An 842,273-nucleotide genomic window follows, 5' to 3' on the forward strand; every position below is an offset into this window, starting at 1 on the left:
GACTTCATTATAGGTCGTCAGCATGGCGGCGGTGTTCTGGGCATCCTTCAGACGCTTGGCAATCGTCTGGCGCAGACGGGTCATCTTCACGCGTTCTTCGCGAGAAGCGTCGTCAGCCGACGATGCCGGACGGGCAGCAGCCGGTGCGGCAGGAGCCGGAGTAGCAGAAACACCCTTGGCGATAGCGTCGAGCACGTCACCCTTCAGCACCTGACCACGCTTGCCGGAACCATCCACCTGGTCGGCGGAAAGGTTGCTTTCAGCCAGCAGCTTGGAGGCTGCAGGAGCAGGCTGCATAGCCGGGCCCGACGAAGCCGAGGCGACAGGTGCTGCAGCCGGTGCAGCGGCAGCAGGCTTGGCTTCTTCCTTCTTCGCAGCAGGGGCCGCAGCGACGGCGGCGCCATCGGTGGAAATCTGGCCGAGAAGTGCATTGACCTCGACCGTGTCGCCTTCCTTGGCCGTGATTTCAGCCAGAACGCCAGCAGCAGCAGCCGGAACTTCCACTGTCACCTTATCGGTTTCCAGCTCCACCAGCGGTTCGTCGACAGCGATGGCGTCGCCGACCTTCTTGAACCATTTTCCGATGGTTGCCTCAGTAACGGACTCCCCAAGCGTGGGAACGCGAATTTCGGTGGCCATGGTTTCTTCTTCCGTTGATCTTCAAACTTTAGATTCTGTGTTCAATTCAGGTTGGAGCAGTTCCGAAAAACTGCTCCAAAACTCTAACCCGGATCAGTTACCGAGCGCATCCTCAAGGAAAGCGGCGAGCTGCGCAAGATGCTTCGACATCAGACCCGTCGCAGGCGATGCTGCGGCCGGACGGCCCGCATAGCGCACGCGCTGATGCTTGGCGTCGATATGAGCCAGCACCCATTCCAGATACGGATCGATGAACGACCATGCACCCATGTTCTTCGGCTCTTCCTGGCACCAGACCATTTCCGCATGGCGGAAGCGTGACAGCTCATTGATGAGTGCCTTGGCCGGGAACGGGTAGAGCTGTTCGACACGCAGCAGGTAGACGTCATCGATGCCACGCTTTTCACGCTCTTCGTAGAGGTCGTAATAGACCTTGCCCGAGCAGAGAACGACGCGACGGATCTTTGCATCTTTCTGGAGCTTGATGCCTTCGTCCTTGTTGTACTGCGCATCGTCCCACAGCAGACGGTGGAACGAGGATTCGCCGGACATTTCGTTGAGGGTCGAAATGGCACGCTTGTGACGCAGCAGCGATTTCGGCGTCATCATGATGAGCGGCTTGCGGAAGTCGCGCTTCATCTGGCGGCGCAGAATATGGAAATAGTTAGCCGGCGTCGTGACGTTTGCCACCTGCATGTTGTCTTCGGCGCAAAGCTGGAGATAACGTTCCAGACGAGCCGACGAATGTTCCGGACCCTGACCTTCATAGCCGTGCGGCAGAAGGCAGACGAGACCGGACATGCGCAGCCACTTGCGTTCGCCCGAAGAGATGAACTGGTCAAACACAACCTGCGCACCGTTGGCGAAATCGCCGAACTGAGCTTCCCACAGAACCAGAGCGCGCGGGTCGGACAGCGAATAGCCATACTCGTAGCCGAGAACAGCTTCTTCCGAGAGCATCGAGTTGATGACCTCGTAAATCGCCTGGCCCTTCTGGATATTGTTGAGCGGGATGTAGCGGTTCTGGGTTTCCTGATCGTAGAGAACCGTATGACGCTGCGAGAACGTACCGCGTTCAACATCCTGACCCGAGAAACGGATCGGGTTGCCTTCGGCGACCAGCGAACCAAAAGCAAGTGCCTCTGCCGTCGCCCAGTCGATACCCTCGCCGGTTTCGATCATCTTGGCACGGTTGTCGAGGAAACGCTGGATCGTGCGATGGACCTGGAAGTCCTTCGGCACTTCAACCAGCTTCTTGCCGATTTCCTTGAGCGTCTTCATCGGCACGGCGGTCTTGCCGCGACGCTGTTCGTCGGCATTGTCGGCAGTGCGCAGACCAGCCCACGCGCCATCCAGCCAGTCGGCCTTGTTCGGCTTGTAGCTCTGTCCGGCGTCGAATTCGGTTTCCAGATTATCGCGCCACTGCGCTTTCATCTGGTCGATTTCTTCCTGCTTCATCAGACCTTCAGCAATCAGCTTGTCGCTGTAAAGCTGAACCGTGGTCTTGTGCGCACGGATCGCCTTGTACATCAGCGGCTGGGTGAAGGACGGCTCGTCGCCTTCATTGTGACCGAAGCGGCGATAGCAGAACATGTCGATGACCACCGGCTTGTGGAAGGTCATGCGGAATTCGGTTGCTACCTTGGCGGCAAACACCACGGCTTCCGGATCGTCGCCATTGACGTGGAAGATCGGCGCTTCGATCATCTTCGCCACATCCGACGGATAAGGCGACGAACGCGAGAAGGCCGGATTGGTGGTGAAACCGATCTGGTTGTTGATGATGAAGTGAACGGTACCGGCAACGCGGTGCCCCTTCAGGCCGGAGAGACCGAGGCACTCGGCCACAACACCCTGACCGGCAAAGGCAGCATCACCATGCAGGAGCAGCGGCAAAACCTTGGCGCGCGTTGCGAGCGGAACCATGTCGTCACGGGTGCGACCGGCCAGCAGATCCTGCTTGGCGCGGGCCTTGCCCATCACGACCGGGTTGACGATTTCAAGATGCGACGGGTTGGCGGTCAGCGACAGGTGGACCTTGTTGCCGTCGAATTCACGATCCGACGAAGCGCCCAGATGGTACTTCACGTCGCCCGAACCTTCCACGTCGTCCGGCGCATAGGAGCCGCCCTTGAACTCGTGGAAGATAGCGCGGTGCGGCTTGCCCATGACCTGGCTAAGCACGTTCAGACGGCCACGGTGGGCCATGCCGAAGATGATTTCCTTGACGCCCATGGCGCCGCCGCGCTTGACGATCTGCTCAAGGGCCGGAATCAGCGATTCACCACCATCGAGGCCGAAACGCTTGGTGCCCTTGTACTTGACGTCGATGAACTGCTCGAAGCCTTCCGCTTCGATCAGCTTCGACAGGATGGCCTTCTTGCCTTCCGGCGTGAAAGCAACCTTTTTGTCCGGACCTTCGATGCGTTCCTGAATCCAGGCCTTTTCAGCCGGATCGGAGATATGCATGAATTCGACGCCGATCGTGCCGCAATAGGTACGCTTCAGAATGTCGAGCATTTCCGGCACGGTCGCATATTCGAGGCCGAGCACGTTGTCGATGAAGATCTTGCGGTTGTAATCGGCAGGCGTGAAACCGTAATTTTCCGGCTCCAGCTCGTTATAGTCGTTCGGCTTTTCGGAGAGGCCGAGCGGATCGAGATTGGCGTGCAGATGGCCGCGCATGCGATAGGCGCGGATCATCATGATGGCGCGAACGCTGTCGCGTGCAGCCTGCGTGATCTCTTCGCTGGTAAGGGCTGCGCCGGTCGCACCCTTCGCTTCGCCCTTTGCAGCCTTGCCTTTCAGCTTGTCGGTGACATGCTTTTCGACTTCAGCCCAGTTGCCGTCGAGCGCGGAAATCAGTTCGCCATTGGCTGCAATCGGCCAGTTCTTCCTGGTCCAGGACGCGCCTTCAGCGTTCTTCTTCACATCGTCGGCATTATCGCCCAGCTTCGCGAAGAAATCGCGCCACTGCGGATCGACCGAATTCGGATCGTCCTCATATTTGGCGTACAGCTCCTCGATATAGTCGGCATTGCCGCCATAGAGGAATGAGGTAAGGGCGAAAACGTCGTTGGCTTGTTCTTGCCTTGCCATAGCCTATCCGGAGCAGTGCTCCGTCTCCTTGTCAGTGGCTCATCTTGCGCGGGCCGGAAGTTTGAAACTTCATCCCTCACGCCGCCGGGGAGGAACCGCTACAGACCCCGGCATGACTAAACTCTACGCGTCGGAACGGATATCCGTCCCTCTAAGCCGGATCACATGACCCGCTGTTATGCTAAACCCGGCAGCGGCTTTCGCCGCCGCCGGGATATTCAGACCGATACGCGATCTCAGCCCTTGAGGACTTCAACCAGCGTCTTGCCGAGCTGCGCCGGCGACGGCGACACGCGAATGCCAGCCGATTCCATGGCGGCAATCTTGTCTTCCGCGCCGCCCTTGCCGCCGGAGATCACAGCGCCAGCATGGCCCATGGTGCGTCCGGCAGGAGCCGTACGGCCAGCGATGAAGCCGACCATCGGCTTCTTGCGACCGCGCTTGGCTTCGTCCTTGAGGAACTGGGCCGCATCTTCTTCAGCTGAACCGCCGATTTCACCGATCATGACGATCGACTTGGTTTCGTCGTCGGCCAGGAACATTTCCAGCACGTCGATGAACTCGGTGCCCTTGACCGGATCGCCGCCGATACCGACAGCGGTGGTCTGGCCGAGGCCTTCGTTCGAGGTCTGGAACACTGCTTCATAGGTAAGCGTGCCGGAGCGGGAAACAACACCCACCGAACCCTTCTTGAAGATATTGCCCGGCATGATGCCGATCTTGCATTCTTCAGGGGTCAGGATACCAGGGCAGTTCGGTCCGAGCAGGCGCGACTTCGAGCGTTCCAGACGCTCCTTGACGCGAACCATGTCCATGACCGGAATGCCTTCGGTGATGCAGACGATGAACGGGATTTCAGCTTCAATCGCTTCGATGATCGCATCGGCGGCGCCTGCTGGCGGAACGTAGATCACGGATGCATCAGCACCGGTGCGTTCCTTGGCTTCGGCAACGGTTGCGAAGATCGGAAGCTTTTCGCCCTTGGAGCCTTCCCAGGTTTCGCCACCCTTCTTCGGATGGATACCGCCGACCATCTGCGTGCCGTAGTAAGCAAGCGCCTGTTCGGTGTGGAAGGTACCGGTCTTGCCGGTGAGGCCCTGTACGAGAACCTTGGTGTCCTTGTTGACGAGAATGGACATGCCTTAATTCCCCTTCACTGCAGCGACGATCTTCTGCGCCGCATCGTCGAGATCGTCGGCCGAAATGACGTTCAGGCCGCTCTCGTTGATGATCTTCTTGCCGAGTTCGACATTGGTGCCTTCGAGACGGACAACCAGAGGAACCTTGAGGCCGACTTCCTTGACTGCAGCGATCACGCCTTCAGCAATGACGTCGCACTTCATGATGCCGCCGAAGATGTTGACCAGAATGCCCTGGACAGCCGGGTCAGCGGTGATGATCTTGAACGCAGCCGTCACCTTCTCCTTGGAAGCGCCGCCACCAACGTCGAGGAAGTTGGCAGGTTCTGCGCCGTAGAGCTTGATGATGTCCATCGTTGCCATGGCAAGGCCTGCGCCGTTGACCATGCAGCCGATATTGCCATCGAGAGCGACGTAAGCGAGGTCGTACTTGGAAGCTTCGATCTCTTTTTCGTCTTCTTCCGACAGATCGCGCAGTTCCTGAATGTCAGGATGACGGAACAGCGCATTGCCGTCGAACGATACCTTGGCGTCAAGAACGCGCACGCGACCGTCGGTCATGACGATCAGCGGGTTGATCTCGAGAAGGCTCATGTCCTTTTCGGTGAACGCCTTGTAGAGGATCGGGAACAGCTTGACGCCGTCTTCACGAGCCTGACCTTCAAGCTTCAGCGCATCGGCGAGCTTGCTGGCGTCTTCGTCCGTCACGCCTTTAGCCGGATCGATGGCAACGGTGACGATCTTTTCAGGGGTTTCTTCGGCAACGGCTTCGATGTCCATGCCGCCTTCGGTCGAAACGACGAAAGCCGGACGACCAACGGTGCGGTCGATCAGGATCGAGAGATAGAGCTCGCGATCAATGTCGGCGCCGTCTTCGATGTAGAGACGGTTGACCTGCTTGCCTGCAGGACCGGTCTGCTTGGTGACGAGCGTGTTGCCGAGCATTTCCTTCGCATTGGCAACCACTTCCTCGACAGACTTGGCGAGGCGCACGCCGCCCTTTGCATCGGCTGGCAGTTCCTTGAACTTGCCCTTGCCGCGTCCGCCAGCATGGATCTGGCTCTTGACGACATAAAGCGGTCCGGGAAGCGTCTTTGCCCATTCTTCCGCCTGTTCGACGGAATAGACAGCCACACCATTGGCGATCGGCGCGCCGTAGGTGTGAAGCAGGCGCTTGGCCTGGTATTCGTGAATATTCATCTGGTTGTCCTCTGCGGATTCCCGGTCCGTTGCATATTGGGATTGAACGGAACCGGTACGGATTGACAGCCGGAAAAGGCCGGCGCCGCCCGCAGGCGACAATCCGGCCTTGTCTGGAATTTTACTTCAGCGACGGAGCGATGCCGATGCAGGCTTCGCAAAGACCGGCGACAGATGCCACCGACTTGTCGAACTCGGCCTTTTCGTTCTTGTCGAGATCAATTTCAATGATGCGCTCGACGCCATTGGCGCCGATGACGGTCGGCACGCCGACATACATGTCCTTGACGCCGTACTGGCCAGAAAGCTGGGCAGCAACCGGCAGGACGCGCTTCTTGTCCTTGAGGTAGGATTCAGCCATCTGGATGGCCGATGCAGCCGGAGCGTAGAAAGCCGAACCGGTCTTGAGCAGACCGACGATTTCCGCGCCGCCGTCACGGGTGCGCTGGATGATCTTGTCGAGCTTGTCCTGGCTGGTCCAGCCCATCTTGACGAGGTCAGGGAGCGGGATGCCTGCAACGGTCGAGTAACGGGCCAGCGGAACCATGCTGTCGCCGTGGCCGCCCAGCACGAATGCCGTGACGTCTTCAACCGAAACGTTGAATTCTTCCGAGAGGAAATAACGGAAGCGGGCGCTGTCGAGAACGCCAGCCATGCCGACAACCTTGTGCGCCGGAAGACCGGAGAACTTCTGCAGCGCCCAGACCATGGCGTCCAGCGGGTTGGTGATGCAGATGACGAAAGCTTCAGGAGCATATTTCTTGATGCCAGCGCCAACCTGTTCCATCACCTTGAGGTTGATGCCCAGAAGGTCGTCGCGGCTCATGCCCGGCTTGCGCGGCACGCCTGCGGTCACGATGACAACGTCTGCGCCTTCGATTGCTGCGTAGTCGTTGGCGCCGGTATATTTCGCATCAAAACCATCAACCGGAGAAGATTCGGCGATATCCAGTCCCTTACCCTGCGGGGTGCCTTCCGCAATGTCGAAAAGGACGACGTCGCCGAGTTCCTTCAGACCAGCCAGATGGGCGAGCGTGCCGCCGATCATGCCGGAGCCGATGAGGGCAATCTTGTTGCGTGCCATGATTGTTTCTTTCCTCACTTTTGATCCAGAAACGCATCAAGCCATCCGGAATCCTCGCCGGAAACGCTCAAGCGTTGGAACTGCGAGATAGGACTCTTTGGCGATAAACTCAACTCATTATTTTGCGACTAATGTTTTCAATCGGTTAGAATTAATGGTTCTTACGTAAACGTAAGATAATTTGTCAATATCAAGGCAAAACCACCCTCTCCTACCGCCGCAAACCATCCCCGGCGAAGCGGTAACGGAGCGACTGGCAAGCTGCCAATTCCAACAACGTTGTGCACCTGTTCAAAACCGGCTCCGATTTAAAACTGATGCCGTATCGAAAGTTCGGCACGAAAGTGCCGCACCTTCCGCATGAATTGCGTGAGCAACATAGCCCACCGGGCTTATAAGTCCAGTCTGTGGCAGTCTGATGATAGGGCAGTGATGTGAAGACGGGTTATCCGGCCTTGCCGGGCGGCTCGGCCAGATAGTCTGCACTCTGCATCTCGAAGAGACGGGAAGCAGTGCGGTCAAACTCGAAGGCCTCCGTGCCCTTGCTGGCAAGATAGAGCTTTTCCGGCTGGGCTTCTGCAGAAATGAACACCCGCGCGTGGTGATCGTAGAGCACGTCGATCAGCAGAATGAAGCGTTTGGCCTCATTGCGACGCGAATAGTCCAGCACCGGAACATCATCGATGAACAAGGTCGGATAATGCTTCACGATGGCAATATAGTCCGAGGCGCCAAGCGGCTTCGAACAGAGCGCATCGAAAGTGAAGCGCGCCGCACCATGCACGGCACGGGCGACCTCAATGTCGCGTCCCTTGATGCGGATGACGTCGGGCTTTTCATGCGCGCCGTCCTTTTGCGCCGTCCAGGCCGCATCCATGCGCTTGGCCGTCTCGGAACCAAGCGGCGACAGATAGACCGGCTGGCGATCGAGTTTCTCGAGACGATAATCGGTGCGCGAATCGAGGTTGATCACATCGACATGCTGCTTGAGAATATCGATGAAGGGCAGGAAAAGCTGCCGGTTCAGCCCATCGCGATAAAGATTGTCCGGCGCGACGTTGGACGTCGCCACCAGCACCACGCCACGGGTGAACAAGGCGCTGAACAGGCGCGACAGGATCATCGCATCGGCAATATCCGTCACGGTGAATTCGTCGAAACACAGCACCCAGGCCTGCTGGCTCAAGGCATCTGCGACCGGCGGGATCGGGTCGTCCTGCTTGGTCTCGCCACGTTTATGCGCCTGACGATGCGCATAGATACGCTCGTGCACATCGGCCATGAAATCGTTGAAATGCGCGCGGCGCTTGCGTTCCACCGGCAGAAGCGAAAAGAACATGTCCATCAGCATGGTCTTGCCGCGCCCGACCTCGCCGTGCACGTAAAGCCCTTTGATGATGCTCGTTGCTTCCTTGCGCTTGCCGAACAGCCAGCCGAGCGCGCTCGACTTGCGTGACAGGCGTTTGGTGCAGATTTCCTCGATCAGCCGGTCATAACGGACGGTGAGTTCGAGTTGAGCGGGATCAGCTTCCACATCACCCGCCGCGACCATCGCATCGTAATGTTCGCGGACGGAGGGGAAGGCTTTCAGATTACCGTCGAAAGACATGATTGCTTCCGTTCAACCTTACAATTGCAAAAACGGCGGACCATCTCGCGATGATCCGCCTGTCTTTAAGCGAAAGAATGTCTTAGCGCGAAAGCGACACAGCCTGCCCGCCTGAAGTCTGTCCGTCGAAGCGGCTCTGTCCCGAAGAATAGAGCGAAGCGACGGTGCCGCCATTCGCATCATAGAGAACGAGCTGCTTGCCGTTGACGGCCCAGGAAGCGAGATTGCCGAGTTCGCCCGGGCAACGCAGCGGACCAGCGCGATAGCCCTGACCATACTTGGTCTGCGGCGTCGCGATCTTGCAGCTCTGGCCGCCAAGCGATGCGTTCCAGACACCGGCGACGGAGCCTGGTGTCAGATCGGGCGCGGATGCCGGCGGCAGGCTTGCAACCTGTGTGCCTGGCTGTGCATTCGGGTCCGTGGTCGGAGCCGTCGGAAACTGCGAAGCATTGGGAGAATTAAGGTTGCCCTTCTGCACCGAGCCTGCCGGAGCCGCATTCACGGGTGGCGGTGGCGGTGGTGGCGAAACCGTATCGAGATTGCCAAACCGGGAGCTCTGGCACCCGGCCAGAACAATGCCAGCCGCCGCGAGGCTGAGCAGACTTGCTTTCGAAATTCCCATCTGGTTCTCCATTTCCGCATTTCTCATCTGGGGTGGGGATGCCCCGGACTTCCTACCGAAGCCCTGCAATGTGACAATATTGGACCGATAAAATGGCTATATGGTTAAAAAAGCAACACCAGCACCTGTCATTTTTGCCCCTCAAACTCTTCAAGAATGCTTGAAACCGCTTAATAATCTTGAAACTGGGACAGGAAGGCCACAGTTTCTCCGACATTGGCGCCTGTTCTGCGGGAAAGCCTGCGCCGCAACTTTTCGCAATCTGACGCGGGTACTGGCAATTTGCGGGCTTTTCCGCCATATAGACGCTAATTGTCCCATAGGCTTTATCGACCAAAGCCACAGGAAAACGGAACCACGATAGTTATGGCCACCAAGGCAGCCTTCGCCAAGATGAACGGGCTCGGCAATCAGATCATCGTTGCCGACATGCGCGGTCGCGCGGACCGGATTACGCCTGAAGCCGCGATCCGTCTTGCAGGCGACAGCGAAACCGCCTTCGATCAGATCATGGCGATTCACGATCCACGTACGGCGGGAACCGACAACTATATCGCGATCATCAATTGCGACGGCACGGAAGCACAGGCTTGCGGCAACGGCACACGCTGCGTCGTGCAGGCGCTCGCCGCCGAGACCGGCCGACAGGCTTTCACGTTTGAGACCCGCGCCGGAATCCTGACTGCGACCGAACACGAAGACGGCCTGATTTCAGTCGATATGGGCAAGCCGCGCCTCGACTGGCAGGATATTCCGCTTGCCGAAGAGTTTCGCGATACGCGCATGATCGAACTGCAGGTCGGTCCCATCGACGCGCCGGTGCTGCATTCGCCCTCGGTTGCATCCATGGGCAACCCGCATGCAATCTTCTGGGTCGACCGCGATGTCTGGTCCTATGAGCTGGAAAAATTTGGACCGCTTCTGGAACATCATCCAATCTTTCCGGAGCGCGCCAATATCTCCATAGCCCGTGTCACCTCGCCCGAGACAATCGACCTGCGTACATGGGAGCGCGGTGCGGGTCTGACCCGCGCCTGTGGTTCCGCCGCCTGCGCCGCAGCCGTATCGGCAGTGCGCACGCGCCGCACCGGGCGCACCGTCACTGTCAATGTTCCCGGCGGCCCGCTCAGGATCGAATGGCGTGACGACGATCATGTCATGATGACCGGCCCCGCCGAATGGGAATTTTCAGGCACTTTCGATCCTGCAACCGGCGAATGGAGCCGCGACGCCCAGAATGACAAGCCAACTGACAGGGGTGCAGCCTGATGTCGGTGGAAGTCGTAACATTCGGATGCCGTCTCAACACCTATGAATCAGAGGTGATGAAACGCGAAGCCGATGCCGCCGGACTTGGCGAATTGAAGGATGGCGCGATCATCTTCAACACGTGCGCCGTGACGGCGGAAGCCGTGCGACAGGCGCGTCAGGCGATCCGCAAGGCACGCCGTGAAAATCCTGAAGCGCGCATCATCGTCACCGGCTGCGCAGCACAGACGGAAGCCGACAATTTTGCCGCCATGGACGAAGTCGACCTCATTCTTGGCAATGAGGAAAAACTGAAATCCAATTCCTACCGGATGCTGCCGGATTTCGGCGTCAACCAGTTCGAGAAGGTCCGCGTCAACGACATTATGGAAGTGCGCGAAACCGCAAGCCATATGGTCGATGCCATTGAAGGCCGGGCACGCGCTTTCGTGCAGGTGCAGAATGGCTGCGATCATCGCTGCACCTTCTGCATCATTCCCTATGGTCGCGGTAACTCCCGCTCCGTTCCGATGGGCGCGGTGGTGGATCAGGTCAAACGCCTTGTCGGCAACGGTTATGCCGAAGTGGTGCTGACCGGCGTGGACATGACCTCCTATGGTCCCGATCTTCCGGGAAGCCTGCGTCTCGGCAAGCTGGTGAAAACCGTTCTGGCGCAAGTGCCTGATCTTCAGCGCCTGCGTCTTTCCTCCATCGATTCCATCGAGGCCGATGACGATCTGATGGATGCGATTGCCAATGAAAAGCGCCTGATGCCGCATCTGCATCTGTCGCTACAGGCGGGCGACGACATGATCCTGAAGCGCATGAAGCGCCGCCACTTACGCGACGATTCGATCCGCTTCTGCGAAACGGTGCGTTCTCTGCGTCCCGACATCGTCTTCGGCGCGGACATCATCGCCGGTTTCCCGACCGAAACCGAAGATATGTTCCAGAATTCGCTGAAAATCGTCGAGGAATGCGGACTGTCCCACCTGCACGTCTTCCCCTACAGTGCGCGCGAAGGCACTCCTGCCGCCCGCATGCCGCAGGTGCGGCGCGAAATCGTCAAGGAACGCGCGGCACGCCTGCGCGCGGAAGGCGATCGTGCCTATGAAAAACACCTCGGCGCGCTGGATGGCACCTTGCAGCGCCTTCTCGTCGAGAAGGAAGGTATTGCGCGCACCGAAGGCTTTACACTGGCATCGGTGGACGGTGGCGCACCGGGCGAAATCATCGAACGTATCGTGACAGGCCATGACGGTGAAAAACTCCTCACCCGTCAGGCAGAGCCGCAAGCGGCTTAAAGCTTAAGGGCACCAGATTTCATGGCAATGGGTTTCATCAAGAAAATGTTCTCCTTCGGCAAGAAGGAGGTCGAAGAAAAGCCGGTCGAACAACCGGCACCCGAGGCCGTGGAAACGGCTTTGGAAACACAGCTTCCTGAAGCCGTCGAAGCGCCCAAAGAAATCGAAACAGCCGTCGTTGAAGTGGTTATTTCCGAACCGGAAGCGCCCGTGATCGCCAGCGAGCCTGAGCCGATTGAAGCGCCTGCGTCTGAAACGGTTGAGGAAGAAAAGGCTGAACCGGAGCATCCGGTTGCAGAGATTGAAATCCCGATTGAACAGCCTCCGGTGATGGAACCAATCGCGGTCGAAGCACCTGCGCCAGAGCCTGCTATTGAACCCGTTGTCGAGCCTGTCGTTGAGCCCGGGCCGGAGCCCGCTGTCGAACTCGAACAGCCCGAAGTCGCAAAAGCTCCTGATGCACCTGTGGTAGAGGAAGCGGTCGAACCAGCGCCTCAGCCAGAGCCAGTGAAGCCCAAGAAAGTCAAAGTCGCCAAGGCTGTCGAGGAACATAAGGAAGAAGCGCCGGTTGAGGCAGCGCCTCAGCCAAAACTGTCCTGGTTCGAGCGGCTGCGTCGCGGCCTGCTCCGTTCATCGAATTCATTGAGCGAATCCATTGGCGGCATTTTCACCAAGCGCAAGCTCGATGACGACACGCTGCAGGATCTCGAAGACGTACTGATCCAGGCAGATCTCGGGCTTGAGACCGCCATGCGCGTGACCGATGCGCTTGCGTCAGGTCGCTACGGCAAGGACGTGACGGGCGAGGAAGTGCGCACCATCATGGGCGCGGAGATCGAAAAGGTTCTAGGCCCGGTGGCAAAGCCGCTGGAGCTTGACCTGTCGCACAAGCCGCATGTGATCCTCGTGGTCGGCGTCAACGGCACCGGCAAGACCACCACCATCGGCAAGCTTGCCGCAAAGCTTACCGCGGGCGGCCTCAAGGTCATGCTGGCGGCAGGCGATACATTCCGCGCCGCAGCCATCGAGCAGTTGCATATCTGGGGCGAACGCACCGGTTCGCCGGTCGTCTCCTCCAAGCTTGGCGCCGATGCGGCCGGGCTTGCCTATGACGCATGGGAAAAGGCCAAGGAAGCGGGCAGCGACGTCCTCATCATCGATACGGCAGGACGGTTGCAGAACAAGGCCGAACTGATGGACGAGCTTGCAAAGATCGTGCGTGTGCTGGGCAAGCATGATCCGGAAGCACCGCATACCGTCTTGCAGACACTCGATGCCACCACCGGCCAGAATGCCCTTAATCAGGTCGAAATCTTCAAGAATATTGCCGGTGTCAACGGTCTGGTCATGACCAAGCTTGACGGCACGGCACGGGGCGGCATTCTTGTCGCCATCTCGGCCAAGCATAAATTGCCGATCTATTTCATCGGCGTCGGCGAAGGTGTCGACGATCTGGAACCCTTTGCGGCCAAGGATTTTGCCCGCGCCATCGCAGGAGTTGCCTGATGGAGCATCCCGTTTTCGAACGCGATCCGTCACAAAAAAGCGAAGCCGAACGCCGGGAAGTCCCGCCGCTGCTCAAGCTGGCGCTGGAGCTGGGACCGCTTCTTGTCTTCTTCTTTGCCAATGCGCGCGGCGAAATGCTGATCGAGCGTTTTCCGGTGCTGGCTTCCATCGGCGCACCGATCTTTCTGGCAACGGCGCTATTCATGGGCGCAACCGTAATCGCGCTCGCCATTTCATGGACAATGACGCGCACCCTGCCCATCATGCCGCTTGTCTCCGGCATCGTCGTATTGGTGTTCGGGGCGCTGACGCTCTGGCTGCATAACGACACCTTCATCAAGATGAAGCCCACCATCGTCAACACGCTGTTCGGCGCAATCCTGCTCGGCGGCCTCTTCTTCGGCAAGTCCCTGCTCGGCTATGTGTTTGATTCAGCCTTCCGTCTCGACGCCGAAGGCTGGCGAAAGCTGACGCTGCGCTGGGGTCTGTTCTTCATTTTCCTCGCCGTGGTCAACGAAGTTGTCTGGCGGAATTTCTCAACCGATGCCTGGGTATCGTTCAAGGTGTGGGGCATTATGCCCATCACCATTGTCTTCACGCTTTTACAAATGCCGCTTATCCAGAAGCATTCACTGACGGAAGACAACAAGACCGCATCCTAATAAAAGGAAGGACGCCATGAACAGCATCGCACCACGGCTTGAAATCGAACAGTTCATCTGCCGCAGCGACAATTATGGCGTCCTTATCCACGATCCCCAAAGTGCACTGACAGCATCCATCGATGCACCCGATGCAGCGGCAATAGAAGCGGCGCTGAAGCGACGCGGCTGGACGCTCGATTTCATCTTCACCACGCACCACCATCTCGACCACGTCGAGGGCAACGAAGCGTTGAAAGCGAAATACGGGGTCAGCATCATCGGCCCCAAGGCCGAAGAAACAAAGATTCCCGGTATCGACCGGACCGTTAAGGACGGAGACGAATTCACCTTCGGGCTCTTCCGCGTCAAGACCATAGCAACGCCGGGTCATACGGCGGGCGAAGTGTCCTATTATCTTCCCGATGCGAAAGCCGTCTTCACGGGCGATACGCTGTTCGCACTGGGCTGCGGACGGCTTTTCGAGGGAACGCCGCTCACCATGTTCCAGTCATTGCAGAAGCTGGTTGCGCTTCCCGGCGACACGGCGGTTTATTGCGGCCATGAATATACCGAAAGCAATGCCCGCTTTGCGCTGACCATCGACCCAGCCAATTCCGCACTCAAGGAACGCGCCACCGAGATTGCGCGGCTTCGCGCCGCCGATCGCATGACATTGCCGTCAAGCATCGCGCTTGAAATGGCGACAAATCCCTTCCTGCGCTGGCATGATGCCGGCATTCGCAGCCGCCTCGGCCTGCAGGATGCACCCGACGAAGCCGTGTTTGCCGAAATCCGCAAGCGCAAGGATATGTTCTGACATATGCTATTGCTATTTGAGAGCGCGAATCGTTCCACAGTTCGAGGATAGAAGAATGACGGTGTTTTCCCGTTTCAAGATTGCAGGCTGCGCCGTTTTCCTCGGCCTTTCCCTTATCGCCCTGCCCGTTTCCACCGGCGTCGTGTTTGCCGACGACCTGCTTGATGTCGCGCCGAAGCAGACGCCCGCCGAAATCAACAATTTCAAGCTGAGCGAAGATTTCCTGTCGCGCATGGAAAAAGTGCAGAAACAGCTGGGCGGTATGGAACTTTCGGCGACCGAAGAGGAAGGACAGGATGCCACGCCTTCCTTCGACAAGATGGTGAAGAGCATCGAATCCCGCCCGCAGGTGGTGGAAGTCCTCAAGGCCCAGAACATTACGCCGTCCGACTATATTTACGGCTATTTCGCCCTGATGAGCAGCCTTGCCGCCGCAGACGCCGAAAGCGAGCCCCAACTTGTGGACGAGTTGAAGGACATCAACCCTGAACACCTCGCCTTCGGCAAGCAATATAGCGAGCGCATCCGCGTTCTGATCGGCGAGTAAGTTTTCCGCGATTGCCAATCTCCTCATCTTGAGGAGGTATCCTGAGCTTGCGAAGGATACCGTCTCGAAAGATCGGAGATGGAGAAAATAGTGGAGCCATCCCTCGCCCTTCGAGACATGGTCCTCGATTTCTCGGGCCGCTCCTCAGGATGAGGGACCCAACGCTGGCAACTGGAGCGAATCCAGTTGAAACAGAGCAGTGGGAACCGCTCTAAGTATTTTCTTCATCGCATTATCCCACGCATCGAAGCGGGAATAGAAATCAGTCCAGTGGACTGATTTCCCCGCGTAGACGCTTCGCACCTTTGCTGGAAATGCTCTAATTTATCGCGCCGGTTGCCTCAAAAGCCGCAAGGCATTGAGCGTCACGAGAACAGTTGCGCCTGTATCGGCCAGAATTGCGGGCCAGAGACCGGTAATGCCCAGCACAGTGGTCACCAGAAAGACAGCTTTCAAACCGAGCGCTATGGCAATGTTCTGATGGATATTGCGCATGGTTCGCTTGGAAAGGTCTACCATTTCCGCAACATCGCCAACCCTGCCATGCAGAACCGCAGCATCCGCCGTTTCCAGCGCCACGTCCGTGCCACCACCCATGGCGATGCCGACATCGGCGGCAGCAAGTGCTGGTGCATCGTTGATGCCATCGCCAACCTTGGCGACGATCAGACCCTCTTTACGCAACTCGCCAACAATGCGCTGCTTGTCTTCCGGCAGAAGCTCGGCCCGCACTTCGATCCCGAGATCGCGCCCGATGGCTTCCGCCGTGCGACGATTATCACCCGTCAGCATGACGGTGCGAATATTGGCGGATTTCAGTTCCTGCAAACCGGCAATGGCATCGGCACGCGGTTCATCACGCATGGCGATTGCACCGGCAATCTTGCCATCAGCGACAAGGACAGAGACAGTCTTGCCTTCGTCGTTGCAGGCGGCAATACGGCTCGCCAGTGTATCCGGAATGGCCGCAATATCATTGGCTGCGCGGCGCGACCCCAGAAACAGGTCCATTTCACCGACCGCACCTGACACGCCTTTGCCGCCATGGGCCTTGCCCTGCGTGATGACCGACAGTTTCAGGTTACGCTGTTCTGCGGCACCGACAATCGCCAGCGCCAGCGGATGGCTTGAGCCCGCATCCAGAGACGCGGCAAGACGCAGCACGTCATCTTCAGGCAGATCGCCTGCAAGAACATCTGTCACCTTCGGCTTGCCTTCGGTCAGCGTGCCGGTCTTGTCGAAGCAGGCGGCCGTGATCTTGCCGATGGTTTCCAGCACTGCGCCGCCCTTCAGGAGAAGGCCGCGTCGTGCGCCCGACGACAGAGCCGCTGCAATTGCAGCAGGCGTGGATATGACCAGCGCACAGGGGCAGCCGATCAGAAGGATCGCAAGACCCTTGTAGACCCATTCATTCCAGTCCCCCCCCGCAACAAGCGGTGGCAGAATGGCGACGAGCGCGGCCACAACCACAACGCCCGGCGTGTAATACGTCGAAAAACGATTGATGAAACGTTCCGTCGGTGCCTTGGCTTCCTGCGCTTCCTCAACCAGCCGCACAACGCGGGCGATGGTGTTGTCCTGCGCCGCAGCCGTAACCCGGACCCGCAACACGCCGTCGCCGTTGATCGTGCCCGCAAAAACCGTATCGCCTTCAGCCTTCCCGACCGGCGTGCTTTCACCGGTGACCGGCGCTTCATCGACAGCGCTTTCGCCCGTCAGGATTTCGCCGTCCGCAGGCATACGGTCGCCCGGACGCACGGAAATCACATCGCCAACCACCAGACTATCGACGGCAACTTCAGTGGTCGCTCCGTTTTTTTCAAGAAAGGCTGTCTTCGGCACCAGCATGGTCAGGGATTGAATGCTGGCGCGCGCCTTTCCGGCGGCAACGCCCTCCAGGAGCTCACCGACCAGAAAGAGAAACACGACGGCTGCCGCTTCCTCCGTCGCGCCGATGAACATTGCGCCCACAGCAGCAATCGTCATCAGCATCTCGATGGAAAATGGCGTACCATTGATCGCCGCCATATAGGCACGCCTGGCAATCGGCACGAGACCGATCAGCATCGCAGCCGTGAAGGCCCACAGCGCGATGGACGGGTAAAGATGTCCAATAATATAGGCCGCAACCAGCCCGCCGCCGCAGGCCAGCATCATCTGGCCCTTTTTCGAACGCCACCAGGGCAACGGCTTGGTGGGCGCGGTCGCCTTTGGTGCAAAACCGGCACCAGGGGCAACGGTTTCGGCAAGCGCGGTCTTGTAGCCCAGCGCCGTCACTTTGCCGACAATTTCGTCGCTCTTCGCCGTTCCATCATGATTGACGGTCATCGCGCCATTGGTCACAGAAACGGACACATCCGTCACGCCCGACAGGCGCCGCACGGCAGTATCGATCTTGGCCGCGCAGGACGCACAATCCATGCCATCGACCTGAAAGCGGAAACTGTTGGCCGTTACAGCAATAACCTTGTCATGGGCTTCGTGATCATGATCGTGGTGGTCATGATGACCACCGCACGCCCCGTGATGATGGTCGTGGTCGTGGTCGTGGTCGTGGTCGTGGTCGTGGTGAGAATGATCGTGCGAATGCTCATGCTTCGCGACTGTTTTTTCCGCGATGAGCGGCTCAACGCCATAGCCAAGGCTGCGCACCTTGCTTGCGACCTTGTCGAGATCGCCCGTCCCATCATGGCTGACAGTCATCGTGCCTGCCGTGACCGAGACGGACACATCCTCAATACCGCGCACCCGCCGCACGGCAGTATCGATCTTGGCTGCGCAGGATGCGCAATCCATACCGTCGATGCGAAAGCGAATCTGGTTCAATGTTTCACTCATGATCTGCTCTTTTCAGGATCGCTCTTGAATTGTCTTGAGCAAGGTCTACATCCTCTAGTGACTAGAGGAGCAAGCGGAAAATGATCATGAATGTATCGATCGGCGAAGCATCGAAAGCGAGCGGCGTCAAAGTGCCGACGATTCGCTATTACGAGCAGATCGGCCTCCTGCCCTCACCACCGCGCAGCGACGGCAATCGCCGCCTCTATGACGGGCAGGATGTCCAGCGGCTGCTTTTCATCCGCCATGCACGCGATCTGGGTTTCGAGGTGGATGCCATCCGCACTCTGCTCGATCTTCAGGATAATCCCGACCAGTCCTGTGCGGCAGCCGACGCCATTGCACGCGCACGCTTGAGCGATGTCGAACACCGCATCGCAAAACTGCTGTCACTGAAAACGGAATTGCAGCGCATGCTGGAATGCACCGCCCATGGCCGCATCGACCAGTGCCGCGTGATCGAAATCCTCGGCAACCATGAGGAATGCGTGCATCCAAAGCATTAATCCGGATTGGCCGGATCAATTCACCTTGGAAAAACGGGTGGCTTCGATCTTGAGTGTGCCGATCTGCGTCCCGATTCGGGCAACGACGGGCGCATAGATGCCCGAATTGCCAAGCGATGCGAAGGAAATCGTCATCCGGCTGCGATTGCTCAGATAATCGATAGCCTTCTTGCCCTTCTGATATCCCGAAATCGGAACGAACTTTGCAGAGCAGATGACCGATTCGCCGGTGAAGCCATCGGTCGTAAACGATTCGGTGCCGTTGAAGGAAAGCTTGATCTCCGCGCGGGTCTGCCCGTCAAACACGCTCAGCGAACGGTCGCAGACTGCCCGACCGTTCTTGGCGGGAATCATCAACGCGCTCAGCGGGTCGCTGACATTGAGCAGGTCCTGCGGCGATGTCTCCACCCATGGATCGCGCTTCTTCACCGGAGGCTGGTTTTCTGCCGAGACGACATTGCCATTGGCGAAGCGGATCGTGGTGCTCTTGTTCTTGCGGCCATGCTTGTAAGCAAGATCGAAGCTCTTCGGCACGACCTTGCCGCTGACGGCGCTGCCGGTCACGTGCACGGTGCCGTCCGTATCATCGAATACCCGCGCCAAGCCGGAAGTCAGAAAACGGCCATTGAGGTTGTAATTGGCACCATTGACCGTCGTTTCTATGGCCGACCGCGCAATCGAAAGCCCGAAAATGGAAATATCGTATTCAGTTCGATAAAGATCATTGGCCCTGGCCGGTCCGCTTGCAATCATTGATCCCGCAAAGATCAGGCCCGCAAAGGCCAACACACCACCATGCGCCAACCGGTGCCAGACGGGCTTCAACTTATGCGACGGTTCGATCATGCGCGCATTCCTTCCGCTAGAACACATCTCGGAAAACTGGAACGGGTTTTCCGATAAAGACATGCGTAAAGACAAAAACTCAAAACAAATCCGCTTTATCTTGCCGTGCGGCCTGTTCCTCGTCGGGTGCCCCGTGATGGTTTCGAACCGAAGGTTTTCAACCACATTGGAACGCCACAAAGTTGCGTGGGATTCTTCGATACAGTATCTGTGCATCAGGCAAAACCGGCGAAGTTATGATCGCAAGCTTTCGTGAAGACCATGCGAAAGCCGGAAAACCGCGTCTTTGCGCGATGGATACGGAATCTCACTTGACTGCAACGGCTGCTGTCACTATAGAAACGCGACTTTCCCAATAGGCCGCCTGTCCGAGATCGCGCGCCAGCAGCATCAAACTGCGTTGATTGCTTGAATTCGGACATTCGGGTCGGGGCCTGAAGAACGTAATTGAAGGTGAGACCAAAATGTCCCGCGCTTGTGAATTGACCGGCAAGTCGGTCCAGTACGGCAACAATGTCAGCCACGCGAACAACAAGACGCGTCGCCGCTTTCTGCCGAACCTCTGCAATGTTACGCTGATGTCCGAAACGCTCGGCCAGAGCTATCGCCTGCGCGTTTCCGCCAACGCTCTGCGTTCGGTTGAACATCGCGGCGGTCTTGATGCATTCCTCGTCAAGTCTGACGACAAGGAACTGTCGCAGCGCGCTCGCCTGCTGAAGCGTCAGATCGCAAAGAAGCAGGCTGAAGCAGCAGTCGCTGCCTAAGCTTCCGGCCAAAATTTTTGACAAAAAAGGCCGGCTTCTGTCGGCCTTTTTTGCTGGTTCCATCACCCAGGATAAAAAAATGTCAATCGAGACACCTCCTTATTCCCGGCTTGCGCCTGCGATACTGGCCATGTGCGTGGCAGTTGCCGCGTCGAACATCCTTGTCCAGTATCCCTTCCAGCATTTCGGCCTCGGTGAAGTGCTGACCTATGGCGCCTTTACCTACCCCATCGCCTTTCTGGTCAATGACCTGACGAATCGCCGCTTCGGCCCCGCTGCCGCGCGCAAGGTCGTCTATGCCGGTTTCGTGCTTGGCGTCATCATGTCAATCTGGCTAGCGACCCCGCGTATCGCCATTGCCTCCGGTTCCGCCTTCCTTCTCGCACAGTTGATGGACATCACCGTTTTCGACCGCCTGCGTCGCAAGACCTGGTGGAAGGCTCCCTTTGCGGCTGCCATGTTCGGCTCTGTGCTCGATACGATCCTGTTCTTCTCGATTGCCTTCGCAGCCAGTTTCGCCTGGATCGACAAGCTGACCGGCATGCCCGATTCGTCGCTTGCCGAACCAGCATCCTTCCTCGGCCTCGGCGTTCCGCTCTGGGCGTCGCTGGCTTTCGGCGACTTCTTCGTGAAAGTCATCATGGGAACGCTGATGCTGATCCCCTATGGCGCAATCCTCGCTGTCTTCGCTCCGACGCTTTACGCGCCAAACCGGACAAACGCTGGCTGATATTCTCGAGGATTTACGATCCGTTGAACGCAACGAAAACCGGTTTTCCTCAATAAATATCCCCTGTATGAATCACTCTCCGACAGACCGCAGGTTTTTCCTGCGGTCTTTCTTTATCGGAACGGATTTCTATATTACGTATAGAAAGCAAAAGACGCTTGAAATTATTCAAGCGTCGGCTTTCCTCTTTCGATTTGACTATATTTATATTTAGGTAAGGATTTATTAGATGTCCTTGAATAAGGAAAAACTTCCACTTGTCATCGTCACCGGCGCTAGTTCGGGCATTGGCCTTGCCACTGCAAAAATGCTTGCACAACGTGGTCACCCGCTGCTGCTTCTGGCGCGCCGACTGGACGCGATGGAAAAGCTCAACCTGCCGAACACGCTCTGCAAATCGGTTGACGTTACCGACCGCAAGGCACTTTTGGCCGCCGTTCAGGAAGCGGAAGCAAAGTTTGGTCCCACCGACGCTGTCGTCAACAATGCCGGCGTGATGTTGCTGGGCGAAGTAACCCGACAGAACCCGGATGAGTGGGACCGGATGCTGGATGTAAACGTCAAAGGATTGCTCAACGGCATTCACGCCGTGGCTGGCGGGATGGTCGCGCGCAAGCACGGAACCATCATCAACATCAGCTCGGTGGCTGGCCGCAAGACCTTCGCCAATCATGTTGCCTATGTCGGCACCAAGTTCGCCGTGCATGGTATGTCGGAAAATCTGCGCGAGGAACTTTCGCCGCACAATGTCCGCGTCGTGACGATTGCGCCCGGTGCCGTGGAAACCGAACTTCTGAGCCATACCAGCGACGCCGGTATCAAGGCCGGTTACGAAGAATGGAAAAAGGAAATGGGCGCGCCTGTGCTTTCGGCCGACGATGTGGCTCGCGCCATTCTCTATGCCTATGAGCAGCCACAGGGCGTCTGCATACGCGAAATCGTTCTGGCTGCAACCAAACAGCAGGCATGAAAAAAGGGCGCTTCAGGCGCCCTTTTCTTTGACCGATATTCTATCGCCGACCGGCGCGCCGTCTGCCCTTGCCCGATGCTGCAGCACCCTGCTCCTCGAACAGCGATGCAAGCTGCTCCGTCATGGCGCCAGCCAGCTCTTCCGCGTCGACGATGGTGACGGCACGCTGATAATAGCGCGTGACATCATGGCCGATGCCGATTGCAATCAGTTCCACCGGAGAGCGCGTTTCGATTTCCTCGATCACGGCGCGCAGGTGACGCTCGAGATAGTTGCCGGGATTGACGGAAAGCGTCGAGTCGTCGACGGGCGCGCCATCCGAAATCATCATCAGGATCTTGCGCTGTTCAGGACGCGCCAGCAGCCGCTGATGCGCCCAGATCAGTGCTTCACCGTCGATGTTTTCCTTGAGCAGGCCTTCACGCATCATCAGGCCAAGATTGCGTCGTGAACGACGCCATGGCGCATCGGCGCTCTTGTAGACGATGTGGCGCAGATCATTGAGGCGACCCGGATTGGCAGGCTTGCCGCGCCCAAGCCACGCTTCGCGTGACTGGCCGCCCTTCCACGCCTTGGTGGTGAAGCCCAGAATTTCCACCTTCACGCCGCAACGCTCCAGCGTGCGGGCGAGAATATCCGCGCAGGTCGCAGCAACCGTGATCGGGCGACCGCGCATTGAGCCGGAATTGTCCAGCACCAGCGTCACGACCGTATCGCGGAAATCCGTATCGCGCTCCTGCTTGTAGGAAAGCGGCTGCGTCGGATCGATGACGATGCGCACCAGACGAGCCGAATCGAGATAGCCCTCTTCCAGATCGAAATCCCAGGAGCGATTCTGCTGCGCCATCAGGCGGCGCTGCAGGCGGTTGGCCAGACGACCCACCACGCCCTGCAGATTGGCAAGCTGCTTGTCGAGGAAGCCGCGCAGACGATCGAGTTCCGCCTCGTCGCAAAGATCGGTCGCCTCGACCTCCTCGTCGAACTCGCGCGTGAAGACCTTGTAGTCGACATGTTCGGCAAAATTGGCGAAAGGCTGGTTCGGACGGCGCGTATCTCCCGGCGTTTCCGCGTCGATATCATCGCTGTCGTCCATGTCGTCGGCAGAAGCATCGGCGGCATCCATTTCGCCCTGCTCGCCTTCATCGCTCGAACTGTCGGATTCCTCGCTTTCAGCGGAATCAGAACCTTCCTGGCTTTCGTCGCCGCCTTCCTCGTTCTCGTCGGAATCAGGCGTCTGCTCGTCGTTCTGCTCTTCCTCGTCGCTCGGTTCTTCCTGCGACAGCTCTTCCGCCATATCCATGGAGGCGAGCATGTCACGCACCGTGCGCGCAAAAGCCTGCTGGTCTTCAAGATCGTCGCTAAGCCGCGCAATATCGGCGGCAGCCTTCTGCTCGATCCAGTCGCGCCACAGTTCCAGCACCTGTCCGGCTTCCGCAGGCGCGGCCCGTCCGGTCAGCTTTTCACGCAGCAGAAGCGACACGGCTTCCTCAAGCGGCGCGTCTTCCTTGGCGGTGACGGCAGAGAAATTGGCTTTCGAATATTTATCCGCAAGCATGGTGGAAAGATTATCAGCCATGCCGGCCATGGCGCGGGCGCCGATGGCTTCCACGCGCGCCTGTTCTACAGCGTCGTAAATAGCACGCGCCTGCTTTCCTTCCGGGGCAAGTGCCGCGTGAATGCGCGGATTGTGACGCGCCTGACGGAGCGCCATGGAATCACCGAGGCCGCGCGTGACGGCGATATCGTGTGCAGTCGGGCGCTTTGGCAGATCGGGAAGACGGGCGCGATTGGTGCTCAAGGCCGGGCGGTCATTGGTGAACGCCACTTCCAGCTCGTGCTCGCCGGAAATGGCGCGGACACAAGCCGTTAGAGCGCGCTTGAACGGTTCGGAATCCACCGGTCCCGGTTTACGCTCGCGCGAATTATCGCCTATTCCTGACTTCTGGCCCGACATATGCCTATCCTGACTTCGCTTTCAAGCAAGGGCGAAGCTCATCGCCCCCGCATCAGACAGTGCGCTGCCGCCGGATATGATCAGGCGGCAGGCTTCTTCCGCATCAAGCGAGAACGATATTGGCTGCCGATTCCGGCAGTTCAACGCCGAAAGCGCGCTGGTAGAACTCGGCCACGATCGGGCGCTCCAGTTCGTCGCACTTGTTGAGGAAGGTCAGGCGGAAGGCAAAGCCGACATCGTTGAAGATCGCGGCATTTTCGGACCATGTGATGACCGTACGCGGGCTCATGACAGTCGAAAGATCGCCATTGATGAACGCCTGACGGGTCATGTCGGCAACGCGCACCATCTTGTTCACGATCTCGCGGCCTTCGGCATTCTGATAATGCTTGGCCTTGGCGAGAACGATGTTCACTTCATTGTCGTGCGGCAGATAATTCAGCGTCGTCACGATGGACCAGCGGTCCATCTGCGCCTGGTTGATCTGCTGAGTGCCGTGATAGAGGCCGGTCGTATCGCCGAGGCCAACGGTGTTGGCGGTCGCGAACAGACGGAAAGCCGGATGCGGACGGATGACGCGGCTCTGGTCGAGCAGGGTCAGGCGACCGGACGATTCCAGAACGCGCTGGATGACGAACATCACGTCCGGACGACCGGCATCATATTCGTCGAACACCAGCGCCACATTATGTTGATAGGCCCAGGGCAGGATGCCGTCCTTGAACTCGGTAACCTGCACGCCTTCCTTGACGACGATCGCGTCCTTGCCGACGAGATCGATACGGCTGACGTGGCTGTCGAGGTTGACACGCACGCAAGGCCAGTTGAGGCGGGCTGCGACCTGCTCGATATGGGTCGACTTGCCGGTGCCGTGATAACCGGAAACCATCACGCGACGGTTATAGGCAAAGCCTGCAAGGATCGCGAGCGTCGTCTGACGGTCGAAAAGATAATCCGGATCAAGCTCCGGCACATAGGAATCGCCTGCCGCATAGGCTGGCACCGTCATGTCGGAATCGATTCCGAACACTTCGCGCACCGAAACCGTCGTATCCGGCAAATTGGCTATATCCCGCTCAACCTTGTTCATCATGCCTCCAGAGCGGCAGGCAGCGACCGGCCGCGAATTAATACCGGCAAGCTACCGACCGGCAACTTTCACCCGTGGGCATGTTTTTCCGGCGAGCCGGACGGTATGCCCCTTCCGTAATTCGTTGCGGGCATCCGTGCTTGCGCCCGCGCAATTGCGCGGCAGAAGAATGTCCGTCGGAGTTGTCGGCGACAACTCCCATAGTCAGCCTGTCAGGCCCAAACAGGCTTTAGCAAAAACCTGCCTGCTTGAGCAATTGATAAGCCTGAATAACATCGCGAAATCTTTCTTCCGATCCGCGATCACCACCATTTGCATCCGGATGGTGCTGCTTTACCAGCTCTTTATAACGCGCCTTGATCTTATCGCCAGTCGAATTTGGTTCAAGACCGAGCGTCGCCAGCGCCTTTATTTCCAGCGTACGCGGCTTGCGCTGCGCTTTCTGGCCCGGCGCATGTCCCTTGGCTTCCTTGAAAAGGTTGAAGGGATCGCGGATGCGATTGTGATAGGAGGCCGAGCCGGAACGCATCTTTGCCACATCCGGCGACGTGCGCGGCTTGGCAGTAGAGTTCGCCGTCGTCGACCAGGTCGGGCGATGACCCGTGATCGCATCCTTCTGGAATTTCGCGATGTCGCCATCGGAAAGGCCAGAGAAGTAATTGAAATTCTTGTTATATTCCCGCACGTGATCAACACAGAAGCGGAAATATTCGCCTTCGCGCATGCGTCCGACAGGCGCGCGGTGCGTGCCTGGCTTGTCACATCCGTCCCATTGGCAACAAGGCCCCGAAGCCTTCGCTTCCGCGGTCTTCTTGGGCTTGATGCGGATACTGTCGAAAAATTTTGAGTTCGTTGTCATCGAATCGAATTATGCGGATTATGAGTTGCTGAACAAGAATTGACATTTCGTCCGGTCTGGCTTTTGGCCATTTTAACTGGGCGAAATTTTGAAGCAGGTTGCTTTCCTGTGCGGATTTGCCCCACCTTTTGCTGCCGAAGCAACGTTATATGAGGCACAGCGTCTATATGGGGAGAAGTGGTCCAAATGTCCATTCATAATAGCAAACAAAGCGCGATGGAAGCGAAACTGACCACGGCTTTCGCTCCCGAACGGCTTGAAATCATCAATGAAAGCCACCTCCACGCCGGACATCACCACGAGGAACGCGGCCACCATGAAGTTTATGACGGCACCGGCGAAACCCATTTCCGCATCCGCATCGTCGCCGACGCCTTTGCCAAGATGAGTCGCATTGAGCGCCACCGCGCCATTAACGAACTTTTGAAGGAAGAGCTGGATAGCGGCGTGCACGCACTGGCGCTTGAGCCTTCCGCTCCCGGTGAGGCGACGCGGCGCTGAAACAGATCGAAGACATAATCCGCAAACAAGCAAGGCGCCCTTTCGGGCGCCTTTGCCATATGGAGCAGACAGATCGAACTTTGCGGAGAAAGGGAAAATCCGGGATAGAATCTAGTGCAAGTACGAATAGACCAAGATCGTATATCTCTTATTATAAAGCACTCGGAACGCGAAATTCTCCGTAGTTTTCGTATCGGAACATAAAACATCTACAACAGGCAATATACGCCCATACATAGACTTGGCGATGCAATACATGCTCATGAAACCCCATATTTTGAATAATTTCAACTTAAATATTTAATATAACCATTGGTTGCAACCTATTTATATTAGATGTATTTGATATTTATATCTTCAAATTTATTACGAATACTTAATATTAAATATTAGAATACATGCATCAAATCAGAAATCACAAAGCCACTCGCGCGGCAGTTTTCGTAAGAAAAACGCCTGTCACTCCAAGATAAAATATTCAAAAACAGAATGTTAGGTGGAAACATGCACCCGCTGCCCCTGTCAGCGCGGTAGCGCCGCAACGATGGGTGTCGGCTTTCCATCGGCATCAAGCGGCACGATGCGCAACCGTGTCAGGCGGTTCTTTTCCTTTTTCAGGACGGAAAAGCGTTTCCCGTAAAAGGTGAAAGCCTGCTTCACTTCCGGAATTGTCTGTGTCTCATGGATGACGAGGCCTGCAATCGTTGTCGCTTCCTCATCGGGCAAGGACCAGTCGAGCGCGCGGTTGATGTCGCGAATCGGCAGCGAGCCGTCGACGATCACCGAACCGTCCGGCTGCAGGCGAACGCCCTGCATGTCGATATCGTGCTCGTCGGCAATATCGCCGACGATTTCTTCCAGAATATCCTCGAGCGTCACCAGTCCCTGCACATCGCCATATTCGTCGACGACGATGGCGATATGCGCCTTGCGGCGGAGAAAGGCGTCAAGCTGGTCCTGCAATGTCGTCGTGTCGGGCACGAACCACGGCTTGCGCGCAACCTTCATGATGTCGATGCGCTTGAAATCATTGTCGACGTCGTAAAGCGCGCGCAACAGGTCCTTGGTGTGAATGATGCCGACAATATTGTCGATATCGTCGCGCCAGAGTGGCATGCGTGTGTGCGGGCTGCCCAGAATATCGCGCACGATCTCATCCGCCGGAGCATCGGCATTGACGGTGCCCATCGATGTCCGGTGCACCATCACGTCACTGACTTCCAGTTCCTTGAGGTCGAGCAGTCCGCCCAACTGGTCGCGATCTTCCTTGATGAGCGACTTGTCGCGATGCAAAACCTCGACCGCGCCGCGCAACTCTTCCTGCGGGCTCAGCATGGAGCGACCGGCTGCAAGATTGATGCCGCAGACCTTGAGGATTACACGCACGATCCAGTTCACGGCAGCGGAAACCGGCCCAAGGATCAACACCACCAGCGACACGCTGCGCGCAACGGCCAGCGAAAACCGGTCCGGTCCCGAAATCGCCCATGACTTCGGCAGCACCTCCGCGAAAATGACGAGAATGACCGTCATCGCCAGTGTCGCATAGGCGACACCTGCATCGCCGAACAGGTTGAGGAAAATGCTGGTGGCAATCGAGGACGCCAGAATATTGGCGAGGTTGTTGCCGATCAGAAGCACGCCGATTAGCCGGTCGCGCCTTCCAATCAGACGCTGGACGACGCCTGCACGCTCCTCGCCATTGTGCTCGAGCGTGAGCATACGGGCACGCGACGCTGCCGTCAGCGCCGTTTCAGAACCCGAAAAGAAACCAGAAAGAATGACACAGAGCAGGATGATGCCGCACATAACCCAAAGCTCGAAAGTCATTCGCCCGATCCTCTTTTAGCGGGGCGCCAGGATGCTGACGCATCATGCCCTGAAGTTGCTCAATCGCCGCGCGGGCTTAACCAAGTCTCGATGAGTCAAACTTACCGAAACTTGGTATTATTTCGTTTCCAGACGGTCTTTCAAAAATTCCAGCACGGCTGCCGGCGGCACATCCTTGGCAATAAAGGACTGCCCGATGCCCCGCGTCAGGATGAAGGTGAGCGCACCGCGCGCCACTTTCTTGTCCTGCGCAATATAATCCATCAACTTTTCCGCCGATGGCAAGCCGCCCGGCACATCCGACAGCCGGTATGGCAGGCCGACCGCCTTCAGATGCGCCTCGACGCGTTCTGCATCCTCGATGCCGCACAGGTTCATCTTGACCGAAAAGCGATGGGCCAGCGCCATGCCGATGGCGACACCTTCGCCGTGCACGAGACGGCTCGAATCGTAGCCAGTTGCGGTTTCCAGCGCATGACCAAACGTATGGCCGAGATTGAGCAGCGCACGGTCGCCGGTTTCGCGCTCGTCGCGCGCAACGACAGCCGCCTTGCAACGGCAGGATTCAGCGATGGCTTCCGTCCGCGCCGCGCCGCCGGAGAAAACCTCCTGCCAGTTCTGCTCCAGCCATTCGAAGAAGTCCGGGCGGTCGATCAGGCCATATTTTGCAACTTCGGCATAACCGGCCCGGAACTCACGCGGGCTCAGCGTGTCTAGAACTTCCGTATCGGCCAGAACCAGCTGCGGCTGATAGAACACGCCGACAAGGTTCTTGCCATGTGCCGTGTTGATCCCGGTCTTGCCACCGACCGAGGAATCCACCTGCGACAGGAGCGAGGTCGGCATCTGCACGAAATTCATGCCGCGCCGCACGATACCGGCGACGAAGCCCGAAAGATCGCCAACCACGCCGCCACCGAATGCCACGACTGCATCGCCACGCTCCAGGCGCGCCGCCAGCACGGCATTGGTAACGGTTTCAAGCGTGGCAAAGGATTTGGACTTCTCACCCGGTGCAACAATCACCGGCGTAACATCGATACCGGCCTTGGCGAAGCTTTCAGTCAGGCGCTCAAGATGCGCCTTGGCGACATTTTCGTCTGTCACCACCGCCACGCGCACGCCTTTCAGACGCTTCGCCAGCTCCTCGCCTGCACGATCCACCAGCCCCTTGCCGATCAGAATATCGTAGGAGCGGTCGCCAAGCGACACGGGAACAGTCGTAACATCCTGGGCGATGGAAGGCGCGTTCATGCGTAGTCTCCAATATCATGCAACGAGGACATCGGCGGTTCTTTCTACCGAACAGCCATCAAGCCTCTAAACCTTCGAGATGACCGGCCAGAACATCGAGCAGTTCGGCAGCGATCACTTCCTTCTTGTCGTCACGGGTCATGAGCTGGAGATCGGCCAGCGCATAAACGGGATAACGCTCGTTCATCAGCCGCAGCATGACGCCGCGCGGATCGCTGTTTTTCAGCAGCGGACGGTTCTGGCGGCGCGATACGCGCTCCATCAGAATATCGATTTCCGCATTGAGCCAGATGGAAACGCCAGCTCGACCGATTGCCGCGCGTGTTTCGGCGTTCATATAGGCTCCGCCGCCGGTTGCCAGAACCATCGGCCCATCTTCGAGCAGGCGCATGATGACACGACGTTCGAGATCACGGAACTCGACCTCGCCATAAGCTTCGAACAATTCAGGAATGCTCATCCGGGAAACCGCTTCGATCTCCGTATCGGCATCGCGAAACGGCAAGCCGAGCAAGGCCGCGGCTTTACGTCCGACGGTCGATTTTCCAGCTCCCATCAGCCCAACAAGCACCACGACTTTCGAACCGAGAAGTTCGCGGATCAGTTCCGCTTTCTCATGTAGATTGTTTTGTTTTGTCGTACTGCTCATTGTCCTCGTCCATTTGCTCCGGTTCCACATGAAAAACAGGGCGACGTCAATTGCTTTGATTGGTTTTCAAGGCGCGCACGACCGCAAGCATGGCTTTTTTGCAGGATTGCGCCCTCGTCTCCTCTTTCATTCCCTTTCCTTGCTTTCGTCCCCCCTCCTTGCTTTCGTCCCAATGCCAAAGCATAAAAGATGAATGCCTACGCTGACGCGCCTCGTCCTCTTTCTCGCTCTTGTTGCCGCCATCGTTTACGGCGCGATGTATGCGCTTGCCAATTTCGTTGAACCAGACACACGCGAGATCACCGTCGACATACCGGCTTCGAAGCTGAAACCGGTGACGATTGCGCCGCCGCCGGCCCCCGCAGCCGGGCCTGCCCCGGCGGAAACCGCCGATACGGCGCCCCAACTACCGCAGACCCCACAGGAGTGACGATGCGCGCATCGCTGGCGATCGAGAACTTTCTGGAAATGATGAGCGCCGAACGGGGTGCTGCGGAAAACACGCTCGAATCCTACCGGCGCGATCTGGAAGCTGTGGCAGAGGCCCTGGCGGCCCGAGGCATCAATCTTGCCGAAGCCGGACCCGACCATATCCGCAGCGCCATTGATGCCATGGCAACGGAAGGTTTTGCCGCGACATCTCAGGCCCGGCGTTTGTCGGCGCTGCGCCAGTTCTTCCGCTTTCTCTATTCGGAAGGCTATCGGCAGGACGACCCGACCGGCACAGTCGATGCCCCCAAGAAGCAAAAGCCGCTGCCCAAGATCATGAGCGTCGAACACGTCACGCGGCTTCTCGACCGCGCAGTGCTCGAAACCAATGAAACAGCCGAAGCGGATGAGCGCACTTCCGACCGGCTCCGGGCCTTGCGCCTTCATGCGCTTCTCGAAACGCTTTATGCGACAGGGCTTCGCGTCTCGGAACTTGTCGGCCTGCCCGTCACCGTCGCGCGCACCGATCACCGCTTTCTGCTGGTCCGCGGCAAGGGCTCCAAGGAACGCATGGTTCCGCTTTCACCCAAGGCCCGCGAAGCTTTGCAGCGCTTTCTCGCCTTGCGGGATTCCCTGCCCGGCAGTGATGACAATCCCTGGCTGTTTCCGGCTTTTTCGGAAAGCGGCCATCTGGCGCGCCAGGTTTTTGCCCGCGAACTGAAGGGACTTGCCGCAAGGGCAGGATTATCGGCCGCCGCCATTTCACCGCATGTGCTGCGCCATGCCTTTGCCAGCCACCTGTTGCAGAACGGCGCAGATCTGCGCACCGTGCAGCAATTGCTCGGCCATGCCGATATTTCCACGACGCAAATCTATACGCATGTTCTGGAGGAAAGACTGCATAAGCTCGTCAGCGAGCATCATCCGCTTGCCGATTAGCCTCTGTCCGGTTATGAGAAAATCGAAAATTTGCAAGATGAGCCAGTAGTGAATATGTAAAGCGCCGTAAAACAGCCTTTTTCAGGCTCGCAATAGCGCTAATCCCTTTGGAAAAAGCACGAACAGTCAGGCCCGATGTACAACTATCTCGATTTTGAAAAACCCGTCGCCGACCTCGAAGGCCAGATTCTGGAGCTGAAGAAGCTCGCGCAGGAACAAGGCAGCGTCGAGATGAGCGACGAGATTCGTCGCCTCGAGAAGCGTTCGGCTGATGCGCTGAAGGACATCTATCGCAAGCTGACGCCGTGGCAGAAGGCGCAGATCGCCCGCCACCCGGACCGTCCGCACTGCCTGGATTATATCGACCGGCTGTTTACCGAGTTCACCCCGCTTGCTGGCGACCGCAAATTCGCCAATGACGAAGCCATCCAGGCCGGTTTCGGTCGCTTCAACGGTCAGGCCGTCGCGATCATCGGGCAGGAAAAAGGCTCCGACACCAAGACGCGCCTGAAGCATAATTTCGGCTCGGCCCGTCCGGAAGGCTATCGCAAGGCCGTCCGCATCATGGAAATGGCCGACCGCTTCCAGCTACCGCTCATCACCCTCGTCGACACTGCAGGCGCCTATCCGGGTGTCAGCGCCGAGGAGCGCGGTCAGGCCGAAGCGATTGCCCGTTCGACGGCGGAGTGCCTGCGGCTGCGCGTTCCTGTCATCTCGATCATCATCGGTGAAGGCGGCTCCGGCGGCGCCATCGCCATCGCCGTTGCAAACCGCGTCTATATGCTCGAGCATTCGATCTATTCGGTGATCTCGCCCGAAGGCGCTGCGTCGATCCTCTGGCATGATTCGACCCGCGCCAAGGATGCCGCTTCCAACATGCGCATCACCGCGCAGGACCTGTTCGATCTCAAGATCATCGACGGCATCATTCCTGAGCCTCTGGGCGGCGCCCACCGCGGCAAGGAAGCCGTCATCGATGCGGCGGGCGACATCATCACCGCGTCGCTGCGCTCGATGAAGGATATCGATGGCGAAACGCTGAAGCAGGAACGCCGCCAGAAATTCCTCGAAATCGGCCGCAACATCTGATTTTCACCACGAATAAGAGTGCATCCCGAAAAGTGTAATGCGGTTTTCGGGGGTAAGATGCGCGGTACAAAACAAAGAGATAATTGATCCGGGAGGCCTCGCGCCTCCCGGATTTGCATCATGCTGTAAATTCAGCCATATTGCCGACGCGCTGGATTTTAGCTATTTGAGCAAGGATTTATAAACGATACCGTAAGGTTTCAGTTTTAAGATTCCACGTTCAGGAAATTGGCTTTTGCTCATAAAGTCTCTGGCGTAGCTCTAACAGACTCGATGCGACATGAAGATCAGAACCGCAATTCTAGGCTCCGTAATGGCAACCGCGCTCCTCGCGGGCTGTCAGGGTTCGTCTGTATCCGATTTGAGCCTCCGGGCTGAGAAACCGCTTCCCGAGAAAGTCGTTGCCAAGATGAAGGCGAAGGGCATGACCCGTACCTCGCCGATCATGGTGCGCATTTTCAAGGAGGAAGGCACTCTCGAGGTCTGGAAGCAGAAGAACAACGGCAAGTACGACCAGATTGCGTCCTACGAAATCTGCAAGTGGTCGGGCAAGCTCGGGCCGAAATATATCGAGGGTGACCGTCAGGCGCCGGAAGGTTTTTACAACGTCCGTCCCGCCCAGATGAACCCGAATTCGAGCTATTATCTCTCGTTTAACATCGGCTTCCCCAACGCTTATGACCGCGCCAATGGACGCACAGGCCAGCACCTGATGGTGCATGGCGCATGTTCGTCGTCGGGCTGCTATTCGATGACCGACGAACAGGTCGCCGAGATTTATGCCTTCGGTCGCGACGCCTTCAAGGGCGGCCAGCGCGACTTCCAGATTCAGGCATTTCCGTTCCGTATGACCGCTGCCAACATGGCGCGCTACAAGAGCGACCCGAATTATTCCTTCTGGAAGATGCTGAAGCAGGGTTACGACTCTTTCGAGGTCACCAAGGTGCCGCCGAAGGTCGATGTCTGCGAAAAGCGCTATGTGTTCAACGTTGCGACACCGGACGGCCAGCCTCTGTCCGCAACGGACGCCTGCCCGCCATCGGCTGGCGGCGAGGCCATGTCCTATGCGTCTTACGAGAAGACCTACCAGTCGGCATTCAGCGCCAGCCAGAAGGCACCGGCACCGTCCATTCAGGGCATTGCCGAAGCCAAGCTGGTCTCCGCCTGGAGCGCTGCGCGTGCACGCGGTGAAAAGGTAACGCGGGAACCGCCGTCACTCACCGCTTCTTCCGCTGAAAAGGCGGGCGCACCGGACATCCGCCCGGCAACGCCAACCGTACAGCCCACAGCCATTGCTGCAACGCCGCAACCGGCTCCTGTTCCGGCTCAGCCCGCGACACAGACCGCAGCCGTGCCAGCACCGCAGCCAAACCCGGTTCCGGCCCAGGCTGCGGCCCCCCAGGTTTCACCGCAAGTCTCACCCCAGATCTCGTCAATGACGACGGCCAGTACGGTGGCGCAGAATGTCGAGCAACCGGCACCTGTCGCAGCCCCCGAACCGAAAAAGCCATGGTGGAAGATCATCGGGAACTGATGACTTTGCAGGATGACATTCCTGTCTACGACCTGAGGGGGCTTAAATGCCCCCTTCCGGTTTTGAAAACCCGCAATCGTCTGGAAAAAATGCCGAGCGAAGCGCTCCTCTGGGTGGAAACGACCGATCCGCTGTCAGGCATCGACGTCCCGCATTTCTGCACGCAGGAAGGCCACGCCCTCATCACGCAGGAACGTCAAGGGACGTTGCATCGCTTCCTTATTCGCAGGAAGTGAGTATCAGTTCCGAGGCGAAAAACCCGGAATAGCCAGCGGATTTTCCATCAGCGCGGCACGGTCTGGCCTGTCCAGCGCAGGACGCCCCAAAAACGCATCGAACAGCTCACGAACATAGGTTTCCGGCAGATCCTTCACGATCATCACCAGAAGCGTTTCGCGTTTATCTTGCGGCCATTGCGGCAGGCGTGCAGGCGGATGGAAAATCTTCTGCACGCCATGAATGACAACCGGACGATCCGGGTCTTCGGCAATCTGCACGATACCCTTCACACGCAGCAGCTTTTCGCCATGCGTTGAACGCAGAAGATCAAGGAACATGTCGAAAGTCGATAGCGGGATCGGCGCATCGTGACGAAGCGAAAATGACCGGATCGCATCGTCATGGTGATGATGATGCGCATGGCCATGATCGTGATGGTGTTCGTGGTGATGATGATGGTCGTGATCGCAATCCGGCCCGCAAACATGATCATGCCCATGGGAGTGCCCGTGATGGGAGTCGTCATGATGCTCGTCCTCATAGGCTTCCGCCTTGAGCCAGCGCTGCACATCTGCCGATTTCGTTTCCGGATTATAAAGGCCGCATTCGAAAAGCGCCGCATAGGCGGTGCGTTCTTCACCAGCTTCCAGAATATCAGCACCGGGATTGAGCGCATGGAGCCGCGCCTTCAGTGCCGCCAGTCCGGCCTGCGCTTCCGGCAGATCGGTCTTGGTGAGCACGATGCGATCAGCCATCGCCGCCTGCTTGACGGCTTCCTCGTGATTGTCGAGCGTCGCCATGCCGTTGACGGCATCCACGGTCGCCAGAACCCCATCGAGCCTGAAAGCCTGCATGAGAACCGGATGCCCCATGATCGAATGCAGCACCGGCGCCGGATCGGCAAGCCCGGTGGTTTCGATGATGACGCGCTTCAGCGCCTTGATGCGCCCGGTCTGGAGCCGGTCGATCAGATCGGCCAGCGTATCCACCAGTTCGCCGCGCACCGTGCAGCACAGGCAGCCATCGGAAAGCTCGATCACGCCTTCGCTCGCCTGCTCGACCAGCAGGTGATCGATGCCGACTTCCCCGAACTCATTGATGATGACCGCCGTATCGCTCAGAGCCGGATCTTTCAGAAGCCGATTGAGAAGCGTCGTCTTGCCTGAACCGAGAAAGCCGGTCAGCACGGAAACGGGAATGGGATTCGGCATATCAGTTGATCGCGGTGGTGTTGGCACCAGCGGAACGCTGCGGACGCGGCATTGGCACCGGAATCTGCGAAATGTCGAGCTGGCTCGGGCGGGTCGTCGGACCCGGTTCGGAAACCAGACCGACCTTCACCGCCACCGGATCATGATCCATGGCATGGATATAGGGCGAATTGATTTTCAGCTTGCCCTCGACATCGCGTCCGTCCCAGCGGTCGGCCATGGCCTGCTGGCTGCATATAGCCTTGCGCATGTCGACGGCCTGATTGAGATTACCGCCCGCTGTCGGACGCAAGGTCGCGAGCGTCGCACCACCACTTGAACTTGCGCGAAAAGCATCGGTCATGAGCTGCGCAGCCTGAACCGCACGCGCTTCCTGCCGGTCTGCACCGAGAATGATTGCCAGCACGGTCCGGCCATTGCGCGTGGCAGAACTTGCAAGATTGAAGCCGGAGGCGCAGACAAAACCAGTCTTCATGCCGTCCGCGCCGTCATAGCGGCCAAGCAGGATGTTGTAATTGGCCTGAACCTTCTTGCCTGCACCCGGATCGATCGCCTCGGTCGCGAAATAATGCGCATATTGCGGAAATTCGCGGCGAAGCTGCACGGCCAGAACCGCGAGGTCGCGTGCCGTCGTATAATTGTTGGGATTATGTAGGCCGTTCGGATTGGCGAAATGCGAGCCGACCATACCGATACGCTGCGCTTCCGCATTCATGCGCTGCACGAAACCGGATTCCGTTCCACCCACGGCTTCGGCAACGGCAACGGCAACGTCATTGGCCGACTTCACCAGCATGATCTTCAACGCCGTATCGAGCGTCATGACCGATCCCGGCTTGTAGCCCATCTTGCTCGGCGGCTCCTTGGCGGCGTTGACCGTCATGCGTACCGGAGAATCCAGCGTCATCTGACCCGACTGAAGCGCACGGAATGCCACATAGGCCGTCATCATCTTGGTCAGGGAAGCAGGATACCAGCGCTGAAAAGCTTCCTGCTGCTGGTAGACCTTGCCGGTTGCGACATCCACTGCAATCGAGGGATTAGCCGCAGCGGACGCCAGTGCGGTAACGGACAGGCCAGCAGCCGCGAACCAGATTTTCAATGATTTCGACATCATTCCGTAGTTCCAATCGAAATAGCCTGCAACTTCTGCGGGTTCGAATTGTGCTCTAGAGCATTTCCAGCAAAAGTGCGAAGCGGTTTTGCGTCGGATAATGCGTAAAACAAAGAGATAGAGCTGTTCCAATGACTCCGTATCAACTGGAACCGCTCTAATGGGAGATTAACGCTTTCTTTATCTATGCCATGTGGCGATGAAAAGGCAAACAGGGATTGCCCGCTTTCACCGAAACGTCATATCCTGTTTCCTTCAAATCATGCCCAATCCGGGGAGCTCTCAGAAAATGCCAGTGTTGAATCGTGCCGTTGAAACGCAAGCGGAAATTGCCGCATGGCGGCGAAAACTGCACCAGAATCCTGAACTTCTCTATGACGTGCACGAAACTGCAAAATTTGTCGAAGACAAGCTGAAATCCTTCGGTTGCGATCTCGTGGAAACAGGCGTCGGACGCACAGGCGTGGTCGGCATCATCAAGGGACGCCATGGCGACGGCCCGGCCATCGGCCTGCGCGCCGACATGGACGCCCTGCCGATCACCGAAACGAGCGGCGTCGAATGGGCCTCGCAAAATCCCGGCAAGGCGCATTCCTGCGGCCATGACGGACACACATCCATGCTGCTTGGCGCAGCACAATATCTCGCAGAGACCCGCAATTTCCGCGGTTCGGTCGCGCTTCTGTTCCAGCCTGCCGAAGAAGGCGGCGCCGGTGGCCTCGCCATGGTCGAGGACGGCGTGATGGACCGTTTCAACATTTCGGAAGTCTACGGCATCCACAATATGCCGGGCCTGCCCGTCGGGCAGTTCGCGATGCGAAAAGGCCCGATCATGGCGGCGACCGATGAATTCGACCTTTTCATTACCGGGCGCGGCGGCCACGCAGCGCAACCGCATCGCACAATCGATCCGATCCTGGCCGGTTCCCAGCTGATGATCGCCCTTCAGGGCATCGTGTCGCGCAATAGCGATCCGCTCGATTCACTTGTGATCTCGGTGACGAAGTTCATTGCGGGCGAGGCTTATAATGTGATCCCGGAAAAGGCGACGCTGTCGGGCACTGTCCGCACGCTCAAGAAGGAAACCCGCGCCTTTGCCGAACGCCGTATCCGTGAAGCGGCGAGCGGTATCGCAGCCGCCACCGGCGCGGAAATCACCGTGCGCTACAAGAACAATTATCCGGTCACCTACAACCACGATGCACAGACGGAGTTTGCCGCCCGTGTCGCCAGCGCCGTGGCGGGCGAAGGCAGGGTGGACGAGAGCGTCGAGCCGATGATGGCAGCGGAAGATTTTTCCTACATGCTGGAAGAGCGCCCCGGCGCCTATATCTTCCTCGGCAATGGCGACACGCCCGGCCTTCACCACCCGGCCTATGACTTCAACGACGATGCCATTCCCTATGGGGTCAGCTACTTTGTGGCGGTAGCGGAAACGGCGCTCGCCGCCTGATACTGAATAAATCCGCCTGCCCCGCTTTTTGCGGGGTTGGCGACAGCTATGAAAAACAGTATGTGTCTGAAAGCATTCGCAGTGCCGGAATCACCGGCGAATGCTCATCGGTCGGTCCCGTAGCTCAGTAGGATAGAGCGACAGATTCCTAATCTGTAGGTCACAGGTTCGATTCCTGTCGGGATCACCATTCAATTTCCTTGTTCGTTGAAAAGCTTTAGTGGTAGAGATCAGATACAAGTCCGTGATTTTGGTGTCTTCCGGCTTACCCTAATCCGTCGCGTTTCCTACGCTTTCTGGTTTCGCTACAGCGTATTCTACATCGTCGTCAGGCCAGCCTGCTTAATCCACAACTCTCGATAAAGCTCACAGGATTGAATAAGATCTTCGTGTGGTCCCATTGCCACGACAGCACCATTGTCTAGAACGATGATTTTATCAAAGTCTCTGACGGTAGAAAGGCGATGCGCAACTGCGATAACAGTTGTATCTGCGTCAAGCGACGCAATTGCATTCTTAATCAAGCTTTCACTATTGGTATCGAGAGCGGAGGTGGCTTCGTCAAGAATAAGAACGGGCCGATTTTGTAGGAAGGCGCGTGCGAGTAAAATGCGTTGTTGTTGACCACCCGAAAGCCTCGCTCCCCTCTCTCCAACGACTACGTCAAAGCCCTTCCCGTCCGGGGCTAGCTCTTCAATAAACGAAGATGCATCTGCTAACTCGGCTGCACGCTTTATCGCTGCATTGTTGGAGATTTCCGCGCCAAACGCGATGTTTTCTTTTATCGACCGATGAAACAGCGCGTCGCTTTGCGCAACGACTGAAAAGACGCCTCGTAGCTCGGAAATCTTCACAGAGCGAATATCCTGCCCATCAAGCGCAATCTGTCCTGCATCAACATCGTATAGTCTCAGCATTAGATCGATAAGCGTAGATTTACCTGCTCCAGAGGGCCCAACGATACCAACCTTCTGCCCAGCCTCTATCTCAAACGAGATATTCCTCAAAGTTTGTTTTATTCCATAAGAGAAACTGACGTTATGCAATGAAATGTGTGGTGGATTGGACACCAGTAGGCGCTTGCTGCCGTCTTTAACGATTGGTTTTGCCGTAACAGTCGAACGCGCATCTCTGATAGTGCCAAATGTCTGAGTTAGTCCTTCCCACACCCCTACAAACCAACCAGCATCCGCAGCCATGCCCCCGGCTAAGGTAATTCCTGCAACAAACTCACCAGGCGATATCAATCCCTGTGCTAATCCGTATAAGCCCAATGCGAGAATACTGGAAACCAGACCTGTGTTCAGCACACGAATGAACAACCCGGCAATCGTTGTTAAACGGTTAATATCGAGGTTTGTTTTGTGTTGCTTATCAATTCTTGAAAGAACAAAACTGTTCTCTGTATCATAAGCAAATAAGGTCTTTATCGCACGAATATTTGAAAAATATTCTGTAATAGCGCCGTTTACGATGCTGGACGTCTCGGAAATTTTTTCAGCTTGAGCATTGAACTTTGGCACAAGATAGATCGCTAACAATCCATTTAGTAAAATCCAAATCAACACTGGAACGACAAATAGAGGAGCAAGATAGGAAATAAGAACGGCAGAACCTGCGAAACGCACAAAGCCGAGTGGGAAACGACCAGCTAGAATTTCTATACCCGATTGCGCTGCATTCGAGAGTTGCCCTATACGCCCGGAAATCTGGCCGGCGTGGTGCGAATGGAAATATTCCATACTATGTTGAGAGGCAGCCTTGTGCGACTGCCAAAGGGCAGATGATTTTGTCTGTGATCGAAGCGCCTGCATTCGAAGCATGTAATTGACGAGCCAGAGCGCAGGATCAGCTACCGCATAAGCGACAATCAACGAGCCAAAAAAGGTGATCGTTGCAGAAGTTAAATTGAGATCGGGCGAATGCGCGACCATATCAACGATATACGCCACAGCCCACATTCTAAGCAGGTCAATCGCCGTAAGGGCAGCACCAGACAGCGCAGATGCCACAATCAGCCACCGAAACGGTTTTATGAGAGCAAAGAAAAGTGCGAGCGCAGTACGCGACTGATGCGCCCGCAGACCGTGATGGTGAAAATCAACTAACTGTTCAAAATACTTAAAAACTCTTTGAAGCAAAATCAGTCCTCAACTATCTGACCAACAACTTTACCAGCAATGGAAGCGCTTCGCAGATATGTTCGGGTAACAGGATATTCTTCCATAGGGTTTTCAAAAATATCGCGAGCATGAAACCCGTTCGCATTATTGAGAAGGATAAGCCTCCGGCTTTCCTGCGGAATTGAATAACGGATCGGATTGGTCGAAATAGCTGTCTTGATTTCAGCGGTGACGTCTTCTGCTTGATCGACGCTAGTACCAGCCCGACCTTCAAAAGTACCATTCATAAAAGTTGTAATTGAACCGTCTAAAGCGCGGGTAAAAATTGCCGCCCTTGCGCGCCTATCTACAACCTTAACATCAGATTGGCCGTTATCATAAACAGCGGGAGTGAGACTGAAACAGTATTCCTGCGACAATCCTACCTTTTCGACGATATGAGAAAAACTCGAAATTGTGCTCGTCGGAACCCAATAAAAGTTGCCTCTATCGTGGTAATTGATAAACACGTTAAAAATGGAAATGTAGTCTGGAACTGACAGTTTGCCATCGACAATCGACCCATCAGAATGAAAATCCAGAACATCAGTAGGAGAGAGGCCACGTATACCTATGCGATCTAGCTTCTTACTATTATCTTTTGACGCGGTAAAAATTGAAAACGGCGTTTTGTTCTCACGATCAGGTAAGCTCGGCATAATTGCTTGTGTAAGTGAGACTGCAATCAAGGAACCTACGATTGCATCAACGGTGGCATCTTCAGACACTTGCGGTACGTCAATAGCAACGATCCCGACCAATGGATGATCAAGCTGATACCGGATTTCGGGAATTAGATCGGCAAACAAGAGGGAAGCTTGTTCGGTCAACCTGCCCATTACCAATTTGTCTCGCGTATGGGCTAGCGAGAGGGGAGCGTCATCGATCCGTAAATTTTTGCAGGCAAAATCGCGGGCATACTCGACACTGATCGAAAAAATTGGGGCCTGAGATTGAACGGCATTCATCAACATATCCTCTCCCATTTAAAACGAAAGGGGCGATAATAATCGCCCCTGTAAATAAATTTTTATACAGGCTTGTTGCCCGAACCATTTTTATCATTATACCCTAGAGTGGAGTGGCTATCCGTGCACTCTGGTCGCGTTAGCGTGATAGAAAGCCCCTTCGTCAGAGCTTCTATTGATACTTTATCTTTAAGGTCAATGTGCATTGTATTACTCCCATATTGTTTACCTTCCAATGAAGGCCAGTAAACCGTAACCAATACAAAGGATATAAAAGCGCAATTCATTGGTAGTATTAATTGAGTGTTAAGTAATTGTGCGAGCTAAAATGCTAGCATTTCTGCCCATCAAGAAAGCAGATGGTAGATATGATTGAGGAACGTCCAACTTGTGCGAAAATTACAGAATACTGGCAATCCGTTACCCTTCATAAGGCCAGTTGGCCTGTGAAAACAGGCCACCATCGACCCAGATCGTCTGGCCGGTAACAAAACGCGCCGCATCGGAAGCAAAGAACAGGACCGGGCCGGAAATATCCTCTGCTGTTCCCACCCTGCGCAGCGGCGTGATGCGTGCCCAGGTGCCCGCATAGTCGGGCTGTTCTTCTGCCGTGCGTTCATTGAGAATCGCGCCGGGGGCCACGCAATTCACCCGGATGCCGTGCGGCCCGAGCTCCACCGCCGAAGCCTTGGTGAACTGCTCTATGCCGCCCTTCGATGCCGTGTAGGAAACCAGTTTCGGAAAGGCGAGCTTGTTGCAGCCTGATCCGATATTGACAATGGCGCCGCCCTTGTCTGCCTCCACCATGCGCTTTGCGGCAGCCTGCGTATTGAGGAAGCAGCCTTTCAGATTGGTGCGGATGACATCGTCCCAACCATCCTCGGAAAGTTCCAGCAAGGGTGCCCAGGTCTGGATGCCTGCATTGTTGACCAGCACGTCGGGCGCATCACCGAACCAGTCGCAGACCTCATCGAAGAAAGCTTCGACTTCGACACGCCGCCCCACATCACAGCCAAGCCCCAGCGCCTGACCGCCCGCCTCCTCAATGGCTTCCACGAGCGATTGCGCAGCTTCGTCATCATGCTTGTAGCTGAAGGCCACCGTGTAGCCCGCATCGGCAAAAGCGGAAACAAGATGCCTTCCGATACCTGTGCTTCCACCCGTGACGACTGCAAATTCACCCATACCAAATCCCTCCCGGAACTATTTTCGGCCACGAATTTAATCGGTTTTCAGCGATGGTAAACCGGCAAAAAACAAAATAGCTTCCGTATAAATACAAGGAGACAAAATGAATCCCGACATCAAGGAAGCCAATGGCGCGTGTCACTGCGGGACCGTGCGTTTTCGCGTCAAACTATCCAATGGTCTGCACACAGCACGGCGCTGCACCTGCTCCTATTGCCGGATGCGCGGGGCCGTCGCTGTGTCCGCAGAACTGGACGGGCTGGAAGTGCTTGAAGGTGAAGATGCGCTGACGCTCTATCAGTTCAATACCGGCGTCGCGAAACATTATTTCTGCTCGAAATGCGGGATTTACACCTTCCACCAGCGCCGTTCCAATCCACGCCAATTCGGCGTGAATGCGGCTTGTCTGGAGGGCGTATCACCATTCGATTTTGCAGTCATCGAGGTGAATGACGGCGTGAACCACCCGTCCGATAATCCGAACTACAAAGGTTCCGGCATTGCGGGCTATCTGCGTTTTGAACCAGTAGTTGATGGGGACTAAATCCGCGCGCGCCGCTTGTGCTCGTTCTTCTCCCATGAAAACAGAACTGGCGGCAGCGGATCCAAGCCACGAACAATATCCGCACCCTTTTCGCCGATCATGATGGTTGGCGCATTGGTGTTGCAGGATGGAACGCGCGGCATGATCGAGCTGTCGCAAACCCGCAGACCTTCCAGACCGCGCACTTTGAGCTCCAGATCGACAACGGCCATCGCGTCGGTCCCCATCTTGCAGGTGCCAACCGGATGATGATCGGTCTTGGCGTTGGCGCAGGCATAATCGAACAAATCATCGTCACTGACGACCTTCGGTCCCGGAAGACGCTCGGCCATGACATAGGGCTTCAACGCATCCTGTTGCATGATTTCACGCGCGATCTTCAAACCTTCAAGCGACATCTTGCGATCATGCGGATCGCTCCAGTAATTGGGGTCGATCAGCGGTGCCGCAGCCGGATCGCTGGACGCCAGCCGCACTGTTCCGCGCGAACGGGGATGCAGATAGGCGGAATTAAGCGTCACGCCCGCATTTTTTAGCTTCTCGACACCTGCCTCGATGCCTGAACCCAACCCCAGATGGAACTGGATATCCGGCGAGCGGGCATCCGGATCGGCATACCAGAAACCGCCTGTTTCAAAGAGGCTCGACGCCACCGGACCGGAACGCAGCAGAATATATTGCAAGCCCGCGCCCAGTGTCCGGTGCAGCTTTGCCACGCCATCATAGGTGTGATCGCCGGTGCATTCGGCGATGACAAACAGATCGAGATGATCCTGCATGTTCTCGCCCACACCCGGCAGGTCGTGTTTCACATTCACGCCTGCCTCTTTCAGATGATCGGCGGGGCCAATGCCCGATTGCAGCAGAAGCTTCGGCGAACCGATGGCGCCAGACGAGACAATCACCTCGCGGTTTGCGCGCAAAACCTCGCCGTTCATCAGTGTTACGCCGGTGACTAGGGTCTTTTCCAGATCGATACTGCGCACCGGCGCATTCATGCGCACGGTGAGGTTCTTGCGGTCCCTGATCGTCGCGAGATAGGCAAGGGATGCTGACGAGCGGCGGCGATTGCGCTGGGTGAGCTGATAAAAGCCGACACCTGCCTGCTCACGACCATTGAAATCCGGGTTATACGGAATGCCGAGTTCTTGACCCGCGCGGATATAGGCGTCGCAAATCGGCAATGGTGCAGACGGCATCGAAACGCCAAGCGGCCCGCCATAGGAATGAAAATCATCGTTGAAGCGCTGATTGTCTTCGGCGCGTTTGAAATAGGGCAGCACGTGGCGATAGTCCCAGCCGGTGCAACCGTCTTCGCCAGCCCAGAGATCATAATCGGCTGCATTGCCGCGCGTATAAATCTGCGCATTGATCGAGGAGCCGCCGCCGATGACTTTCGCCTGCGTATAGCGAAGCACACGGTTTTTGAGGTGCTTCTGGGGAACAGTTTCCCAACCCCAGCTCGCTACGCCCTTGGTCATCTTGGCAAAACCGGCAGGCATGTGAAACAGCGGATTCCAGTCGCTGCCGCCTGCCTCCAGCAAAAGCACTTTCACCGATCCATCTTCGCTCAGACGATTGGCGAGAACACAACCGGCAGGCCCACCACCCACGATGATATAATCGTAATCCATCACGCCGTTCCTAAAGCTTTGCAATCGACAGGCCGCCATCGGCATTGATTGCCGAGCCCGTCGCAAAAATGAAATCGCCACCGGCAAGTCCGGCCACAATGGCGCCGACATCGCCCGCCTCGCCCCAGCGCTTCATCGGTACCAGACCGGCTTCGATCAGCCCGTCATAACGCTCGGCAACTTTGGCTGTCATATCGGTGCGGATAATGCCGGGACGCACCTCGAACACGCCGATGCGCGCTTCGGCCAGACGCAGCGCCAGCCCCTGCACGAAGGCAGTCAGCCCGGCTTTGCTGATGCAGTAATCAAGCCGCTCCGGCGAAGTCATCACCGACGAAACCGAGCTGATTGTCACGATGCTGCGTGGAAAACGCACTTCGGTTGCAGCCAGCATGGCCTTCACCACGGCCTGCGTGAAAAACACCGTGCCGCGCAGGTTCACATCCATGATCGTGTCGAAGTTTTCGGGTTTCAGCCCAAGGAAATCTCCGCGCTCGACCGAACCCATGCCGGCATTGTTGACCAGGCAATCGATGCCGCCAAACTCGTTCAGCACTGCGGCGACCGTTGCCGCATGCATTCCAACGGCAGCCAGGTCGCTTTCAAAGAAAGCCATTCGTCCGCCAAGCTCGCGCAATTCATGGATGACCGCATCGTCACGTTCGCGGTCGGTAATCGCCAGATCGAACCCCTTGGCGGCCAGCGTGCGGGCAATGCCAAGCCCGATCCCTCGCCGCCCGCCGGTTACCACTGCCACAGGTCTTTGACGGTTCATGCCAGCACCTCCCGGTTAAGACTGTCCGCCACGCGCAACGCCTGCGCGGCGATGGTCAGCGCCGGATTGACCGCCGCCGATGTCGGCAAAAACGACGCATCGACCACATATAGATTGGGATGGTCATGAGCGCGGCAATATGGATCAAGCGGCGCGGTCGCCGGGTCGTTACCGATGCGCACCGTGCCGCATTGATGCGATGGCGTGCGCCGGTCGAAGGCGCGCGAAAGCACCACCGGGAAACCTGCCTGCCTGAGTGCGGATTTGAGCTTGTCGACCAGCATCAGATGCGCCTTCCAGTTGGAACGCACCCAATGCAGAATGATACGGTCGCCATCCACGCTCACACGGCTTTCCGAGGACGGCAGATCTTCGCTCATCGCATAAAAGTCGATTGTATGGCGCGCAACGCGGTTCAGCAGCCATTCCGGCACTTGGCGCATATTCGCTTTCAGGATCGCGCCCGACACCCGTCCCAGCAATTGCACATTGCCCAGCGGCGGCCCGCCAGCCCCGTCCGACAAATAGTAATCATTGAAACCAAAGGTCTTCTGGTAAACGCTGTCGTTGCGATAGCGCGGATCGAAGGCAATCACCGCACTGGCATTGTGGTTCATGAAATTGCGACCGACCTGATCGGAACGGTTTGCCAATCCTGAGCGTAACAACAGTGCTGCCGACTGCACAGCACCGGCTGACAGAATAACGAGTTTTGGACGCAGGACCTGCGCCTCGCCGTTCTTCACATAATGCACCGCCGTAATGGTTTTGCCATCCGGACCGGCTTCCAGTCGCATCACCCGCGCCGAGGTTTCCAGCCGGACATTCTGATATTCAAGCGCCGCCGCAAGCGGACAGGTTTCCGCATCCATCTTGCCGTCATTGCTGTTGGGATGCGCGTCCCATGGCGTCTTTGCCTTGGCCAGCCAACGGTCGATATCGACCCCAAGTGGCAGCGAGGCCGGATGCAGCCCTGCTGTCTTCAACCGTGCACGCACATCGGCAATCGGACGTTCATCACGGATTGCGGGATGGGAATAAGGCTTTGAATGATGCGGCTCTGTCGGATCGTCACCCAATTCACCGCGCACCTGAAAAAGCTGTTCGGCGCGGCTATACCACGGTTCCAGCTCGTCATAGGCAAAAGGCCATGCGGGCGATACGCCTTCCAGATGCGCAAGCTCCTCAAAATCTTCGCGCCGATAGCGCACCAGCACTGCGCCATAGAATTTGGAATTGCCGCCGACATTATAATAATTTCCGGGATTAAACGGCGTGCCATCGGTCTCATACCAGAACTCTTTCGGTCGAAAGAAACCCTGTTGGAAAATAGCGCGCGGGTCGCGGTTTTCCGGCCTGTCCGATAAATGCTCCCCGGCCTCAAGAATGACAATGTCGGCGCCTGACGCGGCAAGACCGGCGGCCATTGTCGCGCCGCCGATACCCGATCCGATGATGACGATATCCGGCTGTCCTCCCAAAGCCGTTACTCCTATTTCCCTTGCGGCATCCACCAGCCGGTGCGCGCACCGATATGCATGTTGAGCGTCTTGGTTTCGGTATAATCCTCCACCGCATGACGGCCAAGCTCCCGGCCCAGACCCGACTGGCGGTAACCGCCAAAAGGCAGTTCCGGCGTGCCGTCCATGAAGGTGTTCATCCAGACCGTACCGGCTCGCACCTTGCGGCCAATGTTCATGCAGGTGTCGAAATCGCGGCTCCACACGCCAGCCGACAAGCCATAATCAACCGCATTGGCAATGGAGATCGCCTCATCCACCGTATCAAAAGACAGCACCGACAGAACCGGCCCGAACACTTCTTCACGCGCCACGGCCATGTCGGCCTTCACGCCCGCAATAATGGTCGGTCCCATATATTGGCCAAGACCGAGATCCAGCACATCGCCGCCATGGGCAATTGCAGCACCCGCCTTTTTGGCCTGATCGACATAGGCGCCGACCTTTGTCAGATGCTGTGGCGTGATGATCGCGCCCACCTGCGTGCTGACATCGAGCGGATCACCAACGATCACTTTCTTCGACAGATCAGCAACGCGCCCAACAATCTCATCGACAATCGAGCGATGCACGATCAGTCGCGAACCGGCATTGCAGCACTCGCCCGCATTGAACCATGCGCCGAACACGGCCGCGTCGATAAAGGCATCCATATCCGCATCCGGGAACAGGATTTGCGGGTTCTTGCCGCCAAGCTCCAGCGATACTTTTTTCAGCGTTTGCGCCGCATTGGCCATGGTCAGCTTGCCCACACCTGTGGAACCGGTAAACGACACCATGTCCACATCCGGATGCGTGCTCATATGCTGGCCGACATCAGCGCCCGTTCCGGTGATGATGTTGACGACACCGTCAGGGACGCCTGCTTCGGCAAGAATTTCGCCGAGTAACAATGTCGATCCGGAAGTCAGCTCCGAAGGCTTTACGACTGCCGTGCAGCCCGCGGCCAAAGCAAATGGCAGCTTCTGGCCCACGATCAGGAACGGGAAATTCCACGGCGTAATGATGGAGACAACACCGATCGCCTCGCGCAGCACAACGCCCAAAGTCCCATCGCCCAGTGTGTTGTAGCTTTCGCCATGCAGGTCACGGGCAAGCGCTGCCGCATAGCGCCAGATATCGACGGAACCGGCAATCTCACCGCGCACCTGCGAAATTGGTTTGCCGGCTTCAATTGCGTCAAGATAGGCGAGTTCTTCCGCCCGCGCTTCAATCAGATCGGCAGCTTTCAGCAAAGCCAGCGAACGCTGCGATGCCGTTTTCGACGACCAGCGCCCGTCATCAAAAGCCTTGCGCGCGCTCGCTACGGCGCGTTCCACATCGGCCTTGTTGCCCGCCGGATAGCGGCTCACCGTCACTCCATGGCCGGGCGCCACACGTTCAATCGTTTGGCCACTTTCACTACCCACCCATTTTCCATCGATCAGCATGGAGAATTCGCGGACTTCCAGCCCGGTCAACGGCTGCGGTTTTACGACTACGCTCATCACCATTTTCCTTCAAAATTTGCTTCGCGCTTTTCGGTAAACGAGAGCACGCCTTCTTTCAGATCGCCGGTCTTGGCGACAAGGATGGACCCCAGCGCTTCGACTGCCGTGCCATTATCCTCGCCATTGGCGACGGAAAGCATCAGTTTGGAAATTTCCAGCGCAGCCGGTCCGCGCTTGGCCACCCGCGCCGCATAGTCCTGCGCGGCTTTCAAAGCCTCGCCTGTCTCGACAACGGCATCGACAATCCCATGCGACAGCGCTTCTTCTGCGGTAAACATTTCGCCGCCCAGCACCATGCGGCGCACGATCTGCGCACCGAAACGGCGCACAAGGCGCTGCGTGCCCGACCAGCCGGGGATCATGCCGAGCGAAGTTTCCGGCAGGCCGATCTTGGCCTGTCGTTCGACAATGCGGATATCGGCGGCACCTGCCAGTTCCAGACCACCACCCAAAGCATGTCCATTCATCGCTGCGATCAGCGGCACACGCAAAGTTGCCAAACGCTCGAACACACGATGACCATAGCGCACCCATGCATGACCGAACTCTGCCGGTTCCATGCCGCCCCATGCCTTGATGTCGCCGCCTGCGGAAAAGGCTTTGCCCTCACCGGTCAGGATCGCTACCCGCACGCTGCTGTCCGCTTCCACCTGGTCACAGGCGGCAGACAGTTCTTGCAACAGTTCAATATCAAACGCATTGAGCTTTTCGGGCCGCTTGATGGTCATGACGGCGATGTAGTTCTCAATCGAGATGTCTATCCGTTGAGCCATTTATGCCTCCAGCTTTCGCGCAGGCTTTTGCGGCAGTGTCAGACCAATCGGCTCGTCACGGAACAGTGCCTCATCCATGGGTTTAAGCCGATCCGAAACAATCAGCGGAAACTCGGCCTGATCGAGAATATGCTTCTGCAAATCGACACCCGGCGCAATCTCGGTGAGCACAATGCCCTCTGGCGTGAGCTTCAGAACCGCGCGTTCGGTGACATAGGTAATGTCCTGCCCCTGCTCGACACTGCGCGGGCCAGAGAAGGTGACATGCTCGACCTCATTGACGAGCTTCTTAAGCTTGCCTTCCTTCTCGATCACCAACCTGCCATCCGTGACCGACAATTTCGCCCCTGCGTTGAACATGCCGGAGAAGACGATCTTCTTGGCCCTTGCGGTAATATCGACAAAACCGCCAGCGCCAGCAGTCACATGCGGACGGAACGACAGTTTCGACACATTGACCGAGCCATCGCGTCCGATCTCAAGGAAGGACAGAAGCGAAGCGTCGAAGCCTGCGCCCTGAAAATAGGTGAACTGATAGGGCGACGGCATATAGGCGTCTGCATTGGACGCACAGCCAAAGGCAAAGTCGAGAAGCGGCACGCCGCCAACCGCACCCTGCTCAATCACCCATGTCACGGCACCGTGCAGGCCCTCTTCGAGCAAAATGCGCGGCACATTGGCGGAAATGCCGAAGCCAAGATTGACCGCACTTCCTGCTTGCAACTCCTGTGCGACACGCCGCGCAATCGCCTTTTGAATATTGAATTCGGCCAAGCGGAACGTATCGAGTGGACGAAAAATCTCGCCAGAAATTGCCGGATCATAAAGCGTCTGCGTTGTCTGTTTCTGGTCGGGATCAACGACGATATAGTCAACCAGAACGCCCGGCACGCGCACATCATGCGGTTTCAGCGTGCCTTCCTTGGCGATGCGCTTCACCTGCGCAATGACGATGCCGCCATTGTTGCGCGCAGCCAGCGCCTGATCCAGCCCACCGAGATAAGCACCCTCATGTTCATAGGTGAGATTGCCGCGTTCATCCGCAGTCGTTGCCCGGATGATCGTCACATGCGGCACGATATTGGGGAAATAGAGCCAGTCTTCGCCCTCAAAACTGACCTGCTTGACGACCGGTTCCTCGCGCGCCTTGTCGTTCATTGCCGATCCCTGACGTTTGGGATCAACGAAGGTATCAAGCCCCACCTTGGTCAGCACGCCGGGGCGCTTGGCAGCAGCCTCGCGATGCATATCGAACAGAATGCCCGACGGGATATTATAGGCCGGGATTTCGTTATTGGTAATCATCTGCCAGATCAGCGGCGGCTCGGCGCTTGATGGCCCTGACGGATAAGAACCGCCGATGATCTTCTTGAGAAGCCCCTTTTTGGCGATGTAATCGACCCCCTTGATGCCACTCATATCTCCCGCAGCGATGGGGTGTAGCGTGGTTATATTCTGGGGATGACCGGTTTCATCGAACCGCTCGCCAATGGCTTTCAGCATCATATCCGGACAGCCGAGGCCACTGGATGAAGAGACCGAAACGACAGCGTTGTCGGGAATAAGTGATGCTGCTTCCGCGAAGGAAATATATTTGCTCATAACTCTCAAAGTCCTGAATGAACAGCAGTTGCCTTGCCGGTCTTGGCGGCCTCAGCGACGGCAAGCCCGGTCGCCAGCGACCAGATGCCATCCTCCAGAGTTGCGGAAGGCTGGCCTTTACCTGCGATGGCATTATGGAAAGCCTGCAAGGCGGTTTCGTAGAGATTCGTCTGATCAAGCAGCAATTCATGTTCGCCGTCCTTGTCACGCAACAGCACCGAACCGACCGGCTTTTGCGTCATGACGTTGCGCGCAATGAGCGAGCCTTCGCTGCCATGCACCTCGAAGCCGGTTTCCGCATATTTGGTGGTGAAAGCATCGTGGAACTGGGCAATCGCGCCAGATGGAAAACGCAGAACGCCCATCACACCGTCTTCCAGACCTTCGCCGCTCAGGCCACCTTGCTGGCTGAAAGCGACCGCCTCAACCGGATCCTCACCAAGCACAAAACGCAGCGTGTCGGCATCGTGCACGGTAATATCGAGGATCACACCGCCGCCTGCATCGGGGCGTTCAATACGCCAGCCTTGCAAATGCGGCGGCAGATAAACCGCATGAAAAACCCGCGCGCCAAGCACCTTGCCGATCTTGCCGCCGGCAATTGCATCGCGCATGACACGGTGGCTTGCAGCATTGCGCAAGTGATGGTTGGTGCCTGCCACGACGCCCGCTTCACGCACGGCTTTCAGCATCTGATGCGCGTCGCCAATCGTCAGCGCCAATGGCTTTTCACAGAGGATATGCTTGCCCGCCTTGGCGGCTGCAATCGCCTGATCGCGGTGCAGTTCATTTGTAGTGGAGATATAGACGGCGTCGATTTCCGGATCGGACAACAGCGCATCAAGACTTGTCACAGAGCGGACAATCCCGTTCTCACGGGCATAGGTTTCGCCGCGCTCAGCATTGGTGCTGTAAACGGAAACGACTTCGCCGCCGGTGGCGCGAATGGCACCGATCATCCATTCTTTTGCAATGGTGCTTGCGCCTATAAGGCCCCACTTTGCCATTCGAGTTTCTCCTCCTGTTTTCTGAACGGCGCACCACAACTTGCACGCACCGCAAGACGCACCGACAAGCGCTGCGCCTCCGCCTCCACCCGTTCCGAATTGATCTGCTTCAGCAAAAGCTGCGCCGCACGTTCTCCCAAACCTTGCGGATCAACAGCCACAGTCGTCAGTGCCGGAACAGCGGTCTTGGCTTCGATCACATCGTCAAAACCGACCACGCCGAAGTCCCGGCCCGGATCAAGATTTGCAGCGCGCAAACCATCGCAGACGCCGAAAGCCACAGCATCATTGAAGCACACCGCTGCCGTCGGCTTCATGCCATGCCGAAGCATTTGCTCAACCGCTTCCACACCACCAGCGCGCGATGGCGGAGCGGCAAAAACCAGCGCATCATCAAACAGGATGCCTGCCTGCTCAAGTCCCGCACGATAGCCCGCAACTCTTTCAGCAAAGACAGCGGTATCAGCATAGCCGCCCATGAAAGCGATTACGCTGTGCCCCAGAGACACCAGATGCTCGACCGCCTTTGCCACGCCGCCGCGATTGTCTGAAACAATGGACGACACACCCGACCCCGGAACATCGCGCACCATCTGCACAACCGGCAGGCCGCTTTTCGCCAATGGTTTCAGGTCACTAGCCTCAGTGCCGCGTGCAGGCGAAACAATCAGCCCGGCAATGCCATGTTCACGCATGGAGGCAATCACTTCGCGCTGGCGATCAATGCTTTCCGCCGTGTTGGCGAGAAACTGCACATAGCCCGCCGACTGCATGACGCGATCAACACCCACCGCAAGCTCGGCAAAGAAACTATTGGTCAGATCATTGACCACAAGGCCGATGATTTTCGACTTCGCCTGACGGAGATTGGCAGCCGAACGGTTATAGACATAACCGAGTTTCTCGATTGCCTCCTGCACCTTGACGCGGGTCTCGGCATGAACCAGCGGACTGTCACGCAGCACCAGCGAGACAGTCGATTTCGACACGCCAGCCTCGCGCGCAATGTCGATAACGGTGACGCTGTTCTTGCTCATGACCTGCTCCGGTTTCGATTGTTGATTTAATTGGAACGTTCCAATACTGTCAAGACCCAACTGAAAAGCCGTAGAATGCCTTGAGTTTGCCACAATTCAAGCCCGTTTTCGGTGCATCTTTTCTTCAAAACTCGTATTTCTTGCTAAAACTACCTCAAATCACACTTTTGCCACAATCTTTGACCGGATTCCCATTTGGAACGTTCTAAATTAAAAATCGTATATTCAAGCGGAGGAGCGATACGGGCATGAGCAACCATCAAGTGACATTGCCGGATGGCAACGGAAGCCTGAGTTCCTATACGCTGATCGGGACGCCCACCTCGCGTCCGGCAAACCCACCGCAGTTCAATCGCATCGCCTATGCGGCAGCGCATGTGGTTTCCGATCCGCTGAAAGATGCCCGCCCATGGAACGACCCGGCCATAGACTGGGAAGCGACAATGGCTTTCCGGCATCATCTGTGGAACCTCGGCTTCAAGATCGCCGAAGCGATGGATACGTCACAGCGCGGCATGGGACTGAACTGGGCCGGTGCGCAGGAACTGATCCGCCGTTCACTGTCAGAAAGCAGGACCGTAGCAGGCGCTGATCTGGCCTCTGGCGCCGGTACAGATCATCTCGATCCGGCAGAGGCAAAAAGCCTGGATGACGTTATCAAGGCTTATGAGACACAGGCCGGGTTCATCGAGAAACATGGCGGACGCTTCATCCTGATGGCAAGCCGCGCACTGGCGCGCATTGCAAGATCGCCGGACGATTATGCCAAGGTTTATGGCCGGATTCTCGGCCAGGCCCGCGAAAAGGTCGTGCTGCACTGGCTGGGCGATATGTTCGATCCGCAGCTTAAAGGCTATTGGGGTTCGGAAAATTTCGACAATGCGCTTGATACGGTGATCGGCATCATTGAAGCCAATCGCGACAAGGTGGAAGGCATCAAGATTTCGCTACTGGAAGAGCGCTACGAGATCGCACTGCGCGACCGCCTGCCGGAAGGCGTGCTCTGTTTCACGGGCGATGATTTCAACTATGCGCCGCTGATCGAAGGCGACGGAAACAAGCATAGCCATGCCCTGCTCGGCATTTTCGATGCGGTCGCACCGCAGGCGTCCAGCGCGCTTGCGGCACTGGCAGCAGGCGATAATGCCCGCTTCCGCGCGATCATCGAGCCGACCGTGCCGCTATCGCGAAAAATCTTTGAAGCACCGACGCAATATTACAAGGCGGGCGTTGTGTTTCTGGCCTGGCTGAACGGTCACCAGAACCATTTCACCATGCCCGCCGGAATGCAATCGGCGCGCGGTATTTTGCATTACGCCGACATTTTCCGCCTTGCCGATCGGGCCAATGTGCTCGACCGGCCGGACCTCGCCATAAGCCGCATGAGAAAGCTTCTGGCTATCCATGGCATATCCTGAAGACAGGCGGTGGTCAGTTTCTGCGCATGCCTTTATGAATAATCATCGCCAGCCAAGAGCCGGTGCAACGTGCCTGAGGATCGACTCGATCACATGCGCATTGTACTCCACCCCGAGCTGGTTTGGCACGGTGAGAAGCAGCGTATCGGCTTCGGCAATCGCCTCATCCCTGGCCAGCTCCTCGATGAGCCTGTCAGGTTCGGCAGCATAAGACCGCCCGAAGACGGCCCGCAGATCTTCCTCGATATAGCCGATGGAATCTTGCTCCTTGCCACCATTGCCGAAATAGGCCCGGTCGCGATCATCGACCAGCGCGAAGATGCTGCGGCTCACCGAAACACGCGGTGTGCGCGTATGTCCGGCTTCCTTCCAGGCTTCACGATAGGCACGGATCTGCTTGGCCTGCTGGATATGCAACGGCTCGCCTGACTCGTCCTTCTTCAGGGTCGAGCTTTGCAAATTCATGCCGAGCTTTGCCGCCCAGATGGCTGTCGCATCCGAAGCCGCGCCCCACCAGATACGATCCCGAAGACCTTCCGAATGCGGCTCGATGCGCAGCAGACCGGGAGGGTTCGGAAACATCGGACGCGGATTTGGCTGGGCAAAGCCTTGCCCCTTCAGCGCTTCAAAGAACACCTCGCCATGCTGGCGCCCCATATCGGCATCGGTCTTGCCCTCTTCCGGCGCATAACCAAAATAACGCCAGCCATCGATCACCTGTTCCGGCGAGCCGCGGCTGATACCAAGTTGCAGGCGCCCCTTGGAAATCAAATCCGCAGCGCTGGCGTCCTCGACCATATAGAACGGATTTTCATACCGCATGTCGATGACGGCGGTGCCGATCTCGATCTTGCTCGTCTTGGCGCCAATGGCTGCGAGCAGCGGAAACGGCGAGGCAAGCTGGCGTGCAAAATGGTGCACGCGAAAATAGGCGCCATCCGCGCCCAGCTCCTCGGCGGCAACAGCAAGGTCTATCGATTGCAGAAGCGCGTCGCTGGCGGAACGGGTTCCCGATTGCGGCGATGGCGACCAATGGCCAAAGGAAAGAAAGCCGATTTTCTTCATGATGAGGTTCCCTAATTGCGGGCAAAAGACAAATATTATCGCCAAATATGGCAGTGCGCAGCCGAATTGAAAGGGCGCTGAACACTGTGTTCAGCGTTTGCGTTCCAGTCGCTTTTTGTTGCAGGCATATCGTGCTCAAACCGAAAAGGTTGCCCGATAGGTTTGCCGACACTTTGCCCCGCACGTTGACAGTCTATCCGGACCCGATTAAGCCTCAAATCTGGCGGATAAACCTTCAATCTGAGGTTATTGGAGAAAAGGTGTTTGCCGACAAGCAACGCACCAAAACAGGGGAGATTTTCATGCGTTCTATGCTTCTGGCCTTGCTGGCCGCAACGGCCATTGCCACCTCGGCACAGGCAAAAGACGTCACCGTCGCCGTAACCGCCATTGTTGAACATCCGGCCCTCGACGCCGCACGCGACGGCGTGAAGGATGCACTGGCCGAAGCCGGCTACAAGGAAGGCGAAAACCTCAAATTCGTCTATCAGTCCGCACAGGGCAACCCGGCAACCGCCGCACAGATCGCCCGCCAGTTCGTCGGCGAAGCTCCAGATGTGATCGTTCCGATCTCCACGCCGTCGGCACAGGCTGTCGTTTCGGCCACCCGCGATATTCCGGTCGTCTTCACCGCCGTTTCCGATCCGGTCGGCGCACAGCTCGTCAAGGACATGACGAAGCCCGGCGGCAACGTGACCGGCCTTTCCGATATGTCGCCAGTGGTAGAGCATATCAAGCTCATCAAGGAAGTGATGCCGAACATCAAGAAGCTCGGCTATCTCTACAATTCCGGCGAAACCAATTCCGTGTCGCTTCTGGCCGCACTGAAGGAAGCCGCTTCCGCCGAAGGCATCGAAATCGTTGAATCGGCAGCCACCAAGTCGGCTGAAGTTCAGGGGGCAGCGCGCGCGCTCGTCGGCCGTGCGGATGCCATGTATGTTCCGACCGACAACACCATCGTTTCGGCTCTGGAAAGCGCCGTCGGCGTTGCTGAGGAAAGCAAGCTGCCGCTCTTCACCGCTGATACGGACTCCGTCAAGCGTGGTGCACTGGCTGCACTCGGCTTCAACTATTACGATGTCGGCAAGCAGACCGGCGCCGTCGTGGTGAAGATTCTCAAGGGCGAAAAGCCGGGCGATATTCCGGTCGACATTGCCAAGGGCACCGATCTCGTCATCAATCTCGGCGCTGCCAAGAAGATGGGCGTCGAATTCCCGCAGGCTGTTATCGACCGCGCGACCAGCAAGATCGACTAAAACTTTCGACATGAATGAAAAAGGCGGGGTCGGACCCCGCCTTTTTCTCTAGAGCGCGTTTCGATCTGATTGGATCAGACCGGCGCTCTAAGCTATTATATTTCAAGCATAGTCTTATCGATCCTCGTTTCACTCCGGTCGGATTATGCTTTAATCGAAACAGGGCGGGATGAACTCCCGCCCTTTTCTTTGAATTTCAAATTCCCAGAGTTGATGAAATGCCTGCTATTCGCATCCTTCCCGCTGACGACAACACCAATGGCTGGAGCAAGATATTGCCGGTTCGCGCGCCAAACGCGGCGCTCCAGGGCGATATCAAGGCCGACTGGATCGTGCTCGGTGCGGGCTATGCGGGCGTCGCAGCCGCACGACGTCTGGCCGAGAACCGTCCCAGCGACCGGATTGTACTGATCGATGCGCAGGAAGTCGGAAAAGGGACTTCGGGCCGGGCTGCAGGTTTTGCCATTGATCTGCCGCACAATGTCAGCTCTTCGATGGAGGAACTGGCCAAGTCACACAGCTACCGCGCATTGGCGCGTGCCGCCATCGATCATCTGAAACAGCAGATCGACCAGCATGGTATCGACTGCGACTGGCGGCAGGATGGAAAGTTTCACGCTGCGGTTTCCGATCAGGGTGTGCGCGAAGTTCTTGAACCCACCGTCAAGGAGCTGGAACGCCTCAAGGAGCCCTTCGACTGGCTTGAAGGTGATACTCTGGCCAAACGGCTCGGGACAAGCCATTTCAAGGCAGCCATCTTCACCTATGGCACTTCGCTTCTGAACCCGGCAGCCCTGGTGCGCGGCCTCGCCGACAGCCTGCCGGATAACGTCACGCTTTATGAAAACTCCGCTGTCACCAAAATCGATTACGGCGAGCGCATCCACATCACGACGGCAAAGGGCAGTATTGAGGCTCCTGCCATGATCCTGACGGTCAATGGATTTGGCGAGCAATTCGGCTTTTTCAGACGAAAGCTCCTGAACTTTGCTGCCCATGCCAGCCTGAGCCGTCGGCTTACCGACGAGGAATACAGGGCCATCGGCGAAATCGCCCCATGGGGCCTGACACCCGCCAACTCCTTTTCCGGCATCACCATGCGCCTGACCTCTGACCGGCGCATCCTGGTGCGGCAGAACGTGCATTTCTGCCCCTCGCTCCGCCAGTCGGATACGCGCCGTGAAACGGTCAAGCGCGAGCACAAGCGGCTGTTCGATGAACGTTTCCCGATGCTGCCCGATGTGGATATGGAGCACACCTGGACGGGTTTCATTTGCCTGTCGCGCAATGGCGCTCCGGGGTTCGGACAGATTGCGAAGAATGTTTTCACGTCACTCTGCCAGAACGGTGTCGGCATCACAAAAGGAACCATTGGCGGCATACTTGCCGCCGACATGGCCTGCGATATCGACAATCCGCTGATCGACGATATGCTGAAGCTCGGTAGCCCGACAGAACTGCCTCCACGGCCTTTTCTCGACATTGGCGTGCGTGCGCGATTTGCCTGGGAGTTGTGGCGTGCACGCGGTGAAGTGTGACCGAAATCAACTTAGCCAAATGTTGTAGAAGGCCCACAGAATGGTGCTTTTTGGCGCATTTATAGCGATAATGCTTGCGTGCAGCCGCTTTTTGCGTTGTATCCCGAAAACGATATGACAAGAACAACCGTAATCAGTACGGCAAATATAATTTGGAGTGATTTTTGCGACCGGCTGGAGCAAATTCACTTCGGGCATAAAACCGGGGAAATGTTTCAGGTGACAGGCTCACCGGAAGCGAACTCAGAACAAAACCGGTCGTGACTGAAGCTGGCCGCGTGGAATGACCGGGATTTCCGGTTTCCACAACGCCGATGATCGATGCCGCGCTGAAGCGGCGATCTTTCATTTTGGTCGCGGCGAGAAACAAGGAATGACATTGTGAGTCAGATCGCCTTCTGGGGTGCGGTCGAATTGGGCCTCGTCTTCGCATTTGTAGCCATCGGCGTCTATCTGGCGTTCCGCGTCCTCGATTTCCCCGATCTGACGGTTGACGGTTCGTTCCCGCTGGGCGCTGCCGTAACCGGCGTGCTGATCCTTGCAGGCATGAATGCCTGGCTGGCTGCTGCCATCGCCATGGTTGCCGGTGCGGCCGCCGGGCTTGTGACCGCGACGCTGAATGTGCGTTTCAAGATCCTCAATCTTCTCGCATCCATCCTGACCATGATCGCGCTGTTCTCCGTCAATCTGCGCGTGATGGGGCGCCCCAATATCGCGCTCATCAATCAGGACACCATGCTGACGCCGTTCTTCGGTCACGGCATTCCCGAATATTATGTACGTCCGCTGTTCCTCTTCGTTCTGGTCGCCATCGCGGTGTTTGTCGTCTGGCGCTTTCTGGAAAGCGATATGGGTCTTGCCATGCGCGCGACCGGCGCCAATCCGAGAATGGCGCGTGCGCAGGGCGTTCGCACCGACCGGCAGATCTATCTCGGCATGGCGCTTTCAAACGCGCTGGTGGCTCTCGGCGGCTCGCTCTTCGCACAGACAAACGGCTTTGCCGATGTGACTTCCGGCGTGGGCACCATCGTGGTTGGCCTTGCAGCGGTTATCATCGGTGAAACCCTGCTGCGCAGCCGCTTCATTCTGGTGATCCTGATTGGCTGTGTGCTTGGCTCTATCATCTATCGTATCGCCATCCAGCTAGCGCTTTCGAACGGCGACATTATTGGCCTGCAGGCGTCCGATCTCAACATCGCGACCGCCCTTCTCGTCACCTTCGCCCTGATATTGCCGCGCCTGCGTCGCGGAGGAGCATCCGCATGATCGAACTTTCCAATCTCGATGTTGTGTTCGGTCGTGGCACTCCGCTCGAAAAGCAGGTCCTGAACAAGATCAACCTGACCATGGACAAGGGTTCCTTCGTCACGGTGATCGGGTCGAACGGTGCTGGCAAATCGACAATGCTGGGCGTTCTTGCAGGCGATGTGATCCCGACCGCTGGCAAGGTCGTCATCAGCGGCAAGGATGTGACGCGCAAGCCGACCGCCGAGCGGGCTGGTCTCGTCGCCCGCGTGTTTCAGGACCCCCTGGCAGGCAGTTGCGGTACGCTGTCGATTGAGGAAAACCTTGCGCTCGCCGCTTCACGCGGCAAGACGCGCGGGCTCACCCACGCGCTCAACGCCAACCGCCGTGCGTGGTTTCGCGAGCGCGTTGCAAGCCTCAATCTGGGGCTGGAAAACCGCATGCAGGACCGCATGGAGCTTCTCTCCGGTGGTCAGCGTCAGGCCCTGTCGCTTATCATGGCAACGCTTTCCGGCTCGGAAGTCCTGCTGCTCGACGAACATACCGCAGCGCTTGACCCCGGCATGGCTGAGTTCGTGATGGAACTGACACGGACGCTGATTGCCGAGAACAAGCTGACCGCCCTGATGGTCACCCATTCCATGCGGCAGGCGCTCGATTATGGCGACCGCACGATCATGCTGCATGGCGGCAAAATCCTGCTCGACGTGACCGGCGACAAGCGCAAGACGCTGGGTGTCGAAGACCTTATCGAAATGTTCCGCAAGGTACGCGGCCAGACGCTCGACGACGACGCGCTGCTGATCGAATAGGTTTTGCAAACAGCTTTGTTTCACAGCCGTCGTTCAGTTTGAGCGGCGGCTGTTTTGTTTGAAGGCGAATTGCGTTAGTGAAATTCTATGGCGCAGAAGAAAGCACACGAAGTCGATAGTTTTCTGGCAAGACCGACGAGCTCGTTCCCGGTCGTGCTTCTCTATGGCCCCGACAAGGGACTGGTGAGCGAACGTGCGCGCCATTTTGCCGAAGCAAGCAAGTTGCCGCTGGATGACCCCTTTGCCGTCATTCGCATGGAAGCGGACGAGATCGAGGCCGACCCGGCGAAACTTGCCGACGAAGCCCGCACGATCTCCATGTTCGGTGGCCAGCGCCTGATCTGGATCAAGAATGCCGCTGGCCAGAAGAAGCTGGCCGAAGCGGTCAAGCTGCTCGCAACCGAGCCGCCGCATGAAACATTCGTGCTGGTCGAAGCTGGCGATCTGAAGAAGGGAGCTGCCTTGCGCAGCGCCGTCGAGAACGCTTCTGCCGGTATGGCCCTGCCCTGTTACTCGGATGATAGCCGTGGCATCGATAGCGTCATCGATGACGTTCTGGCCGAATGGAAGATGCAGATCACGCTCGACGGTCGCCAGCTTCTGCGCGCAAGTCTCGGTGGTGATCGCCTCGCCACACGCGGGGAGCTGGAGAAGCTCTGCCTCTATGCGCGCGGCAAGGAGCGGATCGATATCGATGATGTGCGCGAGGCGGTCGGTGATGTTGCCGGTCTTTCCACCGACGAGGTGATCGATGCGGTTCTGGCTGGTGATCTTCCGCGTTTCGAAGTCTCCTTCGACCGCGTCGTGAAATCCGGCACCGCACCGTTTCTGCTGCTCAATACGGCGATGCGTCAGTTCCAGCAGGTTCAAACTTTGCGTCACATCGCCGACACGGAGCGTAAAAGTGCATCCGTTGTCGTGGCAGCGGCACGGCCACCGATTTTCTTCAATCGTAAGAAGCTCATTGAAAATGCCGTCGGCCGATGGACCGGCGAAAGCCTCGCACGCGTCATGGAGCGCTTGCAGCGCGCTGTCCTCGAAAGCCGCCAGAATGCGGCCCTGAGCGTCCCCATCATTCGCCAATGCCTGCTGGCAATCAGTGTCGAGTCACTGCGGAACGCGCGGCGATAACAAGGCATTTCCAGCAAAGTGCGAAACGGTTTTGCGTGAGGCGAATGCGAAAAACAAAATAGATCTATTTCCATATGAGATACAGGAAATGATCTATCAGTCACTTCAAGTAACAGCTTGCTCGAAATGAAAAACTCGCCGCAATAGGATGCGGCGAGTTTTTATAAGTTGCGTATTGTTTCGAAGATCAGCTTTGGAGACGACGGCAAATCTCATCGAGTTGCTCGAGAGAACTATATCGTATCTTGACCTCACCGCCACGATCACGGTGATTGATTTCAACTTTCATGCCAGTAACATCGGAAAGCAGCTTTTCGAGCGCTTTGGTGTCAGCATCTTTCTCGACAGGTGCCGCCTTACCGGGCTTGGCTTCGACACCGCCACGGGCCTCTGCCTGCGCGAGCGCTTCCACCTGTCGTACCGACAAACCGTCCTTGACGATCCGTTCCGCGAGCGCAGTCGGGTTTTCCATCGTGATGAGGCTTCGTGCATGACCTGCCGAAAGCGCACCGTCGACGATGAAATCCTGCACGGGTTGCGGCAGTTTCAACAGGCGCAGCGTATTGGCAACATGGCTGCGGCTTTTGCCGATGACCTGTGCCAGATCATTCTGCGTATAGTCGTGATTATCGATAAGCTGTTGATATCCCAACGCTTCTTCAACCGCATTGAGGTCGGCGCGCTGCACGTTTTCGATGATTGCGATCTCAAGCGCGACGCGATCATCCACGTCACGAACAATAACCGGGATCGTGTCGACGCCAGCCCGCTGCGAAGCACGCCAGCGACGTTCACCGGCAATCAGTTCAAAGTGGTCCGGTTGTCCCGGAGCCGGACGCACGACGATCGGCTGCACGACACCGTGTTCCTTGATCGACTGCGCCAGATCTTCCAACTCGCCTTCCGAGAACATGCGACGCGGATTGCGCGGATTGCGCGTCACGAATTCAATCGGAACGTTCCGCTCGATCGGAACAGGTGCCTTACGCTCCTCAACAGGGCGGTCGATTTCACCGATCAGCGCCGCTAATCCGCGGCCAAGGCGCTTTTTTGAAGGATCGTCATTCATCGTTCGGCTTATTCCTGAATTGTTTCGTCGTCGAATCGATTGGTTAGGCGGCCTGTAATTGCCGCTCGCGCTGGATAACTTCCGATGCAAGCTGCAAATAGGCCTGGCTACCGGCGCATTTCAGATCGTAGAGAATTGCCGGTTTTCCATGAGATGGTGCTTCAGATACGCGCACATTACGCGGAATGACGGTACGATAGACTTTCTCGCCCATGAAAGCGCGAACATCATCCACCACTTGCGCAGCGAGATTGTTTCGGCTGTCGAACATGGTCAGCACGATGCCCTGGATCGATAACTCGGGATTGATCGATGACCGCACCTGATCAACTGTCTGCAAAAGCTGGCTCAAGCCTTCCAGAGCAAAGAACTCGCACTGCAATGGCACCAGAACCGAATCGGCTGCGGCCATTGCGTTCAACGTCAGAAGATTAAGCGATGGCGGGCAATCGACAAGCACATAGGAAAAGCGCTCGGACACACCGGAATCAAAACGCAGAGCATCACGCAGGCGGCGCGTACGATCGGCGGACTGCGCTATTTCCATTTCAATACCAAGAAGATCCAATGTCGATGGCACGATATGGAGATTTGGAACGTCAGTCGGCATGGCAGCGTCGGGAACCGACGATTCCTGTGTGAGCACATCATAGGAGGACAGTGGCCGATTGCGACGATCAATACCCAAACCAGTACTGGCATTGCCCTGCGGATCGAGATCGACAATCAATACCGTCTCACCGATTGCGGCCAATGCAGTAGCCAGATTGATGGCGGTGGTCGTTTTGCCCACGCCGCCCTTCTGGTTTGCAATGGTTATGATCCTGGACATTTTGTTCATCACCGTCGCCTTGCTGCTGCCCGCCCCCTCGAAATTTTCAACCATCAGGCAGCTTTACGCCGAAGATTGGTGATTTCGAGTATGACCGAAGCCTGATCGATAGCACTTTGATGTTGTACCAGATCGAAGCTCCAACCAACATGGCTTTCATCGATCTCGCGCTGGTAATCCCGACCTTTTTGGAAGAGAGCCTTGGCACCTTTGGTCAGCCACGGCTCCGTCAGATCGAAAAGATCGTTCAGCGACGCCAATGCGCGCGCCGTAACTACTTGAGGTGTTTCAATTTTCTGCCACATCGATTCAATGCGGGCCGAATGAACGCGCGCCGGTACATGCAAATGTCCGGCTGCGGTGCGCAAGAATGCCGCCTTTTTTCCCGCACTTTCAATAAGATCAACGACACCATCGGACTGGTCGGCCAGAAAACAGGCCGTCACAATGCCCGGAAATCCACCGCCCGAGCCAATATCCAGCCAGTGCTTGGCGTCGCTTGCCAGAGGAAAAAGCTGGGCGCTGTCCAGAATATGGCGGGTCCACAACGCGTTCAAGGTTGAGGGCGAGGCAAGATTGATCGCCTTGGACCATTTACGAAACAGCTCTTCAAAGGCAACCAAGCGGTCCGCTGTTTCACGTGAAACAGAGGGCACGATTGCCTTCAGACTTTCAAAACGGGTATCGGCGCTCATGCGGCGCCCTGCCCTTCGGACAGTTCCGACGCAACCCGATGCCGATATCCGAACTTCTTGATCTGCGCGATGAGGAGCGCCAGAGCTGCTGGTGTCATCCCGTCAACGCGCTGCGCTTCGGCTATCGTTTCCGGCTTACGCTGCTTGAGCTTGTGCTTCAACTCATTGGAAAGACCGGATATTCCGTCAATATCCAAACCAGCTGGAATGAGCAGTTGCTCCTCACGCTCCATCACCGCGATATCGCTCTTCTGCCGGTCCATATAGACGGCATATTGAGCCTCGATCTCCAGAGCTTCCCGCGTTGCCGGAGCGATAGTTTGAAGCTCAGGCCATATCGGCTTCAACCGATCCAGATCGATTTCCGGATAGGAAAGAAGATCATAGGCTGAACGGCGCACACCATCCTGATTGAGACGCAGATCATAGCGACCGGCCAGATTGGGCGTGATCGTCAGTGACTGCGCCAGTGACCGCGCCTCATTCAAGGCAGCCTCACGTGCTTCAAAGCGTTCCTTGCGTGCCTGCCCCAATATGCCAAGCTTGTCTGCCAAAGGCGTCAGGCGTTGATCGGCATTATCTGCGCGAAGCGACAGACGGAATTCCGCACGCGAGGTAAACATGCGATAGGGTTCACTGACCCCGCGTGACGTCAGATCATCGACCATAACACCTATATAGGCTTCCGTACGCTGGATAATGACAGGCTCGCCGCCAGAAGCTCGGCGCGCCGCATTGATACCAGCAAGCAAGCCCTGCGCACCGGCCTCTTCATAACCGGTCGTGCCATTGATCTGTCCGGCCAGAAAAAGACCGGTAACTTTCCGGGTTTCAAGGCTGCGCTTCAACTCGCGCGGATCAATGAAATCATACTCGATCGCATATCCGGGCTGCAGCATGACCGCCTTTTCAAGCCCCGGTATAGTCTTCAATATGTCGAGCTGTACTTCTTCGGGAAGCGATGTCGAAATGCCGTTTGGGTAAACGGTATCGTCATCCAACCCCTCCGGTTCCAGGAATATCTGGTGGCCGTCGCGATCGCCGAACTTGACGATCTTGTCTTCAACTGACGGACAATATCGCGGACCTATGCCTTCAATAGAGCCCGAATACATGGCAGAGCGATGCAGATCGGCTCGAATGACAGCGTGGGTTTCTGGCGTCGTACGCGTAATACCACAATCAATCTGCGGCGTGGTGATGCGATCCGTCATAAGAGAGAATGGCACAGGCTCTTCATCGGCAGACTGCATGTCGAGGCTCTGCCAATCGATCGTGCGTCCGTCCAGCCGCGGTGGCGTGCCCGTCTTGAGACGACCAAGCGCAAAGCCAAACGACGTCAATCGTTCGGAAAGACCAAGCGCCGGCTTTTCACCCATGCGCCCAGCCGGAATCTTCTTTTCCCCAATATGGATCAGACCATTCAGGAACGTGCCGGTCGTCAGAACGACGGCGCCGCATGTCAAGGTCCGCCCGTCGGACAGAACAACCCCAGTGATGCACCCGTCTTCTTCCCGAAGATCGTGTGCGCCGCCTTCGACAACAAACAGGTTATCCTGGGCCGCAATCATTTTCTGCATAGCAAGCCGATAAAGCTTGCGGTCGGCCTGGGTTCGAGGGCCGCGAACAGCTGGCCCTTTTCGACGGTTGAGCAGACGAAACTGAATACCCGCTTCATCGGCGACACGTCCCATCAAGCCATCAAGTGCATCGATCTCGCGCACAAGATGCCCTTTTCCCAGTCCACCAATGGCCGGGTTGCAAGACATAATGCCAATAGTATCAAAGCGATGTGTTACAAGCGCGGTCTTGGCACCTGCGCGCGCAGCTGCAGAAGCAGCCTCGCATCCCGCGTGGCCGCCGCCGATCACAATGACATCAAAGACTGTGGCTTCGGTCGAACTCATTGGGTTCATCCTGACGCAACTCGAATCCGTTTCTGAAAGATGTCTCTTTGCCACGAATGGGCTTGAAACGGAAGATCAAATTGGCGGGTCGCGCGATCAAATCTCGGCGAAGGAGCGACTCATGAATGAAAGAGGGAGTCAATCACCCCAGTCAGTCACCTCGGCGAGATTCCACAGATGTTTCACGTGAAACAATTTTCAAGGCAAATCATCACGTGTTTCACGTGAATCATTTTCCAATACAGAACTGCGAGAAAATAACGTCCAGAATCTCTTCGACATCAACATCGCCGGTAATACGTCCAAGATACTGAGACGCGAGGCGCATGTTCTCAGCGCGAAGTTCAAGCGGAAGATTTGTCCCGTTTATGGCCCTGTCGATTTCAGCAACAGTAGATCGCAGAAGGTTGATATGCCTCTGTCGTGTGGGTACAGCATCCTCAATCTGGCCGATCTGCGCTTCAGCAAAGCTCTGGAGTGCATCCAATAATCCATCCAGTCCCTCACCGGTTTTTGTCGAAATGCGATAAGACCAGTTACCGGAGGAAGGCTCCCCCTTCAGATCAGCCTTCGTCCCGATTCTCCATAAAATTGCTGATGTTTCATCGGGCGTGACCTCTATGGGATCACTCATATCCTCCAGCAAAAAAACCAGATCAGCATCTGCCATACGCGCGCGGGCGCGTTCAATTCCGATTTTCTCGACCGAACTATCGGTCTCCCGCAAACCTGCTGTATCCGTCGCGTAAACCGGGATGCCCCCCAGATCGAGTTTGACTTCCAAGAGATCGCGAGTCGTTCCCGCTTCTTCCGATATGATCGCCACTTCGCGCCCGGCCAGAAAGTTCAACAGGCTGGATTTACCGGCATTCGGTGCGCCAATAATCACAACATGCAGCCCGTCGCGCAACATGGAAGCGCGCTTACCGCTTGCTACATGGTTCTCGATTTCTCTCTTCAGCAGTGCCAGCGATTGCCAGACCTGCTCTGATACGGAACCCGGAACATCGCTTTCATCGGCGAAGTCCAGCTCGGCCTCGATGAAAGCGCGCGCGCGCAACAAACGCTGACGCCATTCCGTATAGAGTTCGCGCTGCGTGCCCGACGCGACCTGTAAAGCAAGCCGCCTCTGTCCCTCGGTTTCAGCAGCGATCAAATCTGCGAGACCTTCGGCAATGGTCAGATCCATCTTGCCATTGGAAAAAGCGCGTCGCGTAAACTCTCCGGCTTCCGCTATACGACAACCGGGAAGTTCTCCCATTTCAGACAGGAGCTTCTCGACAACGGCTTTACCGCCATGCAAATGAAATTCAGCGCAATCCTCGCCGGTGAAGCTGTTCGGCCCAGGAAAAAACAGGACAAGTCCGCGATCGATTGAATCACCATTTCGGTCACGGAACAGCTTATAGGCTGCATATCGCGGTGCCGGTATCGACCCAATTATCGTTTCGAGTACGAATCGAACCTTTGGGCCAGAAATGCGTACCACGGCAACGCCGGACGGTAGGCGGCCGCTCGACAAAGCAAAAATCGTATCTTGAAAGGAAGCGATCTCGCTCATTTCATTTCCTGACCTATAATCAATAAGGACGAAAGCAACCAAACGGGTGCTGAAGGAATGGCATATTCATTCGTGCAGTGAAAGAAAAGCCTTATGACTGAGTTAGACCGCACTCGCCTTGCTGGAAGCAACCGCCTTTCCGGTGAACCAAGCGCCTATCTGCGCCAGCACGCCGACAATCCTGTTCACTGGCAGCCCTGGGGCAGACAGGCACTGGATGCTGCAAAGGAGCTCGACCGGCCGATTCTGCTTTCAGTTGGTTATGCTGCCTGCCACTGGTGTCATGTCATGGCGCATGAGTCCTTTGAAAATCCTGATGTAGCGGAAGTGATGAATGCCTTGTTCGTCAATGTGAAGGTGGACCGCGAGGAACGGCCCGACATAGACCAGATATATATGGCAGCGCTTGGAGCGATGGGACAACAGGGTGGCTGGCCGCTTACCATGTTTCTGAGGCCAGACGGAAAACCCTTCTGGGGCGGCACCTATTTTCCCCCGCAAAAGCGCCACAACATGCCCGGCTTTGTCGATGTGCTGCATGCGGTCAACAATCTCTGGCACAAGGATAAAGAGAAAATTAACCATAATGCACAGGCCGTCTTCGATCATCTGGAAGGCCGTCTGGCAGCGCAGATTGCCCCAATAACAAACGAAGTGGAACGATTTGACGAGATCGCAACGCGCATCAACAGCCTGATTGATCCGGTCCGGGGTGGAATAGAAGGAGCGCCCAAGTTCCCGAACGTGCCTTTCATGGACAATCTATGGCTCTCCTGGCTCTATGGGCGCAACGAAACACATCGGGACAATTTCCTCCTGTCGCTCAAAATTATGCTCCAGGGCGGGATTTACGACCATCTGGGTGGCGGGCTTTGCCGGTATTCCACCGATGCCAACTGGCTGGTGCCGCATTTCGAGAAAATGCTCTACGACAATGCCCAATTCATTCGCCATGCGACTTACGCTTTCGCCGAGACCGGAAATGATTTGTTTCGCTTACGAATCGAGGAGACCGTCGATTGGTTGATCCGTGAAATGCGTTTGCCCGACGGAAGTTTTGCATCCAGCCTCGATGCCGATAGCGAAGGTGAGGAAGGACGGTTTTACGTCTGGAGCGAGCAGGAAATCGATAAGGCGCTTGGCAACGATAGCCAAGCCTTCAAGGACTATTACGGTGTCACAGCAGGCGGAAACTGGGAAGGCCAGAATATTCTGAACCGTCTTCACGCAGTCGATAACGACACGTCCCTGCCCCCAATGATAGAAGCATCGCGGCAGAAGCTGCTTGCGCGTCGTGAATTGCGGGTCCGTCCTGGACGGGATGAAAAGGCGCTGACCGACTGGAATGGGCTTGCCATTCGTGCATTAGCCGAAGCAGGTCGGAGTTTTGGACGGCAGGACTGGATCAATCTAGCGGTCGATGCCTATCGCTCCATAGTGAGCAGCTTTCGCGACGGCCGGATCGCACATTGCCGCATGGAAAATTCGCTCCTCTACCCTGCCCTTTCAACTGATTATGCATCGATGATCAATGCAGCCATTGCTCTTCATGAAGCAACGAGCGAACAGGCGTTCATCGATGATGCATTGAAATTCAAGAAGTCGCTCGATCACGATCACCGCGATGATACCGGTAATTATCGCCTGTCCGCACTGGATGCTGATGACGTCATCCTGCACACCTATGGCGACTATGATGAAGCGATACCGAGCGCGACCAGCCAGATCATTGAAGCACTGACAAGACTGTTTCTGGCGACGGGTAATATCGATCTCTATCAGAGCAATGAGAAGCTGATAGAACAGGCGCTCGGGCGAGCCTTCGCGCAGCAATATGGACAGATTGGAATATTGAATGCGGCTCGCTTTGCAGCCGAACCGCTTTCCCTTGTCGTGGCAACCGAGGACAATGCCGGAGAACTTGTTTCGACGGCGAATCGAAATCCCGACCCGCGACGTGTGGACAAGTTTGTGCGATTTGAGGCCGGCAGGACAATAGAACTCCCGACCGGGGGAACTGCGGAGCCCGAGCATCCGTCGGCCTGGTTCTGCAAGGGGCATGTCTGTCTGCCCCCTATTGAAAGCGCCGATGCTTTGCGACTGCTCCTCGGCAAAGCATCCTGAAACAAGAAGCGCCGCAACGGTTTCCCGTGCGGCGCTTCTCAAACGGTTTGAACCGAACAATGTTTAGGTATTCATCGAGTCGAAGAATTCCGAATTGCTCTTGGTCTGCTTGAGCTTGTCGATAAGGAATTCGATCGCATCGGTGGTGCCCATCGGCGCGAGGATACGGCGCAGAACGAAAATCTTCTGCAGATCGGCGCGCGGAACCAGCAGGTCTTCCTTGCGGGTGCCGGACTTGAGAATGTCCATGGCCGGGAAGATGCGCTTGTCTGCAACCTTGCGGTCGAGCACGATTTCCGAGTTGCCGGTGCCCTTGAATTCTTCAAAGATCACTTCGTCCATACGGCTGCCCGTATCGATCAGCGCGGTTGCGATGATAGTCAGCGAACCACCTTCTTCGATATTACGCGCTGCACCGAAGAAACGCTTCGGGCGCTGCAATGCGTTGGCGTCCACACCACCGGTCAGAACCTTACCGGAAGACGGCACGACAGTATTGTAGGCGCGGCCGAGTCGAGTGATCGAGTCGAGCAGGATCACAACATCGCGACCATGTTCGACAAGGCGCTTGGCCTTTTCGATGACCATTTCGGCCACCTGAACGTGACGTGCTGCCGGTTCATCAAAGGTCGAGGAAATCACTTCACCCTTCACCGAGCGCTGCATGTCAGTCACTTCTTCCGGACGTTCATCGATCAGGAGAACGATCAGATAACATTCCGGATGATTTGCGGTGATCGAATGGGCGATGTTCTGAAGAAGAACAGTTTTACCGGTACGTGGCGGAGCGACGATCAGGCCGCGCTGGCCCTTGCCGAGCGGTGCCACCAGGTCGATGACGCGCGGCGAAAGATCCTTGGAGGTTGGAACTTCGAGTTCCATCTTGAAGCGCTCATTGGGATAGAGCGGCGTCAGATTGTCGAAGTGAACCTTGTGCCGGATTTTTTCCGGATCTTCGAAATTGATCGTATTGACCTTGAGCAGCGCGAAATAACGCTCGCCTTCCTTGGGGCCGCGGATCGGGCCTTCGACCGTATCACCGGTTTTGAGAGAAAAACGACGCAGCTGCGAGGGAGAAATATAAATATCGTCTGGACCAGGCAGGTAGTTGGCATCAGCAGAGCGCAGGAAGCCAAATCCGTCCTGCAGCACTTCAACGACGCCCTCGCCGATAATTTCGACGTCCTGGGCCGCCAGCTTCTTGAGGATCGCGAACATCAGTTCCTGCTTGCGCATGGCGCTCGCGTTTTCGACCTCAAGCGTTTCGGCAAAAGCCAGCAGCTCCACCGGTGTCTTGTTCTTTAGTTCTTGTAGTTTCATTTCCTGCATGGATGAGGAACTCTTTTTAAAATGTAAGGAGAAAATGCAGTTGTTCGGAAAGGTGGCCACCTGAACGTCGTGACCGGCATCGAAGGCCTGCTGTCTTGAAGGGAAGAGGCTTTCTACATACTGATTTGCAGCATGCAGAGCAAGTCTCATGTAGGGATAGCGCAAAATTTCTGCAACAGAAAAATGGCAGAAAACCGGCAAGCGGGATTGATTGTTCACGGTGCCGGAGAAATACCGGTTAGAGCCGGATAGCTCTAACTACCTGTTTCCAAACAGTTCCGCAAAGCCGTTTCCCACTCTGCCGGAACTGTTGTTGTTGAATCAGAACGGCTTAACGATCACCAGTATGACGATCAAGATCATCAGAACTGTCGGCACTTCATTGATGATTCGCCAATGTTTGGCCGAGCGCATGTTGCGGTCTTCAGCAAAAAGCCGCGTGGATTTTGCCAGATATCCGTGCAGGCCGGACATCAGAACAACCAGCAGTAGCTTTGCATGCAGCCAGCCGCCCTGGAAACCGAAGATTTCCCAGGCCATCCACAGACCGGCAATCCAGGTTACGATCATGGCCGGATTGATGATGAAGCGCAGCAACCGCTTTTCCATCACCTTGAAGGTTTCCGATGTTTCGGAACCGGGCTTTGCGGCACAATGATAGACGAACAGGCGCGGCAGATAGAGCATTCCCGCCATCCAGGCGATGACGGCAATCACATGCAGTGACTTGATCCAAAGATAGGCATCGGCTGGATTCACGTGAAACAATGCCCAGACGCCGAGCGCCACCACAACCAGCGAAACGACAGTGCGGATGACAACTGCCGAGCCGCGATTTTCCGGAGCTGTCTGGCTCATGATTTTCCTCCGCGAATACGGTCGATCATACGATGCACATTCTCGATCGGTGCCTGTGGCGTGATTCCGTGCCCCAGATTGAAGATCAGCGGGCCCTGGCCGAGACGTTCGAGAATTGTGTCCACGCCTTCATCCAGTGCATTGCCGCCTGCCACCACGCGCAGCGGATCGAGATTGCCCTGTATCGCGCCTTCTTCCTGAAGGGCGGCAGCGAAGGAAAAGGGAACTGACCAGTCAAGACCAAGGGCGTCCACACCGGTCTTTTCGCGATAGCCTGCATAAAGCATCCCTGCCCCTTTCGGGAAACCGATGATGCGCGCCTCCGGATAGACCGCCCTCACCTTCTGGACGATCCGGGCAACGGGCTGGATGCAGAAACGCTCAAAGCAGTTCTCGTCCAGAACGCCAGACCATGAATCGAAAATCTGCACCGCATCGGCACCAGCATCCAGTTGTTCGATGAGATATTCGGCGGAAACATCGGCAAGATCGTTCAGGAGCTTTTCAAAAGCTTCCGGGAAGCGGTAGGCGAAAAGACGAGCAGGCGCTTGATCCGGTGTGCCATGACCGGCGATCATATAGGTCGCAACGGTCCAGGGGGCGCCACAGAAGCCCAGCAGCGTCGTTTCGTCGGGCAACTGCTCCCGCAGCAGCCGAACCGTCTCGTAGACCGGCTCCAGCCTTTTGGCGACGCCTTCCGTCTCAAGCCAGAAAATTTCGTCGGCATCGATCGGTGTCATCAAAGGTCCCTTGCCTTCTTCAAAGCGAAGGTCTCGTCCAAGGGCGTGAGGAATGACAAGAATATCTGAAAAGAGAATGGCTGCATCAAAGCCAAACCGGCGGATCGGCTGAAGCGTCACTTCGACAGCAAGATCGGGCGAATAGCAGAGATCGAGAAAGCTCCCGGCTTTTTTCCGCGTTTCGCGATATTCGGGGAGATAGCGTCCGGCCTGGCGCATCATCCAGATGGGAGGTGGAAAGACCGTTTCACCGTCGATCACTCTCAAGACTTTGCGCTTCATCTGATTTTTATCCGCCCTGTTGGTTACCTGATCCGGTTTTGGTCTGAAGTTATCCAGTCCGGTTCTCATAAAGAAAGGATGATTCAGGAATCTTTTGATTCTTAGAGTCTGTTGGAATCGGGGATTAAGGTCTGTCCCTGTTTTCCCCACAGTTCCGAATTTGCCATCTCATCCTGTGCAATCATTCACCGATAGTCTGACCAAATACAATGAAAACTCAATTCCCTCTTTTAATATAAAGGGTTACCAATTGACGCAGTTCATGAGGATTTGTGGAAAAGCTGGGAATTACGAGGGGATTTCGCGTTTTCATGAGTCTTGTCCACACATGTTGATGACCACTCGCCACATGTTCGCCCGCTGTGGATGACTTGCCAAGTTTCCCACGGCCTGCCATGGCTTGTGGAAGACGTTCGGCCTTTACGCACAGCCGTCAACAGGAGGGCAACAAAACTGTGACCAGACCGCTTTCCTACTTTCATCTTCATCTGATTTCTGATGCGACGGGAGAGACTCTCCTGGCCGCGGGGCGTGCGGCGGCAGCGCAATATGCCAATGCGCGCGCCATCGAGCACATCTATCCGCTGATCCGCACTGAAAAGCAGTTGCGCAAGGTTCTTGAGGGCATCGATGCGGAACCCGGCATCGTTCTCTATACGATTGTCGACCAGAAACTGGCGGCTATCATCGATGAATCCTGTGCCGAGATGGGCGTGCCGAGCGTTTCCGTACTGGAGCCGGTGCTGAACACGTTTCAATCCTATCTCGGTGCGCCGGCTCATCGCCGCGCGAGCGCGCAGCATGTTCTCAATGCCGATTATTTCCGGCGGATCGACGCGCTCAATTTCACGATGGAACATGATGACGGGCAATTGCCTTATGACATCGAGGAAGCCGACGTTATTCTTGTCGGCATCTCACGCACATCCAAGACGCCGACGAGCATCTATCTCGCCAATCGCGGCATCAAGGCCACTAATGTTCCGATTGTGCTGGGGATTCCCCTGCCCGAGGTGCTTTTCACGGCGAAACGACCATTGATCGTGGGGCTGGTCGCGACGGCCGAACGGATTTCGCAAATCCGCCAGAACCGGCCGCTCGGCAACGTGCCGTCGCTGGATACCGGCCTCTATACGGATCGCGTTTCCATCTCGGAAGAACTGGCTTATGCGCGTAATATATGCAACCGCCACGGCTGGCCGATTATCGATGTGTCGCGCCGGTCGATCGAGGAAACCGCAGCCGCCATTCTGGCGCTGCTCCGCGCGCATAGCGAAAAGGCATAAACAAGGATTGCAGCCATGACGGACAAACTCGTTCTCGCCTCCAAAAGCCCCTTCCGTTCGGCTTTGTTGAAAAATGCCGGCATAGAGTTTTCAACAGCAAGCGCGGATATCGACGAGCGCGCGGTGGAAGCCCCGCTTTATGAAACGGGCGCCACGCCGGAAGAAGTCGCACAGGTTCTGGCCGAGGCGAAGGCGCTCGACGTGAGCGAGAAGAACCCCGGCGCGGTGGTAATCGGCTGCGACCAGACATTGTCGCTCGGCGACGAGATTTTCCACAAGCCTGCAGATATGGAGGCAGCGCGCCGCCAGCTTCTGAAATTTTCCGGCAAGACCCACCAGTTGAACAGTGCTGTCGTGCTGGTGAAGGATGGCAAAACCCTGTGGCGTCACGTTTCGATTGCCCGCATGACCATGCGCGATCTCGATCCGGGCTTTGTCGGGCGCTATCTCGGTCGGGTGGGCGATGTCGCGCTTTCGAGCGTCGGCGCCTATCAGGTCGAAGGACCGGGCATTCAGCTTTTCGAGAAGATCGAAGGCGATTATTTCACGATTGTCGGTCTGCCGCTGCTGCCGCTGCTGGCTGAACTGCGGAAGGAAAAACTGATCGATGGCTAAGAAGGCGTTTGTCACCGGCTTTCCGATAAAACATTCGCGGTCGCCGCTGATCCATGGTTTCTGGCTCAGGGAACTTGGGCTCGACGGTTCTTATGAGGCGATAGAAGTGAAGCCGGAGGATTTCGGCTCCTTTGCTTCGTCGCTTGCCGAAAACGGTTTTGCCGGTGGCAATGTCACCATTCCGCACAAGGAAGCAGCCTATGCTGCCGTGGAAAGTCTGGATGAGGCCGCCAAAGCCATCGGCGCGGTCAATACGCTCTGGCTGGAAAATGGCAGGCTCCATGGCGGCAATACCGATGCCTATGGCTTTGCGGCCAATCTCGATGCATCGGCTCCCGGTTGGGACAATGCCGACAATGCGCTTGTCCTGGGGGCCGGTGGCGCAAGCCGGGCAATCGTTCACGCGCTGTTGTCGCGCGGCTTTAAGAAAGTCGCCATCGTCAATCGTACGGTGAGCCGGGCGCAAGATCTTGCAGCCCATTTCGGGCCGCTAGTCTCGGCGCATGGCTGGGACGAGGCGCAAAGTCTGGTCTTTGACGCCGGATTGATCGTCAACACGACATCGCTCGGCATGAGCGGCCATGACGAGCAGAAAATATTTCCGCTTGATCTTGGCAAGGCATCGCGAAAGGCAGTCGCTACCGACATTGTTTATGTGCCGCTCAAGACGCTGTTTCTGAAAAAGGCCGAAGAAGCAGGTCTGGTGACAGTGGACGGGCTCGGCATGCTGCTGCATCAGGCAGTTCCGGGTTTCGAGCGCTGGTTCGGCAAAAGGCCGCAAGTGACGAAAGCACTGCGTGAGCATATTCTGGCAGACATGGCAAAGGCTGGCGCCCTATGATCGTGCTTGGACTAACCGGCTCCATCGGGATGGGAAAAACAACGGCGGCGAACATGTTCGCCGAAGCCGGTGTGCCGATCTATAGCGCCGACGATACTGTACATCGGCTCTATTCCGGCCGTGCGGCACCGCTGATCGAGGCTGCGTTTCCGGGCACAGTGGAAAACGGTGCGGTTAATCGGGAAAAACTTTCCGCTGCCGTCATCGGAAAGCCCGAAGCCCTGAAAAAACTGGAAGCCATCGTTCATCCGCTTGTGCGTGAGGAAGAGGAAGGCTTTCGCCGCAGCGCGGAAGAAACCGGCGCCGCTCTGGCGCTGATCGATATTCCGCTGCTTTTCGAAACCGGCGGCGACAAGCGTGTGGATAAGATCGTGGTTGTCTCAGCCCCTGCCGAGATACAGCGCATTCGTGTGCTTGCGCGACCGGGCATGACGGAAGAAAAGCTTGATGCCATTCTCGCGCGCCAGACGCCGGATGCGGAAAAACGCGCAAGAGCCGATTTCATCATCGATACAAGCGGGAGTTTCGACAATCTGCGCCGCCAGATTAATGAAATCGTCGCGGAATTGAGTGGAAAGCCGGCGGTCGCTACCGAATAATCGGCGGCAGCGTGCTATAGGTAGCAAAGTTATTTTCCGAGAGGTTCTTCAATGCGTGAAATCGTTTTCGATACGGAAACCACCGGCCTGGAAAGGCTTGAGGACCGTGTGATCGAAATCGGCGGCGTGGAACTGATCAACAAGTTTCCCACAGGCCGCACTTTCCATAAATACATCAACCCGCAGGGCCGCCAGGTTCATCCTGAAGCGCTTGCGGTGCATGGTATCAGCAACGAACAATTGCTGGACAAGCCGACATTCGCGGAAATTCTGGATGAGTTTCTCGAGTTTTTCGATGGCGCGAAGCTGGTGGCGCATAATGCCATGTTCGACCTTGGCTTCATCAATGCTGAATTGGCGAGGCTCAAACAGGCTGAAATCCAGTCAGAGCGTATCATCGATACATTGGCGCTTGCCCGCCGCAAGCATCCGATGGGACCGAATTCGCTCGATGCGCTCTGCAAGCGCTACGGCATTGAGAACGGACACCGTACCCTGCACGGCGCATTGCTCGATTCCGAGATTCTGGCTGAAGTCTATATCGAACTGATCGGCGGCAAGCAGACAGCGCTTGGGCTCAGCATGGGCGGTGCCGCAAGCGGCAACAATGCCGGAGAAAGCGGTGCTGCCATCGTTCTTGCCGCGCGCCCGAGGCCGCTTGCCCCACGCATTTCCGATGCGGAGCGTGCTGCCCACGCCGCACTTGTGGGCAAGCTGGGCGAAAAAGCCATCTGGAAAAAGTACTGAGTAAGTCTCAGAAGCGGATATGAAAAAGCCCGGTCGAAACCGGGCTTTTCCGTCATCTTTTAAAACGATCAGCTCTTTACAGCGGACTTGGCCTGTTCTTCGGCCATGCGGCTCTGGAACATCTGCGCGAAATCGATCGGGTCGATCATCAGCGGCGGATAGCCACCGTTGCGCGTTGCGTCGGCAATGATCTGGCGCGCGAACGGGAACAGAAGACGCGGGCATTCGATGAACAGAAGCGGAAGCATATGCTCCTGCGGGATGCCCTGAATGCGGAACACGCCACCATAGACGAGCTCGGTGTTGAAGAGAACGTCCTTGCCGTCAACGGCCTTGGCTTCCAGCGTCAGTACAACGTCGAAATCCGTTTCGGAAAGCGGATTGGCGTTTACGTTCACGTTGATGTTGATGGACGGTGCCTTCTCGCGCGGACGCAGCGACAGCGGCGCGCCCGGGCTTTCAAAGGACAGGTCCTTCACATATTGCGCCAGAATGTTGAGGGACGGCTCGGCCGTCGCGCCATTGCCGTTCTTTACTTCGCCCGCGGCCTTATCGCTCATTATCGGTATGCCTTCTATCGGTGATTAAAATTTTGGCCCCTCAAGCACAAACTGCGCACAGCTGCCCCGAAAGGTCGGAATGTTTGGCTAGCATGTGCGCGGGCATGAGGCAAGAAAGGCTTTTTAGGTTAGTATTTGCGCATTCAGTGATCTTTGCGGTCGTCTTTCCAAGGTGAGTTTTCGTTCGGCCTGGTGGTGTAATCCTCGGGATCGAGATCGATGACATGGTCCTGACGCGGATTTGGACCGGGGCGCTGCTGCCCGTAGCCGTCCGAATAGCGCGCCGACGTAGCAACAACCATGCGGCCGCGCATGAATTTTTCCCACATGAAATCGCGAATGAACGGAATGAACAGCAGAATGCCGATGGTGCTGCTTACAAAACCGGGCACGATCAGCAGGATTGCCGCCAGAACCAGCATGGCGCCATGCACCATTTCGCGATCCGGCACGCGTCCGGCAGCCATTTCGGTACGGATACGCTGTAAAAGCCCGATGCCCTGCACGCGCAGCAGAAAGAAACCCAGCATTGCGCTCAGAATAACGAGGCCCAAGGTCGCGAAAACGCCGATCTTGCTGCCGACAATGACGAAACCGGCAATTTCGATGAAAGGCATCGCCAGCATGACGAGAGGGGCGAGAGAGGAAGACACGTAAGTTACGACCTTTGTTGTTTGGTTTCAGCGCTTCAGTTTAACCCGAATTGTAACTTTTTCAGGTTCGGAACGAAATTGAAACTGTCTGTCATGCAATATCAAATAGGTACGCATGATCGGGATTTGAATGATGACGTAAGCCGATCTATATGTATGAGATACAAACCAGGGATAGGGAAAGGCGAAATGCCTGATCCTTCAATCAGCGGCAGGCGGCATGGAATTTTTTGATTTTGGCACGATATTCTTCTTCATCGCAGCGGTGATAATCTTTCTCCAGCTGAGGAATGTTCTTGGCCGTCGTACCGGAAGTGAAAAACCGCCCTTCGATCCTTATAGCTCTGCCCGCAATGCTGATGCTGCACCGGCAAGCGGTGAGACGGATAATGTCGTCTCCCTGCCGCGCCGTCCGGGCGAAAAAGATTTCACAGCCATCGACAAGGCAGCGCCGGTCGGCACGCCGGTCAATGACGGTCTGCGCGCGATTTACGCTGCCGATCCTTCGTTTGATCCGGCCAGCTTCGTGGATGGCGTGAAGATCGCCTATGAAATGATCGTGATGTCCTTTGCCGATGGTGATCGCAAGGTTCTGAAAAATCTGCTTTCCAAGGATGTCTTTGAAGGGTTCGTTTCGGCAATCGACGAACGCGAAACCCGTGGCGAAAGCGTGCGTTCGTCCTTTGTCGGCATTGATAAGGCGGAAATCGCCGGTGCCGAGATGAAGGGGTCGGAAGCGCATGTGACGGTCAATATCGTCAGCCAGATGATTTCCTCCACCTTTGACAAGGACGGCAAGCTGATCGACGGAGATCCGGAAAACGTGCTCGAGATCAAGGATCTGTGGACCTTTGCCCGCGATACACGATCGCGTGATCCAAATTGGAAGCTTGTCGCAACCGAAGCGGAAGACTAAGAGAAAACGTGTGAATCTGGCTGCTATAGCGCATCCCGAAAAGTGTGAAACGCCTATGCGGGGAAATCAGTCCAATGGACTGATTTCTGATCATGCTTCGATCGGAAAAGATGCGCGGTCCAAAAAATCGGCGGCCTTTTTGTTTGTGCATAGTTAGACGGATGCGGCGATGAACGACTTGGCGAGGATTTTGCGCCCGGTGGCTTTTTCCGATTGTCCGGGCTGGTACCTGGACGATCAGTCCGCAGCGTTTGCTGCGTTTCGCCGTTCCGCCGATTATGCAGCACACCAGACATACAAAAGCGGCAGTCTCGGCATCCGTTTCGAAGCGCTGGAGCCGATCTTTGTCGCTGCGCGCAGCCTCGACAATCCGGGCGCGGAAGAAGCGCGTGCTTTCTTCGAACGGAATTTCATCCCTTGCCGGATCGTTCCCGATCAGGGAACAGGCTTTGTGACTGCGTTCTATGAACCGGAGATCGAAGCCTCCCTTGAGGCCGACACCCGGTTCAAGGTGCCCTTCCTGCGCCAGCCCGATGACCTCGTGAAAGTGACAGATGAAAGCCGTCCAATCGGCCTTGATCCATCCTTTGCCTTTGCGCGCCGGACGGAGAACGGCCTTGCCGAATATGACGACCGCCAGACAATCGAACAGGGAAGTCTTTCCGGGCGTGGGCTGGAAATCGCTTTCGTTGCCGACCGGGTCGATGCCTTTTTCGCGCATGTGCAAGGTGCCGCGCGCCTGAAACTGCGCGAGGGCGGGTTGCTGCGCATTACATATGCAGCCAAATCCGGCCATCCGTTTACGGGTATCGGTCGCATTCTGGTTGCCAATGGCGAAATTCCGGCTTCAGAAATTTCCATGCAGTCGATCCGACGCTGGCTGGCCGGGCATCCGGACAAGGCCGATGATCTCATCTGGCAAAACCGATCCTACATTTTCTTCCGGGAAGCTTCTGTGGACGACCCGGATGCCGGTCCGATTGCGGCCGCAAAAGTCCCGCTGACTGCCGGGCGTTCGCTGGCTGTCGACAAGTTGCTCCACACATTCGGAACGCCGATCCATGTCAGCGCACCTGATGTTACGGTCTTTGACGGGGAACCTTTTGCGCGCCTGATGATCGCGCAGGATACGGGAACGGCCATTGTCGGCCCTGCCCGCGGCGATCTGTTTGCAGGCTCTGGCGACACGGCAGGCGAAATCGCGGGCGGCGTGAAGGACGATGCAGACTTTTATGCGCTGGTGCCGCGCAGGCTTCTGGAGGCTTGAACGGAATGGCGCGCGACCCCGACAAGCCGGAAAAAGACTATCTGCGGCCAGAAGACCGCATCCTGTGGGAGACGGTCGCGAAAACCGCAAAGCCGCTGATAAAGCCAAAGGCAAGTGAGGGCGAGCTTCCCGATTTCAAATCCCTCATGGCGGAAGAAGAAAAGCGTGCTGTGAAGCCGAAGGTTCAGCCTGCGGTGGAAGCGAGCAAACCGAAAAGGGGCCTGTCGGCGCTCACCGAAATGCAGATTCAGTCACTCGACAAGCCGACGCATCGAAAGATCGCCAAAGGCCGTGTCGATATTGAAGCCCGCATCGATCTGCACGGTCTCACGCAGGGAGAGGCGCACGGCCTGCTCTATGGGTTTCTGGTCAGCGCACATGCACGCGGCCTGCGTCATGTCATGGTCATTACCGGAAAAGGCCGTTCATTCGGCAGCGAAGGGATTTTGCGACAGGCGGTACCGCACTGGTTCTCCACACCGCTGTTCCGGCTTCTGGTGAGTGCCTATGAGGATGCGGCGCGTCATCATGGCGGGCATGGCGCCCTTTATGTAAGGCTTCGCCGCCAGACCCAAAACATGGCACAGCAGACCCTATTGCCTGGGGGGAGCAGACCGCGATGACGCCATTTGGAATACGCTTGCGCGAGTTGCGGGAAGAACGCGGCGTGACGCAGAAGGATATGGCGGCAGCGCTTCGCGTTTCACCCGCCTATCTGTCTGCGCTGGAGCATGGCCGGCGCGGCCAGCCGACCTGGGACCTGCTTCAGCGCATCATCACCTATTTCAATATCATCTGGGACGAGGCGGAAGAGTTGCAGAACCTTGCCGCCGTGTCGCATCCGCGTGTTGTAATCGATACGTCGGGCCTGTCGCCACAGGCAACGGAACTCGCCAATCTTCTGGCGCGCAATATCCGCATCATCGACCGCGAGACGATCAGGCATCTGAGCGAGGAAATAGAGGCGGCGCGCAAGCGCCGCCGCGGTATCAAGCCTGTTCAAGTTGATTAGAGCGCATCCCGAAAAGTGTGAAACGGTTTTCGGAAAAGATGCGCGTAAAAACAAATGATCAGAGCGCCGATCTGATCCAATCAGATCGAAACGCGCTCTAGAAAAGCGCTTTCAACTCATCGAGCTTCGAATTGACCAGCCAGCCATAGTAGTTTTCCTGCGGTAGCACAGGTTCCTGACCGTCCGCCTTTCGCTTGGCGTTTTCATTGGCCAGCGCTCGTGCGCGTGCTTCCGCACCGCCTGTATTGTAAAGCGTGGCAGTGAGGCCGGGATTCTTCGAAATATCGAAATCAGCGATCTGGCGGTAGGAGTTGATCGACTGTTTCAGCGTCGCCGCGATATAGGGTAGCGTCAGATCGGGATCCATGATCGTCTTGTAGACCACATTGCCGTCTTCTGCGTTCAGCTTGGGCAGACCGGAAACGCGGTTCACCATGTCGGACATCTGCAAGGCCGTCAGCGGATTGATCTGGCCAAGACCGAATGTCTGTCCGGCATAGAAAGGCTGGAAGAAGACCGCGCTGAAACGGTTGTTCGGATAGGCATTGCCGCCGACCGATTTGCCACGGAAGGTTTTGTTCCAGACATTTTCGCGGCAGGACCACAGCGAATAGCTGTCCTTGTGCTTCAGGCAGTCGGCAAATTCCGGCCGCTTGATGAACTGGCCGATGCTTTCGCCGTTGTAGCCGAAACTCACGCCCTGGTTCACATAGGACATGGCCTTGACGTAATAGGTCTGGAGCCGGTCATAAACGTCGACATTATAGGTATGCTCGCCGACGATCGCGCCGACAATATGAATAGGATCGATGCCATAGGCTGCTGCCGTCGAGCGGATCTTGGAGCGCAGCGAGGCATCCTTCTTCAGGAGAGTGTAAATCTTCTGATATTTCTTCTCGTAAGTCGTGCTCAGTTCACGCGTGCGCTTGGCGGATGCGCCTGGAATCGGCGGCTGTTCCGCATTGCGATTGCCCGGAGGCACGACCGTTGCCGCATAGGCGCTCTGGCAGGCAAGGCTGATAGCCAGGGCAAGTCCAACAAAAATGCGTCGCGGCTTTGCGCCCATTATTCTGATCATTGTAGGGGAACGGTCCTGCTATGGTGAATATTCGGTAAAAGTTGCGGGGAAAATAAAAAACCCCCCGATGCAAGTCGAGGGGTTTTTGCAGTATTTGCGAAAGTGAATTCGCGCCGTGGCTTTATGGCCACTTTTAGAGAATGAAGCGCGACAGATCGGTGTTCTTGGCAAGGCTGCCGATCTTGTCTTTTACATAGGCCGCGTCGATGACGAAAGTTGCACCGGTCTTGTCGGGCGCGGTGTATGAAATTTCATCGAGAACGCGTTCCATTACCGTCTGCAACCGACGCGCACCGATGTTTTCGACCGACGCATTCAGATCAACAGCGATATCTGCCAGAGCGTCGATGGCATCATCGGTGATTTCGAGCTTCACCTCTTCCGTTTCCATCAGGGCGATATACTGCTTGATCAGGCTTGCCTCGGTCTCCGTCAGGATGCGGCGGAAGTCTTCACGCGTCAGCGCACTGAGCTCCACACGGATCGGCAGACGGCCCTGCAGTTCCGGCAGAAGATCGGACGGCTTGGATACGTGGAACGCACCCGATGCGATGAACAGCACGTGATCGGTCTTCACCGGACCGTATTTGGTCGCAACCGTGGTGCCTTCGACCAGCGGCAGCAGATCGCGTTGCACGCCTTCGCGCGACACGCCGGCACCCATGCCACCTTCCCGCGATGCGATCTTGTCGATCTCGTCGATGAACACGATGCCTTCGTCTTCGGTGACACGAAGCGCTTCCTGAACGATCTGGTCCTGATCCAGAAGCTTGTCGGATTCATCGTTGACCAGGATCGGGTAGGAATCCTTGACCGTGGTCTTGCGCGTCTTGGTACGCCCGCCCATGGCCTTGCCCAGCATGTCGGACAGGTTCATGACACCGATATTGGCTCCCGGCATGCCCGGAATTTCAAAGCTTGGGCCGGAACCGGTGTCGGCGACCTCGATTTCTATTTCCTTGTCGTCCATTTCGCCATTGCGCAGCTTCTTGCGGAAGCTGTCGCGCGTAGCGGGGCTCGCGGTCTTGCCGACCAGCGCGTCCAGCACGCGTTCCTCGGCATTGAGATGCGCCTTGGCCTTCACATCATCGCGACGCTTTTCACGGACGAGCGTGATGGCAACTTCGACGAGATCGCGGACGATCTGCTCGACGTCACGGCCGACATAGCCGACCTCGGTGAACTTGGTTGCTTCCACCTTGACGAAAGGTGCACCGGCCAGCTTTGCGAGGCGGCGGGAAATTTCCGTCTTGCCGACGCCGGTCGGTCCGATCATCAGGATGTTTTTCGGCATCACCTCTTCGCGCATCTGGCCTTCGAGCTGCTGGCGGCGCCAGCGATTGCGAAGGGCGATAGCGACCGCGCGCTTGGCGTCGTTCTGGCCGATGATGAAGCGGTCGAGTTCGGAGACGATTTCACGGGGAGAGAAATTACTCATAATTATAACCCACTTTGCCACTGCTTGATGAACTCGAACGGATGCAGCAGCATGATCACGTTGAGCGTAAGATTGTCGCGAATGACGATCAGCGCCAGAACTTCAAAGAACAGCGCGATGGCGACAGTTATTTTTGTCGGCAGTTTGGCTGCGATCAGAAAGCCGATCATGGCGGCAACCGTGTCGGAGACCGAATTCACGATGCTGTCGCCGAAATAGTCCACCGAGGACGTATTGGCGCGATAGCGTTCGATGATGAAATTCGAATTCTCGACCAGTTCCCACGCGGCTTCGATGCCGACCGCAGCAGCAAGTCTCAAGCCGAGCGGGGCTTTGGGTGCGATGACCGTGAACAGCCAGTAGAACAGAAAGCCATGGATGATATGCGACAGCGTATACCAGTCAGATATATGCTGCGAGTTTTCAGTCATCAGCGAACCGGACCATAATTTTATGGTTCCGCATTCGCACATGGCGATCCGCCCGTCGAAGTAAAGCCAGGAGGCTTGCACTGCGAGTATGGCAAGAACGATCAGGGCGCCCAGGCCCCAGCGTTGCGCACTCGGTTTTGAGGCCTGCGCGAGCGAGCTCATTCTGCGTCCAGGCTTTCCACGATGATATTGTGGTTGGTGTAGATGCAGATATCGGCGGCGATATCCATCGCCTTGCGGGCGATTTCCTCGGCTGACTTGTCCGTATCGACCAGCGCGCGGGCAGCGGCCAGCGCATAATTGCCGCCCGAACCGATGGCCATCACGCCATGCTCGGGTTCAAGCACATCGCCGGTGCCGGTCAGCGCCAGCGTCACCTTGCTGTCGGCAACCAGCATCATGGCTTCCAGCTTGCGCAAGTAGCGATCGGTGCGCCAGTCCTTGGCAAGTTCGACCGAAGCACGCATGAGCTGGTCGGGATATTGTTCCAGCTTCGCTTCGAGGCGTTCCAGAAGGGTGAAGGCGTCGGCGGTGGCTCCGGCGAAACCGGCAATCACATTGCCCTTGCCGATGCGGCGAACCTTTCGCGCATTGCCCTTCATGACGGTATTGCCGAGCGAAACCTGTCCGTCGCCGGCAATGACGACCTTGCCGTCCTTGCGCACGGTAACGATGGTCGTTCCGTAAATTGTCGTGGGATGATGTTCGATCATGGATGCTCCTTTGGCGGCACATGCAATCCCGGAAGGCAATTGCAGGTGTCCCTTCATCTATTGGAGAAACAGGTTCCGTCAGCCATTGGCGGATGAATCGTGCTTCGCTGAGAATATTTAAGAACGTACGGACGAATTGCAAATACCGAATTGCAGCTTGCCAAACCGGCAAAAGGAATTGGCAAAGGGAGCAAGCTGTTCTAGAACGCCTCCAAGCTATTGAATGAGGAAAGCTTATGACTGCAGAAAGCACCCGCAAGGCAAGCATCGAGCGCTCGACCAAGGAAACGAGCATTGCCGTTTCCGTCGATCTGGACGGCGTTGGCAAGTTCGACATCACCACCGGTGTCGGCTTCTTCGATCACATGCTGGAGCAGCTTTCCCGACATTCGCTCATCGATATGCGGGTCATGGCCAAGGGCGACCTGCATATCGACGATCACCACACGGTCGAGGATACGGGCATTGCGCTCGGTCAGGCCATTGCCAAGGCGCTTGGCGAGCGCCGCGGTATCGTGCGCTATGCCTCGATGGACCTTGCCATGGACGACACGCTGACTGGCGCTGCCGTCGATGTATCGGGACGCGCTTTTCTGGTCTGGAACGTCAATTTCACAACGTCCAAGATCGGCACATTTGATACCGAGCTGGTGCGTGAGTTCTTCCAGGCTTTCGCCATGAACGCAGGCATAACGCTCCATATCAACAATCATTATGGTGCGAACAACCACCATATTGCGGAGTCGATCTTCAAGGCGGTTGCCAGGGTTCTGCGCACGGCGCTTGAAACCGATGAACGTCAGAAGGATGCAATCCCCTCCACCAAGGGTTCGTTGAAGGGATAGGTCCCGAACGAAAGGACAGGTCATGGCGCAATATGTCGTGCTGGAACCGAGGGATAGTAAAGCAATTTCAGGAAAAGTGGACACCGGTTTTCCGTCCGAAATTGCGACTGAAAAAAGCGCTGAAAAGGCAATTTTCGTGCGCGACGGATTCCATGTTCTGGCGCTGGTCCTTCCCTTCGTCTGGCTTCTGACCCAGCGTCTCTGGTTCGAAGCTTTTGCCGTTCTGGGCATTTCGATCCTGCTGGGACTTGCCGGAGCCTATTTCGGCATCGTCGATGCGGTTCCGCTTCTGACCTTGCTGGTATCGCTGTTCGTGGCGCTGGAAGGCGTCAACTGGAAGATAGCCAAGCTCAGGCGCCAGGGTTTTGTCGAAACAGCGGTCATCGATGCATCCGATCTGGAAGAAGCCGAGATCCGCTATTTCTACAGCCTCGAAGATGCGGCCCGGCCAACGGCCCCTCTTGCGGACAAGCCTGCGCCGGAATGGGCACAGCAGCCCCCTCGTCCCACCTATTCCTCATTTGGCTCGACAATCGGGTTTGTCGGCCATCGCGGAGAAAACTGAAAATGCGTGTTGCAATCATCGATTACGGCTCCGGCAATCTGCGCTCGGCCACCAAGGCTTTTGAGCGTGCTGCGCATGAGAGCGGCATCGCGGCAGAAATAGAACTGACGGCGGATGCCGACCGCGTGGCGACGGCTGACCGCATCGTGCTTCCGGGCGTTGGCGCCTATGCGGATTGCCGTCGCGGCCTCCATGCCGTTCCGGGCATGGTGGAAGCACTGGAAGATGTGGTTCTGAAAAAGGCACATCCCTTCCTTGGCATCTGCGTCGGCATGCAGCTCATGTCTGAGCGCGGACTTGAAAAGGAAGTGACCGAGGGTCTTGGCTGGATCGCGGGCGATGTGCGTGGAATGACGCCGTCCGATCCTTCGCTGAAAATTCCGCAGATCGGCTGGAACAGGATTCACGTGAAACATTCTCACCCGATCTTTGACGGTATCGAGACCGGCGAGAACGGATTGCATGCCTATTTCGTGCATTCCTATATGTTCGATGCGAAGAACAAGGCTGACGTGCTGGCTGTGACCGATTACGGCGGCGACGTCACCGCAACGGTCGGTCGCGACAATATGGTGGGCACGCAGTTCCATCCTGAAAAGAGCCAGCTTCTCGGCCTTTCGCTCATTGCCAATTTCCTGAAATGGAAGCCCTGACATTATGATCCTTTTTCCCGCCATCGATTTGAAAGACGGTCAATGCGTGCGCCTGAAGCTTGGCGACATGGATCAGGCCACCGTTTACAACGAAGACCCGGCAGCACAGGCCAAGGCCTTCGAGGATCAGGGCTTTGAATGGCTGCATGTGGTCGATCTCAACGGAGCCTTTGCTGGCGAAAGCGTCAACGGCAAGGCTGTGGAAGCGATACTCAAAGCCACCAAAAATCCGGTGCAGCTCGGCGGCGGCATCCGCACGCTCCAGCATATCGAGAACTGGCTTTCCAAGGGATTGCGTCGCGTTATCCTTGGTACGGTCGCCGTGCGCGATCCGGCGCTGGTGATCGAAGCCTGCAAGGCGTTTCCGGGTCAGGTTGCTGTCGGCATCGATGCCAAGGGCGGCTATGTTGCCGTTGAAGGCTGGGCCGAAGCCTCTGAGCTCGGCGTGGTGGAACTGGCGAAAAAGTTTGAAGGTGCCGGTGTTGCCGCCATCATCTACACCGACATTGACCGCGACGGCGTACTGGCTGGCATCAACTGGGATTCGACGCTCGGCCTGGCAGATAGCGTTTCCATCCCGGTGATCGCATCGGGCGGCCTCGCCTCGATGGATGACATCAAACGTCTTGCCGCTCCTGATGCCCGCAAGCTGGAAGGCGCGATTTCCGGCCGCGCACTTTACGATGGCCGCATCGATCCGGCGGAAGCCTTGTCCGTACTGAGGGCCACAGCATGACCTTGAAAGCACGCGTAATTCCTTGCCTGGACGTTAAAGACGGCCGCTCCCGCCTGCCCGCAGCGAACAGTCCGGCAAAGGCCGGACCGCGAGGACAGGCAAAACTGAAAAGAGACGCGGCAGATCGAGGACAACCATGCTGAAAGCAAGAGTGATACCGTGCCTCGATGTGAAAGACGGACGCGTCGTCAAGGGTGTGAACTTCGTCGATCTGATCGATGCGGGTGATCCGGTGGAAGCTGCCCGCGCCTATGATGCGGCGGGCGCAGACGAACTGTGCTTCCTCGACATCACGGCGTCTTCGGACAATCGCGAGACAATTTTCGATGTGGTGGCCCGGACGGCAGAACAGTGCTTCATGCCGCTGACGGTTGGCGGCGGCGTGCGACAGGTTGCCGATATTCGCAAGCTGCTTCTGGCTGGTGCTGACAAGGTTTCGATCAATACGGCCGCGGTGAAGAACCCGGAATTTGTCGCCGAAGCTGCTGACAAATTCGGTGACCAGTGCATCGTGGTTGCCATCGACGCCAAGAAGGTTTCAGGCGAAGGCGAAGCCGACCGTTGGGAAATCTTCACCCATGGCGGTCGCCAGACCACAGGCATCGATGCGGTGGAATTTGCGCAGAAGGTGGTGAGCCTTGGTGCCGGTGAAATTTTGCTGACCTCGATGGATCGTGATGGCACCAAGGCCGGTTATGACGTGGCACTGACGCGGGCTGTTGCTGACAGCGTGCGCGTTCCGGTGATCGCATCGGGCGGTGTCGGCAATCTGGATCACATGGTTGCGGGCATTCGCGACGGCCACGCAACGGCGGTTCTCGCCGCTTCGATTTTCCACTTCGGCACCTATACGATTGGCGAGGCCAAGCGCTATATGGCCGAGGCTGGCATCCCGATGCGGCTCGATCCGGTCCGGTAAAGAGCAAAATTTAAGGAAATCCGATGACTGAGTTCACACTTTCCGACCTTGAACGCATCGTCGCGGAGCGTGCCAGCGTGACGGACGGTTCGTCCTATACGGCAAGTCTGGTGGCAAAAGGCCAGACACGGGCCGCCAAAAAGCTTGGTGAAGAAGCCGTGGAAACGGTCATTGCCGCAGTGGAAGGCAACCGTGCGGAAGTGGTCACCGAAAGCGCTGATTTGCTTTATCACCTGCTGGTGGTTCTCAAGGTTGCGGACGTGCCACTCAATGAGGTTCTTGCAGAGTTGCAACGCCGCACGGCGCAGACCGGCCTTGAAGAAAAAGCCGGTCGTCCGAAAGCCTAAATGCAAATAGGATCGGAAGCTGCTAGTGCAGACTTGGCGTTGAGGGAGAGCAGCGACAATATGTGGGAAAAAGTGGATCAGCTAACGCCGTCGCGTTACTCGCCTTACCGTTTCTTTTCGGCTGAGGAATGGGCGGGATTTCGCGCCGACACGCCGCTCACTTTGACGTATGATGAGGTCAAGCGACTGCGCTCGCTGGGCGACCCCATCGATCTTGACGAGGTACGGCGCATCTATCTGTCGCTGTCGCGATTGCTGTCGGCGCATGTGGAGGCAAGCCAGCTTCTGTTCGAGCAGCGCAAGCAGTTCCTCAACATGGAAGAGTCGTTCAAGACGCCGTTCATCATCGGCATTGCCGGTTCGGTTGCGGTTGGGAAATCCACGACTGCGCGTATCCTGAAAGAGCTTCTGGCACGCTGGCCATCGAGCCCGAAGGTCGATCTCGTGACGACCGACGGTTTTCTCTACCCCAATGCGGTCCTGCGCGAGCAGAACATGATGGAGCGCAAGGGCTTTCCCGAAAGCTACGATGTCGGTGCGGTCTTGCGCTTTCTGTCAGCGATCAAGGCAGGCATGAGCCAGGTGCGAGCGCCGCTCTATTCGCATCTGAGCTACGACGTCTTGCCGGGCGAATATCAGATCGTCGACAAGCCGGATATTCTGATCTTCGAAGGCATCAATGTTCTGCAGGTGCGCGATCTGCCGGAAGACGGCAAGATGGTGCCATTCGTTTCCGATTTCTTTGATTTCTCCATCTATATCGATGCTGAATCGCAGCTAATCCACAAATGGTATATCGACCGCTTCATGCGCTTGCGGGAGACGGCTTTCGTCAATCCGGAATCCTTCTTCCATCGCTATTCACAGCTTTCGGAAGATGCGGCGCGTTCGATTGGCGAAGGACTGTGGAACAATATCAACCTGAAAAATCTCAAGGATAATATCCTGCCGACGCGCCCGCGCGCCGATCTGATCCTGCGCAAGGGCAGCGATCATCTGATCGAGGAAGTGGCCCTGAGAAAAATCTAGAGCATTTCCAGCAAAAGTGCGAAGCGTCTACGCGGGGAAATCAGTTCACTGGACTGATTTCTATCCCGCTTCGATGCGCAGGATAATGCGACGAAACAAGTACTTAGATATGAAGAAGGGCCGGTTATCCGGCCCTTTCGTCTTTTGGCGATTGCAGCGGGTCAGGCCGTGCAGTCGCGCATGAAACGCTCCAGATAATCATCGAAGATAGCTGGTGTCTCGCGGAAAGGCGCATGCCCTGCCCCGTCGATGACATGGGTTCTGCCTTCCCAGAGATTGCCAAAACGGACTTTCGAGACGAAATCCAGTTCAACAAACGGCTCGTCACGACCATTGACGACTGCAATCGGGAGTCTTGCTTCGGCAACGATATCGCGCTGGTTGCCACCGGTTCCGGCTGCAAATTTTTCGAACATGATGCGCCGCGCGCGCCCATCCGTGCGGGCGACAATCTCAAGCAACTGGTCTTCGAACGGTTCGCCGCAGGTACTGCGCGCATAGGATTCGACATCGCGGTCGGAAAATGCCTCCTGCCCGGCAAGTGCCATATCCGGGCCGCTCTTGAACCCCTGCCCCACTTCCTCACGCGCCACAGGCGGCGTGCCGGTAATCATCAGGCCGCGTATGCCGGGAAAGCGTGAAATCATCTCGATGCCGATGTGGCCACCGAGCGACCAGCCGAAAACGACCGCATCCGAAATGCCGAGCTTCGCCAGCACTTCCGTCATCACGTCGGCATAGCCTTCCATGGAATAGCTGCGATCCGGGTCAAGGGCGTTGCCGGACTGGCCATGGCCTGGCAAATCCGGCGCGATCACCCGCCAGTTTCTACCGATTTCGCCTTCAAGCTGGGGCGCGAAGATGGCGCCTGCGCTGGAGTTGCCATGGATCATCAGCAAGGGCGTTCCGTTGCCCCTGCTTTCACGGATGGCAATGCGACCGTGGCTGGTCTCGATTTCATGGGATTTCATGGTCTCGGGTTTCCCTGTGTAGCGTCTTTTGGGATCAGTCGTAAGAAACCTTGCCGCGGCCCTTCTTGATGTCGGATCGTCCGGACTTGGCCTTGAGGCGGCGTTCGACGGAGCCTTTTGTGGGCTTGGTTTTCTTGCGCGGTGGTGGCGGTGGTTCGGCAGCCTTGGCAATAAGCGCGATCAGCCGCTCGCGCGCGTCCTCGCGGTTGCGCTCCTGGGTGCGGAACCGATTGGCCTCAATCAGAATATCGCCGTCCTTGGTGCCTTTCTGTCCGGCAAGCTTGAAGAGCCGTGACAGGATATCTTCGGGCAGGCCTGCTCTCACGGCATGAAAGCGCAACTGCACGGCAGTCGAAACCTTGTTGACGTTCTGACCGCCCGGCCCGGAGGCACGGATGAAGCTCTCCTCCAGATCGTCTTCACGGATCGTCAGGCGATTGGTGATGCGGATGATGTTCCGGTTCTCTTCCATGACGAGGAGATATACCGCTTTGTATCCCTTATACAAAAGAAAAACCCGGCCTTTCAGCCGGGCTCTCCCTCCTCCTCAGGATGGTAAAAGCATGTCTCCCAAAAGTGGGAACCGGTTTTTGGATAAAGACATGCGCAGAAAAAGCTATTCCGCAGCGATACGGATCGCCGGGGCCGCGTCCTTTACCTCGTGATCGACATGGCTTTCGAACTTCTCGAAATTCGTGACGAACATGTCGACAAGCTTCCTGGCCTGCGCGTCATAGGCAGCCTTGTCGGCCCAGGTCGAGCGCGGATCGAGAATGGACGTGTCGACACCCGGTACTTCGACCGGTACAGCAAAGCCGAAATTCGGATCGATGCGGAATTCGGCATCGTTCAGCGAACCGTCGAGCGCGGCTGCGAGCAGAGCGCGGGTTGCCTTGATCGGCATACGCTTGCCAACGCCGTAAGCGCCGCCGGTCCAGCCGGTATTGACCAGCCAGCAATCGACCTTGTGCTCGGCGATCAGCTTGCGCAGCAGGTTACCGTATTCCGACGGATGGCGCGGCATGAACGGTGCGCCGAAGCAGGTCGAGAAGGTTGCTTCCGGTTCGGTCACACCCTTTTCGGTACCGGCGACCTTGGCCGTGTAGCCGGACAGGAAGTGGTACATGGCCTGTGCCGGCGTCAGCTTGGCAATCGGAGGCATTACACCGAAGGCATCGGCGGTGAGCATGATGATGTTCTTCGGCTGGCCGCCTTTGCCCGTCTTCGATGCATTCGGGATGAAATCGAGCGGATAGGCGCAACGGGTGTTTTCCGTCAGCGAGCCGTCGTCGAAATCCGGCTGGCGGTGTTCGTCGAGAACGACATTTTCCAGCACCGTGCCGAAGCGCTGCGTGGTCGCGTAGATTTCCGGCTCCGCTTCGGCGGACAGACGAATGGTCTTTGCATAGCAGCCGCCTTCGAAGTTGAAGATGCCGTGCTCGCCCCAGCCATGCTCGTCATCGCCGATCAGTGTACGGGTCGGGTCGGCTGACAGCGTCGTCTTGCCGGTGCCGGACAAGCCGAAGAAGACGGCAGTGTCACCATTCGGGCCTTCATTGGCCGAGCAGTGCATCGGCATCACGCCCTTGGCAGGCAGGATGTAGTTGAGAGCGGTGAAGACCGACTTCTTCATTTCACCGGCATAGGAGGTGCCTCCGATCAACACGATCTTGCGGGTCAGGTCGACCGCAATCACCGTTTCGGTGCGCACGCCATAGCGTTCGGGATCGGCCTTGAAGGACGGCAGATCGATGATCGTCATTTCCGGGACATAGGACGCAAGCGCTTCCTGTTCCGGACGGATCAGAAGATTGCGGATGAACAGCGAATGCCAGGCATATTCGGTGATGACGCGGGCATTGATCTTGTTGTCGGCATCGGCGCCGCCGATCAGATCCTGCACAAAAAGCTCCTTGCCCTTCGCGTGGTCGATGAAATCGGCATAGAGCAGCTCGAAAGCCTCGCGGCTCATCGGCTTGTTGTTGTCCCACCAGACATGATCTTCCGTGTCGGCATCGCGCACTACGAACTTGTCTTTCGGCGAACGGCCCGTGTGCTGGCCGGTGCGTGCGACAAGCGCACCCTGCGCCGACAGTTCGGCTTCGCCCCGGCGGACGGTTTCTTCATAGAGCCGGGCGGCCCCGAGATTGTAAAAGACTGCGGAGAGTTCCTTCAGTCCTGAAGTGGCAATGGAAGCGGCCGTGTTGTGAATGCCGGTCTCTCTCATGATGTCTCCGCCATATGGTTTGACAATTGATCGGTCTCTTTTCGCGCCTACCAGATTGATCGCGAAATAGAGGATGGCAGTCAGAAACAGATTAATCGTGGCAATTCAAATATTTAATCGATTTAAAATTTTTGAAATTTTTTTAAATCGTTTAATCTATGCGTTATGAGCTGTGAGTTCCGGGGATTGGCGGTGGCACTGGCTTGAGCCCAGGTATTAACCAAAGCGCGATTCGGCTCGCGGTGTTTGATGGCTTCTGCTGGCGCCGCCACATTTTGTACCTAATTTGTACTGCACAAGCAGGCACATTATAATAGTATCGATGCGTAATAAGGCGCTCGATCTATACCCCGCCAGTCTCTGGCGGCTGAAAGACGTCACCAGCCGGGCCTTCCGGTTGGCTTAGTTGAAGGAGAAAGGTTCGCATGAAGGAAGCCTCGGCAACGCAGACGATTGCGCTGGTCGACGACGACCGCAACATCCTGACCTCCGTGTCCATCGCGCTGGAATCGGAAGGCTATCGGGTCGAAACCTACACCGATGGCGCGTCCGCGCTGGATGGTCTGATGGCGCGTCCGCCCAATCTTGCGATCTTCGATATCAAGATGCCGCGCATGGACGGTATGGAGCTTCTGCGCCGTCTGCGCCAGAAATCCGACCTCCCCGTCATCTTCCTCACCTCCAAGGACGACGAGATCGACGAGCTTTTCGGCCTCAAGATGGGCGCGGATGATTTCATCACCAAGCCGTTCTCGCAACGTCTTCTGGTCGAACGCGTCAAGGCGGTGCTTCGCCGGGTTGCTGCACGCGACGGCACGGCCAAGCCGACCGGACAGCAGGCAAAATCGCTCGAGCGCGGCCAGTTGGTCATGGATCAGGAGCGCCACACCTGCACCTGGAAGGGGGAACCTGTCACGCTGACGGTCACCGAATTCCTCATCCTTCATTCGCTGGCGCAGCGTCCAGGTGTCGTGAAAAGCCGTGACGCCCTCATGGATGCGGCTTATGATGAGCAGGTCTATGTGGATGACCGCACCATCGACAGCCATATCAAGCGCCTGCGCAAGAAGTTCAAGGCGGTTGACGACGATTTCGAAATGATCGAAACGCTCTATGGCGTCGGCTACCGCTTCCGCGAGGCCTGATAGATAATTACATATCGCCAGTCCGTGAGGTCTGGCGGTAGTTTAGTGAGAGCAGACAGAGCGACATGGTCGCAGAAACCGGGAACGACGGCCTTGTCGGCCAGAAATCGGATTTGCGCGAACGCAGGGCCCGGCGGCAGCGCTCGGTGTTCTGGCGTCGCTTTTTTGCGCCCCTGCGCAAATTTCTCGGCCAATATCTGTTTTCGAGCCTGACGCGCCGTATCCTGTTTCTCAATCTGGCGGCGCTGGCGGTTCTTGTTTCCGGCATTCTCTACATGAACCAGTTCCGCGAGGGGCTGATTGACGCGAAGATCGAAAGCTTGCTCACCCAGGGCAAGATCATCGCCGGCGCCATCTCGGCCTCGGCGACCATCGACACCAATTCTCTGATGATCGATCCGGAAAAGCTCCTGGAGCTTCAGGCCGGGCAAAGCCTGACACCATCGCCGGATTCACCTGACAACTGGGAGTTTCCAATCAATCCGGAAAAGGTTTCCCCCCTGTTGCGCCGGTTGATTTCGCCGACGAGCACGCGGGCGCGCATCTATGATCGCTATGCCAATATGCTGCTCGATTCGCGCGCGCTTTATTCGCCGAGCTTTCCTTCCGCTGGCCCTGTGCTTCGCTATGACCTGCCGCCGATCGAGGAAGAGACACCAACCATCTGGGAACGGGCCGGAACGTGGATTTCGCACCTGTTCTACGGCGGAGGCCTGCCGGTCTATCAGGAACAGCCGGGCGGCAATGGCCTCGCTTTTCCGGAAATCGTAAAGGCTCTGGCCGGTTCGCCGCAAACGGCGCAGCGGCGCAATGAAAAGGGCGAGCTGGTCGTCTCGGTTGCCGTGCCGATCCAGCGTTCGCGCGCAATATTGGGAGTGCTCCTGCTCTCTACCGAAGGCGACGATATCGACAAGATCGTGCAAGCCGAACGCATGGCGGTTTTCCGCGTGTTCGGCGTCGTTTCGCTGGTCATGGTCATCCTGTCGCTTTTCCTTGCATCGACGATTGCAAGCCCGCTGCGCAAGCTTTCCGCTGCTGCCGACCGCGTTCGTCATGGTGTGAAAAGCCGTGTCGAAATTCCGGATTTCTCCGAACGTCAGGATGAGGTCGGCCATCTTTCCACGTCTATCCGCGAGATGACTGATTCGCTCTATACCCGTATCGAGGCTATCGAAAGCTTTGCCGCCGATGTCAGCCACGAGTTGAAGAACCCCCTCACCTCGCTGCGCAGTGCTGTCGAAACTCTGCCGCTTGCCAAGACCGAGGAATCGCGCAAGCGTCTTCTCGACATCATCCAGCACGACGTTCGCCGCCTTGACCGCCTGATTACCGATATTTCCGATGCTTCTCGTCTCGATGCGGAACTCGCGCGCGAACATATTGACCGCGTCGATATGAAGACGCTTCTGACCAATCTCGTAACGGCAGCGCGCGAAGTGCGCCGCAACAAGGTCGGGACGGAAATCATCTTCAATACCGGCAAGCTGCCTGCCGGAAAGAAGGGCTTCTATGTTGCCGGTCACGATCTGCGCCTCGGTCAGGTGGTCAGCAACCTGATTGAAAATGCCCGTTCTTTCGTGCCCGACGATACCGGACGTATCGTGGTATCGCTGAGTGGTGAAGGCAGCCGCTTGCGGGTGCTTGTCGAGGATAATGGCCCTGGCATTCCGATCGAGAATATCGAACGCATCTTCGAACGTTTTTATACGGATCGTCCGGCATCGGAGGCTTTCGGCCAGAATTCAGGCCTTGGGCTTTCGATCAGCCGCCAGATCATCGAGGCCCATGGCGGCACGCTGACGGCGGAAAATATTGTCGACCCCGCGAAGCCCGATCAGTTCAAGGGCGCGCGTTTCATCGTCGACCTGCCTGCAAGCGCATGACACCTGAAGAGGAAAAAAGCGGGCTTCACGCCACCACGCTTCAGATCAGCGGTCGCGGCGTCATGATTATGGGGCGGTCCGGCGCCGGCAAGACTGAACTTGCGCTGACACTTGTGGAAAGAGCGCTCCTTCGCGGAGAGGCTGCCTCGCTGGTAGCCGACGACCGCACATTGCTTCATGTGGAAAGCGGCAGGCTGATAGCCAGCGTTCCAGCAGCCCTTGCAGGCGGTGTGGAGATTCGCGGCGCGGGGCTTTTCAAGGTCGCTTTCGTAGAGGCCAGCCCGCTCTATCTTATTGTCCGGCTTGTGGATCGTGATGAGGCCGAACGCTATCCGGGTGGTGAAACGTGGGAATTCGAGGGCATTTCACTGCCTCGACTTCTTTTGCCGGCTTTGTCGTCGAATGGCGATTCCAACGCGCTTTCGCGGGCGATCGAGGCTACCTTGTTTTACGAAAAATGGCCTTCGAACGAGGGCTGAATCCGGCTTTGTTACGAATCGATTAATTTTCCACGACGCTGCGGCATTTTGCTTTTTTCATGGCAGCGTGGAAATTTTTCACTTGCTATCAAGATTTGCGCTGCCAAGATGCACAACTCGCCGGCGCTTTTCCGGCGTGGTTTCAGTGCCATCTGACACTCTGGCGGGGTGATGCGGCGGGCACGCGACGGGAGCTTTTATAGTATGATCGGACTCGTGCTTGTCACGCACGGAAGGTTGGCCGAAGAGTTTTTGCATGCTGTCGAGCATGTAGTCGGGCCGCAAGACAATTTCGAGACCGTTTGCATCGGTGCCGAAGACGATATGGAACAGCGTCGGCGGGATATCGTTGATGCGGTGGAGCGCGCCGATAATGGCAGCGGGGTCATCATCCTGACCGACATGTTTGGCGGTACGCCGTCCAATCTCGCCATTTCCGTCATGAAGGAAGGCAAGGTCGAAGTCATCGCAGGTGTCAATCTGCCGATGCTTATCAAGTTGTCGAGCGTCCGCATCGGGGGCGACATCAAGACAGCTCTGCGCGAGGCGCAGGATGCGGGGCGCAAATATATCAATGTTGCGAGCCAGGTCCTGACAGGAAAGTAATTCATGCACTCAAGCGTGCCCGTTACCGGTGAATACGAACCCGAAACAGCAGTTTCCCGATCCTTCGAGATCGTCAACAAGCGCGGCCTTCACGCCCGCGCTTCGGCCAAGTTCGTGCAACTGGTCGATGGTTACAATGCGCATGTCCGCGTGAGCAAGGACGGCATGACTGTTGGCGGCACCTCGATCATGGGTCTTATGATGCTTGCCGCCTCTCCTGGCTGCTGCATCGACGTCAGTGCCTCCGGTGAACAGGCCGATGCCGTGTTGGAAGCCTTGCAGACACTCATCGCCGACAAGTTCGGCGAAGAATGCTGAAGAACAAGACTGTGGCCGCTGTGGGTGATCTCAACGATCCGGTGGCCGTTTTCGATGCGGGTATCGGCAGTTATGCCCTGGTTGAGCTGATCAGGCACAACCAGCCACAGCGCGACATCATCTATTTTGCCGATCGGGCCAGTTTTCCTTATGGCGCGAAGAGCCGCGATCAGCTGCTTTCCATCATGCGCCGTACGATTCATTACCTGACGGGCCTTGGCGCCCAAACAATCGTCCTCGCTTCCAATGCACCCTCAGTCATGGTCCTCGACGCACTGAAAAGCGAGTTTGCCGTACCGGTCTATGGCGTGGCGCCGCCGGTTCGTGCCGCCCTTGCGGCAAGCCGTAGCGGCAAGGTTGCCGTTATGGGTGTGCGTTCGATGATTGAGAGCGAAGAGCTTGCAGGTTTTGTCCGGACACAGACCGATAAGCCGGACGATGTTGCTTTAATCAATGCGTCTGCGATGGTGGAGCTGGTGGAAAACGGCGCTTTTCTTCGCCAGCCGGATGAGACCGCGCAAAAGGTGGCCGCATTCTGCGATGACATTGCTGCCAGCTATTCTCTCATCGACACGCTGACGCTTTCCAGTACCCATCTGCCATGGCTCAGATCGTTTTTCGAAACGGCCCGTCCCGGCTGGCAGTTTCTTGACCCGGCAGACGACGTGATCGCTGCACTCCCGCAGCCCGGAGGCGGTTCCGGTCGCACGGTTGCCCTCGTCACGGAAAGCGAAATCTATCCTGTTGCCGAGTTTCGCCGCATGCTCGAAATATTGCAGGTCGATCTTCCTTTGACGGTTATCAGCCCTGCATTCGACAAACCTGATTGATATGCACGTATAAAGATTTCTTTATATTGCGTTGTGCTTCCGGCTGCGATCTGCTAGTCAAGGCGGCAGCCGGAGCGCTTTCCCGCATGGAAAGCTGCCCCACATTGGAATGCAATTCCGGCCGCTGATTACATCTTTATCGAGCTGGAACTGCCTTTTATTGGAGCACGCGATGACCGCAAGCCAAGATTTTGTCGTCAAGGATCTTAGCCTGGCCGATTGGGGCCGCAAGGAACTCGATATCGCAGAAACCGAAATGCCGGGCCTGATGGCTGCCCGTGAGGAATTCGGCAAGTCGCAACCGCTGAAGGGCGCGCGCATTTCCGGATCGCTGCATATGACGATCCAGACTGCCGTTCTGATCGAAACGCTGCAGGTACTGGGCGCACAGGTCCGCTGGGCGTCCTGCAACATTTTCTCGACGCAGGATCACGCCGCCGCCGCGATTGCCGCAACCGGCACGCCGGTTTTCGCCATCAAGGGCGAAACGCTTGAAGAATACTGGACCTATACCGACCAGATATTCCAGTGGCCGGATGGCGAGCCATCCAACATGATTCTCGACGATGGTGGCGACGCCACCATGTACATTCTCATCGGCGCGCGCGCCGAAGCAGGCGAGGATGTTCTGTCGAACCCCGGTTCGGAAGAAGAGGAAGTGCTTTTCGCGCAGATCAAGAAGCGTATGGCTGCAACGCCGGGCTTCTTCACGCGCCAGCGCGACGCCATCAAGGGGGTGACGGAAGAAACCACCACCGGCGTCAACCGTCTCTACCAGTTGCAGAAGAAGGGCCTCCTGCCCTTCCCGGCGATCAACGTCAATGACAGCGTCACCAAGTCGAAGTTCGACAACAAATATGGCTGTAAGGAATCGCTCGTTGACGGCATTCGTCGCGGCACCGACGTCATGATGGCAGGCAAGGTTGCTGTCGTGTGCGGTTATGGCGATGTCGGCAAGGGTTCCGCCCAGTCGCTCGCCGGTGCAGGCGCCCGCGTGAAGGTGACCGAAGTCGATCCGATCTGCGCGCTCCAGGCTGCAATGGACGGTTTTGAAGTCGTGACCCTCGACGATGCTGCTTCGACCGCCGATATCATCGTGACCACGACCGGCAACAAGGACGTGATCACCATCGACCATATGCGCAAGTTCAAGGATATGGCGATCGTCGGCAATATCGGTCACTTCGACAATGAAATTCAGGTGGCAGCACTTCGCAACCTGAAATGGACCAATGTGAAGCCGCAAGTCGATCTGATCGAATTCCCGGATGGCAAGCGCATTATCCTGCTTTCCGAAGGCCGCCTGCTCAATCTGGGCAACGCAACCGGCCATCCGAGCTTCGTCATGTCGGCTTCGTTCACCAATCAGGTTCTGGGTCAGATCGAGCTGTTTACCCGTACCGACGCCTACAAGAATGAAGTCTATGTGCTGCCGAAACATCTCGACGAGAAGGTTGCGCGCCTGCATCTCGATAAGCTCGGTGCCAAGCTGACTGTGCTTTCTGAGGAACAGGCTGCCTATATCGGTGTCACTCCACAGGGCCCGTTCAAGTCGGAACACTACAGGTATTAACCATACGTTAAGTATTGCACTACATGTTGAGGCCGGGCGGTTGACAAACCGCCCGGTCTTTCTTTTTGCGTGCAAGATGCTTCACGTGGATTCGCCGGAAGGGTATTGTGTAGGCGAATCAAGGTGTTTGAGCGGGTGTTTGCGTTGCGCGTTTTTTGCCGGTTGTGGCGGGAAGCGAGAGGACGATTCATCCCCAGAATACCTCAAAACGCGATGACCATCGTGCACTGTGGCGGCGTGCGTATGGTCGGGCTTTGATGTGTATTGAAGTGTTTTAATACGGCCAGTCTGCCTTCGTGGCAGTTTTCATGGCCGGGTGGCGGAGAAAAGGACAACATGCCAGAGTTCGGCGCAACGGGGATTTTGCGGAATGTTTCCGCAATCGTTACTGGCAGGCAATGGCGTCCTGCCGCCCCTGTTGCAAAGCCGTTCGCATGGCTTGCCCCGAAAAAAGCCCTGATGAAGGCCTCCGTTTCTCTCGCGACGCTTTTCGCAGCCGTGCCCGCTTTCGCGCAAGGTACGGAATCGGCGCGCATCGCCCTGCCCTTCGGCGGTGGCAGTATCGGCGCTTTCGAAGTCATCCAGTTTTCCATGTTCCTCGGCGTAATGGGCGCAGCCCTGCTTTCTGCCGGCTGGCTGATCCGTGAACGGTCACGCGTTGCCGCGGAAAACAAGGAACTGCGTTCCAAATTCGCCGACCTCAATCTTGTCGCCCAGCGCAATGAAGCCCTGCTCAACCTCAAGGATCAGCGCATCGTGGTCTGGGATGGCCACAACACGCGCGCTGAAGTCGTCGGGCTGCTGCCGGACGAAAGCGCTGCCCCGCAGGATCGTTCGACCTTTCTGGCTTTTGGCCGCTGGCTTCGTCCCCAATCGGTCGTGGCGCTTGAGCGCGCCATCGGATTGCTGCGTGAGCAGGCGCGGTCTTTCGACCTCACAGTTGAAACCGTCAACGGCACCCTCCTCGACGTGCGCGGACGCACATCGGGCGGCTTTGCCGTGGCACGCTTCCTCAGCCTACAGGGCGTACAGGCTGAACGCGCGGCGCTGCAGGCGCAAAACCGCGAATTTTCCGAGCGTATCGAATTATTCCGGCGTCTTCTTGACCGGATCGACCAGCCGGTCTGGACCCGCGACGCCGGTGGCCGCGTCGAATGGGTCAATGCCGCCTATGCGCAGGCTGTCGATATGGCCGATGCAAGCCAGGTCATTTCCGAAGGGCGCGAGCTTTTCGGCGCACAGGCGCGTCAGCGTCTGGAGCGTGACCGCTTTGCCGAGCCTGTCCTGCAGGACCAGCTGACGGCTGTGGTGCACGGTGATCGACGACTTTTCAACGTGACGGATGTAAGCGCGGAAACGGGTTCCATCGGTCTCGGTTTCGACCAGACCGAAGTGCAGGCGGTGCGCGAAGAACTGAACCGCACGATGAAGAGCCATGCCGAAACGCTCGATCAGCTTTCGACCGCTGTGGCGATCTTCGATCCCGAGATGAAGCTGCAATTTTTCAATCAGGCTTTTGCCAAGCTGTGGTCGCTCGATACGGCATGGCTGGAATCGCAGCCGAGTAACACGCTGATCCTTGATCGCCTGCGTTCGGAAGGCAAACTTCCAGAGCAGCCGGAATGGCGCAAATGGAAGGATTCGGTGCTTTCCGCCTATCGCGCTGTCGAGCCGCAGGAACATATGTGGCATCTGCCGGATACACGGACGATGCGCGTCGTCGCCAACCCGCATCCGCAAGGCGGCGTGACCTGGTTCTTTGAGAACATGACCGAAAAGTTCGAACTCGAAGGCCGTTACAACACGCTCATCAAGGTACAGGGCGAAACGCTCGACCATCTGGCGGAAGCCGTGGCGGTGTTCGGTTCCGATGGCCGTATCCGGCTTTCCAATCCGTCCTTTGCCGACCTTTGGGCGCTGCCGATGCCGCTCATTGTCGAAGGCACGCATATTTCGTCGATTGCCAAGATTTGCGGGGAGCGCGGCGGCAACGGCTTGTGGGACGATTTCGTCTCCACCGTCACCGGCTTCCTCGACAAACGCGATGGGCGCATGGGGCAGGTGGAGCTGGATGACGGCACCATCCTTTCCTTCGCCGTGGTGCCGCTACCGAAAGGCCAGACCATGCTGACCTTTATCGACGTCACCGATACGGTGCGCGTCGAACGGGCGCTCAAGGAAAAGAACGAGGCGCTGGAACTGGCCGACCAGATCAAGAACGATTTCGTCCAGCACGTTTCCTATGAGCTGCGTTCACCGCTGACCAACATCATCGGCTTTACCGAACTGTTGCAGACACCGGCTTTCGGGTCGCTCAACGAGCGCCAGATCGAGTATCTCGACCATATCAGCACGTCGTCATCGGTATTGCTGACCATCGTCAATGATATTCTCGATCTTGCCACCGTCGATGCAGGCATCATGGAACTGGAGGTCGGGGAAGTTTCCGTCGTGGAAGCGATTTCCGCAGCGGCCTCCCGCGTCGGTGAGCGCATGCGCGATCACGATATCGGGCTCGACATCGACATTGCCGACGACGTGGACGTATTCAGGGCCGATGCGAACCGCGTCCGTCAGGTGCTTTTCAACCTTTTGTCGAATGCGACCAACTATGCGCCGGAAGGTTCCAGCATCCAGTTGCAGGTAGCGCGCGAGGGGTTGGAAGTGGTCTTTGCCGTCCACGATGACGGTCCCGGCATGCCCGGAGAAGTGCTCGACACGGTTTTCAAACGCTTCCAGTCCTATCCGAATGGCGGCCGCCGCCGTGGTGCCGGGCTCGGACTTGCCATCGTCAAGAGCTTTGTTGAGCTGCATGGCGGATCGGTCGATATCGATACGGGTTCCGGTCGTGGAACAACGGTGATTTGCCGTTTTCCGTCGGAAACACGCAGCTTCCGCGTCGCCGCCGAATAAGGTAAAGGGTGCCCATGAGCGCCTCACAATCCAGCATCAGCTATTTCTTGCCCGACGAAGCTGCAACGCAGCGTTTCGGCGAGGATTTCGCCCTCGCCCTGCAAAAGGGCGATCTCGTCACGCTTTCCGGCGATTTGGGGGCGGGAAAATCCTCGCTTGCCCGCGCGATTATTCGGGCAATCGCCGATGATGAGGGGTTGGACGTCCCAAGTCCGACTTTCACGCTGGTACAAAGCTACGAGACTTTGCGCATTCCTGTTGCCCATGCCGATCTCTACCGTATTTCACACGGCGAAGAACTGGATGAGCTGGGACTGCCGGAGTTTCTGGAAGATGGCGTGGTTCTGGCCGAATGGCCGGAGCAGGCCGAGGGCTTCCTGCCTGAACCGTCATTTGCTGTCACGCTGAGCCACGACGGGGCAGGGCGGCGTATTACCGTGTCGGGACCAGCGGCTGCGATCCAGCGGCTGGAACGCAGTCATGCGATACGCACATTTCTGGACCTCCATAACCGTGCCGATGCAACGCGTTGCTATTTGCAGGGCGATGCGTCACCACGCAAATACGAGACGATCCGCACGGCTGCCCACGGCGTCGAGATTTTGATGAATGCGCCGCAGATGCCCTATGATCCGCCGCTGCGCGACGGAAAAACCTATCGGCAGATTGCGCATCTTGCGGAAAACATCCTTGCCTTTGTCGCTGTCGATGCGCTTCTCGACAGCCATGGTTTTCGCGCGCCGCAAATGCGTGCCGCCGATCTCGATGCCGGTTTTCTCATCCTTGAGAATCTCGGAACAGAGGGCGTGCGGGCAGCGTCCGGTGAACCTGTCGCCGAACGCTATGAGGCCGCCGGACGCTTTCTGGCGCATCTGCATGGCGTTGCCTGGCCTGACCATGCACCTGTGGCAGGGCATCCCGACCACATCATCGCCGGTTTCGACCGTGATGCGATGATGATCGAGGTCAGCCTGATCGGCCAGTGGTATGCGCCGCGCATGATGGGCAGGCAACTTACAGACGCAGAAAAGCAAGCTTACGAAGCCGCATGGGACCACGTGATCGCCGACATTGCCGATGTTGAGAAGAGCCTGCTCTTGCGCGACTATCATTCGCCGAACCTGTTCTGGTTTCCAGAAGCGGAAGGCAAGGACAAGATCGGTGTCATCGATTTTCAGGATGCGATGATTGGACCGGCAGCCTATGACGTGGCTTCGCTGACCCTCGATGCGCGTGTGACGATTTCGCCGGAGCTGGAACAGGCTGTGGTCGCTGCCTATTGCGATGAGCGTCGCGCGCTCGGACATGCGTTCGACGAGGCTTTGTTCCGCAAGGCCTATGCGGCAATGGGCGCACAGCGTAACGCCAAGCTGCTCGGCCTTTTCGTCCGGCTCGATGAGCGCGATGGTAAGCCGGATTACCTAAAACACCTGCCACGCATTCATGACTATCTCGGTCGTGTGCTGAAGCATCCCGTCATGGCGCCAGTGGCGGTGTGGTTTGAGGAATTGGGATTGATGCAGCAGGAAGAGGCCGCGCAATGAAAATGCCTGAAATGGGCCCGAAGACGGCTATGGTTCTTGCCGCCGGACTTGGCAAGCGCATGCGTCCCATCACCGAAACCATTCCGAAGCCGCTGGTCAAGGTAGCCGGCAAGGCCTTGATCGACTGGGGGCTTGATGCAGCGGCACAGGCGGGCATTCGCACGGCAATCGTCAATGTGCACTATTTAGCCGACCAACTGGAAGAGCACCTGCGTCATCGCAAAGATCTCAATGTTGTGATTTCGGATGAACGTGAAATGCTGCTCGATTCCGCTGGTGGTATTGTGAAGGCACTGCCGCTGCTCGGAGCAGAGCCGTTTTTTATTCTGAATGCCGACACATTCTGGGTCGGCGACGAGAAGGTTCCCAATCTGTCGGCGCTTGCTGAGGCCTGGGACGCGGACCGGATGGATATTCTTCTGATGACGGCGCGTCTCGATCAGGAAACGGGCTATGAGGGCAAGGGTGATTTCGTTGCCAACGAAAACGGGCATCTGCGCCGCGCACGGGATGTCTCGGGCGAGCCGGTGATCTATGCGGGAGCAGGGATCATCCATCCCCGCATCTTCGCTGACGCCGAGCCGGGTGTGTCCTCGCTCAACCGCTATTTCGACGAAGCGATTGCAGCCGGTCGCCTTTATGGTATGCCAATGACCGGACATTGGCTGACTGTCGGAACGCCGGACGCAATCGGCGAGGCGGAGGCAGCGCTTACCGCATTTGCATGAGGAGGTAGAACGCATGAGCGCACGCAGGCCCAGAGATGGGAAACAGCGCCTGTTTTCAATTCCTCCCGGCACGCCATTTCTGCCCGCTTTTGCAAAAGCGCTTCTGGAGGGGCGGCTGGTCGAAGGTTTTCCCGGCAGTCCATCCGATCCGCTGGCATTGGCCAATGCAACCATCTATGTGCCGACGCGCCGTGCGGCGCGTGCTTTGCGGTCCATTTTGGTTGATATGAATCCGGCTAAAGTACTTCCCGCAAAAGTGGAGGCCGGTTTTGCGTCGGAAAAAAAGAGCGCCATTTTGCCGACGATAAAACCGCTTGGCGATGTGGATGAAGATGCCGCTTTCTTCAATGCCGGCTCGTCGAGCGTCTTCGACATTAATCCACCGATTGGTACAGCAGAGCGGCTTCTGCTTCTGGCACGATTGATCCGCCCATGGCGGGAATCGCTGCCTTCGCATGTGCGCGCCCTTTTCGGTGTTGACGATGTTTCGGTTCCGGCAACGACTGCCGATGCAATCTGGCTTGCCCGCGATCTGGCGGGGCTGATGGATCAGGTTGAAACCGATGGGGCTAAATGGAGCGAGCTTGCGGGAATTGCTCCGGAAGACCTCGCCGACTGGTGGCAGGTCACGCTCGGCTTTCTCAACATCGTCACCAATCTGTGGCCGGATATTCTGGCAGAACGCCGGCTTTCAAATCCCGCCGCGCATCGCAACGATCTCATCTGGAGCGAAGTGAAGCGCCTGCGGGATCATCCGCCCGCCGGGCCGGTTATCGTTGCAGGTTCCACCGGTTCCATACCGGCGACTGCCGAGCTTATTTCCGCCATTGCAGACTTGCCGAATGGCGCGGTGGTGCTGCCAGGGCTGGACCGCGATCTGGATGATGCAGCCTGGCAAATGCTGGCATCGGCAACCGATAATCCCTCGACCTTTGGTCATCCCCAGTTCGGTTTACGCAAGCTTCTCGATGCAATGCAGACATTGCGTGCGGATGTGGAACATCTGGACGCTATGCCTGCCTCCAAGCGCCTGCGCGAGCGGGTGGTCAGCGAAGCGCTTCGTCCGGCGGAGACGACCGATGCATGGGGGCAGCTTGCGCGCGATCCCGATATGCAGCCGACCGCCTTGCAGGCGGCGGCGCAGACGATTGACCTGATTGAAACCGCGAATGAGCGGGAAGAGGCGCTTACTGTGGCGCTTGTCCTGCGCGATGCGATCAATGATGAAGGCAGAACAGCCGCGCTTGTTACAGCAGACCGCAATCTGGCGCGGCGCGTGGTGGGCGAGCTTGCCCGTTTCGGCATTGATGCCGATGATTCTGGTGGTCGGCATCTGCGTGATGTCGAGACCACGACATTGTTGCGGCTGCTGGTCGAGACGGTTTTCAGCCCGGGCGACCCGGTTGCTCTGCTGGCGCTGGTCAAGCATCCGCTGCTGCGGCTGGAAGCTCCCCGCATCGAGCGACGCCTTGCCGCCGAAACCCTGGAACTCATTGCCTTTCGCGGCGGCACGGGCCGCGCCTCCGTACTTGATCTTCCCGCATTTTTCGACCGGCGGCTGGAGGAAAGCGCCAGCCAGCCGTGGCAACCGGCATGGCACGATACGGTCACGCCAGACATGATCGCCGCCGCCCGCAATCTTTGCGAAAGCCTGTCTAAGGCGGTGGCGCCATTGGCGCCTTTCGTCATCGCCGGACGCCGGACCGAGATCGGCGAAATCGCGCGTGCAACGGTCGAAGCATTGGAAAATCTTGCGCGCAATGAAAAGGCCAGCATCGCGCCTTTCTATTCCGGCGAACGCGGAGAACAGCTCGCTGCCTTTTTGCGTGGTCTGGTTTCAAGCGAAGCCGGGCTCGACTTTGAAGCTTCGGAATGGCCGGCTGTGCTCGATGCACTGATGGCGGGCGAGACGGTTAAGCCGCATCCGGGTGGTCATCCGCGCCTCTTCATCTGGGGTGCGCTTGAAGCACGCCTGCAAACCATGGATACGGTGGTGATCGGCGGCCTCAACGAGGGAAGCTGGCCTGCACGCACCCGCAATGATCCGTTCATGTCACGCCCCATGAAGTCGATGATCGCGCTCGATCCGCCCGAACGCCGCACCGGCCTTGCCGCTCATGACTTCCAGATGGCGCTGGGCCAGGATCATGTCGTGCTGACGCGCTCACAGCGTTCCGATAATGCGCCGACGGTGCCATCGCGCTGGCTGCAGCGGCTTGAAACTGTGCTGGGCGCGGATGTGACCGCCGAAATGCGCAAGCGTGGGGCGCGTTTCATCCAGTGGTCACGCGAAATCGATCAGGCGCCCGACGTGCCTTTCGTCAAGCGCCCGGAGCCTGCACCGCCGGTCCTTGCACGTCCGAAGCATTTTTCGGTAACGGAAATCGAAACGCTGCGCCGCGATCCCTATGCGATCTTCGCAAAGAAAATTCTGAAGCTACGACCGCTGGAGCCTTTGATCCGTGACCCGGCGGCTGCCGAACGCGGCACTTTGTTCCACGATATTCTGGGGCATTTCACGCAGGAGGCAATCGATCCGCTGGCACCCGATGCCGCAGAGCGGCTGGCGGAGCTGGGGCGTATCCTTTTTGCAGACATGGATTTGCCGACGGAAATCGAGGCTGTGTGGTGGCCGCGCTTCACCGCGCTCATTCCGCAGTTTCTGGCTTGGGAACGCGAGCGCGCCTACAATGTCCAGACCCGCTTTGCCGAGATTTCATCCGATAAACGTGAGGTCGAAGGGCTTGGTATCACGCTTTCCGGCCGCGCTGACCGCATCGATCTGATGCGTGACGGGACCGCGGAGATCATTGATTACAAGACCGGCTCGACACCATCACCCAAACAGGCGCACGTGTTGCTGTCGCCGCAGCTGGCGCTGGAAGCAGCGCTTCTGGTGCGCGGTGCGTTTCGGGAACTGGGCTCGGTCCGCGCTTCCGATCTGACCTATGTGCGCCTCAAGGCGGGCGGCGAGGTGAAGCCGGAATCGATCCTCAAGATCGGACGACCGCCATCGGAAAAAACCGCACCGGCGCTCGGCGAGGAATCCTGGCAGCGGCTGGCGCAATTGCTGGCGGAGTACCAGAAGCCGGATAAGGGCTACCTGTCGCGCGCATTGCCGTTTCGCGAGACGGACCTGACAGGCGATTACGACCATCTGGCGCGGGTGCTGGAGTGGTCTGCCGGGGGCGATGCTGGCGGGGAGGGCGGCGAGTGAAAAAAGCACCTATTATCCCGGAAGAAACGCTGCGGGCGCAAAGCAGCGCAGCAAATCCGGCAGCTTCCGTCTGGGTGTCGGCCAATGCGGGTTCCGGCAAGACGCATGTTCTGACCGAACGTGTTATCCGCCTGTTGCTGGAAGGCACGGACCCGTCCAAGATTCTCTGCCTCACCTATACGAAGGCAGCAGCGGCGGTGATGCAGAACCGTGTGTTCATGCGGCTTTCGGAATGGGCTGTCCTGCCCGATATCGAACTTGCCGAACGTCTGAAGTCGCTTGAGGGCCGCAGACCGGGTGATGCCCGTCTTGCAGCAGCGCGACGGCTGTTCGCGCGCGCGCTGGAAACGCCGGGCGGACTTAAAATCCAGACCATCCATGCTTTCTGCGAAGCGATCCTGCACCAGTTCCCGCTTGAGGCGAACATTGCCGGTCATTTCGAGATGATGGACGATTTGATGCAGGCAGTCCTTGTCGGTGAAGCACGGCGTCAGTTGCTCGAAACCGCGCATGGCGGTGGCGATATTGAGCTCGCAGCGGCCTTTGCCGATGTTCTGCAGGCATCGGGCGAGATGGGGCTTCAATCGCTTCTGGATGAGGCGGTGAGCAGGCGCAACGGCCTGCAGACCTATATAGCCGAACTGGGCGTGGCGGCGCATCGCAGCGAAGCCCTGCACCGGGCTTTCCGCTTCGATCCGCAAACCAGCGAAGATGATCTCGTCGCCGATCTCTGGCCGATACCGGAATTTTCCGACGAAGCGCTCGACCTCATCATGTCGATCCAGAAGGGTGCGTCGCGCGCACAGGATTTTGCGCTGCAACTCCGGCGTTTCGAAAAGGTGACAAACCAGCGTGACCGCGAGGCTGTGTTGCGTGCGGCCTTCCTGAAAAGCACGGGCGAACCGAAATCCGGCTCTTATGTCGGCTCGGCAGCGGTCAAGAAACTTCTGCCGGATTTCGAAGAGGATTTCGACGCGGCAGCGGCGCGTGTCGAACAGGGACTCGACCGGCTGAAGGAATTGCGCCTTGTGCGGCTCAATCTGGCCGCGCTGACGCTGATCGACAATCTGCTGCAACGCTATCACGACCTGAAACGTCAGCGCGGCCTGCTCGATTTCGAGGATCTCATTACCCGGACCGTGGCGCTACTCGCCCGTAATGGAGCAGGGCAGTGGGTGCAGTACAAGCTCGATCGCGGCATCGACCATATTCTGGTCGACGAGGCGCAGGATACCAGTCCCGACCAGTGGCAGGTGATTCGCATGCTGTCGGAAGAGTTTTTTTCCGGCCTCGGCCAGCGCAATATCAGTCGCACGCTCTTTGCAGTCGGTGACGAGAAACAGTCGATCTATTCGTTCCAGGGCGCGGTGCCGGAGGATTTCGCGGCACAGGGACGGTCCGTCAGTCTTCGCGCGGAAGATGCCGAGCTGAAGTTTGAGCGCGTCAGCCTCAATTTCTCGTTCCGATCCGCACCCGATGTCTTGCAGGCGGTGGACGAGGTTTTTGCGAGACCCGAGGCCAATCGAGGCCTTGCAGGCGCAACGGTCCATGAAGCCATTCGTTCCGATGCGCCGGGCGAGGTGGAAATCTGGGATATGCTGACGCCGGAAGTGGTGGAAGAGCCCGACGACTGGCGCGAGCCGGTCGATCATCTGGCAGCACCCGCTGTCCGGCTGGCGGATCAGATCGCGGCCACCATTCGCCACTGGCTGGATCGTGGCGAACCCATTCCGGGCCAGAACCGGCGGATCATGCCGCGTGACATTATGGTTCTGGTACGAAAGCGCGACCAGTTCATGCCTGCTCTGTCGCGGGCGCTGAAAAACCTGTCCGTTCCGGTGGCCGGTGCAGACCGCCTGCGGCTCACCAGCCATATCGCCATTCAGGACCTGATGGCTCTCGGTCGTTTCGTGCTCCAGCCTTCGGACGATCTTTCGCTGGCATCGGTATTGAAGAGCCCACTATTCGGTTGGGATGACGACCAGCTCTTCGAGCTTGCCCATCCGCGCGGTTCAGGTCTCACATTGTTCGAGCGGCTTTATCAGGTTTCGCGTAGTGATGCCGCGCTGGCCGAATTGCACAAGACGCTGAGCCGCTGGCGCAATATGGCCGATACGATGCCGGTGTTCGAATTCTATGCACGCATATTGAGTGCGGATGGTGCGCGGCGAAAACTTCTGGCGAGGTTGGGGCCGGAGGCGGGCGACATCATCGATGAATTCCAGAATTATGCGCTTTCCGCCGAGCGTGCCGGTCTGCCCGGCCTGCAAGCCTTCCTTGAAACGCTGGAAGCGGCATCGCCTGAAATCAAGCGCGAACTGGATCAGGGGCGCAATGAAGTGCGCATCATGACCGTCCATGCTGCCAAGGGGCTGGAAGGGGCGGTGGTGTTTCTGGTTGATCCGGGAAGCGCGGTCTGGACTGGCAGTCGTGCGCCAAAACTCATTCCTTTTGACTTTTCGAACGATAATCCTTCGGTAAAAGGCTACCTCTGGCAACCGAACACTGGATACCAGACCGGTTTCACGACGGCCCAGATCGAGAAGCTGAAGACGCGGGCGGAGGAAGAATATCGCCGCCTGCTCTATGTCGGCATGACGCGGGCCGAAGACCGGCTCATCATCTGCGGCTATCGCGGCGCGCGCGAAAGCGGCGAAACATGGCACCGTCTTGTCGAGGATGCGCTGGCCACCAAGGCCGAGACATTCGTGCATCCCGTGCTGAAAGTCGCCGCAAGGCGCTATCGCAATACACCGCGCGGAATGGTCGAGATTGCCGATCAGGATAGAATCGAGGACCACGCGCTGCCGTCACTGCCGCTCGATTATCTGCGGCCGATAAAGCCGGAAATCGGGCTGCCGCGACCGCTGGCGCCGTCTGGAGCGTCGGCATTGATCGAAGCGGATGAGGAACCGCCGCTCGATACGTTTTCGCCGGTTCTGGGGCCGGGCAATGGGACGCCAGCCTTCGCGTTGCGACGCGGCACGGCGATCCATATGCTGCTGCAATATCTGCCAGATGTCCCACAGGATGGGCGTGAAACGCTGGCACGTGACTATCTCGATCGGATCGCTGCCGACTGGCCGGAAACGGAGCGCCAGATTGCCTGGCAAAGCGTCAGGACCATTCTGGACGACCCCACCTATGCACCGGTCTTTGCGGAAGGTTCGCGCGGGGAAGTCGCCATCATGGGCACAATCGAGCTTGGCGGGCGCGATCACGCAGTGTCCGGTCAGATCGACCGCATCAGCGTCGGCGAGGATCGCGTACTCATCGTCGATTACAAGACCAATCGACCGCCACCGAAAACCGTCGAGGCAGTTCCATTCGCCTATCGAGCACAGCTTGCGCTTTATCGCGAGTTGCTGGCTCCGCTCTATCCAGGACGGATTGTCGAAACGGCGCTTTTGTTCACCGAAGGTCCATTTTTGATGCCGTTGCCTGATGTGGTTCTGGACGAAGCGCTGCAGTCTCTGAAAGACTCTCAAGGAAAGGTGAGTAACCAGAACTTGACGGATGGCAGCAGACACGCCACATGATATAGCGAATGAAGAGCGGATCGCGTTGTGAGTCTGAAAAGATGTCTGCCGTTCTTGGTGAGAAAAGAGGATAGCCCTATGGCAACCGTTAAGGTCGATAACAGCAATTTTCAGTCGGACGTTCTTCAGTCGAGCGAGCCTGTTGTGGTGGATTTCTGGGCAGAATGGTGCGGTCCTTGCAAGATGATCGCTCCGGCTCTGGACGAAATCGCGACCGAAATGGCCGGTCAGGTCAAGATCGCCAAGGTCAATATCGACGAAAACCCTGAGCTGGCTGCCCAGTTCGGCGTACGTTCGATTCCGACGCTACTGATGTTCAAGGACGGTGAGCTCGCCGCCAATATGGTTGGCGCCGCTCCCAAGAGCCGCCTTGCCGACTGGATCAAGGCTTCGGCTGCATAAGAACAGCATCATAAAAAAAAGCAAAACCCGGCCTTTGAGCCGGGTTTTTTGTTATTCGCAGAAAGGGTGGACTTATTTCGACGTTCTTTGAGCGTTGGCCCGGTCTTCATCACTCGGATTGCATTCCTGCTGCGTTCCGGAAAGGTAGAATTTTCCGTCAGCAGCGGGTTGGGTTCCGCCATCACAACCCGGCATTCCACTCACCGCATTGCCCCCATTGCCACCATTGACGCCAAACTGGGCGAAAGATGGTGTCGTCATTACGCCAAAAACAACGAAAAGAAATAAAATAACAGACGTCCTCATCCCGATTTCTCCTATGAAGCGAGACAGATTGATCGTTATTTATTCTATTATCGGAAAGCTAATACCGCATCTCCCACTTGTTGCCAGCAAATTGGCCAGTCAAGCGGGCGGTGTTTCATTGTCTCTCAAGACTTCACCCGCAAGGTAAAGCGAGCCGCCGATCAGGATGCGGGGCGGCGCTTCATCCGAGGGCCATGTGTCGCGCAGAAGTTTCAGCGCATTGGCAACCGAATGTACGGGTTCTGCGGACAGATTGGCTTTCTGGGCTGCAACCGCCAGCTCGTCATTGGGAATGCCCGCATCGCTGGATGGAATGGGCACGGTGAAAACATGCCGCGCCATACCGGCAAAAGCCTCGAAATAGCCGACCGGGTCCTTGGTGTTGATCATACCGGTGATGAGGAATAGCGGGCGTTCATTGCGCTCTTCCAGATCGCCAAGCGCCTCGGCGATGACTGCGCCCGCACCGGGATTATGGCCGCCATCAAGCCAGATTTCGGAGGCTGCCGGGGCCAAATCCACGAGCGCACCATGGGTCAGCCGCTGCATACGTGCTGGCCAGTCCACCACCATCAACGCCTTTTCGACGGCCTTGTCGGTCAGGCTGAAACCAGCCATCTGCACAGCCTCGATTGCCGCTGCGGCATTGGAAATCTGATGGCGTCCGGGCAGGCGCGGCAATGGCAGGTCGATCAGGCCGTCCTCGTTCTGGAACACCATGCGACCATGTTCCTCGAAAGCGAGGAAATCCTGCCCGTAGACCGAAACCGGACAGCCGAGCCGGTCTGCAGTCGAAACGAGAACTTCCCGCGCTGCATCGAAGGGCTGGAATCCGACGACGACCGGGCAATCCTTCTTGATGATACCGGCCTTTTCAGCGGCAATCAGCTCCACGCGGTCACCAAGATAGGCCTGATGATCGATGGAAACCGGCATGATGAGCGAGACGGCAGGCTCGGCAATGACATTGGTGGCGTCGAAGCGCCCGCCGAGACCGACTTCCATGACGACGACATCCGCCGGATGCTCGGAAAAGAGTACGAAAGCCACAGCGGTCAGAATTTCAAAAACGGTGATGTGCTGGCCGTTATTGGCAGCCGCAACGCGCTCTATCGCGTTGGCCAGAACATCGTCGCTGACCAGTTTTCCGCCACCGGGCGCTGCCAGGCGGTAGCGCTCGTGCCAGTTGACGAGGTGCGGTGAGGTATGGACGTGAACATCAAAGCCGCCCGCTTCCAGAAGCGCGCGGCAGAAAGCTGTCGCCGATCCCTTGCCGTTGGTTCCGGCAATATGAATGACCGGCGGTAACTTCAGATGCGGATTGCCAAGCTTTTCCAGAAGACCGCGAATGCGGTCCAAGGAAAGATCGAAGCCCTTTGGGTGCAACTGCATAAGCCGCTCGATTGCGGCGGCGGCTTTTTCTGTCACGATCAGGCTGCCTTGTCGGTTGCTTCCGTCTTTTTGTGTTCCGGAGCGTCGCTATTGCCGGGCTGCTTGGTCATGATTTTGAGAAGGCGCGCAATCGTGTCCTTTAGTTCCAGACGCGAGACGACCATGTCGACCATACCGTGTTCCATGAGATAGTCGGCACTCTGGAAGCCTTCCGGCAGCTTTTCACGGATCGTCTGCTCGATGACGCGGGGGCCAGCAAAGCCGATCAATGCGCCGGGTTCGGCAATATGGATATCGCCCAGCATGGCATAGGAAGCGGTTACGCCGCCCGTAGTCGGATTGGTAAGCACGACGATATAGGGCAGGCCTGCTTCTTTCAGCATTTCCACTGCAACTGTCGTGCGCGGGAGCTGCATGAGCGACAGGATGCCTTCCTGCATGCGTGCGCCACCAGAGGCGGCAAACAGGACCAGCGGACGCTTCAGTTCGATGGCCTTTTCAAAGCCCTGGATGATCGCTTCGCCGGCACCCATGCCAAGCGAACCGCCCATGAAGCCGAAATCCTGGACGGTGGCGACAATCGGCAGGCCGTCAATGGTGCCGAGGCCGTTGACGATAGCGTCATCCATGCCCGTGCGGGTGCGGTAATCCTTGAGACGGTCGATATATTTCTTCTCGTCGCGGAATTTCAGCGGATCGACAGGCACTTTCGGTGCTTCAAGCGTGGTGTATTCACCATTGTCGAAGAAGAAACGCAGACGATCTTTCGCCTTGATGCGCATGTGATGACCCGAGGACGGGATCACAAACTGGTTGCTCTCAAGGTCCTTGTGAAACACCATTTCACCGGTCGACGGATCCTTGATCCAGAGGTTTTCCGGCATTTCACGACGGCCGAGCATCGAATTGATCTTCGGACGGACGTAGTTGGTGATCCAGTTCATGACGTTTGGTTCCGTTTCTTGTTCTTCGGCAAAGAGCTTCAGCCGCCTAGCACTTTTAGGATGCGCTCTAAATGGACGATTTATTGGGCGGCTTCAAGGCGTGTGGCACGCACACTCTCCGCAAGGGCGTGGACAAGTCTGGTTGCAGCGGCGACAGGATCACCCTTTGCCTTGCCGTTTTCGTCCAGTTCTCCGGCAATCGCGTTGACAATCGCCGTACCGACGACGACGCCATCGGCGTGGGTGGCGATGGCTGCTGCCTGCTCCGGCGTCTTGACGCCGAAACCGACACAGATCGGCAGATCAGTGCTCTTCTTGATGTGACGCACAGCTTCGCCGACCTTTGCCGTATCGGCAATGGCCGAACCGGTGATGCCGTTCATCGACACGTAATAGACGAAGCCCGACGAATTATGCAGTACCTTCGGCAAGCGCTTGTCGTCCGTGGTCGGCGTGGTGAGGCGGATAAAATTGATGCCCGCCTTCATGGCCGGAATGCACAACTCGGCATCCATTTCGGAGGGAAGATCGACGACGATCAGCCCGTCCACGCCGGAAGCCTTGGCATCGGTCAGAAAATGTTCCACGCCATAGATGTAGATCGGGTTGTAATAGCCCATCATGACGATCGGGGTCGTGTCGTCTTCCTTGCGGAATTCTGCTGCCATGTGCAGCGTCTTGGCAAGCGTCTGACCGGCGTTGAGGGCGCGCAGGCCAGCGGCCTGAATGGCGGGTCCGTCTGCCATGGGATCGGAGAAGGGCATGCCCAGTTCGATCACGTCGGCACCGGCCTTTGGCAGAGCCTGCATCACTTTGAGCGAGGTTTCCAGATCGGGATCGCCACCCATGAAATAGGTAACGAGCGCCGGACGGCCCTCGGCCTTCAGTTCAGCGAATTTGGTGTCGATGCGAGTAGTCATACCGTGCCCCGTGGCAAAGTGCGCGCCAGATAGTCGGCAACGGGCTTGCCCGCCATCGCCGTTTCCATCCATGCACGCCGTTCAAAGTCTATAATTCCCAGTTCCCACACGCAGGCCATCAGCAGCGGCTGTGCGGGCATGAATTCCACCTCGTCGCCGAGTTCCGACTGCCAGAGGATTTCCGTGGCGATGCCGCCTTCCAGCCACCAGTGCAGGAGGAGCCAGAGGCCCTCCTCGCCCTGATGAAGAACGGCGAAACCAACCCCCATATGTGGCAATGCGGTGAGCTTTTCAGCGGCGGTTTCGATCTGTCTGCGGGCGAGGCCGACAGCAGCCTCCGCGACAGGATTAGCCGGATCGGCTTCGATGATGTTGAGCTTGATCGTTGCCGGACCGCACGTCGTCAGGCCGTCGAACCATGCGGCGCGCGGCTTGTAGACGGAGATTTCGGCGACGTCATTACCCATATCAGATGTCCATGCCGAGAAGCTTGCCGACCGTGTGGACATCCTTGTCGCCACGACCGGACAGATTGACGATCATGACCTGATCCTTGCCCATGGTCGGTGCCATTTTCACGGCCTGCGCGATGGCATGGGCGGATTCGAGGGCAGGGATGATGCCTTCGGTGCGGGTGCAGAGCTGGAACGCATCCAGCGCCTCATCATCGAGGATCGGTACGTAGTCGACGCGCCCGCTATCTTTCAGCCATGAATGTTCCGGACCTACGCCCGGATAGTCGAGACCAGCAGAAACGGAATGACCTTCGAGAATCTGACCGTCATCGTTCTGGAGGAGATAGGTGCGGTTGCCATGCAGCACGCCGGGACGACCTGCGCTCATCGAAGCGCAATGTTCTTCACCGTCGAGACCGCGTCCGCCCGCTTCGACACCGACGATCTTCACCGAGGCATCGTCAAGGAACGGATGGAACAGGCCGATGGCGTTGGAGCCGCCGCCAACCGCTGCCACGATCACATCCGGCAGGCGTCCTTCCTGCTCCAGAATTTGCTGGCGTGCTTCATTGCCGATCACCGACTGGAAGTCGCGCACCAGTTCCGGATAGGGATGCGGACCGGCAGCCGTGCCGATCAGGTAATAGGTGTCTTCGACATTCGTCACCCAGTCACGCAGGGCTTCGTTCATCGCATCCTTGAGCGTGCCGTTGCCTGCCGAAACCGGAATCACTTCGGCACCAAGCAGCTTCATGCGGAACACATTCGGCTTCTGGCGCTCGACGTCGGTTGCGCCCATATAGACCACGCAGGGCAGGCCGAAACGCGCGGCAACGGTGGCCGAAGCCACGCCATGCTGTCCGGCGCCGGTTTCGGCGATAATGCGGGTCTTGCCCATGCGCTTGGCAAGCAGAATCTGGCCGAGGCAGTTGTTGATCTTGTGGCTGCCGGTGTGATTGAGGTCTTCGCGCTTGAAGTAGATTTTCGCGCCGCCCAAATGCTGGGTCAGGCCTTCGGCATAATAGAGCTTGGAAGGACGACCGGCATAATAGGTTGACAGATTGGAAAGCTCAGCCTTGAACGCAGGATCGTTCTTCGCCGTTTCATAGGCTTCCTGCAATTCGAGGATCAGCGGCATCAGCGTTTCGGCAACGAAGCGTCCGCCGAAAATACCGAACATGCCCTCTTCATCGGGGCCTGTCTTATAGGAATTGGGTGCAACCGGCTTGTTCAACGCTTCCGCTCCGTCAGTTCAGGCTGTCTACAGGGCATCGGCGCGCATCGGCGACAGCCCGGAAAAAATTCTCGATGAGACGCACATCCTTCTCGCCGGGCGCGCGCTCGACGCCGGACGATATATCAATGCCCGGCGCCTGGGTCTTGTGCAGCGCTTCGGCGATATTATCCGCATTCAATCCACCGGAAAGCATGTAATCGATATCCGCGTCAAGCGCAGCCAGAAGTTCCCAGTCGAAAGACACACCGTTGCCGCCGGGAAGGTCCGATCCCTTCGGCGGCTTGGCATCGAACAGGAAACGGTCGGCTATGCCTTTATAGGCCGCAATCGCAGCAAGATCGCTGGCTTCGCGCACCGAAAAAGCCTTCATGACCGGCAGGCCATGACGCGCCTTGATGAAGGCCACGCGTTCCGGCGTTTCGTGGCCATGAAGCTGCAGAATATCGGGCTTCACGGTTTTCACGATATCATCCAGTGTTTCATCGTCCGCATCGACTGTAACGGCAACGACAAGCGCACGTCCGTTGACTGCATCACGCAGATCCGCCGCTGTCTGCGGGGTTATATGACGCGGGCTTTTGGGAAAGAAGATGAAACCGATATGCGTCGCACCGCCGTCGAGGGCGGCGGCAACGGCGTCAGGGGTTTTAAGCCCGCATATCTTGATATCGAGAACCATGGTTTTCCGTCGCATAAATCCGGGGGCTACTCAAGTTATTCCGTCTGTTCCGGAACTATTCGGAGACCGGATGGCCATCAAAACCCTGTGCGATCAGAAAATCATACGCCTCCATGACCTCGAGGGGAACAGCCTGTGCGATCTGATAGCCCTTGGCAGGATATTCCAGAATGCGTTGAAGATCGCCGGTCATCTCATTGATAAGCATTTCGACCGGATGATCTGCCGTCGGCTGGTCCTCGAAGGAAACGAGCGGAGCGGTGATGCTTGCGCGTGCTTCCGGCCATTGCCGGGCCACAGTCGCCAGAACGCGGCGCTGCGTCTGCGGCTTGGTCACAAGGATGGCGCTGATTGCGCCGGGCGCAAGCCGTTCACGACTGAACCTTATGTTTTCGCCGATATTGGTTGCATTGGGTTCGACGGTAATCGCTTCTGCGGGTACGCCACGCCTGATTGCGATTTCAGCAAAGGCTTCCGCTTCGCTTGTCTTGTAGAGCTTGTCCGTCCAGTGACCGCTTTTGCCGGTGAACACCAGCCATGTCGCCATGCTGGCCAGAAACAGATCGGCTGCCCTCTCGGCGACGCGCGGATCGTAGCTGCCAAGCCCGATAATGACATCGGCGGTTTCCAGCGGATCATAGATGCAGTGATAATCCCACAGCACCTTGGCGGCGGTCAGTATGGATGCGGTCATGTGAAGTCGATAGCCTGTAATGCGCTGCCATTGCGCTTCAGCCAAGCCTTGCAGCGCTCCGTATCAGGGCAAAGCTCATGGCAGAGTTTCCAGAATTTCGGCCCATGGTTCATTTCGATGAGATGGGCCACTTCATGGGCGACAAGATAGTTGATAATCGGGGCAGGAGCCATGCCGATGCGCCAGGAGAAGGAAAGCACACCGTCGGAGGTGCAGGAACCCCAGCGGCTCTTCGTATCCTTGAAACGCACTGCCTTGGCCTTGCGACCGACAGTGGCGGTGTGTCGGATGACAAGCGCCTCGATCTCGCGCTTCACTTCGCGCTTGATGTGATCGGCGACGCGGCGCGGCAGATGTGCCGGGTCGCCATGGACCAGCAGAATATTGCCTTCAAGAAGCTGTGTTGTGCCGCGCCCGGGCTGATGCACGATCTTGTGTGGCACGCCGCGCAGGGGAATTTTGATACCGGCACGCACGCCCGGCTGGTCGGGCAGTTTTGCGATGCGGCTTTCGATCCAGCCTTCGTGACGGCTGAGAAAGCTCATCACTTCGCGCTCGGGAAGGCCGGGCGGGACCGTAATGCGCAATCCTTTGCCACCTGCTTCGATACGCAAGGTCAGCCGCTTGGCACGCGGATTTTCGAAAACACGCAAGGGAAGTTCGCGTCCGGCGACCGCATGGATACGTTCGCTGCGAACGGTCGTCGTCCCAGCGGATGCCCCTTTACCGCTGATTTGCCGAAGAAAGGATAAGCCCATCGCTTAAGAATAAGCGATTCGCTTAAAAAGCCAGAAAAAATTGCTATTTTGACCGAAACGGCGCAACCAAACCGCGCCGTTTCGAGAGATTTCAGGGTGTTATACCTTATCAAAGATCAGTGATGTCGTCCTTGCCGCCTTTCGCGCGCGGGGCAGGCGTCTTCTTCGCGCTCGCACGGCGCTCAGCCATGAAACGGTCGAATTCTTCCTTGTCGCGAGCGCGGCGAAGTTCTGCGGCATAGGCCTCGAACTCGGCACGTGCTTCTTCAAGCTTGCGGCGTTCTTCGGCCAGGCGCTCCAGTTCGGCGCGGCGCCAGTCGTCAAAAGCCTCGTTGCCGGTGGTGCTACCGAAGTTGAAGCTTTCGCCCTTGCGGCAGTTGCGGAACGAGCCGAACATGGAATCGGTCTTCTCGTTCACGCCGCGCTTGAACCCTTCGAGGCGATCACCCCAGAGGATATAGGCGAGCATGGCAAGGCCAAGTGGCCAGAACAGGAAAAAGCCGAGCACCATCAGCGCAATCGTGGCTGGCGTCCATGCCGGGCGGATCAATGCAGTATTGGTCATGGTCTGCTCCGTCGAAAAGCGCATGCCATTCAACCGTTCGACATCGTCCGGCAACATGCGCAAAACCAAGGCCTGCCAGCCCGCCCTGTGCGGGCATTTTGTTCTGGCGGCTTGACTTCGACGTGGTGAAAAGATTGCGACTTTTCAAGAATGCAACCTGCGGATTCAGACCGTGTTTCCGCTAACCAATGCGATTATCTCGAAATTTTTTTACGAAAATGTTCGAGAAAAGTGACGGCAAGCCCGGCGATCAGCGCCCAGAAGGCGGAGCCGACCCCGAAAAATGCCATGCCGGAGGCCGTCACGGCAAAGGTAATGGTCGCAGCAAGGCGCTCATGTTCGTCCTTCAGCGCCAATGACATGGCGTTGATGAACGGGCCGGTCAGGGCAAGCCCGGCAACAAGGGCGATGAGCGTTACCGGCAATACGGCAAAGATCGCGACCAATGACGCCCCGAAGAGGGCGAACACCACATAGATCGCGGCATAGACCGGGCCGGTAAGCCAGCGTTTGGTGTGGTCTGGATGTGCGTCGGGATTGGTGCAGAGTGCTGCCGAGATAGCGGCCAGATTGGTGGTGGAAGCGCCAAAAGGAGCCGTCAGCAGTGAAAAGAGGCCGGTCACGCGCAAGCAGGCGCTGGTCGGCGGCTCGTAGCCTGAAGCACGCAGCACGGCAAAGCCCGGCAGGTTCTGCGAGGCCATGGTTACCAGATAGAGCGGGATCGCGATGCCGATCATCGCGCCCATGTGAAACTCTGGCCAGATGAGGGTGAGCGTGGAGATTTCAGGCGCGGGCAGGGCTGGTGAGCGCCCTGTGAGCAGCGCAAAGATCATTCCGATCACCAGAACGGCAATGACGGCGAGCGACGGGTTGAACAGGCGGATGATGAAGAACAGTGCCACCAGCGGCAGGACGAAAACCGGGTCGCCGGGCACCGTCTTGGCAGCCGCAATGACAAAACTCAGCAGCACACCTGCCAGCATGCCCGAGGCGACGGAGGCTGGAATACGGGAAACGAGTACCGACAATTGACGGATCAGCCCGGTGGCGACCAGTGCGAGTGCTGTTACGATGAATGCGCCCACCGCTTCCGGCATGGTGAAACCGGCACTGGCGCCGATCAGCGCCAGCCCCGGTGTGGACCAGGCCGCGATGATCGGCATCTTGTAGCGGATGCTGAGCCAGGCGGATGAGGCGGCAATCGCAAGGCAGATCGCTGTCACCCAGCTTGCGGTTTCGGCCTGTGAGGCGCCCAGCACCTGCGCTGCGGCGATGATGAGTGCCAGCGTGCCGCCGAAACCGACAATGGCCGCAACCGCCGAGGAAGCGAAAACCGAAAACCGCATGACTGTGCTCCGTTACGATTTTTCGCCGATGCGTTCCGCCAGACCGGATACGGTATGGGTCAGAAGATCGAGATCTTGCGGTCGTGACAGGCGATGATCGCCGTCACGCACCAGCGTCAGGGTTACGTCATCGACGGGCAGGTGTTCCACTAGCGTCAGCGCATGCCTGTAAGGAACATCGGGGTCCTGCATGCCCTGCAGGATATGAATCGGACAGCCGGTCTCGATGATGCCCTTGAGAACCAGATTCTTCCGTCCGTCCTCAATCAGCGCGCGGGTATAGACATAAGGATTGGGCGAATATTCGGAGGGTTCTTCGAAATAACCCTTTTCCTGAAGGTCGTTTTTCTGCGCATCGGAGAGCGAGGGCTCCACAAGTACAGCCGTAAAATCCGGAGCAGGCGCGATCAGCACGATCCCGGCAGGCGGATTCCCTTCCTTCTTTAACTCCTGCGCCATACGCAGCGCAATCCAGCCGCCCATGGAGGAACCGACCAGAATCTGCGGTCCTTTGGCATATTTGCGATAAACGGCGAGGCTTTCGTTCAGCCAGCGCGAGATGGTGCCTTGATTGAAATCGCCACCGGATTCGCCGTGGCCCGAATAATCGAGCCTGAGTGCGCTGTGTCCGGTCTCAGCCGCCCATTCGTCGAGAACCACGGCCTTGGTGCCCATCATGTCGGAACGATAGCCGCCGAGCCAGACCACACCCGGGGATTTGCTTCCGGCTCTGTAACGCAGGGCGATTTTCGCTCCGTCCACGTCGATGAATTCCGGCCCCGCAACACTCATGTCAAATCTCCTCAATTTTCGGGATTGTTTTGGCATGTTCGGAAAAGAGAGAAAACCCGCCATGTGGGGCGAGGCCCTTGAAATGACGGCAAATGTGACCGATATGCCGCTTGTCCGCCGTGAAATGACGACAAAAAGAACGTTTATCACGCGGGGGTGATTTTTCCTGTCAAAGATGCTATTGACTTCGCCGCCTGCTTGACGACATTTCCGCAATCAACTGTGGTTTGATCGGGGACATGCCGTCTGGCAGCAAGTATCCGACCGCATGAGACGTAACAATTCAGGAGATAACGACCATTCGCCGACCCTTCAGAGCGACGCCGGTTCAGAAAGACGGACCGCGCTCCAACCGTGATATCCGGGTTCCCCGGGTTCAGCTTATCGATGCCGAAGGCCAGAACCACGGCGATGTTTCCATTCAGGAAGCTATCGCCATGGCTGAAGAAGCAGGTCTCGATCTCGTCGAGATCGTGCCGAACGCAGAACCTCCGGTTTGCAAGATCGTCGACCTCGGCAAGCTGAAGTATCAGAATCAGAAAAAGGCCGCCGAAGCGCGCAAGAAGCAGAAAACGGTTGAAATCAAGGAAATCAAGATGCGACCGAACATCGACACCCATGATTATGAGGTGAAGATGAAGGCTGCTCTGCGTTTCTTTGAGGAAGGCGACAAGGTCAAGGTTACCTTGCGTTTCCGTGGACGCGAAATGGCGCACCAGGAACTTGGCATGAAGCTTTTGCAGCGCGTCAAGGAAGACACTGTCGAAATCGCCAAGGTCGAGTCCGAGCCGAAGCTTGAAGGCCGTCAGATGATGATGGTTCTCGCTCCGCGCTGAACATTTCGAAATGCCTTGGAAAAGCCGCCTTCGGGCGGCTTTTCATTTGCCTGGATCAAGACAGGATCGTGGAATGACAATGAAAACTTTGGGCGAATTGGGGAAATATCAGCAGCGTCGGCGCCTTGCAATCGGCGCCGTCGTGGTACTTCTGGTCGTGGCGCTGCTTTTTGTCAGCTCGCAATCGACTGACCATTTCCATGAATATATCGAAGCGTTCGGTCTGAGCCTGATCGTTGCGGCCATCATAGGACGCATGTGGTGCACGCTCTATATCGGCGGGCGCAAGAGCGCGGAAATCGTGCAGAGCGGCCCCTATTCGGTTACGCGCAATCCGCTTTACGTCTTCAGCAGCATCGGTGCGATGGGCATCGGCGCGCAGACCGGCAGTGTTATCATTGCGGTCGCCTTCGGCGTGCTTTGCTATCTTGCTTTCTCGGTTGTCATCCGGACGGAAGAGAAATTTCTCAAGCAGAATTTTGGCAAGCCTTATGAAGCTTATTGCGCCAGCGTTCCGCGTTTCTTCCCGAAGCTTTCGCTGTTCCGCGACGACAAGGAACTGATCGTTCGTCCTGATCGGCTTTATCGTACCTTCACGGACGGTCTGGTGTTTTTCGTCGCCTATCCGTTTTTCGAGTTCGTTGAATATTTGCAGGACATTCACGTCCTGCCGGTGCTTCTGCGGCTTTATTGACGTTTCGGCTGCGATTCAAGCCGATTTGGGCCAATTCGGGCATTGCGTTTTGCAGTCTTTGAGCCTATAAGGCCGCGTTCGAACCGCCCGGCAGGGCATGCCGTGGCGGTTTCGTATGCTTTTCGGGCTTGGTCAGTCCGGAAGTAAAACTAGGTTCCCATCCGCATCAGGCATGACCGGACGCCACGACAAGAGGCGTCGAGTGCCGGAGGTACGAGGGGGATCGCAAAGAAGGAGTAGCAAAATGCCCAAGATGAAGACCAAATCGGCCGCCAAGAAGCGGTTCAAGATCACCGGCACCGGCAAAATCAAGGCCGCAGCTGCTGGTAAGCGTCATGGCATGATCAAGCGTTCGAACAAGTTCATTCGCGATGCACGCGGCACCATGGTTCTCGCCGATGCCGATGCAAAGATCGTGAAGCAGTTCCTGCCGAACGGCCTCTAAGATTAGTCTGAGAAGGAGATCATAACATGGCACGCGTAAAACGCGGCGTTACCGCCCACGCAAAGCACAAGAAGGTTCTGGATCAGGCTGCTGGTTTCCGTGGCCGTCGCAAGAACACCATCCGCACCGCCAAGGCTGCAGTTGACCGTTCGAAGCAGTATGCTTACCGCGACCGCAAGAACCGCAAGCGCTCGTTCCGCGCTCTCTGGATTCAGCGTATCAACGCTGCTGTCCGCGAGCAGGGCCTGACCTATGGCCGTTTCATCGACGGTCTTGCCAAGGCTGGCATCGAGATCGACCGCAAGGTTCTGTCCGACATCGCAATCCATGAACCGGATGCATTCGGTGCGCTGGTTGCGTCGGCAAAGAAGGCTCTCGAGTACCTCAAGAACACCGAGACGCCGAACGCTTTTGAAGGCGCTGTCCGCTAAGCCAGCCGCCTTTCCCAAGCAGTATCGATAATTTGGGGACCCGCGCTGGCTCGGCTGGCGCGGGTTTTCTTGTTTTAAGGATTCAAAGCGGGCATGAAGGATGAACCGGGCAAGTTGAGACTGGATCTGGATGCGGATGATCTCCGCAGCCTGCTGGTTCTGCTTGCCCAGAGCCAGGGCAAGCGCATTTCCAGCGCTGTCATTGGTGGTCATCGCGTCTGGATCAAGCGCTACGATGCCGAAAGGCGCCCACTTCCGAAGCGACTGCACAGCCTGATTTCTCCGCTTCTTCCCTATCCGTTCCTGCGTAGCCCGAAGGATGTCGGAGAAGCAGGCATGGCCGACCGCGAAGAGCGCAAGATGAGCGCTTTTCTGCAAGCGGGTTTTCAGGTGCCCAGAATTGTCTACCGCCAAGGGGCGGTAATGGTTCTGAGCGATGTCGCGCCCATCATCCAGGATCGACTTGACCAGTTACGTCGCAATGATCCGAAGGGCCATGACGCGCTTCTCGTCCATTGTGCCCGTGCTTTGGGCGAGGCTCATGCGGCAGGACTCTGCCACGGGCGCCCGCATCCGCGCGATTTTTTCGAGAAAAACGGTGTTGCCGGCTTTCTCGATTTCGAGGAGGAGCCGGAAACGGTGATGCCGCTTGCTGCCGCGCAGGCGCGCGATGTCTGGCTTTTGTTTTTCCAGATCACGGCGCAGGCACGTCTTGCCGGGACACCGCAGCAGGCATTCGCAGCCTATCGTGCGGTTGCGCCCGCTGACGTGATTCCGGAGCTGAAGAAGATTGTCGGCTTCTTCCGATTTACCATCGCGCCGCTCAGGCTGTTTCGTCGCATCTTTCTCGGCGGCGATGGAAGACGGCTTTTGCAGGCGATGGAATTTTTTGACGCCAATCTTGATGCGTCTCACCAATCAGGCCAAAGAGAGTAACGACAACGCTTCTTTGGCTGCAAAGCGAAATACATGGAGCGCTGCAAGCGCGACAGGGAACTCGAAACAAGAGGCGTGGAGCGCTGCAAGCGCGACAGGGAGCTCAAAACAAGAGGCGTGGAGTGCCGCAGGCACGACAGGGATTTAAACAATGAGTGATCTAGAACAACTTGAACGGCAGATTCTTGAAGACATCGCGGCGGCGGCTGACGAGCCTGCCATTGAAGCCGTGCGTGTCGCCGCTCTTGGCAAGAAGGGCTCGGTTTCGGAAAAGCTGAAGACACTGGGCAGCATGACGCCGGAAGAGCGCCAGGCGCAGGGACCGGCGATCAACGGCTTGAAGAACCGGGTTACCGAAGCGCTGACCGAGCGCAAGACGGAACTGCGCAAGCAAGCGATTGCCGCTCGCCTTGAGCGCGAAAAGGTCGATGTGACGCTGCCGGTGCGTGAAAGCGCTGCATCGCGCGGTCGCATCCATCCGATTTCACAGGTCATCGATGAGATCACCGCAATCTTCGCCGATATGGGTTTCTCGATTGCCGAAGGTCCGGATATCGAAACCGACTATTACAATTTCACGGCTCTGAACTTCCCCGAAGGCCATCCGGCGCGTGAAATGCATGACACCTTCTTCTTCAATGCGGATGAGACGGGCGAGCGCAAGCTTCTGCGCACGCACACCTCGCCGGTGCAGGTGCACACGATGGAGAAGTTTGCCGCCATCCGTGACAAGGAAGGCCGCGACGAGCCGATCCGCATTGTCATTCCGGGCAAGACATACCGCATGGATTCCGATGCCACCCATTCGCCTATGTTCCATCAGGTCGAAGGTCTGGTCGTGGACAAGTCGGCCAATGTCGCCAACATGAAATGGGTTCTGGAGGAGTTCTGCAAGGCCTTCTTCGAAGTGCCTTCGGTCAAGATGCGCATGCGCCCGAGCTTCTTCCCGTTCACCGAGCCATCGGTTGAAGTGGATATTCAGTGCGACCGTTCCGGCCCGCATGTGAAGTTCGGTGAAGGCAATGACTGGCTCGAAATTCTGGGCTGCGGCATGGTGCATCCGAATGTGTTGCGCGCTTCCGGCTACGATCCGGACGTTTATCAGGGCTTCGCCTGGGGCATGGGCATCGATCGCATTGCCATGCTGAAATATGGCATGCCTGATCTGCGCGCCTTCTTCGACGCCGATGTGCGCTGGATCGAACATTACGGTTTCCGTCCGCTCGACATTCCGACGCTTTTCGGCGGACTGAGCGCGTAAGGACAGGAAGGGACAACACAAATGAAATTCACGCTTTCCTGGCTCAAGGATCACCTTGAAACCGATGCGACGCTGGAACAGATCGTCGAAAAACTGACCGATATCGGTCTGGAAGTGGAATCGGTCGACGACCGCGCTGCTTTCAAAGCCTTCAAGATCGCGAAGGTCTTGACAGCCGTTCAGCATCCGGATGCCGACAAGCTGCGCGTACTCTCCGTCGATACGGGCGACGGCAAGCCGGTTCAGGTCGTTTGCGGCGCACCGAATGCACGTGCCGGTCTGGTTGGCGTTCTCGGCCGTCCGGGCGACTATGTTCCGGGCCTCGATGTCACGCTTTCCGTCGGCAAGATTCGCGGTGTCGAAAGTTTCGGCATGATGTGTTCCGAGCGCGAGCTGGAGCTTTCCGACGAGCACAATGGCATCATCGATCTGCCGGAAGATGCTCCGGTCGGCACCAGCTTTGCGACCTATGCCGGACTGGACGATGCGGTGATCGAAATCGGCCTGACGCCGAACCGCGCCGATTGCACCGGCATTCACGGTATTGCACGCGATCTTGCAGCTAGCGGTCTCGGCACGCTCAAGAACACGCTGCCGGACGCCGTCAAGGGCGAAGGTGAAACGCCGGTCAAGGTCATTCTGGATCAGGATGCCGAAAACCCGTTCTGCACCGGCTTCGCGCTGCGCATGGTCAAGGGTGTGAAGAATGGCCCAAGCCCGAAATGGATGCAGCAACGTCTCAAGGCTATCGGCCTGCGTCCGATCAATGCGCTGGTGGACATCACCAATTATGTGACCTTCGATCAGGGTCGTCCGCTGCACGTCTTCGACGCTGCCAAGGTCAAGGGCAATCTGACGGTGCGTCTGGCAAAGGATGGCGAAACCATTCTCGGCCTCGATCAGCGGGAATATAAGTTCAAGCCGGGCATGTATGTGATTGCCGATGAGAACGGTCCCGAATCGATTGCCGGTATCATGGGCGGCGAGCATTCCGGTTGTGATGAAAACACCACCGATGTGCTGATCGAATCGGCTCTCTGGGAGCCGCGCATGATTGCACGCACGGGCCGCGAGTTGGGCATCGTTACCGATGCGCGTTATCGTTTTGAGCGTGGTGTCGATCCGGAAATGATGGTTCCGGGTGCAGAAATCGCGACCAAGCTGGTGCAGGAACTTTGCGGCGGTCAGCCAACAGTTCTCGACGTGGTTGGATATAGCAAGCCTACACCGCGCGTGATCGATTTCCCGGTATCGGAAGTCAAGCGCCTGACGGGCATCGAGGTGTCCTACGAAGCGTCGCTCGATATTCTGAAGCGTCTCGGCTTCGGCGTCGAAGGTGACGGCAAGGTCATCAGAGCAATCGTTCCGTCATGGCGTGGCGATGTGGAAGGCAAGGCTGACCTTGTTGAAGAAGTCATGCGCATTCATGGCATCAACCAGATCGATCCGCAGCCGCTGCCGAACCATGGTGCCGTCAATGGCCGTATTCTGACGACCTTGCAGATCAGAACCCGTCATGCCCGCCGCATGCTCGCCTCGCGCGGCATGATGGAAGCCGTGACCTATTCCTTCATTTCTGAAGGACAGGCCAAGGCGTTCGGCGGCGGCAAGCCGGAACTGAAGCTTGCCAACCCGATTGCCGCCGATATGTCAGACATGCGCCCGTCGCTTCTGCCGGGTCTGCTGGTCGCTGCACAGCGCAATGCGGATCGCGGTTTCGGCGACACGGCACTGTTTGAGGTCTCGGGCATCTATGAAGGCGATACGCCGGACAAGCAGCGTCGCGTTGCTGGCGGTGTACGCCGCGGTACAGCCAAGGTTGATGGCTCGGGCCGTTTCTGGGCTGGCAATGCGGCTCCCGTCGGCGTCTTCGATGCCAAGGCTGATGCACTGGCAGCACTTGAAGCTGCTGGCGCTCCGGTTGACCGCATCCAGATTGAAGCTGGCGGTCCTGAATGGTTCCATCCGGGTCGTTCCGGCACGTTGAAGCTCGGACCGAAGGTCGTCTTGGGCTATTTCGGCGAGTTCCATCCGGATACGCTGGAAGCACTCGATGTTTCGGGCGCACTTTGCGGCTTTGAAGTCTATATCGATGCGATCCCTGAGCCGAAGGCAAAGTCCACGCGCACCAAGCCGGCTTTGAACCTTTCGCAGTTCCAGAGCCTCAAGCGCGATTTCGCGTTTGTGGTGGATGCAGATGTGGAAGCTGGAAATGTCGTGAAGGCGGTTTCGTCTGCTGACAAGAAGCTGATTGTCGGCGTTCAGGTCTTCGACATTTTCACTGGTGCTTCGCTGGGTGAAGGCAAGAAGTCGATCGCGGTTGAGGTGCTGTTGCAGCCACAGGACCGTACATTGACGGATGAAGATCTGGAAGCGCTATCGAAGCAGGTCGTGGCCAGTGTGGCCAAGCAGACCGGCGGCGTGCTGCGCGGCTAAAAATGAAATAAAAAGCCCGCCATCTGGCGGGCTTTTTTAGAGCATAATCTGACCGGAGTAGAACGAGGACCAAAACGATTATGCTTGAAATAGAAGGAGTTAGAGCGCCGATCGGATTCAGTCAGATCGAAATGCGCTCTAATGCAGCTATTCAGCGGCCTGCCGCGTCCTTGCGGGCAGAGCCATCATCGCCATATCGATGATTTTTTGCACCGCGGCGCGCGAATTGCCGTCACGGGCTTCAAAAGAAATGCTCTGCTGGATCATGTGATAAAATTCGGTCATCTGCGCAATATCGGCATCGGCGGGCAGGTCGCCTGCCACTACCGCTTGCTGGAGGCGCTTGGAAAGCCGGTCATGATTTGCGTGGCGGATAGCCTGGAGAAATTCCTTCACAGGCACATTTTCCGGTTTGCACTGGATCGAGCTCACACTGATCATGCAACCGCCCGCCGGGCAGGCGAAAGCACTGTCCGCGCCCAGTTCCAGCCAGCGGCGCATGCCCTCCTGAATGGTGGTCGCGTTTTCCAGTGCGTCGAAAGGAGCGGCGCCGATGGTACGACGGTAATAGTCGACGGCTTCACGAAACGCCTGCTCCTTATTGCCGAAGGCGGCATAGAAGCTTGGCGGCGTAATGCCGATGGCGGTCGTGAAGTCGTTGATCTGGGCGCACTCATAGCCTTTGGCCCAGAAAACCCTCATCACCTTGTCCAGCGCTGCGTCGCGGTCGAAGCTGCGCGGGCGTCCGCGTGGAACCATTTTTCTCCCTTTCTGTAATCATCCTTATATAATTCTCTTGACCCTTTCGGGCAAGACGATATTAATTATGTAGTCTACACTATATAATTAGGATTCGTCCCATGAACGATACGTGCGAATCCGCCCTTGCGGCGGAAGAGGTTTCTGCGTCTTCGCAAAAGGCGCGAGCGATCCCGCTGGTTGTCTATTGCCTCAGCTTGGGCGTGTTCGCGCTCACGACTTCCGAACTCATGATCTCGGGCATGCTGCCGTCGCTTCAGGTGGCATTCGACCGTTCCATTGCTGATATAGGGAATCTGATTTCGCTCTATGCGCTTGGCATGATGATCGGAGGACCGCTGGTCACGATCCTGTTTCTGGCGTTGAAGATCGAGAACAAGCGGGGGCTTCTGATTCTGCTTGTATTTTATGCGGCGGCGCAAAGCGTGGCCGCGTCCACAAGCAGTTTCCAAATTCTGTTGATCGCCCGTGTTCTGACCGGTATGGCGGCGGCAACGAGCTTCGGGCTGATGCTTGCCATCACGGCACAGCTCGTCGGACCGGAACTGCGCGGGCGGGCTTCATCGCTGGTATTTGCCGGTCTCATGCTCTGCACCGTCTTCGGCGTACCCATTGCGACAGCAATCACCAACGCATTTGGTTGGCGAGCGAGCTTCTGGGCCATTGTGGTTCTCGTCCTCGTCTGCGCCCTTGTCATCGCGATCAAGATCGAATCGTCGCCCGATACACCACAGGCCGATCTGCGTTCGGAGCTGAAGGAGATGCGTAAACCGAAACTCTGGGCCGCCTATGCCACCAGCGCGCTCGTCATCGGTTCGTCCTTCGCCGTCTATAGCTATTTGTCGCCGATCACGGTGGAGCTTGCAGGTTTCTCCGCGATGCAGGTGCCATTGCTGCTTGCCGTCTATGGCGGTGCCAATATCGTCGGCAACTATGTCACCGGTCGCTTTGCCGATCGTCACACGATTCCAACCATCGCCATCGGTCTTGTGTTGATGCTGTCGGCCATGCTGATTTTCGCGCTTTTCGCCGAGCTGAAACTGGCTACGATCCTTGCCATCGTGATGATCGGCCTGACGGGCATAGCACTTAATCCTGCCTTTATCACGAGGGTGATGCGGATCGCGCATCCGGGCGCGCTGGTGAACGCCATGCATGCATCGGTCATCAATATCGGTCTCGGACTTGGGCCGTGGGTTGGTGGACAGGCAATGGAGGCAGGCTATGGCCTGCATGCACCACTATGGGTCGGCTTTGCCATGACACTGGCCGGGCTTCTGACGCTTGCACCGCCAGCTCTGCGCAGGATGTAAAAAAGGGAGCCCGACGGGCTCCCCTTTTATTTGGAGCATTTATCAAAGACCGGTCAAAGCAAGCTGCTGTTCGTTGTAACGCTTACCTGCGATCAGGTCGGGTGCGGATACCTCATCCAGACGCTGCAAATCCTGTGGTGTCAGTGTGATGTCCACGGCTTTCACATTGTCTTCCAGATGATGGATCTTGCGGACACCGGGGATCGGCACGATGAAATCGCCCCGGCTCAGCACCCATGCCAGCGCCAATTGCGCGGGCGTGACCTGCTTTTCCTGTGCGATCTCGACGATACGATCCACCTGCCGGTTGTTGGCTTCCAGATTGCCCGGCTGGAAACGCGGCAGCGTCTTGCGGAAATCGTCTTCGGCAAGGTCTGACTGTGAGCGCAATGTGCCGGTCAGCATACCGCGCCCAAGCGGGCTATAGGGTACGAAACCGATACCAAGTTCACGGCAGACTGGCAGCACATTGTCTTCCGGATCGCGTGCCCATAGCGAATATTCGCTTTGCAACGCGGCGATGGGATGGACCGCATGCGCGCGGCGCAAGGTGGTGCCACCTGCTTCCGAAAGACCGATGGCGCGTATCTTTCCCTCATCGATCAGGTCCTTCAAAGTGCCGACCACATCTTCGATCGGTACGGACGGGTCAACGCGGTGCTGGTAGAACAGATCGATCACATCAATGCCGAGCCGTTTCAGGGAGGCCTCGGCTACGTCGCGAATATGTTCAGGCCGGCTATCGACACCCTTCATCTGGCCGTCTTCGATCTTGAAGCCGAACTTCGTTGCAATCGTCACCCGGTCACGGAAAGGCTTGAGCGCCTTGCCGACGAGTTTCTCGTTCTCGAACGGACCATAGACCTCTGCCGTATCGAAAAATGTCACGCCAAGATCGACGGCGCGATGCAGCGTGCGGATCGCATCCTGTTCATCCTGTCCACCATAAGCATAGGTCATTCCCATGCAGCCGAAACCAAGGGCAGAAACGTTCAATTGCTGGCCGAGTTTGCGCTGTTGCATTGTAGTTCCTTTCGAATGATTGATTGAAAGTACTGAAAATTGTGCGGGAAAATCGGGAGGAGATTCCGGCTGGATGCGCCTTGGCAGTGGCTGCGTTCCGACCGAGGACCATGTCGCAAACAATAAAACGGGGCGGTAAGTTCGATAATACCGATTTATTTTCACGGCTTGTTCTGTAATTTGTAACAATGAATCGAAGCCAACTGTCACAGCTTGCCGTTCTCGCCGCCGTTGCAGCGCATGGAAGTTTCCGTGGCGCTGCGCGGGAACTGGCGATTGCGCCCTCGGCCGTCAGCCACGCAGTGGCAACACTGGAGGACAGTCTGGGCGTGCGTCTTCTTGCACGCACAACACGCAGCGTCGCCCCGACGGAGGCCGGGCGGCAATTGCTGGAGAGGCTGGCACCGGCGCTTGAGGAGATCAATGCGGCTTTGGGTGCCGCCGTCGATTCGCGGGATCGACCGTCCGGGGTGCTGCGCATCACAGCGCCCTATGTGGCGGCGCAGCTTGTCATCGCTCCGCGTCTGGGCGAATTCGCCAGAGCTTATCCCGACATTACACTCGATCTGCGGGTGGAAAATGGCTTCACCGATATCGTAGCGGCTGGCTTCGACGCAGGCGTGCGTCTCGGTGAGAGCCTCGAAGCGGATATGATTGCAACGCGGTTGACCGGCAATGTGCGTGCGGCAATCGTTGCGGCACCTGTTTATTTTGAGAACCGTTCGGTCCCCCTCGAACCGCGCGATCTTTTGCAGCACGCATGTATTCGCCATCGCTTTCCGAGCGGACAAACCTATCGCTGGGAATTCGAAAAGGCAGGCGAGGTGCAGGAAATTGCAATAGAAGGGCCTTTGATCGTCAATGATGACAGAGTTATTCTGGAAGCAGCTCTGAACGGCACCGGACTTGCTTATCTGTTCGAGGCCTATGTTCACGACGCTTTGGCGGAAAGGCATCTTGTTCGGGTTCTGGACGACTGGTGCCAGCCTTTCGCGGGGCTTTATCTCTATTATCCAAGCCGTCGCCAGATGCGCCCGGCGTTGCGGGCATTCATCGACTTTTATCGCCACGGAAGCAGTCAATGAAATCAGTGTCGAACCATTTGCGTCATGCCGGTCTGCCGCTCGCACAGCAGCGGGATATCTTTTCACAGATGATTCTGGAAAGCCCGCTGCTGATGGATGCGCTGCATCGGTTGCATGAACTGGCCGGGGAAGCGTCCGATTTCTGGCTCGTTTCAGGCGCGCTCTATAACACCATCTGGAACCGGCTGACCGGGAGGCCGGTCCTGCACGGGATCAAGGATCTCGATATTATCTATTTCGACGGCAGCGATCTTTCCTGGGAGGCAGAGGACGCGGTTATCACCCGTGGGGCTGGCGTCTTCCGCGACTTTCCGCTTCCGGTGCAGGTTCGCAATCAGGCGCGGGTGCATCTGTGGTTCGAAAAACGCTTCGGACAGCCCTATGCGCCGCTTCGCTCTGCAACCGAATCGATAGAACGTTATTCGACGATCGCCCATTGCGTGGGCGCGCGGCTGGCAAAAGACGGCGAAGCGACGGAGGATGAACTACTCATCCACGCCCCTTTCGGCTTCGATGATATTTTTTCATTTCGCATTCGTCCCAATCGTGCCATCGATAATCGCGAAACGCACGAGATCAAGGCAGCCCGTGCGCTCAAATTCTGGCCGGAACTGCGAGTTCAGGACTGGGACACGCCGCAATGAGTCTGGATTTTTGCTTTGAATAAAAGAGGGAACAGCATGTTTCGTTGGGGTATCCTTTCAACTGCCAAGATCGGCGTCACGCAGGTGATTCCAGCGCTTTGCGCATCCGAAAATGGCGTTGTTCATGCCATTGCAAGCCGCGACCTGTCGCGTGCGCGCTCCGTCGCCGACCGTTTCGGCGCGCCGCTGGCATTCGGTTCCTATGAAGAGCTTCTGGCAAGCGATGCCATTGATGGCGTCTATATACCGCTGCCAACCTCACAGCACATAGAATGGAGCCTTAAGGCGGCTGAAGCGGGCAAGCATGTCCTGTGCGAAAAGCCGATTGCACTCAAGGCCGACGATATCGATCAGCTCATCGCCGCACGTGACAAGCACAAGGTCACTATCGCTGAAGCCTTCATGGTCTATTACCATCCGCAGTGGATCAAGTTGCAGGAACTTCTGGCCGAAGGCGCTATCGGTAGGCTCCGCCATGTGCAGGGTGCTTTTTCCTATTTCAATGTCGATCCGGGCAATATGCGCAACCAGCCGGAACTGGGCGGTGGCGCCCTGCCGGATATTGGCGTCTACCCGACCGTGGTGACACGCATGGTCACCGGTCTGGAGCCGGTATCGGTTCAGGCATCGGTGGAATACGATCCCGCTTTCGGTACCGACCGTTATGCTAATGTTTCGGCCCGATTCGACGGGTTTGACCTGACCTTTTATATCGCGACTCAGCTTGGTGCTCGGCAGATGATGGTTTTCCATGGCGACAAGGGCTTCATTGAAGTCTACGCGCCATTCAATACCGGCAAATATGGTCATGGCAGCATCGCACTTTTCGACGCCGGCCACACCAAGGCAACGGAATGGTCGTTCGGTGAGGCCAATCATTATCAGCTTCAGGCGGAAAGCTTTGTGCGTGCCACGCAGGGTGACAGGGATGCACGGCTTTTCTCGCTTGAAAACTCGAAGGCGAACCAGAAATTCATCGATGCGATCTACCGTGCGGCAAAAGACGGCGGATCGGCTATGGTATGATGGCCCACGCGCACTATCTTGTGCAGCTGCTGCCCCTATTTCGTACGTTGATAGGTCCCTGTCAGTGTTTCCGGGTGCTGAATCTGCCCCAGCTTGGCTGTTGTGACTTGCAGTAAAAAACCGCGTTTCTTATATACGCCTCGCACAGGGCATTGATGTGCGTCTGGAAACCGGTCTGGTTTTCGGACAAGCATCGTGAAAAGCGCATTGTGAAACCGATAGGAACCGCCCATGGAACGCTCGGTAGAGGTCTCGGCGGTTTGCTGAATGGAGAGAAATATGGCTAAAGTTATTGGTATCGATCTGGGAACGACCAACTCCTGCGTATCCGTCATGGACGGCAAAAGCGCGAAGGTCATCGAAAATGCCGAGGGTGCGCGTACGACCCCTTCGATCGTTGCATTCACCGACAGTGACGAACGTCTCATCGGCCAGCCTGCAAAGCGTCAGGCCGTCACCAATCCGGAAGGTACCATTTTTGCGGTCAAGCGCCTGATCGGCCGCCGCTTTGACGACCCGATGGTAACCAAGGACAAGGACCTGGTTCCGTACCAGATCGTCAAGGGCGACAATGGCGACGCCTGGGTTGAAGTCCACGGCAAGAAATATTCCCCGTCGCAGGTTTCTGCGATGATCCTTCAGAAGATGAAGGAAACCGCCGAGTCTTATCTCGGCGAAACGGTCACGCAGGCGGTTATCACCGTTCCGGCCTACTTCAACGACGCTCAGCGCCAGGCAACCAAGGATGCCGGCAAGATCGCCGGTCTCGAAGTGCTGCGTATCATCAACGAGCCGACTGCTGCTGCGCTCGCTTACGGTCTGGACAAGAACGATGGCAAGACCATCGCTGTTTATGACCTTGGCGGCGGCACTTTCGACGTCTCGGTTCTCGAAATCGGTGACGGCGTCTTTGAAGTGAAGTCGACCAACGGCGACACCTTCCTCGGCGGTGAAGACTTTGACATGCGTCTGGTCGAATACCTCGTCTCCGAGTTCAAGAAGGAAAGTGGCATCGACCTCAAGAACGACAAGCTCGCTCTGCAGCGCCTCAAGGAAGCTGCCGAAAAGGCAAAGATCGAACTGTCGTCCTCGCAGCAGACTGAAGTCAACCTGCCGTTCATCACGGCTGACCAGACCGGTCCGAAGCACCTTGCCATCAAGCTGTCGCGCGCCAAGTTCGAAAGCCTGGTCGACGATCTCGTCCAGCGCACCATCGAACCTTGCAAGGCAGCACTGAAGGATGCTGGTCTCAAGGCTGGCGAAATCGACGAAGTTATTCTGGTCGGCGGCATGACCCGCATGCCGAAGATTCAGGAAGTCGTGAAGGCCTTCTTCGGCAAGGAGCCGCACAAGGGCGTCAATCCGGATGAAGTCGTCGCCATGGGCGCGGCAATTCAGGCAGGCGTTCTGCAGGGCGACGTCAAGGACGTTCTGCTGCTCGACGTAACCCCGCTTTCGCTGGGTATCGAAACGCTGGGCGGCGTGTTCACGCGACTGATCGAACGCAACACCACGATCCCGACCAAGAAGTCGCAGACCTTCTCCACCGCCGAAGACAATCAGTCGGCCGTGACGATCCGCGTCTTCCAGGGCGAGCGTGAAATGGCTGCCGACAACAAGATGCTTGGCCAGTTCGACCTCGTCGGCATTCCGCCCGCACCGCGTGGCGTGCCGCAGATCGAAGTGACTTTCGACATCGACGCCAACGGTATCGTCAACGTGACGGCCAAGGACAAGGGCACCGGCAAGGAACACCAGATCCGCATTCAGGCATCTGGTGGTCTGAGCGATGCCGACATCGAAAAGATGGTCAAGGACGCCGAGGCGAATGCCGAAGCTGACAAGAAGCGTCGTGATGCCGTTGAAGCCAAGAACCAGGGCGAAAGCCTCGTTCATTCGACCGAAAAGTCGCTGAGCGAATATGGCGACAAGGTTTCGGCTGACGACAAGAAGGCCATTGAGGATGCTCTCGCAAGCCTCAAGACCTCGCTTGAAGGCGAGGATGCCGAGGACATCAAGGCCAAGACGCAGACGCTCGCCGAAGCTTCCATGAAGCTTGGTCAGGCCATGTATGAGGCCGCTCAGGCCGCTGAAACCGGTTCTGCCGGTGGTAGCGAAGAAGCTGCTTCGAACGACGATGTTGTCGACGCCGATTACGAAGAAATCGACGACGACAAGAAGAAGTCGTAATTTTAGGCTCAATACGCTCAAGCCCGGGGTTCTGCCCCGGGCTTTTGCCAATTTTTGAGATGTTCATATTCGCAGGTTTTGTATAAGCCTGCATATTGGCCGGTGTCGGTGAAAAAGCCGATGGAAGTATCGGGCATATCCGCCTCCATTTGAAAAATCGCTCTGGCCTGCATACATCTTGAAAAGCATGAGACGGTTTCGGGCAAAGTGGGTATTGATGCTGAAACCCGGAGTGCCGCTCTGACGCATGGGTCGGAAGGCGCTTCGATAGATGAACAATTGGAAACGCTGGCCCCTGACAAGTTTGAACGCTTTGGGGCGTGTCGCACGAATCTGGGGACCGGTTTCGGGATACGATGTCCGTGAAAGCAAAAGGCGCGTTCCTGTCGCCGGGATAACGAACTGATGAAGATCGACTACTACGAAGCTCTGGGTGTTGAAAGAACAGCAGACGACAAGACGCTGAAAACAGCCTTTCGCAAACTCGCCATGGAATATCATCCGGATCGCAATCCGGATAATCCGGAAGCTGAGCGCAAGTTCAAGGAAATTGGCGAGGCTTACGAAACGCTGAAGGACCCGCAGAAGCGTGCCGCCTATGACCGGTTCGGCCACGCAGCCTTTGAAAATGGCGGCATGGGTGGTGGTTTCGGTAACGGCTTTGGCGGTGCCGGTGGTTTTGCCGATATCTTCGAAGACATTTTTGGCGAGATGATGGGCGGCGGTCGCCGTCGCTCCAGTGGCGGACGCGAACGCGGCGCAGATCTTCGCTACAATATGGAAGTGACGCTGGAAGAAGCCTATGCGGGCAAGACCGCGCAGATCCGCGTTCCAACCTCCATCACTTGCGACGAATGTTCTGGCTCCGGCGCAAAGGCCGGCTCCCAGCCGACCACCTGTACCATGTGTTCCGGTTCGGGCCGGGTTCGCGCTGCACAGGGCTTCTTCTCGGTGGAGCGCACCTGCCCGACCTGTAACGGTCGCGGACAGATAATCAAGGATCCTTGCGGCAAGTGCCATGGCCAGGGCCGCGTCACGCAGGAACGGTCGCTGTCGGTCAATATTCCGGCAGGTATTGAGGATGGCACCCGTATTCGTCTTGCCGGTGAAGGCGAGGCAGGTATGCGCGGCGGCCCGGCAGGCGACCTCTACATTTTCCTTTCGGTCAAGCCGCACGAGTTCTTCCAACGCGACGGCTCCGACCTTTATTGCAAGGTGCCGATCTCGATGACGACGGCAGCCCTTGGTGGCCAGTTCGAAGTCTCGACGCTCGATGGCACGCAGACACGGGTAAAGGTTCCGGACGGCACGCAGAATGGCAAGCAGTTCCGCCTCAAGGGCAAGGGCATGCCGGTTCTGCGTCAGGCCGCTGTAGGCGATCTTTATATACAGATCGATATTGAGACGCCGCAAAACTTGTCCAAACGCCAGCGTGAACTGCTGGAAGAGTTCGAAAAACTTTCCTCGCAGGAGAATAGCCCGAAATCAGCGGGGTTCTTCTCAAGGATGAAAGAATTCTTCGAAGGTATCGGAGAATAAAAAGGGAGCCGCAAGGCTCCCTTTTTTGTTCTTTTCCTTATTCCCGCCTTGCTTAGGGAATTCAAAGCGGCATAAACTTGTCCAATAACGACAATGGGAGCAGCGAGAATGGCAGGACAGCTCGGCAGGAAACTGGCCGCTAAGTTCGATGAGGAGATCCGTTTTTTCAAGGGATGGATAGACGGGCCAAAAGCGGTCGGCGCTATTTTGCCGACGAGTTCCATTACAGCGCGCCGTATGGCCAGCGTCATCGATACCGGCTCCGGCCTTCCGGTTCTGGAACTTGGACCGGGCACGGGCGTCATCACCAAGGCGATCCTGAAACTGGGCGTAAAACCTGCCGACCTCTATTCCATCGAATATTCGCAGGATTTCGTGGATCACCTGAACACGATCTTTCCAGAGGTCAATATCATTCAGGGCGATGCATTCGACCTCGACAGTGCTTTGGGTGAGAAGAAGGACCAGAAATTCGATTGCATCATCTCCGCTGTGCCGATGCTCAATTTCCCCATGGACGGGCGCATCCAGCTCGTGGAAAGCCTGCTTTCACGCATTCCACGCGGGCGGCCTTTGATGCAGATCACCTATGGTCCCTTGCCGCCGGTTCCCGCCGGTCGCGGCAATTATACCGTCCAGCACTATGATTTCGTGGTGCGCAATGTGCCTCCGGCGCAGCTTTGGGTTTATCGCAGCCCTTTGGTCTAGAGCATGTCTCCTGAAAGTGGGAACCGGTTTCGGGATAAAGACATGCGTAAAAACAAACAGATAGAGCATTTCTAATGATTCAATCAAAACAGGAAATGCTCTAGTTTCGCACGAGGCTTTTCATGACTGCACGTATTCTCGTCTTCGCAGGTTCGGTTCGTATCGGTGCTTTTTCCGGCCATATGGCGGATGCCGCCGAAAAGGAATTGCGGACGCAGGGTGCTGAGGTCACGCGCATCACGCTTGCCGACTATCCTCTGCCGATCATGGACCAGAATCTGGAGAACGAGCATGGTGTTCCGGAGAACGCCATGAAGCTCGGTCGCCTGTTCGCCGAACAGGATGGCCTGATGATCTGCTCGCCGGAATATAATGCATCGATCCCGCCGCTTCTGAAAAACACCATTGATTGGGTCAGCCGCATTTCAAGGGATGGAGACAAGCCGTTCAGACCCTATGCTGGCCTGACCGTCGGCCTGTGTTCCAGCTCCGACGGCATGTTCGCCGGTATGCGCGGACTTTATCATTTGCGTGCTGTTCTGATGAATGTCGGCGTGCAGATCGTCACCGAGCAATGTTCGGTCGGTCACGCATCGGTAGCGTTCAATGACGATGGAACGCTGAAAGAAGAACGCAGCGCCAGAATGCTTTCTGCTGTCTGCCGCAGCCTCATCGCACGGGTGGAAGAAGCAAAAAGCTGATTCCGTCTCTTTCGTAACGGGTCCTGTTGTGCGAAGAGAGTAAAAATCACCACGGAGACTCTCATGACGACGACAGATTTGCGCGATCAAGCGCCCGGGGATGCATCTGGGCGCTTGATCGTGGGCCTCGACGTGCCGACCATTGCCGAAGCGGAAAAGGTGGTCGAAGAGCTGGGCGATGCCGTTTCCTTCTACAAGATCGGCTATCAGCTGGTTTTTGCAGGTGGACTCGACTTCGCAAAAAGCCTCGTGGCGGCGAAGAAGAAAGTCTTCCTCGACATGAAGTTGCTCGATATCGACAACACCATTGCCAAGGGTGTCGAGAATGTCGCGAAGATGGGCGTGTCCATGCTCACGCTTCATGCTTATCCGAAAGCGATGCGGGCAGCGGTGGAAGCCGCCAGAGGATCGGACCTCTGCCTCCTGGGCGTGACGGTTCTGACCTCGATGGATAATGACGATCTGCGGGAAGCCGGATATTCCGACAATGCGGAAACGCTGGTGCTGAAACGAGCCCGTCAGGCACGGGAGGCGGGTATGGGGGGCATCGTTGCTTCCGCCATTGAAGCGGCCGCTATCCGTCAGGCGGTTGGCCCGGACATGGCCATCGTCACGCCGGGCATTCGCCCCGCCGGTTCGGAAAAGGGCGACCAGAAGCGGGTCATGACCCCTGCGGATGCCTTGAAAGCCGGAGCCAGCCATCTGGTCGTCGCTCGCCCGATTGTCGGCGCAGTTGATCGTAAGGCAGCAGCCCTTGCCATTCTCGATGAAATGCGTTCCGTTCTATCAAATAGCTAGTGGAGGAAACAGCATGACCAAAGCCTACTGGATTGCCCGCGTGGATGTTCGTGATCCCGAGCGATACAAGGATTACGTTTCGACCGCAAAACCTGCGTTCGAGCGTTATGGTGCAAATTTCATTGCGCGTGGCGGCAAGACAGACGCAGTCGAGGGACGGGGTCGTGCCCGCAATGTGATCATCGAATTCGAGACCATGCAGCACGCGCTCGATTGCTACAATTCGCCCGAATATCAGGCGGCGAAGGCGATCCGCCAGACGGTTGCGGATGGTGAAATCGTCATCGTTGAAGGTATCTAAAATCAAAGGGCCCGCAGGGGCCCTTTTTCATTTGCTGTTTAGAGCCGGACCGGCGGATCATGCCGTCCGGCAAGCGTCAGATCGAGCAGCAGCACTTTTCCGGCATGGGGATCGGCAAGACGGGCCTCCTCGTCGAGACCTTCATTGGCGCTGGTCACGATCATCACCGTGGCATCCGGTCCGACGAAAGCGGGGCATGATGGCTGGCGGACCGGCAGCGAAATTGAGCGGATCAGGCGGCCTTGCGGTGAATAGGCATTGATCGAACTGCCCCCCCAGCAGGCATTCCACAGCGTACCTTCCGCATCAACAACCGAGCCATCGACACCGCCGTCTTCGACGCGGTGATGGAAGACGCTTTTGTCGGATATCGGCAATCCGGTTTCGGGGTCCGTGTCGACACGCCAGATGATATTGCGATCAGTATCGGCGAAATAAGCGACCTTGCCATCAGGAGAAAAGCAGATCGAATTGGTGATCGTGATGCCGGAAAACAGCTTTTTCACCTGGCCTTCGCGATACCACCAGATCGACCCGGCATCGGTTTCGGCTTTTTTACCCATCGTGCCGATCCAGAACGATCCCGATGGATGCACGCGCGCATCATTGGAGCGGGTGACTTCATTCTCGGCTTCAAGTGGATGATGAAGGGTCAATCGCCCATTGGCGCGCTCGCGAATGAACAGCCCGTGTTCGCTGACGATCAACTGCCGGTCGCGATCGATGACGGCAAGGGCGCTGGCCTTCATGCCCAGCGCATGGACGTTGATTTTACCGCTTTCCCAGTTCTTCTCGATCAGTTTCTGGCCGAGTATATCGAACCACCAGACATTTCCGCTCAAGGGGTCATAGCCGGGGCCTTCGCCCAGTTCTGCTACATGGTCGGCAAACAGGGTAGTTTTAACGACGGTCACTTTTTCCTCCCGAGACGCCCGAAGCGATTGCATCCAGCATAATCAACGGATGAAAGCTGATCCAGTTCAACTTCAAGCATTGTAAGTACACAACCAACGCCCGAGGACGGATTGAGAGAAAGGACTATGTTGCCTGGTCATTCCGTTTTAGATTTCCCGCAACTTCGAATCGCGAGGAAATCATGGCTCTCAAAGTCGCGGTCCAGATGGACCATATCAGCACGGTGAACATTGCAGGCGACACCACATTCGCCCTATCGCTGGAGGCGCAGAAGCGCGGTCATGAGCTTTACCATTATACGCCGGACCGGCTTTCGATGCGTGACGGCGTCGTTTCCGCCCGCCTGGAAAAGATGGAAGTGCGCGACGTCAAGGGCGATCACTATACGCTGGGCGAACCGATCCGCCGTGACCTGTCGGAAATGGATGTGGTTCTTCTGCGTCAGGACCCGCCCTTCGACATGAACTACATTACCACAACCCATCTTCTGGAGCGGATTCACCCGAAGACGCTGGTGGTCAATGATCCGGCCTGGGTGCGCAACAGTCCCGAAAAAATCTTCGTGACAGAGTTTCCTGACCTGATGCCGGAAACACTCATCACCAAGGACCCGCAGGAAGTCATGGATTTCCGTCGCGAGTTCGGCGACATCATTTTGAAGCCGCTTTACGGTAATGGCGGCGCGGGCGTTTTCCATCTGGCCGATGGTGACCGTAACCTGACCTCGCTTCTGGAAATGTTCGGCCAGCTCTTCAAGGAGCCGTTCATCGTGCAGCGCTATCTGAAAGACGTGCGCGCTGGTGACAAGCGCATCATTCTGATCGATGGCGAACCCGTCGGCGCGATTAATCGTGTGCCGTCGGAAACCGATGCCCGTTCCAACATGCATGTTGGCGGGCGTGCCGAACAGAGCAAGCTTACGCCGCGGGAACGCGAGATTTGCGAACGTATTGGCCCATCGTTGAAGGAGCGTGGCTTCATCCTGGTTGGCATCGATGTGATTGGCGATTACATGACCGAAATCAACGTTACCTCTCCGACTGGTATCCGCGAAATCCAGCGTTTCGACGGGACCAACATTGCGGCCCTGTTCTGGGATGCGGTCGAAGCCAAGCGGTAGGAGCAGACCCAAATTTGTTCTCTTAACGTTCTTGAACTTGCCGCTCGTCCGTGCTTAACTCTCTAAGTTGTATTTGAGTTTTTACTCACTTAAGAGATGTATTGCGTGGCGAGCGGGGGCATATGGTCGCGCGGGTTGGAACGGTTGCTTTTCAAGGCATAGAAGCTGTGCCAGTTGATGTGCAGGTGATGGTTGCGCCGGGCAAGATGGGCATGTCCATCGTCGGCCTGCCAGACAAGGCCGTGGCGGAAAGCCGTGAGCGGGTGCAGGCGGCATTGCACGCCTCGGGCCTTTCCATGCCGACCAAGCGGGTAACGGTCAATCTGGCGCCTGCCGACCTGCCGAAAGAAGGATCGCATTACGATTTGCCCATTGCTGTTGGGCTTATGGCGGCAATCGGCGCCATTCCGGCGGATGCGATCCAGTCCTATCTCGTTCTGGGTGAACTATCGCTCGATGGTTCGATAACGCCGGTGGCAGGCGTCCTGCCTGCTGCAATCGGTGCGAACCGGGACGAGAAGGGGCTCATCTGCCCTTATGCGTGTGGGCCAGAGGCAGCCTGGGCGGGTGCGGACATTGATATCTTGGCTCCGCGCAGCCTGATCGCCCTTGCCAACCATTTTCGCGGCACGCAGGTTTTGACCCGGCCGGAACCATCCATGCGGATTTCCGGTGAAGCGGAACTCGACCTTGCCGATATCAAGGGGCAGGAGACCGCCAAGCGAGCGCTCGAAATCACCGCTGCAGGCAATCACAATCTGCTGCTCGTCGGACCGCCGGGATCAGGCAAGTCCATGCTTGCTCAGCGATTGCCATCCATTCTGCCTCGCCTTTCTCCGCGCGAATTGCTGGACGTATCGATGATCGCCTCGATTGCGGGTGAGCTTTCGGGTGGAAAACTGTCAGATCGACGTCCGTTCCGGGCGCCGCATCATTCGGCCTCGATGGCGGCAATGGTCGGCGGTGGACTGCGTGCGCGTCCGGGCGAGGTATCGCTTGCGCATAACGGTGTGTTGTTTCTGGACGAGTTTCCGGAATTCTCGCCACAGGTGCTGGATTCCTTGCGTCAGCCACTTGAAACCGGCGAATGTCTCATTGCACGCGTCAATCATCGCACCAGCTATCCGGCGCGCTTTCAACTGATCGCCGCCATGAATCCCTGCCGTTGTGGTATGGCGGGCGAACCCGGTCATGTCTGCGCGCGGGGGCCCCGTTGTCAGGCCGATTATCAGGCGCGTATTTCAGGCCCGCTTCTCGACCGTATAGACTTGCGAGTGGATATGCCCGCCGTCTCTGCTTTCGATCTCATCAAGTCATCCCGGTCTGAAACGAGCGAAACGGTTGCGCAACGCGTCGCACGTGCCCGCTCGATCCAGACCCAGCGTTATTCAGCCCTCGGTCTGGAACCGTCCATGACCAATGCCTATTGTTCGGCGAAACTTATAGAGGAAGTCGCTGAGCCGGATGCGGCAGGCCTCAAGCTTTTGCGCGACGCGAGCGAACAGATGCGGTTTTCCGCTCGCGCTTATCATCGCATTCTGAAAGTTGCCCGCACGCTGGCCGATCTGGACGCCAGCGACAAGGTCGGTCGCATCCACCTGGCCAGTGCCATATCCTATCGCATAGGCGCGGAAAGGCTGGTCTCCGCAGTATAAGCTATCATTGGAAGCTGGTCAGCGTGGCGCTATCGGCTTCCAGTGATGAAGGACAGCATTGTCCTCGCTTGAATAACACCAGTAATGCCCCTGAAAAGGCTGGTCATGCTGACGGCTGATCGGAAGTCCGGCAAGAAAGCAGAGAAGCAACGTACCGGCGCCGCCATGGCCGACGATAGCGATATCGCCAGAGGTGCCAGGCCGCCTCACGGCTCCGAAGCCTTCCACAATGCGTTGCTGGACGTCAACGGCCCGCTCCCACCCGCAAATGCTTGTTTCGGGGGCTGAAAAGAACCTGTCGGCGATAATCTCGTGTTGTTCGGCGGGCAGGAAGCCGGTGGCGCTTCGATCGATTTCGTTGAAGCGATTGTCGGTCAACGGATTGACTCTTAAAGCACCCGCCAGAATTTCAGCCGCTTCAATTGCCTTTGTTTCCGTGCTGGACCAGATCAATGTGATCGATTGCAGTTCCGGTTGGCTGGCAAAGGAACGCATCCGTTCAATGCCATGCTCAGAGAGGTTCCACGATGGAATGGGCTTTGCGGGATCGATCACGACTTCCGGATGTGAAATGAAATAGATTTTTGTCATGCGCTGCCGCCAATAGTCGTGTGTTTATAAACAACAGGGCGCGTTTAGCGCCCTGTTACCAGCCCATCAGTTTATATTCCGAATGTTACAAAGCCATTCTCATCGATGGCCCAGGCCGGGTTCCAGGCAATTTCCCAGGCGTGATCGTCAGGATCGGCGACATAGCCGCGAAAACCACCATGGTTCGGAGCGTCAGCCGAACGCACCAGCTTGCCACCAGCTCCAACCAACCGGTCCATCAGTGGCACGACATCCGATTTCAGTTTCACGTTATGTGCAAGGGAAAATGCGCCGGGCTGCTGGAGGCCTTTGCGGTTCATATCGGTTTCGAGCGAAGCTTTCAGGAAGGTTCCGAGGACGAAACCGTTCATCTGATAGAAGATGATTTCTTCATTCTCGAAAACCGGGACCCAGCCGAAGCCCTCGGCGTAAAAACGACGTGAGCGCTCAAGATCGGCGATACCAAGCGTAATGACGGAGATTTGCTGTTTCATAACCAAGACCTTTTGTTCTCAAATGCACCATTGCATCAGAGTGAAAGGTCAAGGGACTCGACGCATCTGCCGAAATGAAAGCAATCGCGAAGGCCAGGACCCGCTTTGTAACGGGGATCGGGCTAACCGCACCGACCTCTCCTTTTTAGACCCGGAATGAATAGCACATTCCGGGACATTTTCAAAAACAAACGGGGAGGTCTCGATGTCAGCGTACGGAGCCTACGAGGAGATTATCCGGGCCTTCGATGGTGACCCAGCGACCGGTATCGTTCGCTGCCTGACGCTTCAGATAGGTATAGTCGGTCTCGTTCCAGCGCATGACTTCATCGGTCAGGTTGTCGAGCACGAAGTCGCCGCGATCCGTGCGAACCGTGAGGACCGCGTGCCCTTCGCCGTCCGGCTTGCGAACGACGGTGATCAGAAGATCGGTGATCGGAATGCCAGCCTTCTGCAATTCGCGCTGTTTCAGCAGAACGTAGTCTTCGCAGTCGCCAACGGTCGTCGGGTAAGCCCAGTATTCCTCGACGCCGTAGATTTCCATGTCGGTCATCGGTTTGATGCGCTCATTGACCGAAAGATTGATTTCGATGATGCGCTGCCAGTTTGAATGGTTGAGTTGCAGTGCGCGGGTGTCACGGCTCGTGATGCCGCATTCCTTTGCTTCGCGCTTGCAGAATTCATAATGTCCGATCGGCTGCGAGGTCAGCTTGCCGGTCTGCATGAAGTCACCGGAGGCGGCTTGCGCACCAAAGCTTGCCATCAGCAGCGAAGCTGCGAAACCGGCGGCTGCCATAATCTTTGTGGTCGAGCGAACAACGCAAAACATACTCAACGCCCTTTGGCTCTCGCCAGTTACTCATTTATTAACGAAACGTTAATGTCTGAAATACTCTGGAGTCAATTCGGTTCGCCTTGGGATTGTCTGACTTCTTAATTAATGGTTAATGCGGGTAATTCCAGAGAATACAATTATTGATTGAATTTTGCGGCTGTGCGGAACCAATCGGGCGGTGAAAATCACTCATAATTTTGCCACGGTCCGGGCGCTTGTCTTTTGCCTCGAATAAGCCAATGTTGGTGTCGACCGGATCGTAACGATCCCTTTGCAAAGGCCAAAAGATGACAGGCGCAACGACGCGCAAGGCCACGGCAGGCGACATAGATGCGCTCCTGCGCATCGAAGAGCGCTGTTTCGAGACAGACCGGATTTCCCGCCGTTCATTTCGCGCCCTTATTGCGCGACCGACCGCAGAAACCATTGTCGCAACGATGGGCGGAACAGTCATCGGCTATGCGATGATCCTGTTTCGTCATGGCACCGCGCTTGCTAGGCTTTATTCGATAGCCGTCGACCCGGAGGCCAAGGTCAAAGGCATTGGCTCTCTCCTGTTGCAGGCGGCGGAAACGGCAGCCTACGACCACGACCGCCCGTTACTGCGGCTGGAGGTACGCGAGGACAACGAACGCGCCATCGCGCTCTACAAGCGGCACGGTTACCGCCCCATCGGACGCTATCTCGACTATTATGCTGACCATTCGGATGCGCTGCGTTTTGAGAAGACGGTTCGCGGTGACATTTCGCCCGTCACAGCTTTTCCATATTACGAGCAGACGACCGATTTTACCTGCGGTGCAGCCTGCCTGATGATGGTGCTTGCCCGGCACAATCAAGAGACGCGGCTTGATCCCGTGTTGGAAGTTCGCCTTTGGCGCGATGCGACCACGATCTATATGATGTCGGGGCCAGGCGGATGTGAGCCGTTCGGGCTTGCAGTTGCTGCACACGAACGCGGTCTCAAAGCTTCGATCATCGTGTCCATCGAGGACATGCTTTTCCTGCAATCGGTGCGTTCGGAAGAAAAACGCAAGGTCATGCAACTGGCGCAGACCGATTTTCGCCAGCGCACGGAAGCCTATGCTATTCCGGTGGACTATCGTGGTTTCACCTTGCACGATATTCTGGCTGCCTTGCGCCGTGGGGCGGCAGTGATCGTGCTGGTCAGCGGTTATCATATGTTCGGCAAGAAAGTGCCGCACTGGGTCCTCGCCCATGGTGAAGACGGGCGGCATATTCTCATTCACGACCCCTGGGTGGAGGAAGAGCTCGGCGAAACCATTGCCGATGCTGCAAATGTCCCTGTTCCCTTTCACATTTTCGACCGCATCGCACGGTTCGGCAGTGATGGACTCAGGGCAGCCGTTATTCTGGAAAAAAGGACGGACTGATGACGATCTGCGTCATTCTGGTAGGGCGCCTCTCGGATATCGACAATGGGGCCACGCCACACAAGGTCATGACCACGCGCGACTATCTCGCGCATCCCGCGCTCTTCAACGGACAGCTGCGCCCACGCATCATCAACCTGTCGCGCTCCTACGCCTATCAAAGCCGTGGCTATTACGCTTCGCTTCTGGCTGAAGCGCGAGGGCATCGCATCATCCCTTCCGTGGAAACGATGATCGATCTGTCGGAACGGCGGCTTTATGAAAACGCTATTCCGGAACTGGAAGACATGCTGAACAAGGCGCTCGGCAAGCATCCGGAAAAAGCACCGGAAACGATCCATGTGCATTTTGGCCTTGCCGATAATCCCGAGTTTGAACGGTTTGGACGGCTGCTGTTCGACTGGTTTCGTGCGCCGTCGCTGGAAGTCACGGTCAAACCCGGTGAATGGGCGCGCATCCAGAAGATCGGCTTTGCGAATATCACCAAGTTTACCAAAATGCAGAAGGAACGCTTCGAGGACGCGCTTGATCGCTATACCCAGCGTGAGTGGCGCGCCGCACGCCCAAAGGTTCCGGCTCGCTATTCCTTCGCAACTCTGTGCGATCCGAAGGAGGCCATGCCGCCGTCTACCGTCTCGACGCTGAAGCATTGGGCAAGAATCGCAGCCCGGCTCGGAGTGGAAGTAGAGCCAATCGGCAAGCGTGATCTGCCGCGGCTTGCCAATTTTGACGCACTATTCATTCGCGAGACGACATCGATCTCCAATCACACCTACCGTTTCGCCCGGCGGGCGCAGCAGGAAAACATGCCGGTGATTGATGATCCGATTTCCATGATCCGTTGCACCAACAAGGTTTATCTGCACGAATTGATGCAGGCGAACGACGTGGCGGTTCCGCCGACGGTGATGATTGCAGGTGAGGAGGACCTGGAGCGCGCTGCCGATGTGCTCAGCTTTCCGATGGTGATCAAGATACCGGATTCGTCATTTTCGCGCGGTGTGAAGAAGGTGAAGGATTTTGCCGAACTGAAAGCGCTTGCCACTTTATGGCTGGAGGATAGCGATCTCCTGCTGGCGCAGAAATACATGCCGACGAAGTTCGACTGGCGGGTCGGCGTTCTTGATGGCAAGCCGCTTTTCATCTGTCAGTACATGATGGCCAAGAACCATTGGCAGATCGTCAAGCACGATACGGGCGGCAAGCCCCTGGAAGGCGGGTTTCGTTCCTATGCGCTGGGCGACGCGCCGCCGTCGGTTCTGGAAACCGGGCTGCGCGCGGCACGCTGCATTGGCGACGGACTTTATGGCGTCGATCTCAAGGAAACGGACGACGGCGTGGTGGTGATCGAGGTCAACGATAATCCCAATCTTGAACACGGGATCGAGGATGCCGCCGAAAAGGACGAGGTCTGGATCAAGCTGACCCGCTGGTTCACCGACCGGCTGGACCGGAAATAGGCATGTCGCCCAAAAGTGGGAGCCGGTCTTGGGGCAAGGACATGCCGCAAACAATTCGATGGAGCATTTCCAACGATCGAACTTGGACCGGAAATGCTCCATATCCCGCAGTCGGGCGAAGCTTCGTCGAAATCAAAGCGGCGTAAAGCAGACCTTGGTGTGTCCTGCGCCGATGAAGCCAAGCCGGCCTGCGGCACCTTTCGACAGGTCCAGAACGCGTCCCTTGATGAACGGGCCGCGATCATTGATGCGCACGACGAGCGACTTGCCGTTTCTTTGATTGGTAACCTTGACCTTGCTGCCAAGCGGCAGGGTGCGGTGCGCTGCGGTCAGGCCGGATGGGTTCATACGTTCACCCGAAGCCGTACGGGAAGTGAGGGCGTACCAGGAGGCACCGCCGCATTGCTGTGCTGAAGCCTCGATTGCGGTGGCCGCGAGAAGACCGGTTGCCGCAACGGCAAGCATAGCCATACGGGTCTTGAAAGTCATGCCAGATCCACTAGTTGTTAACGGGGTGTCCCACAGTTGTCGCTGAGAAAGACAATTGCGAACTGGAATCTAAATGTGGCGCTGACGTGGTTCGAATGAGAACATTATGCGATAATTGAATCTATATCGTACCGGGAAAATCATCCTATACTGAACGTTGTTTACTTAAAGATATAAACATAACCAAGGAATATTAGGAAAGAGTTGGCTGCGTTGCTGTAAAGCTGTTTACGATTCGTTAGGAATCTGCGGCAAGCCTTTGCCGTGCCTTGTTTTCGCGTACCGATTGCAAGAAAAGCTGCTTGCCTGGTTCCAGATTGAAAGAACCCGGTTTGCAATTTTTATTTGTAGGGCAAGTTTTCAGCTTCATCAGCAAAGTTGACGAAATAAGGCATTTCGGGGGCAAAATTGCAATTTATGACTGTGTTTCACAATTCCTTACCAATCTCAAAAAGTTATCCACAGGGGTGGAAAGGCCGTGGGATGACGTTTCTTTGACCGCCGAGAGCCTGCACGAAGCCGCTAGAATCCTGCTATAAACATCCAGATCAGACGATGGAAAACCATGCAGGACCACCCCGAAAAAGACAGAACCGAAGCCGTGTCGCCAACAATTTCAGCGAGCAAGCGGATACTCTATCTTTGCCTCGGCTTTCTCATGCTTTGGCTTGGCATTATTGGCGCGTTCCTGCCGGTCATGCCAACTACGATCTTCATCATTTTTGCCGCGTGGTTCTTTGCACGATCATCCCCAAAGCTTGAAGCGCGCTTGCTTGCCGATCAGCGTTTCGGTCCACTCGTCATCAAATGGCGTGATCGCGGAGCCATTCCGCCGCGCGCGAAGCTTTATGCCTGTATCGGCATGACGGTTGGCTATGGCTTGTTCTGGTGGGGGGCGAAGCCTGGCTGGCTGCTGGCAACAGCAGTAACGATCTTCATGCTCGGGTCCGCAGCTTACGTGCTTTCGCGTCCAAGCGAATAACAGCTTCAATCACGCCAGCGATCACGGTAAGAGTGGCTGATTAGAGCATTTCCAGCAAAAGTGCGAAGCGGTTTTGCGTAGGATAATGCGTAAAAACAAAGAGATAGGTCGGTTCCACGATTCCGTTTTAACTGGAACCGCTCTGAAATGGGGAGCCGCCAATGTCCATGCCTGCCATCAATCCGCTGATTAATCGCCTTTCCGCACCGCCCATCCCGGCGGTCCAGGCCTGGGCGCGGGACTATGACGGGTCGCATGGCGCGCTTATTGATCTGTCTCAGGCCGTTCCCGGTTACCCTCCGCATCCCGATATGCTGCGTTTTCTGGGTGAGGCGGCGGGATCGGTAGCTTCCGCCGGTTACGGTCCGATCGAGGGTGAAAAGGTTTTGCGCGGGGCTTATGCGGCGCATGTCGGTCAGCTTTATCGCGCGCAGATCGATGCCGCCAACGTTCATATCACATCCGGTTGTAATCAGGCCTTTATCGCCGCCATCATGTGTGTGGCGCAAAGCGGTGATACGGTGCTGACCACCGATCCGTTCTATTTTAATCATCGTTCATCGCTGGACATGCTCGGTATCGCTTCTGGCTCAGTGCCTTGCCATGCCCGGAATGGTTTCATCCCTAGCGTGGAGGACGTTCGCGCTGCGCTTCGTCCGGGTATCACGGCGCTGGCACTTGTTTCCCCGAACAACCCAACCGGGGCGATTTATCCGGCGGGGCTGTTGTCGGAAATCTATGCGTTGTGCCGCGACAATGGGACATGGCTTATTCTGGACGAGACCTATCGCGATTTTCTGGCTGATGCCAACGAACCGCCGCACCGGTTGTTTGACGAGACGGATTGGCCGTCGCATCTGATCCAGCTTTACAGCTTTTCAAAATCGTTCTGCATACCGGGACACCGGCTTGGTGCAATTGTTGCGGGCCAGGCGATGGTCGAGAACGTCGCAAAAGTTATGGACAATCTGCAGATATGCGCAAGCCGTGCGCCGCAGATTGCTGTCGCGCGCGCTATCGAACCTTTGACCGGCTGGCGTGATGATAATCGCGGCGAGATTGCAAGGCGCGCCTCTGCATTGCAGTCAGTCATGGCCAATATCAAAGGCTGGCATGTGGAGGCGGTCGGAGCCTATTTCGCTTTTGTGCGTCATCCTTACCCGGATGTCTCATCGGTTGAGGTTGCCGAGCGCCTTGCGAAGTCGCTCGGCATCATCACTTTGCCGGGCCGGTTCTTCGGTGAAGGACAGGAAGCCTTCCTGCGCTTTGCCTTCGCCAATGTCGATGTTTCCGGCATCGAGGCTCTCGGTGCGCGTTTGCCGCATTTTTAAAGCCTGAAATATTTGCCGGTTCAAGGCGCGGCAAAACCCCACAAAATCAATGGCAAGCGGTTCTGATACAAACCTGTAACAATAGTGTCATATGAATGTAATATAGAGCGCGTAGAGGGCTAACGACGCCACATCGTCATATGTCTTTTACAACAGGAGCCGCAGCTCATGAACAAGATGATTTCCTCAACCGCAGCGCTTGCCATCGCTGCCGTTATGTCGGTTTCCGCCGCTCAGGCGCGCGATCAGATTCAGGTTGCCGGTTCCTCGACCGTTCTGCCTTATGCGAAGATCGTCGCCGAGACCTTCGGTGAAACCTTCCCGAACTTCAAGACGCCGGTTGTTGAATCGGGCGGCTCGGGCGCAGGCATCAAGGAATTCTGCAAGGGCGTCGGCGAAAACACCATCGACATCGCCAATGCATCGCGCGCCATGAAGGACTCGGAACTGAAGTCGTGCATCGACGCTGGCGTCAAGGACGTTCAGGAAGTTCGTTTCGGCTATGACGGCATCGTTTTCGCAACCGACGCAAAGGGTCCGGATTGGAAGCTGAAGCCGGAAGATGTCTACAAGGCTCTGGCCGCCAAGCTGGTCGTAGACGGCAAACTGGTCGACAATCCAAACACCAAGTGGAACCAGGTCAATCCGAACCTTCCGGATTGGGACATCGCCGCCTACATTCCGGGCGAAAAGCACGGTACCCGTGAAGTTTTCGAAGAAAAGGTTCTTGCTGACGGCTGCAAGCACTCCGGCGCTCTGGACGAAATCAAGAAGGCCGGTCTCGACGACAAGGCTGCCGCTTCGGCCTGTATCGCAGTTCGCAAGGACGGCAAGGCTGTCGATATCGACGGTGACTATGCTGAAACTCTCGCTCGTATCGACTCGAACAAGACCGGCGTTGGCGTTTTCGGCCTCTATTTCTACGAAAACAACGCAGACAAGCTAAAAGTTGCGACCGTCAACGACATCACCCCTTCGGCTGCTACCGTCGCTTCGGGCGAATATCCAGTGTCGCGCCCGCTGTTCTTCTACGTGAAGAAGGCTCACCTCGGCGTCATCCCGGGCCTGAAGGAATATGTTGAGTTCTTCCTGAACGACCAGATGATCGGTCCTGACGGCCCGCTCGCCGAATACGGCCTCGTTCCTGCTCCAGATGCAGAACGTGAAGCACAGCGTGCTGCCTTCTCCGAAGGCAAGACGATGGCTGCGAAGTAAGTTTTGATCTGTGGAACGCGGGGATGACAAATCTCCGCGTTCTTCTCCTTTCGCGCCTTTGCATTAAGACAGGCGCATCCGCGTGGAACGGCCTGGGTGGAAGCTGCACCTCAAAACCGTCCGCATTCATCAGGGCAACCGGGGAAATTGAATGTCCTTCTTTCTGGTTCTCGTCAGTATCGTTGCAATCGGGCTGATCGGATTCTTCATAGGCCGCCAGCGTGCCGTTGCACTGGACAAGGCGCAGTCTGCTTCTGCAAAAGCCTCGCCGACCGAGAAAATGCATTCCCGCCCGCATTATCATGGCTGGTGGGTTTTCCTCGTTTCCGCATTGCCTGCGGTTCTGTTTCTCGCTGTATGGGCTGTTGGAACGTCGGTCTATCTCGATCACAGTGCTACGGCCCGTTTGCCGGACGCCATTGAGGGCGGTTCTTTCACCAATCGCAGCTTGCAGCTTGGTATGGTGCGCGGTCTGGCCAACGGGCTTGAACGGCTGACGCCTGCTGAACTGGAAAGCTTCCCGGCAAATTATCAGGATGCTCGCGCCGTTCTTGCATCCAAGGGTGTGGCACTCGCGACCGAAGGCCAGGATTACATGGTGCCGATCGCGCTCTACCTGAAAAAGACTACCGCGCTGACGCACACCATTGGTTCCGCTGTTTCTCTGGTGATCGCCATCGCAGGTCTGATCTTTGGCCTTTCCACGATCAGCCGCCGTATGCGCGCGCGCAACAATGTCGAGCGTATCGTTCTCTGGGGGCTGATCGCCGCATCCGGTATCGCCATTCTGACGACGGTCGGCATCATCTGTTCGATGCTGTTCCAGACCATCAGCTTCTTCCAATCCGTTTCGCCGTGGGATTTCTTCTTCGGCACTGTCTGGGACCCGCGCTTTGCCGCAGCCGGCTCGGGTGGTGAAACAGGCCAGTTCGGTCTCATCCCGCTTCTGGCGGGTACGCTCTATATCGCGCTTGTGGCCATGCTGTTCGCCGTTCCGGTGGGGCTTTTCTCGGCAATCTATATGGCGGAATATGCTTCGCCCCGAGTGCGCACAGTTGTAAAGCCAGTCCTCGAGCTTCTGGCCGGCATCCCCAGCATCGTCTACGGTTTCTTCGCCCTTGTGACTGTCGGACCATTCCTGCGCGATCTTTCGATTGCCATTGCAGGCGGGCAGGGTTTCATCATGGCGCAGAGCGTTCTGACCGCCGGTCTTGTCATGGGCGTGATGCTGATCCCCTTTGTGTCCTCGCTTTCGGACGACATCATCACTGCCGTGCCACGGACCTTACGCGACGGTTCGCTCGGTCTTGGAGCAACCCGTTCTGAAACCATCAAGCGCGTGGTCCTTCCGGCTGCTTTGCCGGGTATTGTCGGCGCGCTTCTGATGACCGCATCCCGCGCTATCGGCGAGACCATGATCGTGGTTCTGGCCGCAGGTGTTGCGGCGCGCATCAATATCAATCCATTCGAGGCGATGACCACCATCACGGTGAAGATCGTCAACCAGCTTACCGGCGACCTTGAGTTCAACTCGCCGCAAACGCTGGTGGCCTTTGCACTCGGCATCACGCTTTTCGTCCTGACGCTGATCATGAACATCTTTGCGTTGCACATCGTGCGCAAGTACCGGGAGCAGTACGAATAATGACCGATACGACCTTCAACGCCCAGGGCGCCACGGTACAGCCGACACGTCGCGATATCGGACTGAAACGCCGCTACGCTGCCGAACGCCGCTTCCGCTATTACGGTATTGCTGCGATTGCCATCGGCGTGTTCTTCCTGTGCGCACTCCTCTTCTCGGTCTTCTCCAAGGGCTATACAGCCTTCTGGCAGACGACGCTTTATCTGCCGGTCAAGCTTGAAGAGAGCGTGATCGATCCGGGCAACAAGCGCGCGACCGATCCGAATGTGCTGATCACGGCCAACTATCCGTTGCTGGTGCGCAATGCGCTGGCTGAAAAGCTGGGTGTTGCCACGACAGACCGTCCGGCGATGCGCGATCTTGGCCGCTTCTATTCGGACGGCGTGCGTATTCAGTTGCGTAAGCTTGTGATGGACAATCCATCGCTCATCGGCACGACGCAGACCGTTCCGGTTCTGGCAGGCGCCGACATCGATTCCGCTTTCAAGGGGCAGATCGACCTTTCCGTGCCAGAGACGAACCGCAAGGTTTCGGACCGTCAGATTGGCTGGATGAAGACGCTTTCGGAAGAGGGCGTCATGAAGGAGGCCTTTAATACCGGTCTCTTCACCTTCGGCGCTTCCAGCCGCCCGGAAACATCCGGTCTTGGCGTTGCGCTGGTCGGCTCTCTCTACATGATGCTGATCGTTCTAGGCTTGTCGCTGCCGATCGGTGTCGCCGCTTCGATCTATCTGGAAGAATTCGCCAAGAAGAACCGGTTCACCGACATGATTGAGGTGAACATCAATAATCTGGCGGCCGTGCCATCCATCGTGTTCGGCCTGCTCGGGCTTGCAGTCTTCATCAATTTCTTCGGCCTGCCACGTTCTGCGTCTCTGGTCGGTGGTCTGGTGCTGACACTGATGACGCTTCCCACCATCATCATTGCAACGCGCGCCGCCCTTCGCGCTGTACCGCCTTCCATTCGCGCCGCAGCTCTTGGTCTTGGTGCGTCGAAAACGCAGATGGTGTTCCACCATGTCCTGCCGCTCGCCGCACCCGGCATCCTGACCGGCACGATCATCGGTCTTGCCCACGCGCTTGGTGAAACCGCACCGCTTCTTCTCATCGGCATGGTGGCCTTTGTCGCTGACGTACCGTCGACACCGATGGACCCGTCGACTGCTCTTCCGGTGCAGATCTATATGTGGGCAAATGAAGCAGAACGCGCCTTTGTGGAACGCACGTCAGGCGCTATCATTGTCCTGCTTCTGTTCCTTGCCGTGATGAATATTGCAGCAATCATTCTGCGCCGCCGCTTCGAGCGCCGCTGGTAAAACGGGAGTCGAAAGCTATGAATCTGATGACTGAACGATCTCTCGAGAAAGCCGTAGGAGAAAAAATGAACGCCAACGCCAATTCCATAAAGATGCGCGGCGACAAGGTCTGCGTATTTTATGGCGAGAAGCAGGCGCTGTTCGACGTCGATCTGGATATCCAGGAAAAGATGGTCACGGCGCTGATCGGCCCTTCCGGTTGCGGCAAGTCCACTTTCCTGCGTTCGCTCAATCGCATGAACGACACGATCGAGGGCTGCAAGGTTGGCGGCAAGATCACGCTCGACAATGAAGACATCTACGATCCGAAGATCGATGTCGTCGAACTGCGCGCCCGCGTTGGCATGGTGTTCCAGAAACCGAACCCATTTCCGAAATCGATCTATGAAAATGTCGCCTACGGTCCGCGCATTCATGGTCTCGCCCGTACCAAGACCGATCTTGAAGAAATCGTCGTGACGAGCTTGCAGAAGGCGAGCTTGTTCGAGGAAGTGAAGGACCGTCTGCACGATGCGGGCACCGGCCTTTCCGGCGGCCAGCAGCAGCGCCTTTGCATCGCACGCGCGATTGCGGTGAGCCCGGAAGTCATCCTCATGGACGAACCGTGTTCAGCACTTGACCCGATTGCCACCGCGAAGGTTGAAGAGCTGATCGACGAACTGCGCCAGAACTATACGATCGTGATCGTCACGCACTCCATGCAGCAGGCCGCGCGCGTTTCGCAACGCACTGCCATGTTCCACCTCGGCAATCTGGTCGAAGTGGGGGACACGGAAACCATGTTCACCGCGCCTACCGAAAAGCGCACGCAGGACTACATCACCGGACGCTTCGGCTGATCCGGAACTGCGCTTCAACAGATAGACAGTGCGGCTTCCCCGCAATTTATATTACGAGGTCTACTATGCCGTCTCAGCATACCGTTCGCTCCTACGATGAGGAATTGAAGTTTCTCTCCCATAAGATCGCCGAAATGGGCGGACATGCGGAACGTATGGTCGAGCAGTCGGTCGCCGCTATCGTCAATGCGGACAATGCGCTCGCACAGCGCGTCATCTCCGACGATCTTATCCTCGATGCCAGTGAGCGCGAGATTGACGACAAGGCTGTGATGATTATCGCCAAGCGTCAGCCTATGGCTGTGGACCTGCGTGAGATCATCGGCTCGATCCGCATTTCTGCCGATCTGGAACGCGTGGGCGATCTGGGTAAGAACATCGCCAAGCGTGTTGCCGCCGTTTCGGAATCGCGTCAGCCGGTAAAGCTTTATCGCGGGCTCGAAACACTGGCGGAACTGGCACTGACCCAGCTCAAGGACGTCCTCGACGCCTATGCATCGCGCTCGGTACAGCAGATCAACGTCGTTCGCGACCGCGACGACGAGATCGACGCCATGTACACGTCTCTGTTCCGCGAACTCTTGACTTACATGATGGAAGACCCGCGCAATATCTCCGCCTGCACGCATCTTCTGTTCTGCGCGAAGAACATCGAGCGCATCGGGGATCATGCGACTAATATTGCGGAGACCGTCTATTACATTGTGACCGGCCTGCAAATGCCGGCCGAACGACCGAAGGAAGACCTGAGCCACGGTATTGTCGTGGATGAGGCACGTAAACCCTGAACTACAGCCAGCCGGACTTTGGTCCGGCGGGTGAGAATGAGTGAATAGCGCGGCGGCACGCGGTCGATTGGGGGGATTTTATCCACCGCCCGCCGAATTTGGATAGGGAAATACTGGATGTCACAGGCACCCAAAATCGCTGTGGTCGAAGACGAAGAGGCGCTGAGCGTGCTGCTTCGCTACAATCTTGAGGCAGAGGGTTATCAGGTCGATACGATGCTGCGCGGCGACGAGGCCGAAATCGCCTTGCGCGAGAACGTGCCGGATCTGCTCATTCTGGACTGGATGCTGCCGGGCGTATCTGGCATCGAGCTTTGCCGCCGCCTGCGTCAATGGTCGGAAACGGAACGCCTACCCATCATCATGCTGACGGCACGTGGCGAGGAGAGCGAACGGGTACGCGGCCTCAGCGTTGGTGCGGACGATTATGTCGTGAAGCCATTTTCGACGCCGGAACTGCTGGCGCGCGTCAAAGCCATGCTGCGCCGGTCCAATCCGAGCATTCTTTCGCATGTGCTGAAAGTGGGCGATCTGGTTCTCGATCGCCAGCAGCATCGCGTTTATCGTAAGGAAAAGGAAGTTCGTCTTGGACCGACGGAATTCCGCCTGCTCGAATATTTCATGATGTCGCCTGGTCGTGTTTTCTCGCGCAGCCAGCTTCTGGATGGCGTTTGGGGACCGGACATTTATGTCGATGATCGCACGGTGGACGTCCATGTAGGACGGTTACGCAAAGCGATCAATGTCGGTCGGGCCCTCGATCCCATTCGCACCGTTCGGGGTGCCGGTTATTCTTTCGGGTGACGGACGCCATTATCTGAGACTTCAAGAACTGGACTTGTCCGACCCGCCGAAGTTTCCTTGGCGGGTCGTTTTTGTTTCCGGCCAAGCTTTGCGTGATGCAGATCGCACTCGCCCGATTCGCATTGCAACGACCCGAAACAGGCGTCAGAAGTCTCATCTCACGCGATGTTACAAACATGTTGCGAAAGTTGACGAAGAGCAACGGAACCCGCCTCGAAACAGAAACTCCGCAGATCATTTGAAACACCACAAATGTGTATGCAAAAAATGTACAAGCAAAAGCGAATTAAGGCAGGGATATGGCGTGTATTACGAGACTTTGAATCTCATTAAATCAATATCTTATCTGAATTGGCCATTCTTGTTAAGAAATTGTTAATATATTTAAAGGGCTTGTAGGCATATTCGCACTCTCGATTCGGAGTTGCTTTTGGACATTTTAGTCGCCTCCAGCATTGTTGGGATTTGACCCGTCGCCTTTTTTTGGCCTAAAAATTCCAAAACCTTGAATTCGATTAAGCGACAGTAGGGCGTGTGACTTTGATCTTCGTCCTCTTTGACTTGCACCGCAGTCAGACGTTCGCGCGCATCGTTCCAGATGTGTTCGCCTGAATGGATGACTGGATCAGTTAAGGGTCCTAACATGAGACTGAGCCATTGACGCGCGCCGCGAAGTGGAAATTACCCGTTCTTATCGGGCTGGTGGTTGCGCCTTTCGTGGTGACCGGTTGCACGACGACCGGAACCTCGGGAAAAGCCAATTCGGAAAAGACGGCGGCAAGCCACGTCAAGTCCGTCAATGGCGTAAAGACCTACACCTACACCACACGGGACAAGAATTGTCTTGAACGTGCGATGTTCTTCGAATCCAACCGTTCAAGTTCCGATGGTCTTCTGGCGGTCGGCACCGTCGTTATGAACCGCCTCGCGTCGGGACGTTATCCGGATACGATTTGCGGCGTTGTCGGTCAGAAGAACCAGTTTGCACCCGGTGTTCTCACCCGCCAGATGAATTCCAAGGCGCTGCCCGACGTTCAGGCTGCCGCCGATGCAGTCTTGAAAGGCGAGCGCCATCCAAAACTCAAGAACGCCATGTTCTTTCACACGGCGGGTCTGAAATTCCCTTACAACAACATGCATTACGTGCTCGTGGCCGGTGGAAATTCCTTCTACGAGAAGCGCAATCGTGACGGCTCGCTGCAAAATCCAGTTCCGCAGGAGCCCTACAATCTGGCTATGGCCTATTCGCCGCAATCACCGTCTCTTCCGCAGGATCCGTCTTATGACGTTACACTGCCGCAGACCGGTCCGGTTCCGGGAACGGAGCCAACCGTTCAGGTGGCGCTCGCGGAAGCTGTAAAGGCTCAAAGCGTGGAGCAGAGTGTCGGTGCCGGTCCGCAGGCTCGTAGCGACCGCTTGGCGCGTCACCGCGGAGCAGTATCTCAGCAGGAACCACATATGCAGGTGGCCTCCTACCAGCCGCAATTCGATACGACGGCTCCGCAACCGACATCGCTCGGCTATGCTCCGGCAAGCCAGAAGCAGGCTGATGCCATTGGTGCGCTTCTTCTGTCGCAGGATCGTCCCGAAGCGCCGCTGTAAGAAGCGCTTTTATAATCTGATAATCTGCAACGCCGGTCTGGTTCACCCCGACCGGCGTTTTGATTTCCTAGCTGGTTGTTGTCGCTTTCCAGCGAAAGTCTCAGCGGTAGATCGGGCGATAGATCACCATCTGGGTGTCGTAGAAATCGACCTGATTCTGCCAGGCACGCCTGTCAGCTCTGCGATCGAGGTCCAGTCGCATCAGGCAGTTGGCAAAAGCGTCGGTATTGGCCTTGAAGCCATAGCTGCGGCAGGTCTGTACGTCGGCGGCACGCCGTTGTTCCGGCGTCATGGTCACGCACCCTGCCAGAAGACCGGTAACGCCCAGCAAGATAAGCACATTCTTATTCATTACTGTCTGCTTTCTTCTGCACTGACCGCAGATTTACTATAACGCAAAGGCAGGAAAAAAGGTGGTGAAATTATGCCGTCTGATAAACTGTCGGTGATTCCACATCCTAAGAGGTCTTCCACCCATGGCTCATGAACAGCTGAACCCAGTCATCGATCCGATGAAACTCGAACGTCTTGCGGAAGTCGCCGTTCGCGTTGGTCTGCAATTGCGCGAGGGGCAGGATCTTGTCATTACCGCGCCGGTCGTGGCCTTGCCGCTGGTTCGCCTTATCGCCAAGCACGCCTACAAGGCCGGGGCCGGATTGGTAACGCCGTTCTTCGCGGATGACGAAATGGCGCTTGCCCGTTACGAGAACGCATCCGATGCGAGTTTCGATCGCGCGGCAAGCTGGCTTTATGAAGGGATGGCAAAAGCCTATTCGGATGGCGCTGCCCGGCTGGCCATCGCTGCCGACAATCCGATGCTTCTCTCCAACCAGGACCCGGCCAAGGTTTCGCGCGCCAACCGGGCCAATTCGAAAGCCTATCAGCCGGCACTCGAAAAGATTGCTGGTTTCGACATCAACTGGAACATCGTCTCCTATCCCAATCCGGCATGGGCAAAGCTCATGTTTCCAAATGAGCCGGCGGACATCGCCAGTCGCAAGCTGGCCGATGCGATCTTCTCGGCTTCGCGTGTCGATGTCGACGATCCGGTCGGTGCCTGGGCGGCGCACAACGCAGCGCTTCGCACCCGCACCCGTTTCCTGAATGGCAAGGCGTATAGTGCCCTGCATTTCAAAGGCCCGAACACCGATCTGACGGTCGGGCTTGCCGACGGTCATGAATGGCACGGCGGCGCGTCTACGGCGAAGAATGGGATCACCTGCAATCCGAACATTCCGACGGAAGAAGTGTTCACTGCACCGCATGCATTGCGTGTCGAAGGTTATGTGACGAGTACCAAGCCTCTGTCGCATCAGGGCACATTGATCGAGAATATTGCGGTTCGCTTTAAAGGCGGACGAATTATCGAGGCGAAGGCAAGCCGCGGTGAAGAAGTGCTCAACAAGGTGCTGGATACGGATGAAGGTGCCCGTCATCTGGGTGAAGTGGCGCTGGTTCCGCATTCATCGCCGATATCGCAGAGTGGGCTTTTGTTCTACAACACCCTGTTTGACGAGAATGCCGCAAGCCACATCGCACTCGGCCAGTGCTATTCCAAGTGCTTTATCGACGGCGCAAAACTGACGCCGGAACAGATCAAGGCGCAGGGTGGTAATTCGAGCCTTATCCATATCGACTGGATGATCGGCTCCGGCCAGATCGACGTCGATGGCATCAACGCGGACGGAACCCGCGAGCCGGTGATGCGCAGTGGCGAATGGGCCAACTGATTGTCGCGAAATAGAAAAGGCCGGGAATTTCCCGGCCTTTTCATTGCATCTGCGAGGTCAGTTCTTTTCCTGAACATGGGCCTCAAGGAACCACAATGCCTTGTCGAGACTGCGGGACGCGGCGGTAAAAATATCCGCCGTATCGTCATCACCTGCATCATCTGCATCCTTGATCGACTTGCGCACAAGATTGGCGACGTCGCCATAACGCTCGATCAGTGCAAGCAGATGATCGTGAACGGCATATATGTCGGTGGGATAAGGCTTGAGCTTGCTTTCCTTGGCCACGACCTGCGTGGTGCCATAGGCCGTCCCGCCGATCTGTACGGCGCGCTCGGCAATCGTGTCGACATGTTCGTCAAGATCGTCGCGGAAGCCATCCAGCATTTCATGAACGGCGATGAACTGCGGTCCCTTAAGGTTCCAGTGTGCCTGCTTGGTGATGAGGGCAAGATCGATTGTCGCGGCGAGGTTTTCATTCAGCAGCGCGATCATTGTCGTCTTCGTATTGGAAGGAAGATCGTTGCGGGTTGCATGCATCGACTTCTTGGACATTTTATCCTCATATCCTTTTGTTCGATCCGGCATGGAGCGGCTGGGAGATGTCGCTCATAATCACGGGCAGCTATTCCAAAAGCGAACGAACCCGCCAGATCCTTATGAGGTTCGATTGCCGGGTGGGCCTTGTCGCCGTCAGGACAACATAAAAATATTCCCGCACCCGATGACGAAATGCATATCGCCGGTTTTTGTTCCAAGGGAATGCTTAAAAACGGACTTGATCCAGCCTTTGGACAAGACTTGGCTTGTCGTGACGCGAAATCTGATTTACCCGATTGCGCATGAAGATACTTGCGCTTGATACTGCCGCTTCGTGGTGTTCCGTTGCTGTCTACAATTCCGACGGCGATATCGTGCTTGCCGATGTAAGCGAAAACATCGGCAAGGGACATGCGGAAGTATTGATGGACTATGTCGAACGTGCTGTGAGAGAGGCGAAACTATCGCTCCGCGATATGGATCGGGTAGCGGTCAATATCGGGCCAGGGTCGTTTACCGGCGTCCGTATCGGTGTCTCGGCGGCACGCGGTTTTGCACTGGCGCTCGACGTTCCTGCCATCGGTGTCACGGCCTTCGAAGCGCTGGCCGCAGAAACACAGTCTCTGTCGCCGGAAAAGCCAGTTCTGGTTCTTCTCGATGCGCATCGCGGCGAGATTTATGCGCAATCATTCGATGCGAAAGGCTTGCCGAGTGCGAAGCCACTGGTTCTGTCGCGAGAGGAAGCGGAGGCTCTTGCCGTTTCGCAGGCAGCAAATACGGTTCTTGCAGGCTCCGCGGCCCCTGCGATCAATGAAGTGATCGGCTGTCGCTTCACACTTGGCCCGGTTGAGCCGACAGCGAAAATCGGCATCTATGCGCGTCAGGCAAGCTCGCGCCAGCCTGGCGATGCGCCAAAGCCGCTTTATATGCGTGGGCCGGATGCGAAGCCGCAGATCGGTTTTGCGCTGCCGCGCAAGGCCACCGGAGAATAGCCGATGATGGGCTTACCGTTTGGGCGTTTCGGTCGCAGACAAATCTCGGTGGAGTCGCTTGGCGCACAGGACAGTCATGCGATCCAGCGTATTCATGCAGTCGCTTTCCATCACGGCTGGAGTTCCGACGATTTCAGATCGCTGATCGCACAGGATACGGTTTTCGGTTTTGTTGCCCGTGCGGAAGGCAAACCGAACGATGCCTGTGGTTTCGTGCTGGCTCGTCTGGTGGCAGGTGAGGCGGAAATCCTGACCATTGCCGTCGCGCGTGATGTGCAGCGCCAGGGCGTCGGGCGCGCGCTGATGGATGCCGTGTTGCGTCATCTCTATCAGGAGCGTGCTGAAACGCTTTTTCTGGAAGTGGATGAGGCCAATGTTGCCGCACAGGCACTTTATCGTCGTCTCGGTTTCCAGAAGGTCGGTGACCGTCCCGCTTACTATGAAACAGCGAATGGGCGTTCGGCTGCGCTGATATTGCGTCGCGACCTGAGCCTTGCTCCGGCGGGGCCACGATGATCGGAGCAATCCGCATCTTTCTCGTCGTCGCGGCGATGGTCGCATTGAGTCTGTCGCTTATTCCAGTTCAGTATCTGTTGCTTAAGCTGAAGAACAACTGGAAGCGGCGTCTGCCGACCTTTTTCCATCGTATTGCTGCACGCCTGTTCGGCTTTCGCATCAAGACCGTCGGCCAGATGCACGAGGGTCGGCCTCTGCTACTTGTCGCCAACCATATCTCGTGGAGCGATATCATCGTTCTGTCGACGGTCGGTCAGGTTTCCTTCATCGCCAAGTCGGAAGTCAGGAAGTGGCCTGTCTTCGGCATGTTTGCTGTTTTGCAGCGCACTGTTTTCGTTGAGCGTGAGCGCCGGGGCAAGACGGGTGAACAGACATCCGAAATCGCAAGGCGTCTGGCAACGGACGATGCTATGGTGCTGTTCGCTGAAGGCACGACCTCGGATGGCAATCGCGTTCTGCCGTTCAAGACGGCGCTTTTCGGTGCTGCGCACGCTGCGATCAAGGAAGCCAATGTACCCGAAGTCGTGGTTCAACCGGTTGCCATCGCCTATACAGGGGTTCATGGCATGGCCATGGGCCGTTATTTCCGCCCGATTGCCTCCTGGCCGGGCGACGTCGAGCTGATGCCGCACCTGAAAGGTATCTTGCGCGAAGGCGCCATCGACGTTGAAGTGCGTTTCGGTGAGCCGGTCGTCGTAACGTCCAAGACAGATCGCAAGGCGCTGGCGCGTACGATGGAAAACAGGGTGCGTGCGCTTTTGCAAAGTGCGTTGCTGGGGCGCGAGATTCCCGAAGAGTGACAACTGCTCGATCGGGCGTTTAGCCAAGTGTTCAGCCAGTTGTTCAGAATGTCACCTTTCAAATTGGTGACAAAAGCTGTAGATAGCCGCGCATGAGCGACAATATCACCGATCTCGAGCCCACGGCAGAACGCCCAAATGTGCGCAAGGTTTTCGTAAAAACCTATGGCTGCCAGATGAACGTCTACGATAGCCAGCGCATGGCCGACAGCCTTGCAGCGGAAGGCTATGTTGCGACCGATACGCCAGACGATGCCGATCTGGTTCTGCTCAATACCTGCCATATTCGCGAAAAAGCGTCGGAAAAGCTCTATTCCGCGCTCGGTCGTCTGCGCAAGATGAAGGACGCGCGCGAAGCAAATGGCAAGGAATTGACCATTGGCGTCGCAGGTTGCGTGGCGCAGGCAGAGGGACAGGAAATCCTGCGCCGTGCGCCGAATGTCGATCTCGTCATCGGCCCGCAGACCTATCATCGCCTGCCCAATGCTCTTGCGCGCGTTCGCGGCGGCGAAAAGGTAGTCGAGACGGAATACGCTCTCGAAGACAAATTCGAACATCTGCCGTCGCCCAAGCGCGAGGAAACCCGCAAACGCGGTGTTTCTGCTTTCCTCACTGTGCAGGAAGGCTGCGACAAGTTCTGCACCTTCTGCGTGGTTCCCTATACGCGCGGCTCGGAAGTTTCGCGTAGCGTGAAGCAGATCGTGGCCGAGGCCGAGCGCCTTGCCGATAGCGGCGTGCGCGAACTGACCTTGCTCGGCCAGAACGTCAATGCCTGGCACGGCGCTGGTGACGATGGTCGCGAATGGGGCTTGGGCGAACTTCTGTTTCGCCTAGCACGCATTCCGGGCATTGCCCGTCTTCGTTATACGACCAGCCATCCGCGCGACATGGACGACAGCCTGATTGCCGCCCACCGTGACCTGCGTCAGTTGATGCCTTATCTGCATCTGCCGGTACAATCCGGCTCGGACCGTATTCTCAAGGCGATGAACCGTCGTCACAAGGCGGATGAATATGTGCGTCTGATCGAGCGTATTCGCGAAGTGAGGCCAGATCTGGCGCTGTCGGGTGATTTCATTGTCGGCTTTCCCGGTGAGACCGATCAGGACTTCGAAGACACGATGCAACTGGTACGCACGGTCAATTACGCGCAGGCCTATTCGTTCAAATATTCGCCACGTCCCGGTACACCAGGCGCCGATCTGCCCGATCACGTGGAAGAAGCGGTGAAGGATGAGCGTCTCCAGCGTCTCCAGGCGCTTCTGTCAGAACAGCAATATGCGTTTCAGGATTCCATGATTGGTCGCGAGATGGATGTGCTGCTCGAAAAGCCGGGCCGTATTGCTGGCCAGATGGTTGGCCGCTCGCCTTGGCTCCTGCCTGTCATCATCGATGACAACAATGACCAGGTCGGCGACATCATTCATGTGAAAATCACGTCCACAGGGACCAATAGCCTTATTGCGCAAAAACTGGCCTGAAGGCATGATGATGTCGAGGCAGAAAATTTCGGCACTTTGAGTCGCTTGCCGGTAATCCTGTCGAGACTGTGATTGCAATGCGTGAACGGTTTGCGCTCACGCATAATCTGGTCTGAAAAGCCTGCAACTTTTCAGGATTGTGCTTTAAGGAGATACGGTTGAGCGCTACGGAAAAGCTGAAGTCTGCCAAGCCAACCAATCAAACGCAAAAAAGCCCGACGACCGGGGCCTCGGATATGGCCCACATCGTGCTCACCTTCGACAATAACCGTCTTGCCATCGCGCTTTACGGTCAGTTCGATGAAAATCTGGCCCGTATCGAACAGAAGCTTGGCGTGGATGTCCGCTCCAAGGGGAACCAGCTTTCGATCCGGGGCGAACCGACCGCGACCGAGCAGGCGCGGCGTGCACTGGATCATCTTTATGAAACCTTGCAGAAGGGTCATGAGCTGACGGCGTCGGATGTCGACGGCGCCTTGCGAATGGCAATCGCTGCCGATGACCAGCTGACGCTACCGACCATGGAAAACAAGGGCAAGCTTTCCGCAGCCCAGATTTCCACGCGCAAGAAGACCATCTTTGCCCGCACGCCGACGCAGGATGCCTATATGCGCGCGCTCGACCGGTCGGAGCTGGTGTTCGGCGTCGGCCCCGCCGGAACCGGCAAGACCTATCTTGCCGTCGCCCATGCGGCGATGCTGCTGGAACGCGGTCTGGTGGAGCGCATCATTCTGTCGCGTCCGGCTGTCGAGGCGGGCGAACGACTGGGCTTCCTGCCAGGCGATATGAAGGAAAAGGTCGATCCTTATCTGCGCCCGCTTTACGATGCGCTTTACGACATGATGCCTGCCGAAAAGGTTGAGCGTGCGATTACGGCAGGTGTGATCGAAATCGCGCCGCTTGCCTTCATGCGTGGGCGTACCCTCGCGCATTCTGCGGTCATTCTCGATGAGGCGCAGAACACGACATCCATGCAGATGAAGATGTTCCTGACCCGTCTCGGCGAGGGATCACGTATGATGGTCAATGGCGACCCGAGCCAGATCGATCTTCCGCCGGGCCAGAAGTCAGGCCTCGTGGAAGCGCTTCGCGTGCTGGACGAGGTCGAGGGCGTTATCAAGGTGCGCTTTACAGAGAAAGACGTTGTACGTCATCCACTGGTGGCGGCAATCGTCGGCGCTTACGACCGCGACGGCAAGCAGCACGCGCGTTCGGAATAATCTTGCAATTGCCTATTGGAATCACGATCTAAAAGATGCTGTCTGTCTTTTCGAGCTGTCTCCCGAAAATGGGAACCGCTCTTGGCAGACAGCTTTCTTGTAACTGAAAGGATGATGCGGCTAGCCAGCACGGAGAGCCGCCGCAGAACGTGTCAAATAACGCGATCCATATCGATATCATGGTTGAAGCTGGCAACTGGCCGGATGAGACCGCCCTTGAAGGGCTCGTCAGAAAATCGGTCGAGGCCGCCTGGGCTAATCTTGGGCTGAAAAGCGCGGCAAGCGAGCTCAGTGTCGTCTTCACCGACGATGCCTCGATCCAGACCCTGAATGCGGAATGGCGCGGCAAGGACAAGCCGACGAATGTGCTGTCATTTCCGGCTTTTCCGGTCAAGGCAGGGGCGCAGCCGGGGCCGATGCTGGGCGACATCATCATCGCGCGGGAGACTGTCGAGCGCGAGGCCCGTGAAGAGGGCAAGCCGCTCGAAAACCATCTCGCTCACCTCGTCGTGCATGGTTTTTTGCACCTTTTGGGTTACGATCACGAAACCGATGCGGAAGCGGATGTGATGGAGGGGCGCGAGCGTGAAATCCTTCATGCTCTTGCCATCCCGGACCCTTATGCTGTATCCGAATAAGACCCTAACAACGATTGACCATGGCTGATCAAACATCGCACCCCCCGTCCGCTGGCGAGAATCGCAGCGAGACTCAAGACGCCGAAGGGCAAAGTACGCAACGGCCTGTAGTGGCCGAGAAGCGTTCCCTTTTGTCTAATATTTTCCCGTTCATGCGCTCGCGCCAATCATCTTCGCTGCGCGAAGATCTGGCCGATGCCCTTTCCAGCACGGCAAGCGAGCAGGATTCCGCATTCTCGCCTGAAGAAAAGGCGATGCTGCACAACATCCTTCGCCTGCGCGAAATCCGCGTCGAAGATGTGATGATCCCGCGCGCCGATGTCGAGGCAGTGGAAATTTCCACGCCTCTCTGGGAGGTGCTGGAGCTTTTCGAAAAGTCCGGCCATTCGCGTATGCCGGTCTATGCCGAAACGCTGGATGATCCGCGTGGCATGATCCATATCCGTGATGTTCTCAATTACATCACCAAGCAGGCTCGTCAGAAAACCACGCGCCGTAGCAGTGCGCGCAGCAAGGCGACGGCCGAAGACAAAGCCGCCAAATTCGACATGGGCCGTATCGATCTTACCAAGACGATCGGTGAACTCAATCTCATGCGCAAGGTCCTGTTCGTGCCACCATCCATGATGGCAAGCGGCTTGATGGCACGCATGCAGGCGACTCATATCCAGATGGCGCTGGTCATCGATGAATATGGCGGTACCGACGGTCTGGTTTCGCTGGAAGACATCGTCGAAATGGTTGTCGGCGATATCGAAGATGAGCATGACGACGAAGAAATCATGATCGCTGAAGAAGCCGACGGCGTTTTCGTTGTCGATGCGCGCGCCGATCTTGAAGAGCTGGCCGCAAAAATTGGCCCGTCTTTTGAAGTCGGCGAGCATGGCGAGGACGTCGACACGGTTGGCGGTCTCATCTTTTCGGTTCTCGGGCGAATTCCAGTTCGCGGCGAAGTCGTGCAGGCAATTCCGGGCTATGAATTCCATGTGCTGGAAGTTGATCCGCGCCGGGTGAAGAAAGTGCGCATCGTGCCGCTTTCAGCGGCTGACCGCCGCCGCCAGCAACGCGCGGTCGTATCTCCTAAGCCGGGAGAACAGCCCGCAGAAGTCGAAGCCGCAACTGACGACCCCAAAGAGGCCTGATGATCGAAAGGCTGGCGGGGAAAATCATTCTTTCGAGCGGCTGGCGTCGTGCGCTGGCCGCTTTTCTGAGTGGTGCCTTCGCCACGCTGACCCAGTCGCCATTTGATGTTTTCGTCGCGGGTTTCGTTTCCTTCCCCATTTTGGTCTGGCTGATTGACGGAGCCATTGCGAAAGCGAACGCCGGGCCGGTGCGCCGTCTCCTCCCAGCCGCCATGGTTGGCTGGTGGTTCGGTTTCGGTTATTTCGTTTCCGGACTGTGGTGGATCGGCACGGCGCTGCTGGTTGATGCAGACCAGTTTGCATGGGCCCTGCCTCTTGCAGTTCTGGGCCTGCCTGCGTTCTTGGCGTTGTTTTATGCATTTGCAACCATGGTTGCACGCATCTTCTGGTCGGATGGTTTGGGGCGCATCTTCGCGCTGGCTTTCGGTTTTGCACTGGCAGAATGGCTGCGCCTTTTCCTGTTCACCGGTTTTCCGTGGAACGCCATCGGCTATGCCATCATGCCGACCCCGCTGCTGATGCAGTCGGTTGCAGTGCTCGGCCTGATCGGAATGAGCACATTGGCCGTCTTTGTCTTTGCCGCGCCGGCTCTGCTGATTGGCGGACGGTTTGCAAGGACGGGTATTGTCTTTGCCTTGATGCTTATCGCCGGTCACGTTGGTTTCGGTGCCTGGACGCTTTCAAAGGCACCAGCAATCGGTGAGGAAAAAGGCTCGCCTGCGGTTCGAATCGTACAGCCTTCTATTGCCCAGACCATGAAATGGGATAATGCCGAACGTCGGTCGATATTCGACAAGCTGGTGTCGTTGACCGGCGAAGCACCTGCCGAAGGCAAGCCGAAACCCGATGTAGTCATCTGGCCGGAAACAGCAGTTCCTTATATTCTCACATCAACGCCCGAGGCTCTGTCACGTATCGGCGAGGTTTTGCAGGACGGGCAGATGTTGCTCACCGGTGCCGTTCGAGAAGAAAAGGCAGCTGGTGGCGGTGAACCGCGCTACTATAATTCCATTTACACAATTGATGATCGCGGCGTCATAGTTGACGCCGCCGACAAGGTGCACCTTGTTCCCTTCGGCGAATATCTTCCCTATGAGAATTTCCTGCGCAGGCTCGGACTTCAGGAAGTGGTGGAAATGCCGGGCGGGTTTACCGCCGGTACGACGCGCCGAGCGTTGAACGTGAAAGACGGCAAGACCTTCCTGCCGCTGATCTGCTACGAAGCCATTTTTCCGGATGAGCTTGGATATTCGGGCCAAAGAGCCAGCGCTATCATCAATGTGACAAATGACGCGTGGTATGGTGATACACCCGGCCCGTATCAGCATTTCCGACAGGCTCAGGTGCGCGCCGTGGAACAGGGGCTCCCCCTCATTCGTGCAGCTAATAATGGTCTTTCAGCTGTCGTTGATGCTTATGGTCGAATCACTGACGGCCTTGCGCATGACGCTGTAGGGGTAATTGACGCTTACCTACCGTCATCTCGTGCACCATTTTGGGGCACGCCACCCGGCTCACGACAATCTCTGGTAGCGCTGTTAACCTTACTCGTGTTGAGCGTGGCTTTCCGACTGCCAATCGGCAGGCGTTTTCATTGACAGACTAATATTGATACGTTGTTATGGCGCAGCGGCGACGGTTTTTGCGGAAAAATCGTCAGACTACCTCCCAAAACTTATTGTTATCGCTGTTCAGATGAACAGAGCATGAATGAAAGCTCGCAGCTGCGAGGAGTGACAGTTGTATGATTGAGAATAAAAAGAAGCCCAATCCAATTGACGTGCATGTCGGCAGCCGCATCCGTCTCCGCCGTAACATGCTGGGCCTCAGTCAGGAAAAGCTTGGCGAAAGCCTCGGAATTACGTTTCAGCAAATCCAGAAATACGAGAAAGGCACCAACCGCGTCGGTGCAAGCCGCCTTCAGGCGATCTCGGCTATTCTGAATGTCCCGGTTTCCTTCTTTTTCGAAGATGCACCGGGTTCCTCGAACCAGGCCGGTTTTGCAGAAGACAATGAAGCGACCTATGTGGTCGATTTCCTGAATTCCAATGAAGGTGTTCAGTTGACCCGCGCCTTCACGAAAATTTCAGATCCGAAAGTGCGTCGCAAGATCATCGATCTCGTGAAGTCGCTCGCTGCGGACGCTGACTGAATTTCATATCCCGGAAAAGCGGCAAGTGCGGGACATAGCCGTGTCCCGCCGGATTTTGCGAATTTCAGCGCCTAAGTTGGTAGGAACTGCCGCCTGGAACGAAATTTCCCGTCGAGGCGCGGTCGCAACAAGAATATGCATTGACGGTTTAATCCTAACTTCGCTAACACATTACCGTGCCCGGAACGCTGGAACCTGTTCCGGGCGCTACTGTGTTTCCAAGGCGGAGGTATTCTCCGTTGGATTTTCAAGAGGGGTTACCCGTGTCGCGCAGTTCTTATCTCTTCACCAGCGAATCTGTGTCCGAAGGACATCCGGACAAGGTTTGCGACCGCATCTCCGATGAAATCGTGGACATGATCTACAAGGAAGCGCGCCGCACTGGCGTCGATCCGTGGTCTGTCCGTGTTGCCTGCGAAACGCTTGCCACCACCAATCGCGTGGTCATTGCCGGCGAAGTGCGTGTGCCGGATACGTTCCTGAAGAAGAATAAGGATGGCACTGTCGCACACGATGCTGCCGGGCATCCGCTGATCAATCCTTCCCGTTTCCGTTCGGCGGCCCGCAAGGCGATCCGGGAGATCGGTTACGAACAGAACGGCTTCAACTGGAAGACCGTAAAGATCGACGTGCTTCTGCATCCGCAGTCTGCTGATATCGCGCAAGGTGTGGATAACGCCGCTGACCGTCAGGGCGAAGAGGGTGCAGGCGATCAGGGCATCATGTTCGGTTATGCCTGCCGCGAAACCCCGGACCTCATGCCGGCGCCGATCTATTATTCGCACAAGATTCTCGAAAAGCTCTCCGAAGCCCGCCACAAGGGTGAGGGTGACGCAGGCAAGCTCGGGCCTGACGCCAAGAGCCAGGTCACTGTGCGCTACGAGAATGGCAAGGCCGCTGAGGTGACGCAGATCGTACTTTCCACGCAGCATCTGGATGCAAGCTGGGATTCTAAGAAGGTGCGTTCGGTTGTCGAGCCCTATATCCGGGAAGCGCTCGGCGAATTGCCGATTGCAGCTACCTGTAACTGGTACATCAACCCGACCGGCAAGTTCGTCATCGGCGGTCCGGACGGTGATGCCGGTCTGACTGGCCGCAAGATCATCGTGGACACCTATGGCGGTGCCGCTCCGCACGGTGGTGGTGCATTCTCGGGCAAGGACACGACCAAGGTTGACCGCTCCGCCGCTTATGCAGCGCGCTATCTCGCCAAGAATGTCGTTGCTGCTGGTCTTGCCGACCGCTGCACGATCCAGCTTTCTTATGCCATCGGCGTGGCCCAGCCGCTATCGGTTTATGTCGATCTGCATGGCACAGGCAAGGTGGCCGAATCTGCGGTCGAAGAAGCACTCCGAGAGGTCATGGACCTCTCGCCGACCGGCATTCGCAAGCATCTTGACCTCAACAAGCCGATCTATGCCAAGACTTCGTCTTATGGTCATTTCGGTCGCAAGCCGGGCCGTGACGGTTCCTTCTCCTGGGAGAAGACGGACCTCACCAAGGCGCTGAAAGCAGCAGTGGCGTAACTTTTCCGGCGAAAAGTTGCATCGCGAGCCGCTTGACGCTATGTGTCCCGACGATTTTCGAGGAGCGCGGTCTTGGATCGCGCTCTTTTATTATTTGAACCTGATATGATGCCGATGGATAAAATATGACCGAAGAATCTCATCCTCTGCGCGGTGCCGGAAATTTCTTCGGCCGTCGCCACGGCAAGCCCTTGCGCAACCATCAGAAGAACCTGTTCGAGGATCTTCTGCCGCGCCTGAAGATTGATGTCGAAAAGTCCGCGCCGCAGGATTTGTGCACGCTCTTTGAAGCAAAGGTCGATGCTGTGCGTCTGGAAATCGGTTTTGGCGGCGGCGAGCATCTGCACCATGAGACAGGCCGTTATCCGCAGACAGGTTTCATTGGCGTTGAGCCTTTCGTCAACGGCATGGCCAAAATGCTGGCGGCATTGGATGGCGAACCGCGATCAAATTTGCGTCTCTACGACGAAGATGCGACGGCGGTTTTGGACTGGCTGCCGGACGCCTCCTTGTCGGGTATCGATCTCTTCTATCCCGATCCATGGCACAAGCGTCGCCACTGGAAACGCCGTTTCGTCAGCGATGCCAATCTCGACCGCTTCGCTCGAGTTCTGAAACCCGGTGCGAAATTCCGATTTGCATCGGACATTGAACATTATGTCAACTGGACGCTCCAGCATTGTCGCCGCCATCCGGCATTCGACTGGCAGGCGGAAGGCTCTTCCGACTGGAACGACGCTTATGAAGGCTGGCCTGGCACGCGCTATGAGGCAAAGGCTTTTCGTGAAGGACGACGTGCCGCCTATCTGACCTTCATTCGCCGTTGAAGCTACCAGCAGCGAAGGGAATGAATCGAACGTCAGAAGCGGTCTTGAAAAAATCCGCTTCCGCTGGTATATAAATCTCAAATTCTTGGTCGTTTGAACAAGAGTGGGTCCACCCGGTCCCGCTCTTTTTTGTTACTTACGGCTAACTTGAAGAGGCTTTCCAGCCTTTTGAAAGGTTTTTAGGTTGACGGAACAGGTTCAGGCAAACGAAGCAGAAGTGCTCGCAACAGGCGCGGATGAGCGCATCATTCGCGAGACGGGTATCGATGCGAAAGTGGCTTCCATTATCGAGCCCGTCATCAATACGCTGGGCTTCCGGCTGGTGCGCGTACGTCTCTCGGGATTGAACGGCCAGACCCTGCAGATCATGGCCGAACGTCCTGATGGCACGATGACCGTCGATGATTGTGAACTGGTCAGCCGCACAGTCGCGCCGGTGCTCGATGTGGAAGATCCCATTAGTGGAAAATATCATCTGGAGATTTCGTCTCCGGGTATCGATCGTCCGCTGGTCCGTAAGTCGGATTTTGCCGATTGGGCCGGTCATATTGCAAAGGTGGAAACCTCCATCGTGCACGAAGGCCGCAAGAAATTCCGCGGTCGCATCGTTCTGGGCGATACGGAATCAGTCGTGATTGAAAGCGACCAGATTTCCTACGGCAGCGAACCTGTCGTGCGCATTCCATTCGATCTGATTTCTGATGCACGCCTCGTGCTGACTGATGACCTGATCCGCGATGCGCTGCGTAAGGACAAGGCCCTGCGCGAAGGCCGCATTCCCGGTGACGACCTCGGTAGCGAAGAAGCGGGCGAGCCGTCCGGTGAAGTCGCATCGGGCGAAGCTGAAGATAAAGAATAAGAAATAAGTTTCTGGCGTCCGGCATCTAGAGGAGCCGGGTGCGACACCAAGGAGAGTCCAATGGCAGTCAGTGCTAACAGGCTGGAACTTCTGCAGATCGCCGATGCGGTCGCACGCGAGAAGTCGATCGACCGCGAGATCGTTCTTGCGGCCATGGCCGATGCGATCCAGAAGGCGGCGCGTTCGCGTTACGGCCAGGAAAGCAACATCCGCGCGGACATCAATGCGAAGTCCGGCGAGATCAAGCTGCAGCGCCTGCTCGAAGTCGTCGAACATGTCGAGGATTACGCGACGCAGATTTCGCTCTTCACCGCGCGCGATCGCAATCCGGATGCACAGGTTGGCGATTTCATCGCCGATCAGCTGCCGCCGATGGATTTCGGCCGTATTGCTGCCCAGTCTGCAAAGCAGGTCATCGTGCAGAAAGTGCGCGAAGCCGAGCGTGACCGCCAGTATGACGAATACAAGGATCGCGTTGGTGAAATCGTCAACGGCACCGTCAAGCGCGTCGAATACGGCAATGTGATCGTCGATCTCGGCCGTGGCGAAGCTATCGTGCGTCGCGATGAACTGATCCCGCGTGAAGCATTCCGTTATGGCGACCGCATCCGCGCCTATGTCTATGACGTGCGTCGCGAACAGCGCGGCCCGCAGATTTTCCTGTCGCGTACCCATCCGTCCTTCATGGCGAAGCTCTTCACCATGGAAGTGCCGGAAATCTACGACGGCATCATCGAAATCAAGTCGGTTGCCCGTGATCCGGGTTCCCGCGCCAAGATTGCGGTCGTGTCTCGGGATGCCTCCATCGATCCGGTCGGCGCCTGTGTGGGTATGCGCGGCTCCCGTGTTCAGGCCGTTGTGGGCGAACTGCAGGGTGAAAAGATCGACATCATTCCGTGGTCGCCGGACGCTGCTTCCTTCATCGTCAACGCGCTTCAGCCTGCTGAAGTTGCCAAGGTTGTTCTCGATGAAGATGCCGAACGTATTGAAGTTGTCGTCCCGAATGACCAACTATCACTTGCAATCGGTCGTCGCGGTCAGAACGTGCGCCTTGCTTCACAGCTCACCGGCTGGGACATCGACATCCTGACGGAAGACGAAGAATCCGAACGTCGCCAGAAGGAGTTCACCGAGCGTTCGACGCTCTTCATGGATGCCCTCAATGTGGACGAGATGGTTGGTCAGGTTCTGGCCTCCGAAGGTTTCGCATCCGTTGAAGAACTGGCCTATGTCGAACCAGGCGAAATTGCGTCCATCGATGGCTTCGATGAGGATACGGCTGGCGAAATCCAGGAACGTGCTCGCGAATATCTGGATCGTATCGAGAGCGAACAGGATGATCGCCGCAAGGAACTGGGCGTCGAAGACGAGCTGCGTGAGCTGCCGGGCATCACCACGGCAATGCTGGTGGCGGTCGGTGAAGACGGTGTGAAGACGATTGAAGACTTTGCCGGATATGCCGTTGACGATCTGGTCGGCTGGCGTGAACGCAAGGACGGCGAAACCGTCGCTCATAGCGGCATCTTCTCTTCCTTCGACGTTTCGCGCGTCGATGCGGAACAGATGGTCCTGACCGCACGTTTGAAGGCAGGATGGATCACGGAAGAAGAACTGGCGTCGGCTCAGGAAGAAGAAGCCGAAGTTGGTGAAGAGGAAGCCGCTTCCTAAGAAGCGGTCGGAATAAAAAGAGCCGCATGGCTTCTTACGTCTGGTGCAATTCGGGCGTAAGCTGTGCGGCTCTTGCAATTCATCCCTGAAAAATGGTCGTCATTCATTCGAATTGATTGGCCAGTTCAGGTTTCGGACATGTTCCGGGTTGTGGTGGGGCTTATGCTCTGGTACAGCGCCCGCGTTACGTCCGATGTGCGGGCAGACCGCAATTTGGCAAGACTGGAGTTCGCGTGGAGCAGGATATGAATGACAGAACCTGTATCGTCACGCGCGAAAGCGGTTCTGCCGATGATCTGATCCGTTTCGTGGCCGGTCCCGACGGTTCCGTGGTGCCGGACTTGAAAAGGAATCTGCCAGGCAGGGGATGTTGGGTTAAAGCCGAGCGTCGTCTGGTGGATGAAGCGGTCAAGCGCAAGCTTTTTGCGCGGGCGCTGAAGGACGGTGTGACGCCGCAGGCGGATCTTGGCGCACTGGTGGACCAGTTGCTGACGAAATCTGCTCTCGGTAGCCTCGCTCTGGCTCGCAAGGCCGGGGCTGTGGTGTCGGGCTCGACCAAGGTGGATCAGGCGATCCGCACCGGGACAGCCGCCATGGTGTTGCACGCAAAGGAAGCCGCCGCCGACGGCGTACGCAAGCTCGATCAGGCTCGCCGCGCCGTAGTGCATCTGGATGGTCCGGAAATCCCTTCTTTCACTCTTTTTACGGGGGAAGAAATGGATTTGGCATTTGGGGGCGGAAATGTGATACATGCAGCCGTACTTGAAGGAAAGGCGGCAGCCGGGTTCGTAAAGCGGGCGCTTATGTTGCATCGCTATCGCGGTGAAAGCGCATCGAACCCGGATTAGAGCGCAACTCTGGAGGGGCTTGGCAGGTCCTGGATCGGATTGCGCGTTGAGGCGGATGACTGGAGCTTTATCCAACATGACCCGGTCGCGTTGGATAATGCTCGAGTAGAGCGGCCGGAGCCGCGAAGGAAACGGAAACGTAATGAGCGATAAAACGAACGACGACAAGACGCTGAGCGTTAATACGAAGAAGACGCTGACCATGAAGCGGCCAAGCGTCGAGCAGAGCACCGTGCGCCAGAATTTCAGCCACGGCCGCACGAAGGCTGTCGTCGTTGAAACGAAAAAACGCAAATTCTCGCGGCCTGATGAGAAGCCGGAAGTCGAGGCAGCTGCCCCAAGGCCAGCCGCTCCGGCACCCGCTGCGCCAGCGCCCGCGGCATCTACCCCTGCACCGGCTCAGACCGCGCAGCCTGCACAAGCCGCACCGGCTCAGGCTGCACCTGCACAGGCGGCGCCAGCAGTGCGTGCGCCAACTCCTGCAGTTCCGGCACCGAAGCCAGCAGCACCCGCTGCTCCGGTCACGAAACCGCATGTTGCACAGCAGCGCCCGACGCAACAGCGTCCCGGTGGCCAGCAGGCACAGCGTCCGCGCCCGTCCGACCGCTCCGGCATGGTGCTGAACACGCTGTCGCGTTCCGAAATGGATGCACGTCGCCGCGCGCTCGAAGAAGCACAGGTTCGTGAAGTTGAAGAACGCGCTCGCGCTGTCGAGGAAGCCAAGCGTCGCGCTGAGGAAGATGCTCGCCGCGCCAAGGAACGTGAAGAATCTGCCCGTCGTCAGGCGGAAGAGGAAGCTCGTCTCAAGGCCGAGGCCGATGCTCGCCGCAAGGCTGAGGAAGAAGCTGCCAAGCGTATGCCGCAGCCTGAAGCCCGTACCGAGCGTCGCGATGATGCACGCCCGGCTCCGCAGGGCAATCGCCCGCAGCAGGCCGGTCGTCCTCAGGGCAATCGTCCGCCGCAAGGTGGCCGTCCGCAGCAGGGCGGTCCTCGCCCGGCTGCACCAAGCCTGGCCGATGCTGCCCCGATCCCGGGCAAGCCGCTTCCGCAGAGCCAGCTCCGCAAGACTGTGGCATCCGACGATGATGACCGTCGTGGCGGCGGTCAAACCGCTGCCCGCCGTGGTGCGCCAGCCAAGCCGGAAGTTCGTGCGCCGAAGGTGGTCAAGACGGAAGATGATCGCCGTCGCGGCAAGCTGACGATCTCCAGCAATCTGGAAGACGAAGGTCGTTCGCGTTCGCTGTCGGCAATGCGCCGCCGTCAGGAAAAGTTCAAGCGTTCGCAGATGCAGGAAACCCGCGAAAAGATTTCGCGTGAGGTGACCATTCCTGAGACCATCACGCTTCAGGAACTTGCGCAGCGTATGACCGAACGTTCGGTTGATATCATCAAGTACCTGATGAAGCAGGGCCAGATGATGAAGCCAGGCGACGTGATTGATGCCGATATGGCGCAGTTGATCGCTGAAGAGTTCGGCCACACCGTCAAGCGCGTTGCAGAATCGGACGTTGAAGAAGGTATCTTCGGTGTAGCCGATAACGAAGCCGCGCTGGTTTCCCGTCCTCCGGTCGTGACCATCATGGGTCACGTTGATCACGGCAAGACCTCGCTGCTCGATGCAATCCGTCATGCGAATGTCGTGTCGGGCGAAGCCGGTGGCATCACCCAGCATATCGGTGCCTATCAGGTCGAACAGAACGGCCAGAAGATCACCTTCATCGATACGCCGGGCCACGCTGCCTTTACCGCAATGCGTGCCCGTGGTGCGCAGGCAACCGATATTGCCATTCTCGTAGTGGCTGCCGACGACAGCGTGATGCCGCAGACGATTGAATCGATCAACCATGCCAAGGCGGCAGGCGTTCCGATCATCGTGGCGATCAACAAGATCGACAAGCCGGCTGCAGATCCGCAAAAGGTTCGTACTGCCCTGTTGCAGCACGATGTTTTTGTGGAATCGATGGGCGGTGAAGTTCTCGACGTCGAAGTGTCGGCCAAGAACAAGCTCAACCTCGACAAATTGCTTGAAGCAATTCTGTTGCAGGCTGAAATTCTTGATCTCAAGTCAGATCCGACGCGTACGGCTGAAGGCGTTGTCGTCGAAGCCCAGCTTGATCGTGGCCGTGGTTCGGTTGCAACCGTTCTGGTTCAGACCGGTACGCTGCATCCGGGTGACATCCTCGTTGCCGGTAGCGAATGGGGCCGTGTGCGCGCGCTGGTCAATGACCGTGGCGAGCATGTCAAGGAAGCCGGCCCGGCAATGCCGGTCGAAATCCTCGGCCTCCAGGGAACACCGCAGGCGGGTGACCGTTTTGCAGTGGTTGCCAACGAAGCCAAGGCACGCGAAATCGCCGAATACCGCCAACGTCTGGCACGCGATAAGGCTGTCGCTCGCCAGTCGGGTGCACGCGGTTCGCTCGAGCAGATGATGAACCAGCTTCAGGTGTCGGGCACGAAAGAATTCCCGCTCGTCATCAAGGGCGACGTGCAGGGCTCTATCGAAGCTATCACCAATGCACTGGACAAGCTTGGCACCGACGAAGTTCGTGCCCGCATCGTCCATTCGGGTGCCGGTGGTATCACGGAAAGCGACGTTTCGCTGGCCGAGGCTTCCAACGCGGCCATCATCGGCTTCAACGTCCGCGCCAACAAGCAGGCACGCGACGCAGCCGATCAGCAGGGCATCGAAATTCGCTACTACAACATCATCTATGATCTGATCGATGACGTTAAGGCAGCGATGTCGGGCCTCCTGTCGCCGGAACGCCGCGAAACCTTCCTCGGCAATGCGGAGATTCTCGAAGTCTTCAACATCACCAAGGTCGGCAAGGTTGCCGGTTGCCGTGTCACCGAAGGCAAGGTCGAGCGCGGTGCAGGCGTTCGCCTCATCCGCGACAACGTGGTTATCCACGAAGGCAAGCTCAAGACGCTCAAGCGCTTCAAGGACGAAGTGTCGGAAGTTCCGGCCGGCCAGGAATGCGGTATGGCGTTCGAGAACTACGACGATATTCGCGCAGGCGACGTCATCGAAGCCTTCCGCGTCGAACACGTTTCGCGCACGCTCTAATAGCCTTGAGCCGGACCGTCCCGAATTGGGCGGTCCGGCTTTTTATTGCCCGGTTCCGAGGGTCTGACTCCCATCTGAATTGTGGTAAGTTACGCCCATAATTTTCAAGTCATGCGGTCGGACAGCCGAAAGAGCTGGTCGCCGGTTTATGGCTGTTTATCGAGGATTTAACTATGGCACGTTCTCCCGACCCCAAGGGCTCAGGTGGTCTCTCCCAGCGCCAGCTTCGCGTCGGCGAGCAGGTGCGTCACGCATTGGCGCAGGTGCTTCAGCGCGGCGAAATCCGCGACGACCTTATCGCCCGCACCGTGATTTCCGTTTCGGAAGTGCGCATGTCGCCCGACCTCAAGATTGCGACCTGTTTTATCACCCCGCTCGGTGATGCCGATACGCAGGCGGTTATCAAGGCGCTCGCTGCAAATGCGAAGTTCATTCGCGGTCGCATGGCGCCGAGCCTCAGCCAGATGAAATACATGCCGGAATTCCGCTTCCGGGCCGATACGAGCTTTGACAATTTTTCCAAGATCGATGCGCTTCTCCGCTCGCCGGAAGTCGCCCGCGATCTTGGGCATGACGATGAAGAAGACGGGGAGGCAGACAAGGCCTCCCGCAATGGAGACGAATAAAGCATGGCAAGACGAGGCAAGAAAAAAGGTCGTCCGATATCCGGCTGGGTTATTTTCGATAAGCCGAAAGGGATGGGGTCGACCGAGGCGGTCTCGAAGATCAAGTGGCTGTTCAATGCCGAAAAAGCCGGTCATGCCGGTACACTTGATCCGCTTGCTTCCGGCATGTTGCCCATAGCGCTGGGTGAAGCCACAAAGACCGTGCCTTATGTCATGGATGGAACCAAGATCTACCGCTTCACGGTAAGCTGGGGCGAGGAACGCTCCACGGACGATCTGGAAGGCCAGCCGACCAAGACCTCGGAGAAGCGGCCGTCGCGCTCTGATGTCGAGGCATTGTTGCCGAATTATACCGGTGTCATTTCCCAGGTCCCGCCGCAGTTCTCTGCCATCAAGATTGATGGCGAACGCGCTTACGATCTCGCGCGCGAAGGCGAGACGGTTGAGATTCCATCCCGCGAAGTCGAGATTGACCGCCTGGAAATCGTTGGCACTCCCGATGCCGACCGCACCGAATTCGAGGTCGAATGCTCCAAGGGTACCTATGTGCGCTCGCTCGCGCGCGATATGGGCCGGGACCTCGGCTGCTACGGCCATATTTCGGAACTGCGCCGCATTGAAGTTGCACCGTTTACGGAAGAAGACGCCGTAACGTTGGCTGAACTCGAACAGGCTTGGCCACCACTTCCTCCCAAGGATGAAGACGGCAATATTGTCGAGCCCGCTCCGCGTCGCGACTTTTCGGCGATTGACGCATTGGTCATAGATACGGGGGCGGCACTTGACTGCCTGCCGCAGGTACCGCTTACGGACGATCAGGCGCAGCGCGTGCGTCTTGGCAATCCGGTGATCTTGCGCGGACGTGATGCTCCTCTGGAAGCGGATGAAGCCTGTGTTACGGCACGCGGAAAACTGCTTGCCATCGGCTATATCGAGCACGGACAATTCAAACCGAAGCGCGTTTTCACAACGGGCTGACATTTCGTCAGAAGATCGCGATAAGGCGGCAAATTGAATTGAGACTGGCGTTCCCGCCAATTTTGCACTATATGCCCCTCATCGATCATGCGTAAAAGCATGTCAGATCGTGTAAATGGCCCGCGCTGGACGACATCCCGGCCCGGGCGTCTGGTTTTCCTCTCATCTAGAAAGGTGTTACGATGTCGATTACTGCTGAGCGCAAGCAAGCACTTATCAAGGAATACGCCACCAAGGAAGGCGACACCGGTTCTCCTGAAGTACAGGTTGCCGTTCTTTCCGAGCGTATCGCCAACCTCACCGAACACTTCAAGGGCCACAAGAATGACAATCATTCGCGTCGCGGCCTTCTGAAGCTGGTTTCGCAGCGTCGTCGCCTTCTTGACTACGTCAAGGGCATCGATCAGGCACGTTACCAGGCGCTGATCAGCCGTCTCGGCCTGCGCCGCTAACGGTAAAATCGGGCGACGTCTCAAAACGTCGCCCGTTTGATTTATTCGGCATTTTGTCGTGCGGATAGCCGCTGACAGATCAAAATGCGACACTTGAGCATGTCTCCCAAAAGTGGGAATCGGTTTTGGGGCGAAGACATGCAAAAACAACAGATAGAACGGAAGCGCGAACGTATGTGAGTGCATCCCGCCTATCGGGCGAATGCCCACTGGCATGAAACGGCGCACCGGGTGCATTCCGTCATGCCGATGACGAGCCAAAAGGCTCATGACCTGGACCAGTCATGGGGCAGGATTGCAGGCAGTTCGTGTCAGAGGATGTTCGGGAATGAATGTTCTGACACTAACGAACTTCCCGTTGTCTTGCCCGTGGCCCGTCCGCCAACCGAGGCGATGCCTTCAGGCGCTTTTGCGCGGCATCACCACATGAGGACAAGATATGTTCAATACCCATAAAGTAGAAATCGAATGGGGCGGTCGTCCGCTTACGCTCGAAACCGGCAAGATTGCCCGTCAGGCCGACGGTGCAGTTCTCGCAACCTATGGCGAAACCGTCGTTCTGGCGACTGTCGTTTCTGCCAAGGAGCCGAAGCCGGGTCAGGATTTCTTTCCGCTGACCGTCAACTATCAGGAAAAGACCTATGCCGCTGGCAAGATCCCTGGTGGCTACTTCAAGCGTGAAGGCCGTCCGAGCGAAAACGAAACGCTCGTCTCGCGCCTGATCGACCGTCCGATCCGCCCGCTCTTCGTCGATGGCTACAAGAACGATACGCAGGTTGTCATCACCGTCGTCCAGCACGATCTGGAAAATGATCCTGACGTCTTGTCGATGGTTGCCGCTTCTGCAGCACTCACCATTTCGGGTGTGCCTTTCATGGGCCCGATCGGCGGCGCGCGCGTCGGCTACATCAACGGCGAATATGTCCTGAACCCGAATATCGATGAAATGCCGGAATCGAAGCTCGATCTGGTTGTTGCCGGTACGTCGGAAGCCGTGCTGATGGTTGAATCCGAAGCGCAGGAACTCTCTGAAGAAGTCATGCTCGGCGCCGTTGTTTTCGGCCAGAAGGGCTTCCAGCCGGTCATCGATGCGATCATCAAGCTCGCTGAAGTTGCTGCCAAGGAACCGCGCGACTTCCAGCCGGAAGACCTGTCGGATCTCGAAGCAAAGATGCTTGCCGTTGTCGAAAGCGACCTGCGCGACGCCTACAAGATCACCGAAAAGCAGGCCCGTTACGCTGCCGTCGATGCCGCCAAGGCAAAGGCGAAGGCTCACTTCTTCCCGGAAGGTGTTGAAGAGCCGGAATTCTCCGCTGAAAAGTTTGCAACCGTCTTCAAGCATCTGCAGGCCAAGATTGTTCGCTGGAACATTCTCGACACCGGCAGCCGCATCGACGGCCGTGACCTTTCGACCGTTCGTTCGATCGTCTCGGAAGTCGGCCTTCTGCCGCGTACCCACGGTTCGGCTCTGTTCACCCGCGGTGAAACGCAGGCGATCGTTGTTGCCACGCTCGGCACCGGCGAAGACGAACAGATGATCGACGCCCTGACCGGCACCTACAAGCAGCCTTTCATGCTGCACTACAACTTCCCGCCATACTCCGTTGGTGAAACCGGCCGTATGGGTTCGCCAGGCCGTCGTGAAATCGGCCACGGCAAGCTTGCATGGCGCGCTATCCATCCGATGCTGCCTGCCGCCGAGCAGTTCCCGTACACGATCCGCGCAGTCTCCGAGATCACGGAATCCAACGGTTCGTCCTCGATGGCTACCGTTTGCGGTACCTCGCTCGCTCTCATGGATGCAGGCGTTCCGCTCGCACGTCCCGTCGCCGGTATCGCCATGGGCCTGATCAAGGAAGGCGAGCGCTTCGCCGTTCTGTCCGACATCCTCGGTGACGAAGATCACCTCGGCGACATGGACTTCAAGGTTGCCGGTACGGAAAACGGCATCACCTCGCTGCAGATGGACATCAAGATCGACGGTATCACCGAAGAGATCATGAAGGTCGCTCTGGAGCAGGCCAAGGGCGGTCGCGTTCACATCCTCGGCGAAATGGCGAAGGCTCTTTCGACCTCGCGTGAAGAACTCGGCGAATTCGCTCCGCGCATCGAAGTGATGAACATCCCGACCGACAAGATCCGTGATGTTATCGGTTCTGGCGGCAAGGTTATCCGCGAAATCGTGGAAAAGACCGGCGCCAAGATCAACATCGAAGACGACGGTACGGTCAAGATCGCTTCGTCGAACGGTAAGGAAATCGAAGCCGCCAAGAAGTGGATTCACTCGATTGTTGCCGAGCCGGAAGTTGGCGAAATCTACGAAGGTACGGTCGTCAAGACCGCTGACTTCGGCGCTTTCGTGAACTTCTTCGGCCCGCGCGATGGTCTGGTTCACATTTCGCAGCTCGCCGCCGACCGCGTTGCCAAGACCACCGATGTGGTCAAGGAAGGCCAGAAGGTCTGGGTTAAGCTCATGGGCTTTGACGAACGTGGCAAGGTTCGCCTGTCGATGAAAGTTGTGGATCAGGAAACCGGCAAGGAAGTTGTTGCTGAAAAGAAGGCAGAAGCCGACGCTGAATAAGCGTTTCAGCTACTGTAAATCAATCGAAAGCGCGCTCTTGTGGCGCGCTTTTTTGTTGCATGGGAATCAATTCAAGACCATGGATGGGCCATGATTACACCGGCACAACAGACACTCTTTCTCCCCTTCTATCAGGACATTCTGGATATGCCCGAAGAGGGGCAATCCTTTCTAGCCTGCGGTCTTTCTGCGGACCGGCATCTTGAAGACGAGTGGAAGCAGGCGCTGACCTTCCTGCAACCCTGGCGCCCCGACTGGCTGGCGCTGGAAAAGGAAGGCTTCAAGGCAGTTCCGAGATTAGCGTCTGACGTGGGCGAGGAGCAGCGTTTTTCCGGCGGGCTACTTCTGCTCGGAAAACATCGTGGACGCAACGAGGCGTGGTTTGCGGAGCTTTTGGCACGCGTTGAACCAGGTGGATGGATTGCGGTCTCCGGCGACAAAAAGCTCGGCATCGACAGTTTTCGGAAATGGGTCGGCAATCTTGCCGAGATCAGCGACCGCATGTCGAAGAACCATGCCGTAGTGTTCTGGCTGAGAAGGCCCGCCGATCTTACCGATGACTTCATTGCGGCGCTGAAACCGCTTGCAACCGATATTGACGACGTATTCCGGACCGAACCCGGCATGTTCTCGCACGGTGTCATCGACAAGGGCTCGGCATTGCTCGTGCCGCATATGGAAAAGATCGTCTTCGGCAATGTCGCGGATCTTGGTGCTGGTTGGGGTTATCTCGCTGCGCAATGCCTGAAATTTGCGGATCGCATCAAATCAATCGATCTCTATGAAGCCGATTATGAGGCAATTGAAGCCGCGCGAGGCAATCTTGAGCGGCTGGCCGCGTCGGTGCCGATCAGCTTCAACTGGTTCGATGTGACGAGTGAAAAGATGGCGGGCATCTACGACACGGTGATTATGAACCCACCGTTCCACGAAGGGCGGGTGACGGATGTTTCGCTCGGTCAGGCGTTCATTGCCGCTGCCGCGTCGCGTCTTAAACCGGGCGGACGTCTGCTGATGGTCGCAAACCGTCAGTTGCCTTATGAGATGACGCTCAAAGGGCTGTTCAAGAATGTGACGCTTCTGGAAGAGGCAAATGGCTTCAAGATATTTGATGCAAAGAAGTAAATAAAAAGGCCGCCTGGAAGGCGGCCTTTTTCTAAGATGGTTTGGCTTACTCGCCGCGTTCCGCGTCCGAGCTTTTCAGCTCTTCAAGCGTCGGCATCGAAACGATGTTGTAGCCGGAATCCACATAATGGACTTCACCGGTAACACCGCTCGAAAGATCGGACAGCAAATAGACTGCCGATTTGCCGACATCATCAATGTCGACGGTGCGACGCAGCGGCGAATTACGGCGCTGATAGCTGAAGATTGCGCGTGCATCGCCGATACCGGCACCGGCCAGCGTGCGCACCGGTCCTGCCGAAATGGCGTTGACGCGGATGCCCTGCGGGCCATAGTCGGCGGCAAGATAACGCACCATGGCTTCAAGCGCGGCCTTGGCAACGCCCATGACGTTGTAGTTCGGGATGGTGCGCGTCGAACCGCCATAGGTCAGCGTCAGGATTGAGCCGCCGTCCTTCATGAGCTTTTCAGCGCGCTGTGCCATTTCCGTGAAGGAGTAGGCGGAAATCACCATGGTGCGGCTGAAATTTTCGCGCGTGGTGACGTCTGCGTAGCGACCCTTCAGTTCGGTCTTGTCGGAGAAGCCGATGGCGTGAACGATGAAATCGAGCTTGCCCCACTTCTTTTCGACTTCGGCAAAGACCGCATCGACCGACTCGATATCTTCCACATCGCAAGGCAGTACGAAATCAGAGCCGACCTGTTCGGCGAGCGGCTTTACGCGCTTGCCGAGTGCATCACCTTGATAGGTAAAGGCCAGTTCGGCGCCCTGTGCTGCGAGTTGCTTTGAAATTCCCCAAGCGAGTGAGTGATTATTCGCGACCCCCATGATGAGGCCGCGTTTGCCTTTCATCAAACCTTCCATATTTTCCCTCTCCCTCAGCCCTGGTAGCGCTGGAAAACCAGCGTCGCATTGGTGCCGCCAAATCCGAAGGAGTTGGAGAGCACGGTGTTGAGCTGAGCGTTGTCAATGCGCTTGCGAACGATAGGCATATCCGCGAAGGCAGGGTCCAGTTCTTCGATATGTGCGCTTTCGCAAATGAAATTGTTGTGCATCATCAGAAGCGAATAGATCGCTTCCTGCACGCCGGTTGCACCGAGCGAATGGCCGGTCAGCGATTTGGTCGCAGCGATCGGCGGGCAGGCGTCACCCGAGCCGAAGACCTGACGGATAGCTTCGATTTCAGGCGCATCGCCAGCAGGCGTCGAGGTTGCGTGCGGATTGATGTAGTCGATCTTGCCCTTGACGGTCGACAGCGCCATCTTCATGCAGCGGATCGCGCCTTCGCCTGACGGCGCGACCATGTCGTAGCCGTCGGAGGTTGCGCCATAGCCAACGATTTCGCCGTAAATCTTGGCGCCGCGGGCCAGCGCGGTTTCGAGGTCTTCCAGCACCAGAACACCGGCGCCGCCTGCGATCACGAAGCCGTCGCGGTTCTTGTCATAGGCGCGGGATGCCGTGGATGGCGTATCGTTATATTTCGACGACATGGCACCCATGGCGTCGAACAGGACCGAAAGCGTCCAATCTAGATCTTCGCAGCCGCCCGCAAACATGCGGTCCTGCTTGCCATACTGAATCATTTCGAACGCATTGCCGATGCAATGGTTGGACGTCGCACAGGCCGAGGAGATCGAATAGTTGATGCCCTTGATCTTGAAGAAGGTTGCCAGCGTCGCGGAAGCCGTTGAACTCATGGCTTTTGGCACGGCAAATGGGCCGACGCGCTTCGGGCCTTTTTCGCGGGTGATGTCGGCAGAATCGACAATGGTGCGGGTCGAAGGACCACCGGAGCCCATAATGATGCCGGTGCGGTCGTTGGAGACCTCCTCGTCGGAAAGTCCCGCATCCGCAATGGCCTGATCCATCGCAATATGGTTCCAGGCCGTGCCACGGCCATGGAAGCGCATCGCGCGACGATCAACCAGTGCTTCGACGTCGATATTCGGAGCGCCGTGCACCTGACAACGGAAGCCAAGCTCGGCATATTCCTCAGCGCGGGAGATGCCGGACTTTGCTTCACGCAGCGAAGCCGTGACCTCTTCGGTGTTGTTACCAATCGAGGATACGATCCCCATACCCGTTACGACCACACGCCGCATCGCGTTCTCCTTTACACCTGATCCGTGAGCGACGTGTCCGTCATGCGGACTGCCGCCTGTTCGCGGTTACATAGGTGCGATCTTCGCATGTTTTGAGCGCGGCCGCATGAAAACTGTTCACTTTTTTGCAGTCGCGCTCGTGGATGATGATGATTGAGGTGCCTTACTGGCCCTCGCTGTCCTTCGACAGGCCGACGCGCAGGTCAGACGCCCGGTAGATGGTTTCGCCATCGGCTTTCAGCCAGCCATCAGCCGTGCCCAGCACGAGGCGGCCGCGCATGACGCGCTTGAAATCGATGCCGTATTCGAGAAGCTTGGTATGCGGACGCACCATGCCCTTGAACTTCACTTCACCGGTGGAAAGAGCCATGCCGCGGCCCGGCTCTCCGAGCCAGCCGAGGAAGAAACCGGTCAGCTGCCACATGCCGTCGAGGCCGAGGCAGCCCGGCATGATCGGATTGCCCATGAAATGGCACGGGAAATACCAGTCGTCGGGGCGCACATCATACTCGGCGCGAATATAGCCCTTGTCGAACTCACCGCCGGTTTCGGAAATATCTGTGATGCGATGGACCATCAGCATCGGAGGCAGGGGAAGCTGAGCATTGCCGGGGCCGAACATCTCGCCGCGTGCGCAGGCCAGGAGCTCTTCATACCCATAGCTTGATTTCTGTTCTGCCATTACGCCTCCCTTGAGGTTCATTCTGTATCGACCGGCAATCCGGCCCGGTTGTGGGTTTCACCGGAACATCCCTACCACAGACTGTTTCCGGCAGTAAAATCATGCATTGGGTTTATCTGGGGTTTTATCCGAAAAACCGGCCAATTCCCAAGGCTATTGATACTTATTTCGCAACGGCATATATCAATGTCAGTATGCAATGGGCAACAGCCCGTTTGACGATTGATGATTTTGCAACAAGCTTGTGACGGAACCAACGGTGAATATGCAGTCTTCACATACCCACTCGACGGTCTCGATGGAAGAGCAGCTCCGCCGCGCGGGCCTGCGTCCGACGCGGCAGCGCGTTGCGCTTGCGAGCCTGATCTTCGCCCAGGGCGATCGCCATCTGTCTGCGGAAGACCTGCACGAAGAGGCCGTCATGGCCGATGTGCCGGTGTCTCTCGCGACGGTTTACAATACGCTCCACCAGTTCACGGAAGCCGGTATGCTGCGTATTATCGCGGTTGAGGGCTCTAAGACCTATTTCGATACGAATATCTCGGACCACCAGCATTTCTTCCTCGAAGGGGAAAATGTTGTGTTCGATATTCCACATGGCGAAAGGGGCCAGCCCACGGTTGCCAACATGCCGGACGCTCCGCATGGCATGGAAATCGTCAATGTGGATATCATCGTCCGCCTGCGCCGCAAGGGCCAATAAACGGGACCAGTAGCGAGCCTCCCCTTTCAGTTGGGAATAAAAGAAAGCGGCCATGGCCGCTTTTTTGTTGCCTATTGGACCATAAGGGGCTGAAAAGGGACGAAGTTCTGCAATCCTGGCTGGCTAGCCTCCCAAGCCCAGCCGGGCTTATTTCAAGGAGATATCATGCGTAAGCTATTTGTCGCCGCGACCATTCTTGCCCTGTTTACCGCTGGCAGCGCCTTTGCAAAGACCGTCCGGATCGGAGTGACGCCGGGGCCGCACGCCCAGATCATGGAAAAGGTGAAGGAAGTTGCCGAGAAGAACGGTCTTGAAATCGATATTCAGGAATTCTCGGATTATGTCATTCCGAACATGGCGCTTGCGGATGGCGCACTGGAAGCCAACTCCTTCCAGCACAAGCCCTATCTCGACAATCAGGTCGCTGATCGTGGCTTCGATATTGTGAGCGTTGCGGAGACTGTCAACTTTCCGATGGGGCTGTATTCGAAGAAGCTGAAGAACATTTCGGAGCTGGCCGACGGCGCGACGATTGCAATCCCCAATGATCCGACCAATGGCGGTCGCGCTTTGCTGGTGCTTGCCGAAAGCGGGATTATCAAAATCGACCCGACCAAGGGATTGAAGGTCAGCGCCATCGATATCGTCGAAAATCCAAAGAACCTGAAATTCGTTGAACTCGATGCGGCACAGCTTCCGCGCTCGATGGAAGACGTCGATGCTGCTGTCATCAACACCAACTATGCGATGGAAGCTGGCCTGAACCCGGCAACCGATCCGCTGGTGCGGGAAGGCGAGAAAGCGCCTTACGTTAATATTCTCGTCGTTCGCACCGCCGACAAGGATGCCGATTGGGTGAAAACTCTGATTTCATCCTACCACAGCGATGAAGTGAAGGAGTTCATCGCCACGACGTTCAAGGGATCGGTAGCGCCTGCCTGGTGATATTCCGAAGTGAAAGCGGGGCGATTTTCGCTCCGCTTGGGCGAAGTCAGTCGAAGGCTTCGCCTGGATATACGCCCCACAGGTCCGATTGCTTGATCCAGCCGCGGACGCCGCCCATATCCACCCGGCACCATTGACCGGTACATTCGCGCACCGTTCCAACCACGCCGGGCTCGATTTCGGCAGCAAGTCCCGACGTGTCGCTCGCATCGCGGCGCATATTGATCATCGAACCCTGATTGTTCTTGAGCCAGGGGGCTGTGATGGCAGTTCGCTTTCCCGAAAGCAGCGACTGGTAGACCCAGCCTTCCGTGCCGTCCGCATCGCGGATACGACGCCAGTTGTCATATTCCTGGATGATCTCGACGGGCAGTCCCGCCTTCATGAAAAGCCATGAAACCGCATAGTCGCGCCCCGGTCCGATGCGCAGATTGACGCGTGCGGGTTTAAGGCTGACGAAACGTGGCACGGGAAGTCCGCTTGCGCCGACAGTCGTGCCCGCGGGCTCTGCGGCCCGTGCGGCATGCCTGTGTGAAGCGCCTAGCGGCGCCAGAATGAGAAAAAATGCCAGAAAGCCAAGCATGGCTATCCAAAAGCGTTGCGAAAGTACTCTGTACAAACTGCGACCTCTCGCCGTCCTGTCACGACAGCACGGTAGTAGCTTCAGCAGTTTAAGGGGGCTGCGAGGCGACGTTGCCGTCCTGTTTTCAGATCGCACATCCGTCTGTGTGGAACAGATCGAAAGCGATCTAATTGTTTGATTTTAAATGTATCTTTTCAGAAAATCGATGTGGACTTTCCAAGAGACACCTGAAGTTTCCGGTTTTTCTTTGTCTTTGCCGCTTCGCCTTGATAGAGATGTTCAGCCGAAGCAATATCCCATATTGCACCGCCTTGGTTAAGGAGGTCTCAACATGAAGCTTCGGTTAACGCATTTTCGGGAAAAGTGGGAGTCGGTTTTCCGCTGGAAATGTGCAGGAAATTTCTTGGAGCGTGCCCTGCCAGTTGGTTACAATACGGGCTGTTCCGGGGGCTTTGCTCAACGATGGGGTGGAGATGTCGAACAAGAAGAAACCGCTGGTCGTTCTTACGCGAAAATTGCCGGACCCAGTGGAAACCCGAATGCGGGAACTGTTTGATGCGCGTCTGAATATAGACGACCACCGCATGAATCAGCCGGAAATCATCGCTGCGATGAAGGAAGCGGACGTTCTGGTGCCTTGCATCACAGATGTCATCGATGCAGCTGCGATCGAACAGGCGGGCCCCAATCTAAAGCTGATCGCAAATTTCGGCAATGGCGTGGATAATATCGACGTCGCGGCCGCCGCAAAGCGTGGAATCACCGTCACCAATACGCCGAATGTCCTGACCGAAGACACTGCGGATATGACCCTGGCGCTGCTGCTGTCAGTGCCGAGACGTCTGGTGGAAGGCGCAAATGTGCTGGGCGAGCGCCATGGACAATGGCCAGGCTGGTCGCCGACATGGATGCTCGGACGGCGTATCTGGGGCAAGCGCCTCGGGATCGTCGGCATGGGGCGTATCGGTACGGCTGTCGCCCGCCGCGCCAAGGCTTTCGGACTTTCCATTCACTATCACAACCGCAAGCGCGTCAATCCGCAGGTCGAGGAAGAGCTGGAAGCGACCTATTGGGATAGTCTCGACCAGATGCTGGCCCGGATGGATATCATCTCGGTCAACTGCCCATCGACGCCTGCCACATTCCATCTGCTGTCCGCACGCCGCATCGCGCTGATGCAGCCGACCGCCTATATGGTCAATACGGCACGTGGTCAGATCATCGATGAGAATGCGCTGATCGAACTGATCGAGCAGGGCAAGCTCGCCGGCGCGGGGCTGGACGTGTTCGAGAACGAACCGGCGGTTAATCCCCGCCTGCTGGCGCTCGCCGAAAAAGGCAAGGTTGTCCTGCTGCCGCATATGGGGTCGGCGACCATGGAAGGCCGCATCGATATGGGCGACAAGGTCATCATCAATATCAAGGCTTTTGTCGACGGACACCGCCCGCCTGATCGCGTATTACCGAACCGGGTTTAACTTTTCCGGCTCGCGGTTTTCATTCCTTCGGCGTTTTTACCGTCAATGAAACGCAGCACCGTATGCGCATAAAGACGCGGATTCTCGACCGGGACGCCATGCCCGGCATCGGGCAGAATGATCAATTCAGCACCCGGTATCTGGCTGGCGATGAATTCCGTATGTTCGCGCGTGATGGCCGTATCGCGGTCGCCGATCACAATCGCCGTGCGCACCCGGATATCGGACAAGTCCTCATCCGTATAGTTCGGTTCATTAGCCCAGAGCGCATGAATTTCCTTGTCGATGCTCTCATAGTGGCGCAGTTCCGGTATCGGCTTTCCTTCGGCGCGGGCCTCAGCATAACCGGTATTGCCGTCGGGCGTGACATTTGCCGCCTGCGCAAACAGGCTTTTCAGCCGTTCGGGGTAGCGCATGGCGATGTCGAGGCCGATAATGCCGCCATCGCTCCAGCCGACGAGATCGACCTTGCCGATGTGCAGAAAGTCGAGCAGCGCCACATAATCATCGGCCATCAATCCATAGGTGATGGGATCATCGGTGCGGGTGGAGCGCCCCTGTCCGCGGCTATCGGCAACGATTACGGTGTGGTGGTGCGCAAGTATCGGAAGCTGCGCATCCCACACATGCTGGTCGGACAGGCCCCCGGGAATGAGCAGGATCGGCGGTCCCTTGCCGACGATCCGGTAGTACATCTCAATGCCGTTGACTTCGGCAAAGGCGGCAGGGGACGCGGGAATGGTCATGCGCGCAATTCTCTCAGTCGAAACGGGGGAAGGAAAAGACGAAGCAAAGCCGATCAGCAAAGCGGCTATCGTCAGTGTCGTCTTTCCCTTCATGGATTCCCGATCTCATTTTCAGGGTCTGCGGATAAGCGTCGGCAGATCGTATAGATAGGCAATTCGCTTGATGGCATCCTGTAGCGGCTCCAGCGTAACCGTCATCGTATGACCGCTCGCATGGATCAGCATGTTGGGGGAAGCGCAGATCGCGACATGGCCTTTCCAGAAGACGAGATCGCCGCGCTTCAGATTGGAATAGGTCGCATCGGGTTCGATGATTTCGCCGAGCGTATTCTGTTGCATGTCGGAATCGCGTAGAACAGTGCGGCCTGCTACCCACATGCACAATTGCACAAGACCGGAGCAGTCGATACCGAAGCCCGATGTGCCGCCCCACAGATAAGGCGTATGAAGCAGGGTTTCGGCGACCCCCACATAGTCCGCCGCATGAGCGCCAATCGGCGCAAGGTGGCTTGCGATCAGCGCCTCACCGCTTTCCAGAAGCGCATATTTCGTTCCGCGCGTTTCTGCTGCGCCGACGATGCGCACGCGTGAGCCGAGCGACAACGCCTTTGTGTGCGGAAAGCGGAGATCAGAGCCGGGATAAACGAAGGTGCGTGGCACGATGACCAGATGTGTTTCGGTTCCAGCGGGGTGCTCCAGCGCGGCAGAGGAGACGTAACCCGTATAGCCGTCGCGTTCTGCCTGCACCCACGACCAACCGTCCATTTCCTCAAAGACACGGACGTGATCGCCGAAAATCATCTGTGTCTGCGGACCGCTATCCATACGTGGTTCGGCGCGCAGATCGACAACGGATGCGGAAACCTGCATCGGCGTTCCGGCGGTAAAACGCGCCGCTTCCACCCGACCGGTCAGCCGTTCATCGGCGAGGTCGGGGCGATAAGCGTTGAGGCGGCGGTCGAGCATGGTCAAAGTGGTAACTCCCTGGCTTTGGCGATCACCAGATCGCCCAGTCTTTCAACATATAACGCACCGGCGACCGTCCTCTTTATTAGCACGTTTCGCCGGTCTTTTTCATCACGATGCCGGGAGACGAGTTCAAGCGCGCCCATCGTGTCGAGCGCGCGGGTAATCACCGGCTTGGTAACGTTCAGTTTTGCTGCGAGTCCCCGCACGGTATGCGGCGGGGGCTCCAGATAGATGGTCAGGAGAATGGCTGCCTGTCGCGTGGTGAGATCGGGCATCTCATCACGCACCTGTTCCAGCGACAGGGTTCTCAGCAATGTCAGCGCCTGCAACGGCTTCAGCTCAATTGGCATCCGGCTCCACCAAAAAGGGGATTGTTTCGGAACCGTTTTATTCAATCTGCTTTCGGTGCTTCAGGCAAGTGGATTCAGCGCGCCGGGTAACGCTCCTTCAAAAACTGGTAAAGAGCGCGAATGGCTTGCGCTTCGCCGCCGACCGGGGAGGCGGGCTTTTCGACCGGAACCCAGCCAAAAATGTCGAAATGCGCCCAGCTTCGATCTTTTTCGACAAATTTGCTGAGGAAGAGCGCAGCCGTCACCGAGCCAGCAAAGCCGTCGGTGGTGACATTGTTGATATCGGCGATCCGTGAGGACAGTTTTTGCGCATAAGGCTTCCAAAGCGGCATGCGCCATAACGGGTCTGCGGTGGCATCCGCGCTTTGCGCAATCGAAGCGGCAAGTTCGTCATCATTCGTGTAGAATGGTGGCAGGTCGGGGCCGAGTGCGACACGAGCAGCCCCCGTCAGCGTCGCCATGTCGATCAGAAGTGCAGGTTCTTCTTCATCGGCAAGCGCAAGTGCGTCGGCAAGAACCAACCGGCCTTCCGCATCGGTATTGCCGATTTCGACGGTTAGGCCCTTTCGGCTTTGCAAGACGTCGCCTGGACGGAAGGCATTACCGGCAATCGAATTTTCCACCGCTGGTATCAGCACGCGCAGTCGCACTGGCAATTGCGCATCCATAATCATGGAGGCGAGGCCCAGCACATTGGCGGCTCCACCCATATCCTTCTTCATCAGGAGCATGCCGCTTGCCGGTTTGATGTCGAGACCGCCGGTGTCGAAGCAGACGCCTTTGCCCACCAGCGTGATTTTCGGGTCGCTTGCCTTGCCCCAGCTAAGATCGATCAGGCGTGGCGCAATAGCACCAGCGCGACCGACCGCATGGATCATCGGAAAATTCTTCTCCAGAAGCGCATCGCCTTCGGTAACGGCAATTTCGGCCTTGTATCTCTTCGCCAGTTCACGAGCGGCATTTTCGAGTGCATCCGGCCCCATATCGTTGGTCGGTGTGTTGATGAGATCGCGCACCAGTGTGACCGCATCGGCGATGCGGCGGATTTCCGCTTCGTCCACACCATCGGGCAGGGCGATACGGATCGCCTTGCCGTTTGCCTTGCGATAACGCGTAAAACTATAGCCGCCTATCAGGAAGCCAAGAACGGCAAGCGCAGCCTCGTCTATCGCGCCGTCAATATGCCAGTCTCCTTCGGGGAGATTGCGCGCAAGCTTTCCGGCCAGAAGTTGCGACTGGCTGCCCTTTTCCTGGTCCCCGGTTCCAAAAAATGCACCCGATATCGATCCGCCTGCACCGGGAAGGATGAGGACACGTCCGGCTTCACCGTCAAAGCTATTGGCCTTCGCCCATGCAATCGCATCGGCGGGAAGGCCGGAGATTTCCAGCCCGCCTTTCGGAGTAAACCAGATCGGGCGGCTTTGTTCGGATTTTCGGGAAAGAAGTTCGACAGACATGATGCTCTTTCTGACCAGTAAGCGATGTCCGGCAAAAGCGCTGGGATTTTGTCGGAAGTTCATAAAAACAAATAGATAGCGTATCCCGAAAAGTGTGAAACGGTTTTCGGATGAGATGCGCGCCAAACAAACAGATAGCGCGATTATTGCCGTGCGAAAACAGAAACCGCAATCGCCTTATTAACCAATCATTAGGGTTAACAGATTATTGATTTAGAAGGAGTCGGGCTTGAGGGTGACTAAAGCATGCTGGATGCGCGACACGCTTTAGCAGGAGAGGCGGGATGCTGAACATTGTTCGAAAAGACGCAATCGCAATACGTCTTGGCTTCGCCTGCATTCTTTCGGCACTCGTACTTTCCGGCTGTACATCGGTCGACCGGACCACGACAGGTTCGGTACGCCGCGCGGCAACGGTCGCCACTTTCGATCACATGAACGACGCGCAGCTTGCAGCCATGGCCGGACGGCTTGGCGCACAATACGAACGCAATCCGAAGGATCGCCAGACAGCGCTCAACTATGCCAATGTGCTGGTGCGCCTTGGCCGCAACGATCAGGCGCTGGCCGTTATGCGGGCGTTGGCGATTGTGTATCCGAAGGATCAGGCCGTTCTTGCCGCTTATGGCAAGGCGCTCGCCGGCGCCGGCCAGTTCGACGGTGCGCTTGATGCCATTCGCCGTGCACAGAACCCCGCTTATCCCGATTGGAAACTGGTTTCCGCAGAAGGTGCCATTCTCGACCAGATGGGCCGGAAGGAAGAAGCGCGCGCGACCTATCAGAAGGCGTTGCAGCTTCAGCCGAATGAACCCTCAATCATTTCCAATATGGGGATGTCCTATCTTCTGGCCGGTGATGCACGGACAGCAGAGACCTATTTCAAACAGGCTGCCGCCGCGCCTGGTGCAGACAGCCGGGTGCGCCAGAATCTTGCCCTGTCGGTCGGCCTGCAGGGGCGCTTTCAGGAAGCTGAGGCGATTGCCGCACGCGAGATTTCTCCGCAACAGGCCAAGGCCAATACGGATTATCTTCGTTCCATGCTGGCCCAGCAGAACTCCTGGAACATGCTTAAGGACAAGCCGAAGGGCTGAGGTCTCTCTTAATTTTCGTCATGTCTGAATGAACGGCGTCAGTTACCGCCGAATAATCCGCCCTGCGCCGAAATCTGGATGAAGGCCGGGCCAAGAATGACGATGAAGAGTACCGGCAGGAAGAAAACGATCATCGGCACAGTGAGTTTCGGCGGCAAGGCCGCAGCCTTCTTTTCGGCTTCCAGCAAGCGCAGGTCGCGGCTTTCCTGAGAAAGCGTGCGCAGCGCCTGTGCCACGGGAGTACCGTAACGCTCCGCTTGAATAAGCGCCTGCGTTACGGATTTCACCGGCTCCAGACCCGTGCGATTGGCGAGATTGTCATAGGCCTGACGGCGTTCTGGCAGGAATGAAAGCTCGGCATTGGTCAGCATCAATTCTTCGGCAAGCTCCACGGACTGAATGCCGATTTCATCGGCCACCCGGCGAAAGGCAGCTTCGGTGGACATGCCCGATTCAACACAGATCAGCATCAGGTCGAGGGCATCCGGCCATGCGCGGCGAATGGATTGCTTGCGCTTGGTCGCCTTGTTCGAAACATAGAGATTGGGCGCATAGAAGCCAGCATAGCCAGCGAAAATGCAGACAAGCAAGCGAACGAAGAATGACTGATCGGCAAGCACGCCGAGCACAAAAATATAGACGGCGGCGATCAACATGGCGCCGAAGGGCAGCACAAAGCGCAGAAACAGAAAGATATTGAGCGGGTTTTGCCCTCGGAAACCTGCCTGTCTGAGCGAAGCAATCGTCTTTTCGTCGGCAAGTGCTCGCTTGAGATCAAGCTTTTCGACGAATTCGCGAATGCCCTGCTTTTGCTGATGGCGCAGGCTGTTGCGGCGGTCGCTTTCCGCTGCAAGACGGGCGCGCTCGCGCGAGCGAATGGCTTCGCGCTCGGTTGCGACGGATTTCATGCGCGATTTGAGCGCGCTGCCGCTCAGAACCGGCATGAGGATCGTTACTACGGTTGCAAAAACCGCAACCGTAATCAAAGCGCCGATCAGAAACTGCGGATCGGTCAGTTTTTGTGTGAGGAGAGAAAACATATCCGGTGCCTCACATATCGAAGTTGATCATGTTCTTCATGATGAAGATGCCGGTCAGCATCAAAACAGCCGCAATGCCCAGAAGCATATGGCCGGTCGAAGACGTGAAAAGCAGCGTCATATATTGCGGGCTCGTCAGATAGACGAGGATCGTAACGATGAAGGGCAGGGCACCGATAATTGCAGCCGAAGCCTTGGCTTCCATGGAAAGAGCGTTGACCTTGGCTTTCATCTTCTTCCGATCGCGAAGAACTTTTGAAAGATTGTTGAGCGCTTCCGAGAGATTGCCGCCAGCCTGTGCCTGTATCTGGATGACGATAGCGAAGAAGTTGGTTTCTGCGCAGGGCATGGAATCGGGCATCTTGCCAACCGCTTCGGGGATTGAAAGCCCGATCTGCTGCGCCTCGACAACCTTCTTGAACTCACTTTTGACCGGTTCCACCGCCTCGCTCGCAATGAGCCTCAGGCCGTCATTGAGTGGCAGACCCGCCCGGGTTGCACGTACGATGACATCGAGGGCGTTGGGAAATTCTTCGAGAAATTTTTTCAGTCTTCGCTTGCGCTTTTGCAGTACGAACCAGCGCGGCAGGCCGAAGAAACCGGCAATGGCGATACCCGGCAGGAAAAGCAGCGGCGCGCCGAAGATCAGCGCGATGAATGTGACAAGGAATGCGGCCACACCGGAATAGATGTAGAATTTCTGCAAGGTGAGATTTAATCCCGCCTGTGCGAGAAGAATGCGCAGCGGTGGATATTTCTGGTTTTTTTCGCGTTGCTTCTGCCGCGCTTCCAGATCCTTGATGTTATCCTGCAGCTGTTTGCGGCGCTTCAGGATATCAGCGTTTTTGTCGCGCTCGCTGCGTGTTATCGCTCGTTCCGAGCCGCTATTGCGTACGGTTTCAAAGCGCCGCGCCGCATGATCCTTCTTGCTGAGCTTTTCGTAAAAAAGCGCATAGAACAAAGCCGCGCAGGCGACGACGGCAAGCACGATGAACATCACAATGCTGGCGCCGGATCCCATCATGCGTCTGCCCTTTCCATGCTGTCGAGCACGGATGCAAGGCGGTTATCCTCGTTGTAGTAGCGCGCGCGCTCCCAAAAGGCGGGGCGACCGATGCCGGTCGAGCCATGGCTACCAAGAATACGACCGGAAGCGTCTTCGCCCTTGATATCGTAGAGAACGAGATCCTGCGTGGTAATGACATCGCCTTCCAGTCCCACGACTTCGGTGATGTGGGTGATGCGGCGTGTGCCGTCGCGCAGACGGGCGGCCTGAATGATGATGTCAACCGACCCGACGATGATCTCGCGCACGGTTTTTTGCGGAAGCACATAGCCGCCCATGGCAATCATGGCTTCCATACGGTTGAGGCATTCGCGCGGGCTGTTGGAATGGATCGTGCCCATCGACCCATCGTGACCGGTGTTCATGGCCTGCAGGAGATCGAACACTTCGGGACCACGCACTTCGCCGACGATGATGCGTTCAGGCCGCATGCGCAGGCAGTTCTTCACCAGATCGCGCATGGTGACCTCGCCTTCGCCTTCCAGATTGGGCGGGCGGGTTTCCAGGCGCACTACATGCGGCTGCTGCAATTGCAGTTCGGCCGAGTCTTCGCAGGTGATGATGCGCTCGTGAGTGTCGATATAGCGTGTCAGACAGTTCAACAGCGTGGTCTTGCCCGAACCGGTGCCGCCTGAAATGATGACATTGCAGCGCACGCGGCTGATGATCTGCAGCAGTTCCGCGCCGGCATTCGATATGGCGCCGAATCGCACGAGCTGGTCGAGCGTCAGCTTGTCCTTGCGAAATTTGCGGATGGTCAGAGTCGGGCCGTCGAGCGACAGCGGCGGCGCGATGACGTTGACGCGCGAACCATCTGGCAAACGGGCGTCACAGATCGGACTCGATTCATCGACGCGGCGCCCGACCTGACTCACGATACGCTGGCAGATGTTCAGAAGCTGCTGGTTATCGCGGAAACGAATGCCGGTTTCCTGCAGCAGGCCGTCCACTTCGATATAGGTCCGGCGCGAACCATTGACCATGATGTCGGCAATGTCGTCGCGGGAAAGAAGCGGCTCCAGCGGGCCGTAACCCAGAACGTCGTTGCAGATATCGTCGAGCAGTTCTTCCTGCTCGGCAATCGACATGACCAAGTTCTTGATGGCGATAATGTCGTTGACGATGTCGCGGATTTCCTCACGCGCAGCGTCTGGCGCCATGCGCGAAAGCTGTGACAGGTCGATCGTGTCGATGAGTGCCGAGAAGACCTGCGATTTGGTGTCGTAATAGCTCTCGGTTTTCTCGCGCCCCTGCGTACCGGTCTGGGCGGTGGATTTTGCCGCAGTGCTCGTTATAGCAGCCTGCATGCGGGGCGGTTGCACTGACGGTTGGGTCGATGCGGACATTGCGGCAGGCATGGCAGGTTTCGGCGCAGCCGGTCGCATTCCGCTTTCCGGCTTGTTTCCCGTATCATTGCCTCTTCTGCCGAACATGATTTCCTGCCGTTACTTTGTCTTGCGTGCAAACTTGCCGAGAAGGCTCGAAATGCCGGTTTTCTTGCGCGGCTGCACATCGGCCCTGCCGGTCACAACATGCGCAATATGGCTGATGGCTTCGGCAATCGGGCTTTCGGGATTGGTTTCTGCGATCATCCGGCCATTATTGGCTGCATTGCCGAAAAGCTGCGGATCGAAGTCGATGGTTGCTATGGGGTCGATGCCGAGCGGTTCGGAAAAATCGGCGAGCGCGATTTCCGGTCGTTTGGGAATGCCCATCTGGTTCAGGACAAGATGCGGCTTCACATCGTTCGGGCGCAGTTGCGCCAGCGTGTCGAGGAGGTTTTTCGTGTTGCGCAGATTGGCGAGATCGGGTGTCGCAACGATCACCACCTCATCGGCGCGCATCAATGTGGTCCGCGTCCATCCGCTCCAGCCATGTGCCACATCCAGCACGATCAGCGGAGAATTGCGCTGGGCAACATCAATCAGTTCGGCAAATGCGTCCTCGCCGAAATCGAATGTCCGCTCCAGGCTCGAAGGCGCAGCAAGGATCGAAAGATGGTCGCCATATTGAACCAGCAATCGATCGAGATAAACCTCATCAATGCGCTCTGGTGAGAAGACGGCATCGGCAATGCCAAGCGTCGGGTCCTGATCGAAGTTGATATTCGCTGTGCCGAAGGGCAGGTCCATGTCCGCCAGCACGACGTCGTGCCGGAACAGGTCGGAGATCGACCAGGCGACATTGTGTGCGATTGTTGAAGCGCCGACACCGCCTTTTGCGCCGATGAAGGCTATGGAACGGCCCAGCGGTTCCGCACCGGGATCAAGAAAGATCGAGGACACGATGGCCAGAATGTCGGCCAGCGAAACAGGCGCGACGATATATTCCGAAACGCCGCGCCGCAGCAATTCGCGATAAAGCCAGACCTCGTTGGAATGACCGATGACCATAACTTTTGAACCGGGATCGCAGACCTCGGACAATTGCTGCAGTTCTTCAAGCAGCACATTGGGTTCGGAAGCCGATTCGACAATGATCAGATTGGGCGTGGAGGCGGTCTGATAGAACTCGATTGCCGCCGCAACGCCACCCATCATGACTTTCAGATGGGTTTTGGCCATGCGCCGGTCGCCGCCTGCGCGCTCAATCGGAATGGCGACGCTTTCGTTCACACAAAAGGCCTGGATTGAAATGCGTGGAATGGGGCGCACATTTTCAAGCATGATCGGCGCGCGGCCCGTCTCGAGGCCCTGTTCTTCTTCCGCCGGTTCGAACGCGAAGTTGCTCATGGCGCCCTCTTAATACTCAGCCTGCTGGCTGCGGGTTTCCTGCCAGTTGTCCGTTTGTGCGGGCGACATTTTCACATAGCCCTGATCGCCGTTGAGGCGCTCCGTCGCGCGGTCCGAATCGATTGGCGACATGACGCGCGGTCCCAGAAGGTCGGCCGGATTGGCGACCTGAGCGGCAAGATTGTTCTGCGACGCGCAGCCAAAATTGGCGTAGTGCTTGTTTTCAGGCGTGCTGGCGAGATCGTCCGGCCAGCGACCGCACGGTGTCGTGCCAGCAGTCATCGCATAATAGCTGATACGGATGGGGGCCGCTGCTTCCGGGTTGTCTACGGGATAGTTTTCGATGGCGATATTGTTCGCCTTGATGCCGCTGCGCCGCAGTGTTGCTGACACCTCTGTGCTCAGTCGATAGGCTGCGGCCTGATTGGATGCACCCGACGGCACCAGGACATAGAGCATGCCGGAACCGCTGCGCCGATAATTGGCGATGGCACCCTGAACGATGCCGCGTTGCATCGGGCTCAGCTTCTGGTCGGCCTGTGCGACCGGAATATCGGTGACCTGCTCCCGCTCGGCAATCGTGATCGGATGGTTTGTGCGGTAATCGTCCGGCAGCGCACCAACAGTAACGCGCTGGCGATTCGCGCAACCCGCGAGAAGGGCCAGCGACAGGGCGATAAGCGCTGGTCGGGCGGAAATCCTGCAAAAGCCTCTGACTGAATATGTCATGATCTGTCCCCGCTCACTTGTAGATATAACCGACGACGCCGTTGTAGCGACCGGGCGGCAGTTTGGTTTCCATCGTACCGTAAACGCGATTGACCTTGCCAAGGATGTATCCCGCGCCATCGCTGGCCGGGTTGAGATTGTCGTCAGGCCGCGCAAGCTGCTGGCGGGCAACAGGGCGCGCCAGATAAGGCGTCACGATCACCACCAGTTCGGATTCATTGCGGATGAAATCCTTGCTGCGGAACAGCGCGCCGAGGACTGGAATCTTGGTGAGGCCCGGAAAGCCTGAAACCGACTGACGCACTTCATCGCGGATCAGCCCGCCGATCATCATGGAACCGCCGGATGGAAGCTCAACCGTCGTATCGGCGACGCGCTTGCGCAACGACAGAACGCTCGCGCCCACGCCCTCCATCTTGTTGGTGGTGCCTGCACCTTCGGTCGTCGGTTCCGAGACGGAGGTTCTGATTTTCAGGCTGATGCGTCCCGGCCCCAGCACGGTCGGCATGAATTCGAGACCGATACCGTAATTGATTTTGGCCAATTGATTGGTGCGTTTTCCGTCATCGTCATAGGTGACGCTGTTGATGACATTATATTCGCCGCCGACATTGAAAGCTGCTTTTTCGCCGGAGATTGCCGTCAGCGTCGGCTCGGCGAGTGTCTTCATCACGCCTGCCGATTCCATCGCCCGCAGATAGGCGGAAAAATTGCTCGTCGCGAGGCCGAATCCGGTATCGGACAGGTTGTTGCCGATAGCTCCGGCAATACTCTCGGAAATTCCACCATAGGAAATGCCGTTCGAAACACCGCCGCCGCTCATATTAACGCCAAGCTGCTTCATGACGGAGCGGCTGACTTCGGCGACGGTGACTTTCAGCGTCACCTGATCCTCGCCGACGATAGTCAGCATATTGACAATGGCGCTTTTTCGGCGGTTTTCGTCCGGATTGTTGATGGCGACGCCGCCGCCGTCGGTGGGGGCCGAGGCCGTGGTTGAATATTGACCAGTTGTTGCTTCGCCACCGGAAACGAAAAGACCGGCAAGTTTTGCAGCCTGCGCCGAATCCTGCGGGGTCTGCACCGTTCCGGTCAGCACCACATTGTCGTTGATGAGTTCGACGCGAATATCGGAACCGGGGATGAGGCGCTTCAGCTGGGACGAAATCCCGCTCACGTCGCGCTCGATTTCGACATCGATGGATGCTACCTGTTCGCCATTTGGACCGAAAACGAAAATATTGGTCTGTCCGACCTGCTTGCCGAAAAGATAGATGCGCCGCGACGTGCGGGTCACCGCATCGGCGATTGTCGGGTTGGAGACGAGAACGTCATAGGCATCCTGCGGAAGATCGAGAACGACAGACTTGTTGAGGCCAAGTTTGATCGTCTGCGAACGCTGCTGGCTGCCGACCTTGACAACGCCGGCTGCCGCCATGGCGGACATATCGGTGAATGGCAGTGAAAAGGCGGCAAGCGCGCTGGCAAAAAGCGCGATTTTTGCGGAATGCGGGCGCACGCGTTTTATCTTTTTCATGAGCGCGGTCCTATTTCTGTGACGCTGCCGGACTTGATGATCTTGACCGTACCGCTGCGGGTCGGCGAGGAAACCAGATAGTCGGCCTGCTTGATATCCTTGTCCTCGACATCCTGTGTCGAGCGAAGCGCCAGCGTCAGGCGATCAGCCATCTGCTGAGCGACGGTGATGATTTCGGCCTGTTCCGGCGTGACTTCGAGCGTGGCGGTCTGGCCGACCATGACCTTGCGGCCCTGTTCGTCTTCCTGAATGGCTTGATCAATGGCCAGAACACGTACGTTCTGCAGCACGGTTTCCGTGGTGAAAGGTGTCAGCGATTTATCGCCATTGTCCGGCTTGCGGCGGGTCATGATGACATCGACGAAATCATTGGGAAGAATGAAACCGCCTGCCGAACTTTCGGCATTGATCTGCGTCGCGACGGCGCGCATGCCGGGCGGCAGGATCGACGACATGAAGCTCTGCCCCGGACCGATGAGCTTGGTCTTGCGGATCGGTTCACCTGTGAAAAACTGCAACCGCACGGTAGCGCCGCTCAATTGATTGATGGCATCGGGTTCGCTCGCGCGGGTGATATAACCTTCGCTAAGTGCTTCCGCAGGCCAGGGCTGCCAGCGCATCTGCGATGTCAGTTCAGCGCCGACGCCAAGATTCTCCGTGGCAACCAGCACGTCTTCCAGTTTCATCTGCGGTGTTTCGGGTGCGACGACAACGGGGGCAGGCGGTGGCGCGGAGAGGTTCATGGCAATATAGCCAGCTCCACCAGCCGCAAGAACGGCCACTCCTAAAATGAGCAGTCGAGCTGATTTCATGATGTGCCCCGCGCAAATCCCCACGTCTCGATGACGTGTTCCAAAATTGCACTGGGAATCGTGTAATTATGGTTAATATAATCTTATTCGAATGAAGAAAGATTGGGAGTACACGCGAGCGTTGCGCATAAAAGCGCTTAAAGTACCCCTGGCAAATAGGCTTTCATCGTTTCTCCGACCGGCGACAGCGGAAATGTCCAGAGACCGGCAGCGCCGAGGGCGATACCATAGGGAATGCCGACATCCTTACGGGCGAGCGTTCCCATGAAGGCATAGCGATCTGCCAGAAGCGGGCGGGGGATTATCCTGTAGAGGATGATCGAGAGTGTCAGTACGCCGCCCAGGATCGAAACCATCACAAGATAATCCATCAGGCTGACATTGGGACCGAACCACAGGGCCGTCGCCGCAATGAGCTTGGCGTCACCGCCACCCATGGCGCGAAGGCAGAAGAGCGAAAAAGTGACAATGAGCGCGATGCCACCGACCGCCAGATGCCAGCCATAATCGGAAAGGGAGATGCCGCAAAGCGGTGCGAGCAGGATGAAACCGAGTGTCAGGCCGATGGAAACGCGGTTACGGATGGTCATCGACATCAGGTCGGTGATCATGGCCGTCACCATTGCCAGAGCGAAGATTACCGTCATGGCTACTGCTGTCATTGCCGATACCCCCGCGTCGCCCGTCATCCTATCATTTGGCCACCGTTTGCACGGAACGGCATTCTGTCGATTAGCGGTTGGTCGCCTGTTCGAACTGTGTGGTTGTGTCGTTGAACTTTTCGCCGACATTTCCGGCCACAAGCGCGACGCCGCTGATAATCATTATCGAAACAAGCGTGCCGATCAGCGCATATTCGATTGCTGTCGAACCGGCCCTGTTCTTCATGAAACGCGTCATCAATGTCGGCATCGCATGCTCCTCGCTGTTCCGGTCGCGCTGGTTTTTGAAATGCGCTTTAAATTCGGATGTGCTCAAGCATAGGAGAGAGGAATTGTGGCCCTCTTAACAATCAGGGTTAATGAAGTGTTTCAGTGCTTTCCGGGGTGCGGCAACCGCGCGATTGGTTAATCTTTGGCGAATTGCGGGCGTGCCATGCAAGGAAGGGTAGAGACTTAATTCTTCCTTCACCAATCCTGTTCATTCTTTACTCATTATATTGATGGGGCTTCATGAGCTTGGCCCATTATATCAGCGGGGGAATGTCGCGTGGCGCGTCGTTTGTTTTCTTTGGGTGGCTTCGGCATGATGCCTGCCATGGGCATTGCGTTCACGGCAGTTTTTGCTGCTGCACCTGCGTTTGCGGAAGAATATATTGCCCTTGAAACAAGCCAGGCGCGCATTTTGCGGCTGGCGCGTCCTGCTGACAGCGTGGTGATCGGGAACCCGTCGATTGCCGATGCGGTTGTTCAGGATGCACAGACCATCGTTCTGACCGGCAAGGATTTCGGCGTCACCAATATTGTCGTCATGGATAAACAGGGCGAACCGATCCTCGACCGTGAACTGGTTGTTTCCCGCAATGCACGCGGAACGACGCGGATTTATCGTCAGGCTGACGTGCAAACGCTTTCCTGCACGCCCTATTGTGAAAAAGCCTCGACCAAGAACGGTTTTGACGACAAATAGCGATAATCGCGCATGAGCCATTGCTTCCGTTAATACTCTTTCAGGTTGTCCTGTTGTAACGATACGCCCCATCGAATTCAGAAAGAATTGGGTGGGGTATGACATTGGGGCTTTTGGCGCGTCACCTTGCGCAGGTAGGCGTAAGCCTGCGCCGTTTCGTCCGTGCACAAAATGGCGTGGCGGCGGTGGAATTTGCGTTGCTCATCTTTCCATTCCTGCTCATCGTCTTTGCGACGATTGAGGTCGGCATGAGTTTTACTGCGCGTCAGGTCATATCCAACGCGACGGAGACGGTGGCGCGCAGATTGCAGACGGGCCAGATCAGGGGGACTGCGATAAGCGAAGAAGCCCTGCGCAAGGAACTCTGCCAGCAGATGCAGTTCATGGTCGCGTCCGGCTGTCCCAATCTTTCGTTCAACCTTGGAACCTATGAAGGGTTCGGCAGGGTTCCAGCGGACAAGATTCTCGATGACGAGGGCAGGCTCACGTGGACAGGCATTACCGGGACGAGCGGGACATCAACGATCAACCAGCTCAATGTGGTGTATGCGTGGCCCGTGTTGACGAACATCCTTTATCTGATCGAAAGTCCACGTGCTGCAGGCGGCACCATGCCGCTTTTTGCGACGCTTACCTGGCAGAATGAACCCTTCCCGAACTAGAACAACCGACGTGCACCCGAAAAGCGTCTCTAACTTTTCGAGATGCACTCCAGAGCGATCAATTGTCATGCGTAACTATCTTCGGAAATTTCTGAGTGACCGGCGCGGCCTGGGAGCGGTTGAGTTCGCACTTATCGCGCCCCTTCTGCTTCTGATTTATCTTGGCTCCGCCGATCTTGCCGACGGGTTCGATACGAACAAGAAAGTGTCGCGCTCGGCGAGCAGTCTCGCCGATCTGGTTGCTCGCCAATTGTCGGTCACGAAGAATGATCTGGACGACATGTTCAATATCGGTCGCGCTTCGCTTCTGCCCTATGGCCGAAGCGACCCGAAGATAAGGATCACCGCACTCAGGATCGACGGCACGGAGAAGGCAGGCAACCTGACGCCGAAGGTCGATTGGTCCTATGCCAATATCGCGGATTTTGCGGCGAAGAAGGATGCTGTCGGCAATCTTCCGGCAAGTCTCGTGGGTGAAGGCTCCTATTTCATCAGGGTCGATGTCGAACTTGACTACAAGCCGCTCAATGCATGGATTTCCACCAGCATTCCGATGAGCGAAACCTATTATCTGGCGCCGCGCTATACGAACACGATCCCCTGCACCAATTGCTGAGCATCTTGGCATTGCCGACAAAACTGAACATATAAGGGCAAAGCCAATGCATGGCTCTTGTTCAGGATCAGTTTTCAATGCCCGAATTACCAGAGGTCGAAACGGTTCGCCGTGGTCTGCAGCCCGTCATGGAGGGCGCGACCGTCAGCCAAGTCGAACAGCGACGCCCGGACCTGCGCTTTCCCTTTCCCGACCGTTTTGTCGAACGGCTTTCCGGCCGGCGCATTTCGGCGCTTGGACGCCGCGCGAAATATCTCACGATCCATCTCGATGACGGCCTTTCCGTCATCAGCCATCTTGGCATGTCAGGTTCGTTTCGCATTGAAACTGATGACGGCGGCGACACGCCGGGCGAATTCCATCATGAGCGCTCCAAGCTGAGCGCACATGACCATGTCGTGTTTCACCTCCTGCGCGTCGACGGCGCTCCTGCCCGCATCGTCTACAACGATCCGCGTCGCTTCGGCTTCATGCTCTTTGCGGAAGAAGGCACGCTCGACAGTCATCCGCTGCTGGCAAGCCTCGGTATAGAACCGACAGGCAATCTGCTCTCGGGCGCTATTCTGGCAGAGCTCTTCAAGGGACGTCGGACGCCGCTCAAGGCGGCACTGCTCGATCAGCGGCTGATCGCTGGTCTCGGCAATATCTATGTTTGTGAGGCGCTCTGGCGCAGCCACCTGTCGCCCATGCGTGCCGCCGGGTCCGTTGCACAGGATACCGCAATCATGGAGCAACTGGCTTCCGATATCCGTACCGTGATCGCAGAAGCCATTGCCGCAGGCGGTTCAACCCTCAAGGACTATATTCAGGCAGACGGCGCGCTTGGTTATTTCCAGCACTCCTTCTCCGTCTATGGGCGCGAGGGCGAGCCTTGCAGAAATCCCGCCTGCAACGGCATTGTGGAACGGGCGGTACAGTCGGGACGTTCGACTTTTTTCTGTGCCTCCTGCCAGCATTGAGGCCTTGAAAAAGAAGTGATGTCGGTCCACTTTGCCCGCCAATCGGTGAAAGCGCATCCCGAAAAGTGTGAAACGGTTTTCGGCCAGGATGCGCGGTTCAAACCAAAAAAGACAGAGCATTTCCCGTGGTTCAGGAAAAACAGGAAATGCTTGATCTGCCTGAAGGAGGAGTTCAAATCCATGGCCTATGAAACGATCATCGTCGAGACACGCGGCGGCGTCGGCCTCATCCGCCTCAACCGCCCGCAGGCGCTGAATGCGCTGAACCGCAAGGTTCTCGATGAGTTGACCGAAGCTCTCGGCGCTTTCGATACGGACGGTAAGATCGGCGCTATCGTCCTGACCGGTTCCGAAAAGGCTTTCGCTGCCGGTGCCGACATCAAGGAAATGCAGCCGATCGATTTCGTGGACGCCTATCTTCAGGACATGTTCGCTGACTGGCAGAAAGTGGACCGTGTCCGCAAGCCGATCATCGCGGCGGTATCAGGCTATGCGCTCGGCGGCGGTTGCGAACTTGCCATGATGTGCGATTTCATCATTGCAGGCAGCAACGCGAAATTCGGCCAGCCGGAAATCACGCTCGGCGTCATGCCCGGCATGGGCGGCTCGCAGCGTCTCACGCGCTATGTCGGCAAGTCCAAGGCGATGGATATGTGCCTGACCGGACGCATGATGGATGCGGCGGAAGCTGAACGTAGCGGTCTCGTCTCGCGCGTTGTCGCGCCGGAAGAGCTTCTGGACGAAGCGCTGAAGGCCGCCGAACGCATCGCATCCTTCTCCCGCCCGTCCGTGCTGATGGTCAAGGAATCGGTCAACCGCACCTATGAAATGACGCTGAGCGAAGGGCTTCGCTTCGAGCGGCGTCAGTTCCATTCCCTGTTCGCGACGGAAGACCAGAAGGAAGGCATGGCAGCCTTCATCGACAAGCGTACACCGTCGTTCAAGAATCGCTGATTGATCGGCTGGCGGTCCAATGACCGCCCCGACAAGAGCTTGCCGGAAGCCTTCAAGTCGCTTTTGACGGGCTTTCGGGCCGGGTTTGCGGCTTTTTGATCGAGCTTTGGGGCAGAATCCACGTTGACGCCGCGCCAAAGCTGATCTATAAGCCCGCCCACGGATCGGTGGCCCCAGGGAACCTCAAGGGATTTTCTCGGCTGCCCTAGAGGTTTTGTGCCCGGCGGTTTTTGCCCCTGGCTAGCTGACAGAAAAAAGAGAGGCATTTATGGCCAATACTCCTTCGGCCAAGAAGGCAGTGCGCAAGATCGCTGCCCGCACCGAAATCAACAAGTCCCGCCGTTCGCGCGTTCGTACCTTTGTGCGCAAGCTGGAAGACGCTCTGCTGAGCGGCGACAAGCAGGCTGCAGAAGTCGCATTCAAGGCTGCTGAGCCTGAACTGATGCGCGCTGCTTCCAAGGGCGTGATGCACAAGAATACCGCTTCGCGTAAGGTGTCTCGCCTTGCCCAGCGCGTTAAGGCTCTGAACGCCTAAGCATTCATCCATTCTTAATGGATCGTTTTCGAAACCCGGCTCATTGTTAGCCGGGTTTTCTTTTTTGAACGTTTTTCGGAAAACCCACGTTCTTTCACTCCACCCTGAATTGTAGAGTTATTTCAATGCCTAGCTGGAATATTTCAGAGGGCGGTCAATCTTGCGCGAGGTGATTTAATCAGTGTTTTCAATCAGTTGTGAATCGTTGTCCACTGTTATCCACAGGCTGGTTTAGGGACTCGGAAGGGTGTTTGAGTCAAGGAATATTTTTAAATTTATTTTCTGACAGAACATATCAGGATCACTTAAAAATTGCCCCATGAAAACGCATTGAATCCAAAGGTGTTATTTCGCTGGCGTCCGATTCCCTACTCTTGTCGAGTCTGCCTGCAAGAGCTTTCAGCAAAAAAATGTGGTTTTCTTAGGCTTGCCCTTTGCTGCGAGGCTTCGCTAAAGTCAGGGCATAAGAGGGGTGGGCCACCGGCCCGGAGTTAGCATTAAATAGCGAGTTTGTTGGCGTGGGCGTCATAGCCCGCGGATGTTATATTCTGGTCGTAAGGTCCTGTTCCTCATGGTTGTTTGCTTACCGTTCATTAACCGGAATGCCGTTTTAGGCATGTCCCCGACAATTGAATGGTTGTGGCGGATTTCTTTCCGGGCAATCAGCCTCCGGTAAAAGTGTTGTGAGTCGTAAAAAGGTCGCCGGGAAGGAGTATCCGGGTGTGGGTCCTGATGGGACCGTTTGAGTTTGTGTTTGGCCCAGAGCTGTAGAGCCGGGCTTTGTGAGTGAGTACCTGCCGCACCAGACGGATGATAAATCTGCGGTTCGGACAGGAAAAAATGACAAGCGCCAAAAAACGGCGCGTACGAATGTGAAGGCAGGCGAGACGATGGCAATGATGACCGGCAAATCGACGGCAACGATGGGTGATGATGCACATGCGAACCGTATCCATGGATCTTCTGCTACCGGAAATGACAAGAGCCTGGTCGAGTTGAGCGGCAATGCAGGTGATGAGGTTTTCGAGCGCCTTACGGCAAAGCTGAAAGCCCGCGTCGGTACCGAGATTTATTCCAGCTGGTTCGGTCGTCTGAAGCTCGATGACATCTCCAAGAGCATTGTCCGCTTGTCGGTTCCGACTGCGTTTCTGCGCTCCTGGATCAACAATCACTATTCCGAACTGCTGACCGAGTTGTGGCAGGAAGAAAACCCGCAGATTCTGAAAGTTGAAGTCGTGGTTCGTGGCGTAAGCCGTGTGGTACGCAGCGCCGCTCCCGCTGAAACCTGCGAAGCCGCTGAAGCCAAGCCTGCCGTCGCTCCGCGCGAAAAGATGGTGTTCCCGCTCGGACAGTCCTTCGGCGGTCAGTCGCTGGGTGATAAGCGCGGTTCTGCCGTGGTCGCGGAATCAGCAGCGGCTTCGGGTTCGGTTCTGGGTTCTCCGCTCGACCCGCGCTATACGTTCGACAGCTTCGTTGATGGCGCATCGAATCGCGTGGCGCTTGCTGCGGCCCGCACCATTGCAGAGGCCGGTTCCAGCGCAGTCCGTTTCAATCCGCTGTTCATCCATGCTTCCGTCGGTCTCGGCAAGACGCACCTTCTGCAGGCAATTGCCGCCGCCGCGCTCCAGCGTCAGGAAAAGGCCCGTGTTGTCTATCTGACGGCTGAATATTTCATGTGGCGCTTCGCCACTGCCATCCGCGACAACAATGCGCTGTCCTTCAAGGAGCAGCTGCGCGATATCGACCTTCTCGTCATCGATGACATGCAGTTCCTGCAGGGCAAGTCGATCCAGCACGAGTTCTGCCATCTGCTGAACACGCTGCTCGATAGCGCCAAGCAGGTCGTGGTTGCTGCCGACCGTGCGCCTTCCGAACTGGAATCGCTCGATGTGCGCGTTCGTTCGCGTCTTCAGGGTGGCGTTGCGCTGGAAGTAGCGGCTCCTGACTACGACATGCGGGTCGAGATGCTGCGCCGTCGCCTGGCCGCCGCACAGGCAGAAGATTCGAGCCTCAACATTGGCGAAGAGATTCTCTCTCACGTTGCCCGCACCGTCACCGGATCGGGCCGCGAACTGGAAGGTGCTTTCAACCAGCTTCTGTTCCGCCAGTCTTTCGAGCCGAACATCTCCATCGACCGCGTCGATGAGCTGCTTGGTCATCTGACCCGCGTTGGCGAACCGAAGCGTATCCGCATCGAGGAAATCCAGCGCATCGTGGCGCGTCATTACAATGTCTCGAAGCAGGACCTGCTGTCGAACCGCCGCACGCGCACCATCGTCAAGCCGCGTCAGGTGGCAATGTATCTCGCCAAGATGATGACGCCGCGTTCCTTGCCGGAAATCGGTCGCCGCTTCGGCGGACGCGATCACACCACGGTTCTTCATGCCGTGCGCAAGATCGAGGATCTGGTTGGCGCCGACACCAAGCTGGCCCAGGAACTTGAGCTTCTGAAGCGCCTTATCAACGATCAGGCTGCTTGATCAGTCCTAGTGGATTGAATTTGACGTTTGATACCTGCCCGAGATAAATCTCGTTTCAAACGTCAAATTCGAAAAATCCACTAGATTCATAGAGTTACTAGCGGTCTGTTTGATTCCGACATTTGCTCAGCGCTTATATCCAAGGGATGCAAATGTCGGAATCAGACCACTAGCATCAGCCTGAAAATCGCAATCGATTTTCGCAAAGCACGATGCGGCGATCCAAGCTTCTCCGTTATCAACGGCGGTTATCAACAAAAAGCCCGGGCCCTGTCGCTTTCCGACATGGCGCGGGCTTGCTTTTCTCCTTAAAAATCTGCCACTTTAACGGACCTTCTGGCGCCCCGGCGCCTTATCGACAGGGGCCGCCTGCCTGCCCGTCAGATGCAGTTGCCCTGTCCCAGCGAGCGAGTGCGTTTGAACATGCGTGTTACCCTAGAGCGATCGAACCTTCTCAAATCTCTCAACCACGTCCATCGCGTCGTGGAGCGCCGCAACACGATACCGATTCTGTCGAACGTGCTTTTGCAGGCTGAGGGCGCAAGCCTCGCGCTCAAGGCGACCGACCTTGATCTCGAGGTCAACGAAGCGACAGCCGCCATGGTGGAACAGGCAGGTGCCACGACGGTTCCCGCACATCTTCTCTATGATATTGTCCGCAAGCTGCCGGATGGCGCTGAAGTCATGCTGTCCACCAATCCGGATGGCGGTTCCATGTCGGTCATTTCCGGCAAGTCGTCTTTCCGTCTGCAGTGCCTGCCGCAGTCCGATTTCCCGGAACTGACCGCTGGTGCCTTCACCCATTCCTTCCGGATCGAGGCGCAGGCGCTGAAACGTCTCATCGACCGCACGCAATTTGCGATTTCGACGGAAGAAACCCGTTATTACCTCAACGGTATTTTCTTCCACGCCATTGAAAGCGATGGCGCCCTGAAGCTGCGCGCTGTCGCGACCGACGGTCACCGTCTGGCGCGCGCCGAGCTGGAAGCGCCGTCCGGCACGGAAGGCATGCCGGGCATCATCATCCCGCGCAAGACGGTTGCCGAACTGCAGAAGCTGGTCGATGTGCCTGATGTGGTCGTTACGGTTGAACTGTCGGACGCCAAGATTCGATTCACCGTTGGATCGGTCGTCCTCACCTCGAAGCTGATTGACGGCACCTTCCCGGATTACCAACGCGTGATTCCGTCCGGCAATGACAAGAAGCTCACCATCGGACGCCAGGAATTTGCGGCCTCCGTGGATCGCGTCTCGACCATTTCGAGCGAACGTGGCCGCGCGGTAAAACTTTCGATTGCCGATGGCCAGCTGACGCTCACCGTCAACAATCCTGATTCCGGCAGCGCAACCGATGAGCTTGCGGCGGATTACGATGCCGATCCGCTCGATATCGGGTTCAACTCGAAATATCTGCTCGATATTACGAGCCAGCTTTCGGGTTCGGATGCGGTCTTCATGCTCGCCGACGCCGGTTCGCCGACGCTGGTGCGTGACACCGGCGATGAAGATGTGTTGTACGTCCTGATGCCGATGCGTGTTTAAAGAACAGAAAAGTGAATACGCCTGAGCCTAATCAAAGCCGCCCGGAACGTGTTTCGATCCGGCGGCTCAAGCTTGTGAATTTCCGCAATTATGCGGAACTGTCACTGCCGCTTGGCCCCGGCCATGTCGTGCTGACTGGCGAAAATGGTTCCGGCAAGACCAATCTGATCGAAGCGATTTCCTTTCTGTCACCGGGGCGCGGCCTGCGCCGTGCTGCCTATGACGATGTTGCCCGCACCAACTCGCTCGACGGCTTTGCCATTCATGCGGCGCTCGACTGTATGATTTATGGTGAGGCTGAAGTCGGCACTGGAACCGCTGGTGGTGGCGAGGGTGGCCGCAAGGTACGTATCAACGGGATTGCCGCTTCCGGCGACGACATGCTCGACTATGCGCGTATCCTCTGGGTGGTGCCGTCTATGGATGGGCTTTTCACCGGAGGCGCTTCTGATCGCCGGCGTTTTCTCGACCGTATGGTGCTTGCCATCGATACTGCCCACGGCAAGCGCGTGCTCGATTATGAAAAGGCGATGCGCAGTCGCAACCGCTTGCTGAACGATGGCAACAATGACGATCAATGGCTGGATGCGATTGAAAGCCAGATGGCGGAACTGGGCACTGCCATTGCCGCTGCGCGCGCCGAAGCCATGCGCCTGATCGCGGCGATGATCGAACGGCTGCCTGCCGAGGGACCGTTTCCCAAGGCTGATTGTTTTCTGGAGGGGGCGCTGGAGCAGAGAATCAATGTCGAGGCAGCGCTCGATCTGGAAGAAGATTTCCGCCGTACCCTGCGCGACGGCCGCGCGCGGGACCGGGCGGCAGGCCGGACGCTCGACGGCCCGCATCGCACCGATCTGATCGTCCAGCACAGACCCAAATCCATGCCAGCCGCGCTCTGTTCCACGGGCGAGCAAAAGGCGCTTTTGATCGGTCTCGTGCTTGCCCATGCCCGACTGACGGCAGAGCTTTCCGGTATGGCTCCTATTCTCCTGCTCGATGAAATCGCCGCACATCTCGATACGGGGCGCCGCGCCGCGCTGTTCGGCATCCTTGATGAGCTTGGCGGACAGGCCTTCATGACGGGCACGGATCGCGCGCTTTTTGAGGCGCTCGAAGGGGAAGCGCAATTCTTCAACGTCTCTGCCGGTCATCTCACCAGACTGTCTGACGCCTGATCCGAGAATCGGTTCCAATTTGGCATCGTGCCGTGAGGCAAAATATCCGCTGACAGCGCCTTGGGAGAGGCATATGTTTGGGGGTATGAATGCACCATCCAGACCATTTTCGTCCGAAGAACTTGAACGCTATGCGCGCCATATCGTGCTGCCGGAAATCGGTGGTCCGGGCCAGCAGAAGCTGAAGGCCGCGCGTGTGCTGATCGTCGGCGCAGGCGGGCTTGGAGCGCCTGTGCTGCAATATCTGGCAGCTGCCGGTGTCGGCACGCTCGGCATAGTCGATGACGACACTGTTTCGCTATCGAACCTGCAACGGCAGGTCATTCACGATACGGAAAGTGTGGGCCAGCCAAAGGTGGAAAGCGCGCTTGCCACCATTGCCCGCATCAATCCGCATGTGATGGTCGAAGGACACCAGCTGCGCCTCGATGCCGGTAATGTAGAAGCGTTGATCGGCAATTATGACGTTCTGGTGGATGGCTCGGACAATTTCACTACGCGCTATATTCTGGCCGATGCTGCTGCCAGGGTGGGAAGGCCGCTCGTGACGGGTGCCATGGGCCGCTTCGATGGCACGGTCACCGTGCTGATGCCCTATACGACCGGGCCGGATGGCACGCAGAACCCATCTTATCGCGATCTCTTTCCAGAAGCGCCGCCACCTGGAACAGTGCCGACCTGCGCCGAAGCCGGTGTGCTGGGCGTCCTGCCGGGCGTGATCGGCAGCCTGCAGGCGATGGAAGTTATTAAGCTCATCACCGGTATCGGCGAGCCACTGGTTGGTCGTCTGCTGCTCTACAATGCTTTGAATGTCCGCTTCGAAACCATTCGTTACAAGGCACGCAAACCGAAATGACGGCTCTGCGTGTCGAGGCTATTGGCGAGAATTTCGGGGAGTGGGAAGAACTGCTCGGCATGATCCGCGACAGCTTCGCCTGTATGGACGGCGTGATCGATCCGCCCTCATCAGCAGGTTTGCTGACGGCGGACAATCTGCGGCAGAAGGCACAGGAAGAAATCGGTTTTGCAGCCTTTCTTGATGACAGACTTGTCGGCTGTGTCTTCATACGGGAAAAGGCCGACGACTTTTATCTCGGCAAGCTTGCCGTCGCACCCGCCTTGGAGGGAAGAGGCATTGGGCGATTGCTGATGCAAAAGGCGGAAGATGTTGCTGTTGCAAAAGGCAAGCCATCAATTGAGTTGCAGGTGCGTATCGAGCTTACGCGCAATCGGGCGGTGTTTGAAAAGCTCGGATATCGCAAGATCGCGGAGACCGCGCATCCGGGCTATAGCCGCCCCACATCCATAACCATGCGCAAGGAGATCACGCGTGGCACTGACATTAACGCATGAAGAACGGTCGATAGCCGCAGGCGATCTGGGGGAGGGCGCCGCGATGGCAATGCGCATCGTGGCTGATACCGCGAGGCTGATGGGTGCGTCGCGTCTGATCCCTGTTGCATCCGCTCATATTGACGGCGCGCTTTATCACGGCGACAGCGGAACGCTTTTTGCGGAAAGACTGGTTGAGGGCGGCGCAAAGGTCAAAGTCCGCTCGACGCTCAATGTCGGCTCTATCGATCTGACGGGCTGTTCGCGTAATCTTTTGCCGGCTCAAGAGGCTGATATGGCCAGACGCATGATGCGGGCCTATATCAAACTCGGCTGCGAACCGACCTGGACCTGCGCGCCTTATCAGGCCGGACACAGGCCGGCAAAGGGCACTGATGTCGCCTGGGGCGAATCCAATGCGGTCGTTTTCTGTAATTCGGTTCTCGGCGCGCGTACCAATCGCTATGGCGACTTTCTCGATATTGCCTGTGCGATTGCTGGCCGTGCGCCGGATTATGGTCTGCATCGCAGCGAAAACCGACGCGCCACGGTGGTGATCGATATTTCGGCGCTCGACCCGGCGTTTCTGTCTTCGGAAGTCGCGTGGCCTATTCTCGGCAATCTGTTCGGTCGCAGCGTTGGCACGAATATCGGTGTCGTTGCGGGCAGTCCGATCCATCCCGATGAAGACGATCTCAAGGCTTTCGGCGCGGCATCGGCATCGGTCGGCGCAGTCGGTCTGTTCCATATTGCAGGTGTGACGCCCGAAGCACCCGATCTTGAAACGGTTTTGCAGCACCAGAAGCCGGAAGGCGTCATCCGCGTCACGCGAGAAATGATCGAGGCGACGCGCAAGCGGCTTTCGACAGTTGAGCAGGTCGATCATATCGATGCGGTTGCCATTGGCAGTCCGCATCTTTCGATAACCGAATTCGACCGTCTGGAGCGCGCGATAGCGGAACGCAAGCTCGCGGTGCCACTTTATGCCTGTACGGGCCGCCACGCACTGGTTGAGCTGGAGAAAGACGGACGCAGGCAGGTGCTGGAAAAAGCAGGCGTCGTGATTGTAGCTGACACATGCGTGGTCGTTACACCAATTTTGCCAGCTAAGGATGATGCCGTTCTGATGACAAACTCCGGCAAGTTTGCGCATTATGCACCCGGTAATACCGGTTATGGCGTGCTCTATGGCTCGCTGGAAGAATGCGTGGAAAGCGCTGTCGCAGGCAGGCCGGTTTTCGGGAGACAGGCGGCATGAGCATCGGGAAAAGTTCCATACTCGTTGCAGGCAAAGGGGCGGATGCCGAGGCGCTGGTTCTTTCTGCGCCGATCAGCTTCTGGGGTGGCGTCGATCCGAAGAGCGGGCGGATTGCTGACGTGCGCCATCCCGAACATGGGCAGAGCATTGCCGGGCGCGTTCTATGCCTGCCTGGGACCATCGGGTCATCATCGGCTGCAGCCGTTCTTCTGGAACTGGTCCATAGCGGTCATGCGCCTGCGGCCATTGTCCTGCACGAACCGGATGCGATCCTGCTCCTTGGTCTCATTGTGGCCCGTGAAATGGGGCATGACGTGCCTATCGCCATTGAACTTGACCGCGAGGCGCAAAAGCAGCTCGCCGGCCATCGGGTGACGGTCGGCGAGGACGGAGCAATTGGGATGCGCGTAAAAACAAATGATTAGAGCGCCGATCTGATCCAATCAGATCGAAACGCGCTCTAGTATTGGGTTGAACGATCTACAATATGTTCCAGCGTCCCGTCCCGCTCAAAGGCTTCGATCTGCCGGATGATCTGCGGCACAAGGGCGGTTGCAGATGAGCTTGCTGCCGCGTGCGGAGTGATCGTCACGCGCGGGTGATCCCAGAGAGGGCTGCTGGTTGGCAACGGTTCCTGCGTGAACACGTCGAGCGAAGCTGCCGAAAGAAGCCCGCGATCGAGCGCGGCCAGAATATCGGCCTCGTTCTGCAGACCGCCGCGTCCGGCATTGATCAGAACCGGCGCGCCGAGCGGCCCGTCGCTCTTCAGTTGCGCGAACATCGACATGGAGAGGATGCCCTTTGTGTCGGGCGTCAGCGGCAGCAGACAGACGAAGATGTCGGCAGTCTTGAGGAATTTCCCAAAGCCGTCCTTGCCGTGATAGGTCTGCACGCCATCGATCTCTTGCGGACGACGGCTCCAGCCGGTGACATTGAAGCCGAGCAACTTCAGCTTTTCAGCAGCATCGCGACCGAGCACACCGAGGCCCATGATGCCGACAGTGACTTCATGAGCCGCAGGCTGGCGGCGATCCTCATGCCAGACATGATTCTGCTGCTGCTTGCGATAGCGCTGTCCGAGACGGTGATGGTCCAGCACCTGCCAGACGACATATTCCGTCATGCGCATGGTAAGATCGTCGGAGATGATGCGCACCAGCGGCACATCTGGTATCCGGTCATCGCGGAAGACGTGATCGACGCCTGCGCCCAGCGAGAAGATAACCTTCAGATTGGGCAGGTTCTCAAGCGAGCCGGGCTTCTGCTTCCAGACGAGCGCATATTTGATGGAAGGATCGTTTTCCGTGCGATCCGTCACCACCGGGCGGTCCGGCGCATGATCCCGAAACGTCTTCAGCCAGATTTCCGGGTCCCAGTCGGTGATCGCCAGAAGGATATTGCCCTTATCATTGTTTGTCATTGCTTCGTTCCTCCCTCTGTTGCTTCCATGCGGAAGGCTGCCGCCATCAACGCCTTGGTATAGTCGGTCTGCGGGTGGGCGAAGACATCCTTCGCCGCGCCATATTCGACGGCCTTGCCGTTACGCATCACCAGCACGTCATTTGCCAGCGCCCGCACCACTTTCAGGTCGTGGCTTATGAAAAGATAGGCGAGATCATGCTTCTTCTGCAATGCGCGTAACAGATCGACCACCTGTGCCTGCACGCTCATATCGAGCGCGGAGGTCGGTTCGTCCAGCATGACGAATTTCGGGTTCAGCACCATGGCACGTGCAATGGCGACGCGCTGGCGCTGGCCGCCGGAAAATTCGTGCGGATAGCGGAAGCGGGTTTCCGGATCGAGATTGACTTCGTTGAGCGCGGCAACGACACGCGCATCGCGTTCGTCTGCCGACAGTTTCGGCTCATGCACCAGAAGCCCTTCAGCAATGATGTCCGCGATGGTCATGCGCGGGGAAAGCGAGCCGAACGGATCCTGAAACACGATCTGCATCTCGCGGCGCAGCGGGCGCATATCCTTGAAGCTGAACTTGGCAATATCGCGCCCGTCGAACCTGATCTCGCCCCTGGATGAAATCATGCGCGACAATGCGAGGCCAAGCGTCGTCTTGCCCGAACCTGATTCGCCGACGACGCCGAGCGTCTGTCCGGCACGCAGGTTCACGTCGATGCCATCCACTGCTTTCACGTGATCGACGGTCTTGCGCATGAACCCCTTCTTGATCGGGAACCAGACGCGGATATCCTTGCCTTCCATCACCGTTTTTGCTGCCGGATCGGCGGCAGGCGGCTCGCCCTTCGGTTCAGCCGCAAGCAGGTGCCTGGTATAGGGATGCTGCGGGTTTTCGAAAATCTCCCTGGTCGGCCCGGCCTCGACGATCTTGCCCTTGCTCATCACGCAGACCTTGTCGGCGATCTTGCGCACAATGCCGAGGTCGTGGGTGATGAAGAGCATCGACATACCCTGCGCGGCTTTCAACTCGGCAAGCAGCTTCAAGATCTGCGCCTGCACGGTGACATCGAGCGCCGTGGTTGGCTCGTCTGCAATCAGCAGCTTCGGCTTGTTGGCAAGCGCCATGGCGATCATGACGCGCTGGCGCTGTCCGCCGGAAAGCTGGTGCGGGAAGGCCGACAGGCGCTTTTCCGGTTCGCGAATGCCAACTTCGTTCAGAAGTTCCAGCGTTCGCGCCCGTGCAGCCTGCTCACCCATGCCCTGATGCATTTTCAGGATTTCACCGATCTGTCGCTCCACACTGTGCAGCGGATTGAGCGAGGTCATCGGCTCCTGAAAGATCATCGTGATGTCATTGCCGCGCACACGGCGCAGTTCCGGCTCCGAGGCCTTCATCAAATCCTTGCCGTTGAAAAGAATTTCTCCGGAAGGATGGCTGGCGGATGGATAGGGCAGCAGCTTCAGGACGGACAAGGCAGAGACGGATTTGCCTGATCCCGATTCGCCGACAAGGGCTACCGTTTCGCCTTCGGCAATGTCGAAGGATACACGGTCTACGGAAATGCGTTCCTCGCCATTCTGGCGGAATGCGACCGACAGATCGCGGACGGACAGCAGGATTTTGTTCCCTGATTCGATCATAGACCCGCTCATTGACCCACTCATTGAAATGCCTTTCGCGGATCGAAGGCGTCGCGTGTTGCCTCACCGATGAAGATCAGAAGCGACAGCATCAGCGAGATGACCACGAAGCCGGTAATGCCGAGCCAGGGTGCCTGCAGGTTGTTCTTGCCCTGTGCGAGAAGTTCGCCCAGCGAAGCCGAGCCGGGCGGCAGGCCGAAACCGAGGAAGTCGAGCGAGGTCAGCGTGGTGATAGAACCATTCAGGATGAAAGGCAGGAAGGTCAAGGTCGCGACCATGGCATTGGGCAGGAGATGCCGCCACATGATGGTGCCGTTCTTCACGCCGAGCGCTCGCGCCGCGTTCACATATTCGAAGTTTCGGGCCCGCAGAAATTCCGCGCGCACGACGCCGACGAAAGCCACCCATGAGAACAGAAGCATGATGCCCAGAAGCACCCAGAAGCCGGGCGGCAATATCGCCGCGATAATCAGCAACAGATAGAGAACCGGGATCGAGGACCAGATTTCGATGAAGCGCTGGAACAGAAGATCGACCCAGCCGCCGAAATAACCCTGAACTGCACCAGCCGTCACGCCGATAATGGCTGAGAAGAAGGTAAGAATCAGGCCGAACAGCACCGAAATGCGAAAGCCGTAAAGTGCGCGTGCGAAGACATCGCGTGCCTGATCGTCGGTGCCGAGCAGATTGAAATTGCCAAAGCGGCAATTGGGATCGCTCACGCCCTGCGGGTAGCGCTGGCAGCGTTCTTCCGCCGAATAGAGCCAGAACGGCTTCGACGGCGCTGCTTCCGGTATCTCGTTGTTTACGGTGTTGTAGGAATAGCGGATCGGCGGCCAGATGGCCCAGCCATTATTGTTGATCTCGTCCTGTATCACCGGGTCGCGATAATCGGTAACGGCATAAAAGCCGCCGAATTTCTCTTCCGGATAATCGACGAAAACCGGCATCAAAAGCTCGCCCTTGTAGGAAACGAGGATGGGCCGGTCATTTGCGATGAACTCGGAACAAAGCGCTGCGATGAGCAGGAACAGGAAAATCCACAGCGACCAGTAACCGCGCTTGTTGGCCTTGAAGTTCTGCCAGCGGCGCTTGTTGAGTGGCGACAGAAACGGACGTTTTACCGGCTTTGCAGTTGGGGTGAGGGTGGTGTCGGTCATCACACGTCCCTCCGGTCAAAATCGATGCGCGGATCGATCCACGTATAGGTGAGATCGGACAAAAGGCCGACCAGAAGGCCGATCAGCGAGAAGATGAAGAGATTGGCGAAGACCACGGGATAATCACGGTTGATAACCGACTGGTAGCCCAGCAGTCCAAGTCCGTCGAGCGAGAAGATGGTTTCGATCAGAAGCGAGCCGGTGAAGAATGCGGAGATGAAAGCGCCCGGAAAACCGGCGATCACGATCAGCATCGCATTGCGGAAGACGTGACGATAGAGAACCTGATTCTCGGTCAGTCCCTTGGCGCGCGCCGTGGTTACATATTGCTTGCGGATTTCTTCCAGAAACGAATTCTTGGTCAGCAAGGTCGTGGTGGCGAAGGCGGAAAGCACGAGTGCAGTCACCGGCAGCACCATATGCCACAGATAGTCGCCGATCTTGCCCCAGAACGACATTTGCGCGAAATCGGGCGAGGTGAGGCCGCGCAGCGGGAACCAGTCGAAGAACGAGCCGCCCGCAAACAGTACGATCAGCAGAATTGCAAACAGGAAGCTTGGAATGGCGTAGCCGACGATGATGACGGCGCTGGTCCAGGTGTCGAAGCGTGAACCGTCCTTGATTGCCTTGCGAATGCCGAGTGGAATCGAAATCATGTAGGACAGAAAAGTCAGCCACAGGCCGAGCGAGATCGAAACCGGCATCTTTTCCTTGATGAGGTCGATCACGCTGATATCGCGGAAATAGCTGCGTCCGAAATCGAAGCGCATATAGTTCCACAACATCTGGCCGAATCGTTCCAGTGGCGGCTTGTCGAAACCGAACTGCTTTTCCAGATCGGCGATGAATTGCGGGTCCAGCCCCTGCGCGCCGCGATATTTGGAATTGACCGAGCCGCTGTCGACAGCGCTTTGGCCGAAATCGCCGCCACCGCCCGAAAGGCGGTCGAGAGCGTCGCCACCCTGGCCGGAAAGCTGCGCGATCACGCGCTCGACCGGACCACCGGGGGCGAACTGAACCACAGCGAAGGAAATAGCCATGATGCCGAGTATCGTCGGGATCATCAGAAGCAGACGGCGGAGAATATAAGCGCCCATCAGCCCGGCTTTCTTTTCGTGTCTGATCCAAAAGCCATCATGCTGGACTGCAAATGGCAATTCCTGCGCTTCTGGTGCTCGCGTACCTTTAAGTACGCTGCGCTCCGGTTCCCGAAATTACCATTTTCGCCGCAGCCTGCCGTTTTTTGATTCAGACACTTGGGACTTAGCAACAGCTTTTGCCTCTTTCATTCACGATAACGATTTGATCCACCACAGCGTCTCGACGGGAAAGCCGTAATCTGGCTTCGGCTCCTTGAAACCGAACCGGTCCCAATAGGCCGCGAGATGATTCGCTGTCGTCCAATTTGGAATCCAGTCGCGCCGGATACGCAAGTACCGATCAAGCACCCGCATCGTGGCGACGAGTTCTTCGCGCGTCGAAACCTTGCCGATATCCGCAATCAGCGCATCAATCAACGGATCTTCCGTGCCGGGAAGATTATAGCTGCCCGGCACCTTGGCCGATTCGGAGCCGAACATGCCGGCAAGTGATTCCTGTGTCGGTGTCGGGCTGAACTGTAGCGCCATACCCACCATGTCGAACTGGAAATCCTGCATCCGCGACTGATACTGGCTTGCATCGACAAGCCGCAGGCTGGCGTCGATACCGATGGCGCGCAGCTTCTGAATATAAGGATTGTAGACCCGCGTGAAGGCTTCGGAATTGGAGAGTATCTCCAGCGCGAACTTTGATCCGTCCTTGTCGTGGAACTGGCCGTTCTTGCGCTCGAAGCCGACCGCCTCCAACAGCTTGATGGCCTGCGCGAACTGCGCACGGTCGCGGCCTGTCCCGTCCGATACGGGCATGAGTATAGCCTCGCCGAAGACAGCGTCCGGAAGCTTGCCGCGATAGCGTTCAAGAACTTTCAGCTCATCAGGTGTCGGCAGGCCACTTGCCTGAAAATCCGACCCGTTGAAGCAGGATTGCGAGCGGGCATAAACTTTGTAGAAGAGATGCTCATTGGTCCATTCGAAGTCGAAGCAGAGCGCGATTGCTTCACGCACGCGCGGATCGCGGAACCGCTCGCGGCGCTGGTTCAGCGCCCATGCCTGCATCAGCGGGCGCTTTTCTCGCGAAAAGGTGCGCTTGATGACCTTTCCCTGCTGGATGGCCGGGAAATCATAGGCCGTTGCCCAGTTCTTGGAGACGCTCTCCTCGCGGTAATCGATACTGCCTTTCTTGAAGGCTTCGAATTGCGGCTGGCGGTCACGGAAAAACTCGATGCGAATGCGGTCGAAATGGTTGAACCCCTTCTGCACCGGGAGGTCTTTCGCCCAATAATCCTCGACGCGGTCATATTCGATGAACTGACCGGCAGCGAAGTTGCCGACCTTGTAGGCGCCGGAGCCCAGCACAGGCTCCATGGTCGTGGCTTCGAAATCGCGATCCTTGAACCAGCTTTCCGACAGGATCGGCACCGTCACGGCATCGAGGATGGCGTTCGGTCCGCGCCCTTCGACGAAGCGCATACGCACTTCTCGGCTGCCGGTTGCCTCCACCTTTTCCACTCCAGCCAGAGACTGGCGCAACGTTGGATGACCCTTCTGCTTGATGGTCGTATAGGTGAACAACACGTCTTTCGCCTCGATCGGCGAGCCGTCGTGAAAACGCGCTTCCTTGCGAAGCCTGAAAGTGCAACTGCGGCGGTCTTTCGAAAGCGTCGCACTTTCTGCGATGAGGCCATAGACAGAATCCGGCTCATCCAGCGCCGAAGCCATCAGCGTATCGAAGGTCAGTTCCATGCGCGGCGGCGCATCACCCTTGAAGGTGAAGGTATTGAGCGTGTTGAACGTGTCGGTGTTCTGGTTCCAGACCCAGCTCGACGGCGCGAAATTGAACGTGCCGCCCTTCGGTGCTTCGGGGCTGGCATAGTCGAAATGCGGAAAATCGGGACCGTATTTCAGGTCACCGAAAGCCGAAAGCCCATGCAGCGCCTTGCCCGTCGGTATGTCGGCGAAGGCACTTGGCGGCAGGAAGGTCGCGACGGCGGCACTTCCCGAAAGCCCCAGAAAATGGCGGCGGTTCATGCGAAGGATTGTCATTCTCGCTCGGCCCTCATTCACTGCCGGTCTTGAGCTTGGCTTCCTTCGCAGGGTCTATCCACCAGGAGAACGGGTCAATCCCCATATAATCAGGCTGTTTTTCAGGCATTCCGAACTTGTTCCAGTAGGCCACGTTGATCTTGTCCGAATACCATTGCGGAATGACGTAATAGTTCCACAGTAAAGCCCGGTCGAGCGCATGGGCGGAAGCGACCAGTTCATCGCGATCCTTGGCATAGATGACGCGGTCGATCAGCTTGTCGATCGCCGGGTTCTTGATGCCGGCATAGTTGCGGCTGCCTTTGAAATCGGCTGCCTTCGAGCCCCACATGTCGCGCTGCTCATTGCCGGGTGAGGCGGTTTGCGCGATGATTGAGGTGATGACATCATAGTCGAAATCGTTGACACGGGCCTGATATTGCGCCGCGTCAACGATACGCACAGTCGCATTGATGCCGATCTTGCGCAGGCTTGCGGCAAATGGATTGTAAATGCGCTCGTCCGTCGGGTCCTTGCCGAGAAATTCGATGGTGAACGGATTGCCCTTGGCATCGACGAGCTTGTTGCCCTGCAAAGTCCAGCCTGCTTCCGAAAAGAGTTTCAGTGCGGTACGCAGGTTTTCGCGGGTGGCCTGCGGCGTGTCATAGACCGGCAGCTTGAATTCCTTGGTCAGTGCATCGGCTGGGAGCGCGTCCTTCACCGTTTCCAGAATGGCCTGTTCCTTGGGCGTCGGCGGGCCGCTCAGTTCCAGTTCATTGCCTGCGAAATAGCTGTTAATGCGGTTGTACTGGTTGAAGAACAGGAGCCGGTTCATCGATTCGAAGTCGAAGGCGTAGGTCAGCGCCTGACGCACTTTCGGGTCTTTGAACTTGTCGCGGCGCGTGTTCAGGAAATAGCCCTGCATACGTCCGACGGCGTGATAGGGGAACGAAGCCTTTACGACATCGCCGCGCTGCACGGCTGGGAAATTATATTGTTCAGCCCAGCGCTGGGCGCGATTCTCATTCCGGTAATCGTACTGTCCGCCTTTCTTGAAGGCTTCCCAGGTCGCATCCTCGTTGAAATAATATTCGTAGCGCAGGCGGTCGAAGTTGTTGCGCCCGACATTGACGCTCAAATCCTTGCCCCAATAGTCGTCGACGCGCGCCCAGGTGATGGAGCGTCCTGGCGTCATGCTGTCGATCTTGTAGGCTGCAGAGCCGAGCGGGATTTCAAGCGTCGGACGGGTAATATCGCGCTGCTTGCCCTGCGCATCCTTGCCTTCCCACCAATGCTTGGGCAGAACGGCAAGCTGCCCCAGAATCTGCGGCAGTTCGCGGTTGCCCTTCTGGCTGAAGGTGAACTTCACCTCATGTTCGCCGGTCTTTTCCGCCTTCTCCACGTCGCCATAATATTTGTTGTACATCGGCGACTGCTTCTTCAGCACATCGAACGACCAGATCACGTCATCGACGGTGATCGGCTGCCCGTCATGCCATTTCGCTTTGGGATTGAGCTTGAATTTCACCCAGGAGAAATCGTCGGGATATTGCAGGGCTTCGGCGATGAGCGGGTATTGAGTCGATCCCTGATCGACCGAATCCGTCATCAGCGTGTCGTAGAGCATCCCGCCGCCGAAGTCGGACAGGCCAGCGGCAGCAACACCCTGCACCACGAACGGATTGAGGCTGTCGAAGGTACCGACGGCGACCATGTTCAGCGTGCCGCCTTTCGGCGCATCGGGGTTCACATAGTCATAATGTTTGAAATCGGCTGGATATTTGGGCTCGCCGAGCAGGCTGGAGGAATATCGCCATTGGGGTTCCGCGTCATTTGCGCGCCCCATTGAAACCGTGCTCGCAAGCATGGCCACTGCGAACGCACCCGCCCAAAAAGCTCTCATCCAGCCTCTCCGTTCCTGTTTCGGATATATTAGGATGAAGTCTTATGGGTTTTTGCGGAGGAAGAAAGGCATGCGGGCAAGAAATTTGATGCAGGCAAGAAAAAAGCCCGGCGAACCGGGCTTTAATCATCATTCTCTCTTGTCGGCTTAATTCGCCGGTGCCGGTTCTGCTGGCTTCTGTTCGCCGCCAGCCGGTGCGCCAGCTGGTGCGCTTGACGGTGCGCCTTCCGCAGGCTTTTCGCCTTCGGCTGGCTTCGCATCGCCGCCAGCAGCAGGTGCCGCATCAGCGGTTGGCAGCGGAGCCGGATTGTCGGACAGCGTGCGCAGATAAGCGATCAGATCGGCGCGCTCATTGTCCTTCTTGTCGCCGGCAAAGCCCATGGCCGTGCCCTTGATGAAGCCCTTCGGCGAGGTCAGGAACTTGTTGAGATGTTCAAAATCCCACTTGTTGCCGCCAGCGCCGAATTCCTTCATGGCAGCCGAATAGCCGAAACCTTCAACGGAGGCAGCCGGACGGTTCACGACATCCCACAGATGCGGACCGACCTTGTTGGCGCCACCCTTTTCACCGGTATGGCATGCAGCGCAACGCTTGAAGACGGTTTCACCGCGTGCCGGATCGGCAGACTGCAGCAACGTCGCAATGGAAACTTCTTCCTTGGCCGGTGCAGCGCCCCCTTCACCGGTCGAGGCTTCCGCCGCTTCGATGATAAAGCCCGGCTTTTCAGGCGCAGGCGAGTGAAACAGCGAATCGGACAGGATGCCCGTCGTCATGACAACGAAAACCGTTGCCAGAAAAGCCATGATAAACTTGTTAGTCCGGGTTGAATTCATCGCCGGTCAGCGCTCCCTCTACCAAAACGCTCTCCCCGAGAACGCTCTCCTAGCCGGCATGCAAGCCTTTAATAAAGGTCGCAATTCTCTCCCCGGCATCGGGCGGAAACTAGGTCTTTTACCAGGGCGATGCAACACCTATAAGGGTGACTGGACCCGTGACTTTTTGACACTTTTGATGCATTTCCAGCACTGGCAAAGCGCGTTACAAGACGTCCGCGACCTATCGATCTAAAGAGGCGATGATGCTTCAGACATTAAAGACACTCACTCTTATCCCTGCGCGCATGGCATCCACGCGGCTGCCCAACAAGCCGCTCGCCGATATTTGCGGCAAGCCGATGATCGTCCATGTGGCCGATCGTGCAGCGGCTGCAAAGCTGGGCCGGACCGTGGTTGCAACCGACAGCGACGAGATTTTTGCAATCGTCACCGCGCATGGCCATGAAGCCATCATGACGCGCGAGGATCATGAATCCGGCTCCGACCGCATCTATGAAGCGCTGATGAAGGTCGACCCGGCGGGCGAGTTCGATGCCGTGGTGAATGTTCAGGGCGATCTGCCGACCATTGATCCCGATATCATCCGCCGCGCACTCCTCCCGCTCGAAGACGGACCTGCCGACATTGCGACGCTTGGCGTCGAAATCGAGGAAGAATCGGAAAAGACCAATCCAAGTGTGGTGAAGATCGTCGGTTCCCCCCTTGCCGGTAACAGCCGCCTGCGTGCGCTTTATTTCACCCGCGCAACCGCGCCTTATGGCGAAGGCCCGCTCTATCACCATATCGGCCTTTACGCCTATCGCCGCTCCGCGCTGGAACGCTTTGTGAAGCTTGGGCCATCTCCTTTGGAGAAGCGTGAAAAGCTCGAACAATTGCGGGCTCTCGAAGCCGGAATGCGCATCGATGTGGAGCTTGTGAAGACGGTGCCTCTCGGCGTCGACACGCAAGCCGATCTTGACCGGGCCCGTCTTCTTGTAGCACAGGGTATCTAACGGCCATCGATGAGTGGCATTTAAGAAGGCATGGTATGATGAAAACCAACAGGATTTCCTTTCAGGGTGAAGCGGGCGCAAATTCCGATACGGCGTGCCGCAACATGTTTCCCGATATGGAGCCTTTGCCGTGCCCGACTTTTGAGGATGCCTTCAACGCGGTTGAAACCGGCGCTGCCGATCTCGCCATGATCCCCATCGAGAACACGCTGGCCGGTCGCGTCGCCGATATTCACTATCTGCTGCCGCTCGCCGACATGCACATCATTGGCGAATATTTCCTGCCGATCCATTTCCAGCTGATGGTGCTTCCGGGCGTCAAGCGCGAGGAAATCAAGACGGTGCACAGCCATGTCCATGCGCTCGGCCAGTGCCGCAATGTCATTCGCCAGAACGGCTGGAAGGGCGTCATCGCGGGCGATACGGCGGGAGCCGCCCGTCTCGTCGCCGATATGAAGGATCGCTCCATGGCGGCATTGGCGCCAAGCCTTGCTGCCGAGCTCTACGGTCTCGATATTCTGGAAGAAAATGTCGAGGATGCGGAAGACAATGTGACCCGCTTCGTGGTTCTGTCCAAGAGCAAGCAGTGGGCGCCGCGTCCCGAAAATGGCGAGCGCATCGTGACGACTTTTGTCTTTCGCGTGCGCAACGTCCCGGCTGCGCTCTACAAGGCGCTGGGCGGTTTTGCCACCAATGGCATCAACATGACGAAGCTCGAAAGCTATCAGATCGGCGGGCGTTTCATCGCCACGCAGTTCTATGCCGATGTCGAAGGACATCCGGAGGACCACAATCTCCAGCTCGCGCTGGAAGAACTGCGCTTCTTCACCAAGGAAGTGCGCATTCTCGGCGTCTATCAGGGCAGCGATATTCGCGGCACGCAGTTGCTCGCTGCGGAGTAATTTAGAGAATATCGGGCGGAATCAGTTTTCCGCCCAGGCCTTTATCAAATGGGTTGCAATGGCGCCGGATGGCGGCGCCCGCAACCCATTTTCATGTGTGCCTTCCAGCATTGTCCGCACCTCGGCCTTCGAGAACCAGCGACCGTCTTCCAGCTCCGAGCGGTCGATAGTGAACTCGTCGCTCAAAACCTCGGCATGACATCCGATCATCAGCGAGTAAGGAAACGGCCAGGGCTGGCTCGCATGATAGGCAACGCGACCGATGGAGAGCCCCATTTCCTCCACACTTTCACGGCGCACGGCGGCCTCGATTGTTTCGCCGTGCTCGATAAATCCTGCAAGGCAGGAATAGGAGCCGGGCGCGAAATGGGGCCCGCGTGCCAGAATGCATTTTTCGCCGCGTACCGGCAGCATGATCGCCACCGGATCGGTTCGCGGGAAATGTTCTGCACCGCAGTTGGGGCATTGCCGCTTGGCACCGCCGGCGCGCATGTCGGTTTTTGCACCGCAGCGTCCGCAGAAACGGTAATTGGCATGCCATGCGGTCAGCGCTGCGGCCTGCGCCAGCGCGCCGAGTATGTTGGCGGATACCAGCCCTTCCGTATAGATGCTGCGATAATCCTGTAGGCGGAAAGGTGCTGCCATCGTCTCGGGGTCGAGCGGTGTTGTCAAAGCGACAAGCGGCACGCCATCCTGAAGACCGAGAAAAATCGGTTCGTGAAGATCGGGCGCAAAGTCCTTCGCCTCGCCAAGTCCGAACAAGACCCGCGGGGCTTTTTCATCGGCATAGTCGAGAAGCAGCTTGTTGCTGCCAAGCAGCATGATTCGCGTTTCGGGTAGTTCCAGCGCCGTGAAGGCAGAATCATCCCGTCGCTTTTCGGATTGGCGGTCTATCCTGTTACCGGAAAATCCGACAGATCGGCTCGGTTCGATTTCCGGCAGGTCATAGAGACGGAAAGGCATATCTATCTCGAAATTGTTGGGGGGGGCTAAAGCGCATCCCGAAAAGTGTGAAACGGTTTTCGGAAAAGATGCGCGTGAAAGCAAATTAAAGCGCCGCGCGAATATCGGCAATCAACTGCTGTGCGTCTTTTTCGTCATAGGTTTCGCGGGTTCCGAAACCCCAGACGGGGCCGGGCCAGCCCGCGTCGCCTTCGTTGCGGGCGATAACATGCAGATGTAGCTGCCGAACAATATTGCCGAGCGCACCCGTATTGATCTTCTCACAGCCCGATACGGTCTTGAGCGCCTGCGCAACGATGCCGGTCTCAAAGGTCAGCATGGTCTGGTCGAGCGGCGTCATGTCATGGATTTCAGCTAGGCCAGGACGGCGCGGTACCAGGATCAGCCATGGCCAACGCCGGTCATTCATCAACCGAAGCTCGCACAGGCCGAGCTTGGCGACAGAAAAAGTATCGGCATGAAGCCGTTTATCGAGTTCGAATTGTTCCATAGGCCGACATTTACCAGTTTTTTTCGTCCAGCGCTTGCTTTTTGCTTCACAATTGACGATATGCAAGCCGGGAGGTTGGTGGTGGACGAGCCACTCGCCAACCGGGTCAGGTCCGGAAGGAAGCAGCCCTAACGAGCCACGGCACGGGTCATCGTGCCAGCCTCCCACCCTTTCTCACGACGCCGACGACTGTTGATGGGTTGCCTCTTTGGTTGACGCCGCTCATGCGTCCGGTCCAAACTGGCGACTGAGAAAAAAGCGGAACAGGAAGAACGGAAGGGTCGCTATGGACACAAAATCCGCCGATGGCGCCTATCGCGTTCTCGCCCGCAAATATCGCCCCCAGAATTTCAACGATCTTATCGGCCAGGAGCCGATGGTTCGCACGCTCAAGAACGCGTTCGAGACGGGCCGCATTGCGCAGGCCTGGATGCTCACCGGCGTTCGCGGGGTCGGCAAGACGACCACGGCGCGCATTCTGGCGCGTGCGCTCAATTACAAGACAGATACGATCGACCAGCCGACTATCGATCTTTCCGTGCAGGGCGAAAACTGTCAGGCGATCATGGAAGGCCGTCATGTCGATGTGATCGAGATGGACGCCGCCTCGCATACGGGCATCGATGACATCCGCGAGATCATCGAGCAGGTGCGCTACCGCCCGGTTTCGGCGCGTTATAAAGTCTATATCATCGACGAAGTGCACATGCTCTCCAATCAGGCTTTCAACGGCCTGTTGAAGACGCTGGAAGAGCCGCCGCCGCACGTCAAATTCATCTTTGCCACCACCGAAATCCGAAAGGTTCCGATCACGGTTCTGTCGCGCTGCCAGCGCTTCGATCTGCGCCGCATCGAATCGGGCACGCTGGCGCAGCATCTGCGCCGCATCGCGGAAGCGGAACAGATCGTGGTGGATGATACGTCGCTCGCCATGATCGCACGCGCAGGCGAAGGCTCGGCACGCGATTCGCTGTCGATCTTCGATCAGGCCATCGCGCATGGCGCAGGCACCGTTACGGCGGAAGCGGTGCGCTCCATGCTGGGCCTTGCCGACCGTGCCCGTATCATCGACCTCTTCGAGATGCTGATGCGCGGCGATGTGGCCGGCGCACTGACGGAATTTCGCGCGCAATATGATGTCGGCGCCGACCCGTCGGTTGTGCTGACCGACCTTGCCGATTTCAACCATCTGGTGACACGCCTGCGTTTCACGCCGGATGTGGCAGAAGACGTGTCCCTGTCGGAAGACGAGCGCGTGCGCGGTCGGGAATTCGCGCAGAAACTTTCCGTCCGTGTGCTGTCACGCACCTGGCAAATGTTGCTCAAGGGCATTGCGGAAGTTGATACGGCAACGAGGCCGGTTCAGGCCGCAGAAATGCTTTTGATCCGGCTTGCCCATGCAGCCGATCTGCCGACGCTGGATGAAGCGATCCGTGGTCTCGACAATGGCTCCGTTTCGGTGCCGCGTCCGCAGCCGGGCAATCCGCGACCGAATGGCGGCGGCAGTCAGCCTGAAGCGCGTTTTGCCACCGATACGGTTGGATCGTCTTCGATGGCCCCCGTCTCCGGTGGACCGGCAACGGCCATGCGTATCGTGGAAACGCCGCCGCAGCCGTCTGCCGCGCCGCAGCCTTCGGTGCCGGTCAACAGCCTGCACGATGTCGTCGCACTCGCCGACAAGCACCGCGACATGCAGTTCAAGATTCTGGTCAAGAGCTGTGTGCGCCTTGCATCCATTGCGCCGGGGCGGCTCGAAATCGGCCTGACCGACGACGCGCCAAAATCTTTGCCGAGCGACATTTCGCAACGCCTCCTGAACTGGACCGGCATTCGCTGGGTGGTGACCGTCGCGCGTGATGTGGCGGGGCAGACCATTTCGGAGGCGGAAACGGAACGTCGCGACAATCTGGTGACCGACGCCCGTGCTGATCCCGATGTCGCCGCTATTCTCGCGGCCTTTCCTGGCGCAAAAATCACCGACGTGCGCATTGCCGTGCCGGAACAGAATGACGACGAGGACATTGACCTCGATGCCGTGGCGGAAATCCCCGGCGCACCGTCTGAAGACGACTGATTTACGGAATGATGGAGTGAACCCATGCGTGACATGATGGGCATGATGAAGCAGGCGAAGGAATTGCAGGCCAAGATGAAGGCCATGCAGGACGAGATCGCCACGATGGAAGCCTCGGCCTCATCGGGCGGCGGGCTGGTGACGATCACACTTTCCGGCAAGGGCACCCTGTCGGCGCTGAAGATCGACCCGTCGCTGATGAAGGAAGAAGAGGTTGAAATCCTCGAAGACCTGATTATCGCGGCGCATAACGACGCCAAGGCCAAGCTCGAAGCGGCCATGGCCGAGAAGACGCAGTCGCTCACCGCCGGTCTGCCGATCCCTCCGGGGTTCAAACTGCCGTTCTAAGTGAATAGGGCAGTAAGGCATTAGGGCAGTATGTTTTATCTGCCCGAAACGCTGCTGCCTCTACTTTCCCTATTGCCTTACCGCCCTACTGCCTTATTGCCTTAAAAGATGTCCAAACGAATAGCCGGTCCTGAAATCGAACGTCTCATCCAGCTCCTGGCCCGCGTGCCGGGGCTTGGACCGCGTTCGGCCCGTCGTGCGGCTCTGCACCTCATCAAGAAGAAGGAGGCGCTTCTGGTGCCGCTTGGCGGCGCCATGCAGGAAGCTGCCGAAAAGGTGCGAATCTGTTCGTGCTGCGGCAATGTCGATACGTCCGATCCGTGCACGATCTGCACCGATGGGCGGCGCGATCCCGCTACCCTCATCGTGGTGGAGGATGTTTCCGATCTCTGGGCACTGGAACGGGCAGGCACGATGAATGTGCGCTATCATGTCCTCGGCGGTCGCCTGTCGCCGCTCGATGGCATCGGCCCGGACGATCTCAACATCAAGGGTCTGGTGGAACGGGTTGCCACCGGGGAAATCAAGGAAGTGATTCTCGCGGTCAATGCCACCGTCGAAGGCCAGACCACCGCGCATTACATCACCGACCAGCTATCGAGCTTCGACGTGCGCGTCACGCGGCTTGCGCACGGCGTTCCGGTCGGCGGCGAACTCGATTATCTGGATGAAGGCACGCTGGCTGCCGCCTTGCGGGCACGAACCACGCTTTAGATTTGATGGAGAAACACATGGCTGCAAGCCGTTGGAAGCATGCTTTGAAAACTGCTCTGGGTCTTGCCGTCATTGTTGCTGTTTCTCCCGCCATCGCCGCGCCGTCCAGGGCCCAGATTGAAAGCCAGTATCGCAACTGGCTGGAAAGAGACCTTTGGCCGGAAGCGAAGGCGGCAGGCGTATCCCGCGCCGTGTTCGATCAGGCTTTTGCTGGCGTCTCGATCAACTGGAAGCTGCCGGACCTTGTCATTCCCGGCGAAAAGCCCTCGACACCGAAAGAACAGAAACAGGCGGAATTCGGTGCACCCGGCAAATATTTCAATGCAAAGACTATTGCGTCAGTCACAAGCGGCGGCAAGGCGCGCTATGGCCAATATGCCAATCTCCTGAAACGCATCGAACAGAAATACGGTGTTCCGGGGCCGATCCTGCTTGCTGTATGGGGCCGCGAATCCGGCTTCGGTACGGTGAAGATTCCCTACAATGCCTTTGACGTTCTTGGCACCAAGGCTTTTATGGCCACCCGCAAGGACATGTTCCGCAAGGAACTGATTGCTGCGCTCGAAATCGCTTCCAAGGGCTATATCGACGAAACTGCTATGAAAAGCTCATGGGCGGGCGCGCTCGGCCAGCCGCAATTCATGCCGACTTCCTATCTGAAGCACGCCGTCGATTTCGACGGTGACGGCAAGCGCGACATCTGGAATTCTGTGCCGGATACGCTTGCCTCCATCGCCAATTATCTGAAACTTCATGGCTGGCAGAAGGGGCGCGACTGGGGCTTTGAAGTAAACGTTCCGCAGAACGTCTCCTGTTCGCTGGAAGGGCCGGATCAGGGCAAGACGATTGCCGAATGGGCGAAGCTCGGCATTACGCGGGCGAATGGCAAGCCATTTCCGGCCAATGAAATGAAGGGCGAGGGCTTCCTGCTCATGCCTGCCGGCCGCTATGGTCCGGCCTTCGTCGTGAGCCCAAATTTCTATGTGCTCAAGGACTATAATATGAGCGATCTCTATGCGCTCTTCATAGGCCATGTCGGCGACCGTATCGCCTATGGTGCAGGCGATTTCAGTCGCGCATGGGGCGATGTCGGCTCCATGTATCGTTCCGATATCGGTGCAATGCAGAAACGCATGCAGGCGCTGGGTTATGACGTAGGCAAGCCGGATGGCCTGCCCGGTTTCAAGACTCGTCGCTCCATCGGCCTGTGGCAGGCGAAGAATGGCATGGCGTCAACCTGTTTTCCGCAGCCGGAATTGTTGCGTCAGATTCGCTGATCCGCGCCGCTCAGCAAGCCAGCGAAAGCCTGTAGCGCTTTTGTCCTGTAGCGGTCATTGTGCTGCAGCATGAGAAACTGGCGTTGCGGGAGTGCAAAGTCCGCCTTCATGAGCGTTCCGGCGGCCAGATGCGGGGCGGCGACAAGTTCCGATATGGCCGTCACATAGTCACCAGAGCGCACCGCCGAACAGATAGCCTCGTTCGAGGGGAGTTCAAGCGCCACATGCAGCCGCGCCGGATTATAGCCGGAAGCGCGCATGGCATCCTCGAAAACACTGCGCGTTCCCGATCCCTGCTCGCGCAAGATCCATTTTCCCTCGAAAAGCCGGTCCCAGGTGAGCTTGCCTCCCGTGCCCCAGTCATGATCGGGTCGCGCCACCAGAATAAGCTGGTCGCTTGCAACCTTGCTGATCAATAGGGACGGCGCTTGTACAGCGCCTTCCACCAGACCGATATCGGCAACACCTTCCTCTGTCGCCTCGGTAACGCTTTCGGTGTTTCCAAGCGTCAGCCGCATATCGATCAGCGGATAAGCGGCGTGAAACCGTGCCAGAAAAGACGGCAGCCAATAGCTGGCGATGGTCTGGCTGGCATGAATGGCGAGAATGCCGCGCTTTCCGCCACCAAGCTCCGACAGCATCCGCTCGGCAGAACGGGCGCGAGCGAGCGTGGCGCGCGCCTCGTCCAGAAACATGCGCCCGTCACCGGTCAGCTCGATCCGCCGCCCGATGCGGTTGAAGAGCGTCGCTCCATAGCGATCTTCCATCGTGCGGATAGCCGAACTGACCGCCGAAGGCGTCAGATGCAGGGCTTCCGAGGCTCGCGTAAGGTGCTCACGTTCGGCGACTTCAATGAAAATTCGTAGCTGTTCCAGTGTCATAGCATCTATCGTTCGATTTTTCCGAATGAAATATGACATATAATGAAATGGATTGAACAGGCAAAATCGGGCATCTCATCAGAAAATAATTCTCATACGAGCATTTCCAGCAAAAGTGCGAAGCGGTTTTGCGCGGGACAATGCGAAAAAGCTAACAATCAGATTTGAAATGCCGAAAATGACCTACTCCAAAATCCAGAACATCCTCCCAGGACTTGGCTTGAGCGTTGCCGTCGCAATTGCGGCGATTGGACTTGAAAGAGTCGAAGAACATTATGCAGGGCGCGCCTGGCTCGAAGCGCTGGTGATTGCCATTCTCCTTGGCACGGTCGTGCGGACGTTTTTGCGTCCCGGCAAGCAGTTCAACAAGGGCATCGGCTTTTCCGCCAAGCTTCTTCTGGAAATTGCAGTGGTGTTGCTCGGTGCATCGATCAGCGCCAGTGCGGTGGTGGCTGCAGGTTCGGGGCTCATCTTCGGCATTGCGGGTGTGGTGGTGATTGCTATCACGCTCAGCTATGGGATCGGACGCCTGCTGAAGCTTCCGCATCGCATGGCCGTGCTGGTGGCCTGCGGCAATTCCATTTGCGGCAATTCCGCCATCGCTGCCACCGCGCCGGTTATCGGTGCGGGAAGCGAGGACGTGGCGGCTTCCATTGCCTTCACTGCTATTCTTGGCGTGGTCGTCGTGCTGCTTCTGCCGTTGCTGGTGCCGCTTCTGGGGCTTTCGCACACGCAGTATGGCGTGCTGGCGGGCCTGACCGTCTATGCGGTGCCACAGGTTCTGGCAGCCACTGCTCCCGTCGCGACGATCAGTGTCCAGCTTGGCACGCTGGTAAAGCTCGTGCGCGTGCTGATGCTCGGACCGGTCATTCTCGCGCTGGCGCTTCTTGCCGGAAACAAGGACGCAAACGCCAAGCCTGGCTTCTTCCAACTCGTGCCATGGTTCATCCTCGGCTTCCTTGGCATGATGGCGCTGCATTCGCTGCACCTGATACCGGAATCGATCCTGCCCGGCATTCAATATGCCTCGACCATTCTTACCATCATTTCGATGGCAGCTCTTGGCCTTGGCGTCGATATCCGCTCTGTGGCGTCGGCAGGCGGTCGCGTCACGCTGACTGCGATACTTTCGCTCGTGGCTCTGGGCACCATCAGCCTTGGCCTGATCCATATGCTCAGCGTCGCATAGCTCGATCGGACAATCAAAAGGCTTTCGCGAAATGTGCGAAAGGCCGGGATGGTGACATCCCGGCCTTTCTTCTGCGAGCATTGCGCTTCGATTTGCGTTGGCACCGTTCTCTATGACGTGGTGCTGCAAGATCGTTTACTCGCCAATGTGCGTGTCCCCATTCAATAAAGAAAAAGCCCGCCGAGAGGCGGGCTTTTCCATGTTCAGTCGAAGAGGGAAAGATTAGTTCTTTTCCTGCTTCTTCAGAGCGGCACCGAGGATGTCGCCGAGCGAAGCGCCGGAGTCGGACGAACCGTACTGAGCGACAGCTTCCTTTTCTTCGGCGATTTCGAGCGCCTTGATCGAGACCTGCAGCTTGCGGGTCTTCTTGTCGAAAGCGATGACGCGAGCGTCAACCTTCTGACCGACCGTGAAGCGTTCCGGACGCTGTTCGTCGCGGTCACGCGACAGATCCGAGCGCTTGATGAAGCTGTCGAGGTCGTGATCGACCAGACGAACTTCAAGGCCGCCATCGGTTACTGCGGTGACTTCAACCGTTACAACGGCGTTCTTGCGCAGGTCGCCGGAAGCTGCTGCTTCACCGACCTTGTCGCCGGAAAGCTGCTTGATGCCGAGCGAGATGCGTTCCTTCTCGATGTCAACGTCGAGAACGACAGCCTTAACGACTTCACCCTTGTTGTACTCTTCGATGACCTGTTCGCCCGGACGGTTCCAGTCGAGGTCGGAGAGGTGAACCATGCCGTCAACGTCGCCGTCGAGGCCAATGAACAGGCCGAATTCGGTCTTGTTCTTGACTTCGCCTTCAACAACGGTACCGACAGGGTACTTCTGGGCAAAGGTCGTCCACGGATTGTCGAGGGTCTGCTTGAGGCCGAGCGAGATACGGCGCTTGACCGGATCAACTTCGAGCACAACGACTTCGACTTCCTGCGTGGTGGACAGAATCTTGCCTGGATGGACATTCTTCTTGGTCCACGACATTTCGGAAACGTGGATGAGGCCTTCGATGCCCGGCTCGATTTCGACAAACGCACCGTAGTCGGTGATGTTCGTGACGGTGCCGGTGATCTTTTTGCCGATCGGGTACTTCGCGCCGATGCCATCCCAAGGATCGCTCTCGAGCTGCTTCATGCCGAGCGAGATACGATGGGTTTCCTGGTTGATGCGGATGATCTGCACCTTGACCGTCTGGCCGATGGTGAGGATTTCCGACGGATGGTTGACGCGGCGCCATGCCATGTCGGTCACGTGCAGGAGACCGTCGATGCCGCCGAGGTCAACGAACGCACCGTAATCGGTGATGTTCTTGACGACGCCTTCAACGACCTGACCTTCTTCGAGGTTCTGGACGATTTCCGAACGCTGTTCCGCACGGCTCTCTTCAAGAACGGTACGACGCGAGACAACGATGTTGCCGCGACGCTTGTCCATCTTGAGGATTTCGAACGGTTGCGGGACGTGCATGAGCGGGGTGACGTCGCGGATCGGACGGATGTCGACCTGCGAACGCGGCAGGAAGGCAACTGCGCCGTCGAGGTCGACGGTGAAACCACCCTTGACCTGATTGAAGATGACGCCATCGACGCGCTCGCCATTGGCGAACTTCTGCTCGAGCTTGACCCAGCTTTCTTCACGGCGTGCTTTTTCGCGCGACAGGACAGCTTCGCCCAGAGCGTTTTCGATGCGCTCGACGTAAACTTCCACTTCGTCGCCCGGCTTCAGCGTGCCGTCTTTGCCCTTTGCGCCGAATTCCTTCAGCGGCACGCGGCCTTCGACCTTCAGACCGGCGTCGATGATCGCCATGTCCTTTTCAATGGCTACGATGCGGCCCTTGACGACATAACCTTCAGCGAGGTCGTTCGTTGCAAAGGATTCCGCCAGCAGCGACTCGAAGTCTGCGAGGGATGGATTGAATTCTGACATGAATACTCCTGGTGCATCCGGAAAATTCATCGGATGCGGCGCCGGGGGTTAGTGTTGCGTTATGCCCGACCTCGGCCCCGTCTTTGCAGACAACCGGCGCGTGGAACGCGAAGTCAGGCTTTTCAGTATGAGTGCAGCCTATATAGGTCCGAACTCAGGATAATCCAGCTTTTCGAGGCACAATGAGATCCAAAAAGTCTAAAAACTTGTCGGTTTCATCCCCGATGCTGCGCCAAAGCATGATCGATCAGCTTTTTTGCGGCTAGAAATGCCGCTTCTATACTCATTTCGCTCGTATCTAGCAAGTGCGCGTCTTCAGCGGGCCTCAGCGGAGAATCGATACGGTTCGTGTCGCGTTCGTCGCGCTTCTTGAGGTCGGCCAGGATTTCCGCGAAATCTGCCTTCTCGCCGCGTGCCACGATTTCTTCAAAGCGACGCTCGGCGCGCACTTCCGGCGACGCCGTGACGAACAGCTTTATGGCTGCATCGGGACAGACGACGGTGCCGATATCGCGCCCGTCAAGCACGCTTGAGGGCAGGGCATTGGCGAAACTGCGCTGCGCTTCGACGAGCGCTCGCCGGACCTTCGGCATGACCGCAACCTTCGACGCAGCCTCACCGATTGCATGAGCGGAAAGCACCGCCTTGTCCATCTCGCGCAGATCGAGGTTCAGCGCGACGTCAGCCGCCACCGCTTCATCGTCGAGCGGCAGCCCCTTGTCGATCAGCGCCTTGGCGACGGCGCGATAGGTCAGCCCCGTATCCAGATGCGGCATGCCGTAGTGAATGGCGATGCGCCGGGCAAGGGTTCCCTTGCCCGAGGCGGCTGGTCCGTCGATGGCGACGATGAAGGGGGCGACGACAAACGGCGTCATCGCGCGTCGCTCAGCTCGATCTTTGCGCCCAGTCCCGGCATCATATCCATGAATTCGGGGAAGGACGTGGCGATCATGGTGCTGTCGTCAACCGTCACCGGCTTTTCCGATGCAAGGCCCATGACGAGGAAGCTCATCGCGATACGGTGATCGAGATGGGTTGCGACCGTACCGCCACCCAGTCCCTTGCCGTCGGGGCGACCGCGGACCGTCAGCGACATCTCGCCTTCGGTGCAATCGACGCCATTGGCTTCAAGGCCGCGCGCAACGGCTGCCAGACGGTCCGATTCCTTGACGCGCAGCTCGTCCAGACCGTCCATCACGGTTTCGCCTTCCGCGAAGGCGGCGGCAATCGCCAGAACCGGATATTCGTCGATCATCGACGGGGCGCGTTCCGGCGGAACGACGACGCCCTTGAGCTTCGATGCCTTCACGCGAAGATCGGCGACATCCTCGCCGCCAGCAAGACGGGCATTGAGCACTTCGATATCGGCGCCCATTTCCTGCAGCGTCAGGATCAGGCCGGTACGGGTCGGGTTCATCAGCACGTTGTGGATGGTAACATCCGAACCTTCGACCAGAAGGGCGGCAACAAGCGGGAAGGCCGTCGAGGACGGATCACCCGGCACGTCGATGGTCTGGCCGATAAGCTTGCCCTGGCCGGTGATGCGAATGTGGCGCACGCCATCCTTGTCGGTTTCAACCGAAAGATCGGCGCCAAAGCCCTGCAGCATCTTTTCCGTATGGTCGCGGGTCATGACCGGCTCGATGACGGTGGTGACGCCCGGCGTATTGAGACCGGCGAGCAGCACGGCGGACTTTACCTGCGCGGATGCCATCGGTACGCGGTAGGTGATCGGATTGGCTGTCCTGGGGCCGATCAGCGTCAGCGGCATGCGGTCGCCGTCGGCAGCTTCCACCTGAACGCCCATTTCGCGCAAAGGGTTTAGCACGCGGCCCATCGGGCGCTTGGAAAGCGAGGCGTCGCCGATAAAGGAGGTTTTCATGTCATAGGTGCCGACAAGGCCCATGGTGAGGCGCGCACCGGTTCCGGCATTGCCGAAATCAAGAGCTGCTTCGGGCTGCAACAGGCAACCGTTGCCGACGCCATTGATGATCCAGACATCGCCATCCTTGCGGATTTTCGCGCCCATGGCCTGCATGGCGCGACCGGTATTGATGACGTCTTCGCCTTCCAGAAGGCCGGTGATGCGGGTTTCACCCGATGCAAGACCGCCAAACATGAAGGAACGATGCGAGATGGATTTGTCACCCGGAATGCGGATTTCGCCCGTGAGTGCCTCCGAGCGGCGGGCGGTTGCTGGTTTCGGGGATGCAGAATGGGACATGGATTTTTCACAGTCACATTTTTGGCGCGGACACGCGCCGGGATTGAGAGATAAGCGGGGCTTCCCTAGCATAGTAATATTGTGCGGTCATCCGTGAATACGCGGCGCGGACGACACGGAGAGCCAAGAGTCTGCGCATCCCTTTGCGTTTGGCTTTGACAAACGCGCCAAATTGCGTTTATGCACCGGACAACAATATAAACGTGCTCAAGACTTGCCCCTTGCTATATGGCCCCATGAACAGCATGGTGAAGGGCTATATGCTTCAAGGCAGGCATTCCGGCGCGATTTTATGAATTTGTGTCCCCGTGTGAATTAACGAGGCTAGACGTGGCAAAAGCTGAACTTGGTACCAAGCGTATCGACCCGGAAACGGGCAAGAAATTTTACGATCTCAATCGCGATCCGATCGTTTCGCCTTACACTGGCATTTCCTATCCGCGCTCCTATTTCGACTCCACGCTTGAAAGCCGTGTTGTCGAAGAGGAAACCGAAGAGGAAGAACTGGATACCGCGCTCGAAAAGCCGGAATTCGTCTCGCTCGAGGATGCCGACGACGAAACCAAGGGCAGCGGCGACGATCTGCCGGATATGGACGACGACGATGTCGACCTCGGCGACGACGATGACGACACCTTCCTCGAAGAAGAGGAAGACGAGGACGACGACATGTCGGGCATTCTCGGCGGTGGCGTCGGCGGCGAAGACGAAGAAGGCTGATCTGTTACACAGATCAAGACCTGATGCTTTTGCGAGGCGACCTTCGGGTCGCCTCGTTGCGTTTTAAGCGCCTCCCGGATGGGGGCTTCGGCGTGATCTGTGAATTATTTTTGGCAGATGTGAAAAGAGTTGCGATTTAGCTCTTGATCTTCTGGCGAACGCCATTTAATAAGCCGCCACACCGGGCAGCAAGTCCTGCCTGATGTGCCTCGAAAGAGGTCTGATGGGGCCATAGCTCAGCTGGGAGAGCGCCTGCATGGCATGCAGGAGGTCAGCGGTTCGATCCCGCTTGGCTCCACCAAATTCCCTTCCCATAAAGCCTGAACATACAGCATATCGGTCGGCGCAATAGCTGTCGTTGGACAATGACTGTTCGTGCGCTATGTCGTTTCCCATGACAGAAATGATCTTGGCGACATTCGACTGGGTTCCCAAAATGCCACGCGGCTTCGTCCGCGATCTTCGCGTGCGCTGGGCGCTGGAAGAAGCCGGGCTGCCCTATCGTGTCGAAGGCGTTCCGTTCAAGAATCGCGGGCCAGAACATTTCACCCATCAGCCTTTCGGGCAGGTGCCATGGCTGATCGATGGCGATATGTCGGTCTTTGAAAGCGGCGCCATCCTGCTTCATATTGCGGAGAAGAGCGACACGCTGTTGCCGCCTGATCCGAGGGCGCGAAACGAAGTCATACAATGGCTCTTTGCAGCACTGAATTCGGTAGAAATGGCTGCCTTGCCGCTCGCCCTTTATAAATTCACCGGTGATGAAGAGCCGACACCGGGGCGTCAGCTCATGGACAGTTTTCTGGCCGGTCGGCTTGGCCATATGGAACAGGCGCTATCAGGCCGCGAATGGCTGACGGAGCAATTTTCGGTTGCCGATATTCTGATGGCCGACGTGTTGCGTCTGGTCGATCATTTTGACGGTCTGGCGCAGCATCCGACCTGCCGGGCCTATGTCGAACGTGCCATGGCGCGGCCTGCATTCCAGAAAGCCTATGCCGACCAGATGGAACATTTCGCTGCGGCGGACTGATATCCCGGCGAAATTCTCACGTCATGGTGAATTTCACGCCCAAGTTGCGCTCGACAACTCCCCAGAAATTGGTAAACAGGATCTCGGCGAAGTAATTTATCAGTGCTATTTTGAATGAACAGGCTGCCAGATTTCGATGGATTACGATTTTTATTATGTATGGGAATCACCGTTTTCCATTTTTCTTTCCGCATTTCGGTGCAGAATGAGACATTGAATGATTTTATATTAACTTTTGCTTATTTTACTGATGTCTTCTTTATTGTCTCTGGGCTGTTTCTGGCAAGACGACGAAATTATCTCTGGAGCGGGCCCCGTTACGTGGCTTTTGTCGGAAGGCGGCTGGCGCGGATTTATCCGCTGCACGTGGTGGCTTTCTCGTGCTTTGTGCTTCTCTCCGTCCTGACGACAGCGGGAATCCTGCATCCTTCGGGTAACCCCAGCACAAGCTGGCGCGATGGGCTCACTCAGTTGCTGCTGATCCACAATTGGGGTCTGGGACACACGTCGTCCTACAATTATGTCAGTTGGTCGCTGAGTGCCCTTTTCGCGATGTATCTGGCTTTTCCGCTGTTCGATATGTTGTGCCGTCGTTTCGGGAGCTGGGTTCTTGTCGGCGTAATCGTGGCCATTATCGGCGGTGAATATCTGGCGCAAAAGCTCGGCGTGTTGTCACTGACCCGCATTCAATTGTCTGCTGTGGGTGTGTTCCGGACCTTGCCGTCCTTTCTCTTCGGCATGTGGCTTGCAAGGCGAACGCATCCTGCAATGCCAGCAGCGGCAATCAAGATATTGCTGGCCGTTTGCCTGATCGTCTTTGTGTCCTATCATCCGGGAAACGGGCCGGGTGAACCCAATACGCTCGAAGGTCCCTGGCGGCTGGGATTTCTCTATGCGGGTATCTATGTGCTCTATCTTGCGTCCAGTCAGGGCATTTATACGCCGCTACAGTGGCATGGACTGACAAAACTCTCCCGTTACAGTTTCGGTATTTTCATTCTTCATCCGCTGGTGGGAATGATGTTTTTCAGAATGACCCCGGAGCGATGGGAGGAGACGACAGCAGGCGCAGTCATGCTGCTTACCGGAGCTGTTCTTGCAAGCCTGATGACCGCTATCGCCGCATATCACCTGTTCGAAAATCCCGTTCAACGCTGGCTGGTGCAGAGAATCGACGCCTGGGCCGGCAGGTTCGAAGGCCCAGGTGAATTTTCTGAGGCTGCGAGAGACAGACTGCCCGTCTCCCGATAGGCAGGTATCCTCACCGGCTCGATCAGGCGGTGCGCGTCGTGCCGCTATCCTGACGCATCAGATAGAGCGATGCACCCACGATCAGGACAGCTCCCGGCCAGAAATTGATGCTTGGCGTGGCAGCAAACACGATCCAGCCGAAAATCACGTTGATCGGCAGCCTCAGATCGTCGAACGGCTGCAGGTAGACAGCGTCCGCCACCGCATAGGCTGCCGTCTGGAAATATTGTGCCAGAGCCGTGAAAGCGCCGATGATGACCAATATGGACCAGATTTCGATGGTCGGTGCGGTGATTGCGGACATGCCCAAGCCGGATGCCAGCCAAAGGGCGGCGTTGATGGGCGTGAGAAGCACCAGCATATAGGCCGAAATGCTGGCAGGCTTTTCGAAACGGGTCAGATATTTGGTCATCACCGAATATCCCGCCCAAAGTGCCGCGGCGAGGACGGGCAGCAGTGAATAGACCGTATAGGAATCCGACCAGGGTGCGATGATGATCAAGGCTCCGACAAATCCGGTGAATGTGGTCATCAGGCGTGTTGGCGTGACCTTTTCCCGCAGAAACAGCCGTGCGCACAGGATGACGAAGAAGGGTGAGGTAATGGACAGGGCGACCACCTGCCAGATTGGCACATGGGTCAGAGCGTAAATCCAGACCTGTACGCCAGCGGCAGCCAGCGCGACGCGAATGACGTGAAGACCGAAATGGCTGGTGCGCAAGGCTCTCGCGCCATCGCGAACGAGCAGGGGCAAGGTCAGCACCAGCGCGATCACATATTGCCAGAAGGCGATGATGACGGATGGAATGCCGGTGCGTGTTCCGGCCCATTGGGTGGCGACATTGACGGCGGCATAGGCCGAACAGGCCGCAACCATCAGTGCTGCTCCGCGCACGGTGGGTTTCAAAGTTGGGGTAGAGGCAAGTTGGCTCAACGGTTTCGTCCCTTTTTTAAGCCTGTTACCTCAGGGTACGGGAAGAAAAACTGCAGGACGAAGACGGCAAGCCGTCCAGCCGAGCATGATTCCAACCTCGTTCTCTCTCATCCGGACTATGACCGTCGGCTTCGGATTTGCACCGAATCTGCTGACCCTGTCACGTTTGCCGTGTCAGGCGCTCGCGGGCTTCGGGTGTTTCACCCGTTACCGCCGGTGGGGAGTTTCGCCCCGCCCTGAGAACTGGATATTTCTTTTGCGTCGAAAGGCATCAGGATGCTTCCGGCGCGGGCTGTAGTTAGGTTACGCTTTCCCATAAAGCAAGATGCACAGTAGGTTCGGCCTGTTTGTCCGGCAATCACAATTGGAGCATTTCCAGCAAAAGTGCGAAGCGGTTTTGCGTGGGATAATGCGACGAAGCAAATATTCGAGCGGTTCCAGTGTCTCCGTTTGGGCCGAACCGCTCGAGGTGCGGGCAATACGGTTCCTTTGATGGGCCATCCATGGGAAAAGCATGGACGTATCGGAAACTCTCTTTTAGAAACTCGTGACGGAGTTGATCGGGAGAGGGTCTGGCTCCGCATGGTTCTGGGAGGAATGATGAGCACCAACGCAGTCCCCACGCAGTTTTCGCATGACCATCCGCTGTGGCAACCGGACGCTGGGCGCATTGCCGCCAGCAATCTGGAACAATTCCGCATTCGCGCAGAACAGCGCACGGATCTGAGCCTGCCGGACTACACTGCGCTGCATCGCTGGTCTGTCGAGGATCGCGGCGGGTTCTGGCAGCTTGTGTGGGATTTCTGCGAGGTTATCGGCGAGCGTGGCAGCACGGCCCTTGTCGATAAAGGCCATATGCGTGACGCAAAATTCTTCCCCGAGGCACGGCTCAATTTCGCCGAGAACCTGCTGCGCCATGAGGGGGACGAGGAAGCCATCGTCTTTCGCGGTGAGGACAAGGTCGAGCGCCGCCTGACATGGGACGATCTTCACGCGCTGGTCTCGAAACTGCAGCAGTTCATGCTGGCGGAGGGAGTTCAGCCGGGCGACCGCGTGGCGGGGATGATGCCCAATATGCCGGAGGCTGTGGCCCTGATGCTGGCTGCTTCGTCCATCGGCGCGGTCTGGTCTTCCTGCTCGCCGGATTTCGGCGTGCAGGGCGTGCTGGATCGTTTCGGCCAGATCGAACCGAAGCTTTTCTTCGCCTGCGATGGCTATTGGTATAATGGCAAGCGCATCGACGTTGCCGACAAGGTTGCTGAAGTGACGGCAAAACTGCCGGGGCTGAAGCGCTCCGTCATCGTGACTTATCTCGGCGAAGCGGAAACCGTCGCCGCGAAGGCGGAAAAGGGCATGTCGCTCGACGCGGCTCTGGAGCCATTCAAGGCCAGGGACGTGGAATTCACGCGGCTCCCCTTCGATCATCCGCTTTATATCCTGTTTTCCTCCGGCACGACGGGCATACCGAAATGTATCGTGCACCGGGCTGGCGGCGTGCTGCTGCAGCACCTGAAGGAACACCGCCTTCATGCGGATATTCGCGACGGCGACCGTTTCTTCTATTTCACCACCTGCGGCTGGATGATGTGGAACTGGCTGGCTTCGGGCATCGCCTCCGGCGCCACGCTTCTGCTCTATGACGGTTCGCCTTTCTATCCCGATGGCAATGTATTGTTCGATTATGCCGCCGCCGAGGGCATGACCTATTTCGGTACTTCGGCGAAATTCATCGACGCCGTTTTGAAAGCCGGCCTGAAGCCCGGCGAAACGCATGATCTGTCGGCGCTGCGCACCGTCTCCTCGACCGGCTCGCCGCTATCGCCGGAAGGCTTTGCCTTCGTCTATGAAGCGATCAAGCCGGACGTGCATCTCGCGTCCATTTCCGGCGGTACGGATATCGTGTCCTGCTTTGTGCTGGGCGTTCCGACCGAACCGGTCTGGCTGGGCGAAATTCAGGGGGCTGGCCTTGGCATGGCCGTCGATGTCTGGAACGACGATGGCAAGCCGGTGCGCCGCGAAAAAGGCGAACTGGTCTGCACCAGGGCATTCCCCTGCATGCCGCTGCAATTCTGGAACGATCCGGATGGGGTGAAATATCAGGCTGCCTATTTCGAGCGTTTCGACAATATCTGGTGCCATGGCGATTTTGCCGAATGGACCGAGCATGACGGCATCGTCATCCATGGTCGTTCGGATGCGACGCTCAATCCCGGCGGCGTGCGTATCGGTACGGCGGAGATTTACAATCAGGTCGAGCAGATGCCGGAGATCGCCGAGGCGCTCTGCATCGGGCAGGACTGGGACAAGGATGTGCGGGTGGTGCTGTTCGTGCGGCTCGCCGAAGGTGTGACGCTGGACGACGACCTCAAGGCGCGCATCAAGACCAAGATTCGGACTGGTGCCACGCCACGTCACGTTCCGGCAAAGATCGTTGCGGTTGCTGATATTCCGCGCACCAAGTCGGGAAAGATCGTGGAACTTGCAGTGCGCGATATCGTGCACGGGCGCGACGTGAAGAACCGCGAAGCGCTTGCCAACCCGGAAGCGCTGGAGCTTTATCGGGATATTGTAGAGCTTCAAGGGGATTGATTTTGTTGCCGGATAACGAGCGCAACAAAATTTCGTTATCCGGTAATAAATAGCCACAGAACGCCACGTAAAGCCATTGCCTATTTGAAATTCACGGGACACTCTGGCCTGAACATAGCCCATCGCGAAAGCGGTGGTTGCCGGGCAGAACTTGTGGAGGACGAGTATGTTTGCATCGGGCCAAAATTGGGGGGGCATGAATTTCGGTCTTGGCGAGGAGATCGAAGCCCTTCGCGATACGGTGCGCCGTTTTGCGGAAAGCCGCATTGCGCCGCTGGCCGCTGAAACCGACCGCAACAATGCATTTCCCATGCATCTTTGGCGTGAATTGGGTGAGCTTGGCGTACTCGGCATTACGGCGCCCGAAGAATACGGCGGCGCGGGCATGGGCTATCTCGCCCATTGCATTGCGATGGAAGAAATCAGCCGCGCTTCCGCTTCCATCGGCCTCAGCTATGGCGCGCATTCCAATCTCTGCGTCAACCAGATCAAGCGAAACGGTTCTCCCGAGCAGCGCGCGAAATATCTGCCAAAACTTATTTCCGGCGAGCATGTCGGCGCGCTCGCCATGTCCGAGCCGGGTGCCGGTTCCGATGTCGTTTCGATGAAACTTGCCGCCGAGAAACGCGGCGACCGTTACGTTCTCAACGGCAACAAGATGTGGATCACCAACGGCCCGGATGCAGATGTGCTGGTGGTTTATGCCAAGACTGATCCGTCGGCAGGTCCGCGCGGCATCAGCGCCTTCATCGTTGAAAAAACTTTCAAGGGATTTTCGACCGCGCAGAAGCTCGACAAGCTCGGCATGCGCGGTTCCAATACCTGTGAACTGGTGTTCGAGGATTGCGAAGTGCCTGCCGAAAACCTGCTCGGGGCAGAAGGCAAGGGCGTCAATGTGCTGATGTCCGGCCTCGATTATGAGCGTGTGGTGCTGGCGGGTGGCCCGCTCGGCATCATGGCGGCCTGTCTCGATGTCGTGGTGCCTTATGTGCATGAGCGCAAGCAGTTCGATCAGCCGATTGGCGAGTTCCAGTTGATGCAGGGCAAGCTTGCCGACATGTATGTGATCTTCAACGCCTCGCGCGCCTACACTTATGCGGTGGCGGCGGCCTGCGACCGGGGCGAGACGTCGCGCAAGGATGCGGCGGGTTGCATTCTCTACACGGCGGAAAATGCGACGCAGATGGCCTTGCAGGCGATCCAGTCCCTCGGCGGCAACGGCTACATCAATGACTATCCCACGGGCCGCCTTTTGCGCGATGCGAAGCTCTATGAGATCGGTGCGGGCACGTCAGAAATCCGGCGCATGCTGATCGGACGGGAACTCTTTCAGGAGACCCGTTGATGGCGGTTCTGAAATCGGAAATCTCCACGCGCAGCGCCAGCTTCGAGGCCAACCGCAAGGCCATGCTGGCGGCGATCGACGTGGTGGGTGAAGCTTCCCAGATTGCACTCGATGGCGGTGGCGAGAAAGCACGCGAGCGCCATATTGCACGCGGCAAACTGCTACCGCGCGAGCGCGTGGCGCAATTGCTCGATCCGGGTTCGCCTTTTCTCGAAGTGGGGCTGACGGCAGCGCATGGCATGTATGGCAATGCTGCCCCTTCGGGTGGCATCATCACCGGCATCGGGCGGGTATCGGGCCGTGATTGCATGATCGTCTGCAATGATGCGACGGTGAAGGGCGGCACCTATTATCCGGTCACGGTGAAGAAGCACCTGCGCGCGCAGGAAATCGCGGGCGAAAATCGCCTGCCCTGCATTTATCTGGTCGATTCCGGCGGCGCGAACCTGCCCAATCAGGACGAGGTTTTTCCGGATCGCGACCATTTCGGACGCATCTTTTATAATCAGGCGCAGATGTCGGCGGCAGGCATTCCGCAGGTCGCCGTGGTCATGGGTTCGTGTACGGCGGGTGGTGCCTACGTGCCTGCCATGAGCGACGAAACGGTGATCGTGCGGGGTCAGGGCACGATCTTTCTGGCTGGCCCTCCGCTGGTGAAAGCTGCAACCGGCGAAGTGGTGACGGCGGAAGACCTTGGCGGCGGCGATGTGCACACGCGGCTTTCCGGCGTGGCCGACCATCTGGCCAATGACGACGCCCATGCATTGCAGATCGCGCGCGCCATTGCCGCCAATCTCAACAGCGAGAAGCGTGAGTTTATCCCAAGAGGTGATGGCGGTGCGCCGCTTTACGACCCGGAGGAAATTCTGGGCGTTGTTTCCGCCGATACGCGCATTCCCTATGATGTGCGCGAAGTGATCGCGCGGCTGGTCGACGGGTCGGATTTCGATGAGTTCAAGGCGCGCTACGGCACCACTTTGGTCTGCGGTTTTGCCAGCGTCTACGGTATGCCGGTCGGGATTATTGCCAATAACGGCGTGCTGTTTTCCGAAGCGGCGCTCAAAGGCGCGCATTTCATCGAGCTTTGCTGCCAGCGCAATATTCCGCTGGTGTTTTTGCAGAACATCACCGGCTTCATGGTCGGGCGCAAATATGAAGCCGAGGGCATCGCGAAACACGGCGCCAAGCTGGTAACGGCGGTGGCGACGGCCAATGTGCCGAAGATCACCATGCTGATCGGCGCATCCTATGGCGCGGGCAATTACGGCATGGCGGGGCGGGCCTATTCGCCGCGTTTCCTGTGGACCTGGCCGAACAACCGCATCGCGGTGATGGGCGGCGAGCAGGCGGCTGGCGTGTTGGCAACCGTCAAGCGCGACGGGATCGAGCGCACCGGCGGCACATGGTCGGCGGATGAGGAGGCGGAGTTCAAGCGCCCGACGCTGGAGATGTTCGAGCGCCAGAGCCACCCGCTTTATGCCTCGGCGCGGCTTTGGGATGACGGCATCGTCGATCCGCGCAAGAGCCGCGAAGTGCTCGGTCTGTCGCTTTCCGCCACGCTGAACGCGCCGGTCGAGCCGACGCGTTTTGGCATCTTCAGAATGTAGGAAGACAATCAGATGTTTCAAAAGATACTGATTGCCAATCGCGGAGAAATTGCCTGCCGGGTCATTCGCACGGCGCGCAAGCTTGGCATTGCCACCGTCGCAATTTATTCCGATGCCGACGCCCACGCGCTGCATGTGGAGATGGCCGACGAGGCGGTGCGGGTCGGCCCTGCCATTTCTGCGCAAAGTTATCTGAATGTCAGTGCGATCATAGAGGCGGCGAAGGAAGCCGGCGCAGAGGCTATCCATCCGGGCTATGGGTTTCTCTCCGAAAATGCCGGTTTCGTGGATGCTGTCGAAGCGGCCGGGCTTGTCTTCATCGGCCCATCGGCCAAAGCCATTCGCGCCATGGGGCTGAAGGATGCCGCCAAGGCGCTGATAGAAAAGGCAGGCGTGCCTGTCGTTCCGGGCTATCACGGCGATAATCAGGATGGAGCTTTCCTGAAAAGCGAGGCCGACCGGATCACCTATCCTGTGCTCATCAAGGCGCGTGCGGGCGGTGGCGGCAAGGGCATGCGCCGTGTCGATCAGGCAGCTGATTTTGCGGCGGCACTGGACAGCGCGCGCCGCGAGGCGGAAGCCTCTTTCGGCGATAGCGCGGTGCTGGTCGAAAAATACATGACGAAGCCGCGCCATATCGAGGTGCAGGTCTTTGGCGACAGTCACGGCAATGCGGTGCATCTGTTCGAGCGCGATTGTTCGCTGCAACGCCGCCACCAGAAAGTCATCGAGGAAGCGCCTGCGCCTGGCATGACGCCGGAAATGCGCGCCGCCATGGGCGAGGCTGCGGTCAAGGCCGCGCTCGCCATTGGCTATTGTGGCGCGGGTACGGTGGAGTTCATCGCCGATGTTTCGGAGGGGCTGCGGCCGGACCGTTTCTTCTTCATGGAAATGAACACCCGTCTGCAGGTGGAGCATCCAGTGACGGAAGCGATCACTGGCCTCGACCTTGTCGAATGGCAATTGCGCGTGGCGTCCGGCGATACGCTTCCGAAACGACAGGACGAGCTTTCCATAAACGGCTGGGCTTTCGAGGCGCGGCTTTATGCGGAAGACCCGGCACGGGATTTTCTGCCTGCAACCGGCAAGCTTGCTCTGTTCGCGCCGCCTGAAAATGCCCGTGTCGATTCTGGTGTGCGAACCGGTGACACGATCACGCCGTTCTATGATCCGATGATCGCAAAGATCATCGCCCATGGCGCAACGCGCGATGAGGCACTAAACCGGCTTGATGCGGCACTAAACAAGACCCGGATTGCGGGCCTCGTCACCAATCGCCAATTTTTGTCGGCGCTTTGCAACCTCGAAGCTTTCCGTACCGGTGATGTCGATACCGGCCTGATCGCACGCGAGACGGCGACACTGTTCGCCGATAAGCAGCTTTCGGATATTGCCTTTGCGCTGGCAGCCCTTGGTGCGCTCGATCTTCTCGATACGCCGCAGACAAATGATCCATGGATGAGGCTGCGCGGGTTCCGGCTTTGGGGCGAGGCATCGCGCTCGGTTCTGATCGATCATCACGGCGAACGCCGCACGGTCAGCTTCACGACCAGGGGCGACGGACATTTCGGTTTTGCTCTCGGCACCATCGAAATTCGTGAGCATAAGAACGGGCTGCTTCGCTTTGCTGTCGATGGCCGCGTATCGGAGGCGTCCGTTATGCGCATCGGACATGATGTAATGGTGCAGCTCGAAGGTCGTGACACCATATTTCATCATGTGCAGGCGATAGGTGCGGAAGAGGATGCTTCGAGCGAAAGCCGCATCCTCTCGCCGATGCCGGGGCGGGTAGCGCTTGTTTCCGTCATGGAGGGTGCAAGCGTCGCCAAGGGCGATCCGCTGGTGACGATGGAAGCGATGAAGATGGAGCTGTCACTGACTGCGCCGCGCGACGGCAAGGTTGCGTCGGTAACCGTTGTAGCGGGCGATCAGGTCAATGAAGGCGCATTGCTGATTGAACTGGAGGAAGAACATGGCTGAACACGTAGAAATCGTTGAAATGGCAGCACGTGATGGCCTGCAGAATGAAAAGCGGTTTGTGCCGACAGCCGACAAGATCGCGCTGATCGACCGCCTGTCGGGCTGCGGCTATGCCCGCATCGAGGCGACGAGTTTCGTCAGCCCCAAATGGGTGCCGCAATTGGCAGATGCGGCGGAAGTCATGGCCGGGATTCGCCGCGCCAACGGCGTGCGTTATTCGGTGCTTGTGCCCAATATGAAGGGCTATGAGCTTGCCGCCGCCGCCAATGTCGATGAGATCGCGGTATTCATTTCCGCCTCGGAAGGCTTTTCGAAAGCCAATATCAATTGCACGATCTCTGAGAGCATCGAGCGGCTGTCGCCAGTGATTGGTGCCGCGATCAATGACGGTCTGGCCATTCGCGGCTATGTGAGCTGCGTGGTCGAATGCCCCTATGACGGGCCAGTGGCCCCGCAAGCGGTTGCCGATGTGACCGAGCAGCTCTTCTCGCTCGGCTGTCACGAAGTAAGCCTCGGCGACACGATCGGGCGCGGTATGCCGGACAAGGTCGCGGCGATGCTTGACGCGGTGCTGGCCATTGCGCCTGCACATAGCCTTGCTGGTCATTACCACGACACGGGAGGGCGTGCGCTCGACAATATCCGCGTCAGTCTCGAAAAAGGCCTGCGGGTGTTCGATGCTTCGGTCGGTGGCCTCGGCGGCTGTCCTTTCGCGCCGGGCGCCAAGGGCAATGTCGATACGGTTTCCGTTGTCGAAATGCTGCATGGATTGGGTTTTGAAACCGGCCTCGATCTGGACAAGCTAAAGTCGGCGGCTTTGTTCGCTGAGGCGCTGCGTCAGGATAAAGCCGCATGACGACGTTCGAGACGATCCAGATTGCCGTCGATCAGCGCGGTGTGGCCGCGCTGACGCTCAACCGCCCCGAACAGCACAATGCGCTCTCCGGTCGGATGATTGACGAGCTTCTGACGGCGACGCTGCATCTGGCGGACAATGACGCCGTGCGCCTCGTGGTCCTGACCGGCAATGGTACCAGTTTTTGTGCAGGCGGTGATCTGGGATGGATGCAGGAACAGGTGAAAGCCACGCGCGCCCAGCGGATTGAGGAAGCGCGCAAGCTCGCCCTCATGCTGAAAGCATTGCGCGATCTGCCCAAGCCGCTGATCGGGCGCATCAACGGGCAGGCCTATGGCGGCGGCGTCGGTCTCATCAGCGTCTGCGATGCGGCGATCAGCGTTTCCGGCGCGCGCTTCGGGCTGACGGAAACAAAGCTCGGCCTGATACCGGCCACCATCAGCCCCTATGTGGTGGCGCGCATCGGGCAGGCGAATGCGCTGCGCACATTCACCTCGGCGCGGCTTTTTGATGCCGAGGAAGCACGGCGGATCGGGCTCGTCCATGACGTGGTCGAGGCCGAACGTCTCGATGCGGTAGTGGAGGCGGAGATCAAACCCTATTTTGCCACAGCGCCCGCAGCCGTTGCGGCATCCAAGCGGCTGGTTCATGCGCTGGGCGCGCCGATAGACGAGGCCGTCATAGAAATGACACTGACCCGTCTTGCAGATACATGGGAAACGCCAGAGGCCGCAGAGGGAATCGCGGCCTTTTTTGCGAAGGAATCGCCATCATGGAAGGGAGGGAACTAAGACTTTGGGAGGAGCCGATTTTCGTTGTAGTTGCGGGCACTTGGCCCCTTGCAATCGGAAGCCGGAAATGCATTCTTATTACATCATGAAAGCTCGCTCCCGTTCCGGAGCATGATTCCGAAAGGGCAGATGCAATTTCGGATAATATTATGGCTCGGACCTCTTCAATGAGTGGGGGGCGCGCTTTTGAAGCGCATCCCGAAAAGTGTGAAACGGTTTTCGGATAAGATGCGCGTTGATGCATATGATTTAGAGCGTCTGGCGCTCTAAATCGCCCTTTGAGATCATGCGATGAACAAAAGGGAGGGCCCGGCAATCGGCAGCGCGGATGCGCTGAGATTTGACCGGCAAGGGTTGTATCGGGGCCGTCGGAGGACGCTGCCCCACCAAAGGAGAAAAAGAATGAACCTGAAACTTCTGTCCAGCGTGGCTTTCGCAGCTACACTCGGCTTTGCCAGCGCCGCCTATGCTGACATCACCATCGGCGTCGTTGCACCGCTGACGGGTCCTGTCGCTGCTTTCGGTGACCAGGTGAAGAAGGGCGCGGAAACCGCCGTTGAAGTCATCAACAAGGCTGGCGGCATCAAGGGCGAAAAAGTCGTTCTGAAGTTTGCCGACGATGCCGGCGAACCGAAGCAGGGCGTTTCCGCCGCCAACCAGATCGTCGGCGACGGCATCAAGTTCGTCGTCGGCCCGGTCACGACCGGCGTTGCCATCCCTGTTTCCGATGTCTTCTCGGAAAACGGCGTTCTGATGGTCACCCCGACCGCCACCGGCCCGGATCTGACCGCCCGCAATCTGGAAAACGTGTTCCGCACCTGCGGCCGCGATGACCAGCAGGCTGAAGTCATGGCCGATTATGTCCTGAAGAACTTCAAGGACAAGAAGGTCGCCGTGATCCATGATAAGGGTGCCTATGGCAAGGGTCTGGCCGACGCTTTCAAGGCGGCGATCAACAAGGGCGGCATCACCGAAGTCCATTATGATTCGGTCACGCCGGGCGACAAGGATTTCAGCGCGCTCGTCACCAAGCTCAAGTCGGCTGGCACTGACGTCGTCTATTTCGGCGGCTACCATGCCGAAGGCGGCCTCCTCTCGCGTCAGCTTCATGATGCTGGCATGCAGGCACTGGTGCTCGGCGGCGAAGGCCTGTCCAACACCGAATATTGGGCAATCGGCGGCACCAATGCACAGGGCACGCTCTTCACCAATGCCAAGGACGCCACCAAGAACCCGGCTTCCAAGGATGCTATCGAAGCGCTGAAGGCCAAGGGCATCCCGGCTGAAGCCTTCACCATGAACGCTTATGCTGCTGTGGAAGTCATCAAGGCTGGTATCGAGAGCGCCGGTTCGGCTGACGATTCCGCTGCGGTTGCCAAGGCGTTGCATGAAGGCAAGCCGATCGAAACCGCTATCGGCACGCTGACCTATGGCGCAAACGGCGACCTCAGCTCGCCGAGCTTCGACATCTTCAAGTGGGATGACGGCAAGATCGTCGGCCTCGAATAAGATCGTTGTGGTTTTAGAATAGAAAAACGCCGGGGTTTTCCCCGGCGTTTTGCATTTGTGAAGCTGAAAACTGTCAGGAACCGGTATAGCCGAGCTCCGCCTCAATGGCCTCGAATGTCTTTTCCATCGCGTAGGTGGGGCTCAAGGGAAAGCCGAAATGTCCGTAGGCAATGGACATCTGCCGTTCGGCCTTGCTTTCGCTGCCCTTCGCGACTGCCGCCACGTAGAGCGCCGCAGCCAGACCGGTACGGTCGGCACCGGATTTGCAATGGATGAGCACCGGCTTCTCCGCATTCTGCATCAGGGCGATGAGCTGTCTGGTTTGCGCGCGGTTCAGTTCCCGCCTCGACGACATTTCGAAGTCAGCGTGGTTGATGCCGAGCGTCTTTGCAGCCGCGATCTCATCATCATACCATTTCGAGCCCGGTTCAGGGCCGCGCAGATTGATGATGGTCTTGATGCCGTAAAGCTTTTGCAGGGAGGCAATGCGTGCAGCATCGGGCTGGTTGGAGCGATAGGCCTGCCCGTCGATGATGGTGTGCACGTTGCCCTTATATTGCAGCGTATAAAGATAGCCGCCCATGACGCTCAAGCCGACAAGTAGCCCAAGCCCGGTCAGCCGGGCGTAAGTGAAGGACCAATCGACATATTTCCGAAAAAACGACATAGGGGCCTCATTCGAATGAAAGTAAATCATAAAATATATCTGCTTGAAAATTTCTTCTTGGATTTCGCGGCAAATATACTAAGATTTAGACTTAATCTTGTCCAAATGAACAAGAGTTTCATTTTTTCTGTTTGAGTTATTTTTAAAATGCAACCCCGCGAATGTGTGGGAAATGTGTTGGAGCAAGCGTTTGCGTCAGTTTGTGGTGTCGGTAAATCGCGTTGGTTTTTCGTGGCTTAAGCTTCGGTTAACCATGACTGTTTAATCTACGATCATGTGCTGGGGCAGATAGCGGAGCAGGTTTATGCAGCGCTACAGATTTGACGATAAACGAATTCTGATCGAGGCGATTGTTGAGTTACTCAACCGGGGCGTAGAGCCCGACGAACTTGATCTTGTGCTGAGCCGGATCGGTCCGGTCGATCTTGATTTGATGCGGCAATGCCTGATCGAGGTGTGGAACTACAACCATCCCGATGTGGCGGAAACGCCGATGGCGGCCTGACGACAGGTTCTGCGGCCCCTTTGGGCGCAAAGCTTCAGGCGTCGGAAACGAATATCATGAGCGGCGATCTGCGGAAGCGGGTTGAACGCGGACGACATGGCGCGCGATCAGGCGCTCACGGAAGAATACGGCAGTTTCAGGCAACGGTTTGTGGGCCGAAACTGTCGGGGCAGGGCCGGGTTGAACCGGTTTTGGAGCAATCTGGCTGCTGCCCGCAATGTCATATTCCTGAAATGCAGACGGGTTATATCCATATGCGTATCGGGAATTCACTTGGGATCGTGACCACGGATGTACTGGCGCAAACTCAGGTGAAAGCGGAAGGTCGGGTTCAACCCGGCCTTTTTCGCTTTTGGGATGTCTCTGAGAGCCTGAATCAAAAAGCGGCAGGCCGTGGCGAAAATGGTGATTTTCGAGTATCGGAGCGCAATGTACTTAACGTACATGAGCACCGGAACGCAGGAAATTGCCATTTGCAGACCGGCATGGCGACTTTTGGAACAGGCTCTGAAGGGCGCAAAGCAACTGCGCAGGGGACCGGTTCGGTCCGAGCAGATAAGCCCATATCAAAAAAGAGTTCGAATACTGACGGCAGGCGAGTTCCAGCAGGGTTTGATTCGAGAAATGGCTTCCGATGCTGATCCTGATGTTGTTCCGTTCCACCGGATGTAGCGGAAGCATTTTCTCTGTTTGATAAATACCGTATGAGAGAAGTTGCACGACGCCATTTCCAGAGGCGGCGCGCTCTTATTTTCAATCACGGAAACCGTTCATGATACGTCATATCGTTCTCATCAAATTCAGGCCCGAAGTCGGAGCAGCGCAGATCGAAGAGGAGCTGCATGCCGTCGTAGCCCTCAAGGACAAGATTGGCGGCATCCTGTCCATCACGGCAGGCGAAAACAACAGCCCGGAAAATCTCGAAAAGGGATACCGGCACGGCTTTGTGGTCGATTTCACGGATAGCGCGGCGCGGGACGCCTATCTTCCGCATCCCGAACACGCGAAGGTCGGCAAAAGCCTCGTTGAAGCATCAGAAGGCGGTATCGAAGGCATATTGGTTTTCGACTACGCGCTCTAATTATTTGTTTTGAACCGCGCATCCCGAAAACCGTTTCACACTTTTCGGGATGCGCTCTAAAGCACCAGCCCACCCACTCCCATGAGGGAAAGATCGTCGGCGGAAAGCGCAATACCAGCCATCAGGCGATCCAGTACCCAGTCGAGACTGTTTTCGCGAGCGCTGCGGGCCGATCCGGGAGCGGCGACAACATATTTGCCGTCGTGCTGGCCCAGAACCAGCAGATTACCGGGATCGACCGGCATGCCGATGCGCAGGATTTCGCCGCCTGAGATGCGGATCGACTGCGGTACGATATCCGCCTCGTCAGCAACCGCCGAGGCGCTGAAAATCACGATGATGTCGCAGGCCGGGCTGACTTCCATGATCGCTGCTGCCAGTGCCGACTGAACGTGCGCGACGCGCTTTTCGCAAACAAGCGTTCCGCCATTTCGGGCGGCTCGCTTTTCCATCAGCTCGCGGGTCTTCTCAAGAACCGTCTCGCGGATCGAGGGGAGGCGCGACTGGATCAGCCCGATCCGCGCGCCATTGAAGGGATAGATGTGCAGGGCAGGCCGCGCATCGGGGCCGATTTCCCGCAACAGGATTTCCGGCACGGCAAAAGGAATGATCTTGACGGTGGCGATCATCTGTCCGGCTTCCACCCGAACATGATTGCGCAGTGTTGCGATGGAAATGCGCGCATCATGTGCATTGATCGCATCGATACGGTCGGCATCTGCCGAAAATACGCCGTTCTTCCGGGCATGCAGGTTGACACGCCCGGTCGTAGCGCCACCGATCTCCACTTCGTCAGAAGCAAGCATGCTCCCAACGGCAAGTGCGGCCTGATCCTCGCCGATATCGCCCTTTTCCAGGCGTGCAGCCAGAACCGAGCCTATGCCTGCCTCCCGCAACAGAGCGAGATTGAGGCTATCGAGAACCGTGCCTTTGCGTAAAGTGAGCGCACCTGCCGTCATCGCATAGCCGAGAATTGCACCTTCGGCTTCATCGAGCAGCATTTCGGCAAATATCATTTCTACCCCCAATTCCCTCGCGCATTTTCAATAAGCATACATGGCGGGGAAGATAAACCGTCTCTGCGCTCCGGTTCTTTGTCGAAGGTCATCCCGCTCCATAAACGTCGGGCGTGGGTAGGGATGAAAGCCGCTTCACAGTTTTCGGGATGTGCATAATTCGCGGTAAATTCCTATCACGATCCCGTTTATTCACGGGATAAGCGGCGGTTTTCATCTTGCAAAGCCCAGGCTTTGGGCCTATTCGCTCCGCCGCACCTGACAATTGGCGACCCATTTAGGCAGCCGTCGGATGTTGATCCCTTTACGAGGATCAATGGTTTAGAGCATGTCTCCCAAAAGCGCGAACCGGTTTTGGGATAAAGACATGCGTGAAAACAAAGAGACAGAGCCGTTCCTGCGATTCCGTTCTAACCGGAACCGCTCTCGGACCAGATATATGCTATAAAAAATGGTTAGAGCGCATTGCTTAATATGACGGCCCGCATCAGCGATAGGGCCGGATTGTTCGAACGAAATGCCCAATTTTGGGCGCGACATTACGATCCAGCACAATTTTCGTCAGGCACGTGACAAACGGGATTATTCGTTATAACGGTACTTTTGGAAATTTCAGAATTTACCGAAAACTAGGAAATGACGCATGCGCCGGAGATGAAACTCTGCGCGCAGGATGGAAAGACAAATGAAACACGGCACCCCCCGGACGATCGTTTCGTTCGCCGTCTTGGCCCTCACGGCGTTTCTCGCCGGCTGCGAGAACCAGGTCCTGCTTTCCCCGAAAGGGGAAGTCGGCATGGCAGAACGCGATCTCATCCTTTTTGCGACCGGCATCATGCTGCTTGTCGTGCTTCCCGTCATCTTCATGACGCTATACTTCGCATGGAAGTACCGCGCCTCGAATGAGAAGGCGGATTACCAGCCCGACTGGCACCACTCGACCAAGATCGAGCTGGCCGTCTGGCTCATCCCGTTGGCGATCATTGTCGTTCTCGGCTCGGTCACCTGGATCAGCACCCACAAGCTTGATCCGTATCGCCCGCTGGAATCGAACGCGAAGCCGATCAATGTCGAAGTCGTCGCGCTCGACTGGAAATGGCTTTTCATCTATCCGGATCAGGGCATCGCCACCGTCAACGAGATGGCAATGCCGGTCGATGTGCCGGTCAACTTCAAGCTGACCGCCAGCAACATCATGAATTCCTTCTTCATCCCGCAGCTCGGCAGTCAGGTCTACACCATGCCAAGCATGCAGACGAAGCTGCATCTGGTTGCCAATCATGCAGGCGAATTCGACGGTATCTCCGCCAACTACAGCGGTCAGGGCTTTGCCCAGATGCGCTTCAAGGCACATGCCTACAATCAGGCCGACTTCGACAAGTGGGTGGCCGATGTGAAGGCAAAGGCGAATGGCGAAGAGCTGAGCCGCGACCGTTACGCCTCGCTGGTCCAGCCGAGCGAAAAGGTTCCGCCGCAGTTCTTCACCTATAGTGACCAGGCGCTGTTCCACAACATCGTGAACCGCTGCTGGGACGGCAAGTCCGTCTGCCTCGACGATGAAATGCATCGTCAACAGATGATCCGCGAAGCCCGCTCAAATCTGCGCAAGTCTTCGCCTGTCGATTTCAGCCAGTGGGCGAGCGACATCATCTGCGCAGTCCAGCCGCAGCGCCTTTCGCAGCTCGAAAACTGATGTGCCGATAGGTCCGTGATCTCGCAAGAGGTCACGGCCATCCGCATTCAATCCTTTGTTTCACGCGGTTTCGGAAAGATGGCCGTCTTGTGCCGTCCCGGAATTGCTCCAATCGAAGCGTGATAAAAATGTTCGGAAAACTTACGCTCGAAGCGATACCCTATCACGAGCCAATCATCATGGTCACTTTGGCCGCGGTGGCTGGCGGGGCACTCGCTATTCTGGCAGCCATTACCTACTATCGCAAATGGGCTCCGCTCTGGAACGACTGGCTGACGTCGGTCGACCACAAGCGCATTGGCGTCATGTACATCATTCTGGCACTCGTGATGCTGTTCCGCGGCTTCTCGGATGCCGTCATGATGCGCGCCCAGCAGGCTCTTGCCTCGGGTGCGAATGAAGGCTTCCTGCCGCCGCACCATTACGATCAGGTCTTCACCGCTCATGGCGTGATCATGATCTTCTTCGTGGCGATGCCTTTCATCGTCGGCCTGATGAACTTTGCAGTGCCGCTTCAGATCGGCGCGCGCGACGTGGCTTTCCCCTACCTCAACTCGCTCAGCTTCTGGCTGACGGTTGCCGGTGCGATCCTCGTCAACATCTCGCTCGGTGTCGGCGAATTCGCCAAGACCGGCTGGCTGGCCTATCCGCCGCTCTCCGGCAAGGAATTCAGCCCGGATGTCGGTGTGGATTATTATATCTGGGCCTTGCAGATTTCCGGCATGGGTACGCTGCTTTCAGGCGTGAACCTCATCACCACCATCATCAAGATGCGCGCCCCCGGCATGAGCATGATGCAGGTTCCGGTCTTTACCTGGACCGCTCTCTGCTCGAACGTGCTGATCGTTGCTGCCTTCCCGATCCTCACCGTCACGCTGGCCCTGCTTTCGCTGGACCGCTATCTGGATTTCCACTTCTTCACCAATGATGCCGGTGGCAATCCGATGATGTATGTGAACCTGATCTGGATCTGGGGGCACCCGGAAGTCTATATTCTGGTTCTGCCATGCTTCGGCATCTTCTCGGAAATCGTGGCAACCTTCTCCGGCAAGCGCCTGTTCGGCTACAAGTCGATGGTTTACGCCACCGTTGCGATCACCATCCTGTCGTTCCTGGTCTGGGTCCATCACTTCTTCACCATGGGTGGCGGTGCCAACGTCAACGCCTTCTTCGGCGTGGCGACGATGATTATCTCGATCCCGACAGGGGCGAAGGTCTTCAACTGGCTCTTCACCATGTACAAGGGCCGCGTTCGCATGGAAACGCCGGTCATGTGGACCATCGGCTTCATGTGCACCTTCGTCGTCGGCGGCATGACGGGCGTTCTGCTTGCAGTTCCGCCGGCAGACTTCGTGCTACACAACTCGGTGTTTCTGATTGCCCACTTCCACAATGTGATTATCTCGGGCGTTCTGTTCGGCTGCTTTGCCGGTCTCGTCTACTGGTGGCCGAAGGCTTTCGGCTTCAAGCTGAATGAACGTCTGGGCAAGAATGCATTCTGGTGCTGGCTCGTCGGCTTCATCCTGGCCTTCATGCCGCTCTACGTGCTCGGCCTGATGGGCATGACCCGTCGTCTGAACCACACCGAAAATCCGGCATGGCACATCTACCTCATCGTTGCTGCCGTCGGCGTTGCGATCATCCTTTGCGGCATCGTGTTCCAGGTTCTGCAGATCGCGGTTTCGATCCGCGACCGCGAAAAGCTGCGCGACAACAACGGCGACAGCTGGGGTACGGGCCGTACGCTGGAATGGTCGCTGGCTTCGCCGCCTGCCTTCTACAACTTCGCTGAAGTTCCGCATGTGCGTGATCATGATGGCTGGTGGGATATGAAGCAGAACGGCTATGTACGCCGTACCGAAAAGTTCGCGCGTATTCATATGCCGAAGAACACCGGCACCGGTTTCATCATCGGCATTCTGAACATTCCGCTCGGCTTTGCTCTGGTGTGGCACATCTGGTGGCTGGCGATCGCCTCTGCCCTCGCTGTGCTGGCCGTTGCCATCGCTCACTCCTTCAATAATGACAGAGACTTTTACGTCTCGGCCGAAGAGGTGCAGGAAGTCGAAGACCTCCGTACCCGGCAACTGACTGCTCAGGAGGCCTGATTCCGATGAGCGCAAGCATTTCAACCGCCGCGCCGTTTACGGGCGGAAACGAGCACCCCGCTCACGAGGACCATCACGATGCAGGGTCGACCACACTGGTCGGCTTCTGGATCTACCTGATGAGCGACTGCGTCCTCTTCTCGGGGCTCTTTGCAACCTATGCCGTTCTGGCGCATCAGTTCGCGGGCGGTCCGACCGGTCGTGAACTGTTCGATCTGAACTTTGTTCTGATCGAAACCATGCTCCTGCTGGTGTCGTCGCTGACCTATGGTCTGGCAACGCTTTCGATGTTCAAGAAGAACCGCGCAGGCGTTCTGTTCTGGCTGGGCGTCACCTTCCTGCTGGGTGCAGCCTTCCTCGTGATGGAAATCTATGAATTCAATCACCTGATCCATGAAGGCGCGGGTCCGGGCCGCAGCGCGTTCCTCTCGGCCTTCTTTGCGCTGGTGGGAACCCATGGTCTTCACATCACGTCCGGCCTGATCTGGATTCTGGTGCTTTCCGCCCAGCTTCTGCGTGACGGTCTGACGGAAAAGAACCAGACGCGCGTGATGTGCCTCAGCCTCTTCTGGCACTTCCTGGATATTATCTGGATCGGCGTCTTTACCCTTGTCTATCTGTTGGGTGTACTGTGATGAGCTCTGCACACGAAACACATGACCACGGCGCGAGCCACGGCAGCCTGAAGACCTATCTGATCGGCTTCGTGCTGGCGGTCGTTCTCACCGTCGTTCCATTCATGCTGGCCATGAACGGCTACTTCACGCCGGGAACCACCGCCGCCATCGTGCTCGGTATCGCTGTCGTCCAGATCCTGGTGCATCTGGTTTACTTCCTGCACCTCGATCCGAAGTCGGAAGGCGGCTGGAACATTCTGGCGCTCATCTTCACGGTCATCATTCTGGCTATCGTGCTTGCCGGCTCCATCTGGGTCATGCATCACCTCGATACCAATATGATGCCGATGTACATGTCGCCGGAAGACGTGCGCAATCTGCCTTAGAGCGCATCCCGAAAAGTGTGAAACGGTTTTCGGATATGATGCGCGTTAAAACAAACAGTTAGAGCGCCGATCTGATTCAATCAGATCGAAACGCGCTCTGACGGGGCCTGCCGGATGTTTCCCTGCAGCAATGCTGCGGGGATGCATCCGTGAGCCTCAAAAAGCTGGCCTGACGGCCCGTGATCGCGGCTTTATCCTCCCTCTCTCCCCCCAAAGCCGCGTGGCGTCCCGGTTCCCTCCGGGGCGCCTTTCTTTTTGTCGGTTGCTCAACGCTGTCTTTAAAATTTTAATCAATTTGCTGTAATTCAGGCGTCATTTATTGTAAAATAAAGATGATCGTATTTAATATAGAAGAGTAGAAAATAATAATATATGCCGTAAATTTACCATTATTGCGCATGTTGTTTGCATCGTGTACAATATCAACATAGATTAGCTCGTGTTTGATACTTATTGCGTCTCTGTTCGATCGCTAATCTGGAGAAGATGCGATGTCTTTATTTAAGGGAATGCTTACTAATAATCGTATTCTAGGTGCGGCTGTTATTGCTGCGGCTCTGTTCACGCCCGCCATCGCCTCGGCTGCAACGGCCTATGTCTCGGCCTCGGTCAATGTCCGCTCAGGCCCCGGTTCCAATTACGGGCGGCTTGCGGCTCTTCCTGCCGGTGCGACGGTCAATGCCGGTTCCTGCCGCAACGGCTGGTGCCAGATCTACAACGGTAGCAGCGTTGGCTGGGTTTCGGCGCGCTATGTCCGCTTCGGTTCCTATAGCGGTCCCGCCTATGCAGCACCGTCCAGCACCACGGTGATCGTCAATAATGACGGCTACGGTGACGGCTTTGGCCTCGGACTTGGGCTTGGCTGGGCGACCGGCGGCTATTGGGGTCCTGGCTGGGGCGGCGGCTGGGGTCCCGGCTGGCGCGGCGGACCGAACTACGTCAACGGCTGTATCGGGCGTAATTGCCAGTCCAATCGTGGCGGCTGGAATAACCATTGGGGCCGCGGCCCGCAGTGGAATGGCCGTGGTGGATGGGGCGGACACGGATGGCCCAATGGCCAGATACGTCGCAACTGGGGTCCCGGTCCGGTGATCCGTCAGGGTGGTTTCGGCGGCTTCAACCGTCCGACATTTGCCAATAACGGCTTCGGCGGTTTCAGAGGCGGAATGGGCGGTGGCGGCATGCACTTCGGCAATATGCGCCCGATGCATGCCGGGCGCTGACCGGCATCGTTCAAAACTGCAAGACATAGCCTATCTTGATCAGGTCGTTTCTCCCTCCTCCCAATGACCTGATGGACGGCTCGCCAGCAGCACCCCCGCCGGCGAGCCGTTCCGCTTAGAGCGCATCCCGAAAAGTGTGCAACGGTTTTCGGATAAGATGTGCGTCAGACAAACAGTTGGAGCGCATCCCGAAAAGTGTGCAACGGTTTTTGGACAAGATGCGCGTAAAAAACGTTAGAATGCCGATCTGATTCAATCAGGTCGAAACGCGCTTGGCGGGCCTGTTTCCGCAATCAAGGCGGAAGGTGTGCTTGACTGCTTCAATCCTGACGGGAATTTGCAATGGTGTGGTAACGTTAATACTCCATTGACTGAAATGGTCCATATCTAGCGTTGTTGCTTGGACTTCCGTTCTCCCTATGGTAATCCCTGAATCGTCCTGGGCTGGGGGTGATGAACGGGACGCCGCCAGGCGACCGCATAGACAGGAACCGGACAGTAGCGCGTATGACTTGGAGTAACAGGACGATACAGGGAAGGAGCATCGCCGTGCTTTTGCTGGCGGCGCATTTTTCCTCCTTCGCGATGTCGCCTGCATTGGCGTTCGAGATCTTCGGTGTTCGTCTGTGGGGCGAGGACAAGAAGGAAGATCCCGATATCATCGACCCCAAGACCTACACTGTCGAGGTCACGACCACCGGCGACCGCAAGAATGCGGACGGCACGGAAGCCGATCTGAAATCCACGATTGAAGGCGCTTCAGGCCTCGTATCCGATGCAGAAAGACCTGCTTCTGGCTCAGCCGGCCTGCTGGCCAAGGCGCGCGGCGATTATCGCCGCATTCTGGCCGCGCTCTATGGCGAGGGCCGCTATGGCGGCACGATTTCTATTCTGGTCGACGGCCGTGAGGCAAACGACATTCCGCCCGACGCGGAAATCCCCAATGATGCCAAGGTTGCGATCACCGTCGATCCCGGCCCGCAATTCCTGTTTTCGCGCACGGCGATTTCCAATATTGCGCCGCCGCCGGTCGACAAGCGCGATCATGTGCAGTCGCCGGAAGATGCCGGCTTTGCGCCCGGACAGGTGGCGCGATCCGGCACGGTCATCAAGGCCGAACGCCTTGCCGTCGAGGCTTGGCGCCAGCAGGGCTATGCCAAGGCGCGGGTTACCGGCGAAGACATCGTTGCCGACCATGCCGACAACCGGGTGGCCGCGGATGTTTCGCTCGACCCCGGCCAGAAGGCGCATTACGGCCCGGTCAGCGTCGTTGGAACGGCGCGCATGGACCCGCAATTCGTGGCCTGGATGACCGGGCTGAAAGAGGGCCAGGAATTCGATCCGGACGATATCGAGAAAGCCAAGAAGCGTCTCGGTCGCATGGAAGTATTCCGCGCCATGAGTTTCGAGGAAGCCGAAAAGATCGAGCCGGACGGCAGCCTGCCGATGACGCTCAACGTGCAGGAGCGCAAGCCGCGCCGCTTTGGCTTCGGTGCTGAATATTCGACCATCGACGGCTTCGGTCTGACCGGCTACTGGATGCATCGCAACCTGTTCGGGCGCGGCGAGCGCCTGCGTTTCGACGCCAAGATCAGCGGCATTGGCGGCACGCAGGACAATTCCTTCGACCCGAAGAACTTTACCTATCTTCTGGGTACAACCTTTACTAAGCCGGGCGTCTATACGCCGGATACGGATTTTGTCGCATCGCTCGACGCCAAGCGCGAAGTGCTGGATGCCTATACCGAAACTTCGATCAATGCGAAGACCGGCTTCACGCAGATATTCAGTGATGAATTGTCAGGTGCGCTTTATGCCAAGGCGAGCCAGGGTCACTTCGATGACGACGTCTTCGGTTCGCGCGATTTCACCACGGCAGGACTGGAGGGCAATCTCCTCTATGACAGCCGCAACAACAAGCCGGATCCGAGCTCGGGCTTCTATCTGGAAGGCAATATCCAGCCCTTCTACGAATTCCAGTACGGCAATTTCGCCACCCGTTTCACCGCCGAAGGCCGTACCTATTACGGCTTTGGCGAAAAGGACCGTGTGATCCTTGCGGGCCGTCTCAAGGTCGGTTCTATTGTCGGCGCCTCCATCGAGGACCTGCCGCCGAGCCAGCTGTTCCTGGCAGGTGGCGGCGGCTCGGTTCGCGGCTACGGCTATCGCAATATCGGCGTCAGCGCAGGCAATGGCGAGATCATCGGCGGGCGCTCGCTTGTCGAGGCCAATGGCGAAGTGCGCACCCGCATCACCGATTCCATCGGCGCAGTGGCATTTGTCGATGCCGGTTATGTCGGCGAAAAGTCGTTTCCCGATTTCTCGGAACAGATGCGTGTCGGCGTCGGTGGCGGTCTGCGCTATCTGACCGGTCTCGGACCGATCCGCCTCGATGTCGCCGTTCCGCTCAACCGCCGCTCGGGTGATCCGAGCTATGGCTTGTACGTAGGTATAGGACAGGCGTTTTGACCAGATTTCTCGCAATCATCGCCTTCGTCGCTTTCGCCGTCACGGCAGTCATCTTCGGCTGGCCGGAGCGGGAAACTCCGGTGCTGGCCCACGCTCAGGAAAATGCTCAGGTAAATACTGGAGCGCAACAGCCGGGCAGTTCGGAAGCTCAGCCCGAAGAAGAGAAATCCTATTTCCTGTCTTTCGTGGAAAGCCAGCTTTCCGCGCCGAACCGCCGTATTTCCATTTCCGGCATCAGTGGTGTTCTGTCTTCGGAAGCAACCGTCGGCTCGATCACCATTGCCGATCGCGAGGGCGTCTGGCTGCGTATCGAGAATGCCAAGCTGAACTGGAGCCGCACCGCGCTTCTCGTTGGCCGTCTCAGCATCCAGTCCCTTGCCGCCGAGCGCATCGACATCATTCGCAAGCCCTTGCCTGACAACAGCCTGCCGTCGCCGGAATCGTCGACATTCAGCCTGCCGGACCTACCGATTTCGATCAATCTCGATCAGCTTGCCATTGCGCGCCTGCATTTCGGGCCGGAGATTTTCGGCCTCGAATCGGAAGTGTCGGCCAATGGCAGCCTGTCGCTCGCCGATGGTTCGCTGGATTCCAATTTCGACATCAAGCGCCTTGACGGTCCTGGCGGAAATTTCGCGCTTCGTGCAGCCTATGCCAATGCCGACCAGAAGGTCGATCTCGACCTGAAAGTTTCGGAACCGGCCAATGGCATCGTCGCCAACCTGCTGAATATCGATGGCCATCCTCCGGTCGATCTCACTTTGAAAGGTGCCGGTCCGCTTGACGAGTTGAAGGTTGACCTGGCGCTCGATACCAATGGCAGCCGCACGCTGACAGGCGAATTCGCGCTCAACCGGCAAGGTCAGGCGCCCGATGGCGGACGTGTTTTCTCCGCCCGTTTCAATGGTCCGATTGCGGTTCTGGTGCCGCCGGTATTCCGCGATTTCTTCGGTTCCGATACGGTTCTTTCCGCTGATGGCTTCCTCAAGGATGCAGGCGGTTTCCGTCTTGACGATCTGGCATTGAACAGCGCTGCCTTGAAGCTGAAAGCTTCTGCCGAAACCGGCAATGACCGCTTCCTGAACAAGCTGCGTATCGATGCTTCGATTGCCGATGAAAGCAAGGGGCGCGTGCTCCTGCCGGTCAAGGGCGCCGAAACCTATATCGACAATGCAAAATTCCAGGTCGCTTATGGTGATCGCCCGACCAATGACTGGACGGGAACGCTTGCCATTGCCGGTCTCAAGAACGCAACGATTTCTGCCCAGAGCATTGCACTCGATATGGGCGGCGTTGCTGAAAACCTGGATGATGCCGCCAATCGCCATATCACCTTCAAGGTCAATGGCGGGATGGACGGCATTTCGGCAGAACGTGCGGAAATCGCCGAGGCGCTTGGAAGCAAGATTGCGCTTGCCATCGATGGCGCGTGGCGCGCCGGTTCGCCGGTTGAACTGGCGCAAGCCAATATTGCCGGCAACGGTCTAAGCCTCGATCTCAAGGGCAATATCGACGACTTTGCCTTCAATGGCGATATCGCCGCCAAGATTGCAAGCCTTGCGCCGTTCGGCGCTCTGGCAGAGCGCGACCTTGCAGGCAGTATCGATGTCAACGCCAAGGGCATTGTTCGCCCGGTCAGCGGTGCATTCCAGCTCGACCTCAACGGTACGGCGCAGAACATGCGCACCGGCACGGAAGCGGTTGACCGCATTCTCGATGGCGCTGTCAATTTGAGCGGTGCGCTTGGCCGCAGCGCGGAAGGTTTTTCAGCGCGTGATTTCCGCATCGGCAATGAACTGAGCGAGATCACCGCCAATGGTTCCTTTGCATCCGACAAGGCAAGTTTCGATTTTGGCGTGATGCTGTCCGATCTCAAGCTTCTTTCGGATCAGGCATCGGGTCGGATGACAGTCAAGGGCAGCGCGCGCGGCGACGACAAGCTGATCGCGCTGGCATTGCGCGCCGATGCGCCGGAGGGCACTCTGGCGGGTCGCAAGCTTTCCGAAGGCGGTCTCGATTTCAATGCCATGCTCGATGGCAATGCAAAAACAGGTGCTGCCCTTTCCGGCAAGCTTGCTGGCAGTGCATTCCTCAATGGCCAGCGTGTTGATCTTGGAACGCTGATCGACATCGTCAATGACGAAAAGCGCCTGACCGACCTCGTCTTCAATGCAGGCGGTGCGCATCTTTCGGGCAATGTCACCCAGACCGCGAAAGGTCTCCTGACGGGCGCGCTGAAGCTCGATGCGCCGGATATTTCCACCGCCGCAGCCCTGGCGCTGGCAGAGGCGACCGGCGCGGCCAATGCCGACATCACGCTTGACGCCAATGACGGCCGCCAGAATGCATCGATCACAGCCAATGCCAAGGACATCAAGGTCAATGGCAATCATATCACCTCGGCTGATATTGCCCTGACGGCAAAGGACCTGTTCGGGGTGCCGGTGGTTGACGGCAATGCCGCGGCGCGCGACATCATGGTCGGCACGTTCGGCATCGACAGCTTCGATGCCAAGGCCAACGCAACCGGGTCGAAGACCGATTTTACTGCCAACACCAAGCTGAAGATCGGTACGGTCGCCAGTGCTGCCGGTTCGCTGGAACCGAAGGATGGCGGTTTTGAGCTGGGTCTCGCCTCGGCCAATGTCAAGCAGGGCACGCTCAGCGCCAATCTGGCCGCTCCAGCCACCATTTCCATGAAGGGTGAGGAAATCTCATTCGGGGATATCGTCATCAATACGGGCGCAGATGCCAGCGCGGGGCAGGTCAAGGTGAATGGCGTGGTCGATGGTCGTCTCGATCTTTCGGTCGCCCTTTCCAATCTGCCGCTGGCTCTCGCCAATACGTTCAAGCCGGAACTGGGGCTTGGCGGCACGGTCAACGGCACGGCTCGCATCACTGGCACGAAAGAGGCGCCCAATGTCGCTTTCGATATGGCGGCGCGCGGTGTGACAGCCGCCGAGCTTAAAAAGCAGGGCATTGCGGCTCTCAATGCGGATGCCAAGGGTACTTCGGCCAATAATCGGCTCAATGTCGATGCGCATGTAACCGGAGGCGGCGGCATTGATGTGCGCGCCAATGGCGGCGTGCCACTCGGCAAGGGAGACCTCGCCATCGACGTCAATCTCGCCAATCTTCCGCTGACGGCGCTGAACGGTGCGGTCAAGGGACAGGATCTTGCCGGTAATGTTACCGGGACAGCGCGTGTCACCGGGCCGCTCACCAATCCTGCGGCGACGTTCAATCTGCGCGGCACCGGTCTTGCGGCCAAGCCGCTGCGTGATAACGGGCTTGCACCTCTGACCCTGCAGGCGGCAGGCAGCTACGCCGCCATGGCCATCGACTTTTCGTCGCTGACCGTCGATGGTCCACGCGGCCTCAATGTCACCGCCAATGGCAAGGTGCCGTTCTCGGGACAGGGGCTTGGCGTCAATGTCAATGGCAGCATTCCGCTGGCGCTCGCCAACCGCTTCCTGGCGGATCGCGGTGCGCAGGCAAACGGTACGCTGACGCTGACGGCCAGCGTTTCGGGCGGTTTCAACCGTCCGCAATTGCGCGGCATGTTCTCCACCAATGGCGCAACCTTTGTCGATCCGGACACCAATGTCCGCCTCAACAATATCAATGTCATGGGCAGTCTGGATGGCGAAACCGTCACGCTGCGCCAGGTCAATGCCGCGCTCAGCAGTGGCGGATCGGTTTCCGCCAGCGGTACGATCTCGACCAATGCCGAAGCGAATTTCCCGGCCAATATAGAGATCAAGCTCAATCGCGCCCGCTATGCCGACGGCAAGCTGGTCGTGGCAACCGTCGACGGCGGGATCACCATCAATGGACCGCTGATGCGCGATCCGCTGATTTCAGGCCGCATTGATGTCGATAGGGCAGAAATCTCGGTGCCTGAAAATCTCGGCGGCGGCGCGGCCTATGTTCCGGTTCGCCACAAGAACACGCCGAAGAATGTTCAGGTGACGCTTGATCGCGCCAAGGTCGAAACGCGCCGCAGCCGGGTGCCGACGCCGACAGCGCGTCCGACCGTGCCGCGCCTCGACGTTCTCATCAATGCGCCCAACCAGATTTTCGTGCGCGGTCGTGGCCTCGATACGGAACTGGGCGGACGTCTTCGCCTGACAGGACCTGTGACCGACATCAAGCCGGTTGGCTCCTTCGACATGATCCGCGGTCGCATCGGCATCCTCGGGCAGCGCATTACCTTCGACGAAGGCCATGTCACGCTGGTGGGCGATCTCAACCCGCAACTCAACTTCGTTGCCCGTTCGGAAGGCAATGAAATCACCGCAATCGTGACGGTGACGGGCACGGTCGATAATCTCGACATCAAGTTCTCGTCGACACCGGAATTGCCGCAGGATGAAGTGCTGGCGCAATTGATCTTCAAGCGCTCCATCGGCGAATTGTCGGCGTTCCAGATCGCGCAGCTTGCTGCTGCTGCGGCAGAGCTTGCGGGCGGTTCCAACAACTCGCTGATGAACAAGCTGCGCGCCGGGACAGGTCTCGACGATCTTGATGTCGTGACGGATGACAAGGGCCAGACGGCAGTTCGCGCCGGTCGCTATATCCGCGACAATATCTATCTGGGCGTGGAAGCCGGTTCAGGTGGCTCGACCAAGGGCACTGTCAATCTCGACATCACCCGCAACCTGAAAGCCAAGGGTGCGCTGGGAGCGGAGGGCGATTCCAGCGGCGGTATCTTCTACGAAAAAGATTATTGATCGCTGCCAATTATTGAAGGCAATCCGGGCCGGGTTTCATGACCCGGCCTTTTGCTATCTGAACACAATCCAGAATAGCAGTTTGTAGGCAAAAACTACATTTTCGCCATTAAATAGCCATGACATACATATGTTCGCCGCATTTGCCTTGGATTTTAAATCGATTAAATTTTCACAATCACTGCAATTTACGCTTTCAAACGGAATTTTCTGAGACGTTTGCGCGAGTTGTTTAACCGTTCTTCAACCATAAGAACGCAAATTGCTGTTGAGTATGGCGGTCGCTTGACGGCTGTGTTTCAACCCTTGTGTCCGGGTAATTTGCATGACCAAGTTCATTGACGATCTGAGCCGCCGCCGCTTCCTTTTCGGCACCGGAGCCGTCCTCCTCACCGGTGCTGCCGGTTGTAACCAAACGATGGATATGTCGGCCTTCCAGATGAATGTCGATCCGATGTCGACGGGCGGGATTACGCCGATGCGTCCGCAGATCAGCGTCGACCGCGATATCACGACGCCGGATGTCATGTATGCCGCCGTGCAGGAAGGGCCGTATTCACTGCCGGCAATTCCATATCAGAAAGTGCCGAAGCAGTTCCGCCGCCAGATCGTGCCGGACCCGACAGGACAGGCGCCGGGAACGATTGTCGTCAGCCTCAAGGATCATCTTCTCTACTATGTTCTGCCGGGCGGAGAAGCGCTGCGTTACGGTATCGGTATCGGCAAGGCGGGGTTCGAATGGTCGGGCACGGCCAATGTCCAGTACAAGAAACAATGGCCGGTCTGGACGCCTCCACCGGAAATGATCCAGCGCAAGCCGGAACTGGCGAAATATCGCAACGGTCAGGAGCCCGGCCCGCAAAACCCGCTGGGTGCGCGTGCGCTCTATATTTTCCAAAACGGGCGGGATACCGGCTATCGCATCCACGGCTCGCCGGAATGGTGGTCGATCGGCCAGTCCATGTCATCCGGCTGTATCCGCCTGATGAACCAGGACATCATCGATCTTTATAACCGCGTACAGGGGAAGGCCCCGATCATCGTCGGTTAAGCAATTGATTTCTCACAAAAAAGGCCGCACCAGATCTGGCGCGGCCTTTTCTATTTCAGTCTCAGCACGACTATTCGTAGCGCATCGACTTCGGCATAGCTTCGCCGAGCCTGATGAAATGGCGCAGCTCGGCGCGCAGATTTTCTGCCGAAGCCATATGGATCTGGCTCTGCGGCGCAACATCGTTGCGCACGATCTGGGTGGATACGCCCGGCATGACAAACGCTCCTGCGGTCAGGACGAGGGCGGCGGCAATGCCGAGGCGTCGTTCGGTTCTGGCCTGCATTTCTATCTCCTTGCGCCGGGTAAAGGCGACTTAAAATCTGGAACCACGTTCATTCGCAAAACGCTGGGACTTTTTCCGATCAAGGATCGATCTGGGCCCGATCTTGGACCAATCAGTGAAAAGTCGCGCGCGGCGTAAAATTCAAAGCGCTGTCGATGGCATGGATCGGTATTGGCAACAAAGTCTGGCCGAAATCAGCCAGCGTGTCGGCAAAATTGCGTGCAGCCCCTGCCACATCGTCGCAGCGGCGATGACAGGCAATCGCTTCAAGACAGGTATTGAGCAGCAGCGCGTCCTGATTCTGGATGCCGGAAATCAGTCCCAGCGTCAGGCATTCCTCACGGCAGACATGGTGCGAGTCGAACGGGAAAGCGCGCAACTGGCAACTGGCGCAATGGCGCAGCACGCGGATGAAATGCGACAGCTCGCTCACCGCGCGTTTTGCTTCCGAAGGCCCAAGCACTTCCGAATAGAGGCCCCAGGTCATTTCCCACGGGATGATCGAACCTGTCTCGAAACCCGCAGTCCAGCGGCGATAACCTTCCAGCACCAGCTTTTCCGGCAGGCGATCGAAATAGCCCGCAGTGTTGGCGCCGTTCAGTTGGGATATGCGCATATTCATGTCCGCCTCCCGTAGAAGCTACGGAATGAAGACATGCATGCGGGGTGTGAACCCTGCATTTTTGCCGAGGGACGTTCGGTTTCCCCCCGCACATTGCAATATCCGGTCGGCAAGAGACTGAGCTGCCAGGGCAGTCCGTCGACATTTGCGGACCGGCATTCGCCGAGACCAATCATAGGGTCCTCCAATCGAAAGGGTTCAAGGCCCAGACATCAAAGGTTGGAAATTTGCACCATGCATAAAAGCCTGAAAATCCATCTGGAGTCAATCACTCAAGTTTAAAATCTTGTTAGATTTCAATTGTTTGGAATTATTCTAGACTTTAATACTCATGTTTACAGCATTCAAAGAAGAACGCAACCGCTGTGGGGGAGCAGCGGTTGCGGCAAACGGGCGCATAATGCGCGAAGGAGAGAGGACGCGGATCATTCGCCCCTTTGCTAACACCACAGTCGCATTCTTCGTGATGCCGGGCTGCAAAGAGCAATTTGTCGGCGGTCCGGTGCTTACGTAGCTTATTCTGGCGCATAGCCTTATCCGAAAAGTCTGCAACTTTTCGGGACTATGCCTGGAAGCGCGCTCCGCTCCGGCACACAAAAATCACTCTTGTCGCCACGGCCTGACGAATTGCAACTGTACTGCTGGAGCGCATCCCGCAAAGTATGAAACCGTTTCAGGATGCGCCTTTGGAACAAAAAACCGAAGCGGGCTCTAATGACCCGAATGGTCCCCATCTTTCTGGCCGCTTTGCGCGGTGACGGGGAAATCGATTGTGACCTTGCCAGCCTTTTCGAATTCCAGCGTGACAGGAACGGTCTCGCCTTCCTTGTATGGCTTTTCCGGCTGGATGAACATGAGGTGATAACCGCCGGATTTCAGCTCGACCTTCTCGCCTGCCGGAATATCCAGACCGCCTTCAAGCTGACGCATCTTCATCACGTCGTTCTGCATCGACATCTCGTGGATTTCGACGCGCTTGACGCCGCCGGTGGTGACGGAAACCAGCTTGTCGGCATCCTTGCCGTCATTGGCGATGGTCAGGAAACCGCCTGCAACCTTGGCACCGGGGACCATGGCGCGCACCGAAGGCGCCGTGATTTCCAGTTCGCCAAGCTTCGTCGGCATTGCTGCCTGCGCGGAGCCATGGTCCATCTGGCCCATCTTGTCGTGTCCACCGTGCCCGCCGTGACCATCGTCGGCACCAGCAGCCTTCACCAGCAGTTGCGGCGCAGGATGTGCAAGATCGTGCGGGTTCTGGCCATCCTTGGGCACTTCCGTCCAGGCAACCGAAGCGTCACTTCCGCAGACCTGCGTCACGGGGAAGGAGAGGGTGGTATCCTTGTCGAACTTGGCGAGCTGGCCGACGACGGTGAACTCGTCATAGAAATCACCGGGCAGGTTGCCGTCAGTGAAGCGGACTTCGCGGACGCCGGAAGTCACATCCTTGCCGTGCACCTTGTAGCTCTGGGCATAGTCGCCCTTGACGGTCTCGATCTTCCAGCCCGCCTTGACCTGCGGCTGAGCCGAAATGAAACCTTCGGGAAGCTCGATCTTCACTTCAGTCGTGGCTTTGCCGTCGCAGCCATGGGGTACGCGGAAGGTTGCCTTGTAGAAGCTGCCTGCCTTGGCTTCGCTCTGGTCGAGGGAGGAGTGGGCTTGGGCCAGGCCAGCAGAGGCGCACAGTGCTGCAATCGAGATGGCGGAGGCGAAAAGACGATAGTTCTTCATTGTGTCAAACCTGAATAATCATTGGAAGGCACGCTGACGCCAAGTTCGGGGGAACAGGGTTCAGGCGCGTTTCATTCCCGAATGCGATCCGGGGAGCGCATTCGCTCAAACGATATTATTCAGGCGAGAGGTGGCGCTTGCGGCGGTGCCGATGGCGGGTAGGTGCTGTGCTGCAGGATCGGTTGCGGCGGCACGATGCCGTCTGCCATGGCGATATGCGGGGCAGCGCCGGTTGAACCCGCAGGCGCAGGGCACAGGAAGGCTGATGAAATCCGGCAGGCTTCGCAACTATTGTTGCTCAGATGCTTGTCGTGACCCTGATGGTTGGGATCGGAACCATGATCGCCGATGCAGAGCACCGGATAGGTGCCGTCGGGCAACTGGTATTGGGCAAGCAGGTAGCTGTCGGGCGCATTGAGGTCGATGGGCTTGTGCGCAAAGGCGACGAACATCAGGGCAAATACGCTAAGGACGCGTATCGCCAGAGATATCCGAAATTGGCCGATGCTTGTCTTCAACTCAAAGCTTCTCCGTTCAAGCCGAATTTACCTAGCCCATGCGCGCCGTCTTTGCCACAGGACAAATAGTCCACCGGGTAAGGCAGTAGGGCAGTAAGGCATTATGTTAAGGGAATAGGGGAATATGTTTTGATTGCGGGTGACCGCACCGAGCATATCCTTCACTGCCCTACTGCCCTACTGCCCTACTGCCCTACTGCCCTACTGCCCTACTGCCCTACTGCCCTACACATACCGTCCACCACGCTGCAAAACCTCGATCTTGTAGCCGTCCGGGTCTTCCACAAAGAAGAAGCGGGCAAGCTGCACGCCGTTATTCTTGAAATCAACCAGCTTTCCAACCTTGAAGCCAAGTTCCGTGAAGCAGGCATGTTCGGCATCGACGTCATCGACCGCCACGGCGAGGTGGCCATAACCATCGCCCAGATTGTAAGGCTCCGTGCGGCCTTTGTTGACGGTCAGCTCGACTTCAAAATCGGCTTCCGCATTGCGCAGATAGATCAGCGTGAAGGTTTCAAAGTCGATGCGCTCGGCAATATCGAGGCCGAAAGCCCGATTGTAGAAGGAAACGGATTTTTCCTCGTCAAGAACGCGGATCATCGAATGAATGGCTTTGGCCATGACTTGCTCCAATGTCTGGAATAAATAGCTGGGCGCTATTGGCGTTTGGTTGGAAAGCTGATTATGTCAGGATTGGATATGAGGCAACAATGAAGGAGTAGAGCGGTAAGGCGAGAGAGCGATAAGGCCGTTGGGTAGTATGTTTTGCTCAATATGGATTTCCTTGTTTCGCCGCTTCCTTACCCTCTTGGTGCTGTGAAATGGCAAGCGTAACACGCGAACAGGTTCAGGAGCGGCTGAAGGCCGTGACGGGACCGGATTTCGAAAGCGATGTTGTGTCGCTCGGACTGGTGTCGGATATCTTTATTGCCGACGGCAAGGTCTTCTTCTCCATCACGGTTCCGGCAGAACGCGCCGATGCGCTGGAGCCGATGCGGCTTGCCGCGGAAAAGGCCGTGAAGGAAATTCCGGGTGTCACCGGCGCGCTGGTCACGCTTACCGCCGAAAAGAAGGGCGGACGCACCAGCGACGATGCCCCGCCACCGCCAAAACCCCAAGCTAGACCTGCAGCCGCCCCGGCGCAGCACCGCCATCCCGCGCCGCCGCAGCGCGCGGCGACGAAGCCCGGCATACCGGGCGTGGGCGCGATCATTGCCGTCGCATCGGGCAAGGGTGGTGTCGGAAAGTCCACCACGGCGGTCAATCTGGCGCTGGGTCTTGCCGCCAACGGGCTGAAGGTTGGCATTCTCGATGCCGATATTTACGGACCATCCATGCCGCGCCTGCTCGGCCTTTCCGGTCGTCCGGAAACGGTCGAGGGCCGCATCCTGAAGCCGATGGAAAATTACGGCATCAAGGTCATGTCCATGGGCTTCATGGTCGATGAGGAAACCCCGATGATCTGGCGCGGGCCGATGGTCATGTCGGCGCTGACGCAGATGCTGCGCGAAGTGGCCTGGGGCGAGCTCGACGTTCTGGTGGTCGACATGCCGCCCGGCACCGGCGACGCACAGCTCACCATGGCTCAGCAGGTGCCGCTGGCGGGTGCCGTGGTCGTTTCGACACCACAGGATCTGGCGCTGATCGACGCACGCAAGGGCTTGAACATGTTCCGCAAGGTGGATGTCCCGCTTCTGGGCATTGTCGAAAACATGAGCTACTTCATCGCGCCCGACACCGGCGCGCGCTACGATATTTTCGGCAATGGCGGCGCGCGCAGGGAAGCGGAACGTCTCGATGTGCCGTTCCTGGGCGAAGTGCCGCTGCATATGGATGTGCGCGCCTATTCGGATGCGGGCACGCCGATCACCGTCCATGAACCGGACAGCGAACACGCGAAAATCTATCGCGAGATCGCCCGCAAGGTCTGGGACAACATGAAGGGCGGCAAGGGGGCCGGCAGGCCAGCGCCGGCGATTGTCTTTGATTAAAGGGTAAGGGGTTACGGCAGTAGGGCAGTAAGGCATTATGTTAAGGGAATAGGGGAGTAGGGGAATATGTTTTGATTGCGGATGACCGCGCCGACCATATCCTTCACTGCCCTACTGCCCTACTGCCCTACTGCCCTACTGCCCTACTGCCCTACTGCCCTAATCAAGTAACCACCGACGGCTCCGTCCGCCCGCTGCGCTTCTTCACTTGCGTGATCTGTTCTGCCGCTTCGATGAATGGGGCCAGCGTTTCCTGCGTGTCGAGATTGTGCCGGGCTATATCTGCCTCATAGCGCTCGACATAGATGCGGATCGTTGCGCCGGATGTGCCCGTACCGGACAGGCGCAGCACCACACGACCGCCATCCGGGAAATAGATGCGGATGCCCTGATGTTCGCTGATCGAGCCGTCGACCGGATCGTGATAGGCGAAGTCGTCAGCCTTCTCGATTGTGAGACCATTGACGGTCGTGCCGGGCAGGCTTGCAAGCTTGTTGCGCAGATCGGCCACCAGTTGTTTGGCGATATCGGAATCGACGGCTTCATAGTCGTGGCGGGTATAATAGTTGCGCCCGAAACGCGCCCAATGTTCCTCGACGATGTCTTTCACGCTCTGCTTGCGCACCGCCAGAATATTGAGCCAGAGCAGCACGGCCCACAGGCCGTCCTTCTCGCGCACATGGTCGGACCCGGTGCCGGAGCTTTCCTCGCCGCAAATCGTGACCTTGCCGTTGTCGAGCAGATTGCCGAAGAACTTCCAGCCCGTCGGTGTTTCAAACATGCCGATGCCGAGCTTGTCAGCCACGCGGTCGGCGGCAGCACTTGTCGGCATGGAACGGGCGATGCCCTTGATGCTGTCCTTGTAGCCCGGCGCCAGATGCGCATTGGCGGCCAGCATGGCGAGCGAATCGGACGGCGTGACGAAGAGGCCGCGCCCGATGATGAGATTGCGATCACCGTCGCCATCGGAAGCCGCGCCGAAATCCGGCGCATGGTCGGACATCAGCAGATCATAGAGATCCTTGGCGTAGACCAGGTTCGGGTCCGGATGATGGCCGCCGAAGTCCGGCAGGGGCACGAAATTGACGACACTGCCCTCCGGCGCGCCGAGACGACGCTCGAAGATTTCCTTGGCGTAAGGCCCGGTCACCGCATGCATGGCATCGAATTTGAGACCGAAGCCGTCCTTGATCATGGCGCGGATGGCGTCGAAGTCGAACAGGCTTTCCATCAGTTCGGCATAATCGGTAACGGGATCGAAGATGACGACTTCGGTATCGCCGATCCGGCTCGTGCCGATCTTATCGATATCGACATCTGTGACATCGGCAATTTTGTAATGGTCGATCACTTTGGAGCGGGCGAAGATCGCCTCGGTGATCTTTTCCGGTGCCGGTCCGCCATTGCCGATATTGTACTTGATGCCGAAATCTTCATTCGGGCCACCGGGATTGTGGCTTGCCGAAAGTATCATGCCGCCGAAAGCCTTGTATTTGCGGATCATGTTGGAGGCGGCAGGCGTCGAAAGAATGCCGCCCTGACCCACCATGATGCGCCCGAAGCTATTGGCGGCGGCGATCTTGATGAGCTTCTGGATCACTTCGCGGTTATAATAGCGTCCGTCGCCGCCGACCACGAGCGTCTTGCCGGCAAAACCTTCCAGCACGTCAAAAACCGACTGGATGAAGTTTTCAGCGTAATTGGGCTGCTGGAAAACCGGAACCTTCTTGCGCAGGCCCGAAGTGCCCGGCTGCTGGTCCTGGTATGGCGTGGTGGCGATTGTCTTGACGGTCATATCTTTCCCGTTCGATTAAATGAATTAAGCAGTCAATGTGTTGGCATTTGCGGTCATTGCAAGACAACATAGATCAAACTTATTGATTGAAAATAACAAACTGTGTGGTTGTCGCTGGCCATGCTACAAATTCTGCCATGACCGACAATGCTCGCCCCATCAATGGCCCGCGCGATGTGATGCGGCTGAAACGCGACGATACCACCGGCCTGGAAGCCGTGGCGGCCCGTTTTCACAGCCATGCCTATGACATGCATTTTCATGACGAATGGCTCGTCGGCGTGACCCATGCGGGCGTGCAGGATTTTTTCTGCCGGGGCAGGCGGCGGCAGAGCACACCGGGGCGGGTCATTCTCATCGAGCCGGGCGAACGCCATGACGGGCAGGCGGTCGCGGCGGACGGTTTTGCCTATAACATGCTTTATATGCCGCAATCACTGGTCAGAAGCGCAATGGGCGGCAATGATGCGCATATCGGCTTTCGCGAAACGCTGGCCGATGACGGACAGTTGTTTCATGCGGTCGCCCGCGCCTGCGAGGCAATCTTCCTCGAAGCGCCGCGCCTGATGATTGAAGACTGCCGCGATCAGGTGACGAACCATCTTGGCCGACATCTGGCCCGGCATCTTGGACAGGACGTGACAGAAAAAGGGTCGGCTCCGCATCCGGTCGCAGCACGCGCGATGGACTATCTGCGGGCGCGCTTCGACGAGGAGTTCGGCCTCGATGAACTGGCGGAAGCGGTTGGGGCCGCCGACCGCTTCCAGCTTTCACGCGGGTTCCGGCGTGAATACGGCACCTCGCCACATGCCTGTCTGGTGCAGTTGCGCCTTGCCGAAGCACGGCGCCTGTTGCGCGAAAAAGTGGCGCCAGCGGAAGCAGCCGCGCTCAGCGGTTTCGCCGACCAGAGCCATATGGGGCGCTGGTTCCGCCGCGCCTATGGCATGACGCCTGCCGCTTATCGCAAGGGACGCACAAACGTTCCAGAAATCGCGATGAAAAGCCGTTAGGCCTGTCCTCGAAAAGAGGAAAAGCTCATGATCTTCGATACAAAAGTAGCCATTCTTGTCCTGCACGATCTGCCTGTCTGGCAGAAGCTGAACGTGACCGCTTTCATCGCAACCGGCATATCCGGCGCTGTGCCGCACGCCATGGGCGATCCTTATGAGGATGCGGCAGGCCGCAAGCATACGCGTCTGCTCGGCCAGCCGATGCTGATCTTCTCAGCAACACCGGACGTCCTGCAACGGGCATGGCAGCAATCGATCCAGCGCGATCTTATCCGTGCGCCCTATGTGCGCGCCATGTTTGAGACCGGGCATGACGTTGCCAACCGCGCTGTATTCAAGGCTGAAAATGCCGACGCACCGGATCTGGTCGGCCTTGCGCTTTATGGCCCCAAGAAGGATATCGACAAGGCCATCAAGGGTTCTAGCCTGCATCCTTGAACAGGACGCTCTGGTCGAACAGATAGCGGTTGGAAAGCGGCAGGCTTGCCGCGCCCATCGCCTTGGCATGGACACCAACCTTGCCCTCGATGATCTTCGGCGCGCGCAGGCCCTGCAAGTCGAGGCATGAAAGCTCCACGCGGGTCGCTTCCACGATGCGGTGGCGCACATTGCCCGGAAGCCAACCATCGATGACGGCGGCGGGAAAGTCGATGACGGAGGCGGCTGCCACCGTTGCATGGGCCAGCCCGCGTGCGGCAAGCGCCACCCATTCGTCGAGCGGAGTGCCAAAGTTGCGCCAGTTTTCCGGTGAAAGCCACAGATCGTCGGAGGGCAGATGCCGCTCCTGCAGCATACGCTCGAGGACGAACAACGACGCCGTATCGATGAGCTGCAAGGTTTCGCCGCGCTCCCACGTGCCGCGCATCCGCATCGGCATGGAGCCGAGCGCGCCCGCATTGCCAGTGCGGCCCGGATAGAGCGTGTTGTTCAGCACCACACCGCCGCCGATGAACGAGCCGATGAAGAAATAGACGAAGTCGGTGAATTCAGGCCCGCGGCCGAAGGTCAGTTCCGCGCCGCAAGCTGCCGTTCCGTCATTCTGCACGAAGACCGGAAACGAAAACGCCTTGGCGAAATCGCTGACCAGATCGGCGCCAAGCCATGCATCGAGATCTTCGGCAGGTGCACCCACTTCCTCGACCCAGTTCCACAATTCGAAGGGCAATGCGATGCCGAGCCCCGCAATGCGGTCGCGCTTGGCCGGTTCGAGCGCTGCCGTGAAAGCAGCGACGCTATCGAGGGCGAAGCGGCGGATTTCACCCGGCACAGGCCAGCGATAGGTAATGTGCCGCCGTTCGCGGATCGCACCCAGAAAATCCATCAGGATGATTTCCGCGCTGCGCCGCCCGATCTTGAGACCGAAGGAGAAAACCCCGTCGGCGGCAAGGCGCATCGGCATGGAAGGCTGGCCGACACGACCGCGCACCCGTTCGCCCTGCGTAATGAGGCCGTCCTTTTCCAGCGCACGAATGATGACGGAAACCGTCTGCGCCGAAAGCCCGGTCAGGCGGGCAATGTCGGCGCGGGCGAGCGCGCCATGTCGGCGCACAAGCGCCAGAACCAGCCGCTCATTATAGGCACGCACGCCGATCTGGTTTGAACCGCGATTGACGCTCGCGCCCGGCCCGGCAAATTGCAGCATGGCAGGCCCCGGAGTGCCAGAAAGTGTGCCGGAAAGAGTGCCAGACAGCGTGTCGGCAGACCCGCTGTCTGGTTCGCCTTCAACTTTATGCCTGACCATAGCCTCTCCCAGATTCCGTGCCATGGAATGCAATCTTGAAATGCAGCCATGGAATGCCGGAATTCCTAAACCAACCATCGAAGGAGAAAAAGCCCTCCTTGCAAGGGATATGAAATAAAAACAATCGCTTAAGAGCCTGCTCCAAAAGTCACCATGCCGGTCTGCAAATGGCGCCTTTCTACGTTCCGGTGCTCACGTAGCTTTAAGTGCGCTCCGCTCCGGTACTCGAAAATCACCATTTTCGCCTCGGCCTGCCGCTTTTTGATTCAGTCTCTAAGACCGATCATGCGGCGCGGCAGCGGGCTCGGTGCCTGCCTCTTTCGATCCTCTCTCCTCCGTCTTCCAGAGTGACACAGCATATTAATAAATCAAGTGGATTTATTAATTGACTCTGTTTTGAAGCCGTGTTTTGCTTCTCTTCCGCCGGGGGAAGAGGACCGGTTTCAATCTGGGAGGAGTCCATGAAGAAGACAGTTCTGTCGGCAGCCTTTGCTGCCTTCGCGCTTGGCGCTGCCGCCATTCCATTGAGTTCGGCCAATGCCGCCGATGTCGGCGCGTGCCTCATCACAAAAACCGATACCAACCCGTTCTTCGTCAAGATGAAGGAAGGCGCCATCGCCAAGGCCAAGGAGCTTGGGGTCAATCTCAAGACCTATGCAGGCAAGATCGACGGCGATTCCGAAAGCCAGGTAGCTGCCATCGAAACCTGCATCGCCGATGGCGCCAAGGGCATTCTCATCACCGCATCCGACACCAAGGGCATCGTGCCGTCGCTCCAGAAAGCGCGCGACGCGGGCATGCTCATCATCGCGCTCGATACGCCGCTTGAGCCTGCCGATGCGGCTGATGCAACCTTCGCCACCGACAATTTCCTTGCTGGTGAGCTGGTCGGCAAATGGGCGGCGGCAACGCTTGGCGACAAGGCCAAGGATGCGCATGTGGCCTTCCTCAACCTCACAGCATCGCAGCCGAGCGTCGATGTTCTGCGCGATCAGGGTTTTGCCACCGGCTTCGGCATCGATCCGAAGGACAAGACCAAGCTTGGTGACGAGGATGATCCGCGCATTGCCGGTCGCGACCTGACCGACGGCAATGAAGAAGGCGGACGTCGCGCGATGGAAAACCTTCTCCAGAAGGACCCGAACATCAATGTCGTCCACACCATCAACGAACCTGCCGCTGCCGGTGCCTATGAGGCGTTGAAGGCCGTCGGTCGCGAAAAGGATGTGCTGATCGTCTCCATCGATGGTGGCTGCCCCGGCGTCAAGAACGTGCAGGAAGGCATTATCGGCGCGACCTCGCAGCAATATCCGCTGCAGATGGCAGCACTCGGTATCGAGGCGATCAAGAAGTTCGCCGACACGGGTGAAAAGCCGAAGCCGACCGAAGGCAAGGACTTCGTCGATACGGGCGTGTCGCTTGTCACCGACAAGCCGGTCGAAGGCGTTCCGTCCATCGACACGAAGACCGCACTCGACAAGTGCTGGGGCTGAGCCTTTTCTGAAACTCAGGTTCGGCAGATCGGAAGGTCTGCCGGATCTTTCTGCAGGTGAAGGCAGGAGACAGACATGAGTGAGCCACAGGCGGCTTCCGCTGCACAAAAACCGTCTATGCAGGACTATGAAAAGACGCTGGCGCAGAGTGCGGCTGATGTCGCTTCCTTCGATGCGGGTGACCAGTCGGTGCTTTACCGGATGCGGAATTTCCTGCACCACAATCCCGCTGCCGTGCCGCTAATCGTGCTCGTCCTGTCGCTGCTGGTATTCGGCATCACGCTTGGCGGCAAGTTCTTCTCCGCCTTTGCGCTGACGCTCATTCTGCAACAGGTCGCCATCACCGGCATTATCGCCGTGGCGCAGACGCTTGTGATCCTGACGGCAGGTATCGATCTTTCGGTCGGCGCCATCATGGTCCTGTCATCGGTGGTGATGGGCCAGTTCACCTTCCGCTATGGGCTTCCCGCCGAACTTTCCGTTCTGTGCGGCTTTGCCACCGGCGCGCTGTGCGGCTTCATCAATGGCTTTCTCGTGGCCTATGTCCGCCTGCCGCCCTTCATCGTGACGCTCGGCATGTGGCAGGTTATCCTCGCCACCAACTTCCTCTATTCCGCCAATGAGACGATCCGCGCGCAGGAAATCACGGCTGAGGCACCGATCCTGCAATTCTTTGGCGAGAGCATTCGCATTGGCGGCGCGGTCTTCACCTATGGCGTCATTGCCATGGTGCTTCTGGTCCTGCTGTTCTGGTATGTGCTGAACCACACCGCCTGGGGACGGCACGTCTATGCCATTGGCGACGATCCCGAAGCGGCACAGCTTTCCGGCGTCTCGGTCAAGCCTATCCTCATGTCGGTCTATGTGCTGGCCGGTATCATCTGCGCGCTCGCAGGCTGGGCGATGATCGGCCGTCTGGGTTCGGTATCGCCGACCGCAGGCCAGTTCGCCAATATCGAATCCATCACCGCCGTGGTGATCGGCGGCATTTCGCTCTTCGGCGGGCGCGGTTCCATTCTCGGCACCATGTTCGGCGCGCTGATCGTGGGCGTGTTTTCGCTGGGGCTGCGCCTGTGGGGCACCGATCCGCAATGGACCTATCTCCTGATCGGCGTTCTTATCATTGCCGCCGTCGCCATCGACCAGTGGATCAGAAAGGCTGCCGCATGAAAACGAACACCACGCCTGTTCTGTCTGGCAAAGGTCTGGTCAAGCGCTATGGTCGCGTCACGGCTCTCGACCATGCTGATTTCGACCTCTATCCGGGCGAAATCCTCGCGGTCATCGGCGACAATGGCGCAGGCAAGTCCTCGCTCATCAAGGCGCTGTCCGGCGCGATCAAGCCAGACGAGGGGGAAATCCTGCTCGACGGCAAGCCGGTCAGCTTTCATTCGCCGATGGAAGCACGGCAGGCAGGCATCGAGACGGTCTACCAGAACCTTGCTTTGTCGCCTGCGCTTTCCATCGCCGACAATCTGTTTCTGGGTCGTGAAATCCGCCGCAAGGGGCCGCTTGGCTCGCTGTTCCGCATGCTGGATCGCGGTGCGATGGAAAAGATCGCGCGCGAAAAACTGTCCGAACTGGGCCTGATGACGATCCAGAACATCGGGCAGGCGGTGGAAACCCTTTCGGGCGGCCAGCGTCAGGGCGTTGCGGTGGCGCGTGCCGCCGCCTTCGGCTCCAAGGTGGTCATCATGGACGAGCCGACCGCTGCGCTTGGCGTCAAGGAATCGCGCCGCGTGCTGGAACTCATTCAGGACGTGAAGCGGCGCGGCATGCCCATCGTGCTCATCTCGCACAACATGCCGCATGTGTTCGAGGTTGCGGACCGCATCCACATTCACCGGCTTGGACGCCGCCTGACGGTCATCGACCCGAAGGAATATTCCATGTCGGATGCCGTGGCGCTGATGACCGGCGCGATGAGGCCGAAGGAAGCGGCTTAAGCTTCTGATAAGGTGGCGGGACGAATCACGGAAACCGGACATGACGCCTATTGAGCGCGAAGCCTTGCCATCGGAAATTCTTGCGCGGCTGGCGGAAGCCGACGGGCGCCTGATCGTGGCCATTGCTGGCCCGCCGGGAGCCGGGAAATCCACCATTTCCGATTATCTGTTCCATGCCATCAACAAGGGCGGCGAAACGCCGTCCATCGTCGTGCCCATGGACGGATTTCATCTTGATGACGGGATTCTCGATCAGCGCGGATTGCTGAGCCGCAAGGGTTCGCCGCCCACTTTCGACTGCGCCGGGTTTGCAGTGTTGCTGCAGCGCCTGAAACAGGCAGAGGGCGAAATCTTCATTCCGGTCTTTGATCGCTCTCTGGAGCTTTCGCGCGCTGCCGCATCCGTGGTTGGCCCCGAGCATCGCGTGCTTCTCGTCGAAGGCAATTATCTGCTGCTTGATCGGCAGCCATGGGCGCAGCTTGCGCCCTTTTTCGACATGACGATCTATCTGGATGTGCCCTTTGCAGAGTTGGAGCGTCGCCTGATAGAACGCTGGCTCGGCTTCGGCTTCGATGTCGAAACCGCCCGAAACCGCGCCCTTTCCAACGACATTCCCAATGCCGAACTCGTGGTGGCGCAGTCGCGCAAGGCGGATTTTGTCGTGGTCTCGGACGGGCGATAACAGGGAATTGCGCCTTTCAAGGGTTGCGGCGATGCGCTTGCGTCTGCATGATGGCAAAAATCGCTTCATCAGTTTCCGACCGGAATAGTTCCCCATGACGACTTATGTTTTTGCGCCGCCCCCGCAGCCTTTTTTGCCTGTGAAGGGAACGGACGCGCGCTTTCCCGTGCATCGCATCTATTGCGTCGGCCAGAACTATGCCGATCACGCCATCGAAATGGGTGGCGATCCGACCCGCAATCCACCTTTCTTCTTCCAGAAGAATCCGGACAGCCTCGTGATCGAAGGCGGTGATTTCCCTTATCCGCCGAAGACCGAAGACGTACATCACGAGATCGAACTGGTGGTGGCGCTGAAGGCCGGCGGCACCGACATTGCTGTCGAAAAGGCGCTGGACCATGTTTATGGCTACGCCGTTGGCATCGACATGACGCGCCGCGACCTGCAGGCCGTGGCCAAGAAGGCCGGGCGCCCGTGGGAAGTCGCAAAAGCTTTCGAGCACTCCGCACCCTGTTCGGCCATCGTGCCGGTGTCGGAAATCGGCCACCCGGAAAAGGCTGCGATTTCGCTCGGCATCAATGGCGAAACCCGCCAGTCGGGCGACCTCAACCAGATGATCTGGAAGGTGGCGGAAACCATTTCCTACCTGTCTTCGCTCTTTGAGCTGCAGCCCGGCGATCTTATCTTTACAGGTACGCCTGCGGGCGTTGGACCGGTGAAGCGCGGCGACCGTCTGGAAGGCAAGGTCGACGGCGTGGCAACCCTCACCGTTACCGTGATCTGATTCTCTTCACGTGGAGGAGCATGAATGAGCATCTATCTTCCCGATGACGTGCATGACGCTTTGGAGCGCTTCATCGCCGAAAAGCATCCCGGTCTCAACCAGACCGAGGCGACGACGCTGATCCTGCGCAAATGGCTGGTGCGCGAGGGCTATCTGTCGGCAGAGCCCGAACACGGCACACCGCCGGATGAACTGAACGCGACCAATGACGATTGAACAAGGCAGCAATTGACTATGGCCAAACAGCCGCCGGAAGGAGCGGGTCGCAAGACCGCGCTCGGGCGACGCCTTTTGATTCTGATGATTCTGGCAATTCTGCTCGTGATCGCGCTCGTCTGGATGAGCATTTATCTCTTCGATCCAAATGGCGGTCTGGACTTCGATGATCTTGGGATTTTCGCTTTGGATTTCAATGCGGTAGATATGATGCTGCCAGGCATTGTGTGAGTGCGTTAATCTTTTTGTTACCATTTGAAATATTCATTTTGGCCACGCCCCGACGTTTAGCGCTTCCGTTTGCCGTCTTTTGCATGGTACATGATCCTCATCGACCGAAAGAATATTGACTGAAACGGGCGCTTTCCGATGCCCGTAAAGCCAAGAGGATCTGGATGGCATTCGAGGACATCAAGGCGGAAATTGCGCTGCTTTTCGAGCAAATGGTGAATCAGCCGCAAGACGCTCATGAAATCCGTGAAACGGTTCGCGAGAAGCTCAATGCGCTGCGGGCCAGTGGTTTGCCTCTGCCTGAAGATCTGGTCGAGCTTGAAAAACGCATCGAAAAAGATTTCGATTCCTGAGAACGGGTCCGGTCATGCGTTACGCGCTTTCCTCTTCTTCATCCGCTGATCTGGTCCGCAAGGGCCTCATGCTTCTTGGTTGTGCCGTGGCGCTCAGCGCCTGCAATACAACCAATGACGGCAAGCCCGTGAAAACGGCTTTGATCACGCAGACCGATGCATCCAGCCAGACTGCTTCCGCAGCAGGCAGTGCTGCCAGTGCCACGGCCAATGCTGCAGGCACGGCGACTGCCGATGCAGACGCGGTTGCCGGAACGCAAACCGTCGCAGCCGTGACCGATCCTTCCGATCCGGTTCTGCCTGCCGTTGTTCCCATTCCCGGCATTCGTGGCCAGTCCGAACCGATGATGGCCTATGCGGGTGCGCAGGCTGCCGCTTCGCCGGCATCCGTTGCCGCCAATATGGCGTTTGAGACACCGGATCATGCACCGGAAGAACTCGATGCGCTGATTACCAAATATTCCGTCGCCTATGACGTACCGGAACGCCTTGTGCGCCGGGTCGTGCATCGCGAAAGCCGGTTCAATCCGGGTGCCCGCAACGGACCCTATTGGGGCCTGATGCAGATCAGCCATCCGACCGCACGCGGCATGGGTTATACGGGCGCGGCCAAGGGCCTGCTCGATGCGGAAACCAATCTGAAATATGCGGTTCGCTATCTGTCCGGTGCCTATAAGGTTGCAGGCGGTGATGAAAGTCAGGCAGTCCGCTATTATGCGCGCGGCTATTATTACGATGCCAAGCGCAAGGGACTGTTGCAGGAAACCGGCCTCGACGGACGCTGGAAGCGCAGCGGACCGACCCGTGACGCAGCCGCTTCCATCCAGCCGGCATCCTTGCCGGAAGGCGGGGCAGCACCGCTCCCCGGCGTCGCTCCTATTCAGGCTTCCTACGCACCGGCGGGGCAATAAACTAACTGTCATCTTGACGCTGCAAAGTGATGGCAGTTTCCTGTTGAGAGCGCATCCCGAAAAGTGTGAAACGGTTTTCGGAAAAGATGCGCGTTAAAACAAAGGACTAGAGCGCCGATCTGACCCAATCAGATCGAAACGCGCTCTGGAACCGACGACAGGGAAATTTCATGAATGTAAGACTGCCTCATCCAGTCAAATGGAAATATGACCGGGCCGAATTGTGGGCCGATGGCGTCATCCATGTTCTGGGTGTCGGGCTGGCGCTTGCAGGTGCCATTGCCATGCTGATCTATTTCCTGCCGAACATGCCTGCGGCGACCTCGATTTCGTCGGGAGTCTATCTCGCGAGCCTTCTGGCAGCACTTGGAATTTCGGCTGTCTACAATATCTGGCCGGTTTCGCCGACCAAATGGTTCCTGCGCCGTTTTGACCACTCGGCGATCTATCTTCTGATCGCCGGAACATACACGCCTTTTGCCATGCATATGGGCGACCGCGCTCTGCCGCTGCTTCTCTTCGTCTGGAGCGTGGCTTTTGTCGGCATCATGCTGAAACTGTTCATGCCGGGGCGTTTCGACCGGCTGTCGATTCTGCTTTATCTGGCGCTCGGCTGGAGCGGCGTCATGGTCTATGACACCATGGTGCAATCGCTGCCGCCAGCCGTTTTCTGGCTGATTGCAGCCGGTGGGATGGTCTATTCGCTGGGTGTGATTTTCCATGTCTGGGAGCGCCTGCGATTTCAGAATGCCATCTGGCACGGCTTTGTCGTGGTGGGCGCGGCACTGCATTATTGTGCTGTGTTTTTCGTTGGCGCATGGAACTGAAGCCCGCTCTATTTCGGCTCTGACGGTCTGCAAATGGCCAAAATAGCGAACGGGCTTCGGAGCGCGTGATTGTTCAATGAAAGTCTCGCGAGTTCGGCATGATCCTCACATTCCGCGGATGATGCGCCATCTGGGATGGAGCGACGAGGCGCTGCGCTTCGCGTCCGCTCATCTCGATCAGTGCTGCCGAACGATCCTGCAACTTTGACGCCACCAGATGCACGACCCCTTCGGGGCTGCGCTGGAGGCGACCTTCGATATGGATCAGCCGCGCACCCATCACTTCGCGGCGAAACGCCTTCATGATCTTCGACCAGACGACAATATTGGCGATGCCGGTTTCATCCTCGATGGTGAGAAACACCACGCCCTTGGCGCTGCCGGGGCGCTGGCGCACGGTGACGACGCCCGCCACTTTCATGCGGCGTCCGTCGGCGCCTTCCTGCACCGCACGACAGGTTGAAACGCCTTCCGCCGCCAGACCCTCGCGCAGATATTGCAGCGGATGCCCTTTCAGCGAGAGCCGCGTCGTCTCGTAATCGGCAATCACATGTTCCGACGCGGCCATTTCAGGAAGTTTTGTGCGCGGTTCCTCCGCCAGTTCGCTGGCTGCGGCGGCGCGGAACAGCGGCAGCGTTTCGTCATTGGGCAGACGGCGCACGGCCCACAGTGCTGCGCGGCGGTCGATATCGAGTGAGCCGAAGGCATCGGCGTCTGCCAAAAGCGTGAAGGCGCGCCGGTCGAGCCGGAGCCGTCGATGCATGTCCTCGATGGTACGGTAAGGCTCCTGCCGGCCGGCAATCAGGAGTTCGGTGTCCCGTTTGGAAAACCCGTCGATCTGGCGGAAGCCGAGCCGGAGCGCCGGTCGAATATCGAGCGTATCCTCCAGAATATTATCCCATTGGCTGAAGTTCACATCGACGGGCAGCACCGTCACACCATGTTCGCGGGCATCGCGCACAATCTGGGCGGGCGCATAAAAACCCATGGGCTGGGAATTCAGAAGTGCGGCGGCGAACACTTCCGGATGGTGGCACTTGATCCACGCAGAAATATAGACCAGATGCGCAAAGCTTGCCGCATGACTTTCGGGAAAGCCATATTCGCCGAAACCCTTGATCTGGTTGAAGCAGTTTTCGGCAAAGGTCCGGTCGTAACCACGATTGACCATGCCTTCGATCATCTTTGTCTCCATCGTATGGATGGTGCCCATCTTGCGGAAAGTGGCCATGGCGCGGCGCAACTGGTTGGCCTCATCCGGTGTGAATTTTGCAGCCTCCATGGCAATACGCATCGCCTGTTCCTGAAACAGCGGCACGCCCTTGGTCTTGCCGAGAATTTGTAGCAACTCGTCGGGCGGCCCATATTCCGGCGCTGGCGATGGCAAGGTGCAGGGTTCCTCATTGTTTCGCCGCCGCAGATAGGGATGGACCATGTCACCCTGAATGGGACCGGGCCGCACGATGGCGACCTCGATGACGAGATCATAGAACTCACGCGGGCGCAGGCGCGGCAGCATGTTCATCTGGGCGCGGCTTTCCACCTGAAACACGCCGAGCGAATCCCCCTTGCACAGCATGTCGTACACGGCTTCGTCTTTTTGCTCCACGGTCGCTAGCGTCAGCTTCTTGCCATCATATTTTTCCGGCTTGTGCTGGTGAATGAGATCAAAGGCCTTGCGGATGCAGGTGAGCATGCCGAGCGACAGCACATCGACCTTCATCAGCCCCACCTCGTCGATATCGTCCTTGTCCCATTCGATGAAGGAGCGGTCTTCCATCGCTGCCGGGCCGATGGGCACGGTCTCGTCCAGTCGATCACGGGTCAGAACGAAACCACCGACATGCTGCGACAGGTGGCGCGGAAAGCCGATCAGCGTGATGGCCAGTTCCACCGCGCGTCGGATGATGGGATTGTCGGGGTCAAGCCCCGCCTGTCTGATATGCTGCTTGTCGATGCCGCCGCCCGATATGCCCCAGACCGTATTGGCGAGCGCTGCCGTCACATCCTCAGTCAGCCCCAGCGCCTTGCCGACATCGCGAATGGCGCTGCGGGACCGATAGCTGATGACGGTTGCGACAATGGCCGCACGATCTCTGGAATAGCGCTTATAGACATATTGCATCACCTCTTCGCGCCGTTCATGCTCGAAATCGACGTCGATATCCGGTGGCTCCTTTCGCTCCACCGAAAGAAAGCGCTCGAACAGGAGGTCAACCTGTGTCGGGTCCACACCGGTGACGCCAAGGCAGAAGCAGACGACGGAATTGGCGGCCGAACCACGCCCCTGACACAGAATTTTCTTGGAAATTGCAAACTGCACAATGTCATAGACGGTGAGGAAATAGGCCGCATATTGCAGCTTTTCGATCAGCGCCAGTTCCTTGTGGATCAGCGCCTGTACCTTCGGCGGTATGCTGTTAGCGCCGTAATGACGGGCGGCACCTTCCCAGGTGAGATCATGCAGATGCTGTTGCGGCGTCTTGCCGGGGGGCACCGGCTCGTCGGGATAATCATAGCTCAGTTCGTCGAGCTGGAAGGTGATGGGCGCGACGAAATCGGCGGTCGCTTCGACGGCCTCAGTGTAGTCGCGGAACAGCCGCATCATTTCCTTGGGCGGTTTCAGGTGGCGTTCGGCGTTCTTTTCGAGAAGCTGCCCGGCTGCGAAAACAGTCGTGTGGTGGCGGGTTGCCGTCAGTACGTCCTGAAGCGCGCGGCGGTCGGGATGATGATAAAGCACGTCATTGGTGGCGAGCAGCGGTACATTGGCCTCGGCTGCAAAACGGGCGATACGTTCGGCCCGGCGTGCGTCATGGCCCTGATGCGGCATGGCAAGCGCCAGCCAGACCGAGCCGGGGGCAGCTTGTGCAATCTCCGTCAGGCGTGCGGCAAAATCCGGTCTGTCTTCGTCAGGCGGAAAGACAGCGATCTGGAACTGTCGGGCGCGAAACAGCAGGTCGCTCCATTCGAGATGGCATTCGCCCTTGATGGCGGCGCGTACCTTGCCCTCCGTCAGCAGGCGGCACAATTGCCCATAGGCAGCGCGATCACGCGGATAGACGACCATATTCGGCGTGCCGTCGGTGAAGGACAGGCGACAGCCGATGAAAAGCCGGAAATCGTTCTTGTCGCGAAAATCCTTCCATGCCGCATGTGCCCGCACCACACCGGCCAGCGTGTTGCGGTCGGCAATGCCGATGCCGGACAGGCCAAGCTCATGCGCACGCGCTACCAGTTCCTGCGGATGCGACGCACCGCACAGGAAGGAGAAATTGCTGGCAGCAGCCATTTCAAAATAAGGAGCCATCACGCGAACAGTCCATGCAGAAACCAGCGCGGATGATTGGCGCCGTCATGAAGGCCTTCGCGGAAAATCCAGAAGCGCTGGCCGTTCTCGTCTTCCACCCGGTAATAATCGCGCAGTTCCGGAACCGTGTGACCGATTGCGAGCCACCATTCCGGTTCGATCCTTTCCGGTCCTTCGGCAAGGCGCACATGATGGCGCACCCGCCGCCACAGGAAGAACGAAGGCGGACTGTCAGGCACTTCCGCCACGCTTTCGATCAACTGTGGCGGGCGAAACAGTTTTATGGGGCGCGCAGGTGGGTCGTTGGGAAGCGTCCTGCTGCTTTCATAATAGGCTTCGCCCTTGCCATCCGTGTGAAGGGCAGGGCGCAGGCCGAAGGCCCGTTCAGGAATATGCGTGTTGCGCGAAAAGGAAACGAGAACGCGGTTCTGTCCAAGCCGCGCCGAAAGCCGGTCGACAAGCTGGCTAAACCCCGCTTCATCTTCCTCATGCTGGTCGAGTCCCGTCTGGCGCTGGGCGATTGCCGCGCTGCGCAGCGCTGCCAGCCGGATCATGTCGAAGCCGAAACCGGCATCGAGCGGGTCGATCAAGGCGTTGAGCCTTTCACGCGCAAGGCGCAGGAAAACCTTGTCGTTGCGCAAGGGCTGGCCGGTTTCGATGTGGATATGACGCACTTCGCCATCGACGCGGAAGAAGGAGGCTTCAATCAGAAGCGCGCCTTTGTCCTCCGGTTCAAGCTGCGCAAAAAGCTCCTGCGCCAGCTCCTGCAAGATGCGTTCGACCAGTTCCATTGCGGTAACCGGCTCTGACAGGCGGCGCTCGACGGTACTGAGCGGCATGATGCGCATGGGGGAAATCGGCGCGCGCTCCTGCCGCGCCAGCCGGTCGAGCCTGGTGGCAAGATCGGTGCCGAAGCGGGCGGTGAGGGCAGCGCGCGGAAGCCCCATCACATCGCCGATGCGTTTCAATCCGGCGCGCTTGAGGCCGGTTTCCGCAGCTTGCGTCAGTTCAAGCGCGGAGAGCGGCAGGCGGGGAAGCAAGCGGTCGGCCTCTGTCCTGCTGAAGACGCCGCCCTTCGTTCCCCGTGCCAGAAGCCGCGCGGCAAAACTGTTATCGGCAATCGCCGCCTGTACGCCAAGCCTGGCCCGTTCCAGACGCCGGATTGCATCGGCACGCATGGCGTCGAGCCCGCCAAAAAGATGCGCGCAGCCGGTTATGTCGAGCATCAGCCCATGCGGCTCATCGAAGGCGACAAGCGGCGTGTAGCGTTCGCACCAATGGGCAAGACGCTTGAGCAATGCCGCATCATGTCCCGGTGCTGCCGCTGCCACTTCAAGCCTTTCCACGCGGGCGCGCGCATCCGTTAGCGCCATGCCGGGAAAAAGGCCGAGCTTTGCCGCTCCGGCATCCACTGCTGTCAGGCGCAGCGCATTGGCCGTGCGTTCGGTCACAACCAAAGGCAGGTGCGGTTTACCATCAGGCGGAGTGCTGCTGCGAAGCCGGTCGGTCGGCAGAAACGGAAACCAGAGGGCGAGAAACAGACGTTCTGCCATCCCGTTTTCTTGTACCAAATTCCTGGGTTTCATTGTTCCATTCCATGATCCATTGCCCGCATGTGCCGTGGCGATTGCGTTCCAGAACCGCCGAAAAGACAGGCTTGCCGGGTGCGTTCGCTCCGCTTGAACGGGACGGCGCGGGCGCCACCCGCCAGCGGCTGACGGCCGCGCTCTGCACGCCTGTCCGGTGGCTCCGGAGCAGGATGACGGGCAGTTGCGCGGTTTCTGTTGCCAGAAGCAGACGACGCGAGGCGGTCAGGTCGAGGCATTTCGGCTGGCCTGTCACCGAGGCGACGACACCGGAAACAAGATGCGAAGCCTTGCCGCCGCTTCCGGCTTCCAGCGCATCGTTTGCTGCTTTCAGCACATCCTGTGCCGTGGGGCAGTGCACGATCAGAAGTCGCGACGGATCGATCCCGAAGGCATGAAGTCCCGGCGGATAAAGCCCGCCATATTCACTTGCAGCGCTTTCTTCCTCGATCCAGATAATCGGGCGACGAGGCTCTGCGGCGCGTTCTGCCGCACGGGCGGCAAAGGCGAGCGCAAAGCCGGTCGCGGCCATATGCGCGCCGGGGTTTTCGGCAAAAACCTCATGCAGCGCGTCGCCTGCAAGGCCATGCGGAAAGGCGGCATCCGCCCCGGCAAGGCCGAGCGTGAAACTGCGCGCCCGCCCGAAGCCCGTTTGTCCCTGATTTGCAAAACTGTCTTGCGGATCGTTGCCTTCAATGGTCGTAACCATGCGCCGCAGCGCCGCGATGTCGATGCCGCTCACGTCTAGATTCCATCTTTTGTTCTCTATATGTTCTAGTATTGAATCGAGCGAGGCAAGAGTCAAGCGGGATCAGAAATCAGTCCAGTGGACTGATTTCCTTGCGTAGGCGTTTCACACTTTTCGGGATGCGCTCTATCATCGCGATAGTGGTTTTGGATTAGGCGGCGTCCCTGAAAGGCACGCCTGCCAGTTGCGCCAGATGGCCGGGAAGGTCGGTGCCTGCACCAGCCGCATTGATCGTGTCGAAATAATCATGCCAGCCGGTGGCGGTGATTCCGGCAATCAGCATGTCGAGAGCTGCTTCATCCGGGAAACGCCAGATGGCGAAGAAACTCTGGTTGGGCGCAAAAGACTTTGTCGCGTCGACGGGACCCAATGCCAAAGCCTCGATACCGAGCGCGCCAAGCCCGCCCATACCCGCGCCGACTTTCTCAAAGAAGGACTGCCTGCCTTCAGCATCAAGCGCGTGCCAGCTCGATTTCGGGGAATAAAGCTCGGCGAGGTAATAGGTCATGTCATATCCCTTAGGGTTTCATTGATCTTGAAAGAGCGACCGGCATCGGTGCGGCTCCAGATGCGGCGCAACAAGGTGCTGAGAAGCTGCTGTTCGCCTGACGAGAGATCGCTCATCAGGCTTGCAATCCATGCGGTATGTTGTTCGAAAAGCTGTTGCGCCAGCAGCACCCCTTCGGATGTCAGCCGGACAGTCAGTTTGCGGCGGTCCTCGCTATCCGCGTGACGCTTGAGGAAACCATCGCGCTCCAGCCCGTCCAGCAGGCCGGTGATGGTGGCGCGCGTGACACCTGCGCGTTCTGAAAGCTCGTGCGGCGAGAGGCCGTCGGGCGCATTGTGCAGCAGAAACAGCAGGACGAACTTGCCCTCCGAAAGCTTGTGCGGTGCAAGCCGGTTGGCGCAATCCCGGTCAATGGCCGCAGCAAGCGACAAGACTTCAAAGCAGGTTTTCAGCGCGTCGGTGGACGGGTTGTGCCGGCGTTCCATTTCGCCCAGAAGGGCGTGGTGCTTTTGCTCGATTATTTCCATACGGTGACTTATAGTATGGTGCCATACTAAATGCAAGTGACTTTGATTGCTTGAGCAGGAACAGTGGAGAGCTTGATCGATAGATATATACGGTTTATATATGATCCGTATATGAATTATATAGTCTGGACAATGCTATGGGTATCGTGAAAATTGGCGATGAACTGCATGAGGAACTGCGCAAGGCGAGTGACGTCATGTGCCGTTCGATCAATGCGCAGGCTGAATACTGGATGAAGATCGGCATGCTGGCACAAGCCCATCCCGACCTGTCGTTCAACGAGATCGTGCAGATGCAGTTGCGCACAGCACGGGTCGAGCTGCCGGTTCTGCCCGTTCTTACTGTGCAGTCGTCATGACCAAAACCCCTGCCGAAGTGGAGAAAATGGCGACATCCGGCGCGCTGCTTGCCTCGGTTTTTGCGCTTCTCGACCGCACGCCGCTGGCGGGCATGACCACGATGCAGGTCAATGATCTGGTCGAGGATTATATTACCCGCGAATTGCAGGCGCGGCCTGCCAGCAAGGGGCAATATGACTATCCCTATGTGCTGAACAGCTCGAAGAACGAAGTCGTCTGCCACGGCATGCCGTCGGATGACGAGATCATTAAAAACGGCGAGATCATCAACTTCGATATCACGCTGGAAAAGGACGGCTATATCGCTGATTCCAGCAAGACCTATATGGTCGGTGACGTTGCTCCCTTTGCCTCGCGGCTGGTCCGTGTGACCTATGAGGCCTTGTGGAAGGGGATTGCTGCCGTGCGACCCGGCGCGACGCTGGGCGATATCGGCCATGCCATCGAGCGCCACGCCAAGCGGCATGATTACAGCATCGTGCGGGAATATTGCGGCCACGGTATCGGTCGCGAGATGCATGAGGAACCGCAGATTCTGCATTTCGGCAAGCCGGGCACCGGCGTTCGTCTCCGCGAAGGCATGGTGTTCACCATCGAGCCGATGCTCAATCAGGGAACGGCCAAGGTGAAGACCGAAAAAGACGGCTGGACGGTGGTAACGCGCGACGGAAAACTGTCAGCGCAGTTCGAGCATACGGTCGCAGTCACCGCGAATGGCGTGCGGGTGCTGACCTTGCGTCCCGGCGAGGAAAAGATGCTGGCGGGTATAAAACACGCCGCTTGATCTCATGCGATCCTGCCTGCCATCCAGAGCACAAAGACAATTGTTCCGTTCTAAAGACAAAAGCCCGCCGGAAGGCGGGCTTTTGTCTGGATTGGATATGCTTATTTGCGATCGCGCGCAGCAAGCGTGCGCAGGCGCAGTGCATTGAGCTTGATGAAGCCTGCGGCGTCCTTCTGGTCGTAAGCACCTTGATCGTCTTCGAAGGTGACGAGCTTGTCGGAATAGAGCGACTTCTCCGATTCGCGGCCGATCACCATCACATTGCCCTTGTAGAGCTTGAGCGTGACTTCGCCTTCGACATGGCGCTGGCTGTGATCGATTGCCGCCTGCAGCATTTCGCGTTCCGGCGAGAACCAGAAGCCGTAATAGATCAGTTCCGCATAGCGCGGCATCAGCTCATCTTTCAGGTGCGCCGCACCGCGGTCGAGCGTGATCGATTCGATGGCGCGGTGTGCTGCCAGCAGGATCGTGCCGCCCGGCGTTTCGTAGACGCCGCGCGACTTCATGCCGACGAAGCGGTTTTCCACGAGGTCGAGACGACCGATGCCATTGTCGCGGCCATAGTCGTTGAGCTTGGCAAGAAGCGTCGCAGGCGACAGACGTTCGCCATTGATCGAAACGGCATCACCTTTTTCAAAGCCGATCTTGATGATCGTTGCCTTGTCGGGCGCGGTTTCCGGTGAAATGGTGCGCATATGCACATATTCCGGTGCCTCGACAGCCGGGTCTTCCAGAACCTTGCCCTCGGACGAGGAGTGCAGCAGGTTGGCGTCGACGGAGAATGGCGCTTCGCCCTTCTTGTCTTTCGCAACCGGGATCTGGTGCTGTTCGGCGAATTCGAGCAGATGCGTGCGGCTCTTGAACGACCAGTCGCGCCATGGGGCGATGATCTTGATGTCCGGGTTCAGCGCATAGGCCGAAAGCTCGAAACGAACCTGGTCGTTGCCCTTGCCGGTCGCGCCGTGCGCGATGGCGTCGGCGCCGGTCTTCCTGGCGATTTCGATCAGGTGCTTGGAGATCAGCGGGCGGGCAATCGAGGTGCCGAGCAGATAGACGCCTTCATAGACGGCATTGGCGCGGAACATCGGGAAAACGAAATCGCGCACGAATTCTTCGCGCACGTCCTCGATGAAGATTTCCTTGATGCCCAGCATTTCCGCTTTCTTGCGGGCTGGCTCAAGTTCTTCGCCCTGACCGAGATCGGCAGTGAAGGTCACAACTTCCGCGCCGAGTTCTGTCTGAAGCCACTTCAGGATGATCGAGGTGTCGAGGCCGCCCGAATAGGCGAGAACGACTTTCTTAACGTCTTTCCACTTGCTCATAATAAACTTCCGTCTCATCAGGCGCTCCAGAGCGGCGCCCAAAATTTGTCCGTAGTTCTTTTATCAGTTGCCAAGCCGCGTGCAAGCCGGAGGGCTGCGACTTATCGTGAAAACTGATGCGGATTATACTAGGGCGCTGAGATGCTAACGCATCACGCCCTGAAAATGCTCAGTCGCCGCACGGGCTTAACCAAAACTCGATGAGTCAAGCTCATCGAGTTTTGGTATTACGTGATCTGTGGTTCACCAACTTCATAAACAACGAGATTGCGGTCGCCGATACCAAGTTCAGGCCAGGCCGCACGCCATTCGGCAATATGGGCGGAGGCGAAATGCCGGTCGAGCGAAGCACGGTCGCGCCACATCTCCTTCACATGGATGAGCCCCGGTTCGAGAATATCTGCAGCATAGCCATAGTCCACACAGCCATCCTCCGCCCGGCTGGCCAAGATCATGCGCTGCATGGCCTCGCGCGCCCGGTCAAGATTTTCCGGCGGCAGGCGGACAGTCCCTACGATCAGCAGCATTTCGGCCTCCATTCCACTGTTCCATTTGCATGGAAATTATTCTAGCGTGCGCCATCTCTTGGAGCACATTTCGATGTCTTTTCTGACAAACCTGACCTTCATTCCCGAATGGACGATTTTTGTCCAGTTCGCGATAGCAACCGCGATCCTTTCCATTACCCCCGGTCCTGACATGACGCTTTTCGTCGGGCGCGCCCTGTCCGAAGGCAAGGCCGCAGGCTTTGCCTGCATGGCTGGCGCCAGCACCGGCATCGTCATTCACACAACCATGGTGGCGCTCGGCCTTTCGGCGCTCATTCTGGCGTCTCCTGCAGCCTTTACGGCGCTGAAAGTGGTGGGAGCCGGCTATCTGGTCTGGCTGGCCGTGCAGGCGATCCGCAAGGGATCGGCCTTCTCGCCGGAAAAGAATGGCGGCAAGAAGCATACGCTGTTCCAGAACTGGCTGACCGGTCTTGGCATCAACCTTCTGAACCCGAAGATCATCCTGTTCAACATGACCTTCCTGCCGCAGTTCGTCTCCGCGCATGACCCGCATGCCATGGGCAAATTGTTCTTCCTCGGCCTGTCGTTCATTCCGATGGCGCTGCCCTTTACCATTCCGATGGTGGTGGCGGCAGATCGTTTCGCCGGGCTCCTGAAAAAGAACCCGACCGTGACGCGCATCGTGGACTGGATGTTTGCGGGTGTATTCTCGGCCTTCGCGCTGAAGATCATCACCGCACAGGCGAAATAGAGCATTTCCAGCAAAAGTGCGAAGCGGTTTTGCGTAGGACAATGCGAATGAAAAAGTCATTTCCAGTAAAAGTGCGAAGCGTCTCCGCGGGGAAATCAGTCCACTGGACTGATTTCTGATCCCGCTTCGATGCGTAGGACAATGCGAAAAAGAAGATGGATTTTATTCAGCCGGGCGGGATAAAAGCCGTCCGGCATTGCGCCCTGCCAGCAGCCAGTAGACGAAGCTGCCGACGACGCCGGCGCCTGCAATGGCTGCAATCCAGAGCGAGCTTTCCGGCACGCTCCGGCCATCGCTGAACGGAAGCGATGCGCCTGCGGCGGCAAGCCCGATCAGGGCGCCCGCAACGCAATAGAACAGCGACGATTTGTAACCGCGCGCTTCAGCCAGAATGATAAGGATGAGGGCGGGCACAAAGCTGAATCCGCCAGCCATGACTGCTATGGCAAAACCGCCGACGAAGACGGCGCTCCAGAAGCTGGTGGCTGCAAAGAACGAACCGGCATCCGGGTCGCTTGCCATCATGACGAAATCGTTCATAAAGGAATCGATCCCGAGAGTGCGGAAAAGGATGGCGGCCAGAAACCAGCCTGCCGTCAACACACCGCAGCAATAGCCGAATACCACGATGACGAAGCGCGTTATGTAGTCGAAAGTATCGTTCAAGCGCGCTCACCCATCGGTTTATTCGCCCCGTTATTCGCCATGCCCGGCAATCATCATGGCTTCGAGCGCAAGGCGTTCGCTCTTGCGCATGCGCTCCGATTCCGACTTGAGCTGGCCGCAGGCAGCAAGGATATCGCGACCGCGCGGGGTGCGGATCGGCGATGCGTAACCAGCCGCGTTTACGTAATCGGCAAATTTCTCGATCTGCTCCCATTCCGAGCACTGGTAATTGGTGCCAGGCCACGGGTTGAACGGGATCAGATTGATCTTGGCCGGAATGCCCTGCAAAAGCTTTACCAGCAGCTTGGCATCCTCAAGGCTGTCATTGATGTCTTTCAGCATCACATATTCGAAGGTGATGCGCTTGGCATTGGACAAGCCCGGATATTCGCGGCAGGCCTTGATGAGCTGTTCCAGCGGATACTTCTTGTTGATCGGCACCAGAATGTCGCGCAATTCATCGCGCACGGCGTGCAGCGAAATGGCGAGCATGACGCCGATCTCGTCTCCGGTGCGATAGATTTCCGGCACGACGCCGGAGGTCGAAAGCGTGATGCGGCGCTTGGAAAGGGACAGGCCGTCGCCGTCGGAGGCGATCAGCAGGGCCTTCTTCACTTCCTCGAAATTATAGAGCGGCTCGCCCATGCCCATCATCACGATATTGGTGATCTTGCGGCCCTCGGCGGGCACCATGGCGCCGTCGGGCGTATCCTTGTCCGGGAAATCGCCGAGCCGGTCGCGGGCAGTCAAAAGCTGCGCCAGAATTTCTTCCGACGTCAGATTGCGCACCAGCTTCTGCGTGCCGGTATGGCAAAACGAGCAGGTCAGCGTGCAGCCGACCTGTGAGGAAACGCAAAGCGTGCCGCGGCCTTCTTCGGGAATATAGACGCTTTCGATTTCGACCGGACGGCCGGCACCCCGCGGCGGAAAACGGAACAGCCATTTGCGGGTGCCGTCCTGCGAGATCTGTTCTTCGACCACTTCAGGCCGCGCAATGGTGAAATGCTGCGCCAGCATAGCGCGCAAATCCTTGGAAATATTGCGCATGTCGGCAAAATCGGAAACGCCGCGCACATAGAGCCAATGCCAGAGCTGGCTGATGCGCATCTTCACCTGACGCTCGGGCACGCCGGCCTTGATCAGCGCGTCGGCCATTTCTTCACGCGACATGCCGATGAGCGACGGCTTTGCCTCCAGACTGGCGCGCGCATGGCGGGCAAGCTGGTCGCGCGTATCATCAATGGTAAGGTCGAACGAAATGGACATCTGTTTTCAACTGTTGGAGACGACGGCTGAAGCGCGTCGATAAGCTTCGCCAGATAATCTGGCCCGAATTCATGGATAAATAGGGTCCAGCACTTGGCTTTGCTACCCTGTTGCGCGCGCTCTTAGCACACAATATCGCATTCGTCATCCCACATGAAATCCGGTCTGCTATGCGTATGTGCAGCACAAAAGAAAAAAGCCGGGTTGTGTACCCGGCTTTAAACGACTTCCAATCGCGTGGATTATTTGCACTTCTGGATGGCTTTCAGCGCATCCGAAATACCCTTCAGCGAATAGGTATAGTTGGTCTTGGTGCCGCGCTTCGACTGTGCCTGCACCTTCATTTCCGAACCGCCGCGCATGGCTGCGATGAGCTGCGGCTCTTCCGCCGCATTTTCCATCCAGCCGGACTTGCCGTTGACGAACATGTTGAAGTTGCGGTTGCCGATGGAGACGACGACCTTGGCATTGGTATTGAGGTCGTAACCGGCCATGAATTGCGGTTCGAACGAGATGTTCTGGCCGGGCTTCTGGCTCACGAGGAAGAAGTTGTCACCGTGATCGACAGAGGCCGGAGCCTTCTGGGTCGGTACGGAGAGGACATAGCAGACCTTGCCGTTACCCGACTGATAGCTATAGGCGCCCCAGGCATTGAACTGGCTGATCTGGCTCGGGGTCTGGGCGAGTGCCGAACCCGCCATCCCAATCATGAACACAGAAGCCGCGACGATCGATTTTCCAAGCATTGGTTTTTACCGGTTCTCTTTCGTTTGCTTCAAACTTGAATATCGGGATGCCGCCGTTCATCACGCCGTCCCGCTCAGTTGCCGATTAAATTGCCTTAATCTGGGTTACCAAACGGTGAAGTTTCGAAAGAAAACTTGAATGAGCAGCTAAGTCGCCCCGCCATCCCTTGGTTCCAGTTGAATGAAAAGAAAGCGGCGAGAGTTTGTCTTTGGCGAAGGGAGTAGGGGAATAGGGCAGTATGTTAAAAGGGGAATAAGGGAATAGGGGAGTACGGGAATAGGAAAATAAGGGGAAAAGCGGGCGTAAATGATGCAGGCTTGTCGGAATCACATAGCTGTGATCAGACTCCCTTACTCCCTTACTCCCTTACTCCCTTACTCCCTTACTCCCTTACTCCCTTACTCCCTTACTCCCTTACTCCCTTACTCCCTTACTCCCTTACTCCCTTACTCCCTCATCCTCGAGCGCCTGCCGTGCGGCGAGCCGGTGCGCAGGCGTGATGTGGGCACGAACGGCTGTCAGCGCTGCCATCAGCACGGCAACGTCATCGGTGAAGCCGATACCGGCCAGAATGTCTGGAATGGCGTCGAAGGGCAGGACGAAATAGGCGAGCGCCGCCATCAGCGTCATGCGCACGCGGGTCGGCGTCTTCTGGTCGAGGGCACAATAATAGGCTGCCACCACCTCATCCATGAACGGCACCATGCGACCGGCACGGCGCGCAGCCTTCCAGAATCCGCTCTTCACCCGTTCGCTGCGCTTCTTGAATTCGCTCTCGTTTCCGGGTTCGAGGATTTCACCGATTCTGACGTCATCCATTCTCGTTCAACTCCTGTCGTCCCGCTTCCAATCGTTGAATACGGGTTGTGACCGATAGAAAATGGGGAGTTTGTGCTGTCCTTGCAAGACCATGATGATTCCATCACCCAGGTCACCTGCAAGAAGCATCAGCTACAACGCCCGCATCAAATCCCCAAAATACAGGTTCGACCGGATTGCTCACCAAACGGCTTGGACCGTGCTGGAGCGATGCCGAACGAATGGAGGTTTTGATGCATTTGACCGGCTATGGGGAAAACTTCATCCGCAGCGACCGTTCAACACGGCTGTTTCGTGGCAATCAGGCTGCCGGAAGCGAAGACAATTACATCACCGTCGATCTGTCGGAGGCGGGATGCTACGATGCCGCCGTCTATCTGCGGTTTCTCTTCGGAGCCGGAATTTCGCTCAACACACTACGCGGTACGTCCAGCCAGAACTGGATACCCATCCTGAATTTCAGGGCGGGCGAACAATGGAACGGTTATTCAGCGCTGCCTTTCGGTCAGGCAATCGGCTTTTATGACGTTCAGGCCGGGCATATTTTCCATGCTGCCATTTCGCTTGGCGATGTCCATATCCGCGGCGTCCATGGCGGAAAACTCGGGCAGAGCTGGCAGGATCGCGTTAATCTTACCCGCGTTCTTCCCTATTCCAGCCGTAACCCCGACGGCAGCTTCAACTATGACCGCCGGAAGATTTATGTCTATATTTCAAAGCTCTAAATTCAGGCTATGGCGTTCATCTTGTGCGCAAGCTTGATGTCGAGTTCCGTAATACCGTTCTCGCTATGGGTGGCGAGCGTAACATCGACGCGGTTGTAGACATTGAACCATTCAGGGTGATGATCGAGCTTTTCCGCATGGAGTGCTGCGCGCGCCATGAAACCGAAGGCGGCATTGAAATCCTTGAACTTGAAGCTTTTGGCAATCGCCTCGCGTCCCTCGACCTTCTGCCAGCCATCCAGTTCGGTGAGCGCTTCGTTCAGTTCATTTTCCGTCAGCTGGTTGCGTGCCATCGTCTTTCGCCTATGTTGCGGTTCCTGAACTAACTTATCATGAGCGCGAGAGTTCCGTGATCGTATCTGTAGCCGCACAAGTCCCAGCCAGCATTTTATTTGTTTGCGCAGGCAATATCTGCCGTTCTCCGCTTGCCGAAGGTGTGATGGGCCATGTGCTGGAAAAACGCGGCATTCGCCACGTGCGGGTCGATTCTGCCGGAACCAATGGCTACCATACCGGCGAGGAACCGGATGAACGCTCCATCAGCGTTGCAGCGCGTCATGGTCTTGATATTTCCGCACAGCGCTGCCGCCAGCTCATCGCCGGTGATTTCAGTCGCTTTGACCTGATCCTTGGGATGGACCGTTACAATATGCGGATGATCGCTGAGCGCAGGCCCGCAAATGCAAGCGCGCATATCGGGCTTTTCACCGAGATCGCAGAAGGACGGGCGGTTGAAGTCCCCGATCCCTATTATGGCGGGACCGGGGATTTTGAAAAGGTTTACCGAATGGTTCTGGCAGCTTCCATCGCGCTTGCCGACCAGTTCTGGCCGGAACGGGCAACCAAAGGCCAGGCTTCCTCCACGATGTAAGGTCCGCCACCCACGGAATCACGTGACGACATCAGCACGAACCGTCCCACCTTGAAGGGCAGCGTCGCGAAGTTGCCGCGTGAGGAGAGATAATGCACCACATCCTCGATGCGGGGATTTCTCAACCGCGCCAGTGTCACATGGGGCGTGAACTTGCGCGGATCGGCGGGAATGTGAAGCCGCTGGCAGATACGTTCGATTTCCGCCTGCAAAGCGTTGAGGTCAGGCGAGGGGGATACACCCGCATAGATGCTGTGCGGTTTTTTGGAGCCGAAAGCATTGACACCCGACAGGTTGAGCATGAATTCAGGCCGCCGCACGCGATCAAGCGCATTGGCAACCTCGTCGGCCACGTGGCCTTCCACATCTCCGATAAAACGCAGCGTTATGTGGTAGTTTTCGACATCAATCCAGCGTGCGCCGGGGAGACCGCCTCGCAACAACGAGAGCGAAAGCGCGGCGTCGCGCGGGATTTCGAGGGCAGTGAAAAGACGCGGCATAAGGCATCCTCCTCGAAGCGTTCCATGCCAGAGCGCCGGGCATCCAAAGGATGCGTAAAGGACACTCTAACCTAGAGAGTCAAAGCATCGACCTGTCCGAATTGATTCGGTTAAGTTGATGCAAACTCAGCGAATCAAAGTTTGAGTCCGGGAGCAAGCTGTTTATGCTCCCGACCGGCGTCAGCCTCCCGATGTCCCCTTGTTTTGCATGTTCGTCAGGCTCTTTTCGATAGTAGGCATAAAGTTAGACACCATCGTTTCGACGCCCTTTTCGTTGGGGTGCATTCCGTCCTCGAGCAGAAAATCCTTCTTGGTTGCTACACCGTCGAGGAAAAACGGGTAGAGCGGCACGCCATATTTCTGTGCCAGCGTGGGATAGATCGGGTTGAACCTGGCGGCATAGTCCTTGCCCATGTTGGGAGGAGCCATCATGCCGGCAAGAATGACCGAAATGCCGCGCTGCTTCAGGCGCGCCAGCATCTCGTCGAGATTCTTTTCAGTAATGTCGGGTTCGATGCCGCGCAGCGCGTCATTCGCCCCCAGTTCAAGGATCACGAGATCGGTGCCATCGGGAACGGACCAGTCGATGCGCGAAAGCCCGCCCGTGGTCGTGTCGCCCGATACGCCCGCATTCTCGATCGAAACCTCGATACCCTTGTCGTTGAGTGCCTTTTCAAGCTGCTGCGGAAAGGCGGCATTGGACGGCAGCAGATAGCCCGCCATCAGGCTGTCGCCGAAGCCGACGATCTTGACCTGTGAAAGCTGCTCGGTCGGCAGTGCGTCTTCGAGGCCGGTCGGATCTTCCTGCGCGCTTGCCGCAATGATGGGGCTTGCCGCCATAAAAGACGCAATCGCCGCAAAAATCGGAAGCCATGCCGGAATTGAGAGTTTGAAACGCATCGTCGAAAACCCATATTTGAGGGGCTGTGGGCAAATGGCCCGCCGGACTTCTCTTCAATAATTGGCGCAACATAAGTTCAAATTTGTGGCGCGCTGTTTGGTTCTAAAGATTCATATAGGATAAAAACCGCGTGACGGAACAGGTTGTTGGCCCGATTATCGAACTTGAGAACGTTCATCTAACCCTTGGTCACGCCGCCTCATCGGTGCATGTGCTGAAGGGCGTTTCCCTTCATATATCGCAGGGACAGTCGGTTGGCATCGTTGGTCCGTCCGGTTCCGGCAAGTCGACGCTGCTGATGGTTCTGGCTGGTCTCGAGCATGTCGATAACGGAACTGTGAAGATTGCCGGAGAGACGATCAGCCAGATGAGCGAAGATCAGGCTGCCGCTTTCCGTGGTGCCAATATCGGCATCGTGTTCCAGTCCTTTCACCTCATTCCCAACATGACTGCGCTCGAAAATGTCGCCGTGCCGCTGGAGCTGGCCGGGCGCAGAGATGCTTTTGATGTGGCCGAACGCGAATTGCGCGCCGTTGGCCTTGGCGAGCGGCTCACCCATTATCCATCGGAACTTTCCGGTGGCGAACAGCAGCGCGTTGCGATTGCGCGCGCACTCGCGCCAAGCCCGAAAATCCTGATCGCGGATGAGCCGACCGGCAATCTCGACACCACGACGGGGCGCCAGATTGCCGATCTTCTGTTCGCCAAGCAGCGCGAAAACGGCTTGACCATGGTGCTTGTCACCCATGACCCGGCGCTTGCGGCGCGCTGCGACATCGAAATCCCGGTGCGCTCTGGCCGGATCGAAGAGCCTGCACCGGGCGCCTCCGTTCTCGAACCGCTGGCGGCTGGCGCATGAGTGCGGCAAAGTCGTTCTCGCTTGCTCTCCGCTTTGCGCTGCGTGAAATGCGCGGCGGCCTGTCCGGTTTCTATATTTTCCTCGCCTGTATCGCGCTTGGCGTTGCCGCAATCGGCGGCGTCAATTCGGTGGCGCGGTCGGTTAGCACCGGCATCGCTTCGGAAGGTCAGAGCATTCTCGGCGGCGATGTCAGCTTTGCGCTCAATCAGAGGGAAGTGACGGCGGAAGAGCGCGCCTTCATCGAAAAGCAGGGCAGAATGGCGGAAAGCGCAACCATGCGCTCCATGGCGCGCATGCCCGATGGCTCCGACCAGTCGCTGGTCGAGGTGAAGGCTGTCGACGCTGCCTATCCGCTTTACGGCGAACTGAAGGCCCAGCCGCAGCAATCGCTCGCTGACATGACCCGTGAGAAAGGCGGCATTTATGGTGCTGCCGTCAGTCAGGATTTCCTCAATCGCATGGACCTGTCGCTGGGTGCAAAAGTTCTGCTCGGTTCGCAGACGTTTGAGCTGCGCGGCCTGATCGAGAGCGAGCCGGACCTGCTTTCCTCGGGTTTCAATTTTGCGCCGCGCTTTCTGGTTTCGCTGGATGGCCTGCGCGCTTCCGGTCTCATTCAACCGGGTAGCCTTGTCGATCATATCTACAAGGTTGCGCTTCCTGACGGCGCGCCGGATGCAGCAATTGCCGAAGTCAGGCGGCAGGCTGCTGCCGATTTCCCCGATGCAGGCTGGAACATTCGCTCCCGCGCCAATGCCGCTCCGGCGCTGAGCGCCAATATCGAGCGCTTCTCGCAATTCCTGACACTGGTGGGGCTGACAGCACTGATCGTCGGCGGTGTCGGCGTCGCCAATGCGGTGCGCGCCTATCTTGACGGCAAGCGCGGCGTGATCGCCACCTTCAAGTCGCTCGGCGCGCCTGCGCGCTTCGCCGTGCTGGTCTATCTCGTGCAGATCATGGTGATCGGCCTGATCGGCATTGTTCTCGGGCTGATACTGGCGGCGATTATCCCCTATGCCGCTGCCATGGCGCTTGCCAATTATCTGCCGGTCGCCGGTGGCGGCGGTTTCTTCCCCGGTGCGCTGGCACTTGCCGCCGTCTTCGGGCTCATTACCACGCTTGCTTTTGCCATCATTCCGCTTGGCAGGGCGCGGGATATTCCGGCGACGGCGCTTTTCCGCGAGCAGGGTTTTGAGCAGCGTGGCCTGCCACCGCTGCTTTACCTTGGATTGGCGGTTCTGCTGATTGCAGCTCTCGCCGGGCTGGCGCTTTACGTCGCCTATGATCGACGCATCGCCGCCATCTTCATCGTCTCGGCCATCGCGGCTTTCGGCGTGCTGCGGCTTGTCGCCGACGGTATCCGCTGGCTTGCCCGCCGGGTTCCGCGCGTGCGTTCGACAGCACTTCGGCTCGCAGTCGGCAACATCCATCGTCCCGGCGCGCTCACGCCCTCCGTGGTGCTTTCGCTTGGCCTTGGCCTGACGCTGATGGTGGCAATCGCGCTGATCGACGGCAACTTGCGCCGCCAGGTGACGGAAAACATCCCGGCGCAGGCGCCCGATTTCTTCTTCGTCGATATTCAGAACCGCGACATCGGTGATTTCACCAAGCTGGTCAGCGGCATCGTGCCTGATGGCAAGCTCACTTCCGGTCCGATGCTGCGCGGACGCATCGTTGCCTTCAATGGCACCAATGTGCGCGATATGACCATCCCGCCGGAAGCAGCCTGGGTGCTGCGCGGCGACCGCGGCATAACCTTTTCCGATACGGTTCCCGAAAACTCGACGCTGACGGAAGGCGAATGGTGGCCAGCCGATTATAGCGGCGAACCGCTGGTGTCCTTCGCGGAGCGTGAAGGCAAGGAACTGGGCCTGAAGCTGGGCGACACGGTGACGGTCAATGTGCTTGGCCGCAACATCAATGCGAAGATCGCAAGCTTCCGGCAGGTTCAATGGGAAACGCTTGCGATGAACTTCGTCATGGTGTTTTCGCCCAATACCTTTGCCGGTGCGCCAGCGACGTGGCTGGCGACGCTCACCATTCCAGACAGCCAGAAGAACCTTGCGCCTGATGTGCTGCGGCAGGTCACAAAGACATGGCCCGCTGTCACGACTGTCAGTGTGACCGATGCGCTCAATGTCGCGAATGATCTCATCAGCCAGCTTGCAACCGCCATCCGTGCCGCTGCCTCCATCGCGCTCGCCGCTTCGGTTCTGGTACTGGGTGGAGCGCTCGCAGCCGGTAACCGTGCCCGCGTTCACGACGCAGTGGTGCTGAAGACGCTGGGCGCCACGCGCGGCACGCTGATTACGGCCTATGTGCTTGAATATATGCTGCTCGGGCTTGCAACGGCGCTCTTCGCACTCGTCGCCGGCAGCGCGGCTGGCTGGTATGTCGTGGTCGAAATCATGAAGCTGAAAGCAAGCTTCCTGCCCGATGTCGCGCTGATGACCGTTGCCATAGCGCTGGTGCTGACTGTCGGTTTCGGCCTGGCGGGGACATGGCGCGTTCTCGGCCAGAAGCCCGCACAGGTGCTCAGAACCATATGAACGATTTGCAATACGGAAGGGTGAGAAAACGTAAGCCGTTGGATATTATGGATAATGCGTTTGCGCGTCCGCACGGCTGCATCACGTTTTTTTACAGGTGGTACTTGTACGCGAAGGCCGAAATCCCCATAATGTCAGGCAGGCATGCTGGGGTCCCGCCAGCGGCGCCTGGCGGCGGCTCGGTCTTTTGAGCGCCCCGACACCGGACGGGACATGGCAAGAGGATTTAAGTCATGGCTGACTTTCGCAATATTCAGGCACAGCAGAGGCCGGTAGGCGGCGCTCGTGCTGATGCGGGCATCGATCAGGGCCTGCGCAGCTATATGCTTGGCGTTTATAACATGATGGCTATCGGCTTGGCCGTTACCGGCCTTGCCGCATTTGCCGTTGCAGCACTCGCAACGACCACGGACCCGTCCGCAGCCGTCGCGCAGCTTGCTAACGGCAAGATGCTCACCGGTCTCGGTGTGGCGCTCTACACGTCCCCGCTTCGCTGGGTTGTGATGCTTGCGCCGCTCGCGGCAGTGTTCTTCCTGAGCTTCCGCATCGAGCGCCTTTCGGTCTCGACCGCTAACGCCGTCTTCTGGGGCTATGCAGCTCTCGTCGGCCTGTCGCTGTCGTCGATCTTCCTGGTCTTCACCGGCCAGAGCATCGTCCGCACCTTCTTCGTGACGGCTGCCTCCTTCGGCGCGCTGTCGCTCTACGGTTACACGACCAAGCGCGACCTGTCCGCCATGGGCTCGTTCCTGATCATGGGCCTGTTCGGCCTCATTATCGCATCGGTCGTCAACATCTTCCTCGGCTCCACCGCGCTGCAGTTCGCGATCTCGGTGATCGGCGTTCTGATCTTCGCAGGCCTCACCGCCTACGACACGCAGTCGATCAAGGAAATGTACTACGAAGGCGATTCTTCGGATGCGCATGGCCGCAAGGTCGTCATGGGCGCGCTGCGTCTCTATCTCGACTTCATCAACATGTTCACCTTCCTGCTGCAGTTCATGGGCAACCGCGACTAATTGGCAGAAGAGCGACTGAATAAAAGGGCAGCGGAAACGCTGCCCTTTTTGCTTTTGTCCATATGATTACTGATGCATGGTGGAAGCCTTATCAAAACACTTTACTCCGGTTCCTCCCATGCCCGTCATTCGTGATTTTCAGCCTGCCGATATCGAAACGATCACCGCAATCTATACGGAAGCCGTTCTGACCGGCGCCGGCTCCTATGAGATCGAGCCACCGACAATGGACGAAATGGTGAAGCGTTTTGAAGCATTCGTGGAACAGGGCTTTCCGATCCTCGTCGCGGAGGAGGACGGCAGGGTTCTGGGCTATGCCTATGCGAGTTATTTCCGCGTCAGGCCTGCCTATCGCTGGCTTGCGGAGGATTCGATCTATATCGCTCCGGATGCGAAGGGAAAGGGCATCGGCAAGCTCCTCCTGCGCGAACTTATCGAGCGTATTTCCGCATTGGGGTTCCGGCAATTGCTTGCGGTGATCGGCGATGGCGAACACAATATCGGTTCGGTCAAGCTGCATGAGAGCCTTGGTTTCACCCATTGCGGACGTATCGAGGGCTCCGGCTTCAAGCACGGGCGCTGGCTGGACACGGTGCTGATGCAGCTGCCGCTCAATGGCGGGCGTTCAATCGAGCCGGGTACGCCGCCGCTTTCATAAATCATCTTTCTGCTGATTGCCCGTGCGCCTGATTCCTCGACCCTTCGAGACGCCGTTTTCAACGACTTCTCAGGATGAGGGGAGTCTAATCTGCAAGGTTTAATTCCGCCACAACGCCCTCACCCTGCGCTTGTCGAAGGGTCGGTTTGGAAAATTGGGTTGTCAAATATCCCTATATGAAGGATCAGCTTTTCACGAGCTTGAGGCTCTTGTCGAACACGCGCAACACCCGTTCCAGCTCGTGGCCGCGCTTCATGATAAGCCCGCTTGCAGCAATGACCGAATAGGCACCCTGCTTGTGCGCCAGCTTCGGATTTTTCTCGATACGAAAAAGCGGTATCTCGCTTGCCCGACGAAAGATGGAGAACACGGCGCGGTCGGCCAGATGATCGATGGCATAATCGCGCCACGTGCCGGAGGCGACCATGCGGCCGTAAATGTTCAGGATTTTTCCGAGTTCATGCCGGTTGAAACTGACGGGAGCAGATCGCGCACGGTCGAGAGGAACGACCTTTGGCGAAGCAGACGAGGGAGAAGGGGATGACAAATCCTCATTCGCTGCGCTTGACGTATCCATTTCCTTCCTTTCAGCCTTTTGCAGAGCACGGACCGAAAATCGGGCAGGCTCATAAACAAACTGCGCGCAGCCGGTTTGGATATTCGGCAATGGCGAAGAAGCGAACCGAACCGGCGCATGACAACAGGGTGATGCTTTTGTGAAGCAATTTCAAGGGGAGGCTTTTGCGGGCTCGCTTTCGCCACCAATTATTCACCGGGAAAAGACCCAATAAATAGGGGTTAAAGGCTCTATATTAGTTATTCACGAAAAGAGAATGCCTGTTTGCAATGGTGATTGTCGGCCACATTTTCGCCTTGTCAGCTTCGCATTCCAGCCTGATTATGGCTTCAGCATCTACACGTTGCCTGAGACGGTTCGGTTCGGGTATGTCCGACCCCAAGCCCCCCGCCCAAAGGACTGCCCGAGCCGAACCAACCTTCTCCAGCCTCCGCTGAACCAAGTTGCAACACGCGCCCAGGTGCCCGACGCTACATCAGCCCAAAATGAAAAATCTGTTCGATCTGATCGAAGCGCATTTCTCGCTGTAAATCACGCGGGAGCTGTGAGGATCGCAGAAAGCTCAGAGGCCGATCGGCTTCTTCTGCTTGAACATGGCAGCGCCATGGATGGGCCCGAGCGAATTGTCGTCGCGCGTTTCCTGCAGCACCACGGCACAGCCCGAAACATCCTTGCGTTTCAGTTCAGAAGCCGGGATTTCGATCTTCAGCGGCTTGCCATCCCACATGCCAATCGTATTCGTATCGCGAACCGTATTGCGATAGGTGACAGCCTGACCGGCATTTTCACCCTCGGTGATCGGAATGGTCACGGAATCGCGGAAATAGAACAGGACCACATGCACGGGCGCTTCCGGCTTCTTGCCTGCGCCAATTTCGATGGACAGGCGCCCGTCATCAAGCTGTGTGATCGAAACCGGCACGTCCAGCTTGTTGGCTGCAATCTGTGCCTTAACGGCTTCCCTGTCGCGACCGTTGACTTCCACCGTGCCATTGATGATGGCTTGCGGCGTATAGATCATGCGCGCATTGAAAGAATTGCGATAGGCGTTCTGCCGGTCGGTGTTCTCCTGGGTGGCAAGCGTGTCGCGCCATCCCATATAATCCCAGTAATTGACGTGGAACGACAGCGCCAGAACATTGGGATCGTCGGCATATTTCGCGAAATTCTGGTCAGCCTGAGGGCAGGACTTGCAGCCCTGGCTGGTGTAGAGCTCCAGAACGGCGGTCTTCTTGTTGCTGTCCTGTGCCTTGGCCTGTCCCTGCATGGAGATGCAGCCGGTGAATGCCAGCCCCAGAACGGCACAGATGCTACGCCAGCCGGGCAAATGCTCACCGGTAAGCCATGAACCTGTCCCATAGAAGGGGGCGTGGAGTATCACTTCGTTTCATCCTGCAATAATTGTCGCTGACATCTATTATGTAAGAAGTCCTGTAATCAATAGGAATTCACGTTGCGGTGAGATTCGCAGAGGTTGCGAATCTCCTATCAAAATCAGCCACAAGAGATTGTGCGGAAGCGAGACTGGTTGAACATGAGATCGAGCTTGAGAGAAAAAGCCATCGCAATTTGCGATGAGAAGATAGCGAAAAAGGGCGAGCAGGTCGGTATTTCGTTCTATGCCTTCTTTGCCAACAAGAACACGGACCCGGAACTGCTCATGGAGGCTGCCGAGTGGTGGATCAAGACCCATACCCTCGATCACTTTGAAAAAGCGGTGAAAGTCAGGGAAATGATCCGATCAGGTCGATAGACTCCATGTCTGCTCCAAAATAAAAAAAGCCGCCGGATTTCTCCGGCGGCTTCTGATTTTTATGCTTTGCTGATTAAGCAGCCAGATCGCGCAGAACGGTCTGCAGGATGCCGCCATTCTTCATGTAGTCGAGCTCGTCCAGCGTATCGATGCGGCAGATGAGCGGAACCTTCTTCACCGTGCCGTCGGCAAAAGTGATGGAAGCTTCGACCTTCTGGCGCGGACGTACATCTGCAAGACCTTCGATGGAGACCATCTCGTCGCCCTTGAGGCCGAGCGTCTGCCAGCTTGTGCCTTCCTCGAAGACGAAAGGCACAATGCCCATGCCGACGAGGTTGGAGCGGTGGATACGCTCGAAGGACTGCGCGATCACGGCCTTGACGCCGAGCAGGTTGGTGCCCTTGGCAGCCCAGTCACGCGAAGAACCGTTACCGTATTCGACGCCAGCGAAGACGACGAGCGGCACGCCCTCGGCCTTGTACTGCATGGCAGCATCATAGATCGAGGTTTCTTCCTTCGACGGATAGTGGATGGTGTAGCCGCCTTCACGTCCGTTTTCGCCCAGCATGTGGTTGCGAATGCGGATGTTTGCGAAGGTGCCGCGCATCATCACTTCATGGTTGCCGCGGCGCGTGCCGTACTGGTTGAAGTCGGCAATGCCGACGCCATGGTCGATGAGATACTTGCCAGCAGGCGACTGCGCCTTGATGGAACCGGCAGGCGAAATGTGGTCGGTCGTGATCTTGTCGCCGAAGAGACCCAGAATGCGGGCACCCTTGACGTCGCCGATCGTGCCAGCCGACTTGCCCATGCCGACGAAGTAAGGCGGGTTCTGCACATAGGTCGAGTTGTCGTCCCATGCATAGGTCTGGCCCGCAGGAACCTGAACGGCCTGCCAGTTTTCGTCGCCCTTGAACACGTCCGCATATTTTTCGGAGAAAATCTTGCGGGTGACGTTCTTGGCGATGAATTCCTGGATTTCCTGAGAGGAAGGCCAGATGTCGCGGAGGAACACCGGATTTCCGTTCTGATCTTCGCCGAGCGGCTCCTTGGTCAGGTCCTTGGTGACCGTACCGGCAAGAGCGTGGGCGACGACGAGCGGCGGCGAAGCAAGGTAGTTTGCCTGCACGTCCGGCGAAACGCGACCTTCGAAGTTACGGTTGCCGGAAAGAACGGCAGCCGCGATCAGGCCCTTTTCGTTGATCGTCTTGGAGATCGGAGCAGGCAGCGGACCGGAATTGCCGATGCAGGTCGTGCAGCCGAAGCCGACGAGGTTGAAGCCGAGCGCGTCGAGATCCTTCTGGAGGCCAGCGGATTCGAGATAGGCAGCAACGACCTGGGAACCGGGAGCAAGCGAGGTCTTGACCCAAGGCTTGGTCTTGAGGCCCTTGGCAACCGCGTTGCGGGCCAGAAGACCGGCAGCGATCAGCACGCTCGGGTTCGAGGTGTTGGTGCAGGACGTGATGGCGGCAATCGCCACATCGCCATGGCCGAGATCATAGTCTTCGCCCTCAACGGCATAGCGCGTGGTCTGGCCGGTGGTCTTCTTGTACTCGCTTTCGAGCGAGGTGGCGAAACCGGAAGCGATGTTTTCCAGCGCGATGCGGCCTTCCGGACGCTTCGGACCGGCCATCGACGGAACGACGTCGCCCATGTCGAGTTCGAGAATGTCGGTGAAGACCGGATCGGCAGCGCCCTTGTCGCGCCACATGCCCTGTGCACGGCAATAAGCTTCGACGAGTTCGATGCGATGCTCGTCGCGGCCGGTGGTGTTCATGTAGTTGAGCGTTTCGCGGTCAACCGGGAAGAAGCCGCAAGTTGCGCCATATTCCGGACCCATATTTGCAATGGTCGCACGGTCGGCCAGCGTCATGTTTTCGAGACCTTCGCCGAAGAACTCGACGAACTTGCCGACGACGCCCTTCTTGCGCAGCATCTGCGTGACGGTGAGAACGAGGTCGGTCGCGGTCACGCCTTCCTTGATCTTGCCGGTCAGGCGGAAGCCGACGACTTCCGGCAGAAGCATGGAAACCGGCTGGCCGAGCATGGCTGCTTCAGCTTCGATGCCGCCAACACCCCAGCCCAGAACACCAAGGCCGTTAACCATGGTGGTGTGGCTGTCGGTGCCGACGCAGGTGTCAGGATAGGCAACGGTTTCGCCGTCTTCTTCCTTGGTCCAGACAGCCTGGGCCAGATATTCGAGGTTCACCTGATGGCAGATGCCGGTGCCAGGCGGTACGACGCGGAAGTTCTTGAATGCCTGCTGGCCCCACTTGAGGAAGCGGTAGCGTTCGCCATTGCGCTGATATTCGAGGTCCACATTGGCCTTGAATGCGCTTGGATTGCCGAATTCGTCGACGATGACCGAGTGGTCGATGACGAGATCGACGGGAACGAGCGGGTTGATCTTTTCCGGATCGCCGCCGAGCGCCTTGAGGCCGTCGCGCATGGCTGCAAGGTCAACGACGGCAGGAACGCCGGTGAAGTCCTGCATCAGCACGCGGGCCGGGCGGTAGGCGATTTCCGCGCCTGCGGAACCGCGGTCGTTCAGCCACTTGGCAACAGCTTCGATGTCCGACTTCTTGACGGAGCGGTCGTCCTCGAAGCGGAGCAGGTTCTCGAGCAGAACCTTCATGGAGAAGGGAAGCTTGGAAACGCCTTCGAGGCCGTTCTTTTCGGCTTCGGTCAGGCTGTAATAAACATAATCCTTACCGCCTACGGTAAGGGTTTTGCGGCATTTAAAGCTGTCGATGTGCGACACTGCGTTCGTCCTTCATGCTACTGGCCGGAAAACCAGGACGAACGCCTCTGCTGCGTTTCAAGGACGCGCCAAGGTGCGGGTGCAGTCATTTCCGCTGTCCGTCCCGATGCCTGCGTCCTTAAGGGCAACAGGTTGAGATCGGCCAAAAATGGTTTCCACGCCGACCGCTGGCGTGGTAGCCCTCATATAGAGAGTTTTCTAAAACGATTCCAGACAGAATATCGTGAATTCGGCCCCTTGCGGCGAAATGTTGCGATGCCTTTCCGTAGACCTTCCGGGGTTCCGGTTCTATTGGTCTGGCAATTATCCATCGGGGCTTAGAGGGTATAAAATGCGGCTGGAAGCCGAAAATCTGGCGGGCGAGAGAGGCGGCGAAACGATTTTCGCTGGCCTGTCTTTTGCTCTCAGTGAAGGCGAGGCGCTGGTGGTGACCGGACCGAATGGCTCGGGCAAGTCCACGCTGCTGCGAATCATCTGCGGCCTGCTTCAGCCCGAAGCGGGCAAGGTTGAGCTTCGCGAGGATGGCACAGTTTTGCCGGTGCGCGCCGCCTGCCATTACCTCGGACACCAGAATGCGATGAAACCGGCGCTCAGCGTGCGTGAGAACCTGTCCTTCTGGCAGAAGTTCAACGGTGCCGCGCAACCGGAGATCAATGCGGCGCTGGAAGCCGTCGATCTGCCCGGTGTGGAGCATCTGCCGTTCGGTTATCTGTCGACGGGGCAGAAGCGCCGTGTTTCCATCGCCAAGCTTCTGGTCAGCCATCGTCCGCTCTGGATCGTCGATGAACCGACCGCCGGTCTCGACAAGGCGTCCGAAGCCCGCTTTGCAGAAATCATGCGCGGACATATGCGGGAAGGCGGCATGATCGTCGCCGCAACGCATATTCCTCTTGGCCTTGAAGGCGTCAGCGCGCTCGACATGGCCGCCTGTTCAGTCGAGGCTGCCTGATGCTGGCGCTTTTCCTGAGAGACATGCGCCTCAGTTTCCGCGCCGGTGGCGGCGCGCTGATCGGCATATTGTTCTTCCTCGCGGTCATTGCCGTCATGCCCTTCGGCGTCGGGCCTGATCTCAATCTTCTGGCGCGCATAGGCCCCGCTATGCTGTGGATCGGCGCATTGCTGGCAACGCTTCTGGGGCTCGACCGGCTGTTTCAGGCCGACCGCGAGGATGGTTCGCTCGACCTGCTGCTGATCGGCGCGGACAGTCACATGCTGGCCTTCACGGTTTTTGTGAAATGCGTGGCCCATTGGGTGGCAAGCGTGCTGCCTCTGGTGATCGCATCGCCGATGCTCGGCCTGTTCATGAACATGGATGCATCGGCAATCGGCGCAACATCGCTGACGCTTCTTGTGGGAACCCCCGCCATCGCCTTCATCGGCGCAGTGGGTGCAGCCCTTGCCGTGGCGCTGCCGCGTGGCGGATTGCTGGTGTCGGTGATCGTTCTGCCGCTCACCATTCCGGTGCTCATTTTCGGTGTATCAGCTTCGCACGGAGCGACAGTAGACAATGCGCCCTTTCTGGCGCCATTCCTCATTCTTGCAGCACTCACCCTGTTCTTTGCCGTTCTCGGGCCTCTGGCCGCGAGCGCAGCGCTGAAAAGTTCGGCGGATTGAGCATGATCCCGAAAAGTGGGAACCGGTTTTCGGAAACGATCAAGTTCGGCGGATTGACGCAGTTGATTACGGTCAATTGAACGGCATGGGGGCGGAAGGTAAGTATAGGCCATGGAAAAAGACATGACCAGAGACACCGTTAAAACCACGAGCTGGCTCGATCTGGCCAATCCCACGCGCTTCCTTGCCTTTGCAGGCAGGCTATTGCCATGGCTGGCCGTGCTTTCGGTGCTGTTTCTGGCGGCTGGCCTCTATATGGTCTTCGTCCAGTCGCCGGAGGATTACCAGCAGGGCATGACGGTCCGCATCATGTATATCCATGTGCCTTTCGCATGGCTTTCCATGATGTGCTACTCGATCATGGCTGTGTCGGCGCTGGGCACGCTGGTCTGGCGGCATCCGCTGGCCGATGTGTCGATCCGCGCCGCCGCTCCGCTCGGTGCCGTATTCACCGCGCTTGCGCTTGCCACAGGTTCGCTCTGGGGCAAGCCTATGTGGGGCACATGGTGGGTGTGGGATGCGCGGCTGACTTCGGTTTTCGTGCTGTTCCTGATGTATCTTGGCATTATCGCGCTGTCGCGCGCCATGGACGATCCGGCGAAAAGCGCCAAACCTGTGGCCGTGCTCACGCTGGTCGGCTTCATCAATATCCCGATCATCAAATTCTCGGTCGACTGGTGGAACACGCTGCACCAGCCAGCTTCGGTGTTCCGCATGGACGGCCCCACCATCGATGCATCCATGCTGCGCCCGCTTTTCGTGATGGCTATCGGCTTTTCGCTTCTGTTTTTCACTCTGCACATGATGGCCATGCGCAATGAAATCTGGCGCCGTCGCGTCGCGTCGATGAAAAAGCTTGCCGCACGGAATGCCGACCGCAATCGCAAAGCACAGGAGGGCGCGCTATGAATCACCTCGGCTTTGTTCTCGCCTCGTATGGCATCACGGTCGCGGCACTCGTCGTCACCATTGGCTGGATATTGATCGATCAGCGTATCCAGAAAAACGAACTGAAGCGGCTTGAGGCGCAGGGCGTGCGCCGCCGCTCTGCAAAAGCCCCTGGTAAAGCACAATGACAGAAACGACCGAGAAGCCAGCCGCGCCGAAAAAGCGCTCCACATGGGTTGCCCTGCTGCCGCTGGCGATTTTCGTCGGACTGGCGGCGGTGTTTGCGGTCCAGCTTCTGTCGGGCAAGGACAATACGACGATCCCTTCCGCGCTGATCGGCAAGGATGCGCCGCAGACGAACCTGCCGCCTGTCGAAGGTCTGGTGCGCGATGGCGCGCCTGTTCCCGGCCTCAACAGCGAAGATTTTAAAGGCAAGCTGACACTGGTGAATGTCTGGGGATCGTGGTGCGTTCCCTGCCGTCAGGAGCATCCGCTCTTGATGGAAATCGCCAAGGATGAGCGCGTCCGCGTGGTTGGCCTCAATTACAAGGACCAGTCGGAAAATGCGCGCCGTTTCCTCGGCGATCTCGGTAATCCCTTTGCCGCAGTCGGTGCCGACCGCGCCGGGCGCTCAGCCATCGAATGGGGCGTTTACGGGGTGCCAGAAACCTTCCTCGTCGATCAGAACGGCAAGATCGTCTACAAGCATGTCGGGCCGTTTACGCCGGAGTCAGTGAAGAACGATCTGATGCCTGCTGTGGAGAAAGCGCAGCAATAATAAAAGTTTATAAAATGGAAAAAGCCCCGCATGTGCGGGGCTTTTGCTTTTTTAGTTCAATCAATCCGGCAATTTCCGCACCGCGCCCTTGGCAGCGCTGGTTGCCATGGAGGCATAGGCCTTCAGCGCGGTCGAAATCTTGCGCTTGCGTTCCTCTGCTGGCTTCCAGCCGATTGCATCCTGCTCGGCGCGGCGTTCAGCCAGCGTCGCATCATCAACGGCGAGGTGGATCTTGCGGTTCGGAATGTCGATATCGATGATATCGCCTTCGCGCACCAGACCGATCGTGCCACCTTCGGCCGCTTCCGGCGAGACGTGGCCGATCGAAAGGCCCGAAGAGCCACCCGAGAAGCGTCCGTCGGTGATGAGCGCGCAAGCCTTACCCAGACCCTTCGACTTCAGATAGCTGGTCGGGTAGAGCATTTCCTGCATGCCGGGGCCACCGCGCGGGCCTTCATAGCGGATCAGCACAATGTCGCCCGGCTTGATCTTGCCGTTCAAAATGCCGAGCACAGCCGAATCCTGGCTTTCAAAGATGCGGGCAGGGCCGGAAAATTTCAGGATGGAATCGTCCACGCCTGCCGTCTTCACGATGCAGCCGTCTTCGGCCAGATTGCCGTAAAGCACGGCCAGACCGCCATCCTGACTGAATGCATGTTCCTTGGAGCGGATGACGCCTTTTTCACGGTCTGTATCGACATGATCGAAACGGCGCTCCTGAGAGAAGGCAACCTGCGTCGGCACGCCACCGGGGGCGGCCGAATAGAACTTGTGCACCATTTCGCTGTTGGTGCGGGTCACGTCCCAATGATCGAGCGCCTTGGCAACCGTTTCGCTGTGCACGGTCGGCAGATCGGTATTGATCAGGCCTGCCTTGTCGAGCTGGCCGAGAATGCCCATGATGCCGCCTGCGCGGTGCACATCTTCCATGTGAACCGTGTTATTGGCAGGCGCGACCTTGCAGAGCACCGGCACGCGACGCGACAGGCGGTCGATGTCGGCCATGGTGAAGTCGATTTCGGCTTCCTGAGCGGCTGCAAGCAGATGCAGAACCGTATTGGTCGAACCGCCCATGGCGATGTCGAGCGTCATGGCGTTTTCAAAGGCCGGGAAGCTCGCAATCGAGCGCGGCAGCACGCTCTCGTCGTTCTGCTCGTAATAACGGCGGGCGAGATCGACAACCAGATGACCGGCTTCCACGAAGAGGCGCTTGCGGTCGGCATGGGTTGCCAGCGTCGAGCCGTTGCCCGGCAGCGACAGGCCGAGCGCTTCGGTGAGGCAGTTCATCGAGTTTGCGGTAAACATGCCCGAGCACGAACCGCAGGTCGGGCAAGCCGAGCGCTCGATGGCCTTGACCTGATCGTCGGTGTAATGATCGTCGGCAGCGGCAACCATCGCATCGACAAGGTCGAGCTTCTTGACCTGATCGTCCCAGATGACCTTGCCTGCTTCCATCGGACCGCCGGAAACGAACACGACCGGGATATTGAGGCGCAGAGCGGCCATCAGCATGCCGGGGGTGATCTTGTCGCAATTGGAAATGCAGACCATCGCATCGGCGCAGTGCGCATTGACCATATATTCGACCGAGTCGGCGATGAGCTCACGTGACGGCAGCGAATAGAGCATTCCGTCATGGCCCATGGCGATGCCGTCATCGACCGCAATGGTGTTGAATTCCTTGGCGACACCGCCAGCGCTTTCGATTTCGCGCGCGACGAGCTGGCCGAGGTCCTTCAGGTGCACGTGGCCGGGCACGAACTGGGTGAACGAGTTCACCACGGCAATAATCGGCTTGCCGAAATCCTCATCCTTCATGCCGGTGGCGCGCCATAGGCCGCGCGCGCCGGCCATGTTGCGACCGTGGGTTGTTGTACGCGAACGATAAGGAGGCATTTTCAAACCTTTTAGGAACTATTCTAATTTGTAACGTCGATATGACAGAACCGTTCCTGTAGAGCAAAGCGCAAATTGCCCCATATCGCCCAATTTTGCCCCGAGTACGGGGAGAGCTGCGGGACCGTTTGCAGGCTTGCAGACAACGGAAAGGGTTCCGGCGTGCGACAGCTTTCGCAGGCACAGACGAGCTAATCTAGCACGATATTGTTATAAGGCAAAAGATTTTGCGCTGAAAACGTAAGGAAGTTGCTTGGCGTTAAACTGGTGCGCTGGCCATAGCGGTGTCGAGCAGGGCATTTGCCGTTTTCATCCGCTGTTCTGCGGCGGGGCGAAACTCTTCCGGCAGACGGTCTGGATGATTGCTGGCGGCAAAGCTGCGGCGGCGCCGCTGCAGTTCGGATCGTGTCAGGCCGGGGCGAAGCTCCAGCTCCTGGCGGATCGCATCCGGTGACTGCTTCAGCATGCGCTCTTCTATCGCCTGCCTTTCCTGTTCCGGTCCGGTTTCCGGCTCTGGCAGGTTTTCGATGTCGAAAAGGTTTTCCAGATCGTCTGGCTTGTGCTGTGCCGATACCGTATTGCCGAGGCCGGCGGAGAAGACGGCAGAAGCAAAACCGAATTGCGGTCCGCGAATATCGCCCGCCTGGCCTGTGTCAGCCTCGACTTCCTTCAGCACGGTTGCGAAATCGGGAAATGTCGACCGCATCCTGCCTCGTCAGGCCATGTGCGAAGCAAGCGCGGAGGCCAGCGTGCGTGTCAGCACGGATGGCGGGACCGGCTTCTGGAAGACGGGCACTTCCGGATAACGCGCTGCAAGGCGGGCAGGCAGTCCGCCGCCGGTGTGAATGACCACGAAGACGTGGCGGCTCATCAACCGGTCCAGCACGGCTTCCACATCGCCATCGGCGAGGTTTACATCGAGAATAGCGGCGTCGACTTCATTGCGATTGATGATATCTATTGCTTGCCGGATGGTGCCGACCGGACCGAGAACGGTTCCGTTCGCGTCCTCGACAGTCGCGGCGACGTCGAGGGCAACGAAAATCTCGTCTTCCACCACCAATACCCGCCGCTGTCCAAGATCGTTCATCACTTGTCTCGCTGCCTCCCTTTTTGAGGTAAGCCCTTCACGCAAGAAATGCGCGAGCGCAAGCAGAGGTTCCCTTCGCCGGCATGATAATTCGTTAATGGTGAATCAAACCTTTACCGGTTGTGGAAGGCGATATCAGAAGGCGGTGAAAGTCAGTGTCGTCAGCGAGCGGATGATGTTCGGGATGTCGAGAACATTCTCATTGATGAACTTGCCGATATCCTGATCCTCGGCAATGTAGATCTTGGCCAGAAGGTCGAACTCGCCGCTGGTGGAATAAAGTTCGGAGACGATTTCGCGCTGAAAGAGCGTATCGGCAACTTCATAGGTCTTGCCGGGGGAGCACTGCAGTTGCAGGAAAACGGGCTTCATGTCTCTTCCTTTCGCGACGGGACTGCGTGGCGCATATGATAGCGCAATATCACGGCAATGTTCGCAGGTTACAAACACGGACGGCCCGATGAAATCAAGAGCGAAAGCGCGGCGGGTTGCAGCGCTCCGACTTGCAGCCCTGCCGGGCACGCATGGCAGGTTCATGAAAGCTTTTCAATTTACTCAATTGTAATTTTCCTGAGAGGACGCAATAAGACTTCTCCCAGAAATTGTATTTTAGTGTTTGACTATATGAAGTTCGTACTCCCCGCCGTTCTGCTGCTGTTCTCGCTCGCCTTTTTCTCGGCGTGGTTTTCCGATCGCGGCCGCAAGTTTCTGGCGTCCTGCGGCACGTGTTTCCTGCTGATCGGCCTTGCAATGCTGGTCCAGCTCGGCAATTTTCCTGCGAACGACAATCTGAACACGGTGCTTTCCGCCGCATTTTATGTCGGGGGCACGCTGGTCGGCGGTTATGGTATCCTGCAGAGGAGCGGCTTGCGGCTTACATCTGCATTCTACATATTGAGCTTCGCGCTCATCGTCGGCGGTGTCTGGTATTACTGCTATATCGAACCTAATCTTCTGTCGCGGGTCTATGTGCTCAATCTGGGCATGGCGACGCTGATCCTTTCTTTTGCATGGCAGGCACGACGGCTGTTCAAGGGGCCGCTGGTCGACAAGCTTTTGCTGGTCATGCTCGTTCTGGTGGCATTGCAATTTGTGCCGCGCACGCTTCTGACTGCCCGTTCCCTGCTTGGCGATGTCGATGGCGACGATTTCGCGATGACCGTCTTCTGGCAGTGGACGGTGTTTTCCACTGCCATTGCAGCGGTCATCACCGGCTTCGTCCTGCTGGCGGCTGCCGGTTACGATCGTATCGGTGAGCTATCGCATGAACGTGACAGCGATCCCTTGACGGGACTTCTCAACCGGCGCGGACTGGAAATGCGCTACAATGCGCTTTCACAAGCGAAGAAGAGCGTTCCGGGCTGGGTTGCCGTTTGCGATATCGATTACTTCAAGGCGCTGAATGATGCCTATGGTCACGCAGCAGGCGATGCGGTTCTGAAAGAATTCGCCGGAATCCTGCGCAAGCTCATCGGCGAACGGCCACTGATTGCGCGTACAGGCGGCGAGGAATTCGTGATCTGTGTCGATGACATGCATGCCGATAATCTCTTCCAGCTCATGGAGGGCGTGCGGCAGAATATCGAGAGGCACCGGTTCCAGCGCCTCGCAAAGGAAACCAGCGTCACTTGCAGCATCGGCTGTGTCCGTCTGCCGGAGCAGGGTGATTTCTGGCAAGCCGTCGATAAGGCCGACAAAGTCCTCTACGCTGCCAAGAAGGAAGGACGCAACCGCACCTATGTGGAAGGGTTGAGCCCGAACGGCGACGATTAGTCTATGAGCAGGGACGAATTTTGGGGATGGCGGTTTTTACGGTTGGTCTTCGATAACTTTCCGGTGATGATCCGTACATTGCCGCAAATCATGCTTATTATCGCCGCCGATAATGTGAGTACCGAGGAGTTCCCGAAAGTCCGATGAAATTCATGTCCGTTCTGTTGCCTGCGTCCGCTATTGCCAGCCTTTTCCTCGTCTGTGCGGCGGCTTCCCCGTCTTTTGCGATGAATGCCTCTGAAAAGGCCCAGCTTGAGAAGCTCGACCCGGCAACCCGTCTCGAGCAGCGTTGCGACGTGGAAGCAATGGAACGCATCACGCAGGAACAGAAATTTTCGGTCGACAAGGTTCTGGCCTATGCTTTTTCCGATCCGGTGACCAAAAAGAATTCCATCAAGGCCGATGGCGCTGCCTTCCGCAGCCGCGAGCACTGGTACAAGTTGTCCTTCGTCTGCAAGACGGACGAGGATCACATCAATATCGTTTCGTTCCGTTACGATATCGGTGATGAAGTGCCACAGAACCAGTGGGACAAGCATTACCTCGTCCCATGACAGGATTTCTATTCTTCCGAGTCGTCCGAACGGCAGGCTGACAGCAGCGTCACTTCCTTGGCGGTGTGATCGGCTTCGAGATGGCTCAGCACAGCCTGACCGTCCTTGTCGTTCCAGCGGTAGCTGTCCTGTTCATCGATGGCGACATATTTCTTGAGACTGTCGTGCCATTGCAGCGCAATCATTTTGCCTTCGGCATCGAGGACAGCAAATCCAGGCGCGCTGCCATTGCGGATATAGGTGACAGGCACGACGACCCCGCGTTCGCAGATATAATCGACCCGCTCGATGGGGTTCACATCCTGAGCCTGCGCTGAAACGGACGGTGCAAACAGCACCGCCGGGCCTGCTGCAATCAAGAAAAGGGTACCGAGGTAACGCTTGCCATATGCCATGTGAAAAATCCTCTGGTCAGCCAATCGATACAGGAAAATACCCCTTCGGTGGTATCGTTCAAGAGCGATCATGGAACATGAGTTGGTTGCAATACGGCTGTGAAAAATAATCACCAGGCTGCCGATATTTCCTGCAACCGAAACAGGTTTCGCCCGTTGTTAGCCTGCCGGTCGTCAGACTGGCCGAGGCCCGGATGAATACTTGCCCCCCGCAACCCCAGTCCGGGCCTCACCTCCATGGGTAATTGGTCCTGTTGGGCTGCACCAGGGTACGTTTAGAACGCATCCCGAAAAGTGCGAAACGGTTTTCGGATGTGATGCGCGTTAAAACAAACAGTTAGAGCGCCGATCTGGTTCAATCAGATCGAAACGCGCTCCAGAACTTTGCGTCCAAGGGCGGTTTATGAGGCCTGGCGGAAAAAATATTTCGTAATGGTCGACAGGGGAGAGTAGATTTTTCGAAGTCGTTTCAAATAACGACCGGCTTGTGGCATCCTGTCTTCAAAGAGCTCTGATACTGTCTTGACCAATGAACCATGGAGGCGGTCATGAAGATATCGAGATTTTCACTCACTTTGGCAGCATTGGTGGCTGCGGCTTCGCTGACTGGAACGGTTCAGGCAAGCCTTGCCGATCAGACGCTTCTGAACGTGTCCTACGATCCGACGCGTGAACTCTACAAGGATTACAACGCCGCTTTTGCCGCCCACTGGAAGGCGGAAACCGGCGAAACTGTCACCATTCGCGCATCCCATGGCGGGTCGGGCAAGCAGGCGCGCTCGGTGATCGACGGCATCAAGGCCGATGTGGTTACGCTGGCGCTTGAAAGCGATATCGATGCCATTGCCGAGCTTTCGGGCAAGATCGACAAGGACTGGCGCAAGCGTCTGCCCAACAATTCGGCTCCCTATACGTCAACCATCGTCTTCCTTGTGCGCAAGGGCAATCCCAAGGGTATCAAGGACTGGGGCGATCTGGTGAAGGACGGCGTTGAGGTCATTACGCCGAACCCGAAGACTTCTGGCGGTGCTCGCTGGAACTATCTCGCCGCGTGGGCTTGGGCTTACAAGCAATACGGTGGTGACGAGCAGAAGATCAAGGATTACATCGGCGAACTGTTCCGCCATGTCCCGGTGCTCGACACCGGCGCGCGCGGCTCGACGACCACTTTCGTGCAACGCCAGTTGGGCGATGTGCTACTCGCCTGGGAAAACGAAGCCTATCTCTCGGTCGCGGAATTTGGCGAGGATGCATTCGACATCGTCGTTCCGCCGCAGTCCATTCTGGCCGAACCGCCGGTCGCGGTGGTGGACAAGAATGCCGAGGAAAACGGCACCACCAAGCTGGCACAGGCCTACCTTGAATATCTGTATTCGCCGGAAGGGCAGGCGCTTGCCGCCAAGCATTTCTACCGTCCGTCGAAGCCTGACATCATCCCTGCCGACAAGCAGCGCAAGTTTCCGGACTTGACGCTGATTACGATCGATGATCCGATTTTCGGCGGATGGGCCAAGGCACAGCCCTATCATTTTGGCGATGGAGGAACGTTCGACCAGCTCTACAAGCCGGGAAAATAATCCGGAGTTCGAGCGCAATCAGTAACAGTAAGTACTGAAGAGGGAACAAACCAACGCATGTCTTCGCTCCCTGCACGGGCCAGAGCAGGGTCGCACTTCAGAAAGCCGAGCGTCATTCCCGGTTTCGGGCTGACGTTCGGCTTCAGTGTTGCCTATCTGACCCTTCTCATTCTCATTCCGCTTGCGGCATTGGTGCTGCGTTCCACCGAAGTCGGGTTTTCCGGTTTCTGGCGCCTCGTCACCGACGAGCGCACATTGAAAGCGCTAGAAACGAGCTTCGGCACCGCCTTCATCGCGGCGCTGGTCAATGTGGTCTTCGGCGTCATCCTCGCCTGGGTTCTGGTGCGCTATCGCTTTCCGGGACGCCGCTTCGTCGATGCAATCGTCGATATTCCCTTCGCTCTGCCGACGGCAGTGGCCGGTATCGCGCTTGCCGCGATCTATGCGCCGAATGGCTGGATTGGCAGCCTGCTGGCTCCGTTCGGGATTCGCATCGCCTTTTCGCGGGCGGGCATCATCATTGCGCTGATCTTCATCGGTCTGCCGTTCGTGGTGCGCACGGTCCAGCCGATCATGGAGGAGATCAGCCGCGAGGTCGAAGAGGCGGCGGCAACGCTTGGCGCATCCCGGTTCCAGACCATCTGGCGGGTGCTGCTGCCGAGCCTGCAACCCGCCATCCTGACCGGCTTCGCGCTCGCCTTTGCACGCGGCGTCGGTGAATATGGCTCGGTCATCTTCATTGCGGGCAATACGCCTTATGTCTCGGAAATCGCGCCGCTTCTGATCGTCATCAAGCTGGAGGAATATGATTATGCCGGGGCGACCGCGCTTGCCACGGTGATGCTGGCGCTTTCCTTTGCAATGCTGCTTTTCATCAATCTCATCCAGTCGTGGACACGGAGGAAATATGGTCATGGCGAATGAACCTGTCTCTGCCGCTCCCCGCAACAGCCGAAGCGCTGTCACCGAAAGCCTGCCGACGCGCATCACTTTGATCGCTCTGGCGCTGGCTTTTCTGGCTCTCTTCCTCATTCTGCCGGTTATTGCGGTCTTCGTTGAAGCCTTCCGCAAGGGAGCAGGCGAATATCTGGCAGCGCTGGTCGAGCCGGATGCCTGGGCTGCGATAAGGCTCACGCTCATGGTGGCGGCCATTGCCGTGCCGCTCAATCTGGTCTTCGGCATTGCGGCAGCCTGGGCAATCGCGAAGTTCGAGTTCAAGGGCAAGGCACTGCTGACGACGCTGATCGATCTGCCCTTTTCCGTGTCGCCGGTCATTTCCGGTCTTGTTTTCGTGCTGCTTTTCTCAAGTCACAGCCTGCTCGGCCCCTGGCTGTCACGGCACGGCATCGAGATATTGTTCGCCGTTCCCGGCATCGTGCTGGCGACGGTGTTCGTCACCTTTCCGTTCGTCGCACGCGAACTGATCCCGCTGATGCAGGAACAGGGAACCGGCGATGAAGAGGCAGCCATTTCGCTCGGCGCCAATGGCTGGCAGACGTTCCGCTATGTGACGCTGCCCAATATCAAATGGGGGCTGCTTTACGGCGTGCTGCTCTGCAATGCCCGTGCAATGGGCGAGTTCGGCGCTGTTTCCGTTGTCTCTGGACATATTCGCGGTCTCACCAATACGATGCCGCTGCATGTGGAAATTCTCTACAACGAATATAACTTTGTCGGTGCATTTGCGGTGGCGTCGCTACTGGCTTTTCTGGCGCTGCTGACACTCGCCATCAAGACGGCGCTGGAACTGCGCTATGGCGATGAACTGGCCGGCAGCGGAAACGGGCACTGACATCTAAACGAGCAATTGGCCGCGCGGCGGCAGAAATAAAGCATAGTCCTGCTATGGCAGACGGAAGGATTGGGAATGGAAGTTCGTGTTGCCGGTGTGCGTAAGGAGTTCGCTCGCTTCCCGGCGTTGCATAATGTCTCGCTGGATATTCGTTCCGGCGAGCTGATCGCTTTGCTGGGGCCTTCCGGTTCGGGCAAGACCACGCTTTTGCGCCTGATTGCCGGGCTGGAAACACCGACCGAAGGCACCATCTTCTTCGGCGACGAAGACGCTTCGCAGAAGAGCGTGCAGGAGCGCAATGTCGGCTTCGTCTTCCAGCATTATGCGTTGTTCCGCCATATGACGGTGGCAGACAATATCGGTTTTGGTCTGAAGGTGCGCCCAAGCGCGACGCGTCCGTCGAGTGACGATATTCGCAGCCGCGCGCTGGAATTGCTCGATCTCGTCCAGTTGCAGGGACTGGATAAGCGCTACCCGGCGCAGCTTTCCGGCGGCCAGCGCCAGCGCGTGGCGCTTGCCCGCGCCATGGCAATTGAACCGAAGGTCCTGCTTCTCGATGAGCCGTTTGGCGCCCTTGATGCGCTGGTGCGCAAGGAACTGCGCCGCTGGCTGCGCGAGATTCACGACAAGACCGGCCATACGACTGTTTTCGTGACCCATGATCAGGATGAGGCGCTGGAGCTCGCCGACCGCGTGGTGGTGATGAGCCAGGGGCGTATCGAGCAGGTCGGCACGCCCGACGAAGTCTATGACAATCCGAATTCCCCCGGCGTCTATGGCTTCATAGGCGAGTCCAGCACGCTTCCGGTGCGGGTCGAAAAAGGCGAAATCTGGCTGGTGGATCGCAATATCGGCCTGACGGTCCAGGATGTGGCGGATGGTGATGCGCAGCTCTTCTTCCGCCCGCACGATGTCGAATTGCTGGATGGTTGCGGTGGCTGTATCGCAGGTACGGTGGTGGCCAGCCGCCGTTCCGGCGGCAAGCGGCGCGTCGAACTGGAAGTAGGCGGCGCACGCGAGCGGGTGGAGATCGAAATTCCAGCCGAACATCCTGCCGCGGAAAAGAGTCGCATCGCATTCCGACCGCGTTACTGGAAACTTTTTCCGGCCAGCGAAGCCGGTTCCGGAACAGTCTCCTGATCGTCACTTTCCGGTGAATTGAAAGACGAAGCCCGGCAGATGCGCGGTGATTCCCGCGGGCTTGCCGGGCTTTTCTCCAGAGAGGGGCGCAACCCTGCTGCGCTGAAATTTTCCAGCACGTTACCTGCGGTAGTATTATTTTTATTTTCAATATGTTAGGGTTGCAGGAAACGGGGTGTTCCATAACGCAACATTAATGGGCGGAAAGAATTGTGCGTTGCGATTCAAACGGTTTGAAGATCAGCACATTGCGCTGTCGCATTTTGGCCAAATGCGGTCGACATTCAGGGAACCGATCACGGATACTGCCGTTTCCTTGAAATGAAAATTCAGAATAATGTCAGTATCCACCCGCCGCAGATAACTCATTTCCTTCGGAAAGGCTGTTAAGGCAGATGCCGGAATTGTCTTCTTCGCTCTCCAAATCAACCTCTACCGAGAATAAATCGCCGATGCCGCAATCTTCGATGGAACCTAAATCCAGCGAGCCCGATGCATCGGGCCGGATTCCGCCTGAACAACCATCCCCCATCCGGGCCTTGTACAAAACCGAGGAAGAGCTTGGCGCGCTTGCCGCTGCCGTGGCGCGCGGCGAAGACATTCCGCTGCCGGGTTATATTGCTTTTCCGTTCGATCAGCGCCTGTCCGAAAACGGCAAGCTGATTCTGCACGCCTATCGCGCCTCCGATGCCGCATCGCGCGCGGGCGAGACAATAACACCAGCCGCGCAATGGCTGCTCGACAATCACTACCAGATCGACAAGAACGTGCAGCAGGCCCGCCGCGACCTGCCGCGCCGCTTCATCCGCCAGTTGCCGCTCTACAAGGCGCCGGTTGAAAAATATGAGGGCATGCCGCGCATTTTCGCGCTGGCCTGGCTTTATGTCGCCCATACGGACAGCAATTTCTCGCTGAAGACACTGACGGCCATCGTCAAGGGTTTCCAGACTGTGGAGCCGCTGAAGATCGGCGAATTGTGGGCGCTGCCATCTGCGGTGCGCTATTTCCTGATCGAGAATGCACGCCGTCTGGCGCTGCGCGTCGACCGCGCGCGCATCATGCGCAATCTGGCCAATACGGCTGCCGACCGCATCGTGGTCGCTGCTGACGGCGCTGAACTGGATTCGGTTCTGGCGCAATATGCCGATGCCGCCCGCGACAGCACTTTCGCGACCCACCTTCTTTATCGCCTGCGTTCCTCTTCGACCGATACCACTGCTGCTGCAAGCTGGCTGGAACGGATTCTGGAGCAGGAAGGCAGCAATCCGGAAGACGCCATCGTCGAGGAACATGCCCGCCAGTCCACTGGCGGCGTCACGATGGGCAACGTCATCCGCAGCCTGAAATCCATCGATGACGTTGACTGGGAAACCTGGTTTGAAACCGTCAACGAGGTTGATGCGATCCTGCGCGACCACAGCGATTTCGAACTTCTGGATTTCCGTTCCCGCAATGCCTATCGCGTGACCATTGAAAAGCTCGCCCGCTATTCGGACATGAGCGAAATCGACATCACCTGGGCTGCTCTCAAGCTGGCCGAAGATGGTCATCGCGCGGAAAAGGCGGGTCATCCGGAAGCCGAGGGCAAGGGCGCAATCGCCTATTACCTGTCGGGTGAGGGCCGCAAGGAACTTGAAAAAGTCTGCGGCTATCACGCGCCGTTGGGTGTCAAGGCGCTGCGCTTCTATCGCGGTCTTGGTCTCTGGGGCCTGTTCATCCCGACAGCGATCTTCACGATCCTGCTTCTGCTGCTCGTCAATTACTGCATGATCCGCGCCGGTCTTTCGACCGATCTGCGCACGCTGTTCACGCTTCTGGCGATCTTCCCGGCAATGGACGCGTCCTATTCGCTGTTCAATGCGCTGGTGCCGTGGTTCGTCCAGCCGACACGGCTCATCGGTTTCGAATATAAGGAAGGCTTGCCGGAGGAGGCGCGCACGCTGGTCGCAGTGCCGACCTTCATCACCTCGCGTGATTCCATCGATGAGCAGATCCGCAATCTCGAAGTTCATTATCTCACCAATCCGCGTGGCGAAATCTACTTCGCGCTGGTCAGCGACTGGACCGATGCGAAGCAGGAAATCACGCCTGCGGACATGGAAATCTATGAATATGCCCGCGAGGAAATCGCCAAGCTCAACGAGCACTATACCGGCGACGACCAGCCACGCTTTTTCCTCATGCATCGCCGCCGCCTCTTCAACGAGAAGCAGAATTGCTGGATGGGCTGGGAACGCAAGCGCGGCAAGCTGCACGAGCTGAACCTGCTTCTGCGCGGCGATCAGGATACGAGTTTCTTCCCGCCGGACGAACGCCTGCCGAAGGAAATCAAATATGTGATGACGCTGGACGCCGACACGCGTCTGACGCCGGAATCCGTCACGCATCTGGCCGGCAAGCTCAGCCATCCGCTGAACCGTCCTGTCATCGACGACAAGACAGGCAAGGTCGTGCGTGGCTACGGCATTCTTCAGCCGCGCGTCACGCCTTCGCTCACCACCGGTGACGAAGCATCGTTCCTGCAGCGTGTCTTCTCGGTCAATCGCGGTATAGACCCTTATGTCTTCGCCGTCTCCGACACCTATCAGGACCTGCTTGGCGAAGGCACCTTCACCGGCAAGGGACTTTACGACATCGATGCTTTCGAGGCAGCGCTGAAAGGTCGCGTGCCGGAAAACACGCTGCTCAGCCATGACCTTCTCGAAGGCGGCTATGCCCGCGCGGCTCTGGTCAGCGACGTCGAAGTGGTCGAGGATTATCCGACCGGCTATAATGTTGACGTATCGCGTCACCATCGCTGGGCGCGGGGCGACTGGCAGCTTCTGCCCTGGCTGTTTTCGGCGAGCCGTGGCGTCAGCCATATCACGCGCTGGAAGATGGTCGACAATCTGCGCCGTTCGCTCAATCCGATCCTGTGGCTGATCGCAGCCGTCGTCGGCTGGAGCGTGTTGCCAATCGGGCCTGCTGCCGTCTGGCAGGGCTTCCTCATTCTCTCCATGTTCGTCGCGCCGACATTTGGCATTGTCACCAATCTTATTCCATCGAACATGGACTATTCGCTGAAAGGCCATGCGCAGTCGGTGCTGACCGACATCGCGCTCGGCACGGCTGATGTGGCGCTGCGCACCACCTTCATCGCGCATTCGGCGTTCCTGATGGCGGATGCCATTGCGCGCACCGTCTATCGCCTGTTCGTTTCGCATCGCAATCTTCTGGAATGGCGCACGGCAGCGCAGGCGAGAACCTCGCCCGATACACTGCTTTACTATTTCCAGCTCATGTGGCCCGCCATAGCAATTGCGGGTCTGGCGATCTTCTTCCCGCTTGCTGCCCAAAGTCATGCGGCAATGATCGCAGCGCCGTTTGCCGTCATCTGGTTTGCCTCGCCGCTGATTGCTTGGCTGGTCAGCCGTTCGGCAAAGCCGCAGGACACGCTGGAAGTGCTTTCTTCCGACAAGTCGGACCTGCGCCGCTATGCACGCCGGACCTGGCGTTACTTCGCCGAGTTCGCAAACGACGAAAACCATCATCTGCCGCCAGATAACTTCCAGGAAGACCCGGCGCCGATTGTCGCGCAGCGCACGTCGCCGACCAATATCGGTGTCTATCTCCTGTCCGTCGTCGCCGCGCGCGATTTCGGCTGGATCGGCTTCGGTGAAACGCTGGATCGCGTTCAGGCCACTGTCGATACGCTTGAGAAGATGGAGAAGTATCAGGGCCATCTCTACAACTGGTACGAGACCAATACGCTGACGCCGATGCGCCCGCTTTATGTCTCGGCAGTCGATAGCGGCAATCTTGCCGGGCATCTGGTCACGCTGTCGTCTGCGCTGGAAGAATGGGCGGAAGCACCGTCCGTCTACATGCAGGGCGATCTTGATGGCATTCTTGATGTCAACGACATCCTTGAAGAGACCATCGCCAAAATCCCGGACGATCGCCGGATTCTGCGTCCGCTGCGCCGCCGTCTGGAAGAGCGGATTGCCAATTTCCGCCGTGCCGTACTGTCCATCAAGGACGAGCCGGAAACGGCATCCTTCCGCACCATCAACCTGTCGCTGTTCGCAACCGACATCGTTCGCCTGATGGACGAACTCGATGGTGAAATCGAAACACCGGCGAGCGCTGAAGCCGTGGAATGGGCGCGCATTCTCGTAGATACCTGCAAGGCGCATACCGAGGATTCCATCGGCGAGCATGATACGGATGCGCTGCGTGAGCGTCTGCGCGATCTCGCAACCCGCTCGCGCCAGCTCGCATTCGACATGCAGTTCGGCTTCCTTGAACGGAAAGAACGCCGCCTTCTCTCCATCGGTTTCCGCGTGCAGGAAAACGAACTGGACGAAAGCTGCTACGATCTTCTGGCGTCCGAAGCGCGTCTGGCAAGCTTGTTCGCCATCGCCAAGGGCGACGTACCGGTCGAACATTGGTTCAAGCTTGGCCGTCTTCTGGTGCCGGTAGGCTGGAAGGGTGCTCTGCTCTCCTGGTCCGGCTCGATGTTCGAATATCTGATGCCGCCGCTGGTCATGTCCGAGCCGCTCGGTTCGCTTCTCGACCAGACCAACAAGCTCGTGGTGCAGCGCCAGATCGACTATGCGACCTCGCGCGGCCTGCCATGGGGTATTTCGGAAGCGGCCTTCAATGCGCGCGACGCGCATATGAACTACCAGTATTCCAACTTCGGCGTACCCAATCTGGGCCTCCAGCGCGGCCTGTCGCGCAATGCGGTTATCGCACCCTATGCGAGCCTGCTTGCCGCGCAGTATCAGCCTGCCGCCGCTGTCGCAAACCTGAAGCGCCTCGCCAAGCTTGGTGCTCTTGGGCGCTATGGCTTCCACGATTCGGTGGACTTCACGCCGTCGCGTGTTCGCGAAGGCGAACTCTGCGCTGTGGTGAAGAACTACTACGCTCACCACCACGGCATGGCGATCATCGCGGTCAACAACGTGATCTTTGAAGGCCGGATGCGGGAGCGCTTCCACTCCGATCCGGTGATCGAGGCTGCCGAACTGCTCCTGCAGGAAAAGGCGCCACGCGAAATCCCGATGATCTACGCCAAGACGGAAAATCCGATGCGCGTGGATTCCGGCGGCTTCGACGATGCGCCGATGCGGATTGTCGACAAGCCGTTCAAGGCGCCGCGTACCACGCATATGATGTCGAACGGGCAATATGCGCTGATGGTGACGGCAAACGGCTCGGGCTACAGTCGTTGGCACAATTGGGACATTACCCGCTTCCACGCCGATGCGTCGGAAGACCTTCAGGGTACGTTCCTGTTCCTGCGCGACATGGAAAGCGGATACTGGTGGTCGGCGACCGGCGAGCCGGTCCGCAACCCCGAAGAGGAAACCAAGACGGTCTTCACCGAAGACAAGGCGGAATTCTACAAGACCGCCGGTGATATCAAAACCGTCATGGAAGTGATCGTGTCGTCGGAATCGGACGGCGAAGGCCGCAGGCTCGACATCATCAACACGTCTGCCCGTGATCGCATGATCGAGGTCACCTCCTATGCGGAACTGGTGCTGACCGATAGCGACAGCGATGCCGCCCATCCGGCCTTTGCCAAGATGTTCGTGGAAACCGAAATCTCCGATAACGGTTCGACCATCTATGCCAAGCGCCGCAAGCGCGCGCCATCCGATCCGGATATCCACGTCGCGCATTTCGTGATGGACCTTTCCGGCTCGATCCGCGAAACGGAAGTCGAAACTGATCGCCGTGCCTTTGTCGGGCGTGGTCGCAGCCTGCGCGATGCGGCTGCCTTCGATCAGGGTGCAAAGTTTACCGGCAGCCAGGGTTGCGTACTCGACCCGATCGCTTCGGTGCGCACACGGGTCCGCGTTCCGGCGCATAAAAAGGTGAGCCTCGTTTTCTGGACTTTCGCAGGCGGTAGCCGTGATGCGGTGGAACATGCCGTGGCGCTTCATCGCCATCCGGAAACCTTCGCCCGCGAATATTCCCTGTCATGGACCAGTTCGCAGGTGCAGCTCTACCATATCGGCATCAAACCTGCCGAAGCTGCCGATTACCAGAAGGTGGCCGCCTATCTGCTCTATCCGGAGCGGACATTGCGCCAGCCACCAGAGACTATCGCCAGCGGCCTCGGCAAGCAGTCCGACCTGTGGCCGATGTCGATTTCCGGCGATTATCCGATCTTCGCGCTGCGCATCGACAATGAAGCCGATCTCGACGTGTTGCGTGGTGTGCTGCGCGCGCAGGAATACTGGCGCTCGAAGGGGCTCACTGTCGATGTCGTTGCGGTTAACGAGCGCGCCTTCTCCTATGCGCAGGATACACAGCGCGCCATCGACTGGATTGTGGAAGGTTTCCGTGCCCGTGGCGGCGGTCAGCCGCACATCTTTGCGGTGCGCCGCGACCAGATGAGCGACGAAAGCTACAACACGCTGCTCGCCTCGGCGCGCATCGTCATGCATGCGCAGAATGGCTCGCTGGCCGAGCAGCTGCGTCGCAGCGAGGAAATCACCGTCGATCTGGCCGCGCGCGACGCCAAGACCGCCATTGGCGGTCAGGCCTCGGCTCAGATGTCCGCTCAGGGCCTCGGCGCTGCGGGTCTTGCACCTGTCGCCATCGAACGCGGGACGGAAGAACGCCGTCCTGTGGTCAAGCCTGTGGTAAACCGTCCTGCTCCGTCCGGTGACGATCTTCGTTTCTGGAACGGCTATGGCGGCTTTGCCGAGGATGGCTCCTATGTGGTGCGCATCAACAATCGCACCAACACGCCGCATCCCTGGATCAATGTGATCGCCAATCCGAATTTCGGGTTCCATGTCTCGGCGGAAGGTTCGGCCTTCACCTGGGCAGGCAACAGCCGCGATTATCAGCTCACCCCATGGGCGAACGATCCGGTCACGAACCGTCCGGGCGAGGCGATCTATATCCTCGACCGTGAAACGGGCCGCACCTTTGCGCCAACGGCAAGCGTGCTGCGCGATGAGGCCGTGACCTATGAAGCGCGTCATGGCCACGGCTATTCGAGCTTCGGGGCACAGCATGGCGAACTGGCACTGGAACTCACCCACATCGTGGATGCGGACAAGCCGGTGCGTCTGTCTCGTCTGACGATCACCAATAACGGGCGTTCCAAGCGCAAGCTGCGCGTCTATGGCTATGTGGAATGGGTGCTGGGCAATGCCCGCTCCAAGAACGTGCCTTTCATTGTACCTTCGCAGGACGAGGAATTGGGCGCACTCTTTGCAGGCAATCCGTATCATCCGGACAAGTCCGGGCAGATTGCTTTCTTTGCAGCAACCGAAAAGCCGCAATCCGTCACTGCCGACCGCAGCGAGTTCATCGGCACCACCGGTTCGGTGGATAAGCCGGAAGTCGTGCTGGCTGGCAAGGCGCTTTCGGGTACGGTTGAGGCAGGCCGCGACCCCTGTGCGGCGCTCGCTCTTGATATCGAAGTGGGGCCGGGTGAAGCACGCGAGATCGTCTTCCTGCTCGGCAATGCGGCCGATCAGAGACAGGCGAAGGCGCTGATCGCCGAAACCCGCAAGGTGTCGTTCGGTGACAAGCTTGCTGCTGCCAGACAGCAGTGGGAAGGCCTGTTCGACCGCGTTCAGGTGAAAACGCCAGACCCTGCTTTCGACCTTCTGGTCAATGGCTGGCTGCCCTATCAGGCGATTGCCTGCCGTATATGGGCCCGCGCTGCCTTCTATCAGGCAAGTGGTGCGTTCGGCTTCCGTGATCAGTTGCAGGACACGCTGTCGCTGCTTCTGATTGATCCGACGCTTGCCCGCGCGCAGATACTCAATGCGGCATCACGCCAGTTCCCGGAAGGCGATGTCCAGCATTGGTGGCTGCCAGCGACCGGGGCGGGCGTCCGCACGCTGATCTCGGACGATGTTGTTTGGCTCGGCTATGGCGCTTCGCTTTATGTCGAGACGACGGGCGACCGCTCGATCCTCGATGAAAAGCTGCCGTTCCTCGAAGGGCGCAAGCTGGAGGAGGGCGAACACGATGCCTTCTATCAGCCGGAAATCTCTGAGCAGACGGCAAGCCTCTATGAGCATTGCGCCTTGGCGCTCGATCTTGCTGTCGAGCGAACCGGCAAGCACGGCCTGCCGCTGATCCTCGGCGGCGACTGGAACGACGGCATGAATCTCGTCGGCGTGAAGGGGGAGGGCGAGAGCGTTTGGCTTGGCTGGTTCCTCGCCTATACGCTCGGCAAGTTCATCCCGATTGCCGAAGCACGCAAGGACAAGAAGCGCGTCGATATCTGGAAAGCGCATCTGGAAAGTCTGACCGAAGCCCTCGACCGCGATGGTTGGGATGGCCAGTGGTATCGCCGTGGTTTCTACGACAACGGTGCGCCGCTTGGCTCGAAGGACAGCGATGAATGCCAGATCGATGCCATCGCGCAATCGTGGAGCGTGCTGTCCGGCGTTGCCGATCCGAAGCGCGCCGAGCAGGCGATGGCTTCGCTCGAAAAATACCTGCTGGATGACGAAGGCGAATTGCTGCGTCTCTTCACGCCGCCTTTCGACAGGACCATTCAGGAGCCGGGCTATATCAAGGGCTATCCGCCGGGCGTTCGTGAAAATGGCGGCCAATACACGCACGGCGCGACCTGGGCCATCATGGCGCTCGCCCGCATGGGCAAGACGGCTGAAGCATGGCGTCTGTTCTCGCTCATCAGCCCGGTCAGCCATGGCCGCAACCCGGATATCTACCGCGTCGAGCCTTATGTGATCGCAGCCGACATTTATTCCGTCGAGCCGCGTCGCGGACAGGGCGGCTGGACCTGGTACACCGGCTCCGCTGGCTGGTTCTACCGCGTTGCGACGGAGGGCATCCTCGGCGTTACAAAACGCGGCGACCGCCTGCATCTCGATCCGGCCTTGCCACCGGAATGGGAAGGCTATGAAGCGGAACTTCGCTTCGGCGAAGCGCTCTACCGTGTGAAGGTCGTGGCCGGTGCTAAAGACAAGGTGGTCAAGCTCAACGGTCGCAAGGTTGGCAAGCCGGAAGAAGGCGTGCCGATCAAGCCGGACGGCGAACATGAAATCGTCGTAGAGCTTCCCAAACAGAAGTGAACCGATTAAAAAGGCGGGTGAAAACCCGCCTTTTGCACGACTCGGCGAAGTAAAGCCGGATGTTTGTGCTATCGGAAACATGCTTTTTCTGGAGGCCGTCATGGCCAAGACTGATATTGCGCGCCGCGTCTACAATCACGCATGGAAGCTCGATCCCATCGTCCGCAGCCTTCTGGACACGGACTTCTACAAGCTTCTGATGCTGCAGATGATATGGGGTCTTTACCCCAAGGTGGATGCAACCTTCTCGCTCATCAATCGCACGACCTCCGTGCGCCTTGCCGATGAAATCGACGAGGGCGAATTGCGTGCGCAACTCGACCATGCCCGCACGCTGCGTTTCTCCAAAAAGGAAATGATCTGGCTGGCGGGTAACAGTTTCTATGGCCGCAAGCAGATTTTCCAGCCCGAGTTCCTGAACTGGCTGCACGATTTCCAGCTTCCGGAATATGATCTGCGCCGCAAGGACGGCCAGTATGAGCTGCATTTCCATGGACCGTGGTCGCACACGACTATGTGGGAAATTCCCGCACTTGCCATTATCAACGAGCTGCGTTCGCGTGCGGCAATGAAAAACCTCGGCCCCTTTTCGCTCGACGTGCTTTATGCCCGCGCCAAAGCGAAGATGTGGAGCAAGGTCGAACGCCTGCGCCAGCTTCCCGGCCTGAAGATTTCCGACTTCGGCACGCGTCGACGCCATTCCTTCCTGTGGCAGCGCTGGTGCGTCGAAGCGCTGAAGGAAGGCATCGGCGATGCCTTTACCGGCACCAGCAATGTGCTTCTGGCCATGGATACCGATCTTGAAGCGCTTGGCACCAATGCGCATGAATTGCCGATGGTGCTGGCAGCACTCGCCAAGAATGACGAGGAACTGCGCTCAGCCCCTTATCGCGTGCTGCAGGACTGGAACCGTTACTATGGCGGCAATCTTCTGATCGTTCTGCCCGATGCTTTCGGCACGGCTGCCTTCCTGCGCAATGCGCCGGACTGGGTTGCCGACTGGACCGGCTTCCGCCCCGACAGCGCCCCGCCCATCGAAGGCGGCGAGCGCATCATCGAATGGTGGAAGTCACGCGGCAAGGACCCGCGTGAAAAGCTGCTGATCTTTTCCGACGCGCTTGATGTGGACACGATCGAGGAGACTTACCGTCATTTCGAAGGGCGTGTGCGCATGAGCTTCGGCTGGGGCACCAATCTCACCAATGATTTTGCAGGTTGCGCCCCGAAGGAAATCGAAGGGCTGAATGCGATTTCGCTCGTCTGCAAGGTGACCGATGCCAACGGCCATCCGGCGGTCAAGCTTTCCGACAATCCGCAAAAGGCGACCGGCGACCCCAAGGAAGTGGCGCGTTATCTCAAGTTCTTCGGAAATGAGGAGCGGGTAGAGCAGCTCGTCCGCGTGTGACGAGCTGCAACGAGCGATTAAAGCTCGTTTCGATCTGACTGGATCAGATCGGCGCCCTAATCTTTTGTTTTGACGCACATCTTATCCGAAAAACCGTTTCACACTTTTCGGGATGCGCTCTATTCCATCAACCGTGCGGTGCCGGAAACGCGGATAGAGCCGCCGCGCTCATTGCCGATCTGGGCGCGCAGATGTGACGGACTGCCCATATCCTCGCCCTGAAAGACTTCGATCTCGCCGCCATGCGGCCAGCCGCTATCACGCAGATAGGCGGCAAAGGCCGCTGTGGCCGCACCAGTCGCCGGGTCTTCATAAACCCCGCCGGATGCAAACGGGTTGCGGCTGTGGAAGCGCTTCGGCGTTTCCGAATAGATGAGCAGGATCGTCGTCCAGCCCTGACGCTTCATCAGGATGCGCCCACGCGCCATGTCATAATGCATTGAAGCCAGCTTTTCGCGTGAACGAAGCGGAAGCACGATATGGTCCGCTCCGGCATGGATCAGGGCGGGTGCCAGACCGGGTGCCAGATCGTCCTTTTCGAAACTGAACAGTGCCAGAGCCTGTTCCACTTCGGCATCGTTGGCTGCGCGCTGGCGCGTCGGCGGCGATTGCAGGCTGGCTGCAAACAGCTCGCCTTCCTTGCGACCCTCGACGCTGATGTCACTATTATTAAGCTTGAGTGCGAAACTCCCATCGCCCATGCGCATAGCCAACGCGGCGCCAAGAGCAATAGTGGCATGGCCGCAGAACGGCACTTCCATTTCCGGCGCAAAATAGCGAACGCGCCAGCTATCGTCCTCCGGTGCAGCAAAGGCTGTTTCGGAAAAGCCGACATCCTTTGCGATTTTCTGCATATCCTGCGGGGAGGGCAGACGATCAGCGATCAACACTCCAGCGGGATTGCCACCCTGATTGCCTTGCGAAAAGGCAGCAATGCGCAACACGTCCATGGTTTCTCCTCGCCAGTCTGATTCGTGTCCCGCCCACCCCTATAAAAGGCGCGAAATGTGGCTGGTCAAGCAGTCTGTCGGCTAGCGGAAACTATCAACAGCATAGGTCGTTCCATCTCCTCCGACAGTGCTGGCCATGCCGCGATCTGCTCTGGCGACGGATGCCATTCCTCCAGCCGGTTGATGGCAAATCCGGTTTCGATCAGCGCGTTGACGGTGGTGCTGAGGCGGCGATGATACTTGATGACGCCCTCTGCCAGCCAGTCAGTTCGCCGCTCACCTTCCGCAGCATAATGATCGACCGGCCAGCGCTTCTGGCCATCGCCTTCCTCAATCCAGCCCGGCGTAAGCGGCGCCATGAAGATCGGATGCTCGATCGTGAAAACAAAGCGACCTTCTGGCCGCAAAGCTGTATGGATCGCTTTCAAAAGGCGCGGCAAATCGCGAATATAGTGAAAAGCCAGGGAGCTGTAGATGAGATCGAAGCTTGCTTCCGGCAGTTCCAGCCCTTCCATATCCGCCTGAATATAGCGAACGGCATCGTCCGGCGTGTCGCGGCGCGCGCGTTCGAGCATGTTTTCCGAAAGGTCGTATCCGGAGACGGAATCTGCACCCTGTTCGCGGGCATAGCGGCAAAACCAGCCGAAGCCGCAGCCGAGATCGGCAACGTCACGGCCGGTCAGATCGGGCAGGAGCGAGCGTACAAAGGGCCATTCAGGCGCGCCTTCCAGCCCATGCACCGAGCGTGGCAACTGGCTGTAGGCGGCGAAGAAGTCGTCGCGATCATAAATATTCTGGGCCATGGTCTATCGTTCGGTCAGTGCAAGTTTTGCCCCGAGCGCGACGAAGGCGGCGGCAAAGCTGCGGCGCATCCATGCAAGCACGGCAGGGCGTGAGATGATCTGGTTACGGACGGCAGCCGCGAACACACCGTAGAACGCAAACACCACGAATGTCATGGCCATGAAAACGAGAGACAGTTCCACCATGCGGGCAACCGTCCCGCCCTGTTGCGTATTTACGAATTGCGGCAGGAAGGCAAAGAAGAATATCGACAGTTTGGGGTTCAGCAGATTGACCAGAATTGCCGACCAGATGACCTCACGGTCCGAACGCGGTGCGTCATCGGTTTCGATCTTCAATGTGCCATGCTCCCTGAGCGTCATCCACGCCATATAGAGCAGATAAGCGACGCCTGCATATTTGATGATCTCGAAGGCGAGTGCGCTGGTATGGAGCAAGGCCGCCAGCCCTGTCACGGCAGCCAGCATATGCGGCACGATGCCGAGTGTGCAGCCGAGCGCGGCGATGATCGAGGCCCGTGCACCACGAGACAGCCCTGCCGCAAGCGTTACCAGCACGCCAGTGCCGGGGGAGGCGACAATGATGAAGGATGTCAGCAGAAATTCGATGCTCATGATGTTCTGGACTCCTGTTCGGACCTTGTCGGAAAAGGCCGACGCAGGCCGGACGCATCATGTCACGGCTTTGCCGTGCGTCAATCCTTCATCTCATGCGCCCATGGCGGGTTTGCACCTGCGCGCGAGACGGTCACCGCAGCAGCCCGGACCCCGAGCGCAACAGCGGAATGAATCTGGTCATCGGTCAGTTCGGCAAGTGCGTCCTTGTCGAGAAGGCCCTGATTGTGAAGGCTGGCAAGAATGCCCGCATTGACCGTGTCGCCCGCGCCAACGGTGTCAATCACGTCCACTTTTACACCCGGCACGCGCACGGTTGCCTTGGTCGTATAAGCGTCAGCGCCATGCGCGCCCTTGGTGATGACCACGAGTTTCGGTCCAAGCTTCAGCCATTCGGCGGCGATTTCGTCGTGGCTGCCCTTTTCGCCAAACCAGGCGAGGTCTTCGTCTGAAAGTTTCACGATATCGGCGAGCGCGATCATGCGCTTCATACGCGCCAGATGTTTTTCGCGGTCGGTGATGAAGCTTGCACGGATATTCGGGTCGAGGAACATGACCCGCCTTGGTGCCTCGCGCGTCATCAACGCTTCATAGACGCTGCCGCACGGTTCGGAAATCAGGCTGATGCAGCCGAACAGCATGGCGTCGATGGCATCATCGACATAGGGCATGTCGCTCTCGGCCAGCATGCGGCCTGCGGTGTTTTCATCGTAGAAGGCGTAACGTGCTTGTCCGTCGACCAGACGCACGAAAGCTAGGGTCGTTGGCCGATCCGAAATTGCGGCAAAGGAATAATCGACATTGGATCGCGCCAGATTATCGCGCAGTACCTCGCCGAAAAAATCCGACGAAATGCCAGAGAAGAAACCGGTTGGAACATCAAGACGTCCAAGCGCGATGGCCGTGTTGAAGACGGAGCCACCTGCGAAAGGCTGGAACGCGGTTTCCCCCGCTGCGGTTTCGCGTGGCAGCATGTCGATCAGGGATTCACCGCAGCAAAGGATCATGAAGGCACAACTCAGTTGTTAAATCGATTGAAGCAGACATAAGCACAAAAGCGCGGAGAATTTCAATCTCCGCGCTTTGTATGAATGTCAGACATGCTGGCCGCCATTGATGTGAATTTCCGATCCCGTCACATAGGACGAAGCCTCGGAGCATAGGAAGTAGATCGTTTCCGCCACTTCCGATGTCTTGCCGAGGCGACGCATCGGAAGCTGTTCCACCAGCTTGTCGGTTCCCGGCGAAAGGATCGCCGTATCGATTTCGCCGGGCGCAATGGCATTGACGCGGATGCCATAAGGCCCAAAGTCGGACGCCATTTCGCGGGTCAGGGCAGCAAGTGCGGCCTTTGAGGTTGCATAGGCTGTTCCGGCAAACGGATGCACGCGGCTACCCGCAATAGAGGTCACGTTGACGACCGAGCCGTGTGCAGCTTCCAGTTCCTTGAACAGGCCGCGTGCCAGCATGATCGAGGCCAGGAAATTGACCTGAAACACATCACGCCAGACTGCCATGGGCGTTTCGATGGAATTCATGCGGCGCCCGCCCTCCGCCTTCGGCGAAATGCCTGCATTGTTGACCAATGCATGAAGCTTGCTGCCATCGGCTTCGAGACGGCGGCGGATTTCGGCGATTGCCTTGCCGACATCTTCCTGATCGGCCAGATCGACCTTGATGTGATCTTCCGGACCTGCGGGCCACGGGCAATTGTCGGAAAAATCCTGTCGCGAGCAGGTGATGACGCGCCATCCGGCACGCGAAAAACGCTTCACCGTCGCATGGCCGATGCCACGGCTGGCACCGGTCAGGACCAGAGTTTTACGTTCGGTATCCGCCTTGGGAGTGTCGGAACCGGCAACGTCTGTTTTGGTGACTTGGGACATGAAAACCTCGCTCTCCAATCTTGAATAGACCAAGCCGCTCAAGATTTCGAGGGGAATTAAAGCGCATTCCGAAAAGTGTGAAACGGTTTTCGGAAACGATGCGCGTTAAAGCATGTCGCAGCTAAATGGATTCATTTAGCGTTCGCGAACATGCGGCAAATAAAAGAATCTAGAGCGAGCGCTATGAATTCCATTAAACGCGACGCGCGCTAGTGAAACGCGCTTGCGCGAGCTTGCTTTGAAGCTGGTGGTTCACAGGATCGCGCGTAAAGGCCGCCACCGGTGGCCCTTGCTGGCTGGTTCTATTGCGAATTACCCATGATGATATCGAGCAATGTCGTGGACTTTCCTGACTGCGGCTGCTGCCCGCCGCCTACATCACCGGGCGGCATCGGGCGGTAATTGTCATTGGCATTAGCCGGGTATGTCGCAGCGCCGGGCTGTTCGGCGAGCGGGCGTCCCGTTTCACTCGACTGCTGGATGCCGTTGCGAGCCGTGGAATCCGGCGCAGGCGGCCAGTAACCGTCATCACCGTTCCCCGCCATTGGCTGATTGCCATAGGGGTCCTGCGGCATCATGCCGGGATCGTAAGGCGCATTCGGATCGATGCCGTCGCTGCCGCCGGGGACAACGTTCTGAATGTCGTAATGGCCGGGCAGTTCGGCGACGGGCACGCCCTTGTGCGCTTCTTTCATGAAGCTTTTCCAGGCAGCAACCGGCAAGGTCGCGCCGAACACGCGCTTCATACCCTTGCCATCGTCATTTCCGAACCACACGCCGGTCGTGAGATTGGCTGTATAGCCGACAAACCATGCATCGCGGAAATTCTGGCTGGTGCCGGTCTTGCCTGCGGCTGGCCAGCCGAAGGCAGCGCGCTTCGCCGTCCCGTCTTCCACCGTGCGCCGCAGCATGGCGTTCATCATGCCGACATTGCGCTCATCGATGACGCGTGGACCGACGCCGTCTTCCTTCTGGTAAAGTACCTTGCCGTCCGAATCCGTCACCTTGGTGATGAAATAGACGGGCGCGCGATAGCCCCCATTGGCAAACGGCACATAGGCGTCCGTCAGTTCAAGCAACGTCACTTCCGATGTGCCCAGCGCCAGCGAGGCATTGGCTTCAAGTTTCGACTGCACGCCGAGCCGATGCGCGGTGTCGATCACGGTTTGCGGACCGACTTCCATCACGAGCTGCGCGGCAACGGAGTTCAGCGAGTGAGAAAGGGCGGTGGCGAGTGTCACCTGTCCCATATATTTGCCGTTGTCGTTGCTCGGCGTCCACTTGCCGATGCGGACGGGAGCATCATTGCGCACCGAATCCGGTGTGCGGCCCTGTTCAAGCGCCGTCAGATAAACGAAGGGCTTGAAGGAGGATGCGGGCTGGCGATGGGCATCGGTGACACGGTCGAACTGGCTTGTGGCATAATCCACGCCACCGACCATGGCGCGAACCGCGCCCGTGCTGTCGATGGAAACGAGCGCGCCCTGGCTGGCGTTCATCTTTTTGCCATTCTCAGAAATCTGGTCCTTGATCGCCTCTTCGCCGGCGCGCTGTAGGTTGAGGTCGATGGTGGTCTGGACGGTAATGTCTTCCTTCGCCTCACCAATCAATTCGGGGAGTTCCGCCACTACCTTGTCAGCGACATAGTTTTCCGAACCCTGCCAATAGGATGGCGCGCGTGTCATTGGTTCGCTTTCGGCGATAGCCATCTGGCTGTCGTCGATCATGCCTTCCTGACGCATGGCGCCCAGCACCAGCTTGGCACGCGCGGCGGCGGCTTCCGGATCGCGGGCAGGCGACAGACGCGACGGTGCCTTCAGAAGACCGGCAAGGGTTGCCGCCTCCATCAGGTTCACATCCTTGGCCGATTTGTTGAAATAGCGTCGCGAGGCAGCATCGACACCGAAGGCGCCGGATCCGAGATAGACCCGGTTCAGATACATCTCCAGAATCTGATCCTTGGTATATTTGTGCTCGAGCCACAGCGCGAGCATGACTTCCTGCACCTTGCGCTCCAGTGTGCGGTCGGGAGAAAGAAACAGGTTCTTGGCAAGCTGCTGGGTGAGTGTGGAGCCGCCCTGAACCGCGCGTCCCGAAACCAGATTGGTTACAACTGCGCGGGCAAGGCCGATGGGATCGATGCCGAAATGTGAATAGAAGCGGCGGTCCTCGATGGCGATGACGGCCTTCGGGATAAAGGGCGACATTTCATGTAAGCCCACGGCCTCGCCGCCGGTCGTCCCGCGATTGGCGATCAGGTTTCCGTTGACATCGACGATGCGTACATTTGGCGGACGATCCGGAATGGTCCAGTCGGTCGTCGGCGGCATCTTGGCTGCGAAATAGACCAGCATGCCTGCAAAGGCGATGCTGCCCCAGAGACCAAGCACGAGGCACCAGTAGATCGAGCGACGCAAAAAGCCGAAAAAGCCGCGCGGCTTCTTCTTGCCGCGTCGCGAGGAGCGCGGTTCCGGTTCGTCGGATTGCTTGCGTCGGCGCTGCTGTGCGCGAGCCATGCGGTCCTCCTCGTCGACGCGAAAAACCTCGTCATCTTTTTTCTCTTCACCACCGAAGGAAGGTTCGATGCGCCGGTTTTTATCGTCACGCGATGCCATGTCAGCCTGGATCCGCCCACCCGTTTGCCGGTCCTGTCGTGATGCAGACCGGTCATTTTGAATAATGTTTGGTGCTTTACGGGATTCTGTGCCGCAAAAGCAAATAAGGGCCTAATCCGGTGCAGGGTAAATGCGGCAGTTTAAAGGGACGTAAATCATTCATGCACAAAAAAGGCTCCGCAGGAGCGGAGCCTTTCTCGTCGTTTTAAGCCTGACTGTGCTTAGAACTTGTAAGCGACGCCGAGGCGGATATCGTTGGTCTTGAACGAACCGCGGGTGTTGACGTTGCCGAGACCGAAATCCTTGTTGCCGAAATCGGTATAACGATATTCGAGGCGAAGCAGAACATTGTCGGTTGCAGCGTAATCAACGCCGGTGCCGATAGTCCAACCGGTCAGGGTCTTGTTGCTGTCATAGCTGCTGCCGCCGATGTTGAGCGAGTTCTTCACGCCCCCGAAGGCAACACCACCGGCAATGTAGGGCATGAAACGATCAACGGCATAGCCGGCGCGTGCGCGAACGGCACCCGACCACCGCAGTTTCGTTTCAGCCGAGGTCTGAACAGCGCTGCCATTCGAGATATAGTCATGCGACTTCTTCAGGTCGTTATAGTCGAAGTTGCCGTCGACGCCGAGAATGACGTTGTTGCCCATGTCGAAGTTATAACCGGCATAGACGCCGCCGATAAAGCCATTTGGCTTGAATTCGCTGGACTGGCCGTTGTTCTTGTCGTCCAGCTTGGCGCGGCCCCAGCCCCAACCAACTTCACCACCGATGTAGGCACCGCCCCATGAGAAGGCTGGAGCTGCCATCGGAGCAGGTTCCTGCGCAACGATTGCGTCTGCTGCATAAGCACCGGTGCTTGCGACGACTGCGAGCAGGGATGCGCCTAGTAAAATTCTGAACTTCATCGAAAACTCCTATAAAATATGTTCGATATGGATCGGTATATAGTATTGCGACCCGGCAATGTATGTAACATTATGGCAACATAAGTGTAGTTTAGGATTCAATTAACTTACTAACTAATCTTGAGAGTCATCAATAAAGACAAAGAAGAATATGTTCTTTCTATATGCTTTAGTGAATAATAAAAATTACCGCAATAAATTTAGGTTCTGATCGACAAAAAAAGGCCCCGCAAAGCGGGGCCTTTTTTCTAGATGTGTGCAACCAGAATTAGAACTTGTATGCGACGCCGAGGCGAACTTCGTTCGTCTTGAAATCATCGTTGACGTTAAAGCCACCGAGATTGAAATCCTTGTCGCCATAGTCGGTGTAGCGATATTCGAGGCGAACGATCACGTTATCGGTCGCGGCGTAGTCGACGCCAGCGCCTGCGGTCCAGCCGGTAAGCGTCTTGCTTTCAGAGAATTCTGCTAAGCCGACATTACCGCTATTCTTGACCTGACCGAAAGCTACACCGCCTGCGATATAAGGCAGAAAGCGATCAAATGCGTAGCCAACACGGGCGCGAACAGCACCGGACCAGCGAAGCTTGCTTTCAAGTGAGCCACCAGCACCGGTGAAATCATCTTTCAGATTGTTGTACGTAACGTCGCCATCAACACCGAGAACGACATTGTTGCCGAGGTCGAAATTGTAGCCGGCATAGAGGCCACCGAGGAAGCCGTCTGGCTTAAGTTCGAGAGTATCGAAACCGTCGTCAAGCTTGGACTTGCCCCAGCCGTAGCCGATCTGGCCACCGATGTAGGCACCGTTCCAGGTAAAGGACGGAGCGACCACAACCGGAGCTGGTTCCTGTTCGATGACGGCGTCGGCAGCCTTCGCGCCTGTAGCGGCCACAAGGGCGACAGTCGATGCAAGAAGAAGGGCCTTGAGCTTCATGATAAACCTCCTGAAGGAAAGTCTCAGAACCAATATTTGTCCCTAATATAAGCGATTGCTGTCAAAAGTCTGTAGCAAACGGGACACATCAAGGGGAATGTCGCCTAGGTGATACACGTTCCCGTGAGTGCCTTGTGAGGTGTCTCGATAGCAGTCCGCGCGATATGGCGCAGGTTCCATAGTATGTAATTCCGCCGCCATTCGCGTTATAGAAAACAGCAGAAGTGGTGGGGAAACGGAAATGCATGACACAAAGAGCGTAACCGGGCGGGTCGACTGGGTCGATATTGCCAAGGGTATCTGCATCATCTTCGTTGTCATGATGCACTCGACGCTCGGCGTGGAGAAGGCAGCCGGGGCGCAAGGCTGGATGCACTATGTAGTCGCCTTCGCCAAGCCTTTCCGCATGCCGGATTTCTTCATGATATCAGGCCTGTTCCTCAGTCTTGTTATTGACCGGCCATGGCGGCGTTACCTCGACCGCAAGGTTGTGCACTTTCTCTATTTCTACATTCTCTGGCTGACGATCCAGTTCGCATTCAAGGCGCCGGGCATTGTCAGCGAAGCCGGAATTTCCGGTGTGCTGAGTGCCTATCTGATGGCTTTCATTGAGCCGTTCGGAACGCTCTGGTTCATCTATCTCCTGCCTGTCTTCTTTATTGCGACGCGGCTTTTGAAGCGCGTGCCGGTCGGCGTGACCTTTGCAGCACTGGCGGTGCTTGAAATCCTGCCCGTGCACACTGGCTGGGTAATGATTGACGAATTCTGCTCGCGCTTCGTCTATTTCTATGCCGGATATGCTTTTGCTCCCGCCATCTTCCGAGCTGCGGACTGGCTTCGCCAGCGCCCGCTCCTGGGTATTGTCGGGCTGCTTGTCTGGGGCTTGATCGAATACACGCTCGTCTTCATGCCGGTGCCGGAGAGCCTTGCCGCGCTGATACCGCCAGCAAGCGACCTCCTGGATGGGCGCGGGGCAATCAGCGATCTGCCGGTTGTGTCGCTTTTGTTGGGGCTGGTGGGGGCGCTGGCGATTATTTCCGTCTCGTCGCTTCTCAGCCTGCTGTCAGCCGGAAACTGGCTGCACCGGGGCTTGAGCTGGCTCGGTGCGCATTCGATTGTCGTCTATCTGGCCTTCTTCCTGCCGATGGCCATTGCCCGCACGGTGTTGCTGAAACTCGGCATCGGCGATATCGGCACAGTCTCGCTTCTGACGACAGCAAGCGGCGTGATCGGCCCGGTCATTCTTTATGGCCTTGTCCAGTGGAGCGGCTATGGGCAGTTTTTGTTCCGCCGTCCCGGCTGGGCCTATATCGATCATGCGCCGCAAAAGAAAACGGCGGCTGTCGCCGCCGTTTGATTTCATCACGAATGTGCAAAAATATCGTCTTCCGGCCAGCCCATCAGATCAAGTTCCGAGCGCGTCGGCAGGAATTTGAAGCAGGCTTCGGCCTGTTTCGCGCGGCCATCGCGTTCCAGCCGCTGTTCCAGAACAGCCTTCAGGCGATGCAGATAGAGCACGTCTGAAGCTGCATATTCGAGCTGCGCCTGCGAGAGAATATCCGCTGCCCAGTCCGATGATTGCTGCTGTTTGGAAATCGATACGTCGAGAAGCTCGTTGCAAAGCTCTTTCAGGCCGTGGCGGTCCGTATAGGTGCGGGTCAGCTTCGATGCGATCTTGGTGCAGAACACAGGCTGCGGCATGGTGCCGAAAGCGTGCGCCAGCACCGCCAAGTCGAAACGGCCGAAATGAAAGATCTTGGTGATCGAGCGATCCTTCAGAAGCTTGACCAGATTGGGCGCCTTCTTCTGACCGGCTTCGATCTGGATCACGTCCGCAGTGCCGTCGCCGGGCGAAATCTGCACCACGCAAAGCCGGTCACGATGCGGGTTCAGGCCCAGCGTTTCGGTATCGATGGCGACCGCATCGACCTGATAATGGTCGAGGTTCGGCAAATCGTTCTTATGAAAACGGATAGTCATTTATTGTTCCTTATTTGGCAGCGATAGCGGCCATAATGCGAGCCCTACTTGGCGGCAATAGCCGCCATAATACGTGCCCAAGAGCGTTGTCCCTTGTGGAAGGAATTCAGCTCATATTTTTCATTGGGCGAATGGATGCGATCATCTTCGAGGCCAAAGCCCACGAGCAGCGATTCCATGCCGAGGAACTTGTCGAAGTCGCCGACAATCGGGATAGAGCCGCCCATGGCGATCAGCACGGCTGGCTTCGGCCATTCGTCGGAAAGTGCATCCTTGGCCTTGGAAACAAGCGGGGAATCGTAGGGTAGCTGGATGGCTGGCGAGCCACCATGCGGATGGAATTCGACCGAGCAATCTGCTGGCAGACGTTCCTTGACAAAAGCGCGGAAGGCTTCGCGGATTTTGACCGGATCCTGCTTGTGGACGAGACGGAACGAAACCTTTGCCGAAGCTTCCGCCGCGATCACGGTCTTGAAGCCTTCGCCGGTATAACCGCCGGTGATCCCGTTGACTTCCGCAGTTGGGCGCGCCCATGTCAGTTCCAGAACGCTGCGGCCTTTTTCGCCGGATGGAATGGAAAGACCGATCGGTCCGAGGAAGTTTTCCGCCGTACGACCGAGGCTTTCCCAGGATTGCAAGATTTGCGACGGGGTTTCTTCGACGCCTTCATAGAAGCCCGGTACAGTGATGCGTCCGGTTTCGTCGTGCAGGTCGGCCAGAATCTTGCTCAGAATGTGTATCGGATTGGCCGCAGCGCCACCGAAAAAGCCCGAATGCAGATCGCGGTCGGCAGCCTTGATGACGATCTCCTCACCGACGAGGCCACGCAGCCCGACGCTGATGGCAGGCGTTTCCGCGTCCCACATGGCCGTGTCGCAGACGAGCGCCACATCGGCCTTCAGCTCTTGCTTGTTGGCGTCGAGGAACGGTTTCAGCGATGGCGACCCGGATTCCTCCTCGCCTTCGAACAGGAGCGTCACCTTGACAGGCAGATTGCCGTTGATCACCTTATAGGCGCGGCAGGCTTCCACAAAGGTCATGAGCTGGCCCTTGTCGTCGGACGTGCCGCGACCGGTCAGGATCTTGCGATCGTTACCCACATCCTTGATCGCAGGATCGAAAGGATCGTTTTCCCAAAGGTTCAGCGGATCGACAGGCTGTACGTCATAATGACCGTAGAACAACACATGCGGCGCATCGGGCGTAGCACCTTCATGATGGGCAACCACCATCGGGTGGCCAGGTGTGTCGCGCACGCTGGCATCAAAGCCAATCGATTTGAGATCGGCGACAAGCCATTCCGCAGCCTTGCGGCAATCGGCCTTGTAGGCTGGGTCGGTCGAAATTGACTTGATCCGCAGCAGTTCGAACAGACGATCCAGGCTTTGGTCGAGATTGGCATCGAGATGGGTGAGGACTTTGTCGAGCGATGGCGCAGACGATTGCTGGGACATGAAAACTTCCTGACGAGTCGTAACGTAAACTGGCGGCACACTACAACCAGCGTTTCCTGCTGGAAACCCAATTTGCAAGCAGTTTCGGGAAATTGAAGTCATTTGTCAGGGGGAAAGGCTTTCGCGACGGCTGACGTTCAGGAGGAAGATCAGCAATGCAAAAATTGCCGGCTCGCGCCAGACAATCGGCGCGAAAGCTGTCCAGAAGGTTTCCGCAAATGCCAGCAAGGCTGCACCGCCCGCTGAAGCAAGTGGAGAGAAATAGCCGCCCACCGCGCCGATCATCAGTATTTTGAGGCCAAGTAGCAATCCATCGCCGGAACTCATCGTGCCGTAATAAGCCGTCATCAGAATGCCCGACAGGGCGGCGACCAGCACGGCGCCCATATAGGCGGCAAGAAAGACACGTCCCGCATTAACCCCGCACAGTTGCGCGGCCAGCACATCATCGCGAACCGCCCGCCAGTTGCGGCCGAAGCGGGTGCGTTGCAAGGCAAAGCTGCCGATCAGCACGATGGAAACCATCACAAGCGTATTGATGATTTGCATCATGGTCAGCACGACGGCTTTGTCGCCATCGCCCCAGAAGGTGATCTTGTCCTGCAACAAGGGTGGCAGCCAGAGGCTCCGTGATCCGGCGGCAAGACGAACGCTTTCCATCAGCACTACGGCCACACCCAATGCCGCTACCATTGCCATATTGGGCGATGCCCGGCTGAGTGGCCGCATGACGAAGCCCGCAACTACTGCTCCTGCCGCAAGTGTGTAAAAAAGTGCCCCGACAACACCCGCGCCAATCGCGGCGGGTAAAACCAGCCAGAGCCTGCTCCAGCCAAACGCCGTGAAAATGAGAAGAAGCTGGCCGGAAAAGGCTACCAGCGCGCCATAGCTGATATCTGCTCGTTTGATGACTGCGAAGCTCAGCGCATAACCGAAAGCCAGCATGGCATAGGTTGCAGCCAGCGGCACTGCATTGGCGAATTGCTGCAAGAGGTAGGCCATGCATATGCCCTCCATCCTCGTTCAGATTATAACTGTCAAAATAAGTTTTACCAGTTATAATACGGCATGAATTTTTCCTGGACCTCTCATCGCTTTTCCAGCGGCGCACTGGCACTGGATATTGCCAACAGTGTCATCCTGCGCCACGACGCGACGCGCAGCGTGGATCGTTTTGCCGAGCCGGATAATCTGAAAAGCTTTGCCTCCGCAGCGGAAAGGTTTTGCGCGGAGAAAGGCATGCCTGTGTCGCTTGCTTCGGTCGAGCCTGAAAATCTGCGCCGGTTTCTTTCGCTGCGTGAAGCCATTGATGGTTATTTTCGTGCCTTTGTTCGCGGCAAGGACGATGACCGGCTGCTGGCCGATCTTCTCGAATGCGTAGCCGATGTCCTGCGCCACACCACATCGCCCATGGCGCTGGAGACGGCTGCCGCGCATTCGGCGCTCAGGCTTATGGCAACATGCCAGTCGGGAACGAATGCGGACCGTCTGAAAATCTGCGCCAATTGCGGCTGGCTTTTCCTCGATCAGAGTCGCAATCGCAGCCGGGTCTGGTGCGACATGACAGTCTGTGGAAACCGGGCCAAGGCCAGTCGTCACTATTATCGCAATCGGGAGGTGGAAATGTGAAGGCACTCGTCGCAATCGCGCTCGCCCTTCCGCTTCTGGCGGGATGCCAGCGTGAAAAGACTGCCGGCCCTTACGAAATTTCGGGGCGGCTCGTTGTTTTCAATTATCGTATTGCCCGCGCAAGCTTTCTGGTTACGCTCCGCAAGATCGGCCCGGTGGAAGATGGCGCGACCGTCACTGCTGCATTCGACAATCCGGCCCGGGGTGCTCCGGCCATGGTCGACCGGAAAACCTTTCCAAATCAGGACCAGCTCTCGCTTGAGACCGGGCCTTTGCACTGCATCGTCAAGGACAAGCCCTATAACGTCGCCATTCGCGTGACCGCAAAGAATGGAGACCTGTTGCAGACACTCGCAACCACCGTCGTTTCCAGTCAGGATCAAACCGTGTTGCCAGCGGAGCCGCTCGTTATAGGTCCGCTCTATGATCCGAACCCGAAAGTTTTCAAGCCGGATGGCAGCAGGGATTTCTCGCCTGAGAAAAGCTGCCCGGAAACGTAGTTGCAAACATAAGGGAAAAGGCGGCTCGAAAATGAATTGGCCGTTACGGTGAGGGGGTTACCGTAACGGCCATATCACTACACTCAAAGCGGCAGCCCGGAGAGGGGAATGAGGCTGCCGCTAACATCCGGTATCCAACGGGGGACTGGTCAGAAAACCGGCGACCGACGAACTGTCGATGACCAGAATTTGGCCTTTCAACTGTGGCTATTCAAGGGCACGGAAGATTACAAATCTGTAACAAACGTGTTATCGCGGCGTGATCGATTTTCTTTCGTGGACGGATGTTTCTCCTGACATAGGAGCGGTTTCCTTTATGGCTGCTTTCCTCTAATTCTATCTTATGAAAAAAGGCGATCATCTCTTTCTCGTTGACGGCTCGGGCTATATTTTCCGCGCCTATCATGCCCTGCCACCGCTGACCCGCAAGACGGATGGTCTGCCGGTTGGTGCCGTCTCGGGCTTCTGCAACATGCTGTGGAAGCTCCTGAAGGATGCGCGCAACACCGATGTCGGCGTGGTGCCGACCCATTTCGCTGTTATTTTCGACTATTCGTCGAAGACGTTCCGCAACGAAATCTATCCCGAATACAAGGCCAATCGCACCGCGCCGCCGGAAGATCTCATTCCGCAGTTCGGCCTCATCCGTCAGGCAACGCGTGCGTTCAATCTGCCCTGCATCGAGAAGGAAGGTTTCGAGGCTGACGATCTGATCGCGACCTATGCCCGTGTCGCCGAACAGGCTGGCGGTGACGTTACCATCGTTTCGTCCGATAAGGATCTCATGCAGCTCGTGACGCCAAGCGTGTCAATGTATGACAGCATGAAGGACAAGCAGATTTCGATCCCGGAAGTGATCGAGAAATGGGGCGTTCCGCCGGAAAAAATGATCGACCTGCAATCGCTGACCGGCGACAGTACCGACAATGTTCCGGGTATTCCCGGCATCGGGCCGAAGACAGCGGCGCAATTGCTGGAGGAATTCGGCGACCTCGATACGCTTCTGGCCTGTGCTTCCGAGATCAAGCAGAACAAGCGTCGTGAGAACATTCTGGCCTTTGCTGACCAGACGAAGATTTCGCGCGAACTGGTTACGCTCAAGACCGATGTTCCTCTGGATGTCGATCTCGGCGGACTGGTGCTGGAGCCGCAAAACGGCCCGAAGCTGATCGGCTTCCTGAAGGCAATGGAATTTACTTCGCTCACCCGCCGCGTGGCCGAGGCAACCGACACCGACGCTTCCGCCGTCGAACCATGCCATGTGGAGACCGACTGGGGCGCGGATGCGCACGGCCCGGATGTCGATGTTCCCGCCAAAACTGACGATGCGGCGACGCAACCAGTCTCGACCTCCACTATCATTGCCTCGGACCAGGGCTATACGCCGAGGGCGCTTGCAGAAAAGCGGGCGGCTGAAGCAACCGCGCAGACAATTGATACGAGCGCGTATACCTGCATTCGCGACATAGCCACACTGAAACTGTGGCTCGCAGAGGCGGTTGAAATCGGGGTTCTGGCCTTCGATACGGAAACGACGTCGCTCGATCCGATGCAGGCGGAACTTGTTGGTTTTTCGCTGGCGCTGGCGCCGGGCAGAGCTGCTTATATCCCGCTCCAGCACAAATCCGGTGCAGGTGATCTTCTCGGCGGCGGCATGGTCGAGGGACAAATTCCGCTGGGTGAAGCGTTGGCCGATTTGAAGCTCGTGCTTGAGGATGCTTCCGTTCTCAAGATCGCGCAGAACATGAAATATGACTGGCTGGTCATGCGCCGCCATGGGATCAATGCGGTGTCGTTCGACGATACGATGCTGATTTCCTATGTGCTGGACGCGGGCACGGGCAGCCATGGCATGGACCCGTTGTCCGAGCGCTGGCTCGGCCATACGCCAATTCCCTACAAGGATGTGGCGGGGAGCGGCAAAAGCGCCGTCAGCTTCGACATGGTCGATCTCGACCGCGCCACGGCTTATGCAGCAGAAGATGCTGACGTGACGTTGCGCCTTTGGCAGGTGTTGAAGCCGCGGCTTGCCGCCGAAGGGCTGATGTCGGTCTATGAACGTCTTGAACGTCCGCTGGTCGATGTTCTGGCGCGCATGGAAGAACGCGGCATTGCCGTTGACCGGCAGGTATTGTCGCGCCTTTCCGGCGATCTGGCGCAGGCTGCTGCTGCCTATGAAGACGAGATTTACGAACTGGCGGGCGAGAGGTTCAATATTGGCTCACCCAAGCAGCTCGGTGACATTCTCTTTGGCAAGATGAGCCTTTCGGGGGCGTCGAAAACCAAGACCGGCCAGTGGTCCACGTCTGCACAGGTGCTGGAAGATCTTGCTGCTGAAGGCCATCCGCTGCCGCGCAAGATCGTTGACTGGCGCCAGCTTACCAAGCTCAAATCCACCTATACGGATGCTCTGCCGGGGTTCATCAACCCGGAGACCAAGCGCGTTCATACGTCCTATGCCATGGCGTCCACCTCGACCGGACGTCTCTCCTCATCCGATCCAAACCTGCAAAATATTCCGGTTCGCACTGCAGAAGGCCGCAAGATCAGGACGGCCTTCATTGCCGAACCCGGCAACAAGCTGGTTTCTGCCGATTACAGCCAGATCGAGCTGCGCGTGCTGGCCCACGTGGCCGATATCGCGCAATTGAAACAGGCCTTTGCCGACGGCATAGATATTCACGCCATGACGGCATCCGAAATGTTCGGCGTGCCGGTTGAAGGCATGCCGTCGGAAGTGCGCCGGCGCGCCAAGGCAATCAATTTTGGCATCATCTACGGTATTTCGGCATTCGGTCTGGCAAACCAGTTGTCGATTCCGCGCGAAGAGGCAGGGCAATATATTCGGACCTATTTCGAGCGCTTCCCCGGCATCAAGGACTACATGGAGGCGACCAAGGCTTTCGCGCGCGAGCATGGTTATGTAGAAACGATTTTCGGCCGCCGTGCGCATTATCCCGATATCAGAGCATCCAACCCGCAGGTCCGCGCTTTCAACGAGCGCGCTGCCATCAATGCGCCGATACAGGGTTCTGCGGCCGACATTATCCGTCGCGCCATGATCCGCATGGAAGATGCACTGGCTGGGCAAAACCTTGCCGCGCGCATGTTGTTGCAAGTGCACGACGAACTGATCTTCGAAGTGCCTGATAATGAAGTCGAAAAGACTATTCCGGTCGTTCGTCACATTATGGAAAATGCGGCAATGCCTGCCGTATCGCTTGCTGTGCCACTGCATGTCGACGCGCGCGCAGCGCATAACTGGGATGAGGCACATTAGAGCGCATTCCGAAAAGTGTGAAACGGTTTTCGGGCCAAATGCGCGTCAAAAAGGACCAGAGCGGCGGTACGATTCAATCGGATCGCATTGCGCTCTGAGGTTTGGCCGGTTGACCTGAGCGGTCCAACCCTATAGGGAAGCATCAATTCTGTTGCTTCGGTGGTCGTCAGGGGAGTCGTGGACAAGTGGGTTCACGGCCAATGGGTATACGGCTTGAGAAGCTTTTTTCGTGAAAGTGGTTCATGTCTTTGCCCGAAACCATCGCTCCGGCTCTGTCCGGAGCATTAGCCGCTCGCGGTTATAATACACTCACCGCCGTTCAAAATGCCGTTCTGGCACCCGAAACGCTCGATGCCGATCTTCTCGTTTCCGCACAAACCGGATCGGGCAAGACGGTTGCGTTCGGCCTTGCCATGGCCAACACCATCCTCGAAGACGAACTGCGTTTCGGTGATGCGGGTGCGCCGCTTGCCATGATTATCGCGCCGACGCGCGAACTGGCGCTTCAGGTTCGTCGTGAACTGGAATGGCTCTATGCCGATACCGGTGCGCGCATTGCATCCTGTGTTGGCGGTATGGATATCCGCACCGAGCGTCGTGCGCTGGAACGTGGCACCCACATCGTTGTCGGTACGCCGGGACGTCTGCGCGACCATATCACCCGCGATGCTCTCGACATGTCGGAACTGCGTGCCGTTGTTCTCGATGAAGCTGACGAAATGCTCGACATGGGCTTCCGCGAGGACCTCGAATTCATCCTCGGCGAAGCGCCGGAAGACCGCCGCACGCTGATGTTCTCGGCAACCGTGCCGAAGCCGATTGCCCAGCTTGCCAAGCGCTTCCAGAACGACGCGCTTCGTCTCACCGTTCAGAGCGAAACCAGCCAGCACGCCGACATCGACTATGTCGCCATGCCGGTGCCGCCGCATGAGCGCGACCACGCGATCATCAATACGCTGCTCTATTACGATTCCCAGAACTCGATCATTTTCTGCTCGACCCGCGAAGCGGTGAAGCACATGGCAAGCCGGCTTTCCAATCGCGGTTTCGCTGTGGTTGCACTGTCAGGCGAATTGAGCCAGGCGGAACGTAATAACGCGCTTCAGGCAATGCGCGATGGGCGCGCCCGCGTCTGCGTGGCAACCGACGTCGCCGCACGTGGTATCGATCTGCCTAATCTCGATCTCGTTATTCACGCCGATCTTCCGAACAATCCTGAAACGATGCTGCACCGTTCGGGTCGTACGGGTCGCGCAGGTCGCAAGGGCACCTGTGTGCTGGTTGTACCGTTCTCGCGTCGCCGCACTGCAGAGCGCCTTCTGCACATGGCAAAGCTCGATGCACAGACGGTTCCGGCACCAAGCATTGCTGCTGTTCAGGCAAAGACCAATGAGCGCATTTTGAATGCGGAAGTCTTCAATCAGCCGGTTGAAGAAGAATATCAGGATCTCCTGAAGGCGCTGACCGAGCGTTATACGCCGGAACAGATTGCAAGCGCCTTCCTCAACCGCGAAGTGGCTTCTTACCCGGCAGCGGAAGAAGTCTCGGATGCTCCGGTGCATCCGGTTGGTGGCAAGAAGCCCCGGGATCGTTTTGAAAAAGGTGAGCGCTCTGATCGCGGCGACCGCTTCGAACGCGGCGAGCGTCGTGAGCGTGGCGAGCCGGGCGAACGTTTTGACCGTAATGCACATTTCGACGGCGTGTGGTTCTCGGTTTCTGCCGGTCGCAAGCATCGCGCCGATCCGAAGTGGCTGCTGCCGCTCATCTGCAAGGCGGGCGATGTTTCCAAGCGCGACGTCGGTTCGATCAAGATTTTCGACAATGAAACCCGCTTTGAAATCACTGCGTCCAAAGCTGATGAGTTCCGCCGTTCGGTCGAAGAACGCGGCACCGGTGAAAAGGGTCTTGTTATCCGCACTGCCGTTGCAGGTGCAGGTGGCGACGCTGCCCCGCGCGAAGGCAAGGGTGGCTTCAAACCACGTGGTGACAAGTTCAAGGAAGGTGGCTTCCGCGACGGCTACAAGAGCGATGGCTATAAAGGCGACCGCTCGAAGGGCGACAAGTGGGACAAGCCGCGTGATTCATCCCGCGGAGACGACTTCAAGAAGGACGGTTTCAAGAAGGGCGGTAAAAAGCCCGAAGGCGGCGGTTACAGCAAGAAGCGTCGTGGCGAGTAATAATCAGAAATGAAAAAGCCCCGGATTTCCGGGGCTTTTTATTGGCAAAACCCCGAGAGGCTATCCGGCCTTTCGGGGTTTTTCTTTATCAAACGTCCAGATTGGCAACGCTCAGCGCGTTTTCCTGGATGAATTCGCGGCGCGGTTCCACTTCGTCGCCCATGAGGCGCGTGAAGAGTGAATCGGCGTCGGTCGCATCCGTCACCTTGACCTGCAGCAGCGAACGCACATTCGGATCGAGCGTGGTTTCCCAAAGCTGCTCGGCGTTCATTTCGCCCAAGCCTTTATAACGCTGCAGGGTCAGGCCCTTGCGGCCTGTCGCAAAGATCGCATCGAGCAGGCCCATCGGACCGGAAAGTGTCTCCACCTTGTCCTTGCGGCGCAGCACCGGTGGCTCGGCAAAGACTTCCGACAGGCGCGCAGCCACGCGGTCGATCTGGCGGGCATCGGCAGAACCGAGCAGCGCCATGTCGAGAATGGCAACATCCTTCACGCCGCGCACCATGCGCTCGAAGCGATAGCCACCATCTTCGGTCACATATGCTTCCCAGCCACGCTCGGTTTCTTCCGAGATCATATCGAGACGCTTTGCAACAATATCGGCAGAACGCTGTGCGGTTGCATTGTCTTTCGAGGCATCCGGGTTCAGCAGCCCTGCGATGGCAGCCTGTTCCACCACGCGACGATCATAGCGCGTGTGAAGACCGGCCAGAAGCTGACGCATGGTGCGTGCATCTTCCACCACTGAACGCAGGTCCGGCCCGGCGCGAACTTCGCCGCTTGCCATTTCCAGCGCGGCTTCCTCAAGACCCGTTTCGATGAGGAAGTCTTCGAAGGCGGCCTCGTTCTTGATGTATTGCGAGGATTTGCCGCGCGACACCTTATAGAGCGGCGGCTGCGCGATATAGATATGGCCGCGCTCGATCAGTTCCGGCATCTGGCGGAAGAAGAAGGTCAGCAGCAATGTACGGATATGCGCGCCATCGACGTCAGCATCGGTCATGATGATGATCTTGTGATAGCGCAGCTTGTCCGGGTTGAAGCCGTGCGTTTCATCCTTGCCGATCGATGTCCCGAGCGCAGTAATGAGCGTGCCGACCTGGTCGGACGAGATCATGCGATCGAAGCGGACGCGTTCAACATTCAGTATCTTGCCGCGCAGCGGCAGGATGGCCTGGTTCTGGCGCGAACGACCGCTCTTGGCGGAACCACCTGCCGAGTCACCCTCGACGATGAAGATTTCAGACTTGGCTGGATCGCGCTCCTGACAGTCGGCAAGCTTGCCGGGTAGGGATGTCACGCTCAGATTGCTCTTTCGGGTGATATCGCGGGCCTTGCGGGCAGCTTCACGGGCAGCGGCGGCCTGAATGACCTTTTCGACCACGACCTTGCCGCCAGCCGGATGTTCTTCAAGCCACGTCGAAAGCGCTTCGTTGACGAGGCTTTCCACAACCGGGCGAACTTCCGAGGAAACCAGCTTGTCCTTGGTCTGCGACGAGAACTTCGGATCGGGAACCTTGACCGAAAGAACGGCGGTCAGGCCTTCGCGGCAGTCATCGCCGGTAAGCGTCACCTTTTCCTTCTTGGTCATGCCCGATGCATCGGCATAGCCCGTCACCTGACGGGTCAGCGCGCCGCGGAAACCGGCCAGATGCGTGCCGCCGTCGCGCTGCGGGATGTTGTTGGTGAAGCACAGCACCTTCTCGTGGTAGGAATCGTTCCACCACATGGCGACTTCAACCGTCATGCCGTCTTTTTCACTGCGGATATAGATCGGCTCTTCCAAAAGCGATTTCTTGCTCTGGTCGATATATTTCACGAACTCCACAAGCCCGCCATCATAGTGCAGCTCATGCTCAACCACATCCGCATGGCGGCGGTCGGTGAGCTTGATGCGCACACCGGAATTGAGGAAGGCGAGTTCGCGCAGGCGGCGCTCCAGCGTGTCGAAATCGAATTCGACCATGCTGAAGGTATCAGGCGAGGGCAGGAAGCTCACTTCCGTACCCGTCTCTGCACCGGCATCACCGGTTACCACGAGCGGGGCATCGGCCACGCCATGGGTAAAGCTCATCTCATGGATCTTGCCGGCGCGGCGGATCTTCAGTTTCAGCCAGATCGACAGCGCGTTCACCACCGATACGCCGACGCCATGCAGGCCACCGGAAACCTTGTAGGAGTTCTGGTCGAACTTGCCGCCAGCGTGGAGCTGGGTCATGATGACCTCGGCCGCCGAAACGCCTTCTTCCTTATGGATGTCGGTCGGGATGCCGCGACCGTTATCGGTCACGGTACAGGAACCGTCCGGGTTAAGGGCGACGGTGACAAGCGTGGCATGTCCTGCCAGCGCTTCGTCGATTGCATTGTCCACGACCTCGTAGACCATATGATGCAGGCCGGAGCCGTCATCCGTGTCACCGATATACATGCCGGGACGCTTGCGAACAGCATCCAGACCTTTCAGGACACGAATGGAATCCGCGCCATATTCGGCGGGGGCTTCGGAATTCATCTCGGGCATCTCGCTCATGAAAATCTTTCGAAAAACGCGCTGCGAATGCAGCTTCAAAGATATGTCGAATCACGCGACAAACATGGCTTTAATATAGGTGCTAAAGGCTTTTTTTCCAAATTCTGGCGGTAAATTTGCCGGGGATTCCGGCAGTCTGTTCGTATGAGGGCGATATGGGCGCCGCATGGCTTCTGGAGCCGCCATAATTGACGCTTATATCCAGTTTGACGGGCGCGCTCCCGACCTGTTCTATGACGAAAGGAACGCTTGATGGAAATTACGAATGCCATGAGCGAAAGACCGGGTCCATTCGTGCCGCCTGCACCGCGTCCGCGCGAAAAGCCGGTGGGACGTTTCGAGATGATGCGGGTCGTCTATAAGAACCCGCTCGAGCTTTGGGGCGAGCCTTCCTACAATGAGCGGTGGATTTCCGTCAGCTGGTTCGGCATGAAAACCATCATCGCCAACGATCCGGGGCTGATCCGCCATGTGCTGGTCGACAATGCCGCCAATTATCCCATGTCCGCCATTCGCCAGCGCGTGCTGCGCCCCCTGTTGCGTGATGGTCTGCTGACGGCGGAAGGCCAGGTGTGGAAACGGTCGCGAAAGGCCATGGCGCCGGTTTTTACCCCGCGCCATATCGGCGGTTTTGCTGAAACCATGCGTGACCGCTCGCTCCAGTTCGTCGAGCGATACAAGACCCCCGGTACGATTACCGATGTCGCCCATGACATGACGCTCCTGACCTATGATATTCTGGCCGAGACGCTGTTCTCGGGAGAGATCGCGGGCGATCCGAATGATTTCGCACACCAGATCGACAAGCTATTCGAGACCATGGGACGGGTCGATCCGTTCGACCTTCTGGGACTGCCCGACTGGCTGCCGCGCCTCACGCGGTTGCGTGGACAGCAATCGCTGGGTTTCTTCCGCGAGCTGGTCTCAAACACCATCGCGCTGCGTAAAACGCGCATGGACAGGCAGGAAGATGTGCCGAGCGACTTCCTCACCCTGCTGTTGCGGGCCGAAGGACCGGACGGCCTGAGCCGCTCCGAAATCGAAGACAACATCATCACCTTCATTGGTGCCGGTCATGAGACGACCGCCCGCGCGCTTGGCTGGACGCTCTATCTGCTCGCGAAAGCGCCGCAAGAGCGCGATCGTATTGAACTGGAAATCGACGGCTTTTTTGCAAAAGGCGGACGGGATCTGCCGCCGCAGGAATGGCTGGCCTCGCTGCCCTTCACGCGCGCGGCTTTTGAAGAGGCGATGCGGCTTTATCCGCCTGCGCCATCGATCAATCGCGAGGCGGCGACCGCTGATAAGTATGACGATCTGACAATCCCGAAGGGCGCGACCGTGCTTGTCATGCCATGGGTCATTCATCGCCATAGGCTTTACTGGGACCAGCCGGACGCTTTCATGCCCGAACGTTTCTGGCCCGAAAACCGCGACAAGCTCGACCGCTTTCAATATCTGCCCTTCGGCGCAGGCCCGCGCGTCTGCATCGGCGCGAGTTTTGCCTTGCAGGAGGCCGTGATTGCGCTTGCCATCCTGCTCGACGGACGTCGTTTCGAGGTGCTGGAGACAACAAAGCCGTGGCCGGTGCAAAAGCTCACCACCCAGCCGCAAGGCGGTCTGCCGATGAAGTTTTTGAAGCGCTGATTAGCGCTTCAACCGGGCTGCATGCCATTTCAAGTGGTCGTCCATGAAGCTCGATATGAAGAAATATGAATGGTCATAGCCTTCGCGCATATTGAGCGTGAGGGGTATGCCAGCTTTCCTGCAGGCTTCTTCCAGAAGCCACGGACGCAAGCCGTCATCGAGAAAGCCGTCTGCGGTGCCTTGGTCGACCAGAAATTCCGGGAACCGGGAACCGTCCTCGATCAAAAGCGTGGTGTCATAGGCGCGCCATGCCCGTTCTTCTGGTCCGAGATATTTTTCCAGCGCCGGTCTGGACCAGCCTGCTGTCGAAGGCTGGACGATGGGTGCAAAGGCGGATGCTGATTTGAAACGGTCCCGGTTCTTGAGTGCAATTGTCAGCGCGCCATGTCCGCCCATGGAATGACCGGTGATCGCCTGTCGCGACATATCGAGTGGAAATTCGCGTCCCACCAGATCGGTCAGTTCTTGCGTGATGTAGCTGTACATCTGGTAGTTTTTGGCGAAAGGCTCCTGCGTCGCATCAACATAAAAGCCAGCGCCCTTGCCGAACTGCCAGTTGTCCGGCTCGTCCGGAACGTCATCACCGCGCGGGCTCGTATCGGGGCAAATAACGGCAATTCCCAGTTCTGCGGCCAATTGCCGATATTCGCCTTTGTCCATCACGTTTTGGTGCGTGCAGGTCAGTCCGGACAGATACCAGAGCACCGGCACCGGTCCGTTTGCAGCTTGTGGCGGCAGGAAGACGGCAAAGGTCATGTCGCACTGGGTGGTTTCGCTTTTGTGCCGATAGACGCCTTGCGTTCCGCCAAAGCACTTCGCAGTCGAAATCGTTTCCATAAAGAATTTCCAGTTTTGTTCAGCTTCCGAGCGCCACCGCAACATTGACAGAAGCAGCGACCAACACGGTATTGAAGAAGAAGGAGACGATGCTGTGCAGCAGCGTTACCTTGCGCATGGCAGGCGTCGTCACGCTCGTATCGGAGGTTTGTGCCGTCATGCCGATGACATAGGCGAAATAGGCAAAATCCCAGCCGGATGGCTCTTGTGTACCGGGGAATTCAAAGCCGCCACGATAATGGCTGGCATGGCTGGTATCGCCGCCCGCGGGCTCACCTGGCTGCCAGTATACATGCGCGTAATGGATCGCCGTCATCATATGAATGGTGAACCAGCCCAGAGGCACGGAAGCGAGTGTCATCACAAGTGAGAATGTATCGGCCTTTTTCTCGCCATTGATGAGAATGAACAGCGAGACGATCGCGACGAGAACGGTCGCGAAAGTCACCAGAAAGATGATCCAGACAGGTTCGTCAGCACTTGCAGCATGCTTTTTCAAAAAGCTGGCCGTGAGCTTTGGCAGGGCAGACGCCGCCAGCCCCAGATAGAGCACGAAGAAGCAGTTTGCACCGATGACCGGGGCAAGAGGGCTTTTGAAAAGCCAGGCAAGGATGAATGTTGCTACGCCACCAAGAGCGCCAAGATAGAACGACATATGGCGGCGCAGCAGAAACATCAGGCAAGCGTTTCCCTTGGTTCCAATCGCATATCGACATGCAGAATGCCGTCTTCGAGATACTCGTCAGAAATCGCCACGAAGCCGAACGAGCCATAGAATTTCTGCAAATGGCTCTGCCCGCCGAGCTCGATAGCGATGCCCGGAAAACGGTCATGAGCGAATTCGATGGCCTCTTTCATCAGGCGCTGGCCGAGCTTGTAACCGCGATAATCCGGCGCCACGACAACGCGCCCGATTTTCACCGGCTTGCCTGCCTGTTCCGGTGGCAGAACTCGCAGCGACCCTGCAAGTTCCTCGCCATCGAGAATGCGTAAGTGAAACGCCTCGAAGTCCTTGCCGTCGATTTCCGGATAGGGACATTTCTGCTCGACCACGAAGACATCCACGCGCAGCTTCAGCATCGCATAAAGTGCGCGCGGGGCCAGATTGTCGAGTTGATCCCAATGGGAAACGAAAAGCTTTTCACGCATCAGTAGACAATCACCGAACGGATGGACTTGCCTTCATGCATGAGATCGAAGGCAGTGTTGATTTCATCGAGCGGCATGGTGTGGGTGATAAGATCGTCGATATTGATCTTGCCTTCCATGTACCAGTCAACAATCTTCGGCACGTCGGTGCGACCGCGCGCGCCGCCGAAGGCAGTGCCTTTCCAGACTCGTCCCGTGACGAGCTGGAACGGACGCGTGGCGATTTCCCTGCCCGCTTCCGCAACGCCGATGATGATCGATTCACCCCAGCCGCGATGGCAGCATTCCAGCGCCTGACGCATGACATCGGTATTGCCGGTGGCGTCGAAGGAATAGTCTGCGCCGCCGTCGGTCAGGTCCTGAATGGCCTGCACCACCTTGTCATTGCCGATCTCGCGCGGGTTGATGAAATCGGTCATGCCGAATTTCTTGGCCATCTCGACCTTGGCCGGATTGATGTCCACGCCGATGATCTTGTCTGCACCGACCATGCGGGCACCTTGAATGACATTGAGGCCGATGCCGCCAAGGCCGAACACCACGACATTCGAACCCGGACGAACCTTCGCCGTGTAGATCACGGCGCCAATGCCGGTTGTCACGCCGCAGCCGATATAGCAGATCTTGTCGAAAGGCGCGTCTTCGCGCACCTTGGCAACCGCAATCTCCGGCAGAACGGTGAAGTTCGAGAAGGTCGAGCAGCCCATATAATGAAACACTTCGCCGCCATCGCAGGAAAAGCGTGTGGTCTTGTCCGGCATCAGGCCTTGACCCTGGGTCGCGCGGATCGAGGTGCAGAGGTTCGAGCGCTGCGACAGGCAGGTTTTGCACTGGCGGCATTCCGGCGTGTAGAGCGGGATCACATGGTCGCCCGGCTTGACGGAGGTCACGCCCGCGCCGACTTCGCGCACGATGCCTGCACCTTCATGGCCGAGAATGGCCGGGAATTTGCCTTCGGAATCGAGACCCGAAAGGGTGTAGGCATCTGTATGGCAAACGCCCGTCGCCATGATTTCGACCAGCACTTCGCCAGCCCGTGGACCGCCAATCTCGACTGTTTCGATGGTGAGCGGCTTTTTCGCCTCCCACGCAACGGCTGCGCGTGATTTCATGACGATGTTTCTCCCTTTCAGTCTATCTTAGAGCAACGCACTCATTTGAGGTAGGTGCGTAGAATCCGCATGATTTCGTCGATTTGTGTATCGGGATCAGCTTTGGTTTCCTGTCCAAATGTCTCACGGAAGTGACTTTCCAGCACTTCCGCCATCAACCCGTTGGCCGCACCGCGCAGTGCTGCAATCTGCTGCAACAATGCCGCGCATTCCGTGCCAGCCTCCACCGCGCGCTCCAGTGCTTCGGCCTGTCCGCGAATACGGCGCAGGCGCGTCAAGGCGCGCTTTTTGTCTTCCGGTGAATGCGGCATGGAATCTCCCGATCTCAGCGAAATCTATATACTCTAGGGGAGTATGTCAATTGTCGGTCGCCAGCCGCAAGTGCAGGAGTGGATAGGGGCGCCCCTGGTCGTCTGTCTCTGAGCGTCCGGTTTCGACAAATCCCATATGTCGGTAAAAGCCGACACCCTGTAGGTTCTGCTCGTTCACATCGACTGTCAGCGGACTGCCTATCATTTTTGCATGCGTTATCATCCGTTTGCCGATGCCTTTGCCGCGCTGGTCGGGTGGGATGAACAGGCTGTCGATATGACGCTCGCTCATACCCATGAAGCCGACAGGCTTGCCAGCGTCTTCAATCAGCCAGACTTTGACCTTCGGCAGATATTGCTCGGCCACCAGCTTTTCGATTTCCTGAAAATCATCGCGGCTCAGGAAATCATGCGTGGCGAGAACGCTGGCGCGCCAGATTTCTGTCAAAGCGGGCGCATCGGCCTTGTTAGATTTTCGAATATGGATCATGTGCGTTCCCTGTGTGATAAGCACGAAAGCGGAAGCCTTATCTGACGGAAATTATTTTGACGAGCCTGCCCGATCTTCCCGTGACACGAATTCTGCCTCAGCTGGATGAGGCATTGGCGCATCATGCGAGCGCAGTCCTTGTCGCGCCGCCCGGTGCGGGCAAGACGACACTGGCGCCTATTCATATGCTGAACGCGGATTGGCGCAAGGATGGCATGATTGTGCTGCTTGAACCGCGTCGTCTGGCGGCACGCGCAGCCGCTCGCCGCATGGCGCAGCTCCTGGGCGAGGAGCCGGGTGAAACGGTCGGCTATCGGATGCGCCTTGAAAGCAAGGTATCGGGGAAAACGAAAATCCTTGTCGTCACCGAGGGCGTTTTTGCGCGTATGATTCTGGACGATCCGGACCTGAAGGGCGTTGCCGCAGTTCTGTTTGATGAATTCCATGAACGCAGCCTCGATGCCGATTTTGGGCTGGCGCTGGCGCTCGACGTACAGGCTGCATTACGCGACGATCTCAAGATACTCGTGATGTCCGCGACGCTCGATGGCGCCCGTGTTGCTTCGCTTCTCGGTGATGCGCCGGTGATCGAAAGTGAAGGCCGCGCTTATCCCGTCGATATCCGCTATCGCGACCGTAAAACAGATGAACGGATCGAAGACGTGATGGTGCGTGCGATCCGGGATGCATTGGCCGACGAGACCGGCAGCATTCTGGCTTTTCTGCCGGGGCAGGGCGAGATTGAGCGCACCGCAGGCATTCTGGAAAAGTTCCTCCCTGCCAATATCATTCTGGCCCCGCTTTACGGGGCGATGGAAGGCCGTGATCAGGATGCGGCAATCAAGCCTGCACCGGCAGGCTATCGCAAGGTGGTGCTGGCGACCTCGATTGCCGAAACCTCCATCACGATTGATGGCGTGCGTGTGGTGATCGATAGCGGGCTTGCACGTCAGCCGAAATATGAACCGGCCACGGGGCTGACCCGGCTTGAAACTGTGAGGACCTCTCGCGCAAGTGCCGATCAGCGGGCTGGCCGCGCCGGGCGAACCGAGCCCGGTATCGCGATCCGTCTCTGGCATCAGGGACAGACGGCGTCGCTTCTGGCGTTCTCGCCGCCGGAAATTCTGGAGGCCGACCTGTCCGGGCTTGTGCTTGATGCGGCTGCATGGGGTGTGACCGATCCGGCAATGCTCAGCTTTCTCGATGTTCCGCCCAAGCCTGCGCTGAAGGAGGCAAAAGCCCTTCTGCTGCGGCTTGGCGCACTGGATGAAGCGGGACGATTGACGCCCGACGGCGAAGCCATGCGCTCTTTGGCCCTGCCTGCACGTCTGGCGCATATGGTTGCAGAAGCTGGCAAGCGCGGCGAGGCGCAAAAGGCAGCTGAGCTCGCTGTTTTGTTGACCGAACGCGGCCTTGGCGGCAATGAAACCGACCTTGATACCCGCATGTCGCGGTTCCGCAATGACCGATCAGATCGTGCACAGCATGCAAAAGGGCTGGCACGGCGGCTTGCAGCAAATGTCCTGAACAAGGGCGAAGCGGCTGGCTCAAGCGTAGGTCGTATGCTCATTGATGCTTATCCTGATCGCATAGCTAGGGCTCGCGGGCAGACAGGACAATTTCTGCTCGCCAATGGGCGGGGCGGCGAAGTCGATCCCGCCATCAGCCTTAGCCGGGCGGCATGGCTGGTGGTTGCCGATATGTCGGGCAGGGCAGGCCGGGCGCGTGTTCTTTCTGCTGCGGAAGTTTCAGAAACTGAAATCCGCGCCGCCCTTGGCAATAGGATCGAAAGCGGCAGACAGGTTGTCTATGATCCGGAAAAGAACGCTTTGCGGGCTCGTGAAGCTGTGCGCATTGGCGCGATAGCCCTTTCGGAAAAGCCGCTATCCGCACCATCGGGAAGTGTAGCCGATGAGGGCGTGATTGCCGCCGTGCGTGAATATGGCCTCGATATTCTGCCATGGGGCAAGGAAGCCGATATTCTGCGCCGCCGCCTTGGCTGGCTGCATCGCGGCCTCGGCGATCCGTGGCCTGCAATGGACGATGACCATCTTGTCGAAAGACTGGACGATTGGCTGCTGCCTTTCCTGACGGGTGAAGCCCAACTCGGCCGCATTCCGGGACACGTATTGAAAAACGGCCTGATGAGCCTCGTCCCCTTCGATCTCCAGCGTAGTGTCGATCAGCTTGCACCGACGCATTTTGAAGTGCCGACCGGATCGAATATTCCGATCCGCTATGATGCCGAAGAGCCGGTGATTGCAGTCCGCGTGCAGGAACTGTTCGGCCTTGGTGTGCATCCGGCCATCGCCAACGGCAAGGTGCCGCTGCTTCTGGAGCTTCTTTCTCCCGCCCATCGTCCGATCCAGATCACACGCGATCTTCCCGGTTTCTGGAAGGGATCATGGGCCGATGTGCGTTCCGACATGCGTGGACGCTACCCGAAGCATGTTTGGCCGGAAGACCCGGCAAATGCCGAAGCGACTCGTCGCGCCAAGCCGCGCGGAACCTGAGATATTGGGTTCCGACGGCCTGCAAATGATGCCCTTCTGCGCTTCCGGTGCTCATGTACCCAAAAGTGAATTCCGCTCCGGTTCTCGAAGCGCACCATTTTCGGCATGTCATAATCAAAATCGCAACAGGTCCCACCACTGCGCCTGCGACCGGATAACGCAGTTTCGCTTGCTTTGTGGTCCGGGCTTGCCTCATAAGAGGCCCAGACGAGGGACCTTATGCACGCAGAATTCGAGAATCGCGCTTCCAATCTTTCGCGCCGCCCGCGCCTGACAACATTGATACGTGTGCGCTGGCTAGCCATTGCCGGGCAGACAGCCGCCGTCATGTTGGTGGCGCTCTATTTACAGTTTCCTTTTGCCGTTGGCATCTGCTTTGCGCTGATCGCCTGTTCGGCCTGGCTGAACCTTTATCTGGCCTTCCGTTTTCCGACCAACCATCGGCTCAATCCGGCGGCGGCAAGCCTGGTTCTGGCGTTCGACGTTCTGCAATTGGCGGGGCTTCTCTATCTCACCGGCGGCCTGCAGAACCCTTTCATCATTTTGATGATCGTGCCCGTCATCATCTCGGCGACGTCACTGTCGGCCCGCCATACGCTGGTGCTCGCCCTGCTGGTCGTGGCCTGTACTTCGGTGCTCACTATCAGGCATGAGCCGTTGCCCTGGTATCCGGGCGAAACGCTGGACTTGCCGTTTCTATTCGTAATCGGCATCTGGTGCGCCATTATTTCGGCACTCGGATTCACCGGCGTTTATGCCTATCGCATCGCCGAAGAAGCGCGGCAGCTCGGCGATGCATTGAGCGCTGCCGAACTTATTCTCCAGCGCGAACAACATCTGTCGGCGCTGGATGGGCTGGCTGCAGCAGCGGCCCACGAGCTGGGCACGCCGCTAGCAACGATTGCACTGGTGGTGAAGGAAATGCAGCGCGCCCACACCACCGATCCAGCCCTTGCCGAAGATATAGCCTTGCTTCATTCCCAGACCCAGCGCTGTCGGGAAATTCTCCAGCGACTGACCAGCCTTTCGTCGGAAGGCGAGGAGCACATGTCGCGCCTGCCGCTCTCCTCGCTTATCGAGGAGGTCATAGCGCCGCACCGCAACTTCGGCATCGCTATAGACGTGCAAAAGACGGAAGGTCCAAAGCCTGAACCTGTCACCCGACGCAATCCTGGCCTGCTGTATGGCCTTGGCAATCTCGTGGAAAATGCCGTCGATTTTGCGCGAGGTACAGTCAACGTTACCTGGGGCTGGACGGACGGCAATGTGAGTGTGACCATTCAGGATGACGGTGAAGGATTTAAACCGGAAATCCTCGACCGTATCGGTGAGCCTTATATGACCAGCCGCGACAATACGCGGAACGGCGGTGGCCTTGGCCTCGGCCTGTTCATCGCAAAAACTCTGCTGGAACGCTCGGGCGCGCATATCACCTTCCGCAATCGCAACAATCCGGGACAGGGCGCAGAGGTAAAAGTGGTCTGGCCGCGTTCTGCATTTATATCCAGATGAAGAAGGACGCCATATGACGATTCCGCTTGAAATCCAGAGGGCGACGGAGGAGTTCGACAAGTTTCTCCATACGGCTCGGGATGAGGCAGGGCTCGCTACACGCAATCAGGCCTATACGATGGTGGAAGCTGTGCTGCTCACCTTCCGCCACCGGTTAGAGGTCGATCAAGCGATTCGCTTTGCCACGATATTGCCACCCGTTCTTCGTGCTGTTTTTGTAGCAAACTGGGATATTGGTGAAGCGAAACAGCCATTTCTGAGCCGACAGGCATTGACCCGTGAAGTGCAATCTCTGCGCAAAGATCATAATTTTGCACCGGATTCAGCTATTTACGATGTTGCCAAAGCGCTGCGTGCGCATATCGATCAAGTGGAGCTCGACAGCTTTCTGGCCGGGCTATCCGCCGAGGCCCGGCAATATTGGGCCATCTGAGCAAAAGACTGCGGCTTACGCACGATTTTGCTATCAATTCCTTGTGTCCATTTTTAAAAATATTATGAAAATACAATGGCTTGCATTGTTCCTGCGTATGGGCGAATGCTGAAATTGCTTCAACAATTCAATGGCTATTTGACTTTTTGACGCAGGGGTATCAATAAGGAAAGAAAAATACAGGCAGGAAGCACCCGATGGACGACTTGAAGCAGGAAGACACCGAAGCCATAGGCAACGATCCGACCCTCCTTCTGGTTGATGACGACAAGCCCTTCTTGCAGCGCCTTGCCCGCGCCATGGAGAGCCGGGGTTTTCAGGTGACGACTGCGGAATCGGTTGAGGAAGGCATCGCCGCCGCCAAGGCCGCTGCCCCGGCCTATGCGGTCGTGGATATGCGGCTCGGTGACGGCAACGGTCTCGATATCATCGAGGCTATTCGTTCGCGCCGTGCCGATACGCGCGCAATCGTCCTCACCGGATACGGCAATATCGCAACGGCTGTGAATGCTGTTAAGCTTGGCGCTATCGACTATCTGTCGAAGCCTGCGGATGCGGATGAGGTCTTCGCTGCATTGACGCGTCGTCCCGGCGAAAAGGTTGCACCGCCGGAAAATCCGATGTCTGCCGACCGGGTTCGCTGGGAACACATCCAGCGCGTCTATGAAATGTGCGAACGCAATGTCTCCGAGACCGCACGTCGTCTCAACATGCATCGCCGTACATTGCAGCGCATTCTGGCAAAGCGCGCTCCGCGTTAAGTCAGGCTGCTAAGTCAATCTATCTCGGTCTCGGGCACATCGAGACCGGCAAGTTCGGCGATTGTCAGGCGGGCGGCACCCGCTCGCGCAAAGCGTAACATCAATGCCTTTCGCGTTGCGCCCGTTAATTTATGTTCCGGCGCATCACGCATAATCTCCGCTCCATATCCATCAGAGAGAATGAAGCCGCATTCCTGCGGAAATATCTCGCGTGGCACCGCCGGATGCGTAGCGAAGAACAGCCGGTCGCAATAAGAGCGGTATTCTGGCCATTTGTGGTCCGCCTTCCAGTCCTCGATCGATGATTTGATCTCCACGATCCAGATTTCACCCTTGCGGCTGACCGCGATCAGGTCCGCTCGCCTGCCGGATGCCAGTGGCAGTTCAGGTAATGTGGCAAGCCCCATTTCCAGAAAAAGGCGCTGCACGCCACGCCGTACAAGCATGGCGTTTTCCGACTGTCGACCGTCGGAAAGTGGGTGGGTCTGGTTGGGAATCACGATTGGCATGGCGTAGTTTGTGCGTGGATTCAGATCAAAACAATCGGAAAACTGGGATGAGTCGTACGAAAACTGCGGCAAGTTGGCAAAACGTGGCCAAAAAATGTCTTATTCAAGGAATTTTCAATTTACGGTTAACGCCTGGTTAACAATACTACCGCATCTTCGACAAGAATGAGCGATTCGCTTCTATCTCCGGCCCATCGTGGTCCCATTGACGGAATGAACCAATCTGGGGGAATGCATGAATTCTCGCGTCCTAAAATTGACGACGGCTCTTTTTCTGGCAGGTGCATTGGCAGGCTGCTCAACCGCAGGCGGCACTTTCTACACCGCTTCCTATTCTTCGGTCAGTGACGCTGGCTATGTCGTCCCGGCCATCCCGAGCGAAAAGATCCAGGCGCAATATCGCCGTCAGATCGTCAAATATCCGACCGACGAAGCCCCTGGTACGATCATCGTCGATACGCGCGAGAAGTTCCTCTATCTCATCATGCCGGAAGGCAAGGCCATGCGTTACGGCATCGGTGTCGGCCGTGAAGGATTTGAATGGTCCGGTACGGCGCGCGTCGCCATGAAGCGGGAATGGCCGACCTGGACGCCGCCTTCCGCTATGATCAAGCGCCAGCCGGAACTGGCAAAGTATCGCAACGGCATGGACCCCGGCCTGCGCAATCCGCTCGGCGCGCGCGCCTTGTATCTCTATAACAAGGGTGGTGACACGGGCTATCGTCTGCACGGAACGCCGGAATGGTGGTCCATCGGCAAGGCCATGTCTTCCGGCTGCATCCGCCTCATGAATCAGGACATCATGGATCTTTACGACCGCACTGAACAAGGTGCAAAGGTCGTTGTGAAGCAGTAAGTCCGATGATGACAGATATGAAAAAGGCCGCTTCAAGCGGCCTTTTTCTTTATAAATCTGAGTAAGATCAGATCTGTTCGACCTGCTGCACTTCCGGCACGAAATGGCGCAGAAGGTTCTGGATGCCGTGCTTCAAAGTTGCCGTCGATGAGGGGCAACCGGAGCAGGCGCCCTTCATGTTCAGGAATACGGTGCCGTTCTCGAAGCCGCGGAAGGTGATGTCGCCACCATCCTGCGCAACTGCCGGACGAACGCGCGTTTCGATCAGTTCCTTGATGATTTCAACGGTTTCGGCATCGGCCTCATCGAAGAATTCTTCGTCGCCATGTGCAGCAGCAGCGTCAGTATTGCTGTTGCCAGCCATTGCTGGGGCGCCCGACATGAAATGCTCCATGATCGTGCCGAGAATGGCGGGCTTCAGGTGCTGCCACTCGCCGTCGTCCTTGGTGACGGTAATAAAATCGTAGCCGAAGAAAACACCGGTCACGCCTGGAACCGAAAAAAGCTTGGCTGCAAGCGGCGATGTGTTGCCAGCGGTGGACGGATCGCGGAAATCGGCGGTACCTTCCGGCATCACGACCTTGCCGGGAAGAAACTTCAGGGTCGCCGGGTTGGGCGTGGTTTCAGTCTGGATGAACATGCCAGTTGTCCCGCTTTCAGATTTTGGAACGATTCTCGTAAGCGCAGATCCACATGGACGCAAGTGCTGTCCCGATGCTGCGCGTATCAGTTATCATCAATATAGGGTGATTAGGTCACCGCATCAATGTCATCGTCGCTCATACCTGCGGGAATGACTGTAACCGGGATCGGGAACTGGGAGCGACTGGCAAGCGATTGCACGAGAGGACCGGGGCCTTCCTTGCCGGAACCAGCAGCCAGAACCAGAATGGCGATGTCCTGATCTTCTTCAATGAGGCTTGTCAGTTCGGCGGCGGTTTCGCCTTCACGGATGCTGATTTCCGGTTCTATTCCCTGGTCGGCACGCACGGTTGCTGCAAATTTTTCCAGCGCTGCGCGAGCACGATCCTGCGCTTCGGAACGCATGATTTCGCCGACGCCCAGAATTTGCTGGAAATCGGAGTCATCAATCACGAAAAGCAGGATGAGGGAGCCGCCCGTATTTTTTGCACGGCGCGCGGCATAGGCAACAGCGCGCCCGCATTCGGGCGTCTCATCAATGACAGCAAGAAACTTGCGGCGGTGACCGGCTTCCCGGCTAAGTCGTTTTGATACCATGGCCGCAATTTGCCATCGGGATTAACCGTCTGCAAGCTGACATTTAGAGTGCATCCCGAAAAGTGTGAAACGGTTTTCGGACAAGATGCACGTCAAAAAAATATGGCGCGCCGATCTGATTCAATCAGAACGAAACGCGCTCTCCTAGGTGGTTGAAGATCGGATGATGATTTTCAAAAGAAGGGAGGCGGCAGCAAAAGTGCTGCTGCCTCTCCGATAATTGAGAAATCTAGTTCTGCAGCCAGCCCACGATGTCGCGAACATGACGCATAGTTTGTTCTGCAATCACGCCCGCACGCTCGCCACCGTCGCGCAGAACGCTGTCGATATGGGCAGGATCGGCAACCAGCCGGCGCATCTCATGAGTGATCGGCGAAAGCTTGGCTACGGCCAGATCGGCGAGCGATGCCTTGAATTCGGAGAACTGGCGACCGCCGAATTCGTTGAGCACATCTTCCTTCGACTGGGAGGAAAGTGCTGCATAGATGCCAACCAGATTATCCGCTTCCGGACGACCGGTGAGACCATCGAGCTCGGTAGGCAGACCATCCGAGTCGGTCTTTGCCTTACGGATTTTCTTGGTGATGGTCTCTTCGTCGTCGATCAGATTGATGCGTGACAGATCAGACGGATCGGACTTCGACATTTTCTTGGTGCCGTCGCGCAGCGACATGATGCGCATGGCTGGACCGGAAATCATCGGTTCCGTCATCGGGAAGAAGCCGGAAACCTGCTCGTCACCAACCTGCATATCCACACCCACGCCGAGCGAAGCAATGCGATCCGAATAGTCATTATTGAATTTCTGAGCGATATCGCGGGTCAATTCCAGATGCTGCTTCTGGTCCTCACCCACTGGCACTGCGGTTGCGCGGTAAAGCAGGATATCGGCGGCCATCAGGCTCGGATAAGCGAAAAGACCGAGCGAAGCATTTTCACGGTCCTTGCCTGCCTTGTCCTTGAACTGGGTCATGCGGCTCATCCAACCAATGCGCGCAATGCAGTTGAACACCCATGCCAGTTCCGCATGCTGCATGACACGGCTCTGGTTGAAGACGATGCTTCTCTTCGGGTCGATGCCAGCAGCAAGGAAAGCTGCGGTGACTTCACGGGTCGATTGCATAAGTTCAGCCGGATCGGGCGAAATGGTTAGCGCGTGCATGTCCACGACGCAATAGATGCATTCCTGCGTCTCCTGAACCTCGACCCACCGCTTGATCGCCCCCAGATAGTTGCCGAGGTGAAGATTTCCGGTCGGTTGGACGCCGGAGAAAACAAGCGGTTTGAACGTGCTCATGGCTTTATCCTGAATGAGCATTTCCAGCGAAAGTGGATACCGGTTTCGCGTTCGGAAATGCGTGACGAAAATTGCCCCGCCGGTGGAGAGCGGGGATTTTGAATGCTGGTCTTTTCGCAGAGACGCAGCCGCCTTTCAAGCGTGAATTATTGCTCCCTTTCAGGGACTTTCTTTGCTGCACCGCGCTTGATGTTGCGGCGGATCATTCCTGTATTGGCGCCGCCAAGACCGAAGGCCAAGCCGAAATAGACCACCATTGCCGCAACGACGATCGCGGTAACGGTTCCCGCCCGCACGACAAGCGGCGCTGCCGAGGAAAGCTCGTGGGCAAAATAGCCGATGGCATAGTGGATGCCGACAGCCATGATCCCGGCAGCGACGAGGAGGCGCGGAATCCGTGTGAGCAGTGGAATATCCTGTCCCCAATGGCCACGCTTCACGAGCATGGCGAACAGCAGGACAGCGTTGACCCATCCGGCAATGATTTCAGCCGTGGCGATACCGGTCGGACCAAAATGCGGGAAAAGCGTGATGGCAAGCGAGACGTTCACCGCCACCGAAATGGCAGCGAAGATCATCGGTGTGCGTGTATCCTCGCGGGCGAAGAAGCCGGGAATGAACGCCTTGATCAGCACGAAAGCGGGCAGCCCGAGGCCGTAGATAGCCAGAATGTTGGAAACGACGAGCGTGGAATCCGGGCTGAACTTGCCGCGTTCAAACAGAAGCCGGACGATGGGTTCAGACATGACCAGAAGAGCGGCAGCGGCTGGCAACGTCAGAAACAGGGTGAACTCGACCGAGCGGTTTTGAAGGTTTGACGCTTCCTTCATATGACCACCACGCAGCGCGCGTGACAGTTCCGGCAGAAGCACGGTCGCGACCGCGATGCCGACGACGCCGAGCGGAAGCTGATAGATGCGGTCCGCATAGACGAGCGATGACACCGCACCTTCCATGCCCGATGCGATATTGGTGTTGATGAGAAGGTTGATCTGCGTGATGCCGCCGGTGATGGCGGCAGGAAGCGCCAGCACCAGAAGCCGTTTGACATTCGATGTCAGGCGCGGACGGCGGAAGCCGATCTTGATGCCTGCGTTGCGCACGGCAACCCAAACGATAGCAAGTTGCACAAGACCTGCGGCCATGACGCCCCAGGAAAGGCCGTAGCCGACCGAAAGCGCGTCATAGCCACGCCACCACGCGAAAGCCAGAACCCCGATCAGGATGATGTTGAGGAATACCGGCGCAATGGCCGCTGCAAAATAGCGATGCAGCGAATTGAGCATCCCCCCCATCATCGCCGCCAGCGACATACAGGCGAGATAGGGGAACATGATGGTTGCCAGCCGCACCGTATTGTCGAACTTCACCGGATCGTCGGTGAAACCCGGTGCAATTATTGTCCGTACGATGAAGGGCATCGAAAGTTCCATCACGATGGTCAGGAACAGAAGCACCGTGAAGAGAACGCCGAACACTTCTTCGGAAAAACGGCGCGCGCCGTCCATGCCGTTCTTTTCGATTTCCTTGGCAAAAAGCGGCACGAAAGCTGAATTGAACGCGCCTTCAGCAAACAACCGTCGGAAGGTATTTGGAAAACGGAAGGCGGCGTTGAAGGCGTCCGCTACCGGGCCGGTGCCGAGTGCTGCGGCCATGAACATCTCGCGCGTGAAGCCGAAAATGCGGCTCATCAGCGTTCCGGACGCGACCGTGGCGAACTTTTTGACCAAACTCATTTACTGAAAAACCTATGCTGCGGCCTGCGACGAGCGGCCGTTTGTCTTATTGCCAGTATCTCCGCTCAGAACACCAAGCAGCTTGCGCCTGATATTGCCCTGACGGGTGGCGTTTGAAATTTTGTGGCCCACAAGGTCAGTCACATAAAAACTGTCGATCACTTTCTCGCCGAAGGTGGTGATATGAGCCGATGCAATATCCAGTGAAAGGTCGGAAATAAGGCCGGTCAGTTCTGAAAGCAAACCGGGCCGGTCCAGACCTTCCACCTCGATGACGGTAAACTTGTTGGAGAGCGTGTTGTTGATTTCGACACGCGGCTCCACCTTGAAAGCCTTGGCAGCTTTCTTCGGTTTGGTACGCCTGGCGAGCACGTCGGGCAGATGGGCCTTGCCGGACAATACATCCTCGATGACCTTGCCAACACGTTCAGCACGGCGACGTTCGTCATCGTCAGTGTCGAACTCGCGGCTTATGAGGATGGTATCAAGTGCGCGCCCGTCACCAGTGGTGAAAATCTGCGCGTCGACGATATTAGCGCCAGCCGCTGCACACGCACCGGTGATGATCGACAACAGGCGTGGATGGTCGGGCGCCAGCACCGTAATTTCCGTAACCGCTTCGAAAGTATGCGGCTTGGCCATGGTGGCCAGCGCCCGTTCTTCGCGATCAGCTTCGCGAATGAAATGGGCGTGCCGGACCTGATCCTCGAGACTGACAGTCAGAAAATAGTTGGTGTAGTGAAGTGCCAGATAGGCATCGCGCTTGTCCTCCTGCCAGTCGGAAAGCCGTTCGGCAAGCGCTTCTCGCGCCTGATGGTCGCGGTCGGCACGCGACAATTCCGAAAAGCCTCCGGTCAGGACCAGTTCGGTTTCGTAGAAGAGTGTGCGCAGAAGCTGGCCCTTCCAGCCATTCCATACGCCGGGACCAACCGCCTTGATGTCGCAGACGGTCAGGATCAGGAGAAGCTTCAACCGCTCCATGGTCTGCACTGTGTCTGCGAAGTCGATGATGGTCTTGCGATCATTGAGATCACGCGACTGTGCCACCATGCTCATGGTCAGATGTTCGCGCACAAGCCATTCGACGGTTTCCGTTTCGGTAGGGGTAAGACCCAGCCGTGGTCCCAGCCTGCGGGCGATGCGCGCGCCAGCGACGGAATGATCTTCCGGGCGGCCCTTGGCGATGTCGTGCAAGAGCAGCGCCACATAAAGCAGGTTACGGTCGCGCTTGATCGTGGTGATGAGATGGTTTGAAAGCGGGTGCTCGTTCTCAAGCTCGCCATGCTCGATTTCCGAAAGAACGGCGATGCAGCGCAACAAATGCTCGTCTACCGTATAGTGGTGATACATGTTGAACTGCATCATGGCGACGATCTTGCCGAAGTCCGGAATGAATTTTCCGAGCACACCGGATTCGTTCATGCGGCGCAGAATGAGTTCGGGGTTGCGCGGCGAAGTCAGGATTTCGAGGAAAAGCTTGTTGGCTTCGGGATTTTCACGCAGATCGGAATTGATGAGTTTCAGCGAGCGGGTGAGGCTCTGCATCGCTTCGGGGTGAAATTCCAGCCCGTGCTTGTCGGCCAGATGGAAGAGACGGAGGATATTGACCGGATCTTCCTTGAAAACCTCCGGACGTGCGATGTTGATGCGGTGATTTTCCGAAACGAAATCGCCATCGGCGGAAAGCTTGCGCTTGCGTCGCGAGAACGTAAGGAAGATACGATTGAAGCCGGGAACGTGCTTGGCCTGCTGTTCTTCCAGTGCAGCACAGATGATGCGGGTGAGATCGCCCACATCCTTTGCCACGAGGAAATAATGCTTCATGAAGCGTTCGACATAGTTCTGGCCGGGATGCGCCGTATAGCCAAGGCGCTGGGCTATTTCCGGCTGGATATCGAAGGAAAGGCGCTCTTCTGCCTTCAGCGTCGCGAAGTGCATGTGGCACCGCACCGCCCAGAGAAAATCTTCCGCCTTGTTGAACAGCTTCAGCTCGGCTCGTGACAGAACACCGAGCTTGACCAGCTCTTCCTTGGTTTTGACGCGGTAAAAGTATTTGGTGATCCAGAACAGCGTATGCAGGTCGCGCTGGCCGCCCTTGCCTTCCTTGACGTTAGGCTCAACCAGATAGCGGGTTTCGCCTGCCTTGCGGTGGCGCTGGTCGCGCTCGGCAAGCTTGGCCTGGATGAATTCCGGGCCGGTATCCTTGACGATTTCCTCGTCGAAGCGGGTAACAAGCGTTCTGAAGAGCTCGCGATTGCCGGTTAGAAACCGCGCATCGAGAATTGCCGTGCGTATCGTCATGTCTTCGCGCGAAAGCCGGATGCACTCATCGATGTTGCGCGTGGAATGACCGACTTTCAGCCCCATGTCCCACAGCATATAAAGCGTATATTCGACAACCTGCTCGCCCCAGGGGGTCTGCTTGTAGGGCAGCAGAAACAGAAGATCGATATCCGACCCCGGCGCCAGTCCGCCGCGCCCGTAACCGCCGACAGCGACGATAGCCATGTTCTCGGCCTTCGACGGGTTGACCATCGGATAGGCTTTGGTGGTGGCGAATTCGAACAGCGCCTCGATCAGCGTATCCATGAGAAAGGACAGACGTTTGGCGCAGAGCGTGCCGCCGCCATCCTTCATCAGCATGCCTTCCGCATTGGCGCGACCGCGCACCAGCGCGTCTTTCAGAGCCTGAAGAACCACTTTTCGTACGGTAGGACTGGTGTAGTTTTCGTCCGTGGAATCCGCCAGTTCATTGAGCTTGCGGCGTAGTGTCTCGGGATTGACGATCTCTTCCAGCTTAAGGTCGTGTGCGCTCATGCGGCATGTAGATCCGGTTTGCGGAGAAAAGGATAGTGGACGATGGCTATCCTATAGCCGCTTTTATGGATGATGAATATCCAAAAGCAAAGGCCGGGAAACCCGGCCTTTGTATTACTCTTCGCGTTTTTTTCAGTTCGTCGCGTTATAGGCGGTAATTGCCGCCATATTGACGATGTCGGAATCTTTCGCGCCGATGGTGACGATCTGTGCTGGCTTGTCGAGACCGACGAGCAACGGACCTATGACGGTGGCGCCACCCAGTTCCTGCAACATGTCGGCGGCAATCGAGGCCGAATGATTGTCCGGCGTGACGATGACATTGGCCGGGCCCGACAGGCGGATGAACGGATATTGTTCCATCAACTTCGGGTTCAGCGCCACATCGGCACTCATTTCGCCGTCGAATTCGAAATCGACATGACGCGTTGCCAGAATGCGGACGGCTTCCTGAATGCGCGCGGAACGCTCACCGCCCATATGACCGAAAGTCGAGAAGGCAGTCAGCGCGACACGCGGTACATAGCCCATGCGGCGCGCCATGCCAGCAGCTTCGACCGCAATATCGGCAAGCTCTGCTGCGGTAGGCATTTCATGAACGGCGGTATCGGCGATGAACACCGTGCGCCCGCGGCAAAGTGCGATGGAAACACCGACCATGCGATGGCCGGGCTTGGAATCGATCACACGACGCACGTCGTCCAGTCCCGTCGCATAATTACGGGTCACGCCCGTCACCATGCCGTCGGCATCGCCAAGCGCCACCATGCAGGCCGCAAAATGATTGCGGTCATTATTGATGAGACGGTGGCAATCGCGCGTCAGATAGCCCTTGCGCTGCAGTTTCTCGTAGAGATAGTCGGCATAGGCGGCATTGCGGCTCGACAGGCGTGCATTGATGATTTCGATGCCCGGACGGTCGAGATCGAGACCGGCAGCCTTCGCCGTATCCTTTACCCGTTCCTCGCGGCCCACCAGAATAGCGGTGCCGAGACCCTGATTGACGTAGGAAACAGCGGCACGCATCACCTGCTCTTCTTCACCTTCGGCAAAGACGATGCGCTTCGGCTGACGGCGGACACGTTCATAGATGCCGCGCAGCGTGGAAGCGATCGGATCGCGACGCGCCGACAATTCGCGCTTGTAGCCTTCTATGTCGGCAATGGCGCGCCCGGCAACGCCGGTTTCCATCGCCGCCTTGGCGACAGCAGCCGAGACGGACGCAAGCAGGCGCGGATCGAACGGCACCGGAATGATGTAGCTCGAGCCGAAACGCGGACGACTGCCCTGATAGGCGGCAACCACATCGTCCGGCACATCCTCACGCGCAAGTTCAGCCAGCGCGTTGACGGCAGCGATCTTCATCGCGTCGTTGATGGTGGTTGCACGAACGTCGAGTGCGCCACGGAAGATGTAGGGGAAGCCAAGGACATTGTTGACCTGGTTCGGGTAATCCGAACGACCGGTGGCGACGATGGCATCGTCACGGATGCGTGCCACTTCTTCGGGCGTGACCTCCGGGTCGGGATTGGCCATGGCGAAGATGATCGGGTTCGGTGCCATGGAACGGACCATGTCTTCGGTGAACGCGCCTTTGGCCGAAAGGCCGAACACGACATCCGCACCGTTCATGGCATCTGCGAGCGACCGCTTGTCGGTCTTCACCGCATGGGCGGATTTCCACTGGTTCATGCCCTCTTCGCGACCCTGATAGACGACACCCTTGGTGTCGCACAGGATGACGTTTTCCGACGCAAAACCCATCGCCTTGATGAGTTCGATACAGGCAATACCCGCCGAACCTGCGCCATTGCAGACGAGCTTCGTCGTCTTCATGTCGCGGCCGGTCAGATGCAGCGCATTGATCAGGCCGGCAGCGGCGATGATAGCCGTTCCGTGCTGGTCGTCGTGGAAAACCGGAATGTCCATCAATTCGCGCAGGCGCTGCTCGATGATGAAACAGTCGGGTGCCTTGATATCTTCCAGATTGATGCCGCCGAAAGACGGTCCAAGATAGCGTACCGCATTGATGAAGGCATCGATGTCGGTCGTATCGACCTCAAGATCGATGGAATCGACATCGGCAAAGCGCTTGAACAACACAGCCTTGCCTTCCATCACCGGCTTGGATGCGAGCGCACCCAGATTGCCGAGGCCGAGAATGGCGGTGCCATTCGAGATGACGGCGACCAGATTGCCCTTGGCCGTATAGTCATAGGCGCGGGCGGCGTCTTCGGCGATTGCCTTCACCGGCACGGCAACACCCGGAGAATAGGCAAGCGACAGATCGCGCTGCGTGGTCATGGGCTTGGTGGGGTTGATCTCCAGCTTGCCCGGGCGGCCCTGCGCGTGAAAGTCTAGCGCTTCCTTCTCACTGGCTGTGGGTGCGCGTTCTGATGTGTTGCCCTTCGGCGTCGAGGCTGGCATGTTCCCTCCGGTTTCATCTGCGGGAGAACCTCGATAGCGCCAGTCACGCATCGTGTAAACAGTGCTTCGAGGAATAGATATTCATCCAAAAGCGATGGAATACGAAATTTTATAACTTTAGCCTTGTCAGCTAAGCAATAAATGAAGGTTTGTAGATGGAAACGACGGCTAACGAACATAGCTCGGAAGCGGAAGAAAACACCGCCGAGGCAGCGCCCGTTCGCCTGACGCCCATGATGGAACAATATATTGAGATCAAGGCGGCGAATGTCGATTCGCTGCTCTTCTATCGCATGGGCGATTTTTACGAACTGTTCTTCGATGATGCAGTGGAAGCCTCTGCGGCTTTGGGTATCACGCTCACCAAGCGCGGCAAGCATCTGGGAGAGGATATTCCCATGTGCGGTGTGCCTGTCCATGCTGCCGACGATTATCTGCAGAAGCTGATCACCAAGGGCTATCGCGTCGCGGTCTGCGAACAGGTGGAAGACCCGGCAGAGGCGAAGAAGCGCGGCTCCAAATCGGTGGTGAAGCGTGATGTGATCCGTCTCGTCACACCGGGCACGCTGACCGAAGAAAAATTGCTGGACCCATCCGAAGCCAATTTCCTGATGGCGATGGGGCGTACGCGCGGCGACGGTGCGCTGGCGCTGGCCTGGATCGATATTTCAACCGGAACTTTCCGTGTGGCGGAAACCACGCCGGACCGGCTTTTCGCTGATGTAATGCGGGTAGACCCGCGTGAACTGGTTGTGGCTGACAGCGCCTTCCATGATGAGGAACTGCGTCCGGTCTTCGATCTGGTCGGCAAGGCGGTAACGCCGCAACCGGCGACCCTCTTTGACAGCGCGGCTGCGGAAGCGCGAATCCAGCGCTATTTCAACGTCGCGACATTGGATGGCTTCGGCCAGTTCAGCCGTCCCGAACTCTCGGCCATTTCCGGGGCAATCGCCTATATCGAAAAGACGCAGATTTCAGAGCGCCCGCCCCTGATGCGGCCTGAGCGGGAACATGAGGGTGGCACACTTTTCATCGACCCGGCCACACGCGCCAGTCTTGAACTTGCCCGCACCATGTCTGGCAATCGCGACGGCAGTTTGCTGAAGGCTGTTGATCGCACGGTGACGGGCGGCGGTGCACGGCTCCTTGCCGAACGCCTGACGGCACCGCTCACCAATCCGAAGGAAATCGCGCTGCGGCTCGATTCCGTTTCCTGGTTCCTGAGCGAGCAGTCGCTCTGTGAAGCCATTCGCGCGGAACTGAAGGGCGTGCCGGATATGCCGCGCGGTCTCTCGCGCCTTGCCGTCGGGCGCGGTGGTCCGCGTGATCTGGGCAGCCTTGCCCGAGGCTTCGAGGCTGCGCATGTCATTGCGAGCCTGCTGGAAAGCGCTTTGCTGCCCGACGAACTGGCACATGCCCGCGATGCCGTCAGTGCCATGCCCGCCATCTTTACCGCCCATCTCGACCGGGCCTTGGCCGACGAATTACCGCTTTTGAAGCGTGACGGCGGTTTTGTGCGCGCGGGCTATAATTCCGAACTCGACGAGATGCGGGCATTGCGCGACCAGTCGCGGCGGGTGATCGCCGGCCTGCAGGCCAATTATATTGAAGAGACCGGTATCAAATCGCTGAAGATCAAGCATAACAATGTGCTTGGTTATTTCATCGAGGTGACGGCCAACAATGCCGGGGCGATGACGGATACGGATGAAGCCAAGGGCCGCTTCATCCATCGCCAGACCATGGCCAATGCCATGCGCTTCACCACGACCGAATTGGCGGAACTCGAAAGCAAGATCGCCAATGCCGCCGACCGCGCATTGTCCATCGAGCTTGCCGTGTTCGAGGAACTGACGGCGGAAGCTGTTTCCCATGCCGACAGTATTCGTGCCGCTGCATCGGCGCTTGCGGTTTTCGACATCTCGGCAGCGCTTGCCGTACTGGCGGAGGAGCAGGGCTATTGTCGCCCGCAAGTCGATGACAGCCTGTCCTTCAACATTGTTGCAGGTCGTCATCCGGTCGTCGAGCAGGCCCTGCGGCGTCAGGCAGCCAATCCGTTTGTTGCCAACGATTGCGATCTCTCGCCGCAAACAGACGGCGGAAATGGTGCCATCTGGCTTCTGACCGGCCCGAACATGGGCGGTAAGTCGACCTTCCTGCGCCAGAATGCTTTGATTGCGATCATGGCGCAGATGGGTTCCTTCGTGCCTGCTGGTTCCGCACAGATCGGTGTCGTGGACCGGCTGTTCAGCCGCGTCGGTGCTTCCGACGATCTGGCGCGTGGACGCTCGACCTTCATGGTCGAAATGGTGGAAACGGCTGCAATCCTTAATCAGGCAGGCGAGCGCTCTCTGGTGATCCTCGATGAGATCGGGCGCGGTACAGCCACTTTCGACGGACTATCCATCGCCTGGGCAGCGGTCGAATATTTGCATGAGAAGAACCGTTGCCGGGCTTTGTTTGCCACGCATTTTCATGAAATGACCGCACTTTCAGAAAAGCTTGAGCGGCTTTCCAACGTCACCATGCGGGTCAAGGAATGGGACAATGATGTCGTCTTCCTGCACGAGGTGGCAAAAGGGGCAGCTGATCGTTCCTATGGCGTGCAGGTGGCGCGTTTGGCCGGTCTGCCGGAAGCAGTCGTCAATCGTGCGCGCGATGTGTTGCACCAGCTTGAAGCGGGCGAAACCTCCGGCAAGGCGGACAAGCTCATCGATGATCTGCCACTGTTCTCCGTCGTCTTGCAGCAGGAAAAGCCGAAGCCACAAGTTCAGGCGAAAGATAGTGAACTGGCCAAGGCTGTCTCTGCAATCAGTCCCGATGAGCTGACCCCACGGGAAGCGCTGGATCTGATCTACAAGTTGAAGGAACTGGCAGGCAGGGCGTGACGGGTTCTGGCTAGGTAGGGTGCCCCAGTCTGTTTGAGATTCTGGTTATGACGAGCCGAAAATGGTGATGTTTGGGACCCAGAGCGGAGTGTACTTTTGGGTACATGAGCACCGGAAGCGCAAAACAGCGCCATTTGCAAGCCGTCAGAACCGGAATATCTACAGACTACACAAAACGGTTCGCTTCTGCGCCGTAGTAAGTGATGTAGCGGCTGGAAATCCGCTCGATGGGCAGAATGATGAAAACATCGGTCGTGCCGAATGCCTCGTCGATTACTGCACCGTCACCGATCATTGCGCCAAGACGCAGATAGCCTTTCACCAAAGGCGGCATCGAGAACAATGCAACCTTGTTGTTGATGGCTTCCTTCGGCATCAGGTCCATGGCCTGATAACGATTGGGCAAGGCGCGCACGTCCCAGTCGTCCGTGGCACGGCAGTTATGATGCAGGAACGACAGGCCGAGCGCATGCGCTGCAGGCACAGCGCCGTGGAATGAAGCGCAACCGAACATCACATCGATGGAATGGCGGCGGCAATAGGCCCAGGCACCTTGCCACAGAAGCTCCACAGTGCGCTTGGAGCGGTATTCCGCCTTCACGCAGGAGCGTCCCAGTTCAAGCAGACGGAGGTTCGGGCGCGAAAGAGCCAGACGCTGCACATCATATTCGTCGGCAGAATAGAAGCCGAGCGCCTTTTCCGCCTGATCGCTGCGCATCAGACGATAGGTGCCGACAATCTGCTGGTGCTCCGGCACGGGCAGGGCGGTATCGTAAACGAGCAAATGATCGCAAATGGCGTCGAAGCGGTCGGCGTCACGAAGCTCGACTGCTTCGATGCTCTCCCGGCGCGCGCCCATTTCGTCGAAGAAGACGCGGAAACGCAATTCCTGCGCGGCCTCGATAGCCTCGCGTGAGTTTGCAAGCCGTACTTCCAGCGATCCGATGCGTCCCAGAATGATGGGATCGCCGTTGGACGCGAACAGCGCCTGTTGTGCTTCTAAGCCTGACATGACCGTATCATCAATGATTTGCTGGTCCATTCCAAGCAGTACTGTCATGATGATGGCTCCTGATTTGTCTATTCACGTATTCCTGAACGGCTTTCCCACTGATATTTCAGCGAGAGCTAACCAATTCCAATCCGCGTTCAGTCGATTGCATGGACAAGGTGTCCAATTCGACCGAAGCAGTACAGATTCAGTGCTACGCGACGATGACAGAAGCATGTCACCAATGTGTCAATTCGGATGACTGGACCTTATCCTCTTCAAAAAGCTTTTAATTTTAAGAGATCAAATTATGCGAAAGGCAGAAACTGTTCAACCCGTTGGGTTAGCGGGCAGCCCGTTCGCGCCGCCAACCAAGGAATTCCTCCAGAATTATGAGGCCCGCGCCGATGGTAATGAAAGTGTCGGCGAGGTTGAAAACCGCAAATGACCAGGTCGGCAGGTGGAACAGAATATAATCCACCACATAGCCGTGCATCACGCGGTCGATAAGATTGCCGATGGCACCGCCGACGACAAGTGCAAAACCGTAGCGGGCGAAGATGCGGTCCGGCGCGTTGGTCCACCACAGATAAAGCACGAACAAAATAACTGCGGCGGTAATTGCGACCAGTCCCCAATCATGCAGCCAGGCCAGCATGGAAAAGGCGATGCCCTCATTATGCGTGCGAAACAAGGCAAGGAACGGCAGCAGGTCGATCTGCTGGCCGTAGCCCATCCGCGTTTCCACCAGATGCTTGACACCCTGATCGATCAACACCGTGAGAACTACGACGAAAAGTGAGGACCAAACCGCGTGCCACTTCATCCGGAAGCCCTTTCATCGAGCGTGAGTGCGTCGCGACGAATTTCGTAGAGCATGACCCCGGTGGCAATCGCAAGATTGAGGGAATCTGCACGACCGGCCTGTGGAATGCGTGCGAGCTTGTCGCAAGTATCGGCAAGGCTGTCCGGCAGGCCCTGCTGTTCGTTGCCCATCATCAGCACGACCGGCTTGTTGGCATAGGGAATGGTGCGATAGTCGACGGCACCTTTCAGATGGGTGCCGACAACAAGGCCGGAAAAGCCTTTGCGCCAGTTGAGGAAGTCGGCTTCCGTTATTTTGTAGAGCGGCATAGAAAAGACAGAACCCATCGTGGCGCGCACGGTTTCCAGCGAATAGGGGTCGGTGGTGTCGCCGATCAGAATAACGCCCTTGGCGCCGACCGCATCGGCGGTTCGGATGACAGTGCCCAGATTGCCGGGGTCGCGCACGCGGTCCAGCGCAATATAGACGTCATTGTTCTTCGGCTTGAGGCTTGCAAGCGGGCGATATTGCTGCTCGAAAACACCGACAACCATTTGCGGATTGTCGCGACGGGTGATGGCAGCCATGATCTTTTCGGTCACTTCCAGCACAAGTCCGCCCTTGGCGAAGGTACGGGCGGCAACCTGCTCAACCATTTTGTTGCCCTTGCCGGATTTGGCGAAGACAAGCGTCTTGATGCGCCAGTCCTGTTCCAGCGCGTCGATGACAAGCTTCAGTCCTTCGGCCAGAAACACGCCCTGCTGGTCGCGGAATTTTTTCAGCGCCAGCGAGCGGAGATCTTTCACGATTGGGTTGGTGAGGCTGGTGACTTCCTTCACCTGCCCCACTTTGGAATATTCGGCACGAGAGCCGCCTTTGGAAAAATCGTCGTCACGGCTCATTTTGCTACCCAGCGGCTGAACATGGATGTGGAAAGCGCGCGCCCGCCCGTTTGATCGTTGGAACGTTCGCGCAGAATAAGTTCGCCCGATTCGACCGTGCCGCCAAGACCGGTGAAACGGTCGCGCATCAGTTCGTGAATAGCGAAGAAAGAGGCGCGGATCGAATAGGCAGTCAGGATGACGGCCAGCGGCTTTGGCGTCAGGATGGACCGACATGTATCGACCATTGCGGGCAGATGCTCGAACAACTGCCAGACTTCACCGCTCGGGCCACGCCCATAGGCAGGCGGATCGAGCAGGATAATGTCATAGAAGCTGCCGCGGCGCTCCTCGCGCTGCACGAATTTCATAGCGTCTTCGCAGATCCAGCGGATCGGCTTATCGGAAAGCCCGGCCATTTCCTGATTTTCACGCGCCCAGAGAATAGCTTTCTTGGATGCGTCCACATGGGTCACTTCCGCGCCTGCCCGTGCCGCCACCAATGAGGCGAGGCCCGTATAGCCGAACAGATTGAGCACCTTCACGCTGCGTCCGGACTTTACACCTTCCCGGACAAGCCCATCCATATAAGACCAATGTGCGGCCTGCTCGGGAAACACGCCGACATGGCGAAATGACGTGAACCGGCCATGAAAGGAAATGCCATCATGCTGCATCGGCCAGGTTTCGCCGAGCGGCTCTTTTGGAAACGCCCAGCGCCCCATGCCTTCCTCGTCGGTGTTGCCGGTGAAGACGGCATCGGCCTGATCCCACTCTTTCTGCGGCAGGCTTGGCAACCAGATTGCCTGACCTTCCGGGCGGACAATCCGATAGGGGCCATATTGCTCGAGCTTCAACCCGTTGCCGCTATCGAGAAGCGCATAATCGGGCGAGGGCTCCGTTTCGAGAATGAGCGGCAGTCTTTCTCCCGGGCGTGCACCGGCATAAGGCTTGATTTCGCGAAGCGGAGCGGCAGGCTTGTCGTCTACGGGCTTGGGTGCGGTCTTGGCGAATTGGGGGCGCGGTTTTTTGAAAGACGAGCCCTTATTGTCAGACTTGCCATCAAATTTGCTTTCTGAACGCGGCGCATCATGTCTTGCGCGCTCGAAACCACGGTCCTGTTTGCCGCCCGACGGCTTTTTGCCTTTTCCCTTTGGCGCTTTCACCCGAAACTCCAATCATCATGATTGGGGTCTAGGTAGGATAAACAGGGCCGGTGCGAAAGGGGAAAACGACGTTCAAACGCTCTGCGGCCATGAAAACCCGGAAGTTTTGCCTCCGGGTTTGAGAATAGCGGGCGTTTCAGGAGTTCACGACCGATATATTGCGCTTTTCGGCGGCGGTGCTGCGTTCAAGCAGACGTGCAGCTTCCTGTTTGTACATACGCTCCTTGCGGCGATGCTTGCCCTGCGTGAGCCACGTCACCAGAGAACCGATGACAACACCGAGAAGAAGTGCACCAAACAGCCACAAGAAAAGTGGCGCATTATAGGACAGGGCGGGATTGCCCGGATTGAACGGATCGATCGTGAACTGCACCGATGCGCGATTGGCAACCGATAATGCAATCAGAACCACTGCAAGCGGCACGAGAACGATGATGGCAATGATGCGTTTTGCCGCCATGATGTCTATCAGACTGCGCCGTTCAGACGGTCGCGCAGTTCCTTGCCGGTCTTGAAGAAGGGAACCCACTTTTCTTCCACGTCCACCGTTTCGCCGGTGCGAGGGTTGCGGCCGCTGCGGGCAGGGCGGTTCTTCACCGAAAAGGCGCCGAAGCCGCGCAGCTCAACGCGATTGCCATCTGCAAGGGCGTTTGTGATCTCGTCGAATACCGCGCCCACGATGTTTTCGACATCGCGCTGAAAGAGATGCGGATTACGGCTGGCGATAATCTGAACGAGTTCCGATTTGATCACGGCTTTAAACCCCTGTTCTTCTGTTTGTTTGATCCGGTATCTACCGGATATTGTGTAAGTTTGCCCGGCTGGCGTCAATTCGTTTCAGGCGTACCGTCAACGTGCCAAACCGAGAGAAGTCCGTCAAGAAAGATGCGTTCCTTGGCAATCTCCTTCAATATGCCATCGGCTTCCTGCGGCACGCCGAGAAGGCGCGCACCGGCATGAATGATAAGATCGCGCAACGAGAAGCCCGTTTCACTGCTGACTGGCTTCCATTCCAGACGCGGCAAATCCTTGGAAACCCCCTTGCTCGCAAGCCAGGCCACGGCTTCCTCTTCGCCGCCCAATGCGTCGATCAATTTTTTATCCAGCGCCTGCCGCCCGGTAAAAACGGCACCATTGGCAAGCGCAAGCGCCTGTTCATGCGTAAACGAACGGCGCTTTTCGACAATGTCCACGAACCATGCGTAGGAATCCATAATCATGTTGCGGATCATGCCCTTGGCTTCTTCGCTGGCCGGGCTGAAATAATTGGGTTCTGCCTTGAGTGGCGACGATTTGATGGTTTCGACCTTCACGCCGATCGTATCGAGAAGCTTCGAGACATCAGGATATTGGAACAGAACTCCGATTGAACCAACGATGGATGTCTGCCGCGCGACGATATGGTCGGATGCGCTGGCAATCATGTAACCGGCGGAGGCGGCAAGTGTTCCTACCTGCGTGACGACCGGCTTTTTCGCGGCAATCTTGCGCACGGCTTCAAAAATCGCTTCGCCACCCACCGTCGTTCCACCGGGCGAATCGAGAACCAGAATCACACCCTTGACGGCATCGTCCTTGGCTATCTTGTCGAGGCGCTTCAGCAATTCCTCGTTCTCGAAGATGGTGCCTTCAATGCGAACCTTGGCGATATGCGGCTGGTTGAAATTGGTGCCGCGCATGGACCATGAAGCAAATACGGCGATCAAGGCTGCTATCAGAAGCAGGAAGGCTCCACGCCAGATCGTCAGTTTTCTGCGTAATTTCCGGCGTTCGATAATTGCTTCGGCGTCCTGAACCATTCCCGTCCATCCGTTCGTTCAAATAGCGTGGCTTGCAACCGACAAGTCACCTTTTGCCTTGAATGAAAGCATGCGGCAAGTCTCTTCGAAAAATCGTTCTGGATAGAGATAGTGCCTGAAATACATATTGTAATGACGTCAAGCGCGATTCTTGCGCTTGGCGCAAGCTCAGCTTTCCTGACAGCATTACGCATAGCTGTAATTTGGCACGATTTTGTGGTATCAAAGAGTTGATTAGCATTCTACCTAATTCGGTAGAGTGAAAATTGGGCTGAATTATCAAAGGCATAAGCTGTTCCTGCTGCCTGTTTGGGAGGCGGGTGCGGTGTTTTGTGCGGTATAAAGCTATTGAGCAACCGGCTATTTCACCCCAAATAAACCTTATTGAAATGAAAGAGCGCGACATAGGCGCGCCGATTATTGAATTTTACGGAAGCCGTTGAGGAATAGAACGCAACATGACTGCCGACACCACACATAGCCACGCGCCGCAGGACGCGACTGCTCCGGTTCGCGGCACAGGTGGCGTGCGTTTTGGTGCGTCGGAGAAAGCCGAGACGCTTTTTCATGCTGCACAGCGCCATTCGGTTCGTGTTCGCGTTTTGAAGACCGCGCTGCCTGTGGCTGCTATCATCGTAGCTGCCGTCTTCTCATGGTACACATTTCTTGCGACGCCAAACACGCCCATAAAGGTGGAAGTGAACAATGGCGGCGAAAGCGGCAAGCTTGTCATGACAAGCCCGCATTTGAACGGGTACACCAAGGACAATCGCCCCTATTCGATGACCGCTTCCAAGGCGACGCAGGATGCAAAGAACAGCGGCGCGATTTCGCTTGAAGGCATCTCCGCCGAGTTGCCGGTTGGTGAAAAGGGCACGGCCAAGGTCGAGGCAACGTCCGGCGTTTACGATAATGCCAATGGACGTTTGCAACTTGATAAGGACTTTACTGTTACGACAGACGAGGGTTTACGTGCGGTGCTGCGTTCTGCGGACGTAAATCTCAAGAGCGGGCAGATCACGACCGACAAGCCTGTCGATATCCGCAGCGGCAGCACGCATATTCTGGCCGACAGCATGCAGGTCAAGGACAACGGCAAGGTTCTGATTTTCGAGAACAAGGTTCGAATGACTGTTGACGGCAGCGTTGTTTCGCCCAACAAGGCTCCCTGAAAAGGGTGCCTGATTTGAGATAGGGGAAGCGTTCGGACCGATTTATATCTGTGCGGGCGCTTGAGTGCATTTTTCAGATCGAAATGTGCTCGAAAACAAATTGTTAGAGCGTGATTCTGATGCAGTCAGGATGCTACAGGCTCTAAACTGTTTTTTTGATCGCATTTTGCGACGCCGAATGTTCCCATTTGGCCGCAAAGTGCTTAATGTTGCGTCTGACCGCATGTCGGCCCAAGGATGGTCGAGTGCTTCGGGGAGCTGAAGATATATGGAACGCGAGACGGGCAAGATGAACAAGGGTACGATGGCCCGCACTTTGCGGATGGAATTTGCAGTTCTGGCGCTCGGCCTGGCGCTCGGCATTGTCGCAGCTCCGACGGCCTCTTTGGCACAGGAAGGCGCAGCCGTGAACGGTTTGAAGCTTTCCAACAGCAAGGCGCCTGTCAAGATCGACGCTGACAAGCTGGAAATGCGCGACAAGGAAGGCATAGCCATCTTCACTGGTAATGTTGCCGTTTCGCAGGGCGATGCCTTGCTGAAAGCGGGCCAGATGACCGTTTATTACAATAAAGCCAAGAAAGACGGCGAGGCACAAGCTCCGGAACCGGCAAGTGCTGGCGTTGGCGGCATCGATTCGTCGAGCATCGATCACATCGACATCTCCGGAAAAGTTTACCTCAAGTCTGGTACGCAGGTCGCAACCGGCGATACCGGTCGTTATGATGCGAAAAACCAGGTGATGGTTCTTCAGGGGCAGAAAGTGGTCCTGACCGATGGCGACAATGTCGTGACCGGTTGCAAGCTGACGGCGCATCTCGATACAGGTCGCGCCAATGTCGAAAGCTGCAAGGGCCAGACCAAGGGTCGCGTATCGATCATCATGGCCCCGAAAGATCAACAGCAGGGCGGTGCTGCGCCCAAGCAGAACTGACCGGAGCAGGCGTGGGATTGTTCTGGAACAAGAAGGCCGACGGGCCGCAAGACGCATCGCAAAATGTCAACGCACCATCCGATGTCGCGGGCGCGATGCCCGGCCAGCCGGGTAAGTCGGCGCGTCTCAAGGGGACGCTGGTGGCACGCGGTCTCTGCAAGAGCTATCGCGGCCGGCAGGTTGTCAATGGCGTGTCGTTCGGTGTGCGTGCGGGCGAGGCCGTCGGTATTCTAGGGCCGAATGGCGCAGGCAAGACCACTTGTTTCTATATGGTGACGGGTCTCGTCCCGGCTGATGCCGGTTCCATCGAGATCGACGGGTTCGATGTCACGTCGATGCCGATGTATCGTCGTTCCCGCCTGGGCATCGGTTATCTGCCGCAGGAAGCCTCTATTTTCCGTGGCCTTTCGGTGGAAAACAACATCAAGGCCGTGCTGGAAGTGGTGGAGAAAGATCGCTCCAAGCGCGCTTCCGAGCTGGATGCATTGTTGGAAGAATTTCACATTGCTCATCTGCGCAAGGCGCCTGCCATTTCTCTTTCAGGCGGCGAGCGCCGTCGTCTCGAAATTGCGCGTGCGCTGGCATCGCGCCCAAACTTCATGCTGCTCGATGAGCCATTTGCCGGCGTTGATCCGATCGCCGTTTCGGATATCCAGCAGCTCGTTCGCCATCTGACAAGTCGCGGAATCGGCGTTTTGATTACCGACCATAATGTGCGTGAAACGCTTGGTCTTATCGACCGCGCCTACATCATTCACGCCGGTCAGGTGCTGACACACGGTCGTCCTGCCGAAATCGTCGCCAATCCAGACGTGCGCAGGCTCTATCTCGGCGACCAGTTTACGCTCTGATCTTCAGGGTATTTCCGGATCGTTTCACGTTCCTCTTGAAATGCCCTCATTCTGGCCGGTCGTCGGCTTGAGCCTGTTATGTTCTGTCCAACGTTGCAGAAAGTGCGGCTGAACCGCGACTATTTCCCCTTTTGTCCCAAAACTGCACATTCTGAATTGACAAGCAAGGTTCATACCAGTTTTCATTCAAGTGCGCTTTCAGCCTAAAGTGGCTGCGAGCGGACGGCTTATTCCCTCTGTTTGGGCTCAGGTCCCATGTCGATGGAGCGCCGTGTGAAAGCAAGTTTGCTGTCAAGGGTAGCGTGCATGTTGACCATGTGCTTCGCAGTTATTGACAGGGTTCAACTGGGGGAGAATTACGCGTCGCATGGCTCTGTCGCCCAAGCTCGATTTCCGTCAATCTCAATCGCTGGTGATGACACCGCAATTGATGCAGTCGATCAAACTGCTGCAGATGACGCATATGGAGCTGGAGCAATTTCTCGACGTTGAAATTGAAAAAAATCCGCTGCTGGATCGAATTGAGGCAGCGAATGATGATTTTGCGGGCTCCGAGACCGTACGGGACGATATCGAAAACGATAGAGAGGATGCGGCGGCGGACGGCTTGTCGGATGGCGACTGGTTCAAAACAGACGCTTCGGATGATGCCGAAAATCTCTCATCCACCTTCGACAGCTCGCTTGAGAATATCTTTCCGGATGATCCGGGTCGCTTCGATGAAATCAGTCCCGATCTTGCCGCACAATGGAAATCCTCTGTCGGCGATGGATATGTTTCAGGCAGCGGTTATGACATTGATCAGGTTACAGCCAGCCGGATGTCGCTGGGCGAGCACGTGGCGGAACAGATCGCGCTGACGTTTTCCAGAGCGGCGGACCGGTTCATTGCGACAGCGCTTGCCGACGCGCTGGACGAGAGCGGTTATCTGCGTATCGATATGATTGGGCTTGCCCAGAATCTGGGTGTGGAAACGATCGAGATCGAACGCATCCTTGGATTGGTGCAAAGCTTTGATCCGCCTGGCCTTTTTGCCCGTGATCTGCGGGAGTGCCTGGCGATACAGTTGCGCCTCAAGGATCGGTTCGATCCGGCGATGGAGGCGTTGATAGACAATCTCGATCTCCTGGCGCGGCGCGACTTCGCGACGCTCAAGAAGCTGTGTGGTGTCGATCAGGCCGATATTCTCGATATGCTGACCGAAATCCGCATGCTTGATCCAAAGCCCGGTTCACTATTCGAGATTTCCGTGGCGGATGCCATTGTGCCGGATGCGCTGGTGACGCCGTCGCGTGACGGTGGCTGGGCTATCGAGCTGAATGCGGCGGCGATGCCGCGTCTTATCGTCAACAACGAATATTATGCCGAGGTGAGTACGGCCGTGAAGCCTGAGGAAAAGGCTTTTCTCTCGGATTGCATGCAGACCGCGAACTGGCTCGTACGCAGCCTCGACCAGCGTGCGCGTACGATCCTCAAGGTCACGCAGGAGATAGTTCGGCAGCAGGACGGATTTTTGCGCCAAGGGGTGACCCACTTGAAACCGCTCAATCTGCGTATTGTCGCCGATGCGGTCGGTATGCATGAATCGACCATCAGTCGCGTGACCGCGAACAAATTTATGGCCACGCCGCGCGGCGTGTTTGAACTGCGTTATTTCTTTACGGCTTCCATTGCCTCGTCGGAGGGCGGCGATGCTCATTCGTCGGAGAGCGTACGTCATCGCATCCGCCAGATGATCGATGCTGAAAAGCCTGACGACGTGCTGTCCGATGATGCCATCGTGGATGCGCTGAAGAAGGACGGTGTGGATATAGCGCGAAGAACTGTCGCAAAATATCGGGAATCGATGAATATTGCCTCATCGGTTCAGCGCAGGCGTGAAAAAAAGGCAAGATTGTCGGCGTCCTGATTGCGCAGAGCATTTTGAAGCCGGGTGGAATCACCTGACGTCGCATAGATGCGTTAAAACAAACAGATAGAGCGGAAGTGCGAACGAATGTGAACGCATTTCGCTCTAGCCAGAACGGTTCCACAGATTGCGCTGGAAAGGGACCGCCTTAAATCGCCGATTGTACCTCTAGGGCTTAATTCTCGTATTTGAGTATGGAGGAATGCTCTAAAATTTTGGATCTACAGCGCTGCTCTTTCAGAAAAATTCGATCTCGATTTGCGGAAAGAACGGCATTGCAAGATGACCAACTGGCAGGAGGACCAATTGACAAGCGCCAATTCACCCAATAGAAGCCCCGCTCGCGCTGTGGCACCTATCTGGATCCCCTTATTTCAGGGGCTTCCTGATAAGTCATCAGCGTGAATTGGCGAGATGTCAGCAGAAGCGCATGTGTTTCTGTGACCGAGAATACGCCAAAGCAGAATTGAAGCATGTCTCCTCGAAGTAGAACCGGTTTTGGGATGAAGACATGGGTTGGACGTTTCCGGCGAATGCGTTTTGCGGGCAAGGTCTGATAATATCGCTGTAATTTCTGGAAGAAATTGCGGTTGTTCATATGTTTGAAGGAAGGGCAATGTGACATTCCGGGAAAACCGGCTGGAAAAATCCGGGCAACGGACCAGCTACCGGGGCGTTACATAAAAGAGCGATGTGCGGCAACCATCCCGTAAAGGGGCTATTGATTGGAGCAGTCACGACTTCGAAGGCTTTTCGGAAGGTGTTTCAACACCTCGCCGGAAAGTGTGCTTGAAAAGCGTGCATGCACAATGAATTTAGTTGGAAAACGCACAGGACGAAAAGCATCTTTGATGCTGGTTCGCTTTGCGCTTCGCTCGCCTTGTGATTAGACTGAGTCCTGTGGTGTAACGCAAATGAGGTGTGCCAAATGACTCTGCGTGTATCTGGAAAGCATATGGACGTCGGTGAAGCTTTCACAACCCGGATCATTGATCGGGTGAACGAAGCTGTCGGCAAATATTTCGATCATGGCTTTTCCGGACAGGTTACGGTCACCAAGTCCGGTTCGCGTTACAGTGCGGATTGCACCTTGCACCTCGATAGTGGTGCAACTCTGCAAAGCACTGGCGACGCACAGGATCCGCAACTGGCTTTTGAAGCGGCGGCGGACAAGATCGAAACCCGCCTTCGCCGCTACAAGCGTCGTCTGAAGTCGCGCCCGGCTATGCAGCCAGAAGCGATCTATGATGACGTCGCATATCGTGTTATGGCACCGCTGTCGGAGGAAGAGGAGGATCTTCCGGCGGATTACGCGCCGACAATTGTTGCGGAATCGTCCGTTGCCCTGCGCACCATGTCGGTGGCATCGGCGGTCGTGGAGCTGGACCTGATTGAAAACCCGGTTCTGGTGTTCCGCAATGCCGGCAATGATGAAGTTAACATCGTCTACCGTCGCGCGGACGGCAATATCGGCTGGGTCGACCCATCGATGGTCACCCGCCAGGCCGCGCCTCGCGCCTGACGGCAAACCTGAAGCGCACGCAGCGGATCGCGATTAGGCGGCCGCGTGCGCTTCCCCAAACCGGGCCGCAAAGGCCTGATTGAAGAAGGAACGGAGAGAATGGATCTTAGTGATCTGATTCAGCCTGGGGCGATTATCCCGGCGCTGAAAGCCAGCTCCAAAAAACAGCTTTTGCAGATTTTGTCTGAGAAGGCTGCGGAACTGACCGGTCTCCCTGAGCGTGAAGTTTTCGAAACAATTCTCCAGCGTGAGCGCCTCGGTTCCACCGGGGTGGGGAATGGCGTTGCCATTCCGCACGGCAAGCTGGCGAATATCAACAAAATAGCCGGAATCTTCGCTCGTCTGGAAACCCCGGTCGATTTCGAGGCGCTGGACGATCAACCCGTCGATCTTGTTTTTCTGCTTCTCGCGCCGGAAAATGCCGGTGCGGATCATCTGAAGGCACTTTCGCGCATCGCCCGTATGCTGCGCGACGCCGATACTGTTGCCAAATTGCGCGGCACACATGACGCGCAGGCGCTTTATTCATTCCTGACCGCTCAGCCAGCTTCCAACGCTGCCTGAGTTCAAATAGTTTCTCGTAAACAAAACCGCCGTTCGGTTCGAACGGCGGTTTTGTTTTTTGCGAATAGTTTCCATGAAGTACCTGCAAAATATTGCAAGCAAAGTTGGCCACAAAATCACTACCACTGTTTTTCGATTTCGAGGTCTTGCAGAAATCTCTACATTGCCCACGCGACGATGGATAATTTAGAGGTACTCAATGAAATTGAAAGCTGCGCTGTTGTTACTCCCGCTGACATTTGCTTTTGCTGGAGGTGCAGCACTGGCCAATCCTCTGATATCGCCCATCAGTTCATCGGGGCAATCAGAGCAATGTCAGAAACTGGCAGAAACGATTTGCAAGGAGTGGAAACATTACAAGCAGAAATACGAATACTGCCTGAAAACGACTTACGGCAATTGCATGCACCAGATTCCTCCGCATTAATATCATGCGGAAATGCGATACCGGTGATGGCCGGTATCGCATCAAACCTTAGTGCAGCATCACCGTGCGCAGTTCGTGGTCTTGTGCACCCTGTAGCGCGGTGGCGCGAACGTCGGAGAGCACAATTGGCTCACCGCTGGCGCCAAAGAGCGCCCAGAGTTCCAGGCCCGGCTCGATCGGTGGGAGGGCAGGGAAGCTGCGGGCAAGGTCATCTGAACGGATCTTGCGCACATAGGCAACTTCACCTTCGCCGAGATGGGCGAATTCGTTTTCGGTGAATATATGTCTGTCCATGGTCTTAGCCTCCATTTCGTCGGCATGTCATTTGCGACCATGCCGCATCAGAGCTTCACATTTTCAATATAGCGGTATTGTGCTGAACAAAAACTGAACAAGTTCAGTCTTTCACCGCTATGTTGATTCGTTTAACCAGCCGTTCGGGTTCAGGGCGGTCGAGATCGATGGCCAAAAGACCGTTTTTCAGGTCACAACCGAGAACCCGCATGCCGTCTGCCAGAACGAAAACACGCTGGAACTGTCGGGCAGCTATGCCTCGATGCAGAAACTCGCGTTCAGTATCGTCGGTCTGGCGTCCGCGGATGACGAGCTGATTGTCTTCCGTCATGACTTCGAGGTCTTCGCTGGCAAAGCCGGCTACCGCCAAGGTAATGCGCAGGCGTTCGGAACCCGTCTCGCCGCGCAGGCGTTCAATATTGTAGGGCGGATAACCGTCGCCGGATTTTGCGATCCGTTCCAGCGTCTTTTCCATCGTGTCGAATCCGAGCAGCAGAGGGCTCGAAAACGGAGTCATTCTTGTCATTGCATCAGTCCTTGATGAGAAGCGACCGTTATGAAGAGAACCCTTACGGCGTATCTCTTCGCTAACTGATATGGCTTGTGAAAAGCCTGACTTCAAGGGCCAATCCGGATTCCTTCGCTTCAACGTAAAGCGAAGCAGAGGTTCAGGATACTCGGCAATATTGGAGTGTTGCTATCGGCGCGCTTCTGAAAGCGCTGCACCGAAAGCGGTTGCGAAACTTTCGCGATCATCCGGGGAGAGGAAGTTTCCGATCACGACACTCGCTTCACGGCTTTCGACGCACATGCCGGTAATTCCGATATCCGGCTTTCGTGCAACCTTGAACCGTGTCCAGAATGGATTGAAACGATGTGCAGTCATTTTGCCGGACGCCGCATATTTGTGAATATGCAGGGCAGAGCGGGACACGGAGATTTCCTCGCGTGCGCGAGCAGCCCGATAATTCCAGCGAAAAGCCAGATAGATCAGCAGAACATCGAGGCCGAAAAATCCGAAGATCGGCCAGGCACCGATGGACCAGAAAAGAAGGCTCACGAACATCCAGCAGCCGATCAACGCACTCATCAAGATAGTAAAACCCGTGCGCCCCAGCGAACGATAGGGGGTCAGCAGGGCTTCGAAAATGGGTTTGTCGAACCGGTCAGGTTCCGCGCCGTCTGGATGATGCATAGTTTTCAGGTCATCTGGCTGCTGTCGGCGGCCCTTAAGGGCCTGCGTCAAGCTGCTGATTGTTTTGTCGATAGGGAAACCATTATAGAGGCGGAATGGAAAAGGCCAAAATCAAATCGCCTGTGAACGCTGCTCCCGCCGCCCGCTCTCAACGTCGGGTGCGTGGTACGCTTTATACGGCGGATGAAATTCATGAGATATTTCGCCGTTTCTCGATCCAGAGGCCGGAGCCGAAGGGTGAGCTTGAGCATGTGAATGCATTTACGCTTCTTGTTGCTGTGGTTCTGTCGGCACAGGCCACCGATGCCGGGGTCAACAAGGCGACGCGCGGGCTCTTCGCACTTGCTGATACGCCCCAGAAAATGCTGGCGCTCGGCGAAGAGAAAGTCGGCGACCACATTCGCACCATCGGGCTTTGGCGGAACAAGGCAAAGAATGTCATTCTTCTGTCCGAAGCCTTGATCCGCGATCACGGTGGGGAAGTGCCGGGGGACCGGGATGAACTGGTGAAGCTGCCGGGGGTTGGCCGCAAGACGGCCAATGTGGTGCTGAACATGGCCTTCGGCCAGCCGACTATGGCGGTGGATACACATATTCTGCGCATAGGCAATCGGATCGGCCTTGCGCCCGGCAAAACGCCAGAGGCTGTGGAAGCCATCCTCGTCCGGGTTATTCCGGTGGAATACATGCTTCACGCGCATCACTGGCTGATCCTGCATGGGCGTTATGTGTGCAAGGCGCGCAAGCCGGAATGCGAGAAATGCGTGATTGCCGACATCTGCAAATATCCGGCGAAAACCTGCGACATTCCTGCGCCGCTTATCCCCTTGCCGCCGCAGGCGTGAGCCGGGCCTCGCGCTGTGAGACTGCCTTGTGCAAATGGACCATCATCGTTGCCGCAAAAAGCGGGGTCAGAAGATTGACGATGGGGATCGCCATGAAGCCCGCAATCAGCAATCCAGCCAGAAAGACCGTCACGCCATAATGTGATCTCAGCGCTTTCGCCTCGGCCTCAGATCGGTAGCGCATGGCAGCAAACTCGAAGAATTCCCGCCCGAGCAGATAGGCATTGATGACGAAGAAGGCGATCAGATTGACGCCCGGTATGAACAGCATAAGCAAGGCGACGATATTGCCGAGGATGACGATGCCGAGAAATTTCAGCGAAACGACAACGGAGCGGGCAATCGGCAAGGACATGCCTGAAGGGTCGCCCGGATAGTCCTCGCGCTCGACCACTTCAGCCACGTCATCGAGAAACAGGCCAACCACAAGTGCGGTGACAGGTGCAATCATCAATGCGAGCACAAGTGCCAGACCAAGACCTGCGACAATAGCGGCGACGATACCAAACCAGCCCGCCCATTCCGGCATGCCGGGCAGTATCTGCTCCATCCACGGCCAGGCAAAAGTAAAAAAGATTTGACGGACTGCGGCCCAAAGACCGATCAGCAGCAACAGCGTCAAACCGAGGGTCTTCCAGAAAACTGCACGCAATTCCGGCGTGGTCAGGCGCTTCAGAGCTTTCAGGGCAGCTTCTAAGATCATTTTCGACCCAATTCCAACTGTGGACGAAGATGGAAATAGGTATGCCTCCACCCTCGCGCAAGCCGCACTACCCACAATGCGGGAGGCTTGCAGGGTAGCCAAAGGGGTTTCAAACCGCTAAACCGGCACCCACATGACTGCCGCATATCCGGCCAACGCATGTCGCGGAAAAGTGCATAGCGACTTTTCTGATGACGATCTGCTTTTGCCGGATAGGAGACTAATCAAAAGGGGAGCTTCTCGCGCTCATGGCCACATTCGACGTTCTTTGCATCGGCAACGCCATTGTCGATATTCTTTCGCGCACCGATGACGCTTTTCTGGAAACGAATGGCATCGTCAAAGGCGCGATGAACCTGATCGATGCAGAGCGTGCGGAATTGCTCTATAGCCGGATTGCAGGTCCGGCGACGGAAATGTCGGGTGGCAGTGCCGGAAATACCGCAGCAGGTGTGGCAAGCCTTGGCGGACGCTCAGCCTATTTCGGCAAGGTGGCGACCGACCATCTGGGACGCGTTTTCGCCCACGATATCCGCGCACAGGGCGTTGCATTCGACACTCGCCCGCTGGAAAAGGGATCGCCAACCGCCCGCTCCATGATTTTCGTAACGCCGGACGGCGAGCGCTCGATGAATACCTATCTCGGCGCCTGCGTGGAACTCGGACCTGAAGATGTCGAGACCTCCAAGGTGTCCGATGCGAAGGTGACCTATTTCGAAGGCTATCTGTGGGATCCGCCGCGTGCGAAGGAAGCCATCGTCATGGCATCGAAGATCGCGCACGAGAAGAAGCGCCAGATGGCGATGACGCTTTCCGACCCGTTCTGTGTCGACCGGTATCGCGAAGAGTTTCTGGAACTCATGCGCTCGCGCACTGTCGATATCGTTTTCGCCAATGAGGATGAGGCGAAGTCACTCTATAAGACGAAGTCGCTTGAAACGGCGATTGCCTCCATGCGCATGGACTGCGCGCTTTCGATCATCACCCGTTCGGAAAAAGGTGCGGTCGTCGTCACACCTGACCAGACCTTGACCGTCCCAGCCATTGAAATCGACGCGCTGGTCGATACGACCGGCGCAGGCGATCTCTACGCAGCCGGTTTCCTTTACGGTTATACGAACGAGCGTTCACTGGAAGATTGCGCCCGTCTTGGTTCATTGGCGGCGGGGCTTATTATCCAGCAGATGGGGCCGCGTCCGCAGCTCAGCCTGCAGGCTGCCGCAGGCCAGGCTGGCCTTGTTTAAGATTTATTCCGGCCTGATGATCCGGTCGCGCTGAAGTTCTTCTTCCGTGCGTCCGGGACGGCTTTTATAGACGGGCAATGTCCAGCCGAAATAAAGCGCGCCGCCTCGAATGACAAACGCGGTTAAAGCCGCTGCAATTGCACATATAGCTGGCTCGATCCGCAGCCAGGCAAGCAAAACATACAGGCACGCACCGGCAAGCGAAGCCGTGACATAGATTTCACGGCGCATCAGTACAGAAGGCTCGCCTGCCACCATATCACGCAATATGCCGCCCAGAGTGGCTGTGGAAATGCCGGTCACAATGGCGACGGATGGTCCGAAACCGAGCGCCAGCCCCTTGGCTGCACCCAACACTGTATAGGCGGCCATACCAATGGCATCGAGCCAGAGCAGGGCGCGGTAGCGCGATTCGACCATATGGGCAGTGAAATAAACAAAGATGGCGGCCAATGTGCCCGCCAGCAGATAAGTTGGCTCGACAACCCAGAAAACGGGCGCACCGAGGACGAGATCGCGGAACGTTCCGCCGCCAATACCAGTGATATTGGCAAGGAACAGAAAACCAATAATGTCGAGCTGGCGGCGCGAAGCTGCAAGAGCGCCGGTCGCAGCGAAAACGAAAACGCCTGCGAAATTCAGAAACTCAGGAATCGTCACGCTGCAGTCTCCTCCATATATCCAGTGACAACTTTTCACCGGTTCGCGCCAATAGCAATACGCACAATAGAGCATAATCCGACCGGAGTGTAACGATGGTCGATAAAATTATGCTTCAAATAGAATAGGTTAGGGCGAATAGCCGATCGAATTAGATCGAAATGCACTCTATTGCAAACCGGACTGCAGATATGAAAAGAGCGGCAGACAAAGCCGCCGCTCCAATTTTCACCGGTTATTGCTGAAATCAGGCGTTGCCGTCGGAAGCCGCACCGCCATTGTCGGCGGTTACCTTCGGGCCACCCTTGGACACACCGACCATCGCCGGGCGCAGAACGCGGTCGCCGATGGCATAACCATCCTGCACGACCTGCACGACGGTGTTGTGCGGCAAATCCGGATTCGGCACTTCAAACATGGCCTGATGGAAATTCGGATCGAACTTCTGGCCTTCCGGTTCCAGCTTCTTGACGCCGTGACGTTCCAAAGCCTGCAGCATGGCGCGTTCGGTCATTTCGACACCGTCTGCGAGTGACTTCAGGCTGGCATCCGTCGCCAGGGCATCGGCAGGAATAGCTTCAAGTGCACGGCGCAGATTGTCGGAAACCGACAGCATGTCGCGCGCGAAGTTGGTCACGGCATAGGTGCGTGCATCCTGCACATCGCGCTGGGTGCGCTTGCGCAGGTTTTCCATCTCGGCAGCAGCGCGCAGGAGCTGGTCCTTCAGCTCACCATTGTCTGCCTCGAGCATCGCGATCCGGTTTGCGGTTTCATCTACGGCTGCCTCAGCTTCATCTTCGGCAGCTTCCGCACGAGCTTCAGCCTTACGCGCTTTCAGAAAATCGTCGGCAGCTCGGTTCAGCGCCTCACGATCCCGGGGATTGTTGATGTCGCGCTGCTCAAGATCGGGGTTCTGGGATTTGTTTTTTTCGTCAGCCATAATGCTACTTCCGTCTTGAATATCTTCTGGGGCGGATATCGAGTTTCATGCCAGTAAAATCAAGGTCTATTTTCAGGGACTTGGTTTGTCCCGGCAAATCTCACAGTTACCGCAGGAGGCGGGAAACGATCTGGGCGGTGTAGTCCACCATGGGAACGATCCGCGCATAGTTGAGCCGGGTGGGCCCAATGACTCCCAGAGCACCAATAACCCTTTGCTCGCTGTCGCGATAGGGGGCGACCACCAGCGATGAGCCGGAAAGGGAGAAAAGCTTGTTCTCCGAACCAATGAAGATGCGGACACCTGATCCGGCCTCGGCGAGATCGAGAAGCTGGACCATGCCGTCCTTGGTCTCAAGATCATCGAAGAGATGGCGCAGACGCTCGATATCTTCCTGCGCATGGATATTTTCCAGAAGATTGGCGCGTCCGCGAACGATCAGCCGTGCCGGTTGATCCGTTCCGGCACCGCTCCAGACCGCCAGTCCTTGGGCGACAAGTTCCTGCGACAGCTGATCGAGCTCCTGCCGCGTTTCTTCCGTCAGCTTCTCCAATTCAGCCTTGGCTTCGGAAAGCGTATGGCCGTGAATATGCGCGTTGAGAAAATTCGATGCTTCGACCAGTTGCGAATTACTGATACCGACGGGCAGATTGACGACGCGGTTTTCGACGTCGCCATTTTGCATGACCAGAACGGCGAGAGCGCGGGTCGGTTCGAGACGAACGAATTCGATGTGTTTCAGCGCGCCTTCTGCCTTTGTTGCAAGCACGAGGCCCGCGCCACGCGACAACCCTGAAAGAACCTGACTTGCCTCGGTCAGAACGCTTTCAACCGAATTGTTCATTCCGGCGGAACGAACCTGCGCCTCAATGGAGGAGCGTTCCTCCGGCGGCAGGTCACCCACTTCCAGAAACGCATCGACAAAGAAGCGTAGCCCGATCTGCGTCGGCAGGCGTCCGGCTGAAATATGCGGCGCATAGATGAGACCCAGATGCTCGAGGTCGCTCATGACATTGCGGATCGTGGCAGGTGAAAGCGTATGCGGCAGCAGTCGAGACAGGTTGCGCGAGCCGAGCGGGTCACCATCGTTCAGATAGGTTTCCACAATCAGCCGGAAAATATCACGCGAACGCTGGTCGAGCGAACTCAAAAGCTGGTGTTCCGGCGTTTTCATCATAATATGGTCGCGAACCCTAGTGTGGCTTTGAATCCGAAATTCGTTCACAGCGCTGTTCCCAGGTGATGCGAATTTCGGATTCGCCACACTAGAAATAGCATACGCCAAATATAAGGTCGCAAGTCAAAGCGTCAAAGCCTTTAGGCTATAGTGACAGGCCTCTCAACATCTCTGACGGTTTTTCGGGCAGAATGGCTTTCTATTTGCGACCGGGAAGCCTAAAAAGCCGCACTGGAAAAATGAATCGAGGAATTTTCTATGCGTCCATCCAAGCGTGCGGCTGACGAAATGCGTGCCGTTTCTTTCGAACGCGGCATCTCCAAACATGCCGAAGGCTCCTGCCTCGTCAAGTTTGGCGATACGCATGTGTTGTGCACCGCAAGCCTTGAGGAAAAGGTGCCGGGCTGGATGCGCAATACGGGTAAGGGCTGGGTCACGGCGGAATATGGCATGCTGCCGCGTTCGACCGGTGATCGCATGCGCCGCGAAGCCGCTGCCGGAAAGCAGGGCGGACGCACGCAGGAAATCCAGCGTTTGATCGGGCGCTCCTTGCGCGCCGTCGTGGACATGCAGGCGCTTGGCGAAGTACAGATCACGGTGGATTGCGATGTCATTCAGGCCGATGGCGGCACGCGCACAGCAGCCATCACCGGCGGCTGGGTAGCGCTTCATGAATGCCTGCGCTGGATGGAAGCGCGCCAGATGGTGCGCGTCGAGAAGGTTTTGAAAGATCATATTGCGGCGATTTCCTGCGGTATCTACGAGGGCGAGCCGGTGCTTGATCTCGATTATGCCGAAGACTCTGTCGCCGAAACCGACAGCAATTTCGTGATGACAGGCAAAGGCGGAATTGTCGAAATTCAGGGAACGGCGGAAGGTGCACCTTTCTCGGAAGAAGAGTTTGCCAATCTGATGAAGCTCGCTCGCGGCGGCATTGATCGCCTTGTGTCCTTGCAGAAGATGGCCGTCGCCTGATAGGAACGAGGTCTGCTCGATATATTGAGGAGGCCTCTTCCATGCGCGCAGCACGCATCCTTGAAACGGCGCTCTATGTCCGCGATGTCCCGGAGGCTATAGAGTTCTATCACGGTACGCTGGGTCTGGAGCCGATCGGGAAAGTTAGCGAGCGTAACGCATTTTTCCGGTGCGGCGACGGCATATTGCTTCTCTTCAAGGCCGAGGAGACGTTGAAGCCGCCATTGCCGGGGCACTTGCCCGTGCCGTCACATGGCACAAGCGGTCCCGGCCATGTATGTTTTGCTGCAAGCCGCGAGGAGATGGAAAGCTGGCGCAACCATCTGGCAAAACATGGCATAGCAATCGAGGCCGAGTTCGACTGGCCGAACGGTGCGCATTCGATCTATTTCCGTGATCCGTCCGGCAATTCGCTGGAGATTGCCGAACCCAAACTGTGGAACTGAAAATGAGAAAACTGGAACAGGGCAAGCTGATCGTCGCTTCGCACAATGCGGGCAAGCTGAAGGAGTTCGACGGTCTGATCGGTCCGTTCGGCTTCGAGGTCAGTTCGGTTGCCGCTCTTGGCCTGCCTGAGCCGGACGAGACCGGCACCACGTTTGAGGAAAACGCCTATATCAAGGCTCTTGCTGCGGCTGAGGCCACCGGATTGCCCGCATTATCCGACGATTCCGGCATGATGGTCGATGCGCTTGATGGTGATCCGGGGGTCTACACGGCAAACTGGGCCGAGACGGAAGACGGCACACGCGATTTTGACATGGCGATGCAGAAGGTCGAGAACCTGCTGCAAGAAAAGGCTGCCGTTGCGCCGCAGCAGCGCAAGGCGCGTTTCGTATCGGTCATCTGCCTTGCCTGGCCCGATGGGGAGGCTGAATATTTCCGTGGCGAAGTCGAGGGCGCGATTGTCTGGCCGCCGCGTGGCACTACGGGTTTCGGTTTCGACCCGATTTTCCTGCCCGATGGCTATGAAAAGACTTTCGGCGAAATGACTGCCGATGAGAAGCACGGCTGGAAGCCTGGTGATGCTTCGGCCCTGTCGCATCGTGCCCGTGCTTTCAAGCTTTTCGCCGAAAAAGTGCTTAATGTGGAGCCAGCATCCGCAAAATGAACAAGCTGTTTCCCCCTTTGCAGGCACTAGATGCGGCTCGCGCAAATGCCGCCGGGTCGATCCCGATCGCGCGTGCAAATGGGGAAAATGCTTTTGGCGTTTACCTGCATTGGCCATTCTGTCTGGCCAAATGCCCTTATTGCGACTTCAATAGCCATGTTCGTCACAAGCCGGTCGATCAGGCGCGTTTTTCGGAAGCGTTTCTTCGCGAGATGGAAACGCTGCGTGAGCGCACCGGCCCGCGCACGATCACCAGCATATTCCTGGGCGGCGGCACGCCGTCGCTGATGCAGCCGGAAACCGTGGGCGCGCTTCTCGATGGAATTGCGTCCCATTGGTCGGTGGCACCGGACATTGAGGTAACGCTGGAGGCGAACCCGACGAGTGTGGAGGCTGATCGCTTTCGCGGCTATCGCGCAGCAGGCGTCAATCGTGTGTCGCTTGGCATTCAGGCGCTCAATGATCCTGATCTGCGTCGTCTTGGCCGCATGCATTCGGTCGAGGAAGCCAAGGCGGCCATTCGGCTGGCGCGCGAGATTTTCCCGCGCCTGTCCTTTGATCTGATCTATGCGCGCCCGAACCAGACAATCGAAGCCTGGCGGGAGGAACTGAAAGAGGCCATCGGGCTCGCTGCCGATCATCTGTCGCTCTACCAACTGACGATCGAGGAAGGTACGCAGTTCTATAATCTCTGGAAGGCTGGCAAACTCACGACGCCCGAGCCGGATCATGCTGCAGCGCTTTATGAGGAAACGCAAAGGGTGACGGCAGAGCACGGTCTTCCCGCCTATGAAATTTCCAACCACGCGGTGCCGGGGCGCGAGTCACAGCACAATCTCGTCTATTGGCGTTACGGGCAATATGTCGGCATCGGTCCCGGCGCGCATGGGCGTTTCGTGGAAAATGATATTCGTACCGTCACCATGACCGAAAAACATCCGGAAACCTGGCTGGATAAGGTCGAACGCAACGGCCATGGCATTATCGAGGAAGAATATCTCGATGGCGAGCAGGAAGGCGACGAGTTCCTGATGATGGGCCTGCGTTTACGCGAAGGCATAGATCTTGCCCGTTATGAGCGGCTTTCTGGCCATGCGGTTGATGAAAAGCGGCTTGCGAAACTGATCGCGGAAGGCATGATTGAGCCGATGAACGGCAGCATCATTCGCGCAACGCCGGATGGCGCGCTGGTGCTGGATGCGCTGGTTGCCGATCTGGCCGCATGAGTGTCTGATCCAAAAGACGCCATGCCGGGCTGCAAATGGCAATTTCTGCGCTTCCGGTGCTCACGTACCTTAATGTACGCTGCGCTCCGGTTCTTGAAATCACCATTTTCGCCACAGCCTGCCGCTTTTTGATTCAGACACTGAAGGACGTAGAATGACGGAAGAAACAGGCGCCCAGAATATTGACGATGGGCGACGCGAATATGTGGTTGGCGGAACGACAATGCGCGCCCGACCACTGGAGCCCGCTCTTTATATCGTCTCGACTCCCATCGGAAATCTCGGCGATATGACGCTGCGCGGTATCGAAACACTGGCGTCCGTCGATATTCTGGCCTGTGAAGATACACGCGTGACCCGCGTTTTGCTCGACCGTTATGGCATAGCGCGTCGCCCCATCAGCTATCACGAGCACAATGCCGCCGAAGCCGGTGAAAAGCTGATAGCGGCGCTCTCAGCGGGCAAAAGCGTTGCGCTGGTGTCTGATGCGGGCACGCCACTTGTCTCCGATCCCGGTTTCCGTCTGGTGGGCGAAGCGCGCGAGGCCGGTATTCGTGTCGTGCCTATTCCGGGTGCTTCCGCCGTTCTGGCCGCACTCGCTGCATCGGGCCTGCCGACCGACGCCTTCATGTTCTGCGGCTTCCTGCCCTCCAAGCATGGGCAAAAACAGTCGAAGCTTGAAAGCCTCAAGGGTATCGACGCAACGCTGGTGTTCTATGAATCGCCAAACCGGACAGCGGCAACGCTGGCAGAAATGGCTGAAGTGTTCGGGCCGGATCGTCTGGGCGCGCTCTGCCGCGAACTGACCAAGGCCTATGAGACCATTCGCACTGCACCGCTGGGCGAGCTTGCAGCGGAGTTTGACGGCGAAGATCGCATTCGTGGTGAAGTGGTTCTGCTGGTCGGTCCACCGACAGGCAACACCATTCCGCAAAGCGAGGAGGACATCGACAAGCTGCTTCTGTCACTTGCCGACGAACTGCCGCCATCCAAGGCCGCAGGCGAGGCAGCACGCATGACCGGCGGACAGAAATCAGTTCTGTATCAGCGCCTCATGCAACTGAAATCGGATCAGCGATGACAGACCTCCGCGAGAAAAAGCGAACCGCTTTCTTTCGCGGACACAGCGCCGAACGCTTTGCGGCTTTGGTGCTTCTTCTGAAAGGCTTTCGGATTGTCGCGCGGCGCTATCGAACACGGCTTGGCGAAATCGATCTGATCGCGCGCCGAGGCAATCTGGTGCTCATCGTCGAAGTCAAGGCACGGAGCAGCCTGGAAGCCGCGCATCTAGCCGTCACGCCGCAGGCCACGCGCCGTATCGAAGCGGCAGCCGATCTCTGGCTGCAACGCCAGCCTGACCATACCCGCCTGTCGTTGCGTTTCGATCTGATTGCAGTGCTGCCGCGACGGTGGCCCAAACATGTTCCGGCATTCTTCACGACCGGAAATTACCTATAAGCCTATGTAAATCCTATAAAAATTGTGGGGTATATTTGGATCATTCCGGGGAATGAAAATCCTGCAATCGGCTGTTTTGAGAAAAAGTGATGCTCGCCGTGATTTTCACGCGCAAGCCCGTTTCTTATAAATCTTCCGCTCTCCATGGATAATGGCGCATCTTTTTCCCAGACGCATTTCCGCACGCAAAACCGGTATCGGCTTTCGCTGGAAATGCTCCCAAGGATCGCGCCGTGTCTCTACCGCAAAAGCGTTTACTGGCTGATTTTCCTGCCTTCTTCCGGGTTTCGGAAGAGGTGGTTGTCGTCGTTGGCGGCGGCGAGGAAGCGTTGAACAAGGCGCGCCTCGTAGCGCAAACATCCGCGCGCCTTCGCATCGTTGCGGAAGAAACGGAACACCATCTGGCCGATTTTATTGCAAGCCATGGTGCAGAGCATATCGCTGCACCTTTTGCGCCCGAACATGTCGAGGGCGCAAAGCTTGTTTTCGTGGCGACTGGCGATGAGGCGCAGGATCGCGCCATTGCTGCCGTGGTCAAGACGCAGAAGGTTCCGGTCAATGTCGTTGATCGTCCCGCACTGTGCGATTTCCTGACGCCTGCCATCGTCAACCGCGCGCCGCTGACGATTGCGATTGGTTCGGAAGGAAGTGCCCCGGTTCTGGCGCAGATGGTTCGGGCGCGTATTGATGCCGCCTTTTCGCCGCGCCTTGGCGAGCTTGCGCATTTTGCCGAAAGCTGGCGACCTCTGGTCGAACGCGCATTGCCGAAGGGTCTGGCGCGCCGCAGTTTCTGGCGCGGGTTCTTTTCGGGTCGGGTTGCCAGCGCCATTGAAAATGGCGATCGCGTGGAAGCCTATAAGGCTGCGAGCGACCTGATCGAGCAAAGAGACAATGCTGCCGGTTATGTCTGGCTGGTCGGCGCTGGTCCGGGTGCCGAAGACCTGCTGACCCTGCGCGCCCATCGCGCTTTGATGGAAGCCGATGTCATCGTGCATGATGCGCTGGTGCCGGAAGGCGTCATTGCCATGGGCCGTCGTGACGCAGAGCGCCTTGCCGTTGGCAAGCGCAAGGGCTGCCATTCCAAAAGTCAGGAAGAGATCAACCGCCTGCTGGTTTCGCTGGGGCGCGAAGGCAAGCGCGTTGTGCGGCTGAAATCCGGTGATCCGCTGGTGTTCGGGCGCGCGGGCGAGGAAATGGCCGCATTGCGCGCCGCCGGTATCGGCTTCGAAATCGTGCCCGGCATCACCTCGGCCTTTGCCGCCGCTGCCGATATGGAGTTGCCGCTGACGCTGCGCGGTGTCGCTTCGTCGCTGGTGTTCACCACCGGTCATGACATGACGGGTGATGTGCTGCCGGGCTGGGCGAAGCTCGCCGTCTCCGGTGCAACCATTGCTGTCTATATGGGATCCACGGTCGCGGCATCGGTTGCTGCGCGCCTGATTGGTGCGGGCCTGCACGAAGATACCGCCGTGGCAGTGGTGGAAAATGCGAGCCGGCAGGACAAGCGCCTGTTCCACGGCACGCTGAAGGATTTGCCGGATCTGGAAAACCGCAAGGAACTTTCCGGCCCGGTCATGGTGATCATTGGCGATGCCGTCGCCGGTGCCGCAATCGACAAAGCCGAAGCGCTGGCCCTCAAGCCGGTTTCCGTCGCAGCCTAAGAGCGCATCCCGAAAAGTGTGCAGCGGTTTTCGGACAAGATGCGCTCAAAAACAAAAAGTTAGAGCGCAGGATGCGCGGTTAACAAAAGTTTGGAGTTTGGAAATGGTCGTAAAAGTTCTTACTGCAAACCGGCTGATCGACGGGCAAGCTGTGTGGCTCGGTGCCGACGGCTCCTGGCAGGAGACCATCGACGGCGCGCTGATCGCCCGCCATGCGGAAGCCGTTGCCGCGCTCGAAGATTCGGGCAAGGTTGCAGCGAAAGCCAATCTTGTCGTCGATGTGAATGTGATCGATGTCGAAGAACGTGCAGAGGGGCTTTACCCGATCCGCCTGCGCGAACGCATCCGCCTTTCCGGCCCGACCATCGTGACCTTCGGCGATTTGCCCCTCGAAAAGCCTGAATTGAAGCGCGCCTCGTGAATTTGGATTAAACTATGTACCGTTATGATGAATTCGACCGCGATTTTGTTGCGGCCCGTGTTGCCCAGTTCAAGGATCAGGTCGAGCGCCGCCTGACTGGCGAGCTGACCGAAGACCAGTTCAAGCCGCTGCGTCTGATGAACGGCCTTTATTTGCAATTGCACGCCTATATGCTGCGCGTGGCAATTCCCTATGGCACGCTGTCGAGCCGCCAGCTTCGCAAGCTTGGCCACATTGCCCGCGTCTATGATCGCGGCTTCGGCCATTTCACCACGCGCCAGAATATCCAGTATAACTGGCCAGCATTGAAGGACGTTCCGCGCATTCTGGAAGAGCTGGCAGAAGTCGAGATGCACGCCATCCAGACCTCCGGCAATTGCATTCGCAATGTGACGGCCGATCATTTCGCAGGCGCTGCCGCCGACGAAGTGGCCGATCCGCGTCCGTTCGCCGAAATCCTGCGCCAGTGGTCGTCGCTGCATCCGGAGTTTTCCTATCTGCCGCGCAAGTTCAAGATTGCTATCGTCGGCTCCGAGCACGACCGTGCCGCTATTCAGGTGCATGACATCGGCTTGCAGCTGAAGAAGAACGATGCTGGTGATCTGGGACTGGCCGTTTATATTGGCGGCGGCCAGGGCCGCACGCCGATGGTGGCAAAGAAAATCCGCGACTTCCTGTCCATCGAGGACATGCTGACCTATGTGACGGCCATTGTGCGTGTCTATAATCTGCATGGCCGTCGCGACAACAAGTACAAGGCTCGCATCAAGATTCTCGTGCATGAAACCGGCGTCGAAGAACTGACCCGCGAGATTGACGCCGAATGGGAAGATATTCGTTACGGCGAGCTGAAGCTGCCGCAGCGCGATATCGATACCATCGAAAGTTATTTCCGCATGCCGAACCTGCCGCAACGACCGGAAGGATGGGAAATTCTGGCCGTTACCCAGAAGGCCGATGCCGAATTTGCAAGCTGGGTGGCGCGCAATGTCACGCCGCACAAGAACCCGGATTATGCGGTCGTCACCATTTCGCTGAAGCCCATCGGCGGTATTCCCGGCGATGCAAGCGCCGAGCAGATGGAGCTGGTGGCGGATATTGCCGAAACCTATTCCTTCGATGAAATCCGCGTCAGCCATGAGCAGAATCTGGTTCTGCCGCATGTGGCCAAAGCCGATCTCGCAGCCGTCTACGATCTGCTGCAATCGGATGGACTGGTGACGGCAAATGCCGGTCTCATTACCGACATCATCGCCTGCCCCGGTCTCGATTATTGCGCCCTTGCCAATGCGCGCTCCATTCCGGTGGCGCAGCGTATTTCCGAGCGCTTCGGCGATCAGCAGCGCCAGCTCGAAATCGGCGATCTCAAGATCAAGATTTCCGGCTGCATCAATGCCTGCGGTCATCACCATGTCGGCCATATCGGCATTCTGGGCGTCGAGAAGAAGGGCGAAGAGCTTTATCAGATCACGCTTGGCGGTTCGGCGGACGAGCATTCGACTATCGGTGACATCACTGGTCGTGGCTTCTCGTCGGAAGAGGTGGTTGATGCCATCGAAACAGTTGTGGACACCTATCTGTCCTTGCGGGAAAGCCCGGAAGAAACCTTCCTTGCCGCCTATCGCCGCGTCGGCATGGAGCCGTTCAAACAAGCGCTTTATGGAGAAATAAGCCGTGCAGCTTGATGCGGAAGAAAGTGCTGCCGCCGAAGCCCGCCTTTTGGAGGCAAGCCACGGTGCGTCTTCCCCGCAGGATGTGATCGCGCTCGTCACGCGTGAACTCTATGAGGGGCAGATCGCGGTCGTGTCTTCCTTCGGGGCGGAATCGGCAGTGCTTCTGCACATGATCTCGGAAATCGACCCGGCGACACCGGTTCTGTTTCTCGATACGGGCAAGCACTTTCGGGCAACGCTCGATTATCGTCATGATCTGGTGGACCGGCTGGGATTGACGGATGTGCAGGACATCCTGCCGCTGGACGACAGCCTCAAGGCGGACGATCCGTTCGGCGCGCTGTCGATGACCGACAAGGATCGCTGCTGCTTTATTCGCAAGGTTGAGCCGATGGCGCGCGCCGTGGCCCCTTATCGGGCCTGGATGACTGGCCGCAAGCAGTTTCAGGCTTCGACGCGCGAAAGCCTGGCAACGTTTGAATCGGTCGGCCCGCGCATCCGTATCAATCCGCTGGCGCGTTTGCAGGCAGCCGATCTCAAGGCCTATGCCGAAAAGCATGATCTGCCGCCGCATCCCCTGACCGCGCAGGGCTATCGTTCCATCGGCTGCATGCCTTGCACGCGGCCCGTGAACGACGGTGAAGATCAGCGTGCCGGGCGCTGGGCGGGGTCGGAAAAGACAGAATGCGGCATCCACCTGTCGGGCCTGTCCGACAGCTTGAAGAATTTGGGAGCAGGTGACCGGAAATGAGCAATATCAACGAAACCAAACTCTGGTCTGCCGATGGCTTTCGCGAAGACGATTATGTCTTTGCCGACGATCTTGAGGCGGCAGGCGATACGCCCGCGATCATCATTCCGCTGGCCGTCTGGCTTGGGCTGGATGGGGAGCGCCGCCGCGCCTCCAATCGCCGGATCGGCGTTTCGGTGGCGCCGGGCGAAGCCATTGATCTGCTTCTGGGTGATCTGGGCAGCGTGCCGCTGATCGCCTTGCAGTTTCCGGCCTTTAATGACGGGCGTTCCTATTCCAAGGCGGAGATTTTGCGCCGCGAAGGCTTTGCGGGTGAATTGCGCGCTGTCGGCGATGTGCTGATCGATCAGGCTGCCCTGATGCTGCGGACCGGCTTCGACAGCCTGCAGGTGACGAACAAGGTTGCCCAGAGCCGTCTTGGCGAAAATCGTCTGGTCGATACGCCCGGCTATTATCAGCCGGGACGTGGATCAGTACCGGAGGAGGCCGGGTTTGCCTGGCGTCGTGTCAAGGCAAGTTAGGCACATCGCTCAAATTTGCCATTTTTCTGCACGCCTTGATGCGCTAGACACGCCTCACCAAATTCAGGGAGTCGCGGCGTGATCCGGCATATTGTTTTCTTCAGCGTCAAAGAAGGTCAGGATATAGAGACTGTCATAAAGGGATTGGAGCAACTTGGCACCATTCCCCATGCTGACCTTTTTGAAGTTCTGCCAAATTCCAGAGTCGATCCGATGTGCGACCGCATTGATCTCGTGGTCTATGCCGAGTTCAAAGATGAGGAAGCGCTTTTCGCTTTCAAGAAGCATCCGACCTATGACGCGACGACGCAACTGGTGCGTCCGATGCGCGAATTGCGCTTTTCAGCCGATGTTGTGACAGACAAGCGCTAAAGCATTTCCAGCAAAAGCGCGAAGCGGTCTTGCGTTCGGAAACGCGTAAAATAACTACCAGTCGGCCTGTGGTCTTTCCTGTAGCGGCAGGCCGCCGAAAAGATCAGGCTCGCTGGACGTTTTTGCTCGCTCGATATTGAGAAGCTTCAGTTTCGTCGCCGTGCCACCTGCCGCCGAAAAGCCGCCGACCTTGCCATTGGCGCCGAGCACCCGGTGACAGGGCACAATGATCGGAAACGGGTTCTTGCCCAGTGCATAGCCGACAGCCTGTGAGAGACTCACATCGCCGATCCTTCGGGCAATCGCACCATAGGTCGTTGTCTCGCCCGGTTTCAGCTCAAGAATGATTTCATAGACCTGCCGGTTGAGATCGGGTTGGGTATCGAGCGCCAGGGGTGTAGTTGAAAAATCAACATCGGCACCTGCCAGAAGCGCGCGCACACCTTGGATTGCATCGCTGACGAAGGAGGGCATATCGATATCTTCAGCACCGGGGAACCGCTCACTGAGCCGATAGCGGGTTTCCTTTTCGTCAGCATCTCCGATCTCAACGCCCACAATCTTCTGGCCGCGCCAGGCAATGCCGCACGGTCCGATCTCTGTTTCGAAAATGGTGACGCCTGACGATTCCATGGAAGTCATATTAACATGGTTTTGAGCGGGACAAATGCCGGTTATCGGGTAACGATAGGAACGTTCACGTGAAAAGTCGTAACAATTGCGGAAAATGGCGCAGTGAAATGGTTGAAGAACGACACGAATAATGATTGTGTGATGGCGACCGGCCAATGCCCTTAAATGGCCAAATGGATTGACGAGAGTTTCCGGCACCTGTCGCGGCGGGAGCGGAACCGAGGAATTTAAATGGACGATTACGAGCGATATGCCACAGGGTTGATGATCGTTTTTGGCGCGCTGATTATCGGCGGCCTCATGGCGGCTAACCTGTACCACGGCGACAAGCCGGGCTTTTTATTCGCGCTAGGCGCTGCGGTTGTAAGCTGGTTTGCGGCTTTTGCCGTCCTGTTTGACAAGCCACGCGTTTATGGCGTGATGATTGCGGTTGCGATCGGTCTGGTCGCGGCTTCAATCGGTGCTTATGTAACCTGATTTTGAGCCAGTTTATTTAGAAAAGGCCCCGGTTTTCCGGGGCTTTTTCGTTTCAGAGATATGGCGAGTAGCACTGGCGCCGTGGCCCATAATTAGGCTGGAACGTGTTATCGTAGGCTCGATAGGAACGATAGCGGTTGTAGCACCACCGCACATGCGGGTTGCCGCCACGATAGATCGGTGCTGGACGGTAGCGATAAACAGGTGGTGGTCCCCAATAACGGCGATCGTAGCGATAGTATGGACGGTAACGCGGACGGTCATGCCGCCAGTGACGGCGATGCTCCCGCCAATAGCGGCGATCACCACGATAATCGTAATACTGAACGTTTTGTACATTCGGTGCTAGAGCCTGGGCGGACGGTGTCGCCATCAAAGACGTCTGTGCCGCATTCGCGGTCCCGGCAGCAGCGGATAGTCCCATGCCAAGTGACAAACATGCGGCAAACAGGGAATAAGCAAACCTTTTCATCGGTCTCTCCTCACAGCGCATACCGAAAAATGTGAAACGGCTTTCGGATAAGATGCGCGTAAAATGAACAACACAAATCGTCCCTAAGGTCATTTTACGTCGAACATTGTGGCAGAGCGGTGGCCCTTCGCAGTCACAATTTCTTGGGTCCGGCAACAGATCGGTGATGTGCGGATAACAGGATAGGAAACACTCGGCCTGAATTGACATAAAGATATGTTTATGTCATTAAGCGACTTCCGTGATATGCGTATGAAGGGCAATTCGGGTTTGTGTGTCCGAGCAAATCCTGTTGCCTGATAACAGATTGAATACAGGCGGTGTTTTATGGCCTCTTCCCTCGAAGGTCTTTTTGGTGCAACGGCTGCGCAGCCGGATGGCTCAGAAGTGCTTGCAGCTCTCACCAAGGCAGCGCGGGAGCGCATCCTGATCCTCGACGGTGCGATGGGAACCCAGATTCAGGGGCTTGGTTTTCATGAAGAACATTTCCGGGGTGAGCGCTTCGGCGCCTGCGACTGTCAGCTTCAGGGCAATAATGACCTTCTGACCCTGACGCAGCCCAAGGCTATCGAGGAAATCCATTATGCCTACGCCATTGCGGGCGCGGATATTCTGGAAACCAATACGTTTTCGTCCACGACAATTGCCCAGGCCGATTACGGCATGGAAGAGCAGGTCTACGAATTGAACCGTGACGGCGCGCGCCTTGCCCGCCGCGCAGCCCTGCGCGCCGAGCAGAAGGACGGTCGCCGCCGTTTCGTCGCGGGCGCTCTCGGGCCGACAAACCGCACCGCTTCCCTTTCGCCGGATGTCAACAATCCCGGCTACCGCGCTGTTACCTTCGACGATCTGCGCATCGCCTATGCCGAGCAGATCCGGGGGCTGATCGACGGCGGTTCCGACATCATCCTGATCGAAACCATCTTCGACACGCTGAATGCGAAGGCTGCCGTCTTCGCGTCGGAACAAGTGTTCGAGGAAAAGGGCATCTTCCTGCCGGTAATGATTTCCGGCACGATCACCGATCTTTCCGGCCGCACCCTGTCCGGCCAGACGCCAACGGCATTCTGGCATTCGCTGCGTCACGCCAAGCCGTTCACTATCGGTCTCAACTGTGCGTTGGGCGCCAACGCCATGCGTGCGCATCTCGACGAATTGTCGACCATTGCCGATACGTTCATCTGCGCCTATCCGAATGCCGGTCTGCCGAACGAGTTTGGCCAGTATGACGAAACGCCGGAAGCAATGGCTGCCCAGATCGAAGGTTTCGCGCGCGATGGTTTGGTCAATGTGGTTGGCGGCTGCTGTGGCTCGACGCCGGAACATATCCGCGCCATTGCCGAGGCTGTCGCGAAACATCCGCCGCGCAAGCCTGCCAAGGTTGCGCCGCTGATGCGTTTGTCGGGCCTCGAACCCTTCACGCTCACAGAGGATATTCCCTTCGTCAATGTTGGCGAACGCACCAACGTGACCGGCTCTGCACGCTTCCGCAAGCTGATCAAGGCTGGCGATTTTGCTGCTGCGCTCGACGTCGCGCGCGATCAGGTGGTCAACGGCGCCCAGATCATCGACATCAACATGGATGAAGGCCTGATCGATTCCGAAAAGGCCATGGTCGAATTCCTCAATCTGATTGCTGCCGAGCCGGATATTGCCCGCGTGCCGATCATGATTGACAGCTCCAAATGGGAAGTGATCGAGGCTGGCCTGAAATGCGTTCAGGGCAAGGCGGTGGTCAATTCCATCTCGATGAAGGAAGGCGAGGAAGCCTTTATCCATCACGCCAAGCTCGTCCGTGCTTATGGTGCGGCGGTTGTCGTTATGGCTTTCGATGAAACCGGGCAGGCCGATACCGAGGCGCGCAAGATCGAAATTTGTACCCGGGCCTACAAGATCCTGACCGAACAGGTCGGTTTCGCACCGGAAGACATCATCTTCGACCCGAACATCTTTGCAGTGGCGACCGGTATCGAAGAACACAATAATTACGGTGTCGACTTCATTGAGGCGACACGCAAGATCATGGCGACCTTGCCGCATGTCCATGTCTCGGGTGGCGTGTCGAACTTGTCATTCTCGTTCCGCGGCAATGAGCCTGTGCGCGAGGCGATGCATGCCGTGTTCCTCTACCACGCCATTCAGGCAGGTATGGATATGGGCATCGTCAATGCCGGTCAGCTGGCGGTTTACGATGCCATCGATCCGGAACTGCGCGAAGCCTGCGAAGATGTGGTGTTGAACCGCCGCTCCGATGCGACCGAGCGCTTGCTGGAAATTGCCGAACGTTTCCGCGACTCCGGCTCCAAGGAAGCCAAGGTGCAGGATCTGACCTGGCGCGAATGGCCGGTGGCAAAGCGCCTCGAACATGCGCTGGTCAACGGCATTACCGAATATATCGAAGCCGATACGGAAGAGGCGCGCCAGTCTGCCGAACGTCCGCTGCATGTCATCGAAGGGCCGCTGATGGCTGGTATGAATGTGGTTGGCGACCTGTTCGGCGCCGGCAAGATGTTCCTGCCACAGGTGGTCAAATCCGCCCGCGTGATGAAGCAGGCCGTGGCCGTCCTCCTGCCATATATGGAAGAAGAAAAGCGCCTCAATGCTGAAAAAGGCATTGGCGGCGGTGAACGTCAGAGCGCTGGCAAGGTGCTGATGGCGACCGTGAAGGGCGACGTGCATGATATCGGCAAGAATATCGTCGGCGTCGTGCTGGCCTGCAACAATTACGAGATCATCGATCTTGGCGTGATGGTGCCATCGCAGAAAATCCTGCAGGTGGCGCGTGACAAAAAGGTGGATATCATCGGCCTTTCCGGCCTCATCACGCCGTCGCTGGATGAGATGGCGCATGTGGCAGCAGAAATGGAACGCGAAGGTTTCGATATTCCGCTTCTGATTGGCGGTGCGACGACCAGCCGTGTCCATACTGCGGTGAAGATTCATCCGCGCTATGAACGCGGACAGGCGGTCTACGTCATCGATGCCAGCCGTGCCGTCGGTGTGGTTTCGAGCCTGCTGTCGCCGGAAGGCAAGCAGGCCTATGTTGACGGTCTGCGCGGGGAGTATGCCAAAGTGGCCGCGGCTCACGCGCGCAATGAAGCCGAAAAGCAGCGCCTGCCGATCGCTCGTGCCCGCGCCAATGCGCATAAGCTCGACTGGGATAGTTTTGTTCCGGCAAAGCCGACATTCACCGGCACGAAGACTTTCGACGATTACGATCTGGCCGAAATCGCCCTCTATATCGACTGGACGCCGTTCTTCCAGACCTGGGAGCTGAAGGGCCGCTATCCGGCAATTCTTGAAGATGAGAAGCAGGGCGAAGCCGCCCGGCAGCTCTGGGACGACGCGCAGGCGATGCTGAAGAAAATCATCGACGAAAATTGGTTCACGCCGAAAGCTGTCGTCGGATTCTGGCCTGCCAATGCGGTGGGCGACGATATCCGTCTTTTCACCGATGAAAGCCGCAGGCAGGAACTTGCTACTTTCTTCACACTGCGCCAGCAGTTGAGCAAGCGTGATGGTCGTCCGAATGTCGCGATGTCCGACTTCGTGGCTCCCGTCGAGAGCGGAAAGCAGGATTATGTCGGTGGCTTTGTCGTGACGGCGGGTATTGGCGAAGTGGCCATAGCCGAGCGTTTCGAGCGCGCCAATGACGACTATTCGGCCATTTTGGTGAAAGCGCTCGCCGACCGTTTTGCAGAAGCTTTCGCAGAATTGATGCATGAGCGTGTCCGCAAGGAATTCTGGGCGTATGCTTCGGACGAAACTTACACGCCGGAAGAACTGATCGGAGAGCCATATAAGGGCATTCGTCCCGCTCCGGGCTACCCGGCCCAGCCAGATCATACAGAAAAGACGACCCTTTTCCGTCTTCTGGATGCAACCGCGAACACTGGCGTGGAATTGACGGAAAGCTACGCGATGTGGCCAGGCTCTTCTGTGTCGGGTCTTTATATCGGCCATCCGGAAAGCTACTATTTCGGCGTGGCCAAGGTCGAACGCGATCAGGTCGAGGATTACGCAAACCGCAAGGGAATGTCCGTCGAGGAGGTCGAGCGCTGGCTCGCGCCGATCCTCAATTACACCCCGGGGGCGACTTCGGAAGAGGCTGCGGCGTGACAAATGCCGCAGTTAAATTAACCTAATCTCACATACTCGTAGTTTTGACAGATGCGCTGTGCGCGTTTGGCTGGTTTGTATTTATGCATCGGCTACAAACCAGCCGACGCGGCTGCATCGGCTTGGCGTTTCATATTCATGAGCAATTGGCTTAGAGCATGTCTCCCGAAAGTGGGAACCGGTTTCGGGGTAAAGACATGCTTGAAAACAAACGGATAGAGCATAATCCGACCCGAGTGAACCGAGGATCGATAAGCTTATGCGTGGATTAAAAGAAGTTAGAGCGCTGATCTGATCCAGTCAGATCGAAAAGCGCCATAATAAACTAAAATTTAAATTAGTATAGTTTAATATTTTGTCGACGCAGTATTATATACTTATTATTATTTGGTGAAAATTGCAGGGACGTGTTAGTGATTTGTTGGCATTTTATTCAAATGCTTCGAATTTCAATAATCATCGATAGTTATATTTTTCTTTGGGAAGTCTGCAATGAAATGGGAACAAATTTATGAATCCATGCAATCTGCTGACGATGCCGGACAGCTCCTTGAATACATAAATACTTATGCCAAGCAGTGCGGATTTGCACATACGGCTTATGTCATGCGCGTTCCGTTGCTGAACGGCGTGGTCAAATGGCTCAGCTTTGGATCGTTGCCCCAGGAATGGACCGATCATTATACGGCCAGAAAATATGCCGATATCGATCCCCTGGTTCGCAAGGCATTGAACAGCATCGAGCCTTTGGTCTGGTCGCCGAAGCTGTTTGCAGAAGCACCGCAAATCTGGACGGATGCACAGCGCTTCGGTCTCAAGGTTGGGATTTCCCAGCCGTGCTGGGCAGCTCAAGGCGTTTTCGGAATGTTGTCTTTCCTGAGAAATGGTCCGGCATTGTCTTCGGGCGAGATTTCGATGTTGCGGCGCCAGATGCAGATTGCGGCCAATCTCTTACATCTGTCCATGTATGAACATCTTGATGTTCCGGCGATGAATTGCGTTTCTGAAGTGAACCTGACGATGCGGGAAAGGGAAATCCTGCGCTGGACGAGCGAAGGAAAGACTGCCGAGATCATCGGTACGATCCTCAATATTTCCACACGCACGGTGAATTTCCATATCAGCAACGTGCTGACGAAGCTGGTTGCGGTCAACAAGGTTCAGGCGGTCGCCAAGGCCCGCACGTTCGGACTTCTCTAGATATTTTCCAAGTCCCTCGGCGGTTTGTTCCGAAGGGCATTTTTCAGCGGCTTTCCGGTTTGCGCTTTTTCTGAAACGGGCTACAAATTCATTATCTTTCCCGGAGGATTAATGAATGACTGCTCAGCCAAACTCTCTCGAAGCCCGCGATATCCGTTATCATCTCCATTCTTACACCGATGCTGTCCGCCTCGAAGCGGAAGGCCCGCTTGTCATTGAGCGGGGCGATGGCATTTACGTCGAAGATGTATCGGGCAAGCGTTACATTGAAGCAATGTCGGGACTTTGGAGTGTCGGCGTGGGCTTTTCGGAGCCGCGTCTGGCCGAAGCAGCTGCACGACAGATGAAGAAGCTGCCCTTCTACCATACATTCTCCTACCGTTCGCATGGTCCTGTCATCGATCTGGCGGAAAAGCTTGTTTCGATGGCTCCTGTGCCGATGAGCAAGGCTTATTTCACCAATTCAGGTTCCGAGGCCAACGATACGGTCATCAAGCTGATCTGGTATCGCTCCAATGCGCTTGGCGAACCGGAGCGCAAGAAAATTATCTCGCGCAAGCGCGGCTATCATGGTGTGACGATTGCCTCCGCCAGCCTGACTGGCCTGCCCAACAATCACCGTTCCTTCGATCTGCCGATCGACCGTATCCTGCATACGGGCTGCCCGCATCACTATCGTGAAGGGCTGGCAGGCGAGACTGAAGAGCAGTTCGCAACGCGACTGGCGGATGAGCTGGAACAGTTGATCCTTGCTGAAGGCCCGCACACCATTGCAGCTTTCATTGGCGAGCCGGTGATGGGTGCCGGCGGCGTGGTCGTGCCGCCCAAAACCTATTGGGAAAAGGTGCAGGCCGTTCTCAAGCGCTACGATATTCTGCTGGTCGCCGACGAAGTCATTTGCGGCTTCGGACGGACGGGCAACCTGTTCGGCAGCCAGACTTTCGATATGAAGCCGGATATTCTGGTCATGTCGAAGCAGCTTTCGTCGTCCTATCTGCCGATCTCGGCCTTCCTTATCAATGAGCGTGTTTACGCACCGATTGCCGAGGAAAGCCACAAGATCGGCACGCTTGGCACGGGCTTTACGGCATCCGGCCATCCGGTGGCGGCAGCGGTAGCGCTGGAAAACCTCGCGATTATCGAGGAGCGTGATCTGGTCGCCAATGCGCGCGATCGCGGCACCTATATGCAGAAGCGCCTGCGCGAGTTGCAGGATCACCCGCTGGTCGGTGAAGTGCGCGGCGTCGGCCTCATTGCCGGTGTCGAGCTTGTCACTGACAAGCAGGCCAAGACAGGTCTTGAACAGGCTGGTGCGTTGGGTGCTCAGGCAAATGCGGCTCTTCAGGAGCGGGGCGTCATCTCCCGTGCAATGGGCGACACGCTTGCCTTCTGTCCGCCACTCATCATCAATGACCAGCAGATCGATACGATGGTGTCGGCACTCGAAGCGACGCTCAACGATGTCCAGGCGAGCCTCGCCAAGTAATAATTTGCTCTGGAGCTGTCCGAATAGTGGGCAGCTCCAGAGCGAAAAGCCGTTAAATATCACAAAAATTGTATGATTTTCCGTGACTTGGCCGAAAATCAGCTTTTTCCAGCGCGCGCAAGTTTGTTCCGGCCCTGCTTGCAAATACGGTAAGTTTTTCGCGCAAGCCAGTTGCAATACGCGATAGGTTTCTTTCACTTTCCCGCATCATTTCACGACAATGCGCGCACCGTGGCTTTTGCCGCATCTGTGCCGGATGAAGGCATTCGCCATCCCTCCCGCCAGTATCGAGACCCCATCCGGTTGCCGGGAGTAATTAGTCGTGCATCATGCATCCCTGACCAAGAACCTGACGCATCTTCAGCGCCTTGAGGCGGAAGCTATCCATATTTTTCGCGAGGTCGCGGCAAGTTTTTCCAACCCGGTAATGCTTTATTCTGTCGGCAAGGATTCGTCGGTGATGCTGCATCTGGCGATGAAGGCATTCTATCCCGCTCCACCGCCTTTTCCCTTTCTGCATGTTGATACGACATGGAAGTTTCGGGAGATGATTGAGTTTCGCGATGCGCAGGCGCGTGAAAAGGGTTTCGAGCTGCTCGTGCATATCAATGAAGACGGCGTACGCGAGGGTATTGGTCCCTTTAGCCATGGATCGAATGTCCACACTCATGTGATGAAGACGGTCGCCTTGCGGCAGGCGCTCGACAAATACAAGTTCGATGCCGCTTTTGGTGGCGCTCGTCGCGACGAGGAGAAATCGCGCGCCAAGGAGCGTATTTTTTCCTTCCGCAACGCACAGCATGGATGGGACCCCAAGAACCAGCGTCCGGAAATGTGGAAAATCTATAATACGCGGGTTTCCGCAGGGGAATCGATCCGCGTCTTTCCGTTGTCGAACTGGACTGAGCTCGATATCTGGCAATATATCCTGCAGGAGAATATCCCCATCGTGCCGCTTTATTTTGCGGCGCATCGTCCTGTGGTCGAGCGTGACGGCATGCTGATTATGGTCGACGATGACCGCATGAAATTGCGCCCGGACGAACGGGTGGAAAACCGGCTGGTGCGATTCCGCACGCTTGGCTGCTATCCGCTGACCGGCGCAATTGAATCAAGTGCTGCGGACCTTTCCGATATTGTCGAAGAAATGCTGATTGCCCGTACATCCGAGCGGCAGGGCCGGGCCATTGATCGCGACGAAGCCGGATCGATGGAAAAAAAGAAGCGCGAGGGCTATTTCTGATGAATGCGATAATCAAGCCCGTTGCGACCAATGCCGCAGTCAGCGACTTTCTGGCCGATCAGGAGCGCAAGACGCTGTTGCGCTTCCTCACTTGCGGGTCGGTGGACGACGGCAAGTCGACGCTCATCGGGCGTCTGCTCTATGACACGAAACTGATCTTCGAGGACCAGCTCGCATCGTTGAAGAACGATAGCCGCAAGTTCGGCACCACGGATGACGATTTCGATTTCGCGTTGCTGGTTGATGGTCTGGAGGCAGAGCGGGAGCAGGGCATTACTATCGATGTCGCCTATCGGTTCTTTTCGACACCACGTCGCAAATTCATTGTCGCGGATACGCCGGGTCACGCGCAATATACGCGCAACATGGCAACCGGCGCGTCGACGGCCGATCTTGCTATCGTGCTTGTCGATGCCCGTCAGGGTGTGTTGACCCAGACACGGCGCCATTCCTTCATTGCCGCTGCACTTGGTATTCGTCATATCGTTCTGGCTGTGAACAAGATCGACCTGGTGGATTTTTCGCAGGAAGCCTTCGAGCGCATTGTTGCCGACTATATGAGCTTCGCCAAAGAACTTGGCTTTGTCAGCATCCAGCCGATCCCGCTTTCGGCGCGTTTCGGCGACAATGTCACCCTGCCATCGCCGCGCATGGACTGGTATGAAGGGCCGCATTTGCTCGAACATCTGGAGACCGTGCGCATCGACACGGAGGCAGCGGCCAAGCCCTTTCGTTTTCCGGTGCAATATGTGAACCGTCCCAATCTCGATTTTCGCGGCTTCTCCGGCACCGTGGCATCCGGGTCGATCACTGCCGGCGATACGGTGGTTGTCGCCAAATCAGGCAAGACCTCCCGCGTAAAACGCATCGCCACCTATGACGGTGACCTGCCACGCGCTTCCGAGGGGCAAGCCGTCACACTGGTGCTGGAGGACGAGATCGAGGTTTCGCGCGGCAATATGCTGGTAGGGACCGATGCCCGGCCTGAAGTTGCTGATCGGTTCTCGGCCAATATAGTCTGGCTTGGCGAGGAGGCGTTGCATCCCGGCCGATCCTATATCCTGCGGACCGAGACTGATCAGACGCCCGTAACGATCAACGAGATCGTATACAGAACCGATGTCGATAGCTTCACCCGTCAGGAAGCGCTTCGCCTTGACCTCAACGAAATCGGACTTTGCCGTCTCCAGACGGTGGGTCAGATTGCGTTCGATCCTTACGCGGATAATCGTGTAACCGGCGCGTTCGTCTTGATCGACCGGCTTACCAACGCGACTGTGGGTGCTGGGATGATCGATAGTGCGCTTCGTCAGGCGACGAATGTGCATCTGCAATGCTTCGACCTCGACAAGCAGACACGCGCAGCTCAGAAATTCCAGAAACCGGCTGTACTGTGGTTCACGGGTCTGTCCGGCTCCGGCAAATCCACCATCGCAAACCGGCTCGAACAGCGGCTCCATGCGCTCGGCAAGCATACCTACCTGCTGGACGGTGATAATGTCCGTCATGGCCTCAACAGCGATCTGGGTTTCTCCGATGAGGATAGGGCAGAGAATATCCGCCGTGTCGGCGAAGTCGCCCGGTTGATGACCGATGCGGGGCTGGTGGTGCTGGTTTCCTTCATTTCGCCATTTCGGAGTGAACGGGATCGCATTCGCTCCCGGCTGCCCGAAGGCGAGTTTGTCGAGATATTCGTGGATACACCGATAGAGGAATGCATCGCTCGTGACCCGAAGGGGCTCTATGCGCAGGCCTTACGCGGTGAGATCAAGGCTTTTACCGGGATCGATTCTCCGTATGAGGCACCGGTATCACCGGAATTACGCCTGAGCACGACGGGTCGTGACGTTGACGAACTCGTCGCAGAAGTAGAAAAGTATCTCGCCGAACGTGGTATCATAGGCAGTTATGGCAGCGATTCCTGGTCAATCTGAGCAATGAAGATTTCAGCCTCCCCGAAAGCCGATCCGAACGACGATGCAATACTGACCGCCCTGCAGGAAGCTGCACTTGAGGCGGGGCGCGTTATCATGAAGCACTATGCCAATGGTTGCGCGGTTCAGAGCAAGAAAGATTCCTCCCCGGTCACGGAAGCAGATCGTGAGGCGGAAGCCATCATTCTCGCGGCACTCGCTTCCGTTGTTCCGGACATTCCGGTTGTCGCCGAGGAGGAAGTGGCGGCAGGACGGTTGCCTTCAAAGTTGGGCCGGCAATTTCTACTAGTTGATCCTCTGGACGGCACCCGTGAGTTTCTGCTGCGAAACGGCGACTTCACGGTGAATATCGGCCTGATCGAGGACGGCGCTCCGGTTCTCGGCATCGTTTATGCACCCGTTCGCAATCGCTTGTTTCTGGGAACCAGCAACGGTGCTGAAGAAATAACGACGACCAAAGATCATGCAATCGGAACACGGCGCGGGATAGCGGTGCGCGTTCACGGGTCCGAGCAGGTGGCGGTTTGCAGCCGGTCACATAAAAACCCGGAAACGGAGAAGTTCCTGAACGACAACAGGATCAGCAGTTGCGTTTCCATCGGGTCATCGTTGAAGTTTTGCCTGATTGCCAGTGGGGCGGCCGATATCTATCCGCGTTTCGGCCCGACGATGGAATGGGATACTGCGGCGGGCGATGCCGTGTTGCGCGCCGCTGGCGGTCTCACCACGACTTTCGAGGGGACGCCGCTCTCTTATGGCCAGCGCGCCAATGAAGGTGTTGCGGGTTTTGCCAATCCCAATTTCGTGGCTTTTGGCGGTGGCTCGAAGCCCGTTTTTGCTCTGGTCTGATAGTTTTTGGAAGCAAACGGACGCAACACCTTTCCCTTATACGCAGCTTCCTTGAAAGCTGTGTCCAACTTTTCAAGTCAGGCATTTAAAAAAACCACAAGATGCTCTTGCAGCTTGAAATAGGGGACGTTATAAGCCGCCTCAATGGTCAAGACCACGTGGTCACGGAGTGTAGCGCAGCCTGGTAGCGCACCTCGTTCGGGACGAGGGGGTCGGAGGTTCGAATCCTCTCACTCCGACCATTTTCCAAGTGCCGAAGCACTTTTTATCCCGATATTTCTCTTCACATCAGTATTCGCTAGTGGTCTGATTCCGACATTTGCATCCCTTGGATATAAGCGCCGAGCAAATGTCGGAATCAAAAGGACCGCTAGTAACTCTATGAATCTAGTGGATTTTTCGAATTTGACGTTTGAAACGAGATTTATATCGGGCGGGTATCAAACGTCAAATTCAATCCACTAGCCGGCGATAAGCCGTTGCATTTGCACCACTCGGACTATTTCTTGCCTTCAAGGCACCAGCATTGGCTACAATCCAGGTTGATGCCGTGTTAAATGCTCTTCCGAAGAGCATTGGCGCATCGAGGTAGACTTTGCCTAATTAATTCCGGTCTCAATCCAGTTTCACCCATGCAACCTGATAGCAGCGAGCTGTCGGGCATGTGAACTTGTTCATCGGGTGGCGGTTAGAGACCGGTTTGGCATTGTCAAATGTGCCGGAACAGCTTGCCTGTCTCTGCTCTTCAATCAGTTGAAAAATCGCCATGCCGCGCCCGGAATGGGCACCTCATTCGCCATCTTGGTGAGCTTCCAGAATGGAAGACCGAGATATTATGAGCGATATTCTTCGGGTGCGGTGGACGATCACACCGAAAATTGCCCCTCAGCCTTGGATTGCGTGCAGCGGATGCGGCAAGCTGAACGCTTTTCGATCGAGCGATAAGGTCAGACTGAATGCCAATGGCCGTAAGCTTGATGCGTGGCTGATTTATAAATGCCTGACATGTGACAAGACATGGAACCGGTCGATTTTCGAACGGCAGAATGTCCGCGAGATCGATCCCAGGATACTGGAGGCGCTTCATTCCAACGATCCGCAATGGATTTGGGCTGAGGCGTTCAATATGCAAGCACTGAGACGGAAATCACAGCGCGTCGATGAGTTCCCGGAGTACGATGTCGCCAAAACTGTTGTGCACGAAGCAGCCTTTTTCAAGACGATCGAGATCGAGTTGCAAGTTGCCCTTCCGGTCAACATGCGCCTGGATCGTCTGTTGGCGACCGAGCTTAAAATCTCCCGTACGCGCCTTCAGGTGCTCAGTGACGGAGGCACAATTCGGATGACATCGGATGAAAACGACGTCGTCATGCGGCGACGGATCAAAACCGGGGTCGTGATTTCGATTAAACTGGAACCTTCTGACCAAGAGATCGATTGGCAATCGCTGGTCGCAGGAAATGCATGCTGAAAAATAATGAAGGCCCGGTTTCGGGCCTTCATCTTTGCGGTTTGCGCCAGAGAATAGAATTCGCATCGGGTGTCATTCTGCTTTCCCGAAAACCGACATGCGCATGAACTCTCCATCATATTGGGCAAGGGCTACAATGCGTTTACGGTCCAGTATCTCCACACGGTTCGAGCGGAACAGGATCAGACCCTCTTCGCGGAGATCACGCAGCATTCGATTGAGGTGTATCGGCGTTAAGCCCAGGGCATCGGCGAGTTGATATTGCGTCAGCGGGCAATAAAAGGAATTTGGATCGCCCATCCCGCACGATTGCACCCGATCAGAAAGCTCCAGAAACAGATGTGCCGTTCGGACGAATGCTGCGCGGCATCCAATATTGGTAAGATGCTCGATCAGCATCGAGCGCTGGCGTGCAAGAAGCTCGATAAGGATCAGGCTGAGACGTGGCGCTCGCTCGATAGAGGCTTCAAGCGAGACAAGCGGAATCTCGAAAACCGACATCGGCGTGATCGCCGCGATTGTGTTGTAGCTGTAGCCATCGGCAGTCCTGAGCCCAAGAAAATCGCTCCGCATGGGAAAGTCGATGATCTGCCGTTCGCCGCTGGACAGGTCGCGATATACGCAGCCCCAACCGGAGCGCACGAGATGGATGCTTCTGACGCGGGCACCCTGCTCAATGATGGTGGCATCGGCAGAAAAATCGCTCTCGATTATCGTGAGAGACGAAAGCGCGTCTGTTTCCCGCGCTTCCAGCTTGGCAAGAATTGGAGGTGCCTCCAATAAACCAATAAGCGCTTCGATTGATGGGTCTGTGGTCTGCTTGCCACTATGCATTTCTAACCCACTAGAGCGTATCCCGAAATTTGTGCGACAGCCTTTCGGAAAAGTTGCATCCTGAAATCACAGTTAGGGCGCTTGCTCGATTCAATCAAATCGATACGCGCCTTAAAGTATGCCCACCCAATCACATGGTGGTCTTCCAGTCGGGTAATCGTGTAAATTGCCTGTCGGCATTTCCATCAAAAGTCTATGTGCTTATGAATTTCGAAATGCGCAACTGCCCCCTCAGCGTCGATAAATTCAGCAAACTCGAAAACCATATAAACGAAAGATATAGAGTCTATATCCTACCGCTCTCCAAGTCGTTCTTATGGACGGTCATAATTTTTATGCGTTGCTAACATAAGTTAATGACACGATTATTTCCCGATAGCAATATTTACCCTAGCCAAGGCTACACGTCTATCCAGGCAAGCGCAGGAAATTGTTCGTCTCTGACGAAAGTAATAGTTGGATGCATAAACATAGAGCAACTTGAGTAGCGCCGGGAGTATCACATGTTGGAGACAAGAGGGGATAGCCTTTGGGCTGCTTCGGAGAGTATGGGCGACAGGGGCAACGCCGCCGGCATTGAAGCAGCGCGTGGACGGCGCATGTTGCTCGTGTGCAAGAGCAATCTTGAACGGCAGTGCCTTTATAACGGGCTCGTGCTGAACGGTCTCAAGCTTCCCGTCGAGACACAAGCGGCGATCGAGTTAGCAGATCCGACCGATGATATTGCTGTTGTTCTGATCAACATAGGTTCGAAGCGCCTGGCCGATCCGTTTTTCTCGGAAAAGTTGCAGGCCGTGATAGAACTCTGGCGTCCGGTCCCTGTTGTTTTTCTTGCTGAGCGCGAGGAATGGGCTCAGGTTGTTCGCGCCATGGAAATTGGCGCCCGCGGCTATATTCCAACGTCAGTTGACATCAAGGTTTGCGTCGAAGCCATTCATCTTGCCACGGCTGGCGGCATGTATGTGCCTGCTTCCATGGTTTTCCAGACGGCACCGACAGATATTGATGATGATGTTCTGGGCGAGTTGCTCACAGCGCGCGAGATCGAAGTCGTCCACGCCATCCGAATTGGCAAATCGAACAAGATCATCGCCTTTGAACTCGGTATGAGCGAAGGCACGGTCAAGGCTCACGTCCATAATATCATGAAGAAGATTGGTGCTGCGAACCGCACGGAAGTCGCGTGCAAGCTGCATCGAATGTACGGTGAGAAGTTCGATCTTGATTGAACCCTCTCGGTTTCGTTTCAGAACGCATTCCGAAAAATATGAAACGCTTTTCGGAAAAGATGCGTGTAAACCAATGGTTCGATCAAAGCGGGAAATGCTCTAGTTGAATGCCGTTTGTACGAAAAAGGGCGAACAGGTGGTTCGCCCTCTCGAATGAGATTGAGTATTCTTTTTATTGGACTGGCATTCAGTCATACCGGCGAGTTTCGTCGCCGTCTGGACCCCAATTTCACACTTGCCCTGCTACGCAATAACGCTACTCGTTTCCCCGCATTCCGAGGCCCGTAACAAACAGCCCGATTATCTTATTCTATGTTTGCATCGAGCTGGGATGAACGCGCCAAACTCACTTTTCATGCCTCATATCTCTCGTTTTACTTCAGTATTTTTTGTTCAAGAGATGATTTCAAGAATACGCCAGTTTGGAATCTTATGAATATAGATATTCGATCCACATTTAACGAATAGGTTTATGACAGCCGGAGCAGCATGCCCAAAGTGATGGCTGAGGTTTAGGCATCAGTCGGCGAAAGAGGTCTTCCGATCGAAAATTAAACGAAGGTTTTATTTGAATTTATGATTTCTTCGCAGGATTGCCGGGTGACGACGATAAATGTCCAAAATTGCTGAAAAGCGAATGCTATTCGAAGCCATTCGAACTGAAATGGTTGCTTTCTATTGAAAAACCGCGAAATTACCCGAACGCAATCAGAATAATGCCAGCTCTGGGATAAAAATGCAGCTCACCCCCCGTCACAATGCAATTCTTGAGCTCGCTCGCAAGCAGGGGCAGGTTCTGGTGGATGATCTTGCTGCGGCTTTTGAAGTGACGCCGCAGACTGTACGCAAGGATTTGAATGATCTTTGCCGCGCCCGGATGCTGCGTCGTATCCATGGAGGCGCGCTCTATCCGTCCGGTGTCGAGAACATGGAATATGAAGCGCGTCGCCGCATCGCCGCGCACGAAAAGGAATCGATCGGGCGCGCTGCTGCAGAAATCATTCCGGATGGCGCCTCCCTGTTCATCAATATCGGCACCACGACTGAAGCCGTCAGCCAGGCACTGGTTGATCATAACAATCTGATGGTTATCACCAATAACATCAATGTTGCCAATACGTTGCGCGTTCATCCCTCGATAGAGGTGGTTGTTGCAGGCGGTGTAGTGCGTCCGTCCGACGGGGGGATCGTCGGTGAAGCAGCCGTTGATTTCATCCGGCAGTTCAAGGTCGACTATGCGATTATCGGCGCTTCTGCCATGGATGAAGACGGGGCCCTTCTGGATTTCGACTTCCGTGAAGTGAAAGTGGCGCAAGCCATCATCGCCAATGCGCGGCATGTAATTCTCGTGACTGACTCCACTAAACTGGAACGGACCGCGCCGGTGCGTATCGGTCACATATCGCAGATCGATACTTTCATCACGGATCACTGCCCGTCGAACCAGTTGCGGGAATTGTGCCGCGAAAGCGAGGTCGAACTGATCGAAACCCTCGGAGAGAGTCAGACGGAAGAAAAACGAACATAGGTTCGTTTCATTTTCGGTTTGCTTTCGTATTAAATGAATTATATTCGCTTTGGTTTTCGGAGACTGGTCTTCGGGGTTCGCCATGGCGCAAGAGAAACTATTCGATATTTTTGTAATCGGCGGCGGCATTAACGGCTGCGGTATAGCGCGTGATGCGGTTGGCCGGGGATTTTCAGTTGGCCTTGCCGAAATGAACGATCTGGCAAGCGGCACCTCGTCGCGAGCAACCAAACTTATTCATGGTGGCTTGCGCTATCTGGAGCACTACGAATTTCGTCTGGTGCGAGAGGCGCTGATGGAGCGTGAGGTGCTGTGGGCCAATGCACCCCACATCATTCATCCGATGCGCTTTGTACTGCCTTATCATAAGGGCGGAATGCGTCCTGCATGGTTGTTGAGGCTGGGGCTGTTTCTCTATGACCATTTGGGCGGGCGTAAGAAGCTTCCTGCGACGCGTACACTCGATATGCGTTCCGATCCGGCAGCGCAGCCCCTGAAACCGCTTTTTACAAAGGCATTCGAATATTCGGACTGCTGGGTGGATGACGCACGTTTCGTTGCCTTGACCGCCCGTGATGCAGCAGATCGCGGCGCGATGATCCGAACCCGCACAAAAGTCGTGGCGGCGCGCCGTGACAGCGAATACTGGACCATTACACTGGAAGATACCGGTACACATGAGCGCGAGGAAGTTAGGGCTCGTCTGCTGGTCAATGCTGCTGGTCCCTGGGCCGACAAGGTTCTGCAAGGTGTCGAAGGAGATCGACAGCTCCACAATGTCCGCCTTGTGCAGGGCAGCCATATTGTGGTGCGCAAGAAGTTCTCCGATCCCCGTTCCTATTTCTTCCAGAACAATGACGGGCGCATCATCTTTGCCATTCCCTATGAGGACGACTTTACGCTGATCGGCACGACCGATCAGGATTATCAGGGTGACCCGGCCAAGGTTGCGATCACCGATGGCGAGACCGACTATCTTTGCGCGGCAGCCAGCGAATATTTCAAGGAGCCGGTCAGACGCGCGGATATCGTCTGGACCTATTCCGGTGTTCGCCCGCTTTATGATGACGGTGCGAGCAAGGCACAGGAAGCAACGCGTGATTATGTGCTGAAAGAAGATGCACCCGATGGGCTTGCACCTCTGATTAACGTCTTTGGCGGCAAGCTGACCACGGCGCGGCGACTTGCTGAACATATGCTGGAGAAGATCGAGCATAGGCTGGGACAAAAAGGTGCACCGTGGACCCATGCTGCTCCGTTGCCCGGCGGTGATTTCGTGGATGTCGAGTTCGAACGTGAGCTGCAAAAGGTGACTGCCGCCTATTCTTTCCTGCCACCTGCTCATGCGCGGCGTCTGTTCCGGCAATATGGAACGCGTATTCATGTTCTGCTTGGGGAAGCCACTTCACTTGCAGACCTTGGACAGCATTTCGGTGCCGATCTTTATGAAGCCGAAGTGCGGTATCTGCTTGAGAATGAATGGGCAGTCAGCGCCGAGGATATTTTGTGGCGGCGTACGAAACTTGGTCTTCGCCTGAATGCGGCGGATGTTTCCTCGCTTGAGGAATATCTGAAGCCTGCACGCGTCGCCTAAGCCCTCTCAATCTGTAGCCGCACTTGCCAGTTGTATTTTAAGCAGTCATTATTCTCCCAGACAGCGGGTTCCAGCCTTCCTGGGAGGAAAAGATGGGCACACCGCAAGACCGAACACATGCCGATCTGATTCAATCCGCGATCATGACAGCGGGAGGGGCAGCGCGATCTGCTCTGGTCGCTTCATGGCGGCGCTCGGCGGAACTGCATGGGCTTGATCCTGCCGAACTGGGGTCGGTGCGCACCCTTTCCGACGGTGAGTTCAGAACTGCTCATCAGCGTATCGAACGCCTTGTCAGCATAGCGCAAGCCAGTATGGACCGCCTTTATCTGGCCGTTGGCGGGGTCGGTTGTTGTGTGCTTCTGGCCGATAGCGAGGGCGTGCCGGTCGAACGTCGTGGCGCACCGGGCGATGACGATACCTTCTATCGCTGGGGGCTTTGGACCGGTGCGGTCTGGAGCGAACAGAGCGAAGGCACGAACGGGATCGGCACCTGCATTGTCGAACAGCGTCCGCTGACAATTCATCGCGACCAGCATTTTCATACCCGTAATATCGGGCTTTCCTGCACGGTCGCTCCGATCCACGATCATCAGGGGCGCCTGATGGCAGCACTTGATGTTTCGTCATGCCGCGCCGATCTGACAGAGGCTTTTGCGCAACTCATATCCGTCGCCGTTATCGATGCTGCACGGCGCATCGAGGCTGAAAATTTCCGTCAGGCTTTCCCCGAGGCTCGTATCATGCTGGCGCCAAGCCCCGACAGAACCGGCGGCGCACTGATCGCTGTCGACAAGGATGATCTGGTTATCGGCGCCACACGTGCGGCGCGTCTGGCCATGGGGCTTGACGATGCCGCTCTTGCGGTTCCGTTGCCCGCAGCCGATCTTCTCGGCTGGCATGCCGATCCACGTGAAGATATGGCAGAGTCGGAGCGGAGCGTAATTCTGCGCGCCCTTGCGCGTGCAGAAGGGAATATCTCGGCGGCTGCCGGGCTTCTGGGCATCAGTCGCGCCACGCTTCATCGCAAGCTCAACCGGCTGAAGATCATTCGTCCGCACTAATCAGAAATAAGCGGACACAACTGTCTCAATATTGCGACACATAACCTTGCGAGCTTGAATGCGCGGGATGACTCTTTCGCACTGCCGCGCGATCCTCACCCATGAAACGCTGTAGGAGCAGCGTGGTTTTGGGAGGAATGTCATGAACAAGGTTGAATTCAGCCGGACCGTGAAGCCGGCTTTCGCAAAACGCTACGGAAATTTCATCGGGGGCAAATGGGTCGAACCCAAATCCGGCCGCTATTTCGAGAACACTTCACCGGTCAATGGTCAGGTGCTTTGTGAAGTAGCCCGTTCGGACGCCGCCGATGTCGAGGCGGCTCTCGATGCAGCGCATGCCGCCAAGGATGCCTGGGGCAAGACGAGCGCGGCGGAACGCGCGCTCATCCTCAATCGCATTGCCGACCGGATTGAGGAAAATCTGCCTGCGCTGGCTGCTGCCGAAACCTGGGACAACGGCAAGCCAATCCGCGAAACCACCGCTGCCGATCTTCCTCTGGCCATCGACCATTTCCGCTATTTTGCAGGCGTCATCCGTGCCCAGGAAGGCGGCATTTCCGAAATCGATCACGACACGGTCGCGTATCACTTCCATGAACCACTTGGCGTTGTCGGTCAGATCATCCCGTGGAACTTCCCTCTTCTCATGGCGACGTGGAAGCTTGCTCCGGCCCTTGCGGCGGGCAATTGCGTCGTCCTGAAACCGGCTGAACAGACACCGGCATCGATCCTCGTGCTTATGGAATTGATCGGTGATCTTCTCCCGCCAGGGGTTATCAATGTCGTCAACGGGTTTGGCCTTGAGGCAGGCAAACCGCTTGCATCGAGCCCGCGCATCGCCAAGATCGCCTTCACCGGCGAAACGACGACCGGTCGATTGATCATGCAATATGCCAGCCAGAATCTCATCCCGGTTACGCTGGAACTTGGCGGCAAGTCGCCGAACATCTTCTTCAAGGATGTCGCAGCGGAAGACGACGATTTCCTCGACAAGGCCATCGAAGGCTTTGTGATGTTCGCACTCAATCAGGGCGAAGTCTGCACGTGCCCAAGTCGCGCGCTCATCCATGAATCGATTTACGACAAGTTCATGGAAAAGGCGCTCAAGCGCGTGAATGCAATCGTGCAGGGCGATCCCCTCGATCCTGCCACGATGATCGGTGCACAGGCTTCCAGTGAGCAGCTGGAAAAAATCCTGAGCTATCTCGATATCGGCCGCCAAGAAGGTGCTGAAGTGCTGGCAGGTGGCGAGCGCAATATTCTGCCGGGCGATCTGGCTGGCGGTTATTACGTCAAGCCGACCGTATTCAAGGGCAACAACAAGATGCGTGTTTTCCAGGAGGAAATCTTCGGACCGGTTGTGTCTGTTGCTACCTTCAAGGACGATGCGGAAGCGCTATCGATTGCCAACGATACGCTTTACGGTCTGGGTGCCGGTATATGGACGCGTGATGGCACGCGTGCCTATCGCTTCGGACGTGCCATTCAGGCCGGTCGTGTGTGGACCAATTGCTACCATGCCTATCCGGCACATGCGGCATTTGGCGGTTACAAGCAATCGGGTATCGGTCGCGAAAACCACCTCAAGATGCTGGATCACTATCAGAACACCAAGAATATGCTGGTGAGCTACAGCCCGAAGAAACTGGGTTTCTTCTAGCCGAAGCTGACCCCGGAACTGCAATACGGAGAAAACATCTTCGTATTGCGCTCAATCAAGGGATGGAACCGTTCCTCATGCCAGTATTGCGTCGAGCATAACGGTTTCCAATACCCCTCCCAAGGGGGCCTGGGCGGAAACGCCCGGGCGACCTTCTTCTAGTGCCTCCGGAAAGCATTCAGTTTTCGACATTCATTTCTTCCCTCCCCCAGGAAGCCAGCTCAGTTCGACAACGAAGGAGAAACTTCATGGCAAAGACAATGAAAGCCGCCGTGGTGCGGGCATTCGGAAAGCCACTGACAATCGACGAAGTGCCGATACCCGAGCCCGGACCAGGGCAGATACAGGTTGCCATTCACGCGTCCGGCGTTTGCCATACCGATCTGCATGCAGCCGAAGGCGACTGGCCGGTAAAGCCCAACCCGCCATTCATTCCGGGGCATGAAGGCGTCGGTTATGTTTCGGCTGTGGGTAGCGGTGTCAAACACGTTAAGGAAGGCGACCGCGTCGGCGTTCCATGGCTTTATACCGCATGTGGCCACTGTCGTCATTGCCTGGGCGGCTGGGAAACACTCTGCGAAGAGCAGCTTAATACAGGCTATTCGGTCAATGGTGGCTTTGCCGAATATGTCGTTGCCGATCCGAATTTTGTTGGTCACTTGCCGAAGAACATTGATTTCAACGAAATCGCGCCGGTTCTCTGTGCTGGCGTGACGGTCTACAAGGGTCTGAAGGTAACGGATACCAAACCCGGTGACTGGGTTGTGATCTCCGGTGTCGGTGGTCTCGGCCATATGGCGGTGCAATATGCCAAGGCAATGGGGCTTAACGTTGCCGCTGTCGACATCGACGACAGAAAGCTTGATCTCGCGCGGAAGCTTGGCGCGACGGTTACCGTCAATGCAAAAACGCATAATGATCCGGCGGCCTATATCAAAAAAGAAACCGATGGCGGTGCGCAAGGCGTGCTGGTTACGGCTGTTTCGCCGATCGCATTCGAACAGGCGCTGGGCATGGTATCGCGAGGCGGCACTGTATCGCTGAACGGATTGCCACCGGGTGACTTTCCGCTCTCTATCTTCAACATGGTGCTGAACGGCGTCACCGTGCGCGGCTCAATCGTCGGTACGCGGCTTGATCTGCAGGAGTCGCTGGATTTTGCTGGCGACGGCAAGGTGCGCGCCACTATCCGAACCGAAAAGCTCGAAGATATCAATTCCATCTTCGATGATATGCGCCAAGGCAATATTGAAGGTCGCGTAGTCGTGGACCTGACTCAGTAATGTCCAGACCCTAGAGTAGCGCATCCCGAAAAGTGTGAAACGGCTTTCGGACAAGATGTGTGATACAACATATAATCAAAGCGGGCATCCTATGAGCGCCCGCTCATTTTCTTGGGAGGAGAATGTGGCGGAGAAAACCCCGCATGAGGGCAGAGGTCAGGTCAGCGCCACACCGGCAGCACTCGATCTCATCCGTGAACTGCAAGCCGAATATGGACCGATCATGTTCCACCAGTCGGGCGGTTGTTGTGACGGGTCATCACCGATGTGCTATCCGCAAGGTGAGTTCATTGTCGGTGATACGGATGTAAAACTGGGCGAAATCGGTGGTGCTCCGGTCTATATCAGCGGCCCGCAATATGAAGTCTGGAAGCATACCGAACTCATCATCGATGTCGTTCCGGGGCGTGGAGGCATGTTCTCCCTCGACAATGGGCGCGAAGTTCGGTTTCTGACGCGTTCGCGGGTCTGTTCGGTTCCCTGATTTCTCTTTTCGTTTTGCGGCGAACCGGTTAGTTAGATCGGAGAGGGAGGGAGACGATCCGATATGGCCGCAGCAGGAAAACGAGCAACCATTCATGATGTGGCACGCCTTGCCGGTGTGTCGATCAAGACAGTTTCACGCGTCTACAATGACGAACCGAATGTGCGCGAAGCCATTCGCGAAAAAGTCAGGCAGGCGGGGAGTGAGCTCCGTTACCGTCCCAATGCTGCTGCCCGAAACCTTGTTGAACGGCGTTCTCACCTGATTGGTCTTTTCTTCGAGAACCCGAGCGCTAGCTATGTCACCGAACTGCAGATGGGCGCGCTGGAGCGGCTGCGTGACACGCGGTACCGGTTGCTGATTTTCCCTGTCGAAAATCGTGAAGATATCCGTGGTGCGCTGATCGAAACAGCGCACGCTTCCGGTCTCGATGGCATCATCGTGACGCCCCCCATGTCGGACGATCCTGAAATTCTGGCCGAACTGACGGCTTCTGCAATGCCATTTGCCCGTGTCGCAGGCGACGTGAATGTGCACCCGACCGACAGTGTCACAATCGATGACGAAGCGGCTGGCGTCGATCTGATGGAGTATCTTCTGAAACTCGGTCATCGCCGGATTGCAATCGTCATTGGCGATCCAACCCATCGTTCGGCGGAACTGCGCCTCGCAGGCTATCGCCGCGCATTGGAAGAAGCGGGGATCAAGCGCAATCCTGATTATGAGGTGCAGGGTGGCTTCAGTTTTGCGAGCGGTCTCGCCGCCGGAAAGAAGCTGCTTTCGCTTGAGGAGCCGCCAACGGCTGTGTTTGCGTCAAACGACGATATGGCCGCCGCCGTCATGCAGGTCGCCTATGATCGCAACATTGCGATACCTGACCAGCTAACGGTGGTTGGCTTTGATGACAGCGCGATTGCCAGCATGGTGTCGCCGCAGATCACCACCGTCCGCCAGCCGATTTTCGAGATGACACGCGATGCGGCGGACATGCTTCTCAATCAGATCGAAACCGGTCATTTGTCGGCCTCCCGGCGGATTGAGTATAAACTCATCATCCGCCAGTCATCCGGAAAAGCACCGGTATAGACCTGTCTAACTCTGTGTGGGATGCGCGGGGAAGAACCGCTCGCGGGCAAAATTGCTGCCGAAGATCATGTCATATTGCAGCATCTGATAGTCGCGCAGGAGTGGCGGGAATGGCGGCCTCTGTTGCCAGCCTTCCTCGGCTTTCTCCGAGCGGTCGAAAACCGCATGATTGTCAACGACCTGGTAGCGCTCGTGCAACTGACGCAGGAAGCCTGTGTAATAGGGATGCTGCATACCCGCCATATCCAGAATGTGCAGCGGCAGGAAGGCAGGGCTGATCGTGCCGGTTCCCCTTTCGGCGCCACGTTTACTCGACCAGAGAACAAGCGGCGTTTCATGCTGCAGCATCATATCCGCAGCAGGTGCCGTACGGCTTGCGACCCGGTTGTCCATGAACCCGGTTTCGACATAGACGGGGCCAAGTGGCGGCAGATGGTCGCCAAAGAAGACGAGAATGGTTTCCCGGTCACGCTTCGATGCCCATTCCATCAACCGTGCAAGGCTCGCATCGGCATCCAAGGCACCTTGCGAATAGGACCGGATCGACTGGCGCGTATGCTCGCTGGCGTCAGTCTGCACCTCAAGTTTGGAATCCGGGTAACGATTGGCTTCGTACGGGCCATGTCCTTGCAGCGAGACGGCAAAGAAGAAGAATGGCGCATCCATGGAATCCGCTTCGCGGATGATTTCATCGGTCAAGGCAGCGTCGGAAGCCAGTGCGCCGCGCTTTTCCAGCGGCGGCATGTTTTCTTCTGACATGAACCTGTCGAAGCCCATGCTTTCATAGACGGGACCGCGATTCCAGAACCATTGGCGATAGGGGTGGATGGCGCGCGTCGCATAACCCTGATCCTTGAAAAAGCTTGCAAGCGAGGGAAGCGGGCGACGGATATATTGCTGATAAGGGATACTGCCGGAGGGCAGGAAGGCTTTGGAAAAACCGGTCAGAGCCTCGAACTCGACATTGGCAGTCATGCCACCGAATTCTGGCGAGAAGACATGGCCGGATTGTTCCGCCCGGACTGTCGGAATCGGGTCGGCGCTGAAAGCCACGCCCGGAAGGCGGGTCGGATCCCAGAAGGATTCGCTCATCACCATAATGACGTCAGGCTTGCTGGTATCGAATGCAGCAGGGATCAACTGCGCCGGCGGTTCGATGGCGGCAATTGCTTCCGAAGAATAGCCTTCTGGAGCGAAGACTGTGGCCATCGGCACATTCAGGATGAAGGCCATGGTAAAGCCGTTATGGGCGTAGTTTTCCTTCTGGTCCCACATGATCGGCAGAATGCGCAGACGGTCGCGCGCCAGCGAAAAACTGGCATAGTCGGAAATTACCGCGAACCAGGCGAGCAAGGGCAGCGCGAAGGCAAGACGCAGCATCCGCCCCTTCCATGGGATCGGATCAAAGCGCCGCCACCAGAACAGCGTCACGGTGATCATCACCGCTGCCGAAGCGATGAGAAGCAGGGCTATGCCGACCGCGCTCCACGGGCGGTCACGCACCAGAAGCGGCAGAAGATCGACGATCTGACGGGCATAGAGAAAGTCGCTCGGATAAAGCGGGTCACCGAGATAAAGGCTCTTTTCGCGTGCTGTCGTTGCCGCAATCAGTGCCAGCGGGCCGATCACGAAGAAGCCATAGTGAATGCGTCCGAAAATGGCGTCGCTTGCTGTCAGCACCACGACGAAGAGCGCAACTGTTGTCCATGCAGGCTTATGCGGCGTGCGGAAGAACTGCATCGTGTCGGTGAACGAGCCGCGCACGATCCATTCGACAGCGAAAACCAGCAGCGTTGAAAGTACAATGGAAGCGAGCGCAATTGCGGCGAGGCGCAGTGGCCAGGCAATACGGGCAGGCCCGAAAATCGCGGCATCGCTCCAGCGACGCGCTGCGGTATTTTCCATCACACCCGGCATGTTCTACTCACCAACTCCCGAACTTCCACAAAAATCCTGTCACATTTCTGTCATGGAAATGTCAAGGCACGCTTGGGCCGCGAGTGATACGCACCGTGATCTGAATGGATGATGAATGGAGCATACAGAGCATGTCTCCCGAAGGTCGGAACGGGTTTCGGGAGACATGCGTAAAAAGCGAACAAGGCCGGAATTAATCCGGCCCTGTCCATGGCATTATAGCGGATTGGATTACGAAAAGACGTCTTCCAGTCCCTTGGTCAGTTCCAGCGCCTGCCGCTCGAACAGGCGGCGATAGATGCCGCCCGGCTTGCGGATAAGCGCATCATGATCGCCTTCTTCAAGGATCTTGCCCTTGTCGAAGACCAGCAACCGGTCAAGCGCACGAACCGTCGATAGCCGGTGCGCAATGACAAGCGTTGTACGACCAACCATCAGCCGTTCCATTGCCTGCTGGATCAGCACTTCCGATTCTGAATCGAGGCTCGATGTGGCTTCATCCAGAATGAGGATCGGTGCATCTGCCAGAAACGCACGGGCAATAGCGACACGCTGACGCTCGCCGCCCGAAAGCTTTACACCACGTTCGCCGACAAGCGTTGCATAGCCCTTTGGCAGACGCGTGATGAAGTCATGCGCGCTTGCAAGCTTTGCGGCTTCCTCGATCTCCGCCTGTGTCGCGCCGGGGCGGGCATAGGCGATGTTCTCGGCCAGCGTCCGGTGAAACAGGATCGGCTCCTGCTGCACGATGGCGATCTGCGATCTGAGCGATGCCTGTGTGACTTCGGCAATGTTCTGTCCGTCAATCTTGATGGCGCCGCCACTGACATCGTAGAGACGCTGGATCAGCTTGACGAATGTCGTCTTGCCAGAACCAGAATGGCCAACCAGACCAACCCGCTCGCCAGCCTCAATCTTGACCGAGAAGTCGCGATAAAGAGCTGTGTCGTGACTGCCATAATGGAAGGTGACGTTATCAAACGTGATCTCGCCATTTCCGATCTTGATCGCCGGTGCACCTGGCTTGTCGGCAATGCCGTAAGGCTGTGCCTCGATGTCGACCAGCTCCTCCATGTCGTTGACCGAGCGCTGCAGGTTGCGGATATGCATTCCTACATCGCGCAGATAACCTTGCAGCATGAAGAAGGCTGTCAGAACGAAGGTGATATCGCCCGCCGTTGCCTTGCCTTGGCTCCACAGATAGAGCGCAAAGGCAATAACCACGCCGCGCATCACCAGCAGGTTCGCGCCCTGAATGAAGCCATTCAGCGTACCGATCAGCCATGTGCGGCGTGTGCGACCGCGCCACTTGGAAACGACCTTTGCAAGACGCGCATCTTCACGGCGTTCCGCGCCAAATGCCTTGACAACCGCATTGCACGAAATGGCATCGGCCAAAGCGCCGCCCATTCGCGTGTCCCAGCTATTGGCAAGCGTTGCCGCAGGGGCAACAAAGCCAAGCGAAATCACAATCGTGCAGACGATGAACAGCACCGAACCGATTGCAACCAGCAGCCCCATCAGCGGCCAGTACCATGATAAAAGCACGACCGAACCAACCAGCATCAGGATCGACGGCAACAGCGCCACGATCAGCGTATCGTTGAGCAGGTCGAGCGCCCACATGGCGCGCGATACCTTACGCACCGTCGATCCGGCAAAGGCATTGGCGTGCCAGTCCGTCGAAAACCGCTGCAGCTTACGGAACGAGCTTGCTGCCATGTCGCTCATGATCTTCAAAGTGAAGTCCGTGATGACATAGAAGGTCAACTGACGCGTGATCAGCGCCAGCGCACCCAGCGCAAGCAGGACGATGAGGGCGTGGATGGCAGCATCCCAAGCGCCATCGTTACCCAACGAAAGCGCGTCCACCAACCGACCGGAATAGAGCGGTGTCAGAACATCTGCGGCTGTTGCAAGCAGCATGCCGATTATCATCAGCGTCAGCCGCAAGGGCTGACTTCGCCAATGGCCGAAAGTGTAGCCGAGGACATTGCGGAAGGCAGGTCCCCGGAAATCGATGCGAAACCGAGTCATATCTATAATACCAGGCCGTGTTTAAACGGACTCTGGTTCCTGTAAAAATATTTCCAGCAAAGGTGCGAAGCGGTTTTGCGTCGGACAATGCGTGAAAACAAAGACAAAACAAACAGCCGGTGACGGCTGCGGCAAATTTGGAAGTTGTCAGGAATATGCCCTCTTAGGGAGGGCGTTCAGGCCTCAGCCTGCAATGCGGGCCAAAGACTTAAAGCTTGGACGCGCCCGCATTAACACTGGGCACCATGGGGAATGGGTAATAGACACGCATCTCATACCTCTTGCCAGTGTTGCAGATGGATGCACAATAAATGAGCAAAAATTTTTGCCAAGACGCAAAATGACGAATTTTCTATCCAATCATTTGACTGTGACAAATTTGCAAGCCTTGTTTTAAGGAGCGCTGATCCAGCTTTCAGCCCTTTGCTGAACGGATATTTTCACTTTTTCCGTTACAGGGCAGCTCCGGCCTTGCAATTCTGCCGCTCATGGGTGAAGGGTCGTCCTGAGATATATCAGAGCCGTGCGGCGCACAGGGAGAGTTCATGACAGTTCATCAAAATCTGATCGCGGGCGAATGGGTCGGCGGCGACGGGATCGCCAACATCAATCCTTCGGACACCAATGATGTTGTTGGAACCTACGCCCGGGCAACCGCCGAAGACACCAAGGCAGCCATTGCTGCGGCGAAAGCCGCTTTCCCGGCCTGGTCGCGTTCCGGCATTCTGGAACGCCACGCCATCCTGCGCAAAACTGCCGATGAAATCCTGGCACGCAAGGACGAGCTTGGCCGTCTCCTGTCTCGCGAGGAAGGCAAGACACTGGCTGAAGGTATCGGCGAAACCATCCGCGCCAGCCAGATTTTCGATTTCTTCGCAGGCGAAGCCCTGCGTTTGGCTGGCGAAGTTCTGCCTTCTGCACGTCCGGGTATCGGTGTGGAAATCACCCGTGAGCCCGTGGGCGTCGTGGGCATCATTACGCCATGGAATTTCCCGATCGCTATTCCGGCCTGGAAGATCGCTCCGGCGCTTTGCTACGGCAACACGATTGTGTTCAAACCGGCCGATCTCGTGCCGGGCTGCTCCTGGGCGATTGTCGATATCCTGCACCGCGCGGGTCTTCCGAAGGGCGTTCTCAATCTCGTCATGGGCAGGGGTTCGGTTGTCGGCCAGACCATTCTGGACAGTGCGGACGTTCAGGCCGTCACCTTCACCGGCTCGACCGGTACCGGCAAGCGCGTTGCGGCGGCATCCATTGAGCACAACCGTCGCTTCCAGCTCGAAATGGGCGGCAAGAACCCGGTTGTTGTCCTTGATGACGCCGATCTCGATGTCGCTGTCGAGTCCGTGGTCAACTCGTCCTTCTTCTCGACCGGTCAGCGCTGCACGGCGTCGTCGCGTATCATCGTGACGGAAGGCATCCATGACAAGTTTGTCGCTGCTGCAATCGAAAAGCTGAAAAGCGTTGTGGTCGATAATGCGCTGAAGCAGGGTACGCATATCGGCCCGGTTGTTGATGAAAGCCAGCTTCAGCAGGACATGGATTATATCGAGCTTGGGCGCAAGGAAGGCGCAAAGCTTGCTTTTGGCGGCGAACGTCTGAACCGCGAAACGCCGGGCTTCTACCTCCAGCCTGCGCTTTTCACCGAAGCCACCAACCAGATGCGTATCAGCCGCGAGGAAATCTTTGGCCCGGTCGCTTCGGTCATCCGCGTCAAGAATTACGAAGAAGCGCTTGCTACCGCCAATGATACAAGCTTCGGCCTGTCGTCGGGCATCTGCACGACGAGCCTGAAATACGCCACGCATTTCAAGCGCAATTCGGAAGCGGGCATGGTGATGGTCAATCTGCCGACCGCCGGTGTCGATTTCCACGTGCCATTTGGCGGGCGCAAGGGTTCGAGCTACGGTCCGCGCGAGCAAGGCCGCTATGCCGCCGAGTTCTACACGACGGTCAAGACAGCCTATACGCTGGCCTGATAGCAATGTGAGTGGATGCAAAAAACCGGCGGGAAACCGCCGGTTTTTTTATGCGGCTTTTTTAGGCCAGGCAGCAAGCTTGCGGGCGAAATGCGACACGGTGCCGTGCAGCAGCATGGTGAAGGCCGCCAGCACGAACAGGCAGGCGAACATCAGATCCACCTTGGCACGCCCATTGGCGAGCAGCATCAGATAGCCGAGACCTTTCGATGCGCCCACCCATTCGCCCACCACGGCACCGATGGGCGCATAGACGGCGGCAAGGCTCAGGCCCGATGCGAGTGAAGGGAAGGCGGATGGGATGCGGATGCGAAACAGGATCGCCATGCGTCCGGCACCGAGAATTTCCGCTGCGTCGATAAGGCTGCTGTCGGTACGTCGCATGCCGTCGAAGAAGGTCGAAACGACGGGAAAGAAGATCATCAGCACTGTGACTGCGATCTTCGATGCGGGTCCATAGCCAAGCCACAAAGTCAAAATGGGAGCGAGCGCGAAGATCGGGATTGCCTGACTGAACACCATGGCGGGCATGACGAGCCGCTGGGCCAGCGGCGACATCATCAGCCCGATGGCGGTGGCGATGCCAACCGCCGAGCCGAGCGCCAGACCGCCCAGAACTTCACCGATGGTGGCGGCAGCATTTTCTGCGATCAGCGCGGCGTTGCCGATCAGTGATTGGACCACATCCAGCGGGCCGGGCAGGATGAAGCGCGGCATCTGGCCGATGCTCACCACCGCCTGCCAAATGGCCAGTGCCACTGCCGCCGACAGCAAGCCGTCGGCAGCACGCTTTTTCCGGCTTCGGTTCGGGAGTGCTTCGTTCACTATCCGGCCTTCAAACCCATGGACCAGAAATCGGCTTCGAGCCTGCTTGCGGTGGCAAAAATCTGGCAGAGCCTTGGCCAGCGCGGGCTTTTCTCAAAGTCGTTGCCGATGCGGTCCTTTGCGGCCTGATCGAACAGTTTGCCAACCGTGTGGCACATGTCCTGATAGTCAGGCCCCGCATAGGTGTCGATCCACTCCTGATAAGGCGTACCGGGCAGGGCGGTCGCGGCAAGGTTGAGGCCGATCTCGCCGTAGCCATGCGCGCAGGGCACGAGCGCGGTCAGCAAGTCGAGGAAATCGCCCGCCTGTCCGCAGTCGAGCACATAGCGCGTATAAGCGAGGTTTTCCGGCTCCTCCCGCGTGGCGTAAAGCTCGTCCTCGCTGATCCCTTCGCGGGCGCAGATGCCGACATGAAGCGGTAGTTCCGTCACAGCCAGACCATGCATGATCTGGGCGCAGAGCCGTGTTTCCTGCAATGTATTCGCCTTGACGACGCCAAGCGCAAAGGCGCGGGCATAGTGGTGCAGATAGACATAGTCCTGACGGAGATAGTGCAGGAAGGCCGCCTTGGGTAACGTGCCGTCACCCAATCCGCGCACGAATGCATGATCGATATAGGGCTTCCAGTCGCCAAGGGTCGCGGCGCGCAGGCGCGTGAACAGTTCGGATGAATAATGCGGTTGCGGCTGGCTCATGACTTGCTCCCTTCCGCGTTGACGTCGATGGCGAATTTCTCGACAGGCAGGACCGAAGGCACGAGACCGTTTTCCTTGAGATAGGCTTCATAACGCCGCCAGCGACCGTAATCGAGGCTTGCAGGCGAGCGGGAGAAACGGGCAACCGTGTCCTTCCAGGCGCGCTGGTTCAGCTCGTCCTTGAGTTCGGTGCTGTAGGAGGAGAACAGCTCGTAGCTCTTGTCCGGGTGATTGACGATATATTGCGCGGCCTTTTCGGTGGCCGACAGGAAGCGCGAAATCTTGTCCTTTTCCGTCGCGTCGAGTTTGTCGGAGGCTGCGACATAGACCAGCTCGTCATAAACCGGCACGCCTTCTTCCTCGACGAAGAAGCATTTGCCGGGCACGCCTTCAACTGCCATCTGGTTCAGTTCGACATTGCGATAGGCACCCATCACCGCATCGACCTGCTTCGACATCAGCGACGGCGCGAGTGAGAAATTCACGTTGATCAGCTCGACATCCGAGAGTTTGACGCCGTGCTGGCCGAGAATGGTGCCGAGCAATGTTTCCTCGGTTCCGGCGACCGAATAGCCGATCTTCTTGCCCTTGAGATCGGCGATGGAATTCACCGATCCGTCGTCGCGGGTCATCAGGCAGTTGAGCGGCGAGTCGATCAGCGTGCCGACGCGGATAAGCGGTAGGCCTTCATGCACCTGAAGATGCACCTGCTGCTGATAGGAAATGGCGAGGTCGGCCTGTCCTGCTGCCACCATCTTGGTGGGCGTCGATGCATCGGCAGGCGCGACAATATCCACGTCCAGCCCTGCATCCTTGAAGTAGCCGAGCTTGTCGGCGACGATGATGGGGCCGTGATCCGGGTTCACATACCAGTCGAGAATGAGCTTGAGCTTGTCGTCAGCGTGAGCCGAAGTGGCAACAGTGAAAGCGAGGCCGAACAGGGCGACGAAGGCGGTCTTTTTCATGTGGTCTGCTCCAGAGCATGGCCTGCATAAGCGCGGGTGGTTTCGATCCATTGGCGCAGGCGGCTTTCGGGGTCGGCATTGAGGGTGATGTCGGTGACGACGGAAACGATGTCGGCGCCTGCTTCGAAAACGCCCGGTGCGCGCTCGACGCTCATGCCGCCGATGCCCACCAGCGGAATATCGCCAAGCCGCGCCTTCCATTGTCCAAGGCGGGGCAGGCCCTGTTCGTGCCATTTCATCTTTTTCAAAATGGTCGGGTAGATGGGGCCGAGCGCGATATAGTCTGGCTTTACCGACAGGGCGCGGTCCAGCTCCGCCTCGTCATGGCTCGAAACACCCAGTTTCAAACCACCGGCGCGAATGGCGCCAAGATCGGCATCGTCGAGGTCTTCCTGCCCGAGATGGATGAAGTCGCAACCTTCCTCCAGCGCCAGCTTCCAATAGTCGTTGACAATCAACTGGCAGTCATGGGCAAGGCAGATTTCCCGTGCGGCGCGGATTTCGCTGCGCAGTTCCAGCTCGGTCTTGTCCTTGACGCGAAGCTGCACCAATTTGACGCCGAGCGGCACCATGCGTTCAAGCCATTTGGCGCTGTCGAAGATCGGGTAGAACGGATCGAGGGCCATTACAAAAATGCCTTTCCGAGAAGAGGGGTGGATGGCGCGGCCATGTCGCGCGCCTCGATGGCGTCCGCTTCTAAAGCGAGCCGCCCGGCTTCGACCGCAAGCGCGAAGCCGCGTGCCATGGCGACGGGATCGCCAGCCTTGGCGACGGCGGTGTTGATGAGCACAGCGTCATAGCCCAACTCCATCGCCGCCGCAGCATGGGACGGCACGCCGATGCCTGCATCGACGACCAATGGAATATCGGGGAAATGTGCCCGCATGGTCTTCAGCGCATAAGGATTGTTGAGGCCACGGCCCGAGCCGATGGGCGCGCCCCAGGGCATCAGCACCTTGCAACCGGCTTCGATGAGCTTTTCCGCGACGATCAGATCGTCATTCATATAGGGAAAGACCTCGAAACCGTCGTCGCACAGTATGCGTGCTGCTTCGACCAGACCGAACGGGTCGGGCTGCAACGTGTCGTGATCGCCGATCACCTCCAGCTTGATCCAGTTGGTGCTGAAGATTTCACGCGCCATCCGGGCGGTCGTCACTGCTTCGCGCGGCGTGTGGCAGCCTGCCGTGTTGGGCAGAACGGCTACGCCCAGCTCCCGGATCAGCGCCCAGAAGTCCTGTCCGGCGCGGGCCTCGCCGCTTTCGCGACGCAGCGACACGGTGACGATATCACTTTGCGAAGCGCGCACCGCATCCGCCAATATGGCAGGCGATGGATATTGCGCCGTGCCGAGCAGCAGGCGGCTTTCAAATTTCTGGCCATAGAATTCCAGCATCTCAGCCTCCCTGCATCGGGGCCAGAACTTCGATGCGATCGCCAGCCGACAAAGTTGCGGCTGTGCGCTCGTCGCTGGCCACGAATTCGCCGTTCAGCGCGGTTGCAACAACCGCTTCATCCAGCTCGATCTCGGTCAGCAGCGCTGCCAGATTGGCCGCTGTCGTGGTGATGACCTCACCGTTCAGCACGATTGTCATGCGTAGTCCTCCACAAATTCTGGCATAGGTTCCGGCGCATCTTCCGGCATGGTCGCGGCTGCAACCGCCATGCGCGCCACAGCGGGCGAGAGCAGGAAGCCGTGGCGGTAAAGCCCGTTGACATAGACGGTTTTGCCGCGCCGTCGGACGCGGGGCAGATTATCGGGAAAGGCCGGACGCGCATCGACGCCGGTTTCGAGGATTTCCGCCTCGCCGAAGGCCGGATGCAAGGCGTAAGCGGCGCTCAAGAGTTCCAGCGTCGAGCGCACGCTGATGCCCGACCGCTCATCGCTTTCGATCATCGTCGCGCCGATCATGTGTACGCCGTCGCCGCGCGGTACGATGTAAAGCGGAATACGCGGATGCAGGAGGCGCACGGGCCGCTTGAGATTGATGTCGCGCGAGCGGACAACCAGCATCTCACCCTTGACACCGCGCAGGTCCTGCAACTGATCACGCGCTGCAAGACCGCGCGCATCGACGGTAATGTCGGACTCGACTTTGACGTCTTTCGCATCCTGCCCCAGATGAAAGACAACGCCTTTGTTCTGCAGGTTTTCGGCGAGCTCAATCAGTGTTTTGCGCGGGTTGAGATGGCCTTCTCCTGCAAAGAAAAGCCCTTGCCGAAATCGGCCTGCAAGGTCCGGTTCGAGCGCATCGATCTGCACTTGATCAATGGTGTCAAATGCCTCTGTCCTGCGGGCAAAGCGACGAAGTTCGGTCGCATCGCGTGTGTGCGAGAGCACAAGCGTACCCTTGCGATGGACTGTCGAAACGTGCCGTTCCCACCAGCCGATTGCTTCCTGTCCCAAGCGAACGACCGGCTCTTCCGCGCTCTCGCCCTCGCACCAAGGTGCCAGCATTCCACCCGCAAACCATGAGCAGCTGTCGGAACCGATTTCCACGCTTTTGGCGATGACGGTAACGGCATGGCCCTGATCGGTGAACTCGGCGGCGGCGGCAAGACCGGCGACACCCGCTCCGATGATGGTGACGCGCATCACGCAATCTCCTCTGTTCGAGCTTTCCAGAGGTCATGGAAATGGTGTACCGGCCCATGGCCGTGGCCGATCTTCAACGTATCGGCAGCGCGGATTGCCCCTTGCAGATAGGCATGCGCTGCAAGCACTGCTTTTTCGAGCGGGAGGTTCTTTGCAAGCTCCGCAGCAATTGCCGAGGAGAGTGTGCAGCCCGTGCCATGGGTATTGGCGGTCAGGATACGCGGTGCTTCGACACGGAGTGTCGGCTGATCGCGGCGAACCAGCAGGTCGACACAGATTTCGCCTTCCGCATGACCGCCCTTCATCAAAACGGCTTTTGCGCCGAGTTCGAGTAATGCGCGGCCTTGTTGTTCGGCGTCCCCGTCGTCGAGCGCCAGACTGCTGCCGAGCAGGCAGGCCGCTTCCGGTCGGTTGGGCGTCAACAGTGTGGCCATTGGCACCAGTTTCCGGCGCAAAAGCGCAATGGCGTTTTCGCTCAAAAGCCGGTCGCCGGATTTTGCAACCATCACCGGGTCGAGAACGACGGGGCCAGAAAAATGGGCAAGCCCCCGCGCAATGGCTTCGATGGTTTCGGGCACGGAAACCATGCCGATCTTCACTGCGGCCACGTCGAGATCGCTGAAAACGGCATCGATTTGTCCCGCGACAATGGCGGGGGGGATGTCGTGCACTGCGCTCACCGTGCAGGTGTTCTGCACTGTCACGGCAGCAATAACGCTCGCGCCATACACGCCGAGCGCTGAGAATGTCTTGAGGTCGGCCTGAATGCCAGCACCGCCGCCACTGTCGGAACCGGCAATGGTGACGCATATAGGCACGGAACGCGCCTGGCCGCTTGTTGATATAGTTCGGGAGAAACTCTGTCTTTGGTCCATCATGTCGTCTCTCATTCCGAACGGAAAGATGAGACGTCATGAACCTTTATGGAGCATAAGCTCCGAGTGGGATGAACCCCGTCCGCGACGCGTCAAACTCCGTTCCCTACGCAGGTATTACCCGGATCAGGTTCAATGGGTTAACGCGAGAACGCGCCTCTCAGCCTTTTGTGTCGCAATATCGGACGGAAAACCGCTTGGCACTTTTCCTAATATTGCTTCGAAGGCACCCCAACGAATTTTGCGTCTTTAGGCATAGGCCGGAAGTTTTGAGCGGTCAAGCTGTCTTGGGCCGTCTTCGGCAATCTCAGGCAATGTGTGGCTCTATTGAAAAATACGAACGTCAGAAAAAAACCTATATGAGCAGCCGCTTCATATATGGTTTGTTAAAACCATTGGTCGTATTCTCCCCGCGGGGAAGTGTGTCCTGGTGACGGTCCTCGCCTGTTGGCTCGTGAGCCTGTCCGGTTCATGAACCCATGCGGAATATGATGTTCCATTGAGAGGTTTTGTTGGCTAATTCAAACTGACGACGTGTGTCGGCTTGGGGCAAGGGGTGTATAATGGTGAAGCGGAAAGCCGGTCCGACAGAGGCGGGAGGCTCCATTGCGAGCACGTCTCAGCAGGATTTCCGTATTCTTTTCACCACCCATCCGACCCCCATGTGGGTCTATGATCCCCAGACTCTCGGCTTCATCATCATGAACGACGCGGCCTATGCGCTCTACGGCTATACGCCTGATGAACTGCCGGGCATGACTGTTCTCGATATTCGTCCGCAGGCCGAGCGCGAGCGCATGCTTGCCGCCATTCGCGACCGTAGCGACCTCGAACGCCCGGAGCGCTGGCAACATCTGCGCGCCAATGGCGAAACCATCGATGTTCTGACTTATGGACGCGAGGTGTTGTTCGACGGCAAGGAAGCGATTCTGGCCATCGTTCAGGACCGGACGGAATTGGCAGAGGCCAATCGTCAGGCAAGTCATGCGCAGACTTTGCTGGACAGTCTCGTCAATAATCTGCCGCTTGGTGTCTTCGTCAAGGATATGCACGATGAAGGTCGTTATGTGCTTTACAATCAGGCAGCATCTGCGGCGAGCGGACAGCCGATAGACAAAGCAATCGGGTCAACCGACCTGGACCTTTTCCCCAAGCATGAAGCGGTTGTCATCGGTCAGCAGGACCACATGGCGATGCAGCGCCGGGAAGTGCTGAGCGTCGAACGCAAGATCGAGCGCAACGATGGAACGTCGCGCACGATGCGGATCATAAAATGCTCGATCCCGCCCGTCGAAGGTGATGAACCTCGTTATCTGATTGGTCTTGTTGAGGATATAACGGAACGGCGTGAGATCGAGGAACGCATGGCACATATTGCCATGCACGACAGTCTGACCGGTTTGCCCAACCGTGCCTATTTTGCGCACCATGTCGAAAGCCTGTTGAAGAAGGGCGGTGATTCCGAACCTTTCGCCTTGTTCTATCTCGACATCGATCATTTCAAGAACATCAATGACAGCATCGGCCATCAGGCCGGTGACCAGCTTTTGCAGGAAGCCGCGCGCCGTCTGAAACAAATCACGACTTCGGATGAATTCATTGCCCGGCTTGGTGGCGATGAGTTTGCCATTGTCTATCGCAGCGGAACGCTGGGGCAGATCGCCATGTTCGCTGATCGCATCCTTTCGGCCTTTCAGGATGCATTCGAGCTGGTGGGTAATTCCGAATTCGTCACCTGCAGCATGGGTATTGCCCAGGCGCCATTGCATGGTGACAACCCCGATGTGCTGATGCGCAATGCCGATCTCGCGCTTTATGCTTCAAAATCAGGCGGACGCCGTACATTCCGTTTTTATCAGCACTCCCTGCGTCTGGCGGCGGAGAAGCGTTATGTTATGACCGGCGAACTTCGCCAGGCTCTGCTGGATGAGCAGTTTGAACTGCACTATCAGCCGATCTTCAATCTTGAGAGCGGCAAGATTTCCGGTTTTGAAGCGCTGATCCGCTGGCGTCATCCTGAGCGTGGCATGGTTTCGCCTGCTGAGTTTATTCCGCTGGCAGAAGAAACCGGGCTCATCGGACCGATCGGTGACTGGGTTCTAAGGACTGCATGTCGGGAAGCTGTCCTCTGGCCGGAGGACATCAAGGTTTCAGTCAACCTTTCGCCGGTCCAGTTCAGCCAGACGACACTTCTGCACTCCGTCATGGACGCGCTTGAAGCGGCGCGTCTTTCACCCGACAGGCTTGAGCTTGAAATCACGGAGTCGGTCTTCCTGTCGAACAGCAAGAACAATATCGAGCTGCTGTTCGAACTGCGCCGACTGGGTGTTCGTATCGCGATGGACGATTTCGGGACGGGCTATTCTTCGCTCAGTTATCTGCGATCATTTCCATTCGATAAAATCAAGATTGATCGCAGTTTCGTTTCGGGAATCGAGGTCGATACGCGCGATCTGGCCATCATTCAGGCCGTGGCGACGCTTGGCGCGGGCTTCAACATTGTCACGACGGCTGAGGGCGTGGAAACCGCACAACAGCTTGAGCGTTTGAAGACCGAGCGTTTTGGTGAGGTACAAGGGTTCCTGACCGGGCGGCCGATGCCTGCTGGCGACGTGCATTCGTTTATTCAAAATCGCAGCAATGTCGGTCTGGAGATGCCTGCGGCACATAACAGATTGCCGATTTAGGATATCGCTCATTGGTTGTTGAGCCGCGTTCGAAGAGCCGTCGCGCCAGACAAAAAATCCAAATCTCATCTTGTTTCAAAAAGGACTTGACCTTCCAACGGTGGGAAGGACTATCTAGAGAGCAACTCTCGAATTGTGCCCTTTCCGGGCGATGAAAGGGATTGCCATGAACAAGCCTGTAAATCACGAAACCATCAGTTTTCCGGTGCCCGTCGAAGGGATGAGCTGCGCGTCGTGCGTGTCGTCCGTGGAAAAAGCCGTGTCCAAAGTTCCGGGCGTGGACAAGGTTTCCGTCAATCTCGCAACGGAACGCGCCGATGTGACTTTCAAAGGCGCGCCAGATCTGCCCTCGGTGATCGATGCCATTCGCAAGGCGGGTTATGAAGTCCCTGCTGCCAGCATAGATCTGGCGATTGAGGGCATGAGTTGCGCTTCCTGTGTCAGCAAGGTGGAAAAGGCATTGAACGGCGTGCCAGGCGTCACCCGTGCCAGCGTCAACCTCGCAACGGAGCGGGCGCATGTCGATCTGGCGGGGCAGGTATCGGTCAACGAGCTTATCAAGGCAGTTGAAGCTGCTGGCTACGAGGCGCGGTCACTTGATGACAGGCAGGACAGCGACAAACAGGAGACCCAGTCCGAAAAGCGGGATGCGGAAGCAGCAGAACTGAAGAAAAGCGTCATCCTTGCCGCCCTTCTGACATTGCCTGTTTTTGTGCTGGAGATGGGATCACATCTCATCCCGGCGGTTCATATGTTCGTCATGGACCGCATTGGCATGCAGAACAGCTGGTATTTGCAGCTCGTGCTCACAACACTGGTCCTGTTCGGCCCGGGCTTGCGCTTTTTCAAGAAAGGCATACCGGCATTACTGCGCGGTACGCCCGACATGAATTCGCTCGTCGTGGTCGGCACGCTCGCGGCCTGGGGCTTCTCCGTCGTTGCAACCTTTTTCCCGGGAGTGCTGCCCGAAGGTACGGTGAATGTCTATTTCGAAGCCGCCGCCGTTATCGTTACGCTGATCCTGATCGGGCGTTTTCTGGAAGCGCGTGCCAAGGGACGCACCAGTGCGGCTATCAGCCGGCTGGTCGGTTTGCAGGCAAAGTCGGCACGGGTTCTGCGTGATGGCGAAGCTATTGACGTACCACTTGAAGATGTTCGGGCAGGCGATGTCGTACAAGTTCGTCCCGGCGAGAAAGTGCCGGTCGATGGCGAAGTGATCGACGGTTCGTCTTATGTCGATGAATCGATGATTACCGGCGAGCCTGTGCCTGTTGCCAAGGAAAAGGGCGCGGAAGTGGTCGGCGGCACGATCAACAAGACCGGTGCCTTCACCTTCCGCGCGACCAAGGTTGGCCGCGACATGGTGATTTCGCAGATCATCCGCATGGTCGAGGATGCGCAGGCCGACAAGCTGCCTATTCAGGCCATGGTCGACAAGGTGACCGGCTGGTTTGTCCCCGCTGTGATGGCGGCTGCCGCTTTGACGTTTGTCTTGTGGCTGGCGATCGGCGGCACGGGCATGCTGGGTTATGCACTGGTGAACGCCATTGCGGTTCTCATCATCGCCTGCCCCTGTGCCATGGGCTTGGCCACGCCGACCTCCATTATGGTTGGCACTGGCCGCGCAGCCGAGTTCGGGGTCCTGTTTCGTCGCGGTGATGCCTTGCAGACCTTGCGCGATGCTTCCGTTATTGCCGTTGACAAGACCGGTACGCTGACACAGGGAAAGCCCGCACTCGCGCATTTTGCGACCGTCGAAGGCTTTGATAAGGACGAACTTCTGGCGCTTGTTGCAGCCGTTGAAGCCCGCTCCGAACATCCGATTGCCGATGCGATTGTGGAAGCAGCGAAGGCGAAGGGACTGAAGCTCGCGGATGTGTCTGCTTTCGAAGCGGTACCCGGTTTCGGCTTGAAGGCTCATGTGTCCGGTCATGAGGTTGCCATCGGCGCTGATCGTTACATGACGAAGCTTGGGTCTGATGTGGGGATCTTTGCCAGTGATGCGAAGCGTCTCGGCGATGAAGGACAGTCCCCGCTCTACGCCGCCATTGACGGCAAGCTCGCGGCAATCCTGACCGTTGCCGACCCGATGAAGGAAACCACGCCAGCGGCCATTGCTGCCCTGCACGAGCAGGGGTTGAAGGTCGCCATGATCACGGGCGATAACCGTCGCACTGCCGAGGCCATCGCAAAGCGTCTGGGCATTGATGAAGTGGTTGCGGAAGTGCTGCCGGACGGCAAGGTCGAGGCACTGAAGCGGCTTTCGGCAGGCGGCAAGCGGATTGCTTTTGTCGGTGACGGCATCAACGATGCGCCCGCGCTCGCCGCCGCTGATGTCGGTATTGCGATTGGCACCGGCACGGATATTGCGATTGAAAGCGCGGATGTGGTGCTGATGTCGGGTGATTTGCGCGGTGTGGTCAATGCCATCGCGATATCGAAGGCGACGATCCGCAACATCGGCGAGAACCTGTTCTGGGCCTTTGTCTACAACGTCGCGCTGATCCCTGTGGCGGCGGGTGTTCTTTACCCTGTCACCGGAACGCTGTTGTCGCCGGTTCTGGCGGCAGGCGCCATGGCTTTCTCGAGCATTTTTGTTCTGAGCAATGCCTTGCGGCTCAAGGCTTTTAAGAGCCCGATAGAGGTCTGAGCAAAAGAAAGGCGCGGTGTTGACCGCGCCTTTCGATTTCAGTGGGTTCCGACAGCCTTGCCGTATGTCCGCACAACATTGCGGACGGCCTCCACCATCAAGGCGTGGGGCGTCGGTTCAATCTCACCCGATGCGACTGCCGGATAAAGCGTGCCGAGATACTGGCTGATCAGCGTTTCCGGTATCTTGCGCCCTTCCAGACGGTTCAAAAGCGCATCCACGGCAGCGGTTGCGACCGGATGCGGCCAGTAATAGCGGATGCGGTCGCTATAGGAGAAATGGCGTTGCAGGCGCAGTTCTTCTGCATCGCCGTGGTAATATTTTTCCCAGTTCTTCGGCTCGGCCAGAAGTAGCGCTTCCATCTTGCCGCGCAGGGTTTCTTCTTCCGGCAGCTTGTCGAGGAAAGCCGCAATCTGGTCGAGGCCATAGAGCGCCTCGCGCAGCGCAAAAGTCAGGCCGGGGCCGACTTTCAAAATGGCGAAACCATCTTGCACCAGATCGGAAAGCGCTTCCACCGGCTGATAGTCGGTCGAATGGGCTTCAAAGACGAATTGCGGCATTTCGCCGAGAACACCGCTCAGCGCCGTCGCCTTCTCGCTGTTATAGAACACGACATTTTCGTTGCCGAATTCGACGCCCGGCTGCACCACGACGCCGATGGCGCGGGCAAAGGCGTCTTCCAGTCCGAGTGCTGCGAAAGCCTTGCGGTGAATAGCGACAGTTTCGACCGCCGCGCCCGGCTTGGTTAGTTCCAGCTCTTCGATTTCTTCCATCGCCCCGCCGGGGATAGGTACTTCCGTTCCGATGATATAGACAGGCAGGTCGTATCCGGCTTCACGGGCCGCTGCTTCCGAAACCTTGGCCAGACGCGCTGCGCGCTCGGCGGTCACGGCATCGGGCAGCGCGACCGGCTCGCCAGCACAACCCATCGACGTATCGAGGTGGATTTTGGTGAAGCCTGCGCGCACGAAGGCGTCGATCATCACATCCGACTTCGCAAGGGCTTCTTCGGCGGGCAGATGCTTCCACGGGTTGGGGCCGAGATGGTCGCCGCCCAGAATAAGCCGTTTGGTGTCGAAGCCGACACGGGCGGCGATATCTTCCACAAAGCGGCGGAAGTCGGCGGGCGTCATGCCTGTATAGCCGCCGTCCTGATTGACCTGATTGCAGGTGGCCTCGATCAGCACGTCGGTCTCGGTCGCAATGCCTTCAAGAAGGGCTGCTTCAATCACCAGCGGATGCGCAGAGCAGATCGACGTAATGCCGCCGCGAACGCCGCTGGCGTAACGGGCGGGAAGTGCGCTCAGAACATTCGTGCTGCTCATGCTGGAACTCCGTTTTTCTGAAGGAAGGCTTCAATTTCGGCCATGGTCGAGGTGCCTTCCATCGGTCCCTTGACGCCGACCGCGCGTGCGCCGGTGGCATTGGCGATGACGAGGGCTTCTTTCGGTGCCATGTCGCGCAGCCAGCAGGTAACGAATGCTGCGCCAAAACTGTCGCCTGCTCCGGTCGGGTCGATTTCATCGACCTTGAAAGCAGGTGCGAAAACTTCACCGGACTGGTCGAAATAGCTTGCGCCTTCCGCGCCGCGCTTGACCACAACAGCCTTGATGCCGCGTGCCAGCAGTTCTTCCACGGCGGCCTTTTCCTCGGTCGCCTTGGTGAATAGGAAGATTTCAGGGCCGCTTGGCATGAACAGGTCGGTGTTTTCCAGCGCATGGGCCAGTGCCTGGCGCATGCCCGGCAATTCCAGCATTTCCTTGCGGATATTCGGGTCGAAGGAGACAGTGCCGCCCTTCGCCTTGATGCGGATTGTCGCCTCGTGGATCGCCGAAACAATGCCTTCGGAGAACAGGGCAGAGCCCATGATGTGCAGGTGATCGGCGGTCTCGATCAGCTTTTCGGCTTCCGGCGTCAGACCGATGGCGCTGCATGCGCTGTGCTTGATGTTGAAGATGAAATCGCGATTGCCATCCGGGCGATAGCGCACGAAGGCGCTGCCGGTGGCGGCTGTCGGATGCACACCGATGGCCGATACATCCACGCCGTCCTTCTGCAGGCGCTCGACATTGAGCGCGCCGAAGTCGTCATTGCCGACCGCGCTGACCATGCCGCAAGGCTGGCCCATCTTTGCGGCCTGATCGATGAAGATTGCGGGCGCGCCGGAGGCGAACGGACCGATCAATGGGATAGCGGTCTTGAAACCGTTGCCGGTTTCCACAGCCATGATTTCGACGACGATCTCGCCGATGGTGATGATCTTCTTCATATGTTGCACCGCGATTACGTACGCATGGATTTCGAGCGCACGTCCAGCCAGACGGCAACCAGAATGACCACGCCCTTGACGATGAGCTGATAGAAATAAGGCACCGACAGCATGTTCATGCCGTTATTGATGACACCGATGATGAGCGCGCCGAGAATGGTGCCAACCATGGTGCCGACGCCGCCAGCAAGCGAGGTGCCGCCAAGCACGACCGCAGCAATGGCGTCGAGTTCGTAGCCCATGCCTGCATTGGTCTGCGCCGAGGAGAGGCGCGATGAAAGCAGAATGCCGCTGATCGCTGCCATGACGCCCGAAAGCATGAAAACGATGATCTTGATGCGGTCGACGCGGATGCCCGAATAGATCGCTGCTTCCTTGTTGCCGCCCGACAGATAGATGCGGCGGCCGAAAACGGTCTTCGACAGCAGGATATAATTGAAGATGAACAGAACACCGACGATCCAGATGATGATCGGCAGACCGAGCCAGTTTTCCGAGCCGATGGCAAGCCAGGTATCGTTTTCGATGATTTCAGGCGCGCCATTGGTCGGCAGGCTGACCATGCCGCGATAGATACCCATTGTCGCAACGGTCACGATGAAGGATGGCAGCATCAGCTTTGCCGAAAGCACACCGTTCAGCCCGCCCATGATGGCGCCCGCCGCAAGGGTGAAAATAACCGTCGGCACGAAGCCGAAACCCATGGCGAAAGCCTGCGCCGCCACCATGCCGGAAACTGCGATGATCGAACCGATGGACAGGTCGATTTCACCGAGCAGGATCACATAGGTCATGCCATAGGCAGCAACGGCAATCACCGCCACCTGCTGCATGATGTTCATGAAGTTGTTGAAGGCGAGAAAGCGCGGGTTCAGCACCGCGAAGACCACGCAGAGCACGGCCAGTGAGATGATGATGCCGCCATACTGGCGAACCAGCGGGGAGCTGAAAAGCGAACGGCGGACTTCTGCGTCCACGGCTTTCTTCTGAATATTTTGTGCGTTGCTCATATGTGCATTCCTGCTGCGTAGCTCATGACGGTTTCGGGCGTGAGGCCATCGGCATCGACAATGGCGGCGACATGCTTGTTATGCATGACGGCCACGCGGTCGCTCAGGCCCAGCACTTCCGGCAGTTCGGAGGAAACCATCAGGATTGCCGCGCCATTGGCGGCAAGTTCACGGATGATGCGGTAAATCTCGAATTTCGCGCCGACATCGACGCCGCGTGTTGGCTCATCGAGAATGAGGATGCGCGGCTTTGTCTGCAGCCACTTTGCCAGCACGATCTTCTGCTGGTTGCCGCCGCTCAGCGATCCGGCAACCGTGTCGATGGATGCGGTCTTGATGGCAAGACGCAGCACTTCCGTTTTGGCTGCGGAGCGCTCTGCTCTGGAACGCATCAGGCCGAAAGGCCCTGCAAGCTGTCCGAGCCCAACCATGTTGATGTTACGCTCAACGCTATGCGGAAGAACGAGACCTTCTTCCTTGCGGTTCTCGGTCACGAAAGCAATGCCGTTGCGAATGGCATCGGTCGGTGAGGAGAGGGTGATGGCTTTGCCGTCGAGCCTGATTTCGCCCGTGGGCCGCAGCATACCGAACAATGCCTTCATCACGTCCGAACGGCCAGAACCGACCAGCCCGAAAAGCCCCAGAACTTCGCCGGGTTTCACGTCGATGGAAACATCGTTGAATTTGCCTGCAACCGAGAGGTTCTTCGTTTCAAGTATGGGCGGCACGCTTGCTGATGGTCTCGGCGCTTCGCGCGGCGGATAGATGTCGTTCATCTCACGGCCGACCATCAGGGCAATCAGCCGCTCGATCGTGGTCTCGCTCTTTTCCGTGGTCGTTACATATTCGCCATCGCGAACGACCGTAATGTCGTCGGAAAGCCGCATGATTTCTTCCATGCGATGCGAAATATAGATGACGGCTGTGCCCCGGGCTTTCAGGCGCTCAATGATCGAAAACAGGATTTCCGCTTCACTGTCGGAAAGCGATGAGGTCGGCTCATCCAGAATGACGACGTCAGCAGGCTGGCTCAGGCCCTTGGCGATTTCGACGAGCTGGCGCTGGGCAATCGACAGGTCGCCAACCTTTGCGCGTGCATCGACGGGCAGACCAAGCTCATCGATGAGCTTGTCGGCAGCGGCGTTCAGTTCGCGCTCCCGCACAAAGCCGAAGCGGCTTGGCTCATGATTGGCGAAGATATTTTCGGCCACGCTGAGATTGCGCGACAGGCTCAGTTCCTGAAAGACAATGGCGATGCCATTTGCGCGGGCATCGCGCGGGTCTTTCGGCGCATAGGCCGCGCCCTTCAGCAAAATGGTGCCGGATGTTGGCTTGAAAACGCCAGCCAGAATCTTCATCAGCGTGGATTTGCCGGCGCCGTTTTCGCCAAGAAGCGTATGCACGCGGCCGCGACGCACGGTCAGGTTCATGCGCTTGAGCGCGATAACCGGGCCGAAGGATTTCGCCACATCGCGAATTTCAAGAACCGTATCCGGCAGGGCGTTTCGTTCGGATTTGGTGGCTGTCTCGGTATCTGTCACTTTGGGGGCCTCCACTCTCCGTTATTCAGTTCCGCAATGGGTTTTAAGATCGATCCCGAGCGAAGTCTGCAATTCAAAAGGGTTGCGGCGGCGGCAAGGCGTGTGGTGTTCGCCGGGCCGCCGCACGCAGATAGGAAACAGCGACTGGGAGGAGTGTCGCTGTTTCACGCGGTGTTACTTGGTTTCGCCGTCCTTGGTGACGACGCCTGGAACGATCGGCTGCTTGGCAGGCACTTCCTCGCCCTTGATAACCTTGGCAGCGGTTTCAACTGCAACCTTGCCCATCTGGTCCGGATACTGGGCGATAACGCCGACCATGACCGGGTCGTTTTTCACGGCGTTGCGGGCTTCTTCCATGCCGTCAAAACCGATCACTTTGACCTGGTTTTCAAGCTTGGCCGACTTTACTGCCGAGGCAGCGGCCAATGCGGCATCGTCACCGAAACCGAAGATGCCGACGATATCCGGATTGGCCTGAAGGATGTTCTGGGCAGCCGAAAGAGCTTCCGGACGGGTGATGCCCGGCTGGATCGCCACGATCTTGATGTCCGGATATTTGGCAATGCCCTTCTTGAAGCCTTCAATACGATCAACGACCGACTGAACCGTCGGGTAATCGATCACGGCGACGTTGCCCTTCTCGCCGATGGACTTTGCCATCAGTTCGGCAGCCTTTTCGCCGCCTGCGAAGTTGTCCGTGCCCACAAAGGAGGTCACATCGACATTGTTGGCCGGTACGTCGACGGTGATGACCTTGATGCCGGCCTTTTCAGCCTTGTTGATGGCCGAGCGAACGCCCTTGCTGTCAACCGGCGAGATGATGATGACGTCAACGCCCTTGGTGATGAAATCTTCCACATCGGCAAGCTGCTTGCTCAGGTCCTGATTGGCGATGGAGACTTCCAGCGGTACATTTTCTGCCTGTGCTTCCTTTTTCATCGCGTCTGCGAGCGAGATGTAGAACGGATGCTGCTGGGTCAGAAGCGATGCGCCGATGCCTTCGGCAGATGCAGCACCTGCCATCATGGCCAGAGCTACGCCGGAAAAGAGAATACGGCTGAGCGATTTGCGAAACATGATTTCCTCCGAATGACCGGCGCTCGCCGGGACGTCCTTCTATGGGACATGAACAACGGTTTTCCTGCTGGTTCGTCTGTTGTCGCCAACTGCAAACCTCCCGAAGGGCAGGGCCTTCAGCCCATGATTGAGCTTCCCTAGACATGCTAGAGCTTGTTCAGTGTGTCAATATAAAATTTTTCACGTGTAAAAATTATAACGATTGAATTTGGACGCGCGACACGGGCGTGAGCTATAGAAAAGAGGTGAAGGCGTGGGCTGTTGATCACTGATGTGCTGAAATTTGTTGCTTCTGGCCGGAAATAAATTTACGCATGAAAAGAAAAGTGGGTGGCACCGAAAAATCGTTTCGATACCCCAGTGGGAAAAGCAGGGCATGACCGAACAGAAGATCAGGACGATGGAAGAGTTCGCGGCGGCAAGCGGATTGTCTCGTCCTACGGTCTCGAAATATTTCGACAATCCTGAAAGCGTAAAGCCTTCCACGCGGGCTCGTATCGAAAAGGCGCTGAAAGACTATAATTATCAGCCCAACATTTTTGCAGTCAGCCTCAATCGCAAGAAGCCGAAGAACATCGGCGTTATCGTTCCGCATATATCCGATCCATTCTACGCGGAGATCATTCGCCAGATCGAGATGCGCTGTCTGGCGGAGGGCTACTGGACCATTGTGCTGTCATCTCATGGTGACAGAAAACTCGAAGCGCGGGCGATGCGCACGTTGATGTCTCTCAAGATTGCGGGTGTTCTGATGGCTCCGCTCGGTTTCGATACCGATGAGAAGCTTCTTTCCAGTCTGTCGAACTCGACACCTGCGGTCTTCCTGGACAGTCGCATCAGCGATGAACAGCCGTTCGTCGGCACGGATAATCGCCAGAGCATAGGGAATATCACCGAATATCTTTATCGAACGGGGGAACACCCCTGCTTCCTCGAAATGCCGGCGGTAAACCAGAATGCGCTCGAACGGCGTTCGGCTTATATCGAAACCATGGAAAGGCTTGGCGTTGAACCGATCGTCCTTCCCATAGAAGCAAAGAACTGGAATTTCGAGGAACTGGGCTATCAGGAGGCGGGCCGGATTTTTGATCGCGGCGGTTTTCCGACGCGCACGGTTCTATGTGCCAATGATCGTCTGGCCTTCGGCGTGATTTCCGCGGCATTCGAGCGTCGGCGCCATGTCGGACGTGAAGAGGGTTGCGATCTTCGCGTCGCCGGTCATGACGACCATCCTCTCAGTCGCTTCACCTGTCCGCCGCTGACAACGGTTGCGCAGGACTATCGGCAAATCGCGCATTTGGGTCTCGATATGCTTTTCTCGCGGATCAATGCGCAGGAAAGCGGGGCGGCAGTCGAGAAGGAAATACGCCGTCTCGATAGCCATCTCATCATGCGCGGCTCTGCATGATGCCGCCAAAAAGCCTCCTGAAAGCCGGAATGCACACAGTTTTGCCATGTGCTCGCCGCAATTGACGGGCGAATATATGCATATTCCGGCACCGTTTTACGTCTTTTGACTGCCCAAAGCCGCTTTCCTGCACTCTGCCTTAATTAAGGATGGCGCTCGAATGGAGGTCCGTCCCTTTCGATCTTTCCCGCGAAAGAATTACTCTGCCGCTCCCTAGATTTTTTCCATGCTCGCCTATGTGGATATGTAGGCAGCATGGAGTCTTGCGGCACACGGATTGCCGCAAGACTTGCAACCTATATCTGGCCATATCTGGCCATATCTGGAATGCCTCGAAATTGGTGAGCGGCTAATCCGCACGGTTTCCCTGCACATATGACGGGATGCCGTTTATGCTGGAAGGGGTAATGTCTTGCTTATCTGGTTAACTTCTATTGTTCTTTTCCTGATTGGGCTTGCGCTCGGCGCAGGAGGTATCTGGCTCGCCGCACTTGGCGGTAGCTGGTATTACATACTCGCGGCGATCGGCTTTCTGCTGACCGCCGTTTTGCTTTCCCGGCGCAGCGCCTCGGCATTATGGGTCTATGCGCTTGTTATCCTCGGATCGCTCGGCTGGGCCATTTATGAAGTCGGCTTCGATTGGTGGCAGCTTGGCGCACGCGGCGGCATCATCGTACTGCTCGGCTTCTGGATGCTGACACCCTGGATCAGGAAACCTCTAAATAACGGGGCAGGCGATAGCGGTCTGCCGCTGGCTGCAGCCTCGGTGATCGCAGTCGTGGTCGCAGGCTATGCGATAACCCAGGATAGCTACAACATTGCCGGAGACCTGCCGACGGAGAAGGTGGCTGCAACACCGGATCTTGGCGGTAGCGTGCCCGATGGCGAATGGCATCAGTATGGTCGAACGCCTTACGGTCAGCGCTATTCGCCGCTGGCACAGATAACGCCGGAGAATGTCTCCAAGCTTCAGGTTGCCTGGCAGTATCAGACCGGCGATGTGAAGCAGCCGCAGGATGTGGGCGAAACGACGTATCAGGTTACGCCGCTCAAGATTGGTGATTCCCTCTATCTCTGCACGCCGCATAACTGGGCAATCGCGCTGGATGCGGCAACCGGCAAGGAAAAGTGGAAATTCGATCCGAAGGTTGGCTTCAATACGGATCGCCAGCACCAGACCTGCCGTGGTGTGAGCTACTGGAAGGATGCGACCGCAACGGCTGGAGCAAAATGCGCCGAGCGTGTCTACCTGCCGACATCCGACGCACGATTGATTGCACTGGATACGGCCACCGGAGAAATCTGCACGGATTTCGCCAATGGCGGTACGCTCGATCTCAGCCATGGCATGAAATACAATCCGGCAGGGTATTATTACTCCACGTCACCGCCTGTCGTCGTCGGCGACAAGATCATCGTTGGCGGTGCCGTCAATGACAATTACTCGACGGAAGAACAGTCCGGCGTTATCCGCGCATTCGATATCCGTACCGGCCAACTGCTGTGGAACTGGGATTCGGGCAATCCGGATGTAACCACGCCGCTGCCGGAGGGTGAGCACTACACGACCAACTCACCCAATAGCTGGTCCGTTTCAAGCGTGGATGAGAAGCTTGGGCTGATCTTTGTTCCGCTCGGCAACAAGGTGCCCGACCAGCTTGGTATGGACCGCAGCGAGAATGTGGAGAAGTTTTCCTCGTCCATCGTCGCTCTTGATGTGAACACCGGACAGCTACGCTGGGTGCGCCAGACAGTTCACCATGATCTATGGGATATGGATGTTCCAGCCCAGCCGGTCCTGCTGGAAATCAACGGGGTTCCCGCGCTGGTCGGTCCGACCAAACAGGGCGACCTCTATGTTCTGGATCGACGTACCGGCGAGCCGATCATTCCGGTCAAGGAAATTCCAGCTCCGACAGGCGCGATACCCGAAGACCATACTGCGCCGACACAGCCGATCTCCGACCTTACTTTCAGTCCGCCGCCCTTGCGCGAAAGCGACATGTGGGGCGTGACGATGTTCGATCAGCTCGCTTGTCGTATCAAGTTCCACGAGCTGTTCTATGAGGGCCGGTATACCCCGCCTTCGCTGCGCGGAACGATTGTCTATCCGGGCAATTTCGGTGTGTTCAACTGGGGCAGCGTGGCCGTCGATCCGGTGCGGCAAGTCATGTTCGGTATGCCGACCTATCTTGCCTTCACCTCGCGCCTTGTTCCACGTGCGGACATCCCGCCAAGAGGGCAGGATGAAAAGGGAAGCGAGCAGGGCCTGAACCGCAACGACGGCGCGCCTTATGGCGTCTTCATGGGGCCATTCCTGGGCCCGCTCGGTATTCCCTGCCAGACGCCGCCATGGGGTTATGTCGCTGGTGTTGACTTGCGAACCGGCAAGATTGCCTACAAGCATCGGAATGGGACTATCCGCGATATGTCGCCGGTTCCACTTCCGCTGAAGGTCGGCGTTCCGGGGATTGGCGGGCCGATGATTACGGCAGGCGGCGTTGCCTTCCTTGGTGCAGCCGTGGATGACTATCTGCGCGCCTATGACCTGACTTCGGGCAAGCAGCTCTGGGAAGCACGGCTTCCTGCCGGCGGTCAGTCGACGCCAATGAGCTATACGGTCGGCGACCAGCAATTCGTTTTGATGGTTGCCGGTGGGCATGGTTCTGTCGGCACCAAGCCCGGCGATTATGTGATTGCCTATACTCTGCCGAAAGGCTGAGCCGGTGATATGAAAGAAAAACGCCGGGAGTGATCCCGGCGTTTTCATTTGCAGACCTTAAATTTTACCGTGCAGCAATTCACCTTTGCGTGGAGCCGGGCGCTTGCGGCTTTCCACGCTGTTTTCTGCAAGCTGGTGAATGATCGGGCAATCGGGGCGGTTGTCCCCGTGGCAGTTTTTCGCGAGGTAGCGCAGCGTATCAGCCATTTCCTGCAACTGACGCATCTTGGCTTCCAGCTCCTCGACATGGCCAAGCGCTACCTTCTTGACGTCAGCCGATGCGCGGTTGCGGTCGCGCCAGAGCGTCAGGAGTTCCTTGATCTGTTCAACCTGAAAACCGAGATCGCGGCTGCGGCGGATGAAGCGCAGGGTTTCGACATCTTTCTGCGTATAGACACGATAGCCCGAACCGGTTCTCTCGGCAGCTTCAATCAGTCCGATTGTTTCATAATGGCGGATCATCTTCGCCGATATGCCAGATGCTGCAGCTGCCTGCCCGATATTCATCCCGTTCCTCGCTGGCTGGTTATTTGCAAGGATATAGGAATGCCGTGGCGTCTTTCAAAGGCCCCGCCCGGAACGTTTCAGGAGATAGCGCTCAATTGCCTGAAACCCATCGAAGATGAGTATGGCAAGTGCGGCCACGACGAGCCCTCCCTGCAAAACGAAGGCAAGATTGTTGGAAATGAGCCCGGCGATGATGACTTCTCCAAGCGTTCTGGCAGCGACAGTCGAGCCGATGGTGGCCGTTGCAAGGCCGATCACGGCGGAAAGTCTGATACCCGCCAGAATAACCGGCATGGCAAGCGGGACCTCGACTTTCACAAGCCGTTGCGCGCTGGTCATCCCCATGCCGCGTGCAGCTTCGACGACCGGAGGCGGCAAAGTCGTTAGTCCCGTCAGCGTATTTTCAAAGATCGGAAGCAGACCATAGAGGAAGAGTGCAATCAGGGTCGGCTTGTCTCCGAAACCGAAGACCGGCACTGCAAGTGCCAGCACTGCAACGGGAGGAAAGGTCTGGCCGATATTCACAAGGCTGCGTGAGAGCGGCAGAAACTCCGCACCCTGCTTTCTGGTAACAAAGATTGCCATCGAGACAGCCACAATCGTGGATGCCAGTGCGGCCAGAGCGACCAGGCCGAGATGCTGCAAAGTCAGCGTTACGAAATTTGCACGATCATAAATGACCGGGACGCCCTCATCGACGAGCGGTCGAAACAATGGCTCGAAAAGATGGGGCCGCCACAGAAACAGCAGCAGAACGCCCAGAAGCAGCGCACGAGGAACAAGGGACAGGAACAATTTCATGCCGGACGCTCTGCCTGATGCAGAAGCCTGTCGAGCGTGACTTGTCCAAGTGGCCTTCCATCATGGTCAAGAACGGGAAGGGCTTTGCGCCCTGACCACAGAAGCTCGGCAAGGGCATCGCGTTGCGACGCCGTTACCGGCATTGTTGCACCGCTCGCATCACCGGGCTGGAGCACGGTTTTCAGGTCCATCAGAGAGAGGAGACGGAAGGGCCGTTCGCCCGTGCCGACAAGGCGCTCAACGAAATCGGTTGCCGGGCGGGCAAGAATTTCTGCCGGCGGACCATATTGCAGCAATTTCCCGTCATCCATGACGGCGATACGATCACCCAGCGATATGGCTTCCTCCATGTCGTGCGTGACAAGGATTATGGTCGTGCCGAGCCGCTTCTGGATCGCCTTCAGATCTTCCTGCGCCTTGGCTCGGATTACCGGATCGAGTGCCCCAAATGGCTCGTCCATGAGAAGGATGTTCGGCCCGGCAGCGAGTGCGCGTGCCACACCGACGCGTTGCTGTTGCCCGCCGGAAAGTTCATGCGGGTAGCGGTCGCGATAGTCTGCCGGTTCAAGCTGGAAGAGGTCAAGCAGTTCATCCACGCGAGTATCGATGCGCTGTTTCTGCCATCCAAGCAGAAGGGGAACCGTCGCAATATTCTCCGCGACGGTGCGATGCGGAAAAAGTCCGTTTTGCTGGATGACGTAGCCGATCTGCCGGCGCAGAACATGACCGGGTTCGTCCATGACACTGCGGCCATCGATGCGGATTTCCCCGTCGGTCGGCTCGACCAGACGATTGACCATCCGCAGGAGGGTCGTCTTGCCGGAGCCTGACGTCCCGACAATGGCAGCAATGCTGTGGGGTTCGATGGTAAGGCTCACCGCGTCCACCGCTGCGCGCCCGTTATAGCGCTTCGTGATATGGTCGAACTCGATCATTGGGAGCTGCCTCTTTCGGTGATTTCTATCGCGGCATCGAGAATGACGGCGGCTGCAAAGGCAAGGAGAACGGTAGGCAAGGCACCCAGCAGAACAAGATCCATCGCCGTTTGCCCAATGCCCTGAAAGACGAATGTTCCGAAGCCGCCGCCGCCAATCAATGCCGCGATGGTCGTGAGGCCGATATTCTGCACCATGACGATGCGTATGCCGGTGAGAATAACGGGAAAAGCGAGCGGAAATTCAGTCTTGAAGAGGCGTTGCAGGCGCGTCATGCCCATGCCGCGGGCTGCGTCCGTTACCGGTTCCGGCACCTGTGCCAGTCCTGCGACGGTATTTGCCACGATAGGCAGCAGCGAATAGAGGAAAAGTGCGACGAATGCCGGTGCGGCGCCAATTCCACGGATGCCGATAGCGCCCGCCCATGGAAACTGCGTGGCGACCCAACTGAGCGGCGCAATCAAAATGCCGAACAGGGCCATTGACGGAATGGTCTGCACGATATTGAGGCTGTTCAGGACGAAAGCGCGCAACCCGGCCAAGCGATGGCAGACAAGCCCCAGCGGAATGCCCACTGCGGTCGCCGCTGCAAGCGACCCCAAAGCCAGGGCTATATGCCGTTCGGCTTCATTCCAGAAGCTGTCCGCGCGGCTTTGATATTCCTTCATGAATGAGATGCTGTCCCAGAGTCCCGAGGAAAGCAGCGCGGCCAGAAGCAATCCCGCAATGGCCAGCAGCCCGACCCGTAAAAACGGGCCGGCACGCAACCGGACCAGCCCATCCGCGACATAAAGTGCGCTCGCAAAAAACAGCAGCCAAAAGCCGGAAGCTGGAGAAACGCGCGCATATCTGTTTCCTTCGGGCGACAGATATGACGCGGCGAGGCCGATTGCCACCATGACCGATGCGAGGCAGAACAGAGCCGTGAATAGCCGCAACAAATTGTTGCTGCGGACAAAGCCGATCAGCAATCCTGCCGCTACGACAGTGGCGAACAGCAGCGCCAATGAGGTCGGCAGGGCATCCAAAAGATAACGCGGCTCGCCTTGAACGATGCGGTTTGCCCGAAAATTTGCGAATGGCAGAAGCAATCCCGATAAGCCGATTGCCGCAATGACCAGTCCGAGCTTGTCGATATATGCAAACAGGCCCTTTGTGCCATTTGCCTGGATCGTCTGGTGTGTTGCACTCATGCCCGGCAATTATCCGTTATCGCGCTCTCTACTTGAGAAATCCGTTGGCTTTAAGAAAATCCTCGGCAACCGCCTTTGCCGGTTCGCCACCCAGTTGCACGCGACCGTTGAGTTCCTGAAGGGTGGTCAGGTCGAGTTTCTCGAAGACGGGTTTCAGAAGTTCCTCGATCTTCGGATTCTTCTTCAAGACTTCCTCACGGATGATCGGGGCGGGCTGGTAAACCGGCTGCACATGCTTGTCGTCTTCGAGAACGACAAGTCCGGAAGGCGCGATGCCGCCATCGGTGCCGTAGACCATGGCCGCGTTGGCGCCGTTGGTCTGGTTGGCAGCGGCAGCAATGGTTGCAGCCGTATCCCCGCCTGAAAGTGTGATGAGCTGGTCTGGTTTCAGGGTGAAGCTATAGGCGGTCTGGAACGCAGGCAGGGCTGCTGCCGAGTTCACGAATTCCGAGGATGCGGCCAGAATGACCTTTCCGCCGCCTGAAATGTACTTTCCGAATTCGCTCAGGTTCGTAAGCTTGTTTTCGTCGGCGACATCCTTGCGCACCGCAATGCCCCAGGTGTTGTTTGCCGGTGATGGCGCCAGCCAGACGATCTTGTTGGCATCGTAATCGAGCTGCTTTGCAGTCTCATAAGCTTTGGCGGGGTCTTTCCAGAGCGGATCGTCCGCCTTGTTGAAGAAGAAGGCGGCATTGCCCGTATATTCGGGATAGATGTCGATTTCGCCGGCGGTGATCGCCTTGCGAACGACCGGCGTAGCGCCGAGCTGGATGCGATCTGTGGTCTTGATATCATTCGCATTGAGAATGGCCAGAATGATGTTGCCGAGGACACCGCCTTCGGTGTCGATCTTGGACGACACGACCACCTGTGCCTGCGCGAGGCTGGAAAATTGAATTGCGCCCGCAAAGAGGGCAAGTGCGACAGCACTTCCCTTGAATAGGTTTCTGTACAACATGCTCATCATCCCATCGCGCTGGTTTTCCCTTGTGAAGGTAAACTATAGCGCGAGCGGGAAAAGGAAACCGCCGTTCGACACCCCTCCTGACAGCAGGCTGGCAGGAGGGGTGATCTCAAAAGGCAGGATCAGGCAGTAAAATCGCTTTGCGTGCCGTGTGCCTCGATGGCCTGTGCAAGACGCTGCAGCGCATGGACATAAGCTGCCGAGCGAACTGTTACATTGTGCTGCTTGGCATGATTCCAGATGGCGCGACCTTCACGTTCCATGATGGTTTTCAGGCGCTCATGGATTTCTTCAAGCGTCCAGTAATAGCCCTGACGGTTCTGCACCCATTCGAAATAGGAAACCGTAACGCCGCCTGCATTGGCCAGAATGTCCGGCAGAACGATGACGCCGTTATTCGCAAGGATTTCGTCTGCTTCCGGTGTCACTGGACCATTTGCAAGTTCGACAATCAGCTTGGCCTTGATGGATGCCGCATTGTCTGCATGGATCATGTTTTCCATGGCGCTTGGCACCAGAACATCGCATTCGGCAGCAACCAGTTCGTCAGGCGTGATTGCTTCATGGCCGTTCTTGCCAGCGGTAGAAACAACAGACTTGTTCTGTGCTTTCGCTTCCAGAAGCGCATCGAGATCAAGGCCGTTGGCGCAATAAACAGCACCGGACGAATCCGATACGGCGACGATCTTGTGACCATCGCTTGCCATCAGCTTGGCGATGAACTGACCGGCATTGCCGAAACCCTGAACCGTGACGCGAAGCTGTGCAGCAAGGCCCAGATCATGCGACAGATGGCGCACGAGATAGAAGCCGCCGCGCGCCGTCGCATCATTGCGTCCGAGCGAACCGCCAAGCGCCAGCGGCTTGCCGGTGATGACGGCAGGCGAGGACTGTCCGACGATCTGGGAATATTCGTCTGCCATCCAGCCCATGATCATGGAATTGGTGTAGACGTCGGGCGCCGGAATGTCGCGATCCGGCCCGATAATGCCGGAGAAAGCCTGGATGTAGGCGCGCGACAGACGTTCCAGTTCAGCCTTTGAAAGTTGACGTGGATCGACCTGAATTGCACCCTTGCCGCCGCCATAAGGCAGGTTCATGACCGCGCATTTGAACGTCATCCAGAAGGCCAGCGTCTCGACTTCTTCAGCGGTCGCTTCCGGGTGATAGCGGATGCCGCCCTTCGTCGGGCCGCGTGTATCGTCATAGCGGCAGCGCCATGCAAGAAAGGATTTGCGCGAACCGTCATCCATGCGAATCATCAGACGCACTTTCATGGTCTCACGCGCATATTTCAGCTTCTCGATGACATCCGCATCGATGTTGATGTGGCTTGCCGCTTCGTCCAGACGAACGAGTGCGCTCTCGAGTAGATTCTCCTTAGTCACGGAATCACCTTTCTTGCGTTTCTTTTATTTTGGACGCGATTTTACGAAAGAATGCGTAGACCTTTGCGCAATAAAAGAAAAGGGAAAAGGACAATAATGTTGTCCTATTTTACAGGGGCCATTTTTGAAACTGCTTTGCCGTCAGGTTACAGACGCGGACCCAACTGTATGGGGCGGACGAGATGTCGCGAAATGGTGGGCATGTCGTATTTGTGGCGTCTTTTGACGCAAGCCTGCTGTCGGGTTTGAAACGGAAACAATAGAAATATCATCAAAGGCTTCGCTTGCGCCGACACGGCGCTTGCGGTCGCGAAACTGGTGGTTGTCCATGTCCCGTTTTTCTGCAGCTTCTATTATTAAAAATGCGCTTTCCGGCAACAAGAACTGGAAGCCGCAATGGCCGAATGCCGAACCCAAGGCCGAATATGACGTCATCATCGTCGGCGCTGGCGGGCATGGTCTGGGTGCCGCCTATTATCTGGCCAAGGAACATGGCATCACCAATGTCGCGGTCATCGAAAAAGGCTGGCTTGGCGGCGGCAATACCGGGCGCAATACCACCATTATCCGTTCCAACTATCTCTATGATGAGAGCGCGCATCTTTACGAACATGCGATGAAGCTGTGGGAAGGTCTCAGCCAGGACCTCAACTACAATGTCATGTTCTCGCAGCGCGGCGTGATGATGCTGGCGCATACGGTGCATGATGTGCAGAGCTTCAAGCGTCACATCCATGCCAATCGTCTCAATGGTATCGACAATGAATGGCTGACCAGGGAGCAGGCGAAGGAATATTGCCCGCCGCTCGATATTTCAGCCAATGCGCGTTATCCGGTTGTCGGCGCGACCTTGCAGCGGCGCGGCGGCGTGGCCCGTCATGATGCGGTTGCCTGGGGCTATGCACGCGGTGCGACGGAGCGCGGTGTCGATATCATTCAGAATTGCCCGGTTACGGCCATTCGCCGCGATGCTTCGGGTCGCGTGACCGGCGTGGATACGCCACGCGGTTTTATCAAGGCGAAGAAAGTGGCCGTTTCTGCTGCTGGCAGCACATCCATTGTCATGGACACGGCAGGCGTTCGCATGCCGCTTGAAAGCTTCCCGCTACAGGCGCTGGTGTCCGAGCCGGTCAAGCCGATCTTCCCATGCGTGGTCATGTCCAACACGGTTCACGCCTATATCAGCCAGTCCGACAAGGGCGAATTGGTGATCGGTTCCGGCACTGACCAGTATGTGTCTTACAGCCAGCGCGGCGGTCTGCCGCTGATCGAGCATACGCTCGCGGCCATCTGCGAAGTCTTCCCGATCTTCACCCGTATGCGGATGTTGCGCAAATGGGGCGGTATTGTTGACGTCACGCCGGATCGCTCGCCGATTATCGGCAAGACGCTGGTGCCGGGCCTGTTTGTCAATTGCGGCTGGGGTACGGGCGGCTTCAAGGCGACGCCGGGTTCGGCGCATGTCTTCGCTCACACCATCGCGCGCGACGAGCCACACTGGATCAACGCACCATTCACGCTTGAACGCTTCACCACCGGTCGCCTGATCGACGAAGCGGCTGCCGCCGCCGTCGCGCACTAAGGGAGATAAAACATGCTTCTTATCCGTTGCCCTTATTGCGAGATGGAACGTCCCGAGCTTGAATTCGCCTATGCAGGCGAAGCGCATATTGCGCGCCCAGCCGACCCATCGACACTGACCGACGATGAATGGCGCGACTTCCTGTTCACGCGCTCCAATCCGCGCGGCACCCATTATGAACGCTGGCGGCATATCAATGGCTGCGGCCGCTTTTTCAATGCGGTGCGCGACACGGTGAGCGACAAGTTTGCAGTGACCTACAAGGCCGGTGAACCCCGTCCTGCTTTGGCAGAAACTCCGGCTGCGGAGACGAAATAATGACCGATATGCGCATTCATAACAAAGGCCGTGTCAACAAGGCCAAGTCCGTGCGGTTCAGCTTCAATGGCAAGACCTATTCCGGCTTTGAAGGCGACACGCTGGCATCCGCCATGCTTGCCAATGGCGAGCATCTGGCCGGTCGTTCATTCAAATACCACCGCCCGCGCGGCATTCTTTCTGCCGGTTCCGAGGAGCCGAATGCGCTGATGGGCGTCTCGCGTGGACCAGGTCGGTTTGAGCCGAACACCCGCGCCACGGTGCTGGAACTCTATGATGGTCTCAAGGCCGAAACCCAGAACCATTGGCCGTCGCTGAAGCACGACGTCGGCGCGATCAATGATGCGTTCTATATGTTCTTCTCGGCAGGCTTTTACTACAAGACCTTCATGTGGCCGAAGAGCTTCTGGAACAAGGTTTATGAGCCTTTCATTCGCGGCGCTGCGGGCCTTGGCAAATCGCCATCCGAGCCCGATCCGGACACTTATGCCAGCCGCTATGCCTTCTGCGATGTGCTGGTTGCCGGTGGCGGACCTGCCGGTCTGGCTGCTGCGCTCGAAGCCGCAAAAAGCGGCGCAAAGGTTATCCTCGTTGACGAGCAGGCGGAATTTGGCGGCTCGCTTCTGTCGGAACCGGAGCCGGTCATCAATGGCCGCGCAAGCTGGGACTGGCTCAATGAAACCATAGAAGCGCTCAAGGCCAATCCGAATGTCACGCTTTTGCCGCGCACGACGGCCATTGGCTATTACCATCAAAACATGGTCGGCCTTTGCGAACGCCTGACCGATCATCAGGCAAAGCCTGCCGCCAATGCACCGCGTGAACGCATGTGGCGCGTGCGCGCAAAGCAGGTGGTGCTGGCGCAGGGCGCGATTGAAAAGCCGCTGGTCTTTGCTGGCAATGACCGTCCCGGCGTGATGCTGGCGTCGAGCGCACGCACTTATCTCAATCGCTATGGCGTCAAGGTCGGTAATCAGGCTGTCGTCGTCACCTCGCATGACAGCGCATGGCTTGCGGCTTTCGATCTCGCGGTCGCAGGCGTCAAGGTTCCGGCCATCATCGATGTGCGTTCAAGCGTTGCCGACAGCCTCGTCAACCGCGCAAAAATGCTTGGCATTGAAACACTCACGGGCTGGACTGTGACGGATACCGGCGGACGCCATCGCGTGTCGTCGGTTCGCGCTAATCCGGTTTCCAATGGCTCGGTCGGTGCTGCGCGCACGATTGCCTGCGATGTGCTGCTGATGTCTGGCGGCTGGAATCCGAGCGTGCATCTGTTCTCGCACACAAAGGGCTCGCTCGTCTGGGATGAGGCACGTCAGATTTATCTGCCGGGCGAACGCACCGAGGAAAGCCGCTGTGCCGGTGCGGGCAATGGCAATTTCGATCTGCAAGCCGCCTTGCGCGAGGGTGCGGAAGCGGGTGCCGCTGCGGCCTCGGATGCCGGACACAAAGCCAAGGCATCGGAATATGCGGTCGCCGGTGATTTCGTTTGCGATGGCGTAAGCTGTCGCGAACTGCCAACCGATCGCGATCCGGGCAAGGCCAAGGCTTTCATCGATTTCCAGAACGATGTGACCGCCAAGGATATTCGTCTGGCTGTGCGCGAGGGGTTTCATTCCATTGAGCACGTCAAGCGCTATACCACCAACGGCATGGCGACCGACCAGGGCAAGACCTCCAACATCAACGGTCTGGCCGTTGCAGCCGATGCGCTCAAGCGCCCGACGCCGCAGGTGGGTCTCACCACTTTCCGCCCGCCTTATACGCCGACAACCTTTGGTGCTTTCTGCGGTTATAATCGCGGCAAGCTGTTCGATGTCACGCGCAAGACGCCAATTGATAGCTGGGCCGAACAGCATGGCGCAGCCTTCGAGCCGGTCTCGCTGTGGCGCCGCGCATGGTATTTCCCGAAAGCGGGCGAAGACATGCATCAGGCCGTGGCGCGTGAATGCAAGGCAACCCGCCAGTCGCTCGGCATGTTTGACGCCTCCACCCTTGGCAAGATCGAAGTGGTCGGCCCGGATGCCGCGGAATTCATGAACCGCATGTACACCAATCCATGGACGAAACTTGGCGTCGGGCGCTGCCGTTATGGCCTGTTGCTTGGCGAAGATGGCTTCATCCGCGATGACGGTGTTGTCGGTCGTCTGACGCAGGATCGCTTCCATGTGACGACCACAACCGGCGGCGCCGCGCGTGTTCTCAACATGATGGAAGACTATCTGCAGACCGAATGGCCGGAGCTGAAAGTCTCATTGACCTCGACCACCGAACAGTGGGCCGTGGTGGCAATCAATGGCCCGAATGCGCGCAAGCTCATCGAACCGATGGTTGAAGGTTTGGATATTTCGGACGAAGCCTTCCCGCATATGTCGGTTGCGGAATGTAAATTCCTTGGTGTGCCAGCGCGTCTCTTCCGCATGAGCTTCACCGGCGAGCTGGGCTATGAAATCAATGTGCCTGCGCGGTATGGCCTTTCACTCTGGAAGGCGCTTTATGAGGCCGGCCAGCAATATGACATCACGCCTTACGGCACCGAAACCATGCACGTTCTGCGCGCTGAAAAGGGCTATATCATCGTCGGTCAGGACACTGACGGCACGGTAACGCCGGATGATGCCAGCCTTGGCTGGGCGATTGGCAAGCAGAAGCCGGATTTCGTCGGCAAGCGTTCGCTGGCGCGTCCGGATATGCTGAAATCAGATCGCAAGCATCTCGTGGGCCTGCTCACCAACGATCCGAAGCTGGTGCTGGAAGAAGGTGCGCAGATTGTCGCCGATCCAAAACAGGCGCTGCCAATGACCATGCTTGGCCATGTCACCTCGTCCTATTGGAGCGAGGCGCTTGGCCGGTCTATCGCCATGGCCGTGGTCTCTGGCGGCAAGGATCGGATGGGTGAAACGCTTTATATGCCGATGCCGGATGGCAGCGTGCACGAGGCCACTGTTTCGGGCATGGTCTTCTATGACCCCGAAGGAAAGAAACTGAACGGATAAGGATTGAACCATGCTTGTTGAGACAAAACCTTATTCGAACCGCAAGGTCGTCATTCCCGGTCGTCTGGAAATCCATGCAGCCGATGACGCCGCCCGCTTCATCCTGCGCATTGTTCCGGCAAAACTGGCCCTGGCTGAGAAGGCACTCGGTGCAAAAATCCCGGCCAGGATCGGTGGTCTTACGCGCACCGGCGATATTGCTGTCGCCTGTATCGGACCGGATGAATGGTATATCTGGGCAGATGAAAGCAAGGCGGACGCCATTACACAGGCTTTTGCCAAGCTTTATGAAACTGAACCGCACAGCCTGACGGAAGTCAGTCATCGCGAAACCGGCATCGACATTTCCGGGCCCCAAGCCGAATGGCTATTGAATGCCGCTTCCCCGCTTGATCTTTCGCAGATGAGCTTTCCGGGTGCTGCCCGCACAATCTTCGATCATGCCCAGATCATTCTGTTGAAGTGGGATGCCGATCACTACCGGATCGAAGTGTGGAACTCATTCGCGGATCACGTCTGGACCCTGCTGGAACTGGCCAGCAACGAAGTTTAACACACCATTCCATTCATCAAATCGAGACTGAAAACGCCGCCCAACCGGGCGGCGTTTTTGTGTTCTGAGAGCTTGATGTGACTTCTCCTTCCCTCATCCTGAGGAGCCGTTGAAAACGGCGTCTCGAAGGGCGAGGGAAAATGCACCGAGCATCCGCCCTTGTCCTTCGACACGGTGAGGGGAGGCGTTCGAAACGTGTTCTGACCCCAATTTCAGTCTTGCCTTCCATAAATCCATATGTGAAGACTATATTTACATAAGAAATTCATGAGGAGGGAATTTCCCGATGTCGGAAAGCGAACTGCCGCTGAGCGGGCTTGTCGTTGTCGATATGAGCCAGTTTCTGTCGGGGCCTTATTGCTCGTTGCGCCTGATGGATCTGGGCGCGCGCATTATCAAGATTGAACGGCCCGATGGCGGCGATCTCTCGCGCAGGCTTTATCTGAGCGACACGGAGATCGGCGGCGATTCCACGATTTTTCATGCGATCAATCGCGGCAAGGACAGCCTTGCGATCGACCTCAAAAATCCTGACGATCTGGCTGCGTTGAAAAAGCTTCTCACGCAGGCCGATGTGCTGATCCAGAACTTCCGCCCCGGTGTCATCAAGCGTCTTGGTCTCGATTATGAGGCAGCCAAAGAAATCAATCCGCGTCTCGTCTATGCATCGATCAGCGGCTATGGTGAAGAAGGGCCGTGGGTCGGGCGTCCGGGGCAGGATCTGCTGGCGCAAGCGCGCTCGGGCCTCATGTGGCTGAATGGCGATGAAGGGCAGGGGCCCGTGCCCTTCGGTCTTGCTGTTGCCGATATGCTGGCAGGGGCTGCGGCCGCACAGGGAATTCTCGCAGCGCTGGTTCGCCGCGGCATCACCAATAAAGGCTCGCATGTCGAAACCAGCCTTCTCGAAGCGCTGGTTGATTTCCAGTTTGAAGTGCTGACTACCCACCTTAATGATGGTCGTCGCCTGCCAAAACGTTCCGATTTCCGCAGCGCCCATGCCTATCTTGCCGCGCCCTATGGCGTCTATCCGGCTGCGGACGGCTATCTTGCCATCGCCATGATGCCGATTGCGAAACTGGCGCCACTGTTGGAAGCGGATACGCTCATCCCGTTTGCCAATGATCCCAAAAGCGCTTTTGCCAAACGCGATGACATCAAGCGCCTGATCGCCGATCGCATTGCCGAGAAAACCGTCGATGAATGGCTCGCCATTCTGGAGCCGGCTGATATCTGGTGCGCCCGCGTTCTCAACTGGGAAGAACTGCTATCAAGTGAAGGCTTTTCGGTCCTCGACATGCTCCAGACAGTGACGCGTGAAGATGATGTTTCCATTACCACCACACGTTCGCCGCTGCGCATCAACGGGCAGCGCCCGAAGGTGGTACGCGCCGCACCGCGCATTGGCGAAAATAGCGAGCAAATACGCGAGGAGTTCGGACTATGAGCACGATCAAGCTTAAAGGCATGACCTGGAGCCATCCGCGCGGCTACGATCCGATGGTGGCAGGGGCTGAACAATGGCTCGCGGACAAGGGCGTTGAAATCGTGTGGGAAAAGCGGTCGCTACAGGATTTCGAGACCTTTCCGGTTGAGGAACTGGCACGCAATTTCGATATGATCGTGATCGACCATCCGCATGTGGGCCAGATCACCAAGGAAGGCTGTCTGCTGCCGCTTGATGTGCCGGGTCGCGAAGCCGAACTGAAAGCACTTGCCGATGGCTCCGTGGGCCAGTCCTTCCCAAGCTATAACTGGCAGGGGCGGCAATGGGCATTTCCGCTGGATGCTGCAACGCAGGTCCAGGCATGGCGTCCGGACCTGATGGACAAACCAGCCGCCTCATGGGGCGAGGTGCTGCGTCTTGCCCGCGCCGGGAAAGTTCTGCTACCGCTGCGCTCGCCGCATTCGCTGATGTGCTTTTATACACTCGTTGCCAATGCCGGAACGCCTTGCGCGGTCGAAGGCGAGCTGGTGTCTGTCGAGGACGGCTCACAAGCTTTCGAGCAACTGCGCGAGATTGCTTCGCTCGTAAAGCCGGAATGTTTCGGCACGGACCCGATTGCCGTGTTCGAGGAAATGGCAAAGCCTGAATCCGAAATCGCGTGCTCACCGCTGATCTACGGCTATGTGAATTACGCCATGCCGGGTTTTCGCGACTGCCTGATCCGCTTTGCCGATATTCCAGCGGGCGCGGCGGGTGTTGCAGGGGCGGCTCTGGGCGGGACTGGTATTGCAGTTTCAGCCTTCAGCAAACATCCTGAAGCCGCTATCGATTTTGCCTATTGGGTGGCGAGTGGCGACGTGCAGAAGGGGCTTTATGCGGCTTCCAACGGTCAGCCGGGACATGCGACAGCCTGGGAAGATGACACTGTGAATGCGGCGACGTCCGGCTTCTATCGCGACACGCGTGCAACGCTGGAAGGCGCATGGGTGCGTCCGCGTCACGATGGCTATATGCCGTTTCAGGAAGCGGCTTCCGAGCGCATCAACAAGGGCTTGCTGAACAATGAGAAGGCGGAAGATGTCGTTGCCGATCTCAACCGACTTTTTAGCGAAAGCTTCTGACGGCCGGCAAATCGTACGCTGAACTCCCTCGACCCTTCGAGACGCCTCCTTCGCAAGCTCAGGCGTCTCCTCAGTGTGAGGGGAGGCGCTGCTGGCTTAAAGTTTCCAGAGACGCATTGCATTTTCGGAGAGAAGCAGCGCTTTTTCGTCTTCGCTGCACCCTTCAAGAAGCGCATGGGTTGTTGCTACCCATGTTGAAAGACCTGCATCGATATTGCTCGCCCCCGGAACTGCTAAGGTGCAGACCGGCCAGTCGCTTCCCCACACAATGCGCTCCCAGCCGAAGGATTGAATGACATGCTCGACATAGGGGCGCACGGTGTCGACGGTCCAGCTTTCAGCATCGGCATAGGCAACCACACCGGAAACCTTTGCCGTCACATTGTCATGCTGCGCAATCTCGGTAATGCCCTTCTGCCAGACTTCCAGCGCACCTGACTTGATGTCCGGAACGCCGCAGTGATCGAGCACGAATTGCACGTTCGGCGCTAGATCGGCCAGTGCCGTCACCTTGTCGATCTGATGTGGGAGCGTGCAGAGATCGAAGGTCAGGCCGGTGCCTTCCAGCCGCTTGATATTCTCGCGGAAAAGAGCACCCTCGGAAACGTCATCAGGCACGACATGCAGCACGCGGCGAAAGCCTTTGACGAAAGAATTGCTGCGTTGTCGTTCCAGATATTCCGCGAATCCCGGCTCTTCCGGGCGGCACGAGGCGATTGCTCCCTTGATGAAACCGCCCGATCTTCTGGAAATCTCCTGAATGTGGTCCGTTTCAGCCTGAATGGCATCGGCTGCCACATCCACTTCCATATGCAGCGCCGCCTTGATGCCGCAGCGCTCAGCCTGCTTCCGATAGGTCTCAAACAGAAAGTCGCGGTCGAGCGCCGGTACATCCCCCAGCCATGGGTAAGCCAACGCGCTTTTGTCTATCAGATGCAGATGGGTATCGATAATCATGAAAACTCTCCTCCGATGCCATACTTTCAAAAAAGAAGAGAGTTTTCAAATAAGAATTATCGGCATTGCTTAGTCGGTTGCCCCGATGTCGGAGCCAACCAGTTTCGACAGGTCTTTGACGGTCTTTTGAAGCAGGCTGATGGTCTGCGTAATGTCGGGTGCTGAAGCTGAATTGACGAGTGTTACGTAAGGACAGGTAAGTGAGGCAATGCATGTGCCATCCGGACCGAGAATCGGTGCCGAGAGATTGTAGACGCCTGCCACCTGGGCGCTGGGCATCATTTCATAGCCGCGCTCGCGAATCTGGTCGAGGCGCTCGTAGAAACTCTCATCGAGCTTCACGGCTTCACCGTCTTTCGCATATTCGGCAATCATCATCTTGCGTTCTTCCGGGGATCGGAAGGCGAGAAGCACATGGCCGGAACCGGTGTCGAACAGGCTGATATGCGAACCGACGCGGATCGAAATGCCCCAGTAATCCGGAGCTTCCTGCTGTGCAATGACGACAACCGATCCCCGGTCAAACACGGCAAGCTGGTTGGCCTGCTTTGAACGGTCGGCAAGTTCACGCATGAAAGGCGTGGCAAAGGATGCAAGTCTGCGCACCGGTGCATGAAGATGTGCAAGACCGAACAGCTTGAGCGTCAGTGAATAGCGGTCGCCCTCAAGTTTGGTCACGTAACCGCGCTTCACCAGACGGTCGAGCATCCGGTAAAACTCGTTGGGGCTGCGGTCGAGGTGCTTGGCAATTTCTGCCTGTGTCAGCCCGCCATCCACGCTCGCAAGCAGTTCCAGAATATCCAGTCCCTTGTCCAGCGCCGGGGCGCGATAGCGATCGTCCGTTTCCAAGTTGGCTCCCCTCATGAATATTCCCCTTCATATACGAACAGCCGTGAATGCGAAAGTCGCAAATGTGCGGAAACTCGCCTTGACCGGTTTTGAATAATATGTTTGCATATAAATACCAAATTCACAATTGGGGACGGACCGGGGAAATGTCCGTCGTGAGGAGGAGAAGCATGATGAGTTTCAAAACGTCCTGCCTGGCAGGAACGGCTCTATTGGCATTGGCAATGGGTTCCGCTGTCGCGGCCGATTTGCCGGGTAAGTTTGAAGGCGTAACCGTAAACGCCAAGCTGATCGGCGGTCAGCAATATGAAGCGCTTTACTCGCGCATTGCTGAATGGGAAAAGGCGACCGGTGCCAAGGTCAACATCCTGTCCAAGAAGAACCATTTCGAACTGGACAAGGAAATCAAGTCGGACATCGCGTCGGGCTCGATCAACTGGTGCGTCGGCTCCAACCACTCGTCTTTTGCGCCGCAATATCCTGATCTCTATGCCGACCTCAATGGTTTGCTTCCGAAGGAAGAAATCGAAGGCTTCGTGCCATCGGTGATCCAGGCTTCGACGCTTAACGACAAGCTGGTCATGCTTCCGCGCGCGCAGTTCGACGTCTCGGCGCTCTACTACCAGAAGAGCCTTTACGAAGACGACGCCAAGAAGACCGCGTTCAAGGAAAAATACGGCTACGATCTGGCGCCGCCTAAGACATGGAAAGAAGTTTCCGATCAGGCTGTGTTCTTTGCCGATCCGCCGAATTTCTACGGCACGCAGTTTGCGGGCAAGGAAGAAGCCATCAATGGCCGCTTCTATGAAATGCTGGTCGCAGAAGGCGGCGAATATCTCAAGGACGGCAAGCCAGCTTTCAATTCCGAAGCCGGTGTCCGTGCGCTCGACTGGTTCGTCAATCTCTACAAGGCCAAGGCCGTTCCTGCAGGCACCACCAACTATCTCTGGGATGAACTCGGCGCTGGCTTTGCATCCGGCACCATCGCAATCAATCTGGATTGGCCGGGCTGGGCGACCTATTTCAACGATCCAAAGTCGTCGAAGGTCGCAGGCAATGTCGGTATCGTTCCGCCTCCGACAGGTTCTTCCGGCAAGCGCACCGGCTGGTCGGGCCATCACGGCTTCTCGGTCACCGAATCCTGCGCCACCAAGGAAGCTGCTGCTTCGCTCGTCTGGTTCCTGACCAACGAAGATTCGCAGAAGCAGGAATCGGCTGCCGGCACGCTGCCAACCCGCACCGCTGTCTGGGATTACGTCATCGAACAGGCTGCTTCCGATCCATACAAGAAGGAAGTGCTCTCCGTGTTCCAGGAAACGGCAAAGACCGCTTTCCCGGTTCCGCAGACATCTTCCTGGATCGAGATTTCCAACGCCGTCTATCCTGAACTTCAGGCAGCAATTCTTGGCGACAAGACCTCGCAGCAGGCGCTTGACGATGCAGCCAAGAAGGCAACGCAGATACTTGAGGATGCAGGCGAACTCTAACACTACATTTGCATTCCTCGTGATGCCGGGCTGCAAAGAGCAATTTGTCTGCGCTCCGGTGCTCACGTACCTTTAAGTACGCTCCGCTCCGGTGCTCGAAAATCACTCTTTTCGCCACGGCCTGACGAGTTTGCAATTGTAGTGTCGGGCCTCTTCGCCTGATTTACACTGTGACTTCATGGCCCGTTCAGAACGGGCGGGCCATTCAAGCGTATCCCGAAAAGTGCGTGGCGGTTTTTGGACGAGATGCGCGCCTTGATGCTGGTTTCACCGCTTCGGAAGAACAATGTTTAAACGAATCTCCCCGCCGGTCCTGCTTCTGCTTCCGGCCATTATCATCCTCGCAGCGGTGGTTCTGTTTCCTCTCGCGCTTTCGCTTTATTCAAGCTTCACGCCATTCCGGCTGACGCGCCCTGACAGCCTGTTCAAATTCATCGGCCTGCGCAATTATCAGCGCATCATGAGCGATTGGGTGTTCTGGGCTGCATTCATCCGCACGGTGATCTTCCTCACCATCGCGCTCAATCTGGAAATGCTGCTCGGCCTTGGACTGGCGCTGCTCATCAACAAGGCGACCCATGGCCAGCGCGTTTTGCGCACGCTGATGATGTTCCCGATGATGTTTTCGCCGGTTCTTGTCGGCTTCCAGTTCAAGTTCATGTTCAACGACAATATCGGTCTCGTGAACAATGCGCTGCAATCGCTTGGTATTACCGATACCGCTATTCCGTGGCTGATCGACGGCAATCTGGCGCTGTTTGCGATTTTGCTCGCAGAAGTATGGATGTCGACCTCGGTATTCGCGATCCTCATTCTGGGCGGTCTTCTGTCCATGCCGCAGGACCCGGTGGAAGCCGCGCGCGTTGATGGCTGCACGCCGTGGCAGACGTTCCGCTATGTTATCTGGCCCTATCTGATGCCATTTGCTTTTATCGCGATGACCATTCGTTCGCTCGACGTGGCGCGCGCTTATGACATCGTGAAGATCATGACCGATGGTGGCCCGGCACGCCGAACCGAGCTGATCTGGACGCTGGTTGGGCGCACCGCCTATTCGGATGCGCAGATGGGCCTCGCCAATGCCATGGCCTATGTCGCGATCCTGCTCTCGATCCTCTTCACCGTAATGTTCTTCCGCAAGCTTGCAGCCGCACGCGCGCAAATTGGAGCGGAGTGGTAATCATGGCATCAACAACGCTCTCTAATGATCAGCATCGCCTGCTGCGCCGCGTCAAGAAAGTCGCCTACCTGATCGGCCTGTTTCTGGCGATGGCGATCATTTGCCTGCCCGGCCTGTGGATCGTGCTGTCCTCGCTGCGTCCGCCGGTCGAAATCATGGCAAAGCCGCCGGTCTGGATTCCGCAGGAAATCACCTTCGAGGCTTATCGCGCCATGTTCTCGGGCGCAGGCGGCGGCGGTATTCCGGTCTGGGATTATTTCCGCAACTCGCTGATTATCTCGGTCACATCCACCATCATTGCGCTGATCGTTGGCGTTTCGGGCGGCTATGCCTTTGCGCGCTTTCGCTTCTGGGGCAAGTCGACCACCTTTCTGGGCCTCATGCTGACGCGCTCGGTGCCAGGCATTGCGCTTTCGCTGCCGCTCTTCATGGTCTTTTCCCGTATCGGCATCATCGACACGCATTTCGGCCTCATCCTGACCTATGTGGCGCTCAATGTGCCATTCACGATCTGGCTGATCGACGGCTTCTTCCGTCAGGTGCCAAAGGATCTGGCAGAGGCCGCACAGATTGACGGTTGCACGCGCTGGCAGGCCTTCTGGCAGGTGGAGTTTCCGCTGGCTGGTCCCGGCATTGCGACCGCAGGCATCTTCGCCTTTCTCACCTCATGGAACGAATATGCGCTGGCTTCCCAGCTCACCCGTTCCGTCAATTCCAAGACCCTTCCTGTCGGTCTTCTCGATTACACCGCTGAATTCACCATCGACTGGCGCGGCATGTGTGCGCTGGCGGTCGTGATGATTATTCCGGCGCTGACCCTCACATTCATCGTCCAGAAGCATCTTGTTGCTGGTCTGACGTTCGGCGCGGTTAAAGGTTGATAGAACAATGGCTCAGCTTTCCATTAAAAATCTCGTCAAGCGTTACGGCAATGTCGGCGTGGTGCATGGCATCAATCTCGAAATTGCCGACAAGGAATTTGTAGCGCTGGTCGGTCCGTCCGGCTGCGGCAAGTCTACGACGCTGCGCATGATCGCAGGTCTTGAAAGCATTTCCGACGGCGCGCTCGAAATCGGCGGCAAGGTAGTCAACGATCTGCCGCCGCGTGATCGCAACATCTCCATGGTGTTCCAGTCCTATGCGCTTTATCCGCATATGTCGGTGCGCGAGAACATGGGCTTCTCGCTCAAGATCGCCAAGCAGCCGCAGGCGGAAATCGACCGTCGCGTCAATGAAGCGTCAAGTATTCTTGGCCTTGAAGCGCTGATGGAACGCCGTCCGGCACAGCTTTCGGGCGGTCAGCGTCAGCGCGTTGCCATGGGCCGCGCTATCGTGCGCAATCCGGAAGTGTTTCTGTTCGACGAGCCGCTGTCGAACCTCGACGCGAAGCTACGCACGCAGATGCGCACCGAGATCAAGAAGCTTCATGCCAAGGTGCAGTCCACCGTCGTTTACGTGACGCACGATCAGGTCGAAGCCATGACACTGGCCGACCGCATCGTCATCATGCGCGATGGCCATATTGAACAGGTCGGAACACCGGATGAAGTGTTCAAGCGCCCGGCAACGCAGTTTGTTGCGGGCTTCATCGGCTCGCCGCCGATGAATATGGCTGAGGCAACCGTGCAGGGTTCGGAACTGGTCTTTGCCAGTGGCGATCGCCTGCCAGTGCCAGCACAATTCAAGGCCAAGGTCACGGATGGCGCCAAGGTCACGTTCGGCCTGCGCCCGGATGATCTGTTTCCGAAAGGCCATGGGCTTTCATCGGGAGACGCCGTTCATGAGGGCGAATTGCGCGTTTCGATCACCGAGCCGCTTGGCAATGAAACACTGGTTTTTGTCGAGTTCGCGGCTAAGGAATGGGTGGCGCGTATGCTCAACCCGCGTCACCTCAATTCCGGTGAAGCGATCTCCATGCATTTTGATCTGTCGCAGGCGCATCTGTTTGATGCGGCAAGCGGCAAGAGTCTGGCGGTATAGTCATGGCGCGTATTGAAAAAGTCGAACTGCGCATGGTCGACCTTCCGCCGAAGGTCAAGCGCACGGATGCGATCCAGAGCTTTGTGAGCCAGGAAACGCCAATCGTCACCATCACCGATAGCGATGGGGCGGTGGGTACCGGCTATAGCTACACCATCGGCACGGGCGGCTCGTCTGTCATGCGCCTGTTGAGCGATCATCTGGTGCCGCTGATTATCAATGAGGATGCGGATTGCATTGAAGCGATCTGGCGCAAGCTCGAATTTGCGACCCACGCCACAACCATCGGCGCGATTACAGCCTTGGCTCTCGCGGCTATTGATACGGCACTCTGGGATTTGCGCGCGAAAAAACAGAACCTGCCGCTGTGGAAGCTTGCAGGCGGTGCCAAGGATCGTTGTCCGCTTTACACGACCGAAGGCGGCTGGCTGCATATCGAGAAAGAGGCGCTGGTCGAGGATGCTCTAGCCGCCAAAGCCAAGGGCTTTTCCGGTTCCAAGGTGAAAATCGGCAAGCCGCATGGCTCAGAGGACTATGCGCGTCTTTCGGCTGTTCGCGCAGCCGTGGGTGACGGCTTTGAGATCATGACCGATTGCAATCAGGGTTTTACGGTGGACGAAGCCATTCGTCGCGCCGAGCGCCTGAAGGAGCTTGATCTGGCATGGATCGAGGAGCCGCTTCCGGCTGACGATCTCGATGGCCATATCCGCCTGACCCGTTCCACCCCGACACCGATTGCAGTGGGTGAATCGATCTATTCGATCCGCCATTTCCGCGAATACATGCAGAAGGGCGCTTGCTCTATCGTGCAGGTGGATGTGGCGCGTATCGGCGGCATCACGCCATGGCTGAAAGTGGCACACGCCGCAGAAACTTTCGACATTCCCGTCTGCCCGCACTTCCTGATGGAACTGCATGTCAGCCTCACCTGTGCGGTGCAGAACGGGCGCTATGTCGAATATATCCCGCAGCTTGATGACCTGACCACCAAGGGCATGGAAATTCGTGATGGCCACGCTATTGCACCATCAGAACCCGGCATTGGTATTTCGTGGGATTGGGATGCCGTGCGTGCGCGCTCCGTTTCCGAGTTCACCCGCGAGATCGTGAGGTCGTAATGGCGCAACGCCAGAAACAAAGAATGGGCATGGTGATCGGGCTTCAGCCTGAGAAGATCGCAGAATACAAAGAGCTGCACGCGAGCGTGTGGCCGGAAATTCTCGCGCTCATTTCCGAGTGCAACATCACCAATTACACGATCTTTCTCAAAGAGCCGGAAAACCTGCTGTTTGGCACATGGGAATATGTTGGCACCGACTTTGAAGCCGACATGAAGAAGATGGCCGATAACCCGAAAAATCAGGAATGGTGGTCTGTCTGCATGCCATGCCAGAAGCCGCTTGAAACCCGCAAAGAGGGTGAGTGGTGGGCAATGATGGAGGAGGTTTTCCATCATGACTGAGGCTTTTGACCCGAAAACCCTGCGCCAGTGGTGGGCGAAGCCCGCGCAGCCGAAGCCGATTGTTATTTTCGGCGCGGGCAGCATTGTCGGCGACGCGCATCTGCCTGCCTATAAGAAGGGCGGCTTTCCTGTTGCAGGCATTTTCGATCCCAATCTGGACAAGGCATCAGCGCTTGCCGACCAATGGGGCGTGAAGGCTTTTGCAAGTCTGGAAGAAGCGATTGCCATTGAAGGCGCAATCTTCGATCTGGCAACGCCGCCCTCAGCCCATGCCTCGATCCTCGCGCAATTGCCCGAAGGTGCGGCGGTTCTGATCCAGAAACCTATGGGCAGCGATCTGGCCGCGGCAACGGAAATCCTGAAAGTCTGCCGTGCGCGCAATCTCAAAGCTGCGGTAAATTTTCAGCTGCGTTTCGCGCCGATGATGCTCGCACTTTACGACGCGGTCGATAAGGGCTTGCTTGGCGAGATAGTGGATTTCGACGCCTGGCTGGCGCTTGCGACCCCATGGGGTCTGTGGCCGTTCCTCAAAGGTCTGCCGCGTATCGAGATCGCCATGCACTCGATCCACTATCTGGATTTCGTGCGCGGTCTGCTCGGCACTCCGCAAGGCGTTCACGCCAAGACCATCGGCCATCCGAACCACGAAGTCGCTCAGACCCGCACGGCTGCAATCCTCGATTATGGCGATCGTGTGCGTTGTGCGCTGTCGGTCAATCATGACCATGATTTCGGCCGCAAGTTTCAGGCCTGCGAGTTCCGCATTTGTGGCACGCAAGGTGCGGCTTATGTGAAACTCGGCGTCAATCTCGATTATCCGCGCGGCGAGCCGGACGAGCTCTGGATCAAGCCAAAGGGCGGGGACGACTGGGTGCAGGTCGCACTTGAAGGCACATGGTTCCCTGATGCTTTCTTAAACCGCATGGCGCAGTTGCAGCGCTTTGCCACTGGCGAAGATGCCGAGCTGGTGGGGTCCGTAGAAGATGCCTGGCACACCATGGCGCTGGTCGAGGCCGCCTATCAGTCGAGCGCTGCGCCTGCCATGCCACTTGCCGCGAAACCGGAGGTCTGATTATGGCCGAACAGAAAATCTACTACGAAGACTACGAAATGAACCATGTGCGCCTCACGACGGGCCGCACGATCACCGAAACGGATTTTGTGGTTCATGCCGGGCATACGGGTGATTTTTTCCCACACCATATGGATGCGGAATTCGCCAAGACCTTGCCGGGCGGTCAGCGCATTGCCCATGGCACGATGATCTTTGCAATCGGTGTCGGATTGACCGCAACGCTGATCAATCCGGTTGCATTTTCCTACGGTTATGATCGTCTGCGGTTTATTCGCCCGGTACATATCGGAGATACGATCCGCACGCGCGTGACGATCAGCGCTAAGGAAGACGACCCGAAACGGGCAAATATGGGCCGCGTTACCGAGCGGTGCGAAGTGCTTAATCAGCGGGATGAAGTGGTGCTGGCTTGCGACCACATCCTGCTTGTCGAACGGAAGGCTTGAAAATGACGATACGATTTGATGGAAAAACCGCACTGGTGACGGCTGCCGCTCAGGGCATTGGCCGTGCAAGTGCACTGGCTTTTGCGGAAGCGGGTGCCAAGGTCTATGCGACCGACATCAACGAGGCAGCTCTCAAGGAAATCGACGGTGTCAACGGTATCGTCACCCGCAAGCTCAACGTGCTGGATGAAGCGGAAGTGAAGGCGCTGGTCGTCGAAATCGGTCAGGTGGACATCCTGTTCAATTGCGCAGGCGTCGTCCATGGCGGTTCGATTTTGGAAATGAAGGACGAAGACCTCGACTTCGCCGTCAATCTCAATATCCGCTCGATGATCCGCACCATTCGCGCCGTGCTGCCGGGAATGCTGGAACGCAAGGACGGTTCTATCGTCAACATGGCGTCGGTCGCTTCGAGCGTGAAGGGCGTGCCGAACCGCTTTGCCTATGGCGTCACCAAGGCGGCTGTCATCGGCCTCACCAAGGCTGTTGCTGCCGACTATGTTGCCAAGGGCATCCGCTGCAACGCCATCTGCCCCGGTACTGTTGAAAGCCCATCGCTGCAGGACCGCCTGCGTGCGCAGGGCGATTATGAAGAGCAGCGCGCAGCCTTCATCGCGCGCCAGCCAATTGGCCGTATTGGCCAGCCGGAAGAAATCGCCGATCTCGCGGTCTATCTCGCGGGTGCCACCTACACGACCGGCCAAGCTTACAATATCGACGGCGGCTGGACGATTTAGGGCAGTCGATATTCAGGCTCTGGCGGCCTGCAAATGGCATAGCCAGAATCTCAACCACCCTTAGCCCCATCTTTTTCATCCCCCCAAAGGAGTAAACTCATGAAATTTCTTCGTTACGGTGAAGTCGGTCAGGAAAAGCCGGGCATTCTCGATGCCGATGGTTCGATCCGCGATCTGTCCGCCCATGTAGGCGATCTTTCCGGTGCGGCTCTCGCCCCGGATGCACTGGCCAAGCTCGGCGCGATCGATATCAATTCGCTGCCGAAGGTTGATGGCAATCCCCGCCTTGGTCCTTGTGTTGCAGGCACCGGCAAGTTCATTTGCATCGGTCTCAATTATTCTGACCATGCCGCTGAAACCGGCGCAGCGGTTCCATCTGAACCGATCATTTTCATGAAGGCAACGTCTGCCATCGTTGGTCCGAACGACGATCTGGTCATTCCGCGCGGTTCCGAAAAGACCGATTGGGAAGTCGAACTCGGAATTGTCGTCGGCAAGACCGCGAAATATGTCTCGGAAGAAGATGCACTCGACTACGTGGCTGGCTATTGCACCATCCATGATGTGTCTGAGCGCGCTTTCCAGATCGAGCGTCAGGGCCAGTGGACGAAGGGCAAGTCCTGCGACACGTTCGGTCCGACCGGACCATGGCTCGTCACCAAGGACGAAATTGCCGACCCGGAAAATCTGGGCATGTGGCTGAAGGTCAATGGCGAAACCATGCAGAATGGCTCGTCGAAGACGATGATCTACGGCATTCGCCACCTCGTTTCCTATCTCTCGCAGTTCATGTCGCTTCAGCCGGGCGATATCATCTCCACCGGCACGCCTCCCGGCGTCGGCATGGGCATGAAGCCGCCTCGCTACCTCAAGGCTGGCGACGTTGTCGAACTGGGCATTGAAGGCCTTGGTTCGCAGAAGCAGAACGTACGCGCTGACATCTAGGTGTTTGTTTATGCATGATCCCAAGACCGTTTCCATGTTTTGGGATCATGCCCTGATCACGGATATATCATGACGAAAATCACTGACCTGCGCGTCTTCGATCTGCGTTTCCCGACTTCGCAAAGTCTGGACGGCTCGGATGCCATGAACCCGGACCCGGATTATTCGGCGGCTTACGTCATCCTTGATACGGATGATGCGTCGCTGAAGGGCCACGGCCTTACCTTCACCATCGGACGCGGCAACGATATTTGCTGTCAGGCCATTCTCGCCATGCGTCATCTGGTCGTGGGTTCCTCGATGGATGATTTCCTCGCGGCCCCCGGAAAGTTCTGGCGCTACCTGACCGGCGACAGCCAGCTGCGCTGGATCGGCCCGGACAAGGGCGCCATGCACCTCGCCACCGGTGCTGTCGTCAACGCCTTCTGGGACCTCGCTGCAAAGCAGGCTGGCAAGCCGGTATGGCGGCTTGTTGCCGACATGTCGCCGGAAGAAATCGCCGATATCGTCGATTATCGCTACCTCACCGATGCGCTGACGCGTGACGAAGCTGTCGAAATTCTGCGCAAGGCGGAAGCCGGCAAGGCCGAGCGGATCGCCAGGCTCGAAGCGGAAGGTTACGCCTGCTACACGACCTCGGCTGGCTGGCTCGGCTATGACGACGACAAGCTGCGTCGTCTGTGTCAGGAAGCGATCGACGACGGCTTCAACCATGTGAAGATGAAGGTTGGCCGTGATCTCGAAGACGATATCCGTCGTCTGACCATCGCGCGCGAAGTGATCGGCCCTGATCGCTATCTGATGATTGATGCCAATCAGGTCTGGGAAGTCGATCAGGCAATCGAGTGGGTCAACAAGCTTGCCTTCTCCAAGCCGTTCTTCATCGAAGAACCAACCAGCCCGGACGATGTTGCAGGCCATCGCAAGATTCGCAAAGCCATTGGCGACGTAAAGGTTGCGACTGGCGAAATGTGCCAGAACCGCATCATGTTCAAGCAATTCATCGCGGAAGGCGCTATCGACATCGTTCAGATCGACTCGTGCCGCATGGGTGGTCTGAATGAAGTTCTGGCTGTGCTGCTGATTGCTGCCAAGTTTGGCAAGCCGGTCTGGCCGCATGCGGGCGGCGTTGGCCTGTGCGAATATGTACAGCATTTGTCGATGATCGACTATGTGGCCGTTTCAGGCACCAAGGAAGGCCGTGTGATCGAATATGTCGATCATCTGCACGAACACTTCATCGATCCATGCGTGATCAAGGATGCGGCCTATATGCCGCCGTCGCTGCCGGGGTTCTCGATTGAAATGAAGCCGCAGTCGATTGCGGAATATACATTCAAGGGTTGAGAGCCAGTTTCTCGACGGTAAAAAGCGAAAGCCGCGCTGGAAAGCGCGGCTTTTGTGTTTCGAGCGCATCCCGAAAAGTGTGAAACGGTTTTCGGATATGATGCGCGTTAAAACGCGCTCTAAAGAAAGCGGATCATCAAGGCGCCGGAAAGCAACAGAACCGCACCGGCAATGCGTCCCGCAGTGATTTCACGCACCGCAACGCCCATGAAGCCGATGCGGTCAGCAGCCAGCCCGGCCATCAATTGCCCAGCAACAGCAAGCCCCATCACGGCGGCAGCCCCGATGCGTGGCGTCAGCAACACGGATGCGGTCACATAGATACAGCCAAGCGCACCGCCAGCCACGAACAGCCAGCCCGCAGGCACGTTGAACGCTGGCATTGCACCCGTCGCGCGTGCGGTAATTCCGGCGATGACAGCAAGGATGACAGCGCCAGAAAGGAACGAAATCGCAGCAGCCGTTACAGGCGATCCCAATCCACGGGCCAGGGCCGCATTGATGGGCGCCTGAATAGCAATACAGGCACCGGAAAGGATGCCGAACAACGTCCAGAGCATGGAGATTTCCTCGCGTGGTGAAAATTTGGAAGGAACTGGTGGAACGATTAGTCCTCGCAGAGGAAAATCGTCAGGTCAATATTTCGATCAAAATCAGGCCACTAGCCTAACAAGCACAGGGGCCCGAAAAGACAAAGACTATCGCTATTGTTACTGAAGAGATAGATGGTGCCCGGAGGCGGATTCGAACCACCGACACGCGGATTTTCAATCCGCTGCTCTACCAACTGAGCTATCCGGGCATCCGTAACAAGCAGTTAGCTCGTTAGAGGCGGTGTTGGTTCCCGCCGGAAGTGGATGGGTTATAGCATTAAATTTCGCGCTGTCCAGCACCGTATCGCAATTTTTATCAGCTTTTCTCACATCTTTGATAAATAACTGATTTTATTGGAGGAAGCCGCTTTGGGAGAGGTCTAGTTTCCTTCTTCTTCCTCTTCATCGATCGGCTTTCCCGGCAATACATAGCTGCCCGACAGCCAGCGATTGAGGTCGATGCTTTTACAGCGTGGCGAACAGAACGGATAGGATTCGCGTGATGAAGGCTTTCCGCATTCCGGGCAGGGGCGCGTCGGACGCAATGGCGTCACTCGTGCACCTGCGGCTGCCGATATGTCCTTCTTGTCACTCATGCCTGTTCTCAGACTTTCCCGCTATTCCAGTTAGCGTAAACCGGGTAGTCGACATCGCTCAGCAGGCTTATGGTTTCCTGCAGCGGCAATCCCACGACGTTTGTATAGGACCCGACCAGCTTCACGACGAAACTGCCCGCCAGTCCCTGGATTGCATAGCCGCCCGCTTTACCGCGCCATTCTCCAGACGAGAGATAGGCGTCAATCTGCTGGCGGGATAACCGTTCGAAACGCAGGCGTGTTTCAACCAGTGTCTGGCGCAAATTCCCGTTCGGCAAGACAAGGCTCACACCTGTGAAGACCTTGTGCGAACGCCCGGAAAGCAGCCTTAGACATTCTCGGGCTTCGTCGGCACTCTCCGTTTTGGGGAGAATGCGCCGACCGACGGCCACGACAGTATCGGCTGCAAGCATGAAGGCGCCAGCGAAATTCGCATCGTCCTTCAACTGTTCCTGTGCCTTGCGTGCCTTTTCCCGCGACAGACGTCGCGCCAGCGAGCGCGGGTGTTCCGCGCGCTGCGGCGTTTCATCTATATCAGCCGGATGAATGTGGTCCGGTTCGATGCCTGCCTGCCCCAGAAGCTCGATCCTGCGTGGAGAACCGGAGGCAAGAACCAGCTTGTGTTGCGCGCTCATCGAATAGACATTTCCTGGAACGGGAACGGATTGCTTACTTGAAGCGGTAGGTGATGCGGCCCTTGGTCAGATCGTAAGGGGTCATCTCAACCAGAACCTTGTCGCCAGCCAGAACGCGGATGCGATTCTTGCGCATACGGCCTGCCGTATGGGCGATGATTTCATGTTCGTTCTCGAGCTTCACGCGGAACATAGCATTCGGCAGCAGTTCCGTAACAACACCCGGAAATTCTAGGACTTCTTCTTTCGCCATGCGATACCTGTTTCTTTCTTTGATAAAATGCCGCTCTCGAGCGGTCTTTAGGTCGGAATTTGCGCGGAACCTATATGATTAGGCGGCATTTGTGAACAACGGAATTCCGTGAACTCAATGCTCATTAAAACGCTGCATGATTTGCCGCTTCAGACGGTCCCGCACATCGCGATACGCCGCCATGATCTGGCTTCGGCTGCCGGTTACCAAGGTCGGGTCCGGCGTCGGCCAATATTCGACATCAACCGAGAAACCCCGCATTCGCTCCAGCACAGTATGGTGGGCAAGTGGTGTCAGCGTTACAATCAGGTCGAAATAGCCATCAGCAAGTTCTTCGAGGCCACGCGGTTGCCGGTTATCAAGCGACAAGCCTTCTTCCTGAAGGACAGCATCGACAAACGGATCACGTTCGCCCCGTTTCACACCTGCAGAAGCTACATAAATATTGGGTGGCAGGGCCTGTCTTGCAAGTAACTCCGCCATGGGGGAACGAATTGCATTCTTGCCGCAGACAAAAAGCAGGGACTTGGGCAGGCTCGGTTTGTGATCTTCGTCGCCGTCGGCGCCAAAATTTACGGGAGGGGCATCGGTGATGACCATCAATGATCAGCCTCTCCAGTGCAGGACGCAGACAAGTGTGAAAAGCCGCCGTGCCGTGTTGAAATCAACCTCGATCTTGCCCTGCAACCTGTTCTGGAGCGTTTGCGATCCTTCATTGTGCAGGCCGCGCCGTCCCATGTCGATTGCTTCGATCTTGCTTGGCGTGGCCGACCGGATCGCCTGATAATAGCTTTCACAAATCATGAAATAATCCCGCACGACGCGCCGTAAGGGCGTGAGCGAGAGAATATGGGTCGCGACGTCTTCACCGGCTTCCCGGGTAATGGCGAAGATCAGCCGTGATTCCATCAATGAAAGTTTCAGACGATAAGGTCCTCCCGTCTCGTCTCCGATCGGGTGGAAGGAATTTTCTTCGATAAGGTCAAAAATGGCCACCGCACGTTCATGCTCGACGTCAGGCGTCGAGCGCCCGATGGATTCATCGAGCTCGACGTCAACAAGGCGCGCATTTGGGACAGCGGCAGTCATGTCACCTCATAGATTCAGCCGGATAGCGACAGACTGCGCGTGTGCGTCAAGGCCTTCGGCGCGGGCAATCTCGATTGCCGCAGGTCCGAGCACGCGCAGTTGATCCGGGCCGAGTTTGAGAAGCGAGGTTCGTTTCATGTAATCGAGAACCGACAAGCCGGATGAAAAACGCGCCGAGCGTGCCGTCGGCAGAACGTGGTTACAGCCGCCGACATAATCGCCGATCACTTCCGGCGTATAACCGCCGATGAAGATCGATCCCGCATTGCGGATTTTTGGCAGCAGGGCTTCCGGATCGGCTGTGGCGATTTCCAGATGCTCGGCTGCAATGCGATTGGCAAGCGGGATGGCTGCCTCGAAATCCTCGACCAGAATAACCGCGCCGAAATCACGCCAGCTCGCGGCGGCAGTTTGCGCGCGCGGAAGGTTGCGGAGCTGTCGTTCGACAGCTTCTTCGACAGCCTGTGCGAGCGCTTCATCATTGGTCATAAGGATTGATTGCGCCGCTGTATCGTGCTCCGCCTGGGCAAGGAGGTCGGCGGCGATCCAGTCGGGATTGTTGTCCTTGTCGGCAATGACCAGCACTTCTGACGGGCCAGCGATCATGTCGATGCCGACCGTGCCGAAGACGATACGTTTGGCCGCCGCAACATAGGCGTTGCCGGGGCCGACGATCTTGGCAACCGGACTAATTGTTTCGGTGCCATAGGCGAGGGCAGCGATAGCCTGTGCGCCGCCGACACGATAAATCTCGGAAACGCCAGCCAGACGTGCTGCGACCAGAACCAATGGATTGAGAATGCCATCGGGCGACGGGACCACCATGACAATGCGTTCTACGCCGGCCACCTTGGCAGGGACGGCGTTCATCAATACGGAACTTGGGTAGCTTGCCGTGCCGCCCGGAACATAGAGCCCCACAGCTTCGATAGCTGTCCAGCGCGAGCCGAGTTCGACGCCGAGCGCATCCGTATAACGATCATCCTTGGGAAGCTGCCGCGCATGGTGCTTCTCGATGCGCTCGTGAGCAAGCTTCAGCGCTTCGATCGTCGACGCCGGGGCTGTGTCGAATGCGGCATCGATTTCAGCTTCAGTGACCGCGATTCCGGTTTTATCGAGATCGATCCGGTCAAAGCGACGGGAGTAGTCGATGAGCGCGCTGTCGCCTTCGCGCCGCACCCGCTCAACGATCTCGCGGGCCGCACGATCGACATCCTCGGACGCCTCGCGTTTACTGGCCAGAAATGTCGCGAAATTACTCTCGAAATCGGGATCGGTTTGTCTGAGCGTCTTGACCACGCTTCTGTTCCTTCAAATATGCTTTGCCAGATTGGCGTCTGGCTGACGAAAGACGGTTTTGTATAACCCTCTCTTATGCCAGGGCGCTAAGATGCTGACGCTATCCAAGCCCTGAAAATGCTCAATCGCCACACGGGCTTTCCAAATCTCGATGATTCAGCTCATCAAGGTTTGGTATCAGACGTTATGGCGAGGAAGTGATTCTGTTTCCCATGCCGCGCCAAGGTCCGTCATTTGCGCTTCGATACATTCCACTTCAAGACGGATAGCCGCATTTGCCGAGAAAGTCAGTTCTATTGTTCCGGCAGGTGTTTCACCGGCCGTGAACTGAATGGCCATCAGGGAAAGCACTTCATCCGGTTTCTGGCGGTCAATGCCGACTGCCTTGGCTGCGATCACACGGTTGAAGTGCAGAGCGGTACGCCTGCGTTGATATTGCGGCTTGCGCAGGAATTTTGGCTTGCTTTCTTCCCAGACAAAGCGGTTTGCCGTGAGAACGAAGCGCTTCTCGTTCCCGAGATACTGAAGGTCGGATACTTTCAAAACTGCGTCCTGAAGATGAGCGGACAGGACCTGCAAATCCTCCTCATCCAGCGCCACAAGCTTCAACATCTCCATACTCCAGCACCACTTTCCGTTGTCGGTTAATAACTGCTCCCAACAGGCAGAAAATCAATCACCCGCTCGGCCAATTATCAACTTGGCATGTCAAAACAAAAAAATCGACAGGCTTTTCAAGCCTGTCGCCCTTCGATTGGAATCTTTAGCGTAGCGCAAGAAAAAGCCGGAGCACTGAATGTCACTCCGGCTAGGTCCGATCAGCCACTGATACGTTCTACTGTCGCGCCGCAGCGGGACAGTTTTTCTTCCAGACGCTCAAAGCCGCGATCCAGATGATACACGCGGTTGACCAGGGTCTCGCCCTCAGCGGCAAGGCCAGCGATCACAAGCGAAACCGAGGCCCGAAGATCGGTTGCCATCACCTGTGCGCCTTTCAGGCGTTCCACGCCTTCGACGGTTGCAGTCTGGCCGGACAGGGAGATTTTTGCACCAAGACGTGCCAGTTCCTGCACATGCATGAAGCGATTTTCAAAAATGGTTTCGGTGATGCGCGACGTTCCCTTTGCCTTGGTCATCAGGCCCATGAACTGTGCCTGCAAATCGGTCGGGAAACCGGGGAAAGGGTCTGTAGTAACGTCAACAGGGTGAATACCGTGGCCGTTACGGACAACGCGAAGACCGCTATTTGTCTCGGTGATTTCAGCGCCAGCCTGTCGCAGCGTTTCGAGCGCAGCGGAAAGCTGGCTTTCCTGTGCGCCTTCCAGAAGCACATCACCGCCGGTCATGGCGACGGCCATGGCATAGGTTCCAGCTTCGATACGGTCTGGAATAACGCGGACGCGCGCGCCCGACAGGTTGGTGACCCCATCAATATGGATGGTGCTGGTTCCGGCGCCGGTGATCTTGGCGCCCATTGCATTGAGGCAGTCGGCGAGATTGACGACTTCCGGTTCGCGAGCGGCATTCTCGATGACGGTTTCGCCCTTGGCGAGGGCTGCTGCCATCAGCATGACATGGGTTGCGCCGACGGAGACCTTCGGGAACTTGTAGCGCGCGCCGACGAGACCGTTCCTGGCCTTTGCCTTGGCATAGCCGTTTTCGATTTCGATGTCGGCTCCAAGAGCTAATAGAGCTTCGAGGAGAAGATCGACCGGACGCGTTCCGATGGCGCAGCCGCCCGGCAGGGAAACATTTGCTTCGCCCATGCGCGCGAGAAGAGGCGCAATCACCCAGAAGCTCGCACGCATCTTGGAAACGAGTTCATAAGGTGCCGTCGTGGTGACGATATTGCGGGCAGTGAAATGGATCGTGCGCGAATAGGCTCCATCCTGATGCTCACGACGGCCATTGACCGAATAATCAACGCCATGATTGCTGAGGATGCGGATCAACTGTTCGACATCGGCCAGATGCGGCACATTTTCCAGCGTCAGCGTATCGTCGGTCAGAAGCGAGGCGATCATCAACGGCAGAGCGGCGTTTTTTGCGCCGGAAATTGGAATGATGCCGTTGAGCTTGTTGCCGCCAACGATTTTGATGCGATCCATGCTGTGTCACCTTCTGGGCCGATACCTTGCCCGATAAATTTCACCAAATCCGGCGGCCAATACGGCGCGGTGGTGTTGCGTCATGAAATTACGAGTCTTGCGGCCAAATTACGTCAAATACGAATCACAATAGGACGACATCGCTGCGAAGAACAGAAATGAGCTTTTACCGCAGAGCCCCCCTATCTTCAAGGAAGGCTTTGATGGTGCGATTCTCAGTCTGTCTCGTCGCTGGCAGCGGTGATGCCGTCGTTTCGTTCATCCGCTTCGCCCGCGCGACGCGATCTGGATTGGGCTTTGCGGCGCATCAGATTCGCGCGCAACTCCTCGGCCCGGCGCTTTTTGCGCTGGTCCGATTGGGTTTGTTTCTCTTTGTTGGTCGTATTTTCGCTCATGGCGGTCTTCTACTACGGGAAAAAGGGCCGGAAAAGCTGCTTTCAAATGCGTGTCCGGCAGATTTCCACATTATGTGAAAAGAAATGCAATTGCTTGCTTGCGATTTGCGTAATGATGTGGCAGAAGTCCGCCGCACTCAAGAGATTGCTGCGGTAGCTCAGTGGTAGAGCACTCCCTTGGTAAGGGAGAGGTCGAGAGTTCAATCCTCTCTCGCAGCACCATTATTCCCCGATAAAATTCAGAAACTGGCCTTGCCATGCTTTCGTGAGAGAGCGTGTGGGTGCTGATTTGAGATCAGTTCACGCGGGATTCAATCTCATTGAGCCGATTTCTTTCGCCGCCAGTCTTTTCGATGTATACTATTTGCCAGACTGTCAGGCTTTTTAGCCCGACGAATTGGAGTCACGAAAACCGGCTTTATCCGGTGAACGTGCGAAAGCCAGAAATTGCGTGCAGGCCATGTCCTGACCGCCGTCCCTGCTGTCAGGACTGCCTCACCCGCAGGAGGAGCGTCATGGCACAGTTTCATGTTGTTGCAGGTCGAGACCAATCAGCCTTTTATCCTGAAGTTAAGCGCATCCGCATGGCGGATGTATTTGATGCCTTGCGTCTGGGCTTCGACGACTTCTGGGCGAAGCCATCGCATTACGTTTTCCTTTGTCTCATATATCCGCTGGCGGGGCTGCTCATCACTTACTGGAGCACAAACGCCAATGCGTTGCCGCTCCTGTTTCCTCTGATGTCCGGCTTTGCCCTGATCGGGCCAATTGCTGCGCTGCCGCTTTATGAGATGAGCCGACGCCGTGAAGAAGGGCTGGACACATCCTGGAAACGTGCGCTCGATGTGAGCCATTCTCCGGCATTGCCGTCTATTGTGGCTGTCGGTGCTTTTCTGTTCGCAATATTTATTGCATGGCTGCTGGTGGCTCAAAATCTCTATGTTCACTATTTCGGACCGATGCCGCCCGAAAGCTTTTCAATGTTGATGAATCAGGTGTCGTCAACGGAAGAGGGACGGAGCCTGATTTTTGCCGGTTGTGGCATTGGTTTGCTTTTTGCAATCGTTGTCCTGTGCTCGACGATTGTGACTTTCCCGATGCTGCTTGATCAGGATTGCGGCGCTGCGGCGGCGGTTGCGACATCGTTGCGTGTCGTCATGCGCAACCCCATGGAATCGCTGCTCTGGGCTGCAATCGTAACCGCGTTGCTAATTGTCGGTTTTGCCACGATGTTTGCCGGGTTGGCGGTAGTGATACCCATCCTTGGTCATGCGACCTGGCATCTCTATCGAAAGACGGTCACGCACCCGGCGGCAATGCGTATTTGACCGGAAAAAACTGACCGATCAATCCCATCCGAAACATTGCTTCGGGTGGGATTGCCGTGGCTTTTGATGAAACATTTTCAAGCTTTCCAATATATGGCGGCGTCCTGCCGCACCCCCACCCCCCTTTATTCTGCGCTCGGTTCTGCTTTAGAAGAGCAATACGAGATTCGCGCAGATGATAATAAATAACAATAAGTTAGCGGAGCTCTCCTCGCAGCGCGTCAACGGGCTGGGTGGGCTTTCGATACATTTCAAGGACGGGCGTTCGCGCATTTCCAGGCTTTACCAGGAAGGCGCAGCCAAGATCCGCATGCCGCAGGTCGGAGGCGATCCGCTGGAAGCAATCCTGATCAACACATCAGGAGGGCTGACGGGCGGTGACCGACTGCGATGGGATGTGGAGCTTGGCGAAAACGCTTCGGCTGTCATTACCACGCAGGCCTGTGAGCGCATCTATCGCTCAGGGGGCGGCGAGGCACGCATTGCCACGCGCTTGAAGGCTGCAAAAGGCACGCGTCTTGCTTGGCTTCCGCAGGAAACCATTCTGTTCAATCAATCCGTGTTGTCACGAACGCTGGATGTCGAATTGGAGGAAGGGGCGGAAATCCTGGTGGTGGAGGCGACCATATTCGGGCGCCTTGCCATGGGTGAGCGGGTTGATGAAGCGATGTTCAGTGACCGTTGGCGTGTGCGGTTGGGTGGGCGGCCCGATGGGAGGCTTGTGCATGCCGAAGAGTTTCGGCTGGGACCAGATGTTGGGGCCGAATTGCAAGCGCGTCCAGCGACGGATGGGGCGTTTGCCGTCGCCACCGTGCTTCTGATTTCAGGGGAAGCCGGGAGACATCTGGAAGCCGCCCGGCAGATCATTGGAGAGGAAGGCGGTGCCAGTCTCTGGCAGGTTGGCCCTGCAACGAAACTGATGATGCGGCTTTACGCGCCGGATAGTTACACCTTGCGCAAACGTCTGGGGCCATTGCTTGCCCTGCTTAACGGCAAGGCAGGACTGCCCAAAGTTTGGACATTTTGAGTTCGCGGCAATCCCGCCGCTTTTAACGCCAGCGGAATGCATACCGCTTTGAAAGTATGAAGTTGGAATGAAGTCATGAATTTGACGCCCAGGGAAAAAGACAAGCTTTTGATCGCCATGGCCGCCATGGTTGCCCGCCGCCGTCTGGAGCGCGGGGTAAAACTCAATCATCCGGAAACGATCGCACTGATAAGCGATTTTGTCGTTGAAGGTGCCCGCGATGGGCGCTCAGTCGCCGACCTTATGGAAGCAGGCGCGCACGTTATCACCCGTGAACAGGTGATGGATGGTGTGCCCGAAATGATCCACGACATTCAGGTCGAAGCCACATTTCCCGATGGCACAAAGCTCGTGACGGTTCACGAGCCAATTCGCTGATTTTCAGGTTTCGCCGAAGCGAACCTGTTTTTTGAAAGGTACGATAATGAAGAAGACTACGGTTCTCGCCGCGGTAGCGATGGCGCTCACCGCAAGCCCTGCCTTTGCCCATCTCAATCCGGCCGAACATGGCTCGTTTGCGGCGGGCTTCACGCATCCGCTCTCCGGCGCAGACCATATCCTGGCGATGGTTGCGGTCGGGCTTTGGGCCGCCATGCTCGGTGGACGGGCACTCTTCGTCGTGCCAGCGGCATTTGTCGGCGTGATGCTGCTTGGCTTTGTGGCGGCACTTCTGGGCATGCCACTGCCCTTCGTGGAGCCGGTCATCCTGGCTTCGGTCGTCGTGCTGGGTCTTATGGTGGCGCTTGCCCTCCCGGTCTCTCCGGTTGTCGGTGCGCTTATTGCCGGTTTCTTTGCCTTCTTTCACGGACATGCGCATGGCGGAGAAATCGGAGGGGCGACATTCCTCTCCTATGCGGCTGGATTTGCGCTTGCGACCGCACTGCTACACGCCGCCGGCATGGGTATCGGCCTTGCCGCAGGACGGCTTCTGGCGGGCAAGAATGGCAGAATTGCTTTGCGTCTGGCCGGTGGCGCTACCGCACTTGGCGGCCTGATGCTGATGGCCGGGTGAGGTGTGACATGATCCCCGGCGAAATTATTACGCAGGACGGCGATATTGAACTCAATCAGGGCCAACCCACCATCACGATCAAGGTCGCCAATACCGGCGACCGCCCCATCCAGGTCGGCAGCCATTTTCATTTTTACGAAGTGAATGCGGCCCTTTCTTTCGAACGCGACAAGGCGCTCGGACAGCGGCTGGATATTGCAGCCGGAACTGCCGTGCGCTTCGAGCCCGGTCAGGAACGCGACGTGACATTGGTTCCCGTGAGCGGCAAGCGCGAGATCTACGGATTTCGCCAGATGGTCATGGGAAAGCTTTAGAACAGGTGACGGAGACATTTCATGCCAGCCAGAATTAGTCGCGCCACCTATGCGCAAATGTTCGGCCCTACTGTTGGCGATAAGGTGCGTCTCGCCGATACGGAACTGTTTATCGAAGTCGAACGGGACCTCACCACCTATGGCGAAGAGGTGAAGTTTGGCGGAGGGAAGGTTATCCGCGACGGTATGGGACAAAGCCAGATGTCGCGCGCCGACGGTGCGATGGATACAGTCATTACCAATGCTCTGATCCTCGATCATACCGGCATCTACAAGGCCGATGTGGGGCTTCGCGACGGGCGTATCGCGGTGATCGGAAAGGCCGGAAATCCGGATACGCAGCCCGGCGTTTCGATCATCATCGGCCCCGGTACGGAGATTATCGCGGGTGAAGGCAAGATCCTCACGGCGGGCGGTATCGACACGCATATCCATTTCATCTCACCGCAACAAGTGGATGAAGCACTTAATGCAGGCATCACCTGCATGGTGGGTGGCGGTACCGGACCGGCTCACGGCACGCTTGCAACCACATGCACGCCGGGGCCGTGGCATATAGCCCGGCTGATCCAATCGTTCGACGGCCTGCCGATGAATATCGGTGTGTTCGGCAAAGGAAACGCTTCACTGCCCGGTGCATTGGAAGAAATGATCCGCGCCGGCGCTTGCGGTTTGAAGCTGCATGAGGACTGGGGCTCGACACCGGCTGCGATCGATAATTGCCTTTCGGTCGCAGACCGGTTCGATATTCAGGTTGCGATCCATACCGATACGCTGAACGAAGGCGGCTTCGTCGAAGATACGCTCAACGCCTTCAAGGGGCGCACGATCCATTCCTTCCATACGGAGGGCGCGGGTGGCGGACACGCTCCGGATATTATTCGCGTGTGTCAGTATCCGAACGTGTTGCCGGCTTCGACAAACCCGACCCGGCCTTACACGGTCAATACGATTGCAGAGCACCTCGACATGCTGATGGTGTGCCATCATCTGTCCCCGGCAATCCCGGAAGATATTGCCTTTGCAGAAAGCCGTATCCGCAAGGAAACCATTGCGGCAGAAGACATCCTGCACGATATGGGAGCGTTCTCCATCATTTCCTCCGACAGTCAGGCTATGGGCCGTGTCGGCGAAATGATTATTCGCTGCTGGCAAACCGCGGACAAGATGAAGAAGCAGCGCGGTAGTCTTCCCGACGACAAGCCGGGCAATGACAATTACCGGGCGCGCCGCTACATTGCGAAATACACCATCAACCCCGCTATCGCCCATGGCATGGCGCATGAAATCGGTTCGGTGGAAGTCGGCAAGCGCGCCGATCTCGTTTTGTGGAACCCTGCTTTCTTCGGCATCAAGCCGGAAATGGTATTGCTTGGCGGCTGGATCGCAACCGCGCCGATGGGTGATCCGAACGGCTCGATTCCAACGCCGCAGCCGATGCATTACCGCCCGATGTTTGGCTCATTCGGGAAAGCCCGCACCAATACGTCCATTACCTTCGTTTCGCAGGCCGCAATGGATGAAGGGCTTCGAGAGAAGATTGGGGTGGACAAGCAGATGATTGCCGTGGCCAATACCAGAGGCGGTATCGGCAAACATTCCATGATCCTCAACAATGCGATGCCGCAAATGGAAGTTGACCCGGAAACCTATGAGGTGCGCGCGGATGGCGAACTTCTGACCTGCGAGCCCGTCGACGTCGTGCCAATGGCGCAACGTTACTTCATGTTTTGATCTTGAAAGGCAAACAAATGTTTCGTGCCACTGCCATTATTCGTGCAGATAAGGTGATCGATGCCGTGCCTGCGGGCCACGCCGTTCTCGAACGCGATGAACGTCATTTGCGGCGCAAGGCCATCGTTCTGGAAGGCGGCGAGAAGGTGCTCGTCGATTTTGCAGAGCCAATTGTGCTTGAGCACGGCGACCGGCTCGTCCTCGATGACGGGCGCGAGATCGAAATCCGCGCCGCAAGCGAGGAACTTTACGAAATCCTTGGGCGTGATCCGCTGCATATTGCCGAACTCGCCTGGCATATCGGCAACCGCCACCTCGCGGCCCAGATCGAGAGTGATCGCATTTTCATTCTTCGCGACCATGTCATAAAGGCGATGCTTGAGGGGCTTGGTGCGACAGTTACTGATGTAACGGCTATATTCAGTCCGCTACGCGGTGCTTATTCCGGCGGCCATTCGCATCATGACCATGGGCATGACCACGATCATCATCATGGTCATCACGAACACGATCATGAACATCATCACCACCACCACGACTAATACCACCACCGCTCTGCTGCGGCTGATGGCCTGGCTGTCGCCCGTCTTTCCGGTCGGGTCGTTCAGCTATAGCCATGGGCTGGAGCGGGCCGTCCATGATGGCTATGTCGCAGACACAGCCACGATGGGCGATTGGCTGCGCTGGCTTGTAACACGTGGCTCCGGCTGGAACGATGCCGTGCTTTGCGCGGAAAGCTGGCGGCGTGCGGTTGTCGAAGGCGATCTTGTCGAGGTTGCAGAATTGGCCGAAGCACTGGCCGGTTCGCGCGAACGCCATATGGAAACGATGCTGCAAGGCGAAGCGTTTCTGGCCGCAGCCCGAAGCTGGCCCAACTCCATCTTCGACCGCCTGCCAGCTGATTGTCCCTATCCGGTGGCAGTCGGTGCCGTAGCGGGCGGCAACGGAATATCGCTTGGATTGACACTCGCCGCCTTTCTGCAAGCCTTCTGTATCAATCTTTTGCAGGCATCGATCCGTCTTTCGGTCATGGGGCAAAGCGGCGTGACTGCGACAATGTCGGATTTGGAACCGGTTCTCGCCGAAACAGCGGCGCGAATAGAAAAAACTTCATTGAGTGACCTTGGTTCCGCGACTTACATTAGCGACATCATGGCCATGAAACACGAAACCCAACATTCGAGGCTTTTTCGCACATGACACAGAAAAACGGACCCTTGCGTATAGGCATCGGTGGACCGGTGGGATCGGGAAAGACGACGCTGACCGAAAAGCTTTGCAAAGCGCTGCGTGATAAATACTCGGTCGCCGTGATTACCAATGATATCTACACGCAGGAAGACGCCCTCATTCTGGCGCGTTCTCAAGCTTTGTCCGAAGATCGGATCATGGGCGTCGAAACGGGGGGATGCCCGCATACGGCAATCCGCGAGGATGCCTCCATCAATCTGCAGGCAATTGCCGAAATGAACCGGCGGTTTCCCGATCTGGAGATCGTCTTCATCGAATCCGGGGGTGACAATCTCGCAGCCACCTTCTCACCTGATCTGGCGGACCTGACGCTTTATGTCATCTCTGTTTGTCAGGGCGAGGAAATTCCGCGCAAAGGCGGTCCGGGTATCACGCGGTCAGATTTTCTTGTGATCAACAAGAGCGATCTTGCTCCTCATGTTCATGTCGATCTCGATATTATGCAAGGCGATGCGGCACGCATGCGCGGCAAGCGTCCATTCGGTTTCACCGACCTCCATCGCGGCAAGGGCGTTCCGGAAATCATCGACTTTATCGTTGAGAATGGCGGACTGGAACCGCGCTGATTACGGCTGGCTGTTGAGCCGTTTGCGGGCCTCGCGTTGTGAGGCCTGCAAATCAATGATTGGTTTGGGATAGGTACTGCCCAACGCAATTCCAGCACTGGCCAGCACATCGCTGGGTGCCTCAAATGGCTTGTGCAGCCATTTGTTCGACAGGCCGGATAGCTCTGGCACCCAATGCCGGACATATCGTCCCTCGGCATCGAATTTTTCACCCTGCAGAATTGGGTTGAAGACCCGGAAATAGGGCGCAGCGTCCATGCCGCAGCCCGCCACCCATTGCCAGCTACCCGGATTGCTGGCGACATCACCATCCACGAGCGTATCCCATAACCAATCTTCGCCTTTCCGCCAGTCGATGAGCAGATTCTTGGTGAGAAAAGATGCCACGAGCATTCGCACGCGATTGTGCATCCATCCGGTGGCCCAAAGCTGACGCATACCGGCATCGATGATGGGAAAGCCTGTCTGTCCGCGTCGCCACGCTTCGAATGCAGCCGGATCATCACGCCATGCGACGCCGGAGAGGGCGTCACGCATATCGTATCGGCTGATGTCTCTGCGGTGATAGAGTTGGTGATAGTTAAAATCGCGCCAGATCAGCTCGGACAGAAACTTTTCGCCGCCAGCGCGTGCCGAGTGGTGCTCGTCCATAAACGCCAGCGTGGCATACCACGCCTGATGCGCGCTGATTTCACCGAACCGCAAATGAGGTGAAAGTCTTGAAGTTCCGTCGATGCCGGGAACATCACGATCCTCGGTATAGGTCGACAGCGTGTTCTCCAGGAAACGTGTCAGGCAGTCGCGCGCCGCGTCTTCTCCAACATTCCAAAGCCCATCGAACTTTTTCGCCCAGGAAGGAACGTTGGGCGAATAGCAGATTTCCTGTGTTGGTTTCATATCCCATTGCCTGCGCGAAAGCGGGCGGGGAATGTGATGGTGACGCAACGCTTTGGCGAAAGGGGTGAAGACCTGATAGGGCGTATCGCTGGCCGTCTTGAGCTCCCAGGGCTCAAGAAGAAGGTTACCGGGAAATGAGGTCACACCGGTTCCGCTCTCCTTGAGTTGTGCCTTCAGTTCTGCATCGAATTCACGCTCTGCCGGTGCGTAGCGACGGTTCCAGAACAGTTCGGTTATGGCCAATTTTGCAATCAGGTGAGGAAGAATATTCCTCGGATCACCGGTCTCGATGAGAAGTGCAATACCACGATCAGCGAGCTGCTTTCCTATCGCTTTCAGGCTCTGATCGAGCCACCACCGCGCGGCACCGCCTGGCGCGCGAATCTCGGCTAGAGTCTCATGAACATAAACCGCTGTGATATGCTCGCCTGTTTCGGCGGCTGCATCCAGTGCGGGATTGTCGTTGATTCGAAGATCGTTACGCAGCCAGACAAGCGCGTGATGCTTCATGAGAAAAATTCCACTGCAGAAATGTGATGCCGATATGTCGAGCCACATATAGCGGAGAGAGCAAAAACGTCACGAGGTCGCGATCAGTCAGTTCGGAAAATATGCAAAGCAATGTGTAAGCATGTCCGGCTTGCGCCGAAGCAAATCACTGAATTGTCTTGAGAAAAATGGCGCACCCGAAAGGATTCGAACCTCTGACCCCCAGATTCGTAGTCTGGTGCTCTATCCAGCTGAGCTACGGGTGCTTGCCTTGTGTGCCGCTCGCTGCGGCGATGGGCGGTTGATAATCGGACAAATCGCTAAATGCAAGCGTCTTCTTAGAAAAAAATGTGGTTCTGTGAAGATTTCTTGTCAGGTCCCGCATTTCCGGGCTTTTCGGTCGCAAGCTGGTGCAACGGCAGATTGCCTAGGCGTTTTCTTCGGTGCGCTGGTTGTTGCGGTCCTCGCGTTGCATCGGCAAATCAGGGATGCGAATCTCGAAATGCGCTCCAACGGGACGGTCTTCACGAAGCTCGATTGTTCCACCATGCGCGCGGATCAGTTCTTGCGCGATGGCCAGTCCGAGGCCAGTACCGTCACTGCGCGTCGATCCCTTGAAAGCCGTGAAAAGATTGTCACGTGCCTTTTGCGGCAGACCGGGACCGGTATCCTCGACGCCGATGATCGCAGTTGTCCCGATTCTTCCGGCAGAAATTGTCAATCGCTTCACTGTCGCGACATCATTGGTCTGGTCACGCTCCATCGCCTGAACGGAATTGCGGCACAGATTGCTCAGGACGCGGAATAGCTGTTCCGAATCGACATTCAGCTCGAAGTCCTCCGGTACGAGATTCTCGAACTCGATGCTGTTCTCTGAATTGGGGCTCAAGGTTTCCCGTACGTCCGAGATAATCGTGTGCAGGAGGACCCGGCGCGGGCGCGGTGGCGCTTCTTGCGAGCGGCCATAGGCCATGACGCTTTCGGAATAGCTGATCGCGCGGCTGAGAGTACGAATGAGCTTGGGCGCAAACCGCTGCACCATCGGGTCTTCGGTATCCGCAAGCCTGTCCGACATCAATTGCGCGGAAGCCAGAATATTGCGCATGTCATGGTTGATTTTGGAAACGGCCAGACCGAGATCGGCCAGATGTTTCTGTTCCTTGAGCGTTCGCTGAAGGTCGCTTTGAATATGGGATATCTGGCGCTGGGCAACGCCGAACTCATCCTTGCGGTTTTCGGGCACGAGGATAAGCGCGGGATTGTCCGGGGATGAGGCGAAATCGATCATGTTGCGATGCATGATACGCACTGGCCGCAGAAGCATTTCGTGAATGATCAGATAGATCAGGCTTGCCGCGATCACGGAAATGATGAGCGAAATAAAAGTCACGTTGCGCGCATAGATGAGCATGGCATGGCGAAGCGGCGCGTCCGAAGTCACGATTTCAATGATACGATCCGGAGAGCCGTTCGGTGAAACGGAACCGTAGATTCGCAGTGTTCTGTCTCCACCGTTGAACAGTGTTCCGAATGCGTCCCATATCGCAGCCGCTTCGCTGATATTGTTAAGATCGATAACCTGATCGATCTTGCCGGGAACTTCCGACATGGCAAGCAGACGCGAGGCACCGGCTTCACGCATGGCGATAGCCTTGGTACCGGTCGCCAGAAGGACCTTGTCCTGAACGTCGCGCGGCACGTCCATGTTGCCGCCAGCGGCAAGAACCTCGCTGACAGCGCCCACGGTATCGAGTCGCGAGCTCATCCAGCGCACGCGCATATTGGCTACGGACGGTACAAAGATCAGAACTTCGGTAATCAGCACGGCAAGGGCGGTCAGCAGCAGCAGCTTGCTTGAAAGCCGGTTACGCCAGGGTAGCCGTGTAAATTGCGTTGGAGAGAGCCGTTCAACGGTCGCAGTCTGAGAGGCCGCTTCGGGGGAAGGGGCGCCCGTATCTGTGGTTTTTTCAACAACCGCCATAGCCTGCTTCCAATTCGAGGCGAACCGGCCCAATTGCCGCGGTGCCTCAACCGGTGTGCCGTCGAAACGCAATTCATAAAGGTAGCCTCCTATATATGGAGCCGGCCGATAAATCCAACAGCCTTTGTTCAATCGGTTAAGAACGCATTCGTTTATGCGAACTTGCAGCGTAGCATTACCGAAATTTAACTCGACGCCTTAAGATCGTGTGTGCAAAGTCTTGGGCGGAAAAATCCATGCATCCTCATGGGATGCGTGATTTGCGCAATGTGAAGGCAATCATCATTCTGATACTATTTGCTGGCATTTTCCGCGTCCGACATAATGGTTTCGAATACGAGGTCCGTCAGGGTGACGGTAAACCTTGCCGGAGAGCTGAATGAAATCCTGGAAGCAGATTGCCTTGTGCCTGCTCATAGCTGCAGTCGCCGTTGGCAGCTGGTATGCATATAAGAACAAGACCGATGTGGTGAAAGCCGCAGCAACAGGCGAAGAAGCGCCCAAAAGCGGCGGCGGACGATCTGCGCCGCTCGTTGTTGTCGAGGCTGCTGGCGAAGAGACCATCAACAACCGTTTGACGGCTATCGGTTCGGCACGGGCTCTCAGCACCGTGTCGATAACGCCATATTCCAGTGGTTATATGACGAAGCTCTACGTCAAGGCTGGCGATGGCGTGAAGGAGGGTGATCCGGTTGCGGAGCTCGATGCCGAGACGGAGAAGATCGCTGTCGCGAAAGCCCAGACCGCGCTGAAGGATGCGCAGACGACCCGCCAGCGCATCGCAAAATTGCGAGCGACGAATACGGCGACGGAAGTTCAGGTGGTCGAGACTGAACTGGCCGTCGCCAATGCGCAACTCGCTTTGCAGGACGCCCAGCTTGCATTGAGCCGCCGCACGGTTCGCGCGCCAATCACCGGTATTGTCGGTATCCTTCCTGTCAATGTGGGTAACTACGTTACCGCGCAAACCTCCATCGGACGCATCGACGACCGGTCGAAAGTGCTGATCGATATTTGGGTGCCGGAGCGTTTTGCGCCGCAAATCAAGGTTGGCCAGCCGTTGACTGCGGAATCGACAGCTTTCCCCGGAGAGACCTATAGCGGCGAGATCAACGCGGTTGACAACATGCTGGATGAGGCCAGCCGCACGCTGCATGTTCGTGCGGAAGTGCCGAATACGCAGGATCGTCTGCGCGCAGGCATGTCGTTCTCCGTCACAGTTCTGTTTCCGGGGGATCGCTATCCTTCGGTCGATCCGCTTGCCATTCAGTGGGGAGCGGACGGTTCCTATGTCTGGCGCGTTGAAAACGGTGTTGCCAAGAAAATTGACGCTCGTATCGTTCAGCGCAATTCAACCAACATTCTGATCGATGGCGCGGTGAAGCAGGGCGACATGATCGTTACGCAGGGCGTTCAAACCGTGCGGGACGATGCGCCCGTACGCGTAAAGGACGAGCAGGGCACAGCACTCGCCGATCCTGCCTCGGTAAAACCTGCTGCAGGATGAGGGTAAACGCGTGACAAGTCACAATTCCCCATCCGGTAACGGCGGATCGACGGCACTTTTCGTCCGCCGCCCGGTGTTTGCTTTCGTTATCAATGTCCTGATTGTCGTCGCGGGTCTTGCAGCCTTCACGGGCGTCGATATTCGCGAACTGCCGGACGTTGACCGTCCTGTCGTAACAATCAGCACGGATTTCAGTGGTGCATCCGCTGAAACCATTGACCGTCAGTTAACCCAGGTTCTCGAAAACGCTGTCGCGCGTGTTTCGGGCGTGAAGTCTATTTCTTCGACATCGTCGTTTGAACGCAGCCGTGTCACGGTGGAGTTTAACGACGGTGTGGACCTCAACGTTGCAGCCGCCGATATGCGCGACGCGATTTCCCGTGTCGCCAATGACGTGCCGGAAGAGGCAGATCCGTCACGTATCATCAAGGCGGATTCCAATGCCGATCCGGTGATGCGCCTGGCGGTTACGTCCGACACCATGTCGGTCGATGACATGACGGTGCTGGTCGAAGACCAGATACAGGATATCCTGTCCGCGGTTCCGGGTGTTGCTGACGTCCAGATCAACGGTGACCGCGACAAGATTTTCCGTATCGATATCAATCAGGCGCGCCTTGCAAGCTACGGTCTGACCATCGCCGATATAAGCTCGGCGTTGTCCTCCATGGGGCTGGATGCTCCGGCTGGCTCCTTGCGCAGCGCCGATCAGTCCATCGTTGTCCGTGCTACGGCCAATCTGGAAAAGCCCGAGGATTTCGAGAACGTCTACATCAAGGGACGCACGCAAATCCGCGATGTCGCAACCGTTACGCTTGGGCCGGATGTCGAGAGCTCGGCAGTTCGTTCCAATGGCAAGACGGCAATCGGTCTCGGCATCGTGCGTCAGGCACAGTCGAATACGCTCGACATCTCGGAGGGTATTCGCGCAGCGGTTGCCAATCTGCAGAAGACTTTGCCCGAGGGCGTCAATATTGCCGTTACCAGCGATGACGCGAATTTCATCAATGGTGCAATCCACGAGGTGGAAATCGCGCTGATCGCATCGGTGATTATCGTCGTTGCGATCATCTTCATGTTCCTGTGGGATATACGCGCTACGCTCATCCCGGCCTTGTCGATGCCCGTCGCGCTCATTGGTACAATCGCAGCCATCTATCTGGCGGGCTTCTCGGTCAATATTCTCACCCTTCTGGCGTTGGTGCTCGCCACAGGTCTCGTGGTGGATGATGCAATCGTGGTGCTGGAAAACGTTGTCCGGCGACGCAATCAGGGCATGGGTCCGCGCGCTGCGGCAGTGCTTGGCACACAGGAAGTCTTCTTTGCTGTTATCGCTACCACGCTGACTTTGGCGGCAGTCTTTGTTCCCATTTCGTTTTTGCCGGGGCAGGCGGGTGGCCTGTTCCGTGAATTCGGTTTCGTGCTGGCGATTGCAGTTCTTCTGTCGTCAGTTGTAGCGCTGACGCTTTGTCCGATGCTTGCTTCTCGTTTCCTCAAGGAAGGAAGTGGGGAAGATGGCGGCCACGGTCCGCTTTTCCTGCGTCGTATCGGCGGCGGGCTCGCGAGCTTTTATAAAAAGACGCTGCACATCTGTCTGTCGGCGCCGTTCGTTGTTGTGCTCGTGGCCGCGCTTTTCGCAGGCGCGTCCTTTATAGGCTACGGCCTGATCCGTCAGGAACTGACGCCCTCGGAAGATCGCGCCGTTGCACTGCTGCGTATCAATGGGCCGCAGGGCATCAGTGTGGAGTTCCTCCAGTCACAGCTCGACAAGATCGAAGAGGCAGTCCAGCCTCTGCGCGATAGCGGAGAAATCACCACTACCTATGCCATCGCAGGCTCCGGCGGATCGTCCAATAACGGTTTTGTCGTCCTGACATTGGCACCGTGGAAGGAACGCGCACGCAGCCAGCAGGAAATCATGGCTGACATTACCGAGCGCATCAAAGGCATAACGGCAGTGCGTATCTTTACCACCCAGCCGAACAGCCTTGGTATTCGCGGTGCGGGTAATGGCTTGCAGTTTGCCATAGTCGGCAGCGACTATGCCAAGCTACAGCCTGCTGCCCAGGCGGTCGTTGCCGCGCTGGAAAAGGATCCGCGCTTTGTCCAGCCGCGACTTTCTGTGGAACCGACCCAGCCGCAGCTTTCCGTCGAGATTAATCGCGAACGGGCCTCCGATCTCGGTATCGACATCACGGGGCTTGCCAATGCCGTGCAGTCGGTACTCGATGGTCGCAAGATCGGATCGGTCTATGTAGGGGATCGCAGTTTCGATGTGAAACTCGTTGCCACTACAAATCCGATCAACGATCCGACCGATCTTGAGAATGTATTCATGAAGACGACAGACGGTCGCTACGTACCGATGTCGTCCATCGCGACAGTTGTTGAGAAAGCCGTCCCGCCACAGCTCAATCGCGAGACGCGCCAGCGTTCGGTCTCGATAACGACAAATCTGCGTGACGACTTTGCCTTGGGCGACGCCTATAAGGCCGCGCAGGAAATCGCAGCACCTTTGTTGCCGCCGGGAAGTCATATCATTCCGCTGGCGGAAGCCTCGACGCTCAGCGAAACTTCAAGCGGTCTGGCAATGGTATTCGGTTTTGCCATCATCATCATTCTTTTGGTGCTGGCAGCGCAGTTTGAAAGCTTTGTCAGTGCGCTGATCGTGATGGCGACGGTTCCTCTTGGGCTTGGTTGTGCCGTTTTCGCCATGCTGCTCACCGGTACGAGCCTGAACGTCTATAGCCAGATCGGCCTCGTGCTTCTGGTCGGCATCATGGCCAAGAACGGTATCCTGATTGTCGAATTCGCGGATCAATTGCGTGATAAGGGCTTGAGCGTTCGTGAAGCAATCGAGGAAGCGTCCAACATTCGTCTTCGCCCTGTCTGCATGACGATGATCTGTGCCGTGCTTGGCGGTGTGCCGCTGGTTTTGGCAAGCGGCGCCGGTGCTGAAGCCCGTGTGGCTCTGGGTTGGGTTATTGTTGGTGGCCTCGGCCTTGCAACGATAGCTACGCTTTATGTAACGCCGGTCGCCTATCTTCTGCTCGGGCGCTTTACGCAGCCCAAAGCCGAGGAAGAAGCGCGGCTTGAGCGGGAACTCAACCATGCGCTCAAGGGAAAGTCGCAAAGAGGCGGCACCGCTGAACCGGCGGAATAAACAAAAAAGAAACCGGCCTTTTGGGGCCGGTTTCTTTTTTCATTTAAAACTCGATCACTTCTTCATAGCGTCGGTTATTTTGGCGGTCCATGCGCCTTCCGGTTTCTTGGTAATGACCGGATCGGAACCGCCGCCAAGCAACGTCTCCACCGTGCGATCGGCAGCCGCTACATCAAGGGTGCCATCGGAGCCATCGACCAGCTTGCCGATTTCCTTGACCATACGCTCCTGAACTTGCTTGGTCTGTGCGCCGGAAGCATCATTTTCGAGTACGATATCGGCGGCTTCCCCCGGATTTTCGGAGGCATATTTCCAGCCCTTCATTGATGCGCGGACAAAGCGAGCCAGCTTGTCGACCATCGCCGGATCGTCGAGGCTCTTTTCCAGCACATAGAGCCCGTCTTCCAGCGTGGCGACGCCCTGTTCTTCATATGGGAAGACGACGAGCTGATCGGCTGGAATGCCTGCATCGATCACCTGCCAATATTCATTATAGGTCATGGTGGAAATGCAGTCGGCCTGCTTCTGGATCAGCGGATCGACGTTGAAGCCCTGTTTCAGAACCGTCACGCCATCCTTGCCGCCTTCGGTCGGAATTTTCAGGTGGCTCATCCATGAGAGGAACGGATATTCATTGCCACCGAACCAGACACCGAGCGTGCGCCCCCTGAAATCTTCCGGCTTGGTGATGTTGGTGTCCTTGCGGCAGGTCAGCATCATGCCGGACTTCTTGAAGGGCTGCGCGATGTTGACGAGCGGGACGCCTTTTTCACGGGTCGCAAGCGCCGACGGCATCCAGTCAACCACAACATCTGCACCGCCACCGGCAATCACCTGCGGTGGAGCGACGTCCGGTCCGCCCGGCTTGATATCGACATCGAGATTTTCTTCCTCATAAAAGCCCTTGTCCTTGGCTACATAGTAGCCGGCGAATTGTCCCTGCGTCACCCATTTGAGCTGCAAGGTCAGCTTGTCGGCTGCCATTGCGGAACTGCTCATGAGCGCGAGCGCCAGTCCGGCTGTTCCAAGGCATAAAGAAATTGCCTTTTTCATTTCAGTTCTCCTCTGGTTCTTTTTTATTGCGCGCATTTTGCCCGAAAACCGGTTCCCACTTTTCGGAATGCGCTTTGGTCTACCTTATTCTTGCAGATGCCAAATATTCAGGCTTATGCCCTCCTGTATGAAGGATGCCAGAATGTCATTCTGCGCTCGATCAGCGCAATCAGCCCGTATGAGAGCGACCCCGCAAGAGCGGCTACGAAGATTTCAGCCCAGACCATGTCCACATTCATGCGCCCGATTTCCGCAGAGATGCGGAAGCCCATGCCGACAATCGGCGTGCCGAAAAATTCCGCCACGATCGCTCCGATAAGCGCGAGGGTGGAATTGATCTTGAGCGCGTTGAAGATGAATGGCATGGCCGCTGGGAGACGCAGCTTGAACAATGTCTGCCAGTAGCTTGAGCCGTAGGTCTCCATCATGTCCCGTTCCATTGCCCCGGTACTGGCAAGGCCCGCAACCGTGTTCACCAGCATGGGAAAGAAGGTCATGATGATGACCACCGCAGCTTTCGATTGCCAGTCGAAGCCAAACCACATCACCATGATTGGCGCGACGCCCACGATGGGAAGTGCTGCAGCCAGATTGCCGAGCGGCAACAGCCCCTTTCTCAGGAATGGAATCCGGTCTGCAATGATGGCGGTTACAAAACCGAGACCGCATCCGGCAACATAGCCGATAATGACGGCCTTCAAAAAGGTCTGCCTGAAATCCGCCCAGAGAATTGGTACGGATGCCGCTATGCGTGCCCAGATTGCCGATGGTGCAGGAAGGAGAACCTGAGGAATAGCGAAAAGCCGGACGGTTACCTCCCAGAGCATCAGCATTGCGATGCCGAACAGCGCGGGCACTGCGATATCCAGAAGCTTTTGGCCCAAAGGGTTGCGGGTCTTCAGACTTGCGACCCAGCCCACAAGCAGCCATGAAACTGCTATTAACGCTGCGACGGATAGGATGCCTGTCATCATGTGGCTGCCCTTTCCGGCTTTACGCCCATGCGCCGGTTCACAAGCTGTGCCGCAACGCCTATCAGCGCAACCAGCACCGCAGCCATCAGAGCGGCTGCAACGAGTGCTGCCCATATCTGTACGGTCTGGCCGTAATAGGAACCTGCAAGCAACCGGGCACCGAGGCCGGCGACCGCGCCGGTTGGCAATTCACCGACAATCGCGCCAACGAGGCTGATCGCGACAGCGATCTGCATCGATGTGAAGAGGAACGGCATGGCCGCAGGCCAGCGCAGTTTCCAGAACACCTGCGATCTCGATGCATTGTAGGTACGCATGAGATCGAGATGCATCACATCAGGCGACCTCAGCCCCTTCACCATTCCCACCGCCACGGGAAAGAAGGAGAGATAGGTCGAGATGATGGCTTTGGGCAGCAAGCCCGATATGCCAATGGCATTCAGCACCACGATAATCATCGGCGCGATGGCAAGGATCGGGATCGTCTGCGAGGTGATGATCCATGGCATCAGGCTTTTGTCGAGTGTGCGGGAATGAACAATTCCCACGGCGAGAAGAACCCCCAATGCCGATCCCAGCACAAAACCGAGCAGGGTGGACGATAATGTGACCCATCCGTGATAGATCAGGCTGCGTTTGGAACTCGGTTTGACTCCAAAGACGGTTTTCCAGATTTCTTCAGCTACCTGATGCGGTGCAGGCAGGACCGGACGGTCCTGATGCATCGTATTGGCGACAAGCGTCGAGAAGGGGATTTCTGTCCCTGCGCGTGTCGCCTGATCCCGCTCGAACGGCGCGTTGAGCACCACCGCCAGGCCGTACCAAAGCGCAATAATGACGGCGAGTATGGTTGCCACCGGAATGAATCTATCGTGCAGAAAGCCTTTCATGGGCGATCTCCAGCACGCTGCGGTTTCTGAGTATCCTCAATCATGGATATGCCCCAGACGTAACCCCTCACGAACCCGATGCGCAATTTTCAGGAATGCTTCAGATTCGCGAATCTCAAGCGGTCTGTCAGGACCAAGATCGCAATCGATGACTTCATGAATGCGGCCCGGTCGTGGGCTCATGACAACGATCTTGGTCGAGAGAAACACCGCTTCCGGGATCGAATGTGTGACGAAAATCACGGTTTTGCGGGTCGCGGCCCAAAGCTTGAGAAGCTGTTCATTGAGATGGTCACGCACGATTTCGTCCAGAGCGCCGAAGGGCTCGTCCATCAGCAGCATGTCCGGATCGAATGATAAAGCACGAGCTATCGATGCACGCTGTTGCATGCCGCCGGAAAGTTGCCAGGGATATTTTTTGCCAAAGCCTGACAGGTTGACAAGCGCGAGGTTCTTTTCGATCCGCTCGCGCCTTTCTGCCTTGGAGAACCCCATAATCTCCAGCGGCAGGCTGATATTGTCTTCGATGGTGCGCCAGGGAAACAGAGCGGCCGCCTGAAAGACATAGCCGTAGGAGCGATCAAGGCGGGCTTGTTCAGGCGTCTTTCCGTTCACCGTTACGGAGCCTGATGTTGGTTGCTCCAGGTCGGCCACGACGCGCATCAACGTGGTCTTGCCGCATCCCGAAGGTCCGATGAAAGAAACGAACTCGCCGCGCTTGACGGCAAGATCAATGTTGGACAGCGCATGGACAGGTCCGTCATTCGTCTCGAAGACGAGCGACAAGTCTTTGATGTCGATCACTGTCTGCGCATTTGCCTCGCCCCGTTCCGGGGCCATGCTGTCATTCAAACTCATGCGCGGTTCCCGAAGCTGGACGATGGCCATGTCTCAGACCCCTATTGGCATATGTTCGGCGCTGCGCTCCACTTTGCGGGGCGCAACGATTTCCTTCCATTGTGACAGCGCCCGATTGACGGCACCGTTCGGCTCGCGCTCGATGAAGCGTCCGTCACCGGGCTCTGCCGTGACGTGGCCCTTGTCGAATGCGATACGCCCGCGTGAAAGCGTCGTTCTCGGCAGGCCCTTGAGTTCAAAGCCTTCGAACACGTTGTAATCAATGGAGGAATGCTGTGTTTTTGCAGAAACCTTCTTGGTGGCCTCCGGATCCCATATGACAAGATCGGCATCCGCGCCCGGCAGCACAGCGCCTTTCTGCGGATAGATGTTCAAAATCTTGGCAATGTTGGTCGAGGTGACAGCCACGAACTCGTTTGGCGTCAGGCGGCCAGTGCGCACGCCGCGCGACCACAACACCGGCATGCGTTCTTCGAGGCCGCCCGTTCCATTTGGAATCTTGGTGAAATTGCCGATGCCGTAACGCTTCTGCTCGGTGGTGAACGCGCAATGGTCGGTTGCAACGCATTGCAGGCTTCCGGCCGCAAGACCGGCCCACAGGCTGTCCTGATTGACCTTGTCACGGAATGGCGGAGACATCACACGGCGTGCCGCATAGTCCCAGTCCTTGTTATGATATTCGCTTTCGTCAAGCGTCAGATGCTGGATCAAAGGCTCGCCGAACACGCGCATACCCTTTTGCCGGGCACGGCGGATCGCTTCATGGCTCTGCTCGCAGGAAACATGCACGACATAAAGCGGAACGCCTGCCTGATCGGCAATCATGATGGCGCGATTGGTTGCTTCGCCTTCCACTTCCGGCGGACGCGAATAGGCATGGGCTTCCGGCCCATCGTTGCCTTCGGCCATCAGCCTGGCCTGCAACTGCGCAACAATGTCGCCGTTTTCAGCATGAACGAGCGGCATGGCACCCAGCTCCGCGCAACGCTGGAACGAGGCGAACATCTCGTCATCATTCACCATCAAAGCGCCCTTATAGGCCATGAAGTGCTTGAAGGTATTGATGCCGCGCTTCACCACCTCGGCCATTTCATTGAAAGTGCGCTCGTTCCAGCCGGTGATCGCCATGTGGAACGAATAATCAGTGCGCGCCTTGCCTGCTTTCTGGAACCATTCCTGAAGTGCGTCGAGCAGGTTGCCTTCGGAATCCGGCAGCACGAAATCGACTACCATCGTCGTGCCGCCGGAAAGGGCAGCCGCTGTTCCAGTATCGAAATCGTCGGAAGAGTAGGTCCCCATGAAGGGCATTTGCAGATGGGTGTGCGGGTCGATGCCACCCGGCATAATATAGCAGCCGGATGCATCTATGACTTCATCGCCGGAGAGATTGTCGCCGACAGCGACAATCTTTTCGCCTTCGATGAGAACATCGGCTTTAAAGGTGCGGTCAGCCGTGATGACGGTTCCGCCTTTGATGACCTTTGCCATTGTTCGTCGTTCCCCTTTTTGGTTTTGTTGCGAACAGTAGCAGTAGTGGATGGTTGTGAAATCAGCTTACAATTTCAGCAGTCTCCAATACCGCATGCAGAAGCACGTCGGTTCCCGCCGACGCCCATTCCTTCGAAATATCCTCGTCTTCATTATGGCTGAGCCCGTCCACACAAGGGCACATCACCATGGCCGTTGGTGCGAACCGATTGACCCAGCAGGCATCATGGCCTGCACCGGAAACGATGTTGCGATGGCTGTAGCCCAGCCGTTCCGCCGCATTGCGGATCGCCACCACACAACCATCATCAAAAGTCACCGGGTCGAAATGTCCTACGACCTCGATCTCGATACCGATGCCCAGTTCCGCGGCGATCTTCGGCGCTTCCTTTTCAAACCGCGTTTTCATGTCGTCCAGCACATCCTCGTTGGGTGAGCGGAAATCCACGGTGAAAACGATCTGGCCCGGAAGCACATTGCGTGAATTGGGTGAGACGTCGATATGGCCGACACCGCCCACTGCATCCGGCTGGTGAGACATGGCGATTTCGTTGACGAGCTGCAGCATCTTGCCGAGGCCAAGGCTTGCATTCTTGCGCATCTTCATAGGCGTAGAGCCGGTATGCGCTTCCTTGCCGGTCAAGGTTGCCTGCAGCCACCACAGGCCCTGACCGTGCGTGACAACACCGATATCCTTGTGCTCGACCTCAAGGATTGGTCCCTGTTCAATATGAAGTTCGAACATCGCATGGATTTTGCGCTGCCCAACCGGTTCATCGCCTTTCCAGCCAATGCGCTCCAGTTCGTCTCCGAATTTCTTACCTTTGGCATCCGTGCGCTGATAGGCCCAGTCCTGCTCGTGGACACCGGCAAAAACACCGGATGAGAGCATCGCCGGGGCAAATCGCGTGCCTTCCTCATTGGTCCAGTTGACGACGACGATTGGTCGCTTTGTCTTGATATTCATATCGTTGAGCGTGCGCATGACTTCGAGGCCGCCGAGCACGCCCAGCACGCCATCGAATTTGCCGCCAGTCGGCTGCGTGTCGAGATGGCTGCCCATATAGACCGGATCGGCTTCGGCATCTTCGCCGGGGCGCGTGAAGAACATGTTCCCCATCGTGTCCACGCCCATGGAAAGCCCGGATTTTTCGCACCAGCTCTGGAACAGTTTGCGGCCTTCGCCGTCTTCATCAGTCAAGGTCTGGCGGTTGTTACCACCGCGCACACCGGGGCCGATCTGGGCCATGTCCATCAGACTGTCCCAAAGACGATCGCCGTTGACTCTAAGATTGCTGGTGAGCACCATGCGCTCTGCCTCCGCATTATGTATGTGCGTTCAAATTCGAGCCATTATACTGCTAGCCCGCATCCACCCGCCAATATATGTTCCCACGACCCGGCTCTTTGGCCACAATATTCTTGCCTTGCGGGCAAAAACTTGACTAGTTGGTCAAATTGCAGGCTAGAAGAGCGTTTGAATATGGTCAAGCGCTTTTGAAAAATTCTACACTGCTGAAAGGTGTCAAATGGCCACAGCTCCTTCAGACTCACGGACCGACATGGTCGAGAACGAGAAAATGTCGAACGACAAGTCGGAAGGTGGGACGCGCATTCAGGGTATAAATCGCAGGCTTATCCTCGATGCCGCTCTGGAGGTTTTTTCGGCTTATGGCTTTCGCGGTTCGACGGTCGATCAGATTGCCGAGAAGGCAGGCATGTCGAAGCCGAACCTGCTTTATTATTTCCCGCGCAAGCAGAACATCTACGTGACCGTGCTGGAAGATACGCTCGCCACCTGGCTGGAGCCTTTCGAGCACATTAATCCGGACGGTGACCCGCTGGAAGAATTGCGGCGCTATATCGCCGTGAAGCTTGAAATGTCGGCGAAGAAACCGGAGGCTTCGCGCCTTTTCGCCAATGAAATTCTGCATGGCGCTCCAGCGATTTCTGACTTTCTCAAAGGGCACCTGAAGCAACTGGTCGATGAAAAAGCGGCTGTCATTCATCGATGGATTGCTGAAAAGCGCTTAGCTCCGGTCGATCCTTATCATCTGATTTTCACCATATGGGCGGTGACGCAGCATTATTCGGATTTTTCCGTGCAGGTCGGCGCCGTTCTCGGGCAGCGTTCCGAGGAGGCCGGGTTTTATGATGAAACAGCCAGAGCGGTAAGCGCCATCATTCTTGACGGCATTCGCCCACGCAACGAGAATTCGTCATCATGAAAACGATTCTTATTGCAGCAGCCATTGTCCGCGATGAAGCGGGCCGTTTCCTCCTTGTACGCAAGCGGGGCAGCGAGATTTTCTTCCAGCCCGGCGGCAAGATCGATGCGGGCGAGCAGCCTCAAATCGCACTCATCCGTGAGATCGAGGAGGAGCTCGGCATTCTCATTGATGAGAGCCAGTTGCGCTATGCAGCAAAAATGGCAGCCCCTGCGGCCAACGAAGTCGATGCAACGGTTGAGGCGGAGTTGTTTCACCTCAAGCTGAAAGATGGTCAGGTTCCAATTGCATCCAGCGAAATCGAGGAGCTTTTATGGAACCCGCCGGGTGACATAACGCGTCCGGTTGCGCTTCTGTCACAGAGCATTCAAGCGCGCTTTGCCGCGGATTACTGAGCCACTTGCAGTTCTACCCGGTTTCCTTCGTCATCGAAGAGATGAAGGTGCTGTGCCGGGAAGCTCACCTGAATGGAGCCCTGCGCATGAAGCGCATCGCGATCCAGTGTAAAAATCTTGAACGGCAATCCATGCAGGCTGAGATGTAGGATAATGCCGAAGCCAGTCGGTTCCACCAGATCGACATCAGCCGCCAGTCCTGCTGAATTCTCGATATGCACATGCTCAGGCCGGATGCCAAGCGTAGCGTTCGTGCCATCCTTGAGCTTCAAGGGCTGCGGCAATGTGATGAGCGTGCCGTCCTTGAGTTTCAGACGCGGACCACCATCCTGTTCAAGATAGGTCACATCGAGGAAATTCATGGCGGGTGAGCCGATGAAACCCGCCACGAAGAGATTGGCCGGGCGGTCATAAAGCTCCAGTGGAGAGCCGACCTGTTGCACCACACCGCCATGCATGGCGACGATACGGTCGGCCAGAGTCATGGCCTCGATCTGGTCATGCGTCACATAGATCGACGTGGCTTTCAGTTCACCATGCAGCTTCTTGATTTCAGCACGCATCTGCTCGCGCAGCCGTGCGTCGAGGTTGGAAAGCGGTTCGTCAAAGAGGAAGGCCTTGGGCTGACGCACAATGGCGCGGCCCATGGCAACACGCTGACGCTGGCCGCCGGAAAGCGCTTTCGGACGACGCTCCAGCAAAGGATCAAGACCGAGCTTGGCGGCGGTCGATTTGATGGCGCTTGCGATCTTTTCTTTCGGCGTTTTACGCAGCCGCATACTGTAGCTCATATTGTCGGCAACACTCATATGCGGGTAGAGCGCATAGGACTGAAACACCATCGCAATATCGCGGTCTTTGGGCGCCAGTTCATTGACGCGCTTGCCGCTGATCTGCACCTGACCGGCAGTGATGTCCTCAAGGCCAGCAATCATGCGCAGCAAGGTGGATTTGCCACAGCCTGACGGGCCGACCAGCACGATGAATTCGCCATCTTTGATCTCAAGATCAACGCCGTGCAGAACAGCATGTTCGCCATAGCTTTTGCGGACTGACTGAATATCGATGGAAGCCATAGGGAAAAATCCTTTCAGCCTTTGACCGCGCCAGCCGTGAGGCCCTGCACGAGATATCGTTGAATGAGGAAGAAGAAGAGACAGGCCGGGATCAGCGCGAGTACGCCTGCTGCCATCATCTGTCCGAAATCGACCGAGAATTTTGAGACGAAGCTCAAAAGGCCGACCGGGAACGTGGCTGAATCATTGCCGGAAATCAGCATCAGCGCGAACAGAAGCTCGCTCCACGCTGCGGTGAAAACAAAGCCGAGCGTTGCAGCAATACCGGGCAGGGTCAGCGGCAGAATGATTTGGCGGAAAGCCATGAACTGCGTTGCGCCGTCGATCTTGGCGGCTTCTTCGAGATCCTTCGGAATGCCGTCGAAGAACGACTGCATCAGGAAGGTGGCAAAAGGCACATTGAATGCCGAATAGACGATGATGAGGCCGATCAGGCTGTTGGTCAGACCGAGCGGTGCCATGATTTTGTAGATCGGCGCGATCAGCATCACGAGCGGAAACATCTGTGTCAGCAGCATCAGCGCCACAATCCAGTATTTGGCGCGGAAGTTGAAGCGTGACAGCGCATAGCCGGAGAGCGATGCCAGCAGCGTAACGATAATGGCGGTTGAGCCGGACACGATCAGGCTGTTGCGGAAGAACAGCGGAAACGAGCTGTTGTTCAACACATGGCTGAAGTGATCGAACGTCATGCGCGATGGCCAGAGCCGTACGCCTTCGCTGTAAAGCAGATCATTGGGCGTGACGGAAACCTTCACCAGCCAGAAGATCGGAAACAGTGCAAACAGGACGAATAGCAGAATGGCAATGCGATGCGCGCCAACAAGGAGGAGCTTACGGTTGGTCATGGCCTCAATCCTTGTTCAGAAGCGTCTGGCGCAACAGCACGATGAGCATCGAATAGACCATCAGCAAGACGAGCAGGACCATCGCAATCGCCGAGGCATAGCCGAAATCGAGCCGTTTGAAGGCTTGCGTGAAGATATAGCTGGCGACGATCTGGGTCCGGTCGGCAGGGCCACCGCCGGTCATCACGACGATCAGATCGGCACTGTTGGCAATCCAGACGGTGCGCAGCAAAATGGTGATGGCCATGGTTGGCGCAAGATAGGGAAGCGTGATCGAGAGAAAACGCTGGACGGGGCCAGCGCCATCAATCGCTGCTGCTTCATAAAGGTCGCGCGGGATAGCCTGCAAAGCGGCCAGCATGGTGATAGCAAAGAACGGAATACCCCACCACACACCCGCGGTAATGATGCCCCACATCGCAAGATTGGGGTCGGAAAGGATATTGTCTGGCGCGCTTAGAAGGCCGATTGCGTGCAGCCAGTGCGGCAGTGGGCCGATCACCGGATTAAAAAGCCACGCAAAGTTAAGACCTGTGAGGAAAGTCGGCACAGCCCATGGCAGGAAGATCAGCGCCTGTGCCAGCCCACGTCCAGCGAATGGCTTGTCGAGCAGCAGGGCAAGAATGAGCCCGAACACGAATTGCAGCAGCACCGAGCAACCGGTCCACCAGAGCGTATTCTTCAAGGAACGATAGAAAGCCTGATCGGTGGCAAGCTCGCGGAAGTGATCAAGCCCGACAAAGCCTCCGGAAAACGGATTGAGCAACTGGATATCGCGAAAGGCATAGGAGACGCCGAGGATCAGCGGAACCAGCATGATCGCGCTGATGAGGATCAGTGCGGGGGCACTGTAAAGATAAGGTTCGGAGGCGTGCGCAAGTCGCTGCAAGAAGCTGCGGCGGTCCTGCTTTTCACTCGGCACGTCGTTGGGCACCGGGGCCTTTATGGAAGCGGTGTCATTCATCATTTTTCCCTTCGCGGGGCTGCATCATTCGCTTTGCAGGCGCGGTTGTTCCACGCCTGCAAGCTGTTCATGGTGCTATTGCTTTGAAAGGTGCTTCTGCTGCGCCTTGGTCAGATATTCTGCCCACTGGTCGGCGAGCTGATCCGGCGTAATGTCGCCGAGAAGCGCTTCCTGCGAGGTCTTGATGACGAGCGAATCCTTGAAGAAGGCAAATTCTTCCAGATAGGTCGGCATGACGGTTGGAACGACGTTCTTGTCAGCCAGTTCATCGAACCAGCCCTTGAACTGCTCGCCGCTATAGAACGGATCGTTCTGAGCGGATTTGAGAACCGGCAAGGCGCCGGTGCGCTTGTTCCATTCGATGTTGCCTTCCGGGCCTTCCAGCATCGAGATCAGCTTCCAGGAGAGGTCCTTGTTCTGGCTGCCGCTCATCATCGACCATCCGGCAAAACCGATGGTCGGGAAGGTCTTGCCATCCGGGCCCTTCGGCATGATGGTAACGCCGAAATCTTCCGGCTTCATGCGCTCGGCAATGGCGATCAGTGCATCCGGGTCCTGGTTGAGGAAGGCGCAGGTGCCGCTATAGAAACCAGCGACGGTTTCGTTGAAGCCCCAGTTGACGCTGTCCTTCGGTGCAAGGCCGTTCTTGTAAAGATCGACCATCCAGGTGATGCCCTTCTTCCAGCCTTCGCTGTTCATGGTCGAGGTGCCGTCTTCATTGAAGAACTTGTTGTTGCCCGCCATGGATGCAGCAAAAATCACCCAGCCATTGAGGCCGCCGGGACCGCCACGCATACAGAAACCGGATTTGCCGGGAAGGGCTGCGATCTTCTTGGAAGCTTCGACAAATTCGTCCATCGTCTTCGGCGGCTCGGAGACGCCGGCTTCGCTAAGCAGTTTCTTGTTGTAGAACATGGCGTTCAGATAGAAGCCGTAAGGCAGCGTATATGCTGTGTTGTTGACGCTTCGGCCAAGCTCAAGCGCACGTTCGGTCAGGTCTGGAGTGGTTTCCCACTTTTCGAGATAAGGCTCGAGGTTCTCCAACATGCCGTTGTTGCCATAGAGCGAAACCCAGGTATCCGGCATTTCCATGACGTCGGGAATTTCGCCAGCCGAAACCATGGTGGCGAATTTCTGGAAGGATTCGCCCCATGGCAGCGAAATGATTTCGACCTTGGTGCCCGGATTGGCTGCCTCAAACTTGGCAACGATGGATTCGAGCGTCTTTGTGCGCTCCGGGCTGGTGATGACTTCAACAAGCTTCAGCGTGGTATCGGCAAGCGCCGTACCGCTCAAAAGCATGGTTGCGAATGCGGCTGCTATTAGTTTTTTCATTGCAGTTCCCCTTGTTGCTCCTCACTGGATTTTCGTTATTCGGTCGATGCTGCGAGCGCTCCTTCAATATCCCGCCACAGCGCTTCCGTTCCTTCCAGTCCGACATGCAGGCGCACGGAGCGCGGGTCGATGCCGAACGTATGTGCCGAATTTGGCTGTGCCTTCTGCTGCAGCACGACTTCGCCCGGCACGATCAGGCTTTCATGTCCACCCCAGCTCACGCCGAGCTTGAACAGATCAAGATGATTGCAGAATTCGCGAATGTTCACGCCTTCCCGGAAGATGACCGAGAACAGACCGGATGTGCCCTTGAGACCCGCAGGCAGACGATTGGCAAGTGCCGGGTGACAGACGGTTTCAATCACATCCAGCGCCTGAAGACGCTTTGCGATTTCCAGCGCTGAAGCCTCATGCGCCTTCATGCGTGTTGGCAAAGTGCGCATGCCGCGCACCAGAAGCCACGCATCAAACGGTGAAAGCTTGCCACCGAGATATGGATAGGTTTCTGCGCGGATTGCGTTGATCAACTCTTTCGAACCGGTCACGACACCGGCCACGACATCGCTATGGCCGCCAAGATATTTCGATGCTGAATGCACGACGAGATCAACGCCAAGCGACAGAGGGCGCTGGAAGATCGGGCTGGCCCAGCTGTTGTCGATGATGCTCAACACGCCATGCTGCTTGGCAATCGTTGCCAAGGCGCCGACATCATGGGCTTCCATGACCCAGCTTGTCGGGCTTTCCATGTAGAACAGCTTTGCACCGGGCAGGGCTTTTGCGACCGCTTCCTCGTCGCGGCCGTCGACGTAGTCAACCTGTACCTGCATACGCTTCAAGATAGTGCCGAAAAGGCGGAATGCATCCGGATAGACATGGCGCACCGCAACGATGCGATCACCCGGATTGACGAAGGCCAGCACGCTTGAAGAGATCGCCGCCATACCGCTGGCAAAGCCCAGCGCATCTTCGCCGCCTTCAAGTTTTGCCAGCATTTCTTCAAATGCCCGCACGGTCGGGTTCAGGCCGCGTGTGTAGATCGGGCGAACCTTTTCGCCGCGATAGGAGGCGACCATGTCGTCATAGCTTGGGAAGGTGAAAAGTGATGTCTGCACGATGGGTGGAACCACGGCGTCGAAAGCATTGCCTTCATCGTGGGCAACCGTAAGCGCTGCGAAATCCAGCGGATCCATCCCGTCAGTCATTTGGACATTTCCTTGATGTCTTCCTCGACAATGTCGAGGATCTTGAGTGTTTCCTGCCGAGCGGCTTCAGGGTCCTGAGCCACAATGGCGTTGAAGAGCGTGCGGTGAAACGGAAAGGTCCGCCGCGCGAAGTCGATCCGCTCGAACGGATGATCCCAGAAGTGCAAAAAGGCTTCGCGCATCTGTTCGAGCAATTGTCTGAAAAGCGGATTGTGGGTCGCGTCATAAATGGCGAGGTGAAACGCCAGATCTTCCGGGCCTGACGTGCCTTCCGCGATATGAACGCGCTCCATTTCATTGAGATTGCGTTCGATGATAACGAGGTCTTCTGCTGTGCGTTTGCGGGCGGCGACCATGCTGGCCTCGGCTTCGATACCACGGCGCACTTCAAGCGATTGCAGCAATGCATCGCGCAATTGCGCGGGGTCGAATGAAAGCGGCATGTGGATGGTTGCCGCCGAAATCGGCTTTAGCAGATACGTGCCGCTGCCTTTGCGGGCTTCGATGACACCCAGAGCCTGAAAGTGTCGGATTGCTTCGCGAATGGTGGAACGACCAACTGCGAGTGCTGTCATCAATTCGCGTTCTGCGGGGAGGCGGTCTCCGGCCTGAAGATGCGCTGTCGCGATATAATTGGCGAGCGCGTCCGTTACCTGCCGGGCGCGATCCATCGGCGGTAATGGCGCAATCTGCAGCAGCCTGCGATCTTTCATCCTGCCTCCATTTCACAGACTGGCCTAGAAACTTGAAGCGCAATCAGATCAGACCTGGTTCCCTTATTGGTTTTAAAATTGGTCTGACATCATAGTAATATCGGCAGGAATTCACGGCTGTCAAGAACGGTTTATTTGCGAGTGAATGAACTGTTCGCATGCGCATGCTTTTCCGATTGCGCTTCGGCAAGCTTGCTCCTATCAATCGCTGGAAGAGGCAGCGCATCCCGAAAAGTGCGAAGCGGTTTTCGGAATAAGGTGCGCTGAAAACGGAGTGCGGCATGCTGCATGCCGCGAAGGAGGAGATACCCATGCAATTGAAGGCATCCGAGAAGCGGGCGCTTGGCCGCACCGGCCTGACCGTAACCGCGCTTGGTCTGGGTACTGCACCTTTGGGTGGGCTTTATGCGCCTGTTTCGCGTGCTGATGCAGGCGCTTTGCTGGAAGCCGGTTGGGACAGCGGTATCCGCTATTTCGACAGCGCGCCGATGTATGGCTATGGCCGATGCGAACACCTTCTTGGCGACATGCTGCGCGAAAAGAGCGAGCGTGCTGTTGTCTCAACGAAGGTCGGGCGCTTGATGGCCAATGAGCGCGCTGGTCGTACCTTACCTCCGCCGCTGCCGAAAAATCCGTTCGATTCGGGCTGGCACAATGGCCTCAATTTTCGTGAGGTTTTTGATTACAGCTATGATGGCATCATGCGCAGTTTCGATGACAGCCAGCAGCGTCTTGGCTTTCCGGAAATCGATCTTCTCTATGTTCATGATATCGGTCGCGTGACCCATGGCGACAGACACGAACTTCACTGGAATGCGCTGACCAAGGGCGGCGGTTTCCGTGCGCTGACCGAGTTGCGCGCGGCAGGCAATATCAAGGGTTTTGGTCTTGGTGTGAATGAATGGCAGGTCATTCGCGATGCGCTCGACGAGGCTGATCTCGATTGTTCGCTTCTGGCTGGCCGCTATTCGCTACTCGATCAGGTGTCCGAAAAGGAATTTCTGCCGCTGGCACAAAAGCGGGGCATGGCGCTGGTGATTGCCGGTGTGTTCAACTCCGGTATTCTGGCTGCACCGCGCGGCGGCGAACAGAAGTTCGATTATGCCGACGCGCCTGCTGAAATCATTGCTCGCACCAATCGCCTGCATGATATTTGCGATGAGTATCATGTGCCGCTCGTCGCTGCCGCCATGCAGTTTCCGTTGAGGCATGAGGCCGTCAGCTCCATTCTGATCGGTGTCCGTTCGCCGGAACAGATCAGGCAGAATGTCGCCTGGTTCGAGCAGCTGATCCCGGACGAATTCTGGATGACGCTTCGCTCGGAAGGTCTCATTTCCTAATCATGACTTCCAAAATTCTCTGCGTTGGTGCCCTCACCATGGACACCATTCTCCGCCTCGATGAACTCCCACACGCGGCAGGTAAATATCTGCCGCGCGAAGCCGTGGAAATCGCAGCTGGCATGGCTTCAAGTGCAGCGGCTGCCATTGGCCGGCTTGGCGGTGATGTGGCGCTTTGGGCTTCTGCCGGGGCTGATCCGGTTGGTGATCGCGCCGTTGCAGAGCTTGAAGCCGAAGGCATTGATTGTACCTATATCCGGCGGCTGGAAGGCGCGCGCACGGCATTTTCTTCGATCCTTGTCGATGCGAATGGCGAACGCATTATCGTGCCGTTTTATGATCGCAGGCTTGCAAGTCCATCTGATCCGGTGCCGCCGATTACGGCAGGAGCCTATGCTGCCGTCATGACTGATGTGCGCTGGCCATGGGCTGCTGAAACGGCACTACGTGCGGCACGCGATGCAGGTATTTCGGCGATACTTGATGCTGATACGGCACCCGTCGAACTGCTGGAAACGCTGCTGCCGCTTGCAACCCATATCGTTGCATCGGAGCCTGCTGCAATCAGCGTTGCAGGCACCCCTGATTTGCGTGAATGTGTACGCATTCTCAGCAATCGCTATGATGTTTTCACGTCTGTTACTGGTGGCGCGGATGGCTGCTATTGGGCGGAAGGTGCTGGCAAGCCTGTTTCCCGTGTCGCGGGCTTTAAGGTCGATGCGGTGGATACGCTGGCTGCGGGCGATGTCTTCCATGGTGCTTTCGCGCATGGTCTGGTTGAGGGCAAGGAGATTGCCGACATCATCCGTTTTGCCAATGCCGCTGCCGCCATCAAATGCGCGCGCTTCGGCGGACGCGCTGGTTCACCAAGTCAGGCCGAAGTTGTTTCCTTCATTGAAACCGGCATTGTTCCAGTCCGATAATCTCTAAATCCTTCCCTCAAAATGGCGCGATTACATACTGAACTCGAATTGACTCTTTACTAACATGTTAGTATGTGCAAACTTAAAGTTCAAATTTGGGAGGAGCCAGTTTTGGCACATAATCATTCCGGGCAGGAGCGCTTCGGGCTTTCTGCAGCGCTCACGACGCCATTCGATGCAGATGGAAAAATCGATGTCAGCCGTGCGCTGAAGCACGCACGCGCACGCCTTGATAATGGCTGCTCAAGCGTAACCCTGTTCGGCACCACCGGCGAAGGTTCGTCGATTGCCGATGCCGAGCGTGCCGCCCTTCTTGATGCGTTTATCGCGCAGGGCTTTCCTGCCGCCAATATCGTTGTTGGCGTTATGGAGAACTCGGTTGCCGATGCGGTTCTTCAGGCAGGCGATGCGTTGCGTCGCGGCTGCAAGGCCATCCTTCTGGCGCCGCCTTCCTATTTCAAGAACCTCTCCGATGAGGGTCTGTTCGACTGGTTCTCGGCAGTCTTCAAAGGTTTGGGCGAAGATGCGCGCAGCATCATTCTCTACAATATTCCGTCGGTGACTGCAGTTGAACTGTCGGTCGATCTCATTGGTCGTCTGCGTGCGACTTTCGGTGACATTATTACGGGCGTGAAGGATTCGTCTGGTAATTGGGCCTATACGGAAAAGCTGCTTGCAGCCCACAAGGACATTGCGATCCTGATCGGCGATGAGCGCGATCTTGCCGCCGGTGTACGTCTTGGTGGGCAAGGCGCAATTTCCGGCATGGCAAATTTGTTCCCGCACCGCCTGCTGCGCATGATCAATGACGGTCAGGATGATGCCGAACTGGTCGATGCCGTGCAGCAGTTGCTGAACTATCCCGTAACGCCTGCGGTCAAGGCCATGGTGGCGCGTCATACGGGTGACAAGGAATGGCGTCGCGTACGTGCGCCGCTGATTTCGCTGAATGATGCGGAATTCGATGCAATTGGCAGTGTATTCGACCGACTGCATATGGCAAAAGCAGCTTGAGGGCGGCATAAGCCTTGGAGGATAGAGGGGAACGGCTTTGGCGGAAGATCATAACGAACCGGTGAAACTGCGGGATAAGGCTTATCAGAGCTTCACCCAGCATTTGCTGGCGCGCGATTTCCATCCGGGCCAGTTCGTTTCACAGCGCCAGCTCGTCACCATGACGGGTTTGCCGCTGGGAGCTATCCGCGAACTGATCCCGCGTCTTGAAGCGGAAGGTCTTATCAAGACCGTGCCACAGCGCGGGCTCCAGATCGCCCATATTGACCTCAATCTGATCCGTGAAGCGTTTCAGTTCCGCCTTTTTATCGAGAAAGAGTCGGTTGCGATTTTTTGTCAGTCGGCTTCCGACGAGTTGCTGCGCTCATTGCGTGCGGAGCATGAGGAAACGCTGGAGCGTGCAAAGGCAGAAGGCGAAACGCCGGAGCTTGAAGAACGGGCGCAGAATATCGACTGGAGCCTGCACGATACGATTGTCGGCTCGCTCGACAATGAAATCATCTGGCGTGCCTATCAGACGAACACCATCAAGATGCGTCTGATCAATCAGGAGCGATTCCGCATCACCGGACGTGTTATCCCGGTCATGCAGGAGCATCTGGCTGTGCTTGCTGCTATTGAAACACGTGATCCGCAGACAGCCATGGATGCCATCGCCGTTCACATCAACAATGCGCGGAAGCTGGCTTTGCAGATTTAACAACCAGGGCCGGGCAAGAGGAGTTGCCAGGCCGGAAGAAGGATAGGGGAGGAGCATGTAATGAATCTATTACGTCCAACACGTCGCCAGTTTCTGGCGGGGTCAGCAGCAATCGCTGCATCTGGTATGACGGGTATCAGCCCATCTTTCGCCCAGTCGAAAGTCGACTGGAAGAAATTTGCCGGGACCACGCTTGAAGTAAACCTCATCAAGAGCCCGCGTGGAGAAATTCTTCAGAAATACCAGAAGGAATTTGAAGAGCTCACTGGCATCAAGGTGCATTCCGAGCAGATGCCGGAACAGCAGCAGCGCCAGAAAGCGGTGATCGAGCTGACGTCTGGCCGTCCGAGCTTCGACGTCATCCATATCAGCTATCACGTTCAGAAGCGCCAGTTCGAAAAGGGTGGCTGGCTTGCCGATCTCAATCCGTTCCTGAAGGACCCAACGCTGACCGAGGCGTCGCTGACGGAAGATGATTTCGCAAGCGCTGGTCTGACCTTCGCCAAGGATGCCAATGGCCGTTTTGGCGCACTGCCATTCTCGGTCGATTACTGGATCATCTACTGGAACAAGGAGCTCTTTGCCGCAAAGGGCATCGAATTCCCGAAGACCTTCGAAGAGCTGGTCGCAGCCGCTGAAGCGCTCACCGATCCATCGACCAACACCTATGGTTTCGTCGCGCGCGGCATGAAGAATGCCAATGCGCCGGTCTATACCAGCCTTCTGCTCGGCTATGGCAAGCAGTCGGTTGATGCGGATGGCAATCTACAGACTGACTCGGCTGAAGGCATTGAAGCCGCCAAGCTCTATCAGCGCCTGATGACCAAATCGGCACCTCCCGGTGTTGCAGGCTTCAACTGGGCTGAATGCCAGTCGAACTTCCTGCAGGGTCGTGTCGGCATGTGGCTTGACGGCATCGGTTTTGCGCCACCGCTCGAAGACCCGAACAAGTCGCGCGTTGTCGGCAAGGTTGGCTATGGTGTCATGCCAGCAGGCCCGAATGCCCAGGCAGCACCAACGACAGGCGATGGCATCGGCGTGACCGAAGCCTCCAAGAACAAGGAAGCCGCATATCTTTACTGCCAGTGGGCCATTTCCAAGGAAATGGGTGCGCGCCTGTTGCAGTCGGGATCGGGCGTTCCGTTCCGCAAGTCGGTCATCGACGATGAGGCCGTGCGCAAGGGCGTCACCATGCCGGAAGGCTGGGTGGAAGCTCTCTCGAAGTCTGCCCCGATCAGCCAGCTCTGCCTGCCGGTCATCGTGCCGGTCACGGAATTCCGCGACATCATCGGTGTCGGCCTTACCAATCTTCTGAACGGTGCGGACGCAGAAGCTGAAATGAAACGCGCGACGGAGGAATTCCGTCCGGTCCTCGCACGGAGCGAAGGAAAATGACATCTGCCGCCCCGACAGGAGCAAAAACGGGAGCTGCTGCCAATGCAGCTTCCTCCACCAAGACTGGCAAGAGCCGCTTGCGGCCGAGCTACTGGCCGTTTGTTCTTCCAGCCTTGATCACCGTCGGGGCGGTGATCGTCTTCCCATGGGTGTTTACACTCTGGATGAGTACCAACCAGTGGCAGCTTGGTGGAGAGCAGAGCTTTGTCGGCTTCGACAATTATCTGCGTCTTGCAGCCGACATGCGCTTCTGGGAATCTATGTGGCATACGGTTGTCTATACGGTTCTGTCGGTCGTGGCTCCGATGGTTTTAGGCACGATCGCAGCGCTGGTCTTTGACAGCAAGCTGCCAATGCGCGGGCTCTTGCGCGGCATCTTTGTCATGCCGATGATGGCAACGCCGGTTGCCGTCGCCCTTGTCTGGACGATGATGTATCACCCGCAGCTCGGCGTTCTGAACTATCTTCTGTCGCTGATCGGCATTCCACCGCAGGAATGGATATTCAATCAGAACACGGTTATCCCGTCACTGGTGGCTGTTGAAACCTGGCAGTGGACGCCGCTCGTCATGCTGATCGTGCTGGGTGGCCTTGCCTCCATGCCGCGCGATCCGTTTGAGAGCGCGGAAATCGATGGTGCCAATGGCTGGCAGAAATTCCGCTACATCACCCTTCCGATGATCCTGCCCTTCATCATGGTGGCTGTCATCATCCGCTCGATTGATGCGCTGAAAAGCTTCGACATCATTTATGCGATGACGCAGGGCGGTCCCGGAACAGCGTCGGAAACGATCAATATCTATCTCTATAACGTGGCGTTTTCCTATTACGACATTGGCTACGCATCGGCGATTGCCGTGGTGTTCTTCATTGTCATTATCGCCATGTCACTGGTTCTTCTGGCGCTGCGCCAGCGGACCAAGTGGAACGCTTGAGGACCGGTCATGGCACGCAAGTCAATTCTTTCGAAGCTTGGCACTGCACTTCTTGTGTTCATCATCGTGTCGCCGGCAATCTTCTTCTTCGTCTGGATGCTGTCGCTTTCTCTGAAATACGAAATCGACAACGGTGCTTACCCGCCGATCCTGATACCGGAACGCTTTGCCTGGTCGAACTACACCGATATCTTTGCGGCCAACGACTTCCTGCTCTACTTTTGGAACAGCCTTCTCGTGACCGGTATGGCGACATTGCTTGCGCTGCTGGTTGGTGTTCCGGCAGGCTATGGCATTGCACGGCTCAAGGCGCATAAATCGGCAATCGTCATCATGATTGCACGTATGACGCCGGGTCTTTCTTACCTGATTCCGCTGTTCCTGCTGTTCCAGACGCTGGGTCTGCTCGGTACACTCTGGCCCCAGATCATCATCCATCTGGTTGTCACCGTTCCAATCGTGATCTGGATCATGATCGGTTATTTCGAGACAACACCGATGGAGCTTGAAGAAGCAGCCATTATCGATGGCGCTTCCTCGTGGCAGGTGTTCATGAAAGTTGCACTCCCGATTGCCAAGCCCGGCGTTGTGGTTTCGCTGATCCTTGCGGTGATCTTCTCGTGGAACAATTTCGTTTTCGGCATCGTGCTCGCAAGCCGCGAGACACGCACCCTGCCGGTCGCAGTTTACAACATGCTGTCCTTTGAGCAGGTCAGTTGGGGGCCACTTGCCGCCGCGGCGCTTGTGGTGACATTGCCGGTCCTGTTGCTAACCGTTTTCGCACAGCGCCAGATCGTTGCTGGTCTGACTGCAGGCGCCGTCAAATAAGAGTTGAGGTTCAAGATGGCATCTGTATCCATCCGAAATGCAATCAAGAAATATGGCAATGTCGGCGTGTTGCACGGCGTGTCCGTGGATATTCAGGACGGCGAATTTGTCGTCCTGGTCGGCCCGTCGGGCTGTGGAAAATCCACGCTTCTGCGCATGATCGCAGGGCTTGAGGAAATCAGCGACGGTGAAATCGCCATTGGTCCGCGCGTGGTCAATGACCTGCGCGCCAAGGAACGCGATATCGCCATGGTGTTCCAGAATTATGCGCTCTATCCGCATATGACGGTAGCCGACAATATGGGCTTCGCGCTCATGCTGAAAAACGCGCCGAAGGAAGAACGCGACAGCCGTGTCAATCGTGCAGCAGAAATCCTCGGCCTCAACAAGCTGCTCGACCGCTTCCCCCGCCAGCTTTCCGGCGGTCAGCGCCAGCGTGTGGCCATGGGCCGTGCGATTGTTCGCGATCCGCAGGTCTTCCTGTTCGACGAGCCGCTCTCCAACCTTGACGCCAAGCTGCGCGTGCAGATGCGCGGTGAGATCAAGGGCCTGCATCAGCGTCTCAAGACCACCACGATTTACGTGACCCACGATCAGATCGAAGCCATGACCATGGCCGACAAGATCGTTGTCATGCGCGATGGTCTGGTGGAGCAGATTGGGGCGCCGCTCGATCTTTATGATCGTCCGGCCAATATGTTTGTCGCGGGCTTCATCGGTTCTCCATCGATGAACTTCGTCAACGGCAAGATCGAAGAAGGTTCGTTTGTGGCTGATGGCGGCTTCCGTCTGCCGCTGCCTGAAGGCGATTATTCAAGTCTTTCGGGCAAGGCCGTTTACGGTATGCGCCCTGAGCACATGAAGATTGCCGATAACGGCGTGCCGGTCACGGTCGAAATCGTTGAGCCGACCGGTTCGGAAATCATGGTTATGGGCAAGCTCGGCGATCAGCCGGTTACCTGTCTGTTCCGCGAGCGCCTGACGGTGCGTCCCGGCGATGTGCTGACCATTGCGGTTGATCCGGTAACAAGCCATGTGTTTGAGCCGGAAAAAGGTATGCGCGTCAGCCGCTAAATAATCTATCTAAAATGAAAACGCCGGGCTTTTGCCCGGCGTTTTGTTTTATTCCGCAGCCTCTTTCACGGCCATCGGATTGTTCGGATGAGTCGTCCAGTTGGCATATTGCGCCGGGATCGGCGCCTTGGTGCGTGGATCGAAATCACCGATCTGCTCCATGGTGATGCAATCCTCGACCGGGCAGACATTGACGCAAAGATTGCAGCCAACGCATTCCTCATCGATGACCTCAAAGTGGCGCGCACCATTCACCAGATTGGTGATTGCCTGATGCGAGGTGTCCTCGCAGGCAATATGGCAACGACCGCATTTGATGCAGAGATCCTGATCGATCCGCGCCTTGGTGACATAATTGAGGTTGAGATACTGCCAGTCGCTGACATGCCCCACAGCCATGCCACGGAAATCATCGAGCGTCTGATAACCCTTGCTATCCATCCAGTCCGACAGGCCATCGATCATTTCCTGAACGACCTTGAAGCCATAGGTCATGGCAGCCGTACAGACCTGAACCGTGCCGCAGCCGAGCGCAATAAACTCAGCCGCATCACGCCATGTGGTAATGCCGCCAATGCCTGAAATCGGCAAGCCATGCGTTTCAGGATCGCGCGCAATTTCGGCCACCATGTTAAGCGCAATCGGCTTCACTGCTGGACCGCAATAGCCGCCATGGCTCCCGCGACCATCAATGGATGGGACCGGCGACATGCTGTCGAGATCGACCGACACGATGGAATTGATGGTGTTGATCAACGACACGGCATCCGTACCCGCAGCATGGGCACCGCGTGCTGGCTTGCGAATATCAGTGATATTCGGCGTCAGTTTGGTGATCACTGGCATCCGGCTATATTGCTTGCACCACTTGACGACCATGGCGACATATTCCGGCACCTGGCCAACAGCCGCGCCCATGCCGCGTTCGCTCATGCCGTGCGGACAGCCGAAGTTCAACTCGATGCCATCTGCGCCGGTTTCTTCCACCAGCGGCAGAATGGCTTTCCATGCTTCTTCTTCGCATGGCACCATGATCGAAGCGATCAGTGCGCGGTCGGGCCAGCGCATCTTCACTTCTTTCATTTCGCGCAGGTTCACTTCGAGAGGCCGGTCGGTTATCAGCTCGATATTGTTAAGACCAAGCAGACGCCGGTCAGCACCATGGATAGCGCCATAGCGTGGACCATTAACATTGACCACCGGCGGGCCTTCGGAGCCCAGCGTTTTCCAGACCACGCCACCCCAGCCAGCCTTGAAAGCACGCTCGACATTGTAAGCTTTGTCAGTCGGCGGGGCTGAAGCCAGCCAGAATGGGTTTGGGGACTTGATGCCGAGGAAGTTCGTTGAAAGATCAGCCATGTTTACTCTCCTCAGCCCTGTTCCTGGCCCAAATGGACACTGCGGTCACGGGAAGCAGATGTTGAAGGTGCATGAAGAGCGCCGCCCGACAACACCGCATCGGCAAAGCCTTCAATTGCTTCGGGACGCTTGGTCAAAGTTGCATGGATGGATTCAGCGGCAACCTTGCCGTCTTCCACCGATGCGACAGTCAGATCCTGACCACCTGCAACACAGTCGCCCCCGGCCCATATGCCCTCAACGGATGTGCGACGATCTTCATCGACACTGATGCGTCCTTTGGAAAGCCCGATGCCTGAACCCGCTAGCGGCTCCGGTTCGAACTTCTGGCCGATTGCCTTGAAAACCTGATCGGCTTCAAGAATGAGATATTCGCCGGTGCCGGAAAGCTTGCCGCTATCGGCATTGGTATATTCAAAGACCACGGCATTGACCGTGCCGTCTTCGCTCCGTTCCAGTGCATGCGGCTGCAACCAGTGACGGATCACCACGCCATGAATCTGTGCCAGTTCCTGCTCATAGGCGCTGGCATTCATGCTCTCCTGACCGCGACGATAAACGATGGTCACGTTTTCAGCGCCGAGCTTCTTGGTCTGGATGGCGACGTCTACAGCGGTCATGCCGCCACCGATAACCACGACATTGCGGCCAACGGGCAGGGACGAGAGGTCTTTTGCCTGTCGCAGATTGGCGATGTAATCGACGGCATCGATCACATTGGGTGCATCTTCGCCCGCCAGTCCGAGATCATTCACGCCAGGCATGCCCATGCCGAGGAAAACCGCATCATAGCCCGCCTTCAGCGCTTCAATGGTGATGTCCTGACCAAGCGTCTGGTTATATTCGATGTTGATCGCGCCGATTTTGAGCACGAATTCGAGTTCGCGCTGGGCGAAATTATTGACCGTCTTATAGGCAGCGATACCATATTCATTGAGGCCGCCGCCCTTGGCGCGGGCTTCGAAAACAGTCACCTTATGGCCATGCATGGCAAGGCGATGAGCCGCAGAGATGCCCGCCGGACCTGCACCAACAACGGCGATGTGTTTGCCGGTTTCAGGCGCGCGCTTGAATGGATGATTGCCGGTTTCCATCAGAACATCGGTGGCATAGCGCTGCAATTCACCAATCTTGACCGGCTTGCCTTCCGAAGTTTCGCGAACGCACACTTCTTCGCAGAGCGTTTCTGTCGGGCAAACGCGGGCGCACATACCGCCAAGAATGTTTTCCGAAAGAATGGTCTTTGCGGCGCCCACCGGATTGCCAGCGTTGATCTGCCGAATGAACAACGGAATGTCGATGCTGGTCGGGCAGGCATTCATGCACGGTGCGTCGTAGCAAAAATAGCAGCGATCCGATTCCACAATGGCTTCATGCTTGGTAAGCGGCGGATGCAGATCGTCGAAAACATGCGCGTAGTCGGCCTTTTCAAGCCGCGCCCCACGGATGTCAGGCCCGTTTGCGTGTCCCGGATTATCGACTGCATCAATAGGCGAATTCTCTGCTGATCGCATGGATCGCATCTCCCATTTTTGCTTGCGTTTTGGCGCGGGTTCCCTTTGCGCACCTCAACTATTCCGGGCTGCGATCTTTGTCGTCATATGATGCCCGTTAATGACAGGATGACAGATTTTCACGGAAGGTCAAATTTTTTATCATCTGGTCAATTTATGAGGATTCCGCACTACAAATGCAGAAAAGGCCCGGCTGTAGGAGCGCGGGCCTTTGACATTCGGCAAAATGCGAAATCAAAGCGGATCGGATTTGAGACCGTCCGGGGTCGCTTCGGAGACCGGTAAAGTGCGGGGTTCTTTGGGTAGTGCCGGGCGAGAACTCAGCACCAGAGCGCAACCTGCAATGATGATAGCAGCGCCGACAAACTGAATCACGGAAAGCTGCTCCTTCAGGAACACCGCACCGACCAGAACTGCAATGACTGTCACCACAAATTCAACGCTGATGGCTTTTGTCGGTCCGACATTTCCGACCAGTTTGAAATAAAGCACATAGGTAAGCGCGCTCATCACACATGCCGAAATCAGCAGGTAAGCAAAGTCAACCGGCCCCGGCATGGCTGGCACGGGGACGGCAACGATCAATGGCAAGCTCAGAATGCCGCCAAAGACGAATGCGCCGATGGTGGTTTCCCATGAGCCGGTGCCGGAAAGACGGCGGCTGGCATAGTTGCTGCCGAAAGCCGCTGAAAAACAGGAGAAAAGCACAGCAACACAGCCCATGATGAAGGCAGGCGTGACAGCAACGGCCGGGAAGCCAACCAGAAGCACGATGCCGGTCACGCCAAGCAGCAGGCCGATAAGGCCACGCGAGGTGATGCGTTCAAGACCCCAGAGCTGGCTGATGACCATCGAGAAAAGCGGAATGGATGCAACGCAGATAGCGGCCATCGCCGTGCCGATCAGCGGCGTGCCATAGGAAAGGCCGATCAGTTGTCCCGCAACCGTGGTTGCGCCGACGACTGCGAAAGGTTTCCACCCGGCATGAAAATCAAGTCTGCGTCCGGAAAGTTTCGCGATTGCAAAAAGCGTTCCGGCGGCAATGAAGGAGCGGAAAGTGACCGCGCCAACCCAGCCGAAGGCTTCGACCACGCGCAGCACGACGAGGAACGATAGTCCCCATGCCACGGCAAGAAAAATATAGGTCGCGATATCTCTGGGTTTCATGCCAGCAGGCTTTCAAGAAGTATTGCGAATTAACGAAGACCGGATTGTTAGGGAACGCCGTTGCAGCTTTATAAGAGTGACGCCGGATCAGGTCGTTTTTGCGGCGGCGTTCGATGCCGCTTCTGCGATATTGGCAAAGAAGCGGTCCGCGATCTTTCGTGCCACCGAACCAAGCAATTTCGTGCCGATCTGTGCCACCTTGCCACCAGCATCACCACGTATGGCATAGGATAAAATCGTGTCGTCGCCATCTTCGTCCAGACGCACATCGGTCGCACCGTGCGCAAAGCCGGCTATGGAGCCTTCACCATGGCCGGAGATCGTATAGGAGACCGGTGGTTTCATATTCGACAATTCCAGAATGCCGTGAAAGCGAACCTTCAGAATCCCGAAACTCACTTTGAGGGCAGCGCGTATCTCTGTTTCCGAAATACGCTCGATATCTTCGCAACCGGGAATGCAGGATTTCAGCGTTTCGATGTCGTTCAACGCATCCCAAACTGCTTGTCGTGGCGCCGCAATCCGCTCTTCTCCGGTCAGGTCCATGCTTCACTCCGAGGTGGATCACCCTAAATTGATCAATATGGTGTATATGACACTCTGTCCAAATTGGAAGTTCGGTAATTTATTTGCCGCAAATCTTCTCTAAAGCGCTTAATGTCCGCAATTAAATCGATTTGATTCGGGAGTAGCATCATGGCAAGAGACGCGACGAAGCTTGAAGCAACGGTCGCAAAGCTTAAAAAGCACTGGGCAGATTCGGCCCCGCACGATATGCGCGCGGCGTTCAAATCAGACCCGGGCCGGTTCGAGCGGTATTCGCTATCCCTGGATGACCTTCTGTTCGATTGGTCAAAATGCCGGGTCAACGACGAAACGATCGGGCTGCTCAAGGAACTGGCCGTTGCTGCCGATGTTGAAGGCCGTCGTGCAGCGATGTTTGCGGGTGAGCACATCAACAACACGGAGGACCGCGCCGTTCTCCATGTCGCGCTGCGCGATACTTCCTCGAAGGAAGTGCTCGTTGACGGGCACAATGTTCTGCCGGACGTGAAGGAAGTGCTCGACCGTATGGCGGCATTTGCGGACGGTATTCGGTCGGGTGCCATCAAGGGAGCGACCGGAAAGAAGATCACCGATATCGTCAATATTGGCATTGGCGGGTCCGACCTCGGACCTGTCATGGCAACTCTGGCTCTTTCTCCATATCATGATGGCCCTCGTGCGCATTTTGTCTCCAATATCGACGGCGCGCACATTGCAGATACGCTTGGCATCCTCGATCCAGCAACAACGCTTGTCATCATCGCTTCCAAGACGTTCACGACCATCGAAACAATGACCAACGCGCAGACTGCGCGCAAATGGGTGGCGGATGCGCTTGGAGAAGCGGCTGTAGGCGCCCATTTTGCGGCTGTCTCCACTGCACTGGACAAGGTCGCTGCCTTCGGCATTGCTGAAGACCGGGTCTTCGGTTTCTGGGACTGGGTCGGCGGACGTTATTCCGTGTGGTCGGCTATCGGCCTGCCCGTGATGATTGCGATTGGACCGGAGGATTTCCGCAAGTTTCTGGCAGGTGCGCATTCGATGGATGTGCATTTCCGAGATGCTCCGCTGGAAAAGAACTTAGCCGTCTGGCTGGGCCTTATCGGGTACTGGCATCGTGCGATCTGTGGCCATGGCAGCCGGGCGATCATACCCTACGACCAGCGTCTTGCCCGTCTCCCTGCCTATCTGCAGCAGCTGGATATGGAATCGAATGGCAAGAGCGTAACGGTTGATGGCAAGCCGGTTTCCGGTCCCACCGGCCCGGTTGTGTGGGGTGAGCCTGGTACGAACGGCCAGCACGCTTTCTTCCAGCTTCTGCATCAGGGCACCGACACCATTCCGCTCGAATTCATCGTTGCGGCAAAGGGCCATGAAAAGCACCTCGACCATCAGCATGAAATGCTGCTGGCGAATTGCCTTGCACAGTCCGAGGCCTTGATGAAGGGGCGTACCCTTGATGAAGCGCGGGCGCAGTTGAAAGCAAAGAACCTTCCGGAAAGCGAAGTCGAACGCATTGCGCCGCATCGCGTTTTCTCGGGCAACCGTCCTTCGTTGACGCTGGTTCATGACAAGCTGGATCCGTTCGCTCTCGGACGTCTGGTAGCGCTGTATGAACACCGCGTGTTCGTCGAAGCACAGATTTTCGGCATCAATGCTTTCGATCAATGGGGCGTCGAGCTTGGCAAGGAACTTGCCACCGAACTTCTGCCGGTGGTTTCGGGCGAGGAAGCGAGCGACGGTCGCGACGCATCCACACAAGGGCTTGTCGCGCATCTGCATGCGCGAAGGAAAGCTTGACGGCATTCTCTGCACAGCTAGAAATAAAGGAGAGCCGGGTTTGTAACCCGGCTCTCTTCATGAGAGATAAAATGGGAAATGAAATGAAAACCGAGATCGTAAAATTTGCCGGCGATGTGCCGGGAAATGCCATCGAGTTGCGAGTGCTGCGCTTTGCAGGCAAGGACAGCGATGCGCCTTCCGCTTATTTGCAATCTTCGCTTCACGGTGCAGAACTTCCGGGGCAGGCGGCTCTTCATTTCCTGGTTCCGATGTTGAAGAAGGCGGCCGATGAAGGGCGCATTCTTGGCAATATCACCGTTGTTCCGCAAGCCAACCCGATCGGTTCCAATCAGTGGCAGGCACATCAGCATCTCGGTCGTTTCGAGACGTTTTCGCTGACCAATTTCAATCGCGCTTTCCCGCTACTGCCGGATTTTGACACCTCTGAACTGCCTGAGCCGGATGCGCCGATTTCGCTGGCACAGCGCTTGAAGGCGACGCTTTTGAAGCTGGCTCTGCCAAATGACATCGTGCTCGACCTGCATTGCGACGACGAGAGCGAAAATTACGTTTATATCGCGGAAGAGTTTGCCGAGGATATGAAGGATCTGGCTATCGCGTTGAACTCGACAGCAATCCTCGCATGGGACACGACCGCTGATGCAGCTTTTGAAGAAGCTTGTGCCCATCCTGTCCTGAAGTTGCCGGCGGACAAGCGCAACATGAAGCGCCGGGCTGTTACGACGGTTGAATTTCGCGGTTTGAGTGATGTTTATGCCGATATGGGCAAAGGCGACGCTGAAGGCCTGTACAAATTCCTCGTGCATCGGGGTGTTGTCCGCGACGACAATGCGAAGCTAGAGACGGAATATAAGGGTCTTGTTACACCGCTTTCGCATGTCGAGATGCTGCGCGCACCGGAAGGCGGCATGGTGTTGTTCCATGTAGCGCCGGGCGATGAAGTAAAGGCGGGCACGAAGCTGGTTACAGTGGTTACGAAGCCGGGTGAACCAGAGGGCGACATCACGCTGACCGCCCCGCAGGACGGGCGCATCCTGACCCGTCGCTCGCTGCGTTATGTTCGTCGTGGGGATGATCTTCTCAAACTGCTTGGCGCGAAGCCTTCTGCTGTCAAGAAACGTGCCGGTGCATTGGAAGCATGAGCGACAAGCTTTCCGCCGAGCGTATAAAGTCGATCCGTGCCGTCCTGTTCGACAAGGACGGCACATTGATCGATTTCGACCGTACCTGGTTTTCAATCTCGTGGCAGCTTGCGCAGCGCGCTGCAAAGGGTGACGAGATAAGGGCTCGCGCATTGCTTGATGCGGGAGGTTATGACTGGCTGACCGAGCGTTTCCGGGCCAATTCGGTTATCGCTGCCGGCACAGTCGAAGATATCGTTTCGCTTTGGCATCCAGATATTGCGTCGGAGCAGTTGCGCAAGCTGGTCGAAGAATATGATGCTTATTGCGTAACCGAAGGTGCGCGTTCAGCGGTTGCTATTGAAGCTGTTCGCGAAACGTTGGAAGTGCTTCGCACAATGGGCTTCCGGCTAGGCATTGCTACCAATGATTCCGAAGCTGGTGCGCATGCCACCGCCAAAGCTCTGGGTATTCATGGGCTCTTCGATGTCGTGATCGGCTATAACACGGCGGCGCGCCCAAAACCGTATCCCGATCCGCTGCTTTATTTTGCAGAAAAGCTGGGATTGGCACCTGACGAGATCGCCATGGTCGGGGACAATCTGCATGATCTGGAAACAGCCCATGCTGCCGGGGCAGGGCTTGCAGTCGGTGTTCTATCGGGCAATTCTCCTCTTGAGGCGCTGGAGCCTCATGCCGATGTGGTGTTGGACAGCGTGGCTGGGCTGCCTGAACTGCTGAAGAGATGAGTGCTGGCTTCCATTCAGACAATTGAATGGAAGCATCAGGACAATTCATCTTCGATGCTCTTGCGGTGTGATTGGCGTGGAGTAGCATGGCGGGACGTTTAACGTTCCCGAGCTATGTCCATGATCCTGATCGGTCAGTATGATTCCCCTTTTGTGCGGCGTGTCGCTATCGCCATGCGGCTCTACGGCCTGCCATTCGAACATAAACCTTGGTCGACATTTGGTGACCGTGACAGGCTTGCGGAGTTTAATCCGCTGAGCCGTGTGCCGACGCTTGTGCTGGATGATGGCGACGTCGTGATCGAAAGCGCGGCGATACTCGACTATCTCGATGAGATCGCAGTCGGCAAGCCTCCGTTGATCGCGCCAAAAGGTGCCGAACGCCGTCAGACATTGAAGATATGCGCGCTTTCTACCGGACTTGCCGATAAGGCCGTAAGCCTTCTCTATGAAGGTTTGCTGCGAAGCGAAAAATCAAACGTTTGGGTTGAGCGGTGCGAGACGCAGATCGCGCGGGTGCTGGATGTTCTGGAAAGTGATCTTGCAGAACGGAAATCATCGTACTGGTTTGGAGACGAAATTGGGCATGCCGATATCGCGGCGGCTTGCGCGCTTCGCTTTCTGCGCGAGGCGCATCCCAATCTCTTTAATGAACAGAAATATCCGGCATTGGCTGGTCTGGCGGCTCGATGCGAAGCGCTGGCACCTTTTCAGGAAATCGTTCAGCCTCTGGCGCCGCCCTCTGCATGATTCAGTCTGAAACGATTGCGGCCGGATGAAATGTCCGGCCGCATTTGTTTCTAAATTTCAACGTTCTCAGTCGCGAAGTTCGCGGCGCAAAATCTTGCCAACATTGCTCTTTGGCAGGCTTTCGCGGAATTCCACTTCGCGCGGGCGTTTGTAGTTGGTGAGACGTTCGGCACAATAGGCTTTAACTTCGTCTTCGGTCAGGTTGAGGTCACTGCGGACAACGAACAACTTCACGACTTCGCCCGAATGCTCGTTCGGTATACCGACAGCAGCGGTCTCCACAATGCCTGGATGACCGGCGGCAACTTCTTCGATTTCGTTTGGATAGACATTGAAGCCGGAAACCAGGATCATGTCCTTCTTGCGGTCGACGATCTTGGTGTAACCGCGTTCGTCCATGAAGCCCATGTCGCCCGTGCGGAAGAAACCATCGGGCATGATCGCGCGCTTGGTTTCATCAGGACGTTCCCAATATCCCTTCATCACCTGCGGACCGCGCACGCAGATTTCCCCGACCTCACCGAGTGCCAGGTCATTTCCGTCATCGTCACGGATTGCCACATCGGTCGATGGCATGGGCAGGCCGATGGTTCCGGAGAACTCGGTTGCATCGAGCGCGTTGGCGCAGGCTACGGGCGAGGTTTCCGAAAGGCCATATCCTTCCGTGATGTGACAACCGGTCATTTTCTGCCAGCGTTCGGCAACAGGACGTTGCACAGCCATTCCGCCGCCGAGAGTGAGAATAAGAGGTTTGAAATCCAGGGTCTGGAAATCTGGATTATTCATGAGGCCATTGAACAGGGTGTTGAGGCCCGGAAAGATATGGAACGGGTATTTCTTCAGCTCCTTGACGAAGCCAGCAATATCGCGCGGATTGGGAATGAGGATATTTCGCGCGCCGAGCTTGATGCCGATCATCGCATTCACTGTAAGCGCGAAAATATGATAAAGCGGTAGGGCGCACACGAAATTCAGCGCCTTGGGCTTGCCCTTGTTCCGGAATGCAACCTCCATCCAGACATGCATCTGCTCCACATTCGCAAGAATATTGCTATGGGTCAGCATGGCACCTTTCGAGATGCCTGTCGTGCCGCCTGTATATTGCAGGAAGGCAAGGTCAGAACCTTGAACCGGAATAGGGTTGAAGGACTGGGCATGGCCTTGAGCCAATGCATCCTTGAAACGGATATGTCCCGGAATGTTCCACACCGGCACCATTTTCTTTACGCGGCGCACGACCAGATTGATGATGTGGCCCTTCAAGCCATGCATGTCGCCCATCGACGCGACAATAATATTGGGAACATTGACGGAGTTGAGGGTCTTTTCCACCGTCGAGGCGAAGTTTTCCAGAACAATCAATGCCTTGGCACCTGAATCGTTCAACTGGTGTTCCAGTTCGCGTGGCGTATAAAGCGGATTGACGTTCACCACCACGAAACCGGCGCGGAGAATAGCCGTAAACGCAATTGGATAATGCAGGATGTTTGGCATCATCACTGCAACGCGATCACCTTTGACGAGACCACGCGATTGGAGAAACGCTGCAAGCGCACGGGAATGCTCGTCCAGCTCCTTGAAAGAGAGGTCCTTCCCCATGCAAGTGAAGGCGGGGTTGCCGGGGAACTGTCGGCAGGAAGCCAGAATCATGTCGCCAATGGAGGACGTTTTGCTGAGATCAATCTCATGCGGAACGCCTGCCGGGTATGATTTCAACCAGATCTTTTCCCGCAGAGACGCACTTTTATCGGCTGTATCTGCCGCGACGGGTTCAACTACGGATGCACTTTGCCCAGTCGTTTTTTTTGCCATTTCTTCTCCCCGGATTGCTCCGTCCTAAGTAGGGCCGCCTGCGCGCCCGCCGTCTCCCAAGCCGCCCGCCCGCGGACAGCCTCCTCAATCATAAATGTGGTCGAGTTTTACTCTCTTCGCAAGAGTTACATTGACGTAAGCGTAAATTAAAAAAGAGTCGAGCGTCTTCCCCAATTTTTAAGTCCAACAATCACAATAGGTTGAAACTTAGCATCGGGGAAAATAGCAGCCTCGCTAGTGTGGCGAATCCGAAATTCGTCTCACGCGGGAGTGAGATTGTGTACGAATTTCCGATTCAAAGCACACTAGCCGAGCCATATCACAATTGTGTCGGTCAATCCGTTTGGTGTTCTTCAGATGACTGATTTCTCAGGGACCGAATAAGTATGGAGATTGCTTTGCCACCATAGGTTACCAGATCGTAGTTCCTGTCACCCCGCAACCATTCATTGAGGAGACCGCTCAACATGGAAAGCAGGATCGGCGCTGCCGTATCAGCAGTCCACTCTTTTGAAAGCTCCCCACGTCTGGCAGCCACGTCGAGCAATCCTGCAAACAATGAGAGGACATTGGATCGTGCTTCTCTGAGACGATCTTCGAGCGGGGCTATTTCGCCAACGAACTCGCATCGCTGGTTGATGATGATGAAAATGTTCTGCTGCCGCTCATCGTTGGAGAAAAGTTGCAGCGCCTGAATAATCGATTGTTCCAGAACATGCATTGGATTGGGGTGATCGACAGCCGCTGCCTGTAACATGATTTCTTCTTGTGGAAACCGGACGCTGCCTATGATTGTGCGGATAATTTCAAGCTTGTCGTGAAAATGGAAATAAATCGCTCCCCGTGTCACACCGGCATGACAGGCGATTTCCATCAGTGTAGATTGGTTGACACCGCGCTCGAGGAAAACCTGCTCGGCGGCCACCAGAATGGCTTCCCGGGTTTCGGCTGCCTCGGCTTTCGTTCTTCGCATGATTTCTCTCGGATGGATGCAGACTAATGGCCCAATTTGCCAGTGAATCTGGATAACTCATTCGTGATCTGTAATATTAGGTGATTGACTATAACACGGTAGTTCGTGTTTACAAACACTTGTGTATGTTAAATTGGCAGCACCGCGCGACAGCAAGGGCACTCCCATCATGACTATGAACCGTTCTATTCGGCTTTTTGCGGCAGGGGCCGCATTTCTCGTCTTTGCGGGGCAACCCGTTCTGGCGCAAGCACCGGGGGGTGCAACACCGCCTCCGCCACAGGTATCCGTAACTGTGGTCAAGCCGCATGACGTACCTGTTACCTATGAATATGCGGCGCGCATCAGCGCCTATCGCGATGTCCAGGTGCGCGCGCGCGTGGGTGGAATATTGCTTCACCGTAATTTCGTCGAAGGGACGGAAGTCAAAGCAGGCGACGTGTTGTTCGAAATAGACCCGGCGCCTTACGAGGCCGAGCTTGAAAAGGCTCAGGCACAGGTGGCGCAGGCTGAAGCGCAGTATCAGCAATCCATCCGCGATGCTGAACGCGCTGAACAACTCGTCCAGCAGAAGGTGCAGAGCACCGCCGTGCGTGATTCCGCTTTCGCAACGCGCGATCTGAACAAGGCGTCGGTTGCGGCAGCTAAAGCACAGCTTCGCACAGCAGAACTCAATCTGAGCTATACCAAGGTCACCGCGCCCATCAGCGGTATCACCAGCCTTGAGCAAGTGAACGAAGGCAGCCTTATCGGGACAGACGCATCTTCCAGTCTCCTGACCTCGATCACGCAGCTTGATCCGGTTTATGTGAATTTCTCCTTCACAGATACGGAAGCAGCAGAAATCGATCGTTTGCGTGCTGAGCGCGGTGCAACGGGTGAAGATGCGGATCGCCTCAAGATCAAGGTTCTGTTCGGCGACGGACAGGCTTACGATCATGAAGGTACGATCGACTTCACCTCGTCGTCGCTCGATACCGAAACGGGCACGCTCGGCGCTCGTGCGGTTGTAGAGAATCCGAATCGTCGCCTGATCCCTGGTCAGTTCGTTCGCGCAGTGATTCTCGGCATTCAGGTCAAGAACGCTATCACGATCCCGAAGGCTGCATTGCTTCAGGGCCCGCAAACGCAGTTTGTATATGTCGTCAACAAGGACAACGTTGTCGAAGTGCGACCGATCACGGTTGCTCGTGAATTGAGCGACGCATGGCTGGTTTCCGAAGGTCTCAGCGCAGGCGATCGGGTTATTACCGAGGGCCTTATCAAGGCAGCTCCGGGTAAGCCCGTGAATCCTGTCGACGCAGCTACTGAAGCAAGCAATCAAACATCGCCCGATAAGGCTGGTGCTGATGCTGGCAAAGAACAGGCGGCAGGCAAGCAATGAATAGATTCTTCGTCGACCGCCCCGTTTTCGCGGCGGTCATCTCCATTGTGCTCGTGCTGGCTGGCCTGATCTGTATCCGGATCCTGCCGATTGCGCAGTACCCTGAATTGACGCCGCCACAGGTCGTCGTCAGTGCAACCTATCCCGGTGCAAGTGCCGAAACAGTGGCGCAGACTGTTGCTGCGCCATTGGAACAGCAGATCAACGGCGTCGAGAACATGCTTTATATGCAGTCCTCGAGCCTTGGTAGCGGTACGATGCAGTTGACCGTGACCTTCGCTCTGGGCACCGACCCGGATCAGGCCACCATCAACGTCAACAACCGCGTGCAGCGTGCAACCTCGTCACTTCCGCAGGAAGTGCAGCGTCTCGGTGTCACGGTGGACAAGCGTTCCACCACGATTCTGGGCATGGTCGCCATGTTCTCCGACAGCGATCGTTATGACCGCACCTATGTCGGTAACTACGCGCTTCTAAACGTGGTCGACGACCTCAAGCGTTTGCAGGGTGTTGGCGATGTGCAGCTGCTTGGCAATATCGATTATTCGATGCGTATCTGGCTGCGTCCAGACAAGCTGGCGCAGTATAATCTGACCCCGAGCGATGTCTCGACAGCCATTCAGGAGCAGAATGCGCAGTTTGCAGCAGGCCGCTTCGGCGACCAGCCTGACCCGCAAGCTGGTCCGTTCACCTATACGGCGACCACGCAGGGGCGTTTGCCGGATGCTGCGGCTTTCGAGAACATCATCCTGCGTTCCAGCTCCAACGCCGCAACGCTGCGTCTCAAGGATGTCGCGCGCGTCGAGCTCGGCACGGAAAGCTATCTCGTCGACAGTAATCTTAACGGCACGTCTGCTGTCCCGATTGCAATCTATCTGCAACCGGGTGCGAACGCGCTCAATACGATGGAACTCATTCAGAACCGTATGAATGAGCTGAAGGCGAGCTTCCCAGCTGGTATCGATTACTCGATCCCGTTTGATACGACAAAATTCATCAAGGTCTCCATCGAGGAAGTGGTTCACACCTTCATAGAGGCGATCATTCTCGTCGTGCTGGTGGTTTTCATCTTCCTGCAGAACTGGCGGGCGACACTTATTCCCATCATCGCGGTGCCGATCTCGATCATTGGTACTTTCGCGGGCATGTATGTGCTTGGCTTCTCCATCAACCTCCTGACGCTTTTCGGCCTGGTGTTGGCAATCGGTATCGTGGTCGATGACGCCATTGTGGTTCTGGAAAACGTCGAACGTATCATGACGACCGAGAAACTGTCGCCACGCAAGGCCGCCATCAAGGCCATGGGCGAAGTGACAGGACCGGTTGTCGCGATTGTTCTCGTGCTTTGCGCCGTGTTCATTCCAGTGGCCTTCATGGGCGGTCTTGTAGGCGAAATGTACAAGCAATTCGCCGTCACCATCGCGATTTCGGTGACGTTGTCCGGTCTTGTGGCTCTGACACTGACACCGGCGCTCTGCGCACTGATCCTGAAGCCTGGCCATCACGAGCCAATGCTACCGTTCCGCATCTTCAACCGCTTCTTCGAGCGGGTGACAGACGGCTATTCTCGTGGCGTTCGCTTCTTTTTGAAGCGCGCCGCAATCGGTCTGATCATTTTTGCAGGCCTTCTTGGCGCCACCTACTATCTTTTCGAGAGGGTGCCGGGATCGCTGTTGCCTGATGAGGATCAGGGTTTCCTGTTCAGCGTTGCGGTACTTCCTCCTGCGGCCTCTCTGGAGCGCACAACGGCGGTTCTGGATCAGGCAAGCGCGAATATCCGGAAAAGCCCGGCTGTGGAAAGCGTCTTCGCGGTATCCGGTTTCGACCTTCTGTCGGGCGGTCTGAAAACCAGTGCGGGCACGATGTTCATCATGCTCAAAGACTGGAAAGAGCGTACGACACCTGAGACTGACGCACGCAATCTTCCCGGCGCGATCATGGCGATGAATTCGGGCATCAAGGACGGGCTTGTTCTGGCGTTCAACCCACCTCCGATCATGGGCCTCAGCACGACCGGCGGTTTTGAACTCTATGTTCAGGATCGTACAGGCGGTGGTGTGGAATCGCTGACACGTGCGACCAAGCTCATTACTGAAGCTGCGGCCAAGCGGCCGGAGTTGCAGGGCGTTCGTACGACGTTTGATCCGAACGTTCCACAGTATGACATCCAGCTTGATCGCGAAAAGGCGAAGGCTATGGGTGTGCCGATCAACTCCGTATTCACTGCAATGCAGGCGACGTTCGGCAGCCTCTACGTCAACGATTTTACGCTGTTTGGCCGCAACTATCAGGTTAACCTGCAGTCGGAAGCCGAGTTCCGTCGCGATCCAAGCGATCTCAAGCATGTCTTCGTGCGAGCCAATTCTGGCAGCATGATCCCGCTTGATGCTCTTGTGACCGTCAAGCGTATTGTTGGCCCCGATCAGCTGGAACGCTTCAATGCCTTCAACGCAGCGAAGATTACCGGTAACCCGGCACCGGGTTTCACCTCTGGTGACGCGATCAAGGCAATGCAGGAAGTGGCGGCGGAAGTTCTTCCGCAAGGCTATCAGATCGCATGGACCGGCTCGGCCTATCAGGAAGTGACCACCAGCGGCACCGGCACACAGGCCATGATCTTTGGTCTTGTCATGGTGTTCCTGATCCTTGCTGCACAGTATGAACGCTGGAGCCTGCCGCTCGCCGTCATCACCGCAGTACCGTTTGCTATCTTCGGTGCGCTGTTGGCGACCGATCTGCGCGGGTTGACCAATGACGTGTATTTCCAGATCGGTCTGGTGACACTCATAGGTCTGGCGGCGAAGAACGCTATTCTGATTGTGGAATTCGCGGTGCTTGAACGAGAGACGGGCAAGTCCGCCATCGAGGCGGCAGCGTCGGCAGCTCGTTTGCGCTTCCGTCCGATTGTGATGACCTCGCTGGCCTTCATTCTTGGCGTGGTGCCGCTCGCCATCAGCACGGGTGCCGGTTCGGCAAGCCGTCACTCGATCGGTACGGGCGTTATCGGCGGCATGTTGGCAGCAACGTTTATCGCTACGTTCTTCATTCCGATGTTCTACAGCCTGATAGCGCGCAAGCCTCCGAAGAAACCGGAGGACGAAGATGTGAATGAAACAACTGGTCCGAATGGACCGGCTGACAATCAGATCTAGAGCATGTCTCCCGAAAGTGGGAACCGGTTTCGGGATAAAGACATGCGTAAAAACAAACGGCTAGAGCATTTCCAATGGTTCAATCAAAACAGGAAATGCTCTAGCCAGTTTCTAGAGCCAAACAAAAGCCCCGCCGAAAGGCGGGGCTTTTTGCATCAGCCTATGCTTGCACTCCCCGGCAAGGCTGGAAATGCTCTAGAACAGCGATGCGATACTCTGAACGATTGCCCAGCCTAGAAACGTTGCCGGTACGCTGAGTGCAGCAAGCATGATACCCAGAAAAACGTAGGCAGCCTCATTAGGCGAACGCTTTGTTTGCTCCGGAGCCTTGTGCCATTGAGCAGGTACACCATCGAACATTGTATAAATCCTCCTTCTCCCTCAATTTGATTATTGATGAGAGGGCGATATGTTCAAGTCAAAATAAATAGATGTATTTATTGATGTTTTTATGTTAGAAGCAGCCCAATTCACGCTGAGGAGCGTGCGAATGTGCCGATCTTTGGGTCTTAATTTGTGCTTATATATTTGATAGAAAATAACTTTACTTTTGTACTGTAAGTATCGATATATCCGAAGTTTCAAAAATATCTGAAAACTCGCTTAGTGGCGAATCTTCTCTGCGTCAAAATGGCACGCAATGGGTGGCCTGATTTTACCGGCCAAATTTGACTGAGGCTCGGCTCAATAAAAGCTGTTGGGAAAATAGCGCAGGTAGAGCTCAGTCAGCGTGCCTTTCTGCTGCAATGCCTGGAGGGCATTGTTGAAGGCACTGACAAGGGGAGCGTTTTTCTGAGCAACTGCAATGCTGAGACCAGAACCAAGATATTGTGGCGCAAGGTAGGGGCCAGCTGCGAAGGAGCAGCATGCATGACCTTCTGGGCTGTTCAACCACATGGAAAGTGACATGCCGTCGTGGAAAACAACGTCAACCTTGCCGCTCTTGAGGTCAGCGAGCATGAGTGAAGCATCCGCGTAAGGCTTGGCCAGAGCTTGAGGAAAATAGCTTTTCAGCAATTGCTCATGAGCCGTGCCTGCGACCACGCCAACGGTCTTGCCCTTCGTGGCTAAAACTGGGTCATCGTTGAAAGCATTTGCATTGGTCGTCGCAAATCGCGCAGGCAGTCGCATGTAGGAGCGCGAATAGACGAACTGCCCCCGGTTCATTTCGGTTGGCTTCCATCCGGCTATGATGGCTTCTGCCTGTCCGCTAAGCAGTCGTTCTTCAAGTTCATTCCAGGGGACAGCTTCAATCTGACAGATATCGTCGACACCCAGTTGACGGCAAAGGGCTTTGGCAAGGTCGACATTATAGCCTGCAAGTTGGCCCTGATCGCCCAGCATGTTGAACGGGGGGAAGTCGACGGTTGTAATGAATCTCAGACGGTTGAGCGCTTGCAGGGACGGCAATGGCAGGCGCTCCTTCTGGTTAATGAAGGAGGGAGCTTCCGGCTGTCTGTCTGAAGCCTGAGCACCATGAACGCCACATGCAAATACCAGCGCGATCAGCAGTCTTGGAAGATAGGATTTCATGGCCCGATTTTGCTCCGTTTCCCTATAATTTCGCGTTAACTGAAAAATTGAGCGGCGAGCAATATTCAACGAAGGTTCAATGAAAATAAAGGTTGCAATTCTTTTTCAGTATAATACCTTCCGATTGTAATTTTACTGCAATAATCATCTAATAAAACTAGCGGTAAATAATATATAAGTAAATTAATAAAACATAACATATGAGTATTCAGTAGTGCGGGGGTGCTATGAGTAGCAGATCGATTGCATTCGATCTGGAGATATGCAGTGCCATATCAGCCAGATTGGAACAATATGGCGTGTCTAGAGATGCGTTGTTGGCGGCCTATAGTACGGCCGCTCACCATGGAACATCTTATTGCGTGGAATTGGTTCAGCGAGGTGCCGTCGCAGAACCCATCATTTATGAAGCTATCGCCGATCTTCTCGGGCTGGAGTTCACAAACGAGGCCTTACCGTCTCGCATATTCGTTTCGGGCGAAGAGAAACCATCGGCTTTCGTTGAGGTCGGGCAGGTTATAGTGCTCGGTGCAGACGGAGGTAGCTACCTCTACATCGCGCCATCGGAAAACCGTATCAGAACGCTTCGAGATCATATTCTTGCGTCACCGCAGTTGAAGAACCGGATACGTATCTGCACGCCGACACTTTTGAAACAGATCATGCGGCAACGACATCAGAAGGATCTGATAGCAAGGGCCCATGAAATGACGCCGCAGTCACTTTCGGCTGCACGCGTTCTGGATACGCCGCAGGCATTTATCATTGCCATGGCACTCTATGCGGTCTTCGCCTGCATGTACAATTGGCCGGGGATCACTCTTCTGGTGCTCCACGTTGCGCTGTCAGTATTCTTCTTCGGTTGCGTGATGATCCGTTTGTTTGCGGCTGTTGCCGGGCAACGATTGAAGTTCCTTGAGATCAGGAAATCCAAGCCACGCGATTTACCGAGCTATTCTGTTCTGGTTCCACTCTATCGCGAGCAGGACGTGGTTGGTCAGCTTATCTCGAGCTTGAAGCGATTGAACTGGCCAGCCAGTAAACTCGACATCAAGCTTGTCTGCGAAAAGGACGACTTCGATACAATATCGGCGATACGTCGTGAGCAGCTTCCATTAAATTTTGAATTGGTCCTCGTGCCGTCCGGTGGCCCAAAGACGAAGCCAAAGGCGCTCAATTACGCATTGCAGTTTGCGCGCGGCGAGATTGTTGCGGTCTTCGATGCGGAGGATCGCCCGCACCCCGATCAGTTGCTTGAGGCGTGGCAGACTTTTCAGGCGGAGGGCGACAAGCTGGCCTGCGTGCAGGCGCCCCTCATTATCGGAAATTTCCGCCATAATTTGCTGACGCGAATGTTCGCCTTTGAATATGCCGCACTTTTCCGCGGGCTCTTGCCGTGGCTTGCGTCTCGTGGGCTTGTCATTCCGCTCGGCGGTACATCCAATCATTTCCGCCGATCTTGCCTGGAACAGGTTGGCGGCTGGGATGCCTATAATGTCACGGAAGACGCCGATCTCGGTGTGCGGCTCGCTCGATTTGGCTATCGCATTGGCGTCATCACGCGTGGAACTATTGAGGATGCACCAGTGAACTATGATGTCTGGCGCAAGCAGCGAACACGCTGGCTCAAAGGCTGGATGCAGGCATGGCTCGTTCATGGACGCCAGCCGCATAATACTTGGCGCGAGCTCGGCTGGTTCAGATTTTCCGTCAATCAGATCTACACATTGGGCATAATCAGTTCGGCGCTTCTGCACCCGCTCATGCTGGCCATGTTCGCAATCTTGCTGATCAGCATGTTGTTCGGCCCCCTGACGACACACGGTATCTGGCTATTGGGGATCGATGTGACGAACATATTGCTGGCTTATCTGAGCTTTTATCTTCTGGGCGCGAGAACGATGGAGCCAACGGAGTTGGGAGGTTATGCATACCTGTTCTCAATCCCGATATACTGGGTGTTGATTTCGATCTCGGCCTGGCGCGCACTATGGCAGCTGGTGCGTGTGCCTCATCTGTGGGAAAAGACGCCGCACCAGCCAAGTCTGTTTTACATTTCCGGGAATGACGAGGTGAGAAATGTAGAACCACGCCCGATGATCGATTGATCCTCGGCCCCGATTGCCTGTAGGTCTCGGCCTTCATAGGGCAATGTCAAAAGGATGCGCCGGATTGCAGCCAGTCTGGCGCGCCTCTTGTCATTGGAGCGAATGATCGTCCAGGGTGAGTAACCCGTATCGGTCCTCTCGAGCATAGTGTGCAAGGCTTCGGAATAATCATTCCAGCGGGAAATGCCTGCCACATCCATCGGTGAGAATTTCCAGTTCTTGAGCAAGCTATGGCGACGCTCGTGAAAGCGCTTGAGCTGCATTTCCTGACCGATATCCAGCCAGAATTTGAAAAGGTGGATGCCATCCGTAACGATCATGCGCTCGAAATCTGGTGTTTCGGTCAGGAACGTTTCAAGCTGCGTCGGAGTGCAGAAACCCATCACCCGTTCCACGCCAGCACGGTTGTACCATGAGCGGTCGAAGGTAACGAACTCACCGGCCGTTGGAAAATGCGCGACATAACGCTGGAAGTACCATTGCCCCTGTTCAGTTTCGGTTGGCTTCGGCAAGGCGACATTGCGTGCGGTTCTAGGATTCATGAACTCGCGGATTGTAAAAATGGTGCCACCCTTGCCAGCAGCGTCCCGGCCCTCGAAAACGCTGATGACGCGTCCGCCAGTGTCCTGAAGCCAATATTGCAGTTTGACGAGTTCAATCTGAAGCCGCTCCAGCGTTTCTTCATATTCGTCCGACTTCATCTTGGAGGGATAAGGGTATCCGCCTGACTGCAATGCATTGTCATCGATCCATTTCGGCAGCTTCGGATCGTTTATGTCAAACGACCGCGCCTCACCTCCAATTTTCAGCTTGATTGGCTTGTCGCTTGATTTTGCCTCGTCTTTTTTGTCTTTCTTTTTGTTAGCTGTCTTCGAACTGTCACCCACGGCAATTCCCTTTCGTTTATATCAAAGCATGATATGGGCTGTTTGGAAGCCGCGTAAAGGACGTTCGAACATTTCCGGTTAAAGTCGATGCCACAACCGCAGAAGGAAGCAGCATGAGCGAGGCAGGCAACCATACCGATCCAGAACGACCGGCAGAGAAGTCGATTTTCGAACCGCTTCTCCGGGTCAAGGGCATTTTGATTGCCAGCATGGTTCTTGCCGTCTGCGTGCTGGCTCTTGATCTTCCGTTCTGGTTTCGCGCTGGTTTGTTGGCCGTTGTCGTGCTCGGCGCGGTCTGGCTCGCAAGCGAAGTTGCAAGCACAGAACCAGACGACGTGCCAGTAAAGAATATAGTGCCTAACGAAATGGCGGACGTGTCCGGCGAGCGTCTGGCCGATCTCCTGACCGACCCGATGGTCGTCTTCGATCATAGCGGCACCGTGTTGTTCACCAATTCTGCGGCCATCGAAGCATTCCAGTCATTGGAAACCGGCACAGCCCTCTATCTGCGGTTTCGTGCGCCGGAAATGCACGCGCTCATTCAAGGCGTGATCGCAGACGGCGAAGCGCGAAGCATTGAATATTTTGAGCGCGTCCCGATTGATCGCTGGTTCAAGGCAATGGTCAAGGCTTTGCCGGGCAAGGATGGAAGACCTGAGCTTTTTGTTCTGCTGTTTCGCGACCAAAGCGAGACGCGTCGCATTGATCGTATGCGTTCGGACTTCATCGCAAATGCGAGCCACGAACTGCGTACGCCGCTGGCCTCGCTACGCGGGTTCATCGAGACGTTGCAAGGTCCCGCTCGAAACGACACGGCTGCTCGCGACCGCTTTCTGGATATCATGCAGAAGCAGGCCGAACGCATGTCGCGCCTGATCGACGATCTTTTGTCCTTGTCGCGTCTCGAAATGCGGGCGCATCTGACGGTCAATGAATGTGTCGATATGACGTCCATTCTTAATCATGTTGCCGATACGCTGACGCCGTTGGCGGCTGGTCTGGATATCAGTATCGAGCGTCAATTGCCGGGTCATTCCGTGAATGTTACAGGCGCACGTGACGAACTCATTCAAGTGTTCCAGAATCTTGTTGAAAATGCTTGCAAATATGGACAGGCGGGCAAACGTGTCATCGTAAAGCTCGATGAAGACGATAGTGGCAGTTCACCGGAAGTCGTTGCATCCGTTCAGGATTTTGGCCCGGGTATTGCCGCTGAACATTTGCCACGTCTGACGGAACGTTTCTACCGGATCGACGTGGAGACAAGCCGGGCTCAAAAGGGGACGGGCCTTGGGCTTGCGATCGTCAAACATATCCTCGCGCGCCATCGCGGTCGGCTGGTTGTTCGCTCGCAATTGGGCGAAGGATCGACCTTTACGGTGCGGCTGCCAAAGCGAGCGGCGTAAGCTTTATCGAAATTTGCGTAGCAACCGCCATTTCAGTGGACGCAGTTTTTTATAGAACGGCGTCGCGCGCATTCTTTCCAGCGCATGGGCGAGGATAAGAGATATGCGTCCGCGGAGTGTGACCGGGCGAATATAGTCGCGCAGGCGCGTTGTCTGGTCGCAGATCTCGGTTTTCCAAGGCTCGTCGCCGTAGCCAAGATCGAAACAGGTGTAATCCTGCGCCTTCAGTTCTGATAACAGGCGCAACATCAGTACTTTTCCCGGCGAGAACCTGCCCCAGTCACCGTTTTCGAACGTTGTAATCATCGCACAATAGTGGCCCTTACGGACGATGCTCCACATTGTGGCCAATATTGTTTCACCAACTTTCAGCGCCGAAAGATGCAAGGCATCACGCTGGGCAAGCTCCTCCGTGGCCTCTTCAAAAAAACGACGCTTTTCGGGATGGGCATCGAAACCAGGAACCATGGTTTCTTCAAAACGTCGCTGTTTCTGGCGCAACATGACGTCCAGAACCAATCGTCTTTCATCTCCGGTCTGCGCAATAAAAAACTGGTATCCTTCCATCCGCCGAAGCGCTCGATCATGTTTCTTTAAATTGCCGATACTTCGTATGGAGCGTTCTATCTCGTCCAGGGGACGTGTCAGGGAGATGGCATGTGCGGATGCGCCTGAAGGCAGGTTTGTCACCAGCCATAGATGATTTGCAGAGCCTTCAATGCGCTCCGGCATTTTGCAAAGTGCAATGACATCATGCGAGGGGATTGCTGCGATAACAGCGTTGAGGATAAGTGCTGCCGTTTCGTGTGAAAGCTTCGCTACTGCTGGAAACACGATGGGCGCGTTATAATCACTCACGCCGTCATCGATGAATGAAAGCACCCTGGAACCGTAGATACGTGTAACAGAAAGCGGCAGAAAGAGAAATGGAGTACCATCGGACTGGCGAACCTCAGTCAGGCATAGCTGCACTCCGGGTTTCTGCCCGTAGCTTGCTTCCCAAGCTTTCAGGAATGATTTGGACTGAAAGACAAAGAATGCGGCGCCGGTTCTGTCATCGGCATCCGGCCAGTCAGCGGATAGCTGTTCCGTACTGCTAAAAACTCTAATGTCAAAATTATTGGTCAGCATAAAAGTCTTTCAGAACCCCCCAGTTTGGGGAGTTTCAATTATGTAAGTGCACCGAATCTCATTTTATAGTTGAAGTGTTTAGTAGATTTGAAACCTAAGAAAACTATGAAATGCTAGCTTGACTAGTGGATTGAATTTGACGTTTGAACCCCGACTGAATGAGGTGCTGTTTCAAACGTCAAATTCGAAAAATCCACTAGATACATGAAGACCACTAACTTCTGCCAATTGATCGCTTCGCATGTGCTTTCTCGCAAATAGGGCAACGATGTCTGTTTCGGTTATCATCAAGACTTTGAACGAGGAAAAGCGTATCGCCGAGGCTGTGGAGAGCGCCTTGAAGGCTTTGCCTGGCGGAAAGGTGGAAGTTATCGTAGCGGATAGCGGGTCTAAAGATCGCACGATAGAAATCGCGCGATCCTATCCGATCAAGGTCGTGCAGATCGAGCCTCCCGCGCAAGCCAGTTGCGGTCTCGGCCCGCAACTGGGCTTTCAGTATTCAACACAGCCCTATATCTGCCTGATCGATGGCGACATGATACTTGAGCCAGATTTTCTGCCGACAGCGCTCGATTATCTCGACAAGCACCCGGATGTCGGCGGCGTGACCGGTCATGTCGTGGACCAGATTCTGGAAAGCCTGGAGTTCCAGCGTCGTGCGAAGCGGCATTCGCCGGAAGCGCGAACAGGTGATATCGACCGCATGAATGGCGGCGGACTTTACAGGCGTAGCGCGATTGAGCAGGCGGGATATTTTTCAGACCGCAATCTTCATGGCCATGAAGAGTTTGATGCGGGCGTCCGCCTACGCAGCAATGGCTGGAAGCTCTATCGCCTGGATCGGCCTTTTGTGCAGCATTTTGGCTATACGATGAACGCCTACAAGCTTCTGGTTCGCCGCTGGAAAAGCAAATATCTGCGCGGAACCGGTGAGGTGTTGCGCGCTGCAATAGGGCAACCGCATCAGAAAAATCTGTTCCGCGAACTGCCGGAACTACGGCTTTGGGGCGCAGTCTATCTTTGGTGGCTGGCAATCATAGCAGCTCTTGTTTTTCTGCCAGGATGGCCGCTGGCAATCCTGACAGCCGCGGTAATTGCCGTGGTTCCATTTGTGGCAATGTCGGCCCGGTCGCGCAGTGTAGAGCTTGGTGTCTATGCGGTGGTGGCATGGATATTCCATGCCGCAGCCCTACCGCTCGGTTTTTTCCAGCCGCGCCGCAAGCCTACAGACTGGATTGAAAGCAAGGTTATAAGAGAGCCTTGATGAGAACCCTGCGACTGGCCATATCCGTTTCACTTCTGGCCCTCGCAATGTCCGGTGCTGTTGCCGAGGAATGGCTTCCGGTCAAAGAAAACAATCTCGAAATTTCCTCAGGAAGCCCACTCGATTTTTCGGGATTTCTGACAAACATCCCGATTGAAGAGAAAAATCGTTTAGTCGCAAATGCCGACGGGCGCTTCGCACAGGCAGACACGCCTGACAAGGCGATGCGACTGCAATGCGCGGCGATTGCCTGGGGGCCTCCATCATCCGGCGTGGTTGATCATGCCTTCATTGATCGATATGTGCGACAGCTTCGCCTGCATGGCTACAATATAGCTCGTTTCCATTTCGTTGATGCCGATTTGATGCTTGAACAGGCAGGCGATTTCGATTTCCGACCTGAGGCTCTCGACCGGATGCGCTACCTTATGGCGGCGCTCAAACGCGAAGGCATTTACTGGATCATTGACGGGCTTACCTCCGAAAGTGGCGCTTTGGGCGGAAAGGACATTGATCGCTGGGGTCCGGAAGGCAATCTGAAGCGCCGAACCTATGTGGACGATGCAGCATTCGACCACTGGTTGCGCTTCCAGAAAGAGGTCTACGCCACAGTTAATCCCTATACAGGCCTTGCACCTTTACAGGATCCCGCGCTCGCACTGGTCATTCCGTTCAACGAAAATGGCATCGAGTTTACAAGCTTTGTGCACGAGCACGACGACGGTACAACATTTTGGCCGGGCTTTCGTCCCGCGTTCAATGCATTTCTGAAAAAGCATTATGCGGATAGTGCCACCTTGTCCCGAGCCTGGGGCGGGTTGGCACCCGATGAAAATCTGGAACAACAGACCGTCCAACTGCCCGTAAGCCGTAGTGGTGGAGGGAGACGGCTGCGGGATTTTCAGGCCTTCGTCGTTGAGAGCGAACGTTCGCTGACGCAACGGATGGAGCAGGCGCTACGTGATCTTGGCTATCGCGGTCTCGTCGCCTCCTATAACAACTTGTTCACCGTCCAAACCGCTCTTTCAAGACAAAACCAGAAAGCTGTGGTCGCCAACACCTATCAAGACTGGATCGGAACCCTCAACCCCGGAACGGAAATCAGGCATACGAGTTCGATTGGCGACACTGCTTCCTATGTCAGTGAAATCGCTGTCGGGCGCTGGCTCGGTCGACCGTTTCTTGTGACCGAATACGAGCATCTGTTCTGGAACCGTTATCGATATGAGGCGGGTCTGGTGTTTCCGGCCTATGCCGCATTGCAGGGTTGGGACGGCATCTGCCGTCATGGGCAGGGACCGTTAACGCTTGCGTTTGATGAGGCCGCCCCATTCCGTCAGCGTATCGTTCCCTACACTTTTGCCGTCGATCCTGTAGCGCGTGCAGGCGAAACGCTGGCATCACTTCTGTTTCGTCGCGGCGACGTAGAAACTGCAGATTTCAATCTACCGTTCATGATGCAAGGCGAGGCGAGCCTTGGTGAATCGCTTGAGTTTCGAGAACCGGCCCGGCTCAAGCCGTTAGCACTTGTTGGCGGGGTTGGTCTTGCTACGAAAGAACTGGCTTGGCCGCTAGGCTTGCAAAAAAAAGTCGCGGTCGATTATCGAAATGTATCACTCGATAACGTGTTGCAACGTCTGAAAGCGGCAGGACTTCTTGCAGATGACAACATAACCAACCCTTCGCAGGGCTTGTTTGAAAGTATTACGGGTCAAATCCGGCTCGACCGCAACAAGCTGCGGATGCAGGTCGTTACGCCGAAGACCGAGGCCGTTGCTTTTGCCGAACTGAAAGATCACCTGACCTTGAGTGAGCTGTCCCTCGGCAATGCCGAGGAGCGGGGGCTGTTCGCTGTTTCGGCAATGGACGAGAAACCGCTGAAGGATAGCGAAAAGCTGCTGATAATTTTCGCGAGCGACGCTCGCAATAGCGATATGCGTTTCCGCGACAAGGCAGAGAAAATCATAGAGGATTGGGGGCGACTGCCGGTCACTTTGCTACGCAATCGAGTGGACGTAAATCTGGCACAAGACACGGTTTCGTGGACAATTTCACCAGTCGGTCTTGATGGGAAGATTCATGAAAAGATTGCTGCCGGGTCTGGCCCCATTGCTTTCCGGCTGGATAATGGAGCTGGCAAAGCGGGGCCGACGACGTTCTTCCTTCTTGAACGGAAGCTTGCAGCTCAATAGAAGTCCGTGGACAGTCTGCTCCAGCTTTCGCCGGCAAGTCCGCCAATAAAGATATCATTACGCTGAACGGCGTTCAGCATATCAGCGTTTGCTGTGGCCACACAGACATTGGCTTTCAAGCGAAAGAACATGATTGATTGCTGTGAAAGTGCGTTGAGAAAACGCGGGTCAACTCTGCCTTGTGCTGCGATATGCCCCTCATCCTGCAGGTGGAGCAGCATCGCATCGACGGCATGTTTTTCCATTCCGGCTTTTGCGAGGATGTTCAGAACGTCGGCAACGCCATTGGAGCGGACGTAATAACAAAAAAAGCCGCTTGGACTGCCGGTGCGGTCGTTGATCGCACAGAACCGCAAGGTACCGGCAGCCTGATTGTCTGACGCCATTAGGAACAGCCAGTTGATGTCGCTTTCTGTCCAATCCGGATGGGCCGAATAGTTTTGCAGGTAAATGGGGGCGAGAGATATGGCTTCGTCTTGCGCAATTTCCTTCACATTCGCCCGGGGCTTGGCGGCTCTTGTGATCGCCGGAATGGGAAAAAGCGGGTTAAGCATTCTGCCCACTGTGCTGGTAGCCCATCCGCCGAGGATCGGACGCCGTTCGGCAACGTAACTGGCCACATAGCTGGCAGCTTGGAACACGCGTGTCCATCCAAGTCCATGTGTGCTGAGTGTGATCCCCCCAATCGCTTCGGAATGTTTGAGGCTCACCGGCGCCGCACTGTCGGTGAAGTTGAGTATCTTTTCACTTGGACGCAAAGTGAGTGTCAGTTCGGCGGCACCACGCGGCGACATTTCCGGCTTCATCATGAAAGCGCAAAGCAATCGCCCCATGATCGATTGGCCATTGACTCTATATGGAATGGGCAGGACCGAGATCGCGCTATCGATCTCACCGTGCTCGTCCTCATGGACAACGCTGCCGATCGCAGGGTCGTAATAGGGGTTTTCAAAAAAGAACTTCTGAAAATACTGATCGAAAGTCTTGTCGCATGACTTTGAGTGTGGACGAAAAACTCGCTGGAACAGCGTGCGGACCGCAGGAATATCATCAATATACATCGCGCGAACACGTCGCGACTTGATATCGCTTGCTGGTGTAGAAATATGCGTCATCTAAGCCCCCGCTTGCTTGAAACCGCCTTTTTTCTCTTCTGCGTCACGACTCCGGCGAACGAGGTAGATAACGCATCCCCATGATGCCAACACGATACTGATTTCAATTACGTAAATGGCTGCGAAAGTTCCTGTAATAGGTGCGTACCAGGTGGCCAGTGCCAGAAGCGGTGCGCCTAGAATATTGCCTGTGTTCAGGACCGCCGTGCGATAGCTGTGTTGGCTCGCAGCCCCCAGAAGATCGACCGCTATCGACCACAGTGCAACAAACACGGTAATCCAGCAAAGCGTTCGGCAGAAGGAAACCAGCGTGTCATATTCACTGCCGAACAGATAGGGCAGGTATGGCGCAATGATAAAGACGGCGAGCGAGGTGAATATGCCTATGGCGAATGCAGCACCAAGCAGACGCATTGTGATCGGTAGAGCATGATGGATGCCGTTTGCGCTGGCACGAGCCAGATGCGGGTAGACGAGACGGTTCATCGCCTCGACGGTCAATGTGCTGCTGTCGATGATGCGGCGCGTAACACCGTAGCTGCCGACAACGCTTGGCGGCATCAATGTCCCGAGCAGCAGAAGGTCGGCATTCTGGCGCACTGCCTTGAAGATGAATTGCGATGCGAACATCACGCCAAGCCGCAGTTCGTCGCGCACGATTGTATATTGTGGCCCACCGAGCCTACGCAGAAACAAGGCATAAACCACGGCAACCAGTACATGGACACCGAACTGCCAATAGGCCCATCCCACAACAGTGGAGACACCGAATACAAGGCACGCGATAGCAGCGGCAATGGTGCGCGCAATAGCAAACCCGACCACGGAAAGATTGGCGGATATGAAGTCGGTATGTGCGATGTAAATCTGCTCGACCAGCAGGATTAGGCGCACCAGTACAATATTCGTGACAAGCAGCAGGAACAGCCCAACCAGATTTCCCGAAAATTCAGGAGTGCTGCTCAGCCAGAACGGCAAAATCAGCAGTCCAGCGGCGACGAGGATGACGCCGGTTATTGCGATCAAAATGAGATTGTGGCCGAGCATTGCCGGATAAATCGCCCGATCCTGCGCCACACGACGGACGAGACATTCCGCTCCGCCAAGGCCGCAGATGAATGTGGCGATGCTGGTTACCGCCATGACAGTCACGAACAGACCAAACTCGTGAGAGCCGAGATAGCGCGCCAGAATAGCGAATGTAAAAAGCTGCGCGATGTTTGCCGCAAAGAGGCTGCCGCTAGAAGCGGCGTAGGACAGTAATGTCGACCAATGGCGTTTCAAGTTTCCATACCGAATTTTCGGGCTGCTCGGGCCCAGCGTGCTTCTGGGAGGATGAAAGACGCTTGGAATTTCAAGAGAATGTTATGGCAGAGAACCGGATTATTTTCCGTAAAGTTCCGGTGGTGAGGCACATGCTTCATTTTCTCTTAATCCCGAATAACATGGGGTGCCAAGCATGTTGCGTGAAATTTATCAGAAACTGCATGAGTAAATGACCATCATTTGCATTTTAGTGACACTCTTGCAGATGATTGCCTTTCATTAACCGAATTTTTTAATCTTTAAGTCTAAGGAAAACAGTAGCGCCATGTTTGCGCTATTGAGTGAACTTTAGGGGCGACTAATGTACACCTTGCGCGACCTCGCTTCGAAGGCACGGGTAACGGAGACCGCCAGTGAAAATCTGGTTCCCGTCGATGACCGGCTGCGTGCGGTTCGCAGCGAAACGCATATCGTCTACGAAGAAGAAAAGATCACTGAGGCAAGCGCCACCGCAAACAAGGGGCTGATGCTGCCTGAACTTGATCTGTTCGAGGCGCTTGCCTGGATGCGCGCGCGTTGGATTTTGATCGCAGCGCTGGCGATAATCGGCGGTTTGGCGGGAATTGCTTACGGCATGACGGCAAAGCCACGCTATACAGCCTATACCGATTTGCTGGTTCCACCATCCGGGCTTCAATTGCTGCCCAACGATGTCTATGCCCAGAGCCTTCAGGCCGACAGCCAGATTCTCGACATTGAAAGCAAGATGCGCATCCTGACCTCCGGCAACGTCCTGCGACGGGTTGTGACGGATTTGAAGCTGAATGAGGATGAGGAGTTTGTTCCCCCGCCGCCGGCTTTTGATCTTCGGGCCATGTTGGGACTCAGCAAACCGGCGGGGCCGAAAGACGATACGCTGACTGCGGTTCGTGCATTGTCGCAGCGGATTACGGTTGCGCGTCCTGAACGGTCCTATCTGGTTACGATTGCGGTCTGGACCGATAATCCCGAGAAATCGGTAAAAGTTGCAGATTCTCTGGCCAATGCCTTTCAGGAAGAAATTGCACAGGCGGATGCCGACGGTGCAGGACGCGCTGCTTCGGCTCTGTCCGAACGTTTGGCCTCGCTGCAGAAGGCAGCAACTGAAGCTGAGGAAAAGGTTGCGGCGTTCCGCAGGGCACATGGTCTGCAGACCGCAGGTGGCGAACTCGTCAGCACCCAGTCGATGACGCAGATCAACTCCAAACTGGTCGATGCCAAGGCGCGGCTTGCCGAGGCGAGCACGCGTTATGAAGAACTGACGAGGGACACCGGCAGTGCCGTCAGTCCGGCAAGTACTTTACAGTCGTCCACGATGACGAATTTGCGCGGGCAATATGCATCGCTGAAGCAGCGCTACGATGCTCTGGCCATGACCTACGGGCCGCGTTATCCGGAACTGATAAATACGGAACGCCAGCTTGCCGGTCTGGAACAGCAGATGGCGCAGGAGCGGGCACGTATCCTGCAATCGGCCAAGGTTGATCTCGATCAGGCAAATGCTGTCGTTGCGGCTCTGAATGCGCAGGCAGCTTCTGCACGTTCCGCTGTCGCACTCGACAATGATGCGCAAGTTCAGCTTTCGGACCTTGAACGTGACATGGCAGCCAAAGTAGCGATCTACAACACATTCCTGACCCGTTCTTCGGAGACCAGTCAGCGCCAGCAGCTCGATGCCACCAACATTCGGATCATTTCGACGGCCATTCCTCCGATTGGTCGCAGCTGGCCACCCAAGACCGTGGTGTTGGGGGCTGCGGGCGGCATTGCCGGAATGGGGCTGGGTGTCGTTCTCGCACTCGGTTTGGGCTATCTTGGCGCATGGCGCAGAAATCGCGAAAATCTAGCCTGACTTGACCGCACTTATCGGTTCATTAGAGCGCCGATTTGATTGAATCAGATCGGCGCTCTAACTGTTTGTTTTGACGCGCATCCCGAAAACCGTTTCACACTTTTCGGGATGCGCTCCAATGTGAGGAGATATAGTCGCCAGCCGTCGGGCGTGCGATTTTTCTGTATCTTCTCATTCATCTGGATAAGCGCAAGTTTCTATCCAGATATTGACGTTGTCATCGGCGCGATTCATCGGAGTACTGATGCCTTAGAGCCCATATTGGCCGGTACGGGGCATAGTTATTGCGCGCACCGAAACGTCGCGGCCTTCAATCCGCATAATTCTTTTTTGAATATGATGATCAATGCTGGTGTTATCGGTTTAATTCTGACACTTATCTGGGTAACGGCCTTTCCGCATCGATATATTAAGGAAGCGGAAAGCACAGATGACGACCCTATATTAACGCTCCTTCATATTCGCCTTTGGCTTTACGGATTATACATGTCTTGTATGAAAAATACGTTCTTCCAGAATGGTGGGGCATTGTGGTTTTGTATAATGATTGCTGTCTTCGGAACGCGCTTGCAGGCAAAGGCAAGGCTTGACTGAAACGGCTTTTGGGGGAGCTGGGGCACTGGTGGAAATGGATAGTCTCGAGAGGGCGCGTAGTCGTCTGGAATGGTATGCCATTCGGCTGAACGATAGTATCAGTCGTCGGTTTCCGCTGCGCCCGTTCTGCCTGCCGAAGAACGAGCGGATCATCACTTTCACATTCGATGATGTGCCTGATACGGCGGAAAGCGCCGGGGCTGCTATTCTCGACAAGTATGGGGTCCACGGCACTTTCTATATTGCCGGGAACATGGTTGGCACGAAAGAAGCCAAAAGGAACCTGATCACGCAGGAGGGGTGCAGGAAGCTGGTCGAGCGTGGGCACGAATTGGGGTGCCATACCTATAACCATCTCAAGGTTCCTTACTTCGGCGCTCAGGAAATAGTGTCCGACCTTGATCGCAACACTGCCTATCTCGATGCATTCGAGCCAGATCGTGCGGAACCGCGCAATTTCGCCTATCCATATTGTGCATCTTCCATGATGTCGCGTCGGCTTTTTGCTGATCGTTTCGCAACATGTCGCGGCGGTGGCAATCGCATCAATCGCGGCATGATCGACCTTGCCTTTTTGCAGGCCGTTGAAATCAGGCAGCCGGATGACAATGCTGCACGCCAGACCCGCTGGATTGATGATCTGAACGCCAATCCCGGCTGGCTCGTTTTCTACACCCACGATGTTAGCGATACGCCGACCGAATTCGGGTGCAAGCCTGAGACATTTGAACGCCTCGTATCTCACGCGGTGAGAAGTGGAGCGACTGTTCTTTCTGTTCGCGAGGCCGTGGCGCGCCTTGGCGCGCAACGAGGTGCTGCTTGACGCATGTAAATGATAAAGAACATCGCCTGCTGGCGATCAACAACTACTTTTATCGGCGCGGTGGCGCCGAAACTGTTTTTCTCGACCATATAAAACTGTTTTCTGAGATCGGCTGGCAAACAGCCCCTTTCGCGATGCAGCATCCGGATAATTTTGCATCCGACTGGTCTTCCTATTTCGTTTCGGAAATTGAGTATGGCCGGGAAAGCAGCCCGCTCACCAAAGTCGTGCAGGCGGGCAAGATCATCTATTCATGGGAAGCGCGTGACCGAATTAAAGCGTTGATCGAACGCTTTCGTCCGAATGTGGCGCACGCACACAATATCTATCATCATTTGTCGCCGTCGATTTTTCCGGTACTGAAGCAAGCTGGTGTGCCGACGGTTATGACGGCGCATGATCTGAAACTGGCATGTCCGGCCTATAAGATGTTGTCACACAACCAGATCTGTGAACGTTGCAAGGGCGGGCGCATCTACAATGTGGCGCTTCACAAATGCATCAAGGATTCAACCGCTCTTAGTGGACTGGTTTTGGTTGAAACCGCAATCCATCGCATGCTCGGCCTTTACCGCAATACACTTGACCGCATCGTCGTGCCAAGCCGCTTTTATATAGCAAAGCTAGCCGAATGGGGCTGGCCGGAAGAGAAGCTTGTCTACATTCCCAATTTCGCCCATACCGACGATCTGAAACCCTATTCGGATGAGGGTGATTATTTCGCCTATGTCGGAAGACTGGCACCCGAAAAGGGGATCGGTACCCTCATTCGTGCAGCGGCCATTGCGGGTCAGAAACTCGTCATTGCAGGCACTGGCCCTGAAGAGCAATCATTGAAGGCACTTGCAATTGAGACGGGAGGCGACGTTACCTTCGCAGGCTATGTCTCGGGCGAGCGGTTGCATCGGCTCATCGGCGAAGCGAAGGCGCTCGTTTTGCCGTCTGAATGGTATGAAAATGCACCGATCAGCATTCTGGAAGCCTATGCACTTGGGGTGCCGGTGATCGGCGCGGACATTGGTGGAATTCCGGAAATGATTATCGAAGGCGAGACTGGAATGGTTTCGCGTGCAGGTGATATCGATGATCTCGCCCGCGTTCTTGGCGATTTCGCGGGATTATCTCCGCAGTCCCGGCGCAAGATGGGAAATGTAGGGCGGGTCTGGGCCGGCAACGAATTCTCTCCGCAGGCATACAGAAACCGGACATTGGAACTTTACGCCGAGTTGGGGGCGCTTTGATGGTCCGAAACGACAAACGACCTTGCGTCATGATGCTCGGCCTGCGCGGAGTCCCAAACGTACAGGGCGGGGTGGAAAAGCATGTCGAGGAGCTGGCTCGGCTCTACGTGACGAAGGGATGGGACGTCGAGGTCATCGGGCGCCGTCCTTATCTGGAAAAGAAACAGCCTTATGTCTGGGAAGGGGTGCAAGTCACACCGATCTGGGCTCCGACTTCCATGAAATTCGAGGCGATTGTCCATACGGTATTGGGCGTGTTGCGGGCGGGTTTCAAACGTCCAGACGTTCTGCATATTCATGCAATCGGCCCGGCTCTCGCCGTTCCACTGGCGCGTCTGCTGGGGTTGCGTACGGTCGTGACGCATCACGGTTTTGACTATAATCGTCAGAAGTGGGGGCGTCTGGCGCGTACGATGCTGAAGCTTGGCGAATGGTGCGGAATGCGCTTTGCAAATGCGCGTATCGCAGTGTCCAACGACATCGCGCAAACCATGCAACAGCATTACAATGTACCGATCACTTTCATCCCGAATGGCGTCACACTTCGTCCTGCCTGCCGCGACAAGGCGTGGCTGGAGAAGCATGGCCTGTCCCCCGAGCGGTATATCGCTCTCGTAGCGCGAATTGTTCCGGAAAAACGCCAGCTCGATCTCATCGAAGCTTTCGAAAAGCTGTCCGATCCTTCTTTGAAACTGGCTCTTATCGGGTCGGCGGAATACACGGCCGAATATGCCGGAACGGTTCGCGCAAGAGCTGAAGCTGTGCCGGGTGTCGTTCTGACAGGCGCGCTTCAGGGGGAGGAACTGTCAGCCTTGTTCAGTCAGGCCTCACTGTTCGTCCTGCCATCCAGCCATGAAGGCATGCCGATCGCGCTTCTGGAGGCGATGGGGTATGGCTTGAATGTGCTCGCAAGCGATATTACCGCCAATGTTGAAGTGGGGCTTGCGAAGGAGAGTTATTTTCCGCTTGGCGATGTCGATGCATTGAAGGATGCGCTGCGGCAGAAGATCGATCAGCCGCTGACTAGCGAGCAGTCGCAGAAAATGATTGACTGGATTGCGCGGGATTATAGCTGGAGCGGGATCGCCGACCGTACGCTGGACATTTACACATCCATTTTGAAATGAGTGCTGCCTATTAGAGCGCGTTTCGATCTGATTGAATCAGATCGACGCTCTAACTGTCTGTCTTAACGCGCATCATATCCGAAAACCGTTTTATACTTTTCGGGATGCGCTCCAACACAAATGGCCCCGGAGTTTTGCACTCCGGGGCCATTTGTCTCAAATCTTATGCGCGTATCAACGAGCCCGGCGGCGTTCCGCAGTCGGCTGGAAGGCCATGCGCGAATGATACTTGCAATATGGGCTGGATTCACCCGATTCATGTCCGCAGAAATGGAAATCTTCGTTCAGCGGATCGCCGATCGGCCATTTGCAGGTGCGCTCGCTCAGTTGCAGCAGCGAAAGACGACGCGAAATCGGCACCACCACATCAGAAGCGGGCTTCACCACGGTTTCCGCAACGACGTCTACGGCGTAATCCATCTGAAGGGCAGTGGCGCCAACCGTCTTGGTGACCGTAGCCGTGCGCATCGTCGTCGTATGCACGCCGGTTGAATGTTGTGCTGCAGGACGTGGCGCTGCGGCAACCGTATTGACCTTCTTGCTGCGCGGAGCAGCGGTCGTGGTCTTGCCACGGCCAGAAAGCTTCAAACGGTGCACTTTGCCGATCACTGCATTACGGCTCACGCCGCCAAGCTGCGCTGCGATCTGGCTTGCGCTCAAGCCTTCGCTCCACAGTTTCTTCAGTAGTTCGACGCGTTCGTCTGTCCAGTTCATCGCCCTGGGCTCCAATCATTTTCGTTATCCGGAATCCATCAGTGTTCTCGGATTACTCCAAGCGCAAACACCATATCTATCCGGGTGACTAGGTCCGCCGCACGAAATGTAGCTTTAATCTCTAAAAAGAAACTACAATATCCAACGACTCCATGACAAGGGATAGCCTTGTCAGGCAGATTCCATTTTTATGGTTTTCCCCAACTTGGGTGTCAAAGACGGTTTTTCTTTGGTCCGCGCCGAAATTTTGCTCGCAATTGCTTCAGAACTGAAACCCCGGATTGTTTCAGGATGGAACATCGCGAACTTGCAGAGCGGACCTGCCGTCTGGCAGCCTCAGCCGAGGAGAGGCCTTTCTCTATAGAGTGTGGACGCGCGCGTAAAGTCACCTTCGGCGGGCGATTGTTACAAGAACGCGAAAATGCATGAACTCATGCTGAAAGATGGCCTTCAAACCGTGTTTGCTTTGATTGACATTTTTTCTATGAACGCCAATATACGCGCGAGATAAATATGCCGCCCTGGGGGCGGTTTTTTATTTCTGCCGGATGCTCAGGCGAGACGCATGAGTTATCTGGGCCATTCCTCTCATGTCTCACTATACTTTTTGGCAGTTGGGGATGGGGTATCGGCGCTTTTTGAAGGGTGGGAACCGTTTCGGGCGCTTGAGGACTGTTTATGGGAAACACAGCTTTGCCGGTGCTGCCGGGTAAGCTGCAAAAAGGGCTTTGGAGGCCTGACGCTATGACCGACGCTACGACCGTGCAACCGCTTTACGACACCTATAATCGTGCGGCTCTGCGCTTCGAGCGAGGTGAGGGCATCTGGCTTATTACCGAAGACGGCGACCGCTATCTCGATTTTGCGGCTGGTATTGCTGTGAATTCGCTTGGTCATTCGCATCCACATCTGGTGGAAACGCTGAAGAGCCAGGCGGAAAAACTGTGGCATCTTTCGAATGTGTATGAAATTCCGGCGCAGGAAAAGCTCGGACGGCGTCTTGTCGAGAGCACTTTCGCTGACAAGGTGTTCTTCACCAACTCCGGTGCTGAAGCCCTTGAATGCGCGATCAAGACCGCACGGCGCTATCAATATGTAAGTGGCCATCCGGAACGTTTCCGCGTCGTGACCTTTGAAGGCGCGTTCCATGGCCGCACGCTGGCCACAATTGCTGCTGGCGGTCAGGCCAAGTATCTTGAGGGTTTCGGTCCGAAGGTCGATGGTTTCGATCAGGTTCCGTTCGGCGATGAAGCGGCGTTGCGTGCCGCTATCACCGATGAGACAGCAGCGATCCTGCTTGAGCCCGTGCAGGGTGAGGGTGGTCTGCGTGGTTTCCCTGAAGAATTCATGCGTATGCTGCGCCAGCTCTGCGACGAAAAAGGGCTTCTGCTGATCTTGGACGAAGTGCAGACCGGCGTTGGCCGCACGGGCAAGCTTTTTGCGCATGAATGGGCCGGTATCAAGCCTGACATCATGGCTGTGGCCAAGGGCATTGGCGGCGGTTTCCCTATGGGTGCCTGCCTTGCGACCGCAGAAGCTGCCAAGGGCATGACGGCAGGCGTGCACGGTACGACCTATGGCGGCAATCCGCTGGCCATGGCCGTCGGCAATGCCGTGCTTGATGTTGTTCTGGCTGACGGCTTTCTCGAAAATGTCCAGGCAACCGCTTTGGTCATGAAGCAGGGGCTTGCTTCCATTGTTGATCGCTACCCGAGCGTCGTTTCGGAAATCCGCGGTCGCGGCCTGCTGATCGGTATCAAATGCGTGGTGCCGAATACCAGCCTCATTCAGGCTCTTCGTGACGAGCATTTCCTCAGCGTGGGCGCTGGCGACAATGTTGTTCGTCTGCTTCCGCCACTGGTTACGACACCCGAAGAAGCGCGCGAAGCGCTGAAGCGCATCGAAGCGGCGGTCGAACGGCTCGCAACTGCAAATCCGATCAGCAAGACGGCGTGATATTATGGCTAACGATAACGGGATCAAACACTTTATCGACCTCTCTGCCGTTCCTGCGTCGGAGCTTCGCGCAATCATGGAAGACGCCAAGGCACGCAAGGCACGCCTGAAGGCGGGTGAAATCGAACGACCTTTCGCAGGCAAGGTGCTTGCGATGATTTTCGAAAAGCCATCCACGCGCACACGTGTGTCGTTCGATGTGGGCATGCGTCAGCTCGGCGGCGAGACGATCATGCTGACCGGTTCGGAAATGCAGCTCGGACGCAGCGAAACCATCGCCGACACGGCAAAGGTCCTGTCGCGCTATGTCGATGCGATCATGATCCGCACTACTTCGCATGAACGCATGCTGGAACTTGCCGAATATGCGACCGTTCCGGTTATCAATGCGCTGACAGACGATACGCACCCTTGTCAAATCATGGCTGACGTTCTTACATATGAGGAACATCGCGGCCCGATCAAAGGCAAGACCTTTGCCTGGATGGGGGATGGCAACAACGTCCTCCACTCGCTGGTCGAAGCTGCGGCGCGTTTTGATTTCAACGTCAATATCGCAACGCCGGAAGGCAGCGAACCCAAGTCGCAATATGTCGATTGGGCGAAAGCCAACGGCGCGAGCATCATGTCTACCATCGATCCGGAAAAGGCGGCCAACGGTGTGGATTGCATCGTGACCGATACGTGGGTTTCAATGGGGCAGGAAGATCATGCTCGTGGCCACAACGTTTTCATGCCCTATCAGGTCAATGCGCGACTGATGGCACAAGCTGACCCAAAGGCGCTTTTCATGCACTGCCTGCCTGCCCATCGCGGCGAGGAAGTGACGGATGAAGTGATCGATGGACCGCAATCGGTCGTATTCGATGAAGCGGAAAACAGGCTCCATGCCCAGAAAGCCATTCTGGCCTGGTGCCTGCAAAGCCGCGATCTGGGAGCATAATTTGGCTGACAAGACCAGCAACGAGCATACAGAAGTCGAAAACATCCAGGTCAATCTGGGCGATTTCGACTTCGCAGGTGATGACGCCGTGGTGCCCTTTCAGGTGGAAGGTCTCGACGTGCGTGGTCGCGCGGTTCAGCTTGGCGCGAGCATCGACGGCATACTGAAACGCCACAACTATCCAGAAGAAGTCGCCCGTCTGCTGGCGGAAGCAACGGTTCTGACCGTTTTGCTGGGCACATCACTCAAATTCGAGGGCAAGTTCATCTTCCAGACGCAGTCCGATGGTCCCGTCGATATGCTGGTGGTTGATTTCCGCACCCCGCGTTCAGTCCGCGCCTATGCACGTTTCGATGCGGAGCGCTTGCAGGAAGCGATTGCCGCTCACAAGACGAAGCCGGAGGAATTGCTCGGGCGGGGCACACTTGCCTTTACCGTGGATCAGGGTGCTTACACCCAGCGTTATCAGGGCATTGTTGCGCTTGATGGTTCGACACTGGAAGAAATCGCCACGACTTATTTCCGTCAGTCGGAACAGATACCGACCGACCTGAAATTGAGTGTTGCCAAGCTTGTCGAGCGTGGCACCGATGGAAAGCCTGTCGAGCAGTGGCGTGCCGGCGGACTGATTATTCAGTTCTTGCCGGAATCCGAGTTGCGCGCGCGCATTCCCGATCTGCCGGGTGGCGATGAGGATGAAGCCGAAATCGCCTTTCATCCGGAAGACGACGCATGGGACGAAGCCCGCTCGCTGGTCGGCACGATTGAAAGTTCGGAATTGACGGACCCGCAAGTCGGCTCGGAGCGGTTGCTATACCGCCTGTTCCATGAGCGTGGCGTGCGCGTATTCGACTCTGTGCCTGTGCTGGACGAGTGCTCATGCTCGCGTGAAAAGATTTCCGGTGTGCTGTCAGGTTTTACAGCCGAGGAAATTGCGGAAAGCGCAGACAGTGGCAAGATTTCCGTGACTTGTGAATTCTGCTCGAAACTCTATGAGTTCGATCCGGCGGAGTTCGAGAAGTAACGGGCGGATGAATTTTTTGATTAGGAATTTATCCCCATTGTAGGGCGGGCTGTTAATCTTCACAGGTCAACTGTGGAGATATGATATGCCTGACATTTGGTTACCAGTTACCCAGCAGAATCTCGAGATTGCAGCTGGCAGTCCACTCGATTTTTCGACGGTTCTATCGAATCCGGCGATTACCGAAGAGCGACGGCTCATCGTTAATCCGGACGGTCACATCGCATTGCGAAGCGATCCGTCCGTTCCATATCGGCTGTTGTGTGGCACCATCGGCAGCATTCCCGACAATGCGACGGCTGATAAGATGGCCGTCCAGTTGCGCCGTCATGGATATAACAGTGTCCGGTTTCATTTTCTCGATATTGCTTTGATGGACGGACAACTTCAGGATTTCGGATACCGACAGGATATTCTTGATCGGTTCCGCTACTTCATGGCCGTATTGAAGCAGAATGGTATCTACTGGATCGTGGATGGCCTCACATCCAATGCTGGAGCGTTGGGCAGCATAACGGACCGCTGGGGAATTGAAGGCAGGCTGAAGCTGAAGACGCATGTTGAAAATGCGTCTTTTGGCCACTGGTTGCGCTTTCAGGTCGATATATTCGGCACGGTTAATCCTTACACTGGGCTTGTGCCTTTTGAGGACCCGGCAATGGCGGTCGTTGTGCCATTCAACGAAAATGGCTTGTCGTTCAACTCGTGGATTTATGCGGATGGTGATCTACAGGCTTTGACCGAATTGCTGATGCCTTTCAACCAATGGCTTCGCGAACGCTACAGTACAACGGCTGGTCTGGCTAATGCGTGGGGTGGCGAACTGGCACCGAACGAGAACCTGGAAAACAGCACCGTCGTCTTGCCTGCAAATCGCTATGCCAGCTCGGCTCGACTGCGAGATTTTGCCCGTTTCCTCGTGGATATCGAAACACGCACCATGGAGAAGATGGGCGACTGCATTCGGGCCATGGGCTTCAAGGGCGTCGTGGCGCCCTACAACAATTGGACAGGTATCCAGCCTGCCCTGACGCGTGGCAATCAGTCAGCCGTTGCTATGAACACCTATCACGACTGGATTGGCAATGTGTCGCCAGGTGGCCAGATACAGCAGGAGAGTTCACTCGCCAATGCGGTGGAATATTTCCGTCTTGCGGCCTCGGCGCGCGTTTTCGGCAAGCCATTCGTGGTGACGGAATACGATCATATGTTCTGGAACCGGTTTCGGTATGAGGCTGGCCTGGCGATGCCTTCCTACGCCGCTCTTCAAGGATGGGATGTGCTTTGCCGCCACAGTAATGGAGCGTTGATCCTTGGTTATGGAGGTAGCGACTTCAACGAACAATATATCCGTCCCTATAGAACTGCGCTTGATCCTGTTGCCCGTGCTGGCGAAACCCTGTCGGCATTGCTGTTCCGGCGCGGGGATGTTGCAAAGGCGGCTCATCAGGTCGTGGCGCAAATACAGGATGTCAGCAATCTGGTTGGATTGGACACACAGGAACCGGATGCCGTTACCATCATGTCTTTGATGACGGGTTTCGCACAAGGAGATGCTGCACTGGCACCTGGAGCAGTATCGGTCGGCTCACCCCGTCAGATAAATTCCGAAGCGGCTGCGATCACGTTCCTGCGTAACAACGGCGTGCTGGCGGCTGGAAATCCCAGCTCAGCGACTTCCGGTATTTATGCCAGCGATACTGGAGAGATCAGACTCGACATAGCTGCAAAGCAGATGAGAGTTGTTACGCCGCATACGGAGGCAGTAGCCTTTGCATCGGTTAACCAGCCTATTTCTCTCGGTCAGATGACTGTCTGGAGTGCTTCCGGCGCGAGCTTGTTCGCGGTCTCGTCGCTTGATGGACAAGCCGTGGCACAAAGCAGCAAACTTTTAATTGTCATGGCTACGAATGCCCGAAATACCGGCATGACTTTTTCCGATGCCGAACAGAAGATCGTCTCCAATTATGGGGCACTGCCTGTCGAAATCAAAGTCGAGTGGGTGCAATTCTCAATACCAACAGATCGCCCATGGAGAATTTCTCCTATCAATCTCGACGGGGTGGTACAGCCACAAGTCGTGTCGGGAGACGGGACTTCTCCAATAGGTGCACAGCTCTGGAACAATGTTTCCTCCTTGTCTGTATCACCCGGGCCGACGACATATTTTCTGCTTGAACGTCTGTAGGAGTTGAAAGCGAGCGCCGGTCTTGGCGCTTATTCCAATTCGCTATGCGCTTTAATCATGCGAGGTTTGGTTCCCGCTGATAGATCTGGCTTATTGCCGTTGCAGACTTTTTATGCATGGTGCAGGCATGCAGCCGCAAACCCATGACCGCTGTAAGCACGCTGAACCAGACTGGTCCACGCGCGACGAAGAACGGGGTCTCCAGATTGGCGTAGAACATTATGAACAACCAGATCTGAAGATACATGAGCGCCAGACTGGAGGAGTTACCTGATCTTTGTGCGCGGTGGAAATCGAGAAGTGGGCAGACCCCGATCCACCAGATCAGTGCAGCCAAGCCAATGAAACCGGTCGTAATGGTTATGTTGAGGTAGGCATTGTGTGCATGGCCTGCGCGGGCCGCCCATGTTTCAATGTCGTATCCACCATTCACCAGCCGCGAGGTGCCCCAGAAAGCATCGTAGCCATAACCTACCAGCGGATGGTCCATAAGTTGCCTGATGGCGAATTTCCATATCTCGGTACGGCCGGTGAAGGTGGGATCGGAGGCGAAGCTTTCGACGAGGCTTTTGGCTGAAGGAAAAAGAACAGTGCCCAACGTCAGATAGGCCGTGATCAGAAGAGGGACATAAACCATCAGCGCTTTCACGGCTAAGCTTCGCGTTCGCAAAAGGCAATATGCGAGGGTAAAGGCCAGTACAACCAGGCCGATCGAGGTCTTGTTGTTTGTTTTGTAAAGAAAAAAGAGCGCGAGTATGGTGATTAGTGTCCCGCTGAGCCGGGCTTTTGACCGCCAAAGATACATGCCGTAGCAGCTCAGTACCACCATTGCTGGTCCGGCGATGTTCTTATGGGCGAAATGTCCGCGCCACGAGCCAGCATTCGTCAACTCCAACACCTCCGCCAGATTGTGGATGGAAACGGCTGGCAAGAAGATCACGCCGAAATAGGACAGTCCCAATACGAACAGTGAAAGCGGGTTGATGAGCCGAATGAAATGGTTTTCGTCCTCCGGCAGAAGCAGCCAGGCTAAAGCGGTAATGACGACCGTGACACTGAAAATATAGCGACGAAACGAGAGATCAGGTTGGGTGGAAAGGATTACCGTTATGAACTGCCATCCCAGCAGCATAACAAGGTACGGAAACAGCACTTTACCGACCAGATTGCGGTTCTGCCAGAGAACCGCGAGGCTAAGCGCGGTGAGCAGCAGCGAAAGTACCTGTTGCATTACATTTCCCGCTTCCTGAGCGAGAAGAACATCGGGATTGCGCAGATCAATGAAAGGGGAGAGCGTGATCCAGTACAGACAAAAAATGCCAATGAACAGAATGTTTCTGTATGTTCTGCTCATATGCAATCCGTCGGGAAATAAGGTGAGAAACGCCTCAATTCAGTGTAGGTCGCAGGTCCGGCATGTCAAGCGAGAAGGCGGGAATATCGACCTCGAACAAGCTGCCGCCGTTGCCTTGCATCTGATAGCGCCCGACCATGACGCCTGACGTGGTGGTCAACGGGCAGCCCGATGAATATTGAAAAGAGTCGCCCGGTTCGAGAGTTGGCTGCTCGCCGACCACGCCAGGGCCGCGCACTTCCTCGACATACCCATTCGCATCGGTAATTTGCCAATAACGTGAGCGGAGCTGCACGGTTTCCGTGGAGTTGTTGGCAATCGTTATACGATAACCCCACACATAACGGTTTTCGTCGGGCTCGGACTGGTCTTCCAGATAGAAAGGTTCGACCGAAACTTCGATCCCTCGCGTTACCGCTCTATACATGTGCACCCGCCCTACATTCGCATCGGCCTCAGCATCCTGTAATCTGGCGAAGCCGGATCACAATGGTGCTCATTTATTCAACGGTTCGCCGGTTCTAGGGCGCCGTTTTTCACCCCACCTATCGCTAAAGTTGCGGGGGAGGTCAACAATTCGGAGCGGCAAATATGCGGCAATTGCCGAAATGTTCCGGCAATTGCATTGTTTGTGCTTCTGTTTGCAGCCTAAAAGCCACAGTATCGAGATATGGCAGCTCAGCGAGCGATCTTGAGGGCTGCTTCCACGTCTTCCACGAGATCATCGGTATCCTCAAGGCCTAGCGAGATTCGCAGGAGGCCGTCCGAAATGCCGAGTTCAGCTTTCGCCTCGTCGCTAAGGTTCTTGTGTGTCGTGGTTGCCGGGTGAGTAATAAGGCTTTTTGCGTCCCCCAGATTGTTGGAGATGCTGAAGACCTGCAATGCGTTCTGGAACTTGAACGCTGCCTCCTTGCCACCTTCCAACTCAAGAGCAATGAGGGTCGAACCGCCCGTCATCTGCTTGGCGATGATGTCGGCCTGCGGGTGATCGGCCCGTCCCGGATAGATCACGCGCTTCACGCCCGATTTGCCTGCGAGGAAGTCGGCAACCGCAGTAGCCGACAGCGTTTGCTGGCGTACACGCACTGCCAATGTTTCAAGGCCCTTCAGCATGATCCACGCATTGAACGGGCTAAGGCCCGGACCTGTATGACGGAAATAATCCTGCAAGGTGTTTTCAACCCATTCACGGTCGGAGAGAACTACGCCGCCAAGGCAGCGTCCCTGACCGTCAATGTGTTTTGTCGCAGAGTAAACAACGATATGCGCACCGAGCTCCAGTGGCTTCTGGAAAAGCGGTGTGGCGAAAACATTGTCAACGATCAGCTTGGCGCCCGCTTCATTGGCGACCTGCGCGACGGCAGCAATGTCGATGATTTCGAGCGTCGGATTGGATGGGCTTTCAAGGAACATGACCCTGGTGTTCGGGCGAACAGCCGCTTTCCAGTTTTCAATATCGGAGCCGTCGATGATCGAGATTTCGACGCCGTATTTAGGCAAGATCGTCTCAACGATGTAGCGACATGAGCCGAAAACGGCGCGAGCGGAAATCACGTGATCGCCGGCTTGCACTTGACACAGGATGGCGGCAGCAACCGCAGCCATGCCGGATGCGGTTGCACGGGCCTCTTCAGCACCTTCCAGCGCGCACATGCGCTTTTCGAACATGTCGGTGGTCGGGTTGGCATAACGCGAATAGATGAAACCCGGGTCCTCACCCTTGAAACGCGCTTCAGCGGCTTCGGCATTGGGATAAAGGAAGCCCTGCGTCAGAAACATCGCTTCGGACATTTCGGCAAATCCGGAACGCAGCGATCCAGCGTGCACGAGTTCGGTTGCAGGGCGAAACTTGCGGGTATTCTCAGTCGTCATTTTTCCAACCTGTCGAAAGCTGGTCGGCCGGGGCAGGGTAGTCGAGCCTCGGCGGCCAATAAAAAACCGGCCTTGCGAAAACGCAAAAGGCCGGTAACGAACCGCGGCCTTTTTTAGCGAATTCTTTAACGTGGCTGCAAGCCGGCCGGCCAAATCACCACGGAACAGTTTTTCATTATGCCTGTTGTGTAGAGCCGTCAATGCCGAAGCCGCCCCATTTTGGGAAAATCGCATCCCTCGCGCCGCATCAATGCTCGGATTCCTGCGGAAAACCCGGTTTCAAGCTGTTCCGAGGCTTGGCATTGACGTCGCCAGCGGTCAATGGTCTTTGTCAAGCAAGGCTTAGAGCATGTCTCCCGAAAGTGGGAACCAGTTTCGGAATAAAGGCATGCGTGAAAACAAGAGATTAAAGCATGTCGCTTGAATACGATATGCTTTAGGCTACGGAGTGTGGGGTTGATGATGCAGAAAGATGCTGGGATTCTGGCGGATGCGGATATTTCCGCGCTGTTCGAAAGCGGTTTGCTGGCGTCTCCACGCCCTCTTGATCCCGATCAGATACAACCGGCGAGTCTTGACCTCAGGCTCGGTGCGAAAGCTTATCGCGTTCGCGCCTCCTTCATGCCGGGACCGGGGACGCCGGTTATCGAAAAGCTGGAACGACTGAAGCTGCACGAGATAGACCTGACGGCAGGGGCTGTTCTGGAAACGGGCTGCGTCTATATTGTTCCGCTCCTCGAAGGACTGGCGTTGTCTCCAGACCTTTCCGCGTCGGCAAACCCGAAAAGTTCAACAGGCCGTCTGGATATATTCACCCGCGTCATCGTGGACGGAGCGCAGGAATTCGACAAGGTGCCTGCCGGATATAGTGGCCCGCTTTATCTGGAAGTCAGCCCACGCACATTCCCGATCGTCGTGCGCACGGGGTCTCGCCTGTCGCAGATACGTTTCCGTAAAGGGCGTGCCCAGCTTGATGAAGCTGAACTCGCCGCACTGCATAATGCCGAAACGCTGGTTGCTGCCGAGATGCCGAATATCTCCGGCGGCGGCATTGCTCTTTCGGTCGATCTTTCCGGCGGCCCTGACCGGCTGATCGGCTATCGCGGCAAGCACCACACGGCTGTGGTCGATGTGGACAAGCGCGCAGCGCACGACGTTCTCGATTTTTGGGAACCGATCTATGATCGCGGCGCGCGCGAGCTCGTACTTGATCCGGATGAATTCTATATCCTCGTTTCACGTGAGGCCGTGCATGTTCCACCGCTCTATGCAGCGGAAATGACACCATTCGATCCGCTGGTTGGCGAATTCCGTGTCCATTATGCAGGCTTCTTCGATCCGGGCTTCGGGCATAGTGCTGCAGGCGGAACCGGCAGCCGCGCCGTTCTTGAAGTCCGCAGCCATGAAGTTCCGTTCATTCTGGAGCATGGGCAGATCGTCGGGCGTTTGGTTTACGAGCATATGTTGCACCGCCCATCCGCGCTTTACGGTGTCGACCTCGGCTCCAACTATCAGGCGCAGCAGTTGAAGCTTTCCAAGCATTTTCGTTGACTATATCAGCCTCCTCCAAGCAGATATAATTATGGGCGGAGGAGAGCGATCTAAGTGACAACTGGAATCGAACGGGATCAGGACAGGAAGCTTCAGGCGGCAACGGATGCTCCGCAGCGCAGGCTATCGGTCGGCATTGTTGCATTGCCGGGTTTTACGCTGAGTGCACTTAGCCTTTTCCTCGACCCTTTTCGCCTTGCTGCAGATGATCGCGACAAGAGCCGCCAGATACGCTGCGCATGGAAAATCTGTACTCTGTCAGGAGACCCCGTAACCTCCAGTTCTGGCATGGTGATCGAGCCGACGGCGCCCATGGGAGAGCTCGATGATTGTGATTATGTTGCCGTTGTCGGCGGGCTGCTTGCGCAGTATCGGCCAAGGCAGCAGGCACTGATCGATCTCATCAAACGTGCGGACCGGCGCGGCAAGACCGTGGTAGGCCTTTGTACAGCCGCCTTTCTGCTGGCGGAGGCCGATCTGCTGCCGGATCGCAATTGCTGCGTCAGCTGGTTCCATCGGGACGATTTTCTGGAGCTTTTCGACGGTTATTCCGCCGATACGACCAGCCTGTTTCATCGTAGCGGAAGACATTTCACCTGTGCTGGTGGGCTTGGTACGGCGTCGCTGGCACTTTCAATCATACAGAACGAAATTTCCGAGGAACTGGCGCGCAAGAGCGCATCTATCCTCATGATCCCTTATGAGCTTGTTCGTTCAGAGCAGCCCGCTCTGAGCTTTAACGGCGTGCGCTCGCCAATGATCCGCAAGGCGATCCGTATTTTTGAGGAAACGCTGGAAGATCCGGTGCCGATGATTGACGTCGCGCGGCGACTGGGGATTTCCGTCCGCCAGATGGAACGTGGTTTCAAACTCGCCCTAGAGCGAACGGCATTCGAGGTTCGCGAAGAGCTTCGGGTGAAAAAGGCCAAGGAACTTTTGTCCGAAACGGGTCTGTCACTGCTGGAAGTGGCTGTTGCAAGCGGCTTCACGGATACGCGCAGCATGAACCGCTCATTTTCACGGCAAAAGCAGAAAGCGCCGCGCGATTACCGCAAACAGCGATAAACGCGTGTGGAACTTGCGAAGGTTGCACGGACGGCCTATTTCTTGCGCGATGAATCTGTCGCTTTGACCAAAACCACTCAGGAGATTTGCATGTCGGATGGTGTGAACCGTTTTCTTGGCGATACGCCCGCCCGTATCCTGATCAAGCTGGTGCTGATCTCGCTGGTCGTCGGCGTGGTCATGAGTGCGTTTCACTGGACGCCGTATGATATTTTCTATGGCATTCGTGATTTCTTCCTGCGCCTTTGGAACATGGGCTTTTCAGCGATTGCAGGCTTTGTCGATTATTTCGTTCTTGGCGCGGCAGTCGTTATTCCTGCCTTTATTTTGCTCCGTATCCTCAGCTACCGGAAATGAACTCAATTCGGTAATTGGATAGCTCAGACAGGCAATGCAGCAAAAACAAGGATTTACACTCAACCGACGTGGTTTTTTGGTCCTGGCCGGTGGGGCGCTAGCGGTATCGGCAGTGCCATTGAACATGGCGCTGGCTGCCGGAGACAATGATCCCACCCCGATTTTCAACGCTATTCGCAAGGCGAACGGTCTGCCTTTGATGGCGACGGATTCCAAGCTTGAGCAGGCCGCGCTGTATCAGGCCAGACGTATGGCGAGTTATGGCAAGATCGGCCACAGTGTTGGTTGGGGGAACGGTTTCGTTGCGCGATTGCGTCAGGCGGGTATTCGCGGACCGGCAGCCGAAAACGTGGCATCGGGACAGCGGGATACACAAGCTGTCTTCGATGCATGGATGAAATCTCCCGGCCATCGCAAGAACATGCTTGATCCGACTTTTGAGCATTATGGCCTTGCCTGGGCTACGCCCGAAGACAAACCCACTTATATCTATTGGGCCATGATGCTCGGACTGTAATGATCTTATATCTCCTGACAGTTCGCTGTCAGGAGCTGCGACAATGCGGTGGCCGAATTATCTGTAGTTCCGATTGATTCCAGAGTAGATGATCCCGATCAGAGGGAATGCATTCGGGACAAACACAATGGATCAGTCGCTGCAACGTGTTGGTGGCGTAACAAGGCCGTTCGACGTAACGCACCGAATGGTGATGCTGATCGCCATTCCCATGACGCTTGCCGCGATCACGACCCCGCTTCTGGGACTCGTGGACATGGGTGTTGTCGGCCAAATGGGTCAAGCCGAGCTGATCGGCGGTCTGGCGATTGGCGCGCTCGTATTTGACTTCCTGCTGTCGCTGTTCAATTTCCTCCGCTCCGGCACAACCGGACTTGTTGCGCAGGCCATAGGTGCGGAAGATGCCGTGGAAGAACAGGCAATCTTCTGGCGCGCGATCATTATCGCGGTGGTGGCTGGCAGCTTGATGATCCTGTGCTTGCCGATCATCATAGCCGTCTCGTCCACCTTCATGCATCCGACGTCCGCCACGCAGGAAGCCATGGCAACCTATGTCTCGATCCGCATGTTGTCGGCACCGGTTGCTCTCATCAACTACTCGATCCTCGGACTCGTCCTTGGTCGCGGACAGGGCCTTGTCGGCCTCGGGCTTCAAGTGCTGCTCAACGGCATCAATATCGTGCTCTGCATCATCCTTGGGCTGGAATTGGGCTGGGGCGTTACCGGTGTTGCCTGGGCCACTGTGACCGGTGAAACCGTTGCAGCACTTGTCGGCATGTTCATTGTGCTGCGGCATTTCCGCAAGGATGCATCGCTACATCCCAATCGGGCACGAATCTTTCAGAAAGAGGGTATTTTGCGCATGTTCGCGGTCAATCGCGACATCATGATCCGTTCATTTCTGCTTCTCACAGCCTTTGCCTTCTTTACCCGGGCGGGGTCCGACCTTGGCCCGATTACGCTTGCGGCCAATGCTGTCCTGTTGAACTTCTTTCTCGTTGCCGGCTTCTTTTTGGACGGCATGGCGGCGGCTGCCGAACAGATTGTTGGTCGGTCGATCGGGGCGCGTTACAGCCCGGCCTTTGTACGCGGTGCGAAGCTCACATTTGTTTGGGGGCTGGTCATGGCGAGCATCATCGCCTTCTTCTTGCTGGTGTTTGGCGATGCGATCATCGGGCTTCTATCCAAGGCGGAAGACGTTCACGCCGAGGCCCTGAAATATTTGCCATGGGCAGCGCTGACAGGCATTACGGGCTTGTTGGCCTTCCATATGGACGGGGTTTATATCGGTGCCACGTGGTCGCGCGACATGCGCAACATGATGTTCCTGTCGCTCGCATTCTTTCTGGTGGTTCTTTATGCAGCAAAGCCCGTGATGGGCAATCACGGGCTTTGGCTGGCTCTCAATCTGTTTCTGTCTATTCGTGGCGTCACGCTTCTGGCGATCCTGCCACGACGCTATCGTGCAGAATTCATCGTGTGATCAAAGCATGTCTCCCAAAGGTGGAACCGGTTTGGGATAAAGACATGCATGACGCCTTATGCCGTCAGTTCGCGCCGGGCCCAGTCTTTGGTGTCCCGGTCGCGCAGTGCGGCGATGTTCGCGACACCTTCGCGTTTTACAGCGGCTGACAGGCCACGAACGATTTCAGCAGGCAAGTTCGGGCCACGATAGATCAGTCCCGTATAAAGCTGGACGAGATCAGCGCCTGCCTTGATCTTGGTCAGAGCCGTCTCGGCGCTATCCACGCCGCCGACACCAATCAGCGGCATATCAGGGCCGACGCGCTCGCGCATGCGGGCGAGAACGATGGTGGAGCGGTCGAAAAGCGGTGCGCCGGAAAGCCCACCTGTTTCATCGCGGTTGACGGCGCTTTTCAATCCGGCACGTGAAAGCGTCGTATTGGATACGATGATGCCGTCCAGCTTCTGTTCGGTTGCCTCAGCCGCGATATCGTCCAGTTCTTCGTCTGCAAGATCGGGCGCGATCTTGAGGAAAACAGGACGCTTCAGCGTGCACATCTTGCCTTCTTCGTTTCGGGCTTCCAGTACACGGCTCAACAATTCGCGCAAGCTGTCGCGAGCCTGAAGATTGCGCAGACCCGGCGTGTTGGGCGAAGAGATGTTGACCGTGAAATAACGCGCCAGTTGATAGAAGCGGCGGATACCGGCGACATAATCGGCAATGCGGTCTTCGGCATCCTTGTTGGCGCCGATATTGACACCGACGATCCCGCTCTTGCCTGCACGTTGCGACAGGCGTTTAAACGCCGCGTCATGGCCTTCATTGTTGAAGCCAAGACGATTGATAACCGCTCTATCTTCAACCAGGCGGAAAATACGCGGGCGTGGATTGCCGCTTTGAGGGCGCGGTGTGATGGTGCCGATTTCGGTGAAGCCGAAGCCCAGTTTTAGCAGTGCATCCGGGACTTCGGCGTTCTTGTCATAACCCGCCGCCATGCCGAGCGGATTTGGAAACTGCAGTCCCGCAACCTTGACGGAAAGAGCCGGATCGCTTGGCGCACCGCAGGTAACGAGGCCCGTCTTCAGGCCTGCGATGGAAAGGCCATGCGCCTGTTCCGCATCGAAGGCAAAAAGGGCGCGTCGCCCGAGAGTTTCAAAAAGCCCGCTCATTAATCTTCCAGCTCCGGAAAAATGTGAAGACCATCATCGCCCAGTGGCAAGGGTTCAGCCTTTAAAACCGCTGCAAGCGGCAGCTCGCCATAAAGATGAGGAAACAGGGCCCCGCCGCGTGAAACTTCAAACTTCAATGCTGCGCCAAGCGCGGAAGCATTCACACTGATCAGAAGCAAATCCGGCTGGTTCGCAAAATGCCTGGCTGCCGTTTCCCGCACCTGTGTTGCAGTAGAGAAATGGATATAGCCATCGGCAATATCAACCGGAGCCCCGATAAAGCTACCAGCCTGTTCTGCTTGTGCCCAAAGGTCGCGTGGAGCGATCTTATAGATGATCTTATTGGTCATGGCTGCTCTCTAGACCGAAATTCTTCGGAAATCAAAGTCCCGCATGTTCGATTTTCGTCGTAAACGTCCCATATGATGGGGACATCTCAAAGAGAAGCTGAAGGGAATTGCATAATGTTGAACAGAAAGACACTGATGGTTCGTAATCTGGCTGCTGTTGCTCTTTTCGGTTCAGCGCTTGCCCCGGCTAATGCGCTTGCGCAGGAAAACGGGCGCTATCGGCTGGAAGGCACCGAAACAGGCTACGTCCGTCTGGACACACGAACCGGAGCACTCTCGACCTGCACGGAACAGCAGGGACAGCTCATCTGCAAGATGGCGACCGAAGATCGCGAAGCTTATGAGAACGACATTGCCGATTTGCAGGATCGCGTGAAGAAGCTTGAAGACAAGGTTTCTACGCTTGAAGGGAAGGGTGGAAGTGCCGCTTCGGGCCTCCCGACCGAACAGGAATTCGAGCAGTCCATGAGCTATATGGAACGCTTCATGCGCCGTTTCATGGATATTGCGAAAAGTTTCGACAGCGAGCCGGAAAGCCCTGGTGGTGGAGCGACACCTGGTGGTCGGACCTGACGATAAAGAAAAAAGGCGCCACGCGGCGCCTTTTCATTAGAGCATTTCCAGCAAAAGTATGAAGCGATTTTGCGTAGGATAATGCGTAGAAACAAACAGATAGAGCGGAAGCGAATTGTGAGTGCTTTCGGCTCTATTGTGCGAAACGCTTTGTTGCCTCGATCAATTCATGGGTGATGCCGGGCTCTGTGACGGCATGTCCTGCATCCTCGACGGTTCTGAGATCTGCTTCAGGCCACATCTTCTTCAGCTGCCATGCGTTGATAAACGGCGTGCAGATATCATAGCGGCCGTGGATAATCACGCCGGGAATATGCCGGATGCGATCCACATTGCGCAGAAGCTGGTCATCGGAATCGAGGAAACCTCGGTTCTGGAAATAGTGGCATTCGATACGCGCAAAGGCGATGGCATACTGGTCTTCACCGAAGGCATCGACGCGGGCCGGGTCGGGCAGAAGTGAAATGACCGAGCCTTCCCAACGCGCCCAGCGCCGCGCTGCTTCAAGCTGCACCTGCGGGTCACGATCAGTCAGGCGCTTGTAATAGGCAGCGATCATGTCGCCGCGCTCGGCTTCGGGTATATGCTCCTGATAAGCCTCGAAATGGTCCGGAAAGAGAATGCTTGCGCCGTTGGAATACATCCAGTCGACTTCGAAACGACGGATCATGAAGATGCCACGCAGAATAAGCTCAGCCACGCGATCCGGATGGGATTGCGCATAGGCAAGACCGAGGGTTGATCCCCAGGAGCCACCGAAGACCTGCCACTTCTCGATGCCGAGATGCGCGCGGATATGCTCCATATCCGCCACAAGGTCCCATGTCGTGTTTTCACGCAGTTCTGCATGTGGGGTCGAACGGCCGCATCCGCGCTGGTCGAATAGGATGATGCGATAGCGCTCTGGATCATGCAGCCGGCGCATGGTTGGCGTGATGCCGCCGCCGGGGCCGCCATGGATCATGATGACCGGCTTGCCGTCCGGATTGCCGCATTGCTCGACATGGATTCGATGCAGCGGAGAAACCTGAAGCATCTCTTCCTTGAACGGTTGGATTTCTGGATAAAGCGTATTGCGCGTCATGAAATGCCTTTTTGGTTCCCTTCCATTTGGCTGGTCGGGCCGCTCTTATGTTATTTTCGACACCCAGCCTAACATACAATGCGGCCAGATGGCGGCGATGCGTATTGTGAAAAGGGGTTAGCAACGTGAATTTTGGTTGCCCGAGCCAAAAAACGGCATAAAACGGAGTGATTGGCTGATTGGCCTGCACCGCGAGGGGAGGAGACCTGAAACAATGGCGCGCGAGGCACATGCATTTCATCATCGCTGACGATCACCCGCTTTTCCGGGGAGCACTGAGGCAGGTCCTTTCAGGACAGTCGAAGAGTGTCGAAATCATCGAAGTCGGCGATTTTGACGCCGTCAAGAAACTGGTCGGCGAACGAGAAGATATCGATCTTCTGTTGTTGGATTTGACGATGCCGGGCGGAACCGGGCTTTCCGGTCTGGTGACGTTGAAGGCCCTGCAACCGGCGCTTCCGGTCATCATCGTCTCGGCGACGGATGATGCCGCCACGATCCGTCATGCTGTGGAGCTCGGCGCTTCCGGCTTCATCTCGAAATCAGCCAGCATGGAAACCATTGGCGAGGCTGTACATGCCGTTCTCGCTGGCGATATCTGGACACCTGCCGACATTGAGCTGGATCATCCGCACGACCCTGAAATTGAGGCTCTCATTGCGCGACTGCGTACATTGACGCCACAGCAGACGCGTGTGTTGACCATGCTTGCCGAGGGGCTGCTCAACAAGCAGATAGCCTATGAGCTTGGTGTGTCGGAAGCAACCGTCAAGGCACATGTTTCGGCAGTGCTGCAGAAACTTGGAGTCGACAGCCGCACGCAGGCGGTCATTCTTTTGTCGCGCATCGGCAATGATGCGCTGAGCACGGATTAGATATTGCCCTGTTACTGAGCGGCATTCTGCGCCGATGCATTGTCCCGTCGCGCATGATGAAAATGCGACAACAGTGAACGCAATGCAGCGGGCCGCAGCGGCTTGTGCAGAACCGTGACATTTTCATCCTCAGCGCGCTGGCGGACTTCCTTGGAGCGATCGGCTGTCAGCAGAATGGCCGGTATCTCCACCTGAAACGTCTCGCGCGCAAAGCCGATCATATCGAGACCGTTTTCGTTCAGCAGATGGTAATCCGCGACGATCACATCGGGCGGCGTGGAGTGATCAGCGCAATAGTTCTTCAACGCTGTTCCACTGCGCAGCGTCGTTACATGGCATCCCCATCCGCCAAGCAGCGTTTCCATTCCGGACAGGATGCTGGCATCATTGTCGATGCAAAGAACATCAAGGCCTGTCAGTTCGAGTGTGCGCTGCAGGCCACGGCGGCCCTTCACTTCATTGGCGGGCACTTTCTCCTGCGAAACAGGAATGCGCAGGGTGAACATGGTTCCCTTGTCGGGCGTCGAAGACAGGGATAGCGGCAGCGACAACAGCCTTGCAATCCGGTCGACAATGGAAAGGCCAAGGCCAAGCCCTTCCGCTTCCCGCATCCCCTCATCCAGTCGTGTGAACTCCCGGAAGACAAGTTTCAGTTTTTGCGGAGGAATACCGATACCGGTATCGAGCACCTGCAACTCCACAAAGGAACCGCGACGCCGGACGCCCAGCAAAATGCCACCCTTGCGGCTATATTTGATCGAATTGGAAACGAGGTTCTGGATCAGGCGCCGCAGCATGTTGCGGTCCGTTTTGACAACGATGCTTGACGGCACAACGCGCAACCTCAGCCCTTTGGCAGATGCAAGAGGCGTAAAGTCGGTGGCAATCTGGCTCATTAGCTTGTCGAGGCGAAAAACCGAGACGTCGGGCTTGAGCGATCCCGTATCCAGTCGGGAAATATCCAGCACCATACCCAGAATGGCTTCCACGGCCTCCAGCGAGGAATCGATATTGCGCGCGAATTCGCTGGTTTCGGAGCGTCCGAGTTTTTCGGCAAGTGCGGTACTGTACAACCGTGCTGCGTTAAGCGGTTGCAGAATGTCGTGACCGGCCGCCGCCAGAAAACGCGTCTTCCCCTGATTGGCTTCTTCCGCAGCGGCTTGCGCCTTGGCGAGCTGTTGATTGACGCGGGTCAGTTCTGCCGTGCGATCCGCCACGCGCTGCTCCAGCATTTCTGCTGCTTTCTGGCGCGTGACATCGGCTTCGACTGCCGCCGTAATATCGGTATATGTCGCGACAATTCCACCGTCCGGCATCGGATTGGATTGAATTTCCAGTACCTTGCCAGTCGATTTCATATTGATGCGCCATGGCTGGCGCACGGTCGCTAGCGAGCGGATGACACCATTCTGGGCGCTGAAGGATATATCGCCGCGACGGTGCAACTGTTCCACGATTTCCGAAACCGGTATTCCGACCTGCATGACTTCATCTGGAAGATCAAAAAGCTTGCGGAATTGCCGGTTCCAGAAAGTCAGCCTCAGATCCTTGTCGAAAACGGTAATACCTTGTTCCATCTGATCAAGGGCCGTTTGCAGCAGGTTGCGATTTTGCTGCAAGGCGGTCGAAGCGTCATCGAGCAACTGCCGCGCGTCGCGCCCGGAAGCATCATTCTTCTGCAGCAGCAGCGATAGAACCAGCCGTGCAGATGCGGAGCCGACCGCAGTGCCGAGGAGCTGCTCTGCATGGCGGATCAGCGGTGTATCAACAGTCATGCCGGGATCGAGACGCCGTTGTTCCCTTCCTTCAAAACGAAGAAAGGCGCGCTCGACGCGTTCAGCGCCGAGATAGCGCGCCATGGTGGCCTTCAGTTCGGCAACAGTGACGGTAGTCCGGAAGCGCTTGAGTGTCGGTGTGCCGATGAAATAACGCGGCAGGAAGATACTGGCCTGAATGCGTTCGAGCGGTGTCGAGGCGCGTGAAAGGGAACCGAGGATGTAGAAGAGCGTGTTGGCCGCAAGGCTCCACAACACGCCATTGGTCAACGGGAGCGCATTGGTTCCGAAAAGCGCTTCTGGTCGCAGCGCCGTAAAGCCAAGAAAGCCGTCGCGGAGAATGGCGGCATTTTCTGGCGCCATCGTTGGCAGCAATAGTGTGTAAGCCCAAACAAGGAATCCGGCTGATAGTCCCAGCATGGCACCGCGTCCATTCGCATTGCGCCAGAATAGTCCGCCGATGAAGGCGGGCACGAATTGCGCAATTGCGGCAAAGGACACGAAGCCGATCGAAGCCAGATGGATATTGTTGGAGGTAAAGCGATAATAGGCGAATGCTAATGCAAGAATACCGATAATGGTGAGACGGCGCGTGTTCAAAATGACCTTGGTGAGGTCGCGCTGTTCTGCTGCGTGTTGTTTTGCGAGACGCCGGATGAAGAGCGGCAACACCAGATGGTTGGAGATCATGATCGAAAGCGCAACACAGGCGACAATGACCATCGCGGTTGCTGCCGACAATCCACCGAGAAACGCCACCAGTGCGAGCCAATGGGCACCTGCTGCCAGCGGCAGTGCCAGAACGTACAAATCTCCGCTGACATTGCCTCCGAGCGTCATCACACCGATCAGGGCAATGGGAAATACGAAGATATTGATGAGGACCAGATAAAGCGGGAAGAGCCAGGAGGCTGTTCGCAGTTCTTTTTCACTCCGGCTTTCCACGACCGTCACATGGAACTGTCGCGGCAGCATGATGATGGCGGCGGCACTCAATGCGCTTTGCACGATCCATGTGCCGATGGATGTCTGGTAATGAAATGCCTCCAGCGCCTCCGGCGATTGGGATATCTGATTGATGAGCTGCGACGGGGTGCCGAACAGGAAGAAGGTGCAGGCAAAGCCAACGGTCAGGAAGGCACAAAGCTTGATGACGGATTCCAGAGCCACAGCCAGAATAAGGCCATTCTGGTGTTCTGTGGCGTCGGTGTGGCGCGTACCGAACAGGATCGCAAAAACAGCCAGCACAGCCGCGACGGGGAGGGAGATGTCGCCGAATATGAATACTGACGGGTCGACGGCTGATCCGTAATGCTCCATGACAAGCCCGACGCTGCCGGAAACGGCTTTGAGCTGTAGCGCGATATAGGGGATCGAACCGACGGCTGCGATGCAGGTCGCAAGAGAGGCGACACCGAAGCTTTTGCCGTAGCGGGCAGCAAGAAAATCGGCGATTGAGGTGATATGTTCGGATTTTGCCAGTCGCACGATATGCCGTAGCAACCGGTTGCCGAGCGTAAAGACCAGAATGGGGCCGATATAGATTCCAAGGAATTCAAGGCCACGCTGAGCCGATAGGCCGACCGAGCCGAAGAACGTCCATGACGTACAGTAAACAGCCAGACTGAGCGCATAGATGTAAGGGCGCGGGGCACTGTTCCAACGCGAGGTGCGCCGGTCGCCGATGCTGGCTACCGCAAAGAGCAGCAGCAGATATAAAAAGGCGGCGCCAATAATACCCCAGCCCTGCATAACCGGCTTATTCCTCACTCCTTGACTATGATTTGACGCAAGCACTTTCGGTGTGTTCGCGCAAGATTATTGATGAAAAACAGTGCATTTTAGCGACTTCATCTTTTCTTTGGTAATTTTCGCCTACACACTAGAAGTGTGATCCTGAAAAAGTGCACGTCATTTTGCAGGACACATTTAAACGGCAAAACGCTTTTCAGTTTCGTTTTCGGAAAGTCGGTTTGCCATCCACTGCCAGTTTATCTGGTGCCCAGGTTGATTTGGCGAACGCCACCGTAGCAGGACGGCCCCAATGGTCCGCGTTCGTGAGGGAGACAGGCTTATGCTAAAAGAATTCAAGGAATTCGCCCTGAAGGGCAATATGGTCGATCTGGCCATCGGTGTCATCATCGGCGGGGCATTCGGCGGCCTCGTCAATTCCATCGTCAACGATATCATCATGCCGATCATCGGTCTGATCACTGGCGGTATCGACTTTTCGAACATGTTCATTCAGCTGGCAGGTGAACCCCGGGCCACGCTGGCAGCCGCCCGTGATGCCGGTGCGACCATTGCTTACGGTAACTTCATCACGCTCCTCATCAACTTCCTGATCATTGCTTGGGTATTGTTCCTCGTGGTGAAAGCGATGAACCGCATGAAGAAGAAGGAAGAAGCGAAGCCTGAACCAGAAGCACCGCGCGAAGAGGTCCTGTTGACCGAAATCCGCGATCTTCTGGCAAAGCAGAAAGCCTGATCGGTTCAGAATGGGTCAGTGAAAACGGGGCTTTACGGCCCCGTTTTCTTTTGATCCATAAATACGCTTGATCAGACCATCACAAAAAGCCGCGTGATTTCGCTTACGGGCCTTGATAAGCACGAAATCAAAATTGAAATTCAATGCGGGGAAATCATGACGCTCATAGCCAATCTTCGTCGGGAAGCAGCTCAATCACCGGAAAGCGGGATTGTGGCGGTCGCCAATCACGGGCGCGGGCGCGAAGGGCTTATTCCGCTTTGGGTCGGCGAGGGCGATCTTTCGACGCCCGATTTCATCCGCGCTGCGGCTCAAAAAGGTATTTCTGACGGCGAGACCTTCTATACCTGGCAGGCTGGCATCCCGGAGCTGCGGGAGGCGCTGGCTCGCTATCACGCGCGTCATTTCCCGTTGTCCCTGAAGCCAGAGAACTTCTATGTCACCGGTTCCGGTATGCACGCCATCGAAATGGCGCTGACCGCAACCGTTGGATCGGGTGAAGAAGCGATTTATCTTTCCCCGGCCTGGCCCAATTTTGTTGGTGCAGCGGGACTGGCAGGCGCTGTTCCGGTTCCGGTCGAGCTGGAATTCGGTGCCAATGGCTGGATGCTTGATCCCGAGAAGATCGCAGCCGCCATCACGCCGCGCACGAAAGCACTTTTTATCAATACGCCATCCAATCCAACCGGTTGGACGGCGGACCGCGAGACATTGCAATTCATCCTTGATCTTGCGCGCAAGCATGGTCTCTGGATCATCGCCGACGAGATTTATACCCATTTCTATTACGGTGGCGGTCGCGCTCCGTCCTTCATGGATATTATGGAGCCGGATGATCACATCATCTTCGTCAACTCGTTTTCCAAGAACTGGGCGATGACAGGCTGGCGCGTCGGCTGGATGACAGTGCACCCGTCGCTTGGGTCGGTCATCGAGAATCTGATTCAATATTCGAATTCCGGCGTCGCACAGTTCATGCAGCGTGGTGCCGTTACGGCTCTCGATGAAGGCGATAACTTTATTTCGATGCAGGTTGAACGGACGCGTTCCACGCGCGACAACCTGTGCGCGGCGCTGTTATCGACCGGTAAAGTTCGCCTGACGCCGCCACAAGGAGCGTTTTATCTCTTCTTCGGTGTTGATGGTGTCCGGGATTCTGTCAAGGCAGCAATCGATATGGTGGACAATGCGAATGTCGGCCTGGCGCCTGGCAGTGCTTTTGGCCTCGGGGGCGAAGGCTTCTTCCGCCTTTGTTTCTGCCGTGATCCGGAACAGGTGGACGAAGCCGCAAGACGGCTTGTGCGCTGGATCGAAAAGCTCTGAAAAAAAAGGCCGCTTGAAGCGGCCTTCTTATTTGAAAATTCTAGAAATTGTCAGCCGCCAGCCTTGGAGACCATTAGCGGAATGATCCGCTCGGAGCTGGCTGGCTGCGAAACCGTCGGTTCGGCGTAAGGAATGCCGAGCGTATTCCAGACTTCCAGCAAGGCGTCTCTGAGGCCATCGATCAGGGCGTCGTCATGCAAAGGCGACGGCGTGATGCGCAGTCTTTCGGTTCCACGCGGCACGGTCGGATAATTGATGGGCTGGATATAGATGCCGTGCACTTCCAGCAGGCGGTCGCTGGCTTTCTTGCACAGTTCAGGATCGCCAACCAAAATCGGCACGATATGGGTTTCCGACGGCATGACCGGGAAGCCAGCCGCAGAAAGCACATCCTTGGCGCGCTGGGCCTGACGCTGCTGGCCGTCGCGTTCCACCTGCGAGGTCTTGAGGTGCCGGATGGCTGCCGTTGCGGATGCTGCCACTGCCGGTGGCAGGGAGGTCGTAAAGATGAAGCCCGGTGCATAGGACCGTACCGCATCCACAATCGCGCGCGAACCGGTGATGTAGCCGCCGAGAGCACCAAAAGCCTTGGCCAGCGTGCCTTCGATGATATCGATACGATGCGCCAAGCCATCGCGTTCGGTAATGCCGCCGCCACGCGCGCCGTACATGCCAACAGCATGAACTTCGTCGATATAAGTCATGGCATTATACTTGTCGGCCAGATCAGCAATCTTCTCGATCGGCGCAATATCGCCATCCATCGAATAGACGGATTCAAAAACGATCAGCTTTGCGCGCGCCGGATCGGCGGCCTTCAAAAGCTGTTCCAGATGCTCGACGTCATTGTGACGGAAAATCTTCTTTTCCGTACCCGAACGACGCACGCCTTCGATCATCGAAGCATGGTTCAGTTCGTCGGAAAGGATAAGGCAGTTCGGCAACAACCGGGCAATCGTGGAAATCGAAGCTTCGTTGGAAACAAAGCCCGATGTGAAAACGAGACCGGCTTCCTTGCCGTGCAAATCAGCGAGTTCGTTTTCCAGTTCGACCAGCGGATGATTGTTGCCGGAAATATTGCGCGTGCCGCCGGAACCCGAGCCGGCATTGCCAGCCGTGTCGCACATGGCCTTGATGACATCGGCGTGGTGTCCCATGCCGAGATAGTCGTTGGAACACCAGACGGTGATCTCACGGGCAGTGCCATTGTTGCGCCAGATAGCTCGGGGGAAACGTCCGACTATGCGTTCAAGATCTGCAAAAACGCGGTAACGCTTCTCGGCGTGCAACTGGTCGATCGCTTCTTCGAAAAAACGGCGATAGTCCATAATGCGCTCCTTAGTCTGTGCCCTAACTAGCGCTTTTGGCACTTGCCGTCCATGGCGCATTGATGGGCAATTTGCCACGTTTAATTGAAGCAGCATTGATTGAAATCAAGCAAATAGGCTCCACACCCAAAATAGTGACGACCAATTAATCCATCACGAACCGTATCGAAACATCGCGCAGAGTGATCGGCGTTGACACAGAGTGGCTTGAATGAGGAGCAATCAAACATCAGGTAATACTAATATTCACAAAAGCCCGGCCCCCATATGAAGCCAACGCACACGGTGATGAACTATCCAGCCTCGACGACAGGGGATTGGTCAGCCTATTGGCGTGCCTCGCCGATGCGCCATCTGCGGTTGCGATGGCGGCACGTGCAGCTTTCGGTTCCGAACCGGAAACACAAGGCACATCTGATTGCCACCTCCGGCAGCTTCGCGGCTTTGCGTCCTGACGATCTGCCGCTTGTCTGTGTGGTTCGCAATGCTGCGCCTTATATGAGGTCTTTCCTGCGCTATTACCGCAAGATGGGTGTCACACGCTTCATCGTGGTGGATGACCAGTCTGATGATGGCACGACTGAAATCTTGTCCAGTGCGCCGGATGTTGATTTGTTCTCTTCGAATGTACGCTATGCGCAGGCTGATCGCGGACGTGCCTGGCGCGATGCTCTGTTCAATCTCTACGGGCGGGGCCGCTGGTATCTGTCGGTTGATGCGGACGAATTTTTCGTATTTCCGAGAATGGAGCAGCGCGATATCCATTCGTTCATCGAGGAACTCGAGCAAAACGGAATTCGTCGGTGTCTGGCTCCGATGATCGACATGTATCCCGGAGGTTTGCTGCGTGACGGGGTTTTCGTTGACGACGGAACGAAATATCCGTTCGAGGTCTCGTCGCATTTTGACGGCAATGGTTATACAGCGAAACCGGAGAAATTTGGCGTGGCGGTGCGCGGCGGGCCGCGTTTACGCCTGTTCGGACGCAGTATGCGGCTTTCAAAATTCCCGCTGATGTGGGTCGACAAGAAGACGGATTATCGCCGGGGTAGCATTCATGGGCCGGGGCCATGTTTCCGGAATTTCCTTCCGGCAACCGGCGCTCTTCTCCATTATCGTTTTTCGTCACTTTCAGTTGGCGAGTTCAAACGTATTGCATCGGAAAAGAGCCATGCAGGCGGTGCCGAACATTACCGCGCTATCGTTGAAAATGAGCGGTTCTCGGACGATCTGTCACTCGTTTATGAAGGTTCAGTGCATTATACGGGGCCAGCCAGTCTCGTCGAGCGCGGCTTTATGGTTGATCTGCGCGACGTAGTGCGCGGAAGCAGGCCGTCGTGTCGAACTAGCGCGTAAACGTCTTGCGCAAGAACTGCAGCAATATGTCATTGCGCCTGATCGTGAGGCGCGGAATACCAAACGGATCGTCAGTTGATCGTGCGCGGCGCTTTTCCGTCGTCGTCGCGTTTGTATAGCCCGCCGCTTCGACAATTTTGCGTGTTGCCGCATTTTCTCCGCCATAAGGATAGGCGAAAGACGTGACTTCACTGCCGAGCAGGTCTTCGATCTTTATGCGCGATTGCTGTATTTGCGATATGGCTTCCTGCTCGTTTGCTTCCGGCAGGAAGATGTGGTCGAGCGTATGGGAGCCGACCTCGTGACCAAGATCCGCCCATTCGCGCAGTTCGGCAACCCCCATGCAGTCGGCGCGCGCAACCCCGATTTTCTGGTCCCACAGATTGAAGCCGCCGATCTGGTTGGCGACGAAATAGTTCGTGGCGGTGAAACCGAATTCCTGCAGCACCGGCAGGGCGTTGCGGAAGACATTCTCGAAACCGTCGTCAAAGGTGATGACAGCGACTTTGCCCTGCTTCCCGCCGTAAATGTAAGGCATTGCGTCCCGCACCGACAGGCCGCGATAACCCAGCCGCTTCAGCCAGGACATTTGCTGGCGAAAGCGGGTCGGATGCACGATCATGCTGCGATACGGCACGCGGTGCGCCGGAGGCACGTCAATCTGGTGATATAAAAGAATAGGAACAGGCACGGGAAACCTCAGAGAGCTGCGCGCGAGCGCGATTTTATCTTCCAGCGATAAAGCGGGCGCAGAATTTCACGCTTCAGCTTGTCCGGCAGGGAACGCGATTTCTGGATCGTGCTGCCGCCAAGGCGTACTGAGATTTCCTTCACGCCGCCTGGAAGCACAGACAGCGGTTTAAGCCCGGTGACCCAGTTCATCTGTGCGGTGGTATCGACCGGGCGGTCGAAAATTTCTGTCGCCGACAGCAGGCGCTGCGCAGCTCCGCGCCCGATAAGTTGCGCCACCATGCCAAGGCCAACCGGTACCGGCTCAATGATCCGCGAAGTTCCGGTGTTCAGCACGACGCGCCCGCTTTCCCGCTCGCGGAACGGAAAACGGATGAAGCTATCAACGTTGAGAACCTGACATGCAGCGGAATAGGCTGCTGCGAATTCCGGCGTCAGCTCCACGTCGTCTTCCAAGACGAGACCAGCATCGATCTCCTGATCGACAATCGCTTGCCAGACCTTTCGATGTGACAGAAAACATGCGATTTCGTTCGTGCTGAGCTGGAATGGATAGCGCGGCTTGTGTGCCGATCGCCGATAGACACTGCTGATCGTTTGCGCATCGAGCGTGAGCCCGTCGACAGCGTTCACCACGTCCGTCTCTACCGGCAGCTTTCGAATAAGTTCTTCGACTTGCGGCTGCCGGTCGGTGGCGCGCTCCAGATGGATGATGAAAGCCTTGACGGCCCTCTGTGGGCCGTCATTCGGAGTGATGTCGGGGCGCTTTTCGTTCATGGTCTCTATCTACCTTGCAGCGCGCCAAAAGCTCAAGGTATTTTGCAAATCAGACCGGCTTCCAGCCCGGCTCGACACTATCGGCTTCTGCCCGCCACAAATCGGCATAGTCGACGTTCTGCCAATCCTTGAACCAAGGGCCGCCGCGCGTGTAATGTACGACTTTTGGCAGTCCGGTTTCCGGCTTCTCGTTCCAGCCTTCCAGCCAGTTGTAATCCGTCGGCAACGCACCGATTTCATCATCGGCGGCCCATTGCATGCGGTGCAGATAAGCGCCGGTTTCGCTGTTGACCAGTTCCGGCGTCAACTGGCGTGTCGAGGGATGTTCGCAGTTGAACAACATGCAGGACGACCAGTTCTTGCGCGGATAGCTGGTCTGCACCTTGCCGTCCATCTTCACACTGTCTTTGGGTTGGTAATCGTGCTGAACGCAATAAACGGCCTTCGACGGATCATTATAGGATTGAAGGCCAGCAATATCGCCAAGGAAAAGGAAGTCGCAATCGCAGAAAAGCGCCCATCCCTTATAGCCCGCAAGCCATGGCGTGAAAAAACGCGAATAGGTAAACTCTGTCGATGCCAGTGGATCGACGTCCCGTGTGTAGACCCCTTCATCGACAAGGTCCTGCAACTTGATCGGTACGATCTCCAGCGGGATAGAGGAATGTTTCAGTGCTGATGCCTTGGCGACTTCATATGCGATGGGTTCGCGAGAATCCCATCCGATGAAAATGCGTAACGGTTCACTCATTCATATGCTCCTCTAAAGCGATTGTGTCGTGATCGTTCCCCACGTTTTCCGCTGGAAATTATAATGAGAGCGCAGGGTCACTGGATGAGGCTGATGCGTCCGGATTTGACCTTCTGCTCAACCCAACTGCGCTCATCTCCCCAGGTGTGGCGTTTCCAGCCCTCCCAGGTGAAGCCGCAGATTTTCACGTCCCAGCTTTCCTCCGGACATTTTCCGAGCATGTACCAGATGCCAAAAAAGCCAGTGCTTGGAAAGGCTTTGCTTATATTCTTGTCGGTTACGCCCAGCTCTTTGCACCCGGCCAGATAGAATTGGGGCGGCATGATCCGGATTTCCTTGCCTGCGGAACCAACGACTTCGATGGTTTGCATTGTCCAGTCTCCGCGCCTTCCCTTGAGGCGAGAGAGGAAATTCGGACCGGGGTGATATTTGCGGATGATGCTTGGATGATAAGCAAGCATCACTTCCTTGGCTGCCTTGAAGGTCGGTGTTTGTACGAAGCCCGGATCGCGCAGCCGTCGCTGCATGGGCTTGCTGGACGTCGCCAGCATCAGGAGGTCCGTCCGGGTGCCGCTCATGCCGATGGATTGCTTGGGCTCATTGAAACGGACGACAAAATCCGCTGCATCCACTTCGGCAGAAAGATCGCGCGGCAAAGGTGCATTGCCGACGATAATCAATGTCTTTTTCATGCACTTCAACTCTGACTAGAATGAATCGGTGCCAGCTTCGACATAGAAGATATAGCTAAATTAGAATTACATAATGATTACAATATTGGGAGACTATTTTCTCAGCAGCATCGGAAATCCGGGTAAAGCGCTAGGATTTCGCTGCAATCACGGCAGCCATGCAGGATATGCACTTCTCAAAAGGCAGAGAAAGACGGAAGCTCATTGTTGGGAGGAAGATAAAAAAGGGGATACCACCATGAATCTTCGCACCCATTTCCATCGCTGGATGCAATATCGCGAAAATATTCGCGAGCTTAGTGGCTGCACTGACCGTGAGCTTTCCGATCTCGGCCTTTCACGCACCGATATTCATCGCGTCGCACGCGAAGCCGCTTTTGCCTGAGGCAACAAATCAGGGCCGACTTCCGGTTTCGGCAAGCGGCCCTGCTTCGATCCGCAAGTTTTTCTAAACCCTACACGTCACCTGGCTTCTTGAAGCGGATGTGGATGTTGTCGCCTGCGAGATCGAAGCCTGCATAGTTGCGTTGAAAGGCAATGAGCGCGTCGTTGACGCCCTTTGAAAAATCGTCTTCCTGCACGTCGATATGGTGCCGGTAGAGGATTCTGTCGTCCTTATAGAATATAACCTGACCTTCCATCATAGCCTCCTTCTGATGACGCGCAGAGCAGAAATCCGTCGGCGGTTTCAGGCGTCGCGCGCTTTGAAACGGGTGTGTAGAACAATGTTCTACACACGGGCCTATGGCTGAAGAGGTGCCAAGGGCACTTATCCAGTCGGTATATCTATTTGAGATAGGCGATATGGCGGACGTTTCAAGATGATGCAGTGCCGGTCCCGGCTTTGCTCAACTCGAGCCAGGCACGAGCGGCGTGAGACAGGAATGCGCCTTTTCGCCAGATCAGCGCCAGATGCCAGTTCACATCGGCACCTTTGATCCCGTGGATGCGCACGCCGGGGTGATGCCGCTGTTCCGCGATCATTTTCGGTAAAAAGCCGATGCCCATGCCTGCCGCTACAAGCTCGACGATGAAGTCAATCTGACTGGAGCGGACTGCAACATTTGGAGAAAATCCATGCGAACGGCATGCGTCGAGGATGATGTGGTTGAGGGCAAAGCCGCTCTCGAAAAGAATGAACGGCAGGCTGGCAATATCCTGCAGCGAAACGCCGTTCCCATGGGCAAGCACATGATCGGTTGGGAGAAGCGCCACAACCGGTTCGCATCGCACATCCTGCCATTCGAAACTGTCCTCGACCGGCAGAAGCGAAGCCGCAAGTTCCACATCACCGGCCAGCAGCAATTCTTCCAGCCTTCTGCTGCCATGCTCAACCAGTTGAATGTCGATCTCTGGATAGAGCTTCGTATAGGCCGCGAAGACGGGAGCGAAAAGCACGCTCGAACCGATGGGCGGCAGGCCGAGTTTCAGGAGGCCACGCTTGAGGCCGCGCAGCTCGCCCAGCTCAGCCAGCATGTCGTCCTTTTCCGCCAGCATGGTGATCGCGCGACGAAAGACAATCTCACCTGCTGTCGTGAGGCGGGAGGGCGATATTTCGCGATCCAGCAGAACCAGCCCCAATTCGTCTTCAAGCTGTCTGACCGCCTTGCTGACGGTCGACTGGGTCGCGTTGATGGTTTTTGCGGCGGCGGAAAAACCGCCTTGCCGCACCACTTCGATAAAAGCCTGGAAGCTGCGCAAGTTCATGAGCCATTCTATTACGGAATAGCTGCAATGAAATCAATTCATTTCTAGAATAGCGCCTGAAGGCCTATATTCGTCGATGAAAATGCATCAGTCTCCATTGGAAAAGCACATGAACGCCCACAGCCTTTTGATCCGGTTTCGTTACGCACTGCATCACAGCCGTTTGATGCAGATTGCGACGCTGGTCGGCTTCTGGCTGGCGGGTGAGCTTTTCGTCCGTCTCGTCGGTCTGCCTCTTCCAGGCGGCATTGTCGGTATGGCGCTGGTGCTGGCCCTGCTTCTGAGCGGTCGTGTCAGCCTGTTCAGCATGAAACGCGGTGCCGAATGGTTTCTGGCTGAAATGCTGCTCTTCTTCGTTCCCGCAGTGCTTGCCGTTCTTGAGCATCAGGAACTGATCGGTCTGCTCGGCCTGAAAATCATGGCTGTGATTTTGCTGGGTACGTTGACGGTCATGAGTGTCACCGCATTGACGGTTGATCTCTGCTACCGTTGGAGTTTGCGTTATGTTGCTAAGTAACCCGCTGGTAGCGACACTTTTCTGGTCTGCCGCAACAATCCTGCTTTATCTTGCTGCCAAGCGCGTCTACCGCCGCTTTCCCATGTGGTGGCTGACGCCGCTCGCCGTTACGCCATTGTTGCTGATGGCGCTGGTCATTGGGCTTAATCAGAACTATCGCGGCTATTTCAGTGCCACCCATTGGCTGGTCGCGCTGCTTGGGCCTGCGACAGTGGCTTTTGCGATCCCGATTTACCAGCAGCGCGCAACGATCCGCCGCTATTGGCCGGTGCTTCTGGCAGGTGTCGTCGTCGGAAGTTCATCTGCCATGGCTTCCGCATGGGGGCTGGCGCATCTGCTGGGTCTCAACGAAGCGATCAGCCTCAGCCTGATGCCACGTTCCATGAGCACACCGTTTGCGATGACTGTCTCGGGCGACATTGGTGGTACGCCGGACCTGACAGCAATCTTCGTGGTGCTAACCGGTGTGTTCGGCGCAGCTCTCGGCGAGGTCATGCTCAACTGGCTGCCGATCCGCTCCGCACTGGCACGCGGGGCCCTTTTCGGCATGGGCGCACACGGCGCTGGCGTGGCCAAGGCTCACCAGATCGGCAGTGAGGAAGGTTCGATTGCCGGGCTGGTCATGGTGCTTGTCGGTCTGGTAAATGTGCTTGCCGCACCTCTGATTGCCCACTTTTTGTAAGCGCCTAATTCTACAGGCTATTCTTTAAAAACGCCCGGTTTCCGGGCGTTTTCTGCATGAGCGGATCTGCCTTTTTCTTGAGCGTCAACGTCTTTGCATAACTGATATGCATTAATGGCCGTTGCTGCAGAGAAGGGGGGCGGGTAAATATCTCTTCATCGAGTTCACTCCTCCTCCCAGAACTCGATAAGGAATACGGCACTCCTCCTCCCAAGCCGTATTCAAGATCAGGCCGCGCATCCTCCTCCCGCGCGGCCTTTTTCTTTTTCTGCTCCTCTGCATCCTGCTTCGCTTTCAACTCCGTGCGTTGACAATGCGTAACTGCATAGCCCCATAGGCAAGCTGCAGCATCTGCTCTATCTCTGATTCAAGTTTTGAATCGGGGAGACAGTGTCCATGACAAGCGGCATCCACCACATCACCCTCATCACCCGAAAAGTGCAGGCGAATGTCGATTTCTATGCCGGCTTTCTGGGGCTGCGTATCGTCAAGCAAACGGGCGGGTTCGAGGATGCCGAGCAGCTGCATCTGTTCTATGGCGACCGCTCGGGCACGCCCGGATCGTTGATTACGTTTCTGGTCTGGGAAGATGGTGCCAGAGGGCGTGTCGGTCATGGTCAGGTTAGTGAAATCGCACTTGCCATTGATCGCACTGCCATCGGATTCTGGCTCGAGCGCGCCTTGCGCCATCACGTGCCATCCGAAGGGCCCGTGCAGGAGTTTGGCGAACCTGTTCTGCGCCTGCGCGACCCCGATGGTGTGATCGTCAAGCTTGTCGGCTGCGATCTTGCTGCCAATGATGCGTGGGAAAGCGAGGGCATTCCGGCGGCTTTCGCCGTCAGGCGTTTGCGTGCCGCGACCATTCTGTCCGAGGCACCGGAACAGACTGCAGGTTTCATCGAACGCTATTTCGGTTTCAGGCCTTCTGCGAAAGAGGGCACGATAGATCGTCTTCTGTCAGATTCCGGCGATGCCATCGATGTGCGTGATGCGGGCGGCTTCTGGCCGGGTATTCCCGGCACGGGCATTGCCGATCATGTCGCTTTTCGTGCCGCCGATACCGGTGAAGTGGAAAGGGCGGAGAAGGAACTCTCAAAGCTCAACTCGAGTGCCGTCAATGTGCATGACCGCAAATATTTCACGTCGCTCTATGTTCGCGAGCCGAGCGGAACGCTGTTCGAATTTGCAACTGATGCACCGGGCTTCGCAATAGATGAGCCGGTCGAGAGACTGGGCCAGTTCCTGTTCGTGCCGCCGGGCAATGAGGAAAAGGCCGATGCCATCCGGGCACGGATGCCGCAATTCGCTCTGCCGGGCGAGGAGCGTGTCATCTATCGTGATCTGCCTTTCGTTCATCGGATACACCAACCGGAAGAGCCGGATGGCAGTACACTGGTGCTTTTGCATGGTACCGGCGGGAACGAAAACGACCTGATGCCTTTCGCCCGCAAGGCTGCGCCACGCGCAACCCTTCTGGGGATACGCGGACGCAGTACGGAAGAGGGTATCCAGCGCTGGTTCCGCCGCTTCGACCTGAAAAAGTTCGATCAGGCCGATATTCGGTTTGAAGCAGAGGCATTCGAGGCTTTCGTTGAGGGTTCCGCCGCCGCTTATGGTATCGATCTGAATCGGACTGCCTTTATTGGGAACTCCAACGGCGCAAATCTACTGGCGGCTTTCATGCGTTTGCATCCGCATGTGGTTCGCACGGCGGTTCTTCTGCGCGGTCAGGAGGTTTTGGAGACGCAGCCCGATGGCGCGGATTTGTCGGATGCTGCAGTGCTTTTGATGAACGGTGCTTCCGATCCGTTTGGCGATGGGAACGGAACACTGGAAAAAGTCCTGAGAGAAGACGGGGCCGCTCTCACGATCAGCACGGTCGAGGCCGGGCATGCGCTCATAGATGAAGATATCCGCATCGCAAGCGACTGGCTTCGCGACAAGATATAAGTAAAAGGGCTGCGGAGAGTTCCGCAGCCCTTTTTATATCAATCAAGCGGTTTCAGGTTTCGCTCGATCGCTTCGCGCTTTCCTTCGAGGAAAGGCGGAAGCGACAGGCTTTCACCAAGGCTTTCAAGTGGCTCGTCGACTGCAAAGCCGGGACCATCGGTCGCGATCTCGAACAGGATGCCGTTCGGCTCACGGAAGTAGAGCGAGCGGAAATAGTAGCGTTCGACTTCGCCGCTTGACGGCATGCGCACAGACCGCAGGCGATCGACCCATTCCTGCATGCTTTCCTGATCCGGCGTACGGAATGCCACGTGGTGCACAGCGCCCGCACCCTGCCATGCAGTGGGCAGGTTCGGCTGTACCGCAACATGCAGTTCGGCTGCAGCACCGCCCGGACCCATGGAGAAGACATGGACATGACCTTCACCGTCAGGCGAAACGTAATCGCCGGTCTGGCGCATGTTCATGACCTTTTCCAGAATGATCTGGGTGGGCGCCAGTTCAGGAACACTGAGCGTAATCGGCCCGAGGCCCCTGATCTGCTTTTCTACAGGCACAGGACTCCGGTCCCAGCTATGGGCTTTCCCCGCGCCACGGTCATCGGTCAGGCGCAGACGCTGCCCCTCCGGGTCCTCGAAATCGAGAACGGCACGCCCAGCAACCTCGAAAATATCGCCTGTCTGGACACCTTTATCGTTCAGGTGGTTTCGCCACCATTCCAGGCTTTCGACACCGTTCACACGCAAGCCGGTGCGGGCGACGCTGTTGGTGCCGCGCTGTTCGCGCTGTACCGGCCAGTCGAAAAAGGTGATGTCCGTGCCGGGCGAAGCCAGCCCGTCTGCGTAAAACAGATGGTAGGCGCTGGTGTCGTCCTGATTGACGGTTTTCTTGACGAGCCGAAGCCCGAGCGTGTCGGTATAGAAGCGCCGGTTGCCGGGCGCATCGGCGGTGATGGCTGTCAGATGGTGCAGCCCTGTCAGTTCCAATGCCATAATGTGCCTCCTTCAGAAACGGAGTTGCTGTTGGCGGTTATATCGGTCGGGGCTGATCGTGAGGAAAGTATCACCTGTTGAACAGTGTGTAACCCATAAGCCGCAATCGCCTTGCGTTCCGACAACGGTGGATAATTGGGGCTTGGCAGAACGTTTCACGTAAAGAATATATTAACCCTCGGATTTCGGTTGTAAGAAACCTGCTGGCGTAGCGTTTAGGGAGTTTGGTTTTGCGGCGCATTTTTTCTCGGACTGCCCCTGCGTTGCTCGTTCTGATGTCTCTGCTTGCCGGTTGCGCCAGCCGTCCTGAAGGCGTGCTTGTGCCCGTCGGCGATGCGGCTTCTCCCAATACCACCAAGGTTGATCTTGTCGTGGCGACCACCCGCCGCCCATCCGACAAACCGGGCATTCTTTTCTCCGGCGAGCGTGACAAGCTCGTGTCGCTCAACGAGATTGTTGTGTCCATTCCGCCGGAAAAAAACCGCAAGGCGGGCGAAGTGCAGTGGCCGAAGAAGCTGCCGCCCAATCCGCAGAAAGATTTCACCACCGTCAGCGTGACGCCGCTCAAGACCGATGTGGAAATGGCAGGCTGGGTTCGCCCGCATCTGACCAAGAGCCGCCGCGTGATGGTTTTCGTGCACGGCTTCAACAATACGTTCGAGGATTCCGTCTATCGCTTTGCCCAGATCGTGCATGATTCCGGAGCAGATGTTGCGCCGGTGATCTTCACCTGGCCGTCGCGCGCCAGCGTGTTCGACTATAATTACGACAAGGAAAGCACCAACTATTCCCGCGATGCGCTGGAACAGATCTTGCGCGCCATCGCACGCGAGCCGGAGGTCAAGGACATCACAGTCATGGCCCACTCGATGGGCAGCTGGCTGACGGTCGAGGCTCTGCGGCAGATGGCGATCCGCGATGGCCGCGTGAATGCCAAGATAACAGATGTCATTCTGGCATCGCCCGATCTCGACGTTGATGTGTTTTCGAAACAGTTTCTGGCGATGGGCAAGCAGCACCCACGTTTCACCCTGTTCACGTCGCGAGACGACAGGGCGCTTGCATTGTCTCGGCGCATTTCCGGAAATATCGACCGGCTCGGCCAGATTGATCCGTCAATCGAGCCCTATCGCTCCGAGCTTGAAAAAGCAGGCATTACCGTTATCGACCTGACACAGCTCAAGGCGGGTGACCGTCTCAACCACGGCAAGTTTGCTTCCAGCCCGGAAGTCGTGCAGTTGATCGGCCAGCGCCTAGTTGCAGGCCAGACCATCACGGATTCGCAGGTCGGGCTCGGCGATCGTCTGGGGGCAGTGGCGATGGGTACAGCACAGGGTGTCGGAACGGCTGCCTCGCTGGTGGTAACAGCGCCAATTGCCGTATTCGATCCGAACACACGCAAAACCTATGACGAGCAGATTGATCGTTTCGGCCGTGCCGTCGGCAATACGGTCGGCGCGGTAACGATCCCCACGCAATAGGCGCAGAGAACGCTTCGCCTCCACAGTTGTCATATTTGAGCTGACGCTGTAGGACTCGCGGCCAATAAATTCGGGCCGCGAGGAGGACCTCATGCAGATCATCCGCACTATTGAGGAATTGCGTCAGGCTTTGGCGCCTGCAAGGCGGGCTGGAAAACGCATCGGCTTTGTGCCGACCATGGGCTACCTCCACAAAGGCCATCTTGAATTGGTTCATCGCTCCGGAGCGGAAAACGATGTGACCGTCGTGTCGATTTTCGTCAATCCGCTGCAATTTGGCGCGAATGAAGATCTCGACAAATATCCGCGCGATCTGGAACGTGATGCCACTCTGCTACGCGGGGCAGAGGTCGATTACCTCTTCGCGCCAGCCGTCAGCGATATGTATCCGCACCCTATGCAGACGGTAGTGGATGTACCAACCCTCGGTAATCAGATGGAAGGCGAGGCGCGTCCCGGCCACTTTGCCGGTGTCGCGACTGTGGTGAGCAAGCTCTTCAATATCGTTGGCCCGGATGCAGCCTATTTCGGCGAAAAGGATTTTCAGCAGCTCGTCATCATCCGCCGTATGGTGGAGGACATGGCGATTCCGGTGCGTGTGGTCGGCGTTAAGACGGTGCGCGAGGATGACGGCCTCGCCTGTTCGTCCCGCAATGTCTATCTCTCGCTGGAACAGCGCGCCGCCGCAGTCATTGTGCCGAAGGCACTCGACGAGGCCGAGCGCCTCTATCGTTCCGGCATAGATGATCCCGATGCGCTGGAAGCGGCAATTCGTGCTTTCATCGCCACAGAACCGCTGGCGACGCCCGAAGTTGTGGCGCTGCGTGATCCTGAAACGCTGGAACGCCTGACATCGGTTCAGGGAGGTCCGGTGCTGATCGCGCTGTTTGTGCGGCTCGGCACGACACGGCTTCTCGATAATCGCGTCATTGCGCATGTCGCGCAGGAACAGGCGGCCTGAGATGAGCGCGCCCGTTAAACAGAAGCGGCTGACGCCCAAGGCCATTTCAGCCCTGAAGGGCGAACGCCCGATTGTCAGCCTCACCGCCTATACGACGCCGATTGCGCGGCTGCTCGATCCGCATTGCGACCTGTTGCTGGTGGGGGACTCGCTCGGCATGGTGCTTTACGGCATGGATTCCACCCTTGCTGTCACGCTCGACATGATGATCGCCCATGGGCAGGCGGTGATGCGCGGAGCCGAGACAGCCTGCGTCATCGTCGATATGCCATTCGGTTCCTATCAGGAATCGAAGGAGCAGGCGTTTCGCAACGCGGCGCGTGTGATGCAGGAAACCGGCTGCGACGGCGTCAAACTCGAAGGCGGCGAGGAAATGGCCGAAACGGTCGCATTCCTCGTCAAGCGCGGCATTCCGGTGTTTGGCCACGTCGGTTTGATGCCGCAGCAGGTCAACACGGTCGGCGGTTTTCGCTCGCTTGGGCGTGGCGATGAAGAAGCTGATCAAATTCGCCGTGATGCGCAGGTCATTGCCGATGCGGGCGCGTTTGCCCTGGTCATAGAAGGCACGGTGGAGCCGCTGGCGCGTGAGATCACTGCATCCCTCGCTATTCCAACGGTTGGTATCGGGGCATCGGCTGCCTGCGACGGGCAGATATTGGTTTCGGACGATATGCTGGGGCTGTTTCAGGATTTCACGCCACGTTTCGTGAAGCGCTTTGCCCAATTGGCGCCACAGGTGTCCGATGCGGCGAAAGCCTATGCCGAGGAGGTGCGGGCGCGCACATTTCCCGGGCCGGAGCATGTTTTCGGCTCGAAACCGAAAACTTAGCCCCTAAATTCTGTGCCGTATGGCGGTAGCGCCTTGTAATTATTCGTCAATCGCGTTCAATGTCGGAACTGTTTTCCGGAGTTGCTGTGACCGACGATATTGCCCATACCGAACTGATTGCCGTGCTGGCAGCCGTGACCAGCGAACAGCCGCGCGTCATGACCGTGCGACAGGGGCAAGCCCTGCCATCCGGCCCGTTCGAAAGCGAACACCGTTCGTTGCAATCGGGCTTGCGCGCCTGGGTGCAGTCGGAAACCGCGCATCCGGTCGGTTATCTGGAGCAACTCTACACCTTTGCCGACCGTGACCGCCATGCACAGGGCGAGCGCATCATTTCGATCAGCTATCTGGGCCTTGTGCGTGAAAGCGATGCGGCAGCGGGGCGGGCGGGCTGGCGCGGCTGGTATGATTATCTGCCATGGGAAGATCACCGTCAGGGCGAACCGGCGATCATGGAGCATCTCAACAATGCGCTCCTTGTCTGGGCCTATCGGGCTGAAACGCCGGAGCTGACAGCGCAGCGCATGCGGCGCATCGCTTTCACCTTCGGCTTTGAGAGTGGAGAGTGGAGCGGGCGCTGGAACGAAGACCTTGTGCTACAGCGCTATGAATTGCTGTTCGAGGCCGGTCTCGTGGCGGAGGCCGGAATGAGGGAAGACGAGAACGGCCGTTCCATGTTTGCAGATCATCGCCGCATCCTTGCCACTGCGATTGCGCGGCTGCGCGCCAAGATCAAATACCGTCCGGTGGTGTTCGAATTGATGCCGGACAGTTTTACGCTTTTACAACTCCAACGGACTGTCGAAGCGCTGGCGGGCCTGCGCCTGCACAAGCAGAATTTCCGCCGTTTGATCGAGCAACAGGACCTTGTCGAGGAAACCGGCGAAAGCGACAGCGAAACCGGCGGGCGTCCAGCAAAACTGTTCCGTTTCCGCTACTCGATTGTCGAGGAACGTGCCCTTTCTGAGCGCCATCTGGCCGGAGCCAAGCTGCCAATCTCCCGCGATTGACAATATACTCGAATCGAGTATAACTTCGTAAACATGAAATACTCAAATTGAGTATAATTGATGCACTCGGGAGATCACCCATGAACGATCATGTTTCCGTTTCGCAACTCTATGACCGCGTGGCCAAGGTGCTGCCCAAGGCGGAGTGGCTGGGCTTCGAAGACGATGTCGCGGCCATTCTCGAGCTGAAGAAAAAGCGCAATGCGGTCATCCTTGCGCATAATTACCAGACGCCGGAAATCTTCCACTGCGTGGCTGATATTGTCGGCGACAGTCTGGCGCTGGCGCGCAAGGCTGCGGAGGTCGATGCCGATGTGATCGTGCTGGCGGGCGTACATTTCATGGCCGAAACGGCCAAGCTGCTCAATCCCGGCAAGGCGGTGCTGATCCCCGATATGGCTGCGGGCTGTTCGCTGGCCGATAGCATCACGCCGGAAGATGTAGCCTTGTTGCGAGAGACGCATCCCGGCGTGCCGATCATCACCTATGTCAATACATCCGCAGCCGTTAAGGCGGCATCCGATATTTGCTGCACCTCCGGCAATGCCAAAAAGGTGGTGGAATCGCTCGGCGTGCCGCGCGTGCTGATGATCCCCGACGAGTTTCTGGCGCAGAATGTGGCGCGCGAAACCGATGTCGAAATTCTCGCCTGGCATGGCCATTGCGAGGTGCATGAGCGGTTTACACCCGACGATATCCGCGAATTGCGCGAGAGCCATCCGGGCGTCGTGGTTCTGGCGCATCCCGAATGTCCGCCGGAAGTGGTGGAAGCCGCGGATTTCGCCGGTTCCACAGCGGTCATGTCGGACTATGTTGGTGAGAAGAAGCCGCAGCGTGTCGTGCTTTTGACCGAATGCTCGATGAGCGACAATGTTGCTGTCGATCACCCGGATGTCGAGTTCATCCGCCCGTGCAATCTCTGCCCGCACATGAAGCGGATCACACTCGCCAATATTCGCGATGCGCTGGAAAACAATCGCCATGAAGTGACAGTCGATGCAGCACTGATGGAGCCTGCCCGGCGCGCCGTCGAGCGGATGCTGGCGGTATGAGCATGTCGCGCAAAAGTGGGGACCGGTTTTGCGATAACGACATGCGTCAAAACAAAATGAATACGGTTCAGGCTCCGGTCCTTATCATTGGCAGCGGTCTCGCTGGTTTGATGACGGCACTGACGCTTGCTCCGCAGCCGGTTTTGCTGGTGACGGCTGGGAGCCTCGGCCTGTCCGGTTCCAGCACTTTGGCGCAAGGCGGCATTGCCGCAAGTGTTGGCATTGACGACAGCGCGGCACTGCATCTGGCCGATACGATTGCGGCTGGTGATGGCCTGTGTGACGTGGGCGTGGCGACAGAAATCATAGAAGCAGGCGCCAAGGTCGTTGCCGCGCTGGAAGCCCATGGCGTGCACTTCGACCGCAAGGCGGACGGTTCTTTTTCGCTCGGTCTGGAGGCTGCCCATAGCCGCCATCGCATTGTACATGTGGATGGCGATGCGACGGGGGCGGGCATCATGCGCGCTCTAACCGCGAAGGTTCTGGCGACGCCATCAATCACCGTGATGGAAAACACCCGCGCCCTTCGGCTCATGCGGCAGGATGGCCGTGTCGTTGGTGCCTGTCTTGAAAGTGTCGGTCCGGTTGCAGCGTGCGCCGTGGTTCTGGCGACGGGCGGGATCGGCGGACTTTATAACGCAACAACCACGCCGCTCGGCAATCTCGGCCAAGGTGCCGCTCTGGCAGGCCGTGCAGGCGCTGTGCTTGCCGATATGGAGTTCGTGCAATTCCATCCGACCGCGCTTGCCGTTTCCGCGCCGCGCCTGCCATTGGTCAGCGAGGCGGTGCGTGGGGAAGGCGCCAAGCTCGTCAATAATTGTGGTGAGCAGTTCATGGCGGATATTCCGGGCCGTGAGCTTGCGGCCCGCGACGTGGTGGCGCGTGCCATCGGCAACGAGATTGCACAAGGGCGCAAAGTCTATCTCGATGCGCGCATGGCTTTGGGTGCACGTTTTGCAACCCGTTTTCCGGGTATTGATGCGCTTTGCAAGCAGCATGGTGTTGATCCGTCACGTGATCTGATCCCGGTCAGGCCGGCCACGCATTATCACATGGGCGGGGTCAAGACCGACGCCGACGGGCGCAGCAGTTTGCCGGGTCTCTGGGCCGTGGGCGAAGCGGCCTGCACCGGCCTGCATGGTGCGAACCGGCTTGCCAGCAATTCACTGCTTGAAGCGGCCGCCATGGGTCTGCGCGCCGCACGCGCGCTCATGGAGGACAAAGTCATCGGCGTTCGGTACTCCGCACCGTTCAGTCTGCCGGAGAGCGCTGATCCTGAACCCGTGCGGCGTGTCGTTTCTAGTCACCTTGGCCTGCTGCGTGATGAAGAAGGTTTGCGCTCTGCAATCACCACCCTTCTACCCCTCGCGGAGACCGACGATGCCGCAGCCGTGGCGCTGGTCGCTGCAGTTGCGGCATTTGAACGGCGCGAGTCGCGCGGCAGCCATGCCCGCACCGATCATCCGCAGAAACATGCGGAAGCCAAGCGCCGCTTCCACACATTCGAGACGGCTTTCGGGCTCGCTCGTGAGATAATTGAATTAAACCGAATTTCCAGGATAGCCTCATGAACCTGTCGCGCTTGTCTCCGCTTGTCGTCGAACCACTGGTGCGCGCCGCACTTCTGGAAGATTTGGGGCTTGCTGGTGATATCACCAGCAATGCGGTGGTGCCGGAAGATCATCGCTCGGCCATGCTGTTCAGCTTGCGCCAGCCGGGTGTCATCGCCGGGCTGGATGTGGCCGAAATGGCGTTTCGCCTGGTCGATCCGGATGTCGCATTCGAACGTCTGGCGCGGGACGGCCAGTCTCTTGAAAAAGGGGCGGATGTCGCCCGGGTTTCTGGCTCGTCCCGCTCGATCCTGGCGGGGGAGCGGACGGCGCTCAATTTCCTCGGCCACCTCTCCGGCATTGCCACGGCCACGGCCAATCTGGTCAAGGCTGTGGCTGGCACAAAGGCTTCCATCGTGTGCACACGCAAGACGACGCCGGGGCTGCGTGCCTTGCAAAAATATGCGGTCAGGGCAGGCGGCGGCATGAACCACCGTTTCTCGCTCTATGATGCGGTGCTCATCAAGGATAATCACATCGCCGTTGCGGGCAACGTGCGCGAGGCCATCGAACGCGCCAAGGCCGGGGCCGGTCACATGGTCAAGATCGAGGTCGAGGTCGATACGCTGCAACAGCTTGATGAAGCCATGGCGACGGGCGTGGATGCGGTGCTGCTCGACAATATGTCGCCTGCGCAATTGCGCGAGGCGGTCTCGATTATCGACGGTCGCGCCATTTCTGAAGCCTCGGGCGGCATCACACCGGAAACGGTGGCGGCAGTCGCGGCCAGCGGCGTTGATCTGATTTCAGTCGGCTGGACCACGCACAGCGCGCCAAATCTCGATATCGGGCTCGATTTTGAACTGAATAGATGAGGTTTTATGTCTTGTGTGGACAGGCGCAATATCTCCCACATAGGCAATGTCCAAACGTGTTTCGCTGTAAAATCTAGTCCGCCGCTAAGGGTTAGGTCTCGCACATTCATGGCGATAACTGCCTCCATACTCGTGCAAGAATCCTACACGTAAAAACATGATTGAATAATTCATGTTTTCATGTCACACAATGACTGACTGATAGTCAGTCATGAGTCGTGCGGTGGTACTGCAACTTGCTTGTGTGCGTGCCGGTTGCCGGATCGCCGTCACGGCTCAAAGCGGCATTGCCGCAGAAAGTTTGATGGATATCGAGCAGGAGGGAAGCGTGATGCTTCACCATACGGAAAATTGGCCTTACGTGGTCACCTTGTCGAAGGGTGCATCGACCTTGGAAGAAACGCGTGAATTCTTTGATGTCTGGAATCGGTGGCTTGATGAGGGAAAGCCCTTCATCACGATCCGCCGTTTTCTGGACGAGGATGCACTTGCGCATCCCGAAGGTTCGGCACGGGAAGTGAAACAATGGTTGCAGCAGAATGCGCAGCGTATTCGCGAACAGGTGCTGGGCATGGTGAACATCGTTCCGGAATCTGTTTATGAACAGGCAAGCCGCATGGATGCAGAAAAGCTGTTTCGCGTCCCCGCGGGCACATTCTCCAATGTCGATGCGGCGCTGCATTGGCTGGAAGATCGGGTCATTCGACCAAATCAGCTTGATTTTGACAGGGCGGCGATCCGGGATAAATTGGCAGCGACCTGAAGTTTTGGAGATTGATTTGCCTTCCACTGCCATCAAGCCCAAGCCCCGCACTAAACCAGCGGAAATACGTCGCGACGAGCTGATGGCTGCAGCCGAAGCCCTCTTCCTCGAAAAGGGCTTCGCGGCGACAAGCGTGGATGAAATCGTGCGTCTGGCGGACGTCGCCAAAGGTACGTTCTATCTGCATTTTCGCAGCAAGGACGACATCCTGCTTGCCTTGCGGGAGCGATTTGTCGATGGGTTCTGCGAGCGATTGGAGCGCCAACTCGGTCTACTTCCCGCCGACGACTGGCAGGGAAAACTGGCTGCATGGGCCGAGACCGGAATTGCCGGCTATCTCGACAACTACAAACTCCACGACATGGTGTTCCATGATTTTCACCCGCCCATGCGTCGCATGAAGCAGGAAAATCCGGCAATCGTCCGGCTCGATGCGTTGTTGACCGACGGTAATGCTGCAGGCGCATGGAAAATCGCCGATACGCGTTTGACGGCTGTACTTTTGTTCAATGCGCTGCACGGTGCGGTCGATGAGATCATCTCCAACCCAGATATGATGGATCGTGCCGAGATGGTCGCCGGTGTGAAGAGGCTTTTCCTGCAGGCGGTGCGATCTCAATAAGTACAGTTAAAGAAAAAGGGAGGCCGACGCCTCCCTCTATTCATTTTCCAGCGCTTGTGGCAGGGCTTACTTTTCAACAAAAGCCTTCTCGATGACGTAGTGTCCGGCTTCGCTCTGGCTGCCTTCCTTGAATCCGCGTTCTTCCAGAATCTGCTTGGTTTCGGCCAGCATTTCCGGGCTGCCGCAGAGCATCATGCGGTCGTCATCGTGGTTGAATTCCGGCAGGCCGATATCGGTAAAGAGCTGACCCAAACGAATGAGATCGGTCAGGCGACCACGATTCTTGTAGGGTTCCCGCGTAACGGTTGGATAGTAGATGAGCTGGTTCTTGACCATTTCACCAAGGAATTCATCCTGCGGTAATTCATTGGCGATGAAGTCCGTATAGGCAAGCTCGGCAACCTGACGCACGCCATGAACGAGAATGATCTTCTCGAAACGTTCATAGGCTTCCAGATCGCGGATGATCGACAGAAATGGTGCTAGGCCGGTGCCGGTCGAGAGCAGCCAGAGGTTTTTCCCCGGCTTCAGATTGTCATAGAGCAGCGTGCCGACCGGCTTCTTGGACAGGATGATCTGGTCGCCAACCTTCAGATGCTGAAGCTTGGAGGTCAGCGGACCGTTCGGCACCTTGATCGAGAAGAATTCCAGCCCGTCTTCATAGAGGCTCGAGGCAATGGAATAGGCGCGGGTGAGCGGCTTGCCGTTCACTTCGAGGCCCATCATGATGAACTGGCCGCTCTGGAAGCGAAAACCCGGATCACGCGTCGTGCGGAAGGAAAACAGCGTGTCGGTCCAGTGATGGATGTCGGTGACGGTTTCCTGATTGAAGTTGCTGCTCATTTTCGGAACTGTCTCTGTCTTGCTCCTGCACCGCTTGGGAGGACGGCGCCCAGGGAATTGGATTGGTTGGTTCGGTCTTATCGGTCATTGCTGCATTTTGCCCGCAGTCATGCAGCTCCGCGGAGACTGCATCATCTGCAGGCAAAACGCCTTGATCGCAATCAATGTAAGCGCGTCATGCTGCCTTCAGGGTGGCTTCCGCGAATTCGTAATTGGCCAGCTTGTCGAGGAAATTCGTTACATAGTCAGGCCGACGATTACGGAAATCGAGATAATAGCTATGCTCCCAGACATCAAGTCCTAATAGTGCCTTGCCTTCGCCTGTCGCCAGCGGATTGGAGCCATTTGGCGTCTTGGTGACCTTGAGCTTGTCGTCATTGGCCAGAACCAGCCATGCCCAGCCCGAGCCGAACTGCCCGACAGCCGCCGTCTTGAAGGCTTCCTTGAACTGATCGACGCCGCCGAAATCCTCAACAATCTTCTTTTCCAGAGCGCCCGGCAAGCGACCGCCGGTTGCCGACAGGTTCTGCCAGAACAGATTGTGGTTCCAGTGCTGGCCGGCATTGTTGAACACCGGAGCGAGGTCAGCCTTATCCTTGGCGAAGAGGACAATTTCTTCGAGCGACTTGCCCTTGAGCGCATCATTCTTTTCAACGAAACCGTTGAGTGCCGTCACATAGGCCTGATGGTGCTTGCCGTGGTGCAGCTCAAGCGTTTCCGTACCCATTCCAACGCCTTCAAGTGCGTTGGTTGCAAAGGGAAGTGGTGGCAAAGTGAAGCTCATTTTAAAACTCCTGATCGCTTGAGCATAATCACCGTTCGGCATCCTGGGGATCGATTCCGGTGTCGACTCTGGCTTTGATGAAAGCCGGTTTGAATATTGAAAATTCAGAATTATCTTGCTTCGACAAGCCTGATCGCCTATTTAACAAGATAATCCTTCTTTAAATAGAAAACGGCACATATGTCAAGGAATGACTTTCTAAATACCGATGAATTGGGAGCACGTTCTCCCGCGCAGAGGATCATGCTTTCGCTCAAGATGCGGGGAGCGCAGACCGCCGCGACCATCGGGGAACATTTGGGAACCACAGGTGAGGCCGTTCGCCAGCAGCTCGTGCGTCTGGCAGATGAAGGGCTTGTTTCCTCGCATTCCGTGTCGCAAGGCGTCGGCCGCCCTTCGTTGTTCTGGGATCTGACCGAAGCCGGTAACAAACGTTTCCCCGATACGCATGCCGATCTGACGGTTCAGCTTCTTCATTCGGTGCGTACCATTCTTGGTGACGATGCACTGGACACGCTGATCGCTCATCGCGAGACCGAGACGCGTCGTCAGTACCAGACGCGCCTGAAGGATTTGTCGCTCGATCAGCGTGTGAAGGAACTTGCCGACATCCGTTCTGCCGAAGGCTACATGGCTGATGCTGAAAAGCGGGAAGACGGTTCCTGGCTGCTCATCGAAAATCATTGTCCGATCTGTGCCGCTGCCGATGCTTGTCAGGGCTTTTGCAGATCGGAGCTTCAGGTATTCAGGGCCGTGCTTGGCCCTGATGTTTCTGTAAACCGCACCGAGCATATTCTGGCCGGTGCGCGGCGCTGCGCCTACGTTATTGCGCCTACCGCCTAACCATCCGTTCAGCATTGTGCCGGTTGCGGCTGTCTCGCGCTGCGGACGAGAGCGAGTGCCGACACGAATGCCAGTGCAGACAGAATGGCAAAGCCGGAGAAGAGCCAAAGTGCGGCATGTGCAGTGCCGGTAAAGCCGCCGGGATTGGTGAGGCCAGCCATATTGGCAACCATTCCTGCAAGTGCTGCACCAAGGGCGGTCGTAAAAAGCTGCACCATGGTCACGGATGCGGAAGCCAGGTTCTGATCCTCTACGTCGGCACGTTTGAAAATGCGGGTCAGCAGATGCGGCCATGTCAGGCCGACGCCGAAACCGATAACCGCCAGTGCGATGCAGATCGGCAGCAGATCGTACCAATGTCCAGCGCTGCCAGCCGGAATGAGAACGGCCAGCGTTACCATGCCCGCCACGCCCATGACGGGGGCGGCCAGAATGACACGGTCGGTGCGCCCCGCAGCAATTCCCGACGATCCGATGGAACCAAGTGTCCAGCTGCCGCCCATGATGGCTGCCAGATAACCCGCAACAAGCGGCGACTGGTTGTGCAGCACTTGAAAGAACAATGGCACGAAGACTTCGGAACTGGTGACGGATGCGCTGAGGAATGCAAGTGTGAGATAGAGTGCGCCGAGTTTCCGAATGCTGAACGAACCTTTCGGAAGGATACGACGGCTGGCTTTCTTTTCTACGACAGCGAGGAGAAGCAGCAGGACAATCGCAACCGTAACGCCACCGGCATTCAGCGCCAGTTCTGATGAAATGCTTCCGGCGGAAACGGCCAGGACTGCAGCGGTCAAAAGGATGAGTTGTGGCCAGGCAAGCCGGTCATTGCTGGCGGCGGAGCCGGATTCACGCGGCAGCACCGTCATGGCCATGATGGTGAACACGGCAATCACCGGCGCAAGCGACCAGAAGGCGGCGCGCCAGATGCCAAGCTCAGCAAAGACGCCGCCGATGGCTGGACCGACAAGCGTAGCCACGCCCCACATGCCGGATACGAGACCGATGGCACGCGGCCACAGCGCTTCGTCGAAAACGATACGGATCATGGAATAGGAGAGCGCCAGCATCATGCCGCCGCCAAGGCCCTGTATGGCGCGTCCCGCCAGCATGACGGGCATGGATGGAGCGAGGCCGCAAGTCAGGGTTCCAGCAGCAAAGATGACGGCAGCGATCAGGTAGGCGCTGCGCGGTCCTGCCTGGGAAAGCAGGCGCGGCACAAGCGCCGAGCCGAGAATGGATGCAGTCACGAACAGCGCCGTGTTCCACGCATAATAGTCCATGCCGCCAATGTCGGCGACGACCGTCGGCAGAATGGTTGTAGCGATGAATACGTTGATGGCGTGAAGCGCCACGCCGCCAACAAGCGTCAGCGATACGATAGCGTTTCTACCTGCGAACAGATCTCCCCAACCGGCGGTCGGCTTGTGATCCTGCATTTCATTTTCCTTTGACTATCTTTGTGCGGGCGAATGCCTGAGAGCCTGTCCCAAAAGTCGCCATGCCGGTCTGCAAATGACGCTTTTCTGTGTTCCGGTGCTCATGCACGTTAAGTACATTGCGCTCCGGTACTCGAAAATCACCATTTTCACCACGGCCTGCCGCATTTTGATTCAGGCTCTGAATAAGGTCGCCCCGAACATGAAATAATGGCTACGCCCGCGCTCATAATTTGTCAAGCAAGTGCTTGTTTAATTAATTTGATGATATGCGAAAATTGTAGCGAGCCGTGTTGGTCGCTAGAAGCCATTTGTCCGGACAAAGACTTTCAATGAAACGAGAGGGCATGCATGGACGAGAGGGAAGGGGTTCAAATCCCTGCAAAAAGCTCTATATGAAGCTCACCCGCTGAAGGTGGGAAGTAATCCGCGATAGCTTGTGGGGAAATTTTTTCCCGATAATGCTGTGGCGGATTTGTGTTTCTGTCACAAGCTTCCTATAAGCCTTCGAATAATTTGGGAAACTACTTGTGTGTTTCCTCAACTTGGCAAACCAGCCTTGCTGGCGAGGCCAGATTTCCCCTTTGGACGACCCGGCCAGAAAACTCGGAACGCTCATGATCCAGACGCCTTACTACCTGATCGACAAGACCAAGCTGAAGCGCAACATGGAAAAGGTTGCCTATGTGCGCGAAAAGTCCGGCGCCAAGGCGCTGCTGGCGCTGAAATGCTTCGCCACGTGGTCGGTATTTGATCTGATGAGCGAATATATGGATGGCACGACATCATCTTCGCTCAACGAAGTGCGCCTCGGCCATGAAAGATTCGGCGGCGAAACCCATGCCTATAGCGTGGCCTATGCCGATAATGAGATCGACGAGGTCATCAGCCACGCCGACAAGATCATCTTCAATTCGGTCGGTCAGTTTGAGCGCTTTGCCGACAAGGCAGCACATATCAAGCGCGGCTTGCGTCTGAACCCAGGCATTTCGTCTTCGAGCTTCGATCTGGCCGATCCAGCACGTCCGTTCAGCCGTCTTGGCGAATGGGATGTAGCGAAGGTTGAAAAGGTCATGGACCGCGTTACCGGCTTTATGATCCATAACAATTGCGAGAATTCCGATTTCGGCCTTTTTGACAAGATGCTGACCGATATTGAAGAAAAGTTCGGCTCGCTTTTGCACCGCGTTGAATGGGTCAGCCTTGGTGGCGGTATCCACTTCACTGGTGACGACTATCCGGTCGATGCGTTCTGCGCGCGCCTTAAGTCCTTCTCGGAAACATTCGGCGTGCAGATCTATCTGGAGCCGGGCGAAGCCTCGATCACCAAGACCACGACGCTGGAAGTGACGGTTCTCGACACGCTTTATAACGGCAAGAATCTTGCCATCGTCGATAGCTCGATTGAAGCGCATATGCTCGATCTGTTGATCTATCGTGAGAAGGCGAAAATGGCGCCGAACAATGGCGAGCATCGCTATATGGTGTGCGGCAAGTCCTGCCTTGCTGGCGATATTTTCGGCGAATTCACTTTCGACAAGGAACTCTCCATCGGCGACCGCCTCTCATTTGAAGATGCGGCCGGTTATACGATGGTCAAGAAGAACTGGTTCAATGGTGTGAAAATGCCAGCCATTGCCGTGCGTGAACTGGATGGCACGGTCAAACTTGTCCGCGAATTTGATTACGCGGATTTTGAAGGGTCGCTTTCGTAAAGATCCTGTTGCGATTTTAAACCGCAACGAACCCACATGTTCCGAATGAGAAGGCAATCGGGACGTTTAACAGATGGCGGGAAACCGCTGGAAGAGGAAGCATCGACAGAAAATGAAGAAGAACGTTCTCATTATCGGCGCCGGGGGCGTGGCACAGGTTGTTGCACATAAATGTGCGCAAAACTCTGACATATTGGGCGATATCCATATTGCGTCCCGCACGGTTGAGAAATGCCGCAAGATTATCGATAGCGTGCATGAAAAGAAGAGCCTCAAGACCGAGGTGAAACTGGAAGCGCATGCTTTGGACGCGCTGGATATTGAAGCCACCAAGGCTCTGATCCAGAAGACCGGCGTTCAGATCGTCATCAATGTCGGCTCGGCCTTCCTCAATATGTCGGTTCTTCGTGCCTGTATCGATACGGGCGTGGCTTACATGGACACCGCAATCCATGAAGACCCGAAGAAGATCTGCGAGACCCCACCGTGGTATGGCAACTACGAATGGAAGAACCTGAAGGAATGCGAAGAGAAGGGCATCACCGCCATTCTCGGCATTGGCTTTGATCCGGGCGTGGTCAATGCCTATGCACGCCTTGCGGCGGATGACTATCTCGATGAAGTGAAGTCCATTGATATCGTTGACATCAATGCCGGTTCGCATGGCCGCTGGTTCTCGACCAATTTCGATCCGGAAATCAATTTCCGTGAATTCACCGGCACGGTCTATTCATGGCAGGGCGGTCAGTGGCAGTCGAACAAAATGTTTGAAGTTGGCCACACCTTTGACCTGCCTGTCGTCGGTCCGAGCAAGGCCTATATGACCGGCCATGATGAAGTGCATTCGCTGTCCAAGAACTATCCGAACGCTGATGTGCGTTTCTGGATGGGCTTTGGCGATCACTACATCAACGTCTTCACGGTTCTGAACAATCTGGGCCTTCTGTCGGAACAGCCAGTCAAGACCGCTGAAGGTCTGGAAGTGGTGCCGCTCAAGGTGGTCAAGGCTGTTCTGCCTGATCCGTCGTCGCTGGCGCCTGATTACACCGGCAAGACCTGCATTGGCGATTTCGTGAAGGGCACCAAGGACGGCAAGGAGAAGGAAGTCTTCATCTATAACGTTGCCGACCACAAGGATGCCTATAACGAAGTGGGTTCGCAGGGCATTTCCTACACCGCGGGCGTTCCGCCGGTTGCGGCTGCAATCCTGATCGCTTCGGGTGAGTGGGACGTGAAGAAGATGGTGAATGTGGAAGAGCTCAATCCAAAGCCATTCCTCCACATCCTGAACCAGATCGGCCTGCCATCGCGCATCAAGGATGAAGACGGCGACCGCGCTCTTGATTTCGCGTAAGGATATCGCTTTACGCTATTGGAAAACCCCGCTTTTGCGGGGTTTTTTATTGCGCCTTGATCCGGCTTATTCAGGCATATTTGGCCAAGTATCCGAGAGACGGTAGCCATGAGGAAATGGATCGCTCGGGTCCAGCATGAGCTGTGAAGTCCCTGTCACCCATGCGCGACCGGAAATGATCGGGCTGATGGCGGGTTTGCCGCCCATTTCCAGTGCTTTGTCCAGCCGACAATGAAACTCCGTGCCCAGTACGGACTTCCCGATAAATTTCTCTCCGACCTTCATCTGGCCTTTTGCATGAAGCACGGCCATGCGCGCCGAACAGCCGGTGCCGGTTGGGGAACGGTCGAGTTTGGCCGGTCGAATGGCAACGGTGTTCACGCCGGTCAGCACATCACCGTCGCGTGTCACCGGCTCGGTGATCTGGCAGAATGAAATATGGTTCCAGTCCTTCTCGGGATGGCGGAAACCAAGCTGCTCATTGGCGGCTTTGGTAATCTTTACGCCAATCTCGGCGAGTTCCCGCGCCTGGCCCGGTTCGATCTTCATTCCGATAGAATCTGCATCAACAATGACAAAGCTATCGCCGCCATAGGCCGTATCGACGGTGATCGTGCCAAGACCTTCAACTTCCAGCGATGCATCCAGACGGTCCGCGAAAGACGGTACGTTGCGCACGCTGATGCGCTCGGCCTTGCCGTTGCGGCATTCAGCTTCCACTTCAATGATACCGCCGGGCGCTTCCAGTACCATCCGGGTTACCGGCTCCTGCATTGGAATGATGCCGCTATCCAGCAGAACAGTGGAGACGCAGATCGAGTTGGAACCCGACATCGGCGGCGTATCAGCAGGCTCCATGATGATGAAGCCCATCTGCGCGCGCGGGTCTTTCGGTGGCACCAGTAGGTTGACGTGGCGAAAGACGCCGCCGCGCGGCTCGTTCAGGACGAAATTGCGTAAGGTCTCGTCATTGGCGATGAAGCGCGATTGCTCCCACACCGTCTTGCCGGGAGGCGGTGCCACACCACCGACGATGACATCGCCGACTTCGCCCTCCGCATGACAGCCGACTATATGGATGACTTTGGTGCTGCGCATGACGCCTCCTGCAATTAATGCAATCATTCCTATCGGTTAGGCCGCAAGCGTCAATCCTTTATCGGACGGGCAATTGCGCTTTCGCGTCAGAATGAGGATTTCATTCCTCTATGTGCCCGGAGACGAAAAATCCATTTCGAGACGTGTTGCTTCTTTGAGCAAGTCTGATATCCATGTTGCTCTAATTTTGTGCAAATCGATGCGCAGCCCGCTTGGCTCCGGATCAGTTTCTGGAACATACACAACGTTCCCAATAGAAATTGAGCAACCCGAAAAATGGGGTGTGTTCGCTTCATGAGCGATGACACCCTTAGCCGGCATGGGACGGTCGATGATCGTATTTCCGCGCCTCTTCTCAGATTGACATGGTCTCTGATGTTCCGGGGCGTGGCCTCAATCAAAATGGAACATCCGGCGGATTGACGGCCCCGGATGCTTCGGGGAGCGGACTATGGACAGGACAATCAATGCGGGTTTTCAGCAGCCCCATGAATCCGGCATGCAGCGTTGGGGCAGGGAGATGGCCGCCGCGCTGACACTTGGCTGGCCGCTGATCTTCACCAATCTTTCGCAGGCAGCATTGACCGCGACAGACGTTATCTTCATCGGCCGTCTTGGCGCGGATACGCTTGCCTCGGCCCTGCTCGCGACGAGCTTCTATCACACGCTGATGATCTTCTCGATGGGGCTTGTCTCGGCTGTGATGCCGATGATCGCCATCGCGCTTGGCAAGAACCGCCATTCGGTGCGCGATGTGCGCCGAACCGTTCGTCAGGGTTTCTGGACTGCAATCATGATCGCGATCCCGGTTTGGATCGTGCTCTGGCATTGCGAGGAAATTTTCCTGTTTCTCGGCCAGCGCCCGGATATTGCAGCCCGTTCGACCGATTTCATGCACACTCTGCAATGGGCGCTGTTGCCTTATCTCGGCTATATAGTCCTGCGCTCATTCTTTGCGGCCATGGAAAAGCCGATGTGGACGCTGTTGATCGCCGCGCTTGCCATCGGCTTCAATGCGCTGGCCGGTTGGACGCTGATTTTCGGCCATTTCGGCTTTCCGCGCATGGAACTGCACGGCGCTGGTATCGCTACCACAGCGTCAAGCACGATGATGTTCCTCGGACTTGCATTCATCACACTGCGTCATCGCCGCTTCCGCCGCTATCATCTGTTCGGTCGCTTCTGGCGTCCCGACTGGGCCCGCCTGCTCGAACTGTGGCGCATCGGCATTCCGATGGCGCTGACATTCGTGTTTGAAACCTCCATCTTTTATGCTGCCGTTGTCATGATGGGTCGCATTGGACCGACGGCGATGGCGGCTCACGCGGTGGCGATCCAGATCGCATCGCTCAGCTTCATGGTGCCGCTCGGTTTCGGACAGGTTGCAACAGTGCGCGTGGGCAGAGCCTATGGTGCAGGCCATCCCAAGGCAATTGCCTATGCGGGCTGGAGCGCCTATGCCCTTGGCGTTGGTTTCATGGCCGTCACGGGGCTGCTCATGATCCTCATTCCGCGCGTGTTCATCGGCGTTTTCCTCGATCTGCACGATCCGCAGAATCTGCCGGTGATGGAACTGGCCGTGACTTTCCTCGCGCTGGCAGCGCTCTTCCAGATCGTTGACGGCGCGCAAGCCGTTGCCGCAGGCATGCTGCGCGGTTTGCGTGATACGCGCGTACCGATGTTTCTGGCGCTGTTCGGCTATTGGGGGGTGGGGCTGCCGCTGGGTGCCTTGCTTGCATTCAAGTTCGAGCTTGGTGGCGTAGGTATCTGGCTCGGCCTTGCAGCAGGTCTCGGCATTGTCGCGGTGTTGATGACATTGCGGTGGCGCAGGCATCTTGCCCATGTCTCGGCGCATCCCGCCTGACAAAAAAGCCATACGCCCGTCCCGGCGTATGGCTTCTTTTGGATTGTAATCCCGAAACTTACTTCGTCAGCGCCGTGATGCGATCAAGCGCTGCGCCGAAGCCTTTCAGCGAGACCTTGAAGGCAACCGGCTGGCTTGGGCTCAGGGCCGTCGTGGTGACGTTGATATTCGTGCCAGCCTTGAGCGCTGTAACCTGCTTTGCTTCAAAGCTTACTGGCGCCAGGCAACCCTGTGGCAGGCAGGTGGAGAAAGCGAGATTCGGTCCGGCAACATCATCGATCTTGAGTGAAGCGCCTTTTGCCAGGTCGAGGCCAAATGGCATCAGCAGAACGCCTTCGACCTTGCCTGCGACATTGTGCAATTCTGCGGTGAGAACGCGCTGGCCGGTCTGTGTGCTGCTCTGGTCCTGACGCATCACGCAGACGCTTGTTTCCTTCTGGTTCTGGCAGGAAACTGTCCAGTCCTGATAGGTTTCCTGTAGCGTACCTGCTCCACCAGGAAGCGGAGCCGCCAGCGCTGGTGCGCCGGAAATGGCAGCGAGCGTGAATGCAAGACCAATTGCGCGATAGCTTTTCATCAAAATATTCTCTCTAAAATTAATGAGTCCCAAGACCGTATACCCGGACACGGTGTCCAGGAAAATATTATTGAGCATAAAATATTTGTGTCTTCAACTGCGATTTATTGTTTATATTTCAGTTATATGCGTTATATATACAGTATTTTTTCTGTAACGGCTGCTTGTTGTCTTAACAAGGTTTCGCTCAATATCCTCTTTTCCCGACGGTGCAGGAATCTTAAAGTCACCTGATGACAAGTCGGGCTGCTGACCGGGAGGAGAAAGCGTGACGCTACGTTACCAGATCGTTGCACTGGCGATTGTGCCGCTCATAGTGGCTATTCTGACGGTCACGGCCTTTATCACCTGGCAATCGGCAAATCTCGTGCAGAGCAGTATCGCGACCTTCGAGAAGAACATGCTCAAGGCCAAGGAAACCGAGCTGCTCAATCTCACCAATCTGGCGCTTTCCTCCATACAGCAGATTTACGACGAGGCTGGTCCCGACGATACCGCTGCCATGGAAAAGGTACGGGAGATTCTGACCTCGCTCGATTACGGTCGTGACGGTTATTTCTTCGTCTATGATTACGATGGCAATAATGTCGTCCATCCGCGCCAGACCTTTCGGCCCGGCCATAACTGGCTCAATCTTGTCGATCCCGATGGGGATCGCGTTATTGCCAACCTGATCGGCAAGGCGAAGGAAGGCGGAGGCCTGCACCAGTATAAATGGGAAAAGCCATCCAGTGGCGAAATGGCCGACAAGCTCTCTTTTGCTGTTGGTCTGGATAAATGGAAATGGATGCTCGGAACGGGCGTCTATCTCGATGATGTCTATGTGCAGACGGCTGCCGCCAATGCGGATTTTCGCGCCAATATCCGCACGACCTTCCTCATTGTCAGTCTGATCGCCGTGCCTGCCGTGATGCTCGTCTTCGCAACCTGCATGCTGCTCAATCTGCGTGAGCGGCGCATGGCCGATAACAAGCTGAAGGAACTGGCGCAGCGCATCATCGATACGCAGGAGGAAGAACGGGCACGTCTGGCGCGTGAACTGCACGACGGTATTTCCCAAAATCTTGTCGGTGTTCGCTATGCCATCGATCTTGCAAGCCGTCAGGTGAGGATGGGCAGTGGCGGTGCGCCACTTGCAATCGAGAAAGCATCGGATGCGCTCAACGGCGCAATCAAGGAGGTGCGGCGGCTCTCGCATGATCTGCGTCCGCGCATTCTGGACGACCTCGGTCTGACCGTCGCACTCAAGGCCCTGTGCGAACATTTTTCGGAGCGGACCGGCATTGAAACGCAGTTTGAAGCACGCGGACTGAACGAGACGTTGAAGCCGGAGGCAAGTACGGCGCTCTATCGCGTGGTTCAGGAAGCACTCACCAATGTCGAGCGCCATTCCGGTGCCAGCCACGTAGGAATCCGGCTATTGGGTTCGAATGGCAAGGTTACGATGACGGTTGCCGATGACGGCAATGGTTTCACCGCGCGGGATCTGAAAGACCAGCTTTCCGGGCTTGGCTTGCGAAATATGCAGGAGCGGATGGCACATTTCGGCGGTGTACTCTTGGTTGAAACCGGTACTGATGGTACGCAACTCACCGCGCGCTTGCCGAAATCGGCAACAGAAAGAAGGCGGGAACCGGAAGTCGCATGACGAATGAATGCAAGATTCGGGTATTGCTCGTGGATAATCATCCGCTGGTGCTGGATGGTCTGCGGGCTGTGCTCGAAACCTATGACGATATCGATATTGCCGGAGCGGCTTCCAATGCGCGAGCTGCACTGGAGCTGGCGCTTTCCGTCAATCCCGACGTGGTTTTGATGGATATCAACATGCCGCTTCTCAATGGTATCGACGCTATCGAACTGTTCAAGAAGCAATTGCCGGGCATTCGCATCCTCATGCTGTCCATGCACGATAGCCGCGAATATATCTCGACCTCCATCATGCGCGGAGCTTCCGGCTACGTGCTGAAGGATGTGTCGACGACCGAAATCGTCGCCGCCATTCATGCGGTCGCTTCGGGGGGGACGTATTTTTCGTCCGGTGTTTCGGAAGCGCTGCTCGACAGCGGCGACAGGAAATCGGAAGGTTTGTCCTTGCGTGAAAATGATGTGCTCGTGCTGGTGGCTGAAGGCGGAAGCAATCGGGAGATTGCGATGAATCTCGGCATTTCGGAAGCGACGGTCGAAACTCACCGCAAAAACATCAAGAAGAAGCTTGGAATTGGCAGCACCGCGGGGCTTACGCGCTATGCCATCGAGAACCGGCTGCGCCTGTCTTCGCAGTAACCTGTATTCTTTCCAACCCCGCATAGCGCCTTACCCACTAATGGGTAGGGCTTTGTTTCTTAGAACTTTCGTCAACTTGCGACGTCGAATCGCCGGTCCTATCATTCGCTCCAAAACCGCTTGAGGAGGCGGAAAAAGGAGGGGAGGAGCGATGTCAGTCTTGCTGGCGTTGTCGCGTGCTATCGACGCGGCCAATAATTTTATCGGAAAATCCGTGTCGTGGCTGATCCTGGTGGCGGTGCTCATCAGTGCGATCAATGCAGTCTCGCGCAAGCTGTTCAATCTCAGTTCGAACGCATGGCTGGAAGCGCAGTGGTATCTGTTCTCGGCGGTCTTTCTGATCGCAGCCGGATACACGCTTCTGCATAGCGAGCATGTGAAGGTCGATCTGCTCTACAGCCGCTATTCACGGCGAACCCAGCTTCTGGTCGAGATTTTCGGCACGATATTTTTCCTCCTGCCTTTCTGCCTCATCACGATTTACCTCTCCTGGCCCATTGTGGAAGCCAAGATTGCCAGCGGCGAAACCTCCAACAATACAGGCGGGCTGGTTCTGTGGCCGGTCTGGCTGCTGATCCCCATCGGCTTCGGCTTGCTCGCATTGCAGGGCATTTCCGAACTCATCAAGCGCATCGCCATCCTTCAAGGGCGGATACCGGACACGGTCGCCATTGAAGATGCGGAAGCCCAGGCGCTCTGAGGGGAACGGATATGATTGCTTTTATTGCGGAAAATCTCGCGCCGCTCATGTTTTTGTCGCTGGTGGTCGTGCTGTTGCTCGGCTACCCGGTTGCTTTCGCGCTGGCCTTCGTCGGTTTTGCCTTCGGCTTCGTCGGCATCGAAATGGGGCTTTTGCCGGTCAATCTGTTCGGAGCGATACCGGACCGTATTTTCGGGCAGATGTCGAACGAGACATTGCTTGCCATTCCATTCTTCACCTTCATGGGGTTGATACTGGAACGAAGCGGTATGGCAGAAGAACTGCTCGATACAATCGGGCAGCTTTTCGGCCCTGTACGCGGTGGTCTTGCCTTTGCCGTTATTGTTGTGGGTGCGCTTCTTGCGGCCACCACCGGTGTGGTTGCGGCTTCGGTGATTTCCATGGGGCTGATTTCGCTTCCGATCATGCTGCGCTACGGTTATGATCGCAAAGTGGCGAGCGGCACGATTGCGGCATCGGGCACGCTGGCGCAAATCATCCCGCCGAGCCTCGTTCTGATCGTTCTTGCGGATCAGCTCGGTCGTTCGGTCGGCGATATGTACAAGGGCGCGTTGGTCCCCGGTCTGCTGCTTGTCGGCTTCTACTGCGCCTTCATCATAGGCATGTCGATTTTCCGACCTGATACGGTCCCGGCCCTGCCGCCGCAGGCCCGCACGTTGAAGGGCTGGAAACTGGCGCAAAAGGTGGTGATTTCGCTCGTCCCGCCGCTTGTGTTGATCTTCCTTGTTCTCGGAACGATCTTCATCGGCGTTGCCACGCCGACGGAAGGCGGTGCGATGGGGGCGGTGGGCGCTCTGCTTCTTGCCATCATCAACCGCCGCCTCAATATGACCATGCTGACTTCGGCGCTTTACGCTACAGCGAAATTGTCGTCCTTCGTCATCTTCATTCTGCTCGGCGCCCGCGTGTTTTCGCTCACCTTCTATGGCGTCAACGGTCACGTCTGGGTCGAGCACCTGATGACGTCCATTCCCGGCGGTGAAGTCGGTTTTCTGATCGTCGCCAATCTTCTGGTGTTCTTTCTGGCCTTCTTCCTTGATTATTTCGAGCTGGCCTTCATCATCATCCCGCTTCTGGCGCCAGTGGCCGATAGTCTTGGCATCGATCTGGTCTGGTTCGGCGTCATGCTGGCGGTCAACATGCAGACATCGTTCATGCATCCGCCATTTGGCTTCTCGCTGTTTTATCTGCGTTCGGTCGCTCCGTCCCGACCCTATAAGGACAAGGTGACTGGCGCGACCATCCAGCCGGTAACGTCCGGGCAGATCTACATGGGTTCGATCCCGTTCCTGATAATCCAGCTCGTCATGGTTGGCATCATCATCAGCTTCCCGGGGATAGTCACCCACTACAAGAGCGGTCATCCGCAGGCCGACCCGGCATCGATCCAGATCAATGTGCCGATGCCTGATGCGGGCGGTGGAAATCCGTTTGGTGCAGCGCCCGCACCGTTCGGAGCGCCTTCGCCGTCAACTGAGCCTCTGCCTGCACCTTCCTTCGGTTCACCGCAACCGAGCTTCGGACAGGACAAGGATCAAAAGCAAAAACCTGCGCAATGAGGGGAAAACGAGCATTGCGTAGGTCCTGACAAAACCAAAACAATCTTAGGAGGAGACACATGAAACAGGATTTGAGCCGTCGCACATTTCTGACAAAAGGTGCCGCAATCGGCGCTGCTGCCGCAACGAGTGGAGCCGCTCTGGCAACGCCGGCAATCGCCCAGGAATTGCCGACGCTGCGCTGGCGTCTGACCTCGGGCTTCCCGAACAATCTGGATACGATCTATGGCGGCGCGGTCTTCATGGCCAACGCCGTGTCAAAGATGACCGAAGGCAAATTCCAGATACAGGTGTTCCAGGCCGGTGAAATCGTGCCCGGCCCGCAGGCCATCGATGCGGTGCAGGCCAACACGGTCGAAATGGCGCATACATGCGGCTATTACTTCACCGGCAAGAACCCAGCCTTCGCCATCGGTACGGCCATTCCCTTCGGCATGAACACCCGCCTGCAGAATGCATGGCTCTATCATGGTGGTGGCAATGAGCTTTATAATGCGTTTCTCGCCGATTACGGCGTGGTCGGCATTGTCGGCGGCAATACGGCAGCCCAGATGGGTGGCTGGTATCGCAAGGAAATCAAAAGCCTTGAGGACTTGAAGGGCTTGAAGATGCGCATTGCGGGCGTGGCTGGCGAGGTCATGTCGCGTCTCGGCGTCGTTCCACAACAGCTTCCCGGTGGTGACATCTATCCGTCGCTGGAGCGCGGCACGATCGATGCGGCCGAATGGGTTGGCCCTTACGATGACGAGAAGCTCGGCTTCTACCAGATCGCGCCATATTATTATTATCCGGCCTTCTGGGAAGGCGGCGCCTCGGTGCACTTCTTCATCAACAAGCAGCAATATGAAAGCCTGCCGGAAGCCTACAAGGTAGCACTCAACACGGCTGCTGAAGCCGCGACCCAGAACATGATCGCACTTTACGACGTCAAAAATACCGCTGCGATTCGTTCTCTTGTGTCGAAAGGGGTCAAATTGCAGCCCTTGCCGCGAGACGTTCTGGATGCTGCTTACAAGGTCGCCTTCGAACTCTATGCGGAATACAATGAGAAGAATCCGGCCTGGGCGAAAATTTACCCGAGCTGGAAAAAGTTCCGTGATGAGGGCTTCGAATGGTTCCGTGTCGCGGAATACACCTATGACAGCTATGTCTATGCGCAGCAGGCGGCAGGAAAATAGGCCTGCGGACAGGCACAGGGCATGGCTCCCCAAAAGGGCGAACCGGTTTTGGGATAAAGGCGTGCTCAAAAACAAAGGGATAGAGCATTTCCAACGGTTCAGATGAACGGAATGCTCTAGCGACTATATGCTTGTTAAACGGGGCCTGTGGCCCCGTTTTCGTTTTTGCGTATATAAGAAAATGGATTTTTCTCTTTATAAAGTTGCTAGTGTAAATATACTTGAAATATTTATTGATTTATATTCTATAAGGTATTTGTTGCTATAAAGTAAAGGTGTTTATAATTAGTGTTATAATTGACACATAATCGAGTTTAACTTGGATTTGTTGTTAAAATTGGAATTGATGTATTTGTTGAATTCATTCTATCAGGCCTCGTCTGAAAATTTCTGGAGGCAATAAGATGAAACTCAAGAGCTTGCTGTTCGGCTCGGCTGCAGCACTGGTTGCAACCACCGGAGCATATGCTGCGGACACCGTTGTGGCGCCGGAACCTGAATCTGTTGAATATGTTCGCGTTTGCGACGCTTATGGCGCAGGTTATTTCTATATTCCTGGTACTGAAACCTGCCTGCGCATATCCGGCTATGTCCGTTACGACGCCTCTGGCGGTGACAATATCTACGGTCGTGGCTTTGTTGATCGTGACGGTAGTGTCGATACGCGCCGCAATTCCTGGGATAATAAAGCTCGCTTCACCCTCGACCTTTCGACGGCTTCGGAAACCGAACTCGGCACTCTGAAGACTTTTGCCGAAACCCGTTATGAATGGGGCAATGGAGTTGAAGGTGCATCGGGTCAGTTGCGTTACGCCTATATCCAACTCGGTGGTCTGCGCGTCGGTCTCGATGAGTCTGCCTTTGTTACCTTTCCGGGCTATCTCGGCGATGTCATCAACGATGACGTCATCCTCGCTGGCGGCTATCGCACGGGCCTGATCAGCTACACCTTCACCGGTGGCAATGGCTTCTCCGCCATTCTGTCGCTCGAACAGGGGAACAATGTCGATACGGATGGCAAGTACGGTTTCGACGGCGTCATCAAGGATTATACGCCGCATGTCGTCGGCGGTCTGAAGTATGAAGGCGGCTGGGGCAAGATCGCAGGTGTAGTTGCCTATGACGCTCGCAACGAGGAATGGGCCGGTAAGGTTCGCGCCGACGTGAACATTACGGACCGCTTCTCCGTCTGGGCCATGGGCGGTTACAAGTCCAACAAGGACCAGTACATCAACGCAACCAACGGCAATGGCGATGTGATTGGCCCGGTTCGCGCGATCAACAGCTTCTACGGCACCTGGGGTGGCGATTGGGCTGTCTGGGGTGGCGCTGCATTCAAGGCTACCGAAAAGGCCGTCATCAATGCGCAGGTCGCCTATGATGGCAGCAGCACTTTCGCAGCTACTGCCAACGTAGCCTATCAATTGGTTCCAGGCTTCACGGTAACGCCGGAAGTCTCTTATACCAAGTGGAGCGACAGCAAGTCCTACCTCAACGGCAAGGATGCCGTTCAGGGTATGATCCGTTTCCAGCGCTCGTTCTAATGCTTTTCCGGGAGGCCAGTTCCGGCCTTCCGGTCCTGCATGAGAAGCAAATCGACTATTCATCCCGGTGTAATTGTTGATAATTAAACCTAAGTTTTATTATTCTGATTTTATATTAAACTTCAGCATTATTATGAAATATAAAATGCAGTGTGATTTACCCAATATTGATATAACAAAATTGTAATTTGAAATTTTGTTTGCCTGTACTATCTTCAAAGAACCATTCGATAGCGTAGAAGGACTGCGCTGTTTAAAAATCTGATCTCCAGTCGGAAGAATGGTACGGCGAGCTTCGGCTCGCCGTTTTTATTTGTGTTCCGACCCATAAAAAAGGCCGGAACGAGTCCGGCCTTTGATTGAGATGCCATTCGACTATCGCGAAAGCTTCATATGACGGTTTACGTCCTTGTAGAGCAGATAGCGGAACTTGCCGGGGCCGCCTGCATAACAGGCCTGCGGGCAGAAGGCGCGCAGCCACATGAAGTCGCCCGCTTCCACTTCCACCCAGTCCTGATTGAGCCGGTAGACTGCCTTGCCTTCCAGCACATAAAGCCCGTGTTCCATGACGTGGGTCTCGGCAAAAGGAATGACGCCGCCGGGCTCCAGGGTCACGATGGTGACATGCATGTCGTGACGCAGATCGTTCGGATCGACAAAACGGGTCGTCGCCCAGGCGCCGTTGGTGTCCGGCATCGGGTTGGGCGCGATGTCCTTTTCGTTGAGGAATAACGGTTCCGGAACGTCGAGCCCGTCGACATATTCATAGGCCTTGCGCACCCAATGGAACCGGGCTGTTGCCGCGCCATTGTTGCGGAGCGTCCAGCCGCTCTTCGGCGGCAGATAAGCATAGCCGCCTTCGGTCAGCGTGTGCGTCTTGCCGGCGACGGTGACGGCGATTTCGCCTTCAACCACGAACAGCACGCCTTCTGCGCTTTCATCCAGCTCGGCACGGTCGCTACCGCCGCCCGGCTGCACTTCCATGATGTATTGCGAGAAAGTCTCGGCAAAGCCGGAGAGGGGGCGCGCAATCACCCAGAGTCGCGTCTTGTCCCAGAAGGGCAGGAAGCTTGTCACGATATCGCTGAACGTGCCCTTGGGTATCACCGCATAGGCTTCGGTGAACATGGCGCGATCAGTGAGAAGCTGGGTCTGCGGCGGCAATCCGCCTGTCGGTGCATAATAACTGCGATTGTTCTTGTCGTTGCCCATATGGGGAATTCCTTATGTGAGAAGCCGACCTTCCAGGCGGCAGGATCAGTAGAGCGCTTCCGGCAGAATATCCTTGAGGCGCAGGAGGGCGATGCGCTCCACCTGAGCGCAGGCCGTTTCAAATTCCGTGTCGCGGTCGTTGGAAACCCGGCGCTGGAAAGCGTCGAGGATTTCCTTCTTGTTGCGACCCTTCACGGCGATGATGAACGGAAAGCCGAACTTTGCGGTATAGGCATCATTCAGTTCGGTGAACGTCTGCTTTTCTGCATCGGTCAGCGCATCGAGACCGGCCCCGGCCTGTTCGGCGGTTGATTCTGCCGTCAGCCGCTTGGCCTGCGCAAGCTTGCCGGCAAGATCCGGATGCGCCTTCAAGACCGCCAGCCGTTCATCCGCCGAGGCCGCGCGAAATGCCTTCGTCATCGCGGAAGCAAGGCCGGATGCAGTATCTTCTTCCGGGCTGAAACCGGCATCATATGCGCGCTCAGCGATCCATGGCGAGTGCTCGAAAATGCCGCCGTAACGCGCGACGAATTCATCCTTGCCGGCTTTCGAAGGCATGACATCGGCAGCGAGCGGCTTATAGTTTTCATGCCAATGGCGGGCAATGTCGATACGCTTGGCGACCCAGACCTTTTCATGGCTTTGCACATAGTCGAGGAACCGTTCGAGCGCGGCCACGCGACCGGGGCGGCCGACAAGGCGGCAATGCAGGCCGATGGACATCATCTTCGGCGCACCTTCCGCCCCTTCACGATAGAGCACGTCGAAGGTATCCTTCAGGTAGGTGTAGAACTGGTCGCCAGAATTGAAGCCCTGCGGGGTCGCAAAGCGCATGTCGTTTGCATCCAGCGTATAGGGCACGATCAGGTGCGGTCCCTTCGGACCTTCAACCCAGTAGGGCAACTCGTCGGCATAGGAGTCGGCGGAATAGAGAAAACCGCCTTCTTCCATCACCAGTTTCAGCGTGTTGTCGGAAGGTTTGCCCTGATAGATGCCGAGCGGGCGCGAGCCGGTGATTTCCGTGTGCAGGCGAACCGCGTCGCGGATGTGCTCACGTTCGATCTCTTCGGGAACGTCCTTATATTCCCACCAGCGCAATCCGTGGCTGGCGATTTCCCAGTCGGCTTCCTTCATGGCTGCAACGGCTTCCGGGTTGCGCGCCATGGCGAGCGTCACGCCATAGACAGTGACGGGCATGTTGCGGCGAGTGAAGGCGCGCCACAACCGCCAGAAGCCGGAGCGTGCGCCATATTCATAGATGGATTCCATATTGAGGTTGCGCTGGCCCTTCCAGGCTTGAGCGCCGACAATCTCGGAAAGGAGACATTCGGAGGACGGATCACCGTCGAGAATGCAGCATTCGCCGCCTTCCTCATAATTGACGACGAACTGAACAGCGATATTGGCTCCGCCCGGCCAGCGCGGATCTGGCGTGTTGCGTCCATAGCCGACGAGATTGCGCGGATATTTCATTGCGGGTCTTCCCTCGTTTTCGTTCGTTTTATCCATGATAATAAAGATTTATCGCTATTATTCCCCTTCAAAAATTTGAAAGACATCCAACGATAACCATCTTTCACAATGAGAAGGATCGCGAAATACTGAATGCTGGGAACATGGTGTGGTTTGCGGCCCCCACAGCCAATGGCGACGTTGGGCCGAAATAAACCACCGCAAATCAAAAGCTTGTAACATTTTCCAGTCTACTTGATTAGAGAATCAGCAAGCTGCAGGAGTGCAAATGGGTCAGGAAAAGAGCGGTAATGGCCGGTTGACGACGCATGTCCTCGACACGGTAAGCGGCAAACCGGCTGCAAATCTGCGCATTGAATTGCGCCGCGTCGAGAATCAGCAGGCCGAACCGATCCGGGAAATTCGCACCAATGACGATGGCCGCTGCAATGAACCGCTGCTGTCGGGCGAGAATTTGCGGGCAGGTTCCTACGAGCTCCTGTTCCATGTCGGCGAATATTTTGGCAAGACCGAAGATATCGTACCGTTCCTCGATATAGTCCCGCTGCGCTTTGGCATTTCCGATGAAAAGGCGCATTATCATGTACCGCTTCTCGTTTCGCCGTTTTCCTATTCCACCTATCGCGGGAGCTAAGCGCCATGAACCAGTCTGTGCACCCGTCTGTGCGACATACGATCCGCTTTCTTCTGAACGGTGAGAAGATCGAACTCGACCGTGTTTCCCCGACCGAAACGCTGCTCGACTATCTGCGGCTTTCCGCCAAGCTGCGTGGCACCAAGGAAGGCTGCGGCGAAGGCGATTGCGGCGCGTGCACGGTGCTGGTTGGCAAGATTTCCGACGGCAAGCTCGTTTATGAGAGCGTCAATGCCTGCATCCGTTTTATGGGTTCGCTGGATGGCAGCCACGTGGTGACCATCGAGCATCTGCGCGGGGCCGATGGTGATCTGCATCCGGTGCAAAAGGCGATGATCGAGTTTCATGGCTCCCAATGCGGCTTCTGTACGCCGGGCTTCGTCATGTCGCTCTACGCCCTGTGGATGCGCGAACCGAAGCCTGCCGATGCACAGATTGAGAAAGCCTTGCAGGGCAATCTTTGCCGCTGCACCGGCTATGAGGCGATCATGCGCGCCGCCCGCATCATTTCCGACTATGGTACGGTCATGGAAGACCCGCTTGCTGCTGAGCGCGCCCATGTTCTCGAACAACTGACAGCCATGCGCGATGGCGTTCGGGTGGAAGTGGGTGAAGGCAAGGATCGCCTGATTGTGCCCGGTGATCTCGATGATTTCGCTACCATTTTGGCGGCGGAGCCGAAGGCAACCATCGTTGCCGGTTCCACCGATGTGGGCCTGTGGGTCACCAAGATGATGCGCGATATTTCCCCGGTCGTCTTCATTGGCCATCTGGAGGAACTGCGTTCCATCCGCGAGGAAAATGGTGTTGTTATCATTGGCGCAGGCGTCACCTACACGGAGGCATTCGGCTTCCTTGCCAAGCGCATTCCGCAGCTTGGGAGCCTCATCAATCGCATTGGCGGTGAACAGGTGCGCAATATGGGAACCATCGGCGGAAATATCGCCAACGGTTCGCCGATTGGTGACACGCCGCCGCCGCTGATCGCGCTCAATGCAAAACTGACGCTGCGCAAAGGGGCGGAGCGCCGCACCATACCGCTGGAAGAGTTCTTCATCGCTTATGGCAAGCAGGATCGCCAGCCCGGCGAATTTGTCGAAGCCGTGCATGTGCCGGTTCCGGCTGAAGGAAGCCATTTTGCCATTTACAAAGTGTCGAAGCGTTACGAGGAAGACATTACGGCGACGCTTGGCGCTTTCCACCTGACGCTTGATGCGGCAGGCAATGTGGAAACGGTCCGCATCGCCTATGGCGGCATGGCCGCAACGCCGAAGCGCGCCAGCGCGGTGGAAGCCGCGCTGGCGGCCAAGCCATGGACCGAGGCGACAGTTGAAGCGGCGCTGGAAGCCTATGCACAGGATTATACGCCCTTGAGCGATATGCGCGCGACAGCGGATTACCGGCTGCTCGCGGCGCGCAATTTGTTGCGGCGTTTCTTCGCCGAAACGGAAGGCAGTTACACGCCGCTGCGCGCGGCTGAAATCGCGGCGGCGTGAGGAGGCAATCATGAACAAGCATCCTGCAAACGCATTGAAAGCTGCCCGCATTGTCGGCGGCGTCGCGACCGATCAGAAACACGATTCCGCCCACAAGCACGTGACGGGAACGGCTGTCTATATCGACGATATACCGGAGCCCGAAGGCACATTGCATATCGGGGTCGGCTATTCCTCTGTCGCACACGGATCGTTCAAGTCGATTGACTTGTCGGCAGTGCGCGCCGCTCCCGGTGTGGTCGACGTGCTGACCTACAAGGACGTTCCCGGCGAAAACGATGTTTCGCCATCGGGCATGCATGACGACCCGATCTTTGCCGTCGACAAGGTTGAATTTCACGGCCAGCCGATCTTTGCGGTTATCGCGAAAACCCGCGATCAGGCGCGCCGCGCTGCCCGTCTGGCGAAGATCGAATATGAGGAAGCAGCGGGCATTTATTCCATAGATGCGCTGGACGGTCTGAAGGACCGGCTTGTCACGACGCCATTGACGCTGAAGCGCGGCAACGCACGTGCGGCCATCGATGCCGCGCCGCACCGTATCAAGAACCGCATGTATCTCGGCGGGCAGGATCATTTCTATCTGGAAGGCCAGGTTTCGCTGGCTATTCCCGGCGAGGATGAAGACGTTACCGTCTATTGCTCCACGCAAGGACCGAGCGAAACGCAGCATCTGGTTGCCCATGCGCTGGGCGTGCCGAGCCATTCCGTGACGGTGGAAGTGCGCCGCATGGGCGGTGGCTTCGGCGGCAAGGAAACACAGGCCAATCAATGGGCGGCCATTGCAGCCATTGCGGCCAAGAAGCACAAGCGCGCCATGAAGATCAGGCTCGACCGCGACGAGGACATGACCTCGACCGGCAAGCGCCACGGCTTTGTCATCGATTATGAAGTCGGCTTCGACGATGACGGCAATATTCTGGGCATCGACTATCTGTTTGCCCTCAATGCCGGTTTCTCGGCAGACCTTTCCGGGCCGGTCGGCGACCGCGCATTGTTTCACTGCGATAATGCCTATTTCTTCCCGGCAGTTCATGCGCAGTCGGCACCGCTTTACACGAATACCGTGTCGAATACAGCTTTTCGCGGCTTTGGCGGCCCACAGGGCATGGTCGGTGCGGAACGCGTGATCGATGAAGTGGCTTTCGCTGTCGGTAAGGACCCGCTCGAAATTCGCAAGCGCAATTTCTACGATGAAATGGGTAAGGACGGCACACGCAATGTCACCCCCTATCACCAGAAGGTCGAAGATTGCATCATCCAGCGCATCGTTGCGGAACTTGAGGAAAGTTCCGATTACGCAAAGCGCCGCGAAGCGATCCGCGAATTCAACGCGAAAAGCCGTTATGTGAAACGCGGCATGGCGCTGACGCCGGTGAAATTCGGCATTTCCTTCACCAAGACGGAGTCCAATCAGGCTGGCGCTCTGGTGCATGTCTATAATGACGGCTCGGTGCATATGAACCATGGCGGCACAGAAATGGGGCAGGGGCTCCATATGAAAGTGGCGCAGGTTGTGGCCGAGGAATTCCAGATCGATATCGACCGCGTGAAGATCACCGCGACGACGACCGCGAAGGTGCCGAACACAGCGCCGACTGCGGCTTCTTCCGGTGCCGATCTCAACGGCATGGCTGCACAGGATGCTGCCCGCCAGATCAAGAAACGCCTCATCCATTTTGCGGCACAGCAATATCAGGTGCCGGAAGATCAGGTCGTGTTTCTTCCCAACCGGGTTCGCATCGGCAATCAGGAAATCAGCTTCAACGATCTCGTAAAGCAGGCCTTTATCGGTCGCGTGCAGCTATCGGCGGCAGGTCACTACAAGACGCCGAAAATCCACTGGGACCGTGCCAAGGGCCGGGGCCACGCCTTCTATTACTATGCTTACGGAGCTGCCTGTTCCGAAGTTTCCGTCGATACTCTGACTGGCGAATATGTGGTGGAGCGCACCGATATTCTACATGATACCGGGCGTTCCCTGAACCGCGCCATCGATATCGGTCAGGTTGAAGGCGGCTTCGTGCAGGGCATGGGCTGGCTGACGACAGAGGAGCTTGTGTGGGACGACAAGGGGCGGCTTCGCACCCACGCGCCATCCACCTACAAGATTCCACTGGCGTCCGACCGGCCCAAGATTTTCAATGTCGCGCTGACCGACTGGTCCGAGGCCTATGAGCCGACGATCCATCGTTCCAAGGCTGTCGGCGAACCGCCGCTGCCGCTTGGACTGTCGGTGCTGCATGCTCTGGCCGATGCCATTGCCAGCGTGGCCGATCACAAGGTCTGCCCGCGCCTCGATGCGCCCGCAACACCGGAACGTGTGCTGATGGCCATCGAACGGCTCCGCAAGCAAAAGGGCTAGAGAGATGCCGGGCGCGCGCGACGATATCCGGGCTTTTCTCAACCGGCGTCCCGATAGTGTGCTGGTTGAAGTCACCGATGTGAAAGGTTCCGCACCCCGCGATGCGGGGGCGTGGATGCTGGTTGCCCGCGATATGATCTTCCGGACGATCGGTGGCGGTCAGCTTGAATATATGGCTATCGACCATGCCCGGAAGGTGCTGCTTGGCGGCAGGGACTCACCCAAGGACGTTCCACCCATGAATGTGCCACTGGGGCCCGAAATCGGCCAGTGCTGCGGCGGACGGGTAGGCCTGAGCTTCAGGCGTGTCAGCCGTGGGCTCACCGACGAGCTTGTCAGCAAGGTCGATGCGGAAATAGCCACACGCCCGCATGTCTATGTCTTCGGCGCGGGCCATGTTGGCGATGCGCTGGCAAATGCCCTCTCTCTCACGCCGGTACGCGTCATTCTGGTGGATACACGGGAGGCGGAGCTGATGGCCTGCGATGTGCCTGGTGTCGAGACCTGTCTTTCGGCAATGCCCGAACAGGTGGTGCGTTCCGCGCCGCCGGGCAGCGCTTTCATCGTCCTCACCCATGACCATGCGCTGGATTTCCTCATTGTCACCGAGGCTTTGCAGCGGCGCGATGCCGTCTATGTCGGCATGATCGGCTCGAAGACCAAAAAGGCTACTTTCAAAAATTGGTTGAAACGGGAAATCGGCAGCGACGACCTTTTTGAAAATCTTGTCTGTCCCGTCGGCGGGGCTGTTGTAAAAGACAAGAGGCCGGAAGTCATTGCGGCATTGGCCGCAGCCGAAGTTCTGACGGCGGTTCTGACTTCGGTACGTGTATCGCAACCCGCCTGATCCGGCGGGTTTTCTTTTGGAACTCTCAAGGTTGCAAATAAGTATAGAGCGGTTTGAGCCGCTCTATGCCAGGGCTTCCCGTATCAATCTCTGGCACCGCTCCGTCATGAAATCGATGATGAGGCGCACTTTCGGGTCCTGAAAGCGCTTGTGCGGGTAGATCGCAGCAAGCTGGATCGGCGCAGGCGGCGTGCTTTCGAGGATGGGAACCAGCCGCCCGTCGCGAATATATTCTTTCACTTCGAACAGCGGCTTGTTGATGATGCCACGTCCGCCGAGCGCCCATTGCGTCAATACGTCGCCATCATCCGAGTCGTAAGGCCCGGTGACTTCGAACTTGCGCAGACCTTCCGCCGTTTGCAGCGACCAGTAATATTCCTTTGAGCCCGGAAAGCGCAGCAGAAGACAGTCGTGTTTATCGCCAAGCAGCTCGTCAGGTGACTGCGGAACCCCGTGTTTCTCGAGATATGCAGGTGCCGCACAGATCACGCGTTCGCAATTCATGATGCCGCGCATACGCAGGTTCGAGTTCTCCAGAACACCGAGCTTGAAAGCCACATCGACGCCTTCGCTCATGATATCGACTTCATGATCGGAGAGGCGAAGCCGCACTTCGATGTCCGGATATTTGTCGTGAAATTCGGGAATCCCCGATGCAATCAGCCGTCTGCCAAAGCCAAGCGGGGCGGTGATGCGAATCGATCCCTTCGGATTTTTCGCCAGTTCCGCCACGGCAGCTTCCGCTTCATCCACAGCTTCGAGGATTTTCAATGCGCCGTCATAGAATACGCGACCGTGTTCGGTCGGCGTGAGCTTGCGCGTCGTCCGGTTGAAGAGCCTGACCCCCAGGTGCTTCTCCAACTCCTTGATTCGATTGCTGGCAACTGCTGGCGATGCGCGCTGGTCGCGACCCGCCGCGGATAGATTTCCCAATTCGACAACGCGCACAAAAACGCGCAGATTATCAAGATATGACATACGTCCCCTCCACGATTGTCTAGATTTTTTTGAAAGTGCTGGTCGTGATGTGACGTTCCCTGAACCTGATTCCTTTGGCACATAATACAACAACGAACAATGGGGCCCAAAAATGGGTCAAGAAATGGGAGTGCCTGATGTATGATTTTGCCGTAGCCTGGGACTGGCTGGGCTTCGCAGCGCGGTGGCTGCATGTGATTACCGCGATTGCGTGGATCGGCTCGTCCTTTTACTTCATTGCGCTCGATCTGGGCTTGCGCCAGCGTCCCGGCTTGCCGGTAGGCGCGCATGGCGAGGAATGGCAGGTCCATGGCGGTGGCTTCTATCACATCCAGAAATATCTGGTTGCACCCGCCGAAATGCCTGAGCACCTGACCTGGTTCAAATGGGAATCCTATGCCACCTGGCTGTCTGGTTTCACGCTGCTCTGCATCGTCTACTACGCCGGAGCTGATCTCTACCTGATCGATCCGAATGTTCTCGATGTCTCGCGTCCCGTCGCCATCGGCATCTCGATTGCCTCGCTGGCTTTTGGCTGGATTGCCTACAACACGATCTGCAAGCTGATGCTCGGCAAGAGCGATACGCTGCTGATGGTCATTCTCTACTGTATTCTGGTCGTGGTGGCCTGGGGCTATACGCACCTGTTCACAGGCCGCGCCGCCTTCCTGCATCTCGGCGCCTTTACCGCGACGATCATGTCCGCCAACGTGTTCATGATTATCATTCCGAACCAGAAAATCGTGGTGGCGGATCTGATCGCAGGCCGCAAGCCGGACCCGAAATACGGCAAGATCGCCAAACAGCGTTCGACGCATAACAACTATCTGACGCTGCCCGTTCTGTTCCTGATGCTGTCGAACCACTATCCGCTGGCTTTCGGGACGCAGTTCAACTGGGTTATCGCCTCGCTGGTGTTCCTGATGGGCGTCACGATCCGCCACTGGTTCAACACGCAGCATGCCCGCAAGGGCAGCCCGACCTGGACCTGGCTGGTAACGGTGATCCTGTTCATCATCATCATCTGGCTCTCTACGGTGCCGAAGGTTCTGACCGGTGAGCCGGAGGAACAGAAAGTCTCGGCATTGCAGCAATCTTTTATCTCGGACCCGCACTTTGAAAAAGTGCGGGATACCGTTCTTGGGCGTTGCGCCATGTGCCACGCCAAGGAGCCGGGCTGGGAAGGCATCATTGCGCCGCCAAAGGGCGTCGTGCTGGATACCGACCGGGATATTGCCGCGCATGCGCGTGAAATCTATTTGCAGGCCGGTCGCTCGCATGCCATGCCGCCCGCCAATGTCACCGGCGTGAGCGAGGAAGAGCGCCAGCTTCTTGCTTCCTGGTACCAGTCTGCCACGCAAGGCCCGAAATAAGGACCATGACGAAAATGACCAAGCTTCTGATCCGCGGCCGCGTGCTGACCTTTCGTGACGAACCGCAAAGCCTCGATGACAATGCCGCTTATCGCTACATTGAAGACGGTGCCGTGCTGGTCGAAGATGGCCGTATCCTGCGCCTCGGCGATTATACCGAAGTCCGTGCTGAGGCGGGCAGCGACGTCAACGTCGCCGATCATCGCCCGCATCTGATCCTGCCCGGTTTCATCGATACGCATATCCATTATCCGCAGACGCAGGTGGTTGCTTCCTATGCCGCCAATCTGCTGGAGTGGCTCAACACCTATACGTTCGTCGCCGAGCAGAAATTTGCCGACGAGCAGCATGCCGAATTCATCGCGGAACGCTTTCTTGACGAGCTGATCCGCCACGGCACCACCACGGCGGTCGCTTATTGTTCTGTCCATCCGCAGAGCGTCGATGCCTATTTCCGCGCTTCGCAGCATCGCAACATGCGTATGCTGGGTGGCAAGGTGATGATGGATCGCAATGCGCCGCCTGCACTTTGCGACACGGCACAGTCCGGTTATGACGATTCGAAGGCGCTGATTGCGCGCTGGCAGGGCAAGGGTCGCCTCGATTATGTAATCACCCCGCGCTTTGCCATTACGTCGACGCCGGAGCAGCTCGAAGCAAGCCAGGCGCTTGTTCGTGAGCACCCCGGCAGCTACATCCAGACGCATCTTTCGGAAAATCACGACGAAATCTCTTTCACCAAGTCGCTCTATCCTCAAGCGCCAGACTATCTTGGCATTTACGAACATTACGGCCTGTTGGGCGACAAGACCCTGCTCGGCCACTCGATCCATCTGGAACCGCGCGAAGTGCGCGTTATGGCGGAAACCGGTTCTATTGCCGTCTTCTGCCCGACCTCCAACCTGTTTCTCGGTTCAGGCCTCTTCGACCGGGACCGGTTGAAAGCATCGGGCGTGCGCATGGCGGTGGCGACCGATGTCGGCGGCGGCACGAGTTTCTCCATGCTGCGCACCATGGATGAGGGCTACAAGGTTCTCCAGCTCCGTGAACAGCGTCTGAACCCGTTCCAGTCTTTCTATATGATGACGCTGGGTAATGCCCGCGCGCTCTCCATGGAAGACAAGATCGGTACGCTCGACGAGGGCACGGAAGCCGACATCGTGGTGCTGGATTCGTCGGCCACATCGCCAATGCGACTTCGCATGGCGGTTGGCGCGACGCTGGAGCAGGAACTGTTCCTGTTGCAGACGCTGGGCGATGACCGCGCCATTGTCGAAACCTATGTGGCTGGCAAGCCGCTCAAGGCCGAACTGGCCTGATACCCCAATCCTTGGAGGAGGATGACCCGTGGCGGAGCGATCCGCTGCGGGTCTTTTTGTTAAAACTCTTCCGGGCGTTTGCCACCCATGGCGCGGGTCAGCTCGTCGGCGGTGGAGCGGATCAGCGGTCCGAATTCGTCGAGCCGCTTTTTCGGCAGGCGCACCGCAGGGCCGGAAACGGAAATGCCGGCAATCGCCTCACCATATTCATTGAAGATTGGGGCGGCGATGCAGCACATGCCAAGCGTGTGTTCCTCGTCGTCGACAGACCAGCCGCGAGTACGGGTTGCCTGAATATCTTTCAGTAGCGCAGCTAGGTTGTCGAGTGTGCGTTGCGTGAAATGTTCAAGCGTGCGCCCTGACAGGGCGTGCGCGATTTCCTTGTCCGACCAGGTGGACAATATGGCCTTGCCTATACCGGATGCATGGATGGGGCCGCGCCTTCCGGGCCGGAAAAAGGCGCGCATCGGCGCATGGCTTTCGATCTGCGAGATGAACACGACATCGCCGCCGTCCTCGACGCCGATATTGGCGGTCTCGCCGCTCGTTTCCATCAATGTCTTGAGATAGGGCCGTGCCTGAATGCCGAGCTTGCGGAACCGGCGAAAGGCATTGCCGATTTCGAATGCCTTGACGCCGATGGTCCAGTCTCCGCTTTCCAGATCGTGGGAAACCATACCATGATTGGCCAGTGACGACAGAAGGCGGTGCACGGTGGAGGGCGCCATACCGCTCTCATCGGCAAGGTCGGTCAATGTCGAGCCATCATTCTCGGCGATCAATGCCAGCAGCTTCAGGCTCCGGTCCAGAACCTGCACAGACGAGGGCGCTGCGTTTTCCGCCGCCTTGCGGCCCCGCTTTACCTTTGCCTGTTCCATTACCGTCTCCGAATCCCGCCTAAACTCAGGAATTATCACTATCGCATCCATTGCTACTCGGAAAGGGAGCGGCGGATTATCTCCATTCCGTTGAAAATCTTTATTTCCATATAATGGTATGAATTTCCATTTTTTGATAATAGCATTCGTAAATGGAGAGTAATTCCATAGGAGGAATGGCCATGGCCAGAATGCGTGCAGTCGATGCAGCCGTGCTTGTGCTGGAAAGAGAAGGGATCAATTGTGCTTTCGGTGTGCCGGGCGCAGCGATCAATCCATTTTATTCGGCGATGAAAGCGCGCGGTTCGATCCGCCACATCTTGGCGCGTCATGTCGAAGGTGCTTCGCATATGGCCGAGGGTTATACCCGCGCAAGGCATGGCAATATCGGCCTGTGCATTGGCACCTCCGGCCCTGCCGGAACGGATATGATTACGGGTCTCTATTCGGCTTCCGCCGACTCGATCCCGATCCTCTGCATCACGGGCCAGGCGCCACGTGCGCGTCTGGACAAGGAAGACTTTCAGGCGGTCGATATCGCCAAGATCGCGGCGCCCGTCACCAAGTGGGCGGTCACGGTCATGGAGCCGGCATTGGTGCCTTTTGTTTTCCAGAAGGCGTTTCACATCATGAAGTCGGGTCGTCCCGGTCCGGTTCTGATCGACCTGCCGATTGATGTCCAGCTTGCCGAAATCGAATTCGACATCGACACTTACCAGCCGATGGAAGCCTACAAGCCTGCTGCCACGCGGGTGCAGGCCGAAAAGGCGCTCGCCATGCTGAACGAGGCGGAACGTCCGCTGATCGTCGCGGGCGGCGGCATCATCAACGCCGATGCATCGGATATTCTGGTCGAGTTCGCTGAAATCACCGGCATTCCGGTCATCCCGACCCTGATGGGCTGGGGCGTCATTCCCGACGACCATCGCCTGATGGCGGGCATGTGCGGACTGCAGACCTCGCACCGCTATGGCAATGCCAATCTGCTGGCCTCCGATGTGGTCATCGGCATCGGCAATCGCTGGGCAAACCGTCATACGGGCAATGTCGATACCTACAGGAAGGACCGCAAGTTCATCCATATCGATATTGAGCCGACGCAGATCGGTCGCGTCTTTGCGCCGGACTTCGGTATCGTTTCGGATGCAGGCAAGGCGCTGAAGCTGCTGCTGGACGTTGCGACCGAATGGAAGTCTGCCGGTAAGTTGCGCGACTGGTCGGACTGGGCCAAGGAGTGCGGCGAGCGCAAGCGCACCATGCTGCGCAAGACGCATTTCGACCAGACACCGCTCAAGCCGCAGCGTGTTTATGAGGAGATGAACAAGGCGTTCGGTCGCGATACCTGCTATGTCACGACCATCGGCCTCAGCCAGATCGCGGGCGCGCAGTTCCTGCATGTCTATCGTCCGCGCAACTGGATCAATTGCGGTCAGGCCGGTCCGCTCGGCTGGACGTTGCCAGCAGCGCTCGGTGTCCGTGCTGCCGATCCCGATCGTCCGATTGTGGCACTTTCAGGTGACTATGATTTCCAGTTCATGATCGAGGAACTGGCGGTCGGCGCACAGCACAAGCTGCCCTACATTCATGTGGTCGTGAACAATTCCTATCTCGGCCTCATCCGACAGGCGCAGCGCGGCTTCAACATGGATTTCGAAGTGAGCCTCGCCTTCGATAACATCAATGCCGATGGCGACGCGGAAAAGGGTTACGGCGTCGATCATGTGGCCGTTGCCGAAGGTCTTGGCTGCAAGGCGATCCGGGTTCGCAGCCCCAACCAGTTTGCCGAAAGTTTTGAACAGGCAAAAGCGCTTATGGCGGAGCATCAGGTACCGGTGGTTCTGGAATTCATCCTGGAACGCGTTACCAATATCTCCATGGGTGTCGATATCGATCAGGTTGTCGAATTCGAGGAACTGGCCGAACGTGGCGAAGATGCGCCTACCGCTATCGCAGCTTTGTTAGATTAAGTGCGATTCCAGGAAAATTGCGAAACGGCTTTTTCCAGAATTGCGCAAGTAGAGAATTATAAGGAGGCGAAAATGCCGAGATTTGCAGCCAATCTCACAATGCTTTTCAATGAAGTGCCTTTCATGGACCGCTTTGCGCTGGCCGCAAAGGCCGGGTTCACCGGGGTGGAGTATCTCTTCCCCTATGAGTTCAACCGGCATGAGCTGAAGGCAGCGCTGACCAAACATAATCTGGCACAAGTCCTGCACAATCTGCCTGCGGGCAACTGGGCAGGCGGCGAGCGCGGCATTGCGGTTCTGCCGGATCGCGTCGACGACTTCCGGCGCGGTGTGGCTGATGCCATCGACTATGCCACGACGCTCAACTGTTCGCAGGTGAATTGCCTTTCCGGCATTGCCCCGCAGGGTGTCGATCCGGACGTCTTGCGCGCCACTTTCGTCAGCAATCTGCGTCTGGCCGCAAAGGAACTGGGCAAGCACGGCATTCGCCTGCTGATCGAGCCGATCAACCACTACGACATTCCGGGCTTCTACCTCAACACGGTAGAGCAGGCGGTTTCGATCATCGATGAAGTGGGCAGCAACAACCTGTTCATCCAGTATGACCTCTACCATCAGCAGCGGACACGCGGCGAACTGGTTGCGACTTATGAACGTTACAAGCCGCTGATTGCCCATGTTCAGCTCGCCGACAATCCGGGCCGTAATGAGCCGGGCACTGGTGAGATCAATTATCCGAACGTGTTCGAAGCACTGAAAAACGCCGGATACAAGGGCTGGATCGGCTGCGAGTACAAGCCGAAGACCACCACTGAAGAAGGCCTTGGTTGGTTCAAAGCATTTCCAGCAAAAGTGCGAAGCGGTTTTGCGTTGGATAATGCGTGAGGAAAAACTTTCATACGAAGCCGAACGGCTGACCGCATAAATTTGATTAGGGAGTAAGCGACATGGCCAAGATAGGCTTCATCGGACTGGGGATCATGGGTACGCCGATGGCGCGCCATTTGCAGGATGCGGGCCACGAGCTTTTCACGTCGAAGCATATTGTGCCACCGCACCAGGATCTGCTCGATCATGGCATGCAGATTCTTGATACACCGAGGGACGTGGCGGCTCATTGCGACACCACTATCCTGATGCTTCCGGATACGCCGCAGGTGGCAGAAGTCATCTTCGGTGAAGGTGGCGCGATCGGTGGTCTGGGCAAAGGCAAGCTGCTCATCGACATGAGCTCGATTTCCCCCATCGAGACGAAAGAGTTCGCAAAGAAGGTCCGCGCAACGGGTGGTGAATATGTCGATGCGCCGGTCTCCGGCGGTGAGGTCGGCGCGAAAAATGCCAGCCTCTCCATCATGGCTGGCGGTTCGCAGGAATCGTTCGACCGCGCTCTGCCGCTCCTGAAGCTCATGGGCAAGAACATCACGCTCGTCGGTGATTGCGGTGATGGCCAGACCACCAAGGTTGCAAACCAGATCATCGTCGCGCTCAACATCGAGGCCGTTGCCGAAGCACTGGTTTTCGCTTCCAAGGCAGGCGCGGACCCGGCAAAGGTGCGCGAAGCCCTGATGGGCGGCTTTGCATCGTCCCGCATTCTCGAAGTGCATGGCGAACGCATGATCAAGCGGACCTTCGATCCGGGCTTCCGCATTTCGCTGCACCAGAAGGATTTGAACCTTGCACTGCAAGGCGCAAAGGCGCTCGGTGTTTCGCTGCCGAACACGGCCATGGCACAGGAACTGTTCAACTCCTGCGCGGCGCATGGCGATGATGGTCTCGACCATTCCGGTCTCGTGCGTGCGCTTGAACGCATGGCAAACCACGAGGTAGCCTAACTCAGGGATTTGATTTCTCTGGAGGGAGAGGGTGGAGCTGGCTGCCTGGAGGAGGTGGCCGGCTCCATTGATTTTATATGCGTGGCACGAAATAGTGCCGTCAAACGATAATCAAGGCCGGGAATCTCATGACAGCCATCGCCGATCCGAAGAAATTTCTGACCAACCTTTTTGATGCCGCTGTCGCGGCTGCCGATCCTGAACTGGTGATCCGCGCCAATCTTCCGGCCAAGCCGAAGGGACGAACGATTGTCATCGGTGCGGGTAAGGGATCGGCGCAGATGGCGGCGGCTTTCGAGCGTGCCTGGGCCGAAAAAAACGATGCTCCGCTGGAGGGTGTGGTGGTCACACGTTACGGTTATGGCGCGCCTTGCGAGCGTATCGAGATCATAGAGGCCGCGCATCCGGTTCCTGATGAAGCAGGGCTTCAAGCCTCGAAGCGGCTGTTCGATGCAGTGTCGAACCTGACGGAAGATGACCTCGTGGTAGCGCTTGTTTCCGGTGGCGGGTCTGCCTTGCTGCCGTCGCCGCCGGAAGGATTGACGCTTGAGGACGAAATCGCCGTCAACAAGGTACTGCTCGCATCCGGTGCGCCGATTTCGGCCATGAATGCGGTTCGCAAGCATCTGTCGACGATCAAGGGCGGCAGGCTGGCCGCAGCCGCGCATCCGGCAAAGGTCTTTTCGCTCGTTGTCTCGGATATTCCGGGTGACAATCCTGCCTTCGTGGCTTCAGGCCCGACTGTGCCGGACGAGACAAACCGCGATGAAGCTTTGAAGATCATCGAACGCTATCGGCTCGATTTGCCAGAAGCGGTGCTTGCGCACATCAAGAGTGAATCCGCCCATGCGCCAAAGCCGGACGACAAGGTTTTTGCGGGCAATGAAGTGCGCGTCATTGCGTCCGCTGCCGTTTCGCTGGAAGCGGCGGTAAAGGAAGCCGCGCGCCATGGCGTCGAAGCAGTGATCCTCTCCGATGCGATGGAAGGCGAGGCGCGGGAAGTGGCGCATGTTCATGCAGCGATTGCCCGCGAAGTGGCTGACCGTGACCGTCCGTTCAAAAAGCCGGTGGTCATTCTGTCAGGCGGTGAAACGACCGTCACCATTCGCGGCAAGGGCGGCAAGGGCGGACGCAACAGCGAGTTTCTGCTGTCTTTTGCCCTCGATATTGATGGTTATGACAATATCCATGCGCTGGCCGCTGACACGGATGGCATCGACGGTTCGGAGAACAATGCCGGTGCTTTCGCCGATGGTTCCACTGTTTCGCGTCTGCAAAAAGCGGGCGAGGATGGCGCGGCGCGGCTCAATGCCAATGATGCCTGGACGGCGTTCGACGCCATCAACGATCTGTTCGTACCGGGGCCTACAGGCACGAATGTCAATGATCTACGCGCGATTTTGATAACGGGCTAGTTTCGTCATCAAGGAGAATGCGGTTTGCCGCTCCGTCCAGATCGTCATACTGGCCGTTTTTCAACGACCAGAGAAAGGCGACAAGGCCAAGCAGGCCCAGAAACAGCGCGATGGGAATGAGAAAGAGAAGTCCGCTCATTTGTGCGCTTCCTTGATGATAGCAACAGGCGCGATAGTCTTCTGCGTCTGTTGCTTTTGTTTTCCGGCCCGCAACCGCAATGCGTTGCTGACGACCACGATGGATGACAGCGACATCGAAAGTGCTGCCACCAACGGGGTGACATAACCGAAAATCGCAATCGGCACGGCTATGATATTATAGCCGATGGAAAGCGCAAAATTCTGGCTTATCAAGCGCCCCGCTTCCTTCGAGACTGCAAAGGCAAGCGGTACGGCAGACAGGCTTTCACGCAGGAAGACGAAATCTGCAGCATTGCGGCCAATGTCGGCTGCGGTTGCAGGGGCCATGGAAACATGGGCGGCGACAAGGGCCGGAGCATCGTTCAATCCGTCGCCAACCATCAAAACCTTGCGGCCTTCGCTCGACAGCTTCTGCACCAGCTCCGACTTGTCGGCGGGCAGCACTTCGGCTTTAAAGTTATCGACGCCGAGATAACCGGCAAGCTTTTGCACGGCGGGCAGCCTGTCGCCCGAAATGATGCCAAGCTTCAGGCCTTTACGCTTCAGTGTGGCGATGGCTCCCGCAGCGTCTTCGCGCGGTTGGTCTTCAAAGCGGAAGGTTTCAACCAGCTTGCCATCAATGGAAAGGCAGGTTTCTGGGCCCTCAGCATGAGGCATGGCGGCGGTGTCATCCGCCCAGTCACGCTTGCCAAGCCGATAGATGGAGCCGTTCAGTTCGGCTTCGATACCTGCGCCCGGAACTTCCGCGATACGGGTAAAGGCGGTCATCGGCTTTGCGCCCGAGAGCAGCGCAAGCGCCCGTGATAGCGGATGACGTGAATAAAGCGACAGCTCGGCAGCGATCTCCAGATTGTGGGGATTAATCGCATCGGCATTGATCAGCCTCGGCTGACCGAGCGTCAATGTGCCGGTCTTGTCGAAAATGGCAGTGTCGATCTCGGCCATCCGCTCCATGGCGGAGCCATCCTTGATCATGATGCCATTTTCAAACAGGCGTCTGGCCGCAACCACCTGCACAATCGGCACCGCAAGGGCAAGCGCGCAAGGGCAGGTGATGATGAGGGTGCAGATCGCGATATAGATCGAGCGATACCAGTCGCCGCCCGTGTAGATCATCCAACCGACAAAGGCCGCAAAGGCAATCGTATGGACCATCGGCACGTAGAGTTCGGAAGCACGGTCGGCAAGACGACGGTAATAGGCACGCCCGCCTTCTGCGACATCCATCAGCCGCACCATTTCGGCGAGGAAGGAATCCTTGGCTTCCGCGGTCGCGCGGATGATAAGAGGCGTGGAAAGATTAAGTGTGCCTGCGCGGATATCCGAGCCGGGGCCGACGGGAACCGCATCGCTTTCACCCGATGCAATGGCACAATCGAGTTCCGAACGGCCTTCTTCCACTTTGGCATCGACAGGTACGCGCTCACCAGCGGCAAGAATGATGCGCATTCCGGGGCGGATTTCGTTGACCGGCAGATAATTGCGTTCGTCATTCTCGCCAATCACCACCGCGCCGCGGCTGCCAAGTTGTGCCAGTCCGCGCACGGCAGAACGGGCACGGGCGCGCATCATGTAGTCGAGCGTGCGGCCGATCAGCAGGAAGAACAGCAAGGTCACCGACGCATCGAAATAGGCGTGCTGGCCATGATGCAAGGTTTCATAAACACTCATGCCGAAGGCAAGCGTGATTGCGAGTGCAATCGGCACATCCATATTCACGCGCCGTGCGCGCAGCGCATTCCAGGCGGAAACATAGAAAATGCGGCCTGAATAGATCAGCGTCGGTAGGGCGATGAGGCCGGAAATCCAGTGGAACATGTCGCGTGTGGCCGCATCCGCTCCGGACCAGACCGCGACAGACAGAAGCATCACATTGCTGGAAGCAAAGGCCGCGACGCCAAGCGCGATCAGAAGCCGCGTGAAGGTCGGGTCCTTGTCCTGTGCCATGTCGAAGATATGCGCTTCGTAACCGAGCCTGCGAAGTGGATCGACCACATCTGGCGGCGTATCGCCATCTTTCCAGCGCACGGTGACGCGGCGCGCTGTCAAGTTGACGCGGACATAGGCAACACCTGTGATCTTGCCGAGCGTCTCTTCGATATTCTTGATGCACAGGCCACAATGAACGCCGGGAACCGACAGGTCGAGCTGGCGAAAGCCGTCTCCGAGCGCACGGCTTGCGACCTGCATTTCATCAGCCGAAACGGCCTGAACGACGGTCGCTATCTGTGCATTCTCGACGCAGCAGCTCATAATATCCTCCCGTCCTTCACCAGAACGCGGATGATATGGCGGTATGGGTCTTCAAGACCGGCATCGGCATTCACTTCCATGATCCATGCACCCTCGCCAAGTTCCAGCGGAGCGGTCAGTATGCCGGGTTCGCGAACCGACAGCGTGACCTTGGTGTCGTTCACGTCGCCGACCGGGCGCTTGAATTCAACCGTACCTCCGGTCATGGCGACGGCCTTGCCGTCACGGTCTGCCAGCTGCCAGGTGAAGATGCCTTTTTCAAAGATTGGCTTCGACTGCCATTGCAGGGCGGCCTGCTCCTTGCCGGTCTGTGCCTTGTCGTTGAACTCCTGGCTGGCGACATAGGTGTTCTGCACAACCAGCCCGCTCCAGCTATGGATGGCATTGTAAGCCATGGTCAGATTGACGGCGATAATGACACCGAAGAAAGCGACCATGATGCCCAGCATATGCCAGCCGGTAAACGTGCCTGAGGTTTTCGACTTGATCGACATTATCTGCCCTCCGGTGCCATGAACGTTGCCTTGTAGCGTGCGTGTTCCGCGCCGTTTGCGTCGCGCACTTCGATTTCATAGTCCTTGCGATGATCGGTTATCGCATCATGCGGCATGGTGACGAAGACGCGCAACGTCTTCAGACGGTCCGGCTCCACCGGCACGTCGTAATTGCCGTCTGTATCCGCTGTTTCATCCTGAACGGTCAGTGTTGCGCCCGGCAGGCCCTCGATGGAAAGACGGAAGGTGCGCGGCGTCGGGATCATGTTGAGCAGCTTGACCGTATAGCCATTGCGGATCGAGCCATCAGACAGAAGCACATATTGCGGATTGCGGTCATGGAGCACGTTGATGCCGATGCGCTGGCGTGTCGACAGCGAGATGATGAGCGTCAGGCCGATCAGCGCCCATATGGCGAAGTAGAACATGCTGCGCGGACGCAACACCTTCTTCCACGACAGGTTCTGCACCTTGTCCGAGAAAGTGTTCGGCGCCTTGTAAATGCGTGCCGGATCGATGGGCACCGCGCCATTACTGGTCGCGAGCGCCATGTTGGAGTTGTAGTCGGCCAGTGTCGCATAGGAGATGAGACCGCGCGGCTTGTCGATCTTGTCCATCACCGAATTGCAGGCATCGATGCACAGCGCACAGGTGATGCATTCGAGCTGCTGGCCGTCGCGAATGTCGATGCCCATCGGACAGGCGGCGACACAGGCATTGCAATCCACGCAATCGCCCACGGTTTCCCCTGCGGCAATCGCCTTCTTGGAATGACGTGAACGCGGCTCGCCGCGCCAGTCATTATAGGTGACGGTGAGCGAATTTTCGTCCAGCATCGCGGCCTGAATACGCGGCCACGGGCACATATAGGTGCAGACCTGCTCGCGCATCAGTCCGCCGAAAATATAGGTGGTGGCGGTAAGGATGGCGACGGTGAAATAGGCAACGGGTGCGGCCTGACCGGTCACGAAATCCATGAGCAGCTTCGGCGCGTCGGCGAAATAGAAAATCCATGCGCCACCGGTCAGAACACCGATGACGATCCAGACTGAGTGCTTGGCAACCCGCTTCCAGATCTTGTCGAAAGTCCAAGATGCCTTGTCGAGTTTCATGCGCGCATTGCGATCGCCTTCAATGGCGCGCTCGACGACAAGATAGAGATCAACCCAGACGGTCTGTGGGCATGTGTAGCCGCACCAGGCGCGGCCCGCGACAGAGGTGACGAGAAACAGGCCGAGACCCGCCATGATGAGCAGGCCCGCGACGTAGTAGAATTCCTGCGGCCAGATTTCGACGAAGAAGAAATAGAAGCGGCGGTTGGCAAGATCGATCAGTACCGCCTGATCGGGGGCATAGGGGCCGCGATCCCAGCGCAGCCAGGGCGTCAGATAGTAGATGCCCAGCGTGATGAGCATGACAATCCATTTGAAGCGCCGGAACTCGCCCTGCACGCGCTTCGGAAAAATCTTCACCCGCGCCGCATAGAGGGATTGGCGGGTCTTGGGGGAATTGACTGCCTGAACGTCAATGCGTTCGACATCGTCTGACATTTTTTTGCTCCTTGGGGAGAGGAGGGCAATAGGGCAGTAAGGCAATAGGGCAGTATGTGATGGCCGCGATCAACACTCTACCTAGTTCCTCATTTCCCTACTGCCTTACTGCCCTATTGCCTTACTGCCCTGTAGCTGGGGCTTGTGCCCCAGCTATTCGCCGCCACCCAACGAATGGACGAAGATGGCAAGTTGCTTGACGGTTGCATCGCCGAGGCGTGTTTCCCATGCAGGCATGACGCCATGCTTGGGATGCGAGACCTGGCGCACGATGGCGTCTTCGCCGGAACCGTAGAACCAGATGGCGTCCGTCAGGTTCGGGGCACCGAACTCACGCAGGCCCTTGGCATCCGCGCCATGGCAGACAGCACAGTTTTCGGCGAACACCTTCTTGCCTTCCGGCACCATTTCCGGATTGTGCGGCGTGCCGGAGAGGCTCACCACATAGGCTGCGACATCGCGGATCTGCTGCGGTTCCAGCACGTCGACAAAAGCCGGCATTTCGGAAACGCGGGTGTCGGCATCGTCCTTCGAGCGCACACCATGACGAATGGTCGTCAGAACGTCGTCGATGGAACCGCCCCACAGCCAGTCGTCATCGTTGAGGTTCGGATAGCCGGGTGCGCCCTGTGCGCCAGAACCGTGGCACTGCACGCAGTTGACGCGGAAGGCAGCAGCGCCACCGGCAATCGCATATTGGCGCAGGTTTTCATCAGCCAGAATCTCGTGCACGTCCTTGGCCTTGATCTGGTCGATAATGCGCTGGCGCTCGCTGTCGATCTTGGCGGTTTCTTCCCAGAAGGCGCCACGGCTCGACCAGCCGAGCACGCCGCCGGTGGAACTGGAAATCAGCGGCCAGGCGGGATAGGCGATGACATAGGCGATCGCCCAGAAAATGGTGGCGTAGAATGTCCACAGCCACCAGCGGGGCATTGGATTGTCGAGTTCCTTGATGCCGTCCCATTCGTGGCCGGTCGTCGCTACGCCGGTGACATCGTCAATTTGCTTGTCAGTCATTTGCGTCATCCTTGAAAGGAATGTCCTTCGCGTGGTCGGCTATCTGCTTGCTGCCTGGCCGGAAGGCGTAGAAGACGACGAAGAGGAAAAAGAGCGCCATGCCGAGCAAACCCCAGCTATCGGCGAACGTGCGCATGGTATTGTAATCCATCGCTAAATCTCCGCTTTATCTCGCTTTGGGGGACTGGTCGTAGGTCGAGAAATCGACCAGCGTGCCGAGCATCTGGAGATAGGCGATGAGTGCGTCCATCTCCGAGATCATCTGCGGATTGCCGTCGAAATCACCGAGCTTGGCCTTGGGATAGCGGGCCTCGACACCGGATGTATCGGCATCGGGCGTAGCCTGTGCCTTGAGATCGTCCAGCGCGCTGTCGATCATTTCCTGGCTGTAGGGTACACCGACCGCCACATTGGCCTTCAGATTGCCAGCAATCTTGGAGGCGTCCAGCGGACGGTTCTTCAGGAAGGCGTAGCTTGGCATGACCGATTCCGGCACCACGTCACGCGGACGGACAAGGTGCTGCACGTGCCATTCGTTCGAATAGCGGCCACCGACGCGCGCAAGGTCAGGCCCCGTGCGCTTGGAACCCCACTGGAACGAATGATCGTACATGGATTCCGCAGCAAGGCTGTAATGACCGTAGCGTTCCACCTCGTCGCGGAACGGGCGGATCATCTGGCTGTGGCAAAGGTAGCAGCCTTCACGCACATAGATGTCGCGGCCCGCAAGCTCCAGCGGCGAGTAGGGACGCATGCCCTCCACCTTCTCGATGGTGTTCTCGAGATAGAAGAGCGGTGCGATTTCAACGATGCCACCGACCGTCACCACGGCGAGCGATGCGATCAGCAGCAGCGTTGCATTTTTCTCCAGCTTGGAGTGGTTCTTTAGTATCGACATAAATCACACGTTCCTTATTCGGCAGGCTGCATGGTGGCGCCAGTTGCAGGCTGCGCACCGCCCATCGGGGCTTCGTTGCGCAGATTGCCGCGAATGGTCTGATAGACGTTCCAGGCCATCACGAAGCCACCGGCGAGATAGAGCACGCCGCCAAGCGTACGGATGACGTAGTATGGGAACATGGCGAGCACGGTTTCCGCGAAGGAATAGACGAGGAAGCCCTGATCGTCATATTCGCGCCACATCAGGCCCTGCTGGATACCGGCAACCCACATGGCAGCCGCATAGAGAACGATGCCGAGCGTTGCCAGCCAGAAGTGCCAGTTGACCATGCGGATCGAATAGAGCCGCTGACGGTTCCACAGCTTCGGTGCGAGATAATAGACGGCGGCAAACGAGATCATGCCGTTCCAGCCGAGCGCACCCGCATGAACGTGACCGATGGTCCAGTCCGTATAGTGCGACAGCGAATTGACGGCCTTGATCGAAAGCATCGGGCCTTCAAAGGTTGCCATGCCGTAGAAGGCGATAGCTGCAACCATCAGGCGGATGATCGGATCGGTGCGGACCTTGTCCCATGCACCCGAGAGCGTCATCAGACCGTTGATCATGCCACCCCAGGACGGCATCCACAGCATGATGGAGAACACCATGCCCAGCGTCTGCGCCCAATCGGGAACGGCGGTGTAATGCAAATGGTGCGGACCGGCCCAGATATAGAGAAAGATGATCGACCAGAAGTGCACGATCGACAGGCGGTAGGAATAGATCGGACGCTCTGCCTGCTTCGGTACGAAATAGTACATCATGGCCAGGAACGGCACGGTCAGGAAGAAGGCAACGGCGTTATGGCCATACCACCACTGCGTCACCGCATCCTGAACGCCGGAGAAAGCCGAATAGCTCTTCACGCCGAGGAAAGAGACCGGGATCGCCAGATTGTTGATGATGTGCAACATGGCGATGGTGATGATGAAGGACAGGTAGAACCAGTTCGCCACATAGATATGCGGCTCCTTGCGCTTCAGGATAGTGCCGAGGAACACGACCAGATAGGCGACCCAGACGATGGTGAGCCAGATGTCGACATACCATTCCGGTTCGGCATATTCACGGCTCTGCGTGATGCCGAGCAGATAGCCGGTCGCGGCCATCACGATGAAGAGCTGATAACCCCAGAACACGAACCATGCGAGATCGCCGCCGATGAGGCGGGCGCGGCAGGTGCGCTGCACGACATAGAAGGACGATGCGATGAGCGCATTGCCGCCGAATGCGAAGATCACAGCAGAGGTGTGCAGCGGACGCAGGCGGCCGAAATTCAGATAGGGTTCCAGATTGAGATCGGGAAAGGCGAGCTGCGCGGCGATAACCACACCGACCAGAAAACCGGTCACTCCCCAGAAAACCGTTGCGATGACACCGTAGCGGATCGGGCCGTCCATATAGGTGGACTGGTCGACTTTTTTCGGCGTCAGGCCGTAATCGGCATTTCGCATCAGAAGAATGGTGAAGATGGCCAGTGTAGCGAACAGAATCCACATATGGGTTCTGAACAGCTCATCATGGGAAAATCCGGCCAGAAGCACAGCAAAAAGTGCTCCCAGACCGGAAAGGACTGTTCCAGCGGCGTAGTTCATGAAATCCCCTCGCAGCGCATGACAAGAGCCATCTCGGATGAGACAGCAATAGCGATAGGTTTCCTATCAGCGCTTAGGGAGCAGCTGTCATTGATCTAAATCAAAGACAGCTGCCAAAAGGCCCGAAAAATAGGGAATAGAGCCTCGCTCAGGATTCATCGATGTCCGGCTCCAGCTGGATCATGATGCGTGATGCGGAATTATGTCATCCGATAATCGTGCCCGGCACGATGATCGATGCGCTTAGTCCGCCTTGCGGGCGATTACGTAGCTGCAATTCGCCGCTCATTCGCTCTGTCGCCATTTTCACGATTGCAAGGCCAAGGCCACTGCCGGTTTCGTTGCGATGCGCGCCACGGAAGAAGCGCTCGGTCACATGCGGCATTTCATTTTCGGGAATGCCGGGGCCATCATCCTCGACGATGAGCCTGACTTTGCTGGCTTCGGCCTCAATCCGGCAGCGCACGGTGCCATCCCTGGGCGAATGATTGACCGCATTTTCGATCAGGTTGCGGGCCGCGAGCGTGAAGAGATGCGGGGAGGGCAATTGCACCAGAGGCATGGCTTCCGGCAGTTCGATGGAAATGCCGCGCTGGGCTGCAAGCATCCGCATGTCGGTGGAGACTGCAACCAGAAGCTGGCAAGCCGGTTCATATGCCGGTGTTTCCATTTCGTCGCTGGTTTCGAGCGCCGCGAGATCGAGAAGCTGGTTGGTGAGACGGCTGGTGCGGTCAACGCCTGCCGCAATCTGGCGCACCGCATTGGCGCGCATTTTCTCATCCTTTGCACCTTCGGCAATCTGCGCCTGTGTCTTCAGTCCGGCGAGCGGGGTCTTCAGTTCATGCGCGGCGAAGATCGCAAAGTTGCGTTCACGCTCACGCGCCTCCTCGACACGATGGAAAAGCCCGTTCAGTGCTGTGACGGCGGGCGCAATCTCCTTGGGCAGGTTCTGTTCGGGTAGCGGTCGCAAGTCCTGCGCCTGTCGCTTGGAAAGCACAGACGCAAGACGGCTCAGCGGATCGAGGCCGCGCCGCACGCACAGCCAGATCATGAGCGCCAAAACAGGCAGCATCAGCAGGGCTGGCAGCACAAGACCGGTTACGACGTTTTGCACCAGCCTTTCACGAACGCTCAGGCTGTCGCCGACCATGACACGCAGTCCGAGCTGGGTATTTTCGACCGCGAACACGCGCCAGCGGTCGCCCGCGACTTCCGTATCGGAAAAGCCGTTCGCGACATTGGTGAGCCGCACACCCGGCGCGCTTTCGGAACGACCCAAGAGCTTGCCGTCAAGCGCCCATATCTGGCAGAACAACTGCCGGTCATAGAGCGGAAAATCCGGCATCGGCTTCAGCGACAATTGCCCGCCGTCGCCGTCCGGGCCAACTTCCACGCGATGCTCGGTGAGCAGAGAATTGACCATGCGCGCAGCCTCCATCAGGCGCGCATCGAGCACTTTTTCAAGCTGTGACTGGGTGCTGATGTGGATCCACACCACCGCGAAAAGCCAGACAAGACAGGTGACGCCGATCAGTATGCCGGTCAGGCGGCTGCGAATGGAATTCATGTGTTTGCCCCCGCGAGACGGTAACCGACACCGCGCACCGTTTCGATATAATCGGAGCCGAGTTTCGAGCGCAGGTGGTGGATATGCACTTCCACCGCGTTGCTCTCCACTTCCTCCTGCCAGCCATAAAGCGCTTCTTCCAGCGAGGATTTGGAGAAGGTGGCGGTCGGCCGTTCCATCAAAGCGCGCAGGATCGAGAATTCGCGCCGGGTTAGCCTGACGGGTTCACCATGGCGAAGCACCGACATCTCAGCCGGGTCGAGTTCCACGCCGCGCCATTCAAGCAGGGCATTGGCGCGTCCGGCACCGCGTCGGGCAACAGCACGCACGCGGGCTGCAAGCTCATGCAGATCGAAGGGCTTGCCGACATAATCGTCGGCACCTGCATCAAGGCCGGCAATACGCTCGGGCACCTGATCGCGGGCGGTCAGCAGCAGCACCGGCGTCTCGTCACGGCCGCGTCGCATCGTCTTGAGAATATCGAGACCAGAACCGTCGGGCAGCATCAGGTCGAGTACCACGGCGTTATAATTCTGGGCAGCGAGGGCTGCTTCCGCATCGCCGCAATTGGAAACGGCATCCACGGTGAAACCGGCAAGCCCCAACCCTACGGTCAGGCCGTCGAGAAGGATCGCGTCGTCTTCCACCACGAGTATGCGCATGAGTTCCTGTTTTCCGCCTTTATTGACAACTAGAAGCACACGGGCTTTTCCCTGCGCCACCTTAAGGCTGCCTTAAGGTGGCGGGAGCATTCGCCTTTTGCAACATGATCAATTTGACCGAATCGAATTTATGCGGAAAATCATAATGCGTTTCTTTGCGAGCCTCGCTGGCTTATTCATCAGTTTGTTTCTCGCGCTCGGCCCGGCATTGGCAGTGAACCCGCTGCCGGTCGATCAGGCTTTCCGCCTGAGCGTGCTGAAGGATACGGATGGCCGTCTGGTGTTCACCTGGCGGATCGCGGACGGTTATTATCTTTATCGTGATCACATAGAAGCGAAGGACGGGCAGGGAAAAGCGCTTGCCGTCGATACGCAACCCGGCCAGCCCAAGGACGACCCGAATTTCGGTCGGCTTGAAGTCTATTACACCCATGCCACAGCAAGCGTAAAAGCAAATGCGCAGCCGCTGGCGCTGACCTATCAGGGCTGTCAGGAAGACGGCATCTGCTACCGTCCGGAAACGAGAACCGTCGATCCGGTCACGCTCGCCATATCCAGCGAAATGGGGCAAAAGGCCAAGGCGCTGACGCAGGCATCGGTATTTGCACCAGCCGCATCGCAGTCCGCACCGCAGAATACAGCGTTTGCCCTTGCGCCTGAAAAGGGCATGGTCGAAGGGCTGCTCGATCAGGGCGGCACCGGGCTGGTGATCGCAGCATTTCTGGCCTTCGGTGTTCTGCTTGCTTTCACGCCGTGCGTTTTCCCCATCTATCCCATTCTGGCCGGAACGCTGGCGCGCGAGGGTGAAACACTGACGGCAAAGCGCGGCTTCACTCTTTCAGCAATTTATGTCGTCAGCCTGGCATTGGGTTTTGCCTTGGTGGGTGCAATTGCTGGTTGGTCAGGGCAGAACCTGCAAATGGTGCTGCAATCGAAATGGACCGCGCTTGCGCTGGCCGGGCTATTCACGCTTCTGGCGCTCTCCATGTTCGGCCTGTTCCAGATCCAGCTTCCAAATTCCTGGGTCAGCGCGATTTCTTCGCATACTGGCCAACGGACGGGTTCCAAGCGGTCGGCTGCCATTCTCGGTTTCTCGTCGGTACTGATTGTCGGCCCTTGCGTGACGGCACCGCTTGCTGGCGCGCTGCTCTACATCGCGCAGACAGCCAATGTGGCCCTGGGCGCTAGCGCGCTCTTTGCGCTTGGCATCGGCAAGGGATTGCCGCTCATTGCTTTCGCCACGCTCGGCGCTGGCACACTTCCGCGCGCAGGCGCATGGATGGAAACGGTGAAGCAGATTTTCGGCTTCGGCTTTCTGGCGACTGCAATCTTCATGGCCGCTCCGCTTCTGCCGCCCGGCGTGGACATGGTGTTGTGGGCGCTCCTGCTTTTCGGAACTGCAAGTTTCGCATTTCTTAAAGTTCCGGGGCGCAGCGTTGTGGCGCGCACAATCGGCACGGCAGCTTTCGTCTACGGTGTCATTTTGATGCTCGGCGTGGCTTCAGGCGGAAAAGACCCGTTGCAACCGCTGGCCGCATTCGGTAACCGTGGCGGCAACCAGAGTCTGGCCGTGCTGCAATTTGCGCCGGTCGAGACTGTTTCTTCCCTTCAGGAGAAACTTGTTGAAGCGCGCGGCGACAAGCCGACGCTTGTCTATTTCACGGCGGACTGGTGCGTAAGCTGCTCCACCGTGGAGCGCCGGGTTTTGCCCGACGCGAGCGTGAAGAAGGCGCTGGGCGGTTATCAGCTCATCAAGGCGGATATTTCGCAGCTCACCGGCGGCAATGCCGATCTTATGGCAAAGCTTGGTGTCGCCGGTCCGCCGACGATGATCTTCTTCGATCGCATCAGCAAGGAACCGGAGGGAACCAGATTGGTGGGCGATGTCACGACCGCCTCTATCGAACGTTCGGTCGGCCTCGTGAGCGCTGACTAGAGCATTTCCAGCAAAAGTGCGAAGCGGTTTTGCGTCGGATAATGCGAAAAACAAAGAATTAAAGGATGCAAGGATTTCAAGATGACTTGGGGGCTGGGGTTTTGACCGTAGTGAATGAAAAGCGAAATGCACGAAAAGCGCTGTTGCGGGTGGCCGTGGTTGCCTGTCTGCCTTTTGCTGCCGCAGCATGTACGACCGCATCCGCAGATCGGCCGATTGCCGTCACCATGCCGCAGACTGTTGCCTTCACGCCAGAGCCTGTTGCCGTTGAAACTGCCAAAGAACAGGTTAGCGAACCGGCGCCGGAAATGCAGACGGCGAAGAGTGAATATGAGACCATGTATGGCGCGGTGAACGACCGCGGCAATCTCATTCCCGCACTTGATGTCAGCAAGATCGCGGATCGCAATCTGCGCCGCGAAGTTGACTATGTCACGTCGGAGCCTGTTGGCACGATCGTGGTTGATCCTTATGCGCGCTATCTCTATCTCGTGCAGCCCGGCGGCAAGGCGATCCGCTATTCGGTGGGGGTCGGTCGCGCTGGTCTGACTTTCTCAGGGGATGCCAAGGTTGCCTACAAGTCGCAGTGGCCGCGCTGGACGCCGACAGCCAACATGATCAAGCGCAATCCAGAGCATTACGCAAAATACGCCAATGGTCTGGAAGGCGGCATCCGCAACCCGCTCGGTGCCCGCGCGCTCTATCTTTATCGCGATGGCAAGGACACGCTTTACCGTATTCACGGCACCAACGAGCCCTGGTCGGTCGGCAAGGCAGCATCGTCCGGCTGCATCCGTCTCTACAATCAGGACATCCTCGATCTCTACAAGCGCGCCACAGCCGGTGCGCGTGTCGTCGTGTTGGATAAATCCCAATCGGGCAAAGGAGCAAGCTCATGATGAACCGTCGTCAGATACTGGCCGCAACGGCAGCCGGTGCCGCAACGATTGCGATTTCAGGCGGCGAGAGCCTTGCGCAGCGCGTGCCGACGGTTGCGGAAGTGCTTTACGACAAGGAAATTCCTGTTCTGGGCAACCCGAACGGCAATGTGACCATCGTGGAATATTTCGACTACCAATGCCCCTATTGCAAGAAGGGGCACGGCGAGCTGATGCGCGTGGTCAAGAATGACGGCAATGTTCGTCTCGTGATGAAGGATTGGATCATCTTCGGCGACACGTCGGCTTATGCCGCACGTCTCGTTCTGGCCGCAGAAAAGTCCGGCAATTATGTGAAGGCCATGGAAGCGTTGATGGCAACGCCCGGTCGTCTCACGCCGGAACAGGTGGATGCGGCACTGAAGAAGGGCGGGCTCGACCCGGCAAAGCTCAATGCAGCCTATAAGGCCGATTCAAAGCGCATCAATGCCATTCTTGAACGCAATATGGATCAGGGTGAAGCTTTCAATTTCGGCGGCACACCCTCCTTCGTCATCGGCACCAAGCTTTATGGCGGTGTCATGAAGGAGCCGGAATTGATCGAAGCGATCAAGGACGCGCGAAAGTCTTGAGCTGATACGATTAACAAAGGGCGGAGCTAAATTGGCTCCGCCCTTTCTGATTCAAAACGGATAATGCTGCGGACCTTCGATGGTAATCCAGCGCAGATCGGTAAATTCATTGATGACGGCCTTTCCGCCGAAACGGCCATAACCGGAAGACTTCACACCGCCGAAAGGCATTTGCGCTTCGTCGGCAACCGTCGGGCCGTTGATGTGACAAATGCCGGTTTCAAGCTTTTTCGAAAGTGCCAGCGCCCGTTTCACATCCTGACTGAAGATCGCCGATGAGAGGCCATATTCGGTGTCGTTGGCCACGCGGATTGCCTCTTCGGCATCCTTGACGCGGATGATGGGTTTTACCGGTCCGAAGGATTCCTGCGCATAGATATTCATATCCGGCGTCACATGATCGATGATCGTCGCCTCGACGATCGAACCTTCGCGCTTGCCGCCTGTCAGAACCTTGCCACCTTTCGCCACCGCATCCTTAATGAGCGCATCCATGCGTTCGGCCGATTTGAGGTCGACCAGCGAACCCAACACGACATTTCCGCGCGGATCACCGGCAGGCAGGGATTTTGCCTTGGCGGCAAGCTTTTCGGCGAAGGCATCAGCTACCTTTTCATGCACGATGAAGCGTTCCGTGGACATGCAGATCTGGCCCTGATTCATGAAAGCGCCAAAAGCTGCGGCATCGACTGCCTGGTCGAGATCGGCATCTTCCAGCACGATGAAGGGCGCCTTGCCGCCCAATTCCAGCAGCACCGGCTTCAGATGTTCTGCGGCCTGTTTGGCGATGATCTTGCCGACATGGGTAGAGCCGGTGAAATTGATGCGGCGGATGGAAGGATGGGCGACAAGGGCCGCGACGATTTCCGGTGCGTCCTCAGGTGCGTTGGAAATGACATTGACCACACCGGCAGGGAAGCCAGCATCGTTGAGTGTCTTGACGATCAGGTGATGAACGCCGGGGCAGGATTCGGACGAACGCAGGATAACCGTGTTACCGCAGGTAAGTGCCGCCGCTATGGCGCGCACGCCGAGAATGATCGGCGCATTCCACGGCGCCATGCCAAGCACCACACCAACCGGCTGGCGCACGGCCATGGAAACGATGCCGGGTTTGTCCGAAGGGATGATCTCGCCGGTAATCTGTGTGGTGAGTGCTGCGGCTTCGCGCAGCACACCGGCGCCGAGATGGACGTTGAAGCCCGACCATGGAGCCGTTGCACCGGTTTCTTCGAGCATGAGACGGGTGAATTCATCGGCCCGGCTTTCCATCAGGTCCGCTGCCTTGTTCAGCAGCGTGCGACGCTCGTTCGGGCCGGTTTCAGACCACTTTTCAAAGGCTTTCGCGGCAGATTTCGCAACCGCATCGACATCGGCGAGGGTGGCCGCGGGCGCGGTAGTGGCGACTTTTCCGGTGACCGGGTCCTTGCGGTCGAAGGTCTTGCCCGATGCGGATGCCGTTTCCTTGCCGTCGATGATGAAGCCGATTGTCGTCATGGTCTTCTCCCTGTTTACCTTTCATATCATGGTATAAAAGCAGGAAGCTTGCATGATCCTTATTTGTGAACAGACTGTGCAACGGCGCTGTTTCGAATTTGAAAGCAAGCAGCGGAGTGTAGCTTCGAGGCGGTGGCATTAGCCTTCCTTCATGCTCATATTGAAGGAATACGGACATGAACCTTATAACCATGAAGACCCACGACCCTGACGAAAAGCGCTGGCAAAAGGTACTCGACCGCGACAAGGCGTCGGACGGTGCATTTGTCTACGCCGTGCGCACTACAGGCGTTTATTGCCGTCCATCATGCCCATCGCGGCGTGGAAAGCGCGAAAATGTGCAGTTCTTTGACGGCTGCGAGGATGCGGAACGTGCTGGCTTCCGGCCATGCATGCGCTGCAAGCCGCATCTGTCCGAGACATTGGCGATGCAGAACAGCACCCGTTATGCCGATATGGTTGCGAGTGCCTGCCGTTTCATCGAGACGGCGGAAGAAGTGCCTTCACTTGAAGAAATAGCAACGCACGTGAAGGCGAGCCCTACGCATTTTCATCGTGTATTCAAGGAGTTCACAGGACTGACCCCGAAAGCCTATGCCGATGCGCATCGCGCGAGGAAGATGCGGGCGGCGCTTGATGCGCCGGAAATCCGCGTAACTGACGCGATCTATGATGCCGGTTACAATTCCAGCAGCCGATTTTATGAGGCTTCGGACAGGATTTTGGGAATGACTCCAAAGGCTTACAAGCAGGGCGGCAAGAATGCGGAGATTCGCTTCGCCATCGGCCAGTCGGCGCTCGGGGCGGTGCTGGTGGCTGCAAGCGACAAGGGCGTCTGCGCTATTCTGATGGGCGACGACCCGGAAGAACTGATCCGCGATCTGGAAAAGCGGTTTCCGCAGGCCAATCTCATTGGTGCGGACCGTGAGTTCGAGGATATGGTGGCGGAAGTGGTCGGCTTTGTCGAAGCGCCACGTATCGGTCTCGACTTGCCGCTCGATCTGCAGGGAACCGCTTTCCAGCAGCGCGTCTGGCAGGCCTTGCGCAAAATTCCTGCTGGAAAAACAGTTAGTTACAATGAAATTGCCGAGCGGATAGGCGCGCCGAAATCGGTGCGCGCTGTGGCGCAGGCCTGCGCGGCCAACAAGATTGCCGTCGCGGTTCCGTGCCACCGGGTCGTGCGCAACGATGGCGGTCTCTCCGGCTATCGCTGGGGCGTCGAGCGCAAGCGCGATCTCCTGAAGCGGGAGAGCCAGGCATGAACAGAAATGAACCCGTGCAGGCGGATAAAATCGCCGCCTATGACTGGCAAAAAATTGGCGCCGAACTGGACGAGTTCGGCGTCACAATCCTCAGGAACATAATTTCGCCACAGGATTGCCGCGAATTAGCCGCCGGCTACTACAATCTGGCCGCATTTCGAAGCGTTATTTCGATGCGAAAACACGGTTTTGGGCGCGGAGAATACAAATATTACGCAAATCCCATTCCTGCCTTAATTTGGAATCTGCGCCAGACGCTCTATCCGCAGCTTGCGCCCATAGCCAATCGATGGAGTGAGAGACTGGGATCGGATATCCGTTTTCCTCCGACCCATGACGAATTTCTGGACCGGTGCCACGCGGCAGGGCAGACCCGTCCGACACCGCTCATCTTGCAATATGTCGAGGGCGACTATAATTGCCTGCATCAGGATATTTACGGCGATATCGCATTTCCGTTGCAGGTTGCGATTTTGCTTTCCGAACCGGAGAAGGATTTTACGGGCGGGGAATTCGTGCTGACCGAACAGCGCCCCCGGATGCAGAGCCGTGCGGAAGTCGTGCCGCTCCGGCAGGGCGACGGCGTGGTTTTTGCGGTCAATGACCGTCCAATGCAGGGCACGCGCGGCGATTATCGCGTCAAGATGCGGCACGGTGTCAGCCGCATCCGTTCCGGCCAGCGGCATACGCTGGGCATAATCTTTCACGATTCCAGATAAAGCATGTCTCCCAAAAGTGGGAACCGCCTTCGCGGGGAAATCAGTCCACTGGACTGATTTCTGATCCCGTTACGATGGGATAAAGACATGCGTGAAAACAAAAGCTTAAAGCGTGTTCCCTGAATATAGTAAGATGCAACACGCTTTAAAGGTTGAAACCGGTGTTTCGATCGCCTTTGATCGCGGCTAGAGCATGATTCCGAAAAGTGGGAACCGGTTTTCGGATAAAAACATGCTCAAACAAAAAGTTTAGAGCGGGATAATGGTTCAACTTGAAAACATCACGCTCTAAACGATCAAAGGAGTCGGATATGAGCGTGACCATCTACGGTATCAAGAACTGCGACACCATGAAGAAGGCGCGCACCTGGCTTGAAGACCATGGCATTGATTACGGATTTCACGATTACAAGAAGGAAGGGCTCGACGGCGAAACGCTCGACCGCTTTCTGAAAAGCGTTCCGTGGGAACAGTTGCTCAACCGGGCCGGAACGACGTTTCGCAAACTGCCCGAGGAAGAACGCCAGAACGTCGATGCCGCCAAGGCGCGGGCACTGATGCTGGCGCAGCCATCCATGGTCAAGCGTCCGGTCCTCGATAAGGATGGAAAGCTGACGGTCGGTTTCAAGCCGGATCAGTATGAAAACTTCTTCAAACCTTGAGGTGGAGGAGCACTGCCATAGATAGCTGCCGATAAGCAGATGGAGAGATCTATGCGGCAGCGCGCGAATATGGTCGTTCAGCAATGGTCTGCAAGCTGGCGCGATTCCCTGATCGCTTCCTTCGCAGGCGGTGTCGCATGGCTGATCTGCCAGTTGGCGCTGGGCCAGCCGAAACCTGTCTTTGCGATGGTCACGGCGGTGATTTGCCTGGCGCCGAACCTGCCCAACCATGGCAAGCAGGCGATAGGGGTCATGGTCGGCGTCACCACAGGCGTGCTGGTCGGCGAGCTTTCTCTGCTCTTGCCCGAAACTGTGCCGGTTTTCCACACAAGCATAGTGACATTCGTTGCCATGGTCCTGGCGACCTCTTTCGGCATGGCCCCGGCAATTGCCATCCAGTCGGGCGTTTCGGCGATACTGGTTCTCGCCATGGGGCCGCAGGTCGCAGGCGTTACGCGGCTGGTCGATGTTCTGGTGGGAGCCGGGGTGGGCCTGCTGTTCAGCCAGATATTGATGACGCCAAGCCCCCTGCTTTTGATCGATAAGGCCGCTCGCGGCCTGCTCGACCGCCTCGCAAAAGGCCTGAAACAATCGGCGGTGGCACTGGAAAAGCAGGACCCTGTGCGGGCACAAAGCGCCATCAACCAGTTCACATCGGTGCACCGGGCGGTGATCGCATTGGGCGACGGTATCGCACTGGCACGCAGCAATGCGCGCTGGTCGTTGCGCGGGCGACTGGTGGCGCGTGAGGTCACGGAAATGGCTGGCCGGTATGACCGGCGCGGCATCCGTCTTTACGCATCGGCGCTGCTGTTCGGCGAAGCTCTGGGCAATGCGCTGCGAAAGAAAGAGGCCCCGCCGCCGCGCTGGCTGGTGGAAGCCTTGCAGATTGTCATCGCCAATTGTGAACTGGAGGAGGGGCAGGAACCAGGCCGGGTCCCGCCCATGCCAAACGACATTCCGTTCGGCTGGCGCGATAGCGCGCACCGGCTGATATCGGTTCAGGATACGCTGCTGCACTTCCTGCATTCCGATCTGCCGGATAGCATTCCCATCGCCGGAAGGAAGACTGAAGAAAAGCCAACTGCGGCATAGGTGGGCGCACACTGCTGCTGCGGAAAGACGTCACGCCGCTGAAACTTCACGCCGTTCCAGTATGCGGTCGATCAACCCCCATTCGAGACCTGCCTCCGCGGTCATGAAATTATCGCGGTCAAGGGCGCGTTCCACCTCTTCATAGCTGCGACCGCAATGTTCCGCATAAAGACGCGTCATCAACCTCTTGGTTCGTTGCGCTTCCTCGGCATGGATGAAGATGTCCGATGCCTGCCCCTGAAAGCCACCGGAAGGCTGGTGAACAAGCAGGTTTGCGTTGGGAAGGGCAGCGCGATGACCGGGCTCCCCCGCCATCAGCAGGAAGGAACCCATCGAGCGGGCCGTCCCCATGCAAAGCGTGTGCACGGGTGCACGGACATAGCGCATCGTGTCATAGATCGCGAGGCCGCTGGTCACAACGCCGCCCGGCGAGTTGATATAGAGATTGATCGGCTGTTTGGAATTTTCCGCTTCCAGAAACAGCAATTGTGCGCAGATAAGCGCGGAGACGGTGTCATTCACTTCGCCATTGAGAAAGATGATCCTTTCGCGCAGCAGACGCGAATAGATATCGAATGACCGTTCGCCTCGGCTCGACTGTTCCACGACCATAGGGACGAGTTGCATCGTTTCGCGCATCGGCGAACTCCTCTTTTTTTTAGAGTTTCAGAGCGTCAGACGGTCAAGCGGCGCGCATCATCGGCGCCCGGTTGCTGTTGGCGGCAACTGCCGCAGTGCGCTTCAGGCGTGTGTCGTTCAGTTCATGGATGACGCGCAGAAAGGTGCCGCCGGAAATGCCCGGTAAGATGCGGAACGTGACCATGCTTTCCAGAAAGGGCGGTTCGCTTTCCCGCATCCGGTAGCTGATCTCTTCACCGGGCTTGCAGGAAGCAGGCTCCGGATCGGCCAATGCCTCGGATGGAAGCCAGTTTTCGCGAAACTCCGGAATGCTGATTGCGCGCCAAACTTTCTGCGGCGCGGCATCCAGCTCATATTCAAGCTCGATGCCTTTTTCGCGTGGTTCTTCCTGCCGGTCGGTCATTGGTCCATATCCTTCAGCAAGGTTTTGAGAGCGTCGATACGTTCCGGCCAGTAGACGCGATATTTCGCAAGCCAGTTGGCGATGAGCGTCAGTCCGCTCGGATCGACTTCGTAATTGACGAAGCGCCCCTGGCGTTCCTCACGCACCAGTCCCGCACCGCGCAACACGGCCAGATGCTGCGACATGGCGGGCTGGCTGATTTCCATGCCCTCCCGCAGCGCACTGGCGTTCATGCTGCCCGATGCCAGCTTCTCGAAAATCATCCGGCGGGTCGGGTCGGCAAGTGCCCTGAATACATCGTTGAATATATCATTCTCATTCATGCAAACACATAAGCACGCACTTATGCGATTCGCAAGGCCTTATTTGAAGGCGGACAGTTTAATCAATCAGGCGAATGAAACCGCATAGTGAAAACCGTACCACCGATGCCCTTCGACAAGGCGGGTCCCAGCTCCAGCGGCGTGCATTTTTCAACAGCTTCAATTGCAGCATCCACAAATGCCTTTTTTGCCGCGTCATCACCCTGAACGTTGATTGCGCTGGGGCGCGGCGGACCGATCAGACTGCCATCGCGCCTGAAACTGAAGCTTAGCGTAACGGCGGACTTGCTGATGTCAGATGGCGGAGACCAGCAAGAATACAGCTTGTTACCAACCTCGCGCATTGTTTTCAGTTCCTGCGCATGCGCGGCCCCGGTTGAGGTAAGGGTCACGGCTGCCACCAGCCAGGCCGATAATCGCGATCTGTTCATTCTGATCTTCCATGAAGAGTGTAAAGTGGCGATTGTAAGGGGGCCATATTTGGGCGCAAACCCAAACAACCGGGAGCAAGCTTCATGGAGAGGGCAGGCGTGTTTCAGCCTCAATCCGCGTGATCGATCCGATCAGAAAAATTCAATTGTCCTCGGATGATTGAGGTTTATTTTCCCGCCAATGACCGAGACCTCCCTGGAAATGACCAAGCCTGCATCTTCACAACATCGCACTGCCGTCCGCTATGCCTTCGGCGGTTTCCTGGCCATGGCAGCAGCCATGGGGATCGGGCGTTTCATCTATACGCCGATCCTGCCGGGAATGATGGCCGATGTTGGCTTCACCACCGCCGATGCGGGTTTCATCGCATCGGCAAATTATATCGGCTATCTGCTGGGGGCTGTCGTCGCCGGTTATGGATGGTCTGCGGGCATCGAGCGGAAAAGCGTGATCGCTGGCCTTATCCTCAGCGGATTGCTGTGCGCTGCCATGGCGCTCTTCGGTGGCGTCTGGCTGTTCTCAGTCATCCGTTTTGCAGCGGGTTTCATCAGTGCGGTGACCATGATCCTTTGCACCGCAATCGTTCTAAGCCATGTCACTGCGGCGGAAAGAGCCGGGCTTGGCGCCCTGCATTTCGGCGGCGTCGGCAGCGGCATTGCACTGTCTGCCGTTCTTGTGGCGCTGATCCGTTTTGCCGGGCTCGACTGGCGCGCCGACTGGATCGGCGCTGCGGCTTTGACCATTGTGATGGCTGTTCTCGTTGCGGCTTTCGTCAGGGAAGGGCCGGTCGGTGGCAACAGCGGCACGCGCGAACCGCCGCTTCCCCAAAGCTTCGCCTTCAACGCGCTGGCGCTGGCTTATGGCATTTTCGGCTTCGGCTATGTGATAACAGCCACGTTCCTCATTGCAATCGTGCGCGCGACCGATGGTGGCCCGCTGATGGAAGCGGCTGTGTGGGTGGTGACCGGCCTGACGGCTGCGCCCTCGATCTGGCTTTGGGCACCGGCTGCCAGAAAATTCGGCCTCTTCAATGCCTTTGCCCTGACGGCCATTCTGGAGGCTGTCGGCGTTGCCGCGAGCGTGGTTCTGGCTCCACCGCTCGGGCCTCTGGTGGGTGGTGCGCTTCTCGGCATCACTTTCATGGCATTGACGGCGTTCGGATTGCAGATCGCCCGCACACTCGCACCGGCTTCGCCAAAACGCGCTTTGGCGCGGATGACGGTCTGCTTCAGCATCGGCCAGATCGTCGGCCCGCTGGTTGCGGGCTTCATGGCGCAGCGCTCCGGTTCGTTTACTTCGGCTAGTCTGGCCGCAGCGCTTTCGCTGGTCGTCGTCGCGGTGCTTGGCATCATGGCGGGCCGCATGACAAGATCACAGGGCTGAAACCTTACAAGAATTTAACTGGTAAAGGTGCAAAGACCGGCGTTTTATGAAAAAAACCTCACGAAGCCGGACTGAAATTCAGTGTTTGTGTCATTCTTTCCTCGCCCGAAATTGTTCTTCTGGTCCGCGCTGGTCTGGAGCCTGCTTGCGGTGCTCGGCTGGTATGAAGGAGGGGAAAGGCTGGGCGCAACGTTCGGTCTGCCGCCTCTGGCGCACGACGCGGCGCCGATCATCGGTGCAAGCCTGTTCTGGTCGGCGCCTTTTCTCTGGTTCTATATCTATTTCGCGGTGGTGACTTTCGCTTTCTACCTGTTCTGGGCATGGTTTTCACCCCATCGCTGGCAGCGCTGGTCGATACTCGGATCGGCTTTGATCCTGTTCACCACCTATTTCGGCGTACAGGTCAGCGTTGCGGTCAATGCCTGGTATGGCCCCTTCTACGATCTGGTTCAAAAGGCACTGACAACGCCCGGAGCCGTCAGCGCCTCCGATTTCTACTGGGGCATGGTCACCTTTGCCGAGATCGCCTTTATCGGCGTGACGGTCGGCGTTCTGAGCCTGTTCTTCGTCAGCCACTATATTTTCCGCTGGCGTTCGGCGATGAACGAATACTATGTCAGCCATTGGCCGAAACTGCGTTCCATTGAAGGTGCGGCCCAGCGCGTGCAGGAAGACACGATGCGCTTTTCCACCACGCTGGAACAGCTCGGTGTCAGCCTTGTCAAATCGGTGATGACGCTGATTGCCTTTCTGCCGGTCCTGTTCAGTTTTTCGGAAAAGGTCAGCGAGCTGCCGGTGGTTGGCATGGTGCCGCATGCCCTGGTCGTTGCGGCGATCTTCTGGGCTGCTTTCGGCACCGGATTTCTGGCGCTGGTCGGTATCAAGCTGCCGGGGCTGGAGTTCAACAATCAGCGTGTCGAAGCGGCCTACCGCAAGGAACTGGTCTATGGCGAAGATCATGCGGATCGCGCGGAGCCGATCACGCTCGGCGAACTGTTCCGCAACGTTCGGCACAATTATTTCCGGCTCTATTTCCACTATGTCTATTTCAACGTCGCCCGCATTTTCTACATTCAGGCCGACAATATCTTTCCGACCCTGATCCTGGTCCCGTCCATCGTGGCGGGCAAGCTGACGCTTGGCCTGATGAACCAGATCACCAATGTCTTCTCGCAGGTGCAGGGGTCGTTTCAGTATCTCGTCAATTCATGGACGACGATCATCGAGTTGCTGTCGATCTACAAGCGTCTGAGGGCTTTCGAGGCGGTCATCCATGACGAGCCGCTGCCGTCGCTCGATCAGGTAAACCTGAAGACGACACCCTCGATTTAAAGGGAGCGTTTAAGATCTGTTCTGGCCCGCATGGACGGCATCTTTGTCGAGACTGTCCAGATAATCGCTGTAGGTGGTGCATTTGACATCGGGCTTGGTGCAGACTTCCGTTACGAGCCGTTCCATAGCGCGCCAATAGGCGCCGTCATTCATCAGCACGAAATGGAAACCGAGCTGCAGCGGAATGCGCTCGCCGGTATATTGCTTGTCGAATGCCGCCCGGAAAGCCTTGTAAGCTCGTTCCTCGAAAGCCACCGATTGCTGCGGCGCTTCCTTGCCCTTCGAATGACGGACATAAAGATTATAGTCCATCGCCACGATAGGGCGCTGTGACGGGCCTTCCGGAACAAGAGGCAATCCGAAAGAAGCAAACTGACCGGCAAGGGTCGGCTCTTCGGGGCCGCGCGTGATGGAGGACGCCTGATAGCGGAACCCGTTTGCCTTGAGCGCATCCTGCACCGGCTTCGATGCGGCGAGATAGGGCGCGCGGAAACCGTCAATGCCCTTCAGCGCAAGGTCGCGCCAGCCTTCAGGCTCGCCGTCGATACCGTTATTCTTGTAAGCGTCAGCAGTAATGCGGCGAAATTCCTTGATCTCCTTGTCCCAGTCGGCGGTCGACCAGTCGGTACCGTCAAAATGGCCGCAGCCATGGCTGGCGATCTCGTTTCCTTCCAGATGCGCCTGCCAGATATTGCCAAGGCGGGCGACAACTTCGTCGCGGCTGAGCGCAAAGCCGACATTGGACGAACCCGCCCGCTTGTGGGACGGCTTGTAGTCCCGCCGGTCCTGTTTGGTCATCAGGAAGACGCAGGAGAGGAAATAGGTGAAGTGGGCGTTGTTTTTCTTCGCCAGCTCGCGCGAGCGGGTCCACAGCGCATTGTCATGTGCGCCATCGAAGGAAATCAGCACATATTGCGGCTTTGCAGACATTGGTTCTGCCTGCGCAGTGCAGGTGGCCAGAACCAGGGCGGACATAAGAACAGGGCGGGGGGACAGAAAGCGCATGATTCACGAAACGAAGCGGGGGAGGAACAGTTCCACTAGTTCTTGAATAAGGCTATTGTCGGACCGAAATGCACTTTGTGACACGTGTTTAGGCTTATTTCGCAGACGGGTCTTACATATGGCGCGAAATGCGACTAAAAGCGCCAGAACGAACAAATACGAACATCAATTTGGCTTTAGTGGCAGGTCCATGGCAGACGACAGTTTCATTCGCGAGGTAAACGAGGAAATCCGTTCGGAACGGGCAAAGCAGATCTGGCGGAATTTCGGTCCGCTGTTGATCGGCGGTGCTGTGGCCATCGTTCTGGGAACGGCTGGCTGGGTCGGCTATCAGCACTGGGTCGACAGCAAGGCTTCCGCTTCCGGTGACAAGTTCCTCGCCGCATTGGACCTCGCCTCGGAAGGCAAGAACGACGAAGCGCTGACGGCGCTCGATGATCTGGAGAAGACCGGCTACGGCTCCTATCCGGTGCTGGCACGCCTGCGCGCCGCATCGGTTCTCGCGGACAAGGGCGATGCCGCCGGTGCCGTGAAGGCTTTCGATGACGTCGCTGCCGATAACGCCGTGCCTGCACCGCTTCGCGATGTCGCGCGCCTGCGTGCCGGCTATCTGCTGGTCGACAACGGTTCCTATGACGACGTCGCCAAGCGCGTCGAAACGCTTTCCGCAGATGGCAACCCGATGCGTTCAAGCGCGCGCGAAGCGTTGGGTCTGGCAGCCTGGAAGGCTGAGCGTTTCGATGATGCGGTCAAACTGTTCCAGCAGATTGCCAATGACAGTCTTGCTCCGGCCAATATCCGCCAGCGTTCCAATACGATGCTCGATCTGATGCGCAGCGCAGGCGTCAACGTGCCTGACGCGCAAGGCGCTTAATAAAACAAGCGCATCCCGAAAAGTGCGAAGCGGTTTTCGGATAAGATGCGCGTCAAGATAAATAAATAGAGCGGTTCCACGTTTCGGTTGAAAGCGGAACCGCTCTGGTTTCTGGAGTTATCTTCTCCCATGGGTTTCACAGTCGCCATCGTCGGGCGTCCCAATGTCGGCAAGTCCACGCTGTTCAATCGCCTCGTCGGCCGCAAGCTGGCGCTGGTCGATGACCTGCCGGGCGTCACGCGCGACCGGCGCATCCACGATGCCAAGCTCTACGATCTGAAGTTTCAGGTCATCGACACGGCAGGTCTTGAAGAAGCTGCCAATGACAGCCTGGAAGCGCGCATGCGCGCGCAGACCGAGGCTGCCATTCAGGAAGCTGACGTGATCCTTTTCGTGGTCGATGCCAAGAATGGCCTGACGCCGACCGACAGCACCTTTGCGGAAGTGGTGCGCCGTTCCGGCAAGCCGGTCGTGCTGGTCGCTAACAAGGCGGAAGCGCGCGGCGCGCAGTCCGGCATGTATGACGCTTTCCAGCTTGGCCTTGGCGAACCGTGCCCGATCTCTGCCGAACACGGTCAGGGCATGCCCGACCTGCGCGACGCGATTGTCGAACTCTTGGGCGAAGAGCGTGTCTTTGCCGACGAGAAGGAAGAGGAAGTTGCCGATGAGGTCTTCACGCCAAAGGCTGTCGGTGAACTGATCGGCGACGACATCGAAGACCCGGACGAAGAAGAAATCCCGGCCTATGATGCGACCAAGCCGCTGCGGATCGCCATTGTCGGCCGACCCAATGCTGGCAAGTCGACGCTCATCAATACGATGCTCGGTGAAGACCGCCTGCTGACGGGACCGGAAGCAGGCATTACCCGTGACTCGATCTCGGTGGATTGGGAATGGCGTGGCCGCAAGATCAAGCTGTTCGATACCGCCGGTCTGCGCCGCAAGTCGCGCGTGCAGGAAAAGCTCGAAAAGCTTTCGGTTGCTGACGGCCTGCGTGCGATCCGTTTTGCGGAAGTCGTTATCATCGTTCTCGATGCGACGATCCCGTTTGAAAAACAGGATCTGCAGATTGCCGATCTCATCATCCGTGAAGGCCGTGCGCCGATCATCGCGTTCAACAAATGGGATCTGATCGAGGACCGCCAGATGGTTCTGGCCGATCTTTACGAGAAGACGGCTCGCCTGCTGCCGCAGGTGCGCGGGCTTCGCGCCGTGCCGATTTCCGGCGAGCGCGGACAGGGTATCGACAAGCTCATGGAGAATGTCGTCAAGACCCACGAAATCTGGAACCGCCGCGTTTCGACCGGGCGTCTCAACCGCTGGCTGGCAGGCGTCATCGCGCATCAGCCGCCGCCGGCAGTTTCGGGACGCCGCCTCAAGGTCAAGTATATGACGCAGGTGAAGACCCGGCCGCCGGGCTTTGTCGTATCCTGCTCGCGCCCCGATGCGATGCCGCAATCCTATGTGCGCTATCTCATCAACGGCCTGCGTGAAACTTTCGATATGCCGGGTGTGCCGATAAGGCTGTCATTGCGCACTTCGGATAATCCGTTCGCAGGCCGCGCGAAGAAAAAGAAATAAACGCCATAGAGAGAAAAAGCCCGGATCGCTCCGGGCTTTTTTGTTTGAAGGGATGAGACGGCATCACGCCTTAGGCAGCACAAATTCGACACGCCGGTTCTGCGCCCGACCATCGGGATTGTCCTTGCCCTTGATCTCGTTGGGCGCGACAGGTTCGCTTTCGCCACGTCCTTCCGGCTTCAACCGTGCAGATGGGACACCATTGCCGACGAGAAACTTGATGACCGCATCGGCGCGGTTTTTCGACAGCTTGTCGTTATAGCTGTCGGACCCCTTGGAATCCGTATGGCCCACCACGCGGACGGCGGAATCCGGCATGCTTTCCAATATTCTGGCAATATCGGTCAGCGTTGCCTTGGCTTTGCCAGTCAGTTTGGCGCTATCGAAATCGAACAGAATATCGCTCGTCACGGAAAGGACGATGCTGTCATCGGTTTCGCGCATGGTGATATTGCCGCTCTTCTCGACAATTTCCTGTGCCGCACCGGACAGGCCACGCGCCTTGCCATCGGTGCTGCCCGATGCCGAAACCAGATCACGGATTTCGGGCACGAGGTCGCGAATATAAGCGCTGTTGTCGGTGCTTGTAGTCTGCGCTGCCGCAATGGACGGCAGGCAGAGCACGGCAAGCCCTAAAGCGATGCAGCCTTTGATCTGATTGGTCATGGCCGCCCCCTATTCGGCGGGAACTGCGAACGGTCCGAGCGGCTCAACCCCCTTGATATAGAGCGTCACCTTCTGGCCCTTCGGTGGAGCAGGAAAGACGCCGTGCCAGACACCGACCACATGACCCGTGCCGAACAAGGAAACAGACGCCGGAGCAAGCGGCTTGCCCTCGGAGTCTTTCAGCAGAAGATATTTCTTGTCGCCTGCGAGAAGATAATAATCATTCTCGTAGTCCTTGTCAGACAGCGCGGTGTAAAGTGTCGTTGAAACGCTTCCGCCTTCCTTGGCATTGATGAAGCGGACCTTGACGGTCAGCTTGTCGCCATCTGCCACGACACCGCTCACTTCTGCGGTGGCCTGACCGCTGCTGTGATAACCGCTTGCTATCGGCTGATTGGCCGTCTCCTGAGCATTTGCAGCTTGGGGAAGCGCACTGGCCGAAAGCAGGACAGTGGCAAGAACCGTACGTGAGAGAAACGCCATGAGTATCGCTTTCATTTGTTGGATAACCTAGAGCATAGCGAAGCCAGACAGAAAATATCTGGCGTTACGTGAAGGCAGTGAAAACAAATAAGTGGAGCAGTTCCGGGGATGTGAATGAAAGACGAACCACTCCAGTTGCGGCGCAGAAACCTAGCAGGCAGAAGAAAGAGGTCATGTAAACTTTAAAAACACGCATTAACATTTGCGCGACCGGAAATTCTTCTCATCTGGACAGGGCAATCGAGATCGTGATCGCAGCAAATGTTTAAATCGGCACTTTCAGGTTGAGCTTGGCTTCCGCGGCTGCTAATTCGCCCGCTCCCCGGTTTTCTCCAAAAAAGGTGTAGTGATGACGAAGGCTGACCAGAGCCGTTTTGACGGCGTGACATTGGGCATCGACTTCGGCACGACGAACACCGTTCTGTCTGTGGCAGCACCCGACGGAACCACGGTCGTCCTGAGCGTTCCGAAGGATGGCGCTGAGATTACCGGCTATCGCTCGATCCTTTGCTTCTGGCAGGATCGCGAAACCGGCGAGCGCACTGTTGAAAGCGGACCTTGGGCGATGGACGCATTCGTCAATGCGCCGCATTCCACACGCATGCTGCAATCGTTCAAGACATTCGCGGCATCGAAATCTTTCACCGATACGCCGGTTTTCGGCAAGCGCTTCAAGTTCGAGGATATTCTGACGACCTTCCTCGAAACGGTCGCCGCGCGGCTGGGGGACCGCTTGCCGCCAAAGGGCAATCGCGTGGTCATCGGCAGGCCGGTGATCTTTGCGGGCGCTTCACCGGATGAAGCGCTGGCCATGCAGCGCTATGAAAAGGCGTTCCGGGCGTTCGGCTTCACCGATCTTCACTACGTTTATGAGCCGGTTGCTGCCGCTTATTTCTATGCACAGGAACTGAAAGCTGCATCCACCGTTCTGGTGGCCGACTTCGGCGGCGGTACGAGCGACTTTTCCATCGTGCGCTTCGAAGTGGGCAAGAATGGCCTCAGCTTCACCCCGCTCAGCCAGACGGGTCTTGGCATTGCGGGCGATACGTTCGACTATCGCATCATCGACAATGCCGTTTCGCCGCTGCTTGGAAAGGGTACGGAGTACCAGTCCTTCGGCAAAAGGCTGACCATACCGAACCATTATTATGCAAATTTTGCGCGCTGGAACACGCTGTTCCTGATGAACTCTCCGGCGACCATTCGCGATCTGGACGAGTTGGCCCGGCAAGCGGTCGATCCGAAGCCGCTCGAACATTTCATCAACCTGATCGAGAACGATTACGGCTATGAAATCTACCGCGCCGTTTCGGACCTGAAGGTGCGTCTCTCCTCGCAGCGCATGTCGGAACTGCATTTCAAGGCCGACGACTTCGAAATCCGTTCCGACATCACACGCAACGATTTCGAAAACTGGATCGCAGACGATGTGCGCCAGATTGAACAGTCGGTGCAGCAGGCGGTGGATAAAGCGGAGCTGGAAACGTCGTCTATCGACCGTGTTTTCCTCACTGGCGGCACATCTTTCGTACCGGTCATCCGCACGGTATTTGAAAACCGCTTCCCCGACGCCGAGGTAACGAGCTCGAACCAGTTTGACTCCATCGCCAACGGTCTCGCATTGATCGGGCAAAGCGCAGATATCGAACGCTGGTCTGTGAAGAGCTAGAGTATGTCTCCCGAAAGTAGGAACCGGTTTCGGGATAAGACATGCGTAAAAACAAAGAGATAGAGCATTTCCAATGATCCAATCAAAACAGGAAATGCTCTAGAGGCTGCCCGGAAGGTTAGCGATAGGCTACAGGCCGTCAGGGCAGAATCTCAATCGGCGTTCCGTTCGGTACCCTTGCCCATATGTCGCGCATTTCTGCGTCGGTGACAGCAATACAGCCATCGGTCCAGTCCCAAAGCCGGTGTACGGACGCCAGCCAGCCCCAGCCATTCGGCAGGCCATGTATCATGATATTGCCGCCCGGTGCATGACCGGCTGCGGCGGCCGCCTGTTTGTCGTTTTCGTTCGGATAGGAAATATGCAGGCTCAGATGCGCCATTGAGCGCGGGTTGCGCCAGTCGATAATATAGCGGCCTTCAGGTGTCTTTTCGTCACCTTCACGCTGCTTGTGACCACCGTCTCCATTGCTCCCGAGCGATATTTGATAAGTGCCGATTGTCTTGCCGTCGCGCAACAGGGTCATCTGGCGGTTGGCCTTTTCAACCCGGATCGCATCGGCCTGTTGTTCGGACGGTGCAGCACGCGGAGGCTCGGCCAGGCTTATCCTGGCCATGACCTTCGTATAGCCGAATAATGCAATAGCGATGAGCACTATGGCGAAGAGGATTTTCTTGAACATGGTGCTCGCTTTGAACAGGTCAGTATCGACCTGCTTTTCACAGATGATTGGGGCTTTCACAAGTCGAACATGGTCTGTGAAGTCATGGCCACAACTTAAGAAGCGGTTGCCGTATCGGCAAAACAGGCAGCAATTTCCTTGTTGGCGCCGAGCTTTTCAGCCCATTTGACCAGATCGGGTATCTCGCTTCTTTCAGCCATCCCACCCCAGACGTCCTTCAGTTTGGGCGACTTGCCGGAAAGGTTGAAAAAGAAATAGCCGGGATCAGCCACCGGAACATCCGCATAGACGACGGACCAGTTGCCATATTGCATGAAGCTCTCAATACTGACGGAAGCCGGTTTGACTTTCTTGCCGAGGCTTTGTGCGATGAGAGACCTGTAGTCTGCTTTCTGCTGCCTGGTGAGCGTGGTCGTCACGCCATCGCAGGCTGATTTGGCAAAGACGCTCCCTGCCGGAAGTGTCATCGCAGCAGCAAGCAGAAGTGCGGCACAGGCAGGTGAAAAGCGTGTGTTCATCATTCCCCTCCGAAAAAAGCCAGCGCGATAATTCCGATTTTCAAGCCACTCCATAGATTCCCTCCCCGAAACTTTGACGATACTGGTTTCATCGCAAATAGAACGGCAGTCATCAAAGAAAAGATGACATTTAATCCTCAAAACGGCTCGACCCATCCCGGTCGCGTTCGTAGCCCTTCGTGTCCGGGAATGGCGGCAGCCAGGATTCGCGACGGATGGTCCAGAGTTCATAGGTCGGCTTGAACTGGTTGATTGCGTCGAGTGACCCGAGATTGACTTCGACTTCATCTGCGCTGCGTCCGAAAACCGGCGACCCGCAGCGGGGGCAGAAAAATCGTCCCGCATAGTCACGGGTCTCTCCCTCGACCGTAACCGCAGCTTCCGGAAATATCGCCGAAGCGTGAAACAGGGCGCCGTGATGCTTGCGGCAGTCAAGGCAATGGCAGATGCCGACCCGATATGGCCGCCCTGACGCTTCAAAGCGGACATTGCCGCACAGGCATCCACCCGTAACCTTATCCATGATGCACCTCCTCGCTACAGCAATCCGGTTTTCGCAAAGCTGAAACTGCTTAAACCCCGCATTAACCATATTCGTTCATGGTTAATGCGCTGCTGATAATGACTGTATTAGCCAGAGCCGCAAGCGTGTCCTCCACCCATCGGGCAAGGTTAATACTCCGTTATCGCCGCATCAGTTTAGTCAGTGTGAGTGGAGTGTGCGGTGCGTCTTGTATCTTTACGAGCGCTGTTTGGTCGAAGGAAGGCCGTTGCCGAGCCGGTGTGGCATTACCCCGTCACGGGCTATTGCCCGGAAGAGGGACGCTATTACGCGGTAAGGGCAAAGCCACGCCAGACAGTTCATAAGCCGCATCGCCTGGTGCCGCTGGTTCTGGCAGCCATGACCTATCTCTTCAATTCCAATGCGATTGCCTTTCAGGACATGGCGAGCCTGGTGCCGTCGGCGGATCTGGGATCGCATCGCTGGACTGCCTTCGTCGCCAAGGCGCCGGTCGGCTCCGTGCATCAGGCCGAAATGCCCTTTGTGGACGCAACGACTGTAACGGGCAGCATCGCGACAAACGGTATTGAAGTGCCGGGCATCGGTCGTGTTGCGCTGTCCGGAGGCAAAAAGACGGCCAAGCTCGGCCCGGATGATCCGAACCCGGATGAAAACCGCATCAATCGTTCCGACAAGACGGGGCGTCTTGTCTCGGTGAAGCCCAAGGCGCCCGCCAAGGCCTTCACTGCCGGCAGCATGTTCGAAAAGATCAGCATGATTACGCGTCCGCCTGAAAAGACGGACGCGAAAATGGCCTTTTCCAGCAAGCTGGAAGGCAAGGAAGTAGCCATCACCATGGCGTTCCATGCTGTCAAGCCGCCAAAGCCGCGCTCCGAAATGCCGACCCAGCTTGCCAAGCTCATTACCAATGACCAGCCGGACGTGCTGGCCCTTGGTTATGCGCCTGCGACGCCGGACTATGGCAAGACATCGCCTTTCGAAAGCATTTTGAAGCCACAGCCGGATGAAGGCCGCTTCGTGCCGCCTATAGGCGAGAAGGACCACGAATGGGCGGCTACGCCACTGCCGCCTTCCGCTTTCAGCAAGAGCGAACAGAAGTGCCTTGCCGAAGCTGTCTATTATGAAGCCCGCGGCGAAACGGTGAAGGGGCAGGTTGCCGTCGCGCAGGTCGTTCTCAACCGCGTGCGCAACCCGGCCTATCCGGGCTCGATCTGCGGCGTGGTTTACCAGAATCGCGACTGGCTCAATGCCTGCCAGTTTTCGTTTGCCTGCGACGGCCAGAAGCACCGCGTGACCGAAATGCCGCAATGGCGCATGGCACAGCAGGTTGCAAAGACTGTCTCTGCTGGTCAGATATGGCTACCGGAAGTCGGCTCCGCCACGCATTACCACGCGACCTATGTTCGCCCGTTCTGGGCTCCGACCATGAAGAAGGTCGCCAAGATCGGCCTCCACATTTTCTATCGGACCTATGGCGGCGGATGGAGCTGATCGCTCCGCTCTCGAGCACTGGCGGGATCGACCGGTTTCAACTCACGTTTTTGTTAGCGGACTAAAAGGCCGAACAGGCGCATAAGGCCGCCTTTCAGCCCCACCCGAACAGGGTGCGACCGTCCAAAATCGATTCCGTTTTTTTAGCCAATAATGTGGCCAATCTGATCCTTTGGTCGGAAAATGAGTCGCACCAATACCTAAGTGCTTGAGTTTGTTGGATAAAAAACCTTCTGGACCAATGCCTGCACCGCCTTGACTAGCGGACGGCGTGTCAATATGTTGCGCCCAACTTGGAAATGGGATTGAAATCCTCGTATTTCTTGAGAAAAGGAGCTGCCAATGGCGCGCGGGACTGAACCCGGAAAGCCATCCGGTACCATCAAGAATGCGAAGAACGAACCCGGTTCCGGGGAGCTGGATCAGCGTTTGAACCGCCTGGAGGCCGAACTGGCCAAGAAGGGTGTGCTCAAGCAACCGGCTTCCGAGGAGGAGCGATCGGCGACTGCAAGCTCGGTCGCGCAGGCCATGAAGATTTCCAGCGAGTTTATCGCAGGGGTTGTGGTGGGTGCGCTGATTGGCTGGTTCATTGATCGTGTCGCCGGCACATCGCCCTGGGGATTGATCGTATTTCTCCTTCTGGGCTTTGGTGCGGGCGTCCTCAACGTGCTTCGTTCCGCTGGATATGTTGCCGAACAGGGCAACATCAAATCTAGCGCGGAAAAGAACGACAAGAAATAGGACTTGACGAGCTTCACGGTAAAGTTCGTTCAAGTGTAAGTGAACAGGTGGGCCTTCTGGCCCGAGACTAAAATGCCTTCGGGTAGGCCAAGCCGCCTGCGGGCAGACCAAATCGCCTTCGGGCAGGCCAAAATTGCCTTCGGGCAGGGAAGACAGACGAGGTTAAGGTGGCGAACGATCCGATCCATCAGTTCCAGGTTTCCCGGTGGATTCCCATCGATGTAGGCGGTGTGGACCTGTCGTTCACGAATGTTTCGGCCTTCATGGTCGCAACCGTCGTGGTCGCTTCGGGCTTCCTTTATCTGACGTCTTCGGGCCGCGGCCTGATCCCGACCCGTCTTCAGTCGGTGTCGGAAATGGCTTACGAATTCGTGGCCACCAGCCTGCGGGATTCAGCAGGGTCGAAGGGCATGAAGTTCTTCCCCTTCGTCTTCTCGCTGTTCATGTTCGTTCTGGTCGCAAACTTCCTCGGTCTTTTCCCGTATTTCTATACGGTTACGAGCCAGATCATCGTGACCTTTGCCCTTGCCATTCTGGTTATCGGTACGGTTATCGTCTACGGTTTCTTCAAGCACGGCTTCGGCTTCCTCAAGCTGTTTGTGCCGAGCGGCGTTCCGGGCATCATCGTGCCGCTGGTTGTCGCCATTGAAATCATCTCGTTCCTTTCGCGTCCGATCAGCCTCTCTGTTCGTCTTTTTGCGAACATGCTCGCCGGTCACATCACGCTCAAGGTTTTTGCGGGCTTCGTCGTTTCGCTGGCTGCACTTGGGCCCATCGGCATCGGTGGCGCTGTGCTGCCACTGATCATGACGGTCGCGATCACCGCACTGGAATTCCTCGTAGCCTTCCTGCAGGCCTACGTGTTTACCGTTCTCACCTGCATGTACATCAACGACGCAGTACATCCGGGACACTGAGTTCAAGCCGGCGGGCGACCGCCAGAACTGAAATCCGCGCTTATATTCAATCCAGAAGGAGCTTAACATGGAAGCGGAAGCAGCAAAGTACATCGGCGCCGGTCTCGCCTGTTTCGGTATGGCCGGTACGGCTCTCGGCCTCGGCAATATCTTTGGCCAATACCTCTCCGGCGCTCTGCGCAACCCGTCCGCTGCTGACAGCCAGTTCGGCCGTCTGGTGTTCGGTTTCGCCGTTACGGAAGCTCTGGGCATCTTCTCGCTGCTCATCGCGCTTCTGCTCCTCTTCGCCGTCTAATCAACGGTCGCAAGAAACGGGCTGGCCGCGAAGCAGCTTTGGGAACATGGCCTTTCTGGTCATATTCCGTCGAAAGATGCAGACGCGGCTGGCCTTTGCATATGTCGTCTGAGTAAGGCATGATCCTTCTCCATCTGGATCAGATCGTGCTGGATTAAAGGGGAAATCTGGATGTTCGTGTCCACGGCGTTTGCCCAAACCGCCACCGAATCGCAACCGGCACCTGCTGCTGGCGAGCACGGCGCAGCTGATGCTGTGCACACCGAAACCGGGGTCGCTCACGATGCCGGACACGGCAGCGGCGTATTCCCGCCGTTTGATTCCACCCACTATGCATCGCAGATCCTCTGGCTCGCGATCACCTTCGGGCTTTTCTATCTGTTCATGTCGCGCGTGGTTCTGCCGCGCATCGGCGGCGTGATCGAAACCCGTCGCGACCGTATCGCTCAGGATCTCGAGCAGGCAGCCCGCCTCAAGCAGGATGCCGACAACGCTATTGCTGCCTATGAGCAGGAACTGACCCAGGCCCGCACCAAGGCTGCTTCGATTGCCGAAGCCGCTCGTGAAAAGGGCAAGGGCGAAGCCGACGCAGAGCGTGCTGCGGCTGAAGCTGCACTTGAAGGCAAGCTCAAGGAAGCCGAAGAACGTATCGCCGCGATCAAGACCAAGGCCATGAGCGACGTCGGCAACATTGCCGAGGAAACCACGGCAGAGATCGTCGAACAGCTTCTGGGCACCAAGGCCGACAAGGCTTCGGTAACAGCAGCCGTCAAGGCTTCGAACGCCTGAGGAGAGGACAATGGACGCTACATTCTGGGCACTGATTGGCCTCATTATCTTCCTGGCAATCCTGGCTTACCTGAAGGTTCCGGGCATGGTTGGTCGTTCGCTCGACGAGCGCGCTGATCGCATCAAGAACGAACTGGAAGAAGCTCGCACGCTTCGCGAAGAAGCCCAGCAGCTGCTGGCCGAATATCATCGCAAGCGCAAGGAAGCCGAAAAGGAAGCTGGCGACATCGTTGCTTCCGCCGAGCGTGAAGCCAAGGCGCTTCTCGAAGACGCCAAGCGCGCGACGGAAGAATATGTTGCACGCCGTAACAAGCTGGCCGAACAGAAGATCGCAACGGCTGAAGTCGATGCCATCAACGCAGTTCGTGCTTCGGCAGTTGACCTCGCAGTCGCCGCAGCCGGCAAGATCGTTGCCGACAAGGTAGACACGAAGGTCGCAGGCAACCTGTTCAAGGATGCTCTGTCGCAGGTCAAGTCGAACCTGAACTAATCCCGACTCATATAGTTTCAGGGAAACGCCGCCTCAAAAGGGCGGCGTTTTTTGTTGGCTTGGGTCGAGAAATTGATTTCAGTGCAGTCTGATCAGAGGCTGGCTGCCATGCCGCCCAGTTTGTCAAACAATGGTCGATATTCCTCCAAAGCAAGATCATCCAGTGCACAAGCTTCCGCTGGCGTGAACCATCGCAGTTCCGTGTGTTCCCGGTCGCGAATGGTGGGGTGGCCGCCCCAGGCGGTGACCGTAAAGAGGTGGAATGACGCGACCGGATTTGCGACCTCTATGATGGCAAGGAATGAGAACAACCGGATCGTTAACCCGAGTTCCTCGTCGATTTCCCGTTGGAGCGCGCTTTCAAAGCTCTCGCCCGCTTCAACATGACCGCCCGGTAAACTCCACCGATTTGGATACGCGCGACGATCCGGGCTGCGGTGCCCAAGAAGAATGCCCTTGGGGCCGACGAGAACCGCATTGACAATATCCGGCATGATGGCCCTCCGGCGGTACGAAGTGCGGTCAGTCCTTGAGGTCTGCCAGATGGGCAAGCGGCAGCTCTCCTTGTGATTTGACCGTTTGAATGGCGAAGTTGCTCCGAATGTCGATCACGCCGGGAAGCCGCAACAGCGTGCCGGATAGAAAGCGTTCATAGGCAGCGAGATCAGCAACCACCACCTGTAACAGAAAATCGGATTCTCCCGACACGAGATGGCATGAAAAGACCTCCGGCAGATTTTGCACGGAGGTGCGAAACGCAGTCGCAGTTTCCTCGTGATGGCGCTCCACCCGGATGCCGACGAAAACAGTCAATCCAAGCCCGACCGCATTGCGGTCGAGTGCTGCATGATAACCTTGAATAGCACCTGCCTTTTCGAGCATCTTGACGCGCCGCAGGCATGGAGAGGGCGACAGGCCGACTTTCTCTGCCAGTTGTACATTGGAGAGCCGCGCATCTTCCTGAAGTGCGGTCAGTATCTTGCGGTCTATAGCGTCCAGTTTCAATTTTGGCATGATTCGACAATCAGAGTTAGTATATTGGTAGAATATACCACAAATCAGAAACATTGGGCCACAAATCGCAAGGACATGCGCATGCGTCTCCGCATAGTTTCGATACGCCACTGCTTCGCATAGCGGTCAGGCTGGTACTTTCTTTTTCGCATTATCCTACGCATCGAAGCGGGAAATGAAATCAGTCCAGTGAACTGATTTCCTTGCATAGACGCTTCGCAATTTGCTGGAAATGCTCTGGTGGACGATATCGATGGGTGAGATGTGGTTATATGCGGGCGCATTGGCTGCTGCATTTCTTATTCCGGGGCCGGATATGCTTCTGCTACTCCAGACCGGCGCGGCTGAGGGCAGGGCGCATGCGCTTGCAGCGGCAGCAGGGCTTGCAATTGCGCGTGCCTGTCATGTGGCACTTGCCGCACTTGGTCTCGCTGCGCTCCTTCATGCCTTTCCTGTAGCGTTTCAGTTGGTCCGGATTATCGGCGCCTGCTATCTGGTCTGGCTTGCCATAGGCATTCTGCGCCATGCGTTGCCGACAGTGGATACAGTCGGCGGTGTGCGTGAGCGACGATCCTATATGGCGTCGGCTCGGAAAGGTCTTCTCACCAATCTCCTCAACCCGAAAGCGCTGCTTTTCTGTTCGGTTCTGCTGCCGCAGTTCGTTCATCCCGAAAATGGCAGTATTGCGCTCCAGTTTGCACTTCTGGGGGCGATCATGACCACGGTGGGATTGTCGTTCGATACGATCTACGCCTTTACTGGCTCGTCGCTCGGAAGCCTGTTCAAGCGTTATCCTGCCATACAGTCAGTCCAGCGCTGGGGTTTTGCAACGCTGCTTTTCGGCTTCGCGGCCAAGTTGGCGGCTGTTTAAAGCATAGTCCGACCGGAGTGAAACGAGGATCGATAAGATTATGCTTGAAAATATAATAGCTTAGAGCGCCAATCAGATCGAAACGCGCTCTAAACGCTATAACGGCCTTTGATGGGCGCGAAAGTGTAGCGATGGATACCGGGAACGGGGCCAGCCGCTTCGATGGCGGTGCGGTGCTTCACGGTCGCGTAACCTGCATGTATCTCCAACCCATAGGGTGGATGCACGGCACCGGCACGGATCATCATCCGGTCGCGTGTTACCTTGGCGACGATGGAGGCGGCGGCGATGGAAACGGAGCGCTGATCGCCCTTGACCAGCGCCGAACCTGGGCAGGGAAGCCCCGGCGGAACATCACGTCCGTCGATCAGCGCGTGGCATGGCCGCAGGGTCAGGCCGACAGAGGCGCGACGCATGGCTTCCAGCGCGGCCTTCCTGATGTCGCTTGCGTCGATGCTTCGCGCGCTGAGGCTTGCCACGGAAACGGTGACGGCCTTTGTCAAAATGGTTTCGTAAAGCGCTTCACGCTTTGCAGCCGTGAGACGCTTGGAATCGTCCAGGCCATCTGGAAGGTCATTGATATCAAGAACAACCGCAGCGGCAACCACAGGACCGGCCAAGGGCCCCCGTCCGGCTTCGTCGATGCCGGCGATGTGTTTTAGTCCACGCGAAAGCAGTCTTTTCTCTTCAGAAAAGTCAGGCGCGAGCGGGATATCAAAGAGGAGCGGAGAATCAGAAGCCGAGCGTTTCATTTGGCGGCAATGCTCGCATTGCTTCCGATTCTCCGCAAGGGCCCTGCTCGAGGACGGTGGCGTGAAAGCAGGTAGCCCCTCCGTCTGAAGGACAAATCAGACGGAAACTGAATTGACGACTGATAGGGTATGCAGTTTGAAAACGACCCCAACCCAAGGTTAGGCTTACCTTTTCGCTGGGTGTCTTTCCTAAAACAGCGAAAGCTGCTTGCCTCCTTTTTCGACCGGTTCGAACAGATCGGTGCGCAACTGCAGCCGTCGTGCATTGAAGCCGAGCTTGCGCGCGGTAATCTCGAAACGACGTCCGATCTGCCATGCATAGGGACCAGTGCCGCGCATGCGCTTTCCCCATTCGGCGTCATAATCCTTGCCGTCGCGCATGGAGCGCACCAGCGACATGACATGACGATAGCGATCCGGGTAATTGCGCAGCAGCCAGTCCTTGAACAAAGGCGCTACTTCGAGTGGCAGGCGCAGCAGAACATAACCCGCTTCGCGCGCGCCCTGGGCATAGGCGGCATCCAGAATGCGTTCGATCTCGTGATCATTGATCCCCGGAATGACCGGCCCCATCATGACGGACGCTGGAACACCCGCATCGGCCAGCTTGCGGATGGTCTGAAGCCGCAGTGTCGGCGTCGAGGCGCGCGGCTCCATCGTGCGGGACAGATGGGCATCAAGCGTTGTGACCGACAAGGCGACCTTGGCCAGACCTTTCTCGGCCATGCGGCTTAGAATATCAATGTCACGCACCACCAGGGCGGATTTCGTCACGATGCCGACCGGATGATTGGCGGCCTCCAGCACTTCGAGAATTTCGCGCATGATGCGCCATTTCTTCTCGACCGGTTGATAGGGATCAGTGTTGGTGCCGATGGCGATGGTTTTCGGCTGATAATTGGGCTTGGCCAACTCGCGTTCCAGAAGGCGCGCGGCATCCGGCTTCGCGAACAGGCGGGATTCGAAATCGAGGCCGGCGGAAAGCCCCATGTAACTATGGGTCGGACGGGCAAAACAATAGATGCAGCCATGCTCGCAACCCCGATACGGATTGACCGAGCGGTCGAAATTGATGTCTGGTGAATCGTTGCGGGTGATGATCGTGCGCGGCTTTTCGATCTGCACGTCGGTCTTGAACGGCGGCAGTTCCTCAAGCGTGGTCCAGCCGTCATCGAATTCATGCCGCGTCGTCGGCTCAAAGCGTCCGGTCGGATTTATGCCCGCGCCACGCCCGCGCCTGCGAGCGTGATCGATGCGCAAGCCAGCCTCACCGATCATCGCATTGGCGTGATCCGCGCGCCCACTACCGAAGGCAGCCCTGTCGGCCTGCTTGATGATATCTGCCTGCTGGATCACTTCCATCTTCGTCTCCCTGAATGGAAACATCGAGCGTTGCGCAATCACGACGAAAACAAACCGAGGAACAGCTTAGAGCGCGTTTCTATCTGATCGACGCTCTAATCATTTGTTTTTACGCGCATCTTTTCCGAAAACCGTTTCGCACTTTTCGGGATGCGCTCTAAAAACCGTTCTGTTGTGCGTGTCGTGCTGCCATGCGACTCTGCTTTGATGAATCTATTCCTATCGCAAGATTTGGAACAAAGCAAGAACATATGCGTGACAGCTTTCCGCTCACGTATTCTTGATATATGAAGCGCGCATGTTGTCAGTCGTTATCGAAACCCTCAATTCTGAAAGACCGTTGGCCCACACGCTTTCGGCTTTGGTACCGGCTGTCGTGGAGGGTTTGCTGCGCCGCGTTACGGTCATCGACCGGGGATCATCGGACGAAACCGCTCTCGTCGCGCTGGGTGCAGGCTGTGCCTTTTATGCTGAAATGGATATTGAGGCGGCGCTCGATGAAATTCGCACGCCATGGGTGCTTTTGCTGAAGCCGGGCGCTGTTCCGCAGGATGGGTGGGAGGAAGTCCTCCGTCGCCATATGGATCAGGATGGCGGTGTCGCGCGCTTTTCACTGCGGGAAGACAGCGGCTTCGGTACGGTCCGTAAAATCTTCGGTCACAAGGCGACACTCGATGCCGGGCTTCTGGTTCGGTTGGACATTGTAAAACCGCTGCTGCTCGACGGCGTGGCGTTTGACCAGCTTCCGCAGCGCTTGCGACCAACCCGCCTCAGGCACCCCATTCTGCCGCCCCACGAAGACTAAGAAAAGCAAAAAGGCGAAGCTGGAAGCTTCGCCTTTTTCGTCAGATATGCCGACCGGATTAGTTCTGGCCGGATTAGTTCTGGTAAGAGGAAGGCGAAGCATCGCCAAAGCGATGAGCCGAACCGTCCTGATAGACCGGAGCCTTGATCGAGGCAGGAGCCGTATAGTCGACCTTCTGGCTCTGCGTTGCAACCGGCGTACGGTCGTTTGCATAAAGATCGGCAGGTTCGCCAACATGTGGGTTTTCAGCGAAAGCAGCACCGGCGCTAAGGGCAACGGCAACGGCAGCAAGAGCAAACTTCTTCATTTTCTTAATCCTTATGATCGCCCCTTCGGATGGCATAGAAGCCTTTCCGGGGCTCCCGGGTGGCACCATGCCATCCATCGGGGAGATAACTGGGGGAAGCTGAATGATTGGGAGGAATATCCAGCTTGGGAATTTATCGGGGCGTCATCGGCTGGGAGGCTTTTGACAACGCCCTGCACTAACTTTTTGTACCGCGCGCATCTTGTTCGAAAACCGTTTCACACTTTTCGGGATGCGCTTAAGTTTTCAGAAAACTTAGTTCTGATAGCTCGAAGGCGATGCATCACCGAAGCGATGAGCCGAACCGTCCTGGAATGAGGACTGGCTGATCGAAGCTGGAGCCGTGTAGTCGACCTTCTGCGAAGCAACCGGGGTACGGTCGTTTGCATAAAGATCGGCAGGTTCGCCAACGCGTGGGTTTTCAGCAAAAGCAGCACCGGCGCTAAGAGCGAGGGCAGCGGCAGCAAGAACAATCTTTTTCATTTTCCTATCTCCTTGGAAAGTGGAGCGGCGTTTTGTTCGTCGTTCCGATGCATCTCAAATGGGTGACAGTGAGGAAAAGTTCCAGTCACGAAAATGTTTTCTTAATCACACATTTGTGCGGCCAAATTTCTGGAGTATTGATGATTTATAAGAAATAAATGAATGTATTCAATAAATTGCATTATATATCAGCCTTCACGAAATTGTTGTACGAGGCCTTTTGTTCAAAAAGCGCGAACAGTCTGTCCCAATATATTGTCCAATGAGAGTGAACAATGGGGCAGTTTTGTGGAGTTTTGGATGGGAGCCGTCGAGAAACTATTTTCGGGACGGGACGCTTTGGGTCGCGATTACGAACCAGTCAGGCCTTTCGGCTGAAAGGCGTGCGGCTGCCTGTTCGGTGGCTGCCATGTCTTCAAAGATTGCATAGCAGGTGGCACCTGAACCCGACATCTGTGCGTAGAGCGCTCCGCTTGCGTGAAGCATCTCAAGCTTGTCACCGATCCGGGGTGCCAGTTTCAGCGCCGGCGCTAGAAGATCGTTGCGGGTTGTTTGCAGATAGGCGCAAAGGGGGGCGATGTCTGCATGGGAAGCAAGGTTCAGTGCCGGATGATCGCGTTTGTCGAGCGCGCGAAAAACATCCGGTGTTGCGACAGCGGTTCCATCATTGACGAGCAACATGGGCAAGGCCGGAAATTCGGCAACCGGGGTCAGGTCTTCGCCGATACCGCGTGCGGCCAATGGTGTTCCCTTTGATGCGCCATGCAGGCACATGGGCAGGTCGGCACCAAGAGCAAGCCCCATCGTGGCGAATTGGTCGAAACCGAGATCAAGGCCCCACAACGCATCAAGTGCCAGCAGCGTTGCTGCGGCATCGCTCGATCCGCCGCCTATGCCCGACGCAATCGGAAGGTTCTTCTCCAGATGAATGGCCACGGGCGGCACTGCCCTTTGCGCATGCTCGCGCAAGGTCTCGCGCGCTTTGAGAACCAGATTGCCGCCATCGAGCGGTATGCCCTTTGCAAAAGGACCGCTGACAGTGAAGCTGTCTTTTTCCGCAAATTCAACACGAACGCTGTCGCCAAAACGCGCAAAGACGACCAGCATATCGAGCAGATGGTAGCCATCGTCACGACGCCCCGTCACATGCAGCGCGAGATTGATCTTGGCCGGGGCCAGTCGCGTCACGGCACCGGAAAATCCGGCATTGGCGGTTTTTTCGGTTTTCGGGGAAGTGGTCATTTCTGGTTATGGACCGGGAATAGAGCATTTCCAGCAAAAGTTTGTAACGGTTTTGCGTGAGGCAAATGCGATGAAACAAATAGTTAGAGCGGTTCCGACGATTCTGTTAAAATAGGAACCGCTCTAAAGAAACCATGGCCGTCCGGTTACGGAAGCCACCGCGCCGCTTCTTCGGCAACTGCTTCTGATGGAAAGGTCAGTCCTTCTTGACGTAATATTCGCCGGTTTTGGGGTCTTGCACGAGTGTGCCATGAGCCCGGTTCTGCGCTTCCTTTTCTGCCTGACGCACACGCTGGGACACGCGCGAGGCTTCACGCTTGAACGAGCGGTAGCCGTACCAGGCGGCGGCGATGATCAGCAGCAGAAAGATGAGCTGGGGCATGGCCTCAAGTCCTTAAGGGTTGCATTTCGGATTACCAGATCGCAACGCCGAAATGCCGGATGTTCATGAAGGGGCGGGAAGCGGCCCACCCCGCTTTCTGACACCATATCATGGTGAAACGAGGGAATTCAAAGCTTTGGTTCGAAAATCGACGCCGATTTTCGCCTTCGCTTTATTTTTTACAGACCATAACGGCTCCAAAGCGCCTTTTCTTCGGCCACGGAAAGCAGACCGTCGCCGAGATGCGCGGCAATGGAAGCCGGTTCAAGATTACCGAGTGCCATATCAACGCCGGGCATCTTGCGCCCCAGAAGACCGCGCTTCTGTTCCACGAGCCTGAGCTTGACCTTGTCTCCATAGGTTTTGCGCAGGAAGCTGCGCATATCGCCAAGCCCGTCAATCAAGCCAAGCTCATGCCCCTTGATGCCAGTCCAGAACAGCCCGGTAAACAGGTCCTTGTCTTCTGCAAGCTTCGTTCCGCGCCGCTCCTTCACCATGTCGATGAAGGTTTCGTGGATTTCAAGCTGCAGTGATTTCAGTCGCTCGATGTCGGCCTTCTTCTCCGGCTGGAACGGGTCAAGCGTCACCTTGTTGGAGCCCGCCGTATAGACGCGGCGCTCGACACCGATCTTTTTCAGAAGTTCAGGGAAGCCGAACGAGGCCGACACAACGCCGATAGAGCCGACGATGGATGACGGATCGGCGATGATTTCGTCACCGGCCAGCGCAATCATATAGCCACCCGAGGCGGCGACATCTTCGACGAAGATGAAGACCTTCTTCTGATGTTCGGCTGCGAGATCGCGCATACGCCGGTAGATCAGGCGGGACTGAACCGGCGAACCGCCGGGTGAATTGAGCGAAATGGCAACGGCAGGCGCTTCCTTGTCGGTGAACGCCTTTTCAAGGATTGCTGCTGTCGACGCCAGTGAAAGCATCGGGCGGAATGCAGATCCACCGGACATGATGGCGCCATGCAGTCGCACGACAGGTATCTCGATGGAAACCGGGCGGAAGCGGCGTGGAACAAGGCGCGTCAATAAACCGGGCAAGGCAAACTCCTGCTAACTGAAACCATTCAGGCTCTCAGCCGGAATGTAGGAAGCAATATGGGAAACACAAAGGAAACCGCCCGGAATTTTTGTTTTCCGAGCGGCAGTATCGTTCCCGTCAGGCGTTTTTCGGTTTTGTGACCAGCCGCAGCAGAATATAGCCGCAGATAGCCGACAGGCCCGAGCCAGCCAGCACTCCAATCTTTGTTTCCGCTTGCATGAGTTCGGACGGGAAGGAGAGGAGGCCAATGAAGATGCTCATTGTGAAGCCGATCCCGCACAGGACCGCCACGCCGTAAAGCTGTATCCACGTGGCCCCAAGCGGCTTCTGCGCGAGACCCGTCTTGATCGCGAGCCATGCCGCTCCAAAAACGCCAAGCTGCTTGCCGATGAAAAGGCCAAGCATGATGCCAAGCGTGAGTGTATCCCGCATCACCGAGGCATCGAGACCGGCGAACGATATGCCCGCATTGGCGAAGCCGAAAATTGGCACGATGATGAAGGCAACAGGCTTGGCCAGTGCGTGTTCCAGTATATGCAGCGGCGAGGTCATGTCGTCGGGCTTGCCGGGCGCGGGCTTCAGCGGAATCATCAGCGCCGTCACCACGCCAGCAACCGTTGCATGAACGCCGGAATTCAACACGAAGAACCAGAGCGCTGCTCCGCCAATCAGGTAGGGCAGGAGCTTCATCACGCCCATCCGGTTCATGACGAACAGAACAATAGCGGCAGCGAAAGCCCCGCCGAGATATGGCATGGAGATTTCAGCCGTATAGAAAATGGCGATGATGACGACGGCTGCGAGATCGTCCAGGATAGCGAGCGTCGCCAGAAACACCTTGAGGCTGGAAGGAACCCGCGACCCCAGAAGTGACAGAACGCCGAGCGCAAAAGCGATGTCGGTGGCAGATGGCACGGCCCAGCCACGCACCTTGGCGGGGTCGTGCCAGTTGAACGCAGTAAAGATGATGGCTGGCAGTATGACACCGCCTGCGGCCGCGATGCCGGGCAGCATGCGGTTTGGCCAGCTTGCCAGTTGTCCATCGAGAAATTCGCGTTTGATTTCCAGCCCTACAAGCAGGAAGAACACCGCCATCAAGGCATCGTTGATCCAGTCTGTCAGACTGAGCGGACCGATATGAGTGTGCAATATATCGAAATAGGTCTGCGAGAACGGAGAGTTCGCCACGATGAGCGCGAGCGCCGCCGCCGCCATCAGGCTTATGCCACCGGCAGATTCGCTATCCAGAAAACGCCGCATGATGGATACCGGGCGGCTTTTGTTTGGGCTGTGGTTCATTGGTTCCCGTTGCCTGTTCTTGTCGTTTTGTTGTTTGCGCTTTTTCGGAAAAGGGCGGCGGGGAGCCGCAGAACGAAAATTGCTGCTTTAGGAATATTGGCTCGAATATAGGGTTTCAATCAAAATCACCCGCTCGGACCGAAATCGGCAGGTCTGAACTGTCGGAACTTCTGAAATGCTGCCGTGTTATCCGATCCGGGAGGACATCGCGATGGTGCTCACGGCTATTTTCGCGCAGCTCAATTGTACCGACCTCGAACGCAGCACGGAGTGGTTCGCCACGATCTTCGATCGCAATCCCGATGCGCGACCAATGCAGGGACTGGCTGAGTGGCACCACGGTTCAGGTGCCGGGTTCCAGCTCTATCTGAATCCGGTGGAAGCCGGGCACGGAACGCTGACGCTCATTGTCCGCGACGTGCGGGTCGAGCATGCGCGGCTTTCCTTCGAAGGGATTCGCCCCGGAAATGTCGAGAGCGCCGAGTATACGACGATCCTGAGATTGCGCGATCCGGACCGCAATCTGGTCGTGCTGGCACAGCCTAATATTAAATAAGAGCGTCGAGCCCGTTATTGATGCCGTCGGCGCGACGCGTGAAACCATGCCCCTCGCTGCCATGGAGAACGAGCGCTGGCATGAGCGACAGACCGGCGCGGCTTCCGCGCGTGCCTGTCACGACGATACGGATCGCCGCTGCATCGGGACGCGGCTGGACAGGCACGATCTTCAATCCGCCAAACCGACCCGACAAAGCCTCAAGGATGGGGGAAATGGAGCCGGGGCGGGCAATAATGGCAATGCCGCCACCAGGCTTAACAATGCCTGCAGCAGTGCGCACCCATTGTTCGAACATGCCTTCGGGCATGACATGCGCTTCCGCCTTCAGCGGATCGGGCGTGCTGCGATCGCGCGCTTCGTTGAAGGGCGGATTCATGATGGCGAAGTCGAAACTGTTATCGGCCAGTCCTGCGGCGAGGCGTGCCTTGCCTCTTAGGGCGACGTCGGCCTCGATCACGCTGATACGACCAGCCAGAGCAGCATTCAGCGGATGCGCAATGCTTTTACGGGCAAAGCCCGCCATGAAGGCGGAGCGCTCGACAAGGGTGATACTGGTGCCCGGGCATCGGGAGGCGACCGCAAGTCCGGCAGCGCCTGCGCCGCTACCAAGATCAACAACGCGTCCGGCAAAGCCGTTTGGAACGGCACTTGCCAGAATCATCGCATCCACACCGGAACGATGGCCTTTCAATGCGGGCTGGATGAGATGAAACGCCCCGCGATGAAACACATCAAGCGTTTCTCCGGCTTCATCTTCGGGTTCCGAACGTGTTTCAGAATTCATCAATCGCGCAGTTCGTGTTCAATCTCGGCATCGATCAAAATCTGCCGTGCTTCGTCAACCTGTTCTTCGCTGACCAGAAGGCGGCGCGGCAAGACGCCTAAAGAGCCTTCGATAATGCTCATATTCGTGTCGGCAATGAAATAAGCGATCCCGGCCTCCTTCATCAAGGCCTCGGCAAAGGACAGCAGAACGGAATCATTCGTACGGATAAGTTCGATCATTTGATCAGTTTGTAGCGAATGCACCGCATTGACAACAGCTTCCTTCAATGGTGAACAGGCGTTGGAATAGTATCGCTTTGAGGGCGCTTTGGGGGCAGTTGCGTCTTGAGCAATCCGGTCCGTTTCAATAATGTGGCCGGGCAGCTAGGAGAAATGGCATTGGGTGTGGTTCTGAATCTGGACGGTAAAAAGAAACAGGAAGGCTCGGTTCAACCGCTTGTCGATCTGACAAAGGCCGACATGGCGCGGGTGAACGAGATGATCCTTTCCCGGGCCGGGTCCGATGTTGAAATGATACCGGAAGTCGCCAATCATCTGATTTCCTCCGGCGGCAAGCGCCTGCGTCCCATGATGACGCTCGCGGCAGCCCGCATGTTCGGCTACGAAGGCGACGGTCATGTGCGCCTCGCGACCGCTGTGGAATTCATGCACACGGCCACGTTGCTGCATGATGATGTGGTCGATGAAAGCGATCTGCGTCGCGGAAAAAGCACGGCGCGCATGATCTGGGGCAACCAGGCCAGCGTTCTCGTCGGCGACTTCCTTCTGGGGCAGGCCTTCAAGATGATGGTCGATGTCGGTTCGCTCGACGCGCTCGACGTTCTCGCGACCTCGGCGTCGGTGATCGCCGAAGGCGAAGTGATGCAGCTTGCCGCTGCCAAGAACATGGAAACCACCGAAGACGAATATCTGGCGGTCATCAAGGCCAAGACTGCAGCGCTGTTTTCGGCTGCCGGTGAAGTCGGCCCGATCATTGCGGGTGCGCGAGCGGCGGATCGTGCGGCGCTGCGCGATTACGGCCTCAATCTCGGCCTTGCCTTCCAGCTTGTCGATGATGCGCTTGATTATGGCGGCTCGGCAGCCGATCTCGGCAAGAATACCGGTGACGATTTCCGCGAAGGCAAGATCACGCTTCCGGTGATTCTGAGCTATCGTCGCGGCACGGATGATGAGCGCGCTTTCTGGAAGCACGCGATCGAGGACGGTGCGAGCGATGACGCCTCGCTTGAAAAGGCCATCGGCCTGATGACGAAGCACGGCGCGATTGCCGACACGGTGCAGCGCGCGCGGCATTTCGGCGAAATTGCCCGCGATGCTTTGGCACCTTTGAAAGCGACGCCTCAGAAGGACGCGCTGATCGAAGTCATCGATTTCTGCATCAGCCGCGTGAACTGACCGGCAATAGCCGCAAACTCCGGCCAGCATTTCTTGCGGGCCAGCGATACACGGGAAAAGCATCCCATCACGGATGCTTTTCTTGCCCCGCCATCCCAAAAAGGCCATGCTTGGGGTGCCTTTTCCGGCAAAGAGACAGCGTGCCCGGCTTTTGAGCCAGTTGGGGTTTGCTTGCCGGTATCTGCCACAGGGATTTGAGAAGAGGATAGGGCTTTATGCGGCAAGGATCGAAATACCGCCCGCTTTATGGTTTGCTGCTCTCGCTTCTGGCGGGGATAGCTATCCCGACAAGCGGCGCTTTGGCCAAGACGACAGCCGATCCCACACCGCCTCCCGTCCGCGCCGGTTCGTTTGCCGGAGCCTATCTTGCCGGACGCACTGCCGAATCCGATAATAATCTCGCTACCGCCGTCGATTTCTATCGTCAGGCCATGGCGTTCGATCCGGGCAATGCGCAGATTAAGCAGGATTTGCTGCTGGTTCTGCTGACCGAAGGCCGCTTCAAGGATGCGCTGCCTCTGGCGGAAGAACTGAAGAACATCCCTGATATTGAGCGTTTTTCGCGCGTGGCGCTGGCGATCGACGCCATCGACCGCAAGCAATATCGCAAGGTCGGGCCGCTTCTGATGCTGTCGCTGCAATCCGATATGGATCGCCTCGCGACCGGCTTCATGAGCGCATGGGTAAAGGTCGGGCAGGGCAATCCCAAGCAGGCGCTCGCCGACATCCAGAAAATGCAGGGACCGGAATGGTACGGTCTGTTCCGCACCTACAATTCCGCATTGATAGCCGATCTTGCTGGCCAGAACCAGGAAGCGCGTGATTTCTACCAGCAGGCGATCGATGACCGGCCCGGCGGAAGCGCTGCCCCCGACACCTATGAACGCATCGTGATGGCCTATGCCTCCTTCAAGCTTCGTCAGGGTGACAAGGAAGGTGCGATCAAGACGTTGAACGATGCAGCCGAGCTTCTGAACGGCCGCATGACGATCACCGAAATGCGCGAAAAGATCGAGGCAGGCGAGAAATATGGCCGCCTCATCAAAACCGCTCAGGAAGGTACTGCCGAAGCACTCTATACGCTTGGCACTGCGATCAACCGCAGCGGCGCGGAAGCCTTTGCAAAGCTTTATCTGCAGATGTCGTTGCCGCTGCGTCCGGACAATGACGCAACGCTTTATCAGCTGGGCGATATTTCCGCCAAGTTGCGCCAGCCGGAAAAGGCCATCGACTACTATGGTCGCGTGCCGGAGAAGTCGCCTTATCGTCGTGATGCGGAAATGCAGCGCGCACTCAATCTGGCGGAAAACAACCAGTCTGCCGAAGCCGTCAAGCAGTTGAAAGTTCTGCTCGACCGCGACAAGACCGACATGCGCACTTATCTGGCGCTCGGTGGTGTCTATGCGCAGGACAAGAATTTCGCCGATGCGGCGAAGATTTATGATGCTGCGGTGGAGCAGATCAAGACGCCGGAACGCAAGGACTGGCCGGTCTTCTACCAGCGCGGCATTGCCTATGAACGCCTGAAGCAATGGGACAAGGCCGAACCCAATTTCCGCAAGGCGCTGGAGCTTTATCCCGACCAGCCGCAGGTGCTGAACTATCTTGGCTATTCCTGGGTTGACCGGGGTGAAAATCTCGATGAAGCGCTGGGCATGATCAAGAAGGCGGTCGAGCTGAGACCGCAGGACGGTTATATCGTCGACTCGCTGGGCTGGGCCTATTACATGCTGGGCCGGTATGACGAGGCGGTGGTCGAACTGGAAAAGGCGGTCAAGCTTCGTCCGGAAGACCCGACGATCAACGACCATATGGGCGATGCCTACTGGCGTGTCGGGCGTCTTCTGGAAGCGACCTTCCAGTGGAACCATGCCATCGCTGGCAAGCCTGAGCCGGAGGATCTGGTCAAGATCGAGGAAAAGCTGAAGAAGGGCTTGCCGGATATTCCGGGCCAGTCTTCTGCCGATGCAGCAAAGCCTGACGAGAAAAAGCCCGATGAGGCAAAGCCGGAAGCTCCGGCGCCGTCGAATGCGCCTGCTGCACCGTCCGACAAGACCCCAGAAAAGCCGACAACTGACTAAGAGCTTCAGGCTGCCGGTTTCAAGATGGTGTGACACCGAAACTGGCAGCCTGTGCTTGACCCTGCGTTACGGACAAATTAGACCGGGCCATCATTTCAATTACAAGGCCCGACCCCGTGTCCAGTACGTCGCCAGCACATATGCATCCCACCCGTTCCTTTCAGGGTCTGATCCTGACGCTCCATAACTATTGGGCGGAGCACGGTTGCGCTATCTTGCAGCCCTATGACATGGAAGTGGGTGCGGGTACGTTCCACCCGGCAACGACGCTGCGTTCGCTGGGGCCGAAGCCGTGGAAGGCTGCCTATGTGCAGCCATCGCGTCGTCCAAAGGATGGCCGTTACGGTGAAAACCCGAACCGTCTCCAGCACTATTACCAGTATCAGGTGATCATCAAGCCATCGCCGCCGAACCTTCAGGATCTCTATCTCGGTTCGCTGCGCGCCATCGGTCTCGATCCGACGCTGCATGACGTTCGCTTCGTGGAAGATGACTGGGAAAGCCCGACGCTCGGCGCGTGGGGTCTCGGCTGGGAATGCTGGTGCGACGGCATGGAAGTGTCGCAGTTCACCTATTTCCAGCAGGTCTGCGGCATCGAATGCTCGCCGGTTTCCGGTGAGCTGACCTATGGTCTCGAACGCCTCGCCATGTATGTGCAGGGTGTGGACAATGTTTACGACCTCAACTTCAACGGTCTCGAAGGCGATGAAAAGGTTACCTATGGCGAGGTGTTCCTGCAGGCTGAACAGGAATATTCCCGCTACAACTTTGAAATGGCCAATACCGAGGCTTTGCATCAGCATTTCATCGATGCCGAGCGCGAGTGCGAGGCCATTCTGAAGGCCGGTGCGCCTGCTCCTGACGCCAATCATAAAATGCATAAGAGCGTTTTCCCGGCCTATGACCAGTGCATCAAGGCATCCCACGTGTTCAATCTGATGGATGCGCGCGGCGTGATCTCGGTTACCGAGCGTCAGAGCTATATTCTGCGCGTGCGCAATCTTGCGCGTCAGTGCGGCGAGGCATTCCTTTTGACGGATGCCGGTGGTTTCAATTTCAAGCGTGAGGGCGAGTAAAGAACATGCCTGATTTGTTGCTCGAACTCTTTTCCGAAGAAATCCCCGCTCGCATGCAGCGCAAGGCTGCCGGTGATCTGAAGAAGATGATTACCGATGGTCTGGTGGAGGCCGGTCTTACCTATGAAGCTGCGACCGCCTATTGGACGCCACGTCGCCTGACGCTCGATATTCGCGGTCTCACCGTGCGTTCCAAGGACGTGCACGAAGATATCAAGGGTCCGTCGGTTACAGCACCGGAACAGGCCATTCAGGGTTTTCTGCGCAAGGCCGGTCTGACGGATGTGGCGCAGGCTCATGTGCATTCCGATCCGAAGAAGGGCGATTTCTATGTCGCCCATCTGACGAAGCCGGGCCGCGCTGCCGAAGAGATCGTCGCCGAACTGGTGCCGCAGACGATCCGCAATTTCCCATGGCCGAAATCCATGCGTTGGGGTGCAGCTTCTGCCAAACCGGGCTCGCTTCGTTGGGTGCGTCCGCTGCAATCGATCCTCTGCACCTTCGGTCCCGAAACCGAGGAAACCGTGGTTATCGATTTCGATGTCGATGGCATCAAGTCGGGCAATGTCACCTATGGCCATCGTTTCCTGAGCGACGGTCAGGCAATCAAGGTGCGCCGCTTCGAGGATTATGTCGAAAAGCTCGAAAAGGCTTTCGTGGTCCTCGACGCCGAACGCCGCAAGGAAATCATTTCGCAGGACGCGCATAATCTCGCCTTCGCTTCCGGCCTTGAGCTGGTCGAAGACGATGGACTTCTGGAAGAAGTGTCCGGTCTGGTCGAATGGCCGGTCGTGCTGATGGGCGAATTCGAGGAAGAATTCCTGGCTATTCCACCGGAAGTCATCCGCCTCACCATCCGCGCCAACCAGAAGTGCTTCGTCACCCGCAAGCAGGGCGAAGCGCAAGCGCTTTCCAACCGGTTCATTCTGGTGTCGAACATTGCCGCCCGCGACGGCGGCACGGAAATCGCTTATGGCAACGGCAAGGTCGTGCGCGCACGCCTGTCGGATGCGCTCTATTTCTGGCACACCGATCAGCATGATCTGCCCGACCTCGACAAGCTGGCCGCTTCGGCGCAAAAATTCGGTCTTGACCTAAAAAAGCCGCTCGATCAGCGCATGGCGCGTTTGGATGCACTGAATGTGACCTTCCATGCCAAGCTAGGCACGCAAGGTGCACGCGTTGAACGCATTCGCGAGCTGGCTGCGCAGATTGCGCCGTTGGTGGGTGCCGATCCGAAGCTTGCTGCACGTGCGGCAGTTCTGGCAAAGGCTGACCTCACCACGGAAGTTGTCGGCGAGTTCCCTGAGCTTCAGGGTGCGATGGGCCGCAAATATGCGTTGCTTCAAGGCGAAGACGAAGCCGTCGCAGCTGCAATTGAAGAACATTACAAGCCGCAAGGTCCGTCCGATGTGGTGCCGAAGAACCCGGTTTCGGTTGCCGTTGCGCTTGCCGACAAGCTCGATACGCTGGTCGGCTTCTGGGCGATCGACGAAAAGCCAACCGGCTCGAAGGACCCGTTTGCACTGCGCCGTGCAGCGTTGGGCGTGATCCGTCTCCTGCTGTCGCAGGAATGGAAGTTCCCGCTGCTGCCGCTCTTCCGTTCGGCCTTTGCCGCGCTCAAAGAAGGTCAGGTCCAGCGCAAGCTGCGCGAGTTTGAAGCCAAGCTTGCCGGGGAAAACTCCGGTGATGTCGACGGCGAGCAGGATGTCGACAATGCATTGGCCAGCTATGAAAAGCAGGTTCGCGCCGAGGCGGAAGCATCGTCCGAGCCGGTGCTGGCCGATCTTCTGTCCTTCCTCCACGACCGTTTCAAGGTGCATCTGAAGGAAGAGGGCGCACGCTACGACGCCATCGACGCCGTACTGTCGCCGGAAGCCGACAATCTGCTGCTGGTTGCCCGTCGTCTGGAAGCGCTGATCGTCTTCATCAATGAGGAAGACGGTAAGAACCTTCTGGCTGGCACCAAGCGCGCCGCCAATATTCTCGCTGCCGAAGAGAAGAAGGGTACGAAGGTTGCGCAAAGCGTGAGTGCGTCTCTTCTCCGCGAAGCGGAAGAGAAGGCATTGTTTGAAGCCGTCACTCTGGCTTCGCAAGATGCCGAGGCTGCAATTGCCCGTGAAGATTTCAACGGTGCGATGCTGGCGCTCGCCAAGCTGCGCGGTCCGGTCGATACGTTCTTCGAAAAGGTGCTGGTAAACGACGAGGACGAGAATGTCCGCGCTAATCGTCTGGCATTGCTCGATCAGATACGTGCGGCCACCGGAAAAGTGGCGGATTTCTCCAAGATCGCGGGCTGATAATCAGCCACGTGCGACTCTATTTTCCCTCATCCTGAGGAGCCTCCCTGAGCTTGTCGAAGGGAGGCGTCTCGAAGGGTCGAGGGAAACGCACAGCGTCCGTCGCGCCCGTCGATTTTGCTTTCGCTTTCGATCCTTCGAGACGGCCCTGCGGGCCTCCTCAGGATGAGGGACGAGGGGCTAGCGCCATTTTCGTTTACTTCAGGCTGGGTCTGAGTTCGAGCGAACTGAGATCGATTTCTTCCGATGCTCCGGCCCAGGGATCGCCAACAACGCGCACCGGCTTTGTGGGGTCAAAGTCTTCTGCTGGCACGGCGGCCGGCTCAAGCAGATCGTCCGGGACGGGCTGGCCCTGCATACGCGCCATATAGGCACGGGCGCGCTTGCGGCGGGCCTCGATTGCCTTCTGTGCGTCGAGTTCCGCTGCCTGCTTTTGCACACAGGCGCCGCAGACCGGCAGGCCATTGGCGCCGATCTTGTCATAGCCGATATAATCGATGGAGCCGACCTGATAGGACGATGCCGCGCGCTCACCCCCATTTGCGGAAGCAATTGCGGGCAGTCCGATGGCCGTCAGCGAAATAGCGATAAATCGCGATAACATTATTCACCTCACGCATGAATAATACCATCATGCCTTGAAAAACCTAACAAAACGCAATTTTTCATGCGCAATCATGATCGTCTTGCCGTGATTGTGCCCGGATAGGGGGCGAGCTTGCCTGCACATCACTTGCACCGGGGCTTGAGCTTGTGTAGGCAGAACGGGCTTAGAGCGCATTTCGACCTGATTGAGTCAGATCGACACTCTAACTGTCTGTTTTGACGCGCATCTTATCCGAAAACCGTTTCACACTTTTCGGGATGCGCTCTAACTTGGGACGCTCGAGAGGCGGAAAACCAGTGTCCGATATAGTCAAATTCGATGATGAGGCAGTCCAGCGCGCGGTGGAAGTGCTGCGGCGCGGCGGTCTCGTCGCCATTCCAACCGAAACAGTCTATGGCCTTGCCGCCGATGCTTCCAACGGCGAGGGTGTGGCGGGTATTTTCGCGGCCAAGGGGCGACCTCAGTTCAACCCGCTGATTGCGCATGTGAGCGGCATTGCGATGGCCGAGCGCTATGTCACTTTCGACGCTCTTTCGCGCAAGCTTGCCGAGTTGTTCTGGCCCGGTCCATTGACTATCGTGCTGCCGCTGAAGGACGATCAGGATACGGCCCACCTCACTTATCGCCCAATCCATCCGCTTGTAACCGCCGGGCTTTCGACCCTTGCCATCCGCATGCCGCTTGGCCGCGTGCGAGATATCATCGAGGAGCTTGATAGTCCGGTGGCAGCGCCGAGCGCCAATACCTCAGGCCGCATCAGCCCGACAAGCGCTCATGCGGTTGCAGACGACCTCGGCAACAAGCTTGATCTGATCCTCGATGCCGGTCCTTGTGGTGTTGGGGTTGAATCCACCATCGTCAAGGTAGACGGCAATAAAGTGCATCTGCTGCGTCCGGGCGGGCTGGCTGCGGAAGAAATCGAAGCCGTGATCGGCGAGAAGCTCGTGCGCGCCGACCACACGTCGGCAATTCAGGCACCGGGCATGATGGCGTCGCATTATGCGCCCGATGCTGCGATGCGGCTTGGTGTCGGCTCGGTGCAGCCGGGCGAAGCCCTGCTTGCCTTTGGCCCGCAGCGCGTGGCTAGGGCTGATGCGGCAAAGGCGATCATGAACCTGAGCGCCGATGGCAATTTGCGCGAAGCAGCGGCCAATCTGTTCGATTTCATGCGCAGGCTGGACGCGACAGGCGCCTCCACCATCGCCGTCGAGCCTATCCCCTTTGAAGGTCTCGGCGAGGCCATCAACGACCGTTTGAAACGCGCGGCGGCCCCGCGTTAACATCCTCCTATGTAAGAGACAGACTATGCTGGACACCGCTCTGATCGAACGTTTCTCCGCCATCGTGGGCGAAAAGAATGCGCTCACCGCGCCGGAAGATCTCGCCGCTTATCTCGTCGAGCAGCGCGATCTCTATCACGGTCGCACACCTCTCGTCCTTCGTCCGGGTTCGACGGAGGAAGTTGCGGCTATCATGAAACTTGCCAGCGAAACGAAAACGCCGGTGGTGCCGCAGGGTGGCAATACGGGCCTCGTCGGCGGCCAGCAGCCCGATGAAAGCGGCGCAGCCATCATTCTCTCGCTCGGTCGTATGAACCGTATCCGCAATCTCGATACGGTCGGCAATCTCGTAACGCTTGAAGCGGGTGTTATTCTGAAGAACCTTCAGGAAGCCGCTGAAAAGGCCGGTCGCCTGTTCCCTCTGTCGCTGGGTGCCGAAGGCTCTTGCCAGATCGGCGGCAATCTTGGTTCCAACGCTGGCGGCACGGCAGTGCTTGCCTATGGCAACATGCGCGAGCTCTGCCTCGGCCTTGAAGTTGTGCTGCCGACCGGAGAGATTCTCAACGATCTTCGCTATGTGAAGAAGGACAATACCGGCTACGATCTGAAAGACCTTTTCGTCGGCTCGGAAGGCACGCTTGGCGTCATCACGGCGGCAGTATTGAAAATCTTCCCGCAGCCGAAGGGCAAGGGCGTGGCCTATGCCGGCCTGCGCAATCCGGAAGATGTGCTGCGCCTGTTCCAGCTTGCGACGGAACATGCAGGCCCATCGCTGACCGGCTTCGAATTGATGCCGCGCGTGGGCGTGGAATTTACCGTGCGCCATGTCGATGGCGTGCGCGATCCGCTCGAAAGCCCGCATGACTGGTATGTGCTGATCGATATTTCCTCTACCCGCTCAGAAGAAGATGCGCGCGCGACGCTGGAAACGATCCTGACCGAAGCCTTTGAGAGCGACATTATTCAGGATGCGGCCATTGGCGAAAGCGTGGCGCAGGCACAGTCCTTCTGGAAAATGCGTGAGGAAATGTCCTGGGCGCAGAAGCCGGAGGGTGGCTCGATCAAGCACGATATATCCGTGCCTGTTGCTTCCATCCCCGCCTTCATCCACGAAGCCAATGCCGCGACGCTGGAAATGATCCCCGGTGCGCGCATCGTCTGCTTCGGCCATATCGGCGACGGTAATCTGCATTACAACGTTTCGCAGCCTGTTGGCGCCGACAAGGAAGTCTTCCTTGCGCGCTGGCACGAACTGAACCATCGCATCCACACGATCGTCGCGAGCTATACGGGTTCGATTTCGGCTGAACACGGCATTGGTCAGCTCAAGCGGGAAGAACTGGCCTTCTTCAAGCAGGATGTTGCGCTCGACCTGATGCGCCGCATCAAGTCGGCTTTCGATCCGGCAGGCATAATGAACCCCGGCAAGGTTCTGTAAAAGTATCACTATTCAATCGAGTAAGGCGGGCGGTATTAACCGCCCGTTTTTTTAGTAAACACTTCTTCAGAAGAATTTCCGAATTCTTACACCTGGTTGCAATCTGCTAACCAAAGGAAAAAGCAGGGAAAAGTTAACTTAACTCGTTAAGCCCGTCGGTAATAAACCGCGCCTATTCTCCATCTCAACGAAGAGCAAAAAGCTCGACAAAGGGAAGTCGGAATAACCGGCTCTCAAAAAGCAAATCCAGCAAAAGTGTGCAGCAGTTTTGCGTTCGGATTTGCGCAAAAAAAAGACAGAGAGACAGAGGCGTCGAAAATGATGAGCAAGGGACTGAAGCCCGACTGGGCAGGACGGGAATTGCGGCTCGATCCGTTTCACTTTCCGCAGGTTGTGAGCTACGCGACCCATGACGGGAGCAGCGACGTTACCTTCACCATCAACGAGCGCGGCGCAGTGATCCGGCAGGTACTGCCTTCAAGCGGCCTGCCGATGTCGATCGCTCTCCCGGCCAACGCATTTGTCGGCGTTGCCGCCCGTGCGGTGGAAGACGAGTTCGGCGAAATCACGGTGACGCTGGAGCTGATGCATGAAGACCCGCAACTCTCCGTTCCCCTGCTTGTTGCACATGATCTGACCGACGTTGCCGCCGACTGGCGCGCCTGGGCGGTAAGCTTCAATCTGCCGATGATGCTGGTCGAGGAAGACGGCGTTGCCCGCCCGCTTTACGAAAGCACAGGCGCTGTCCGCACCAGCCAGCCGCAGGCTCGCCGTCAGGGGCAGGAGCCGCGCCGTCGCCGTCCGCGTTTTCTCGCTCGCCGCAAGACCGGCACGCTGGGCGTCCGCCTGGTGATCTCTGGCAAGGAAATCATTGCTCGAAATTGAATGAGAGTGCATCCCGAAAAGTGTGAAACGGTTTTCGGACGAGATGCGCGTCAAAACAAACAGTTAGAGCGCCGATCTGATTCAATCAGATCGAAACGCGCTCTAGAAAGGGCCGCCCGATAAAAGGCGACCCCTTCAAAAAATCTTGGCTGACCTCCAAAAAGCCCCCCGGATGTTCTTGGGGCGCATCCCGAAAAGTGGAAACCCGCATTCAGAAAAGATGCGCCGGTAAAAGAAAACATCCGGGTTTATTTTTTGCGCATCAGGAAGGCCATGACAGCCTCGCGGGCTTCATCCGAAGTCAGTCGCTCGGCGAAATGTTTGGCCTCGCGAGTGATGCGATCAGCGATATTTTCGGCGGGCAGGCGCATCAGGGCGCGGGCAATCTGCATGGCCTGCGGCGGTTTGGCGGCAATCTCTTCCGCCGCCTTCATCACTTCCGCTTCCAGCGCGTCCTCGGCAACGATCTGATAGACGATACCTGCTTCCTGGGCGGCTTCCGCCGTGAAGCCGTGGCCGAGCGCCAAGAGGGCAAAGGCCTTCTGGCGGCCCATCAACGAAGGCGCAAGCAGGCTGGAACCTGCTTCCGGCACGAGGCCGAGATCAACAAACGGCGTGCGGAATAGAGCGCGCTGCGTTGCAAAAGTCAGATCGCAGTGAAAATGGATCGTCGTGCCGACCCCGATGGCGAGACCATCGACGCCCGAAACGATAGGCTTTTTGGTTTCTGCCAGCGGAATGAGAAAATCCAGAATTTCACCGCCGAAACTGCTGTCGCCCGTCGCAGCCGCCATGAAATCCTGCATGTCGTTGCCGGAGGAAAAAGCGCCCGGCACGCCGAGAAACACGTGCACACGCACCGCGTCATCGGCGTCGCCGTCCTTGAGCGCCTTTGCCATGGTGGCATACATGGCGCGGGTGATGGCGTTTTTCTTTTCAGGCCGGTTAAGCCGGATGATCTGGACCGCGCCTTTGCGTTCGATCAGGATATGTTCGCTCATGCTTACGCCTCCAGCGCAGATTTGGCGGCGGCAAGGCTGGCAGCGCCGGTGATGACGGTGTCCTTCAGGGACGATACTTCGGCAAGCATGTTTTCCGCGAAGAAGCGGCTCAGCACTGCGCGACCGCTGTCGCCGTCCGCAAGTGCTGCACGCGCGAGATAGGCGCCGCCTGAAACGAGCGACAAAAGCCGCTGATAAGGCGTGGCCCCGGCAAGTGCCGCTTCGATCTGCCCTTCGGCAACGGCCTTTTGCAGCCAGTCCGTGGCTTCGCGGGCCTCATTGATGGCCTTGGAAAGGCGCGTGCCGGTTTCACCGAGTTCCGGACGATTGGATGCCGTGGCCTTGTCGGCATCGCCCTCGAGTTCTGCGAGGAAGCCCTTGATGTGCTCGCCATGACCGAGCGGCAGCTTGCGCGCCACAAGGTCGATGGCCTGAATGCCATTGGTGCCTTCGTAGATCGGGGTGATGCGGGCATCGCGCAGCAATTGCGCGGCACCTGTCTCTTCGATGAAGCCCATGCCGCCGTGGATCTGGATGCCCAGCGAAGCAACATCCACACCCGCATCGGTCGCGAAGCTCTTGGCGAGCGGCGTCAGCAGACCGGCGCGATCCGACCAGAATTGCTGGTCTGCGCCATCCGTTGCATGGCTCATATCAATGGCATGTGCGCAGGAATAGGTGATCGAACGGGCAACCTGCGTCAACGCCTTCATGGTCAGCAACATGCGCTGCACGTCTGGGTGTTCGATGATCGGGCTCATGCCGTCTTTCGGGTCAGCACCGATGGCGCGGCCCTGCTTGCGCTCCTTGGCATAGGCCAGCGCCTGCTGATAGGCGGCTTCGGCAACACCGACACCCTGAATGCCGACCAGAAGGCGGGCATTGTTCATCATGGTGAACATGCAGGCTAACCCGCGATTTTCCTCGCCGATCAGGTAGCCGACTGCACCCTGTTCTTCACCCTTCACGAAACCGTCGCCATAGATCATGGTGCAGGTTGGCGAGGCATGGATGCCCATCTTGTGCTCGAGGCCAGAGCAGAAAAGATCGTTCCTGCGGCCAAGCGAGCCGTCATCGTTGACGAGGAATTTGGGCACGAGGAAAAGCGAAATGCCCTTCGTTCCGGCCGGGGCATCGGGCAGGCGCGCCAGCACCAGATGCACGATATTGTCGGTCAGGTCATGCTCGCCATAGGTAATGAAAATCTTCTGGCCGAAGATACGGTAGCTGCCGTCACCGGCGCGTTCCGCACGGGTACGCAGTACACCAAGATCGGAACCGGCGTGCGGTTCGGTCAGGTTCATGGTGCCCATCCACTCGCCGCTAATCAGCTTTTCGAGATAGATGTCCTTCAACTCCTTGGAAGCGTGCTTTTCGACTGCTTCGACCGCGCCCATGGTCAGCGTGGGGGCAATGGCGAAGGCCAGCGTGCCGGAGTTCCACATTTCGCTCACTGCCACCGACATCATCGTGGGCAGGCCCTGACCGCCATATTCCGGCGTGCCGGTCAGCGAGTTCCAGCCGCCTTCGATCCAGTCGCGATATAGCTCTTTCCAGCCCGGCGCGGTCGTGACAACGCCGTCCTTGACGGTTGCGCCATGCTTGTCGCCGGTGATGCGCAGAGGTTCTACGCGCTCGGAGGCAAACTTGCCGGCTTCTTCCAGAATGGCGGTGGCAAGATCGGCGGAAAATTCGGGGAAGCGGTTGTCGTCGAGGGCTTTCTCCAGCCCCGCAACTTTCATCAGCGTATGGGAAATTTCAGAAACCGGCGCGCGATACATCTTTCCTCCGAGTATGTTTCGCGGACTTCTCCTCGGAAGTCCGCCCTGCGCCGGTGCTTCATGCAATCCGGCAGGAGCCATTTTGGCTGTTCAACACAAGAGCTATCGGCTTATTACGTAAACGTCAATATTATGCAGCGGCTTCACAGCCATTTGTATGGAGGTGAACAAGCCGGATACTGCCCGCGTGTGAAGACTGAAAGTCAGTGGTTACGAATATCGCTGTCGACGCTACTTCTTGTCGGTATGGGTTTCCCGCTCTACGGCGCGCCAGCCGATATCGGAGCGGTAGAAGCCTTCCGGCCAGTCGATAAGCTTCACGGCTTCATAGGCGCGGGCCTGCGCTTCGGCAACCGTTTCGGCAATGGCGGTGATGTTGAGCACGCGGCCTCCGCTGGCAATGATGCTGCCGTCCTTCTCCGCCGTTCCCGCATGGAAGAGCTTGACGCCATCAATGCCTTCGAGTTTGTCGAGATCGCGGATGACGCTGCCCTTCTTCACATTGGACGGATAGCCTTCCGCAGCCATTACCACCGTCAGCGCAGGCTGGTCTTTCCAATTGAGCGAGACTTCATCGAGCTTGCCATCCACTGCGGCATTGATGAGCGTGAGCAGGTCGCTGTTGAGGCGCATCATCAGTACCTGGCATTCCGGGTCACCGAAACGGGTGTTGTATTCGATGAGCTTCGGGCCATCCTTGCCGATCATCAGGCCGAGGAACAGGATACCGGAGAATGGCGCGCCGATTTCAGCCATGCCGCGCATGGTCGGTTCGATCAGCTCGCGCATCGTGCGTTCGACAATTTCCGGGGTCATGACCGGAGCAGGGGCATAGGCACCCATGCCGCCCGTATTCGGGCCGGTATCGCCATCGCCGACGCGCTTGTGATCCTGCGCCGAGCCGAGCGGCAAGGCGGTCTTGCCATCGCAGATGCAGAAGAAGCTTGCTTCTTCGCCGTCCAGAAATTCTTCGACCACCACTTCGGCACCGGCGGAACCGAATGCGCCCTCGAAGCAGGCATCCACGGCGTCGAGCGCTTCATCGAGCGTCATCGCAACAACCACACCCTTGCCTGCAGCAAGCCCATCGGCCTTGACGACGATGGGCGCACCCTGCTGGCGGATATAGGCCTTGGCCTTGGGCGCATTGTTGAAGCGGCCATAAGCGCCAGTCGGAATATCGAAGCGCGCGCAGAGATCCTTGGTAAAACCCTTCGATCCTTCAAGCTGCGCTGCGGCCTTGGAGGGACCGAACACACGGATACCCTCGGCGCGCATTTCATCGGAAAGGCCAGCCACCAGTGGCGCTTCAGGCCCGACAACCACGAGGTCGATCTTCTTGTCCTTGGCGAATGCGATCAGCGCCTGATGGTCATCGACACCGATGTCGACGAGTTCTGCGACCGTCGCAATGCCCGGATTGCCGGGAGCGCAATAGAGCTTTGTCAGTAACGGAGAAGCGGACAGTTTCCAGGCCAGAGCATGTTCACGACCGCCAGAACCGATTAAAAGAACTCTCATTGCTTGCTCCGTCTTCGTCGGGGTTATAGTGATGGCTGCATATATCAAGGATTTCGCCATGTCACAGCCCGAACTACACGGATCGATTCAGTCACGCAATGCGCAAGGGCGTGTAAAGGATGCTCCATCGGGCCATTGGGTCTATAAGCTGCTGCCGCACTGGCTCTGGCCTTATGCGCAGCTTGCGCGCTGGGATCGTCCGATTGGCTGGCAGCTTTTGTTATGGCCGTGCTGGTGGTCGGCTGCTCTCGTGGCAGGTGCGGGCGCCAAGCCGGGCGATGGCGCCTGGGCCGTCATGCCTTCGATCTGGCATCTTGTCTTGTTCCTGATCGGCGCCATTGCCATGCGTGGTTCCGGCTGCACCTATAACGATCTTGTCGATCAGGATATTGACGACAAGGTGGATCGCACGCGTTCAAGACCGCTGCCTTCGGGGCAGGTGACACGCGGTCAGGCCAAGGTTTTTCTGGTTTTGCAGGCGCTGGTCGGTCTCGTTGTGGTGCTGCAGTTCAACTGGTTTTCCATCGGGCTTGGCATTTTCTCGCTTCTGATCGTTGCTGCCTATCCTTTCATGAAGCGCATTACCAACTGGCCGCAATTCGTGCTTGGTCTTGCTTTCTCATGGGGCGCACTCATGGGCTGGGCTGCAGTGGAAGGCTCGCTCAGCCTTGCACCGGTGCTTCTCTATATCGGCGCGATCCTGTGGACGATCGGCTATGACACGATCTATGCGCATCAGGACAAGGAAGACGATGCGCTGGTGGGTGTGCGCTCGACGGCGCGCCTGTTCGGCAAGCACACCAAAACGGCGCTGATGATTCTCTATGGCGGCGCTATCGGTTTCTTTGCGGCGGCTTTCGCCGTGGCACAGGTGCCGATGCCAGCACTGGCTGGATTGCTGGCCGCTGGTGTGCATCTCTATCGCCAGATCATCGTGCTCGATATCGATAATCCGGACCAGTGCCTGAAACTGTTCAAATCCAACAATATTGTTGGCTGGCTGATTTTCCTCGGGCTTGTTCTTGGAAGTCTCTGGGTGGCGGTCAAGCCGCTGGTATAAATAAGAAAGCCACCGTGTCCGGTGGCCTTCTTATTATGGGATCATGGATAAAGCCGTTCCTTGTTCCAGTCGCCCTCAGGTGAGGGGCGTGTGAACAGAACGCGGTCATGCAGGCGGAAGGCCCTGTCATGCCAGAATTCAATCGAGACCGGGCGAATACGGAAACCCGACCAGTAGGAAGGGCGTGGAATGTCACCGATCGCATATTTTGCGGTATATTCCGCCACGGCCTTTTCCAGCGCGAAGCGGCTTTCAAGCGGGCGTGACTGCTTGGATGCCCATGCGCCGATGCGGCTGCCGCGCGGGCGCGAGGCGTAATAGGCATCCGCCTCGGCATCGCTTACTTTCTCCACCGCGCCGCGCACGCGCACCTGACGGCGCAGCGTCTTCCAATGAAAACACATTGCAGCCTTTTCCGCCGACAGGATTTCTCTGCCCTTGGTGCTCTCATAATTGGTGTAGAAGACGAAGCCCTGTTCGTCGAAATCCTTCAACAGCACCATGCGCACATTGGGCAGGCCATCCGGATCGACCGTTGCCAGCGCGACGGCGTTGGGATCGTTCGGCTCGCTCGCTTTGGCATCGGTCAGCCAGTCTGCGAAGAGTTTGAACGGCTGGGAGGATTCGGTGAAGTCGTCGCTTGCGTTTGTCATTTTGGATATTTCAACAGCCTGTCGGAATTTTGCGGATCATCCTGCAGGGGGAATCCCCGCCAAAGAAACCCCAGATGGGGCGGGTCGGGAGGGAGCTTCTTCGATAACCGGCATTTTGTCCATGGTCTTGCCGGGATGTGTCGTCGCAGGGCGCGACATGGCTTTACTTGACGGGCAACTTCTTGTAGGGCGCCGATCAAGGTAGGGGATATGCCAAAACTCGATTTTCTGACGCTTTACATTGTAATTCTCTTAAATTCGCTGACGGTCTGCATCATCTGGACCGCTATCGCCTTCTCCTATCGCAAATTTAGGCCCGCCAGAATCTGGCTTCTTTCGACGACGCTTCTGCTGGTTGGAGGCTTCGTTCTTTCGCTGCAAGGTAATGAAGGCGCATTCTGGCCTGCGGTCACCGGCAACACTATCATCATTTACGGTTTCTGCCTGGCATATGTCGGTGCGCGTTATTTCTATGGCCAGAAAGGCGGTTGGCGGCTGGCTCTCGGCATATCGCTCGCAAGTTTCGCCGTCATGGCGGCGTTTCATTCGAGCTGGCAGGGACGCAATATCGCCTATGCGGTTGGGCAGTCAGTGCCTATGGTCATGACTGTTGTTTATCTGGCCCGGCAGAAGAACATCGGTCTTGGCGGCCAGATTGCCATCATGGCTTTTTTGCTGGGTATAGTCGGACATGCCATCGAGACGTCGCTGAACATTGCCGCATGGGCGGGAGAATTCGACCAGTCGCTTTATTTTTCCATCGAAAGTTACGCGCTGGTCTGTGTGATCTATAGCGGCATGATCTGGAATTTCGGCTTCATTGTCATGGCAATGAATCGCCTGCATGGCGATATAGCCAAGGTCGCGGAAACCGACGAACTGACCGGGCTTCCAAACCGTCGCCATTTCATGAAAAGGCTGACGCGGGCGGAACTTGCATTCAGCGAAGACGGTGCAGCCTATAGCGTCATGCTGATCGACATAGACAATTTCAAGCAATGGAACGACACCTATGGCCATGCGCTGGGCGATCAGGCGCTCGTGCATTTTTCCGATGTGGCGGTCGATGTCCTCAACCGGCGCGGTGTGCTGGCGCGCCTCGGCGGGGATGAGTTTTCCATTTTGCTGACAAAAATGGACGAGCAGGAAGCGACGGAAGTCGCTCGCGATGTCGTCAGGGCGATCAATGATGCGCCACTTGTGTTCAATGGGCAGAAACTCGTCATGACGGTGAGCATAGGTATCGCCAGCGAGGAGCGCGATAATGAAACGAGTGACCTCGACGTTTTTGCCCGGGCCGATCTTGCGCTCTACAAGGTGAAACAGGCTGGCCGGAATGGCTATGCTACCCGCACCGCAACAGTGAACGCGCGCATCCTTCACTGTCTCGAGAAGGATACAGAAAACCGGGAACATCATTTGACGGCTGAATAAAGTACGGAGTTGGGCGTTGTGCTCTGATTCCGATTTGTTTACCTTTCCGGCACACCGCTTGTTAACTCAAGTTCACTCATAATCCCTGCATCTTTAGCGTGTAGAAATAAGGGAATAGCGTTGGCTGTCGAGACGCTTCGCCGTAAACACAATACCCGGAGCCTGAACAGCGGTGCAAAAACACTGTGCAGGGCTGTGATTGGCATATGCATGCTCTCGCTTGCCGGTTGTGCCATGGGTGGTGTGAGCATTGAAAAGGCCGTTCCCGATTCTTCCACGATCACCGGGTCCGTGAAGCAGCCGCAGCCGGTTGAGACCGATACAGGCAAGCTCTCCGATCAATCGGCGATAAAGAACGTTGTTTCTGCGCTCAATTTTACGCAATGGGGCAAAAAGCCCGTGCCGTGGGCCAATCCCGATACGGGCAGCCAGGGAACGATCACGACGATTGCCGAGAACAACAGGAACAATCAGCTTTGCCGCGAATTCGAAACCTCGCGTGAAGCTTTTGACGGAGTTTCCATCTATCGCGGCGAAACCTGCATGGAGCGCGGCGGACAGTGGACGGTGACTTCTTTCGCTCCGATCTGAGTGTTTGATCCAAAAGACGCTGAAAAGAAAAGCTCGCCCTGACTGGAACTTTTCCGGCCACATGCGCATATTATGGGCAACGAGTCTTACTCATCTCACAGTTATTTTCCTGAAAGAGGAACTATATGCGCGATCCCTATAGCGTGCTGGGCGTCGCCAAAACGGCGAAGCCCGAGGAAATAAAGTCGGCTTTCCGCAAACTGGCCAAAAAGCACCATCCGGATCAGAACAAGGACGATCCGAAGGCGCAGGAGCGCTTTGCAGAACTGAACCAGGCCTATGAAATTCTGGGCGACAAGGACAAGCGCGGACAATTCGACCGCGGCGAGATCGATGCTGAAGGCAAACCTGCCTTTCAGGGCTTCACCGGCGGACAAGGTTTCGGTGGCGCACATGGCGATCCGTTTGCCGGCTTCCGGCAGGGCGGCGGTGGCAACAGCCATTTCGAATTCCGTTCCGGTCCCGGTGGCTTCCAGCAGGGCGGCGGCTTCGGCGGTGCGGATGATATTCTGAACGATCTTTTCGGCGGAGCTTTCGGTGGCGGTGCCCGTGCAGGCGGAGCGCGTCAGCGCGGCCCGGCGAAGGGTGCCGATCTTTCCGCGTCCATCGACATTACGCTGGAACAGGCTGCCGGAGCGGAGAAGGTCGAAGCGATTTTTCCGAACGGCAAGCATTTGAAAATCAAATTGCCGAAATTCGTTGAAGACGGTCAGACCATCCGCCTGAAAGGGCAGGGCGAGCCGTTGATGGGCGGAACGGCAGGCGATGCGCTGGTCACGATACACTTCAAGGCGCATCAACGGTTTCGCCTGGAAGGGCGTGATGTCCATGTAGACCTTCCGGTCGAACTTGCCGACGCGGTTCTTGGCGGCAAGCAGGAAGTCGAAACGCTGGACGGACGGATCGCGGTGAAAATACCGGCGTGGTCGAGCTCTGATCGCGTGTTGCGCCTGAAGGAAAAAGGCCTTCCGCTGAAAGCCGGGGGACGTGGCGATCTCTACGTGCATGTGCGGATCATGCTGCCGGAAGGCGGCGACAAGGAACTGGAAGAATTCCTGCAAAAGCGCAAAGTCGCTTGAAGCTTCACTTCAATCGGTTAAAGCCGGGTGTTGTCTCTTTGCGGCAGTAAAGTGACAATGCCCGGCTTTTTCACTGCAATTGCTTGAAGCAGAGCCGAGCCTGTGCGATAGGGCAACAAGTTAATTGTTTTCAATGAGGACCCCTAATGACCGCACAGTCAGGTTTGTTGCAGGGCAAGCGTGGATTGATTCTGGGCGTCGCCAACAACCGCTCCATCGCATGGGGTATTGCCAAGGCCGCTCGCGATGCAGGCGCAGAGCTCGCATTCACCTATCAGGGCGATGCATTGAAGAAGCGTGTCGAGCCGCTGGCTGAAGAGCTTGGCGCGTTCGTTGCCGGACATTGCGATGTGGCGGACGCCGCCAGCATCGATGCTGTTTTCGAGACGCTTGAAAAGAAGTGGGGCAAGCTCGATTTCGTCGTGCACGCCATCGGCTTTTCCGACAAGGATGAGCTGACCGGCCGTTATGTCGATACGTCGGAAGCCAATTTCACCAACACGATGCTGATTTCGGTCTATTCGCTGACCGCGATTTCGCGTCGTGCGGAAAAGCTGATGGCTGATGGTGGCTCGATCCTGACGCTGACCTATTACGGCGCCGAAAAGGTCATGCCGAACTATAACGTCATGGGTGTTGCCAAGGCTGCTCTCGAAGCAAGCGTGAAGTATCTGGCGGTTGATCTCGGGCCGCAGAACATTCGCGTCAACGCGATTTCGGCTGGTCCGATCAAGACGCTGGCCGCTTCGGGCATCGGCGACTTCCGCTATATCCTTAAGTGGAACGAATATAACGCGCCGCTGCGTCGTACCGTTACCATCGATGAAGTGGGCGATGTCGGCCTTTATTTCCTTTCCGACCTGTCCCGTTCGGTGACGGGCGAAGTCCATCACGCGGATAGCGGCTATCATGTCATCGGCATGAAAGCGGTTGACGCTCCGGATATTTCGGTCGTGAAAGACTGAAGCAGCGAATACGAAATCCCGAAAAGTTGACCGGCTTTTCGGGATTTTTCTTTGTCTTTCCCATTGCGGGGAAGTTATCCAGATTATTCATTGACGGCAGATAGAGGTAGGGCTGTGGCTCGGGAGATTATCTACTTTTCGCGTCATGGCGAGACAGACTGGAATGTTTCGCAGCGTATTCAGGGACAGCTCGATATCGATATCAACGATAATGGGCGCAGCCAGGCCGATCGCAACGGCGATATGCTGAAATCGCTGATCGGTGACGGTGCAGGCTTTGATTTCGTTGCAAGCCCCCTGCGACGCACGCGCGAGACGATGGAACGCATCCGTTTGCGCATGGGCCTTGATCCTTACGAATACCGCACCGATCCGCAATTGATGGAAGTCAATTTCGGCGACTGGCAGGGCTTCATGATGGAAGACATTGCCAGGGAGCGCGAAGACCTTCTGGAAGCGCGCGCCCGCGACAAGTGGAATTTCGTGCCGCCCGGCACAACCGCCGAAAGCTATATGGGCCTTTCGCGCCGCATCGGGCGCTGGGTGGAAGCTGTGGAATGGCCGACCGTCTGCGTGACGCATGGTGGCTGCATCCGCACGCTGTTTTACCTTTATGGCGATATGGACGGCCATGCCGCTGCCAATCTTTCCATCCCGCAGGATAAGATTCTGAAGTTTGCAAACGGCAAGCTGGAATGGGTTTGATCCCGCAAATCAGTCTATAGTGACCGCGAACAGAATTTTGCCAGCGATGGAGGCGTTACATGCCCTTCGAACGTTTCGCGGTCATATCGGATATTCACGGTAACAGCGATGCGCTGGCTGCGGTGCTGGCCGATATCGATGCCTTGCAAATCGAGACGATCATCAATCTCGGCGATCATCTGAGCGGTCCCTTAGCCGCGCGTGAGACAGCAGATATGCTGATGGCGCGAGAAATGATCTGCATTCGCGGCAATCATGATCGCTGGCTTGTGGAAAAGTCGCTCGCGGAGATGGGCCCCTCGGATCGGGTCGCACGCGAACAGCTCGGTGACCGGCATATCGAATGGCTGCGCGCAATGCCTGCATCGCGCGCTCTGGCTGATGGACGCATATTCATCTGCCACGGAACCCCATCGAGCGATACCACCTACTGGATGGAGAAAGTTACCGCGAATGGCGATGTTGTTCTGCGGTCCCGGGACGAGATCGAGGCGGAGGCCGAAAATATAGCGGCCTCTCTCATCCTTTGCGGCCATACGCACACGCCGCGGGTTGTTCGTCTTGGGGACGGGCGAATGCTGGTCAATCCGGGAAGCGTGGGTTGTCCCGGTTACGACGACGATCAACCGGTTCCACATATTGTCCAGACTGGCAATCCCAATGCGTCCTATACTGTCATCGAACAGACCGGGTCTGGCTGGCAGATAACCCTGCGCAATGTTCCCTACGATACGGCACGGATGGTCCAGATGGCGGAGAACAACGGTCGTGCCGAATGGGCGCGTGTTGTCAGAAGCGGCTGGTTCCAGCCCAAATGAAAAGAGCGGCTTATGAGCCGCTCATTTTTCCATAGGGGACGGTTTCGGGCTTACGGAGCTTCCTGAATGTCGGTGATGAAGCGCGTGCTGTCGACCATATCGTAGATGATAAGGACCTTCATGCCCTTGTTGATCGCGCTGTAATCGAACTCGCCGGGCAGCTTGTAGGTCTGGCCGTCATCCAGCGTTATGGTTTCGCTGTCCTTGTTGATGCCGGTGATCTTGCCTTCGGCATCGTCTGCCATCGCCACCGTCGAGAAGAGCGACGCCACGATGAGAATTAATCCGACCAGATAATGCATGACTTTCCGTTCCTTTGGTTGTGCCTCGGGTTGGGTTGTCGCCTGACCGATTCGACACGATTGTCGTGATTGCGATTTTTAGCGCGTCGCGCCGGATATCCCACAGTGTAGCGTGCGGAATGTGTCAAAAAAAATGCCGGATATCGATCTTCAGAAGGAAATTTTACGTCACGGGGGAGCTTGATTTGACCGGCGTCAAAAAGCTCAATAAAACCGGGCCGTAAAGTAGCTGCTCTCTCCTTGACCTGCTCCGGACAAGGACAATTTATTCAGGCGTCGCGCATGTCTCACAATAGTTTTGGTCATCTGTTCCGCGTAACCACCTGGGGCGAAAGCCACGGTCTGGCGCTCGGTTGCGTTGTTGACGGCTGCCCGCCCGGCATTACGTTCACGGAAGCCGAAATTCAGGCCTATCTCGACAAGCGCAAGCCCGGCCAGTCCAAATATACGACGCAGCGCCGCGAACCCGATCAGGTGCGTGTGCTTTCCGGTGTTCTTCTGGGTGACGATGGCGTGACCATGACGACGACCGGCACACCGATCTCGATGATGATCGAGAACACCGATCAGCGCTCGAAGGATTATGGCGAAATTGCCCGCCAATATCGTCCGGGCCACGCCGATTACACCTATGACGTCAAATACGGCATTCGCGACTATCGCGGCGGCGGGCGTTCGTCGGCGCGCGAAACGGCGGCCCGTGTTGCCGCGGGTGCCATTGCACGCAAGATCGTGCCGGGGCTGGAAGTCAAGGGCGCGCTGGTCGCCATGGGTGTACACGGTATTGACCGCCGCCGCTGGAACTGGTCGGAAGTGGACAACAATCCTTTCTTCTCGCCGGATGCGGGTTCGGTCGAACTGTTCGCAGACTATCTTGATGGCATTCGCAGACAAGGCTCGTCGGTCGGCGCAGTCATCGAGATTATCGCTGAAGGTGTACCTGCTGGTATCGGGGCGCCGATCTACGGCAAGCTCGATCAGGATATTGCAAGCCTGCTGATGTCGATCAACGCCGTGAAGGGCGTGGAGATCGGCAACGGTTTCGAGGCTGCCCGTCTTACCGGTGAAGAAAATGCCGACGAAATGCGCATGGGCAATGACGGCAAGCCGCTGTTCCTGTCCAATCATGCTGGCGGCATTCTGGGTGGCATTGCGACCGGTGCGCCGGTTGTAGCGCGTTTCGCCGTCAAGCCGACCTCGTCGATACTGACGCCGCGCCGCTCCATCGACAAGGACGGCAAGGAAGTGGATGTGATGACCAAGGGTCGTCACGATCCGTGTGTGGGTATTCGTGCAGTACCGATCGGCGAGGCGATGGTGGCCTGTGCGATTGCAGATCATTATCTGCGTCATCGCGGTCAGACTGGCCGCGTTTGACTAACTTGGGGCCAAATTGGCCTCGTCTGATTGAATTCGGCCATATTGGCCATATCTGACCGACGATAGGGCCCGTTGGTTGCCTGACACATAGAGGTCGAAATGAGCTATAACCAGAAGCAGGTCGTGGATGCGCTTCGCGCTTTCGAACGCGGCGAAATCGTTGTGGTCATGGATGATGACGGGCGCGAGAACGAAGGCGACCTGATTGTTGCCGCCGTGCATTGTACGCCGGAAAAGATGGCCTTCATCGTCCGTCACACGTCCGGTATCGTCTGCACTCCGATGACCCGTGATGAAGCCAAGCGCCTCAACCTCGCGCCGATGGTCGCCGAAAACGAATCCGCTCACACGACTGCGTTCACAGTGACGGTCGATTACCGCCATGGCACGACGACAGGCATTTCGGCAGAAGACCGCACGCTGACCGTGCGCAATCTGGCGAACCCGAATGCCGGTGCTTCGGATTTTGTGCGTCCCGGCCATATTTTCCCGCTGGTTGCCCGCGAAGGCGGTGTTTTGATGCGCTCCGGCCATACGGAAGCCGCTGTTGACCTCTGCAAGCTCGCAAACCTGCCACCCATCGGCGTTATCTGCGAACTGGTCAATGATGACGGTTCCGTCATGCGTGGTCCGGACGTGAAGGCCTTTGCCGAAAAGCACACGCTGCATCGGGTTACGGTCGCCGACCTCATCGCTTATCGCCAGCGCAAGGAAACGCTGGTCAAGCGCGTTGGCGATGCGCCGGTCAAGACCTGTGCAGGTGTGGCCCATGCCTATACCTACGAACTGCCATGGGAGCCCATGCAGCACGTGGCTGTCGTATTCGGCGATATTCGTGACGGCGAGGAAGTGCCAGTCCGCCTGCATCGCGAAGATGTGCTGAACGATGTCTTTGGCAAAGGCGGCAGCAATCTCGATGCCATCATGGAAAAGATGGGCAAGGAAGGTCGCGGCGTACTGGTGTATCTGCGCGAAGGTTCAGTTGGCGTGCGTTCCGATCACCACGACACCCGCGCTCGCGATGCGATCCAGAGCGAGCATGAAAGCCATGCCGAAGCAGTTGCCCGCGAGGAGGAGTGGCGTCAGATCGGCCTCGGTGCGCAGATATTGAAGGATCTTGGCATCACGTCGATTGTGCTTTTGGCATCGCGTGAGCGTCACTATGTCGGCCTTGAAGGCTTCGGCATCCACATCGCCCGTACCGAGATCATCTAACATTATTCAGACAGAGCTGGCGCATGGCCAACATGGTCATGTGCTGGCGAGATGCTATAGTGAAACTATGACGACACGGCTTTACTGGCATCCGATCTATCTCGAACATCTGACGCCGCCCGGCCATCCCGAGCGCCCGGATCGTATTCGGGCGCTGATGAGCGAACTGGAGGGGCCGGATTTCTATCGGCTCGACCGGGTAGAGGCCCCGCGCGGCGATGAGGCGTCAGTGCTGCTTGCGCATCCTGAAAAACATCTGGAAGCCATACGCGCCAGCATACCGGAGCCAGCTCTGGACGAGGAAGCGCCAGCGCCTGTGGTGAAGCTCGACGGCGACACCTATGTCAGCCCGAAAAGTCTGGATGCGGCGCTGACGGCAATTGGCGCGGCGACAGCGGCGGTTGATGATGTTTTTTCCGGCGCTGCAAACAACGTCTTCGTTGCAGCCCGCCCGCCCGGACATCATGCCGAGCGTTCCACCGCGATGGGGTTCTGCCTTTTCAACAATATTGCGATTGCTGCCCGTCATGCGCAGCAGCGTCACGGCGCGGAGCGTGTCGCTATCGTTGATTGGGATGTCCATCACGGCAACGGAACGCAGGATATTTTCAAGGACGACCCAAGCGTCCTGTTCTGTTCGACGCATCAGTTTCCCTTGTATCCCGGAACGGGGGCGAAGGACGAAACCGGCGTCGGCAACATCTTCAATGCACCGCTTTCCCCCGATACGGGAAGCCGCGAATTCCGCGAGGCATTTAATAGTCGTGTATTGCCCGCTTTGGACAATTTCCGGCCAGATTTGATCCTTATTTCGGCGGGCTTCGATGCTCATTTTCGCGATCCGCTGGCCGAGCTCAATCTTGATGAAGCGGATTTTGACTGGGCGACGGGCAAACTCATGGAGCGGGCAGAAAGGTTCTGCGATCACCGGCTAGTGAGTGTGCTTGAAGGTGGATATGATCTAGAGGGCTTGTCGCAGTCCGCGTCTACGCATATTACGCGGCTGTTGAAAGGATGAATCATGGTAACCGAACCGTCCAACGCCGACATTGCAGTAATGAGCTTCGAGGATGCATTGAAGCAGCTTGAGAAGATCGTCGACGATCTGGAGCGGGGCGACGTGCCGCTGGAAGAGTCCATTCGCATCTATGAACGTGGCGAAGCCCTCAAGAAGCATTGCGATACGCTTCTGAAGTCTGCGGAAGACAAGGTGGAGAAGATTCGCATTGGCCGCGATGGCCAGCCGGTTGGAACCGAACCGCTTGATCCGGAATAAGCTGGTCCAATAATTCTGCTCAGAACAGGGTTTTGAGCTGGGCGACATAAGGCGCGAGAATCCCGCTCAGCATATAGGGGCCAAGGCCCCAGGCCAGCGTCCACCCCGTAGCGCCGACGATGTTGGCTGCCAGAAAATGCAGCGGGTTCATTTTCATGGAACCCGCGACGATACCGTTCAACTGGCGCAGCAACACGACAAAACGCGCAGTCGCCACGACGTAGATTCCCTTGCTATCGAAAAGCTTCTCGAACTGCTCCAGCCGTTCCGGTGTCAGCTTGACGAGATGCCCATATCGCAGGATCAGGCGACGGCCACCGAAACGGCCGATCAGGTAGCCAGTGCAATCGCCAAGAACGGCGCCGATGAATACGGCAATCAGCACGGCTTCAATGTTTAACGTTCCATGCAGGGCAAGCAACGAGCTTGCGATCAGGGCGCTTTCACCGGGCAAGGGTGCGCCGAAAGATTCAAAATATACGATCACGAAAAGCGCCAGCGCGCCATAAGCGGCAATATATGGTTCCAGAAAGCTCATTGATTGGCGGGTCTTTCAGGCGACAGAACTAAAAAGGCTCCGGACGAGCCGGAGCCTGAATTACATGATTCAGTTTCAGCCGATAGAGCGTTTGCCGGAAATTGCGTGGTATACCCACAGCACCACGATGGCACCGATGATGGAAACGATCAGGCTGTATATGTTGAGGCCGGTGACGCCCTGTGCGCCGAAGAAGGTGAAGATGACGCCGCCGATGATGGCGCCGACAATGCCGAGAGCAATATCCAGAAAAAGGCCCTGGCCACTTTTATTGACGATCTTGCTGCCGATGAAGCCGGCAATCAAGCCTAGTATTATCCAGCTTATAACAGACATCTAATATCTCCCGATGCGTAAATACACTTTTGCATCACGCACTTAGGAAATTTTCACACTGCTACAAAATTTGCAAGGTATAATGCTTGTCAAATTGGGAAACCCATTTAACTTTAACTTACCGAATGCACCGTTGGCATCGGATAACAGGGAGTATCGTGTGATGGGAAGTTATGACGACAACTCAGGCAATTCGCCCATTCCCGGCGGAAGCCTCGCGAAACCGGTTCTGATTGCGCTCGGCGCCCTGCTGATCGGCAAGATGCTGAAGGGCAATAGCGATGATACGGCGGCCACTCAGGCGCAGCCCGTGCCAGTGCCGGATCAGTCGCAAGCGGGCGGCGGCCTGCTCGGCGGTATCCTTGGTGGGCTTGGTGGTCTGCTTGGCGGCGCTGCTGCCGGAAACGCCTCTGCAGCTCCGTCGGCTCCAGGTTCACTGGGTGGCGGTCTTGGCGGCCTCCTCGATCAGTTGAAACAGGCGGGCCTTGGCGAAAAGGTTGATTCCTGGGTTGGTCAGGGAACCAATCATTCAATCGAGCCGGGCCAGCTTGGCGACGCAATCGGTCAGAAAACCTTGAGTGAAATTGCTCAGCATGCCGGTATCGACCAACAGGAATTGCTGGATCAGCTATCGCAGGTTCTGCCCGGCCTTGTAGACAAGCTGACAACGAACGGTCAGGTGCCGGACGCCAGCTCGCTCTCGAAGCTGTTGCAGGGACGCTGATCAAATTTGCATTTTGATCGAACCGCACCGCTCGTCGGTGCGGTTTTGTTTTGAGGGCACATTCGATAAAATGAGATCGCCGCCTACATAAGCACCATAGATCAACTGCTGGAGTTGCGTTTCATGAGTTTCTTTCCGTGTCCTGATCCGGTTCTTGGTGACAAGACTTCGGTAGACAGCATCGAAACGCTGGTCATTCCACGCACAAGCGATATTGGCGGACTGGAAGTGCGGCGAGCCTTGCCGACGGTGCGCCGCCGTCTGGTTGGGCCGTTTATCTTTTTCGATCGCATGGGACCGGCTGTGCTGCGGGATGGAGATGCGCTGGACGTACGTCCGCACCCGCATATAGGCCTTTCGACCGTGACCTATCTGTTCGACGGACATATTCGCCACAGAGACAGTCTCGGTACAGAAATGGTCATTCGTCCGGGTGACGTGAACCTGATGACTGCCGGTCGTGGCATTGTGCATTCCGAGCGTTCTCCGGAAGAAGAGCGCAACGGACCACTGTCCATTTCCGGCATTCAGACCTGGCTCGCGCTGCCGGACGCGCTGGAAGAAATAAACCCGGAATTTTTTCACACCAATGCGCCAGACCTGCCGGTGCTGGAGGACAGCGATTTCTCCGGTCGGTTGATCATGGGTTCCATGCTGGGGCTGAAGTCGCCTGTGATCCAGCACGCCGATACGCTTTATGCGGATATTCGCATAGAGCCGAACGGACGCTTTCCAATCCCGCCTGTGGCCGAAGAGCGCGCCATCTATACGTTGCAGGGCAATGTCGGCATTGGCGGCGAAGTGTTTCCGCCGGACCGCTTGCTGGCGTTTCGTCCCGGCGACGATATTGTCGTGCAGGCCGGACCGGAAGGCGCGCATATTATGCTTTTTGGCGGTGCAACTCTTGGTTCGAAGCGGTATGTATGGTGGAATTTCGTTTCCTCTTCGCGGGAGAGGATAGAACAGGCCAAGGAAGAATGGCGCAGTGGCCGCTTCGATATCGTGCCCGGTGACGAGCAGGATTTCATACCTCTGCCTGAATGAGGTGAATTGGGTTGAGCCGTAGGACACGATGTCCCGCCCTGCTTGATCCTGTCGCGTTGCTGCTATACCGACAACAAAACCGAACCAGAAACAGGTTGTTTTAATGTCCCGACCTTTGACCCCATTGCTTGACAAGGCACCGACCCCGGAAGCCCTGCGCGCATTGCCGGAAACCGATCTGCCGCAGCTTGCGCAGGAGTTGCGAGCGGAGTTGATCGATGTGGTTTCGACCACTGGCGGGCATCTGGGAGCGGGACTGGGTGTGGTGGAGCTGACAGTGGCATTGCACCATGTCTTCGACACACCGCACGACCGTATCATCTGGGACGTTGGCCATCAGGCCTATCCACACAAGATATTGACCGGACGTCGTGACCGTATCCGTACATTGCGCCAGACCGGCGGCCTTTCGGGTTTCACCAAGCGCAGCGAAAGTGAATATGATCCTTTCGGAGCCGCGCATTCGTCGACGTCGATTTCGGCGGGTCTCGGCATGGCGGTCGCATCTGACCTCTCGGGCGAAAAACGCAATGTGATTGCAGTCATCGGCGATGGTTCTATGTCGGCAGGCATGGCCTATGAGGCGATGAACAATGCCGGCGCGCTTGATGCTCGCCTTGTCGTCATCCTGAACGACAATGACATGTCGATTGCGCCACCGACTGGTGCCATGAGTGCCTATCTGGCGCGTCTTGTCTCCGGCAAGACCTATCGCAGCGTCCGTGAGGCCGCAAAGCAGGTCGCCAAGAAACTGCCGAAATTCCTGCAGGACAAGGCCCGCAAATCGGAAGAATATGCACGCGCCTTCTTCACAGGCGGCACATTGTTCGAGGAACTGGGCTTCTACTATGTCGGTCCCATCGACGGGCATAATCTGGATCATCTGCTGCCGATCCTGAAAAACGTACGTGATACGCAGGAAGGACCGGTGCTCATCCATGTGGTGACGCAGAAGGGCAAGGGTTATGCGCCCGCCGAAGCTGCTGCCGATAAATATCACGGCGTCAACAAATTCGACGTCATTACGGGCAAGCAGTCGAAGCCGCCTGCAAACGCACCGAGCTACACCAAGATTTTCGGCACCAGCCTGATCGAGGAGGCCCGTCACGACGACAGAATAGTGGCGATCACCGCCGCCATGCCATCGGGCACCGGGCTTGATCTCTTTGGAGAAGTGTTTCCGCAGCGCACATTCGATGTCGGCATTGCCGAGCAACATGCGGTAACCTTCGCTGCTGGTCTGGCAAGCGAGGGCTATAAGCCGTTCTGCGCGATCTATTCCACTTTCCTGCAGCGTGGCTACGATCAGGTCGTGCATGACGTGTCGATCCAGAATCTGCCTGTGCGTTTCCCAATCGACCGTGCCGGACTGGTTGGCGCCGATGGTCCAACCCATGCAGGCTCCTTCGATACTGGCTTTCTTGCAGCTCTCCCTGGTTTCGTGGTGATGGCTGCCTCAGATGAGGCTGAGCTGCGCCATATGGTGCGCACGGCTGCCGAATATAACGAAGGTCCGATTTCTTTCCGCTATCCGCGTGGCGACGGTGTCGGTGTTGACCTGCCGGAACGCGGGCAATTGCTCGAAATCGGCAAGGGACGCATCGTGCGTGAGGGTACAAAGGTCGCGCTCCTGTCCTTCGGGACGCGTTTGCAGGAATGTCTTGCCGCCGCCGATGAGCTGGGGGCTGCCGGTCTTTCGACCACGGTTGCCGATGCGCGTTTTGCCAAGCCGCTCGATCAGGATCTGATCCGTCGTCTGGCACACGAACATGAAGTACTGGTGATGGTGGAAGAAGGGGCTGTTGGCGGGTTTGCTTCCCATGTACTGCAATTCCTTGCAACCGACGGCCTTCTTGATCGTGGCCTCAAGGTGCGGGCTTTGACATTGCCGGATAGCTATCAGGACCACGGCAAGCCGGACGCTATGTATGCTGAGGCCGGTCTTGACCGGGCAGGCATCGTGCATGCGGTGTTTGCAGCTCTTGGCCGCGAGGCGGTTGCAGCGCCATTCAGCGCCTGACCGATGAGCGGGGAAACGAGCGACAAGAACCTGCGGCTCGATCAGCTGCTGGTAGAGCTTGGGCTGTTTGCAACGCGCTCGCGGGCGCGTGATGCTATCCAGCGCGGCACGGTCAAGGTTGACGGCAAGCCTGTCACCAAGCCGGGCCAGACCGTTCTGCGCACCGCAAAGATCGCCGTGGATGATCCGGCAAGCGCCTACGTTTCCCGCGCTGCCTTGAAGCTTATCGCGGCGCTCGACCATTTCGACCTTGATGTGAAAGGGCAAACGGCGCTCGACATCGGTGCCTCGACAGGCGGCTTCACGCAAGTTCTGCTGGAGCGCGGCGCGAACCATGTTCTTGCCATTGATGTCGGCCACGACCAGTTGCACGAGACCCTGCGCGCCGATCTTCGCGTCACCAACAAGGAGGGGCTCAACGCCCGCGCTTTGGAACTTACCCATCTGGATGGACGCGAAATCGATTGCGTGGTTTCGGATGTGAGTTTCATTTCGCTGAAACTCGCCTTGCCTCCGGCATTGGCCTTTGCGCAAAAAGGTGCTATCTGCGCGCTTCTCGTAAAACCGCAATTTGAAGCGGGCCGCGAGGCTATCGGCAAGGGCGGCATTTTGCGCGACCCGAAAGATGGCGAACGCATAGCAGAAGAACTGAGATCATGGCTGGAGACGCAAGCTGGCTGGCGCGCGCTCGGTCTTTGTCCGTCGCCCATCGAAGGCGGCGATGGCAATCGTGAATATCTCCTGGCAGGAAAGAAAGATCGATGACAACGCAGACAATGGGGCAAATAACAATCCGCTCGATTGGTGCGGGCGGCGATGGCGTCGCCAACCTTCCCGATGGCCAGATTTATGTGCCTTTCACGCTGCCGGGCGAAGTGGCCAATGTTGCGCGCGACAAGAACCGCGCGACGGTTATGGCGCTTCTCGAAACATCGCCTGAGCGTCAGGCGCCTGCCTGCCAGCATTTCGAGGATTGTGGCGGCTGCGCGCTGCAGCATTGGCAGGACGAACCCTATCGTCTGTGGAAGCGCGAGCTGGTTGTCTCCGCGCTGAAGGGCAGGGGGATTGAGGCGGAGGTTGCGCCTCTGGTTGCTTGCCAGCCGCGAACACGCCGCCGCGCTGTTTTTGCGGCTCGTAAGACGGAGAAGGGCGTGTTGCTCGGCTTCAACCGTCACCTCAGCCATGAAATCATCGATATCGTCGAATGTGCGGTAACCGTTCCGGAAATCATTGCGCGGCTTGATGATCTGCGTGAAGTCGGAGCTTTGATTGCACCCGGTTCCAAACCGTTCAAGCTGGCCGCAACACAGACAGAGTCCGGCCTCGATCTCGCGGCAAGCGGTTGCGGCAAGCTGAGCGATGAGCAACGGCGCGCACTGACCGCGCTTGTCATGAAGAAGGGCTTTGCGCGCCTTTCACATGAAGGCGAAATCATTGTCGAGCCGAAGAAGCCGCTCATTCATTTCGGCAAGGTGCCGGTTCCGGTTCCTCCGGGTTGCTTCTTGCAGGCAACTGCCGATGCTGAAGAAGCGATGGTGCAGCTCGTGCTGGATCATGTCGGCAAGGCCAAGCGTGTCGCGGACCTGTTCTGCGGTGTCGGCACATTTGCGCTGCGGATTGCAGAAAAAAGCGCGGTTCATGCCGTTGAAAATGACGCACTGGCCCTTGCAGCTCTTGATCGTGGCGTGCGCCATGTGCAGGGATTGAAACCTGTTTCAGTTGAACGTCGCGATCTGTTCCGCCGTCCGCTGATGCCGAAAGAATTACTGCCCTATAACGCTGTGGTTTTCGATCCTCCGCGTGCAGGTGCGGAAGAACAGGCGCTTGAACTGGCAAAGTCCAAGGTGGAAAAGGTTGTTGCGGTCTCGTGCAATCCAGTGACGCTCGCTCGCGACCTCGCTATTCTGGTGAAGGGCGGCTATCGCGTCACGCGTGTCACGCCGATTGACCAGTTCCTCTGGTCGCCGCATGTCGAAGCCGTGGTGTCACTGGTGAAGAAGTAAAGTTGGATAAAAGCCGGGCTCAATCGCCCGGCTTTTTTATTTCTATCGGCAATGTCAGTTTGCCAGCCCGTCGAAATTCGTCAGAATAGTGGTCCAGCCCTTGATGTGGCCGTCTCGTGCTTCAGGGCTGCGGAATTTGACCTGTTTCAGCGTAATATCGGTGGTATTCGGGTCCACTTCCTTCAGGTCTATCGTCACCACGCTGTCGTCCAGCGAATGAGGCGAATTCCACGTAAATGCCAAGCGCGAATGCGGATCGATTTCGAGATAAGTGCCTGAATGCGGCACGTCGCGGTCGACCATATGCATGATAATGGAAAAGCGACCGCCTTTTACCGCATCCGTGCTCACATCGGACGGCCCGGTGCTGTCGCTTGATGCGCGCATGAATTTCGCCAGCGTCATGGGCGAGAGCCATGCGTTGAAAACCTTCTCCCGTGGAGCGGCGATTCTGCGATTGACTGTCAGTTCAAGCTCACTCATTTTCCTGTTCCTTCGAAACGAGTACATCTTCCAGCGCCGTTAGGCGCAGTTCCCAGACAGACTTCAGTTCCGCGAACCATGCTTCCACTTCCCGCACGGGCTCCAGCTCGGCGGCAATGAAATGCTCGCGTCCTAAAGTCTTGCGGGTGACCAGCCCTGCCTCCTCCAGCACCTTGATGTGTTTGGAGACCGAGTTGAGCGACATGTCGAAATGAGCGGCGAGTGCAGTCACTCTTGACGCACCCTCCTGAACGAGAAGCGTCAAGATGCGCCGTCGGGTAACGTCCCCTACAGCCTTGAGAATATGTGACAGAGCATCATCGTTCATTATTCACCCGTAAGGTTGAATATACTGCATTCCCGAAAACAGTCAACCATATGGTTGAATATTTAAATTATTTGCCATAGCCCTTCGCAGGACGCAAGCGAATGGCGTTGAAATTCAGGAAGAATAGGCCGTTTCTGTGGGGTGGTATGGAGCGGTTTTCTCAAGGGGGTGAGGAAAGAGCGGCATCCACCGCCGCTTCTGCATGTAGCTGCGTCGTATCGAACACTGGCACCGGACTATCCTGCTGGCTGATGAGCAACATGATTTCGGTGCAACCGAGAATGATAGCTTCGGCCCCGCGCTCAACCAGACGATTGATGATAGCGCGGTATTTTTCGCGTGACGCATCGCGCACTTCGCCTACCACCAGTTCCTGATAGATGATGTCATGCACGGTTTTGCGGTCGGCATCGTCGGGCGTCAGAACCTCTAGTCCGTGTTTGGCCGCAAGGCGGCCTTTGTAGAAATCCTGCTCCATCGTGAAGGCGGTGCCCAACAACCCGACTTTGGACAAGCCTGCGGCCTTGATCTTTTTCGCCGTCGGATCGGCAATATGCACAAGCGGGATCGATGTGGCGTTTTCAACGTCAGCGGCCATTTTATGCATGGTGTTGGTGCAGATCAGGATGAAATCCGCGCCGCCCTTTTCAAGGTTCTGTGCGGCCTCGATCATGAGCCGGGTCAGCTCATCCCATTTGCCTTCATGCTGAAGTTGCTCGATTTCACCAAAATCCATCGACCACATCAGGCTCTTGGCCGAATGCGTGCCGCCGAGCCGTGTGCGGATTTCCTGATTGATGATGCGGTAATATTCCTGCGAGCTTTCCCAGCTCATCCCGCCTATCAGCCCGATAGTCTTCATCACTCCCTCCCGGATAAAATTAAGGGCGGATCGCTCCGCCCCTATCATTCGGTCATGTATTTTGGGCGGACCCGCGATTACATCTTTTCGATGATCTTCTGGTCGCCTTCATGTGCCTTCCCATTGGCGGCGATAATGGCGGGAACGATGTCCTCCGCCTTGTCGATGACGAGCGGCTTTACCTGGTGTGCGGTGTGCAGGAAACCTTCTGCCGTCATATGCTCCAGAAGCGAGAGCATCGGCTGCCAGAAATTGTTGATGTTAGCGAACACCATCGGCTTGCGATGCTTGCCGAGCTGCGCCCAGGTCATCATTTCCACGATTTCCTCAACCGTGCCAATGCCGCCGGGGAGCGTGACGAACGCATCCGACTTCTGGAACATGAGGTGCTTGCGCTCATGCATGTCGCCAACGACGATGAGTTCGGTGAGCTGTTCGGCCTTTTCGAGGCTCGCTTCCTTGTCGAGCAGGAAGGTCGGGATGATGCCGGTGACTTCGCCGCCAGCTTCCATCACGCCTTGCGCAACCGCGCCCATGATGCCGCGTGTGCCGCCGCCATAGACGAGGCGCAAACCGTGTTCGGCAATGGACCGGCCAAGCGTAACGCCGGCTTCACGATAGATGGGATTCAGGCCCGTAGACGAGCCGCAATAAACGCAGATGGATCGAATCTCAGACATGATTTTCTTGTGCGCTTTTGACCTTTCAGCGTCAAGCGCCTGCGATTTCATTTTGCAGTGAAGATTGCTGCCAGCGGGACACATACATCAGGTTCCGGGTGGACATTCACAGCGATTGTTATATCTCAATCCGTATGTACTCCAGATTGAGAAGTGGATTGGATATGAAGAACTGGGTTGTGTTTCTCGGGCTCACCTTTGCCGCATCATCTGCATCGGCTGGCGAAATCAACATCAAACTGCCCGATGATACTGAAGTAACGACCAACGCTGTTCTGTACAAATGTGGTGAGAAAGATGTCTCGGTAACCTATTACAACGCCGGTGATATTTCGCTTGCTGAACTGGAGCTTGAAGACGAAACCGTCGTCGCGTCCAACGTTATCTCAGGGTCTGGAGCCAAATATGCTGGTGGTGTCTATATCTGGTGGACCAAGGGCGAGACGGCCGATCTCTATAACCTTATGGACGATCCCGACCAATCGAAGCCGACAAACTGTGTAGAACAGTAATCCTGCTAATAAAAAGCCTCGTACCTTTTGCTGTTTCGGTGCAGATTTCTTGTGGGGGGAAGCCAAAAGCTATAAACCCGTCATTAAAGTCTCTGGCGTGGGTTTCGAAGCGAAATGCAAAAGAACAGTTTAGGATTGCTCGGTATCGGGCTCGTCGCAATTGTCGCCGGGCTCGGCCTTTATTGGAATGCAACGCGATCCCGCGTTGAGGCGCCGCAACCCAATGCAACTGCGCCAGTGTCGACCCCGGCGTCGAACAATGCGCCAGCGCAGCCACAAGCAACGCCATCCGAGACGAAAGCGCCTGAGGCTGCCAAACCTGTAGGTGACGTTTCAGCAAACGATGCGAAGCCGCAAAGCGCGCAATCCGAAGAGCCTGCCAAGCAGGCAGATGCAGTTCCCACAGAGCAGGCCAGCAAGACGCCGGTTTTCGATCTTCTTCGCGTTGAGCCTGACGGTTCGGTCGTGATCGCGGGTAAGGCGCTTCCCAATGCCGATGTCGAGGTTGTCGCGGGCGCAACCGTCGTGGGTAAAGCCAAGGCGGGACCCAATGGCGATTTCGCCATTGTTCTGGATGAACCTTTGAAGGCGGGTGATCATCAGCTCGTCTTGCGTGTTACTGGTGCGGACAACAGTGTAGCCACCTCCGCGCAGACCGCCATCGTGTCGGTGCCTGAAACCAAGTCGGGGCAGGTGCTGGCACTGGTTGAGGAGCCGGGGCAGGCGAGCCGCCTGATCACCAAGCCGGAGACAGCTCCTGCATCACAGGAAAATACGGATACTGCCCCCGAAGCGACAGCCAAGGCCGATAAGCCGGAAGCCAAACCTGCACAGGACTTGCCGATTGCAATCGAAGCGGTGGAGATTGAAGGCCAGTCGGTTTTCGTGGCGGGTAAAGCCAAGGGCGGCAATCGTGTGATCGTCCACGCCAATGATACGTTGCTTGGTGCAAGCCTCATTTCGCCTGATGGCCGTTTCCTCGTGCAGAGCAAGCAGCCGCTCAGCGTCGGCGACTATATCATTCGCGCTGATCTGCTCGATAATGCCAATCAGGTTCTGGCGACAGCTCGCGTCCCGTTCCGCCGCGAAGCTGGCGAGAATATCTCGGCTGTTGCTTCCGATACGGACGGCCAGACGGCCGCTCCATCGGGCGCGAATGGCGGTGAAGCCGCTTCGTCGGCAGCTCCGCTGCAGAAAGTCGATGGCTCCGTCATCATTCGGCGTGGAGATAATCTCTGGACGATATCCAAGCGCGCTTATGGCAAGGGTACGCGATATACGACGATCTATCTCGCCAATCGCGACCAGATCCGGAATCCCGATCTCATCTGGCCGGGGCAGGTATTCAACATGCCGAAGGAGCCTTTGGGTGAGGGCGAGGTCAAGCGCCGGTTGGAAGATAGCGCTAACTGACGGGGAGTTGCCGACACTGAAACGCGGCTCTCAACATAGGGAAGCGCGTTTCAATAATGTGCTCCAGTCACGATAGTGTGTTTCCGTTTTGGCGGTCTTTTCTGGAATGAACATCTCCAAATCTTGTATTCCGGAGCATAATCGTATATCGTCGATATACGATGAAGATAGTTCTGGACAAAAGCTCGGCCGAAGCTGTCGCTGATCTGGCGCAGCTCGGTATTGACGATGAAGCGGCAGCGCGCATTTGCGCTGCGCTGGGCCATCCTGTCCGCATTCGAATTATCCGCCAGTTGATGATGGAGGACGCCTGCTGCTGTAAGGATATTGTCGGCAAGCTCGACCTTGCCCAGTCGACGGTTTCCCAACACCTAAAGGTCCTCGTGCAGGCCGGTCTTATCGATTATCGGCCTGAGCGTCAGTCTTCGCGTTACAGCGTCAACTGGCAGCAACTAAACGCTGTCCGCACGCATTTTGCTTCCTTCAAGAGCAGATGCTGCGGCTAGAGCGCATCCCGAAAAGTGGGAACCGGTTTTCGGGACAAGATGCGCGTAAAGACAAAAGATGGAGCATCCCGAAAAGCCCGAAATGGCTTTCGGAAGAGAAGCATCGATACAAACAGAAAAAGCGATGACGGAGTTTCATCTCGTACGAAATCGCTTGAGCCCACCGACTCGAAAGAACGCACCATGAGTTCCCCCAAAACGGTTTCCGCCGACTCCGGCGAAACGTTCAAGACACTGCGAAATCTCTGGCCTTATATGTGGCCGTCCGACAGGCCCGATCTGCGCATGCGCGTCGTCTGGGCCACCTTCTATCTGGTGATTTCCAAGATCGTGCTCATCCTCGTGCCCTATTTCTTCAAATGGGTGACGAATGCCTTGACCGGTCAATTGAACCCGCCGGACTATATCCCGCTGTTTCTGGTCGGCGCGGTGATGCTTGTACTGGCTTATAATGGCGCCAAGATCGTGCAGGCTGGTCTCAACCAGCTTCGTGATGCCTTGTTTGCGAGCGTCGGCCAATATGCCGTGCGTCAACTCGCCTACAGAACCTTCGTGCACATGCACCAGCTTTCGCTCAGGTTCCATCTTGAACGGCGTACGGGCGGGCTTTCGCGGGTCATCGAGCGCGGTACCAAGGGCATCGAAACGATTGTTCGTTTCACGATCCTCAACACGCTGCCCACCATTCTTGAGTTTGCGCTGACGGCGGTGATTTTCGCCGTCGCCTACGGCATTTCCTATCTGCTCGTGGTCGCTGCGACGGTCTGGCTCTACACCTGGTTTACGATCAAGGCGAGCGACTGGCGTATCAATATCCGCCGCGAAATGAACGACTCCGATACCGATGCCAACACCAAGGCAATCGACTCGCTGCTCAACTTCGAAACGGTCAAATATTTCGGCAACGAGAATATGGAAGCAAAGCGCTTCGATGCCTCGATGGCGCGCTATGAAAAGGCAGCGACCCAAACCTGGACGTCGCTTGGCTGGCTGAACTTCGGTCAGGCCGTCATCTTTGGCGTTGGCATGGCGGTGGTCATGGTCATGTCAGCGCTCGAAGTCCGGGCCGGAACGCAATCCATCGGCGATTTCGTTTTCATCAATGCCATGCTGATGCAGCTTTCTATTCCGCTTAATTTCATCGGTTTTATCTATCGCGAAATCCGTCAGGGTTTGACCGATATCGAGCAGATGTTCGATCTCCTCGATGTGAAGCAGGAAGTCGTCGATAAGCCCAATGCACCAGCATTGAAAATCGATCACGGTGCGATCCGTTTCGATGATGTGCATTTCGCCTATGATGCAAACCGCCCGATCCTCAAGGGCGTCAGTTTTGAAGTTCCGGCAGGAAAGACAGTCGCGATAGTCGGACCATCAGGCGCGGGTAAATCCACGATCTCGCGCCTCCTGTTCCGCTTTTATGATGTCCAGTCGGGTTCAGTTTCCATCGACGAGCAGGATGTCCGCGACGTTACGCAGGAAAGCTTGCGCAAGGTCATCGGCATGGTGCCGCAGGACACTGTGCTGTTCAACGATACGATCGCTTACAACATTCGCTATGGCCGTCCTGATGCCACGGCTGAAGAGGTGGAAAAGGCGGCAGAACTGGCGCAGATTTCCGGCTTCATCAAGCATCTGCCGGAGGGCTATCAGGCCATGGTCGGCGAACGCGGCCTCAAGCTTTCGGGCGGTGAGAAGCAGCGCGTCGCGATTGCCCGCACGATCCTCAAAGCGCCACCGATCCTGATACTCGATGAGGCGACCTCCGCGCTTGATACGGCAACGGAGCAGGAAATCCAGTCTGCGCTCGACATCGTCAGCCGTGGTCGCACCACGCTTGTCATCGCGCACCGTCTTTCGACCGTGATCGGTGCGGACGAGATCATCGTCCTCAAGGACGGTCTGATTGCCGAGCGCGGCACCCACCGCATGCTTCTCAAGCACAAGGGGCTTTATGCGTCCATGTGGGCTCGCCAGCGCGAGGCCGATGAAGCTGAAGAGCGTCTGCGTCAAGTCCGGGAAAGCGACGAACTGGGTGTCGTTATCCGTGGCGTTCCGGCAGCGGAATAGCCATTTTATCGGCGGCTCGTTATATTAGGGTGCGATCACGTGCCCTAACAGCCGTGAATAATTTGCGAAATGGATTTCGATTCTGAACAGGATGAGGTAAATAACGGCCAAACTCAAAGGAAGAGCGATGAGCCTTACTGACACCATCCGCAATACTTTCGTGCCGATCCATCGGGAAGGCTATCCGTTTATCGCGGGCTTTTTCGTGGTTTCGCTCATTCTGGGCTGGCTGTGGAACCCGCTGTTCTGGATCGGGATGGTGCTGACCGTCTGGTGCATCTATTTCTATCGCGATCCAGAGCGTGTAACGCCGATGGACGACGATCTAGTCATCAGCCCTGCTGACGGCAAGGTTTCCTTCGTCGGCCCGGCTGTGCCGCCGGCCGAGCTGGACCTGGGCGCCCAACCGCTCATGCGGGTTTCGGTTTTCATGAACGTGTTCTCGGTTCATATCAACCGCTCTCCGGTGCGTGGCAAGATTGAAAAGGTCGTGCATCGTCCGGGCAAGTTCCTCAATGCAGAACTCGACAAGGCCAGCACGGAAAACGAACGTAACAGCGTTCTGATTGAAAGCCCACACGGCAAGATCGGCGTTGTTCAGATTGCTGGTCTGGTTGCCCGTCGTATCGTCTGCTGGTCCAACGAGGATGATGATCTGTCTGTGGGCGAGCGGTTTGGCTTGATCCGTTTCGGATCGCGCGTCGATGTTTATCTTCCAGCCGATGCGACTGTTCGTGTTGCTATTGGCCAGACGGCAATTGCTGGTGAAACCGTGCTCGCCGATTATGGCAGCGTGCGCGGCGAGCCGGTGGTGCGGATCGGCTGAGCCGATGGAAACGCCCTTTCCGCCTTTTGAGCCCAATGGCCGCGTGGATTTATCGCGCGGCCCAAAGCTGTCGCAGATACCGCTGCGTATCGTCGTTCCCAACGTCATAACGGTTCTGGCCATCTGTGCCGGTCTGACCGGTATCCGTCTGGCTTTCGAGAACCGCTTCGAGCTTGCCGTCGTGATGGTGCTCGTGGCTGCCTTTTTGGATGGCATTGATGGGCGCGTCGCCCGCATGATGAAGGGATCGTCCAAGTTTGGCGCCCAGATGGATTCGCTTGCCGATATCGTCAATTTCGGTGTAGCGCCCGCCTTGGTGCTTTACGCCTTCATGCTCGATCAGGCGCGCTCGTTTGGCTGGATCGCAGCACTTCTTTATGCCATTGCATGCTGCCTGCGGCTTGCGCGTTTCAATGTCATGCTCGAAGATCCGAACCGTCCGGCATGGCAAAGTAACTATTTCATTGGCGTGCCCGCACCGGCTGGTGCCATGCTCGTTCTGTTGCCGGTCTATCTGGGCTTTCTGGGCTTGACGCCAACGCGGGGGCTCGCTTTTGGCGTGGCAATCTATACCGTGGCAATCGCGTTCCTGTTGGTAAGTCGTCTGCCAGTCTATAATGGCAAATCCGCCGGAAGCCTTGTCCGGCGCGATATCGTCATGCCGCTCATCCTGTTCGTGGTGGTTTACGTCGCCTTCCTGATGAGCTTCACCTGGCAGACCTTAAGCCTCACGGCGCTTGCCTATCTCGCATTTCTTCCGTTCAGCCTGGCTGCCTGGAACAAGCGCGAAGCTGCTGATCGAAAGGCCGAGGAAGAGGCCGTCACTGAAGAAGATAGGCCGTCAGAGGAAAACTGACGGCAATGTCTGCTTGATGAAACTGACGCGCTCCTCGACCGATGATTTCGGCAGGAGCGCGATTTCATAACCAAGCCGTCTGTAGGTTTTATCCATCGCGTCGAAAGTGCGCGTGGCCTCTTCGAAATCCTGCTTCCGCTCAGCATCCTGACCGAAGATTTCTGCCCAAGGCGGAGCCAGAAAAACTGTTCTGTAGTACGGAAACTGCCGTGCGGCTTCTTCCATATGCTGGGGAACGGGCAGGTTACACAGCATCAGATAGCCGATTACATCGGGCACGCCGCGGTCGAAGAAGACCGTCCCGCGCTGTTGTTTCGCCATCGTGTGCGAGCGCATTTCCCATGAAAGCATTAGCTCTGCAAAAAGCGCGCGATCACTCCAGGGCAGGGCCTTGCCGCCGATAGCGACCTGATCCTGAATAATAGCACGTCCGGCTTCCACGGTGCGGGAAAAGCCCTGCCTTTCGAGTGCATCGATCAGTGTGCTTTTGCCTGATCCGGGCCCGCCGCTGATAATAATAAAATGCTGGCGATCTTGGGTCATAAGTCCTCCAGTAGCAAAGGGAACGCGCACCAAACTTGGCAGCACGTGATGAAAGGGTCTGAGAGGGAGAAATGCCCGCTGAAAAAAGAGCCAAGAGATGGCCAAGCGGGAAACATTAATAAGTAAATACATAGAACCGGCCTTGCATATAGGCAAGGCCGGAGGACAGAAATCAGCTCGGCAGATGATAGTCGAGGAAGCGATCCTGTCGCACGTCGAAAAGCTTGCCGCTAACTTCAAGGTTTGGATCGGCGAGCTTGACGATCTTTTCAGCAACTGACTGCGGTGTTGGCAGCGTTTCAGGATCTTCGCCCGGCATGGCCTGCGCGCGCATGGCGGTGCGGGTGGCGCCCGGATTGACAGAGTTGATCTTGAGCTTCATCTGCTTCGTTTCTTCAGCCCAACTGCGTGCCATGACTTCAACAGCAGCTTTCGAGGCAGCATAGGGGCCCCAGAAAGCGCGGCAGGTATGCGCCACGCCGGAGGAAAGCAGAATGGCACGTCCCGCGTCGGAAGCGCGCAGCAGCGGATCAGTGGACCGAATGAGGCGCCAGACGCTGGTAACATTGACGTTCATGAGCTTCTCGAACGTCTTGGCCTCGACATGGCCAATCGGTGAAATCGTGCCAAGGACACCCGCATTCGCAACCATGATATCGAGCTTGCCCCAGCGCTCATGAATGGAGCCGCCGAGACGATCGATCGCTTCCATGTCGGTGATATCGAGAGGCACTAGCGTCGCATTGCCTCCCAGTTTGCGGATATCGTCGTCCAGTTCTTCAAGTCCGCCGACGGTGCGGGCAACCGCAATCACATGCGCGCCGCGTTTTGCCAGTTCAAGCGAAAGAAAGTAGCCAATACCGCGCGATGCGCCTGTTACCAGTGCGATGCGGCCCGTAAGGTCGATGCTCATCTAGTCCCCATATGATGCAAGAACATGAAACAGGCGGCCTATTGGGCCGCCTGCGTGAAGAATTGGGCGATCAACCGTTGCTTGCGAGCAGCGACAGCGTATGCACGTTGCTCTCGCCTTCCTGATCGAGGAGGCGGGTCGGATATTCGCCCGTGAAGTAGTGATCGGTGAAAGCTGGCGCCTTCGGATCACGCGGCTTCCCACCAACAGCCTTGTAGAGCCCGTCGATGGAAAGGAACGCCAGAGAATCCGCGCCGATGTAGCGGCACATGGATTCCAGGTCTTTGTGCTGGTTGGCCAGCAGCTTATCGGCATGGGGGGTGTCGATACCGTAGAAATCCGGATGGTAAATCATTGGACTTGCCACGCGGATATGCACTTCCTTTGCGCCCGCATCGCGGATCATCTGAACGATCTTGACGGACGTGGTGCCGCGCACAATAGAATCGTCCACCAGCACGACGCGCTTGCCTTCGATCATGGCGCGATTGGCTGAATGCTTCAGCTTGACGCCAAGCGCGCGAATTTGCTGCGTCGGCTCGATGAAGGTGCGGCCCACATAATGGTTGCGGATGATGCCATATTCGAACGGAATGCCGCTTGCCTGCGCGAAGCCGAGAGCGGCAGGCGTGCCTCCGTCAGGCACTGGCACGACAACATCAGCTTCGATGCCGGCTTCCTTGGCAAGCTCCATGCCCATATTCTTGCGCGCGACGTAGACGCTGCGACCGCCGACGACGGAGTCGGGACGGGCGAAATAGACATATTCGAACAGGCAGAGCCGTTCCGGCTGCGGATTTTCAGCCTTGATGGATTCAATGGTGATGGACCCGTCCTTCTGAATCTCGCAGATGACCACTTCGCCATTTTCGACGTCACGAACATATTTCGCGCCGATAATATCGAGGGCACAGGTCTCCGAGCAGAAGATAGGCTTGCCGTCGAGCTCGCCCATGACGAGCGGGCGGATGCCGATAGGATCACGCGCGGCAATCAGTTTGGTCCGGGTCAGCGCCAGCATGGCATAGCCGCCTTCGACCTGCCGGATGGCATCGACGAAACGGTCGGAGGAAGATGAATGGCGCGAACGGGCAATCATATGCAGCACGACTTCCGTATCGGAGGTCGCCTGAAAGATCGCGCCGGAAGCAATCAGCTGCTTGCGCAGCGTAATGCCGTTGGTGAAGTTGCCGTTATGGGCAATGGCAATGCCGCCGACTTCCAGTTCCGCGAACAATGGCTGCACGTTGCGCAGGATCGTCTCGCCGGTGGTGGAGTAGCGCACATGGCCGATGGCGCGGTCACCGGGCAGGCGGTTCAGCGTTGCTGCATCGGTGAAATGATCGCCGACGAGACCCATATGGCGTTCGGAATGAAAACGGCGATTGTGATAAGAAACGATACCGGCGGCTTCCTGCCCACGATGCTGGAGGGCATGCAGGCCCAATGCGGTCAGCGCGGCTGCGTCTTCATGGCCAAGTATGCCAAATACGCCGCACTCTTCATGCAGGGTGTCTTCGTCCAGCATAAAGGAGGCATTTTCAGAAGAATGGCTGGTCATTGCCGCAAGGCCTTTCGATTGCAGAGGCAACTAAAGCGCCTCTCTATCACAAGATGGCTTTTTGTTAAAAGCGAAGAGTTCACCGCTGCGTCGATATAGTCTCATGGACATTAGTATCGCACGATGGTCGCGAATAATCTCGCAAATTCCCGCCTGAAATATGATCGCGGAACCGAAATGACAATGTGTGAGCGTCATTTTGGCCATTTCACATCGGTCGGCTTTGCCTCCGGAATTGAAAAAGCCGCCAGCGGGGCTGACGGCTTTTCGATATATCGGAACAGCTTATTGCTGTGCAGGCGTATCGTCCGGAACCGGCGCTTCTTCCTGCTCGCCAGAGGCCGGAGCATTGTGCTGTGGCTTGAACTTGTCGATCATCTGGTCGGGATTAGCCGGCAGAAGGTCGATCAGCTGCTGGCCGAACGAATCGAGCATTGGCTTCGATTTCGCGTTCGTCACCCAGGCTGGCTGGTTTGTCGGGACGAGCCAGTTGAAGAACAGCATGGCAACGACAACGAGAAGCACGCCGCGCACGCCGCCAAACAGAAAGCCGAGTGTACGGTCAAGCGCACCGATACGGCTATCGATGATGAAGTCGGCGATCTTCATGGTGATCAGAGAAACGACGATCAGCACAACGAGGAAAACTGCGCCAGCGGCGGCAATCTTCGCGATGGTTTCGTTGTTGATATAGGGCTGCACGAAGGGCAGAACTGGCTGGTAGAAGAGATAGGCTGCAGCGGCTGCTGCCGCCCACGATACCAGCGACAGCACCTCGCGGGAAAAACCGCGCACCATCGCCAGAACGGCTGAAACCAGCGTTATCCCGAGTAGAATTCCATCAAGCATGGTTATCGGCATTCTGCCTGTCCTCAGTTATTATGCGCAATCACTTTAATACGCGGGGCAGTCAAAGATGCTGGAGCTTATCACCGGAAGGTTGACAGATTCTTCCAGTCATAAAACTCCAGATTTATTGCTTCTTTCCGGAGCCTGAAGCCGCGATGCGCGCAACAAGGTCGGGCAGGGCCGAAGTTTCCATGAGGCGGAAGTTGCGATCTTTCCAAAGTTCGCCGCTGCCGCCGGGCACCTCTGCCTGCCGGAAACCGAGCTTCTCGGCTTCCTTGAGCCTCTGTACTGCATGCGTTACCGCGCGAACAGCACCGGAAAGGCTGATTTCGCCGAAATAAACACAATCTGGCGGAAGGGCAATACCGGCCATGGATGAAACCAGTGCAGCAGCCACAGCTATATCGGCGGCAGGTTCGCTGATGCGATACCCGCCCGCAACATTCAGATAGACGTCGTGCTGCCCAAAACGAACGCCGCAATGTGATTCGAGAACGGCGAGGATCATGGCAAGTCGTCCGCCGTCCCAGCCGACGACCGCACGACGCGGGGTGCCGAGCGAGGAGGGGGCGACAAGCGCCTGTATTTCCACCAGCACCGGGCGCGTGCCTTCCATGCCGGCAAAGACTGCTGCACCCGGAGCCTTGGCATTACGCTCGCCAAGGAAAAGCTCGGATGGGTTGGAAACCTCGCGCAGTCCGCCATCGGACATCTCGAAGACGCCGATTTCGTCGGTCGGGCCAAAACGGTTCTTCACCGTGCGCAGGATACGATAGTGATGTCCGCCTTCACCCTCGAAATAGAGGACACCATCGACCATGTGCTCGACCACACGGGGGCCTGCAATCTGGCCATCTTTGGTGACATGTCCCACCAGCACGACTGCGGAACCGGTCTGCTTGGCATAGCGGATCATGGCTTGCGCCGACGAACGCACCTGCGTGACCGTGCCGGGAGCAGAATCTGCCATATCGGTCCAGAGCGTCTGGATCGAATCGATGATGACGAGGTCGGGTCGCTTGTTATCGGAGATGGTAGCGATGATGTCTTCGACGTTGGTTTCGGCAGCAAGTTCCACCGCCGACGATGCTACGCCCAGACGCTGCGCGCGCAGGCGAATCTGGGCAACCGCTTCTTCGCCCGAAACATAAACAATGCGATGGCCGCGATTGGAAAGGGCAGCTGCAGCCTGTGTCAAAAGTGTAGATTTTCCGATGCCGGGATCGCCGCCGATCAGAAGGGCTGAACCGCGCACAAAGCCGCCGCCGGTCACACGATCAAGTTCGCTGATACCGGAAATGATCCGCGGCGCATCTTCAATGTCGCCAGACAGGGAGGTGAGGGCTACAGCGCGACCTTTGCGTTTGGACAACATCGCGCCGGGGCCTGAACCGATCCCGCTATTGGTGCCTTCCTCGACAAGCGTGTTCCACTCGCCGCAGGAGTCACACTTACCCGCCCAGCGCGAATGAACTGCGCCGCAATTCTGGCAGATGAATTGAACGCGCGCCTTGGCCATCAGACGCGCTCCGTCTTGATCGTGATCTTATTATTCATACTGTTCCGGGAGATAGGAACCCTCGGCCAGATCTGCAAATCGCGTGAACTCAGACTGGAAGGCAAGCTTGACGGTGCCGGTAGGCCCGTGGCGCTGCTTGGCGATGATGACGTCAGCAGTGCCGCGCACTTTTTCAAAGTGCTGCTTCCATTCTTCATATTTCGGGTCGAATTCATCACGCGGTTCGAGGTTCTTGACGTAATATTCCTCGCGGAACACGAAAAGCACCACGTCGGCGTCCTGCTCGATGGAACCCGATTCACGAAGGTCGGAGAGCTGTGGGCGCTTGTCGTCGCGGCTTTCCACCTGACGGGAGAGCTGTGAAAGCGCAATGATTGGAACGTTCAGTTCCTTGCCAAGGGCCTTGAGGCCAGTGGTGATTTCGGTGATTTCCTGCACGCGGTTCTGTGCCGAGGCCTTCGACGAGCCGGTCATCAGCTGTACGTAGTCGATCACCAGAACGTCGAGGCCACGCTGGCGCTTGAGGCGACGGGCGCGGGCGGCGAGCTGCGCAATCGAGATACCACCGGTCTGGTCGATATAGAGCGGGATTTTCTGCATCACCTGCGAGCAGGCGACGAGCTTCTCGAAATCGGTCTCGGTGATGTCACCGCGACGGATCTTCGAGGAGGAAACTTCGGTCTGTTCGGAAATGATACGGGTTGCGAGCTGCTCCGCCGACATTTCGAGCGAGAAGAAGCCAACAACGCCGCCGTTGACGGCCTTCATCGAGCCATCGGCCTGTTGTTCGCCTTCATAAGAATTGGCGATGTTGAACGCAATATTGGTTGCAAGCGACGTCTTGCCCATACCCGGACGACCAGCAAGGATAATCAAGTCGGAAGGCTGCAAGCCACCCATTTTGCCATCGAGCGTATGGATGCCGGTGGAAACACCGGAAAGGTGGCCGTCACGCATGAAAGCGGCATTGGCCATATCAACGGCCGTGGTGACAGCATCCTTGAAGGGCAGGAAACCGCCGTCATAGCGACCTGTTTCCGCCAGTTCGAACAGGCGGCGCTCAGCGTCTTCGATCTGTTCCTGCGGCGCCATGTCGACAGGTGCGTCATAGGCGACGTTCACCATGTCCTCGCCGATACCGATCAGCGCGCGGCGTGTCGCCAGATCGTAAATGGCGCGGCCATAATCCTCGGCATTGATGATGGTGACGGCTTCAGTTGCGAGACGGGTCACATACTGGAAAATCGTGAGATCGCCCACCTTGCCTTCGGTTGGCAGGAAGGTTTTCATCGTCACAGGATTTGCCATCTTGCCCACGCGAATGAGATCGGTCGTGATCTCATAGATGCGACGATGCAGAGGCTCGAAGAAATGGGTTGGCTTGAGAAAGTCCGATACCCGGTAAAAGGCATCGTTATTGATCAGGATCGCACCCAGCAGCGCCTGTTCCGCTTCAATATTGTGGGGGGCTTCCCGATAAAGCGCATCTTTCTGGTCCCGCGCATCATCGAGTTTGCGTACTGCCGCTTCCGCCATGATTCTCAATCCTGTCCCTGATGCAACCAGCTAGCCCTCAAGCGATGCCAAACGCAACGCGACTTCGAGTGATTCCTGCTGGAAGAGACAAGCTATACCATGATTCACACTGATCCACAGTTCGGATCATGGTTTTGTCAGTCCGCTGTTGACGCGGACTGACATCTCGAATCGACGGGGTCGCTGTCAGGCGTTCATGCTTTTCTTGACGGCTCGGACTTCGCTATTGGCACCTTTCGGCGCGCTGTCGAGGCGCTTGAGACGCTTTTCCTCAGCCTCGATATAGTTGCGGGTCAGTGGAACGGATTCCTGCTTGTGGGCGATCTGAATGTGAAACACCATCATGTTCTGCCAGCGGAACGCGCTTTCCGATGCCGCCAGATAGAACTCCCACATGCGGCAGAAGCGCTCGTCATAAAGCGCCTTGGCCTTGTCGCGATTGGCCATGAACGCCTCCCGCCACGCCTTCAGCGTTTCCGCATAGTGCAGCCTGAGAATTTCTACGTCGGTGACATAGAGCCCGGCCTTTTCAATATGTGGCAGAACCTCTGAAAGTGCGGGAATATAACCACCTGGGAAGATGTATTTGCGGATGAACGGGTTGGTCGCTCCCGGACCATCTGCCCGTCCGATGGCATGCAGAAGGAAAACGCCGTCCGGCTTCATCAGACGAGCGACGTGCTGGAAATATTCTGCGAAGTGGCCAACGCCTACATGTTCGAACATGCCAACCGACACCAGCCGGTCAAACTTGTCGTCGATGTTGCGATAGTCGGTCAGTTCGAACTTCGCACTGTCGGCCAGCCCCTCGTCCAGAGCGCGCTGGTTGGCAATGGCGTGCTGTTCTTCGGACAAGGTTACGCCGGTGACGTTGGCCTTGAGATGGCGGGCGAGATATAGCCCCATGCCGCCCCAGCCACAGCCGATGTCGAGCACCTTGTCGCCTTCCTTCACCAGCATCTTTGCGGCGATATGGCGCTTTTTGGCAAGTTGCGCCTCGGCCAGCGTGGCATTTGGCGGATCGAAATAGGCACAGGAATACTGTTTGTCGGGATCGAGAAACAGGTCGTAAAGCTCGCCCGAAAGGTCATAGTGACTTTTGATGTTGTTTGACGAACGCGAAATCGTGTTCATCTGCTGGAAGCGGCGGAAAAAAATACGCAGCTTTGCCAGAGCCTTCATCCACGGCTCTGTGGCGGCTGTTGGTCCGGTATTTTCGAACACGATCCTGAGCAGCGCGTAAATATCGCCTTCCAGAAAGTCGATCTCACCGTCCATGAAGCATTCGGCGAGTTTCAGTTCCGGGTCGAGTGCTACGGCGCGCTCGGCATGCTTTGTCTTGAAGTGTATATGAACAGGCACGCCCGTCTTGTCGCCATACTGCGAACGCGCACCACTAGAATCGGTAACCGTCAGGTCACCGGCTTTAATCATATGCGAAAGAACAGTACGCATCATTCCATACATCGGCCCCATCTCCTCTTGGGGATCGAAGCAGGCGCACGTCCATGCGTTTGCATGGCAGGCGGCGGTGCATAAGTATCAGAGCCGCACTGTCATCAGATTTTCAGGCAATATCCCTTTGGTCAATCGGCCTCGGGAGTAATGCCCAAGCAACGCAGACGTTTCCGTCAGCACCCTCTCCAATCCAATACTAATATGCAGAATAGGGAGTTTTACCGATCTGAAAAGAGAAAATGCCCGGCGGAGGCCGCCGGGCACGATCATATAAAGTTTACTACGATGGGAATGCATGCCATCTGGCTGGCCATTCCCATGGATAATAGGTGGCTAAATTAAGCCTGATCTTCAGCTTCGTCTTCTTCGTCGAAAACTTCTTCCGACAGAGGCTGTTCTTCGATGCCGTAGATGGCTTCGATCGAGGTCAGGTCTTCACCCTTTGCCTGACGTTCGGCTTCTTCGGTCGAACGTGCGATGTTGACCGTAACCTGAACCTGAACTTCCGGATGCAGCGAAATCGAAACTTCGTGCAGGCCGATCGTCTTGATCGGATGGTTCAGTTCAACCTGGTTGCGGTGCAGGGTGAAGCCGTTAGCCGAGATGATGTCGGCGATGTCACGGGTCGAAACAGAACCGTAGAGCTGGCCGGTTTCACCAGCCGAACGCACAACGATGAAGCTTTCGCCATTGAGCTTTTCAGCAACGGCGCTGGCTTCGTTCTTGCGTTCCAGGTTCTGGGCTTCGAGCTGAGCGCGCTGGCCTTCGAACTTCTTCTTGTTGGCTTCGTTGGCACGAAGAGCCTTGCCCTGCGGCAGCAGGAAGTTACGGGCATAGCCGTCCTTGACCTTGACGGTTTCGCCCATCTGGCCGAGGCGGCCAATGCGTTCCAGAAGAATGACTTCCATTGGAGTTTCCTTTCGAGTTTCTGATTCGGTTACTGATTGTCAGCGCCCGGCATTTTCGAGACTGGCGCACCGCGCGAAGTGTCAAAAAGTCCGAGAACCATGAAGATGAAAAGCAGGAATGCGAAGAGTATGATCGCAAAGTAGGCGAGCCACAGCGCCACCGGGCGCCACACCTTGCCGCGTGTGCGAAAATGCATGATGGCAAGGCCTGACATCATGAAACCAGCGCTGAGCGCGCCAGCAACGACGGTTGCGATCAATCCGGCGCCGCCGGGAAGGAATGCAACCGCAAGAGTGACAGCGAAGACGAGCAGGGCTGGGCGCGGCATGCGCAGCGTTGCGGGCCAGTCGTCACGCGGACGGCGCAGGCGACCCGACATGGAGATCAGGCGCTGTGCTAGATAAAGATTGCCAACGAGAATCGCGAGGCAGGTTGCCGGCTGGATTGCAGGCAGGGCGACCATCAGCAGCGACGTTACATTGTTGCGAATATCATCGCTGGCGGTGAACTGCGGATCGGCTTCAGCAACCCGGTCGATAAGCGTGTTTGCGAGTTCGCGCGCCATGTCCGGGCCAAAGCCCAGAATCGCACCGATGACGATGAAGCTGAGTGCCACCATCATGGCAAGCCGGAACACGATATCCGACAGCGGATACCAGACGAGAATATCCTTCGGTCCGCCGAGTTCTTCGGCTGGCCGCGCGAGGCCGGACAGATAGGCACCGGTCGCTGCGGGAATGAAGCTCGTCAATGCCATCAGGAGTGCTGCAAGCGGGACGGCGACAACGCCGACGGCAACCGTGGCTGTGGCGGCGGCAACGATACCGGCGCTCGAACCCCAGCCAAGGGCAACAACGAAGATGGGCAGTGGTGTCAGGAAGTAGAGAACCATGGCCATAGCCGCCATCGCGCCACCCTGGGCGATGACGCCGGACGACATCAAGGCCGAGGCAAGCCCCGCCAATATGCCGATACCGATAATGGTTCCATTGAATTTCATCAGTTTCGCTGTCCTGCTCCGGTCTTGCCGGTTCGTGCAGTTAGAGGCGGCTGCCCCAACTTGGGTTTTTATTACGCTCCGTTGCGCCCATCGCAATGGAGGAAAGGACACGGGAGGCGATCTCTGAGAGAGCGCCTCCCGAAATCTATTTCTTACTTCACAACGTAAGGCAGCAAGCCGAGGAAACGAGCGCGCTTGATCGCCTTGGCGAGTTCACGCTGCTTCTTCTGGCTGACAGCCGTAATACGGGAAGGAACGATCTTGCCGCGTTCGGAAATGTAACGCTGCAGAAGCTTGATGTCCTTATAGTCGATCTTCGGTGCATTTGCGCCGGAGAACGGGCACGTCTTGCGACGGCGATGGAAAGGACGACGGGTCGGGATCTGATTGATATCAACCATGATTATGCTCCTTCACCAGCTTCGTTGTCGCGCGGGCGACGTGGGCCGCGATCGCCCCCACGGTCGCCTCTGTCACCGCGATCACCACGGTCGAAACCGCCTTCACGACGGCGCGGACGATCATCACCATCGCGTTCGCGACGGTCGTCACGGCGGGTGAGCATGGCCGACTGGCCTTCTTCGTGTTCTTCAACGCGAACGGTGAGGAAACGAAGAACATCTTCGTTGATGCGCATCTGGCGTTCCATTTCGGCAACGGCTGCAGCCGGAGCGTCAATGTTTACGAGCGTGTAATACGCCTTGCGATTCTTCTTGATACGGTAGGTGAGGGGGCGCAGACCCCAGCTTTCGACCTTACCGACCTTGCCGCCATTAGCTTCGAGGACACCCTTGTACTGTTCGACGAGAGCGTCGACCTGCTGCTGGGAAATGTCCTGGCGGGCAAGAAGCACATGTTCATAAAGAGCCATTGGCTTTGCCTTTCTTCTGTTACAACATGCCGACACCAACGGCTAAGCCTCTGCGACTTCTCTTTTGCCGGAAAACCGGTGAAGAAAGGACGCTCACTGAGACGATCGAGAGCGGAGACACGGGAGGCAGAAGCGCTTGTGACTTCTACGGGTGTTCGTGAATTTGACTGCACAAACAACCGGCCCTCCGTTCAGCCCCCAGCTGGTGCCGAGCAATGAACGGGCGGCTATTACGTGTTTTTCCCCGGCTTTGCAAGGCGCAAACCGCACAAAAACCGGGAAATACTTGACTTTGCTGCCCTCACTGAGGCACATCCCGCCAAATTGTGCATTTAATTGCGGGCATGTCGGCGAAAACGGATATCGGTTTCGACATTATCATATGCTTAAAACCAGAATGAGGCATCAATGGCGGTAGCATTTACTTTCCCCGGACAAGGCAGCCAGGCTGTGGGCATGGGCAAGGCTCTGGCCGAGCAGTTCGCTGAAGCGCGTGCCGTTTTCGATGAAGTGGACGCGGCATTGGGCGAAAAGCTTTCCGCTACCATGTTTGAAGGACCGGAAGACGTATTGACGCTGACCGCGAATGCCCAGCCTGCGCTGATGGCCGTTTCGATGGCTGTGCTGCGGGTCATGGAAGCGCGCGGCTTTTCGCTGAAAGATAAGGTTTCCTATGTTGCCGGGCATTCGCTTGGCGAATATTCGGCGCTTTGCGCAGCCGGAACTTTCTCGCTTGCTGATACGGCGCGCCTCCTGCGCATTCGCGGTAATTCGATGCAGAAGGCTGTTCCCGTCGGTGAAGGAGCGATGGCAGCGATCATCGGTCTGGAACATGGCGACGTAGAAGTCGTCTGCGCTGAAGCCAAAGCATCCGGTTCGGTCCAGATCGCCAATGACAATGGCGGTGGACAGCTCGTCATTTCCGGTTCCAAGGCTGCGGTAGAACTGGCAGCTTCGCTTGCTTCCGAAAAGGGCGCCAAGCGTGCCATCATGCTGCCCGTATCCGCTCCCTTCCATTCAACTTTGATGGGACCTGCGGCTGACGCGATGCGTGAAGCGCTTGCGTCAGTTGAAAAGCACAATCCGATCGTGCCGCTTATCGCCAATGTGCGCGCAGCGCCGGTCACCGATGCCAACGAGATTGCTGATCTTCTCGTCGAGCAGGTTACAGGTCAGGTGCGCTGGCGCGAAACGGTCGAATGGTTTGCAGCCAATGGCGTCACCGCGCTTTATGAAGTAGGTTCGGGCAAGGTTCTGACCGGTCTGGCGCGCCGCATCTCGAAGGATGTGTCCGGCGCTGCGGTTGGTTCTGCCGAAGAAATTGAAGCAGCGCTTGCTGCTCTCAACGCTTGATCCCGAGAAGTTGCAGACTTTTTAGATAAGATCATGCGATGGAAATTGAGAAGCTAAAAGGATCCGACATGTTTGATCTGACTGGCCGCAAGGCTCTGGTAACCGGCGCAACCGGCGGTCTTGGCGAAGCGATTGCCCGCGCTCTTCATGCGCAGGGCGCAATCGTCGGCCTGCACGGCACACGCGAAGAAAAGCTGAAAGAGCTTGCCGCTGAACTTGGTGACCGCACCTTCATCTTTCCGGCCAATCTTTCTGACCGTGAGGCCGTCAAGGCTCTCGGCCAGAAGGCGGAAGAGGAAATGGGCGGCGTCGACATTCTCGTCAACAATGCCGGCATTACCCGCGACGGCCTGTTCGTGCGCATGAGCGACGAAGACTGGGATGCGGTTCTCAACGTCAACCTGACGTCGGTATTCAATCTGACGCGTGAGCTGACCCATCCGATGATGCGTCGCCGCAATGGCCGCATCATCAACATTACGTCGATTGTTGGTGTGACCGGCAATCCGGGTCAGGCGAACTATTGCGCTTCGAAAGCTGGCCTTATCGGCTTTTCCAAGTCGCTGGCACAGGAAATCGCAAGCCGCAATGTAACGGTTAACTGCATCGCTCCGGGCTTCATCGAATCGGCCATGACCGACAAGCTGAACGAAAAGCAGAAGGAAGCGATCATGAGCAATATCCCCATGAAGCGCATGGGCGTTGGCGGCGATATTGCTGCGGCAGTTGTCTATCTGGCAAGCAACGAGGCAGCCTATGTGACGGGTCAGACGCTGCACATCAATGGCGGCATGGCCATGATCTAAACCTCCTTCTTCCCTCTATTATGGTATAAAATGCCTTAATACGGGGGGTAGAAAAGGAAAAGGCGCTTTGCCTTGCTCAAGAAGCATGGTAATGCGCCCATCGAGAATTGCGGCATTCTGAGTAGAAGTGCCGCGATCCTGTTCCGAAAGGAATATCCACAGGATGACTGTCCGGGCGGCTTCGCTCGAAACTTGGCAGACATCTTATAACTTGATTACAATCCTGCATGCCGCTAACCAAGGCAGAGCAACAAACACACAGGTCGAGGTTCCGACATGAGCGATACCGCAGAGCGCGTCAAGAAAATCGTTGTTGAACATCTGGGCGTAGATGCCGACAAGGTCACGGAAGGCGCAAGCTTCATCGATGACCTCGGCGCAGACAGCCTCGACACGGTCGAGCTGGTCATGGCTTTCGAAGAAGAATTCGGCGTTGAAATTCCTGACGACGCTGCCGAAACGATCCTTACGGTCGGCGACGCTGTGAAGTTCATCGACAAGGCTTCCGCCTAATCTGAACTTGGGCATTGGGCTGGGGTTCTCGCGAATCCCGGCCCTGCTTATTTTTGTCGTTTCATTCGTCTTCACGATCGGAACGCACATGCATGAAGGCCGTTCATCGGCCTGTTTGTGAATCTGCCGGGACGCTGATCGGAGATCGTGTTCGACATGGCAGGCTCCTGTTTCAACAATTGGAGCACCATCCCTTCCAGTCAGGCCCGGACATATGTTCTGCCGGTTAAAGCCTGCGGGGCGGTGTTTGTGACATAACAAAGTTTTAAGGGGTGGATATGAGGCGTGTCGTCATCACCGGTCTTGGTCTGGTGTCGCCGCTTGCCAGCGGTGTCGAAGAGACCTGGAAGCGTCTTATTGCCGGTGAAAGCGGTGCTCGCCGCATCACGGAATTTGAAGTTGACGATCTGGCTTGCCAGATAGCCTGCCGCATTCCGGTTGGAGATGGCACCAATGGCACCTTCAACGCCGACCTCCATATGGAGCCCAAGGAACAGCGCAAGGTTGATCCCTTCATCGTCTATGCTGTCGGTGCTGCCGATCAGGCGCTGGACGATGCCGACTGGCATCCTGAAAGCGACGAGGATCAGGTCCGCACCGGTGTTCTCATCGGTTCCGGCATTGGCGGTATCGAAGGCATCGTCGAGGCAGGCTACACACTGCGCGACAAGGGCCCACGCCGTATTTCGCCGTTCTTTATTCCTGGCCGCCTGATCAATCTGGCTTCCGGCCATGTTTCCATCAAGCACGGGCTTCGCGGTCCGAACCATTCGGTCGTGACGGCTTGCGCGACCGGGACGCACGCTATCGGCGACGCTGCCCGTCTGATCGCTTTCGGCGATGCGGATGTCATGGTTGCCGGTGGAACGGAATCGCCGGTCAGCCGCATTTCGCTGGCAGGCTTTGCGGCCTGCAAGGCGCTGTCCACCAAGCGTAACGACGATCCGACCGCAGCTTCCCGTCCTTATGACGAAGACCGTGACGGCTTCGTGATGGGCGAAGGTGCGGGCGTTGTGGTTCTCGAAGAGCTGGAACACGCACTGGCGCGCGGCGCGAAAATCTATGCGGAAGTTATCGGCTACGGTCTTTCGGGCGATGCTTACCACATCACTGCTCCGACCGAGAGCGGCGAGGGTGCCGAACGTTGCATGGTCGCTGCCCTGAAGCGCGCTGAAATCACGCCGGACCAGATTGACTACATCAACGCCCATGGCACGTCGACCATGGCTGACACCATCGAACTCGGCGCTGTCGAGCGCGTGGTCGGCGATGCTGCGTCGAAGATTTCGATGTCCTCGACCAAGTCGGCTATCGGCCATCTGCTTGGTGCTGCCGGTGCAGCCGAAGCGATTTTCTCGACGCTTGCCATCCGCGACAATATCGCGCCGGCGACGCTCAATCTCGATAATCCGGCTGTCTCGACGAAGATCGATCTGGTTCCGCACAAGGCGCGTGAACGCAAGATCGATGTGGCTCTGTCGAACTCCTTCGGATTTGGCGGAACCAACGCTTCGCTGGTCCTGCGCCGATACTCCTGATCGGTGTCGCTGAAGATAGAATATTGAATTAAAAAAACGCGGGGATTTCTCCGCGTTTTTGCCAAAATAAAACCGGATGCGATGTTTAAAATCGCGAACAGCGGTTAGTGTGGTTACGACTCCGAAGAGTTTCAGCCACTCTGACGAAAATAAGTGCAAAAAGCCGTTCTGGGCGGGCATTCGGCACAATGTGTCGGGAGGTTCGCCAAAATAGATAGACAGAGTCTTTTTCCTGGTTTGGTTTGAATCATCGAAATACTCTGGACCGAGGTGATTGAGTGAATTCAGAGGCGCCATCCGGAACACCCCCTGCAGACGAGCAGCCCAAGGGCGCGACGCAGGAAACGAACGCGACTTCAAAGCCGTTCGTGCCGAAATCCGCGTCTGAAGCTCTGCGGCCCGAGCCGGGAACGCCGCCGCCGCGCAAGCGTTCGCGCCATGCGCGCAGCCAGATCGTCGTCTTCATGAATTTCATGCTGTCGCTCGTCGTGCTTGTTCTGCTCGGCGCGTCAGCCCTGTTTTATTTCGGCAAGATGCAGTTTGACGGGCAAGGTCCGCTCACGGCTGAAACGACGTTTCTCGTCAAGCGTGGCGCTGGTATTGCCGAAGTTTCCAATAGTCTGGAAAACCGCGAGATCGTCAGTGATGCGCGTATTTTCCGCTACGGTATGCGGACGCTCGGTCATGAAAATGATCTGAAGGCTGGCGAATACGCCATTCCGGCAGGCGCTTCGATGCGCGATGTGATGAATATCCTCATCAGTGGCAAATCCATCATGTATCCGCTGACCATTCCGGAAGGTCTGACGGTCAAGCAAATTTTCGACCGTATCTCGGCTGATCCGACGCTGGTTGGCGACATGCCCAAGGACATGCCGCCGGAAGGCTCGCTCTTCACCGATACGCTGAATTTCACGCGCGGCACGACGCGTTCGGAAATCATCGATCGTATGGTTGCGTCCCAGAAGAAGCTCGTGGATGAGGCCTGGGCGAAGCGTAACCCCGATCTGCCGGTCAAGGACAAGAACGAATTCGTGACGCTGGCTTCGATCGTGGAAAAGGAAACTGGCATCGCGTCGGAACGTCCGCATGTTGCCTCGGTCTTCGTCAATCGTTTGAAGAGGGGCATGCGCATCCAGTCCGATCCGACCATTATTTATGGTCTGTTCGGCGGGGCTGGCAAACCTTCTGACCGACCGATCTTCAAGTCGGACATCGAAAAGCCAACCCCTTACAACACCTATGTGATCAATGGCCTTCCGCCGACGCCGATTGCCAATCCAGGCAAGGCTGCGTTGGAAGCCGTCGCTAATCCTCTGGATACGGAAGACCTTTACTTCGTAGCCGATGGCACCGGCGGTCACGTGTTCTCGAAGACGCTGCAGGAGCACAACGCCAATGTCCGCAAGTGGCGCTCTGTGGAACAGCAGAAGAATATCGACCAACAGAACAATAGTGGCAGCAATACAGACCAGAGTTCAGGCCAGAATGCGGGCCAGTAGCGCTTCGCTATGATCTTGGGTGAATGTGAGAATATGTAACCGAAGCCGGTGTTTGCCACCGGCTTCGGCTTGATTTTTAGAGTAAGTCCGCACTATCGCGGGCCTGAGTTGAGGGGATGGAACGCATGGCGCTCCAAAGCATGACCGGATTTGCACGCCATGCCGTGCAACATGCCATGGAAGGCGGAGAGGCGCGCATCGTCTGGGAAGTGCGTTCCGTCAATGGCAAGGGGCTCGACCTTCGGCTGCGTCTGCCGCAAGGACTGGAAGCTGCCGAACATCCCGTACGCTCCATGCTGGCGCGTCATTTCTCGCGCGGTAATTTTCAGGCCAGTCTCAGTGTGGAACGCAGTGAGACGCAGGCCGGTTTCAGTATCAATCAGACCATGCTCGCGGAGGTCCTGAGGCTCGGTGCGGATTTGCAGGCGAAGCACGGACTGGCCCCCGCCAGTGTAGACGGCATTCTTTCGTTGCGCGGTATCATCGATCAGGCGCAAATGGCTGATGACGAAGACGAACGCGGCGAACTGGAAGCTGCCATCGTTTCCAGTTTTGAGGGGACACTCAAGGCCATCGCCGATGCGCGCATGCAGGAGGGAAAAGCCCTCTTCACCATTCTTTCCGCTCATGTTGACAGTATAGAGCGCCTGACCGCGAATGCGCGTCGCGACCCGTCACGCGGCACGGACGCGATCAAAACCCGTCTCGCCGGACAGGTGGCGCTGCTGATGGACGCCGCACGCGAACTCGATGAAGCGCGGCTCTATCAGGAAGCGGCGTTCCTTGCGACCAAGGCCGACATTCAGGAAGAGCTTGACCGGCTGGAGACCCATGTGGCATCCGCTCGCAAGCTTCTGGCGGACGGTGGCCCCGTCGGGCGCAAGCTCGATTTTCTTTCACAGGAATTTAATCGTGAAGCTAATACACTGTGTTCCAAATCGAATGCAGCGTCGATCACGGCCATCGGTCTGGAACTGAAAGCAGTCGTAGATCAGTTTCGCGAACAAGTACAAAATCTGGAGTAACAGGTCATGGCCATCTCTTCGGTTGAAAATGGCGTCGCACGCAGAGGCTTGATGGTGGTGATCTCGTCGCCATCCGGAGCCGGTAAGTCCACGATTGCCCGGCTGCTGCTGGAAGACAAGAAGATGAACCTCTCGCTGTCGATCAGCGTGACGACGCGCCAGCGCCGCCCGAGCGAGATCGAAGGGGTCCATTATCATTTCAAGACGATCCGCGAGTTTGAACGTCTGCGGGACAATGACGAGTTGATCGAATGGGCTGAAGTCCACGGCAATTTCTATGGCACGCTACGCGAAACGGCTGAAATCGCGCTAGCCGACGGTCAGGACATGCTGTTTGATATTGACTGGCAGGGTGCAGACCAGTTGCAAGCGAAAATGCCCGCCGACGTGGTCTCGATCTTTATCCTGCCGCCCACCATGCGCGAATTGCAGCAGCGCCTGAACCGCCGCGCGGAAGATACAGCGGATGTCATCGAGACCCGCCTGCAGAATGCGCGTTTTGAGATCCAGAAATGGGTGAAGTACGATTATATCGTGATCAATGAAGATCTTGACCGCTCCTTTACGGCTATCAAGTCGATCATTGAAGCTGAACGTCTTCGCCGTGATCGTCGCCCAGGCCTGTTTGATTTCGTAACCGGTTTGCTGGAAGAAGATCCGGCGATGTAAGTTCTGGAAAGTTGCCTTAGCCGTGTCGTTTACAAGTGCAGAAGCCAAGCATTGGTCCATCGTGGAACTCCTTCACGAGACGGTAAAGAACCCGAACATTTACGTGCGGGGCAGCCACAGCTATTACAGTAATACTTGGACGGGTTCGTTTGAAGAGAGCGTCGTTCGTTATCTTTATGGTGACGAATACAGTCTGAAGGCCTGGGAATCCCAATGGTCTGTCGATCAGCTCTATATTGGCGACTACGTTTGTATAGGTGCAGAGACCGTTATTCTGATGGTTGGTAACCACACGCATCGCACGGACTGGTTCAGTCTCTATCCATTTCCAGATGTCATTCTTGATGCCTATAAGGGCAAGGGGGACACGATTATCGAGGATGGGGTGGCTTGGAATGCGCTCCATGATTATGCCCGGGATCACTGTTGGTGAAGGCGCAATTATTGCGTCAGGCGCCATCGTCACCAAAGACGTTGCAGCTTATACTATCGTGGCTGGCAATCCTGCAGTCCCAATTCGCTCCCGTTTTCCGGCAGCGACGGTCGAGACGCTTCTTGGACTTGGAATCTACAAGTGGGACGAAAAGAAATTTGACGCGATGAGAGCGTATCTTTGCGCCGATGATATCGGCGCGCTTGCGAAAGCTTCCGCTGACTACGACAAAAATGCCGGAACGGCAGAATAAATCCGTTCATGACAGTTTGATTGTCACCCGATCTGTATCGGCAACCAATTGCCGAAAGGCATCGAGAAACGGCTTTCCGCTGCGGGTTTTCAACACGCCCAGTGCTTCGACATTGCTGAATACCAGTTCGCATTCGCCAGGCCAGCCTGGGCCTTGCCATTGCACAGCGTCCCAGAATGAGTCGAGGGTGTAGCCGAAGGATTCTGGGTCTTGGGCTGGAACGACGGAAAGATACCGCCGCCAAAGATCGTCGGAGCTTTCTATTCCAGTGCAATCGATTTCATAAATGGGCAGCATATCAGCCTAGCAGAATCAGCAGGCCGTCCACCATGCCTAGGACAAGGATGATTGCGCCCATCGTGATGGCTGTCACGACCAGCATACGCTTTTGCCGGTCGCGTTTTTCCGTTCGCTTGCCCGTCCAGTCATAAGGCGATTCAGGCATTCCTCTCTCCAGATCAGCCCGGCATCGAATACCGCTGTGCAGGCCGTTACCCTCACAGCCTGCACTTTACCGGTGATATCTGCAAGTTAGATGACGCTAATAAGGGCTTATGACTGAAACTGCGGATGACCATTGGGCTTCTATACAGCCGTGCCGCCCACCGTGACCTGATCCATGCGCAGATGCGGCTGACCGACGCCAACAGGAACCCATTGACCACCCTTACCGCAATTGCCGCTGCCGGTATCGAGCTTCATGTCGTTGCCGATCATTGAAATCCGCTGCATGGCATCCGGACCGTTGCCGATCAGCATCGCCCCCTTGATCGGTGCACCGACCTTGCCATCCTCGATCATATAAGCTTCCGTACAGCCGAACACGAACTTGCCCGATGTGATATCCACCTGACCGCCGCCGAAGGAAACCGCATAGATGCCCTTCTTCATGGAGGCGATGATTTCTTCCGGCGTCTTGTCGCCGGAAAGCATGTAGGTGTTGGTCATGCGTGGCATGGGAGCATGGGCATAGGATTCGCGGCGTCCATTGCCGGTAGCTTCCATACCCATCAGGCGGGCGTTCTGACGGTCCTGCATATAATTGACGAGTTTGCCGTCGTCGATCAGCACTGTGCGATTGGTGGGCGTGCCTTCATCGTCAATCGTGAGAGAACCACGCCGCTCGGCGATAGTTCCGTCGTCGATAACCGTGACACCCTTGGAGGCAACCTGCTGTCCAAGCAGACCAGCAAAGGCAGAGGTCTTCTTGCGGTTAAAGTCACCTTCCAGCCCATGCCCGACAGCTTCATGCAGCATAACACCCGGCCAGCCATTGGCGAGAACGATATCGAATGTACCTGCCGGGGCAGGGATAGCTTCAAGATTGACGAGCGCCTGGCGCAATGCCTCATCCGCCGCGTGCTGCCAGCTTTCGGCGGTGATGAATTCGCCGAATCCCTTGCGTCCGCCAACCGTATGCGAACCTGATTCCTGACGGTCGCCATTGCCAGCCACGACAGAAACGCTCAGGCGTACCATGGGCCGTATATCGCGCACGAAATGACCGTCGGCACGCAGAATTTCGACCTGCTGCCACGACCCTGCGAGTGAAACAGAAACCTGACGTATTTTCGGGTCCTTGGCGCGCAAATAGGCATCAACCTGCTGCAAAAGCTGCACTTTCGCGTCGAATGACGGTGAGCCGATGGGGTTCTCATCCGTGTAAAGGTGTCGGTTGGTGCCAGCAGGCGCCGCCGCATAGTTTCCACCGTAGCCCTTTAAGGTAGCGGAAACCGCGTCGGATGCGCGTTTCAAGGCAGCAAGCGAAAGATCGCCCGCATGGGCATAGCCGATGGCCTCACCTGCAACTGACCGCAATCCGAATCCCTGATCCTGATTGAATGAACCGGTCTTGAGGCGACCATTATCGAAAACAAGCGCTTCCGCTTCGCGATATTCCACGAAGAGCTCGCCATCGTCGCTGCCTTTCAGGCTTTGGGCGACAAGGCGCTCGATATCGTCGCGGCTGGCGTCGAAACTGTCGATCAGGCTTTTCATAAAAATAAATCCTGCAGCATGTGTTTGCTGAAGGATGTAAGCCTTAAACCGGTTAAGAACAACCACGCGATGCAGAACTGTTGAGATTCTGGTGATGGCGCTGCGAAAACCGTGGGCCGCGAGAACCGGAACAGAGTGTACTTTAAAGGGTACATGAGCACCGGAAGCGCAGCGGGATGCGGTTTGCCGCCCGCCAGCGCCGGAATACCGATAGTTCTTAGGGAAGGGCGTCGAAGCCTTCACCAAACCCCTTCAGATCAACGGGGATGCCTACGCCTTCTTCCGGTGTCTGGAAGACGATGAAGGTAGCAGCCTTGCCGGAACGCAATGTCTTGAGGAGATCATCCTCAAGGATCACCTCAGCGTAGCAGCCGTCTTCAAAGCAGCGGACGAAATAGGCGCGACCGATATCCTTGCCATCGACATTGAGGCCAAGTCCGTTAGGCAGCAAAACACCGAGCGGGGCCAATACGCGGAGAATGCGGGCCTTGTTGTCTGCTGTTTTGAGAACGACAACTGAAAGGCCCAGTTCAGGGCGCTTTGCTGCGACCACGTTCTGGATCAGCGCGCACTGCTCGGTTTTGGCGCCGGCTGGCGTATCACAGAGAACTGACCACGCGCCATGCTGCGACTTGAGCTTGCCGCTCTGCTGCGGGCTGGTCGGAGCAGCCTGCGACTGGGCGGCAGGGGCTTCTTGTGGGGTTTGTAACTGTGCCGGTGTTTCCTGAGCAACCGAAGGAAGCGTTGCAACGGCAAGCGTCAAGCTGACGCCTGTTGCAAGAGTTGCGAGGCGCTGGCTGATCGTGCGGCGGGCAAGCATGCGAAAAGTCATGAAATCTCCAGATCGAATCACCGGGACGTTAACGCGCTGCATTGGCCATGAAAAGCGCCGTGATTGGCGTTAATCTGTCCTGGCCATCATAGCAACGGTGATACCGTCTGTTGCACCGATTGTCACGCGGCACGTTAAAAGAAACGTCTTGTCAAATCATGGCTTCATTATGGGTTTCGTGCGGTTTTCCCAAGTTTTCGCGATGAAAACGAGCGGCTGTGGCACGTTGAATAAACTTGGACATTTACGTTTCTCCATGCAGGCTGCGCGCAAAAATGCCGCACAGGAACATATTCGCCTTCCTTGCGGTGTGCGCTAAGGTGTGGTTTGAACGCCGACGGGGGATGCGGCCGTCTTTAGCGTCCGGCGTCCAGCTCGAAAGGGCGAAAAGGGAGAGAGTTCTGGTGGATAAGATTGTTGCCACAACGAAGGGCGCCTTCGGCGGCGCTCTTGCAGTGCTGTGGACGACTGGTGCCGCTTTTGCGGATCAGCCTCGTCCCTGGGAATGGAGATTTCAGGACGCAGCGACTGGGATTGCCGAACAGATTCATTGGTTTGAGCGTTATACGCTCTGGTTCATTATTCCAATTACCTTGCTGGTTCTGTTTTTGTTGCTTTGGGTTGTGTTTCGCTTTCGCGCGAGTGCAAACCCCGAGCCGTCCAAAACCAGCCATAATACCGCTATTGAAGTGATCTGGACCATCGGGCCTGTGATCATTCTTCTGTTTCTGGCGGTTCCGTCTTTCCAGCTCCTGACGGCGCAATATTCGCCCGAAGATCCGACGCTGACAGTCAAGGCAACGGGATACCAGTGGTACTGGGGTTACGAATATCAGATCGATAATCCGGTCAGCTTTGATGCCCTTCTGCTGAAGGACAGTGATCGCGCTGCTGCCGGAAAAGAGGATCGTGCGCGTTATCCGCGTCTTCTCGCCGTCGACAACGAAGTCGTGGTTCCGGTTGGTGAAACGGTTCGCCTCCTCGTCACCGCTGCCGACGTGATCCATTCGTGGACGATCCCGGCTTTCGGTGTGAAGATGGATGCCGTTCCGGGTCGCATCAACGAAGCTTGGTTCAAGGCGGACAAGGAAGGCCTTTATTACGGTCAGTGCTCTGAGCTTTGCGGCAAGGATCATGGCTTCATGCCGATCGCCGTGCGCGTTGTCTCGAAAGAGCAGTATCAGACCTGGATCGCGGCTGCGGGATCGGATCTGAACGGCGCGAATAAGGCACTTCAGGCCACTGTTGAAGGTGGTGCAAACGATAAGGTGGCTGCGGCGGGTCTTTAGATCCCGAACGCCAAGACTGTTGAAAAACGGGAGCGAATTCCATGGCTGGCACAGCAGCTCACGAGCATGGTGCCCACGACGACCACAAGCCGCACGGCTGGGTTCGTTGGGTATACTCGACCAATCATAAAGACATCGGTACTCTGTACCTGATTTTTGCAATCATCGCCGGTATCATCGGCGGCGCACTGTCCATCGCGATGCGCGCCGAACTCCAGGAGCCGGGCATTCAGATTTTCCATGGGCTGGCGTCCATGGTCTACGGTGTTGAGGGCGATGCTGCGCTTGATGCCGGCAAGCAGATGTTCAATGTGTTCACCTCCGCGCACGCTCTGGTCATGATCTTTTTCATGGTCATGCCGGCGCTGATCGGTGGCTTTGCCAACTGGATGGTGCCGCTGATGATCGGCGCGCCGGACATGGCTTTCCCGCGCATGAACAATATTTCGTTCTGGCTTCTGCCGCCTGCACTGTTGCTGCTGATGATCTCGCTGTTCATGCCTTCGGCGCCCGGTGGCTGGGGTCCCGGCGGCGGCTGGACGCTGTATCCGCCTCTGTCGACCTCGGGTCAGCCCGGACCAGCTGTGGACTTCGCCATTCTGGCAATCCACATTTCGGGTGCGTCGTCGATCCTCGGTGCGATCAATTTCATTACGACGATTCTGAACATGCGCGCACCGGGCATGACGCTGCACAAGATGCCGCTCTTTGCCTGGGCTGTGCTGGTGACGGCGTTCTTGCTTCTGCTTTCGCTGCCGGTTCTGGCAGGCGGCATCACCATGCTGCTGACCGATCGTAACTTCGGAACGACCTTCTTCACGCCGGATGGCGGTGGTGATCCGATCCTGTACCAGCATTTGTTCTGGTTCTTCGGGCATCCGGAAGTGTACATTCTGATTCTGCCGGGCTTCGGCATTGTCAGCCACATCGTATCGACCTTCTCGCGCAAGCCGATCTTTGGTTACCTCGGCATGGCTTACGCTATGGTCGCGATTGGTGTTGTCGGCTTCGTCGTCTGGGCTCACCACATGTATACGGTCGGCCTGTCGCTCGATACACAGCGTTATTTCGTGTTCGCGACGATGGTCATCGCGGTTCCCACAGGGATCAAGATCTTCTCGTGGATCGCGACGATGTGGGGTGGTTCGATCACCTTCCGCGCACCGATGTTGTGGGCAATCGGCTTCATCTTCCTGTTTACGGTTGGTGGCGTGACGGGCGTGCAGCTTGCCAATGCCGGTCTCGACCGTGCACTGCACGACACCTACTACGTTGTGGCGCACTTCCATTACGTTCTGTCGCTGGGTGCCGTGTTTGCGATCTTTGCGGGCTGGTACTACTGGTTCCCGAAGATGAGCGGCTACATGTACAATGAGTTCACGGCGAAGCTGCACTTCTGGGTCACCTTCGTTGGTGTGAACTTGGTTTTCTTCCCGCAGCACTTCCTCGGTCTTGCTGGCATGCCGCGCCGTTACATTGACTATCCGGATGCCTATGCAGGCTGGAATATGGTGTCGTCCTACGGCTCTTATATTTCGGGCTTCGCCGTTCTGATCTTCCTCTACAATGTCTTCGAGGCATTCGCGAAGAAGCGTGAAGCCGGTGCAAACCCGTGGGGTGAAGGCGCAACCACACTGGAATGGCAGCTTTCATCGCCGCCGCCGTTCCACCAGTGGGAACAGCTGCCGCGTATCAAGTAATTGTGCGATGGGCGGAGTCGGGAAAAGACTTCGCCCATCTTTACAAAATGTGCTATGGGCGGGCGACATTCTGTTCCGCCCGTCGCCGGTAGACGAAAAGTCGGCCATCAAGCACGGCATTTCCGGCGGGAACAGAACGGTTTCCGGGAGGACATTGTTGTGATTGTGCCAATCCACGCTGTAGGGGCGTGGTGTTCGGGCCGGTGAACTTGAGGTTTTTGAAGTTAAAATGTCTCTGGTGGAAAAAAACGCAGGTACCGATGACGCACTCGTTCTCTCCGAGGCGACCGCGCGGGATTACCTTGTTCTTTTGAAACCCCGGGTGATGTCCCTTGTGGTCTTCACCGGGCTGGTCGGTCTCGTAGTCGCGCCAGGACATATGAACCCTGTATTGGCTGCTATCAGCATCCTGTGCATTGCAGTTGGCGCAGGTGCCTCCGGCGCGCTGAACATGTGGTACGATGCGGATATCGATGCGGTCATGAAGCGCACGCGCAACCGACCTATCCCGGCTGGCGTCATTGCGCCCAATCAGGTTCTGGCCTTCGGTTTGACCTTGTCAGCCTTCTCGGTGGTTACATTTGGTCTGATGGTCAACTGGCTGGCAGCAGCGCTGCTGGCATTCACGATCTTTTTCTACGCAGTCATCTACACCATGTGGCTGAAGCGCTCGACGCCACAGAATATTGTCATCGGCGGTGCGGCAGGCGCATTCCCTCCGATGATCGGTTGGGCGGCTGCGACCGGCGAAATCGCCTGGGACAGCGTTGTTCTGTTCATGATTATCTTCCTGTGGACGCCTCCGCATTTCTGGGCGCTGTCGCTCTTTTCAGCCAATGACTACGAAGCGGCGCGCATTCCGATGATGCCGAACGTCAAAGGTGAGCTTTCGACCCGTCGTCAGGCGCTATTCTATTCGATCATTATGGCACCGGTTGGGGTTCTGCCCTGGGTGCTCGGTTTTGCTGGCCCTGTCTATGGCGCGGTTTCGACGCTGCTCGGACTGGCTTTCGTTTATTATGCATGGCGGCTATGGGCTGCCGGATCGCAGCCAGCAATGCTGGCTGCTGCCCGCAAGCTGTTTCGTTTTTCGCTGCTCTACCTGTCGGGACTGTTTGCGGTACTGCTTGTCGAGACGCTGGTCATGAAGGCGTTGGTCGCCTTTGGAGTGTTCTAATGGATAAAACCGTACAGAAGCCGGTGGATAGCGAACTGGAACTGATCGTTCCGACGGAGCAGCAGAAGCGAGCCCAGCGCAATCGTTCCTGGGGACTGGCAATAGCGCTGGCTCTGTTCGTGCTGCTTGTTTACGTCGGCACGATTGCCAAGCTGGGCGCTAACATTCTGGTACGGCCGCTTTAAATTTTATCTGGGAGGAAAAAATGGCGGATCAGCAGGAAAAAGATCAGAAGCTGAAAAAGCAGCAGCGTTCCAACGCGACGATTGCTTTTGCTTGCCTGTCGTTCTTTGTCTGCATGATCGGTGCGGCCTATGCCTCTGTGCCGCTTTACCGTATTTTCTGTCAGGTGACGGGCTATGGCGGCACGACACAGCGTGTCGAACAGTACTCCGATACGATTCTCGATAGGACCATCAAGGTACGTTTCGACGCGAATACGGCCAACGGGTTGCCATGGGATTTCAAGCCCGTGCAGCGTGAGGTTACGGTTCGCATTGGCGAAACGACGATGATCAAATATGAAGCGCGCAACCTGTTCGATCAGCCGACCTATGGCCGCGCAAGCTTCAACGTCGCGCCGGGCCGGGCTGGGGCTTATTTTAACAAGGTTGAATGCTTCTGCTTCACGGATACGACCTTGAAGCCGGGCGAGGACATGGAAATGCCGGTGGTGTTCTTTGTCGATCCGGAGATCGTCAATGATCCCGATCTGAAGGACGTCAAGACGATCACGCTGTCCTATACGTTCTTTCCGATTGAGAAACCGAAGCCTGTCGCAAATGCCAAGGCGGAGACATCGACAAACGGAAGCTGATACCTAACGGCGCATAATGCCACAAAGACAAAACAATGAAGCGGTTTTATTCTGATAAGAAATACCGCTTGTTACAGACAGACTTGCTTGGAACCGTATTGGCGGTTTAAGCAGGAAGGTACGAGAGAGGAGCCCCTAAGGGGATTTACGGGGAGAGACATGGCCGACGTTCATCAGAAAAATCACGACTATCATATCATCGCGCCCAGTCCTTGGCCGTTTCTGAGTTCGGTGGGTGCATTCGTGCTTGCCGTCGGCGGTATTGCGTGGATGCGTTACATCAATGCCGGTGAGCTGCCGTTCTTCGGCCTCAACGTTGTGACGCCATGGATTTTCTTCATCGGCCTCGCGATCGTGCTCTACTGCATGTATGGCTGGTGGTCAGATACGATCAAGGAAGGGCACGAGGGGCACCATACCCGCGTCGTGTCGCTGCATCTGCGCTACGGCATGATCATGTTCATCGCCTCGGAAGTCATGTTCTTCGTGGCTTGGTTTTGGGCGTTTTTCGATGCAAGCCTTTTCCCCAATGAAGTGCATCAGGTAGCGCGCGCCACATTCACGGGCGGCGTCTGGCCTCCAAAGGGCATCGAGGTTCTCGATCCTCTGCACCTGCCACTCTACAATACCGTAATCCTGCTCCTGTCGGGCACGACGCTGACCTGGGCGCACCATGCGCTGTTGCACAATGATCGCAAGGGCATGATCACCGGTCTGGCGATCACGGTCGCTCTCGGCGTCCTGTTCTCCTTCGTGCAGGCCTATGAGTACGTTCACGCACCGTTTGCGTTCAAGGACTCGATCTACGGCGCAACCTTCTTCATGGCGACCGGTTTCCACGGATTCCACGTCATCATCGGCACGATCTTCCTTCTGGTCTGCCTTATCCGCGCTATCGGCGGTGACTTCACGCCAAAGCAGCATTTCGGCTTCGAAGCCGCTGCCTGGTACTGGCACTTCGTCGACGTGGTCTGGCTGTTCCTCTTCTTCGCCATCTATGTATGGGGTGGATGGGGCGCACCGATGCACGGTGGCTGATCGCCAGCAGTCACAAGTTTCGAGGCGGCCCTGTCAACATGGCCGCCTTTTGTTTGTGAACAGATAATGAGAAGGGAATCGCAATGCCGGATCACAATATTTATCCTCCCGTTGATCCAATAAAGAGTGGCATTGCCGGACATTGCCCGCGTTGCGGTGAGGGAAAGCTGTTCGACGGCTTCCTGAAAGTCGCCCCGCGCTGCAAAGCCTGCGGACTGGATTATTCATTTGCCGATTCTGGTGATGGTCCTGCGGCATTTGTCATTTTGATTATTGGCTTCATTGTTGTCGGTCTTGCGCTCTGGATGGAAGTGAATTTCGGGCCCCCGCTCTGGGTGCATTTCATTCTTTGGGTGCCGCTAGCGATCATTCTCAGCCTTGTGGCCATGCGATGGGCCAAGGGTATCCTTATCAACATGCAATATCGTCATAAGGCCGCGCAGGGGCGTCTGGACAACCGACAGGATGACGGCCAATGACGGCAGCACAGCAGTCGCGTCGTTTTCCCTGGGGTGTGTTGATCGCTTCTGCCATAGCACTCGTCATTCTGCTGGCGCTCGGCACCTGGCAGGTGGAACGCCTGCAATGGAAGGAAGCGCTGATCGCATCGACCGAACAGCGCATTCACGAACCGCCGCTGCTGCTTTCCGAAATGGAGAAAGTCTACAAGGAGGAGGGGTCGGTCGAATATCGTCCGGTGACAGCCTCGGGCACTTTTATGCATCAGGGCGAACGGCATTTTCTTGCCACCTATGAGGGGGCAGCCGGATATAATGTCTATACCCCATTGATGCTTGAGGACGGCCGTTTCGTGCTGGTTAATCGCGGCTTCGTTCCTTACGAGAAGAAGGACCCGTCAACGCGTGCCGAAGGGCAGATAGACGGTCCGGTGAGCGTGACTGGGCTGGCGCGCGATCCCTTGTCGGCGAAGCCGGGTTTCTTCCTTCCCGAGAATGATGTTGCCAAGAATATCTTCTACTGGAAGGACTGGACGGCGATGGCGGAAAGCGCCGATCTGCCAAATCTGGATGAGGTCGTGCCGTTCTTCATTGATGCCGACAACAAGCCCAATCCGGGCGGTTTACCTATCGGTGGTGTGACGATTATCGATTTTCCCAACAACCATCTGCAATACGCGGCGACGTGGTATGGCCTCGCTCTGGCCCTGATAGGGGTTGTCGGGACGTGGTTGTGGCGCTATCGAAAGGGGTGAGGGCTTGACAACGGTCTCGTTGCAGCCCAACTCCGGAATTAAAGCATGTCTTCCAAAAGCGGGCACCGGTTTTGGGGACAAAGACATGCGTGAGAATAAAAACTGAAAGCGCAACGCGCTAGAGTTTAAAGCCACGCCGAACCTTGCGAGCACGCTTCATGACCGATCAGCGACCAACACTGGAAATTCGCCTTTGCGGCCCGCGCGGCTTTTGTGCCGGAGTGGACCGGGCGATCCAGATTGTCGTGCTGGCGCTGAAGAAATACGGCGCGCCGGTCTATGTTCGCCATGAGATCGTGCACAACCGCTATGTGGTTGAGGGTTTGCAGTCCCGTGGCGCGATTTTTGTGGAAGAACTGGACGAAATCCCCGCAGCGCACCGCGATCAGCCGGTCGTGTTTTCTGCGCACGGTGTGCCAAAGTCCGTGCCTGCGGATGCGGAAGCCAAGAACCTGTTTTATCTCGATGCAACCTGTCCCCTTGTTTCCAAGGTGCACAAGCAGGCCATGCGTCATCAGCGCCTCGGTCGCCATGTTATTCTGATAGGTCATTCCGGCCATCCTGAAGTGATCGGCACCATGGGGCAATTGCCGGATGGTGCGGTGACGCTGATCGAAACCGTTGAGGATGCGCGTAACTGCCATTTCGATGATGAGAACAATCTCGGCTTCGTGACGCAGACGACGCTTTCGGTGGATGACACGGCCGGAATCATTGAGGAATTGCAGGCGCGCTTTCCGAACCTTTCGGCTCCGGCTGCGGAATCGATCTGCTATGCCACGACCAATCGGCAAGATGCGGTGCGATCTGCCGCTCCAGGATGTGATCTGTTTCTGATCGTCGGTGCACCGAATTCTTCCAATTCCAAGCGTCTGGTCGAAGTGGCGGAGAAGGCTGGCGCGCGGATGTCGATGCTGGTTCAGCGCGCGGCTGATATTGAATGGGACCGCATAGGGGATATATCGGTGGTAGGCCTGTCGGCTGGGGCGTCGGCACCGGAAATCATCGTTGATGAAATCATCGATGCCTTCAAGGCACGCTTCAACGTGAAGATCGAGCTGGCTGAAACGACGGTCGAAACTGAAAACTTCCTTGTGAATCGCGAGATCCGCGATGTGGAACTGACGGTGCAGGATATGGCATTCGTCAACGGGGAACACCGGGTGGTCGGTATTCCGAAATTGATGCCCAAGATCATACAAGGGAAATAAGCGGCATGGCCGTCTATACAGATATCAATGAAATCGAACTTGGCGCTTTCCTGCAGCAGTACGATATCGGCACACTCACATCTTACAAAGGTATCGCGGAAGGAGTGGAGAACTCCAACTATCTTCTGCACACCTCTTCAGGTTCCTTCATACTGACGCTTTATGAGAAGCGCACCAATCGCGAAGACCTGCCATTCTTTCTCGGCTTGATGCAGCATCTGGCCAGCCGTGGCCTTGAATGCCCGCAGCCGGTGGTTCGTCGCGACGGCACGACAATTGGTGAACTTGCCGGACGGCCCGCCGCAATTGTTACTTTCCTTGAGGGCATGTGGATGCGCCGCCCGACGGTGGAACATTGCGAAGCCGTCGGTGAGGGGCTGGCGCATATGCATCTGGCAGGCGCTGATTTTTTGCTGCGCCGCCGCAATGGTCTGACGCTTTCTGACTGGCGTCCGCTGTGGAACCTATCGCGTGAACGCGCGGATACGGTGGAGCCGGGTCTCGTCAGAGAGGCGGAAGCCGACCTTGCCTTTCTTGAAAAGAACTGGCCCGCTGATCTGCCGCAGGGCGTGATCCATGCCGATCTCTTTCCGGATAATGTCTTCTTCCTCGGCGACAGGCTTTCGGGCTTCATCGATTTCTATTTCGCTTGCACGGATATTCTTGCTTACGACGTTGCCGTCTGCCTGAATGCGTGGTGTTTTGAGAAGGACTTCTCCTACAATCGCACCAAGGGAGCGGCGCTTCTGCGCGGCTACACCTCGGTTCGTCCACTTTCTGCGGCTGAGGCCGATGCGCTACCGGTTCTGGCGCGTGGGGCTGCCATCCGTTTCATGCTCACCCGGCTTTTCGACTGGCTCAACGTCCCGGAAGGCAGTTTCGTGGTCAAGAAAGACCCAATGGAATATGTGCGCAAGATGCGTTTCCATCGCCAGATTGAAACTGCTGCTGAATACGGGCTTGAGCAGCAGGGAGCAGCTGCGTGAAGCGGATTGAGGCTTTTACGGATGGTGCCTGCTCCGGCAATCCTGGTCCTGGTGGCTGGGGCGCAATTCTGCGTTGGAACGGCAATGTAAAGGAACTGAAGGGCGGCGAAGCCGACACGACCAACAACCGCATGGAGTTGATGGCGGCTATCTCTGCGCTTTCGGCACTCAAAGAACCGTGCGAAGTCGATCTCTATACGGACTCAGTCTATGTGCGCGATGGCATTTCCGGCTGGATCGAAGGCTGGAAGCGCAACGGCTGGAAGACTGCTGCCAAGAAGCCGGTCAAGAATGCCGAACTTTGGCAGGCGCTCGACGAAGCGCGCAAACCGCACAAGGTCAACTGGCATTGGGTCAAGGGCCATGCTGGACATCCGGAAAATGAACGCGCCGATGAACTTGCCCGGGAGGGCATGGAGCCGTTCAAATATGGCGGTCGTAAATCATTGAAAGTGCAATAAGCTTGCATGGAAAAGGGCGGCGATGCCGCCCATTTTGTTAGAGCGCTTCCTATTTTAATGAAATTGTTAAAAGCGCTCTAACCGTTTGTTTCGACGCATTATCCTAGGCATCGCAGCGGGGTAAGAAATCAGTCCAGCGGATTAATTTTTCCGCGAAGGCGCATCGAACTTTTGCTGGAAATGCTCTGGATCAAAGCTGTTCGAGAATGCCTGATGCAGCCGATGTAACCGCCTGTCCGGCCTGTTCTTCGATGTTGAGCGTCTTGACGACGCCATCTTCCACAATTGCCGAATAACGCTTGGAACGAATGCCGAGGCCGCCAGCAGTGGCGTCGAGCTCAAGGCCTGCAGCCTTGGTGAAAGCTGCCGAACCATCAGCCAGATAGAGGATCTTGCCTTCGCCGCCCGTGCTCTGCGCCCATGCACCCATGACGAAGGCGTCGTTTACCGCAACCACAGCAATCTGGTCGACACCCTTGGCGAGGATAGCGTCGCGATTATCGAGATAGCCCGGCAGGTGATTGAGGCTGCAGGTCGGCGTAAAGGCGCCTGGAACAGCAAAGAGAACGACCTTCTTACCCTTGAAGACTTCGTCGGTCGTCATTTCCTTGACGCCGTCTGCGGTCTTCACCTTGAAAGTCGCTGCAGGCAGCTTGTCGCCAACTTTGATCGTCATCTAATTTCTCCTCGGGGCAGGGGGCCGTCTGCTCCACTGCCTATTGTCAAACGCTAATCGTACCGCGAAGCGCGGGCGACACAGTTAAACCGATAACAGGTCGTCGGACAATTTCAAAACGCGGATAAAACCAGGAAGGGGCTAATCCAAGGTCACCTGACCGGAGACGGCTTTTCCATTTTGCACGATGGTATAATCAATAACGGGCTTGTCGGCCTTTCCATGCATCTGGACGGAAAAACGATGCCCGGTCTGGTCGCTTTCAACTGCAACGACGTCGGAAAGCCTGATCTTGTCGCTGGCAACGAACAGCTCCGCAGGGGTCGCGGGATCGGGAACGGTGAGATCGAAGACGGCCTTGTCTCCTTCCCGTTTCACACCGCTTATGCCGAATGTCGAAGTTGCCGGTGTCGGGAGCCGGTCGAAAGCGGTCTCGATGATCGCGCGGGCGGCAATCGCTTGTGGCGAAGCCTGTTGTCCGTCTTCAATGAGGGGGAAGTCGAAATTTGCCTGCACCGGAACGCAGATTTTCTCGCAGACCCCGAGAAAAACATGGCCCTTTAGCCGTGTGTCGGCGGACGCCAAGTGAAACACGATTGGCAGCGAAACGGGGTGTTTATATCCGATGCCGCCTTCATCATCGCCGCCAAACCGGACAGGTGCCGGGAAATCGAACTGCGCTTTTGCATTTCCCTCGATGTTGATCTGCGGTGGAACGCCTGCATCGCCGGGATTACGCCAATAGGTCTTCCAGCCGGGTTGCAACTCGATTTGCAAGGCACCGCGCCGTTCGCCACTGGCCGTATCGTTCGGGTTGTTGTCTTCAATAATGACACGCACGCGCCCGCCGGGGGTCTCGGTCCACTCGGAGGTCGAAGCCAATGCTGGTAGTGCCAGTGAGGCCAACAAAAGCGGGGCGATGGCTAAAGTTCGGATGTTCATGGGCAAAAGATGGAACGAAAAGATGGTCGCTTCAAGTCCAATATTACAGGGATCGTTGGGCACAAATTAGTTGCTTGTATGGCGGCGTTTCGTCCGGTTGTGCGAACTGCGTTCAGCTTCGAATTCGGGACTCAAAATAAATGGCCATTGTTATTTTACGTAGTCTTGCTACCTTCATAATCATGACCATTCTCAAGACGCCGAACAAAGAGCAGGGTTTTCTAAACGGGCAATTCCTGCTTGCTATGCCCGGAATGAGCGACGAGCGTTTTGCCCGGTCGGTGGTCTATATCTGCGCGCATTCTGATGAAGGCGCGATGGGTTTCATCATCAATCAGCTTCAGCCGGTCGAATTTCCTGACCTCCTGCGTCAGATCGGAGTTATCAATGAGGATGAATTGATTATTCTGCCGGACCGTGCGCAACATATGATGGTGCGCAATGGCGGTCCCGTGGACCGTACCCGCGGGTTCGTGCTGCATACCGACGATTATATGGTCGATTCCACCATGCCGGTTTCAGAGGATGTCTGCCTCACTGCAACGGTCGATATTCTGCGTGCCATTTACGGGGGCAGGGGACCGTCACGAGCCTTGATGGCCCTTGGTTATTCCGGTTGGGCACCGGGTCAGATCGAACTGGAACTTGCCGAGAATGGCTGGTTAACCTGTGATGCGCCGCTCGATATGTTGTTCGACAGCGATATCGAGGGCAAGTATTCGCGCCTGATGCTCCATATGGGCATTGATATGTCCCGGCTCGTTTCCGATGCGGGGCATGCGTAAGGAAGGGATTGAGGCGATAGGGCATTAAGGCAATATGTTTGAATTGCATACGGCCGAAACGACCATATTTTCCTGCTGCCATGCTGCCCTAATCAAGCCGCCGCAGCGTCCCGTTGTTCGCGGATCATGCGGGTTGCTTCGTCCCGGCTGGTCGGCTGACCGAACATGAAACTCTGCACATATTCGCAACCCATTTGGCGAAGCTGAAGCGCATCGCTTTCGCTCTCCACACCTTCGGTCACGACAGCAAGGCCGAGATCGTGCGCCATGCTCACAATCGAGCGCAGCAAGGTGGCTTTCTGCGGCTGGTCGCCCTTCACGAACGACCGATCGATCTTGATGATGTCGAACGGGAAGCGCGTGAGATATGCCAGTGAGGAATAGCCGGTCCCGAAATCGTCAAGTGACAAGCCGATGCCCATCGCTTTAAGCCGGGCCAGGACATGCGTGGATTGTTCCGGATTTTCCATGAGAACGGATTCCGTCAATTCAAGCTTGAGGCTGCCCGGATTGAGATGAATGCGGGAGAGCACTGAACGGACATCATTGATGAGGTCCTGACGGATGAGTTGTGTGGACGAAAGATTGACCGAAACGAAAAGCTCAAGTTTCGGGAACAGTTCCTGCCACGCGAACAGGTCTTCTGCAGCCCTTTGCATCGCAAACAGGCCAAGCTGGATGATAAGGCCGGAATTTTCCGCAATTGGAATAAACTCCGAGGGCGAGATCGCGCCGCGCCGCGGATGTTCCCAGCGCATCAGCGCTTCGAAACCAGCAATCGTACCTTCATCAAGCTTGACGATGGGCTGGTAGACGAGGCTGATTTCGTCGCGTTCAAGCGCGCGGCGCAGATCGGACTCAAGCTGGAGCTTGTCGCTGCCAATAGCTCTGAATGCGGGACGGAACGGTTCGATCCGGTCACCACCGAAACGCTTTGCCTGATACATGGCAAGCTCGGCGTCCTTCACGAAATCTTCAGCGGTCGTCGCCGTTTTCGTCCAGGTAATCAGGCCGATGGATGACGTCAGAACGATTTCGCGCTTTGCATAAGCAATCGGTGCGCGCACGGCCTGACGCAGAGCTTCGGCGAAGGAGGCGATGCGTCCCGGATCGCTTTCAGAGGCGAGCAACAGCCCGAATTGGTCAGAAGATAGACGTGAGAGTGTATCCTGCGGCTTCATGAGGCGCGCCAGCCGGCGTGAAATCGTCAGGAGGATCGTATCGCCTGCCGACATGCCAAGGCTGTCATTGACCTGTTTGAAGCGGTCTATGTCGATGATGAATACCGTCGGATGCAGGTTGCTCTCCCCGCGCGCCATGTTCATGACGTTGCTGAGACGGTCAAGGAACAATTCACGGTTCGGGAGGCCGGTCAGATTGTCGTGCACGGCATCGTGCAACAGGCGTTCCTCCGCCTTTTTCTGTTCCGTCACATTGACAAGCGTACCAACGCAACGCACCACTTCGCCATCCGAACCGATGACGGGGCGCGCACGCAGCGCATACCAATGATAGTGGCCATCATTGGCGCGAAGCCGGAAAATCTGACCGATCCGCCCGCGCCGGTTTTCCAAAATGGCATCAAGCGTCGAGCGGAAGCGATCGCGATCATCGGCATGCATGGTGGGAAGCCAGTTGCGCACCGGTCCTTGCAGGCTGTTGGCCGTATTGCCAAGATAATTGGCGATGTCCGGCGTGGTCACAACACGATCACGCGGCACGTCCCAATCCCAAACGATGTCTCCTGCACCGATGACGGCGAGAGCCTGTCGCTCCATGTCGGACAGGAGGCCCTGTTGCAGCGCTCCGCCAGCAAAGGCGTGCTGCATGACGGTAAAGCCGATCAGAAGAACGATCAGGACCAGACCGCCACCAAGGGCAGGCTGCACGATATCATTATCGAGTCTGCCTGAAACCGTCATCCAGGCGCCCAGCAACCATATGAGGGTAAGGAGCCAGGCCGGTATTAACATGACGGCGCGATCATACCCTTTGACCGCCAGATAGCCGATAATGGCAACGCCGGACAGGACGGTAAGTGCCAGCGAAATGCGCGCAATACCGGAAGCTACGGGCGGATCGAAAACGGCAACCCCTGCAAGCGCCAGCAGACCTAAAACCCATGTTAGCGCGCCATAGCTGAAATGATCGTGCCAGCGGTTGAGATTGAGATAGGTGAACAGGAAAATCACAAGCGAGGCAGCAAGTGCCACCTCGGTGCCTGCGCGCCAGATTTGTTCATTTCCCGGCGTAATCTCCATTAGCTTGTTCCAGAAGCCGAAATCGACGCAGATATAGGCCAGAACCGCCCATGCAAGCGCGGCGGTGGCTGGAAAGAGCGAAGTACCCTTGACGACGAAAAGGATAGTCAGAAACAGCGCCAGCAGGCCGGAAATGCCGAGCAGAATACCGCGATAGAGCGTGTAGGAATTGACCGCATCCTTGTAGGCTTCCGGCTCCCAGAGATAGAGCTGGGGCAGGTTGTGCGAAGACAGTTCGGCCACGAAGGTAATAACGCTGCCCGGATTGAGCGTGATGCGGAAGACGTCTGCATCGGCACTTGGCTGGCGGTCGAGCGCGAAGCCCTCGCTGGGCGTGATCGATGCGATGCGCGGTGAGCCAAGATCAGGCCAGATGACGCCGGAGCCGACAAGACGGAAATGTGGAGCCACAATCAGGCGGTCAATCTGCTCGTCGGTGGGATTTGCAATCGAGAAAGCAGCCCAGTCGCCGGATGCCTTGCTGTTCTGATCGGCCTGCACTTCGATGCGGCGGACAATGCCATCAGGTCCTGGTGCGGTTGACACCTGCACGCTCTCGCCCTTGTTGCGCAGAAGTTCGACAGCGCGAGACAGGTCGAGGGCCGTATCTTCTTTGGAAATCTTGATTGGTTCAATAGCCGATGCCTGGACGACCCAAACGGTCAGAAAAACCATGAGCGCAAGAAATCGCGCACCAGCAACAAACCACCTATCCGCAAAACCCGTCACGAGCGTCCAACCTTGCCATTGATCATGCGGCTATCCGTCATACGTTTGTCGCTTTCTATAAGGGCAAAAAGCAGGTGATCCTGCCAGAAGCCGTTTATCTTGAGATAGGAACGCAGCAGTCCTTCTCTCTCAAATCCGGCTTTTTCGAGAAGCCGTATCGAACGCTCGTTATGAGGGATACAGGCTGCTTCAATCCGGTGCAACCGGAGTTGATCGAATGCGAAGGGGATAACCAGCGATAGGGCTTCGGTCATATAGCCCTTGCCAGCGTAAGGTTCGCCGCTCCAGTAGCCAATCATGCCGTTCTGGCCGACACCACGCCGGATATTGCCGAGCGTAATGCCGCCGACGAGCTTGCTGTCGCTATTGCGGAACACGAAAAATGGGTAGCCGGTTCCAGCCGATATTTCATCCTGAAAACGGCGCATCCGATGGCGAAAGGAGCTCTTGGTGAGGTCGTCGTCGGGCCATGTTGGCTCCCACGGGGCAAGAAAGGCGCGGCTCTGTTCGCGCAGGCTGGCCCAACTCGCAAAATCGCTCATCATCGGTTCACGCAGATAAATGCGCTGGCCACGCAAGACGGTCGGATTGCTTCTACGGAAGGGCAGGCCGATCATGACGGTTAGGGGAGTAAGGAAGTAGGGGCATAAGGGAGTAGGAAAAACAAAATGCTCAACGTCACATACTCCCCTATTCCCTTACTCACATATCCCTTAAACAGCGATCTTCCTCGCATGCGCGCTGGTCGAAAGTGCATCCGATAGCCCGTCGAAGCTCATCAGTCGCCCAACCGGGCCGACACCGGCGATGGTGGGCTTGCTGTCGAGGAAAAGGCGTCCTGCCAGATCGGTCAGCCGTTCTGGCGTAATCAGCGAAAGACGATCCATCAGTTCGCTGTTCTCGACAGGGCGACCATAGAGCAGGAACTGGCGCGCGACTTGACCCGCACGGCTTGCAGCGCTCTCCTGTGACATAAGAAGGCTTGCACGATACTGCGCGCGGGCGCGGTCCACTTCTTCCAGGCTGATGGAGTCGGCTGCCTTATGCAGTTCATCTATGAGGACGGGAACCAGTTCGACCAGCTCGTCGCGACCCGTTGCAGCGTGGATGCCGAACAAGCCGGTATCCGAGAAGCCCCAATGGAAGGCATAGACCGAATAGCAGAGGCCGCGTTTCTCGCGCACTTCCTGGAAGAGGCGTGAGGACATGCCGCCGCCAAGAACCATGGAGAGAAGCTGCGAGGCATAGAAATCGCGCACATGGTAGGCACGACCTTCGAAGCCGATCAGAACCTGTGCGTCCATGAGTTCGCGATTTTCACGGAAATCACCGCCAACATAGTGAGCAAGGTCAAGGGTTGGCGCTGTATTGTGGGCGCGGAAACCGCCGAGGCGTTTTTCGACTTCCTTCACGAACGCATCGTGATCGACACCGCCCGCAGCCGTCACGACCATGCGGTCGGCGCTATACTGCTCGTCCATATACTGGCGCAGATCAGCGGAGGTGAAAGACATCACCGTCTCAGGTTCGCCGAGAATGGCGCGCCCGATCGGTTGATGACGGTAGGCTGTTTCCGTGAAACGGTCGAAAACAATATCGTCGGGCGTGTCGTGTGCCGCGCCGATCTCCTGCATGATGACCTGTTTCTCGCGTTCCAGCTCAGCTTCGTCGAACTTGGACGCGGTCAGAATATCGGAGAGAATGTCGATAGCCAGCGGCACGTCATTGCGCAGAACACGCGCATAATAGGATGTGGTTTCGACGCTGGTGGCGGCATTGATCTCGCCGCCGACATTTTCAATATCCGATGCTATTTGCCAGGCAGTGCGGTTTTCGGTTCCCTTGAATGCCATATGCTCAAGAAGATGAGCAATGCCATGCCTGTCGGCAGCTTCGTTTCGCGCACCGGCCTTGACCCAGATTCCAAGCGCCACGCTTTCCACGTGGGACATTGTATCGGTGGCTATCGTCAATCCATTGGAAAGACGCGTTACTTCAACACCCATAAGCAAACTGCTCCCTGCATTCCCGCTCTGTTTCTCGTCTCGGAGCCGGTCTTTTTAAGCCCTCGAATGGCGGCGAACGTATTCTTCCACGATTTTCAGGTCGTTGTGAAGAACTGTGAAGCTTTCTTTTCGTTGCATCAAGTCCGAAAGCCATGCTGGAAGCTGCGGCTCAACACCACTGGCAGCCTTTACGGCATCGGGGAATTTGGCCGGATGCGCGGTTGCAAGAACAACCATCGGTGCAGCATCGGACACATTTTCGCGAGCGACCTTCACGCCGATTGCCGAATGCGGATCAAGCAGATAGCCGTCCGCCTCAAGCACGGATTTGATCGTTGCTGCGGTCTCGTCGACAGTCGAACGGCTGGCCGAGAATTCGCTGCGGATCGCCGAAAGAGGCTTTTCGGAGATCGAAAAGCCTCCTGATTGCTTCAGGCTGTCCATCAGGCCGCGCAATGCTGCCGCATCGCGTCCATGCGCTTCGAACAGGAGACGTTCGAAGTTCGAGGAGATCTGGATATCCATCGACGGTGATGACGTCTGTGCAACATCGCGCATTTCATACGCGCCGGTTTCCAGCGTGCGCGAGAGAATGTCGTTGTCGTTGGTGGCGATAATCAGCCGGTCGATGGGCAGTCCCATGCGCTTGGCCACATAGCCTGCGAAAATATCGCCGAAATTACCAGTCGGTACGGTGAAAGATACAGCGCGATCCGGCGCGCCGAGGCTCAGTGCCGCCGTAAAATAATAAACGACCTGCGGCATGATGCGTGCCCAGTTGATCGAGTTCACACCTGAAAGCGACAGCGCATCACGGAACTGGAGGTCGTTGAACATGCCTTTTACAAGGTTTTGGCAATCGTCGAAATTGCCTTCAATGGAAAGGGCATGGACGTTGGAAAAACCGGACGATGTCATCTGGCGCTGCTGCACAGGCGATACGCGACCGTTCGGGAACAGAATAAAGATATCGGTATTGTCGCGACCGCCAAAGGCTTCAATGGCTGCGCCGCCCGTATCGCCCGATGTGGCGCCGACGATAGTTGCACGTTCGCCGCGCTGTGCCAGCACATAATCCATCATGCGAGCGAGAAGCTGCATGGCGACGTCCTTGAAGGCGAGCGTTGGACCATGGAAGAGTTCAAGCACGAATTCGTTTGCGCCTGTCTGTACCAGCGGGCAGACCGCATCGTGGCGGAAAGTGCCGTAGGCTTCATGTACCATGCGACGGAAATCCGAATGCGGAATTTCGCCGTCGACAAATGGAGTGAGCACCGCCAGCGCAATATCCACATAGGATTTTCCGCGCAGATCGCGGATCTGTTCTGGCGAAAACTGGGGATAATCCTGCGGCAGATAGAGACCGCCATCCCGGGCGAGACCGGCGAGCAATGCATCGCTGAACCCCAGGACCGGCGCTTCCCCACGCGTGCTTACATATTTCATTTCTTGGGCCTTCATTTCAGATCGGCGCGGTTTTGAGCCGGGTAATGCAATAGAGCCTCCCTAAAAAAGCCGCAAGGTTTTAAAGCATGTTGACGTGTATGGGGTTGCTCTCCGGAGCAAAAAACGGGAAAACGTCATCGCGCTACACACATGCGTGATGTAGAAGACAGGTCGATCAGTGCAGGGAAGCCCGGTTTATGCAAACAGCACCACAGAATCGTTCATCGTTGTTTCCAGTCTTTGCAACGGTTTTGCTCGCAGCCCTTGCAGGCTGCACAACCAGTGGCACCGATAAGGCTGCCGACGGAGGCTCAGGTTCTTCCTTGACCACTCCCGCCGCTACCGGCGACCAGCGCATCAAGGAATCCGAGCTGCGCGCTTTCTGCCCTTCGGTTTCGCTGCGTGACGGCACAGCCTTCTTCAATACGTATGAGAAGGGCGGTGACAAGGATCCCGCGCGTGTGATCTATCAAGCCGCCCTGACAGATACGACCCGCGCCTGTCAGCATGGCGCAGGGACCATGACGATTGACGTCGCTGCTGCCGGCAAGGTCGTACCTGGACCAAAATACAAGAGCGGCACCATCACCATGCCAATCCGTGTTGCCGTCCGCCAGGGCGATCAGGTTATCTATTCCAAGCTGCACAAGCAGGCGGTTACGATAGCCAATGGAGATACCGCTACACAGTTCGTCTTCAATGACAAGACGATCACCGTGCCGATGGCGGACAAGAACAATATCCAGATTTTCGTAGGGTTCGATGAAGGTCCTTACAACACGAAATAATGAATTGCCGTCAGGCGCATGATCATGAAATCGTTCTTTTAGTTATAATGCGCGGAAAGATATTTCCGCGCATTATTTAATTTTGGCTTTTCCATTTAATAGTATTCGGCTTGAAGTTTTGCTCAGTGGGCCGACAAAAACTTACAGAGTGCATGCTTGGCACGTTGAATGCCGTGGTCATTAGAGACTGTTAGAAACGCAACCTTTTACGATATCAATATAACAGGTATGATTTTCTTGATCCTGGCTGTCGAATAAATTTGCGGTTAAGTATCGATGAACAAGGGTGCTGCATTTTCAAAAACGTTTCGTGGCAGTGCACGTAGCTCGGACGCCTCATATGGAAGATGTTTAAAGTAAGTGGTCGTCAATTGGGCAACGGTTTCTGCCTGCGCACGATCACGTTGACGCTTAACTGGTTCACGATCTCCCCTTTGGGAGATCCAGAATTTATGAGCGGCAAAAATACGTGGGTCCGGAGCGACGATACGCAAAGGCTCGCCCTTTTCATCAATCGCAATTGCCTCGAAGGGTGGCGAATTTTCGAGCCAATCAAGCCCTTCGATCGCAGCAGCAACAAGTTCATCTTCACCGTTACCAATGCTTTCACGGCTTTCCCTCCAAATGGGTTTGGCTGGAGGTTTGATTAAGTCAACCAAATATCCCTCTCGGTTTGCGGCGCGATAGCTGGAACGTGTACGTTCAAAAGATTTATCGACTTTCTTCAGGAGGCCGAGGAGTGAGTTATTCTTTATGTCGTCATCTACGACCATTTTGAGAGAACGACGCGCATCCATGAGCAGATCGATATCGTCAGTGGCAGTGATGCCTGGATCCACAAACACACCGGCGATTGCTTCGTAAGCAAATATCGCATTAGTACCAACGATCCGAATCCCGGCACCAAGCAAGCCAGCATTGTCGACGGCTCGAATAATCCGAGCCGTAAGATGAGGTACGCGGCCAAGCCGTAGTGCGCGATTAACAGCTGTCTGGCGTTCCATTTGAGATTTGCGCGCGCTCAAGACCTCTTGCGCGGCTTGACGAGCTGCATCCCATTTGACTTTTATCGCCTCAGTTTCTGGTGAGCGGCGACCTTCCACCTTTTGACGTCTGACTCCGGCAGAATTATAATAGCTGCGCATCAAATGTTCGGTTCCGCCAACACTATGCCAAACTAATGAACCACGGAAGCTTTTGACCGTTGCAGATGCTTGCTGAAAGGCTTCATAGCGTTGATCGGAGTTAACCTTTTCACGCCTCTGATCATTATTTAGTTCTATAAAATCAATCATATCAACATAACCGACATAATTTACAACAAACTGTTGCAGGCGCAGATTATGCAAATTTAATCAACGTTGCAACAGTTTCGATTAATAATATTATTATGTGTTGATCATATTGAAATTAATGTTCTTTTTTAGATTAAACGACTATCTGCCGTCAGATGAACGAGTGGTTCAGCCGCAAGCACGAAGATGTATGGCGCCGGTAGCGATCCGTTTGCGGAAAACAAGACAGAAGTGCAGCAAAACCGTCGCTGAAAAGTTTGATTGCGCCAATGCTTGTGAATAAATTCAGATCGATAAAATTCGAATTAAATGCGACTGCCTGCGTGAAATGAATGGCAATAGATTTGCGCTAGTGTGGTCTCATGAAACAGAAATATGAACGCATTCTTGAACCGACGGACACCTGGGCGATCTTCGATACGTCCACTGGCGAGCCCGTCATCATGGGAACCCGTATGCTGATCGGCCTCTCTGAGAGCGAAGCCGAAGAGCTTCTGGCCATTCTCAATGCTCCGCCCAAGGGGCGCAACAAGCAATCCGCCGCCTGACAAAAGCCAGGCGTCGGATTATCTCGTTCAGGCATCAGTCCAGATGGACAGGGCTTCGATAACGCTCGGCAAATCTTTGTGGCGATGGATGACGGTTTCCGCACCGGCATCGGTCAGCTTGTCGGCATGGCCGGGATAGGTGTGAGCACCGCCCGTAAAGCCGATCACACGCATTCCAGCAGCGCGAGCGCCCTGAATGCCATGCGCGGAATCTTCAATCACGATGACATCTTTCGGATCGACGCCGAATTGCTTGGCTGCATAAAGGAACACGTCTGGAGCAGGCTTGGTCTTTTTGGTGCCGACTTCCTTCGCTGAGAAGATATTGGGCGCGAACAATTCGTAAAGACCGACACGCTTCAGCATGCTTTCCAATCGATGGCTGGTCGAATTGGAACAGATGCACTTCGGCAGCTTCAGCGCCGATACAACTTCCACGATGTCCTCAACCGCCTGAACTTCGTTCTTGAGCTTCTCGTCCAGAATCTTTTCGGATTTGTCGAGAAGCGATGCCGAAAGCGGAATCCCTGCTTCGCGCTCCACGGTGAGGAGAATATCCTGCCACGTCAGACCGGCAAAACGTTCAGCCATTTCATCTGCGGCGATCTGATAACCGGCTTCGGTTAGAAGCGTGGATTCGACTTCCGCTGCGATAATTTCGGAATCCACCAAAACGCCATCGCAATCGAAAATAATGAGGGACGGTGCCGCCATGATCATAGCCTTTTATTGGGAGGAGTGGGCACCGGCAGCAGCCGGAAACACCGCGATTGAGCTACACCTTTATGGCGAAGTCGTCAAATCGCGGCTGGTTCGGGTTCAGACCTCACCGGAAACTTCACGCCGCCGTCGGTCCAGCTCCTCGCTGTAGCGACGCAGGGTGTGCGCTTCACTGAGAAGACCGAGCACCTTACGCTCCTGTGCGTTGTTTACCACGGCCAGAGCTTCGCTTTCTGCCCGGTCGAAACGGGCGACGGCTTCCTTGGCGTTCATCTGGGGCAGCAGGAACTCGTCCTGATATTTGAGAAGCTCGCTGATGCTGTGTTCGCCGTCGGATGTGTCGAAGCTGTCGGCATAGACCTCTGGAACCGGGATCATGCCGACATAGCGTCCATCGGCATCGACCGCGATGACGCGCTGGGTCGAGCCAAGAGGGAAATCGTGCCGGAAGGTTTCTATATCGGTATCGATCAGCACGGTTCGCACATCGTGACGCATCATCCGGTTTACGGTCAGATTGCGTATCCAGCCAATGTCGTGCGCGGACCGGATAGCCTCGCCGCGCAGGTGAAAGCGCCACGTTGCGAAGGAGTAACCGAAGGTCTTCCGCACCATCAGCGAGGACGAGACGACGGCTCCAAGAACGAGCATCGCGATAGGAAAGTCACCGGTCATTTCCAGCGCAAGAAAGGTCATGGTCATCGGGCCGCCGACAACCGCCACGGCAAGAGAGCTCATGCCGATAACGGCATAGACCTCAGGTGCAAGTGCCAGGCCGGCAGGCAGCACCGCTCCGGCCACCGCGGCAAACAGCTTGCCCGTCAGCGCGCCGAGAAATAGCGATGCGAAGAACAGACCGCCGCGAAAACCTGCGCCAATGGAGACGGCAGAGGCAAGCGACTTGCTGAGGATCAGGAGCAGGAGCGCCGGAATAGTGATATTTGCATTGAGATCGAGATGCAGCGCCCCATGTCCTGAGGCCAGAACCTGAGGCGAAATGAAAGCGATCATGCCGACGACGGCCCCACCGATTGCTGGCGCCATAACATTCGGCACCACGCTGCGTCGAGCGACCTTCTCAACAAAGGTAACCCCGCGCATGATGAGGATGGCAATACCTGCCGAAAAGAAGCCGAGAACGAGCGCTGGCACGTAGTCGCGCGGGGTGATGTCGTTGATCTGACCGATATCGATGACAAAGGGCGCTCCGCCAATTGCCTGCGTCACCAGCGCACCGACGATCGCCGCCACGACGACAGGCGCCAGCGTGGCAATCGAATAGACGCCGATGATGAGTTCGAATGCATAGAATGCCCCAGTCAGCGGAGCATTGAAGGCGCTGGCAATAGCTGCCGCAGCGCCGCAGCCAACCAGCGTTCGCAAATCGGCGCGACGAAGCTTGAGTGCCCGACCGATACGGGATGCGAAACCGCTCGCAAGCTGCGTATAAGCGGCTTCAAGCCCGACCGATGCACCGAAACCGTTCGAAATCAGGTTCTGTCCGACGAGGATGAAGCTGTCCGTCAGCGACAGGCGTCCGCCATGAAGTGCATTTGCTTCGATAGGGTCGACGATGGGCCGCTTGCGCCAGCGCGCGAGAACCCAGATCACGATCCCCATCAAGATGCCGCCCGCGAGCGGCGCGATATAAGCGCTGGGTTGCAATGATGCCGCCGAGCTCAGTTTTTCGCCGGGTTCAAGAGCGAAGATTGCCTGATGCATCCATTGGGAAATGCTGCCAATTGCGGCAACCATCAGCCCTGAAATGATGCCGATGACGGTGCCGGCGATAACGAGGCCTATTTCGCTGCCGCGAACCAGTGCACGCATGCGAAAGGGTACAAAGAGAACCCGCAAATACCGGTTATGCCGCAGTTCAGCGATATTCATCATAAAATACACCGGACAAGCGGGGCGACGCGCATGCCCGCCACGCAAATTCAGAAGTTGACTGCCGATTATAGGCAAAAAGGGATAACCAAGCCTTATCAAGGGCAAGAAGTTAAAGTTACAATTGCATAGCAATCGCGGCGTTAAGATGACAGGCGGCAAAATGTCGAGGGTCAATTGACCATGAAAAGCCCGGAACCGCGGACTTTCCACCTCGTTTAAGAAAAGATTTACGATTTCAATCACTTGGCGTTAACTGCATATTTACCCTACCCGGTAACCATAAGGACAAGTTTTTTGCGTCCACAGGTAATCGAGTATCCCATGTCTCTTGTACGTCTTGCACATGAGTTGCCCATTGAGGCTCCGCGTACCGCCTGGCTTGACTCCATCATCAAAGGTGATTGCGTCGCGGCTCTCGAACGCCTGCCGGATCATTCCGTGGACGTCATTTTTGCCGATCCTCCCTATAATCTCCAACTTGGTGGCGATTTGCATCGTCCCGACCAGTCGATGGTCAGCGCAGTTGACGATCACTGGGATCAGTTCGAGAGCTTTCAGGCCTATGATGCCTTCACGCGTGCATGGCTTATGGCCTGCCGTCGTGTCCTGAAGCCGAATGGCACCATCTGGGTCATCGGCTCCTACCACAATATTTTCCGGGTCGGTTCGCAGTTGCAGGACCTTGGCTTCTGGCTTCTGAATGATGTCATCTGGCGCAAGACGAACCCGATGCCGAATTTCCGCGGCCGTCGTTTCCAGAATGCTCATGAAACGCTGATCTGGGCTTCGCGCGATCAGAAGAGCAAAGGTTACACCTTCAATTATGAAGCGATGAAGGCCGCCAATGACGACGTACAGATGCGCTCGGACTGGCTGTTCCCCATCTGCACCGGTTCTGAACGGCTGAAAGACGAAAATGGCGACAAGGTTCATCCAACCCAGAAGCCGGAAGCATTACTTGCCCGCATCATGATGGCATCCAGCATGCCGGGTGACGTCATTCTTGATCCGTTCTTCGGTTCCGGAACGACGGGTGCGGTTGCCAAGCGCCTCGGACGCCACTTCGTCGGTATCGAGCGCGAACAGAGCTATATCGATGCAGCGACGGCCCGTATCGACGCTGTTGAACCGCTCGGCAAAGCCGAACTGACGGTGATGACGGGCAAACGGGCTGAGCCGCGTGTCGCGTTCACCAGCGTCCTCGAAGCAGGGCTTCTTCGTCCCGGCACGGTGCTTTGTGATGAACGTCGCCGTTTTGCTGCCATTGTTCGCGCGGATGGTACGCTGGCTGCCAACGGTGAAGCGGGTTCGATCCATCGTATAGGTGCAAAGGTTCAGGGCTTTGATGCCTGCAATGGATGGACTTTCTGGCACTACGAGGAAAACGGCGCGCTGAAGCCAATTGACGCCTTGCGCAAGGTCATTCGCGACCAGATGGCAGTTGCAGGCGCTTAAAGCGCATCCCGAAAAGTGCGAAGCGGTTTTCGGAAAAGATGCGCAAACGATTAGTTATCGGACGGCCTCCAGCATAGTCTGATAGTGAGGCGCTCGAAGCATCGGCTTCGGGCGCCTTCGCTATTTTAGGCTTGAGCATTTCCTGTTTTGATTGAATCGTAAGAAATGCTCTATCCGTTTGTTTTTACGCATGTCTTAGCCCGAAACCGGTTCCCGTTTTCGGGAGACATGCTCTAGAAGGCGAGACCTAGGGCTTTCAAATCAGCGCCCAACTTGCCCGCATCCGTAAAATGCACGGCCTGCCAGCCAGCCTGTCTGGCGCCATCCACATTGTGCATTGTGTCGTCGATGAAAAGCGTTGCCGCAGGATCAAGGTCGAACGATGCAACGTGATGATCGTAGATTTCGCGGTCGGGTTTCAGCATATGAATGTCGCCCGATACGGTGACGCCCCGACTTTCGGTCAGAAAGGGAAAGCGAACCTGTGCTTCGCGGAAAGTGTCTGAAGCGAAATTCGTCAGCATGGTGACGTCATTGTCATGGCTGATCAGGCCGCGCAGAATTTCGACGCTGTCCTCGTACGCATGGGGAACCATGCGGTTCCAGTTTTGCCGAAACGCACAAATATGATCGCGTTTCTCGGGATATGTATCGATCAGGAGTGATTCCGCTTCCTGCCAGCTTCTGCCGCGATCCTGCTCGATATTCCATGCGCTGGTGCAGATGTTTTCCAGAAACCACCGCCGTTCCGAAGCATCGGGAATGACATCGAGATAAGCAAGTTCAGGATCATAATGGATCAGAACCCGGCCAATATCGAAGACGACATGCTTGACGGGACTGCTCAATGGTTTCTCCTCCCTCGTTTGAATGCTTCTGGTATGGCGGCGATGATCGCCTTTTTCATGACGGTGGGCAGCGCCTCATCGGAAAGATCGTCTGGCTGTGACCACCATCCGTCCGTAGACGCACTCTTGCTGACATTCTCGGAGCGGTAGACCGACAATCTCAGTTCGAAATGTGTAAAAACATGCGTGATTGAACCGGAAGCGTTCCATTGTGCCGGGAATGGTGCTGCAGCGATTGTTGCATCTCCGTCGAAACGCGCCGTCCAGTGGCTGCCCGGAACTTCGGTCATTCCGGCAAGCAAGCCTTCACCTTTCCGCTTGCGCAGGAGAATTGAACCATCCCCCGCAATGGCGATGAACGCCGCCCCGGTGCGAATTGGCTTTTCTGCTTTGGGGGCCTTAACCGGAAACTCCTCCGGATCGCGTGATTTGAGAGCCAAGCAATCATCGTTGAGCGGGCAGATCGCACAGGCTGGTCGTCGTGGCGTGCATATGGTTGCGCCCAGATCCATCATGGCCTGAGCAAAGTCTCCCGGTCTGTCGATGGGCGTCATTTGACCCATAAGTGCGCGGATTTCAGCTTTTGCAGCGGGCAGGGGCGTGTCGATTGTGTAGAGCCGCGAAATTACACGCTCCACATTGCCGTCGACGACGGCAGCCGCCTCGCCAAACGCGATTGCGGCGATCGCCGCCGAAGTGTAATCGCCGATGCCCGGCAGTTCCTTCAGTGCAATGGCATTGTCCGGAAACTTGCCCTCATGCTGTAAGGCCACCGCGTCGGCACATTTCTTCAGATTGCGTGCACGCGAATAATAACCGAGCCCGGCCCATGCACGCAGGATATCGTCCTCACTCGCCTTTGCCATGGCTTGAACGGTGGGCCAGCGATTGACGAATTTCATGAAGTAGGACTTGACCGCCTCCACCGTCGTCTGTTGAAGCATAATCTCGGAGAGCCAGACGCGATAGGGATCGGGCTTGACGCCGGAGGCCTGTTCGGACGGGCTCACGCGCCACGGCAGAACGCGATGGTGCCGGTCATACCAGCGCAGGAGCTTTGTGGATTGATCGGTATTGGTAGAATTCAGCATGAGAAGGACATCGGTTAACAGTTGGGCAGCATTCTGATTAATGCCTTATTTTTACAATTGATGGAAACAACGCTGTGCATAATAGATACTAGCGCATAGAAGTCTCACTGTGGGCCTCTGATGTGCTCGGTTGGAAAGAGAATAAGTGGACCATTCTGTACCTGTCTATGTCATCAATCTTGCGCGGTCACGGGATCGCTGGGACAGGCTGAAGTCCAATGCGGATGCGCTTTCGATCGAACTCCGACGCGTGGAAGCCGTTGAGGGAAAACTGCTGTCTCCGGAAGAACTGACGGATTTCGATGATGCAGGCTTTCGCCGTTGGCACGGTAAAACTGTACTGCCCGCAGAAATCGGTTGTTATTTCAGCCATATCCAAGTGCTGGAAATGATAGCCGCAGCACCTGAATCTTTTGCGGTCATTGTGGAAGATGACGTAGTTTTCACGCCTGCTTTTCAACCGTTCCTGACGCATTTGACAAAGGTGACGGGTTGGGATGCGGTTAAGCTCGTGAATCACAGGACGGCTGCCTTTCGCCCGTTTCAAAAAGCCGACGATCGGTTCTCCATAGGTCGCTGTCTACATGGCCCGCTGGGCAGTTCAGCAGCATATGTCGTAACCAGGGAAGGTGCGTCGAAAATGCTGAAAGCGCTCCGGCCCATGCGACTGCCTTATGATGTTGCATTGGAACGCGGGTGGGCTGGTGCGTATCAGGTTTTTACGACCGACAAGCCGGTCGTCGAGTTTTCGGATATTGCGATTTCTACGATCGCTCAGGGGCGTTCTGCCTACGCCAAGAAGCGTTTACCCGTATACAAAAGGATAACTACCCTTCTGTTTCGAGCAACTGACTATGTCCGACGAATCGCCTACGCTCTTGATAAGAAGGGCTTAAGAGAGGACAGAGATTGAGTTATTTTAAAAAGTCTTTTCTCCTGCGGCGCCGGATAGATTCCTGGGTGCTCGGAATAGCGTCGGCAGCGATGCCCATTCGCATCGGTTTTGGACCGCTGATACTTTTCGTCTTTTCATGCATTGGTATTTATCTCGCCTGCGGACGTCACGCGACGACACGTATGTTCGCAAAAAAATTCTATATTTTCATCGTCTTATATGCTGTCTGGTCTTTGGGCTTAATCCTGTTTCGAGGCGAGCCTTTCCAAGATAACCGGCAGATCGGCTATACTCTGTTGATCACCATTTTCGCTTTTGCCGGTTCCGGAATGGTGCTTATCCGTGATCCACTGCGAGCTTATGTCCTTGGCGCACGCGTTGGAACGTTGCTTGCCGTGGTCATCGCGCTTTATCTTGCTGTGACCAATGGCGGCCGTATTGGTGTCGGCGGCAATCAGGCAGTCTTTGCATTCGTTGCAGCAGTGGCGGCGATCTCGGCTGCAGTCCCCCTGCACAACGCCTCCCGATATTTGCCGAACGGCCCACATTGGCTGGTGTTGGGGTTCACCGCGGTTTTAACTTCTGAAACACGTGCAGTCATTGTGGTATTGCCAATATTTGCGGCCATAGAAATTCTTATTTTCCTAAGGCGTTTCAGCATCAGACAACAGGGAGCAGCTTATGCGATACTGTTCGCAGCAATAGCGGCTCTCGTCGTTGTCGGACCGGTTGGCGATATTATCTCCAAACGGTTCGCGGGTATGGTGGAATATTATGACAGCGGCAACAGTTCCAATTGGGACGATAAAGTGTCTGCCGATATCCGCGAGGTCATGTGGACGAGCGCGTCCCATGTCATCAAAACTCACCCTTTCACAGGAGTCGGCTCCTATTCGAAGATGGATTTCGTGAAGGCTGAGGCTGGTGACAAGGCTCCAATGTTGGAAGGCTTCCGTCATGTCCATAACACGGTTCTTGATGAGTTGCTGAACGACGGAATTGTCGGCCTCATCTTTATGGCCTGTGCATTTATCTCGATCTTCGTCTATCTGTGGCGTACAGCGGACAGTTGGGCGATGCGACGAGCATTAATCTACTTCGCGGCGGTGTGCGGCAGCTACGGCATGCTGCACAATCCGCTTTTGCACGAGGTGACCATTGCGTCGACCATGTTCTTCCTCGCAGCACTGAATGCGGCTGCATCGCGGCGAATGATGGCCGCGCGCCGCGCAGGTCTCATCTCGTATATTTTTAGAAAGAAATCAGCCGCATGAAAGCCATTGTTACGGGCGCAGCCGGGTTTATCGGGTTCCACACGGCGCAACGACTGCTGGATGAAGGCTGGCAGGTCATCGGCATAGACAATGTGAACGACTATTATCCGGTTGCCTTGAAAGAAACCCGGCTCTCCAAACTTCTTATGAGGGAAGGATTCCGGTTCGCAAAGGCGGATATTTCCGATGCAGAAGCGTTCAATGCGGCGATCGGCGCTGATCGGGATGCAGATATCATCGTGCATCTGGCAGCACAGGCGGGTGTGCGATACTCCATTGAGAATCCCACAGCCTACATCTCCGCTAATGTGCAGGGACAGGTCACGGTCTTCGAAACCGCGCTGAGACTGGATAAGCGACCGCCTGTCGTCTACGCCAGCTCATCGTCGGTCTATGGCGCGAATGAAAAGGTGCCTTTCTCCGAAAGCGATCCTGTCGATCATCCCGTCTCGATCTATGCCGCGACAAAGCGTTCGGGCGAATTACTGGCCTACTCCTACCGTCACGTGCACAAGCTTCACTCTGCGGGCTTGCGCTTCTTTACCGTCTACGGTCCTTACGGGCGGCCTGACATGGCGCCATGGCTGTTCACGTCCGCGATCCTCAAGGGTGAGCCGATCCGGGTGTTCAACAATGGTGAGATGCAGCGGGACTTCACCTTCGTGGACGATATCGTCAGCGGTGTCGTCGGTGCGGTACGGCGCATACTCGACAAACCGGAAGATACCGCACCTGTTTATAATCTCGGCAACAACCGGCCCGTAATGCTGAACAATTTCATTGCTGCAATCGAGAAAGCGACGGGCAAGGAAGCGATCCGCAAGCTGGAACCCATGCCAGCCGCCGACGTGCCGCGCACTTATGCCGATATCACGCTTGCCGCTGGCGATCTTGGCTTTAGTCCGAAAACGACACTCGATCAGGGGATTCCTTTGTTTGTCGAGTGGTTTCGCGGCTATAATGGAGCGCGATGAGCGAACCAACATCCAGACGCGGTTTCAGGCCGCTGGCAGACATGGCTTCGGGTCTGGTGGACCCGATGCTGCAAAAGCGTGCCGGTATCAATCTCGCCTTGCTTCAGTCGTGGGAAGATATAATCGGCCCTGCAATCGGCGCAACGTCACGTCCGCTGCGCATTATCTGGCCGCGTCGTCTGCATGAGGATGATCCGTTTTCACCAGCTACGCTGATTATCGCCTGCGAAGGCTTCGCTGCCTTGCAAGTCCAGCATGAAACAGGGGAAATCATCAGTCGCATCAATGGCTTTCTCGGTTTCTCGGCGGTCGGGCGCATTCGCATCGAACAGAAGCCGCCGGTCATTCCAACCAAGCGTCGGATAAAGAGGCTGGCGCCGCTTGGGCCTGCCGAAGAACGTCGCATTGACAAGGCTACAGACGGTATCGAGGATGATGCGCTTCGCGCAGCACTGGCGCGTCTTGGCAAGAACATTCTCGCAGAGAAGCGGACAACCAGTCGAAAGGACGGTAAGGACAGCTGAAGTCGGGTTGCTGCCATAAAATTGATGCAAGCTTTCAGCAGTTTGAACTCGGCACCCCAATTGATTGTCGCGAATATGAAGACAAAAAACGCAAGGTGCTGACTGTCATGTGAACGCCGTGGGTCTAGCGAAGTGCGATCTGCCGCTTTAGATTGTATGTCGAAGTCAACTATTAAAACAGGACTGGATGATTCGGATGCCTGCAGCGTTTAATCGCAGACACGTTATTTCTCTTGCCGGAGCAGCGGCTGCCGGACTGGCGTTCGCCGGTGGCGCGAATGCACAGCAGCGCGATCCTGAAGGCACCGTCGATGCGGCCAAGGTTGCCGAACCCGGCAAGCTCAAGGATATGGTCTATGGCAAGGCTGACGCGCCGGTCACCATCGTTGAATATGCATCGCTGACCTGCCCGCATTGCGCAGATTTCACGATCAACACATTCCCGAAAATCAAGGAAAAATATATCGATACGGGCAAAGCACGGCTCATCTTCCGTGAGTTCCCGTTCGATCCGCGCGCGACTGCCGCTTTCATGCTTGCGCGCTGCGCACCGGAAGACCGCTATTTCCCGATGGTCGACGTTTTCTTCAAGCAGCAGCAACAGTGGGCGACCGCCGAAGATGGCGAAGCAGCTCTCCTGCAAATTGCAAAACTTGCCGGTTTTACACAGGAGTCCTTCAAGGCTTGCTTGACGAACCAGCAAGTTCTCGATGATGTGAGGGCAACGATGGAGCGTGGGTCGAAGGATTTCGGTGTGAATGCAACGCCGACTTTCTTCATTAACGGACAAAAATACGCTGGAGCGCTTTCGGTTGACGAAATTTCGGCAATCATCGACAAGCTTCTCTAATCCGTTTTTCAGATCGAAAAGCGGGCGCTTCTCTGCGCCCGCTTTTTGCGTTTTTGAGATAGAGCATTTCCAGCAAAAGTGCGAAGCGGTTTTGCGTGGGATAATGCGTACAAACAATGAGCTGGAGCGGTTCCACCACCCAGTTTTAACAGGCACCGCTCTCGCTGCAGGAGGGGCATTCTGATGCGCTTCTCCAAGCTGCGCCTTGTCGGTTTCAAATCCTTCGTTGAGCCCATGGAGTTCGTCATCGAAGGCGGGCTGACCGGCGTTGTCGGCCCGAATGGCTGCGGCAAGTCCAATCTGGTCGAAGCGCTGCGCTGGGTGATGGGTGAAAGCTCATACAAGAACATGCGCGCCTCCGGCATGGACGATGTGATCTTTTCCGGCTCGGCCACGCGGCCCGCGCGCAATACTGCGGAAGTCACGCTTTTTCTCGACAATTCCGACCGCACCGCGCCTGCCGCTTACAATGATGCGGACGAATTGCAGGTCTCTCGCCGTATCGAACGGGAATCCGGGTCGGTCTACCGCATCAATGGCAAGGAAGCGCGCGCCAAGGATGTGCAGCTTCTCTTTGCGGACCAGTCCACCGGCGCACGTTCGCCCTCCATGGTCGGGCAGGGGCGCATTGGCGAGCTTATTCAGGCAAAGCCGCAAGCCCGTCGTGCGCTTCTGGAAGAAGCGGCTGGCATCTCCGGCCTGCATACGCGCCGTCATGAGGCCGAGCTGCGCCTGCGTGCTGCTGAAACCAATCTCGAGCGTCTGGACGATGTGGTTGGCGAGCTTGGAAGCCAGATCGAAAGTCTGAAACGTCAGGCGCGTCAGGCGAACCGCTTCAAGGCACTTTCCGCAGATATTCGCCGGGCGGAAGCCGCACTTCTGCATTTGCGCTGGTCGCAGGCAAAGATGCAGGAAGGCGAGGCGCAAAGCGCCCTGGCGCAGGCAACCTCGGCTGTCGGTGACATGGCGCAAGCCCAGATGAACGCGGCGAAAGTACAGGCGGTCGGCGCACACAAACTGCCCGAACTGCGTGAAGCTGAAGCGAAAGCCGCGGCTGCATTGCAGCGTCTTTCCATTGCCAGAACGCAGCTTGATGAGGAAGGCGAACGTCTTCGTGCCCGCCGGGCAGAGTTGATAAAGCGTCTTGAGCAGCTTTCCGCCGACATCGCGCGCGAAGAAGAAATGATGCGTGAGAACGCCGATATTCTGGCGCGTCTCGATGACGAAGAACAGGAACTGATCGCTTCCGCCGAAGAATCCGGCGAGCGTGATCAGGAACTGCATGCACTGTTTGAGGAAGCGGAAGTTCGCTTACAGGACAGCGAGAGCGCTTTGTCCCGCGTTACGGCTGAACGTGCCGAAGCTGCCGCAGAGCGTGTGCAGATCGAGCGGGCATTGAAGGAAACACGTGATCGTCGTGACCGTCTTTCTGTCCAGATGGAAGTGATCGAGCGCGACATCGCTGCTGTCGCGGAACAGATCGGTGGCCTGTTCGATCCTGCGGAAAAGCGCATCGTGGTCGACCGCTGTGCAGAAGCACTGGCATCCGCCGAGGAACTGGTTGCTAGCGCGGAAGAGCTTGTTGCAAGCGCACGCGAAGCGGAAGCCGCCAGCCGCCAGCCTTTGAGCGAAGCGCGCACGGAGCTGAACCGTATCGAAACGGAAGCGCAGACGCTGGCCCGCATTCTGAATGCGGGCGAAACGGGACAATTTCCGCCGGTGGTGGAAGAACTGCGTGTCGAGAAAGGCTATGAAGTAGCACTTGGTGCGGCACTCGGCGAAGATCTTGATGCGGCCAGCGATGAACACGCACCGGTCTACTGGGCTTACAATCCCGCAGCCAATGCCGATCCCGCTCTGCCCGACGGCGTGACACCTTTGGATCGGCTGGTAGAAGGGCCGCAGCAATTGCGCCGTAGGCTGGCACAGGTCGGCGTTGTCTCGGAAAGTGAAGGCAAGCGCCTGCAAACCATGTTGCAGCCCGGCCAGCGGCTCGTCAGCAAGACTGGTGCGCTCTGGCGCTGGGATGGTTATACAGCGAGCGTCGATGCGCCGACCCCGACAGCCCAGCGACTGGCACAAAAAAACCGGCTGGCGGAACTAGAACAGGAAGCGATTGCCGCGCGCAAACGTGCCGAGCAGGCTGAGCAGGATGTGCAGCGAACCGAAGCAGGCGTCCGCGAGGCCGTCGAACAGGAACGTGTCGCGCGCGATCAATGGCGTGCCAACCAGCGCAAGCTTGATGAAGCGCGTGAGGCTCTCGCGGCTGCGGAGCGTGCAGCCGGTCAGTTGGCAACACGCCGTGCCGGTCTGGAAGACAGCAAGGCGCATTTGGAAGAAAATCTCGAAGAAGCGCAGATCCGTGTCACGGAAGCCGAAGAGCGGCTTGGCGAAATGCCGGATATCGATGCGATTGGCGAACGCCTTGCCGCATTGAGCAGCGAAGTCATGTCGGACCGCACGGCTCTGGCAGAAGCGCGCGCCGCCTATGAGGGGCTGCGGCGCGAGGCCGATGCCGGCAAGCTGCGGCTGGAAATGATTGCGCTGGAGCGCCGCAACTGGAAATCCCGCGCTGAAAATGCTGACCGACATATAGCTGCATTGAACGATCGCCGTGCGGAAACAGCGGATGAAGCCGAGGCCCTTGCGGAAGCGCCTGACGAAATCGAGACCCGCCGCCGAGCACTGTTGAACGAACTTTCGCAGGCCGATGCCCTTCGGAAACAGGCTGGCGATATTCTGGCTGAGGCTGAGGCTGCGCAGGCGGAACTCGACAAGACTGCGACCCTTGCCATCCAGCAGCTCGCCGCAAGTCGCGAACAGCGTGCGCGTGCCGAAGAACGTCTCGCGGCGGCAGAAGAGCGGCGCAAGGATGCCGAAGCACGTATTGCCGAAGCTTTGAACTGCCCACCGCATGAGGCTATTCGCCAGACAGGTTTAAGGCCGGACGAAGCTTTGCCTGATCCCGATCAGCTGGAACGCCAGCTGGAGCGGTTGAAGATTGAGCGCGAGCGGCTCGGTGCTGTCAATTTGCGCGCCGATGAGGAACAGGAAGAACTGTCAGGACGTCTCGATACTATTGTATCCGAGCGTGAAGATGTGATTGAGGCAATCAAGAAGCTGCGCCAGGCAATCCAGAGCCTCAACCGCGAAGGGCGCGAGCGCCTGCTGGCTGCATTCGACGTGGTGAATGTGCAGTTCCAGCGTCTGTTCACGCATCTCTTTGGCGGCGGAACAGCTGAATTGCAGCTGATCGAAAGCGATGATCCATTGGAAGCCGGTCTGGAAATTCTCGCCCGTCCGCCCGGTAAGAAGCCGCAGACCATGACGCTGCTTTCCGGCGGTGAGCAGGCACTGACAGCTATGGCGCTCATTTTTGCGGTGTTCCTGACCAATCCGGCACCGATTTGCGTACTCGACGAAGTGGATGCGCCGCTCGACGATCATAATGTCGAGCGCTACTGCAATTTGATGGATGAAATGGCGGCTTCGACCGAAACACGTTTCGTAGTCATCACACATAATCCGATCACCATGGCGCGCATGAACCGTCTCTTCGGCGTGACCATGGGTGAGCAGGGCGTGAGCCAGCTTGTGTCGGTGGATTTGCAGACCGCGGAACGCCTGCGCGAAGCGAGCTAGATTTTCCCCAGCAAAGCCGGTGAAGCAGTTTTCGCCGGAAAGAGCTCAAAAGGCCAATAGAAAGAGCAGTTGAGCGGGGTCAATCTGACGTGAACCCGCTTGGCCATTTTCGATGCTGATTACAACAGTTCCAGTCAAGACTGGAGCTGTGGTCACACTTTAAATCTTTGTTTTTACGCATTATCCTGTGCAGTGAAGCGGGGCTGGGAATCAGTCCAGTGGATTGATTTCCTCGCGCAGACGCTTCGCACTTTTGCTGCAAATGCTCTAACGTGCCTTGTAGTTCACGCTCATTTTTGCATCTGACAATGCGCGGGGGGCGAGCTTTTCAGGAGACAAATCGCTCAGGCCGATTGGAACAGGTGTTTCAAAGCTCAAATCAAGTGCAAAATAACCAGTCGGATTAGGCATGTCCTGGATGAAGCGCAGCAATGCCTTTTTCGATTCTGCATCAATCTGGCCGTCGGGCATCGCCTGTACTGCCGCACTTGCCACAGTGATGTACTGAGCGATTGCCGTTTCCGGATCTGCATCATCGTTTGACCAAGCACGGAAGATCACGTTGGCGAGAGAAGGCACAATCAGGCTCTCCCATATTCCCTGATTATCAAGACGCAGGTGCAAACGGGAAAGGGTCGCTGTCGGATTTGCTGTCAGTTCGGCGATGGATGATCCGGTAGGCAGGTTGAGTTCGCCTGAAATGGCGACCTTGCCCAGCCTGACATTGCTCATCTCGGCATTCTGGATATGCAAATAACCGTCTTTCGGATCGAAACGGTACGAAGCTGTAAAGTCCGACGGCGTTTGCTGAACAGAACTTATAAACTTGGTCAGTTTATCATCGATCTTGAGGGACAGCCGCACACCATCAATGGCGAGACGCGCCCATTGCGGTGGGCTTGAAGCCATATCTGGCGCGTCGGACATAAAATCATGAAGCCGGTCGCCTTCAATCTCTACCCGGTCAAACGCCCAACTCATCAGATCGCCGGAGCTGAACAATGCGTTTGAGAGCACACAGCCATCACGGCTATCCCGAACGGCAAAGCCTTTGCCTTTCTCGACATTACTCATGCCTTTTAAGAATTCTGCACAGCGGCTGAGCGGCGCTTCTTCTTTTAAAAGGGGCTTTGTTTCAGCAAAGGCGGGGGCTGCGATAAAGGACAATAGGATAGAGGGCATAATGAAACGCATTTTACCGATTTCTGACAGTGTGAATCGTATTGAACGCGCTTCATCATTGTCATGGAACCCAACCTGTCAACCTTGCTGACATCGCTCCTTGGCAAGGCTACTTGTCGCTCCAGACCGCAAGTTCGTTGCCCGCAGGGTCGGTGAAATGAAAGCGACGTCCGCCCGGGAAGGTAAAAATGGGTTTCACAATCGTTCCACCCGCTTCCTTCACGGAAGCCAGCATTTCTTCCAGCCTTGCGGCATAGAGGACGGGCAATGGCTTGGCGGTGGCCGCTCTGTCGGCATCAAAACCGCCGTCCAATCCTTCTGAAAAGGCCGAATAGGTTGTGCCATAATCGACAAAAGACCAGCCGAAAGCGCGCGCGTAGAAGCTCTTGGTCGCATCGAGCGATCCGTTTCCAGCCGGCATTTCGAGATAGTCGAGCTTTCCCATGATGCGCATGACAGATTCCATATGTTCACTATTTGTTCGATAGTGCCTTGAAGCCTCGCTTTTTGTCAAGTGAATAGGGAGGCAACCTGTTCAGAAACGCAAGCGTGCCATGGTCAGGACATCGACATATTGTCCTGTCGAAAAGCGTAGGAGCGCAGCAGGCCTTCCCGTCAAAACCGTGTTTTTCGTAAAGCCTGATTGCGGGTTTGTTATCCGAGTACGCCGTCAGTTCCTGCCATTTCAGGCCGAGCCAGTTATTGGCAACGTCGACGATCTGGCCCATCAGGGCCGTAACCTTGTGCTGGATCACGCAGGGGCAGAGTTTTCGCTCAGAGCCATTATTGGTCGACTCAACTTCGCCAGGATAGTCGCATAAGACAAGAAGCCGATCCTTTGGCCCTTCTTTCCTTTCCGTTGAAAGCAGTTTGGGCGACGTCTTGTCCGGGGCTGCAAGCGCGGTGCCAGTTCGATCAGTACATCCTTGCTCGGTTGCTCTAATGTGGTCCATGCCAGCAGAGAGTCAGATTTCAAGTCTCCCCGCAACCCCCAGAAACCAGGGGGAGTAATTACCGTAATTATCTATTCGATAACTATGTGACAAAAGTGCTTGTTTGCCAGTGACTTAACTTGGCGGTAAGCGCGAGGCTGTGGAGTTGGCGATTGCCTATTTGCGGGTCAGTTTTATCAGTCGTGGCAAAGGTCAAAGTGTCCTCATTGCTGCAGCCTATCGCCATCGGACGATGATGTATTTCCAGCGCGAAGGAGCAACAGTCGATTTTTCGTTGAGGGACGGTCTCATACACGAGGAGTTCATGTTACCAGCAGATTCTCCCCAATGGGCTCGTAGGATGGCCCGGGAACCGGCTGCACGTGCATCGGAGAGCTTTTGGAATTTCGTAGAGACTTCAGAAAAACAAGCGAACGCACAACTGGCACGCGAAGCCATAATCGCATTACCTACGCAATTGCTTCCCAGCCAGAATATATCGCTTGCTCGCGAATTTATCGAAACACATGTTCTGTCCAGGGGCGTGGTAGCTGATTGGGTCTATCATGATGAACTAGGTAATCCGCATATACATTTGCTGATGAGTCTCAGACCGCTGGCTGACGATGGGTTTGGCGCCAAAACTATAATAATCAATGATGAAAAAGGAGCTCCTAAACGACGCGCTAACGGCCAGCTCGTTCGGACACAATGGAGCGGCAATAAAGCCGATTTTTTGCAGTTCCGAAATGGCTGGTTTGAATGCCAGAACAGACATCTTGCTCTGGCTGGCTTCGATCTTCATATCGACGGACGCTCTTACTCCGAACAAAACCTTGATATCCTTGGCATGATACATGTCGGCCCTGCAGCCTCGGGTATTGAACGTGAAATCAGAGAAACAGGCAGATTGGTTCCTGTCCGGCGGGCTGAGCTAAACCAACATCGCAAAGATGAAAATTTGAGGCGTATCATCAGGCGACCAAATATCGTCCTTGATATAGTGACTTCGGAACGGAGCGTTTTCGAGAGAAAGGATCTAGAGAACATTATTCGCAGATATTCGAACGATAGCGCCCTTTGTTCGCGTCTTTCTGCGGAGATTCTTAAAAGTCCAGAAGTGCTGACAATCGATAGGGTGCCGTTTGAACTCAACGGAAAAAAACAGGTTCGGGAAAAGTTGACCACAAAAAGACTGATCAGGATGGAAGCCCGAATGGCTATGAATTCGATCCGTCTTTCGAAGCTCAAAAGCCATCCGGTCCAGGCAGACCGAATGGATGAAATATGTGATCGTTACAGCTGGCTCAACAAGGAACAACGAACGGCAATCCGTTATCTGGTCGACGGGCAGAGCATAGCTGTCGTCGTCGGAAGGGCTGGGACAGGAAAAACTTCCACGCTGAAAGTGGCCGCCGAGGTATGGAAGGATGCAGGCTATACTGTGCTTGGAGGTGCTCTGGCGGGGAAAGCAGCTGAAGGTCTGCAAAACGCTGCGCATATACAAAGTCGCACGCTGGCATCGTGGCAATACCGTTGGAATGTCGGAAAAGACCGGATTGATTCCAGAACGGTGTTCATAATTGACGAAGCGGGATTGGTTGCGTCCAGGCAGATGGCTGCTTTTCTGCAAGCTGTTAAAGACGCTGGTGCCAAAATCGTGCTGGTTGGTGATACAGAACAGCTACAGCCGATCGAAGCGGGTGCTGCGTTCAGAGGAATAGCGGACAAAGTAGGCTATGTAGAGCTCGAGACAATTATCCGTCAGCGAGAGGACTGGATGCGTAAAGCGTCGGCTCATCTCGCGACCAACAAAACCAAGTTGGCGCTGGAAGAATATGATTTTCATGGGAAAATCCATTCCTGCAGGGACAAAGACGAGGCACTCACACGGCTGATTGCAAATTGGGACGAAGCGAAGTCCAAAGGTGCAAATTCGCTTATCCTTGCGCATCTGCGACGCGACGTGCAGAAACTCAACCTGCTTGCTCGTCAGAAACTCATCGACAGAGAACTAATCGGACGGGAATTTTCATTCGAGTCCATTAATGGTTCCAGAAAAATAGGGAGGGGCGATCAGCTCATTTTCCTGCGAAATGACAGTTCCATGGGCGTTAAAAACGGAACTGTGGGGCACGTAGTATCTGCTGCTCGAAACGCAGTCATCGTTCGGATTGCGGAGGGCGATAGGCATCGTGAAGTCAATGTAAATAGCGAAAATTATAATGAAATTGATTATGGGTATGCGACAACAATACATAAATCGCAGGGCGTAACTGCTGAAAGTATTAATCTGCTCGCTTCTTCAACGATGGACAGGAATCTGGCTTATGTAGCGATGACACGCCACAGAGAGGATCTGAATATATACTATAGCAAAGAGAGATTTAAAAACAAAGAGGAGCTTGGAGCGGTTCTTTCACGTAACAATACGAAGGAAATCACCCTCGATTATGATAACGGTCCCATCTACGTGCAAGCGTTGAGGTTTGCTCAAAAACGGGGACTAAATCTGCTCAGTGTTGCGCGAACCCTTTATCATGACCGTCTTGTCTGGATCGCCGATCAGGCGAAACGTTTGCGGGAAATGGGTTCACGGCTTCAAAAAATTGCACACTCTCTACCAAAGCTTCCAAGAGAAGCGCCCGTAATTTGTGAGACTCTGGTGCCTGGTGTTTCAGAATATACGAAATCGGTTTCCCAGGTTGTGTCGGCGCAATTAGCAGGCCATCGTGCGCTTCAGCGTGATATCGAAATGATAAACTCGAGCTTGCGGAAGATTTTTAAAGATCCAGAGTGTGTCTTTGAGAAGCTGGAAGTTTCATCATTGTCGATCGAAGAAGGCAGCGGTCGAGCTAAGCTCGATCTGCTGAGGGACAATCCCGGGGGCTTGGGAAACCTCCATGGCCAAGCGGGCCTTTTTGCTGGCAGGCGAGCGAGACAGGAAAGGGAAGCAGTGCTCGACGCCGCGGGATATCTTGCAACCCAGATAGGTCTGCATCTTGATTATCGGGAAAAGTTGAGAGCGTCGTTGGAGCGAGAAGAAGTCGAGCGGCGCCAACGGATGAGCGCGGCAATTCCCTATCCGTCCGAACCAGCCCGAAATTATCTTGTAAATGCAGGAAAGTTGGATGACGAACAGTATGCCCAACGTCATGAAGCTTACCTAGCTTTGGATCAGGGGGTTAAAGCGGAGCTTAAAGCTCTTGCAACGGCAATTGATCGTCGATTTGGCAAGGGAGCATTTTGGGGAGCTTGTGATAGGGATTCAATAGAACAAAAGCTCGTCAAGGTTATGGCGTATTGTAAGGAAGAACAGCGTCAATACGTTATGAACGCGTGGAACCTGTTACGGGCCGCACAAAAAATTGAATCCGATAAGCAGCGGGTCAGTATTGCCAACATGTACGGTATAAAGAAATCAATGTCATTGTCGATCCAAAGAAATTAATTGCTTCTCCTGAGTGAATAATGGATCTAGAAGACAGTGGGGCGTTCTTTCGGGTAAATTTTACTTATTCTTTATCATTTTTTATCTCTGCTTCTCTTTTCGTAAGTTCATTCTCGATTGCCTCTCGAATAAAGAAAGCGATTCTATATTTCCCGACCAAATCTGTGATCCGTTTCTTGGTCTCCTGCGACAATCTGATTTTTGTCGCTTGCATGTTCAGTGGTGGACGTCCCATGAAACTGAAATACTCACTTTCTAGTAACAGCTTTTGATTTAAATTTTAAAATAAACGACGTCCTTTATTGACTTCAAAAAAGAGGTCGTTTATTCTGTAGGCACCATCGGCTGAATAGCGTGTTGGCGCACGCCATTCAGCCTGACCATAACCAAGTGTACAGGACTCGGATCATGGCTGATTCTGAGAATAGCACAACTATGCCTCAGTTTTCCCCCGGAAACCTGCTTAAATCTATCGAACCAGTTGGGGAGGCTGTTTTACGTGATGCCTCCAAGAGGTTGACTGCATTAAAGGCCGACCTCAACGACAGAAGTGGAAGTGATCCTGTCGTCTCGTATTGGCGGCAATGGAGCATAATGCACGCAAGAAGCAATGAACTGTGTCGTCTTCAGCAAGGATTGGAGACCAAACTTCTGAAGAAAATTGGATCTTTGTCTAAGGCCGAGCAGGAACGAGTATCGTCTCGCATATTTCATTCCATCGACCAAATCAGAGGTCATCGTGTTGGCTCGGAGACGGCTGACGTACAAGAATATGCAATAATGGAGCTGCAAGAAGCGCAAAACAATTGGCGCGAGGTAAACGATGAATTGGATTACCGAAATGCCTACAGGGATCATTTACAGATTCTAGATATAGAGTTTGAGCTTGCTGAGGCTCTTTTCAATGCTCCGGCTAAGACAATTGCAGGGATGGTTGCAAAGCTTCACTGTGTTCTCGAGGTGCGAGATCCTCTCGGAGTTGAAGATGACGAACCATGGCCGTTGTTAAGGTCTATTCTGTTCGATTTACTCCGGGTCGAAAAGGATATCAGCTTGTAATCGAGCGAGCTTTACGTGTCCTAGCAATTCTTCCGTGCAGATCGGTAGTGGGCGCTATACTCAAGTCGGTTTCTGCTTTCGACGTATTGTGAATCTTCATTGATCGCTCCAGATTACCAATTCATTTCCGGCCGGATCTGTGAATTGAAAATGCCTGCCGCCGGGGGAAGGAGAAGATGGGTTTCACATTGGTTCCGCCCCGCATCAGTAACAGCCTCTAAAGCCTCTTCCAGCAGCGCGGCATAGAGCACGCGCAGAGGGCTTTGCTATTGCCTGTCCTTCGGCGTCAAAACCACCATCCAATCCCTCCGAAAAGGCCGAATAGGTCGGACCGTAATCAATGAAAGACCAACCGAAGGCGCGCGCATAGAAGTTCTTCGTCGCATCGAGCGAACCGTTTCCCGCTGGCATTTCCAGATAGTCGAGCTTAACTGTGATCCGCCTCGTCAAACCCCATTCTGTTCACAGTTTGTTCTTATTTTGATAAATCTGATACACAGAGTCAATCTATGGCGGGATCTAAGCCCGATTAATCCCGCCTCTAATCGATTCTATTGTCGCGGCTTGTCTTTTTTGGTTGGCAGTAGCCTTGCGGATCGCATAAGCAACGGAAAGCAGGTTCTGGGAGTGCTTGCAACGGTTGCAAGCCTTTCATGGGCCTATCCTGCATCAAGGAGGCCATGATGGCGAAGTGGGTGTATACGTTCGGCGACGGCAAGGCAGAAGGTGCGGCAAGTGACCGTAATCTTCTCGGCGGCAAGGGAGCGAACCTGGCTGAAATGAGCAGCCTTGGTCTTCCAGTGCCTCCGGGCTTTACCATTACGACCGAAGTCTGCACCTATTATTATGATCATGAGCGTACCTATCCGACAGAACTGAACGATCAGGTTCAGGCGGCTCTGGCCCATATTGCGAAAGTGACGGGGCGCAATTTCGGCGATGCCGAAAAGCCGCTTCTGGTGTCGGTGCGTTCTGGCGCCCGTGCTTCCATGCCGGGCATGATGGATACGGTGCTCAATCTCGGGCTCAACGACGAGACTGTGCAGGCCATCGCCCGCGAGTCGGGTGACGAGCGTTTTGCCTATGACAGCTACCGCCGCTTCATCCAGATGTATTCAGATGTCGTGCTGGGCGTCGATCATGGCTTTTTCGAGGAAATTCTCGAAGACAAGAAAGCCGATCTCGGCGTTGAGGTTGATACGGCGCTGACCGCAGAAGACTGGAAACATGTCATCAGATTCTACAAGGCCAAGGTCGAGGAAGAGCTAGGCCAGCCTTTCCCGCAAGACCCGCGCGAACAGCTCTGGGGCGCGATAGGCGCCGTTTTCTCAAGCTGGATGAATGCGCGCGCCATTACCTATCGTCGCTTGCACAATATCCCGGCGGCCTGGGGCACGGCGGTTAATGTGCAGGCGATGGTGTTCGGTAATATGGGTGAAACCTCTGCGACTGGCGTTGCCTTCACACGCAATCCTTCGACAGGTGAGAAGAAGCTTTACGGCGAGTTCCTCGTCAATGCGCAGGGTGAAGATGTCGTTGCCGGTATTCGCACGCCGCAGAACATCACCGAAGAAGCGCGCATTGCGGCCGGTTCCGACAAGCCATCGCTTGAAAAGGTAATGCCGGAAGCCTTCGCTGAATTCCTCAAGGTCGCTGACCGGCTGGAGCAGCATTATCGTGACATGCAGGACCTAGAATTCACCATCGAACGCGGCAAATTGTGGATGCTCCAGACCCGTTCGGGCAAGCGCACCGCAAAGGCAGCGTTGAAGATGGCCGTCGAAATGGCAGGCGAAGGTCTCATTTCCGAGGAAGAAGCGGTTCTGCGCGTCGATCCGGCAGCGCTTGACCAGCTTCTGCACCCGACCATCGACCCGCGTGCGGAGCGTCAGGTTGTCGGTCAGGGCCTCCCGGCATCGCCGGGCGCTGCAACGGGCGAAATCGTCTTCTCTTCAGAAGAAGCCGAACAGGCAAAGTCGGAGGGCCGTAAGGTCATTCTCGTTCGCATCGAGACCAGCCCGGAAGATATTCACGGCATGCACGCGGCAGAAGGCATTTTGACGACACGCGGCGGCATGACCAGTCACGCAGCCGTTGTCGCACGCGGCATGGGCAAGCCATGCGTTTCCGGTGCGGGGTCGCTTCGCGTCGACTATCGCAATGGCATTATGCTTGCAGCAGGCCAGACCTTCAAGAAGGGCGATGTCGTTACCGTTGATGGTGGCACCGGGCAGGTCCTGAAAGGCGCGGTAGCCATGCTTCAGCCCGAGCTTTCCGGCGATTTCGGCAGGCTGATGGAATGGGCTGACCGGACCCGCCGGATGAAGGTTCGCGCCAATGCAGAAACCCCGGCGGATGCCCGCACGGCGCGTTCGTTTGGTGCGGAAGGCATAGGCCTCTGCCGTACTGAACACATGTTCTTCGACGGAAGCCGGATCGTCGCCATGCGCGAAATGATCCTTTCCGACAATGAAGAAGGCCGCCGCACGGCTCTCGCAAATCTTTTGCCGATGCAGCGTTCGGATTTCGTCGAGCTTTTCGAGATCATGAAGGGGCTCCCGGTTACGATCCGTCTGCTTGATCCGCCATTGCACGAGTTCCTGCCGCATACGGACGAGGAAGTCGCAGAGGTTGCCCGGTCGATGGGTGTCGATGGGGCAAAGCTGCGCGAACGCGCGGATGCCCTGCATGAATTCAACCCGATGCTGGGCCATCGCGGCTGCCGTCTGGCTGTATCCTATCCGGAAATCGCGGAAATGCAGGCCCGGGCGATTTTTGAAGCTGCCGTCGAAGCAGGCAAGGCAACCGGCGAACATGTGGTGCCGGAAGTGATGGTGCCGCTGGTCGGTCTGAAAGCCGAACTCGATTTCGTCAAGGCGCGCATTGATGCCGTTGCCAAGGAAGTCATGGTCGAGGCGGGCGTCAAGATCGACTATATGGTCGGCACGATGATCGAACTGCCGCGTGCAGCCTTGCGCGCTGCCGAAATCGCCGAAACGGCTGAGTTCTTCTCGTTTGGCACCAACGATTTGACGCAAACGACATTCGGCATTTCACGCGACGATGCGTCCTCGTTCCTGACCTCTTATCAGCAGCGTGGCGTGATCGAACAGGACCCGTTCGTGTCGCTCGATCTCGAAGGCGTTGGTGAACTGGTGGAAATTGCCGCTGAACGCGGACGAAAGAGCCGCGAAAAACTGAAGCTCGGCATCTGCGGCGAGCATGGTGGTGATCCGGCGTCGATCGCCTTCTGCGAAAAGACAGGTCTCGACTATGTTTCCTGTTCGCCGTTCCGCGTGCCGATTGCCCGTCTTGCCGCTGCGCAGTCGGCCATACGCAAGGTTTGACAGCACGCCACAATTTGGCTTAGCTGCCGGAATAATTTCCGGTAGTTAAGCCATTTTCAGAAGATATTATCATGCTTCGTTTTATTGCTTCGGCAGGAGCCGTCATTCTCGCCACGACTGGCATTGCCAGCGCATACGATATCTCGCCGCAGGAGCGCGCGGAGAATAAGGCTGCGCACGACACGATCAAGATCGTTGAACCGCAATTGCATATCGCGCGGGGTGGTGCTGCATCGCCCCAGGTGGCGCTGACGCTTGATGCCTGCATGGGCAAGACCGATCATCGCATTCTGGACATGCTGGTGCAGAACCGTATTCCAGCGACGATCTTCGTGACGGGGCGATGGATAAAGCAGAACCCGACCGCCATGGTGGTTTTGAAGGCGAATGCGGATCTGTTCGATATCGAGAACCATGGCGCAATGCATGTTCCGGCCATTACCAACGAGCCGAAAATGTATGGCATCAAGACAGCAGGATCACTTGAAGCGGTTCATCTGGAAATCGATGCCGGCGCGACGGCGATCACGGATGTCGGAGTGTCGAGGCCCGTCTGGTATCGCGATGCGACTGCCCGTTATTCGACCGATGCCATCAAGTTGGCAACAAGCATGGGCTACAAGATCGGTGGCTATTCGCTGAATGGCGATCAGGGCGCCTCGTTGCTGGCGCCGACGGTTGAGCGCCGCATCGCTGCTGCGCGTGACGGCGACGTCATCATCTCGCATATCAACCAACCAACGCGGTCAGCGGGTGAGGGGGTGGCCAAAGGCGTTCTGGCCTTGAAAGCGAAGGGGATGAAATTCGTGCGCCTCAAGGATGTCGAGACGGCGATGACACTCAACCCGGTTGCTCCGCACAATCTTCATGCGGGCGTTCCAAAGCCTGTAGCGCCGAAATAACCCCGTTCAGGCGCCGTTGACTTTCTCCTTCGGGGAAAGACTTTTCATGACGGCGGCGTAGTTGCGGCCAAGGCTTTCAAAAACGGCATTTTCGCCCGTGGGCGGTTCAACGGACAACGTCGTACCGTCGTTGCGCAATGTGACGAAGATAACCTGATCTTCCGGTTGCCCCGCAATGGCAATTGCACCTATGCGTTGTGCTTCGCTGGTGTCGAGAGCAGGCATATTGAACAGAACTTCGCCGCCAACGCGTTCTGCGGCCTTGGCGAGCGCGGAATCAAAACCTTCGATAAGGACGTCGATGGCTCCAAGCGCAAACTCCAGTTCGACGGCTTCAAGCGTCATCGCATCCTCTGCGGTTGTGCCGTCCGATGACTGGTTGCCATTTTGAAGGGCGCGATCCATTCCGTCCTCTCCGACGATTGCAATATAAGCCCCCACATACACAATCATGCCTTCTGTTAGCGGTTGCTGCAATGCCTTTTTATTTGATTTACCTAGCTTTTTCTCACTTATTCTTAAAGCTGGTGATCTTTGCAGGCTAAGAACGCATCCCGAAAAGTGCAAAACGGTTTTCGGATCAGTTGCGTGCTGAACAAACAATTGGAGCGCCAATCTGCCGTAATCAGATTGAACGGCGCCCCTGGAGGGTGCTGCCCCTAATGCGATTTGCCTAATCTATCAAGCACGCCAAACGTGCATTAGCTATTGCTTTTGTAGATCGCTAAATATTCCCCCGACAGGTTTTGATCGCGGTCAATGCTCTTTCATCCCGAATCTTCGACGTTCTCTTCATCACAAGGGAATTGGTGTCGGAGGGCACATGAAACTGATCTGGAAAGCGGCGGTCGGCGGCGCGGGTGCGCTAGCTGCAGCTTGGCTCTTTGCGCTTTCAACACCCCATTGGCTGACGGCGAAACACGAAGCCGCCGTCGATGTCACCGACAAGGCTTTGATCGAAAAAGGCGAGTATGTCGCCCATGCGGGCGACTGCGCTGCGTGTCATACGGCTCCGGGAGGCAAGGCGTTTGCGGGCGGGCTTGGCATGCAGACGCCGCTTGGCACGATTTATTCCACAAACATCACGCCAGACAGTAAAACCGGTATCGGCGGCTACGGCTATGCCGACTTCGAGCGCGCCGTACGGCAGGGGGTGCGTCAGGATAATGTCCATCTTTATCCGGCAATGCCCTTTGTTTCCTATACGGTCGTGAATGACGAGGACATGAAGGCGCTTTATGCGTTCTTCATGTCGAAGGTGGAGCCGGTACAACAGGATAACCAGCCCAGCACCTTGCCGTGGCCAACCAACATGCGCTGGCCACTCGCCTACTGGCAGCTTTTCTATGGAAATTCGCGTCCGTTCGAAATTGCAGCGGACACTGATCCGGTGATCGCACGCGGCGCTTATCTGGTCGAGGGGCTCGGTCATTGCGGCGCGTGCCATACGCCACGTGGTCTCGCCTATGAAGAAAAAGCGGTGAAGAATGATCCGAAGGGCAAGTTCCTGTCCGGCTCGGTTCTGGAAGGCTGGTATGCGAAAAACCTGCGCGATCAGGATACAGGCCTTTCGAGCTGGGCCGAAGAGGAGATCGTCACCTTCCTCAAGACCGGGCGCACCGATCGCACGGCGGCGTTCGGCTCGATGGCCGATGTCGTGCAGCATTCGACCCAATACCTTGCGGAAGATGATTTACGTGCGATTGCCCGTTATTTGAAGTCGCTGCCACCAAGCGAAGGACGCGAACGTAAATGGCAACCGAAGGAAGGTGTGACGACGGCGGCCCTCAAGGCGGGAGATTTCAGTGCGCCGGGCGCTCTGTCCTATGTCGAGCAATGTTCGGTCTGCCATCGTATGGACGGCAAGGGCGCACCGCGCATCTATCCGGCGCTTGCTGGCAACTCGATTGTCTTTGCCGATGATCCAAGCTCGCTCATTCAGGTCACTTTGACCGGGGGCAGGACGCCTGACACGCCGGCGGACAAGATGGCTTTCACTATGCCGGGCTTCGCCGATCTTCCGAACTGGCAGGTCGCCGAAATCCTGAACTTCATTCGCAACGGCTGGGGCAACCACGGTGCTGCCATAACGGAGCAGGATATCGCGCGTATGCGGCGTGAAATCGCTCACAAGCCCGTCCATTACGTTCCGGAGAACAAGCAATGAAAACCAGTACGATTGTCGTTCTTGGTGCCAGTTTTGCCGTGGCAGTAACGGGCGGCGCATTTCTCTTCAATCATCTGCGGCCTTCACTGGATGCCCCGGCTCCCAAAGCCTATGCGGTTCTGGACAAGGACAAAAATCAGGTCGATACCTATGTCATCCCGCCGGACCGTGACATTCTCAAGCAGCCGAACGCGCCTGAAATCATGCACGGCAAGCGGTTGCTCAACGAAACCGAGCGGCTTCTGCCCGACAATGTCGGCAACGGTCTGAATTGCAACTCCTGCCACATGGGGCAGGGCAAGATGGATAATGTTGCTTCCTATATCAACAGCAGCAATTTCTATCCTGCTGTCATGCCCCGTGCTGGCAAGGAAGTCGATCTGGTGATGCGCATCAATGGCTGTTTCCAGCGTTCGATGAACGGCAAGCCGCTGCCGCCTGAGGGGGCCGACATGAAGGCGATGGTCGCCTATATGGACTGGTTGCGGCAGGATGTGAAAAAGGGCACCAAAGTGGCGATCCGGAATGCCGGTCCCATCGATGAAAGCCTTGTTCCCGATCCAGTCAACGGTGCCAGAATCTATGCCGCACAATGCTCGACCTGTCATGGCGCCGGTGGCGAAGGCATGAAGGACCAGGCCGGTGACTATATCTTCCCGCCGCTCTGGGGGGATGAAAGCTTCAACATCGGGGCCGGGCTGGCCCGGACTTACAAGGCGGCGCAGTTCGTCAAATATGCGATGCCGCCAGCCCAGAACTACAATCTGCCCATCGGGCAGGGCGGTGTTCTGACCGATCAGGAAGCCATTGATGTGTCGGAATATTTCACCCACATGCCGCGTCCCGACTTCGCAGGCAAGGTGAAGGACTGGCCTAACATGAAGAAGCCGAAAGATGCGCGTTACTAGAGCATTTTCAGCAAAAGTGCGAAGCGGTTTTGCGCGGAACAATGCGACGAAACAAATAGTTAGGGCGGTTCCGGCAACTCATTTTGGACCGGAGCTGCTCTAAATGACATCGCCAGGAAAAGTGCCCCGCCATGTCCAAGCCAGGTGGGGCATTTGAATTTCTACGCCGAAGTTTTGCCGAGCGAAAATCTCTCTGTTATTCATACTGCGTGAAAACAGAGAGACAGAGTGGCTCCAATGATTCAGTATAAGCTGGAAATGTTCTCGGAGACTGCATGAGAAAACTTCGCTACCAGCGGCGTCAGTCGCGCTCTGCAGTGTGGGCGCTTCGGCTTGGCATCTTTGCGCTCGTGCTGCTTGCGATGGCCTTTCTTCTGCATCGCTTCTGGACACTGGAGACACCGGATCTGGTGCTGCTTGCCGGATTGAGCACTGGTCTTGCCGCTCTGGCCCTTCTTTGCTCGGCTAAAGGTTTTCGCAATCTCTGGGTCAATGGCGACAAGGGCGGCGCACGCTCCTTCTGGGGCGGCATATTCGCTTTTGCCGTGCTGCTTCCAGTCGGACTGGTCACGGCACTGTGGTATCTCTCTCCACCCCTCTACGACATATCCACGGATTTCGAGACGCCGCCGCAATTCCCGTCCAATACGCCACCACGCCTGCAATGGATGAATCCGCTGACCGTGGCCGTGAGTGGCGATGCGCTGACCCAGTTGACCGCCTATCCCGATGTGGTCGGACGCCGCTATGAAGCTGCACCGGACCGCGTTGCGCAGGGGGTCGAGACGGTTCTGAGGACTTTCGGGTGGCAGGAGATCGCGCGCAATGCGTCTTCGCCGGAACAGAACGCGACGCGATTTGCCGTGACCGCGCATAGTTTCATACTGGGTCTGAAAAGCGATATCGTCATCCGCCTGCTCGACGAAGGCGAAACCACCTATGTCGATGTGCGCTCGCTGTCACGCTATGGCAAGCGCGATATGGGGCAGAATGCCGGCTTCATTACCGATTTTCTGGGCGCGCTGGAAGGCGAGGTCAACAAGGCTCCAGCGGACGTGGATTAATCAGCCGGGAAGATAGATACTGTCGAGCGATGGGTGGCCATCGGTCGTGACCTCGCCACGTCCAACCAGATCTTCCAGATGTGCGAGCACGGACAGCGCTGCCGCACCGTGCAATCGCGGATCAGTCTCGCGATAAATCACTTTCACCATGTCGCCGATTGTCTGGTCCCCCTGTAGAACACGCTCTAAAATGGCACGTTCACGCATCTTGCGATGGGCACGCAGGCCACGAACGAAGGCGGCAGGCTTGGTCACGGCGCCGCCATGCCCCGGCAGATAGACCTTGTCGTCGCGTGCCAGCAGTTTTTCAAGCGAGACCATGTAGTCATTCATCGAGCCGTCCGGCGGTGCGACGATGGACGTCGCCCAAGCCATGACATGGTCTGCGGAGAAAAGAATGCCGGTTCCCTTCAGGCCGAACGCCATATGATTGGCGGTATGTCCGGGAGTGTGAATTCCTTCCAGAGCCCAGCCATCACCTTCGATCGTGCTTCCGTCGGTCAGTGCAATATCCGGAACGAACTCCATATCGGCACTTGCCTCAAGCATGTTTGTTTCGCCCGCATAATAGGGGCGGGCAGGGCGATGCGGTCCCTCGGCAACGGTGCGAGCGCCAAGGCTTTCCTTCAGACGCTGAGCCAAAGGTGAATGATCGCGATGGGTGTGGCTGACGAAGATATGGCTGACCGGACGACCGGCAATGGCTGCGATCAAGGCGTTGTAATGCGCCTCATCTTCAGGGCCGGGATCTATGATCGCCAGCGTATCCGTGCCGATAAGATAGCTGTTGGTGCCGTGAAAGGTGAAAGCGCTCGGATTATTGACGGTGAGGCGCAAAATGCCTTTACTCAGTTCAACCGGCTTCCCATATTGGGGCGTGAAACTGCTGTCGAAAACAAGCGCCATTGAAGCGACTTCCATTCTTCTTTGGTTTGATTGATGAAACGGCATAGGCCTTATATAGTCGGGTTGCAAACGTGAACAGTCACGCGGGCTGACAATCGCGTCAGCGGGCAGTTCCGGAGAATTTCACATCCCGGTGTCTGTCGCCGCGTCAAAAGTGGAGTTGGATATGCCTCATAGAGCAAAGTCTCGCGTCGCCACCGCCTCTCTCGCAGCAGAATATCTGCCGACCAGACAACTGTCCCGTGCTTTCTGGTTTGTCGGGCTTGCGCTGATCGGAACGGCTGTTCTCACCATTTCTGCCAAGATCAAAGTCGATCTGGCCTACGTCAATGTGACGATGCAGACCTTCGCTCTCTTTGCAATTTCAGCGCTTTACGGTTCGCGGCTCGCCGTGGCGACTGTCGCTCTTTATCTGCTCGAAGGTGCGCTTGGCATGCCGGTTTTCACCGGAACGCCGGAGAAGGGCATCGGCCTTGCCTATATGGTTGGTCCGACAGGTGGTTATCTGCTCTCCTACCTTGCCGCTGCCTGGATCGTCGGACGTGCTGCCGACAATGGACTGGCGCGTAACCCTCTTGCTCTCGGCGGTGCAATGCTACTCGCAGAAGCCGTCATTCTTTTGATGGGTGCAGGCTGGATGGCTTATCTTTTCGGTCTGGAAAAGGCGATTGCCTTCGGGTTCGGTGCCTTTATCGTCGGCGATCTCGTGAAACTCGCACTTGCCGCATGCGGTGTCCCTGCGGTGATGTCACTTTTGAAGCGCTGAATTTTTATCGGTTCTGCATGTTGAAAGCCGGGTCGTTGGCCCGGCTTTTTCTTGTTTCGGTTGAAACTGCTTCGCAATTGACAGAGACCTCTTCAACAAGCTTTGTCGTTATAAGAAATCTGCTTTTACGGGGAGGATGATTTGCACGTCGAAACTCTGGTGGTCGAGCCGCTGACAAAAGACGCTTTTGCGCCATTTGGCGATGTCATCGAGACAGAAGGAGCTGAGCTTCGTCTGATCAATAACGGAACGACCGAGCGATACCACGATCTCGCGCGTGTCCAAGCCGCTGGCACTGAAGCAAAGGTTCTCGTCAATATTTTCCGCGGACAATCGTTCGAAGCGCCAATCGATATCGTCATGATGGAACGTCATCCTTTCGGCTCGCAGGCATTCGTTCCATTGAACGGCAGGCCGTTCCTTGTGGTCGTCGCCGAGGATGACGGAGGCAAGCCTGCACGTCCGCGTGTTTTCCTTGCGCGCGGTGATCAGGGTGTCAATTATCTGCGCAATGTGTGGCACCACCCGCTACTGGCGCTTGAGCAGAAATCCGATTTTCTGATTGTCGACCGGGCAGGCAAGGAAGACAATCTGGAGGAGTTTTTCTTCTCCGATAGCGCATACCGCATTGAAACGACGCAACCTGCCTGAGCTTTATCGAGGGATATTATGGGTAAACTTTCCACACATGTTCTCGACACTGTCCACGGCAGTCCAGCGGCGGCGATGCGCATTGAGCTTTATCGTATTGCCGCAAACGGCGCTTCTGAACTCATCAAGCGGACGGTGACCAATCTCGACGGACGCACGGACGCGCCTCTGCTTTCCGGTGATGAATTGCGTACCGGCACTTACGAGTTGCAGTTCCATGTTGCTGAATATTTTGAGGGACGCGGTGCGGAACAAGCCAATCCGCCGTTTCTCGACCTAATTCCGATCCGCTTTGCAATCGCCGATGTTGATGGAAACTACCATGTGCCGCTGCTTGTCAGCCCGTGGTCCTATTCCACCTATCGCGGAAGCTGATCCAGACTTATCCTCTTTTCGGGCAGACGAACTAGACTCCTCGCATTATCCACTGCGAGGAGCTGTTCATGGACCAAACCCCAAATCTGAAAATGCCCTATATTCTGCCCAGTCAGGCGCAGAAACATGTCACCCACAATGAGGCCTTGCGGCTGCTCGATGCTGTTGTGCATCTGAGCGTCAAATCACGGAATCGAGCTGAAGCGCCCGAAACACCTGCCAGCGGCGATCGCTATCTCGTGGCTGCGGCGCCTGCCGGGGCATGGGCAGGAAAAGGCGGCGCAATTGCCTCTTTCATTGATGGCGGGTGGCTCTTCGTGATGCCTGCTATCGGCTGGCAGGCCTATGTCGAGGACGAAGCTTTGTTGCTGGTTTTCGACGGCATACTCTGGAAGGGCGTTTCGTCGGTTCCGGAAAACCTTCCCTATCCATGCTGGGCGTTCATGCCACTGCCGATGCGGTTAACCGGCCGGCCATCTCGTCGGATGCCAGCCTGTTCAACCATGCCGGTGCAGGGCATCAGGTGAAGGTGAATAAGCAGGCGGTGACCGATACGGCAAGCCTTCTGTATCAGACCAACTGGACCGGCTTCGCCGAAAGGGGGGGAACGGCAGTAATGATTTCAGCGTGAAGGTAAGCAGCGATACCGGACAATGGCGGGAGGCAATCCGGATCGATCACGCGACCGGCAATGTTGCAGTCGGTTCGATCTGGCCGCAGACGCGGCTTGATGTTGATGGTCCTATACGTTCTGCATCCTATACCGTCTCGATGCTGCCCTTTCCCGCAATTCACGGCGCAGGCGCAATGGTCTTCGTGACCAACGCTCCATCCGGTACTGAGATGGCCTATTCTGATGGCACCAATTGGCGCAGCATTCGCACCAACACCATAATTGCCTGACAACAAATGCGGCGGATTGGCCGCTTACAGTTGCCGCGGACGGTCTACGAGCCGTAATTTTGCCAAAAGATGTTTGTTAAGCGCCTGAAACGGCAATTGATATAGTCCTTCCGGAGGACTCATGTTAACGGTGGCGAGAAATTAGAATGCTTCGCAGCTACGGCGTGCAGCACGCCGCGAAGGGATTGACTAAGCTTTAATCCCCATTAGTAGTATAAATAGCCTTATGGCGCTGGAATCGTTCCGGTATTTCTCTCCGGCGGAGAGCGGGATAACACGCGTATGAGTTTGAAATATCCATGGCAGAGATTGGCGCTTTTGCCCCGCGCCAGCAAACAGATCATTCTGATGCTGAGCGACTGTGTCCTGCTGTTGTTGAGTGCTTATCTGGCCTTTGTCATCCGTCTCGGCTTCGTTTTCGTGCCGAACGAAGGGCAGACGTTTCTTATTTTCATCGCGCCCGTTCTGGCAATTCCGGTTTTCATTCGCTTCGGACTCTACCGCGCCATCATCCGTTATCTGGCTGAACGTGCAATCTGGCCGATCTTTCAGGCTACCGCCATCGCCGCGCTTTTCTGGGTCGCGCTCGTTTTCCTGATGGAACTCTACGGCAGTGCCGGTCTGCCGCGCTCTGTTCCGTTGCTTTACTGGCTTTTGAGCACTGTATTCATCGCTGCCAGCCGTTTCGGTGCGAAATGGCTTTTGCGTAGTTCCGAGTCGGACAAACGTTATACGAGTTCAGCACTGATTATCGGCGTGGGCGAGCCCGCCCGCCAGCTCGCGACGGCGCTCCGTAGCCATAGCGACACTCTGGTCGTCGGCTTCGTCGATCCCGATGGCCAGCTTAATGGAATGGATATTATCGGGCTGCGGGTCTATGGCGTGGAAGACATTCCCGTTTTGATCGAAAATTACGGTATCAAGCAGGTGGTGGTATCGGAACCGGCGCTGGAACAGAAACAGCGTCAGGATTTCGCGCGGCTTTTGGGGCGCCTTCCGGTCAATACTCGTATTCTTCCGCCGATCGCAGATCTGACGGCTGGGAAATATCTGGTCAGCTCGCTACGTAATGTCGAGATCGATGATCTGCTTGGGCGTTCGCCCGTGCCGCCTGATGCGGCCTTGTTGCGAGAAGTGGTCGAAGGCCGGCGCATTATGGTGACGGGTGCGGGCGGCTCGATTGGCAGCCAGCTTTGCCGTACCATTTCACAATGGAACCCGGCCTGCATCGTTTTGTTCGAGTCGAGTGAATTCGCACTTTACAATATTGAGAGGCAGCTCAGGCAGATCGCCAGTTGCGAGATTGTGCCGATCCTTGGGACGGTCAGCAACCGGGACTGCGTCGAGAAAGCCATTCGCGACAACAATGTCGATACGGTCTATCATTGTGCAGCGTACAAGCATGTGCCGCTTGTCGAGAAAAACCCGCTGGTCGGTATATTCAACAATGTGTTCGGCACGCTGGAAGTGGCGCAGGCCGCTCTCAATACCGATGTTGAACGCATGGTCCTCATCTCGTCCGACAAGGCAGTGCGACCGACGAATGTGATGGGCGCAACCAAACGCTGGGCTGAGCTGGTCGTCTATTATTGCGGTTTGCTGGCCGAGCGATCGGGAAAGAAGAAGGCGTTCTATTCTGTCCGTTTTGGCAATGTGCTGGGGTCGAACGGTTCTGTCGTCCCGCTTTTCCGTGAGCAGATTGCCGGTGGTGGTCCGATTACGCTGACGCATGAGGACATGACCCGCTACTTCATGTCGATCAAGGAAGCTGCCGAGCTTATCGTGCAATCTGGTGGCATCGCCGCGTCGGGCGATACGGTTCTGCTCGAAATGGGCGAACCGGTAAAGATCCGAGATCTGGCCGAGAACATGATCCTGCTGGCAGGGCTAACCGTTCGAAGCAACGAGAATCCGCACGGCGATATTGCAATTGAGACGACAGGGATTCGTGAAGGCGAGAAGATGTATGAAGAGCTCTTCTACGATCCTTCACAGGCAAAGCCGACCCGCCATCCCAAGATCATGCGCGCCCCGCAGGGCAACAAGGCTGCGGTGGATGTTCCGGCAAGTCTTACGGCTCTCCGTGTTGCCATGGAAAGCGGCGATATCGATGCCGTTCGCAAGGTGCTGTTCGACGTTATAACTTCCTGAAGCGCCCGCGAAAATCCAGCAGCAGAACCAGCGTCGCGACAATGGCTACAAGCAGGAACGCGATCTGGGTAATTGTGTGATCGAGAGCGAGCAACGCTATGGCACAGGCAATGAGGATCATGTTCAGAAGCGCCACATGGCCGACGACCTTGAGCACGCTCCAGCCTGAGCGCTTCGCCGTCTGATAGGCATGTTTGGAATGCGCTTTCAGGATGTTCTCGCCTTGGCTTAACCGCATCACGATGGTCGTGCCTGCGTCGAGAATATAATAGAGCGGCAGGATCAGCGCGACGGCGATATGCGTTTCCCGTGCGAGCAGGATTAGCGCTGTTCCTGTGATCAGGCCAAGTGGCAGACTTCCAGAGTCACCCAGAAAGATCGTTGCTGGTGGACGGTTGAACAGGGCAAAGCCCAGCACTCCACCTGCCGCGATGATGCCGATACCGCCACTTTCGAGCCCGGCAAGGCCAAGGGCGGCCAGAGTGCCGATCCCCGCCAGCGGAATCCCTACGCCTGCGGCAGTCATGAGATCGAGACCGTCCATGAAGTTAGTCACATTGATGGCCACCACCAGCGCGAAGACAATGAGAGTTGCCTCCAGCCAGTAGGGCAGGAGGTCCGGCAGCAACCGGAAATCCGGGCCCAGGCCGTAGACAACCAGTCCGGCGGCAATGAACTGCGATCCCAGTCTGATGATCTCTGAAAGTTCATAGTGGTCATCCAGTCCGCCGACAATCCAGAGCAGCAGCGAGGCCCCGGAAAGGCAAAGCGCCAGAAATGCGTTGATTTCCAGATCCGGCGCAAAGATCAACAGCGTTGCGATAATTGCGGGAATAAGTACCAATCCACCGATCTGCCGCGCTACCGTCGTATGGTTGGAACGCGAACTCATGCGAGCCGCGAGAAAGCGCTCGGGCAGGAGCCGGTTTAACAGATAGAGACCGATGCCGCACAACGCAGCGCTGACGAGAAACGTAATCAACAAAAACAGCATAGTGAATACCGAAAATACACTCTTCCGTAGGAAGTAGCAGCTTTGAAGCTGGACGCAAATCAGCGGTTTTGTTTTAGGGAACGAGGAGCGATGATATGCGGTTGAAAACGTTGTTCACAGGGCCTGTAATCATGAACGGGATTTCGCGATTAGGCGATTGCGCTCGGGTTTCGAAGCGGCTATAAGGCCGCGCAACCGATTGCTTCGGTTTGATTTGTTGGGGCGTAGCCAAGCGGTAAGGCAGCGGTTTTTGGTACCGCCATTCCCTGGTTCGAATCCAGGCGCCCCAGCCATAAATTATGTGTAAAATCAATCGCTTATTGATTTTACTTAATATTTTCCAGATGAGCATCATTAAACTTTTTTCAATTCGCTAGATGTGCACTTAACTGTAGCACCGAGCTATGACACATGCCGATTTGCCTTGGTCGGTTTGTCTTGTGCTCCAAACGGCGAGTCCAGCATGGCAATCAGACATCAGGTTCAGAATCTTCAACGGCGCGGAAATATTTTTTACCGGCGCGCGCGCCTTCCGGTACATCTCGGACGCAATATTGGTTCGTGTCACCTTGCTTTCAGCCTCAAACAATCTGATCATCGACAAGCAGGCTACATGGCCTGCAAGCTCAATCTTATGCTTTATGAAATTGTTGAAAACCCGCGAAGTGTATTGATGTCGACAGAAGCTCTCGAAGCATCGTTCCAATCCGAAATCGCGCGGATGAATGATCACATGGAGAAGCTACAATTTTCAGGCCAACATACGCCGATGGGTTTCCATCATATCGATAATCTGACTACCCATTTGGAAGTCGGGTGGGCTTGAGGCTTCTGGAAAAATTCGGCACCTGCCGGGTCTTGTTTGAAGAAGAAAGTTGCAAGGGTTGGCTCTTTCTAGAGCAGGCGCATTTCCCGCAGAGCCTCCATCAAGGTATCGCGACATCTTATCGTGGTGAACGCGAGGACGCAGAAAATTCGCGCTTCATCGACGAAATGCGCGCTCTCATGCAAGAGCACCGCCTGCCCTATTCAATTCTTAATCTCGAAAAGGCCAAGGCTGAGTATTTCAAAGCGCGTGCTGACGTTTTGCTCAATACCGATGATCGCTATCTCATCGATTATCCTGACGAATAGATTGAACCGATCCTTGTTCGCCCCGAGCCAATTGCTTCGGTTGTGGTGTGGTATCTTCATCGGACATCATTCCGCAGCCGCAGCCGCAGCCGCAGCCGCAGCCGCAGCCGCAGCCGCAGCCACTCACGCTTAGCATTGAGGAGCCGGTGAGGCTCGGTTCGGCAACGGAACGTCGCGAGCTGGTTCCGCTGGAGAAGGATTGCGAAGACAATCTTGCCGTGATGCTGGCGAGGAGGGCGGCGGAAGAGCTTGTCCTTGGAGATATCTCTGTCGGCTCCGGGATGCGGCCCGGTAGCTATCTGGCGAATGCCACCGATCTGGCGCTGGTAATGGAAACGACATTCGGCTTTTCCAGGGGGCGGCCGTTGCTGTTTTTCGACGGTCTGACACGACGGGAACTGGTCCATGCAAACCATCCTGTAACGAAACACGTCAATGAGCGGACGCAAAAAAGCTTATGAAATTGCCCTTCACGAACTTGTCCGTTACGCAGCAGCGCCCGGGACGCTTGCTGGGACGTTGCTCGAACATGGCGTCCTGGAAGGCGACGCGGTCACCGCCATTCTTGACGATGCCATCCGGGAGACCGGATCCGCAGAACAGTCATGTCTCGGTGAGCGTAGCGGATAACAGCTCTCACGAGACGAACGCATCCGGCCCGACCTAATCCGTCGTCCCGAACTGACGCCCGATTGAACGAGCAAACCAGAACCATTCAAACGCGCTTGTCAACTCGGGCGCGAACGATTCCGCATATCCCTCATATCGCATGAAAAGAATATCTCATGGCAATCATTGCACTCGATGGCAATTCAACCGGCAAAGGCTGGCAACGGAGATCGAAACCCTCAAAGCCCTCGTTCGTGATCTCGAGCGTCTGCTGAGCGGCGAGAACCCGCACCAAAGCCAACTGGAGGACGCACCATTGATCGACAACTGAGATTCTGATCGTCGGGCACAACATGCTTTGTGGGCGCATTTATTGCTCATTCGCGTCTGGGACGTATCGTGCCAAATGGCATTACCCTCGAACTCCGGTACATCGAAACCGAAAGAAGATATGCGCGCATTCAGCCGTTTCTACAGGCTGGGTAAAACGGTCAGGTTTCGTGAGGGTAATCGCTAAAATGGGCCGAAAGGACGGACTTTTAATTGACGTAATTCCGGTTATTGTACGGGCGATTCGAAAACTTTGTACAAGGAAGCTAAGTGCCAAATTCAGTTGCGGATGGGATGCGTTCTATATGGCATCATCGTCAATTGATAATTTCTCTCGCTAAACGAGAAATTATTGGGCGATACCAGTCCTCTTTTTTGGGGGTTCTTTGGTCTGTAATTAATCCGCTAATATTGCTACTTGTGTATACATTCGTTTTTAGTGTGGTGTTTAAGGCTCGCTGGGGCGCTGGCGATTCTTCACGCGTGGAGTTTGCCATAGTTCTTTTTGTCGGCCTTTTGATATTTAATCTTGTTTCGGAGGTCATAATTAAATCCCCGACTATAATTGTGTATAATACAAATTTTGTGAAAAAAATTATTTTTCCTCTTGAGGTATTTCCTGTCGTAATACTTTTATCATCTCTATTCCATATGTTGATGAGTTTCTTTGTTTGGCTGTTGGTGTACGCGGTGTTCTTCGGTGTCCCTCATTTGGAAATTTTGTATTTTCCAATAGTGCTTGCCCCAGTGTGTATCTTATCATTAGGGTTGTCGTGGTTTTTATCTGCATTAGGCGTTTATCTGCGTGATTTGGCTCAAGTTGTTGGGCCTTTAACTACAGTTGTGATGTTTTTATCACCTATATTCTATCCGGTAAGTGCGCTTCCGCCTGAGTTCCAAGCCCTCCTGCATCTAAATCCATTAACTCTTGTGATTGAGCAGGCTCGGACTGTATTGGTCTTCGGCGGGGATCTTGATTGGAAAGCTATCTCGGCTTTGATGCTGGGATCGATAATTTTTGCGTCGTGTGGGCTGGCGTGGTTTCAAAAGACGCGCAAAGGATTCGCGGATGTGCTCTAGTGATGCGATAAAACTAAGTAGCGTTGGTAAGCGCTACGAGATTTACGACCGTCCGAAAGATCGTCTCCTGCAAATGCTTTATCGGGGCAGAAAGCGATTCTATAGAGAATTCTGGGCTCTCAACGACGTTAGCTTCAAGATTACAAAGGGCGAAACTGTCGGAATAATTGGCCGGAATGGCAGCGGAAAGTCGACGCTTTTACAGGCTATTTGTGGCACAGTTCAGCCGACTGTAGGAACTCTGACTACGATGGGACGTATTGCTGCGCTACTTGAGCTGGGCGCGGGATTCAATCCCGAATTTTCGGGTCTGGAAAACATCATGCTTAACGGAGCGATTCTGGGCATATCGCCAAAAGAGATGGAGCGCAGAATTGAGGATATTGTTGCTTTCTCGGAGTTGGGGGAATTTATACACCAGCCAGTAAAAACATACTCTAGTGGTATGCAAGCTAGGTTAGGCTTTTCTGTGGCTATTAATGTTGATCCGGAAATCTTGATCATTGATGAAGCGCTTGCAGTTGGCGATGCACGTTTTGTTGCGAAATGCATGCATCGTATTCGAGATATCCAGAATAGTGGCGCGACCATCTTGTTTGTCAGTCATGATGTGACAGCGGTAAGGACGCTATGTGATCGGGCGATCTGGATCCACGAAGGTAAACTGGTGGAAGATGGAGACGTATTTCCAGTAACCGGAAGATTTATGGAATTCATGCTTGATGGAGAGAAGGACAATGTTGACCTAAACAGGGGGGGAGCGGTATTGAACTCTCGCGGGGATGTAGCAACGAGCGTAGTGAAGTACGATGGTAAGCCTGTTACGCATTGGGGGTCGCATGTTGGTTGTATACAAAGCGCTGGCCTGTTTGATCAGCAGGGTAACAGACGAGAGTCATTTCAATTGGGGCAAGAGGTCGAGGCTCGAATTGAAGTTAATTTATCCAATCGTATCGAACGGCAAAAACTAGCCGTTGCTTTTTCGATAAAGGACCTAAAGGGAAATGATCTGATAGTCGCGTCTACGGCGGATCGCGAGCGGTTTAGATTTGAAGCCGAAAGTGGTAAGAAGTTTGTGGTGAAGTTTCGATTTAAAAACCCTCTTACAACGGGGAACTTCTTGATGGTTGCTGCCGTTGAAGATAGATCTTCTGCAACCTTTCAATATTATGAATATTTGGAAGGGGCCCATTATTTCTCTTCAATTGCTGATGAGCAACTATTTGGGGTTTTTCATCCCGAGATTAAGCGAGAAGTGAGTGACGCCCATGAAAGAATTTGACGTTAACAGTAAAGAATATTGGGATCAACGCTTCTTGGATAATTGGGACGAGAAATTGGGGCACGAACAATCGCGCTATTTTGCAGAAATTGCATTGGAGTGTATGCCAAAGTGGCTACAGCATGAGGCTCGTTCAAAGCAGCTTACAGTATGTGACTGGGGTTGTGCTGAGGGCGATGGTACTGAAATACTCGCACGAATGTTTCCGTCACAGCTATTGACGGGGGTCGACTTTTCATCCGAAGCTATCAAGGTGGCTAAAGAAAGATACTCCCACATCAGGTTTCTAGTTGAAGACTGGGTCGGGGGGGAGGCTCCGGAGAAAGCTTTCGATATTGTCTTCTCTTCTAACACACTTGAACATTTCCATGAACCATATAACGTCCTTCAGAGGCTTTTTAAGGTTGCGCGCAAGTGCGTAATAATCCAGATTCCTTTTAGAGAGTTCGTCCGTCACGAAGAGCATCACTACACCTTTCAGGCGTCCAACCTGGAGTTTGCGCCGGGAAATGGGTTTGTATTAGCTCATTCTCAAGTAATTGATTCTGAGAAGAGGGCGGTGAGCTACTGGCCCGGATTGCAGATTTTTCTGGTTTACGCTCAACAGGAGTTCATTGAAGATGTTAAGCCGACGTTGGCGGATATAAGTATTTTTGACGAACGTTGGCTGGAGCTTGATGAAAAGAAGAGTCGAATTTCTTCTCTTGAAGTAGAAATTCAGGATGGGTTAACGAGGGAAGCTGATCTATCCGCAAGTCTGCTGAAGCTAAAACGTGACGCACTGCAAATGAGTAAGACCTCTGCGACAAGAGCAATTGAACAGCAAAGGTTGTCTGAGCAGATGGAGCGCTATAAGTATGAGCTTCATCAAGCTTGGCATGAGCTGAATCAAATCAAGTCGTCACGCGGGTGGCGCTATGCGAGCAAGCTCCATGCGGCTCGTAGTAGATGGCTACCAGACAACTCAAGATTACTGAATGCGGTAAAGAAGATTTATCGTAGTGGGACATTTCTCTCTCAATCATTGGCTTATGCTGATGCGCGTAAGGTAAAACGTTTTGTAGGCCACGTGCGTCAAGACGGTATAACGGCTGCCGTTGAAAGAACGAAAAGTTATTTAAGGCGAGCGTCTGCTTTTGAAGTTGTTCAAAATGAACAGGAGTTGTTGGATCTTCGTTCCGATACGAGGTTCTCGGAGCTCTTAAGAGATTTGAGGGGGAGAGATTTCCAAGGCGTCTTCATAATGGGGTCGTGCTGCATGGGGTGGCATGAAGTTTTCAAGCAAAGACATCATCACATTGCAGACTATCTTATGGAGCGCGGGTACCTCGTTATATGCGCGATGAACTCTTCTTACGACAATGACTATACTGACAGCATAAAGCGAGATGCGGACAAAGAAAATCTTTTTCTTGTAAATTTTGATAACAGAAATATGTGGGCCGCTATTATATCGCTTCTAGCAGTGGAGGCGCGCGCACCTCTATTTTATCATTTGGTAGGTACTGAGCCCGGAACTACTCTTGACGATATAGAGAGGCTCAAATCACTTGGTTATCTTTTCGTTTATGATTTTTTGGATGAAATTTCCAAAGAAATTAACCCAGCACTATCAGACTTTTGTCTCTTAAGGCACGAGTATATTCTTCGTGACGAGGAGATATTATTATTAACGTCTGCTGATAATTTGTATAATAAGGCAACCGTATATCGTAGTAAGAATGTGATATGTGCGCCTAATGGCGTTAGGTTGGAAGACTGGATACTTGAAGAGAATCCTCCTATTCCGGACGAGATGAAATCTATTCTGGCGGAAGAAAAGCCTATTATTGGGTATTATGGAAGTTTCGCGGTATGGATGAATTATGATTTTATAAAGGCTTTATCGAACGCTAGGCCCGACGTTATCATTGTCATGATCGGCTATGATTATGATTGGGGAAAGGGTGCGTTTGCTCAGAGCAGGATATCCGAGCTTCCAAACGTTCGCATATTGCCTGCTCAAAAATACCAGAACCTGAAGTATTTTTCCCGTTTTTTTGAAGTCGGTTTGGTGCCCTTCCGCGAGTACGAATTGACGAAGTCGGTTTCCCCTGTGAAGATGTTCGAATATATGGCCCAAGGCATTCCTGTCGTGGCGAGCGGGATGCAGGAATGCAGAAAGTATAAGTCTTGTCTGAATGCAGAAACCGCTGAAGAGTTTGTTGCATGTGTGAACAAAGCTTTGATACTGAGGGGCGACGAGGAGTATATGGCGCAATTGCGCGCGGATGCGGAGTCGAACACTTGGTCTGCTCGCGGGGGCGTAATAGAAGCCGCGATGATGGATCGCAATCCACGCCACTCAGATAAGCTATTATCGATAGTTATACCTACCTATAACATGGAAGCACTCCTTCCACGTTGTCTTGACAGTATGCTACCGCCGTCACAGCTAGATCGACTAGAGATCATCATTGTCAACGACGGCTCTAAGGATAGGTCGCTGGAAATTGCTCGCGAATATGAGAGACTTTATCCAAACACTGTTACGGTCGTCGATAAGGAAAATGGGGGCCATGGCTCATGTATCAATACAGGGATCGCAATTGCTAGCGGTCGGTATTTTAAAATTGTAGATGCGGACGATTGGTTAGATCCTCTCGATCTTGTTAGGCATATGGTTTTTCTTGAGAATCACGATGCCGATATGGTCGTTACCAATTATGTACGCACCTACGACAACGGAGACGGAAGTGTGGTTTCGTATTCAGATCGATTGAACGAAAGCGAATATTCCGCTGACAAGTTTTATCGGGCGCTGATGAGAGATACGACGAGTACGTCGTATATGCATATGCATGCGATAACTTACAAGACGGACATCCTTAAGAGATATGATGTGAGGATTACAGAAAAATCATTTTATGTGGATCAAGAGTATATTTCATTCCCACAAAAATACGTGAAAAATGTATTTTATGACAATGGAATACTTTATCGTTACTATATCGGTAGGCCGGGGCAGTCTGTCGATCCAGCCATAGTCAGAAAGCGAGAGCCTGACAATCGGCGAGTTTTAAGTAACATTATAAAATTATATGAAGAGTTGCCAGATAGTGAGATAAGGAAGGAATATATATTAAATATCGCGTTTCATCACAGCTGGTTTTATCTTGACCATAGTGATGATCATGGTTTTAGAGTGGAACTTATGACTTGGTGGAAACGCGAAGACCGCAGGTTCTTCACGGAACTTAATAATTATTTTCGCGTAATATAAGGAAGCTTGATCTGTGAAGAAAATTGCCATAGCGGGTGCCGGCTTCTCTGGTGCTGTGGTCGCCCATGAGCTGGCGAAGACAGGTAAGTATTCAATAGATGTATTCGAGGCGCGCTCTCATGTAGCTGGCAATTGCCATACTGTTCGGGACGCAGAAACTGGTGTCCTCGTGCATAAATATGGCCCGCACATTTTTCATACCAGCAACCTCGAGGTGTGGGATTATGTGAATAGGTTTGACGAGTTTGTCCCGTTTATCAATCGGGTGAAGGCGATTACGGGAGGACGAGTTTTTTCATTGCCGATCAACCTCCTTACTATTAATCAGTTTTTCGGAAAGACGTTTTCACCAAGTGAAGCCCGCGCATTTATCGACACAGTGAGTGATCGATCAATTTCTGAGCCTAAAACATTTGAAGAGCAGGCATTACGCTTCGTGGGTAAAGACCTCTATGAAGCCTTTTTTCACGGTTATACAGTGAAACAATGGGGAGTTCAGCCGTCTGAACTGCCCGCTAGTATTTTGAAACGCCTCCCAGTTCGTTTCAACTATGACGACAACTATTATTCCAGTGTTTATCAAGGTATGCCCAGACATGGATATACGCATATTATTGAAAAGATGTTGGATCACCCCGCGATTGAAGTTTATCTAAACACTTCCGTTTCCTCCGAAATCAAGGAGCAGTACGACCATCTGTTCTATTCGGGGCCTATCGATGGTTGGTACGATTTCAATGAGGGAAGGCTCGGCTATCGCACGCTTGATTTTGTGGAAGAGCGTCATACTGGGGACTATCAAGGAAATGCTGTCATTAATTATGGAGATGTAGAAGTTCCTTGGACTAGGATTTCGGAACATAAACATTTTTCTCCGTGGGAGGATCATGCGAGCACGCTCATATACAAGGAGTACAGCCGACTGTGTGGCGCTGCTGACATACCCTATTATCCCATAAGGTTGGTACAAGAGAAGGCTCAGTTGCAACGCTATGTAGCTCGTGCAAATCAGGAAAAGAAAATGACGTTTATGGGACGTCTAGGCACTTATCGTTATCTCGACATGCATGTGACGATTGCGGAAGCTCTTGATGTTGCGCATACATATCTAGAAAGTGAAGGATCCAGCAAAGAAATGCCAGTTTTCTGCACATCACCACTTTGAAGATTTATCTCATCCCCAATTATAGAAAGTGGGAGTTGCTGCTATGAAAAAAATTCTTTGTGTTGTGGGAACGCGACCGGAAGCTATAAAAATGGTCCCGGTCATCCTTGCTCTTAGGTCTGCAGGATGGGCCGAGGTTAGAGTTTTGGCTACGGCCCAGCACCGGGCAATGTTGGATCAAGTACTCGGATTCTTTAACATCGTTCCGGATTACGATCTCAATGTGATGCGTCCAAACCAAAATCTAACGGATCTGACTGCACGTTTATTGACAGGTGTTGGGCAAATATTAGATGAAGAAAAGCCAGATGTGGTATTAGTACAAGGCGACACGACCACTGTTATGGCTGCAACCTTAGCTGCGTTCTATCGTCACATACCAGTAGGACATGTGGAAGCGGGGTTGCGAACTGGAGATATACAAAACCCCTTTCCAGAGGAGGCCAATCGCGCTTTAACTGCGCGTATAGCTAGATGGCATTTTGCTCCTACAGAAAGTTCAAAAGCAAATCTACTTGCTGAAAATATTGAAGAGTCAGCAATAACTGTTACGGGAAATACAGTTATAGATACTTTGCTGATGATGGCGGAACGAAATATTGATCTTGGTATTTCACTTCCGGAGCATCGCCGCCTGGTTTTAGTTACTTCTCACCGCCGCGAGAACTTCGGCGAGCCAATTAAAAGAGTGTGTTCAGCAATTAAGAAATTGGCAGTGGACAATCCCGACGTGTGTATTTTGTATCCTGTTCATCCTAATCCAAATGTAAAACACGTTGCAGAAGAATTGTTAGGTAACGTGCCCAATGTCGTGTTATGCGATCCCTTAGATTATGCTCCGTTTGTAGCGGCTATGAAACGAGCCCATTTCATTATTAGCGATTCGGGGGGCGTTCAAGAGGAGGCGCCTGCGCTTGGGAAGCCGGTTCTCGTTTTACGGCAAGAAACTGAGCGACCTGAAGCCGTGACGGATGGCGTTGTAAAGCTCGTCGGAACGGACTTCAGAAAGATTGTAAGCGAAGCTCAGAACCTTTTAGATAACTCGTTCGCTTATGACGAGATGGCTCGTGGCGTATCGCCATATGGAGATGGGAACGCCTCGAAGAGGATTGTTGAAGTGTTAAGTTTGACAATTTAATCTCCTGTTTCTGACGCGATGTGTACGCTGGAGGCCGCAGGTCAGGCCGCTTGAGCGTTGACTGTCGGAGGCGTCCAATTCCAAGGAAGCAGTTGCTCCAGCTTGGTCATCGGCGTGTCCGCGATACGGGCAAGGACATCGGCAAGCCACGCCTGGGGATCGATGTCGTTGAGCTTTGCCGTCATGATTAGCGTGGCCATGAAGGCTGCACGATCTGCACCGCGGTCTGATCCGGCGAAGAGCCACGACTTTCTGCCGAGCGCAAAGCCTCTGAGCGCTCGCTCGGCGGCGTTGTTCGTCAGGCAAATCCGGCCGTCGTCCAGGAATGACGTGAAGCCGTCCCATCGCTTGAGCATGTAATCAATCGCCTCGGCGACCGGGGAACTGCGTGAGAGTTTTGCCCGCTCGGTTTGAAGCCAGGCCTGAAGATCATCAACGAGCGGCCGGCTTTCCTTGCGGCGACGATCCAGGCGTTGATCGGCCGTAAGCGCGTTGATCTCCCGCTCGATATCAAACAGGCCGTCGATCCGTTTGACAGCTTCGAGCGCCATGGGTGAGATCGGCGCGGCGTTCTTTCCACGCTTGGCGTTTGCGGCAATGTCGGCGAGCACGAAAAACTTGCGCCGCGAGTGTGCCCAACAGAGTGCCTGGGTCAGCGGATCGGGATCGCGATCAACCTTGAACAGCGGATTATAGCCGCCATAGGCGTCCGCCTGCAGAATGCCGGTGAAGGTCTTCAGGTGGCGCTCCGGATGCTCCTGCCGTCGATCCCGCGAGGCATAATAAAGGGCGGCCGGCGGTGAGAGCCCGCCGAATGGTCGGTCATCCCGGACATAGGTCCATATGCGACCGGTATCGGTCTTTCCCTTGGCCAGGATCGGCACGGTTGTGTCATCACCATGCAGACGTTCGGCAGCAAGGACATGCGCCTCGATCAGGGAGTGAATGGGCTTCAATGCCGCGGCACATGCTCCAACCTGATCGGCCAGCGTCGATAAGCTGAGGTCGACGCCCTCGCGGGTGTAGCGCTCGCTCTGGCGATTGAGCGGCTGGTGCTGGGCAAACTTCTCGAACAGGATCATCGCCAGCAGGTTCGGCCCTGCAAAACCGCGGGGCGTCACATGGAAGGATGCTGGTGGCTGCGTAATCTTCTCGCACTCGCGGCAGGTGAACTTCTCTCGCACCGTCTGGATAACCTTCCAATGGCGCGGAACGACCTCCAGGGTCTCGGTAATGTCCTCACCGAGCTTTGACAGTTTAGCCGATCCGCAGCAGGCGCAATTCGTGGGAGCGGCGACAATGATGCGTTCGCGCGGCAGATGTTCAGGAAACGGTTTGCGTGATGGGCGCTTGCGCTCGCAGGCTTTGACGGCTGAGGCTTTGGCTGCGATTTCCGCGGCCAATTCATCTTCACCGGCGTCCGCTTCCAACTCCTCGAGCTGCAGTTCCATCTGCTCAAGGAGCTGCGCCTTACGCTCGGACCGACTGCCGTAGAGTTCACGGCGAACCTTGTCGATCTCCAGCTTCAGCCGCGCGATCAGCGCCTCGGAATGCGATACGAGTGCCTTTGCACTGGCGGCTTCTGCCTTGGCGGTCGCCGCTTCTGCTTCGGCTGCGATCCGTCGAACGCGTTCCTGGGCCAGCAGTGCGAGCGCACTGGCAAGGTCGTCCGGAAGCTCTTCGGTCGCATTACTCATGACGGGATGGAATCACATTCGACCCTGTCATTCCAGTGTTTTTGCTTATCCGGCCGACGTCGGCCGCCAGGTCTTTTGCGGCATCCGCCAGTCGATACCTTCCAGCAGATAACCGAGCTGCGCAGGCGTGATCACCACCGTGCCATCGGCCGCTGATGGCCAGATGAAGCGGCCGCGCTCCAGCTTCTTCGTAAACAAACAGGCTCCCTGGCCGTCATGCCAGATCACCTTGATCAGGCCGCCGCCTCGGCCACGGAATACGAACAGGTGACCGCACATCGGGTCGCGCTTCAGCGCCTCCTGCACCATCAAGGACAGACCGGGGAAGCCTTTGCGCATATCGGTATGGCCTGTCGCCAACCAGACCTTCACGCCAACAGGAACCGGAATCATCGCAGCCCCAGCACGCAATCGAGAATCCGGCCAAGCGCATCCGTGTCGATATCGCTGTCCACGCGGACACGACGGCCCCGACCCAGCTCAATCGTTACATCGCTGCGCTTCCGACGAGGATGGGATGTGGTGGGCGGTTCCGGTTGAAGGGGAGAGACTGCCGGCGCGGTCTCCGACACGATCACCGGTACCAACGTGGTTGCCGTCTCGGTCTTCGGTTCCTCGATCCGGCACAGCTCCTTGCGCCAACGGAACAACTGGCTGACATGGATACCGGCCGCACGGGCAATCTCGGAGACCACCGCGTCCGCCTCAAAGCAGGCCGCGACGAGGCGCTCTTTGTCTTCGCGTGACCAACGACGACGGCGCTCTACGGACGTGATCACCTCAACTGGATACTTCGTCATATGACTACTCCTAGTGTTACCACTAGGACTGGCAGTCAGAAGGCCGCCATCGCAAGACGGCCTTCACCGTGGGCTTACTGCAATTCGCATGCCTGCTCTCAAGGATTGGCTCGGTATTCACCACCGTGCTGAAGCAAGGCCCAGATCACCCTTGCGTTCTTGTTGGCGACGGCAACCGCTGCGCGGTTGTAACCACGCCTTTCCCTAAGCTCGTTGACCCACTCACTGGCAGGGTCGGATTTCCGTTGCGCTGTCCGAACCACTGACCGTCCGCCATGGACCAGAAGTGTTCGCAGATGCTGACTGCCTCGCTTGCTGATTCCAAGCAAGACGCGGCGATCGCCGCTGGAATGTTGTCGCGGCACAAGGCCCATCCATGCTGCTAGGTGCCGGCCATTCTTGAAGTCGGCTCCTTCACCAACCGCGGCAACGACTGCCGTTGCAGTCTTAGGGCCGACGCCACGGATCTTCGCTATACGCTGGCAGACGTCGCTCTCGCGGAAGACGGCGTCGATCTGCTTGTCGAAGTATCTGATCTTTTCATTGATCTGCAGCAGGAAAGCATGGAGGGTGCCGATGATATCGCGTGTCAGCTCGGTGATATCGATCGTTGGATTGTTTATGATCTCCGGTATTGTTCGCTGGGCAATCGAGACCGACTTTGCGATGGCTACACCGCGCTCGAGAAGCAAGCCCCGCATCTGAAAGATTAGGGCGACACGATGATTGACCAACCTCTGCCGAGCCCTGTGGAGGCCCTGAATGTCCTGCTGGATGATCGATTTCTTCGGCACGAAACGCATATGTGGCTGTTGAACGGCAATACATATTGCCTGAGCATCGTTGCCGTCATTCTTCTGGCCCTTTAAAAACGGCTTCACATACTGCGGTGCGATGATCTTCACAGTATGCCCTTGAGCCTCAAAATGCCGCTGCCAGTGAAAGGCACCCGTGCAAGCTTCGATCCCGATCAGGCAAGGCGGCATAGCCTCGGTCACCTGCAGCAGTTGATCGCGCATCACGCGCCGTTTCAGGACAGCCTGACCATCAGCGTCTACGCCATGTAGCTGAAACACATTCTTGGCGATATCAATTCCCAGAACCGCAACGTTTGCCATGACAACCTCCTTCGTTGGCGCAACCAGTGTGAATGCGGGGTGGGGAACAGTCTATCCCATTAAGTGGCGCGCCAGGTATGGTGGCATGGATGCGTCGATGATCAGCCAGATGAAGGCTCTGGAGGATGAGAACCGTCGGCTCAAGAAGATGTATGCCGAGATGAGCATGCAGGCAGAGCTTTTAAAAGAGGCTCTTGGAAAAAAATGACGCGGTCATCTCAACGCCGGGAGATGGCCAGGAAAGCTGTGGCGTTACGCGGCGTCAGCATTGCACTGGCCTGCCGTACCTTTGGTGTCAGCGAGACCTGCTATCGTTACAGCGCCAGGCTGAACGAAGAGAACGAGCAGATCGCCGATCTGCTGATCGGGCTAACGCGAGCGAAGAAGTGCTGGGGCTTCGGTCTTTGTTTTCTTTACCTGCGCAATGTCCAGGGGCATCGCTGGAACCACAAGCGCATATACCGCATATACCGCGAGCTGGAATTGAACCTCAGGACCAAGCCACGCAAGCGGTTGAAGCGCGACAAACCCGATGCGCTGGCCGTGCCCGAAGCGCCAAACATGGTCTGGTCCATGGATTTCATGGCGGATCGCCTGGAAGACGGCAGGCAATTCCGGCTGCTGAATGTCCTGGACGACTTCAACCGCGAGGGGCTGGGCATCGAGGTGGATTTTTCGCTGCCTGCTGAACGCGTCATCCGCAGCCTGAACCAGATCATCGAATGGCGCGGCAAACCATTCGCCATTCGCGTGGATAATGGGCCTGAATATGTCAGTGGCAAACTGATGGAATGGGCCGAAACGCAAGGAATTGCTTTATGCCACATCCAACCCGGAAAACCGCAACAGAATGCCTATGTCGAGCGCTACAATCGCACCGTGCGACATGAATGGCTTGACCAACACACCATCGAAAGTATCGAGGAGGCACAGGAATTCGCCACGCAATGGCTCTGGACCTACAACAACGAACGGCCCAATATGGGCATCGGCGGCATCACACCCGCACAGAAACTAAAAGCGGCTGCGTGAATTCTACTGACGAGCCCCGTTAAAAACGGGGGGATTACCCCTCTCCATCCGTCACCAAAAGACGGATGGTCAGACGAAACTGCTCGGGGGTCAAAGTTGGACGCCGATTACCCCGGCAGAGGGGGCAATATTCCACGCCGAAACACACTTAGCGAAAATCAACAGCTACGGTGAGTTCTGTTGTAAGCGGTAAGGCTACCCCACATATCATTAGTCGGCGTGATGGGCGATTTTCCGTATGAATCATACGGAGAGTCCTATGAATGACGATATGAATCATTCCCAGATATTCGAGGTTTTGACGGCGGA

At 56.7% G+C, this 842,273-nt stretch carries 774 protein-coding genes, 7 tRNA genes, 1 other RNA gene, 7 pseudogenes and 3 riboswitches (1 of these 792 cut by a window edge); of the genes and pseudogenes, 450 read left to right on the forward strand and 339 right to left on the reverse strand.

The window, feature by feature from the left end:
- The 7 genes from odhB to F9K94_RS10450 form a co-directional block, all read right to left on the reverse strand.
- Positions 1 to 639, reverse strand: partial view of a 2-oxoglutarate dehydrogenase complex dihydrolipoyllysine-residue succinyltransferase gene (gene odhB, locus F9K94_RS10420; protein ID WP_151645505.1) — the 5' portion only. It extends 594 nt beyond the left edge of the window; only the first 639 of its 1,233 coding nucleotides appear in the window; its start codon is at positions 637 to 639; the stop codon falls past the left edge of the window.
- Positions 640 to 732: 93 nt separating this feature from the next.
- A complete protein-coding gene (locus tag F9K94_RS10425; RefSeq protein ID WP_151645507.1) occupies positions 733 to 3,738 on the reverse strand; it encodes a 2-oxoglutarate dehydrogenase E1 component in 3,006 nt (1,001 codons plus the stop codon).
- A 236-nt stretch (positions 3,739 to 3,974) separates the two neighbouring features.
- Positions 3,975 to 4,877: a succinate--CoA ligase subunit alpha gene (gene sucD, locus F9K94_RS10430; protein WP_104755057.1), complete on the reverse strand. Its 903-nt coding sequence runs from the start codon at positions 4,875 to 4,877 to the stop codon at positions 3,975 to 3,977.
- Positions 4,878 to 4,880: 3 nt separating this feature from the next.
- Complete coding sequence (gene sucC / locus F9K94_RS10435) at positions 4,881 to 6,077, reverse strand: ADP-forming succinate--CoA ligase subunit beta (protein WP_010657594.1); 1,197 nt, start codon at positions 6,075 to 6,077, stop codon at positions 4,881 to 4,883.
- A gap of 121 nt (positions 6,078 to 6,198) precedes the next feature.
- Positions 6,199 to 7,161 (reverse strand): malate dehydrogenase, encoded by a 963-nt coding sequence (gene mdh / locus F9K94_RS10440; protein WP_061344542.1) that lies wholly within the window; start codon positions 7,159 to 7,161, stop codon positions 6,199 to 6,201.
- 445 nt (positions 7,162 to 7,606) lie between these two features.
- Positions 7,607 to 8,770, reverse strand: a complete 1,164-nt coding sequence (zapE, locus tag F9K94_RS10445) for a cell division protein ZapE (protein ID WP_151645509.1) — start codon at positions 8,768 to 8,770, stop codon at positions 7,607 to 7,609.
- Between the two features lie 82 nt (positions 8,771 to 8,852).
- Positions 8,853 to 9,392 (reverse strand): protease inhibitor Inh/omp19 family protein, encoded by a 540-nt coding sequence (locus tag F9K94_RS10450; RefSeq protein WP_010657597.1) that lies wholly within the window; start codon positions 9,390 to 9,392, stop codon positions 8,853 to 8,855.
- Positions 9,393 to 9,758: 366 nt separating this feature from the next.
- On the opposite strand from F9K94_RS10450, the gene dapF reads away from it, so the two are divergent.
- From dapF to F9K94_RS10480, 6 genes are read left to right on the forward strand one after another with little or no spacing between them, the layout of a single operon-like run.
- Positions 9,759 to 10,661, forward strand: a complete 903-nt coding sequence (gene dapF, locus F9K94_RS10455; protein ID WP_151645511.1) for a diaminopimelate epimerase — start codon at positions 9,759 to 9,761, stop codon at positions 10,659 to 10,661.
- The gene (gene mtaB / locus F9K94_RS10460) at positions 10,661 to 11,944 is read left to right on the forward strand and encodes a tRNA (N(6)-L-threonylcarbamoyladenosine(37)-C(2))-methylthiotransferase MtaB (protein WP_151645513.1); all 1,284 of its coding nucleotides are present in this window, start codon (positions 10,661 to 10,663) and stop codon (positions 11,942 to 11,944) included. Before dapF ends, mtaB begins: the two co-directional genes overlap by 1 nt.
- Before the next feature lie 21 nt (positions 11,945 to 11,965).
- Complete coding sequence (ftsY, locus tag F9K94_RS10465; protein ID WP_151616150.1) at positions 11,966 to 13,450, forward strand: signal recognition particle-docking protein FtsY; 1,485 nt, start codon at positions 11,966 to 11,968, stop codon at positions 13,448 to 13,450.
- Positions 13,450 to 14,112, forward strand: coding sequence for a septation protein A (locus F9K94_RS10470; protein ID WP_012091125.1), 663 nt, complete (start codon positions 13,450 to 13,452; stop codon positions 14,110 to 14,112). The genes ftsY and F9K94_RS10470 overlap by 1 nt, the downstream gene beginning before the upstream one ends.
- Before the next feature lie 16 nt (positions 14,113 to 14,128).
- Positions 14,129 to 14,911 carry a hydroxyacylglutathione hydrolase gene (gene gloB / locus F9K94_RS10475; protein WP_151645515.1) on the forward strand — a complete coding sequence of 261 codons (783 nt, stop codon included), beginning with the start codon at positions 14,129 to 14,131 and terminating at the stop codon, positions 14,909 to 14,911.
- A gap of 55 nt (positions 14,912 to 14,966) precedes the next feature.
- Positions 14,967 to 15,458, forward strand: coding sequence for a hypothetical protein (locus F9K94_RS10480; RefSeq protein ID WP_151645517.1), 492 nt, complete (start codon positions 14,967 to 14,969; stop codon positions 15,456 to 15,458).
- A 324-nt stretch (positions 15,459 to 15,782) separates the two neighbouring features.
- Here F9K94_RS10480 and F9K94_RS10485 read toward each other — a convergent pair whose 3' ends face one another.
- On the reverse strand, positions 15,783 to 18,296 hold the full coding sequence (locus tag F9K94_RS10485; protein WP_151645519.1) for a heavy metal translocating P-type ATPase: 2,514 nt from the start codon (positions 18,294 to 18,296) through the stop codon (positions 15,783 to 15,785).
- Positions 18,297 to 18,376: 80 nt separating this feature from the next.
- Here F9K94_RS10485 and F9K94_RS10490 point away from each other — a divergent pair, with 80 nt between their 5' ends.
- Positions 18,377 to 18,802 carry a MerR family transcriptional regulator gene (locus tag F9K94_RS10490; RefSeq protein WP_109986961.1) on the forward strand — a complete coding sequence of 142 codons (426 nt, stop codon included), beginning with the start codon at positions 18,377 to 18,379 and terminating at the stop codon, positions 18,800 to 18,802.
- A gap of 15 nt (positions 18,803 to 18,817) precedes the next feature.
- Here the strand turns inward: F9K94_RS10490 and F9K94_RS10495 are convergent, their stop codons facing one another.
- Positions 18,818 to 19,648: a DUF3108 domain-containing protein gene (locus F9K94_RS10495; RefSeq protein WP_151645521.1), complete on the reverse strand. Its 831-nt coding sequence runs from the start codon at positions 19,646 to 19,648 to the stop codon at positions 18,818 to 18,820.
- A gap of 464 nt (positions 19,649 to 20,112) precedes the next feature.
- Here F9K94_RS10495 and rpmB point away from each other — a divergent pair, with 464 nt between their 5' ends.
- From rpmB to F9K94_RS10510, 3 genes are all read left to right on the forward strand, one after another.
- Complete coding sequence (rpmB, locus tag F9K94_RS10500; protein WP_010657607.1) at positions 20,113 to 20,412, forward strand: 50S ribosomal protein L28; 300 nt, start codon at positions 20,113 to 20,115, stop codon at positions 20,410 to 20,412.
- Between the two features lie 79 nt (positions 20,413 to 20,491).
- The gene (locus F9K94_RS10505; protein WP_151645523.1) at positions 20,492 to 21,142 is read left to right on the forward strand and encodes a queuosine precursor transporter; all 651 of its coding nucleotides are present in this window, start codon (positions 20,492 to 20,494) and stop codon (positions 21,140 to 21,142) included.
- A 229-nt stretch (positions 21,143 to 21,371) separates the two neighbouring features.
- Positions 21,372 to 22,112: an SDR family oxidoreductase gene (locus F9K94_RS10510; RefSeq protein WP_151645525.1), complete on the forward strand. Its 741-nt coding sequence runs from the start codon at positions 21,372 to 21,374 to the stop codon at positions 22,110 to 22,112.
- 40 nt (positions 22,113 to 22,152) lie between these two features.
- On the opposite strand, the gene cobT is transcribed toward F9K94_RS10510, so the two are convergent.
- The 3 genes from cobT to F9K94_RS10525 form a co-directional block, all read right to left on the reverse strand.
- Positions 22,153 to 24,066, reverse strand: coding sequence for a cobaltochelatase subunit CobT (gene cobT, locus F9K94_RS10515; protein ID WP_151645527.1), 1,914 nt, complete (start codon positions 24,064 to 24,066; stop codon positions 22,153 to 22,155).
- Positions 24,067 to 24,169: 103 nt separating this feature from the next.
- Positions 24,170 to 25,156 (reverse strand): cobaltochelatase subunit CobS, encoded by a 987-nt coding sequence (cobS, locus tag F9K94_RS10520; RefSeq protein ID WP_151646402.1) that lies wholly within the window; start codon positions 25,154 to 25,156, stop codon positions 24,170 to 24,172.
- A 229-nt stretch (positions 25,157 to 25,385) separates the two neighbouring features.
- Complete coding sequence (locus F9K94_RS10525; RefSeq protein WP_151555417.1) at positions 25,386 to 26,015, reverse strand: J domain-containing protein; 630 nt, start codon at positions 26,013 to 26,015, stop codon at positions 25,386 to 25,388.
- A 186-nt stretch (positions 26,016 to 26,201) separates the two neighbouring features.
- Here F9K94_RS10525 and F9K94_RS10535 point away from each other — a divergent pair, with 186 nt between their 5' ends.
- Positions 26,202 to 26,516 carry a BolA family protein gene (locus F9K94_RS10535; RefSeq protein WP_061344556.1) on the forward strand — a complete coding sequence of 105 codons (315 nt, stop codon included), beginning with the start codon at positions 26,202 to 26,204 and terminating at the stop codon, positions 26,514 to 26,516.
- 522 nt (positions 26,517 to 27,038) lie between these two features.
- On the opposite strand, the gene F9K94_RS10540 is transcribed toward F9K94_RS10535, so the two are convergent.
- From F9K94_RS10540 to F9K94_RS10550, 3 genes are all read right to left on the reverse strand, one after another.
- Entirely contained in the window at positions 27,039 to 28,346 is a 1,308-nt protein-coding gene (locus F9K94_RS10540) for an HlyC/CorC family transporter (RefSeq protein ID WP_061344557.1), read from the reverse strand.
- Positions 28,347 to 28,463: 117 nt separating this feature from the next.
- On the reverse strand, positions 28,464 to 29,600 hold the full coding sequence (gene aroB, locus F9K94_RS10545) for a 3-dehydroquinate synthase (RefSeq protein WP_061344558.1): 1,137 nt from the start codon (positions 29,598 to 29,600) through the stop codon (positions 28,464 to 28,466).
- 58 nt (positions 29,601 to 29,658) lie between these two features.
- Positions 29,659 to 30,249 carry a shikimate kinase gene (locus tag F9K94_RS10550; protein WP_061344559.1) on the reverse strand — a complete coding sequence of 197 codons (591 nt, stop codon included), beginning with the start codon at positions 30,247 to 30,249 and terminating at the stop codon, positions 29,659 to 29,661.
- A 193-nt stretch (positions 30,250 to 30,442) separates the two neighbouring features.
- Between F9K94_RS10550 and F9K94_RS10555 the strand changes: the two genes are divergently transcribed.
- The 5 genes from F9K94_RS10555 to F9K94_RS10575 all read left to right on the forward strand — a co-directional run bounded on the left by F9K94_RS10555 (position 30,443) and on the right by F9K94_RS10575 (position 34,476).
- Positions 30,443 to 30,679 carry a hypothetical protein gene (locus F9K94_RS10555; protein WP_061344560.1) on the forward strand — a complete coding sequence of 79 codons (237 nt, stop codon included), beginning with the start codon at positions 30,443 to 30,445 and terminating at the stop codon, positions 30,677 to 30,679.
- 2 nt (positions 30,680 to 30,681) lie between these two features.
- Complete coding sequence (gene xerD, locus F9K94_RS10560) at positions 30,682 to 31,617, forward strand: site-specific tyrosine recombinase XerD (RefSeq protein ID WP_151645529.1); 936 nt, start codon at positions 30,682 to 30,684, stop codon at positions 31,615 to 31,617.
- Between the two features lie 135 nt (positions 31,618 to 31,752).
- On the forward strand, positions 31,753 to 32,706 hold the full coding sequence (locus F9K94_RS10565; protein ID WP_151645531.1) for an acetyl-CoA carboxylase carboxyltransferase subunit alpha: 954 nt from the start codon (positions 31,753 to 31,755) through the stop codon (positions 32,704 to 32,706).
- Positions 32,707 to 32,986: 280 nt separating this feature from the next.
- The gene (locus F9K94_RS10570; RefSeq protein WP_151645533.1) at positions 32,987 to 34,240 is read left to right on the forward strand and encodes a L,D-transpeptidase family protein; all 1,254 of its coding nucleotides are present in this window, start codon (positions 32,987 to 32,989) and stop codon (positions 34,238 to 34,240) included.
- Complete coding sequence (locus F9K94_RS10575) at positions 34,219 to 34,476, forward strand: sulfurtransferase TusA family protein (RefSeq protein ID WP_061345200.1); 258 nt, start codon at positions 34,219 to 34,221, stop codon at positions 34,474 to 34,476. Before F9K94_RS10570 ends, F9K94_RS10575 begins: the two co-directional genes overlap by 22 nt.
- Positions 34,477 to 34,479: 3 nt before the next feature.
- Here F9K94_RS10575 and F9K94_RS10580 read toward each other — a convergent pair whose 3' ends face one another.
- Together F9K94_RS10580 and F9K94_RS10585 are read right to left on the reverse strand one after the other, a co-directional pair.
- Positions 34,480 to 35,670: a CobW family GTP-binding protein gene (locus tag F9K94_RS10580; protein WP_151645535.1), complete on the reverse strand. Its 1,191-nt coding sequence runs from the start codon at positions 35,668 to 35,670 to the stop codon at positions 34,480 to 34,482.
- A gap of 1 nt (position 35,671) precedes the next feature.
- The gene (locus F9K94_RS10585; protein WP_151645537.1) at positions 35,672 to 36,787 is read right to left on the reverse strand and encodes a D-alanyl-D-alanine carboxypeptidase family protein; all 1,116 of its coding nucleotides are present in this window, start codon (positions 36,785 to 36,787) and stop codon (positions 35,672 to 35,674) included.
- A gap of 286 nt (positions 36,788 to 37,073) precedes the next feature.
- Here F9K94_RS10585 and F9K94_RS10590 point away from each other — a divergent pair, with 286 nt between their 5' ends.
- On the forward strand, positions 37,074 to 38,237 hold the full coding sequence (locus F9K94_RS10590; RefSeq protein WP_151645539.1) for a M20 aminoacylase family protein: 1,164 nt from the start codon (positions 37,074 to 37,076) through the stop codon (positions 38,235 to 38,237).
- A 113-nt stretch (positions 38,238 to 38,350) separates the two neighbouring features.
- Positions 38,351 to 38,427: transfer RNA gene (locus F9K94_RS10595), tRNA-Arg, on the forward strand.
- 127 nt (positions 38,428 to 38,554) lie between these two features.
- Here F9K94_RS10595 and F9K94_RS10600 read toward each other — a convergent pair.
- From F9K94_RS10600 to F9K94_RS10610, 3 genes are all read right to left on the reverse strand, one after another.
- Positions 38,555 to 40,378 (reverse strand): ABC transporter ATP-binding protein, encoded by a 1,824-nt coding sequence (locus F9K94_RS10600; RefSeq protein ID WP_151645541.1) that lies wholly within the window; start codon positions 40,376 to 40,378, stop codon positions 38,555 to 38,557.
- A gap of 2 nt (positions 40,379 to 40,380) precedes the next feature.
- A complete protein-coding gene (locus F9K94_RS10605) occupies positions 40,381 to 41,373 on the reverse strand; it encodes a hypothetical protein (RefSeq protein ID WP_151645543.1) in 993 nt (330 codons plus the stop codon).
- A gap of 414 nt (positions 41,374 to 41,787) precedes the next feature.
- A complete protein-coding gene (locus F9K94_RS10610) occupies positions 41,788 to 42,552 on the reverse strand; it encodes an SDR family NAD(P)-dependent oxidoreductase (protein ID WP_061344569.1) in 765 nt (254 codons plus the stop codon).
- Between the two features lie 106 nt (positions 42,553 to 42,658).
- Here F9K94_RS10610 and F9K94_RS10615 point away from each other — a divergent pair, with 106 nt between their 5' ends.
- Positions 42,659 to 43,099 carry a GFA family protein gene (locus tag F9K94_RS10615; RefSeq protein WP_151645545.1) on the forward strand — a complete coding sequence of 147 codons (441 nt, stop codon included), beginning with the start codon at positions 42,659 to 42,661 and terminating at the stop codon, positions 43,097 to 43,099.
- On the opposite strand, the gene F9K94_RS10620 is transcribed toward F9K94_RS10615, so the two are convergent.
- From F9K94_RS10620 to F9K94_RS10655, 8 genes are read right to left on the reverse strand one after another with little or no spacing between them, the layout of a single operon-like run.
- Positions 43,096 to 44,733 (reverse strand): GMC family oxidoreductase, encoded by a 1,638-nt coding sequence (locus F9K94_RS10620; RefSeq protein WP_151645547.1) that lies wholly within the window; start codon positions 44,731 to 44,733, stop codon positions 43,096 to 43,098. The two genes, F9K94_RS10615 and F9K94_RS10620, sit on opposite strands and share 4 nt — an antisense overlap.
- A gap of 10 nt (positions 44,734 to 44,743) precedes the next feature.
- The gene (locus F9K94_RS10625) at positions 44,744 to 45,508 is read right to left on the reverse strand and encodes a 3-ketoacyl-ACP reductase (RefSeq protein WP_151645549.1); all 765 of its coding nucleotides are present in this window, start codon (positions 45,506 to 45,508) and stop codon (positions 44,744 to 44,746) included.
- The gene (locus tag F9K94_RS10630; protein ID WP_151645551.1) at positions 45,505 to 46,989 is read right to left on the reverse strand and encodes a GMC oxidoreductase; all 1,485 of its coding nucleotides are present in this window, start codon (positions 46,987 to 46,989) and stop codon (positions 45,505 to 45,507) included. The genes F9K94_RS10625 and F9K94_RS10630 overlap by 4 nt, the downstream gene beginning before the upstream one ends.
- 11 nt (positions 46,990 to 47,000) lie before the next feature.
- A complete protein-coding gene (locus F9K94_RS10635) occupies positions 47,001 to 48,521 on the reverse strand; it encodes an aldehyde dehydrogenase family protein (protein ID WP_151645553.1) in 1,521 nt (506 codons plus the stop codon).
- Positions 48,515 to 49,291 carry an enoyl-CoA hydratase/isomerase family protein gene (locus tag F9K94_RS10640; RefSeq protein ID WP_151645555.1) on the reverse strand — a complete coding sequence of 259 codons (777 nt, stop codon included), beginning with the start codon at positions 49,289 to 49,291 and terminating at the stop codon, positions 48,515 to 48,517. Before F9K94_RS10640 ends, F9K94_RS10635 begins: the two co-directional genes overlap by 7 nt.
- A complete protein-coding gene (locus F9K94_RS10645; protein WP_151645557.1) occupies positions 49,292 to 50,893 on the reverse strand; it encodes an acyl CoA:acetate/3-ketoacid CoA transferase in 1,602 nt (533 codons plus the stop codon).
- Positions 50,894 to 50,898: 5 nt separating this feature from the next.
- The gene (locus tag F9K94_RS10650) at positions 50,899 to 51,900 is read right to left on the reverse strand and encodes a Gfo/Idh/MocA family protein (RefSeq protein WP_151645559.1); all 1,002 of its coding nucleotides are present in this window, start codon (positions 51,898 to 51,900) and stop codon (positions 50,899 to 50,901) included.
- Positions 51,879 to 52,937, reverse strand: coding sequence for a LacI family DNA-binding transcriptional regulator (locus F9K94_RS10655; RefSeq protein ID WP_151645561.1), 1,059 nt, complete (start codon positions 52,935 to 52,937; stop codon positions 51,879 to 51,881). Before F9K94_RS10655 ends, F9K94_RS10650 begins: the two co-directional genes overlap by 22 nt.
- Before the next feature lie 248 nt (positions 52,938 to 53,185).
- Here F9K94_RS10655 and F9K94_RS10660 point away from each other — a divergent pair, with 248 nt between their 5' ends.
- On the forward strand, positions 53,186 to 54,355 hold the full coding sequence (locus tag F9K94_RS10660; protein ID WP_151645563.1) for a dihydrodipicolinate synthase family protein: 1,170 nt from the start codon (positions 53,186 to 53,188) through the stop codon (positions 54,353 to 54,355).
- A gap of 42 nt (positions 54,356 to 54,397) precedes the next feature.
- Here F9K94_RS10660 and F9K94_RS10665 read toward each other — a convergent pair whose 3' ends face one another.
- The gene (locus F9K94_RS10665; RefSeq protein ID WP_151645565.1) at positions 54,398 to 55,420 is read right to left on the reverse strand and encodes an LLM class flavin-dependent oxidoreductase; all 1,023 of its coding nucleotides are present in this window, start codon (positions 55,418 to 55,420) and stop codon (positions 54,398 to 54,400) included.
- Between the two features lie 302 nt (positions 55,421 to 55,722).
- Here F9K94_RS10665 and F9K94_RS10670 point away from each other — a divergent pair, with 302 nt between their 5' ends.
- The 5 genes from F9K94_RS10670 to holA all read left to right on the forward strand — a co-directional run bounded on the left by F9K94_RS10670 (position 55,723) and on the right by holA (position 61,402).
- On the forward strand, positions 55,723 to 56,676 hold the full coding sequence (locus tag F9K94_RS10670; protein ID WP_061345201.1) for an ABC transporter substrate-binding protein: 954 nt from the start codon (positions 55,723 to 55,725) through the stop codon (positions 56,674 to 56,676).
- A 218-nt stretch (positions 56,677 to 56,894) separates the two neighbouring features.
- A complete protein-coding gene (locus tag F9K94_RS10675; protein WP_151645567.1) occupies positions 56,895 to 58,214 on the forward strand; it encodes an NAD(P)/FAD-dependent oxidoreductase in 1,320 nt (439 codons plus the stop codon).
- A 381-nt stretch (positions 58,215 to 58,595) separates the two neighbouring features.
- Complete coding sequence (locus tag F9K94_RS10680) at positions 58,596 to 59,480, forward strand: ABC transporter permease (RefSeq protein ID WP_151645569.1); 885 nt, start codon at positions 58,596 to 58,598, stop codon at positions 59,478 to 59,480.
- Complete coding sequence (locus F9K94_RS10685; protein WP_061344583.1) at positions 59,477 to 60,271, forward strand: ABC transporter ATP-binding protein; 795 nt, start codon at positions 59,477 to 59,479, stop codon at positions 60,269 to 60,271. Before F9K94_RS10680 ends, F9K94_RS10685 begins: the two co-directional genes overlap by 4 nt.
- A gap of 87 nt (positions 60,272 to 60,358) precedes the next feature.
- Positions 60,359 to 61,402: a DNA polymerase III subunit delta gene (gene holA, locus F9K94_RS10690; protein WP_151645571.1), complete on the forward strand. Its 1,044-nt coding sequence runs from the start codon at positions 60,359 to 60,361 to the stop codon at positions 61,400 to 61,402.
- A gap of 187 nt (positions 61,403 to 61,589) precedes the next feature.
- Here the strand turns inward: holA and F9K94_RS10695 are convergent, their stop codons facing one another.
- From F9K94_RS10695 to mnmE, 5 genes are all read right to left on the reverse strand, one after another.
- Positions 61,590 to 62,471, reverse strand: a complete 882-nt coding sequence (locus F9K94_RS10695) for a ParB/RepB/Spo0J family partition protein (protein WP_061344585.1) — start codon at positions 62,469 to 62,471, stop codon at positions 61,590 to 61,592.
- 43 nt (positions 62,472 to 62,514) lie between these two features.
- Positions 62,515 to 63,312, reverse strand: a complete 798-nt coding sequence (locus F9K94_RS10700) for a ParA family protein (protein WP_151645573.1) — start codon at positions 63,310 to 63,312, stop codon at positions 62,515 to 62,517.
- Positions 63,313 to 63,356: 44 nt separating this feature from the next.
- Positions 63,357 to 63,998: a 16S rRNA (guanine(527)-N(7))-methyltransferase RsmG gene (gene rsmG / locus F9K94_RS10705; RefSeq protein WP_061344586.1), complete on the reverse strand. Its 642-nt coding sequence runs from the start codon at positions 63,996 to 63,998 to the stop codon at positions 63,357 to 63,359.
- Positions 63,995 to 65,905, reverse strand: a complete 1,911-nt coding sequence (gene mnmG, locus F9K94_RS10710; protein WP_151645575.1) for a tRNA uridine-5-carboxymethylaminomethyl(34) synthesis enzyme MnmG — start codon at positions 65,903 to 65,905, stop codon at positions 63,995 to 63,997. The genes rsmG and mnmG overlap by 4 nt, the downstream gene beginning before the upstream one ends.
- A gap of 229 nt (positions 65,906 to 66,134) precedes the next feature.
- Positions 66,135 to 67,466 carry a tRNA uridine-5-carboxymethylaminomethyl(34) synthesis GTPase MnmE gene (gene mnmE, locus F9K94_RS10715; RefSeq protein WP_151645577.1) on the reverse strand — a complete coding sequence of 444 codons (1,332 nt, stop codon included), beginning with the start codon at positions 67,464 to 67,466 and terminating at the stop codon, positions 66,135 to 66,137.
- Positions 67,467 to 67,559: 93 nt separating this feature from the next.
- On the opposite strand from mnmE, the gene F9K94_RS10720 reads away from it, so the two are divergent.
- On the forward strand, positions 67,560 to 69,590 hold the full coding sequence (locus F9K94_RS10720; RefSeq protein ID WP_151645579.1) for a thioredoxin domain-containing protein: 2,031 nt from the start codon (positions 67,560 to 67,562) through the stop codon (positions 69,588 to 69,590).
- 63 nt (positions 69,591 to 69,653) lie between these two features.
- Here the strand turns inward: F9K94_RS10720 and rho are convergent, their stop codons facing one another.
- The 3 genes from rho to hemE form a co-directional block, all read right to left on the reverse strand.
- The gene (gene rho / locus F9K94_RS10725) at positions 69,654 to 70,919 is read right to left on the reverse strand and encodes a transcription termination factor Rho (protein ID WP_109987171.1); all 1,266 of its coding nucleotides are present in this window, start codon (positions 70,917 to 70,919) and stop codon (positions 69,654 to 69,656) included.
- A 321-nt stretch (positions 70,920 to 71,240) separates the two neighbouring features.
- Positions 71,241 to 71,777 (reverse strand): protoporphyrinogen oxidase HemJ, encoded by a 537-nt coding sequence (gene hemJ / locus F9K94_RS10730; protein WP_109986997.1) that lies wholly within the window; start codon positions 71,775 to 71,777, stop codon positions 71,241 to 71,243.
- Positions 71,774 to 72,799, reverse strand: a complete 1,026-nt coding sequence (gene hemE / locus F9K94_RS10735) for a uroporphyrinogen decarboxylase (RefSeq protein WP_104755112.1) — start codon at positions 72,797 to 72,799, stop codon at positions 71,774 to 71,776. The genes hemJ and hemE overlap by 4 nt, the downstream gene beginning before the upstream one ends.
- Before the next feature lie 455 nt (positions 72,800 to 73,254).
- Between hemE and F9K94_RS10745 the strand changes: the two genes are divergently transcribed.
- From F9K94_RS10745 to dnaQ, 5 genes are read left to right on the forward strand one after another with little or no spacing between them, the layout of a single operon-like run.
- Positions 73,255 to 74,085, forward strand: a complete 831-nt coding sequence (locus tag F9K94_RS10745; protein WP_109986999.1) for a pyruvate, water dikinase regulatory protein — start codon at positions 73,255 to 73,257, stop codon at positions 74,083 to 74,085.
- A gap of 15 nt (positions 74,086 to 74,100) precedes the next feature.
- Positions 74,101 to 74,700, forward strand: coding sequence for a Maf-like protein (locus tag F9K94_RS10750; RefSeq protein WP_151645581.1), 600 nt, complete (start codon positions 74,101 to 74,103; stop codon positions 74,698 to 74,700).
- Positions 74,693 to 75,541, forward strand: a complete 849-nt coding sequence (locus F9K94_RS10755) for a shikimate dehydrogenase (RefSeq protein WP_151645583.1) — start codon at positions 74,693 to 74,695, stop codon at positions 75,539 to 75,541. Before F9K94_RS10750 ends, F9K94_RS10755 begins: the two co-directional genes overlap by 8 nt.
- On the forward strand, positions 75,538 to 76,140 hold the full coding sequence (gene coaE / locus F9K94_RS10760) for a dephospho-CoA kinase (protein WP_151645585.1): 603 nt from the start codon (positions 75,538 to 75,540) through the stop codon (positions 76,138 to 76,140). Before F9K94_RS10755 ends, coaE begins: the two co-directional genes overlap by 4 nt.
- A 51-nt stretch (positions 76,141 to 76,191) precedes the next feature.
- Positions 76,192 to 76,887 (forward strand): DNA polymerase III subunit epsilon, encoded by a 696-nt coding sequence (dnaQ, locus tag F9K94_RS10765; protein ID WP_061344595.1) that lies wholly within the window; start codon positions 76,192 to 76,194, stop codon positions 76,885 to 76,887.
- 68 nt (positions 76,888 to 76,955) lie between these two features.
- Here dnaQ and secB read toward each other — a convergent pair whose 3' ends face one another.
- Positions 76,956 to 77,447, reverse strand: a complete 492-nt coding sequence (gene secB, locus F9K94_RS10770; protein ID WP_006468052.1) for a protein-export chaperone SecB — start codon at positions 77,445 to 77,447, stop codon at positions 76,956 to 76,958.
- A gap of 143 nt (positions 77,448 to 77,590) precedes the next feature.
- Positions 77,591 to 78,100: an FxsA family protein gene (locus tag F9K94_RS10775; protein ID WP_151645587.1), complete on the reverse strand. Its 510-nt coding sequence runs from the start codon at positions 78,098 to 78,100 to the stop codon at positions 77,591 to 77,593.
- Between the two features lie 220 nt (positions 78,101 to 78,320).
- Between F9K94_RS10775 and F9K94_RS10785 the strand changes: the two genes are divergently transcribed.
- The 5 genes and pseudogenes from F9K94_RS10785 to F9K94_RS24935 form a co-directional block, all read left to right on the forward strand.
- Positions 78,321 to 79,016: a Tim44/TimA family putative adaptor protein gene (locus F9K94_RS10785; RefSeq protein WP_061344597.1), complete on the forward strand. Its 696-nt coding sequence runs from the start codon at positions 78,321 to 78,323 to the stop codon at positions 79,014 to 79,016.
- Positions 79,017 to 79,185: 169 nt separating this feature from the next.
- Entirely contained in the window at positions 79,186 to 80,283 is a 1,098-nt protein-coding gene (gene mltA, locus F9K94_RS10790; protein ID WP_151645589.1) for a murein transglycosylase A, read from the forward strand.
- Between the two features lie 5 nt (positions 80,284 to 80,288).
- Positions 80,289 to 80,906 carry a Smr/MutS family protein gene (locus F9K94_RS10795; protein WP_151645591.1) on the forward strand — a complete coding sequence of 206 codons (618 nt, stop codon included), beginning with the start codon at positions 80,289 to 80,291 and terminating at the stop codon, positions 80,904 to 80,906.
- On the forward strand, positions 80,903 to 81,295 hold the full coding sequence (locus tag F9K94_RS10800) for a helix-turn-helix transcriptional regulator (RefSeq protein ID WP_010657663.1): 393 nt from the start codon (positions 80,903 to 80,905) through the stop codon (positions 81,293 to 81,295). Before F9K94_RS10795 ends, F9K94_RS10800 begins: the two co-directional genes overlap by 4 nt.
- Positions 81,292 to 81,396, forward strand: a pseudogene (locus tag F9K94_RS24935) (MerR family transcriptional regulator); the annotation flags it as partial. The gene F9K94_RS10800 and the pseudogene F9K94_RS24935, both read left to right, overlap by 4 nt.
- On the opposite strand, the gene F9K94_RS10805 reads toward F9K94_RS24935, so the two are convergent.
- The 4 genes from F9K94_RS10805 to hslV all read right to left on the reverse strand — a co-directional run bounded on the left by F9K94_RS10805 (position 81,393) and on the right by hslV (position 84,955).
- Positions 81,393 to 82,373 carry a DUF1402 family protein gene (locus F9K94_RS10805; RefSeq protein ID WP_235813449.1) on the reverse strand — a complete coding sequence of 327 codons (981 nt, stop codon included), beginning with the start codon at positions 82,371 to 82,373 and terminating at the stop codon, positions 81,393 to 81,395. The pseudogene F9K94_RS24935 and the gene F9K94_RS10805 sit on opposite strands and share 4 nt — an antisense overlap.
- A gap of 133 nt (positions 82,374 to 82,506) precedes the next feature.
- Positions 82,507 to 83,811: an ATP-dependent protease ATPase subunit HslU gene (hslU, locus tag F9K94_RS10810; RefSeq protein WP_151645593.1), complete on the reverse strand. Its 1,305-nt coding sequence runs from the start codon at positions 83,809 to 83,811 to the stop codon at positions 82,507 to 82,509.
- A 2-nt stretch (positions 83,812 to 83,813) separates the two neighbouring features.
- Entirely contained in the window at positions 83,814 to 84,404 is a 591-nt protein-coding gene (locus tag F9K94_RS10815; RefSeq protein WP_151645595.1) for a DUF2585 domain-containing protein, read from the reverse strand.
- Positions 84,401 to 84,955, reverse strand: a complete 555-nt coding sequence (gene hslV, locus F9K94_RS10820) for an ATP-dependent protease subunit HslV (RefSeq protein WP_061344603.1) — start codon at positions 84,953 to 84,955, stop codon at positions 84,401 to 84,403. The genes F9K94_RS10815 and hslV overlap by 4 nt, the downstream gene beginning before the upstream one ends.
- Positions 84,956 to 85,191: 236 nt before the next feature.
- Between hslV and hisB the strand changes: the two genes are divergently transcribed.
- The 7 genes from hisB to coaA all read left to right on the forward strand — a co-directional run bounded on the left by hisB (position 85,192) and on the right by coaA (position 90,049).
- Positions 85,192 to 85,800, forward strand: coding sequence for an imidazoleglycerol-phosphate dehydratase HisB (gene hisB, locus F9K94_RS10825; RefSeq protein WP_061344604.1), 609 nt, complete (start codon positions 85,192 to 85,194; stop codon positions 85,798 to 85,800).
- A 22-nt stretch (positions 85,801 to 85,822) separates the two neighbouring features.
- Entirely contained in the window at positions 85,823 to 86,365 is a 543-nt protein-coding gene (locus F9K94_RS10830; protein ID WP_151645597.1) for a DUF2628 domain-containing protein, read from the forward strand.
- Positions 86,366 to 86,367: 2 nt separating this feature from the next.
- Entirely contained in the window at positions 86,368 to 87,018 is a 651-nt protein-coding gene (gene hisH / locus F9K94_RS10835) for an imidazole glycerol phosphate synthase subunit HisH (protein ID WP_151645599.1), read from the forward strand.
- 4 nt (positions 87,019 to 87,022) lie between these two features.
- Positions 87,023 to 87,754 carry a 1-(5-phosphoribosyl)-5-[(5-phosphoribosylamino)methylideneamino]imidazole-4-carboxamide isomerase gene (hisA, locus tag F9K94_RS10840; protein WP_061344607.1) on the forward strand — a complete coding sequence of 244 codons (732 nt, stop codon included), beginning with the start codon at positions 87,023 to 87,025 and terminating at the stop codon, positions 87,752 to 87,754.
- Between the two features lie 136 nt (positions 87,755 to 87,890).
- Positions 87,891 to 88,673, forward strand: a complete 783-nt coding sequence (gene hisF / locus F9K94_RS10845) for an imidazole glycerol phosphate synthase subunit HisF (RefSeq protein ID WP_113474287.1) — start codon at positions 87,891 to 87,893, stop codon at positions 88,671 to 88,673.
- Positions 88,674 to 88,696: 23 nt separating this feature from the next.
- Positions 88,697 to 89,020, forward strand: a complete 324-nt coding sequence (locus tag F9K94_RS10850) for a phosphoribosyl-ATP diphosphatase (protein WP_061344609.1) — start codon at positions 88,697 to 88,699, stop codon at positions 89,018 to 89,020.
- Between the two features lie 60 nt (positions 89,021 to 89,080).
- Positions 89,081 to 90,049 carry a type I pantothenate kinase gene (coaA, locus tag F9K94_RS10855; protein WP_010657674.1) on the forward strand — a complete coding sequence of 323 codons (969 nt, stop codon included), beginning with the start codon at positions 89,081 to 89,083 and terminating at the stop codon, positions 90,047 to 90,049.
- A gap of 161 nt (positions 90,050 to 90,210) precedes the next feature.
- Here coaA and F9K94_RS10860 read toward each other — a convergent pair whose 3' ends face one another.
- The 3 genes from F9K94_RS10860 to F9K94_RS10870 all read right to left on the reverse strand — a co-directional run bounded on the left by F9K94_RS10860 (position 90,211) and on the right by F9K94_RS10870 (position 93,247).
- Positions 90,211 to 91,020 carry an alpha/beta fold hydrolase gene (locus F9K94_RS10860; RefSeq protein ID WP_151645601.1) on the reverse strand — a complete coding sequence of 270 codons (810 nt, stop codon included), beginning with the start codon at positions 91,018 to 91,020 and terminating at the stop codon, positions 90,211 to 90,213.
- A 34-nt stretch (positions 91,021 to 91,054) separates the two neighbouring features.
- The gene (gene arfB, locus F9K94_RS10865; protein WP_061345203.1) at positions 91,055 to 91,492 is read right to left on the reverse strand and encodes an alternative ribosome rescue aminoacyl-tRNA hydrolase ArfB; all 438 of its coding nucleotides are present in this window, start codon (positions 91,490 to 91,492) and stop codon (positions 91,055 to 91,057) included.
- 144 nt (positions 91,493 to 91,636) lie between these two features.
- The gene (locus F9K94_RS10870) at positions 91,637 to 93,247 is read right to left on the reverse strand and encodes a phosphoenolpyruvate carboxykinase (RefSeq protein WP_151645603.1); all 1,611 of its coding nucleotides are present in this window, start codon (positions 93,245 to 93,247) and stop codon (positions 91,637 to 91,639) included.
- 425 nt (positions 93,248 to 93,672) lie between these two features.
- Between F9K94_RS10870 and F9K94_RS10875 the strand changes: the two genes are divergently transcribed.
- From F9K94_RS10875 to trxA, 13 genes are all read left to right on the forward strand, one after another.
- Positions 93,673 to 94,392, forward strand: a complete 720-nt coding sequence (locus F9K94_RS10875; RefSeq protein ID WP_006468074.1) for a response regulator transcription factor — start codon at positions 93,673 to 93,675, stop codon at positions 94,390 to 94,392.
- Positions 94,393 to 94,457: 65 nt separating this feature from the next.
- Positions 94,458 to 96,275: a stimulus-sensing domain-containing protein gene (locus F9K94_RS10880; RefSeq protein ID WP_061344612.1), complete on the forward strand. Its 1,818-nt coding sequence runs from the start codon at positions 94,458 to 94,460 to the stop codon at positions 96,273 to 96,275.
- The gene (locus F9K94_RS10885) at positions 96,272 to 96,754 is read left to right on the forward strand and encodes an HPr kinase/phosphorylase (RefSeq protein WP_061344613.1); all 483 of its coding nucleotides are present in this window, start codon (positions 96,272 to 96,274) and stop codon (positions 96,752 to 96,754) included. Before F9K94_RS10880 ends, F9K94_RS10885 begins: the two co-directional genes overlap by 4 nt.
- 204 nt (positions 96,755 to 96,958) lie before the next feature.
- Entirely contained in the window at positions 96,959 to 97,360 is a 402-nt protein-coding gene (locus tag F9K94_RS10890) for a PTS sugar transporter subunit IIA (protein ID WP_006472522.1), read from the forward strand.
- A gap of 3 nt (positions 97,361 to 97,363) precedes the next feature.
- Positions 97,364 to 97,678, forward strand: a complete 315-nt coding sequence (locus F9K94_RS10895; RefSeq protein ID WP_010657680.1) for an HPr family phosphocarrier protein — start codon at positions 97,364 to 97,366, stop codon at positions 97,676 to 97,678.
- Positions 97,672 to 98,508 carry a glutamate racemase gene (locus tag F9K94_RS10900; RefSeq protein ID WP_151645605.1) on the forward strand — a complete coding sequence of 279 codons (837 nt, stop codon included), beginning with the start codon at positions 97,672 to 97,674 and terminating at the stop codon, positions 98,506 to 98,508. The genes F9K94_RS10895 and F9K94_RS10900 overlap by 7 nt, the downstream gene beginning before the upstream one ends.
- A gap of 172 nt (positions 98,509 to 98,680) precedes the next feature.
- Positions 98,681 to 100,081 carry an adenosylhomocysteinase gene (ahcY, locus tag F9K94_RS10905; RefSeq protein WP_061344616.1) on the forward strand — a complete coding sequence of 467 codons (1,401 nt, stop codon included), beginning with the start codon at positions 98,681 to 98,683 and terminating at the stop codon, positions 100,079 to 100,081.
- 459 nt (positions 100,082 to 100,540) lie between these two features.
- A complete protein-coding gene (locus F9K94_RS10910; protein ID WP_235920626.1) occupies positions 100,541 to 102,994 on the forward strand; it encodes a sensor histidine kinase in 2,454 nt (817 codons plus the stop codon).
- Between the two features lie 14 nt (positions 102,995 to 103,008).
- Positions 103,009 to 104,538: a tRNA (adenosine(37)-N6)-threonylcarbamoyltransferase complex ATPase subunit type 1 TsaE gene (gene tsaE, locus F9K94_RS10915; protein ID WP_151645609.1), complete on the forward strand. Its 1,530-nt coding sequence runs from the start codon at positions 103,009 to 103,011 to the stop codon at positions 104,536 to 104,538.
- On the forward strand, positions 104,535 to 105,266 hold the full coding sequence (locus tag F9K94_RS10920; protein WP_151645611.1) for a nucleotidyltransferase family protein: 732 nt from the start codon (positions 104,535 to 104,537) through the stop codon (positions 105,264 to 105,266). The genes tsaE and F9K94_RS10920 overlap by 4 nt, the downstream gene beginning before the upstream one ends.
- 13 nt (positions 105,267 to 105,279) lie before the next feature.
- Positions 105,280 to 108,483 (forward strand): double-strand break repair protein AddB, encoded by a 3,204-nt coding sequence (gene addB, locus F9K94_RS10925; RefSeq protein ID WP_151645613.1) that lies wholly within the window; start codon positions 105,280 to 105,282, stop codon positions 108,481 to 108,483.
- On the forward strand, positions 108,480 to 112,022 hold the full coding sequence (gene addA, locus F9K94_RS10930) for a double-strand break repair helicase AddA (RefSeq protein WP_151645615.1): 3,543 nt from the start codon (positions 108,480 to 108,482) through the stop codon (positions 112,020 to 112,022). The genes addB and addA overlap by 4 nt, the downstream gene beginning before the upstream one ends.
- A gap of 78 nt (positions 112,023 to 112,100) precedes the next feature.
- Positions 112,101 to 112,424 carry a thioredoxin gene (gene trxA / locus F9K94_RS10935; protein WP_006473274.1) on the forward strand — a complete coding sequence of 108 codons (324 nt, stop codon included), beginning with the start codon at positions 112,101 to 112,103 and terminating at the stop codon, positions 112,422 to 112,424.
- Positions 112,425 to 112,829: 405 nt separating this feature from the next.
- Here trxA and F9K94_RS10940 read toward each other — a convergent pair whose 3' ends face one another.
- The 11 genes from F9K94_RS10940 to F9K94_RS10990 all read right to left on the reverse strand — a co-directional run bounded on the left by F9K94_RS10940 (position 112,830) and on the right by F9K94_RS10990 (position 122,512).
- On the reverse strand, positions 112,830 to 114,122 hold the full coding sequence (locus tag F9K94_RS10940) for a bifunctional folylpolyglutamate synthase/dihydrofolate synthase (protein ID WP_192799504.1): 1,293 nt from the start codon (positions 114,120 to 114,122) through the stop codon (positions 112,830 to 112,832).
- Between the two features lie 38 nt (positions 114,123 to 114,160).
- Positions 114,161 to 115,066: an acetyl-CoA carboxylase, carboxyltransferase subunit beta gene (gene accD / locus F9K94_RS10945; RefSeq protein WP_151645619.1), complete on the reverse strand. Its 906-nt coding sequence runs from the start codon at positions 115,064 to 115,066 to the stop codon at positions 114,161 to 114,163.
- Positions 115,067 to 115,146: 80 nt separating this feature from the next.
- Positions 115,147 to 115,986 (reverse strand): tryptophan synthase subunit alpha, encoded by an 840-nt coding sequence (gene trpA / locus F9K94_RS10950; RefSeq protein ID WP_151645620.1) that lies wholly within the window; start codon positions 115,984 to 115,986, stop codon positions 115,147 to 115,149.
- Complete coding sequence (locus F9K94_RS10955) at positions 115,983 to 116,453, reverse strand: hypothetical protein (protein ID WP_151646407.1); 471 nt, start codon at positions 116,451 to 116,453, stop codon at positions 115,983 to 115,985. The genes trpA and F9K94_RS10955 overlap by 4 nt, the downstream gene beginning before the upstream one ends.
- Before the next feature lies 1 nt (position 116,454).
- Positions 116,455 to 117,675 (reverse strand): tryptophan synthase subunit beta, encoded by a 1,221-nt coding sequence (gene trpB / locus F9K94_RS10960; protein WP_061344627.1) that lies wholly within the window; start codon positions 117,673 to 117,675, stop codon positions 116,455 to 116,457.
- A gap of 13 nt (positions 117,676 to 117,688) precedes the next feature.
- On the reverse strand, positions 117,689 to 118,357 hold the full coding sequence (locus tag F9K94_RS10965) for a phosphoribosylanthranilate isomerase (RefSeq protein ID WP_151645622.1): 669 nt from the start codon (positions 118,355 to 118,357) through the stop codon (positions 117,689 to 117,691).
- Between the two features lie 55 nt (positions 118,358 to 118,412).
- The gene (locus tag F9K94_RS10970; RefSeq protein ID WP_151646409.1) at positions 118,413 to 119,051 is read right to left on the reverse strand and encodes a YdcF family protein; all 639 of its coding nucleotides are present in this window, start codon (positions 119,049 to 119,051) and stop codon (positions 118,413 to 118,415) included.
- Positions 119,048 to 119,809: a M48 family metallopeptidase gene (locus tag F9K94_RS10975; RefSeq protein WP_151645624.1), complete on the reverse strand. Its 762-nt coding sequence runs from the start codon at positions 119,807 to 119,809 to the stop codon at positions 119,048 to 119,050. Before F9K94_RS10975 ends, F9K94_RS10970 begins: the two co-directional genes overlap by 4 nt.
- 109 nt (positions 119,810 to 119,918) lie before the next feature.
- Positions 119,919 to 120,374, reverse strand: a complete 456-nt coding sequence (locus F9K94_RS10980) for a DUF2852 domain-containing protein (protein WP_061345204.1) — start codon at positions 120,372 to 120,374, stop codon at positions 119,919 to 119,921.
- Between the two features lie 194 nt (positions 120,375 to 120,568).
- On the reverse strand, positions 120,569 to 121,720 hold the full coding sequence (locus tag F9K94_RS10985) for a benzoate/H(+) symporter BenE family transporter (protein WP_061344631.1): 1,152 nt from the start codon (positions 121,718 to 121,720) through the stop codon (positions 120,569 to 120,571).
- Positions 121,721 to 121,732: 12 nt separating this feature from the next.
- Complete coding sequence (locus tag F9K94_RS10990) at positions 121,733 to 122,512, reverse strand: alpha/beta hydrolase (protein ID WP_151645626.1); 780 nt, start codon at positions 122,510 to 122,512, stop codon at positions 121,733 to 121,735.
- Positions 122,513 to 122,811: 299 nt separating this feature from the next.
- Between F9K94_RS10990 and infC the strand changes: the two genes are divergently transcribed.
- From infC to pheT, 7 genes are all read left to right on the forward strand, one after another.
- Positions 122,812 to 123,348: a translation initiation factor IF-3 gene (infC, locus tag F9K94_RS10995; protein ID WP_012091035.1), complete on the forward strand. Its 537-nt coding sequence runs from the start codon at positions 122,812 to 122,814 to the stop codon at positions 123,346 to 123,348.
- Positions 123,349 to 123,427: 79 nt separating this feature from the next.
- On the forward strand, positions 123,428 to 124,042 hold the full coding sequence (locus F9K94_RS11000) for a methyltransferase family protein (RefSeq protein ID WP_151646411.1): 615 nt from the start codon (positions 123,428 to 123,430) through the stop codon (positions 124,040 to 124,042).
- Between the two features lie 244 nt (positions 124,043 to 124,286).
- The gene (rpmI, locus tag F9K94_RS11005) at positions 124,287 to 124,487 is read left to right on the forward strand and encodes a 50S ribosomal protein L35 (RefSeq protein ID WP_006473268.1); all 201 of its coding nucleotides are present in this window, start codon (positions 124,287 to 124,289) and stop codon (positions 124,485 to 124,487) included.
- Between the two features lie 26 nt (positions 124,488 to 124,513).
- Positions 124,514 to 124,918, forward strand: coding sequence for a 50S ribosomal protein L20 (gene rplT, locus F9K94_RS11010; protein WP_006468099.1), 405 nt, complete (start codon positions 124,514 to 124,516; stop codon positions 124,916 to 124,918).
- A gap of 93 nt (positions 124,919 to 125,011) precedes the next feature.
- Positions 125,012 to 125,854: a BUD32 family EKC/KEOPS complex subunit gene (locus tag F9K94_RS11015; RefSeq protein WP_151645628.1), complete on the forward strand. Its 843-nt coding sequence runs from the start codon at positions 125,012 to 125,014 to the stop codon at positions 125,852 to 125,854.
- A gap of 151 nt (positions 125,855 to 126,005) precedes the next feature.
- The gene (pheS, locus tag F9K94_RS11020; RefSeq protein WP_151645630.1) at positions 126,006 to 127,115 is read left to right on the forward strand and encodes a phenylalanine--tRNA ligase subunit alpha; all 1,110 of its coding nucleotides are present in this window, start codon (positions 126,006 to 126,008) and stop codon (positions 127,113 to 127,115) included.
- 21 nt (positions 127,116 to 127,136) lie between these two features.
- On the forward strand, positions 127,137 to 129,551 hold the full coding sequence (pheT, locus tag F9K94_RS11025) for a phenylalanine--tRNA ligase subunit beta (RefSeq protein WP_151645632.1): 2,415 nt from the start codon (positions 127,137 to 127,139) through the stop codon (positions 129,549 to 129,551).
- A gap of 147 nt (positions 129,552 to 129,698) precedes the next feature.
- Here the strand turns inward: pheT and F9K94_RS11030 are convergent, their stop codons facing one another.
- Positions 129,699 to 130,310 (reverse strand): TetR/AcrR family transcriptional regulator, encoded by a 612-nt coding sequence (locus F9K94_RS11030; protein WP_151645634.1) that lies wholly within the window; start codon positions 130,308 to 130,310, stop codon positions 129,699 to 129,701.
- 101 nt (positions 130,311 to 130,411) lie between these two features.
- Between F9K94_RS11030 and F9K94_RS11035 the strand changes: the two genes are divergently transcribed.
- Positions 130,412 to 131,623, forward strand: a complete 1,212-nt coding sequence (locus F9K94_RS11035) for an MFS transporter (protein ID WP_151645636.1) — start codon at positions 130,412 to 130,414, stop codon at positions 131,621 to 131,623.
- Positions 131,624 to 131,665: 42 nt separating this feature from the next.
- Here the strand turns inward: F9K94_RS11035 and F9K94_RS11040 are convergent, their stop codons facing one another.
- The gene (locus F9K94_RS11040; RefSeq protein ID WP_151645638.1) at positions 131,666 to 132,646 is read right to left on the reverse strand and encodes an aldo/keto reductase; all 981 of its coding nucleotides are present in this window, start codon (positions 132,644 to 132,646) and stop codon (positions 131,666 to 131,668) included.
- A 188-nt stretch (positions 132,647 to 132,834) separates the two neighbouring features.
- Here F9K94_RS11040 and F9K94_RS11045 point away from each other — a divergent pair, with 188 nt between their 5' ends.
- From F9K94_RS11045 to F9K94_RS11085, 9 genes are all read left to right on the forward strand, one after another.
- On the forward strand, positions 132,835 to 133,731 hold the full coding sequence (locus F9K94_RS11045; RefSeq protein WP_061344640.1) for a LysR family transcriptional regulator: 897 nt from the start codon (positions 132,835 to 132,837) through the stop codon (positions 133,729 to 133,731).
- Positions 133,728 to 134,375: a nucleotidyltransferase family protein gene (locus F9K94_RS11050; RefSeq protein WP_151645640.1), complete on the forward strand. Its 648-nt coding sequence runs from the start codon at positions 133,728 to 133,730 to the stop codon at positions 134,373 to 134,375. Before F9K94_RS11045 ends, F9K94_RS11050 begins: the two co-directional genes overlap by 4 nt.
- Before the next feature lie 36 nt (positions 134,376 to 134,411).
- On the forward strand, positions 134,412 to 135,401 hold the full coding sequence (locus F9K94_RS11055; RefSeq protein WP_151645642.1) for a Gfo/Idh/MocA family protein: 990 nt from the start codon (positions 134,412 to 134,414) through the stop codon (positions 135,399 to 135,401).
- A 279-nt stretch (positions 135,402 to 135,680) separates the two neighbouring features.
- Positions 135,681 to 137,591: a molecular chaperone DnaK gene (gene dnaK / locus F9K94_RS11060; RefSeq protein ID WP_151645644.1), complete on the forward strand. Its 1,911-nt coding sequence runs from the start codon at positions 135,681 to 135,683 to the stop codon at positions 137,589 to 137,591.
- A gap of 405 nt (positions 137,592 to 137,996) precedes the next feature.
- Positions 137,997 to 139,130, forward strand: coding sequence for a molecular chaperone DnaJ (gene dnaJ / locus F9K94_RS11065; protein WP_176036486.1), 1,134 nt, complete (start codon positions 137,997 to 137,999; stop codon positions 139,128 to 139,130).
- Between the two features lie 108 nt (positions 139,131 to 139,238).
- Positions 139,239 to 139,838, forward strand: coding sequence for a phospholipid N-methyltransferase PmtA (gene pmtA, locus F9K94_RS11070; protein ID WP_151645648.1), 600 nt, complete (start codon positions 139,239 to 139,241; stop codon positions 139,836 to 139,838).
- Positions 139,839 to 139,960: 122 nt separating this feature from the next.
- A complete protein-coding gene (locus F9K94_RS11075) occupies positions 139,961 to 140,539 on the forward strand; it encodes an NADPH-dependent FMN reductase (protein WP_151645650.1) in 579 nt (192 codons plus the stop codon).
- Between the two features lie 63 nt (positions 140,540 to 140,602).
- On the forward strand, positions 140,603 to 141,337 hold the full coding sequence (gene pyrF, locus F9K94_RS11080) for an orotidine-5'-phosphate decarboxylase (protein ID WP_151645652.1): 735 nt from the start codon (positions 140,603 to 140,605) through the stop codon (positions 141,335 to 141,337).
- Between the two features lie 13 nt (positions 141,338 to 141,350).
- Positions 141,351 to 141,638: a DUF1330 domain-containing protein gene (locus tag F9K94_RS11085; RefSeq protein ID WP_061344648.1), complete on the forward strand. Its 288-nt coding sequence runs from the start codon at positions 141,351 to 141,353 to the stop codon at positions 141,636 to 141,638.
- A gap of 38 nt (positions 141,639 to 141,676) precedes the next feature.
- Here F9K94_RS11085 and F9K94_RS11090 read toward each other — a convergent pair whose 3' ends face one another.
- Positions 141,677 to 142,552 (reverse strand): SMP-30/gluconolactonase/LRE family protein, encoded by an 876-nt coding sequence (locus F9K94_RS11090; RefSeq protein ID WP_061344649.1) that lies wholly within the window; start codon positions 142,550 to 142,552, stop codon positions 141,677 to 141,679.
- A 182-nt stretch (positions 142,553 to 142,734) separates the two neighbouring features.
- On the opposite strand from F9K94_RS11090, the gene gshB reads away from it, so the two are divergent.
- The gene (gshB, locus tag F9K94_RS11095; RefSeq protein ID WP_151645654.1) at positions 142,735 to 143,673 is read left to right on the forward strand and encodes a glutathione synthase; all 939 of its coding nucleotides are present in this window, start codon (positions 142,735 to 142,737) and stop codon (positions 143,671 to 143,673) included.
- Positions 143,674 to 143,795: 122 nt separating this feature from the next.
- Entirely contained in the window at positions 143,796 to 145,328 is a 1,533-nt protein-coding gene (locus tag F9K94_RS11100) for a YifB family Mg chelatase-like AAA ATPase (protein ID WP_151645656.1), read from the forward strand.
- Between the two features lie 18 nt (positions 145,329 to 145,346).
- Here F9K94_RS11100 and F9K94_RS11105 read toward each other — a convergent pair whose 3' ends face one another.
- The 3 genes from F9K94_RS11105 to F9K94_RS11115 all read right to left on the reverse strand — a co-directional run bounded on the left by F9K94_RS11105 (position 145,347) and on the right by F9K94_RS11115 (position 147,242).
- Positions 145,347 to 145,919, reverse strand: coding sequence for a histidine phosphatase family protein (locus tag F9K94_RS11105; protein WP_151645658.1), 573 nt, complete (start codon positions 145,917 to 145,919; stop codon positions 145,347 to 145,349).
- A gap of 71 nt (positions 145,920 to 145,990) precedes the next feature.
- Positions 145,991 to 146,413: a VOC family protein gene (locus tag F9K94_RS11110; RefSeq protein WP_151645660.1), complete on the reverse strand. Its 423-nt coding sequence runs from the start codon at positions 146,411 to 146,413 to the stop codon at positions 145,991 to 145,993.
- A gap of 208 nt (positions 146,414 to 146,621) precedes the next feature.
- Entirely contained in the window at positions 146,622 to 147,242 is a 621-nt protein-coding gene (locus tag F9K94_RS11115; RefSeq protein ID WP_061344654.1) for a transglutaminase-like cysteine peptidase, read from the reverse strand.
- Positions 147,243 to 147,535: 293 nt separating this feature from the next.
- Here F9K94_RS11115 and F9K94_RS11120 point away from each other — a divergent pair, with 293 nt between their 5' ends.
- Together F9K94_RS11120 and F9K94_RS11125 are read left to right on the forward strand one after the other, a co-directional pair.
- The gene (locus F9K94_RS11120; protein ID WP_151645662.1) at positions 147,536 to 148,642 is read left to right on the forward strand and encodes a peptidase C39 family protein; all 1,107 of its coding nucleotides are present in this window, start codon (positions 147,536 to 147,538) and stop codon (positions 148,640 to 148,642) included.
- Entirely contained in the window at positions 148,642 to 150,102 is a 1,461-nt protein-coding gene (locus F9K94_RS11125; RefSeq protein ID WP_151645664.1) for a RimK family protein, read from the forward strand. The genes F9K94_RS11120 and F9K94_RS11125 overlap by 1 nt, the downstream gene beginning before the upstream one ends.
- A gap of 132 nt (positions 150,103 to 150,234) precedes the next feature.
- Here F9K94_RS11125 and F9K94_RS11130 read toward each other — a convergent pair whose 3' ends face one another.
- Entirely contained in the window at positions 150,235 to 150,591 is a 357-nt protein-coding gene (locus F9K94_RS11130; RefSeq protein WP_006468123.1) for a septal ring lytic transglycosylase RlpA family protein, read from the reverse strand.
- A 565-nt stretch (positions 150,592 to 151,156) separates the two neighbouring features.
- On the opposite strand from F9K94_RS11130, the gene F9K94_RS11140 reads away from it, so the two are divergent.
- The 9 genes from F9K94_RS11140 (at position 151,157) to F9K94_RS11180 (ending at position 161,113) form a co-directional block, all read left to right on the forward strand.
- Positions 151,157 to 151,573 (forward strand): YbaN family protein, encoded by a 417-nt coding sequence (locus tag F9K94_RS11140; protein ID WP_151645666.1) that lies wholly within the window; start codon positions 151,157 to 151,159, stop codon positions 151,571 to 151,573.
- Positions 151,574 to 151,740: 167 nt separating this feature from the next.
- Complete coding sequence (locus tag F9K94_RS11145; RefSeq protein ID WP_192799505.1) at positions 151,741 to 152,904, forward strand: aminotransferase; 1,164 nt, start codon at positions 151,741 to 151,743, stop codon at positions 152,902 to 152,904.
- Positions 152,905 to 153,072: 168 nt separating this feature from the next.
- Positions 153,073 to 154,119 carry a PstS family phosphate ABC transporter substrate-binding protein gene (locus tag F9K94_RS11150; protein WP_151555274.1) on the forward strand — a complete coding sequence of 349 codons (1,047 nt, stop codon included), beginning with the start codon at positions 153,073 to 153,075 and terminating at the stop codon, positions 154,117 to 154,119.
- A 151-nt stretch (positions 154,120 to 154,270) separates the two neighbouring features.
- Complete coding sequence (gene pstC, locus F9K94_RS11155; RefSeq protein ID WP_061344660.1) at positions 154,271 to 155,764, forward strand: phosphate ABC transporter permease subunit PstC; 1,494 nt, start codon at positions 154,271 to 154,273, stop codon at positions 155,762 to 155,764.
- Positions 155,764 to 157,080, forward strand: a complete 1,317-nt coding sequence (gene pstA / locus F9K94_RS11160; RefSeq protein WP_061344661.1) for a phosphate ABC transporter permease PstA — start codon at positions 155,764 to 155,766, stop codon at positions 157,078 to 157,080. The genes pstC and pstA overlap by 1 nt, the downstream gene beginning before the upstream one ends.
- A gap of 65 nt (positions 157,081 to 157,145) precedes the next feature.
- The gene (gene pstB, locus F9K94_RS11165) at positions 157,146 to 157,919 is read left to right on the forward strand and encodes a phosphate ABC transporter ATP-binding protein PstB (protein WP_235813450.1); all 774 of its coding nucleotides are present in this window, start codon (positions 157,146 to 157,148) and stop codon (positions 157,917 to 157,919) included.
- A gap of 65 nt (positions 157,920 to 157,984) precedes the next feature.
- Entirely contained in the window at positions 157,985 to 158,707 is a 723-nt protein-coding gene (gene phoU, locus F9K94_RS11170) for a phosphate signaling complex protein PhoU (protein ID WP_010657755.1), read from the forward strand.
- 117 nt (positions 158,708 to 158,824) lie between these two features.
- A complete protein-coding gene (gene phoB / locus F9K94_RS11175; RefSeq protein ID WP_061344663.1) occupies positions 158,825 to 159,511 on the forward strand; it encodes a phosphate regulon transcriptional regulator PhoB in 687 nt (228 codons plus the stop codon).
- 657 nt (positions 159,512 to 160,168) lie between these two features.
- Complete coding sequence (locus F9K94_RS11180) at positions 160,169 to 161,113, forward strand: cell wall hydrolase (RefSeq protein ID WP_151555276.1); 945 nt, start codon at positions 160,169 to 160,171, stop codon at positions 161,111 to 161,113.
- 100 nt (positions 161,114 to 161,213) lie between these two features.
- Here the strand turns inward: F9K94_RS11180 and F9K94_RS11185 are convergent, their stop codons facing one another.
- The gene (locus F9K94_RS11185; RefSeq protein WP_151645670.1) at positions 161,214 to 161,465 is read right to left on the reverse strand and encodes a hypothetical protein; all 252 of its coding nucleotides are present in this window, start codon (positions 161,463 to 161,465) and stop codon (positions 161,214 to 161,216) included.
- A 124-nt stretch (positions 161,466 to 161,589) separates the two neighbouring features.
- Between F9K94_RS11185 and F9K94_RS11190 the strand changes: the two genes are divergently transcribed.
- On the forward strand, positions 161,590 to 162,843 hold the full coding sequence (locus F9K94_RS11190) for an aminopeptidase (protein WP_151645672.1): 1,254 nt from the start codon (positions 161,590 to 161,592) through the stop codon (positions 162,841 to 162,843).
- A 57-nt stretch (positions 162,844 to 162,900) separates the two neighbouring features.
- On the opposite strand, the gene dps is transcribed toward F9K94_RS11190, so the two are convergent.
- On the reverse strand, positions 162,901 to 163,398 hold the full coding sequence (gene dps / locus F9K94_RS11195; RefSeq protein WP_061344667.1) for a DNA starvation/stationary phase protection protein Dps: 498 nt from the start codon (positions 163,396 to 163,398) through the stop codon (positions 162,901 to 162,903).
- Between the two features lie 287 nt (positions 163,399 to 163,685).
- Here dps and tsaB point away from each other — a divergent pair, with 287 nt between their 5' ends.
- The 20 genes from tsaB (at position 163,686) to F9K94_RS11295 (ending at position 186,881) form a co-directional block, all read left to right on the forward strand.
- Positions 163,686 to 164,375 carry a tRNA (adenosine(37)-N6)-threonylcarbamoyltransferase complex dimerization subunit type 1 TsaB gene (gene tsaB, locus F9K94_RS11200; protein ID WP_061344668.1) on the forward strand — a complete coding sequence of 230 codons (690 nt, stop codon included), beginning with the start codon at positions 163,686 to 163,688 and terminating at the stop codon, positions 164,373 to 164,375.
- Positions 164,376 to 164,378: 3 nt separating this feature from the next.
- A complete protein-coding gene (gene rimI, locus F9K94_RS11205) occupies positions 164,379 to 164,891 on the forward strand; it encodes a ribosomal protein S18-alanine N-acetyltransferase (protein ID WP_151645674.1) in 513 nt (170 codons plus the stop codon).
- Complete coding sequence (locus F9K94_RS11210; protein WP_151645676.1) at positions 164,888 to 165,691, forward strand: lysophospholipid acyltransferase family protein; 804 nt, start codon at positions 164,888 to 164,890, stop codon at positions 165,689 to 165,691. The genes rimI and F9K94_RS11210 overlap by 4 nt, the downstream gene beginning before the upstream one ends.
- 92 nt (positions 165,692 to 165,783) lie before the next feature.
- Positions 165,784 to 167,172, forward strand: coding sequence for a tRNA (N6-isopentenyl adenosine(37)-C2)-methylthiotransferase MiaB (gene miaB / locus F9K94_RS11215; protein ID WP_151645678.1), 1,389 nt, complete (start codon positions 165,784 to 165,786; stop codon positions 167,170 to 167,172).
- Between the two features lie 158 nt (positions 167,173 to 167,330).
- Positions 167,331 to 168,392: a PhoH family protein gene (locus tag F9K94_RS11220; protein WP_192799495.1), complete on the forward strand. Its 1,062-nt coding sequence runs from the start codon at positions 167,331 to 167,333 to the stop codon at positions 168,390 to 168,392.
- A gap of 149 nt (positions 168,393 to 168,541) precedes the next feature.
- On the forward strand, positions 168,542 to 169,030 hold the full coding sequence (gene ybeY / locus F9K94_RS11225; RefSeq protein ID WP_081104404.1) for an rRNA maturation RNase YbeY: 489 nt from the start codon (positions 168,542 to 168,544) through the stop codon (positions 169,028 to 169,030).
- Positions 169,031 to 169,050: 20 nt separating this feature from the next.
- Positions 169,051 to 170,172, forward strand: a complete 1,122-nt coding sequence (locus F9K94_RS11230) for a hemolysin family protein (protein WP_061344672.1) — start codon at positions 169,051 to 169,053, stop codon at positions 170,170 to 170,172.
- On the forward strand, positions 170,172 to 171,770 hold the full coding sequence (lnt, locus tag F9K94_RS11235; RefSeq protein ID WP_151645682.1) for an apolipoprotein N-acyltransferase: 1,599 nt from the start codon (positions 170,172 to 170,174) through the stop codon (positions 171,768 to 171,770). Before F9K94_RS11230 ends, lnt begins: the two co-directional genes overlap by 1 nt.
- A 146-nt stretch (positions 171,771 to 171,916) precedes the next feature.
- Positions 171,917 to 172,324: a helix-turn-helix domain-containing protein gene (locus F9K94_RS11240; RefSeq protein ID WP_010657769.1), complete on the forward strand. Its 408-nt coding sequence runs from the start codon at positions 171,917 to 171,919 to the stop codon at positions 172,322 to 172,324.
- Between the two features lie 263 nt (positions 172,325 to 172,587).
- Entirely contained in the window at positions 172,588 to 173,850 is a 1,263-nt protein-coding gene (gene metK, locus F9K94_RS11245) for a methionine adenosyltransferase (RefSeq protein ID WP_061344674.1), read from the forward strand.
- 125 nt (positions 173,851 to 173,975) lie between these two features.
- Positions 173,976 to 174,677: a tRNA (guanine(46)-N(7))-methyltransferase TrmB gene (gene trmB / locus F9K94_RS11250; protein WP_061344675.1), complete on the forward strand. Its 702-nt coding sequence runs from the start codon at positions 173,976 to 173,978 to the stop codon at positions 174,675 to 174,677.
- 184 nt (positions 174,678 to 174,861) lie between these two features.
- Positions 174,862 to 175,536 (forward strand): ribosome maturation factor RimP, encoded by a 675-nt coding sequence (gene rimP / locus F9K94_RS11255; RefSeq protein ID WP_061344676.1) that lies wholly within the window; start codon positions 174,862 to 174,864, stop codon positions 175,534 to 175,536.
- 60 nt (positions 175,537 to 175,596) lie between these two features.
- A complete protein-coding gene (gene nusA, locus F9K94_RS11260) occupies positions 175,597 to 177,204 on the forward strand; it encodes a transcription termination factor NusA (protein WP_061344677.1) in 1,608 nt (535 codons plus the stop codon).
- A gap of 233 nt (positions 177,205 to 177,437) precedes the next feature.
- Entirely contained in the window at positions 177,438 to 178,052 is a 615-nt protein-coding gene (locus F9K94_RS11265) for an RNA-binding protein (protein ID WP_255362118.1), read from the forward strand.
- Positions 178,053 to 178,194: 142 nt separating this feature from the next.
- The gene (gene infB, locus F9K94_RS11270; RefSeq protein ID WP_151645684.1) at positions 178,195 to 181,119 is read left to right on the forward strand and encodes a translation initiation factor IF-2; all 2,925 of its coding nucleotides are present in this window, start codon (positions 178,195 to 178,197) and stop codon (positions 181,117 to 181,119) included.
- 173 nt (positions 181,120 to 181,292) lie between these two features.
- On the forward strand, positions 181,293 to 181,745 hold the full coding sequence (rbfA, locus tag F9K94_RS11275; protein ID WP_151645685.1) for a 30S ribosome-binding factor RbfA: 453 nt from the start codon (positions 181,293 to 181,295) through the stop codon (positions 181,743 to 181,745).
- A gap of 3 nt (positions 181,746 to 181,748) precedes the next feature.
- Positions 181,749 to 182,723 (forward strand): tRNA pseudouridine(55) synthase TruB, encoded by a 975-nt coding sequence (truB, locus tag F9K94_RS11280; protein ID WP_061344681.1) that lies wholly within the window; start codon positions 181,749 to 181,751, stop codon positions 182,721 to 182,723.
- Between the two features lie 182 nt (positions 182,724 to 182,905).
- Entirely contained in the window at positions 182,906 to 183,175 is a 270-nt protein-coding gene (gene rpsO / locus F9K94_RS11285; protein WP_061344682.1) for a 30S ribosomal protein S15, read from the forward strand.
- A gap of 439 nt (positions 183,176 to 183,614) precedes the next feature.
- A complete protein-coding gene (pnp, locus tag F9K94_RS11290) occupies positions 183,615 to 185,756 on the forward strand; it encodes a polyribonucleotide nucleotidyltransferase (RefSeq protein WP_061344683.1) in 2,142 nt (713 codons plus the stop codon).
- 90 nt (positions 185,757 to 185,846) lie between these two features.
- A complete protein-coding gene (locus tag F9K94_RS11295; RefSeq protein ID WP_151645687.1) occupies positions 185,847 to 186,881 on the forward strand; it encodes a class I SAM-dependent methyltransferase in 1,035 nt (344 codons plus the stop codon).
- 46 nt (positions 186,882 to 186,927) lie between these two features.
- Here F9K94_RS11295 and fabI (F9K94_RS11300) read toward each other — a convergent pair whose 3' ends face one another.
- From fabI (F9K94_RS11300) to fabA, 3 genes are all read right to left on the reverse strand, one after another.
- Positions 186,928 to 187,746 (reverse strand): enoyl-ACP reductase FabI, encoded by an 819-nt coding sequence (fabI, locus tag F9K94_RS11300; RefSeq protein WP_010657782.1) that lies wholly within the window; start codon positions 187,744 to 187,746, stop codon positions 186,928 to 186,930.
- Positions 187,747 to 187,760: 14 nt separating this feature from the next.
- Entirely contained in the window at positions 187,761 to 188,984 is a 1,224-nt protein-coding gene (gene fabB / locus F9K94_RS11305; RefSeq protein ID WP_061344685.1) for a beta-ketoacyl-ACP synthase I, read from the reverse strand.
- A gap of 163 nt (positions 188,985 to 189,147) precedes the next feature.
- Entirely contained in the window at positions 189,148 to 189,666 is a 519-nt protein-coding gene (gene fabA, locus F9K94_RS11310; RefSeq protein ID WP_010657784.1) for a 3-hydroxyacyl-[acyl-carrier-protein] dehydratase FabA, read from the reverse strand.
- A 265-nt stretch (positions 189,667 to 189,931) separates the two neighbouring features.
- Here fabA and irrA point away from each other — a divergent pair, with 265 nt between their 5' ends.
- Positions 189,932 to 190,369: an iron response transcriptional regulator IrrA gene (irrA, locus tag F9K94_RS11315; RefSeq protein WP_061345208.1), complete on the forward strand. Its 438-nt coding sequence runs from the start codon at positions 189,932 to 189,934 to the stop codon at positions 190,367 to 190,369.
- A 165-nt stretch (positions 190,370 to 190,534) separates the two neighbouring features.
- Positions 190,535 to 191,314 carry a MetQ/NlpA family ABC transporter substrate-binding protein gene (locus F9K94_RS11320; protein WP_151645688.1) on the forward strand — a complete coding sequence of 260 codons (780 nt, stop codon included), beginning with the start codon at positions 190,535 to 190,537 and terminating at the stop codon, positions 191,312 to 191,314.
- Between the two features lie 46 nt (positions 191,315 to 191,360).
- On the opposite strand, the gene F9K94_RS11325 is transcribed toward F9K94_RS11320, so the two are convergent.
- Complete coding sequence (locus F9K94_RS11325; protein WP_151645690.1) at positions 191,361 to 191,933, reverse strand: SH3 domain-containing protein; 573 nt, start codon at positions 191,931 to 191,933, stop codon at positions 191,361 to 191,363.
- A 437-nt stretch (positions 191,934 to 192,370) separates the two neighbouring features.
- Between F9K94_RS11325 and F9K94_RS11335 the strand changes: the two genes are divergently transcribed.
- Positions 192,371 to 193,375, forward strand: coding sequence for a 2-hydroxyacid dehydrogenase (locus tag F9K94_RS11335; RefSeq protein ID WP_061344689.1), 1,005 nt, complete (start codon positions 192,371 to 192,373; stop codon positions 193,373 to 193,375).
- On the opposite strand, the gene F9K94_RS11340 is transcribed toward F9K94_RS11335, so the two are convergent.
- From F9K94_RS11340 to F9K94_RS11355, 4 genes are all read right to left on the reverse strand, one after another.
- Positions 193,372 to 194,214: an alpha/beta fold hydrolase gene (locus F9K94_RS11340; RefSeq protein ID WP_151645692.1), complete on the reverse strand. Its 843-nt coding sequence runs from the start codon at positions 194,212 to 194,214 to the stop codon at positions 193,372 to 193,374. The genes F9K94_RS11335 and F9K94_RS11340 overlap by 4 nt on opposite strands.
- Positions 194,215 to 194,232: 18 nt before the next feature.
- Positions 194,233 to 195,087: a C40 family peptidase gene (locus tag F9K94_RS11345; protein ID WP_192799506.1), complete on the reverse strand. Its 855-nt coding sequence runs from the start codon at positions 195,085 to 195,087 to the stop codon at positions 194,233 to 194,235.
- Between the two features lie 2 nt (positions 195,088 to 195,089).
- A complete protein-coding gene (locus F9K94_RS11350; RefSeq protein ID WP_061344692.1) occupies positions 195,090 to 195,440 on the reverse strand; it encodes a MarR family transcriptional regulator in 351 nt (116 codons plus the stop codon).
- Between the two features lie 74 nt (positions 195,441 to 195,514).
- Positions 195,515 to 196,897, reverse strand: coding sequence for a leucyl aminopeptidase family protein (locus tag F9K94_RS11355; protein WP_151645696.1), 1,383 nt, complete (start codon positions 196,895 to 196,897; stop codon positions 195,515 to 195,517).
- Positions 196,898 to 197,181: 284 nt separating this feature from the next.
- Here F9K94_RS11355 and F9K94_RS11360 point away from each other — a divergent pair, with 284 nt between their 5' ends.
- Complete coding sequence (locus tag F9K94_RS11360) at positions 197,182 to 197,988, forward strand: tetratricopeptide repeat protein (protein ID WP_151645698.1); 807 nt, start codon at positions 197,182 to 197,184, stop codon at positions 197,986 to 197,988.
- A 38-nt stretch (positions 197,989 to 198,026) separates the two neighbouring features.
- On the opposite strand, the gene F9K94_RS11365 is transcribed toward F9K94_RS11360, so the two are convergent.
- From F9K94_RS11365 to F9K94_RS11405, 9 genes are all read right to left on the reverse strand, one after another.
- Positions 198,027 to 199,028, reverse strand: coding sequence for a type II secretion system F family protein (locus tag F9K94_RS11365; protein WP_151555301.1), 1,002 nt, complete (start codon positions 199,026 to 199,028; stop codon positions 198,027 to 198,029).
- A gap of 10 nt (positions 199,029 to 199,038) precedes the next feature.
- On the reverse strand, positions 199,039 to 200,052 hold the full coding sequence (locus tag F9K94_RS11370) for a type II secretion system F family protein (protein WP_151645700.1): 1,014 nt from the start codon (positions 200,050 to 200,052) through the stop codon (positions 199,039 to 199,041).
- A complete protein-coding gene (locus F9K94_RS11375) occupies positions 200,049 to 201,527 on the reverse strand; it encodes a CpaF family protein (protein ID WP_151645702.1) in 1,479 nt (492 codons plus the stop codon). Before F9K94_RS11375 ends, F9K94_RS11370 begins: the two co-directional genes overlap by 4 nt.
- Before the next feature lie 12 nt (positions 201,528 to 201,539).
- Positions 201,540 to 202,826, reverse strand: a complete 1,287-nt coding sequence (locus tag F9K94_RS11380) for an AAA family ATPase (RefSeq protein WP_061344697.1) — start codon at positions 202,824 to 202,826, stop codon at positions 201,540 to 201,542.
- A 9-nt stretch (positions 202,827 to 202,835) separates the two neighbouring features.
- Positions 202,836 to 203,555 (reverse strand): CpaD family pilus assembly protein, encoded by a 720-nt coding sequence (locus F9K94_RS11385; protein ID WP_151645704.1) that lies wholly within the window; start codon positions 203,553 to 203,555, stop codon positions 202,836 to 202,838.
- 13 nt (positions 203,556 to 203,568) lie between these two features.
- On the reverse strand, positions 203,569 to 205,092 hold the full coding sequence (locus F9K94_RS11390; RefSeq protein WP_151645706.1) for a type II and III secretion system protein family protein: 1,524 nt from the start codon (positions 205,090 to 205,092) through the stop codon (positions 203,569 to 203,571).
- Positions 205,089 to 205,904, reverse strand: coding sequence for a Flp pilus assembly protein CpaB (cpaB, locus tag F9K94_RS11395; RefSeq protein ID WP_151645708.1), 816 nt, complete (start codon positions 205,902 to 205,904; stop codon positions 205,089 to 205,091). Before cpaB ends, F9K94_RS11390 begins: the two co-directional genes overlap by 4 nt.
- A gap of 137 nt (positions 205,905 to 206,041) precedes the next feature.
- A complete protein-coding gene (locus F9K94_RS11400) occupies positions 206,042 to 206,566 on the reverse strand; it encodes an A24 family peptidase (protein ID WP_235920612.1) in 525 nt (174 codons plus the stop codon).
- A gap of 70 nt (positions 206,567 to 206,636) precedes the next feature.
- Positions 206,637 to 206,816 carry a Flp family type IVb pilin gene (locus F9K94_RS11405; RefSeq protein WP_061344702.1) on the reverse strand — a complete coding sequence of 60 codons (180 nt, stop codon included), beginning with the start codon at positions 206,814 to 206,816 and terminating at the stop codon, positions 206,637 to 206,639.
- A gap of 297 nt (positions 206,817 to 207,113) precedes the next feature.
- Here F9K94_RS11405 and F9K94_RS11410 point away from each other — a divergent pair, with 297 nt between their 5' ends.
- The 13 genes from F9K94_RS11410 (at position 207,114) to F9K94_RS11470 (ending at position 219,471) form a co-directional block, all read left to right on the forward strand.
- Complete coding sequence (locus F9K94_RS11410; RefSeq protein WP_151645712.1) at positions 207,114 to 207,533, forward strand: pilus assembly protein N-terminal domain-containing protein; 420 nt, start codon at positions 207,114 to 207,116, stop codon at positions 207,531 to 207,533.
- A gap of 98 nt (positions 207,534 to 207,631) precedes the next feature.
- On the forward strand, positions 207,632 to 208,195 hold the full coding sequence (locus F9K94_RS11415; RefSeq protein WP_151645714.1) for a TadE/TadG family type IV pilus assembly protein: 564 nt from the start codon (positions 207,632 to 207,634) through the stop codon (positions 208,193 to 208,195).
- A gap of 67 nt (positions 208,196 to 208,262) precedes the next feature.
- Positions 208,263 to 208,811, forward strand: coding sequence for a TadE/TadG family type IV pilus assembly protein (locus F9K94_RS11420; protein WP_061344705.1), 549 nt, complete (start codon positions 208,263 to 208,265; stop codon positions 208,809 to 208,811).
- 77 nt (positions 208,812 to 208,888) lie between these two features.
- Positions 208,889 to 209,770, forward strand: coding sequence for a bifunctional DNA-formamidopyrimidine glycosylase/DNA-(apurinic or apyrimidinic site) lyase (gene mutM, locus F9K94_RS11425; protein WP_151645716.1), 882 nt, complete (start codon positions 208,889 to 208,891; stop codon positions 209,768 to 209,770).
- A 180-nt stretch (positions 209,771 to 209,950) separates the two neighbouring features.
- A complete protein-coding gene (locus F9K94_RS11430; RefSeq protein WP_061345211.1) occupies positions 209,951 to 210,724 on the forward strand; it encodes an enoyl-CoA hydratase in 774 nt (257 codons plus the stop codon).
- Between the two features lie 268 nt (positions 210,725 to 210,992).
- Positions 210,993 to 211,259 (forward strand): 30S ribosomal protein S20, encoded by a 267-nt coding sequence (gene rpsT, locus F9K94_RS11435; protein WP_010657809.1) that lies wholly within the window; start codon positions 210,993 to 210,995, stop codon positions 211,257 to 211,259.
- A gap of 896 nt (positions 211,260 to 212,155) precedes the next feature.
- The gene (dnaA, locus tag F9K94_RS11440; RefSeq protein WP_151555319.1) at positions 212,156 to 213,739 is read left to right on the forward strand and encodes a chromosomal replication initiator protein DnaA; all 1,584 of its coding nucleotides are present in this window, start codon (positions 212,156 to 212,158) and stop codon (positions 213,737 to 213,739) included.
- A gap of 423 nt (positions 213,740 to 214,162) precedes the next feature.
- Positions 214,163 to 215,281: a DNA polymerase III subunit beta gene (gene dnaN / locus F9K94_RS11445; protein ID WP_061344706.1), complete on the forward strand. Its 1,119-nt coding sequence runs from the start codon at positions 214,163 to 214,165 to the stop codon at positions 215,279 to 215,281.
- A gap of 11 nt (positions 215,282 to 215,292) precedes the next feature.
- A complete protein-coding gene (recF, locus tag F9K94_RS11450; RefSeq protein ID WP_151645718.1) occupies positions 215,293 to 216,456 on the forward strand; it encodes a DNA replication/repair protein RecF in 1,164 nt (387 codons plus the stop codon).
- A gap of 73 nt (positions 216,457 to 216,529) precedes the next feature.
- Positions 216,530 to 217,312, forward strand: a complete 783-nt coding sequence (locus F9K94_RS11455) for a molybdopterin-synthase adenylyltransferase MoeB (RefSeq protein WP_192799496.1) — start codon at positions 216,530 to 216,532, stop codon at positions 217,310 to 217,312.
- Positions 217,309 to 217,809, forward strand: a complete 501-nt coding sequence (locus F9K94_RS11460) for a GNAT family N-acetyltransferase (RefSeq protein WP_151645720.1) — start codon at positions 217,309 to 217,311, stop codon at positions 217,807 to 217,809. Before F9K94_RS11455 ends, F9K94_RS11460 begins: the two co-directional genes overlap by 4 nt.
- On the forward strand, positions 217,787 to 219,046 hold the full coding sequence (locus tag F9K94_RS11465) for an aconitase X (RefSeq protein WP_192799497.1): 1,260 nt from the start codon (positions 217,787 to 217,789) through the stop codon (positions 219,044 to 219,046). The genes F9K94_RS11460 and F9K94_RS11465 overlap by 23 nt, the downstream gene beginning before the upstream one ends.
- A complete protein-coding gene (locus tag F9K94_RS11470) occupies positions 219,043 to 219,471 on the forward strand; it encodes an aconitase X swivel domain-containing protein (RefSeq protein WP_151645722.1) in 429 nt (142 codons plus the stop codon). Before F9K94_RS11465 ends, F9K94_RS11470 begins: the two co-directional genes overlap by 4 nt.
- A 35-nt stretch (positions 219,472 to 219,506) precedes the next feature.
- Here F9K94_RS11470 and F9K94_RS11475 read toward each other — a convergent pair whose 3' ends face one another.
- The 7 genes from F9K94_RS11475 to F9K94_RS11505 form a co-directional block, all read right to left on the reverse strand.
- Positions 219,507 to 220,466: a 2-hydroxyacid dehydrogenase gene (locus F9K94_RS11475; RefSeq protein ID WP_151645724.1), complete on the reverse strand. Its 960-nt coding sequence runs from the start codon at positions 220,464 to 220,466 to the stop codon at positions 219,507 to 219,509.
- The gene (locus tag F9K94_RS11480) at positions 220,463 to 222,124 is read right to left on the reverse strand and encodes an ABC transporter ATP-binding protein (RefSeq protein ID WP_151645726.1); all 1,662 of its coding nucleotides are present in this window, start codon (positions 222,122 to 222,124) and stop codon (positions 220,463 to 220,465) included. The genes F9K94_RS11475 and F9K94_RS11480 overlap by 4 nt, the downstream gene beginning before the upstream one ends.
- The gene (locus tag F9K94_RS11485) at positions 222,121 to 223,260 is read right to left on the reverse strand and encodes an ABC transporter permease (RefSeq protein ID WP_010657818.1); all 1,140 of its coding nucleotides are present in this window, start codon (positions 223,258 to 223,260) and stop codon (positions 222,121 to 222,123) included. The genes F9K94_RS11480 and F9K94_RS11485 overlap by 4 nt, the downstream gene beginning before the upstream one ends.
- Positions 223,260 to 224,357, reverse strand: a complete 1,098-nt coding sequence (locus tag F9K94_RS11490; protein ID WP_061345213.1) for a microcin C ABC transporter permease YejB — start codon at positions 224,355 to 224,357, stop codon at positions 223,260 to 223,262. Before F9K94_RS11490 ends, F9K94_RS11485 begins: the two co-directional genes overlap by 1 nt.
- A 192-nt stretch (positions 224,358 to 224,549) precedes the next feature.
- Complete coding sequence (locus F9K94_RS11495) at positions 224,550 to 226,403, reverse strand: extracellular solute-binding protein (RefSeq protein WP_151645728.1); 1,854 nt, start codon at positions 226,401 to 226,403, stop codon at positions 224,550 to 224,552.
- 13 nt (positions 226,404 to 226,416) lie between these two features.
- Positions 226,417 to 228,285: an extracellular solute-binding protein gene (locus F9K94_RS11500; protein ID WP_151645730.1), complete on the reverse strand. Its 1,869-nt coding sequence runs from the start codon at positions 228,283 to 228,285 to the stop codon at positions 226,417 to 226,419.
- 147 nt (positions 228,286 to 228,432) lie between these two features.
- Positions 228,433 to 229,119, reverse strand: coding sequence for a c-type cytochrome (locus tag F9K94_RS11505; RefSeq protein WP_151645732.1), 687 nt, complete (start codon positions 229,117 to 229,119; stop codon positions 228,433 to 228,435).
- 245 nt (positions 229,120 to 229,364) lie between these two features.
- Between F9K94_RS11505 and F9K94_RS11510 the strand changes: the two genes are divergently transcribed.
- On the forward strand, positions 229,365 to 230,114 hold the full coding sequence (locus F9K94_RS11510; protein ID WP_061345214.1) for a 3-deoxy-manno-octulosonate cytidylyltransferase: 750 nt from the start codon (positions 229,365 to 229,367) through the stop codon (positions 230,112 to 230,114).
- Between the two features lie 38 nt (positions 230,115 to 230,152).
- Positions 230,153 to 231,016, forward strand: a complete 864-nt coding sequence (locus tag F9K94_RS11515) for a prephenate dehydratase (protein WP_109987125.1) — start codon at positions 230,153 to 230,155, stop codon at positions 231,014 to 231,016.
- Between the two features lie 21 nt (positions 231,017 to 231,037).
- Here the strand turns inward: F9K94_RS11515 and nudC are convergent, their stop codons facing one another.
- Positions 231,038 to 231,979, reverse strand: coding sequence for an NAD(+) diphosphatase (gene nudC, locus F9K94_RS11520; RefSeq protein ID WP_151645734.1), 942 nt, complete (start codon positions 231,977 to 231,979; stop codon positions 231,038 to 231,040).
- An 85-nt stretch (positions 231,980 to 232,064) separates the two neighbouring features.
- On the reverse strand, positions 232,065 to 232,469 hold the full coding sequence (locus F9K94_RS11525) for an HIT domain-containing protein (protein WP_151645736.1): 405 nt from the start codon (positions 232,467 to 232,469) through the stop codon (positions 232,065 to 232,067).
- A 70-nt stretch (positions 232,470 to 232,539) separates the two neighbouring features.
- Between F9K94_RS11525 and ffs the strand changes: the two genes are divergently transcribed.
- The 5 genes from ffs to F9K94_RS11550 all read left to right on the forward strand — a co-directional run bounded on the left by ffs (position 232,540) and on the right by F9K94_RS11550 (position 236,882).
- Positions 232,540 to 232,637, forward strand: an RNA gene (gene ffs / locus F9K94_RS11530) — signal recognition particle sRNA small type.
- A 118-nt stretch (positions 232,638 to 232,755) separates the two neighbouring features.
- Positions 232,756 to 234,543: a DNA polymerase III subunit gamma/tau gene (locus tag F9K94_RS11535; protein ID WP_151645738.1), complete on the forward strand. Its 1,788-nt coding sequence runs from the start codon at positions 232,756 to 232,758 to the stop codon at positions 234,541 to 234,543.
- Between the two features lie 24 nt (positions 234,544 to 234,567).
- Positions 234,568 to 234,891 (forward strand): YbaB/EbfC family nucleoid-associated protein, encoded by a 324-nt coding sequence (locus tag F9K94_RS11540; protein ID WP_010657829.1) that lies wholly within the window; start codon positions 234,568 to 234,570, stop codon positions 234,889 to 234,891.
- A gap of 108 nt (positions 234,892 to 234,999) precedes the next feature.
- On the forward strand, positions 235,000 to 235,605 hold the full coding sequence (gene recR / locus F9K94_RS11545; protein WP_151645740.1) for a recombination mediator RecR: 606 nt from the start codon (positions 235,000 to 235,002) through the stop codon (positions 235,603 to 235,605).
- 17 nt (positions 235,606 to 235,622) lie between these two features.
- Positions 235,623 to 236,882: a lytic murein transglycosylase gene (locus F9K94_RS11550; protein ID WP_151645742.1), complete on the forward strand. Its 1,260-nt coding sequence runs from the start codon at positions 235,623 to 235,625 to the stop codon at positions 236,880 to 236,882.
- Here F9K94_RS11550 and F9K94_RS11555 read toward each other — a convergent pair.
- Complete coding sequence (locus tag F9K94_RS11555) at positions 236,870 to 237,763, reverse strand: LysR family transcriptional regulator (RefSeq protein ID WP_061345215.1); 894 nt, start codon at positions 237,761 to 237,763, stop codon at positions 236,870 to 236,872. The two genes, F9K94_RS11550 and F9K94_RS11555, sit on opposite strands and share 13 nt — an antisense overlap.
- 169 nt (positions 237,764 to 237,932) lie before the next feature.
- Here F9K94_RS11555 and F9K94_RS11560 point away from each other — a divergent pair, with 169 nt between their 5' ends.
- Positions 237,933 to 238,952, forward strand: a complete 1,020-nt coding sequence (locus F9K94_RS11560) for a YeiH family protein (protein ID WP_192799297.1) — start codon at positions 237,933 to 237,935, stop codon at positions 238,950 to 238,952.
- Between the two features lie 222 nt (positions 238,953 to 239,174).
- Here F9K94_RS11560 and rpsA read toward each other — a convergent pair whose 3' ends face one another.
- From rpsA to aroA, 3 genes are all read right to left on the reverse strand, one after another.
- Positions 239,175 to 240,875 (reverse strand): 30S ribosomal protein S1, encoded by a 1,701-nt coding sequence (gene rpsA, locus F9K94_RS11565; RefSeq protein WP_061344723.1) that lies wholly within the window; start codon positions 240,873 to 240,875, stop codon positions 239,175 to 239,177.
- Positions 240,876 to 241,090: 215 nt separating this feature from the next.
- A complete protein-coding gene (gene cmk / locus F9K94_RS11570; protein WP_151645744.1) occupies positions 241,091 to 241,750 on the reverse strand; it encodes a (d)CMP kinase in 660 nt (219 codons plus the stop codon).
- Entirely contained in the window at positions 241,747 to 243,099 is a 1,353-nt protein-coding gene (gene aroA / locus F9K94_RS11575) for a 3-phosphoshikimate 1-carboxyvinyltransferase (RefSeq protein ID WP_151645746.1), read from the reverse strand. Before aroA ends, cmk begins: the two co-directional genes overlap by 4 nt.
- A gap of 330 nt (positions 243,100 to 243,429) precedes the next feature.
- On the opposite strand from aroA, the gene F9K94_RS11580 reads away from it, so the two are divergent.
- From F9K94_RS11580 to F9K94_RS11595, 4 genes are all read left to right on the forward strand, one after another.
- On the forward strand, positions 243,430 to 243,819 hold the full coding sequence (locus F9K94_RS11580; RefSeq protein ID WP_061344726.1) for a TIGR02300 family protein: 390 nt from the start codon (positions 243,430 to 243,432) through the stop codon (positions 243,817 to 243,819).
- A gap of 225 nt (positions 243,820 to 244,044) precedes the next feature.
- A tRNA-Ala gene (locus F9K94_RS11585) sits at positions 244,045 to 244,120 on the forward strand.
- Positions 244,121 to 244,213: 93 nt separating this feature from the next.
- The gene (locus F9K94_RS11590; RefSeq protein ID WP_151645748.1) at positions 244,214 to 244,852 is read left to right on the forward strand and encodes a glutathione S-transferase family protein; all 639 of its coding nucleotides are present in this window, start codon (positions 244,214 to 244,216) and stop codon (positions 244,850 to 244,852) included.
- Positions 244,853 to 244,966: 114 nt separating this feature from the next.
- Positions 244,967 to 246,103, forward strand: a complete 1,137-nt coding sequence (locus tag F9K94_RS11595; RefSeq protein ID WP_151645750.1) for an acyltransferase family protein — start codon at positions 244,967 to 244,969, stop codon at positions 246,101 to 246,103.
- 22 nt (positions 246,104 to 246,125) lie between these two features.
- Here the strand turns inward: F9K94_RS11595 and F9K94_RS11600 are convergent, their stop codons facing one another.
- A complete protein-coding gene (locus F9K94_RS11600) occupies positions 246,126 to 247,037 on the reverse strand; it encodes a DMT family transporter (protein ID WP_268906957.1) in 912 nt (303 codons plus the stop codon).
- A 95-nt stretch (positions 247,038 to 247,132) separates the two neighbouring features.
- Positions 247,133 to 247,285, reverse strand: a riboswitch (FMN riboswitch).
- 352 nt (positions 247,286 to 247,637) lie between these two features.
- Between F9K94_RS11600 and F9K94_RS11605 the strand changes: the two genes are divergently transcribed.
- From F9K94_RS11605 to F9K94_RS11640, 7 genes are all read left to right on the forward strand, one after another.
- A complete protein-coding gene (locus F9K94_RS11605; protein WP_151645752.1) occupies positions 247,638 to 249,626 on the forward strand; it encodes an acetoacetate--CoA ligase in 1,989 nt (662 codons plus the stop codon).
- A 166-nt stretch (positions 249,627 to 249,792) separates the two neighbouring features.
- Positions 249,793 to 250,971: an isovaleryl-CoA dehydrogenase gene (locus F9K94_RS11610; RefSeq protein ID WP_151645754.1), complete on the forward strand. Its 1,179-nt coding sequence runs from the start codon at positions 249,793 to 249,795 to the stop codon at positions 250,969 to 250,971.
- A complete protein-coding gene (locus tag F9K94_RS11615; protein ID WP_151645756.1) occupies positions 250,971 to 252,578 on the forward strand; it encodes a carboxyl transferase domain-containing protein in 1,608 nt (535 codons plus the stop codon). Before F9K94_RS11610 ends, F9K94_RS11615 begins: the two co-directional genes overlap by 1 nt.
- A gap of 12 nt (positions 252,579 to 252,590) precedes the next feature.
- Positions 252,591 to 254,558 (forward strand): acetyl/propionyl/methylcrotonyl-CoA carboxylase subunit alpha, encoded by a 1,968-nt coding sequence (locus tag F9K94_RS11620; RefSeq protein WP_151645758.1) that lies wholly within the window; start codon positions 252,591 to 252,593, stop codon positions 254,556 to 254,558.
- Positions 254,551 to 255,414 (forward strand): hydroxymethylglutaryl-CoA lyase, encoded by an 864-nt coding sequence (locus F9K94_RS11625; RefSeq protein ID WP_151645760.1) that lies wholly within the window; start codon positions 254,551 to 254,553, stop codon positions 255,412 to 255,414. Before F9K94_RS11620 ends, F9K94_RS11625 begins: the two co-directional genes overlap by 8 nt.
- Positions 255,411 to 256,205, forward strand: a complete 795-nt coding sequence (locus F9K94_RS11630; protein ID WP_151645762.1) for a crotonase/enoyl-CoA hydratase family protein — start codon at positions 255,411 to 255,413, stop codon at positions 256,203 to 256,205. The genes F9K94_RS11625 and F9K94_RS11630 overlap by 4 nt, the downstream gene beginning before the upstream one ends.
- Positions 256,206 to 256,607: 402 nt before the next feature.
- Entirely contained in the window at positions 256,608 to 257,714 is a 1,107-nt protein-coding gene (locus tag F9K94_RS11640) for a branched-chain amino acid ABC transporter substrate-binding protein (RefSeq protein WP_151645764.1), read from the forward strand.
- A 73-nt stretch (positions 257,715 to 257,787) separates the two neighbouring features.
- Here the strand turns inward: F9K94_RS11640 and F9K94_RS11645 are convergent, their stop codons facing one another.
- Entirely contained in the window at positions 257,788 to 258,381 is a 594-nt protein-coding gene (locus F9K94_RS11645; protein WP_151645766.1) for a tyrosine-protein phosphatase, read from the reverse strand.
- Positions 258,382 to 258,685: 304 nt separating this feature from the next.
- On the opposite strand from F9K94_RS11645, the gene F9K94_RS11650 reads away from it, so the two are divergent.
- On the forward strand, positions 258,686 to 258,886 hold the full coding sequence (locus tag F9K94_RS11650) for a hypothetical protein (protein ID WP_010657850.1): 201 nt from the start codon (positions 258,686 to 258,688) through the stop codon (positions 258,884 to 258,886).
- 362 nt (positions 258,887 to 259,248) lie between these two features.
- Here the strand turns inward: F9K94_RS11650 and F9K94_RS11655 are convergent.
- A pseudogene (locus tag F9K94_RS11655) lies at positions 259,249 to 259,359 on the reverse strand (flagellar basal body P-ring protein FlgI); the annotation flags it as partial.
- A gap of 299 nt (positions 259,360 to 259,658) precedes the next feature.
- Between F9K94_RS11655 and F9K94_RS11660 the strand changes: the two are divergent.
- Positions 259,659 to 259,967, forward strand: coding sequence for a Dabb family protein (locus F9K94_RS11660; protein ID WP_151645768.1), 309 nt, complete (start codon positions 259,659 to 259,661; stop codon positions 259,965 to 259,967).
- A 56-nt stretch (positions 259,968 to 260,023) separates the two neighbouring features.
- Here the strand turns inward: F9K94_RS11660 and F9K94_RS11665 are convergent, their stop codons facing one another.
- Positions 260,024 to 260,983, reverse strand: a complete 960-nt coding sequence (locus F9K94_RS11665; protein WP_151645770.1) for a molybdopterin-binding protein — start codon at positions 260,981 to 260,983, stop codon at positions 260,024 to 260,026.
- 685 nt (positions 260,984 to 261,668) lie between these two features.
- Between F9K94_RS11665 and cyoA the strand changes: the two genes are divergently transcribed.
- The 8 genes from cyoA (at position 261,669) to F9K94_RS11705 (ending at position 275,263) form a co-directional block, all read left to right on the forward strand.
- Positions 261,669 to 262,676: a ubiquinol oxidase subunit II gene (gene cyoA, locus F9K94_RS11670; protein ID WP_061344738.1), complete on the forward strand. Its 1,008-nt coding sequence runs from the start codon at positions 261,669 to 261,671 to the stop codon at positions 262,674 to 262,676.
- A 128-nt stretch (positions 262,677 to 262,804) separates the two neighbouring features.
- Complete coding sequence (gene cyoB / locus F9K94_RS11675; protein ID WP_151645772.1) at positions 262,805 to 264,784, forward strand: cytochrome o ubiquinol oxidase subunit I; 1,980 nt, start codon at positions 262,805 to 262,807, stop codon at positions 264,782 to 264,784.
- A gap of 5 nt (positions 264,785 to 264,789) precedes the next feature.
- On the forward strand, positions 264,790 to 265,419 hold the full coding sequence (gene cyoC / locus F9K94_RS11680) for a cytochrome o ubiquinol oxidase subunit III (RefSeq protein ID WP_109987153.1): 630 nt from the start codon (positions 264,790 to 264,792) through the stop codon (positions 265,417 to 265,419).
- Positions 265,419 to 265,787, forward strand: a complete 369-nt coding sequence (locus F9K94_RS11685) for a cytochrome o ubiquinol oxidase subunit IV (protein ID WP_010657856.1) — start codon at positions 265,419 to 265,421, stop codon at positions 265,785 to 265,787. Before cyoC ends, F9K94_RS11685 begins: the two co-directional genes overlap by 1 nt.
- 491 nt (positions 265,788 to 266,278) lie before the next feature.
- Entirely contained in the window at positions 266,279 to 267,010 is a 732-nt protein-coding gene (locus tag F9K94_RS11690; RefSeq protein ID WP_151645774.1) for an SH3 domain-containing protein, read from the forward strand.
- Between the two features lie 507 nt (positions 267,011 to 267,517).
- On the forward strand, positions 267,518 to 269,479 hold the full coding sequence (locus tag F9K94_RS11695; RefSeq protein ID WP_441293535.1) for a BamA/TamA family outer membrane protein: 1,962 nt from the start codon (positions 267,518 to 267,520) through the stop codon (positions 269,477 to 269,479).
- Positions 269,476 to 274,212: a translocation/assembly module TamB domain-containing protein gene (locus F9K94_RS11700; RefSeq protein ID WP_151645776.1), complete on the forward strand. Its 4,737-nt coding sequence runs from the start codon at positions 269,476 to 269,478 to the stop codon at positions 274,210 to 274,212. Before F9K94_RS11695 ends, F9K94_RS11700 begins: the two co-directional genes overlap by 4 nt.
- Positions 274,213 to 274,537: 325 nt before the next feature.
- Entirely contained in the window at positions 274,538 to 275,263 is a 726-nt protein-coding gene (locus F9K94_RS11705; RefSeq protein ID WP_061344744.1) for a L,D-transpeptidase, read from the forward strand.
- A 70-nt stretch (positions 275,264 to 275,333) separates the two neighbouring features.
- On the opposite strand, the gene F9K94_RS11710 is transcribed toward F9K94_RS11705, so the two are convergent.
- The 5 genes from F9K94_RS11710 to F9K94_RS11735 all read right to left on the reverse strand — a co-directional run bounded on the left by F9K94_RS11710 (position 275,334) and on the right by F9K94_RS11735 (position 279,038).
- Positions 275,334 to 275,549, reverse strand: a complete 216-nt coding sequence (locus F9K94_RS11710) for a hypothetical protein (protein ID WP_151645778.1) — start codon at positions 275,547 to 275,549, stop codon at positions 275,334 to 275,336.
- A 112-nt stretch (positions 275,550 to 275,661) separates the two neighbouring features.
- Entirely contained in the window at positions 275,662 to 276,171 is a 510-nt protein-coding gene (locus F9K94_RS11715; RefSeq protein ID WP_192799296.1) for a hypothetical protein, read from the reverse strand.
- A gap of 711 nt (positions 276,172 to 276,882) precedes the next feature.
- Entirely contained in the window at positions 276,883 to 277,899 is a 1,017-nt protein-coding gene (locus tag F9K94_RS11725; RefSeq protein ID WP_151645782.1) for a DUF1775 domain-containing protein, read from the reverse strand.
- A gap of 119 nt (positions 277,900 to 278,018) precedes the next feature.
- Positions 278,019 to 278,417 carry a hypothetical protein gene (locus tag F9K94_RS11730; RefSeq protein ID WP_151645783.1) on the reverse strand — a complete coding sequence of 133 codons (399 nt, stop codon included), beginning with the start codon at positions 278,415 to 278,417 and terminating at the stop codon, positions 278,019 to 278,021.
- A gap of 225 nt (positions 278,418 to 278,642) precedes the next feature.
- Positions 278,643 to 279,038, reverse strand: a complete 396-nt coding sequence (locus tag F9K94_RS11735; protein WP_151645785.1) for a VOC family protein — start codon at positions 279,036 to 279,038, stop codon at positions 278,643 to 278,645.
- 200 nt (positions 279,039 to 279,238) lie between these two features.
- Here F9K94_RS11735 and apbC point away from each other — a divergent pair, with 200 nt between their 5' ends.
- Positions 279,239 to 280,408 (forward strand): iron-sulfur cluster carrier protein ApbC, encoded by a 1,170-nt coding sequence (gene apbC / locus F9K94_RS11740; protein WP_061344750.1) that lies wholly within the window; start codon positions 279,239 to 279,241, stop codon positions 280,406 to 280,408.
- Positions 280,409 to 280,571: 163 nt separating this feature from the next.
- Here apbC and F9K94_RS11745 read toward each other — a convergent pair whose 3' ends face one another.
- Positions 280,572 to 282,203 carry an alpha-D-glucose phosphate-specific phosphoglucomutase gene (locus F9K94_RS11745; protein WP_151645787.1) on the reverse strand — a complete coding sequence of 544 codons (1,632 nt, stop codon included), beginning with the start codon at positions 282,201 to 282,203 and terminating at the stop codon, positions 280,572 to 280,574.
- Positions 282,204 to 282,340: 137 nt separating this feature from the next.
- Here F9K94_RS11745 and F9K94_RS11750 point away from each other — a divergent pair, with 137 nt between their 5' ends.
- Both F9K94_RS11750 and F9K94_RS11755 read left to right on the forward strand, forming a co-directional pair.
- Positions 282,341 to 283,213, forward strand: a complete 873-nt coding sequence (locus F9K94_RS11750; protein ID WP_151645789.1) for an AraC family transcriptional regulator — start codon at positions 282,341 to 282,343, stop codon at positions 283,211 to 283,213.
- A gap of 27 nt (positions 283,214 to 283,240) precedes the next feature.
- Entirely contained in the window at positions 283,241 to 283,651 is a 411-nt protein-coding gene (locus F9K94_RS11755) for a DUF2000 domain-containing protein (RefSeq protein WP_151645791.1), read from the forward strand.
- On the opposite strand, the gene F9K94_RS11760 is transcribed toward F9K94_RS11755, so the two are convergent.
- Positions 283,635 to 284,954: an ROK family transcriptional regulator gene (locus tag F9K94_RS11760; RefSeq protein ID WP_151645793.1), complete on the reverse strand. Its 1,320-nt coding sequence runs from the start codon at positions 284,952 to 284,954 to the stop codon at positions 283,635 to 283,637. The two genes, F9K94_RS11755 and F9K94_RS11760, sit on opposite strands and share 17 nt — an antisense overlap.
- Before the next feature lie 461 nt (positions 284,955 to 285,415).
- Between F9K94_RS11760 and F9K94_RS11765 the strand changes: the two genes are divergently transcribed.
- From F9K94_RS11765 to trhA, 10 genes are all read left to right on the forward strand, one after another.
- Positions 285,416 to 286,447 carry a sugar ABC transporter substrate-binding protein gene (locus tag F9K94_RS11765; RefSeq protein ID WP_151645795.1) on the forward strand — a complete coding sequence of 344 codons (1,032 nt, stop codon included), beginning with the start codon at positions 285,416 to 285,418 and terminating at the stop codon, positions 286,445 to 286,447.
- Between the two features lie 75 nt (positions 286,448 to 286,522).
- On the forward strand, positions 286,523 to 287,617 hold the full coding sequence (locus F9K94_RS11770) for an ABC transporter permease (RefSeq protein ID WP_151556604.1): 1,095 nt from the start codon (positions 286,523 to 286,525) through the stop codon (positions 287,615 to 287,617).
- A complete protein-coding gene (locus F9K94_RS11775; protein ID WP_010657875.1) occupies positions 287,614 to 288,393 on the forward strand; it encodes an ATP-binding cassette domain-containing protein in 780 nt (259 codons plus the stop codon). The genes F9K94_RS11770 and F9K94_RS11775 overlap by 4 nt, the downstream gene beginning before the upstream one ends.
- Before the next feature lie 40 nt (positions 288,394 to 288,433).
- A complete protein-coding gene (locus F9K94_RS11780; protein ID WP_151645797.1) occupies positions 288,434 to 289,075 on the forward strand; it encodes a nucleoside/nucleotide kinase family protein in 642 nt (213 codons plus the stop codon).
- A gap of 94 nt (positions 289,076 to 289,169) precedes the next feature.
- A complete protein-coding gene (locus F9K94_RS11785; protein WP_151645798.1) occupies positions 289,170 to 289,859 on the forward strand; it encodes a fumarylacetoacetate hydrolase family protein in 690 nt (229 codons plus the stop codon).
- Positions 289,860 to 289,883: 24 nt separating this feature from the next.
- Positions 289,884 to 290,075 carry a ribbon-helix-helix domain-containing protein gene (locus F9K94_RS11790; protein ID WP_061344757.1) on the forward strand — a complete coding sequence of 64 codons (192 nt, stop codon included), beginning with the start codon at positions 289,884 to 289,886 and terminating at the stop codon, positions 290,073 to 290,075.
- 18 nt (positions 290,076 to 290,093) lie between these two features.
- Positions 290,094 to 290,306, forward strand: coding sequence for a hypothetical protein (locus F9K94_RS11795; RefSeq protein ID WP_151645800.1), 213 nt, complete (start codon positions 290,094 to 290,096; stop codon positions 290,304 to 290,306).
- A 164-nt stretch (positions 290,307 to 290,470) separates the two neighbouring features.
- Entirely contained in the window at positions 290,471 to 290,659 is a 189-nt protein-coding gene (locus tag F9K94_RS11800) for a hypothetical protein (protein WP_061344759.1), read from the forward strand.
- A 14-nt stretch (positions 290,660 to 290,673) separates the two neighbouring features.
- Complete coding sequence (locus tag F9K94_RS11805; protein ID WP_151645802.1) at positions 290,674 to 291,570, forward strand: lytic transglycosylase domain-containing protein; 897 nt, start codon at positions 290,674 to 290,676, stop codon at positions 291,568 to 291,570.
- Positions 291,571 to 291,740: 170 nt separating this feature from the next.
- Entirely contained in the window at positions 291,741 to 292,397 is a 657-nt protein-coding gene (gene trhA, locus F9K94_RS11810; protein WP_010657882.1) for a PAQR family membrane homeostasis protein TrhA, read from the forward strand.
- A 73-nt stretch (positions 292,398 to 292,470) separates the two neighbouring features.
- On the opposite strand, the gene F9K94_RS11815 is transcribed toward trhA, so the two are convergent.
- The 5 genes from F9K94_RS11815 to F9K94_RS11835 all read right to left on the reverse strand — a co-directional run bounded on the left by F9K94_RS11815 (position 292,471) and on the right by F9K94_RS11835 (position 299,073).
- Positions 292,471 to 295,704 (reverse strand): error-prone DNA polymerase, encoded by a 3,234-nt coding sequence (locus F9K94_RS11815; protein ID WP_151645804.1) that lies wholly within the window; start codon positions 295,702 to 295,704, stop codon positions 292,471 to 292,473.
- Positions 295,704 to 297,245: a Y-family DNA polymerase gene (locus F9K94_RS11820; protein ID WP_151646422.1), complete on the reverse strand. Its 1,542-nt coding sequence runs from the start codon at positions 297,243 to 297,245 to the stop codon at positions 295,704 to 295,706. The genes F9K94_RS11815 and F9K94_RS11820 overlap by 1 nt, the downstream gene beginning before the upstream one ends.
- Positions 297,181 to 298,032 (reverse strand): ImuA family protein, encoded by an 852-nt coding sequence (locus F9K94_RS11825; RefSeq protein WP_151645806.1) that lies wholly within the window; start codon positions 298,030 to 298,032, stop codon positions 297,181 to 297,183. Before F9K94_RS11825 ends, F9K94_RS11820 begins: the two co-directional genes overlap by 65 nt.
- Positions 298,033 to 298,189: 157 nt before the next feature.
- Positions 298,190 to 298,546, reverse strand: a complete 357-nt coding sequence (locus F9K94_RS11830) for a DUF6616 family protein (protein ID WP_151645808.1) — start codon at positions 298,544 to 298,546, stop codon at positions 298,190 to 298,192.
- On the reverse strand, positions 298,543 to 299,073 hold the full coding sequence (locus tag F9K94_RS11835) for a MarR family winged helix-turn-helix transcriptional regulator (protein WP_151645810.1): 531 nt from the start codon (positions 299,071 to 299,073) through the stop codon (positions 298,543 to 298,545). Before F9K94_RS11835 ends, F9K94_RS11830 begins: the two co-directional genes overlap by 4 nt.
- A gap of 137 nt (positions 299,074 to 299,210) precedes the next feature.
- Between F9K94_RS11835 and F9K94_RS11840 the strand changes: the two genes are divergently transcribed.
- Together F9K94_RS11840 and map are read left to right on the forward strand one after the other, a co-directional pair.
- Positions 299,211 to 299,432 carry a ParD-like family protein gene (locus tag F9K94_RS11840; protein ID WP_151645812.1) on the forward strand — a complete coding sequence of 74 codons (222 nt, stop codon included), beginning with the start codon at positions 299,211 to 299,213 and terminating at the stop codon, positions 299,430 to 299,432.
- Positions 299,429 to 300,217, forward strand: a complete 789-nt coding sequence (map, locus tag F9K94_RS11845; RefSeq protein WP_151645814.1) for a type I methionyl aminopeptidase — start codon at positions 299,429 to 299,431, stop codon at positions 300,215 to 300,217. Before F9K94_RS11840 ends, map begins: the two co-directional genes overlap by 4 nt.
- A 101-nt stretch (positions 300,218 to 300,318) precedes the next feature.
- Here the strand turns inward: map and F9K94_RS11850 are convergent, their stop codons facing one another.
- Together F9K94_RS11850 and F9K94_RS11855 are read right to left on the reverse strand one after the other, a co-directional pair.
- Positions 300,319 to 301,539, reverse strand: a complete 1,221-nt coding sequence (locus F9K94_RS11850) for an argininosuccinate synthase (RefSeq protein ID WP_151645816.1) — start codon at positions 301,537 to 301,539, stop codon at positions 300,319 to 300,321.
- A gap of 227 nt (positions 301,540 to 301,766) precedes the next feature.
- The gene (locus tag F9K94_RS11855) at positions 301,767 to 302,066 is read right to left on the reverse strand and encodes a putative quinol monooxygenase (RefSeq protein ID WP_125300505.1); all 300 of its coding nucleotides are present in this window, start codon (positions 302,064 to 302,066) and stop codon (positions 301,767 to 301,769) included.
- A gap of 73 nt (positions 302,067 to 302,139) precedes the next feature.
- On the opposite strand from F9K94_RS11855, the gene F9K94_RS11860 reads away from it, so the two are divergent.
- A complete protein-coding gene (locus F9K94_RS11860) occupies positions 302,140 to 302,799 on the forward strand; it encodes a LysE family translocator (RefSeq protein ID WP_010657892.1) in 660 nt (219 codons plus the stop codon).
- Between the two features lie 162 nt (positions 302,800 to 302,961).
- Here F9K94_RS11860 and F9K94_RS11865 read toward each other — a convergent pair whose 3' ends face one another.
- The 4 genes from F9K94_RS11865 to F9K94_RS11885 form a co-directional block, all read right to left on the reverse strand.
- On the reverse strand, positions 302,962 to 303,465 hold the full coding sequence (locus F9K94_RS11865) for a hypothetical protein (RefSeq protein ID WP_151645818.1): 504 nt from the start codon (positions 303,463 to 303,465) through the stop codon (positions 302,962 to 302,964).
- 30 nt (positions 303,466 to 303,495) lie between these two features.
- Positions 303,496 to 304,731, reverse strand: coding sequence for a 23S rRNA (adenine(2503)-C(2))-methyltransferase RlmN (gene rlmN, locus F9K94_RS11870; RefSeq protein WP_061344770.1), 1,236 nt, complete (start codon positions 304,729 to 304,731; stop codon positions 303,496 to 303,498).
- Between the two features lie 242 nt (positions 304,732 to 304,973).
- Positions 304,974 to 305,477 carry an invasion associated locus B family protein gene (locus F9K94_RS11880; RefSeq protein ID WP_151556589.1) on the reverse strand — a complete coding sequence of 168 codons (504 nt, stop codon included), beginning with the start codon at positions 305,475 to 305,477 and terminating at the stop codon, positions 304,974 to 304,976.
- A gap of 439 nt (positions 305,478 to 305,916) precedes the next feature.
- Positions 305,917 to 306,297: a YkvA family protein gene (locus F9K94_RS11885; protein ID WP_151645820.1), complete on the reverse strand. Its 381-nt coding sequence runs from the start codon at positions 306,295 to 306,297 to the stop codon at positions 305,917 to 305,919.
- Positions 306,298 to 306,530: 233 nt separating this feature from the next.
- On the opposite strand from F9K94_RS11885, the gene F9K94_RS11890 reads away from it, so the two are divergent.
- Complete coding sequence (locus tag F9K94_RS11890) at positions 306,531 to 307,022, forward strand: hypothetical protein (RefSeq protein WP_235920613.1); 492 nt, start codon at positions 306,531 to 306,533, stop codon at positions 307,020 to 307,022.
- 2 nt (positions 307,023 to 307,024) lie between these two features.
- Here F9K94_RS11890 and F9K94_RS11895 read toward each other — a convergent pair whose 3' ends face one another.
- On the reverse strand, positions 307,025 to 307,315 hold the full coding sequence (locus F9K94_RS11895) for a 4a-hydroxytetrahydrobiopterin dehydratase (RefSeq protein ID WP_151645824.1): 291 nt from the start codon (positions 307,313 to 307,315) through the stop codon (positions 307,025 to 307,027).
- Positions 307,316 to 307,371: 56 nt separating this feature from the next.
- On the opposite strand from F9K94_RS11895, the gene F9K94_RS11900 reads away from it, so the two are divergent.
- A complete protein-coding gene (locus F9K94_RS11900; protein WP_151645826.1) occupies positions 307,372 to 307,893 on the forward strand; it encodes a low molecular weight protein-tyrosine-phosphatase in 522 nt (173 codons plus the stop codon).
- Here the strand turns inward: F9K94_RS11900 and thpR are convergent.
- Positions 307,803 to 308,393: an RNA 2',3'-cyclic phosphodiesterase gene (gene thpR / locus F9K94_RS11905; protein ID WP_061344775.1), complete on the reverse strand. Its 591-nt coding sequence runs from the start codon at positions 308,391 to 308,393 to the stop codon at positions 307,803 to 307,805. The genes F9K94_RS11900 and thpR overlap by 91 nt on opposite strands.
- Before the next feature lie 180 nt (positions 308,394 to 308,573).
- The gene (locus F9K94_RS11910) at positions 308,574 to 309,293 is read right to left on the reverse strand and encodes an arylesterase (protein ID WP_151645828.1); all 720 of its coding nucleotides are present in this window, start codon (positions 309,291 to 309,293) and stop codon (positions 308,574 to 308,576) included.
- 131 nt (positions 309,294 to 309,424) lie between these two features.
- Here F9K94_RS11910 and F9K94_RS11915 point away from each other — a divergent pair, with 131 nt between their 5' ends.
- The 4 genes from F9K94_RS11915 to F9K94_RS11930 all read left to right on the forward strand — a co-directional run bounded on the left by F9K94_RS11915 (position 309,425) and on the right by F9K94_RS11930 (position 314,373).
- Positions 309,425 to 310,153, forward strand: coding sequence for an ABC transporter ATP-binding protein (locus F9K94_RS11915; RefSeq protein ID WP_151645830.1), 729 nt, complete (start codon positions 309,425 to 309,427; stop codon positions 310,151 to 310,153).
- Positions 310,150 to 312,699: an ABC transporter permease gene (locus F9K94_RS11920; protein WP_151645832.1), complete on the forward strand. Its 2,550-nt coding sequence runs from the start codon at positions 310,150 to 310,152 to the stop codon at positions 312,697 to 312,699. Before F9K94_RS11915 ends, F9K94_RS11920 begins: the two co-directional genes overlap by 4 nt.
- Before the next feature lie 233 nt (positions 312,700 to 312,932).
- Complete coding sequence (locus F9K94_RS11925; protein ID WP_151645834.1) at positions 312,933 to 313,715, forward strand: Bax inhibitor-1/YccA family protein; 783 nt, start codon at positions 312,933 to 312,935, stop codon at positions 313,713 to 313,715.
- Between the two features lie 118 nt (positions 313,716 to 313,833).
- Positions 313,834 to 314,373, forward strand: a complete 540-nt coding sequence (locus tag F9K94_RS11930) for a GNAT family N-acetyltransferase (RefSeq protein ID WP_151645836.1) — start codon at positions 313,834 to 313,836, stop codon at positions 314,371 to 314,373.
- Between the two features lie 184 nt (positions 314,374 to 314,557).
- On the opposite strand, the gene F9K94_RS11935 is transcribed toward F9K94_RS11930, so the two are convergent.
- Positions 314,558 to 314,950, reverse strand: a complete 393-nt coding sequence (locus F9K94_RS11935) for a DUF2794 domain-containing protein (protein ID WP_061344781.1) — start codon at positions 314,948 to 314,950, stop codon at positions 314,558 to 314,560.
- 562 nt (positions 314,951 to 315,512) lie between these two features.
- Positions 315,513 to 316,247, reverse strand: coding sequence for a DUF1223 domain-containing protein (locus tag F9K94_RS11940; RefSeq protein ID WP_061345222.1), 735 nt, complete (start codon positions 316,245 to 316,247; stop codon positions 315,513 to 315,515).
- Between the two features lie 237 nt (positions 316,248 to 316,484).
- Here F9K94_RS11940 and F9K94_RS11945 point away from each other — a divergent pair, with 237 nt between their 5' ends.
- Positions 316,485 to 316,703 (forward strand): DUF6500 family protein, encoded by a 219-nt coding sequence (locus tag F9K94_RS11945; RefSeq protein ID WP_151645838.1) that lies wholly within the window; start codon positions 316,485 to 316,487, stop codon positions 316,701 to 316,703.
- 73 nt (positions 316,704 to 316,776) lie between these two features.
- Here the strand turns inward: F9K94_RS11945 and acnA are convergent, their stop codons facing one another.
- A complete protein-coding gene (acnA, locus tag F9K94_RS11950; RefSeq protein ID WP_151645840.1) occupies positions 316,777 to 319,464 on the reverse strand; it encodes an aconitate hydratase AcnA in 2,688 nt (895 codons plus the stop codon).
- Positions 319,465 to 319,795: 331 nt separating this feature from the next.
- Between acnA and ccmA the strand changes: the two genes are divergently transcribed.
- The 5 genes from ccmA (at position 319,796) to F9K94_RS11980 (ending at position 322,744) form a co-directional block, all read left to right on the forward strand.
- Positions 319,796 to 320,413, forward strand: a complete 618-nt coding sequence (gene ccmA, locus F9K94_RS11960; protein ID WP_151645841.1) for a heme ABC exporter ATP-binding protein CcmA — start codon at positions 319,796 to 319,798, stop codon at positions 320,411 to 320,413.
- Positions 320,413 to 321,078 (forward strand): heme exporter protein CcmB, encoded by a 666-nt coding sequence (gene ccmB, locus F9K94_RS11965; protein ID WP_061344785.1) that lies wholly within the window; start codon positions 320,413 to 320,415, stop codon positions 321,076 to 321,078. Before ccmA ends, ccmB begins: the two co-directional genes overlap by 1 nt.
- 123 nt (positions 321,079 to 321,201) lie before the next feature.
- On the forward strand, positions 321,202 to 321,987 hold the full coding sequence (locus F9K94_RS11970) for a heme ABC transporter permease (protein ID WP_192799498.1): 786 nt from the start codon (positions 321,202 to 321,204) through the stop codon (positions 321,985 to 321,987).
- Positions 321,984 to 322,154 carry a heme exporter protein CcmD gene (gene ccmD, locus F9K94_RS11975; RefSeq protein WP_061344787.1) on the forward strand — a complete coding sequence of 57 codons (171 nt, stop codon included), beginning with the start codon at positions 321,984 to 321,986 and terminating at the stop codon, positions 322,152 to 322,154. The genes F9K94_RS11970 and ccmD overlap by 4 nt, the downstream gene beginning before the upstream one ends.
- Positions 322,151 to 322,744, forward strand: coding sequence for a DsbE family thiol:disulfide interchange protein (locus F9K94_RS11980; RefSeq protein WP_151645845.1), 594 nt, complete (start codon positions 322,151 to 322,153; stop codon positions 322,742 to 322,744). Before ccmD ends, F9K94_RS11980 begins: the two co-directional genes overlap by 4 nt.
- Before the next feature lie 60 nt (positions 322,745 to 322,804).
- On the opposite strand, the gene ilvD is transcribed toward F9K94_RS11980, so the two are convergent.
- From ilvD to F9K94_RS12000, 4 genes are all read right to left on the reverse strand, one after another.
- A complete protein-coding gene (gene ilvD, locus F9K94_RS11985; protein WP_151645847.1) occupies positions 322,805 to 324,640 on the reverse strand; it encodes a dihydroxy-acid dehydratase in 1,836 nt (611 codons plus the stop codon).
- A gap of 259 nt (positions 324,641 to 324,899) precedes the next feature.
- Positions 324,900 to 325,346 (reverse strand): hypothetical protein, encoded by a 447-nt coding sequence (locus F9K94_RS11990; RefSeq protein ID WP_151645849.1) that lies wholly within the window; start codon positions 325,344 to 325,346, stop codon positions 324,900 to 324,902.
- A gap of 9 nt (positions 325,347 to 325,355) precedes the next feature.
- On the reverse strand, positions 325,356 to 325,730 hold the full coding sequence (locus F9K94_RS11995; RefSeq protein ID WP_151645851.1) for a response regulator: 375 nt from the start codon (positions 325,728 to 325,730) through the stop codon (positions 325,356 to 325,358).
- Positions 325,731 to 325,865: 135 nt separating this feature from the next.
- Positions 325,866 to 326,102 carry an Lrp/AsnC ligand binding domain-containing protein gene (locus F9K94_RS12000; RefSeq protein WP_061344792.1) on the reverse strand — a complete coding sequence of 79 codons (237 nt, stop codon included), beginning with the start codon at positions 326,100 to 326,102 and terminating at the stop codon, positions 325,866 to 325,868.
- A 252-nt stretch (positions 326,103 to 326,354) separates the two neighbouring features.
- On the opposite strand from F9K94_RS12000, the gene F9K94_RS12005 reads away from it, so the two are divergent.
- Entirely contained in the window at positions 326,355 to 327,503 is a 1,149-nt protein-coding gene (locus F9K94_RS12005) for a GGDEF domain-containing protein (RefSeq protein WP_061344794.1), read from the forward strand.
- A gap of 143 nt (positions 327,504 to 327,646) precedes the next feature.
- Positions 327,647 to 328,057: a DUF930 domain-containing protein gene (locus tag F9K94_RS12010; RefSeq protein WP_151645853.1), complete on the forward strand. Its 411-nt coding sequence runs from the start codon at positions 327,647 to 327,649 to the stop codon at positions 328,055 to 328,057.
- A gap of 8 nt (positions 328,058 to 328,065) precedes the next feature.
- On the opposite strand, the gene F9K94_RS12015 is transcribed toward F9K94_RS12010, so the two are convergent.
- The gene (locus tag F9K94_RS12015) at positions 328,066 to 328,452 is read right to left on the reverse strand and encodes a hypothetical protein (RefSeq protein ID WP_151645855.1); all 387 of its coding nucleotides are present in this window, start codon (positions 328,450 to 328,452) and stop codon (positions 328,066 to 328,068) included.
- Between the two features lie 548 nt (positions 328,453 to 329,000).
- On the opposite strand from F9K94_RS12015, the gene F9K94_RS12020 reads away from it, so the two are divergent.
- From F9K94_RS12020 to pncB, 6 genes are all read left to right on the forward strand, one after another.
- On the forward strand, positions 329,001 to 330,029 hold the full coding sequence (locus F9K94_RS12020; protein WP_151645857.1) for a sulfate ABC transporter substrate-binding protein: 1,029 nt from the start codon (positions 329,001 to 329,003) through the stop codon (positions 330,027 to 330,029).
- A gap of 57 nt (positions 330,030 to 330,086) precedes the next feature.
- Positions 330,087 to 330,953, forward strand: a complete 867-nt coding sequence (cysT, locus tag F9K94_RS12025) for a sulfate ABC transporter permease subunit CysT (protein ID WP_010657957.1) — start codon at positions 330,087 to 330,089, stop codon at positions 330,951 to 330,953.
- Entirely contained in the window at positions 330,937 to 331,821 is an 885-nt protein-coding gene (gene cysW / locus F9K94_RS12030; protein WP_151645859.1) for a sulfate ABC transporter permease subunit CysW, read from the forward strand. The genes cysT and cysW overlap by 17 nt, the downstream gene beginning before the upstream one ends.
- Positions 331,822 to 331,896: 75 nt before the next feature.
- Positions 331,897 to 332,961, forward strand: coding sequence for a sulfate/molybdate ABC transporter ATP-binding protein (locus F9K94_RS12035; protein WP_061344798.1), 1,065 nt, complete (start codon positions 331,897 to 331,899; stop codon positions 332,959 to 332,961).
- 395 nt (positions 332,962 to 333,356) lie between these two features.
- Positions 333,357 to 342,023 carry a GH36-type glycosyl hydrolase domain-containing protein gene (locus F9K94_RS12040; RefSeq protein ID WP_151645861.1) on the forward strand — a complete coding sequence of 2,889 codons (8,667 nt, stop codon included), beginning with the start codon at positions 333,357 to 333,359 and terminating at the stop codon, positions 342,021 to 342,023.
- Positions 342,024 to 342,123: 100 nt separating this feature from the next.
- Complete coding sequence (gene pncB / locus F9K94_RS12045; RefSeq protein WP_010657961.1) at positions 342,124 to 343,428, forward strand: nicotinate phosphoribosyltransferase; 1,305 nt, start codon at positions 342,124 to 342,126, stop codon at positions 343,426 to 343,428.
- A 119-nt stretch (positions 343,429 to 343,547) separates the two neighbouring features.
- Here pncB and F9K94_RS12050 read toward each other — a convergent pair whose 3' ends face one another.
- The 8 genes from F9K94_RS12050 to F9K94_RS12085 form a co-directional block, all read right to left on the reverse strand.
- Positions 343,548 to 344,378: a PhzF family phenazine biosynthesis protein gene (locus F9K94_RS12050; protein WP_061344800.1), complete on the reverse strand. Its 831-nt coding sequence runs from the start codon at positions 344,376 to 344,378 to the stop codon at positions 343,548 to 343,550.
- Between the two features lie 65 nt (positions 344,379 to 344,443).
- On the reverse strand, positions 344,444 to 345,181 hold the full coding sequence (locus F9K94_RS12055) for a class I SAM-dependent methyltransferase (protein ID WP_151645863.1): 738 nt from the start codon (positions 345,179 to 345,181) through the stop codon (positions 344,444 to 344,446).
- 3 nt (positions 345,182 to 345,184) lie between these two features.
- Positions 345,185 to 345,796, reverse strand: a complete 612-nt coding sequence (locus F9K94_RS12060; RefSeq protein WP_151645865.1) for a LysE family translocator — start codon at positions 345,794 to 345,796, stop codon at positions 345,185 to 345,187.
- Positions 345,797 to 345,876: 80 nt separating this feature from the next.
- Positions 345,877 to 346,803, reverse strand: coding sequence for a carbohydrate kinase family protein (locus F9K94_RS12065; protein ID WP_151645867.1), 927 nt, complete (start codon positions 346,801 to 346,803; stop codon positions 345,877 to 345,879).
- An 87-nt stretch (positions 346,804 to 346,890) separates the two neighbouring features.
- Positions 346,891 to 347,682 (reverse strand): SDR family NAD(P)-dependent oxidoreductase, encoded by a 792-nt coding sequence (locus tag F9K94_RS12070; protein WP_010657966.1) that lies wholly within the window; start codon positions 347,680 to 347,682, stop codon positions 346,891 to 346,893.
- A 302-nt stretch (positions 347,683 to 347,984) separates the two neighbouring features.
- Positions 347,985 to 350,297: a transglycosylase domain-containing protein gene (locus tag F9K94_RS12075; protein ID WP_151645869.1), complete on the reverse strand. Its 2,313-nt coding sequence runs from the start codon at positions 350,295 to 350,297 to the stop codon at positions 347,985 to 347,987.
- Between the two features lie 221 nt (positions 350,298 to 350,518).
- Entirely contained in the window at positions 350,519 to 351,208 is a 690-nt protein-coding gene (locus F9K94_RS12080; protein ID WP_061344805.1) for an outer membrane protein, read from the reverse strand.
- 268 nt (positions 351,209 to 351,476) lie between these two features.
- Positions 351,477 to 352,145 carry an outer membrane protein gene (locus tag F9K94_RS12085; RefSeq protein WP_151645871.1) on the reverse strand — a complete coding sequence of 223 codons (669 nt, stop codon included), beginning with the start codon at positions 352,143 to 352,145 and terminating at the stop codon, positions 351,477 to 351,479.
- Between the two features lie 241 nt (positions 352,146 to 352,386).
- Between F9K94_RS12085 and F9K94_RS12090 the strand changes: the two genes are divergently transcribed.
- Positions 352,387 to 353,502, forward strand: a complete 1,116-nt coding sequence (locus tag F9K94_RS12090) for an acyltransferase family protein (protein ID WP_151645872.1) — start codon at positions 352,387 to 352,389, stop codon at positions 353,500 to 353,502.
- Positions 353,503 to 353,507: 5 nt separating this feature from the next.
- On the opposite strand, the gene F9K94_RS12095 is transcribed toward F9K94_RS12090, so the two are convergent.
- From F9K94_RS12095 to F9K94_RS12105, 3 genes are all read right to left on the reverse strand, one after another.
- Positions 353,508 to 354,125: a ribonuclease D gene (locus tag F9K94_RS12095; RefSeq protein WP_061344808.1), complete on the reverse strand. Its 618-nt coding sequence runs from the start codon at positions 354,123 to 354,125 to the stop codon at positions 353,508 to 353,510.
- Positions 354,126 to 354,169: 44 nt separating this feature from the next.
- Positions 354,170 to 355,579, reverse strand: a complete 1,410-nt coding sequence (locus F9K94_RS12100) for a dipeptidase (protein ID WP_151645874.1) — start codon at positions 355,577 to 355,579, stop codon at positions 354,170 to 354,172.
- Between the two features lie 105 nt (positions 355,580 to 355,684).
- Positions 355,685 to 356,581: a branched-chain amino acid ABC transporter permease gene (locus F9K94_RS12105; protein WP_151645876.1), complete on the reverse strand. Its 897-nt coding sequence runs from the start codon at positions 356,579 to 356,581 to the stop codon at positions 355,685 to 355,687.
- Positions 356,582 to 356,647: 66 nt separating this feature from the next.
- Between F9K94_RS12105 and F9K94_RS12110 the strand changes: the two genes are divergently transcribed.
- The 5 genes and pseudogenes from F9K94_RS12110 (at position 356,648) to F9K94_RS12130 (ending at position 363,165) form a co-directional block, all read left to right on the forward strand.
- Positions 356,648 to 357,208, forward strand: a complete 561-nt coding sequence (locus tag F9K94_RS12110) for a CGNR zinc finger domain-containing protein (protein WP_151645878.1) — start codon at positions 356,648 to 356,650, stop codon at positions 357,206 to 357,208.
- Entirely contained in the window at positions 357,205 to 357,708 is a 504-nt protein-coding gene (locus F9K94_RS12115; RefSeq protein ID WP_061344812.1) for a hypothetical protein, read from the forward strand. The genes F9K94_RS12110 and F9K94_RS12115 overlap by 4 nt, the downstream gene beginning before the upstream one ends.
- 35 nt (positions 357,709 to 357,743) lie before the next feature.
- Positions 357,744 to 358,005 (forward strand): annotated as a pseudogene (locus tag F9K94_RS24940) (hypothetical protein).
- 46 nt (positions 358,006 to 358,051) lie between these two features.
- Positions 358,052 to 360,988, forward strand: coding sequence for a DNA polymerase I (gene polA, locus F9K94_RS12125; protein WP_151645880.1), 2,937 nt, complete (start codon positions 358,052 to 358,054; stop codon positions 360,986 to 360,988).
- 242 nt (positions 360,989 to 361,230) lie between these two features.
- A complete protein-coding gene (locus F9K94_RS12130) occupies positions 361,231 to 363,165 on the forward strand; it encodes a DEAD/DEAH box helicase (RefSeq protein ID WP_151645882.1) in 1,935 nt (644 codons plus the stop codon).
- A gap of 88 nt (positions 363,166 to 363,253) precedes the next feature.
- Here the strand turns inward: F9K94_RS12130 and gyrB are convergent, their stop codons facing one another.
- Entirely contained in the window at positions 363,254 to 365,695 is a 2,442-nt protein-coding gene (gyrB, locus tag F9K94_RS12135; RefSeq protein WP_061345224.1) for a DNA topoisomerase (ATP-hydrolyzing) subunit B, read from the reverse strand.
- 252 nt (positions 365,696 to 365,947) lie between these two features.
- Here gyrB and F9K94_RS12140 point away from each other — a divergent pair, with 252 nt between their 5' ends.
- Positions 365,948 to 367,342, forward strand: coding sequence for a cytochrome P450 (locus F9K94_RS12140; protein ID WP_151645884.1), 1,395 nt, complete (start codon positions 365,948 to 365,950; stop codon positions 367,340 to 367,342).
- Here F9K94_RS12140 and fghA read toward each other — a convergent pair whose 3' ends face one another.
- From fghA to F9K94_RS12170, 6 genes are read right to left on the reverse strand one after another with little or no spacing between them, the layout of a single operon-like run.
- Positions 367,343 to 368,179, reverse strand: a complete 837-nt coding sequence (fghA, locus tag F9K94_RS12145; RefSeq protein WP_151645886.1) for an S-formylglutathione hydrolase — start codon at positions 368,177 to 368,179, stop codon at positions 367,343 to 367,345.
- A 19-nt stretch (positions 368,180 to 368,198) separates the two neighbouring features.
- Positions 368,199 to 368,855 (reverse strand): DUF1345 domain-containing protein, encoded by a 657-nt coding sequence (locus F9K94_RS12150; RefSeq protein WP_061344817.1) that lies wholly within the window; start codon positions 368,853 to 368,855, stop codon positions 368,199 to 368,201.
- A complete protein-coding gene (locus tag F9K94_RS12155) occupies positions 368,855 to 369,328 on the reverse strand; it encodes a GNAT family N-acetyltransferase (protein ID WP_061344818.1) in 474 nt (157 codons plus the stop codon). Before F9K94_RS12155 ends, F9K94_RS12150 begins: the two co-directional genes overlap by 1 nt.
- Complete coding sequence (locus F9K94_RS12160) at positions 369,328 to 370,440, reverse strand: S-(hydroxymethyl)glutathione dehydrogenase/class III alcohol dehydrogenase (protein ID WP_061344819.1); 1,113 nt, start codon at positions 370,438 to 370,440, stop codon at positions 369,328 to 369,330. The genes F9K94_RS12155 and F9K94_RS12160 overlap by 1 nt, the downstream gene beginning before the upstream one ends.
- A gap of 41 nt (positions 370,441 to 370,481) precedes the next feature.
- A complete protein-coding gene (locus F9K94_RS12165; protein ID WP_010657981.1) occupies positions 370,482 to 370,751 on the reverse strand; it encodes a metal/formaldehyde-sensitive transcriptional repressor in 270 nt (89 codons plus the stop codon).
- A 46-nt stretch (positions 370,752 to 370,797) separates the two neighbouring features.
- Entirely contained in the window at positions 370,798 to 371,241 is a 444-nt protein-coding gene (locus F9K94_RS12170) for an acetyltransferase (RefSeq protein WP_151645888.1), read from the reverse strand.
- A gap of 56 nt (positions 371,242 to 371,297) precedes the next feature.
- On the opposite strand from F9K94_RS12170, the gene hrpB reads away from it, so the two are divergent.
- The 4 genes from hrpB to regA all read left to right on the forward strand — a co-directional run bounded on the left by hrpB (position 371,298) and on the right by regA (position 376,460).
- Positions 371,298 to 373,754: an ATP-dependent helicase HrpB gene (hrpB, locus tag F9K94_RS12175; protein ID WP_151645890.1), complete on the forward strand. Its 2,457-nt coding sequence runs from the start codon at positions 371,298 to 371,300 to the stop codon at positions 373,752 to 373,754.
- 219 nt (positions 373,755 to 373,973) lie between these two features.
- On the forward strand, positions 373,974 to 375,266 hold the full coding sequence (locus tag F9K94_RS12180) for an ActS/PrrB/RegB family redox-sensitive histidine kinase (RefSeq protein ID WP_151645892.1): 1,293 nt from the start codon (positions 373,974 to 373,976) through the stop codon (positions 375,264 to 375,266).
- A gap of 13 nt (positions 375,267 to 375,279) precedes the next feature.
- On the forward strand, positions 375,280 to 375,699 hold the full coding sequence (locus tag F9K94_RS12185) for a DUF2267 domain-containing protein (RefSeq protein WP_151645894.1): 420 nt from the start codon (positions 375,280 to 375,282) through the stop codon (positions 375,697 to 375,699).
- 197 nt (positions 375,700 to 375,896) lie between these two features.
- Positions 375,897 to 376,460, forward strand: coding sequence for a global response regulator transcription factor RegA (gene regA / locus F9K94_RS12195; RefSeq protein ID WP_006465866.1), 564 nt, complete (start codon positions 375,897 to 375,899; stop codon positions 376,458 to 376,460).
- A 14-nt stretch (positions 376,461 to 376,474) separates the two neighbouring features.
- Here regA and F9K94_RS12200 read toward each other — a convergent pair whose 3' ends face one another.
- Positions 376,475 to 376,969 carry an MmcB family DNA repair protein gene (locus tag F9K94_RS12200; protein ID WP_151555532.1) on the reverse strand — a complete coding sequence of 165 codons (495 nt, stop codon included), beginning with the start codon at positions 376,967 to 376,969 and terminating at the stop codon, positions 376,475 to 376,477.
- A gap of 235 nt (positions 376,970 to 377,204) precedes the next feature.
- Between F9K94_RS12200 and F9K94_RS12205 the strand changes: the two genes are divergently transcribed.
- A complete protein-coding gene (locus tag F9K94_RS12205) occupies positions 377,205 to 377,825 on the forward strand; it encodes a L,D-transpeptidase (protein ID WP_151555531.1) in 621 nt (206 codons plus the stop codon).
- A 67-nt stretch (positions 377,826 to 377,892) separates the two neighbouring features.
- On the opposite strand, the gene F9K94_RS12210 is transcribed toward F9K94_RS12205, so the two are convergent.
- The 6 genes from F9K94_RS12210 to F9K94_RS12235 all read right to left on the reverse strand — a co-directional run bounded on the left by F9K94_RS12210 (position 377,893) and on the right by F9K94_RS12235 (position 387,341).
- The gene (locus F9K94_RS12210) at positions 377,893 to 378,465 is read right to left on the reverse strand and encodes a NifU family protein (protein ID WP_151645896.1); all 573 of its coding nucleotides are present in this window, start codon (positions 378,463 to 378,465) and stop codon (positions 377,893 to 377,895) included.
- Positions 378,466 to 378,575: 110 nt separating this feature from the next.
- Positions 378,576 to 379,064: a universal stress protein gene (locus F9K94_RS12215; RefSeq protein WP_151645898.1), complete on the reverse strand. Its 489-nt coding sequence runs from the start codon at positions 379,062 to 379,064 to the stop codon at positions 378,576 to 378,578.
- A 229-nt stretch (positions 379,065 to 379,293) separates the two neighbouring features.
- Positions 379,294 to 380,361 carry a tryptophan--tRNA ligase gene (trpS, locus tag F9K94_RS12220; RefSeq protein ID WP_151645900.1) on the reverse strand — a complete coding sequence of 356 codons (1,068 nt, stop codon included), beginning with the start codon at positions 380,359 to 380,361 and terminating at the stop codon, positions 379,294 to 379,296.
- A gap of 146 nt (positions 380,362 to 380,507) precedes the next feature.
- The gene (gene murJ / locus F9K94_RS12225) at positions 380,508 to 382,097 is read right to left on the reverse strand and encodes a murein biosynthesis integral membrane protein MurJ (RefSeq protein WP_151645902.1); all 1,590 of its coding nucleotides are present in this window, start codon (positions 382,095 to 382,097) and stop codon (positions 380,508 to 380,510) included.
- Positions 382,098 to 382,109: 12 nt separating this feature from the next.
- Positions 382,110 to 384,914, reverse strand: a complete 2,805-nt coding sequence (locus F9K94_RS12230) for a [protein-PII] uridylyltransferase (RefSeq protein ID WP_151645904.1) — start codon at positions 384,912 to 384,914, stop codon at positions 382,110 to 382,112.
- A gap of 132 nt (positions 384,915 to 385,046) precedes the next feature.
- A complete protein-coding gene (locus F9K94_RS12235) occupies positions 385,047 to 387,341 on the reverse strand; it encodes an NADP-dependent malic enzyme (RefSeq protein ID WP_061344831.1) in 2,295 nt (764 codons plus the stop codon).
- A gap of 155 nt (positions 387,342 to 387,496) precedes the next feature.
- Here F9K94_RS12235 and mutS point away from each other — a divergent pair, with 155 nt between their 5' ends.
- On the forward strand, positions 387,497 to 390,229 hold the full coding sequence (gene mutS, locus F9K94_RS12240) for a DNA mismatch repair protein MutS (RefSeq protein ID WP_151645906.1): 2,733 nt from the start codon (positions 387,497 to 387,499) through the stop codon (positions 390,227 to 390,229).
- A 166-nt stretch (positions 390,230 to 390,395) separates the two neighbouring features.
- Here mutS and F9K94_RS12245 read toward each other — a convergent pair whose 3' ends face one another.
- From F9K94_RS12245 to sppA, 7 genes are all read right to left on the reverse strand, one after another.
- Positions 390,396 to 391,289, reverse strand: a complete 894-nt coding sequence (locus tag F9K94_RS12245) for a GNAT family N-acetyltransferase (RefSeq protein WP_167522172.1) — start codon at positions 391,287 to 391,289, stop codon at positions 390,396 to 390,398.
- Positions 391,290 to 391,563: 274 nt separating this feature from the next.
- Complete coding sequence (gene lspA, locus F9K94_RS12250; protein WP_151645908.1) at positions 391,564 to 392,046, reverse strand: signal peptidase II; 483 nt, start codon at positions 392,044 to 392,046, stop codon at positions 391,564 to 391,566.
- The gene (locus F9K94_RS12255) at positions 392,043 to 392,927 is read right to left on the reverse strand and encodes a TrmH family RNA methyltransferase (protein ID WP_151645911.1); all 885 of its coding nucleotides are present in this window, start codon (positions 392,925 to 392,927) and stop codon (positions 392,043 to 392,045) included. The genes lspA and F9K94_RS12255 overlap by 4 nt, the downstream gene beginning before the upstream one ends.
- Positions 392,924 to 394,072 (reverse strand): class I SAM-dependent rRNA methyltransferase, encoded by a 1,149-nt coding sequence (locus tag F9K94_RS12260; protein ID WP_151645913.1) that lies wholly within the window; start codon positions 394,070 to 394,072, stop codon positions 392,924 to 392,926. The genes F9K94_RS12255 and F9K94_RS12260 overlap by 4 nt, the downstream gene beginning before the upstream one ends.
- Before the next feature lie 136 nt (positions 394,073 to 394,208).
- Positions 394,209 to 394,532, reverse strand: coding sequence for a lipopolysaccharide assembly protein LapA domain-containing protein (locus F9K94_RS12265; RefSeq protein ID WP_061344836.1), 324 nt, complete (start codon positions 394,530 to 394,532; stop codon positions 394,209 to 394,211).
- Positions 394,533 to 394,540: 8 nt separating this feature from the next.
- Positions 394,541 to 394,825 carry an integration host factor subunit beta gene (locus tag F9K94_RS12270; protein ID WP_061344837.1) on the reverse strand — a complete coding sequence of 95 codons (285 nt, stop codon included), beginning with the start codon at positions 394,823 to 394,825 and terminating at the stop codon, positions 394,541 to 394,543.
- Positions 394,826 to 394,899: 74 nt separating this feature from the next.
- Positions 394,900 to 395,871: a signal peptide peptidase SppA gene (gene sppA, locus F9K94_RS12275; RefSeq protein ID WP_151645915.1), complete on the reverse strand. Its 972-nt coding sequence runs from the start codon at positions 395,869 to 395,871 to the stop codon at positions 394,900 to 394,902.
- A gap of 458 nt (positions 395,872 to 396,329) precedes the next feature.
- On the opposite strand from sppA, the gene lptC reads away from it, so the two are divergent.
- The 7 genes from lptC (at position 396,330) to F9K94_RS12310 (ending at position 403,247) form a co-directional block, all read left to right on the forward strand.
- A complete protein-coding gene (gene lptC / locus F9K94_RS12280) occupies positions 396,330 to 397,043 on the forward strand; it encodes an LPS export ABC transporter periplasmic protein LptC (protein ID WP_151645917.1) in 714 nt (237 codons plus the stop codon).
- Positions 397,044 to 397,311: 268 nt separating this feature from the next.
- On the forward strand, positions 397,312 to 397,974 hold the full coding sequence (locus F9K94_RS12285) for an LptA/OstA family protein (protein ID WP_151645919.1): 663 nt from the start codon (positions 397,312 to 397,314) through the stop codon (positions 397,972 to 397,974).
- Between the two features lie 11 nt (positions 397,975 to 397,985).
- Positions 397,986 to 398,825 (forward strand): LPS export ABC transporter ATP-binding protein, encoded by an 840-nt coding sequence (gene lptB / locus F9K94_RS12290; RefSeq protein WP_151645921.1) that lies wholly within the window; start codon positions 397,986 to 397,988, stop codon positions 398,823 to 398,825.
- A 367-nt stretch (positions 398,826 to 399,192) separates the two neighbouring features.
- Positions 399,193 to 400,734 (forward strand): RNA polymerase factor sigma-54, encoded by a 1,542-nt coding sequence (rpoN, locus tag F9K94_RS12295; RefSeq protein WP_061344841.1) that lies wholly within the window; start codon positions 399,193 to 399,195, stop codon positions 400,732 to 400,734.
- Positions 400,735 to 401,662: 928 nt separating this feature from the next.
- Complete coding sequence (hpf, locus tag F9K94_RS12300) at positions 401,663 to 402,256, forward strand: ribosome hibernation-promoting factor, HPF/YfiA family (RefSeq protein ID WP_061344842.1); 594 nt, start codon at positions 401,663 to 401,665, stop codon at positions 402,254 to 402,256.
- Between the two features lie 99 nt (positions 402,257 to 402,355).
- Positions 402,356 to 402,820, forward strand: coding sequence for a PTS IIA-like nitrogen regulatory protein PtsN (gene ptsN / locus F9K94_RS12305; protein ID WP_006465889.1), 465 nt, complete (start codon positions 402,356 to 402,358; stop codon positions 402,818 to 402,820).
- A 199-nt stretch (positions 402,821 to 403,019) separates the two neighbouring features.
- A complete protein-coding gene (locus tag F9K94_RS12310; RefSeq protein WP_151645923.1) occupies positions 403,020 to 403,247 on the forward strand; it encodes a hypothetical protein in 228 nt (75 codons plus the stop codon).
- A 48-nt stretch (positions 403,248 to 403,295) separates the two neighbouring features.
- On the opposite strand, the gene F9K94_RS12315 is transcribed toward F9K94_RS12310, so the two are convergent.
- From F9K94_RS12315 to F9K94_RS12325, 3 genes are all read right to left on the reverse strand, one after another.
- Positions 403,296 to 403,541, reverse strand: a complete 246-nt coding sequence (locus tag F9K94_RS12315) for a BQ00720 family protein (RefSeq protein WP_061344843.1) — start codon at positions 403,539 to 403,541, stop codon at positions 403,296 to 403,298.
- Positions 403,542 to 403,644: 103 nt separating this feature from the next.
- Positions 403,645 to 404,067, reverse strand: coding sequence for an Hsp20 family protein (locus tag F9K94_RS12320; RefSeq protein ID WP_105540905.1), 423 nt, complete (start codon positions 404,065 to 404,067; stop codon positions 403,645 to 403,647).
- A 171-nt stretch (positions 404,068 to 404,238) separates the two neighbouring features.
- Positions 404,239 to 404,736, reverse strand: coding sequence for a DUF2244 domain-containing protein (locus F9K94_RS12325; protein ID WP_151645925.1), 498 nt, complete (start codon positions 404,734 to 404,736; stop codon positions 404,239 to 404,241).
- Between the two features lie 95 nt (positions 404,737 to 404,831).
- Here F9K94_RS12325 and nth point away from each other — a divergent pair, with 95 nt between their 5' ends.
- A complete protein-coding gene (gene nth, locus F9K94_RS12330) occupies positions 404,832 to 405,581 on the forward strand; it encodes an endonuclease III (protein WP_151645926.1) in 750 nt (249 codons plus the stop codon).
- Here the strand turns inward: nth and F9K94_RS12335 are convergent.
- A complete protein-coding gene (locus F9K94_RS12335; RefSeq protein ID WP_151645928.1) occupies positions 405,556 to 406,284 on the reverse strand; it encodes a sulfate transporter family protein in 729 nt (242 codons plus the stop codon). The genes nth and F9K94_RS12335 overlap by 26 nt on opposite strands.
- A gap of 248 nt (positions 406,285 to 406,532) precedes the next feature.
- Here F9K94_RS12335 and F9K94_RS12340 point away from each other — a divergent pair, with 248 nt between their 5' ends.
- On the forward strand, positions 406,533 to 407,528 hold the full coding sequence (locus F9K94_RS12340) for an adenosine kinase (RefSeq protein ID WP_151645930.1): 996 nt from the start codon (positions 406,533 to 406,535) through the stop codon (positions 407,526 to 407,528).
- Between the two features lie 3 nt (positions 407,529 to 407,531).
- On the opposite strand, the gene F9K94_RS12345 is transcribed toward F9K94_RS12340, so the two are convergent.
- The 3 genes from F9K94_RS12345 to hrcA form a co-directional block, all read right to left on the reverse strand.
- Positions 407,532 to 408,188 carry a trimeric intracellular cation channel family protein gene (locus F9K94_RS12345; protein ID WP_151645932.1) on the reverse strand — a complete coding sequence of 219 codons (657 nt, stop codon included), beginning with the start codon at positions 408,186 to 408,188 and terminating at the stop codon, positions 407,532 to 407,534.
- A gap of 247 nt (positions 408,189 to 408,435) precedes the next feature.
- The gene (grpE, locus tag F9K94_RS12350) at positions 408,436 to 409,128 is read right to left on the reverse strand and encodes a nucleotide exchange factor GrpE (RefSeq protein ID WP_061344850.1); all 693 of its coding nucleotides are present in this window, start codon (positions 409,126 to 409,128) and stop codon (positions 408,436 to 408,438) included.
- Positions 409,129 to 409,234: 106 nt separating this feature from the next.
- Positions 409,235 to 410,305 carry a heat-inducible transcriptional repressor HrcA gene (gene hrcA, locus F9K94_RS12355; RefSeq protein WP_061344851.1) on the reverse strand — a complete coding sequence of 357 codons (1,071 nt, stop codon included), beginning with the start codon at positions 410,303 to 410,305 and terminating at the stop codon, positions 409,235 to 409,237.
- Between the two features lie 258 nt (positions 410,306 to 410,563).
- Between hrcA and rph the strand changes: the two genes are divergently transcribed.
- The 12 genes from rph (at position 410,564) to F9K94_RS12415 (ending at position 420,474) form a co-directional block, all read left to right on the forward strand.
- Positions 410,564 to 411,280 (forward strand): ribonuclease PH, encoded by a 717-nt coding sequence (rph, locus tag F9K94_RS12360; RefSeq protein ID WP_010658015.1) that lies wholly within the window; start codon positions 410,564 to 410,566, stop codon positions 411,278 to 411,280.
- 41 nt (positions 411,281 to 411,321) lie between these two features.
- Positions 411,322 to 411,726, forward strand: coding sequence for a VOC family protein (locus F9K94_RS12365; RefSeq protein WP_061344852.1), 405 nt, complete (start codon positions 411,322 to 411,324; stop codon positions 411,724 to 411,726).
- A 2-nt stretch (positions 411,727 to 411,728) separates the two neighbouring features.
- A complete protein-coding gene (rdgB, locus tag F9K94_RS12370) occupies positions 411,729 to 412,391 on the forward strand; it encodes an RdgB/HAM1 family non-canonical purine NTP pyrophosphatase (RefSeq protein ID WP_010658017.1) in 663 nt (220 codons plus the stop codon).
- The gene (gene hemW, locus F9K94_RS12375) at positions 412,388 to 413,617 is read left to right on the forward strand and encodes a radical SAM family heme chaperone HemW (RefSeq protein ID WP_151645934.1); all 1,230 of its coding nucleotides are present in this window, start codon (positions 412,388 to 412,390) and stop codon (positions 413,615 to 413,617) included. Before rdgB ends, hemW begins: the two co-directional genes overlap by 4 nt.
- Before the next feature lie 154 nt (positions 413,618 to 413,771).
- On the forward strand, positions 413,772 to 414,698 hold the full coding sequence (gene rsmI / locus F9K94_RS12380) for a 16S rRNA (cytidine(1402)-2'-O)-methyltransferase (protein ID WP_151645936.1): 927 nt from the start codon (positions 413,772 to 413,774) through the stop codon (positions 414,696 to 414,698).
- Complete coding sequence (locus F9K94_RS12385; RefSeq protein WP_151645938.1) at positions 414,695 to 415,075, forward strand: YraN family protein; 381 nt, start codon at positions 414,695 to 414,697, stop codon at positions 415,073 to 415,075. Before rsmI ends, F9K94_RS12385 begins: the two co-directional genes overlap by 4 nt.
- Before the next feature lie 233 nt (positions 415,076 to 415,308).
- Positions 415,309 to 416,736, forward strand: coding sequence for a siroheme synthase CysG (cysG, locus tag F9K94_RS12390; RefSeq protein ID WP_151645940.1), 1,428 nt, complete (start codon positions 415,309 to 415,311; stop codon positions 416,734 to 416,736).
- A gap of 103 nt (positions 416,737 to 416,839) precedes the next feature.
- Entirely contained in the window at positions 416,840 to 417,157 is a 318-nt protein-coding gene (locus tag F9K94_RS12395; RefSeq protein WP_061344857.1) for a DUF2849 domain-containing protein, read from the forward strand.
- Positions 417,158 to 417,171: 14 nt separating this feature from the next.
- Positions 417,172 to 418,842 (forward strand): nitrite/sulfite reductase, encoded by a 1,671-nt coding sequence (locus F9K94_RS12400; protein ID WP_151645942.1) that lies wholly within the window; start codon positions 417,172 to 417,174, stop codon positions 418,840 to 418,842.
- The gene (locus F9K94_RS12405; protein ID WP_151645944.1) at positions 418,832 to 419,581 is read left to right on the forward strand and encodes a phosphoadenylyl-sulfate reductase; all 750 of its coding nucleotides are present in this window, start codon (positions 418,832 to 418,834) and stop codon (positions 419,579 to 419,581) included. The genes F9K94_RS12400 and F9K94_RS12405 overlap by 11 nt, the downstream gene beginning before the upstream one ends.
- Positions 419,578 to 420,102: a DUF934 domain-containing protein gene (locus F9K94_RS12410; protein ID WP_151645945.1), complete on the forward strand. Its 525-nt coding sequence runs from the start codon at positions 419,578 to 419,580 to the stop codon at positions 420,100 to 420,102. Before F9K94_RS12405 ends, F9K94_RS12410 begins: the two co-directional genes overlap by 4 nt.
- Before the next feature lie 78 nt (positions 420,103 to 420,180).
- Positions 420,181 to 420,474 carry a Dabb family protein gene (locus F9K94_RS12415; RefSeq protein ID WP_151645947.1) on the forward strand — a complete coding sequence of 98 codons (294 nt, stop codon included), beginning with the start codon at positions 420,181 to 420,183 and terminating at the stop codon, positions 420,472 to 420,474.
- A gap of 54 nt (positions 420,475 to 420,528) precedes the next feature.
- Here the strand turns inward: F9K94_RS12415 and F9K94_RS12420 are convergent, their stop codons facing one another.
- Positions 420,529 to 421,107, reverse strand: coding sequence for a methylated-DNA--[protein]-cysteine S-methyltransferase (locus F9K94_RS12420; RefSeq protein WP_061345226.1), 579 nt, complete (start codon positions 421,105 to 421,107; stop codon positions 420,529 to 420,531).
- A gap of 231 nt (positions 421,108 to 421,338) precedes the next feature.
- On the opposite strand from F9K94_RS12420, the gene F9K94_RS12425 reads away from it, so the two are divergent.
- Complete coding sequence (locus F9K94_RS12425; protein WP_010658028.1) at positions 421,339 to 421,584, forward strand: hypothetical protein; 246 nt, start codon at positions 421,339 to 421,341, stop codon at positions 421,582 to 421,584.
- Positions 421,585 to 421,636: 52 nt separating this feature from the next.
- Here the strand turns inward: F9K94_RS12425 and F9K94_RS12430 are convergent, their stop codons facing one another.
- A complete protein-coding gene (locus tag F9K94_RS12430; RefSeq protein WP_151645950.1) occupies positions 421,637 to 422,056 on the reverse strand; it encodes a BA14K family protein in 420 nt (139 codons plus the stop codon).
- A gap of 327 nt (positions 422,057 to 422,383) precedes the next feature.
- On the opposite strand from F9K94_RS12430, the gene metH reads away from it, so the two are divergent.
- The 8 genes from metH (at position 422,384) to F9K94_RS12470 (ending at position 434,358) form a co-directional block, all read left to right on the forward strand.
- Positions 422,384 to 426,175, forward strand: coding sequence for a methionine synthase (gene metH / locus F9K94_RS12435; RefSeq protein WP_151645952.1), 3,792 nt, complete (start codon positions 422,384 to 422,386; stop codon positions 426,173 to 426,175).
- 492 nt (positions 426,176 to 426,667) lie between these two features.
- The gene (locus F9K94_RS12440) at positions 426,668 to 427,375 is read left to right on the forward strand and encodes a LuxR family transcriptional regulator (RefSeq protein WP_151555500.1); all 708 of its coding nucleotides are present in this window, start codon (positions 426,668 to 426,670) and stop codon (positions 427,373 to 427,375) included.
- A 115-nt stretch (positions 427,376 to 427,490) separates the two neighbouring features.
- Complete coding sequence (locus F9K94_RS12445; protein WP_151645954.1) at positions 427,491 to 428,861, forward strand: aspartate aminotransferase family protein; 1,371 nt, start codon at positions 427,491 to 427,493, stop codon at positions 428,859 to 428,861.
- 322 nt (positions 428,862 to 429,183) lie between these two features.
- Positions 429,184 to 430,104 carry a sulfate adenylyltransferase subunit CysD gene (gene cysD, locus F9K94_RS12450; protein WP_151645956.1) on the forward strand — a complete coding sequence of 307 codons (921 nt, stop codon included), beginning with the start codon at positions 429,184 to 429,186 and terminating at the stop codon, positions 430,102 to 430,104.
- Positions 430,104 to 432,038 carry a sulfate adenylyltransferase subunit CysN gene (gene cysN, locus F9K94_RS12455; RefSeq protein WP_151645958.1) on the forward strand — a complete coding sequence of 645 codons (1,935 nt, stop codon included), beginning with the start codon at positions 430,104 to 430,106 and terminating at the stop codon, positions 432,036 to 432,038. The genes cysD and cysN overlap by 1 nt, the downstream gene beginning before the upstream one ends.
- Positions 432,039 to 432,041: 3 nt before the next feature.
- Positions 432,042 to 432,887 carry a 3'(2'),5'-bisphosphate nucleotidase CysQ gene (cysQ, locus tag F9K94_RS12460; RefSeq protein WP_151645960.1) on the forward strand — a complete coding sequence of 282 codons (846 nt, stop codon included), beginning with the start codon at positions 432,042 to 432,044 and terminating at the stop codon, positions 432,885 to 432,887.
- A gap of 165 nt (positions 432,888 to 433,052) precedes the next feature.
- Positions 433,053 to 433,129 (forward strand) — tRNA-Pro (locus tag F9K94_RS12465).
- 593 nt (positions 433,130 to 433,722) lie between these two features.
- A complete protein-coding gene (locus F9K94_RS12470) occupies positions 433,723 to 434,358 on the forward strand; it encodes a DUF1062 domain-containing protein (RefSeq protein ID WP_151645962.1) in 636 nt (211 codons plus the stop codon).
- Between the two features lie 72 nt (positions 434,359 to 434,430).
- Here F9K94_RS12470 and F9K94_RS12475 read toward each other — a convergent pair whose 3' ends face one another.
- On the reverse strand, positions 434,431 to 435,192 hold the full coding sequence (locus F9K94_RS12475) for a Crp/Fnr family transcriptional regulator (protein WP_151645964.1): 762 nt from the start codon (positions 435,190 to 435,192) through the stop codon (positions 434,431 to 434,433).
- A gap of 503 nt (positions 435,193 to 435,695) precedes the next feature.
- Here F9K94_RS12475 and F9K94_RS12480 point away from each other — a divergent pair.
- The 8 genes from F9K94_RS12480 (at position 435,696) to F9K94_RS12515 (ending at position 445,120) form a co-directional block, all read left to right on the forward strand.
- Positions 435,696 to 436,421, forward strand: coding sequence for a response regulator transcription factor (locus F9K94_RS12480; protein ID WP_151645966.1), 726 nt, complete (start codon positions 435,696 to 435,698; stop codon positions 436,419 to 436,421).
- Between the two features lie 736 nt (positions 436,422 to 437,157).
- Positions 437,158 to 437,949, forward strand: a complete 792-nt coding sequence (locus F9K94_RS12485; RefSeq protein WP_151645968.1) for a DeoR/GlpR family DNA-binding transcription regulator — start codon at positions 437,158 to 437,160, stop codon at positions 437,947 to 437,949.
- Positions 437,950 to 438,031: 82 nt separating this feature from the next.
- Complete coding sequence (gene glpD / locus F9K94_RS12490) at positions 438,032 to 439,543, forward strand: glycerol-3-phosphate dehydrogenase (protein WP_151645970.1); 1,512 nt, start codon at positions 438,032 to 438,034, stop codon at positions 439,541 to 439,543.
- A gap of 92 nt (positions 439,544 to 439,635) precedes the next feature.
- Positions 439,636 to 440,607 (forward strand): GAF domain-containing protein, encoded by a 972-nt coding sequence (locus F9K94_RS12495; RefSeq protein ID WP_151645972.1) that lies wholly within the window; start codon positions 439,636 to 439,638, stop codon positions 440,605 to 440,607.
- 142 nt (positions 440,608 to 440,749) lie between these two features.
- Positions 440,750 to 442,267, forward strand: a complete 1,518-nt coding sequence (gene adh / locus F9K94_RS12500; protein WP_151645974.1) for an aldehyde dehydrogenase — start codon at positions 440,750 to 440,752, stop codon at positions 442,265 to 442,267.
- A gap of 248 nt (positions 442,268 to 442,515) precedes the next feature.
- Positions 442,516 to 443,550: an alcohol dehydrogenase AdhP gene (adhP, locus tag F9K94_RS12505; RefSeq protein ID WP_010658043.1), complete on the forward strand. Its 1,035-nt coding sequence runs from the start codon at positions 442,516 to 442,518 to the stop codon at positions 443,548 to 443,550.
- Positions 443,551 to 443,674: 124 nt separating this feature from the next.
- Entirely contained in the window at positions 443,675 to 444,034 is a 360-nt protein-coding gene (locus F9K94_RS12510; RefSeq protein WP_407922045.1) for a DUF779 domain-containing protein, read from the forward strand.
- Between the two features lie 63 nt (positions 444,035 to 444,097).
- Positions 444,098 to 445,120 (forward strand): LacI family DNA-binding transcriptional regulator, encoded by a 1,023-nt coding sequence (locus tag F9K94_RS12515; RefSeq protein ID WP_151645978.1) that lies wholly within the window; start codon positions 444,098 to 444,100, stop codon positions 445,118 to 445,120.
- A 6-nt stretch (positions 445,121 to 445,126) separates the two neighbouring features.
- On the opposite strand, the gene F9K94_RS12520 is transcribed toward F9K94_RS12515, so the two are convergent.
- Together F9K94_RS12520 and F9K94_RS12525 are read right to left on the reverse strand one after the other, a co-directional pair.
- Positions 445,127 to 447,037 (reverse strand): LTA synthase family protein, encoded by a 1,911-nt coding sequence (locus F9K94_RS12520; RefSeq protein ID WP_151645980.1) that lies wholly within the window; start codon positions 447,035 to 447,037, stop codon positions 445,127 to 445,129.
- 231 nt (positions 447,038 to 447,268) lie between these two features.
- On the reverse strand, positions 447,269 to 449,074 hold the full coding sequence (locus F9K94_RS12525) for an ABC transporter ATP-binding protein (RefSeq protein ID WP_151645982.1): 1,806 nt from the start codon (positions 449,072 to 449,074) through the stop codon (positions 447,269 to 447,271).
- Positions 449,075 to 449,619: 545 nt separating this feature from the next.
- On the opposite strand from F9K94_RS12525, the gene F9K94_RS12530 reads away from it, so the two are divergent.
- Complete coding sequence (locus F9K94_RS12530) at positions 449,620 to 451,053, forward strand: aldehyde dehydrogenase family protein (protein ID WP_151645984.1); 1,434 nt, start codon at positions 449,620 to 449,622, stop codon at positions 451,051 to 451,053.
- A gap of 48 nt (positions 451,054 to 451,101) precedes the next feature.
- On the opposite strand, the gene F9K94_RS12535 is transcribed toward F9K94_RS12530, so the two are convergent.
- Genes F9K94_RS12535 through thiD form a run of 8 tightly spaced genes read right to left on the reverse strand, consistent with a single transcriptional unit; the run spans position 451,102 to position 457,009 of the window.
- Positions 451,102 to 451,878: an ABC transporter permease gene (locus tag F9K94_RS12535; RefSeq protein ID WP_151645986.1), complete on the reverse strand. Its 777-nt coding sequence runs from the start codon at positions 451,876 to 451,878 to the stop codon at positions 451,102 to 451,104.
- Entirely contained in the window at positions 451,878 to 452,573 is a 696-nt protein-coding gene (gene tenA, locus F9K94_RS12540; RefSeq protein WP_151645988.1) for a thiaminase II, read from the reverse strand. Before tenA ends, F9K94_RS12535 begins: the two co-directional genes overlap by 1 nt.
- The gene (locus F9K94_RS12545) at positions 452,570 to 453,538 is read right to left on the reverse strand and encodes an ABC transporter substrate-binding protein (protein WP_151645990.1); all 969 of its coding nucleotides are present in this window, start codon (positions 453,536 to 453,538) and stop codon (positions 452,570 to 452,572) included. Before F9K94_RS12545 ends, tenA begins: the two co-directional genes overlap by 4 nt.
- On the reverse strand, positions 453,535 to 454,164 hold the full coding sequence (locus F9K94_RS12550; RefSeq protein WP_151645992.1) for a thiamine phosphate synthase: 630 nt from the start codon (positions 454,162 to 454,164) through the stop codon (positions 453,535 to 453,537). The genes F9K94_RS12545 and F9K94_RS12550 overlap by 4 nt, the downstream gene beginning before the upstream one ends.
- Positions 454,164 to 454,934, reverse strand: coding sequence for a thiazole synthase (locus F9K94_RS12555; protein WP_151645994.1), 771 nt, complete (start codon positions 454,932 to 454,934; stop codon positions 454,164 to 454,166). The genes F9K94_RS12550 and F9K94_RS12555 overlap by 1 nt, the downstream gene beginning before the upstream one ends.
- A 1-nt stretch (position 454,935) precedes the next feature.
- Complete coding sequence (thiS, locus tag F9K94_RS12560) at positions 454,936 to 455,133, reverse strand: sulfur carrier protein ThiS (RefSeq protein WP_151645996.1); 198 nt, start codon at positions 455,131 to 455,133, stop codon at positions 454,936 to 454,938.
- Positions 455,130 to 456,134, reverse strand: a complete 1,005-nt coding sequence (locus tag F9K94_RS12565; RefSeq protein WP_151645998.1) for an FAD-dependent oxidoreductase — start codon at positions 456,132 to 456,134, stop codon at positions 455,130 to 455,132. The genes thiS and F9K94_RS12565 overlap by 4 nt, the downstream gene beginning before the upstream one ends.
- Positions 456,134 to 457,009: a bifunctional hydroxymethylpyrimidine kinase/phosphomethylpyrimidine kinase gene (gene thiD, locus F9K94_RS12570; RefSeq protein ID WP_151646424.1), complete on the reverse strand. Its 876-nt coding sequence runs from the start codon at positions 457,007 to 457,009 to the stop codon at positions 456,134 to 456,136. Before thiD ends, F9K94_RS12565 begins: the two co-directional genes overlap by 1 nt.
- Positions 457,010 to 457,095: 86 nt before the next feature.
- Positions 457,096 to 457,253, reverse strand: a riboswitch (TPP riboswitch).
- A gap of 319 nt (positions 457,254 to 457,572) precedes the next feature.
- Between thiD and F9K94_RS12575 the strand changes: the two genes are divergently transcribed.
- A complete protein-coding gene (locus F9K94_RS12575) occupies positions 457,573 to 459,696 on the forward strand; it encodes a putative bifunctional diguanylate cyclase/phosphodiesterase (RefSeq protein ID WP_151646000.1) in 2,124 nt (707 codons plus the stop codon).
- A gap of 166 nt (positions 459,697 to 459,862) precedes the next feature.
- Entirely contained in the window at positions 459,863 to 462,346 is a 2,484-nt protein-coding gene (locus F9K94_RS12580; RefSeq protein ID WP_151646002.1) for a heavy metal translocating P-type ATPase, read from the forward strand.
- 38 nt (positions 462,347 to 462,384) lie between these two features.
- On the opposite strand, the gene F9K94_RS12585 is transcribed toward F9K94_RS12580, so the two are convergent.
- The 5 genes from F9K94_RS12585 to F9K94_RS12605 form a co-directional block, all read right to left on the reverse strand.
- Positions 462,385 to 463,671: a D-tagatose-bisphosphate aldolase, class II, non-catalytic subunit gene (locus tag F9K94_RS12585; protein ID WP_151646004.1), complete on the reverse strand. Its 1,287-nt coding sequence runs from the start codon at positions 463,669 to 463,671 to the stop codon at positions 462,385 to 462,387.
- Positions 463,668 to 464,615, reverse strand: a complete 948-nt coding sequence (locus F9K94_RS12590) for a tagatose kinase (RefSeq protein ID WP_151646006.1) — start codon at positions 464,613 to 464,615, stop codon at positions 463,668 to 463,670. Before F9K94_RS12590 ends, F9K94_RS12585 begins: the two co-directional genes overlap by 4 nt.
- Before the next feature lie 14 nt (positions 464,616 to 464,629).
- Positions 464,630 to 465,625: an ABC transporter permease gene (locus F9K94_RS12595; protein ID WP_071631881.1), complete on the reverse strand. Its 996-nt coding sequence runs from the start codon at positions 465,623 to 465,625 to the stop codon at positions 464,630 to 464,632.
- Positions 465,622 to 467,166 (reverse strand): sugar ABC transporter ATP-binding protein, encoded by a 1,545-nt coding sequence (locus F9K94_RS12600; RefSeq protein ID WP_151646008.1) that lies wholly within the window; start codon positions 467,164 to 467,166, stop codon positions 465,622 to 465,624. The genes F9K94_RS12595 and F9K94_RS12600 overlap by 4 nt, the downstream gene beginning before the upstream one ends.
- A 174-nt stretch (positions 467,167 to 467,340) precedes the next feature.
- On the reverse strand, positions 467,341 to 468,243 hold the full coding sequence (locus F9K94_RS12605; protein ID WP_029925852.1) for a substrate-binding domain-containing protein: 903 nt from the start codon (positions 468,241 to 468,243) through the stop codon (positions 467,341 to 467,343).
- Positions 468,244 to 468,619: 376 nt separating this feature from the next.
- Between F9K94_RS12605 and F9K94_RS12610 the strand changes: the two genes are divergently transcribed.
- On the forward strand, positions 468,620 to 469,651 hold the full coding sequence (locus F9K94_RS12610) for a LacI family DNA-binding transcriptional regulator (RefSeq protein WP_151646010.1): 1,032 nt from the start codon (positions 468,620 to 468,622) through the stop codon (positions 469,649 to 469,651).
- 412 nt (positions 469,652 to 470,063) lie between these two features.
- The gene (locus F9K94_RS12615) at positions 470,064 to 472,373 is read left to right on the forward strand and encodes a glucose/quinate/shikimate family membrane-bound PQQ-dependent dehydrogenase (protein WP_151646012.1); all 2,310 of its coding nucleotides are present in this window, start codon (positions 470,064 to 470,066) and stop codon (positions 472,371 to 472,373) included.
- Between the two features lie 57 nt (positions 472,374 to 472,430).
- Here the strand turns inward: F9K94_RS12615 and cueR are convergent, their stop codons facing one another.
- The 6 genes from cueR to F9K94_RS12645 all read right to left on the reverse strand — a co-directional run bounded on the left by cueR (position 472,431) and on the right by F9K94_RS12645 (position 478,161).
- Positions 472,431 to 472,880 carry a Cu(I)-responsive transcriptional regulator gene (gene cueR / locus F9K94_RS12620; protein ID WP_010658066.1) on the reverse strand — a complete coding sequence of 150 codons (450 nt, stop codon included), beginning with the start codon at positions 472,878 to 472,880 and terminating at the stop codon, positions 472,431 to 472,433.
- A 54-nt stretch (positions 472,881 to 472,934) separates the two neighbouring features.
- A complete protein-coding gene (locus F9K94_RS12625) occupies positions 472,935 to 473,681 on the reverse strand; it encodes an ABC transporter permease (protein ID WP_061344898.1) in 747 nt (248 codons plus the stop codon).
- Positions 473,678 to 474,616: an ABC transporter ATP-binding protein gene (locus tag F9K94_RS12630; RefSeq protein ID WP_151646014.1), complete on the reverse strand. Its 939-nt coding sequence runs from the start codon at positions 474,614 to 474,616 to the stop codon at positions 473,678 to 473,680. The genes F9K94_RS12625 and F9K94_RS12630 overlap by 4 nt, the downstream gene beginning before the upstream one ends.
- A complete protein-coding gene (locus tag F9K94_RS12635; RefSeq protein ID WP_407922046.1) occupies positions 474,613 to 475,818 on the reverse strand; it encodes an ABC transporter permease in 1,206 nt (401 codons plus the stop codon). Before F9K94_RS12635 ends, F9K94_RS12630 begins: the two co-directional genes overlap by 4 nt.
- Positions 475,819 to 475,837: 19 nt before the next feature.
- On the reverse strand, positions 475,838 to 476,767 hold the full coding sequence (osmF, locus tag F9K94_RS12640; protein WP_151646018.1) for a glycine betaine ABC transporter substrate-binding protein OsmF: 930 nt from the start codon (positions 476,765 to 476,767) through the stop codon (positions 475,838 to 475,840).
- Between the two features lie 128 nt (positions 476,768 to 476,895).
- Positions 476,896 to 478,161 carry a Glu/Leu/Phe/Val family dehydrogenase gene (locus tag F9K94_RS12645; protein ID WP_151646020.1) on the reverse strand — a complete coding sequence of 422 codons (1,266 nt, stop codon included), beginning with the start codon at positions 478,159 to 478,161 and terminating at the stop codon, positions 476,896 to 476,898.
- 328 nt (positions 478,162 to 478,489) lie between these two features.
- Between F9K94_RS12645 and F9K94_RS12650 the strand changes: the two genes are divergently transcribed.
- The 6 genes from F9K94_RS12650 to F9K94_RS12675 all read left to right on the forward strand — a co-directional run bounded on the left by F9K94_RS12650 (position 478,490) and on the right by F9K94_RS12675 (position 486,178).
- Complete coding sequence (locus F9K94_RS12650) at positions 478,490 to 479,743, forward strand: sarcosine oxidase subunit beta family protein (protein ID WP_151646022.1); 1,254 nt, start codon at positions 478,490 to 478,492, stop codon at positions 479,741 to 479,743.
- Positions 479,744 to 479,755: 12 nt separating this feature from the next.
- Positions 479,756 to 480,061 carry a sarcosine oxidase subunit delta gene (locus F9K94_RS12655; RefSeq protein WP_061344903.1) on the forward strand — a complete coding sequence of 102 codons (306 nt, stop codon included), beginning with the start codon at positions 479,756 to 479,758 and terminating at the stop codon, positions 480,059 to 480,061.
- Complete coding sequence (locus F9K94_RS12660; RefSeq protein WP_151646024.1) at positions 480,061 to 483,060, forward strand: sarcosine oxidase subunit alpha; 3,000 nt, start codon at positions 480,061 to 480,063, stop codon at positions 483,058 to 483,060. Before F9K94_RS12655 ends, F9K94_RS12660 begins: the two co-directional genes overlap by 1 nt.
- A 10-nt stretch (positions 483,061 to 483,070) precedes the next feature.
- Positions 483,071 to 483,613, forward strand: coding sequence for a sarcosine oxidase subunit gamma (locus F9K94_RS12665; protein ID WP_151646027.1), 543 nt, complete (start codon positions 483,071 to 483,073; stop codon positions 483,611 to 483,613).
- Between the two features lie 286 nt (positions 483,614 to 483,899).
- Positions 483,900 to 485,057: a CaiB/BaiF CoA transferase family protein gene (locus F9K94_RS12670; protein WP_151646029.1), complete on the forward strand. Its 1,158-nt coding sequence runs from the start codon at positions 483,900 to 483,902 to the stop codon at positions 485,055 to 485,057.
- The gene (locus F9K94_RS12675; protein WP_151646031.1) at positions 485,054 to 486,178 is read left to right on the forward strand and encodes an extracellular solute-binding protein; all 1,125 of its coding nucleotides are present in this window, start codon (positions 485,054 to 485,056) and stop codon (positions 486,176 to 486,178) included. The genes F9K94_RS12670 and F9K94_RS12675 overlap by 4 nt, the downstream gene beginning before the upstream one ends.
- 96 nt (positions 486,179 to 486,274) lie before the next feature.
- Here the strand turns inward: F9K94_RS12675 and F9K94_RS12680 are convergent, their stop codons facing one another.
- Complete coding sequence (locus tag F9K94_RS12680) at positions 486,275 to 487,135, reverse strand: amidohydrolase family protein (protein ID WP_151646033.1); 861 nt, start codon at positions 487,133 to 487,135, stop codon at positions 486,275 to 486,277.
- A gap of 69 nt (positions 487,136 to 487,204) precedes the next feature.
- A complete protein-coding gene (locus F9K94_RS12685) occupies positions 487,205 to 487,999 on the reverse strand; it encodes an IclR family transcriptional regulator (RefSeq protein ID WP_151646035.1) in 795 nt (264 codons plus the stop codon).
- A 155-nt stretch (positions 488,000 to 488,154) separates the two neighbouring features.
- Here F9K94_RS12685 and F9K94_RS12690 point away from each other — a divergent pair, with 155 nt between their 5' ends.
- The 11 genes from F9K94_RS12690 (at position 488,155) to F9K94_RS12740 (ending at position 498,643) form a co-directional block, all read left to right on the forward strand.
- A complete protein-coding gene (locus tag F9K94_RS12690; protein WP_151646037.1) occupies positions 488,155 to 489,471 on the forward strand; it encodes an ABC transporter substrate-binding protein in 1,317 nt (438 codons plus the stop codon).
- Positions 489,472 to 489,757: 286 nt separating this feature from the next.
- Positions 489,758 to 490,651, forward strand: a complete 894-nt coding sequence (locus F9K94_RS12695; RefSeq protein WP_151646039.1) for a carbohydrate ABC transporter permease — start codon at positions 489,758 to 489,760, stop codon at positions 490,649 to 490,651.
- Positions 490,652 to 490,653: 2 nt separating this feature from the next.
- Positions 490,654 to 491,532: a carbohydrate ABC transporter permease gene (locus F9K94_RS12700; protein ID WP_061344913.1), complete on the forward strand. Its 879-nt coding sequence runs from the start codon at positions 490,654 to 490,656 to the stop codon at positions 491,530 to 491,532.
- A 7-nt stretch (positions 491,533 to 491,539) separates the two neighbouring features.
- A complete protein-coding gene (locus F9K94_RS12705) occupies positions 491,540 to 492,631 on the forward strand; it encodes an ABC transporter ATP-binding protein (RefSeq protein ID WP_151646041.1) in 1,092 nt (363 codons plus the stop codon).
- 2 nt (positions 492,632 to 492,633) lie between these two features.
- Positions 492,634 to 493,749: a mandelate racemase/muconate lactonizing enzyme family protein gene (locus F9K94_RS12710; RefSeq protein WP_151646043.1), complete on the forward strand. Its 1,116-nt coding sequence runs from the start codon at positions 492,634 to 492,636 to the stop codon at positions 493,747 to 493,749.
- Entirely contained in the window at positions 493,749 to 494,093 is a 345-nt protein-coding gene (locus tag F9K94_RS12715) for an L-rhamnose mutarotase (protein ID WP_151646045.1), read from the forward strand. The genes F9K94_RS12710 and F9K94_RS12715 overlap by 1 nt, the downstream gene beginning before the upstream one ends.
- The gene (locus F9K94_RS12720; RefSeq protein WP_151646047.1) at positions 494,086 to 495,165 is read left to right on the forward strand and encodes a Gfo/Idh/MocA family protein; all 1,080 of its coding nucleotides are present in this window, start codon (positions 494,086 to 494,088) and stop codon (positions 495,163 to 495,165) included. Before F9K94_RS12715 ends, F9K94_RS12720 begins: the two co-directional genes overlap by 8 nt.
- Positions 495,166 to 495,167: 2 nt before the next feature.
- On the forward strand, positions 495,168 to 495,614 hold the full coding sequence (locus F9K94_RS12725) for a MaoC/PaaZ C-terminal domain-containing protein (RefSeq protein WP_010658087.1): 447 nt from the start codon (positions 495,168 to 495,170) through the stop codon (positions 495,612 to 495,614).
- 2 nt (positions 495,615 to 495,616) lie between these two features.
- Positions 495,617 to 496,351, forward strand: coding sequence for an SDR family oxidoreductase (locus F9K94_RS12730; protein WP_151646049.1), 735 nt, complete (start codon positions 495,617 to 495,619; stop codon positions 496,349 to 496,351).
- Positions 496,352 to 496,450: 99 nt separating this feature from the next.
- Positions 496,451 to 497,296, forward strand: a complete 846-nt coding sequence (locus F9K94_RS12735) for a fumarylacetoacetate hydrolase family protein (protein ID WP_151646051.1) — start codon at positions 496,451 to 496,453, stop codon at positions 497,294 to 497,296.
- Positions 497,297 to 497,365: 69 nt separating this feature from the next.
- The gene (locus tag F9K94_RS12740; RefSeq protein WP_151646053.1) at positions 497,366 to 498,643 is read left to right on the forward strand and encodes an L-fuconate dehydratase; all 1,278 of its coding nucleotides are present in this window, start codon (positions 497,366 to 497,368) and stop codon (positions 498,641 to 498,643) included.
- A gap of 119 nt (positions 498,644 to 498,762) precedes the next feature.
- On the opposite strand, the gene F9K94_RS12745 is transcribed toward F9K94_RS12740, so the two are convergent.
- The 11 genes from F9K94_RS12745 to F9K94_RS12795 all read right to left on the reverse strand — a co-directional run bounded on the left by F9K94_RS12745 (position 498,763) and on the right by F9K94_RS12795 (position 505,611).
- Positions 498,763 to 499,203 (reverse strand): DMT family transporter, encoded by a 441-nt coding sequence (locus F9K94_RS12745; RefSeq protein ID WP_029925820.1) that lies wholly within the window; start codon positions 499,201 to 499,203, stop codon positions 498,763 to 498,765.
- Between the two features lie 166 nt (positions 499,204 to 499,369).
- Positions 499,370 to 499,445: transfer RNA gene (locus F9K94_RS12750), tRNA-Phe, on the reverse strand.
- A 171-nt stretch (positions 499,446 to 499,616) separates the two neighbouring features.
- Positions 499,617 to 499,832, reverse strand: a complete 216-nt coding sequence (gene yacG / locus F9K94_RS12755) for a DNA gyrase inhibitor YacG (RefSeq protein ID WP_061344923.1) — start codon at positions 499,830 to 499,832, stop codon at positions 499,617 to 499,619.
- Between the two features lie 8 nt (positions 499,833 to 499,840).
- Complete coding sequence (locus F9K94_RS12760; RefSeq protein WP_061344924.1) at positions 499,841 to 500,467, reverse strand: Maf-like protein; 627 nt, start codon at positions 500,465 to 500,467, stop codon at positions 499,841 to 499,843.
- A gap of 34 nt (positions 500,468 to 500,501) precedes the next feature.
- Positions 500,502 to 500,720, reverse strand: coding sequence for a translation initiation factor IF-1 (infA, locus tag F9K94_RS12765; RefSeq protein ID WP_002965531.1), 219 nt, complete (start codon positions 500,718 to 500,720; stop codon positions 500,502 to 500,504).
- Between the two features lie 114 nt (positions 500,721 to 500,834).
- Positions 500,835 to 501,320: an arsenate-mycothiol transferase ArsC gene (locus tag F9K94_RS12770; RefSeq protein ID WP_235912787.1), complete on the reverse strand. Its 486-nt coding sequence runs from the start codon at positions 501,318 to 501,320 to the stop codon at positions 500,835 to 500,837.
- 6 nt (positions 501,321 to 501,326) lie between these two features.
- Complete coding sequence (locus F9K94_RS12775; RefSeq protein WP_061344926.1) at positions 501,327 to 501,809, reverse strand: UPF0262 family protein; 483 nt, start codon at positions 501,807 to 501,809, stop codon at positions 501,327 to 501,329.
- Between the two features lie 6 nt (positions 501,810 to 501,815).
- Positions 501,816 to 503,108 carry a histidinol dehydrogenase gene (gene hisD / locus F9K94_RS12780; protein WP_151646055.1) on the reverse strand — a complete coding sequence of 431 codons (1,293 nt, stop codon included), beginning with the start codon at positions 503,106 to 503,108 and terminating at the stop codon, positions 501,816 to 501,818.
- A 177-nt stretch (positions 503,109 to 503,285) separates the two neighbouring features.
- Complete coding sequence (locus F9K94_RS12785; protein WP_010658097.1) at positions 503,286 to 503,726, reverse strand: DUF2948 family protein; 441 nt, start codon at positions 503,724 to 503,726, stop codon at positions 503,286 to 503,288.
- Between the two features lie 200 nt (positions 503,727 to 503,926).
- Positions 503,927 to 505,216: a UDP-N-acetylglucosamine 1-carboxyvinyltransferase gene (gene murA / locus F9K94_RS12790; RefSeq protein ID WP_061344929.1), complete on the reverse strand. Its 1,290-nt coding sequence runs from the start codon at positions 505,214 to 505,216 to the stop codon at positions 503,927 to 503,929.
- 215 nt (positions 505,217 to 505,431) lie between these two features.
- Entirely contained in the window at positions 505,432 to 505,611 is a 180-nt protein-coding gene (locus F9K94_RS12795; protein ID WP_151646057.1) for a hypothetical protein, read from the reverse strand.
- 147 nt (positions 505,612 to 505,758) lie between these two features.
- Between F9K94_RS12795 and F9K94_RS12800 the strand changes: the two genes are divergently transcribed.
- The 10 genes from F9K94_RS12800 (at position 505,759) to ureG (ending at position 512,843) form a co-directional block, all read left to right on the forward strand.
- Positions 505,759 to 505,833: transfer RNA gene (locus F9K94_RS12800), tRNA-Thr, on the forward strand.
- A 293-nt stretch (positions 505,834 to 506,126) separates the two neighbouring features.
- Positions 506,127 to 506,939: a DUF2189 domain-containing protein gene (locus F9K94_RS12805; protein WP_151646059.1), complete on the forward strand. Its 813-nt coding sequence runs from the start codon at positions 506,127 to 506,129 to the stop codon at positions 506,937 to 506,939.
- Between the two features lie 175 nt (positions 506,940 to 507,114).
- Complete coding sequence (locus F9K94_RS12810; protein ID WP_061344931.1) at positions 507,115 to 507,966, forward strand: urease accessory protein UreD; 852 nt, start codon at positions 507,115 to 507,117, stop codon at positions 507,964 to 507,966.
- A 75-nt stretch (positions 507,967 to 508,041) separates the two neighbouring features.
- Positions 508,042 to 508,344 carry an urease subunit gamma gene (locus F9K94_RS12815; protein WP_061344932.1) on the forward strand — a complete coding sequence of 101 codons (303 nt, stop codon included), beginning with the start codon at positions 508,042 to 508,044 and terminating at the stop codon, positions 508,342 to 508,344.
- Between the two features lie 46 nt (positions 508,345 to 508,390).
- Positions 508,391 to 508,978 (forward strand): HupE/UreJ family protein, encoded by a 588-nt coding sequence (locus F9K94_RS12820; RefSeq protein ID WP_151646061.1) that lies wholly within the window; start codon positions 508,391 to 508,393, stop codon positions 508,976 to 508,978.
- 8 nt (positions 508,979 to 508,986) lie between these two features.
- On the forward strand, positions 508,987 to 509,292 hold the full coding sequence (locus tag F9K94_RS12825; RefSeq protein ID WP_010658104.1) for an urease subunit beta: 306 nt from the start codon (positions 508,987 to 508,989) through the stop codon (positions 509,290 to 509,292).
- Positions 509,293 to 509,313: 21 nt separating this feature from the next.
- Positions 509,314 to 511,026, forward strand: coding sequence for an urease subunit alpha (ureC, locus tag F9K94_RS12830; protein ID WP_151646063.1), 1,713 nt, complete (start codon positions 509,314 to 509,316; stop codon positions 511,024 to 511,026).
- Between the two features lie 17 nt (positions 511,027 to 511,043).
- Positions 511,044 to 511,568 (forward strand): urease accessory protein UreE, encoded by a 525-nt coding sequence (gene ureE, locus F9K94_RS12835; RefSeq protein WP_061344935.1) that lies wholly within the window; start codon positions 511,044 to 511,046, stop codon positions 511,566 to 511,568.
- Positions 511,540 to 512,226: an urease accessory protein UreF gene (locus tag F9K94_RS12840; protein WP_151646426.1), complete on the forward strand. Its 687-nt coding sequence runs from the start codon at positions 511,540 to 511,542 to the stop codon at positions 512,224 to 512,226. The genes ureE and F9K94_RS12840 overlap by 29 nt, the downstream gene beginning before the upstream one ends.
- On the forward strand, positions 512,223 to 512,843 hold the full coding sequence (gene ureG / locus F9K94_RS12845; protein WP_151646065.1) for an urease accessory protein UreG: 621 nt from the start codon (positions 512,223 to 512,225) through the stop codon (positions 512,841 to 512,843). Before F9K94_RS12840 ends, ureG begins: the two co-directional genes overlap by 4 nt.
- Here ureG and F9K94_RS12850 read toward each other — a convergent pair whose 3' ends face one another.
- The 3 genes from F9K94_RS12850 to F9K94_RS12860 all read right to left on the reverse strand — a co-directional run bounded on the left by F9K94_RS12850 (position 512,844) and on the right by F9K94_RS12860 (position 516,210).
- Positions 512,844 to 514,250: a cryptochrome/photolyase family protein gene (locus F9K94_RS12850; RefSeq protein WP_151646067.1), complete on the reverse strand. Its 1,407-nt coding sequence runs from the start codon at positions 514,248 to 514,250 to the stop codon at positions 512,844 to 512,846.
- 168 nt (positions 514,251 to 514,418) lie between these two features.
- Positions 514,419 to 514,495 (reverse strand) — tRNA-Arg (locus F9K94_RS12855).
- Positions 514,496 to 514,656: 161 nt separating this feature from the next.
- Complete coding sequence (locus F9K94_RS12860; RefSeq protein WP_061344939.1) at positions 514,657 to 516,210, reverse strand: sensor histidine kinase; 1,554 nt, start codon at positions 516,208 to 516,210, stop codon at positions 514,657 to 514,659.
- 379 nt (positions 516,211 to 516,589) lie between these two features.
- Here F9K94_RS12860 and F9K94_RS12865 point away from each other — a divergent pair, with 379 nt between their 5' ends.
- A complete protein-coding gene (locus F9K94_RS12865; RefSeq protein WP_151646069.1) occupies positions 516,590 to 517,717 on the forward strand; it encodes an efflux RND transporter periplasmic adaptor subunit in 1,128 nt (375 codons plus the stop codon).
- 10 nt (positions 517,718 to 517,727) lie between these two features.
- Positions 517,728 to 520,880, forward strand: coding sequence for an efflux RND transporter permease subunit (locus F9K94_RS12870; RefSeq protein WP_151646071.1), 3,153 nt, complete (start codon positions 517,728 to 517,730; stop codon positions 520,878 to 520,880).
- Positions 520,881 to 520,934: 54 nt separating this feature from the next.
- Here F9K94_RS12870 and F9K94_RS12875 read toward each other — a convergent pair whose 3' ends face one another.
- The 6 genes from F9K94_RS12875 to F9K94_RS12900 all read right to left on the reverse strand — a co-directional run bounded on the left by F9K94_RS12875 (position 520,935) and on the right by F9K94_RS12900 (position 527,452).
- A complete protein-coding gene (locus F9K94_RS12875) occupies positions 520,935 to 521,933 on the reverse strand; it encodes an ABC transporter substrate-binding protein (protein ID WP_061344942.1) in 999 nt (332 codons plus the stop codon).
- A gap of 113 nt (positions 521,934 to 522,046) precedes the next feature.
- A complete protein-coding gene (locus F9K94_RS12880; RefSeq protein WP_061344943.1) occupies positions 522,047 to 522,907 on the reverse strand; it encodes an ABC transporter permease in 861 nt (286 codons plus the stop codon).
- Positions 522,904 to 523,797 carry an ABC transporter permease gene (locus F9K94_RS12885; protein WP_061344944.1) on the reverse strand — a complete coding sequence of 298 codons (894 nt, stop codon included), beginning with the start codon at positions 523,795 to 523,797 and terminating at the stop codon, positions 522,904 to 522,906. Before F9K94_RS12885 ends, F9K94_RS12880 begins: the two co-directional genes overlap by 4 nt.
- Before the next feature lie 36 nt (positions 523,798 to 523,833).
- Positions 523,834 to 524,655: an ABC transporter ATP-binding protein gene (locus tag F9K94_RS12890; protein ID WP_151646073.1), complete on the reverse strand. Its 822-nt coding sequence runs from the start codon at positions 524,653 to 524,655 to the stop codon at positions 523,834 to 523,836.
- A gap of 33 nt (positions 524,656 to 524,688) precedes the next feature.
- A complete protein-coding gene (hydA, locus tag F9K94_RS12895; RefSeq protein WP_151646075.1) occupies positions 524,689 to 526,143 on the reverse strand; it encodes a dihydropyrimidinase in 1,455 nt (484 codons plus the stop codon).
- A 61-nt stretch (positions 526,144 to 526,204) separates the two neighbouring features.
- The gene (locus F9K94_RS12900) at positions 526,205 to 527,452 is read right to left on the reverse strand and encodes a Zn-dependent hydrolase (protein ID WP_151646077.1); all 1,248 of its coding nucleotides are present in this window, start codon (positions 527,450 to 527,452) and stop codon (positions 526,205 to 526,207) included.
- A 220-nt stretch (positions 527,453 to 527,672) separates the two neighbouring features.
- Between F9K94_RS12900 and rutR the strand changes: the two genes are divergently transcribed.
- Both rutR and F9K94_RS12910 read left to right on the forward strand, forming a co-directional pair.
- Positions 527,673 to 528,371 (forward strand): HTH-type transcriptional regulator RutR, encoded by a 699-nt coding sequence (gene rutR / locus F9K94_RS12905; RefSeq protein ID WP_151646079.1) that lies wholly within the window; start codon positions 527,673 to 527,675, stop codon positions 528,369 to 528,371.
- Entirely contained in the window at positions 528,368 to 528,766 is a 399-nt protein-coding gene (locus F9K94_RS12910; RefSeq protein ID WP_061344948.1) for an NUDIX hydrolase, read from the forward strand. The genes rutR and F9K94_RS12910 overlap by 4 nt, the downstream gene beginning before the upstream one ends.
- On the opposite strand, the gene F9K94_RS12915 is transcribed toward F9K94_RS12910, so the two are convergent.
- From F9K94_RS12915 to F9K94_RS12940, 6 genes are all read right to left on the reverse strand, one after another.
- Complete coding sequence (locus tag F9K94_RS12915; RefSeq protein WP_151646081.1) at positions 528,760 to 529,842, reverse strand: ABC transporter ATP-binding protein; 1,083 nt, start codon at positions 529,840 to 529,842, stop codon at positions 528,760 to 528,762. The two genes, F9K94_RS12910 and F9K94_RS12915, sit on opposite strands and share 7 nt — an antisense overlap.
- 14 nt (positions 529,843 to 529,856) lie before the next feature.
- Positions 529,857 to 530,690 (reverse strand): carbohydrate ABC transporter permease, encoded by an 834-nt coding sequence (locus tag F9K94_RS12920; RefSeq protein WP_010658175.1) that lies wholly within the window; start codon positions 530,688 to 530,690, stop codon positions 529,857 to 529,859.
- Between the two features lie 4 nt (positions 530,691 to 530,694).
- Positions 530,695 to 531,654 carry a carbohydrate ABC transporter permease gene (locus F9K94_RS12925; RefSeq protein WP_061344951.1) on the reverse strand — a complete coding sequence of 320 codons (960 nt, stop codon included), beginning with the start codon at positions 531,652 to 531,654 and terminating at the stop codon, positions 530,695 to 530,697.
- A gap of 75 nt (positions 531,655 to 531,729) precedes the next feature.
- Positions 531,730 to 532,989 (reverse strand): ABC transporter substrate-binding protein, encoded by a 1,260-nt coding sequence (locus tag F9K94_RS12930; protein ID WP_061344952.1) that lies wholly within the window; start codon positions 532,987 to 532,989, stop codon positions 531,730 to 531,732.
- A gap of 35 nt (positions 532,990 to 533,024) precedes the next feature.
- Complete coding sequence (locus F9K94_RS12935; RefSeq protein WP_061344953.1) at positions 533,025 to 534,194, reverse strand: PLP-dependent transferase; 1,170 nt, start codon at positions 534,192 to 534,194, stop codon at positions 533,025 to 533,027.
- Positions 534,191 to 534,907, reverse strand: coding sequence for a FadR/GntR family transcriptional regulator (locus tag F9K94_RS12940; protein ID WP_061344954.1), 717 nt, complete (start codon positions 534,905 to 534,907; stop codon positions 534,191 to 534,193). The genes F9K94_RS12935 and F9K94_RS12940 overlap by 4 nt, the downstream gene beginning before the upstream one ends.
- A gap of 311 nt (positions 534,908 to 535,218) precedes the next feature.
- Between F9K94_RS12940 and F9K94_RS12950 the strand changes: the two genes are divergently transcribed.
- The 8 genes from F9K94_RS12950 to F9K94_RS12985 all read left to right on the forward strand — a co-directional run bounded on the left by F9K94_RS12950 (position 535,219) and on the right by F9K94_RS12985 (position 543,116).
- Complete coding sequence (locus F9K94_RS12950; protein WP_151646085.1) at positions 535,219 to 536,247, forward strand: aldo/keto reductase; 1,029 nt, start codon at positions 535,219 to 535,221, stop codon at positions 536,245 to 536,247.
- A 2-nt stretch (positions 536,248 to 536,249) separates the two neighbouring features.
- Complete coding sequence (locus F9K94_RS12955; RefSeq protein WP_151646087.1) at positions 536,250 to 537,170, forward strand: PfkB family carbohydrate kinase; 921 nt, start codon at positions 536,250 to 536,252, stop codon at positions 537,168 to 537,170.
- A gap of 111 nt (positions 537,171 to 537,281) precedes the next feature.
- Positions 537,282 to 538,184, forward strand: coding sequence for a dihydrodipicolinate synthase family protein (locus tag F9K94_RS12960; protein WP_151646089.1), 903 nt, complete (start codon positions 537,282 to 537,284; stop codon positions 538,182 to 538,184).
- Between the two features lie 37 nt (positions 538,185 to 538,221).
- On the forward strand, positions 538,222 to 538,884 hold the full coding sequence (locus F9K94_RS12965; RefSeq protein ID WP_151554435.1) for a GntR family transcriptional regulator: 663 nt from the start codon (positions 538,222 to 538,224) through the stop codon (positions 538,882 to 538,884).
- Positions 538,885 to 538,944: 60 nt separating this feature from the next.
- On the forward strand, positions 538,945 to 540,279 hold the full coding sequence (locus F9K94_RS12970) for an ABC transporter substrate-binding protein (protein WP_061344959.1): 1,335 nt from the start codon (positions 538,945 to 538,947) through the stop codon (positions 540,277 to 540,279).
- The gene (locus F9K94_RS12975) at positions 540,276 to 541,214 is read left to right on the forward strand and encodes a carbohydrate ABC transporter permease (RefSeq protein WP_061344960.1); all 939 of its coding nucleotides are present in this window, start codon (positions 540,276 to 540,278) and stop codon (positions 541,212 to 541,214) included. Before F9K94_RS12970 ends, F9K94_RS12975 begins: the two co-directional genes overlap by 4 nt.
- 9 nt (positions 541,215 to 541,223) lie before the next feature.
- Positions 541,224 to 542,042 carry a carbohydrate ABC transporter permease gene (locus F9K94_RS12980; protein ID WP_061344961.1) on the forward strand — a complete coding sequence of 273 codons (819 nt, stop codon included), beginning with the start codon at positions 541,224 to 541,226 and terminating at the stop codon, positions 542,040 to 542,042.
- 15 nt (positions 542,043 to 542,057) lie between these two features.
- A complete protein-coding gene (locus tag F9K94_RS12985; RefSeq protein WP_061344962.1) occupies positions 542,058 to 543,116 on the forward strand; it encodes an ABC transporter ATP-binding protein in 1,059 nt (352 codons plus the stop codon).
- Between the two features lie 48 nt (positions 543,117 to 543,164).
- Here the strand turns inward: F9K94_RS12985 and preA are convergent, their stop codons facing one another.
- The 4 genes from preA to F9K94_RS13005 form a co-directional block, all read right to left on the reverse strand.
- Entirely contained in the window at positions 543,165 to 544,475 is a 1,311-nt protein-coding gene (preA, locus tag F9K94_RS12990; protein WP_061344963.1) for an NAD-dependent dihydropyrimidine dehydrogenase subunit PreA, read from the reverse strand.
- 11 nt (positions 544,476 to 544,486) lie between these two features.
- Complete coding sequence (locus F9K94_RS12995) at positions 544,487 to 545,998, reverse strand: NAD(P)-dependent oxidoreductase (protein ID WP_192799499.1); 1,512 nt, start codon at positions 545,996 to 545,998, stop codon at positions 544,487 to 544,489.
- 225 nt (positions 545,999 to 546,223) lie between these two features.
- A complete protein-coding gene (locus F9K94_RS13000; RefSeq protein ID WP_151646091.1) occupies positions 546,224 to 547,156 on the reverse strand; it encodes a DMT family transporter in 933 nt (310 codons plus the stop codon).
- Positions 547,157 to 547,243: 87 nt separating this feature from the next.
- A complete protein-coding gene (locus F9K94_RS13005; protein WP_071631937.1) occupies positions 547,244 to 547,702 on the reverse strand; it encodes an SRPBCC family protein in 459 nt (152 codons plus the stop codon).
- 150 nt (positions 547,703 to 547,852) lie between these two features.
- Here F9K94_RS13005 and pgi point away from each other — a divergent pair, with 150 nt between their 5' ends.
- From pgi to F9K94_RS13025, 4 genes are all read left to right on the forward strand, one after another.
- Complete coding sequence (pgi, locus tag F9K94_RS13010; protein WP_151646093.1) at positions 547,853 to 549,502, forward strand: glucose-6-phosphate isomerase; 1,650 nt, start codon at positions 547,853 to 547,855, stop codon at positions 549,500 to 549,502.
- Between the two features lie 83 nt (positions 549,503 to 549,585).
- A complete protein-coding gene (locus F9K94_RS13015) occupies positions 549,586 to 550,647 on the forward strand; it encodes a succinylglutamate desuccinylase/aspartoacylase family protein (protein WP_151614990.1) in 1,062 nt (353 codons plus the stop codon).
- Positions 550,644 to 551,375: an HAD family hydrolase gene (locus F9K94_RS13020; protein ID WP_151646095.1), complete on the forward strand. Its 732-nt coding sequence runs from the start codon at positions 550,644 to 550,646 to the stop codon at positions 551,373 to 551,375. The genes F9K94_RS13015 and F9K94_RS13020 overlap by 4 nt, the downstream gene beginning before the upstream one ends.
- Positions 551,376 to 551,495: 120 nt before the next feature.
- Positions 551,496 to 552,125: a glutathione S-transferase family protein gene (locus tag F9K94_RS13025; protein WP_061345232.1), complete on the forward strand. Its 630-nt coding sequence runs from the start codon at positions 551,496 to 551,498 to the stop codon at positions 552,123 to 552,125.
- Between the two features lie 66 nt (positions 552,126 to 552,191).
- Here F9K94_RS13025 and F9K94_RS13030 read toward each other — a convergent pair whose 3' ends face one another.
- Both F9K94_RS13030 and F9K94_RS13035 read right to left on the reverse strand, forming a co-directional pair.
- Positions 552,192 to 553,937 carry a long-chain fatty acid--CoA ligase gene (locus F9K94_RS13030; protein ID WP_061344969.1) on the reverse strand — a complete coding sequence of 582 codons (1,746 nt, stop codon included), beginning with the start codon at positions 553,935 to 553,937 and terminating at the stop codon, positions 552,192 to 552,194.
- Positions 553,938 to 554,271: 334 nt separating this feature from the next.
- The gene (locus tag F9K94_RS13035; RefSeq protein WP_151646099.1) at positions 554,272 to 554,910 is read right to left on the reverse strand and encodes a TetR family transcriptional regulator; all 639 of its coding nucleotides are present in this window, start codon (positions 554,908 to 554,910) and stop codon (positions 554,272 to 554,274) included.
- 169 nt (positions 554,911 to 555,079) lie between these two features.
- Here F9K94_RS13035 and F9K94_RS13040 point away from each other — a divergent pair, with 169 nt between their 5' ends.
- The gene (locus tag F9K94_RS13040) at positions 555,080 to 556,294 is read left to right on the forward strand and encodes an efflux RND transporter periplasmic adaptor subunit (protein ID WP_151614994.1); all 1,215 of its coding nucleotides are present in this window, start codon (positions 555,080 to 555,082) and stop codon (positions 556,292 to 556,294) included.
- Positions 556,291 to 559,446, forward strand: a complete 3,156-nt coding sequence (gene bepE / locus F9K94_RS13045) for a multidrug efflux RND transporter permease subunit BepE (protein ID WP_061344972.1) — start codon at positions 556,291 to 556,293, stop codon at positions 559,444 to 559,446. Before F9K94_RS13040 ends, bepE begins: the two co-directional genes overlap by 4 nt.
- A gap of 195 nt (positions 559,447 to 559,641) precedes the next feature.
- Here the strand turns inward: bepE and F9K94_RS24415 are convergent, their stop codons facing one another.
- Both F9K94_RS24415 and F9K94_RS13050 read right to left on the reverse strand, forming a co-directional pair.
- Positions 559,642 to 559,806 (reverse strand): hypothetical protein, encoded by a 165-nt coding sequence (locus F9K94_RS24415; RefSeq protein ID WP_167522179.1) that lies wholly within the window; start codon positions 559,804 to 559,806, stop codon positions 559,642 to 559,644.
- Positions 559,807 to 560,130: 324 nt separating this feature from the next.
- The gene (locus F9K94_RS13050) at positions 560,131 to 560,979 is read right to left on the reverse strand and encodes a transporter substrate-binding domain-containing protein (RefSeq protein WP_151646101.1); all 849 of its coding nucleotides are present in this window, start codon (positions 560,977 to 560,979) and stop codon (positions 560,131 to 560,133) included.
- 227 nt (positions 560,980 to 561,206) lie between these two features.
- On the opposite strand from F9K94_RS13050, the gene F9K94_RS13055 reads away from it, so the two are divergent.
- The gene (locus F9K94_RS13055; RefSeq protein ID WP_192799500.1) at positions 561,207 to 563,087 is read left to right on the forward strand and encodes a glycosyltransferase family 2 protein; all 1,881 of its coding nucleotides are present in this window, start codon (positions 561,207 to 561,209) and stop codon (positions 563,085 to 563,087) included.
- On the opposite strand, the gene ppk2 is transcribed toward F9K94_RS13055, so the two are convergent.
- On the reverse strand, positions 563,030 to 563,974 hold the full coding sequence (gene ppk2, locus F9K94_RS13060) for a polyphosphate kinase 2 (protein ID WP_151646105.1): 945 nt from the start codon (positions 563,972 to 563,974) through the stop codon (positions 563,030 to 563,032). The genes F9K94_RS13055 and ppk2 overlap by 58 nt on opposite strands.
- Before the next feature lie 113 nt (positions 563,975 to 564,087).
- On the opposite strand from ppk2, the gene F9K94_RS13065 reads away from it, so the two are divergent.
- The gene (locus F9K94_RS13065) at positions 564,088 to 565,380 is read left to right on the forward strand and encodes an ATP-binding protein (protein WP_151646107.1); all 1,293 of its coding nucleotides are present in this window, start codon (positions 564,088 to 564,090) and stop codon (positions 565,378 to 565,380) included.
- A gap of 3 nt (positions 565,381 to 565,383) precedes the next feature.
- On the opposite strand, the gene F9K94_RS13070 is transcribed toward F9K94_RS13065, so the two are convergent.
- Positions 565,384 to 566,511 carry a GNAT family N-acetyltransferase gene (locus F9K94_RS13070; RefSeq protein ID WP_151646109.1) on the reverse strand — a complete coding sequence of 376 codons (1,128 nt, stop codon included), beginning with the start codon at positions 566,509 to 566,511 and terminating at the stop codon, positions 565,384 to 565,386.
- Positions 566,512 to 566,779: 268 nt separating this feature from the next.
- On the opposite strand from F9K94_RS13070, the gene F9K94_RS13075 reads away from it, so the two are divergent.
- Together F9K94_RS13075 and F9K94_RS13080 are read left to right on the forward strand one after the other, a co-directional pair.
- Complete coding sequence (locus F9K94_RS13075; RefSeq protein ID WP_151646111.1) at positions 566,780 to 567,775, forward strand: glycosyltransferase; 996 nt, start codon at positions 566,780 to 566,782, stop codon at positions 567,773 to 567,775.
- A complete protein-coding gene (locus F9K94_RS13080; protein ID WP_151646113.1) occupies positions 567,775 to 569,967 on the forward strand; it encodes a glycoside hydrolase in 2,193 nt (730 codons plus the stop codon). Before F9K94_RS13075 ends, F9K94_RS13080 begins: the two co-directional genes overlap by 1 nt.
- Here the strand turns inward: F9K94_RS13080 and F9K94_RS13085 are convergent.
- Together F9K94_RS13085 and F9K94_RS13090 are read right to left on the reverse strand one after the other, a co-directional pair.
- Positions 569,961 to 570,776, reverse strand: a complete 816-nt coding sequence (locus F9K94_RS13085) for a hypothetical protein (RefSeq protein WP_235920615.1) — start codon at positions 570,774 to 570,776, stop codon at positions 569,961 to 569,963. The genes F9K94_RS13080 and F9K94_RS13085 overlap by 7 nt on opposite strands.
- 306 nt (positions 570,777 to 571,082) lie before the next feature.
- A complete protein-coding gene (locus F9K94_RS13090) occupies positions 571,083 to 572,366 on the reverse strand; it encodes a lipopolysaccharide biosynthesis protein (protein ID WP_061344981.1) in 1,284 nt (427 codons plus the stop codon).
- A 343-nt stretch (positions 572,367 to 572,709) separates the two neighbouring features.
- Between F9K94_RS13090 and F9K94_RS13095 the strand changes: the two genes are divergently transcribed.
- The 5 genes from F9K94_RS13095 to F9K94_RS13115 are packed head-to-tail and all read left to right on the forward strand — an operon-like array spanning position 572,710 to position 578,024.
- Positions 572,710 to 574,239 carry a GumC family protein gene (locus F9K94_RS13095; protein ID WP_061344982.1) on the forward strand — a complete coding sequence of 510 codons (1,530 nt, stop codon included), beginning with the start codon at positions 572,710 to 572,712 and terminating at the stop codon, positions 574,237 to 574,239.
- A 39-nt stretch (positions 574,240 to 574,278) separates the two neighbouring features.
- On the forward strand, positions 574,279 to 574,833 hold the full coding sequence (locus F9K94_RS24675; protein WP_235813455.1) for a hypothetical protein: 555 nt from the start codon (positions 574,279 to 574,281) through the stop codon (positions 574,831 to 574,833).
- Between the two features lie 34 nt (positions 574,834 to 574,867).
- Positions 574,868 to 575,656, forward strand: a complete 789-nt coding sequence (locus F9K94_RS13105; RefSeq protein ID WP_235813456.1) for a polysaccharide deacetylase family protein — start codon at positions 574,868 to 574,870, stop codon at positions 575,654 to 575,656.
- Entirely contained in the window at positions 575,653 to 576,897 is a 1,245-nt protein-coding gene (locus F9K94_RS13110; RefSeq protein ID WP_061344984.1) for a glycosyltransferase family 4 protein, read from the forward strand. Before F9K94_RS13105 ends, F9K94_RS13110 begins: the two co-directional genes overlap by 4 nt.
- On the forward strand, positions 576,897 to 578,024 hold the full coding sequence (locus F9K94_RS13115) for a glycosyltransferase family 4 protein (RefSeq protein ID WP_061344985.1): 1,128 nt from the start codon (positions 576,897 to 576,899) through the stop codon (positions 578,022 to 578,024). Before F9K94_RS13110 ends, F9K94_RS13115 begins: the two co-directional genes overlap by 1 nt.
- Positions 578,025 to 578,198: 174 nt before the next feature.
- Here F9K94_RS13115 and F9K94_RS13120 read toward each other — a convergent pair whose 3' ends face one another.
- Complete coding sequence (locus F9K94_RS13120) at positions 578,199 to 578,738, reverse strand: GcrA family cell cycle regulator (protein WP_061344986.1); 540 nt, start codon at positions 578,736 to 578,738, stop codon at positions 578,199 to 578,201.
- A 744-nt stretch (positions 578,739 to 579,482) separates the two neighbouring features.
- Here F9K94_RS13120 and F9K94_RS13125 point away from each other — a divergent pair.
- From F9K94_RS13125 to F9K94_RS13140, 4 genes are all read left to right on the forward strand, one after another.
- A complete protein-coding gene (locus F9K94_RS13125; protein WP_151646117.1) occupies positions 579,483 to 580,694 on the forward strand; it encodes an aspartate aminotransferase family protein in 1,212 nt (403 codons plus the stop codon).
- A 4-nt stretch (positions 580,695 to 580,698) separates the two neighbouring features.
- Complete coding sequence (gene argF, locus F9K94_RS13130) at positions 580,699 to 581,637, forward strand: ornithine carbamoyltransferase (protein WP_061344988.1); 939 nt, start codon at positions 580,699 to 580,701, stop codon at positions 581,635 to 581,637.
- 1 nt (position 581,638) lies between these two features.
- Positions 581,639 to 582,661, forward strand: a complete 1,023-nt coding sequence (locus F9K94_RS13135) for an Hsp33 family molecular chaperone (protein WP_151646119.1) — start codon at positions 581,639 to 581,641, stop codon at positions 582,659 to 582,661.
- Between the two features lie 85 nt (positions 582,662 to 582,746).
- Positions 582,747 to 584,849, forward strand: coding sequence for a glycoside hydrolase (locus F9K94_RS13140; protein ID WP_151646121.1), 2,103 nt, complete (start codon positions 582,747 to 582,749; stop codon positions 584,847 to 584,849).
- Positions 584,850 to 584,904: 55 nt separating this feature from the next.
- Here the strand turns inward: F9K94_RS13140 and F9K94_RS13145 are convergent, their stop codons facing one another.
- The 3 genes from F9K94_RS13145 to F9K94_RS13155 all read right to left on the reverse strand — a co-directional run bounded on the left by F9K94_RS13145 (position 584,905) and on the right by F9K94_RS13155 (position 588,075).
- Positions 584,905 to 586,203, reverse strand: coding sequence for an O-antigen ligase family protein (locus tag F9K94_RS13145; protein ID WP_151646123.1), 1,299 nt, complete (start codon positions 586,201 to 586,203; stop codon positions 584,905 to 584,907).
- A 34-nt stretch (positions 586,204 to 586,237) separates the two neighbouring features.
- Positions 586,238 to 586,630, reverse strand: coding sequence for a Co2+/Mg2+ efflux protein ApaG (gene apaG / locus F9K94_RS13150; RefSeq protein ID WP_061344992.1), 393 nt, complete (start codon positions 586,628 to 586,630; stop codon positions 586,238 to 586,240).
- Positions 586,631 to 586,881: 251 nt separating this feature from the next.
- Positions 586,882 to 588,075, reverse strand: a complete 1,194-nt coding sequence (locus F9K94_RS13155) for an O-succinylhomoserine sulfhydrylase (protein WP_151646125.1) — start codon at positions 588,073 to 588,075, stop codon at positions 586,882 to 586,884.
- A gap of 91 nt (positions 588,076 to 588,166) precedes the next feature.
- A riboswitch (SAM riboswitch) is annotated at positions 588,167 to 588,246 on the reverse strand.
- A gap of 288 nt (positions 588,247 to 588,534) precedes the next feature.
- Between F9K94_RS13155 and F9K94_RS13160 the strand changes: the two genes are divergently transcribed.
- The 5 genes from F9K94_RS13160 to F9K94_RS13180 all read left to right on the forward strand — a co-directional run bounded on the left by F9K94_RS13160 (position 588,535) and on the right by F9K94_RS13180 (position 593,048).
- Positions 588,535 to 589,626 carry a 2'-deoxycytidine 5'-triphosphate deaminase gene (locus F9K94_RS13160; RefSeq protein ID WP_061344994.1) on the forward strand — a complete coding sequence of 364 codons (1,092 nt, stop codon included), beginning with the start codon at positions 588,535 to 588,537 and terminating at the stop codon, positions 589,624 to 589,626.
- 54 nt (positions 589,627 to 589,680) lie between these two features.
- A complete protein-coding gene (locus tag F9K94_RS13165) occupies positions 589,681 to 590,691 on the forward strand; it encodes a GlxA family transcriptional regulator (protein WP_151646127.1) in 1,011 nt (336 codons plus the stop codon).
- A 90-nt stretch (positions 590,692 to 590,781) separates the two neighbouring features.
- Positions 590,782 to 591,048, forward strand: coding sequence for a DUF6460 domain-containing protein (locus F9K94_RS13170; RefSeq protein WP_061345234.1), 267 nt, complete (start codon positions 590,782 to 590,784; stop codon positions 591,046 to 591,048).
- Between the two features lie 34 nt (positions 591,049 to 591,082).
- The gene (locus F9K94_RS13175) at positions 591,083 to 591,565 is read left to right on the forward strand and encodes a CAP domain-containing protein (protein WP_151646129.1); all 483 of its coding nucleotides are present in this window, start codon (positions 591,083 to 591,085) and stop codon (positions 591,563 to 591,565) included.
- 127 nt (positions 591,566 to 591,692) lie between these two features.
- On the forward strand, positions 591,693 to 593,048 hold the full coding sequence (locus F9K94_RS13180) for an MATE family efflux transporter (protein ID WP_151646131.1): 1,356 nt from the start codon (positions 591,693 to 591,695) through the stop codon (positions 593,046 to 593,048).
- A 56-nt stretch (positions 593,049 to 593,104) separates the two neighbouring features.
- On the opposite strand, the gene F9K94_RS13185 is transcribed toward F9K94_RS13180, so the two are convergent.
- On the reverse strand, positions 593,105 to 594,199 hold the full coding sequence (locus tag F9K94_RS13185) for a quinone-dependent dihydroorotate dehydrogenase (RefSeq protein WP_061344998.1): 1,095 nt from the start codon (positions 594,197 to 594,199) through the stop codon (positions 593,105 to 593,107).
- Positions 594,199 to 594,549: a DUF952 domain-containing protein gene (locus F9K94_RS13190; protein WP_151646133.1), complete on the reverse strand. Its 351-nt coding sequence runs from the start codon at positions 594,547 to 594,549 to the stop codon at positions 594,199 to 594,201. The genes F9K94_RS13185 and F9K94_RS13190 overlap by 1 nt, the downstream gene beginning before the upstream one ends.
- 114 nt (positions 594,550 to 594,663) lie before the next feature.
- Between F9K94_RS13190 and F9K94_RS13195 the strand changes: the two genes are divergently transcribed.
- Entirely contained in the window at positions 594,664 to 595,122 is a 459-nt protein-coding gene (locus F9K94_RS13195; protein WP_061345000.1) for a hypothetical protein, read from the forward strand.
- A 133-nt stretch (positions 595,123 to 595,255) separates the two neighbouring features.
- Here the strand turns inward: F9K94_RS13195 and pip are convergent, their stop codons facing one another.
- Positions 595,256 to 596,206, reverse strand: coding sequence for a prolyl aminopeptidase (pip, locus tag F9K94_RS13200; RefSeq protein ID WP_061345001.1), 951 nt, complete (start codon positions 596,204 to 596,206; stop codon positions 595,256 to 595,258).
- 230 nt (positions 596,207 to 596,436) lie between these two features.
- Between pip and F9K94_RS13205 the strand changes: the two genes are divergently transcribed.
- A complete protein-coding gene (locus F9K94_RS13205) occupies positions 596,437 to 597,081 on the forward strand; it encodes a response regulator transcription factor (protein WP_061345002.1) in 645 nt (214 codons plus the stop codon).
- Positions 597,082 to 597,092: 11 nt separating this feature from the next.
- On the opposite strand, the gene F9K94_RS13210 is transcribed toward F9K94_RS13205, so the two are convergent.
- Positions 597,093 to 600,608, reverse strand: coding sequence for a PAS domain-containing hybrid sensor histidine kinase/response regulator (locus F9K94_RS13210; protein ID WP_151646135.1), 3,516 nt, complete (start codon positions 600,606 to 600,608; stop codon positions 597,093 to 597,095).
- 322 nt (positions 600,609 to 600,930) lie between these two features.
- Between F9K94_RS13210 and mscL the strand changes: the two genes are divergently transcribed.
- Together mscL and F9K94_RS13220 are read left to right on the forward strand one after the other, a co-directional pair.
- Positions 600,931 to 601,344 (forward strand): large conductance mechanosensitive channel protein MscL, encoded by a 414-nt coding sequence (gene mscL, locus F9K94_RS13215; RefSeq protein ID WP_140020161.1) that lies wholly within the window; start codon positions 600,931 to 600,933, stop codon positions 601,342 to 601,344.
- Between the two features lie 156 nt (positions 601,345 to 601,500).
- Positions 601,501 to 602,667 carry a pyridoxal phosphate-dependent aminotransferase gene (locus tag F9K94_RS13220; RefSeq protein WP_151646137.1) on the forward strand — a complete coding sequence of 389 codons (1,167 nt, stop codon included), beginning with the start codon at positions 601,501 to 601,503 and terminating at the stop codon, positions 602,665 to 602,667.
- Between the two features lie 50 nt (positions 602,668 to 602,717).
- Here F9K94_RS13220 and hemA read toward each other — a convergent pair whose 3' ends face one another.
- Complete coding sequence (gene hemA, locus F9K94_RS13225) at positions 602,718 to 603,995, reverse strand: 5-aminolevulinate synthase (protein WP_061345005.1); 1,278 nt, start codon at positions 603,993 to 603,995, stop codon at positions 602,718 to 602,720.
- Positions 603,996 to 604,262: 267 nt separating this feature from the next.
- Between hemA and F9K94_RS13230 the strand changes: the two genes are divergently transcribed.
- A complete protein-coding gene (locus tag F9K94_RS13230; RefSeq protein ID WP_151646139.1) occupies positions 604,263 to 605,351 on the forward strand; it encodes a glycosyltransferase family 2 protein in 1,089 nt (362 codons plus the stop codon).
- Here the strand turns inward: F9K94_RS13230 and F9K94_RS13235 are convergent.
- The 4 genes from F9K94_RS13235 to F9K94_RS13250 form a co-directional block, all read right to left on the reverse strand.
- Complete coding sequence (locus tag F9K94_RS13235) at positions 605,341 to 606,042, reverse strand: polysaccharide deacetylase family protein (RefSeq protein ID WP_061345007.1); 702 nt, start codon at positions 606,040 to 606,042, stop codon at positions 605,341 to 605,343. The two genes, F9K94_RS13230 and F9K94_RS13235, sit on opposite strands and share 11 nt — an antisense overlap.
- 8 nt (positions 606,043 to 606,050) lie before the next feature.
- Entirely contained in the window at positions 606,051 to 606,818 is a 768-nt protein-coding gene (locus tag F9K94_RS13240; protein WP_151646141.1) for a glycosyltransferase family 25 protein, read from the reverse strand.
- A 49-nt stretch (positions 606,819 to 606,867) separates the two neighbouring features.
- On the reverse strand, positions 606,868 to 607,569 hold the full coding sequence (locus F9K94_RS13245) for a glycosyltransferase (protein ID WP_151554342.1): 702 nt from the start codon (positions 607,567 to 607,569) through the stop codon (positions 606,868 to 606,870).
- A gap of 77 nt (positions 607,570 to 607,646) precedes the next feature.
- Positions 607,647 to 608,261, reverse strand: a complete 615-nt coding sequence (locus tag F9K94_RS13250) for a glycosyltransferase family 29 protein (protein ID WP_151646143.1) — start codon at positions 608,259 to 608,261, stop codon at positions 607,647 to 607,649.
- 238 nt (positions 608,262 to 608,499) lie between these two features.
- On the opposite strand from F9K94_RS13250, the gene F9K94_RS13255 reads away from it, so the two are divergent.
- Positions 608,500 to 608,646: a DUF1127 domain-containing protein gene (locus F9K94_RS13255; RefSeq protein WP_010658239.1), complete on the forward strand. Its 147-nt coding sequence runs from the start codon at positions 608,500 to 608,502 to the stop codon at positions 608,644 to 608,646.
- A 70-nt stretch (positions 608,647 to 608,716) separates the two neighbouring features.
- Here F9K94_RS13255 and F9K94_RS13260 read toward each other — a convergent pair whose 3' ends face one another.
- Positions 608,717 to 608,902, reverse strand: a complete 186-nt coding sequence (locus tag F9K94_RS13260; protein WP_061345011.1) for a hypothetical protein — start codon at positions 608,900 to 608,902, stop codon at positions 608,717 to 608,719.
- A 175-nt stretch (positions 608,903 to 609,077) separates the two neighbouring features.
- Complete coding sequence (locus tag F9K94_RS13265; protein ID WP_151646145.1) at positions 609,078 to 609,968, reverse strand: LysR family transcriptional regulator; 891 nt, start codon at positions 609,966 to 609,968, stop codon at positions 609,078 to 609,080.
- 109 nt (positions 609,969 to 610,077) lie between these two features.
- Between F9K94_RS13265 and F9K94_RS13270 the strand changes: the two genes are divergently transcribed.
- Both F9K94_RS13270 and F9K94_RS13275 read left to right on the forward strand, forming a co-directional pair.
- Entirely contained in the window at positions 610,078 to 610,485 is a 408-nt protein-coding gene (locus F9K94_RS13270) for a CidA/LrgA family protein (protein ID WP_061345013.1), read from the forward strand.
- On the forward strand, positions 610,472 to 611,167 hold the full coding sequence (locus tag F9K94_RS13275) for an LrgB family protein (RefSeq protein ID WP_061345014.1): 696 nt from the start codon (positions 610,472 to 610,474) through the stop codon (positions 611,165 to 611,167). Before F9K94_RS13270 ends, F9K94_RS13275 begins: the two co-directional genes overlap by 14 nt.
- Positions 611,168 to 611,177: 10 nt before the next feature.
- Here F9K94_RS13275 and F9K94_RS24420 read toward each other — a convergent pair whose 3' ends face one another.
- The gene (locus tag F9K94_RS24420; RefSeq protein ID WP_192799501.1) at positions 611,178 to 611,465 is read right to left on the reverse strand and encodes a hypothetical protein; all 288 of its coding nucleotides are present in this window, start codon (positions 611,463 to 611,465) and stop codon (positions 611,178 to 611,180) included.
- 98 nt (positions 611,466 to 611,563) lie between these two features.
- On the opposite strand from F9K94_RS24420, the gene F9K94_RS13280 reads away from it, so the two are divergent.
- Positions 611,564 to 613,117, forward strand: a complete 1,554-nt coding sequence (locus F9K94_RS13280; protein WP_151646147.1) for a VOC family protein — start codon at positions 611,564 to 611,566, stop codon at positions 613,115 to 613,117.
- A 38-nt stretch (positions 613,118 to 613,155) separates the two neighbouring features.
- Here the strand turns inward: F9K94_RS13280 and F9K94_RS13285 are convergent, their stop codons facing one another.
- Positions 613,156 to 614,109, reverse strand: a complete 954-nt coding sequence (locus F9K94_RS13285; RefSeq protein WP_151646149.1) for a ring-cleaving dioxygenase — start codon at positions 614,107 to 614,109, stop codon at positions 613,156 to 613,158.
- Between the two features lie 224 nt (positions 614,110 to 614,333).
- Between F9K94_RS13285 and F9K94_RS13290 the strand changes: the two genes are divergently transcribed.
- The 9 genes from F9K94_RS13290 to F9K94_RS13330 all read left to right on the forward strand — a co-directional run bounded on the left by F9K94_RS13290 (position 614,334) and on the right by F9K94_RS13330 (position 623,252).
- Positions 614,334 to 615,590 (forward strand): alpha/beta hydrolase, encoded by a 1,257-nt coding sequence (locus F9K94_RS13290; RefSeq protein ID WP_061345017.1) that lies wholly within the window; start codon positions 614,334 to 614,336, stop codon positions 615,588 to 615,590.
- Between the two features lie 91 nt (positions 615,591 to 615,681).
- On the forward strand, positions 615,682 to 616,551 hold the full coding sequence (gene panC, locus F9K94_RS13295) for a pantoate--beta-alanine ligase (protein WP_151646151.1): 870 nt from the start codon (positions 615,682 to 615,684) through the stop codon (positions 616,549 to 616,551).
- A gap of 1 nt (position 616,552) precedes the next feature.
- Positions 616,553 to 617,380, forward strand: coding sequence for a 3-methyl-2-oxobutanoate hydroxymethyltransferase (panB, locus tag F9K94_RS13300; RefSeq protein ID WP_151646153.1), 828 nt, complete (start codon positions 616,553 to 616,555; stop codon positions 617,378 to 617,380).
- A 59-nt stretch (positions 617,381 to 617,439) separates the two neighbouring features.
- Positions 617,440 to 618,390 (forward strand): NUDIX hydrolase, encoded by a 951-nt coding sequence (locus tag F9K94_RS13305; protein ID WP_151646155.1) that lies wholly within the window; start codon positions 617,440 to 617,442, stop codon positions 618,388 to 618,390.
- Between the two features lie 80 nt (positions 618,391 to 618,470).
- The gene (gene nadA, locus F9K94_RS13310; protein ID WP_151646157.1) at positions 618,471 to 619,442 is read left to right on the forward strand and encodes a quinolinate synthase NadA; all 972 of its coding nucleotides are present in this window, start codon (positions 618,471 to 618,473) and stop codon (positions 619,440 to 619,442) included.
- A gap of 41 nt (positions 619,443 to 619,483) precedes the next feature.
- Positions 619,484 to 621,013, forward strand: a complete 1,530-nt coding sequence (locus tag F9K94_RS13315; protein WP_235920616.1) for an L-aspartate oxidase — start codon at positions 619,484 to 619,486, stop codon at positions 621,011 to 621,013.
- Complete coding sequence (gene nadC / locus F9K94_RS13320) at positions 621,010 to 621,867, forward strand: carboxylating nicotinate-nucleotide diphosphorylase (protein ID WP_151646159.1); 858 nt, start codon at positions 621,010 to 621,012, stop codon at positions 621,865 to 621,867. The genes F9K94_RS13315 and nadC overlap by 4 nt, the downstream gene beginning before the upstream one ends.
- Positions 621,868 to 622,090: 223 nt before the next feature.
- The gene (locus F9K94_RS13325; protein ID WP_235920617.1) at positions 622,091 to 622,630 is read left to right on the forward strand and encodes a hypothetical protein; all 540 of its coding nucleotides are present in this window, start codon (positions 622,091 to 622,093) and stop codon (positions 622,628 to 622,630) included.
- 16 nt (positions 622,631 to 622,646) lie between these two features.
- Positions 622,647 to 623,252 (forward strand): TetR/AcrR family transcriptional regulator, encoded by a 606-nt coding sequence (locus tag F9K94_RS13330; protein ID WP_235920618.1) that lies wholly within the window; start codon positions 622,647 to 622,649, stop codon positions 623,250 to 623,252.
- A gap of 66 nt (positions 623,253 to 623,318) precedes the next feature.
- Here the strand turns inward: F9K94_RS13330 and F9K94_RS13335 are convergent, their stop codons facing one another.
- Positions 623,319 to 624,095: a ferredoxin--NADP reductase gene (locus F9K94_RS13335; protein ID WP_151646163.1), complete on the reverse strand. Its 777-nt coding sequence runs from the start codon at positions 624,093 to 624,095 to the stop codon at positions 623,319 to 623,321.
- Between the two features lie 175 nt (positions 624,096 to 624,270).
- Entirely contained in the window at positions 624,271 to 624,879 is a 609-nt protein-coding gene (locus tag F9K94_RS13340) for a superoxide dismutase (protein WP_151646165.1), read from the reverse strand.
- A 243-nt stretch (positions 624,880 to 625,122) separates the two neighbouring features.
- On the opposite strand from F9K94_RS13340, the gene F9K94_RS13345 reads away from it, so the two are divergent.
- Positions 625,123 to 625,722, forward strand: a complete 600-nt coding sequence (locus tag F9K94_RS13345; protein WP_151646167.1) for a helix-turn-helix transcriptional regulator — start codon at positions 625,123 to 625,125, stop codon at positions 625,720 to 625,722.
- A gap of 8 nt (positions 625,723 to 625,730) precedes the next feature.
- Here the strand turns inward: F9K94_RS13345 and F9K94_RS13350 are convergent, their stop codons facing one another.
- Positions 625,731 to 627,161, reverse strand: coding sequence for an MFS transporter (locus tag F9K94_RS13350; RefSeq protein WP_151646169.1), 1,431 nt, complete (start codon positions 627,159 to 627,161; stop codon positions 625,731 to 625,733).
- 76 nt (positions 627,162 to 627,237) lie between these two features.
- Between F9K94_RS13350 and F9K94_RS24680 the strand changes: the two are divergent.
- From F9K94_RS24680 to F9K94_RS13365, 3 genes and pseudogenes are all read left to right on the forward strand, one after another.
- Positions 627,238 to 627,366 (forward strand): annotated as a pseudogene (locus F9K94_RS24680) (flagellar basal body P-ring protein FlgI); the annotation flags it as partial.
- A 412-nt stretch (positions 627,367 to 627,778) separates the two neighbouring features.
- Positions 627,779 to 628,876: a carboxynorspermidine decarboxylase gene (gene nspC / locus F9K94_RS13360; RefSeq protein WP_151646171.1), complete on the forward strand. Its 1,098-nt coding sequence runs from the start codon at positions 627,779 to 627,781 to the stop codon at positions 628,874 to 628,876.
- A gap of 112 nt (positions 628,877 to 628,988) precedes the next feature.
- On the forward strand, positions 628,989 to 630,230 hold the full coding sequence (locus F9K94_RS13365; protein WP_151646173.1) for a saccharopine dehydrogenase family protein: 1,242 nt from the start codon (positions 628,989 to 628,991) through the stop codon (positions 630,228 to 630,230).
- A gap of 66 nt (positions 630,231 to 630,296) precedes the next feature.
- On the opposite strand, the gene F9K94_RS13370 is transcribed toward F9K94_RS13365, so the two are convergent.
- On the reverse strand, positions 630,297 to 631,328 hold the full coding sequence (locus F9K94_RS13370; RefSeq protein ID WP_151646175.1) for a trans-3-hydroxy-L-proline dehydratase: 1,032 nt from the start codon (positions 631,326 to 631,328) through the stop codon (positions 630,297 to 630,299).
- A gap of 451 nt (positions 631,329 to 631,779) precedes the next feature.
- Here F9K94_RS13370 and F9K94_RS13375 point away from each other — a divergent pair, with 451 nt between their 5' ends.
- On the forward strand, positions 631,780 to 633,192 hold the full coding sequence (locus F9K94_RS13375) for an MATE family efflux transporter (RefSeq protein ID WP_061345029.1): 1,413 nt from the start codon (positions 631,780 to 631,782) through the stop codon (positions 633,190 to 633,192).
- Between the two features lie 58 nt (positions 633,193 to 633,250).
- Here the strand turns inward: F9K94_RS13375 and F9K94_RS13380 are convergent, their stop codons facing one another.
- Complete coding sequence (locus F9K94_RS13380; RefSeq protein WP_151646177.1) at positions 633,251 to 633,769, reverse strand: invasion associated locus B family protein; 519 nt, start codon at positions 633,767 to 633,769, stop codon at positions 633,251 to 633,253.
- 268 nt (positions 633,770 to 634,037) lie between these two features.
- Here F9K94_RS13380 and mctS point away from each other — a divergent pair, with 268 nt between their 5' ends.
- From mctS to F9K94_RS13410, 6 genes are all read left to right on the forward strand, one after another.
- Positions 634,038 to 635,417: a two-component system sensor histidine kinase MctS gene (gene mctS / locus F9K94_RS13385; RefSeq protein WP_061345030.1), complete on the forward strand. Its 1,380-nt coding sequence runs from the start codon at positions 634,038 to 634,040 to the stop codon at positions 635,415 to 635,417.
- Complete coding sequence (mctR, locus tag F9K94_RS13390) at positions 635,414 to 636,055, forward strand: two-component system response regulator MctR (RefSeq protein WP_061345031.1); 642 nt, start codon at positions 635,414 to 635,416, stop codon at positions 636,053 to 636,055. Before mctS ends, mctR begins: the two co-directional genes overlap by 4 nt.
- Before the next feature lie 151 nt (positions 636,056 to 636,206).
- The gene (locus F9K94_RS13395; protein ID WP_061345032.1) at positions 636,207 to 636,755 is read left to right on the forward strand and encodes a TRAP transporter small permease subunit; all 549 of its coding nucleotides are present in this window, start codon (positions 636,207 to 636,209) and stop codon (positions 636,753 to 636,755) included.
- Between the two features lie 11 nt (positions 636,756 to 636,766).
- Positions 636,767 to 638,335, forward strand: a complete 1,569-nt coding sequence (locus F9K94_RS13400) for a TRAP transporter large permease (protein ID WP_151646179.1) — start codon at positions 636,767 to 636,769, stop codon at positions 638,333 to 638,335.
- A 59-nt stretch (positions 638,336 to 638,394) separates the two neighbouring features.
- Positions 638,395 to 639,513, forward strand: a complete 1,119-nt coding sequence (locus F9K94_RS13405; protein WP_151554320.1) for a TRAP transporter substrate-binding protein — start codon at positions 638,395 to 638,397, stop codon at positions 639,511 to 639,513.
- A 404-nt stretch (positions 639,514 to 639,917) separates the two neighbouring features.
- Positions 639,918 to 641,057: a porin gene (locus F9K94_RS13410; RefSeq protein ID WP_151646181.1), complete on the forward strand. Its 1,140-nt coding sequence runs from the start codon at positions 639,918 to 639,920 to the stop codon at positions 641,055 to 641,057.
- A 375-nt stretch (positions 641,058 to 641,432) separates the two neighbouring features.
- On the opposite strand, the gene F9K94_RS13415 is transcribed toward F9K94_RS13410, so the two are convergent.
- On the reverse strand, positions 641,433 to 642,269 hold the full coding sequence (locus F9K94_RS13415; RefSeq protein WP_151554318.1) for a bifunctional allantoicase/(S)-ureidoglycine aminohydrolase: 837 nt from the start codon (positions 642,267 to 642,269) through the stop codon (positions 641,433 to 641,435).
- Between the two features lie 45 nt (positions 642,270 to 642,314).
- Entirely contained in the window at positions 642,315 to 643,742 is a 1,428-nt protein-coding gene (puuE, locus tag F9K94_RS13420) for an allantoinase PuuE (protein ID WP_151646183.1), read from the reverse strand.
- 268 nt (positions 643,743 to 644,010) lie between these two features.
- Between puuE and uraH (F9K94_RS13425) the strand changes: the two genes are divergently transcribed.
- The 4 genes from uraH (F9K94_RS13425) to xdhC are packed head-to-tail and all read left to right on the forward strand — an operon-like array spanning position 644,011 to position 649,084.
- Positions 644,011 to 644,376 (forward strand): hydroxyisourate hydrolase, encoded by a 366-nt coding sequence (gene uraH / locus F9K94_RS13425; RefSeq protein ID WP_151646185.1) that lies wholly within the window; start codon positions 644,011 to 644,013, stop codon positions 644,374 to 644,376.
- Positions 644,377 to 644,393: 17 nt separating this feature from the next.
- Complete coding sequence (gene xdhA, locus F9K94_RS13430) at positions 644,394 to 645,872, forward strand: xanthine dehydrogenase small subunit (RefSeq protein ID WP_192799507.1); 1,479 nt, start codon at positions 644,394 to 644,396, stop codon at positions 645,870 to 645,872.
- A gap of 10 nt (positions 645,873 to 645,882) precedes the next feature.
- Positions 645,883 to 648,237: a xanthine dehydrogenase molybdopterin binding subunit gene (gene xdhB, locus F9K94_RS13435; RefSeq protein ID WP_151646189.1), complete on the forward strand. Its 2,355-nt coding sequence runs from the start codon at positions 645,883 to 645,885 to the stop codon at positions 648,235 to 648,237.
- Positions 648,238 to 648,241: 4 nt separating this feature from the next.
- Positions 648,242 to 649,084 carry a xanthine dehydrogenase accessory protein XdhC gene (xdhC, locus tag F9K94_RS13440; RefSeq protein ID WP_151646191.1) on the forward strand — a complete coding sequence of 281 codons (843 nt, stop codon included), beginning with the start codon at positions 648,242 to 648,244 and terminating at the stop codon, positions 649,082 to 649,084.
- A 63-nt stretch (positions 649,085 to 649,147) separates the two neighbouring features.
- On the opposite strand, the gene F9K94_RS13445 is transcribed toward xdhC, so the two are convergent.
- Complete coding sequence (locus tag F9K94_RS13445) at positions 649,148 to 650,062, reverse strand: LysR family transcriptional regulator (RefSeq protein ID WP_061345042.1); 915 nt, start codon at positions 650,060 to 650,062, stop codon at positions 649,148 to 649,150.
- Positions 650,063 to 650,199: 137 nt separating this feature from the next.
- On the opposite strand from F9K94_RS13445, the gene F9K94_RS13450 reads away from it, so the two are divergent.
- Together F9K94_RS13450 and guaD are read left to right on the forward strand one after the other, a co-directional pair.
- A complete protein-coding gene (locus tag F9K94_RS13450) occupies positions 650,200 to 651,435 on the forward strand; it encodes a urate hydroxylase PuuD (protein ID WP_061345043.1) in 1,236 nt (411 codons plus the stop codon).
- A gap of 14 nt (positions 651,436 to 651,449) precedes the next feature.
- Positions 651,450 to 652,754: a guanine deaminase gene (gene guaD, locus F9K94_RS13455; protein WP_151646193.1), complete on the forward strand. Its 1,305-nt coding sequence runs from the start codon at positions 651,450 to 651,452 to the stop codon at positions 652,752 to 652,754.
- Positions 652,755 to 652,813: 59 nt separating this feature from the next.
- On the opposite strand, the gene F9K94_RS13460 is transcribed toward guaD, so the two are convergent.
- Positions 652,814 to 653,632 carry an IclR family transcriptional regulator gene (locus F9K94_RS13460; protein WP_151646195.1) on the reverse strand — a complete coding sequence of 273 codons (819 nt, stop codon included), beginning with the start codon at positions 653,630 to 653,632 and terminating at the stop codon, positions 652,814 to 652,816.
- Between the two features lie 182 nt (positions 653,633 to 653,814).
- On the opposite strand from F9K94_RS13460, the gene gcl reads away from it, so the two are divergent.
- From gcl to F9K94_RS13480, 4 genes are all read left to right on the forward strand, one after another.
- Positions 653,815 to 655,599 carry a glyoxylate carboligase gene (gene gcl, locus F9K94_RS13465; protein WP_151646197.1) on the forward strand — a complete coding sequence of 595 codons (1,785 nt, stop codon included), beginning with the start codon at positions 653,815 to 653,817 and terminating at the stop codon, positions 655,597 to 655,599.
- Between the two features lie 72 nt (positions 655,600 to 655,671).
- Positions 655,672 to 656,484, forward strand: a complete 813-nt coding sequence (hyi, locus tag F9K94_RS13470) for a hydroxypyruvate isomerase (protein ID WP_061345046.1) — start codon at positions 655,672 to 655,674, stop codon at positions 656,482 to 656,484.
- Positions 656,485 to 656,546: 62 nt separating this feature from the next.
- Positions 656,547 to 657,431 carry a 2-hydroxy-3-oxopropionate reductase gene (locus F9K94_RS13475; protein WP_151646199.1) on the forward strand — a complete coding sequence of 295 codons (885 nt, stop codon included), beginning with the start codon at positions 656,547 to 656,549 and terminating at the stop codon, positions 657,429 to 657,431.
- A gap of 128 nt (positions 657,432 to 657,559) precedes the next feature.
- Positions 657,560 to 658,846: a glycerate kinase type-2 family protein gene (locus F9K94_RS13480; RefSeq protein ID WP_151646201.1), complete on the forward strand. Its 1,287-nt coding sequence runs from the start codon at positions 657,560 to 657,562 to the stop codon at positions 658,844 to 658,846.
- On the opposite strand, the gene ccoS is transcribed toward F9K94_RS13480, so the two are convergent.
- The 10 genes from ccoS to F9K94_RS13530 form a co-directional block, all read right to left on the reverse strand.
- The gene (gene ccoS, locus F9K94_RS13485) at positions 658,812 to 658,985 is read right to left on the reverse strand and encodes a cbb3-type cytochrome oxidase assembly protein CcoS (RefSeq protein WP_061345049.1); all 174 of its coding nucleotides are present in this window, start codon (positions 658,983 to 658,985) and stop codon (positions 658,812 to 658,814) included. The genes F9K94_RS13480 and ccoS overlap by 35 nt on opposite strands.
- Positions 658,982 to 661,240 (reverse strand): cation-translocating P-type ATPase, encoded by a 2,259-nt coding sequence (locus F9K94_RS13490; protein ID WP_151646203.1) that lies wholly within the window; start codon positions 661,238 to 661,240, stop codon positions 658,982 to 658,984. Before F9K94_RS13490 ends, ccoS begins: the two co-directional genes overlap by 4 nt.
- Positions 661,237 to 661,734, reverse strand: coding sequence for a FixH family protein (locus tag F9K94_RS13495; RefSeq protein WP_151646205.1), 498 nt, complete (start codon positions 661,732 to 661,734; stop codon positions 661,237 to 661,239). Before F9K94_RS13495 ends, F9K94_RS13490 begins: the two co-directional genes overlap by 4 nt.
- On the reverse strand, positions 661,734 to 663,284 hold the full coding sequence (gene ccoG / locus F9K94_RS13500) for a cytochrome c oxidase accessory protein CcoG (RefSeq protein WP_151646207.1): 1,551 nt from the start codon (positions 663,282 to 663,284) through the stop codon (positions 661,734 to 661,736). The genes F9K94_RS13495 and ccoG overlap by 1 nt, the downstream gene beginning before the upstream one ends.
- Positions 663,285 to 663,437: 153 nt before the next feature.
- Positions 663,438 to 664,301, reverse strand: coding sequence for a cytochrome-c oxidase, cbb3-type subunit III (ccoP, locus tag F9K94_RS13505; protein WP_151646209.1), 864 nt, complete (start codon positions 664,299 to 664,301; stop codon positions 663,438 to 663,440).
- Positions 664,294 to 664,452 carry a CcoQ/FixQ family Cbb3-type cytochrome c oxidase assembly chaperone gene (locus tag F9K94_RS13510; RefSeq protein WP_010658290.1) on the reverse strand — a complete coding sequence of 53 codons (159 nt, stop codon included), beginning with the start codon at positions 664,450 to 664,452 and terminating at the stop codon, positions 664,294 to 664,296. Before F9K94_RS13510 ends, ccoP begins: the two co-directional genes overlap by 8 nt.
- 15 nt (positions 664,453 to 664,467) lie before the next feature.
- Positions 664,468 to 665,199 (reverse strand): cytochrome-c oxidase, cbb3-type subunit II, encoded by a 732-nt coding sequence (gene ccoO, locus F9K94_RS13515; protein ID WP_151646211.1) that lies wholly within the window; start codon positions 665,197 to 665,199, stop codon positions 664,468 to 664,470.
- Positions 665,200 to 665,213: 14 nt separating this feature from the next.
- A complete protein-coding gene (gene ccoN / locus F9K94_RS13520) occupies positions 665,214 to 666,839 on the reverse strand; it encodes a cytochrome-c oxidase, cbb3-type subunit I (protein WP_061345055.1) in 1,626 nt (541 codons plus the stop codon).
- Positions 666,840 to 667,044: 205 nt separating this feature from the next.
- Positions 667,045 to 668,406, reverse strand: coding sequence for an ATP-binding protein (locus F9K94_RS13525; protein WP_151646213.1), 1,362 nt, complete (start codon positions 668,404 to 668,406; stop codon positions 667,045 to 667,047).
- Positions 668,403 to 669,068 (reverse strand): response regulator, encoded by a 666-nt coding sequence (locus F9K94_RS13530; protein WP_151646215.1) that lies wholly within the window; start codon positions 669,066 to 669,068, stop codon positions 668,403 to 668,405. Before F9K94_RS13530 ends, F9K94_RS13525 begins: the two co-directional genes overlap by 4 nt.
- Positions 669,069 to 669,213: 145 nt before the next feature.
- Here F9K94_RS13530 and dsbD point away from each other — a divergent pair, with 145 nt between their 5' ends.
- From dsbD to F9K94_RS13545, 3 genes are all read left to right on the forward strand, one after another.
- Positions 669,214 to 671,004, forward strand: coding sequence for a protein-disulfide reductase DsbD (gene dsbD / locus F9K94_RS13535; RefSeq protein ID WP_151646217.1), 1,791 nt, complete (start codon positions 669,214 to 669,216; stop codon positions 671,002 to 671,004).
- 149 nt (positions 671,005 to 671,153) lie between these two features.
- Complete coding sequence (locus tag F9K94_RS13540; RefSeq protein ID WP_151646430.1) at positions 671,154 to 671,903, forward strand: L,D-transpeptidase; 750 nt, start codon at positions 671,154 to 671,156, stop codon at positions 671,901 to 671,903.
- A complete protein-coding gene (locus tag F9K94_RS13545; protein ID WP_061345058.1) occupies positions 671,900 to 672,514 on the forward strand; it encodes a DsbA family protein in 615 nt (204 codons plus the stop codon). The genes F9K94_RS13540 and F9K94_RS13545 overlap by 4 nt, the downstream gene beginning before the upstream one ends.
- Positions 672,515 to 672,565: 51 nt before the next feature.
- Here the strand turns inward: F9K94_RS13545 and F9K94_RS13550 are convergent, their stop codons facing one another.
- A complete protein-coding gene (locus F9K94_RS13550; RefSeq protein WP_151646219.1) occupies positions 672,566 to 674,011 on the reverse strand; it encodes an aldehyde dehydrogenase in 1,446 nt (481 codons plus the stop codon).
- A 176-nt stretch (positions 674,012 to 674,187) separates the two neighbouring features.
- On the opposite strand from F9K94_RS13550, the gene ada reads away from it, so the two are divergent.
- From ada to F9K94_RS13570, 4 genes are all read left to right on the forward strand, one after another.
- The gene (ada, locus tag F9K94_RS13555) at positions 674,188 to 675,273 is read left to right on the forward strand and encodes a bifunctional DNA-binding transcriptional regulator/O6-methylguanine-DNA methyltransferase Ada (protein ID WP_151646221.1); all 1,086 of its coding nucleotides are present in this window, start codon (positions 674,188 to 674,190) and stop codon (positions 675,271 to 675,273) included.
- Positions 675,270 to 675,992: a 2OG-Fe(II) oxygenase gene (locus tag F9K94_RS13560; RefSeq protein WP_151646223.1), complete on the forward strand. Its 723-nt coding sequence runs from the start codon at positions 675,270 to 675,272 to the stop codon at positions 675,990 to 675,992. Before ada ends, F9K94_RS13560 begins: the two co-directional genes overlap by 4 nt.
- A gap of 311 nt (positions 675,993 to 676,303) precedes the next feature.
- Entirely contained in the window at positions 676,304 to 676,654 is a 351-nt protein-coding gene (locus tag F9K94_RS13565) for an ArsC family reductase (RefSeq protein WP_061345067.1), read from the forward strand.
- Positions 676,655 to 676,705: 51 nt separating this feature from the next.
- Entirely contained in the window at positions 676,706 to 677,749 is a 1,044-nt protein-coding gene (locus tag F9K94_RS13570; RefSeq protein ID WP_151646225.1) for an FUSC family protein, read from the forward strand.
- Between the two features lie 30 nt (positions 677,750 to 677,779).
- Here F9K94_RS13570 and F9K94_RS13575 read toward each other — a convergent pair whose 3' ends face one another.
- The 4 genes from F9K94_RS13575 to F9K94_RS13590 form a co-directional block, all read right to left on the reverse strand.
- The gene (locus F9K94_RS13575) at positions 677,780 to 678,388 is read right to left on the reverse strand and encodes an ATP-dependent Clp protease proteolytic subunit (protein ID WP_061345069.1); all 609 of its coding nucleotides are present in this window, start codon (positions 678,386 to 678,388) and stop codon (positions 677,780 to 677,782) included.
- 43 nt (positions 678,389 to 678,431) lie between these two features.
- Entirely contained in the window at positions 678,432 to 678,791 is a 360-nt protein-coding gene (locus F9K94_RS13580) for an SRPBCC family protein (RefSeq protein WP_151646227.1), read from the reverse strand.
- Entirely contained in the window at positions 678,788 to 679,114 is a 327-nt protein-coding gene (locus tag F9K94_RS13585; RefSeq protein WP_151646229.1) for an ArsR/SmtB family transcription factor, read from the reverse strand. Before F9K94_RS13585 ends, F9K94_RS13580 begins: the two co-directional genes overlap by 4 nt.
- A gap of 62 nt (positions 679,115 to 679,176) precedes the next feature.
- Positions 679,177 to 679,545 carry a hypothetical protein gene (locus F9K94_RS13590; RefSeq protein ID WP_151646231.1) on the reverse strand — a complete coding sequence of 123 codons (369 nt, stop codon included), beginning with the start codon at positions 679,543 to 679,545 and terminating at the stop codon, positions 679,177 to 679,179.
- Between the two features lie 202 nt (positions 679,546 to 679,747).
- Between F9K94_RS13590 and F9K94_RS13595 the strand changes: the two genes are divergently transcribed.
- Complete coding sequence (locus F9K94_RS13595) at positions 679,748 to 680,929, forward strand: YbfB/YjiJ family MFS transporter (RefSeq protein WP_061345242.1); 1,182 nt, start codon at positions 679,748 to 679,750, stop codon at positions 680,927 to 680,929.
- Positions 680,930 to 681,010: 81 nt separating this feature from the next.
- Positions 681,011 to 682,261, forward strand: coding sequence for a peptide antibiotic transporter SbmA (gene sbmA / locus F9K94_RS13600; protein ID WP_061345073.1), 1,251 nt, complete (start codon positions 681,011 to 681,013; stop codon positions 682,259 to 682,261).
- Between the two features lie 9 nt (positions 682,262 to 682,270).
- Here the strand turns inward: sbmA and F9K94_RS13605 are convergent, their stop codons facing one another.
- The gene (locus tag F9K94_RS13605; protein WP_061345074.1) at positions 682,271 to 683,266 is read right to left on the reverse strand and encodes a polysaccharide deacetylase family protein; all 996 of its coding nucleotides are present in this window, start codon (positions 683,264 to 683,266) and stop codon (positions 682,271 to 682,273) included.
- A 190-nt stretch (positions 683,267 to 683,456) separates the two neighbouring features.
- On the opposite strand from F9K94_RS13605, the gene F9K94_RS13610 reads away from it, so the two are divergent.
- On the forward strand, positions 683,457 to 684,140 hold the full coding sequence (locus F9K94_RS13610) for a tetratricopeptide repeat protein (protein ID WP_151646233.1): 684 nt from the start codon (positions 683,457 to 683,459) through the stop codon (positions 684,138 to 684,140).
- A 129-nt stretch (positions 684,141 to 684,269) separates the two neighbouring features.
- Positions 684,270 to 685,721, forward strand: coding sequence for a ribosome biogenesis GTPase Der (der, locus tag F9K94_RS13615; RefSeq protein ID WP_010658311.1), 1,452 nt, complete (start codon positions 684,270 to 684,272; stop codon positions 685,719 to 685,721).
- Between the two features lie 63 nt (positions 685,722 to 685,784).
- On the opposite strand, the gene F9K94_RS13620 is transcribed toward der, so the two are convergent.
- Complete coding sequence (locus F9K94_RS13620) at positions 685,785 to 686,387, reverse strand: OmpA family protein (protein WP_151646235.1); 603 nt, start codon at positions 686,385 to 686,387, stop codon at positions 685,785 to 685,787.
- A 9-nt stretch (positions 686,388 to 686,396) separates the two neighbouring features.
- The gene (locus F9K94_RS13625; RefSeq protein WP_151646237.1) at positions 686,397 to 686,885 is read right to left on the reverse strand and encodes a hypothetical protein; all 489 of its coding nucleotides are present in this window, start codon (positions 686,883 to 686,885) and stop codon (positions 686,397 to 686,399) included.
- 334 nt (positions 686,886 to 687,219) lie between these two features.
- On the opposite strand from F9K94_RS13625, the gene F9K94_RS13630 reads away from it, so the two are divergent.
- Positions 687,220 to 688,539 carry an Hsp70 family protein gene (locus F9K94_RS13630; RefSeq protein WP_061345078.1) on the forward strand — a complete coding sequence of 440 codons (1,320 nt, stop codon included), beginning with the start codon at positions 687,220 to 687,222 and terminating at the stop codon, positions 688,537 to 688,539.
- Between the two features lie 139 nt (positions 688,540 to 688,678).
- On the opposite strand, the gene F9K94_RS13635 is transcribed toward F9K94_RS13630, so the two are convergent.
- From F9K94_RS13635 to F9K94_RS13645, 3 genes are all read right to left on the reverse strand, one after another.
- The gene (locus F9K94_RS13635) at positions 688,679 to 689,221 is read right to left on the reverse strand and encodes a L,D-transpeptidase family protein (RefSeq protein ID WP_151646239.1); all 543 of its coding nucleotides are present in this window, start codon (positions 689,219 to 689,221) and stop codon (positions 688,679 to 688,681) included.
- A gap of 95 nt (positions 689,222 to 689,316) precedes the next feature.
- Positions 689,317 to 689,742 (reverse strand): hypothetical protein, encoded by a 426-nt coding sequence (locus F9K94_RS13640; protein ID WP_235920619.1) that lies wholly within the window; start codon positions 689,740 to 689,742, stop codon positions 689,317 to 689,319.
- A 127-nt stretch (positions 689,743 to 689,869) separates the two neighbouring features.
- Positions 689,870 to 690,262 (reverse strand): GFA family protein, encoded by a 393-nt coding sequence (locus F9K94_RS13645; RefSeq protein WP_061345080.1) that lies wholly within the window; start codon positions 690,260 to 690,262, stop codon positions 689,870 to 689,872.
- Between the two features lie 201 nt (positions 690,263 to 690,463).
- Here F9K94_RS13645 and F9K94_RS13650 point away from each other — a divergent pair, with 201 nt between their 5' ends.
- The 6 genes from F9K94_RS13650 to F9K94_RS13675 all read left to right on the forward strand — a co-directional run bounded on the left by F9K94_RS13650 (position 690,464) and on the right by F9K94_RS13675 (position 694,985).
- Positions 690,464 to 691,753 (forward strand): cell wall hydrolase, encoded by a 1,290-nt coding sequence (locus F9K94_RS13650; RefSeq protein WP_061345081.1) that lies wholly within the window; start codon positions 690,464 to 690,466, stop codon positions 691,751 to 691,753.
- A 342-nt stretch (positions 691,754 to 692,095) separates the two neighbouring features.
- The gene (locus tag F9K94_RS13655) at positions 692,096 to 692,494 is read left to right on the forward strand and encodes an AtpZ/AtpI family protein (protein ID WP_061345082.1); all 399 of its coding nucleotides are present in this window, start codon (positions 692,096 to 692,098) and stop codon (positions 692,492 to 692,494) included.
- A gap of 167 nt (positions 692,495 to 692,661) precedes the next feature.
- A complete protein-coding gene (locus F9K94_RS13660) occupies positions 692,662 to 693,411 on the forward strand; it encodes a F0F1 ATP synthase subunit A (protein WP_061345083.1) in 750 nt (249 codons plus the stop codon).
- Between the two features lie 67 nt (positions 693,412 to 693,478).
- On the forward strand, positions 693,479 to 693,706 hold the full coding sequence (locus F9K94_RS13665) for a F0F1 ATP synthase subunit C (RefSeq protein ID WP_002963544.1): 228 nt from the start codon (positions 693,479 to 693,481) through the stop codon (positions 693,704 to 693,706).
- Between the two features lie 171 nt (positions 693,707 to 693,877).
- Positions 693,878 to 694,495 carry a F0F1 ATP synthase subunit B gene (locus F9K94_RS13670; RefSeq protein WP_151554279.1) on the forward strand — a complete coding sequence of 206 codons (618 nt, stop codon included), beginning with the start codon at positions 693,878 to 693,880 and terminating at the stop codon, positions 694,493 to 694,495.
- Between the two features lie 10 nt (positions 694,496 to 694,505).
- Complete coding sequence (locus tag F9K94_RS13675) at positions 694,506 to 694,985, forward strand: F0F1 ATP synthase subunit B (protein WP_010658323.1); 480 nt, start codon at positions 694,506 to 694,508, stop codon at positions 694,983 to 694,985.
- A gap of 92 nt (positions 694,986 to 695,077) precedes the next feature.
- On the opposite strand, the gene F9K94_RS13680 is transcribed toward F9K94_RS13675, so the two are convergent.
- Together F9K94_RS13680 and F9K94_RS13685 are read right to left on the reverse strand one after the other, a co-directional pair.
- On the reverse strand, positions 695,078 to 695,479 hold the full coding sequence (locus F9K94_RS13680) for an NUDIX hydrolase (RefSeq protein ID WP_151646243.1): 402 nt from the start codon (positions 695,477 to 695,479) through the stop codon (positions 695,078 to 695,080).
- 28 nt (positions 695,480 to 695,507) lie between these two features.
- Entirely contained in the window at positions 695,508 to 695,999 is a 492-nt protein-coding gene (locus F9K94_RS13685; protein ID WP_109986121.1) for an Lrp/AsnC family transcriptional regulator, read from the reverse strand.
- Between the two features lie 253 nt (positions 696,000 to 696,252).
- Between F9K94_RS13685 and F9K94_RS13690 the strand changes: the two genes are divergently transcribed.
- Complete coding sequence (locus F9K94_RS13690; protein WP_151646245.1) at positions 696,253 to 696,870, forward strand: LysE family translocator; 618 nt, start codon at positions 696,253 to 696,255, stop codon at positions 696,868 to 696,870.
- Between the two features lie 89 nt (positions 696,871 to 696,959).
- Here the strand turns inward: F9K94_RS13690 and F9K94_RS13695 are convergent, their stop codons facing one another.
- Both F9K94_RS13695 and F9K94_RS13700 read right to left on the reverse strand, forming a co-directional pair.
- Positions 696,960 to 697,622, reverse strand: a complete 663-nt coding sequence (locus tag F9K94_RS13695; protein ID WP_151646247.1) for a ribonuclease HII — start codon at positions 697,620 to 697,622, stop codon at positions 696,960 to 696,962.
- A gap of 189 nt (positions 697,623 to 697,811) precedes the next feature.
- A complete protein-coding gene (locus F9K94_RS13700; RefSeq protein ID WP_151646250.1) occupies positions 697,812 to 698,984 on the reverse strand; it encodes a PA0069 family radical SAM protein in 1,173 nt (390 codons plus the stop codon).
- A 298-nt stretch (positions 698,985 to 699,282) separates the two neighbouring features.
- On the opposite strand from F9K94_RS13700, the gene F9K94_RS13705 reads away from it, so the two are divergent.
- Positions 699,283 to 699,789 carry a glycosyl transferase gene (locus tag F9K94_RS13705; RefSeq protein WP_151646256.1) on the forward strand — a complete coding sequence of 169 codons (507 nt, stop codon included), beginning with the start codon at positions 699,283 to 699,285 and terminating at the stop codon, positions 699,787 to 699,789.
- Positions 699,790 to 699,862: 73 nt separating this feature from the next.
- Here F9K94_RS13705 and F9K94_RS13710 read toward each other — a convergent pair whose 3' ends face one another.
- From F9K94_RS13710 to nhaA, 6 genes are all read right to left on the reverse strand, one after another.
- Positions 699,863 to 700,096 carry a hypothetical protein gene (locus tag F9K94_RS13710; RefSeq protein ID WP_061345244.1) on the reverse strand — a complete coding sequence of 78 codons (234 nt, stop codon included), beginning with the start codon at positions 700,094 to 700,096 and terminating at the stop codon, positions 699,863 to 699,865.
- A gap of 255 nt (positions 700,097 to 700,351) precedes the next feature.
- Positions 700,352 to 700,579, reverse strand: coding sequence for a hypothetical protein (locus F9K94_RS13715; RefSeq protein ID WP_012090790.1), 228 nt, complete (start codon positions 700,577 to 700,579; stop codon positions 700,352 to 700,354).
- A gap of 318 nt (positions 700,580 to 700,897) precedes the next feature.
- Complete coding sequence (locus F9K94_RS13720; protein WP_151646258.1) at positions 700,898 to 701,821, reverse strand: 4-(cytidine 5'-diphospho)-2-C-methyl-D-erythritol kinase; 924 nt, start codon at positions 701,819 to 701,821, stop codon at positions 700,898 to 700,900.
- Between the two features lie 196 nt (positions 701,822 to 702,017).
- Positions 702,018 to 702,203, reverse strand: coding sequence for a membrane protein (locus F9K94_RS13725; protein WP_006466164.1), 186 nt, complete (start codon positions 702,201 to 702,203; stop codon positions 702,018 to 702,020).
- Positions 702,204 to 702,382: 179 nt separating this feature from the next.
- A complete protein-coding gene (locus tag F9K94_RS13730) occupies positions 702,383 to 703,255 on the reverse strand; it encodes a S49 family peptidase (RefSeq protein ID WP_151646260.1) in 873 nt (290 codons plus the stop codon).
- 118 nt (positions 703,256 to 703,373) lie between these two features.
- Positions 703,374 to 704,555, reverse strand: a complete 1,182-nt coding sequence (gene nhaA, locus F9K94_RS13735) for a Na+/H+ antiporter NhaA (RefSeq protein ID WP_151646262.1) — start codon at positions 704,553 to 704,555, stop codon at positions 703,374 to 703,376.
- 211 nt (positions 704,556 to 704,766) lie between these two features.
- Here nhaA and F9K94_RS13740 point away from each other — a divergent pair, with 211 nt between their 5' ends.
- Positions 704,767 to 705,111: a VOC family protein gene (locus F9K94_RS13740; protein ID WP_151646264.1), complete on the forward strand. Its 345-nt coding sequence runs from the start codon at positions 704,767 to 704,769 to the stop codon at positions 705,109 to 705,111.
- On the opposite strand, the gene F9K94_RS13745 is transcribed toward F9K94_RS13740, so the two are convergent.
- Positions 705,104 to 705,898, reverse strand: a complete 795-nt coding sequence (locus F9K94_RS13745; RefSeq protein ID WP_061345096.1) for a tRNA1(Val) (adenine(37)-N6)-methyltransferase — start codon at positions 705,896 to 705,898, stop codon at positions 705,104 to 705,106. The genes F9K94_RS13740 and F9K94_RS13745 overlap by 8 nt on opposite strands.
- Positions 705,898 to 706,119 (reverse strand): putative signal transducing protein, encoded by a 222-nt coding sequence (locus F9K94_RS13750; protein ID WP_061345245.1) that lies wholly within the window; start codon positions 706,117 to 706,119, stop codon positions 705,898 to 705,900. Before F9K94_RS13750 ends, F9K94_RS13745 begins: the two co-directional genes overlap by 1 nt.
- Before the next feature lie 159 nt (positions 706,120 to 706,278).
- Here F9K94_RS13750 and F9K94_RS13755 point away from each other — a divergent pair, with 159 nt between their 5' ends.
- The 4 genes from F9K94_RS13755 to glyS all read left to right on the forward strand — a co-directional run bounded on the left by F9K94_RS13755 (position 706,279) and on the right by glyS (position 712,752).
- Positions 706,279 to 707,295: a polyprenyl synthetase family protein gene (locus tag F9K94_RS13755; RefSeq protein WP_061345246.1), complete on the forward strand. Its 1,017-nt coding sequence runs from the start codon at positions 706,279 to 706,281 to the stop codon at positions 707,293 to 707,295.
- A gap of 215 nt (positions 707,296 to 707,510) precedes the next feature.
- Positions 707,511 to 709,376 carry a tetratricopeptide repeat protein gene (locus F9K94_RS13760; RefSeq protein ID WP_151646266.1) on the forward strand — a complete coding sequence of 622 codons (1,866 nt, stop codon included), beginning with the start codon at positions 707,511 to 707,513 and terminating at the stop codon, positions 709,374 to 709,376.
- 140 nt (positions 709,377 to 709,516) lie between these two features.
- Positions 709,517 to 710,452, forward strand: a complete 936-nt coding sequence (locus tag F9K94_RS13765) for a glycine--tRNA ligase subunit alpha (RefSeq protein ID WP_061345098.1) — start codon at positions 709,517 to 709,519, stop codon at positions 710,450 to 710,452.
- A 5-nt stretch (positions 710,453 to 710,457) separates the two neighbouring features.
- Positions 710,458 to 712,752: a glycine--tRNA ligase subunit beta gene (glyS, locus tag F9K94_RS13770; protein ID WP_151646268.1), complete on the forward strand. Its 2,295-nt coding sequence runs from the start codon at positions 710,458 to 710,460 to the stop codon at positions 712,750 to 712,752.
- 196 nt (positions 712,753 to 712,948) lie between these two features.
- Here the strand turns inward: glyS and F9K94_RS13775 are convergent, their stop codons facing one another.
- On the reverse strand, positions 712,949 to 713,356 hold the full coding sequence (locus tag F9K94_RS13775) for a hypothetical protein (RefSeq protein WP_151646270.1): 408 nt from the start codon (positions 713,354 to 713,356) through the stop codon (positions 712,949 to 712,951).
- Between the two features lie 260 nt (positions 713,357 to 713,616).
- On the opposite strand from F9K94_RS13775, the gene F9K94_RS13780 reads away from it, so the two are divergent.
- The 3 genes from F9K94_RS13780 to F9K94_RS13795 all read left to right on the forward strand — a co-directional run bounded on the left by F9K94_RS13780 (position 713,617) and on the right by F9K94_RS13795 (position 716,962).
- Positions 713,617 to 714,639 (forward strand): L-threonylcarbamoyladenylate synthase, encoded by a 1,023-nt coding sequence (locus tag F9K94_RS13780; protein WP_407922047.1) that lies wholly within the window; start codon positions 713,617 to 713,619, stop codon positions 714,637 to 714,639.
- 25 nt (positions 714,640 to 714,664) lie between these two features.
- A complete protein-coding gene (locus F9K94_RS13785; protein ID WP_151646274.1) occupies positions 714,665 to 716,077 on the forward strand; it encodes an FAD-binding oxidoreductase in 1,413 nt (470 codons plus the stop codon).
- A gap of 318 nt (positions 716,078 to 716,395) precedes the next feature.
- Positions 716,396 to 716,962 (forward strand): DUF6101 family protein, encoded by a 567-nt coding sequence (locus F9K94_RS13795; protein WP_151646276.1) that lies wholly within the window; start codon positions 716,396 to 716,398, stop codon positions 716,960 to 716,962.
- A gap of 248 nt (positions 716,963 to 717,210) precedes the next feature.
- Here the strand turns inward: F9K94_RS13795 and F9K94_RS13800 are convergent, their stop codons facing one another.
- The 3 genes from F9K94_RS13800 to purD all read right to left on the reverse strand — a co-directional run bounded on the left by F9K94_RS13800 (position 717,211) and on the right by purD (position 721,265).
- On the reverse strand, positions 717,211 to 717,963 hold the full coding sequence (locus F9K94_RS13800; protein ID WP_151646278.1) for a crotonase/enoyl-CoA hydratase family protein: 753 nt from the start codon (positions 717,961 to 717,963) through the stop codon (positions 717,211 to 717,213).
- 2 nt (positions 717,964 to 717,965) lie between these two features.
- A complete protein-coding gene (locus tag F9K94_RS13805; protein WP_151646280.1) occupies positions 717,966 to 719,744 on the reverse strand; it encodes an acyl-CoA dehydrogenase in 1,779 nt (592 codons plus the stop codon).
- 231 nt (positions 719,745 to 719,975) lie between these two features.
- Positions 719,976 to 721,265, reverse strand: coding sequence for a phosphoribosylamine--glycine ligase (gene purD / locus F9K94_RS13810; RefSeq protein ID WP_151646282.1), 1,290 nt, complete (start codon positions 721,263 to 721,265; stop codon positions 719,976 to 719,978).
- 58 nt (positions 721,266 to 721,323) lie between these two features.
- Between purD and ubiA the strand changes: the two genes are divergently transcribed.
- Positions 721,324 to 722,325 (forward strand): 4-hydroxybenzoate octaprenyltransferase, encoded by a 1,002-nt coding sequence (gene ubiA / locus F9K94_RS13815; protein WP_151646433.1) that lies wholly within the window; start codon positions 721,324 to 721,326, stop codon positions 722,323 to 722,325.
- Positions 722,326 to 722,366: 41 nt separating this feature from the next.
- Here the strand turns inward: ubiA and pdxH are convergent, their stop codons facing one another.
- Positions 722,367 to 722,978 carry a pyridoxamine 5'-phosphate oxidase gene (gene pdxH / locus F9K94_RS13820; RefSeq protein WP_151554257.1) on the reverse strand — a complete coding sequence of 204 codons (612 nt, stop codon included), beginning with the start codon at positions 722,976 to 722,978 and terminating at the stop codon, positions 722,367 to 722,369.
- 210 nt (positions 722,979 to 723,188) lie between these two features.
- On the opposite strand from pdxH, the gene F9K94_RS13825 reads away from it, so the two are divergent.
- From F9K94_RS13825 to F9K94_RS13850, 6 genes are all read left to right on the forward strand, one after another.
- Positions 723,189 to 724,412, forward strand: coding sequence for a GGDEF domain-containing protein (locus tag F9K94_RS13825; protein ID WP_235920620.1), 1,224 nt, complete (start codon positions 723,189 to 723,191; stop codon positions 724,410 to 724,412).
- A gap of 162 nt (positions 724,413 to 724,574) precedes the next feature.
- Complete coding sequence (locus tag F9K94_RS13830) at positions 724,575 to 725,003, forward strand: RT0821/Lpp0805 family surface protein (RefSeq protein WP_247997223.1); 429 nt, start codon at positions 724,575 to 724,577, stop codon at positions 725,001 to 725,003.
- Positions 725,004 to 725,128: 125 nt separating this feature from the next.
- Positions 725,129 to 726,082, forward strand: a complete 954-nt coding sequence (locus tag F9K94_RS13835; protein ID WP_061345110.1) for a DnaJ C-terminal domain-containing protein — start codon at positions 725,129 to 725,131, stop codon at positions 726,080 to 726,082.
- A 146-nt stretch (positions 726,083 to 726,228) separates the two neighbouring features.
- On the forward strand, positions 726,229 to 727,047 hold the full coding sequence (gene fabI / locus F9K94_RS13840) for an enoyl-ACP reductase FabI (protein ID WP_061345111.1): 819 nt from the start codon (positions 726,229 to 726,231) through the stop codon (positions 727,045 to 727,047).
- Positions 727,048 to 727,161: 114 nt separating this feature from the next.
- Entirely contained in the window at positions 727,162 to 727,752 is a 591-nt protein-coding gene (locus F9K94_RS13845; RefSeq protein WP_151554253.1) for a histidine phosphatase family protein, read from the forward strand.
- A 59-nt stretch (positions 727,753 to 727,811) separates the two neighbouring features.
- The gene (locus F9K94_RS13850; protein WP_061345113.1) at positions 727,812 to 728,570 is read left to right on the forward strand and encodes a metallophosphoesterase family protein; all 759 of its coding nucleotides are present in this window, start codon (positions 727,812 to 727,814) and stop codon (positions 728,568 to 728,570) included.
- 50 nt (positions 728,571 to 728,620) lie between these two features.
- Here F9K94_RS13850 and F9K94_RS13855 read toward each other — a convergent pair whose 3' ends face one another.
- Entirely contained in the window at positions 728,621 to 728,872 is a 252-nt protein-coding gene (locus F9K94_RS13855; protein WP_010658359.1) for a DUF1344 domain-containing protein, read from the reverse strand.
- Between the two features lie 282 nt (positions 728,873 to 729,154).
- Here F9K94_RS13855 and aroC point away from each other — a divergent pair, with 282 nt between their 5' ends.
- From aroC to F9K94_RS13875, 4 genes are all read left to right on the forward strand, one after another.
- On the forward strand, positions 729,155 to 730,249 hold the full coding sequence (gene aroC / locus F9K94_RS13860; RefSeq protein ID WP_151646284.1) for a chorismate synthase: 1,095 nt from the start codon (positions 729,155 to 729,157) through the stop codon (positions 730,247 to 730,249).
- A gap of 102 nt (positions 730,250 to 730,351) precedes the next feature.
- Positions 730,352 to 731,467 carry a 3,4-dihydroxy-2-butanone-4-phosphate synthase gene (gene ribB / locus F9K94_RS13865; protein WP_151646286.1) on the forward strand — a complete coding sequence of 372 codons (1,116 nt, stop codon included), beginning with the start codon at positions 730,352 to 730,354 and terminating at the stop codon, positions 731,465 to 731,467.
- Between the two features lie 67 nt (positions 731,468 to 731,534).
- Positions 731,535 to 732,485 carry a histone deacetylase family protein gene (locus F9K94_RS13870; protein ID WP_151646288.1) on the forward strand — a complete coding sequence of 317 codons (951 nt, stop codon included), beginning with the start codon at positions 731,535 to 731,537 and terminating at the stop codon, positions 732,483 to 732,485.
- 3 nt (positions 732,486 to 732,488) lie between these two features.
- A complete protein-coding gene (locus F9K94_RS13875) occupies positions 732,489 to 732,743 on the forward strand; it encodes an exodeoxyribonuclease VII small subunit (RefSeq protein ID WP_002963588.1) in 255 nt (84 codons plus the stop codon).
- Between the two features lie 19 nt (positions 732,744 to 732,762).
- Here the strand turns inward: F9K94_RS13875 and F9K94_RS13880 are convergent, their stop codons facing one another.
- Together F9K94_RS13880 and F9K94_RS13885 are read right to left on the reverse strand one after the other, a co-directional pair.
- Positions 732,763 to 733,281: a DedA family protein gene (locus tag F9K94_RS13880; RefSeq protein WP_151554250.1), complete on the reverse strand. Its 519-nt coding sequence runs from the start codon at positions 733,279 to 733,281 to the stop codon at positions 732,763 to 732,765.
- A 75-nt stretch (positions 733,282 to 733,356) separates the two neighbouring features.
- Positions 733,357 to 733,617 (reverse strand): GlsB/YeaQ/YmgE family stress response membrane protein, encoded by a 261-nt coding sequence (locus tag F9K94_RS13885; protein WP_061345118.1) that lies wholly within the window; start codon positions 733,615 to 733,617, stop codon positions 733,357 to 733,359.
- 163 nt (positions 733,618 to 733,780) lie between these two features.
- On the opposite strand from F9K94_RS13885, the gene F9K94_RS13890 reads away from it, so the two are divergent.
- The 5 genes from F9K94_RS13890 to F9K94_RS13910 all read left to right on the forward strand — a co-directional run bounded on the left by F9K94_RS13890 (position 733,781) and on the right by F9K94_RS13910 (position 739,408).
- Positions 733,781 to 734,341, forward strand: a complete 561-nt coding sequence (locus F9K94_RS13890) for a YidB family protein (protein ID WP_151646290.1) — start codon at positions 733,781 to 733,783, stop codon at positions 734,339 to 734,341.
- Between the two features lie 123 nt (positions 734,342 to 734,464).
- On the forward strand, positions 734,465 to 735,385 hold the full coding sequence (locus F9K94_RS13895) for a pirin family protein (protein WP_061345120.1): 921 nt from the start codon (positions 734,465 to 734,467) through the stop codon (positions 735,383 to 735,385).
- Positions 735,386 to 735,488: 103 nt separating this feature from the next.
- Positions 735,489 to 737,405 carry a 1-deoxy-D-xylulose-5-phosphate synthase gene (gene dxs / locus F9K94_RS13900; protein ID WP_151646292.1) on the forward strand — a complete coding sequence of 639 codons (1,917 nt, stop codon included), beginning with the start codon at positions 735,489 to 735,491 and terminating at the stop codon, positions 737,403 to 737,405.
- Between the two features lie 3 nt (positions 737,406 to 737,408).
- Positions 737,409 to 738,170 carry a TlyA family RNA methyltransferase gene (locus tag F9K94_RS13905; protein WP_061345122.1) on the forward strand — a complete coding sequence of 254 codons (762 nt, stop codon included), beginning with the start codon at positions 737,409 to 737,411 and terminating at the stop codon, positions 738,168 to 738,170.
- Positions 738,167 to 739,408 (forward strand): class I SAM-dependent RNA methyltransferase, encoded by a 1,242-nt coding sequence (locus F9K94_RS13910; RefSeq protein ID WP_061345123.1) that lies wholly within the window; start codon positions 738,167 to 738,169, stop codon positions 739,406 to 739,408. Before F9K94_RS13905 ends, F9K94_RS13910 begins: the two co-directional genes overlap by 4 nt.
- A 54-nt stretch (positions 739,409 to 739,462) precedes the next feature.
- Here the strand turns inward: F9K94_RS13910 and F9K94_RS13915 are convergent, their stop codons facing one another.
- From F9K94_RS13915 to F9K94_RS13930, 4 genes are all read right to left on the reverse strand, one after another.
- Positions 739,463 to 739,891, reverse strand: coding sequence for an SRPBCC family protein (locus F9K94_RS13915; RefSeq protein WP_061345124.1), 429 nt, complete (start codon positions 739,889 to 739,891; stop codon positions 739,463 to 739,465).
- Positions 739,884 to 740,219 (reverse strand): ArsR/SmtB family transcription factor, encoded by a 336-nt coding sequence (locus F9K94_RS13920; RefSeq protein ID WP_061345125.1) that lies wholly within the window; start codon positions 740,217 to 740,219, stop codon positions 739,884 to 739,886. Before F9K94_RS13920 ends, F9K94_RS13915 begins: the two co-directional genes overlap by 8 nt.
- 160 nt (positions 740,220 to 740,379) lie before the next feature.
- Positions 740,380 to 741,081 carry an aspartate/glutamate racemase family protein gene (locus F9K94_RS13925; RefSeq protein ID WP_081104420.1) on the reverse strand — a complete coding sequence of 234 codons (702 nt, stop codon included), beginning with the start codon at positions 741,079 to 741,081 and terminating at the stop codon, positions 740,380 to 740,382.
- Between the two features lie 77 nt (positions 741,082 to 741,158).
- Positions 741,159 to 741,761 (reverse strand): LOG family protein, encoded by a 603-nt coding sequence (locus F9K94_RS13930; protein ID WP_061345248.1) that lies wholly within the window; start codon positions 741,759 to 741,761, stop codon positions 741,159 to 741,161.
- A 164-nt stretch (positions 741,762 to 741,925) separates the two neighbouring features.
- Between F9K94_RS13930 and F9K94_RS13935 the strand changes: the two genes are divergently transcribed.
- From F9K94_RS13935 to pssA, 6 genes are all read left to right on the forward strand, one after another.
- Positions 741,926 to 742,273 (forward strand): MliC family protein, encoded by a 348-nt coding sequence (locus F9K94_RS13935; protein WP_061345127.1) that lies wholly within the window; start codon positions 741,926 to 741,928, stop codon positions 742,271 to 742,273.
- A 114-nt stretch (positions 742,274 to 742,387) separates the two neighbouring features.
- Positions 742,388 to 743,686, forward strand: a complete 1,299-nt coding sequence (locus F9K94_RS13940) for an Ig-like domain-containing protein (RefSeq protein ID WP_151646294.1) — start codon at positions 742,388 to 742,390, stop codon at positions 743,684 to 743,686.
- Positions 743,687 to 743,847: 161 nt separating this feature from the next.
- Positions 743,848 to 744,192: an ArsR/SmtB family transcription factor gene (locus F9K94_RS13945; protein ID WP_061345129.1), complete on the forward strand. Its 345-nt coding sequence runs from the start codon at positions 743,848 to 743,850 to the stop codon at positions 744,190 to 744,192.
- A gap of 183 nt (positions 744,193 to 744,375) precedes the next feature.
- Positions 744,376 to 746,262: an ABCB family ABC transporter ATP-binding protein/permease gene (locus F9K94_RS13950; protein ID WP_151646296.1), complete on the forward strand. Its 1,887-nt coding sequence runs from the start codon at positions 744,376 to 744,378 to the stop codon at positions 746,260 to 746,262.
- A gap of 127 nt (positions 746,263 to 746,389) precedes the next feature.
- On the forward strand, positions 746,390 to 747,088 hold the full coding sequence (locus tag F9K94_RS13955; RefSeq protein ID WP_151646298.1) for a phosphatidylserine decarboxylase: 699 nt from the start codon (positions 746,390 to 746,392) through the stop codon (positions 747,086 to 747,088).
- A gap of 4 nt (positions 747,089 to 747,092) precedes the next feature.
- Positions 747,093 to 747,944: a CDP-diacylglycerol--serine O-phosphatidyltransferase gene (gene pssA / locus F9K94_RS13960; RefSeq protein ID WP_010658376.1), complete on the forward strand. Its 852-nt coding sequence runs from the start codon at positions 747,093 to 747,095 to the stop codon at positions 747,942 to 747,944.
- Here pssA and F9K94_RS13965 read toward each other — a convergent pair.
- From F9K94_RS13965 to rpsF, 11 genes are all read right to left on the reverse strand, one after another.
- Entirely contained in the window at positions 747,930 to 748,487 is a 558-nt protein-coding gene (locus F9K94_RS13965) for an AAA family ATPase (protein WP_061345132.1), read from the reverse strand. The genes pssA and F9K94_RS13965 overlap by 15 nt on opposite strands.
- A 172-nt stretch (positions 748,488 to 748,659) precedes the next feature.
- Positions 748,660 to 749,400, reverse strand: coding sequence for an SDR family NAD(P)-dependent oxidoreductase (locus F9K94_RS13970; RefSeq protein WP_012090829.1), 741 nt, complete (start codon positions 749,398 to 749,400; stop codon positions 748,660 to 748,662).
- A 70-nt stretch (positions 749,401 to 749,470) separates the two neighbouring features.
- Positions 749,471 to 750,961 (reverse strand): amidophosphoribosyltransferase, encoded by a 1,491-nt coding sequence (purF, locus tag F9K94_RS13975; RefSeq protein ID WP_081104421.1) that lies wholly within the window; start codon positions 750,959 to 750,961, stop codon positions 749,471 to 749,473.
- Between the two features lie 285 nt (positions 750,962 to 751,246).
- A complete protein-coding gene (locus tag F9K94_RS13985; RefSeq protein WP_029925541.1) occupies positions 751,247 to 751,822 on the reverse strand; it encodes a CvpA family protein in 576 nt (191 codons plus the stop codon).
- Positions 751,823 to 751,934: 112 nt separating this feature from the next.
- On the reverse strand, positions 751,935 to 753,329 hold the full coding sequence (gene radA, locus F9K94_RS13990; RefSeq protein ID WP_061345134.1) for a DNA repair protein RadA: 1,395 nt from the start codon (positions 753,327 to 753,329) through the stop codon (positions 751,935 to 751,937).
- 30 nt (positions 753,330 to 753,359) lie between these two features.
- Positions 753,360 to 754,865 carry a replicative DNA helicase gene (locus F9K94_RS13995; RefSeq protein WP_061345135.1) on the reverse strand — a complete coding sequence of 502 codons (1,506 nt, stop codon included), beginning with the start codon at positions 754,863 to 754,865 and terminating at the stop codon, positions 753,360 to 753,362.
- 186 nt (positions 754,866 to 755,051) lie between these two features.
- Complete coding sequence (locus tag F9K94_RS14000) at positions 755,052 to 756,332, reverse strand: SAM-dependent methyltransferase (RefSeq protein WP_061345136.1); 1,281 nt, start codon at positions 756,330 to 756,332, stop codon at positions 755,052 to 755,054.
- Positions 756,333 to 756,661: 329 nt separating this feature from the next.
- Positions 756,662 to 757,231 (reverse strand): 50S ribosomal protein L9, encoded by a 570-nt coding sequence (gene rplI, locus F9K94_RS14005; RefSeq protein ID WP_061345138.1) that lies wholly within the window; start codon positions 757,229 to 757,231, stop codon positions 756,662 to 756,664.
- 29 nt (positions 757,232 to 757,260) lie between these two features.
- Positions 757,261 to 758,232 carry a DUF2232 domain-containing protein gene (locus tag F9K94_RS14010; RefSeq protein ID WP_151646300.1) on the reverse strand — a complete coding sequence of 324 codons (972 nt, stop codon included), beginning with the start codon at positions 758,230 to 758,232 and terminating at the stop codon, positions 757,261 to 757,263.
- A 152-nt stretch (positions 758,233 to 758,384) separates the two neighbouring features.
- The gene (gene rpsR, locus F9K94_RS14015; protein WP_006466219.1) at positions 758,385 to 758,633 is read right to left on the reverse strand and encodes a 30S ribosomal protein S18; all 249 of its coding nucleotides are present in this window, start codon (positions 758,631 to 758,633) and stop codon (positions 758,385 to 758,387) included.
- 2 nt (positions 758,634 to 758,635) lie between these two features.
- A complete protein-coding gene (rpsF, locus tag F9K94_RS14020) occupies positions 758,636 to 759,103 on the reverse strand; it encodes a 30S ribosomal protein S6 (protein ID WP_151646303.1) in 468 nt (155 codons plus the stop codon).
- Between the two features lie 408 nt (positions 759,104 to 759,511).
- On the opposite strand from rpsF, the gene fabD reads away from it, so the two are divergent.
- The 9 genes from fabD (at position 759,512) to F9K94_RS24690 (ending at position 767,195) form a co-directional block, all read left to right on the forward strand.
- Positions 759,512 to 760,456 (forward strand): ACP S-malonyltransferase, encoded by a 945-nt coding sequence (gene fabD / locus F9K94_RS14030; protein ID WP_151646305.1) that lies wholly within the window; start codon positions 759,512 to 759,514, stop codon positions 760,454 to 760,456.
- A 68-nt stretch (positions 760,457 to 760,524) separates the two neighbouring features.
- Positions 760,525 to 761,262, forward strand: coding sequence for a 3-oxoacyl-[acyl-carrier-protein] reductase (gene fabG / locus F9K94_RS14035; RefSeq protein ID WP_151646307.1), 738 nt, complete (start codon positions 760,525 to 760,527; stop codon positions 761,260 to 761,262).
- Between the two features lie 276 nt (positions 761,263 to 761,538).
- Positions 761,539 to 761,775 (forward strand): acyl carrier protein, encoded by a 237-nt coding sequence (locus F9K94_RS14045; protein ID WP_002963616.1) that lies wholly within the window; start codon positions 761,539 to 761,541, stop codon positions 761,773 to 761,775.
- A gap of 278 nt (positions 761,776 to 762,053) precedes the next feature.
- Complete coding sequence (fabF, locus tag F9K94_RS14050) at positions 762,054 to 763,313, forward strand: beta-ketoacyl-ACP synthase II (RefSeq protein WP_010658390.1); 1,260 nt, start codon at positions 762,054 to 762,056, stop codon at positions 763,311 to 763,313.
- A gap of 278 nt (positions 763,314 to 763,591) precedes the next feature.
- The gene (mltG, locus tag F9K94_RS14055; RefSeq protein ID WP_151646309.1) at positions 763,592 to 764,815 is read left to right on the forward strand and encodes an endolytic transglycosylase MltG; all 1,224 of its coding nucleotides are present in this window, start codon (positions 763,592 to 763,594) and stop codon (positions 764,813 to 764,815) included.
- 125 nt (positions 764,816 to 764,940) lie between these two features.
- Entirely contained in the window at positions 764,941 to 765,840 is a 900-nt protein-coding gene (locus F9K94_RS14060; protein WP_151554228.1) for a YicC/YloC family endoribonuclease, read from the forward strand.
- A gap of 6 nt (positions 765,841 to 765,846) precedes the next feature.
- The gene (gmk, locus tag F9K94_RS14065) at positions 765,847 to 766,509 is read left to right on the forward strand and encodes a guanylate kinase (protein WP_151646311.1); all 663 of its coding nucleotides are present in this window, start codon (positions 765,847 to 765,849) and stop codon (positions 766,507 to 766,509) included.
- A 22-nt stretch (positions 766,510 to 766,531) separates the two neighbouring features.
- Positions 766,532 to 766,942 (forward strand): LbetaH domain-containing protein, encoded by a 411-nt coding sequence (locus F9K94_RS24685; RefSeq protein ID WP_235920621.1) that lies wholly within the window; start codon positions 766,532 to 766,534, stop codon positions 766,940 to 766,942.
- Positions 766,914 to 767,195, forward strand: a complete 282-nt coding sequence (locus F9K94_RS24690) for an LbetaH domain-containing protein (protein WP_235920622.1) — start codon at positions 766,914 to 766,916, stop codon at positions 767,193 to 767,195. Before F9K94_RS24685 ends, F9K94_RS24690 begins: the two co-directional genes overlap by 29 nt.
- Positions 767,196 to 767,201: 6 nt before the next feature.
- Here F9K94_RS24690 and F9K94_RS14075 read toward each other — a convergent pair whose 3' ends face one another.
- The 4 genes from F9K94_RS14075 to F9K94_RS14085 form a co-directional block, all read right to left on the reverse strand.
- The gene (locus F9K94_RS14075) at positions 767,202 to 767,492 is read right to left on the reverse strand and encodes a hypothetical protein (protein WP_151646313.1); all 291 of its coding nucleotides are present in this window, start codon (positions 767,490 to 767,492) and stop codon (positions 767,202 to 767,204) included.
- Between the two features lies 1 nt (position 767,493).
- Positions 767,494 to 767,640: a hypothetical protein gene (locus F9K94_RS24425; protein WP_155723778.1), complete on the reverse strand. Its 147-nt coding sequence runs from the start codon at positions 767,638 to 767,640 to the stop codon at positions 767,494 to 767,496.
- Between the two features lie 140 nt (positions 767,641 to 767,780).
- The gene (gene tldD, locus F9K94_RS14080; RefSeq protein ID WP_151646315.1) at positions 767,781 to 769,193 is read right to left on the reverse strand and encodes a metalloprotease TldD; all 1,413 of its coding nucleotides are present in this window, start codon (positions 769,191 to 769,193) and stop codon (positions 767,781 to 767,783) included.
- Between the two features lie 217 nt (positions 769,194 to 769,410).
- Entirely contained in the window at positions 769,411 to 770,025 is a 615-nt protein-coding gene (locus F9K94_RS14085) for an invasion associated locus B family protein (protein ID WP_061345149.1), read from the reverse strand.
- A gap of 404 nt (positions 770,026 to 770,429) precedes the next feature.
- On the opposite strand from F9K94_RS14085, the gene coxB reads away from it, so the two are divergent.
- From coxB to rnhA, 11 genes are all read left to right on the forward strand, one after another.
- Positions 770,430 to 771,314, forward strand: a complete 885-nt coding sequence (coxB, locus tag F9K94_RS14090) for a cytochrome c oxidase subunit II (RefSeq protein ID WP_061345150.1) — start codon at positions 770,430 to 770,432, stop codon at positions 771,312 to 771,314.
- Positions 771,315 to 771,355: 41 nt separating this feature from the next.
- On the forward strand, positions 771,356 to 773,014 hold the full coding sequence (gene ctaD / locus F9K94_RS14095; protein ID WP_061345151.1) for a cytochrome c oxidase subunit I: 1,659 nt from the start codon (positions 771,356 to 771,358) through the stop codon (positions 773,012 to 773,014).
- A 229-nt stretch (positions 773,015 to 773,243) separates the two neighbouring features.
- Positions 773,244 to 774,191, forward strand: a complete 948-nt coding sequence (locus F9K94_RS14100) for a heme o synthase (protein ID WP_151646317.1) — start codon at positions 773,244 to 773,246, stop codon at positions 774,189 to 774,191.
- Positions 774,191 to 774,376, forward strand: coding sequence for a hypothetical protein (locus F9K94_RS14105; RefSeq protein WP_061345153.1), 186 nt, complete (start codon positions 774,191 to 774,193; stop codon positions 774,374 to 774,376). The genes F9K94_RS14100 and F9K94_RS14105 overlap by 1 nt, the downstream gene beginning before the upstream one ends.
- 20 nt (positions 774,377 to 774,396) lie before the next feature.
- Positions 774,397 to 775,008 carry a cytochrome c oxidase assembly protein gene (locus tag F9K94_RS14110; protein WP_061345154.1) on the forward strand — a complete coding sequence of 204 codons (612 nt, stop codon included), beginning with the start codon at positions 774,397 to 774,399 and terminating at the stop codon, positions 775,006 to 775,008.
- A 159-nt stretch (positions 775,009 to 775,167) separates the two neighbouring features.
- A complete protein-coding gene (locus tag F9K94_RS14115; RefSeq protein WP_061345155.1) occupies positions 775,168 to 776,046 on the forward strand; it encodes a cytochrome c oxidase subunit 3 in 879 nt (292 codons plus the stop codon).
- 83 nt (positions 776,047 to 776,129) lie between these two features.
- The gene (locus F9K94_RS14120) at positions 776,130 to 776,525 is read left to right on the forward strand and encodes a DUF983 domain-containing protein (RefSeq protein ID WP_061345156.1); all 396 of its coding nucleotides are present in this window, start codon (positions 776,130 to 776,132) and stop codon (positions 776,523 to 776,525) included.
- The gene (locus F9K94_RS14125) at positions 776,522 to 777,259 is read left to right on the forward strand and encodes an SURF1 family protein (protein WP_061345157.1); all 738 of its coding nucleotides are present in this window, start codon (positions 776,522 to 776,524) and stop codon (positions 777,257 to 777,259) included. The genes F9K94_RS14120 and F9K94_RS14125 overlap by 4 nt, the downstream gene beginning before the upstream one ends.
- A gap of 158 nt (positions 777,260 to 777,417) precedes the next feature.
- Positions 777,418 to 778,470 (forward strand): 4-hydroxy-3-methylbut-2-enyl diphosphate reductase, encoded by a 1,053-nt coding sequence (gene ispH / locus F9K94_RS14130; RefSeq protein WP_109986183.1) that lies wholly within the window; start codon positions 777,418 to 777,420, stop codon positions 778,468 to 778,470.
- A gap of 5 nt (positions 778,471 to 778,475) precedes the next feature.
- Positions 778,476 to 779,456, forward strand: coding sequence for a homoserine kinase (locus tag F9K94_RS14135; protein ID WP_151646319.1), 981 nt, complete (start codon positions 778,476 to 778,478; stop codon positions 779,454 to 779,456).
- Positions 779,453 to 779,917, forward strand: a complete 465-nt coding sequence (gene rnhA / locus F9K94_RS14140; protein ID WP_061345160.1) for a ribonuclease HI — start codon at positions 779,453 to 779,455, stop codon at positions 779,915 to 779,917. The genes F9K94_RS14135 and rnhA overlap by 4 nt, the downstream gene beginning before the upstream one ends.
- Before the next feature lie 190 nt (positions 779,918 to 780,107).
- Here rnhA and F9K94_RS14145 read toward each other — a convergent pair whose 3' ends face one another.
- Together F9K94_RS14145 and F9K94_RS14150 are read right to left on the reverse strand one after the other, a co-directional pair.
- On the reverse strand, positions 780,108 to 780,593 hold the full coding sequence (locus tag F9K94_RS14145; protein WP_061345161.1) for a peroxiredoxin: 486 nt from the start codon (positions 780,591 to 780,593) through the stop codon (positions 780,108 to 780,110).
- A 141-nt stretch (positions 780,594 to 780,734) separates the two neighbouring features.
- Complete coding sequence (locus F9K94_RS14150) at positions 780,735 to 781,535, reverse strand: protein-disulfide reductase DsbD domain-containing protein (RefSeq protein WP_151646321.1); 801 nt, start codon at positions 781,533 to 781,535, stop codon at positions 780,735 to 780,737.
- 182 nt (positions 781,536 to 781,717) lie between these two features.
- Between F9K94_RS14150 and F9K94_RS14155 the strand changes: the two genes are divergently transcribed.
- Positions 781,718 to 782,320, forward strand: coding sequence for a YqgE/AlgH family protein (locus F9K94_RS14155; protein WP_151646435.1), 603 nt, complete (start codon positions 781,718 to 781,720; stop codon positions 782,318 to 782,320).
- A gap of 92 nt (positions 782,321 to 782,412) precedes the next feature.
- Here F9K94_RS14155 and pdeA read toward each other — a convergent pair whose 3' ends face one another.
- The 4 genes from pdeA to thrC all read right to left on the reverse strand — a co-directional run bounded on the left by pdeA (position 782,413) and on the right by thrC (position 788,762).
- Positions 782,413 to 785,256, reverse strand: a complete 2,844-nt coding sequence (gene pdeA / locus F9K94_RS14160) for a phosphodiesterase PdeA (protein ID WP_407922048.1) — start codon at positions 785,254 to 785,256, stop codon at positions 782,413 to 782,415.
- Between the two features lie 50 nt (positions 785,257 to 785,306).
- The gene (locus F9K94_RS14165) at positions 785,307 to 785,927 is read right to left on the reverse strand and encodes a GNAT family N-acetyltransferase (protein ID WP_151646324.1); all 621 of its coding nucleotides are present in this window, start codon (positions 785,925 to 785,927) and stop codon (positions 785,307 to 785,309) included.
- A 96-nt stretch (positions 785,928 to 786,023) separates the two neighbouring features.
- Positions 786,024 to 787,316, reverse strand: a complete 1,293-nt coding sequence (locus F9K94_RS14170) for a M16 family metallopeptidase (protein ID WP_012090859.1) — start codon at positions 787,314 to 787,316, stop codon at positions 786,024 to 786,026.
- Positions 787,317 to 787,370: 54 nt separating this feature from the next.
- On the reverse strand, positions 787,371 to 788,762 hold the full coding sequence (gene thrC / locus F9K94_RS14175) for a threonine synthase (protein WP_151646326.1): 1,392 nt from the start codon (positions 788,760 to 788,762) through the stop codon (positions 787,371 to 787,373).
- Positions 788,763 to 788,959: 197 nt separating this feature from the next.
- Between thrC and F9K94_RS14180 the strand changes: the two genes are divergently transcribed.
- Positions 788,960 to 789,550, forward strand: coding sequence for a hypothetical protein (locus tag F9K94_RS14180; RefSeq protein WP_012090861.1), 591 nt, complete (start codon positions 788,960 to 788,962; stop codon positions 789,548 to 789,550).
- A gap of 266 nt (positions 789,551 to 789,816) precedes the next feature.
- On the opposite strand, the gene F9K94_RS14185 is transcribed toward F9K94_RS14180, so the two are convergent.
- Complete coding sequence (locus F9K94_RS14185; protein WP_235920623.1) at positions 789,817 to 790,899, reverse strand: nucleotidyltransferase family protein; 1,083 nt, start codon at positions 790,897 to 790,899, stop codon at positions 789,817 to 789,819.
- Positions 790,900 to 791,207: 308 nt separating this feature from the next.
- Between F9K94_RS14185 and F9K94_RS14190 the strand changes: the two genes are divergently transcribed.
- Positions 791,208 to 791,393, forward strand: coding sequence for a hypothetical protein (locus F9K94_RS14190; RefSeq protein WP_012090863.1), 186 nt, complete (start codon positions 791,208 to 791,210; stop codon positions 791,391 to 791,393).
- A gap of 27 nt (positions 791,394 to 791,420) precedes the next feature.
- Here the strand turns inward: F9K94_RS14190 and F9K94_RS24695 are convergent, their stop codons facing one another.
- Positions 791,421 to 792,107 (reverse strand): HAD family hydrolase, encoded by a 687-nt coding sequence (locus F9K94_RS24695; RefSeq protein WP_040130235.1) that lies wholly within the window; start codon positions 792,105 to 792,107, stop codon positions 791,421 to 791,423.
- 105 nt (positions 792,108 to 792,212) lie between these two features.
- The gene (locus F9K94_RS14200; protein ID WP_040130233.1) at positions 792,213 to 794,003 is read right to left on the reverse strand and encodes a chloride channel protein; all 1,791 of its coding nucleotides are present in this window, start codon (positions 794,001 to 794,003) and stop codon (positions 792,213 to 792,215) included.
- A 324-nt stretch (positions 794,004 to 794,327) separates the two neighbouring features.
- On the opposite strand from F9K94_RS14200, the gene F9K94_RS14205 reads away from it, so the two are divergent.
- On the forward strand, positions 794,328 to 795,461 hold the full coding sequence (locus F9K94_RS14205) for a site-specific DNA-methyltransferase (RefSeq protein ID WP_151646329.1): 1,134 nt from the start codon (positions 794,328 to 794,330) through the stop codon (positions 795,459 to 795,461).
- Between the two features lie 233 nt (positions 795,462 to 795,694).
- Here the strand turns inward: F9K94_RS14205 and F9K94_RS14210 are convergent, their stop codons facing one another.
- The gene (locus tag F9K94_RS14210) at positions 795,695 to 796,309 is read right to left on the reverse strand and encodes an HAD-IA family hydrolase (protein WP_151646331.1); all 615 of its coding nucleotides are present in this window, start codon (positions 796,307 to 796,309) and stop codon (positions 795,695 to 795,697) included.
- Positions 796,306 to 797,400, reverse strand: a complete 1,095-nt coding sequence (mutY, locus tag F9K94_RS14215; protein ID WP_151646333.1) for an A/G-specific adenine glycosylase — start codon at positions 797,398 to 797,400, stop codon at positions 796,306 to 796,308. Before mutY ends, F9K94_RS14210 begins: the two co-directional genes overlap by 4 nt.
- A gap of 145 nt (positions 797,401 to 797,545) precedes the next feature.
- Here mutY and F9K94_RS14220 point away from each other — a divergent pair, with 145 nt between their 5' ends.
- The 6 genes from F9K94_RS14220 (at position 797,546) to smc (ending at position 805,559) form a co-directional block, all read left to right on the forward strand.
- Positions 797,546 to 798,313, forward strand: a complete 768-nt coding sequence (locus F9K94_RS14220) for a glycosyltransferase family 25 protein (RefSeq protein ID WP_151646335.1) — start codon at positions 797,546 to 797,548, stop codon at positions 798,311 to 798,313.
- A gap of 278 nt (positions 798,314 to 798,591) precedes the next feature.
- Positions 798,592 to 799,569 (forward strand): O-antigen ligase family protein, encoded by a 978-nt coding sequence (locus F9K94_RS14225; protein WP_235920624.1) that lies wholly within the window; start codon positions 798,592 to 798,594, stop codon positions 799,567 to 799,569.
- A complete protein-coding gene (locus tag F9K94_RS14230; RefSeq protein WP_151646339.1) occupies positions 799,566 to 800,543 on the forward strand; it encodes an SDR family NAD(P)-dependent oxidoreductase in 978 nt (325 codons plus the stop codon). The genes F9K94_RS14225 and F9K94_RS14230 overlap by 4 nt, the downstream gene beginning before the upstream one ends.
- On the forward strand, positions 800,540 to 801,067 hold the full coding sequence (locus F9K94_RS14235; protein ID WP_151646341.1) for a DUF721 domain-containing protein: 528 nt from the start codon (positions 800,540 to 800,542) through the stop codon (positions 801,065 to 801,067). Before F9K94_RS14230 ends, F9K94_RS14235 begins: the two co-directional genes overlap by 4 nt.
- Positions 801,068 to 801,263: 196 nt before the next feature.
- A complete protein-coding gene (locus F9K94_RS14240) occupies positions 801,264 to 801,917 on the forward strand; it encodes a DsbA family protein (protein WP_151646343.1) in 654 nt (217 codons plus the stop codon).
- Between the two features lie 183 nt (positions 801,918 to 802,100).
- On the forward strand, positions 802,101 to 805,559 hold the full coding sequence (smc, locus tag F9K94_RS14245; protein ID WP_151646345.1) for a chromosome segregation protein SMC: 3,459 nt from the start codon (positions 802,101 to 802,103) through the stop codon (positions 805,557 to 805,559).
- Positions 805,560 to 805,826: 267 nt separating this feature from the next.
- Here the strand turns inward: smc and F9K94_RS14250 are convergent, their stop codons facing one another.
- Together F9K94_RS14250 and F9K94_RS14255 are read right to left on the reverse strand one after the other, a co-directional pair.
- Positions 805,827 to 806,753 carry a hypothetical protein gene (locus F9K94_RS14250; RefSeq protein WP_151646348.1) on the reverse strand — a complete coding sequence of 309 codons (927 nt, stop codon included), beginning with the start codon at positions 806,751 to 806,753 and terminating at the stop codon, positions 805,827 to 805,829.
- 97 nt (positions 806,754 to 806,850) lie between these two features.
- A complete protein-coding gene (locus F9K94_RS14255; RefSeq protein ID WP_151646350.1) occupies positions 806,851 to 807,195 on the reverse strand; it encodes a VOC family protein in 345 nt (114 codons plus the stop codon).
- Between the two features lie 644 nt (positions 807,196 to 807,839).
- Between F9K94_RS14255 and traA the strand changes: the two genes are divergently transcribed.
- Both traA and F9K94_RS14265 read left to right on the forward strand, forming a co-directional pair.
- Positions 807,840 to 811,124: a Ti-type conjugative transfer relaxase TraA gene (traA, locus tag F9K94_RS14260; protein WP_192799502.1), complete on the forward strand. Its 3,285-nt coding sequence runs from the start codon at positions 807,840 to 807,842 to the stop codon at positions 811,122 to 811,124.
- Between the two features lie 408 nt (positions 811,125 to 811,532).
- Positions 811,533 to 812,183 (forward strand): hypothetical protein, encoded by a 651-nt coding sequence (locus F9K94_RS14265; protein WP_151646354.1) that lies wholly within the window; start codon positions 811,533 to 811,535, stop codon positions 812,181 to 812,183.
- A 96-nt stretch (positions 812,184 to 812,279) separates the two neighbouring features.
- Here F9K94_RS14265 and F9K94_RS14270 read toward each other — a convergent pair.
- Positions 812,280 to 812,594: pseudogene (locus F9K94_RS14270) on the reverse strand (VOC family protein).
- Between the two features lie 272 nt (positions 812,595 to 812,866).
- Between F9K94_RS14270 and ppdK the strand changes: the two are divergent.
- Entirely contained in the window at positions 812,867 to 815,530 is a 2,664-nt protein-coding gene (gene ppdK, locus F9K94_RS14275) for a pyruvate, phosphate dikinase (protein ID WP_151646356.1), read from the forward strand.
- A 71-nt stretch (positions 815,531 to 815,601) separates the two neighbouring features.
- Positions 815,602 to 816,432 (forward strand): polysaccharide deacetylase family protein, encoded by an 831-nt coding sequence (locus F9K94_RS14280; RefSeq protein WP_151646358.1) that lies wholly within the window; start codon positions 815,602 to 815,604, stop codon positions 816,430 to 816,432.
- Positions 816,433 to 816,438: 6 nt separating this feature from the next.
- Here F9K94_RS14280 and F9K94_RS14285 read toward each other — a convergent pair whose 3' ends face one another.
- On the reverse strand, positions 816,439 to 816,837 hold the full coding sequence (locus F9K94_RS14285) for a hypothetical protein (RefSeq protein ID WP_094513442.1): 399 nt from the start codon (positions 816,835 to 816,837) through the stop codon (positions 816,439 to 816,441).
- A 418-nt stretch (positions 816,838 to 817,255) separates the two neighbouring features.
- On the opposite strand from F9K94_RS14285, the gene F9K94_RS14290 reads away from it, so the two are divergent.
- The 3 genes from F9K94_RS14290 to F9K94_RS14300 all read left to right on the forward strand — a co-directional run bounded on the left by F9K94_RS14290 (position 817,256) and on the right by F9K94_RS14300 (position 820,571).
- Positions 817,256 to 818,599: a c-type cytochrome gene (locus tag F9K94_RS14290; protein ID WP_151646360.1), complete on the forward strand. Its 1,344-nt coding sequence runs from the start codon at positions 817,256 to 817,258 to the stop codon at positions 818,597 to 818,599.
- A complete protein-coding gene (locus F9K94_RS14295; protein ID WP_151646362.1) occupies positions 818,596 to 819,507 on the forward strand; it encodes a c-type cytochrome in 912 nt (303 codons plus the stop codon). The genes F9K94_RS14290 and F9K94_RS14295 overlap by 4 nt, the downstream gene beginning before the upstream one ends.
- Positions 819,508 to 819,782: 275 nt before the next feature.
- Positions 819,783 to 820,571 (forward strand): DUF1499 domain-containing protein, encoded by a 789-nt coding sequence (locus F9K94_RS14300; protein WP_151646364.1) that lies wholly within the window; start codon positions 819,783 to 819,785, stop codon positions 820,569 to 820,571.
- Here the strand turns inward: F9K94_RS14300 and F9K94_RS14305 are convergent, their stop codons facing one another.
- Entirely contained in the window at positions 820,572 to 821,477 is a 906-nt protein-coding gene (locus F9K94_RS14305; RefSeq protein ID WP_151646366.1) for an MBL fold metallo-hydrolase, read from the reverse strand. It lies immediately after the preceding gene.
- Positions 821,478 to 821,643: 166 nt separating this feature from the next.
- Here F9K94_RS14305 and F9K94_RS14310 point away from each other — a divergent pair, with 166 nt between their 5' ends.
- From F9K94_RS14310 to F9K94_RS14330, 5 genes and pseudogenes are all read left to right on the forward strand, one after another.
- On the forward strand, positions 821,644 to 822,243 hold the full coding sequence (locus F9K94_RS14310; protein WP_151646369.1) for a biotin transporter BioY: 600 nt from the start codon (positions 821,644 to 821,646) through the stop codon (positions 822,241 to 822,243).
- 141 nt (positions 822,244 to 822,384) lie between these two features.
- Positions 822,385 to 822,894, forward strand: coding sequence for an ureidoglycolate lyase (locus tag F9K94_RS14315; protein ID WP_151646371.1), 510 nt, complete (start codon positions 822,385 to 822,387; stop codon positions 822,892 to 822,894).
- Between the two features lie 18 nt (positions 822,895 to 822,912).
- Positions 822,913 to 823,269, forward strand: coding sequence for a hydroxyisourate hydrolase (gene uraH / locus F9K94_RS14320; protein WP_151646373.1), 357 nt, complete (start codon positions 822,913 to 822,915; stop codon positions 823,267 to 823,269).
- 68 nt (positions 823,270 to 823,337) lie between these two features.
- Positions 823,338 to 824,172: pseudogene (locus F9K94_RS14325) on the forward strand (DUF2793 domain-containing protein).
- 282 nt (positions 824,173 to 824,454) lie between these two features.
- Positions 824,455 to 826,323, forward strand: coding sequence for a polysaccharide biosynthesis protein (locus tag F9K94_RS14330; protein WP_151646375.1), 1,869 nt, complete (start codon positions 824,455 to 824,457; stop codon positions 826,321 to 826,323).
- Here the strand turns inward: F9K94_RS14330 and F9K94_RS14335 are convergent.
- Positions 826,310 to 827,317 (reverse strand): MraY family glycosyltransferase, encoded by a 1,008-nt coding sequence (locus F9K94_RS14335; protein WP_151646377.1) that lies wholly within the window; start codon positions 827,315 to 827,317, stop codon positions 826,310 to 826,312. The genes F9K94_RS14330 and F9K94_RS14335 overlap by 14 nt on opposite strands.
- 218 nt (positions 827,318 to 827,535) lie before the next feature.
- On the opposite strand from F9K94_RS14335, the gene F9K94_RS14340 reads away from it, so the two are divergent.
- The 10 genes from F9K94_RS14340 to wecB all read left to right on the forward strand — a co-directional run bounded on the left by F9K94_RS14340 (position 827,536) and on the right by wecB (position 837,317).
- Positions 827,536 to 827,610 (forward strand) — tRNA-Gln (locus F9K94_RS14340).
- A 170-nt stretch (positions 827,611 to 827,780) separates the two neighbouring features.
- The gene (locus F9K94_RS24430) at positions 827,781 to 828,143 is read left to right on the forward strand and encodes a DUF6538 domain-containing protein (RefSeq protein ID WP_192799503.1); all 363 of its coding nucleotides are present in this window, start codon (positions 827,781 to 827,783) and stop codon (positions 828,141 to 828,143) included.
- Between the two features lie 32 nt (positions 828,144 to 828,175).
- Positions 828,176 to 828,451: a hypothetical protein gene (locus F9K94_RS14350; protein WP_151646379.1), complete on the forward strand. Its 276-nt coding sequence runs from the start codon at positions 828,176 to 828,178 to the stop codon at positions 828,449 to 828,451.
- A 47-nt stretch (positions 828,452 to 828,498) separates the two neighbouring features.
- Positions 828,499 to 828,912: a M41 family metallopeptidase gene (locus tag F9K94_RS14355; RefSeq protein ID WP_151646381.1), complete on the forward strand. Its 414-nt coding sequence runs from the start codon at positions 828,499 to 828,501 to the stop codon at positions 828,910 to 828,912.
- Positions 828,887 to 829,081, forward strand: a complete 195-nt coding sequence (locus F9K94_RS14360) for a hypothetical protein (protein ID WP_151646383.1) — start codon at positions 828,887 to 828,889, stop codon at positions 829,079 to 829,081. Before F9K94_RS14355 ends, F9K94_RS14360 begins: the two co-directional genes overlap by 26 nt.
- A gap of 579 nt (positions 829,082 to 829,660) precedes the next feature.
- Positions 829,661 to 830,470, forward strand: a complete 810-nt coding sequence (locus F9K94_RS14370) for an ABC transporter permease (RefSeq protein ID WP_235920625.1) — start codon at positions 829,661 to 829,663, stop codon at positions 830,468 to 830,470.
- Positions 830,460 to 831,752, forward strand: a complete 1,293-nt coding sequence (locus F9K94_RS14375; RefSeq protein WP_151646385.1) for an ABC transporter ATP-binding protein — start codon at positions 830,460 to 830,462, stop codon at positions 831,750 to 831,752. Before F9K94_RS14370 ends, F9K94_RS14375 begins: the two co-directional genes overlap by 11 nt.
- Positions 831,739 to 835,014: a glycosyltransferase gene (locus tag F9K94_RS14380; protein ID WP_151646387.1), complete on the forward strand. Its 3,276-nt coding sequence runs from the start codon at positions 831,739 to 831,741 to the stop codon at positions 835,012 to 835,014. Before F9K94_RS14375 ends, F9K94_RS14380 begins: the two co-directional genes overlap by 14 nt.
- Before the next feature lie 13 nt (positions 835,015 to 835,027).
- Positions 835,028 to 836,179: a UDP-galactopyranose mutase gene (gene glf / locus F9K94_RS14385; protein WP_151646389.1), complete on the forward strand. Its 1,152-nt coding sequence runs from the start codon at positions 835,028 to 835,030 to the stop codon at positions 836,177 to 836,179.
- A gap of 43 nt (positions 836,180 to 836,222) precedes the next feature.
- Complete coding sequence (gene wecB, locus F9K94_RS14390) at positions 836,223 to 837,317, forward strand: non-hydrolyzing UDP-N-acetylglucosamine 2-epimerase (RefSeq protein ID WP_151646391.1); 1,095 nt, start codon at positions 836,223 to 836,225, stop codon at positions 837,315 to 837,317.
- Positions 837,318 to 837,358: 41 nt separating this feature from the next.
- On the opposite strand, the gene tnpC is transcribed toward wecB, so the two are convergent.
- The 4 genes from tnpC to F9K94_RS14410 form a co-directional block, all read right to left on the reverse strand.
- The gene (gene tnpC, locus F9K94_RS14395; RefSeq protein ID WP_151646393.1) at positions 837,359 to 839,014 is read right to left on the reverse strand and encodes an IS66 family transposase; all 1,656 of its coding nucleotides are present in this window, start codon (positions 839,012 to 839,014) and stop codon (positions 837,359 to 837,361) included.
- Positions 839,015 to 839,059: 45 nt separating this feature from the next.
- The gene (gene tnpB / locus F9K94_RS14400) at positions 839,060 to 839,407 is read right to left on the reverse strand and encodes an IS66 family insertion sequence element accessory protein TnpB (RefSeq protein ID WP_044459718.1); all 348 of its coding nucleotides are present in this window, start codon (positions 839,405 to 839,407) and stop codon (positions 839,060 to 839,062) included.
- The gene (tnpA, locus tag F9K94_RS14405; protein ID WP_105529435.1) at positions 839,404 to 839,814 is read right to left on the reverse strand and encodes an IS66-like element accessory protein TnpA; all 411 of its coding nucleotides are present in this window, start codon (positions 839,812 to 839,814) and stop codon (positions 839,404 to 839,406) included. Before tnpA ends, tnpB begins: the two co-directional genes overlap by 4 nt.
- A gap of 98 nt (positions 839,815 to 839,912) precedes the next feature.
- Positions 839,913 to 840,932, reverse strand: coding sequence for an IS110 family RNA-guided transposase (locus F9K94_RS14410; protein WP_151646395.1), 1,020 nt, complete (start codon positions 840,930 to 840,932; stop codon positions 839,913 to 839,915).
- A 61-nt stretch (positions 840,933 to 840,993) separates the two neighbouring features.
- Here F9K94_RS14410 and F9K94_RS14415 point away from each other — a divergent pair.
- Positions 840,994 to 841,964 (forward strand): annotated as a pseudogene (locus tag F9K94_RS14415) (IS3 family transposase); the annotation flags it as partial.
- Between the last annotated feature and the right edge of the window lie 309 nt (positions 841,965 to 842,273).

It is taken from the genome of Brucella tritici, from assembly GCF_008932285.1.
Taxonomy (GTDB): Bacteria; Pseudomonadota; Alphaproteobacteria; order Rhizobiales; family Rhizobiaceae; genus Brucella; species Brucella tritici.

Excerpts from the sequence above, each read along its gene's own strand:
- F9K94_RS10425 (WP_151645507.1), bottom strand. The coding sequence starts at position 3,738 with ATGGCAAGGCAAGAACAAGCCAACGACGTTTTCGCCCTTACCTCATTC.
- sucD (WP_104755057.1), bottom strand. The coding sequence starts at position 4,877 with ATGTCCATTCTCGTCAACAAGGACACCAAGGTTCTCGTACAGGGCCTC.
- sucC (WP_010657594.1), bottom strand. The coding sequence starts at position 6,077 with ATGAATATTCACGAATACCAGGCCAAGCGCCTGCTTCACACCTACGGC.
- mdh (WP_061344542.1), bottom strand. The coding sequence starts at position 7,161 with ATGGCACGCAACAAGATTGCCCTCATCGGCTCCGGCATGATCGGCGGC.
- zapE (WP_151645509.1), bottom strand. The coding sequence starts at position 8,770 with ATGTCTTTCGACGGTAATCTGAAAGCCTTCCCCTCCGTCCGCGAACAT.
- F9K94_RS10450 (WP_010657597.1), bottom strand. The coding sequence starts at position 9,392 with ATGGGAATTTCGAAAGCAAGTCTGCTCAGCCTCGCGGCGGCTGGCATT.
- dapF (WP_151645511.1), top strand. The coding sequence starts at position 9,759 with ATGGCCACCAAGGCAGCCTTCGCCAAGATGAACGGGCTCGGCAATCAG.
- mtaB (WP_151645513.1), top strand. The coding sequence starts at position 10,661 with ATGTCGGTGGAAGTCGTAACATTCGGATGCCGTCTCAACACCTATGAA.
- ftsY (WP_151616150.1), top strand. The coding sequence starts at position 11,966 with ATGGCAATGGGTTTCATCAAGAAAATGTTCTCCTTCGGCAAGAAGGAG.
- F9K94_RS10470 (WP_012091125.1), top strand. The coding sequence starts at position 13,450 with ATGGAGCATCCCGTTTTCGAACGCGATCCGTCACAAAAAAGCGAAGCC.
- gloB (WP_151645515.1), top strand. The coding sequence starts at position 14,129 with ATGAACAGCATCGCACCACGGCTTGAAATCGAACAGTTCATCTGCCGC.
- F9K94_RS10480 (WP_151645517.1), top strand. The coding sequence starts at position 14,967 with ATGACGGTGTTTTCCCGTTTCAAGATTGCAGGCTGCGCCGTTTTCCTC.
- F9K94_RS10485 (WP_151645519.1), bottom strand. The coding sequence starts at position 18,296 with ATGAGTGAAACATTGAACCAGATTCGCTTTCGCATCGACGGTATGGAT.
- F9K94_RS10490 (WP_109986961.1), top strand. The coding sequence starts at position 18,377 with ATGATCATGAATGTATCGATCGGCGAAGCATCGAAAGCGAGCGGCGTC.
- F9K94_RS10495 (WP_151645521.1), bottom strand. The coding sequence starts at position 19,648 with ATGATCGAACCGTCGCATAAGTTGAAGCCCGTCTGGCACCGGTTGGCG.
- rpmB (WP_010657607.1), top strand. The coding sequence starts at position 20,113 with ATGTCCCGCGCTTGTGAATTGACCGGCAAGTCGGTCCAGTACGGCAAC.
- F9K94_RS10505 (WP_151645523.1), top strand. The coding sequence starts at position 20,492 with ATGTCAATCGAGACACCTCCTTATTCCCGGCTTGCGCCTGCGATACTG.
- F9K94_RS10510 (WP_151645525.1), top strand. The coding sequence starts at position 21,372 with ATGTCCTTGAATAAGGAAAAACTTCCACTTGTCATCGTCACCGGCGCT.
- cobT (WP_151645527.1), bottom strand. The coding sequence starts at position 24,066 with ATGTCGGGCCAGAAGTCAGGAATAGGCGATAATTCGCGCGAGCGTAAA.
- cobS (WP_151646402.1), bottom strand. The coding sequence starts at position 25,156 with ATGAACAAGGTTGAGCGGGATATAGCCAATTTGCCGGATACGACGGTT.
- F9K94_RS10525 (WP_151555417.1), bottom strand. The coding sequence starts at position 26,015 with ATGACAACGAACTCAAAATTTTTCGACAGTATCCGCATCAAGCCCAAG.
- F9K94_RS10535 (WP_061344556.1), top strand. The coding sequence starts at position 26,202 with ATGTCCATTCATAATAGCAAACAAAGCGCGATGGAAGCGAAACTGACC.
- F9K94_RS10540 (WP_061344557.1), bottom strand. The coding sequence starts at position 28,346 with ATGACTTTCGAGCTTTGGGTTATGTGCGGCATCATCCTGCTCTGTGTC.
- aroB (WP_061344558.1), bottom strand. The coding sequence starts at position 29,600 with ATGAACGCGCCTTCCATCGCCCAGGATGTTACGACTGTTCCCGTGTCG.
- F9K94_RS10550 (WP_061344559.1), bottom strand. The coding sequence starts at position 30,249 with ATGAGCAGTACGACAAAACAAAACAATCTACATGAGAAAGCGGAACTG.
- F9K94_RS10555 (WP_061344560.1), top strand. The coding sequence starts at position 30,443 with ATGCCTACGCTGACGCGCCTCGTCCTCTTTCTCGCTCTTGTTGCCGCC.
- xerD (WP_151645529.1), top strand. The coding sequence starts at position 30,682 with ATGCGCGCATCGCTGGCGATCGAGAACTTTCTGGAAATGATGAGCGCC.
- F9K94_RS10565 (WP_151645531.1), top strand. The coding sequence starts at position 31,753 with ATGTACAACTATCTCGATTTTGAAAAACCCGTCGCCGACCTCGAAGGC.
- F9K94_RS10570 (WP_151645533.1), top strand. The coding sequence starts at position 32,987 with ATGAAGATCAGAACCGCAATTCTAGGCTCCGTAATGGCAACCGCGCTC.
- F9K94_RS10580 (WP_151645535.1), bottom strand. The coding sequence starts at position 35,670 with ATGCCGAATCCCATTCCCGTTTCCGTGCTGACCGGCTTTCTCGGTTCA.
- F9K94_RS10585 (WP_151645537.1), bottom strand. The coding sequence starts at position 36,787 with ATGATGTCGAAATCATTGAAAATCTGGTTCGCGGCTGCTGGCCTGTCC.
- F9K94_RS10590 (WP_151645539.1), top strand. The coding sequence starts at position 37,074 with ATGCCAGTGTTGAATCGTGCCGTTGAAACGCAAGCGGAAATTGCCGCA.
- F9K94_RS10605 (WP_151645543.1), bottom strand. The coding sequence starts at position 41,373 with ATGTTGATGAATGCCGTTCAATCTCAGGCCCCAATTTTTTCGATCAGT.
- F9K94_RS10610 (WP_061344569.1), bottom strand. The coding sequence starts at position 42,552 with ATGGGTGAATTTGCAGTCGTCACGGGTGGAAGCACAGGTATCGGAAGG.
- F9K94_RS10615 (WP_151645545.1), top strand. The coding sequence starts at position 42,659 with ATGAATCCCGACATCAAGGAAGCCAATGGCGCGTGTCACTGCGGGACC.
- F9K94_RS10620 (WP_151645547.1), bottom strand. The coding sequence starts at position 44,733 with ATGGATTACGATTATATCATCGTGGGTGGTGGGCCTGCCGGTTGTGTT.
- F9K94_RS10625 (WP_151645549.1), bottom strand. The coding sequence starts at position 45,508 with ATGAACCGTCAAAGACCTGTGGCAGTGGTAACCGGCGGGCGGCGAGGG.
- F9K94_RS10635 (WP_151645553.1), bottom strand. The coding sequence starts at position 48,521 with ATGGTGATGAGCGTAGTCGTAAAACCGCAGCCGTTGACCGGGCTGGAA.
- F9K94_RS10640 (WP_151645555.1), bottom strand. The coding sequence starts at position 49,291 with ATGGCTCAACGGATAGACATCTCGATTGAGAACTACATCGCCGTCATG.
- F9K94_RS10645 (WP_151645557.1), bottom strand. The coding sequence starts at position 50,893 with ATGAGCAAATATATTTCCTTCGCGGAAGCAGCATCACTTATTCCCGAC.
- F9K94_RS10650 (WP_151645559.1), bottom strand. The coding sequence starts at position 51,900 with ATGGCAAAGTGGGGCCTTATAGGCGCAAGCACCATTGCAAAAGAATGG.
- F9K94_RS10655 (WP_151645561.1), bottom strand. The coding sequence starts at position 52,937 with ATGAGCAAGAACAGCGTCACCGTTATCGACATTGCGCGCGAGGCTGGC.
- F9K94_RS10660 (WP_151645563.1), top strand. The coding sequence starts at position 53,186 with ATGAGCAACCATCAAGTGACATTGCCGGATGGCAACGGAAGCCTGAGT.
- F9K94_RS10665 (WP_151645565.1), bottom strand. The coding sequence starts at position 55,420 with ATGAAGAAAATCGGCTTTCTTTCCTTTGGCCATTGGTCGCCATCGCCG.
- F9K94_RS10670 (WP_061345201.1), top strand. The coding sequence starts at position 55,723 with ATGCGTTCTATGCTTCTGGCCTTGCTGGCCGCAACGGCCATTGCCACC.
- F9K94_RS10675 (WP_151645567.1), top strand. The coding sequence starts at position 56,895 with ATGCCTGCTATTCGCATCCTTCCCGCTGACGACAACACCAATGGCTGG.
- F9K94_RS10685 (WP_061344583.1), top strand. The coding sequence starts at position 59,477 with ATGATCGAACTTTCCAATCTCGATGTTGTGTTCGGTCGTGGCACTCCG.
- holA (WP_151645571.1), top strand. The coding sequence starts at position 60,359 with ATGGCGCAGAAGAAAGCACACGAAGTCGATAGTTTTCTGGCAAGACCG.
- F9K94_RS10695 (WP_061344585.1), bottom strand. The coding sequence starts at position 62,471 with ATGAATGACGATCCTTCAAAAAAGCGCCTTGGCCGCGGATTAGCGGCG.
- F9K94_RS10700 (WP_151645573.1), bottom strand. The coding sequence starts at position 63,312 with ATGAACAAAATGTCCAGGATCATAACCATTGCAAACCAGAAGGGCGGC.
- rsmG (WP_061344586.1), bottom strand. The coding sequence starts at position 63,998 with ATGAGCGCCGATACCCGTTTTGAAAGTCTGAAGGCAATCGTGCCCTCT.
- mnmG (WP_151645575.1), bottom strand. The coding sequence starts at position 65,905 with ATGAGTTCGACCGAAGCCACAGTCTTTGATGTCATTGTGATCGGCGGC.
- mnmE (WP_151645577.1), bottom strand. The coding sequence starts at position 67,466 with ATGAGCGAGATCGCTTCCTTTCAAGATACGATTTTTGCTTTGTCGAGC.
- F9K94_RS10720 (WP_151645579.1), top strand. The coding sequence starts at position 67,560 with ATGACTGAGTTAGACCGCACTCGCCTTGCTGGAAGCAACCGCCTTTCC.
- rho (WP_109987171.1), bottom strand. The coding sequence starts at position 70,919 with ATGCAGGAAATGAAACTACAAGAACTAAAGAACAAGACACCGGTGGAG.
- hemJ (WP_109986997.1), bottom strand. The coding sequence starts at position 71,777 with ATGAGCCAGACAGCTCCGGAAAATCGCGGCTCGGCAGTTGTCATCCGC.
- hemE (WP_104755112.1), bottom strand. The coding sequence starts at position 72,799 with ATGAAGCGCAAAGTCTTGAGAGTGATCGACGGTGAAACGGTCTTTCCA.
- F9K94_RS10750 (WP_151645581.1), top strand. The coding sequence starts at position 74,101 with ATGACGGACAAACTCGTTCTCGCCTCCAAAAGCCCCTTCCGTTCGGCT.
- F9K94_RS10755 (WP_151645583.1), top strand. The coding sequence starts at position 74,693 with ATGGCTAAGAAGGCGTTTGTCACCGGCTTTCCGATAAAACATTCGCGG.
- coaE (WP_151645585.1), top strand. The coding sequence starts at position 75,538 with ATGATCGTGCTTGGACTAACCGGCTCCATCGGGATGGGAAAAACAACG.
- dnaQ (WP_061344595.1), top strand. The coding sequence starts at position 76,192 with ATGCGTGAAATCGTTTTCGATACGGAAACCACCGGCCTGGAAAGGCTT.
- secB (WP_006468052.1), bottom strand. The coding sequence starts at position 77,447 with ATGAGCGATAAGGCCGCGGGCGAAGTAAAGAACGGCAATGGCGCGACG.
- F9K94_RS10785 (WP_061344597.1), top strand. The coding sequence starts at position 78,321 with ATGGAATTTTTTGATTTTGGCACGATATTCTTCTTCATCGCAGCGGTG.
- mltA (WP_151645589.1), top strand. The coding sequence starts at position 79,186 with ATGAACGACTTGGCGAGGATTTTGCGCCCGGTGGCTTTTTCCGATTGT.
- F9K94_RS10795 (WP_151645591.1), top strand. The coding sequence starts at position 80,289 with ATGGCGCGCGACCCCGACAAGCCGGAAAAAGACTATCTGCGGCCAGAA.
- F9K94_RS10800 (WP_010657663.1), top strand. The coding sequence starts at position 80,903 with ATGACGCCATTTGGAATACGCTTGCGCGAGTTGCGGGAAGAACGCGGC.
- F9K94_RS10805 (WP_235813449.1), bottom strand. The coding sequence starts at position 82,373 with ATGATCAGAATAATGGGCGCAAAGCCGCGACGCATTTTTGTTGGACTT.
- hslU (WP_151645593.1), bottom strand. The coding sequence starts at position 83,811 with ATGAGTAATTTCTCTCCCCGTGAAATCGTCTCCGAACTCGACCGCTTC.
- F9K94_RS10815 (WP_151645595.1), bottom strand. The coding sequence starts at position 84,404 with ATGAGCTCGCTCGCGCAGGCCTCAAAACCGAGTGCGCAACGCTGGGGC.
- hslV (WP_061344603.1), bottom strand. The coding sequence starts at position 84,955 with ATGATCGAACATCATCCCACGACAATTTACGGAACGACCATCGTTACC.
- hisB (WP_061344604.1), top strand. The coding sequence starts at position 85,192 with ATGACTGCAGAAAGCACCCGCAAGGCAAGCATCGAGCGCTCGACCAAG.
- F9K94_RS10830 (WP_151645597.1), top strand. The coding sequence starts at position 85,823 with ATGGCGCAATATGTCGTGCTGGAACCGAGGGATAGTAAAGCAATTTCA.
- hisH (WP_151645599.1), top strand. The coding sequence starts at position 86,368 with ATGCGTGTTGCAATCATCGATTACGGCTCCGGCAATCTGCGCTCGGCC.
- hisA (WP_061344607.1), top strand. The coding sequence starts at position 87,023 with ATGATCCTTTTTCCCGCCATCGATTTGAAAGACGGTCAATGCGTGCGC.
- hisF (WP_113474287.1), top strand. The coding sequence starts at position 87,891 with ATGCTGAAAGCAAGAGTGATACCGTGCCTCGATGTGAAAGACGGACGC.
- F9K94_RS10850 (WP_061344609.1), top strand. The coding sequence starts at position 88,697 with ATGACTGAGTTCACACTTTCCGACCTTGAACGCATCGTCGCGGAGCGT.
- coaA (WP_010657674.1), top strand. The coding sequence starts at position 89,081 with ATGTGGGAAAAAGTGGATCAGCTAACGCCGTCGCGTTACTCGCCTTAC.
- F9K94_RS10860 (WP_151645601.1), bottom strand. The coding sequence starts at position 91,020 with ATGAAATCCCATGAAATCGAGACCAGCCACGGTCGCATTGCCATCCGT.
- arfB (WP_061345203.1), bottom strand. The coding sequence starts at position 91,492 with ATGGAAGAGAACCGGAACATCATCCGCATCACCAATCGCCTGACGATC.
- F9K94_RS10870 (WP_151645603.1), bottom strand. The coding sequence starts at position 93,247 with ATGAGAGAGACCGGCATTCACAACACGGCCGCTTCCATTGCCACTTCA.
- F9K94_RS10875 (WP_006468074.1), top strand. The coding sequence starts at position 93,673 with ATGAAGGAAGCCTCGGCAACGCAGACGATTGCGCTGGTCGACGACGAC.
- F9K94_RS10880 (WP_061344612.1), top strand. The coding sequence starts at position 94,458 with ATGGTCGCAGAAACCGGGAACGACGGCCTTGTCGGCCAGAAATCGGAT.
- F9K94_RS10885 (WP_061344613.1), top strand. The coding sequence starts at position 96,272 with ATGACACCTGAAGAGGAAAAAAGCGGGCTTCACGCCACCACGCTTCAG.
- F9K94_RS10890 (WP_006472522.1), top strand. The coding sequence starts at position 96,959 with ATGATCGGACTCGTGCTTGTCACGCACGGAAGGTTGGCCGAAGAGTTT.
- F9K94_RS10895 (WP_010657680.1), top strand. The coding sequence starts at position 97,364 with ATGCACTCAAGCGTGCCCGTTACCGGTGAATACGAACCCGAAACAGCA.
- F9K94_RS10900 (WP_151645605.1), top strand. The coding sequence starts at position 97,672 with ATGCTGAAGAACAAGACTGTGGCCGCTGTGGGTGATCTCAACGATCCG.
- ahcY (WP_061344616.1), top strand. The coding sequence starts at position 98,681 with ATGACCGCAAGCCAAGATTTTGTCGTCAAGGATCTTAGCCTGGCCGAT.
- F9K94_RS10910 (WP_235920626.1), top strand. The coding sequence starts at position 100,541 with ATGAAGGCCTCCGTTTCTCTCGCGACGCTTTTCGCAGCCGTGCCCGCT.
- tsaE (WP_151645609.1), top strand. The coding sequence starts at position 103,009 with ATGAGCGCCTCACAATCCAGCATCAGCTATTTCTTGCCCGACGAAGCT.
- F9K94_RS10920 (WP_151645611.1), top strand. The coding sequence starts at position 104,535 with ATGAAAATGCCTGAAATGGGCCCGAAGACGGCTATGGTTCTTGCCGCC.
- addB (WP_151645613.1), top strand. The coding sequence starts at position 105,280 with ATGAGCGCACGCAGGCCCAGAGATGGGAAACAGCGCCTGTTTTCAATT.
- trxA (WP_006473274.1), top strand. The coding sequence starts at position 112,101 with ATGGCAACCGTTAAGGTCGATAACAGCAATTTTCAGTCGGACGTTCTT.
- F9K94_RS10940 (WP_192799504.1), bottom strand. The coding sequence starts at position 114,122 with ATGCAGTTGCACCCAAAGGGCTTCGATCTTTCCTTGGACCGCATTCGC.
- accD (WP_151645619.1), bottom strand. The coding sequence starts at position 115,066 with ATGAACTGGATCACCAACTACGTCCGTCCGAAGATCAATTCGATGCTC.
- trpA (WP_151645620.1), bottom strand. The coding sequence starts at position 115,986 with ATGACTACTCGCATCGACACCAAATTCGCTGAACTGAAGGCCGAGGGC.
- F9K94_RS10955 (WP_151646407.1), bottom strand. The coding sequence starts at position 116,453 with ATGGGTAATGACGTCGCCGAAATCTCCGTCTACAAGCCGCGCGCCGCA.
- F9K94_RS10965 (WP_151645622.1), bottom strand. The coding sequence starts at position 118,357 with ATGGTTCTCGATATCAAGATATGCGGGCTTAAAACCCCTGACGCCGTT.
- F9K94_RS10970 (WP_151646409.1), bottom strand. The coding sequence starts at position 119,051 with ATGACCGCATCCATACTGACCGCCGCCAAGGTGCTGTGGGATTATCAC.
- F9K94_RS10975 (WP_151645624.1), bottom strand. The coding sequence starts at position 119,809 with ATGGGCTTATCCTTTCTTCGGCAAATCAGCGGTAAAGGGGCATCCGCT.
- F9K94_RS10980 (WP_061345204.1), bottom strand. The coding sequence starts at position 120,374 with ATGACCAATACTGCATTGATCCGCCCGGCATGGACGCCAGCCACGATT.
- F9K94_RS10985 (WP_061344631.1), bottom strand. The coding sequence starts at position 121,720 with ATGCGGTTTTCGGTTTTCGCTTCCTCGGCGGTTGCGGCCATTGTCGGT.
- F9K94_RS10990 (WP_151645626.1), bottom strand. The coding sequence starts at position 122,512 with ATGAGTGTTGCGGGGCCGGAATTCATCGACGTGGACGGAGCGAAAATC.
- F9K94_RS11000 (WP_151646411.1), top strand. The coding sequence starts at position 123,428 with ATGAAAACTTTGGGCGAATTGGGGAAATATCAGCAGCGTCGGCGCCTT.
- rpmI (WP_006473268.1), top strand. The coding sequence starts at position 124,287 with ATGCCCAAGATGAAGACCAAATCGGCCGCCAAGAAGCGGTTCAAGATC.
- rplT (WP_006468099.1), top strand. The coding sequence starts at position 124,514 with ATGGCACGCGTAAAACGCGGCGTTACCGCCCACGCAAAGCACAAGAAG.
- F9K94_RS11015 (WP_151645628.1), top strand. The coding sequence starts at position 125,012 with ATGAAGGATGAACCGGGCAAGTTGAGACTGGATCTGGATGCGGATGAT.
- pheS (WP_151645630.1), top strand. The coding sequence starts at position 126,006 with ATGAGTGATCTAGAACAACTTGAACGGCAGATTCTTGAAGACATCGCG.
- pheT (WP_151645632.1), top strand. The coding sequence starts at position 127,137 with ATGAAATTCACGCTTTCCTGGCTCAAGGATCACCTTGAAACCGATGCG.
- F9K94_RS11030 (WP_151645634.1), bottom strand. The coding sequence starts at position 130,310 with ATGGTTCCACGCGGACGCCCGCGCAGCTTCGACCGCGACGCAGCGCTG.
- F9K94_RS11035 (WP_151645636.1), top strand. The coding sequence starts at position 130,412 with ATGAACGATACGTGCGAATCCGCCCTTGCGGCGGAAGAGGTTTCTGCG.
- F9K94_RS11040 (WP_151645638.1), bottom strand. The coding sequence starts at position 132,646 with ATGCAACAGCGCAAACTCGGCCAGCAATTGAACGTTTCTGCCCTTGGT.
- F9K94_RS11045 (WP_061344640.1), top strand. The coding sequence starts at position 132,835 with ATGAATCGAAGCCAACTGTCACAGCTTGCCGTTCTCGCCGCCGTTGCA.
- F9K94_RS11050 (WP_151645640.1), top strand. The coding sequence starts at position 133,728 with ATGAAATCAGTGTCGAACCATTTGCGTCATGCCGGTCTGCCGCTCGCA.
- F9K94_RS11055 (WP_151645642.1), top strand. The coding sequence starts at position 134,412 with ATGTTTCGTTGGGGTATCCTTTCAACTGCCAAGATCGGCGTCACGCAG.
- dnaK (WP_151645644.1), top strand. The coding sequence starts at position 135,681 with ATGGCTAAAGTTATTGGTATCGATCTGGGAACGACCAACTCCTGCGTA.
- dnaJ (WP_176036486.1), top strand. The coding sequence starts at position 137,997 with ATGAAGATCGACTACTACGAAGCTCTGGGTGTTGAAAGAACAGCAGAC.
- pmtA (WP_151645648.1), top strand. The coding sequence starts at position 139,239 with ATGGCAGGACAGCTCGGCAGGAAACTGGCCGCTAAGTTCGATGAGGAG.
- F9K94_RS11075 (WP_151645650.1), top strand. The coding sequence starts at position 139,961 with ATGACTGCACGTATTCTCGTCTTCGCAGGTTCGGTTCGTATCGGTGCT.
- pyrF (WP_151645652.1), top strand. The coding sequence starts at position 140,603 with ATGACGACGACAGATTTGCGCGATCAAGCGCCCGGGGATGCATCTGGG.
- F9K94_RS11085 (WP_061344648.1), top strand. The coding sequence starts at position 141,351 with ATGACCAAAGCCTACTGGATTGCCCGCGTGGATGTTCGTGATCCCGAG.
- gshB (WP_151645654.1), top strand. The coding sequence starts at position 142,735 with ATGGCTCTCAAAGTCGCGGTCCAGATGGACCATATCAGCACGGTGAAC.
- F9K94_RS11100 (WP_151645656.1), top strand. The coding sequence starts at position 143,796 with ATGGTCGCGCGGGTTGGAACGGTTGCTTTTCAAGGCATAGAAGCTGTG.
- F9K94_RS11105 (WP_151645658.1), bottom strand. The coding sequence starts at position 145,919 with ATGACAAAAATCTATTTCATTTCACATCCGGAAGTCGTGATCGATCCC.
- F9K94_RS11110 (WP_151645660.1), bottom strand. The coding sequence starts at position 146,413 with ATGAAACAGCAAATCTCCGTCATTACGCTTGGTATCGCCGATCTTGAG.
- F9K94_RS11115 (WP_061344654.1), bottom strand. The coding sequence starts at position 147,242 with ATGTTTTGCGTTGTTCGCTCGACCACAAAGATTATGGCAGCCGCCGGT.
- F9K94_RS11120 (WP_151645662.1), top strand. The coding sequence starts at position 147,536 with ATGACAGGCGCAACGACGCGCAAGGCCACGGCAGGCGACATAGATGCG.
- F9K94_RS11125 (WP_151645664.1), top strand. The coding sequence starts at position 148,642 with ATGACGATCTGCGTCATTCTGGTAGGGCGCCTCTCGGATATCGACAAT.
- F9K94_RS11130 (WP_006468123.1), bottom strand. The coding sequence starts at position 150,591 with ATGACTTTCAAGACCCGTATGGCTATGCTTGCCGTTGCGGCAACCGGT.
- F9K94_RS11140 (WP_151645666.1), top strand. The coding sequence starts at position 151,157 with ATGCAGGACCACCCCGAAAAAGACAGAACCGAAGCCGTGTCGCCAACA.
- F9K94_RS11145 (WP_192799505.1), top strand. The coding sequence starts at position 151,741 with ATGCCTGCCATCAATCCGCTGATTAATCGCCTTTCCGCACCGCCCATC.
- F9K94_RS11150 (WP_151555274.1), top strand. The coding sequence starts at position 153,073 with ATGAACAAGATGATTTCCTCAACCGCAGCGCTTGCCATCGCTGCCGTT.
- pstC (WP_061344660.1), top strand. The coding sequence starts at position 154,271 with ATGTCCTTCTTTCTGGTTCTCGTCAGTATCGTTGCAATCGGGCTGATC.
- pstA (WP_061344661.1), top strand. The coding sequence starts at position 155,764 with ATGACCGATACGACCTTCAACGCCCAGGGCGCCACGGTACAGCCGACA.
- pstB (WP_235813450.1), top strand. The coding sequence starts at position 157,146 with ATGAACGCCAACGCCAATTCCATAAAGATGCGCGGCGACAAGGTCTGC.
- phoU (WP_010657755.1), top strand. The coding sequence starts at position 157,985 with ATGCCGTCTCAGCATACCGTTCGCTCCTACGATGAGGAATTGAAGTTT.
- phoB (WP_061344663.1), top strand. The coding sequence starts at position 158,825 with ATGTCACAGGCACCCAAAATCGCTGTGGTCGAAGACGAAGAGGCGCTG.
- F9K94_RS11185 (WP_151645670.1), bottom strand. The coding sequence starts at position 161,465 with ATGAATAAGAATGTGCTTATCTTGCTGGGCGTTACCGGTCTTCTGGCA.
- F9K94_RS11190 (WP_151645672.1), top strand. The coding sequence starts at position 161,590 with ATGGCTCATGAACAGCTGAACCCAGTCATCGATCCGATGAAACTCGAA.
- dps (WP_061344667.1), bottom strand. The coding sequence starts at position 163,398 with ATGTCCAAGAAGTCGATGCATGCAACCCGCAACGATCTTCCTTCCAAT.
- tsaB (WP_061344668.1), top strand. The coding sequence starts at position 163,686 with ATGAAGATACTTGCGCTTGATACTGCCGCTTCGTGGTGTTCCGTTGCT.
- rimI (WP_151645674.1), top strand. The coding sequence starts at position 164,379 with ATGATGGGCTTACCGTTTGGGCGTTTCGGTCGCAGACAAATCTCGGTG.
- F9K94_RS11210 (WP_151645676.1), top strand. The coding sequence starts at position 164,888 with ATGATCGGAGCAATCCGCATCTTTCTCGTCGTCGCGGCGATGGTCGCA.
- miaB (WP_151645678.1), top strand. The coding sequence starts at position 165,784 with ATGAGCGACAATATCACCGATCTCGAGCCCACGGCAGAACGCCCAAAT.
- F9K94_RS11230 (WP_061344672.1), top strand. The coding sequence starts at position 169,051 with ATGGCTGATCAAACATCGCACCCCCCGTCCGCTGGCGAGAATCGCAGC.
- lnt (WP_151645682.1), top strand. The coding sequence starts at position 170,172 with ATGATCGAAAGGCTGGCGGGGAAAATCATTCTTTCGAGCGGCTGGCGT.
- F9K94_RS11240 (WP_010657769.1), top strand. The coding sequence starts at position 171,917 with ATGATTGAGAATAAAAAGAAGCCCAATCCAATTGACGTGCATGTCGGC.
- trmB (WP_061344675.1), top strand. The coding sequence starts at position 173,976 with ATGACCGAAGAATCTCATCCTCTGCGCGGTGCCGGAAATTTCTTCGGC.
- nusA (WP_061344677.1), top strand. The coding sequence starts at position 175,597 with ATGGCAGTCAGTGCTAACAGGCTGGAACTTCTGCAGATCGCCGATGCG.
- infB (WP_151645684.1), top strand. The coding sequence starts at position 178,195 with ATGAGCGATAAAACGAACGACGACAAGACGCTGAGCGTTAATACGAAG.
- rbfA (WP_151645685.1), top strand. The coding sequence starts at position 181,293 with ATGGCACGTTCTCCCGACCCCAAGGGCTCAGGTGGTCTCTCCCAGCGC.
- truB (WP_061344681.1), top strand. The coding sequence starts at position 181,749 with ATGGCAAGACGAGGCAAGAAAAAAGGTCGTCCGATATCCGGCTGGGTT.
- rpsO (WP_061344682.1), top strand. The coding sequence starts at position 182,906 with ATGTCGATTACTGCTGAGCGCAAGCAAGCACTTATCAAGGAATACGCC.
- pnp (WP_061344683.1), top strand. The coding sequence starts at position 183,615 with ATGTTCAATACCCATAAAGTAGAAATCGAATGGGGCGGTCGTCCGCTT.
- F9K94_RS11295 (WP_151645687.1), top strand. The coding sequence starts at position 185,847 with ATGATTACACCGGCACAACAGACACTCTTTCTCCCCTTCTATCAGGAC.
- fabI (WP_010657782.1), bottom strand. The coding sequence starts at position 187,746 with ATGGAAGGTTTGATGAAAGGCAAACGCGGCCTCATCATGGGGGTCGCG.
- fabB (WP_061344685.1), bottom strand. The coding sequence starts at position 188,984 with ATGCGGCGTGTGGTCGTAACGGGTATGGGGATCGTATCCTCGATTGGT.
- fabA (WP_010657784.1), bottom strand. The coding sequence starts at position 189,666 with ATGGCAGAACAGAAATCAAGCTATGGGTATGAAGAGCTCCTGGCCTGC.
- irrA (WP_061345208.1), top strand. The coding sequence starts at position 189,932 with ATGCAGTCTTCACATACCCACTCGACGGTCTCGATGGAAGAGCAGCTC.
- F9K94_RS11320 (WP_151645688.1), top strand. The coding sequence starts at position 190,535 with ATGCGTAAGCTATTTGTCGCCGCGACCATTCTTGCCCTGTTTACCGCT.
- F9K94_RS11335 (WP_061344689.1), top strand. The coding sequence starts at position 192,371 with ATGTCGAACAAGAAGAAACCGCTGGTCGTTCTTACGCGAAAATTGCCG.
- F9K94_RS11340 (WP_151645692.1), bottom strand. The coding sequence starts at position 194,214 with ATGAAGGGAAAGACGACACTGACGATAGCCGCTTTGCTGATCGGCTTT.
- F9K94_RS11345 (WP_192799506.1), bottom strand. The coding sequence starts at position 195,087 with ATGCTCGACCGCCGCCTCAACGCTTATCGCCCCGACCTCGCCGATGAA.
- F9K94_RS11350 (WP_061344692.1), bottom strand. The coding sequence starts at position 195,440 with ATGCCAATTGAGCTGAAGCCGTTGCAGGCGCTGACATTGCTGAGAACC.
- F9K94_RS11355 (WP_151645696.1), bottom strand. The coding sequence starts at position 196,897 with ATGTCTGTCGAACTTCTTTCCCGAAAATCCGAACAAAGCCGCCCGATC.
- F9K94_RS11360 (WP_151645698.1), top strand. The coding sequence starts at position 197,182 with ATGCTGAACATTGTTCGAAAAGACGCAATCGCAATACGTCTTGGCTTC.
- F9K94_RS11365 (WP_151555301.1), bottom strand. The coding sequence starts at position 199,028 with ATGTTTTCTCTCCTCACACAAAAACTGACCGATCCGCAGTTTCTGATC.
- F9K94_RS11370 (WP_151645700.1), bottom strand. The coding sequence starts at position 200,052 with ATGATGGGATCCGGCGCCAGCATTGTGATGTTCATCGTGCTTGCCGTC.
- F9K94_RS11375 (WP_151645702.1), bottom strand. The coding sequence starts at position 201,527 with ATGTTCGGCAGAAGAGGCAATGATACGGGAAACAAGCCGGAAAGCGGA.
- F9K94_RS11380 (WP_061344697.1), bottom strand. The coding sequence starts at position 202,826 with ATGAGCAACTTCGCGTTCGAACCGGCGGAAGAAGAACAGGGCCTCGAG.
- F9K94_RS11385 (WP_151645704.1), bottom strand. The coding sequence starts at position 203,555 with ATGACATATTCAGTCAGAGGCTTTTGCAGGATTTCCGCCCGACCAGCG.
- F9K94_RS11390 (WP_151645706.1), bottom strand. The coding sequence starts at position 205,092 with ATGAAAAAGATAAAACGCGTGCGCCCGCATTCCGCAAAAATCGCGCTT.
- cpaB (WP_151645708.1), bottom strand. The coding sequence starts at position 205,904 with ATGAAATCAGCTCGACTGCTCATTTTAGGAGTGGCCGTTCTTGCGGCT.
- F9K94_RS11400 (WP_235920612.1), bottom strand. The coding sequence starts at position 206,566 with ATGACAGCAGTAGCCATGACGGTAATCTTCGCTCTGGCAATGGTGACG.
- F9K94_RS11405 (WP_061344702.1), bottom strand. The coding sequence starts at position 206,816 with ATGCCGACATTGATGACGCGTTTCATGAAGAACAGGGCCGGTTCGACA.
- F9K94_RS11415 (WP_151645714.1), top strand. The coding sequence starts at position 207,632 with ATGACATTGGGGCTTTTGGCGCGTCACCTTGCGCAGGTAGGCGTAAGC.
- F9K94_RS11420 (WP_061344705.1), top strand. The coding sequence starts at position 208,263 with ATGCGTAACTATCTTCGGAAATTTCTGAGTGACCGGCGCGGCCTGGGA.
- mutM (WP_151645716.1), top strand. The coding sequence starts at position 208,889 with ATGCCCGAATTACCAGAGGTCGAAACGGTTCGCCGTGGTCTGCAGCCC.
- F9K94_RS11430 (WP_061345211.1), top strand. The coding sequence starts at position 209,951 with ATGGCCTATGAAACGATCATCGTCGAGACACGCGGCGGCGTCGGCCTC.
- rpsT (WP_010657809.1), top strand. The coding sequence starts at position 210,993 with ATGGCCAATACTCCTTCGGCCAAGAAGGCAGTGCGCAAGATCGCTGCC.
- dnaA (WP_151555319.1), top strand. The coding sequence starts at position 212,156 with ATGATGACCGGCAAATCGACGGCAACGATGGGTGATGATGCACATGCG.
- dnaN (WP_061344706.1), top strand. The coding sequence starts at position 214,163 with ATGCGTGTTACCCTAGAGCGATCGAACCTTCTCAAATCTCTCAACCAC.
- F9K94_RS11455 (WP_192799496.1), top strand. The coding sequence starts at position 216,530 with ATGTTTGGGGGTATGAATGCACCATCCAGACCATTTTCGTCCGAAGAA.
- F9K94_RS11460 (WP_151645720.1), top strand. The coding sequence starts at position 217,309 with ATGACGGCTCTGCGTGTCGAGGCTATTGGCGAGAATTTCGGGGAGTGG.
- F9K94_RS11470 (WP_151645722.1), top strand. The coding sequence starts at position 219,043 with ATGAGCATCGGGAAAAGTTCCATACTCGTTGCAGGCAAAGGGGCGGAT.
- F9K94_RS11475 (WP_151645724.1), bottom strand. The coding sequence starts at position 220,466 with ATGACAAACAATGATAAGGGCAATATCCTTCTGGCGATCACCGACTGG.
- F9K94_RS11480 (WP_151645726.1), bottom strand. The coding sequence starts at position 222,124 with ATGAGTGGGTCAATGAGCGGGTCTATGATCGAATCAGGGAACAAAATC.
- F9K94_RS11485 (WP_010657818.1), bottom strand. The coding sequence starts at position 223,260 with ATGACCGACACCACCCTCACCCCAACTGCAAAGCCGGTAAAACGTCCG.
- F9K94_RS11490 (WP_061345213.1), bottom strand. The coding sequence starts at position 224,357 with ATGGGCGCTTATATTCTCCGCCGTCTGCTTCTGATGATCCCGACGATA.
- F9K94_RS11495 (WP_151645728.1), bottom strand. The coding sequence starts at position 226,403 with ATGACAATCCTTCGCATGAACCGCCGCCATTTTCTGGGGCTTTCGGGA.
- F9K94_RS11500 (WP_151645730.1), bottom strand. The coding sequence starts at position 228,285 with ATGAGAGCTTTTTGGGCGGGTGCGTTCGCAGTGGCCATGCTTGCGAGC.
- F9K94_RS11505 (WP_151645732.1), bottom strand. The coding sequence starts at position 229,119 with ATGAATTCAACCCGGACTAACAAGTTTATCATGGCTTTTCTGGCAACG.
- F9K94_RS11510 (WP_061345214.1), top strand. The coding sequence starts at position 229,365 with ATGCTTCAGACATTAAAGACACTCACTCTTATCCCTGCGCGCATGGCA.
- F9K94_RS11515 (WP_109987125.1), top strand. The coding sequence starts at position 230,153 with ATGAAAACCAACAGGATTTCCTTTCAGGGTGAAGCGGGCGCAAATTCC.
- nudC (WP_151645734.1), bottom strand. The coding sequence starts at position 231,979 with ATGCCTTTCCGTCTCTATGACCTGCCGGAAATCGAACCGAGCCGATCT.
- F9K94_RS11525 (WP_151645736.1), bottom strand. The coding sequence starts at position 232,469 with ATGGAACAATTCGAACTCGATAAACGGCTTCATGCCGATACTTTTTCT.
- F9K94_RS11535 (WP_151645738.1), top strand. The coding sequence starts at position 232,756 with ATGGACACAAAATCCGCCGATGGCGCCTATCGCGTTCTCGCCCGCAAA.
- F9K94_RS11540 (WP_010657829.1), top strand. The coding sequence starts at position 234,568 with ATGCGTGACATGATGGGCATGATGAAGCAGGCGAAGGAATTGCAGGCC.
- recR (WP_151645740.1), top strand. The coding sequence starts at position 235,000 with ATGTCCAAACGAATAGCCGGTCCTGAAATCGAACGTCTCATCCAGCTC.
- F9K94_RS11550 (WP_151645742.1), top strand. The coding sequence starts at position 235,623 with ATGGCTGCAAGCCGTTGGAAGCATGCTTTGAAAACTGCTCTGGGTCTT.
- F9K94_RS11555 (WP_061345215.1), bottom strand. The coding sequence starts at position 237,763 with ATGACACTGGAACAGCTACGAATTTTCATTGAAGTCGCCGAACGTGAG.
- F9K94_RS11560 (WP_192799297.1), top strand. The coding sequence starts at position 237,933 with ATGCCGAAAATGACCTACTCCAAAATCCAGAACATCCTCCCAGGACTT.
- rpsA (WP_061344723.1), bottom strand. The coding sequence starts at position 240,875 with ATGTCAGAATTCAATCCATCCCTCGCAGACTTCGAGTCGCTGCTGGCG.
- cmk (WP_151645744.1), bottom strand. The coding sequence starts at position 241,750 with ATGACGCCGTTTGTCGTCGCCCCCTTCATCGTCGCCATCGACGGACCA.
- aroA (WP_151645746.1), bottom strand. The coding sequence starts at position 243,099 with ATGTCCCATTCTGCATCCCCGAAACCAGCAACCGCCCGCCGCTCGGAG.
- F9K94_RS11590 (WP_151645748.1), top strand. The coding sequence starts at position 244,214 with ATGACAGAAATGATCTTGGCGACATTCGACTGGGTTCCCAAAATGCCA.
- F9K94_RS11595 (WP_151645750.1), top strand. The coding sequence starts at position 244,967 with ATGAACAGGCTGCCAGATTTCGATGGATTACGATTTTTATTATGTATG.
- F9K94_RS11605 (WP_151645752.1), top strand. The coding sequence starts at position 247,638 with ATGAGCACCAACGCAGTCCCCACGCAGTTTTCGCATGACCATCCGCTG.
- F9K94_RS11610 (WP_151645754.1), top strand. The coding sequence starts at position 249,793 with ATGTTTGCATCGGGCCAAAATTGGGGGGGCATGAATTTCGGTCTTGGC.
- F9K94_RS11615 (WP_151645756.1), top strand. The coding sequence starts at position 250,971 with ATGGCGGTTCTGAAATCGGAAATCTCCACGCGCAGCGCCAGCTTCGAG.
- F9K94_RS11620 (WP_151645758.1), top strand. The coding sequence starts at position 252,591 with ATGTTTCAAAAGATACTGATTGCCAATCGCGGAGAAATTGCCTGCCGG.
- F9K94_RS11625 (WP_151645760.1), top strand. The coding sequence starts at position 254,551 with ATGGCTGAACACGTAGAAATCGTTGAAATGGCAGCACGTGATGGCCTG.
- F9K94_RS11630 (WP_151645762.1), top strand. The coding sequence starts at position 255,411 with ATGACGACGTTCGAGACGATCCAGATTGCCGTCGATCAGCGCGGTGTG.
- F9K94_RS11640 (WP_151645764.1), top strand. The coding sequence starts at position 256,608 with ATGAACCTGAAACTTCTGTCCAGCGTGGCTTTCGCAGCTACACTCGGC.
- F9K94_RS11645 (WP_151645766.1), bottom strand. The coding sequence starts at position 258,381 with ATGTCGTTTTTTCGGAAATATGTCGATTGGTCCTTCACTTACGCCCGG.
- F9K94_RS11650 (WP_010657850.1), top strand. The coding sequence starts at position 258,686 with ATGCAGCGCTACAGATTTGACGATAAACGAATTCTGATCGAGGCGATT.
- F9K94_RS11660 (WP_151645768.1), top strand. The coding sequence starts at position 259,659 with ATGATACGTCATATCGTTCTCATCAAATTCAGGCCCGAAGTCGGAGCA.
- F9K94_RS11665 (WP_151645770.1), bottom strand. The coding sequence starts at position 260,983 with ATGATATTTGCCGAAATGCTGCTCGATGAAGCCGAAGGTGCAATTCTC.
- cyoA (WP_061344738.1), top strand. The coding sequence starts at position 261,669 with ATGAAACACGGCACCCCCCGGACGATCGTTTCGTTCGCCGTCTTGGCC.
- cyoB (WP_151645772.1), top strand. The coding sequence starts at position 262,805 with ATGTTCGGAAAACTTACGCTCGAAGCGATACCCTATCACGAGCCAATC.
- cyoC (WP_109987153.1), top strand. The coding sequence starts at position 264,790 with ATGAGCGCAAGCATTTCAACCGCCGCGCCGTTTACGGGCGGAAACGAG.
- F9K94_RS11685 (WP_010657856.1), top strand. The coding sequence starts at position 265,419 with ATGAGCTCTGCACACGAAACACATGACCACGGCGCGAGCCACGGCAGC.
- F9K94_RS11690 (WP_151645774.1), top strand. The coding sequence starts at position 266,279 with ATGTCTTTATTTAAGGGAATGCTTACTAATAATCGTATTCTAGGTGCG.
- F9K94_RS11695 (WP_441293535.1), top strand. The coding sequence starts at position 267,518 with ATGACTTGGAGTAACAGGACGATACAGGGAAGGAGCATCGCCGTGCTT.
- F9K94_RS11705 (WP_061344744.1), top strand. The coding sequence starts at position 274,538 with ATGACCAAGTTCATTGACGATCTGAGCCGCCGCCGCTTCCTTTTCGGC.
- F9K94_RS11710 (WP_151645778.1), bottom strand. The coding sequence starts at position 275,549 with ATGCAGGCCAGAACCGAACGACGCCTCGGCATTGCCGCCGCCCTCGTC.
- F9K94_RS11715 (WP_192799296.1), bottom strand. The coding sequence starts at position 276,171 with ATGAATATGCGCATATCCCAACTGAACGGCGCCAACACTGCGGGCTAT.
- F9K94_RS11725 (WP_151645782.1), bottom strand. The coding sequence starts at position 277,899 with ATGAAGAACTATCGTCTTTTCGCCTCCGCCATCTCGATTGCAGCACTG.
- F9K94_RS11735 (WP_151645785.1), bottom strand. The coding sequence starts at position 279,038 with ATGGCCAAAGCCATTCATTCGATGATCCGCGTTCTTGACGAGGAAAAA.
- apbC (WP_061344750.1), top strand. The coding sequence starts at position 279,239 with ATGGCAAGCGTAACACGCGAACAGGTTCAGGAGCGGCTGAAGGCCGTG.
- F9K94_RS11745 (WP_151645787.1), bottom strand. The coding sequence starts at position 282,203 with ATGACCGTCAAGACAATCGCCACCACGCCATACCAGGACCAGCAGCCG.
- F9K94_RS11750 (WP_151645789.1), top strand. The coding sequence starts at position 282,341 with ATGACCGACAATGCTCGCCCCATCAATGGCCCGCGCGATGTGATGCGG.
- F9K94_RS11755 (WP_151645791.1), top strand. The coding sequence starts at position 283,241 with ATGATCTTCGATACAAAAGTAGCCATTCTTGTCCTGCACGATCTGCCT.
- F9K94_RS11760 (WP_151645793.1), bottom strand. The coding sequence starts at position 284,954 with ATGGTCAGGCATAAAGTTGAAGGCGAACCAGACAGCGGGTCTGCCGAC.
- F9K94_RS11765 (WP_151645795.1), top strand. The coding sequence starts at position 285,416 with ATGAAGAAGACAGTTCTGTCGGCAGCCTTTGCTGCCTTCGCGCTTGGC.
- F9K94_RS11770 (WP_151556604.1), top strand. The coding sequence starts at position 286,523 with ATGAGTGAGCCACAGGCGGCTTCCGCTGCACAAAAACCGTCTATGCAG.
- F9K94_RS11775 (WP_010657875.1), top strand. The coding sequence starts at position 287,614 with ATGAAAACGAACACCACGCCTGTTCTGTCTGGCAAAGGTCTGGTCAAG.
- F9K94_RS11780 (WP_151645797.1), top strand. The coding sequence starts at position 288,434 with ATGACGCCTATTGAGCGCGAAGCCTTGCCATCGGAAATTCTTGCGCGG.
- F9K94_RS11785 (WP_151645798.1), top strand. The coding sequence starts at position 289,170 with ATGACGACTTATGTTTTTGCGCCGCCCCCGCAGCCTTTTTTGCCTGTG.
- F9K94_RS11790 (WP_061344757.1), top strand. The coding sequence starts at position 289,884 with ATGAGCATCTATCTTCCCGATGACGTGCATGACGCTTTGGAGCGCTTC.
- F9K94_RS11795 (WP_151645800.1), top strand. The coding sequence starts at position 290,094 with ATGGCCAAACAGCCGCCGGAAGGAGCGGGTCGCAAGACCGCGCTCGGG.
- F9K94_RS11800 (WP_061344759.1), top strand. The coding sequence starts at position 290,471 with ATGGCATTCGAGGACATCAAGGCGGAAATTGCGCTGCTTTTCGAGCAA.
- F9K94_RS11805 (WP_151645802.1), top strand. The coding sequence starts at position 290,674 with ATGCGTTACGCGCTTTCCTCTTCTTCATCCGCTGATCTGGTCCGCAAG.
- trhA (WP_010657882.1), top strand. The coding sequence starts at position 291,741 with ATGAATGTAAGACTGCCTCATCCAGTCAAATGGAAATATGACCGGGCC.
- F9K94_RS11815 (WP_151645804.1), bottom strand. The coding sequence starts at position 295,704 with ATGGCTCCTTATTTTGAAATGGCTGCTGCCAGCAATTTCTCCTTCCTG.
- F9K94_RS11830 (WP_151645808.1), bottom strand. The coding sequence starts at position 298,546 with ATGACCTATTACCTCGCCGAGCTTTATTCCCCGAAATCGAGCTGGCAC.
- F9K94_RS11835 (WP_151645810.1), bottom strand. The coding sequence starts at position 299,073 with ATGGAAATAATCGAGCAAAAGCACCACGCCCTTCTGGGCGAAATGGAA.
- F9K94_RS11840 (WP_151645812.1), top strand. The coding sequence starts at position 299,211 with ATGGGTATCGTGAAAATTGGCGATGAACTGCATGAGGAACTGCGCAAG.
- map (WP_151645814.1), top strand. The coding sequence starts at position 299,429 with ATGACCAAAACCCCTGCCGAAGTGGAGAAAATGGCGACATCCGGCGCG.
- F9K94_RS11850 (WP_151645816.1), bottom strand. The coding sequence starts at position 301,539 with ATGAGCAAGTGGAAAGACGTTAAGAAAGTCGTTCTCGCCTATTCGGGC.
- F9K94_RS11855 (WP_125300505.1), bottom strand. The coding sequence starts at position 302,066 with ATGCTGCTGATCGTAGGGACTGTCCGCCTGCCGCCGGAAAATCTTGAC.
- F9K94_RS11860 (WP_010657892.1), top strand. The coding sequence starts at position 302,140 with ATGTCTTTTCTGACAAACCTGACCTTCATTCCCGAATGGACGATTTTT.
- rlmN (WP_061344770.1), bottom strand. The coding sequence starts at position 304,731 with ATGTCCATTTCGTTCGACCTTACCATTGATGATACGCGCGACCAGCTT.
- F9K94_RS11880 (WP_151556589.1), bottom strand. The coding sequence starts at position 305,477 with ATGCTTGGAAAATCGATCGTCGCGGCTTCTGTGTTCATGATTGGGATG.
- F9K94_RS11885 (WP_151645820.1), bottom strand. The coding sequence starts at position 306,297 with ATGGATGACGTCAGAATCGGTGAAATCCTCGAACCCGGAAACGAGAGC.
- F9K94_RS11890 (WP_235920613.1), top strand. The coding sequence starts at position 306,531 with ATGCATTTGACCGGCTATGGGGAAAACTTCATCCGCAGCGACCGTTCA.
- F9K94_RS11895 (WP_151645824.1), bottom strand. The coding sequence starts at position 307,315 with ATGGCACGCAACCAGCTGACGGAAAATGAACTGAACGAAGCGCTCACC.
- thpR (WP_061344775.1), bottom strand. The coding sequence starts at position 308,393 with ATGCCGCGTCTTTTCACTGCCCTCGAAATCCCGCGCGACGCCGCGCTT.
- F9K94_RS11910 (WP_151645828.1), bottom strand. The coding sequence starts at position 309,293 with ATGCGTTTCAAACTCTCAATTCCGGCATGGCTTCCGATTTTTGCGGCG.
- F9K94_RS11920 (WP_151645832.1), top strand. The coding sequence starts at position 310,150 with ATGAGTGCGGCAAAGTCGTTCTCGCTTGCTCTCCGCTTTGCGCTGCGT.
- F9K94_RS11925 (WP_151645834.1), top strand. The coding sequence starts at position 312,933 with ATGGCTGACTTTCGCAATATTCAGGCACAGCAGAGGCCGGTAGGCGGC.
- F9K94_RS11930 (WP_151645836.1), top strand. The coding sequence starts at position 313,834 with ATGCCCGTCATTCGTGATTTTCAGCCTGCCGATATCGAAACGATCACC.
- F9K94_RS11935 (WP_061344781.1), bottom strand. The coding sequence starts at position 314,950 with ATGGATACGTCAAGCGCAGCGAATGAGGATTTGTCATCCCCTTCTCCC.
- F9K94_RS11945 (WP_151645838.1), top strand. The coding sequence starts at position 316,485 with ATGAGATCGAGCTTGAGAGAAAAAGCCATCGCAATTTGCGATGAGAAG.
- ccmA (WP_151645841.1), top strand. The coding sequence starts at position 319,796 with ATGCGGCTGGAAGCCGAAAATCTGGCGGGCGAGAGAGGCGGCGAAACG.
- ccmB (WP_061344785.1), top strand. The coding sequence starts at position 320,413 with ATGCTGGCGCTTTTCCTGAGAGACATGCGCCTCAGTTTCCGCGCCGGT.
- F9K94_RS11970 (WP_192799498.1), top strand. The coding sequence starts at position 321,202 with ATGACCAGAGACACCGTTAAAACCACGAGCTGGCTCGATCTGGCCAAT.
- ccmD (WP_061344787.1), top strand. The coding sequence starts at position 321,984 with ATGAATCACCTCGGCTTTGTTCTCGCCTCGTATGGCATCACGGTCGCG.
- F9K94_RS11980 (WP_151645845.1), top strand. The coding sequence starts at position 322,151 with ATGACAGAAACGACCGAGAAGCCAGCCGCGCCGAAAAAGCGCTCCACA.
- ilvD (WP_151645847.1), bottom strand. The coding sequence starts at position 324,640 with ATGCCTCCTTATCGTTCGCGTACAACAACCCACGGTCGCAACATGGCC.
- F9K94_RS11990 (WP_151645849.1), bottom strand. The coding sequence starts at position 325,346 with ATGCGGTCGACATTTCCCGATTTCGCAACCGTGCTGAAGGAAGTCGAG.
- F9K94_RS11995 (WP_151645851.1), bottom strand. The coding sequence starts at position 325,730 with ATGAACGATCTTGGACAGCGGCGGGTATTGGTGGTGGAAGACGAGATT.
- F9K94_RS12000 (WP_061344792.1), bottom strand. The coding sequence starts at position 326,102 with ATGAAGCCCGTTTTCCTGCAACTGCAGTGCTCCCCCGGCAAGACCTAT.
- F9K94_RS12005 (WP_061344794.1), top strand. The coding sequence starts at position 326,355 with ATGAAGTTCGTACTCCCCGCCGTTCTGCTGCTGTTCTCGCTCGCCTTT.
- F9K94_RS12010 (WP_151645853.1), top strand. The coding sequence starts at position 327,647 with ATGAAATTCATGTCCGTTCTGTTGCCTGCGTCCGCTATTGCCAGCCTT.
- F9K94_RS12015 (WP_151645855.1), bottom strand. The coding sequence starts at position 328,452 with ATGGCATATGGCAAGCGTTACCTCGGTACCCTTTTCTTGATTGCAGCA.
- F9K94_RS12020 (WP_151645857.1), top strand. The coding sequence starts at position 329,001 with ATGAAGATATCGAGATTTTCACTCACTTTGGCAGCATTGGTGGCTGCG.
- cysT (WP_010657957.1), top strand. The coding sequence starts at position 330,087 with ATGTCTTCGCTCCCTGCACGGGCCAGAGCAGGGTCGCACTTCAGAAAG.
- cysW (WP_151645859.1), top strand. The coding sequence starts at position 330,937 with ATGGTCATGGCGAATGAACCTGTCTCTGCCGCTCCCCGCAACAGCCGA.
- F9K94_RS12035 (WP_061344798.1), top strand. The coding sequence starts at position 331,897 with ATGGAAGTTCGTGTTGCCGGTGTGCGTAAGGAGTTCGCTCGCTTCCCG.
- F9K94_RS12040 (WP_151645861.1), top strand. The coding sequence starts at position 333,357 with ATGCCGGAATTGTCTTCTTCGCTCTCCAAATCAACCTCTACCGAGAAT.
- pncB (WP_010657961.1), top strand. The coding sequence starts at position 342,124 with ATGGCCAAGACTGATATTGCGCGCCGCGTCTACAATCACGCATGGAAG.
- F9K94_RS12050 (WP_061344800.1), bottom strand. The coding sequence starts at position 344,378 with ATGGACGTGTTGCGCATTGCTGCCTTTTCGCAAGGCAATCAGGGTGGC.
- F9K94_RS12055 (WP_151645863.1), bottom strand. The coding sequence starts at position 345,181 with ATGGCCCAGAATATTTATGATCGCGACGACTTCTTCGCCGCCTACAGC.
- F9K94_RS12060 (WP_151645865.1), bottom strand. The coding sequence starts at position 345,796 with ATGAGCATCGAATTTCTGCTGACATCCTTCATCATTGTCGCCTCCCCC.
- F9K94_RS12065 (WP_151645867.1), bottom strand. The coding sequence starts at position 346,803 with ATGATCCTTTGCTGCGGTGAATCCCTGATCGACATGCTGCCACGCGAA.
- F9K94_RS12070 (WP_010657966.1), bottom strand. The coding sequence starts at position 347,682 with ATGTCCCAAGTCACCAAAACAGACGTTGCCGGTTCCGACACTCCCAAG.
- F9K94_RS12075 (WP_151645869.1), bottom strand. The coding sequence starts at position 350,297 with ATGGCATCGCGTGACGATAAAAACCGGCGCATCGAACCTTCCTTCGGT.
- F9K94_RS12080 (WP_061344805.1), bottom strand. The coding sequence starts at position 351,208 with ATGAAGTTCAGAATTTTACTAGGCGCATCCCTGCTCGCAGTCGTCGCA.
- F9K94_RS12085 (WP_151645871.1), bottom strand. The coding sequence starts at position 352,145 with ATGAAGCTCAAGGCCCTTCTTCTTGCATCGACTGTCGCCCTTGTGGCC.
- F9K94_RS12090 (WP_151645872.1), top strand. The coding sequence starts at position 352,387 with ATGCATGACACAAAGAGCGTAACCGGGCGGGTCGACTGGGTCGATATT.
- F9K94_RS12095 (WP_061344808.1), bottom strand. The coding sequence starts at position 354,125 with ATGACTATCCGTTTTCATAAGAACGATTTGCCGAACCTCGACCATTAT.
- F9K94_RS12100 (WP_151645874.1), bottom strand. The coding sequence starts at position 355,579 with ATGTCCCAGCAATCGTCTGCGCCATCGCTCGACAAAGTCCTCACCCAT.
- F9K94_RS12105 (WP_151645876.1), bottom strand. The coding sequence starts at position 356,581 with ATGGCCTACCTCTTGCAGCAATTCGCCAATGCAGTGCCGCTGGCTGCA.
- F9K94_RS12110 (WP_151645878.1), top strand. The coding sequence starts at position 356,648 with ATGAATTTTTCCTGGACCTCTCATCGCTTTTCCAGCGGCGCACTGGCA.
- polA (WP_151645880.1), top strand. The coding sequence starts at position 358,052 with ATGAAAAAAGGCGATCATCTCTTTCTCGTTGACGGCTCGGGCTATATT.
- F9K94_RS12130 (WP_151645882.1), top strand. The coding sequence starts at position 361,231 with ATGTCTTTGCCCGAAACCATCGCTCCGGCTCTGTCCGGAGCATTAGCC.
- gyrB (WP_061345224.1), bottom strand. The coding sequence starts at position 365,695 with ATGAGCGAGATGCCCGAGATGAATTCCGAAGCCCCCGCCGAATATGGC.
- F9K94_RS12140 (WP_151645884.1), top strand. The coding sequence starts at position 365,948 with ATGGAAATTACGAATGCCATGAGCGAAAGACCGGGTCCATTCGTGCCG.
- fghA (WP_151645886.1), bottom strand. The coding sequence starts at position 368,179 with ATGGAAACGATTTCGACTGCGAAGTGCTTTGGCGGAACGCAAGGCGTC.
- F9K94_RS12150 (WP_061344817.1), bottom strand. The coding sequence starts at position 368,855 with ATGTTTCTGCTGCGCCGCCATATGTCGTTCTATCTTGGCGCTCTTGGT.
- F9K94_RS12155 (WP_061344818.1), bottom strand. The coding sequence starts at position 369,328 with ATGCGTGAAAAGCTTTTCGTTTCCCATTGGGATCAACTCGACAATCTG.
- F9K94_RS12160 (WP_061344819.1), bottom strand. The coding sequence starts at position 370,440 with ATGAAATCACGCGCAGCCGTTGCGTGGGAGGCGAAAAAGCCGCTCACC.
- F9K94_RS12165 (WP_010657981.1), bottom strand. The coding sequence starts at position 370,751 with ATGCCGCATTCACCGGAAGACAAAAAGCGCGCCTTGACGCGCCTGCGC.
- F9K94_RS12170 (WP_151645888.1), bottom strand. The coding sequence starts at position 371,241 with ATGATCCATATTCGAAAATCTAACAAGGCCGATGCGCCCGCTTTGACA.
- F9K94_RS12180 (WP_151645892.1), top strand. The coding sequence starts at position 373,974 with ATGCACGCAGAATTCGAGAATCGCGCTTCCAATCTTTCGCGCCGCCCG.
- F9K94_RS12185 (WP_151645894.1), top strand. The coding sequence starts at position 375,280 with ATGACGATTCCGCTTGAAATCCAGAGGGCGACGGAGGAGTTCGACAAG.
- regA (WP_006465866.1), top strand. The coding sequence starts at position 375,897 with ATGGACGACTTGAAGCAGGAAGACACCGAAGCCATAGGCAACGATCCG.
- F9K94_RS12200 (WP_151555532.1), bottom strand. The coding sequence starts at position 376,969 with ATGCCAATCGTGATTCCCAACCAGACCCACCCACTTTCCGACGGTCGA.
- F9K94_RS12205 (WP_151555531.1), top strand. The coding sequence starts at position 377,205 with ATGAATTCTCGCGTCCTAAAATTGACGACGGCTCTTTTTCTGGCAGGT.
- F9K94_RS12210 (WP_151645896.1), bottom strand. The coding sequence starts at position 378,465 with ATGTTCATCCAGACTGAAACCACGCCCAACCCGGCGACCCTGAAGTTT.
- F9K94_RS12215 (WP_151645898.1), bottom strand. The coding sequence starts at position 379,064 with ATGGTATCAAAACGACTTAGCCGGGAAGCCGGTCACCGCCGCAAGTTT.
- trpS (WP_151645900.1), bottom strand. The coding sequence starts at position 380,361 with ATGAGCACGTTCAAACCGCTTGTTTTCTCCGGCGTCCAACCGACCGGA.
- murJ (WP_151645902.1), bottom strand. The coding sequence starts at position 382,097 with ATGAGTTTGGTCAAAAAGTTCGCCACGGTCGCGTCCGGAACGCTGATG.
- F9K94_RS12230 (WP_151645904.1), bottom strand. The coding sequence starts at position 384,914 with ATGAGCGCACACGACCTTAAGCTGGAAGAGATCGTCAATCCCGAGACA.
- F9K94_RS12235 (WP_061344831.1), bottom strand. The coding sequence starts at position 387,341 with ATGCCAGCCTCGACGCCGAAGGGCAACACATCAGAACGCGCACCCACA.
- mutS (WP_151645906.1), top strand. The coding sequence starts at position 387,497 with ATGGAAACGACGGCTAACGAACATAGCTCGGAAGCGGAAGAAAACACC.
- F9K94_RS12245 (WP_167522172.1), bottom strand. The coding sequence starts at position 391,289 with ATGACAGTACTGCTTGGAATGGACCAGCAAATCATTGATGATACGGTC.
- lspA (WP_151645908.1), bottom strand. The coding sequence starts at position 392,046 with ATGAAGTGGCACGCGGTTTGGTCCTCACTTTTCGTCGTAGTTCTCACG.
- F9K94_RS12255 (WP_151645911.1), bottom strand. The coding sequence starts at position 392,927 with ATGAGCCGTGACGACGATTTTTCCAAAGGCGGCTCTCGTGCCGAATAT.
- F9K94_RS12265 (WP_061344836.1), bottom strand. The coding sequence starts at position 394,532 with ATGGCGGCAAAACGCATCATTGCCATCATCGTTCTCGTGCCGCTTGCA.
- sppA (WP_151645915.1), bottom strand. The coding sequence starts at position 395,871 with ATGGTTCAGGACGCCGAAGCAATTATCGAACGCCGGAAATTACGCAGA.
- lptC (WP_151645917.1), top strand. The coding sequence starts at position 396,330 with ATGACTGCCGACACCACACATAGCCACGCGCCGCAGGACGCGACTGCT.
- F9K94_RS12285 (WP_151645919.1), top strand. The coding sequence starts at position 397,312 with ATGGAACGCGAGACGGGCAAGATGAACAAGGGTACGATGGCCCGCACT.
- rpoN (WP_061344841.1), top strand. The coding sequence starts at position 399,193 with ATGGCTCTGTCGCCCAAGCTCGATTTCCGTCAATCTCAATCGCTGGTG.
- hpf (WP_061344842.1), top strand. The coding sequence starts at position 401,663 with ATGACTCTGCGTGTATCTGGAAAGCATATGGACGTCGGTGAAGCTTTC.
- ptsN (WP_006465889.1), top strand. The coding sequence starts at position 402,356 with ATGGATCTTAGTGATCTGATTCAGCCTGGGGCGATTATCCCGGCGCTG.
- F9K94_RS12310 (WP_151645923.1), top strand. The coding sequence starts at position 403,020 with ATGAAATTGAAAGCTGCGCTGTTGTTACTCCCGCTGACATTTGCTTTT.
- F9K94_RS12315 (WP_061344843.1), bottom strand. The coding sequence starts at position 403,541 with ATGGACAGACATATATTCACCGAAAACGAATTCGCCCATCTCGGCGAA.
- F9K94_RS12320 (WP_105540905.1), bottom strand. The coding sequence starts at position 404,067 with ATGACAAGAATGACTCCGTTTTCGAGCCCTCTGCTGCTCGGATTCGAC.
- F9K94_RS12325 (WP_151645925.1), bottom strand. The coding sequence starts at position 404,736 with ATGCATCATCCAGACGGCGCGGAACCTGACCGGTTCGACAAACCCATT.
- nth (WP_151645926.1), top strand. The coding sequence starts at position 404,832 with ATGGAAAAGGCCAAAATCAAATCGCCTGTGAACGCTGCTCCCGCCGCC.
- F9K94_RS12335 (WP_151645928.1), bottom strand. The coding sequence starts at position 406,284 with ATGATCTTAGAAGCTGCCCTGAAAGCTCTGAAGCGCCTGACCACGCCG.
- F9K94_RS12340 (WP_151645930.1), top strand. The coding sequence starts at position 406,533 with ATGGCCACATTCGACGTTCTTTGCATCGGCAACGCCATTGTCGATATT.
- grpE (WP_061344850.1), bottom strand. The coding sequence starts at position 409,128 with ATGGCTGACGAAAAAAACAAATCCCAGAACCCCGATCTTGAGCAGCGC.
- hrcA (WP_061344851.1), bottom strand. The coding sequence starts at position 410,305 with ATGATGAAAACGCCGGAACACCAGCTTTTGAGTTCGCTCGACCAGCGT.
- rph (WP_010658015.1), top strand. The coding sequence starts at position 410,564 with ATGCGTCCATCCAAGCGTGCGGCTGACGAAATGCGTGCCGTTTCTTTC.
- F9K94_RS12365 (WP_061344852.1), top strand. The coding sequence starts at position 411,322 with ATGCGCGCAGCACGCATCCTTGAAACGGCGCTCTATGTCCGCGATGTC.
- rdgB (WP_010658017.1), top strand. The coding sequence starts at position 411,729 with ATGAGAAAACTGGAACAGGGCAAGCTGATCGTCGCTTCGCACAATGCG.
- hemW (WP_151645934.1), top strand. The coding sequence starts at position 412,388 with ATGAACAAGCTGTTTCCCCCTTTGCAGGCACTAGATGCGGCTCGCGCA.
- rsmI (WP_151645936.1), top strand. The coding sequence starts at position 413,772 with ATGACGGAAGAAACAGGCGCCCAGAATATTGACGATGGGCGACGCGAA.
- F9K94_RS12385 (WP_151645938.1), top strand. The coding sequence starts at position 414,695 with ATGACAGACCTCCGCGAGAAAAAGCGAACCGCTTTCTTTCGCGGACAC.
- F9K94_RS12395 (WP_061344857.1), top strand. The coding sequence starts at position 416,840 with ATGGTCGTAAAAGTTCTTACTGCAAACCGGCTGATCGACGGGCAAGCT.
- F9K94_RS12400 (WP_151645942.1), top strand. The coding sequence starts at position 417,172 with ATGTACCGTTATGATGAATTCGACCGCGATTTTGTTGCGGCCCGTGTT.
- F9K94_RS12410 (WP_151645945.1), top strand. The coding sequence starts at position 419,578 with ATGAGCAATATCAACGAAACCAAACTCTGGTCTGCCGATGGCTTTCGC.
- F9K94_RS12420 (WP_061345226.1), bottom strand. The coding sequence starts at position 421,107 with ATGGAATCGTCAGGCGTCACCATTTTCGAAACAGAGATCGGACCGTGC.
- F9K94_RS12425 (WP_010658028.1), top strand. The coding sequence starts at position 421,339 with ATGGACGATTACGAGCGATATGCCACAGGGTTGATGATCGTTTTTGGC.
- F9K94_RS12430 (WP_151645950.1), bottom strand. The coding sequence starts at position 422,056 with ATGAAAAGGTTTGCTTATTCCCTGTTTGCCGCATGTTTGTCACTTGGC.
- metH (WP_151645952.1), top strand. The coding sequence starts at position 422,384 with ATGGCCTCTTCCCTCGAAGGTCTTTTTGGTGCAACGGCTGCGCAGCCG.
- F9K94_RS12440 (WP_151555500.1), top strand. The coding sequence starts at position 426,668 with ATGAAATGGGAACAAATTTATGAATCCATGCAATCTGCTGACGATGCC.
- F9K94_RS12445 (WP_151645954.1), top strand. The coding sequence starts at position 427,491 with ATGACTGCTCAGCCAAACTCTCTCGAAGCCCGCGATATCCGTTATCAT.
- cysN (WP_151645958.1), top strand. The coding sequence starts at position 430,104 with ATGAATGCGATAATCAAGCCCGTTGCGACCAATGCCGCAGTCAGCGAC.
- cysQ (WP_151645960.1), top strand. The coding sequence starts at position 432,042 with ATGAAGATTTCAGCCTCCCCGAAAGCCGATCCGAACGACGATGCAATA.
- F9K94_RS12470 (WP_151645962.1), top strand. The coding sequence starts at position 433,723 with ATGAGCGATATTCTTCGGGTGCGGTGGACGATCACACCGAAAATTGCC.
- F9K94_RS12475 (WP_151645964.1), bottom strand. The coding sequence starts at position 435,192 with ATGCATAGTGGCAAGCAGACCACAGACCCATCAATCGAAGCGCTTATT.
- F9K94_RS12480 (WP_151645966.1), top strand. The coding sequence starts at position 435,696 with ATGTTGGAGACAAGAGGGGATAGCCTTTGGGCTGCTTCGGAGAGTATG.
- F9K94_RS12485 (WP_151645968.1), top strand. The coding sequence starts at position 437,158 with ATGCAGCTCACCCCCCGTCACAATGCAATTCTTGAGCTCGCTCGCAAG.
- glpD (WP_151645970.1), top strand. The coding sequence starts at position 438,032 with ATGGCGCAAGAGAAACTATTCGATATTTTTGTAATCGGCGGCGGCATT.
- F9K94_RS12495 (WP_151645972.1), top strand. The coding sequence starts at position 439,636 with ATGGGCACACCGCAAGACCGAACACATGCCGATCTGATTCAATCCGCG.
- adh (WP_151645974.1), top strand. The coding sequence starts at position 440,750 with ATGAACAAGGTTGAATTCAGCCGGACCGTGAAGCCGGCTTTCGCAAAA.
- adhP (WP_010658043.1), top strand. The coding sequence starts at position 442,516 with ATGGCAAAGACAATGAAAGCCGCCGTGGTGCGGGCATTCGGAAAGCCA.
- F9K94_RS12515 (WP_151645978.1), top strand. The coding sequence starts at position 444,098 with ATGGCCGCAGCAGGAAAACGAGCAACCATTCATGATGTGGCACGCCTT.
- F9K94_RS12520 (WP_151645980.1), bottom strand. The coding sequence starts at position 447,037 with ATGCCGGGTGTGATGGAAAATACCGCAGCGCGTCGCTGGAGCGATGCC.
- F9K94_RS12525 (WP_151645982.1), bottom strand. The coding sequence starts at position 449,074 with ATGACTCGGTTTCGCATCGATTTCCGGGGACCTGCCTTCCGCAATGTC.
- F9K94_RS12530 (WP_151645984.1), top strand. The coding sequence starts at position 449,620 with ATGACAGTTCATCAAAATCTGATCGCGGGCGAATGGGTCGGCGGCGAC.
- tenA (WP_151645988.1), bottom strand. The coding sequence starts at position 452,573 with ATGAGCCAGCCGCAACCGCATTATTCATCCGAACTGTTCACGCGCCTG.
- F9K94_RS12545 (WP_151645990.1), bottom strand. The coding sequence starts at position 453,538 with ATGAAAAAGACCGCCTTCGTCGCCCTGTTCGGCCTCGCTTTCACTGTT.
- F9K94_RS12550 (WP_151645992.1), bottom strand. The coding sequence starts at position 454,164 with ATGGCCCTCGATCCGTTCTACCCGATCTTCGACAGCGCCAAATGGCTT.
- F9K94_RS12555 (WP_151645994.1), bottom strand. The coding sequence starts at position 454,934 with ATGCTGGAATTCTATGGCCAGAAATTTGAAAGCCGCCTGCTGCTCGGC.
- thiS (WP_151645996.1), bottom strand. The coding sequence starts at position 455,133 with ATGACAATCGTGCTGAACGGTGAGGTCATCACCACGACAGCGGCCAAT.
- F9K94_RS12565 (WP_151645998.1), bottom strand. The coding sequence starts at position 456,134 with ATGCGCGTCACCATCATCGGAGCGGGTGTCGCCGGTCTTGCCGCCGCC.
- thiD (WP_151646424.1), bottom strand. The coding sequence starts at position 457,009 with ATGGACCAAAGACAGAGTTTCTCCCGAACTATATCAACAAGCGGCCAG.
- F9K94_RS12575 (WP_151646000.1), top strand. The coding sequence starts at position 457,573 with ATGGTGAAGCGGAAAGCCGGTCCGACAGAGGCGGGAGGCTCCATTGCG.
- F9K94_RS12580 (WP_151646002.1), top strand. The coding sequence starts at position 459,863 with ATGAACAAGCCTGTAAATCACGAAACCATCAGTTTTCCGGTGCCCGTC.
- F9K94_RS12585 (WP_151646004.1), bottom strand. The coding sequence starts at position 463,671 with ATGAGCAGCACGAATGTTCTGAGCGCACTTCCCGCCCGTTACGCCAGC.
- F9K94_RS12590 (WP_151646006.1), bottom strand. The coding sequence starts at position 464,615 with ATGAAGAAGATCATCACCATCGGCGAGATCGTCGTCGAAATCATGGCT.
- F9K94_RS12595 (WP_071631881.1), bottom strand. The coding sequence starts at position 465,625 with ATGAGCAACGCACAAAATATTCAGAAGAAAGCCGTGGACGCAGAAGTC.
- F9K94_RS12605 (WP_029925852.1), bottom strand. The coding sequence starts at position 468,243 with ATGTTTCGCAAATCGCTCAGCCGTATTCTCTTTTCCGGCGTAGCTCTG.
- F9K94_RS12610 (WP_151646010.1), top strand. The coding sequence starts at position 468,620 with ATGACCGAACAGAAGATCAGGACGATGGAAGAGTTCGCGGCGGCAAGC.
- cueR (WP_010658066.1), bottom strand. The coding sequence starts at position 472,880 with ATGAATATCGGGCAGGCAGCTGCAGCATCTGGCATATCGGCGAAGATG.
- F9K94_RS12625 (WP_061344898.1), bottom strand. The coding sequence starts at position 473,681 with ATGAAATTGTTCCTGTCCCTTGTTCCTCGTGCGCTGCTTCTGGGCGTT.
- F9K94_RS12630 (WP_151646014.1), bottom strand. The coding sequence starts at position 474,616 with ATGATCGAGTTCGACCATATCACGAAGCGCTATAACGGGCGCGCAGCG.
- osmF (WP_151646018.1), bottom strand. The coding sequence starts at position 476,767 with ATGTTGTACAGAAACCTATTCAAGGGAAGTGCTGTCGCACTTGCCCTC.
- F9K94_RS12650 (WP_151646022.1), top strand. The coding sequence starts at position 478,490 with ATGTCCCGTTTTTCTGCAGCTTCTATTATTAAAAATGCGCTTTCCGGC.
- F9K94_RS12655 (WP_061344903.1), top strand. The coding sequence starts at position 479,756 with ATGCTTCTTATCCGTTGCCCTTATTGCGAGATGGAACGTCCCGAGCTT.
- F9K94_RS12660 (WP_151646024.1), top strand. The coding sequence starts at position 480,061 with ATGACCGATATGCGCATTCATAACAAAGGCCGTGTCAACAAGGCCAAG.
- F9K94_RS12665 (WP_151646027.1), top strand. The coding sequence starts at position 483,071 with ATGCTTGTTGAGACAAAACCTTATTCGAACCGCAAGGTCGTCATTCCC.
- F9K94_RS12670 (WP_151646029.1), top strand. The coding sequence starts at position 483,900 with ATGTCGGAAAGCGAACTGCCGCTGAGCGGGCTTGTCGTTGTCGATATG.
- F9K94_RS12675 (WP_151646031.1), top strand. The coding sequence starts at position 485,054 with ATGAGCACGATCAAGCTTAAAGGCATGACCTGGAGCCATCCGCGCGGC.
- F9K94_RS12680 (WP_151646033.1), bottom strand. The coding sequence starts at position 487,135 with ATGATTATCGATACCCATCTGCATCTGATAGACAAAAGCGCGTTGGCT.
- F9K94_RS12685 (WP_151646035.1), bottom strand. The coding sequence starts at position 487,999 with ATGAGGGGAGCCAACTTGGAAACGGACGATCGCTATCGCGCCCCGGCG.
- F9K94_RS12690 (WP_151646037.1), top strand. The coding sequence starts at position 488,155 with ATGATGAGTTTCAAAACGTCCTGCCTGGCAGGAACGGCTCTATTGGCA.
- F9K94_RS12695 (WP_151646039.1), top strand. The coding sequence starts at position 489,758 with ATGTTTAAACGAATCTCCCCGCCGGTCCTGCTTCTGCTTCCGGCCATT.
- F9K94_RS12700 (WP_061344913.1), top strand. The coding sequence starts at position 490,654 with ATGGCATCAACAACGCTCTCTAATGATCAGCATCGCCTGCTGCGCCGC.
- F9K94_RS12705 (WP_151646041.1), top strand. The coding sequence starts at position 491,540 with ATGGCTCAGCTTTCCATTAAAAATCTCGTCAAGCGTTACGGCAATGTC.
- F9K94_RS12710 (WP_151646043.1), top strand. The coding sequence starts at position 492,634 with ATGGCGCGTATTGAAAAAGTCGAACTGCGCATGGTCGACCTTCCGCCG.
- F9K94_RS12715 (WP_151646045.1), top strand. The coding sequence starts at position 493,749 with ATGGCGCAACGCCAGAAACAAAGAATGGGCATGGTGATCGGGCTTCAG.
- F9K94_RS12720 (WP_151646047.1), top strand. The coding sequence starts at position 494,086 with ATGACTGAGGCTTTTGACCCGAAAACCCTGCGCCAGTGGTGGGCGAAG.
- F9K94_RS12725 (WP_010658087.1), top strand. The coding sequence starts at position 495,168 with ATGGCCGAACAGAAAATCTACTACGAAGACTACGAAATGAACCATGTG.
- F9K94_RS12730 (WP_151646049.1), top strand. The coding sequence starts at position 495,617 with ATGACGATACGATTTGATGGAAAAACCGCACTGGTGACGGCTGCCGCT.
- F9K94_RS12735 (WP_151646051.1), top strand. The coding sequence starts at position 496,451 with ATGAAATTTCTTCGTTACGGTGAAGTCGGTCAGGAAAAGCCGGGCATT.
- F9K94_RS12740 (WP_151646053.1), top strand. The coding sequence starts at position 497,366 with ATGACGAAAATCACTGACCTGCGCGTCTTCGATCTGCGTTTCCCGACT.
- F9K94_RS12745 (WP_029925820.1), bottom strand. The coding sequence starts at position 499,203 with ATGCTCTGGACGTTGTTCGGCATCCTTTCCGGTGCCTGTATTGCTATT.
- yacG (WP_061344923.1), bottom strand. The coding sequence starts at position 499,832 with ATGAGTGACAAGAAGGACATATCGGCAGCCGCAGGTGCACGAGTGACG.
- F9K94_RS12760 (WP_061344924.1), bottom strand. The coding sequence starts at position 500,467 with ATGAGCGCGCAACACAAGCTGGTTCTTGCCTCCGGTTCTCCACGCAGG.
- infA (WP_002965531.1), bottom strand. The coding sequence starts at position 500,720 with ATGGCGAAAGAAGAAGTCCTAGAATTTCCGGGTGTTGTTACGGAACTG.
- F9K94_RS12770 (WP_235912787.1), bottom strand. The coding sequence starts at position 501,320 with ATGGTCATCACCGATGCCCCTCCCGTAAATTTTGGCGCCGACGGCGAC.
- F9K94_RS12775 (WP_061344926.1), bottom strand. The coding sequence starts at position 501,809 with ATGACTGCCGCTGTCCCAAATGCGCGCCTTGTTGACGTCGAGCTCGAT.
- F9K94_RS12785 (WP_010658097.1), bottom strand. The coding sequence starts at position 503,726 with ATGGAGATGTTGAAGCTTGTGGCGCTGGATGAGGAGGATTTGCAGGTC.
- murA (WP_061344929.1), bottom strand. The coding sequence starts at position 505,216 with ATGGATCGCATCAAAATCGTTGGCGGCAACAAGCTCAACGGCATCATT.
- F9K94_RS12795 (WP_151646057.1), bottom strand. The coding sequence starts at position 505,611 with ATGAGCGAAAATACGACCAACAAAGAGAAACAAACCCAATCGGACCAG.
- F9K94_RS12805 (WP_151646059.1), top strand. The coding sequence starts at position 506,127 with ATGGCACAGTTTCATGTTGTTGCAGGTCGAGACCAATCAGCCTTTTAT.
- F9K94_RS12810 (WP_061344931.1), top strand. The coding sequence starts at position 507,115 with ATGATAATAAATAACAATAAGTTAGCGGAGCTCTCCTCGCAGCGCGTC.
- F9K94_RS12815 (WP_061344932.1), top strand. The coding sequence starts at position 508,042 with ATGAATTTGACGCCCAGGGAAAAAGACAAGCTTTTGATCGCCATGGCC.
- F9K94_RS12820 (WP_151646061.1), top strand. The coding sequence starts at position 508,391 with ATGAAGAAGACTACGGTTCTCGCCGCGGTAGCGATGGCGCTCACCGCA.
- F9K94_RS12825 (WP_010658104.1), top strand. The coding sequence starts at position 508,987 with ATGATCCCCGGCGAAATTATTACGCAGGACGGCGATATTGAACTCAAT.
- ureC (WP_151646063.1), top strand. The coding sequence starts at position 509,314 with ATGCCAGCCAGAATTAGTCGCGCCACCTATGCGCAAATGTTCGGCCCT.
- ureE (WP_061344935.1), top strand. The coding sequence starts at position 511,044 with ATGTTTCGTGCCACTGCCATTATTCGTGCAGATAAGGTGATCGATGCC.
- F9K94_RS12840 (WP_151646426.1), top strand. The coding sequence starts at position 511,540 with ATGAACATCATCACCACCACCACGACTAATACCACCACCGCTCTGCTG.
- ureG (WP_151646065.1), top strand. The coding sequence starts at position 512,223 with ATGACACAGAAAAACGGACCCTTGCGTATAGGCATCGGTGGACCGGTG.
- F9K94_RS12850 (WP_151646067.1), bottom strand. The coding sequence starts at position 514,250 with ATGAAGCATCACGCGCTTGTCTGGCTGCGTAACGATCTTCGAATCAAC.
- F9K94_RS12860 (WP_061344939.1), bottom strand. The coding sequence starts at position 516,210 with ATGGCGGTTGTTGAAAAAACCACAGATACGGGCGCCCCTTCCCCCGAA.
- F9K94_RS12865 (WP_151646069.1), top strand. The coding sequence starts at position 516,590 with ATGAAATCCTGGAAGCAGATTGCCTTGTGCCTGCTCATAGCTGCAGTC.
- F9K94_RS12875 (WP_061344942.1), bottom strand. The coding sequence starts at position 521,933 with ATGAAAAAGGCAATTTCTTTATGCCTTGGAACAGCCGGACTGGCGCTC.
- F9K94_RS12880 (WP_061344943.1), bottom strand. The coding sequence starts at position 522,907 with ATGATGACAGGCATCCTATCCGTCGCAGCGTTAATAGCAGTTTCATGG.
- F9K94_RS12885 (WP_061344944.1), bottom strand. The coding sequence starts at position 523,797 with ATGAAAGGCTTTCTGCACGATAGATTCATTCCGGTGGCAACCATACTC.
- F9K94_RS12890 (WP_151646073.1), bottom strand. The coding sequence starts at position 524,655 with ATGAGTTTGAATGACAGCATGGCCCCGGAACGGGGCGAGGCAAATGCG.
- hydA (WP_151646075.1), bottom strand. The coding sequence starts at position 526,143 with ATGGCAAAGGTCATCAAAGGCGGAACCGTCATCACGGCTGACCGCACC.
- F9K94_RS12900 (WP_151646077.1), bottom strand. The coding sequence starts at position 527,452 with ATGGTGCTCACCAGCAATCTTAGAGTCAACGGCGATCGTCTTTGGGAC.
- rutR (WP_151646079.1), top strand. The coding sequence starts at position 527,673 with ATGGCCACAGCTCCTTCAGACTCACGGACCGACATGGTCGAGAACGAG.
- F9K94_RS12910 (WP_061344948.1), top strand. The coding sequence starts at position 528,368 with ATGAAAACGATTCTTATTGCAGCAGCCATTGTCCGCGATGAAGCGGGC.
- F9K94_RS12915 (WP_151646081.1), bottom strand. The coding sequence starts at position 529,842 with ATGGCTTCCATCGATATTCAGTCAGTCCGCAAAAGCTATGGCGAACAT.
- F9K94_RS12920 (WP_010658175.1), bottom strand. The coding sequence starts at position 530,690 with ATGACCAACCGTAAGCTCCTCCTTGTTGGCGCGCATCGCATTGCCATT.
- F9K94_RS12925 (WP_061344951.1), bottom strand. The coding sequence starts at position 531,654 with ATGAATGACACCGCTTCCATAAAGGCCCCGGTGCCCAACGACGTGCCG.
- F9K94_RS12930 (WP_061344952.1), bottom strand. The coding sequence starts at position 532,989 with ATGAAAAAACTAATAGCAGCCGCATTCGCAACCATGCTTTTGAGCGGT.
- F9K94_RS12935 (WP_061344953.1), bottom strand. The coding sequence starts at position 534,194 with ATGACTGACGGGATGGATCCGCTGGATTTCGCAGCGCTTACGGTTGCC.
- F9K94_RS12940 (WP_061344954.1), bottom strand. The coding sequence starts at position 534,907 with ATGAAAGATCGCAGGCTGCTGCAGATTGCGCCATTACCGCCGATGGAT.
- F9K94_RS12950 (WP_151646085.1), top strand. The coding sequence starts at position 535,219 with ATGCAATTGAAGGCATCCGAGAAGCGGGCGCTTGGCCGCACCGGCCTG.
- F9K94_RS12955 (WP_151646087.1), top strand. The coding sequence starts at position 536,250 with ATGACTTCCAAAATTCTCTGCGTTGGTGCCCTCACCATGGACACCATT.
- F9K94_RS12970 (WP_061344959.1), top strand. The coding sequence starts at position 538,945 with ATGAATCTATTACGTCCAACACGTCGCCAGTTTCTGGCGGGGTCAGCA.
- F9K94_RS12975 (WP_061344960.1), top strand. The coding sequence starts at position 540,276 with ATGACATCTGCCGCCCCGACAGGAGCAAAAACGGGAGCTGCTGCCAAT.
- F9K94_RS12980 (WP_061344961.1), top strand. The coding sequence starts at position 541,224 with ATGGCACGCAAGTCAATTCTTTCGAAGCTTGGCACTGCACTTCTTGTG.
- F9K94_RS12985 (WP_061344962.1), top strand. The coding sequence starts at position 542,058 with ATGGCATCTGTATCCATCCGAAATGCAATCAAGAAATATGGCAATGTC.
- preA (WP_061344963.1), bottom strand. The coding sequence starts at position 544,475 with ATGGCTGATCTTTCAACGAACTTCCTCGGCATCAAGTCCCCAAACCCA.
- F9K94_RS12995 (WP_192799499.1), bottom strand. The coding sequence starts at position 545,998 with ATGCGATCCATGCGATCAGCAGAGAATTCGCCTATTGATGCAGTCGAT.
- F9K94_RS13000 (WP_151646091.1), bottom strand. The coding sequence starts at position 547,156 with ATGAAACCCAGAGATATCGCGACCTATATTTTTCTTGCCGTGGCATGG.
- F9K94_RS13005 (WP_071631937.1), bottom strand. The coding sequence starts at position 547,702 with ATGGACCTGACCGGAGAAGAGCGGATTGCGGCGCCACGACAAGCAGTT.
- pgi (WP_151646093.1), top strand. The coding sequence starts at position 547,853 with ATGGCAAGAGACGCGACGAAGCTTGAAGCAACGGTCGCAAAGCTTAAA.
- F9K94_RS13015 (WP_151614990.1), top strand. The coding sequence starts at position 549,586 with ATGAAAACCGAGATCGTAAAATTTGCCGGCGATGTGCCGGGAAATGCC.
- F9K94_RS13020 (WP_151646095.1), top strand. The coding sequence starts at position 550,644 with ATGAGCGACAAGCTTTCCGCCGAGCGTATAAAGTCGATCCGTGCCGTC.
- F9K94_RS13025 (WP_061345232.1), top strand. The coding sequence starts at position 551,496 with ATGATCCTGATCGGTCAGTATGATTCCCCTTTTGTGCGGCGTGTCGCT.
- F9K94_RS13030 (WP_061344969.1), bottom strand. The coding sequence starts at position 553,937 with ATGGCAAAAAAAACGACTGGGCAAAGTGCATCCGTAGTTGAACCCGTC.
- F9K94_RS13035 (WP_151646099.1), bottom strand. The coding sequence starts at position 554,910 with ATGCGAAGAACGAAAGCCGAGGCAGCCGAAACCCGGGAAGCCATTCTG.
- F9K94_RS13040 (WP_151614994.1), top strand. The coding sequence starts at position 555,080 with ATGACTATGAACCGTTCTATTCGGCTTTTTGCGGCAGGGGCCGCATTT.
- bepE (WP_061344972.1), top strand. The coding sequence starts at position 556,291 with ATGAATAGATTCTTCGTCGACCGCCCCGTTTTCGCGGCGGTCATCTCC.
- F9K94_RS24415 (WP_167522179.1), bottom strand. The coding sequence starts at position 559,806 with ATGTTCGATGGTGTACCTGCTCAATGGCACAAGGCTCCGGAGCAAACA.
- F9K94_RS13050 (WP_151646101.1), bottom strand. The coding sequence starts at position 560,979 with ATGAAATCCTATCTTCCAAGACTGCTGATCGCGCTGGTATTTGCATGT.
- F9K94_RS13055 (WP_192799500.1), top strand. The coding sequence starts at position 561,207 with ATGAGTAGCAGATCGATTGCATTCGATCTGGAGATATGCAGTGCCATA.
- F9K94_RS13065 (WP_151646107.1), top strand. The coding sequence starts at position 564,088 with ATGAGCGAGGCAGGCAACCATACCGATCCAGAACGACCGGCAGAGAAG.
- F9K94_RS13070 (WP_151646109.1), bottom strand. The coding sequence starts at position 566,511 with ATGCTGACCAATAATTTTGACATTAGAGTTTTTAGCAGTACGGAACAG.
- F9K94_RS13075 (WP_151646111.1), top strand. The coding sequence starts at position 566,780 with ATGTCTGTTTCGGTTATCATCAAGACTTTGAACGAGGAAAAGCGTATC.
- F9K94_RS13080 (WP_151646113.1), top strand. The coding sequence starts at position 567,775 with ATGAGAACCCTGCGACTGGCCATATCCGTTTCACTTCTGGCCCTCGCA.
- F9K94_RS13085 (WP_235920615.1), bottom strand. The coding sequence starts at position 570,776 with ATGATGAAGCCGGAAATGTCGCCGCGTGGTGCCGCCGAACTGACACTC.
- F9K94_RS13095 (WP_061344982.1), top strand. The coding sequence starts at position 572,710 with ATGTACACCTTGCGCGACCTCGCTTCGAAGGCACGGGTAACGGAGACC.
- F9K94_RS13105 (WP_235813456.1), top strand. The coding sequence starts at position 574,868 with ATGGATAGTCTCGAGAGGGCGCGTAGTCGTCTGGAATGGTATGCCATT.
- F9K94_RS13115 (WP_061344985.1), top strand. The coding sequence starts at position 576,897 with ATGGTCCGAAACGACAAACGACCTTGCGTCATGATGCTCGGCCTGCGC.
- F9K94_RS13120 (WP_061344986.1), bottom strand. The coding sequence starts at position 578,738 with ATGAACTGGACAGACGAACGCGTCGAACTACTGAAGAAACTGTGGAGC.
- F9K94_RS13125 (WP_151646117.1), top strand. The coding sequence starts at position 579,483 with ATGACCGACGCTACGACCGTGCAACCGCTTTACGACACCTATAATCGT.
- argF (WP_061344988.1), top strand. The coding sequence starts at position 580,699 with ATGGCTAACGATAACGGGATCAAACACTTTATCGACCTCTCTGCCGTT.
- F9K94_RS13140 (WP_151646121.1), top strand. The coding sequence starts at position 582,747 with ATGCCTGACATTTGGTTACCAGTTACCCAGCAGAATCTCGAGATTGCA.
- F9K94_RS13145 (WP_151646123.1), bottom strand. The coding sequence starts at position 586,203 with ATGAGCAGAACATACAGAAACATTCTGTTCATTGGCATTTTTTGTCTG.
- apaG (WP_061344992.1), bottom strand. The coding sequence starts at position 586,630 with ATGTATAGAGCGGTAACGCGAGGGATCGAAGTTTCGGTCGAACCTTTC.
- F9K94_RS13155 (WP_151646125.1), bottom strand. The coding sequence starts at position 588,075 with ATGACGACTGAGAATACCCGCAAGTTTCGCCCTGCAACCGAACTCGTG.
- F9K94_RS13160 (WP_061344994.1), top strand. The coding sequence starts at position 588,535 with ATGATGCAGAAAGATGCTGGGATTCTGGCGGATGCGGATATTTCCGCG.
- F9K94_RS13170 (WP_061345234.1), top strand. The coding sequence starts at position 590,782 with ATGTCGGATGGTGTGAACCGTTTTCTTGGCGATACGCCCGCCCGTATC.
- F9K94_RS13175 (WP_151646129.1), top strand. The coding sequence starts at position 591,083 with ATGCAGCAAAAACAAGGATTTACACTCAACCGACGTGGTTTTTTGGTC.
- F9K94_RS13180 (WP_151646131.1), top strand. The coding sequence starts at position 591,693 with ATGGATCAGTCGCTGCAACGTGTTGGTGGCGTAACAAGGCCGTTCGAC.
- F9K94_RS13185 (WP_061344998.1), bottom strand. The coding sequence starts at position 594,199 with ATGAGCGGGCTTTTTGAAACTCTCGGGCGACGCGCCCTTTTTGCCTTC.
- F9K94_RS13190 (WP_151646133.1), bottom strand. The coding sequence starts at position 594,549 with ATGACCAATAAGATCATCTATAAGATCGCTCCACGCGACCTTTGGGCA.
- F9K94_RS13195 (WP_061345000.1), top strand. The coding sequence starts at position 594,664 with ATGTTGAACAGAAAGACACTGATGGTTCGTAATCTGGCTGCTGTTGCT.
- pip (WP_061345001.1), bottom strand. The coding sequence starts at position 596,206 with ATGACGCGCAATACGCTTTATCCAGAAATCCAACCGTTCAAGGAAGAG.
- F9K94_RS13205 (WP_061345002.1), top strand. The coding sequence starts at position 596,437 with ATGCATTTCATCATCGCTGACGATCACCCGCTTTTCCGGGGAGCACTG.
- F9K94_RS13210 (WP_151646135.1), bottom strand. The coding sequence starts at position 600,608 with ATGCAGGGCTGGGGTATTATTGGCGCCGCCTTTTTATATCTGCTGCTG.
- mscL (WP_140020161.1), top strand. The coding sequence starts at position 600,931 with ATGCTAAAAGAATTCAAGGAATTCGCCCTGAAGGGCAATATGGTCGAT.
- F9K94_RS13220 (WP_151646137.1), top strand. The coding sequence starts at position 601,501 with ATGACGCTCATAGCCAATCTTCGTCGGGAAGCAGCTCAATCACCGGAA.
- hemA (WP_061345005.1), bottom strand. The coding sequence starts at position 603,995 with ATGGACTATCGCCGTTTTTTCGAAGAAGCGATCGACCAGTTGCACGCC.
- F9K94_RS13230 (WP_151646139.1), top strand. The coding sequence starts at position 604,263 with ATGAAGCCAACGCACACGGTGATGAACTATCCAGCCTCGACGACAGGG.
- F9K94_RS13240 (WP_151646141.1), bottom strand. The coding sequence starts at position 606,818 with ATGAACGAAAAGCGCCCCGACATCACTCCGAATGACGGCCCACAGAGG.
- F9K94_RS13245 (WP_151554342.1), bottom strand. The coding sequence starts at position 607,569 with ATGAGTGAACCGTTACGCATTTTCATCGGATGGGATTCTCGCGAACCC.
- F9K94_RS13250 (WP_151646143.1), bottom strand. The coding sequence starts at position 608,261 with ATGAAAAAGACATTGATTATCGTCGGCAATGCACCTTTGCCGCGCGAT.
- F9K94_RS13255 (WP_010658239.1), top strand. The coding sequence starts at position 608,500 with ATGAATCTTCGCACCCATTTCCATCGCTGGATGCAATATCGCGAAAAT.
- F9K94_RS13260 (WP_061345011.1), bottom strand. The coding sequence starts at position 608,902 with ATGGAAGGTCAGGTTATATTCTATAAGGACGACAGAATCCTCTACCGG.
- F9K94_RS13265 (WP_151646145.1), bottom strand. The coding sequence starts at position 609,968 with ATGAACTTGCGCAGCTTCCAGGCTTTTATCGAAGTGGTGCGGCAAGGC.
- F9K94_RS13270 (WP_061345013.1), top strand. The coding sequence starts at position 610,078 with ATGAACGCCCACAGCCTTTTGATCCGGTTTCGTTACGCACTGCATCAC.
- F9K94_RS13275 (WP_061345014.1), top strand. The coding sequence starts at position 610,472 with ATGTTGCTAAGTAACCCGCTGGTAGCGACACTTTTCTGGTCTGCCGCA.
- F9K94_RS13280 (WP_151646147.1), top strand. The coding sequence starts at position 611,564 with ATGACAAGCGGCATCCACCACATCACCCTCATCACCCGAAAAGTGCAG.
- F9K94_RS13285 (WP_151646149.1), bottom strand. The coding sequence starts at position 614,109 with ATGGCATTGGAACTGACAGGGCTGCACCATCTGACAGCCATCACCGCC.
- panC (WP_151646151.1), top strand. The coding sequence starts at position 615,682 with ATGCAGATCATCCGCACTATTGAGGAATTGCGTCAGGCTTTGGCGCCT.
- panB (WP_151646153.1), top strand. The coding sequence starts at position 616,553 with ATGAGCGCGCCCGTTAAACAGAAGCGGCTGACGCCCAAGGCCATTTCA.
- F9K94_RS13305 (WP_151646155.1), top strand. The coding sequence starts at position 617,440 with ATGTCGGAACTGTTTTCCGGAGTTGCTGTGACCGACGATATTGCCCAT.
- nadA (WP_151646157.1), top strand. The coding sequence starts at position 618,471 with ATGAACGATCATGTTTCCGTTTCGCAACTCTATGACCGCGTGGCCAAG.
- F9K94_RS13315 (WP_235920616.1), top strand. The coding sequence starts at position 619,484 with ATGCGTCAAAACAAAATGAATACGGTTCAGGCTCCGGTCCTTATCATT.
- nadC (WP_151646159.1), top strand. The coding sequence starts at position 621,010 with ATGAACCTGTCGCGCTTGTCTCCGCTTGTCGTCGAACCACTGGTGCGC.
- F9K94_RS13335 (WP_151646163.1), bottom strand. The coding sequence starts at position 624,095 with ATGAGCAGCAACTTCAATCAGGAAACCGTCACCGACATCCATCACTGG.
- F9K94_RS13340 (WP_151646165.1), bottom strand. The coding sequence starts at position 624,879 with ATGAGCTTCACTTTGCCACCACTTCCCTTTGCAACCAACGCACTTGAA.
- F9K94_RS13345 (WP_151646167.1), top strand. The coding sequence starts at position 625,123 with ATGCTTTCGCTCAAGATGCGGGGAGCGCAGACCGCCGCGACCATCGGG.
- F9K94_RS13350 (WP_151646169.1), bottom strand. The coding sequence starts at position 627,161 with ATGCAGGATCACAAGCCGACCGCCGGTTGGGGAGATCTGTTCGCAGGT.
- nspC (WP_151646171.1), top strand. The coding sequence starts at position 627,779 with ATGATCCAGACGCCTTACTACCTGATCGACAAGACCAAGCTGAAGCGC.
- F9K94_RS13365 (WP_151646173.1), top strand. The coding sequence starts at position 628,989 with ATGAAGAAGAACGTTCTCATTATCGGCGCCGGGGGCGTGGCACAGGTT.
- F9K94_RS13370 (WP_151646175.1), bottom strand. The coding sequence starts at position 631,328 with ATGCGCAGCACCAAAGTCATCCATATAGTCGGCTGTCATGCGGAGGGC.
- F9K94_RS13375 (WP_061345029.1), top strand. The coding sequence starts at position 631,780 with ATGGACAGGACAATCAATGCGGGTTTTCAGCAGCCCCATGAATCCGGC.
- F9K94_RS13380 (WP_151646177.1), bottom strand. The coding sequence starts at position 633,769 with ATGAAAAGCTATCGCGCAATTGGTCTTGCATTCACGCTCGCTGCCATT.
- mctR (WP_061345031.1), top strand. The coding sequence starts at position 635,414 with ATGACGAATGAATGCAAGATTCGGGTATTGCTCGTGGATAATCATCCG.
- F9K94_RS13395 (WP_061345032.1), top strand. The coding sequence starts at position 636,207 with ATGTCAGTCTTGCTGGCGTTGTCGCGTGCTATCGACGCGGCCAATAAT.
- F9K94_RS13400 (WP_151646179.1), top strand. The coding sequence starts at position 636,767 with ATGATTGCTTTTATTGCGGAAAATCTCGCGCCGCTCATGTTTTTGTCG.
- F9K94_RS13405 (WP_151554320.1), top strand. The coding sequence starts at position 638,395 with ATGAAACAGGATTTGAGCCGTCGCACATTTCTGACAAAAGGTGCCGCA.
- F9K94_RS13410 (WP_151646181.1), top strand. The coding sequence starts at position 639,918 with ATGAAACTCAAGAGCTTGCTGTTCGGCTCGGCTGCAGCACTGGTTGCA.
- F9K94_RS13415 (WP_151554318.1), bottom strand. The coding sequence starts at position 642,269 with ATGGGCAACGACAAGAACAATCGCAGTTATTATGCACCGACAGGCGGA.
- puuE (WP_151646183.1), bottom strand. The coding sequence starts at position 643,742 with ATGAAATATCCGCGCAATCTCGTCGGCTATGGACGCAACACGCCAGAT.
- uraH (WP_151646185.1), top strand. The coding sequence starts at position 644,011 with ATGGGTCAGGAAAAGAGCGGTAATGGCCGGTTGACGACGCATGTCCTC.
- xdhB (WP_151646189.1), top strand. The coding sequence starts at position 645,883 with ATGAACAAGCATCCTGCAAACGCATTGAAAGCTGCCCGCATTGTCGGC.
- xdhC (WP_151646191.1), top strand. The coding sequence starts at position 648,242 with ATGCCGGGCGCGCGCGACGATATCCGGGCTTTTCTCAACCGGCGTCCC.
- F9K94_RS13445 (WP_061345042.1), bottom strand. The coding sequence starts at position 650,062 with ATGTCATATCTTGATAATCTGCGCGTTTTTGTGCGCGTTGTCGAATTG.
- F9K94_RS13450 (WP_061345043.1), top strand. The coding sequence starts at position 650,200 with ATGTATGATTTTGCCGTAGCCTGGGACTGGCTGGGCTTCGCAGCGCGG.
- guaD (WP_151646193.1), top strand. The coding sequence starts at position 651,450 with ATGACCAAGCTTCTGATCCGCGGCCGCGTGCTGACCTTTCGTGACGAA.
- F9K94_RS13460 (WP_151646195.1), bottom strand. The coding sequence starts at position 653,632 with ATGGAACAGGCAAAGGTAAAGCGGGGCCGCAAGGCGGCGGAAAACGCA.
- gcl (WP_151646197.1), top strand. The coding sequence starts at position 653,815 with ATGGCCAGAATGCGTGCAGTCGATGCAGCCGTGCTTGTGCTGGAAAGA.
- hyi (WP_061345046.1), top strand. The coding sequence starts at position 655,672 with ATGCCGAGATTTGCAGCCAATCTCACAATGCTTTTCAATGAAGTGCCT.
- F9K94_RS13475 (WP_151646199.1), top strand. The coding sequence starts at position 656,547 with ATGGCCAAGATAGGCTTCATCGGACTGGGGATCATGGGTACGCCGATG.
- F9K94_RS13480 (WP_151646201.1), top strand. The coding sequence starts at position 657,560 with ATGACAGCCATCGCCGATCCGAAGAAATTTCTGACCAACCTTTTTGAT.
- ccoS (WP_061345049.1), bottom strand. The coding sequence starts at position 658,985 with ATGAGCGGACTTCTCTTTCTCATTCCCATCGCGCTGTTTCTGGGCCTG.
- F9K94_RS13490 (WP_151646203.1), bottom strand. The coding sequence starts at position 661,240 with ATGAGCTGCTGCGTCGAGAATGCACAGATAGCGACCGTCGTTCAGGCC.
- F9K94_RS13495 (WP_151646205.1), bottom strand. The coding sequence starts at position 661,734 with ATGTCGATCAAGTCGAAAACCTCAGGCACGTTTACCGGCTGGCATATG.
- ccoG (WP_151646207.1), bottom strand. The coding sequence starts at position 663,284 with ATGTCAGACGATGTCGAACGCATTGACGTTCAGGCAGTCAATTCCCCC.
- ccoP (WP_151646209.1), bottom strand. The coding sequence starts at position 664,301 with ATGACTGACAAGCAAATTGACGATGTCACCGGCGTAGCGACGACCGGC.
- F9K94_RS13510 (WP_010658290.1), bottom strand. The coding sequence starts at position 664,452 with ATGGATTACAATACCATGCGCACGTTCGCCGATAGCTGGGGTTTGCTC.
- ccoO (WP_151646211.1), bottom strand. The coding sequence starts at position 665,199 with ATGTCGATACTAAAGAACCACTCCAAGCTGGAGAAAAATGCAACGCTG.
- ccoN (WP_061345055.1), bottom strand. The coding sequence starts at position 666,839 with ATGAACTACGCCGCTGGAACAGTCCTTTCCGGTCTGGGAGCACTTTTT.
- F9K94_RS13525 (WP_151646213.1), bottom strand. The coding sequence starts at position 668,406 with ATGAATTCCATTCGCAGCCGCCTGACCGGCATACTGATCGGCGTCACC.
- F9K94_RS13530 (WP_151646215.1), bottom strand. The coding sequence starts at position 669,068 with ATGCGCATACTCGTGGTGGAAGACGACGCGATCCTTCTCGACGGCCTG.
- dsbD (WP_151646217.1), top strand. The coding sequence starts at position 669,214 with ATGCGTTTCTTTGCGAGCCTCGCTGGCTTATTCATCAGTTTGTTTCTC.
- F9K94_RS13545 (WP_061345058.1), top strand. The coding sequence starts at position 671,900 with ATGATGAACCGTCGTCAGATACTGGCCGCAACGGCAGCCGGTGCCGCA.
- F9K94_RS13550 (WP_151646219.1), bottom strand. The coding sequence starts at position 674,011 with ATGACGACAATCGGCTTCATCATCGACGGCAAGGAAACGGCATCCGCA.
- ada (WP_151646221.1), top strand. The coding sequence starts at position 674,188 with ATGAACCTTATAACCATGAAGACCCACGACCCTGACGAAAAGCGCTGG.
- F9K94_RS13560 (WP_151646223.1), top strand. The coding sequence starts at position 675,270 with ATGAACAGAAATGAACCCGTGCAGGCGGATAAAATCGCCGCCTATGAC.
- F9K94_RS13565 (WP_061345067.1), top strand. The coding sequence starts at position 676,304 with ATGAGCGTGACCATCTACGGTATCAAGAACTGCGACACCATGAAGAAG.
- F9K94_RS13570 (WP_151646225.1), top strand. The coding sequence starts at position 676,706 with ATGCGGCAGCGCGCGAATATGGTCGTTCAGCAATGGTCTGCAAGCTGG.
- F9K94_RS13575 (WP_061345069.1), bottom strand. The coding sequence starts at position 678,388 with ATGCGCGAAACGATGCAACTCGTCCCTATGGTCGTGGAACAGTCGAGC.
- F9K94_RS13580 (WP_151646227.1), bottom strand. The coding sequence starts at position 678,791 with ATGACCGACCGGCAGGAAGAACCACGCGAAAAAGGCATCGAGCTTGAA.
- F9K94_RS13585 (WP_151646229.1), bottom strand. The coding sequence starts at position 679,114 with ATGAATGAGAATGATATATTCAACGATGTATTCAGGGCACTTGCCGAC.
- F9K94_RS13590 (WP_151646231.1), bottom strand. The coding sequence starts at position 679,545 with ATGAACAGATCGCGATTATCGGCCTGGCTGGTGGCAGCCGTGACCCTT.
- F9K94_RS13595 (WP_061345242.1), top strand. The coding sequence starts at position 679,748 with ATGACCAAGCCTGCATCTTCACAACATCGCACTGCCGTCCGCTATGCC.
- F9K94_RS13605 (WP_061345074.1), bottom strand. The coding sequence starts at position 683,266 with ATGCGCTTTCTGTCCCCCCGCCCTGTTCTTATGTCCGCCCTGGTTCTG.
- F9K94_RS13610 (WP_151646233.1), top strand. The coding sequence starts at position 683,457 with ATGGCAGACGACAGTTTCATTCGCGAGGTAAACGAGGAAATCCGTTCG.
- der (WP_010658311.1), top strand. The coding sequence starts at position 684,270 with ATGGGTTTCACAGTCGCCATCGTCGGGCGTCCCAATGTCGGCAAGTCC.
- F9K94_RS13620 (WP_151646235.1), bottom strand. The coding sequence starts at position 686,387 with ATGACCAATCAGATCAAAGGCTGCATCGCTTTAGGGCTTGCCGTGCTC.
- F9K94_RS13625 (WP_151646237.1), bottom strand. The coding sequence starts at position 686,885 with ATGAAAGCGATACTCATGGCGTTTCTCTCACGTACGGTTCTTGCCACT.
- F9K94_RS13630 (WP_061345078.1), top strand. The coding sequence starts at position 687,220 with ATGACGAAGGCTGACCAGAGCCGTTTTGACGGCGTGACATTGGGCATC.
- F9K94_RS13635 (WP_151646239.1), bottom strand. The coding sequence starts at position 689,221 with ATGTTCAAGAAAATCCTCTTCGCCATAGTGCTCATCGCTATTGCATTA.
- F9K94_RS13640 (WP_235920619.1), bottom strand. The coding sequence starts at position 689,742 with ATGATGAACACACGCTTTTCACCTGCCTGTGCCGCACTTCTGCTTGCT.
- F9K94_RS13645 (WP_061345080.1), bottom strand. The coding sequence starts at position 690,262 with ATGGATAAGGTTACGGGTGGATGCCTGTGCGGCAATGTCCGCTTTGAA.
- F9K94_RS13655 (WP_061345082.1), top strand. The coding sequence starts at position 692,096 with ATGGCGCGCGGGACTGAACCCGGAAAGCCATCCGGTACCATCAAGAAT.
- F9K94_RS13665 (WP_002963544.1), top strand. The coding sequence starts at position 693,479 with ATGGAAGCGGAAGCAGCAAAGTACATCGGCGCCGGTCTCGCCTGTTTC.
- F9K94_RS13670 (WP_151554279.1), top strand. The coding sequence starts at position 693,878 with ATGTTCGTGTCCACGGCGTTTGCCCAAACCGCCACCGAATCGCAACCG.
- F9K94_RS13675 (WP_010658323.1), top strand. The coding sequence starts at position 694,506 with ATGGACGCTACATTCTGGGCACTGATTGGCCTCATTATCTTCCTGGCA.
- F9K94_RS13680 (WP_151646243.1), bottom strand. The coding sequence starts at position 695,479 with ATGCCGGATATTGTCAATGCGGTTCTCGTCGGCCCCAAGGGCATTCTT.
- F9K94_RS13685 (WP_109986121.1), bottom strand. The coding sequence starts at position 695,999 with ATGCCAAAATTGAAACTGGACGCTATAGACCGCAAGATACTGACCGCA.
- F9K94_RS13690 (WP_151646245.1), top strand. The coding sequence starts at position 696,253 with ATGGGTGAGATGTGGTTATATGCGGGCGCATTGGCTGCTGCATTTCTT.
- F9K94_RS13695 (WP_151646247.1), bottom strand. The coding sequence starts at position 697,622 with ATGAAACGCTCGGCTTCTGATTCTCCGCTCCTCTTTGATATCCCGCTC.
- F9K94_RS13700 (WP_151646250.1), bottom strand. The coding sequence starts at position 698,984 with ATGGAAGTGATCCAGCAGGCAGATATCATCAAGCAGGCCGACAGGGCT.
- F9K94_RS13705 (WP_151646256.1), top strand. The coding sequence starts at position 699,283 with ATGTTGTCAGTCGTTATCGAAACCCTCAATTCTGAAAGACCGTTGGCC.
- F9K94_RS13710 (WP_061345244.1), bottom strand. The coding sequence starts at position 700,096 with ATGAAGAAGTTTGCTCTTGCTGCCGTTGCCGTTGCCCTTAGCGCCGGT.
- F9K94_RS13715 (WP_012090790.1), bottom strand. The coding sequence starts at position 700,579 with ATGAAAAAGATTGTTCTTGCTGCCGCTGCCCTCGCTCTTAGCGCCGGT.
- F9K94_RS13720 (WP_151646258.1), bottom strand. The coding sequence starts at position 701,821 with ATGACCACTTCCCCGAAAACCGAAAAAACCGCCAATGCCGGATTTTCC.
- F9K94_RS13725 (WP_006466164.1), bottom strand. The coding sequence starts at position 702,203 with ATGCCCCAGCTCATCTTTCTGCTGCTGATCATCGCCGCCGCCTGGTAC.
- nhaA (WP_151646262.1), bottom strand. The coding sequence starts at position 704,555 with ATGAACCACAGCCCAAACAAAAGCCGCCCGGTATCCATCATGCGGCGT.
- F9K94_RS13740 (WP_151646264.1), top strand. The coding sequence starts at position 704,767 with ATGGTGCTCACGGCTATTTTCGCGCAGCTCAATTGTACCGACCTCGAA.
- F9K94_RS13745 (WP_061345096.1), bottom strand. The coding sequence starts at position 705,898 with ATGAATTCTGAAACACGTTCGGAACCCGAAGATGAAGCCGGAGAAACG.
- F9K94_RS13750 (WP_061345245.1), bottom strand. The coding sequence starts at position 706,119 with ATGATCGAACTTATCCGTACGAATGATTCCGTTCTGCTGTCCTTTGCC.
- F9K94_RS13760 (WP_151646266.1), top strand. The coding sequence starts at position 707,511 with ATGCGGCAAGGATCGAAATACCGCCCGCTTTATGGTTTGCTGCTCTCG.
- F9K94_RS13765 (WP_061345098.1), top strand. The coding sequence starts at position 709,517 with ATGCATCCCACCCGTTCCTTTCAGGGTCTGATCCTGACGCTCCATAAC.
- glyS (WP_151646268.1), top strand. The coding sequence starts at position 710,458 with ATGCCTGATTTGTTGCTCGAACTCTTTTCCGAAGAAATCCCCGCTCGC.
- F9K94_RS13775 (WP_151646270.1), bottom strand. The coding sequence starts at position 713,356 with ATGTTATCGCGATTTATCGCTATTTCGCTGACGGCCATCGGACTGCCC.
- F9K94_RS13780 (WP_407922047.1), top strand. The coding sequence starts at position 713,617 with ATGCGCTCTAACTTGGGACGCTCGAGAGGCGGAAAACCAGTGTCCGAT.
- F9K94_RS13785 (WP_151646274.1), top strand. The coding sequence starts at position 714,665 with ATGCTGGACACCGCTCTGATCGAACGTTTCTCCGCCATCGTGGGCGAA.
- F9K94_RS13795 (WP_151646276.1), top strand. The coding sequence starts at position 716,396 with ATGATGAGCAAGGGACTGAAGCCCGACTGGGCAGGACGGGAATTGCGG.
- F9K94_RS13800 (WP_151646278.1), bottom strand. The coding sequence starts at position 717,963 with ATGAGCGAACATATCCTGATCGAACGCAAAGGCGCGGTCCAGATCATC.
- F9K94_RS13805 (WP_151646280.1), bottom strand. The coding sequence starts at position 719,744 with ATGTATCGCGCGCCGGTTTCTGAAATTTCCCATACGCTGATGAAAGTT.
- purD (WP_151646282.1), bottom strand. The coding sequence starts at position 721,265 with ATGAGAGTTCTTTTAATCGGTTCTGGCGGTCGTGAACATGCTCTGGCC.
- ubiA (WP_151646433.1), top strand. The coding sequence starts at position 721,324 with ATGTCACAGCCCGAACTACACGGATCGATTCAGTCACGCAATGCGCAA.
- pdxH (WP_151554257.1), bottom strand. The coding sequence starts at position 722,978 with ATGACAAACGCAAGCGACGACTTCACCGAATCCTCCCAGCCGTTCAAA.
- F9K94_RS13825 (WP_235920620.1), top strand. The coding sequence starts at position 723,189 with ATGCCAAAACTCGATTTTCTGACGCTTTACATTGTAATTCTCTTAAAT.
- F9K94_RS13835 (WP_061345110.1), top strand. The coding sequence starts at position 725,129 with ATGCGCGATCCCTATAGCGTGCTGGGCGTCGCCAAAACGGCGAAGCCC.
- fabI (WP_061345111.1), top strand. The coding sequence starts at position 726,229 with ATGACCGCACAGTCAGGTTTGTTGCAGGGCAAGCGTGGATTGATTCTG.
- F9K94_RS13850 (WP_061345113.1), top strand. The coding sequence starts at position 727,812 with ATGCCCTTCGAACGTTTCGCGGTCATATCGGATATTCACGGTAACAGC.
- F9K94_RS13855 (WP_010658359.1), bottom strand. The coding sequence starts at position 728,872 with ATGCATTATCTGGTCGGATTAATTCTCATCGTGGCGTCGCTCTTCTCG.
- aroC (WP_151646284.1), top strand. The coding sequence starts at position 729,155 with ATGTCTCACAATAGTTTTGGTCATCTGTTCCGCGTAACCACCTGGGGC.
- ribB (WP_151646286.1), top strand. The coding sequence starts at position 730,352 with ATGAGCTATAACCAGAAGCAGGTCGTGGATGCGCTTCGCGCTTTCGAA.
- F9K94_RS13870 (WP_151646288.1), top strand. The coding sequence starts at position 731,535 with ATGACGACACGGCTTTACTGGCATCCGATCTATCTCGAACATCTGACG.
- F9K94_RS13875 (WP_002963588.1), top strand. The coding sequence starts at position 732,489 with ATGGTAACCGAACCGTCCAACGCCGACATTGCAGTAATGAGCTTCGAG.
- F9K94_RS13880 (WP_151554250.1), bottom strand. The coding sequence starts at position 733,281 with ATGAGCTTTCTGGAACCATATATTGCCGCTTATGGCGCGCTGGCGCTT.
- F9K94_RS13885 (WP_061345118.1), bottom strand. The coding sequence starts at position 733,617 with ATGTCTGTTATAAGCTGGATAATACTAGGCTTGATTGCCGGCTTCATC.
- F9K94_RS13890 (WP_151646290.1), top strand. The coding sequence starts at position 733,781 with ATGGGAAGTTATGACGACAACTCAGGCAATTCGCCCATTCCCGGCGGA.
- F9K94_RS13895 (WP_061345120.1), top strand. The coding sequence starts at position 734,465 with ATGAGTTTCTTTCCGTGTCCTGATCCGGTTCTTGGTGACAAGACTTCG.
- dxs (WP_151646292.1), top strand. The coding sequence starts at position 735,489 with ATGTCCCGACCTTTGACCCCATTGCTTGACAAGGCACCGACCCCGGAA.
- F9K94_RS13905 (WP_061345122.1), top strand. The coding sequence starts at position 737,409 with ATGAGCGGGGAAACGAGCGACAAGAACCTGCGGCTCGATCAGCTGCTG.
- F9K94_RS13910 (WP_061345123.1), top strand. The coding sequence starts at position 738,167 with ATGACAACGCAGACAATGGGGCAAATAACAATCCGCTCGATTGGTGCG.
- F9K94_RS13915 (WP_061345124.1), bottom strand. The coding sequence starts at position 739,891 with ATGAGTGAGCTTGAACTGACAGTCAATCGCAGAATCGCCGCTCCACGG.
- F9K94_RS13920 (WP_061345125.1), bottom strand. The coding sequence starts at position 740,219 with ATGAACGATGATGCTCTGTCACATATTCTCAAGGCTGTAGGGGACGTT.
- F9K94_RS13925 (WP_081104420.1), bottom strand. The coding sequence starts at position 741,081 with ATGAAGACTATCGGGCTGATAGGCGGGATGAGCTGGGAAAGCTCGCAG.
- F9K94_RS13930 (WP_061345248.1), bottom strand. The coding sequence starts at position 741,761 with ATGTCTGAGATTCGATCCATCTGCGTTTATTGCGGCTCGTCTACGGGC.
- F9K94_RS13935 (WP_061345127.1), top strand. The coding sequence starts at position 741,926 with ATGAAGAACTGGGTTGTGTTTCTCGGGCTCACCTTTGCCGCATCATCT.
- F9K94_RS13940 (WP_151646294.1), top strand. The coding sequence starts at position 742,388 with ATGCAAAAGAACAGTTTAGGATTGCTCGGTATCGGGCTCGTCGCAATT.
- F9K94_RS13945 (WP_061345129.1), top strand. The coding sequence starts at position 743,848 with ATGAAGATAGTTCTGGACAAAAGCTCGGCCGAAGCTGTCGCTGATCTG.
- F9K94_RS13950 (WP_151646296.1), top strand. The coding sequence starts at position 744,376 with ATGAGTTCCCCCAAAACGGTTTCCGCCGACTCCGGCGAAACGTTCAAG.
- F9K94_RS13955 (WP_151646298.1), top strand. The coding sequence starts at position 746,390 with ATGAGCCTTACTGACACCATCCGCAATACTTTCGTGCCGATCCATCGG.
- pssA (WP_010658376.1), top strand. The coding sequence starts at position 747,093 with ATGGAAACGCCCTTTCCGCCTTTTGAGCCCAATGGCCGCGTGGATTTA.
- F9K94_RS13965 (WP_061345132.1), bottom strand. The coding sequence starts at position 748,487 with ATGACCCAAGATCGCCAGCATTTTATTATTATCAGCGGCGGGCCCGGA.
- F9K94_RS13970 (WP_012090829.1), bottom strand. The coding sequence starts at position 749,400 with ATGAGCATCGACCTTACGGGCCGCATCGCACTGGTAACAGGCGCATCG.
- purF (WP_081104421.1), bottom strand. The coding sequence starts at position 750,961 with ATGACCAGCCATTCTTCTGAAAATGCCTCCTTTATGCTGGACGAAGAC.
- F9K94_RS13985 (WP_029925541.1), bottom strand. The coding sequence starts at position 751,822 with ATGCCGATAACCATGCTTGATGGAATTCTACTCGGGATAACGCTGGTT.
- radA (WP_061345134.1), bottom strand. The coding sequence starts at position 753,329 with ATGGCCAAGGCGCGCGTTCAATTCATCTGCCAGAATTGCGGCGCAGTT.
- F9K94_RS13995 (WP_061345135.1), bottom strand. The coding sequence starts at position 754,865 with ATGGCGGAAGCGGCAGTACGCAAACTCGATGATGCGCGGGACCAGAAA.
- F9K94_RS14000 (WP_061345136.1), bottom strand. The coding sequence starts at position 756,332 with ATGTATGGAATGATGCGTACTGTTCTTTCGCATATGATTAAAGCCGGT.
- rplI (WP_061345138.1), bottom strand. The coding sequence starts at position 757,231 with ATGGAAGTCATTCTTCTGGAACGCATTGGCCGCCTCGGCCAGATGGGC.
- F9K94_RS14010 (WP_151646300.1), bottom strand. The coding sequence starts at position 758,232 with ATGAAATTCAATGGAACCATTATCGGTATCGGCATATTGGCGGGGCTT.
- rpsR (WP_006466219.1), bottom strand. The coding sequence starts at position 758,633 with ATGGTTGATATCAATCAGATCCCGACCCGTCGTCCTTTCCATCGCCGT.
- rpsF (WP_151646303.1), bottom strand. The coding sequence starts at position 759,103 with ATGGCTCTTTATGAACATGTGCTTCTTGCCCGCCAGGACATTTCCCAG.
- fabD (WP_151646305.1), top strand. The coding sequence starts at position 759,512 with ATGGCGGTAGCATTTACTTTCCCCGGACAAGGCAGCCAGGCTGTGGGC.
- fabG (WP_151646307.1), top strand. The coding sequence starts at position 760,525 with ATGTTTGATCTGACTGGCCGCAAGGCTCTGGTAACCGGCGCAACCGGC.
- F9K94_RS14045 (WP_002963616.1), top strand. The coding sequence starts at position 761,539 with ATGAGCGATACCGCAGAGCGCGTCAAGAAAATCGTTGTTGAACATCTG.
- fabF (WP_010658390.1), top strand. The coding sequence starts at position 762,054 with ATGAGGCGTGTCGTCATCACCGGTCTTGGTCTGGTGTCGCCGCTTGCC.
- F9K94_RS14060 (WP_151554228.1), top strand. The coding sequence starts at position 764,941 with ATGGCGCTCCAAAGCATGACCGGATTTGCACGCCATGCCGTGCAACAT.
- gmk (WP_151646311.1), top strand. The coding sequence starts at position 765,847 with ATGGCCATCTCTTCGGTTGAAAATGGCGTCGCACGCAGAGGCTTGATG.
- F9K94_RS24690 (WP_235920622.1), top strand. The coding sequence starts at position 766,914 with ATGATTATGCCCGGGATCACTGTTGGTGAAGGCGCAATTATTGCGTCA.
- F9K94_RS14075 (WP_151646313.1), bottom strand. The coding sequence starts at position 767,492 with ATGCTGCCCATTTATGAAATCGATTGCACTGGAATAGAAAGCTCCGAC.
- F9K94_RS24425 (WP_155723778.1), bottom strand. The coding sequence starts at position 767,640 with ATGCCTGAATCGCCTTATGACTGGACGGGCAAGCGAACGGAAAAACGC.
- tldD (WP_151646315.1), bottom strand. The coding sequence starts at position 769,193 with ATGAAAAGCCTGATCGACAGTTTCGACGCCAGCCGCGACGATATCGAG.
- F9K94_RS14085 (WP_061345149.1), bottom strand. The coding sequence starts at position 770,025 with ATGACTTTTCGCATGCTTGCCCGCCGCACGATCAGCCAGCGCCTCGCA.
- ctaD (WP_061345151.1), top strand. The coding sequence starts at position 771,356 with ATGGCTGGCACAGCAGCTCACGAGCATGGTGCCCACGACGACCACAAG.
- F9K94_RS14100 (WP_151646317.1), top strand. The coding sequence starts at position 773,244 with ATGTCTCTGGTGGAAAAAAACGCAGGTACCGATGACGCACTCGTTCTC.
- F9K94_RS14105 (WP_061345153.1), top strand. The coding sequence starts at position 774,191 with ATGGATAAAACCGTACAGAAGCCGGTGGATAGCGAACTGGAACTGATC.
- F9K94_RS14110 (WP_061345154.1), top strand. The coding sequence starts at position 774,397 with ATGGCGGATCAGCAGGAAAAAGATCAGAAGCTGAAAAAGCAGCAGCGT.
- F9K94_RS14115 (WP_061345155.1), top strand. The coding sequence starts at position 775,168 with ATGGCCGACGTTCATCAGAAAAATCACGACTATCATATCATCGCGCCC.
- F9K94_RS14120 (WP_061345156.1), top strand. The coding sequence starts at position 776,130 with ATGCCGGATCACAATATTTATCCTCCCGTTGATCCAATAAAGAGTGGC.
- F9K94_RS14125 (WP_061345157.1), top strand. The coding sequence starts at position 776,522 with ATGACGGCAGCACAGCAGTCGCGTCGTTTTCCCTGGGGTGTGTTGATC.
- ispH (WP_109986183.1), top strand. The coding sequence starts at position 777,418 with ATGACCGATCAGCGACCAACACTGGAAATTCGCCTTTGCGGCCCGCGC.
- F9K94_RS14135 (WP_151646319.1), top strand. The coding sequence starts at position 778,476 with ATGGCCGTCTATACAGATATCAATGAAATCGAACTTGGCGCTTTCCTG.
- F9K94_RS14145 (WP_061345161.1), bottom strand. The coding sequence starts at position 780,593 with ATGACGATCAAAGTTGGCGACAAGCTGCCTGCAGCGACTTTCAAGGTG.
- F9K94_RS14150 (WP_151646321.1), bottom strand. The coding sequence starts at position 781,535 with ATGAACATCCGAACTTTAGCCATCGCCCCGCTTTTGTTGGCCTCACTG.
- F9K94_RS14155 (WP_151646435.1), top strand. The coding sequence starts at position 781,718 with ATGACCATTCTCAAGACGCCGAACAAAGAGCAGGGTTTTCTAAACGGG.
- pdeA (WP_407922048.1), bottom strand. The coding sequence starts at position 785,256 with ATGGTTTTTCTGACCGTTTGGGTCGTCCAGGCATCGGCTATTGAACCA.
- F9K94_RS14165 (WP_151646324.1), bottom strand. The coding sequence starts at position 785,927 with ATGATCGGCCTGCCCTTCCGTAGAAGCAATCCGACCGTCTTGCGTGGC.
- F9K94_RS14170 (WP_012090859.1), bottom strand. The coding sequence starts at position 787,316 with ATGGGTGTTGAAGTAACGCGTCTTTCCAATGGATTGACGATAGCCACC.
- thrC (WP_151646326.1), bottom strand. The coding sequence starts at position 788,762 with ATGAAATATGTAAGCACGCGTGGGGAAGCGCCGGTCCTGGGGTTCAGC.
- F9K94_RS14180 (WP_012090861.1), top strand. The coding sequence starts at position 788,960 with ATGCAAACAGCACCACAGAATCGTTCATCGTTGTTTCCAGTCTTTGCA.
- F9K94_RS14190 (WP_012090863.1), top strand. The coding sequence starts at position 791,208 with ATGAAACAGAAATATGAACGCATTCTTGAACCGACGGACACCTGGGCG.
- F9K94_RS24695 (WP_040130235.1), bottom strand. The coding sequence starts at position 792,107 with ATGGCGGCACCGTCCCTCATTATTTTCGATTGCGATGGCGTTTTGGTG.
- F9K94_RS14200 (WP_040130233.1), bottom strand. The coding sequence starts at position 794,003 with ATGAATATCGCTGAACTGCGGCATAACCGGTATTTGCGGGTTCTCTTT.
- F9K94_RS14205 (WP_151646329.1), top strand. The coding sequence starts at position 794,328 with ATGTCTCTTGTACGTCTTGCACATGAGTTGCCCATTGAGGCTCCGCGT.
- mutY (WP_151646333.1), bottom strand. The coding sequence starts at position 797,400 with ATGCTGAATTCTACCAATACCGATCAATCCACAAAGCTCCTGCGCTGG.
- F9K94_RS14230 (WP_151646339.1), top strand. The coding sequence starts at position 799,566 with ATGAAAGCCATTGTTACGGGCGCAGCCGGGTTTATCGGGTTCCACACG.
- F9K94_RS14235 (WP_151646341.1), top strand. The coding sequence starts at position 800,540 with ATGAGCGAACCAACATCCAGACGCGGTTTCAGGCCGCTGGCAGACATG.
- F9K94_RS14240 (WP_151646343.1), top strand. The coding sequence starts at position 801,264 with ATGCCTGCAGCGTTTAATCGCAGACACGTTATTTCTCTTGCCGGAGCA.
- smc (WP_151646345.1), top strand. The coding sequence starts at position 802,101 with ATGCGCTTCTCCAAGCTGCGCCTTGTCGGTTTCAAATCCTTCGTTGAG.
- F9K94_RS14250 (WP_151646348.1), bottom strand. The coding sequence starts at position 806,753 with ATGCGTTTCATTATGCCCTCTATCCTATTGTCCTTTATCGCAGCCCCC.
- F9K94_RS14255 (WP_151646350.1), bottom strand. The coding sequence starts at position 807,195 with ATGCGCATCATGGGAAAGCTCGACTATCTCGAAATGCCGGCTGGAAAC.
- F9K94_RS14265 (WP_151646354.1), top strand. The coding sequence starts at position 811,533 with ATGGCTGATTCTGAGAATAGCACAACTATGCCTCAGTTTTCCCCCGGA.
- ppdK (WP_151646356.1), top strand. The coding sequence starts at position 812,867 with ATGGCGAAGTGGGTGTATACGTTCGGCGACGGCAAGGCAGAAGGTGCG.
- F9K94_RS14280 (WP_151646358.1), top strand. The coding sequence starts at position 815,602 with ATGCTTCGTTTTATTGCTTCGGCAGGAGCCGTCATTCTCGCCACGACT.
- F9K94_RS14285 (WP_094513442.1), bottom strand. The coding sequence starts at position 816,837 with ATGGATCGCGCCCTTCAAAATGGCAACCAGTCATCGGACGGCACAACC.
- F9K94_RS14290 (WP_151646360.1), top strand. The coding sequence starts at position 817,256 with ATGAAACTGATCTGGAAAGCGGCGGTCGGCGGCGCGGGTGCGCTAGCT.
- F9K94_RS14295 (WP_151646362.1), top strand. The coding sequence starts at position 818,596 with ATGAAAACCAGTACGATTGTCGTTCTTGGTGCCAGTTTTGCCGTGGCA.
- F9K94_RS14300 (WP_151646364.1), top strand. The coding sequence starts at position 819,783 with ATGAGAAAACTTCGCTACCAGCGGCGTCAGTCGCGCTCTGCAGTGTGG.
- F9K94_RS14305 (WP_151646366.1), bottom strand. The coding sequence starts at position 821,477 with ATGGCGCTTGTTTTCGACAGCAGTTTCACGCCCCAATATGGGAAGCCG.
- F9K94_RS14310 (WP_151646369.1), top strand. The coding sequence starts at position 821,644 with ATGCCTCATAGAGCAAAGTCTCGCGTCGCCACCGCCTCTCTCGCAGCA.
- uraH (WP_151646373.1), top strand. The coding sequence starts at position 822,913 with ATGGGTAAACTTTCCACACATGTTCTCGACACTGTCCACGGCAGTCCA.
- F9K94_RS14330 (WP_151646375.1), top strand. The coding sequence starts at position 824,455 with ATGAGTTTGAAATATCCATGGCAGAGATTGGCGCTTTTGCCCCGCGCC.
- F9K94_RS14335 (WP_151646377.1), bottom strand. The coding sequence starts at position 827,317 with ATGCTGTTTTTGTTGATTACGTTTCTCGTCAGCGCTGCGTTGTGCGGC.
- F9K94_RS24430 (WP_192799503.1), top strand. The coding sequence starts at position 827,781 with ATGGCAATCAGACATCAGGTTCAGAATCTTCAACGGCGCGGAAATATT.
- F9K94_RS14360 (WP_151646383.1), top strand. The coding sequence starts at position 828,887 with ATGAGCGGACGCAAAAAAGCTTATGAAATTGCCCTTCACGAACTTGTC.
- F9K94_RS14375 (WP_151646385.1), top strand. The coding sequence starts at position 830,460 with ATGTGCTCTAGTGATGCGATAAAACTAAGTAGCGTTGGTAAGCGCTAC.
- F9K94_RS14380 (WP_151646387.1), top strand. The coding sequence starts at position 831,739 with ATGAAAGAATTTGACGTTAACAGTAAAGAATATTGGGATCAACGCTTC.
- wecB (WP_151646391.1), top strand. The coding sequence starts at position 836,223 with ATGAAAAAAATTCTTTGTGTTGTGGGAACGCGACCGGAAGCTATAAAA.
- tnpC (WP_151646393.1), bottom strand. The coding sequence starts at position 839,014 with ATGAGTAATGCGACCGAAGAGCTTCCGGACGACCTTGCCAGTGCGCTC.
- tnpB (WP_044459718.1), bottom strand. The coding sequence starts at position 839,407 with ATGATTCCGGTTCCTGTTGGCGTGAAGGTCTGGTTGGCGACAGGCCAT.
- tnpA (WP_105529435.1), bottom strand. The coding sequence starts at position 839,814 with ATGACGAAGTATCCAGTTGAGGTGATCACGTCCGTAGAGCGCCGTCGT.
- F9K94_RS14410 (WP_151646395.1), bottom strand. The coding sequence starts at position 840,932 with ATGGCAAACGTTGCGGTTCTGGGAATTGATATCGCCAAGAATGTGTTT.